Origin of the sequence: Pseudomonas germanica, from assembly GCF_019614655.1 — a bacterium.
In the GTDB taxonomy this organism is placed as follows: Bacteria; Pseudomonadota; Gammaproteobacteria; order Pseudomonadales; family Pseudomonadaceae; genus Aquipseudomonas; species Aquipseudomonas neuropathica.
This window is the reverse complement of the sequence record NZ_CP071586.1, coordinates 412,672-1,065,000: the sequence shown is the minus strand read 5'-3', so window position 1 is coordinate 1,065,000 and position 652,329 is coordinate 412,672. Positions and strand designations below refer to the sequence as shown.

At 59.7% G+C, this 652,329-nt stretch carries 548 protein-coding genes, 5 tRNA genes, 8 pseudogenes and 1 riboswitch (2 of these 562 cut by a window edge); of the genes and pseudogenes, 279 read left to right on the top strand and 282 right to left on the bottom strand.

Annotated elements, in window-relative coordinates; translation table 11 throughout:
• A protein-coding gene (locus J0G10_RS04560; protein ID WP_220557595.1) for a CoA-acylating methylmalonate-semialdehyde dehydrogenase crosses the window boundary here: on the bottom strand, positions 1–889 show its 5' portion. 605 nt of this gene lie to the left of the window's left edge; only the first 889 of its 1,494 coding nucleotides appear in the window; its start codon is at positions 887–889; its stop codon lies off the left edge, out of view.
• Between the two features lie 76 nt (positions 890–965).
• Entirely contained in the window at positions 966–2,315 is a 1,350-nt protein-coding gene (gene aptA, locus J0G10_RS04555) for an omega-aminotransferase AptA (protein ID WP_220557594.1), read from the bottom strand.
• 138 nt (positions 2,316–2,453) lie between these two features.
• Between aptA and J0G10_RS04550 the strand changes: the two genes are divergently transcribed.
• The 7 genes from J0G10_RS04550 (at position 2,454) to J0G10_RS04520 (ending at position 10,434) form a co-directional block, all read left to right on the top strand.
• Positions 2,454–3,374, top strand: coding sequence for a LysR family transcriptional regulator (locus J0G10_RS04550; protein ID WP_064387741.1), 921 nt, complete (start codon positions 2,454–2,456; stop codon positions 3,372–3,374).
• Between the two features lie 131 nt (positions 3,375–3,505).
• Positions 3,506–4,894, top strand: a complete 1,389-nt coding sequence (locus tag J0G10_RS04545) for a uracil-xanthine permease family protein (protein WP_220557592.1) — start codon at positions 3,506–3,508, stop codon at positions 4,892–4,894.
• An 88-nt stretch (positions 4,895–4,982) separates the two neighbouring features.
• Positions 4,983–5,633: a TetR/AcrR family transcriptional regulator gene (locus J0G10_RS04540; RefSeq protein WP_064387743.1), complete on the top strand. Its 651-nt coding sequence runs from the start codon at positions 4,983–4,985 to the stop codon at positions 5,631–5,633.
• Between the two features lie 7 nt (positions 5,634–5,640).
• Positions 5,641–6,222: an IMPACT family protein gene (locus tag J0G10_RS04535; RefSeq protein ID WP_220557590.1), complete on the top strand. Its 582-nt coding sequence runs from the start codon at positions 5,641–5,643 to the stop codon at positions 6,220–6,222.
• A 618-nt stretch (positions 6,223–6,840) separates the two neighbouring features.
• Entirely contained in the window at positions 6,841–8,388 is a 1,548-nt protein-coding gene (locus tag J0G10_RS04530) for an ABC transporter ATP-binding protein (RefSeq protein WP_095126085.1), read from the top strand.
• Between the two features lie 13 nt (positions 8,389–8,401).
• The gene (locus tag J0G10_RS04525) at positions 8,402–9,508 is read left to right on the top strand and encodes an ABC transporter permease (protein ID WP_095047400.1); all 1,107 of its coding nucleotides are present in this window, start codon (positions 8,402–8,404) and stop codon (positions 9,506–9,508) included.
• Entirely contained in the window at positions 9,508–10,434 is a 927-nt protein-coding gene (locus J0G10_RS04520) for an ABC transporter permease (RefSeq protein ID WP_064118442.1), read from the top strand. The genes J0G10_RS04525 and J0G10_RS04520 overlap by 1 nt, the downstream gene beginning before the upstream one ends.
• Before the next feature lie 58 nt (positions 10,435–10,492).
• Here the strand turns inward: J0G10_RS04520 and J0G10_RS04515 are convergent, their stop codons facing one another.
• Entirely contained in the window at positions 10,493–10,927 is a 435-nt protein-coding gene (locus J0G10_RS04515) for a hypothetical protein (RefSeq protein WP_095047417.1), read from the bottom strand.
• An 84-nt stretch (positions 10,928–11,011) separates the two neighbouring features.
• Between J0G10_RS04515 and J0G10_RS04510 the strand changes: the two genes are divergently transcribed.
• The 3 genes from J0G10_RS04510 to J0G10_RS04500 all read left to right on the top strand — a co-directional run bounded on the left by J0G10_RS04510 (position 11,012) and on the right by J0G10_RS04500 (position 13,633).
• Positions 11,012–11,362 carry a MerR family transcriptional regulator gene (locus tag J0G10_RS04510; RefSeq protein ID WP_093430322.1) on the top strand — a complete coding sequence of 117 codons (351 nt, stop codon included), beginning with the start codon at positions 11,012–11,014 and terminating at the stop codon, positions 11,360–11,362.
• A 22-nt stretch (positions 11,363–11,384) separates the two neighbouring features.
• Positions 11,385–12,071: an SDR family oxidoreductase gene (locus J0G10_RS04505; RefSeq protein WP_086935984.1), complete on the top strand. Its 687-nt coding sequence runs from the start codon at positions 11,385–11,387 to the stop codon at positions 12,069–12,071.
• Positions 12,072–12,274: 203 nt separating this feature from the next.
• The gene (locus tag J0G10_RS04500) at positions 12,275–13,633 is read left to right on the top strand and encodes an 8-oxoguanine deaminase (protein WP_220557588.1); all 1,359 of its coding nucleotides are present in this window, start codon (positions 12,275–12,277) and stop codon (positions 13,631–13,633) included.
• A gap of 129 nt (positions 13,634–13,762) precedes the next feature.
• On the opposite strand, the gene J0G10_RS04495 is transcribed toward J0G10_RS04500, so the two are convergent.
• Complete coding sequence (locus tag J0G10_RS04495) at positions 13,763–14,854, bottom strand: calcium:cation antiporter (RefSeq protein WP_095047398.1); 1,092 nt, start codon at positions 14,852–14,854, stop codon at positions 13,763–13,765.
• A gap of 285 nt (positions 14,855–15,139) precedes the next feature.
• Between J0G10_RS04495 and J0G10_RS04490 the strand changes: the two genes are divergently transcribed.
• The 3 genes from J0G10_RS04490 to J0G10_RS04480 all read left to right on the top strand — a co-directional run bounded on the left by J0G10_RS04490 (position 15,140) and on the right by J0G10_RS04480 (position 18,354).
• Positions 15,140–16,213: a BMP family ABC transporter substrate-binding protein gene (locus J0G10_RS04490; protein ID WP_093430367.1), complete on the top strand. Its 1,074-nt coding sequence runs from the start codon at positions 15,140–15,142 to the stop codon at positions 16,211–16,213.
• Between the two features lie 141 nt (positions 16,214–16,354).
• A complete protein-coding gene (locus J0G10_RS04485) occupies positions 16,355–17,320 on the top strand; it encodes a 2-oxoglutarate and iron-dependent oxygenase domain-containing protein (RefSeq protein WP_220557578.1) in 966 nt (321 codons plus the stop codon).
• Positions 17,321–17,400: 80 nt separating this feature from the next.
• Positions 17,401–18,354: an adenosine deaminase gene (locus J0G10_RS04480; RefSeq protein WP_095047396.1), complete on the top strand. Its 954-nt coding sequence runs from the start codon at positions 17,401–17,403 to the stop codon at positions 18,352–18,354.
• A 121-nt stretch (positions 18,355–18,475) separates the two neighbouring features.
• Here J0G10_RS04480 and J0G10_RS04475 read toward each other — a convergent pair whose 3' ends face one another.
• From J0G10_RS04475 to J0G10_RS04465, 3 genes are all read right to left on the bottom strand, one after another.
• Positions 18,476–19,858 (bottom strand): MFS transporter, encoded by a 1,383-nt coding sequence (locus J0G10_RS04475; RefSeq protein WP_220557576.1) that lies wholly within the window; start codon positions 19,856–19,858, stop codon positions 18,476–18,478.
• A 140-nt stretch (positions 19,859–19,998) separates the two neighbouring features.
• The gene (locus J0G10_RS04470) at positions 19,999–20,733 is read right to left on the bottom strand and encodes an ArsR/SmtB family transcription factor (protein ID WP_093430305.1); all 735 of its coding nucleotides are present in this window, start codon (positions 20,731–20,733) and stop codon (positions 19,999–20,001) included.
• A 317-nt stretch (positions 20,734–21,050) separates the two neighbouring features.
• Complete coding sequence (locus tag J0G10_RS04465; RefSeq protein WP_095047394.1) at positions 21,051–21,980, bottom strand: LysR family transcriptional regulator; 930 nt, start codon at positions 21,978–21,980, stop codon at positions 21,051–21,053.
• Between the two features lie 119 nt (positions 21,981–22,099).
• Between J0G10_RS04465 and J0G10_RS04460 the strand changes: the two genes are divergently transcribed.
• From J0G10_RS04460 to J0G10_RS04450, 3 genes are all read left to right on the top strand, one after another.
• Positions 22,100–22,393, top strand: a complete 294-nt coding sequence (locus J0G10_RS04460) for a putative quinol monooxygenase (protein WP_095047393.1) — start codon at positions 22,100–22,102, stop codon at positions 22,391–22,393.
• Positions 22,394–22,425: 32 nt separating this feature from the next.
• A complete protein-coding gene (locus J0G10_RS04455; protein ID WP_095047392.1) occupies positions 22,426–23,439 on the top strand; it encodes a zinc-binding alcohol dehydrogenase family protein in 1,014 nt (337 codons plus the stop codon).
• 160 nt (positions 23,440–23,599) lie between these two features.
• Positions 23,600–23,773, top strand: a complete 174-nt coding sequence (locus J0G10_RS04450) for a hypothetical protein (protein WP_007914687.1) — start codon at positions 23,600–23,602, stop codon at positions 23,771–23,773.
• A gap of 6 nt (positions 23,774–23,779) precedes the next feature.
• Here the strand turns inward: J0G10_RS04450 and J0G10_RS04445 are convergent, their stop codons facing one another.
• Together J0G10_RS04445 and J0G10_RS04440 are read right to left on the bottom strand one after the other, a co-directional pair.
• Positions 23,780–24,982, bottom strand: coding sequence for a multidrug effflux MFS transporter (locus J0G10_RS04445; RefSeq protein ID WP_007914685.1), 1,203 nt, complete (start codon positions 24,980–24,982; stop codon positions 23,780–23,782).
• A gap of 88 nt (positions 24,983–25,070) precedes the next feature.
• Positions 25,071–25,268, bottom strand: coding sequence for a cation transporter (locus J0G10_RS04440; protein ID WP_034154772.1), 198 nt, complete (start codon positions 25,266–25,268; stop codon positions 25,071–25,073).
• A 148-nt stretch (positions 25,269–25,416) separates the two neighbouring features.
• On the opposite strand from J0G10_RS04440, the gene J0G10_RS04435 reads away from it, so the two are divergent.
• The gene (locus J0G10_RS04435) at positions 25,417–25,800 is read left to right on the top strand and encodes a hypothetical protein (protein WP_077570848.1); all 384 of its coding nucleotides are present in this window, start codon (positions 25,417–25,419) and stop codon (positions 25,798–25,800) included.
• A 9-nt stretch (positions 25,801–25,809) separates the two neighbouring features.
• Here the strand turns inward: J0G10_RS04435 and J0G10_RS29935 are convergent.
• Positions 25,810–25,902, bottom strand: a pseudogene (locus J0G10_RS29935) (metal ABC transporter ATP-binding protein); the annotation flags it as partial.
• A gap of 93 nt (positions 25,903–25,995) precedes the next feature.
• Between J0G10_RS29935 and J0G10_RS04430 the strand changes: the two are divergent.
• Together J0G10_RS04430 and cueR are read left to right on the top strand one after the other, a co-directional pair.
• Positions 25,996–28,389, top strand: a complete 2,394-nt coding sequence (locus tag J0G10_RS04430; RefSeq protein ID WP_220557575.1) for a heavy metal translocating P-type ATPase — start codon at positions 25,996–25,998, stop codon at positions 28,387–28,389.
• The gene (cueR, locus tag J0G10_RS04425; RefSeq protein WP_220557573.1) at positions 28,386–28,799 is read left to right on the top strand and encodes a Cu(I)-responsive transcriptional regulator; all 414 of its coding nucleotides are present in this window, start codon (positions 28,386–28,388) and stop codon (positions 28,797–28,799) included. The genes J0G10_RS04430 and cueR overlap by 4 nt, the downstream gene beginning before the upstream one ends.
• On the opposite strand, the gene J0G10_RS04420 is transcribed toward cueR, so the two are convergent.
• Entirely contained in the window at positions 28,753–29,961 is a 1,209-nt protein-coding gene (locus J0G10_RS04420) for an MFS transporter (protein WP_220557571.1), read from the bottom strand. The genes cueR and J0G10_RS04420 overlap by 47 nt on opposite strands.
• Positions 29,962–30,273: 312 nt before the next feature.
• Positions 30,274–31,170 (bottom strand): PA4780 family RIO1-like protein kinase, encoded by an 897-nt coding sequence (locus tag J0G10_RS04415; protein WP_095047388.1) that lies wholly within the window; start codon positions 31,168–31,170, stop codon positions 30,274–30,276.
• Between the two features lie 447 nt (positions 31,171–31,617).
• Between J0G10_RS04415 and J0G10_RS30270 the strand changes: the two are divergent.
• Together J0G10_RS30270 and J0G10_RS30265 are read left to right on the top strand one after the other, a co-directional pair.
• Positions 31,618–32,706, top strand: a pseudogene (locus tag J0G10_RS30270) (cache domain-containing protein); the annotation flags it as partial.
• A 90-nt stretch (positions 32,707–32,796) separates the two neighbouring features.
• Complete coding sequence (locus J0G10_RS30265; RefSeq protein ID WP_416221716.1) at positions 32,797–33,564, top strand: methyl-accepting chemotaxis protein; 768 nt, start codon at positions 32,797–32,799, stop codon at positions 33,562–33,564.
• Between the two features lie 264 nt (positions 33,565–33,828).
• Here the strand turns inward: J0G10_RS30265 and J0G10_RS04405 are convergent, their stop codons facing one another.
• Entirely contained in the window at positions 33,829–35,106 is a 1,278-nt protein-coding gene (locus J0G10_RS04405; protein WP_095126093.1) for an acetyl-CoA C-acetyltransferase, read from the bottom strand.
• A gap of 283 nt (positions 35,107–35,389) precedes the next feature.
• Between J0G10_RS04405 and J0G10_RS04400 the strand changes: the two genes are divergently transcribed.
• The 4 genes from J0G10_RS04400 to J0G10_RS04385 all read left to right on the top strand — a co-directional run bounded on the left by J0G10_RS04400 (position 35,390) and on the right by J0G10_RS04385 (position 41,260).
• On the top strand, positions 35,390–36,742 hold the full coding sequence (locus J0G10_RS04400; RefSeq protein ID WP_095126094.1) for a 3-oxoacyl-ACP reductase: 1,353 nt from the start codon (positions 35,390–35,392) through the stop codon (positions 36,740–36,742).
• 2 nt (positions 36,743–36,744) lie between these two features.
• A complete protein-coding gene (locus tag J0G10_RS04395) occupies positions 36,745–37,599 on the top strand; it encodes a MaoC family dehydratase (RefSeq protein ID WP_095047384.1) in 855 nt (284 codons plus the stop codon).
• A 299-nt stretch (positions 37,600–37,898) separates the two neighbouring features.
• Positions 37,899–39,455 (top strand): collagen-like triple helix repeat-containing protein, encoded by a 1,557-nt coding sequence (locus tag J0G10_RS04390; RefSeq protein WP_220557569.1) that lies wholly within the window; start codon positions 37,899–37,901, stop codon positions 39,453–39,455.
• A gap of 134 nt (positions 39,456–39,589) precedes the next feature.
• The gene (locus J0G10_RS04385; RefSeq protein WP_220557567.1) at positions 39,590–41,260 is read left to right on the top strand and encodes a ShlB/FhaC/HecB family hemolysin secretion/activation protein; all 1,671 of its coding nucleotides are present in this window, start codon (positions 39,590–39,592) and stop codon (positions 41,258–41,260) included.
• A gap of 683 nt (positions 41,261–41,943) precedes the next feature.
• On the opposite strand, the gene J0G10_RS04380 is transcribed toward J0G10_RS04385, so the two are convergent.
• Positions 41,944–42,351, bottom strand: coding sequence for a response regulator (locus J0G10_RS04380; RefSeq protein ID WP_095047381.1), 408 nt, complete (start codon positions 42,349–42,351; stop codon positions 41,944–41,946).
• A 71-nt stretch (positions 42,352–42,422) separates the two neighbouring features.
• Complete coding sequence (locus J0G10_RS04375; RefSeq protein WP_095047415.1) at positions 42,423–42,629, bottom strand: Flp family type IVb pilin; 207 nt, start codon at positions 42,627–42,629, stop codon at positions 42,423–42,425.
• A gap of 338 nt (positions 42,630–42,967) precedes the next feature.
• On the opposite strand from J0G10_RS04375, the gene cpaB reads away from it, so the two are divergent.
• From cpaB to J0G10_RS04335, 8 genes are read left to right on the top strand one after another with little or no spacing between them, the layout of a single operon-like run.
• Positions 42,968–43,909 carry a Flp pilus assembly protein CpaB gene (gene cpaB / locus J0G10_RS04370; protein WP_095047380.1) on the top strand — a complete coding sequence of 314 codons (942 nt, stop codon included), beginning with the start codon at positions 42,968–42,970 and terminating at the stop codon, positions 43,907–43,909.
• Positions 43,910–43,929: 20 nt separating this feature from the next.
• A complete protein-coding gene (locus J0G10_RS04365) occupies positions 43,930–45,147 on the top strand; it encodes a type II and III secretion system protein family protein (protein WP_220557565.1) in 1,218 nt (405 codons plus the stop codon).
• Entirely contained in the window at positions 45,144–46,334 is a 1,191-nt protein-coding gene (locus J0G10_RS04360) for an AAA family ATPase (RefSeq protein ID WP_007914643.1), read from the top strand. Before J0G10_RS04365 ends, J0G10_RS04360 begins: the two co-directional genes overlap by 4 nt.
• Positions 46,331–47,599, top strand: coding sequence for a CpaF family protein (locus tag J0G10_RS04355; protein WP_093430272.1), 1,269 nt, complete (start codon positions 46,331–46,333; stop codon positions 47,597–47,599). The genes J0G10_RS04360 and J0G10_RS04355 overlap by 4 nt, the downstream gene beginning before the upstream one ends.
• Before the next feature lie 18 nt (positions 47,600–47,617).
• A complete protein-coding gene (locus J0G10_RS04350) occupies positions 47,618–48,502 on the top strand; it encodes a type II secretion system F family protein (protein ID WP_095047377.1) in 885 nt (294 codons plus the stop codon).
• 1 nt (position 48,503) lies between these two features.
• Complete coding sequence (locus tag J0G10_RS04345) at positions 48,504–49,388, top strand: type II secretion system F family protein (RefSeq protein WP_220557564.1); 885 nt, start codon at positions 48,504–48,506, stop codon at positions 49,386–49,388.
• A 22-nt stretch (positions 49,389–49,410) separates the two neighbouring features.
• Positions 49,411–50,133, top strand: coding sequence for a tetratricopeptide repeat protein (locus J0G10_RS04340; protein ID WP_095047375.1), 723 nt, complete (start codon positions 49,411–49,413; stop codon positions 50,131–50,133).
• A gap of 10 nt (positions 50,134–50,143) precedes the next feature.
• Complete coding sequence (locus J0G10_RS04335) at positions 50,144–50,416, top strand: DUF3613 domain-containing protein (RefSeq protein ID WP_095047374.1); 273 nt, start codon at positions 50,144–50,146, stop codon at positions 50,414–50,416.
• A 118-nt stretch (positions 50,417–50,534) separates the two neighbouring features.
• Here J0G10_RS04335 and J0G10_RS04330 read toward each other — a convergent pair whose 3' ends face one another.
• Positions 50,535–50,897, bottom strand: coding sequence for a DUF6124 family protein (locus J0G10_RS04330; RefSeq protein WP_095126100.1), 363 nt, complete (start codon positions 50,895–50,897; stop codon positions 50,535–50,537).
• Positions 50,898–51,343: 446 nt separating this feature from the next.
• On the opposite strand from J0G10_RS04330, the gene J0G10_RS04325 reads away from it, so the two are divergent.
• Positions 51,344–52,486: an IS481 family transposase gene (locus tag J0G10_RS04325; protein WP_220556126.1), complete on the top strand. Its 1,143-nt coding sequence runs from the start codon at positions 51,344–51,346 to the stop codon at positions 52,484–52,486.
• A 590-nt stretch (positions 52,487–53,076) separates the two neighbouring features.
• Here J0G10_RS04325 and J0G10_RS04320 read toward each other — a convergent pair.
• Entirely contained in the window at positions 53,077–53,865 is a 789-nt protein-coding gene (locus J0G10_RS04320; protein ID WP_116255838.1) for a response regulator transcription factor, read from the bottom strand.
• Between the two features lie 126 nt (positions 53,866–53,991).
• Positions 53,992–54,462, bottom strand: a complete 471-nt coding sequence (locus tag J0G10_RS04315; RefSeq protein ID WP_220557562.1) for a prepilin peptidase — start codon at positions 54,460–54,462, stop codon at positions 53,992–53,994.
• A 75-nt stretch (positions 54,463–54,537) separates the two neighbouring features.
• Here J0G10_RS04315 and J0G10_RS04310 point away from each other — a divergent pair, with 75 nt between their 5' ends.
• Together J0G10_RS04310 and J0G10_RS04305 are read left to right on the top strand one after the other, a co-directional pair.
• A complete protein-coding gene (locus J0G10_RS04310; protein ID WP_095047370.1) occupies positions 54,538–54,981 on the top strand; it encodes a TadE/TadG family type IV pilus assembly protein in 444 nt (147 codons plus the stop codon).
• On the top strand, positions 54,978–57,731 hold the full coding sequence (locus tag J0G10_RS04305) for a PAS domain-containing sensor histidine kinase (RefSeq protein ID WP_220557560.1): 2,754 nt from the start codon (positions 54,978–54,980) through the stop codon (positions 57,729–57,731). Before J0G10_RS04310 ends, J0G10_RS04305 begins: the two co-directional genes overlap by 4 nt.
• On the opposite strand, the gene J0G10_RS04300 is transcribed toward J0G10_RS04305, so the two are convergent.
• The 5 genes from J0G10_RS04300 to J0G10_RS04280 form a co-directional block, all read right to left on the bottom strand.
• A complete protein-coding gene (locus tag J0G10_RS04300; RefSeq protein WP_220557558.1) occupies positions 57,728–59,716 on the bottom strand; it encodes a pilus assembly protein TadG-related protein in 1,989 nt (662 codons plus the stop codon). The genes J0G10_RS04305 and J0G10_RS04300 overlap by 4 nt on opposite strands.
• Before the next feature lie 205 nt (positions 59,717–59,921).
• Complete coding sequence (locus J0G10_RS04295; protein WP_095047367.1) at positions 59,922–60,479, bottom strand: DUF4136 domain-containing protein; 558 nt, start codon at positions 60,477–60,479, stop codon at positions 59,922–59,924.
• Positions 60,480–60,534: 55 nt separating this feature from the next.
• On the bottom strand, positions 60,535–61,149 hold the full coding sequence (locus tag J0G10_RS04290) for a DUF4136 domain-containing protein (protein WP_095047366.1): 615 nt from the start codon (positions 61,147–61,149) through the stop codon (positions 60,535–60,537).
• Positions 61,150–61,161: 12 nt separating this feature from the next.
• Positions 61,162–61,911: a methyltransferase domain-containing protein gene (locus J0G10_RS04285; protein WP_220557556.1), complete on the bottom strand. Its 750-nt coding sequence runs from the start codon at positions 61,909–61,911 to the stop codon at positions 61,162–61,164.
• Positions 61,911–62,213 (bottom strand): MazG-like family protein, encoded by a 303-nt coding sequence (locus J0G10_RS04280; protein ID WP_007914625.1) that lies wholly within the window; start codon positions 62,211–62,213, stop codon positions 61,911–61,913. Before J0G10_RS04280 ends, J0G10_RS04285 begins: the two co-directional genes overlap by 1 nt.
• A 246-nt stretch (positions 62,214–62,459) precedes the next feature.
• On the opposite strand from J0G10_RS04280, the gene J0G10_RS04275 reads away from it, so the two are divergent.
• Positions 62,460–62,753 carry a hypothetical protein gene (locus tag J0G10_RS04275; RefSeq protein WP_007914623.1) on the top strand — a complete coding sequence of 98 codons (294 nt, stop codon included), beginning with the start codon at positions 62,460–62,462 and terminating at the stop codon, positions 62,751–62,753.
• 159 nt (positions 62,754–62,912) lie between these two features.
• Positions 62,913–64,262, top strand: coding sequence for an MATE family efflux transporter (locus J0G10_RS04270; RefSeq protein ID WP_220557554.1), 1,350 nt, complete (start codon positions 62,913–62,915; stop codon positions 64,260–64,262).
• Here J0G10_RS04270 and J0G10_RS04265 read toward each other — a convergent pair.
• The 7 genes from J0G10_RS04265 to J0G10_RS04235 all read right to left on the bottom strand — a co-directional run bounded on the left by J0G10_RS04265 (position 64,256) and on the right by J0G10_RS04235 (position 71,944).
• A complete protein-coding gene (locus tag J0G10_RS04265) occupies positions 64,256–65,119 on the bottom strand; it encodes an alpha/beta hydrolase (RefSeq protein ID WP_095047363.1) in 864 nt (287 codons plus the stop codon). The two genes, J0G10_RS04270 and J0G10_RS04265, sit on opposite strands and share 7 nt — an antisense overlap.
• A gap of 17 nt (positions 65,120–65,136) precedes the next feature.
• A complete protein-coding gene (locus J0G10_RS04260) occupies positions 65,137–65,931 on the bottom strand; it encodes a DUF4123 domain-containing protein (RefSeq protein ID WP_095047362.1) in 795 nt (264 codons plus the stop codon).
• Entirely contained in the window at positions 65,928–67,271 is a 1,344-nt protein-coding gene (locus tag J0G10_RS04255; protein WP_220557552.1) for a type VI secretion system Vgr family protein, read from the bottom strand. Before J0G10_RS04255 ends, J0G10_RS04260 begins: the two co-directional genes overlap by 4 nt.
• A gap of 233 nt (positions 67,272–67,504) precedes the next feature.
• Complete coding sequence (gene speA / locus J0G10_RS04250) at positions 67,505–69,418, bottom strand: arginine decarboxylase (RefSeq protein WP_038360569.1); 1,914 nt, start codon at positions 69,416–69,418, stop codon at positions 67,505–67,507.
• 219 nt (positions 69,419–69,637) lie between these two features.
• Positions 69,638–70,009 carry a translation initiation factor Sui1 gene (locus tag J0G10_RS04245; protein ID WP_007914613.1) on the bottom strand — a complete coding sequence of 124 codons (372 nt, stop codon included), beginning with the start codon at positions 70,007–70,009 and terminating at the stop codon, positions 69,638–69,640.
• 306 nt (positions 70,010–70,315) lie between these two features.
• Positions 70,316–70,873: an NUDIX hydrolase gene (locus J0G10_RS04240; RefSeq protein ID WP_220557549.1), complete on the bottom strand. Its 558-nt coding sequence runs from the start codon at positions 70,871–70,873 to the stop codon at positions 70,316–70,318.
• A gap of 3 nt (positions 70,874–70,876) precedes the next feature.
• Positions 70,877–71,944: a DUF2333 family protein gene (locus J0G10_RS04235; RefSeq protein WP_016984927.1), complete on the bottom strand. Its 1,068-nt coding sequence runs from the start codon at positions 71,942–71,944 to the stop codon at positions 70,877–70,879.
• A 425-nt stretch (positions 71,945–72,369) separates the two neighbouring features.
• Here J0G10_RS04235 and gcbA point away from each other — a divergent pair, with 425 nt between their 5' ends.
• The 5 genes and pseudogenes from gcbA (at position 72,370) to accC (ending at position 78,627) form a co-directional block, all read left to right on the top strand.
• The gene (gcbA, locus tag J0G10_RS04230; protein ID WP_095047359.1) at positions 72,370–74,040 is read left to right on the top strand and encodes a diguanylate cyclase GcbA; all 1,671 of its coding nucleotides are present in this window, start codon (positions 72,370–72,372) and stop codon (positions 74,038–74,040) included.
• 1,491 nt (positions 74,041–75,531) lie between these two features.
• A pseudogene (locus J0G10_RS30260) lies at positions 75,532–76,038 on the top strand (methyl-accepting chemotaxis protein); the annotation flags it as partial.
• 250 nt (positions 76,039–76,288) lie between these two features.
• Entirely contained in the window at positions 76,289–76,741 is a 453-nt protein-coding gene (gene aroQ / locus J0G10_RS04220) for a type II 3-dehydroquinate dehydratase (protein WP_093430249.1), read from the top strand.
• Between the two features lie 48 nt (positions 76,742–76,789).
• Positions 76,790–77,254, top strand: a complete 465-nt coding sequence (accB, locus tag J0G10_RS04215) for an acetyl-CoA carboxylase biotin carboxyl carrier protein (protein ID WP_093430248.1) — start codon at positions 76,790–76,792, stop codon at positions 77,252–77,254.
• A 17-nt stretch (positions 77,255–77,271) separates the two neighbouring features.
• Positions 77,272–78,627: an acetyl-CoA carboxylase biotin carboxylase subunit gene (gene accC / locus J0G10_RS04210; RefSeq protein WP_095126109.1), complete on the top strand. Its 1,356-nt coding sequence runs from the start codon at positions 77,272–77,274 to the stop codon at positions 78,625–78,627.
• A gap of 66 nt (positions 78,628–78,693) precedes the next feature.
• Here the strand turns inward: accC and J0G10_RS04205 are convergent, their stop codons facing one another.
• A complete protein-coding gene (locus J0G10_RS04205) occupies positions 78,694–82,824 on the bottom strand; it encodes a ferritin family protein (protein WP_220557546.1) in 4,131 nt (1,376 codons plus the stop codon).
• 21 nt (positions 82,825–82,845) lie between these two features.
• Between J0G10_RS04205 and prmA the strand changes: the two genes are divergently transcribed.
• The 8 genes from prmA to J0G10_RS04165 all read left to right on the top strand — a co-directional run bounded on the left by prmA (position 82,846) and on the right by J0G10_RS04165 (position 93,218).
• Entirely contained in the window at positions 82,846–83,724 is an 879-nt protein-coding gene (gene prmA / locus J0G10_RS04200) for a 50S ribosomal protein L11 methyltransferase (RefSeq protein WP_093430245.1), read from the top strand.
• Positions 83,725–83,754: 30 nt separating this feature from the next.
• Complete coding sequence (locus J0G10_RS04195; RefSeq protein ID WP_093430244.1) at positions 83,755–85,032, top strand: DUF3426 domain-containing protein; 1,278 nt, start codon at positions 83,755–83,757, stop codon at positions 85,030–85,032.
• 185 nt (positions 85,033–85,217) lie between these two features.
• A complete protein-coding gene (dusB, locus tag J0G10_RS04190; RefSeq protein WP_093430243.1) occupies positions 85,218–86,228 on the top strand; it encodes a tRNA dihydrouridine synthase DusB in 1,011 nt (336 codons plus the stop codon).
• Positions 86,225–86,545: a DNA-binding transcriptional regulator Fis gene (gene fis / locus J0G10_RS04185; RefSeq protein ID WP_003221275.1), complete on the top strand. Its 321-nt coding sequence runs from the start codon at positions 86,225–86,227 to the stop codon at positions 86,543–86,545. Before dusB ends, fis begins: the two co-directional genes overlap by 4 nt.
• A gap of 83 nt (positions 86,546–86,628) precedes the next feature.
• Entirely contained in the window at positions 86,629–88,236 is a 1,608-nt protein-coding gene (gene purH / locus J0G10_RS04180) for a bifunctional phosphoribosylaminoimidazolecarboxamide formyltransferase/IMP cyclohydrolase (protein ID WP_095047355.1), read from the top strand.
• A gap of 149 nt (positions 88,237–88,385) precedes the next feature.
• The gene (purD, locus tag J0G10_RS04175; RefSeq protein ID WP_095047354.1) at positions 88,386–89,681 is read left to right on the top strand and encodes a phosphoribosylamine--glycine ligase; all 1,296 of its coding nucleotides are present in this window, start codon (positions 88,386–88,388) and stop codon (positions 89,679–89,681) included.
• A gap of 98 nt (positions 89,682–89,779) precedes the next feature.
• Positions 89,780–92,557 (top strand): hybrid sensor histidine kinase/response regulator, encoded by a 2,778-nt coding sequence (locus J0G10_RS04170; RefSeq protein WP_095126112.1) that lies wholly within the window; start codon positions 89,780–89,782, stop codon positions 92,555–92,557.
• Between the two features lie 64 nt (positions 92,558–92,621).
• The gene (locus J0G10_RS04165) at positions 92,622–93,218 is read left to right on the top strand and encodes a MarC family protein (RefSeq protein WP_025111770.1); all 597 of its coding nucleotides are present in this window, start codon (positions 92,622–92,624) and stop codon (positions 93,216–93,218) included.
• A gap of 90 nt (positions 93,219–93,308) precedes the next feature.
• On the opposite strand, the gene J0G10_RS04160 is transcribed toward J0G10_RS04165, so the two are convergent.
• The 5 genes from J0G10_RS04160 to cobG all read right to left on the bottom strand — a co-directional run bounded on the left by J0G10_RS04160 (position 93,309) and on the right by cobG (position 105,013).
• A complete protein-coding gene (locus J0G10_RS04160) occupies positions 93,309–100,367 on the bottom strand; it encodes a TcdA/TcdB catalytic glycosyltransferase domain-containing protein (protein WP_220557544.1) in 7,059 nt (2,352 codons plus the stop codon).
• A gap of 300 nt (positions 100,368–100,667) precedes the next feature.
• Entirely contained in the window at positions 100,668–102,368 is a 1,701-nt protein-coding gene (cobJ, locus tag J0G10_RS04155) for a precorrin-3B C(17)-methyltransferase (RefSeq protein WP_220557542.1), read from the bottom strand.
• Positions 102,368–103,102, bottom strand: a complete 735-nt coding sequence (locus J0G10_RS04150; RefSeq protein ID WP_407082799.1) for a precorrin-2 C(20)-methyltransferase — start codon at positions 103,100–103,102, stop codon at positions 102,368–102,370. Before J0G10_RS04150 ends, cobJ begins: the two co-directional genes overlap by 1 nt.
• Positions 103,099–103,725 carry a precorrin-8X methylmutase gene (locus tag J0G10_RS04145; RefSeq protein WP_093430238.1) on the bottom strand — a complete coding sequence of 209 codons (627 nt, stop codon included), beginning with the start codon at positions 103,723–103,725 and terminating at the stop codon, positions 103,099–103,101. Before J0G10_RS04145 ends, J0G10_RS04150 begins: the two co-directional genes overlap by 4 nt.
• Positions 103,718–105,013: a precorrin-3B synthase gene (gene cobG, locus J0G10_RS04140; RefSeq protein WP_281062911.1), complete on the bottom strand. Its 1,296-nt coding sequence runs from the start codon at positions 105,011–105,013 to the stop codon at positions 103,718–103,720. Before cobG ends, J0G10_RS04145 begins: the two co-directional genes overlap by 8 nt.
• Positions 105,014–105,145: 132 nt before the next feature.
• Here cobG and cbiE point away from each other — a divergent pair, with 132 nt between their 5' ends.
• From cbiE to J0G10_RS04090, 10 genes are all read left to right on the top strand, one after another.
• Positions 105,146–106,357: a precorrin-6y C5,15-methyltransferase (decarboxylating) subunit CbiE gene (gene cbiE, locus J0G10_RS04135; protein WP_220557538.1), complete on the top strand. Its 1,212-nt coding sequence runs from the start codon at positions 105,146–105,148 to the stop codon at positions 106,355–106,357.
• Positions 106,350–107,447 (top strand): cobalt-precorrin-5B (C(1))-methyltransferase, encoded by a 1,098-nt coding sequence (locus J0G10_RS04130; RefSeq protein WP_095047347.1) that lies wholly within the window; start codon positions 106,350–106,352, stop codon positions 107,445–107,447. The genes cbiE and J0G10_RS04130 overlap by 8 nt, the downstream gene beginning before the upstream one ends.
• Positions 107,444–108,160, top strand: coding sequence for a cobalt-precorrin-6A reductase (locus J0G10_RS04125; RefSeq protein WP_220557536.1), 717 nt, complete (start codon positions 107,444–107,446; stop codon positions 108,158–108,160). The genes J0G10_RS04130 and J0G10_RS04125 overlap by 4 nt, the downstream gene beginning before the upstream one ends.
• A 171-nt stretch (positions 108,161–108,331) precedes the next feature.
• Positions 108,332–108,634, top strand: a complete 303-nt coding sequence (locus J0G10_RS04120) for a type II toxin-antitoxin system RelE/ParE family toxin (protein WP_095126118.1) — start codon at positions 108,332–108,334, stop codon at positions 108,632–108,634.
• Positions 108,635–108,637: 3 nt separating this feature from the next.
• Positions 108,638–108,928 (top strand): addiction module antidote protein, encoded by a 291-nt coding sequence (locus J0G10_RS04115; protein WP_095126119.1) that lies wholly within the window; start codon positions 108,638–108,640, stop codon positions 108,926–108,928.
• Between the two features lie 97 nt (positions 108,929–109,025).
• A complete protein-coding gene (locus J0G10_RS04110) occupies positions 109,026–109,424 on the top strand; it encodes a DUF2946 domain-containing protein (RefSeq protein ID WP_095047345.1) in 399 nt (132 codons plus the stop codon).
• A 48-nt stretch (positions 109,425–109,472) separates the two neighbouring features.
• Complete coding sequence (locus J0G10_RS04105; RefSeq protein ID WP_095047344.1) at positions 109,473–109,952, top strand: copper chaperone PCu(A)C; 480 nt, start codon at positions 109,473–109,475, stop codon at positions 109,950–109,952.
• A 21-nt stretch (positions 109,953–109,973) separates the two neighbouring features.
• On the top strand, positions 109,974–110,420 hold the full coding sequence (locus J0G10_RS04100; protein ID WP_220557534.1) for a DUF2946 domain-containing protein: 447 nt from the start codon (positions 109,974–109,976) through the stop codon (positions 110,418–110,420).
• An 85-nt stretch (positions 110,421–110,505) separates the two neighbouring features.
• Positions 110,506–112,626, top strand: coding sequence for a TonB-dependent copper receptor (locus J0G10_RS04095; protein WP_220557532.1), 2,121 nt, complete (start codon positions 110,506–110,508; stop codon positions 112,624–112,626).
• A 121-nt stretch (positions 112,627–112,747) separates the two neighbouring features.
• Positions 112,748–114,121: a PepSY-associated TM helix domain-containing protein gene (locus tag J0G10_RS04090; RefSeq protein WP_095047341.1), complete on the top strand. Its 1,374-nt coding sequence runs from the start codon at positions 112,748–112,750 to the stop codon at positions 114,119–114,121.
• Positions 114,122–114,188: 67 nt separating this feature from the next.
• On the opposite strand, the gene J0G10_RS04085 is transcribed toward J0G10_RS04090, so the two are convergent.
• On the bottom strand, positions 114,189–118,862 hold the full coding sequence (locus tag J0G10_RS04085) for a DUF4329 domain-containing protein (RefSeq protein WP_220557530.1): 4,674 nt from the start codon (positions 118,860–118,862) through the stop codon (positions 114,189–114,191).
• Positions 118,863–119,309: 447 nt separating this feature from the next.
• On the opposite strand from J0G10_RS04085, the gene urtA reads away from it, so the two are divergent.
• The 13 genes from urtA (at position 119,310) to J0G10_RS04020 (ending at position 132,197) form a co-directional block, all read left to right on the top strand.
• Positions 119,310–120,575 (top strand): urea ABC transporter substrate-binding protein, encoded by a 1,266-nt coding sequence (urtA, locus tag J0G10_RS04080; RefSeq protein WP_095047339.1) that lies wholly within the window; start codon positions 119,310–119,312, stop codon positions 120,573–120,575.
• A gap of 143 nt (positions 120,576–120,718) precedes the next feature.
• Entirely contained in the window at positions 120,719–122,221 is a 1,503-nt protein-coding gene (urtB, locus tag J0G10_RS04075) for an urea ABC transporter permease subunit UrtB (protein ID WP_220557527.1), read from the top strand.
• Entirely contained in the window at positions 122,221–123,300 is a 1,080-nt protein-coding gene (urtC, locus tag J0G10_RS04070) for an urea ABC transporter permease subunit UrtC (RefSeq protein ID WP_095126125.1), read from the top strand. The genes urtB and urtC overlap by 1 nt, the downstream gene beginning before the upstream one ends.
• Positions 123,297–124,166 (top strand): urea ABC transporter ATP-binding protein UrtD, encoded by an 870-nt coding sequence (urtD, locus tag J0G10_RS04065; RefSeq protein WP_095047336.1) that lies wholly within the window; start codon positions 123,297–123,299, stop codon positions 124,164–124,166. The genes urtC and urtD overlap by 4 nt, the downstream gene beginning before the upstream one ends.
• A 311-nt stretch (positions 124,167–124,477) precedes the next feature.
• The gene (locus tag J0G10_RS04060; RefSeq protein ID WP_220558825.1) at positions 124,478–125,419 is read left to right on the top strand and encodes an IS110 family transposase; all 942 of its coding nucleotides are present in this window, start codon (positions 124,478–124,480) and stop codon (positions 125,417–125,419) included.
• Between the two features lie 62 nt (positions 125,420–125,481).
• Positions 125,482–126,180 carry an urea ABC transporter ATP-binding subunit UrtE gene (urtE, locus tag J0G10_RS04055; protein ID WP_095047335.1) on the top strand — a complete coding sequence of 233 codons (699 nt, stop codon included), beginning with the start codon at positions 125,482–125,484 and terminating at the stop codon, positions 126,178–126,180.
• Between the two features lie 43 nt (positions 126,181–126,223).
• Positions 126,224–127,063, top strand: coding sequence for an urease accessory protein UreD (locus tag J0G10_RS04050; protein WP_220557525.1), 840 nt, complete (start codon positions 126,224–126,226; stop codon positions 127,061–127,063).
• 329 nt (positions 127,064–127,392) lie between these two features.
• Positions 127,393–127,695 (top strand): urease subunit gamma, encoded by a 303-nt coding sequence (ureA, locus tag J0G10_RS04045; protein ID WP_007915951.1) that lies wholly within the window; start codon positions 127,393–127,395, stop codon positions 127,693–127,695.
• A 9-nt stretch (positions 127,696–127,704) separates the two neighbouring features.
• Positions 127,705–128,238: a GNAT family N-acetyltransferase gene (locus tag J0G10_RS04040; protein ID WP_095047333.1), complete on the top strand. Its 534-nt coding sequence runs from the start codon at positions 127,705–127,707 to the stop codon at positions 128,236–128,238.
• A gap of 5 nt (positions 128,239–128,243) precedes the next feature.
• On the top strand, positions 128,244–128,777 hold the full coding sequence (locus J0G10_RS04035; protein ID WP_093430218.1) for a GNAT family N-acetyltransferase: 534 nt from the start codon (positions 128,244–128,246) through the stop codon (positions 128,775–128,777).
• On the top strand, positions 128,777–129,085 hold the full coding sequence (locus J0G10_RS04030) for an urease subunit beta (RefSeq protein ID WP_095047332.1): 309 nt from the start codon (positions 128,777–128,779) through the stop codon (positions 129,083–129,085). Before J0G10_RS04035 ends, J0G10_RS04030 begins: the two co-directional genes overlap by 1 nt.
• 126 nt (positions 129,086–129,211) lie before the next feature.
• Positions 129,212–130,912 carry an urease subunit alpha gene (gene ureC, locus J0G10_RS04025; RefSeq protein WP_095047331.1) on the top strand — a complete coding sequence of 567 codons (1,701 nt, stop codon included), beginning with the start codon at positions 129,212–129,214 and terminating at the stop codon, positions 130,910–130,912.
• Between the two features lie 157 nt (positions 130,913–131,069).
• Positions 131,070–132,197, top strand: coding sequence for a sensor histidine kinase (locus J0G10_RS04020; RefSeq protein ID WP_220557523.1), 1,128 nt, complete (start codon positions 131,070–131,072; stop codon positions 132,195–132,197).
• Positions 132,198–132,345: 148 nt separating this feature from the next.
• Here the strand turns inward: J0G10_RS04020 and J0G10_RS04015 are convergent, their stop codons facing one another.
• Together J0G10_RS04015 and J0G10_RS04010 are read right to left on the bottom strand one after the other, a co-directional pair.
• The gene (locus J0G10_RS04015; RefSeq protein ID WP_220557515.1) at positions 132,346–132,651 is read right to left on the bottom strand and encodes a chaperone modulator CbpM; all 306 of its coding nucleotides are present in this window, start codon (positions 132,649–132,651) and stop codon (positions 132,346–132,348) included.
• Positions 132,652–132,674: 23 nt separating this feature from the next.
• On the bottom strand, positions 132,675–133,625 hold the full coding sequence (locus tag J0G10_RS04010) for a DnaJ C-terminal domain-containing protein (protein ID WP_095126127.1): 951 nt from the start codon (positions 133,623–133,625) through the stop codon (positions 132,675–132,677).
• Between the two features lie 291 nt (positions 133,626–133,916).
• On the opposite strand from J0G10_RS04010, the gene J0G10_RS04005 reads away from it, so the two are divergent.
• A complete protein-coding gene (locus J0G10_RS04005; RefSeq protein WP_095047327.1) occupies positions 133,917–135,191 on the top strand; it encodes an Hsp70 family protein in 1,275 nt (424 codons plus the stop codon).
• Between the two features lie 123 nt (positions 135,192–135,314).
• Here J0G10_RS04005 and J0G10_RS04000 read toward each other — a convergent pair whose 3' ends face one another.
• From J0G10_RS04000 to J0G10_RS03990, 3 genes are all read right to left on the bottom strand, one after another.
• A complete protein-coding gene (locus J0G10_RS04000) occupies positions 135,315–136,328 on the bottom strand; it encodes an AI-2E family transporter (RefSeq protein ID WP_093430211.1) in 1,014 nt (337 codons plus the stop codon).
• A gap of 462 nt (positions 136,329–136,790) precedes the next feature.
• Positions 136,791–137,096, bottom strand: coding sequence for a PsiF family protein (locus tag J0G10_RS03995; RefSeq protein WP_077570711.1), 306 nt, complete (start codon positions 137,094–137,096; stop codon positions 136,791–136,793).
• Between the two features lie 63 nt (positions 137,097–137,159).
• Positions 137,160–137,954, bottom strand: a complete 795-nt coding sequence (locus tag J0G10_RS03990) for an AraC family transcriptional regulator (RefSeq protein ID WP_093430359.1) — start codon at positions 137,952–137,954, stop codon at positions 137,160–137,162.
• 96 nt (positions 137,955–138,050) lie between these two features.
• On the opposite strand from J0G10_RS03990, the gene J0G10_RS03985 reads away from it, so the two are divergent.
• A complete protein-coding gene (locus J0G10_RS03985) occupies positions 138,051–138,938 on the top strand; it encodes a DMT family transporter (protein WP_095047325.1) in 888 nt (295 codons plus the stop codon).
• A gap of 109 nt (positions 138,939–139,047) precedes the next feature.
• Here the strand turns inward: J0G10_RS03985 and J0G10_RS03980 are convergent, their stop codons facing one another.
• The 3 genes from J0G10_RS03980 to J0G10_RS03970 all read right to left on the bottom strand — a co-directional run bounded on the left by J0G10_RS03980 (position 139,048) and on the right by J0G10_RS03970 (position 140,962).
• A complete protein-coding gene (locus J0G10_RS03980; RefSeq protein ID WP_095047324.1) occupies positions 139,048–139,926 on the bottom strand; it encodes an esterase/lipase family protein in 879 nt (292 codons plus the stop codon).
• A gap of 91 nt (positions 139,927–140,017) precedes the next feature.
• The gene (locus J0G10_RS03975; RefSeq protein WP_016985399.1) at positions 140,018–140,323 is read right to left on the bottom strand and encodes a DMT family transporter; all 306 of its coding nucleotides are present in this window, start codon (positions 140,321–140,323) and stop codon (positions 140,018–140,020) included.
• Positions 140,324–140,962, bottom strand: a complete 639-nt coding sequence (locus tag J0G10_RS03970; RefSeq protein WP_220557513.1) for an FMN-dependent NADH-azoreductase — start codon at positions 140,960–140,962, stop codon at positions 140,324–140,326.
• A 109-nt stretch (positions 140,963–141,071) separates the two neighbouring features.
• Here J0G10_RS03970 and J0G10_RS03965 point away from each other — a divergent pair, with 109 nt between their 5' ends.
• Both J0G10_RS03965 and J0G10_RS03960 read left to right on the top strand, forming a co-directional pair.
• Positions 141,072–142,019 carry a LysR substrate-binding domain-containing protein gene (locus J0G10_RS03965; protein ID WP_220557511.1) on the top strand — a complete coding sequence of 316 codons (948 nt, stop codon included), beginning with the start codon at positions 141,072–141,074 and terminating at the stop codon, positions 142,017–142,019.
• Positions 142,020–142,117: 98 nt separating this feature from the next.
• Positions 142,118–142,651, top strand: a complete 534-nt coding sequence (locus J0G10_RS03960; RefSeq protein WP_093430205.1) for a ferritin-like domain-containing protein — start codon at positions 142,118–142,120, stop codon at positions 142,649–142,651.
• 99 nt (positions 142,652–142,750) lie between these two features.
• Here the strand turns inward: J0G10_RS03960 and J0G10_RS03955 are convergent, their stop codons facing one another.
• The gene (locus J0G10_RS03955) at positions 142,751–144,826 is read right to left on the bottom strand and encodes an AsmA family protein (RefSeq protein ID WP_220557502.1); all 2,076 of its coding nucleotides are present in this window, start codon (positions 144,824–144,826) and stop codon (positions 142,751–142,753) included.
• 385 nt (positions 144,827–145,211) lie between these two features.
• Here J0G10_RS03955 and J0G10_RS03950 point away from each other — a divergent pair, with 385 nt between their 5' ends.
• The 7 genes from J0G10_RS03950 (at position 145,212) to J0G10_RS03920 (ending at position 150,467) form a co-directional block, all read left to right on the top strand.
• The gene (locus J0G10_RS03950; RefSeq protein WP_095047320.1) at positions 145,212–145,721 is read left to right on the top strand and encodes a hypothetical protein; all 510 of its coding nucleotides are present in this window, start codon (positions 145,212–145,214) and stop codon (positions 145,719–145,721) included.
• Positions 145,722–145,875: 154 nt separating this feature from the next.
• Entirely contained in the window at positions 145,876–146,508 is a 633-nt protein-coding gene (locus J0G10_RS03945) for a TetR family transcriptional regulator (RefSeq protein ID WP_007915913.1), read from the top strand.
• 299 nt (positions 146,509–146,807) lie between these two features.
• Positions 146,808–147,308 (top strand): urease accessory protein UreE, encoded by a 501-nt coding sequence (gene ureE, locus J0G10_RS03940; protein WP_008087160.1) that lies wholly within the window; start codon positions 146,808–146,810, stop codon positions 147,306–147,308.
• On the top strand, positions 147,305–147,979 hold the full coding sequence (locus tag J0G10_RS03935) for an urease accessory protein UreF (RefSeq protein ID WP_220557500.1): 675 nt from the start codon (positions 147,305–147,307) through the stop codon (positions 147,977–147,979). The genes ureE and J0G10_RS03935 overlap by 4 nt, the downstream gene beginning before the upstream one ends.
• An 11-nt stretch (positions 147,980–147,990) precedes the next feature.
• The gene (gene ureG, locus J0G10_RS03930) at positions 147,991–148,605 is read left to right on the top strand and encodes an urease accessory protein UreG (protein WP_007915910.1); all 615 of its coding nucleotides are present in this window, start codon (positions 147,991–147,993) and stop codon (positions 148,603–148,605) included.
• 27 nt (positions 148,606–148,632) lie between these two features.
• Positions 148,633–149,205, top strand: a complete 573-nt coding sequence (locus tag J0G10_RS03925; RefSeq protein WP_220557498.1) for a HupE/UreJ family protein — start codon at positions 148,633–148,635, stop codon at positions 149,203–149,205.
• A gap of 128 nt (positions 149,206–149,333) precedes the next feature.
• Positions 149,334–150,467, top strand: a complete 1,134-nt coding sequence (locus J0G10_RS03920) for an AGE family epimerase/isomerase (protein WP_095126132.1) — start codon at positions 149,334–149,336, stop codon at positions 150,465–150,467.
• Between the two features lie 95 nt (positions 150,468–150,562).
• On the opposite strand, the gene J0G10_RS03915 is transcribed toward J0G10_RS03920, so the two are convergent.
• The 9 genes from J0G10_RS03915 to amaB all read right to left on the bottom strand — a co-directional run bounded on the left by J0G10_RS03915 (position 150,563) and on the right by amaB (position 161,742).
• On the bottom strand, positions 150,563–151,468 hold the full coding sequence (locus J0G10_RS03915; protein ID WP_095047316.1) for a cation diffusion facilitator family transporter: 906 nt from the start codon (positions 151,466–151,468) through the stop codon (positions 150,563–150,565).
• A gap of 200 nt (positions 151,469–151,668) precedes the next feature.
• On the bottom strand, positions 151,669–152,433 hold the full coding sequence (locus J0G10_RS03910) for an SDR family oxidoreductase (RefSeq protein WP_007915905.1): 765 nt from the start codon (positions 152,431–152,433) through the stop codon (positions 151,669–151,671).
• Positions 152,434–153,272: 839 nt separating this feature from the next.
• Positions 153,273–153,989, bottom strand: a complete 717-nt coding sequence (locus J0G10_RS03905; RefSeq protein WP_007915900.1) for an ABC transporter ATP-binding protein — start codon at positions 153,987–153,989, stop codon at positions 153,273–153,275.
• Positions 153,986–154,858 (bottom strand): ABC transporter ATP-binding protein, encoded by an 873-nt coding sequence (locus tag J0G10_RS03900; RefSeq protein WP_016985385.1) that lies wholly within the window; start codon positions 154,856–154,858, stop codon positions 153,986–153,988. The genes J0G10_RS03905 and J0G10_RS03900 overlap by 4 nt, the downstream gene beginning before the upstream one ends.
• The gene (gene livM, locus J0G10_RS03895; RefSeq protein ID WP_095047315.1) at positions 154,855–156,156 is read right to left on the bottom strand and encodes a high-affinity branched-chain amino acid ABC transporter permease LivM; all 1,302 of its coding nucleotides are present in this window, start codon (positions 156,154–156,156) and stop codon (positions 154,855–154,857) included. Before livM ends, J0G10_RS03900 begins: the two co-directional genes overlap by 4 nt.
• 3 nt (positions 156,157–156,159) lie before the next feature.
• The gene (locus J0G10_RS03890; protein WP_095047314.1) at positions 156,160–157,074 is read right to left on the bottom strand and encodes an ABC transporter permease subunit; all 915 of its coding nucleotides are present in this window, start codon (positions 157,072–157,074) and stop codon (positions 156,160–156,162) included.
• Positions 157,075–157,315: 241 nt separating this feature from the next.
• Positions 157,316–158,449, bottom strand: coding sequence for an ABC transporter substrate-binding protein (locus tag J0G10_RS03885; RefSeq protein ID WP_038360427.1), 1,134 nt, complete (start codon positions 158,447–158,449; stop codon positions 157,316–157,318).
• Positions 158,450–158,817: 368 nt separating this feature from the next.
• Entirely contained in the window at positions 158,818–160,101 is a 1,284-nt protein-coding gene (gene amaA / locus J0G10_RS03880) for an L-pipecolate oxidase (protein ID WP_095047313.1), read from the bottom strand.
• A gap of 150 nt (positions 160,102–160,251) precedes the next feature.
• Positions 160,252–161,742 (bottom strand): L-piperidine-6-carboxylate dehydrogenase, encoded by a 1,491-nt coding sequence (gene amaB, locus J0G10_RS03875; RefSeq protein WP_007915887.1) that lies wholly within the window; start codon positions 161,740–161,742, stop codon positions 160,252–160,254.
• Positions 161,743–161,905: 163 nt separating this feature from the next.
• On the opposite strand from amaB, the gene J0G10_RS03870 reads away from it, so the two are divergent.
• The 3 genes from J0G10_RS03870 (at position 161,906) to nadE (ending at position 165,077) form a co-directional block, all read left to right on the top strand.
• Positions 161,906–162,808, top strand: coding sequence for a LysR family transcriptional regulator (locus J0G10_RS03870; RefSeq protein WP_095047312.1), 903 nt, complete (start codon positions 161,906–161,908; stop codon positions 162,806–162,808).
• Positions 162,809–163,021: 213 nt separating this feature from the next.
• The gene (gene pncB, locus J0G10_RS03865) at positions 163,022–164,245 is read left to right on the top strand and encodes a nicotinate phosphoribosyltransferase (RefSeq protein WP_093430192.1); all 1,224 of its coding nucleotides are present in this window, start codon (positions 163,022–163,024) and stop codon (positions 164,243–164,245) included.
• A gap of 4 nt (positions 164,246–164,249) precedes the next feature.
• Positions 164,250–165,077 (top strand): ammonia-dependent NAD(+) synthetase, encoded by an 828-nt coding sequence (nadE, locus tag J0G10_RS03860; RefSeq protein WP_093430191.1) that lies wholly within the window; start codon positions 164,250–164,252, stop codon positions 165,075–165,077.
• Between the two features lie 172 nt (positions 165,078–165,249).
• On the opposite strand, the gene azu is transcribed toward nadE, so the two are convergent.
• Complete coding sequence (gene azu / locus J0G10_RS03855) at positions 165,250–165,693, bottom strand: azurin (protein ID WP_220557496.1); 444 nt, start codon at positions 165,691–165,693, stop codon at positions 165,250–165,252.
• A gap of 340 nt (positions 165,694–166,033) precedes the next feature.
• On the opposite strand from azu, the gene J0G10_RS03850 reads away from it, so the two are divergent.
• Both J0G10_RS03850 and J0G10_RS03845 read left to right on the top strand, forming a co-directional pair.
• Positions 166,034–166,621 (top strand): LOG family protein, encoded by a 588-nt coding sequence (locus J0G10_RS03850; RefSeq protein ID WP_093430190.1) that lies wholly within the window; start codon positions 166,034–166,036, stop codon positions 166,619–166,621.
• Between the two features lie 68 nt (positions 166,622–166,689).
• Positions 166,690–166,887, top strand: a complete 198-nt coding sequence (locus tag J0G10_RS03845; protein ID WP_095047310.1) for a hypothetical protein — start codon at positions 166,690–166,692, stop codon at positions 166,885–166,887.
• A 210-nt stretch (positions 166,888–167,097) separates the two neighbouring features.
• Here J0G10_RS03845 and J0G10_RS03840 read toward each other — a convergent pair whose 3' ends face one another.
• The 4 genes from J0G10_RS03840 to J0G10_RS03825 all read right to left on the bottom strand — a co-directional run bounded on the left by J0G10_RS03840 (position 167,098) and on the right by J0G10_RS03825 (position 176,652).
• Positions 167,098–167,988, bottom strand: a complete 891-nt coding sequence (locus tag J0G10_RS03840; protein WP_095047309.1) for a transglutaminase family protein — start codon at positions 167,986–167,988, stop codon at positions 167,098–167,100.
• Positions 167,988–170,474 (bottom strand): circularly permuted type 2 ATP-grasp protein, encoded by a 2,487-nt coding sequence (locus J0G10_RS03835; protein WP_220557494.1) that lies wholly within the window; start codon positions 170,472–170,474, stop codon positions 167,988–167,990. The genes J0G10_RS03840 and J0G10_RS03835 overlap by 1 nt, the downstream gene beginning before the upstream one ends.
• Before the next feature lie 88 nt (positions 170,475–170,562).
• Positions 170,563–173,838 (bottom strand): transglutaminase family protein, encoded by a 3,276-nt coding sequence (locus J0G10_RS03830; protein WP_220557492.1) that lies wholly within the window; start codon positions 173,836–173,838, stop codon positions 170,563–170,565.
• 501 nt (positions 173,839–174,339) lie between these two features.
• Positions 174,340–176,652 carry a YgiQ family radical SAM protein gene (locus tag J0G10_RS03825; RefSeq protein ID WP_095047306.1) on the bottom strand — a complete coding sequence of 771 codons (2,313 nt, stop codon included), beginning with the start codon at positions 176,650–176,652 and terminating at the stop codon, positions 174,340–174,342.
• Between the two features lie 209 nt (positions 176,653–176,861).
• On the opposite strand from J0G10_RS03825, the gene J0G10_RS03820 reads away from it, so the two are divergent.
• Both J0G10_RS03820 and J0G10_RS03815 read left to right on the top strand, forming a co-directional pair.
• Positions 176,862–179,468 (top strand): hypothetical protein, encoded by a 2,607-nt coding sequence (locus tag J0G10_RS03820; RefSeq protein WP_245398018.1) that lies wholly within the window; start codon positions 176,862–176,864, stop codon positions 179,466–179,468.
• A gap of 99 nt (positions 179,469–179,567) precedes the next feature.
• The gene (locus J0G10_RS03815; protein ID WP_245398017.1) at positions 179,568–184,235 is read left to right on the top strand and encodes an NEL-type E3 ubiquitin ligase domain-containing protein; all 4,668 of its coding nucleotides are present in this window, start codon (positions 179,568–179,570) and stop codon (positions 184,233–184,235) included.
• A gap of 42 nt (positions 184,236–184,277) precedes the next feature.
• On the opposite strand, the gene dnaB is transcribed toward J0G10_RS03815, so the two are convergent.
• The 7 genes from dnaB to rnr all read right to left on the bottom strand — a co-directional run bounded on the left by dnaB (position 184,278) and on the right by rnr (position 191,575).
• Complete coding sequence (dnaB, locus tag J0G10_RS03810; protein WP_007915846.1) at positions 184,278–185,675, bottom strand: replicative DNA helicase; 1,398 nt, start codon at positions 185,673–185,675, stop codon at positions 184,278–184,280.
• Positions 185,676–185,795: 120 nt separating this feature from the next.
• Entirely contained in the window at positions 185,796–186,242 is a 447-nt protein-coding gene (gene rplI / locus J0G10_RS03805) for a 50S ribosomal protein L9 (protein WP_003186385.1), read from the bottom strand.
• 19 nt (positions 186,243–186,261) lie between these two features.
• Positions 186,262–187,155 carry a hypothetical protein gene (locus J0G10_RS03800; protein WP_016983782.1) on the bottom strand — a complete coding sequence of 298 codons (894 nt, stop codon included), beginning with the start codon at positions 187,153–187,155 and terminating at the stop codon, positions 186,262–186,264.
• Positions 187,156–187,191: 36 nt separating this feature from the next.
• Positions 187,192–187,422, bottom strand: a complete 231-nt coding sequence (gene rpsR, locus J0G10_RS03795) for a 30S ribosomal protein S18 (RefSeq protein ID WP_002551829.1) — start codon at positions 187,420–187,422, stop codon at positions 187,192–187,194.
• 29 nt (positions 187,423–187,451) lie between these two features.
• Positions 187,452–187,874 (bottom strand): 30S ribosomal protein S6, encoded by a 423-nt coding sequence (rpsF, locus tag J0G10_RS03790; protein WP_016771938.1) that lies wholly within the window; start codon positions 187,872–187,874, stop codon positions 187,452–187,454.
• Positions 187,875–188,180: 306 nt separating this feature from the next.
• Positions 188,181–188,948, bottom strand: a complete 768-nt coding sequence (gene rlmB / locus J0G10_RS03785) for a 23S rRNA (guanosine(2251)-2'-O)-methyltransferase RlmB (protein WP_095047304.1) — start codon at positions 188,946–188,948, stop codon at positions 188,181–188,183.
• Positions 188,945–191,575, bottom strand: a complete 2,631-nt coding sequence (gene rnr, locus J0G10_RS03780; protein WP_095047303.1) for a ribonuclease R — start codon at positions 191,573–191,575, stop codon at positions 188,945–188,947. Before rnr ends, rlmB begins: the two co-directional genes overlap by 4 nt.
• A gap of 226 nt (positions 191,576–191,801) precedes the next feature.
• Here rnr and J0G10_RS03775 point away from each other — a divergent pair.
• From J0G10_RS03775 to J0G10_RS03760, 4 genes are all read left to right on the top strand, one after another.
• A tRNA-Leu gene (locus J0G10_RS03775) sits at positions 191,802–191,888 on the top strand.
• A 180-nt stretch (positions 191,889–192,068) separates the two neighbouring features.
• A tRNA-Leu gene (locus J0G10_RS03770) sits at positions 192,069–192,155 on the top strand.
• Between the two features lie 192 nt (positions 192,156–192,347).
• Positions 192,348–193,358 (top strand): extracellular solute-binding protein, encoded by a 1,011-nt coding sequence (locus tag J0G10_RS03765; protein ID WP_095126137.1) that lies wholly within the window; start codon positions 192,348–192,350, stop codon positions 193,356–193,358.
• The gene (locus J0G10_RS03760; protein ID WP_220557490.1) at positions 193,358–194,923 is read left to right on the top strand and encodes an ABC transporter permease; all 1,566 of its coding nucleotides are present in this window, start codon (positions 193,358–193,360) and stop codon (positions 194,921–194,923) included. The genes J0G10_RS03765 and J0G10_RS03760 overlap by 1 nt, the downstream gene beginning before the upstream one ends.
• Positions 194,924–195,032: 109 nt before the next feature.
• On the opposite strand, the gene J0G10_RS03755 is transcribed toward J0G10_RS03760, so the two are convergent.
• The 12 genes from J0G10_RS03755 to J0G10_RS03700 all read right to left on the bottom strand — a co-directional run bounded on the left by J0G10_RS03755 (position 195,033) and on the right by J0G10_RS03700 (position 210,033).
• Positions 195,033–196,967: a methyl-accepting chemotaxis protein gene (locus tag J0G10_RS03755; RefSeq protein ID WP_095047412.1), complete on the bottom strand. Its 1,935-nt coding sequence runs from the start codon at positions 196,965–196,967 to the stop codon at positions 195,033–195,035.
• A 140-nt stretch (positions 196,968–197,107) separates the two neighbouring features.
• On the bottom strand, positions 197,108–198,397 hold the full coding sequence (locus J0G10_RS03750; protein ID WP_007915835.1) for an adenylosuccinate synthase: 1,290 nt from the start codon (positions 198,395–198,397) through the stop codon (positions 197,108–197,110).
• A gap of 54 nt (positions 198,398–198,451) precedes the next feature.
• Positions 198,452–199,639: an ATP phosphoribosyltransferase regulatory subunit gene (locus J0G10_RS03745; protein WP_038360371.1), complete on the bottom strand. Its 1,188-nt coding sequence runs from the start codon at positions 199,637–199,639 to the stop codon at positions 198,452–198,454.
• A 313-nt stretch (positions 199,640–199,952) separates the two neighbouring features.
• The gene (hflC, locus tag J0G10_RS03740; protein WP_007915830.1) at positions 199,953–200,822 is read right to left on the bottom strand and encodes a protease modulator HflC; all 870 of its coding nucleotides are present in this window, start codon (positions 200,820–200,822) and stop codon (positions 199,953–199,955) included.
• Positions 200,822–201,997 carry an FtsH protease activity modulator HflK gene (gene hflK, locus J0G10_RS03735; RefSeq protein WP_016984785.1) on the bottom strand — a complete coding sequence of 392 codons (1,176 nt, stop codon included), beginning with the start codon at positions 201,995–201,997 and terminating at the stop codon, positions 200,822–200,824. The genes hflC and hflK overlap by 1 nt, the downstream gene beginning before the upstream one ends.
• A gap of 96 nt (positions 201,998–202,093) precedes the next feature.
• Positions 202,094–203,395 carry a ribosome rescue GTPase HflX gene (hflX, locus tag J0G10_RS03730; protein ID WP_093430181.1) on the bottom strand — a complete coding sequence of 434 codons (1,302 nt, stop codon included), beginning with the start codon at positions 203,393–203,395 and terminating at the stop codon, positions 202,094–202,096.
• Positions 203,396–203,407: 12 nt separating this feature from the next.
• Positions 203,408–203,668: an RNA chaperone Hfq gene (gene hfq, locus J0G10_RS03725; RefSeq protein ID WP_007902656.1), complete on the bottom strand. Its 261-nt coding sequence runs from the start codon at positions 203,666–203,668 to the stop codon at positions 203,408–203,410.
• Positions 203,669–203,763: 95 nt separating this feature from the next.
• A complete protein-coding gene (gene miaA, locus J0G10_RS03720; protein WP_095047299.1) occupies positions 203,764–204,735 on the bottom strand; it encodes a tRNA (adenosine(37)-N6)-dimethylallyltransferase MiaA in 972 nt (323 codons plus the stop codon).
• A complete protein-coding gene (gene mutL / locus J0G10_RS03715; RefSeq protein WP_175559558.1) occupies positions 204,735–206,636 on the bottom strand; it encodes a DNA mismatch repair endonuclease MutL in 1,902 nt (633 codons plus the stop codon). The genes miaA and mutL overlap by 1 nt, the downstream gene beginning before the upstream one ends.
• Before the next feature lie 8 nt (positions 206,637–206,644).
• Complete coding sequence (locus tag J0G10_RS03710) at positions 206,645–208,018, bottom strand: N-acetylmuramoyl-L-alanine amidase (protein ID WP_371748301.1); 1,374 nt, start codon at positions 208,016–208,018, stop codon at positions 206,645–206,647.
• 57 nt (positions 208,019–208,075) lie between these two features.
• Complete coding sequence (gene tsaE, locus J0G10_RS03705) at positions 208,076–208,546, bottom strand: tRNA (adenosine(37)-N6)-threonylcarbamoyltransferase complex ATPase subunit type 1 TsaE (RefSeq protein WP_016985707.1); 471 nt, start codon at positions 208,544–208,546, stop codon at positions 208,076–208,078.
• On the bottom strand, positions 208,534–210,033 hold the full coding sequence (locus J0G10_RS03700) for an NAD(P)H-hydrate dehydratase (RefSeq protein WP_220557488.1): 1,500 nt from the start codon (positions 210,031–210,033) through the stop codon (positions 208,534–208,536). The genes tsaE and J0G10_RS03700 overlap by 13 nt, the downstream gene beginning before the upstream one ends.
• A gap of 63 nt (positions 210,034–210,096) precedes the next feature.
• Between J0G10_RS03700 and queG the strand changes: the two genes are divergently transcribed.
• The gene (gene queG / locus J0G10_RS03695) at positions 210,097–211,170 is read left to right on the top strand and encodes a tRNA epoxyqueuosine(34) reductase QueG (RefSeq protein ID WP_095047296.1); all 1,074 of its coding nucleotides are present in this window, start codon (positions 210,097–210,099) and stop codon (positions 211,168–211,170) included.
• Positions 211,171–211,195: 25 nt separating this feature from the next.
• Here the strand turns inward: queG and J0G10_RS03690 are convergent, their stop codons facing one another.
• The 6 genes from J0G10_RS03690 to orn form a co-directional block, all read right to left on the bottom strand.
• Positions 211,196–216,019: an RHS repeat domain-containing protein gene (locus J0G10_RS03690; RefSeq protein WP_220557477.1), complete on the bottom strand. Its 4,824-nt coding sequence runs from the start codon at positions 216,017–216,019 to the stop codon at positions 211,196–211,198.
• Between the two features lie 23 nt (positions 216,020–216,042).
• Positions 216,043–217,029 (bottom strand): hypothetical protein, encoded by a 987-nt coding sequence (locus J0G10_RS03685; protein WP_095047294.1) that lies wholly within the window; start codon positions 217,027–217,029, stop codon positions 216,043–216,045.
• Between the two features lie 339 nt (positions 217,030–217,368).
• Complete coding sequence (locus tag J0G10_RS03680; protein ID WP_220557466.1) at positions 217,369–219,798, bottom strand: leucine-rich repeat domain-containing protein; 2,430 nt, start codon at positions 219,796–219,798, stop codon at positions 217,369–217,371.
• A 185-nt stretch (positions 219,799–219,983) separates the two neighbouring features.
• The gene (locus tag J0G10_RS03675; RefSeq protein ID WP_220557465.1) at positions 219,984–221,015 is read right to left on the bottom strand and encodes a hypothetical protein; all 1,032 of its coding nucleotides are present in this window, start codon (positions 221,013–221,015) and stop codon (positions 219,984–219,986) included.
• 175 nt (positions 221,016–221,190) lie between these two features.
• Positions 221,191–221,802 (bottom strand): trimeric intracellular cation channel family protein, encoded by a 612-nt coding sequence (locus tag J0G10_RS03670; protein ID WP_093430171.1) that lies wholly within the window; start codon positions 221,800–221,802, stop codon positions 221,191–221,193.
• A gap of 92 nt (positions 221,803–221,894) precedes the next feature.
• Positions 221,895–222,437 carry an oligoribonuclease gene (gene orn / locus J0G10_RS03665; RefSeq protein ID WP_064593092.1) on the bottom strand — a complete coding sequence of 181 codons (543 nt, stop codon included), beginning with the start codon at positions 222,435–222,437 and terminating at the stop codon, positions 221,895–221,897.
• Between the two features lie 107 nt (positions 222,438–222,544).
• Here orn and rsgA point away from each other — a divergent pair, with 107 nt between their 5' ends.
• The 4 genes from rsgA (at position 222,545) to J0G10_RS03645 (ending at position 225,643) form a co-directional block, all read left to right on the top strand.
• Positions 222,545–223,576, top strand: a complete 1,032-nt coding sequence (rsgA, locus tag J0G10_RS03660) for a small ribosomal subunit biogenesis GTPase RsgA (protein WP_016985702.1) — start codon at positions 222,545–222,547, stop codon at positions 223,574–223,576.
• Between the two features lie 212 nt (positions 223,577–223,788).
• Positions 223,789–224,196 (top strand): TIR domain-containing protein, encoded by a 408-nt coding sequence (locus J0G10_RS03655; protein ID WP_095047290.1) that lies wholly within the window; start codon positions 223,789–223,791, stop codon positions 224,194–224,196.
• Between the two features lie 2 nt (positions 224,197–224,198).
• Positions 224,199–225,158: a caspase family protein gene (locus J0G10_RS03650; RefSeq protein WP_095047289.1), complete on the top strand. Its 960-nt coding sequence runs from the start codon at positions 224,199–224,201 to the stop codon at positions 225,156–225,158.
• A complete protein-coding gene (locus tag J0G10_RS03645; protein WP_093430168.1) occupies positions 225,158–225,643 on the top strand; it encodes a toll/interleukin-1 receptor domain-containing protein in 486 nt (161 codons plus the stop codon). Before J0G10_RS03650 ends, J0G10_RS03645 begins: the two co-directional genes overlap by 1 nt.
• 43 nt (positions 225,644–225,686) lie before the next feature.
• On the opposite strand, the gene J0G10_RS03640 is transcribed toward J0G10_RS03645, so the two are convergent.
• From J0G10_RS03640 to motA, 3 genes are all read right to left on the bottom strand, one after another.
• Positions 225,687–226,850, bottom strand: coding sequence for a sterol desaturase family protein (locus tag J0G10_RS03640; protein ID WP_095047288.1), 1,164 nt, complete (start codon positions 226,848–226,850; stop codon positions 225,687–225,689).
• Positions 226,851–226,940: 90 nt separating this feature from the next.
• Entirely contained in the window at positions 226,941–228,017 is a 1,077-nt protein-coding gene (motB, locus tag J0G10_RS03635; RefSeq protein ID WP_095047287.1) for a flagellar motor protein MotB, read from the bottom strand.
• A 3-nt stretch (positions 228,018–228,020) separates the two neighbouring features.
• Complete coding sequence (gene motA / locus J0G10_RS03630; protein WP_007915795.1) at positions 228,021–228,872, bottom strand: flagellar motor stator protein MotA; 852 nt, start codon at positions 228,870–228,872, stop codon at positions 228,021–228,023.
• 166 nt (positions 228,873–229,038) lie between these two features.
• On the opposite strand from motA, the gene J0G10_RS03625 reads away from it, so the two are divergent.
• The 3 genes from J0G10_RS03625 to asd are packed head-to-tail and all read left to right on the top strand — an operon-like array spanning position 229,039 to position 232,314.
• Positions 229,039–230,577: an HDOD domain-containing protein gene (locus J0G10_RS03625; protein WP_220557463.1), complete on the top strand. Its 1,539-nt coding sequence runs from the start codon at positions 229,039–229,041 to the stop codon at positions 230,575–230,577.
• 42 nt (positions 230,578–230,619) lie between these two features.
• Positions 230,620–231,435: a thiosulfate sulfurtransferase gene (gene rhdA, locus J0G10_RS03620; protein ID WP_095047285.1), complete on the top strand. Its 816-nt coding sequence runs from the start codon at positions 230,620–230,622 to the stop codon at positions 231,433–231,435.
• Positions 231,436–231,453: 18 nt separating this feature from the next.
• Positions 231,454–232,314, top strand: coding sequence for an archaetidylserine decarboxylase (gene asd / locus J0G10_RS03615; RefSeq protein ID WP_095047284.1), 861 nt, complete (start codon positions 231,454–231,456; stop codon positions 232,312–232,314).
• Between the two features lie 69 nt (positions 232,315–232,383).
• Here the strand turns inward: asd and J0G10_RS03610 are convergent, their stop codons facing one another.
• Entirely contained in the window at positions 232,384–232,785 is a 402-nt protein-coding gene (locus J0G10_RS03610; RefSeq protein ID WP_095126144.1) for a lectin OAA family protein, read from the bottom strand.
• Between the two features lie 220 nt (positions 232,786–233,005).
• On the opposite strand from J0G10_RS03610, the gene J0G10_RS03605 reads away from it, so the two are divergent.
• Positions 233,006–234,760: a molecular chaperone gene (locus J0G10_RS03605; RefSeq protein WP_220557461.1), complete on the top strand. Its 1,755-nt coding sequence runs from the start codon at positions 233,006–233,008 to the stop codon at positions 234,758–234,760.
• A 90-nt stretch (positions 234,761–234,850) separates the two neighbouring features.
• On the opposite strand, the gene serB is transcribed toward J0G10_RS03605, so the two are convergent.
• On the bottom strand, positions 234,851–236,065 hold the full coding sequence (serB, locus tag J0G10_RS03600; protein WP_093430160.1) for a phosphoserine phosphatase SerB: 1,215 nt from the start codon (positions 236,063–236,065) through the stop codon (positions 234,851–234,853).
• A gap of 134 nt (positions 236,066–236,199) precedes the next feature.
• Here serB and J0G10_RS03595 point away from each other — a divergent pair, with 134 nt between their 5' ends.
• Positions 236,200–237,705: an AhpA/YtjB family protein gene (locus tag J0G10_RS03595; protein ID WP_093430159.1), complete on the top strand. Its 1,506-nt coding sequence runs from the start codon at positions 236,200–236,202 to the stop codon at positions 237,703–237,705.
• 528 nt (positions 237,706–238,233) lie between these two features.
• On the opposite strand, the gene J0G10_RS03590 is transcribed toward J0G10_RS03595, so the two are convergent.
• From J0G10_RS03590 to J0G10_RS03550, 9 genes are all read right to left on the bottom strand, one after another.
• On the bottom strand, positions 238,234–238,944 hold the full coding sequence (locus J0G10_RS03590) for a PqiC family protein (protein ID WP_093430158.1): 711 nt from the start codon (positions 238,942–238,944) through the stop codon (positions 238,234–238,236).
• A gap of 177 nt (positions 238,945–239,121) precedes the next feature.
• A complete protein-coding gene (gene parC, locus J0G10_RS03585) occupies positions 239,122–241,386 on the bottom strand; it encodes a DNA topoisomerase IV subunit A (RefSeq protein ID WP_095047280.1) in 2,265 nt (754 codons plus the stop codon).
• Between the two features lie 7 nt (positions 241,387–241,393).
• A complete protein-coding gene (locus J0G10_RS03580; RefSeq protein WP_007915776.1) occupies positions 241,394–241,918 on the bottom strand; it encodes a retropepsin-like aspartic protease family protein in 525 nt (174 codons plus the stop codon).
• On the bottom strand, positions 241,915–242,904 hold the full coding sequence (locus J0G10_RS03575) for an esterase-like activity of phytase family protein (protein WP_095047279.1): 990 nt from the start codon (positions 242,902–242,904) through the stop codon (positions 241,915–241,917). Before J0G10_RS03575 ends, J0G10_RS03580 begins: the two co-directional genes overlap by 4 nt.
• Positions 242,904–244,811 carry a DNA topoisomerase IV subunit B gene (parE, locus tag J0G10_RS03570; protein ID WP_095047278.1) on the bottom strand — a complete coding sequence of 636 codons (1,908 nt, stop codon included), beginning with the start codon at positions 244,809–244,811 and terminating at the stop codon, positions 242,904–242,906. Before parE ends, J0G10_RS03575 begins: the two co-directional genes overlap by 1 nt.
• Before the next feature lie 50 nt (positions 244,812–244,861).
• Positions 244,862–245,470, bottom strand: a complete 609-nt coding sequence (locus J0G10_RS03565) for a YqiA/YcfP family alpha/beta fold hydrolase (RefSeq protein ID WP_095047277.1) — start codon at positions 245,468–245,470, stop codon at positions 244,862–244,864.
• Between the two features lie 288 nt (positions 245,471–245,758).
• The gene (gene cpdA, locus J0G10_RS03560) at positions 245,759–246,574 is read right to left on the bottom strand and encodes a 3',5'-cyclic-AMP phosphodiesterase (RefSeq protein ID WP_220557460.1); all 816 of its coding nucleotides are present in this window, start codon (positions 246,572–246,574) and stop codon (positions 245,759–245,761) included.
• 99 nt (positions 246,575–246,673) lie between these two features.
• Positions 246,674–247,126 carry a DUF1249 domain-containing protein gene (locus J0G10_RS03555; RefSeq protein ID WP_034151669.1) on the bottom strand — a complete coding sequence of 151 codons (453 nt, stop codon included), beginning with the start codon at positions 247,124–247,126 and terminating at the stop codon, positions 246,674–246,676.
• Positions 247,117–247,734 carry an NUDIX domain-containing protein gene (locus J0G10_RS03550; protein ID WP_093430152.1) on the bottom strand — a complete coding sequence of 206 codons (618 nt, stop codon included), beginning with the start codon at positions 247,732–247,734 and terminating at the stop codon, positions 247,117–247,119. Before J0G10_RS03550 ends, J0G10_RS03555 begins: the two co-directional genes overlap by 10 nt.
• A 228-nt stretch (positions 247,735–247,962) precedes the next feature.
• Between J0G10_RS03550 and J0G10_RS03545 the strand changes: the two genes are divergently transcribed.
• Entirely contained in the window at positions 247,963–248,709 is a 747-nt protein-coding gene (locus tag J0G10_RS03545) for an RsiV family protein (protein WP_095047275.1), read from the top strand.
• Here the strand turns inward: J0G10_RS03545 and cytX are convergent.
• Together cytX and thiC are read right to left on the bottom strand one after the other, a co-directional pair.
• Entirely contained in the window at positions 248,678–249,970 is a 1,293-nt protein-coding gene (gene cytX / locus J0G10_RS03540) for a putative hydroxymethylpyrimidine transporter CytX (protein ID WP_016985682.1), read from the bottom strand. The two genes, J0G10_RS03545 and cytX, sit on opposite strands and share 32 nt — an antisense overlap.
• Positions 249,971–250,100: 130 nt before the next feature.
• Positions 250,101–251,993: a phosphomethylpyrimidine synthase ThiC gene (gene thiC / locus J0G10_RS03535; RefSeq protein ID WP_095047273.1), complete on the bottom strand. Its 1,893-nt coding sequence runs from the start codon at positions 251,991–251,993 to the stop codon at positions 250,101–250,103.
• 146 nt (positions 251,994–252,139) lie between these two features.
• Positions 252,140–252,245: riboswitch (TPP riboswitch) on the bottom strand.
• Between the two features lie 206 nt (positions 252,246–252,451).
• Between thiC and J0G10_RS03530 the strand changes: the two genes are divergently transcribed.
• Positions 252,452–253,885 (top strand): TolC family outer membrane protein, encoded by a 1,434-nt coding sequence (locus J0G10_RS03530; RefSeq protein ID WP_093430148.1) that lies wholly within the window; start codon positions 252,452–252,454, stop codon positions 253,883–253,885.
• A gap of 91 nt (positions 253,886–253,976) precedes the next feature.
• Here the strand turns inward: J0G10_RS03530 and waaA are convergent, their stop codons facing one another.
• Complete coding sequence (waaA, locus tag J0G10_RS03525) at positions 253,977–255,251, bottom strand: lipid IV(A) 3-deoxy-D-manno-octulosonic acid transferase (RefSeq protein WP_095126150.1); 1,275 nt, start codon at positions 255,249–255,251, stop codon at positions 253,977–253,979.
• 11 nt (positions 255,252–255,262) lie between these two features.
• Positions 255,263–256,159, bottom strand: a complete 897-nt coding sequence (locus tag J0G10_RS03520) for a LysR family transcriptional regulator (RefSeq protein ID WP_093430146.1) — start codon at positions 256,157–256,159, stop codon at positions 255,263–255,265.
• 110 nt (positions 256,160–256,269) lie between these two features.
• Between J0G10_RS03520 and J0G10_RS03515 the strand changes: the two genes are divergently transcribed.
• From J0G10_RS03515 to J0G10_RS03500, 4 genes are all read left to right on the top strand, one after another.
• Positions 256,270–256,602 carry a DMT family transporter gene (locus J0G10_RS03515; RefSeq protein ID WP_016985677.1) on the top strand — a complete coding sequence of 111 codons (333 nt, stop codon included), beginning with the start codon at positions 256,270–256,272 and terminating at the stop codon, positions 256,600–256,602.
• A 202-nt stretch (positions 256,603–256,804) separates the two neighbouring features.
• Positions 256,805–257,980: an NAD(P)/FAD-dependent oxidoreductase gene (locus J0G10_RS03510; protein ID WP_095047271.1), complete on the top strand. Its 1,176-nt coding sequence runs from the start codon at positions 256,805–256,807 to the stop codon at positions 257,978–257,980.
• Positions 257,977–258,789 (top strand): aldo/keto reductase, encoded by an 813-nt coding sequence (locus J0G10_RS03505; RefSeq protein WP_095047270.1) that lies wholly within the window; start codon positions 257,977–257,979, stop codon positions 258,787–258,789. The genes J0G10_RS03510 and J0G10_RS03505 overlap by 4 nt, the downstream gene beginning before the upstream one ends.
• 31 nt (positions 258,790–258,820) lie before the next feature.
• Positions 258,821–259,783, top strand: coding sequence for a metal ABC transporter ATPase (locus J0G10_RS03500; protein ID WP_095047269.1), 963 nt, complete (start codon positions 258,821–258,823; stop codon positions 259,781–259,783).
• 4 nt (positions 259,784–259,787) lie between these two features.
• On the opposite strand, the gene J0G10_RS03495 is transcribed toward J0G10_RS03500, so the two are convergent.
• From J0G10_RS03495 to msbA, 7 genes are all read right to left on the bottom strand, one after another.
• Positions 259,788–260,588, bottom strand: a complete 801-nt coding sequence (locus tag J0G10_RS03495; RefSeq protein WP_095047268.1) for a hypothetical protein — start codon at positions 260,586–260,588, stop codon at positions 259,788–259,790.
• A 58-nt stretch (positions 260,589–260,646) separates the two neighbouring features.
• Positions 260,647–261,354, bottom strand: a complete 708-nt coding sequence (locus J0G10_RS03490; RefSeq protein ID WP_220557458.1) for a hypothetical protein — start codon at positions 261,352–261,354, stop codon at positions 260,647–260,649.
• Complete coding sequence (locus J0G10_RS03485; RefSeq protein ID WP_220557456.1) at positions 261,355–262,329, bottom strand: glycosyltransferase family protein; 975 nt, start codon at positions 262,327–262,329, stop codon at positions 261,355–261,357.
• Positions 262,330–262,459: 130 nt separating this feature from the next.
• Positions 262,460–263,881, bottom strand: a complete 1,422-nt coding sequence (gene hldE / locus J0G10_RS03480; RefSeq protein WP_220557454.1) for a bifunctional D-glycero-beta-D-manno-heptose-7-phosphate kinase/D-glycero-beta-D-manno-heptose 1-phosphate adenylyltransferase HldE — start codon at positions 263,879–263,881, stop codon at positions 262,460–262,462.
• Positions 263,882–263,945: 64 nt separating this feature from the next.
• Positions 263,946–265,346 carry a PIG-L deacetylase family protein gene (locus J0G10_RS03475; RefSeq protein ID WP_220557452.1) on the bottom strand — a complete coding sequence of 467 codons (1,401 nt, stop codon included), beginning with the start codon at positions 265,344–265,346 and terminating at the stop codon, positions 263,946–263,948.
• 4 nt (positions 265,347–265,350) lie between these two features.
• Positions 265,351–266,247, bottom strand: coding sequence for a GNAT family N-acetyltransferase (locus J0G10_RS03470; protein ID WP_095125337.1), 897 nt, complete (start codon positions 266,245–266,247; stop codon positions 265,351–265,353).
• Entirely contained in the window at positions 266,241–268,067 is a 1,827-nt protein-coding gene (gene msbA, locus J0G10_RS03465; protein ID WP_095047262.1) for a lipid A export permease/ATP-binding protein MsbA, read from the bottom strand. Before msbA ends, J0G10_RS03470 begins: the two co-directional genes overlap by 7 nt.
• Before the next feature lie 125 nt (positions 268,068–268,192).
• On the opposite strand from msbA, the gene J0G10_RS03460 reads away from it, so the two are divergent.
• Positions 268,193–268,846, top strand: coding sequence for a toluene tolerance protein (locus J0G10_RS03460; RefSeq protein WP_095125335.1), 654 nt, complete (start codon positions 268,193–268,195; stop codon positions 268,844–268,846).
• A gap of 3 nt (positions 268,847–268,849) precedes the next feature.
• Here J0G10_RS03460 and J0G10_RS03455 read toward each other — a convergent pair whose 3' ends face one another.
• From J0G10_RS03455 to glnE, 12 genes are all read right to left on the bottom strand, one after another.
• Positions 268,850–270,289 carry a hypothetical protein gene (locus J0G10_RS03455; RefSeq protein ID WP_245398016.1) on the bottom strand — a complete coding sequence of 480 codons (1,440 nt, stop codon included), beginning with the start codon at positions 270,287–270,289 and terminating at the stop codon, positions 268,850–268,852.
• 75 nt (positions 270,290–270,364) lie between these two features.
• Positions 270,365–271,273, bottom strand: a complete 909-nt coding sequence (locus tag J0G10_RS03450; protein WP_095047259.1) for a glycosyltransferase family 2 protein — start codon at positions 271,271–271,273, stop codon at positions 270,365–270,367.
• Positions 271,266–273,020: a carbamoyltransferase family protein gene (locus J0G10_RS03445; RefSeq protein WP_093430132.1), complete on the bottom strand. Its 1,755-nt coding sequence runs from the start codon at positions 273,018–273,020 to the stop codon at positions 271,266–271,268. The genes J0G10_RS03450 and J0G10_RS03445 overlap by 8 nt, the downstream gene beginning before the upstream one ends.
• A 172-nt stretch (positions 273,021–273,192) precedes the next feature.
• Entirely contained in the window at positions 273,193–273,528 is a 336-nt protein-coding gene (locus tag J0G10_RS03440; RefSeq protein ID WP_095125333.1) for a YceK/YidQ family lipoprotein, read from the bottom strand.
• Positions 273,529–273,647: 119 nt separating this feature from the next.
• On the bottom strand, positions 273,648–275,099 hold the full coding sequence (locus J0G10_RS03435; RefSeq protein WP_220557450.1) for a lipopolysaccharide kinase InaA family protein: 1,452 nt from the start codon (positions 275,097–275,099) through the stop codon (positions 273,648–273,650).
• A complete protein-coding gene (locus J0G10_RS03430) occupies positions 275,099–275,851 on the bottom strand; it encodes a lipopolysaccharide kinase InaA family protein (RefSeq protein ID WP_095125331.1) in 753 nt (250 codons plus the stop codon). The genes J0G10_RS03435 and J0G10_RS03430 overlap by 1 nt, the downstream gene beginning before the upstream one ends.
• On the bottom strand, positions 275,848–276,582 hold the full coding sequence (locus tag J0G10_RS03425; protein WP_093430128.1) for a lipopolysaccharide kinase InaA family protein: 735 nt from the start codon (positions 276,580–276,582) through the stop codon (positions 275,848–275,850). Before J0G10_RS03425 ends, J0G10_RS03430 begins: the two co-directional genes overlap by 4 nt.
• Positions 276,582–277,388 (bottom strand): lipopolysaccharide core heptose(I) kinase RfaP, encoded by an 807-nt coding sequence (gene rfaP / locus J0G10_RS03420; RefSeq protein WP_220557448.1) that lies wholly within the window; start codon positions 277,386–277,388, stop codon positions 276,582–276,584. The genes J0G10_RS03425 and rfaP overlap by 1 nt, the downstream gene beginning before the upstream one ends.
• The gene (locus J0G10_RS03415) at positions 277,388–278,509 is read right to left on the bottom strand and encodes a glycosyltransferase family 4 protein (protein WP_095047255.1); all 1,122 of its coding nucleotides are present in this window, start codon (positions 278,507–278,509) and stop codon (positions 277,388–277,390) included. The genes rfaP and J0G10_RS03415 overlap by 1 nt, the downstream gene beginning before the upstream one ends.
• Positions 278,509–279,570: a lipopolysaccharide heptosyltransferase I gene (gene waaC, locus J0G10_RS03410; RefSeq protein ID WP_077570514.1), complete on the bottom strand. Its 1,062-nt coding sequence runs from the start codon at positions 279,568–279,570 to the stop codon at positions 278,509–278,511. Before waaC ends, J0G10_RS03415 begins: the two co-directional genes overlap by 1 nt.
• A gap of 1 nt (position 279,571) precedes the next feature.
• A complete protein-coding gene (gene waaF, locus J0G10_RS03405) occupies positions 279,572–280,606 on the bottom strand; it encodes a lipopolysaccharide heptosyltransferase II (protein ID WP_093430125.1) in 1,035 nt (344 codons plus the stop codon).
• Between the two features lie 310 nt (positions 280,607–280,916).
• Entirely contained in the window at positions 280,917–283,856 is a 2,940-nt protein-coding gene (glnE, locus tag J0G10_RS03400) for a bifunctional [glutamate--ammonia ligase]-adenylyl-L-tyrosine phosphorylase/[glutamate--ammonia-ligase] adenylyltransferase (RefSeq protein ID WP_220557446.1), read from the bottom strand.
• A 384-nt stretch (positions 283,857–284,240) separates the two neighbouring features.
• On the opposite strand from glnE, the gene aceE reads away from it, so the two are divergent.
• The 5 genes from aceE to msrA all read left to right on the top strand — a co-directional run bounded on the left by aceE (position 284,241) and on the right by msrA (position 294,247).
• Positions 284,241–286,886, top strand: a complete 2,646-nt coding sequence (gene aceE / locus J0G10_RS03395) for a pyruvate dehydrogenase (acetyl-transferring), homodimeric type (protein WP_007915682.1) — start codon at positions 284,241–284,243, stop codon at positions 286,884–286,886.
• An 11-nt stretch (positions 286,887–286,897) separates the two neighbouring features.
• Complete coding sequence (aceF, locus tag J0G10_RS03390; RefSeq protein ID WP_095125329.1) at positions 286,898–288,862, top strand: dihydrolipoyllysine-residue acetyltransferase; 1,965 nt, start codon at positions 286,898–286,900, stop codon at positions 288,860–288,862.
• Between the two features lie 276 nt (positions 288,863–289,138).
• Positions 289,139–290,536 (top strand): alkaline phosphatase D family protein, encoded by a 1,398-nt coding sequence (locus J0G10_RS03385; protein ID WP_220557444.1) that lies wholly within the window; start codon positions 289,139–289,141, stop codon positions 290,534–290,536.
• 252 nt (positions 290,537–290,788) lie between these two features.
• On the top strand, positions 290,789–293,485 hold the full coding sequence (locus J0G10_RS03380; RefSeq protein ID WP_220557443.1) for a putative bifunctional diguanylate cyclase/phosphodiesterase: 2,697 nt from the start codon (positions 290,789–290,791) through the stop codon (positions 293,483–293,485).
• A gap of 96 nt (positions 293,486–293,581) precedes the next feature.
• Positions 293,582–294,247, top strand: coding sequence for a peptide-methionine (S)-S-oxide reductase MsrA (gene msrA / locus J0G10_RS03375; protein WP_095047250.1), 666 nt, complete (start codon positions 293,582–293,584; stop codon positions 294,245–294,247).
• A 129-nt stretch (positions 294,248–294,376) separates the two neighbouring features.
• Here the strand turns inward: msrA and J0G10_RS03370 are convergent, their stop codons facing one another.
• On the bottom strand, positions 294,377–295,216 hold the full coding sequence (locus J0G10_RS03370) for a 23S rRNA (adenine(2030)-N(6))-methyltransferase RlmJ (RefSeq protein ID WP_220557441.1): 840 nt from the start codon (positions 295,214–295,216) through the stop codon (positions 294,377–294,379).
• 331 nt (positions 295,217–295,547) lie between these two features.
• On the opposite strand from J0G10_RS03370, the gene J0G10_RS03365 reads away from it, so the two are divergent.
• Complete coding sequence (locus J0G10_RS03365) at positions 295,548–295,964, top strand: hypothetical protein (protein WP_095125326.1); 417 nt, start codon at positions 295,548–295,550, stop codon at positions 295,962–295,964.
• Between the two features lie 25 nt (positions 295,965–295,989).
• Here J0G10_RS03365 and J0G10_RS03360 read toward each other — a convergent pair whose 3' ends face one another.
• The 4 genes from J0G10_RS03360 to putP all read right to left on the bottom strand — a co-directional run bounded on the left by J0G10_RS03360 (position 295,990) and on the right by putP (position 301,201).
• On the bottom strand, positions 295,990–296,310 hold the full coding sequence (locus J0G10_RS03360; RefSeq protein WP_095125325.1) for a hypothetical protein: 321 nt from the start codon (positions 296,308–296,310) through the stop codon (positions 295,990–295,992).
• A gap of 336 nt (positions 296,311–296,646) precedes the next feature.
• Complete coding sequence (locus J0G10_RS03355) at positions 296,647–297,360, bottom strand: DUF4123 domain-containing protein (protein WP_220557439.1); 714 nt, start codon at positions 297,358–297,360, stop codon at positions 296,647–296,649.
• On the bottom strand, positions 297,350–299,365 hold the full coding sequence (locus J0G10_RS03350; protein WP_220557438.1) for a type VI secretion system Vgr family protein: 2,016 nt from the start codon (positions 299,363–299,365) through the stop codon (positions 297,350–297,352). Before J0G10_RS03350 ends, J0G10_RS03355 begins: the two co-directional genes overlap by 11 nt.
• Positions 299,366–299,716: 351 nt before the next feature.
• On the bottom strand, positions 299,717–301,201 hold the full coding sequence (putP, locus tag J0G10_RS03345) for a sodium/proline symporter PutP (protein WP_220557436.1): 1,485 nt from the start codon (positions 301,199–301,201) through the stop codon (positions 299,717–299,719).
• A gap of 458 nt (positions 301,202–301,659) precedes the next feature.
• On the opposite strand from putP, the gene putA reads away from it, so the two are divergent.
• The 3 genes from putA (at position 301,660) to J0G10_RS03330 (ending at position 308,535) form a co-directional block, all read left to right on the top strand.
• Positions 301,660–305,613, top strand: coding sequence for a trifunctional transcriptional regulator/proline dehydrogenase/L-glutamate gamma-semialdehyde dehydrogenase (gene putA / locus J0G10_RS03340; protein ID WP_220557435.1), 3,954 nt, complete (start codon positions 301,660–301,662; stop codon positions 305,611–305,613).
• Between the two features lie 244 nt (positions 305,614–305,857).
• Positions 305,858–307,660 carry an acyl-CoA dehydrogenase gene (locus J0G10_RS03335; RefSeq protein WP_220557434.1) on the top strand — a complete coding sequence of 601 codons (1,803 nt, stop codon included), beginning with the start codon at positions 305,858–305,860 and terminating at the stop codon, positions 307,658–307,660.
• Between the two features lie 176 nt (positions 307,661–307,836).
• Positions 307,837–308,535 carry a hypothetical protein gene (locus J0G10_RS03330; protein WP_095047242.1) on the top strand — a complete coding sequence of 233 codons (699 nt, stop codon included), beginning with the start codon at positions 307,837–307,839 and terminating at the stop codon, positions 308,533–308,535.
• A 62-nt stretch (positions 308,536–308,597) separates the two neighbouring features.
• Here the strand turns inward: J0G10_RS03330 and J0G10_RS03325 are convergent, their stop codons facing one another.
• On the bottom strand, positions 308,598–310,535 hold the full coding sequence (locus J0G10_RS03325) for a methyl-accepting chemotaxis protein (protein ID WP_220557433.1): 1,938 nt from the start codon (positions 310,533–310,535) through the stop codon (positions 308,598–308,600).
• A 251-nt stretch (positions 310,536–310,786) separates the two neighbouring features.
• Between J0G10_RS03325 and J0G10_RS03320 the strand changes: the two genes are divergently transcribed.
• Positions 310,787–311,158 (top strand): hypothetical protein, encoded by a 372-nt coding sequence (locus tag J0G10_RS03320; RefSeq protein WP_220557432.1) that lies wholly within the window; start codon positions 310,787–310,789, stop codon positions 311,156–311,158.
• A gap of 58 nt (positions 311,159–311,216) precedes the next feature.
• Here the strand turns inward: J0G10_RS03320 and J0G10_RS03315 are convergent, their stop codons facing one another.
• Complete coding sequence (locus tag J0G10_RS03315) at positions 311,217–311,519, bottom strand: cell division protein ZapA (protein WP_016987569.1); 303 nt, start codon at positions 311,517–311,519, stop codon at positions 311,217–311,219.
• Entirely contained in the window at positions 311,516–311,746 is a 231-nt protein-coding gene (locus J0G10_RS03310; protein ID WP_007909525.1) for a hypothetical protein, read from the bottom strand. The genes J0G10_RS03315 and J0G10_RS03310 overlap by 4 nt, the downstream gene beginning before the upstream one ends.
• Before the next feature lie 210 nt (positions 311,747–311,956).
• Between J0G10_RS03310 and J0G10_RS30255 the strand changes: the two are divergent.
• From J0G10_RS30255 to selO, 5 genes and pseudogenes are all read left to right on the top strand, one after another.
• Positions 311,957–312,748 (top strand): annotated as a pseudogene (locus J0G10_RS30255) (MCP four helix bundle domain-containing protein); the annotation flags it as partial.
• Positions 312,749–312,778: 30 nt separating this feature from the next.
• A complete protein-coding gene (locus tag J0G10_RS30250; protein ID WP_371042268.1) occupies positions 312,779–313,651 on the top strand; it encodes a methyl-accepting chemotaxis protein in 873 nt (290 codons plus the stop codon).
• A gap of 435 nt (positions 313,652–314,086) precedes the next feature.
• Positions 314,087–315,829 (top strand): potassium/proton antiporter, encoded by a 1,743-nt coding sequence (locus J0G10_RS03300; RefSeq protein WP_220557431.1) that lies wholly within the window; start codon positions 314,087–314,089, stop codon positions 315,827–315,829.
• 34 nt (positions 315,830–315,863) lie between these two features.
• Complete coding sequence (gene mscK, locus J0G10_RS03295; protein ID WP_095125321.1) at positions 315,864–319,217, top strand: mechanosensitive channel MscK; 3,354 nt, start codon at positions 315,864–315,866, stop codon at positions 319,215–319,217.
• Between the two features lie 48 nt (positions 319,218–319,265).
• A complete protein-coding gene (gene selO, locus J0G10_RS03290) occupies positions 319,266–320,729 on the top strand; it encodes a protein adenylyltransferase SelO (RefSeq protein WP_095125320.1) in 1,464 nt (487 codons plus the stop codon).
• A 7-nt stretch (positions 320,730–320,736) separates the two neighbouring features.
• Here selO and J0G10_RS03285 read toward each other — a convergent pair whose 3' ends face one another.
• Positions 320,737–321,138, bottom strand: a complete 402-nt coding sequence (locus tag J0G10_RS03285) for a helix-turn-helix domain-containing protein (RefSeq protein WP_095047236.1) — start codon at positions 321,136–321,138, stop codon at positions 320,737–320,739.
• Positions 321,135–321,431: a type II toxin-antitoxin system HigB family toxin gene (locus tag J0G10_RS03280; protein WP_095047235.1), complete on the bottom strand. Its 297-nt coding sequence runs from the start codon at positions 321,429–321,431 to the stop codon at positions 321,135–321,137. The genes J0G10_RS03285 and J0G10_RS03280 overlap by 4 nt, the downstream gene beginning before the upstream one ends.
• Before the next feature lie 195 nt (positions 321,432–321,626).
• Here J0G10_RS03280 and trxC point away from each other — a divergent pair, with 195 nt between their 5' ends.
• The gene (trxC, locus tag J0G10_RS03275) at positions 321,627–322,061 is read left to right on the top strand and encodes a thioredoxin TrxC (protein ID WP_220557429.1); all 435 of its coding nucleotides are present in this window, start codon (positions 321,627–321,629) and stop codon (positions 322,059–322,061) included.
• A 126-nt stretch (positions 322,062–322,187) separates the two neighbouring features.
• Here the strand turns inward: trxC and J0G10_RS03270 are convergent, their stop codons facing one another.
• On the bottom strand, positions 322,188–322,958 hold the full coding sequence (locus J0G10_RS03270; protein WP_034152927.1) for a ParA family protein: 771 nt from the start codon (positions 322,956–322,958) through the stop codon (positions 322,188–322,190).
• 356 nt (positions 322,959–323,314) lie between these two features.
• Between J0G10_RS03270 and J0G10_RS03265 the strand changes: the two genes are divergently transcribed.
• From J0G10_RS03265 to J0G10_RS03155, 23 genes are all read left to right on the top strand, one after another.
• Complete coding sequence (locus J0G10_RS03265) at positions 323,315–324,040, top strand: beta-ketoacyl synthase chain length factor (RefSeq protein WP_095047233.1); 726 nt, start codon at positions 323,315–323,317, stop codon at positions 324,038–324,040.
• Positions 324,016–324,828 (top strand): lysophospholipid acyltransferase family protein, encoded by an 813-nt coding sequence (locus J0G10_RS03260; RefSeq protein ID WP_095047232.1) that lies wholly within the window; start codon positions 324,016–324,018, stop codon positions 324,826–324,828. The genes J0G10_RS03265 and J0G10_RS03260 overlap by 25 nt, the downstream gene beginning before the upstream one ends.
• Positions 324,806–325,081 (top strand): phosphopantetheine-binding protein, encoded by a 276-nt coding sequence (locus J0G10_RS03255; RefSeq protein WP_093430104.1) that lies wholly within the window; start codon positions 324,806–324,808, stop codon positions 325,079–325,081. The genes J0G10_RS03260 and J0G10_RS03255 overlap by 23 nt, the downstream gene beginning before the upstream one ends.
• A gap of 9 nt (positions 325,082–325,090) precedes the next feature.
• On the top strand, positions 325,091–325,345 hold the full coding sequence (locus J0G10_RS03250) for an acyl carrier protein (RefSeq protein ID WP_007909503.1): 255 nt from the start codon (positions 325,091–325,093) through the stop codon (positions 325,343–325,345).
• Positions 325,342–325,887: a COG4648 family protein gene (locus tag J0G10_RS03245; protein ID WP_093430103.1), complete on the top strand. Its 546-nt coding sequence runs from the start codon at positions 325,342–325,344 to the stop codon at positions 325,885–325,887. The genes J0G10_RS03250 and J0G10_RS03245 overlap by 4 nt, the downstream gene beginning before the upstream one ends.
• Positions 325,884–327,563, top strand: a complete 1,680-nt coding sequence (locus J0G10_RS03240) for an acyl-CoA synthetase family protein (protein WP_220557427.1) — start codon at positions 325,884–325,886, stop codon at positions 327,561–327,563. Before J0G10_RS03245 ends, J0G10_RS03240 begins: the two co-directional genes overlap by 4 nt.
• Positions 327,564–327,640: 77 nt before the next feature.
• Positions 327,641–328,375, top strand: coding sequence for a glycosyltransferase family 2 protein (locus J0G10_RS03235; RefSeq protein WP_220557426.1), 735 nt, complete (start codon positions 327,641–327,643; stop codon positions 328,373–328,375).
• Positions 328,372–329,319, top strand: coding sequence for an LpxL/LpxP family acyltransferase (locus J0G10_RS03230; RefSeq protein ID WP_095047229.1), 948 nt, complete (start codon positions 328,372–328,374; stop codon positions 329,317–329,319). The genes J0G10_RS03235 and J0G10_RS03230 overlap by 4 nt, the downstream gene beginning before the upstream one ends.
• Positions 329,300–330,844 carry an HAL/PAL/TAL family ammonia-lyase gene (locus J0G10_RS03225; RefSeq protein WP_186621263.1) on the top strand — a complete coding sequence of 515 codons (1,545 nt, stop codon included), beginning with the start codon at positions 329,300–329,302 and terminating at the stop codon, positions 330,842–330,844. Before J0G10_RS03230 ends, J0G10_RS03225 begins: the two co-directional genes overlap by 20 nt.
• Positions 330,837–331,262: an acyl-CoA thioesterase gene (locus J0G10_RS03220; protein WP_095047227.1), complete on the top strand. Its 426-nt coding sequence runs from the start codon at positions 330,837–330,839 to the stop codon at positions 331,260–331,262. Before J0G10_RS03225 ends, J0G10_RS03220 begins: the two co-directional genes overlap by 8 nt.
• Positions 331,259–331,861 (top strand): outer membrane lipoprotein carrier protein LolA, encoded by a 603-nt coding sequence (locus J0G10_RS03215; protein ID WP_095047226.1) that lies wholly within the window; start codon positions 331,259–331,261, stop codon positions 331,859–331,861. The genes J0G10_RS03220 and J0G10_RS03215 overlap by 4 nt, the downstream gene beginning before the upstream one ends.
• Positions 331,845–334,184, top strand: a complete 2,340-nt coding sequence (locus J0G10_RS03210; RefSeq protein ID WP_220557424.1) for an MMPL family transporter — start codon at positions 331,845–331,847, stop codon at positions 334,182–334,184. The genes J0G10_RS03215 and J0G10_RS03210 overlap by 17 nt, the downstream gene beginning before the upstream one ends.
• Positions 334,181–335,344, top strand: coding sequence for a cation:proton antiporter (locus J0G10_RS03205; protein ID WP_220557423.1), 1,164 nt, complete (start codon positions 334,181–334,183; stop codon positions 335,342–335,344). Before J0G10_RS03210 ends, J0G10_RS03205 begins: the two co-directional genes overlap by 4 nt.
• Positions 335,331–336,578: an NAD(P)/FAD-dependent oxidoreductase gene (locus tag J0G10_RS03200; protein ID WP_095047223.1), complete on the top strand. Its 1,248-nt coding sequence runs from the start codon at positions 335,331–335,333 to the stop codon at positions 336,576–336,578. The genes J0G10_RS03205 and J0G10_RS03200 overlap by 14 nt, the downstream gene beginning before the upstream one ends.
• Complete coding sequence (locus J0G10_RS03195) at positions 336,575–337,300, top strand: class I SAM-dependent methyltransferase (RefSeq protein ID WP_095047222.1); 726 nt, start codon at positions 336,575–336,577, stop codon at positions 337,298–337,300. The genes J0G10_RS03200 and J0G10_RS03195 overlap by 4 nt, the downstream gene beginning before the upstream one ends.
• Positions 337,301–337,440: 140 nt before the next feature.
• Positions 337,441–337,908: a hypothetical protein gene (locus tag J0G10_RS03190; protein WP_095047221.1), complete on the top strand. Its 468-nt coding sequence runs from the start codon at positions 337,441–337,443 to the stop codon at positions 337,906–337,908.
• Entirely contained in the window at positions 337,905–339,101 is a 1,197-nt protein-coding gene (locus J0G10_RS03185) for a beta-ketoacyl-[acyl-carrier-protein] synthase family protein (protein WP_220557421.1), read from the top strand. The genes J0G10_RS03190 and J0G10_RS03185 overlap by 4 nt, the downstream gene beginning before the upstream one ends.
• On the top strand, positions 339,098–339,562 hold the full coding sequence (locus J0G10_RS03180) for a hotdog family protein (RefSeq protein WP_095047219.1): 465 nt from the start codon (positions 339,098–339,100) through the stop codon (positions 339,560–339,562). The genes J0G10_RS03185 and J0G10_RS03180 overlap by 4 nt, the downstream gene beginning before the upstream one ends.
• Positions 339,555–340,283 carry a 3-oxoacyl-ACP reductase FabG gene (gene fabG / locus J0G10_RS03175; protein ID WP_095047218.1) on the top strand — a complete coding sequence of 243 codons (729 nt, stop codon included), beginning with the start codon at positions 339,555–339,557 and terminating at the stop codon, positions 340,281–340,283. Before J0G10_RS03180 ends, fabG begins: the two co-directional genes overlap by 8 nt.
• Positions 340,283–341,509 carry a beta-ketoacyl-ACP synthase gene (locus tag J0G10_RS03170; protein ID WP_095047217.1) on the top strand — a complete coding sequence of 409 codons (1,227 nt, stop codon included), beginning with the start codon at positions 340,283–340,285 and terminating at the stop codon, positions 341,507–341,509. The genes fabG and J0G10_RS03170 overlap by 1 nt, the downstream gene beginning before the upstream one ends.
• Positions 341,510–341,534: 25 nt before the next feature.
• Positions 341,535–342,338 carry a hypothetical protein gene (locus tag J0G10_RS03165; RefSeq protein ID WP_095047216.1) on the top strand — a complete coding sequence of 268 codons (804 nt, stop codon included), beginning with the start codon at positions 341,535–341,537 and terminating at the stop codon, positions 342,336–342,338.
• A 151-nt stretch (positions 342,339–342,489) separates the two neighbouring features.
• On the top strand, positions 342,490–342,927 hold the full coding sequence (locus J0G10_RS03160) for an excinuclease (RefSeq protein ID WP_220557419.1): 438 nt from the start codon (positions 342,490–342,492) through the stop codon (positions 342,925–342,927).
• 333 nt (positions 342,928–343,260) lie between these two features.
• A complete protein-coding gene (locus tag J0G10_RS03155; protein ID WP_220557417.1) occupies positions 343,261–343,596 on the top strand; it encodes a hypothetical protein in 336 nt (111 codons plus the stop codon).
• 117 nt (positions 343,597–343,713) lie between these two features.
• Here the strand turns inward: J0G10_RS03155 and J0G10_RS03150 are convergent, their stop codons facing one another.
• Positions 343,714–343,989, bottom strand: coding sequence for a hypothetical protein (locus J0G10_RS03150; RefSeq protein ID WP_220557416.1), 276 nt, complete (start codon positions 343,987–343,989; stop codon positions 343,714–343,716).
• A gap of 198 nt (positions 343,990–344,187) precedes the next feature.
• Between J0G10_RS03150 and J0G10_RS03145 the strand changes: the two genes are divergently transcribed.
• Positions 344,188–344,580, top strand: coding sequence for a hypothetical protein (locus tag J0G10_RS03145; protein WP_220557414.1), 393 nt, complete (start codon positions 344,188–344,190; stop codon positions 344,578–344,580).
• Between the two features lie 154 nt (positions 344,581–344,734).
• Here J0G10_RS03145 and J0G10_RS03140 read toward each other — a convergent pair whose 3' ends face one another.
• On the bottom strand, positions 344,735–345,637 hold the full coding sequence (locus tag J0G10_RS03140; RefSeq protein ID WP_220557412.1) for a LysR family transcriptional regulator: 903 nt from the start codon (positions 345,635–345,637) through the stop codon (positions 344,735–344,737).
• A gap of 118 nt (positions 345,638–345,755) precedes the next feature.
• Here J0G10_RS03140 and J0G10_RS03135 point away from each other — a divergent pair, with 118 nt between their 5' ends.
• Positions 345,756–347,030, top strand: coding sequence for an MFS transporter (locus J0G10_RS03135; RefSeq protein ID WP_095047211.1), 1,275 nt, complete (start codon positions 345,756–345,758; stop codon positions 347,028–347,030).
• Positions 347,031–347,208: 178 nt separating this feature from the next.
• Here J0G10_RS03135 and hemE read toward each other — a convergent pair whose 3' ends face one another.
• The 11 genes from hemE to J0G10_RS03080 all read right to left on the bottom strand — a co-directional run bounded on the left by hemE (position 347,209) and on the right by J0G10_RS03080 (position 363,012).
• The gene (gene hemE / locus J0G10_RS03130) at positions 347,209–348,276 is read right to left on the bottom strand and encodes a uroporphyrinogen decarboxylase (protein ID WP_008077242.1); all 1,068 of its coding nucleotides are present in this window, start codon (positions 348,274–348,276) and stop codon (positions 347,209–347,211) included.
• A gap of 247 nt (positions 348,277–348,523) precedes the next feature.
• Complete coding sequence (locus tag J0G10_RS03125; RefSeq protein WP_007909438.1) at positions 348,524–349,942, bottom strand: FAD-dependent oxidoreductase; 1,419 nt, start codon at positions 349,940–349,942, stop codon at positions 348,524–348,526.
• A 33-nt stretch (positions 349,943–349,975) separates the two neighbouring features.
• Entirely contained in the window at positions 349,976–354,421 is a 4,446-nt protein-coding gene (gltB, locus tag J0G10_RS03120) for a glutamate synthase large subunit (RefSeq protein ID WP_220557410.1), read from the bottom strand.
• A gap of 348 nt (positions 354,422–354,769) precedes the next feature.
• Positions 354,770–356,359, bottom strand: a complete 1,590-nt coding sequence (locus tag J0G10_RS03115) for an AAA family ATPase (RefSeq protein ID WP_095047209.1) — start codon at positions 356,357–356,359, stop codon at positions 354,770–354,772.
• Positions 356,360–356,369: 10 nt separating this feature from the next.
• Positions 356,370–357,470 carry a 3-dehydroquinate synthase gene (aroB, locus tag J0G10_RS03110; RefSeq protein WP_093430081.1) on the bottom strand — a complete coding sequence of 367 codons (1,101 nt, stop codon included), beginning with the start codon at positions 357,468–357,470 and terminating at the stop codon, positions 356,370–356,372.
• Positions 357,471–357,622: 152 nt separating this feature from the next.
• Positions 357,623–358,141, bottom strand: coding sequence for a shikimate kinase AroK (gene aroK / locus J0G10_RS03105; protein WP_011332081.1), 519 nt, complete (start codon positions 358,139–358,141; stop codon positions 357,623–357,625).
• 4 nt (positions 358,142–358,145) lie between these two features.
• Positions 358,146–360,224, bottom strand: coding sequence for a type IV pilus secretin PilQ family protein (pilQ, locus tag J0G10_RS03100; protein ID WP_220557408.1), 2,079 nt, complete (start codon positions 360,222–360,224; stop codon positions 358,146–358,148).
• A gap of 13 nt (positions 360,225–360,237) precedes the next feature.
• On the bottom strand, positions 360,238–360,765 hold the full coding sequence (locus tag J0G10_RS03095; RefSeq protein WP_095047207.1) for a pilus assembly protein PilP: 528 nt from the start codon (positions 360,763–360,765) through the stop codon (positions 360,238–360,240).
• Entirely contained in the window at positions 360,762–361,385 is a 624-nt protein-coding gene (gene pilO / locus J0G10_RS03090) for a type 4a pilus biogenesis protein PilO (RefSeq protein WP_095047206.1), read from the bottom strand. Before pilO ends, J0G10_RS03095 begins: the two co-directional genes overlap by 4 nt.
• Positions 361,382–361,948, bottom strand: coding sequence for a PilN domain-containing protein (locus tag J0G10_RS03085; RefSeq protein ID WP_095047205.1), 567 nt, complete (start codon positions 361,946–361,948; stop codon positions 361,382–361,384). The genes pilO and J0G10_RS03085 overlap by 4 nt, the downstream gene beginning before the upstream one ends.
• The gene (locus J0G10_RS03080) at positions 361,948–363,012 is read right to left on the bottom strand and encodes a pilus assembly protein PilM (protein WP_220557403.1); all 1,065 of its coding nucleotides are present in this window, start codon (positions 363,010–363,012) and stop codon (positions 361,948–361,950) included. Before J0G10_RS03080 ends, J0G10_RS03085 begins: the two co-directional genes overlap by 1 nt.
• A gap of 216 nt (positions 363,013–363,228) precedes the next feature.
• Here J0G10_RS03080 and J0G10_RS03075 point away from each other — a divergent pair, with 216 nt between their 5' ends.
• Positions 363,229–365,676: a penicillin-binding protein 1A gene (locus J0G10_RS03075; protein WP_095047204.1), complete on the top strand. Its 2,448-nt coding sequence runs from the start codon at positions 363,229–363,231 to the stop codon at positions 365,674–365,676.
• Positions 365,677–365,996: 320 nt separating this feature from the next.
• On the opposite strand, the gene J0G10_RS03070 is transcribed toward J0G10_RS03075, so the two are convergent.
• The 3 genes from J0G10_RS03070 to rpmE form a co-directional block, all read right to left on the bottom strand.
• Positions 365,997–367,265 (bottom strand): malic enzyme-like NAD(P)-binding protein, encoded by a 1,269-nt coding sequence (locus tag J0G10_RS03070; protein WP_090280412.1) that lies wholly within the window; start codon positions 367,263–367,265, stop codon positions 365,997–365,999.
• 183 nt (positions 367,266–367,448) lie between these two features.
• Positions 367,449–368,249, bottom strand: coding sequence for a thermonuclease family protein (locus J0G10_RS03065; RefSeq protein WP_095047411.1), 801 nt, complete (start codon positions 368,247–368,249; stop codon positions 367,449–367,451).
• 14 nt (positions 368,250–368,263) lie between these two features.
• Positions 368,264–368,491: a 50S ribosomal protein L31 gene (gene rpmE, locus J0G10_RS03060; RefSeq protein WP_016984589.1), complete on the bottom strand. Its 228-nt coding sequence runs from the start codon at positions 368,489–368,491 to the stop codon at positions 368,264–368,266.
• Between the two features lie 287 nt (positions 368,492–368,778).
• Between rpmE and J0G10_RS03055 the strand changes: the two genes are divergently transcribed.
• Positions 368,779–370,998 carry a primosomal protein N' gene (locus J0G10_RS03055; RefSeq protein WP_095047203.1) on the top strand — a complete coding sequence of 740 codons (2,220 nt, stop codon included), beginning with the start codon at positions 368,779–368,781 and terminating at the stop codon, positions 370,996–370,998.
• A gap of 93 nt (positions 370,999–371,091) precedes the next feature.
• Here J0G10_RS03055 and J0G10_RS30110 read toward each other — a convergent pair whose 3' ends face one another.
• Positions 371,092–371,214: a hypothetical protein gene (locus tag J0G10_RS30110; protein ID WP_256579857.1), complete on the bottom strand. Its 123-nt coding sequence runs from the start codon at positions 371,212–371,214 to the stop codon at positions 371,092–371,094.
• Here J0G10_RS30110 and argS point away from each other — a divergent pair.
• The 9 genes from argS (at position 371,213) to J0G10_RS03010 (ending at position 381,685) form a co-directional block, all read left to right on the top strand.
• Positions 371,213–372,949, top strand: coding sequence for an arginine--tRNA ligase (gene argS, locus J0G10_RS03050; RefSeq protein WP_220557401.1), 1,737 nt, complete (start codon positions 371,213–371,215; stop codon positions 372,947–372,949). The genes J0G10_RS30110 and argS overlap by 2 nt on opposite strands.
• Before the next feature lies 1 nt (position 372,950).
• Positions 372,951–373,667: an SPOR domain-containing protein gene (locus J0G10_RS03045; protein ID WP_007909385.1), complete on the top strand. Its 717-nt coding sequence runs from the start codon at positions 372,951–372,953 to the stop codon at positions 373,665–373,667.
• A 232-nt stretch (positions 373,668–373,899) separates the two neighbouring features.
• Positions 373,900–374,430 carry an ATP-dependent protease subunit HslV gene (gene hslV / locus J0G10_RS03040; protein WP_016984593.1) on the top strand — a complete coding sequence of 177 codons (531 nt, stop codon included), beginning with the start codon at positions 373,900–373,902 and terminating at the stop codon, positions 374,428–374,430.
• A gap of 54 nt (positions 374,431–374,484) precedes the next feature.
• Positions 374,485–375,822 carry an ATP-dependent protease ATPase subunit HslU gene (hslU, locus tag J0G10_RS03035; protein WP_220557399.1) on the top strand — a complete coding sequence of 446 codons (1,338 nt, stop codon included), beginning with the start codon at positions 374,485–374,487 and terminating at the stop codon, positions 375,820–375,822.
• Positions 375,823–375,965: 143 nt separating this feature from the next.
• Positions 375,966–376,337 carry a gamma-butyrobetaine hydroxylase family protein gene (locus J0G10_RS03030; RefSeq protein WP_108224330.1) on the top strand — a complete coding sequence of 124 codons (372 nt, stop codon included), beginning with the start codon at positions 375,966–375,968 and terminating at the stop codon, positions 376,335–376,337.
• A 258-nt stretch (positions 376,338–376,595) separates the two neighbouring features.
• Positions 376,596–378,275, top strand: a complete 1,680-nt coding sequence (phaC, locus tag J0G10_RS03025; protein ID WP_095047200.1) for a class II poly(R)-hydroxyalkanoic acid synthase — start codon at positions 376,596–376,598, stop codon at positions 378,273–378,275.
• 85 nt (positions 378,276–378,360) lie between these two features.
• Entirely contained in the window at positions 378,361–379,215 is an 855-nt protein-coding gene (gene phaZ / locus J0G10_RS03020; protein WP_034152967.1) for a poly(3-hydroxyalkanoate) depolymerase, read from the top strand.
• Between the two features lie 136 nt (positions 379,216–379,351).
• Positions 379,352–381,034 carry a class II poly(R)-hydroxyalkanoic acid synthase gene (gene phaC / locus J0G10_RS03015; RefSeq protein WP_220557397.1) on the top strand — a complete coding sequence of 561 codons (1,683 nt, stop codon included), beginning with the start codon at positions 379,352–379,354 and terminating at the stop codon, positions 381,032–381,034.
• A gap of 30 nt (positions 381,035–381,064) precedes the next feature.
• On the top strand, positions 381,065–381,685 hold the full coding sequence (locus J0G10_RS03010; protein ID WP_093430069.1) for a TetR/AcrR family transcriptional regulator: 621 nt from the start codon (positions 381,065–381,067) through the stop codon (positions 381,683–381,685).
• Positions 381,686–381,955: 270 nt separating this feature from the next.
• On the opposite strand, the gene J0G10_RS03005 is transcribed toward J0G10_RS03010, so the two are convergent.
• The 3 genes from J0G10_RS03005 to J0G10_RS02995 form a co-directional block, all read right to left on the bottom strand.
• A complete protein-coding gene (locus J0G10_RS03005) occupies positions 381,956–382,879 on the bottom strand; it encodes a phasin family protein (RefSeq protein ID WP_220557396.1) in 924 nt (307 codons plus the stop codon).
• A gap of 10 nt (positions 382,880–382,889) precedes the next feature.
• Entirely contained in the window at positions 382,890–383,312 is a 423-nt protein-coding gene (locus J0G10_RS03000) for a phasin family protein (protein WP_034152971.1), read from the bottom strand.
• Positions 383,313–383,544: 232 nt separating this feature from the next.
• Positions 383,545–383,820, bottom strand: a complete 276-nt coding sequence (locus tag J0G10_RS02995) for a polyhydroxyalkanoic acid system family protein (RefSeq protein WP_220557394.1) — start codon at positions 383,818–383,820, stop codon at positions 383,545–383,547.
• A gap of 154 nt (positions 383,821–383,974) precedes the next feature.
• Here J0G10_RS02995 and ubiE point away from each other — a divergent pair, with 154 nt between their 5' ends.
• The 11 genes and pseudogenes from ubiE (at position 383,975) to J0G10_RS30240 (ending at position 392,183) form a co-directional block, all read left to right on the top strand.
• Positions 383,975–384,745 carry a bifunctional demethylmenaquinone methyltransferase/2-methoxy-6-polyprenyl-1,4-benzoquinol methylase UbiE gene (gene ubiE, locus J0G10_RS02990; RefSeq protein WP_008080626.1) on the top strand — a complete coding sequence of 257 codons (771 nt, stop codon included), beginning with the start codon at positions 383,975–383,977 and terminating at the stop codon, positions 384,743–384,745.
• Positions 384,745–385,368: a ubiquinone biosynthesis accessory factor UbiJ gene (locus J0G10_RS02985; protein WP_220557392.1), complete on the top strand. Its 624-nt coding sequence runs from the start codon at positions 384,745–384,747 to the stop codon at positions 385,366–385,368. The genes ubiE and J0G10_RS02985 overlap by 1 nt, the downstream gene beginning before the upstream one ends.
• A complete protein-coding gene (gene ubiB, locus J0G10_RS02980) occupies positions 385,365–386,969 on the top strand; it encodes a ubiquinone biosynthesis regulatory protein kinase UbiB (RefSeq protein WP_095125305.1) in 1,605 nt (534 codons plus the stop codon). The genes J0G10_RS02985 and ubiB overlap by 4 nt, the downstream gene beginning before the upstream one ends.
• 81 nt (positions 386,970–387,050) lie before the next feature.
• On the top strand, positions 387,051–387,452 hold the full coding sequence (gene hisI / locus J0G10_RS02975) for a phosphoribosyl-AMP cyclohydrolase (protein WP_007909357.1): 402 nt from the start codon (positions 387,051–387,053) through the stop codon (positions 387,450–387,452).
• Entirely contained in the window at positions 387,445–387,777 is a 333-nt protein-coding gene (locus J0G10_RS02970) for a phosphoribosyl-ATP diphosphatase (RefSeq protein WP_003220849.1), read from the top strand. The genes hisI and J0G10_RS02970 overlap by 8 nt, the downstream gene beginning before the upstream one ends.
• A 25-nt stretch (positions 387,778–387,802) precedes the next feature.
• On the top strand, positions 387,803–388,084 hold the full coding sequence (locus J0G10_RS02965) for a twin-arginine translocase TatA/TatE family subunit (RefSeq protein WP_003220847.1): 282 nt from the start codon (positions 387,803–387,805) through the stop codon (positions 388,082–388,084).
• Positions 388,085–388,094: 10 nt separating this feature from the next.
• A complete protein-coding gene (tatB, locus tag J0G10_RS02960) occupies positions 388,095–388,553 on the top strand; it encodes a Sec-independent protein translocase protein TatB (protein WP_064388885.1) in 459 nt (152 codons plus the stop codon).
• Positions 388,550–389,341 (top strand): twin-arginine translocase subunit TatC, encoded by a 792-nt coding sequence (tatC, locus tag J0G10_RS02955; RefSeq protein ID WP_095047195.1) that lies wholly within the window; start codon positions 388,550–388,552, stop codon positions 389,339–389,341. Before tatB ends, tatC begins: the two co-directional genes overlap by 4 nt.
• On the top strand, positions 389,338–390,045 hold the full coding sequence (locus tag J0G10_RS02950; protein WP_220557390.1) for a 16S rRNA (uracil(1498)-N(3))-methyltransferase: 708 nt from the start codon (positions 389,338–389,340) through the stop codon (positions 390,043–390,045). Before tatC ends, J0G10_RS02950 begins: the two co-directional genes overlap by 4 nt.
• 221 nt (positions 390,046–390,266) lie before the next feature.
• Positions 390,267–391,328: pseudogene (locus J0G10_RS30245) on the top strand (methyl-accepting chemotaxis protein); the annotation flags it as partial.
• Positions 391,311–392,183, top strand: a complete 873-nt coding sequence (locus tag J0G10_RS30240) for a methyl-accepting chemotaxis protein (protein WP_371857741.1) — start codon at positions 391,311–391,313, stop codon at positions 392,181–392,183. The pseudogene J0G10_RS30245 and the gene J0G10_RS30240, both read left to right, overlap by 18 nt.
• Before the next feature lie 122 nt (positions 392,184–392,305).
• On the opposite strand, the gene J0G10_RS02940 is transcribed toward J0G10_RS30240, so the two are convergent.
• The 18 genes from J0G10_RS02940 to hutC form a co-directional block, all read right to left on the bottom strand.
• On the bottom strand, positions 392,306–393,040 hold the full coding sequence (locus tag J0G10_RS02940; RefSeq protein ID WP_220557388.1) for an amino acid ABC transporter ATP-binding protein: 735 nt from the start codon (positions 393,038–393,040) through the stop codon (positions 392,306–392,308).
• On the bottom strand, positions 393,033–393,992 hold the full coding sequence (locus J0G10_RS02935; protein WP_220557386.1) for an amino acid ABC transporter permease: 960 nt from the start codon (positions 393,990–393,992) through the stop codon (positions 393,033–393,035). The genes J0G10_RS02940 and J0G10_RS02935 overlap by 8 nt, the downstream gene beginning before the upstream one ends.
• 138 nt (positions 393,993–394,130) lie before the next feature.
• Positions 394,131–394,928 carry a transporter substrate-binding domain-containing protein gene (locus J0G10_RS02930; protein WP_034152980.1) on the bottom strand — a complete coding sequence of 266 codons (798 nt, stop codon included), beginning with the start codon at positions 394,926–394,928 and terminating at the stop codon, positions 394,131–394,133.
• A gap of 374 nt (positions 394,929–395,302) precedes the next feature.
• Entirely contained in the window at positions 395,303–397,873 is a 2,571-nt protein-coding gene (gene mdoH, locus J0G10_RS02925; RefSeq protein WP_095047190.1) for a glucans biosynthesis glucosyltransferase MdoH, read from the bottom strand.
• Positions 397,866–399,650 carry a glucan biosynthesis protein G gene (locus J0G10_RS02920; RefSeq protein WP_425355394.1) on the bottom strand — a complete coding sequence of 595 codons (1,785 nt, stop codon included), beginning with the start codon at positions 399,648–399,650 and terminating at the stop codon, positions 397,866–397,868. Before J0G10_RS02920 ends, mdoH begins: the two co-directional genes overlap by 8 nt.
• A 350-nt stretch (positions 399,651–400,000) precedes the next feature.
• Positions 400,001–400,438, bottom strand: coding sequence for a D-aminoacyl-tRNA deacylase (gene dtd / locus J0G10_RS02915; protein ID WP_007909321.1), 438 nt, complete (start codon positions 400,436–400,438; stop codon positions 400,001–400,003).
• On the bottom strand, positions 400,435–401,406 hold the full coding sequence (gene pip, locus J0G10_RS02910) for a prolyl aminopeptidase (RefSeq protein ID WP_008080611.1): 972 nt from the start codon (positions 401,404–401,406) through the stop codon (positions 400,435–400,437). The genes dtd and pip overlap by 4 nt, the downstream gene beginning before the upstream one ends.
• A 242-nt stretch (positions 401,407–401,648) precedes the next feature.
• Positions 401,649–402,452, bottom strand: coding sequence for an N-formylglutamate deformylase (gene hutG / locus J0G10_RS02905; RefSeq protein ID WP_220557382.1), 804 nt, complete (start codon positions 402,450–402,452; stop codon positions 401,649–401,651).
• A 10-nt stretch (positions 402,453–402,462) separates the two neighbouring features.
• A complete protein-coding gene (gene hutI / locus J0G10_RS02900; protein ID WP_220557380.1) occupies positions 402,463–403,668 on the bottom strand; it encodes an imidazolonepropionase in 1,206 nt (401 codons plus the stop codon).
• Positions 403,669–403,803: 135 nt separating this feature from the next.
• Positions 403,804–405,336 (bottom strand): histidine ammonia-lyase, encoded by a 1,533-nt coding sequence (gene hutH / locus J0G10_RS02895; protein ID WP_095047186.1) that lies wholly within the window; start codon positions 405,334–405,336, stop codon positions 403,804–403,806.
• A gap of 115 nt (positions 405,337–405,451) precedes the next feature.
• Complete coding sequence (gene hutH, locus J0G10_RS02890) at positions 405,452–406,975, bottom strand: histidine ammonia-lyase (protein ID WP_220557378.1); 1,524 nt, start codon at positions 406,973–406,975, stop codon at positions 405,452–405,454.
• A 142-nt stretch (positions 406,976–407,117) separates the two neighbouring features.
• Complete coding sequence (locus J0G10_RS02885; protein ID WP_123449374.1) at positions 407,118–407,948, bottom strand: quaternary amine ABC transporter ATP-binding protein; 831 nt, start codon at positions 407,946–407,948, stop codon at positions 407,118–407,120.
• On the bottom strand, positions 407,945–408,796 hold the full coding sequence (locus tag J0G10_RS02880; RefSeq protein ID WP_007949591.1) for an ABC transporter permease: 852 nt from the start codon (positions 408,794–408,796) through the stop codon (positions 407,945–407,947). The genes J0G10_RS02885 and J0G10_RS02880 overlap by 4 nt, the downstream gene beginning before the upstream one ends.
• 83 nt (positions 408,797–408,879) lie before the next feature.
• Entirely contained in the window at positions 408,880–409,848 is a 969-nt protein-coding gene (locus J0G10_RS02875; RefSeq protein WP_095047183.1) for an ABC transporter substrate-binding protein, read from the bottom strand.
• Positions 409,849–409,917: 69 nt separating this feature from the next.
• Positions 409,918–411,390 (bottom strand): purine-cytosine permease family protein, encoded by a 1,473-nt coding sequence (locus J0G10_RS02870; protein WP_095047182.1) that lies wholly within the window; start codon positions 411,388–411,390, stop codon positions 409,918–409,920.
• A gap of 155 nt (positions 411,391–411,545) precedes the next feature.
• Positions 411,546–413,228, bottom strand: coding sequence for a urocanate hydratase (gene hutU, locus J0G10_RS02865; RefSeq protein WP_095047181.1), 1,683 nt, complete (start codon positions 413,226–413,228; stop codon positions 411,546–411,548).
• A 449-nt stretch (positions 413,229–413,677) separates the two neighbouring features.
• Entirely contained in the window at positions 413,678–414,247 is a 570-nt protein-coding gene (locus J0G10_RS02860) for a HutD/Ves family protein (protein WP_095047180.1), read from the bottom strand.
• Positions 414,244–414,954, bottom strand: a complete 711-nt coding sequence (gene hutC / locus J0G10_RS02855) for a histidine utilization repressor (RefSeq protein ID WP_163013658.1) — start codon at positions 414,952–414,954, stop codon at positions 414,244–414,246. The genes J0G10_RS02860 and hutC overlap by 4 nt, the downstream gene beginning before the upstream one ends.
• 145 nt (positions 414,955–415,099) lie before the next feature.
• On the opposite strand from hutC, the gene J0G10_RS02850 reads away from it, so the two are divergent.
• Positions 415,100–416,464 carry a formimidoylglutamate deiminase gene (locus tag J0G10_RS02850; protein WP_220557376.1) on the top strand — a complete coding sequence of 455 codons (1,365 nt, stop codon included), beginning with the start codon at positions 415,100–415,102 and terminating at the stop codon, positions 416,462–416,464.
• A gap of 123 nt (positions 416,465–416,587) precedes the next feature.
• Here the strand turns inward: J0G10_RS02850 and J0G10_RS02845 are convergent, their stop codons facing one another.
• Both J0G10_RS02845 and J0G10_RS02840 read right to left on the bottom strand, forming a co-directional pair.
• On the bottom strand, positions 416,588–417,157 hold the full coding sequence (locus J0G10_RS02845; RefSeq protein WP_093430049.1) for a lipocalin family protein: 570 nt from the start codon (positions 417,155–417,157) through the stop codon (positions 416,588–416,590).
• A 30-nt stretch (positions 417,158–417,187) separates the two neighbouring features.
• On the bottom strand, positions 417,188–417,442 hold the full coding sequence (locus tag J0G10_RS02840) for a hypothetical protein (protein ID WP_003220802.1): 255 nt from the start codon (positions 417,440–417,442) through the stop codon (positions 417,188–417,190).
• Between the two features lie 282 nt (positions 417,443–417,724).
• Here J0G10_RS02840 and J0G10_RS30235 point away from each other — a divergent pair.
• Together J0G10_RS30235 and J0G10_RS30230 are read left to right on the top strand one after the other, a co-directional pair.
• Positions 417,725–418,759, top strand: a pseudogene (locus J0G10_RS30235) (HAMP domain-containing protein); the annotation flags it as partial.
• Positions 418,760–418,852: 93 nt separating this feature from the next.
• Positions 418,853–419,617 (top strand): methyl-accepting chemotaxis protein, encoded by a 765-nt coding sequence (locus J0G10_RS30230; protein ID WP_371748298.1) that lies wholly within the window; start codon positions 418,853–418,855, stop codon positions 419,615–419,617.
• A gap of 182 nt (positions 419,618–419,799) precedes the next feature.
• On the opposite strand, the gene J0G10_RS02830 is transcribed toward J0G10_RS30230, so the two are convergent.
• The 5 genes from J0G10_RS02830 to J0G10_RS02810 all read right to left on the bottom strand — a co-directional run bounded on the left by J0G10_RS02830 (position 419,800) and on the right by J0G10_RS02810 (position 429,299).
• A complete protein-coding gene (locus J0G10_RS02830; RefSeq protein ID WP_220557366.1) occupies positions 419,800–420,402 on the bottom strand; it encodes a DUF924 family protein in 603 nt (200 codons plus the stop codon).
• A 3-nt stretch (positions 420,403–420,405) separates the two neighbouring features.
• Positions 420,406–421,416 (bottom strand): class 1 fructose-bisphosphatase, encoded by a 1,011-nt coding sequence (locus J0G10_RS02825; protein ID WP_007909265.1) that lies wholly within the window; start codon positions 421,414–421,416, stop codon positions 420,406–420,408.
• A 331-nt stretch (positions 421,417–421,747) separates the two neighbouring features.
• Positions 421,748–423,112 carry a DUF3999 domain-containing protein gene (locus J0G10_RS02820; protein WP_095047176.1) on the bottom strand — a complete coding sequence of 455 codons (1,365 nt, stop codon included), beginning with the start codon at positions 423,110–423,112 and terminating at the stop codon, positions 421,748–421,750.
• On the bottom strand, positions 423,109–426,681 hold the full coding sequence (locus J0G10_RS02815; RefSeq protein ID WP_220557364.1) for a DUF2339 domain-containing protein: 3,573 nt from the start codon (positions 426,679–426,681) through the stop codon (positions 423,109–423,111). The genes J0G10_RS02820 and J0G10_RS02815 overlap by 4 nt, the downstream gene beginning before the upstream one ends.
• Before the next feature lie 167 nt (positions 426,682–426,848).
• On the bottom strand, positions 426,849–429,299 hold the full coding sequence (locus J0G10_RS02810; protein ID WP_220557362.1) for a glycogen/starch/alpha-glucan phosphorylase: 2,451 nt from the start codon (positions 429,297–429,299) through the stop codon (positions 426,849–426,851).
• 259 nt (positions 429,300–429,558) lie between these two features.
• Here J0G10_RS02810 and J0G10_RS02805 point away from each other — a divergent pair, with 259 nt between their 5' ends.
• Positions 429,559–429,996: a YkgJ family cysteine cluster protein gene (locus tag J0G10_RS02805; RefSeq protein WP_025110918.1), complete on the top strand. Its 438-nt coding sequence runs from the start codon at positions 429,559–429,561 to the stop codon at positions 429,994–429,996.
• 324 nt (positions 429,997–430,320) lie between these two features.
• Here J0G10_RS02805 and typA read toward each other — a convergent pair whose 3' ends face one another.
• Together typA and thiI are read right to left on the bottom strand one after the other, a co-directional pair.
• Positions 430,321–432,141, bottom strand: coding sequence for a translational GTPase TypA (gene typA, locus J0G10_RS02800; RefSeq protein WP_095047173.1), 1,821 nt, complete (start codon positions 432,139–432,141; stop codon positions 430,321–430,323).
• Between the two features lie 139 nt (positions 432,142–432,280).
• Positions 432,281–433,735 (bottom strand): tRNA uracil 4-sulfurtransferase ThiI, encoded by a 1,455-nt coding sequence (thiI, locus tag J0G10_RS02795; protein ID WP_095047172.1) that lies wholly within the window; start codon positions 433,733–433,735, stop codon positions 432,281–432,283.
• A gap of 328 nt (positions 433,736–434,063) precedes the next feature.
• Here thiI and glnA point away from each other — a divergent pair, with 328 nt between their 5' ends.
• The 6 genes from glnA to J0G10_RS02765 all read left to right on the top strand — a co-directional run bounded on the left by glnA (position 434,064) and on the right by J0G10_RS02765 (position 440,999).
• Positions 434,064–435,470, top strand: coding sequence for a type I glutamate--ammonia ligase (gene glnA / locus J0G10_RS02790; RefSeq protein ID WP_007909254.1), 1,407 nt, complete (start codon positions 434,064–434,066; stop codon positions 435,468–435,470).
• Between the two features lie 284 nt (positions 435,471–435,754).
• Complete coding sequence (locus J0G10_RS02785; protein ID WP_220557361.1) at positions 435,755–436,267, top strand: DUF4124 domain-containing protein; 513 nt, start codon at positions 435,755–435,757, stop codon at positions 436,265–436,267.
• Entirely contained in the window at positions 436,264–436,887 is a 624-nt protein-coding gene (locus J0G10_RS02780; protein WP_220557359.1) for a DUF4124 domain-containing protein, read from the top strand. Before J0G10_RS02785 ends, J0G10_RS02780 begins: the two co-directional genes overlap by 4 nt.
• A gap of 231 nt (positions 436,888–437,118) precedes the next feature.
• Positions 437,119–438,204, top strand: a complete 1,086-nt coding sequence (gene glnL / locus J0G10_RS02775) for a nitrogen regulation protein NR(II) (protein WP_095047169.1) — start codon at positions 437,119–437,121, stop codon at positions 438,202–438,204.
• On the top strand, positions 438,201–439,637 hold the full coding sequence (gene ntrC, locus J0G10_RS02770; RefSeq protein WP_007909238.1) for a nitrogen regulation protein NR(I): 1,437 nt from the start codon (positions 438,201–438,203) through the stop codon (positions 439,635–439,637). Before glnL ends, ntrC begins: the two co-directional genes overlap by 4 nt.
• Before the next feature lie 208 nt (positions 439,638–439,845).
• Positions 439,846–440,999, top strand: a protein-coding gene (locus J0G10_RS02765; protein WP_320413737.1) for an IS3 family transposase whose coding sequence is annotated in 2 segments (ribosomal slippage) — positions 439,846–440,119 and positions 440,119–440,999 — 1,155 coding nt in all. Because the reading frame shifts where the segments join, the coding sequence is not laid out codon by codon here.
• 504 nt (positions 441,000–441,503) lie between these two features.
• Here the strand turns inward: J0G10_RS02765 and J0G10_RS02760 are convergent.
• Positions 441,504–441,941 carry a hypothetical protein gene (locus J0G10_RS02760; RefSeq protein ID WP_095047168.1) on the bottom strand — a complete coding sequence of 146 codons (438 nt, stop codon included), beginning with the start codon at positions 441,939–441,941 and terminating at the stop codon, positions 441,504–441,506.
• Here J0G10_RS02760 and J0G10_RS02755 point away from each other — a divergent pair.
• Positions 441,940–442,395: a tRNA (cytidine(34)-2'-O)-methyltransferase gene (locus tag J0G10_RS02755; protein ID WP_007909235.1), complete on the top strand. Its 456-nt coding sequence runs from the start codon at positions 441,940–441,942 to the stop codon at positions 442,393–442,395. The genes J0G10_RS02760 and J0G10_RS02755 overlap by 2 nt on opposite strands.
• 166 nt (positions 442,396–442,561) lie before the next feature.
• Here the strand turns inward: J0G10_RS02755 and secB are convergent, their stop codons facing one another.
• Genes secB through J0G10_RS02740 form a run of 3 tightly spaced genes read right to left on the bottom strand, consistent with a single transcriptional unit; the run spans position 442,562 to position 443,774 of the window.
• Complete coding sequence (gene secB, locus J0G10_RS02750) at positions 442,562–443,047, bottom strand: protein-export chaperone SecB (protein ID WP_007909233.1); 486 nt, start codon at positions 443,045–443,047, stop codon at positions 442,562–442,564.
• 57 nt (positions 443,048–443,104) lie between these two features.
• Positions 443,105–443,359, bottom strand: a complete 255-nt coding sequence (grxC, locus tag J0G10_RS02745) for a glutaredoxin 3 (RefSeq protein WP_038359971.1) — start codon at positions 443,357–443,359, stop codon at positions 443,105–443,107.
• Position 443,360: 1 nt separating this feature from the next.
• Entirely contained in the window at positions 443,361–443,774 is a 414-nt protein-coding gene (locus J0G10_RS02740) for a rhodanese-like domain-containing protein (RefSeq protein ID WP_083367280.1), read from the bottom strand.
• A 153-nt stretch (positions 443,775–443,927) separates the two neighbouring features.
• Between J0G10_RS02740 and gpmI the strand changes: the two genes are divergently transcribed.
• The 5 genes from gpmI to J0G10_RS02715 all read left to right on the top strand — a co-directional run bounded on the left by gpmI (position 443,928) and on the right by J0G10_RS02715 (position 450,620).
• Complete coding sequence (gene gpmI / locus J0G10_RS02735) at positions 443,928–445,457, top strand: 2,3-bisphosphoglycerate-independent phosphoglycerate mutase (protein WP_220557356.1); 1,530 nt, start codon at positions 443,928–443,930, stop codon at positions 445,455–445,457.
• 252 nt (positions 445,458–445,709) lie between these two features.
• Complete coding sequence (locus J0G10_RS02730; RefSeq protein WP_095047166.1) at positions 445,710–446,996, top strand: murein hydrolase activator EnvC family protein; 1,287 nt, start codon at positions 445,710–445,712, stop codon at positions 446,994–446,996.
• Between the two features lie 31 nt (positions 446,997–447,027).
• Positions 447,028–448,347, top strand: a complete 1,320-nt coding sequence (locus tag J0G10_RS02725) for a S41 family peptidase (RefSeq protein WP_095047165.1) — start codon at positions 447,028–447,030, stop codon at positions 448,345–448,347.
• A gap of 2 nt (positions 448,348–448,349) precedes the next feature.
• Complete coding sequence (locus J0G10_RS02720) at positions 448,350–449,126, top strand: divergent polysaccharide deacetylase family protein (RefSeq protein WP_095047164.1); 777 nt, start codon at positions 448,350–448,352, stop codon at positions 449,124–449,126.
• A 117-nt stretch (positions 449,127–449,243) separates the two neighbouring features.
• Positions 449,244–450,620, top strand: a complete 1,377-nt coding sequence (locus J0G10_RS02715) for a Vps62-related protein (RefSeq protein ID WP_220557355.1) — start codon at positions 449,244–449,246, stop codon at positions 450,618–450,620.
• Here the strand turns inward: J0G10_RS02715 and J0G10_RS02710 are convergent.
• A complete protein-coding gene (locus tag J0G10_RS02710; protein ID WP_095047162.1) occupies positions 450,601–451,356 on the bottom strand; it encodes a substrate-binding periplasmic protein in 756 nt (251 codons plus the stop codon). The genes J0G10_RS02715 and J0G10_RS02710 overlap by 20 nt on opposite strands.
• A 322-nt stretch (positions 451,357–451,678) precedes the next feature.
• On the opposite strand from J0G10_RS02710, the gene J0G10_RS02705 reads away from it, so the two are divergent.
• Complete coding sequence (locus J0G10_RS02705; protein WP_220557353.1) at positions 451,679–453,196, top strand: S1 family peptidase; 1,518 nt, start codon at positions 451,679–451,681, stop codon at positions 453,194–453,196.
• 53 nt (positions 453,197–453,249) lie between these two features.
• Here the strand turns inward: J0G10_RS02705 and hisF are convergent, their stop codons facing one another.
• The 6 genes from hisF to J0G10_RS02675 all read right to left on the bottom strand — a co-directional run bounded on the left by hisF (position 453,250) and on the right by J0G10_RS02675 (position 458,237).
• Positions 453,250–454,020, bottom strand: coding sequence for an imidazole glycerol phosphate synthase subunit HisF (hisF, locus tag J0G10_RS02700; RefSeq protein WP_007897430.1), 771 nt, complete (start codon positions 454,018–454,020; stop codon positions 453,250–453,252).
• 9 nt (positions 454,021–454,029) lie between these two features.
• Complete coding sequence (gene hisA / locus J0G10_RS02695) at positions 454,030–454,767, bottom strand: 1-(5-phosphoribosyl)-5-[(5-phosphoribosylamino)methylideneamino]imidazole-4-carboxamide isomerase (RefSeq protein ID WP_003220753.1); 738 nt, start codon at positions 454,765–454,767, stop codon at positions 454,030–454,032.
• A gap of 42 nt (positions 454,768–454,809) precedes the next feature.
• The gene (locus J0G10_RS02690; protein ID WP_003220751.1) at positions 454,810–455,070 is read right to left on the bottom strand and encodes a DUF2164 domain-containing protein; all 261 of its coding nucleotides are present in this window, start codon (positions 455,068–455,070) and stop codon (positions 454,810–454,812) included.
• Positions 455,071–455,709: an imidazole glycerol phosphate synthase subunit HisH gene (gene hisH / locus J0G10_RS02685; protein ID WP_007909206.1), complete on the bottom strand. Its 639-nt coding sequence runs from the start codon at positions 455,707–455,709 to the stop codon at positions 455,071–455,073.
• A complete protein-coding gene (gene hisB / locus J0G10_RS02680; RefSeq protein ID WP_007909204.1) occupies positions 455,709–456,302 on the bottom strand; it encodes an imidazoleglycerol-phosphate dehydratase HisB in 594 nt (197 codons plus the stop codon). The genes hisH and hisB overlap by 1 nt, the downstream gene beginning before the upstream one ends.
• A gap of 270 nt (positions 456,303–456,572) precedes the next feature.
• A complete protein-coding gene (locus J0G10_RS02675) occupies positions 456,573–458,237 on the bottom strand; it encodes an OFA family MFS transporter (RefSeq protein WP_095047160.1) in 1,665 nt (554 codons plus the stop codon).
• A 223-nt stretch (positions 458,238–458,460) separates the two neighbouring features.
• On the opposite strand from J0G10_RS02675, the gene J0G10_RS02670 reads away from it, so the two are divergent.
• The 16 genes from J0G10_RS02670 to J0G10_RS02605 all read left to right on the top strand — a co-directional run bounded on the left by J0G10_RS02670 (position 458,461) and on the right by J0G10_RS02605 (position 476,661).
• On the top strand, positions 458,461–458,865 hold the full coding sequence (locus tag J0G10_RS02670) for an acetyl-CoA sensor PanZ family protein (RefSeq protein WP_093430030.1): 405 nt from the start codon (positions 458,461–458,463) through the stop codon (positions 458,863–458,865).
• Positions 458,866–458,943: 78 nt separating this feature from the next.
• Positions 458,944–461,169 (top strand): AsmA family protein, encoded by a 2,226-nt coding sequence (locus J0G10_RS02665; RefSeq protein WP_220557351.1) that lies wholly within the window; start codon positions 458,944–458,946, stop codon positions 461,167–461,169.
• Positions 461,166–462,233 carry an A/G-specific adenine glycosylase gene (gene mutY / locus J0G10_RS02660; RefSeq protein WP_095047158.1) on the top strand — a complete coding sequence of 356 codons (1,068 nt, stop codon included), beginning with the start codon at positions 461,166–461,168 and terminating at the stop codon, positions 462,231–462,233. Before J0G10_RS02665 ends, mutY begins: the two co-directional genes overlap by 4 nt.
• Positions 462,230–462,502: an oxidative damage protection protein gene (locus J0G10_RS02655; RefSeq protein ID WP_016986336.1), complete on the top strand. Its 273-nt coding sequence runs from the start codon at positions 462,230–462,232 to the stop codon at positions 462,500–462,502. Before mutY ends, J0G10_RS02655 begins: the two co-directional genes overlap by 4 nt.
• Before the next feature lie 104 nt (positions 462,503–462,606).
• Positions 462,607–462,682, top strand: a tRNA-Phe gene (locus J0G10_RS02650).
• Positions 462,683–463,064: 382 nt separating this feature from the next.
• On the top strand, positions 463,065–464,012 hold the full coding sequence (locus tag J0G10_RS29930; protein ID WP_245398015.1) for a site-specific integrase: 948 nt from the start codon (positions 463,065–463,067) through the stop codon (positions 464,010–464,012).
• Positions 464,013–464,100: 88 nt separating this feature from the next.
• The gene (locus J0G10_RS29925) at positions 464,101–464,505 is read left to right on the top strand and encodes a site-specific integrase (protein ID WP_245398014.1); all 405 of its coding nucleotides are present in this window, start codon (positions 464,101–464,103) and stop codon (positions 464,503–464,505) included.
• A gap of 560 nt (positions 464,506–465,065) precedes the next feature.
• The gene (locus J0G10_RS02640) at positions 465,066–466,160 is read left to right on the top strand and encodes a hypothetical protein (RefSeq protein WP_220557349.1); all 1,095 of its coding nucleotides are present in this window, start codon (positions 465,066–465,068) and stop codon (positions 466,158–466,160) included.
• Positions 466,161–467,087: 927 nt separating this feature from the next.
• Entirely contained in the window at positions 467,088–468,365 is a 1,278-nt protein-coding gene (locus J0G10_RS02635) for an ankyrin repeat domain-containing protein (RefSeq protein ID WP_220557347.1), read from the top strand.
• Between the two features lie 573 nt (positions 468,366–468,938).
• Positions 468,939–469,913 (top strand): 2,3-diaminopropionate biosynthesis protein SbnA, encoded by a 975-nt coding sequence (gene sbnA / locus J0G10_RS30180; RefSeq protein WP_320413760.1) that lies wholly within the window; start codon positions 468,939–468,941, stop codon positions 469,911–469,913.
• A 5-nt stretch (positions 469,914–469,918) separates the two neighbouring features.
• A complete protein-coding gene (gene sbnB / locus J0G10_RS30175) occupies positions 469,919–470,950 on the top strand; it encodes a 2,3-diaminopropionate biosynthesis protein SbnB (protein ID WP_309475308.1) in 1,032 nt (343 codons plus the stop codon).
• On the top strand, positions 470,944–472,725 hold the full coding sequence (locus tag J0G10_RS02625) for an FAD/NAD(P)-binding protein (protein WP_095125297.1): 1,782 nt from the start codon (positions 470,944–470,946) through the stop codon (positions 472,723–472,725). The genes sbnB and J0G10_RS02625 overlap by 7 nt, the downstream gene beginning before the upstream one ends.
• Entirely contained in the window at positions 472,722–473,336 is a 615-nt protein-coding gene (locus tag J0G10_RS02620; protein WP_034153023.1) for a glutathione S-transferase family protein, read from the top strand. The genes J0G10_RS02625 and J0G10_RS02620 overlap by 4 nt, the downstream gene beginning before the upstream one ends.
• Before the next feature lie 17 nt (positions 473,337–473,353).
• Positions 473,354–474,778: an L-lactate permease gene (locus tag J0G10_RS02615; protein ID WP_095047156.1), complete on the top strand. Its 1,425-nt coding sequence runs from the start codon at positions 473,354–473,356 to the stop codon at positions 474,776–474,778.
• Between the two features lie 27 nt (positions 474,779–474,805).
• Positions 474,806–476,284: an aminotransferase-like domain-containing protein gene (locus J0G10_RS02610; RefSeq protein ID WP_095125295.1), complete on the top strand. Its 1,479-nt coding sequence runs from the start codon at positions 474,806–474,808 to the stop codon at positions 476,282–476,284.
• A gap of 29 nt (positions 476,285–476,313) precedes the next feature.
• The gene (locus tag J0G10_RS02605) at positions 476,314–476,661 is read left to right on the top strand and encodes a hypothetical protein (RefSeq protein WP_095047154.1); all 348 of its coding nucleotides are present in this window, start codon (positions 476,314–476,316) and stop codon (positions 476,659–476,661) included.
• Positions 476,662–476,675: 14 nt separating this feature from the next.
• On the opposite strand, the gene J0G10_RS02600 is transcribed toward J0G10_RS02605, so the two are convergent.
• Entirely contained in the window at positions 476,676–476,966 is a 291-nt protein-coding gene (locus J0G10_RS02600) for a YceK/YidQ family lipoprotein (protein ID WP_176471275.1), read from the bottom strand.
• A gap of 255 nt (positions 476,967–477,221) precedes the next feature.
• Between J0G10_RS02600 and J0G10_RS02595 the strand changes: the two genes are divergently transcribed.
• The 4 genes from J0G10_RS02595 to J0G10_RS02580 all read left to right on the top strand — a co-directional run bounded on the left by J0G10_RS02595 (position 477,222) and on the right by J0G10_RS02580 (position 480,224).
• Positions 477,222–478,280, top strand: coding sequence for a PDDEXK nuclease domain-containing protein (locus J0G10_RS02595; RefSeq protein ID WP_220557345.1), 1,059 nt, complete (start codon positions 477,222–477,224; stop codon positions 478,278–478,280).
• A gap of 67 nt (positions 478,281–478,347) precedes the next feature.
• Entirely contained in the window at positions 478,348–479,322 is a 975-nt protein-coding gene (locus J0G10_RS02590) for an alpha/beta hydrolase family protein (RefSeq protein WP_220557343.1), read from the top strand.
• Positions 479,323–479,351: 29 nt separating this feature from the next.
• Complete coding sequence (locus tag J0G10_RS02585) at positions 479,352–479,765, top strand: hypothetical protein (RefSeq protein ID WP_008080543.1); 414 nt, start codon at positions 479,352–479,354, stop codon at positions 479,763–479,765.
• A 6-nt stretch (positions 479,766–479,771) separates the two neighbouring features.
• Complete coding sequence (locus tag J0G10_RS02580) at positions 479,772–480,224, top strand: hypothetical protein (protein ID WP_095047151.1); 453 nt, start codon at positions 479,772–479,774, stop codon at positions 480,222–480,224.
• 312 nt (positions 480,225–480,536) lie between these two features.
• Here J0G10_RS02580 and gabP read toward each other — a convergent pair whose 3' ends face one another.
• Positions 480,537–481,928, bottom strand: a complete 1,392-nt coding sequence (gene gabP, locus J0G10_RS02575) for a GABA permease (protein WP_007909168.1) — start codon at positions 481,926–481,928, stop codon at positions 480,537–480,539.
• Between the two features lie 554 nt (positions 481,929–482,482).
• Between gabP and J0G10_RS02570 the strand changes: the two genes are divergently transcribed.
• The 7 genes and pseudogenes from J0G10_RS02570 to J0G10_RS02540 all read left to right on the top strand — a co-directional run.
• A complete protein-coding gene (locus J0G10_RS02570) occupies positions 482,483–483,256 on the top strand; it encodes an ABC transporter ATP-binding protein (RefSeq protein ID WP_093430016.1) in 774 nt (257 codons plus the stop codon).
• 13 nt (positions 483,257–483,269) lie between these two features.
• Positions 483,270–484,022, top strand: a complete 753-nt coding sequence (locus tag J0G10_RS02565; RefSeq protein WP_220557342.1) for an ABC transporter substrate-binding protein — start codon at positions 483,270–483,272, stop codon at positions 484,020–484,022.
• A 78-nt stretch (positions 484,023–484,100) separates the two neighbouring features.
• Positions 484,101–484,793 (top strand): ABC transporter permease, encoded by a 693-nt coding sequence (locus J0G10_RS02560; protein WP_095047149.1) that lies wholly within the window; start codon positions 484,101–484,103, stop codon positions 484,791–484,793.
• Positions 484,793–485,482, top strand: a complete 690-nt coding sequence (locus tag J0G10_RS02555) for an ABC transporter permease (RefSeq protein ID WP_095047148.1) — start codon at positions 484,793–484,795, stop codon at positions 485,480–485,482. Before J0G10_RS02560 ends, J0G10_RS02555 begins: the two co-directional genes overlap by 1 nt.
• Complete coding sequence (locus tag J0G10_RS02550) at positions 485,463–486,698, top strand: methyltransferase (protein ID WP_220557340.1); 1,236 nt, start codon at positions 485,463–485,465, stop codon at positions 486,696–486,698. Before J0G10_RS02555 ends, J0G10_RS02550 begins: the two co-directional genes overlap by 20 nt.
• 429 nt (positions 486,699–487,127) lie before the next feature.
• Positions 487,128–487,203: transfer RNA gene (locus J0G10_RS02545), tRNA-Thr, on the top strand.
• 231 nt (positions 487,204–487,434) lie between these two features.
• Positions 487,435–487,584: pseudogene (locus J0G10_RS02540) on the top strand (ATP-binding protein); the annotation flags it as partial.
• Positions 487,585–487,682: 98 nt separating this feature from the next.
• Here J0G10_RS02540 and J0G10_RS02535 read toward each other — a convergent pair.
• Positions 487,683–488,348, bottom strand: coding sequence for an RES family NAD+ phosphorylase (locus J0G10_RS02535; protein WP_425355400.1), 666 nt, complete (start codon positions 488,346–488,348; stop codon positions 487,683–487,685).
• An 11-nt stretch (positions 488,349–488,359) separates the two neighbouring features.
• Positions 488,360–488,767 carry an MbcA/ParS/Xre antitoxin family protein gene (locus tag J0G10_RS02530; RefSeq protein ID WP_016986313.1) on the bottom strand — a complete coding sequence of 136 codons (408 nt, stop codon included), beginning with the start codon at positions 488,765–488,767 and terminating at the stop codon, positions 488,360–488,362.
• A 697-nt stretch (positions 488,768–489,464) separates the two neighbouring features.
• Here J0G10_RS02530 and J0G10_RS02525 point away from each other — a divergent pair.
• On the top strand, positions 489,465–490,391 hold the full coding sequence (locus J0G10_RS02525; protein WP_093430009.1) for a LysR family transcriptional regulator: 927 nt from the start codon (positions 489,465–489,467) through the stop codon (positions 490,389–490,391).
• Here J0G10_RS02525 and J0G10_RS02520 read toward each other — a convergent pair.
• The 6 genes from J0G10_RS02520 to J0G10_RS02495 form a co-directional block, all read right to left on the bottom strand.
• Positions 490,308–490,625, bottom strand: a complete 318-nt coding sequence (locus J0G10_RS02520) for an AzlD domain-containing protein (RefSeq protein WP_007952614.1) — start codon at positions 490,623–490,625, stop codon at positions 490,308–490,310. The two genes, J0G10_RS02525 and J0G10_RS02520, sit on opposite strands and share 84 nt — an antisense overlap.
• The gene (locus J0G10_RS02515) at positions 490,604–491,320 is read right to left on the bottom strand and encodes an AzlC family ABC transporter permease (RefSeq protein WP_007909125.1); all 717 of its coding nucleotides are present in this window, start codon (positions 491,318–491,320) and stop codon (positions 490,604–490,606) included. Before J0G10_RS02515 ends, J0G10_RS02520 begins: the two co-directional genes overlap by 22 nt.
• Positions 491,317–491,694 (bottom strand): GNAT family N-acetyltransferase, encoded by a 378-nt coding sequence (locus J0G10_RS02510; RefSeq protein WP_008080517.1) that lies wholly within the window; start codon positions 491,692–491,694, stop codon positions 491,317–491,319. Before J0G10_RS02510 ends, J0G10_RS02515 begins: the two co-directional genes overlap by 4 nt.
• Positions 491,695–491,773: 79 nt before the next feature.
• The gene (locus J0G10_RS02505) at positions 491,774–492,520 is read right to left on the bottom strand and encodes a 2OG-Fe dioxygenase family protein (RefSeq protein ID WP_034151909.1); all 747 of its coding nucleotides are present in this window, start codon (positions 492,518–492,520) and stop codon (positions 491,774–491,776) included.
• Positions 492,521–492,752: 232 nt separating this feature from the next.
• Positions 492,753–494,075: an OprD family porin gene (locus J0G10_RS02500; protein ID WP_220557336.1), complete on the bottom strand. Its 1,323-nt coding sequence runs from the start codon at positions 494,073–494,075 to the stop codon at positions 492,753–492,755.
• 297 nt (positions 494,076–494,372) lie between these two features.
• Positions 494,373–495,041: a DsbA family protein gene (locus J0G10_RS02495; RefSeq protein WP_095125289.1), complete on the bottom strand. Its 669-nt coding sequence runs from the start codon at positions 495,039–495,041 to the stop codon at positions 494,373–494,375.
• A gap of 255 nt (positions 495,042–495,296) precedes the next feature.
• On the opposite strand from J0G10_RS02495, the gene J0G10_RS02490 reads away from it, so the two are divergent.
• Positions 495,297–497,390: a TonB-dependent receptor gene (locus J0G10_RS02490; protein WP_220557335.1), complete on the top strand. Its 2,094-nt coding sequence runs from the start codon at positions 495,297–495,299 to the stop codon at positions 497,388–497,390.
• A 186-nt stretch (positions 497,391–497,576) separates the two neighbouring features.
• Here J0G10_RS02490 and J0G10_RS02485 read toward each other — a convergent pair whose 3' ends face one another.
• From J0G10_RS02485 to J0G10_RS02470, 4 genes are all read right to left on the bottom strand, one after another.
• Entirely contained in the window at positions 497,577–497,789 is a 213-nt protein-coding gene (locus J0G10_RS02485) for a hypothetical protein (RefSeq protein ID WP_095047131.1), read from the bottom strand.
• Between the two features lie 246 nt (positions 497,790–498,035).
• Positions 498,036–499,142 carry an agmatine deiminase gene (gene aguA, locus J0G10_RS02480; protein WP_220557334.1) on the bottom strand — a complete coding sequence of 369 codons (1,107 nt, stop codon included), beginning with the start codon at positions 499,140–499,142 and terminating at the stop codon, positions 498,036–498,038.
• 5 nt (positions 499,143–499,147) lie between these two features.
• Positions 499,148–500,026 (bottom strand): N-carbamoylputrescine amidase, encoded by an 879-nt coding sequence (aguB, locus tag J0G10_RS02475; RefSeq protein ID WP_095125287.1) that lies wholly within the window; start codon positions 500,024–500,026, stop codon positions 499,148–499,150.
• 321 nt (positions 500,027–500,347) lie between these two features.
• Positions 500,348–503,260 carry an aminotransferase gene (locus J0G10_RS02470; protein WP_220557333.1) on the bottom strand — a complete coding sequence of 971 codons (2,913 nt, stop codon included), beginning with the start codon at positions 503,258–503,260 and terminating at the stop codon, positions 500,348–500,350.
• A 166-nt stretch (positions 503,261–503,426) separates the two neighbouring features.
• Here J0G10_RS02470 and rfbC point away from each other — a divergent pair, with 166 nt between their 5' ends.
• The 4 genes from rfbC to J0G10_RS02450 are packed head-to-tail and all read left to right on the top strand — an operon-like array spanning position 503,427 to position 507,657.
• The gene (gene rfbC / locus J0G10_RS02465; protein WP_095047128.1) at positions 503,427–503,972 is read left to right on the top strand and encodes a dTDP-4-dehydrorhamnose 3,5-epimerase; all 546 of its coding nucleotides are present in this window, start codon (positions 503,427–503,429) and stop codon (positions 503,970–503,972) included.
• Positions 503,973–504,014: 42 nt separating this feature from the next.
• Positions 504,015–505,823, top strand: a complete 1,809-nt coding sequence (locus J0G10_RS02460) for a sensor histidine kinase (RefSeq protein ID WP_095047127.1) — start codon at positions 504,015–504,017, stop codon at positions 505,821–505,823.
• Positions 505,820–507,205 (top strand): sigma-54-dependent transcriptional regulator, encoded by a 1,386-nt coding sequence (locus tag J0G10_RS02455; RefSeq protein WP_095047126.1) that lies wholly within the window; start codon positions 505,820–505,822, stop codon positions 507,203–507,205. Before J0G10_RS02460 ends, J0G10_RS02455 begins: the two co-directional genes overlap by 4 nt.
• On the top strand, positions 507,202–507,657 hold the full coding sequence (locus J0G10_RS02450; protein WP_095047125.1) for a YiiD C-terminal domain-containing protein: 456 nt from the start codon (positions 507,202–507,204) through the stop codon (positions 507,655–507,657). Before J0G10_RS02455 ends, J0G10_RS02450 begins: the two co-directional genes overlap by 4 nt.
• A gap of 205 nt (positions 507,658–507,862) precedes the next feature.
• On the opposite strand, the gene cysQ is transcribed toward J0G10_RS02450, so the two are convergent.
• Together cysQ and nudE are read right to left on the bottom strand one after the other, a co-directional pair.
• Complete coding sequence (gene cysQ / locus J0G10_RS02445; RefSeq protein WP_220557332.1) at positions 507,863–508,690, bottom strand: 3'(2'),5'-bisphosphate nucleotidase CysQ; 828 nt, start codon at positions 508,688–508,690, stop codon at positions 507,863–507,865.
• An 11-nt stretch (positions 508,691–508,701) separates the two neighbouring features.
• A complete protein-coding gene (gene nudE / locus J0G10_RS02440) occupies positions 508,702–509,268 on the bottom strand; it encodes an ADP compounds hydrolase NudE (protein WP_034151897.1) in 567 nt (188 codons plus the stop codon).
• A gap of 88 nt (positions 509,269–509,356) precedes the next feature.
• Here nudE and yrfG point away from each other — a divergent pair, with 88 nt between their 5' ends.
• Positions 509,357–510,019, top strand: coding sequence for a GMP/IMP nucleotidase (gene yrfG / locus J0G10_RS02435; protein WP_220557323.1), 663 nt, complete (start codon positions 509,357–509,359; stop codon positions 510,017–510,019).
• 96 nt (positions 510,020–510,115) lie between these two features.
• On the opposite strand, the gene lysM is transcribed toward yrfG, so the two are convergent.
• Positions 510,116–510,556 carry a peptidoglycan-binding protein LysM gene (gene lysM, locus J0G10_RS02430; protein ID WP_220557322.1) on the bottom strand — a complete coding sequence of 147 codons (441 nt, stop codon included), beginning with the start codon at positions 510,554–510,556 and terminating at the stop codon, positions 510,116–510,118.
• 138 nt (positions 510,557–510,694) lie between these two features.
• On the opposite strand from lysM, the gene J0G10_RS02425 reads away from it, so the two are divergent.
• The 4 genes from J0G10_RS02425 (at position 510,695) to J0G10_RS02410 (ending at position 515,632) form a co-directional block, all read left to right on the top strand.
• Positions 510,695–511,582, top strand: a complete 888-nt coding sequence (locus J0G10_RS02425) for a LysR family transcriptional regulator (RefSeq protein ID WP_095047121.1) — start codon at positions 510,695–510,697, stop codon at positions 511,580–511,582.
• A gap of 92 nt (positions 511,583–511,674) precedes the next feature.
• A complete protein-coding gene (fdhD, locus tag J0G10_RS02420; protein ID WP_095047120.1) occupies positions 511,675–512,514 on the top strand; it encodes a formate dehydrogenase accessory sulfurtransferase FdhD in 840 nt (279 codons plus the stop codon).
• Positions 512,511–514,859, top strand: a complete 2,349-nt coding sequence (locus J0G10_RS02415) for an FdhF/YdeP family oxidoreductase (RefSeq protein WP_186620742.1) — start codon at positions 512,511–512,513, stop codon at positions 514,857–514,859. Before fdhD ends, J0G10_RS02415 begins: the two co-directional genes overlap by 4 nt.
• 290 nt (positions 514,860–515,149) lie before the next feature.
• Positions 515,150–515,632, top strand: coding sequence for a glycine zipper domain-containing protein (locus J0G10_RS02410; RefSeq protein WP_095047118.1), 483 nt, complete (start codon positions 515,150–515,152; stop codon positions 515,630–515,632).
• 67 nt (positions 515,633–515,699) lie between these two features.
• Here J0G10_RS02410 and J0G10_RS02405 read toward each other — a convergent pair whose 3' ends face one another.
• From J0G10_RS02405 to J0G10_RS02390, 4 genes are all read right to left on the bottom strand, one after another.
• On the bottom strand, positions 515,700–516,125 hold the full coding sequence (locus J0G10_RS02405) for an acyl-CoA thioesterase (RefSeq protein WP_220557320.1): 426 nt from the start codon (positions 516,123–516,125) through the stop codon (positions 515,700–515,702).
• 235 nt (positions 516,126–516,360) lie between these two features.
• Positions 516,361–517,587: a 3-hydroxyacyl-CoA dehydrogenase gene (locus tag J0G10_RS02400; RefSeq protein WP_220557319.1), complete on the bottom strand. Its 1,227-nt coding sequence runs from the start codon at positions 517,585–517,587 to the stop codon at positions 516,361–516,363.
• Positions 517,588–517,799: 212 nt separating this feature from the next.
• Positions 517,800–519,728: a RecQ family ATP-dependent DNA helicase gene (locus J0G10_RS02395; RefSeq protein WP_220557317.1), complete on the bottom strand. Its 1,929-nt coding sequence runs from the start codon at positions 519,726–519,728 to the stop codon at positions 517,800–517,802.
• Between the two features lie 182 nt (positions 519,729–519,910).
• Positions 519,911–520,414 (bottom strand): polysaccharide deacetylase, encoded by a 504-nt coding sequence (locus tag J0G10_RS02390; RefSeq protein WP_220557316.1) that lies wholly within the window; start codon positions 520,412–520,414, stop codon positions 519,911–519,913.
• Positions 520,415–520,717: 303 nt separating this feature from the next.
• Here J0G10_RS02390 and J0G10_RS02385 point away from each other — a divergent pair, with 303 nt between their 5' ends.
• The 6 genes from J0G10_RS02385 (at position 520,718) to J0G10_RS02360 (ending at position 524,059) form a co-directional block, all read left to right on the top strand.
• Positions 520,718–520,993 (top strand): hypothetical protein, encoded by a 276-nt coding sequence (locus J0G10_RS02385; RefSeq protein ID WP_220557314.1) that lies wholly within the window; start codon positions 520,718–520,720, stop codon positions 520,991–520,993.
• A gap of 45 nt (positions 520,994–521,038) precedes the next feature.
• Entirely contained in the window at positions 521,039–521,221 is a 183-nt protein-coding gene (locus J0G10_RS02380) for an antitoxin PaaA2 family protein (protein WP_220557312.1), read from the top strand.
• Between the two features lie 318 nt (positions 521,222–521,539).
• On the top strand, positions 521,540–521,845 hold the full coding sequence (locus tag J0G10_RS02375; RefSeq protein ID WP_095125279.1) for a hypothetical protein: 306 nt from the start codon (positions 521,540–521,542) through the stop codon (positions 521,843–521,845).
• A gap of 78 nt (positions 521,846–521,923) precedes the next feature.
• Entirely contained in the window at positions 521,924–522,130 is a 207-nt protein-coding gene (locus J0G10_RS29915) for a hypothetical protein (protein ID WP_095047110.1), read from the top strand.
• Between the two features lie 172 nt (positions 522,131–522,302).
• Positions 522,303–522,797 carry a helix-turn-helix domain-containing protein gene (locus tag J0G10_RS02365; RefSeq protein ID WP_095047109.1) on the top strand — a complete coding sequence of 165 codons (495 nt, stop codon included), beginning with the start codon at positions 522,303–522,305 and terminating at the stop codon, positions 522,795–522,797.
• Complete coding sequence (locus J0G10_RS02360; protein WP_220557311.1) at positions 522,794–524,059, top strand: type II toxin-antitoxin system HipA family toxin; 1,266 nt, start codon at positions 522,794–522,796, stop codon at positions 524,057–524,059. The genes J0G10_RS02365 and J0G10_RS02360 overlap by 4 nt, the downstream gene beginning before the upstream one ends.
• A gap of 52 nt (positions 524,060–524,111) precedes the next feature.
• Here J0G10_RS02360 and J0G10_RS02355 read toward each other — a convergent pair whose 3' ends face one another.
• Together J0G10_RS02355 and hslO are read right to left on the bottom strand one after the other, a co-directional pair.
• Positions 524,112–525,653 (bottom strand): phosphoenolpyruvate carboxykinase, encoded by a 1,542-nt coding sequence (locus J0G10_RS02355; protein ID WP_025110978.1) that lies wholly within the window; start codon positions 525,651–525,653, stop codon positions 524,112–524,114.
• 181 nt (positions 525,654–525,834) lie between these two features.
• A complete protein-coding gene (hslO, locus tag J0G10_RS02350; RefSeq protein WP_093429984.1) occupies positions 525,835–526,737 on the bottom strand; it encodes an Hsp33 family molecular chaperone HslO in 903 nt (300 codons plus the stop codon).
• A gap of 105 nt (positions 526,738–526,842) precedes the next feature.
• Between hslO and J0G10_RS02345 the strand changes: the two genes are divergently transcribed.
• Positions 526,843–527,643 (top strand): phosphatase PAP2 family protein, encoded by an 801-nt coding sequence (locus J0G10_RS02345; RefSeq protein ID WP_220557309.1) that lies wholly within the window; start codon positions 526,843–526,845, stop codon positions 527,641–527,643.
• Positions 527,644–527,775: 132 nt separating this feature from the next.
• On the opposite strand, the gene J0G10_RS02340 is transcribed toward J0G10_RS02345, so the two are convergent.
• A complete protein-coding gene (locus J0G10_RS02340) occupies positions 527,776–528,183 on the bottom strand; it encodes an RNA-binding S4 domain-containing protein (RefSeq protein ID WP_007917939.1) in 408 nt (135 codons plus the stop codon).
• 117 nt (positions 528,184–528,300) lie between these two features.
• Here J0G10_RS02340 and rimA point away from each other — a divergent pair, with 117 nt between their 5' ends.
• The 3 genes from rimA to rimK are packed head-to-tail and all read left to right on the top strand — an operon-like array spanning position 528,301 to position 530,478.
• A complete protein-coding gene (gene rimA, locus J0G10_RS02335) occupies positions 528,301–529,080 on the top strand; it encodes a S6 modification regulatory phosphodiesterase RimA (protein WP_095047105.1) in 780 nt (259 codons plus the stop codon).
• A 16-nt stretch (positions 529,081–529,096) separates the two neighbouring features.
• Positions 529,097–529,576 (top strand): retropepsin-like aspartic endopeptidase RimB, encoded by a 480-nt coding sequence (rimB, locus tag J0G10_RS02330; protein ID WP_095047104.1) that lies wholly within the window; start codon positions 529,097–529,099, stop codon positions 529,574–529,576.
• Entirely contained in the window at positions 529,573–530,478 is a 906-nt protein-coding gene (rimK, locus tag J0G10_RS02325; protein ID WP_007949201.1) for a 30S ribosomal protein S6--L-glutamate ligase, read from the top strand. Before rimB ends, rimK begins: the two co-directional genes overlap by 4 nt.
• A 228-nt stretch (positions 530,479–530,706) precedes the next feature.
• On the opposite strand, the gene J0G10_RS02320 is transcribed toward rimK, so the two are convergent.
• Positions 530,707–532,020, bottom strand: a complete 1,314-nt coding sequence (locus J0G10_RS02320; RefSeq protein WP_095047103.1) for an ATP-binding protein — start codon at positions 532,018–532,020, stop codon at positions 530,707–530,709.
• Positions 532,021–532,133: 113 nt separating this feature from the next.
• The gene (ompR, locus tag J0G10_RS02315; RefSeq protein ID WP_095047102.1) at positions 532,134–532,874 is read right to left on the bottom strand and encodes an osmolarity response regulator transcription factor OmpR; all 741 of its coding nucleotides are present in this window, start codon (positions 532,872–532,874) and stop codon (positions 532,134–532,136) included.
• 358 nt (positions 532,875–533,232) lie between these two features.
• Here ompR and J0G10_RS02310 point away from each other — a divergent pair, with 358 nt between their 5' ends.
• The 7 genes from J0G10_RS02310 (at position 533,233) to tauD (ending at position 541,829) form a co-directional block, all read left to right on the top strand.
• On the top strand, positions 533,233–535,557 hold the full coding sequence (locus J0G10_RS02310) for a Tex family protein (RefSeq protein WP_095047101.1): 2,325 nt from the start codon (positions 533,233–533,235) through the stop codon (positions 535,555–535,557).
• Complete coding sequence (locus tag J0G10_RS02305) at positions 535,557–535,940, top strand: PaaI family thioesterase (RefSeq protein WP_053116527.1); 384 nt, start codon at positions 535,557–535,559, stop codon at positions 535,938–535,940. The genes J0G10_RS02310 and J0G10_RS02305 overlap by 1 nt, the downstream gene beginning before the upstream one ends.
• Positions 535,941–536,186: 246 nt before the next feature.
• Positions 536,187–537,770, top strand: coding sequence for a glutamate--cysteine ligase (gene gshA, locus J0G10_RS02300; RefSeq protein WP_095125276.1), 1,584 nt, complete (start codon positions 536,187–536,189; stop codon positions 537,768–537,770).
• Between the two features lie 448 nt (positions 537,771–538,218).
• Positions 538,219–539,196: a taurine ABC transporter substrate-binding protein gene (tauA, locus tag J0G10_RS02295; RefSeq protein WP_095125275.1), complete on the top strand. Its 978-nt coding sequence runs from the start codon at positions 538,219–538,221 to the stop codon at positions 539,194–539,196.
• A 16-nt stretch (positions 539,197–539,212) separates the two neighbouring features.
• Positions 539,213–540,007, top strand: a complete 795-nt coding sequence (gene tauB, locus J0G10_RS02290) for a taurine ABC transporter ATP-binding subunit (protein ID WP_095125274.1) — start codon at positions 539,213–539,215, stop codon at positions 540,005–540,007.
• Positions 540,004–540,843: a taurine ABC transporter permease TauC gene (gene tauC / locus J0G10_RS02285; protein WP_220557307.1), complete on the top strand. Its 840-nt coding sequence runs from the start codon at positions 540,004–540,006 to the stop codon at positions 540,841–540,843. The genes tauB and tauC overlap by 4 nt, the downstream gene beginning before the upstream one ends.
• Positions 540,844–540,986: 143 nt before the next feature.
• A complete protein-coding gene (gene tauD / locus J0G10_RS02280) occupies positions 540,987–541,829 on the top strand; it encodes a taurine dioxygenase (RefSeq protein WP_095047096.1) in 843 nt (280 codons plus the stop codon).
• Between the two features lie 217 nt (positions 541,830–542,046).
• Here tauD and mgrA read toward each other — a convergent pair whose 3' ends face one another.
• The 3 genes from mgrA to J0G10_RS02265 all read right to left on the bottom strand — a co-directional run bounded on the left by mgrA (position 542,047) and on the right by J0G10_RS02265 (position 546,740).
• Positions 542,047–543,084 (bottom strand): L-glyceraldehyde 3-phosphate reductase, encoded by a 1,038-nt coding sequence (gene mgrA / locus J0G10_RS02275; protein WP_095125272.1) that lies wholly within the window; start codon positions 543,082–543,084, stop codon positions 542,047–542,049.
• Between the two features lie 109 nt (positions 543,085–543,193).
• On the bottom strand, positions 543,194–544,513 hold the full coding sequence (locus J0G10_RS02270) for an LLM class flavin-dependent oxidoreductase (RefSeq protein WP_220557305.1): 1,320 nt from the start codon (positions 544,511–544,513) through the stop codon (positions 543,194–543,196).
• Between the two features lies 1 nt (position 544,514).
• Positions 544,515–546,740: a TonB-dependent receptor gene (locus J0G10_RS02265; protein WP_220557303.1), complete on the bottom strand. Its 2,226-nt coding sequence runs from the start codon at positions 546,738–546,740 to the stop codon at positions 544,515–544,517.
• A gap of 205 nt (positions 546,741–546,945) precedes the next feature.
• Here J0G10_RS02265 and J0G10_RS02260 point away from each other — a divergent pair, with 205 nt between their 5' ends.
• Both J0G10_RS02260 and J0G10_RS02255 read left to right on the top strand, forming a co-directional pair.
• The gene (locus J0G10_RS02260) at positions 546,946–547,983 is read left to right on the top strand and encodes a LacI family DNA-binding transcriptional regulator (protein ID WP_095047092.1); all 1,038 of its coding nucleotides are present in this window, start codon (positions 546,946–546,948) and stop codon (positions 547,981–547,983) included.
• A gap of 189 nt (positions 547,984–548,172) precedes the next feature.
• Positions 548,173–548,433 (top strand): hypothetical protein, encoded by a 261-nt coding sequence (locus J0G10_RS02255; protein WP_095047091.1) that lies wholly within the window; start codon positions 548,173–548,175, stop codon positions 548,431–548,433.
• Positions 548,434–548,457: 24 nt separating this feature from the next.
• On the opposite strand, the gene betT is transcribed toward J0G10_RS02255, so the two are convergent.
• Both betT and epsC read right to left on the bottom strand, forming a co-directional pair.
• On the bottom strand, positions 548,458–550,419 hold the full coding sequence (gene betT / locus J0G10_RS02250) for a choline transporter BetT (protein ID WP_163030199.1): 1,962 nt from the start codon (positions 550,417–550,419) through the stop codon (positions 548,458–548,460).
• Between the two features lie 400 nt (positions 550,420–550,819).
• Positions 550,820–551,746, bottom strand: coding sequence for a serine O-acetyltransferase EpsC (gene epsC / locus J0G10_RS02245; protein WP_016983653.1), 927 nt, complete (start codon positions 551,744–551,746; stop codon positions 550,820–550,822).
• 190 nt (positions 551,747–551,936) lie between these two features.
• Between epsC and J0G10_RS02240 the strand changes: the two genes are divergently transcribed.
• The 11 genes from J0G10_RS02240 to J0G10_RS02190 all read left to right on the top strand — a co-directional run bounded on the left by J0G10_RS02240 (position 551,937) and on the right by J0G10_RS02190 (position 563,458).
• Positions 551,937–552,929, top strand: a complete 993-nt coding sequence (locus J0G10_RS02240) for a D-cysteine desulfhydrase (protein ID WP_095047089.1) — start codon at positions 551,937–551,939, stop codon at positions 552,927–552,929.
• Between the two features lie 273 nt (positions 552,930–553,202).
• Positions 553,203–554,003 carry a cystine ABC transporter substrate-binding protein gene (gene tcyJ / locus J0G10_RS02235; protein ID WP_095047088.1) on the top strand — a complete coding sequence of 267 codons (801 nt, stop codon included), beginning with the start codon at positions 553,203–553,205 and terminating at the stop codon, positions 554,001–554,003.
• A complete protein-coding gene (gene tcyL / locus J0G10_RS02230) occupies positions 554,003–554,668 on the top strand; it encodes a cystine ABC transporter permease (protein WP_095047087.1) in 666 nt (221 codons plus the stop codon). The genes tcyJ and tcyL overlap by 1 nt, the downstream gene beginning before the upstream one ends.
• Positions 554,669–554,672: 4 nt before the next feature.
• Entirely contained in the window at positions 554,673–555,422 is a 750-nt protein-coding gene (gene tcyN, locus J0G10_RS02225; RefSeq protein WP_095125265.1) for an L-cystine ABC transporter ATP-binding protein TcyN, read from the top strand.
• A 470-nt stretch (positions 555,423–555,892) separates the two neighbouring features.
• Positions 555,893–556,657: a hypothetical protein gene (locus J0G10_RS02220; protein WP_220557301.1), complete on the top strand. Its 765-nt coding sequence runs from the start codon at positions 555,893–555,895 to the stop codon at positions 556,655–556,657.
• A 290-nt stretch (positions 556,658–556,947) separates the two neighbouring features.
• Entirely contained in the window at positions 556,948–558,189 is a 1,242-nt protein-coding gene (locus tag J0G10_RS02215) for an SfnB family sulfur acquisition oxidoreductase (protein ID WP_095047084.1), read from the top strand.
• 23 nt (positions 558,190–558,212) lie between these two features.
• Positions 558,213–559,406 (top strand): SfnB family sulfur acquisition oxidoreductase, encoded by a 1,194-nt coding sequence (locus J0G10_RS02210; protein ID WP_095125262.1) that lies wholly within the window; start codon positions 558,213–558,215, stop codon positions 559,404–559,406.
• Positions 559,406–560,764 carry an LLM class flavin-dependent oxidoreductase gene (locus J0G10_RS02205; RefSeq protein WP_220557299.1) on the top strand — a complete coding sequence of 453 codons (1,359 nt, stop codon included), beginning with the start codon at positions 559,406–559,408 and terminating at the stop codon, positions 560,762–560,764. The genes J0G10_RS02210 and J0G10_RS02205 overlap by 1 nt, the downstream gene beginning before the upstream one ends.
• Positions 560,765–560,890: 126 nt before the next feature.
• Positions 560,891–561,700 (top strand): MetQ/NlpA family ABC transporter substrate-binding protein, encoded by an 810-nt coding sequence (locus tag J0G10_RS02200; RefSeq protein ID WP_220557298.1) that lies wholly within the window; start codon positions 560,891–560,893, stop codon positions 561,698–561,700.
• 2 nt (positions 561,701–561,702) lie between these two features.
• The gene (locus J0G10_RS02195; protein ID WP_095125260.1) at positions 561,703–562,824 is read left to right on the top strand and encodes a methionine ABC transporter ATP-binding protein; all 1,122 of its coding nucleotides are present in this window, start codon (positions 561,703–561,705) and stop codon (positions 562,822–562,824) included.
• A complete protein-coding gene (locus J0G10_RS02190; protein WP_034151854.1) occupies positions 562,814–563,458 on the top strand; it encodes a methionine ABC transporter permease in 645 nt (214 codons plus the stop codon). Before J0G10_RS02195 ends, J0G10_RS02190 begins: the two co-directional genes overlap by 11 nt.
• Positions 563,459–563,566: 108 nt before the next feature.
• Here the strand turns inward: J0G10_RS02190 and J0G10_RS02185 are convergent, their stop codons facing one another.
• A complete protein-coding gene (locus tag J0G10_RS02185) occupies positions 563,567–564,508 on the bottom strand; it encodes an IS110 family transposase (protein ID WP_220558825.1) in 942 nt (313 codons plus the stop codon).
• Positions 564,509–564,803: 295 nt separating this feature from the next.
• Here J0G10_RS02185 and J0G10_RS02180 point away from each other — a divergent pair, with 295 nt between their 5' ends.
• Positions 564,804–565,430, top strand: coding sequence for a class I SAM-dependent methyltransferase (locus J0G10_RS02180; RefSeq protein ID WP_095047079.1), 627 nt, complete (start codon positions 564,804–564,806; stop codon positions 565,428–565,430).
• Positions 565,431–565,651: 221 nt separating this feature from the next.
• Here the strand turns inward: J0G10_RS02180 and J0G10_RS02175 are convergent, their stop codons facing one another.
• From J0G10_RS02175 to J0G10_RS02165, 3 genes are read right to left on the bottom strand one after another with little or no spacing between them, the layout of a single operon-like run.
• Positions 565,652–568,699, bottom strand: a complete 3,048-nt coding sequence (locus J0G10_RS02175; RefSeq protein WP_095125259.1) for an efflux RND transporter permease subunit — start codon at positions 568,697–568,699, stop codon at positions 565,652–565,654.
• Positions 568,696–569,760 (bottom strand): efflux RND transporter periplasmic adaptor subunit, encoded by a 1,065-nt coding sequence (locus tag J0G10_RS02170; protein ID WP_095047077.1) that lies wholly within the window; start codon positions 569,758–569,760, stop codon positions 568,696–568,698. The genes J0G10_RS02175 and J0G10_RS02170 overlap by 4 nt, the downstream gene beginning before the upstream one ends.
• Positions 569,757–570,860 (bottom strand): efflux RND transporter periplasmic adaptor subunit, encoded by a 1,104-nt coding sequence (locus tag J0G10_RS02165; protein ID WP_220557296.1) that lies wholly within the window; start codon positions 570,858–570,860, stop codon positions 569,757–569,759. Before J0G10_RS02165 ends, J0G10_RS02170 begins: the two co-directional genes overlap by 4 nt.
• A gap of 200 nt (positions 570,861–571,060) precedes the next feature.
• Here J0G10_RS02165 and J0G10_RS02160 point away from each other — a divergent pair, with 200 nt between their 5' ends.
• Positions 571,061–572,257, top strand: coding sequence for an AAA family ATPase (locus J0G10_RS02160; RefSeq protein ID WP_220557294.1), 1,197 nt, complete (start codon positions 571,061–571,063; stop codon positions 572,255–572,257).
• Positions 572,258–572,635: 378 nt separating this feature from the next.
• Here the strand turns inward: J0G10_RS02160 and J0G10_RS02155 are convergent, their stop codons facing one another.
• The 13 genes from J0G10_RS02155 to J0G10_RS02095 all read right to left on the bottom strand — a co-directional run bounded on the left by J0G10_RS02155 (position 572,636) and on the right by J0G10_RS02095 (position 585,753).
• The gene (locus tag J0G10_RS02155; protein ID WP_220557292.1) at positions 572,636–573,508 is read right to left on the bottom strand and encodes a transporter substrate-binding domain-containing protein; all 873 of its coding nucleotides are present in this window, start codon (positions 573,506–573,508) and stop codon (positions 572,636–572,638) included.
• Positions 573,505–574,287 carry an amino acid ABC transporter ATP-binding protein gene (locus tag J0G10_RS02150; protein ID WP_095047074.1) on the bottom strand — a complete coding sequence of 261 codons (783 nt, stop codon included), beginning with the start codon at positions 574,285–574,287 and terminating at the stop codon, positions 573,505–573,507. The genes J0G10_RS02155 and J0G10_RS02150 overlap by 4 nt, the downstream gene beginning before the upstream one ends.
• Positions 574,284–574,943 carry an amino acid ABC transporter permease gene (locus J0G10_RS02145; RefSeq protein WP_095047073.1) on the bottom strand — a complete coding sequence of 220 codons (660 nt, stop codon included), beginning with the start codon at positions 574,941–574,943 and terminating at the stop codon, positions 574,284–574,286. Before J0G10_RS02145 ends, J0G10_RS02150 begins: the two co-directional genes overlap by 4 nt.
• On the bottom strand, positions 574,924–575,589 hold the full coding sequence (locus J0G10_RS02140; RefSeq protein ID WP_095047072.1) for an amino acid ABC transporter permease: 666 nt from the start codon (positions 575,587–575,589) through the stop codon (positions 574,924–574,926). The genes J0G10_RS02145 and J0G10_RS02140 overlap by 20 nt, the downstream gene beginning before the upstream one ends.
• Before the next feature lie 673 nt (positions 575,590–576,262).
• Positions 576,263–577,060: a MetQ/NlpA family ABC transporter substrate-binding protein gene (locus J0G10_RS02135; RefSeq protein WP_007918708.1), complete on the bottom strand. Its 798-nt coding sequence runs from the start codon at positions 577,058–577,060 to the stop codon at positions 576,263–576,265.
• 166 nt (positions 577,061–577,226) lie between these two features.
• On the bottom strand, positions 577,227–578,159 hold the full coding sequence (locus tag J0G10_RS02130) for a sigma 54-interacting transcriptional regulator (protein ID WP_095047071.1): 933 nt from the start codon (positions 578,157–578,159) through the stop codon (positions 577,227–577,229).
• Between the two features lie 53 nt (positions 578,160–578,212).
• Positions 578,213–578,794: an alpha/beta hydrolase gene (locus J0G10_RS02125; RefSeq protein WP_095047070.1), complete on the bottom strand. Its 582-nt coding sequence runs from the start codon at positions 578,792–578,794 to the stop codon at positions 578,213–578,215.
• Positions 578,795–579,149: 355 nt separating this feature from the next.
• The gene (locus J0G10_RS02120) at positions 579,150–579,551 is read right to left on the bottom strand and encodes an ExbD/TolR family protein (protein ID WP_003220570.1); all 402 of its coding nucleotides are present in this window, start codon (positions 579,549–579,551) and stop codon (positions 579,150–579,152) included.
• A 1-nt stretch (position 579,552) separates the two neighbouring features.
• Positions 579,553–580,278: a MotA/TolQ/ExbB proton channel family protein gene (locus J0G10_RS02115; RefSeq protein WP_093440486.1), complete on the bottom strand. Its 726-nt coding sequence runs from the start codon at positions 580,276–580,278 to the stop codon at positions 579,553–579,555.
• Between the two features lie 44 nt (positions 580,279–580,322).
• A complete protein-coding gene (locus J0G10_RS02110; protein ID WP_095125255.1) occupies positions 580,323–581,132 on the bottom strand; it encodes an energy transducer TonB in 810 nt (269 codons plus the stop codon).
• 377 nt (positions 581,133–581,509) lie between these two features.
• Complete coding sequence (locus J0G10_RS02105) at positions 581,510–581,836, bottom strand: hypothetical protein (protein WP_034151843.1); 327 nt, start codon at positions 581,834–581,836, stop codon at positions 581,510–581,512.
• Positions 581,837–582,025: 189 nt separating this feature from the next.
• Positions 582,026–583,369, bottom strand: a complete 1,344-nt coding sequence (locus J0G10_RS02100; RefSeq protein ID WP_220557290.1) for an aryl-sulfate sulfotransferase — start codon at positions 583,367–583,369, stop codon at positions 582,026–582,028.
• 23 nt (positions 583,370–583,392) lie between these two features.
• Entirely contained in the window at positions 583,393–585,753 is a 2,361-nt protein-coding gene (locus tag J0G10_RS02095) for a TonB-dependent receptor (protein WP_095047066.1), read from the bottom strand.
• Between the two features lie 165 nt (positions 585,754–585,918).
• Here J0G10_RS02095 and J0G10_RS02090 point away from each other — a divergent pair, with 165 nt between their 5' ends.
• A complete protein-coding gene (locus J0G10_RS02090) occupies positions 585,919–586,863 on the top strand; it encodes a LysR family transcriptional regulator (protein WP_095125252.1) in 945 nt (314 codons plus the stop codon).
• Positions 586,864–587,078: 215 nt separating this feature from the next.
• Entirely contained in the window at positions 587,079–588,695 is a 1,617-nt protein-coding gene (locus J0G10_RS02085) for an alkaline phosphatase family protein (protein WP_220557288.1), read from the top strand.
• A 211-nt stretch (positions 588,696–588,906) separates the two neighbouring features.
• On the opposite strand, the gene J0G10_RS02080 is transcribed toward J0G10_RS02085, so the two are convergent.
• A complete protein-coding gene (locus J0G10_RS02080; protein ID WP_095047063.1) occupies positions 588,907–589,815 on the bottom strand; it encodes a TauD/TfdA dioxygenase family protein in 909 nt (302 codons plus the stop codon).
• A 183-nt stretch (positions 589,816–589,998) separates the two neighbouring features.
• Here J0G10_RS02080 and J0G10_RS02075 point away from each other — a divergent pair, with 183 nt between their 5' ends.
• Complete coding sequence (locus tag J0G10_RS02075) at positions 589,999–590,919, top strand: LysR family transcriptional regulator (RefSeq protein ID WP_093440454.1); 921 nt, start codon at positions 589,999–590,001, stop codon at positions 590,917–590,919.
• 117 nt (positions 590,920–591,036) lie between these two features.
• On the opposite strand, the gene J0G10_RS02070 is transcribed toward J0G10_RS02075, so the two are convergent.
• On the bottom strand, positions 591,037–592,050 hold the full coding sequence (locus J0G10_RS02070; RefSeq protein ID WP_095047062.1) for an ABC transporter substrate-binding protein: 1,014 nt from the start codon (positions 592,048–592,050) through the stop codon (positions 591,037–591,039).
• Positions 592,051–592,446: 396 nt separating this feature from the next.
• Here J0G10_RS02070 and J0G10_RS02065 point away from each other — a divergent pair, with 396 nt between their 5' ends.
• From J0G10_RS02065 to J0G10_RS02055, 3 genes are read left to right on the top strand one after another with little or no spacing between them, the layout of a single operon-like run.
• Entirely contained in the window at positions 592,447–594,045 is a 1,599-nt protein-coding gene (locus tag J0G10_RS02065) for an ABC transporter permease (protein ID WP_220557287.1), read from the top strand.
• Positions 594,042–594,857, top strand: a complete 816-nt coding sequence (locus J0G10_RS02060) for an ABC transporter ATP-binding protein (RefSeq protein ID WP_220557285.1) — start codon at positions 594,042–594,044, stop codon at positions 594,855–594,857. Before J0G10_RS02065 ends, J0G10_RS02060 begins: the two co-directional genes overlap by 4 nt.
• 14 nt (positions 594,858–594,871) lie before the next feature.
• The gene (locus J0G10_RS02055) at positions 594,872–596,482 is read left to right on the top strand and encodes an arylsulfatase (protein ID WP_220557284.1); all 1,611 of its coding nucleotides are present in this window, start codon (positions 594,872–594,874) and stop codon (positions 596,480–596,482) included.
• Positions 596,483–596,696: 214 nt separating this feature from the next.
• Here the strand turns inward: J0G10_RS02055 and J0G10_RS02050 are convergent, their stop codons facing one another.
• Complete coding sequence (locus J0G10_RS02050) at positions 596,697–597,767, bottom strand: fatty acid desaturase (RefSeq protein ID WP_095047059.1); 1,071 nt, start codon at positions 597,765–597,767, stop codon at positions 596,697–596,699.
• 100 nt (positions 597,768–597,867) lie between these two features.
• Between J0G10_RS02050 and J0G10_RS02045 the strand changes: the two genes are divergently transcribed.
• The gene (locus J0G10_RS02045) at positions 597,868–598,872 is read left to right on the top strand and encodes an AraC family transcriptional regulator (protein WP_095125247.1); all 1,005 of its coding nucleotides are present in this window, start codon (positions 597,868–597,870) and stop codon (positions 598,870–598,872) included.
• Between the two features lie 3 nt (positions 598,873–598,875).
• Here the strand turns inward: J0G10_RS02045 and J0G10_RS02040 are convergent, their stop codons facing one another.
• The 4 genes from J0G10_RS02040 to J0G10_RS02025 all read right to left on the bottom strand — a co-directional run bounded on the left by J0G10_RS02040 (position 598,876) and on the right by J0G10_RS02025 (position 602,509).
• Positions 598,876–600,099 (bottom strand): type II toxin-antitoxin system HipA family toxin, encoded by a 1,224-nt coding sequence (locus tag J0G10_RS02040; protein ID WP_095047057.1) that lies wholly within the window; start codon positions 600,097–600,099, stop codon positions 598,876–598,878.
• Positions 600,092–600,340: a helix-turn-helix domain-containing protein gene (locus J0G10_RS02035; RefSeq protein ID WP_095125245.1), complete on the bottom strand. Its 249-nt coding sequence runs from the start codon at positions 600,338–600,340 to the stop codon at positions 600,092–600,094. The genes J0G10_RS02040 and J0G10_RS02035 overlap by 8 nt, the downstream gene beginning before the upstream one ends.
• A gap of 110 nt (positions 600,341–600,450) precedes the next feature.
• Positions 600,451–601,839 carry a heavy metal sensor histidine kinase gene (locus tag J0G10_RS02030; protein WP_220557283.1) on the bottom strand — a complete coding sequence of 463 codons (1,389 nt, stop codon included), beginning with the start codon at positions 601,837–601,839 and terminating at the stop codon, positions 600,451–600,453.
• Positions 601,829–602,509: a heavy metal response regulator transcription factor gene (locus J0G10_RS02025; protein WP_095125243.1), complete on the bottom strand. Its 681-nt coding sequence runs from the start codon at positions 602,507–602,509 to the stop codon at positions 601,829–601,831. Before J0G10_RS02025 ends, J0G10_RS02030 begins: the two co-directional genes overlap by 11 nt.
• Before the next feature lie 136 nt (positions 602,510–602,645).
• On the opposite strand from J0G10_RS02025, the gene J0G10_RS02020 reads away from it, so the two are divergent.
• Together J0G10_RS02020 and uraH are read left to right on the top strand one after the other, a co-directional pair.
• Entirely contained in the window at positions 602,646–603,131 is a 486-nt protein-coding gene (locus J0G10_RS02020; RefSeq protein ID WP_095125242.1) for a GlcG/HbpS family heme-binding protein, read from the top strand.
• A 12-nt stretch (positions 603,132–603,143) separates the two neighbouring features.
• On the top strand, positions 603,144–603,554 hold the full coding sequence (uraH, locus tag J0G10_RS02015; protein ID WP_093440416.1) for a hydroxyisourate hydrolase: 411 nt from the start codon (positions 603,144–603,146) through the stop codon (positions 603,552–603,554).
• A gap of 125 nt (positions 603,555–603,679) precedes the next feature.
• Here uraH and J0G10_RS02010 read toward each other — a convergent pair whose 3' ends face one another.
• Positions 603,680–604,357: a Crp/Fnr family transcriptional regulator gene (locus J0G10_RS02010; RefSeq protein WP_220557282.1), complete on the bottom strand. Its 678-nt coding sequence runs from the start codon at positions 604,355–604,357 to the stop codon at positions 603,680–603,682.
• 84 nt (positions 604,358–604,441) lie between these two features.
• On the opposite strand from J0G10_RS02010, the gene J0G10_RS02005 reads away from it, so the two are divergent.
• On the top strand, positions 604,442–604,966 hold the full coding sequence (locus J0G10_RS02005) for an Mpo1 family 2-hydroxy fatty acid dioxygenase (RefSeq protein WP_220557281.1): 525 nt from the start codon (positions 604,442–604,444) through the stop codon (positions 604,964–604,966).
• 117 nt (positions 604,967–605,083) lie between these two features.
• On the opposite strand, the gene J0G10_RS02000 is transcribed toward J0G10_RS02005, so the two are convergent.
• From J0G10_RS02000 to dibA, 6 genes are all read right to left on the bottom strand, one after another.
• Positions 605,084–606,073: a sulfate/molybdate ABC transporter ATP-binding protein gene (locus J0G10_RS02000; protein WP_034151825.1), complete on the bottom strand. Its 990-nt coding sequence runs from the start codon at positions 606,071–606,073 to the stop codon at positions 605,084–605,086.
• 3 nt (positions 606,074–606,076) lie between these two features.
• On the bottom strand, positions 606,077–606,949 hold the full coding sequence (gene cysW / locus J0G10_RS01995) for a sulfate ABC transporter permease subunit CysW (protein ID WP_038367233.1): 873 nt from the start codon (positions 606,947–606,949) through the stop codon (positions 606,077–606,079).
• Between the two features lie 13 nt (positions 606,950–606,962).
• The gene (gene cysT / locus J0G10_RS01990) at positions 606,963–607,781 is read right to left on the bottom strand and encodes a sulfate ABC transporter permease subunit CysT (RefSeq protein ID WP_038367238.1); all 819 of its coding nucleotides are present in this window, start codon (positions 607,779–607,781) and stop codon (positions 606,963–606,965) included.
• A gap of 185 nt (positions 607,782–607,966) precedes the next feature.
• Complete coding sequence (locus tag J0G10_RS01985; protein ID WP_034151823.1) at positions 607,967–608,980, bottom strand: sulfate ABC transporter substrate-binding protein; 1,014 nt, start codon at positions 608,978–608,980, stop codon at positions 607,967–607,969.
• Between the two features lie 135 nt (positions 608,981–609,115).
• Positions 609,116–609,298: a sulfur starvation response protein OscA gene (gene oscA, locus J0G10_RS01980; RefSeq protein ID WP_034151822.1), complete on the bottom strand. Its 183-nt coding sequence runs from the start codon at positions 609,296–609,298 to the stop codon at positions 609,116–609,118.
• A 237-nt stretch (positions 609,299–609,535) separates the two neighbouring features.
• Positions 609,536–611,455: a phosphodiesterase DibA gene (dibA, locus tag J0G10_RS01975; protein ID WP_095047052.1), complete on the bottom strand. Its 1,920-nt coding sequence runs from the start codon at positions 611,453–611,455 to the stop codon at positions 609,536–609,538.
• A gap of 146 nt (positions 611,456–611,601) precedes the next feature.
• Here dibA and desA point away from each other — a divergent pair, with 146 nt between their 5' ends.
• Positions 611,602–612,786: a delta-9 fatty acid desaturase DesA gene (gene desA / locus J0G10_RS01970; protein ID WP_034151820.1), complete on the top strand. Its 1,185-nt coding sequence runs from the start codon at positions 611,602–611,604 to the stop codon at positions 612,784–612,786.
• 143 nt (positions 612,787–612,929) lie between these two features.
• Positions 612,930–613,919 (top strand): GGDEF domain-containing protein, encoded by a 990-nt coding sequence (locus J0G10_RS01965; RefSeq protein ID WP_220557280.1) that lies wholly within the window; start codon positions 612,930–612,932, stop codon positions 613,917–613,919.
• Between the two features lie 136 nt (positions 613,920–614,055).
• Here the strand turns inward: J0G10_RS01965 and J0G10_RS01960 are convergent, their stop codons facing one another.
• The 3 genes from J0G10_RS01960 to gabD form a co-directional block, all read right to left on the bottom strand.
• Complete coding sequence (locus J0G10_RS01960) at positions 614,056–615,267, bottom strand: response regulator (RefSeq protein WP_095047050.1); 1,212 nt, start codon at positions 615,265–615,267, stop codon at positions 614,056–614,058.
• A 139-nt stretch (positions 615,268–615,406) separates the two neighbouring features.
• The gene (gabT, locus tag J0G10_RS01955; protein ID WP_220557279.1) at positions 615,407–616,684 is read right to left on the bottom strand and encodes a 4-aminobutyrate--2-oxoglutarate transaminase; all 1,278 of its coding nucleotides are present in this window, start codon (positions 616,682–616,684) and stop codon (positions 615,407–615,409) included.
• Between the two features lie 185 nt (positions 616,685–616,869).
• Positions 616,870–618,312, bottom strand: coding sequence for an NADP-dependent succinate-semialdehyde dehydrogenase (gene gabD / locus J0G10_RS01950; RefSeq protein ID WP_007917688.1), 1,443 nt, complete (start codon positions 618,310–618,312; stop codon positions 616,870–616,872).
• A gap of 442 nt (positions 618,313–618,754) precedes the next feature.
• Here gabD and J0G10_RS01945 point away from each other — a divergent pair.
• Positions 618,755–618,831 (top strand) — tRNA-Arg (locus J0G10_RS01945).
• 76 nt (positions 618,832–618,907) lie between these two features.
• Here the strand turns inward: J0G10_RS01945 and J0G10_RS01940 are convergent.
• The 5 genes from J0G10_RS01940 to J0G10_RS01920 form a co-directional block, all read right to left on the bottom strand.
• The gene (locus J0G10_RS01940) at positions 618,908–619,177 is read right to left on the bottom strand and encodes a hypothetical protein (RefSeq protein WP_245398013.1); all 270 of its coding nucleotides are present in this window, start codon (positions 619,175–619,177) and stop codon (positions 618,908–618,910) included.
• A 20-nt stretch (positions 619,178–619,197) separates the two neighbouring features.
• On the bottom strand, positions 619,198–619,794 hold the full coding sequence (locus J0G10_RS01935; RefSeq protein WP_095047048.1) for a hypothetical protein: 597 nt from the start codon (positions 619,792–619,794) through the stop codon (positions 619,198–619,200).
• A complete protein-coding gene (locus J0G10_RS01930; RefSeq protein ID WP_220558824.1) occupies positions 619,791–620,372 on the bottom strand; it encodes an RNA polymerase sigma factor in 582 nt (193 codons plus the stop codon). Before J0G10_RS01930 ends, J0G10_RS01935 begins: the two co-directional genes overlap by 4 nt.
• A gap of 30 nt (positions 620,373–620,402) precedes the next feature.
• Positions 620,403–622,082 (bottom strand): vWA domain-containing protein, encoded by a 1,680-nt coding sequence (locus J0G10_RS01925; RefSeq protein WP_220557278.1) that lies wholly within the window; start codon positions 622,080–622,082, stop codon positions 620,403–620,405.
• Between the two features lie 87 nt (positions 622,083–622,169).
• On the bottom strand, positions 622,170–622,730 hold the full coding sequence (locus tag J0G10_RS01920) for a YbhB/YbcL family Raf kinase inhibitor-like protein (RefSeq protein WP_095047045.1): 561 nt from the start codon (positions 622,728–622,730) through the stop codon (positions 622,170–622,172).
• A 139-nt stretch (positions 622,731–622,869) separates the two neighbouring features.
• On the opposite strand from J0G10_RS01920, the gene J0G10_RS01915 reads away from it, so the two are divergent.
• Positions 622,870–624,399 carry an FAD-dependent oxidoreductase gene (locus J0G10_RS01915; RefSeq protein ID WP_220557277.1) on the top strand — a complete coding sequence of 510 codons (1,530 nt, stop codon included), beginning with the start codon at positions 622,870–622,872 and terminating at the stop codon, positions 624,397–624,399.
• 68 nt (positions 624,400–624,467) lie between these two features.
• On the opposite strand, the pseudogene pgaD reads toward J0G10_RS01915, so the two are convergent.
• The 15 genes and pseudogenes from pgaD to J0G10_RS01840 form a co-directional block, all read right to left on the bottom strand.
• Positions 624,468–624,993 (bottom strand): annotated as a pseudogene (gene pgaD / locus J0G10_RS01910) (poly-beta-1,6-N-acetyl-D-glucosamine biosynthesis protein PgaD).
• The gene (gene pgaC / locus J0G10_RS01905; protein ID WP_095125235.1) at positions 624,990–626,345 is read right to left on the bottom strand and encodes a poly-beta-1,6-N-acetyl-D-glucosamine synthase; all 1,356 of its coding nucleotides are present in this window, start codon (positions 626,343–626,345) and stop codon (positions 624,990–624,992) included. Before pgaC ends, pgaD begins: the two are co-directional and overlap by 4 nt.
• Before the next feature lies 1 nt (position 626,346).
• On the bottom strand, positions 626,347–628,344 hold the full coding sequence (gene pgaB, locus J0G10_RS01900) for a poly-beta-1,6-N-acetyl-D-glucosamine N-deacetylase PgaB (RefSeq protein ID WP_220557276.1): 1,998 nt from the start codon (positions 628,342–628,344) through the stop codon (positions 626,347–626,349).
• 12 nt (positions 628,345–628,356) lie between these two features.
• Positions 628,357–630,837, bottom strand: a complete 2,481-nt coding sequence (gene pgaA, locus J0G10_RS01895; protein ID WP_220557275.1) for a poly-beta-1,6 N-acetyl-D-glucosamine export porin PgaA — start codon at positions 630,835–630,837, stop codon at positions 628,357–628,359.
• A 250-nt stretch (positions 630,838–631,087) separates the two neighbouring features.
• Positions 631,088–632,593 (bottom strand): YdgA family protein, encoded by a 1,506-nt coding sequence (locus J0G10_RS01890; protein ID WP_095125232.1) that lies wholly within the window; start codon positions 632,591–632,593, stop codon positions 631,088–631,090.
• 292 nt (positions 632,594–632,885) lie between these two features.
• Positions 632,886–633,521 carry an NADH:ubiquinone oxidoreductase subunit N gene (locus tag J0G10_RS01885; RefSeq protein ID WP_095126610.1) on the bottom strand — a complete coding sequence of 212 codons (636 nt, stop codon included), beginning with the start codon at positions 633,519–633,521 and terminating at the stop codon, positions 632,886–632,888.
• A gap of 93 nt (positions 633,522–633,614) precedes the next feature.
• Positions 633,615–635,057, bottom strand: coding sequence for an efflux transporter outer membrane subunit (locus J0G10_RS01880; protein ID WP_220557274.1), 1,443 nt, complete (start codon positions 635,055–635,057; stop codon positions 633,615–633,617).
• On the bottom strand, positions 635,054–635,956 hold the full coding sequence (locus tag J0G10_RS01875; protein ID WP_064389057.1) for an efflux RND transporter periplasmic adaptor subunit: 903 nt from the start codon (positions 635,954–635,956) through the stop codon (positions 635,054–635,056). The genes J0G10_RS01880 and J0G10_RS01875 overlap by 4 nt, the downstream gene beginning before the upstream one ends.
• Complete coding sequence (locus J0G10_RS01870; RefSeq protein ID WP_007917703.1) at positions 635,953–636,162, bottom strand: DUF1656 domain-containing protein; 210 nt, start codon at positions 636,160–636,162, stop codon at positions 635,953–635,955. The genes J0G10_RS01875 and J0G10_RS01870 overlap by 4 nt, the downstream gene beginning before the upstream one ends.
• The gene (locus tag J0G10_RS01865) at positions 636,159–638,222 is read right to left on the bottom strand and encodes an FUSC family protein (RefSeq protein ID WP_095047036.1); all 2,064 of its coding nucleotides are present in this window, start codon (positions 638,220–638,222) and stop codon (positions 636,159–636,161) included. The genes J0G10_RS01870 and J0G10_RS01865 overlap by 4 nt, the downstream gene beginning before the upstream one ends.
• The gene (locus J0G10_RS01860) at positions 638,219–638,647 is read right to left on the bottom strand and encodes a MarR family winged helix-turn-helix transcriptional regulator (protein ID WP_093440308.1); all 429 of its coding nucleotides are present in this window, start codon (positions 638,645–638,647) and stop codon (positions 638,219–638,221) included. Before J0G10_RS01860 ends, J0G10_RS01865 begins: the two co-directional genes overlap by 4 nt.
• A gap of 143 nt (positions 638,648–638,790) precedes the next feature.
• Complete coding sequence (locus J0G10_RS01855; RefSeq protein WP_064389059.1) at positions 638,791–639,072, bottom strand: type II toxin-antitoxin system RelE family toxin; 282 nt, start codon at positions 639,070–639,072, stop codon at positions 638,791–638,793.
• The gene (locus J0G10_RS01850; protein ID WP_220557273.1) at positions 639,062–639,307 is read right to left on the bottom strand and encodes a type II toxin-antitoxin system Phd/YefM family antitoxin; all 246 of its coding nucleotides are present in this window, start codon (positions 639,305–639,307) and stop codon (positions 639,062–639,064) included. The genes J0G10_RS01855 and J0G10_RS01850 overlap by 11 nt, the downstream gene beginning before the upstream one ends.
• 94 nt (positions 639,308–639,401) lie before the next feature.
• Positions 639,402–639,647 carry a DUF2789 domain-containing protein gene (locus J0G10_RS01845; RefSeq protein ID WP_220557272.1) on the bottom strand — a complete coding sequence of 82 codons (246 nt, stop codon included), beginning with the start codon at positions 639,645–639,647 and terminating at the stop codon, positions 639,402–639,404.
• A 129-nt stretch (positions 639,648–639,776) separates the two neighbouring features.
• Positions 639,777–640,238, bottom strand: coding sequence for an aminoacyl-tRNA deacylase (locus J0G10_RS01840; protein WP_095047033.1), 462 nt, complete (start codon positions 640,236–640,238; stop codon positions 639,777–639,779).
• Between the two features lie 175 nt (positions 640,239–640,413).
• On the opposite strand from J0G10_RS01840, the gene J0G10_RS01835 reads away from it, so the two are divergent.
• Together J0G10_RS01835 and J0G10_RS01830 are read left to right on the top strand one after the other, a co-directional pair.
• Positions 640,414–640,944, top strand: a complete 531-nt coding sequence (locus tag J0G10_RS01835; protein WP_220557271.1) for an NfeD family protein — start codon at positions 640,414–640,416, stop codon at positions 640,942–640,944.
• 2 nt (positions 640,945–640,946) lie between these two features.
• Entirely contained in the window at positions 640,947–641,705 is a 759-nt protein-coding gene (locus tag J0G10_RS01830) for a slipin family protein (protein ID WP_038367334.1), read from the top strand.
• A 40-nt stretch (positions 641,706–641,745) separates the two neighbouring features.
• On the opposite strand, the gene J0G10_RS01825 is transcribed toward J0G10_RS01830, so the two are convergent.
• The 6 genes in view from J0G10_RS01825 to J0G10_RS01800 are tightly spaced (at most 56 nt apart) and all read right to left on the bottom strand, a layout consistent with a single transcriptional unit that may run on beyond the window.
• Positions 641,746–642,729, bottom strand: coding sequence for a sulfotransferase family protein (locus tag J0G10_RS01825; RefSeq protein WP_220557270.1), 984 nt, complete (start codon positions 642,727–642,729; stop codon positions 641,746–641,748).
• Positions 642,717–643,502, bottom strand: coding sequence for an aspartyl/asparaginyl beta-hydroxylase domain-containing protein (locus tag J0G10_RS01820; RefSeq protein ID WP_220557269.1), 786 nt, complete (start codon positions 643,500–643,502; stop codon positions 642,717–642,719). The genes J0G10_RS01825 and J0G10_RS01820 overlap by 13 nt, the downstream gene beginning before the upstream one ends.
• Positions 643,499–644,104 (bottom strand): adenylyl-sulfate kinase, encoded by a 606-nt coding sequence (gene cysC / locus J0G10_RS01815; RefSeq protein WP_220557268.1) that lies wholly within the window; start codon positions 644,102–644,104, stop codon positions 643,499–643,501. The genes J0G10_RS01820 and cysC overlap by 4 nt, the downstream gene beginning before the upstream one ends.
• Positions 644,088–645,605: a TolC family protein gene (locus J0G10_RS01810; protein WP_038367345.1), complete on the bottom strand. Its 1,518-nt coding sequence runs from the start codon at positions 645,603–645,605 to the stop codon at positions 644,088–644,090. Before J0G10_RS01810 ends, cysC begins: the two co-directional genes overlap by 17 nt.
• A gap of 46 nt (positions 645,606–645,651) precedes the next feature.
• Positions 645,652–652,068 carry an Ig-like domain-containing protein gene (locus tag J0G10_RS01805; RefSeq protein WP_220557267.1) on the bottom strand — a complete coding sequence of 2,139 codons (6,417 nt, stop codon included), beginning with the start codon at positions 652,066–652,068 and terminating at the stop codon, positions 645,652–645,654.
• Positions 652,069–652,124: 56 nt separating this feature from the next.
• Positions 652,125–652,329: the end of a sulfotransferase family protein gene (locus J0G10_RS01800; RefSeq protein ID WP_220557266.1), read on the bottom strand. Its footprint extends 641 nt past the window's final position; 205 of the gene's 846 nt are visible here — the last part of the coding sequence; its start codon lies off the right edge, out of view; its stop codon occupies positions 652,125–652,127.

Genomic DNA, 652,329 nt, shown 5'->3' with positions numbered 1-652,329 from the left:
GTGCATCCGCTACCTGGTCACCCACGCACACGGCCACCGAAATCGCCATGCAGCGCTCACCGCACGAACCATAAGCCGCGCCCATCAGTGCGCTGACCGCGTTGTCCAGATCGGCATCCGGCATCAGCACGGCATGGTTCTTCGCGCCGCCCAGTGCCTGGACGCGCTTGCCGCGCTTGGTACCTTCGGCATAGATGTACTCGGCAATCGGCGTCGAACCAACGAAGCTCAGCGCTTTGACTTCCGGCGCTTCGATCAACGCGTCCACCGCCGTCTTGTCACCGTGCACCACGCTCATCACGCCTTTCGGCAGACCGGCTTCCAGCAACAACTGAGCGATCAGCAGTGTCGAGCTTGGATCACGCTCGGACGGTTTGAGGATGAAGCAGTTGCCGCAGACGATCGCCAGTGGATACATCCACAGCGGCACCATGGCCGGGAAGTTAAACGGGGTGATACCGGCAACAATGCCCAGCGGCTGGAAGTCCGACCATGCGTCGATGTTCGGGCCGACGTTGCGGCTGTACTCGCCCTTGAGGATTTCCGGGGCAGCGCAAGCGAACTCGACGTTCTCGATACCACGCTTCAGTTCACCGGCGGCGTCTTCCAGGGTCTTGCCGTGTTCTTCGCTGATCAATTGCGAGATGCGTGCTTCGTTCTGCTCCAGCAGTTGCTTGAAGCGGAACATCACTTGGGCGCGTTTGGCCGGTGGCGTGTTGCGCCAGGCCGGGAACGCAGCCTTGGCGGCATCGATGGCTTTCTGGATGGTGGCCTGGCTGGCCAGTGGCAGCTTATGGATAGCCTGACCAGTGGACGGATTGAACACATCAACCACGCGACCGTTCTCGGTCACCAGTTCGCCATTGATCAAATGCGGGATAACGCTCATCGAAAACTCCTGAATTCTTGTCCACGGGCACCCACCATGGAGCGCCCGTTTTTGTCGGTATATATAGAAGGAAAAATCAGTCGAGCTTGTTCAGCACTTCGCCGACCGCGTCGAACAGCCGATCGAGGTCTTGCGGCTTGCTGTTGAAGGTTGGGCCGAACTGCAAGGTGTCGCCGCCGAAGCGTACGTAGAACCCGGCTTTCCACAGGGCCATGCCGGCTTCGAACGGACGCACGATGGCGTCACCGTCACGCGGGGCAATCTGGATCGCACCGGCCAGACCGAAGTTACGGATGTCGATAACGTTCTTCGAACCTTTCAGCCCGTGCAGCGCGTTTTCAAAATGCGGTGCGACTTCTGCAACGCTCTGTACCAGGTTTTCCTTTTGCAGCAGGTCGAGAGCCGCCAGGCCAGCGGCACAAGCCACCGGGTGTGCCGAGTAGGTGTAGCCGTGTGGAAATTCCACGGCGTATTCCGGGGTCGGCTGGTTCATGAAGGTCTGGTAGATCTCGGAGCTGGCAATCACCGCGCCCATCGGGATCGCGCCGTTGGTGACTTGCTTGGCGATGCACATCAGATCCGGGGTCACGCCAAAGGTGTCGGCGCCGAACATATTGCCGGTGCGGCCGAAACCGGTGATCACTTCGTCGAACACCAACAGGATGCTGTGCTGATCGCAGATTTCGCGCAGACGTTTCAGGTAACCCTTTGGCGGAACCAGTACACCAGCGGAACCGGCCATAGGCTCTACGAATACCGCGGCGATATTCGAAGCATCGTGCAGCTCAATCAGTTTCAGCAGTTCATCGGCCAAGGCGATACCGCCCTGCTCCGGCATGCCACGGGAGAAGGCATTGCTCGCCAGCAGCGTGTGCGGCAGGTGATCGACATCCATCATCGCCTGACCGAACAGCTTACGGTTGCCGTTGACGCCGCCAAGGCTGGTGCCGGCGATGTTCACACCGTGGTAGCCGCGGGCACGGCCGATCATTTTGGTTTTTGTGGCCTGACCTTTCAGGCGCCAGTAGGCACGGACCATTTTCACCGCAGTGTCAGCGCACTCGGAACCGGAGTCGGTGAAGAACACGTGGTTGAGGTTGCCCGGGGTCAGCTCGGTGATCTTCTCGGCCAATTGGAACGACAGCGGGTGGCCGTACTGGAAGCCCGGCGAGTAATCGAGGGTGCCCAACTGTTTGGAAACCGCTTCCTGAATTTCCTTGCGGGTGTGGCCGGCGCCGCAAGTCCACAGCCCGGACAAAGAGTCGTATACCCGGCGGCCTTTGTCGTCGATCAGCCAACTGCCTTCAGCACCAACGATCAGTCGCGGGTCGCGCTGGAAGTTGCGGTTGGCGGTGTACGGCATCCAGTGCGCGTCCAGCTTCAGTTGGCTGGCCAGTGGCGACGGCGCGTTTTCAGGCATGTTCATCGGGCAAAACCTCGCAGGGCATAAGCGTCAGGGAGATAAAAAGCGTTGTTGCAGCTAAATTGCCACGGGGATAAAGTCGGTGAAATTCAACTCTTCTAACCTTCAGTTAGAACTTTGCTAAACAATGAGAACAATAAGATGAGCAGCCGTCGCCCCGATCCGCTGGCCCAGGTCAGTGACTTTGATATCCGCTTGCTGCGGATTTTTCGCAGTGTGGTGGAGTGCGGCGGCTTCTCGGCAGCGGAAACCGTGCTCGGCATCGGTCGCTCGGCGATCAGCCAACAGATGAGCGATCTGGAGCAGCGCCTCGGTTTGCGTCTGTGCCAGCGTGGTCGAGCCGGGTTTTCGCTGACCGAGGAAGGTCGCGAGGTGTATCAGTCGGCACTGCAACTGTTAAGTGCGCTGGAAAGCTTTCGCACCGAAGTCAACGGCCTGCACCAGCATCTGCGGGGTGAGTTGATCATTGGCCTGACCGACAACCTCGTCACCCTGCCCCACATGCGCATCACCCACGCCCTCGCTCAGTTAAAGGAACGCGGGCCGGATGTGCAGATCCAGATCCGCATGATTGCGCCCAATGAAGTCGAGCAAGGCGTGCTCGATGGGCGTCTGCATGTCGGCGTGGTACCGCAGGCCAGTGCGTTGTCGGGTCTGGAATATCAGCCGTTGTACAGCGAGCGTTCGCTGCTTTATTGCGCTGTTGGTCACCCGCTGTTTTATGTCGACGACAAGCAACTCGATGACGAACGCCTGAATAGTCAGGACGCGATTGCGCCGACTTTTCGTTTGCCGGCGGATATTCAGGCGCATTACCAGGCGCTCAATTGCACGGCCAGCGCTTCGGACCGTGAAGGCATGGCGTTTCTGATCCTGACCGGACGCTACATCGGCTATCTGCCGGATCACTACGCCAGTCTCTGGGTGCAGCAGGGGCGCTTGCGTGCGCTGAAATCGCAAACGCGCTTCTACGACCTGAGCCTGGCATCGGTCACGCGTAAGGGGCGGCGCCCTCATTTGGTGCTGGAAAGCTTTTTGGAGAGTCTGGCGGCGACACGTTGAAAGCAAGTTCAAAAGATCGCAGCCTTCGGCAGCTCCTACATTTTGGGGTTATTCGCCGATAAAGCTGAGCAAGTGGACAGCTTTTTGCAGTGCAGGATCAACCCCGATCCTTCAACAAGAAGCCTTAAGCCATGCAGCCAGATTCCGCACCGTCCAGCGACCTGATCTACGGCCTCAACGACCGCCCCAAACCCGCTGCTGCAATTCTTGCCGCGCTGCAGCACGTGCTCGCCAGTTTCGTTGGCATCATCACCCCACCATTAGTGATCGGCTCGGCCCTCGGGCTGACTGCGCATTTGCCTTATCTGATCAGCATGGCCTTGATGGTCTCGGGCGTCGGCACGTTTATTCAGGCGCGGCGACCATTCGGGATCGGCGCGGGAATGATCTGTCTGCAAGGCACCAGTTTCGCCTTTCTCGGTGCGGTGCTCTCCGCTGGTTTTCTGGTCAAGCAGCGCGGCGGCAGCCCGGAAGACATTCTGGCGATGATTTTCGGTGTGTGCTTTTTCGGCGCAATCGTGCAGATCGTGCTCAGCCGCTTCATCGGTCAATTGCGTCGAGTCGTTACGCCGCTGGTGACCGGGATCGTCATCACCCTGATCGGTATCAGCCTGATCAAGGTCGGCATTACCGATCTGGGCGGTGGCTTCAACGCGCCGGACTTCGGTGCGCCGGGCAATCTGGCGCTGGGCGTGTTTGTGTTGCTGACGATCATTCTGCTTAACCGCTCGAATACGCCATGGGTGCGGCTGTCGGCGATCATCATCGGACTGTTGCTCGGTAGCCTGGCCGCTTGGTTCAGTGGAAAACTGCTGCCGCAACCGTTGCCTGATTTGCCGCTGGTGAGTTTTCCTACGCCGTTCAGGTTTGGATTCAGCTTTGACTGGACAGCGTTCCTGCCGGTCGCGCTGATTTATCTGATCAGCACCATCGAAACCGTCGGCGACCTCACTGCCAACTGCATGCTCGCCCGTCAGCCGATCAGCGGCCCTTCTTATATAAGCCGCCTGCGCGGTGGCGTACTCGGCGATGGCGTCAGCTGCATGATCGCCGCGACCTTCAGCGCTTTTCCCAATACTACGTTCGCGCAGAACAACGGCGTGATTCAGTTGACCGGCGTCGCCAGCCGCTACGTCGGGCTGTACATCGGCGCGATTCTGTTTTGCCTCGGCTTGTTCCCGATGATCGGCGCGGTGCTGCAACAGATTCCGAAACCGGTGCTCGGCGGCGCGACCCTGGTGATGTTCGGCGCGGTGGCGGCTGCCGGCGTGCGCATCCTCGCGCAGTCGCCGCTGGATCGACGCAGCATGTTGATCATCGCCACATCGTTCGGCGTCGGCCTGGGCATTGCCGCGCAACCGAACCTGCTGCACCTGCTGCCAAAACTGGTGCAGAACCTGTTTGATTCGGCGATCACCAGCGGCGGCCTGACCGCCATCATCCTGTGCCTGTTGCTGCCGGAGTCAAAAACCGAGCCCGCTGAAGTGCACGCGCCGCTGAACAAGATCGAACAGGCGTAACGGTTTTATCGCTCAAACACTTGTCGGATGCCTGTGGGTGCGCTATCAACGCAACTGGTTGCACCCACAGACAAACCCGGAAGTGCCTATGACCTTTGAAGTCCCTGCCCATGGCGGCAAACCCGCCAGCCGCATTCGTCAGAAAAACGAAGAGACCATTCTCAAAGCCGCCGAAGACGAGTTCGCCCGTCACGGGTACAAAGGCACCAGCATGAACACCATCGCGCAGAATGCCGGGTTGCCCAAGGCGAACCTGCATTACTACTTCACCAACAAACTCGGTTTGTACGTGGCGGTGCTGAGCAACATCATCGAGCTGTGGGACAGCACCTTCAATACCCTCACGGCCGAAGACGATCCGGCCGAAGCGCTGACCCGCTACATCCGCGCCAAGATGGAGTTCTCCCGCCGTCAGCCGCAGGCCTCGCGAATCTTTGCGATGGAAGTGATCAGCGGTGGTGAATGCCTGACCGAATATTTCAATCAGGATTACCGCGCCTGGTTCACTGGCCGTGCGGCGGTGTTTCAGGCGTGGATCGATGCGGGCAAAATGGACGCGGTCGATCCGGTGCACCTGATCTTCCTGTTGTGGGGCAGCACCCAGCACTATGCCGACTTTGCGACGCAGATCTGCCGCGTCAGCGGTCGCAGCAAGCTGACCAAGCAAGACATGGAAGACGCCGGCAACAACCTGATCCGCATCATTCTCAAAGGCTGCGGCCTCACTCCTCCTCTATAAGACGTTTATGCCTTTCACCCTCAGCGGTTTTTGCGAGTACCGCGAAGAGATTCGCAAAAGCCGCTTTATCACCTTCGCCACGTCGATCGGCAGCCCTGCCGAGGCGCAGGCGTTCTTCGAGCAACACAGCGACTTGAATGCCTCGCACAATTGCTGGGCGTGGAAGCTCGGCGATCAATATCGCAGCAATGACGACGGCGAGCCGGGCGGCACGGCGGGTCGGCCGATTCTCGCGGCAATTGAGGCGCAGGATTGCGATCAGGTCGCGGTGCTGGTGATTCGTTGGTACGGCGGCATTCAACTTGGGACTGGTGGGTTGGCCCGGGCTTATGGCGGTGGCGCGAACAAGTGCCTGCAAACGGCGGCGAAGGTTGAGTTGATCAGTCGGGTGCCGTTGAGTTGCGCTTGCGGGTTTGCCGAGTTGGCGTTGGTGAAGTTGCGCGTTGCCGATCTGGGTGGGTTGGTGGTGGAGGAGAACTTTACCGCCAATGGCGTTGAGTTGAAGTTGGCGGTGGGCGAAGCGCAAATCGATATCTTGCAAACTCAACTAGCCGATTTGAGTCGTGGGCGGATTTTGCTTCAACGATAAAAGATCAAAAGATCGTCCGATCGCGGCCCGAGCGTTCCGCAGCTCCTACAGGGGAACGCATTTCAAATGTAGGAGCTGCCGAAAGCTGCGATCTTTTGGGGCGATCCCGAATTTCCTTATTCCACAGAGTTGCCCACATCGGCTGTGCACCCGACTGTGGATAACCTGAGTACATTCCGCTGTAACCCTTCTGTCACGTGGCTTTGCGCGGTTTGTTCACTTTTCGTTCAATTCTCCCGACGAAACGAAATTTTCAAACAGAAACAGTCAGTTAGCGCGGTTTATCACCATTAGAAGAAAGCACCGCAGTGCTTATGCCCGGGTTTGCAGCTTGCGCACAATAACTGTGGAACAAGCTGTGGATAACCCGTTCATGGCTGGCGCAGTCGCTGGATCCATCTAGCCCCCAAGGGATTGCTCGTTTTTTGATCATATCGCGACGGGCAAAACTGGCGCCCGAGCAACGGCTTTGCTCTGAATTGGTGCCATCGTCGTACGTGATTCGGCCTTCAATGCTCTATACCGAGTGCTGCCACACGCGGCCCGCTCGCGTTCCTGACTCAATGGCCAGGAAATTGCTTTATCCACAGGCACAACTCCAAGCAAGTCGAGCCTGTCATGCCAATTGCTTCCAACACCCCGCGCCTGCAACTGCGCCACATCAGCAAACGCTACCCCGGTTGTCTGGCCAACGATGCCATCGACCTGAGCATCACGCCCGGTGAAATTCACGCCCTGCTCGGTGAAAACGGTGCGGGCAAAAGTACGTTGATGAAGATTATCTACGGCGTCACCCAAGCCGATGCCGGCGAGATGCTTTGGCAAGGTCAGCCGGTGAATATCCGCAACCCGGCCCAGGCGCGGCAGTTGGGTATCGGCATGGTGTTCCAGCATTTCTCACTATTCGAAACCCTCAGCGTGGCGCAAAACATTGCTTTGGCGATGGGCGCAGCAGCCGGCACGCCGAAACAACTGGAACCGAAGATTCGTGAAGTGTCGCGCCGTTATGGCATGGCGCTGGAGCCGGAGCGACTTGTCCACAGCCTGTCGATCGGCGAGCGGCAACGGGTGGAGATCATTCGTTGCCTGATGCAGGACATTCGCCTGCTGATTCTCGATGAGCCAACCTCAGTGCTGACGCCGCAAGAGGCCGGCGAATTGTTCATCACCCTGCGCCGCCTCGCCGCCGAAGGCTGTAGCATTCTGTTTATCAGCCACAAACTCGCTGAAGTGCGCGCGTTGTGCCACAGCGCGACTGTTCTGCGCGGTGGGCGCGTGGCCGGGCATTGTCTGCCAGCGGAGTGCTCGGATCAGCAATTGGCGCAGATGATGGTCGGCGAAGCGGCGGCGTTGATTGGCGACTATCCGAAGGTCAGCGGCGGCGCGACGTTTTTGCAGGTGAAGGGCTTGAGTTGGCACAACCCGGATCCGTTCGGCTGCTCGCTGACTGACATTGATGTGCAAGTGCGCAGCGGTGAAATCGTCGGCATCGCCGGGGTCGCGGGCAACGGTCAGGATGAATTGCTCGCCCTGCTCAGTGGCGAACACACCTTGCCTCGGGTAGAAGCGGCAACCATTCGATTCGCTGAGCAGAACGTCGCCGATTTGCGCCCGGATGCCCGTCGCAAACTGGGTCTGGCTTTCGTCCCCGCCGAACGCCTCGGGCACGGCGCGGTGCCGGAATTGAGTCTGGCGGACAACGCCCTGCTGACGGCTTTCCAGCAAGGCTTGGTCAGCAACGGGCTAATCCAGCGCGGTAAAGTCGAAGCCCTCGCCCAACAGATCATTCAACGCTTCGGCGTAAAAACTCCGGACACGCAAACCGCCGCGCGCAGCTTGTCCGGCGGCAACCTGCAGAAATTCATCCTCGGTCGGGAAATTCTTCAGCAACCGAAACTGCTGATCGCTGCGCACCCAACCTGGGGCGTCGACGTCGGCGCGGCCGCGACCATTCACCGTGCGCTGATCGCGCTGCGCGATGCCGGCGCGGCGATTCTGGTGATCTCCGAAGACCTCGACGAATTGTTCCAGATCAGCGACCGCCTCGGCGCGCTGTGCGGTGGACGTTTGTCGGCACTGCAAGACACCAGCAAGACACAACTCAGCGAAGTTGGCGGCTGGATGGCCGGCCAGTTCGACCACGCCCCTTCAGCCGCCACGGTTTAACGGAGTTTTCCACATGCTGCTTTCCCTCGAACCCCGTGGCCAGCAATCGCGCCTGATGCTGTGGTGCTCGCCGTTATTGGCGGCGGCGCTGACGCTCGGTTGCGGCTCGCTGCTGTTTATCGCCCTCGGCCACGACCCGCTGCAAACCTTGCACACGCTACTGATCGCGCCGGTCAGCGATTTGTATGGCGTCTCCGAATTATTGGTCAAGGCGCTGCCGATTCTGCTCTGCGCACTGGGCCTGGCGGTGGCGTATCAGGCGCGGATCTGGAACATCGGCGCCGAAGGTCAATTGCTCCTCGGCGCTCTCGCCGGCAGCGCTTTGGCGGTGAACATCATCGATATGCAAAGCAGTTGGGCGCTGGTGTTGATTCTGCTCACCGGCACCCTCGCCGGCGCGGCGTGGGCCGGGCTGACGGCGTGGTTGCGCACGCGCTTCAACGCCAACGAAATTCTCACCAGCATCATGCTCAATTACATCGCGCTGAATCTGCTGCTGTTCTGCGTGCACGGGCCGCTGAAGGATCCCGCCGGGTTCAACTTTCCCGAGTCGGCGATGTTCGGTGACGCCAGCCGTTTGCCGCTGTTGATGGAGGATGGCCGCGTGCACGCCGGGGTGTATTTCGCCCTGCTCGCACTGGTCGCGGTGTGGGTGTTGTTGCAGAAAAGTTTTGTCGGGTTCCAGATCAAAGTGCTTGGGCTGGACAAGCGCGCGGCGGGGTTCGTCGGCTTTCGCGAGAAGCGTTTGATCTGGCTGGCGCTGTTGATCAGCGGCGGCTTGGCCGGGCTCGCAGGTGTCTGCGAAGTCACCGGGCCGATTGGCCAATTGGTGCCGCAGGTGTCGCCAGGTTACGGCTATGCGGCAATCACCGTGGCGTTTCTCGGACGCCTCAATCCGATCGGAATTCTGTTTTCCAGCCTGTTGATGGCGCTGTTGTACATCGGTGGCGAGAGCGCGCAAATGAGCCTGAATATGCCGCAGGCGATCACCCAGTTGTTTCAGGGAATGATGCTGTTTTTCCTGCTCGCCTGTGACGTGTTGATTCTCTATCGGCCACGCCTGAACCTGCGCTGGGTGAAGCGCACGTCGACCACCGCCGTAACCGCCGGAGCGCTGTGATGGATATCGATCTGTTGAGCAATATTTTCTACGCCATGGTGCGTTGCGGCACGCCGTTGTTGCTGGTGGCGCTGGGGGAATTGATCTGCGAGAAGAGCGGCGTGCTCAACCTCGGGCAGGAAGGGATGATGCTGTTTGGCGCGGTGATCGGTTTTATCGTCGCACTCAACAGCGGCAACCTGTGGCTTGGCGTGTTGCTGGCGATGCTGGCCGGGATGTTGTTGTCGTCGCTGTTTGCGCTAGTGGCGTTGGTGTTCAACGCCAATCAGGTAGCAACCGGATTGGCGCTGACAATTTTTGGTGTCGGGCTGTCGACCTTTGTCGGCGCAGCTTGGGTCGGTAAACCACTGGCCGGTTTTGAGCCGTTGGCGATTCCTTATCTGAGTGAGATTCCGCTGATCGGGCGGATGCTGTTTGCTCAGGATTTGCTGGTGTATCTGTCGTTCGCGCTGTTTGCGCTGGTGGCGTGGGTGATCATCAAAAGTCGTGTCGGGTTGATCATTCAAGCGGTCGGCGAGAATCCGGATGCGGCCAGTGCGATGGGCTTGCCGGTGTTGACGGTACGTACGCTGGCGGTGCTGTTTGGCGGGGCGATGGCCGGGTTGGCCGGGGCTTATTTGTCGCTGGCGTATACGCCGATGTGGGCGGAAAACATGACCGCCGGGCGTGGCTGGATCGCCCTGGCGCTGGTGGTATTTGCCAGTTGGCGGGTGTGGCGGTTGTTGCTCGGGGCTTATTTGTTCGGCCTCGCCAGCATCCTGCACTTGGTGGCGCAGGGGTTGGGGCTGGCGATTCCGTCGAGTCTGCTGGCGATGCTGCCGTATGTGGCGACGATTGTGGTGTTGGTGTTGTTGTCGCGCGATGCGCTACGCACAAGATTGTATGCGCCGGTTTCGCTTGGGCAGCCTTGGCAGGCGGGGCATTAATGTAGTGATGTCAATGGCCCCATCGCTGGCAAGCCAGCTCCCACAGGTTTAGTGCTGATCACAAATTTTGCGCACTACTCGGACACTGTGGGAGCTGGCTTGCCAGCGATGAGGCCCTCACAGGCAACACTTGAGCAATGCCCCACGCCAGTTCGAAGACCAGAAAAATAATCAGGATCGAACTGGCGCCATGGGCCAAGGCATATGCTTGCCAAGCGGCAAACAAAAACCGTCCCACCGCGTCATACCGTCCATAAAGCGCCTGCGGATCACGAATCCGCAGCACCGCCCACACGCACACCACCGAGCCCAGCAGATTCGCCATCAACAGGTGCACAGGCGCAAACGCCGGCAGTTCACCGGGCAAATTCAGCGCGGTCAAAAACCCATGCAAAGCGGCAAAACTCCACGGCGTGGCAAATGCCACCGTGACGATCAGGTCATACCAGGCACTGCCAAGCACCACATTGCGATATTGCGTTGAAGTCCACATCATCCATGCTCCGCAAAATTCAGGGAGCAAGCACGGTAAAGCCTGGAGTATGCTCCAGGGTCAATAGCCTTTTTGAGAGCCCGCATGCGCATCGGTGAACTAGCCCAAGCCTGCGCCGTCAGCCGTGACACGCTGCGCTTCTACGAGCAGCGCGGGCTGATTGCCGCGCAACGCCGTGCCAACGGTTACCGCGACTATCCGCCAGACATGGTGCAACTGGTGCTCTATATCAAAACCGCGCAACGCCTGGGATTTACCCTCGGCGAGATCAGTGACAGCGTTGCCGCGCTGTGGAACGCCCCCAACCCGGACAACGCCGTGGCGCAGTTGCTGCGCGACAAACTGCAACTGATCGAAACCCGAATGCGCGAGCTCGACACGCTGCGGCAAGAGTTGCAACTTCGCCTCGGTCAGGCCTGTCCATTGAATCCATGATCCTCATTCATCAAGGAAGCCCATCATGTCTGCAAAAAACGCACTGATCATCGGCGCCTCCCGGGGCCTTGGCCTCGGTCTGGTGAAAACCCTGCTGGCCGACGGCTGGCAAGTCACCGCCACCGTGCGCAATCCGCAAAACGCCGAGGCGCTGCAAGCGCTGGGCAAGGTGCGGATCGAGAAGCTCGACATGGATGACCAGCAAGCGGTGATCGCCCTGAGTCAGCAGCTCAAGGGCGAAACATTTGACCTGCTGTTCGTCAACGCCGGGGTCAAAGGCCCGGCAGATCAGACCCCGGGCGGCGCGACACTGGCCGAAGTCGGTCAGCTATTTTTCACCAACGCGGTGGCACCGATCAATCTGGCCCAGCGGTTTGTCGGGCAAATCCGCGATGGCAGCGGCGTGCTGGCGTTCATGAGTTCCGGACTGGGCAGCGTCACCGTACCCGACGCACCGGAGCTGGCGTTGTACAAGGCCAGCAAGGCTGCGCTGAACTCGATGACCAACAGTTTTGTCACGCAATTGGGCGAGCAGAAAATGACCGTGTTGTCGCTGCATCCGGGTTGGGTGAAGACCGATATGGGCGGCGAAGGGGCTGACCTTGATGTGGAAACCAGCACCCGTGGATTGATTGATCAGGTGAATGCGTACACCGGCAAGGGCGGACATCACTTCATCAATTACAAGGGCGAAACGATTCCCTGGTAATTGATGATCCCCTGTAGGAGCTGCCGAAGGCTGCTCCTACAGGGGTTGTGTATTTTGGTGATGTTGTCCGGTCGGGTTGGGCTTGCCCGATGCAGCGATTTGTTTGAAACTGCGCACCTCGTCCCTCGCGGCGACCCTGGATCAGCAGACAGGGCATCACTGAGCTGGCAACCCTGAACCCCATTTTCAGAGGAGCCGGCAACATGCCCGCGACCCGTACCTGGTTAAAAAATCCCCTCGCCATTTTCACCTCCAACGAGCTCGATGCCCGTGGCGGTCTTGTCGTGCAAGACGGTGTCATCGTCGAAGTCCTCGCGGCCGGCCAACTGCCGTCGGCGCCGTGCAATGCAGTGTTCGATGCCCGTGAACATGTGATCCTGCCGGGCCTGATCAACACCCACCATCACTTCTATCAAACCCTGACTCGCGCCTGGGCGCCGGTGGTCAATCAGCCGTTGTTCCCGTGGCTGAAAACCCTGTACCCGGTCTGGGCGCGCCTGACGCCAGAAAAACTCGCGCTCGCCACCAAAGTCGCTTTGGCCGAACTGCTGCTGTCGGGCTGCACCACTGCGGCCGACCACCACTACCTGTTCCCGGACGGTCTGGAAAACGCCATCGATGTGCAAGTCGAAAGCGTGCGTGAACTGGGCATGCGCGCCATGCTCACTCGCGGTTCGATGAGCCTCGGCGAGAAGGACGGCGGTCTGCCGCCGCAGCAGACCGTGCAGGAGGGTCAGGTGATTCTCGACGACAGTCAGCGCCTGATTCACGAGTACCACGAACGTGGCGATGGCGCGCAAATCCAGATCGCGCTGGCGCCGTGCTCGCCGTTCTCGGTGACCCCGGAAATCATGTCGGCCAGCGCCGAACTGGCGAACAATCTGGACGTGCGTCTACACACGCACTTGGCCGAAACCCTCGATGAAGAAAATTTCTGCCTGCAGCGTTTCGGCCTGCGCACCGTCGATTATCTCGACAGCGTCGGCTGGCTCGGCCCGCGCACCTGGCTGGCCCACGGCATCCACTTCAACCCGGACGAAATCGCGCGTCTCGGCCAGGCCGGCACCGGTATTTGCCATTGCCCGAGTTCGAACATGCGTCTGGCCTCCGGCATTTGCCCAAGTATCGATCTGACTGACGCGGGTGCGCTGTTTGGTCTGGGCGTCGACGGTTCAGCGTCCAACGATGCGTCGAACATGATTCTCGAAGCGCGTCAGGCGTTGTACATCCAGCGTCTGCGTTACGGCGCCGAGAAGATCACCCCGGAACGCGTGCTGGGCTGGGCGACCAAAGGTTCGGCGAGTCTGTTGGGGCGCACCGACATTGGTGAGCTGGCGGTGGGCAAGCAGGCGGATCTGGCGTTGTTCAAGCTCGATGAGCTGCGCTTCTCCGGTAGCCATGACCCGATTTCGGCGTTGCTGTTGTGCGGTGCCGATCGTGCGGATCGGGTGATGATTGGCGGCAAGTGGCGCGTGGTCGATGGCCAGGTTGAGGGTCTTGATCTGAAAGGCCTGATCGCCGATCACAGCCAAGCGGCACGCCAGTTGATCGCCGGTACCTGATCCCCTCCCCATATGATCGTTCCCACGCTCTGCGTGGAAATGCATCTCGGGACGCTCCGCGTCCCAGCGGCGGACGCAGAGCGTCCATGGCGGCATTCCCACGCGGAGCGTGGGAACGATCACCCGTCGCTAGAGGCCCAGCAGAGACAGCATGATGAAGGTCGCGAACAGCACGAAGTGGGTCATGCCTTCGATGGCATTGGTCTCACCGTCATTCAAGTTGATCGCGCTGACGATCAGCGTGATGAAGATCATCACCGTCTGTACCGGTGTCATCGCCATCTGAAACGGCTGACCGGTATACAGGGCCATTGCTTCCATCACCGGCACCGTCAGAATCACCGTCGACAATGACGCGCCCATCGCAATGTTCACCACCGACTGCATACGGTTGGCCAGTGCCGCACGCAACGCGGTGAGAATCTCCGGCGCGGCGGAAATCGCCGCCACCAGAATCGCCGTGATCACCGGCGGCGCGCCCGTGCCTTCCAGGCCCAGATCGAGGGTCTTCGACATCACTTCGGCCAGTGCGCCGATCACCACAATGCCAAACACCAGAATGCCGATCGACAGGCCGATGCTCGGTGCATTCGCCTGCGCGTCCTGCGGTTCTTTCTTGCGGCGCTTGTCCGGATAGCTGTAGCTGAAAAAGTAACTGTGCGGGCCGACCTGCATGCGCAGAAACAGCGCGTAAAGCACCACCATCGCGCCGATGGTGAACGCCGAATAAATCTTCCAGTTGGCCTCGGGAATAAACTCCGGCACCACCATCGACACCGCCATGGCGGTGAGGATCATCACGCTGTAGCTGCGCGCGGAATCGTCGTTATAGGACTGCTCGCCATGTTTGATCCCGCCCATCAGTGCGGCGAGGCCGAGGATGCCGTTGATGTCGAGCATCACGGCAGAATAGATCGTGTCGCGCACCAACGTGGGCGACGCTTCGTTGCTCATCATGATCGCGAGAATCACCACTTCCACCAGCACGGCCGCAAGCGTGAGGATCATCGTGCCGTAAGGGTCGCCAACCTTTTCCGCGAGCAATTCGGCGTGATGGGCGACGCGCATCGAGGCGGCGACGATGAAAGCGATCAGCACCAGACCGCCGAGCAGCGCGACGATCTGGCCGCTGTGCAGCAGCCAGTGTTCCAGCGGATAGGCAACGCACGCGGCGATGACTGCCAGCAGCAGAAAGCTTTCTTGCTTGAGAATTGTGAGCATGGCGGGCCTTTTGCCGAAGAGTGCGAATGAGCTACTGACTGCAGGGCGGCGCTAACGTTTCGTTACACCTTAGCGCACCAGCGAATAGCAGCGAGTTTGGCAGGTGCCCTTTTATTGGCCTCACCGGCCTCTTCGCGAGCAGGCTCGCTCCCACAGGGGAATGCGCTCGAAGGTGGGGCGAGCCTGCTCGCGAAGGCCGCACCGCGGTTTCGGAAGGTTTGTTGTCCTGTTGGTCAGCAATTTGCATTGGCCCTGACCACACACAACAAAATGGAGTTCGAATTCATGCAAATACGTCCGCTGCACAAACTGCTGTGCGCCGCCCTCGGTCTGGGGATCAGTCTGAGCGCCAGCGCTGCCGATCCGCTCAAGGTCGGCTTCGTCTACATCGGACCGATCGGTGACCACGGCTGGACGTATCAGCATGAGCAGGGGCGCAAGGCCCTCGCGGAAAAATTCGGCAATCAGATCACCACCAACTACGTCGAGAACGTCGCCGAAGGCGCCGACGCCGAGCGGGTGATCCGCAACATGGCCAAGGACAAATACGACCTGATCTTCACCACCTCCTTCGGCTACATGAACCCCACCGTCAAAGTCGCCAAGCAATTTCCCAAGGTGACCTTCGAACACGCCACCGGCTACAAACAGGACAAGAACCTTGGTACCTATCTGGCGCGCACTTACGAGGGTCGCTACGTCGGCGGTTTCCTTGCGGCGAAGATGACCAAGACCAAGAAAATCGGTTACGTCGCTTCGTTCCCGATCCCCGAGGTGATCCGCGATATCAACGCGATTCAACTGGCCTTGAACAAGTACAACCCCGGAACCGAGATCAAAGTGGTGTGGGTCAACTCGTGGTTCGACCCAGGCAAGGAAGCCGACGCGGCCAACGCGCTGATCGATCAGGGTGTCGACGTGGTGTTCCAGCACACCGACAGCCCCGCGCCGATTCAAGCCGCCGAACGTCGTGGCGTGTACGCGGTGGGTTACGCCTCGGACATGGCGCATTTCGGGCCGAAAGCCGTGCTGACGTCGATCGTCAACGACTGGGCGCCGCATTACATTCAGGCGACGCAGAGCGTGATCGATCACAGCTGGAAACCTCAGGATTACTGGGGTGGGTTGAAGGAAGGCACGGTTGAACTGCCGATCAGCGACCTGGTGCCGGCACCAGTGAAAGCCGAGGCCGAGCAGATCATTGCCGATATCAAGAGCGGTGCATTGCAGCCGTTTACCGGGCCGATCAAGGATCAGGCCGGGGTCGAGAAAATCCCGGCGGGTGTGAGTGCGAACACTGCGGAACTGGCGTCGATGAACTATTACGTTGAAGGCATGAAGGCCGAGATGCCGAAGTAAGCCACCTGACCCCGATCGTTCCCACGCTCTGCGTGGGAATGCCGCCCGGGACGCTCCGCGTCCCTGCCAAAAGCGGACGCAGAGCGTCCATTGAGGCATTCCCACGCGGAGCGTGGGAACGATCACAATAGAGAATGCGAAATGGATCAGCTTCCGATCATCGATATCAGCCCGCTCTACTCCGCCGATGAAAACGCCTGGCCCGCCGTCGCCGCGCAAATCGACCTGGCCTGCCGCGAATGGGGCTTTTTCTACATCAAGGGTCATCCGATTTCAGCGCAGCGCATCGACGCCGTGCTCGATCAGACTCAGCGTTTTTTTGCCCTGCCCGCAGCGGAAAAACTCAAGATCGACATCACCCAGACCCGCCACCATCGTGGCTACGGCGCCATCGCCACCGAGCAACTCGACCCGAGCAAACCCAGCGACCTCAAAGAAACCTTCGACATGGGTCTGCACCTGCCGGCCAATCATCCCGACGTGCTCGCCGAAAAACCGTTACGCGGGCCGAACCGTCATCCCGCGCAGACCGGATGGCCTGAGTTGATGGAGCAGCATTACCTCGACATGCAGGCCCTCGCGCAAACCCTGCTGCGGGCGATGACCCTCGCGCTAGGCATCGAACGCGACTTCTTCGACAGCCGTTTCAATGATCCCGTCAGCGTCCTGCGCATGATCCATTACCCACCGCGTCACACTGCCAGCTCCGCCGAGCAGCAAGGCGCCGGCGCGCACACCGATTATGGCTGCATCACCCTGCTCTATCAGGACAGCGCCGGTGGCTTGCAGGTCAGGAACGTGCGAGGCGAATGGATCGACGCGCCGCCCATCGACGGCACCTTCGTGGTCAACCTCGGCGACATGATGGCGCGCTGGAGCAACGACCGTTATCGCTCGACCCCGCACCGGGTGATCAGCCCGCTCGGCGTGGATCGCTACTCGATGCCGTTCTTCGCCGAGCCGCATCCGGACACCCGCATCGAATGCCTGCCGGGTTGTCAGGACGCAGAGCATCCGGCGAAATATCCGACGACCACCTGCGCCGAATTCCTGCTCTCGCGCTTCGCCGATACCTACGCCTATCGCCGCGAGCAAGAAGCCGTGTGATGGATCGCTTGGTCAGGTTTTGCCAATTGTTTCGGCGAGCATCTGTAGAATGCCGTCATTGCACCTGATGAGAAAAGAATATGTACGACTGGCTCAACGCCTTGCCCAAGGCTGAACTGCACCTGCATCTGGAAGGCTCGCTGGAGCCTGAGCTGCTGTTCGCCCTGGCCGAGCGCAACAAGATCGCCCTGCCGTGGAGCGACGTGGAGACCCTGCGCAAGGCATACGCCTTCAACAACCTGCAGGAATTCCTCGACCTGTATTACCAGGGCGCCGACGTATTGCGCACCTCGCAGGATTTCTACGACCTGACCTGGGCCTACCTGTTGCGTTGCAAAGCGCAGAACGTGATTCACACCGAACCATTCTTCGACCCGCAGACCCACACCGATCGAGGCATCCCATTCGAAGTGGTGCTCAACGGCATCGCCGCAGCACTGAAGGATGGCGAGCAGCAACTGGGCATCACCAGCGGTTTGATCCTCAGCTTCCTGCGCCACCTCAGCGAAGAAGAAGCCGAGAAAACTCTGGACCAGGCACTGCCATTCCGTGACGCGTTTGTCGCGGTCGGCCTCGACAGCTCCGAGATGGGCCACCCGCCGAGCAAGTTTCAGCGCGTGTTTGATCGCGCCCGCCACGAAGGTTTCCTGACCGTTGCCCACGCTGGCGAAGAAGGCCCGCCGGAGTACATCTGGGAAGCTATCGATCTGCTGAAAATCCAGCGCATCGACCATGGCGTGCGCGCCATCGAAGACGAGCGTCTGATGCAGCGGATCATCGACGAGCAAATCCCGCTGACCGTGTGCCCGCTGTCGAACACCAAACTCTGCGTGTTCGATCACATGTCGCAGCACAACATCCTCGACATGCTCGAGCGTGGCGTGAAGGTCACGGTGAACTCCGATGACCCGGCGTACTTCGGTGGTTATGTGACCGAGAACTTCTACGCGCTGCATGAACATTTGGGCATGACCCAGGATCAGGCCAAGCGTTTGGCGCAGAACAGCCTGGATGCGCGACTGGTAAAACCCTAAGCAACACCGAAGTACCCATGTGGGAGCGAGCCTGCTCGCGAAGAGGGAGTGTCAGTTAACATTTTCGTTGAATGACACTCCGCTTTCGCGAGCAGGCTCGCTCCCACAGTGGGTTCTTTGTTCAGCCTGGGATTTGGGTTTCGGTCAGCTCTTCCAGGGTTTTCCCTCGCGTCTCCATCCCGAACAGCCACACCACGCCCGCCGCAATCGCAAAGCACGCCGCGCCCAGCGCAAACACCCCGCCCTGCCCGGTAATCGGGAACACCAGTCCGGTCACCAACGGCCCGAGCAGCGAACCCACGCGGCCAATCGCCGAGGCAAAGCCCGAGCCGGTCGCCCGCGCCGACGTCGGATAAAGCTCCGGCGTATAGGTATAGAGCACCGCCCACATGCCGAACAGGAAAAACTGCATCAGCAACCCGGTGCCGATCAGCAGCGCCACGTTGCCGCCAAACACCGCGCTCTGCCCATACAAAAACGCCATTACACCTCCGCCGAGCAACGTCACGATGCATACCGGTTTGCGCCCCCAGCGCTCAACCAGCCATGCGGCCATGAGAAACCCGGGAATCCCGCCCAGGGAAATCAGCACCGTGTAATACACCGACTGCGTCACCGCGAAACCCGACTGTTGCAACAGCGCACTGAGCCACGACGTCAGCCCGTAAAAGCCGAGCAGCGCAAAGAACCACAGACTCCAGAGCATCGTCGTGCGCTGGCGATACTGCGGCGACCAGATCTGTTTCAGCGCCGCAAAGAAGTTGCCCGGCGGCGTCACGGTACGCGGCAATCGAATCGGTTCCGGCAGCGCGGCACCACCGAGCGACGAACGCACCCGCGCCTCTATGCCGTTCAATACCTTGTCTGCCGCCTCATGTTTTCCGGCCTGTTCCAGCCAGCGCGGTGACTCAGGAATGAAAAACCTGATCGCCAGTACGAACACCGCCGGCACCGCCAACACCAGAAAGATGTCGCGCCAGCCAATCAGCGGCAGCAGAAAGTAGGACAGCACGCCGGCAGCAACGAAGCCGAGCGGCCAGAAGCCGTCCATCAACGCGATGTAACGTCCGCGGCGCTGCGCTGGAATCAGCTCGGACAACATCGACTGGGCGATCGGAAATTCCATGCCCATACCGATCCCCAACAGGATGCGAAACAGCGTCAGCGTCTCGACCGTTTGCGCTGTCGAGCACAGATAACTGGCCACGCCCCACAGCACGATGCTCCACTGAAACACCGGTTTACGCCCGAAGCGATCGGCGAGCATGCCGGACAGCGACGCCCCCAGCACCATGCCGAAAAAACTCGAACTGGCGAGCAATCCCGCTTGCGCACTGCTCAGGCCGAACTCGGCTTTGATCGAGCCGAGCAGGAAGGTCATCATCGCCAGATCCATGGAGTCGAAGAAAAACGCCAAGGCGATGATGATGAAAATGATCCGGTGATAACCGCTGATCGGCAGTCGTTCCAGACGTTCTGCCGCGCTGTAGCCGTGAGTCTCCATGCCACCTCCCCCATCCGAAAAATATCCCCGGATCGAGTGTGCTTGATAGCGAAACGGCGTTAGTGCTGGATACGACCTGTTCGCAGTCGCGGGCGACGCCAGAAGCGCTTACGCAGTTCCGGACGTCGATTGCGAGTGCTCTACAACGCCATTTCCAGCTCGGTTTCCTTGGCGAAACGGTGCAGCTCCCGTTGGCCGGTGGCGGTCAATTGCAAAGCTCTCGAGTCGTTGGGCAGGGTCAGCCAGCCGGACTGCATGAACAACTGCAATAACGCGGCGCCGAGTGATCCCCCCATGTGCGGACGACGTTCGCTCCAGTCTGGACAAGCACACGCCACTTGCACGTTGCGATGGGCCAGCGCCTGAATGAACACGCCACGTCCAGCCAACAGTTTCGAACCCTTGTGGGTCACCACGACGCGTTGTTCAAGCTGTTCGATCCAGCCAGCATCGAGCAAGCGCTGATACAGGTCCGCCGCCAGCGTACCGCCGAGGTGGTCATCGCAAAAACGCGCGCGCAACAATGAGGACGGCGCGGTTTGCGGTTTGGCCATGGGGGTGGTGCGTTTGAAGACCTCGGGAATTTCCCGTGGAGCACTGGCGATGGTGGCGCTGGCCAATGCTTCTATCGCAGCACCGACCTCCGGTGCCGAGAGACGGAAAAAGCGTTTGCGACCACGGACTTCGACCTTCAACAGACCACCCGTGGATAGCCGCGCCAGATGTGCGCTGGCCGACGATGGCGACAGCCCTGCCAGTAGCGCAAGCTCCTCGGTTTGCCGGGCCGAGCCATCCATCAACGCCCACATCATCGCGCTGCGCTTGGGGTCGGCCAGCAACGTGGCGATCTGGCTGATGCAAGGTGCATGTTCCATGTGTTCACTCCCTGTTGAATCGTATCGTCTACTGCTCGGAGACATCTTGGCCGGTAATCAGTCATCGGCCAAGACGCGAAAATCGCCATGAACCGGGGCGAGGCAAGCCACTGACGCAGCCTGCTCCGGCACAGAACCCGCAGCAGTTGCGCGACCGTCACTCGAAGACTGGCGACGCGGTGCGAGGATCTCCGGGCCGGGGTGTCGGTGCTGGCATGAGGCGGGCGCTAGTATAAGCGGGTTCGCCCGCGCGTCCTGCGCCGGGGCCTGCGCAGGTGGTGATTGTTCCTGACAGAAATTTCTCTATTTACCTGCGACTAATGATCAACTTTCGGAAAAGCGGGAAATTGACTACTCACTTCAGCGCATCGGCTGGCGAGCATTTCCCTCAGAAGGTTCACCGGCTTACTCAATTGGGCGCGATGGGCGCACAACAAATTCAGCGGTGCGCGCTCACAAAGCAGCTCTGGCAACAGCACTTTGAGCCGCCCGGCGAGCACATCGGCGCCCACGTCCAGCCACGACTTGTAGGCAATTCCGGCGCCGGCCACCGCCCACAGACGCACAACGTCGGCGTCATCGCTGAAACGGTCACCACTGACGGTCAGACCAACTTCACGTTTACCGTCATGAAAACTCCAATGGTCATGCACCCGGCTGCCGAGCATGTACAACAGGCAGTTGTGCTGGGCCAGTTGTTCGAGCTGGCGCGGTTCGCCGTGTCGGGCCAGATACGCCGGGGAGGCGCACAGCACACGGCGGTTGTGCGGGGCGATGGGCAAGGCGATCAGGCTCGAGTCTTCCGGCTCGCCGTAGCGCAAAGCGATGTCCACGGGTTGGCGGAACAAGTCCGCGATGCGATCGCCGAGCAGCAAGCGCACGGTCAGCTTCGGGTGCTCGCGCTGGAACTCGTCGAGCCACGGCAGTAACAGGTTGCGGCCGAAGTCCGAAGGCGCCGACAACTGCAAGACCCCACTGACCTGATCCTGTCCGCTGGCCAGTAAGCGCCGGCCTTCATCAAGGTTGCTCAGCGCCGCCCGCGCGTATTCGAGAAAGCCGTCGCCCTCCGCTGTCAGGCGCAGACTGCGGGTCGAGCGCGCGAGCAAGCGCGCACCGAGCTGCTGTTCAATCCGTTTCAACGCCGCACTCGCCACGGCAGCGGACATGTCCATCACCCGCGCGGCTGCCGACAGACTGCCCAGATCCGCCGCCCGGACAAACAACTGCAAGTCGTCAAAACGCAGCATGCTCAGCCTCAATTATCAAAAAAATATTGAAAGAGACTGCTCTTTTAGCCGGTTTTATCTCGCAGAGAAATAGCCAATCATCGCTCTATCGCATTCATCCCGCTTCTCTGGAGCCGAGCATGACCCAGCCATTCACCGCTATTGCCACCCTGATCGCCAAGCCGGGCCAACAGGATCTTCTCGAACAAGGCCTGCGCGCACTGGTTGAGCCGAGCCGCGCCGAAGCCGGTTGCAGCCAGTACGACCTGCACCGTGACCTCGCCGACCCGCAGGTGTTTTATGTGATTGAACACTGGGCCAGCGAAGCGATTCTTGAGGCGCACAACGCCAGCGCGCACTTCCAGCATTTCCAGGCAACGGCTGGCCACGCCATCGAACACTTCCAACTCAAGCGCCTCGGCGCGATTGTCTGATTCCTTCTTCTATTACCTGTACGGAGCCACTCATGAAAGCCATCGCCTATTACGCTTCCCTGCCGATCAGCGACGCCAAGTCCCTGCAAGACATCGAACTGCCAGAACCGGTCGCCGGCCCGCGCGACGTGCTGGTGGAAGTCAAAGCCATTTCGGTCAACCCGGTCGACACCAAAGTGCGGCAGAACGTGGCACCGGAAAACGGCGCGGCGAAAGTGCTGGGCTGGGACGTTGCCGGTGTGGTCAAGGCTGTTGGCAGCGAAGTGACGTTGTTCAAGGCCGGCGACAAAGTCTTTTACGCCGGCTCCATCGCCCGTGCCGGCGGCAACAGTGAGCTGCACGTGGTGGATGAGCGCATCGTCGGCCATATGCCGAAATCCCTCGGTTTTGCCGAAGCCGCCGCACTGCCGCTGACCGCGATCACCGCATGGGAGTTGTTGTTCGAGCGCCTGCAAATCCGCGAAGGCAATACCGATGAAGGCCAGAGCCTGCTGATCGTCGGTGCCGCCGGCGGGGTTGGCTCGATCCTGACGCAATTGGCCAGGCAACTGACCGGCCTGAAGGTGATCGGCACCGCATCCCGCGAGCAAACCCGCGATTGGGTCAAAGAACTGGGCGCCGACCTGGTCATCGATCACAGCCAGCCGCTGAGCGAAGAACTCAAGCGCGCCGGGGTCGACAGCGTGACCCACGTCGCCAGCCTGACCCAGACCGACCAGCACCTGGATCAACTGGTCGAAGCGCTGGCGCCGCAAGGCAAACTGGCGTTGATCGACGATCCGAAGTCACTGGACGTGAGCAAGCTCAAGCGCAAGAGCCTGTCGCTGCACTGGGAGTTCATGTACACCCGCTCGCTGTTCGAGACGCCAGACATGATCGAGCAGCACAAACTGCTTAACCGCGTGGCGGATCTGATTGATGCCGGGACGTTGAAGACCACGGTGGGCGAGCATTTCGGCACGATCAATGCGGCGAACCTGCGTCGCGCCCATGAGCTGCTTGAAAGTGGCAAAGCCAAGGGGAAAATTGTTTTAGAAGGTTTCTAAAAAACCGCACAGCGCAGCCTTCGCCGAACCTAGAGCGGTCGGCGGGGCTGCGCTGTTTTTTGCCGTCAGTCCGATGCTTGACCCTTGTCACAATTGCGATCGTATTCAGGTCTACAATCGAAGCCTCTGCGATACATCTTTTACGCAAGGGAGGTCAGCAATGAAGATCCTGATAAAAGAAGTGGCAAAGTCTCAATGGCAGGTTCGTCTGGACCAACACGCCGTGACATTCCGCAGTGAAGCCGAAGCACTGGCCTTCACCCGCACCCTCGAAGCGCGACTGTGCGCACCCCATCAGATTCCCGACCGCAGCCAGCAGCGCGCCGCCGGCTGAGGTTATTTATGCCTCGGCCTGAGCTTGCGCCAGTGCCCGGGCATTCTGCAGACGGCGGGTGAGCAGCGCCACGCACACCACCAGCAAACCGCACAGGCTGATGACTATTGCCATCGGCACGGCGGTGCCGTCGTGCAACACCCCTACCAGCGCCGAAGCGCCGGCGGCGACACTGAATTGCATGCAGCCGAGCAGTGCCGACGCACTGCCGGCGCGTGCGCCCTGCCCGTTCATCGCACAAGCGGCGGCGTTCGGGCTGATGCAACCCAGGCTCGACACGCAGATGAACAGTGGAATCAGCAGCGGCCACAAGGATTCGGTGTGCATTGCGCTGACCGCGAGCAACGCTAGCCCGGCGGCGAAGTAAACCCACACCGCCCGCGACAGCAGGAACGCCGGGCCGCGCTTGGCCAACATCCGCGCGTTGACCTGCGCCACCAGAATGAAACCCGCCGCGTTGGTGCCGAACAACCAGCCGAAATGCTCGGCCGGCACGCCATACAGTTTGATGAAGATGAACGGTGAACCCGCGATGTAAGCGAACATCCCGGCGATGGCGATGCCGCCGGTCAGGGCATGGCCGAGGTAAACCCGGTCCTTGAGCAAGCGCCCGTATTGACGCAGCGCGCCGGACAACGGCTGGCGCGGCATGTGCGCCGGCATACTTTCCGGCAGCCCCAGCGCCACGGCCAACCCGGCCAGTGCACTGAAGCCGGTCAACACCAGGAAAATCGACTGCCAACCCGTGGTGTTGACCAACAGACCGCCGAGCATTGGCGCCAGAATCGGCGCCAGGCCCATCACCAGCATCAATTGCGAGAAGACCTTCGCCGAGCCGACCGCGTCGCATTTGTCGCTGACCACCGCCCGGGAAATCACCATCCCCGCACAGCCGCCCAAGGCCTGGACAAAACGCGCACCGATCAGCCATTCCAGGTTTGGCGCATAAGCGCAGGCCAGGGATGCCAAGGTGAACAGCGTAAGGCCCACCAGCAACGGGATGCGTCGACCGAAGCGGTCCGCCACCGGGCCATAAGCCAGTTGGCCGATGGACAGACCGGCGAAATACGCCGCCAGCGTCATCTGCACGTGTTTCTCGTCGGTGCCGAACGCCAGCGCCATCGAGGGAAAGGCAGGTAAATAGAAGTCGATCGCCAAGGGCCCGAAGGCGGTCAAGGCACCGAGAATCAGAATGGTACGGAAGTTCATCAGGCATCCAGGTTGGCAAGTCGGCAGCCCGACAGTCTAGCCGCGCCCGAACGCCTTGAACATTCCGATAGCTCGCTAACGATCAATTTCAGACGAGTTTCACTGCGTAGCCTTCTTCGCTGATGACCTCAATCACCTGCTCGGCGCTCAGCGCGCTTTCCACGCCGACCTCTTTCGCAGCCAGATCAACCCGCACACTGGCCGCCGGGTCCTTGGCCTGCACAGCGTTGGTGATTGCTTTGACGCAGTGACCGCAGGACATGCCTTGAACGTTGAACACTTGCATGGAAATGACTCCTTTGAGTGAGGTTGCCGGCAGTTTCGAGCTTGCCACGATGGCAAGGTCAAGTTCTTCAATAAACTGCCGGGCTGGCAATCGGCGCCGCGCTCGGCCAAGCTGCGTACATCAATGACTCGATTCAGGAGATTCAGCCATGCGCTGGTCAGCTTTCAGCCTGTTTGGCTTTCTCAGTCTCTTTGCCGCAATTCCTACAGTGCAAGCCGCTGGTGAGGATTACGGCGTTCTGATCATCTCCCGCGAGCGCCTGGAAGTGGCAACCTCCTGCGAAATCGGTGTGTATATCCAGGATCAGCTGTCGGCGCGACTGTTTCAGGAACAGAGCACGTCTTTCAACCTGCCACCGGGCACTGTATCGCTGCGTCTGAAACTACTGCCGGGGCAGGTACCGGGTTGCAATCCGGGCTTGCTCGCACCGGGTTCGCAGGAAATAAAACTGCAGGCGGGCGATGTGCAGAAGTACCGGATCGCGATGACACAGGAAGGCATGTACCTGAAGCGCGCCGATCTCGGCTATTAAGCAACTACAAACCTGTGGGAGCGAGCCTGCTCGCGAATACGGTGTGTCATTCAGCGATGATGTTGACTGACCCACCGCTTTCGCGAGCAGGCTCGCTCCCACAGTTGGTTTTGCGGCGCGTCAAAGAATGGCGCTTGACCTTGCCCGCATGGCAAGGTTGATCCTTGTAGGCATCTACTACAGGGAGTACGACCAATGTACGATTCCATCACTTTCGACCTGCCGATTGCCGGCATGACCTGCGCCAGCTGCGCCGGCCGTGTCGAGCGGGCGTTGAGCAAAGTCAGCGGTGCCAGTGCCGTCAGCGTCAACCTCGCCACCGAGCAGGCCCGGGTGCAGGCGCCCGGCGACAGTCTGCCGGCCTTGATGGCAGCAGTTGAGCGCGCCGGTTACAGCGTGCCGCAGCAGGCTATCGAATTGAATATCGAAGGCATGACCTGCGCCTCCTGCGTCGGTCGCGTCGAACGTGCGCTGAACAAAGTGCCGGGCGTGAAAAGCGTCAGCGTGAACCTGGCCAACGAACGTGCGCATCTGGATTTGCTCGGCCAGGTCGACCCGCAAACGCTGCTTGAGGCCGTGAGCAAGGCCGGTTATTCGGCCAGCGTCTGGCAAGCCGAACACCCGCAAACCGATAACCAGCAACAGCGCCTCAAGCATGAGCGCTGGGCGCTGATCTGCGCCATCGCCCTGGCCTTGCCGTTGGTGGCGCCGATGTTGCTGCAACCGTTCGGCATCCACTGGATGCTCCCGGCCTGGGCGCAATTCGCCCTCGCCACGCCCGTGCAGTTCATATTCGGTGCACGCTTTTATGTAGCGGCGTGGAAAGCCGTGCGTGCCGGAGCGGGCAACATGGACTTGCTGGTCGCCCTCGGCACCAGCGCCGGTTACGGCTTGAGCTTGTACGAATGGGCCACCGCCGCCGGGCGCATGCCGCATCTGTATTTCGAAGCGTCGGCGGTGGTCATTGCCTTGGTGCTGCTCGGCAAATACCTGGAGAGCCGCGCCAAACGCCAGACTGCCAGTGCCATCCGCGCGCTGGAAGCGTTGCGTCCGGAACGGGCGATTCAAGTCATCGACGGCCGCGAGCAGGATGTCGCCATCAGCGCTTTGCGCCTGAACGATCTGGTGCTGGTCAAACCCGGCGAGCGTTTCCCGGTCGACGGCGAAGTCATCGAAGGCCAGAGCCACGCCGATGAAGCACTGATCAGCGGCGAAAGCCTGCCGGTACCGAAACAACCCGGAGACAAAGTCACCGGCGGCGCGATCAACGGTGAAGGCCGCTTGCTGGTGCGCACCCTGGCGCTCGGCGCAGAAACCGTGCTGGCGCGGATCATTCGTCTGGTTGAGGACGCTCAAGCCGCGAAAGCACCGATCCAGAAACTGGTGGATAAAGTCAGCCAGATCTTCGTGCCAACGGTGTTGCTGATCGCGTTGGTGACACTGATCGGCTGGTGGCTCTACGGCGCCCCCATGGAGACCGCGTTGATCAACGCCGTCGCGGTGCTGGTCATCGCCTGCCCGTGTGCGCTGGGGCTTGCCACGCCGACGGCGATCATGGCCGGCACCGGCGTAGCGGCGCGTCACGGCATTCTGATCAAGGACGCCGAAGCGCTGGAACGCGCCCATGAAGTCAGCAGTGTGGTATTCGACAAAACCGGCACGCTGACCTCCGGCACGCCGCGCATTGCCCATTTCAGTGCAGTGGATGGTGATGAAGACACGCTGCTGAAACTGGCCGGTGCGCTGCAACGCGGCAGTGAACATCCGTTGGCCAAAGCGGTACTCGATGCCGCAGCGGAACGAGGCCTGAACGTGCCGGATGTCAGCGACAGTCAATCGCTGACCGGTCGCGGCATTGCCGGCAATCTTGAAGGCCGGCGTCTGGCGCTGGGCAATCGGCGGATGCTCGAAGAAAGTGCTTTGAACGCGGGCAACCTGAGCGAATCTGCCCAGACTTGGGAAGCCGAGGGCCGCACCCTGTCGTGGTTAATCGAACAAAGCCCGGAACCGAAAGTGCTCGGTTTGTTCGCCTTTGGTGACACCCTGAAACCCGGTGCACTGGAAGCCGTGCAGCAACTCGCCGCCCAGGATATCCACAGCCATCTGCTGACCGGCGACAACCGTGGCAGTGCGCGCGTGGTCGCCGAGGCCCTCGGTATCAGCAATGTCCACGCCGAAGTGCTGCCGGCGGACAAAGCCGCGACCGTCACCGAGCTTAAAAAAAACGGCGTGGTCGCCATGGTCGGTGACGGCATCAACGACGCCCCGGCCCTCGCCGCTGCCGACATCGGTATCGCCATGGGCGGCGGCACAGATGTGGCCATGCACGCAGCGGGCATTACCCTGATGCGCGGCGATCCACGGTTGGTGCCGGCGGCGCTGGAGATCAGTCGCAAAACCTATGCAAAGATCCGCCAGAACCTGTTCTGGGCCTTTGTCTACAACCTGATCGGCATTCCGCTGGCGGCGTTCGGCTTCCTTAACCCGGTGCTGGCCGGCGCGGCGATGGCGCTGTCGAGCGTCAGCGTGGTGAGCAATGCGTTACTGTTGAAAACCTGGAAACCCAAGGACCTGGAGGAACACCGATGAACATCGGTCAAGCGGCCAGACACAGTGGCCTGAGCGCGAAAATGATCCGCTATTACGAGTCGATCGGCCTGCTCAAAGCGGCGCATCGCACCGACAGCGGTTACCGGGTCTATGGTGACGATGACCTGCATACGCTGGCGTTCATCAAGCGCTCGCGGGATCTGGGCTTTTCCCTGGAAGAGGTCGGCAAACTGCTGACCCTCTGGCAGGATCGCCAACGCGCCAGCGCCGATGTCAAAGCCTTGGCCCGCCAGCACATCGACGAGTTGAACCAGAAGATTCGCGAGCTCGGCGAATTACGCGACACCCTGCAAGACCTAGTCGAGCACTGCAACGGCGACCACCGCCCCGATTGCCCGATCCTCAAGGAACTGGCGTCGGGCTGCTGCGCACAACCTCCCGGCGCTTGAGCGCCAGAACTTTCACCAGCAGCAACGTACTGAGCGGAATGCCGTGAAACAGCATGACCACGGCACCCGGCGTCCACCACGCGTAGAACGGCGCGGCGATCAGCATGCCGATACCGAACCCGGTCATTTGCAGCAAAGTCAGCACGCTGAAAATCGGCAGGCGCAATTGCTCGGGTTCACGCTGCAGACGCGACATCAGCCCGACCTCGGAAAAGCCGTCACCCAGCCCTGCCGGCAAGGAAAACAGCAACAGCGCATAGAGGTTGTGTTGCTGGAACATCAGGATAAAGCCACAGGACATCAGCGCCACACCGAAGAAAAACCGTCGTTCGAGGTGGATGTTGTCCGAGCCTTTGAGACGGCTGGCGATTCGCGCACCCAGCAATTTGCCGCTGGCCCACACCGCGAGCATCAGGCCCAGCGTGGTGCTCGCCGATTCTGGGGTGAGCAGTTTGGAGATGATCGGAAAGCCGACGTTGTGCGCGGCGCTGCCCAAGGTGTCGGCCATGGTCACTGCGAGCATGGCGGCAATCACCGGCGTCGCACGCAAGCCCTGCTTGAGCGCTGACCATTCGCCGCGTTCCGGTGCGTCGTTGACGGTTGCGGGTGCGAACCGCAGCGGCACAATCAATAACGCGGCCAGCAAATAGGTCAGCGCATTCAGCGCGAACACCGTTTCAAAACCAAACCCCGCTACCAGCAAACCTGAAACCAGGCTGCCACCAACCATCGCGGCGGATGAAGCCGAGGTGATCCAGGCATTGGCCTTGAGCAACTGATCGGCGTGGATCAAACGCGGCAACTGGCTGTTGAGGCCGATGGCGAACATCGAGTTTCCCAGGCCCAGACCGAAGGCGATCACCGGCAACAGCAAGGCCTGTTGGCTGACGGGCACGATCAACAACAGACCGAGCACGCTGGCGCGCAGCAGGTCGAAGGCGATCAGCGGTGCGCGTCCGCTGCAACGACGGTAAAACGCGGTGCCGATCAGACTGGCAAAAATCCCCCCGCCGACACGACTGGCGAGAAAGACCCCGACGCTTATTGCGCTGTTGCTCAGCAGGTAGACGTAGGTGGCCAGCGCAACCATGTTGAGGAAGGCGCCGAAATCGGAGATCAGTCGAGCGGTGACGATCAGGTGGGTGTTGCGGGGGGTGGTCACATTCAGTCCTTGAGTGTGGTTGGGGCGGTGGACAGTAGACTTGAATTTGCGGGGATCCGAAAGAGGCCCCTCACCCTAACCCTCTCCCAGGGGGAGAGGGGACCGATTGGGGGATATTTGGGAGGTACACCGACCTGAACGTTTTTCGTTGAATCCATAATCGACTCGTTTTTTCAGGTCGATATATGACGCAAGACACCTCGGCCGGCTCCCTCTCCCTCTGGGAGAGGGCTGGGGTGAGGGGCTTCTGGGCTTGTAAGGCTTCTGAATCAAACAAAAAACCCGGCCGAAGCCGGGTTTCTCATCAAGCAATCACTGCATCCACGGTGGTGGCGGTGGCTCGTCAGACTTGCCTTTCGGCTCGTCGTCCGATGCACGGATGGCCTGCTTGCGTTCCTCGTCGAGGCGCGCCGCTTCGATCTCGCGCAGAACTCCGCCAACATCGGCCAGGTCTTCCGGATCATCGAACTCACCGGTCAGCACACTGTTCGGGTGCAGGGTGCCGGCTTCGTACAACGCCCACATTTCCTTGGCGTATTTGGTCAGCTTCAACTCCGGGGCAAAGCGTCCGAAGTAGGAAGCCATGTTGCCAACGTCGCGTTCCAACATGCTGAACGCGTGGTTGTTGCCGGCAGCGTCGACAGCTTGCGGCAGGTCGATGATGACCGGGCCGGTCGGCGTCAACAGCACGTTGAACTCCGACAGGTCACCGTGCACCAGACCGGTACACAACATCAGCACGATCTGCGAAATCAGGAACGCGTGATACTCGCGCGCCTGATCCGGCTCCAGCACCACGTCATTGAGACGCGGCGCGGCGTCGCCGAACTCGTCGGCCACCAGTTCCATCAACAGCACGCCGTCGAGGAAATCGTACGGTTTGGGCACCCGCACGCCGGCGCCGGCCAGACGGAACAGCGCCGCCACTTCGGCGTTCTGCCAGGCATCTTCGGTCTCTTTGCGACCGAACTTGGAGCCTTTCGCCATTGCGCGAGCCTGTCGGCTGTTGCGCACCTTGCGGCCTTCCTGATACTCGGCCGCCTGGCGGAAACTGCGTTTGTTCGCCTCCTTGTAGACCTTTGCGCAACGTAACTGATTGCCGCAGCGCACCACATAAACAGCTGCTTCTTTACCACTCATCAGTGGGCGCAGCACTTCGTCGACCAGACCGTCCTCGATCAGGGGTTCAATGCGTTTTGGAGTCTTCATCAGCTTTTATTGTGGGTCCTTTATTACCAAACACGCGAATGTCACTCGTTATACGGCAATCCTCGCATCACGGGGAGGGGTTGCCGACCTGTGAACGTTGAGAATGCACACACTGTGCCGGATTAAACAGGGCCAACTCTGCGCTCGCGCATCGACCGTGGGGAATCATAGCCGAGGCTGTTGTACTTGTTGGTACATGTCTTCAAGGGCATTTGCGACAGAATCTGACATCCGGCTGTTGTCCCCTCGGCAGTTTTTTGCAAAGTCGCCTCAATTTCCCTGTTTTGCAGCCGAAGCCCTCAATGACAGAGGGATTTGTCCGACAATCGTTCCACAACAATCAACGATGCCGTGCTCAGGGATACGGGTGATCCACAACGTTTTCGGCTGCCAATAAACCACAAGTCATCTGCACTGCGTGGGCCTACAAGAAAATCTGGAGCGCGGATGAACATCAAACAGAAATTGACGTGGGCGTTTGCAATCATCGCCTGCTTGCCGGTGGTGCTAGTCGCAACGCTGGTGGTGATGAACCTGCGCAGCGATGCCCGGGACAGTTTTGTCGACAGCAGCGGTCGCGAAATTCGTCAGGTCAGCAATGCCATGCAGCTGTTTTTTGATGGCATCAGCCAGAACGTCGATTACCTGGCGTCGCAGCCGCTGATCAAAAACACCGACGACAGCCTCAAGACCTACATGAGCGCCAACGCCGAATCCATCCCGCAAGGCGAGATGGACAAAAAGGTCTTCGCGTTCCTCCAGGACCTGGGCAACGCCCACCCGGCTTACGCCTACGCCATCGTTGGCACCGCCGCCGGCGGTTATGTGTCGTGGCCGGACGATCCGAAGCTCAACAACTACGACCCGCGTCAGCGGCCGTGGTACAAGGCTGCCCAGGCTAAACCGGGCAAACCGTTGCGGACCGCCGCTTACTACTGGGCGCAGGACGATGCGACCTACGTCAGCACCGTGCGCACCATCGACAACAAACTCGGCAGCAACGGCGGCGTGGTCAGCATCGACGTGACGCTCAAGCAGCTCACCGAGATCGTCAAACAGATCAAGCTGGGCGAAACCGGCTACCTGATGCTTCTGGAAAACAGCGGCACGGTGCTGGTCGATCCGAAACAGCCGGAACACAATTTCAAGCCGCTGGACAGCCTAGGCGAAGGCTATGCGCAACTGGCCAAGGCGGGCAAAGGCCTGGTCGAAGTCGAGCTTAACGGCGAGCGCTACATGGCCAACGTCTGGCCATCGGAGCAATTGGGCTGGACCTTCGTCGGCCTGATCAAGCAGAGCGATGTGATGAGCTCCGCCACGCAACTGACCTGGCTAATCGCGATCATCGCCGCCGTGCTGGCCGTGCTGTTCGCCGTGGTCGGCGCCAGTTTTGCCAGCCTGATCGTGCGGCCGATCCGCAGCGTCGCCAGTGGCCTGGAAGGCATCGCGCAGGGCGAAGGCGACCTGACCAAAAACCTCGATATCCGAGGCAACGACGAAACCGCGCAACTGGCCAACTGGTTCAATCAGTTCCTCACCGCGATCCGCAGCCTGATTCAGCATATCGGCGGCGCCGCCGGGAAAATCCTCGCGACCTCGCAGAGTTCGACCCGCGTCTCAAGCGACATGGCCGAAGCCGCCGGGCGTCAGCGTGAAGCCGTGGACATGGTCTCGACCGCGTTCCACGAAATGGTCGCCACCGCCAACGAAGTCGCACGCTCGTGCAGTCAGGCAGCGGATTCGGCCGACAGCGGCCAGCGGCAGGCCCGCCAAGGTCAGCAGCAGATTGATGCGGCGGTAAACAGCGTCGACCAACTAAGCCAGGAGCTGGAGCAATCGGCGCAGTCTATGCAGCAACTGGAGCGTGACAGCAACGATATCCAGTCGATCCTCGGCACCATCCGCTCCATCGCCGAACAGACCAACCTGCTCGCGCTCAACGCCGCCATCGAAGCAGCGCGCGCCGGTGAGCAGGGCCGTGGTTTTGCCGTGGTCGCCGATGAGGTGCGCGCACTGGCCAAACGCACGGCGGATTCGACGGCGGAAATCGATGGCTTGCTCGGCAATCTGGCCAAGCGTACCAGTCAGGTCACGCAACAGATGCATGCCAGCCTGCAGGTCTCGCAGCAGTCGGTGACGCGTATCGGCGAGGCGCGCGAAAGCTTCGGGCAGATCCGCGAATCGGTGGACGTGATCCGTGACATGAACACGCAGATCGCCACCGCCGCCGAAGAACAGCATCAGGTAGCTGAGGACATCAACAGGCACATCAGCCAGATTCACGGGGATGCGCAGTTGGTGGCGGAACTGGCCAACTCGGCGCGCCTGGATTCGCAGAGTCTGGCGGGGTTGTCGAATGAGTTGGATGGGTTGGTCAGACGGTTTCGTACCTGAACCTCAAAAGCCACCCTCATCGGAACGCCGCCCGCCCAGCCCTCTCCCTGAGGGAGAGGGGGCTGACCGAGGTGTCTGGCGTTATGCATCGACCTGAAATACCGCGTCGAATATGGCTTGGCAGAATTCTCCAAATCAGTTCGATTCCGGATTCAGCACAACTCTCTCAGGTCGGTGTAACTCCGAAGCATCCCCCAATCAGTCCCCTCTCCCTCTGGGCGGTCCGACGTTTCGGGAGGGCTAGGGTGAGGGGCTCTTTCAGCGTCAGCGTTCGATGATGGCGGTGACGCCTTGCCCACCCGCCGCGCAAATCGATATCAACCCCCTGCCCTTCCCCGCTGCGTCCAGCAACTTCGCCAGGTTCGCCACGATGCGCCCTCCGGTCGCCGCAAACGGATGCCCGGCCGCCAGCGAACTGCCCTTCACGTTCAGCCGGCTACGATCAATCGAACCCAACGGCGCGTCGAGTCCCAGACGGGTTTTGCAGTATTCGGGATCCTCCCAGGCCTTCAGCGTGCACAGCACTTGCGCCGCGAACGCTTCATGAATTTCGTAGTAGTCAAAATCCTGCAAGGTCAGCCCGTTGCGTGCCAGCAACCGTGGCACGGCATACACCGGCGCCATCAGCAGCCCTTCGGCGCCGTTGACGAAATCCACTGCCGCCGCTTCGCCATCGCGCAGATACGCGAGAATTGGCAAACCCCGTTCCTTCGCCCATTCCTCACTGCCGAGCAATACCACCGACGCGCCATCGGTCAGCGGCGTGGAGTTGCCTGCCGTCAACGTGCCTTTGGCGCTTTTTTCAAAGGCCGGTTTCAGCGTCGCGAGTTTTTCCAGGGTCAGGTCCGGGCGCAGATTGTTGTCGCGGGTTAGACCAAGGAACGGCGTCATCAGGTCGTTGTGCCAGCCTTCGCTGTAGGACGCGGCGAGTTTGTGATGACTTCCGAGGGTCAGTTGATCCTGCTCTTCACGCGGGATCTGCCAGGTCTGCGCCATCAATTCACAGTGCTCGCCCATCGACAGCCCAGTGCGTGGTTCGCCGATGCGTGGAAAGTCGGGAATCAGATGTTTGGGGCGCAGTTGCAGAAAGGTTTTCAGTTTGTCGCCGGTGGTCTTGGCGCGGTTGGCTTGCAGGAGGATTCTGCGCAGGCCTTCGCTGACTCCGATCGGCGCGTCCGAGGTGGTGTCGACGCCGCCGGCGATGCCGCTCTCGATCTGGCCGAGGGCGATCTTGTTCGCCACCAGAATCGCCGCTTCCAGACCGGTGCCGCAGGCTTGCTGAATGTCATAGGCGGGCGTGGCGGGTGACAGACGTGAGCCGAGCACGCATTCACGGGTCAGACTCATATCTCGTGACAATTTCAGCACCGCGCCCGCCACCACTTCACCGATGCGCTGGCCATGCAGGTTGTAGCGTTCGATCAGGCCCTCAAGGGCGGCGGTGAGCATCGCCTGATTGCTGGCCGTGGCGTACGGCCCGTTGGAACGGGCGAAAGGGATACGGTTACCGCCAATGATCGCGACGCGGCGCAGCTGACTCATGAATAACTCCTTTTCCGAAGGTTTGAATTCACGCCAATCCCCTGTAGGAGTGAGCCTGCTCGCGATAGCTGTGGGTCAGATAAACATTTCTTGACTGATACACCGCTATCGCGAGCAGGCTCACTCCTACAGGGGTCAGCTGTGTTTCTGAATGTGGGTTCGGCAACACAAACGCCGGGGGCAAACTACTCTGCTGTTCTAGCGTAGGCCTTATTACGTGGATCGAACGATTGATTGCCATCGGTAGTCCACACTTTGAACCCCAACTTTTGGAGAGCGTTCCATGTCTGACCGCTATATCGACTTCGCCAACTCGTCCATCGGCCATCGCCTGGTCGGGGCGCTGGGCCTGCCGTCGCCGGTGCGGCTGGAACGCTGGCAGGCCGGGCGCCTGCGGCCGGTGGAAGGGGCGCTGCTGATCGGCGGCGGGCCGCTGGCGGAGCGCGTCAGTGCCTTCGCCAACCGTTTGACCGACGGCATCTACCGTTACGGCGAACAACCGGCAACCGCCACCGAATGGATTCCCGGCCACGGCCCGAAACTCAAAGCCGTGGTGTTCGACGCCAGCGAACTGCTGCACACCGACCAGCTCAAGCAACTGCGCGAATTCTTCCAGCCGTTGATGAAGAATCTAGAGCATAGCGCCCATCTGGTGATTCTTGGTCGTGCGCCGGAAACCCTCAGTGATCCGTTTGCTGCCAGTGCGCAACGAGCGCTGGAAGGGTTTTCCCGTTCGCTGGCCAAGGAGCTGCGCAGCGGCGGCACGCTGCAACTGATCTACGTCGGTGAGGGCGCCGAAGATCAACTGGAAGGCCCGCTGCGGTTTTTCCTCTCGCCGAAAAGTGCGTTCGTGTCCGGCCAGGTGATCCGCCTGACGGCTTGTGCGACGCCAGTGACTGACTGGACACGGCCGCTGGCCGGACGCAAGGCGCTGGTCACTGGTGCGGCTCGCGGTATCGGCGCATCGATTGCCGAGACCCTGGCGCGCGACGGCGCCGAGGTGATCCTGCTCGACGTGCCGCCGGCGAAGACCGATCTGGAAGCCCTCGCCGCCCGCCTCGGCGGCCGCGCGATTACCCTGGATATCTGCGCCACCGACGCCGCCACGCAACTGATCGGACAACTGCCTGACGGCCTCGATATTCTGGTGCACAACGCCGGCATCACCCGCGACAAAACCTTGGCCAATATGACCCCGGAATTTTGGGATGCAGTGCTGGCGGTCAACCTCAACGCGCCGCAAGTGCTGACCCAGGCACTGCTCGACAGCGGCACGCTGCACGACAACGCGCGGGTGATTCTGCTGGCCTCGATCAGCGGCATTGCCGGCAATCGCGGGCAAACCAACTACGCCGCGAGCAAGGCCGGGCTGATTGGTCTTGCGCAGGCCTGGGCACCGACACTGCTGGAACGCGGCATCAGCATCAACGCCGTTGCGCCCGGTTTTATCGAAACGCAAATGACTGCACACATTCCGTTTGGCCTGCGTGAGGCGGGCCGGCGCATGAGTTCGCTCGGTCAGGGCGGTTTACCGCAAGACGTCGCCGAAGCCGTCGCGTGGCTGGCGCAACCGGGCACCGGCGCATTCACCGGGCAGGCACTGCGCGTCTGTGGACAAAGCGTTCTGGGGGCTTAGGCATGAGCATGGAATGGCATACGCTGGATCGCGAACCGAGTCTGCCCGGGCTCTACGCACGGGCGGCGACGCGACGCAAAATCACCGGCACCCAATTACCCGACAGCGGCTTGCGCTGTTGGGTCGATGTCGATGGCCAACGCCTGGCAGGCTATCGCAAGGTCTGCGGATTCGTCGATGACGGTCTATTGCCGCCGACGTATCCGCACATCCTCGCCTTTGCATTGCAGATGCAATTGCTCACCGCCAAAGCATTTCCGTTCCCGCTGTTGGGGCTGATTCATCTGAGCAACCGCATTCGCGTGTTGCGCCCGATGGGCGGGATCGGTCGGGCGCAGGTCAGCGTGCGCGTGACGAATCTGCAAGCGCATCCCAAAGGTGCGACGTTCGATCTGCTGACCACCCTGGATGATCAACTCGGGCCGTTGTGGGAAGCCGAAAGCCAGATGCTCTGTCGCGGTGTGAAACTTGAGGGCGAGCCGGCCGAGCAGACCTGGGAGCCGTCGCAATCGCTGGTGGAGGTGGCACGCTGGAAAGCCCCGGTCGATATCGGTCGGCAATACGCCAAAGTGTCCGGCGACTACAACCCGATTCACCTGAGTGCGGCCAGTGCCAGGCTGTTTGGCTTTCCAACAGCGATCGCCCATGGTTTGTGGAACAAGGCGCGAACACTCGCGGCGCTGGGCGATCATTTGCCCAAGGCCAACCTTGAGATCGCCGTGCACTTTCGTAAACCGGTGCGCCTGCCCAGTGAGGTGACCTTGCTGGCGAGTGCGGCGGGGTCCAGTGGTGAGTTGCGGCTGATCGGTGCACAAGACCTCGAACACATGGTCGGGCAGTGGCAACCCATTGCCTGAGCTCGCGGCACACCATTAATTGTGTGTATATAACTTAAGTTTTCGCCGTCCTTCCCCCTTCCACTGAAAAAACCAGGGCCTTGATTATCAAGGCCTTTTTTTGTCCGGCTATATCCTGGGTATTAGTCCTTAGGCGCTGAACTTCACCTTATATATAAAGGCGTTAATACCAACTTGAGAATGGCCTGAAACCTGCCCCTGGACTGAGATTGAGCACAACGGGCGAAGGCATCACCGACAACAGATCGGCGAGCCATCGAAGACAACGAACGTTGTGACAGGTGCAAGGAATCTCAATCATGAAAACTCAAAACGTGTGGTGCAAATCGGCAATCGCTCTGGCATTGATTCTCTCCCTTGGCGTCACCGGGTGCAGCAGCGGTGGTGGCGGTCATAAAAGCAGTTCCGGCAGTTCTTCGGCGGATGGTACGGCGGGTACTGGTGGCACATCGGGTACTGGCAGCACAGGTGGCACGGGTGGCAGCGGTGATACCGCAGGCACTGGCGGAACCGGTGGCACGGGTGGTACAGGCGGCACTGGTGGCACTGATCCGACTAATCCAACCAACCCGACAGACCCGACTGACCCCACTAACCCGACCAACCCAACCACCACACCGTTGGTGACCACCACGTTGGTGCAGGATGTCGGTAATACCGTCGCTGGCGTCGGCGATGGCGTTGGCCAGATCGGCGACTCGCTCAGCACCGTACCGGTGGTCGGTGGTGTGGTGCAGAGTGCGGCCAACACCGCAGGCAATGTTGTCAGCACCTTGGGTGATGGCGTCGCCGATGGCGTAGGCAAACTGGCCACCGACCCTAATGGCCTGACCACCACCGTTGCTTCGGTTGGCGGTGTAGTGACGGATGTTGGCAACGGCGTCTCCGACCTCAGCGCCAAGCTGTCCACTGCCACCACCAGCGTGCCAGTGGTGGGCGGTGTAGTCACCAGAGTCGCGCCGTTGGTTGATGGGGTCGGCGAGAAAGTCACCATGCTCGGTAATACCCTCGACACCACGCTGACCAGCGGCCCGACCAGTCAACTGACGAACAAACTCGGCAGTAGCCTGGTGCCAGTGATCGCGATGGTTGAAAGCACCACTGACAAAGTCGGCGATGCGACCGGTCTGGGCGATCCGCTCAAAGGCGTGGTTGCGCAAGTCGGTGGCGCGGTGAACACACTGGGCGGCAATGTTACCGATGCGGGTAACGGCAACGCCTTGACCAACACACTCGGCGGCGCGTTGAGCGATACCGGCACCGCAGTCGCCAAGGCTGGCGGTCTGGTGTCCAACGGCACTGGTTCGGGTACTGGTGGAGTGGGCGGTGGCCTCGGTGGTACTGGCCTGCTGCAAACCGTTGGCGGCGCGGTGGTCAATGTCGGCTCAGGTCTGGCGGCAGGCAACGGCACTCTCGCAGCGCCTGGCAACGTCCTCGCAGCGGCCGGCAACACAGTGGCTTCGCTCAACACCGTACTCGGCGGTTCGGGCACCCCGATCACCGCAACCACCTCACCTCTGGCCACGGTTGGCGGAACCTTGGGGGCAGGCCTGAACCCGGTTACCAGTGCGGTTACCAACGTGACCCAACAAGTCGGCGCCGCTACCGGTATCGGCTCACCTGTTACAGGTCTCACCGGCCAGGTGGGCGGCGCGGTCAGCAGTATCGGCGGCAGCATTGCCGCGACCAACAACCCGGTCACCACCGCAGTCGGTGGTCTGGTCAGCAACGTTGGCGGCACCGTCGCCGCCGTCGGTGGCCTGGTCAACGGCGGTACCAGCGGGGGTACCACCAGTGGCGGTCTGGGCGGTGTACTCGGTGGTCTGACTGGCACTCTGGGAGGCAACACACGCTAAATTGCACCTGGCCGATTCGACGGCCTCACCTACAGCGCCTACGCTTGGTTGAGGGCGGAAGATTCCCACGAGTCTTCCGCCTTTTTTCTTAGGAAAATTCAGCCCAGTGCCGTGATCTGACCATGGAGTGTCCTATGCGCGTAATGGCATCCCTGCTGTTCCTCAGTCTCAGTTCCGCCGCCCTCGCCGACACCCTGCCCAGCTTTCTCAACAGCAACGAAACCATCCGCAATCTGCCGGTGCCGAACCTGCCGGCCGATGCCTATCGCCCAAGCGCCACGCCGGTGCAAGTGCCGGACGCTGGTGCCGCCACTGCGCAACCGCTGTTGATGGACACCAAGATCAAACTGCAAACCGTGCAGATCGAAGGCGGCACCCTCTACCCGCTCAACGAACTCGCCGAAATCTATAAGCCCCTGATCGGCCGGCAAGCCACGCTCGCCGAGCTGATCGAAGCCACGCGCAACATCACCCGACGCTATCAGCAGGACGGTTACCTGCTGTCCTACGCGTTCTTGCCGCAGCAAAATTTCAATGACGGCGTAGCGCGCGTGGTGCTGGTGGAAGGCTACGTCCGCGATATCCAGATCCAGGGCGATGTCGGCCGGGTCAAAGCCCTGCTCGACAAACTGGCGGCGAAGATTCAGACCGAGCGGCCGCTGACCCGCAAGACGTTCGAGCGCTACACCACGCTGATGACGCGCATTCCCGGGGTGACGATCCAGGCCCAGGTGCCACCGCCCGGCACCACCGACGGCGCCACAACACTGGTGGCCCAGGCCAGTCGCAAACCCTTCACCAGTACGCTGAGCACCACCGAAGACAACCGCAACGGCACCCAGGCACTGCTCGGTGTCAGCAGCAATTCGCAGACCGCGATGGGCGAGCAACTGACCCTCAGCGGCCTGTTCCCACCGGGTGACGATCACGAACATTACTACCGGCTCGACTACAACCAGTTCATCAATGACGAGGGCGCACAACTGGCGCTGTCGGCTTCACGCTACCGTGCTGACCCCGGCACCAATGTCCTGCTCGACAATGGCCTGCAACTCAAACCGCACCGCGAAAACGACCGCTACTCGATCGGTTTCACCTTGCCACTGATTGCCGCCTCCAACGAACTGCTAACGGCCGGTTCAAGGCTTTACGCGGTCAACGACAAGACCCGCTACAAGGTGATCGGCTTCCCGCTGAGTGTCGAAGAACGCACCGACATCCGCGCCCTCGCCTTCGAGAGCGACTGGCGCAAGGCCGATGCCCGCCAACTGCGAATCCTCAGTGGCGGTGTGTACCAAGGCGTCGACAGCATGGGCGCGAAAACCAACAACAACGCCATCGACCTCGACTTCTTTCGCCTGCGCCTGTCTGGCGTGCAGAGCGACAAGTTCCTCGACAACTGGCAAGGCGTGCTGTCTGCCGCACTGTACTGGAGCGACGACACCCTGCCCGACAGCGAGCGCGCGGTGTTCGGCGGGCAGAACTTCGGTCGTGGTTATCCCGACGATCGAGCGTCCGGCGACAAGGGCTGGGGCGTGGCGTACGAGGTCAACTACAGCTTCAACCGCGACGGCAACTGGGTGCGCATCCTGCAACCGTACTTCGTCCTTGATCGCTCACGCAGCTGGTTCAACGAATTGCCGGTAAAGGCCAACAACCTGTCATCGGCGGCGATCGGGCTACGGTTTGGCGATGCCAAGTACTACAACATTGCGCTGGAAGCGGCGAAGGCGATGTCGGATGAAGCGCTGGACACGTTCAATCGCCGGACGCGGTACAGCATCAGTTTCAGTTATCAGTTGTAAGCCGAAACACCCAAGAGGCTTCTGCAGCGGCGGGTGGAGTGTACAAACGGCAGAACTGGGTCGGATTGCAGGCAGCCTCGCTAGCAGGCTAGCTCCCACAGTTGAATTGGGTGCATACAGAGAGAGATTGATCGCTGTCAGGCCGCCATCGCGAGCAGGCTCACTCCTACAGTTGGATTGAGTGCATTCAGTTAGAAACTGGCCGGCTGTCAGGCCGCTTTCGCAGGAACGCCGTCCGCAGCAAACTCGCCCCCACAGAAAAGCCAAAGCAAAACAGCACACACCGCGCACCGCGCATCGCTACCGCTCCTCACCACTCAACAGGATGAGCGTTAGCTCGGCTGCAGCTCTTGATCTTGATTCACCGGCCGCGTCGGCAGGCTGAGTGGAGGGATTGATCCGGGGGTGGGAGCGCAGCGACCGTTTGGCGAAGCCAAACACAGCGAGAGGAGGTGCAGCGAAGCAAACCGTAGGCGCTGCCCCCGGATCGATCCCGGAGCGAAGGAACCCCGAGCCTCAGCGAGTGGGCCGAACGTTGCGGCAAGCCTTTTTGGGTACTTTTTCGGCGTCTGGAAAAAGTGCCTCGCCGTAAGGGCGAAACCGCCAGCTGCAACACCCAAAAAAACGGATATTCACCCAAAACACCCAAAGCACGGTCGGCCCAGAGGCCGCCGAGCTCAACCTCAGCCAACCTGAACCTTAGGCTTGGGAAACAAATTATCCAAAGTCTCCAACAACCTGACGTAATAAATCGGCTTGCGAAACAGATCCACCACCTGCAACCGCAACAAATCACTGACGTCTTCCATATCCGCATGCCCCGACATCACAATCACCGGCAAATGCTGCCGAGAAGTATGCTCACGCAACCGCTTGATCAACGACATCCCGGACTCCTCCGGCATACGCAAATCAGTAATCACCAGCGCGATATCGGGATGGCGAGTCAGATGATGCAACGCCAGCTTCACCGACGTCGCCGCATGACAGACAAACCCCTCACCCTCCAGCAACTCCGCCAGTTCCAGCAACGCGTCCTCTTCATCGTCAACCAAAAGCAACTGTTGGCGGTGCGGCGAAGACGCGTTCATAGGCAATACCTGAAAGCTGAATGGAAAATCCATTGTAGTGCGATATCAGCCAGGTGCAGCGTTCCCACGACTCAAGGCGTCGGCCGTGTCACAGCCGTACCATCAAGAGACGTCAAAATATTATTGAAGATCGCCAGCACCCTATCGCCAAGAGGGGTTACGAATGCCACAACCACGACGGCGACCATCGCCACCACAATGGCGTACTCGATCGCCGAAGCCCCTTCTTCATTCTTGATGAACACCCGGGCTCTGGACATTAGATAGTCGAAAGTCATGCGAAACATAGGACTGCTCCTTTGCGCCTCTGGCGCTGATGTCACTACAACGGCAAAGACCCACCGTGCCATTTGAGCATTGTCAAGAAACCCCCACCCAACAACTGTAAGAACGGATTAACCGGAAAGTATTAATCCAATCGTGTTTTTGCCATCGGCTGCTGTTAATTGGCCAAGACTCATACTTTCGTGAGTTATTTTCCTGTCAGTAATGGCGTTTTGGCTTGGATCAGCTAGCGTGGAAATAGCGAAATAGTTGCATGTTCATAGCTGCCGGATTGGGAACTTCTCTCGTTAGCAATAGCAGTGGGTAGTGCAGCAGGAAAGGGAGAGCCGTCATGAACAGTCGCGTCACCATGGGCCTTGCAGCCATCCTGTTATTGGGAGCCATTTTTGTCGGTTACTGGGGACTGGTACTCAGTCGTCAACCAGCGCCCGTCGCCGTCGCCCCCGTCGCCCCAACTGTCACTGTTGAAAAAACTGTCGCGATCGCCGAAGACCAGACCCGCCAACCCGTGGTGGTGCTGCTGCACGACGTGCCACCCTTCACTGCGCTGACCGCCGCCGATGTAGCGGTGGAAAAACTGCGCAGTGCACCGGCAGGCAGCTTGAGCAGTATCGATCAGGCCGTCGGTCGCACACCCTGGCGGCACCTCAGCGCCGGCACCTGGCTGAACGATGAAAGCTTCACCGCCGGCGGTTCACTGGCACGCATGATTCACAGTGACGAACGCGCGCTCACCGTGGCTGTTGACGAAGTGATCGGTGCCGCCGGGCAACTGATTCCCGGCGATTACGTCGATGTCTTGCTCTACTTGCGCCAGGATTCCAGCAACCTCGAACAGTCGGCGCAGATCGTTTTGCCGGCCATGCGCGTGCTTGGCGTGGGTGACCAGTACGGCCTGACCAACGACGGTCAACCGGCCTCGCCGGCCCTGAGTGCAGACGAAAAACTCAAACAGGATCAACGCCGCGTTGCCGCGCGCACCGTGGTGCTGGCGGTGCCGGAACAACTGCTCAGTCGCCTGATGCTCGCCACCCAGGCCGGCACCTTGCGCCTGGCCGTACGCAGCAGTGAAGAACAACGCCTGGCCAAATACTGGGCCGGCGAAAAACAGTCCACGGCCCATCTCGACACCGCCAACCGACAACTCTTCCAGTTCACCCAACTGGCCATGGGCACCGCACCGAAAGCACCGTCCAGCGGTGGTGCCGGTGGTGCCGCACGGCCTGCCGTGGAAATTATTCGCGGCAACCAGATCACCCAACAAAACCCATGACTGCGCAAGGATCCAAGGGCATGCAGAGTCGTTTCAGGCCGACATTCAAACCTATGCTGCGCGCCTTGTTATTGATGGGACTGTCGATGGACGCTGCGTTCGCGGCAGTCGGCAATTGTTCGGCACTGGGGCGCATGCCGCCAGTGATCGAAATCGGCGAAGGGTTTCAGCAGGACGTGCAGTCCCCCGTGGCGATCACGCGTCTGGCCATCGGCGACCCGAAAATCGCCGACGTACATGCCAATGGCAGTTCGTCCTTTCTGCTCACCGGCGTTGCGCCCGGTGCCACCAGCCTGATGGTCTGGACGTCGTGTTCAAGCGAACCGCGCCAAAGCATGGTCTTTGTTCAGGGCGCCGCCACTACCGCCATGACCGGCTCCCTACCCTCGGATGACCCGAGCCTGCCGTCGCAAGTGCAGACCGACATTCGTTTCGTCGAAGTCAGCCGCACCAAACTCAAGGAAGCAACCGCCTCGCTGATCGGCACGCGCGGCAACTTTCTGTTCGGTTCGCCCGGCACCTTGCCGCCGATTGACGGGGTGCCGCAGCCCCGCCTGCCAGTGGACAACTCACTGTTCAACTTCTCGTGGGTCGGCGGCAAGACCATGGCGATCATCAATGCGTTGGAAACCAGCGGCTTCGCCTATACCCTCGCGCGGCCAAGTCTGGTGGCGTTGAACGGGCAGAGCGCAAGCTTTCTGGCCGGCGGTGAAATTCCGATTCCTGTGCCCAGCTCCGGCAGCGACAGCGTGTCGATCGAGTACAAGGAATTCGGCATCCGCCTGACCCTCACGCCCACCATCATCGGTCGCGACCGCATCGCGTTGAAGGTCGCCCCGGAAGTCAGCGAACTGGACCTCAGTAACGCCGTACAGATCGCCGGCACCACTGTGCCGGCGCTGACTATCCGCCGCACCGACACCAGCGTGTCGCTTGGCGACGGCGAGAGTTTCGTCATCAGTGGCTTGATCAGCACCACCAACAGCTCGCAAGTGAACAAGTTTCCCGGCCTCGGTGACATCCCGGTGCTCGGCGCTTTTTTCAAAGGCTCGCAGATCAAGCGCGAAGAGCGCGAACTGTTGATGATCGTGACGCCGCATCTGGTGCAGCCATTGGCCGCCGATGCCCAGTTGCCGTCGTTACCCGGGGAAAAACTGCGCAATTACGACCCGAATTTCTACCGCATGTTTTTTCTTGAGAACGGCAATTTCGACAAGCGCAGCGGGTTATCGCAATGAGCCAGAACCTGAGCCAGACCTTTCTCGCCATCACCCGCAACAGCACCGATCTGGAGTGGCTGCAGGGCGCACTCGCGCCGCTCGGTCAGGTAGTCAGCGCCGGCGGCGGCAGCCTCGACGAACTGCTGGCGCTGGTGGATGTCACCTTTGCCAGCCTGGTGTTCGTCGGCCTGGATCGCGAGCACGTGGTCGCCCAGAGCGCGTTGATCGAAGGCGCGCTGGAGGCCAAACCGATGCTGGCGATCGTGGCCCTCGGCGACGGCATGGACAATCAGCTGGTGCTCAATGCCATGCGTGCCGGGGCCCGGGATTTTGTCGCCTACGGTTCGCGCTCCAGTGAAGTCGCCGGGCTGGTGCGGCGCTTGAGCAAACGCCTGCCGCCCGTAGCGCCGAATACGCAACTCGGCGGCCTTACGGTCATGTATGGCGTGCAGAGCAGTTCCGATGGAGCACTGTTGGCCAACCATATGGCCCTGGTGGTGCAAAAGAGCGGTCAGCAAACCTTGCTGCTCGATCTCGGTCTGCCGCGCGGTGACAGCCTCGCCCTGCTCGGGCTGGAAAGTTCGTTTCACTTTGGCGATGCCCTGCGTCACTTGCGCCGGCTCGACGCCACACTGATCGACAGCGCCTTCACCAGCGCCGAAGCCGGCCTGCGCATTCTCGCCTACGCCAGCAACGATGAGCCGTTGGAAAACACCAGCGCCGCCGAGCTGTACATGTTGCTCAGCGCCCTGCGCCAGCACTTCCAGCACATCGTCGTGAACCTCACCGGGCAGACCGACAGCGAGGCGTTGCGCACCTTTGTCAGCCATTGCGACAAGTTGCTCTGGTACACCGACCAGAACGTGCTCAACTGCCGGCGCAACCTCGCCGTGCTCAATCTGTGGCGTGAAAAAGGCATGAAGCTCGACCACGGGCGGCTGCTGATCGACCGTTACTTGAGCAACGTTGCGCCCAATTCGGAAACCCTCGGCAAGACCTTCAATCTGGAAGTGATCGCCACGCTGGCCCTCACTCCAGAAGTGCGCCTGAACGCAAAAAACCAGGGCGTCAGCCTGTTCGAACTGGCCCCGCGCGAAAAACTCACCCAGAGCCTGCGTGCGCTCGGTGAACGTCTGGCCAAACGTTCCGAGGGTCTGGCCAAGCCCAAAGTCACCTGGTTCGACCGCTTGCGAGGCACCTCATGAGCGCAGAAAAACTCTTCGGCGCTGCGCCCCGCAGCAGCGGCGGCAACAGCGATCACGAAGGCCTGAAACTGGTCCTGCATCGCTACATCATCGACGCCCTCGAAGAGTCGGGCAAAAACTTGCTGGAAGGTTCACGCCAACAACTCGCACAGTTCGTCACCGACAAAGTCGCCGAGTACATCGCCCGTTTGCACCTGGCGATTTCCCGCTACGAGATGGAGCGGCTAGCCGAAGAGATCGTCGACGAACTCACCGGTTTCGGTCCGCTGGAGGTGTTGCTGCGCGATCACTCGGTGACGGAGATTCTGGTCAACGGCCCGCACCGGGTATTCATCGAACGCGACGGTGTGCTGCACCAGAGTGACCTGCGGTTTATCGATGCCCATCACGTCGAACGCGTGATGCAACGCATCCTTGCACCACTCGGACGACGCCTCGACGAGTCCTCACCGATGGTCGACGCACGCCTGCCCGATGGCAGTCGGGTCAATGCGATCATTCCGCCGATTGCCCTCGACGGCCCCTGCCTGTCGATTCGCAAATTCCGCAAGGACATGCTTAAAAGCAGCGACCTGATCGCCATGCAAACCGTCGACCTGTCGATCTTCGAGTTTTTCCAGGATGCCGTCGGCAAGCGCTGCAACATCCTGATCAGCGGCGGCACCGGCACCGGCAAGACCACGCTGCTGAACATTCTCAGCCAGTTGATCAACCCGCACGAACGTCTGGTGACCATCGAAGACGTCGCCGAATTGCAGCTCGGCCACCCCCACGTGGTGCGCCTGGAAACCCGTCCGCCGAATGCCGAAGGCCACGGTGAAGTGAAGGCCAGCGACCTGATCCGCAATGCCCTGCGGATGCGCCCCGACCGGATCATCCTCGGCGAGATTCGTGGCGTCGAAGTGGTCGATGTACTCACGGCGATGAACACCGGTCACGACGGCTCGATGAGCACCGTGCACGCCAACAACGCCCAGGATGCGCTGCTGCGCCTGGAAACGCTGGTCGGTCTGACGGGCCGTTCCATCGCCGAACGCACCCTGCGCCAGATGATCTGCGCGGCCCTCGACGTGATCATCCAGTTGACGCGCATGCCTGACGGGCGCCGTTGCGTCAGCGAGGTCGTGGAAGTGGTCGGCATTCGCGAAGACGTCTACGTCACCAACACGCTGTTCCGCCTCGACCGCCGCAGCGGTTTCGGTTTCTTGCGCGAAGCCGTCAATCCGGCCGGCGACAAGCTGCGCCACGAGACACATCTGGGCTGACGGCAAGGAGCATCGAGCATGCTGGGACCGATCATTCTCATCGTTATCTGCCTGACGCTGCTGGGGCTGTCGATCCGCCTGTTCCTGCAAGGTCTGCGCAAGACTGCAACGGAAAAAGTCCTCAATCGACTGGCCGCCGGGCAACCGCAACTGGCTGCCGAAAAACCTGTGTGGGTCGGACTGGAACGGATGTTTCTGCGTGCCGGACTGGGCCGCCCGACCGAGCGTTTCGGCCTGTGGCTGAGTCTGTGGGCGCTGGCGATGGCCCTGGGTTATTTTCTCGCCGACTGGGTCGGCCTGCTGCTAATGATCTTCGTACCGCCGCTCGCGCTGCGGCTGTACATCGCCGTGCTCTACCAGCGCCGGATCAAACGCATGATCGAGCAACTGCCGCAGTTGCTTGATCACACCGTGCGTAGCCTGAAGTCCGGGCGCACCCTGAGTGACGCGGTCATGGGCGGCATTGAGGCCAGCGAAGATCCGTTGAAAACAGCCATGGGTCGGGTCCAGCGCAACGTGCAATTGGGCGTGAATTTGCCGGATGCCGTCAGCGACTTTGCCGAACTGTATGAACAGGATGAACTGCGCATGTTCGCCCTCGGCCTGAAGGTCAATCATCGCTACGGCGGCAATGCCAGTGAACTGCTGGAGAACCTGATCAAACTGATCCGCGAACGCGACCAGGGTGCGCGGCAACTGCGCGCCCTCACCGGCGAAACGCGCATGACCGCGTGGGTGCTCGGCTCGTTGCCGTTGCTGCTGGTGAGTTACTTCATGCTGACCAATCCCGGCTACATGCTCGGGATGTGGAACGACGCGAGCGGGCAGCAAATGCTGATCAGCGCTGCCGTGTTGCAAGTGTTCGGCAGCCTGGCGCTGTGGCGCATGTTGAGGAGCGTCTGACATGGTCTGGCTCGCGGCACTGATGTTGCTGCTCGGCGCCTTGATGCTGGTGATCAATCACCTGCTGATGGAGCGGCGCCGGGTGCGTCAGATCAATCAGCGCCTGCAAGGACAACTGGTGCGCGAGAATCGCTTCGGCAACTGGTTGCGCGCATTGGGCAGCAGTAAGTTCGGGCAACGCTCGGTGAGCATCGACAGCGAAACGCAGACCCTGCTCAACCGCATCGGCTGGCGCCGGGCCAATGAACGCGCGCTTTTTGCGGCCTGCCAGATCGGCACGCCGCTGCTAACGTTGGGTTTGGCAATTTTTCTGCAAGAGGTGTTTTTCCCCCAGGCTGACAACCGCTGGATCGTGCCGATGCTCGCTACCGGCGGCGGTTATCTGCTGCCTAAACGCTTGCTGGCCTACGCGGCGGCACGCCGGCAGCAAACCATCGCCGTGGAGGTGTCGACGTTCATTCCGCTGCTGCGCATCCTTTTCGAATCCGGCATGGCCGTCGAACAAGCCCTGCGGGTACTCAGCATTGAAGCGCAAAAACTGCTGCCGGAACTGACCAGCGAACTGCGCCTGATTCTGGCCCGTGTCGACAGCGGCCTGGAACTTGGCCAGGAGTTGAACAAAGCCGCGGTGATGCTCGCCGTGGACGAATTCAACGACACCTGCGTGATCCTGCAGCAACTGATTCAACAGGGCGGCGGCGCGATGAAATCGCTGCTGGCGCTCAAGCAACTGCTCGATGACCGACGCCTGACCCGCCTGCAGGAATACATCTCGAAAATGTCGGCGAAGATGTCTGTAGTGATGATGCTGTTTCTGTTTCCGGCACTGCTGATCGTCCTCGCCGGCCCCGGCTTCACTGCGATTGCCCGGGCGTTCGCAAACTGACCTTGCTCATGGAGAGCGTTTGATGAAAGTACTGATAGTCATGGCAAGTCTGTTGCTGCTCGGCGGTTGCGCCACCGACGGCCAGGCACCCTGGACAGCACTGCTGTCACCGAGCAGTTGCAGCAAAATGACTCAGGAGCAGGAACTGGCCCTGAACCTCGCCGACAACCTGGCCAACGACGGCAAGTTGCACGCCAGCCTGGCCAACCTGCAAAGCCTGCCGGACAACATCAGCGAAGTGCGCCTGCGCAAAGCCAAGGTCTATCGTCTGCTCGGCCGTAGCGAAGCCGAGCCGCTGTACCGCGGCCTGCTCGGCGGCTGCCTGACCGCCGAAGCCGAACACGGCCTCGGTCAGCTCTACGCTGCTCGCGGCGACAACGGCCAGGCCCAGGCCCACCTGCAACGCGCCGCCCGCCTGGCCCCCACCGACGAAAAAATCCGCAACGACCTGGGCGTGGTCTATCTCAATCAACTGCGCCTCAACGATGCGCGCTTCGAGTTCCTCACCGCCATCGAACTCAAGCAGAACAATCAATTGGCGACACTGAACATGGTCACCCTGCTGCTGTACCAGAACGACTGGCCACAAGCCGCCGAAATCGTCAGCCGCGCGAAACTGACCCCGCAACAATTCACCGAAGCCCAGCAACGCGCAGAAAAACTCAAAGCCCCGGTCAAGGCCAAACCCGCCACCAGCAATCAAGTGGCCGCCGTCGCTGACCCGTTGCCGCCATCGCTCAAATAAGGAGACAGCCATGCATCCCTTCAAAGGCCTGTGCTACCTGACCCTGCTCAGCCTGCCCCTCAGCGCCACCGCCATCGACGCCGGCCCCGCCTCGGCGCAACAACAGGAAACCGAAGGCTGGCTGGTCCTGCAAAGCCGTAACAAAGCCGCCTCGCCAAAACCCCAAACGGCGACCGCGACCGAACGGGATTTGGCGATGCAGCGCTGGTTGAAGAAGTACAAATACGAGATTCCGGATTTTTATGATCCGGATGCGGGTGGGAAGATCGAGAGCAAGAATTAGTGAGGCGGTGACCTTGCGAGCGCTTTCGCGAGCAGGCTCGCTTCCACAGGTGGATTGCATTTCCAAATGTGGGAGCCAGCCTGCTGGCGATGAACGATGACGCAGTGTGCCTGCCGGATCAGGTCTGCGGATCCACCCGATCCAGTGCCCGGTTTACCGCCAGCTCGGCCAGCATGATGATCTGCTGAATCGCCAGCGCGGTATTGCGTTCCGGGCGGCCCAACTGATCGGCAAAGTTACCGGCCAGTGTGTTGGCCGAAGCCAGGGATTCGCAGGCATGGGCGAGCAGGCTTTCGGTATCGATTTTCGGATGGATGAGGAACATCGTGGTGGGTTGGTGGGGTTTCGCGGGTTCGGGGCAGAGGTAGAAATCGAGGGCGCGTTTGATGGCCTCGCGGTTCTTGACGAGGTCGTCGGCGCGGATAGCTTCTTCGAGTGGGGTCGTGGGTTCGGTGGGTGGGTCGGGGATCAGTTTGTCCATAACAACTCCTACTTGGCTGAGGAGCCAACCTTTGTCGTTTCCACACGACAAAAGGTGGCAGCTGTACGCAGGGTGGAAAACCGATAAGTAGGCAACCGGCCAGACCGAAGCCTGCCCGCGCACAGCCGCCGCGACACAGTTTGCAGACGAAAGAAGACGCCGACAATGATTGCGGTAGCGATGCAACGCATCTACTTGAAATTCAGGTTTCCACACCCGGTCGCTGAATTGGCAGCGACAGCCAAAGACTAGAGAGCGCACGTCCGACGGACAACCTGAAAACCGTGTGGGAAGGTTCCGGTTATCTGGCACAAATTTAAACAGCCAAAAGCCAACCCTCACCCTAACCCTCTCCCTGTATGTACCGGAGACATGGTGGACAGGTGTTCGGAGACATGGTGGACACATTTTAATAGACACATTGCTCATCGCGAAGGAGATGGCCTGTGTCTTGGGAAGAGGTGTCCACCGTGCAGCTTCGTTCAGAATTCGTGCTGTTGGCTCGGCAAGAAGGGGCCAATGTTCGGCAGCTTTGCCGTCGATTCAATATCAGCCCAAGCACTGCCTACAAATGGCTCAACAGGTTTGAGACCTCAGGTGCAGAGGGATTGATCGATCAGTCTCGACAACCAAAGACATCACCCAAACGTTGCGCTGACGATGTTGAGCAGCAGATTCTGACCGTGAGTCAGGAGTACGCCGCTTGGGGCGCTCGCAAGCTCAAGCGTGTGCTGGAAGACGACGGCAAAGTGATGCCTTCGGTCAGTACCGTGCATGCGGTTTTACAGCGTCATTCGCGCGTTGATCCAAAGGCCGCTGAGATCAAACCGTTTATCCGGTTCGAGCATGAAGCGCCCAACGATCTTTGGCAGATGGACTTCAAGGGACATATCAGCCTGGCTCAGGGGCGTTGCCATCCGTTGACGATATTGGACGATCATTCACGGTTTTCGCTGTGCATCGCGGCATGCATTAATGAGCAGCGCCAAACCGTTCAGGAGCATCTAATCAGGACCTTTCGGCGTTTCGGCCTGCCTTTACGCATGACGATGGACAACGGTTCGCCATGGGGTGATCAGACAGGTGTTTATACCGCACTGGAGGTCTGGCTGATGAGCCAGGGCATCAAGGTCGGCCACTCCCGACCTTATCACCCGCAAACCCAGGGAAAGCTGGAGCGCTTCCACCGCAGCCTGAAAAGGGAAGTCCTGCAAGGCCAGCTCTTCATCGATCTGGACGATGCGCAACGGGCGTTTGATATCTGGCGTGAGATTTACAACCAGAAGCGCCCGCATCAAGCACTGGGCATGCAGGTTCCTGCTACTCGCTACAGTAGTAGCCCGCGGGAATATCAGGAGCAACCGGCGGCGCCTGAGTACGATGATGGGGATGTGGTCAGGAAGGTTCAGGTGAAGGGCGAGATCTACTGGGGCAATCGTGAATACACAGTTGGAAAGGCATTTTACGGGAGGTCAGTGGCTATCAGGGAAACGACGGAGGACGGCATCCACGATGTCTACTGGAGTAGACATCGTATCGCCCGAATCGACTTGAACTTGCAGATCGTTACGGCAGGTAAGAAGATCTAAAACCGTCCACCATGTCTCCGAACATGTGTCCACCATGTCTCCGGTACATACACTCCCAGAGGGAGAGGGGACTGACCGAGGTGTTTGGGAGAGCTACGTCGACGTGAAAGACCGAGTCGAATTCAGATACTGAAAATCACCAGATCAGCTCCCTCACCCTCGGGAGAGGGCTGGGCGGGCGGTGTTCCGATGAGGGGCAAATCCACCACAAAACTAAAGCCGAACACCCGCTCTTCACCACTCAATAGGCCGAGTGTCAGCTCGCCTGCTTTTGATCTTGGAGCCCGTCGGCAGGCTGAGTAGAGGGATTGATCCGGGGGTAGGCGCGCAGCGCCGTTCGACGAAGTCGAACACATCGAAAGGAGGTGCAGCGAAGCAAACCGGAAGCGATGCCCCCGGATCGATCCCGGAGCGAAGGAACCCCGAGCCCCAGCGAGCGGGCCGAACGTCAGGGCGCAGACCTTTTGGTTACTTTTGGGGCGTTTGCCAAAAGTGACCCGCTGTAAGAGCGGAACCGTCAGCGGCAACCCCCGCAGCAACGGATATTCACCCAAAACCCCAAGAGCATGGTCGGCCCAAAGGCCGCCAAGTCAATGCGCCGTAACCCGCTGCCGCAAAGCAGAAGCACTAGGCGACAAAGCCAAAGCCAACTGCGTCCGATTATGCATATGCGTCAACCGCAACACCTGAGAAACATAAAGCTTCACCGTGTTCTCGGTAATCCCCAACTCACAGGCAATCTGATAATTGGTCTGCCCCTTGCCCACCAACCGCGCCACATCCAATTGCCGCGGCGACAACTGATTGAAAATCTCCGGCATCTCCTGAGCCTCAGCCTCGACAGGCTCACCGCCCAACACATCACGAACCACCGCCGAAGGACTACGCCGCACCTTGTCCAGATCCTGATAAAGGTCATCAATCGACTCAGACAGATACTGCAACTTCTGATTCAAATGCCCCAATTGCAGATTCTTCTGCCGCTCCTGCAGCGCCGCCTCCTGACGCCGCACCCCGTCGAGCAACTCATCCAGATCAATCGGCTTCTGATAATAATCGGCAATCCCGGCACGCAATGCCTTGATCACATCCTGCTTGTCGGCACGCCCAGTGAGCATGATCGCCTCGAACACCCGACGCTTGCCCGCCAAACGCTGCAACGCCTGAATCAGTTGAATGCCATCCATGTCCGGCATGTGCAGATCACTCAGCACCAGACCGATTTCCGCGTCCTCACTGAAACACTCGATCGCCTGCAGACTGGATTCGCACGGCACACAGCGATAACCATTGCTTTCAAGAAACTCGCACAGCTCCTCCACGATCAACGGCTGATCGTCGACCACGAGGACTTTTACCGCAGACGTAAGCTTGTTCACGTGCTACTCCATGTCCCAGGCCAAAGCTGACCATTCCTGTACTGTCAGCCTTTGGCTGTATAACCAGTTCATTTGAAAGTAGACGTACTTTCCGACTATGTACATAGAACTAGTGGCGCTTGGCGACTAGTGGATCCAAAGCATAACGAGCACTGCACCGACCAGCACGAACGGTGCAAATGGCAGCTTTTTTGACATGCCCGGGGCCAGATATCGCAGACGTTCTCTAAGCCCTTGACTCATATGGAGCCAGACTCTTGGCGCCAGCAGCATCCAGATCAGGCTGGCGACGCCCGCCCCTATAAATACGCCAAGAATAAACAGACCGTCCGTCGCAAGGCCGAGGGCTGTCATTAATTTCACATCGCCGGAGCCCATGCGCCCCATGAAAAAACCCGGCAGGGTCAGCGCCAGCGCGATCAGGCAGGCCCAACCGCCCTGCTCCGCCTCAGCGCCCAACCAAGTGTTGCCGGTCCACAACAGATAGATCAGCGCCAGCGCCGCCGCACCGAGCGTCAGCCCATTGGCAATGCGTCGCTGGCGGGCATCTTGCGCCGCGCACAGGCCCAGCCAGATCAGGAGGAGAAAACTGTACATCCGGTAAAAACCGTCCATTTTTGCGGAATGATTCTATGCTGAGACTACGCAGTGACAGTCAGGGTAGACGCACTCATGAAAACCGGCTTTCGCAAGTCGCAAAAAGGTGCGGTGGCGATTGAGTTCGCCTTGGTGTTCATCATCTTTTTCGCCGTGTTTTACGGCCTGGTCAGTTACAGCCTGCCCTTGGTGATGATGCAATCGTTCAATCAGGCCACGTCCGAAGCCGTGCGCCGCAGTGTCGCGGTCGATCCCAACACACCCAACTATTCAACCGTGGTGATCAACACCGCGAATGCCACGCTGACCCAGCAATTGTCCTGGATTCCGCCGGTCTTCAACCTAGTGATCGGCGTTGATACCAACACCCAATACAGCGCGTCAGGCCTGCTGACGGTGCGCGTGGATTATCCGGTCAGCAAGTTGAATCAGGTCATGCCGTTTCTGGTGCTTCCGGTGGTTGGTACAGTGCCCAATCTGCCCACCTATCTGACCGCCAAATCGAGTCTGCAATTTTGACGTCGGGGGACAAGCTCTTCGGGCGCTTGCTCAAACGCACACCACCCGCCGCCCACGAGTTGCCCGACCCACTCGGCTCACCCGCGACAGGCTTGCACCTGTACCTGAACGACGACGGTGACGTGCTGCAAATGGCCGGGCCGCTGCGGCATCTGCTGGCGCAGTTCAAACCTCAAGATCAACCCTTGCCACTCAGCACTTATCTGATGCCCCACAGCACGCTGACCATCGAAGGTCGGCCGAGGGAGTGGCTGGGGCTCTTGCTGGATCTCGATTTTTTCGGTCTCGCCGAGCAAACCGTGCACCTGCGTGGCTGGGTACAGCCGCTGGGCGACGGCTGGCTGATGCAGTTGATCGACATCGCTGACTTGCTGCTTGAACGCCAACAATCGCGTCAGCGTGATGCCTGCCAATTGATCGCCGGGCAGGTCAGCGAACAGTTACGCGCCTGCAGCCAAGTGCGTTTGCCGGTGATCGTCAGCGAACAATTGCAAATGATCGCCCAGCGCTGGCATATCCCCTGTCTGGCGCTGGCCTTGCTCGATGATGAGCAACAGGGCTGGCAAATCCATCGCCAGTATCGCGCCCACGATGCGCCGGATCTGTGGCATGACGGGCAGCGCCTGGGCACGCCATTGGACAGCCTTAACGGTGCCGCGCCGCAACGCGTCGGCGCGCAGCATGGCCTCGATGAACATTCGCGGGTGCAGGCCCTGTTCGGCAGTGCCGAAGGTTTCGCGGTGCCGTACAGCGATGAGCGCGGTGTGGTGGCCTGGCTGCTCTGCGGTTTTTATCCCGTGGACAGCGTCGCGCCATACCTGAGCGAGCGCGACTGGATGACGCTGGCCGGCGCGCTGGCCGGGCCGTTGCTCGGCCGCCTGCGCGAACAGCAGCATCACTTGCAACTGGAGCGCATCGAAGCGTTGCAAACCCTGTTGGGTGCAGGCTGGTGGGAGATTTTGGCAGGCGACAAGCACATTCAACTGGCACCCGCGCTGGCGGCGGTCTTGGACGTGAACCCTGGCGGATTACCGCTGGAAGACTGGCTGACGCAAATCCATCCCGCCGACCGCGACGAGTTGCGCAGCCGTCTGCAAGCCTTGCAACAACACGGCGAAGCCCTGACGTTATCGGTACGCCTGCGCGGTGGTAATAACGAGCAGGCGCCCACGTGGTATCGCGTGCAGGGCCAAGTGATTGGCAACGGCACGCAACGGCGGTTGGTCGGTTTCATGCTCGACATCAGCGACATCCAGAACCAGCAACAACGGGCTGCCGCCGCGCATGCACGGCTGGACAACCTGATCGCCAGTTCGCCCGCGGTGATTTACGTCCAGCACTACCACGAAGGTGCACTGATCCCGGCGTTCTTCAGTGCCAGCCTGCAACCCTTGCTGGGGTGGAACCTTGAGGACTGCAGCGACGGCGCTCTGGTCGAGATGATCCATCCCGAGGATCGCGATGTGTATTTCGCCCGCAGCCGCCAGTTGCTGCGCGAAGGTTCGGTGCGCAGCCGTTATCGACTGCGCGACCGTCGCGGCGAGTATCACTGGTTGCTCGATGAAGCCCGTCTGCTGCGCAATGACCTCGGCCTGCCGGTCGAAGCGGTCGGTTTGTGGCTAGACGTCACCGAGGCGACCCTGGCAGCCGAACAGGTGAAAAAGAGTGAAGAGCGCTATCGGATTCTGGTGGAAGACTCGCCGGCAATGATCTGTCGCTATCGCCCGGATCTGATTCTGACCTTTGGCAACCGGCCGTTGGCGAAGTATCTGGAATGCACGCCGGAGGAACTGCCAGGGGTCGATCTGGGCAGCTGGATGTCCGAGGAACAACGTACTGCGTTCGTCCAGCGTCTCGCTGCACTGACCGTGGAGCAACCGGTGAGCACCGCGGAAATCAGCCTGCAACTGCCCGGCAGAGAACATGCCTGGTGGGTGTGGTCCGATCGCGGCGTGTTCGATGAGCACGGCCAGTTGATCGAAGTGCAAGCGGTGGGCCGAGACAACACCGAGGTGCGCCGCTCGCAACAGCAACTCACACAAAGCGCGAAAATGGCCACCCTTGGCGAAATGGCCACCGGCCTCGCCCATGAAATCAATCAGCCGCTGAACGTGATGCGCATGGCCATCGTCAACGTGCTCAAGCGCCTGGGCAACGGCGATGTGCAGGTCGATTACCTGACCGACAAACTCAACCGCATCGATGCGCAGGTGCAGCGGGCAGCGAAAGTCGTCGATCACATGCGCGTATTCGGCCGACGTTCGGAGATCGAGCAGCAACTGTTCAACCCGGCCTCGGCCATCGAAGGCACGCTGTCGCTGCTGGCCGAAGGCATGCGCGGCAAAGGCGTGGACTTGCGCATCAGCGAGACCGCGTTCGAGGTTCAGGTGCGTGGCTACGTCGATCAGCTTGAACAAGTGTTGATCAACCTGATGGTCAATGCGCGCGACGCGTTGCTGAGCAAACGCGAGAAGGATTCATCTTTCAAACCGTGGATTTCGATCTATGCCGAACGCGATGAACAGTGCGTGCGCCTGTGGGTCGAGGACAACGGGGGCGGCATCGATCCGCGTTTGCTGGAGCGGATTTTCGAGCCGTTTTTCACCACCAAACCCATCGGCGTCGGCACCGGGCTGGGGCTGTCGGTGAGCTACGGCATCATCGACAACATGGGCGGCGAGTTGAGCGTGCGCAACTCGGTCGAGGGCGCGCGGTTCTGCATCGAGTTGCCGGTTGCCGTGGACGCCTAGATCACCAGATAGGCCTTGCCGGTCTGGCCGCAGGTCATGTTGGCACCGACGTCGACATCCATCAGGTTAATGCCCAGGCCTTTGAGCAGGTTGTTCAGCAGCGGGTCGAGCAACGGGCTGACCAGGTTGGTTACCACCGGCAGCAGTTTGCTGGTGACATCACTGATCAACGAGGCAACGCCGGTAACAACGGCCCCCAATGGATTGCTGCCCTGGGGTTTGTAGACGATCAGGTTGATCCCCGCGAGGGTGTTCGACAAGCTGCCGACGATGTTGTTGGTCGGTACGGCGGGCAGCACGCTCGGTAGCAATTTGAGGTTGGCCGGGGTGGCGAACGGTGTGCCGCTGGAGAACACCAGATCCTGGGTGTTTTGCGCGACGCTGGTGTCGAGCATGATCGCAATGCCGCCAGCGCCGTATTGAATATGGGTGGAGGGGTCGCAAGTTCCGATGCCCAGGATCTTGTGGCACGTGACGATTCCCAGGTCAACCAACGGTAATGGCGTGACAGTCGGTTCGGCGGCCGAGGAAAAGGCGTTGGCAGGGTCGATCTTGCCGAGTTTGAGGTCGGCAATGGATGTGATGGTGTGGGCAGTCAGGCTTTTCGTGCCTGTTGTCCCGGTTGGGCAGCTGTAATCGGTGACATAGCTTTTCGCGCCACCAGCATCCAGGCTGATGTCAATTTCGGGGGATGGCAATAGGAGTGGGTCGAGTTGCTGGCAACCGGCGCAGGCGACCGAACTCAGGACTGCTACCAGATTCAGACTCAGGACCGCATTGAGCGTCGGCGTCAGTCCCGCGACCAATCCCAACACCGCATTGGTCAGCCCCGTGACCCCGGACAGCACCGGCAGGCTCACCGACAACATCGTGCGCACCTGCGCCGTACGCACATAAATCCGGTCCGCCCCGGTCGGGTTTACCTTGGCCCGCGCCGGATCGCCAATCGCAGAAAACTGCGGCGGCTCGATCACTTTCACCCGCACCGTGACATTCGCCAGCCCGAGCACGCTGATCGGCAACGTCGCCGCCACCGCACTCTTGCTGTTGGCCAGTTGCACCACGCCCTGAATCAGTTGCAGCAGTTGCAGATTGGCGTCCAGCCCTGCTGCCGTGGTCCCGGTCTGCAATTGCAGGATGTCACCCAGTTTGACCGGCGCCGCGTTGATCGCGGCCACCTGCAATTGGCCCAGCGCAGTGATCACCTGGGCGGTCGCACCATTGAGTTGCACCACCGTCGCGGCGGCCTGAATCAGTTGCGTCACCGTGGCCTGGGTATTGAGCAACTGCGTGTAGTTGCCGGCCGCGACGTTGAGATTGATCGCCAACTGATCAAGGTATTTCAGTAAGTTGATATCAGTGTTCAGCAGGCCGTCCCAGCCCAGTGCCGTGAGATTGACGTTACCACCGAGCAGCCCGGAAAACAGCGGATTGAGGATGTTCGACTGGGCTGTATCGATGCTCGTCAGCGTGCTGCGAATATTCAGTTGGGCGACCGTTGGCTGCGGTTTGGCGGCAACCGCCGAGGCGTTCAGCGTGGTATTGAGACTGACCGGTGTGCCGCTGAACAAGGCCTGTACACCACCGGCAAAACTGGTGGTCACTGTGCGACTGGCGACGACTTTGACCGCAGCCATTTGCGTAGCATCCACGGCGAACGTGCGCAAACCGCTGGCGGCAGTCACCAGGGTGCCGCACGTGGTGGCGAGGGTGTTGCTGGCGTCGACAACGTAGCCGTTGCGCACGGCGCTTTGCCCGGCGTAACTGGCGGCGCTCAGGCCCGGCAGGCAATCGCCGCCACGACTGACGGCCTCGAGGGCGGCGTTGTCCACCACCCGCTGCAATTTGCGTTGTTCCATGTACAAGCGGCCGGTGTCGACCACCAACAGCAGCATCACCACCGCCAGACTGAGGGTGGCTGCCGCCATCAAGCCAATCGCCCCGCGCTGCCGGGCCGGGCTGGTGAATCGCGAACGAGGCGACATGGCGCACTCCTTTGCCGCAAGCTCCATTGGTGCAACTGAGTGTAGACGCGCAATCCCCCGTAGGAGCTGCCGAAGGCTGCGATCTTTTGATCTTGGCCTCTAAAAAGCAAAATCAAATGATCGCAGCCTTCGGCAGCGCCTACAGGGGGTCGTCGCAGGGCCAAAAAAATGGGAGCTCAAGGGCTCCCGTTTTTCCTGAACAGATTCAGCGCGGTGGATAGTTGGCCAGAATCCGCCCGACCGTCTCGCGGATGGCATTGCTGCGATCCTGCGGATTCGGCCGGCTGGCGAGCATCTGCTCATCGCTGCCGCGCCACACCAGTTTGCCGTCCTTGCCGTCGAGCAGGTCGATCTGGATGGTCGCGACCTTGTAGGTGATGTTGCGCGTTTCGTTGTACATCGGTGCGCCCCAGTAACCATTCCACGGGCCACCCCAACCACCGCCGTAATTGGTCGTCACTTGTTGCTGACGATCTTCGACAATCAGATAGGTCTGCACACTCAAATCACCCTTGGCCCCCGCCGCCGCAGGACGCAAACCGCGCTGGTCGAGCTGATCGGCCACAGCCTGGCGGATGCGCTGTTCGGTCAGGTCGCTTTTGATTCGTGGATCATCGGGGCGATATTGCAGGGCGGGGTCTTTCCAGCTCCAGCTGCGATAGGCGGCAAAGTCGCGGCTGGCATCGAAGTCGTGGTTGACCTGGTTGGCGGCGCAGGCGCTGAGCAGCGCGGCCATGGCCAGTAAAGCGAGACGGCGGAACATGGTTTTTCTCCGGTTGAAGACATGAACCTGCGGCAGCTTCCCCGTTGGCAGAAAGCTAACTCGGAGGATACGCCGACATGGCCTTTTCCACAGCTTCGCGGATCGAATCGGTGCGATCGATTTCGCTGCCCTTGTTCGCGGTTTCGGCACTGGCACTCCAGACCGGTTGCCCGCTGCCGGCATCGAACAGATTGACCTGCACTACCACGACCTGCTCCGAATACGTGCGCACGATCGGCACCGTGTTGTACATGCCGTAACCGCGGCCGTAGCGATCATAGCCGCCGTATCCGCCGCCGTAATAACCGTAGTCGTCCTGGACCTGCCGCAAACGCGTTTCCAGCCGCAGATCGGCGCTGACCAACAGGTCGGCCGGGCGGTTGTCGTGCAACGGTCGCAAACCGCGCTGATCGAGGGCATTGCTCACCGCTTCGGCCACTTGCGCCGAGTCCGCCCACGCCGTACCCGGCGGCAACTGCCCGTTGAGCCAGGCCCAACTGCGATAGCGTCCGTAGTCACGCGGCGGCGCCGGGTAAGCGCTACGGTCGAAGGTGGTGGCGGCTTGCGCTGGCGCCGGCGGCAGGGGCCGCGACTGCGCCACGTAGGGGTTGCTGCCCTGGCAGGCAGCCAACCCCAGACAGATCAGCAATAACCCGGATTGAGCTTTCATGTCGCGCTCCGATCAGATCGGCCGGCAGATCCAGTGCAAGTAGCGCCCAAGCCCGGCGAAGCTTGGGTGACGGCGGTGAGCGAGTTCCATCTCGAGCAAATCCGCGAGTTCGGCGCGGGCCTGGAATTCCACCGGCATATAGTCGTGGAAAACCCGGATCCCGCTCTGGGTTTCGACCTGCCACAAGCCTTCGAGTTGCGTTGCCAATTCCCGCGGATCGAGGGGCTGTTGCGGGGTCAGGCTCTGCTTTTCCCCGGCCATGCTGTTCTTGCGCATTTTCTTGAAATGGCCTTTGAGCAGGTTGCGGTAGATCAGCGCGTCGCGATTGTAGAACGCCAGCGACAACCAGCCGTCGGGCTTGGTGAGTTGATGCAGCACCGGCAGGATCGCGTGAGGCTCGGCGAGCCATTCGAGCACGGCGTGGCAAATCACCAGATCGTAAGGTTCAGTGAGTTGCCCGAGCAGTTCCTGCCACGGCGCCTGGATGAATGTTGCGGTTTGCCCGGAGTCGGCGAAGCGCTGGCGCGCGCCGTCGAGCATCGGTGCGGCGGGCTCGGTGAAGGTTACGTCATGGCCGCGCTCGGCCAGCCACAGCGACATATGGCCGAGGCCGCCGCCAATGTCGAGCACTCGCAACGGACGATCCGGCAGTGCCTCGATTAGGTCGGCCTGCAACACCGCGAGGCGAATCGCGCCTTTGGCACCGCCATAGATTTTTTCGGCGAACCGCGTCGCCAACTGATCGAAATGCCGGTCACTCATCAGCTGAACCGCCGTTCGCTGTCGGCAAGCTTGGCGCGCACCACTTCATTCATGTCCAGGCCCAACTCGCTGCACAGCAGCAACAGATACAACACGATATCGCCGACTTCCTGCCCGGCGTGGGCGAGTTTGTCGGCGGGCAACTGGCGCGACTGGTCTTCCGTCAGCCACTGGAAGATTTCCACCAGTTCAGACATCTCAACGCTGGCGGCCATGGCGAGATTTTTCGGGCTGTGAAATTGCCGCCAGTCATTGCGGTCGCGAATGGCGTGCAGGCGTTCGGTCAGTTCAACAAGGTTCATCGGGTTCTCCTGAAGGCGTATAGCTTCGGGGGGATACCCACCAAAGGCAAGCGGCGCAGGTGATCTAATGTGGGAGCGAGCCTGCTCGCGAAAGGGGTGTGTCATTCAAACCCATCAGTTATCTGATCCACCGTATTCGCGAGCAGGCTCGCTCCCACACAGAATGGGTGCAAACCTTCTATCATGCAGGGAACTCGGCCACCCGCGTTGTGGCCCAAGGCTCAGCTCTTTCATCAGGATCCACACATGCAGGTAGAAAGCTTTTTCGAATGGCTCGGGCAGGCGCTCGGTTCGGTCATCCGGTTTATCGTCGATGGCCTCAGTGGCTTGTTCAACATTCTGAGCAATGCCGGTGGCAACTTTGTCGACGGGCTGGCCAAAACCCTGGGCATGGACACCTCGATCATCAGCATCATCGCCCTGATTGTCGGATTGATGCTGTTGTGGTCGGCGATTCGCGCGTTCATGAATGCGTCGATCATTGCCGGGATCATCTGGTTGTTGCTGGGGTTGTGGTTGCTTAGCTGGATTATTCACTAGCGCCACAAAACCTTGTAGGAGTGAGCCTGCTCGCGATAGCGGTGTGTCATTCGAAGCTGTTTTGACTGAACGGACGCTATCGCGAGCAGGCTCACTCCTACAGTGAATCGCGTTTCAGGCCAGAGGAATCGCTACAATGCCGCTCCCCAAGGAGCCCGCATGTCCACTCTGATCGCCGACTGGCGCGACCGCCCGACGCACCGCAAGGTCTGGGCACTCGCCGCGCCCATGATTCTGTCCAATATTTCCGTACCGTTGGTGGCGCTGGTCGACAGCACCGTCATCGGCCACTTGCCCCACGCCCATCAATTAGGCGCGGTGGCGGTCGGTGCCAGCCTGTACACCTTTCTCGCCTGGGCCATGGGCTTTCTGCGCATGGGCACCACCGGGTTTGCCGCGCAAGCCGCCGGGCGCAGCGACGGTGCGGCGTTGCGGCAGATTCTGTTGCAGGGCTTGCTGCTGGCGATGGGACTGGCGCTAGTGCTTGGCACTTTGGGTGTGCCGCTGAGTGGTGTTGCGTTGCACTTCATGCAACCGTCGGCGGAGCTGGATCAGCTCACTCGGGACTTCTTCCACACGCGGCTGTTCGGCCTGCCAGCGGCGCTGGCCAGTTATGCGCTGGTCGGCTGGTTTCTCGGCACGCAAAACGCCCGGGCGCCGCTGGCGATTCTGCTGACCACCAACCTGATCAACATCGTCCTCAATCTGTGGTTCGTCATCGGCCTGGACTGGGGCGTGGTCGGTTCGGCGCGCGCCTCGGTGATCGCCGAATGGAGCGGCGCCCTGCTCGGCCTGCTGCTGACCCGCAAGGCGCTGCGCGCGTACCCCGGGCACATCGCTTGGGCAGCGCTGAGAATCTGGCAGAGCTGGCGCCCGTTGCTGGCGGTCAACCGCGATATCTTTATCCGCAGCCTGGCGCTGCAATCGGTGTTTTTCCTGATCACCGTGCAAGGCGCGCGACTGGGTGATTCGACGGTGGCCGCCAACGCGCTGCTGCTCAATGGCTTGCTGCTCACCGCGCATGCGCTGGATGGTCTGGCCCATGCCGTCGAAGCCTTGTGCGGACACGCCATCGGCGCCCGTGATCGTCTGGCCCTGCGTCGCTCGCTGGTGGTGGCAGGCGGCTGGTCACTGATCGCCAGCCTCGGCTTCGCCATGCTGTTCCTGCTGGCCGGGCACTTGTTCATCGAGATGCAGACTGATATCCAGAGCGTGCGCGACACCGCGTTCGTCTACCTGCCCTACCTCGCCGTGCTGCCGCTGATTGCAGTCTGGAGCTACCTGCTCGACGGTTTGTTCATCGGCGCCACCCGCGCGCGGGAAATGCGCAACGGCATGCTGATCACCGTGGTGCTGTTATTGCCGTTCGCCTGGGCGCTGCAAGGTCTGGGCAATCACGGGCTGTGGATATCTTTTCTGCTGTTCATGGTGTTGCGTAGCCTGACCCTCGGTGCGCAAGCCTGGTGGCTCAAGCGCAACGATGGCTGGTTCAGTGGCGGCGTTCACTGACTCGGCGTGTGGGCGATAAACCCGACCACCTGATCGAGCACCGGCGCCAGACGCCGCAACGGCCGCGACAGGGTCGCTACCAAGGTTATGTGGCTGGGCCGCGAGTAATACAAATCCTGCGCCGGCACACCGGCCTCGCGCAGCTTGCTCGCAAGGCCACCGGTGTTGCGCGTCGGGTTGACCAGATCATCCCGGCTTGCCGCAATCAACAGCGCAGGCGGTGCGCCGCGACTGACATGGTTGATCGGCTGCGACTGCGGCGGTGAATCCGGCCAGAAGAACACCGGACGCACCTCGGGATTCTTGATCGGCAGAAAATCATACGGCCCGGCCAGACCGATCCAGCCTTGTACATCCCTGGGCGACATGCCCACCGCCGCGAGCCATTCGCTGTCCAGCGCGAGCATTGCCGCGTTGTACCCGCCCGAGCTGTGTCCCATCAGATACAAGCGCTGCGGGTTGCCGGAAAACTCGTGGATATGCGCTTTGGTCCATGCCACCGCACGCGCGCCGTCTTGCAGGAACAGCGGATAGCGCACCTGTGGATACAAACGGTAATCCGCCACCACGGCAACAATCCCTCGGGATGCCAGCGCTTCGCCGACAAAGCGGTAGTCGACGCGCGAACCGCTGTTCCAGCTGCCGCCATAGAAAAACACCACCACCGGCGCGCCGGGCATCGGCTGATGCGGCACATACACGTCGAGCTTCTGCCGAGGATCGTCGCCATAGGCGATGCCCACGGTTTTGGCGTACGTGCTGTCCGGAGTCAACGCATTGAGCACCTGCACCGGCGAACAACCGCCCAGCACCAGCAGCAACACGATCCCCCACCCTTGCCGGAATAAACCTGCCATACGCGCCGAACCTCGCCTCAGGACTGATCGCTGCGCCACTGGCGCCGTACATGGTCAAGCCGCTGCTGCTGGGTCAGCCCCACCGGCGGTGGCACCAGCACGGCTCGCGGATGCAGCAAGCGTAGCCATAACCAGCCATCGAGCACGGTGCGGTCGCTGAATCCCAGCGTCAGGCCTTGATGCACATGGGAGGCCATCGTCGCGTAATCGGTTCCCAGCGATTGGCACCAGCGCCAGATATGCTGCTCCAGCAAGCAGGTTTGCAGGCGTTCGCGCTGGCGCCGGGTCAGGCTTTCTTCGATGCTCAGCGGCTCGACGGCTAGCCCCGGGTTGCGCAACTGCTGCCAGCCCAGACTGCCAATCGCCCGGTCGGCCCAAGTGCCACCGAACCAGCGCAGTTGACGGATCGGCCCGAGCCAGCGGCTCAGCTCAGCAGCATCGCAGGCATCGAAAAAATAGCTCGCGGTCTGCCGGTTGTAATAGCTGAGCAAAGCCCGGTGATTCAATCCAAACGACACCGTGAGCATGCGCTGCAAGTGACTCAGCAGTTGTTGCGCCGAAACCTCACTGCCCAGCAACAGCCCGCGCCAGGTGTTTGGGTCGCTGTGACACAACGCAGCCAATGCCGGGCAGTCACGCAGCTCGATCAACACCGGGCCATGCTCGCTGACCGGTTCGAACTCAGTGCCCTCGAACAGGCTGAAACACTGCACACCGGCAAAAGCCCGGTGCAGGGTCAGCAAGGCCTGCGGTGCATCCGGGCCATCGAGCAGCAGCCACTGCGCCATGGGCTCAAGCGCCGCGCCATTCATGTTGCGCCGCTCTGTTCAAGCGCGGTGACCAGTCGGCAACTGCACACCGATTGAGAGCAATGGTTGAAACTGCCGCCGCCGGGGATCAGGCACAACAGCAGCAACGGTTCACCGCAAGTCAGCAGTTGCTGCAAGCCGTCACTCACCAGGCTGTCGGGCAGAGGCAACGGCAGGTCATCATCGGTGTCGACAGCGGTGGATGGCGGCTGCAGCACGCCGCTGATCATCGGCTGATCCGGATCCCCCTCGAAGAAACTCACAACCACCTCGACACCCTCGCTCAGCGCCGCCATGGACACCTGCGCCAGGGACGGCGCAAGCGGTAGCCAACAATGACTCGGAGCGGCCCCTTCGCCCTGGTAGAGCCAGTCGAATTGCACCGCCACCGGGCGCATCCGGTCAGGCTGCGGTTCATCGACCGCCACCACCCAGGCCCGTTGCAGGCTGTGCATGCGTAGGCGCGATGGCGCTGTAGCCGATGTGTACGGCACTTGCACCGTGCCGAACAGGCGGTTGACGTAGGGAGGTTCACGGGATGGATCGGCGCGATGTTCAATGCGTGTCAGCAACCACGGCCGATTGCATTCAGCGAAGGGATGACCGGCCAACCGCAGCCAGTGACCGCTGCGCAACGCTGGCAGTTCACTCTGGCCTTCAGCCCGTTGCACACCCGATAAACTGGTCTCAATTGCACTTTGCAATTGCCATTGCCGCAACGCAGGAGACGTATCTTGCCCGTCGTCCCCGCGCGGATACTGCGCGGCACCGGCCACGGGTAACTGCGCCGGATCATCGGCGAACACCAGGCAATGCCGGTCGCGATCGTGTTCAAAGTAATAGTGAATCCGCGCCTGCGCGCACAAGCGCTGGAGCAGTTGCAGATCGGACTCGCGATACTGCGTGCAGAACGTCCGGGCCGGGTAGCCGCCAGACAGATCGAAGCGGCACTGGGCGCCGGCAATCCCGTGCTCCCTGAGCACTTGTTCGATGATCTGCGGCACCGAACGGCCACTGAAGATGCGTTGACTGAAGCGCAGCGCGAGGCAACCGAGTTTCGGCCCCAGACGGATCCGGCTCAATCTCGAGCCCTCTGCGTGTTCATGCTGGACAAGGCTCTGCAATTGCCCGTGCACGCCCTCCCCCGACGGCCCGAAACAGAGGAACGCCGAACGGTATAGCAGGCCGGCGAGATCCAGGTGCGGATCGTCGATCAACACATCGATCTCGAACGCAAAGGATTCGCTGAGGGCTTCGCTACCGGTAAAGGCCAGGACTTCGAAAGGGTCGGACAGGCCCGCTACATCGAGACGAAAGGACGACTCGTTGACTGGTTCGAACATGGGCGGATCTCTACAGGAGGGGCGGTCGGGGATTCTCGCCGAGAGCCATGGCCGAGTAGAGAGCTGAAGTACAACTTAGGAAATGACCTACGCGAAAAGCAGACCGGATGACTTTGCTGGCCAGGAATGCCATGGATTTCGCGAAGATTTTGGGAGATATCCCACCGAGTCATCCGAATTTTCCGCCACGCTCAGGAAAAATTCAGACAACCCGGCAAGATCGCCACCTGGCCTCAGGAAGACAGGTAGGAGGAGCGGGTCAGGCCCAGACGCAAGGCATCGAGAAATTGCGTGCGCTCGCTGGCACTGATGCGGGCACTGGCGCACTTGTCGCGGTAGTGAGTCATCAGTTCTTCCGGCGACAAGTGCACGTAACGCAGCATGTCTTCGATGGTGTCGTGGGTCTCGATACCGGCGTGGTACACGCTGCCATCGGCGTTCTGGTAGATGTTTACCGAGTCGGTGTCACCGAACAGGTTGTGCATGTCGCCGAGGATTTCCTGATAGGCGCCGACCAGGAACACGCCCAGCAGGTAGTCTTCACCTTCGTTCAAACCGTGTACCGGCAGGCTGGTCTCGATGCTCTGCTCGTCGACGTACTGATTGATCTTGCCGTCGGAGTCGCAGGTCAGGTCTTGCAGCACCGCGCGACGCAGCGGCTCTTCGTCGAGACGGTGCAACGGGATGATCGGCAGGACCTGATCAATCGCCCAGGTGTCCGGCAGGCTCTGGAACACCGAGAAGTTGCAGATGTACTTGTCGGCCAGCTTGTCGTTGAGTTCGTCGAGCACTTGGCGGTGCGAACGCTGACGGGCTTTCAGCGAGTTGTGCAGGCGACGGCAGACGGCGAAGTAGCACTGCTCGGCCAAGGCTTTTTCGGCCAGGGTCAGCTTGCCATCGGCGTATTGCGCGGCAACGTCGCTCATGTAGTGGGTGGCGCGCCAGTAGGTTTCGGTGACCATTTCGATGTCGGTCGGGCCGAGCAGGTCAACCAGCCACTGCACGGTTTCCGGCAGCGACTCTTTGTTTTCGATCTGCGGGATCTCGTCGTTGTGCTTCTCGACGTCGGTTACCTGCACCACCAGCATGGCGTGGTGCGCGGTCAGCGAGCGGCCGCTTTCGGAGAAAATGTGCGGATGCGGCAGGCTCTGCGCGTCGCAGAATTCCTTGAGCATGCCGACCACGACACCGGCGTAATCGTCCATGTCGTAGTTGATCGAGCTGGCGTTGCGCGAGTGCGTGCCGTCGTAGTCGACGCCCAGACCGCCGCCGACGTCGATGTGATCGACCGGCAGACCGAGATTGCGCAGCTCGCCGTAGTAACGGATCGCTTCCTTGAAGCCGTGCTGGTAGTCAGCCAGGTTGGCGATCTGCGAGCCCATGTGGAAGTGCAACAGGCGAATGCCCTGATCCAGGCCAGCCGCGCGGAAACGCTCGACCACCGACAGCAGTTGTGCTGCCGACAGACCGAATTTGGATTTCTCGCCACCGGTGTCCGCCCACTTCGACGACGCCAGCGACGACAGACGCACGCGCAGGCCGACCTGTGGCTTGACCTTGAGCGAGGCGGCTTCTTCGATCACCAGACCGACTTCGGATTCTTTCTCGATAACGATGAAGACATTGTGGCCGAGCTTCTGGCCCATCAGCGCCAGACGGATGAACTCGCGGTCCTTGTAACCGTTGCAGACGATGGTGCCGCCCTTCGGCGCCAGCGCCAGCACGGCCAGCAGCTCAGGCTTGGAGCCGGCTTCCAGACCGATGGAGACGTCCTGGGTGGCGATGATGTTCTCGATCACCGCTTCTTGCTGGTTAACCTTGATCGGGTACAGCGCGGTGTACTTGCTCTGGTACTCCAGGCGCTCGATGTTCGAATCGAAGGCACCGGTCAACTGACGGACGCGGTCTTGCAGAATGTCGGGGAAGCGAACCAGCAACGGCAAGGACAAACCGCTTTTGCGCAGTTGGTCGACTTGTTCGAACAGGTCGATAGGCGAGCTGCTCGGACCGTTCGGACGAACTTCGACGCGACCGGCGTCATTGATCGCGAAATACCCGGCCCCCCAATGGCGAATCCCGTAAACACTGCGGCTGTCCGCAACTGTCCATTGGCTGCCATCGTCTTTGCGTGTGCGTCGTACGGACATCGAAGTCCCCTATAAAGAAGTCATAGTGCGTCGCCTGATCTCAGGCCGGCGCATTCTAAAGAATGAAAATGACGGTTTGTCAGCGCGGCGGTAGACCGCACTGACTGCGTGGAGTTTAGAAACCGGTCATGAACAGGCTCTGTGAAAACCATGGAGACGACGCCGGATCTGAAGTGTTTCAGCGCCGGATCAAGCCGCAGGTGGTTTTCACAGAGGCTGCTAGCCGCCGGACTTCTTCGCTTTGAAACCGTGCTTGATCAGCTCAGCCAAGAGTAGCTCGACATGATCGCCCTGGATTTCGATGATCCCGTCTTTCAACGCGCCGCCGGTGCCGCAACGTTTCTTCAACGTTGTTGCCAACTCTTTGAGCGCGTCTTCGGCCAGTGGCACGCCGGTGATGGTGGTCACCGTCTTGCCGCCGCGGCCCTTGCTCTCGCGTCGCACGCGGGCAATGCCGTCGCCGGCCGGGATCACGGTTTGTTTGCAGATACAGGCGTCCACCGGCTTACTGCATTCCGGGCAATGACGACCTGCGTCGGTGGAAAATACCAGGCCACCTAAGGCGGCGAAGGATGCGGCTTTTTTGGCCACCGGCAATCCTCTTGGGAGGACAAAGACTGATCGCAACCTTGGGCAAGGTCATCGACCGCGAAGCCCCACTCAGGCAGGGGCAGCGCTACTGCACCGGAATTTGGCGACGAGACTGCTGAACCGTAGGAGCTGCCGAAGGCTGCGATCTTTTGATCCTGCTCTTGAAAAACAAGATCAAAAGATCGCAGCCTTCGGCAGCTCCTACAGCGGGTCAGCAGCCCAACCTCAAACTCTTTGGTGCAGCTTGAAAAGGTCGCGCAGTGTAACGGCAAAAATGCGACTTGCTAAGTGCCAATCGGCGCCAATTTATGTGTTCTTTGCGACGTCGCTTTGCTGCGCCTTCAGATAGCGCTTCAAGGCTGCCAGAGAGTCCGGGCAATAAGGCTTTTGCTGGATTTCCTGCATGACCTGCTCGACCGGAATAAAGCGTGCTTCGAGCACCTCCTCCGGTTGCAGTTTCAGCGGCCCGTCCCAGACGGCGGAAAACGCCGAACACCACAAACGGTTGCCGGTGTCTTCGAAGTAGAAATGGTCATGGGCAGTCAGTTCGATACCGCTGACGCCCAACTCCTCTTCCAGCTCTCGGGCTGCCGACTCGGCGTAAGTCTCGTCGGCCTGCACCATGCCGCCCGCCGCGACGTCCCAGTAACCGGGATAAATCGCCTTGCTCAACGTGCGCCGGTGCACGCAAAGGTCACCGGCGGAATTGAACAACATGATGTAGGTGCCGCGACCGATCAGCCCACGCTCGCGCAGATCGGCACGCACCAGAGCGCCGAGCAGGTTGTCCTGCTCATCGACCCAGGCGATCTGTTCGGCATCCGAGGCGGCGCGATGGGCCGCCTCTTTGGCGTTGTGGCTCATGAATCAGCCCTGATTGAGCAGTTGACGCAAATCGATCACCGCGGCGTTGGCCCGGGAAATATAGTTGGCCATGACCAGCGAGTGGTTGGCCAGCACGCCGAAGCCGCTGCCGTTAAGAATCATAGGGCTCCAGACCGGCTCCTGCGAGGCTTCCAGTTCACGGATGATCTGACGCACGCTGACGGTGGCGTTCTTCTTCGCCAGCACATCGGCGAAATCGACTTCAATGGCGCGCAGCAGGTGCGACAGCGCCCAGGCCTGACCGCGGGCTTCGTAGAACACGTTGTCGATCTGCATCCACGGGGTCTCGACGACTTCTTCGTCAACCTGCGGCACTTCGCCGATCGCCGGCACTTCGGTTTTCAGCGCGGTATTGAGTTTGACCCGGCCTACGCTGGCCGACAGGCGTTGCGACAGCGAACCGAGACGGGTGCCGACATCGCCCAGCCAGTTGTTCAGGTTGTCGGCGCGAGCATAGAACAGCGCGTTTTTCTGGGTTGGATCAGACAGGCGCGCCTGATAACGACTCAGCGAGTTGATGCCCTCCTGATATTCCGACTCACTCGACGGCAGGATCCAGCTCTTGTTGTCGAAGTTGAAACGCGGCTCGGCCTTGGCCAGATCGGCATCTTCCGCCGACTGCGACTGCGAACGGGCAAAGTCTTTACGCAGGGCACGGGTCAGGTCACGCACCTGTACCAGCACGCCGTACTCCCAGCTTGGCGTGTTGTCCATCCACAGGCCCGGCGGGAAGCGGTCGTTGGAAATGTAGCCGCCCGGCTTGTTGAGCAAGGTGCCGGCAACGGTCTTCAGGGTTTCGACGGTGGTGTAGCCGATCACCATCTGCTTGCCTTCTTTCTCGGCCGCCACTTGCGCGTTTTGTGCGACCGGAAACAGCGCCGGCTCCTGGCTCCAGTACCAGCCAAGGCCAATGGTCACCAGCAGGTAGATGCCGATCAGCGTGGCCAATGCACGGCTGAACAGCAATCCGCCAACATAGCTGCGGGTGGCCGACTTGGGTTCGGCGGCACGTTCAGGCGCGCTGCCCGCGCGGTTTTTCCAGTCCAGCATGGCGATATCCTTTCAATCACTTGGGTTCAACGGTTCGACCACAACCATACAACAACGTGCCGAGGCCGGGCACCCGCGCGTAAAGATAAGCCGCAATTCGTATGGGCGAATGACGCTTCGACGATGACTAAGGGAATCCCCGATGCCCATGCTTCAGCCCATCGGATTGAAAACCATCGCAAAGGTCATTCACTGCACGGATAAAAGCACCACTGCCCCGTCATCCTGATCACCCAGCTTAGTCAGGGAGTGCCCGGCCTACGGGGACTTGTCAGACACTCAGGTCAAAAACAAAACCGTACGGTCAGAAACTGAATGGTGACGCATTGCAGATTATTGACGTACGACACTCGTGTAAGGGAAAAGAGGTGCTAGCATAGAGCCACCAGTCGATCTCAGCATGCAGCCTAACTAGTAGTCAGGATATGACCGAGCCAGAAGACCCCAGCCGTGAGCGTCTCAAGCACCACTTTGCCCAGCGGGTAATTCATCAGGCACGTCAGATTCTTGAGATATGGCAGCGCCTGCAACGCACTGAGTGGTCCAATGTCGATCTCGCCGAACTGAGCGAGGCCAACCTGCGCCTGCTGCGTTTTGCCGAGCGCTTCGAACAGCCCGAACACACGCAGCTTGCGCGCCATATCAGCCAATCGCTGGAAGCGGTGGACGCCAATCGCGGTCGCCTGAGCAGTGGCTTGATCACCGACCTCAATCGCTTGATGCAGCGTTTGTCACGCACCGGCCTGCGCCATGGCGATCAACTCGACCAGACTTTCCTGCCACCGCTGCGCAAACCGATCTATGTGATGCTGCAAGATCACGACCGCGCCGAACGCCTGGCCAAACAACTGGAATTCTTCGGTCTGAGCGCGCAGGCGCTGGACAGCGTTTCGGCGTTTCGCTCCTCGATGGTCGAGCGCCTGCCCGCGGCGATCGTCATGGACGTCGATTTCAGCGGCGCCGGCATCGGCCTGAAACTCGCCGCGGAGGCTCAGGTCGGTTTGGAAGAACCGCTGCCGCTGCTGTTCTTCAGCCTGCACGAAACCGACACGCCAACCCGCCTCGCCGCCGTGCGCGCCGGCGGCCAGGAGTTCCTCACCGGCACCCTCGAAGCGTCGAGCCTGCTGGAAAAGATAGAAGTCCTCACCTGCGTCGCCCAGTACGAACCTTATAAAGTGCTGATCATCGACGACTCGCGTGCGCAGGCCTTGCACACCGAGCGCCTGCTCAACAGCGCCGGCATCGTCACGCGTACCTTGATCGAACCGATTCAGGCGATGGCGGAACTGGCCGATTTCCAGCCCGACCTGATCATCCTCGACATGTACATGCCAGCCTGCACTGGCACCGAACTGGCCAAAGTGATTCGCCACAACGATCGCTATGTCAGCGTGCCGATCATTTACCTGTCTGCCGAGGACGATCTGGACAAGCAGCTCGACGCCATGAGCGAGGGCGGCGATGACTTCCTGACCAAACCGATCAAGCCGCGCCACCTGATCACCACCGTGCGCAACCGCGCCGCCCGCGCACGCAACCTCAAAGCACGGATGGTCCGCGACAGCCTCACCGGTCTGTACAACCACACGCACATTCTGCAATTGCTCGAAGACTGCTCGTTCCGCGCCCGCCGCGAGAACAAGCCATTGAGCTTTGCGATGCTCGACATCGACCATTTCAAACGGGTCAACGACAGCCACGGCCACCCGATGGGCGACCGGGTGATCAAGAGCCTCGCGCTGTTTCTCAAGCAGCGTTTGCGCAAGACCGATTTCATCGGCCGATACGGCGGCGAAGAGTTCGCCATCGTCATGCCCGACACTGATATAGAAGCCGCGCACAAAGTGCTCGACGAGATCCGCCAGCGCTTCGCTGAAATCCATTACCCGGCGCAGCCGCAGGATTTGTGGTGCACCTTCAGTGCCGGCGTGGTGGAAATGCACGATGACTGCGACAGCCTGATGATGGCCAGTCAGGCCGACGAAGCGCTGTACCGGGCCAAAGGTGCCGGGCGCAATCGCGTGCAGACCGCGCGCGAATCAAAGCAAAGTGCCACTTTTTCATCGGATTCCACTGATTCGGTCATAACCCTGTAACAGAACCGCAATAAATTCAGGCGCTTACCATTTCTGCCGTTGGTAGCCGTCATGCGCCTGAAGTTGCTCACCAATCTCAATACCCTGCTGTTGGTCGCCGTGTGTCTCGCACTCGGCGCGACGCTGTGGTGGTCGCAAAAAGCCCTTGAGCGCCCGTACCTGTTGATGGAGCGCTATCTCGGTCTGTCGCAACAATTTCAGAACGAGGTGGCACGCAACGTCGAGGATTACCTCGCCAGCGGCGACGCCTTGCGCCTGAGCAGTGCCAGTCAGGCCATCGACAATTTGCAGAAAGAACTCGGCGAATTGCCGCCAGCGCTGGCCGACACCCTGCGCCCGAGCCTGTCGGGCCTTGATGAATTCAGCAAGACCGACTTGCTCGCTGCCGGCAAACTGGCGGGCGACCCGCAGGCCTTGCTGTTGCAGGCAGAGCGCGAACTGAGCGCCAGCCTCGATCAGCTCAGCACTTACGCCAACGGCAACGCGGCTTATCTGACGCCGTTGCTCGTCGCCTCTCAGCACTTAGGCAAACTGTCACTGGCGCGGGACAAACTGGTCAGCAGCGGGCGCAGTGAACTGGCCGCCGATGTTGAGCGCGAAGTCACCAATATCCGCTCGCAAGCTCAGGTAATTGAGGCCCTGCCCTTGCTCGGTGTTGTCGCCAAAAGCGAATCGGGCAGTGATGACTTTGCGGCAATGATGGGCATCGAGAGCAGCGAAAAAGCCGTTGCCGAAGACGCCGGTGTCGGACTCAAACGTGAGCTCAACAGCTTGCTCGGACGCTATCCGGCGGAGCTGGCACGCACACGGGATCAGATCCAGAAACGCACCGACCTCAGCACCGCCACCCACCAGAAAATCGCCGCCGTGCAGCAGGCCATCGCCGGACTTGAGCCGGTCGTGCGCGCGCAGCACGGGCAAATTCAAGGCGAAGTGCGGCTGATGCAAGGCGTGATGATCGGCTTGATTCTGCTGATTGCGTTGCTCATCGACACCTTGCAGCGGCGGCTGGCCCGCACGCTGACCAATCTCGCTCCGGCGCTGTCGAACTGGGCCGAAGGCGATTTCAGCCGCGACATTCATTTGGGCAAAACCAACCGTGAACTGCACGACATCGAGGCCTCGCTCAATCGCTTGCGTGCCTACCTGGTGGACTTGGTTGGGACAATTCGCGGCAATGCCGAACAAGTCGCAGGCAGCAGTCGCACGCTCGCCGAACTAAGCAACGACTTGCACAGCGGCGCCGAACATCAGGCCGGTGACACCGCGCTGATCCGCGATTCACTCGGCGAGTTGGAGGCGACGATTCAGCAGGTCGCTGGCGATGCGCAGCAGGCGGCGGATGCCAGCCGTCATGCCGGACTGGCGGTCGAGCATGGCCAGTCGGTGATTGGCCAAAGCCTCACCGGCCTGCACGCGCTGGTCGGTGAGGTTCAGGGCAACGCGCAAATGATCGAGCATTTGGCCGAGGAGTCAGCGACCATTGGTGGCGTATTGACGGTGATTCGTTCGATTGCCGATCAAACCAACCTGCTGGCGCTTAACGCGGCGATCGAAGCGGCGCGTGCCGGGGAAATGGGTCGAGGATTTGCCGTGGTGGCTGAAGAAGTGCGCTCGCTGGCACAACGTACAGCCGGCGCAACTGCCGAGATTCAAACCCTGATTGCCGGCCTGCAAACCGCTGCTCGTCAATCGGTTGAAGGCATGCGCGCACAGGTCGAGCACGCCGAAGCCACGGCCAATCAGGCGCAAGCGGCGGATGGCGCGCTGGATAAAATCGTCGGCGCGATCCAGACCATTTCCGACACGGCGATCCGCATTGCCGACGTCACGGCGCAGCAGAGCGGCGCGGTCAGCGAGATTCGCGATCACAGTGAGCGGATTCATCAGTTGGGTGGGGATAATCTGGTGCGGATCGGCCGTGGGCGTGAGCAGGGTGAGAATCTGCTGGTATTGGGCGGGCAACTGCATACGGCCGTTCAGGCATTTCGCGTCTGACGAAAATCCCTGTAGGAGCTGCCGAAGGCTGCGATCTTTTGATCTTGCTCTTGAAAATCAAAAGATCGCAGCCTGCGGCAGCTCCTACAGGGGGTTCACCACAAGTGACCGGATTAGGACCCTCAGTCACATATTTCGCGCAAACATCGGCCATCGTGCTGGCTATTGCATAGAACTGGACAGTCACAAAGTCTTTGCGGCATAGTCGCCGGGTTCTGACGATTGCTCATTCATAACAAGGACTACGCAGATGGCGACCCTCCTGGTGCTGCACGGCCCCAACCTGAACCTGCTCGGCACCCGCGAACCCGGCACTTACGGTTCAACGACCCTGGCGCAGATCAATCAGGATCTGGAGCGCCGCGCCCGTGAAGCCGGTCATCATCTGCTGTATCTGCAAAGCAATGCCGAGTACGAATTGATCGACCGCATCCACGCCGCGCGTGGCGAAGGGGTCGATTTCATTCTGATCAATCCAGCAGCTTTTACGCACACAAGTGTCGCATTACGTGACGCGTTGCTGGGAGTGAGCATCCCATTCATCGAAGTGCATTTGTCCAACGTGCACAAACGCGAACCTTTCCGCCATCACTCTTACTTCTCCGACGTAGCGGTGGGAGTGATCTGCGGCCTTGGCGCCAGCGGTTACCGACTGGCCCTGGAGGCTGCGCTAGAACAGCTTGAAACACAGGCAACGGCTTGAACTACAAGCGTTAAACGCCCCTGACCGACCCTTGGGAGTTGATGATTCATGGATATCCGTAAAGTTAAGAAACTGATCGAATTGCTGGAAGAGTCCGGCATCGACGAGCTCGAGATCAAGGAAGGCGAAGAGTCCGTACGCATCAGCCGTCACAGCAAGACCCCGGCTCAGCAGTACTACGCGCCGGCTCCGATGCACGCTCCGGCTGCCGCACCTGCCGCCGCTGCTGCTCCGGTTGCTGCCGCAGCCCCGGCTGCCGCTGCTGCACCAGCGCTGAACGGCACTGTTGCCCGTTCGCCGATGGTCGGTACCTTCTATCGCAAATCTTCGCCAACCTCGCCGTCCTTCGTTGAAGTCGGCCAGACCGTGAAGAAAGGCGACACTCTGTGCATCGTCGAAGCCATGAAGATGATGAACCACATCGAAGCTGAAACCAGCGGTGTGATCGAGTCCATCCTCGTCGAAGACGGCCAGCCGGTTGAGTACGACCAACCGCTGTTCACCATCGTTTGAACTGCGGAGAGCCTTTGATGACTGCGAAGTTGGAAAAAGTTCTGATCGCTAACCGCGGTGAGATCGCCCTGCGGATTCTGCGTGCCTGCAAAGAGATGGGCATCAAGACCGTCGCCGTTTACTCCAAGGCCGACAAAGAGCTGATGCACCTGGGTCTGGCAGACGAATCCGTCTGCATCGGCCCGGCTTCTGCCGCTCAGTCCTACCTGCACATCCCGGCCATCATCGCTGCCGCTGAAGTGACTGGCGCTACCGCCATTCACCCAGGCTACGGTTTCCTCGCGGAAAACGCCGATTTTGCCGAGCAGGTCGAGAACTCCGGCTTCGCGTTCATCGGCCCGAAAGCCGAAACCATTCGCCTGATGGGTGACAAGGTCTCGGCCAAGCACGCGATGATCGAAGCAGGCGTGCCAACCGTTCCAGGTTCCGACGGCCCGCTGCCGGAAGACGAAGAAACGGCATTGCGCATCGGTCGTGAAGTCGGCTACCCGGTGATCATCAAAGCCGCTGGCGGCGGTGGTGGTCGCGGCATGCGCGTGGTGCACAAGGAAGAAGACCTGATCGCCTCGGCGAAACTGACCCGCTCCGAAGCAGGCGCGGCGTTCGGCAACCCGATGGTCTATCTGGAAAAATTCCTGACCAATCCGCGTCACGTCGAAGTGCAGGTCCTGTCCGACGGCCAGGGCCACGCCATCCATCTGGGCGACCGCGATTGCTCGCTGCAACGCCGCCACCAGAAGGTTCTCGAAGAAGCGCCGGCACCGGGCATCGACGAGAAGGCTCGCGAAGAAGTGTTGGCTCGTTGCGTCAAGGCGTGCATCGACATCGGTTACCGTGGCGCCGGCACCTTCGAGTTCCTCTACGAAAACGGTCGCTTCTACTTCATCGAAATGAACACCCGTGTTCAGGTGGAGCACCCGGTTTCGGAAATGGTTACCGGTATCGACATCGTCAAGGAGATGCTCAGCATCGCCGCTGGCAACAAGCTGTCGTTCACTCAGGATGACGTGGTTATTCGTGGCCACTCGCTGGAATGCCGGATCAACGCTGAAGACCCGAAAACCTTCATGCCGAGTCCGGGCACGGTCAAGCATTTCCACGCACCAGGCGGCAACGGCGTTCGCGTCGATTCGCACCTGTACAGCGGTTATGCGGTTCCACCGAACTACGACTCGCTGATCGGCAAGCTGATCACTTACGGCGCGACCCGCGACGAAGCCATGGCCCGCATGCGCAATGCCCTGGACGAAATCGTGGTTGACGGGATCAAGACCAACATCCCGCTGCACCGTGACCTGGTTCGTGACGAAGGCTTCTGCAAAGGTGGCGTGAACATTCACTACCTCGAGCACAAGCTGGCCAAGCAGTCGTAAGACTGACCTGGCGTGGAAAAACCCGATCCCTGTGGATCGGGTTTTTTTATGCCTGCAACCAGCGCATCAGTTCATCGACACCAAGGTAAAAGCTTGCCCCTGAATCATTTCAGGGGTTGCCCGGCGCCCGTTCTGGTCGACTACAGCGCCAGAGGCATCTTGGTGCAATGGCTTTCGACGAAACCGCTCCATGAATACCTGTGCGCGTTTCGACACCGGATCGCTGGCATATCTGGCCCGCTGCAAAACCGGCGAATACAAGCGCTCAACCTGGCTGGCGGAAGTCTTGAACACCGTCGAAACACCGTTGTTCAGATTCAACGAAACAGCATAGGTATTACCCAGACAGGAAGAATACGACCAGTAATCCCATGTCGGCCTCAGCCCCTGTTGACGCAATACACTCCTGACCGGTCCACCGATGTCGGTGCCGGTCAGCCAGTCACCGCCCACCAGCGTGACCCGAACATCTTTGGGCGAGCCTCCCAGACGCGTCATCGCATCCTTGACGGTGTGGTTGATCAGCGAGCGAACGTTGTGATCGAAATGAATGACTGCGCCGACCTTTGTCGTCGGGTTGTACATCGAGGCAATCACGCAGGTCTGCGCATTCAGCGAAAACAGATAATTGTCCATAGACCCGGCGACAAACTTCGCCACCACAGCCTCGCCCTGCAACGCACCACGGTTCAGCACTGGCTCGACCCGGCCGGGAAACGCATTGCGCAGATTGTTCACTCGACCAAGATTACGTACCTGATCATTGCCGCCGCGCAGCCCGACCCGGTCATGCGTCCATTTGCCACTCGCGGTCAGACGTACGGGGCGCTGATAAATGGCTTCGGGGCGCCGGGCATCGATCAGGCTGAGCCCCCCGAAATGCGGGTTTTCCCTGACCTGGAAGTACTTGCCTCTGTTGCGGATGTAATAGGTCGGTTGGGGCTGCGCAGCACTGGGCGGACTGCGCCATGTGCCAAAAAAGACACCTTCTTCAGTGACCTGCTGCAAATTATCCGGCTTGTTGCTGACGGCCTGTCTGGCGTGAAAACGCACCTTGCGAACCGCCGGCAACGCTTCCTTGCGAATCGGAGCCACGGTGCTCAAGCGTTCTGTGAGCAATGAGACCGGCCGCGTCGTGTGCTTCAGATTTCTGACCGTGCGCCCGAGTAACTTGACCGTACTGCCGGCGCCAACCATGGCAAACAGCGCGCCCCACGACGCCTCAAGCCAATGGCCGAGCGCGCCATCGACATCGCCTTCCAGATGCGCCGCGACGGCATCACCGGCACTGACAGCGATGAACACCACGTCCAACAACAAGGCGAAGGGCGGAAACACCATGCAGAATGGCGCGGCGGCGAACATCAGTCCCTTGACCACCTGTCTTTCGATCATTTTCGCGCGGCTGGTCGTGATGTCGTGCACATCCGTAACCGTGCGCTCGATGTAAGCGTTGAACTCAACCCGCGCGTCGCTCACTCGCTGCGCTTCGTACAGCGTATCGACGCGCTGATTTTTTACCGCTATCGCATGCAAGGAGAGCGAAACGGTTTTGCGTGCAGCAACCGCCGTGCGCGCCATCAAGTAGTCATGCAGCTCGCCGGCGATGTCGCCAAACAGTGAATGGTACGGGCGCACCGCAAGGCCGTCAGGAGCATCCGGGGTATACAACCACCAAGACGGATCGGGATCGAAAGCGGTAAAAACATAAACCCCGAGTACGACATGACCACGCACAGTAAACCTGAATACGCCGTCAGTCGTGACCCTGCTGGCGCCCGGCAAATGGCCCCCTGACGTTGGCAATTGACTCAACAGCGAGACCTGGCGGACGAGCGCTGTATACACCGTGTCGCTTAGCCGTGCCTGACTTCGCGCAACCCGCAAGTCACGATCCATTGTCGACAGCAGCACATTGCGCCAGGCAAACCGGCGCGGCTCGTAGTCCGCATGGCGAGCGTCGAGATATTTGCCTCGGATCTCGCTGGCGTACTTCTCACCCAGCCAGGCCCCGCGCAGATACAACGCCAGATCGGCGCTGCGCACCTCGCTCAGATCCTGGCCAACGGATGAGCGCACGCCCTTTTTCGGATTGTCGATACCAGCGTTGTCGTCGTAGCCGTAGATCGCCAGATCGAGCAGGCTGGCTACCGACTGTTTCCTGCGATCGGCGATGCCGGCGTTGTAATCGATCAACACGGTGGCCGGATCAACCGGTTCCAGCACCTGTTTGCTGCGCATATAAGGCGCGATCTCTGCGGCCACCGTGCGTCTGGCAAAGTCGACAAAGACTTCGAAACCGCCCAGCAACTCATTGAAGACCTGCTGATGAACAACCAGCTCCTGATTCAGGCTGCTGAGGCGTCGACGCGCATCCAGGGTCAGCGTTGAGTTCCAGCGCAGTAAATTGTCCTCTTCGACCTGCTGCAGGTTTTTGGCCAGGCCCATTTTTACAGCCGCTTCGACGCACTGAGCGAACGGCAGGGGCGCACGCCGAATATCACTGCTCATACCCCAACGGCCAGGGTCGGCAGCCACGGCGACAAGATACTCCCGCGCTCGGCGATGGGCAGTGGGAGAAAGCTGCTGCAAAAGATATTCGCGACCGGACTCGCTCTGCGTCCAGCCCCAGACCTCTCCGGTCAATGCCGCCAGCGAAGGCAGGCGCACCCACTCCTGGCCGTCTGGCTTGTTTGGCGCGTACAGCAGCAGATCGCTCACCGCTGGTGCAGGCTCTTGCCGGTAAAACACCAGAAAGTCGGCACACTGCATGCCGTTGGGTAAAGCCAGTGCGGCGACGCGCAAAGATTCGCCCATGGCTTCCCCCGCCCACATCGATTCGAGACGATCATGATCGTCCACCGCCAGATGCCCCGCACAACGCGCAACGAACGCGCTTTGCTTGAGTCGCGCGACAAACCAGTCGATCAAGGCCTTTTGTACGTCCTCGCGCTCATACTGCCCGGCGAGGGCTCGCAGGTACCCGACCGGATAATCCTGGCCGGCCAGCATGTCGGCGATGAATGCCGGCTCCAGCGGCTGATTGCGTCGCGAAGGACCACTGGTGACTTCCAGAACGGCAGCGAAATCCGTACCGATCGGCCCCGCCGCGAGCAACTGGCTCAAACTGCGGTTCTGCGTCGGCTCGCCGACCGCTGAAAGCCACCTCAGGCGGACATCGATCCGGTCCGGTTCCACCTCCATGTCGAGTTTGAGCTGGATATAGTCAATCGCCTGTTGCCGGGCATAGGCGCGCAACGAGCCGTAGCCTTCCAGCAGATCATCGAGCGCTGCCTGGGCCTGCGACGTCTGTTCTTGATAACGGCGCAGCCTGGCACGCTCCGGTTCGTTCAGCACCCGCAGCCAATGCGGCAATTGCGCGTATGACTGCGCTTCGAGCCTCTTCTTTTCCGCACCCGTTGCCAGTGCGGTCAACCGATAGCGGCGAGCGCCTCGTTCCTGAACCTTTTCGATTTGCCTGCGCAATCGATCCGGCGTCAGTCGCACGAGCCGGTCAGTGTGGAACAGCGCGTCGATGTCATCGATATAACGCTGCAATTTGCGCAAAACCAACTGATCGAACGCAGCCTCCTGCCCCTTGGTTTCCCAATGTGTTCGCAGGTAGTTTTTGTATTGATCAAGGAAATGCTCAGAAACGCTCTCCACAGTCTGGATGACCGCTTGACGATGGCCGAGCGGAAATCCCCGGTCAGCAGCACCCGGCCAGCGGTACGGAGCGTCCTGAATCGCCAGGTACATCATCGGCTTGCCGTCGATGATTTTCTGCAGAATCGAATCGAGCAAAGCCAGCACAAAACCCGGATCGATATTGCCGTGCGGGTAATGATTGCGCAGCTCGGTCAACGCGAAAGCTTCCATGGCCTCCAATAAGGTCAGCTGACTGCTCAGGCGCTTGTCGATGAGTACCTGCCAACGCGTGATCCGCAGCAGAATCTCCTGGGCCGTTCCTGTGGGCGCAGCGGCTTCCGGTGGTTTTTCTTCTACAATCCCTTGTTCACTCGCCATATCGTCCAGCCCGCTTGCGTAGAAATGAGCTTTCACTCTATTTGCCGGCAACCGCGCTCCGGGGATACATATGTATATCGCGCCGGCGAATGTGTAACAGCCAAGAGGCGTGTCCACTTTGCCGGCGACCTGGCGTAAACTGCGCGCTTTTGCAGCTTCGGGCTGCCCCACAGATTTTCAAAGGTGCCCGCCATGCCTTGGCTGCAAGTCCGTCTCGCCATCACCCCCGAACAAGCCGAAACCTACGAGGACGCATTTCTCGAAGTCGGCGCCGTGTCGGTGACCTTCATGGACGCAGAAGACCAGCCGATCTTCGAACCGGAACTCAACACCACCCCATTGTGGTCGCACACCCACTTGCTGGCGTTGTTCGAAGGCGGCACCGAACCAGCCCCGGTACTGGCCCACCTGGAACTGCTGACCGGCAGCCCGCTACCCGAACACCACAGCGAAGTCATCGAAGATCAGGACTGGGAGCGCAGCTGGATGGACGGTTTCCAGCCGATGCGTTTCGGCCAGCGCCTGTGGATCGTGCCGAGCTGGCACGCCGCGCCGGAACCTGATGCGGTCAACCTGCTGCTGGATCCGGGCCTGGCGTTCGGCACCGGCACTCACCCGACCACCGCTTTGTGCCTGGAATGGCTCGACGGCCAGGACCTGAAAGACTGCGACGTGCTCGACTTCGGTTGCGGTTCGGGAATTCTGGCGATCGCCGCCCTGTTGCTCGGTGCGAAAGAAGCCGTTGGTACCGACATCGACGTGCAGGCACTGGAAGCCTCGCGCGACAACGCCGGTCGCAACAATATTGCCGACGAACTGTTCCCGCTGTACCTGCCGCAAGACTTGCCGCAGGTTCAAGCTGACGTGCTGGTCGCCAACATTCTTGCCGGTCCGCTGGTTTCGCTGGCGCCGCAACTGTCTGGCCTGGTCAAATCCGGCGGTCGTCTGGCCCTGTCGGGCATCCTCGCTGAACAAGGTGATGAAGTCGCTGCCGCTTATGCACAGGACTTCGATCTCGACCCGATCGCCAATCGCGATGGCTGGGTGCGCATCACCGGCCGTCGGCGCTAATATGTCCGCCTGCATAATCCGGATCGCCGCATGACTGACAGCTTCGTCACCCAGTGCCCGCATTGCCAAACCAGTTTCCGTGTCAGCCATGCTCAATTGAGCGTGGCCCGCGGGGTGGTTCGCTGCGGCTCCTGCCTGCAAGTGTTCAACGCCGCCAAACAGCTGCTGGAACAACACGCTGGCAAGGACGCGGTGACGCCGGTCGCGCCTTCGCTTGCCGAGCCACCGCCGATTGTCGAGTCGACGCCAGCCGTCGAACCCGTAGCCATCGTCGAGCCACCGGCACCGCGCGCCATCAGCCAAAAGCAGTGGAGCGCCTCGGAGCTGGATCTCGATAGCCTCGATCTGGACCAGGAACTTGCCCGCCTCGAGCAACGGGAAATCCAGCCGACCACCGAATTCGGCCGTCCCCGCGAAGATTCCCTGAGCGCCCGGCGCGACATGCCTGAGCCGGACGAAACCGTCTGGCGCGACAGCCTGTTCAGCGAACATGCCGATGAGCACACGATCGAGCCCGACGACGAGGCAGAAGTCTCGGAGATCGAACCGGCCAAAGCCGCGCGCACTGAGCCTTCGCTGACTTTGGAACCGGTAGATCTCGACGACGAGCCGGCGATCCCGCAACTGCGCCTTCACGACCCGATCGATCCGAACGCCCGTCGTGAACGATTTTCTGCCAGCGACGATATCGATGACGGCGACGAGTTGCCATCGATCGAGCCGCTGCGCAAAAAGCGCGAGCGCGCAGAACCCGGTGTACGTGCTGAAGTCCTGCAGGACCTGACTGACGACCCGCTGCAACTGGACTGGCAGAAACGCCGCTCGCCGTGGGGACGCCGTTTGCTCTGGTTGCTGTTGGTGCTACTGGCGGCGGGCGGACTGGCTGCCCAATACATCGCCTATCATTTCGACGAACTGGCCCGCCAGGATCAATACCGTCCGTGGTTCCAGCAAATCTGCCCGCAGATCGGCTGCACGGTGCCGTCCAAGGTCGACATCGCCCGGATCAAGAGCAGCAATCTGGTGGTGCGCAGTCATCCGGAGTTCAACGGCGCATTGGTGGTCGACGCGATCATTTATAACCGCGCGACGTTCTCTCAGCCCTTTCCATTACTGGAACTGCGTTTCGCCGACCTCAATGGCCACTTGATCGCCAGTCGTCGCTTCAAACCCGGCGAGTACCTCAGAGGGGACCTCGAAGGTCTGGCGGAAATGCCGCCGCAAACGCCGATCCACATTGCGCTGGATATCCTCGACCCAGGCCCGAAAGCAGTGAATTACAGCCTGAGTTTCCACTCGCCCGAGTGAATCCCTGCGGCGGTTTGCAATTGACGGCGGTTTTCTGACTTTGCCACCCACAACCAAACCTGTGGCGATAACGGAATAACTGTTCAGATTTTGTTCAATTCAGCCTTTATCCAGTCATCGAGAGCGGGTATCATGCCAACCCTTTTTCGAACTCTCATGATCCGGCCCCACCTCAGGGAAGTCCTATGTCGGCGGTACGCATCGGCCCATACACATTGCAGAACGGCTTGATTCTCGCCCCGATGGCGGGCGTCACCGACCAGCCCTTTCGTCAGCTGTGCAAGCGTTTGGGCGCAGGGCTTGTAGTCTCGGAAATGGTCACCAGTGACATGAGCCTGTGGAACACCCGCAAGTCGCGCATGCGCATGATCCACGAAGGCGATCCCGAGCCCCGCTCGGTGCAGATTGCCGGTGGCGACGCGCAGATGCTGGCGGATGCGGCCCGGGCCAACGTCGAATTGGGCGCGCAGATTATTGATATCAACATGGGTTGCCCGGCAAAGAAGGTCTGCAACAAGGCCGCCGGTTCCGCGTTGTTGAAGGACGAAGCACTGGTGACCGAGATCCTGCAGGCCGTTGTGGCTGCGGTTGATGTGCCGGTCACCTTGAAGATCCGCACCGGATGGGATCGCGACAACAAGAACGGCCTGACCGTGGCGAAGATCGCCGAGCAGGCCGGGATCACCGCGCTGGCAGTGCATGGCCGCACTCGCGCCGATCTGTACACCGGTGAAGCCGAGTACGACACGATTGCCGCGATCAAGCAGGCGGTGTCGATGCCGGTGTTTGCCAATGGCGATATCGATTCGCCGGAAAAGGCCCGTTACGTGCTCGACGCGACCGGTGCCGATGGCCTGTTGGTAGGCCGCGCCGCCCAAGGGCGGCCATGGATTTTTCGCGAGATCGAACACTTCCTGCGTACCGGCGAGAAATTGCCGGCACCGGAACTGATCGAAGTGGAACACATTCTGCTGGAGCATCTGGCCGCCCTTCACGCTTTCTATGGGGATGTGATGGGCGTGCGCATTGCGCGCAAGCATGTGGGCTGGTATCTCGCAACCTTGCCGGGCGCCAGGGAGTTTCGCGCCCACTTCAATCGTTTGGATGGTACGGAAACACAATGCGCCAACGTTCGGGAGTTTTTCGCCGAGCGTTACAAGAGCCTGACAGGGGACGAAGAAGGGGTGGCCGCATGACGATGATGACCGAGACTTTAGTGAGTGGAACAGCACCCGTGAGCGACAACGTGAATTTGAAACAGCACCTCAATACCCCGAGCGAAGAAGGCCAGACCCTTCGCGGGAGTGTCGAGAAGGCGCTGCACAATTATTTCGCCCACCTTGAGGGCGCGTCCGTCACGGATGTGTACAACCTGGTGCTCTCCGAAGTCGAGGCTCCCCTGCTCGAAAGCGTGATGAACTACGTCAAGGGCAACCAGACCAAGGCCAGTGAGTTGCTCGGACTTAACCGCGGCACGCTGCGCAAGAAACTCAAGCAGTACGATCTGCTGTAAGCATTCAATCAAACCAGAAAGGCGCCCGCGTAAAAAACGGTCGCCTTTTTTGCTGACTTCCTTTGCTTTTGATGGAAATTGAGATGACCGACCAGACTACCCGCCTGCCGATCCGCCGCGCCTTGATCAGCGTTTCCGACAAGACCGGGATCCTCGAATTCGCCAAGGAGCTTGAAGCTCTGGGCGTCGAGATCCTCTCCACCGGCGGAACGTTCAAGCTGCTGCGCGACAACGGTGTTGCCGCAGTGGAAGTCGCGGATTACACCGGTTTCGCCGAAATGATGGACGGTCGGGTGAAAACCCTGCACCCGAAAATCCACGGCGGCATCCTCGGTCGTCGCGGTATCGACGACGCAATCATGAGCGAGCACGGCATCAAGCCGATCGATCTGGTGGCGGTCAACCTGTACCCGTTCGAAGCCACCATCAACAAGCCAGGCTGCGACCTGCCGACCGCCATCGAGAACATCGACATCGGCGGCCCGACCATGGTCCGTTCGGCAGCGAAAAACCATAAAGACGTAGCGATCGTGGTGAATGCCAGCGATTACGCCAGCGTCCTGGAAGGGCTGAAAGCCGGTGGCCTGACGTACGCGCAGCGTTTCGACCTGATGCTCAAGGCCTTCGAACACACGGCCGCCTACGACGGCATGATCGCCAACTACATGGGCACCGTGAATCAAGCGGCTGAAACCCTGAGCACTGAAGGCCGCAGCGAATTCCCGCGCACCTTCAACAGCCAGTTCATCAAGGCCCAGGAAATGCGCTACGGCGAGAACCCGCACCAGAGCGCGGCGTTCTACGTGGAAGCCAAGCCTGCCGAAGTCGGCATCGCTACCGCGACCCAACTGCAAGGCAAAGAACTGTCGTACAACAACGTGGCCGACACCGACGCCGCGCTGGAATGCGTGAAGAGCTTCGTCAAGCCAGCCTGCGTGATCGTCAAGCACGCCAACCCGTGCGGCGTGGCCGTCAGCCCGGACGCTGAAGGCGGCATCCGTCAGGCCTATGAACTGGCTTACGCCACCGATACCGAATCGGCGTTCGGCGGCATCATCGCCTTCAACCGTGAACTGGATGCCGAGACCGCCAAAGCGATCGTCGAGCGTCAGTTCGTTGAAGTGATCATCGCCCCAAGCGTCAGTGCAGAAGCCCGCGCCATCGTTGCGGCCAAAGCCAACGTGCGCCTGCTGGCCTGCGGCGAGTGGTCGGCAGACCGCGCAGCCGCGTGGGACTACAAGCGTGTCAATGGCGGACTGCTGGTACAGAGCCGCGACATCGGCATGATCAGCGCCGATGACCTGAAAGTCGTGACCAAACGCGCGCCGACCGAACAGGAAATCCACGACCTGATCTTCGCCTGGAAAGTGGCCAAGTACGTGAAGTCCAACGCCATCGTCTACGCCAAGAACCGTCAGACCATCGGTGTCGGCGCTGGCCAGATGAGCCGCGTAAACTCGGCACGTATCGCCGCGATCAAGGCTGAGCACGCCGGTCTGCAAGTAGCGGGTTCGGTGATGGCATCGGACGCGTTCTTCCCGTTCCGCGACGGCCTCGACAACGCGGCCAAGGTCGGCATCACTGCAGTGATCCAGCCGGGCGGCTCGATGCGTGATGCTGAAGTGATTGCTGCTGCCGATGAGGCTGGCATCGCCATGGTCTTTACGGGCATGCGTCACTTCCGTCACTGATTATTGCTTGATCGTACCCACGCTCTGCGTGGGCACGCAGCCCGGGACGCTCCGCGTCCCTTGGACGCAGAGCGTCCGTAGAGGCATTCCCACGCAGAGCGTGGGAACGATCAGCCCCCACAGAATTAGCGTCATCCGAGGTTTTTGAAATGAATGTTTTGATCATTGGCAGCGGTGGCCGTGAACACGCCCTGGCCTGGAAAGTGGCTCAGGATCCGCGCGTACAGAAGGTGTTCGTCGCGCCGGGCAACGCAGGCACCGCCATCGAAGCCAAGTGCGAGAACGTCGCCATCGACGTATTGGCTCTTGAGCAACTGGCCGACTTCGCCGAGAAAAACGTTTCCCTGACCATCGTCGGCCCGGAAGTGCCGCTGGTCGCTGGCGTTGTTGATCTGTTCCGCTCCCGTGGCCTGGACTGCTTCGGTCCGACCGCCGGCGCTGCGCAGTTGGAAGGTTCGAAGGCCTTCACCAAGGACTTCCTGGCTCGCCACAAGATCCCGACCGCCGACTACCAGAACTTCACCGAGATCGAGCCGGCCTTGGCTTATCTGCGTGAAAAAGGCGCACCGATCGTGATCAAGGCCGATGGCCTGGCGGCCGGTAAAGGCGTGATCGTCGCCATGACCCTGGCCGAAGCCGAAGACGCCGTGCGCGACATGCTTGCTGGCAATGCGTTCGGCGACGCCGGTTCGCGCGTGGTAATTGAAGAATTCCTCGACGGCGAAGAAGCCTCGTTCATCGTCATGGTCGATGGCAAAAACGTCCTGCCGATGGCCACCAGCCAGGACCACAAACGTGTTGGCGACGGCGACAGCGGCCCGAACACTGGCGGCATGGGTGCCTACTCCCCTGCCCCGGTGGTCACTGCCGACGTGCACCAGCGCGTGATGGATCTGGTGATCTGGCCGACCGTGCGTGGCATGGCTGAAGAAGGCAATGTCTACACCGGTTTCCTCTATGCCGGTCTGATGATCGACAAGGCTGGTAATCCAAAGGTTATCGAGTTCAACTGCCGCTTCGGCGACCCGGAAACCCAACCAGTGATGCTGCGTCTGCAATCGAGCCTGGTGCTGTTGGTTGAAGCCGCTCTGGCGCAAGCGCTGGACAAGGTTGAAGCACAGTGGGATCCACGCCCGAGCGTCGGCATCGTGCTGGCCGCTGGCGGCTACCCGGGCGACTACGCCAAGGGCGCGGCGATCAACGGTCTGGACGCAGCGGCGAGCCTGGAAGGCAAAGTCTTCCACGCCGGTACCGCGCTGAAGGATGGTCAGGTTGTCACTGCCGGTGGTCGCGTACTCTGCGCCACTGCAATGGGCGCCAGCGTCGGTGAAGCTCAGCAGCAAGCCTACAAGCTGGCAGCAGCCATCGACTGGGAAGGCTGCTTCTACCGCAAGGACATTGGCTACCGCGCCATTGCCCGTGAACGTGGCGAAACCCAGGAATAAGCTTTCGATCATCCCGGCGAGGGATACCGTTCCTCGCCGGGCTGTTCCGCCGCCGCGCATCGTTATATTCTGGCATCAACCTACGAAGGGATTTCGCCGTGCGCTGGCTCAGGATTGCCATAAGCTTCACCGTCACGTTGCTGACCTTGCTCTGCATGCTCCCGGCCCAGGCCGCGCAAGGCAGTGGCTGGTCGGTATTGCTTGACGATCAGGGCAGTCTGCAACTGAGCGATATCCGCTCCGCTCGCTACACCAATCAATTCAGCCCCATCGACCTCGACCGCCTCACTGCGGCCGAGCCCGATGGCGCCCTGTGGTTGCGCTTCAAACTGGCGCCGGGCAAGCACGAACAAGTGCTGCGCATCTTTGCCCCCGACCTGTCACAGCTCAATCTCTACGTACTCGACGGTGACAAGCTGATCGAGCAACGCAACACCGGCACCGACCAGCCACAGGCCGAAAGGCCGTTGCCGAGCAGCGACTTCATGCTGCCGTTGCCACAGACCGACAAACCGCTCGATGTCTATCTGCGCCTGGTCTCCGATCACCAGTTGCGCCCGCACGTCACCCTACAATCGGCGGTGATGAGCGCGGCCAACCACAATCAGACGCTGATCTTCGGCTTGCTGTTCGGCTGTCTCGCCATGCTGCTGTTGCACAACCTTGTGCGCTACGCCTACTCCCGCTCGCGCAGCAGCCTGTGGCTGGCGGTCTGCGAGGGCCTGCTGGGCCTCAGTCTGTTGCTGCTGCTCAACCTCGCCGGCCCCTGGCTGCCGAACTGGCACGCGGTGCAGACCCCGGGCGCCTATCTGGCGTTGCTGCTGACCGCTCCCGCAGGATTGATGTTCGCCTATCGCTTCTTCGCGCCGCTCGGCCCGCACCCGCTGAACAAACTGTTGATTGGCGACATCCTGTTTATCGTCACCTGCAGTCTGTTGCTGCTGTTCGTCAACACCCTGCCGCTGAACATCATCACCTATGCCCTGGTGGCCCTGGCCGGCCTGAGCATGTTGTTTGTCGCCTTCTATCACTGGCAGAAGGGTTACCGCCCGGCGCGCCTGTTCGTCGCCGCAATGGTGGTGTTCAACATCGGCACCTTGATCATTCTTCCCGCGTTGCTGGGGCTGACACTGGTGTCGCCGCAGGGTCTGATCATGACCCTGATGGCATTCATCTGTATCAGCGGGCTGCTGATGAGCATCGCCCTCGGCGAGCGTCAGCGCAGCATCACCGAAAGTCGTTTCAGCGTCAGCCGCGACCTCGCCGCGAGCAATGCCGAGATCAACGCCAAAGCCGAGTTCCTCGCCAAGATCAGCCACGAAATCCGCACGCCGATGAACGGCGTGCTGGGCATGACCGAACTGCTGCTGGGCACGCCACTGTCGGTCAAGCAACGCGACTACGTGCAGACCATCCACAGCGCCGGCAACGAATTGCTGACGTTGATCAACGAGATTCTCGACATCTCCAAGCTCGAGTCCGGGCAGATCGAACTGGACGATGTGCAGTTCGACCTCAATGCCTTGATCGACGACTGCCTGAGCATCTACCGGGCCAAGGCCGAACAGCAGAACGTCGAACTGATCAGCTTTATCCAGCCGCAAGTACCGCGGGTGATCAGCGGCGACCCGACCCGCCTGCGCCAGACTCTGCTGAGCCTGCTGGAAAACGCCCTGAAGAAAACCGATGAAGGTGAAGTGCTGATCGTCGTCGCCCTCGACGAGCGCAGCAACAAACCGCGTCTGCGCATCGCCGTGCAGGACAGCGGTGAACCGATGGATCAGGAAGAGCGTGACGCACTGATGCACGCCGAACTGCACAGCAAGCACTTCCTTTCGGCCAATCGTCTGGGTGGCAACCTGGGGCTGGTGATCGCGCGACAACTGATCCGCTTGATGCATGGCGAGTTCGGCATCAAGAGCGGCGCCAATCAAGGCAGCACGTTATGGCTGACTTTGCCGCTGGACCCCGACCGCCTCGAACACCCGACCTCCGATCTCGACAGTCCGCTGCAGGGCGCGCGGGTCCTGGTGGTCGACGACAACGACACCTGCCGCAAAGTGCTGGTCCAGCAATGCAGTGCGTGGGGGCTGAATGTCAGCGCCGTACCTTCAGGCAAGGAAGCGTTGGCTCTCCTGCGGACCAAGGCGCACCTGCGTGATTACTTTGATGTGGTGTTGCTCGATCAGAACATGCCCGGCATGACCGGCATGCAGCTCGCGGCCAAGATCAAGGAAGACCCGAGTCTGAACCACGACATCCTGCTGATCATGCTCACCGGCATCAGCAATGCGCCGAGCAAGATCATCGCGCGCAACTCGGGGATCAAACGCATCCTCGCCAAACCGGTGGCCGGCTACACCCTCAAGACCACCCTGGCCGACGAGCTCAACCAGCGCAACAAAGGTCAGGTGGTGTTCCAGCCGCAAGTGGTCACCCCGGCCACGGCGGCGAAAGTGCCGAGCGATTTCCGCATCCTCGTCGCCGAAGACAACACGATTTCGACCAAAGTGATTCGCGGCATGCTCGGCAAGCTCAACCTGCAACCGGACACCGCCGCCAACGGCGAAGAAGCCCTGCAAGCGATGAAAGCCCAGCGTTACGATCTGGTGCTGATGGACTGCGAAATGCCGATCCTCGATGGCTTCTCGGCGACCCAGCAATTGCGCGCCTGGGAAGTCAGCAATCAACGCATTCGCACGCCGATCGTGGCGTTGACGGCGCATATTCTCGCCGAACACAAGGAGCGCGCGCGTCAGGCCGGGATGGATGGGCACATGTCCAAGCCGGTCGAGTTGTCACAATTGCGCGAGCTGATCGAGCACTGGGTAGCCGAGCGTGATCAGCAGAACCGTGCCACGACGCCCACCTCCTGAGCCGACAGACCCCGTAGCGCCTGATAGACTCCCCCACGAATTCCCTCGCCAGTGAGCTTGCACCATGCTCCATGTGTTGTTCAGCGTTTACCTGAAGATGCTGGTGCTCTACAGCCCGTTCTTCGTGCTGTCGTGCTTTATCAGCCTGACCCGCGGTTATTCGCGCAAGGAACAACGGCGGCTGGCCTGGAAAGTCGCCGTGGCCACGCTGGTCTCCAGCGTTTTACTGTATTTGTTCGGGCGGGTAATTTTCGATGTGTTCGGCATCACCGTGGATGCGTTTCGCATCGGCGCCGGCAGTGTGCTGTTCATTTCGGCACTGGGGATGGCGCAGGGCAAACCGGCGGTACAGGCCGACAATGTGCAGCAGGACGTCACCATCGTGCCGCTCACCATCCCGCTGACCGTCGGCCCGGGCACCATCGGTGCCTTGCTGGTGATGGGCGTCAGCCAGCCGCACTGGGACGACAAACTCACCGCGATCATGAGTATTGCCCTGGCCAGTTTTACCGTCGGCGTGGTGCTGTACCTGTCGAATCGTATCGAGCGGATTCTGGGCGATCAGGGCTTACAGATCGTCAGTCGTTTGATGGGATTGTTTGTTTGCGCTTTGGCGGCGCAGATCATTTTTACAGGGGTCAAAGGCTATTTGGTGCCCTGAACAAGCGCATCGAATACGTCCGTACACTTCTTGCAAAGGGCCGTGAATTTATTCTTCACGGCCCTTTTTGCTTCTACATCGGTTTTGAGTTCAAAGCGCTGCCTCAATCAGCACGTTCAGACTGACCACGGCGTTATCGCCCTGCAGCCGTGCAAAACGCTGCAACCAATCGGTAAGGGTAAACGTGCAGTGGAGCCGCTCATTGAGCCGGACTGTTATTTCCATTGGCGTGTTTTCCTCGCCGCCCTGCGGCTCGACATCCCGCACAATCAGCGTGCTTGCACTGTCCGGGTCGGCAATCACCAGATGCCCTTCAACCCGCGACATCAAAAGGCGCGCGCAATCAGCCATGTCGAGAAACAGCAGGTTCGTGCCCGAACCATCGTCGTCCGCTGCCAGCCGCGTATCGACCACGATGCAGTCCAGACGCTGCCAGGTTTCGTCGGTGATGCGATACCCGGTTTCCCGGGAACCGAAGGCCAGAATCAGTGTGTCGATACCATCGGGCAATAATGCGCGGACATCGGTCACCTCATCGCTCAAGGACAGGGACAACACCTCGCCTTCGCGGTGCGCGTGGCAGCCCGGAATCCAGACAGGATCAGGATCGACCGGGCCTGCGCTGAAGACAAGTCCGTCAATTGCGTCGAATAGCAGCGCAGCGGTGTTTTGGCGCGTGCCAAGAAACGTCGGCCACTGTCGCGCATGGCGGGCGGTGACCTCAAACAAGCGATCCGTTGCAGGCAGGTAATACGTGTAGCGCGTGCCGGTGTGCTCGACCGGCAGAACCTGCGCGTGGAGCTGTCCCGCGAGCAATGCTTTCAAGCGCGTACGCCACTGCTCGGCCGTCTGCCCCTGCACGTGCGACCAGCGATTCTCCACGCTGATGATCCGCGCTGGCTGCTGATCGTGCAGCTCGACATTGACCCCGTCGCGGGTTTGCCCGAGCAGACCTTGTCCATGCCTCAGCACGTGAACAAATGACCACTGCGACCAGACCTTTTCTGCCATGGGCAACTGCTCGGGACTCACGCGCTGCGGCCCTGCAGCAAACGCGACGCGCAATGCCCCGATGGCAATCGTCGGCTGGCGATAAAGCCGCCCGGTCGAACCCTCCAGCAACCATGCGGCCTGTTTGTCCGGCGTCAGTCCCAACGGCGTCAACTGCACTTCAGGACCGATGTTCGACACGACGAATTGCTCCTCGATGCACCACGCCGGCAGAAATGCATGAGCCGCCCCATTGCCCAATCCGATGAGCGGAAAAGGTTCGGCTTTGTAGACTTTTGCCAGCGCCGGCAAGGCATCCAGCCAGTCGGAGTTGAGCTGTAGCCAGCGCTGGCCGAGGCCGGCAAATTTCAGAATATTCGGTGTGGGAATGCCGCCCATCCACTGCTCATCTTTAAGGTTGGTGTCGACCTCGAAAAGGCGGCCGTCGGCCTTGGTGGCAATGTAGCTTCCGAACGTTTGGGTGACGTCGACAATATCGCGCTCGATGACCCGATTGATGAATTGCCCCACCCTCGGCTCCACCCCTTGACTGATGGTCTGCGCTTGCTTGCTGTAGAACAGCAGCGCACCGCTCTGCGGATCGGCCGGCATCAACATGACCATGTCCGCCTCACTGCCCAACCCCGCCGAAAAATAGTGGCCCGTGCGTTTGTTGACCCAGGCACGCCGGCGCAATCCTTCGAAGTAGTAGGTGCGCGCGTAAACGAACGATGCATATACCCAGGTGCTGATGGCATTGGCCATGCCCGGGGTTTCATCGTTATACGCGCCGAAGGTCGTGAAGTGATGCAAGTCGCCCTGCCCGGGGCGCGCGGTGGGTTCCTCGATAAACGACGACTTGATGCCCGTCAGGACCACGGCCGCATCGCTGAGGCGATACTCCAGTGTGGTTTCGGTTTCAGTTATCCGGGCGTCGATCAGCAAGCGTTGCAACACTCGCAAACTGCCATCGGCGTCCTGGACACAACCCATGATGTGCGACCCGCTCGCGGGGTTCATCAAGCGGTAGCGATGCACAACCGTGCCGGTGATCGTGTCGACACGCCAGACCGTCGCCCGTTGCGGATGGTAGAACCAGGCATGGCGGGCACCGGCGCCGCCCAACAGCAGCCCCTCGTTCACCGCGCTCGGCAGATTGCGTGCGTACAACAAACGATCACTGGTCGCGTCATACCAAGCGGTGGTCACCACCATGGCGGCGGGCACCCGGAATTTGTACAGCGCCACAGCATTTGCGACCAATCGGCCTTCGCGGGCGTGCTGGCGCAGCATCGCCAGTATTTGCGGCAGGCGGCTTTGCTCATCAAGGGTGACCGACTGCAAGCGAAGGCAGCGCTCCCACCCATCGACCCGGAACAGGCCCTCGGCCAGTTCGATCAAGCCATCGAAAACCGACAGCACCGTGCCATCAACCATCAGTTGGACTTCATCATCATTTTCCCGATTCGGGACGGCAAATCTGACCTGTTCCAGGCAAGCCCAGGTCGCCTGCACGATCCACTTGGCAGGGCCATTAAATCTGACCGAGACGATGCCGGGTGCAAGCCTGATCCGGTATTGCCCCTCGGGTGCGCTGATTGCGTAGGAAATCCTCTTGTGCACCAGCGCTTCCAGGGTCGGCACCACCAACTGGCGTACCTGACTGTCCAGCACCACGCTGATGTCTGTCGGTTGATAGACCGGATGCAGCTTGTACAGAATGTGCGGCAGCGACGGGTTGCTGGTGAGATAAAAGCGCCGGTTTCCGTGTTGGTCATACTCCAGCGTGTCCGCCATGCGATCCGTCACTTGCGGGTAGCGGGTTTCAGCAGGGATGTCGCCAGCGTCCCCGACCTCGCCGGGAAGGGGGTCGTAGGTGTACCCGCCCAGCCCCTTCAACTGATACTCGTAACCGTAATGGCAGATCGGCGTGCACGGCAGCACCAGCGTCTCAAGCCTATCGGTTTCGTCACGGTAAAGATGAACAACCTCGGGCAGCCCCAGTGCCTGGCGGATATCGAGGGACAGGTGAATAGCCTGCGGGTCATCGTTGTACTGCGGCAGTTCCAGTAGCCCGCCCGTCCAGGGGTAAAACTTCTGGCTGTCGAAGCGCACGTCATTGGTTTGCAGGTTCAGACTGACGATGACCGCCTCTGCGGGAAATTGCAGCACGCCATCCTTCAAGGTGTAGGCACCGCGCCGGTAAGCATGACCGATCGCACGCAGATGATTGCCCACCGCCGTCGCCTTGTCCCTGATCTGTCCCAGGTTGCTGGCAATCGCCGTCACCCCAATCCCGACACCCAGCAGCGGCACCGAGAGAACGGCCGCTGCCGTGCCCACCGCCCCGCCAGCCGCCAAAGCAACAACATCCACCCCCAATGCCGCAACGTTGAACACCAGTGATGTGGAGAACCGCGAGCGTTGCTCGTGGTTCTCGGCCACCGACAGGTTGTGGAGATCGAAGCCGATGTTGGCGAGCGAAAATACCAATCCGCCTGCCGTGGTGGCACGCCCCAGCACACGCCCGGACAACGACGACTGACCAAGCGTCAATGCCCGTTCGCTGGCCGCCACCTGACGCACCAGATTGATCGTCTGGGCCGTGTCGCTCAATACGCCGAAACCCAACTGCGCATAGTTGAAATAGACCTGCACTTGCAGGGCTATCGACAAAACCGGCGCCCGCTCCCCATCAGCCTGATAGTCACGATGGCGCATTTCAGTGACCAACGCCTGGATCGCGAAGGCGAAACTCAGACGACTGCCGCCGTCGGCTTCGACCGCGGTACTCGGCTTGCCCGTCAATGTGACAACCAAACGTTGAAGGTGTTTTTTAAGCCTGTCGAACCGCGCATCGGCGGTGCCGACTGTCAGTGATCTGGCCGGGTTCTGCACATCCACCAGCGTCAGCGAATAACCCGCGTCCGGGTTTGCCTTGAGCGTTTCCAGCAGCGGCAGATAGTCGCGACCCAATGTGTGTTCAGCGCGCAATTGCCGGGTCGCCTGATCAAATTCCTGCGCCCAGTAACGCGCGTCCAACTGCGCGAGGCTAGCCCCCAGCCGCGCGTTTTCACTGAGTGAGCGCGTGCGTGCGACAGCTTGCCTGGCCCAGACCGAAGCCGCTTGAGGGTCGGCGATAGCTGCGGTTTGCAAAAAACTCTCGACGCGCAACCCGGACGACAATGTCCGCTCGGCGAGCGCTACGGTGTCCAGTTCGATTACATCGAACTGCGCAGTGCCGATGTCAGTCAGGCCGTACAACTTCGCCAAAGTGTTGCCGTCGTCACTTAAATAGCGTGCCAAGCCCTGCTTCATTTCTGCGCTTGCGGCAAATCCATAAATCGCAAAATTGGGATCATAAAAGCGATAGAACGTTTGCTCATCCACTTGCACTTTAGCCACCAGCAAAGCGTGATTGCCTGTGTCGAGCAGCAGGGCGCCGGGGGCGGTTTTCGCTTCCAGTGTCTGCATCACGCTGTCGAGATTTTGCCGGCCACGAGCCTGTCCGATCGCACGCCCGGAGACCTCGCCCAGCTCATCCAGCGCACTGAGCAACGCCCGCGAATCAACGTCTTCCGGCCTCAGGCTGGCATTCGCCACACGTCCGATCAGTGCACGCTCGGCCAACCCGCCAGCCGCCACGGCGGCGCCCATCAACAACGCCAGCGGATAGCAACGGCGTCCCGGGTCGCCCGTGCTGCGCCTCAACAAATCCTGCGGCAGTTGCCTGACGGACACGGCGCCGGACTGGAACAACGCCTCCCGCACCTGGCCACCCCGCTTGAAAATATGCCTGTGGTATTCACGCTGTGCCGTGCGATTGATCTGTCCGATGTGCTCGCCCCACTGTTTCAGCGTCAGCGGTTCGCTCATCGCCAACGCCTTGAGTTCGCGCGCCGTGTGCGTGCCGTGGATGCTCGCGCCGGCAAGCCCCGCCTCGAAGTTCGGCGCCGCCTGCTGAATCAGGGCCTTTTCGATCGCGTGGTAACGGGCGAACAAACCACCCTCAGCGGTTCCCCGAGCGATGTCCATAACGCTCTGCCAGACCGGGGCAAACCCGGCGGCATCCAGACTGTTTGCCCCCAACATCCCGCCGAGGATGACGCGTTGCAACGGACTGAGTTGCTCAACCACCAGCGAGCCATGGGCAACGAGGGTGAACAACTCATTGAGATTGCGGGTAGGCTCCGCGCCATGGGAAAGCGGAATCGCACGGACTGTTTGCGCGCGAATCTGCTCACGGCTGTCGAAACCGATGGAGATCGCTGAATTGAACGTCATGTCGCCGCTCAACTTCTCCTGCATCGCGCGCAGGAACGGCTCGCCCAGATCGTCCATCAGTGGCTGCAATACCGAGGTCAACATCACCGGTTGGCCTTCGATGACCGGCCAGCCCTGCTTGAAGGTTAGCGTGTGCGCTTTCAGCAAATCCGCCAGTTGGCCGACGTAGCGCGATTTCAGTTTGCCGTTCTGCCACTTCTCCCGCTCTTCGAGCAACCATTGCTCGGCCTTACCGTCGACGGTCCAGCCGGAGATCATCTCCTCCTCGGTGTGGGTGTTGTAGCCTTCGAGCAACTTCAGGCGCTCACGGATCTGCACATGTCGATCGGGTTGCAGGTGCTGCTCTATGTATTTGAGCAGCGCGGCCGCGGCGGCCCCTGGGCCCGTCAGGGTGATGGTGCCGCGGGCTTCAAGGCGAATGCCATCGCGGTAATAGGTAAAAATCGCGTCGATCAGTCTGGAGCGGAACACCTCGCCTTGCGCTTCAGGCAGTTTGCCCTGCGCCTGAGCTTCGTTGACCACATTCTCGACCACATCAAACATCCGCGCCTGATCCGTCGCGTCGATGCCGGCGAGCGCCGCACGCCGCTCCACTTCCAGCAGGCAGTCATAATTGAGGCGGATCATCTGCATGTACGCCAGGGTCATGGCACTGCCGGGATGGGCCAGCATATGCGCATTCATTTCCGCCCAGTCCGGCAAGCCATAGGCCGTGCCCAAACGCATCGCGTCCTGCGGCACCGCGTGATCTTGCGGTGCGACAAAGATCTCGCTTAGCCGGTGTTGCTCACGGGCAAACGCCGTCAATGCCTCGAAGTGTTCGGGCGGGATTTTGTCAGTGCGGTCGAGATAACGCTGGCGGTCGCGTCCCGGCATCAAGGCTTCATTGTGGTTCAACAGCAACTGCAAAACGCCGATTCGGCCTTCTTCGCCGACGCTGAGAATATCGACACCGGCCAGCGTGTCCGCCAGTGGCGGCAAGTAATCCATGTCACTGTAACGGCCACCTTCGAGGTATTCGGCCTGCAGGCGCACGACATCGCTCGCCGCGGCAAAATTGCCGCGCATGGCCACCTCGCGCTGATAGACATCCTGCAAAAAGTGCCCGGCAAATTCGTCGCCGACATCGCGCAATTGCAGGTCCGCTCCGAGCATCGCCTGATGCGTCTGCAGGCAGCGCTGGCGAAAGGCTTCAAGCGTCGCCCGATCCTTGCCGTAGGCACGCACCATCAAGTCGATACGCGCTTCGTCGGCTCGCCCCCGCCACTGTGCTTGCTGAAGGTGGGCGAACATCTGCTGCTTCAACACCCGCGCACGGTCCTCGATCATCTGCGACAACTGAAAAGCCTTGCTGACCTTGTCACCGCCCGACTCCAGCGCATCCACTCTGGCGCTGTCGAGGATCACCCGGTTCATTTCAAAGGCCAGCAACGCATCACTGTCGTACCAGAGGTTGAAGCGGTAACCCTGCGGCTCCAGCACCTGGCGCCAGATGTTCATGTAGTCGCGCTGATTGGCCCCGACTTCACTGCCGCCCACCCAGACAAAGTGCATGATTTTCGCCACGGGCCTGGCCACGCCATGGAGCATGGCGTGTGTGTCCTCCAGCCTGGCGACAGACTTGACCAGATCCGATCTGATCTGGCTGATGGCTTCGGAAACGGGCTGAGTCCTGCGTTGGAGCAACGACTCCAGGGCCTCCTGAAACAGCTTGATCAACAGCAGTCGCTGCGGGTCATCAGCGGCTTGTCTGGCCAGTTCATAGTGCGACAGCAACGCCTTGTATTCAGCGCTGCCGGCAAACTCGCTCAGCGCCCGCTGCAGTTGCGAGAAGTCTTTGACGGAAAGGATTTCGTACGGCTTGTTGGTTTTCATCGTGGCACTTCTTCCATCACGGCTTCGTTCGCCACGAAACTATTGAACTGGAGTACCACGCTCAAACCCGAACAAACTCAAACGATGTCCAGTGAAACAGCCAATAACACTCGGGGTTTGTGCTTGAACCATGTGGCAATGAATTGCCTGTTTTCTTACCTGCGCACAAACGCACAAGGCCGCCAATCCAGAAGATTGGCGGCCTTGTGTTCGAGCGGAATGATTCAATCCGAAGCGTTAACCGGATATCACGTCTCACGCAGTTGCTTACAACTGCGCTTGACGCTCAACACGACTTTCTCACGCCCCGGTTTTTTCACCGTACCAGCGCGGGGTGTAAATCCAGACGCCGCCGTCACCGCGCGGGAAGGTGCAGGTAGTCGAAGAACCAATCAACACCATGGTGCGCATATCCACTTGCTCGGGGGTTAAGGCGCCGAGTGTCGTGGTGCGCAGGGTCTGGCCCGGACGGCCGATGTCGCGACCCAACACCACGGGGGTTTCAGGTGCGCGATGCTGCGCGACAATCTCCAGCGCCCGGCCCAGTTGCCACGGACGCGCCCGGGAGATCGGGTTGTAGAACGCCAACGCCAGATCCGCTTCAGCGGCCAGATCCAGACGTTTTTCGATGATCGACCAAGGCTTGAGATTGTCCGACAGCGACATCACGCAGAAGTCATGGCCCAGTGGCGCCCCGGCCTGTGCGGCGGTGGCCAGCGAAGCGGAAACACCCGGGAGAATTTCCAGGTCGACGCTGTGCCACGCCGGGTCCGTCGACTCGTGCAAGGCTTCGAGCACCGCCGCCGCCATGGCGAACACGCCGGGATCACCCGAGGACACGACAATCACCGAGCGCCCTTCGGCAGCCAGCCGGAAGGCGTGACGGGCGCGCTGCATCTCTTCGCGGTTGTCGGTGCAGTGCTGCACTTGATCGTCGCGAAACGGCCCGGCCATGCGTACGTAGGTTTCGTAGCCGAGCACATCGGTGGCGCGGGCCAGTTCGGCCTTCACCGCTGGCACCATCAGTTCGGCAGCGCCGGGGCCGAGGCCGATCACGGCGAGACGGCCGCGTGGCCGGCCAATGCTGGAAACATCCAATGGCTGTTCGGCGACCGCGATTGCCATGCCGTGGCTGACCACAACTTTAGCCTCAGGCACTGCGGCACGTGCCAGAGTTTCGATGTCGCTTTGCGCCGCAACGAAGCGCAGCGGCACACCCAGCTCAAGCGCCGCTTCACGCAAAAGTGGCGAAGCCATTTGCGTCTCGCTGGCCAACAGACAGGCCAGCGACTGCACGGCGATTTTCGCCTGCTGCAACGCGCGGCGAACGGCATTCGCCAGGTCAGCTGTTTCGGCACTCACCGCCACCGCGACGCTGCGTGGATAGATCAGCAACTCACTGGCACTCGCCTCACGCGCGGCACTGCCGACATGAATCGAGCGCTGCGCCTGCGGATCTTCCGGCAATTGCGCCTGATCCAGCCACGGCGCCGCGCCTTCGATGCGCACGCTGTGACCGGCCAACAGGTCGGAGACAAAACACTTGCCCAGTTCCAGATCGCCCAGGGCATAACCGCTCGGAGGGTTGAGCAGGCACGTGCCAAAACGCAACTCGCCACTGGTGGTGATCGCGGCTGCGACTTGCAGCCCGGCAGCGATGTCGCGCGCCATGACATTCACCCCGCCGAGGCCACCCAACAGCGGCACCACGGCGCTGCCGTCTTCGGCCACGGCGAGTACCGCAGGCTCGGCGCCCTTTTCCAGCAACAGCGGCGCCAGCGTACGGATGACGATGCCGGCCGCGCACAGAGCAATGATCGGCGTGTCCTGCTGATACAGCGCACGCAGGGTCGCGCCGAACTCCTGATAGGTGCAATCGGCGCCTTCGACGCGCCCGGCGAGGCCGTGGATCTGCGCCGCCGGATAGACCTGCTGAATGCGCCGTGCGGTGGCCAGGCTACCCTGGCCGAGAATGACGATGGCTGGCGTAGATTGAGTCATCAGCCTTGCCACCGTTCGCCCGGCACAATGATCAGCGAGAAGTACGGCGACGACATCGGCTCGACCTGATCCATCGGCACGATCTTCTGATTGGCCATGGTCGCACGCTCGACATACAGCGCGCGTTCGGCCAGACCCAGTTCTTCGAGGACCTGACGCACTTTGGGGAAATTGCGCCCCAGCTTCATGATCACCGCCGCGTCGGCATCGGCCAGACGCCGCTTCAACTCTTCATGGGGCAACACGCCCGAGAGCACCGACAGGCTCTGATTGCGATACACCAGCGGCGCGCCGAGCACCGAAGCGCCACCCAGCATCGAGCACACGCCCGGCACCACTTGGGCTTCGTAACGGCTGGCGAGGCGATCGTGCAGGTACATGTAGGAGCCGTAGAAGAACGGATCACCTTCACAAATCACCGCCACATCGCGACCGGCATCCAGGTGTGCGGCGAGCGTCTCGGCGGCTTCGTCGTAGAAATCGCTGATGACCTGCTCATAGGACAGCGGCGCCGGCAGCGCTTCTGTGGTCACCGGATAGACCAACGGCAACAGGTTCTGCGCCTGTTGCAGATGCGCTTCGATGATGCCGAACGCGTTGCCCTTTTTGCCCTTGGCGACGAAGTACGCCACCACCGGCGATTCGCGCAGCAGGCGCAGGGCTTTGACGGTAATCAGCTCCGGATCCCCCGGGCCGACGCCCAGGCCAAGCAAACGTCCTTTGGCCTGCATCATTCGATCTCCGTGGCGAGGGCGTTAACGGCGGCGGCGGCCATGGCGCTGCCACCGAGGCGGCCTTGCATGATCACGAACGGCACGCCACGGCTGTCGGCGGCCAGGGCGGCTTTCGACTCGGCGGCACCGACGAAGCCGACCGGGAAGCCGAGGATCAGCGCCGGTTTCGGTGCGCCGGCGTCAAGCATTTCCAGCAGATAAAACAGTGCGGTCGGCGCGTTGCCGATTACCACGACGCTGCCTTCCAGATGCGGACGCCACAGCTCCAGTGCGGCGGCGGAACGGGTGTTGCCCAGCTCGCGCGCCAGCTCCGGCACGCTCTCGTCACGCAAGGTGCAGATCACTTCGTTGTTGGCCGGCAGGCGCGCACGTGTCACACCTTCGGAGACCATCCGCGCATCGCAGAGGATCGGCGCACCGGCGGCGAGCGCATCGCGCCCGGCCTTGCCCGCACCTTCGGAGAACTGCAGACCGTCAATAGCCTCGACCATGCCGCAGGCGTGAATCACCCGCACCGCGAGTTTTTCCAGATCGGCCGGGATGCGCGCCAGATTGGCCTCGCGGCGAATAATCGCGAAGGAGTTGCGATAAATCTCCTGACCATCGCGGATGTAATCAAGCATCAAAGGGACTCCGAGAGCGGGCGGCGAGCAGGGTCGCGGCCGCTTCAATAGTAAGGTTGCGTGCGTGCAGCGCGCCGAAACCCGGCAGCGTCGCATCGCGAAAATAGAGGTCGTAATGACCGGCACTGACGGCCAGCAACGTCGCCGGGGCACAGTGGGCGGCAGCGCAAGAGCGCGTGCAGCCACTGAGGTGGACGTTGGGGGCCGAGGGCAGCAACGTCGCCAGATGGCGGGCGTCCTGCTTGGTGTCGGCCAGGCCTTTGCCGCAGCCACTGGCACCGGTGCAAGCGATCAGGCGTGAGAGGGGCTCGGTAGCGCGGGTCAACAGGTTCAGTTGCTCAAGACCTTCCAGCACCTGAGCCGCATCACTTGCTTTGACGCCCGGCACCAGCAGGCTTTGCCAAGGCGTAAAACGCAGGCTGCCATTGCCGAACTGGCGGGCCAGTTGCGCAGCCCCGCGCAGCATCGCCGGATCGAGACGGCCCAGCGCCGGCACCGCACCGATATACACCTGACCCGCAGTGTTTTGCGGATGAACTCCGATGTGCAGATTGTCCGCCACGGCGGTGCGCTGCCAATCGCTGATCGGCTTGATCGGCAAACGTGCGCTCAGTTGTTGCAGAAACGCCGGCATCGGCAATTCATCGAGCAAATGACGCATGCGCGTCTGCTCGGGACGTGCCAACGCCAGGAACAACTCCAGCACCGCCACCACCAACGCATGGCCGTGCTCCAGCGCCACCGCGCCGACCGCGCGATCCGTCGGGCACCCGGCCAGGCCGAACGCCAGCCAGGTTTTACCGTCACGCGCGAACGCCGACAACCACAGGTCGTGGGGATGTTCGAGCATCGCCAGCGCTTCACCGCCATCCAGTTGCACGGCGAATTTGGCGCTCAGCTCGTGGAACCGTGGATGGCTTTGCAAAGTATCGAGGATCTGCCCGGCGAGGCCGCGCGTGTCGATCTGCATCTGCCGATCAATGCCGGCAGCGGGGCTGAGCATCAGGTTGCGCACATCGTCACCGGCCGCCGTGCGCGGGCCGAGACCGGCGGCGAGCAAGCGTTCGATCAGTGCCGCAGATTGCTCACCGATCCCGCGAATCTGCAGATTGGCACGGTTGGTCGCCTCGATCGCCGCGCCGAACTGTTCGGCGGCATCGGCCACCGCGTCGGCCTGATCGACGCTGATCGAACCGCCATTGAGCTTGATCCGGCAGATGCCGCCGTCCAGTGCCTGGACGATACGCAGTAACCCCGGGCAGGCCGAGGGGCGTAAGGCGGTGGACATCGGACGTTCGTTCAAGGGGCTGACCGGCTGCGTGGGAAAGGCGCTTCGCGGGCGAAGGCGCGGTATTATGCCTGCTTTGTCCGCTGGCATGAAAAGACTGCCCGTCGGAACGGCGTGTTTAGAGGAATATAGATGTCACCCTGGCTGACGGTAGTGGGAATCGGTGAAGACGGCTTCAAGGGCCTGGGCAAAAACGCCCGGCGTGCCCTGCTGGGCGCCTCGCGGATCGTCGGTGGCCAGCGTCAACTGGATTTGCTGCCGGTGTGTATTCGCGGCGAACGCCAGTTGTGGCCGAGCCCGTTCTCCCTCGCGCCGGTGCTGGAACAGCGTGGCGAAGCAGTTTGCGTATTGGCCAGCGGTGACCCGATGTTCTACGGCGTCGGTGCCAGCCTCGCCCGCCAGGTGCCAAGCGAAGAGATGCTGATCCTGCCCGCCCCGTCGTCCTGCTCGCTGGCCGCCGCCCGCCTCGGCTGGCCGTTGCAGGAGGTGGTGACGCTGTCGCTGGTGGCCCGACCGCTGGCGGCGCTCAATGCGCAATTGTTCAGCGGCGTGCGCCTGTTGTTGCTGAGCAACGATGGCCAGAGCCCGGCAGCGGTGGCGCAATTGCTCGGCGAGCGCGGCTTCGGTTCGAGTCGCATGAGCGTGCTTGAGCATCTTGGCGGTGACGCCGAACGGCGCATCGACAGCACCGCCAATGCTTGGAATGCCGCGTCCGTGGCCGACCTCAATGTCATCGCCATCGAATGTCTGGCCGACGCACAGGCCCCGCGCCTTTCGCGTCTCGCCGGACTGCCGGATTCGGCCTTCCAGCACGACGGCCAGTTGACCAAACGCGACGTGCGCGCCATCACCCTCGCCCGCCTCGCCCCGACCCCCGGCGAATTGCTTTGGGATGTCGGCGCCGGCAGCGGTTCGATCGGTATCGAGTGGATGCGTACGCATCCGAGCTGCCGCGCCTTGGCCATCGAAGCCGATGATGGTCGCCAGCAATTGATCGAGCACAACCGCGATGCACTGGGCGTGCCCGGTTTGCAACTGATTCGTGGCAAGGCACCGCAGGCACTCGCGGGGCTGGAACGCCCGGACGCCATCTTCATCGGCGGCGGCGTCACCCGTGTAGGGGTGTTCGAAACCTGCTGGGAACACCTCAAACCCGGTGGCCGTCTGGTCGCCAACGCAGTGACGCTGCAAAGCGAAATGGCCCTGATGAACTGGCGCGAACGCTTCGGCGGCGAGCTGACGCGTATCCATGTCGCCCAGGCGCAGCCGCTCGGCGAGTTCGACACCTGGCGCCAGGCACTGCCGATCACCCTGCTCGATCTGGTCAAACCCCTCGATGCGTGACGAAACCGCGGAACAACCCGCGCCCCTGCGCAGCGGCCTGACCACCGGTAGCTGTGCCACCGCGACCAGCCTGGCCGCCGCGCGCCTGTTGCTCAGCGGACTGGCGGCCGATGCGGTGCAGATCGTCTTACCCAAAGGCAAACAGGTGCAGATGCGTCTGGAGTTCTGCCGCTTGACCGATGATGGCGCCGAGGCCGGGACGATCAAGGATGCTGGCGACGACCCCGACGTGACTCACGGCGCGTTGCTCTATTCGCGTGTTCGGCTGCTGAGTGAACCGGGGATTCGTTTCAATGCCGGCGCCGGCGTGGGCACCGTAACGCGGCCGGGACTGGTGCTGGGTGTCGGCGAGCCGGCAATCAACCCGGTGCCACGCAAGATGATCAGTGATCACCTGACACTGCTTGCCACCGAAACCGGTTATGCCGGCGGCTTCGACGTCACGGTCAACGTCGAGGGCGGCGAAGCGCTGGCGCTGAAAACCATGAATCCACGGCTGGGCATTCTTGGCGGTTTGTCGATCCTCGGCACCAGCGGCATCGTCCGGCCATTTTCCTGCGCGGCTTACATCGCCTCGATCCATCAAGGCATCGATGTGGCGAAAACCAATGGTTATCTGCACATCGCCGCGTGCACCGGCAATGCCAGCGAAGACACCATGCGCCGGGTCTACAACCTGCCGGAAATCGCCCTGATCGAAATGGGCGACTTCGTCGGCGCGGTGCTCAAGCATCTGCGCAAAGTGCCTGTGGATAAACTCAGCCTGTGCGGCGGCTTCGGCAAGATCAGCAAACTGGCCGCCGGGCACATGGACCTGCACTCGCGGCATTCGAGCATCGACCTGCCGCAACTGGCTGACTGGGCCGCGGCGATTGGCGCCGACGAGGCATTGCAGCAAGGCATTCGTGAGGCCAATACCAGTCAGCAGGCGCTGGCCATGGCCAGTGCGGCGGGGGTTGGCCTCGGTGATGAGGTCTGCCGCCATGCCTTGAATTTCGCTCGCAGCGTGGTGCCCGCGCAGGTGCAGGTCGAGGTGTTTGCAATTGATCGTCAGGGCGGGATTGTCGGGCATGCCGGAGGTTTTGCATGAAGCGGATTTTGCTGCTCGGCGGCGTCACTGAGGCACTGGCGATTGCCCGCACGCTTGGGCCAGAACATATCTACAGCCTCGCCGGTGTTGGTCGGGTGCCGACGGATCTGACCTGTCAGGTCCGCGTCGGTGGTTACGGTGGCGCTGAGGGTCTGGCGCAATTCATTCGTGACGCAGGCATCGAGCTGTTGCTCGACGCCACGCATCCCTATGCCGCACAGATCAGCCAGAACGCCACCACCGCCGCACACCTGATCGGCATTCCCTGCTGGGCTTTGCGCCGCCCGGCCTGGCAGCCGCAGCCCGGTGATGACTGGCGCGAAGTCAGCGACTGGGCCGAGCTGATCACTGCCCTCAAGCCGTTTCGCCGACCGCTGTTCACCCTCGGCCGCGAACCGCTGCAGCACCTCAATGAAATCCCTGCAGACCAGTTCTGGACCTTGCGCGCCCTCGACGTCTACCCCGGCAACGAACGCTGCGAAGTGATCGGCGCGCGGGGGCCGTTTCTGCTGGAGGATGAGCGCGCACTGTTCGAACGGCGGCAGATCGATGTGTTGATCAGCAAGAACAGCGGCAGCACCGCCACCGAGCCGAAGCTGGAAGTGGCGCGCGAGCGTGGGCTGCCGGTGATTGTGTTGAAGCGACCGGGGTTGCCGGGGGTTGATCGGGAGTTTCGATCAGCGTCTGAAGTCCTTGAAGCCCTGACGTCGTAAGACTTTTCATCATTTCGTATTTATCTGTGAATTTACCTGCAAATTTTGAGGACGCAGCCGACTGTTCTTCACTACACCCTCACTCCAATACTTCGGTTCCTTTAATCCCTACAAGCAGCCAGCCGAGAAAAGCGGCTTGCCAGCTTGTATCCCAAGGAATACGATCCCGACATGATCTCTTTTGAACGATCCCGCATATTTTCCGAATGGCTCGACTCCTTAAAAGACATCAAAGGGAAAGGCCGAATCATCTCCAGGATTAAAACAGCCGAACATGGCAACTTCGGCGATTGCGGCTTCGTCGGTGACACCGTTTATGAAATGCGTGTTCATTACGGCCCTGGTTACAGAATGTACTTCACACGTAAAGGCGAAGTGATTTATCTGCTGTTGATCGGGGGCGACAAATCGACACAAAAGAGAGATATCAAACGCGCCGTGCAAATGGCTCATAACATCGGAAATGAGGAGTAAATCATGACCGAAGAATTCACCCGTTTTGACGCCGTCGAGTACCTTAAGACTCCCGAGGATATGGCGGCATATCTGGATGCCTGTTTTGACGACGATGAAGGCGATGGCGTTCTGATTCGTGCAGCACTCAATGACATCGCCCGAGCTCAAGGCATGACACAAGTGGCGCGGGATGCAGGTTTGGGCCGCGAAAGTCTTTATAAAGCGCTCAGTAGCACTGGCAATCCCGAATTCGCAACTATCATGAAAGTCATGAAGGCTCTGGGTTTGCGATTGCATGCCGTAACACTGTGAAGGCGCTGCGACACCAAACCGCACGACGCTTTTTTACTTATCGGCCCTGATCAGGCTAAATAGCCGCGCCTGATCGCCCACCCAATGGATCTGTCCCATGAACCGACACCGGCTAGCAATTGCCTGGATCGCCTGCTTTGCAGTGCTGTTCAACATGCTCGCCATGCCGATGACCGGGGCGATGGCGCAGGCGGCCAATTCACCGGCCGAGCAATTGCTCTGGAGCAGTTTCTGCACCGGCAGCGGGACCAAGATGGTGGCGATCAACATCGGCACCACCGAGCAAAAAGCCCCGACCAACGATACACATTCGAACATGCAGCACTGCTGGTGCTGCTCAGGCTCGGCGCCATTGGTCGCGTTGCCGGGACATTCGCCGCAGTTGTATTTCGCTCGCTATGAAAGCAACCGCAGCGTGGCGCCAGCCTCTCTGCAAACACCCACTCCGCGCCAGCAATGGCCGAGTCTCAATCCCCGCGCCTCCCCTCTGGTTTGATTTGTTCGCGCAATTGACCTGCGTTTCAAATCGTTCTGGAGAACTGCCATGTTGAACAAACTCATCATCGTCGCTGCGCTGCTGTTGCCGGCGTGCTTTGCCCATGCTCACGAATACAAAGCTGGGGAACTTGAGATCGCCCATCCGTGGTCGCAAGAGTTGCCGCCGAATGCACCGACGGTCGCCGCCTATTTCATCATTCACAACGCCGGCAAGACGGACGACCGCCTGCTCAGCGTCGACTCGCCTATCGCTCCCGAAGCGCAACTGCACGAACACGTGATGCAGGGCGATCTGATGAAGATGCAGCAGGTGCCGAGCGTGGAAATTCCCGCTGGCGGCAACGTGACGTTTGCGCCGATGGCCTATCACGTGATGCTGCTTAACCCGACCGATCGCAGCCTGCTCAGCGACGGCAAGCGCTTCGCGCTGACACTGCATTTCGAGAAGGCTGGTGACGTCACCGTCGAAGTCTCGGTGCAGAAGAAGCCGCCGGAAACCACGCAGGCCCACGCGCACGCCCAGTAAGCCTTCCGGCAGACTCCGCCCATGCGCCCGCTGAGCGTCAGGCCGCCAATGCAACGCCGTCAGACTCAACACCTGACTCGCGGCAGCTGGATCGCCCTGTTCGCCATGTTGATGATCTTCATCGGCCCACTGATTTCTCAGTCGATGCCGATGGATCAACACGCCTCGACATCGATGCCGATGAGCATGGACATGTCGATGGACATGCCGGGCATGGATCACGCGGGCCATGATGCAAAACCGAGCGCCGAACACTGCCCACCGCAATCCTCGCACCACGTGCTGTGGGAAAAATGTGGCTATTGCAGCCTGCTGTTCAACTGCCCGGCGCTGACTGGGGGCGGTGATTTCGTCGCCTTCAACATCCCGCCGCTGAACACCTTCACCCCGCCCTCCCCGCGCCTGGGCCACGCCCGGCAGACCTTCTTCCCCGGCGCCCGCACCCGCGCCCCGCCCGTCACAGCGTAAATACCGCACCTCTGATTGCACACGGTTGAGAAGACAGCTTCAGGCTGCCGGCCGTGTCGTTTACGACTGTTTGATGGAAATTGTCATGTCCAGGTTTTCTGCTGTTCCACGCTCGGGCGTTGCCCCGGCGTCCTTCGCTCTGAACGAATCGCGGGTTCGTTTCAGGCACGCTACCGCCGTCCTTTGCGGCGTCCTGCTGTCACCGCTGGTACTGGCCGATGATCACACCGGCCACCAGGAAGAACTGAGCCCAACGGTGATTACCGCGATCGCCCCGAGCTCACCGCTGACCATCGTCACCAACCCCAAAGACCCGCGCCAACCGGTGCCGGCCAGTGATGGCGGCGATTATCTGAAGACCATTCCGGGCTTTGCGCTGGTGCGCAATGGCGGCACCAACGGCGATCCGGTGCTGCGCGGCATGTTCGGTTCGCGCCTGAACATCCTCACCAACGGCAGCATGATGCTCGGCGCCTGCCCCGGCCGAATGGACGCGCCGACTTCGTATATCTCGCCGGAAACCTACGACAAACTCACCGTGATCAAAGGCCCGCAAACCGTGCTTTACGGCCCCGGCGCGTCGGCGGGTACGGTGCTGTTCGATCGTGAGCCAGAGAGCTTCGGCGAACTCGGCACCCGCGTGAACGCAAGCATTCTGGCCGGCTCCCACGGACGTTTTGACAAGGTTGTCGACGCCGCTGCCGGCGGCCCGTTGGGCTACGTGCGCGTGATCGGCAACACCGCGCATTCCGACGATTACCGCGATGGCAACAACGACATCGTCGCCTCACGCTACGACAAGTGGAACGGCGACATCGCAGTGGGCTGGACCCCGGACGCCGATACCCTGATCGAACTCACCGCCGGCAAGGGCGACGGCGAAGCGCGCTATGCCGGACGCGGCATGGACGGCTCGCAATTCCTGCGCGAAAGCCTCGGCCTGCGTTTCGAAAAATCCAACATCACTGACGTGCTGGAGAAACTCGAAGCGCAGGTCTACTACAACTACGCCGACCACGTGATGGACAACTACACCCTGCGCACGCCGTCCGGCACCGGAATGATGTCGGGGCCAATGGCGTCCAACGTCGACCGACGCACCCTCGGCGCACGGATCAAGGCCACCTGGCGCTGGGCTGATTTTCAGCTGATCACCGGCCTCGACGCGCAGACCAACGAACACCGCCAGCGCAGCGGCATGGGCATCGATACCTACAAGGATCAGCCGTACAGCAAGGACGCCGATTTCCATAACTACGGCGTGTTCAGCGAAATGACCTGGTACGCCGCCGACCGTGATCGGCTGATCAGCGGCGCCCGCATCGACCGCGCCTCGGCCAAGGATTATCGACAGGCCACTGGCTCGGGAATGATGACTCGCCCCAACCCGACCGCCGACGATACCCGCGCCGACACCCTACCCAGCGGGTTCATCCGCTACGAGCATGACCTCGCCGCCAGTCCGACCACGCTCTATGCGGGCCTCGGTCACGCGCAACGCTTCCCGGATTACTGGGAGCTGTTTTCGCCCAAATCCGGCCCGGCAGGATCGGTCAACGCGTTCGATTCGATCAAACCGGAAAAGACCACTCAGTTCGACTTTGGCGTGAACTACAAGAGCGCCGAACTTGAAGCCTGGGCTTCGGGTTATATCGGCGTGGTGCGCGATTACATCCTCTTTGATTACACCCCGGGAATGATGGGCATGAGCACCTCGCGCGCCGAGAACATTGACGCGCGAATCATGGGCGGTGAACTCGGTGCCGCGTACAGACTCACCGACCACTGGAAAGCCGATGCGACCCTGGCCTACGCCTGGGGCAAGAACAGCAGTGACGGCAAGGCTCTGCCGCAGATGCCGCCGCTGGATGCGCGTTTCGGCCTGACCTATACCGAAGACAACTGGAGCGCCGGTGCACTGTGGAGGGTGGTTGCCGCGCAAAATCGTATCGATCAGAACAAGGGCAACGTGGTCGGCAAGGATTACGACAAGAGTTCCGGCTTCGGCGTGTTCTCACTCAACGGTGCCTACCGGATCAACAAGAACTGGAAGGTCAGCAGCGGCGTCGACAACCTGTTCGGCAAGGCTTACGCCGAACACCTGAACCTGGCGGGCAACGCCGGATTCGGCTACCCGGCCAATGACCCGCAAGCGATCAATGAACCGGGGCGCACGCTCTGGACCAAGGTCGACATGAGTTTCTAACAAGAAAAGTCAAAAGATCGCAGGCTTCGCCAGCTCCTACATGGGAGCGCATACCCCCTATCGGAGTTGCCGAAGGCTGCGATCTCTTGATCTAAAAAATTCGCCAAGCGGAGCACACGTGATGAAACAGCCCAAACCGAATTTCTACAACCTGGCCTGGCGTTGGCATTTTTACGCCGGTCTCTTCGTCGCCCCGTTCATGGTGATGCTGGCCCTGACCGGCATCATTTATCTGTTCAAACCGCAGCTCGATTCGCTGATGTACAGCAGCTTGCTCAATGTCCCCGCCGGCCATCACACCGTCCCGGCCGAGGACTTGCTGCAACGGGTGAAAAGCGCTTATCCACAAGGCCAGATCACCCAGTATCTGCCGCCGGTGAACGCCGAGCGCAGCGCACAGTTTGTGGTGAAGAACGCCGGCCACGAACTCAACGTATTCGTCGATCCATACCACGGCGATATCCTCGGCGAACAGGATGCCAAACAGAACCTGCAAGCCATCGCCCGCGCCATCCACGGTGAATTGATGATTGGCACCGTCGGTGATCGGCTCATCGAAATGGCCGCCGGGTGGGGCGTGGTGCTGGTGGTGTCGGGACTTTTTCTGTGGTGGCCACGCGGTCAGGCCGCGGGGATTTTGTGGCCACGGCTGAACAGTCGCGGCCGCGTATTGTGGCGTGATCTGCACGCGGTCACCGGGTTCTGGGGTGCAACACTGTTGCTGGTGATGTTGCTCAGTGGCATGACCTGGACCGGTTTCTGGGGCAAGCAATACGCCCAGGTGTGGAACGTCTTTCCAGCGGCGATGTGGGACAACGTGCCGACCTCCGATGTCGAGGCGCGCAGCCTTAACAGCGCCACCCGCCAGACCGTGCCATGGGCGATGGAAAACACGCCGATGCCAATGTCCGGCGACCACGCCGAACACATGAACCACGGCGCCAGCAACGCCGGCCCCGCAGCACCCGCCATCCGCCTGCAAGACGTGCAAAACATTGCTACCCAACGCAAGGTCGAGCCGGGCTACAGCATCACCCTGCCGACCACCGCCACCGGTGTGTTCACCATCGCTGTGTTCGCCGATGACCCGCGCAACGATGCGACCCTGCATGTCGATCAGTACACCGGCAAGGTCCTCGCCGATGTGCGTTTCGAACATTACGGCACTGTGGCGCGGGCCACGGAAATCGGCGTGATGCTCCACGAAGGCAAGATGTTCGGCACCTTCAACCAGATCGTCGTGCTGCTGATCTGCCTGATGATTCTGCTCAGTGCCGTCAGCGGGGTGGTGATCTGGTGGAAGCGCCGGCCACAGGGCAAATTCGGCGTACCGCCGCTGCGTCATGACTTGCCGAAATGGAAAACCGGCGTGGTAATCATGTTGGCGCTGGCAGTGGTGTTCCCGTTGGTGGGGGCTTCGCTGGTGGTCGTCTGGTTGCTGGATCGATTGCTGCTATCGCGCTTTGACCGGCAACCTGAGTCTGCCTCGACGTAAATCCGACTCAATGTGGAGTGGCCGCCGACGGCGGCACACTCCTGCCGTGTTGCCGCTGGTTCGAGCGTTACAACTCGTCCCTGACTCGCGCACCACCCTCCGTTACAGGCTGCTGGCGACGCACTCTCCAGGCGGCGCCCATTCGTCCGGTCTGACGCCAGTAATGCCCGGCGAGCAGCACCCTGAATTCACCCAGTTCCATGAGTTGTGAAACAAACTCGCCCGGACTCAGCCGGCTGACCCAGCGCCCCGCTTCGAAATCCACAGGCCGGGCCAGCAGCAAATCCCTCTCGGCCTGCGAGTAAACGGGTGTGTACTTGATCAACACGTGGTTCGGCGTTGAGTAGTAATAATCCTGAATGTCGAAACCCTGGTTCTTCAGTTCATGCGTGTGCGCATGCACCCGCGCAGGCGAAGCGAAATTTGCTCTGACATCATCAGTGTCCGGTGCGAGCGTGGTATTGCCCGACAGATGGAACTGGTGGCTGGCCACGAGTGTGTAGCCATTGGGGTAACGCGCCGCCGGATTGCGCCAACTGATCGTCGGATCACTCGACGAGCGAAATATCCGCAGGACAGGGTCCTCGGCATGGGCAGACCAGACTATTGGCTCGAGCGGGACAAATCGACTGCTGGTCGACCGCGCCAGGATCGCGCCTTCGTAGCCGGCTTCACTGTGACCGGAATCGTCCGTGCGTTGTTGCGCATAGCGGGCGGCATCGTCAGGGTGATGAAAAATCGGTCCCAGCGCCGGCACCGGGCTATCTCGCCATCGCTGCTCGTTGGAAGTATCGGCCATACGCGGTTGCCAATGCTCATCCACTTGACCCTGCCGCGACCAGTAATCGCTGGTTTCAATCACGTCGAGCCGGCCGGCCTTGGCCATCCGGTGCACGTAGTCTTTAAATCTGAATCGGCCACTGGCAATGTCACGTTCATCGATCGCTGCCTGTTCACGCGATACAAACGCATTGGGGCGCAACTCAACCTGCCCGAAAGCGTCGTAGAACACGCCGGGTTCAAACGCATGCAATTGCAGCTTCAACAATGCGTCATCGGCACAGGAGATATAGATCGGTCTGTACCCCCGCGGCGTACTGGCCTGTCGGCAGGCTTGCTGAACATCGTTGGGAAGTACAAAGACATTTCGCATATCGTCAGGCCGTGCGCCGAGCGGAGGCAGCGCTGCGCGCAGATAAATCGAATCCTGTTCAAACCCTGAAGGCAGTCTTGCCTGTTCGAATACTCGATCCACAGCCAGGCCAGAGCGTTGCACATCAACGGGCAGGCTGGCGAGGAACAAGCCATCCCGAGAGCGCAGTATGAATCCGAACGTCTGGGTGTCCCTGCTCACCGAGATTTCATGAACATACCGGGCAACAGCATCTGCTTGAACGAACACTGGACTGCAAAGTGGTGCGCTCGCGGCTCTGGTGTAATCCATTAGAGGCTGCAGATCAGCAAAGAAAGGAACCCAGCGACTGATCTGGCGGGGCAAACCCCAGATTTCACTGCCGATGACAATTTGCAAGTAACCGGCCTTTGCCAAGGCGTCGACCCATTCACTCGGTTTCAGCTTGGCGCTACGTATGTTCTGTTTTATCGCATCGCCATCAAGGGACGCAGGAAGCGTTTTGTAATCCGTCAGAGCTGCCAAGAGATCTGCGCGCAGACGATCCCATATTCCTGGCTGATAGCGGATCAACGAACCGTCGGGTCCGAACAGGTATTCATCCCATGCCAGTCTTGGTAGCCGCTTGAAGGATGAGTACACGGTGTCGACAGACAGCATGTTCAGATAGATCTGCTTCTCAATACGAGAAAAAATGACCGACAGCTCCCTGGCCACTCTGGATCGATAACGCGCCGTGATACTGCAGCCAGCAGGAAATACCCCGGCGCCATTGCTTTCATCCGGAAAAATCTCGGTGATGTCGAAATCCTCCCGCGACACCTTGATGGGCGCAGAGGCTACGTAAAGGCCGTCGGGGCGTTTCAGAATGACGCCGCCAAAAGGTTTGTCCGTGACCAGCGGCAAGCTCGATCTGGCAAACGCTGCGGCATCGTCAGCACTCTGAAAAACCGGGCCGAGCCAGCGCCGCTGCAGATTCGCGTAGGGCTGCCACGTTGGCCTGACCATTCCTGACCGATCCCAGCACGCGCTTGTTCGCAACACCGAGAGTTCGCCGCTTTCAGCGACCGTATGGACGAAATCCGTCGGCAGCCACTCGCCGGACGCGAGCCCTCGCTTGATCGAGTCGAGTGTTGTCTGAGACGTGTCGTCATGGAACAACTTGCTTGCCTGACTCCTCGCATACTTGAGCAGAGCACCGTCCCGAGTGGCAAGATAAAACGCGGCGGGGCTTGAAGCGATTACAGGCCGACGGCGACCGTAGTACATGGCTGTTGTCAGGATGTCTGGCGAAACAAAATACTGCGCCAGCCAGTCTTCAGGGCTGCTCGAAGATGCTTCTACTTTCTGATGCGCATAAAAGCTCCCATACATGTCGAAGCCTTCCGGGTATTGATGCCACGGCGCCGACCGTCGAGAGGCGAACACCAACGCCTGCCGAAAAAGATTGCTGTCTTGACCGCTGACTGGAAACAGTTCCGTGCCGATGTATTCCTCTCGATCCTTGTGCTTGAGGATGAATCCGAACCAGCCACGGTTCTCATCGTGCAAACGCCTGTCGCCAGCAAACAGATACTGTGCCGCGTCGTCCGCCGAAGAACAGACAGGACCGTACATGACGAACTCCGGCCGCTTCCATGGCAAAGGCCGAGGAGAAGATGGCCGGGGCGAAGACGACGAAGGATACGGGGGCAGCGACGGCTGAGGCAGGGACGGCGTAGGGAGTGCAGGTATGGGTGACGTCGGTTCTGCGGAGGTTGACCCGGCGGATTCTGACATGCTCCAGCCCGGTAATATTTGGCCGCGATGGCCCCACAACTCGTTGTCCGTCAGGTTGAACAGCCAGCCGGCGGCGGCCTGCTCCCTGATGAAGTCTTGCGGTCGCTTGCTGCCCTTGTCCAGACCTAGAGCCAATGGACCGGGATGCACGCGTGTTCCCAGGCGTCGCGCCAGATCCTTCGAAGCCGGGGTTGCGTAAGGTGCAAACCTGACCAGACTGTTCATGGCAGCAGAGCAATACAGAACGGTGTTATCGAGCAATACCTGCCGGACCTCTTCTACACTCAACATTTGCAGGCTTAGTAACGCCTCCTGGAGCGTCCACTGCCGGGAACTGATATTGACCGGCTCAAGCTGCGTGAGCGCGACGTGGGAGACATATCGGGCATGCACCACGTGGTCGTCAGGGAAAACCGGACGCCCTCGATTATCCCGAGGATAAAGTCGCCCCTGGTCCAGCACATCGATATCCCCTTCCAACGGCTCGGTGACCACAAAGCGTGTGTCGCTGCGCTGAAATACATAGCCTGCGTACTGGCGGTCACGGCGAATGCCGACTTGTTCGTGGGCATACCGAACGGCGTCATCGGCGGATAAAAACGCCTGACTCAAGGGCGGCCAAGGGAAGTTCGCGAAGGGTATCCATTCCAGGCCCACCCTCCCCAAACGTGCCCAGAGCGCGCTGCCCCGCAACACCTCAAGCCGGCCCGCCAGTATCAGCATCGAGACAAATTCCCGTGGCGACAATGCTCCAGTCAGCAACCTGGATTGCACCCCGGCGTCGGTGATCGACCCGTCGGAATGCTCGACGCTCAGTGCCGCTTCTATCTCGCTGCCGCTGAAGCTGTACTTCAACATGGACGCATCGCTGGCCTGCATGTACAGCGACAAAGGTCGACCGGCCACAGCCAATTGCTGACTCCTCTTGTGACACGAAATGGCCAGAGCAATGTCCTGTGGCGTGAAGAAATTCTCGTAGAGCCACGGCTGAGCAGGAGTGAGCCGCGAAGGGTCAGGACGGGAGGCGTAGTAAAAACCTTCCAGCCTATAGCCTTCAGGCAACCGTAATTGACCGTCATCACCCGCCGCAAAGTTCTTCGCTGGATCCCATGACGCGAGCCCGAACGGGCGTGCATGGGTCGCGACATACTCATTGCCAGCAGTCTTCTTCAGCAGTAACCCCGAGTCCTGTGCACCTCTTGATTTCAGTGCAGCGAGTACCGCCCGCTCGACAGTGGAGCAAATGCGGGTCATCAAAGGTAATTCGGTCACACTGCCCGTTGAAAAACCCTGGCCTGGTTGCCAGTCCGGCGGTACGACACCCACCGAATGCCCCCAGTCTGCACTTGAAACGAGGACTTTCAGTTCACCGACAGATGCAAGCTTATTGATGATGCTCATCACGTCACGAGTCCAAGGCTCACGCCCTGGTCGTGCACCTGCCTCGTGCCAACGGTAGTAATCGAGTTCCGCTTTCGAACCACTGGGCGAATACTTGAGCAATGTTCCATCGGGGCCGGAGAGGTATGAACTACGAAAATAGGCGCGCCCATCCACATCCCCCATGAAATCGCTACTGGAGAAGAAGTTGATGAAGAGTCGCAGGTTCATTTCATCCAGTTCTGGATAGGCCTCACCTACGACATCGTGAAGAGCGGCATGGCTGTGAATGTTTGCAGCAAACCGATACCCCTTGGGCGGCTCCAGCTCTCCCAGCGCATCAAAGTCGATGATGGTGCTCAAATCAAAGGTGGTGGCCTCTCCGGGTATCGGTGAAGTGGCCACGAATTTCCCATCCGGCCGCAGCAAAATCACGCTGCCATATTCCATTTCCGGCTTGGGCGGTATGCGCGTATGAACCCAATACGCAGCATCCTCCTCTGACAGAAACGGCGGACTCAGGGGAGGTAGCCTGGATTTTCGGGACTCGGTTGCGGCACGTCTGGATGGGACTGAACTATTACTCATGATAGAAACCTGCGAAGAACAATCGGGATAACGATCAAATGAGTGTGTTGCTGCACGCGCCGTGAGCCGAGATACATGTTTATCGTTTATGTATCTTCATCTTCCCGCTCAGTAGTGCGCCCCAATCTGGCGCGCCCGGACGCACCAGCGCCCGTCAGATGTCCTCTACTGGTGCGCGCCCCCACCTTACAACCGCTCTAACACGACATTTTCCTGCCCGATCCCGACCGGGCACAGCCCTTGCAAAACACACCTTCAGTCGTCCGCATCTGCCAACCAGAAAAATTAAATGTTCATGGAGATCGCACAATGAAGCGTCGCAGTTTGATCAAGGCTTTCACACTCACGGCATCCATTGCCGCGATGGGCATGACCTGGACTGTCCAGGCTGCCGAGACCATCAAGGTCGGGATTCTGCATTCGTTGTCCGGCACCATGGCGATCTCCGAAACGTCGCTCAAAGACATGGCGCTGATGACCATCGACGAAATCAACGCCAAGGGCGGTGTGAACGGCAAGATGCTTGAGCCAGTGGTGGTTGACCCTGCATCCAACTGGCCGCTGTTCGCCGAAAAGGGCCGACAGTTGCTGACCCAGGACAAGGTCGCCGTGGTGTTCGGCTGCTGGACTTCGGTGTCGCGTAAATCGGTGTTGCCGGTGTTCGAAGAGCTCAACGGTCTGCTGTTCTACCCGGTGCAATACGAAGGCGAAGAAATGTCACCGAACGTCTTCTACACCGGCGCTGCGCCGAACCAGCAAGCGATCCCGGCGGTTGAATATCTGATGAGTGAAGAAGGCGGCAGCGCCAAGCGCTACTTCCTGCTCGGCACCGACTATGTCTACCCGCGCACCACCAACAAGATCCTGCGTTCGTTCCTGCACTCCAAAGGCGTGGCCGACAAGGACATCGAAGAGGTCTACACGCCGTTCGGTCACAGCGACTATCAAACCATCGTCGCCAACATCAAAAAATTCTCCGCCGGTGGCAAGACTGCGGTCATCTCGACGGTCAACGGCGACTCCAACGTGCCGTTCTATAAAGAGCTGGCCAACCAGGGTCTGAAAGCCACCGACGTGCCGGTGGTAGCGTTCTCGGTCGGTGAAGAAGAACTGCGCGGCATCGATACCAAACCACTGGTGGGCAACCTCGCGGCCTGGAACTACTTCGAGTCCGTGGAGAATCCGGTGAACAAGAAGTTCGTCGATGACTGGAAGGCTTACGCGAAGAAACACAACTTGCCGGGTGCCGACAAAGCCGTGACCAACGACCCGATGGAAGCCACTTACGTCGGTATCCACATGTGGGCGCAGGCGGTCGAGAAAGCCAAATCCACTGACGTCGACAAAGTCCGCGAAGCCCTCGCCGGCCAGACCTTTGCCGCGCCGTCGGGTTACACGCTGACCATGGACAAGACCAACCACCACCTGCACAAGCCGGTGATGATCGGCGAGATCCAGAGCGACGGTCAGTTCAACGTCGTGTGGCAGACCGAAGGGCCGATTCGCGCACAACCGTGGAGCCCGTTCATTCAGGGCAACGACAAGAAGCCGGATTATGCGGTGAAGAGCAACTGAGTTATCCCGCTCAACCTGATCGTTCCCACGCTCTGCGTGGGAATGCCTCAACGGGCGCTCTGCGTCCGCTTTGGGGACGCGGAGCGTCCCGGGCTGCATTCCCACGCGGAGCGTGGGAACGATCACTACGCAAGGCCACGCATATGCGCACTGCCCTCTACCGCTTGCTTCTAGCCATCGCACTATTGCTGCCGATGGTGGCCCATGCCGGCGATGCCGAAGACTTCGTCGCGGCCAATCCCGTGCAACAAGCCAAACTGCTGGAAACCTGGGCCGCGCAGCCCGATCCGGCGCGTATCGAACTGATCAACGCCCTGCAACAAGGCGAGTTGACCATCGACGGCCAACCCAAAACTCTGCGCCTGAACAATCGCCTGCGGGGTCTGATCGATACCGCCATGGCCAGCCACCAATTGCTCGCCGCCGACGCCAAAATCCGTCTGACTGCCGCGCAGCAATTGCAGAAAAGCGCGAAACCCGCGCAGCTGAAATTCCTCGACCAGCAACTCGCTGGCGAAAAAGACGAAAGCGTCCATGCCGCTCTGAGCCTGGCGCTGGCCAATCTGCAACTGGTCGATAGCGACCCGGCGGTGCGCCTCGCCGCCGTACGCCTGCTCGGCGAAACCGGCGACCCACTGGCGCGTACGCGTCTTGAAGGCTTGCTTGAACCCGGCGTCGAGAGCGATGCCGGCGTACGCACCGCCGCCGAAACCAGCCTCGCGCAAGTCAAACGCAAACTGCTGATCGGCGAGATCCTCGGCCAGGCGTTCAGCGGCATGTCGCTCGGCTCGATCCTGCTGTTGGCCGCGCTCGGTCTGGCGATCACGTTCGGCCTGCTCGGCGTGATCAACATGGCCCACGGCGAAATGCTGATGCTCGGCGCCTACTCGACGTACGTAGTGCAGTTGATGTTCCAGCGCTACGCACCGCAAGCCATCGAGTTCTACCCGCTGATCGCCCTGCCGGTGGCGTTTTTTGTCACGGCGGCAATCGGCATGGCCCTGGAGCGCACGGTAATTCGCCACCTCTACGGCCGGCCACTGGAAACCCTGCTCGCCACCTGGGGCATCAGCCTGATGCTGATTCAGCTTGTGCGTTTGTTGTTCGGCGCGCAGAACGTTGAAGTCGCCAACCCGGCATGGCTGTCGGGCGGGATTCAGGTTTTGCCGAATCTGGTTCTGCCATACAACCGCATCGTCATCATCGCCTTCGCATTGTTCGTCGTCGTGCTGACTTGGCTGCTGCTGAACAAGACCCGCCTCGGCCTCAACGTTCGCGCCGTCACTCAGAACCGCAACATGGCCGCCTGCTGCGGCGTGCCGACCGGGCGCGTCGATATGCTCGCCTTCGGCCTCGGCTCTGGCATCGCCGGCCTCGGCGGCGTGGCGCTGAGCCAGATCGGTAACGTCGGCCCGGACCTCGGCCAGAGCTACATCATCGACTCGTTCCTGGTGGTGGTGCTCGGCGGCGTCGGCCAGTTGGCCGGTAGCGTGTTCGCGGCGTTCGGCCTGGGCATCGCCAACAAGATTCTTGAACCGCAGATCGGTGCGGTGCTTGGCAAGATCCTGATCCTCGCGCTGATCATTCTGTTTATCCAGAAACGTCCGCAAGGCCTCTTCGCACTGAAAGGACGGGTGATCGACTGATGAACCAGCCTCTGTTAGTCACGGCCACACAAAAGGCCGGACCGAAAATCACGATCGCGGTCGGCGCGGTGATCCTCGCGCTGCTGATTGCCTTGCCGCTGCTGTCGTTGTTGCCGGCGGAAAATGCCCTGTCGGTCTCGGCATACACGCTGACGCTGGTCGGCAAAATTCTCTGCTACGCCATCGTCGCGTTAGCGCTGGATCTGGTCTGGGGCTATGCCGGATTGCTGTCACTGGGCCACGGTCTGTTCTTCGCCCTCGGCGGTTATGCGATGGGCATGTACCTGATGCGTCAGGCCGCCGGTGATGGCTTGCCGGCGTTCATGACCTTCCTGTCGTGGAGCGAATTACCGTGGTACTGGACCGGAACCAGCAGTTTCCTCTGGGCGATGTGTCTGGTGGTGCTGGCGCCGGGATTGCTGGCGCTGGTGTTCGGTTTCTTCGCCTTCCGTTCGCGAATCAAAGGCGTGTATTTCTCGATCATGACCCAGGCCCTGACGTTCGCCGGCATGCTCCTGTTTTTCCGCAACGAGACCGGGTTTGGCGGCAACAACGGCTTCACCAATTTCCGCACGATTCTCGGTTTCGGCATCACCGAACCGGGCACCCGCGCGGTGCTGTTTCTGGCCACGGTGTTGCTGCTGGTGGCAAGTCTGTTCATCGGCTGGCGCCTGGCGCAGAGCAAGTTCGGCCGGGTGTTGACAGCGTTGCGCGATGCAGAAAACCGCTTGATGTTCTGCGGCTACGACCCACGCGGTTTCAAGTTGTTCGTGTGGGTGTTGAGTGCGGTGTTGTGTGGCCTGGCCGGGGCGTTGTATGTGCCGCAAGTCGGGATCATCAATCCGAGCGAAATGTCGCCGACCAACTCCATTGAGGCGGCGGTATGGGTCGCCCTTGGTGGTCGCGGCACGCTGATCGGGCCGCTGCTCGGCGCCGGTGTGGTCAATGGCATGAAGAGTTGGTTCACCGTGGCGTTCCCGGAATACTGGCTGTTCTTCCTCGGCGCGCTGTTCATCGTCGTGACGCTGTACTTGCCCAAAGGCGTGATCGGTCTGCTGAAGAAACGAGGTGAACAATGAGAGTCACGGCGAGCGCTGAATTCATGTTAGAACCGGCCTTTTTCCCCGTCGAACCGAACAAGGACGAGGGCACCAGTCGCGACTCGATCGGCCTCGGCCAGCGCGTCGGCCCGGGTCTGGATACCCGCCACGGCACGATCCTCACTCTGGAAGACATCAGCGTCAGCTTCGATGGCTTTCGCGCACTGAACAATCTCAACTTGTACATCGGCGTCGGTGAGTTGCGCTGCATCATCGGCCCCAACGGCGCGGGCAAGACCACGCTGATGGACGTGATCACCGGCAAGACTCGCCCCAGTCACGGCAAGGCCTGGTTCGGTGAAACCCTCGACCTGACGCAGATGAGCGAAGTGCAAATCGCTCAGGCCGGCATCGGTCGCAAGTTTCAGAAGCCGACCGTTTTCGAAGCGCTGAGCGTGTTTGAAAACCTGGAACTGGCGCAGAAAACCGACAAGTCGGTGTGGGCCAGTCTGCGTGCGCGCCTCAGTGGCGAGCAGAAGGACCGGATCAGCGAAGTGCTGGAGACGATTCGCCTGACCACCTCGGTCAATCGTCAGGCCGGGTTGCTCTCTCATGGTCAGAAGCAGTTTCTCGAGATCGGCATGTTGCTGATGCAGGACCCGCAATTGCTCCTGCTCGATGAGCCGGTGGCGGGCATGACCGATGCAGAAACCGAGTTCACCGCTGAACTGTTCAAGTCGCTGGCGGGAAAGCATTCGCTGATGGTGGTGGAGCATGACATGGGCTTTGTCGGCTCGATTGCCGACCACGTCACCGTGTTGCATCAGGGCAGCGTGCTGGCCGAAGGGTCACTGGAGCAGGTGCAGGAAAACGAGCGCGTCATCGAGGTCTACCTCGGCCGCTGAACATTGCGAATACAAAACCTGTGGGAGCGAGCCTGCTCGCGAAAGCGGCGCATCAGGCGATGAACATGCTGAATGTCACACCGCATTCGCGAGCAGGCTCGCTTGTATGGTAGGACTTGAAGGGAGGAGGAGGGACAAGGCTCGATTCTGACTGTTGACGCAGCACAGACCGTGGGAGATTTCGCCCCTCCTCCTTTCACCCAAGCGCCGATAAAGAATGCATCTGGCTAGACCGACGATAGGAACAAGCCTGCGCCTCTGGGTGAGCCCTTCAAGTGCTCAAACCTTATCCCGGAGGAAATCCTGTGGCAATGCCAGTCGCTCTATCAAATCCGATCGTTGGCGTGGATGTCGCCAAAAATGAACTGGTGATTTATCAGGCCGATAGCGATCTGCTTGAAGCGATTCCCAACACCAAAACATCCATTAAGCAGTGGCTGAAGGCCTTGCTCGGCCCCGTGTCTATTGCCATTGAGGCTACAAACATCTACCACTTGGAATTCGCTGATTTGGCCTATGCGGCCGGTTGCACGATTTACATGGTGGGCGGCTATGAACTCAAACATTACCGCGAAGGCGTGAAGATCCGCGCCAAAACCGACGCCTTGGACGCCAAGTTGCTGGCCCGTTACCTGAAGAACGAAGCCGAGGAGTTGCGCCCCTGGACCCCGCCATCACCGCTGTACCGCCAGCTCCTGAGCCTTTTCCGCCGCCGCGCGGCTTTGGTCCAGGCAAGGGTCGGCCTGGTGCAGAGCTGGTCGAATGAGCCGCTATTGAAGGCAGCTTTTGCTGAACAAATAAAATCCATGCAGCGGCTTGAAACGATGATCGAAAAGACGATCAACGATCAGCTCAAACAAGCCGGTTTGCTCGGCCAATTGAAGCGTTGCCTGAAAGTTGAGGGCATTGGATTTCTGACCGGAGCGCGCCTGCTCACGGCGTTTCAGCGGGGGGAATTTAGCAACGCGGATGCGTTTATCGCCTTCCTGGGCATGGATTTAAGGGTATCGAAATCAGGGCAAAAGGACGGTCGCCGCAGCTTGACCAAGCGCGGAGACCCCGAGGCCCGCCGACTTTTGCACAACGCTGCGATGTCGGCTAGCCGTACGAAAGCCTGGAAAGGGTTTTACGAGGCCCAAAGAGCACGGGGTTTCAGCACCACGCAGGCGTTGGTGATGCTGGCTCGCAAACTTGCTCGGGTGGTATTCGCCTTGCTGAAAGGGCAAAGCGAATACCAGACAAAAGTCAGTTGAGGGCTTCCCCTCAACCATAGAATCTCCCACAGGGTTCTGTGTGCAACAGGGAGATTTTGAACATGCTGCAAGTCGACAAGCTGCACCAGTACTACGGCGGTAGCCACATCCTCCGGGGCCTGTCTTTCGACGTGAAGGTCGGCGAAGTCACCTGCCTGCTTGGCCGTAACGGCGTGGGCAAGACCACCCTGCTCAAATGCCTGATGGGCTTGCTGCCGGCCAAGGAAGGTGCGGTGAACTGGGAAGGCAAACCGATCACCGCGTTCAAGCCGCACCAGCGTGTCCACGCCGGCATCGCCTACGTACCACAGGGCCGCGAGATCTTCGGACGCCTGACCGTGGAAGAGAATCTGTTGATGGGCCTGTCGCGGTTTCCCGGCAGTGAAGCCAAAGAAGTCCCAGGTTTCATCTACGAATTGTTCCCGGTGCTGCTACAAATGAAGCAGCGTCGCGGCGGTGACCTCTCTGGCGGTCAGCAACAGCAGTTGGCGATCGGGCGAGCATTGGCCAGCCGCCCACGTTTACTGATCCTCGACGAACCCACCGAAGGCATTCAACCCTCGGTGATCAAAGAGATCGGCGCGGTCATCAAGAAACTTGCGGCGCGCGGTGACATGGCGATTTTGCTGGTGGAGCAGTTCTACGATTTCGCCGCAGAACTGGCCGATCAGTACCTGGTGATGTCCCGGGGCGAGATCGTCCAGCAAGGTCGCGGCGAAAATATGGAGGCCGAAGGTGTACGCGGGCTGGTAACGATCTAGTACAACGAACTAATCTGTAGCTTCCTAACGATAATTACAAACCATGAATTCGACTGTTTCACCTGCCCTGTTTAACCCGAGCTGGCACGCCGAGCTGGAACTCGCTTACGCCCGTTTCGGTGACTGCACGCGTCCGGTCATGCGCCGGCACCTCGGCCCGCTGCGTGTGCAAAAGCACCTTTACGCAGAAGGCCCCGAGGTCTGCCAGCACATCATCGTCCATCCTCCGGGCGGGATTGCCGGCGGCGACCGACTGGACATCAGCGCGCGCGTCGAACAACACGCCTGGGCGCAGATCACCAGCCCCGGCGCGGCGAAGTGGTATCGCGCGGGTGGGCCGGCGTATCAAAAACTGGATTTGAAAGTGGCAGCCGGCGGGACGCTGGAATGGCTGCCGCAGGAAACCATCGTCTACAGCGCCGCGCAGGCTGAGCTGAGCACTTCGATTGATCTTGAAGGCGATGCGCGGCTGTTCTACTGGGACGTGGTCGCACTGGGTCGCCCCGCCAGTGGCGAGCGTTTTGACCGTGGGCATTTTCAGGCGCATCTGGATATTCGCCGTGATGGTCGATTGCTCTGGCACGAGCGCCAGCGCGTTGTCGGCGGTGATGGTTTGCTTGATTCGCCGATCGGGCTGGATGGCAATCCGGTGTTTGCGACGTTGTTGGTCACTGGCGAGATTGAGGCTGAATTGCTTGAGCGCTGCCGCTCGCTGGGCCACGAAGTGCGTGGGGATTTGACGCAGTTGCCGGGGCTTTTGGTGGCTCGTTGTCTGGCCAGTGAAGCGTTGCTCGCCCGCGCCTGGCTCATCGATTTATGGCGTTTGCTCAGACCCGCCCTGCTGGGTCGCGACGCGGTATCCCCCAGAATATGGAGCACCTGAAAAGCGACCTTCACCCCCCGCCCTCTCCCGGAGGGAGAGGGAGCCTGACCGGGTCGTTTGAAATGAATTTACTGCCTGAACGAATACTGCTGACTGAACCGGCCATTGAAAACAACCGAGATCAGTCCCCTCTCCCTCGAAGGAGAGAGCCTGACCGGGTCGTTTGAAATGAATTTACTGCCTGAACGAATACTGCTGACTGAACCGGCCATTGAAAACAACCGAGATCAGTCCCCTCTCCCTCGGGAGAGGGCTAGGGTGAGGGGTTGCTCCAACGGGCACCCCGCGCCCGCAAGAACCTCACAAATCTGCCCTGATGGAACCCCACAATGGACCTGACCCCACGCGAAAAAGACAAGCTGCTGATCTTCACCGCCGGCCTCGTCGCCGAGCGGCGTCTGGCCCGCGGCGTGAAACTCAATTACCCGGAAGCCATGGCCTACATCTCCGCCGCGCTGCTCGAAGGCGCGCGTGACGGCCAGACCGTGGCAGAGCTGATGCACTTCGGCACCACCCTGCTCAGCCGCGAACAAGTGATGGAAGGCATCCCGGAAATGATCCCGGAGATCCAGGTTGAAGCGACGTTTCCCGACGGCACCAAACTGGTCACCGTCCACCAGCCGATCGTCTGAGGCCGCGCCATGACTTACACCATTCGCGATGCGCTGCACGCCGACCTGCCGGCGATCCGTGACATCTACAACGACGCCGTGCTCAACACCACGGCGATCTGGAATGAACAAGCCGTCGATCTCGGCAACCGCCAGGCATGGTTCAGCGCGCGCCAGGCCCAGGCTTATCCGATTCTGCTGATCGTCGACGCCGACAACAGCGTGCTCGGCTACGCTTCCTTCGGTGACTGGCGACCGTTCGACGGCTTTCGCCACACCGTCGAGCACTCGGTTTATGTGCGCAGCGACCAGCGCGGCAATGGCCTCGGCCCACAATTGATGGCAGCGCTGATCGAGCGCGCCAGAACCTGCGGCAAACACGTCATGGTCGCCGCCATAGAAAGCGGCAACGCTGCCTCGATTCGTTTGCATGAGCGCGCCGGTTTCAAAATTACCGGGCAGATGCCGCAAGTCGGCACCAAATTCGGCCGCTGGCTCGACCTGACCTTCATGCAACTGACCCTCAACCCTGGCGCGGAGCCGCCTGACGCCAACAAGGAGTGACACCGATGAACGCCGCCCAACTGCGCCGCGTCAATGCTGAAAGTTTTGCGCATTACCGTCAGGGTCTGATTGATCTGCTGCTCGATGCCGTGGGTTACGGCGCCAGCGTCGGTTTCATGGCCGACCTCGATGCGGCTCAGGCGCGCGCGTATTTCGATGAGGTGCAGGACAACGTCAACAAGGGCAGCGTGCTGCTCTGGGTGGTGGTCAAGGACGAGCAGGTACTGGCCAGTGTGCAACTGGGCCTGTGCCAGAAGGCCAACGGCCTCAATCGTGCCGAGGTGCAGAAACTGCTGGTGCGCGAACACGCACGACGTCGCGGCCTCGGCCAGCAACTGATGAGTGCGCTGGAACTCGAAGCGCCCAAGCACAAGCGCGGCATGCTTTACCTCGACACCGAGGCCGGCTCGCCCGCCGAAGATTTCTACAAGGCGTTGGGCTACAGCCGCGCAGGCGAAATCCCTGATTACGCTTGCGATCCGAACGGCACCTATCGGCCGACCGCCCTCTATTACAAGATTCTGCAAGGAGCCCAGTGATGATTCCTGGCGAGTACCAGATCCAGCCCGGCGACATCGAACTCAACGTCGGCCGCCGCACTATCAGCCTGAAAGTCGCCAACAGCGGCGACCGGCCAATTCAGGTCGGTTCGCACTATCACTTTTTTGAAACCAACGACGCGCTGACCTTCGATCGCGCCGCCAGCCGTGGCATGCGCCTGAATATTCCGGCGGGCACGGCGGTGCGCTTTGAGCCGGGGCAGAGCCGTGAGGTTGAGCTGGTCGATTACGCCGGGCATCGGCGGGTGTTCGGATTTGCCGGACGGATCATGGGCAACCTCGACTGACTGATCGTTCCCACGCTCTGCGTGGGAATGCATCCCGTGACGCTCCGCGTCACATAACGGCGGACGCAGAGCGTCCATGGCGGCATTCCCACGCAGAGCGTGGGAACGATCAACTAAGGCAGACACATGAAAATCTCCAGACAAGCCTACGCCGACATGTTCGGCCCCACCGTCGGCGACAAGGTGCGCCTGGCCGACACCGAGCTGTGGATCGAAGTCGAACACGACTTCACCACCTACGGCGAAGAAGTGAAATTCGGTGGCGGCAAAGTCATCCGCGACGGCCAGGGCCAAAGCCAGTTGCTGGCTGCCGAAGTGGTCGACACGCTGATCACCAACGCGCTGATCATCGACCACTGGGGCATCGTCAAAGCCGACGTCGGCCTCAAGGACGGGCGCATCGCCGCAATCGGCAAGGCCGGCAACCCCGACGTGCAGCCCAACGTGACCATCGCCATTGGCGCAGGCACCGAAGTAATCGCCGGCGAAGGCATGATCCTCACCGCTGGTGGCATCGACACACACATCCATTTCATCTGCCCGCAGCAGATCGAAGAAGCGCTGATGAGCGGCGTCACCACCATGATCGGCGGCGGCACCGGCCCAGCCACTGGCACCAACGCCACCACTTGCACCTCCGGCCCGTGGCACTTGGCGCGCATGCTTCAGGCCGCTGACGCGTTCCCGATGAACATCGGCCTCACCGGCAAAGGCAACGCCAGCCTGCCGGAGCCGCTGATCGAGCAGGTCAAGGCCGGCGCCATCGGGCTCAAGCTGCACGAAGACTGGGGCACCACGCCGGCGAGCATCGACAACTGCCTGAGCGTCGCCGATCAATTCGACGTGCAGGTGGCGATCCACACCGACACCCTCAACGAGTCCGGTTTCGTCGAAACCACCCTCGGCGCGTTCAAGGGCCGCACCATTCACACCTATCACACCGAAGGTGCCGGTGGCGGTCACGCACCGGACATCATCAAAGCTTGCGGCTTCCCTAACGTGCTGCCGAGCTCGACCAACCCGACCCGGCCGTTCACCCGCAACACCATCGATGAACATCTCGACATGCTGATGGTCTGCCACCACCTCGACCCGAGCATTGCCGAAGACGTTGCCTTCGCCGAAAGCCGGATCCGCCGCGAAACGATTGCCGCCGAAGACATCCTTCACGATCTCGGCGCGTTCTCGATGATCAGCTCCGACAGCCAGGCCATGGGCCGTGTCGGCGAAGTCATCACGCGCACCTGGCAGACCGCCGACAAGATGAAAAAGCAGCGCGGCCCGCTGCCGCAGGATGGCGCAGGCAACGACAACTTCCGCGCCAAACGCTACATCGCCAAGTACACGATCAACCCGGCGATCACTCATGGCATCAGCCATGAAGTCGGCTCGATCGAAGTCGGCAAGTGGGCGGATCTGGTGCTCTGGCGCCCGGCATTCTTCGGCGTAAAACCGACGTTGATCCTCAAGGGCGGCGCGATTGCCGCGAGCCTGATGGGCGATGCAAACGCCTCGATCCCGACGCCGCAACCGGTGCACTACCGCCCGATGTTCGCCAGCTACGGCGGCTCGCTGCATGCCACCAGCCTGACCTTTATCAGTCAGGCGGCGCAGGAAGCCGGGCTGCCTGAAGCACTGGGTTTGAAGAAGAAAATCGGCGTAGTCAAAGGCTGCCGTGATGTGCAGAAAACCGATCTGATCCACAACGACTATCTGCCGAATATCGATGTCGATCCGCAGACCTATCAGGTCAAGGCGGATGGCGTTCTGCTGTGGTGTGAACCGGCAGAAACCCTGCCAATGGCCCAGCGGTATTTCCTGTTCTGACGCAGCCGCCACGCTGTAGAAAGGCCTCGGGACCGCGCCTTGCGCACAGTCTCGGGGCCTTTTTCGTGCTGGTATGAAACCACCACGCAAACAGTCGTGTAATTCTCGCCAAAGGAACTACTATTCGATTCGCTCCACCTCTTTTCAGGAACTGCCCATGCGTCTATCCGAGTTCATCCAGGCGAATATCGAGCCTATCGTCGATGAGTGGGAACAGTTCGCCGCAACTATCACGCCGGCCGCCGACTACCTTGATTCCACGGCTCTGCGCGATCACGCCAGCGCCATTCTGCGGGCCGCGGCCCGCGACATGAGCAAGCCGCAGAGCCCTGCCGAACAGGCCGCCAAAGCCAAGGGCGAAGGCCCGGAAAAGACCCCGAGTCTGGACGAGGCCGGCGCCAGTCATGGCGAGTTGCGCCACACCGTGGGTTTTGATCTGGTGCAGATGACCAGTGAATTCCGCCATCTGCGAGCCTGCGTGATTCGCCTGTGGGTCAACAGCCTGCAATCCCCTGACGTCGCCTATTTCCAGGACATGATCCGCTTCAACGAAGCCATCGACGAAGCCCTGGCCGAATCGACCGCCGCCTATGCCGAACAGGTCAACCGTTCGCGCGATATTTTCCTCGCCATTCTTGGCCATGACCTTCGCGCGCCGCTGCAAGCGGTGAGCATGTCCACCGAACTGCTGCTGCGCAAAACCCGTCTGGAAGGCGATGCTCTGACGTGCGCCCTGAATATCAAACGTGGAGCGCGACACATGGCGGCCATGGTCAGCGATTTGCTGGAACTGGTTCGCAGTCGTCTGGGCAGAAGCCTGCCGATCGAGCCGGCATCGATGGACATGGCCGATGCGGCGCGGGCAGCGATTGCCGAGGCTTGCGCGGGCAATCCGGAATGCGATCCGTCGCTGACGGTAGAAGGCGATACCAAGGGCACGTGGGATGCCGGGCGCATCGATCAACTGCTGCAAAACCTGATCGGCAATGCCTTGCAGCATGGTTCGAACCAGCACGACGTGACCGTCATCCTCAGCGGCGAGGTCGATAGCGTATGCATCGCGGTGCATAACTACGGCACACCGATTCCCGAAGAGGCGATTGGCACGATCTTCGACCCATTGGTACGCAGCGCCGACGAAGAACTCGGGCAGCCCTCCACCAGCCTTGGGTTGGGGTTGTTTATCGTCAAGGAGGTGGTCACCGCCCATGGCGGGACGATCGAAGTCAGCTCGAGCAAGGCTGACGGGACACTGTTCAGCGTGGTCCTGCCCAGAAAGGTTTAAGCAGATCAACCGAGGGGAATTCATCGCTGGCAAGCCAGCTCCCACAGGGTTGTGCGTCGTTCGCAAAATATGCATTCGACGCGCTACTTGTGGGAGCTGGCTTGCCAGCGAAGAGGCCCTTCAGTGCGACCTGTAAACAACGGTAAAACTATTCGACCACCAGTCGACCCAATCGCTGGCGCAGCATCCGGTTCTCCGCCCGCAGTTCCTGCACTTCTTCGAGCAGATTCAACGCCAGGGCGACGCCTTCCCACTCCAGCTCAAGATCACGCCGCAACTTGGCGGCGCGCTTGGCTAGACTCAGTTCGTAGTCGGTGAAACGCCATTCCCGGGGCTGCGCGCCCTGAGGTTCGAGGATGCCGTGTTCGACGATTTCGAACACGTAGACGTCCGACAGATCGGCCGCCTCACAGAATTCTGCCAGGTCCAGTTGAACGATCAGGGGGCTGCTCATGATGGGCTACTCCGTCGTCGGGTTCAGAAGTTCTCTCGCGGATTGAAGGCGGCTTTCTTCGCCAGTTCCTGCCACAGCGCCTTGACCTCGTCGTCAGCAGCTTTCGGCATCACGGCCTTGAGCTGGACGAACAGGTACCCACGTTCGCCTGCCTTGTTTTTCAGGCCATGACCTTTGGCGCGCATGCGTTGGCCGTTCTGGCTGCCGGCCGGCACCTTCAAGTTGATCTTGCCGGTCAGCGTCGGCACCGCCACTTCGGCACCCAGCGCCAATTCCCACGGTGCCAGCGGCAAGGTGATGATGAGGTTTTCGCCTTCAACATCGAATTTCGGGTGCGGCGCAAAACGAATGGTCAGGTACAGGTCGCCATTCGCCCCGCCACCGACGCCCGGTGCGCCCTGCCCCTTGAGGCGGATGCGCTCGCCGTCGGTCACGCCTGCCGGGATCTTCACGTTCAGGCTCTTGCTGGTGTTGCTGACGTGCTGGCCGTTGGCGTTATATTGCGGCACCTGGAAGGTGACCTTCTTCGATTCGTTCGAAAGCGTTTCTTCGAGGAAGATTGGCAGTTCCATTTCCACGTCTTGTCCCCGGCGCCCTGCACTGCGTTGTTGCCGACCTTCGCCGCCACCGAAACCGGGGCCGCGATTGCCGAAAATCGAACTGAAGAAGTCCGAGAAGTCACCGGTGTCACCACCGCCACCGCCAAAGCCGCCGCGGCTCTGCCAGCCCGGTGGGCCCTGGAACGGTTGACCGTGCTGACCATAACGGCGCAGCTCGTCGTATTCAGCGCGTTTGTCGGCGCTTTTCAGCGCTTCATAGGCTTCCGAGGCGTCTTTGAATTTGGCCTCGGCGTCTTTTTCCTTGCTGACATCGGGGTGGTATTTGCGCGCCAGCTTGCGATAGGCAGCCTTGATTGCCTTGTCGTCTGCTGTCGGCTCCACGCCGAGTATCTTGTAATAGTCTTTGAAGTCCATCGAAGGAGTCACCGTCCGTTATCGATTTCGCGCCGATGCCAGCATGCGCCGATTCGCGCGTGCCGGGTTGACCGATCTCAAGGTTGTGACCGGGTGGCGCAGCAGAAGTTTATCGGCAGTGGACGGCGGTTCTTGCGACCGCCGGTGGTTCTGCCGGCCCATGCCAGCAAGTTTGGGGCAAAGCTTGAGGTTTCAAGGCAGTTTAGTCGTGAAATAGCAGATGACCGGCCTTCGAATCTGGCGCGCACTGACATACACTGCGCGGCCGTTTTTTGACCGGAACCGAAAGACATGAAAGACGCCTCTCCAGCCCGTGCCTGCGGCATCGACTTCGGCACGTCCAACTCCACCGTCGGCTGGCTGCGCCCCGGCATGGAAACGATGATCGCGCTGGAAGACGACAAGATCACCCTGCCGTCGGTGGTCTTCTTCAACATCGAGGAACGCCGCCCGGTTTACGGTCGTCTGGCCCTGCACGAGTACCTGGAAGGCTACGAAGGCCGCCTGATGCGCTCGCTGAAAAGCCTGCTCGGTTCCAAGCTGATCAAGCACGACACCAGCGTGCTCGGCACGGCGATGCCGTTCAAGGACTTGCTCGGCCTGTTCATCGGCCAGTTGAAGAGCCGTGCGGAAACCGCCGCTGGTCGGGAATTCGAGCAAGTGGTACTTGGCCGTCCGGTGTTCTTCGTCGATGACGATCCGCTGGCTGACCAGGAAGCCGAAGACACCCTGGTCGAAGTGGCGCGCAAGATCGGCTTCAAAGAGGTCTCGTTCCAGTACGAACCGATTGCGGCGGCCTTCGACTACGAGTCGACCATCGAGAAAGAAGAGCTGGTACTGATCGTCGACATCGGCGGTGGTACCTCCGACTTCTCGCTGGTGCGCCTGTCGCCCGAGCGTCGTGGCCTGGATAACCGCCACGATGACATCCTCGCCACCGGCGGCGTGCACATCGGCGGGACCGACTTCGACAAACAGCTGAGCCTGCAAGGCCTGATGCCGTTGTTCGGCTACGGCAGCCGCATGAAGAGCGGCGCCTACATGCCGACCAGCCACCACATGAACCTGGCGACCTGGCACACCATCAACTCGGTGTACTCGCAGAAATCCAGCCTGGCGCTGGGCAGCATGCGTTACGACATCGAAGACACTGGCGGCATTGATCGCCTGTTCAAGCTGATCGAACAACGCGCCGGGCACTGGCTGGCGATGGAAGTCGAAGAAACCAAGATTCAGCTGACTCATACCGACAGCCGCCATGTGCCGCTGGACCGCATCGAGGCCGGGCTGAGCGTGGAACTGACGCGCGCGCTGTTCGAGTCGGCGATCGACGCCTTGCTGGAGCGGGTACGCGGCAGCGTTACGCAACTGTTGAACGATGCCGGTGTGGCAGTGGAACAGGTCGACACGGTGTTCTTCACCGGTGGTTCGAGCGGCATTCCGGCACTGCGCAATAGCGTCTCGGCGATGCTGCCGAATGCGCGGCATGTCGAAGGGAATATCTTTGGCAGCATTGGTAGCGGTTTGGCGATTGACGCGATGAAACGCTACGGTTCGATGGCCTGATGATCGTTCCCACGCTCCGCGTGGGAATGCCGCCATGGACGCTCTGCGTCCGCTGTTGAGGCTGTGACGCGGAGCGTCACGGGATGCTTTCCCACGCAGAGCGTGGGAACGATCACCGGGTGGTTACACCATCCCGCCCAGCTTCAACTCACTCTTCAGGTACGCATAATAAATCGGCCCCGCCACCACCCCCGGCAGGCCGAACGCGGCCTCGAACACCAGCATCGCCAGCAGCAACTCCCACGACTTGGCACTGATCTGCCCGCCGACAATCCGCGCGTTGAGGAAGTACTCGAGCTTGTGGATAAAAATCAGATAGCCCAGCGCGGCAATCGCCACCCAGATCGATAGCGACAGGCCGACGATGGTGATCAGCGTGTTCGACATCAGGTTGCCGATCACCGGCAGCAGGCCGAGCAGGAAGGTCAGCACGATCAGGGTTTTGGTCAGCGGCAACTTGATGCCGAACATCGGCAGGATCACCGCGAGGAAGATCCCGGTGAAGAAAGTGTTGAGCAGGGAAATCTTGATTTGCGCGAAGACGATGTTGCGGAAGGCCTGCACCAGCAAGTGCAAGCGATCAAACAGGGCCGCCGCCAGCGGTTTGCGTTTGGTCACGTCGGGGATGCGCTGCAAGGCAATGATCGCGCCGAGCACCATGCCGATCAGCAGCGTCACGAACATGTGCGCGGCGTCTTTGCCGACCAGTTGCAGGTCGGACAGGTGCTTGCCCATCCACTCGCCAATCGCTACGCGAAATTCCGCAGCACTGGCCGGCAGATAGGCGTCGATGAACGGCGGCAATTGCCCCCGCGCGCGGTCGACCACGCCCATGAACTTGTCCAGTGAGGCGCCGGGGTTTTCCGCTTCATGCAATAAGAAGCTGATGGCGCCGGCGAAGATCAACGCCAGCACACTCACCACCAACGTGCCCAGCAACGCCACCGCCAGCCAACGCGCGCGGCGACCTTCGATCAGCCGTTGCAGTTGCGGGGTGAGCATGTTGACCAGTTCAAATACCAGCAGCCCGGCCAGCAGGCTCGGCAACAAGCGCAGCGGCAGCACCAGCAGCAAACCGCCGAAAATGATGATGCAACTGACCCAGAACACTACATGACGCTCAGAAAACGTTGGCATACAGCCTCAAAACGAACGGCGTAAAAGGATTGGCAGTCTGCCAGCGTTCCGGGGTGAGCACTAGAAATATGCGGAGCTTCAGCTTTTGGTGCCCGGCTTCAGATCCAGCCCTCACCCTAGCCCTCTCCCAGAAGGAGAGGGAACCGATTGGGGGATGCTCTGGATATCCAGTGACCTGAGACAGCGCCATGGAATCCATAATCGCCCGTTTTTTTCAGGTCGACGAATGTCTTGAAACACCGCAGTCAGTCCCCTTTCCCTCCGGAAGAGGGCACCGATTGGGGTATGCACTGGATATCCAGTGACCTGAAACAGCGACATGGAATCCATAATCGACCGGTTTTTTTCAGGTCGACGAGTTTCTTGAGACACCGCGGTCAGTCCCCTCTCCCTCCGGGAGAGGGTTAGGGTGAGGGCAAATCTCAAGCGGACGCGTCGACCCTGACACTCCACAGAACCGGGTTATTTTTTCTTCAGGCAATCACTCATGAACGTCTTGCGCGCATCGCCGGTCAGGGCTTTGGTGGCGGCATCGGCGTTGCAGGTTTTCATTTTCTGCTGCTGCGGCGTCAGGGCCTTGGCATCGTTGGCCGCTGGCGCTGCCTTGAGGCAAGTGCTCATGAATGTTTTGCGCTCATCGCCTTTCAGACTCTTGGCGGTCGCATCGGCATTGCAGGTGGTCATCTTGTTCTGTTGCGCCGTGGCGGCAAAACCTTGGGAACACAGGAGCAAACCAATCATCAACAAAGGGACACGCAACATCTTCATGGAGTTTTCTCCTTGTCGCCGCACCGATGGGAACGGCCTCTGCTGGAGTGTAGCCAAATCTTGTTACACCTTCCTGCCTTCCAGATGGCTACGGCGATACTGCTCTGGCGTACACCCGGCCTGCCGCGCGAACATGGCGATGAACGCCGAGCCGCTGCTGTAACCGAGGTCGAAGGCGATTTCCTGCACGCTGCGTGAAGTTTCCAGCGCCTCGATCGCGGCGAGATAACGCAGACGCTGGCGCCACTCGCCAAAACTCATCCCCAGCTCCCGAACGAATTGCCGGGCCAGCGTGCGCTCACTGACGTGCACTTGCAGCGCCCAATGCGCCAGCGGCTGATTGTTGCCCGGTTCGGCCTGCAAGGTTTCGAGAATCGCCAGCAGCCCCGGACTGCTCGCGTACGGCAGATAGCATTCATGCACTGGCGCCTGTTGCAGTTGATCGACGAGAACCTGAGCCAGACGCTGATCGGCATCGAGTTCAGGAATCTTCACGTCACGGGCGGCGAAGTCTTTGAGAATCGCCTTGAGAATGTCGCTGATCGCCAGGGTACAGGCGCGCTTGGGCAGTTCGGCGCAGACCTTGGGGTCGAGGCACACCGCGCGATAGTTGACCGGTTGATGGCTGTAGAAACTGTGCTCGACCTGCGGCGGCACCCACACCGCGTACTGCGGCGGCGACATGAAACGGCTGCCGTCGACGTCCATGTGCAGCACGCCATGAGCGGCGTACTCCAGCGTGCCCCACGGATGCCGATGCGGCGCGGCGAATTCATGGGCATTGAAGTCGGCGTAGCGGAAGTACACCGCTGACGGCAGTTCGCTGAAATCCAGCAGATCGATGTGTTTGCTGTTCATGCTGTCCGGTTGCAGAGGCAGGTTGTCCGGTTCGAAGTATAGGCCTGCATCCAGACAAGGGATAATCACCCTTCATCAACGTACTGGTTTCGACTCATGCAATACGCGTTTCCGCTGCTGGCGATTTTTATCTGGGCCGGCAATACCGTGATCAACAAACTGGCGGTCGGGGCGATTTTCCCCGCCGAGATCGGTTTCTACCGCTGGCTGCTCGCCGGTTTGCTGTTCACCCCGTTCATGCTCAAAGCCGTAATCGCGCACTGGCCGCAGATCCGTCCGAATCTGAGCAGGATTTTCGTTCTTGGCGTACTCGGCATGGCGGTCTATCAGAGCCTCGCCTACTTCGCCGCAACCCTGACCACGGCGACCAACATGGGCATCATCCTCTCGCTGATGCCGTTGATGTCGCTGGCCATGGCGATCATCAGTCTCGGCCAACGCCTGACCGCCGGTGCGCTGGTCGGTGCGGTTCTGTCGTTTGCCGGCGTATTGGTCGTGGTCTCGTCCGGCAGCCTCGGCGCGTTGCTGCAGCACGGCGTGAACATGGGTGATGCGATGATGCTGATCGCCACACTGGCCTATGCGATCTACAGCACTTTGCTGAAAAAATGGCAGCTGCGCCTGCCGCCGCTGGTGTTGCTGTATTTGCAGGTGCTGGTGGCGATTGTCGTGTTGTTTCCGCTGTATGCCGCTTCGCCGAAGACTGGTTTGACCCTGCAGAACATACCGCTGGTGCTATATGCGTGCCTGCTCGCGTCAATGCTCGCGCCACTGGCGTGGATGCAGGCGGTGCAGCGTCTGGGGCCGAGTCGCACGACGTTGTTTTTTAACTTGCTGCCGTTGATTACCGCGCTGATTGCAGCAGGGGTGTTGAAGGAGCAGTTGGCGATGTATCACCTGGTGGGTGGCTTGTTGACCTTGGGCGGGGTGATTCTGTCCGAGCGTTGGACCACCGTGTTGGGCCGCCGGGCCAGCGTTGCCTGATGGAAAAGATCGCAGCCTGCGGCAGCTCCTACATGAGCTCGAGGCGTTCACAAAATTTGTGTGCGACACCGAACCTGTAGGAGCTGCCGCAGGCTGCGATCTTTTGATCCTAAAGGCCGGCAGCCTTTAGCCGCGCCGCATGCTCGACAAACAGCCGCACCGGATCCGCGCCCTTGCCGACCAGCCCCAGCGACTGATTGACGATGTCGAAGTGATCCAGCGGATAGTCATCGCCAATCACCGTGCCCAGATGCGAGCTGTAGCGCCCGACCATCCCGTCACACTGCCCCGGCTCACGCACGAAGGTTTTCGCAAACAAGCGACAGCTGCGATTGGTGCCGTCGAACAGATTACCGCCACGATCAGTCTTGCCCGGTTGCAACGTCCCTGACCATGAGTAATAACGCACACCATTGACCTCCTCCGGCCCGTGCCCACCCCAAGTTTCAGGCAAGCCCTGTGGATAACGCTGATTGAACAGCGCAACACCCTCAGTCGTCAGCGATTGGTGCGAGGCATGAATATCCACCGGCAGTTTCGGCCCGTGGTAACCGGTCTCCAGCAGCGCCATTAGCCAGCCGACAAAACGCAGCAATGCTTCAAGCAGACGGCCCTTGGCGCTGTCCGCCGGGTAGTGTTTTTGCAGATAGTCGGCCAGTTCCGAGCCATGATTCGGCCCGGCCACCGACGTCACCGAGGCCACCAGATCCGGCCGTTTCGCCGCCGCATAGCGCGCCGTCAGCGAACCCTGACTGTGGCCGAACAGGTTGACCTTGTGCGCCCCGGTCTCGCGCAAGATCTCGTCAATCCGCGCCAGCAACTGCTCGCCGCGCACCTCCGTCGAATGCAGCGGCGACACCTGTACAGCAATCACCGTCGCCCCACCACGGCGCAGCGCCTTGATGATGCCGTACCAGTACGGATAGAGAACCAGCCGGATAAACCCGAGCATGCCGGGCACCAGCACCAGTGGATAACGCGTCGACATGGGCAAACATCCTTGTGGTCGGTGAGTGGATGCCAAGCGTGCAAAACGCCCGCCAAGCATCCTCCTTGATGATGACAACTCGACGACCAGCCTACTTCAGGCCCACCACCCCCGCCACAATCAGCCCGACTGACAGCAGTTTGACCAGCGTCAGGCTCTCGCCCAACAGGGCGAAACCGAGGAACACCGTGCCGAGTGAGCCAATCGCGGTCCAGATCGGGTAGGCGATGCTCACCGGCAACTCGCGCATTGCCAGTGTCAGGAAGTAGATCCCGCCGACCGCCGCAATCACCGTGATCAACGACGGCCAGAGCCGGGTGAAGCCTTCGGCGTATTTCATGCCCATGGCGAACGTCACTTCAAATCCGGCGGCGATCAGCAGGAACAGCCAGGCCATTTAGAACTCCCGGGCAAGGCTGAGCAAACACTGCTCGGCCTCGGCCAACGACACCGCGAAGGTGCGTTCGGCGGACTCTTCGCCCTCGGCCGCGACAACGCTGACGTCGTTGATGCCGATGAACCCCAGCGCCGTGCGCAACCACGGATCGGCGTGGTTCAAGGCTTCCAGTTCACCACCCGGGCCGAAACCGAAACCGCCGCGACTGGTGACGATCAGCGCCTTCTTGCCCTGCAACAGCGGGGTGTATTGGGCGACACCGTTGTCCAGTGTGTGGTCGAAGGTCAGGCCCAGGCGCACGATCTGATCGACCCAGGCCTTGAGGCCGCTGGGTACGCTGAAGTTGTACATCGGCGTGGAAATCAGCAGCAGGTCGTGGTCGAACAACTCGCCAACCAGTTGATCGCTCAGGGCCAGATCGGCCTGCATCGACAGTGGGCGTGCTTCAGGCTGTGGATAAAACGCGGCGGCGACAAAGGCTTCGTTAACCGCCGGAATCAACGCCCGACCGACCTCCCGGCGAGTCACTTGCGCCTGCGGATGACGCACCTGCCAGGCACTGAGAAAACTTTCCGCCAGACGCCGCGAGTGGGAACGGTCGCCGCGTGGGCTGGCATGAATCGCAAGAATTCTACTCATCTGTAAATCCTCCGGACTAGAATCAAACTGCTTGTGGCTTGCAGCTTGAAGCTCGCCACTGCTTCTTCTCAAATGAGCAAAAATCACTCGGGATGAATTGATTTCATCCGTGGAGCTTTTAATGTTCGCCTCGCTGCCTCTCACTGCCCTGCGCGCTTTTGAATCGGCATCACGGCTGCTCAGTTTCAAGGCTGCCGCCGAAGAACTGTCGGTCACGCCCACGGCGATTTCGCATCAGATTCGCTCGCTGGAAGACTGGCTCGGCGTCGCGTTGTTCGAGCGTCTGCCGCGCCAGGTACGTCTGACCGAGGGCGGTGAACGCCTGTTTCGCAGCCTGCACGGCGCATTGCTGGAGGTGGCGCAAAGCGTCGACACCCTGCGCCCGCAACGCAACGCCAGCACGCTGACGCTGTCGACCACCGCCGCGTTTGCTGCGCTGTGGCTGGTGCCGCGCCTCGGGCGCTTTTACGCGCAGCATCCGAACATCAACGTGCGCCTCGATACGCACTGCGAAGTCATCGATCTGCATCAGGACGCCAGCGTCGATCTGGTGTTGCGCTACAGCCTCGACGAGTACCCGAACCTCTACGGTCTGTGCCTGTTCGACGAATCGTTCGGCGTTTACGGCTCGCCCGAGCAAGTGGCGCTGGCCGCGCGGCGCACGCCAACGTTGATCAGCGTGCGTTGGCACAACTCCAAGCTGTATGCCCATGGCTGGGAAGCGTGGTGTGCGAAGGCCGGCGAAAACTGGTTGAACCCGCAGCCGGCCATCCGCGAATACGATGAAGAGCATTACGCCCTGCAAGCGGCGATTGCCGGGCAAGGACTGGTGCTGGCGAGCAACATTCTGGTGTCGGAGAGTGTCGCCAGCGGTTTGTTGGTGCCGTTCATGGGCCAGATTCAAGTCGATGGCGCCGGGTACAGTGCGTTGTGTGTGCCAGGGCGCGAGCGGCATCCGCCGGTGCGGGCGTTTTTTGCCTGGTTGCGCGAGGAGGCAGTTTTGTCCGGGCTGGCGCCAAGATCGCAGCCTTCGGCAGTTCCTACTGGGGTTGCGTAAACCGATAAAACTTTTTGCAACGCTCACGACTCACAGCTTAGGTAGCGACCGCGTCCGCAGAACGTGGCGACAATCGGATTAGCCTCCAGGAGATCGAAATGAGCGACGACCTGCATCTGTCAGATGTTCAAACCTTGCGCGAACGTGCGCGCCAACACGTCGAGAACGGCGCCGTCACCGAGGGCTACAGCGCCGACCGTGAAGAGGTGCTGCGCTTGCTCAATGAATCGCTGGCCACCGAACTGGTCTGCGTGTTGCGCTACAAGCGCCACTACTTCATGGCCAATGGTGTGAAAGCCCATGTGGCCGCCGAAGAGTTTCTCGAACACGCCACCCAGGAAGCCCAGCACGCTGACCGTCTGGCCGAGCGCATTGTGCAATTGGGTGGCGAGCCCGAGTTCAACCCCGACATGCTGTCGAAGATGTCCCACGCGCAATACGTGGCCGGCAACACCCTCAAAGAGATGGTCTACGAAGACCTCGTTGCCGAGCGGATCGCCATCGACAGCTATCGCGAAATCATCCAGTACATCGGCGAAAAAGACCCGACTACGCGGCGTATCTTCGAAGATATCCTGGCGCAGGAAGAAGAGCATGCCGATGACATGGCTGACATCCTGAACGACCTGTAACCCTTCAAAACCGCCTTCGCGAGCAGGCTCGCTCCCACATTGGAATGCATTTCAAAGTGGGAGCGAGCCTGCTCGCGAAGGGGCCCTTTTGGGCACCGACTATTTAGTGGGTTTGACGGTAACCGGCGCCTTGCCCGCCTTCATCTGCTCCAACAACGGCGCACACTGATTCGGCTCACCGCCACTCGGTGCCACCAGCGCCAACAGCCCCGCCGCCGGCGCAGCTATCACACCCAGCGCAACCATCCCCGCCCCGCGCAACATCAGCGGCACGGCCTTCACGCCGGCATCCGGCTTGATGAATTTGCCGCGTACATACAGCGGCGAACGCAAGGAAATCAACCGCCAGCCCTTGGATTCCGGGGTCACCGTCAGGTCGAGTTGCTCGGTGGCCATGTTCGCCGTGCCGTCGATATAGATGATCGCGTTCTCGGTATCGAAGACAAACAGCTGCGTGGTCGCCAGACCGGTCTTGATGTCGAAGTCTGCCGCTGCGCAGTTGATCTTCACTTCCTTGTCGCCAAAGATCTTGCCGACCACATAGTTGCCGACGTTGAGCCCGGCCAGTTCCATCAGCTCACGGCTGATCGCGCCGTCGTTGATCACCATCTTCAATTTGCCGTTGGCGCCGCCCAGTAGCTTGGCCACCGAGTTGCCGCGCCCGCTGATATCGGCGTCGCCATTGAGCTCACCAAAACTGGTCTTCATCGGTTCAAAGGTCGGGAACAGCTCCTTGAGCTTGAAGCGGCGCGCGGTCAATTTGGCCCGGCCTTCCAGCGGTTCGGTGCGGCCGTTAAGGCGAATCTGTGCATCGAGATTACCGCCAGCGACACCGAAGCGCAGTGGCTCCAGGCTGAGTTCGCCGTCGTTGAGTTTCAAGTGGGTATAGAGGTCATTGAACGGCAGTTTCTCGCTGTGGACGATGCGCTTGCCGGTGAACTCGACGTCGGCATCCATCGCGCGCCAGCGATCAGTCTTGAACTCTTCCACCGGCAGCACTTTATCGGCTGGCTGTTTGCTTTCGCCGCCGCGCGCCTTCTGCTTGTCATTGGAGTCAGCGCCGATCAGCGGTGCGAGGTCAGCGAACAACAGTTGATTGGAAAGCAACGAGCCGCTGAGTTTCGGCCGTGGCTGGCTGGCGACGTAGGTAAGGTCGCCATGGATGTCGCTGCTGCCGATCTTGCCGTTGAACTGCTCGTAGGTAAATTTCGCCCCGGCCTCATCGTGCAGTTTGGCGATCAAGTGACCGTCAGTGGAATACGGAGGGGTGTCCGGCAGGGTCACGCCAGTCAGCGGATAAAGATTGCTGAGGCTCGCGCCGGCCAGTTTCAAGCGCAGATCGAGGGCGCCGAGGTTGAGCGGATCAGTCAGCGTGCCGGCCAGTTCGATGCGAGTGTCGCCGATCTTCGCTTGGGCCTGCAGCGGGAATGGCTTGCGCGCATCCTGCAAGGCGAGCAGCCCGCCGATCTTGCCTTGGCCGGAGAGGTTCTGACCGTGGTATTGGCCTTTGACCTTCAAGGCAAATGCATAATCCTGCGGCGCACCGCCCTTGTCCTGCGCAGTCTTCGCCGCTTTGGCTCCGACGATGTCGCTGTAGGGGATGGGTTTGCCCAGCGGATCGATCAGCACATCAAGATTGGTTTTGAGCGTTTGATCGTCGAGGGTGACATGGCCCTTGTCAAAACCGATGGCGCCGATGTCGACCACCCAGCTCGAGGGTTCAGCGTTCGGATCTTTCGGGTCAAACTTGAACGTCCAGTTGGCGCGGCCATCGGCCAGACGCTGCAACTCGGCATTGGGTTCGGTCAGGTCGATGCGCGGAATCACCACGCGTTGCGCCAGCAATGCCAGCGGCGAGATACGCAGCTCAACGCGTTTGAGCGTGACCATCTGCTGCTTTTTCGACCAGTCCGGGTTGCCCAGGCTCAAATCCTCAGCGACCACGTGCGGCCACGGCACCCAGGCGCGCCAGCCACCCTCGTCCGGCTCGCGCTGCCAGATCACCGCGAGGTTGCCATTAATAGCAAACGGTCGGTGCAGTTCTTCCGAGACTTTGGCGTTGAGCGGCGGTTTGATCCGGTTCCAGTCGAAGAACACGATGATCAATACCAGCACAGCCAGTAGCAGCACGAGGATGGCGAAGGTCCAGCTGAAGATTTTTCCAGTGCGCGTCATGCACAAAGCTCCTGATCACGACCGCACGCAAAGACTGCGGCGTACGGCTGAAACGGCGGGCCAAAGCGGCCCTCATGAAGTCTACGACTGGCAAACCAGCCGCAGGTTTAATCGAAAGGCCGATTGGCGCTTAAAAAGTCGCGCGAAATCTGACCAATCAGTCGAACAGTGTTACCGCGACCCGCACGTTTGCGAGGCGCGAGTGAGTCGGAAATACCCACCTCGGTGCAAAACCGTCGCCCGGAAAGCCGCGATCTAGAGCCTCCCGGCAGAACAATCAATTCTGTTGATTATTACCATTGCGTTTATGAACTTTTATATCGACTTATCGAGAGTAGCATTGCCCTCGTACCCACTTTATCGCCCTCCCAAGGAGCAACCCATCATGAAACGCCAATTACTGCTTAGTCTTACCCTGTCGATGCTAGCCAGCACTGCTTTCGCCCTGCCCGCTGCCGATCAGGCTACCCCGCAAGTGAAATCCAGCCACTCGGTATTCAGCCAGACCGTAGCAGCTGATGGTTCGGACCGTACCCCACAAGGCCAGACCCTGGCTGAAGGCGGCCGTGATCGCCTGGAAGAGAAAGGCCTGGTTCAGGACGGCTACGACAAGACCCCACAAGGCCAGACCCTGGCTTCCGACGGCAGCGACCGCACTCCACAAGGCCAAACTCTGGCTTCCGACGGCAGCGACCGCACCCCACAAGGCCAAACTCTGGCTTCCGACGGCAGCGACCGCACCCCACAAGGCCAGACTCTGGCTTCCGACGGTAGCGACCGCACCCCACAAGGTCAGACCCTGGCTGACGACGGTTTCGATAAAACCCCACTGGGTCAAGCACTCGCCGAAGGTGGTGGTGACCGTGTGATCGAACGCAACAGTGCCTTGAGCTAAGCCCATGGCGGCCTCGAAAAAAAGCCCAATCACCGGATTGGGCTTTTGACTTTTCTGGCCGGTGAAATCTTCTGCTCCATGTCCTCTCGTTCGACGCCGACAAAGCCGATTTGCTAGAGTGCGGCGCTTGTCCTGCCAAAGAACACACCCTGCGATGCTGCCCCGCGCCGAACAGAAACAACAGACCCGCAACGCCTTGATGGACGCTGCCCGCCACCTCATGGAAAGCGGCCGAGGATTCGGCAGCCTGAGCCTGCGCGAAGTGACCAAAACCGCCGGGATTGTGCCCACCGGTTTCTACCGGCATTTTGCCGATATGGATGAGCTCGGCCTGGTGCTGGTCAGTGAAGTCGGCCAGACCTTCCGCGAAACCATCCGTCTGGTGCGCCACAACGAATTCGTCATGGGCGGCATCATCGATGCCTCGGTGCGGATCTTCCTCGACGTGGTCAGCGCCAATCGCTCGCAATTCCTGTTTCTCGCCCGTGAACAGTACGGCGGTTCGCTGCCGGTGCGTCAGGCAATCGGCCGGTTGCGCGAGAACATCAGCTCCGACCTGGCGGCCGACCTGACGATGATGCCCAAGCTTCAGCACCTGGACGCCGCCGGTTTGAGCGTGATGGCTGACCTGATCGTCAAATCAGTCTTCGCTACCCTCCCCGACATCATCGATCCGCCGGCCGAAGCCCTGCCGGAGCATCTGACGCCGCAGGCGAAGATCACCCAGCAACTGCGCTTTATCTTTATTGGGCTCAAGCACTGGCAAGGGCTGGGCAGTACCGAATAACTCCCCTCTTCCCGCCACACCACAAATCCCCTGTAGGAGTGAGCCTGCTCGCGATAGCGGTCTACCAGTCAAATAGTTGCTGACTGACACACTGCTATCGCGAGCAGGCTCACTCCTACAAAGGTGCGCCGCGTCAGCCTCCATTTGGTGCATAAAAAAATCTTCACGCACCAAAACCTTCCATATTCCCGCAACATCTTGAAACATCAACTACGATCCGACAGGGATTTCCTACATCTCGTCCGATTGGCAAGGCCCTTGCTCTAGCCTGAGTATTGTCCATAGTTGGAAGCTTTCCGATGCTGGTGATTCACCGCAGAATCGACCCTCAACCCGTCTGGGCCGCCGAGTTGCACCTGACCTTCGAAGCGCGGAGCAAAAGCCGTTTGCGCTGTTTCAGTGCCGAGGGCGAAGACGTCGGGTTGTTTTTGGAGCGCGGTCAGCCGCCGCTATATGACGGCGAATGCCTACAAGCTGAAGACGGCCGCATCGTCCGCGTCTGCGCCCGCCCCGAGCAATTGCTGCACGTCACCTGCGCCAACGCCTTCGAACTGACCCGCGCCGCCTATCACCTGGGTAACCGCCACGTCGCCCTGCAAGTCGGCGATGGCTGGCTGCGTCTGCTCGACGATTACGTGCTCAAGGCGATGCTCGAACAGCTTGGTGCGCAGGTAGAAGCAATCGAAGCGCCATTCCAGCCCGAGCACGGTGCCTATGGCGGCGGCCATCACCATTCTCGACACGGCGACGAAGACTTCAACTACGCGCCGAAACTCCATCAGTTCGGCGTACGCCTGTGAATCCGGCCTGGGCGCTGCTGCGCCTGGCCAGTCCGCAATTGCCGATTGGCGGCTACAGCTACTCGCAAGGCCTGGAAATGGCCGTGGATAACGGCCGCGTGAACAACCCGGACAGTGCCCGGCGCTGGATCAGCGATCAGTTACTGCTCAACCTCGCCCGGTTCGAGGCGCCACTGCTGCTCGCCCATTGCCAGGCAGCCGCCGATGAACAATGGGCGGAGTTGCTGGGCCTCTGCGAAAGCCATCGGGCCAGCCGCGAGACACGCGAGTTGCATCTGGAGAGCCGGCAGATGGGCTATTCGTTACAGCAACTGCTCAATGGTTTGCCGGAACTCGACACGCACGCCCGCGACTTTCTCGATCAATGTCCCGAACCGCATCTGGCCCTGTGCTGGGCGCTGGCCGCGCGCGCTTGGGGCATCAGCCCGCAAGACGCCCTCGCCGCGTGGTTGTGGAGCTGGCTGGAAAACCAGCTCGCCGTATTGATGAAAACCCTGCCGCTGGGCCAGCAAGCCGCGCAACGCCTGACCAGCGAACTGCTGCCGCTGCTGCAACAAGCGCAGCAGGACGCGAGCCGAATCAATCCCGACCACATGGGCAGCGCCGCGTTCGGCATGTCCCTGGCGTGCATGGCCCACGAGCGCCAGTACAGCCGCCTCTTCCGCTCTTAGGAGAAACAACCATGAACACACAACCCCTGCGCGTCGGCATCGGCGGCCCGGTCGGTTCCGGTAAAACCGCGTTGACCCTGGCTCTGTGCCTGGCCCTGCGCGAGCGCTACAACCTCGCCGTGGTCACCAACGATATCTACACCCGCGAAGACGCCGATTTTCTCGTGCGCAACGAAGCCCTCGCACCGGAGCGGATCATCGGCGTGGAAACCGGTGGCTGTCCGCACACTGCGATCCGCGAAGACGCCTCGATCAACCTTGAAGCAGTGGATCAACTGAACCGGCGCTTTCCGGGACTGGATCTGATTCTGGTGGAATCCGGCGGCGACAACCTGTCGGCGACCTTCAGCCCGGAACTGTCCGACCTGACCATCTACGTGATCGACGTCTCAGCGGGCGACAAATTGCCGCGCAAGGGCGGGCCGGGGATCTGCAAATCCGATCTGCTGGTCATCAACAAGATCGACCTCGCACCGCTGGTGGGCGCCTCGCTGGAGATGATGGACAGCGACACAAAACGCATGCGCAACGGCAAGCCGTTCGTCTTCAGCAACCAGAAAACCGGTCAGGGCCTTGAGCAAATCATCGCCTTCATCGAACGCCAGGGCCTGCTGACTGCAGCCTGATTCACTTATCAACAAGGAAGCTTATTCATGACACTCAAACGCATTCTTGGCGCTGTGGCGCTGCTGCTGACTCCGGCATTAGCCTTCGCTCACCCGGGGCATGGCGACAGCGGCCTGGTCGCCGGTATCAGCCACCCGATTGGCGGCCTCGACCATTTGCTGGCGATGCTGGCTGTCGGTTTGTGGGCCGCGCAGCAGCGGGGCGCCGCGCGCTGGGCGCTGCCGTGCACGTTTGTCGGCACCATGCTGATCGGCGGCATGCTCGGTTTTGAAGGGCTGGAATTGCCAGCGCTGGAAAGCGGGATTGCCGCGTCGGTGCTGGCGCTGGGTCTGGCAGTAGCCTTGGCGGTGCGTCCGCCGTTGGTCATGGCGGTGGTGGCGACGGCGCTGTTTGCGTTGTTCCATGGCGTGGCGCATGGTTTGGAACTGCCGGACATGAGCAGTCCTTGGGCGTATGCGGCGGGTTTTGTGGCCGCGACGGCTGCACTGCATGCGGCGGGTTATGCAGTAGTGCGTTTCCTGCCTAAGGCTGCGGCACCGTTGGTGCGCCTTGCAGGTGCTGCCTCAGCAATAACAGGCGCCTGGCTGCTGGCAGGCTAATCTCCATCGCCTGTACCGGCCTCATCGCTGGCAAGCCAGCGATGACGGCCGATCAGACACCAAGACTCTAACGGCCGCCGCTCTGCTACCATGTCGCGCAATCGCCCCAGCCGTGACGACGTCCGCCCATGCCCCACGCTTCTTGCTCCACCTCCCTGCCCGAATTGACCGCCCTGTTCGGCGCTGTGCAGCAGCATTTCGTCAACGTGATCGTGCCGCTCTGGCAAGGCCCGGGCTGGAACGCCGACATGGCGTTGCCCTACGAGGCGCTGGACGCCGCGCATCAGCCACTGCCACCGCAGCGCTATCGGGCGATGGCCTGTGCACGGCAGCTGTATCTGTTTTCCAGTCTGATCGGGGTTGTGGATAACGCTGAAGTGCGTGCAGCGGCATTGTTCCGCTCCTTGCAACGGCACTTTCATGATGCCGAGCATGGCGGCTGGTTCTACAGCATCGACGCCCAAGGCAAACCGCTGGACCAGCGCAAGGATCTCTACACCCACGCCTTTATCCTGTTTGCCTGCGCGCATTACTGGGCAAAATCCGGCGATCCGCTGGTCGAGTCGACGCTCAATGCTGCGCTGGAAATCATCGGCCGGCGCTTCGCCACCGGCGATGGCCTGTACGAAGCCTGCCTGGAACGCGACTGGATCACCCTGCAAACCGGTCCACTGCAAAACCCGTTGATGCACCTGGCCGAAGCATTCCTCGCCACCCTTGCCGTGCGCGAAGATGCCCAGACGCAGAAAGCGTTGCTGGAGTTATGCACAGCCATGCACAAGCAGTTCGTCGATCCGCAATATGGCGTGTTGATGGAAAAACCGCTCGGGGCTGTGGATAACTGGTATGAGCCGGGGCATCAGTTCGAATGGTATTTCCTGCTCGAATCGTCGCCGTTATTGCGTGGTTCGAAACTGCATGCGGCGCTTGACCGGGCGTTTGCCTTCACCGAGCAATACGGTGTGGTGCAGCCATCCGGCGCAGTACGGGCGATGCTCGATCTGGAAACGGACGGACGCCCGCGAGACTCGACCCAGCGGATCTGGGCGCAGGCGGAATATCTGCGCGCACTGACCTTGCGTCAGGGCAGTGAAGCGGTGGTGCTGCGCCAGTTACAGGCGTTGCAACAGCGGTTTCTGCATGCCGGTGGCTGGCATGAGTGCCGGGATGAGTTGGGCGAGGTGAGCCGTAAGGACATGCCTTCAACTACGCCGTATCACTTGGCGACTTGCTATAGCGGCCTGGCTGAATATCTGCGCTGACGGATAAATGGCTATCGCGAGCAGGCTCACTCCTACAGAGGAACGCATTCCAAATGTAGGAGCGAGCCTGTTCGCGAATGGCCGTTATAAGGTCGCTATGCGATCCACTTCTTGTCACCGGTAAAGCTGATGGTCAACCAGCGCGCCGCATCCGGCTTGCCCAGCTTCGCCGAGATCTCTTCGCGCAACGCATCCAGCTGTCCGACATTGCTCAGCGCATAATCCGCCGGCAACACCACATGAATCTCGATAAACCGCGCCCGCCCGTGCTTCTGCACGTACGACACGTAATCGTCGAAACCATGCTCGATTTTCGCCGCGTCCATCACCTGTCGCACCTGATCATCCAGCGTGTCCGGCGCGATCCCCAGCACATCGCGTAAGGCCGGGCCAAGGATCTTGAACGCCGGCGGCAACATGGTCAGGGCCAGCACGATCAGGATCAGCGGGTCGACATACACCGCCCACTGCCCATAGCCTTGGGACTTGAGCAGCAGCGCCGCGAGGAAACTGATCAAAAGGCCCACGGACAGCATCGCGTCCACCAGCCAACTGATGTTATCGAACTGGATCAGGCTGGATTTGAGCTTGCGGTTACGGTGCCGGACGTAGAAAAAGTAGGCGAACTCGACCACGGTAAACACCGCAGCATAAATGATCACCAGTCCTAACTCGATATCGCGGCCACCGTTGATGATGCCGAACACGCCGTTGAGAAACGCGTAGATCGCGATCAGCATCAGGAAACTGCCTTCGATCAGCAGCACCATCGGCTCCAGATGCCAGAAACCGAACTGGAAACGGTGGTTGCTTTGCTTGGCGATCAGCTTGGCAGTGATCAGCATCAGGACTTTGATGAAGGTTGCGATCAGCGAGAAAAAACCATCAAACAGGATGGATTGGGAACCTGAAACAAAACCGGTGACGATCCCGGCAATCGCCACAGCCAACATCAGAATGGTCGATTGTTTGAGCAGTGCCTGCTCACCTCGGTTACTCACTTTGACTCCTCGAAAAACCTTGAAAACCGCGGGGTGCGGTTGGGTTGTTGCGAGGGGAGTTTACCTTATCGGGATTTATTGCCTGTGCTGGCCTCATCGCTGGCAAGCCAGCTCCCACAAGTACCGAGTCGCTCACAAGATTCGTGTGCACCGATAACCCTGTGGGAGCTGGCTTGCCAGCGATTGGCCGTGACGCGGTGTCAGGCCTTGTTACGCTCAATGGCAAAACCCGCCCAGGTCTGGCTCACCGGCATCAATTCCAGACTGTTGATGTTGATGTGCGCCGGCGCGTTCATCACCCAGAAAATCGTCTCGGCAATGTCCTGCGGCTGGATCGGCTCGGCACCAGCGTAGGTCGCGTTGTAACGCTCCTGATCGCCGGCAAAACGCACCAGCGAGAACTCGCTCTCGCACAGCCCCGGCTCAATGTTACTGACCCGCACGCCCGTGCCTTGCAAGTCGCAACGCAGGTTCAGCGAGAACTGTTTAACGAACGCCTTGGTCGCGCCATACACGTGGCTGCCCGGATACGGATAGTTGCCAGCAATGGAGCCAAGGTTGACGATGCCGGCGCCACGGCCATGGGCGATCAGGCGCGGCAGCAGCAAGCGGGTGGCGTACATCAGGCCTTTGACGTTGGTGTCGACCATGGTGTCCCAATCGTCGAGATCGCACTTCGGCGCCGGATCCACGCCCAGCGCCAAACCTGCGTTGTTGATCAACCCGCGAAGCTTTGCGAACGACGGCGGTAGATTGGCAATCGCCTCCTCCATGGCCTTGCGGTCACGCACATCAAGCACCAGACCGTGCACTTCGGTCTGTTTCGACAATTCGGCGCACAACGCATTGAGGCGTTCTTCACGACGGCCGGTCAGCACCAGTTTCCAGCCAGCCTCGGCAAAACGGCGGGCACAGGCTTCACCAAATCCGGACGTCGCGCCGGTGATAAACAGGGTGTTGGACATCGTGTTCTCCTTGCTTCGGCCGCCGGGGCAGCCCTTGGAATAGAAAATCAGCAGGCAGCATGCCCGCCCGCGCATTCACGGGCAACACCCACAAGCTGTACAAAAAACAACCAGACATGCCAACGCCATAGCGACCGTGGCCTGTAGCCATGTGCACGCATGTTATCCACAGTCCCTTCCACAGTTTCCGGGGGCAACTGGAAACGCGCAAAGCCGCGCCACACAAGGCTTTGCGGGCGAAATAGAAAGTTTTTTGCTTGACCCTGAAGTGGCGGATGTGCGGGAGATGGCATTTTGCACGAACGGACGTTTAGCACAGTGATTGCGCGAGGCCAGTAATTACGGCGCTCAGCGCGGTCTTTCCAGAGTTTAATCACAGACTTATCCACAGCCTTGTTCACCTGGAACCGGCCGATTGGCAATGTCTAGAAAAAGATTGACAACGACGTCTTCAGCCCTCTCAAAAACGCCTGATCAAAAAACAACCACACACTTGCAAGCCACGGTTTACAAGGCGTCCAGCCAGATACACCCACGTTATTCACAGCCAGCTCCACAGTAACCGGGGACAAGTCAAAACTGTGGAAAAACAGCCATTTGCAGCGTCTATATGTCGCGCTTTGGCAGCTTGGGGAATTTGTTTTCCACAATTCCACGCAACACTTGAAATCACTGATCAATTCCCTGTAGGAGCTGCCGAAGGCTGCGATCTCCTGATCTTTAAAGACAACATCAAAAGATCGCAGCCTTCGGCAGCTCCTACACAGGCGTGCGGTATGTTTGAGGAATGAAAAAGCCCCGGGACTTGCGTCGCCGGGGCTGTGCATAACGTCGAGGAATCAGTGCCCGCCCAGATAGGCGTTACGCACTTCCTCATTCACCAGCAACTCTTTACCCGTGCCCGTCAGGCGAATCTCGCCGTTGACCATCACATATGCGCGGTCCGAAAGCTTCAGCGCATGGTTGGCGTTCTGCTCAACCAGGAAAATGGTCATGCCGGTTTTCGCCAATTCCCGCAGGGTCGCGAAAATCTGCTTCACCACAATCGGCGCCAGGCCCAGGCTCGGCTCATCGAGCAGCAACAACTTTGGTCGGCTCATCAAGGCACGGGCAATGGCGAGCATTTGCTGTTCACCACCAGACATGGTCATCGCCCGTTGGTTACGTCGCTCTTCCAGCCGTGGAAACAGCGTAAACATACGCTGCATGTCCTCTTTGGCGTACTTGTCGCCAATCGGGATGGTGCCCATCAGCAGGTTTTCCTCGACGGTCATGTCGGGGAACACTCGCCGCCCTTCCGGCGATTGCGCGATGCCGTTGGAGGCGATGTAGTGCGAGGACTTGTGGGTAATGTCGACGCCTTGATAAAGGATCTGCCCGCCTGCCGCCCGTGGCTGGCCGAAGATCGACATCAGCAACGTCGATTTGCCGGCACCGTTGGAGCCGATCAGGCTGACGGTTTCCCCTTCGTTGATCTGCAGCGAAACACCTTTGAGGGCCTGGATCGGGCCATAGAAGACGTCGAGGTCTTTGAGTTCGAGGATCGGTTGCGTCATACCAGCTCCTCTTCGTCGGCGCCCAAATAGGCTGCGATCACCTTCGGGTCGTTGCGGATCGCTTCAGGCCCGCCTTCGGCGATGACGATGCCGTGGTCCAGCACCACGATGTGGTCGGAAATGCTCATAACCATGCCCATGTCGTGTTCGATCAGCACCACGGTCAGATCGTGCTCGTCGCGCAGCAGCCGGATCATCGCGCTGAGCGCTTCGGTTTCCTGAGGGTTGAGGCCGGCGGCCGGTTCGTCGAGGCAGATGATCTGCGGCCGCGTGCACATGGCCCGGGCAATTTCCAGACGACGCTGTTGGCCGTAGGAAAGCTCACCGGCGAGCCGGTTGGCGCAGTCCACCAGATCGACCACTTCCAGCCAATAGAACGCGCAATCCAGCGCGTCACTTTCGGCCTTGCGGTAGCCCTTGGTGTTGAGGATGCCGGCAAGCATGTTGCGGTTGACCCACATGTGCTGGGCCACCAGCAGGTTTTCCAGTACCGACATTTCCTTGAACAGGCGAATGTTCTGGAACGTCCGCGCCAGGCCTGCCCGGTTCACCAAGTGCGTACCGCCGAACATTTTGTAGTACATGCGGCTGAGGAAAGATTTCGGCGAAACGAAGTCGGTCGGTTTGAACGACTCGCCGAGCAACTGGATGACGTTGGTCTGCTGGCCGCGCACGTTGAGTTCGATCTTGCCACCCGAGGCCTTGTAGAACCCGGTCAGGCAGTTGAACACCGTGGTCTTGCCTGCACCGTTGGGGCCGATCAGGGCGAAGATCGAATTGCGTTTGACCTTCAGGCTGACATCGCTCAAGGCCTTGATGCCACCGAAATGCATCATCAGTTTTTCAACAGAGAGTACGACTTCACTCATGGCGCAGTCCTCTCATAGTGAATGGCACCTTTGCGTGGAGTGACCCCGGTCCGGCTGATGCGGATCAGCCCGCGTGGTCGCCAGATCATCATCAACACCATCAGGATGCCGAACAGCAGCACGCGGTATTCAGCGAAGCCGCGCAGCAATTCCGGAGCAACCGTCAGCACGAACGCGGCGATCACCACACCGATGGTCGAGCCCATACCGCCGAGCACGACGATGGCGAGGATCAGCGCCGATTCGAAGAAGGTGAACGAGGTCGGGTTGACGAAGCCTTGGTAGGTGGCGAAGAACACACCGGCAAGACCGGCGGTCGATGCACCGATGGTGAACGCCGAGAGCTTGACCAGCACGTGGTTGAGGCCCATCGAGCGGCAGGCGATTTCATCTTCACGCAAGGCTTCCCAGGCGCGACCGACCGGCATTTTCACCAGACGATGCTTGATGTACAGCACGGCCAGCACCACGAGGAACAAAACCGCGTAGATGAAGTAATACTTCACATCCGGGTTGTAGGCGATGCCGAAGAACTCGTGAAACGGCACCCCGCCATCCTTCGCCCGCTTACCGAACTCCAGACCGAAGAACGTCGGCAATGGCGCCGGCATGCCGTTCGGGCCGCCGGTCAGTGACAACCAGTTGTTGAGGACCAGGCGAATGATTTCACCGAAGCCCAGGGTCACGATTGCCAGGTAGTCGCCGTGCAGGCGCAGCACCGGGAAACCGAGGATGCAACCGGCCAGCCCGGCCGTGATCGCCGCCAATGGCAACACCGTCCAGAAGCCCAGGCCGAGGTACTGATAACCGAGCGCCAGACCGTAGGCGCCGATGGCGTAGAACGCCACGTAACCGAGGTCGAGCAGACCGGCCAGACCGACCACGATGTTCAGCCCCAGCCCCAGCAGCACGTAGATCAAGCCGAGGATGACCACGCCGAGCAGATAGGAGTTGGAGACAAACGGCACGATGACGGCCAGCACAATCAGCAGCGGGATGATCCAGCGCAGCGAGGATTTGTGATCGGCAGGCAGCACGTGCACCCCAGAGCCAGTACTCTCGAATCCGTCGAGAATTTTCAGGCCCTTGGGCGTTTGCAGGAACAGGCTGAGGGCAAAGCGGCCGATCATGACAATGCCGATGATCCAGGCCACCCGGGTCGGTTCGAGGTTGAAGCTGTAACCCTCGAGCACGACGCCGACAATCGGACCGAAAACGATCAGGGCAATCAGGCCGGCAAGAATCGCCTCAACCAGGCTTTTTTTGATATCGATGGATTTTTGAGTGGTTGAAGACATCGCTTACACCTTCGACACAAGAGGACGGCCCAACAGGCCCTGCGGCCGGAAGACCAGAACAAGTACGAGCAGCGAGAAGCTGAACACGTCTTTGTAGTCGGAGTTGACCAGGCCGGAGAACAGCGACTCGGAGATGCCGAGGATGATCCCGCCGAGCATTGCCCCAGGCAGTGAACCGATCCCGCCAAGCACCGCAGCGGTGAACGCCTTGATGCCGATAATGAAGCCGGCATAGAAGTCGAAAGTGCCGTAGTTCATGGTGATCAGTACGCCGGCCAGCGCCGCCATGGCTGCACCGATGATGAACACATAGGAAATGACCCGATCGGTATTGATGCCGAGGATCGAAGCCATCTTGCGGTCTTGCTGGGTCGCACGGCACATGCGTCCGAGCTTGGTGTACTTGATGACGTAGGTCAGCAGGCCCATGCCGACGAATGCGGCCACCAGAATGAAGACTTTGGTGTAGGTGAGTTGCACGAAGCCGGTACCGATTTCAACACGCCACGCACCGCTCAGCAGGGTAGGTACGCCCTGTTGTTTGGCGCCCTGGGCGATCTGTGCATAGTTTTGCAGGATCAGCGAGATACCGATGGCGCTGATCAACGGTGCCAGGCGGGTGGAGTTGCGCAGGGGTTTGTAAGCGACACGCTCGATGACCCAGCCATACACCGCCGTGACGACGATGGTGAAGATCAGCGTGCCGAGCATCAGCAGTGGGAAAGATTCGATACCGAAGTACGCCAGCAGAGCCAGACTGATTGCCGCCAGGTAAGCAGAAATCATGTAAACCTCGCCGTGGGCGAAGTTGATCATGCCGATGATGCCGTAGACCATTGTGTAGCCGATGGCGATCAGGCCATAGACCGACCCGAGGGTCAGGCCGTTGACCAGTTGCTGCAGGAAAATACCATCCATAACGCAATCTCACGCAGTGAGAACCTGCACACCTGTGGAGTGCGGTTCTTCTAGGAAAAATACAGATTTACGTCGGAGCAATGTCAGAGCGCGAACGGTTCGATCACCACAGGACCTTGTGGGAGCTGGCTTGCCAGCGATAGCGGTAGAACATTCAACACAGTTGTCGACTGTCAGGCCGTCATCGCGGGCAAGCCCGCTCCCACATGGCTTTGCGGAGTTCAAAGGGTCGCGTCAGCCCTTACTTCTGTTTTTCCAGCTGGTGATATTTGCCGTCCTTGTCCCACTGGTAAACCACGTAGTCGGAGACTTTCAGGTCGCCCTTGGAGTCCCAGGTTTTTTCACCCATCACGGTTTTCACCGGATTTTTCTTCAGCCAGGCCGCAGCCTCTTCGCCCTTGTTGGACTTGGCGCCGTTGAACGCGGCAGCCAGGGTTTGCACCGAAGCGTAGGCGTACAGGGTGTAGCCTTCAGGCTCGGTACCGGCCTTGCGGAAAGCGTCCACTACGGTCTTGCTCTCTGGCAACAGACGCGGGTCGGCGCCGAAGGTCATCAGCACGCCATCGGTGAATTGCGGGCCACCGGCGGTGGTCACCAGCTCGTCAGTCACGATGCCGTCATCGGACATGAACTTGACGTCTTTCAGGCCTTGTTCACGCAGTTGGCGAACCAGCGGGCCGGCTTCCGGGTGCAGACCGCCGAAGTAGACGACGTCGGCGCCAGCGCCACGGATCTTGGTAACGATGGTGCTGAAGTCTTTTTCGCCACGGGTCAGGCCTTCGTACAACACAGGCGTCACGCCGCGCTTGACCAGTTGGGCTTTGGTGGCATCCGCCAGGCCTTGGCCGTAGGTGTCTTTGTCGTGCAGTACGACGACTTTCTTGCCCTTGAGCACGTCGACGATGTAGTCGCCGGCCACAATGCCTTGCTGGTCGTCACGCCCGCACATACGGAACATGGCGCTGAGGCCACGCTCGGTGACTTGTGGGTTGGTCGAGCCCGGGGTGATCGCGATGATCCCGGCTTCGTCGTAGATTTCCGACGCTGGAATGGTCGAAGAGGAGCAGAAATGACCGACCACGCCGGCGACTTTCTGGTTGGTGAGGTCCTTGGCGACCGTCACGGCCTGCTTCGGTTCGCAGGCGTCATCGCCTTTGACCAGTACGATTTTCTCCCCGTTGACGCCGCCTGCCGCGTTGACTGCGTCAGCCGCTGCCTGTGCACCCTTCATGTACTGCTCGCCAAATGCCGCGTTGGCGCCCGTCATTGGACCCGCTACACCGATTTTCACATCAGCTTGAGCAAACGCAGAAACACCCAACGCAGTAGCCACTGCGAGGGCCAGAAAGCCTTTCTTGTAAAACGTCTGGGACATGAGGTGGTGCTCCAAGGTTTTTTTTAGTTGGCACTGCGACTTCACTTCACTGATTGCTCTGAGCAAGGGCCGTGCCATCGGTTTTTTATTCTTCAAAAAGTCGCTGCTTTCTTGTTATTTCGACTGTTTCGTTCCCATTTTCATTGGGCGTGCAACCGTCTAAACCGCGGAAGGTGAAACCATTTATTTTTTCAGGCGCAACCCGCACGCGCCATCATTGCAACCGCGGCGCCAAACGACGTGCAACCAGCCTGTAACAACCCGCGTCACCGAACTGCACACTGCTGGTGCGGGACTGCTACAACCCGCACCATTACAGGCTAGTCGCTACGTGAAAAAGCGCCGCGTCCGGCAACATATTTCAACACTCAAATCACAATGCGCAGGCACTGGCCCGCGTGATACAGCGAGAACCCGGCCTCGTACAGGCAACTGCGCAAGCCCACACCGGTCAGGGGCTGCATCGGTGCGAAGGGAATCGGCAGCGCTTGAGGATTTCCGTTACACAGGTAATCAGCGAAAGCCTTGCCGACCACGGTGCCGGTGGTGACGCCACGGCCGTTGTAACCGGTGACGGCCACCAGCCCCGGCGCCGGCTCGAACAGGCGCATGAGGTGATCTGGCGTAAAAGCTATACGCCCGGTCCAGGTGCATTCCCACTCGACCGGTTTCAGATTGGGGAAATAATGCTGCTGCACGCGATCGGCCCAGGCCTTGAGAAACCAGGTCGGTTTTTGATTGCCGTTGCCCAGGCTGCCGAGCAACAACCGCCCTTCTTTGTCACGGCGGATGCTGCTCAGCACCTGCCGCGTATCCCATGAACCCTGCCCGCCCGGGAGAATTTCCTGCGCGGCGTCCTCGGTCAGCGGCACCGAAGCGACCTGATAGTAGTAACCGGGGAAGAAGTTGCGCTTGAGTTCGGTCCAGTCGCCCTCGGTGTAGGCGTTGGAGGCGATGACCACTTGCTCGGCCAGCACTGAACCGTGTTCGGTCTGCACCGACCACTTCGCGCCCTGACGCTCAAGGCGAGTGACCGGCGAATGATCAAACATTTGCCCGCCGAGACCGCTCACCGCGTTGGCCAGCCCGGTGACATAAGCCATCGGGTTGAGCGTGCCGGCGCGGCGATCGAGCAAAGCCGCGGCAATCTTTTGCGTGCCGGTGGCTTGCTCGCAGGCCTTGCCGGTCAGCAGTTCAACCGGTGCGCCGCGACGTTTCCATTGTTGCTCGCGGCTGCGCAAATCCGCCTCGCCCTTGGCGTTGTGCGCCATGTGCAACGTGCCTTCGCGGCGCAACTGGCAATCGATGTTGTACTTGTCCACAAGGCTGAACACCAGCGCCGGTGCGCCCCCGAGCATGCGATTGAGCTGGCTGCCCACCGCTTCGCCGAAACCGGCTTCGATCTCGTCCGGCGGGATCCACATGCCGGCGTTGACCAGTCCGACGTTACGCCCGGAACCACCGTGCCCCGCGCGATGAGCCTCCAGCACGCAGACGCTTTTGCCTTTTTCCAACAGATGCAGCGCCGCCGACAACCCGGTGAACCCGGCGCCGATCACGCAGACATCGACTTTGACTTCGCCTTTGAGCGCGGTTTTATCCGGCCTTTGTGGCGTGAGCTTTTCCCACAGACATTCTTCGCGTAACGGCATTGCCAGACTCCAACAGAAACCTGCCAAACACAGTGCTGATCCTGTGGGAGCGAGCCTGCTCGCGAAAGGGGCGTATCAGCCAACATCAATGTCGACTGACCCACCGTATTCGCGAGCAGGCTCGCTCCCACAAGGAGGGATCTCCACCTGTCAGTCGAATGTGATGCCCTGCGCCAGCGGCAACTCCAGCGAGTAGTTCACGGTGTTGGTCTGCCGGCGCATATAGGCGCGCCACGCGTCCGAGCCGGACTCACGCCCGCCACCGGTCTCTTTCTCGCCACCAAACGCGCCGCCAATTTCGGCACCGCTCGGGCCGATGTTGACGTTGGCGATGCCGCAGTCGCTACCGACTGCCGACATGAACTGCTCGGCCTCGCGCACATCGGTGGTGAAGATGCACGACGACAAACCTTGTGGCACCGCGTTGTTCAGGCGCAGCGCTTCCTGGAAATCGCTGTAGCCGACTACATAAAGAATCGGTGCGAAGGTCTCACTGCAAACCACATCACTTTGCTCGGGCATTTCAACGATCGCCGGCGAAACGTAGTAGGCGTTGGGGAATTGATCCTCAAGCTGACGCTTGCCGCCGAACACACGACCGCCCTCGCTCAACGCCTGCTCCAGCGCGTCCTGCATGTTTTCGAAGCTGTGCTTGTCGATCAGCGGGCCGACCAGATTGCCTTCCAGCGGATTGCCGATGCGCACTTTCGAGTACGCAGCTTTGAGGCGAGTAACGATTTCTTCTTTCACAGATTCGTGGGCAATCAGTCGACGCAGGGTGGTGCAACGCTGCCCGGCAGTACCGACGGCGCTGAACAGAATCGCCCGTACCGCCATGTCCAGATCGGCGCTCGGGCCGAGGATCATCGCGTTGTTACCGCCCAGTTCCAGAATGCTGCGGGCGAAACGCGCGGCGACTTTCGGCGCGACTTCACGACCCATGCGCGTGCTGCCGGTGGCGCTGATCAGTGCGACACGCGGGTCATCGACCAGCGCTTCGCCGGCATCGCGACCACCGATGATCACTTGGCAAAGGTTCGCTGGCGCATCGGTAAAATTCTTCACCACGCGGTCGAACAATGCCTGGCAGGCCAGTGCGGTCAGCGGGGTTTTCTCCGATGGTTTCCACACCACCGGGTTGCCGCAAACCAGTGCCAGCGTGGTGTTCCATGCCCACACCGCAACCGGGAAGTTGAACGCGCTGATCACCCCGACCACGCCCAGCGGATGCCAGGTTTCACGCATATGGTGGCCCGGGCGCTCGGAGGCAATGGTCAAACCGTACAGCTGGCGGGACAGGCCGACGGCAAAATCGCAGATGTCGATCATCTCCTGCACTTCACCCAAGCCTTCCTGAGTGATCTTGCCCGCCTCCCAGGAAACCAGTTCGCCGAGATCAGCCTTGTATTCGCGCAGTACTTCACCGAATTGACGCACCAGCTCGCCACGACGCGGAGCCGGCACCTTGCGCCACTGCTCGAACGCATGATCTGCGCGACTGATGTGCTGCTCGACTTCGGCCGGGCCTTCCCAGTTCACGGCGGCAATGCGGCTGCCGTCGATCGGCGAATGCACCGGCACTTTGCCGTTCTGATAAAGGGCCGGGTTCACACCAAGACGATCAAGCAATGCGGCAACCATGGGTCACTCCTCAAGCAAAAAACTGAATGTGTGCGGACGCTTTTTCGCGACCGGGCAGGCCTTTAGTTGTAGCGTCACAATGGCAAGGCAACAAACGACCTTTACGCGAGATATCATTCCGTTTATTCATGCTGCGCACAGAAAGACAAGAAAAGGATCGGCCATGCTGAACAAACGCCACTTGCCCTCGATCACCGCGCTGCAGTGTTTCGAGGCCGTGACCCGGCACCTCAGTTTCACTCGCGCCGCTGAGGAACTGAATCTGACCCAGAGTGCGGTGAGCAAACAGGTCGCGCAGCTTGAAGAGCTGTTGCAGCATTTATTGTTTCGCCGCGTGCGTCGACGTTTGCAGATGACCCCGGCAGGGGATTTGTACTTGGTTGAAGTACGAAAAATCCTCACACAAGTGGAGATGTCGACGCATTACCTGCGTTCCTACGGCGGCGAGACCGAAGTCCTGCGCGTCTCGACGCCCTCGACCTTCGGCGCGCGCTGGCTGGTGCCGCGCCTGAAAGGCTGGCGGCTACGCCATCCGTCGATTCATCTGGACTTGTGCAACGAGCAGGAAGCGGATGATCTGCTGCAAGGGCGCAGCGATCTGGCGTTCTACTTCGGCCAAGGTTCACGGCCCGGCACTGAATGCCTGAAGTTGTTCGGCGAAGAGTTGGTGCCGGTGTGCGCGCCGGGTAGCCTGCCTGATAAGCCGTTTACTGATCCGACGCAACTCACCGATCTGGTCCTGTTGCAAAATGCCTCGCGCCCGCAGGCCTGGCACGACTGGTTCGACAGTCAGGGTTACCAGACCGAACACAGCTATCACGGGCCGCGTTTCGAAACCTTTTATATGTGCATCCGTGCCGCGCAGGTTGGCTGCGGTGTGGCGTTGTTGCCGCGATTTCTGGTGGAAGAGGAATTAGCCGACGGCAAACTGGTCATTCCTTTTGAGCATGCCATGCCCAGCACCGATGCCTATTACCTGGCATACCCGGAGCATGCGGCAGAAGTGCCGAAGGTACGGGATTTCGTGAAATGGATGCTGGAGCAGATCGATAGCCCGAATGACTGATCCGATTGAAAAATGTGGGAGCGAGCCTGCTCGCGAAGAGGCCGGCACATTCAATACCCATTTCGACTGAAATGACGCCTTCGCGAGCAGGCTCGCTCCCACAAGGGTTCTGCGGTGATCTAAAAAATTGCTGGCAATCTTCGTCCCTGATATGCGCCACTAGCGCCATCGAATGAGACCGCGCACAGGCGCGGCGCACCTGGAGACCCCGTTATGAGCGAGAGCGTGTTTGCCGATCGCATCGTGCAGAACCTGCTCGACACCGACTTCTACAAGCTGACGATGATGCAGGCGGTGCTGCACAACTATCCCAACGTCGAAGTCGAATGGGAGTTTCGTTGCCGTAATAGCGAAGATCTGCGCCCGTATCTGGCCGAGATCCGTTTTCAGATCGAGCGTCTGGCCGAACTGAGCCTGAGCGCCGATCAACTGAGCTTTCTCGAGCGCATCAGTTTCCTCAAGCCGGACTTCCTGCGCTTTCTCGGGCTGTTCCGCTTTAATCTGCGGTATCTGCACACCGGCATCGAGAACGGCGAATTGTTCATCCGTCTGCGCGGGCCGTGGCTGCATGTGATTCTCTACGAAGTGCCGCTGCTGGCGATCGTCAGCGAAGTGCGCAACCGCTATCGCTACCGCGAAACCGTGCTGGAACAAGCGCGCGAACAGCTCTATCGCAAGTTCGACTGGCTGACCGCCAACGCCTCGGCCGACGAGTTGTCGCAACTGCAGGTCGCCGATTTCGGCACCCGCCGCCGCTTTTCGTATGGCGTGCAGGCTGAAGTGGTGAATGTACTCAAACACGACTTCCCCGGGCGTTTCGTCGGCACCAGCAACGTACACCTGTCCCGCGAGCTGGACATGAAACCGCTGGGCACCATGGCCCACGAGTGGATCATGGCGCACCAGCAACTCGGTCCACGGCTGATCGACAGCCAGATCGCCGCGCTTGATTGCTGGGTTCGCGAATACCGTGGCCTGCTCGGGATCGCGCTCACCGATTGCATCACCACCGATGCGTTCCTCGGCGACTTCGACCTGTTCTTCGCCAAGCTGTTTGACGGCCTGCGCCATGACTCCGGCGATCCTGTGGCGTGGGGCGAAAAATGCATCGCGCACTATCACAAACTCGGCATCGATCCGATGAGCAAGACCCTGGTGTTCTCCGACAGCCTGACCCTGCCCAAGTCGCTGGAGATCTTCCGTGCGCTGCACGGGCGGATCAACGTCAGCTTCGGCATCGGTACCAACCTCACCTGTGACATTCCGGGTGTCGAACCGATGAGCATCGTGCTTAAAATGACCGCCTGCAACGGCCAACCGGTGGCAAAGATCTCCGACGAGCCAGGCAAGACCCACTGTAAAGACCCGAATTTTGTCGCCTATTTGCGGCACGTTTTCCAGGTTCCTGCCGATTCCAGTCTATCTAGCAAGGAGTGAATTCATGCAAGCCGTACAGCGTGAGATTGCTGAACAGCTCAAGGTGCAACCGCCGTTCGCCGACCACAAGGCCCTGCAGGCCGAAGTCGCCCGGCGCATCACCTTTATTCAGGATTGCCTGGTCAATTCCGGGCTCAAGACGCTGGTGCTGGGCATCAGTGGCGGCGTCGACTCACTGACCGCCGGCCTGCTGGCCCAGCGGGCGATGCGCGAGTTGCGTGACCAGACCGGCGACAACAGCTACAAATTCATCGCCGTGCGTCTGCCTTACGAAACCCAGTTTGACGAACACGACGCCCAGGCCTCGGTGGATTTCATCGCGCCGGACGAGCGCCATACCGTAAATATCGGCCCGGCGGTGAAGTCGCTGGCCAGTGAAGTGGCGGCGTTTGAAGGCAAGCACGCGGTGTCGGTGGATTTCGTACTGGGCAACACCAAGGCGCGGATGCGCATGGTTGCTCAGTACACCATCGCCGGCGCGGCGCACGGTCTGGTGATCGGTACCGATCATGCGGCGGAAGCGGTGATGGGTTTCTTCACCAAGTTCGGTGACGGTGCCTGCGACCTGGCACCGCTCAGTGGTCTGGTGAAAAATCAGGTTCGTGCGATTGCGCGCAGCTTTGGTGCGCCGGAGTCGCTGGTCGAGAAAGTGCCCACGGCGGACCTTGAGGATTTGTCGCCGGGCAAACCTGATGAGGCTTCGCATGGCGTGACGTATGCCGAGATCGATGCGTTCCTGCACGGCGAACCGGTGCGTCAGGAAGCGTTCGACATCATCGTTGCGACCTACAACAAGACCCATCACAAGCGCGTGATGCCGTTTGCGCCGTAAGCGCTGATGGAATGAAAAAGCCCGCTGAGGAGTGATCCTCAGCGGGCTTTTCTTTGGCCCAGACATCAGTTGATGCAGATGGCCCCTTCGCGAGTAGGCTCGCTCCCACATTGACGGCGCAAACCTGTGGGAGCGAGCCTGCTGGCGAAGAACGATAACGCGGTGGTCCTGATTACTTGACAGTAATCGTGCCTTTCATCATCGAGATGTGGCCAGGGAACGAGCAGAAGAAGCCGTAGCCGCCATCAGCAATCTTCGCTACGTCAAAGGTCAGCGAATCGGTTTCCTTGGCGCCGATGATCTTGGTGTGAGCGATGATGCGTGCGTCACCTTCCGGCAGGTAGTTCTTGTCGATACCGGCGGAAAGGCCAGCGGTGGCGATTGGCTGCATGTCAGCTTCTTTGCTGATCACCAGGTTATGGCCCATGACGTTCTTCGGCAGGTTGCCGGAGTGAGTCAGTTCGATAGTGAAAGTCTTGCAGCTCTTGTCGATTTCGATGGCTTTGGTGCTGAAGGACATCTGATCGGTGGAGTCAACGGTGGTTTTGCACTCGGCAGCCATCAATTGGCTGCTGGCCAGCGCCAGCAGGGATACCGCAACAACTTTGGAAAACATGGTGAATCTCCAAGGCAGGGTTAACAAAAACACGAATGATGGAAAGACTGCCTGAAATCTTCGCAAGTTCCTATGACTTGAGTCAAAAATTGTATACAACTTTCAGGCTATGACATTCATCGAAACAATCTAACGGCCAGATGCAACGGCCGGCCGTATGATCGGCGCATCTACTGAGACGGAGTGCCTATCATGTTCTTTAACGGTCTTTTGTGCAGTTTGCTCGCCGCCTACGCCTGTGGCGCCAGCGGTACCTTTGAATCGCCTGAACGCGAAGTTTAGGCCTTGGATCGAGGCTTGCCAGCCATTACCCTGTGACGGATTGACCCAGGAGGAAGGCATGTCTCTGAAATCCGTGTGTGTATTTTGCGGTGCCAACGCCGGCACTGTTCCGGCCTACACCGAAGCCGCCGTCGCCCTTGGCCGGGCCTTGGCCGAACGTAAATTGACCCTGGTCTACGGCGGTGGCGCCGTGGGTTTGATGGGAATTGTCGCCGATGCCGCGCTGGCTGCTGGCGGTGAAGTCATCGGGATCATCCCGCAGAGCCTGATGGACAAGGAAATCGGCCATAAAAGCCTGACGCGCCTGGAAGTGGTCGACGGCATGCACGCGCGCAAGGCACGCATGGCCGAGCTGAGCGACGCCTTCATCGCCCTGCCCGGCGGCCTCGGCACGCTGGAAGAACTATTCGAAGTCTGGACCTGGGGCCAGCTCGGCTACCACGGCAAGCCGTTGGGTTTGCTGGAAGTGAACGGTTTCTACAGCAAACTCACCGCATTTCTTGACCATATCGTCGGCGAAGGCTTCGTTCGCGCGCCACACCGTGACATGCTGCAAGTGAGTGAATCAGCGCAAACGCTGCTCGATGCCCTGGATAACTGGAAGCCGACCGTCACGCCAAAATGGGTCGACCAAAAACCCGGCTAACCACGAGGCACCGATACAAGGCAGAATATGCGCCGCTCAACCTCACCTTCGACCCAAGAGGATCGCCCATGGCCAAACCCAATTACTCCTTCGCCAAACGTCAACGAGACCTGGCAAAGGAACAGAAGAAAGAGGAAAAGCTTCAGCGCAAGAAACAAACCGCTGAGGAAGCGGCACTGAACCCTGACGGTGAAGTGGCGACGCAAGATGATGTTGATGCAACCGAAGCGACTGAAACACCGAAAGATCAGGCGCCCGACGCCTGAACCCCACCGGGTTTGATCATCGAATCAGACCCTGCGGATTTGTGACGGGGCTGGCGGTTCCACTGCCGGCCCTCACAGCCCTTCCCCTCCCCAATACACCAAAATCCCCTGTGGGAGCGAGCCTGCTCGCGAAAGCGGTGTATCAGTGTAAATATTTGCTGCTGACACACCGCTATCGCGAGCAGGCTCACTCCTACAGTTTCATCGTCGTTAATCCAGGGGCATCACGGTGACGCGCACTTCCGGGTCATGATTGCCGCCGCCCAGAATCACCCCGCGCAACGGTGACACATCGGAAAAATCCCTCCCCCACGCCAGCGTGATGTGTTCCTGCGCCGGCTGCACATTGTTGGTCGGATCGAAATCCACCCAGCCCAGCACCGGACAAAACACCGACACCCAGGCGTGCGACGCATCAGCGCCGATCAGGCGTGGTTGCCCCGGCGGTGGCTGGGTCAGCAGATAGCCGCTGATATAACGCGCTGCCAGCCCTCGCGAGCGCACGCACGCCAGCATCAGGTGAGCGAAGTCCTGACAGACCCCGCGCCGCCGTTCCAGCACTTCCACCAGCGGTGTCGCCACCTGGGTCGCCTCGGCATCAAAGGTGAATTCACTGAAGATCTTCTGCATCAAGTCCTGCACACCCAGCAGCAACGGCCTGCCCGGCGGAAAACAACTTTGCGAAAACTCGACGAAGCTGCTTTTCAAATGCACGTAAGGGGACTGGAACCGGTAGCGACAAGCTTCGAGCAACTCAGCGGAAAGCGGTTGACTGCTGTAGGTCAGCGCATCGCGGGTCAGCTCCCAGGCGGGCGACTGACTGAAGTCCAGCACCGGCCGCGCCAGCACCTCAACAGTCAGCCGAGCATTGACCTGCAATTCATCGTGAGGCCGTTCGAAGGCCAGCCGGGTCAGCGGATTGCCAAACACGTCGAGCTCATCGCGGCGGGCTGTCGGGTCCGGGCTGATCAGCAATTGCTGTTCGGTGCAACGCTGCCAGGCACATTCACGCGGCCACAAGTGCGCCAGTTGCTGCGCCAGGGACACCGGACTGTCGTAGTGGTAACAGGTGTCGTGGAGGATCTGGTAGCGAGCATTCATCAAACGGACACCGTGCGCTGGCTGACATCATCGACATGGGCGAAATGGCGCAGGGCCAGACGATCCGACACCTGCCCGCTGGCCTCGGCAATGTCCTGCAGCAGATCCGCCAGACCATTCAGAGCGGCTCGTACGCTGGATTCCCCGAACAGCGGATTCTCCAGACATCCCAGATCAAACCGCGCCAGACGCTCGACCAGTTGCGACAATGCCGCTTCCCGCGGCGCCGCGAAATCATCGTTCAAACGTTTCAAGGTGCGGGTCACCAGTTTCAACTGAAACAACACCGCGTGCGGGTTCTGCTCGTCGAGCAACAACAGGTCGAGCACCGGAATCAATTGCGCCACGGCCAGATAACGCGAACGGTAGGTGATACTGCTGTTGCCCAGTTCCAGCAGCCATTCGAGGCCCGCTTGATCGAACGCCCCAGCGCCGCGCAGAAATGCCGCCAGACTGCTGCTGAGAAACTGCAGACGCTCAATGCGCCGGCCGATCATCAGAAAGCGCCAGCCTTCGTCGCGGGTCATGTCGTCGAGGGCAAACCCGGAAAGCGCCGCCAGCGACATCACCAGCCGGTTGAGGAAGTCCAGCAGTTCGCCAAAGTCGGGTTCGTCGGTATCCAGTTCCATCGCTTCGCGCTGCAACTCCACCAGCGCCTGCCAGTTCTCCCGCGAAAGCTTGCCACGCACCTGCGAGGCCGCCCACTGCAAACGCTGCAGGTTGGCGCGCAGGCTGAACGACCAGTCTTCACCGAGCAATGCAGCGAGCAAGCGCTCGGGAAGTTCTCCTTCATCCGGCAACAACGTCAACCGCTCACCGAGATCGACCGCCGCCTGCAACGCTTGCGGGTCGTCGCCGTCGACATACCGCGCGAGCATGATGCGCAGCAACCGCGCACTGTCATCACAGCGCTCGCAGTATCGGCCGAACCAGAACAGGTTCTCCACCACCCGTGAGGGCAGATACGGGTCGCGCCGTACCAGATCATGGACCCCAACGCTGCGCTGACTCTTCCACTGCTCGCCACTGGGCGGACGATCACCGAGTATCCAAGTGTCTTTGCTCGCCCCACCGCGCTGCATCGACACTACTTCGGCATCAGCCTCGGCGGCCACCCGGGTCAGACCACCGGGCAGCACGCGATAACCGTCAGCACCCGCCACGGCGTACATGCGCATGCCGATCGCCCGTGGTTGCAGTTGACCATTTTCCGCCTGCCAGATCGGTGCCTGGGACAGTTGAGCCAATTCTTGCGCCACATAAGCATAAGGACGCGCCTGCATGCGCTCGGCAAGCGCCTGACGCTGTTTTTCACTCAGATCACGGCCAAAGACCGGCGCGAAGCTCTGCGAAGGAAATGCTGGTTTGATCAGCAGTTCGGGCAGTTTTTCCAGGGCTTGGGCCAACACCGGCGCCTCACCGCACCACCACGTCGCGATCGACGGCAAAATCAGTTCTTCGCCAAACAGGTATTGGTTGATCTTCGGCAGAAAGCCCAGCAATCCCGGCGACTCCAGCACGCCGCTACCCAGCGCATTGGCGACCAGAACGCGCCCTTGGCGTACTGCCTCAAGCAACCCGGGAACGCCGAGTGCCGAGTCCGTGCGCAACTCCAGCGGATCGCAGAAATCATCATCGAGCCGGCGCATGATCGCATGCACCCGACGCAAACCACTGAGGGTTTTCAGGTAGACCGTGGCGTCGCGCACCGTCAGGTCACCGCCCTCGACCAGCGGATAACCAAGTTGCCGAGCCAGATACAAATGTTCGAAATAGCTTTCATTGAAGCGCCCCGGCGTGAGCAACACCACCAGCGGCGCGTCATCGTCACTGGGCGCTTGTCGCGCGAGGGTTTCCTGCAATGTGCGGAAGAAGCCGGCCAGATGCTGCACCTTCAGATCCCGGTACAACTCGGGAAAGGCGCGCGACACGATGGTGCGGTTTTCCAAGGCATAGCCGGCGCCGGATGGCGCTTGCGTACGATCGGCGGTGACCCACCAGCGCCCGTCCGGTGTACGCGCCAGATCCACGGCGTACAGGTGCAGAAACGTCTCTTCCGGCAGCGCGACATGCTGACACGGCCAGAGAAAATTGTTGTGGCCGAACACCAGCTCTGCCGGCAACAAGCCTTCGCTGATCAGCCGCTGCGGCCCATACAAATCGGCCAGCACCGCATTGAGCAGTCGCGCACGCTGGGCGATACCTGCCGACAGTTGCTGCCATTCATCCGCAGCAATCACGTGGGGCAGCAGATCCAGCTCCCACGGCCGATCAGCGCCCTTGGGATCGGCATAGACGTTATAGGTGACGCCGTTTTCCTGAATCTGCCGCGCCAGCAGTGCCTGACGCTGCACCAGTTGCGCCGGCGTGCTGCGCTGCAACTGATCGAACAAACGCCGCCAGTGCGGGCGCACCGCGCCACTGCCGTCGAGCAGTTCGTGATAAGTGCCCGCCGTAAGCGGGTAGCGGTCTAGCAGGTCAGGCATGGAAAGCTCGGCAGACAGCAAGGAACGGTCAGACTAACGCAGCCACATGACGCGCGGATATACGAAAAATCCGCGTGTCGCGTAGGCCTTAGAAACGTCGCAAATCGATTGTCATCGGTAGCTCGTCACTGATTTCTATATTCGGTACAGGAAGTTTCCCCGGCGTGTGTCCGACGCGGAAGAATCGCGCCATCCGCCGGCTCTCGGCTTCGTTGGCATTGACCGGCAACGTCTCGTAATTGCGCCCGCCCGGATGCGCGACGTGGTACTGACAACCGCCCAGCGAGCGGCCCATCCAGGTGTCGAGCAGGTCGAACACCAGCGGTGCGTGCACGGGGATGGTCGGTTGCAAGCAGTTGGCCGGCTGCCATGCGCGGTAACGCACACCCGCGACAAACTCGCCAACCCGTCCGGTCGGATGCAACGGCACGGCGATGCCGTTACAGGTCAGCATATAGCGCTGCGGCGGCAGGCCTTTGAGCTTGACCTGCAAACGCTCCAGCGATGAGTCGACATAACGCACCGTGCCGCCAGCCGCGCCCTCCTCGCCCAGGACATGCCACGGTTCCAGCGCCTGACGCAGCTCCAGTTCGATGCCGTTGACGGCGTAATCGCCGACCTTGGGAAAACGAAACTCCAGATGCGCTGCGAACCATTCCGCGCGCAGCGGATAACCGGCGTTGTTCAGTTCGACGATGACATCGGCGAAATCCTGTTCGATAAAGTGCGGCAGCAGGAAACGGTCGTGCAGTTCAGTGCCCCAGCGCGCCAGTTTCGGCGGCGCATAAGGTTCGCGCCAGAAACGCGCGACCAGCGCCCGCAGCAACAACTGCTGGGCCAGGCTCATGCGCGCATGGGGCGGCATTTCAAAGGCACGCAGCTCAAGCAAGCCGAGACGCCCGGTGGCGCCGTCCGGTGAATACAGTTTGTCGATGCAGAACTCGGCACGGTGCGTATTGCCGGTGACGTCGATCAGCAGGTTGCGCAGCAGTCGATCAACCAGCCACGGCGCGCATTCCTCGCCCGGCTCCGGCATCTGCGCAAAAGCGATTTCCAGTTCATATAAAGCATCATTACGCGCCTCATCGACACGCGGCGCCTGAGACGTCGGGCCAATGAACAAGCCGGAAAACAGATACGACAACGATGGATGGTTGTGCCAGTAACTGATCAGGCTGCGCAGCAGATCCGGGCGGCGCAGAAACGGTGAGTCCGCCGGCGTCGCCCCACCGAGAACGAAATGGTTACCACCGCCGGTGCCGGTGTGACGACCGTCGATCATGAATTTCTCGGTGGTCAGGCGGGTCTGGCGCGCCTCTTCATAGAGAAATTCGGTGCGTTCGACCAACTCGTCCCAAGTCGCCGACGGCTGCACATTGACCTCGATCACACCCGGGTCCGGGGTGATGCGGAAATTGCTCAGACGCGGATCGCTCGGCGGCTCATAGCCTTCCAGCAGCACCGGGCAATGCAGCTCTTCGGCGGTGGCTTCGATGGCGGCCACCAGTTCCAGATAATCCTCAACCCGCTCCAGCGGCGGCATGAACAGGTACAAACGCCCCTCGCGGGCCTCGGCGCAAAACGCGGTGCGGGTCAGCCAGTCGGCGGATTCGTCGATTTTCGGCACGCGTTCGTCTGTCGTGGCAGGTTCGCCATGACTGTTGAGCTGCGCGGTTTCCGGCAACTCAGGCAAGTCTTGATTCGGATCCTGAGGATGAATGAACGGATACTCGGCGGCCTTCACCCACGGCTGCGACCCCAACGGCAGGCGATAGCCCAACGGCGAATCCCCCGGCACCAGTCGGCAATGCTCGTCACGCAGGTACCAGCGCCCGCTCTGCCATTGATCACCCTTGGCGGTGCGCGCCAGCGGCAATACCTGGCCGATCACCTTGTTCAGGCCCTGACTGAACACCTTGCGCAAGCGTGCGCGCTCAAGCGGTTCCTCAAGACGTGAATCTTCGGCGCTGACATTGCTCGGCAACGTGCCCTCGCGCCAGAGGTAGTAGAAATTGTCTTCGTAGGCCGGGAAGACAAAACGTGTAGGCAATTTCAGGCGCTCGGCGACACTGGCGAGGAAGCGTCCGGCCAACTCGCCATCCGCTCCGTAGTCCTGCTGCTCATCGGCGATCAGTGCGTTGTTGTGCCAGATCGGCACACCGTCGCGACGCCAATAGCAATTGAGCGACCAGCGCGGCAGTTGCTCGCCGGGATACCACTTGCCCTGGCCGAAATGCACCAGACCCTGCGGCGCGTAATGCTTGCGCATGCGCTGGAACAGTTCAGCGGAAAGTCGCCGCTTGGCCGGCCCCAGCGCGGCGGTGTTCCACTCGGCGCCATCCGGGTCATCGATGGAAACGAAGGTCGGCTCGCCGCCCATGGTCAGGCGCACGTCATCCGCCAGCAGATCGGCATCGATCTGCCGTCCCAGCGCCTGAATCGCCAGCCACTGCTCGTCGGTGTAGGGCTTGGTGACGCGCGGCGCCTCCCATATCCGCTCCACCGACATTTCATGGCTGAATTCACATTCGCACGGCTCGACCAAGCCACTGATCGGTGCCGCCGAGGACGGATCGGGACTACACGCCAAGGGGATATGCCCTTCGCCGGCGAACAGCCCGGACGTGGCGTCCAGGCCGATCCAGCCAGCGCCAGGCAGATACACCTCGCACCAGGCGTGCAGGTCAGTGAAATCGACTTCAGTGCCGGACGGGCCATCGAGGCTTTTCACGTCGGCGGTCAGTTGAATCAGATAACCGGAGACAAACCGCGCGGCCAACCCGAGGTTGCGCAGCAGTTGCACCAGCAACCACGCCGAATCGCGGCAGGAACCGGAGGCGTGTTCAAGGGTGTGTTCCGGGGTCTGCACGCCCGGCTCCATGCGAATCAGGTAGCCGATGTCTTCGCTCAAGCGCTGGTTGAGCGCCACAAGGAAGTCCACCGCCGGCAGCGGCGTGCGGTCGATGGCGTCCAGATAGGCTTTGAATTTCGGCGTCAGCGGCAGGGTTTCGAGGTACGGCGCCAGTTCCTTGCGCTCATCGGCGGCGTAGGAGAAAGGGATTTTCTCGGCGTAGGGTTCGAGGAAGAAGTCGAACGGGTTGAACACCGCCATTTCGGCGAGCAGATCGACTTCGATGCGCAACTCATTGGTTTTCTCGGGAAACACCAATCGCGCGAGGTAGTTGCCCTGCGGGTCTTGCTGCCAGTTGATGAAATGCTGCTCGGGCGAGACTTTCAGGGCATACGACAGAATCCGCGTGCGGCTGTGGGCGGCCGGGCGCAGACGTACGATCTGCGGGCCGAGTTCGACAGCGCGGTCATAGCGGTAATGCGTGACGTGATGCAATGCGACATGAATCGACACGGCGTGCCTCCTGCGAGCCTAAGCGTATTCGAAAGCGCGCAAAACTTATGCCATGCAGAGGCTTGGGCGCTTTCCCGGAATGCTTAGGGCAGTACAGCACCAAAATCGGGCGATGCGGGGAAATGGTTTGGGCTGATTGCACGTAAATGTTGCGAAGAGCCCCTCACCCTAACCCTCTCCCAGAGGGAGAGGGGACTGACCGAGTTGACTAAGCGAGCTACACCGACCTGAAACTTCGAGTCGAACTTCGATTTTGAAAAGCACAGCGATCTGCTCCCTTCCCTACCCCTCTCCCGGGGGGGGGGTAGGGAGGGGTGGCTGTTGGAGATACGCCGACCTGAAAGTCCTGAGTCGAACTCAAGTTTTGAAAAGCATGGAGATCTGCTCCCTTCCCCCTCGCCCCCTTGGGGGAGAGGGTTGGGGTGAGGGGGATGGATCTTGCGGCCTGCATAAATCCAACGGCAGAAACGCAAAACGCCAACCCGAAGGTTGGCGTTTTCTTTAGCGCGGTACGACCGGCTTACGGGTCGGCTTCGGCCCTTTGCCTTTCGCGGCGTCTTTACGCTCTTTCGCAGCCTGCTGGTTACGGGCAAACGCCGCCGCCTTGGCCTGCTCCCGCTTGTCCCAAGGGTTACCACCATCACTGGCACGTGGCGGCAAGCCAGTGTGCTGGGTGAGAATCTTGGTGGTCTTCTCTTTAGCGTCCTTCGCCACTTTATGGCTGCCGGCTGGCGTCGAGTTCTTACGACGGGCGCTCTGGTAGCTGTCGGTCGCCGGTTGATGGGTCGGGATCAACTGATCCTTGCCCGAACCGATCAGATCAGCGCGGCCCATGCGGATCAGCGCTTCACGCAGCATCGGCCAGCCTTTCGGGTCGTGATAACGCAAGAACGCCTTGTGCAGACGACGCTGCTCTTCGCTCTTGACGATGGTCACGCCGTCGCTCTTGTAGGTGACCTTGCGCAGCGGGTTCTTGCCCGAGTGGTACATCGCGGTGGCGGTGGCCATCGGCGACGGGTAGAACGCCTGCACCTGGTCGGCGCGGAAGCCGTTGCCCTTGAGCCACAGGGCCAGGTTCATCATGTCTTCGTCGGTGGTGCCTGGGTGGGCGGCGATGAAGTACGGAATCAGGTACTGCTCTTTGCCCGCTTCCTTGGTGTACTTCTCGAACATGCGCTTGAACTTGTCATAGCTGCCGATGCCCGGTTTCATCATCTGATTGAGCGGACCTTCCTCGGTGTGTTCCGGGGCGATCTTCAGGTAGCCACCGACGTGGTGGGTCACCAGCTCTTTGACGTACTCCGGCGATTCGACCGCGAGGTCGTAACGCAGGCCGGAGGCGATCAGAATCTTCTTCACACCCGGCAAAGCACGAGCACTGCGGTACAGCTGAATCAACGACGAGTGGTCGGTGTTCAAGTTCGGGCAGATGCCCGGGAACACGCAGGACGGCTTGCGGCACGCGGATTCGATTTCCGGTGTCTTGCAGGCGATGCGGTACATGTTCGCGGTCGGGCCGCCGAGGTCGGAAATGACGCCGGTGAAACCTGGCACCTTGTCGCGGATCTCTTCGATTTCGCGAATGATCGACTCTTCGGAACGGTTCTGGATGATCCGGCCTTCGTGTTCGGTGATCGAGCAGAAGGTGCAGCCACCGAAGCAGCCACGCATGATGTTCACCGAGAAACGGATCATGTCGTAGGCCGGGATCTTCTCCTTGCCGTACGCCGGGTGCGGGACACGGGCGTAAGGCATGCCGAACACGTAGTCCATTTCTTCAGTAGTCATCGGAATCGGCGGCGGGTTGAACCAGACGTCGACTTCACCGTGCTTCTGCACCAGCGCACGGGCGTTGCCCGGGTTGGTTTCGAGGTGCAGCACGCGGTTGGCGTGGGCATACAGAACGGCGTCGCCGCGCACCTTTTCTACCGATGGCAGGCGAATCACGGTCTTGTCACGGGTCATGCGCGGGCTGGCCAGGATCTGTACGACCTTGGCTTCCTGCGGATCGTCGACCGGACCTTTTTCCTGCTCGATGGCGCAGGCCTGGGTGTCCTGAGTGTTCACGTACGGGTTGATGATCTTGTCGACCTTGCCCGGACGGTCGATACGCGTCGAGTCGACTTCGTACCAGTCTTTCGGCGTATCGCGACGGATGAACGCGGTGCCGCGCACATCGGTGATGTCTTCGATCTTGTGCCCGTAGGACAGGCGCTGGGCGACTTCGACGATCGCGCGCTCGGCGTTGCCGTACAGCAGAATGTCGGCGCTGGCGTCGATCAGGATCGAGTTACGCACGCGATCCTGCCAGTAGTCGTAGTGGGCAATGCGGCGCAGGGACGCTTCGATGCCGCCGAGCACGATCGGCACGTGCTTGTAGGCTTCTTTGCAGCGCTGGCTGTAGACCAGGCTCGCGCGGTCCGGACGCTTGCCGGCCATGCCGCCGGGCGTATAGGCGTCGTCGGAACGGATTTTCTTGTCCGCGGTGTAGCGATTGATCATCGAGTCCATGTTGCCCGCCGCAACCCCGAAGAACAGGTTCGGCTCGCCGAGCTTCATGAAATCGTCTTTGGACTGCCAGTTCGGCTGGGCAATGATCCCGACACGGAAGCCCTGGGACTCCAGCAGCCGGCCAATGATCGCCATGCCAAACGACGGGTGATCGACGTAGGCATCACCGGTAACAATGATGATGTCGCACGAATCCCAGCCAAGCTGATCCATCTCCTCCCTGCTCATCGGCAGGAATGGCGCTGGCCCGAAACATTCGGCCCAATATTTTGGATAGTCAAATAACGGCTTGGCTGCTTGCATGTCGACGACCGGTGTTGAAGTGAAAATTCGCGGGCGCGGAATATAGCACAAAAAATAACCAATTCCGACGGCAATGGTCGGTTTCTCTTACAACCCGCGTCGAGCCTGCCAGATACCCCGTAACAGGCAAAAAAATCATCGTTCAAACTTAACATTCATCAGTCCGGTGCCTGCGCCGACTGATGTGGCAACCCTTCAAGGATGAAGCAATGTCACCCAAACAGCCCGCCAAGGGCAGCATCAAAGTCAAGACCCCAACCAGCCCGGATGCGCCGCAGCAAGGCAATACCGGGCGAGCGCCACGGACGGGGCCTGAACCGTCCCTGCCTGTCTCCTCTGCGACGCGTCCGGGCGGCACTCACGGCACTGCCAGCCCTGAGGTAACAAGACCGTCTCCCGTCGTCATCACGCACACAGCAACCGCCTCGGTGAAAACGGGCGCAACGGGAGCAAAATCGCTGGAGAGTTACCGTATCCCCGCACCTGACCGTTTGCCCCAGGCCAATACCGAGGGCTTGAGGATGTACAAGGGCCGCGAATACGTCGATGTCGCGCACGGCAGCATCGTGATGGTCGGCATCGATCCGCAGACCGGCCTCTACCGCGCCCAACTCGCAGCCGAGCGGGTTGCCAGTGGTCCGCTACTGCTGCGCGACGCCGACAGTGGCCTGTGGCATTCGCTCAAGGACGGTGACGCCGTGACCTTGATTGACCCTCACCTGCAGACGTTGCGCATGGATCTCGAACTCACACGCGCCAAGGCCGACAGCGACGGGTTATTGCGCCACGAGGGCCGACTGTACCTGTCCCTGCACACCCACGTTTATCAGGTCATGCACGATGTGAGTGCCTCCACGGCGACACAAAAAGCGTGGCGTATCGTCAACCCGAAAGACCCCGTGGCAACCGATATCGCAAATATCTACCGCGCCAGCCGCAGCGGCGAAACGCGGACTGTGCGGCGCGATGAGGGCAATCGCTGGGTTTATCATTTGCCAGAGCTGAAGGGAGGTATTCAGGACGCGGAGATTGCCCGCCTGAGTAAAGACACGTTGTTGCAGATGCATGAGCCTTTTCAAAAGGCCCACACGGAATTGACGAATTCGTCGGAGCGCCACAACACGCTCTGGGCAGAAACCCAGAAACTGCCGCAGGGCAGTGCAGAGCAAAACGCAAAACTGCTGAGCCTGGAAGTGCATTTGCTCAAGCATGTGCAAAAACAGGCGGATTTCGTAGAGTCGCTGGTGCTCAACAGAAAATGGCTGACCCTTGCGAAAGCCAGCGGGCTATTCAAGCAGGAACTGCAGACTTTCCGCATAGAACGCGCCGAATTTCTGAACCGCCTCATGGCGGCCATGGACCTGCGGGTCAAGCCTACCGTCTCCAGTCTGGATGCCGACAGTTGCAAGCGGATCATCCCTCACCTGAACAAGAAGCTGAGGTTTATCGAAGAACGTGAAGTGGTGTTGGCAGAAATCAGAAAAGCCGACCCGGGAGCGGCACCGATACTCGAAGAAATCAGGCAGCAAGTGCCGTCGCCCGAGCGCATCAACTTCAACAAGCTGACCCTCTACGTGCACCTGTATGCGGGCACGCCCGACCATTCGCCCAATACCACCATGCCGTCGCTTTCCTGCGTCGATCTGGTCACCGGAGACCTGAAAAACATTCCGCAACACGAGCACCCCATGGCACTGCTTTTGAGCCTGGATCAGATCAGGGCGGACAAATCACGATTTGAAATGCAACTGGCCACCCACGCTGACAGCGATGCCTCTCGGGCCGGGTACCTCAAGGAAATCCTAAGTTTGATCGACCCACTCGAGAGGCGAATCGATAACAGGCTCAGCGACATTCTGGAGTCGATCGGGCGCGACCGCGAACTGCCCAACATCGACCACGATATCGATTTTGACTTCCTTCCAACGCTCCCCGACCCTTCCGAAAGCTCCCGCCCGTTAACGCCCAGGAAAGTTTTCCGGGTCCGCCAACACGGTACTTACCGGGTTCTGGTCGGTGAAACGGAAACGGCTCAGGACGGCAATGTCATCGTCAGGGTTCCGGACCCGTTGCGCCCCGGCTCTCCATCCGCTCGCTACGAAAAAAGACAAGGCGAATGGTTGCCAGTGCGCCTGCCCATCACCAGTACACCCAGACCACAGCTGGTCGCCGAGGCCAACCGGTTACTGGCCGACGTCGAACAACACGTTGCCAAGGCCAGGGTGGACGAGGCGAGAAAAACCAATCCGACCGATATTGTCGAAGACCTGAGTAAAGAGACTGAACGACTGAACGAGCAGGCAAGGCGCCTGGAAAGCCATGAAGACGCGGACACCGAAATCCTCGACCTGGCTACGCGCTTGCGAAGCGCTGCCGAGTCACTGGACGCGCATGGCCAAAGTGTTCTGGTGCGCATGTACAAGAACAGGGACGTGCTCGACATCATGCGTTTGAACTATCTGATGGATGCCGACGAAGTCAGCGTGAGCAAAACCGTTGATCGCAAGCCATCGGGCAAAGGCAAGGGCAAGTCGTTTCTCGACGTTTATTCGATCACTGATCGCGCCGACGACGCCCCCTTGTGGGAGGCACATTTCCACTACGACCAACACGACGCCGCGCCGCTGAATTTCACCACAAGAGGCGGTCACCTCAAAACCCTCGAACAGAGCCGACGCGGCATCGAGTCTCAGCGCCGCGATGAACAGGCTGGCTTGCCGCACGTGGCCATCTGGCGCCAGACCTTCGATGGCAAGACCGCGAGCAAAATATTTGCACTGGCCAGCCCGGCTGGCGTGCCTTCCAGGCCTGAGTAAAGGACTCAGGGCCACACGATCAATCAGGCAATGACGCCGCCCCTGCCATCAGCTCCCGTTCAGGCGAACTGATGCGCAAACCTGCAAGGATAGAAAGACATGCCCGTTAAATCGCCCCCCAGAGGCAACAATTCCGGCAATCCCCCGGTTCGCCAAAACGCTGTGCCAGACGTGGACACCCCGCGCCTCGACCTGCCACCGCGCACAGATTTAGAGGTCTCGATACCCGGTGGGCAAACACCACGACCGGGCCGCTTACCAACGCCAGCCGATATCGACGCGATCGAGCCGGCTCCGAGCATCACCATTCATCGACCCGCGTTGCCGATTGAAAATCCGCGTGCGGCTAGCCAGTCCCTGGAACACTACTGGGTGCCTACGGCCAGCGGTTTGTCGGATCGCAACGCTGACGGCTTGAGAACGCACAAGGGCCGCCAATATGCCGATGTACCCGGCGGCATCGTGCTGCTCGGCAAAGATGCGCAAACAGGGCTGTATCGGGCCCGGCTGCCCAGCGAATCCAGCCCCTCGGGGCCCGTGCTACTGCGTGACTCCAGCGCGGGACTCTGGCATGAGCTGGAACACTTCGAGCCGATCGGTGTGCCATTGTCGAGCAGCCGCCTGGAAGCTTTCCGCACGCCACTGGATTTCAGCGGCATTCAAAGGGGCAGCGATGGCCTTCACCGGCTCAACGGTAAACTCTATGCGGTGATCGACAACCACAGTTATCAGGTTCTGCACGACACCGATGCCTCGACCCCGTCGACAGCGGTGATGCGTATCGTCCGTGCGCAAGATCCGGTGGCCAGCGACAGCACCAATACCTACATCGCTACACGCCCCGGGCGCTCGGAGCCGATCATTTACGATGCTCGCGAAGGCTGGCTGGGAACGGCGGTCGGGGGTGCCGGCGGCATGTTCCGCAGCGAGCCAGGCAGCCCCGCGCATCCTGGCCTGCTGCAACGGTTTGCCAGCGCGATCAATCATTTGCGCACGCCAGAGTCCCGCGCTCGAAAGCTCTTCCCGGCCCTCGACAGCGATGAGATCACCCGGCTTCTGCATTCGCACGGAGATGACGTCCGCGGCTATCTGTCCCAACGCGAGGCCAGTTACAGGGCGCTCAAGGCGGATCTCGCGTCCTGGATCAGGAAGACATCCTCGCAGGCCCCCAACGAAGCTGCACATCCCGCGGTGGAGCGTGCTGTCGAAGAAATAAAACGTTGCTGGAAGCGGCAGACGGGAACGACGCTGAAACTTGATTTGGGAGAGGCAATCCTTGCGCCGCTGACGGCTGATTTCAGCCATGTAAGAACTCTGGAGCTGAAAGCGGTCGCCTGGTCGGACACCGCCGATACCTTCCTTGGCAGTTTTCCCAACCTTGAGAAACTGTCGGTGACTCACTCCACCCTGGATAAGTTGCCGTCCGATATCGCGCCGATGACCGTTCTCAAGGCTCTGGAGCTGAGCTCGAACCGAATCCAGCTCAATGAGCAGGCAGCAGTAAAACTGGGCGCACTCAAGCAGCTTGAACACCTCGACCTGTCGAGCAACCCGCTTGGCAGAGTCCCGGACTTTCGCGGCATGTCGCAACTTCGGTCATTGAACCTGAGCAACACCGGACTGGATCACTGGCCCAGCGGTTTACGCGATCAGGTGGCACTGGACGTGGTCGACTTGCGCCATAACCAACTGCGCGAAATTCCACAGCCGATCCTTGACCCGTCAAACAATGAACTACTGGCGATCGCCCGTATCAACTCGGTCACCCTGATTGAAGGCAACCCCTTCCCGGCCGGTTACTGGCGAACGCTTGAGGTTTATTGGCGCCGCGTAGTGACCGACTATCCGGCGATGCGCACGGGCTCCCGCGCAGACGCGTTCAGACTGGATGGCGATATTCCCGAAGTGGCGATGGTGCGGCGTATGTATCCAGACAAGAATCCGCAAGCCGCCAGGGAATATTTGCTCGCCCTGGGTGATGGCGCCGAAGAGCAGATCGCGCGACGCATTGCCGGTTTCGAGTTACTGGAAACGCAACTGCAGGCCTACATCGCCGACAGCCAACCCGGCCCGGCCCAAGCCATGGGCCCGGAAAGAGTCAACGCTACCCGCCTGGCAAGAATCATCAGAGGCTGCTGGCTGGGCGAATCGGACGGCGTACTGAAACTGCCACCGCTGTACGGTCCATTACCCCTGTTAACCGTGGATTTCAGTCACATCAAATCCCTCAGTCTCGACTCGGTAACCTGGTCGGACACCGCCAATACGCTTCTGTCCAATTGCCCCAATCTGGAAAGCCTGACCATCGTTAACTCCGGCATCGATAAACTGCCGCAAAAAATCACCGAGATGGACAAACTCAACTATCTGGATCTGAGTTCAAACCAGATAAAACTGGATGAGCAAAGCGCTTTGGCACTCGGTGCATTGCACCAGTTGAAACAGATCGATCTGTCCAACAATCAACTGCGGGCAGTGCCCGACTTTAGCGCCATGTCCGGGTTGCAGGCATTGAACCTGAAAAACACGGGCCTCAGTCAGTGGCCTGCCGGGCTGCTCGACAAAACCGCTTTGAACCACCTGGACCTGCGCGACAATCGCTTGAGCGAGGTTCCCCAGGCCAATTTCAACCCGACACCCGAGACGCTGGCTGTCGTCGCGCGGATCAACAATGTCACGCGCCTTGAAGGCAACGACTTCCCCTCCGTGTACTGGCGAAAATTCGACGGCTACTGGCGACGCCTTAAAGAGTCTCACCCCGAGCTGATGGAGCCGGCCCATCCCGCCGTATTCGATAGCGAAGACTCCAGGGCGCAGCGTTATCGAAACCTGTTCCCGAGCAAAACCATCAAGGAGTGCAGGGAGTTCATCTGGAATCATGACAAAGGCACCGTGGCACCACGCTTGCTCGCGCTGGAACAAGAATTCGATCTTCTGAAAACCCAGCTCGACGACTGGGTCTTTTCCGGGGGCGGCAACCGCCTGCGTTACGTGCGTGCCAATCAGCTGCAAATCAACGCCACCACCCGTAATGACCGCACTGCAGCGCGGGATCGGATCATCAGTTGCTGGCGCCGCGAGACGGCGCAAAAACATGCTTTCGACGGCACACCGATCGGTCTGGAACTGGACTTGAGCGGCCTGACCTTGCCGACCCTGCCGGATCTGAGCATCGACTTCAGCCATGTGGGTTCACTCAGATTGAGCGGCATGAACCTGACGGAGTCACCGGAAGGCTTCCTCACCCGTTTTCGTCATGTGCGCTGGCTGGACATGTCGAACAATCGCCTCAGGGACTTGCCCCCGGCAGTAGGAGAAATGCACGGGATGACGCGCCTGTTCCTGCAGCACAACCAACTTGAACTCAATGCAGAAACGGCGCGGATACTGGCCGGACGCACAACGCTCAGAGCACTCTGGATCGACAACAATCCCCAACTCGGTGTGATGCCAGATTTCAGCCTGATCACCGATATGCGCGAGGTCACCCTGGCGAACACCGGCATCACGCAGTGGCCAACCGGGCTGTTTGATCAACCCCTGCTGACCCGGATCGATCTGAGCAACAATCAGATCACCACGATTCCTGACTTTGTCACTGCTCCGCCCCCGGAGCGCTTAGCGCATTCGGTCCAGGTGAACAGTGGCACGTTACTGACGAATAATCCGATTACCGATGAGACGCGGATACAAATGGGCGTTTATCGCAGACAACTGGACGAAGCCCAAACCGGGCTTCACAACAGATTCAACCTGTTCACAACGTCATTCCCCTTGGCACAACGCCCCATTGCAAGGGCAGCCGCAGACCCCGCTCCGATCTGGACCAGTGGACTACCCGCTGATCAAGCGATCGCCAGAAACACTCAATGGCGCACGTTGCGCGAGCAGCAAGGCTCAGACGGCTTCTTCAACATCCTCGCGAGCCGTGCGCACCATGCCGACTTCCGGCGCCAGGTCTGGGACGTGATCGATGTCATCAGCCAGGACAATCCACAGTCGCGAACCTTGCGTCGAGAACTGTTCGATCGCGCGTGCGAAGCCGGCTGCACTGACCTTGCCGCAGCCACCTTCACCGATCTGCAGGTCCTGGCCATGACTCACAAGGCGCGCATACAGGCCAGGCTCGATATGAATGGCGCCCCCTTGGTGGCGCTGTCCAAAGGATTGTTCCGGCTCAAACAGGTCGACGACATCGCAGCGGCAGAGATCGCTTCAAGCAGGGCGATCATTGACGATCCGGCAACCTCCCGGGAGCTGCGAAACAGCCACAACCTGCGCATACGCGATCCCCATGAAATGACCATGGCCTACCGCTTTGGTCTCAGGGATCGGCTGCAATTGCCGTTTCAGCCACAGGCACTCACGTTTATCGGCATGGCCGGCGTTACCCCGGCAATGCTGGATGCGGCGTATCGCAAAATTTCGACGCTGAATGGCTCGCCTGAAGAGTTTCAGGCGTTGGTGTCGATGAATTTCTGGCAGGACTTCATCATTCACAAATACCAGGCGCAATTCGATGCGAGTCGCCAGCCGTTTCAGGATCGGCAGGAAATTCTCGACAGCCAGTCATCACAAAGACTGCTGAGCGAAGCTCAATACAAATCGCAAACCGATGATGTGACGGCGCAGTTGGCGATCGTCGAAGCGACATTGATCCAAACGCTGACGCGGCAGGAATTGCAGCCTCGAACAACAATCGAGGCGGCTTCTGCCAACGTCACGCCCGCGCAGGAAACCCCGGTCGCGACTGGCGCGACGTTGTAATCGATACAGCGTCGCAGCAGGCCGATGAACTTCGGCCTGCTGTCACTCGTCGTCGTCGAAGTTGTAACTGCCCGGCGCGAGGTTTTCGAAGCGCGTGTATTTGCCGATAAAGGCCAGGCGGATAAAACCGATCGGGCCGTTACGCTGCTTGCCGATGATGATTTCGGCGATGCCTTTGTGTTCGGTTTCCGGGTGATAGACCTCGTCGCGGTACACGAACATGATCACGTCGGCGTCCTGCTCGATCGCTCCGGATTCGCGCAAGTCGGAGTTCACCGGGCGCTTGTTGGGACGCTGTTCGAGGGAACGGTTGAGCTGCGACAGCGCCACCACCGGGCAGTTGAATTCCTTGGCCAGCGCTTTCAGGGATCGCGAGATTTCGGAAATTTCGTTGGTGCGGTTGTCACCGCTGGAACCGGGGATCTGCATCAGTTGCAGGTAGTCGATCATGATCAGGCCGACATCACCGTGTTCACGCACCAGACGTCGGGTCCGCGCACGCATTTCCGACGGACTGATGCCGGCAGTGTCATCGATGAACAGCTTGCGGTCGTTGAGCAGGTTGACCGCCGAAGTCAGGCGCGGCCAGTCATCGTCTTCCAATTGGCCGGAACGCACTTTGGTCTGGTCGATGCGCCCAAGCGAGGAGAGCATACGCATGATCAGCGATTCGCCTGGCATCTCGAGGGAGTACACCAGAACCGCCTTCTCGCTGCGCAACACGGCGTTTTCCACCAGGTTCATCGCGAAGGTGGTTTTACCCATCGACGGACGGCCGGCGACGATGATCAAGTCGGACGGTTGCAGGCCACTGGTCTTCTCGTCGAGGTCGGTGTAGCCGGTGGACAGGCCTGTGATGGCGTTGTCGGTGTTGAACAGGGTGTCGATGCGATCAATGGCCTTGGTAAGCAAGTCATTCACACCTACCGGGCCGCCGGTTTTTGGCCGGGCCTCGGCAATCTGGAAGATCTGGCGTTCGGCTTCGTCGAGAATCTCGGCGGCGGTGCGGCCTTCGGGGTTGAAGGCGCTGTCGGCGATTTCGGTGCTGATGCCGATCAACTGGCGCAACGTCGCTCGCTCACGAACGATCTGCGCATAGGCCTTGATGTTGGCGACGGACGGCGTGTTTTTCGCCAGTTCACCGAGGTAACCGAGGCCACCGACCTGCGAGGTCTGGCCTTCCTTGTCCAGTTGTTCAGACAGGGTCACGACGTCGATCGGCATGTTCTGATCGGCCAGCTTGGCGATCGCACGGAAAATCAGACGGTGGTCATGTCGATAGAAATCGCCGTCGGAGACTTGATCGAGCACGCGTTCCCAGGCGTTGTTGTCCAGCATCAGACCACCGAGTACAGCCTGTTCGGCCTCGATGGAATGCGGCGGCACCTTCAGGGCAGCGGTTTGCAGATCGTATTGCTCGGGAGCGGAGATATCGTTCATGGCCACTTGTGTAATTTGGAAAAACAGGGAGTTCAGAAAGACAAAGGGCACGACCTGTAAACAGGATCGTGCCCGATGTTAACCGTCTGACGGACAAGCCGCCAGCCGATCAGGTGTTACTTAAGCTGCTACCACGACAACGCGTACGGTGGCTTCAACTTCGGCGTGCAGGTGCACAGCCACGTCGAATTCACCCACGTTGCGGATGGTGCCGTTCGGCAGACGAACTTCGCTTTTCGCAACTTCAACGCCGGAGGCGGTCAGTGCGTCAGCGATGTCGTGAGTACCGATCGAACCGAACAGCTTGCCTTCGTCGCCAGCGGTGGCAGTGATGGTCACTTCCAGCTCGGCCAGTTGGGCAGCACGGCTTTCAGCCGATGCTTTACGGTCTGCGGCAGCTTTTTCCAGCTCAGCACGACGCTCTTCAAACGCAGCCAGGTTGGCAGCAGTTGCAGCGGTAGCTTTGCCGAAAGGCAGCAGGTAGTTACGGCCGTAACCGGCCTTAACGTTTACTTTGTCGCCCAGGTTGCCCAGGTTGGCGATTTTTTCCAGAAGGATCAGTTGCATGTGGAAATCCTCTTAACTTTTAACCTTCACCGTTCGCGTTATCGGTGTCTTTCGACACGTGACGACCGCGAAAATCAATCAGGCTGTCGACAATGGCCAGGACCACGAGCAACGGATAGATCAGCTGCATGAACAACAGCAGCGTGACGTACAACCCCACCAGCCAGAAACCGGCCAGTCGCTTCTGCCCGACCAGCCCGTGAATCAGGGCGAGTCCGGCGAACACCAGCGGTACACTGCACAACGGCGTCAACATGGCCATCTGTGCACCGAGATTCGGGCCCAGAAGCATCAACGCCAGCAGCAACATCGCCGGCCCCAGCGGGATCCGGATGGCGCGAAACTCGCGACCAAAACCACCCGGGTTGTACAACAACGCCTGCCAATGCCGCCCGACAATCAGGCTCAGCACGCTGACGATCTGCAACAGCGCCGCAATCAGTCCGGTCAGGACCGGTGCAATCAGGGACGCGAAACGCGCTTGCTCATCGACCGACAATTGCTTGTAGGTTTCACCAAGAAGCGCCGGCATGACCTTTATCAAGGCCTGCGCGAGCATCTCGATCTGGGCCGCAAACGCTGCCCCGAGCACCACCGAAAACACCACTCCAATCACTACGCTGACCAGCAGCGTGCGGACCCAGGATTCACTTGCGCGCAAAACCAACGCAAGCCCCGAAGACCCCAGCAGCACCAGAAGTGCCCGTGGGTCATCGGCATACAGCCACCAGATCAACGCCGGCAGCAGCCCCAGAGACAGAACACCCAGGGCGTCCGTCAGTCCGCGCCGCAGCAGCACAAGGCTCCCCGCGGCAGCACCCAACCAATACAACAACGGCAATGTTGCACATCCGGCCACCACGAGAGTGGCCTGCATACGGCCTCGCATGATGAACTCAGCTAAGGCACGCATGCATTCAATCCTTTGCTACTTGTCGACTGCCCGGTCTCAGCGGCCGTGGCTGTCGGTGTAGGCCAGCAGGGCCAGGAAGCGGGCGCGCTTGATAGCGGTGGCCAGCTGACGCTGATAACGAGCTTTGGTACCGGTGATGCGGCTTGGAACGATTTTGCCGGTCTCGGATACGTAGGCTTTCAGAGTGTTGAGATCTTTGTAATCGATCTCTTTCACGTCTTCAGCGGTGAAGCGGCAGAATTTACGACGACGGAAGAAACGTGCCATTTGATAGGCTCCTTAATAAGGTCCGTGGATTACTCGTCAGCGTTATCGCTGTTGTCGCTGTCATCACTATCGGTGCCTTCGGCGCCTTCGTGCTCAGGACGGTCGCGACGCTCACGGCGCTCACTGCGGTTTTCTTCAGCCTTGAGCATCTCGGACTGGCCGGTAACGGCTTCGTCGCGACGGATGACCAGGTTACGGATCACTGCATCGTTGTAGCGGAAGTTGTCTTCCAGCTCGGCCAGGGCCTTGCCAGTGCACTCAACGTTCAGCATCACGTAGTGAGCCTTGTGAACATTGTTGATTGCGTAGGCCAGTTGACGACGGCCCCAATCTTCCAGACGGTGGATTTTGCCGCCGTCTTCTTCGATCAGCTTGGTGTAACGCTCAACCATGCCGCCGACTTGCTCGCTTTGATCCGGGTGGACCAAAAAGATGATTTCGTAATGACGCATGAATGCTCCTTACGGGTTGTAGCCTGCCGCTCAAAAACGGTCAGACAAGGAGTGAATGACACTTATGGACTTGCTGGCGCGGGGCACATGCGTGCCTGCCGTCACAGCAAGGGGCGCAATTGTAGAGAAGGGACAGAAGAGGTGCAAGGCAATTGGTGATTATTTGAACAATCACCGATCTTCGCCTTCCCACAAAACAATGTAGGAGTGAGCCTGCTCGCGATGATGGGGCAACATTCAACTTTGATGCTGAATGTTGCACCGCTATCGCGAGCAGGCTCACTCCTACAAGGGATTTGCAGCAGATCAGGATTTCTTGGCAGTAGCCTTGGCTTTTGCACCGCGCTGACGCTGCGCTTCGAACAGGCACACGCCCGTCGCAACCGAGACGTTGAGGCTGCTGACGCTACCGGCCATCGGCAGCTTCACCAGATAGTCGCAGTGCTCGCGGGTCAGGCGACGCATGCCTTTGCCTTCAGCGCCCATGATCAGAATGGTCGGGCCAGTCAGGTCCTGGTCATAAATGCTGACCTCAGCCTCCCCCGCAGTACCGACAATCCACAGACCGCGCTGCTGAAGTTTTTCCAGGGTGCGAGCGAGGTTGGTCACGGCAACCAATGGAATCACTTCCGCCGCGCCGCAAGCGACTTTACGCACGACCGGCGTCAGGGTCGCCGACTTGTCTTTCGGCACGATCACCGCGAGCGCACCGGCCGCATCCGCCGAACGCAGGCAAGCACCAAGGTTGTGCGGATCGGTCACGCCGTCGAGCACCAGTAACAGCGGCGCGCCTTCAGTGCGATCGAGCAGCTCGTCGAGCATGGCTTCGCCCCAGACCTGGCTCGGGCTTACTTCCGCGACCACACCCTGGTGCACGCCTTCAACCCAGGCGTCCATTTCGCGACGCTCGGCCTGGCCGACCTGAACACGGTTTTCGTTGGCCAGCTCAACCAGGGTCTGCACGCGCGGATCGTTGCGGCTTTCCGCCAGCCAGATCTGCTTGACGCGTTTCGGGTGGTGACGCAGCAACGCTTCTACCGCGTGAACGCCGTAGATTTTTTCCAACTGACTCATGACTTCGCCTTCGGTTTACGTGCCCCGCCACTTTTGGCTGGAGCGGAGCCCGCTTTTGGCGGCCCCTTACGGTGTTTGCTCGGTTTCGCTGGCTTGCCGCCGGAGGCCTTTTCAGGCGCCGACCGTCCGGTCTTTCCCCCGGACGCCGCTTTACCACCGTTTTTAGCGTCGGAAAGCAGAGCCTTCTTCATTTCACGGCTTTTGCGCAGCTCGGCGTTTTTCGCCACGGCGTCGCTTGGGCGATAGGCTTCTGCCGCTTTTTCCTTGGCCGGACGACGGCTGGCGGATTTAGCCGGAGCCTTTTCTTCCGAAGCCTTGGCAGCAGGCGCAGCGGTTTCAGCACCACGCTTTTTGCGACCGATCGGCGCGCTGATGGTTTTTTCAGCCATCTCGAAGTCAATCTTGCGCTCGTCGAGGTCAACGCGCATCACGCGCACTTCAACGGTATCGCCAAGACGGAAGCTGCGACCGGTGCGCTCGCCCGCCAGGCGGTGATGCACAGGATCGAAGTGGTAGTAATCGCCCGGCAGCGCCGTGACGTGGACCAGACCTTCGACGTAGATATCGGTCAGCTCAACGAACAGGCCAAAACCGGTGACCGCTGTGATCACACCCGGGAACGACTCGCCCACGCGGTCTTTCATGAACTCGCACTTGAGCCAGTTCACCACATCGCGGGTGGCTTCATCGGCACGGCGCTCGCTCATCGAGCACTGCTCGCCGAGCTGCTCCAGCGCCGCCTCGTCGTACGGATAGATGCGCGCCTTCGGAATGGTCATCGCCCCGGCACGGCGAACGTGCGGAGTGTCCTGTTTCGAATGGATCACGCTGCGGATCGCGCGGTGCGTCAGCAGGTCCGGGTAACGACGGATCGGCGAAGTGAAGTGGGTATAGGCTTCATAATTCAGGCCGAAGTGGCCCTGATTATCAGCGCTGTACACCGCCTGACTCAGCGAGCGCAGCATCACGGTCTGGATCAGGTGGAAATCCGGACGATCCTTGATGCTTGCCAGCAACGCCTGATAATCCTTCGGCGACGGACCGTCCTTGCCTTTGTGCAGGGACAGGCCGAGTTCGCCAAGGAAGGCACGGAGTTTTTCCAGACGCTCCGGTGGCGGACCATCGTGGACGCGGTACAGCGCAGGAATTTCGTGCTTCTTGAGGAATTCGGCGGTGGCCACGTTGGCCGCCAGCATGCATTCCTCGATCAGCTTGTGCGCGTCGTTACGGGTGGTCGGACGGATTTCGGCAATCTTGCGCTCGGTACCGAAGATGATTCGGGTTTCCTGCGTTTCGAAATCGATCGCGCCACGTACGTGACGAGCAGCCAGCAGCACCTTGTACAGCGCATAAAGCTGTTTGAGGTGCGGCAGAACGTCGTTGTACTCACCGCGAAGCTGACGCGCTTCGGTGATTTTCGGTGTTTCCAGCATCGCACTGACTTTGTTGTAGGTCAGACGCGCGTGGGAATGGATCACCGCTTCATAGAAGCAGTAGTCGGTCATTTCGCCGGACTTGGAGATGGTCATCTCGCAAACCATGGCCAGACGATCAACATGCGGATTCAGCGAGCACAGGCCGTTGGACAGTTGCTCAGGCAGCATTGGCACCACGCGCTCAGGGAAGTACACCGAGTTGCCGCGTACCTGGGCTTCGTTGTCCAGCGCCGAGCCGATCTTCACGTAGCTGGAAACGTCAGCAATCGCCACGTACAACTTCCAGCCGCCGGAGAACAGGCGCAGCTTGCCCGGCTTGGCTTCGCAATAAACCGCATCGTCGAAGTCGCGGGCGTCTTCGCCGTCGATGGTGACGAACGGCAGATGGCGCAGGTCGACGCGCTTCTCTTTGTCTTTTTCTTCAACTTCCGGCTTGAGCTTGGCCGCTTCTTTCAGAACGGCTTCGGGCCAGACGTGCGGAATGTCGTAGGTGCGCAGGGCGACATCGATTTCCATGCCCGGCGCCATGTAGTTGCCGACCACTTCGACCACATCGCCTTGCGGCTGGAAGCGCGGCGTCGGCCAGTGGGTGATTTTCACCTCGACGAACTGACCGATCTGCGCGTTGGCGTTGCGGCCCGGGGTGACCAGCACTTCCTGCTGGATCTTCGGGTTGTCCGCGACGACGAAGCCGATGCCGCCCTCTTCGAAGTAGCGGCCGACGATGGTTTCGTGAGCACGGGACACCACTTCAACGATCACGCCTTCACGGCGACCGCGACGGTCGAGACCGGACACACGCGCCAGCGCACGGTCGCCATCGAACACCAGACGCATTTGCGCGGGGCTCATGAACAGGTCGTCGCTGCCGTCATCCGGCACCAGGAAGCCAAAACCGTCACGGTGACCGCTGATGCGGCCGAGGATCAGGTCGAGCTTGTCGACCGGCGCGTAAGTGCCACGGCGGGTGTAGATCAGTTGGGCGTCGCGCTCCATGGCGCGAAGGCGGCGGCGCAGGGCTTCGATCTGGTCTTCTGTGGTCAGACCAAACTCTTCGACCAGTTGCTCGCGGGCAGCAGGCGAACCCCGATCGGCGAGGTGCGCCAGGATCAGTTCGCGGCTAGGAATAGGGTTTTCATATTTTTCCGCTTCACGAGCGGCCTCGGGATCGAGGGACTGCCAATCGGCCATTAGAGAGTTTTCACCTTGTCTATATGCGGGTTAGTTTGGCATAGGCGCCATGAAACGGGAAATTTCCGACTATATAAGGCCCTTATGAGGGTCTGTATCGTCGCTTGAAAGCCGTTTTGAACACCGCCGGTAAAAAAAATCATATTTTTTGCTGGCAGGGGTTTACAGTTAAAAAGACGCTCCGTATAGTGCGCGCCATCGACGACGCACAAGCGTTAACGATACTGCCCAGATGGTGAAATTGGTAGACACGCCAGCTTCAGGTGCTGGTGACCTTACGGTCGTGGAAGTTCGAGTCTTCTTCTGGGCACCAATTTCGAGTTTGAGATTAGATCAGTTTCAAGGCTCACACAAAACCCGCGAAAGCGGGTTTTTTGCATTCTAAGCCCGGCTTTTCTTAAAACTGATTTATTAAAATTAAATCAGGGGTTTACAGATCAAAACGCGCTCCGTATAGTGCGCCACATCAACAGCGGCAACGCTAGCGATGATTGCCCAGATGGTGAAATTGGTAGACACGCCAGCTTCAGGTGCTGGTGACCTTACGGTCGTGGAAGTTCGAGTCTTCTTCTGGGCACCAATTCAAATTCAAGGTTACGACCTTGGATTTCACAAAAACCCGCGAAAGCGGGTTTTTGCGTTTCTGGCTTCCCGAAACCCCATCACCATCGCACCTATCAAAACGCCAGTCCCACCGCGAGGCGCACTTGAGAAACAATATCGTTTATCATTGTTGCAAGTTTTTGCAATGCGACAGTGAGGAACCCTGCGAATGACGTTTCGAAATACCCTGCGCCGAGGCCTGACCTTCACCCTCCTCGGTCTGGCGCTCGCCACTCCCCTCACCCAGGCTGCCGATGCGGTTTCCCTGACTCTCTATAACGGCCAGCACAAGGAAGTCGGCGACGCGATCGCCAAAGCCTTCGAAGCCAAGACCGGCATTCACGTCAACGTGCGCAAAGGCAGCAGCAATCAGCTCGCCAGCCAGATCATCGAAGAAGGCGACCGCTCTCCCGCCGACGTGATCTACACCGAAGAGTCACCACCACTGAACAATCTCGGCGAACTGGGCTTGCTGGCCAAAACCGATGACGCCACTCTGGCCGTACTACCAGAAAAATATGTCGCCGGTAACGGCACCTGGATCGGCGTGACAGCGCGTGTTCGCGTTGTCGCCTACAACCCGAAACTGGTCGACGAAAAAGACCTGCCAAAATCAGTCCTGGATTTCGCCGATCCACAGTGGCAAGGCAAAGTCGGCTTCGTGCCAACCAGCGGCGCGTTTCAGGAACAAGCCGTGGCCATCATCAAGATGCACGGTCGTGACGCCGCCGAAGAATGGCTGACCGGTCTGCGCGCGTTCGGCAAGACCTACAGCAACAACATGGTCGCCCTCAAAGCCGTGGAAAACGGCGAAGTCGCCACCGTGCTGGTGAACAACTACTACTGGTTCGCCCTGCAACGCGAGAAAGGCAAACTGGATTCGAAACTGCATTACTTCACCGGTGGCGACGTCGGCGGCTTGATCACCGTGTCCAGCGCTGCCGTGCTGAAATCCAGCAAACATCCAAAAGAAGCCCAGCAATTCCTCGCCTATATGGCCAGCGAAGAAGGTCAGCGCGTGATCACTCAGACCACCGCCGAGTATCCGCTGCATAAAGGCATGGAATCGGATCGCGGGCTCAAGCCGTTCAGCGAACTGGAAGCGCCAAACGTCACTCCTGCCGATCTGGGCAATGCCGAAGAAGCGTTGGAACTGGAACGTGAAGTTGGCTTGAACTGATGACCGCATCGTTATCCGCCCCCGCCGCGCGCGGGGGTTACGTACCAAAGCGCAAGCGGCCATCAATCTGGCTGGTGCTGCCGGTGTTGTTACTGGTAGTGATGAGCCTGTTGCCGCTGGCCTATGTCGGGCTCAAGGCCTGGCAGGCCGGCTGGGCCGAGGCGTTGCACTTGTTGTGGCGCCCGTATGTGTTCGGCCTGTTGCGCAACACGTTGGCGTTGATGGTTGGCGTAACCCTCACCTGCGGCGTGATTGGTCTGTCGCTGGCCTGGCTGCTGGAACGCAGCAATTTGCCAGGGCGTCGCCTATGGGGCGTGATCCTGTGCCTGCCGTTCGCGGTGCCGGCGTTTGTCAGCAGCTTCACCTGGGTTTCGCTGAGCGCGCAGTTCGAAGGGCTTGGCGGGGCGATTCTGGTGATGAGCCTGTCGAAGTATCCGCTTATCTTCCTGCCGGTGGCGGCAACTCTGCGCAATCTCGATCCCTCCCTTGAAGAGTCGGCACGCACCCTTGGGCAGAATCGCTGGGGCGTATTTTTCCGCGTGACCCTGCCGCTGCTCTGGCCTTCGCTATTGGCCGGCTCGCTATTGATTGCCTTGCACATGCTGGTGGAGTTCGGCGCACTGTCGATCATCGGCCTGCAAACCTTCACCACGGCGATCTATCAGCAATTCGAACTGGAGTTCAGTAACGCCAACGCGGCGATGCTTTCCGCCGTGCTGCTGGCGCTGTGTCTGGTGTTGTTGTGGCTGGAGCTGCGCGTACGCGGCAAAGGCCGGCATGTGCGCACCGGACAAGGTGCCGCGCGCCAAGCTGAACAGGTTCGGCTAGGATCATGGGCCACGGTCGGTCAGCTGTATTGCCTGATGCTGGCAATTGTCGGCAGCGGGATTCCGTTGGGGATGTTGGCGTATTGGCTGGCGGTCGGTTCATCCGCAGCATTCCCGGTGGCAGCGATCACTGAAGCCCTGCTTTCTTCTCTGGCACTTTCTCTTGGCGGAGCTGCGCTGTGTCTAGTGCTGGCCGTGCCGGTCGGCTTGTTGGTGGTGCGTTACAAAGGCCAACTGGCAATCTGGGCCGAGCGCTTGCCGTATCTGCTGCATGCGCTGCCGGGCCTGGTGATTGCGCTGACGCTGGTGTATTTCGCCCTGCACTACGTGCCGGCGCTGTACCAGACTTCGGGGTTGCTGCTGATCGCTTATGCGCTGCTGTTTCTGCCATTGGCGCAGGCGCCGATTCGCACGGCACTGAACAAGGCGGCACCGCAACTGGAAGAGGCTGCGCGCACACTGGGCGCTTCGTCGTTCACGGCGTTTTGTCGGGTGACGCTGCCGATTATCTTCCCGGCATTGGGCGCAGCGTTTGCGCTGGTGTTTCTGGATGCGATGAAGGAATTGACGGCGACGTTGCTGCTGAGTCCGACCGGACTGAACACTTTGGCGACCGAGGTCTGGGCGCATACTGCGAATGTCGAGTTTGCGGCGGCGGCGCCTTATGCGGCGTTGTTGATTTTGGTGTCGGGGCTGCCGGTTTATTTACTGACGACCCGGATGTATCTGAGCCGCTGATAGCGCTTTCGCGAGCAGGCTCGCTCCCACATGTTGACCGAGCTCCATCAGAGGAACGCGATCTAATGTGGGAGCGAGCCTGCTCGCGAAGAGGCCCGCCCAGACAACCTCAAGCTCTGAACTGCCCCAGACTAGCCTTGAGCTGCGCTGCTAAACCATCCAGCACCTTGCCACTCGCGGTGGTCTCCACCACCGCCTGCGCCGCTTTCTCGGCTTGCGCATGAATTGTCTCGACGCGGCCACGTACAGCCTGCGCTCCCTGCGCCTGATGCGCAGCCGCCTGCGTTGCCAAGCCAATCGCCGCATGCACCTGCTCGACCGAGACCTGTACCGACTGCTGCAAGCGCGCACTGTCACGCAGCACCAGTAAACCTTCGCTGGCCTGACGCCCGGCCTGGCCGATCGCCTCGACCGCCTCACGCGCGCCCTGCTGCAACGCGACGATGTGCGCCTGAATATCGCCGGTAGAGCTTTGTGTCTTGCTCGCCAACGCACGCACTTCGTCGGCAACAACGGCAAACCCACGCCCGGTCTCGCCAGCACGTGCCGCTTCAATCGCCGCGTTGAGCGCCAGCAGATTGGTCTGCTCGGCAATCCCGTGAATCACCGTCAGCACCACCTCAATCTGCTCACTCTGCTGAGCCAGCCGCTCGATGACTTTCGCTCCGGTATCGACCTGCCCCGCCAGCGCCTCGATCAGGCTGCCGACCTTGGCGGACGTCCGGGTGTTTTCGTCGGTGGCCTGGCGAATATCCACAACCTGCTTCAAAGCCGCTTGCATCGCATGGCTTTCCGACTGCGCCTCATCAGCCATTTGCGACAGTGCGCGCAGGCTTTCCGCTACCTCATCACGCTGCATGCCGGCAGCCGCATCGGCACCGGCATTGCGCAGGGTCATCGCGCCAATCTCGACGCCAGTACGCTGCGCGACATCGCCCGCTTCGCGCACGATTGGCTGCAACTTATCCACAAAACGGTTGACCGCCGAGGCCATGTCGCCGATTTCGTCTTTGCTGTTGATCTGTACACGCTTGGTCAGGTCGCCCTCGCCCGCAGCCAGGTCATCCATCGCAGCGTTGAGCATCTTCAGGCGATTGACCACGCGATGGCCGAGCACGACGGCCAATAACAGAAGCACGCCAAAACCGACCAACGCCAGGCCCATGCCGATCCGCCAGCGCAGGGTAGCTGCCGCCTCTTGAACAGTATTGGCGGTGTTGGCTTTCATCTCGACGGCGGTTGACTGCGCCGATTGCAGGCGCGCCTGCATGGCTTTGGCACTGTCCGCTGCAGCGCCCTTGAGGCTGTCGCCGACCAGTTGATCACTGCTCGCGATCAACGCTGAGAAGCGCTTGTCCAGTGCCGCCAGATCGGTTTCCACCGACGCCGTGGAAACACCCATCAACACCTTGCCAATTTCCACACCATTGGGATTGATCGAGGCTTCAAGGTAGTAAACCGATGAATCGTTTTTCGCCGCATCCAGCACTTTATCCAATGCACGCTCGCCCTGGCCCTTTTCCAGCAAGGCCTTGTTGATCGGGTTTTCGCGATTGAGATAGCGGGTCAGGTGCTGGCCGGTGGCGTCGTCGTAGACCACGAATAGAACGTTGGGATTGCGCTGGGCACGGCGGGCGAACTCGGACAGGGTCGGTACGTCGCTGTCCCACATGGCACGCGGGGCTACGGAGGCCAGTAACTGCGCCATGTCATTGGCCGAATCTTTCAGATCCTTTTCCAGCGTCGCACGCAGTTGCGCCTGCTCTTCTTTCAGGCGCGAGGACAGGCCGGCGGTAAGCCGCTGACGAGTACTGGCGGACAAGGCATCGAGGCTCGAGGTGACTTCACGCCCGGCCTGCTCCAGTTCACCGGAGAGCTTCTGGCTGTCGGCGCCGAGGCGCACCGCCAAGTCAGCTTCCAGCGCCGTGACGGTGCTCCGCGTCAGGGCAACGGCCACCAACACCTGCACCAAAAGGGCGATACCAAGGGTAACGAACACGGGGCGCAACAAACGGCTTTGTAACAGTGAGAGAACGGCCGACACTGTGAATACCTCTACTTCTGACGCCATTAATTTGATGGCACTCTTGTAGACAGATTCACAGCAAAGGTCATGCCGTCCAACAGGCATAAACGACAAAGGCCCCGATGAAGGGGCCTTTGTGTTTTTACATCAACGACTTATCAAGCAAACGGATGACGCAGAACGATGGTTTCGTTGCGGTCCGGGCCCGTCGAAATAATGTCGATCGGCGCGCCGATCAGCTCTTCAACGCGTTTGATATAGGCGCGAGCGTTAGCCGGCAGCTCTTCCAGGGTTTTTGCACCCACGGTCGATTCGGTCCAGCCCGGCACTTCTTCGTACACAGGCTGCAGGCCTACGTAGCTGTCAGCGTCGGTCGGAGCAACGGCGTTGCCTTCGGCGTCTTTGTAGCCAACGCAGATGTTGATGGTTTCCAGACCATCGAGTACGTCCAGCTTGGTCAGGCAGATGCCCGAAATGCTGTTCACATCGATAGCGCGACGCAGGATAACGGCGTCGAACCAGCCACAACGACGGGCACGGCCGGTGGTCGCACCGAACTCGTGACCTTGTTTAGCCAGATGCGCGCCGACGTCGTCGAACAGCTCAGTCGGGAATGGACCCGAACCGACGCGAGTGGTGTAAGCCTTGGTGATGCCCAGGATGTAGTCGAGGAACATCGGGCCAACGCCGGAACCGGTCGCTACGCCACCGGCAGTGGTGTTGGAACTGGTCACGTACGGGTAGGTACCGTGGTCGATGTCGAGCAACGAACCCTGAGCGCCTTCGAACATGATGTCTTTGCCGGCGCGACGCAGGTCGTGCAGCTCAGCGGTGACGTCGAGCATCAGCGGCTTGAGCAGCTCAGCGTATTCCTTGCACTCGGCCAGGGTTTTCTCGAACTCGATGGCCGGCTCTTTGTAGTAACCGACCAGCATGAAGTTGTGGTAATCCACCAGTTCACGCAGCTTGTCTTCGAAGCGCGGCATGTTCAGCAGGTCGCCAACACGCAGGCCACGACGAGCAACCTTGTCTTCGTAAGCCGGGCCGATGCCGCGACCGGTAGTACCGATCTTCAGCTCGCCACGGGCCTTTTCACGGGCCTGGTCCAGCGCCACGTGGAAGGACAGGATCAGCGGGCAGGACGGGCTGATACGCAGACGCTCACGCACCGGTACGCCTTTCTCTTCCAGCTTGGTGATCTCGCGCAGCAGGGCGTCAGGTGCAACCACCACGCCGTTGCCGATCAGGCACTGCACGCCTTCGCGCAGCACGCCCGACGGGATCAGGTGCAGGACGGTTTTCTCGCCGTCGATCACCAGTGTGTGGCCAGCGTTGTGGCCACCTTGGTAGCGCACTACGGCTGCAGCATGTTCGGTCAGCAGATCAACGATCTTGCCTTTGCCCTCATCACCCCATTGGGTGCCCAGGACTACGACATTCTTACCCATAACACTTGTCCTCATTCGCGCAAACTTGGTGCCGGCGATGGCCGGCAGGAAAACTCAAGAAGCCAGTGGCGATACTTGCCAAAGCCCGTTCTGCTGAATCAATTGCCGGTCGCAGTCCGCATCACGGGCGGCGGCCAAAGGTTGCCCAGGCAAAGCCTGAACGACACGCTGACCCTCACTGCGCAACTGGCAAACCTGCTGCCAGAGTGCCGCATCCGTACTGTCAGGCATCCAGATACCGCCAGACGGTAGCTCGATCTCAGCACGCCCCAGGGTCACCAGGGTTTTCAAATCGGTGGAAAAACCAGTCGCCGGACGCGCGCGACCAAAATCCGCGCCGATGTCGTCGTAGCGACCGCCCTGAGCGATGGACTGGCCAACGCCCGGCACGAACACCGCGAACACCACACCGGTGTGGTAGTGGTAGCCACGTAGCTCGCCCAGGTCGAAGTACAACGGCAGGTCCGGGAAACGCGCCGATAGGCGCTCGGCGATTGCCAGCAAATCTTCGAGTGCTGCCAAAACCGGCGCCGGTGCATTGGCCAGTCGTTCGCGGGCAGCGCTCAACACTTCACGCCCGCCACACAGGTCGACCAGCGCCCGCAGCATGCCGGACAAGTCGGCCGGCAAGCCTTCAGTCAAGGTAATGACCTCGTCGATGGCCTTGCGTTGCAGCGCATCGAACAACTGCTGTTCGACTTCACCGGACAGACCGGCGGCACGCGCCAGACCACGGTAGATGCCAACATGACCAAGGTCCATGTGCACATCCGGCACATCGGCCAGTTGCAGCATGGCCAGCATCAGGCTGATCACTTCAACGTCGCTGCTCGGGCTGGCGTCGCCGTACAGCTCGGCGCCCAACTGGATCGGGCTGCGCGAGGACGACAATGCACGCGGCTGAGCATGCAGCACGCTGCCGGCGTAGCACAGACGGCTCGGACCTTCGCGACGCAGGGTGTGCGCATCGATACGTGCCACTTGCGGCGTGATGTCGGCACGGAAACCCATCTGCCGGCCCGATTGCGGGTCAATGACCTTGAAGGTACGCAGATCCAGGTCCTGGCCCGCGCCGGTCAGCAGGGATTCCAGGTACTCGATATGGGGAGTCACGACAAACTCGTAACCCCAGCTCTGGAACAGATCCAACACCTGACGACGCGCGACTTCAATGCGCGCCGCTTCCGGTGGCAGTACTTCTTCGATGCCATCTGGCAGCAGCCAGCGGTCTACCGTTGCCATTACGCCATTCCCCTTTGATCCGGGCGGCCAGCCTGCGGGCGAGCCTTGAGTGAAGCAGAAAATGACCGAACCGTTCAAAACGCACGCGCATGAACGACGCGGCGAAAGGCCTGTTAGCGGCTTCGCCCATCACTTTCCTCGAAATACTCTCGGGCCATTCAACCCGATGCCTGCAACAAAAAACAGCAATCAAACGTGCAGACGCAAAAAAGCCGGGAATTTCCCGGCTGCCGCATCATACACACGTTTTCCCAAAGGATCACCCCGCCCGAGGTTTTAGCCGCCGGGCGGAATGATTCAGGTCAACGGCGTATCAAGGCTTGGCCTTTTCCAGGTAGTGGAAAAAGTCGCTGCTTGGGTCAAGGACCAATACGTCGGATTTGTTCGCGAAGCTTTCACGGTAGGCGCGCAGGCTACGATAGAAACTGTAGAACTCCTGATCCTGACCGTAGGCCTTGGAGTAGATCGCAGCGGCCTGGGCATCACCATCACCGCGAACCTCTTCGGATTCACGATAGGCTTCAGCCAGCAGCACGCGGCGTTGACGATCGGCGTCGGCACGGATGCCTTCCGCTAGCTCGTTACCCTTGGCGCGGTGCTCGCGAGCTTCACGCTCGCGCTCGGTGCTCATACGCTCGAACACACTGCGGTTCACTTCTTTCGGCAGGTCGATGGTCTTGACCCGGACATCGACAACTTCGATACCCAGCTCCTTTTCCGCCATTTTGTTCAGCGATGCGGTGATGTCAGCCATCAACGCGTCACGCTCACCCGACACTACTTCGTGCAGAGTGCGCTTACCGAACTGGTCACGCAGACCGGATTCAAGACGACGGGAAAGACGCTCGTCGGCGATTTGCTTGAGGCCGGAAGTTGCGGTGTAGAAGCGCTCGGCATCTTTCACGCGCCACTTGGCGTAGGCATCGACCATCACGGCTTTCTTTTCCAGGGTCAGGAAACGCTGTGTCGGTGCATCCAGCGTCATCAGACGTGCGTCGAATTTACGCACCTGGTTAACGTAAGGCACTTTCACATGCAGGCCTGGCTGAACATCGGCCTGAACCACGCGGCCGAATTGCAGCAGCACCGCACGCTCGGTCTGAGCGACGATGTAGAAGCAGTTCCAGCCCACCAGTACCACAACAACGCCAACGATCAGGGCGATCAGCGATTTATTGCTCATCAGCGGGTCTCCCTTGTGCGCGACTGCGGCAGGTCAGTGACATGCGGCGTGACGTCCGTGTTGTTGCTGGCGGCAGCCGAACCGGTGACCGGTGCATTGCTGCCCGAACTGTTCTGAATCATTTTGTCCAACGGCAGGTAAAGCAGGTTGCTCTGGCCGTTCTTGTTGCCGGTCACGAGTACCTTGCTGGTATTGCTGAAGACTTCCTGCATGGTGTCCAGGTACAGACGCTGGCGGGTAACCTCAGGTGCCTTGCGGTACTCGGCGACCAGCTTGGTAAAGCGATCGGCTTCACCCTTGGCGCGCGAGACCGTTTCGTCACGGTAACCGTTGGCATCCTCGAGGATGCGCTGGGCCTGACCACGGGCTTCCGGCACGACGCCGTTGGCGTAGGTTTCAGCCTGGTTGCGCGAACGCTGCTCGTCTTCACGGGCGCGGATCACGTCATCGAAGGCTTCCTGCACTTCACGCGGTGCCGCTGCGCTCTGTACGTTGACCTGAGTGACGGTGATACCGGTGCGATAGGTATCGAGGAAGCGTTGCAGACGCTCCTTGATTTCGCTGGCCATCAATTCACGACCTTCGGTCAGCACCTGGTCCATGGCGGTGGAACCCACCACGTGGCGCAGGGCACTGTCAGTCGCATGCTGCAGACTGATTTCCGGCTGATCGACGTTCAGCACGAAGTCCTGCAGGTTGCTGATCTTGTACTGCACGGTCAGCGGCACTTCGACGATGTTCTCGTCTTCGGTCAGCATCTGGCCTTGCTTGGTGTACGCACGCTCACGCGTGACGTTTTCCATGTACTTTTTATCGATCGGCGGGAAGTAGATATTCAGGCCTGGGCCAACAGTCTCGTAGTACTTGCCGAAGCGCAGCACCACGGCTTGCTCCTGCTCGTCCACCACGTAGACCGCGCTGTACAGCCAGACAGCCGCCAGCACGACGAGGCCGATGCCGAGCAGACCGCCGAAGCCGCCACCGCTCCTGCCCGAACCACCGCCGTCATCACCACCGCGTTTCTTACCACCACCGAACAACCCGTTCAGGCTTTCCTGCAGCTTTCGGAAGGCCTCGTCGAGATCCGGTGGCCCCTTGCGGTCGCCGTTATTGCGGCGTTTGCCACCCCAAGGATCCTGATTATTCGAGTTGCCACCCGGCTCATTCCAAGCCATAGCGCTCTCCATCTGATAAAGCAAAGACGCACCCACGGCGCGCCGACCAATGCTACAGAATGCCTGCCGTTACGGCACAACCGCTTCTTCAGGCTTTTATTGCAAAGTGTGTTGCTCGATGAATTCCATCGGCTGCAATCCTTCGCGGCTTACCAGTCGATTCAGCTCGACCCGGGGCAAACGAACGGCCAGCAGGCTGATGCCTTCTTCGTCATGCTCTTCTTTCTGCACCGCACCGAGTTCGAAAAACTGCGCACGCAGTCGGGCGAATCGTTGCGGCAAGCGCAATGTGCCGATGAACAAATCACTGCCGAGTAATTCGGCAATGGCTTGTTCAAGCAATTCCAGACCACTGCCATCACGTGCCGAAAGCCAGACCCGCTGGGGCTTGCCGTTTTCGTCGCGCTGGATTTGTGGCTCAACGCCTTCAAGCAAATCGAGTTTGTTATAGACCTCGAGTATCGGCAAGTCCTGGGCACCAATCTCGCCCAGCACCACCATCACCTGCTCGATCTGCAACATGCGATCCGGCTCGGCCGCATCGATCACGTGCAACAACAGGTCGGAGTTGGCCGACTCTTCGAGGGTAGACCGAAATGCTTCGACCAGCTTGTGCGGCAGGTGACGAATGAAGCCTACCGTGTCCGCCAGAACAATCGGCCCCAAGTCGTCCAGATCCAGACGGCGCAGGGTCGGGTCCAGCGTGGCGAACAACTGGTCGGCCGCGTAAACGTCGGATTTCGTCACATTGTTGAAGAGTGTCGATTTGCCGGCGTTGGTATACCCCACCAGAGACACGGTCGGAATATCGGCACGGGAACGGCCACGTCGCGACTGCTCGCGCTGGCTGCGCACCTTCTCCAACCGGCCCTTGATCTGGCGCAGGCGGACCCGCAGCAAACGCCGGTCGGTTTCCAGTTGGGTCTCACCTGGGCCGCGCATGCCGATGCCGCCACCCTGACGCTCAAGGTGAGTCCAGCCGCGAACCAGGCGCGTGCTCATGTGGTCAAGCTGGGCCAGTTCGACCTGGAGCTTGCCTTCATGGGTACGGGCGCGTTGGGCGAAAATATCGAGAATCAGACCGGTACGGTCGATCACGCGACACTCGAAAACACGTTCGAGGTTACGTTCCTGACTGGGCGTGAGGATGTGATTGAAAATCACCAGATCGGCTTCTTCAGCCTTGACCAGGTCGCGCAGTTCCTCGACCTTGCCGCTGCCGATCAGAAATTTGGCGGTTGGCCGATGACGCGGTACGTTAAAAAACGCAACGGTCTCGGCGCCCGCCGAATTAGCCAATTCCTGAAACTCCTGCGGATCTTCGCGCGCCTCAGGGTCCTGTCCATCCAAGTGAACGAGGATCACTCGCTCACCACCACCGTGGCGCTCAAAGAACAAAGGAGACTCCTATCAGGCGTTACCTGGCTCAGCGTCACCTGCTTCGGATTCGGTTGCGCTAGGCAGACGAATTGGACGAACCGGCACTACTGTCGAGATAGCGTGTTTGTAAACCATCTGGCTTACGGTGTTTTTCAGCAGGATCACGAACTGGTCGAACGACTCGATCGTGCCTTGCAGTTTGATACCGTTGACCAGGTAGATGGAAACCCCAACTTTCTCTTTACGTAAAGTATTCAAGTAAGGGTCTTGTAGCGAATGCCCTTTTGACATGTGCCGCACTCCTTTAAGGATTCAATAATAAAAAATAGGTAATTCAGATGGCTTTGGCCGTCACACCCCCAAGGATAGACGGCAATTGCAAGGACTCAGCTCAATATGGAGATGGTCCCAAGGTATTTCAAGGCGCGTGGCAGATTGTCGCAATCAAGACTGTCCAGCCAGTGTATATCTTCCCAGCTGCGCAGCCAGGTGAACTGGCGTTTGGCCAATTGGCGCGTGGCGATGATGCCGCGCTCCTGCATTTCGGCCAACGTCAGCTTGCCATCCAGGTAGTCCCAGACTTGGCGGTAGCCTACCGCACGTATAGACGGCAACCCCGAATGCAGGTCACTTCTTTTACGCAGGGCTACGACCTCGTCGAGGAACCCCTGTTCCAACATATTTGTGAATCTTTGTTTAATGCGCTCGTGCAGTACCTGACGATTCGCCGGGGCAATGGCCAAGTTCGCGACAGTATAGGGCAATTGTTGCAGTCCCGAAGCGGCTGCTTCAGTACTTTGCGCAGATTGTTGCTGACGCAGCTCGGTCATGCTCTGACCACTGACTCGATAAACTTCCAGCGCGCGACTCAAGCGCTGCGGATCGTTCGGGTGAATCCGCGCCGCTGACACCGGGTCAATGAGCGCCAATTGATCGTGCAAGGCTTGCCAACCGAGGCGTGCAGCCTCTTCTTCGATCTGCGCGCGGACATCGGCATCGGCCGCTGGCATATCCGCCAGACCTTCGACCAAAGCCTTGTAATAGAGCATCGTACCGCCGACCAGCAGCGGAATTTTTCCGCGCGCGGTGATCTCGGCCATGGCTTGCAAGGCATCGCGACGGAAATCCGCAGCCGAATAAGCCTCAGCCGGGTCGAGAATATCGATCAAGCGGTGCGGATATTCGGCCAGCAGTTCTTTCGAAGGCTTGGCAGTGCCAATGTCCATGCCGCGATAGACCAGCGCTGAATCGACACTGATCAACTCGCACGGCAGCACCTTGGTCAGCTCGATGGCTAGATCGGTCTTGCCCGCAGCGGTCGGGCCCATCAGGAAAATCGCTGGAGGAAGCTGGCTCATCAACGACCGCGCAGGAACAGTTTGTCCAGATCGTCCAGGCCCAATTGGGTCCAGGTCGGTCGGCCATGGTTGCATTGACCGCTGCGCTCGGTGTTTTCCATGTCACGCAGCAGGCCGTTCATTTCCGGCAGGGCCAGGCGCCGATTGGCGCGGATCGCGCCGTGGCAGGCCATGGTGCCGAGGAGTTCGTTGAGGTGCGCCTGAATCCGGTCGCTGGTGCCGTACTCCATCAAGTCCGACAGGACATCGCCGACCAGGCGATTGGCTTCAGCCTGCTTCAGCAAGGCCGGGATCTGCCGAATCGCCAGGGTTTCCGGGCCCAGACGCTGCAGCTCGAACCCCAGACGCTGGAACCATGCCGCGTGCTCTTCAGCGCAATCGGCCTCGCGCTGGCTAACGGCCAAGGATTCCGGCACCAACAATGGCTGCCCACTGAGACCCTCGCTGGCCATGGCGATTTTCAGGCGTTCGTACATGATCCGCTCGTGAGCAGCGTGCATGTCCACCAGCACCAGCCCTTGGGCGTTTTCGGAAAGAATGTAGATACCTTTCAACTGCGCCAAGGCATAACCAAGCGGAGGAATATCTTCCTGCCCGGCCGGCAGTGCGTTGGCATTAGCCTCAGGCAGCGGCGCGAAAAACTCGCGATACGCAGCCTGAGCCTCGGCCGCCGGCGGTACCGCTGATTGTGGGCGTGGCGTGTATTGATACTGGTAAGCCCCGCCAGCGCTGGCACCGGACGAGGTATTGAACGCCGGCTGCGCCTGCGGTTGCTCCAGCAGCGCATTGGCCGCCAGACGCATTTCGCCCTGCGGGCCGAACTCACCGGCATCGAGGCCCGTTGGCCGCACGACAGCTGTGGTCACGGAACCGGCAAGCTGATCTTCCGGACGCACGTCGCCCAAAGCGCGGTGCAACGTGCCATAAAGGAAGTCATGCACCATGCGCCCGTCACGGAAGCGCACTTCGTGTTTGGTCGGGTGCACGTTGACGTCGACCGCCGCCGGATCGACTTCAAAAAACAGCGCAAACGTCGGGTGACGACCGTTGAACAGCACGTCGCGATAGGCCTGACGCACTGCGTGGGCCACAAGCTTGTCGCGCACCGCCCGGCCATTCACAAAGAAATATTGCAGATCCGCCTGACTGCGGTTAAAGGTCGGCAAACCAACCCAGCCCCAAAGGTGCAAGCCGTTGCGCTCGATCTCGATCGGCAGCGCCTGCTCGAGGAAACCCGAACCACAGATCGCCGCCACACGCCGGGCGCGGGCCGCGTCATCGTGGGCTTCGTGCAGGCTGAGAATGGTCTTGCCGTTATGCCGCAGATGGAAAGCCACGTCGAAACGCGCCAGCGCCAGACGCTTGATCACTTCTTGCAGGTGATCGAACTCGGTTTTTTCGGTCTTGAGGAATTTTCGTCGCGCCGGGGTGTTGAAAAACAGGTCGCGAACTTCCACGGAAGTGCCGACCGGATGCGCCGCCGGTTGCACCCGAGGCGCCATGTCGCGGCCTTCGGTTTCGACTTGCCAGGCTTGATCGGCATCGCGAGTACGCGAGGTCAGCGTCAGGCGCGCCACGGAACTGATCGACGCCAGCGCCTCACCCCGGAAACCGAGGCTCATCACCTGTTCAAGGTCTTCCAGGTTGCGAATCTTGCTGGTGGCGTGACGGGCCAGCGCCAGCGGCAGGTCATCGGCAGAGATGCCGCTGCCATCGTCACGCACCCGCAGCAACTTGACCCCGCCCTGCTCGACATCAACATCGATGCGCTTGGCGCCGGAGTCGAGGCTGTTTTCCAGCAGTTCCTTGATCACCGAGGCCGGACGTTCAACCACCTCACCGGCGGCGATCTGGTTCGCCAGCCGTGGGCTGAGCAGTTCGATACGGGCAGCAGCGTTCAGCACTTCGTTCATTCTTTGGACGCCAGTTCGGTGCCAGGAATGGTCAAGTGCTGACCGACTTTCAGTTCATCGCTTTTCAGATTGTTGGCAGCGCGCAGCGTGGCCGGCGACACCTGATAGCGCACGCCGATCATCGCCAGCGTTTCACCCGGACCGACGCGATGATCGCGCGGGCCTTGAGCGATCTTGCCGGAATCACGCAGCCAGGCGATGTAAGTGCCCGGTGGCGGGTTCTGCTGGAAGAACTGGCGCACGCCGCTGCTGATCGAGCGGGCCAACGCTTGCTGATGGCTCGATGCCGAGAGCTTGTTGGCTTCGTTGGCATTGGAGATAAACCCGGTTTCGACCAGAATCGACGGGATGTCCGGCGACTTCAACACCATGAACCCGGCCTGTTCCACACGCTGTTTGTGCAGCGGCGTGACGCGGCCGATGTTGGTCAGGACTTTCTGACCGACGTTGAGGCTGGAAGTCAGCGAGGCAGTCATCGACAGGTCGAGCAACACGCCGGCGAGCATGCGGTCCTTGTCATCCAGGCTGACGTTGCCAGCACCACCGATCAAGTCGGAACGGTTTTCACTGTCGGCCAGCCAACGGGCGGTTTCCGAGGTTGCGCCGCGGTCGGACAGGGCAAACACCGATGCACCGAAAGCGGCGGCAGATGGCGCCGCATCGGCGTGGATCGACACAAACAGGTCGGCGCCCTTCTTGCGGGCAATCTCGGTACGACCGCGCAACGGGATGAAATAGTCGCCGGTTCGGGTCAGTTCGGCGCGGAAGCCTTTCATGCCGTTGACCTGACGCTGCAGTTCGCGAGCGATCTGCAGCACTACGTCTTTCTCACGCTGACCGCGCGAACCGGATGCGCCCGGGTCTTCGCCACCGTGGCCGGCGTCGATCACCACAATAATGTCGCGCTTGCCGGCCGGGGCTGGCGGCAACTTGATTGCCGGTTCGGTCGGGGTTACCGGCACCGCTGGCACAGTCGCGACCTGCGGCGTCGGCGCAGGCGGCGGTGCGGCGTCGGCCGGGTTATCGAACAGGTCGACCACCAGGCGGTTGCCGTACTGCGCGTTCGGCGCCAGCGAGAAGCTTTTCGGGGTGACGGCTTTTTTCAGGTCGATGACCACGCGCAGGTCGGTCGGCGTGCGCTGGGCCGAACGCATTGCGGTGATCGGCGTGTTCGCGGTCTGCACATTCAGCGGTGCACCGAGGGTGGCACCGTTGATGTCGATCACCAGCCGGTCCGGTGCGGTCAGGGTAAACACGCTGTGCTGCACCGGGCCGCTCAGGTCGAAGACCAGTCGCGTGTTGTCCGGCGCCCGCCACAGGCGCACGCTGTTGACCTTTGAATCGGCCACAGCGTTGACGGTTACTGCCATCAACAACAGTCCAGCGGCAGCCACCAACGCGCGAAAGCGCATACCTAACCCCATCATTTAATTGGATTCCAATGCCAAAGCGGCACACCAGGCCTCGCCACGCGAGCCCTGGGATAAAATTTTCAGCGAACGCCCGCTGTCTTGCGGGCTAATGGTAATGGTCAGGTCAGGCTTTGGCAAAAAGCCTGCACCTTTATCGGGCCATTCGATCAGGCACAGGGCATCGTCTTCGAAGTAGTCGCGGATGCCGAGAAACTCCAGCTCTTCCGGATCGACCAGGCGATACAGGTCAAAGTGGAAGGCGCGGATGTCACCGATCTCGTAGGGTTCGACCAAGGTGAAGGTCGGACTTTTTACCGCGCCGACATGGCCCAAGCCGCGAATGATGCCCCGCGACAGGGTGGTTTTGCCCATGCCCAGGTTGCCTTCGAGAAAAATCAGGCCATGGCCCTGGGTCACGCGGGCGATCCGTGCGCCAAAGTCGCTCATGGCCTGTTCATCGGCCAGGTACAGGGTTACTTCAGACACGGTGCTTGCTCCTCCAACAACTGACGAATGGCTGGAATCAGATCACTGGCCGCCAGCCCACGGCCGAATTTTCCTTGTTGCTGACCGGCATTGGCGTGCAGCCAGACCGCCAGACACGCCGCATCAAAACCGGCCATGCCCTGCGCCAGCAGCGCACCGGTCAAACCGGCCAGTACGTCGCCGAGTCCTGCAGTGGCCATGGCCGGATGACCTTGGTGACAAAGCGCCAAACGGCCATCGGGATGCGCAATCAGGCTGCCTGCGCCTTTCAACACCACCACTGCTGTATATTTTTTGCTCAGCGCCAACGCTGCCGCGGGACGATCCGCCTGCACGTCGGCGGTGCTGATGCCCAGCAAACGCGCTGCTTCGCCCGGATGCGGGGTGATCACGCAATCCTTGGGCAATTGAACGAAATCACTCGCCAGCAAGTTCAGTGCGTCGGCATCCCACACTTGCGGCAATGCCGCGTTGGCCGCCGCCGACAGTAATGCGCGGCCCCAACTGGCCTGGCCGAGGCCAGGACCGACGACCAGCGTCGAGACTTTTTCCAGCAAACCCATCAACTGATTGGCCGATGAGGTGCCAAGAACCATAGCTTCCGGCACACGGGTCAGGGCTGCTGGCACATGCTCGGGACGGGTCGCCAGCGAAACCATGCCCGCGCCGCTGTGCAACGCCGTTTCGGTACTGAGCAGGATCGCCCCGCCAAATCCGTGATCGCCACCGATCAGCAACACATGGCCAAAACGCCCCTTGTGCGACGCCGGCGCGCGCGGCGCCAATCGAGGAAGATTAGCGGCATTGAGTCGCTGGGCGCGGACAGGAATGTCACGGTAAGTTTCCGCTGGCGCCTGCAAATCGTTGAACAGCAGCGCGCCGACATGATCCGCCGCGTCACCGGTGAAAAGCCCAAGCTTCAGACCAATAAAGGTCACCGTGAGATCGGCACAGACCGCGACACCCAGCGCTCGCCCAGTGTCGGCACACAATCCGGAAGGGATATCGACCGCAGCAACCGGCAAACCACTGACGTTGATCGCATTGATCGCGGTGGCATACGGCTCACGCACGTCGCCGCTCAGGCCGGTGCCGAGCAGGGCATCGAGGATGACCCCGCGCAACTCACTGTCAGCGCTCCAGCCCTGAATCGCCACACCGTGCGTCGAGGACTCGGCATGGGCTGACGCCGCGTCGCCCTGCAATTGCCGGGGATCACCGACCGCCAACACCCGCACAAGCAACCCGGCTCGCTGGGCCATGGCCGCGACCAGATAACCGTCTCCCGCATTGTTGCCATGCCCGGCCAGCACCGTCAGTTCAGTCGCCGAAGGCCACTGTCGCACCAATGCGCGCCACGTCGCATGGGCCGCGCGCTGCATCAATTCGAAGCCCGGCGTACCGGCAGCAATCAGCCGTGCATCGAGTTCGCGCACCTGTGCGGCGCCATACAGCGCGTCGGGTAATTCATCTTTCGTATGCGGCATGCGTCTTCGGGCTCCGATGTCTGGCAGAATTATACGCACCTCAGCTCCGGTTTCTCTCGCCTCATGTCCGCCATCACCACAGACTTGCCCGCCCTCGCCCAATCGATCAAGGATTGGGGCCGCGAGCTGGGCTTCCAGCAAGTCGGCATCAGCGGCCTGGATCTGGCCGAGCATGAGCAGCACCTCGCGCGCTGGCTCGAGGCCGGCTACCACGGCGAAATGGACTACATGGGCGCCCATGGCAGCAAACGCTCGCACCCCGAAGAACTGGTGCCGGGCACGTTGCGCGTGGTCTCGCTGCGCATGGACTACCTGCCCGGCGACACGCAAATGGCGCAAATGCTCGCGCAACCGGAAAAAGCCTACGTGTCGCGTTATGCCTTGGGCCGCGATTACCACAAATTGATCCGTAAACGTGTGCAGCAATTGGCCGACAAGATTCAGGCGCAGATCGGCCCGTTCGGTTTCCGCGCGTTTGTCGACAGCGCCCCGGTGTTGGAAAAAGCCATCGCCGAACAGGCCGGGCTGGGCTGGATCGGCAAAAACACTCTGGTGCTGAATCGCAAGGCCGGCAGTTATTTCTTCCTGAGCGAGTTGTTTGTCGATCTGCCACTTCCGGTGGATGAACCGCACAGCACTGAACATTGCGGCCGCTGCACCGCGTGCCTCGACATTTGCCCGACCAATGCTTTCGTCGGTCCCTACGTGCTGGACGCGCGGCGCTGCATTTCCTATCTGACCATCGAGCTGAAAACCGCAATCCCCGAGGATCTGCGGCCGCTGATTGGCAATCGCGTGTTCGGCTGCGATGACTGCCAGATCGTCTGCCCGTGGAACCGCTTCGCCAAGCCCTCAGGGGAAAGCGATTTCAAGCCACGGCACAACCTCGATAATGCCGAGTTGGCTGAGCTGTTTTTGTGGGACGAAGAGAAGTTTTTGAGCAGCACTGAAGGTTCGCCGTTGCGGCGGGCGGGGTATGAGCGCTGGTTGCGGAATCTGGCGGTAGGATTGGGCAATGCGCCTTCAACGATTCCGGTGCTGGAAGCGTTGAAGGCTCGACGGGATTATCCGTCAGAGTTGGTCAGGGAGCATGTGGAGTGGGCGCTGGAACGGCACTCCAGACTTTCGAATGCATAAAGGGCAAGCAAAATACTCAAGCCGCTCACATGCGCGTTGTATCAATGCTTTTAGCCGTTTTCATCATTGTGTTGGTCTGCCCGTCGGACAAATGGCCGCCCGCCTGCAAGACTTTGCAAACTCGCTGTTTACTGTCCTCTAGAAGGTAAATACGCTCCCCACGTCCTTTCGTCTTCGCAAAAAAAACATGCGTTACTTTTCTTCCAGCGCCGACGGGGCCGAACTCCTCGTACAGCATCTCGGACTCCGCCGCTGCTTGGCTGGCGGACTTATTGCCTTCCACGAGCTTGTAGAAACCTTTAGCCCTCTCCTCATTAATTTCAGACACGAAATTGTCTTTTTTGGCCCTATGCAATTGCCAAGGTTCGTCCGGCACTGTCTCCACGGGCGCATTGGCTTTTTTGGCCGCAGCCTTGGCGCCTTTTCCACCCTTCTTTAAATATTGCCCCGCTTTGCCTGCCCCCTTGCCACTGAGCCCTTGGCTAAAGGCTGAAGCCATCTTCCTGCCAGCATTCACAGCAGCTTTTGCACCTGCCGCCATACCTGCACCCAGCGAAGCCAGCCCAAGACCAAAACTGATCCAGCCCAATATCTCGCCTGCTTGAGAACCCGGTGCCAGCTCATTGGCCAGCTCGCTGGCGATACCCGCCAAACCTGAAGCAACCGCCAGCCCCAATGCCGCCACTGCCCATGGCGTCGCCGCGCCCATCGTTAGTACGCTGGCCACAACCCCGAGAATACTGAGTCCGATGCCCAGGATCGTTTGCCAGGATATATGTCCGGTAGGGTCAACACGATTGACAGGGTCGCCCAGGCAATAACTGTAGGCATTCAATCCGCCCGCGCCGAACGGGCTCATGCTGTCGGGGGCGAGAAAACGCATCAGTGTCGGACTATAGGCTCTGTAACCGTTACCCAGCAGATACAACCCGGTCACCGGATCCAGCTGCTCGCCGTTGAACCCTGCCAGGCTGAACAGTCCACCTTCGGCAGGGCGATGCCCGTAAGGGCTGTAGGCGCAATCGGTGAGCTGTTCCTTGCCCAGCGTTGCCAGCACGCTTTGCTGCTGGTCGGTACCAAACAGCTGCGCGCCGGCGTTCGAACCGAGCTGCCGTTGCCCCACAAGCGCTCCACCGTGACGCACAACACTGGACGAATTTTCACCACTCACCTCATTGGCGACCCGGCCCGCATGGTAGTAACGCTGCGTAATCACCTTGTCGGGTTGCGACAGTTCGACCAGATCGTCGAAGCCGTCGTAATGGTAGCCACGAATGACTGATCCCCCTGCGCTGGACAATTGCTCAAGACGTCCGAATGCGTCATAGGCCAGGGTTCGCGCCTGGTCGTCCTTGATCATCCTGCCGTTGGCGTCGTATTCCAGTGTCACTGCCGGTGGATAGTCGGCATGGGAATGTTTGACTGCACTGAGCTGTACAGGATCAGGATTGTCATAACTGAAGGTGGTCAGATTCATGCCCAGCGGGAACGTCGTCTGCACGGTCAGAATGTTATCCAGCGCATCGAAGGTGAACGTCTGCCGGACAATTTCCTTGCCATACGGATCGCGGGGCTTTTGGGTGCCAGCACAGTCGTATTGGATCAGTCGCCCGCGCACATCGTAGGTGAATTGTTCGTCGCGCAATAGTTGCGTGCCGCGCCTGGAGACTTTCTGCGCCAGTTTGCCGGCAAGCGTGTAAGTCGATTCCAGCGTCTGGTCGGGCTGGCCCTGAATCTCGAACGTACGACGGGTTTCACGACCGATGTCGTCATAGGCAAACCGGGTGATCATCTGCCGCTTGGTCGACGTTTCTTCGGTTTTCGTCCAGTCCAGCATCCCCGTCTGGATGGCGTAGTGGAATTCGGTTTTCAACGAGCCCTGTGAGGTGGATAGCAGGCGGCCGTGCTTGTCGTATTCGGATCGGCTTTCGGCTCCGAGTACATCGACATGGGTGATCGGTCGTCCCTGCAGGGACCAGGTACTGGACGTTGATTTTGTGATAGCGCCGAAGGTCGTCGTTTCGGATTTGAGGCGTCCGGAAGGGTAATAGGTAAAGCTGCGCTCCCTGCCGTTTTCGGTACAGGCCAAGGGATTGCCACTGGCGGGGTCGTAAGTCAGGTTCGTGAGCAATGCACCTGACTTGCGCTCCGTCAGCACACCGCCCAGATCGCGCAAATAAGTGAATTCGGTTTTTGTGCCATCAGCACTCTTGTACCACTGCGGCTGAGTGAAGCCCGCTTCATAACCCGCCTCGGACTTTCGTCCGCCTACGGTACTTTGTATCAAACGATCCAAACCATCATAAGTTTGCTGCCCCAACACCGTGTCACCGACCTTGATGCCGATCGGTAGCCCGGCATCGCTATGTTCGGCGTAGTCGGTCACCACCGTATTGGAATCAGGCAGGACAATGCGGATTATCCGGTCAAAAACGTCGTATTCATATCGAGTGATATTGCCGACAGGATCTGTCTCGCTGGTTGTGCGCCCCAACCCATCATAGGTGTAAACGATTTTGCCGAGACTCTTGCTCTTCAGATTGAAGCTCTCGACACTCAGCGGTTTACCGAAGTCATTGACGAGGGTGAGTGTCTTGCCCATCCCCTGGAGCCAATGGGTTTGCTGGCGAAGAACCGGATTCGCCTCGCTGTGTTCGATACGCCCGTCGGCATGCAGCGTCTTGCTGACCTGGCCCCAGGAATCGAATTCGTAGCGGGTACTGAGCGGATAAGGCTTGCCGTCACGCCAATCGGTCAGCGTCACTTTCACCGTGTGACCGACCGAATCATGCAGGGCAGAATAAATCGTGCGAGCCTGAATAAGCCCGTCCTTGTCAGGATGGTCGCAGTCCTTTTCCTGAACGGTGATCACCCGCTCCAGGCCGTCATAATTCACACGTTGCTCACCACCGACGGGATCCGTGGTCACCATGGTCGCCGGTTGCTGTTTACTGGCGGCCAGATAGGCAAACTGGGTAGCGGCCGCATAAGGGCTCCCGGAAGCAACCGTTTTGCGCACTGCCCGGCCGATGGCGTCGTATTCATGTTCGACGTGCTCGCCATCGACACCGACCTCTGACATCAGTAATCCGGTCAGCGTCGAAAGCACTTTCTCACTGGTCTGTAGCGCACCGTCGAATCCACATGTGCTGGACTTGACTCGCAACCTGTCACCCTCGAGTTCATAGGAAAACCCGGTAGAGGTTTTTTTCTCATTGAGGGTGATACTTTGCTGTTTCGTGGCACCGTGCTTGAGTGGGTCCTTGGGCGTATCCAGATAGCTGCGTTCGGTTTTCGAGCGTAAGACTTCAACATCTGCCACAACTTCGTAAAAACGTTCCGCAACCGGCAACACGAATGCCAGCTCCGCCCCCTCCAGTGCAGTATGCAGCGCATAGTCGTAGTACGTGACAGTCGAAGCCCCACCCGACGCGGCAGCGGTAACCGTTCTCTTTTTCGGGAACCTTGAGAAACCCAGCGGATCCTCTGGGCAATTGTCTCCACCACCTACCGGATAAAATTCCGTCGAAGTCGTCACCCCACTTGGCTCAATGTGTTTGAGCAAGTTGCCTTCGCCATCGAACTCGGTGACGGTGGTTTCCACACGCTGCTGTTGGGTGCGTCGATCGAGGTGAGTCACCGTATGGACTTTCGGCATACGAAACTGAGCAGCCTGCTCATTGAAAGGCTTGGTGACGGAGCAGTGATACTCGGTGGCGGTGGCGATCTGGGCGTCACCGCAGGTTGTAACCTCAGCCACCAACAGATGGAACTTGTTGTAGGTGCGTTTAATGCGCGTATGCACTTTGCCGCTCAGTAACAACTGCTCGTCCGAGGTATAGACATAGTGGCCGGGCGCCAGATAGAGCGGGTCCAGGTCATTATCCTTGGCGGGGAGGAGGCCCTGCCCAAGGAAGTTATGGTCGGAGTACGTGTATGTCTTGCAGAGTCTGGGTTGGCCGCGCCCTGGGTAGATATCGTGCGCGATAACAAACGGCAGTGTCTGTTCCGCGCCATTTACGAAGCTATGACCTTGCCGCTTGTAGCGAATGATTTCTACGCCGCGTAGCGGATTGACGACTCGGTGCAAATAGCTGCCCTCGTCGATGACTTCATATTCCAGCTCCCAACCTTTACCTACCGGAAGCTCGATTGCCGTTACCCGAGCGTTTTTCAAGATCAACTTGTAGTCGGAACTGGAAGAGGTATCGGGATACCGGGTCAACGTTACCTGACCTGCATTGCGGGTGATTTTCAGCAGGCATTGTTTGGCGTCACGAACTTCGGCCAACCTGGGGAACTGGTTGAACATCTCGTGCTTCAACGCGATGCTTACACCGTTCGCCGCGATTATTTTTTCCGCTACGGCGACCTGAGTGCCAGCCAGGACCTTGAGCAGTTCACGCCGACCATCCTTGTATCGAACTTCATAGCGCCCTGCTCCGGTCACCAGCACCTTTGCCGTTTGCAGTTTCATTTCCTTGAACTTCAAACCGGTGGACGTTTCCACAGCCTTGTAACGCTCACCGTTGGACAGCGTCATGACTTTGCTGCGCAAGTCGTAATGGGTCAGGGTCAAAGACCAGCCAATGCCAAAACCAGAGTCCGCCTGGTTGAGCGGATTGAAACCCATTGAAAGTGCAAGCTCAGGACCATTGAGATCCGCCGAGTGCAACTTTCCTAACGAAAACGAGCACGTATACATGCCGGTGCGGGGATCCACACCTCCGGAGACAAATTCACCGAAGTTGAAAGCATTTGAATGAACAGCGGCAGATAAATTACTTTCCATTGAAAAACGTCCTTTTATTTCAAGATCCAGATATTGACTCGTAAACTTGGCCAGCAAACATCGCTGACCACATTATGAAATCAGACAATCTGTTTCATTGGTCGCTTGGACTCACCCAGAATAAAAGTGCGCTGCTCTTTATTACCTTCGATACACAGCCTGTGTACCGAGCCAAACTCATCGATCACTGCAAACTCGAATGAACCCTCGCTTTCCCGCCCCACTTGCAGGTCAGCGGAAATATATTGAACAAGCGTCAGTTGCCCAGGCACATTGTTGATCGGCACGTTCATGATACCGAGGGGACTGCGGAAATTTGCTTTCAGGCCGTAGATGGGTGCCATGTAACCGTAAAAGTTTCTGCGCCCGTCGCGAGTACCAGGAATGTTTCCGGAGGCATAGACTTGCACCGCATCTTCGGAATCATAAGGATCAAGTTTTACCTCACTGCTGTACCAGTCAAACAGGTGAATCTGCCTGCCGTCCGCGTGCAGCCCAATGTGATGACTTTGAACCCAGTCATATTGTGCTTTCTGCTGTCTGCTACCATATTCATTGAATGTAAAGCTCTTCAGCGAATATTCTTTCGGCGGAATTGCCTCCAGCGTAACACTGCTGTCAAAGCCGATTCCGTTACTTCGCAATAACACGCCATCCACGAGAATTTCGGCGGCCACTTCCATGATTCCGGGCCTGGTGGCCGAAACCCAAAACTGGAAAATCTGCACGGGATCAGAGTCGTCACTTATCCGATTGTGCGTGGCACGTGGTACTTCGGTAATCCGCGGTGCACCGCCCGACATTTCGTGAGCATAACGATTTTCCTGCAGCGATACATTCCAGTCGCCTTCCAGAGGGCGCGCGCCGTTATAGGCGATCAACCGCAGTGATTGCAGGGCGGGATGCCCATACAGAGATGCGCCATCGCCATTGTTATCGATCCCGTGCAGAAGCACCAAAACACGCACCTGCATGCGCCCGTTGGCATAAAGCACTTTATGCTGGCCCGACCTTGTGGCATCGAGTTTAACTTCGATACGGGAAATACCAATTTGCTCATCAAACATTTATCAATACCTTGCTGATTAATACACTTCGCCCTCTAAGGACCCAGCAAACTATTGACGCTCGCTTTAAATAAGAACAGCCGCGACATTCGACAAATTATGAGAAAGTAATATTTCAACATCAACCCCAACAGCTCTCACAAATGCTAATACATTCAACAATCGCAGACCACATCAAGCGAACTTCAACCACACTCCGCCTGCCCCTTTGATTTCAGCACTCAACAATCTGCTCCCCTCCTGACCTCAACTGCACAGAATCAAAAGAGGAGCCAACGGGCAGTTTATTCTTGTCAGGTTATGTTAGAAAAACAAAGGAGCGGTTACTTCCACCAATATTCAGTCACTGTCTGAACCTGTCGAGAATCCGCTTTCCGAGGACTCGCTATCGGAGTCAGACTCGAAAACCACCTCCTCCGTCTGGATTTCCACCTTCCGATCCATACTGGAGTTTTCAAGATACTGACTAATCCGTTGCCTTGACGCGTCACTCAGCGGATTATTCAATAAACCAATGAACAGATCCTGTGTATCGGGAATCTCGAACAATTCATATCCCACGTCAGAAATATTATTATCATGCAATGCCACAACCCCCAGTTTCCTGAGCGAATCTATGCCTGAAGGAACGCTGGAAAGATGTGCGTTGCTCAGCATTAATCCGGTTAAACCGGCCATGTAGCCTACATGCGGAACAACTGTCAGAGGATTGTTTGCCAGATTCAATCGGGTCAGCGTTTCGATTCTGGACAATCCTTCAACTGTGACCTCGGATAGTTTTAGCGAGCACCCGTCCAGCGTAAGTTCGCTTAACTGGCGCATTTGAAATATTCCTGACGGGAATCCCTCCATTTTTATACCAACGACTCCCAAATATTGAATATTCGGAAAGCTATCGAGAAACGCACCTATCCGTGCACCCGGTTCATTTGCGGTCAATATCAACTCTGCTACATATTCAAATCGGGCGGACAACGTTGGTAACTCACCCGAAAAATCAACATAGTGAGAAAAATAATAATCCCCCTCGCCCCACCTCGAAACCGACTTGCGCTGCCAGATATCTTGCAGCTTTGCGCTGAACTTCTCGCGAGCCAGGCGTCGTTCGGCAAGCGTCGACGCGCCCTCTGGTTCCGACGTCCGCGTATGAGGTGATGCCCCTTCGGCAGTCCATATCGCCAATTCATTACGCAATGTCACAAATTCTTTTTCCAGGCGCAGCAATGCGCCGGAAGGATCACTCTTCAAGCGCTCGGTGATAAATGCCGTCACCTCCTGATCTGGAAGATGCGGATAAAGATCACGCACACGGTCGGCAACGGACTTGGTCGATGTCAGGTTGTTGTCGCCGCCGCCTCGCAACTGCCCCGTTTGCCGGTGTTGTGCAGTGGCAGGATCAACGGTAACCGCAAGCGGCGCCACCCCCAACAACTCACTCACGGTTTGGCGTGATGGCAACGGCTGCGCACGGACCCACTGTTGCAACGCCGCACCACCAACTTCTGTCACACCCAGCAACTGACGATGCCCGGGCGACAACAGAAACCAGATGGTTGAATACAGGTCCTTCGATTTCCGAGGTGATTGGGCGTCGCGGCTCTGGAGGACATAGCCATCATCCTGACGGATCAGTATGTGACGAAACGGCGATCGGGCCTCGCCGATAGCGCTCAGGACATGCCCGTCCATCGTCCCTTGGCGAATCTCGACACGCGTTTGCCGCGGCCAATTCGCCAGATTTCCGAGCATATGCAGCACTAACCGATCACTGTCCGGGTTGGCTACGGCCTCTAAGTGAATGCCTTCCACGGCCCTTGCCAAGCGAATCTCTCGCAGCGCCACCAGCGCCTCTTTCGCCACTCGCTGAGGCATGCCTGGCTGGTTGTGCATATGTAAACGCTCGGCAGCGCTCATATTGCGCCATATCGCCAGCGCAGCCGTTTTCGGTAGATGTGGAAACACCCGGCGCATCCGTAAAGTGTTTTCATCGCAATCGGATTCAAAGGCATCTTCCAGATCCTTGAACCGCCTAAATTGCTCAGGGGCGGCCCCGCGTCCCTGCGCCTGAATCGTCTGATCAAGTTCCAATCGCCTGATGGTGTCCTCCAGTAAAAAAGGCGCAGGGCGGTCATGAATGAGCACATCGCGCAGCACTGATTCATCGACCCCGCTCACGGCCAGCACACGTGCAACCATGACGGCGGAAAATTGCCCCACGGAACGGCCCATCCGGCGAAAAAGTTGTGCGGTTTGTACTGAGATTGAGTCAGTGAAGGGGGGGACATCGCTGTCCAGCGGAGCCCAGAACCGGCCTTCGCTGTCCGGCTTCAATAGCGGGCCGGAGGGGTCGAGTTCACTGGCCAGCGTGGCGCGAAACAGCCCGCTCTTAGCGTCCAGCACCACTTGCACAACATGGTCATCGGCCACGGCCACGTACTGGCGCTGCTTCACAATCCTGATGCCTTGCGCATCGGTTTCATCGAAGGTTTTGGGTGCAGGTATGCAGTAATCTGCCAGTGAGTACTTCGCGGCATGCATCGCGAACTCATCGATCGCAGATGACCTCGGGTTCACGCTCACTCTGATCGCTGGCGTCACTGCGATCGAGTCAGACCCGAAGGAAACGGGCAACGCTTCGAGGTGATGGGGTATAGGCAGGTGCGGCATTGCTGAAGAGCCGGACGGTGGCCGGCGAGCACCGTCTACGCTGAATTCGTGGGTTTTGATTGGGGCAGGTACAGGTTTGACCTTTGGCGGTTTGCCAGTCATGGCTGCTCATCCTTGAGATATGGCTGCGTTGGCCCCGCATACAGAAGGGCCAACACTCGATATAAGCAAAAGCACTTTGAATGCAATTACCTGATAATTGAACACCACAGCTTATCGGTAGTTGCCATGCCAAAAAGCATATATATCTACTACATCCACTGGCATTGCATCAGTGAAGGTGAGTCTTAGCCTCGTTCCAGATATAAATTTCGTTCGTAAAAGTTCACGCGAATCGCCAGCCTATGCTCCGTACCGTGTTCATCAATGGCAAGAAAGTGAAGCTTGTCTCCGTACTTGGAACTTTTACCGGCTTCCGAGTATTCGGACAGGGCTTGCACGACGGTTAGCTCTCCATCGCTCTGGACCTTCACATCATAATGCTCTCGACCCCATGTATGGGCGTCAGGAAAAAAGGTGTATACAAAAGGATCTCCGTTAGCCGGCAAGATCACAGTCACCCTTTGTTTTTCAGGGCGAACAAGAATGACCTCCATATAATTGGTTTTTATTTCATTAAGTCTGTTACCCCCCGCAAATTTATGGTCAACGCCTTCTCCTACTCCGTCTACAACCCAATCGACCAGTTTGATCTGCTGCCCTCGCGGATAGAGCCCAAGACGGTGGTTCCAGATTCGATTGCCGGGCAATTCATCGCCGCGCCGGGTTTGATACCAGCGAAATTCTTCGATGGAATACGCCGATGGAGGTTGTGCTTCGATGGTTACACTACTGTCATGAACACTGGAGAGTGTCGTTCCATTACTGAGAATCCTCTCACCGTTCAGCGACAGACACGCACCAATCTGGGTCGTCCCGGCGCTCGATGAGGATACCCAAAACGTTCGGACCTGAGGATGGACGCTGTCATTTTCCGGATCGTTGTCGGGAGCGTCTCCGGCGGTGGTTGAAGGTCGTGCCTCAATCGTAAACCGCCCTTGATCGGTGCTTGCGACCCAGCCGTCGCGCAACGTCTTGCCAGTGCTGTAATGAATCAGTTCGATGCTTTCCATTACATCTGCAGGCACGTGCATGGCATTGCCGTTGGCGTCTACCCCGGAAACCAGAACTTGTACTTTCACCTGCATCCGGCCATTACCAAACAGCGACTTAGTGCGAGTATTGTCGCTCGCATCAAACTTGACCTTCATAATGGCAAGGCCTGCGAGTATGCGCGCAGTGGTTTGCTGATCGTGTGTAGCATCCATGCTTTCGCTCATGATGTGTTCCTTCGAAGAGTAATATTTAAATGTCGACATCGAAAATATGCCAACAAAAAAATTACAGACCTTTCAAATAAACAGCAAAGCGAAAAATGTAAGAAACATACGCTTGCAAACCTCTAGTGGCTTACAGACTTTTATCTGGCAAACAACTATTTTCCGGCGACAAGCATCAAGGCTCGTCGTTATAAACAAACTTGGGCATTTCCCAATGAAAACGGATGGCCAGCAGACGTAACAAGAACCCGCCGAACAGCGTAATCAGAATGGCTTGTTCACCGGGCACATTCAGATAAAGACACAGCATGTAGCACCACGCTGCGGCGAAGGAGACGCTCGCATACAGTTCGCGGCGAAAGATCAGCGGAATGTCGTTGCAGAAAATATCGCGCAAGATGCCACCGAACACCCCCGTGATCACGCCGCTGACCGACGCCACCAGCATGCCGTGGCCCATTTCCAGTGCGGTCATGCAGCCAATCAGGGTGAACGCCACCAGACCGACGGCGTCGAGCACCAGGAACAGCGAACGCAAGTGGCGCATCCAGCGCGCGGTGAACACGGTGAACATTGCCGCGACAGAGGTCAGCACCAGGTATTCCGGGTGTTTTACCCAGGTCAGCGGATAATGCCCGAGCAGCACATCGCGCACCGAGCCACCGCCCAAGGCTGTTACGCAGGCGATCAGTACCACGCCAAACCAGTCCATGCCGCGCCGCCCGGCAGACAGGGCGCCAGTCATGGCTTCAGCGGTGATGGCGATCAGATAGAGCATCAGCAACATGGTGGCGATCCAGGCAGGAAGGCGCGCAGTCTAGCCATTTCAGTGCGGCACCAAAAGGGGGCAATCGCAATGCCCGCCCCCATCGCCAGGCATCAGAACTTGATGAAATGCTTGCGGTAGTGCTGCAACTCGGCGATCGACTCACGGATGTCGTCCAGCGCCAGGTGTGTGCTGCCCTTCTTGAAGCTATCACGCACGTCCGGTGCCCAGCGCGCGGCCAGTTCCTTGAGCGTGGAGACGTCGAGGTTGCGATAGTGGAAATAGCTTTCCAGTGATTTCATGTGGGTATAAAGGAAGCGGCGATCCTGACAGATGCTGTTGCCACAGATCGGCGACTTGCCCTTCGGTACCCATTTTTCCAGGAAGGCGATGGTTTCAGCTTCGGCTTCGGCCATGCTGATTCGGCTGTCACGCACGCGCTGGGTCAGGCCGGAGTTGCCGTGGGTGCGGGTGTTCCACTCGTCCATACGCGCGAGCACTTCGTCACTGTGGTGGATAGCGATCACCGGGCCTTCGGCCAAGGTGTTCAGATCACTGTCGGTGACGATGGTGGCCATCTCGATGATGACGTCGTTTTCCGGATCCAGACCGGTCATTTCCAGGTCGATCCAGATCAGGTTCTGCGGGTTTTGCATATGTCGGCTCCTAGGCAATGCTGCGCAGTTTAGCCTAGGCCGGTGGCCGGGCGTGCTAAACTCGCGGCCGTTTTACCTAATCGCTGCATTCTTCAGACGGAACACCCATGGCCAAACGCCAACTCAATCGTCGTCAAAACTGGCGCATCGAAAAGATTCAGGGCGAGCGCGCTGCACGCGCCGCCAAACGCGAGTCCTCGGCTGTCGAAGCCCTTGAGGGCGGCGACCTGGGCCCGGAACAGACCGGCCTGGTGATTGCCCACTTCGGTGTACAGGTCGAGGTCGAGGCCGTTGACGGTGATCAGGCCGGCCAAGTGTTCCGCTGCCACTTGCGCGCCAACCTGCCTGCGCTGGTAACCGGCGACACAGTCGTCTGGCGTGCCGGCAATCAGGGCATCGGGGTGATTGTCGCGCAACTGCCGCGCACCACCGAACTGTGCCGCCCGGACAGCCGTGGCCAGCTCAAACCGGTAGCCGCCAACGTCGACATGATCGTCATCGTCTTCGCGCCGCTGCCCGAGCCGCATGCCAACCTGATCGACCGCTATCTGGTTGCCGCCGAACACGCTGGAATCCGGCCGCTGCTGCTGTTGAACAAATTCGACTTGATCGACGAGCAGAACGCCCCAGCACTGAATGCGCTGCTGGCGGTGTACCGCACACTCGGTTATCCGGTGCTTGAAGTCTCGGCACACCACGGCAACGGCATGGAACAACTGCAACAGCAGCTCGACGGGCGCATCAGCGTGTTCGTCGGCCAGTCCGGTGTCGGCAAGTCGTCGCTGGTCAACAGCTTGCTGCCTGAAGTGGAAACCCGTGTCGGGCCGTTGTCCGAGTTGTCCGGTCAGGGTACGCACACGACGACCACTGCGCGCCTGTTCCACTTCCCTGGCGGCGGTGAGTTGATCGACTCCCCGGGTATCCGCGAATTCGGCTTGGGTCACGTCAGCCGCGCCGATGTTGAAGCCGGTTTCATCGAATTCAATGACCTGCTCGGCACCTGCCGCTTCCGCGACTGCAAGCACGACCGTGAACCGGGTTGTGCACTGCTCAAGGCGCTGGAAGATGGCCGCGTGCAGCAGCAGCGGATGAACAGCTACCGCTCGATCATCGCCAGCCTGCCGGAAAACGGCTACTAAACATCTGCACCGGCAGTACCTCGCCCGAGGGCTGCCGGATGTCGGACTACGCCTGACAACCCCCCGATTCCGTTAAACGCCAGACTTTTCTTACAGGCCCGCACACGCCTGCTTGCAGGACATTTCTCTTTCACCGCCCAACCCTTGTAGGCAAGCTCCAGATGCCTAGATTGGGGTCCTCCTTCGCACCTTCGCGACCTTCGAGGAACCCCATGCAGACCTATCACCTGTTCATCAGCCATTCGTGGAACTACGCCCACACTCACGACAATCTGGTACGCCTGCTCGGCGCCAAGCCGGATTTCAGTTTCAAGAATTTTTCCGTGCCGCCACATAACCCGATCCTGGGCGCGCAGACCGACAAGCAGCTCGAAGAAGCCATCGAAAACAAGATTCGCCCCTGCTCGGCGGTACTAATCATGGCCGGGATGTATTCGACCTACAGCAAGTGGATCAACAAGGAAATCGAGATCGCCAAACGCATGGGCAAGGTGATCATCGCGATCAAGCCATTCGGCGCCGAGCGCATTTCCGCCGTGGTACGTGACGCGGCACACGCCGAATGCGCGTGGAACACCAATAGCATCGTCAGCGCGATTCGCCTGCATACGGCGGTGTGATTATGCGCAAGGGACTGTTTATCGGCATCAACCACTACGACTACGTCTCGCCGTTGAGCGGTTGCAACAACGACGCAATGGCCATGGCTTCGGTACTGGAGCGTCACGCCAACGGGCGCCCGAACTTCAGCAGCAAAGTGCTGACGTCGGCCGAAGAACAACTAACGCTCAAACACATGAAACAGCAGATCCAGAGCCTGTTCTCAGGCGACTGTGACGTGGCACTGCTGTACTTCGCCGGTCATGGGCAGTTCGACACCAGCATCGACGAAGGACTACTCATTCCCCAGGACTATCAGCCTGGCGGAGACGGTATTCGCATCAGCGACATTCTGGAATGGGCGGACAAAGCCCCGCACATCAAGAATAAAATCATCATTCTCGATTGCTGCCAGGCCGGTGCAGCAGGCGCCCTGCGCAACCTGCGCGGCGGCAGCAGTGTGATCGGCGAAGGCGTGACCATTCTCACCGCCTGCAAAAAAGAACAGTACGCCCTGGAAAGCCGCGGTCACGGGGTATTTACGGATCTGTTGCTGCAAGCGCTGCATGGTGGCGCCGCCAACGTACTCGGCAAGGTCACCCCCGGTAGCGTCTATTCGTTTGTCGACAATGCGCTGGGAGCCTGGGAACAGCGTCCGGTATTCAAGACCAATGTTTCGCAGTTTGTGCCGCTACGCGAGGTCGCGCCGCTGATCGCCGAAGAAACCCTGCGCAAACTCAAGGACTGGTTCCCGGAACCGAGCTTCGTTTTCAGACTCGACCCCAGCTACGAGCCCACCGAAGCGCAGTTCAACCCCGAGCACGGCGACATCTTCAAGCAACTGCAAATGTGCAATCGCCACAGCCTGATCGAGCCCGTGGACGCCGAACACATGTATTACGCCGCCATCAACTCCACCGGCTGCCGCCTCACCGCCCTCGGCGCCTACTACCGCGAACTCGCCATAAAAGGACACTTCTGATGCCCGTATTCATCAGCTACCGCCACATGGATCGCGCCCACGCCATCGCCATCAATAGCCGCCTGATCCAGGCCAACATCAAAACCTACCTCGACGTGCTCGACCCCGAGTCGCAGACCACCGACGACATCACTGGGGTCATCACCCGCAACATCACCGAATGCACGCACCTGCTGGCAGTGGTCTCGGAAAAGACTGCGTTATCGTGGTGGGTGCCGTTCGAAATTGGCGAAGCGACCATCAGCAACCGGCGGATCTGCTCGTTCAAGACCGGGCCGACGGAGCTGCCGTTGTATCTGGATAAGTGGCCGAAGCTGAGCACGGACAGTGATCTGAATTTCTTTATCGACGCGTATCGCGAGGAAGTGTCCAACAAACGCTCGATGACGCTGGATTCGAGCAATGAATCCTTTAGCGGCACCTATAAGCGCAACGCCGAGATTTTCCACGAACAACTGAAGAACCGGATTCGGCGTGGGTTCTGACAGACGTAAAAAAGCCGCGATCATCTCGCGGCTTTTTTTTGCCTCACACGCTGGCCGGCGGTTTTGGCACAACCACCTTTGGCTCAGGCTTGCGAAACGCATACAGATGCTGACGCACAATCCCGCCCGGCAGTTCCTTGCCAAACACGCCATAACGCACCGGCCATTCCTTTGGCGGCAGCTTGAACGTCCCGAAGAGCATGTCCACCAGCGGCGTGTGGATCGCGTAGTTTTTGTAGATGTAGTCTTTGTGCCGAGCGTGGTGCCAATGGTGATAGCGCGGCAGCACGATCAGGTAGTTCAGCCAGCCGCCGTTGATTCGCACGTTGGCGTGGGCCAGTACCGCTTGAACACCGACCAGGATCACATAGGCATTCAACGCTTGCGGCGCGAAGCCCAGCAGCATCAATGGCACCAGCACGCCAGTGCGGGTCAGCAGGATTTCAATGAAGTGCACGCGGGAGCCGGCGAGCCAGTCCATGTGCGTACTGGAGTGATGCACCGCGTGAATGCGCCACAGCCATGGCACTACATGGTAGAGCCGGTGCAGCCAGTACTGACCGAGATCGGCGACCAGTATCGCCAGCAGAAACTGCACAACGAGCGGCAGGCTTTGCACGCTCGCTTGCAAGCCCGGCGACATCGCCCAACCGGCGATGTAACTCGAAGAGGCGGTGATGAAAATCAGGATGAACTGCACCAGCATGTGGCTGACGAAAAAGTAGGTCAGGTCGGTGCGCCAGTGCGGGCGCAGGATGTTTTGCTCGGGGTCCTTGGAATAGAGCTTTTCCAGAGGAATGAACACGATGGCCGACACCAGCAGCGCCAGCACAAACCAGTCCAGACCGAGCGAGTACGGCGTCTGCCCGATCGCGCTGACCTGGACATTGGTACCGCCCAGAAACACTGCAAGCCCCGACGCCACCAATCCGGTAATCCCCAGACGTTTGCGCTTGTTGAGCAGGATATTCAGGGTGCCGAGGCTGAACGACAGCACCAGACCGAGCAACAGCGTGGTGCGCGCAAATTGCTCGTCATAGACCTTGCGCAGTTCAGCCGTGGTCAGCCATTCCGGGAAGAGAAAGCAGAGTACCGCCAACAGGCTCAACAGCCCGAGGGTGGCTGATATATAGCCACTGACCCGCCCCTCACCAAACTTGAAGGGTGCGTTGCCGTGCCGCTGAAAATAGGCTTTGAGTCTTTCCATAACTGATCTTCCGTGATTGCGAATACTGCGACTGCTCATTGCGACGCAGGCAGAAACAAAAAAGCCACGGTGACCGTGGCTTTTTGTGAATCACTGCTTGGGCGTGGGAGCCGGTGCAGTGGCTGGCGGAGTAGCGGGAGCAGGCGCCGCACTCCCCGGCTCGGCCGGTTTCGGTGCGGCGTCGTCGAACAGATTCAACCGCTCGCGAAGCTCGTGCGCCGGCACCGGTTGCTGATCCGCCGGCAGCGCGTTCGGATCAACCGGTGTCGCCGGCGCGTTGCCGTTCTGACTCTGATCCGCCGGTTTAGCCGCGTCGGCACCTTGCGCACCTTCGATGGCCGCCTGGGCCTTCTTGGTCAGCACGACAATATCGATGCGGCGGTTGACCGGATTGAATGGGTTTTCCTTGTCGAACAATGCCGACGAGGCGTAACCCACTACCCGCGCCACTTGCGCATCCGGATAACTACCGGCAACCAAGGCACGCCGGGCAGCGTTGGCACGGTTGGCCGACAGCTCCCAGTTACCGTAATCACCGGTACCGATATAAGGCTTGGCATCGGTGTGGCCGCTGATACTGATCTTGTTCGGCACCGCTTTGATGGTGTCGGCCATGGCCAGCAGGATGTCTTCGAAGTACGGTTTCAGGCGTGCAGAACCGGAGTCGAACATCGGCCGGTTCTCGGCGTCCATGATCTGGATGCGCAAACCGTTCGGAGTGATCTCGAAGAGGATCTGATCCTTGAACTTCTGCAACTGCGGGTTCTCGTCGACCTTGTTCTGCAGTTCTTGCAGCAGCAGTTCCAGACGTTCCTTCTCGACCTGCTCGGCCATGCCTTCAACCTGTTCAGTATCGACCGTAACCTTGTCAGGCTGCGGCTGCGATTTCACTTCCGGGTTAAGGGTGTTTTCCGGGGCCAGGGTCGGCGTGCCGCCCAGGTCGATGATGTACGGCGTGCCGCTTTCGGAGAAGCCGACCGGGTCTTTGAAGTAACCGGCGATAGCGATCTTCTGCTCGGGCGTCGCGGTGGACAGCAGCCACAACACCAGGAAGAACGCCATCATCGCCGTGGCGAAGTCGGCGAAGGCGATTTTCCACGCCCCGCCGTGATGCCCGCCGGCTATGCGCTTGACGCGCTTGATGATAATCGGCTGATTATTTTCCATGACTTAGCGACCGCGAACCGCTTGTTCCAGCTCGGCGAAGCTTGGACGGTGCGCCGGATACAAAACCTTGCGACCGAACTCGACCGCCAGCGAAGGCGGCATGCCGGAAGCCGAAGCCACCAGCGAGGCCTTGATGGCTTCGTAGACGTTCAGCTCTTCCTTGGCATCGTGGGCCAGGGAATGCGCCAATGGGCCGAAGAAACCGTACGCCGCGAGAATACCGAAGAAGGTACCGACCAGTGCCGCACCGACGTGCAGGCCGATGGACTTCTGATCGCCTTCACCCAGCGAGGCCATGGTCACCACGATACCGAGTACCGCCGCGACGATACCGAAACCGGGCATGGCATCGGCGATGCCGTTCACCGCATGAGATGGATGCTCGAGGTCTTCTTTCAGGCTGTACAGCTCCATGTCGAACAAGCCTTCCAGCTCGTGCGGCGCCATGTTGCCGGACGACATGATGCGCAGGTAATCGCAGATGAACGCGGTCATGCGTTCGTCTTTGAGCACTGCCGGGTACTTGGCGAAGATCGGGCTCGCAGCGGCATCTTCGATGTCGCCTTCGATGGCCATCATGCCTTCGCGGCGGCTCTTGTTGAGGATCTCGTAGATCAGCCCGAGCACTTCCAGATAGAACGTGTGGCTGAAGCGCGAACTGAACATGCTCAGGGATTTCTTGAGCACGTGCATCGTCATGTAGCCGGGGTTGGCCTGCAGGAATGCACCGAGTGCCGCACCACCGATGATCAACACCTCGAAGGGCTGGATCAGGGCGGCAATCTTGCCGTGGGAAAGCACGTATCCGCCGAGCACGCTCGCGAATACGACGATGATGCCGATAATTTTAGCCATAGGTAGAAAGTACTTATTTAAGTCGGGTTCAAGGTCATATTCGGAAGTTAAAAAATCTCTTCTTCTACTTATCGGCAAAACTGCGCCAGACTATAGCCAGTTCAGGCGAAAAGCCAATTTAGCCCATGCCGGGCGCGTCTACAGTCAGTGAAGATCCCGTCCAGACATGGCTAATGAAACGAACGTCCCACACGCAAAACCGACCACACTCGACGGCTGGGTCAAGCTGCTCGACAGCGTCCGGCTGCCCGTGCCGCAAGAGGCTCACGACAAAGTCTGTCGGGCGATCCGCGACAACCGCAGCTCGTTGCGCGACATCGCCGACCTGATGCAGGACAGCCCGGCACTGGCCTTGAGCATCATCCGTGAGGCGAATCGTCACACCCATGGCACCATGGCCACGCCAGCGGAAAACCTTGAGGTGGCGATCAATCGTCTGGGCCTGGCGCGGACCGAAGAATTGCTCGCGCGCCTGCCCGCCGAACCGCAGATGCAGATTCCCAAAGCCCTGCGCCAGTTACAGATGATCAGCCAGCACGCGACGCAACAGGCCAACGGTTTTTTCGCCAGTCGCCTGGCGCGACTGTGGCAGGACATTCATTGGGGCAGCCTGTTGTTTTTGTCGCCGCTGTGGCCATTGGCGCTGACTTATCCGCAATTGCTCGAAGAATGGGAACTGCGGGTTATCCACAAGGGCGAATCGGCGCGCGTGGTCGAAAAGCAATTGTTCGGCGCACGCCTGCTGAAAATCGCCGAGGCGCTGGTGCAAGTCTGGCACCTGCCGATCTGGGTGCAGCAGGGTTATAAGCTGCTGCTGAGTGAACAGCGCGAACTGGTCAAAGTGCTGCGCATCGCCCGCGACAGCGAACATCCGTTGCGCCAGCAAAACCGGCTTGATGACGACCCGACCCTGCGCCGCTGGCTCAATCAGCCGGCCAATACAGTGCTGCTGGCCAACGGCCTGGCACTGTCGGCGCAACAGGCGTGGGACAGTCCGCACAGTGAGCGCTGGCAGTACCTGACCAGCCTTTATCTGCAGATTTCCATGGATGAAGTGCAACAACAGTTGCACCAGCAAGCCGCCAACAGCGCGCGCCATCATGCGATGCCCGACCTGTGGCATCCGGCGGTTTCGTTGCTGTGGCCGTGGGGCACCCATCGTTTGCCAGCCGGCATGCTGCCCGCCGCTGCGCCAACCTCGGAAGATCTGACGCAATGGCGCCAGCAATGCGCCGAGCTATTGGCCGAGCCAAGCCGCTTCACCAATGCCATGAGCCTGACCGTCGCCGCTCGCGATGCGCTGGTCGCCAGCGGCATGCGCCGGGTGATGATCCTGATGGCCGATCGCACACAGTCCAATCTGCGCGTGAATCAAACCGCCGGGCTGCCGAAAGAAGCGGCGGCGCTGAATTTCGTCGTCAGCCAGAGCAAGGTCTTGCAACGGCTGCTCGCGCAACAGGCGCAGGTGCGGATCAATCCCGAGAACAACGCTCAGTTCTCCGCTCTGCTGCCAGCGAGCCTGCGCACCCTGTTTCGTGGCGAGCATCTGTTCCTGCGTTCCCTGGTCAATAACGGCCGGGTGATCATGATTGTTGTCGCCGATCAGGGCGGCGGGCCGTTCGCCGATATCACCGTGCAAGCCTTTGGCAAAACCGCACAGTGCATCGAAAAAGCCCTGCACAGCTTTAGCAGCCGCGGCCGATGAGGCTGCGCTACAATCCTCCCCTTTGTGCTCTGGAGACCTCACATGTCTGACTTCTCTGGCTTGCCGCTCGTCATCGAGGCGAGCGACCTGCTCCCGCGTCTCGATTCCCCTGAACTGATTCTGGTGGACCTGACCAGCCCTGCCCGTTATGCCGAAGGTCACTTTCCCGGCGCACGCTTTGTCGACCCGAAACGCACCCAGCTCGGCCAGCCGCCGGCGCCGGGACTGCTGCCGGCGAAAGCCGATCTCGAAGCGTTATTCGGTGAGCTGGGCCATCGCAAAGATGCGGTCTACGTGGTCTATGACGACGAAGGCGGCGGTTGGGCCGGGCGTTTCATCTGGCTGCTCGACGTGATCGGTCACGACAAATATCACTACGTCGACGGCGGTCTGCCGGCGTGGCTGGCGGCCGGCATGCCGATGTCGATCCAGGTTCCGCCTGTAGTGGGCGGCCCTGTGCCATTGACCCTGCATGAAGAACCGACCGCGACCCGTGAATACCTGCAAAGCCGCCTCGGTGCTGCCGATCTGGCGATCTGGGATGCGCGCGGGCCGCTGGAGTATTCCGGTGAGAAAGTGCTGGCCGCCAAGGCTGGGCACATCCCCGGCGCGGTCAATTTCGAATGGACTGCCGGCATGGACAAGGCCCGTCAGTTGCGCATTCGCACAGACATGCCGCAGATCCTCGAAGACCTCGGGATCACCAAGGACAAAGAAATCATTACCCACTGCCAGACCCATCACCGGTCGGGCTTCACTTATCTGGTGGCCAAATCCCTCGGTTATCCGCGGGTCAAGGGCTACGCCGGTTCCTGGGGCGAATGGGGCAACCACCCTGACACGCCAGTCGAGATTTAAGGTTTTTAAGGACAACTAATGAAAGAACGTCTGTTTATCCTCAGCCAGTACCTGCTGCCTCATCACCTGCTATCGCGTCTGGCCGGCTGCATTGCCGAATGCCGCGTGCGCTGGTTCAAGAATGCCTTCACCCAATGGTTCGCCAAGCGCTACCAGGTGGACATGTCGCAAGCGCTCGTCGAAGACCTCACTGCCTACGAGCACTTCAACGCCTTCTTCACCCGCGCTCTGAAAGACGGCGCGCGTCCGCTGGACGAAACCCCGGGCGCGATCCTCAGCCCGGCCGACGGTGCGGTCAGCCAGCTCGGCCCGATCGAGCACGGTCGCGTGTTCCAGGCCAAGGGCCACAGCTTCAGCGTGCTGGAACTGCTCGGCGGTGATGCGGCCAACGCAGCGCCGTTCATGGGCGGCGACTTCGCCACCATTTACCTGTCGCCTAAGGACTACCACCGCGTGCACATGCCGCTGGCCGGCACCCTGCGCGAAATGGTCTACATCCCAGGCCGGATCTTCTCGGTCAACCAGACCACCGCAGAAAACGTTCCGGAACTGTTCGCCCGCAACGAACGCGTGGCGTGCATTTTCGACACCGAGCGTGGGCCGATGGCCGTGGTGCTGGTGGGTGCGATGATCGTCGCTTCGATCGAAACCGTGTGGGCCGGCCTGGTCACCCCACCGAAGCGCGAGCTGAAAACCTTCCGCTACGACGAAGCCGCCCGTGCGCCGATCCATCTGGAAAAAGGTGCTGAACTTGGGCGCTTCAAGCTGGGTTCGACCGCAATCGTGCTGTTCGGGCCGGATCAGGTGACATGGGCGCAAGAGCTGGCGGCGGGTTCGCCAGTGCAGATGGGTCAAGGCCTGGCGCTGCCAAAAGCCTGAACATGATGTGAGCCACTGATCCGCCTTTTCACACGTCTGCGAAAAGGCGGATACGACTCAGTGGTGCCGTTACTCTATTTGCCCACGAAAGCCGATCGGGCCTTCGTTGGCATAGGTATTGGTGCCATTGAGGTTTTTCCCTCCGTCACTGGACGTGACGCTCAACGCGATAACGTTCTGATTGTCCCGGCCGCCAATCTCCCACTTGCCGCCCGGATGCCATGGGGCATCATTGCCACCCCACTGATTCTCGACGTTGTACTGGTTCTGACCGGTGCGTTGCGCTTTGAAGCCAATGGGACCTTCCCCGGCATAGGTCATGGTGCCGGTGAACGTTTTACCGTCATCGCGCGACTTGATCTCGATAGCGACGACATTCTGGTTGTCCCGCCCGCCGAGTAACCAGGTTCCACCCGGATGCCACGGCGCCGAACTGCCACCCCATTGATTTGCCACTGCATATTTAGACATGAACCTCATCTCCTTGAAGTTTCGGGAGACCTGCCCGAGGTTGACGGCAGGCCGTGCAACCGTGCGTTTCCGATCGCACGCCTGAGAGACTAGTAGGGCTTGGGAAATGGCATCCGGCCAGCAGACCAGCGGTCAAAAAGTCTGACGCTACCCAGCGAAACAGACCACAGCTGCTAGAGTTTTGGGCATTGCCCCTTCCGCCGCCGGAGCCCGTCAAGGCATGAGTGAGTCTCGTCCCCACCCCTCCCTGAGCGCCCCGACCCCGACGCAAACGCGTCTGTCGTTTTGCGAAGCAACGCCACGCGACCTCAAGCGCTGGATCGCCGACCTGCCCAAGGCTAACATCGGTGAAACCGCCCGCCTGCTGTATCAAGGCCTGGGCGAACTCAATCAATTGCTCACCCCCAGTGACAATCGCCTCAACCTGCTGGAGCTGCTGCGCCCCGAGGTGTATTTCGTCTGCCAGCATCTGGAGCGGCACTTCCTGCATCAGGCGATCATGCTCGACGAGCGTTCACGCAAGATCAGCAATTTGTGCCAGGCGCTGCAAAGCCATCTGGCCGTCGGCTACAAACAGATCGTGTTGCGGATTGCGCCGAAGTACAGCAAGGATCGCGCGATATCGGTCAGCACGGCCCTGCAACGGGCGACCCATACACTCAAGGGTCAACTGCTGCGTGCGACGCAACTGTACAGCGCGGCACCGGAGCAGGTGTGGTTCGAACTGCATCAGCTGTATCGCATCGCCTGCGAACTGCAACTGCAAGAGCGCCGGGTCCACGACGATCTTGCCAGCCTCACCACCGAACTCACGCTTGAACAGACTTACATCGCCGCCCTGCTCATGGGCAGTGCCCGCTGCAATCAATTGCGGCAGAACCAGATCGCCCGATTGGCTGAAGTACTCGAACCGTGGAGCGCCCTGCTAAAATTACATCCCGGTCGTTCAAGCGAAGGCCTGTTTGCGATCAGCCCGGCGATCGATGCCGGCCCGCGCTACCGCAACATGTTTCGCAGCGAAGAACAGGCCGGATTGCTCGGCTTCGATCCGCAGCCGCTGGTGAACGCCATCGAAGCGCATTTGCAGCATCAGCCCGCATCGACGCCGCTGCCCGTTCCGCCCGGGCTCAGCTTCGACACCCTGCAACACCTCCATGCCACCTGGGGACAAGCCGCCGAGCGCAGCTTTCAGCGCACCGTCGGCCAAGGCCATCTGACCGTGTGCGTGGGCATGAGCGCCCTGCACTTTTATCTGGGTGGCGAGCGCAGTTTCAGCGAGCTGCTCAAACACCCCGGAACGCGCTCGGCGAATTTCAGCAGTGCCGTCGCCAAAGGTGAAAAGGACAGTTGGAGCCAGGCTTTCGACGCCGCACCGCAAAGCAAAACTGATGAGTTTTTGCCTTACGAGGAAATCCAGTACGACCATTTGCGCGAGGATGAAAGCGGCACGGACAGTACGCCCCATTACCCGACCCATGCCCTGCCGGTGATCAATCACAGCCCCGGTGGATATTGCCTGGCGTGGCCAAATGAAGTGCCCGCCGAGCTGCAGGCCGGGGAAATGCTCGGCATTCAGGACAGTGTCAGTCTGGGCTGGAGCATTGCGGTCATTCGCTGGATCCGCCAGGTGCGCGGCGGCGGCACGCAAATGGGCATTGAGCTGGTGGCGCCACATGCCCAGCCTTGCGGCCTGCAACTGGTGCGCTCACGGGACGATCACAGTCAGTATCTGCGCGGACTATTGTTACCGGAGATCAGTGCGATAGATTTGCCGGCAACCTTGCTGGCACCGCGCTTGCCGTTTCAGGAAGGCAGTAAAGTGCTGATCAACACCCAAGGCGAAGAACACCGCGCCGGGCTGGATCGACGGGTGGCGAGTACGCACAGTTTCAATCAGTTCGCCTATCGTTCGCTGGAGGCCGCGCGCAATGGCGGGAGCGAGGAGGATTTTGATTCGTTGTGGAAATCGCTTTAAAGCAAAAGATCGCAGCCTTCGGCAGCTCCTACAGGAAAATGCATATTCCTCTGTAGGAGCTGCCGAAGGCTGCGATCTTTTGATCTTTAATTACAACTGCCCGTCGCGATCACGGAAACCCAGCAGGTACAGCACGCCATCCAGCCCCAACGTCGAAATCGCCTGCTTCGCCGACTGTTTCACCAACGGCTTGGCACGGAACGCTACGCCCAAACCGGCAATCGCCAGCATCGGCAGGTCATTCGCACCATCGCCGACCGCGATGGTCTGCTCCAGACGCAAACCTTCCTTGTGTGCCAGCTCTTTGAGCAAATCAGCCTTGCGCTGGGCATCGACGATCGGCTCGATCGCCACGCCAGTACACTTGCCATCGACCACTTCCAGTTCGTTGGCAAACACATAGTCGATGCCGAGTTTGGCCTGCAATTGCTTGGCGAAATAAGTGAAGCCACCGGACAGGATCGCGGTCTTGTAGCCCAGTCGCTTGAGTTCAGCGAACAGCGTTTCGGCGCCTTCGGTCAGACGCAGCGAAGCGCCGATCGAGTCCAGCACGCTGACATCCAGACCTTTGAGCAAGGCCAGACGTTCTTTGAAACTGGCGCGGAAATCCAGCTCGCCGGCCATTGCCCGCTCTGTGATTTCGGACACCTGCTCGCCCACGCCGGCAGCCTTGGCCAGCTCGTCAATGACCTCGGCCTCGATCAGCGTCGAGTCCATGTCGAACACCGCCAGACGACGGTTGCGCCGGAACAGCGAATCTTCCTGGAAGGCGATGTCGACGTTCAGCGCTTGGGCAACGCTGAGGAATTCGGCACGCAGCGCCTGTGGATCGGCGGCTTCGCCACGCACGGAGAACTCGATGCAGCCCTTGCCCTTGTCCGCTGGCGTGTCCAGTGGCATGCGACCCGACAGACGGTCGATGTGATCGATATTCAGGCCATATTTGGCGGTGATCGAGCTGACAGCCTGCAATTGGCCAGCGGTTACTTTGCGGGTCAGCAGGGTGACGATGTGGCGCTTCTTGCCCTGATTACCCACCCATTGCTGGTAATCCTCTTCGGACACCGGCGTGAAGCGTACCTGCTGATCGAGCTCGTAGCCCTTGAACAGAATGTCCTTGAGCACGGACTTGCCTTGCTCGGAATCGGGGATTTCAACCAGGATGCCGAACGACAGGGTGTCGTGGATCACCGCCTGACCGATGTCGAGAATGTTCACACCACCTTGTGCCAGAACGCCGGTAATGGCCGCAGTCAGACCCGGACGGTCGACTCCCGTGATGTTAATCAGGACGATTTCGCGCAACGCGCACCCCCGCAACTGGAAAAAAACCGCATTCTACCCACTTTCAGTGACCATCGGGCACCGCGAGCGCTTTGCCGGTCTAGGGCCTGTCGCTATACTGCGCGTCAACTTCACGGACAAAAGAGCCGAGCTCAGTGAACCGGCCCACGCCAGTTAAAACCGATAACTTCTTCCTGCTGATCTTCCGTGCACTGCGTCACCGCCGTGTACCGATTGCATTGCGCATTGCCAGCCATAACGTGATCCTGGTCGCTCTGGCCCTGGTGATCTATGCCGGCGTGATGGGTTTGCAATTCAAGCAGGCCATGCACCAGCAGGCCGATGCGCTGGGCGAAAGCCTGACCACGCAAACCGCGACCTCGGCCACGGAGCTGTTGGTGTCCAACGACATCCTCAGCCTCAACGTGCTGCTCAACAACCTGACCAAGAACAAACTGGTGGCCCACGCAGCGATCTACAGCGTGGATAACCGCATCCTCGCCGAGTCCGGTCAGCGGCCCAAGCACAGCCTGCTGGGCGAAGCCGAGGGCATGTACGAGAGCAAGATCACGTTCCAGGACGTGACTGCCGGGCAACTGCGCATCAGCCTGGACATGGATCAGTTCCAGCAGCCGATGACCATCAGCCTGCAAAGCATGGGCATTCTCAGCGGGATCCTGCTGGCGCTGTCGCTGGCCCTGAGCCTGCGCATGGGCCGCTATCTGTCGACGCCGTTGCTGCAATTGCGTGTCTGGTTGCGACGCATCGACGAACACACGCCGGGCATTGATCGTCAGGATGAAATCGGCGATCTGGCGCGTCAGCTGCACGCCAACTACGCGCCAGAGCCTGCACCGGAACCGGAGCCTGAGTTCGAGGACGAAGAGGACGAGCCGGAATTCGAGGTGCGCAACTTGCGTGATCCGAGTTTCGACGAAACCCGTCCGATGGCCGCGCAGAAGCCTGCACCGCGACATCTGGTCAGCACCGTCGAAGACGATGATGACGATGACGCGTTCGCTGATCTGCGCGATGAATCGCTGGACGTTGCCCCACAACCGGTCGCCCGCAAGGCGACTCCGAGCGTGCCACAACACAGCGCCGTGCTAGCGGTACAACTGGGCTCACAGGAACAACTGCGCCGCTTGCCGCGGGCACGTCTGGAAGAATTGCAGGAGCGTTATCGTGACTGCCTCGATCAGGCTGCTTCGCTGTATCAGGGTGAAATCGAAACCCTGAACGACGGCAGCACGCTGATGCTCTTCCACACCGAAGACAGCGGTGACGATTACCTGACCAACGCAATCTGCTGCGGCGAGTTGCTGCGGGCCTTGGGTCATCAGTTGCAGATTGAAGTCGCGGACAGCGGCATCACCCTGCAACTGCAGCTGGGCCTGACCCTGGGCGATGAGTTGTTCGGCTTGAGTCAGATTGATCTGCTGCTGACCGATTCGGCGCAGGATGCATTGGCTCTGTCCCAACACAGCCGCAATCTGCTGCTGGTTGAACGCAAGATCGGCGACGATGCGCTGATCCGCCAGCGTGCACGGATCCGCCCGATCGCCAGCCCTGAGGGTGCTTGCTGCGTGGAGCGGTTGATGGAGCCTTATCCGTCGATGCTCGAACGGCAACTGGCGCGGATGCATGAGCGCCGGGCTTAAGCCTTAGGCCTGATGTGAAGAAGCCCGCAGACAAGCGATTGTCTGCGGGCTTTTTTGTGGGTGACTGAAGAGCCCCTCACCCTAGCCCTCTCCCCAAGGGAGAGGGGACTGATTGGGGGATATTGGAGAGCTACACCGACTTGAACGCCCTGCTGTGAATCCAAAATCGCCAAGCTCTTTCAGGTCGACGCATGACGCAGACACCTCGGTCGCCCCTGCTCAACCGAATCCATAATCGCCAGGATCTTTCAGGTCGATGTATAGCGCCAGCCCCCTCGGTCGGCCCCTGCTCTACCGATCCAGAATCGCCAAGCTCTTTCAGGTCGACACATGACGCAGACACCTCGGTCGCTCCTGCTCTACCGAATCCATAATCGCCAGGATCTTTCAGGTCGATGTATAGCGCCAGACCCCTCGGTTACTCCCCTCTCCCTCCGGGAGAGGGTTAGGGTGAGGGGCTTTTGATCTTCTAGCCCCCAGACACAACAAAGCCCGCACAAGGCGGGCTCTGCTCTGACTCGATCCAGCTTAGAAGCGGAACACTTCCATATCTGTCCGAATCGGCGATGCCATCGGAATCTTCGGTTGTTTCTCTGATTCCGCCGCCGGCGCTGCCGGTTTTGGTGCCGCTTTACGCGGTGCCTCGGCGACCGGTGGCTGATTGGCCAACGGCTTGAGCGCTACCGACAATTGCTCGGCCAGACGCTGCAGCAAAATGCCCTGGGCCTGAACCTGCGAAGCGGTACTGCCGGCATGCAGCTCTTGCAGATGAACGATGCGGTTATCGCGCACCTGACCACGACGGTCGATCAGACGCCATTGAGCATCGAGAATCGCCGGTTGTTTCTGGCCAGAGTCCAGACGCGTGATGGTCAGCAACACCTGCACATCCGGAGTGAACCCCGTAGTGGCCGGTGCCAGCACTACACGCTGGCTGTCCAGATGGCCAGCAACCTGACGCATCAGCAACTGATCGATATCCGACGAAAGGCTGCCAGCCCAACGACCGTCTGTCGCTGCCTGCAGGCTGCCATCGGGTTGACGTTGCAGCAATGTCTCACGTTGCAGGTAATCGGCTACGACTACCGGACCCAACAAAACCGCCATGCCCGCGCTTTGCGCAGGCTGAACCGGACTTCCGCTGTCCAGTTGATACAGCGACACCGGCTGGTGAACGCTGCAACCCGCCAGGCCCAAAACGCCGGCGAGCAGGAAAATAAGGGGGCGCAGAGCAGTCATCATCCCGTCCAGGTGGCCGCCACAAGGCTGACCACAGTGAAAATACTCAATAAATATGAAGAACGCTCAGCCACGCCGGCGCTTGGAAAGGCCATATCATCCGTGAATATGCGTTCCGACTCCAGCGCCAAAGCGTCGATCTACGCGTTAAATCGTGGATCGAGCTCTCTAGGACGCCTAATTGAGGTTTTCGACGAGCAGCGCATCGACCCGCTGGAAGCCCCTGGGAAGCTTGTTGCCACGACGTCCACGCTCACCTTTGTAGTGTTCGAGGTCATCGGCCTTCAGCGACAGGGTCCGTTTTCCGGCCTGCAGCACCAAGGTGGCGCCTTCCGGAAGTACGGCGATGTCCGTGACATATTCTTCGCGACTGGCCACACGCTCACCGGAAATACCGATGATCTTGTTACCTTTGCCCTTACCTAATTGTGGCAGATCGCTGATTTTGAAGATCAGCAGGCGACCTTCGGTCGTGACCGACGCCAGCCAGTTCTGCTCACGATCGGCCACCGGACGCGGCGCGATGACTTTGGCGTTGTTCGGCAGGCTCAACAGGGCTTTACCGGCCTTGTTCTTGGCTTGCAGGTCTTCGCCCTTGACCACGAAACCGTAACCAGCGTCGGAAGCGATGACGTACAACGCGTCGTCTTCCGGCATCAGCACGCATTCGAAGCTCGCACCGGGCGGTGGTGTCAGACGACCGGTCAACGGCTCGCCCTGGCCCCGAGCCGATGGCAGGGTGTGCGCGGCCACCGAGTAGCTGCGGCCGGTCGAGTCGATAAACACCGCAAACTGGTTGGAGCGCCCCGCTGCCGAGGTCTTGAAGCCGTCGCCAGCCTTGTACGACAGGCCGGTGGCGTCGATGTCATGACCTTTGGCCGAACGGATCCAGCCTTTTTCCGACAGCACCACGGTGACTTTTTCGTTCGGCAGCAGATCGTGTTCGGTCAGCGCCTTGGCTTCAGCGCGCTCGACGATTGGCGACCGACGGTCATCGCCGTAGGTTTCGGCGTCTTTCAACAGCTCGGTGCGCACCAGCTTCTTCAGCTTGGCTTCACTGCCCAGCAGGGCTTGCAGCTTGGCTTGCTCCTTGAGCAGTTCGTCCTGCTCGTCGCGCAGCTTCATCTCTTCCAGTCGCGCCAACTGACGCAGACGGGTGTCGAGGATGTAGTCGGCCTGAATCTCACTGAGGGCGAAACGTTCGATCAGCTTGGCCTTCGGATGCTCCTCGGTACGGATAATGTGGATCACTTCATCCAGGTTGAGGTAGGCGATCAGCAAACCGTCCAACAGGTGCAGACGACGCTCGACCTTGTCGAGACGAAATTGCAGGCGGCGACGTACGGTCAGCACGCGGAATTCCAGCCACTCGACCAGCAGCGCTCGCAGGTTTTTCAGCTGCGGCTTGCCGTCCAGACCGATGATGTTGACGTTGACCCGGTAGGTCGACTCCAGCTCGGTGCTGGCGAACAAGTGCTGCATCAGCGCTTCATGATCGACGCGGCTGTTGACCGGGATGATCACGATGCGGCACGGGTTTTCGTGGTCAGATTCGTCGCGCAGGTCAGCGATCTGCGGGGCTTTCGACGGCTTGGCCTGCATCAGCGCGGCGATCTGCTCCAGCACTTTGGCCCCGGACACCTGGTGCGGCAGCGCGGTGACGATGATGTCGCCGTCCTCGACGTGGTACACGGCGCGCATGCGCACCGAGCCCTTGCCGGTTTCGTACATCTTCAGCAGGTCGGCGCGCGGCGTGATGATTTCCGCTTCGGTCGGATAGTCCGGGCCCTGAATGTGTTCGCAGAGCTGTTCGACCGTGGCTTTCGGCTCATCGAGCAAGCGCACGCAAGCGGTGGCGACTTCACGCAGGTTATGCGGCGGCACGTCGGTGGCCATGCCCACGGCGATGCCGGTGGTGCCGTTGAGCAGGATGTTCGGCAGGCGTGCCGGCAGCACCAGCGGCTCTTGTAAGGTGCCGTCGAAGTTCGGGCCCCAGTCGGCAGTGCCCTGGCCCAGTTCGCTGAGCAGCACTTCGGAATAACGCGACAGGCGTGCTTCGGTGTAACGCATGGCGGCGAAGGATTTCGGATCGTCCGGCGCACCCCAGTTACCCTGACCGTCGACCAGCGTGTAGCGATAGCTGAACGGCTGGGCCATCAGCACCATCGCTTCGTAGCACGCCGAGTCACCGTGCGGGTGGAATTTACCGAGCACGTCACCGACGGTACGCGCCGATTTCTTGTGCTTGGAGTCGGCGTCCAGCCCCAGCTCGCTCATGGCGTAGACGATACGCCGCTGTACCGGTTTCAGGCCGTCGCCGATATGCGGCAGAGCACGGTCCATGATCACGTACATGGAGTAGTTGAGGTAGGCACTTTCGGTGAAGTCGGCCAGCGAGCGGCGTTCTACACCGTCCAGGCTGAGATCAAGGGGGTTGCTCATGCAGGCCTCATCGGTTCGTTGTCTGGCGCAGCAGCATGGTGCCACCGCGCTGAGTAAATTCAAGTTTGTTCAGGGCGCTCATTCCAAGCAGCACCTGATCGCCATGCAGCCCCGGCGCCACCAGTGCGCGGACGTCGCGCAGCACGATGTCACCCAGTTGCAGGCGGTCGATTTTGGTTCGATAGCCCTGGCTCAGGCCATTGGCCGTGCTCAGGGTCACACCGAAACCTTCTTCCAGCTTCAAACGCTTGGCCAGATCCGCCGGGATCGCCACATCGGTTGCGCCGGTGTCGAGCATGAACTCGACCGGTTCGCCGTTGATCTGACCGCTGGCGACAAAATGCCCTTGGGCATTGCCGGCCAGCTTCACCTCGATAAACCCTTCGCCCTGCTCCGAACTGACCACGACATTCGGATTCTGCTGGCGTTGCTCCCACTGGCCAAAAAACCGCGTCGCCAGAAACAGCGCCGCGCACCATGCCAGAATCATCAGCACCCGACCGGCACGTTTGCCCGGAGGTTGCTGGCTCAAGGCTTGGCGCTCCAGCCACCGTCAGGCGCGGCGAAGCGCCAGACGATCGGCCGAACCTCACCGTCGGCCCGCGGGCCGAAATTATTGTCGACGCCGACCCACGCACCATCAGCGTCAACGATCAGCGCCTCTTCCAGACCGAAGTTCTGCGAATAACGGCGGTTGGCCTGCAACAATTCAGCGGCGTACGACCAGCACCGCTCGACCTTGGCGGTCTGCGCATCGCGCCGACAAATCTGAAAGGCGTTGCGGTCAAGGGTAAACAATTTGCCGTTAAACAATGAAAGGTCGGAAAAGTCCCGGTCGACCGCTCTGGCCTTCGGGAACTGCGGCGGTTGCATTTCCTTGCCGCCCTCGCTGAGCAGCACGCAACGACCGTCGCAATCCCACACCGTTTGTTGGCGCTTGATCAGCAGCAAGCCACGGCTTTGCCGTTCGGCAGCCAGCCACATCTGATCACCCGCCGGATTGATCGCCAAGCCCTCGAAGATCGCATTGAAATGCAGGAGCATGCCGCTGGCCCGCGCTTCGCGAACCATCATCGGCGAGATCTTCAGCCAACTGACCGGGCCGCTGACGGGCACCTGCAAGACTGCCGCATGCCCCTCGCTGACAATGTAGCGATTGCCGGCACTGTCGCAGCTGATGCCTTCGAAATCCAGGTCGCCCCCGCGCACGAACGATGCGGCCCAATTGCGCGAGCGCAGCCCCCAAGGCAGGCCGGTCTCCGGCACCAGGGGCACTTCGATGTGCAAGGCTTCGGCCTGCCAGACCTGATCGGCGGTATTGAGCCGGTAAATCTGATCGTCATCGCGGTCCGACACCGTCCACAACTCGCTGCCACACATGGCCAGCCCCGACAGGTTACCGCCGCGCATGCCGTCGACCGGGTGTTCGGAGAGCACGCGCAACTCCTGCACCGGCTCGGCCGACACGCCCATCGCACTCAGCAGCAACGCACCCGCCAAGGCCCAGCCAAACCGCATCAGGCCAGCACCTCGGCGAGGTTGCCTTTGGATTCGAGCCAGGTCTTGCGGTCACCGGCGCGTTTCTTCGCCAGCAGCATGTCCATCATTTCCGAGGTTTCAGCGAAGTCTTCGCCCAGTGTCAGTTGCACCAGGCGCCGAGTGTTCGGGTCCATGGTGGTCTCACGCAACTGCGGCGGGTTCATTTCACCCAGACCTTTGAATCGGGTGACCTGGGGTTTGCCGCGTTTCTTCTCGGCGACCAGACGGTCGAGAATGCCGTCGCGCTCAGCTTCGTCGAGGGCGTAGTAGATTTCTTTGCCCAGGTCGATGCGGTACAGCGGCGGCATCGCCACGTAGACGTGACCGGCATCCACCAGCGGGCGGAAATGCTGGACGAACAAGGCGCAGAGCAGCGTTGCGATGTGCAGACCGTCGGAGTCGGCGTCGGCGAGGATGCAGATCTTGCCGTAGCGCAGCTGGCTCATGTCCGCCGCGCCCGGATCGACACCGATGGCCACGGCGATGTTGTGCACTTCCTGGCTGGCGAGTACTTCGCTGCCGTCGACTTCCCAGGTGTTGAGGATCTTGCCGCGCAACGGCAGGATCGCCTGGAACTCCTTGTCCCGCGCTTGCTTGGCGGAACCACCAGCGGAATCACCTTCGACCAGGAACAGCTCGGAACGCATCGGGTCCTGCCCGGCGCAGTCAGCCAGTTTGCCCGGCAACGCTGGCCCCTGAGTGACGCGTTTACGCTCGACTTTCTTGCTTGCCTTAAGACGACGACCGGCGTTGTTGATCGCCAGTTCAGCCAGGGCCAGACCGGTTTCCGGGTTGGCGTTGAGCCACAGGCTGAACGCATCCTTGACCACACCAGAGACAAACGCCGCCGCTTCACGCGATGACAGACGCTCTTTGGTCTGGCCGGAGAATTGCGGTTCCTGCATTTTCATCGACAGGACGAACGCGATGCGCTCCCAGACGTCTTCCGGCGCCAGCTTGACGCCGCGCGGCAGCAGGCTGCGGAATTCGCAGAACTCGCGCATCGCATCGAGCAGGCCCTGACGCAGACCGTTGACGTGAGTACCGCCCTGCGCCGTCGGGATCAGGTTGACGTAGCTTTCCTGCACCGCGTCGCCACCTTCCGGCAGCCACAGCAGGGCCCAGTCGACGGCTTCTTTATTACCGGCGAAAGCGCCGCAGAACGGCTCGTCCGGCAGGCGTTCGAATTCGCTGACCGCGTCGACCAGATAGGAACGCAGACCGTCTTCGTAATGCCACTCGACTTTCTCGCCGGTGCCTTTGTCTTCAAAGCTGACCAGCAGCCCCGGGCACAGCACAGCCTTGGCCTTGAGCACGTGCTTGAGGCGGCTGATGGAGAATTTCGGTGAATCGAAATACTTCGGATCCGGCGCGAAGTACACGCTGGTGCCGGTGTTGCGCTTGCCGACGGTGCCGACGATTTCCAGTTCCGAGGCTTTGAAGCCGTCGTTGAAGGTCATCTGGTATTCGTTGCCGTCACGTTTTACGCGCACACGGACTTCGGTCGACAAGGCGTTGACCACGGAAATACCCACGCCGTGCAGACCGCCGGAGAACTGGTAGTTCTTGTTGGAAAACTTGCCGCCCGCGTGGAGCTTGGTGAGGATCAGCTCAACGCCCGACACACCTTCTTCAGGGTGGATGTCGACCGGCATGCCGCGGCCATCGTCGCTGACTTCCAGCGAATGGTCGGCGTGCAGGATGACCTGCACCGATTTGGCATGACCCGCCAGAGCTTCGTCGACACTGTTGTCGATCACTTCCTGGGCAAGGTGGTTCGGCCGACTGGTGTCGGTGTACATGCCGGGGCGTTTGCGCACCGGGTCGAGGCCCGAGAGGACTTCGATGGCGTCGGCGTTATAAGAGCTAGCGCTGGGAGTGGCCATAGGGTCTCGTCGTCAATGTTCGGTGAAAAAAGAATTCATGGGGCCACAGCTCACAATGCGGAGAAATCGATGGCCTGATACAAATCGGCGCCAATGCCGGCAAAACTCAGCAACGCCGGTAATTGCCCGGCGAAACCCTGAAAACTGTGGTCGCCGCCGGCCTGAATACGCAAGGCGCAGGCGCGGTAATACTGCTGGGCGAGGCGATAATCCAGTGTTTCATCGCCGGTCTGCAACCACACCTGATAACGCTGCGCATCCTGCGGCGCCGGCACTTCCAGTTCGGCCAGGGCTGTGACGTGGTCGTGGGTCAATTCCCAGGTTTCATCGGTATACAGGTTTTTCTGCGGGCCCAGATAGCCGTCGAACATCCGGTGCGGGCTGACCGCAGGGTTGACCAGCAGGGCTTTCAGGCCATGGCGCTCGGCCAAGTGAGTCGCATAGTAGCCGCCGAGTGAGCTTCCCACCAGCAGCGGGCTGCCCAGTTCGGCAATCGCTTGTTCCAACTGACCGATGGCTTCACGCGGGTGGTGATGCAGGGCCGGGACACGCAGTTTGTCGCTCAAACCCAGTTGCTCCATCACCGTTACCAGCTGACAGGCCTTTTTCGAGGCTGGGGCGCTGTTGAAACCGTGGATATAGAGGATCGAACCGGACATTTGAGCTCCCTGGGTGTCGGTTTGGGTTTGCGGAGTTTACAGGGAGAGAAGAGCGGATTGGGGGTGGTTTCGAGAAATTGGTCATTCAGCAGGAGCTGCCCTCACCCTAGCCCTCTCCCAAAGGGAGAGGGGACTGATTGGGGGATATTCAAGTGCTACACCGACTTGAGCGAGCTCCAGCGAATCCATAATCGACACATTCTTTCAGGTCGATGGATGACGCCAGACACCTCGGTCGGCTCCCTCTCCCTCCGGGAGAGGGCTGGGGTGAGGGTTTTGATTTGTCGCTCAATAGCCGTTGGAGCCGTAATCGACAGTGAAGGCGAAACCGGTGACACGTTCAACCCCGGTTTCCAACCGCCCATCCGGCAACAACCGCAACCAGCGATACCCCGGCGCCTGCTCACCCACCTTAAAGTCCACACTCCCCGGCTCAAACTGAATGCACGTCGAAGGCGAAGCCATCAACCGCACGCCATTGCGCTCACGGTCAATCTCCTGATGCACATGCCCCCACAGCACCGCACGAACCTGCGGAAAACGATCCAGCACTTCGAAAAATGTCTCGGGATTGCGCAAACCGATCGGCTCCATCCACGCACAACCAATCGACACCGGATGATGGTGGAAGCACACCAGATGATGGCGCTCCGGCGCTTCGCTCAGCGAGCGGACCAGCAGTTGCAATTGATCGTCCTGCAGAAACCCCGGCACCGAACCCGGCACCGCCGAATCCAGCAAAGTCACCCGCCAGTTACCGATATCGACCACCGATTCCAGCAAGGCACTCTGCACTGCGGCCTGGGCCATGATCATCGGTTCGTCGTGGTTGCCGGGAATCCAGCGCGCCGGGGCAGCGATCTGCGCGCTCATCTGGCGAAACTGCTGATACGACTCCAGCGTGCCGTCCTGCGAAATATCGCCAGTGGCCAGAATCAGATCGATCTGCGGCTGCTGCCCCAGCACCAATTCAATGACCTTTTGCAGGCTCTCGCGAGTGTTCATGCCCAGCAGCTTGCCGTCCGCTTCAGCGAACAAGTGGCTGTCGGACAACTGCACCAGCAGCGCCGTATCGGCGGAGGTCAACGTGGATACGCTCGGCAAGGCGCTCTCCCAAGGCAAAAGCACGGAATCGATCAAGTGCCGCAATTATGCTGGGGGATCAGTGAAAGAGGAAACCGCCGAACCGGACGCAGTTCACAACTAGCGTACGACTTCGTACTCATGCCCCAACGCCAGACAGTGACTCAGCCATTCCCCCAGGAACAGATTGAGCTGAGCCTTTTCATCCGGCTGATGCATCGCCGCGTTCGGGTAAGGATAGATGCCGCGAAAGCGTCGTGCATGTTCGGCGCTGACCACTTCGGCCATGCGTGCGTCGTGATAGACCTGCACTTCGAGCTGCGGCACCGGCAGCCATGGCAGGCTGTGTTCCTGACGCACCTGCAAAGTGGTGGTGTACGGGCAGGTTTGTAGCACTTCGAGGGCCAATACGCCGAGCATCTGCTCGCCCTGAGTGACGGCGATGCGCCGCGCCTCGGGTTCGTTGCGCATGTCCGGGACCAGTCGCATCAGGCGCGCGTAGTTGGCCTCGCAGGCGGCTTGCAGCCCCACGAGGTCGACTCGATAACGATCGCGCAGCTTGTTTACGACCATAACCCCCTCACTTCGGCGCGGTTCAGCGCCAGCCATTGCAAGGCGATGATGCTCGCCGCGTTGGCAATGCGACCGTCACGGACGGCCTGCAAGGCATCTTCGAAAGCCCAGACCGTGACGCGGATATCTTCTGCCTCTTCTTCCAGGCCATGCAGGCCGCCAACGCCTTCGGTGCTGCAACGCCCCAGATACAAATGCACAAACTCGTTACTGCCGCCCGGCGACGGGAAATACTTGGTCATCGGCCACAGGGCCTTGATGTCCAGCCCAGCTTCCTCCTGCGCCTCGCGGTGAGCAACTTCTTCCGGTTGTTCATCCTTGTCGATCAGACCAGCGACCAGTTCGACCAGCCACGGATTGTCGGTCTTGCCCATGGCGCCGACGCGGAACTGCTCGATCAACACTACTTCGTCGCGCTGTGGATCGTAGGGCAACATGCACACCGCATCGTGACGCACAAACACTTCACGGTTGATCTCGCGGCTCATGCCACCGGCGAACAATTCATGGCGCAGGTGCAAACGATCGAGTTTGTAAAAACCCTCGTAGCAGCGCTCGCGTCGCACGACGTCGACGGTGGTCGGAATGGCGTTGGCAAAATCAGTCATGAGCATCCTCTTTACTGCAGATCCATTACGAGGTTGCAGTTGGTGACTGGCAACCTCGACTTCGCGCCATCCTAACGCGCCCGAACGGTTTGATGCAGCCCCTTTACCGTCAGCGGGATGGACGGTGGAGGCGAAACCCACTCTAATTAGCTTAGTGGCGAACTGACTGCTTCTGCGAGAGTCGAAGCGGATATCTTTTTGCCTTCCCCTGCTTTCGAAAGGACGCCCATGTCGCTTTTCAAAATTGCCTCCGTGGCCGCCATCGCCCTGACTCTGGGCGCGTGCGCCAGCCTGTTCCAGCCCAATTACCGTACGCCGCTGGAAACCACCCGCGATGCTTCGGAACAACTGAAACCGGGCTGTTCCAACCCGGATTGCCCGCTGGTGAACATCGACACCCTGCGCTTCCCGGCCGAACCTGCGCTGGACGGCATTATCGAAAAACGCCTGCTGCAAATGACCCGCACCGAGAAAAACGCCCCGGTGGCGCCAACCCTGGCGGTCTACCGCGATCAGTTTCTGGCCAATGCCGGGCCGCGCAACAGCAGCTACCTGCAAGCGAAAGTACGCGAGCAGCATGACGGCTTGGTGATCATCGAGGTGTCGAGCTACCTCGACACTGGCGGTGCGCATGGCACACCGGGTCGGGGTTTCATCAACTATTCGCGTCAGCAGCACAAGGTGCTGAACCTGTCCGACATGTTGATGCCGGGTCAGGAAGAGGCATTCTGGAAAGCGGCGCAAGTCGCGCACAACAGCTGGTTGATCAGCACCAAGCTCGATCAGGAGCCGGAGTTCGTGGCGAACTGGCCGTTCGTGAAAACCCCGAACGTGGCGCTGACCTATGGTGGCGTGATCCTCAAGTACGACGTGACCACCATCGCGCCTTACGCACTGGGCCACGTCGAACTGAAGATTCCTTACCCGCGTCTGAACGGCATTCTCAAGCCCGAGCTGTTTCCCGGCCGTAACTGAAGGCCCGGCCCAGCACGAGTTGCAACAGCCCTGCCAGCACCAGCGCCGGCAGGGTTGCGCCGACATCCGGATACAGATTCGCCAGCAAGTGGTAGGTGCTCACGCCACCCAGCCACGCCAACAACGCCGGCCAGCGCAACGCGGCTGACGCGACCTGAGCACTGCGCTTGCGCAGGATGAAGTGATCCACCAGCACCACGCCGAACAGCGGCGCAAACACCGAACCGATCAGTAGCAGGAAGTTCTGGTATTGCGCCAACGGCGCCAGCAATGCGATCAGCGTGCAGATCACGCCGATGGCCAAGGCCAGATGTTCGACTTTCAGGCGCAACAGGATCCCGCTCGATACCGCAGCAGAGTGAATGTCGGCAAAGGCGTTTTCCGACTCATCGAGCAGAATCAGCAGCAGCGGAATGCCCAGACCGGCGCCAGCAAGAGCCAGCAACAGCGCGTTGACTTCACCGCTTGGCGCAAAGGCCAGGGTGTAGGCGACGCCAAGGCTCATCAGCCAGAAGTTACCGATGAAGAAACCGACCGCAGTGCCACCGAACACATTCTTCGCGCGCTTGCCGAAACGCGAGTAATCGGCGATCAGCGGCAGCCACGACAGCGGCATCGCGATAGCAATGTCGAAGCCCACGGCGAATGGCATCGAACCGTCACCGGCACGCGACCAGAGATCGGCCAGATCGGCTTTGGCGAACAGGTTCCAGGTCAGCCAGAGGCACGCGGCGAGCAGCAGCCAGATGCCCCACTTACGCAGAATCTGCCGTACGAAAGTCAGCGGGCCGCTGACCGCGAGCAACGTCGCCAACGCACCGAAAAACAGTGTCCACAACAGCGGGTTCGACCACAACGAACCTTCGCTGAACGCCCGGGTGCCGAGCAGACTGGCGGCGTCGCGCATGACGATGATTTCGAACGAGCCCCAACCGATCAGTTGCAGCAAATTCAGCAGCGCCGGCAGGCTCGCACCCTTGCTGCCGAGGCTGAGTTTCAGCGCGGCCATCGACGACAGGCCGGTGTCGCTGCCGATCACGCCGACGGCGGCCAGCAACAGTACGCCGACCAACGTGCCGAGGAAAATCGCCAGCAACGAACCGGACAGACCCAGACCTGGCGCGAGCAATGCGCCGGTCTGCAAAACCATCAGGCCGATGCCGAGGGAGAACCACAGGGAAAACAGATCGCGACCGCCGAATACACGCTTGTCGGCGGGTACGGCGAGGTCGGGAGAATAGGTGCTGGGTTGAATGCTCAAGGGTGTTATCTCAGAGGGACATTTTTGTTGTGTTGTGATCGTTCCCACGCTCTGCGTGGGAATGCCTCTAGGGACGCGGAGCGTCACGGGTTGCATTCCCACGCGGAGCGTGGGAACGATCAGTACGGGGTCAAACCTTTTTGTACAGCTGACTGCCTTCCTTCTTGAACCGCTCGGCCTGTTCCGCCAAGCCTTGGGCGATGTCCACGTCGACCGCGTCGATCCGCTGGTTGGCCGCGTATTCGCGGACTTCCTGAGTGATCTTCATTGAGCAGAATTTCGGCCCGCACATCGAACAGAAATGCGCGACCTTGGCCGAATCCTTCGGCAGGGTTTCATCGTGATACGAACGCGCGGTGTCCGGATCCAGACCGAGGTTGAACTGGTCTTCCCAACGGAATTCGAAACGCGCCTTGCTCAAGGCGTTGTCGCGAATCTGTGCGCCCGGGTGTCCTTTGGCCAAGTCCGCTGCGTGGGCGGCGATCTTGTAGGTGATGATCCCGGTCTTCACGTCATCCTTGTTCGGCAAGCCCAGGTGTTCCTTAGGCGTCACGTAGCAGAGCATGGCGCAACCGAACCAGCCGATCATTGCCGCACCGATACCCGAGGTGATGTGGTCGTAGCCCGGCGCAATGTCGGTGGTCAGTGGGCCGAGGGTGTAGAACGGCGCCTCGTCGCAGCACTCCAACTGCTTGTCCATGTTCTCTTTGATCAACTGCATCGGCACGTGGCCCGGGCCTTCGATCATGGTTTGCACGTCGTGCTTCCAGGCGATCTTGGTCAGTTCGCCGAGGGTTTCCAGTTCGCCGAATTGCGCGGCATCGTTGGCGTCGGCAATCGAACCCGGACGCAAGCCATCGCCCAGCGAGAAGCTGACGTCATAGGCTTTCATGATTTCGCAGATTTCTTCGAAATGCGTGTAGGCGAAGTTTTCCTTGTGATGCGCCAGGCACCACTTGGCCATGATCGAACCACCACGGGAAACGATACCGGTCACGCGTTTGGCGGTCAGCGGCACGTAGCGCAGCAACACACCGGCGTGAATGGTGAAGTAGTCGACGCCCTGCTCGGCCTGCTCGATCAGCGTGTCGCGGAACAGCTCCCAGGTCAGGTCTTCGGCCGCGCCACCGACTTTTTCCAGCGCCTGATAGATCGGCACCGTGCCGATCGGCACCGGCGAGTTGCGGATGATCCACTCGCGGGTTTCGTGAATGTGTTTGCCGGTGGACAAGTCCATGATGTTGTCCGCGCCCCAGCGAATACCCCAGGTCAGTTTCGCCACTTCTTCTTCGATGGACGAACCCAAGGCACTGTTGCCGATGTTGCCGTTGATCTTCACTAGGAAGTTACGGCCGATGATCATCGGTTCCAGTTCGGTGTGGTTGATGTTGGCCGGAATGATTGCGCGGCCACGGGCGATCTCTTCACGGACAAATTCCGGGGTGATGATTTTCGGCACGCTGGCGCCGAAGCTGTGACCCGGGTGTTGCTGATCCAGCAGGCCGGCGGCGCGGGCCACTTCAAGTTTCATGTTTTCGCGGATGGCGACGAATTCCATCTCGGGCGTGATGATGCCCTGACGCGCGTAGTGCATTTGCGTGACGTTGGCCCCGGCCTTGGCGCGGCGCGGGTTGTTGACGTGGGCAAAGCGCAGCTTGGTCAATTCAGGATCGGCGAGGCGCTCGCGACCGAAGTTGGAACTCAGGCCGGCCAGACGCTCAGTGTCGCCACGGTCGTCGATCCACGCCGAACGCACATCGGCCAGGCCTTTGCGGACGTCGATCACCACGTTCGGATCGGTGTAGGGCCCCGAGGTATCGTAAACGGTAACCGGCGCGTTGATTTCGCCGCCGAAGTCGGTCGGGGTCACATCGAGGGTGATTTCGCGCATCGGCACGAGGATGTCCGGGCGCGAGCCCTGAACGTAGACTTTTTGCGAACGGGTGAACGGCTTGACCGATTGCTCGTCGACCTTGGCCGAGTCACTCAGGTTGATCGCGTTTTTTGATTTTGTAGTCGTCATCACGGGCTCTCCAGACAGCATCCAGGCAGTGGATTGTCGGAGCAGAACCTGAAAGGCACGGACGCACCAGGACCGGTGCTGTGCATCGTCGTCGAGCGTTCGATTGTCGAACAATTTCCCGGACGAAGCACAAGAGGACTCGCCGGGTGACGAGAAATCTTGTTCCCTACGCAGGCGCTAACCTGATCAGGTTCAACGGGATCCGAAATTATTCGATCTCAGCCTCATAGCAAGGCACCCCGACAAGAACCCGGCCAGTCTAGACACAACCGGCAAAGAACGCCAACACCGCAGCAAACACCATGATGAATGGCATAAATACAGGGGCTTGGCCGATTGTTGTGAGGCAAATGCGCAACTACACTCGCTTTGCCCCGCCACGCCTTGACGCTGTGGGGCCTGCGCCTTACCTTTGGCGCCCGGATTACTTCCATAATATTAATGCTAGGGATCGCCTCATGCTGCGCAAACTCTCACTGGCTCTTGCCGTGTCTTGTGCGTCCAACGCAATGGCCTGGGCAGCAGAAGCGCCCTTGTCGACCAAAACCGATCTGGTCAGCGTCTATCAGGAGGCGGTCGACAACAACGCCGATCTGGCCGCCGCCCGCGCGCAGTACGGCGCACAGAAAGAAGTGGTGCCACAGGCCCGCGCCGGTCTGCTGCCAAACCTGTCGGGCGGTGCCGAAGTGGCCAATGTGCGGACCTCAATCGATCAGCCCTCGGCCACTGCCAACCGCAGCGCTCACTCCTACCAAGCGACTCTGGCCCAGCCGTTGTTCCGCGCTGATCGCTGGTTCCAGTACCAAGCGGCCAAGGACGTCAACGAACAAGCCGCACTGCAACTCTCGGCGACCGAACAGAACCTGATCCTGCAATCGGCCGAAAGCTATTTCAACGTGCTGCGCAGCCAGGACAACCTCGCCTCGACCAAGGCTGAAGAAGCCGCGTTCAAGCGCCAGCTCGACCAGTCCAACGAACGCTTCGATGTCGGCCTGTCGGATAAGACCGACGTGCTGCAATCGCAAGCCAGCTACGACACCGCACGGGCCAACCGCATCGTTGCCCAGCGTCAGGTCGATGATGCCTTCGAAGCGCTGATCACCCTGACCAACCGCCAGTACAACTCGATTCAGGGCATCGTCCACACGTTGCCGATCCTGCCGCCGGCGCCGAACGACGCCAAGGCGTGGGTCGATACTGCGGCGAAACAGAACCTCAATCTGCTGGCGAGCAACTTCGCCGTCAGCTCCGCCGAGCAGACCCTCAAGCAGCGCAAGGCCGGCCACTTGCCGACCCTCGATGCCGTGGCCAAATACGAAAAGGGTGACAACGACGCCCTCGGCTTTTCCAACCCGAACGCTTTCGGTGTGCCATATCGCGACAACGTCGAACAGAGCACGGTCGGCCTGCAATTGAACATCCCGATCTACAGCGGCGGACTGACCAGCTCGCAAGTGCGCCAGTCGTATGAGCAACTGAATCAGAGCGAACAACAGCGCGAATCCCTGCGCCGGCAAATCGTCGAGAACACCCGCAACCTGCATCGCGCGGTGAACACCGACGTCGAGCAAGTGCAGGCGCGTCGCCAGTCGATCATCTCCAACCAGAGCGCAGTGGAAGCCACGGAAATCGGTTATCAGGTCGGTACGCGCAACATCGTCGACGTGCTCGATGCGCAGCGCCAGCTGTACACCTCGGTGCGCAACTACAACAACACGCGTTATGACTACATCCTCGACAACCTGCGCTTGAAGCAGGCGGCGGGAACGTTGAATCCGGGGGATCTGGAAGATCTGCGGCGTTATCTGAAAGCCGACTACAACCCGGACAAGGATTTCCTCCCACCGGATCTGGCCAAGGCGGCCGAAGCACAGCTGAAGGCCCGGCCTTAAGCCTTAAAAACAAAAGATCGCAGCCTTCGGCAGCTCCTACAGGAAACGTATTCCAATTTAGGAGCAGCCGAAGGCTGCGATCTTTTTTGCTTTACTTGATCAGTCGGCCCAAACCATCCAGCAAACGCTGCAACGCGCCCTGATTGCGGCGCATCACCGCCAGCCCGGCGTCGGCCATACGCTGCGCATCACGCGGCAGCTCAAACAGGCGCTGCACTTCCACCGCCAGCCCTTCGGCATCATCGACCTCGGCCAACGCTCCGGCTTCGCGCAATTGCGCGGCGATGTCGAGGAAGTTGAACAGGTGCGGGCCGCTGATCACCGGTTTGGCCAAGGCTGCCGGCTCCAGCAGATTGTGCCCACCATTGGCCACCAGGCTGCCACCGACAAACGCGCTGTCCGCCAAGGCATAGAGAAACAGCAACTCGCCCATGGTGTCGCCGAGCAGCACGCTCGTCTGCGCATCGACATTTGAGCCGGTCGAACGCCGCACCGTGGTAAAGCCTTCGCGCTGGCACAGTTCGAACACCGAGTTGAAACGTTCCGGGTGACGCGGCACCAGAATCAGCAACGCATCCGGGTGATTGGTCAGCAAGCGGCGATGGGCGTCGAGGATCACTTCGTCCTCGCCTTCATGGGTGCTGGCGGCAATCCACACCGGACGCTCCAGCGCCTGCCACTGGCCACGCAAGTCAGCTGCACGTTGCAGCAGTTGCGGATCGATGGTCAGGTCGAACTTGATCGAGCCGGTGACCTCAACGGTTTCCGGGCGCGCACCGAGATCGCGGAAGCGCTGGGCTTCGGCTTCGGTCTGCACGGCGAACAAACTCATTTCGGCGAGCATCGGCGCGGTCAGTTTGCCGAAGCGGCCATACCCTTTGGCGGAACGCTCGGACAAGCGTCCATTGGCCAATGCCACCGCAATTCCGCGCTTGGCGCACTGATGAATGTGATTGGGCCACAGCTCGGTTTCCATGATCACCGCGAGCTTGGGCTGAACGCGATCAAGAAAGCGCGCCGCCGCACACGGCAAGTCGTACGGCAGATAACAATGCTGGATGCGCGGCTCATTGGCGAACAGCGCCTGAATCCGCTCCGAACCGGTCGGGGTCATGCAGGTCACGGTGATCGGCAGTTGTGGATAACGTTGTAGCAAGGCGCGGATCATCGGCGCCGCAGCAATGCTTTCGCCCACCGACACCGCGTGCACCCAGATGCCGCCGGGTTGCAGCGTCGGCATGCCGTAGGAGAAACGTTCGCCAATCCGCCTGGCATACGCCGGCGCCTTGCGCGCACGCAGCCATAGCCGAATCGCCACCAATGGCAGCCCCAGGTAAAACAGCGCGGTGTAGAGAGTTCTATTCATGGCGGCGGAGTTTATCGACTTTTGTCGCCGATCGCCCGCAAGTGCACGGCAAAACGTTCGGCCAGCCAGCGCGCGGCCGGGCCGAGCGGTTCGTCGCGGCGCCAGACCAGTTCCACCACCAGTGCCGGCGGGGTCCATTCGCTGTCGAGTTCGACCATCAAGCCCTGATACGCGGAGTACTGCACCACATGCCGGGGCAACCAGGCCCAGCCGAGGTCGCGCACCAGCCATTCGGACATCACGTAAAAACTGTCGGCGCGCCATACCTGCGGGCTGGCCGGCTCGTTGCCGGGATAGACACTGGTTTGCGTCGACATCAACAATTGCCGGTGCTGCGCCAGTTGCTGGCAGGTCACGTAAGACTGCTTCGCCAGCGGATGATTGATGCCGCAGACCGTGACCATTTCCACACTGCCCAGTACGCGGCGTTCCAGTGCTTCGGGGATTTCATCGTGATAGAACAACAGGCCGAGGTCGGCACGACGCTCGACCAGCTTGCGCGCGACTTCGCCTTGCGCGGCGCTGGTCAATTGCACTTCCAGGCTAGGGAACTGCTCGGCCAGTTCACCGAAACTTTCCACCAGCGCCTGATAGGGCATCGCCTCATCCTGCGCCACGCGCAGTTGTGCTTCCTGGCCGCGCAGCATCGCCATCGCCCGACCGTTTAGGCGCTCGCATTGACGCAGGACTTCACGTGCCTCTTCCAACAGCGCTTCGCCCGCCTCGGTGAGCGTTGGCTGACGGCCGCTGCTACGCTCGAACAGGCTGACGCCCAAGTCATCTTCGAGCATGGCAATCGCGCTGCTGATCGCCGACTGCGCTTTACGCTGCTGGCGCGCCACGGCGGAAAACGAGCGGTGTTCGGCGACGTCGACAAACACCCGCAGTTGATCCAGATTCCACTGCATGCTGATTCACCAACCCATCTCTGTAACAGATAGGTAATGACTTTACCCCATCTGGCGAATCACTAGAATGCCGCCTCAGCAAGCAACGTTTCACATTGAGGATTTGAACCATGAACGCCTACGCCTACCTGGCCATTGCCATCTGCGCCGAAGTGATCGCCACCGTGTCGATGAAAGCGGTCAAAGGTTTCAGCACGCCACTGCCATTGGTGCTGGTCATCGTCGGCTACGCGATCGCGTTCTGGATGCTGACGCTGGTGGTGCGTACCGTTCCGGTTGGCGTGGCCTACGCGGTCTGGGCCGGCATGGGCATTGTGATGGTCAGCGTGGCGGCGCTGTTCATCTACGGGCAAAAACTGGATATCCCGGCGATGCTCGGGATGGCGTTGATCGTGCTGGGCGTCGTCGTGATTCAGCTGTTCTCCAAGACTGCCGGCCATTAACTGCCAGACACAATCCCCTGTGGGAGCGAGCCTGCTCGCGAAAGCGGTGTATCAGGCAACACATATGTCGACTGGCATTCCCTCTTCGCGAGCAGGCTCGCTCCCACATTGGCCCCTATGTTCAACCTGTTGATCATCGACAAATCCGCCCCTTTCCCGAGTCTGTATACTGCGCCCTCGTCTTGAACACTGAGGTCGCTGCATGCCATCCGTTATTTCCACCGACGTTCTGATTGTCGGCGCTGGTGTCGCCGGCCTCTGGCTGAATGCGCGTCTGCGCCGCCAGGGTTTTTCGACCGTGCTGGTGGAAAGTGCCAGCCTCGGCGGCGGGCAGAGTGTGAAGTCCCAAGGCATCATCCACGGCGGCGCCAAGTACGCGTTGCACGGCGCGCTGACTGGCGCCTCGGAAGCCATCGCCGACATGCCACGCCGCTGGCGTGAAGCGCTGGCCGGCAGTGGCGAGCTGGATCTGTCCGGCGTGCGCCTGCTGTCCGAGGCCCATTACCTGTGGTCGCCGGGTACTCTGGCGGGCAACCTCACCAGTTTCTTCGCCAGTAAGGCCGTGCGCGGCCGGGTCGACCAGGTCAAGGGCGAGCAACTGCCGCCGGCCCTGCAAGACAAACGCTTCAAGGGCAAGGTCTATCGCCTTGCCGAGCTGGTAGTCGACGTGCCGAGCCTGATCCAGCGCCTGGCCGATCTGGCCGGCGATGGCCTGCTCGCCGGACAAACCATCGAGCCACTGCTGGAAGCGGGCGTGCTGGTTGGTTTGCGAGTCGACGGTCGCGAGATTCGCGCGCAGCGTATTGTCCTCAGTGCCGGTGCCGGTACTGCCCAACTGCTCGAAGACCTCGGTTTGAACCAGCCGGCCATGCAACGCCGCCCGCTGCACATGATCATCGCCAAAGGCCCAGGTCTGAAGCCGCTGTACGCCCACTGCCTGGGCGGCGGCACCAAACCGCGCATCACTGTGACCACACATCCGGCCGCTGACGGCCAGTGGGTCTGGTATATGGGCGGCGACATCGCCGAAAGCGAAGGTGTGAACCGCGAGCCGGCCGAGCAGATTGCCACCGCGCAGAAAGAGATCGCCCAGTTGTTGCCGTGGATCGACCTCAGCACTACGCAATGGGCGACCCTGCGGGTTGACCGTGCCGAGCCACTGCAAACCGGGCTGACGCGCCCGGACAACGCCTTCCTTGCCGAGCAAGGCAGCTTGCTGGTCGGCTGGCCGACCAAACTGGCGCTGGCGCCGGACTTCGCTGACCGGGTCATCGCCGCCCTGGAGCGCGACGGCATCCAGCCACAAGCCACCGAACCATTGCCCGCGCTGCCAAAACCACCGCTGGGCGTTCCAGCCTGGGAGCAACTGCTGCCATGACCATTGCCAACCTGCACGACCTTCATCGACCGTTGGGCAGCACCGGCCTGATGGTTTCGCCACTGGGCCTGGGTACGGTCAAACTTGGCCGCGACCAAGGGGTGAAATATCCCAACGGTTTTCAGATCCCCGGCGACGACGAAGCGCGCATGCTGCTGCGTCAGGCCCGCGATCTGGGCATCAACCTGATCGACACCGCTCCGGCTTATGGACGCAGCGAAGAACGCCTTGGTCCGCTGCTACGCGGCCAGCGGCAAGACTGGGTGATCGTCAGCAAGGTCGGCGAAGAGTTTGCCGATGGCCTCTCGCAACACGATTTCAGCGCAGCACACACACGGATGTCGGTGGAGCGTAGCCTGCAACGTCTTGAAACCGATTTTATCGACCTGGTGCTGGTGCATTCCGACGGCAACGACATGGCGATCCTCGAGCACGAAGAGGTTTACGCGACACTCGCGGCGCTCAAGGCCGAAGGCAAGATTCGCGGCTTCGGCTTCTCCGGAAAAACCGTCGAAGGTGGCTTGAAAGCACTGGAGCAAGGCGACTGCGCGATGGTCACCTACAATCTGAACGAACAAAACGAGAAAGCTGTCATTGACTATGCTGCTGCCCACGGCAAAGCCATTCTGGTGAAAAAAGCCTTGGCCAGCGGTCACGTCTGTTTGAGTCCGGGCGTGGATCCGGTGCGCGCCAGCTTCGAATTGCTGTTCGCGCAACCTGGCGTGGCCAGTGCTATTGTCGGGACGATCAATCCGCTGCACCTCGCCCACAACGTTGCGACCGTTGCCCAGGTCCTACGTGGTCACTGACGCCGCTTCGCGGCCTTAAGCAGGAGCCGATATGCCGCGCACGCTCATCAGAAAGAACCCGAGCAACTTCAAGACCCTGCCGTTGTACGTCGAAGCCACCCCCGAAGGTCTGACCTACCAGAGCGTCGGCATGCCGCTGAACTTTGCGCAGACCTTGCAGCGGCGCAAACCGGTGAGCGTGGCTGACACCGAGCGCTTCTCGCTGGAACTGGCCAACCTCGGGGTCTCGGTGCGCCTGACCCTGCATTGGCAGAATCGCGATTACTGGGTGCTGGTGCGCCAGCGCCGTCAGGATCGTGGCGACGTCGTGCTCAAATTGATTTCCGGTTACGTGCCGGCGCATGAACTGAATATTCCGCTACACACGGCCATTCAGGAAATTGCCGAAGAGTGCTTGCTGGAAACACCGGAAGGCTGGCTCGGCGGACGTTTCAACGACACCTGGCTGCCGGCGCCCTACTCCGCTGCACTGCATTATCGCGAAGCGCTGCCGTTTCGCCTGACCCCGTTGTCCGGCTCAGCGCGACCGATACGTAGCGCCAATCTGCAATTGCTCGAACGCCCACGGGCCTACGTGCATCTGCCGACCGCATCGCTGCAATTGATCTACGACTTGCGTCTGGATGTGCCCAAGGAAGCCAAGTCCCTGAGCCTGTTCCACGTCGACGAACGCCTGGAGGGTGATCAACTGGTGGCCCGACTCGACCGCAAACGGCCCGACCTGTACTTGATGCCACTCAAGGACGGCGCGCCACTGGCAGAGTTGTACACGCTCAAGCGCGACAAACTGGTACCGGCCAGCACCCGGGGTCTTTATCTGGCCGAGAGCTTTGCCACACAATCCGGCTGGGTTGTGCGCGAAGAGAGGATTCGCTGGAAGGACTGGTTGGTGCAGCAGGGCCTGCAACCGGCGAAGGCCCCGCGTCAGGGACTCAAGCAACTGAGTATCAAGGCGCTGCGACTGGTCGGTCTGGGCAAGAAAACCGGTAAATAACGGTTTAGCGGCGACGGTCCCACCAGGTACGCAACCCGGCGAAGAAATGAAAGTAGCGGTTTTCGCGCTTGCCCATGCCACGCTTGGGCGAGAACGATTCCTCGGCAAATGCACCGGTAATGCGTACCCGCGATGCCTGCGTCGGCAGCGTGCAGATTTTGGCATCGACCTGCTGCAGGGCATATTTAAGCAAGCGTTCGGAATGCAGCTTTCGGCCTGTTGCCTTGCAGAAGTCGAAAATACACTCGATGCGCTTGCCGTACGCGACATAAGTATCGCGCCCGCACACCGCAAAGCGATCGTTCAACCCGCCCCACCACTGCCAGTCGGGAATATAAGCGTTGTGCTTGCGAGCCTCGGGGTGAGCGAAGACATAGGCAGGCAATGCGCTGTGAAAGAAATTGTCCGGGCGCACGAACACAACGAAATCCGGATTGAACGGCTCGATCATGCTGGTCACGGTATGCAATGAGTTGAGCTGAAAGATCAAATTGCGCAATGACGCAAAGTCATCTGCCCAGGTATCGCCCTGTGCTTTGACCTGTTCGAAATCCCAGCGCTCCAGCACGCCCTCGGTCGAGGTGAGTGTGCCGGTCATCGATTCGAATGGCTGGTAGTTGTCCGCCTTCAGTTCGCCTTTCTCACCGGATCGCGTGTTTTGCACCTCATCGATCTTGTACAGATGGTAGAAGCACTTTACATCGCTGCCCGCAGGCAACTGCGCCAGCACATTCTGCTCGATGGAGGGGAAACAGATCGGCGAATTTCTCGGGATCCCGAAAAAAGCCACGGCAATTTTCAACACTCAACAGCACCTTTTGAAAGTAGTTCGGGCCTGCTGGCAACCGGACAGACGATGTCGCTTACTTCTGCCGAAACAGCTTTTGCCACCAGCGACGAGGTTGCAGGGGCACCACAATGATGTCCGACTTTTGCAGCCAGTCACGCTCATAGTCCCAGGCATGGCCGCCCCACAGTTTTCCTGCTTCGTTGGAAAACCCCAGGGTCATGAGCTGATAGTTATAACCGACATGAGCGCGCAACCAGTCGAACACCACCAGCGTGTTGAAACCGGTAGAAGGCCCAACGTAGCGCTTGCCACCCGGGCGATCGACCGGGTAGTTCCACAGTGGCGGCAGTGGAATGCGATCCCAATACATGGCCACGCGTGGCAGTGGACACATTGGTGCGGCGCAGCCCACCAGCATGCTGAAACAACGTTCGCTCGCCTGTTCGAACATCTGCTGTACCGGCGGCGCGTAAGGCAGACCAAAAAAATACGCGTCCGGCGCGTTGTAGCCATGCACAAAGACATTGACGCTCTGCTTGTTGAGCAGCGCCGCTTTGATGCAGGTATTGAAGCTGACGACGACGTCATCGGCGCCAATGTTCAACGCCTGAAAGTCCGCCGCGGTGATGGCCGGGTTGTTGGCAATCAGCACCACCCGAGGCGCACGGCTCAGACAGTCGAGAAGTTCTGTCGGTAACGCCCCCAGTACGGACTGATCACCACCGGGCAGCGCATCCAGCGCCATGTGCTCGCCGGGTTGCGACGATAGATGATCCTTCATTCAGACTGGCACCTTCATCCCGTAACGCAGCTTCACCCAGAATCGCGTGAACGCCGAGGGTGGCTGCCATGGGCGCATCTCACGCTGGATTTCCGTAGCCAGTGCCTGACCGACACGGGCAAAGGAATAACGGCTTTGCGCGAACTCCTGGCCATTGCGGGCGATGCGCTCTGCCAGTTCCGGGTCGCTCTGCAGCAACTGGATCTTTTCCACCGCTTCATCTTCGCTGCGGTAGAACACGGTGTTGTGCATGTCTTCAAAGCCGAGCAGACGGTCTTCTTCGCCCTGACTCCAGGCCAGCAGCACACAACCGCAGGCCATGGCCTCATAGTTCTTGATCATGAACTCGTTCATGCCGATGTCGGCGCTGACGAAAATCCTGATGCGATTGAGCATCTGCAGGTATTCCGCACCCGACTTGGTACGGGTCACCAGCATCCCGGTTCGCTGCGAGAGTGACTCGAGCATGGCTTTGCGCTCGGCATATTCGGTGCTTTTCAAGCTGCCAAGAAAACCGATGGGAATGTCCCGCTCGACGCCGGTATTGTGCAGCATCTGCTCGTCATAACCTTTGGAGACAAACACCGTGTCGATGCCTTCAGCGAGCATCTTGCGCGCGACCACGGCACCGGACACCAGCGCCCGGCAACTCGGCAGGCGACGGTAGAGCCGTGAATACACGCCGCGGTATTTACTCGCTGGCATGTAGTTCTGGTAGGCGTCGTGTTCAAGGAAGACCAGCCCGGGGATGCATTTGAGCACCTGCAGTTGCGTTGCCAGGCGTTTGACCCGGGAGAAAATCACCACGCGATCGAAAGTCTGGTAATCGACCGAGGCCAGAAACGACCCCAGATTCAACTGCTGTTTTTTGCTCAAACGATAGATGAAACACTCATCACAGTTCTGCTGCACGATGTCGTAGAGCCGGTCGAGAATGACCCGCTGCTCGTCCATCACCAGGAGCATGACTTTCATAGGTTAATTGACCACGCGACGTAGGCAGGCAAGCGCATCGGATTCAAAGCTGCCTACATCAACGGAAACGGTAAAATCCCCAAGGCAAAATCCGTTCACACGCAGTACACAACGGTAAAAATTCATCTGATCAATGACTGCGGATCTTCTCGACAATCGCAGTTGTCGAGCTGTTTTCCACCAGTCCCAGCACCTTTACGGTACCGCCATAAGCAGTGACGATATCAGCGCCGACTACCTGATCGATGCCGTAATCGCCGCCCTTGACCAGCACGTCCGGTTTGACCTCGCGCAGCAGGTTCTCCGGGGTGCCTTCAGGGAAACTGATCACCCAGTCCACAGCGCCGAGGCCGGCGAGAACCGCCATGCGTCGGTCAACACTGTTGATCGGGCGGCCCGGGCCTTTGAGACGGCTGACCGAAGCATCATCGTTGACCGCGACAATCAGCCGTTCGCCCTGTGCCCGCGCCTGCTCCAGGTAGGTCACATGGCCGGCATGGAGGATGTCGAAGCAGCCGTTGGTGAAGACGATCTTCTCGTTGTGCGCACGGGCATCGGCCACGGCGAGCAGCAACTGCTCCAGACCCAGGACACCCCGTTCAGAACCCTCCTCGCGCTGAATGGCGCGACGCAGTTCCGGGGCGCTGATGGCGGCCGTACCGAGTTTGCCGACCACGATGCCGGCGGCCAGGTTGGCCAGCGCAACGGCGTGGGGCAGGTCTTCACCGGCGGCAATCGCTGCCGCCAGGGTGGAGATCACCGTGTCACCGGCACCGGTGACATCGAACACTTCACGGGCACGGGCCGGCAGGTGCAGCGCTGGCTGATCCGGACGCAACAGGGTCATGCCGTGTTCGCCGCGTGTCACCAACAGCGCACCGAGTTCGAGGTCGTGCATCAGGGCGGCGCCCTTGCTCACCAGCTCATGCTCATCGACGCAACCGCCGACGATGGCTTCGAATTCGCTGAGATTGGGGGTGATCAGGCTGGCGCCGCGATAAATCGAGAAGTCCTTGCCCTTTGGATCGGCCAGCACCGGAATGTTCTTCGCGCGGGCGGCCTGGATCAGCGCCTGATGGTTTTTCAGGGCGCCTTTGCCGTAATCGGAGAGCACCAGCACCTTGATGCCTTCGAGCAGGTCGTCGACCTGCGAACCAAGGGCCAGAGCGTCGGTGGCGAACGGTTCTTCAAAGTCGATACGCAGCAGTTGCTGGTGCCGGCTCATGACCCGCAGCTTGACGATGGTTGGCTGGTGCGCGATGCGCTGGAACAGAGCGCGTACGCCCGCGCCTTTGAGACTGTTGCTCAGGCTGTCGGCGGCTTCGTCATCGCCGGTCACACCAACCAGCGACGCCGGCGCACCCAGCGCGGCAATGTTCAAGGCAACGTTCGCGGCACCGCCCGGACGGTCTTCGATCTGCTCGACCTTAACGACCGGCACCGGCGCCTCAGGGGAAATCCGTGAGGTTCCGCCATGCCAGTAACGGTCGAGCATGACATCGCCGACTACCAAGACCGGGGCTTGATCGAAACGCGGCATGGACAACTTCATGGAGCAACCCACATACAAAATGAACAGGGGCGCGATATTAACACAGGGTAAAGCGCCGTCCGCCTCAATCTGAAAGGTCGCGCACCCAGAACAACTCGTGACGCCGGACCGCCTTGCGGAAAAACTCGTTACTGCCCGTTTCAGGCCAGCGACGGCCGGCCAGAGCCTGCTGGATCCTGCGGCGCAATTGCCGTTTGAACGCCTGTCCGCCCTGCAGATCGTGCTCCATGGCCAGCGCCATGGCTTTGTCCAGTTGCACGTCGGCCGACAGCAGCGGACTCCACAGGCGATCAGCCGGTAGCGGCTCGATGGCGGGAGGCAGCGGAACACCCGCACCGGCAGGCCCCATGGGCCAGCGATCATTGTCGTGCAGGTGATTGGCGTACAGCAGCAGGGTCGCCGGTTTCCAGCTACTGCGTTCGATAGCCTCAAGCAACGCTTGGGTCGACGCTATATGATCACTGTGGGGATCGAGTTCAGGATGCGGTGTAACGACCACTTCCGGGCGATAGTGCTCAAGCAGGGCCGTCAGATCACCCAGCAGGTTTTGCCAGGTCGGCTGCCCGTCAACGTCGGCGGGCAGGGTCAACGGGTTATGCTGGCGCACACTGCGAATATCGTTTTCCTGCGATTCCCGGGAGCCGAACGCCTGGGTCGGCGCTTCGACCATCGACGGCAGTTGCAGGCAGTAATAGCCCAATTGCACACAACGCTCGGCAGGCACGCCCCCCCACAGCGGAATCACCAGGCTGTCCCAACTGCGCAAGCGGCCCTTCAATCGAGCGGCTGCGGCTTGATCAAGGCCCAGCCGCTGAAAGTCTTCAGCCTCGATCTCACCCTGGGTCAGGGTGACGATGCTGACGTCTTCGCATCGACTGTACAGACCGAAGGCGGCGAGCTCTGCATCATCGGCATGGGGCGCGATGACCATGACCCGCTGGCGGCTGTAGTCCGGATTGGCCATGACCCACAACACGCCCGTCGCAGCAGGTACGCAATATCGGCCACGCAGCGTCAGAGTCCCTTGCGCCAGCGCATCGACCTGCCCCGACAGATTAAGGAAACGCCGCCCTCTGACGCCCCGCTCCAGATCCTGACGATCATCGCCCACCTCAACATAGGGATCGAGCCAGCGCCCCAGCCAGGAGGACTTCACTTCGAGTTCGAGTACCAATGTCTCGCCCTGCGCCAGCGGTTCGCTCAGGCCTACCACGCCGCCCTCAAGACTCACGGCCTGCCGCGCGGTTTGCGGCGGAAAGACGTATTGATAGTCGTCGGTAGGCCGGTAGAACAAATGGTCGGCAAACCAGGCCTCGTGAACGACCCAGGCCAGCACCAGCAACAGCGGCACCAGCCACCACGCGATCAGCACGCCGATCAGCAACAGCGCCAGCACAAAGGCGATCAGGAACAGACGCTTGTTGCGCCGATGGGCCTTGAGAAGCTGTTGCTTGCGAGCGCTCATGAATTCAGACCTTGTAGACCGGCACCGTGTGGCACCAGCGATCCTTGTACTCTCGGTCGGCACGACCGAATGAATAACGCAGAGGTTTGCCCAGCGCTTGCGCGTGCGCCCAGGCCTCTTGGGTGTTGACGAAACTCAGCACACTGCCGGGGCTGAACTCGCGGCTCTGCGGGTCGACACCACCGTTGATGTATTCCAGCGAAACCCATTGCGGGGCCTCGACGCGATAGAGCACCTGAATGGCGACGGGCGCCGATTCGAGCATCACCACCGAACCGGTCATGAACTCGCGCAGCAAGGTAAAGACCTCAACCAGCCCGGCCTTGCCCGGCACCTCGAAGCCCCAGCGCCGCTGAAACAGATCGCCGTAAGCGGCAGCCTGTTCCTGCGGCGTAAAGTCGGACATCGGCACCAGCGATCCACCCGCCTCTTCCAGCAGGCGCTGTTCGCGACGCTGGTTATAGCGGAACTTCTTCGAATATTCTTCCGGCAACCGGGCCAGCGCCAGGCCCTCAGGCTGTGGCTTCAGCGTGCTGATCTGCCCGGCATTGAGCTGGGACACATAAGCCACGCGCTGGCGCACCGGCACGATGACGTCTGGCGCGATCGGCAGAATGATTTCCGCATTGCCCATGTCCAGCAAGCCACGCTTGCCCTCGCGCTTGAGCACTTCCTTGGACAAGGCAACATGCCGCCCCCAGCAAGGGATGGCGGCCAGCACATCACCGCCAATGACCCAGCCCAAGTAGCGCAACTCGATGCCAAGGAACGTTGACAAGCGCTCGACGACTTCGGGGTGTGTAGCAAAACTGCCGCCGAAACGTTGCCAGGCACGGGCGTAGCTGTCCCGGTCGATTTCGGTCCAGCCACGCTCGCGAAAGCTGCGAAACATCGTCAGCATACGTCGGTCGCGTGTGCCGGCTGAGGCTCGTCACCCTCTTCAAACTCTTTGGCGTGCAGACGGGCGTAATAGCCGTTCTGCTCGAGCAATTGTGCGTGAGAGCCGCGCTCGACGATGCGACCTTCGTCCATGACCAGAATCAGGTCGGCTTTCTCGATGGTGCTCAAACGGTGGGCGATCACCAGGGTCGTGCGGTTTTTCACCACATGATCCAGGGCAGCCTGGATATGCCGCTCCGACTCGGTATCGAGCGCGGAAGTGGCCTCGTCGAGAATCAGCAGCGGTGCATCCTTGAGCAACGCCCGGGCAATGGCGATGCGCTGACGCTGGCCGCCGGACAGCAGCACACCGTTTTCGCCGACCATGGTTTCGTAGCCTTGCGGCATCTTGATGATGAACTCATCGGCATAGGCTTCGGTAGCCGCGCGCTTGACCTCATCGAACGGCGCACCGGCCAGATCACCGTAGGCGATGTTGTTGGTCACCGTATCGTTGAATAGCGTGACCTGTTGGGTCACCAGAGCAATCTGCCGACGCAGGCTGCGCAAGGTGAAGTCCTGCACCTGCACGCCATCGAGCAAGATCTGGCCCTGCGCATCATCATGCTGATAAAAGCGCGGAATCAGGCTGGCCAGGGTCGATTTGCCACTGCCCGAGCGGCCGACCAAGGCAACCATTTGCCCCGGTTCGACGACGAAACTGATGTCATTGAGCACCGCTTTGTCGGTGTCAGGATAGTGGAAGCTCAGATTGCGCACTTCCAGACGGCCTTCGAGACGATCTTGCTCGACCGTGCCCTGATCCACTTCCGCCGGCTCATCCAGTTGCTCGAAAATACTTTCGGCACCGGCGACACCCTTCTGAATCGTCGAGCTGACCTCCGACAACTGACGGATCGGCTTGGGCAACAAGCCAGCCATGGTGATGTAGGCCACCAGATCACCCGGCGATGCATCGCCGCGAAGGTACAGGACGAGGAACATGACCACCGCCATGGCGCTGTAAGTCACCAGCTGCAGCATCGGCGTGTAAACGGCGCCGGTCTTGGTCATCGTCAACTGCTTGTCGGTGTTGCTCTGGCTGGCATCGCGAAAGCGATCCTTTTCGTACTGCTCGCCGCCAAAACTGCGCACGACGCGATAGCCGTGAATGGTCTCGGACGCGACGTGCGTGACGTTGCCCATCGAGACCTGGATCTTCTTGCTTTGCTTGCGGAATTTTTTGCTGGTGCTGTTCACCATCAAACCGATCAACGGCAGGATGGCGACCATCACCAGCGTGAGCTTCCAGTTCATCCACAACAGTGTGCAGAACAGGAAAATCACGGTCATGCCTTCACGGATGACGACTTTGATTGCATCCGTTGCCGCGCCGGTGACCATGGTCACGTTGAAGGTGATCCGGGAAATCAGGTGGCCGGAATTGTTCTTGTCGAAGAAGCGATTGGGCAACTCCAGCAATTTATTGAACAACACCACCCGCAGGTCATGCACCAGGCCCAGAGAAACCCGCGCCAGGAAGAAGTTGCCCAGGTAAGAACCCACGCCCTGCCACAACGCGATGAAGACGATCATCAGTGGCACTGTTTCGAGCAACTGCAGCTTGCCCAGATAAGGGTTGCCCGGGAACAGACTGGCTTCAGGATTGGCCAGACCGTCGACAAAGTACTTGAGGATGTAGGCGAGCATCGGTTGAGTCGATGCGAAAATCAGAAACCCGACGATGCTGAGAAGGAAAAGGCCGGCATAAGGCCGCACGTAAGCCAAAAGGCGGAAATAGATCGCCAGCGTGGACTGGGCTTTCGGTTCAGGACTGCTCATGGTGATCCGCGCAATTCAGTGAGGCGCCGATGATATCACACGCGTTTTTGCCCCGATAAACATGACTTCGAACCAGCTTTCGACCAAGTCGGTTAAGATACCCCGCTAATGATGGGGAGCCGGATATGCAATCGATTGATCACAGCACTTACGAGGCACTGCGCGAGGGTGCACACGTATTGGAAGCCGACGGTTCCGGCGACAAAGTGCTCAGATTGGCCGATGGACGCATGCTCAAGCTGTTCCGCCGCAAGCGGCTGCTCAGTTCGGCACTGTTCTACCCCTATGCACAACGCTTTGCCGACAATACACGGATCCTCGAACAACGCGACATCCTCTGCCCCAAAGTCATCGCGGTCTACCGCATCCCGAGCATCGAACGTGACTGCGTGTATTACAGCCCGCTGGAAGGCAATACAGTGCGTCAGCTACAAGGCACTGACGAAGAGGCTGACACACTGAGATTCCAGCTGGGCGGGTACTTCGCCCTGCTGCACGAAAAAGGTGTGTACTTTCGATCACTGCACTTTGGCAACGTCGTGCAGACCCCCGACAAGCGTTTGGGCCTGATCGATATTGCCGACCTGCGCTGCCAGAAGCACGCGCTCAGTGACAGTAAACGCCTGCGTAACTTCGCGCATTTGCTGCGCTACAAGGAAGACCGCCAATGGCTGCTCGGCCAGGACGCCGGCGACACGTTTATCGAGGGCTATCGGCAGGCACTCCCGAGCAACCGGCAAGCGCCGCTGATCTCGCGCCTGCGCCCGCTGCTCGGTTAAGCCTTAGCGGCCGATGACCACTACAGTGGCACCTTTGCGATTGGCGAAATGCTCGATGATGCGCAGCTTGTGCGCCACCAGCCACTCATTCAGCCAAGGCTCGTCACCCTTGGCCTCGATGAGGAAGTACTGATAGTCGCCCGCGTGCGCTGCCGACATCGCTTCCTCTGCGGTCAGTACCGGCAACACGTAGCCGCGACCGGCGTAATAGCTGATCCGTCCGTCCTCGAAATAGGTCTTCGCCCCTGGCTCGACATGGGCCGACAACCAGCGTCCGGCCTGGACGTAATGGGTTTTGCCGGCCCCGGTGGAGATGACGTTCGACAGCATCACCAGCAAACACAGAACCACCAGCCACCTGCCCCAACGCGGGAACTCGCGAACAAACGCCGCTAGCCCCATCGCCAGCACGGGCACAAACAACAGATTGAGAAAGCTCAGGTAGCGCGTATTCATGAACTGTTGCTTGATGAAAAACAGCACCAGCACGATCAGATACAGCAACGCCGCCCAGGCGAAGGGTCGATAGTCGCGCCAGTAGACGCCTAGCACCCCCCAGTTACGCCGCAGAATGAAGGGAACGGCGAAAGGCCCCATCAACTTCACGAAACTGATGGTCATGGTCGCCAGGATGCCGAAGAAAATGATCCGCCCGGCTTCATCCTGGGAGTACTTGTTGATGAGCGAATTGGCAAACTGATCGCACAGCATTTGAAAGGACGCGAACACACTGTGCGGGGCAATCATGTCCAGATACAGCATCACTCGCGCCGACATGAGTACACTGGTTGCCGAAATGGCCAGCAGCCCCAAAACCGGCAGCAGCGAAAACTGGGCAAACTGCATCCGTCGGCCAGATGACCACAGGTTGGGCAACTGCCACAGAGCCAACGCCGGCACCAGCAATAAGGCCTCCAGCCGAAACAAGGCTGCTGCGACGATTGCCAGGTGGATGAATGCCGCGCGCAACCAGCCGCCACGGGCTTGCCAGCGCAGCGCGAGCCAGAGCGTCAGCGTGCAGAAGAACCAGAAACCGCACTCACGGATGATGTCGTTTCGAAAGGCATTCACCGCCGGCATGGCCAATACCACCAGGCACGCCCAACGGGTGACCAGCGCAGACCGCTGACGCACGCAGTCCACCATCAACGCGCTGGTGCCGGCAAAAAAGAGTGCACACCAAAGATAGGCACTCAGCTCCAGCGGCAAATGCAGGATGGAATGCGTAGCGGCCAGCAGAAAGGAAAACCAGGGCCAGTCGAATGTAGCCCAAGCCACATTCGGCCCGTGCTCGGTGACCTGTTGCGCAATATCGATATACAGCGCGGCATCACGTCCCACTGTCGCAGTGCCCAGGACGGCTATCAGCGATAACAGCGCGCTGCCCACAAACGCCAGCCAGACCGGGTATTTGTCGATGATTCTGGAGACTCGAGTTGCCACACTACCGCCCGTACCTTTCACCCAGCCACCTCACCGACATCCGTTACAAGGTACGCGCACATCACCGCGACCCACTTACCGAAACAGCAACCGCAAAGCCTTGCGGGTGTATGACCAGCGTGAAAACGTCCGCCAGTCTGCACGCAAAGCCTGGAAATAGAACGACCTGGCCAGCTTGTACTCGCCATGGGAATAACAGTCGCGAAACAGCGACAAACAGCGCTGTGCCAGAAACGCCTGGCGCAGATCACACATTTCTTCGGGCATTCTTCGACTGGAAAACACCTCGCTGACGACCTGCTCCGTACCGGCAGCAAGACTCTGGCGCAAATCATGGCGCATGCTGTCGGCGTGCTTGTGGATCAGTGCCAGAGGCTTGTCTAGAACGGTGCAGGGGTAGCGCGCCAGCACTTGGGCAAACACTGGCAGGTCCTCGACGTTGCGCAAATGTTCCGGGTAATTGCCCAGAGCGAACACTTCGCGGTGCATCGCACAGGCACCGTTGGAAATCGACACCGTCTTGTTCAGCAGGTAACCCTGCAGGCGCTGGCGGGGCGTCACAGGCAAAGGCCTGGCCGCCTGCAAGCTGCGGCGCCCGTCAGCGAACACTGACCAGTGCGCACCGATCACCATAAGGGTCTGCGGATGACTGGCAATGTGCTGCGCAAGCGCAGCCAATGCACCGGGAGCCATTTCATCGTCAGAGTCGAGAAACACCAGATACTGCCCGGTTGTCTCTTCCAGCCCCCGATTGCGTACCGACGACAATCCGCCGTTGCTTTTACGCAGCGCGCGAAAACGACCGCCATGCTTGAGCAGGAGCCTTTCCACTACCTCAGGCGTATCGTCCGTCGACCCGTCGTCGATGACCAGCAGATCCGCCGTCGTTTCATCCAATTGCGCCAACACCGACTCCACTGCACGAGGCAGCGTTCGCGCATAGTTGTAAACCGGAATGACGACGCTGATCAGTGTTTCAGTCAAGTTCGTATCCTTTCACACCCTCTTTTACGACCAGAATATCTTCCATGATCAGGTATTCCAGATCCGAACCGAAAAACATGTTCAACGCGTCGGTCGGCGAGCAAATCATCGGTTCGCCACGACGGTTGAGCGAGGTGTTCAGCGATACGCCGTTACCGGTCAGGTTTTCCAGCGCCTTCATCATGTCGTAGTAGCGCGGGTTGTATTCACGCTTGAGGACCTGGGCACGAGAAGTGCCATCTTCGTGAACGACTTCCGGCACACGGGTCTTCCACTCGTCCGCTACTTCGAAAGTGAAAGTCATGAACGGTGCCGGGTGATCGATCTTGATCATTTGCGGCGCAACAGTGTCGAGCATCGACGGGCAGAAAGGCCTCCAGCGCTCGCGGAACTTGATCTGATGGTTGATGCGGTCGGCCACACCGGCCACGCTCGGGCAACCAATGATCGATCGACCGCCCAGTGCACGCGGACCGAACTCCATACGTCCCTGGAACCAGGCCACGGGATTACCATCAACCATGATTTTGGCGATCTGTTCCGGCATGTTATCGAGCTTGCGCCACGCTGGCTTGTTCTCGTGACGGGCGCAAGCGGCGATCACGTCCTCGTTGCTGTACGACGGGCCGAGGTAGACGTGCTCCATCTTCTCGACCGGTACGCCACGAGCGTGAGACACGTAGGCAGCGGCGCCGACCGCAGTGCCGGCATCGCCGGACGCCGGCTGCACGAACAGCTCTTTGATGTCGTCGCGGGCAATGATTTTCTGGTTCAGTTTGACGTTCAGCGCACAGCCACCGGCGAAGGCCAGTTTGCCGGTTTCCTTGAGCACGTCACCCAAATAGTGATCGATCATCTGCAGCGCCAGCTTCTCGAACAGCGCTTGCATGCTCGCGGCGTAGTGAATGTAAGGTTCGTCAGCAATATCGCCTTCGCGCTTCGGCCCCAGCCACTCGATCAGCTTAGGCGAGAAGTAGAAGCCTTTACCCTTCTCTTTATAGCGGCGCAGGCCGATAACGTTGGCGTAGTCGGTGTTGATCACCAGCTCACCGTTTTCGAACGAGGCCAGACGCGAGAAATCGTACTTGCTGGCATCGCCGTACGGCGCCATGCCCATGACCTTGAACTCACCGTCGAGCATCTCGAAGCCGAGGAACTCGGTGATCGCGCCATACAGGCCGCCGAGGGAGTCCGGATCGAAGAATTCCTTGATCTTGTGGATCTTGCCGTTTTCACCGTAGCCAAAGAAGGTCGTGGCGTACTCGCCCTTGCCGTCGATACCGAGGATCGCGGTTTTTTCTTTGAAGCCAGAGCAGTGGTAGGCGCTGGAGGCGTGAGCCAAGTGGTGCTCGACTGGTTCGATCTTGATCTTCTTCGGATCAAAACCCAATTGCTCCAGGCACCAGACAATCTTGTTGCGGTAGCGCTTGTAGCGGCGGTTGCCCATCAGGATCGCATCCAGGGCGCGATCCGGCGCGTACCAGTAACGCTTGGCGTAGTGCCAGCGCGCCTTGCCGAACAGGCTGATCGGAGCGAACGGGATCGCAACTACGTCAACGTCGGACGGCTTGATGCCGGCCTGCTCAAGACAGAACTTCGCCGATTCGTAGGGCATGCGGTTCTTTGCATGCTTATCGCGTACGAAGCGCTCTTCTTCAGCCGCCGCCACCAGCTTGCCGTCGATGTACAAGGCTGCTGAAGGGTCATGGCTAAGGGCGCCGGACAGGCCAAGAATCGTCAATGCCACAGGGGTCTAGCCTCTTTAGTCTGCGTGCAGGCGCGATGCGCCTTGAAAATTGATGTGCCCCCGCACAGGGCGAGTGACAGCTAAAGGGCGGGATTATAGCGTAAACGAGTAGGGAATTACCCTGTGCGATTGCCCTCTGGGTGAATGGTTTGGAGAAACCTTACCCTGCTACTCAATAACTGCCCTTGCGCCAGTAAATACCAAGATTGCCGTCGGTGAGCTGACGATAAACCGTATAGGGCAACGCTACTGTATCGAATACTCCGGACAATGGCAGATCCAGCAACACGAATGGCACCAGAAAACCGCTGGGATCCGGCGGCGCGTTCAACACGCAGAAGTCGAAGGCCAGACCGCTGTAAATCCGCGGAATGGACTGGCAATAGGTTTTTTGTTTGCGCATGTCCCGCGCCACGTCGGCATCGTCCTGCAAGACAGTCATGGCGCTGCCACAGCCAGCCAGAATCCATGAAAGTACACCCAGCGTTGCAGCCTGTTTAATGGTCAAAATTCGCCCTCCAAGGTCGTTGGGCAAATTAGCATCGGGACTGAACAGGGCACAGTTCATGGCTTCTGGAGAAGCTGTAGGACAAGTCGCTGAATCTTGTCCTCTACTGCTGGTTTGTCTCAGGCCACGCTGGAAATATCTTTCGGCAACCGCAGATCAATAATCCGATACAGCGCGCTGCTTTCGGGCCAGTTGCGCATGAATCGCGCACGGTCACGGGCATAGGCCGGCGCGAAACTGCCGACAGATCCATGCTGGCACATCGAGTCCAGATCGATCAGCGCCCAGCGATCCTGCTGCCAGAACAGATTATGTCCCTTGAAGTCGCCATGGCTGATCCGCTCGTCAATCAATCTGGCGAACAACTGATCCAGCGCCTGCAACTCCGCTTCCGGCGCTTCACCACTTTCAACGTACGGCGCAAAGCGCTCGATGATATCCGGCCCCGGCAGGAACTCGGTCACCAGATACGCACGGCTGCGCAGCCACAAAAAGCGCTTTTCCAGCACCGCCAGCGGTTTGGGTGTGGCGATGCCGAGAAACGCCAGGCGATTGCCTTCGCGCCACGAATGCCAGGCCCGACTTGGCCGCCAGAAACGCTTGAGCCAATGCGCAAAGCCCTTGATGTTGTAGCGCTTGATCACCAGCGTGCGCGCACCGGCCTGAACCTTGCCAACGCTCGCCGCACCACCGGTCTTGTACAGGTGACCCTGATCAAGCAACGCATCGGCCTGCTCCAGCACCGGCAGCATGGCTGACTCTTCTTCGCGGCGGATCGCGCGCAGAGCGAACGCTCCACGCTGCACACTGAACAGCGTGCACTCGCGACCGACCTTGATCAGGAAGTCTTTCAAACGCCAGCGCCGCACTTTGTCGATCTGTTTCTGCAAGGCCTCCAGCGGCAACGCATGCTCGCTGTTGCTCAACAGGTAATACACCAGCAGCTCTTCAGTGAACGGTTCCAACGCCTTGGGTAACTGGGCGAAAAACACCCCGAGATTTTCCAGGACTTTTTGTCGCGACAACGGTTGGCCGGCGGTTTCTGCGCAAATCCCGGCACCGTCAATCAAGTACAACTGGCCGCCGTGGCGCAACAGATTGTCCAAGTGCAGGTCTTCCTGCCAAAGCCCTTTGCCGTGCAATTGGCCGATAGCGCCCAGCGCCTCAGCCAGCACCGCCGATTGCTCATCGGCCAACACCGGCAGCGACTCGACTTTCGCCCAGGCATCGCCAAGGCTTTCGGCACCCTCAAGGAAATCGAACAGCAACCAGCCACCTTCGCCATTTTGCAAACCATCGGCCAGGAGCAGCGGCGTGGTCAGGCCTTGCGCAGCCAGCAAGCGCACGCCTTCCAGCTCGCGCTGAAAATGCCGGGCAGCTTTGCCGCCGACCAGCAATTTGGCCAGCACCGGACGCCCGCGCCAGACACCGGCGCCAACGTAACGCTGTCCCGGCAACACCCGCAGCAGGCTCAGCAATTGCAGATCAGCACTGCCGGCGGCATCGGCCAGCGTCACCGTCAGTGGCAATTGCGGGGCTCGTCCGGCACCGGCCAGCTCGGACAATTGCATCAGCGGGTCTCCTTGTGGCTGCGACGCGCGGTCAGCCGGGCCAGCCAACTGTCCAGCAGCGCGCTGTCAGTGGGCTGATCGAGATAAGCCGCGAGCAATTCACGCAGTTGCGCCTCGTTCCATTCCGGTGCGCGACGTTGCAGCGGTTCCAGATCCTTGATCCGGTCGCGCATACCAAACAACAACGGCCGGGTCTTTTCCAGGTCGATCAATTGCGCCTGATACCCGTCACCGGTGGCTCGCAGAAAAATATGTTTGGGATAGAAGCAGCCGTGCACCTGACGCACGCCGTGCAGATGCCGCGCGAGCAATCCGCAAGCCTTGAGAATGGCTGAATGCTGCGCGGTACTGAGCTGCGCCCAACGCTGCAACAGCGATTCCAGATCACTCCAGCCATCGAGTGCCCGAGTCAGCAGGATGGCACGGACTTCGCCGTTGACCTTACGCTCACCGAAAAACGCCGCTTGCAGCGCCGGGATACCGAGCTTGCGATAGCGACTGATATTGCGAAACTCGCGGGCAAAGCTTGGCTCGCCGAAAGGCGCATGCAAGGTCCGCGTCAGGTAGTTGCTCTGGCGCTTGAGGTAATAACCTTGCCCTTCAAGATCCAGACGGAAGACGCTGCTCCAACCGCCACGGGCGGTATTGGGTTCGTCCACGGCCTCAAGCTGCTTCGCCCAAAGCGCGTCAAAAGTGCCAAGACCATGGCGCTCAAGCAGTGCGCGGTCTTCAGCGGCGAGAAAATCAGTCATTCGCGTCCCTCGAAAAATCTCACCACGTGCCGAATCCGTTTCTTGTCGGCGCTATCAAGCCGATCGCACTGGCGGTATTGCTTATAGAAGCGCAGGCGTTGGGTATTGGACAGGTGGTATTTGGCGAGTTTATCGAGACAGGCCAGATCCTTGGTGATCCGATACTTGAGCCAGAAGCCGCGCCAGAACTCGCCGTTAGGGCAATCGATCAGAAATATCCGCGCCTGATCATCGATCAACAGGTTGCGCCATTTCAGATCGTTATGGGTAAATCGGTGATCATGCATCGTCCGGGTATAGCCGGCCAATTGCCGACTGACACCGTCGACCCAGGCGCGATCCTTGAGTTTCGGATCCTTGCGCTCGGCGAGCGCCGAAAGGTCTTCGGTGTCGGGCAGTTCACGGGTGATCATGGCGCCACGATCATACGCCGCGCCACGTCGCTCCAGCCCCCAGGCCACCACTTCAGCGGTGGGAATGCCCCACTTGGCGAAGCGCTTGAGGTTCTGCCATTCCATCTTCACCCGCGGCTTGCCGAGGTAACGGCGCAAGCCTTTACCGGCGCCGACATAGCGTTTGACGTAATAATTGACGCCGTTGCGCTGCACGCGAATCACTTCCGACAGCGGATCACGGGTCAGGCGTTCGCCCTGCAACGCAAATACCGCTTCGAGACTGCCGAAGTCTTCGGCGAGCTCGCTGTATTGCGGCTCGAGAGTCCAACCCGCCATCAGAGCGCATCCCCGTAACGCTGTTTACGCGCGTAGAGTTTGTTGGCCTTGCCTTCCAGCCAGCTCAGCAACGGCGCTTCTTCAGCCAGGATCTGGCGCAGCGGTTGCTGGAAATAGCCTTTGAGGAAACGCAGTTTGTCGCGGCGGGTCAGGCCGATGTCCAGCGCGGAAAAGTACAACGCGGCCAGATCTTTATTGCGCCAGCGCTGCGTGATTTTCGTGCGGGTCTGGGCACGGTGCAGGTCGATCACTGAGAGTTTGAAGTCGTCTGGCGTCACCGGTTTATCGGTGTGCAGCAGGAAGTGGCAGATATAGCAGTCACGATGGTTGACGCCAGCGCGGTGCATCATGCCGGTCATGTGTGCGACTTCGGCGATCAGCGCGCGCTTGAGTTTCGGCTCGGGCGGCTGCTTGACCCAATCGATGCTGAAGTCTTCGAGGCTGATGGTCGGCGCCAGTTCTTCGGTGACGATAAACGAGTGCTGATCTGCCGGGTTACTGCCCTTCTCGCCGTAAGCCACGGCAGTCATGGTCGGCACGCCGACTTCCTGCAGACGCTGAATGGCTTGCCACTCCTGGCCCGCGCCGAGAACCGGCAGCTTGGCGGTCAGCAGATTCTTGAAGATCTCGCCCCAGCCGATACCTCGGTGGATCTTGACGAAAAATCCGTTGCCGTCGACTTCCGTGCGCAGCGTCCGGCGTGCTTCCAGCTCGCGGTATACCTCGCCCTGCAAGCCTTCGACTTCAGCGAACGGGTCGCGGCCGGCCCACAGGCTTTTGAACGGTTCAGCCAGCATCAACTTCATTAAGCGTGCTCCGCCAGAATCACATCGGCCGCGTGCTGCGGCATGCTGTAGAGGTCGGCCGTCTCGGCGAAGGCCAGACCATTGCGGCTCCAGGCCGCGCGTGCAGCGTCGTCATGCAACATTTCAGTCAAGTATTGCGTCAGTTGCGCCTGATCGAACGGTTCGTCCAGCACTCGCCCGGCATCCGCCTCGGCAATGTAATGGGCGTAACCGCAGACCGCGCTGACCAGCACCGGCAAACCGGCGACCAACGCTTCAAGCAGCACAGTACCGGTGTTTTCGTTGTAGGCCGGGTGGATCAACAGATCGGCGCCGAGCAGGAAACGCGGGATATCGCTGCGCCCCTTGAGGAACGTCACGTTATCGCCCAGACCCAAAGTTGCGCTCTGCATCTGGAATAATTTGGGGTCATCCTGGCCGATTACAAACAGCCGGGTGCGTTTCTTCAGTTCGGCAGGCAATGCAGCCAGCGCTTTCAGGCTGCGATCGACGCCTTTGGTCTTGAAGCCGGAGCCGATCTGCACCAGCAGCAGTTCGTCGTCCTTGAGATTGAATTCAGCGCGGAAACCGGCGCGAATTTCAGCGGCATCCGCCGGGCGGCGACGATCCTGGGCGATGCCTGGCGGCAGCAGATGGAAACGCTCAAGTGGCGTGTCGTAATGCTTGATGAACAGCGGCTGCTGCACTTCGGAAATCATCAGCACTTCGGTCTTCGCATCCTTGGCGAACACTGCGCGCTCGTACTCGGCAAAGTGGCGATAACGGCCCCAGCGGCGGTACAGCGAATTGCGCAAGTTCTGCGCCTTGTCTTCGAAGCAGCCATCGGCGGCGTAGTAGACGTCCAGCCCCGGCATCTTGTTGAACCCGATCAGGCGATCGACCGGGCGCTTGGCCAGGTCCGCTGCCATCCACGCGCTGAGTTTTTCGTTGCGACGATGGTTGAAGAACGCCTTGACCGGCGCCACCAGCACCTCAAAACCGGGCGGCACGTCGCCTTCCCAGATCAGCGTGTAGACGCGAATCTGGTGACCGCGCTTCTGGCATTCAAGGGCGATGCGCATGAAGTCGCGCTGCAAGCCACCGAACGGGAAATATTTGTACAGGACGAATGCCAATTGCATCAGCGCAGCTCCTCAGCCATTAACAACGTGCTCAGTCGGCTGGCGACACGCTCGGGGTTCAGACGCGTGAAGCACAGCGGCTGTTCACGCTTCAGGTCAAACTGACGGGCATCCTGCGCGGTCGGTTGATAGGTACATTTCTTTTGCAGGCATGGCGCGCATGGGAAGTCGCTGGCCAGGTGAATCTGCAACTTGCCGTAGGCGCCGGTCAGGCCCGGGTTGGTCGGGCCGAACAGCGAGATGGTCGGCACGTCCAGCGCGGCGGCCAAGTGGCCGAGACCGGTATCCACCGCGACGCAGGCTTGCGCACCAGCGAGGACTTTGCCGACGCCGGCCAGATTGAGCTTCGGCAGCACTTCGGCGTGTTTGAAACCGGCGGCGATGCGTTCGGCGCGGGCCTTTTCCTGTGGGTTGCCCCACGGCAGTTTGACGCCGACGCCGAGGTAGCCGACGCGTTCAGTCAGTTCGCGCCAGTAACTTTCCGGCCAGTGTTTGGTGTCCCAAGTAGTGCCATGCAGGAAGACCACAAAGGCGTTTTTGCGCGGCAGCTCGACCAGACGCTCGACGTTGAGGCCGTAATCGCCCAAGCCTTTCGGCAAGTCGTAGCCGAGAGCGATGGCGAACAGTTGGCGCACTCGCTCGACGGCGTGCTGACCGCGGGCCACAGCCAGTTTGCGGTCATAGAAACGCGAAGCCATCGGCTCTCGCGCCGAACCTTTATCGAGGCCGGCTACCGGCGCTTTGACGTAGCGGGTCAGCCAGGCGCTTTTCAGCAGGCCTTGAGCGTCGATCACCAAGTCGTATTTATTGGCGCGCACACTTTGTTTGAAGCGTTTCCACTCGCCGCTGGTGATGGTTTTCCAGAGGTTTTTGCGCCAGCGACGGATCGCCACCGGAATCACTTTGCCAACGGCCGGGTGCCAGGTCGGGATCTCGGCGAAACCTTCTTCCACTACCCAGTCGAACTTGATTCCGGGAATGGCCCGGGCGGCGTCGGTCAGCGCCGGCAACGCATGAATCACGTCACCCAGCGATGAAGTCTTGATCAGCAGTACCCGCAACTTAATGAACCTCGACCACAGAGCCCTGCAACTTCTGCAAGGCATCGTTGACCGCATCCGGCATCAGCTGGCGCAGGCAGTTGTAATGACCGAAACGGCAGGTGCGGTCGAAGCAGGGGCTGCAATCGAGGCCCAGACGAACCACTTCGACATGCTCGGCCAGCGGCGGGGTAAAACCCGGCGAAGTCGAACCGTAGACCGCCACCAGTGGACGGTTCAGCGCAGCGGCAACGTGCATCAGGCCGGAGTCGTTGGAGACCACCGCGTCGGCGCAGGACATCAGGTCGATGGCCTCGGCCAGCGAAGTGCCGCCGCTGAGGTTGACCGATTCTTCACGCAGGCCAGGAATCAGTCGAGCGCGGATATCTTCACCGACCGCATGATCGTTCTTCGAACCGAACAGCCACACCTGCCAGCCTTCACGAATGCGCGCTTCGGCGACTTTGGCGTAGTGCTCGGACGGCCAGCGCTTGGACTCGCCAAACTCGGCGCCAGGGCACAGGGCCAACACCGGGCGGTCGAGGGTCAGGCCGAACTTGGCCAACGCTGCTTCGCGAGTGACCGGGTCGATTTGCAGGCTTGGGCGCGGATAAGGCTTCGGCAGCTCGGCGTTCGGCTCATAGGCCAAAGCCATGAACCGCTCGATCATCAACGGATAGCGTTGTTTGTCGAGGGTGCGCACATCGTTGAGCAGGCCGTAGCGGAATTCGCCGCGCCAGCCGGTGCGTTTCGGAATGCCGGCGAAAAACGGCACCAGCGCCGACTTCAGCGAGTTGGGCAGCAGGATCGCCTGATCGTACTGACCACGCAGGGATTTGCCGATGCGCCGACGCGTCGCCAATTCCAGCGCGCCGTGGCCGAGCGGGAAGCTCAAGGCCTTGCGCACTTCGGGCATGCGTTCAAGGATCGGCCGGCTCCACTCAGGGGCCAGGACGTCGATTTCGCATTGCGGGTGGCGCTGCTTGAGACACTGAAAGAGTGTCTGCGCCATCACCATGTCACCGACCCAACTGGGCCCAACGATCAGAATATTCATGTGGTTTCCAAAAACGAACCGGGGAGGCATTTACGCCTCCCCGCCTCGAGAATCACTGAGGGAGCGGCACTGCTTGCGATGGGTCATTACCTTCAACATGACTGTCGACTGTCACTCCGCTATCGCGAGCAGGCTCGCTCCCACATGGTTTTGCCTCTGTTCACACATCTGCGACTCACCGCAGATCACTGTGGGAGCGAGCCTGCTCGCGAAGGGGCCAGCACATTCAACATCCATGCTGGCCGACCGACCGCCTTCGCGAGCAGGCTCGCTCCCACCTCTTGAATCTCATTGCCTTCATTGGCTTGTTTCAGCTTAGCCCCATCTCTTTCCATATCCGTAAAACCTGCCGGCGTTCGTCGGCAAACTGGTCACCCGGTATCACCCCGGCGTCCTTCTGCAACGCCTGCCGGTGAGCGGCGGAGCGGTAGGCTTTATAGGCCTCGCGCAGCAAACTGGCATCTTCGGCAGGCATCAGCCCTTCGTGTTCCAGCTCTTCCAGAATGCGGATGTTATCGGTCCAGCGCAGCAATGGCGGGTGGCTTTGCGACCACGCCAGAGCCGCGTATTGCACCATAAATTCAATATCGACGATACCTCCGGCGTCCTGCTTGAGGTCGAAGGGCGCTGTGGCGTCGAAGGCATTTGCCGCCGTGCCGGCTGCGGTGCTCTTGGTGCCGAGGTTATCGCGCATCTTCGCGCGCATCTCACTGACTTCTTGTTGCAACTTGGCCAGATCGCGCGCCTTGCCCAAGACCTGCGCGCGGACTTTCTCGAACGCCTGACCGACATCCTGACTGCCGACCAGCACCCGCGCCCGCACCAACGCCTGATGCTCCCACGTCCAGGCTTCATTTTCTTGATAGCGCGCAAATGCCCCCAGCGAACTGACCAACAGCCCCGAAGCACCGGATGGCCGCAGACGCATGTCCACTTCATAGAGCTGACCGGAGTTGGTCTGCGCCGTCAGCAAGTGAATGATTCGCTGCCCCAAGCGCGTGAAGAACTGCGCGCCATCAATCGACTTCGGCCCGTCGGTTTCCGCCTGCGGATCGCCGTCGTGGATAAACACCAGGTCCAGATCCGAACCATGCCCCAGTTCCAGGCCGCCGACTTTGCCATAACCAACAATGATGAAGCCGGGATCGCACAAGGTGCCGTCGGTGCGCAGCGGTGTGCCGTACTTGGCCACCGTCTGGCGCCAGGCCAGGGCCAGCACTTGCTCGAGAATCGCCTCGGCCAGCCAAGTCAGGTAATCGCTGACTTTCATCAGCGGCAGGCTGCCGGCGATTTCCGACGCCGCCACGCGCAAGCGGTGCGCCAATTTGAAATGGCGCAAGGCTTCCATTTGTTGTTCGAGGTCGTCTTCGGGAATCCGCGTCAGGCGCTCGCGCAGTTCAGCCGCCAGTTCCGGCGCCAAGGGCGGCTTGAACAGTCGGCCTTCGTTTAACAGTTCATCGAGCAGCAACGGGAAGCGCGTGATCTGCTCTGCGATCCACGGGCTCGCCGCGCACAGCGTCAGCAAGCGTCGCAGTGCACCGGGGTTTTCCGTCAGCAAGACCAGATAAGCCGAGCGCCGAGCGACCGCTTCGACCAGCGGCAACACCCGCTCAAGCACCAGATCCGGATTGGCGTGTTCCACAGCCTGTGCGAGCAGACGCGGAATAAAGGCATCCAGACGCTCACGCCCCAACCGCTGCATCGCGCGCAATTGCGGGCTGCTGCGCAATCCGGCCAACGCTTTCAGGGCTTTGCTCGCGTCAGCAAAACCGCCCTCTTCCAACTGCCGGCACGCGGCCTCCTCGTCCTGCGCCTCTTCCCACAGCGGCAGCCATTCACCGCCGACCACCACTTCGCTTTCGGCGCCCTCATCTTCATCGGGATCGGCAATCACCTGGGCGAAGTGCCAAGCGACGCGACCGCGCCAGAACATCAGTTTTTCATGGAAAGAATCCCAATCGGCAAAGCCGAGCATGAAGGCAATGCGCGCTTGATCCTGCGCGCCATCCGGCAGCATCTGGGTCTGGCGGTCGGCAATCGCCTGAATCGCGTGTTCGGTGTAACGCAGAAATTCGTAACCCTCGCGCAACTCGCTGATCACCGCCGGCGGTAGATAACCCTGCCCCTCCAGCGTGCTCAACACCTTTAATAGAGGACGCTGCTGCAAGCTCAAGTCGCGACCACCGTGGATCAACTGAAAGGCCTGAGCAATAAATTCGACCTCGCGGATACCGCCGGAGCCGAGTTTGATGTTGTCGGCCATGCCCTTGCGCCGCACTTCCTGCTGGATCAGTTGCTTCATGGTGCGCAGCGCTTCGATCGCCGAGAAGTCCAGGTAACGGCGGTAAACGAACGGCCGCAGCATGTCGAGCAACTGCGCACCCGCCACCTGATCGCCTGCCACCACCCGCGCCTTGATCATCGCGTAGCGTTCCCAGTCCCGGCCCTGATCCTGGTAATACTGCTCCAGCGCATTGAAGCTCAGCACCAGCGCGCCGGACGAACCGTAAGGGCGCAGGCGCATGTCGACACGGAACACAAATCCGTCGACGGTCATCGGATCCAGCGCCTTGATCAAGCGCTGGCCGAGACGAATGAAGAATTCCTGATTATCCAGCGAGCGCTTCACGCCCACCGTTTCGCCGCCCTCGGGGTAAGCGAAGATCAGATCGATGTCCGAAGACAGGTTCAACTCAACGGCGCCGAGCTTGCCCATGCCGAGGATGACCATTTGCTGCGGCTCACCGCTGCGGCGGCCGGTCGGCGTGCCGAACTGTTCGCAATGGCGGCTGTACAACCATTGATAAGCCTGGTCGATGGTGGCGTCGGCCATGTCCGAAAGATCCCGGCAGCTCTGTACCAGATCGGCCTGGCGGGTGAGATCGCGCCAGATGATCCGCACTTGATGACGGGCGCGTTGGCGGCGCAGGGCGCGACCGAGTTCATCTTCATTCTGGGCAGCGTTCACCGCAGCGGCAATCTGCGCACACAATTCACCCGGCGCGAAGGCCCGGTCGAGTTCGCCGGACTGCACCAGTGTGAGCAACATCAAAGGGTCACGAACGCTCTGTTCAATGACGAATTCGCTGGCGGCGGTGACGCGGGCGAATTGCGTCCAGCGCTCTGGCGTCCAGTTCGCCAGGCCGTGATCCTCTTCCAGCGCGGCGACGGCCGTACGGAACGACTGCTCCGATCGAGTGACCAACGGCAGGAGAATGGCGGGCAGTTCGGCAAGCACGGGCAGGGTCATGGTCTATCCTTGATCGGCGTGTAAATGGCCGCTTGTAGTGATTGGTGAAAAGCCGCTACCCGGAAGACTGTCGAACAAAAGTTAGAAATAGCTGAAATTTCTTTCTCGTTGGCAGCGAACATCAAAGTTTCACCTTTTTCGGATGGTAAAAGACCAACCTTAACGATTATTCTCACAACGCAGCCGGAGGCCACAAGCCATTCTTCTGTAGTTTTACTACTCGTCTATACATTCGAAAGGCTGAAATGCCGGAAGATTTGTAGTAAAACTACACGCCGCCGGAACAACCTATCGGCAATCCAAGAATTTTAAATCGTCTGCCCACAAGGCCAGTCGCAAACTCAGGCAACCGATTCTGGAAGCCTTTCCGCCCTGGAGCAAGCCATGCAAGACCTCGATCCCGTCGAAACCCAGGAATGGCTGGACGCCCTGGAATCGGTTCTCGACAAAGAAGGCGAAGACCGTGCTCACTATCTGATGACCCGTATGGGCGAACTCGCGACCCGCAGCGGCTCGCAGCTCCCTTACGCCATCACCACGCCTTACCGCAACACCATCCCGGTAACCCACGAAGCACGCATGCCTGGCGACCTGTTCATGGAACGCCGCATTCGCTCGCTGGTACGCTGGAACGCGATGGCCATGGTAATGCGTACGAACCTGAAAGATTCTGACCTGGGTGGTCACATCTCCAGCTTCGCTTCCAGTGCGACCCTGTATGACATCGGCTTCAACTACTTCTTCCAGGCCCCGACCGACGAACACGGTGGCGACCTGATCTACTTCCAGGGCCACACTTCGCCAGGCGTTTACGCCCGTGCGTTCATGGAAGGCCGCATCACCGAAGACCAGATGAACAACTTCCGCCAGGAAGTCGACGGTCAGGGCCTGTCGTCCTACCCGCACCCTTGGCTGATGCCTGACTTCTGGCAGTTCCCGACCGTATCGATGGGTCTGGGTCCAATTCAAGCGATCTACCAGGCACGCTTCATGAAGTACCTGGAACACCGCGGTTTCATCCAGCCGGGCAAACAGAAAGTCTGGTGCTTCCTGGGCGACGGCGAGTGCGACGAGCCGGAATCCCTGGGCGCGATCTCCCTGGCCGGCCGCGAGAAGCTGGACAACCTGATCTTCGTCATCAACTGCAACCTGCAGCGCCTCGACGGCCCGGTTCGCGGCAACGGCAAGATCATCCAGGAACTCGAAGGCGTGTTCCGTGGTGCTCAGTGGAACGTGACCAAAGTCATCTGGGGCCGTTTCTGGGATCCACTGCTGGCCAAAGACGTCGACGGCATCCTGCAACGTCGTATGGACGAAGTCATCGACGGCGAGTACCAGAACTACAAAGCCAAAGACGGCGCGTTCGTCCGTGAACACTTCTTCAACACGCCAGAACTCAAGGCGATGGTTGCTGATCTGTCCGACGACGAGATCTGGAAACTCAACCGTGGCGGCCATGACCCGTACAAGGTCTATGCGGCGTACCACGAAGCGGTCAACCACAAAGAACAACCAACCGTCATCCTCGCCAAGACCATCAAGGGTTATGGCACCGGTGCCGGCGAAGCGAAAAACACTGCGCACAACACCAAGAAAGTCGACGTCGACAGCCTGAAGTTGTTCCGCGATCGTTTCGACATCCCGGTCAAGGACGAAGAGTTGGAGAACCTGCCGTTCTTCAAACCAGAGCCAAACAGCGCCGAAGCCCGCTACCTCAGCGAGCGTCGCACTGCACTGGGCGGTTTCGTCCCTCAGCGCCGCGCGCAAAGCTTCAGCGTGCCGACTCCGGACCTGGACACCCTCAAGGCCATCCTTGACGGCTCTGGCGACCGTGAAATTTCCACCACCATGGCTTTCGTGCGAATCCTCGCGCAACTGGTCAAGGACAAGGAAATCGGCCCGCGCATCGTCCCGATCATCCCGGACGAAGCCCGTACCTTCGGTATGGAAGGCATGTTCCGTCAGCTCGGCATCTACTCGTCCGTCGGCCAGCTCTACGAGCCAGTCGATAAAGACCAGGTGATGTTCTACAAGGAAGACCAGAAAGGTCAGATCCTTGAAGAAGGCATCAACGAAGCAGGCGCCATGAGTTCGTTCATCGCTGCCGGTACTTCGTACTCCAGCCACAACCAGCCGATGCTGCCGTTCTACATCTTCTACTCGATGTTCGGCTTCCAGCGTATTGGCGACCTGGCCTGGGCTGCCGGCGACAGCCGTACCCGTGGTTTCCTGATCGGCGGCACCGCCGGCCGTACCACCCTGAACGGTGAAGGTCTGCAACACGAAGACGGCCACAGCCACCTGCTGGCCGCGACCATCCCGAACTGCCGCACCTACGATCCAACCTACGGCTACGAGCTGGCGGTGATCATTCAGGACGGCATGAAGAAGATGACCGAAGAGCAACAGGACATCTTCTACTACATCACCGTGATGAACGAGTCGTACCAGCAGCCAGCCATGCCGGCCGGTGCCGAAGAAGGCATCAAGAAAGGCATGTACCTGCTCGAAGAAGACACCCGCGATGCGGCGCACCACGTACAGCTGATGGGTTCCGGCACCATCCTGCGTGAAGTCCGTGAAGCGGCGAAGATCCTGCGTGAAGAGTTCAACGTTGGCGCCGACGTCTGGAGCGTTACCAGCTTCAACGAACTGCGTCGCGACGGCCTCGCTGTCGAGCGCAGCAACCGTCTGAAGCCTGGCCAGAAGCCTAAGCTGAGCTACGTCGAAGAGTGCCTGAACGGCCGTAAAGGTCCGGTCATCGCGTCTACCGACTACATGAAGCTGTTCGCCGAGCAGATCCGTCAGTGGGTACCGTCCAAGGAATTCAAAGTCCTGGGCACCGACGGTTTCGGCCGCAGCGACAGCCGCAAGAAACTGCGTCATTTCTTCGAAGTCGACCGTCATTTCGTGGTGTTGGCAGCCCTGGAAGCACTGGCTGACCGTGGTGATATCGAACCTAAAGTCGTGGCTGAGGCCATCGTCAAGTTCGGCATCGACCCGGAAAAACGCAACCCACTGGACTGCTGAGGAGACATTTTGTGAGCGAACTCATTCGCGTACCTGACATCGGCAGCGGTGAAGGTGAAGTAATTGAACTGTTTGTGAAGGTCGGCGACCGTATCGAAGCCGACCAGAGCATCCTGACCCTGGAATCGGACAAGGCCAGCATGGAAGTGCCGGCCCCGAAAGCCGGCGTCATCAAGAGCCTGAAAGTGAAGCTGGGCGACCGTCTGAAAGAAGGCGACGAACTGCTTGAGCTGGAAGTCGAGGGCGCCGCTGAAGCGGCCCCTGCTCCTGCCGCTGCGCCGGCTGCAAAAGCGGAGGCCAAACCGGCTGCCGCGCCTGCTGCCGCTGCACCAGCCGCTGCCCCTGCTGCCGCTTCGGTTCAGCAAGTGCACGTGCCGGACATCGGCTCTTCGGGCAAGGCACAGATCATCGAGATCCAGGTCAAGGTCGGCGACACCGTCGAAGCTGATCAATCTTTGATCACTCTGGAATCCGACAAGGCGAGCATGGAAATCCCGTCGCCTGCCGCTGGCGTGGTTAAAGCCATCAGCGTCAAGCTCAACGACGAAGTCGGCACTGGCGACCTGATTCTGGATCTGGAAGTGGCGGGTGCTGCGGCCCCTGCGGCTGCCGCTCCGGCCCAGGCTGCTGCACCGGCCGCTGCCGCTGCGCCTGCTCCGGCAGCCGCGCCAGCAGCACCGGTGGCTGACAGCGTTCAGGACATCCACGTTCCGGACATCGGCTCGGCTGGCAAAGCCAAGATCATCGAAGTGTTGGTCAAGGCTGGCGACAGCGTTGAAGCCGACCAGTCGCTGATCACCCTGGAATCCGACAAAGCGAGCATGGAAATCCCATCGCCTGCCGCTGGCGTGGTGGAAAGCGTTTCCATCAAGCTAGATGACGAAGTCGGTACCGGCGACCTGATTCTGAAGCTGAAAGTCAAAGGCGCAGCGCCTGCTGCTGCCCCGGCTCCAGCTGCCGCCGCTGCTGCTCCGAGCGCTCCGGCACCTGCCGCTGCTGCTCCGGCTGCCGCTGCACCTGCTGCAGCTCCAGCCGCCGCACCGGCCAAGCCGGGTGCCAAAGTTCACGCCGGCCCTGCCGTGCGTCAACTGGCCCGTGAGTTCGGCGTTGAGCTGAACGCTGTCGGCGCCAGCGGCCCGCACGGTCGTATCTTGAAAGAAGACGTGCAGGTTTACGTCAAAGCGATGATGCAGAAGGCCAAGGAAGCACCGGCCGCTGCAGCGGGCGCAACCGGTGGCGCGGGCATCCCGCCGATTCCGGTCGTCGACTTCAGCCGTTTCGGCGAAATCGAAGAAGTGCCGATGACTCGCCTGATGCAGATCGGCGCGTCGAGCCTGCACCGCAGCTGGCTGAACATCCCGCACGTGACTCAGTTCGATTCGGCTGATATCACCGAGCTGGAAGCGTTCCGCGTGGCGCAGAAAGCCGTTGCAGAGAAGGCTGGCGTCAAGCTGACCATCCTGCCGCTGCTGCTCAAGTCGTGCGCGCACATGCTCAAGGAGCTGCCGGACTTCAACAGTTCGCTGGCGCCAAGCGGCAAAGCGATCATCCGCAAGAAATACGTGAACATCGGCTTCGCCGTCGACACCCCGGATGGCCTGCTGGTACCGGTGATCAAGAACGTCGACCAGAAGAGCCTGTTGCAACTGGCAGCCGAAGCCGCTGCGCTGGCCGCCAAAGCCCGCGACAAGAAGCTCACCGCTGACGACATGCAGGGCGCCTGCTTCACCATTTCCAGTCTTGGCCACATTGGCGGCACCGGCTTCACGCCGATCGTCAACGCGCCGGAAGTGGCGATCCTCGGTGTTTCCAAGGCAACCATCCAGCCAGTCTGGGACGGCAAAGCCTTCCAGCCGAAACTGATGCTGCCGCTGTCGTTGTCCTACGATCACCGTGTGATCAACGGCGCCGCTGCCGCACGCTTCACCCAGCGTCTGGGCAGCCTGCTGGCGGACATCCGCACGATCCTGCTGTAACTCGATCGGCCCTCCGGCAACGGAGGGCCGATTGCTGCACCCTTTCGAGCGCCACACGCTCGTACCTCAACCCCGTCAGTTTGGCGGGGCTTTTTTTTGCCTGAAGAAACACCTCCCTCGTCTTTTTCCCACACGTCGCGCTGACATCGGCCACAACTCCGGTCGACTTGGCACCGATCTTTTTTATTCGATACGCAACTAACCTAGGCGCAACCAATTCAACTAAGAAAACTTAGTGAAATCCTGTTAACCCAAGTTAATTCGAATGGATTCGACATGTTAAAACCAACTATCGGCCCAATTACCGGCCACGTTACAACTGTTCATGCGCGCATCTTCATGCGTGGCGATCGTCAGAACAACTCGCCGGTATTTGCCGGGATTCGTTATCGCGCTTCAAGCACACAACATTGGTCCAAAGGTAACTTTGCGCCACTGAGTGAATTACGCGAAATGTCACATGTGTTCGCCCTCAACAACTTGAGTGCCGACACCGAATATGAATATCAGACCGGCTGGTTCAGCCCGATGAATCCGGTACATACGCCAGACAGCGTTGCCGAGTTGCCGTTGCAATGGCCACGGGAAATCTATCGCCTGCGCACCCGCTCCAGCAAAGCCCTGCAACCCAGAGCCTACATCGTCGGCTCCTGCCGCTACTTGCGCATGACTGCTGGCATTGCCTCCCTGCCGCAACTGGGTGACCGGATCTTTGCATCCATCAATCAGCTCATCGAGGGCATACAACCCCCGATCAGCGCGGTATTGATGACCGGCGATCAAATTTATGTGGACGACTTGAACCTGGTCGCACCGGATCGCGAATACAAAGACATCCTCAACAAGTACCGCGCCGCGTTTTCCCAACCAAACATTCAACGGTTGATGTCTGGCACGTCGACTTACATGATTCTCGATGATCACGAAATCGAAGATAACTGGCCTGCCAATGCCAGCAAGTCCGACGGCGACTTGTACCGTAACGCAATGGCTGCCTATGAGTTGTATCAGGCCAGTCATAGCCCGGTACATCCGCTGACAACTAACGGTGAAATAGATCACTCGACACTTGAGCACTACTGGTATCAATTCAGCGACGGCGATATCGAATGGTTTGTCACCGATAGTCGCACCCGCCGCAACTTGTCAGCCGATGACCGACGCATCCTCGACGAGGCACAGGAACAGGCCCTGCTCAAATGGCTGAGCCACAGCACAGCGCGGGTCAAGTTCGTGGTCACCAGCGTGATGTTCTATCCCGATCGCAAACGCCACGGCGATGACGCCTGGAAAGCCTTTCCCGAGCAACGCCTGCGCCTGCTGGAAACCATCCGCACCCGGCGAATCAAGAATGTCGTGTTCATTTCCGGGGACGTGCATGGCTCGCTGGCGGCTCGTTTGACACACAGCGAAGACCCGGACTTCGAAATCCACACGGTGGTGTCCTCGCCGCTGTGCAACAGCAAACTGCTGCCATATGCCAAAGCGTCCACGTTCATCCTGGATCAGCCGCTGGTGCACACGGCGGCGGGCGATTATCGGCATGAACTGACCAGCACGGTGGTGAGTGAAGACAATTTCGCCCACTTGGTGGTCGAGGCTGATCAGATTATGGTCAATTACCATGATCGGGATGGAAAACGGCTGCAGTCGATCGCCATAAAGCTGCGCTAAGCCTTAAAGATCGCAGCCTTCGACATCTGCTACAGAGGGCGCATTCCCCTGTAGACACTGCCCAAGGCTGCGATCTTTTACTCTTTTCAACGACGTGCTGGAGAAATGCCCGACGCAGCCGACATATTCTTATAGCACTTGGCCTTCATGTCTCTTGTCAGTCAGTGCCGCAATGATGCAACCTTGCCGCAGGCAACAGTAAAGAGGGCGAGAGCCCGGCGCGTTCAGCATATTTCCAAGCGAGTTCCCTTCATGAAGAGCCAACCCGATGCCGCCAGCCGTATGGCGGCCGAGGTAGTGACGCAGTTGCCTGTGCCCTCGCGGCTCGGCATGCTGCGTTTCGAGCGCTTGAATGAAGCCAGTTGGGCGATGCTGTTTCTCGATCCCAACTGTGAACGCCAGTTCGGTCAGCCAGCCGTCGAGCTTTGCGCGCTGGTCGGCTCACCCTACGCCAGCCTGATGGAACCCGAAGCGCGCTATCAACTGCACGACGCGATCCAGCAGCAACTGCGCGACAGCCCGCATTATCTGGTGCGCTATACCCTGCACACCGCCGCAGGCAAGCTGAACATCCTCGAATTGGGCGAAGCGTATAAACAGCACAATCGTCATCTGCTGCGCGGCTATCTATTGGCGGTCGATGATGTGTTCGACGAATTGCCGCAGGTGCCCTGCGTCGACCTCGAAACCCAGAATTCACGCCTGCAAATCGCCCTTGAACTCAATCAACGCGCGCAGCAGGAACAACTGCAGCACCTGGAACGCGTGCGCGCCCAGCAGGACCTGATTCTGCTGCTCGCGCGCCAGCGCTACAGCACGCACAACTCGTTGCAGGAAGCCGCCGAGCTGATCACCCGCTGCGCCTGCGATATCTATGAAATCGACTGCGCCAGCTTGTGGAACCTCGAAGGCCAGCATCTGGTGCCGATCTCCGCGTACCACCGTGCGACCCAGGAATACATCCTTCCGGACGTGATCGACATCAGTAGCTTCCCGGATTACATGGACGCCCTGCATGGCAGTCGCGCCATCGATGCGCACAACGCGATGCGCGACCCGCGTACCCGGGAGATGGCCGAAGCCCTGCGCCCGCGCGACGTCAACGCCATGCTCGACGCCAGTATTCGCGTCGACGGGCAAGTGGTCGGCGTGCTGTGCCTGGAACAGACCGGCGTCACCCGCGCCTGGCAGTCCGATGAAATCGCCTTTGCCGGTGAGCTGGCTGACCAGTTCGCGCAAGTCATCAACAACCACAACCGCCGCACTGCCACCAGCGCCCTGCACCTGTTCCAGCGTGCAGTCGAGCAAAGCGCCAACGCGTTTTTGCTGGTCAATTGCGACGGCGTGGTCGAGTACGTCAACCCGAGTTTCACCGCGATCACCCAATACACCACCGAAGAAGTCCACGGCCAGCGTCTGTCCGAGCTGCCGGCGCTGGAAAACCTCAGTGAACTGTTGTTCGACGCGCCCTCGGCGCTGGCCAAGAGCAACAGTTGGCAGGGCGAATTCAAAAGCCGCCGCAAGAACCTCGAACCGTACTGGGGTCAGCTGTCGATCTCCAAAGTCTACGGTGACAACCGTGAGCTGACGCATTACATCGGCATCTACGAAGACATCACCCAGACCAAACTCGCACAGCAGCGCATCGAGCGCCTGGCGTACACCGACAACCTGACCAATCTCGGCAACCGGCCGGCGTTTATCCGCAATCTCGACGAACGCTTCGCCCGCGATAGCGATACGCCGATCAGCCTGTTGCTGGTCGACATCGACAACTTCAAGCGGATCAACGACAGCCTCGGCCACCAGACCGGCGACAAGCTGCTGATCAGTCTGGCCCGGCGTCTGCGCAACAGCCTGAGCCCAAGTGGCAGCCTCGCGCGGTTCGCCAGTAACGAATTTGCCGTGCTGCTCGACGACACCGACCTGGCGACCGGTCAGCAGATCGCCAACCAATTGCTGGCGACCCTCGACAAGCCGATGTTCGTCGACAACCAGTTGATCAGCGTCACCGGTTCGGTCGGCCTGGCCTGTGCACCGCTACACGGTCGCGATCCGCAAACGCTGATGCGTAACGCCGGCCTGGCGCTGCACAAAGCCAAGGCCAACGGTAAACATCAGGTGCAAGTCTTCACCGAAGCACTGAACGCCGAGGCCAGCTACAAACTGTTCGTCGAAAACAACCTGCGCCGCGCCCTGACCCAGAACGAGCTGGACGTGTTCTACCAGCCCAAGCTGTGCCTGCGCAGCGGTCGTCTGCTGGGCATGGAAGCGCTGCTGCGCTGGAACCACCCGGAACGCGGCATGATTCGCCCGGACCAGTTCATCAGCGTCGCCGAAGAAACCGGCCTGATCATTCCGATCGGCAAGTGGATCGCCCGTCAGGCCTGCCGCATGAGCAAAGCGCTGACCGCAGCAGGGATGGGCAATCTGCAAGTGGCGATCAATTTGTCGCCGAAACAGTTCTCCGACCCGGATCTGGTGGCCTCCATCGCCAACATCCTCAAGGAAGAAGCGCTGCCGGCCAATCTGCTCGAGCTGGAGCTGACCGAAGGCCTGCTGCTGGAAGCCACCGAAGACACGCACTTGCAGCTCGACCAGCTCAAGCGCCTTGGGTTGACGCTAGCCATGGACGACTTCGGCACCGGGTATTCATCGCTGAGTTATTTGAAGAAATTCCCGATCGACATCATCAAGATTGATCGCAGCTTCATCCACGAAATTCCCGACAACCAGGACGACATGGAAATCACCTCGGCGGTGATCGCCATGGCGCACAACCTGAAACTCAAGGTTGTGGCCGAAGGCATCGAAACCGCCGAACAACTGGCGTTCCTGCGCCGCCACCGTTGCGATGTCGGACAGGGTTACCTGTTCGACCGGCCGATTCCGGGCGCAGAACTCATCCAAGCGCTGAAACGCTACCCGCGCGGCCCGCTCTGCCTCTGACCTCGCCGCTCCTACATTGGATAGTGCGAAGTCGGGCATCATTCGGCACACTGGCGGTCTGACTTTTCACATCCAACCTGACTGAGAGGAACGATCATGGTTCTGCGCTCGGAAATTCTGGTGAACAAGAACGTGCTCCCGACTAAAGAACAAGCTCTGCCCGGCCGCGAAACCGCGATGACCCTGCCTGAAAAGCACTTCGTGTTTGAAGAAACCCCGCTGCTTGGCCCGTTTTTCCAGGACGTCGACTTTGCGATCTTCGGTCTGGGCTGCTTCTGGGGCGCCGAACGCCGCTTCTGGCAGCGCGAAGGCGTGGTCAGCACCGTGGTGGGTTATGCCGGCGGTTTCACGCCGAACCCGACTTACGAAGAAGTCTGCTCGGGCCTGACCGGCCACGCCGAAGTCGTGCTGGTTGTGTATGACAAGGCCAAAGTCAGCTACGAAGAGCTGCTGGCGATGTTCTGGGAACTGCACAACCCGACGCAGGGCATGCGTCAGGGCAACGACATCGGTACGCAGTACCGCTCGGTGATCTACGCAACCTCGCCTGAGCATCTGGACGCGGCGCTGAAAAGCAAAGCTGTGTATCAGGCGGAACTGTCGAAGGCGGGTCTGGGGGAAATCAGCACCGAGATCGAACAGGCGCCGACCGTGTACTTCGCCGAGGCGTATCACCAGCAGTATCTGGCGAAAAATCCTGAAGGGTATTGCGGGATCGGCGGCACCGGCGTGTGCATGCCAGCGAGCCTGGCGGGTAACTGACCCTTAAAAGCAAAAGATCGCAGCCTTCGGCAGCTCCTACAGGAGATCAGTGATCGTCCGCACATTGGTGGACGACACCGAACCGTGTAGGAGCTGCCGCAGGCTGCGATCTTTTGATCTTGCCGTTGATCAGCTCTCGGCAATCAACCAATCCATCTGCCACCCACCCTGAGTCTGCCCCAGCTTCTTCGACAACCACGGCAGCAGCTCACGCAATTCCTCCTCCAGCCCCCACGGCGGATTGGCAATCGCCATGCCCGAACCGTTCAGGCTGTTCGGCGTATCCAGCGGATGCACCAGCAATTCCACGCGCAACAACTTCGGCGCACCGGTGCCGGCCAGATCCTGATAGAAGCGCCGCAACGCACGCTGATCCTTCACCGGATACCAGATCGCCGCTACGGTTTGGCGCATACGGCCAATCGCCTCTTTCAACGACGCCGCACAACGCTGCATCTCGTCGAGCTGCTCGAACGGCGGATCAATCAACATCACCGCACGCTTTTCCTGCACCGGCAGCATCGCTCGTGCAACGTGCCAGCCCTCGCCGAGATGAACTTTTACACGGCGATCACCGGCCATGTTGTCCTTGAGCAACACGCCGTCTTCGGGGTGCTTCTCGTTGAGCATCACCCGGTCCTGCGGGCGAGTCAGGCGCCGCGCCAGCTCCGGCGAACCCGGGTAGTAGCGCAGTTGGCCATCCGGGTTCATCTCGTGCAGCACCTTCATATAGTCGGCGGTCAACGCCGGCAGGTCCTGCTGATTCCATAAGCGCGCGATGCCTTCCAGGTACTCACCGGTACGGTTGGCCTGATCGCCCTGCAAGTCATACAGACCGATGCCGGCATGCGTGTCGAGATAGGCAAACGGCTGCTCCTTGCGCGACATCAGGGCGATGAGGCGGGTCAAGGTCAGGTGTTTGAACACATCGGCGTGATTGCCGGCATGGAAGGCGTGACGATAATTCATGGCTGCTCCTGCGAAGGGCGCAAAGTTTACCTTTTACCGGGCGGCAAGTCAGGGGTTCGCAGCCGAGTGGACAAAAGCCTGTCCATCACCCTAGCCCTCTCCCGGAGGGAGATAGGACTGACGGTGGTGATCTTGCGGCTTATGTCGACCTGAAAGATCAGCGCGAACTCAAGCCTGGCGAAGCAAAGTGCGCCGCTGAAGTCGCAGGTCGGCGTACCTCACCCAGACAACTCGATCAGTCCCCTCTCCCTCTGGGAGAGGGTTAGGGTGAGGGTTTTTGCTTTTACGCAGTTACACTTGCGAAAAATCAGAGACAGGAAGTCAAAAACTCATGCGATACCCGTTCATTTTCCTACTCGTCGTGCTAAGCCCATATCTAGCACTTGCCGACGAAAACCACATCGATCAAGCCAGACAAACGCTGAAGAACTATGGATTGAGCGAGTGCATTCTCAAGCCATTCAATCAAAAGTCTGAGCTGGAGCATGACATCGAAATGTCCGCCGGCGCCTACTCGCATTTTGGCAAAGGCATGCACACCGTCATGGAAAATGAAGACACGCACAAGGTTTTACACGATCCCTATAAAGAAACCAGAAACTATATGTTTGCGGCGTCTGACCAGATCTCTGCCAACAGAGAATACTCGGACAAAAAAATGATATTCCATGGTTGCGTACAGGTGTACAACTCAGAAGCGTTCGACCGTTTTATCCGGACTCAGGATGCTTACATCGTTGATGATTGACATCTTTTGATGTTGCTTTTAAGCATCAGGAAGGCATCTCGCGCAACCGCCTGCCGATGACATCAAGCACATCACAGCCGTCACGCAAAGGGATCACGCAGAGCTGGGCGAAGTCGCTGAGGATGACGGAGTCGCATTCGACCGAGCCGCGCATGCACATGTTTTCCAGCACCTGGATCACGGCGCGCAGGCGATGGTTGGCGGCGTCCATGAGGATGTCGAGAGGCACGTGGGTGTCGATGAACAGGGTCGGCATGTCGCTGCAATTGCCGGTCAGGGCCATGAAGCGGTTGTCGGGATGGGGGATGATTTTTTCGTAGGGTGGATCGGGTTTAAGCATAGTCATATCAGTTGTACCTCAATAGGTTTAGAGAGGCTGCCAAGTGACCTTCCTACGGGTATAGGTGGCAGCCGTACGCGAGAGTAGGAAACTGAGAAACCCACCAAACTCAGTCACGCCGAAGCGTTCCCGCGCACAGCTGCCGCAAACGATGCTACGGACACGTATTAAGTGCCGCAATCAAACGACAGCGCTGGTGCGCGGTGAATTTCACAGGGGTCCTACGCCCTGTCACCGCTCTCGCAGTGACAACGAAAAGACTATCCCTGCAACCCACCGCCCACCAGTTCATGAAAACCGCCGCAACTCGAAGGAATCGTCCGAGTCCTTCGCCCCGAAAACTCACTCTGACTCTGCCAGCAAAAACGCCAGCAACGCCGATTGCGACGAATCTTCCGACATTGAAACCTGAAAAAACCGCCTCACCTTGCAACGCAAAACCACCTCGGGAAAAACCTCGAAAAGGGTCGGGTATTCTTCGCTCAACCACTGCAACGCATTGGCCGTTCGAATGTCATGGCCTTGCTGCGCCAGCACCGAAGCCGGCACCTGCCACCACGGAAATACCCGCCCCGAAACCTGCGCCCTGCCACCAATTTCCAGCGCCTGACCATTGATCAAACAACGCCCGATCAGCGGAAACAGTTGCGCCGCATCCACCTCATCGGCCTGAAGAATCGGCAACAGAAACCGCCCGTCCCAAAAACGAAAAAACACCGTTTTGCCGCCAGGCATCAGCACTTGGGTCAGGCTGCGAAAGTGCGCCACCACCTCTTCAAGGCTCGCCGAAGAAACCGCCAGCCAACCCCAATCCTGTGACCCGTTGGTTGCGATCCAATGCAGAAACTCACTGTCGGCGGCGACAATTCCCACGTAAGGCATCACCGCATCCCACTCGGCATAGATCGTCTCGGCCCAGATCGGACTCGCCGTTTCTCGCCAAGCGGCAGGCGGTTTTGCCTCACTGGCATTACTGAAAACCGCAAACAACTGCTCGGAAGTTTTCAACGGTTCACGCGCCAACCATTCTGCAGGCAAAAGAAAATCAGGCTGCACAGAGACCATCCTTGCAACGTTCACACTCTTCGCAGAATGGCGCGTCCCCCTTGAAGCTCATGATTTGTGCAGCAGTCAGCATGGCAGCCGGCGCGGCGGCGAGTTTCTCCGGCAATCCCGGTACAACCGGCGCGGCACTCATCGCCGCCATCGGCGCACCACCCACTACAATCGGCACGCTGCTGAAAATGCCGCCGGGGCCGATGTTGATCCACTGCCCACCGGCCTGAATCGTCGCACTCGCGCCACCGTCGATCACCACTTGCTGACCGGCGCTGACGTGGAATTGCCCACTGGCGCTGATCGCCTGATTACTCACGCGAACATGACGGTCGCCGGTCACGCTCAGATGATCGTCCTGCTTCACTTCGGTCTGGCGCTGGCCGTGGGTGATGCGCTGCTCATCAGCCTTCAATTCATGCCGCGCGGTGCCGGTGACGACGATGCTGCGCTGGTTATCAACCTGCACCTGTTGATCGTTCAACACATGCTGCGTCCAGTTACGCTGGGCGCGCAGATAGATTTCCTCAGCGCCTTTCTTATCCTCGATGCGCAGTTCGTTGTAGCCGCCACCGCCGGGGCTGCTCTGACTACGAAAAATGCTACGAGTCTTGTCCGCCGGAAGATCCAGCGGGATCGGCGTCGCGGCGTTGGGCAGGCAGCCCACGACCAAAGGTTTGTCGGCGTCGGCATCGATGAAACCGACCAGCACTTCCATGCCGACTCGCGGAATCAGCACGCTGCCGTAACGGTCGTGCGCCCAGTTAGTAGCAACGCGTAGCCAGCAACTGGAATGCTCGTTCAATTCGCCGTCGCGATCCCAGGCCAGTTGCACCTTGACCCGGCCGTACTCGTCGCAGTGGATTTCCGTGTCTTTCGGCCCGGTCACAACCGCCGGTTGATAGCCGAGCATGCGCGGTTTTTCCGGCCCCAGCGCCGGGCGGAAGAACACGTCCCACGGTGTGGCTAGAAAGCTATTACGGTAACCCTGAAATCCCTCGCCATCGCTGGTCACCGATTCCTCCAGCACCTGCGGCTGGCGGCCATGATGCTCGATGGCGGTCAGCAACCAGAGGTCATTCCAGTCGTGGCGCGGATGCTCGGTCAGTTGCAGGAAATGCCCGCAAACCAGTGCGGATTCGTCGCTGACGCCCTCAGCCTGACGGTAATCGGCGACATGTCGCTCAAGTGCCCGCTGGGTCAGGTGCTTGCCGGTTTCCCGATCATTGAATTGGCCGGGGAAGTGATAGTCCTCCAGCACCGGGCGCTGCTCGCCGTCGACACGGCTTTGCAACTGCAGCCGCGGCTTTTCGAAGTTGTAGTCGCGCCGGGTGACCACGCTGGTACGGGTTTCGACGCGAACGTTAAAGCGCTGAATCGCCCGCGCGCCAGCGGACATGCCACTGCCCGGCAGATAAACCGTTGGCTCGGCGAGACGCGGGAACACAGTCTGGTCATCGCCAAAAACCAACAGGTGACCTTGGGGACTGTGTTGAAAATGGTAATGAATGCCGACTTCGGCACACAGGCGCTGGATAAAGGCCAGGTCACTCTCGGCGTACTGCACGCAATACTCACGCACCGGGTAATCGCTGCCGAGGCGAAATTCAAAAGCATCACGCAGGATCGAATGATCCTTGAGCACTCGCGCGACAATTTGCGGCACCGTCAGATGCTGGAAGATCCGCTGATTGATCCGCTGGCCGAGGTAGGTCAGACGCGGGACGAGGCTGATGTGATAACGCGTCAGACGTTTCCCGGAATCGCCCTGCCCGACCTGATAAATCTGACCGTGAATACCGGAACCCTGAGCATCCAGGCTCAGAAACGCCTGACAGTGCAGCAGGCTTTCGAGGTCCAGGTCCGGCCGTTCACTGACCAGTTCCAGCTCGAAGCGAAAGGGTTGGCTGATGGCTTCCTTGCCCGTGAACTCAAGGACCTTGAGGTCATGTTGGGCGCCTTCGAGGGTCAACGTGAAACGCGGTTGATTGGCAGGCGCGAACATCCGATGTCTCTCTGCAGTGTGAGGGCGGGCGATTCTGCATGAGGGGCAAGGGGTGATGAATGGGTGACGGGAAAATCAGATTTCCCCTACTTTCATTGACGAAAAACCCTGCAAAAAGCGACGCCTTCAACTACAGACAAATCTCTCAAGTTCACCTCCATCCCTTGTAGGAGTGAGCCTGCTCGCGATAGCAGTGTGTCAGTCAACATTTTCGTTACTGATGAACCGCTATCGCGAGCAGGCTCACTCCTAAAGGGACACGCGGTGAATCAGAGAAATCATGGGCACAAAAAAACGGCCCGTCTCCTGTAGGAAACGGGCCGTTTTCGGGTGAGCCTCAGCTCAGAACAATCACTTGTTCAGGTGGAAATCTTTTTCCGCCGCTTCGAAGCGCTGCACCATGCCTCTGCTCGGCTCGCCCATCTTGCTGACGATGTAGATGGCCAGGCTGGCGAAGATGAAGCCCGGGATGATTTCGTACAGACCCAGCAGTTCGAAATGCTTCCAGACCACCACGGTGATCGCGCCGACCAGAATACCGGCCAGTGCGCCGTCGCGGGTCATTTCTTTCCAGATAACCGAGATCAGCACAACCGGACCGAACGCAGCACCGAAACCGGCCCAAGCGTAGGACACCAGACCCAGTACGCGGTTTTCCGGGTTGGCCGCCAAGGCGATCGCGATCAGTGCAACCAACAGCACCATGGCGCGGCCGACCCAGACCAGTTCAACCTGAGAAGCAGATTTACGCAGGAAGGTTTTGTAGAAGTCTTCGGTCAGGGCGCTCGAGCACACCAGCAACTGGCAGCTCAGGGTGCTCATCACCGCAGCCAGAATGGCCGACAACAGCACACCGGCGATCCATGGGTTGAACAGCAGTTTGGCCAGTTCGATGAACACACGTTCGTGGTTCTCGGTCACGGGACCGGCAACTTCCGGGTGCGCCGAGAAGTACGCGATACCGAAGAAGCCCACCGCCACGGTGCCGCCCAGGCACAGGATCATCCAGGTCATGGAAATGCGACGCGCCTTAGCGATCGATTTCACCGAATCCGCCGCCATGAAACGCGCGAGGATGTGCGGCTGACCGAAGTAGCCCAGACCCCAGCCCATCAGCGAGATGATGCCGATGAAAGTGGTGCCTTTGAGCATGTCGAAGTTGCTTGGATCTTGCGCTTCGATGGCCAGGAACGTGGTGTCGACGCCACCGGTGGCCAGCAGCACGATGATTGGCGTAAGGATCAGCGCGAAAATCATCAGGGTGGCTTGTACGGTGTCGGTCCAGCTCACCGCCAGGAAACCGCCGATAAAGGTGTAGGCAATTGTCGCCGCAGCACCGGCCCACAGCGCGGTCTCGTAGGACATGCCGAAGGTGCTTTCGAACAGACGGGCACCGGCCACAATGCCGGAAGCGCAGTAGATGGTGAAGAACACCAGAATCACGATCGCCGAGATGATCCGCAGCAGGCCGCTTTTGTCTTCAAAACGGCTGGCGAAGTAGTCCGGCAGGGTCAGGGCGTCGGCGTTGTGCTCGGTCTGCACGCGCAGACGGCCGGCAACGAACAGCCAGTTGAGGTAGGCACCGATGACCAGACCGATGGCGATCCAGCTTTCAGACAGACCGGACATATAGATGGCGCCCGGCAGGCCCATCAACAACCAGCCGCTCATGTCGGACGCACCGGCGGACAGCGCGGTGACGACGCTGCCGAGGCTGCGACCGCCGAGAATATAGTCAGAAAGGTTGTTGGTGGAGCGATAGGCCATCAAGCCGATCAGCACCATTGCTGCGATGTAGATCACGAACGTGATCAGGGTTGGATTGCTTACGCTCATTGAGTTACGCCCTGGCTTTGTTTTTATGTAGCGGCGGTGGTAAACCGCACGCAAACGACGACGTTTGGCAGACGATCCGGGATCCCGCGCATTTAGGACTGATGTTTCCCCAGGAAAGCCATCAGCCGGTACACCGGGTTATTCCCGGTTGCACCTAGGGCGCGAATGCTATGCAACAAATCAAATAAGGTGCAACCAGTTTCGTGAGAATTAGTTGCACCCAGTCGGATTTATCGACAATCACCCCGTTTTTGCTCCCTTTTGTGGCAGTCATAACCCTTTACTAGAAGCAAAAGCACCAAGCAGGAGCAGCACTTTCGTACCAGAAAATAATTCCTGACGAGTTGCCTATTATTCCGACAAAAAAAGGGTTGCACCCGGTTGCACCTCTTTCGGCGCACGGCTAATCTTGCCGCCAGCTGATGCCACGCAACTGTGGCAACCATGAGGATAAAAATATGGCTACCACCACCCTTGGGGTCAAACTCGATGACCCGACCCGCGAACGCCTGAAGGCCGCCGCAACCTCGATTGATCGCACGCCGCACTGGCTGATCAAGCAGGCAATTTTCAATTACCTGGAAAAACTCGAGGGTGGTGCAACCCTGACCGAGCTGAACGGTTTGACCGCCAAGGACGCCGATGAGGCGGGCGAAGTGCACACCGATCACGCCCACCAATGCTTCCTCGAATTCGCTGAAAGCATCCTGCCGCAGTCCGTTCTGCGCGCTTCGATCACTGCCGCTTACCGTCGCCCTGAGCCGGAAGTCGTGCCGATGCTGATCGAGCAGGCTCGCCTGCCAGCGCCGATGGCAGAAGCCACCAACAAACTTGCCGCTTCCATCGCGGAAAAACTGCGTAACCAGAAAAGTGCCGGCGGTCGTGCAGGCATTGTTCAGGGTCTGCTGCAGGAATTTTCCCTGTCGTCCCAGGAAGGCGTGGCGCTGATGTGCCTGGCCGAAGCGCTGCTGCGTATCCCGGACAAGGGCACTCGCGACGCACTGATCCGCGACAAGATCAGCACCGGTAACTGGCACCCGCATTTGGGCAACAGCCCGTCGCTGTTCGTCAACGCGGCCACTTGGGGCCTGCTGCTGACCGGCAAGCTTGTGTCCACCCACAACGAAGCTGGCCTGACGTCGTCCTTGAGCCGCATCATCGGCAAGAGCGGCGAGCCGATGATCCGCAAGGGCGTCGACATGGCCATGCGCCTGATGGGCGAGCAGTTCGTCACCGGCGAAACCATCGCCGAAGCGTTGGCCAACGCGAGCAAGTTCGAAGCCAAGGGCTTCCGTTATTCCTACGACATGCTCGGTGAAGCGGCCCTCACCGAACACGACGCGCAGAAGTACCTGGCGTCGTACGAACAAGCCATTCACTCGATCGGCAAAGCCTCCCACGGCCGTGGGATTTATGAAGGCCCGGGCATCTCCATCAAGTTGTCGGCACTGCACCCGCGTTACAGCCGTGCGCAGTACGAGCGTGTGATGGACGAGCTGTACCCGCGTCTGCTGTCGCTGACCCTGCTGGCCAAGCAATACGACATCGGCCTGAACATCGATGCCGAAGAAGCCGACCGTCTCGAACTGTCGCTGGATCTGCTTGAGCGCCTGTGCTTCGAGCCGCAACTGACTGGCTGGAACGGCATCGGTTTCGTGATCCAGGCTTACCAGAAGCGTTGCCCGTACGTGATCGACTACGTGATCGATCTGGCCCGTCGCAGCCGTCATCGCCTGATGATCCGTCTGGTGAAGGGCGCCTACTGGGACAGCGAAATCAAGCGCGCCCAGGTCGAAGGCCTGGAAGGCTATCCGGTCTACACCCGCAAGGTGTACACCGACGTTTCCTACATCGCTTGCGCACGCAAACTGCTGTCGGTGCCGGAAGTCATCTACCCGCAGTTCGCCACGCACAACGCCCACACCCTGTCGGCCATTTATCACATTGCCGGTCAGAACTATTACCCGAGTCAATACGAATTCCAATGCCTGCACGGCATGGGCGAACCGCTCTACGAGCAGGTTGTAGGCAAAGTTTCCGAAGGCAAGCTGAACCGTCCGTGCCGCGTGTACGCTCCGGTCGGAACTCACGAAACGCTGCTGGCGTACCTCGTACGTCGCTTGCTGGAAAACGGTGCGAACACCTCGTTCGTCAACCGCATCGCCGACCAGTCGATTTCGATTCAGGAACTGGTGGCCGATCCGGTGGCGCAGATCGAGCAGATGGCGACCGTGGAAGGTGGATTCGGCCTGCCGCACCCGCGTATTCCGTTGCCGCGTGACCTGTACGGCGCCGAGCGAGCCAACTCCAGCGGCATCGACATGGCCAACGAACATCGTCTGGCTTCGCTGTCCTGCGCCCTGCTCGCCACGGCCCATACCGACTGGAAAGCTGCGCCGATGCTCGGTTGCGCGTCGAGCAACGAAACCCCTGCACCAGTGCTGAATCCGTCGGATCACCGCGATGTGGTCGGGCATGTTCAGGAAGCTACCGTCGAAGACGTCGACAACGCTATCCAGTGCGCACTGAACGCTGCACCGATCTGGCAGGCCACCCCGCCGGCCGAACGTGCGGCGATTCTGGAACGTGCCGCTGACTTGATGGAAGGCGAGATTCAGCCACTGATGGGCCTGTTGGCTCGTGAAGCCGGCAAGACCTACGCCAACGCCATCGCCGAAGTCCGCGAAGCGGTCGACTTCCTGCGTTACTACGCAGTACAAGCGCGCAACGATTTCAGCAACGACGCCCACCGTCCATTGGGTCCGGTAGTGTGCATCAGCCCGTGGAACTTCCCGCTGGCGATCTTCAGCGGCCAAGTGGCTGCAGCATTGGCTGCCGGTAACCCGGTATTGGCCAAACCGGCCGAGCAGACTCCGCTGGTTGCCGCTCAGGCCGTGCGCTTGATGCTCGAAGCCGGGATTCCGCAAGGCGTGCTGCAACTGCTGCCGGGTCGCGGTGAAACCGTCGGCGCCGGTCTGGTCGGCGATGAGCGCGTCAAAGGCGTGATGTTCACCGGCTCCACCGAAGTTGCGCGCCTGCTGCAACGCAACATTGCCGGTCGTCTCGACAACCAGGGTCGTCCGATTCCACTGATCGCCGAAACCGGTGGCCAGAACGCCATGATCGTCGACTCCTCGGCTCTGACCGAACAAGTCGTGATCGACGTAGTTTCGTCGGCCTTCGACAGCGCCGGTCAGCGTTGCTCGGCGCTGCGCGTACTGTGCCTGCAGGAAGATTCCGCCGATCGCGTCATCGAGATGCTCAAAGGTGCCATGGCGGAAAGCCGTCTCGGCAACCCGGAGCGCCTGTCCGTGGACATCGGCCCGGTGATCGACGCCGAAGCCAAGGCGGGCATCGACAAGCACATCCAGGGCATGCGCGACAAAGGTCGCAACGTCTACCAAGTGGCGATTGCCGACACCGAAGAAGTCAAACGCGGCACCTTCGTCATGCCGACCCTGATCGAACTGGAAAGCTTCGACGAGCTGCAACGCGAGATCTTCGGCCCGGTGCTGCACGTGGTGCGCTACAAGCGCAAAGAGATCGATCAACTGATCGGCCAGATCAACGCTTCCGGTTATGGCCTGACTTTGGGCGTACACACGCGCATCGACGAGACCATCGCCAAGGTGATCGACAACGTCAACGCCGGTAACGTCTACGTCAACCGCAACATCGTTGGCGCTGTGGTCGGCGTGCAGCCATTCGGCGGCGAAGGCTTGTCGGGTACCGGTCCGAAAGCCGGTGGCCCGCTGTACTTGTACCGCTTGCTGTCGACGCGCCCTACTGATGCCATCGAACAATCCTTCGCTCGCGGTGATGCTGCCGTGGCACCGGACGTTCGTCTGCGCGACGCCATGAGCAAACCGCTGACCGCGCTGAAAGCCTGGGCTGACAGCAACAAGTTTGCCGACCTGAGCACCCTGTGCGTGCAGTACGCTGCGCAATCGCAGAGCGGCATCACCCGCGTGCTGGCCGGCCCGACCGGTGAGAAAAACAGCTATGCCATCCTGCCGCGTGAGCACGTGTTGTGCCTGGCCGAGGTTGAAGGTGATTTGCTGACGCAACTGGCGGCGGTGCTGGCGGTAGGCGGTTCGGCGGTATGGCCGGAGTCCGACATCAGCAAGGCCTTGTTCGCACGCCTGCCGAAGGAGATTCAGGCGCGGATCAAGCTGGTTGCCGACTGGAATAAAGACGACGTGGTGTTTGATGCGGTTCTGCATCACGGCCATTCCGACCAGTTGCGCGGCGTTTGCCAGCAGATTGCCAAGCGTGCCGGTGCGATCGTTGGGGTTCAGGGCTTGTCCCAGGGCGAGACCAACATTGCCCTGGAACGTCTGGTGATTGAGCGGGCGTTGAGCGTTAACACGGCTGCGGCGGGTGGTAATGCGAGCTTGATGACCATCGGCTAAACCGCTGTAACTCCAGGCGACCGCAATGGTCGCCTGGAATGCAATTCCCTGTAGGAGTGAGCCTGCTCGCGATAGCGATCTATCAGACACATTTATTCGACTGACAGACCGCTATCGCGAGCAGGCTCACTCCTACATTTGATTAGTGTCGCCCTCACCTCTGCATCACTCTCATCAATCATCCTATCCAGCCTCTATTCCCCCACCTTAGACTCGGCCCAACCCCAATTTCAGGTAGGCCGCCATGTCCGAGACGCTGCTCAGTTCCCGCAATCTGGCTTTCGAGCTGTATGAAGTCCTCGATGCCGAGGGCCTGACCCGGCGTGAGCGGTTTGCCGAGCACAATCGCGAAACCTTCGACGCCGCCATTGGCACCGCGCGCAATATTGCCGAGAAGTACTTCGCACCGCACAACCGCAAGGGCGACGAGAACGAGCCGCGCTACGAGGACGGTAAGGCGATTCTGATTCCTGAAGTGAAACCGGCTGTGGATGCTTTCCTCGAAGCCGGATTCCTCAATGCCGCGCGCAGCTTCGACGCTGGCGGCATGCAACTGCCGACGCTGCTGTCCCAAGCCTGCTTCGCCCATTTTCAGTCGGCCAACGCTGCGTCGACTTCGTACCCGTTCCTGACCATGGGCGCGGCGAACCTGATCGAGAGCTTTGGCACTGAGGAGCAGAAACAACGCTTCCTGCAGCCCATGATCGATGGTCGCTTCTTCGGCACCATGGCGCTGACCGAACCGCATGCAGGTTCATCGCTGTCGGATATTCGTACGCGCGCCGAGCCGGCGTCCGACGGCACTTATCGCCTGAAGGGCAACAAAATCTTCATCTCCGGCGGCGATCACCCGCTCTCGGAAAACATCGTGCACATGGTCCTGGCCAAACTGCCGGACGCACCTGCGGGCGTTAAAGGCATTTCGCTGTTTATCGTACCGAAGTTTCTGGTTAACGATGACGGCAGCCTCGGCCCACGCAATGACGTGCTGCTGGCCGGGCTGTTCCACAAGATGGGCTGGCGCGGCACCACCTCCACGGCGCTGAACTTCGGCGATAACGGTGAGTGCGTCGGTTATCTGGTCGGTGAGCCGCATCGCGGTTTGAGCTACATGTTCCAGATGATGAACGAGGCGCGGATCGGCGTCGGCATGGGCGCAGTGATGCTCGGTTATGCCGGTTATCTGTATTCGCTGGAGTACGCCCGCGAACGCCCGCAAGGCCGGGTGCCGGACAGCAAGGATCCGACCACAGCGCCGGTGGCGATCATTCAGCACGCCGATGTACGACGCATGCTGTTGACGCAAAAGTCCTACGTTGAAGGTGCATTTGACCTCGGCTTGTATGCCGCACGCTTATTCGACGACACCACCACGCTTGAATCTGAAACCGAGCGCAAACAGGCGCATGAGTTGCTGGATCTGCTGACGCCGATCGTCAAATCCTGGCCATCGGAGTTCTGCCTCAAGGCCAACGAACTGGCGATCCAGATTCTTGGCGGCCACGGTTACACCCGCGAATACCCGGTGGAGCAGTATTACCGCGACAACCGCTTGAACCCGATTCACGAAGGCACCCACGGCATTCAGTCGCTGGACTTGCTCGGGCGCAAGCTGGCGCAAAACGGTGGTGCCGGACTGAAGCAGTTGATTCGGTTGATCGCCACCACCGCTGAACGCGCTACGGCGTACGATTCGCTGACCGCACTGCGGGAGCCTTTAGAGAAACTGGTAGCTCGCCTGCAAACGGTGACCATCGGCCTGCTGACCGATCTGGCACAGGGCAAGGTCAACAGCAGCCTAGCAAACTCGGCGTTGTACCTGAAGGTGTTCGGCCACGCGGTGATTGGCTGGCGCTGGCTGGAGCAGGCGATTCGTGCCGAGGAAGGGTTGGCCATAGGGAACTCAGCGGATGCTGACTTCTATAAGGGCAAGCTGCAAGCAGCGAGGTATTTCCTGACGTGGGAAGTGCCGGGTTGCCACCATGAACTGGCGTTGCTGGAGGCGCGGGATGATACGTGCCTGGCGATGCAGGATGCGTGGTTCTGATTTCAGCGCCGTCACCTAGACAAAACACATTATCGGGCTTTCCACACCTGTCATGTTTGACAGGTGTGGGTATGAGTCCTGCGCGGTAGGCTGGTTTGGCCAGACATGTAGTTTGCAGTTTGCCCGGCAAGTTCGGACTTAACGTCCTCTTCTTACCCTACAAAAGAGCGAACAACATGGACAGCCAAACTGCCGACCAAACCATCAAACTTGCAGAACTGGTAACGCAGGACTATTGCGTCCTTGCTTCGATTTCGCAATTTGGATCGCGAAACGGAACGGTCTGGACTAACAAAAACGCCCCGGTTTCCACTGTAACCAGCAAAAATCACCATCGTCTTTCTGATGAGCGATCGCAGATCAGCATCACGACATCGCCGGACAACTCAGTACCGGCTGTCGAAACAACAGCAGCAGCAATGTTCGAGATCATTATGGCGGAGGACCGTTATGAGACGGTCAATCGCGTAGCTTACAAAGATTACACATTCATAGGTGCCACTCAGGTGCGAGCAGTAGTATATGGCGGCGCAGACGCGAAATTGCTGATTGATCCTAACGTCGTTCTGAGCGCAGAAGAGTTTGTTTTTGCGGCAAGAGTCAATGACGTAGTAAAAGATCCCACTGCAGAGCGCGTTACGGAAAAGCGTTACATCAAAAAAGGGGAAAATCTCTACCAGGCCATGGTTATCACTTCGCGCTCGAGTTATATCAGCAAGCAGGATTTCAATAGAGACGATATGTTCAGAACACTGGCAGCTGGCGACACTTACCACGAAGACCAGCAGGTGTGGACCGTCCGAGAGAAGCGAGTGTTTTATCTGGAGACAATTGGTGGCATCGATTTCTATGGGCGAGAAATCCTGCTGTTCTGAATGGCGAAACTAAAGTGAAACCGACGCGCCCTCAAGGCGCGCCGGTTCTGTACCAGAGTCACTCATTTCAATCGGAACCCACCCATCTGCCGCGCCAGATCATCCGCCAGTTTCTGCAACATCTGACAATCCTCGCGGCAGGCCCTGACCTCCCCCGCCGTCGCCCGCGCCAGATCAGAAATCCCCTGCACATTCCGGTTGATCTCGTCAGTCACCGCCGACTGCTCTTCCGTCGCCGTCGCCACTTGATGGTTCATATCGCTGATGCGCTCGACCTGACCGGTAATCGCCGTCAACGACGCTCCGGTGCGCTGGCTCGACTCAACCCCTGTGCCGGTCGCGGCCTGACCGGTGCGCATCGACGACACGGCGTTTTCCGCGCCTTGCTTGAGGCTGCCGATCATCTGCTGGATTTCGTCAGTGGATGCCTGCGTGCGGCGCGCCAAAGTGCGTACTTCATCGGCGACGACGGCGAAACCGCGCCCCATATCCCCGGCCCGCGCCGCTTCGATGGCGGCGTTGAGCGCCAACAGGTTGGTCTGCTCGGACACGCCACGAATCACCGCCAATACAGAATCGATCGAAGCCACCTGATGCGCCAGCTCACCGACCGCGCCCGCCGCCACGCCAATCTCATCGGACATGCTTTCAATATGCCGAATCGAGCCGCCGACCACCTCCCGCGCCTGCATTGCTTCATCCCGCGCGGTCTGCGAGGCCAGCGCCGCGTTACCGGCGTTTTGCGCGATTTCCTGCACGGTCAAACCCATCTCGTGAACCGCCGTCGCGACCATGTCGGTCATTTCCTGCTGGCGGCCCGAGCGTTCAGCCGTGTTCTCCACCACTTTCGCCACTTGCCCCACGGCCGTACGCAGTCGCTCGCTGGTGGTCAGTACTTCGCCGATCAATCCGCGCTGGCTATCGAGGAAACGATTGAAGCCGCGAGCGAGGTCGCCCAGTTCATCGGCACGGCTGGAATCTAACCGGTGGGTCAAATCTCCACCGCCGCTACCAATCGCTACCAGCGCCGCTGTTACCTGACGAATCGGCCGCACCAGCCCTTGCGCCAGCCACACCACCAAAGCGAGGCACACCAGCGCTACGGCCAGACCGATACCGCCGCTCATCCACATCGCTTTACGGGCTTCGGCGTAGATCTGCGATTGCGGCACTTCGGCCACCAGGGTCCAGCCCAGATCGCGCAGCGGCAGGCTGAAGGCGAGGAAGTCTTCACCCTCCCTTTGGAAGCTGCTGCTCACAGCATTTTTTTGACCCATGACGGCTTGAGCAGCGGAGGCGCCAATCTGCTCCGTCAGGGTGCGCTTACCGCTGAATTGCGCCTCGGGATGCACCTGGATCAAACCATCGGAACGCACGAGATAGACCTTGCCGCGCTCGCCAAAGCTGAAGTTGTGAATCAGCTCCGACAGCTCTTTCATGCTCAAACCGAGCCCAGCCACACCGACCACTGTACCGGCCTGCTCGACCTTCAAATCGATGAACAGCGCCAGTTCTCCGGTGGCGCCATCGTTGTCGATATTGAGAGTGCGCGGCTGATTGCTGTCGAGGAAGGAATAGAACCACGCGTCAGCCGGTTTTGAACGGCTGAGGGTGCGATCCAGGCCTTTTTCGGTGATGTAGTGATTGGATTCGGTGCCGATGATCAAAGCAGTGAAGGCTTTATGTTCGGCGCGGATGCCTTCCAGATACTGCGCGAAGCCAGCCGTTTTGCTGCTGTCTTCGCCTGAGGCGAGCCAGTCACGGACCATCGTATTACTGGCAATATCCTTGGCGGCTGTCAGCGGTTGCACAAGGATCCGTTCGATATCGTTGCGCGTCGCTTCGATGCTCGACGGCAGTGCTTGTTCGACCAGATAGCTCTGGGCGAGGCGGTTGACCACCAGGGTATAAATGCCAACCACGATCAGGATACTGACCAGCAGGGCGGTGCCCATGCTGAGAATCAGCTGCCATTGAATACTGCGTCGCCACAACTGCATGGAGCACCCCCAAAGAATAAGAGGCAGAAACACTGCAACTGTCGCGCCAGATGTATACAAAAATCACGCAAACAAGAGACAAACCCTAAAGCAGCGATCTTCGACCAGCAAGAAGCGGGCCGATTTCATAGGGAGAACACTGTCAACTCTGACAGGTTACAGGGCGCATCGCGTGGCATAGATTGCAGTTTCCCTGTCTGTGCCCAAGCATTCGCTTCACAGACTCATGCTGTACTAGCAGGAGAAAGATCATGGCTGATACAAGTCCAGCTGAAAGCTTTGTACAGACAATTTCTGACAACGATACGTTTGTGAAATCAGCGCAGGTCGGCGACTTTGTCGACGGATCCAGCATGCTATCGATGATCACCCGAAAACACTTCACCGAAGTCATGGTTTTCCCCGTAATCCATTACAAAGCTACGATCACTACGTTCTCAGGCGCGACGTTCAGTACAACTCAGCCGATCGCAGGATCAGAATATATAAACCTGCTTTCGCGCGGAGATGAAGTGACGATCGACGAGACGACCTACTGGGTCTCCCACGGAGAGTTTAAGAAGCAAACCAACGGAGAGTGGTTGAGGAAGATCTACTGGCAACCAGTGACTAAAACTCAATAAACACAGAGCCGTTCATATATGAGCGCCTCGAAGTACCGAGGCGCTGCAAAAACGCGCTTCAACCCTGATTGATGGTCTTGGCGATGGTGTCGACCGTGGCGCTGACTTGCTCTTGGTAACGGTCGAGTTCTTCCTGGTGTTGCTTCTTCATTTCGATCTGCTGCGAGCACAGATTCATCGCCGCCAGCACCAGCAAACGGTCACCGATCAGTGTCGGGTATTTGCGCTTGGTGTCATCCAGCGCTGCCTTGAGCATCATGGCCGCGTCCAGCAGGGTCTGTTCTTCCCCGGCCGGTGCCTTGATCGAATAGTCCTCCCCGAGAATGGAGACGACTTTTACCCCTGCTGTGTGGTGGTTCATGCGCTGACAGGACCTGCGTTGACGCGATCAACCAAGGCTTGAATGCGGGCCGCGGTGGCGCCGTGCTTTTCTTCCTGTTCCATCAGGTTCAGTTGCAGGCTTTCGTTTTCATCCTTGGCCTGGGCCAGTTCCGTGGACAGGGTCTGGTTGGTTTGCGCGAGGGTCTGGTTCTGTTGCACCAGGTCGCTGACGAGCTGTTCCAATTGGCTGAGGGATGCTTCCAACATTTTGATCTTCCAAGCGTTTTTCAAAGGGCGCGTACGATAAAGAAAAGTCACCACGGATGCCAGGGTTAAACCGGCGCAAAGCCTTGATTTTCCTGGTGGCGGACCGTTCCTGCGAGTTTTAAAGACTGTGATCTGCCGATCTGGTTCCTGCACTTCGTCGCCCAGGCCCTTCTGCGACAAATACGCACAGTGCCTCAAGACTTTAGTCGCATGACCGATAAGTCATCCATACAGCAGTCTCAGCCCGCATGGATGCGGCCCTCTCTTGGTATCCGCCCCATGTCCCTTCGCAATATGAATATCGCCCCACGGGCGTTTACCGGCTTCGCCCTGATTGGCGGCCTGATGCTGATTCTGGGTGTGTTCGCACTGAATCAGATGAGCAAAATCCGCGGTGCAGCCGAGAACATCTCGTCCACCAGCGTACCGAGCATCAAGAACCTCGACGAGTTCACCCAGTTGACCCTGCGCCTGCGCGTGCTGTCGTACCGCTTGCTGGTCAACCGCGAGCCAGACGTGCAGCAGAAAACCGTTGAGCTGCTGGACATGCGTAACCAGCAGATCCGCAAGGCCCAGAGCGATTACGAGCCGCTGATCGGCAGCCCCGAAGAGCGTGCTGCCTATGACCAGTACGTGCAGTTGCTCGGCCAGTACCGCCAGATCGAAGACCGCATGAAGAGCCTGTCGCGCAACAATCAGGTGGATGAGCTGCGCACCCTGCTCAACACCGAGTTGCTGAACAACTCCGAAGCGGTGAACACCGTGCTCAACCGTCTGATGCAGATCAACGGCGAGCAGATCAGCGAGACCAATCAGCAAGCGGCCGATCAGTACTCTTCGGCGTTTGATCTGGTGGTGACCCTGCTGGTGATCGCCACTGGTCTGACCTTCCTGTTCGCCTGGCTGCTGACGGTGAGCATCACTAAACCAATTTCCAAAGCACTGGACGCTGCGGAAACCATCGCCGAAGGCAACCTGACCCAGCCGATCCATGTTGACGGTGAAGACGAGGCCGGTCGCCTGCTCGCAGCCATGGCCAAGATGCAATCGAAGCTGCGTGACACCCTGCAACGCATTTCCGGCTCGGCCACTCAGCTGGCTTCAGCGGCTGAAGAGCTGAACAGCGTCACCGACGAAAGCGCGCGTGGCCTGACTCAGCAGAACAACGAGATCGAACAAGCGGCCACTGCGGTCAACGAAATGACCAGCGCCGTAGAAGAAGTCGCCCGCAATGCGGTGAGCACCTCCGAAGCCTCGAAGAACGCCACCACTTCGGCTGGCGACGGTCGTGACCTGGTCCAGGAAACAGTCAGCGCGATCGAACGCATGAGTGCCGATGTACAGAGCACTGCCAGCCTGATCGGCGATCTGGCCAATGAATCCCGTGACATCGGCAAGGTGCTCGACGTGATTCGTGGCCTGGCCGATCAGACCAACCTGCTGGCACTGAACGCAGCGATTGAAGCGGCACGTGCCGGTGAAGCGGGTCGTGGTTTTGCCGTGGTGGCGGATGAAGTGCGTGCCCTGGCGCACCGTACTCAGCAGTCGACCAGCGAAATCGAGCGGATGATCGGCAGCATTCAGAGCGGTACCGAACACGCCGTGGATTCGATGCGTAACAGCACCGAGCGTGCCGAGTCGACGCTGAACATTGCTCGAGGTGCCGGCATGTCGCTGGACACCATCAACACCGCCATCGTCGAGATCAATGAGCGCAACCTGGTGATCGCCAGCGCCGCCGAAGAGCAGGCACAAGTGGCGCGGGAAGTGGATCGTAATCTGGTGAATATTCGTGATCTGTCGGTGCAATCGGCGACCGGCGCGAATCAGACCAGTGCGGCGAGTAATGAACTGTCGCGGTTGGCGCTGGACCTGAACAACATGGTTGGGCGGTTTAGCCTGTAAATTTTGAGATCAAGATCAAAAGCCCCTCACCCCAGCCCTCTCCCAGAGGGATAGGGGGAAAGGGAGCAGATCTTCATGCCTTTCAAAACCTGCGCTCGACTCGGAATTTCAGGTCGGTGCAACTTGAACAAACACCGCGCTCGGTCCCCCTCTCACCCCGGGAGAGGGGGAAAGGGGGCAGATCTTCGTGTTTTCAAAACCTGAGTTCGACTCAGGATTTTCAGGTCGATGTACCTTGCACAAACACTGCGATCAGTCCCCTCTCCCTCCGGGAGAGGGCTAGGGTGAGGGCAGCAACCGACAGTCGAACCCAAACCTCGAATCCCCCAGCGCAAAAACCTTTTTGACAGCATCACATTTCAACAGGTTAGAATCGCTGGCACGCAGACTGCATGGTCAGTTTGTGCCCGTTTTTACGCTTCTGGAGTACTGCCTTTGAATGCGACGACCATCAACAGCCTGTTCTTGATCGGCGCGTTGCTGGTAGGCGCAAGCATTCTCGTCAGCTCGCTTTCTTCCCGTCTCGGCATCCCGATTCTGGTCATCATCCTCGCTGTCGGCATGGCCGCCGGGGTCGATGGCGGCGGGATCATCTTCGATAACTACCCGACGGCCTATCTGGTCGGCAACCTCGCCCTGGCGGTGATCCTCCTCGACGGCGGTTTGCGCACGCGGGTGTCGAGTTTCCGCGTGGCGTTATGGCCGGCGTTGTCGCTGGCCACGGTCGGGGTGTTGATCACCACCGGGCTGACCGGCATGGCCGCTGCCTGGCTGTTCGATCTCAATCTGATTCAAGGCTTGTTGATCGGTGCCATCGTTGGCTCGACGGACGCCGCAGCGGTGTTCTCGCTGCTCGGCGGCAAAGGCCTGAACGAACGGGTGACGGCCAGCCTGGAAATCGAATCCGGCAGCAACGACCCGATGGCGGTGTTTCTCACCGTGACCCTGATCGACATGCTCGCCAGCGGCCAGACCGGTTTGCACTGGAGCCTCCTGACCCACCTGATCCGCGAGTTCGGCATCGGTGGTGTGATCGGCCTGGGCGGTGGCTGGCTGATGCTGCAACTGGTCAATCGAATCAACCTCGCTGCCGGTCTGTATCCGATTCTGGTGATCGCTGGCGGTCTGGTGGTATTCGCCCTGACCAACGCCATGCATGGCAGCGGCTTCCTCGCGGTTTATTTGTGCGGGCTGGTGATCGGCAACCGTCCGGTGCGCAGCCGTCACGGCATTCTGCACATGCTCGACGGCATGGCGTGGCTGGCGCAGATCGGCATGTTCCTGGTGCTGGGGCTGCTGGTGACGCCGCATGATTTGCTGCCGATCGCCTTGCCCGCTCTCGGTCTGGCGCTGTGGATGATTCTGTTTGCGCGACCGCTGTCGGTGATGGTCGGCCTGCTGCCGTTCAAAGCGTTCCATGGGCGTGAAAAAGCCTTTATTTCCTGGGTTGGTCTGCGCGGCGCGGTGCCGATCATTCTCGCGGTGTTCCCGCTGATGGCCGGGCTGCCGAATGCGCAGCTGTACTTCAACCTCGCCTTCTTCATCGTGCTGGTGTCGCTGCTAGTGCAGGGCACGAGCCTGCCATGGGTCGCCAAGCTATTGAAGGTGACCGTGCCGCCAGAGCCGGCGCCGATTTCTCGCGCAGCGCTGGAAGTCCACGTCACCAGCGAGTGGGAGCTGTTCGTGTACAAGCTGGGCGCGGAGAAATGGTGCATCGGTTCGCCCCTGCGCGAACTGAAAATGCCCGAAGGTACACGTATCGCTGCGCTGTTTCGTGGCCAGCAACTGCTCCATCCGTCGGGTAGTACAGTGCTGGAAGTCGATGATCTACTGTGCGTTATCGGCCATGAACACAACCTTGGCGCCCTCGGAAAACTGTTCAGCCAGGCGCCGCAACGCGGCCTCGATCTGCGTTTCTTCGGCGATTTTGTACTCGAAGGAGACGCCCAGCTTAAAGCGGTTGCAGCGCTGTATGGCCTGCCGGCCGAGGGCATCGATCCGGACATGACCCTGGGCGCGTTCATTGCCCACAAGGTCGGTGGTGCACCGATCGTTGGTGACCAAGTGGAGTGGAACAACACTCACTGGACGGTTGCGGTCATGGACGGGAACAAGATCGGCAAAGTGGGCGTCAGATTCCCCGAAGGAAGTCGCCCGGGCCCCGGGCTCTTCCTCTAAACTGCGTCCACTATCACTTGTTTGACCGGTCTCTATGCCTACCCTGCGCTCCTTTTTCGTCGCGGCCCTGCTGGGCCTGAGTCTCACTGTCGGCCCGCTTTACGCCGCCGAACCGCCCTCCAGCGACGCCGTGCAGGCCAGCCTGGACAAACTCGCCGACAGCAAACTGCCGGATGCCGATAAGAAGGCCCTGCAGACCGTCCTGCAGAACACGCTCAATCAGCTGAACAATCAGCGTGATTACGAACAGAAACTGATCGATCTCAAGCAGCAACTGGCGACCGCCCCCAAGCAGACCATTGAAAACACTCGCGAGCTGGCCCGCCTCAAAGCCAACGCCGTGGTGTCGGTGGCGCAGCGTTTTCCCAAGGAGTCGATTCAGCAACTGGAGCAAATCCTCACCGATCGCTCGACTCAGCAAAGTGACCTGCAGAAAGCCCTCGCCGACGCTAACAGCCTGATCATCACTGCGCAGACTCGCCCCGAGCGCGCGCAAGCGGAGATATCCGCCAGCCAGACGCGCATCCAGCAGATCAACAACATCCTCAAATCCGGCAAGGACGCGGGTAAAACCGTCACCGCTGAGCAGCGCGACCAGTTGAACGCCGAACTGGCGGCGCTGAATGCGCTGATCCCGCTGCGTCGTCAGGAGCTGGCCGGCAATAGCCAGCTGCAGGATCTGGGCAATGCTCAGCATGACTTGCTTTCGGAGAAGTCCGATCGCCTCGACCGCGAGATCCAGGAACTGCAAACCCTGATCAACCAGAAGCGTCTGGCGCAGTCGCAGGAAACCGTTACCCAACAGTCGATCGAAGCGCAGAAGGCCGGTAGCAGCAGTCTGCTGGCCATCGAAAGCACGGCGAATCTCAAGCTGTCCGACTACCTGCTCAAAAGCACTGACCGCCTCAACGAAGTCACCCAGCAGAATCTGCAGACTAAACAACAGCTCGACAGCCTGACCCAGAGCGATTCAGCGCTGGACGAGCAGATCAGCGTGCTCAAGGGCAGCCTGCTGCTGTCGAAGATTCTCTACAAACAGAAACAAGCCCTGCCACGTCTCAAAGTCGACCGCGATCTGGCGGATCAGATCGCCGACATTCGCCTGTGGCAATTCGACGTCAGCCAGCAGCGTGAGCAACTGAGCAATCCGGCCGCCTATGTCGACAACCTGCTATCGACGCAGCCGCCGGAGCAGGTCACCCCGCAATTGCGCAAAAACCTGCTGGATCTGGCCAACACCCGCGCCGATCTGCTGGAGCGGCTGAACCGCGAACTGAGCGCCATGCTCAACGAGTCGATCACCCTGCAACTCAATCAGAAACAACTGCTGAGCACCGCGCAGGGTCTGCGTGCGACGCTCGATGAGCAGATGTTCTGGATTCCAAGCAACAAGCCGCTGGATCTGGAATGGATGCGCGCGGTGCCGGAGCGCCTGAAACGCCAGGTCGACACCTTGCCATGGGCATCCAGCCTCAGTGAACTGACTGACGGCCTGACTCAGCGACCGTTGTTGTTCCTGCCCTTGGCCTTGTTGATCGGCGCCCTGCTGTGGCGGCGCAAGAATCTGTACGCGCGGCTTAACAAGGTTCACCAGGACATCGGTCACTTCAAGCGTGACAGCCAATGGCACACCCCGCAGGCGATCCTGATCAATATTCTGCTGGCGATGCCGGTGGCGCTGGGCCTGGCGCTCTGCGGTCTGGCGTTGCAAATCGATGCCCGTGGACAGAACGCCAATATGGGTGCGGCTTTGCTGCAAATGGGTCAGGCGTGGCTGGTGTTCTACACCGCTTACCGGATTCTGGCGCCGGGCGGCGTGGCGGAACTGCACTTCCGTTGGGAAAAGCCGCAGGTCGAGTTCCTGCAAGGCTGGATCCGTCGACTAGGCCTAGTGGTCATGGCGCTGGTGACCATTGTTGCCGTCGCCGAATTGCAGCCGGCCGCACTGGCAGACGACGTGCTCGGCATGCCGGTGGTGCTGACCTGCTATGCCCTGATGGCCTGGCTGCTCAGCCGCCTGCTGATCAGCAGCCCGGCCCACGAAAACACTTCGCTGTTCCGCAAAGCCGTCGGCGTGATGTTCACCCTGCTGCCGATCGCGTTGTTCGTGGCGGTGTGCTTCGGCTACTACTACACCGCGCTGAAGCTCAGCGACCGCTTGATCAACACTCTGTACCTGCTGATGTTCTGGCTGGTGATCGAAGCCACCTTCGTGCGCGGCCTGAGCGTTGCCGCGCGACGTCTGGCCTACCAGCGTGCCCTGGCCAAACGGCAGGCGGCGAAAGAGGCCGGCGACGGCGAAGCGGTGATCGAAGAGCCGACCCTGGACATCGAAAAGGTCAACGAACAGTCCCTGCGCCTGATCCGTCTGGCCCTGCTCGGCGGCTTCATCGCGGCGCTGTACTGGGTCTGGTCGGATCTGATTTCGGTGTTCTCCTACCTCGACAACATCACTCTCTACGAATACACCAGCGGCACCGGTGCCAACATGAGCATGGTGCCGATCAGCATCGGCGACATGCTCGGCGCGCTGATCATCATCGGCATCACTTTCGCCCTCGCGCGCAACTTGCCCGGTCTGCTCGAAGTGTTTGTGCTGTCCAAGCTCAATCTCGCTCAGGGCAGTGCCTACGCGACCACGACGTTGCTGTCGTATGTGATCGCCGGTGTCGGTTTCGTCTCGACCCTGTCGACCCTCGGCGTGAGTTGGGACAAGTTGCAATGGCTGGTGGCGGCGCTGTCGGTGGGCCTCGGTTTCGGTATGCAGGAGATCTTTGCGAACTTCATCTCCGGCATCATGATTCTGTTCGAACGCCCGGTGCGAATCGGTGACACCATCACCATCGGCAACCTGTCGGGCACGGTGAGCAAGATCCGCATCCGCGCCACGACCATTACCGATTTCGACCGCAAGGACATCATTGTCCCGAACAAGACGTTCATCACCGGACAACTGATCAACTGGTCGCTGACCGACACCATCACCCGCGTCACGCTAAAACTCGGCGTCGATTACGGCTCGGACCTGGATCTGGTCAAGGAACTGCTGCTCAAGGCTGCCCGCGAGAACCCGCGTGTACTCAAAGAGCCTGAGCCGCACGTGTACTTCCTCAACTTTGGCGAAAGCACCCTCGACCACGAGTTGCGTATGCACGTGCGCGACCTCGGTGACCGCAACCCGGTGCTTGATGAGGTCAACCGCTTCATCAACCGCGAGTTCAAGAAGCAGCACATCAACATTTCGTTCCGCCAGATGGAGGTGTACCTGAAGAACCTCCACGGTCAGGAATACAAGATGGTGCCGATCGAGCCGGAAACCAAAACCATCGTGCCGATCGCCGACGATCAGAAACCGCTGCAAGAGCCACCGCCGGCCAAACTCGACTAACCGGTTTATTCCCAGCAGAATGCTCGGACATTCTGCTGGAGCCGGCCCTTGAAAGCCCTCGACGAACTGACCTTCGACAATCGCTTCGCCCGCCTGGGCGATGCGTTCTCCGCCCATGTGCTGCCCGAGCCGATCGATAATCCGCGTCTGGTCGTCGCCAGCCCGGCGGCCCTGGCCTTGCTCGATCTCGATCCGGCCGCAGCCGAAACTCAGGAATTTGCCGAACTGTTTGGCGGCCACAAGCTGTGGGCCGATGCCGAACCGCGGGCAATGGTCTATTCCGGGCATCAGTTCGGCGGCTACACGCCTCAACTTGGTGACGGTCGGGGCTTGCTGCTCGGCGAGGTCAACAACACTGCCGGCGAGCATTGGGACCTGCACCTGAAGGGCGCCGGACAGACGCCGTTTTCGCGCATGGGCGACGGCCGGGCGGTGCTGCGTTCGTCGATCCGCGAGTTTCTCGCCTCCGAAGCGCTGCACGCGCTGAATATCCCTTCTTCGCGCGCGGCCTGCGTGATCGGCTCCGACACCCCAGTCTGGCGCGAAAAGCAGGAGCGCGCGGCGATGGTGCTGCGCCTGGCGCCGAGCCACATCCGCTTTGGCCACTTTGAATACTTCTATTACACCAAACGCCCCGAGCAGCAAAAGCAGCTCGGCGAGCACGTGTTGGCCATGCACTTCCCCGAGTGCCTGGAGCAACCGGAACCGTATCTGGCGATGTTCCGTGAAATCGTCGAGCGCAACGCCGAGCTGATCGCTAAGTGGCAGGCTTACGGCTTCTGCCACGGCGTAATGAACACCGACAACATGTCGATCCTCGGCATCACCTTCGACTTCGGCCCGTTCGCCTTTCTCGACGATTTCGACGCCAACTTCATCTGCAACCATTCGGATGATCAGGGCCGTTACTCGTTCAGCAATCAGGTGCCGGTCGGCCAGTGGAACCTAAGTGCGTTGGCTCAAGCGTTGACGCCGTTCATCAGCGTTGAAGCCCTGCGCGAAACTCTCGGTTTGTACTTGCCACTGTTTCAGGCGCACTACCTCGACCTGATGCGCCGCCGTTTAGGCCTCACCACAGCTGAAGATGACGACCAAACACTGCTGGAAAACCTGCTGCAACTGATGCAGAACAGCGGCGTTGATTACACGCTGTTCTTCCGCCGACTCGGTGCAGAGTCCGCCGTAGAAGCCGTCGCCCGTTTGCGCGACGACTTCGTCGACATCAAGGGCTTTGACGCCTGGGGCGAACGCTACATCGCCCGCGTTGCCCGCGATGGCGACGCCGATCAGGAACAGCGCCGCACCCGCATGCACGCGGTCAATCCGCTGTACATCCTGCGCAACTATCTGGCGCAAAAGGCCATCGATGCGGCAGAGCAAGGGGATTACTCGGAGGTACGCCGGCTGCATGCAGTGCTGAGCAAACCGTTTGAAGAGCAGCCGGGGATGGAGGCTTATGCCGAGCGGCCACCGGAGTGGGGCAAGCATTTGGAGATCAGTTGTTCGTCTTGAACCAGCATCAGGTAAACACATCGATTGGCACATTGAAGCGCTCTGCCAACCAACGAATCTGGCGCAAGTTAAGCTTGCGCTTGCCGTTCAAAATCTCCGAAACAACCGACTGAGTACCAACACCCGGCAAGTCGCTCTGAGTCAGGCCGTGCTCACGCATCATGTAACCGAGAACCTCTTCGCCACTTGCCTGGGCCATGGGGTGATGGGTGTGATCCCATTCTTCGATCCAGTCACCGATGATGTCGACCAAGCTCATCAACGGGTGCGACTCATCATCGCCGGTAATTTCCAGCAGTTCGTCGACTGCCAATACCAAAGCATCGTAGTCGTCTTCGTTTTTCGGTTTCCGAACCACTGGAGAGACAAATTCCCAGTGCTCGACAACCGTTTTAATCAAAGCATTCATACCCTACCCTCCTTCCATTTACCGCGGTCATATTCGCGGTGATCCATCACATGCTTTATGTAGAGTCTCTGAGAGCGGTAACTGACAAAAGCAATCAGTCTCAATTTATTGCCACCGATATCGAAGACATGAAACTCGCCAACCTTGTCGGTCGCAGGAAATATCGATTTCATCGCAGAAAAATCCTTTGGATAAATTCTGCTCGCCAAACGAAACCACTGCGCCAGAGCACTTGCTGCTTGTGGCCATTGCTCCTTGGCCTGTCGAATGGGTTTTTCACTGAACACATGCATGCAACATCCTTATCGCATTCTGCTATGGGGAGTTAATCACAAACCAAAAATATCGCAAGTTGCGATAACACTAGGCAGACCAATGGATTGGCCTGCTGCGTCTTCAGCCTAGGCACAACGCGAGAGCCTGCACGATTGAAAATATGAGCAAACGTCTCCAACTAGGTGTTATCAGATCAATTCCGGATTTCGCTCATGACCACCCCACTCCTCATCCCCTGCCCCTCCTGCAACGGCCTCAACCGCATCCCCGCAGAGCGCCTCGCCGACCAGCCCAAGTGCGGACGCTGCAAATCCGCCGTGCTGCTGAAAAAACCCTTCGAACTCAAGCAAGGCGATTACGCCAGTCAGATCAAGGGTGATCTGCCGTTGCTGGTGGATGTCTGGGCGGACTGGTGTGGGCCGTGCAAGTCGTTTGCGCCGGTGTTCGAGCAGGCGGCGGCGCAATTGGCGGGCAAGTGCCGCTTGGCCAAGCTTGATAGCGAAGCGAATCAGCAGTTGTCGGCGCAGTTGGGGATTCGCTCGATTCCGAGTCTGATTCTTTTCAGGAACGGCCGGGAACTGGCGCGGCAGAGTGGTGCGTTGCCGTTGCCGCAGTTGATGGCGTGGCTGCGTAGCCAAGGCATCTGACACACCGTAAAGCAATGTAGGAGTGAGCCTGCTCGCGATAGCGTCCTGTCAGCCAACACTTGAGTGACTGAAAGGATGCTATCGCGAGCAGGCTCACTCCTACAGGGTTCTGCGTAGCTCAGAAGATCAGTGATCTTCGAGCAAGTTGTGCAGTTCGACGAATTGCTGGGTCAGCTTATGGCGCGGGTCGAGGTGGATCAGCGGCATGCTGGCCTGATGCGATTCGCGCATGCGCACCGAACTGGTCAGGTACACCGGCAGCACCGGTAGACCTTCGGCAATCAGCTCATCGAGAATCTGCTGCGGCAGGCTCGCCCGGGCTTGGAACTGGTTGACCACAATGCCTTCGACTTCCAGGCCTTCGTTGTGGTCGTCCTTCAACTCCTCGATCTCCGCGATCAGGCCGTACAGCGCCTGACGGGAAAAGCTGTCGCAATCGAAAGGGATCAGCACGCGATCCGCAGCAATCAACGCCGATACCGCATAAAAATTCAGCGCCGGCGGCGTATCAAGATAAATCCGGTCGTAATCCTCGGACAGCTCATCGAGCAACTTCCGTAGTTTGTTGATCTTGTGTTTGGCCTCGAGCTTGGGCTGCAGGTCGGCCAGCTCGGCGGTGGCGGTAATGATGTGGAGGTTATCGAACGGCGTTTCGTAGATGTCCGCCTGATTCTTCTTCGAGAACGGCCCGGAAGACAGGGTCTGCTTGAAGAAGTCGGCAATACCCATCGGAATGTCGTCGCCGGTGAGCCCGGTCAGATACTGAGTGGAGTTGGCCTGGGCATCGAGATCGACCAACAACGTGCGATAACCCTCGCTGGCGCTGACCGCCGCCAGATTGCAGGCAATGCTGGACTTGCCTACCCCACCTTTCTGATTGAACACCACGCGCCGCATGACAAAACCTCCGTGTATCAAAGAATGACCGAGTGTAGATGCGCGCGACCTCGCTTCGCTACCTTCATGGACATGGACTACAGAGTCAGGTGCAAATATCCGCGGACGAATAGGGCAATCGCCGCCATTGATCGCCGAGATTCCCGACAGACAAGCCGCTCACGATCTGGATAATGGCCAAGTGACAGTTTTCTTGCGAACCACTCGGTACATTTCGTTGCGCAAAATGTAACCAGCATTTGCTACACACTCGTCGCACCGGGATAATGCGCGCCACCCGGCGCCAAGCGCCACGTCAAGCCTGCTGCGGCTTTGGCGATTCAACGCGTCAACAAAAGCCTGCAGGGGCGGGATGAATGTCCGTGATCAACTTCAACATCGCCCAATGGCGCGCGTGGGCCCCTGGCCTCGACAGCGTGGACGCCTGGCAGGCCTGGAGCCGACAACCGGTCGTGCTCCAGCGCAGTGATGCCGCGCCCGATGTGTCGTTTTTGCCGGCCATGCAGCGCCGCCGCCTCAGTCGTCTGGCACGCATGGCGTTCAGCGTTGGCTGGCCCCTGGCCGACGGGCGGGACAGCCTGCCGCTGGTGTTCGTCTCGCGCCACGGTGAAACCCCACGGACTTACGACATCCTCAGTGATCTGGCGACCGAACAGCCGCTGTCGCCGACCCAGTTCAGCCTGTCCGTACATAACGCGATCATCGGTCTGTGGTCGATCATGCGTGGCGAAACCAGTGAGATGACCGCCCTCGCCGCGGCCGGCGACGGCCTTGAGCACGGCATGCTCGAAGCAGCGGCGCTACTCAATGAAGGCGCCCCGGCGGTGCTGTTGGTAATCACCGAAGAACAACCGCCCGAAGCCTATTCAGCGTGGATCGATGACGTGCCGTTTCCCTACGCACTCGGCCTTTTGCTCACCCCCGGTACCGACTGGCGGCTGACCCTGAACAGCACCACAGAAACACGGTCAAAAGCTCACTGGCCCCACGCGCTCAATCTGTTGCAAACCCTGCTCGGCCAGCAAACCCATTGCCAACATGCCTGGAAAAATCGTGTATGGACCTGGCAACGCAACCCGTGACCGAAAAAAACCGCGATGCCTATTACTGGCGCCTGCTGGCCACCGCCGCAAGCTTCGCCCTGTTCGGGCTTGGCGGGCTGTGCCTGCGTGTGCTGGTGTTTCCGCTGTTGGCTTGCCTGCCCGGTGACGCCGTTGCGCATCGCCAACGCGCGCGGCAGACCGTCAGCCGGCTGTTCTGGTTTTTCGTCCGGTTCATGGCCCGCACCGGTGTGCTGACCTATGACATTCAGGGCGCCGAACGTCTCGGGCGACCCGGACAGATGATCATCGCCAATCACCCGTCGCTGATCGACGTGGTGTTCCTCATCGGTCTGGTGCGCCAGGCCAATTGCGTGGTGAAGAAAAGCCTGTGGGAAAACCCCTTCACCCGTGGCCCGTTGCGCAGCACTGAATACATCAGCAACGACGGCAGCATGGACATGCTCGATGCTGCCGCCCAATCCCTGCAAAACGGCCAGACCCTGATCATTTTCCCGGAAGGCACGCGCACCCAGCCCGGTCAGGCGCCGGCCTTTCATCGGGGCGCTGCGGCGATTGCCCTGCGCGGTGCGAAAATCCTCACGCCGGTGATTATCAAGGTCAGCCCGACCACATTGACCAAAGCCGAACCCTGGTACCGGATCCCCAGCCGCCGCGTGCACTTCAGTTTTCGCGTCGGGGCCGATATAGACCCACAAGCCTTCGCCGCGCAAGGCCCTGCACCGCAAGCCTCGCGCAAGCTCAACGATTATTTGCACTCATATTTTATTAAGGAGCTCGCCGAAGATGAGCGATCTGAACACCCCTAGCCTGGTGCGTGACATCAAACTGCTGATCATCGACGCCCTCGGCCTCGAAGACATCAGCGTCGACGACATCGAAGACGAGCAAACACTGTTCGGCGAAGGCCTGGGCCTGGATTCCGTCGACGCGCTGGAACTGGGTCTGGCCATCCAGAAAAAATACGGCATCAAGATCGATGCCGACGCCAAAGACACCCGTAACCATTTCACCAACGTGGCCAGCCTTGCGGCGTTCGTCACGGCAAAACAGGCAGCTTGAGACCGGACCATGCAAACTCGTGACGATATTTTCAACACCCTGCGCGATGCCTTGGTCGAGCTGTTCGAACTGGATCCGGCCCGTGTGAGCCTGGAATCCAACCTGTATCAGGATCTGGAAATCGACAGCATCGACGCGGTCGATCTGATCGATCACATCAAACGCCAGACCGGCAAGAAAATCGCCGCCGAAGAATTCAAATCGGTGCGCACCGTCGGCGACGTGGTCGAGGCGGTCTACCGTCTGGTTCAACCGGCCGCATGAGCCGATTGATCGGCCTCGGCCTGCTGCTGGCCGGTCTGCTGTACCCCTTTGCGGTGTATTTCGGCATGGAGCATTTTGCCCCGTGGCAGTTCGGTCTGCTGCTGGGCAGCCTGTGGCTGGCGCGAGCGCTGACCGGTGAACGTAAACCCGGCAGCCTGTGGATGGCCTGTGTGGCGATCGCCTTTTGCCTGCTGCTGGCGCTGTTCGACAGTCCGCTGTTGCTGCGTTGGTACCCGGTGCTGATCAGCGGCTTCATGCTGGTGCTGTTCAGCCTGAGCCTGAAATACGGCCCGCCGATGGTGGAGCGCCTGGCGCGCTTGCGTGAGCCAGAACTACCGGATATTGCGATTCGCTATACGCGCAAGGTCACCGTGGCCTGGAGCGTGTTTTTCTTCTGCAACGGTTTATGCGCCGCCCTGCTGACCCTGTGGGCGCCGCTGAATTGGTGGATGTTGTACACCGGCCTGATCTCCTATGGATTGATCGGCCTGATGTTTGCCATTGAATGGCTGATACGACAACGGGTAAGAGGCCGTACATGAACTGGATAAAACTTGAGCAGCTGTTGCTCAAGCCTGTGCCGGCGCGGGCCATCAGCCACGCACCGGCCCTCGAACATGCGCAACTGTGCGAGCAGGCGCTGAGCGTTGCCGCCGGTCTGCAAGCGCAAGGCGTGAAACGTCTGGCTGTGCACCTGGAAGATGCCGCCGAACTGGCCATCGCATTGCTAGGTGCATGGCGTGCAGGTGTGAGTGTTCTGCTGCCCTCGGACCTGCAAGCGCAAACCCGCCAGCGCTGGTCGGCTGAGGTCGATCTGTGGCTGACGGATCAAGCCGATGACGCGCAACTGAGCGACGTTCAGCAGCCGCAGCTAGCCGGCGCCGCACTGGACCTCGACCAGTGCCGCCTGAGCCTGTGCACGTCCGGCTCCAGCGGCGAGCCCAAGCGCATCGACAAAACCCTGCGCCAACTGGCCAACGAGGTCGAAGCACTGGAACAGTTGTGGGGCGCGGATCTCGGTGAGGCCTGCATCATCGGCAGCGTCGCCACCCAGCATATTTACGGTTTGCTGTTTCGCGTGCTGTGGCCGCTGTGTGCCGGGCGCCCGTTTGTGCGCAAGCAACTGGCGTTCCCCGAAGACTTGCAGCGTGCCAGCCGCGAACATCCAGCCTTTGCGTGGGTGGCCAGCCCGGCGTTACTCAAACGCATGGGCGACAACCTCGACTGGCCGGCCCTGAGCGCCGTGCGCCGGGTGTTTTCCTCCGGCGGTGCGTTGCCGGTCGAAGCTGCGCAAAGTCTGCAGCAACGCTTGCAGCAATGGCCGACGGAAATCCTCGGCAGCTCGGAAACCGGCGGCATTGCCTGGCGTCAGGGCCAACTACTGTGGCAACCGTTCGCCGGTGTCCAACTGAGCCAGGACAGCGACGGCGCCCTGCTGATCGCCTCACCTTACTTGCCTGCCGGGCACGTCGAGCACACCGCTGACGCCGCGCGCATCGGCATCGATGGCCGCTTCGAACTGCTCGGACGGCTGGACCGGATCGTCAAACTGGAAGAAAAACGCATCTCGCTGCCCATGCTTGAGCAAGCCTTGGTTGACCACGACTGGGTCGCCGAAGCGCGCTTGGGCGTGGTCCAGGAAAATCGCGCCTCTCTCGGTGCTCTACTGGTGCTCAGCGAGGCCGGCCTGTTTGCCTTGCGTGAGCACGGTCGCCGCAGCCTGACCGAAACCCTGCGCCAGCATTTGCGCCAACACTGTGAAGCCCTGGCTTTACCGCGACGTTGGCGGCTAGTGCGGCAATTACCGTTGAACAGCCAAGGCAAACTGCCGCAGGCCGATATCGAAGCGCTGCTGATGGCCCCGCGAGCGAAAGCGCCGGAAGTGCTGTCGCAGGTCGAGACCGAGGGTGAATGGAGCCTGCAACTGAGTGTGCCGCCGGACCTGGCTTATTTCAGTGGTCACTTCCCTAAAGCCCCGGTATTGCCCGGCGTGGTGCAGGTGGAATGGGCACTGAACCTCGGTCGCCAACTGCTCAATCTGACCGGTCCGTTTGCCGGGATGGAAGTGCTGAAGTTCCAGCAATTGGTGCGGCCTGGGGATGAAATTCAGCTGCACCTGCGCTTTGATCCTGAGCGCGGCAAATTGTATTTCGCTTATCGCAATGACACGGCGACCTGTTCCAGTGGGCGGATTCTTTTGGGTGTAGAGCATGGTTGACCTTGGTGAGTGCTGCGCACTCAATCGCGAGCAGGCTCACTCCTACAGGGATCGCGGTCTTCCAGTGGAGAAAACGTATGCATAACCCTTGCGCCGTGATCCCGGTCTACAACCACGAAACTGCGATCGGCACCGTGGTCGACGCCCTGCTCGCGCAAGGCCTGCCGTGCATTCTGGTGGACGACGCCAGCACGCTCTCTTGTGCCAGAGTGCTCGACGCACTGGCCGAGCGCGACAACGTGCATCTGGTACGCCTGACCGCGAATCAGGGCAAGGGCGGCGCGGTAATGACCGGTTTGCGCGAAGCCTCGCTGTTGGGCTTCAGCCATGCGCTACAGGTTGATGCCGACGGCCAGCACGACTTGCACGATGTGGAGCGTTTTGTCGCCGAGTCCCGTGCCCATCCCGAGGCGATGATCTGCGGTTATCCGCTGTTCGACGACAGCGTGCCGAAAGGTCGTTTGTACGCGCGCTACCTGACCCACGTGATGGTCTGGATCAACACGCTGTCGCTGCAGATCCGCGATTCAATGTGTGGTTTCCGCGTCTATCCGCTCGCCCCGACGCTGGCGGTGATTGATTCGGCGAAAGTCGGCAAGCGCATGGATTTCGACTCGGACATTCTCGTGCGCCTGTCGTGGCGCAATCAGCCGATGCGCTGGCTGCAAACCAGCGTGCATTATCCGCTGGACGGTGTGTCGCACTTCCGTCTGTTCCATGACAACGCACTGATTTCCAGCATGCACACACGGCTGTTTCTCGGCATGTTGCTGCGCTTCCCGGTGATCCTCTGGCGGCGGTGGCGAACATGACCGGCGAAGCCGACAAAAAGCACTGGGCTGACCGCGAAGAGCGCGGCAGCTTCCTGCTGATGAAATTCACCGCGTTCGCCGCCAAGGTCCTGGGCCGACGCCTGCTCAGCCCGTTGCTGTACGGCATCGTCCTGTACTTCTTCCTGTTTGGCCGCACCGCGCGACACAGCGCCTGGCAATACCAGCAACGCCTGGCCGCATGGAGTCAGCGCGACGTGTTGCGCCCGACGCATTGGCGGGTGTTCGGCCAGTTCATGGCATTCGCCGATTCGATGCTCGACAAGCTCGACGTGTGGAACGGCAAACTGCGTATCGAACAAATCGAAATCATCGACCCGGCCCTGCTGCGCAATCAGTTGCGAGGCAGTCGCGGACAACTGCTGGTCGGCGCGCACCTGGGCAATCTGGAAGTCTGTCGCGCACTGGCGGAGATCGGCGAAAAGGTCACCATGAACGTGCTGGTGCACACCAAGCACGCCGAGCAATTCAACCGTTTGCTGGGCGAGGCTGGAGCGACCAATCTGCGCCTGATTCAGGTCAGCGAACTCGACCCGGTGATCATGCTGCAACTGCACGAACGGCTGGAACGCGGCGAGTGGCTGGCGATTGCCGGCGACCGCGTGCCGCTGCATGGCGGGCGCAGTGTGACCGTCGATTTCCTCGGCCATCCGGCGCCGTTCCCGCAAGGGCCGTGGCTGCTCGCCGGCCTGCTCAAATGCCCGGTCAACCTGTTGATGTGCCTCAAGCAACCGGACGGCCACTATCGCCTGACTCTCGAGCCCTTCGCCGATGCCGTGGTGTGGAAGCGCAGCGAGCGCGAGCAGGTCATTCATCAGTGGGCCACCCGCTATGCGCAGCGCCTGAGTCACTATTGCCTCGAAGCGCCGCAACAATGGTTCAACTTTTACCCTTTCTGGAAGACCGATGACGACGCCAACCCATGAGCCGGTAACCTTCGGCGAACGCCCTTTGCGCATCGAAGACGTGCTGGCCCTGGCCAACCGTCAGGCGCCCGTGCAATTGCAGAGCGACGCCGACTATCGCGAGCGCATCGCCAAGGGCGCGCGGTTCCTCGATTCGCTGCTGGACAAGGAAGGCGTGATCTACGGCGTGACCACCGGTTACGGCGATTCCTGCGTGGTCGCGGTGCCGCTGCATCACGTAGAGGCCCTGCCGCGTCACCTCTACACCTTCCACGGTTGCGGGCTGGGTAAACTGCTCGACGCGCAAGCCACCCGCGCGGTGTTGGCGGCGCGTTTGCAGTCGTTGTGCCATGGCGTCTCCGGGGTGCGCGTGGAGTTGCTGGAGCGTCTGCACGCGTTCCTCGAATACGACATCCTGCCGCTGATCCCTGAAGAAGGCTCGGTCGGCGCCAGCGGTGATCTGACGCCGCTGTCCTACGTCGCTGCAACGCTGTCCGGTGAACGTGAAGTAATGTTCCGTAGCGAACGTCGCCAGTCTGCCGATGTGCATCGTGAACTCGGCTGGACACCGCTGGTACTGCGCCCGAAAGAAGCGCTGGCGCTGATGAACGGCACCGCCGTAATGACCGGTCTCGCCTGCCTCGCTTTCGCCCGTGCCGACTATCTGCTGCAACTGGCCACGCGCATCACCGCGCTCAATGTGGTCGCGCTGCAAGGCAATCCGGAGCACTTCGACGAACGTCTGTTCGCCGCCAAACCACATCCAGGGCAAATGCAGGTCGCCGCGTGGCTGCGCAAGGATCTGGCCATCGACGCGCCGACCGCACCGCTGCATCGCCTGCAGGATCGCTATTCGCTGCGCTGCGCACCGCACGTGCTCGGCGTGTTGGCCGACAGCCTGAACTGGCTGCGTTCGTTCATCGAAACCGAGCTGAACAGCGCCAACGACAACCCGATTATCGACGCCGAAGCCGAGCGCGTTTTGCACGGCGGGCACTTCTACGGCGGCCACATCGCGTTCGCCATGGACAGCCTGAAAAACCTCGTGGCCAACGTCGCTGACCTGCTGGACCGCCAGCTCGCGCTGCTGGTCGACGAGCGTTACAACCACGGTCTGCCAAGCAACCTCTCCGGTGCTCCGGCGGATCGAGCGATGATCAACCATGGCTTCAAAGCCGTGCAGATCGGCACCAGCGCGTGGACCGCCGAAGCGCTGAAAAACACCATGCCGGCCAGCGTGTTCTCGCGCTCCACCGAGTGCCATAACCAGGACAAAGTCAGCATGGGCACCATCGCTGCTCGCGATGCGATCCGCGTGCTGGAGCTGACCGAACAGGTCGCTGCCGCGACATTGCTCGCCGCCAACCAGGGCGTGTGGCTGCGTGCTCAAGCCGAAGATGCCCGGCCGTTGCCGCCATCGCTGGCGGCGATGCACGTAGAACTGGCCAAGGATTTCCCGCCGGTGATCGAAGACCGCGCCCTGGAAGGCGAGCTGCGTCTGTGCCTGCAACGCATCGCCGCGCAACACTGGAGGCTGCATGCGTAGCGCCGGAGTGCTTCACGCCGACACGGAAATCCTCGTACCGTTTTTCGACGTCGACACCATGCACGTCGTCTGGCACGGCCATTACGTCAAATACCTCGAAGTGGCGCGTTGCGCGCTGCTGGACAAGATCGGCCACAACTACACGCACATGGTCGAGGCCGGTTATGCCTGGCCGATCATCGACCTGCAACTGCGCTACGTGCGTGGCGCGGTGTTTGGTCAGCGCCTGAATGTGCGCGCCAGTCTGGTCGAATGGGAAAACCGTCTGAAGATCAATTACCTGATCACCGACCTGCACAGCGGCGAACGCCTCACCCGTGCCAGCTCGGTGCAGGTTGCCGTCGAAGTGAGCAGCCGCGAGATGCAACTGGCTTCACCGAAGGTCTTCACCGATGCCGTGGAAAGGATGCTGCGATGAATGTTTTTGTTAAAGGCTTGAGTGTACTGGCGCTGCTGGTGATGTCCTCTCTGGCCAACGCCTTCGACCTGCAACAACTGAGCGAGCAACTGGCGAAACCGGACGTGATCCACGGTCAGTTCATTCAGGAAAAACACCTGCGTGCATTACCGCAGCCGCTGATCAGCAAGGGCAGTTTTGTTCTGGCGAAAAACCACGGCCTGCTCTGGCTGCTGAAGACCCCGCTGCAACAGGACTACCGCATCACCGCCAAGGGCATCGCCCGGCGTGACGGCAACGGCTGGCAACTGCTGCCGAACAAGAGCGCCGGGGCCGAGCAGAACCGCTTGTTCCTCGCCGTGCTGCAAGGCGACAGCAGCGGCCTGCAACGCGACTTCGAACTGGCCCTGAGCGGCGACGCACAGCAGTGGAAACTCACGCTGACCCCGCGCTCGCTGCTGCTCAAGCAAGTATTCAACCAGATCAATATCGACGGCGGCACGCTGGTGCAGACCATCGAACTGCTGGAAACCCAGGGCGACAGCACGGTGCTGCGCATGCAGGACAGCACCGCCGGGCAACCGTTGAACGACGCGGAGCAACATGACTTTGCCGAGTGAACGCAGGCTGCCCTGGCTGTTTCTGATTCTGCTGCTGGCGGTCGTCGCTCTGGCCGGTTGGCAGTGGCGTGACGGTGCGCCATTGTCGGCGAACCTGATGGAACTGGTGCCCGGCACCCACCCCGACGCCCTCGAACAGCGCGCCGAGCAGCGCATGCAGGAACCGCTCAACCGCGAAATGCTGGTGCTGGTCGGCCACGCCGACCGCCAGCTAGCGGTGGCCATGGCGCAGACGCTGGGCGAGCAATGGCAGGCCAGCGGGTTGTTCGAAAAGGTGCAGTGGAACCTGCAAGCAGACCTGCCAGCGCTGCGCACACAACTGCTGCAAGGGCGACTGGCGATGCTCTCGGCGGATGACCGGCAACTGCTGATCGAACACCCAGACGCATTCATTCAACAACGCGTGCAGGCCCTGTTCGATCCGTTCAGCGGTTTCAGTCTGGTGCCGAGTCAGGATGACTGGCTGGGCCTGACCGGGCGCATTCAGAACAGCCAGCCGCAGCACGGTTCGGTGCAACTGGACATCGGCAGCGGCGCGTTGATTGCCGATGCGGACGGCAAGAGCTGGGTGCTGCTGCGTGCACGCACCACCGGCAATGCTTTCGACATGGACCTGCCGCTGCAAGTCGCGGCATTGCTGCAAGCCAGCCGCGAGCAGGCGGCGAAATCCGACGTGCAATTGCTGGCCGCCAGCGGCTTGCTCTACGCGGCCAATGGTCAGCAGCAAGCCACGCGCGAAATGACCTGGGTCGGTGGTGGTGCGACGGTCGGCATTCTCTTGCTGCTGTTGCTCGCTTTCCGCCGCTGGCGCGTGTTGCTGGCGTTCGTGCCGGTGCTGGTCGGCATGTTGTTCGGTGCGGTGGCGTGTGTGGCGCTGTTCGGCCACATGCATGTGATGACGCTGGTGCTCGGCTCCAGCCTGATCGGCGTGGCCGTGGATTATCCGCTGCACTATTTGTCGAAGAGTTGGAGCCTGAAGCCTTGGCGCAGTTGGCCGGCGTTGCGTTTGACGCTGTCCGGGCTGACCCTGAGCCTGATCACCAGCGCCATCGGTTATCTGGCACTGGCGTGGACGCCGTTCCCGGCGTTGACGCAAATCGCGGTGTTCTCCGCCGCTGGCTTGCTCGGCGCCTATTTGTCGGCGGTGTGCCTGTTGCCGGCGTTGCTGAAAAACGTCGAACTACGCCCCGCGCAATGGCCGCTGCATCTGGCCGAGCGCATGGTCAACCTGCGCGAAAAACTCCTCGAACGCGTACGCACGCCGGTGTTGCTGGCACTACTGATCGCCTTCTGTGTGGGCGGTCTGGTGCAGCTGCAAAGCAAGAATGACATCCGCCAATGGGTCGGCGCACCACAACATCTGACCGACGAAGCGCAGGCCATCGCGCGCATCACCGGCTATCAGCCGACCAGCCAGTTTTTCCTCGTGCGCGCCGACAATCAGCAGCAATTGCTCGAGCGTCAGGCCGCGCTGAGCGAGCGTCTGGAGCAACTGGTCAACCTCGACAAGCTGCAAGGCTATCTGGCCCTCGATCGACTGGTCAGCCCACCGAACCAGCAAGAACAGGTACGTCAGGCACTGAACAAACTGCCGCAATACTGGCAGCCACTGCTCGACCTCGGCGTACCGCTCGCCGCGCTGCAAACCGAACTACAGCAATTGCAGGCCGTGCCCGCCGAAGACATCGACGCGGCACTGGCCGGTCCCCTTGGTGAGCCTTATCGCATGCTCTGGCTTGGCCCCAGCGAAGACGGCGTAGCGGCAATGACCAGTCTGCAAGGCCTGAACAACCCGGCACTGTTGCGCGTGCAGGCGCTGGATTTGCCGGGGGTGACGCTGGTCGATCGCCTCGGTGAGTTGAATGAAGTCTTTGCGGCGACGCAAATCAGCGCCGCAGAACTGAAACTCGCCTCCTGCGCACTGATCGTGCTGGTGCTGATGCTGCCCTTTGGTCTCGGCGGCGCGCTGCGCATTGTCGCCCTGCCTCTGCTCGCTGCGCTGTGCAGCCTGGCCAGCCTTGGCTGGCTTGGTCAGCCGCTGACCCTGTTTAGCCTGTTCGGCTTGCTGCTAGTGACGGCGATCAGCGTTGATTACGCGATTCTCATGCGTGAACAAGTCGGCGGCGCGGCGGTGAGCCTGCTCGGCACCCTGCTGGCGGCTGTGACGACGTGGCTGTCGTTCGGTTTGCTGGCGGTTTCCAGCACGCCGGCGGTGAGCAACTTCGGTCTGTCGGTGAGCCTCGGTCTGGCGTTCAGCTTCATGCTCGCACCGTGGGCGGGGCGTCACGAACACACCGCGACAGTCGTGGAGCCGGCAGCATGATGGTCGTCGCCTTCTGGTTCATGGCCCTGGCGTTGTTCGCCGTGGCCACTCGCATCGGGCGCCACTTCGGTCTGATTCCGATTGTCAGTCAGTTGCTGCTGGCGAGCTTCGGCTTGCCGCTGCTGATGTACTTCTGGATCGAACCGGGCTGGCAGCTCAGTGGCGCGCAACTGATTGCGCCTGACTGGCTGAAAAACCTCTACAGCCTGAGTTTTGCCCTGCTGCTCGGGCATATCCTCAGTGATGTGATCGATCTGAAACTCGATCGCCAGAGCGTGAAAATCGCTGTGCCGAGTTTCCTCGTGCCGTTTGCCTGTGGCCTGGCCGCTGCCTATTGGCTGCTGCCGGCGCAACCGTGGCTCAACTCGCTGGCCATCGGCCTGGTGTTCGCGATTACCGCGATCCCGGTGCTGTACCTGTATCTGCGCCACATCGATTATCCGCCCGCCGCCACTCGCCGGTTGGTGCAGACCGCGATCCTCATCGATCTGACCTGCTGGACGCTGTTCGGCCTCGCCCAGGGCAGTCTGCATCCGAGCAGTCTGCTGCTGCCGCTGGCTCTCGCCCTTGTGCCGTTGCTGTTGCATCTGTTGCGTGCGCGTCGACCGCTGACCTACAGCCTCGGTTTCTTTGCGCTGTTGGTAATGGCCGAGCACTACAAACTCAACGCGCTGATCTTCGGCATCGGCTACCTGCTATGCATGGCCGCGCTGAAAGTGCCGCTGGTGCTGCCATTACCGGCGCGCTGGATGAGCCGTTTGCAGACGTGGCTGGCGATCCCGCTGATCCTGACGTTCGGCATCGTCCAGATCGACGTGCACAGTGCCCTCGCAAGCCTTGGTCCGCTGCAATGGGCGGCGCTGTTGCTGTTGCCGATTGCCAGTAAACTGCTCGGCAACTGGCTCGGCCTCGGCTGGGCCGGCGCCTCGTTCGAAGGCGCCAGCCGCTGGCGCGAAAGTGTGCTGCTGAATATTCGCGGCCTGAGCGAAATCGTCTTTCTCAATTTGTTGTTGCAACAACAGCTCATCACCCCGGCGCTGTACTTCGCGCTGATGCTGATGGGCCTGATCGCGACGCTGCTACCGGCCCTGATCGGCCTGCATCGCGCGCCATTGAATCTGCAACATCCTTTACCCCGGAGCTCACGTGCCAATCGTTGAAATGGAATCCCGTCAGGTCGTGATCATCGGCGCCGGTCCCTCCGGCGCCATCGCTGCGGCGTTGCTCAAGCGCAAGGGCCACGATGTGCTGGTGATCGAGCGCCAGCATTTTCCGCGCTTTTCGATCGGTGAAAGCCTGCTCAGCCATTGCCTGGATTTCGTCGAAGAAGCCGGCATGCTCGACGCCGTCAATGCCGCCGGATTCCAGCGCAAGACCGGCGCCGCATTCGCCTGGGGCGAGCGTTACAGCGCCTTCGATTTCGGTGACACCTTTACCGGCGGCAAACCGACCACGTTTCAGGTGCAACGCGCCGATTTCGACAAACTGCTGGCCGATCAAGCGGCGCTGCAAGGCGCGGAAATCCGCTACGGCGATGCCATCGTCAGCGTCGATTTCGACCGGACGAAACCGCACCTCGACGTGCGCCGTGAGGACGGCAGCGACTATCGCGTCGAAGCGGATTTCGTCCTTGATGCCAGCGGCTACGGCCGCGTGTTGTCGCGGCTGCTGGATCTGGAAGCGCCGTCGAACTTCCCGGTGCGCCAAGCGGTGTTCACCCACGTCGAAGATCACATCGACAACCCGGCGTTCGACCGCGAAAAAATCCTCGTCACCACCCATCCAGAGCATCGCGATGTCTGGTTCTGGACGATCCCGTTCAGTAATGGACGCTGTTCGGTGGGCGTGGTCGCCGCCGAGGAACATTTCAAGGGTCGCGACAACGATCTGGATGCCTGTCTGCGCAGCTTCATCGCCGAAACCCCGAGCCTTGCCGGCGTTCTGAACAATGCTGTGTGGGACACCCCCGCACGCACGCTCGGCGGTTACGCCGCCAATGTGAAATCCCTGCACGGGCCGGGCTTCGCCTTGCTCGGCAACGCGGCAGAATTTCTCGACCCGGTGTTCTCCTCCGGCGTGACCATCGCCATGCGCTCGGCGAGCATGGCGGCAGCGGTTTTGCACCGTCAGTTGCAGGGCGAAACCGTCGACTGGCAAAGCGAATTCGCTGAGCCGCTCAAGCGCGGCGTCGACACCTTCCGCTGCTACGTCGAGGGCTGGTACGCCGGCACCTTTCAGGACGTGATTTTTTATGAAGACAGCCAGGCGGAAATCCGTCGGATGATCTGTTCGATCCTCGCCGGCTACGCCTGGGATGAACGCAACCCGTTCGTCAGCGAAGCCCGCCGCCGCTTGAAGATGATTTCCGAACTCTGTGCAAAGGACGCCACATGAACTACTTGAGCGACAGCTACGTCGAGGAAACCCGCTTCGGTTTCTGGTTCCTGCGCAGCCACACCTGGCAGCACCATGTGTTGCGGGTGGCGATCAATGATTTGCGCGGTTTGTTCAGTGAAGCACTGCCGCAGAACCCGGTACTGCTGGACGCCGGTTGTGGCCAGGGCAAGTCGTTCGCTCATCTGCGCCAGACCTTTGCGCCACAGCGTTTGATCGGTGTTGATGCCGATCCGCACAGCCTGGAGTTGAGCGCTGAAGAAGCGACGCGTCTGGGCCTCGATGTAGAGCTGATCGGCAGTGATTGCGCGACGCTCAATGTGCCGGACGCCAGTGTTGATCTGCTGTTCTGCCATCAGACTTTTCATCATCTGGTCGAGCAGGAAAAAGCCCTCGCCGAGTTTTATCGAGTGCTGAAACCGGGTGGCTATCTGCTGTTCGCCGAATCCACCGAGGCTTACATTGATACGTGGGTGATCCGCTGGTTGTTCCGCCATCCGATGCATGTGCAGAAGAGTGCGGCGCAGTATCTGCAGATGATTCGTGGGCAGGGTTTCGAGTTTGCCGGGAAGAATGTCTCGTACCCGTATCTGTGGTGGAGCCGGTCGAAGGATTTCGGTTTGCTGGAGCGGTTTGGCTTACGCAAACCCAAGCCGTTCGGGCAGCGTGAGGAAACGCTGGTCAACGTGGTAGCGCGCAAGCCGCTGCAAGGTACTTTCTGATGCAAAGCTATCGACCTGCACACCCGAAACCCTGTGGGAGCTGGCTTGCCAGCGATAGCGGTGTGTCAGTCAACAAAAATGCTCGATGTGCCGACGCCATCGCTGGCAAGCCAGCTCCCACAAGGTTTGTGGCGTGGCTAATGTTGGTGGTATTTGTCCTCCTGAGTGCCTGCGCCAGCCAGGCGCCGTTGCCGGCGGGCAATCCAACACTCCCGCTGCCGCTGCAACTGCACATCGAACGTCAGCAAGCCGAACAACGCCAGGACTGGCTGCTGGTGATCCAGCGCGAAGGCCCGGGCATTCGCTGGTCGATGATGGACCCGCTGGGCATTCCCCAAGCGCGGCAGCAACTGATCGACGGCCATTGGCAGGCCGATGGGCTGCTGCCGCCGAACCCCGAAGCCCGAGAACTGTTTGCCGCGCTGTTGTTCGCCCTGACCCCGTCCGGCGAGCTGCTGCGCAATTACCCCACCGCACTGCAACAGGGCCAGCAACGCGCCCTGCCGGCGCGCTGGGATATCCGTTATTCACAACCGTTGAGCTTCGAATTGAACCTGCCTCAAGGCCCGCACTACCGCGTTTCTCCGTTGGGTGAACCGACGCCATGACCGCTTACCTGAATGCCCTCGGCGTGATCTGCGCGCTGGGCCGCGACAAACAAGCCGTCGCGCGCAACCTGTTCGCCGGCGACTGCTCGGGCATGCGCCGCGAGTCCGGCTGGGTGGCGGAGCGTGAGTTGCCCGTCGCGGCCGTCCAGGGCGAACTGGCGCCGATCCCGGCAGAACTCGCCGATCAGCGCAGCCGTAACAATCAGCTGCTGCTGGAAGCGGCGTTGCAGATTCGCGATGACATCGATCAAGCGATCCAGACCTTCGGCCGTGAGCGCATCGGAGTGGTCCTCGGCACCAGCACCTCGGGCATCGACGAGGCCAGCCGAGGTCTGGCGCACTACATCCGCGAGCAGCAGTTCCCGGCAGAATACGATTATCGTCAACAGGAACTCGGCGCCCCGGCCAATTTCCTCGCCGACTGGCTGCAACTGAGCGGCCCGGCCTATGTGATTTCCACGGCGTGCACCTCTAGCGCCCGGGCACTGATGAGCGCTCAGCGTTTGCTCGATCTGGGCCTGTGCGACGCGGTGCTGTGCGGCGGCGTCGACAGCCTGTGCAAACTGACCCTCAACGGTTTCTCGTCACTCGAAGCGATGTCCGACGAGCGCTGCAATCCGTTCTCGGCCAACCGCTGCGGCATCAATATCGGCGAAGCGGCGGTGCTGTTTGTCATGAGCAAACAACAGGGCAAAGGCCCGGCCATTGCCTTGCTCGGCGCCGGCGCCAGCTCCGACGCCCATCATATTTCTGCCCCTGAACCGACCGGGCGCGGCGCCCTGCAAGCGATGCAGAAAGCCTTGAGCCGCGCTCATCTGCAAGCAGCGCAGATCAACTACCTGAACCTGCACGGCACCGCTACCCAACACAACGACGCCATGGAAAGCCTGGCGGTTACCGCGCTGTTTCCCGAAGGCGTCGCGTGCTCGTCGACCAAACCGATGACCGGCCACACCCTTGGCGCGGCCGGTGCTCTGGAAGCGGCGTTCTGCTGGCTGAGCCTGAGCGCCAACAACCCCGATCACGCCTTGCCGCCGCACGTCTGGGACGCTCAGGCCGATCCCGCGCTGCCACCGCTGAAGTGGGTGACCGCGAGCGAGCGCCTGACGTCCATTGCACCCCGCTACCTGATGAGCAACTCGTTTGCCTTCGGCGGCAACAACGTCAGCCTGATTATCGGAGACGCCCCATGATCCCCTGGCCGCTCGCCGAACTGCTGCCCCATGCGGGCGACATGATTCTGATCGACAGCATCTCAAGCTTTGACGAGGAGCAGATCTACACCCGTCTGACGGTCCAGCCTGATGGCCTGTTCAACCTGCCCGACGGCAGCCTGCCGGCCTGGGTCGGCATCGAACTGATGGCGCAGAGCGTCGCCGCATTTGCCGGTTGCCACGCGCGGCAGAAAGGCAATCCGGTGGAGCTGGGCTTTCTGCTCGGTACGCGCAAGTTCGAGTGCAACGTCGAAGCGTTTCCCGCCGGCAGCGAACTGACCATCCATGGTCTGCGTTCGCTGGAAGATGAAAACGGCATGGGCGTCTTCGAATGCCATATCAACGGCGCCGGCATTCACGCCAGCGCACGCCTGAACGTGTTCCGTCCGCCTCAGGTCAATCAATATCTGCAACAGACACAGGAGTCGAACGATGACTGAATCCGTACTGGTCACCGGCTCCAGCCGTGGCATCGGCCGCGCCATTGCCTTGCGCCTCGCAAAGGCCGGGTACGACATCGTCCTGCACTGCCGCAGCGGCGTAGCCGAAGCGCAAGGCGTTCAGGCAGAAATCGAAGCACTGGGGCGCAAGGCGCGCATCCTGCAATTCGACGTTGCCGACCGGGAAACCTGCAAAACCATTCTGGAAGCCGACGTCGAAAGCCACGGCGCCTATTACGGCGTGGTGTTGAATGCCGGGCTCACCCGCGATGGCGCATTTCCAGCTCTGAGTGACGACGATTGGGACGTGGTGTTGCGCACCAACCTCGACGGTTTCTACAACGTCCTGCACCCGGTGATGATGCCGATGATCCGCCGCCGTGCCGCTGGTCGCATTGTCTGCATAACCTCGGTGTCGGGGCTGATCGGCAACCGTGGCCAGGTCAACTACAGCGCCTCCAAGGCCGGCGTGATTGGCGCGGCAAAGGCGTTGGCGATCGAGCTGGGCAAGCGCAAAATCACCGTTAACTGCGTCGCACCGGGCCTGATCGACACGGCGATGCTGGATGAAAACGTGCCGGTGGAAGAGTTGATGAAGATGATCCCCGCGCAACGCATGGGCACCCCGGAAGAGGTCGCCAGTGCGGTGAATTTCCTGATGTCGGCGGAAGCCTCGTACATCACCCGCCAGGTTCTGGCGGTCAACGGAGGCTTGTGCTGATGAAGCGCGTCGTCGTCACCGGCATGGCCGGCATCACTTCGCTGGGCAGCGATTGGGAGACCATCGCCGGCAACTTCGCGGCTAACCGCAGCGGCATCCGCCGCATGGCCGAGTGGGATCGTTTCAGCGAACTCAACACGCGCCTGGCCGGGCCGATTGATGACTTTGCAGTGCCTGCGCACTGGACGCGCAAGCAATTGCGCAGCATGGGCCGGGTGTCGCGGCTGGCGGTCGGCGCAGCAGAAAAAGCGCTGGCTGACGCCGGTCTGCTCGGCAATGAATCGATCAAGGATGGGCGCATGGGCGTCGCTTGTGGTTCGTCCACCGGCAGCACCGACGAGATCAAAGCGTTCGGCAACATGCTGCTCAACTCGGTGGCCGAAGGCCTCAACGCCAACTCCTACGTGCGGATGATGCCGCACACTACCGCCGCCAACATCAGCATCTTCTTTGGTCTCACCGGGCGGCTGATCCCGACGTCCAGCGCCTGCACCAGCGGCAGCCAGGGCATCGGTTACGCCTACGAGGCGATCAAGTTCGGCCGCCTGCCGTTGATGCTCGCCGGTGGCGCCGAGGAGCTGTGCCCGACCGAAGCCATGGTCTTCGACGCGCTCTACGCTACCAGCCTGAAAAACGAGGCGCCACAGACCAGTCCACGCCCGTACGACAAGGGCCGCGATGGCCTGGTGATCGGTGAAGGTGGCGGCATGCTGGTGCTTGAAGAGCTGGAACATGCTTTGGCGCGTGGTGCGCACATCCACGCCGAGATTGTCGGTTTCGGCAGCAACGCCGACGGCCAGCACACCACACGCCCGGAACAAGTGACCATGCGCCGTGCCATGGAACTGGCGCTGGAAGACGCCGGCCTGACGCCGGAGGCCATCGGTTATGTAAATGGCCACGGCACCGCTACAGAACAGGGCGACATTGCCGAAACACTGGCGACCAGCAGTTTGTTTGGCGAACGCATGCCGATCAGCTCGCAGAAGAGTTTCCTCGGCCACACCCTTGGCGCCTGCGGCGCGCTGGAGTCGTGGTTCAGCATCGAGATGATGAACCGCGACCTGTACGTGCACACATTCAACCTCGACGAGGTCGATCCGCACTGCGGCAAACTCGATTACCTGCGCGGCGAATTCCGCCAGATGCATCACGACTACGTGATGAACAACAATTTCGCTTTTGGTGGCGTCAACACCTCGTTGATTTTCCGCCGCTGGCACTGACCGCAACACGTTTGGAGTGAAGGGAATGACTCAGTTTCACCGCATCGCCGCTCTGTTGGCACTGGCTTTTGTGCTCGGCGGTTGCACCAGCAAACCGGTTTACAACGCCAAGGAAGAGTTCTCGCCCAACCTCGGTTTCACCCAGCAACAGATGAGCCGCGCCATCGTCACTGCGCTGAACGATCGCCAGTGGGTCGTGCAATCGGTACGTCCGGGCATGATCAAAGCGGCGATCACCGTACGCGGTCGCCATCACGCCGAAGTCGATATTCCGTTCACCCCGACTTCGTTCGAAATCGACTACCGCAGCAGCTACGGCCTCGATGCCAAGGACGGCAAGATCCACGGCAACTACAACCGCTGGGTCAACCGCCTGCGCGACAACGTGCTCAAAGAGCTGTCGATCAACCCGGACATCGAGTTCGTCAACGACCTGGGCATCGTCAAACAAGGCGCCGACGAGCCGACCTACCTGAGCTTCCGCGAAGGCGTCAAACGCGCCACCGACGCCGGCCTGCTCGACGGCAGCGTGAAGTTCTACCTGGCCGGTGAAACGCTGCCAAAACAGGTGCGTAAACTCGACACCGTGAGCAGCAGCCGCAAAACCAACGGCTCGAACAAATCCAACGAAGACGCCTGCTTCTGGGCCCTGCAATCGGCCCTGGCGACTCTGCAGAACGCCGCAAAAAAAGCCGACGCCAACGCGGTGATCAACATCGCCAGCGTCGACCAGCGTGATCTGTACAAGGACACTGAGAAATTCCAGTGCCGTGCCGGGCTGGTGGTGTCGAGCGTGGCGCTGCGCGGGGACTTGGCGCACGTGGATTGATGGGATTGCAGAAACGACAAAGGGCGCCATTCGGCGCCCTGCTCATTTCAGCTCTACACTCGTCCGGACAGGCCGTCGCACCGCGCCTGATGGAACGGCGAGCCTATCAGCCCTGCACTCGCGGTTCTCTTTCACAGTCAAGGAGATGACCATGCAAGTGAAAGCCCTGATCGCCGCTGCGCTTTTCGCGCTACTGCCCAGCGCCAGCCACGCCACCAACCTGATGTACATGCCCTTCGAAACCGTGCTGTCGGACGCGATTCGCGCCGGACGGCTGGATGGCAGTGTGAAGTTCTATCTGCTCGGCAATGGGCCGCAGGGCACTCAGCAGTTACTGCGCCGGGGGGTGGTCAGTGATTTGAAGACCAATGGCTTCAACAAGAGTGACCACAACTCCTGCGAGTGGGTGTTGCAGTCGAATCTGATCAAGTTGCAGGCTGATGCCAAGCGGGTGGGAGCGAATGCGGTGGTGAATATCGTCAGTTACTACGACCAGCATGTGCGCAAGGATTTGAATACCTACGAGTGCCGGGCGGGAATTTTTGTCACGCGGGTGGCTTTGCGGGGCGATCTGATACATGTGGATTGATGGAATAGTGGAAACGGCGACAGAAATCATCCTGCGCGTTCTCACAAAATTTTTAGCTTGTCATTTTGAAAGCTATCTGGCTCCGTCATGACGGACAAACCTACTTTCTTATCTGCTTATATGGCTGAACCGGCCTAATTACGGCTGCTGACCAGACAACATTTATATACCAAAAAAACAACACTCGAAGCTTAAAACCATAACCAAAAAATCTAACAGACTGTCAGTTATGACAGGTGCGAAAACCATCAATACTACGCATGCTTCCTACAGCATCAAATGCTGATGCACCTGCAAGAACAAAATTTCATTTCAATTGAAAAGGAAACAGTCATGACAGATTACGACGCCAACATGAAAAACCTTTTAACCACCTCATTAAAAGAAGTGACAAAAGAAAGTCGAGATCGAGATGCTATTCGCAACCTAACACACGAGAAAATTGAATATGGGAGCTGGCGTATGAAGGTTTCAGTTTCCGCAGGATGGAAAATCGAATCAGGTGGACAATCCATTGACGACTACGTTTCCAAGCTTTACGACTTCTTACATGGTGCACAGAAAGATCAAAATTATACCGGATATATTACAGAAACGGAAAATGGAATTACTCACAATTGCACGATCGTGATTTCGGACGTTGTCAAATATATGAATAAGGATCTTTAAATCCACTCTATCTCGAGTTAAAAGCATTTCAATGTGCGCGACGAAAAGCCGCCTACGCTTATAAGCCGGCAGCCCAATGCGATTGGTTTTCATAACAACTTAACCATGTTCAACACCTTAACCTTGTCCGCAGGAGAAACCAAGAGGACGCAGCAGTTGTTGCGCCGATGGGTGGTCAGTGATTTGACGACCAACGGCTTCAGCAAGAGCGACCACTATTCCTGCGAGTGGGTGTTGCAGTCGAATCTGATCAAGTAGCAAGCCGACGCCAAGCGGGTCGAAGCGAATGCGGTGGTCAATATCGTCAGTTATTACGACCAGGATATACGCAAGGGCTTTTTGAAGCGATTGACCGGACCGATTGATACTGCGCAGTACGTATACGTTAATCATTCATCTGCTGATAAAAGCAATCCTTATATAAAAATCAACCAAAAAGCGCACAGCAACAAAAAATATATTCTTAAAACCTGTCAAGGTTGACAGGTGCGAAGGGAATCGAACTGTTTTATTTTCGTTCTTCGCGAACTCATGCATTACAACCCAGAGAAAGATATCTTATTTTGCCAAAATCTACTGGAGTTCAGTTAAATGACAAAAACGATAAAAGACGAAGCAGAACTTAAGAACATGTTGGTGTCATTGATGGTGCAAGCCACTAAAGACGACAATAGCGCCAATCAAACATTTGAAGAACAGGCAACCTACATCTTCAACGTCAAACCCGGGCAGCAGGACCCGCGCTTTGAAATGCCTCCCCGCCTATACATAAACAAGTACTTATTGACGGCCAGGGTAAAAGCCTGCGGTGCTTTGACTCCGATATCGCTCGATAAATATATCGAGGACTTTCATTTTGGCGGCACCCATTCATCTACGATTGATACTGAAAAGGAAGTGGTAACAACCCACAATTCAAGCACAATGATGTGCCGGATATTTATAAGCCTAGAAATTCTTAATACATATCAAGTAGCTCGATAAAAAATCTATTTCTTGGATTTTGTGCGATCACCTTAATCGGCATACTGAACTTGTGTGACTTCTACTTCTGGCGTCTTCGCGAGCAGGCTCGCCCCCACCTTGGAATGCGTTCCCCTGTGGGAGTGAGCCTGCTCGCGATTTGATTGTGCAGCAATCACACCTTTGAAGGTTCGACTTTGCGCGTAAGAAGGTCGACAAATGCTTTGGCCATCGGTGACTTCTGATCCTTGCGCTGCACCAGCCACACCGCCGACACCGCCTCCGGATCGAGCAACGGGCGGTAGACCACGCCATCGATGCGCATGCGCTGATAAGACGCCGGCAGTACCGAAACTCCAAGCCCCGCTGCGACCAGACCGATGATGGTCATGGCTTCCCCCGCCTCTTGGGCGAAATGCGGGCTGAACCCGGCATCGCGCGCCAGGCTCAGCAATTGCGCATACAGCCCGCTGCCGTAGCTGCGCGGAAAGAACACGAACGGCTCCAGCGCCAGCGCCGAGAGGAACAGCCCTTCTTCACTGCCCTGCGCCAAGGGGTGCTTGGAACCGAGCACGGCGACCAGCGGCTCACGCATCAACTCCACCACACTCAGCGAATCGGGCAAACCCAGCGGGCGCATGATGCCAACCTCTATCGACTCATCCACCAAACCCTCGGCGACTTGCGTGCTGCTCATCTCCCGCAGATTGAGGTGCACCGCCGGAAAACGCTGGCGAAAGGAAAAAATCGCCTGGGGAATGGTCGAGTTGAACGGTGCCGACGAGGTGAAGCCAATCTTCAACTCGCCCAATTCACCGAGTTGCGCACGTCGGGCAACATCCGCCGCTTTATCAACCTGCGCCAGCACCAACCGCGCCTCCTCCAGAAACAATCGCCCCGCCTCACTCAGCTCGACCCGACGATTAGTCCGTTCGAACAGTCGCGCGCCAACCTCTTGCTCCAGCGCCTGAATCTGCTGGCTCAGTGGTGGCTGAGAAATCCCCAGCACTTGTGCGGCGCGGCCAAAATGCAGCTCTTCGGCAACGGCGATGAAGTAGCGCAGATGACGCAATTCCATGGAAACCTCATTAGGTCGTTAAAGCTATCAAACAGGTCGAACAATATATTGGATAGAAACATTAGCCAGCTATATGATTTTTTCATTGCCTGCCTGGCCGTGCCCTCCGAGGTCTGAAGTGAAAACTGCTGTCGCGCCCCTTGCCCATGAAGTCCCGCCCGCCGCTGCGGACGATGTCGTCGCCGAGCTGCAAGAGATCTACATCGAAAAAGGCACGCCGATGTTCATGCGCACGGTGCTGGCGCTGTTCAGCGGCGGTTTTGCGACGTTTGCCCTGCTGTATTGCGTGCAGCCGATGATGCCGCTGTTGTCCCACGAGTACGGAATCAACGCCGCGCAGAGCAGCCTGATCCTCTCGGTGGCGACCGGCATGCTCGCCATCGGCCTGCTGATCACCGGGCCGATTTCCGATCGGGTCGGGCGCAAACCGGTGATGGTGACTGCTCTTTTCGCAGCGGCGCTGTGCACCATGGCCAGCGCGATGATGCCGAGCTGGGAAGGCGTGCTGATCATGCGTGCGCTGATCGGGCTATCACTGAGCGGGCTGGCGGCGGTGGCAATGACTTATCTGAGCGAAGAGATCCATCCGCAACACATCGGTCTGGCGATGGGTTTGTACATCGGTGGCAACGCCATTGGCGGGATGAGCGGGCGCTTGATCACCGGCGTGCTGATCGATTTTGTCAGCTGGCACACGGCGATGCTGGTGATTGGCGGTCTGGCGATGATTGCCGCAGCGGTGTTCTGGAAGATCCTTCCCGAGTCGCGCAACTTCCGTTCACGCTCGCTGCACCCGCGCAGTCTGCTCGACGGCTTCACCATGCACTTTCGCGATGCCGGTCTGCCGCTGCTGTTTCTTGAAGCGTTCGTGTTGATGGGCGCGTTTGTCACGCTGTTCAACTACATCGGTTATCGCTTGCTGGCCGCACCGTACAACCTTGATCAGGTGTTCGTGGGCTTGCTGTCGGTGGTGTATCTGTCGGGGATCTACAGCTCGGCGAAAATTGGCTCGCTGGCAGACAAACTGGGGCGACGCAAAGTGTTGTGGGCGACCATTGCGCTGATGTTCGCCGGCCTTGCCTTGACGATGTTTACGCCACTGTTACTGGTGATTGTCGGCATGTTGATTTTCACCTTTGGTTTCTTTGGTGCGCACTCGGTGGCAAGTAGCTGGATCGGTCGACGCGCGACCAAGGCCAAGGGCCAGGCGTCGTCGTTGTACCTGTTCAGTTATTACGCCGGGTCGAGCATTGCCGGCACGGCGGGCGGGGTGTTCTGGCATCTCGGAGGCTGGAACGGGATTGGTTTGTTTATTGGTGCGCTGTTGCTGATCGCGCTGTTGGTGGCGTTGAAACTGGCGAAGTTGCCGCCACTCAGCGGTGTCAAAGCCTGAAGCGCAACCCATGTAGGAGTGAGCCTGCTCGCGATAGCGGTGTGTCAGCCAACATATTGGGCGACTGGCTCACCGCTATCGCGAGCAGGCTCACTCCTACAATTGATCTGCGTACGACGTTGAATCGTGGAAACAAAAACGCCCGGCATTTAGCCGGGCGTTTTTTATGGTGTGGCGATCACTCGTGATACTGCGCCGACAGCTCATGCACCGCGCGCAGGAACGCACCGGCATGTTCCGGATCAACCTCAGGCGTGATGCCGTGACCGAGGTTGAACACATGGCCACTGCCCTTGCCATAGCTGGCCAGAATGCGCCCGACTTCAGTGCGGATCGCTTCCGGTTTTGCGTAAAGCACGGTCGGGTCCATGTTGCCTTGCAGCGCAACCTTGTCGCCGACACGGGCGCGGGCGTTGCCGATGTCGCAGGTCCAGTCCAGGCCCAGTGCGTCGGCGCCAGCCTCGGCGATGCTTTCCAGCCACAGGCCGCCGTTTTTGGTGAAGAGGATCACCGGCACTTTACGACCGTCGTGTTCGCGAATCAGGCCGCTGACGATCTTCTTCATGTAGGCCAGCGAGAACTCCTGATACGCCGCCGCCGACAGGTTACCGCCCCAGGTGTCGAAGATCTGCACCGCTTGCGCGCCGGCCATGATCTGACCGTTGAGGTATGAGGTCACCGACTGCGCCAGTTTATCCAGCAGCAGGTGCATGGCTTGCGGGTTGTCGTAGAGCATCGCCTTGGTCTTGCGGAAGTCTTTCGACGAACCGCCTTCAACCATGTAGGTCGCCAGGGTCCACGGGCTGCCGGAGAAACCGATCAACGGCACACGGCCGTTCAGCTCGCGACGGATGGTGCTGACCGCGTCCATCACATAGCCGAGGTCTTTGTGCGGATCCGGGATTGGCAGCGCTTCGATATCAGCCAGGGTGCTGACGACTTTCTTGAAGCGTGGACCTTCACCGGTCTCGAAGTACAGGCCTTGGCCCATGGCATCGGGAATGGTGAGGATGTCGGAAAACAGGATCGCCGCGTCCAGTTGTGGATAGCGGTCGAGCGGTTGCATGGTGACTTCGCAGGCGAATTCCGGATTCATGCACAGGCTCATGAAATCACCGGCCTGGGCGCGGCTGGCGCGGTATTCCGGCAGGTAGCGGCCGGCCTGGCGCATCATCCACACCGGGGTGACGTCAACGGGTTGCTTGAGCAGGGCGCGGAGGAAACGGTCGTTCTTCAGGGCAGTCATGTCGGCATCCGGAAAAAAAGTGCGGGCATTTTCTCAGAGCGCGACGCAAAAGGCACGGATGCAGGTCAGCCTTTTGTCTATCGGGTCAATTTATTGCGTTGGAATGCTGATTTTGCAACACCACAAAACACTGTGGGAGCTGGCTTGCCAGCGATGCAGACAACTCGGTTTATCAGGTAAACCAAGGTGATGCTATCGCTGGCAAGCCAGCTCCCACAGGTATTGCATTGCAATCAGCTAGACGGGTTTAGACGCCCAGGTAATCGAGGATCCCTTCGGCAGCATTGCGCCCTTCGAAGATCGCCGTCACCACCAGGTCGGAACCGCGCACCATGTCGCCACCGGCGAAGATTTTCGGATTGCTGGTCTGGTGCTTGTACTGACCTTGCTCAGGCGCAACAACGCGGCCCTGGCTGTCGGTCTGGATCTCGAACTGTTCGAACCACGGCGCCGGGCTCGGGCGGAAACCGAAGGCGATGACCACGGCATCAGCCGGGATGATCTCTTCGGAACCCGGGATCGGCTCTGGGCTGCGACGGCCACGGGCGTCCGGTTCGCCGAGACGGGTCTCGACCACTTTCACGCCTTCAACCTTGTCTTCGCCGACGATGGCGATCGGCTGGCGATTGTAGAGGAATTTCACGCCTTCTTCCTTGGCGTTCTTCACCTCTTTGCGCGAGCCGGGCATGTTCGCTTCGTCACGACGATAAGCGCAGGTCACCGACTTGGCGCCCTGACGGATCGACGTGCGGTTGCAGTCCATCGCCGTGTCGCCGCCGCCGAGTACCACAACCTTCTTGCCTTTCATGTCGACGAAATCTTCCGGCGACTTTTCAAAGCCCAGGTTGCGATTGACGTTGGCGATCAGGAAGTCCAGCGCGTCATACACGCCCGGCAGATCCTCACCGGCAAAACCGCCCTTCATGTAGGTGTAGGTGCCCATGCCCATGAACACCGCATCGTATTCGGCGAGCAGTTGTTCCATGGTCACGTCTTTGCCGACTTCGGTATTCAGACGGAACTCGATGCCCATGCCGGTGAAGACTTCGCGACGATTGCTCAGCACGGTCTTTTCCAGCTTGAACTCGGGGATGCCGAAGGTCAGCAGACCGCCGATTTCCGGGTTCTTGTCGAACACCACAGGGGTCACGCCGCCGCGTACCAGCACGTCGGCACAACCCAGACCCGCCGGGCCCGCGCCGATGATGGCGACACGTTTGCCGGTCGGTTTGACCTTGGACATGTCCGGGCGCCAGCCCATGGCGAACGCGGTGTCGGTGATGTACTTCTCGACCGAACCGATGGTCACCGCGCCGAAACCGTCGTTAAGGGTGCAGGCACCCTCGCACAGACGATCCTGCGGGCACACCCGGCCGCAGACTTCCGGCAAGGTGTTGGTCTGGTGCGACAGTTCGGCGGCCTGAAGGATGTTGCCCTCGGCCACCAGCTTCAGCCAGTTGGGAATGAAGTTGTGCACCGGGCACTTCCATTCGCAATACGGGTTGCCGCAACCCAGGCAGCGGTGGGCCTGATCGGCCGACTGCTGGGGTTTGAACGGTTCGTAGATTTCGACGAACTCTTTTTTGCGTTGACGCAACAGTTTCTTCTTCGGATCTTTGCGCCCGACATCGATGAACTGGAAGTCGTTATTCAGACGTTCAGCCATTGTTAAAACCTCATCAAACTCTTCAGGCGCATATCACTGCGGGTTGGCACGAGTGCTGGAAAGCAACGACTTCAGGTTGGCAGCCTTAGGCTTGACCAGCCAGAAACGGCGCAGGTAGTCATCGAGGTTTTCAGCGAGTTCACGCCCCCACTCGCTGTCGGTTTCCGCGACGTACTCGTTCAGCACGTTTTGCAGGTGGCTGCGATAGGCTTCCATCGCCTCGCCGCTGATCCGCTGGATTTCCACCAGTTCGTGGTTGACCCGGTCAACGAAGGTGTTGTCCTGGTCGAGCACGTAGGCGAAACCACCGGTCATGCCAGAGCCGAAGTTGTAACCGGTCTTGCCCAGAACGCAGACGAAACCACCGGTCATGTACTCACAGCAGTGATCGCCAGTGCCTTCCACAACCGTGTGGGCACCGGAGTTGCGCACGGCGAAACGCTCGCCTGCGGTGCCGGCGGCGAACAACTTGCCGCCCGTGGCGCCGTACAGGCAGGTGTTGCCGATGATGGCGCTTTCCTGAGTTTTGTAAACGCTGCCCTTCGGCGGCACGATGGTCAGCTTGCCACCGGTCATGCCTTTGCCGACGTAGTCGTTGGCGTCACCTTCCAGGTACATGTTCAGACCGCCGGCGTTCCACACACCGAAGCTCTGACCGGCAGTGCCTTTGAAGCGGAAGGTGATCGGCGCTTTCGCCATGCCCTGGTTGCCGTGCTTGCGGGCGATTTCGCCGGAGATCCGCGCGCCGATCGAACGGTCGCAGTTGCAGATATCCAGATCGAACTCGGCGCCGCTCATGTCGTTGATCGCCGACGACGCCATCTCGACCATTTTCTCGGCCAGCAGGCCCTGGTCGAACGGCGGGTTGCGCTCAACGCCGCAGAACTGTGGCTTGTCTGCCGGAATGTGATCACTGCCCAACAGCGGCGTCAGATCCAGATGGTTTTGCTTGGCGGTCTGGCCTTCGAGGATTTCCAGCAGATCGGTACGACCGATCAGTTCTTCGAGGGAGCGTACGCCGAGCTTGGCCAGCCACTCACGGGTTTCTTCAGCGACGTAGGTGAAGAAATTCACCACCATGTCGACGGTACCGATGTAGTGATCCTTGCGCAGCTTCTCGTTCTGAGTCGCGACGCCGGTGGCGCAGTTGTTCAGGTGGCAGATGCGCAGGTATTTGCAGCCCAGCGCGATCATCGGCGCAGTACCGAAGCCGAAGCTTTCAGCGCCGAGGATCGCTGCCTTGATCACGTCGAGGCCGGTTTTCAGGCCACCGTCGGTCTGCACCCGGACTTTGCCGCGCAGGTCGTTGCCGCGCAGGGTCTGGTGGGTTTCGGCGAGACCGAGTTCCCACGGAGCGCCTGCGTATTTGATCGAGGTCAGCGGCGAAGCACCGGTGCCACCGTCGTAGCCGGAGATGGTGATCAAGTCCGCATAGGCCTTGGCCACACCGGCGGCGATGGTGCCGACGCCTGCTTCGGCTACCAATTTGACCGAAACCAGTGCTTTCGGGTTGACCTGCTTCAGGTCAAAAATCAGCTGCGACAAGTCTTCGATCGAATAGATGTCGTGGTGCGGCGGCGGCGAAATCAGGGTCACGCCCGGCACTGCGTAACGCAGCTTGGCGATCAAACCGTTCACTTTACCGCCCGGCAGTTGCCCGCCCTCGCCCGGCTTGGCGCCTTGCGCGACCTTGATCTGCAGCACTTCAGCGTTGACCAGGTATTCCGGGGTTACCCCGAAACGGCCAGTCGCGACTTGCTTGATTTTCGAGCTCTTGATGGTGCCGTAACGCGCCGGATCTTCACCACCTTCGCCGGAGTTGGAACGCGCACCGAGACGGTTCATGGCTTCGGCCAAGGCTTCGTGAGCTTCCGGCGACAGTGCGCCCAGCGAGATACCAGCGGAGTCGAAGCGCTTGAGCACCGATTCCAGTGGTTCGATTTCACTGATGTCCAGCGGCGTGTCGAGGGTCTTGACCTTGAACAGGTCGCGGATCATCGACACCGGACGGTTGTCCACCAGCGAGGTGTATTCCTTGAACTTGGCGTAGTCACCCTGCTGCACAGCAGCTTGCAGGGTGTTGACCACGTCCGGGTTGTACGCGTGATATTCGCCACCGTGGACGAACTTCAGCAGACCGCCCTGCTGGATCGGCTTGCGCGGACTCCAGGCTTCGGTGGCCAGCGCTTTCTGCTCGGCTTCGATGTCGACGAAACGCGCACCCTTGATGCGGCTCGGCACGCCACGGAAGCTCAGCTCGCAGACTTCTTCGGACAGGCCGATGGCTTCGAACAACTGCGCACCGCGGTACGAAGCGATGGTCGAGATGCCCATTTTCGACAAGATCTTCAGCAGACCCTTGGTGATGCCTTTGCGGTAGTTCTTGAACACCTCGTAGAGGTCGCCCAGCACTTCACCGGTACGGATCAGGTCGCCCAGCACCTCGTAGGCCAGGAACGGATACACCGCCGAGGCGCCGAAGCCGATCAGCACCGCGAAGTGATGCGGGTCACGTGCGGTGGCGGTTTCAACGAGGATGTTGGAATCGCAGCGCAGGCCTTTTTCTGTCAGGCGGTGGTGTACCGCGCCGGTCGCCAGCGAAGCGTGGATCGGCAGTTTGCCCGGGGCAATATGGCGGTCGCTCAGAACGATCTGGGTCCGACCGGCGCGCACGGCTTCTTCAGCCTGATCGGCAACGTTGCGGATCGCCGCTTCGAGGCCAACGCTTTCGTCGTAGTTGAGGTCGATGATCGCCCGTTCGAAACCCGGGCGGTCGAGGTTCATCAGCGAGCGCCACTTGGCCGGCGAAATCACCGGCGAGCTGAGGATCACGCGCGAAGCGTGTTCCGGCGACTCCTGGAAAATGTTGCGCTCGGCACCGAGGCAGATTTCCAGCGACATCACGATCGCTTCACGCAGCGGGTCGATCGGCGGGTTGGTGACCTGCGCGAACTGCTGGCGGAAATAGTCGTACGGCGTGCGCACACGCTGCGAGAGCACGGCCATCGGCGTGTCATCGCCCATCGAGCCAACGGCTTCGTAGCCTTGTTCGCCGAGCGGACGCAGGACCTGATCGCGCTCTTCGAACGTGACCTGATACATCTTCATGTATTGCTTGAGTTGATCAACGTCGTAAAACGCCGAACCGTGGTCGTTGTCTTCCATGGTCGCCTGGATGCGCAGGGCATTCTTGCGCAGCCATTGCTTGTACGGATGACGGGATTTCAGACGGTTGTCGATCGCATCGGTATCGAGGATCTGCCCGGTTTCGGTGTCCACGGCGAAGATCTGGCCTGGGCCGACACGGCCCTTGGCAATCACGTCTTCCGGTTTGTAGTCCCACACGCCGATTTCCGAGGCGAGGGTGATGAAACCGTTGGTGGTGGTGACCCAGCGTGCCGGACGCAGACCGTTACGGTCGAGCAGGCACACCGCGTAGCGACCGTCGGTCATTACTACGCCAGCTGGGCCGTCCCACGGCTCCATGTGCATCGAGTTGTACTCGTAGAACGCACGCAGATCCGGGTCCATGGTTTCGACGTTCTGCCACGCAGGCGGAATGATCATCCGCACACCACGGAACAGGTCGATGCCACCGGTGACCATCAGCTCGAGCATGTTGTCCATGCTCGAGGAGTCGGAACCGACACGGTTGACCAGCGGGCCGAGTTCTTCCAGATCCATCAGATCGTTGGTGAACTTGGTCCGACGGGCCTGCGCCCAGTTACGGTTACCGGTAATGGTGTTGATCTCGCCGTTGTGGGCGAGGAAGCGGAATGGCTGGGCCAGCGGCCATTTCGGCAGGGTGTTGGTGGAGAAGCGCTGGTGGAACACGCAGATCGCGGTTTGCAGGCGCTCGTCACTCAGGTCTGGATAAAATGCGGCCAGATCGGCCGGCATCATCAGGCCTTTATAGATGATGGTCTTGTGCGAAAAGCTGCAGATGTAGTGGTCGGAGTCGACCGCGTTGGCCACCGACGAACGACGACGCGCACTGAACAGCTTCACGGCCATGTCCTGATCGCTCAGGCCTTCGCCGCCGATGTACACCTGCTCGATCTGCGGCAGGCGCTCAAGGGCCAGGCGGCCGAGGACACTGGTGTCGATCGGCACTTTGCGCCAGCCGATCAGTTGCAGGCCTTCAGCGAGGATCTCGCGGTTCATGTTCTCGCGAGCGGCTTCGGCCTTGGCCGGATCCTGGTTGAAGAAGACCATGCCCACCGCGTATTGCTTGGGCAGCTCGACGCTGAAGGTTTCCTGGGCAATGGCGCGCAGGAACGCATCAGGTTTTTGAATCAGCAGACCGCAACCGTCACCGGTCTTGCCGTCGGCATTAATCCCACCGCGGTGGGTCATGCAGGTCAGGGCCTCAATGGCCGTTTGCAAAAGGGTATGACTGGGCTCGCCCTGCATATGGGCTATCAGGCCGAAACCGCAGTTATCCTTGAATTCATCTGGTTGGTACAGACCTGCTTTCATAGACACTTTCTCACCAGGCTGCCTCTTTTCGAGGCAAATTTCTTTTCAATTCAACCACTTGCATCCTGCGCCGAACGTACGCCGGCTTCGCGGGGCAAAAGGGTGGTCATTGTACACAGCGACACAGAGGCTCACAAATTTGACGACGAAATGTCGCAAATTCATGTCGCATTTGTGAAAGGTTTAAAGCGATCTGCTGTGCTAGTCAAAACTTTTTTAATTTTGACCGCAACGACTCAAAGACTACTGTGACGCAGACACCACAAGGCACGCGACCTGGAAGGAAGCGCGCACTCGTAGAAATTTTGAGGTGCTTGGAGAGGCGGCCTGGGTAAGGCCGCCGAATCTTCAGCGAGTTGTTGCCAGTTCCTGTTGGACGCTGGCGACAGTGCGAGGCCAAGGTTTACCAGCCTGAACCTTCGCTGGCAAGGCCTTGATGGCAGAAACGGCTGCATCACGATTGGCGAAGTTGCCGTAGGTGATCACGTAAAGCGGTTTGCCGTTGAGGACCTTCTTGAAATAACGGTACTCGCCGCCCTGCTCTTTGACGAAGTTTTGCGCTGCCGCTTCAGAGCTGGTGCCGAGGATCTGCACCACGTAATTGCCGGTCGGCTGACCGGCATACCAGCTGCCACCGGCGGCTTTGGCGACGGTCACAGGCTTCTCGGCCGGTTTCGTAGCGGCGACGGGCTTGGCCGGCGCTGGAGCCGGTTTCGTCGCTGGCGCTGCCGGAGCAGGCTTGGCGGTGGCGACTTGTGTTGGCGCAGGAGTCGGTTTGGCCGCCGGAACTGGCACCGGTGTCGGCGCAGGACCTGCGGGAACACCTGCCGGTGGCGCCGAAGTGGTCACGGTTGGCGGTGTGGCGCTGGAGCCTTCCAGAGGCACACCGTCGTCGCCTTCGGTAATACCGCCAGCGGCTTCAGCCAGCGGGCCGCGCATGACCGGCTGGGAGTTACCGACCAGCGGCAACGGCATCGGTTGCGTATTGCCGGCGAACTCGACGTTCGGTGCGCCGCCATTGGCACCCTGCCCCAATGGCAACTGTGCCTGTTCATTGGCAGGAGCGCCGGTGGTTGGCGCCTTATTGCGACCCGGCATCAACCAGGCGGCGGCGACCGCGACCACAACGACGGCGGAAATCGCCAATACGTGTTTCTTCGGCATGTTGAACCCCATACTTGGACGCTTGACCGCAGAGCGGCTGGCAATCATGACTTCGATCAGAGCATCGCGAGCGACCTGGTTGATGTTGCCCGGCCAACCCTCGGCACTTTCGTGAATATCAGAGATCTGATCTGCGCTGAAAAGTTCGACACCCCGGCCGGCACCTTCGAGCCGTTGGTCGAGATATTCGCGGGTCTCTTCTTCGGTGTACGGCTGCAGCTCGATGACGTGGAAACGCTCTTCCTCAAGGTGCAAAGCCTCGAGCTGAGCGATCAGCGACGATTCACCGAACAGGAACACATGCGGGCGACCTTCCGGTGCGCCGGCACCCAGCGCCATCAGCGCTTCGAGAGCGGACTCGTCGAGCTGCTCAGCGTCGTCCACCAACAGATAGACTTCCTGGCCGGTCAGTGCGAGTTGCACCACTTGATCCAGAATCGCGCCAACTTCGGCCTGAGCGACGTTCAGCGCCTGCGCCACCTGGCGCAACACACCGGCAGCATCACCGGCGCCACGGGCGGAAACCACCACGCTCTGCACCGACTGCTTGTTGGTGCTGGCGACCAGCGCCTGACGCAGCAACGTCTTGCCGCTGCCTTGCGGGCCGGTGACCACCAGCAGCAACTGGCTGTAACGCGCCAGATGATGCAGTTGACCCAGCACCGGTTTGCGCTGAGCCGGGAAGAACTTGAAGCCCGGCACGCGTGGCGCGAACGGGTCGTGACTTAACTGGAAATGGCCGAGGAACGCCTCGTCGGCATGCAAACTAGTCATTGGAATCTTTTCAACCTTTAAGCTGAGCCAGGGCGCGGTAATCCGCTCCCAGCGTGGCCTGTAGAACCTCTTTCGGATAATCGTCGGTCACTACCGCTTCGCCCATCCGGCGCAGCAGCACCAGGCGCAGACGACCGTCGATCACTTTTTTGTCGATTGCCATGTGTTGAAGAAAATCGGCTTCGGTCATTTCAGTCGGCGGCACCACTGGCAAGCCGGCGCGCTGGAACAGACGAATACCGCGATCACGCTCCTCGTCACTGATCCAGCCCAGACGCGCGGACATCTCCAGCGCCATCACGGTGCCAGCCGCGACCGCTTCCCCGTGCAACCAGACACCATAGCCCATGTGGGTTTCGATGGCGTGGCCGAAAGTGTGGCCGAGGTTGAGCGTGGCACGTACGCCGGTTTCTTTCTCATCGGCGCCAACCACCGCAGCCTTGGCCGCGCAAGAGCGCTCGATCGCGTAAGTCAGGGCTTTCTGGTCCAGCGCGCGCAGGGCATCGACGTTTTCTTCGAGCCAGGTCAGGAACGGCTCGTCGCAGATCAGCCCGTACTTGATGACTTCGGCCAGACCGGCAGACAGCTCGCGCTCTGGCAGGGTTTTCAGGGACGCCGTATCGATCAGCACCACGTTCGGCTGGTAGAACGCGCCAACCATGTTCTTGCCTAGTGGATGGTTGATACCGGTCTTGCCGCCCACCGAAGAATCGACCTGGGACAGCAATGTCGTCGGAATTTGGATGAAGTCGACGCCGCGCTGGTAACAGGCAGCGGCAAAACCGGCCATGTCACCGATCACACCGCCGCCAAGAGCGATCACGGTGGTACGGCGGTCATGACGGGCAGTCAGCAGACCGTCGAAGATCAGTTGCAGGGTCTCCCAGTTCTTGAAGGCTTCGCCATCCGGCAACACCACGGAGATCACCGAGAACTGCGCCAGGCTGCGGGTCAGACGTTCAAGATAGAGCGGCGCAACGGTCTCGTTGGAGATGATTGCCACCTGCCGCCCATGGATATGCGGAGCCAGCAGCTCGGGCTGATCCAACAAACCTTCGCCAATATGAATCGGGTAGCTGCGCTCGCCTAGATCGACCTTGAGTGTCTGCATGTGTCCCCACAGTGAAGATGGAAGCAGGCGTCCTGCCCTGAATTATTGGTTATCTGCGGCCTATAGCGGGTATGACGCCGCTTGCACGCCATCCGCCACAACCTCGGCGGACTGTGACAGGACGCCGAGGATAGCGCATTTCGAGCGCTGCTTTAACGGGGAGGAAGCTGCGCCAGACGATCGAGAATGTCGAGCACCACCATACGTGGCGGCCGCTCGTCGGTTTCCACCACCAGATCGGCAATTTCCCGATAAAGCGGATCGCGGATCGCCAGCAGGTCACGCAGGGTTTTTTCCGGATTGGCAGTACGCAGCAACGGCCGGTTGCGATCGCGCGACGTGCGGCCGACCTGCTGCTCCACAGAGGCGTGCAGATACACCACTCGCCCACCCTCATGCAGGGCCTTGCGATTGGCATCGCGCATGACTGCGCCACCGCCGGTCGCCAACACCACGCCATCGAACGCGCACAGCTCGGCGATCATCGCCTGCTCACGGTCACGAAAGCCGGGTTCGCCTTCCTTGTCGAAGATCCACGGGATATTGGCGCCCGTGCGCAATTCAATTTCCTTGTCGGAATCTTTGAACGGCAGGCGCAGCTCTTTGGCCAGTAACCGGCCGATGGTGCTTTTGCCAGCACCCATCGGTCCTACAAGAATCAAATTTCGCACAGAATCAACGACTCACAGCAATCGCCTGGTTATTCATGATACGTGGTGTGAGAAATACCAGCAGCTCGGATTTTTTCTCCGATACCACATCACGCCGGAAAAGGCGGCCAAGATACGGCACATCGCCAAGAAATGGCACCTTATCTACGACCTTGCTTTGAGTATTTGAGAAAACACCGCCAATCACGATGGTTTCGCCGTCATTGACTAGTACCTTGGCGTTGACCTCGTTTTTCTTGATCGGCGGCACATCCTGCACTTTGTTCAGGTAATCCGGTTCGTCCTTGGTGACCTTGACCTCCATGATGATGCGGTTGTCCGGGGTGATCTGCGGGGTGACTTCCAGCGACAGCGAGGCCTCCTTGAACGACACCGACGTCGCGCCGCTGGAGCTGGCTTCCTGATACGGAATCTCGGTGCCTTTGAGGATTTTTGCGGTTTCCTTGTCGGAGGTGACAACCTTCGGCTGCGAGACGATTTCGCCGTTGCCGGTCTTCTCCATGGCAGTCAGCTCAAGATCAAGCAGGACGTTGTCGGTAATGAAGGCAATGCCGATCCCCGATGTATTACCCACAGTGCCCATGTCGACGAACGGCGAATTGGTGCTGGTACTGCCCGGCGTACCAATGGTGGTCGATGAACCGTTGACCCCGGAAGCGTTCCAGTTGCCCTTGTTCTGGATCGAGCCGCCCCAGCGCACGCCCAGACTTTTGTCGTAATCGACGTTGGCCTCGACAATCCGTGCTTCGATCATCACCTGACGCACCGGAATATCCAGTTGCGCCACGATCCGCCGCAGTTCGTCGAGGCGATCCTGAGTCTGGTAGGCAATGATGTTGTTGGTGCGCTCATCAACGGTAATCGAACCGCGTTCATCGATTTTCGCCTCGGCACTGGTCACCGACTGGAACAGCTTGGCGATGTCCGCGGCTTTAGCGTAGTTCACCTGTAGCAGCTCGCGGCGCAACGGCGCCAGTTCGGCGATCTGCTTCTGCGACTCCAGTTCCTGACGCTCGCGGGCAGCGATTTCATCGGCCGGCGCCACCAGCAGCACATTGCCGATCTTGCGCTTATCCAGGCCTTTGGTTTTCAACACCAGATCCAGGGCCTGATCCCACGGCACATTTTGCAGACGCAAGGTGATGCCACCCTGCACCGTGTCGCTGGCAACCAAATTGAGGTTGGTGAAGTCGGCGATCAGTTGCAGCACCGAGCGCACATCAATGTCCTGGAAGTTCAGCGAGAGCTTTTCGCCGACGTACGCCTGACGGTCAGCGTTGCGTTTTTGCAGGTCATCGACGGTCATCGGGCGGATGCTGACGGTCAGTTTGTTGTCAGTCTGGAAGGTGGAGTACTCGTAGGTGCCACTGGGTTCAACCGTAATAACTGTCCGATCAGCGGTTACTCCGGCATTGACGAACTGCACCGGGGTGGCGAAATCCTTGACGTCGAGGCGTACCCGCAACTTGTCCGGCAACTGCGTGCGCGCGAAGGTGAGGATGATCTTGCCGTCATGCTCCTGGATATCCGGAGCAATGGTCGGGTCGGACAGGTCGATAACCACATTGCCTTCCCCCGCCGTACCACGCTGGAAGTCCACACCGCGAATCGCCCGGCTTTTCGGCACAAAAGCCTTGGCGGACGCAGCAGCTTTAGCGGTAGCACGAGGTGCAGCGGCAGCGGGACGCGGCGCGGTGGCCGGTGCGCCCTGACCGACCACCACGAACAGGTTATTGCCCTCAACCCGCGTGGTGTACGGCGCCAATTGCGTCAGGCTGACAATCAGCCGCGTGCGTTCCTTGGCCTCAACCACAGTAGCGGTGCGCGCATTGCCACTGCCCAGATCGAGGTTCTTGCTGGCCAACTGACTGGCGACACCGGGCAGGTCCAGGGCAATCCGCGCCGGCGATTCGGTGGTGTAGCCCTTGGGTTGTGGCGGCGGGCCGTCGAACGACAACTTCAGCTCGACGCGATCACCCGGCAACGCCGCCACGTCCAGCATCTTCAGATTGGCCGCGAGTACCATCGGTGACATCAGCGCTATCCATAGCGAAAAACCGAGGGTGGAGAAAATCCTGTTCATTGTTCGACTTCCACTATGAGTGCTCTTTCAAAGGAATGGTGCGCGGACGCTCCAGCCAGGCGCCTTCGCCGTCGGGGACGATTTCGACGACATCGACCTGGGTGGCGCTGATAGCGACGATGCGACCGTCATTGCGCCCCAGGTAATCGCCGACCTTCAACCGATGCACGCCGCCAGCGCCGCGCAGCAACGCAAAGGAGCCGGAAGCATTGGCAATCGTGCCGACCATCTCGAACTGCTCGATGTTGAAACCTTCGAGGTATTGCTTGACCCGATTGGGATCGGGCTTGACGTTGCGTGAGCCATGTTTCTGCCCGGCCAGATCAACCCGCACCTGGCGCGAGAACGGACTGCGCAGGTTGGCCGCGCTGTAAGTGAATGTTGGGTAAGACCGGAATGTCGGGGTTGGTTCAATCTTGCCTGCCGGGCGCAGGCGTACTTCATTCAAGTAGGCATCAAGATCGCTGAAGTCATTGCTGCCACCACAACCGTTCAACGCGAGCAGCGTCATCGACAACGCGATGTAACGAGTCGGGCTCATTTCTGCAGCCCCTTGTCGTTATACCGGTAGGTCTTGGCAAGGATGCTCATGCGCAGCTTCGGCCCGCCCTCTTTATCGGCAGGAGCGAGTTCGAAATCGTGCAAGGTGACAATGCGTGGCAGCCCGGCCACGCCACTGACGAAGGTCGCAAGGTCGTGATAGGCACCGGTGACGGTGATCTGGATCGGCAGCTCGATGTAAAACTGCTGGGTGACCTCCGGCAGCAGTTTGATCTCTTCGAACTCCAGGCCGCTGCCCAGCCCCGTGCGGGTGATGTCTTCGAGCAGGCCCGGCACTTCGGTGTCACTGGGCAATTGGCGCAACAGCACGCCAAAGGTGTTTTCCATCGCCTTCATTTGTTGGGTGTACAACTCAAGGTTGGCCGAAAGACGTGCCTTGCTGGCGAACTGCTCCTTGAGCGTGGCTTCTTCCTCGCGCTTGGCTTCGAGTTGGTTTTCCAGGTCACTGATGAAAAAGTTATAACCGAGCGCCAGGACCAACACCATCAACAGCGCCCCGGCGATGGCTTTCACTGCTGCCGGCCAGGAGCCGATGTTGCTGGTATCGAGGTCGTTGAAATCGATGTCGCGCAGACTTTCCAGCCATTCGGACGGCTTCATTGCTCGTCCTCCACGGTGCGGGGCTGGGTCTGCCGTACGGTCAACTCAAACGTGTTGGCCTGATCCACCTGGCCCGCCGTCGTCGCCTTCACCTCGTTGAGACTGGGCGCGTCGAACCAGTCGGAAGCATCCAGATTGCGCATCAATTCGGAGACCCGGTTGTTCGATTCGGCTGCACCGCTGATCGACAGGGTTTTGCCAACCATCTTCACGTCGGTGAAATACACACCGTCCGGCAGCGTGCGCGCCAGTTGATCGAAGATTCGCCCACTGATCTGCCGGTTGCCCTGCAAGTCCTGGATGATGCGCATGCGCTCGACCAGTTGCTGACGACGCGCCTTGAGATCGCTGATCTGTTTGATCCGTTCGTCGACCACAGCAATCTGCTTGCCGATGTAATCATTGCGCGCCACTTGTCGTGCAATGGCGGTGCTGATGACCTGATCGGCAATCAGCACCGCACCGACAGAGCCGACCACCACGCCGATCAAGGCCAGCAGAAAGCGTTTGCGCCGTTCTTCGCGACGCTCCTCGCGCCAGGGTAGGAGGTTGATCCGCGCCATCAGTCGAAACTCCTGAGCGCGAGCCCGCAGGCGATCATCAGCGCCGGCGCGTCGCTGGCCAAAGCCCCGGCGTTGACCTTGCTGCTCAAGGCCATGTTGGCAAACGGGTTGGCTACTTGAGTCGGCGTGCTCAGGCGCTGCTCGATCAGCCGATCCAGTCCGGGCACTGAAGCCGTGCCGCCGGCCAGCAGAATGTGATCGACCGCGTTGTATTGCCCGGAGGCGAAGAAGAACTGCAACGAGCGTGAAACCTGCTGGACCAGCGCCTCACGAAACGGCTGCAGGACCTCGCTGATGTAATCGTCGGGCAGACCGCCCTGCTTTTTCGCCAGCCCTGCCTGCTCGAGGGTCAGGCCATAACGACGCTGGATTTCTTCGGTCAATTGCCGACCGCCGAACAATTGCTCGCGGGTGTAGATGATCTTGCCGTTGTGCAGGACGCTGAGGGTGGTCATGGTCGCGCCGATGTCGACCACCGCCACGGTCAGACGCTCCTGAGAGGCCGCCAGTTGCGTTGCGAGCAAGCCGAACGAGCGCTCGAGCGCATAGGCTTCGACGTCGACAACACGCGCGGTCAGCCCGGCGAGAGCCAGCGCCGCTTCACGGACTTCGACGTTTTCCTTGCGACAGGCGGCCAGCAACACGTTGACCCGCTCGGGGTTGCGCGGCGACACGCCCTGGACTTCGAAGTCGATGGCAACTTCATCCAGCGGATAGGGAATATATTGGTCGGCTTCGATCTTGAGCTGGTTTTCCAGTTCATCGTCGGACAGCCCCGCGTCCATTTCGATGACTTTGGTGATCACGGCGGAACCGGCCACTGCCACCGCCACGCTCTTGAGCCCGGTGCGCGCCTTGACCAGCACACGGCTCAGCGCCTGACCGACACCTTCAAGCTCGGCGATGTTCTTTTCGACCACGGCGTTGACGGGCAAGGGCTCTACCGCATACGCCTCGACCCGGTAGCGGTCACCCTGACGGCTCAGTTCCAGCAGCTTTACTGACGTGGAGCTGATGTCGATCCCCAGTAACGTTTTAGCCTTTTTATTGAAGAGTCCCAGCACTACCAATTCCCTATGACTTTCCGTGAGTTACGGACTCTGTAATACGCATTGCGTTCCTTCACCCCGTCTTGACAGAAGCGCAAATGACGCCCCCAGCAGAAAAGTGCTTATAATGCCCAGCGTTTTTTTCCGCTTTTTACTGCAAGCGCGGATGGTTCTGTGTGTAGCCGGAGCCCCGTCGCCAAATTCATTCTTTGCACTGGATGTCCAAAAGCCTTGATTCGTCTGCTGAAATTTTTCGGTTGGTCCATCGTCGCCGTTTTCTGCGGACTGCTTTTAGGTCTCAGCGGCGCGTTTCTTTACCTTAGTCCGGGTTTGCCGTCTGTGGAGGCTCTGCGAAGCATTCAGTTGCAGATTCCGCTGCGGGTCTACTCCAGCGACAACAAGTTGATCGCCGAATTTGGCGAAATGCGCCGCACACCGATCCGTTTCGCCGACATTCCCCCCAATTTCATTAATGCGTTACTAAGTGCTGAAGACGACAATTTCGCCAACCACTATGGCGTCGATCCGAGCAGCCTGATGCGCGCCGCGACCCAACTGGTCAAAAGCGGACACATTCAGTCCGGCGGCAGCACCATCACCATGCAGGTAGCGAAGAACTTCTTCCTGACCAGCGAACGCAGCTTCTCGCGCAAAACCACCGAAATTCTTCTGGCCCTGCAGATCGAGCGACAGCTGACCAAGGATGAAATCCTTGAGCTGTACGTGAACAAGATCTATCTGGGCAACCGCGCCTATGGCATCGAAGCAGCGGCGCAGGTGTATTACGGCAAGTCGATCCGTGATGTCAGCCTGGCGCAGATGGCGATGATCGCCGGCCTGCCGAAAGCCCCGTCGCGTTTCAACCCGCTAGCCAACCCGGCGCGCAGCAAAGAACGCCGCGACTGGATCCTCGGGCGCATGTACAAGCTTGGCAAGATCAGCGAAGCGGACTACACCGCTGCGATCAACGAACCGCTGAACGCCAGCTATCACGTGCCGACCCCGGAAGTGAATGCACCGTATATCGCTGAAATGGCTCGTGCCGAGATGGTCGGTCGTTATGGCAGCGACGCTTACACCGAAGGTTTCCGCGTTACCACCACGGTGCCGAGCAACCTGCAGGAAATGGCCAACACCGCGCTGCACGAAGGTTTGATGACCTACGACCAGCGTCACGGCTACCGTGGCCCCGAATCGCGTCTGCCGGGCAAGACCCGTGAGGCCTGGGCAAGTGAACTTACCAAGCAGCGCACCATCAGCAGCCTGGAGCCGGCCATCGTCACCCAGGTCGACAAGAACGGCCTGCAAGTGCTGACCCGTACCGGCGAAGAGCACGTCGCCTGGGACACCATGAAATGGGCACGACCGTTCCTCAACACCAACAGCATGGGCGCCAATCCGCGCCAGCCGTCGGATGTCGCGGCGGTCGGTGATCTGGTTCGCGTGCAGCGTCAGAAAGACAATTCACTGAAGTTCAGCCAGATCCCCCAGGCTCAAGGTGCGCTGGTGTCGCTGGATCCGCAGAACGGCGCGATTCGCTCGCTGGTCGGCGGTTTCGCCTTCGAACAGAGCAACTACAACCGTGCGATGCAGGCCAAGCGTCAGCCCGGCTCGAGCTTCAAGCCGTTCGTCTACAGTGCCGCGCTGGATAGCGGCTACACTGCCGCCACGCTGGTCAACGACGCGCCGATCGTGTTTGTCGACGAATATCTGGACAAGGTCTGGCGCCCGAAGAACGACACCAACACCTTCCTCGGCCCGATCCGCCTGCGTGAGGCGCTGTACAAGTCGCGTAACCTGGTGTCGATCCGCTTGCTGCAGGCGATGGGCGTAGGCAAGACCATCGACTACATCACCCGTTTCGGCTTCAACAAGCAGGATCTGCCGCCCAACCTGTCGCTGGCGCTGGGTACTGCAACGCTGACACCGATGGAGATTGCGACCGGTTGGAGTACGTTCGCCAACGGCGGTTACAAGATCACCCCGTACATCATCGACAAGATCGAAAGCCGTAATGGCGATACGCTGTTTCTCGCCAACCCGCCAACCGTGCCTCAGGGCGGTTCGGCGACGGACGGTATCGCCGCACCGCACACCGATTCGTTTACGGTCAACACCACACCGGTTGCGGGCGAGGCGCCGGGCAGCGCGGCCGTGCCGCAAACACCGGCAGTGGCTGAGCGAATTGTCGATGGCCGCACCACTTACATCCTCAACAGCATGTTGCAGGACGTGATCAAGCTCGGCACCGGCCGTCGCGCGCTGGCCATGGGCCGCAGCGATATCGCCGGCAAAACCGGTACCACCAACGAATCGAAAGATGCCTGGTTCTCCGGTTACAACGCCGACTACGTGACCACGGTCTGGACTGGCTTCGATCAGCCGGAAAGCCTCGGTCGTCGCGAGTTCGGCGGTACTGTGGCGCTGCCGATCTGGATGAACTACATGTCGGCTGCGCTGAAGGACAAGCCGCCGCACGTGCAGCCTGAGCCGGAAGGTTTGCTGAGTCTGCGCGTGGATCCGGTCAGTGGCCGTGCGGCGACGCCGAGTACGCCGGGCGCGTATTTCGAGCTGTTCAAGTCTGAAGACACGCCGCCGTCGGTGAATGAGCTGGGTAATGGCGCCGTACCGGGCAGCCCGCTGCCAGCGGATGAGCAGGCGCCGATCGATCTGTTCTGATCCGCGACCACTGAAAAGCCCCGCCTTCGATTGAAGTGCGGGGCTTTTTATTGCCTGAAGATCAAGAGCCCCTCACCCTAACCCTCTCCCGGAGGGAGAGGGGACTGACCGAGTTGTCTAGCGCTCTACATCGACCTGAGAGAGCTGTGTCGATTATGGATTCAAAACAATACGTTCAGGTCGGCGTAACTCCCGAACATCCCCCAATCAGTCCCCTCTCCCCCTGGGAGAGGGCTAGGGTGAGGGGGTTCTTGATCTTCAGGCAATAAAAAACCCCGACTCTCACGAGCCGGGGCTTTCGTTTGAAGCGCTACAACGGCTTAGCCGTTGAACACGTCATCCACGCTTTTCAGCGGGTAGTTCTTCGGATACGGCAGGGTGGCCACACCGGTCTCGATCGCGGCTTTGGCCACAGCGTCGGAGATCAGGGTGATCAGGCGCTTGTCCATTGGCTTCGGAATGATGTACTCACGACCGAATTCCAGCGGAGCACCACCGTAGGCATCGCACACGTCCTGAGGAACAGGCAGCTTGGCCAGCTCACGCAGGGCGTTGGCGGCCGCCACTTTCATTTCTTCGTTGATGCGCTTGGCGCGAACGTCCAGAGCACCACGGAAGATGAACGGGAAGCCCAGCACGTTGTTGACCTGGTTCGGGTAGTCCGAACGGCCGGTAGCCATGATCACGTCGCTACGGGTAGCGTGCGCCAGCTCCGGGGAGATTTCCGGATCCGGGTTCGAGCAGGCGAACACGATCGGGTTGGCCGCCATCGACAGCAGGCCTTCAGCGCTCAGCAGGTTCGGACCGGACAGACCGACGAACACATCAGCGCCTGCCAGTGCGTCAGCCAGGCTGCGCTTCTCGGTGGCGTGAGCGAATACCGCTTTGTACTGGTTCAGGTCGTCACGGCCGGAGTGGATCACACCGGTACGGTCAACCATGAAGATGTTTTCGATGCGTGCGCCCATGCTCACCAGCAGTTTCATGCAGGAGATGGCGGCAGCGCCGGCGCCCAGGCAGACGATTTTCGCTTCTGGCAGGGTTTTGCCAGCGATTTCCAGGGCGTTGATCATGCCCGCAGCGGTCACGATCGCGGTGCCGTGCTGGTCATCGTGGAATACCGGAATGTCGCACTGCTCAATCAGAGCACGTTCGATCTCAAAGCACTCGGGTGCCTTGATGTCTTCCAGGTTGATACCACCGAAAGTGATGGAGATACGTTTTACGGTATCGATGAAGGCTTGCGGGCTTTCGGAGTCGACCTCGATGTCGAAAACGTCGATGCCGGCGAAGCGCTTGAACAGTACGCCTTTACCTTCCATTACCGGCTTGGAAGCCAATGGGCCGAGGTTGCCCAGACCGAGAATCGCGGTGCCATCGGAAATGACTGCAACCAGGTTGCCCTTGCCGGTGTATTTGTAGGCCAGTTCAGGATCGCGAGCGATCTCACGCACTGGTTCAGCTACGCCGGGGCTGTAGGCCAGCGACAAGTCGCGAGCGGTAGCAGTGGCCTTGGTGAGCTCGACACTCAGCTTCCCTGGACGAGGATTGGCATGATATTCGAGAGCGGCAGTTTTCAGATCAGACATTTTGGCATTCCGCTTTTTACTGTTGGACAGACTGGTCAGCGAGGATACGCGCCTCGCAAAGTCCCCACAAGACTGAGCGGTCACCCCTGTCAAGCGCCCTGCCCTACGACTTTGGGCCAAGAGCCACGGCGCACAAGGGCTAGACTGTTCACAATCGACAGAAAAAATGTCTACAATTTTTCTTCAGCGCGGCGTTTGCAACATTGAAGGATCCGTCAACGGAAGCAGCCAGCGCGACTGGCCGGATTGCAATCCACCGCGCCTGGAACGATCAACGATCCAGCCGCGAGCCTCGATCTGCTTGCCTTTCAACGCCTGCAATCGGGCATTGTCAAATTGTCTGACCAGATTGGGAGCAACGCGCAATACAAGAGAGTCCTGCAACTCGATCCAGATTCCGCCGCGATTGCGCTGAACCTTGCTCACACGCCCACTGATCACGGCGAAACCCGAGCGCTGGATCTGCTCCGCTTTCAGTACAGGTGATTGCCGCCAGAGGCCCAGCCCGGCCTTTCGCGCACTGCGTTCGGCGGCTTGCTGGCAGGCAACAAGATCGACATTCGGCGCAACCGCGACCTGGAAACCGAGGCCATCGGCGAGCATTTGCGCTTCGAGATTGGCGCCGCTGGTGCTGTAAATATGCGCGAGCGTACGCCCGTAATGGTCTTTGGCTTGCTTGCCGGGGCGCAAACCGACACGTCCGCCGCTGGCATCGACCAGCGCTTGCAGGCGTTTGCGTGCCGCCACGGCGAAGGGTTCGTCGCTGCGGCCCTGTCTGCCCAGCTCAGGCGTGTTGAGGCCGATCATGCGTACGCTGCGACCGTCGCTCAGGCGCAGCGTGTCGCCATCGACCACGCGCTGCACGGTGACGCTGGCCAGTCCCGCAGGCGCCGGACAGAAGGCCTGCGCGCCGGATAGCCAAATCGCAGACACAAAAAAGGCGCCCGCGAGGGACGCCTTTTTCAGCAACGAGGAAAAGCCCACCGGGCCCTTCAACCTTACTCTGCAGCAGCAGGTTTCTTGCCGAAAGCACCGAAACGGTCTGCGAAGCGCTGAACGCGGCCGCCAGTGTCCAGAGTCTTCTGCTTACCGGTGTAGAACGGGTGGCATTCGTTGCAAACGTCGATTGGCAGAGCTTTGCCGAAAGTCGAACGAGTTTCGAACTTGTTGCCACAGCTGCAGGTAACAGCGATGACTGGGTAATTCGGGTGGATATCAGCTTTCATGGTGTCTTCCTCAGCTAGCGTGCCGCCACCCAACACTATTGTTGAATACCGCACGTAATTAGGCCGCGGATTCTACCAGACCTTTTCAAACACGCAAGCTGTCACCGAGACCGACCGTCTGCTAGGCTCCCGGCCCAATACGCGATTCCTTTGTAGGAGTGAGCCTGCTCGCGAGAGCGGTATTTCAGACGACATAAATGTTGAATGACAGACCGCTATCGCGAGCAGGCTCACTCCTACAAGGTTATGTGCCGAGCCATACCGCCCGTTTATAGAGATCCCCCCGCGTGCCCGACGCCATTCTGCGCCTCGCCCTGCCTTCACCCTTGCGCCGCCTGTTCGACTATCGAGCCCCGGCCGGTGTGCTGCGTGAGCAATTGCAGCCGGGCATGCGCCTGCGAGTGCCGTTCGGTCGACGCGAGATGATCGGGATTCTGGTCGAGGTCACGGACACCAGCGAAGTGCCGGTGGAGAAACTGAAACCAGCACTGGCCCTGCTCGACGCCACAGCGCCACTGCCACCGGCGCTGTTCAAGCTGTGCCTGTGGACGTCGCAGTATTATCAGCACAGCCTCGGCGACACCCTGAGCTGGGCGCTGCCAGTGCTGCTGCGCCAAGGCGAACTGGCCGAGGCCCGACAGGAGCGCTTCTGGTCGATCGTCCCCGGCGCCAGCCTTGATGATCCGCGCATCGCCCGCGCACCGCGCCAGCGCGAAGCACTGGCGACGCTGGCTCAACACCCGCACGGCGTCGCCCATCAGTTGCTGAGCAAACTGATGCTGAGCAAGGACAGCCTTGATCTGCTGCTGGCGAAAAATCTGGTGCAGGTGGAAATCCGCCGCCACGCACCGGGCGCGCGTCACGAACACTGGCTGGCACAACCGGAGTTGCCACTCAACGCCGAGCAACGTGCCGCCTACGAAGCGATCCGTGCCGGGTTCGACAGTTATCACGCGTTCCTCCTGGCCGGGGTCACCGGCAGCGGCAAGACCGAAGTCTATTTGCAACTGATCCGCGAAACCCTCGAAGCCGGCAAACAGGCGCTGGTGCTGATCCCGGAGATCAACCTCGGCCCGCAGACCCTGGCGCGTTTCGAGCAGCGCTTCAACGCGCGCATCGCTCTGCTGCACTCGGCGGTCAATGATCGCGAGCGCCTCGACGCCTGGCTCGCCGCCCGCGATGGCGAGGCCGACATTATTATCGGTACCCGTTCAGCGCTGTTCACGCCGATGAAAAACCCCGGGCTGATCATCATCGATGAAGAGCACGACGGTTCTTATAAACAGCAGGAAGGTTTGCGCTACCACGCCCGCGATCTGGCGCTGGTACGTGCGCGGCAGGAAAACATCCCGATCGTCCTCGGTTCCGCGACGCCATCGCTGGAAAGCCTGCACAACGCCTACACCGGCCGTTACGGCCTCCTACGCCTGAATGAACGTGCTGGCGGTGCCAAGCAGCCACGCTTCCTGCGGCTGGATGTGAAAAGCCGTCCACTGGACAGCGGTATTTCCGGGCCGATGCAGCAAGCCATCGGCCAGACCCTCGCCAACGGCCAGCAAGTGCTGGTGTTCCTCAACCGGCGCGGCTTCGCCCCGACACTGTTGTGTCATGACTGCGGCTGGATGTCCGAGTGTTCGCGCTGCGATGCGCGGATGACTGTGCACCAGCGCTACGGCGAACTGCGTTGCCATCACTGTGGCTACGTCGAGCGCACGCCGCGCCAGTGCCCAAAGTGCAACAAGGTCGATCTGCGCCCGGTCGGCGCGGGTACTGAACGTGCCGAAGAACGGCTGGCGATTCTATTCCCCGACTACCCGGTGCTGCGCGTCGACCGTGACAGCACGTCGCGCAAGGACGCGATGAATCAACTGTTCGCGACGATCCAGAAGGGCCAGCCGTGCATTCTGGTCGGCACGCAGATGTTGGCCAAGGGGCACCATTTTCCAAGGGTGACGCTGGTGTCGATCCTCGATGCTGACGGAGGCCTGTTCTCCGGCGACTTCCGCGCCAGCGAGCGCATGGCGCAGCTGATCGTGCAGGTGGCCGGGCGTGCCGGGCGAGCGGAAGAGCCGGGCAAGGTGATTATCCAGACACACCTCGCTGACCATCCTTTATTGGTGCAACTCACCGAACAGGGCTATTTCGCCTTCGCCGAACAGGCCTTGAGCGAACGACGGGCTGCCGGACTGCCACCGTTTGCGCATCTGGCGTTGTTGCGTGCCGAAGCGCACAAGCCGGGGCAGGCGGAGGGCTTTCTCGATGAAGCGTGCAGCGAGGCTGAGCGTCTGCTGGCTGAGCAGAACCTGAGCGGGATCGAATTGCTCGGGCCAGTGCCGGCACCGATGGAACGCCGCGCCGGGCGATATCGCGCGCAGCTGTTGTTGCAGGCGACGGCGCGGGCGCCGCTGCATCGGTTGCTGGCCAGTTGGTTGCTGGTGCTGGAGCAGATGCCGAGTGGGCGCGCGGTGCGCTGGTCGCTGGATGTCGATCCCGTCGATTTGTATTGAAGATCGAAAGATCGCAGCCTTCGGCAGCTCCTACAGGAAAATGCGTATCCCCGTGTAGGAGCCGCCGCAGGCGGCGATCTTTTGATCTGAATGTCACCACATATCCATAAGCTGCCTGCTAAGGTTGGCAAGCCCGTCTTCGCAACGGATAATGCCCAGTTTTTCCACCCGCGCATCGATGCGCCCGCCGCGCTTGCGGTCGAAAGAGAAGACCATGAAAGACACCATTCGCCAGCTGATCCAACAAGCCCTCACCCAACTCGTCAACGAAGGTGTGTTGCCTGAAGGCCTGTCGCCGGCGATCCAGGTGGAGAACGCCCGTGATAAGACCCACGGCGACTTCGCCAGCAACATCGCCATGATGCTGGCCAAGCCTGCGGGCATGAAGCCGCGCGACCTGGCGGAAAAAATCATTGCCGCACTGCCTGCCGACGAGAACGTCACCAAGGCCGAAATCGCCGGCCCGGGCTTCATCAATTTCTTCCAGAACACCCAGGCCTTGGCCAACCGCCTCGATGCCGCACTGGCTGATGCTCACATTGGCGTGCGCAAGGCTGGCCCGACGCAGCGCACCGTGGTCGACCTGTCGGCACCGAACCTGGCCAAAGAGATGCACGTCGGCCACTTGCGCTCGACCATCATCGGCGACGGTGTGGCGCGCGTACTGGAATTCCTCGGCGACGAAGTGATCCGTCAGAACCACGTCGGCGACTGGGGCACCCAGTTCGGCATGCTGATGGCGTATCTGCAGGAAAACCCGATCACCAGCGATGAGCTGTCGGACTTGGAAAACTTCTACCGCGCCGCCAAGCAGCGTTTCGACGAATCCGCAGAATTCGCCGACCGCGCTCGTGGCCTGGTGGTCAAGCTGCAGGCCGGCGATGCCGAGTGCCTGGCGCTGTGGACCAAGTTCAAGGATATCTCGCTGTCGCACTGCCAGAAGATCTACGAACTGCTCAACGTCAAACTGACCATGGCCGACGTGATGGGCGAAAGCGCCTACAACGACGACCTGATCAACGTGGTCAACGATCTGAAAGCCGCCGGCATGCTGGTCGAAAGCAACGGCGCGCAGTGCGTGTTCCTCGACGAGTTCAAGAACGCCGACGGCGACCCGCTGCCGGTGATCATCGTCAAGGCTGACGGCGGTTACCTGTACGCCACCACCGACCTCGCGGCTGTGCGCTACCGCAGCGGCAAACTGAAAGCCGATCGCGCGCTGTACTTCGTCGACCAGCGTCAGGCCTTGCACTTCCAGCAAGTCTTCGCCGTGGCGCGCAAGGCCGGTTTCGTCACCCATCCGATGGAGATGGAACACATGGGCTTCGGCACCATGAACGGCGCCGATGGCCGTCCGTTCAAGACCCGTGACGGCGGCACCGTGAAGCTGATCGATCTGCTCACCGAAGCGCAGGAACGCGCCTACAACCTGGTGAAAGAGAAGAACCCGGAACTGGCCGAAGACGAGCTGCGCAACATCGCCAAAGTCGTCGGCATCGGCGCGGTGAAATACGCCGACCTGTCGAAGCACCGCACCAGCGACTACAGCTTCAACTTCGACCTGATGCTGAACTTCGAAGGCAACACCGCACCGTACCTGCTCTACGCCTACACCCGCGTCGCCGGCGTGTTCCGCAAACTGGGCAAGGACTTCAGCGAAGTCGATGGCCAGATTGTGCTGGAAGCCGCACATGAGCAAGAGCTGGCGGCGAAACTGGCGCAGTTCGGCGAAGTGCTGAACAACGTGTCCGACAAAGGCACGCCGCACATTCTCTGCACTTATCTGTACGACGTTGCCGGTCTGTTCTCCAGCTTCTACGAGAACTGCCCGATCCTCGCCGCCGAAACCCCGGCCCAGATGCAGAGCCGTCTGCGCCTGGCCGCGTTGACCGGTCGCACCCTCAAGCAAGGCCTGGAGCTGTTGGGTCTGGAAACTCTGGAGCGTATGTAAGTTGGCTGCCAAGAAAAAACCTGCACCCAAGCGTGGCGCCAGCCGTTACCAAGCTCCTGCGAAGCAACCGATTCCGGGTTGGCTGTGGATGGCCATCGGCCTCACGGTCGGCGCGTTCATCGTGTTTCTGATGAAGCTGGAGCCGGGCAAGGGCAGCGACACGGTCAAGCGCGAGAAAGTCGAACAGGCGCAACAGCAGAAAGCGTCGAAGATCGCCGAGGCCAACAAGACCCCGCCGAGCCCGACGCAACCGGTGAAGCCGAAGTACGACTTCTACACCCTGCTGCCGGAATCGGAAGTGATCGTGCCGCCGGACGCCGTCCCGGAGAAGACCTTGCCGACGCCACAAGTGCCGGCCATTCCGACCACGCCGGTGACCCCGGCGGAAGCGGCGAAGATCGACACCGCGCGCGCGCAGGCAGCGTTGGCCGGGATTACCCCGCCACCAGCACCGCCGGTGAGCAAAGCGGCACCGGTAACCAAGTTCTTCTTGCAGGCCGGCTCGTTCCGCAAGGAAACCGATGCTGACAAGGTTCGTGCGCAGATCATTCTGCTCGGTCAGGCGGTAGCGGTTGAGTCCGGCACGGTGAAGGATGAAACCTGGTATCGCGTTTTGGTCGGGCCGTTCAGCAACCGTGAGCAACTGACTACTGCACAGAAACAACTGGCTGGCGCCGGCTTCAGCAACCTGTTGTTACAACAACGCCAGAGCCGCTGATCACCGCCGATCGTTCCCACGCTCTGCGTGGGAACGCCTCAAGGGACGCCCTGCGTCCCAGCAGTGAAGGGACGCGGAGCGTCCCCGGGCTGCATTCCCACGCAGAGCGTGGGAACGATCAGGTGCAACACGCCGCTCGTCCCCTCTGCCGCGCTACGGTTGAAATCCTCTCCAGCACCCCCATATGAATGGGCATAAGGCACTTTCGCCCCGCTGTGTGGAGACTCTTCCCTTGACCACCATCGTTTCAGTCCGCCGTCACGGCAAAGTCGTCATGGGCGGCGACGGCCAGGTTTCTCTCGGCAATACCGTGATGAAAGGCAACGCGAAAAAAGTCCGTCGCCTGTACCACGGCCAGGTCATCGCCGGTTTTGCCGGTGCCACCGCCGACGCATTTACCCTCTTCGAACGTTTCGAAGGCCAACTTGAAAAACATCAGGGCCACCTGGTGCGCGCCGCTGTCGAACTCGCCAAAGAATGGCGCACCGACCGCTCCCTGAGCCGCCTCGAAGCCATGCTCGCGGTCGCCAACAAGGACGCCTCGCTGATCATTACCGGCAACGGTGATGTGGTCGAGCCCGAAGACGGCCTGATCGCCATGGGTTCCGGCGGCGGCTACGCGCAAGCCGCGGCCAGCGCCCTGCTGAAAAAGACCGATCTGTCGGCCCGTGAAATCGTCGAAACCGCCCTCGGTATCGCCGGCGACATCTGTGTATTCACCAACCACACTCAGACCATTGAGGAGCAGGATCTCGCTGAATAAGCCTGACGCGGCCCTGTGCCACGGCTTGTTTCTGCTTGAGGACCGTCAATTATTATGTCCATGACTCCCCGCGAAATCGTCCACGAACTCAACCGCCACATCATCGGCCAGGACGATGCCAAGCGCGCCGTCGCGATTGCCCTGCGCAACCGCTGGCGCCGCATGCAGCTGCCTGAAGAGCTGCGTGTTGAAGTGACCCCGAAGAACATCCTGATGATCGGCCCGACCGGTGTCGGTAAAACCGAGATCGCCCGTCGCCTGGCGAAACTGGCCAACGCACCGTTCATCAAGGTCGAAGCGACCAAGTTCACCGAAGTCGGCTACGTCGGTCGTGACGTCGAATCGATCATCCGTGATCTGGCCGACGCCGCGATCAAGATGCTCCGTGAGCAGGAAATGACCCGCGTTCGCCATCGCGCCGAAGACGCTGCCGAGGATCGTATCCTCGACGCACTGCTGCCGCCGGCGCGCATGGGCTTCAGCAATGAAGAAACGCCAAGCAGCGATTCCAACACGCGCCAGCTGTTCCGCAAGCGCCTGCGCGAAGGTCAGCTGGATGACAAGGAAATCGAAATCGAAGTGGCCGAAGTCGCCGGCATCGAAATCGCCACGCCGCCCGGCATGGAAGAAATGACCAACCAGTTGCAGTCCTTGTTCGCCAACATGGGCAAGGGCAAGAAGAAGGCGCGCAAGCTCAAGGTCAAAGAAGCGCTAAAGCTAGTGCGCGACGAAGAAGCCGGGCGTCTGGTCAACGAAGAAGAGCTGAAAGCCAAAGCGCTGGAAGCGGTTGAACAGCACGGCATCGTGTTCATCGACGAGATCGACAAAGTCGCCAAGCGCGGCAACGTCGGCGGCGCCGATGTGTCCCGTGAAGGCGTGCAGCGCGACCTGCTGCCGCTGATCGAAGGCTGCACCGTCAACACCAAACTGGGCATGGTCAAGACCGACCACATCCTGTTTATCGCCTCCGGTGCGTTCCACCTGAGCAAGCCGAGCGATCTGGTGCCTGAGTTGCAAGGTCGTCTGCCGATCCGCGTTGAACTCAAGGCCCTGAGCCCTTCGGACTTCGAACGCATCCTCAGCGAACCGCATGCCTCGCTGACCGAGCAGTATTGCGCGCTGCTGAAAACCGAAGGCCTGAACATCCAGTTCCAGCCGGAAGGCATCAAGCGTCTGGCGGAGATCGCCTGGCAGGTCAACGAGAAAACCGAAAACATCGGTGCCCGTCGCTTGCACACGCTGCTTGAGCGTCTGCTCGAAGAGGTTTCGTTCAGTGCCGGCGATCTGGCCAGCACCCACGATGAGAAGCCGATTCTGATCGACGCCGAATACGTCAACAGCCACCTCGGCGAATTGGCGCAGAACGAAGACCTGTCCCGTTATATCCTGTAAGCCATACTTACAGATGTAATGGAACTGTGGGAGCGAGCCTGCTCGCGAAGACGGCGGTACATTCAACCTTTGTGTTGGCTGAACCACCGCTTTCGCGAGCAAGCTCGCTCCCACAAGGTTCCGCACAAGACGGATACCTGCTCATGATCCCCACCGACATCAAACTGCACAAAGCCTCGAAAACCCTGACGCTTACCTATGCGTCCGGTGAGGAATACACCTTGCCCGCCGAATTCCTGCGCGTGCATTCGCCCTCCGCTGAAGTCCAGGGCCACGGCAAACCGATCCTGCAATTCGGCAAGCTCAACGTTGGTCTGAGCAAGCTGGAACCGGCCGGTCACTACGCACTGAAACTGACCTTCGACGACGGTCACGACAGTGGCTTGTTCACCTGGGATTATCTCTACGAGCTGGGGCGACGTTATGACGCACTCTGGGCCGATTATCTGGCCGAGCTCAAAGCCGCCGGAAAAACCCGCGACCCGAGCGAGTCGATCGTCAAGCTGATGCTCTAGTCCGAGCCTTGCGCTCATTAGAGGGCATTTTCTAAATTCATCTGTTTGAATGCTCTGCTGTGTGGCCGAGGATCGGCCTGCTTGCGAAAAAAATTAAACTCGGGTAACCAATGGAGCTGGCAAGTTCCCTGCAGTGCTCTACGACTGTAAAGCAGCTATGCAGAATTAACGGTCACCCGAGCAGTAGTACCTGGCATTGGCTGTGGAACTGCACAGCAGAAAACCGGGTACTCGTCTCAGGACAATGGAGCGTCGTAGATGAGTAACAAGAATAACGATGACCTGAAGTACCAAGCCTCGGAAAACACCCTGGGGCTTAATCCCGTCGTTGGGCTACGCGGAAAGGATCTGCTGGCCTCTGCTCGTATGGTGCTGAAACAGGCCATCAAACAACCGATCCATAGTGCCAGGCACGTCACCCATTTCGGCCTCGAACTGAAGAACGTGCTGTTCGGCAAATCCGAACTGCAACCGGCAGGCGATGACCGTCGCTTCGCTGATCCTGCGTGGAGCCAGAACCCGCTCTACAAACGTTATCTGCAAACTTACCTGGCGTGGCGCAAGGAACTTCATGCCTGGATCGATGACAGCAGCCTGTCACCCAAAGACATCGCGCGCGGCCACTTTGTCATCAACCTGATGACTGAAGCCATGGCCCCGACCAACACGGCGGCCAACCCCGCAGCAGTCAAACGCTTCTTCGAAACCGGCGGCAAAAGCCTGCTCGACGGCCTCTCGCATCTGGCCAAGGATCTGGTGCACAACGGCGGCATGCCGAGCCAGGTCAACATGGGCGCGTTCGAAGTCGGCAAGAGCCTCGGCGTGACCGAAGGCGCGGTGGTGTTTCGCAACGACGTGCTGGAGCTGATCCAGTACAAGCCGATCACCGAGCAAGTCCACGAGCGCCCATTGCTGGTGGTGCCGCCGCAGATCAACAAGTTCTACGTATTCGATTTGAGCCCGGACAAGAGTCTGGCGCGCTTCTGCCTGCGCAATAACGTGCAGACGTTTATCGTCAGCTGGCGCAACCCGACTAAGGCCCAGCGCGAGTGGGGCCTGTCGACGTACATCGATGCCCTGAAAGAAGCGGTCGACGTGGTGACCGCGATCACCGGCAGCAAAGACGTGAACATGCTCGGTGCCTGCTCCGGTGGCATCACCTGCACCGCCCTGCTCGGCCATTACGCGGCGATCGGCGAGAAGAAGGTCAATGCCCTCACGCTGCTGGTCAGCGTGCTCGACACGACGCTGGACAGCGACGTCGCCCTGTTCGTCGACGAGCAGACTCTGGAGACCGCCAAGCGCCACTCCTATCAGGCCGGTGTACTGGAAGGCAAAGACATGGCCAAGGTTTTCGCCTGGATGCGCCCGAACGATCTGATCTGGAACTACTGGGTCAATAACTACCTGCTCGGCAACGAGCCGCCGGTGTTCGACATCCTGTTCTGGAACAACGACACCACCCGCCTGCCCGCCGCGTTCCATGGCGACCTGATCGAGATGTTCAAAAACAACCCACTGATCCGCCCGAATGCACTGGAAGTGTGCGGCACGCCGATCGACCTCAAGCAGGTCACGGCCGACATCTTCTCGCTGGCCGGCACCAACGACCACATCACGCCGTGGAAGTCCTGCTACAAGTCGGCGCAGTTGTTTGGTGGCAAGGTCGAGTTCGTGTTGTCGAGCAGCGGGCATATCCAGAGCATTCTCAACCCGCCGGGCAACCCGAAATCGCGCTACATGACCGGCGAAGAAATGGCGGCCAATGCCGATGAGTGGCAAGAGAACTCGACCAAGCACACCGACTCCTGGTGGCTGTACTGGCAGACGTGGCAGGCCGAGCGCTCGGGCAACCTGAAAAAGGCCCCGCTGAAACTGGGCAACAAAGCGTACCCGGCCGGTGAAGCCTCGCCGGGCACATACGTTCACGAGCGGTAACTGACACCACCACACCCCGTGTAGGAGCAGCCTTCGGCAGCTCCTACACGGGGTGTGGTGAATTTAAATCCACAGGGCCTGACGCATGCCGCAACCGTTCATATTCCGTACCGTCGATCTGGATGGCCAGACCCTCCGCACGGCGGTACGCCCCGGCAAGCCTCACTTGACGCCCTTGCTGATTTTCAACGGCATCGGCGCCAACCTGGAGCTGGTGTTTCCGTTTGTCGCGGCGCTGGACCCGGATCTGGAAGTGATCGCCTTTGACGTGCCCGGTGTCGGCGGTTCCTCGACGCCGAACCGGCCGTATCGCTTTCCCGGGCTGGCCAAACTGACGTCACGGATGCTCGATTACCTCGACTACGGCCAGGTCAACGTCATCGGCGTGTCGTGGGGCGGCGCACTGGCGCAGCAGTTCGCTTACGACTACCCCGAGCGCTGCAAGAAACTGGTGCTCGCGGCGACCGCGGCCGGTGCAGTAATGGTGCCGGGCAAGCCAAAAGTGCTGTGGATGATGGCCAGTCCGCGGCGCTACATTCAGCCGTCCCACGTGATCCGTATCGCCCCGCTGATCTATGGCGGCTCGTTCCGTCGCGACCCGACCCTGGCCGCCAGCCACGCCGCGAAAGTGCGTTCGGCGGGCAAGCTCGGTTACTACTGGCAGCTGTTCGCAGGTCTCGGCTGGACCAGCATTCACTGGCTGCACAAGATCCATCAGCCAACGCTGGTGCTGGCCGGCGATGACGATCCGCTGATCCCGCTGATCAACATGCGCATGCTCGCCTGGCGCATTCCCAACGCGCAACTGCACATCATCGACGACGGCCACCTGTTCCTGATTACCCGCGCCGAAGCGGTGGCGCCGATCATCATGAAATTTCTCCAGGAGGAACGTCAGCGCGCGGTGATGCACCCGCATCCGACACCGCTCGGCGGTTAACCCCGGCGGCAGGCTTTATGCAGGCCTTTAAAGAGTGCGCGGCAGGACGCCGCGCAGGCAGCAACCCGCAACAGCGTCTATGGTGTTCTGGTTCGGTGAGTTTGTTTTTGGCCTGAAGACGAAGGAGTGTTGAGTCATGCGCGACAAACCAGCGACGGGCGTAGTGCCCAGCCCCGCCGTGTTCATCAACGCACAAAGTGCGATCACCGGACTGCGTGGCCGGGACCTGATCTCGACCTTGCGCAGCGTCGCCGCCCATGGCCTGCGCAATCCGATTCACAGTGCGAAGCACGCGTTGAAACTCGGCGGTCAATTGGGCCGCGTGCTGCTCGGCGAAACCCTGCACCCGACCAATCCGAACGACAGCCGTTTCGCTGACCCGGCGTGGAGCCTCAATCCGTTCTACCGGCGCAGCCTGCAGGCCTATCTGGCCTGGCAAAAACAGGTCAAAAGCTGGATCGACGAAAGCAACATGAGCGATGACGATCGCGCCCGCGCGCATTTCGCCTTCACCCTGCTCAACGACGCTGTGGCGCCGTCGAACACCTTGCTCAACCCGCTGGCGGTCAAGGAGCTGTTCAACTCCGGCGGGCACAGTCTGGTACGCGGCCTCAGTCATTTGTTCGATGACTTGCTGCACAACGACGGCCTGCCACGTCAGGTGACCAAACAGGCTTTCGAGGTCGGCAAGACCGTGGCCACCACCACCGGCTCGGTGGTGTTTCGCAACGATTTGCTTGAGCTGATCCAGTACCGACCGATGAGCGAAAAGCAGTACGCCAAGCCGCTGCTGGTGGTGCCGCCGCAAATCAACAAGTACTACATTTTCGACCTCAGCCCACACAACAGCTTCGTCCAGTACGCACTGAAAAACGGCCTGCAGACCTTCATGATCAGTTGGCGCAACCCGGATGTACGCCATCGCGAATGGGGCCTGTCGACGTATGTCGAGGCGGTGGAAGAGGCGATGAACATCTGTCGGGCGATCACCGGTGCCCGCGAGGTCAACCTGATGGGCGCCTGCGCTGGCGGCCTGACCATCGCCGCCCTGCAAGGGCATTTGCAGGCCAAGCGGCAACTGCGCCGCGTCTCCAGTGCGACGTACCTGGTCAGCCTGCTCGACAGCCAGATTGAAACCCCGGCCACCCTCTTCGCCGATGAACAAACCCTCGAAGCCGCCAAGCGCCGCTCGTACCAGAAAGGCGTGCTCGACGGTCGCGACATGGCCAAGGTCTTCGCCTGGATGCGCCCCAACGATTTGATCTGGAGCTACTTCGTCAACAATTACCTGCTGGGCAAAGAGCCGCCGGCCTTCGACATCCTCTACTGGAACAACGACAACACCCGTCTGCCAGCGGCATTTCACGGCGACCTGCTGGACTTCTTCAAGCACAACCCGCTGACCCATCCGGGCGGGCTGGAAGTGTGCGGCACGCCGATCGACCTGCAGAAAGTCACCGTCGACAGCTTCAGCGTCGCCGGCATGAACGACCACATCACGCCGTGGGATGCGGTGTATCGCTCGACCCTGCTGCTCGGTGGCGAGCGGCGTTTCGTGCTGTCCAACAGCGGCCATGTGCAGAGCATTCTCAACCCGCCGAGCAACCCGAAAGCTGCCTACGTCGAGAACGGCAAGATGAGCAGCGACCCGCGTGCCTGGTACTACGATGGTAAACACGTCGATGGCAGTTGGTGGCCGCAGTGGCTGGAGTGGATTCAACAGCGCTCCGGCGCCCAGCACGAAACCACGTTTACCCTCGGCAACCCGAACTATCCACCGATGGAGGCAGCGCCCGGTACTTACGTGCGTGTGCGCTGACGCTTAACCGAACTTTTCTAAGAAGACTGGATGAAAACCCGCGACCGGATTCTCGAATGTGCTTTGCAACTGTTCAACGAAAAGGGCGAGCCGAACGTCTCCACCATGGAGGTGGCGAACGAAATGGGGATCAGCCCGGGCAATCTCTACTACCACTTCCATGGCAAGGAACCGCTGATTCTCGGCCTGTTCGAACGCTTCCAGAGTGAACTGGCGCCACTGCTCGATCCACCCTCGGATGTGGAACTGGCGCCGGAGGATTACTGGCTGTTTTTGCATTTGATCGTCGAGCGACTGGCGCAGTACCGCTTCCTGTTTCAGGACCTGTCGAACCTCGCCGGGCGCTTGCCGAAGCTGGCCAAGGGGATTCGACATTTGCTCAATGCACTGAAGCGCACACTGGCGTCGTTGCTGGCGCGTTTGAAGGCTTCGGGGCAGCTGGTCAGTGATACGCAGGCGTTGGGGCAGTTGGTTGAGCAGATCACCATGACGTTGCTGTTTTCGCTGGATTATCAGCGGATTCTGGATCGTGAGGGTGAGGTGAGGCTGGTTGTGTACCAGATCATGATGCTGGTGGCGCCGCATTTGTTGCCGCCGGTGAAGGTCGCTACGGAGCGGATGGCCCTGCAATACCTTGAAGATCACGACTGAATCAAAAGCCCCTCACCCTAGCCCTCCCGAAACGTCGGACCGCCCGGAGGGAGAGGGGACTGATTGGGGGATGCTGATGAGCTACACCGACCTGAAAGGGTTTTGTTGAATCCATAATCGACTCGATCCTTCAGGTCGACGTACGACGCAAGACACCTCGTTCGGCCCCCTCTCCCTCTGGGAGAGGGCTGGGGTGAGGGGCGGCCTTGAAATGCACAAACAAAAACGCCCGACCTTCACAGGCCGGGCGTTTTGTTTTGCCCTGAAAAATCAGGACTGACTGGTTGGCGTCGACGGGGTCGATGCAGCAGTCGGGGTGGCCGCCGGAGTCGGTGCTGCGGCGGAATTCGACGCACTCACCGGAGCTGCCGGAGCGGCAGGTTTGGCTGCAGCAGGTGCGGCCGGTTTCGGCGCAGCGGCTTTCGGCGCGGCCGGTTTTTTCACTGCCGGTTTCTTCGCCGCAGCAGGTTTCGCTGCAGGCTTGGCAGCCGGTTTGGCGGCAGCAGTTTTCGCTGCTGGCTTGGCGGCGGGTTTCGCTGCAGTTTTGACCGCAGGTTTAGCTGCCGGCTTGGCAGCGGCTTTGGCGGCAACCGGTTTGGCTGCGGCTTTGGCTGCAGGCTTGGCGGCTGCGGTTTTCGCTGCTGGCTTGGCCGCGGCTTTAGCAGCAGGTTTAGCTGCCGCTTTGGCCAGTGGCTTGGCAGCAGACTTGGCTGCTGGTTTGGCCGCAGCCGTTTTCGCGGCCGGTTTTGCCGCAGCGGTTTTCGCCGCCGCCGGTTGGGTTTTCAGACCGGTGAGTTTTTCGATCTGCTTGGTCAAGGTTTCCACCTTGCTATGCAGTGCTTTGACCTCATTGCGGCTCGGTACACCCAGGCGCGAAATTGCGCTGTTCAGGCGCTTGTCGAAAGCCCCTTCCAGCTCGTCCCATTTGCCCAGTGCGCGATCTTTCACGCCGCTGATGCGCGACTTGGCCGAAGAAGCGGAATCCTTGGCAGCGTCGACTTTTTTGCCGACTGCGGATTTGGTGAGCTTCTCGGCTTTCTCGCCGTCTTTGACCAATGTATCGAAGAGCTTGCTGCCGTCAGTGTCGATCTTCGAGTACACGCCTAAACCAGCCAGCCAGATTTTGCGGGAGTAGTCTTCGACTTTCCCGATCCACGAGCTGCCTTCTTTATCGGTGTTCTTTTTACCAGCCATCCCGTTCTCCTTAAGATTTACGCGCGACGCGTTCGAGCAATGCCGTCAGCTCATCGAGCTTAGCAGAGAGTGTCTCAACGTCATGTTTAGACGGAATGCCGATACGATTCAAGGCGCTTGCTACACGGGAGTCGAACGCCTTCTCGACCTTGTCGAGCTGAACTTCGACACGACCTTTGAACGAGCTGACTTCGCTCTTGGCTTCATCGATCTCGGCGTTGGCCGCTTCGAGTTTTTCGGTGACGGCTTTTTTGCCTTTCTTTTCAACAGTTTGACCAGCCTTGATCAGCTCTTGAAAGTAGTCGCTGCCCTCTTGGCCGACCTTGGCGTAGGCACCCAGGCCTGCCAGCCAGATCTTGCGGGCATAGGATTTGACGTCGCTCAGAGCAGAAGTCGAAGCGTCGATTTTTTTCTTCAAAATGACTTTGGCCATGGTGCACCTCACGCGCAGAAGGTTTGAGGAACTGCCCGGAAAAGTGTCGGGCTCAGGCACAAAGTAGGCAGAAAAATTAGAAACGGCACCCTAACAACTGACATAAACAGAGGGAGCACCACAAAACAAATGTAGGAGTGAGCCTGCTCGCGATAGCGGTGTATCAGTCAAAAATGGAGTCGACTGACAGACCGCTATCGCGAGCAGGCTCACTCCTACAAGGGATCGTGTTTCAGACCAAAGCCTTGTCGAGGGCTTTTTCGATTTCGGCTTTGATCATGCCGCTCATGGCCGACATCATGATGCCCAACTCCACATCGACCTTGATCGAATCGTCCGCCACATGCACCGCGCCTTTTACGCCCGAGCGCTTGAGGTTCAGGGTATCGCCGGACCATTGCGGCTCAAGGCCATATTGATCGGAGAGTTTTTGCGCCAGCTTGTCGGCCTTCTCGCGGGTGGCTTCCTTACCCAGGTTGTGGGCACGCTCAACAGTGATTTTGGCCATTACATGACTCCTGATTTAAAAAGATGTGTCGGTAAATCTTGACCGCCGCTGCGGCAAATCGTCCCGAGGATTGCCCATCTTACCTTTAGCCATTCCAAGACAAAGCATGGCTTGGGGATTAGAATGTCGCGCATTCTCTTTTGGTGACAGCGATATGACTGATCAGCGCAAAGGCAGCGATGCCGAACCCACCACTCACTTCGGCTTCAAAAACGTTCCGGAAAGCCAGAAAGCGGAAAAAGTCGCTGAAGTTTTCCACTCGGTAGCCGCGAAATACGACTTGATGAACGACCTTCTGTCGGGCGGCATGCACCGCCTGTGGAAGCGTTTCGCGATCGAACTGTCGGGCGTACGCAGCGGTAACCGCGTGCTGGACATCGCCGGCGGTACCGGTGACCTGACCAAAAAGTTCTCGCACCTGGTCGGCCCGACCGGTCAGGTGGTATTGGCCGACATCAACGAATCGATGCTCAAGGTCGGCCGTGACCGCCTGCTCGATCTGGGTGTCGCTGGCAACGTCGAATTCGTTCAGGCGGACGCGGAAAAACTGCCGTTCCCGGACAACCACTTCGACTGCGTGACCATCGCTTTCGGCCTGCGCAACGTGACGCACAAAGAAGACGCCTTGCGTTCGATGCTGCGCGTGCTCAAGCCCGGCGGTCGTCTGCTGGTGCTGGAATTCTCCAAACCGACCAACGCGCTGATGTCGAAAGCCTACGACGCTTATTCGTTCGCCTTCATGCCGCTGATGGGCAAGCTGATCACCAACGACTCGGAAAGCTATCGCTACCTGGCCGAATCGATCCGCATGCATCCGAATCAGGAAACCCTGAAGTCGATGATGGTCGACGCCGGTTTCGACCGCGTGACCTATCACAACATGACCGCAGGCATCGTCGCCCTGCACCGCGGCATCAAGCCCTGATGTTGCTCACCGGGCTGCTCGCCAGCGTTGAACTCGGCCTCAACCGGGTGCTGCGTCTCGACAGCACGGCGCTGCCGCGGCTGGCGCATTTGACCGGCAAGGTGATTGCCGTCGACTGCCGCAGCCCGGCGCTGCAACTGTTCATCCTGCCGAGTGATGAAGGTCTGATGCTGGCCTCGCATTGGGAAACCGGTGTCGACTGCACCCTGCGTGCGCCGGCCTCGAGCCTGATCAAACTGGCCTTGAGCAAAGACAAGACCGCAGTGCTGCATGCCCCGGAAGTCGAGCTCGATGGCGACAGCGGCGTGCTGCTGGAGCTGACCGGTGTGCTGCAAGACCTTGAGCTGGACTGGGAGTACGAACTCTCGCGCTGGCTCGGCCCGGTCGCCACGCAACTGGTCGGTGGCCATCTGCGCAGCCGCGCACGCTGGTATCAACAAGGATTTGCCAGCCTCAACCAGAACCTCGCCGAATACCTCGCCGAAGAATCGCGCACCCTCGTCGGGCAGCGCGAAGCCGAAGCGCGATTCAGCGAACTGGACCGGATCAAACTTGATCTGGAACGTCTCGAGGCGCGTTTCGAGCGCCTTTCCCGATCCCTCGACCCAAGCGATAACGCATGAAGCTGCTTGCCGTCCGCCGTCTGTTGCGCATCCAGCGCGTCGTGATCCGCTACCGCCTCGATGACCTGCTGTTCGATCTGCCGCTGCCCTGGTTTCTCCTGGCGCTGCGCTACGTGCTGCCGTGGCGCTGGTTCCCGCGCAAGCCGCTGGACCTGAGCCGGGGCGCGCGTCTGCGTCTGGCGTTGCAGGATCTGGGACCGATCTTCATCAAGTTCGGGCAGATTCTTTCGACCCGCCGCGACCTGCTGCCGGAAGACATCGCCGATGAGCTGATGCTGTTGCAGGACCGCGTGCCGCCGTTCGATTCGCAGCTGTCGATCAAGCTGATCGAAGAACAGTTGGGCAAGAAGATCAGCGACGTGTTCAGCCGTTTCGACGTTGAGCCACTGGCCTCAGCCTCCGTGGCGCAGGTACATGCCGCGCAGCTGAAAACCGGCGAAGAAGTGGTGGTCAAAGTGATCCGGCCGGGTCTGAAGCCGATCATCGCGCAGGATCTGGCGTGGCTGTTTATCCTCGCCCGCACTGCCGAAAAACTCTCCGCCGATGCGCGCCTGCTGCACCCGGTCGACGTGGTCCAGGACTACGAAAAAACCATCTACGACGAACTCGATCTGCTGCGCGAGGCGGCCAACGCCAGCCAGTTGAAGCGTAACTTCGAAGGTTCGCCGCTGCTCTACGTGCCGCAAGTCTATTGGGACTGGTGCCGACCGAAAGTGCTGGTGATGGAGCGTATCTACGGCATCCAGGTCACCGATCTGGCGACCCTTGCCGACCAGCGTACCGACATGAAAATGCTCGCCGAGCGCGGTGTGGAGATTTTCTTCACCCAAGTGTTCCGCGACAGTTTCTTCCACGCCGACATGCACCCGGGCAACATCTTCGTCAGCACCGTCAACCCGTGGAGCCCGCAATACATCGCGATCGATTGCGGCATCGTCGGCAGCCTGACCCCGGAAGACCAGGATTATCTGGCGCGCAATCTGTTCGCCTTCTTCAAGCGTGACTACCGCCGTGTGGCGCAACTGCACATCGATTCGGGCTGGGTGCCGGCGGAAACCAAACTCAACGAATTCGAAGCGGCGATCCGTACGGTGTGCGAACCGATCTTCGAAAAACCGTTAAAAGATATTTCATTTGGCCAGGTGCTGATGCGCCTGTTCCAGACCGCACGGCGCTTCAACATGGAAGTGCAGCCGCAACTGGTGCTGCTGCAAAAGACCCTGTTAAACATCGAAGGCCTCGGTCGTCAGTTGTATCCGGATCTGGATCTGTGGAACACCGCGCAGCCATTCCTCGAGCGCTGGATGCGCGAGCGCGTCAGCCCGAAAGCCTTGCTGGGCAACGTGCAGAGCCAGTTCGAACAGCTTCCGCATCTGGCCAACATGGCCCGCGATCTGCTCGAACGCATGTCCCAGCCGCACGCCTATGACCCGCCGCCACCGTGGCACAAACGCAAGGACGACTGGTTCCTGCGCCTGCTCGGTTGCGCGCATCTGGCGGGCGGGGTGATCCTGGCCATCGGTGGCCCGCTGCACGAATTGGGGCATTGGCCGGCCGGAATCATGGTGGCAGTCGGCTTGTATCTGGTCGTTCGCCGATAGCCAGTTTCGTGAACGGCTGGCACACTGTTTCAATGCCTGAACCCGACTATTGAAGTGTGGGGTTCGCTGTCGGAGTCGAAGATGAAAAACTGGCTGGACGAGATCAAATGGGACGCTGATGGCCTGGTGCCGGCGATTGCCCAGGATCACAAGACCGGACGCGTGCTGATGATGGCCTGGATGAACCGCGAAGCGCTCGAACTGACCGCTGCGGAAAACCGTGCAATCTACTGGTCACGTTCCCGTGGCAAGCTGTGGCGCAAGGGCGAAGAGTCCGGCCATGTGCAGACCTTGCATGAGATGCGTCTGGACTGTGACGCCGACGTGATCATCCTGATGGTTGAACAGATCGGCGACATCGCTTGCCATACCGGCCGTCAAAGCTGCTTTTACCGTGTCTTCGAAAACGGCGACTGGAAGACAGTCGACCCAGTCCTGAAAGACCCGCACGCTATCTATTCCGCAGGACACAAACATGAGTGACACCCTGACCCGCCTCGCTCAGGTACTTGAAGAGCGCAAAGGCGCAGCCGCCGACAGCTCGTATGTGGCTAGTCTGTATCACAAGGGCCTGAACAAGATTCTGGAGAAAGTCGGCGAAGAGTCGGTCGAAACCATTATTGCCGCCAAGGACGCCGCCATCAGCGGCGACTGCAGCGACGTGATCTACGAGACCGCCGACCTGTGGTTCCACAGCATGGTCATGCTCGCCCAACTGGGGCAGCATCCGCAGGCCGTGCTGGATGAACTGGATCGTCGCTTCGGCCTGTCCGGACACGTCGAGAAAGCCTCGCGTCCGTCCGCCTGAACAATTTTTAGAGAGGAACAGCAACATGGGCATTTTTGACTGGAAACACTGGATCGTCATTCTGGTTGTCGTGGTGCTGGTGTTCGGCACCAAGAAACTGAAAAACCTCGGCACCGACGTTGGCGAGTCGATCAAGGGCTTCCGCAAAGCCATGAACGACGATGAAAAACCGGCTGCCGATCCAACCGTGACACCTGCGCAGCCAGTGCCACCGGTGCAGCCGCAAGCCACCGCTCAGGCCAATCCGCCGCACACCATCGACGTGCAGGCGCAGAAAGTCGAAGAGCCGATCCGCAAAGACGTGTGAGCACTGACTAATGTTTGGTATCAGCTTCTCTGAACTGCTGCTCGTCGGCCTCGTCGCCCTGCTGGTGCTGGGCCCCGAGCGTCTGCCGGGCGCTGCACGCACCGCCGGCCTGTGGGTCGGACGGCTGAAGCGCAGCTTCAACGCGATCAAACAGGAAGTTGAACGTGAAATCGGTGCTGACGAAATCCGTCGGCAACTGCACAACGAGCACATTCTGTCGCTGGAGCAAGAGGCGCGGAAAATTTTCAATCCGGTTCAGCAAGAACCGACGCCGGTTGAGCATGTGGGTCAGCAGACGATTCATGCGCCGACCGCGCCTGTTACGCCAGCACCGGCACCCGCTGCCGTTGTAGCACCGACAGAGCCGGCGCCAGCCGCTGTGGAACAATCTGTTGAACACGTTGCGCCAACCGCCGCGCCGATCACACCTGCGCCTCACGACACCACTTTGCCGCCGCGAGCCCCATGAGCGATCTCCCCGAAAACGACCAGCACATGCCGCTGGTTTCGCACCTCACCGAGTTGCGCACCCGCCTGCTGCGTTGTGTGGCGGCGATCTTCATCATCTTCGCCGGGCTGTTTGCGTTCACCCAGCAGATCTATACCTTCGTCTCGACGCCGCTGCGCCAGTACCTGCCGGTCGGCGCGACGATGATCGCCACCGACGTGTCGTCGCCGTTCCTGACGCCGCTGAAGCTGACGATGATGGTTTCGCTGTTCCTCGCGATCCCGGTGATCCTGCATCAGATCTGGGGCTTTATCGCGCCAGGTCTGTACAAACATGAGAAACGCATCGCGGTGCCACTGCTGGTGTCCAGCATCCTGCTGTTCTATACCGGCATGGCGTTCGCCTATTACTTCGTGTTCCCGCTGATCTTCAAGTTCTTCGCTGCCGCCACCCCGGCGGGCGTGGAAATGATGACCGACATCGCCAGTTACCTCGATTTCGTCATGACGCTGTTCTTCGCCTTCGGCGTGGCGTTCGAGATCCCGGTGGCTGTTGTGCTGCTGGTGTGGATCGGCGTGGTCGATGTGGCCTACCTGAAGAAAATTCGCCCGTACGTGATCATCGGCTGCTTCGTGGTCGGCATGATCCTGACGCCGCCGGACATCTTCTCGCAGACCCTGCTGGCCGTGCCGATGTGGATGCTGTTCGAAATCGGCATCCTGTTCGGTGGTTTGATCAGCAAGCGCGAACGTCCGGAAGAGAACCCGGCCGACGACCACAACGACCAGCCGCCAGCGACCCAGGCATGAACCTGCTGTTGCTCGAAGAGGCTGACTTCATTGCGGCCGACCGTGTGGTGCTGCGTGATCGCCGCCTGACCCATATGCAGGAAGTTCACCGTTCGGAAGTTGGTGACAGCCTGCGCGTTGGCCGTATCAACGGGCTGATGGGCACGGCTGAACTGCTGCGCCTCGAAGCAGGTGAAGCCGAGCTGCGCGTCAGCCTGGATCAGCCACCACCGGCCAAGCTGCCGCTGACCTTGGTACTCGCTCTGCCGCGCCCGAAAATGCTTCGCCGGGTGTTCCAGACCGTCGCGACCATGGGCGTGCCGAAGGTGATTCTGGTCAACAGCTATCGGGTCGAGAAGAGTTTCTGGCAGACGCCGTTTCTTGAGCCTGAGGCGATTCGTGAGCAACTGATCCTCGGCCTCGAACAGGCCCGCGACACCGTGTTGCCGGAAATCATCATCGAGAAGCGCTTCAAGCCGTTTGTTGAGGATCGGCTGCCGGCGATTACCGACGGCACCCTCGGTCTGGTCGGCCATCCCGGTAACTACCCGCCGTGCCCACGCGCCCTCAGCGAACCCGTCACCCTGGCCATCGGTCCCGAAGGTGGCTGGATCCCCTACGAAATAGATTTGCTGGCCAAATCGGGCCTGCAACCGGTGCAACTCGGCGAGCGCATCCTGCGCGTCGAAACCGCCGTCACCGCCCTGCTCGCCCGGCTCTTCTAAGTTCAACTCCGCTCCCGTGTAGGAGCTGCCGAAGGCTCGGGCCGCGATCGGACGATCTTTTAATTTTGCTTCAACAAAACAAGATCAAAAGATCGCAGCCTCGTTTCACTCGACAGCTCCTACAGGATGGCGGCGTCCCGGATAAATGGTGTTACAGATTGCCATCATCCGGCCGATACCCTCTCCATAAGTCCAATTAGTGGTCCGAAGGGAGTGGTCGCATGTACCGTTGGTTAGCCGAGAGTCTTGGAAACGTCAGCGTCAAACGCAAGCTGGGAATCGGTTTCGGCCTGGTGCTGTTGCTGACACTGTTGATCACCTTCACCGGCTGGACCGGCATGAGCGGCATCATCAGCCGTGGTGACAAGCTGGGTTTTATCTCCAGCCTCAATGAGCTGACCAAGGACCTGCGCCTGGCGCGCATGGATTACGACATGCGTCGCGGCGAGCAGGGACCGGGCACGGTCAACGAATTCCTGAGCAAACTCGAAAGCGGCCTGCAATCGGCACGCGGCATGATTGAGCAGCCGTCCGATGTGGCGATGGTCGATCAACAATTGGCTGCCGTGGCCGAATACAAGCGTGCCTTCGGTGAAATGACGCAGGCCACCGTGCAGCGTGAAGACGCACGCAGCAAGCTGGGCGCCAATGCCGACAATGCCGTATCCAAGGTCGGCGCGGTCGAGAGCGCGCTGCTGCAAGGCGACAGCATCGCGCAATACAACGCGGTGATCGAACTGAGCAAGCTGCTGCAGCAAGCGCGATATCAGGTGCGCGGTTACACCTACAGCGGTAAGGCCGATGCCGAGCAACCAGCCCTGACCGCGATCGACAATGCCCTGAAAAACCTCGAAAGCCTGCCGTCCCGCGTCCCAGATCAGCATATCGCCAACCTGCAGCAAGCCACCGAGTCGCTCAAGGCTTACCGTGCAGCCGTGGCTCAATTCCGTGATTCTCAAGTAAAAAACGCTGCAGCACTGGTCAACATGTCTGCTCAGGGTGACATTTTGATCGCCGTCAGCAAGAAACTGACTGAATCGCAAACCGTCGTACGTGACACCGATGCCGCACGTGCCAAAAACTTGCTGCTGATCGCCACCGCACTGGCCGTAGCGTTCGGTCTGCTGGCCGCCTGGGCAATCACCCGCCAGATCATCATCCCGCTGAACCAGACCCTGAAAGTCGCCGAGCGCGTGGCTGCGGGCGACCTGACGCACAACTTGGTTTCCCTGCGTCGCGACGAACTCGGCCAACTGCAACGTTCGATGCAGAGCATGACCCAAGGCCTGCGTGAACTGGTCGGCGGGATCAGCGATGGCGTCACCCAGATCGCCAGCGCCGCTGAAGAACTGTCGGCGGTGACCGAGCAGACCAGCGCCGGGGTCAACAATCAGAAAATCGAGACCGACCAGGTCGCCACCGCCATGAACGAAATGGCCGCCACCGTGCAGGAAGTCGCGCGTAACGCCGAAGAGGCTTCCGAAGCCGCCGTCGCTGCTGACCAACAGGCCCGCGAAGGCGACAAAGTCGTCGGCGAAGCGATTGCTCAGATCGAACGCCTGGCCGTTGAAGTCGGTCACTCGACCGAAGCCATGGGTGAACTGAAGCGCGAAAGCGACAAGATCGGCAGCGTCCTCGACGTGATCAAATCCGTGGCCCAGCAAACCAACCTGCTGGCCCTCAACGCCGCCATCGAGGCCGCGCGTGCCGGTGAAGCCGGGCGTGGTTTTGCCGTGGTCGCCGACGAAGTGCGCAGCCTTGCGCAACGTACGCAGAAGTCCACCGAAGAAATCGAAGAACTTATCGTCGGCCTGCAAAACGGCACCCAGCAAGTGGCAACGATCATGGACAACAGCCGCACCCTCACCGACAGCAGCGTTGAACTGACCCGCCGTGCCGGTGGTTCGCTGGAAAGCATTACTCGCACCGTTTCGGCGATTCAGGCGATGAACCAGCAGATTGCGGCAGCGGCCGAGCAGCAGAGTGCGGTGGCTGAAGAGATCAACCGTAGCGTGCTGAATGTGCGGGATGTGTCGGATCAGACGTCGGCGGCGAGTGAAGAGACCGCGGCGTCCAGCGTTGAGCTGGCGCGGTTGGGGACGCATCTGCAGATGTTGGTCGGTCGATTTAAGGTCTAGCCCAACGATCGTTCCCACGCTCTGCGTGGGAACGCATCCTGTGACGCTCCGCGTCGCGCATGCAAAGGGACGCGGAGCGTCCCGGGCGGCATTCCCACGCGGAGCGTGGGAACGATCAGGTACTACAAGACCTGACGCAAGAAGGCCTGCGCGCGCGGATCCTTCGGCGCATCAAAGAATTCAGCCGGCGCAGCATCTTCCAGCAACTTGCCGTGATCGAAGAACAACACTCGATCCGCCACTTCCCGGGCAAAACCCATTTCGTGGGTCACGCAGACCATGGTCATGCCTTCCACGGCCAGGTTCTTCATCACGTCCAGCACCTCGCCGACCATCTCCGGGTCGAGGGCCGAGGTCGGCTCATCGAACAGCATGACCTTCGGCTCCATCGCCAGCGCTCGGGCGATCGCCACGCGCTGTTGCTGACCGCCGGACAGACGTGACGGAAACTCGTTGGCCTTCTGCGCAATCCCGACCTTTTTAAGCAACTCCATCGCCTTGGCCTCGCGCTCTTGCTTGCCGCGCTTGCGCACGACTTTCTGCGCCAGACAGAGGTTTTCCAGCACGGTCATGTGCGGGAACAGGTTGAAATGCTGGAACACCATGCCGACTTCGCGGCGGTAGGCGTTGACGTCGGTTTTCGGGTCGGCCAATTGCAGGCCGTCGATGCTCACCGAGCCGGAATCGAATTGTTCCAGGCCATTGAGGCAACGCAGGAAGGTCGACTTGCCGGAACCCGACGGGCCGATCACCACCAGCACTTCGCCTTTGGCGACCGTGGTGCTGACGTTATCCACCGCGCGCACCACTTGCCCACGGGTGTCGAAGACTTTTACCAGATCGCGGACTTCAATCACTTTGCGCGAGCCTCCGCTCAAGCCGGCTGGCGATTTTCGACAGCGGCAGGTTGATCAACAGGTACAGACCGGCGACGCAGAACAAAATCTCGAACGGCGAGAACGAGGTGGTGATGACCTCGCGGCCGCTTTTTAACAGTTCGGTGATGGCGATCACCGACACCAGCGAGGTGTCCTTGACCAGACTGATGAATTGCCCGGCCAGCGGCGGCAGCACGCGTTTCAGCGCTTGCGGCAACACCACGTGACGCATCGATTGACCGGCACTCAGACCGAGCGAGCGCGCCGCTTCATTCTGGCCACGGGCAATCGATTGCACGCCGGAGCGGATGATCTCCGCCACGTAGGCGCCAGTGAACAGCGACAGCGCGGCGATCCCGGCGAACTCGCGGGACAGGTTCATCACCGTGCCGATGAAGAAGTAGAAAATGAAGATCTGCACCAGCAGCGGCGTGCCGCGCACCAGTTCGACATAAATCGTCGAGAGGTCGCGCAGGGTCGGGTTGTTCGACAGCCGACAGAGGCCGGTGACCAGACCGATCAGCAAACCCAGGACACCGGAAACCACTGACAGCCAAAGCGTGGTCCACAGCCCCCACAACAGCGGGCCTGCTGCCCAATGCCGAGTCACGCCCACGACGTCGCCTTCGGCGACATCGTCGCCCTGAGCGAATTGCAGGCTGTTCTCGTCGACAGTCAGGTGCTGCTCGTCACCGGCGTCGTTGCGCAGGGTGACTTGCGCGCTGCTGCCCTTGCGCACCAGTTCGGTGACGGTGGAGATGTCGTTGGCACGCTGGGTTTCCTCGGCCTGATAGGCGAAGTACTGCGGCACACGGTTCCAGCGCCATTCGTAGGACATCAGCGACGTCGCGTAATACAACGCGCCCGCCAGGCCGACCAGCACCAGCACGGTGAGGACGTGCCAGGGCCATTGGGCTTTTTTCTGTTTCATTGCAGGTTCTCGGATGATCGTTCCCACGCTCTGCGTGGGAATGCCGCTAGGGACGCTCTGCGTCCCTGCCTGTTCGTGACGCGGAGCGTCACAGGATGCGTTCCCACGCGGAGCGTGGGAACGATCAGCGGATGCGCGTTATTCCATGTCCTTGAGCCACTCGGTGCTCTTGAACCACTTGTCATGGATGCGATCGTAGGTGCCGTCTTCGTGGATCTGGTGCAGGAAGTTGTTGATGAAGTTGAGGCTGTCGTAGTCACCCTTCTTCAGACCGAAAGCCAGTGGCTCGTAGGTGAACGGCTTGTCGAGGAACACCAGTTTGCCGGCGCCGACTTTGGTCACTGCAACCACGTTGTACGGGGCGTCGTAGATAAAGGCGTCAGCCTTGCCATTGACTACGTCAAGCACGGCTTCCTGCTCGTTGTCGTAGCCGTGGTACTTGGCTTTGGAGATCAGCTTCTTGGCGACCATTTCGCCGGTGGTGCCGAGCTTGGAGGTGATGCGGTAGTCTGCTGTGTTCAGGTCTTTGTAGGACTTGATGGTGCCTTCCAGTTCCTTGCGGATCAGCAGGGTCTGGCCGACCACGATGAACGGTTCGCTGAAGTTCAGGCGCAGGTTGCGTTCCTGAGTCAGGGTCATGCCGCTACCGATCATGTCGAACTTGTCGGTCATCAGCGCCGGGATGATGCCGTCGTAACCGGTGGAAACCAGTTCCAGCTTGACGCCCATGGCCTTGGACATGGCTTTGAGGATATCGACTTCGAAGCCGATGATTTCGCCGCGCTTGTTGGTCATTTCGAACGGCATGTAGGTCGGATCCATACCGACTTTCAACGTGCCGCGCTTGACCGCGTCATCGATCGCACCGGCCTGCGCCGCATTGACTGCAACCAGTGCCGTGACGCCGACCAGCAGCATCGACAGATACTTCTTCATCTTCAAGTCCCCAAAACCATTGCGTTTGCGGCGCGAAAACCAACAGTGACGGGCAAAAAAGCCCGGGTGCGCCAATTCGGGGACGGATGCTAACGCACTCGTTTTTTTGCACAAGGTTTAATGGACGATTTGTTTAACAATCAAGGGCTACCCCCTCACCCCAGCCCTCTCCCCCAAGGGGCGAGGGGGGGGAAGGGAGCCGATCTTCATGCTGTTCAAATCCGAGTTCGACTGGATATTTCAGGTCGGCGTAACTCGAACATCCAACTCGGTCAGTCCCCTCTCCCTTTGGGAGAGGGGTAGGCGGGCGGCGTTCCGATGAGGGGCTTTTCAGCAGGCCAAAAAAAACCCCGCTGGCTAGCGGGGTTTCTTTATCAGGCCGGCTGAGCCTGCAAGCTCACCGGTCGCAGCGGCAGCAACGGCGCATGCGGATCGGCTTTCACCGACGCGCGCCATGCATCCAGCCACTCGGCGTGACCTTCAGCCCAAACCTGCTCGTGCAGACGCGCCAGCGCTACAGGGTCGCTGAGCAGTTGCAGACGATCATGGTTGTTCAGCCCGGCCGGGCCAACCTTGATCGCGTGGCGCACACGTTCCTGACGCAACCACTCGATCGGCTCGGCCTGACCGTGACGGGAGGTCGCCAGCGAGCACGCCAAAGCGTTCTGCTGTGGATCGACCACCGCGCGGACAAAGCCGTCGTTGAGGGCGTGGTAACGATTTTCGTGGGTGTACTGATCAGTGGCCAGCAGCGCCTGCGGTGGATTGTATTCCTCAGGGATGAGGAACAGGCTCTCGTCACGGGACTTCAGGCCCAGACCGACACGGCTGGAGATCACCGACACCGGGATCGACAGCATCAGCGAACCGACGATCGGCACCAGCCACCAGAGGAAGCTCGGGTTCAACCAGATCACCAGCAGCGCCCAGCAGAAGCCCAACAGGGTCTGCGGGCCGTGGCGTTTGACCGCTTCGCTCCAAGGCGTCGAGTCGTCATCACGCTGCGGCGAGTTCCAGGTCGCGGCCCAGCCAAGGAACGCGGCGAGGACGAAACGGGTGTGGAAAATCATCCGCACCGGCGCCAGCAGCATGGAGAACAACATCTCCAGCAGCATCGACAGGGTCACTTTGAACTTGCCGCCGAACTCTTTCGCGCCCTTGGCCCAGATCAGAATGATGCTCAACAGTTTCGGCAGGAACAGCAGCACGATGGTCGTCGAGAACAGCGCGATCGCCTTGTCCGGGTGCCATTGTGGCCACAGCGGATAGAGCTGACGCGGTTCGAGGAAGTACTGCGGCTCCATCAGCGTGTTCACCGCCAGCAGCGCGGTCGACAACACCAGGAAGAAGAACCACAACGGCGCCGACAGGTACGACATTACGCCCGTCAGGAACACCGCACGGTGCACCGGGTGCATGCCTTTAACCAGGAACAGGCGGAAATTCATCAGGTTGCCGTGGCACCAGCGACGGTCACGCTTAAGTTCGTCGAGCAGGTTCGGCGGCAGTTCTTCGTAGCTGCCCGGCAGGTCGTAGGCAATCCACACGCCCCAACCGGCACGGCGCATCAGCGCGGCTTCAACGAAGTCGTGAGACAGAATCGCACCGGAGAACGCACCTTTACCCGGCAACGGCGCCAGGGCGCAGTGGTCGATAAACGGCTTCATGCGGATGATCGCGTTGTGACCCCAGTAATGGGATTCACCCAACTGCCAGAAGTGCAGACCGGCGGTGAACAGCGGGCCGTAAACGCGGGTGGCGAACTGCTGCATACGCGCATACAGGGTGTCCATGCCCGACGCACGCGGCGCGGTCTGGATGATCCCTGCGTCCGGCGTGGCTTCCATCAAGCGCACCAGACTGGTCAGGCACTCGCCGCTCATTACCGAGTCGGCGTCGAGCACGACCATGTACTTATAGTCACCGCCCCAACGACGGCAGAAGTCGTCAAGGTTGCCGCTCTTGCGTTTCACACGACGGCGACGACGGCGATAGAAGATCTTGCCGAAGCCTTTGGCCTCGCGGCAGACGTCCAGCCAAGCCTGTTGCTCGGCCACGCAAATGTCGGTGTCGTTACTGTCACTGAGGACGAAGAAGTCGAAACGATCCAGATCACCGGTGGCAGCGACCGACTCGAACGTTGCGCGCAGACCGGCGAATACGCGCGGTACGTCTTCGTTGCAGATCGGCATCACCAGCGCGGTACGCGCGTCTTTGGCAATCGGCTCGTTGCCGGCGCTTTTGCCGGAGATACGGTATTTATCGTGACCGGTGAGCAACTCGAGGAAGCCCATCAACGCCGTCCAGAAACCCGCCGATACCCAGCAGAACAGAATCCCGAACAGAATCAGGATGCTGGTTTGCAGCGCATACGGCAGCACTTGCGTGGCGGTTTGCAGCAGCGGTTGATGCAGGACTTCTTCGAGATCAACGAACGACCAGCCCTGGTACGGCATGATGCCTTTCATGTACCAGCCGGCGACGATGGTCTGGCCGAGCATCAGCAGCAACAGAATGTAGCGACGAATCGAACCAACGGTGCGCCAGCGCGCGGCCGGCAGGACGTTTTCGTCTTTCGGCGGCTGCGGCGGGTTGGTGCGACCGGTCATGCGGCGCCAGCCACGCACCAGAATATTGGTACGCCATGGCTCCGGCACGACTTTGGTCCGACGGATCGGCGGCGTTGCCTTCAGGCTGACGCGACCGCTGGCGTCGAGCACCAGCATCTCCGCGTCTTCAAGTTCTTCGGCGGTGCTCAGGGTCAGGCGCTTGCGCACCGAAGCCTGGGCGGCTTCGGCAGGGGCGTCGAACGTCGCGGACGACAGGCGTTCATGCAGCTCGCTGAACGACTGGCAGCCCGCGAGTTCCGCGCGCTGCTCGTCGGTCATCGGCAGATGCGCCAGATACTCGGACAGAGTCTCTGGCTGTACTTGAGAGTTACTCATCGGCAGGCAACTGATAGCTCCAGGTCTCGGTCAGGACTTCTTCAGTCGGTGCCGATTCCGGTGTGGCTGGGGCCGCGTCGGCAGCAACAGGCTGCTTGGCGTCTTTGTTGGCCTTGTCCTTGGCATCTGCAGCTGGCTTAGCGTCGGCCTGTTTGGCCTCGGCGGCTTTGGCTTCCTTGTCGATTTTCTCTTGTTGCTTGGCGGCAACCTTGTCGGCCTTGGCAACGGACGAGTTGGACGCCGGCACCGAAGACTTGGCCAGATCGGCCGTGACGATTGGCTGCACCAGAGCGGCACGCATCTCGGTCGACTTGCTCGCGTCCTTGATCTTCATGCGCAGGGTCAAGCGCCAGCCTTTGGTTTCCGGGTTGTAGCGCACGCTGTTTTCAACCAGTTCGGCGTTGTCACCGACACTGACCTGACTGCGCACGTCGGCATCCGGGGTCAGCGCCGCCAGCGATGGACCTTCGAAGTCGACCAGGTAGGCAACGCTGCCATCCGGCTGACGGATCAGGTTCGACTGTTTGACGTCACCGGTCGAACGCAGAGTCTGCGATACCCAGGCGCTGTCCGGCGCGTGAATCGCCGCTTCGTCCATAGTCCAGTGCATGCGGTAGGCGAAGTCCAGTGGCTGGCCCGGCTCGGGCATTTTTTCCGGGCTCCAGAACGCAACGATGTTGTCGTTGGTTTCGTCGGCGGTCGGAATCTCTACCAGATCAACGGTGCCTTTGCCCCACTCGCCCTTCGGCTCGATCCAGGCGCTTGGGCGCTTGTCGTAGCGGTCATCGAGGTCTTCGTAGTGGCTGAAGTCGCGACCACGCTGCAGCAGACCGAAGCCACGCAGGTTCTCGACGCTGAAGTTGCTTACGGCCAGGTGTTTCGGGTTGTTCAGTGGACGCCAGATCCACTCGCCGTTACCGGCATGGATAGACAGACCGCTGGAGTCGTGCAGTTCACGACGGTAGTTGAGGACTTTCGACGGCTGGTTGGCACCGAACAGGAACATGCTGGTCAGCGGTGCGATACCCAGTTTACCGACCTTGTCACGCAGAAACATCTGCGCCTTGACGTCGACAATGGTGTCGCTGCCCGGACGCAGGATCAGACGGTAGGCACCGGTAGCGCGCGGCGAATCCAGCAGGGCGAAGATCACCAGGTGCTTGTCACCCGGCTTCGGCTGTTGAATCCAGAACTCGCGAAAACGTGGGAACTCTTCACCCGACGGCAGCGCGGTATCAATCGCCAGGCCACGGGCCGAGAGGCCGTAGGTGTGGCCCTTGCCGACAACGCGGAAGTAACTCGCGCCGAGCATGGTCATGATTTCGTCTTGCTTGTCGGCCTTGTTGATCGGGTACAGCACACGGAAACCGGCATAACCCAGTTGTTCGGTGGCTTTCGGATCGAATTTGAGGTCGCCGAAATCGAAGCGGGTCGGATCGTATTTGATCTCTTCGACGGTGTTCGCTGTGATTTCGTTGATTTTCACCGGTGTATCGAAGTGCATACCCTGGTGATAAAAGGACAGTTTGAACGGGGTCTTCTGATCAGCCCACTCAGCCTTTTCGGTGAGGAAGCGGATTTTCTGATAGTCCGCGAACTTCATGTCGCGGAATTCGTTCGGCAGGTTGCTGCGCGGGGCTTCGAACTTCTGCCCGGCCAGCTCTTTGGCCTTGGCCGATACATCGTCAAGATTGAACGCCCAAAGCTGACCGGCGCTGAGCAGGCACAGGAGCGCCGAACCCGCTACCAGGGCACTTCGCATGCGTTTGGCAGACATTTTTGCTGCATTACAGGGACTAACAATCACGAGCAACCCTCGCCGAAAACAGATCAAAAAACCAACGGCCAGATGAAGTGCCTGTGAGGCTTTCGGCAGTGAAAAGCCGACCTTCCAGAGCACCCTTGCCAAGTTGGCGAGCATTGTTCCGACTCCGCTGGGGCAAAATGATTCCCCAATCGGATCCAGACAAGTCTCTACCTAAGTCAAAAATGAATCAGCGAACGCTGATCCCAGTGCGCGCGATTATCTAGTAGCCCGCATGACAACGCATCAGGGGTAACAAAGTATTTATCGCGAAAACACCCTAAAAACAGTCGAAATTTCCTAAAAAGGTGTTTCAAGCGCTTTCAGGTCTGTAACAAAAAGGTAACCGGGCCATCGTTGACCAAATGCACCTGCATATCGGCGCCGAATCTACCTGATGCCACAGTGCCATGCACCTGTTTCGCACTGCTTAATAGATAGTCGAACAATTCCTCGCCCAAGGCCGGAGGCGCGGCCGTCGAAAAGCTCGGGCGCAACCCGCTTTTGGTGTCGGCCGCGAGGGTGAACTGCGAGACCAGCAGCAACCCGCCACCGACATCGGCGAGGGACAAGTTCATCTTGCCCTCCGCATCACTGAATACCCGATAGTTAAGCAGTTTATGCAGAAGTTTGTCGGCGCTGGTACGCGTGTCGTCGGGTTCGACCGCCACCAGCACCAGCAAACCGTGATCCACCGCGCCAACCACTTCGCCGGCGACTTCAACCCGCGCACCGCGTACGCGCTGTAACAGCCCCTTCATGCTTCTTCAGGCGGCAGGTCGAGCAGGCGCCGGGCCATGTTCCCCGCGGCGCGTACCAGTGCATCGGTGATGCCCGGTTCAGAGGCCGCGTGGCCGGCATCACGGATCACCTGCAGTTCGCTGTTCGGCCAGGCCTGATGCAATTCCCAGGCGTTGTCGAGCGGGCAAATCACGTCGTAACGACCGTGAATGATCACACCCGGCAAATGGGCGATCTTGCCCATGTCGCGGATCAGCTGGTTCGGCTCAAGGAAGGCATTGTTGGTGAAGTAATGGCACTCGATCCGCGCAATCGACAGTGCGCGCTGCGGTTCGGAGAAGCGATCGACCACCAACGGGTTCGGCCGCAGGGTTGCAGTACGACCTTCCCAGGTCGACCAGGCTTTGGCCGCGTGCATCTGGGCGATCTGGTCGTTGCCGGTCAGGCGCTTGTGGAATGCGCTGAGCAGGTCATCGCGCTCGTCCAGCGGAATTGGCGCGATGTAGTCCTGCCAGTAATCAGGGAACAGACGGCTGGCACCGGCCTGATAGAACCATTCGATTTCCTGCGGACGGCAGAGAAAGATCCCGCGCAGGATCAGACCGTGCACACGCTCCGGGTGGGTTTGTGCGTAAGCCAGCGCCAAGGTCGACCCCCACGAACCGCCAAACAGCACCCATTTATCGATGCCCAGGTGTTTGCGGATGCGCTCAAGGTCGGCGACCAGATCCCAGGTGGTGTTGTTTTCCAGGCTGGCGTGCGGCGTGGAGCGTCCGCAACCGCGCTGGTCGAAGGTGACAATGCGATACAGGTTCGGATCGAAATAGCGACGGCTCTGCGCGTCGCAACCGGCGCCAGGGCCGCCGTGGATGAACACAACCGGCAAACCCTCCGGTGAACCGCTTTCGTCGACGTACAGCGTATGGGTGTCATCGACAGCCAGATCGTGCCGGGCGTGAGGTTTGATCTGCGGAAACAAAGTCTGCATTGCGCGCTCCGTAAGGGGTCGAGGTCATCCCTGGGGGGACTTCTATTATTCTGCCGTTGGGCATCATAAACCCGATTTACGTCAATGAGCATGCTCCGGGGCCTGATCATTCCCACGCTCTGCGTGGGAATGCCTCTTGGGACGCTCCGCGTCCAGTGACGCGGAGCGGCACGGGCTGCATTCGCACGCGGAGCGTGGGAACGATCAAGATCGCAGCCTTCGGCAGCTCCTACAGGGGTGAGTCAGCCGCGGTAGTGTTTTTCGCCCCAGACTAGATAGCCCTGCAGTAATTCCTTGAGCACCACCCGCGTCGGCTCGGCCAGATCGGCGCGGTAGCGAAACGGCTCGAATTCTTCCATGTAGGTGCTCTGGCACAACTCCAGTTGCACGGCGTGGATGTTCTCGGCCGGGTTGCCGTAGTGACGGGTGATGTGGCCGCCCTTGAAGCGTCCGTTGAGCACGTGGCTGTATTGGTCGTGACGCGCGCAGATCGCTTCAAGTTGCGTGGCCAATTGCGGATCACAACTGGCGCCATTGAAGGTGCCGAGGTTGAAGTCCGGTAGTTTGCCGTCGAACAGGTGCGGGATGATCGAGCGGATCGAGTGCGCGTCGAACAGCAGCGCGTAGCCGAATTCGGCTTTCAATCGCGCCAGTTCTTCCTGAAGCGTGCGGTGGTAAGGCGTCCAGATCTGCTCCAGGTAGATTGCGCGTTCCTCTTTCGACGGCTCATGGCCTTCACGGAACAACGGGATGCCATCGAACAGCGTCGCAGGGTACAGACCGGTGGTGGCACCGGCGTACAGCGGTTTGTCGTCGGACGGACGATTCAGGTCAATCACAAAACGCGAATACTCGGCGGCCAAGGTGCTGGCGCCCAGTTCTTCAGCAAAGTCGTAAAGCTGGGGGATATGCCAGTCAGTGTCCGGCAGGCTTTTCGCGTCCGGGATGAGTCCGGCCTCCACCGCCGGGGTCAGGCGCACACCGGCATGCGGCATGCTGATCAGCAGCGGCACGCGACCTTGTTTGAAGTTCAGAACCTTATCCACAACCGCCCTCCTACAGATTTGATTCGACGCCGTGACGCACGACGCGTTTATCCAGATCACCACCGAGCCAATAGGCCAGATCCGCCGGGCGATCGATTTGCCAGGCAACAAAGTCCGCGACCTTGCCGACTTCCAGCGAACCGTGGGTGTCGGCCATGCCCAGCGCTTGTGCGGCGTGAATGGTCGCGCCGGCCAGGGCTTCTTCCGGGGTCATGCGGAAGCAAGTGCAGGCCATGTTCAGCATCAGGCGCAGCGACAGCGCCGGCGAGGTGCCGGGGTTGAGATCGCTGGCGATGGCGATTTTCACCTTGTGCTTGCGCAAGGCGTCCATCGGCGGCAACTGGGTTTCACGCAGGAAGTAGAACGCGCCCGGCAACAGCACCGCGACGGTGTCGGATTTGGCCATGGCAATGACGTCAGCCTCGTCCATGAACTCCAGGTGATCGGCAGACAACGCCTTGTATCGCGCGGCGAGGCTTGAGCCGTGCAGCGATGACAGCTGTTCGGCATGCAGCTTCACTGGCAGGCCGAGTTTTTGCGCGGCGATGAACACACGCTCGACCTGTTCAGGGGAGAACGCCAGGTATTCGCAGAAGGCATCTACGGCATCGACCAGACCTTCGGCGGCCAACGCTGGCAGCATCTGAGTGCAGATCAGATCGATGTAATCGTCGGCGCGATCCTTGTACTCCGGTGGCAACGCGTGGGCGGCGAGGCAGGTGCTGCGCACGCTGATCGGCAACTCTTTGGCCAAGCGCCGGATGACCCGGAGGATCTTGCGTTCATTGGCCAGATCGAGGCCGTAGCCCGATTTCATTTCGACCGTGGTCACGCCGTCGCGCATCAGGCTTTTCAGGCGTTTGGCGGCGCTGGCGAACAACTCGTCTTCCGTCGCTTCACGCGTCGCGCGCACGGTGCTGGCGATGCCGCCGCCCGCCGCCGCGATTTCCGCGTAGCTGACGCCTTGCAGTCGCTTTTCAAATTCGCCACTGCGGTTACCACCGAACACCGTGTGGGTGTGGCAGTCGATCAGACCGGGGGTGACCCATGCGCCTTGCAAGTCGTTGACCGCCGGGTATTCGCCGGACGGCAATTGATTGCGCGGGCCGATCCACTCGATGTGCGCACCGGACGTCACGATGGCCGCATCCTCGATGATCGAGTAGACGCCTTGCGCCATGGTTGCGACGTGGCAGTGTTGCCAGAGGGTTTTCACTGTTGGCCTCCGTTGGGGTTGGTGATCGTTCCCACGCTCTGCGTGGGAATGCAGCCGTGACGCTCCGCGTCACTGGACGCGGAGCGTCCCTTGAGGCATTCCCACGCAGAGCGTGGGAACGATCAGTGTGTAGGGTTAAAGGCTAGGCAAAAGCTTTGCCGAAACCAGCTCAGTCAAACACCTCGAAGCCAACAGTTCAGTCGCCGCATTGATGTCCGGAGCAAAAAACCGGTCCTTCTCATAGAACGGCACTTCCTTACGCAAAATCGCCCGCGCCTGCTCCAGCTTCGCCGAGGTCTTCAGACCGTTACGCAGATCCAGACCCTGCACCGCCGCTAGCCATTCCACCGCGAGAATCCCGCGAGTGTTTTCAGCCATTTCCCACAGACGCTTGCCGGCCGCCGGGGCCATCGACACATGGTCTTCCTGGTTGGCCGAGGTCGGCAGGCTGTCGACCGAGTGCGGATGGGACAGCGCCTTGTTCTCGCTGGCCAATGCTGCCGCAGTCACCTGGGCAATCATGAAGCCGGAGTTCACCCCACCATTGGCGACGAGGAACGGCGGCAGTTGCGACATGTGCTTGTCCATCATCAGCGAGATGCGCCGTTCGCTCAGCGAGCCGATTTCGGCGATGGCCAGGGCCATGTTGTCAGCAGCCATGGCCACCGGTTCGGCGTGGAAGTTGCCGCCGGAAATCACATCGCCTTCAGCGGCGAAGACCAGCGGGTTATCCGATACGGCGTTGGCTTCGACGGCCAGCACTTCAGCAGCCTGACGAAACTGCGTCAGGCAAGCGCCCATGACTTGCGGCTGGCAACGCAGCGAATATGGATCCTGAACCTTCTCGCAGTTCTGGTGCGAGTCAGAGACTTCGCTGCGCTCACCGAGCAGATCGCGGTAAGCGGCAGCAGCGTCGATCTGACCTTTCTGGCCACGTGCGGCGTGAATGCGTGCATCGAACGGCGAACGCGAACCCAATACCGCTTCAACCGTCAGACCGCCCAGCGCGAGCGCGCCGGCAAACAGGTCCTCACCTTCGAACAAACCACGCAGAGCAAACGCGGTAGAAACCTGAGTACCGTTAAGCAGCGCCAGACCTTCTTTCGCCGCCAGCGTAAGCGGGGTCAGACCGGCCACTTTCAGCGCTTCGGTGGCTTCCATCCACTCGCCTTTGTAACGGGCCTTGCCCTCACCGAGCAGCACCAGCGACATATGTGCCAACGGCGCCAGATCGCCCGATGCACCCACCGAACCTTTCAACGGAATGTGCGGATAAACCTCGGCGTTGATCAGCGCGATCAGCGCATCGATCACCACTCGGCGAATACCGGAGAAACCACGGCTGAGGCTGTTGACCTTGAGCACCATGATCAGCCGTACCAGTTCGTCGCTGATCGGCTGACCGACACCCGCAGCGTGGGACAACACCAACGAGCGCTGGAGGTTTTCCAGGTCTTCGCTGGCAATGCGGGTCGAGGCCAGCAGGCCGAAACCGGTGTTGATGCCGTAAGCGGTGCGGTTCTCGGCGAGGATCTGCTCGACGCAAGCGACGCTGGCTTCGATCTGCGCCGAGGCGCTGTTGTCGAGGCTCAGCTTGACCGGGTTCTGATAGACGTCACGCAGTTGGGCCAGGCTCAGTTGGCCGGGAATCAGGTTCAGCGCAGTCATTTTGTGCTCCTTTTGAGAGTTTGTTATTAACTCGCCAGACGCTCCGGAGATGTCCGTTGTCCGTCGCGTCTCGCCTTTTGGGGAGTCGCGCCTTGGCACGCTGGCGTGGGTATTGTCAGTGCAGATTCGGTAATACGTTGTGCAGCGTATTCGGGTTTTTCAGAACGCTCGCAGCGGCAGCGATATCCGGCGCCAGCCAGCGATCCTGGTCGTAGGCCGGAACCGTTTCGCGCAGCAGTCGCCACGCGCGGTCAGTGCCCACGCCAAAGCGCTGTTCCTTGAGGAATTCAAACGCCTGCGCCGCCAGCAGATATTCGATAGCGAGTATCTGTGTACAGTTTTCCAGGGCGCGGTGCAGCTTCAGCGCGGCGTTGGTGCCCATGCTCAAGTGGTCTTCCTGCAGGCCCGAGGTAATGTAGTTATCGAGCACCGCCGGTTGCGCCAATTGACGGTTTTCCGCACACAGTGACGCGGCGACGTATTGCACGATCATCATCCCGGAATTAACCCCAGGATTGGCCACCAGAAATGCCGGCAAACCGCTAACGTGCGGGTTCACCAGACGATCGAGGCGACGCTCGGCAATCGAGCCGATTTCGGCCATGGCAATCGCCAGCAGATCGGCGGCCATTGCCACCGACTGACCGTGCGGGTTGGCTTGCGACATCACCCGGAAATTGTCCGGTGTGCCGAGCAACAGCGGGTTGTCGGTGCAGCCGTTGAGTTCGGCTTCGACCTGTTTGATCGCATGTTCCAATTGATCGCGTGCAGCGCCGTGCACCTGCGGGATCGAACGGATACTCAGCGCATCTTGAGTACGGATGCCCTTGCTCGACGCAATTACTTCACTGCCATCGAGCAACGCACGCAGATTGATGCCGACCTGCTGCATGCCCGGGTGCGGTTTCAGCGCGATGATCTCAGCGTCGAACGCATCGATCTGGCCGCGCTGGGCTTCGAAACTCATTGCGCCGATGACGTCGGCCCATTGCACCAACCGCGTTGCGTCGGCAATCGCCAGACAGCTGAGGCCGGTCATGCACGGCGTGCCGTTGACCAGGCACAAACCGTCCTTCGCACCCAGTTGCACCGGCTTCAAGCCTTCTTCAGCCAATGCCTGTTGCGCCGAGGTGATCTGGCCGCGATAGCTGACATTACCGACGCCGAGCAACGCGATGCCGATGTGCGCCATGTGCGTCAGATAACCCACCGAACCTTGCGACGGCACTTGCGGAGTGATGCCGCGATTGAGCAGCGTCAGCAGGCCTTCGACGACCCGGCGATGGATGCCGGATTTGCCGTGGCTGTAGTTGTGAATCGCCGCGCAGATGATCGCGCGAGTCTGCTCATCGGGCAGCACCGGGCCGACGCCGCAGGCATGGCTAAGCAAGGTGTTGCGCGAGAGCTGGCTGAGTTGCTCGTCTTTGAGCGAGACGTTGGACAAACCGCCCAGACCGGTGTTGACGCCATAGGCGCGCTCGCCGCTGGCGACGATGCGCTGAACGATGCCTTGGGCGTTTTCGATGCGCGCCCAGGTGTCGCTGGACAGTTCCAGAGGCGCGCCGTGACGGGCGACGGCGACCACGTCCTGCCAACGCAGGGGGCTGCCGGTGATAACGATTTTTTCAGCCTGGGACATCTAAAAAACCTCTTGAACAAGATCGTTCCCACGCTCTGCGTGGGAATGCCGCCTGGGACGCTCCGCGTCCCGACTTCTGCTCTGTGCAGGGTGACGCGGAGCGTCACGGGATGCATTCCCACGCAGAGCGTGGGAACGAGCGTCAGACCACCGCCGCCCGCCGCTGCACAAACCGGTCAACGTACTCATCCGCCGGCGAATGCAGAATCTCGCGTGGCGTGCCGACCTGAATCAGCCGGCCATCCTTGAGAATCGCGATGCGGTTGCCGATACGCACCGCCTCATCGAGGTCATGGGTGATGAAGACGATGGTCTTGTGCAGGGTCTTTTGCAGCTCCAGCAACTGGTCCTGCATCTCCGCGCGAATAAGTGGATCCAGCGCACTGAACGCTTCGTCCATCAGGATGATGTCGGTGTCCGCCGCCAAGGCGCGGGCCAGGCCGACACGCTGACGCATGCCGCCGGAGAGCTGGTGCGGGTATTTGTTTTCGTAGCCTTTGAGGCCCACGGTGTTGATCCAGTGCAGCGCGCGTTCCGAGCACATCTGCTTGCTCTCGCCACGCACTTTCAGGCCGTAGGCGACGTTGTCGAGCACGCTCTTGTGCGGCAGCAGGCCGAAGCTCTGGAACACCATGCTGATCTTGTGCCGGCGAAATTCGCGCAGGGCGTCCATGTCGTATTGCAGGATGTCCACACCGTCGACGAGGATCGCGCCGCTGGTCGGGTCGATCAGGCGGTTGAAGTGACGCACCAGCGTCGACTTGCCCGAGCCGGACAGGCCCATGATCACGAAGATCTCGCCGGTGCCGATGCTCAGCGACAGGTCGTTAACGCCGACTACGCAACCGGTTTCGTTCAGCACCTGATCCTTGGTCTTGCCCTGGCCGACCATGGCCAGCGCATCTTTGGCGCGGTTGCCGAAAATCTTGAAGACGTTTTTGACTTCGATCTTGCTCACGGTTGCGTTGCTCATTTGCTCACCTCATGCCGTGGCCGACCGTACGCCTGAGTAATGCGGTCGATGACCACTGCGAGAATCACGATCGCCAGACCGGCTTCGAGGCCGCGTCCAACGTTGAGAGTCTGAATCCCCACCAGCACATCTTCACCCAGACCTCGGGCACCGATCATCGAAGCGATCACTACCATCGACAGGGCCATCATGGTGGTCTGGTTGATCCCGGCCATGATGCTTGGCAGGGCCAGCGGCAATTGCACGCCGAACAGTTGCTGCCAGCGGTTGGCGCCGAACGCGTTGATCGCTTCCATCACTTCGCCGTCGACCTGGCGAATACCCAGATCAGTCAGGCGAATCAGCGGCGGCGCGGCGTAGATCACCGTGGCGAAAATCGCCGGGACCTTGCCCAGACCGAACAGCATCAGCACCGGGATCAGATACACGAAGCTGGGCATGGTCTGCATGATGTCGAGCAGCGGCATCAGCACCGAACGCAGGCGATTGCTGCGCGCCGAGAGAATCCCCAGCGGGATGCCGATCAGCACCGAAATGATCGTCGCGACCATCATCAGCGCCAGCGTCTGCATGAGCTTGTCCCACAGGCCAACGGCGCCGACGAGGAACAGCAGACCGACGATGACCGCCGTGGTCACCACTTTGCGCGTGGCGTGCCAGGCGACGACACCGACGATCGCCAGCATCAACCACCACGGCGCCGCACGCAGCAGGCCTTCGAGGTTGACGATGGCCCAGAGCAGGGTGTCGGAGATGTGGCGGAACACATCACCGTAGTTGGTGACCAGTGAATCGACCCAACCGTTGACCCAGTCGGCGATGGAAAAGGTAAAGCTTTCGGGAAACATAAGCGGCTCTCAATCAGAAATCTCAATCAAGCGATTACGGCATATCTCCCGGCCAGCCTCACGGTTGACCGGGAGGTATCGACCTACAGCGCCGCGTCGATTTTCTTGGCTGCGTCTGCACTGACCCACGCATGCCAGACCTCAGGATGTTCCTTGAGGAAGATTTTCGCCAGTTTTGGCGACTCGATACGTTCCTTGGCCATGCGGCCCAGGTTCTGGTTCAGAAGGTCGATCGGCAGGTTGACCTTTTCCAGCACGGCGACCAGTTCCGGGGCCTCGTCGTGGAAGGTTTTCGACAGGCCGACCTTGATGCTTACGGTCTTGTCGACGCCCGGTTTTTCTTCCAGTTTCACCGCGTCGATCTGGCCCATCAGCGGGGTTGGCGACCAGTAGTAGAACAGGATCGGCTCGCCGCGCTTGTAGCTCGACAGCACCGCCGCATCCAGCGCCGGGCCTGTGCCCGGGCGGAAGTTGGTGTAGCTGCTTTCGAGGCCATAGCTTTTCAACATTTCGCTGTTATCGAGTTCGCAGGTCCAACCCGCCGGGCAGTTGTAGAAGCGACCCTTGGACGGCTCTTCGGCGTCCTTGAACACGGCGGCGTATTTGCCCAGATCGGCAATGTTTTTCAGGTCCGGGGCTTTCGGCTCAAGCTTGCGCTTGGCGTCGCCTTCAATCACGTAGCGCGGCACGTACCAGCCTTCGACAGCGCCGACAATCGGTGCACCGACACCGACGACCTTGCCGGCCTTCTCGGCCTTGTTCCAGACTTCGCTGCGGCCGACCCACTCTTCGGCGAACACTTGAATATCGTTGCTGCTCAGGGCGTTCTCCATGGTGATGGAGTTGCCCGGGAGGCTGTCGGTCTTGCAGTCGTAACCTTTCTCCAGCACCACTTGCAGCACGTCGGTCAGCAGCATGCCGCTTTCCCAGTTCAGGCCGGCGAATTTCACCGGTTTACCCGATTCGCACCAGCCAGCGGCTTGGGTCGCACCGGCACTGGCCAGCAGGCCCATGGACAGCAGTGTGGTGAGCAGGGTCTTGTTCGATTTCATTGTTTCGACGCTCCTAATCATGAATTGGCTTACGGCAGTCAAGAGGCATCCAGCCCTGTCCACGTCCAATCAGGCCTGCGCCGCAGCGCGACCGGCCCCACTTTTTTCAGGTGGTACAACGCTGTTCTGCTCGACCGGCAGAATCAGTTGATCAGGTACCGCGCTGTGCCATTTTTTTGCGCACACGTAGTAGACGGCAGCCGGCAGCACCAGACCGATGATCCAGGAAATGTCCACATCACCGAGGGCCGCCACCAGCGGGCCGGTGTAGAACTTGGTGGAGATGAACGGCAACTGCACCAGCACACCGAACACATAGACGCTGATGCCGAGCAGGTTCCAGCGGCCATAGCGACCGTTCGGATTGGCCAGCGCCGGCACGTCATAGCGCTCGCGGGTGATGCAGTAGTAATCCACCAGGTTGATCGCGCTCCACGGGGTGAAAAACGCGAGCAGGAACAGGATGAAAGACTTGAACGCACCGAGGAACGAGTGCTGACCAAGCAGTGCAATCAGGGTCGCTGCGCCGACAATCACCAGCACAAACACCAGACGCTGCATGCGCGTAACGGTCAGGTGACCTTTGAAACCACTGATGATGGTCGCGATGCACATGAAGCTGCCGTAGGAGTTCAGCGTCGAGATGGTCACCTTGCCGAACGCGATGCTGAAGTACAGCAGCGCAGCGGTGGCACCGGTGCCGCCCAGACCGACGATGTAAGCCACCTCATGACCGGCGAACTGGCCGTTGGCCGAAGCCGCAGCGAACACACCGAGGATCATCGCCACTTGCGCGCCAACCACTGAACCGGCACCGGCGGCGAAGAAGGTTTTCACCGCCGAGGTGTTGCTCGGCAAGTAACGGGAATAGTCAGCCACGTAGGGGCCGAAAGCGATCTGCCAGGAGGCCGCGAGCGACACCGCGAGCAGGAAGCTGCTCCAGCTGAAATGACGGATTTGCAGGAGTGCGCCGACGTCGGTTTGGCTCATCAAACGCCAGAACAGGAAGACGAAAGCGATCACGCCAATCACGCTGGCAACACGGCCGATCCAGTGGATCACCCGATAACCGAGCACCGTCACCAGCACGATGACGCTGGCAAAAATCAGGATGCCGACGCTGTCACTGACGTTAAACAACTGACCCAACGCTTGACCGGAAAGCACGGTACCCGTCGCGGTGAAACCCAGGTACATCAGGCACACCAGCACGATCGGGATTGCCGCGCCGTAAACGCCAAACTGCACGCGACTGGAGATCATCTGCGGCAGACCCAGCTTCGGCCCTTGCGCAGCGTGCAACGCCATCACCCCGCCGCCGAGCAGTTGGCCGATCAACAGACCGATCAACGACCAGAACACATCACCGCCCAGCACCACGGCCAAGGCCCCGGTGACAATCGCGGTGATTTGCAGATTCGCCCCCATCCACAGGGTGAACTGGCTAAACAGACGACCGTGTCTTTCCGCTTCCGGGATGTAGTCGATCGAACGCTTTTCGATCAACGGTTTGTTGCCTGCACGATCGGTGTTAACAGCCATGATTCAACCTCTGTGGATTGTTCCGGGTTTTGTTCTTTTTTGGCTTTTGCTTTTGTAGGAGTGAGCCTGCTCGCGATTGCGATGGGTCAGTCAGCACATTTGCCGACCGTGCCGGCCTCATCGCGAGCAGGCTCACTCCTACAGGGGTTGTGCGTTTATTTACCGGTAATCATCGGCAGGTTCAGGCCCTGTTCCTTGGCGCAGTCGATGGCGATCTGGTAACCGGCATCGGCGTGACGCATGACACCGGTGGCCGGGTCGTTGTGCAGTACGCGCGCAATACGCTCGGCCGCTTCGTCCGTACCGTCGCAAACAATCACCATGCCCGAGTGTTGCGAGAAGCCCATGCCGACACCGCCGCCGTGGTGCAGGGAAACCCAGGTCGCCCCGCTTGCAGTGTTGAGCAATGCGTTGAGCAGAGGCCAGTCGGACACGGCGTCGGAACCGTCCTGCATCGATTCGGTTTCACGATTCGGGCTTGCGACCGAGCCGGAGTCGAGGTGGTCGCGACCGATCACGATCGGCGCCGACAGCTCACCGCTGCGGACCATTTCGTTGAAGGCCAGACCGAGCTTGGCGCGCAGGCCCAAACCAACCCAGCAGATACGTGCCGGCAGCCCCTGGAAGCTGATGCGCTCGCGGGCCATGTCCAGCCAGTTGTGCAGATGGGCGTCGTCCGGGATCAGCTCTTTGACCTTGGCGTCGGTTTTGTAGATGTCTTGCGGATCACCCGACAGCGCCGCCCAACGGAACGGACCGATGCCACGGCAGAACAGCGGACGGATGTAGGCCGGTACGAAACCCGGGAAATCGAAGGCGTTTTCGACGCCTTCTTCCTGCGCCATCTGACGGATATTGTTGCCGTAGTCGAAGGTCGGGATGCCTTGCTTCTGGAATTCCAGCATGGCTTTGACGTGCACCGCCATCGACTGCTTGGCGGCTTTGATTACGGCGGCCGGTTCGGTCTTGGCGCGAGCGCGGTATTCGTCCCAGGTCCAGCCCGCCGGCAGGTAGCCGTTGAGCGGGTCGTGGGCGCTGGTCTGGTCGGTGACCATGTCCGGGCGTACGCCGCGCTTGACCAGTTCCGGGAGAATTTCTGCGGCGTTACCCAGCAGAGCGATGGAAATCGCTTTACCTTCTTTGGTGTATTTGTCGATGCGCGCCAGGGCGTCGTCGAGGTCTTTGGCCTGCTCGTCGACGTAACGGCTTTTCAGGCGGAAATCGATGCTGACTTGTTGGCATTCGATGTTCAGCGAGCAAGCGCCGGCGAGGGTTGCCGCCAGCGGTTGCGCACCACCCATGCCGCCCAGACCGGCGGTGAGGACCCACTTGCCGGTGAGGTTGTCGTTGTAGTGCTGGCGACCGGCTTCAACGAAGGTTTCGTAGGTGCCTTGAACGATGCCCTGGCTGCCGATGTAGATCCAGCTGCCGGCGGTCATCTGGCCGTACATGGCCAAGCCTTTGGCGTCGAGTTCGTTGAAGTGCTCCCAGCTCGCCCAGTGTGGCACCAGGTTGGAGTTGGCGATCAGGACGCGCGGGGCATTGCTATGAGTCTTGAATACGCCGACCGGCTTGCCGGACTGCACCAGCAGGGTCTCGTCGTCGTTCAGGTTGGTCAGGCTCTCGACGATCTTGTCGTAGCACTCCCAGTTACGCGCGGCGCGACCGATACCACCGTAAACCACTAGCTCTTTGGGGTTCTCGGCGACTTCCGGGTCGAGATTGTTCATCAGCATGCGCAGCGGCGCTTCGGTCAGCCAGCTCTTGGCGGTCAGCTTGTTGCCGCGGGCAGCGCGGATCTCAACGTTGCGAAACTTTGTAGGCTTATTGTCAGTCACGAAAAAGACTCCTCAGCGATCAATTCAAACCAACCCTGGCAGTGGGCAAGCAGCCTGCGTGCATCAATGCGCGACAAGCGAATCAGTGGACGCTGCGGAGAGTCTCGAACAACTCATACGCATACGTCTTTACTTGTACATACAAGCATATGCAATCAAGCGGCCAACTTGTTGGAGGGGTGTTCAAGAAAAATCGCGGGCACGGCTGGAGGGCGTCTGAATCAAGGGTTCGGGCGTGGATGAAATTTTTCATGGGGATGATTTAGGGCGACGGGACTTTGTTACGTGAGCGTGGTTTTGCGCCACGCTGGGGCGTTCGGTAACAAGTTGGTGCGTGGGTTGGGAACACCCCAAAAGCAAAAGATCGCAGCCTTCGGCAGCTCCTGGATTGGGATTGATGTAGACCCTGTAGGAGCTGCCGAAGGCTGCGATCTTTTAAGATTTTTGAATCAGCGCGCAGTCAACTCGATCACGCAGCATGCGGCGTTGGTGGAGACTTCGGCCAGCCCACTGTTACCGTCCAGTTGCAGACAATCATGTCGCCCCAACTGCGACGTGCTGTCGCCAACCGCCACTTCCAGCAAATCGCTGACACTGAACACCAGCAACGTTCCCGCCGAACTGAAGAGCCGCTGCTCACCGTCCAGCCACTGCAACCGCGCGCTGTAACGCTGCGGCGCATAGATCAGGTTGAAATCGCGAATCGCACCGCCTAGCAGCGTGCACGACACCTGGCTCTCACCACTGAAAGCAAACGGGTCGAGCGGTAACAGCGGCCGCGTATCGTCGCCGTCAACGCACAAGGTCATGCCGTCACCCTGCAACACGGTGATCACCCGCTGGTAACCGGCGAACGTCGAAAAACCACCCGACTCAGCGATGTCGGCAATCGACAGGCGCCAGCCAAAACCGTCCAGGCCGGCCCCCGCGTCACGGGTGATTTCTTCAGTGCTGCCGCCACCGTTTTTCCACGGCATGCGCGGGTAGCCTTCGGCGCGTAAAACCTTCACTTGAGTCATTTATGAAAGCGTCCTTCCAGACGATGACGGGAACCTGGGTGAATCAGTCGAGCAGCGGTAACCGGCTGGCGCCCCGACCATGTGCGGCGACGAATCAGCAAACACGGCTCGCCTTTTTCAATCTGCAGCAACTTGCACTCGGAGGGCTCGGCCAGAATCGCTTCAACCACGTGCTCGCCCTCAGTCAGCGGCGCCACCTGATTGAGATACGCGTAAGGCGTCTGCAGAGTGAAATCCTGCTTGAGGTATTCCGGCGCGACCAGTGCGTTGACGAAACGGTCTTCGATTTGCACCGGAATATCATTTTCGTAATGCACGATCAGCGAGTGGAACACCTTCTGCCCTTCACGCATGTCCAGCGCCAGCGCGCGCTCGGAACCGGCAGCCTCTTCTTCAAGAGTGATGACCTGGCAGGTGTGGCGATGGCCACGGGAGGCGATTTCGTCGGCGATGTTGTGCACTTCGAACAGCGCAGACTGGCTCTTCGGTTCGGCGACAAACGTGCCGACACCTTGCATGCGCACCAACAGGCCGTCGGCGGTCATCTCGCGCAGCGCGCGATTGATGGTCATGCGGCTGAAACCGAGTTGATTGACCAGCTCGCTTTCGGACGGCACGCGGTAGTGCGGCGGCCAGTTTCCGCTGTCGATCTGCTGGGTGATCATCTGTTTGACGCGGGCGTACAAGGGCGCCGGACTGTCGCCCATGTTCGCGGCCAACGGGGAGACTGGAGGCGGAGTCGGCACGGTTGATCCCTGTTCATTGGTGAAAGTGGCTAGCTTGCCGGAGTTTACCGGGCAGGCAAACGTCTGTATATGTATATACAAATAACACACGATGGGGTGCTGAACCATGTCCGCCTTCTTTGCCGAACGCGCGCTGCTGCCTAACGGATGGGCCAACAATGTACGTCTTGAGGTCAGCGCCGATGGCCTGCTGACCCAGATTCAGGCCGATTCCACCGCAGACGGCGCCGAACGGCTGAGCGGCCCGCTGTTGCCGGGCATGCCGAATTTGCACTCCCACGCCTTCCAGCGGGCGATGGCGGGTCTGGCTGAAGTGGCCGGCAATCCGAACGACAGTTTCTGGACGTGGCGCGACTTGATGTATCGGCTCGTCGGAAAAATCAGCCCGGATCAGCTCGGCGTGATTGCCCGTCAGCTGTACATCGAAATGCTCAAGGCCGGTTATACCTCCGTCGCTGAATTTCATTACGTGCACCACGACAGCAATGGTCAGCCTTACGCCGATCCGGCTGAACTGGCCTTGCGCATCAGCCAGGCTGCGAGTGAAAGCGGCATCGGTCTGACGCTGTTGCCCGTGCTCTACAGCCACTCTGGTTTTGGCGGCCAGACGCCGAATGACGGCCAGCGCCGCTTCATCAACAGCAGCGAAAATTACCTGAATCTGCAATCGCGTTTGCAGCCGTTACTGGCGCAACAAAAGGCGCAATCGTTGGGTCTGTGCTTTCACTCGTTGCGCGCAGTGACGCCGCAACAGATCAGTGAAGTTTTGGCGGCCAGCGACAAGCAATGCCCGGTGCACATCCACATCGCCGAGCAGCAAAAAGAAGTCGAAGATTGCCTGAGCTGGAGCGGTCGGCGGCCGCTGCAATGGCTGTACGAAAATACCGAAGTCGATCAGCGCTGGTGCCTGGTGCACGCCACTCACGCCAACCCGGAAGAAGTCACGCTGATGGCCAAGAGTCGCGCCATCGCCGGACTGTGTCTGACCACTGAAGCGAACCTGGGCGACGGGATTTTCCCGGCGGTGGATTTCCTCGCCCAGGGCGGGCGCATGGGCATAGGTTCCGACAGTCATGTGTCGCTTAGCGTGGTGGAAGAATTGCGTTGGCTGGAATACGGCCAGCGTCTGCGCGATCAGCGGCGCAATCGCTTGTATGGCGCGGATCAACCGATGGTCGGGCGCACGCTGTATGACGCGGCGCTGGATGGCGGTGCGCAAGCGTTGGGGCAGCCGATTGGCGCGCTGGAGGTTGGCAAGCGTGCGGACTGGATTGTGCTCGACGGCAGCGATCCGTATCTGGCGACGGCCAATGGCGACGGGATTTTGAATCGCTGGTTGTTTGCCGGCGGCGATCGTCAGGTGCGCGATGTGCTGGTCAATGGTCAGTGGGTAGTGCGTGATGGTCGACATGCTGGCGAAGAAGACAGTGCCCGCGCCTTCACCCAGGTCCTGCGTGACCTCCTCGGCTGACAGCTGATCGTTCCCACGCTCTGCGTGGGAATGCAGCCCGGGACGCTCTGCGTCCCACAAGCGGACGCAGAGCGTCCATTGAGACACTCCCACGCGGAGCGTGGGAGCGATCAGGATGGGTGATTAATTTGAGGTCTTGGCCATCTGCCGATCCGACGCGCGCCAGATCAATCGCGTGGTGTCATAGCCTTGCTGACGTGCCTTGCTCAGCAGTTCTTCACGCACCACACCGTTGACGGTCGGCGTGCGCGACAACAACCACATGTACTTGCGACTCGGGTCACCGACGATGGCGGTCTTGTAGTCATCGCTGACGTACAGCACCCAGTATTCGCCTTTCGCGACACCCGGAATCAGCCGCGAGAACCAGGTGTCGAATTCCACCCAAAGCTTGTCGGTCTTGCCCGGCACCTGTGGATAAGCCGTGCCCTTGGCTTCTTCCCACTGCCAGTCCGGAGTCAGGCAGCGATTGAGCACCGCGACATTGCCGTCAGGCTTGAGGGTGTAATGGGCTTCGGACTGCGCGCAATTGCGCTGGAAATACATCGGCAAGCGCGCCAGTTCATACCAGGTGCCCTGATAACGCTTGAGATTGACGCTGTTGACGGTTTTCGGCGCCAACGGGTCGACGCCGGAAGTGGCGCAGCCGGCCAGTACCAGGCCGGCAAAAAGGATCAGCAATAACCGCTTCATTTTTCTTCTCCGTGGGCGCGAAGCCCCGGTTTACTTCAGGCCTTGGCCGGAAAACATCAGCACTTTGTCACCGGCGTACTGCACGCTGATAAAGCTGTTCTTGTCGCCCCAAGTGCAACTGGACATGCCGAGCGCGCCCGAGCAATCGGTGGGCTTGCCGAGCAGAGTCTCGACTTCGGCCTTGGCCATACCGGCCGAGAGCTTCGAATAGTTTTCCTGATTGACCTTGCTGCATGCGGCCAACAGCACGCAAAACGTCAGAAGGGCGATAGATCGCAGCGACATGGTGTAACTCCTGGAACGAGGGGGGGATGGCATGGTGCCAACCAGAAGCTTAGAAGAGAAAACCCTCATCTGGTTCCGTGGGGGAATGGCTATTTATTAGCCCGCCCGTCTGGCATTTGCCGATAAATCAGCCACTTTGTAACGCTATTGAGCATTTCGTCGCCTTTCGCCAAAGACGCCTAATCTTTGGCGCACCGCGGTCGACATAAAAGCAGCGCAAAGCCCCCGAGTGTGGCAAATTGCCGCCCTTTCTTGACCAGTCCCTTCGCGGTAGCTCATTCGATGACCAGAAACATGAAATTCAGCCACAAGATCTTGTTGGCTGCCGCCCTCGTGGTGGCCATTGCGTTCGCCTGTTTCATTTTCTTCAACGACTATCGACAGCGCGAAGCCTTGAACAGCAGCACCGAAGCCTCGATGCAGGAGCTGGGCAGCCTGACCACCAGCAACATCCAGACCTGGCTGGAAAGCCGCATTCAATTGCTGCAATCGCTGTCGCAGCAAGTCGCCGTCGACGGCAACGCCCCCGCCAACCTGAAACGCATCATCGACCTGCCCGCCTACACCGGCAATTTCCAGCTCAGCTACTTCGGCGGCGCTGACGGTGTGATGTTCTCGGTGCCGGCCGGCAACCGCGCACCGGATTACGATCCACGCGCCCGGGGCTGGTACAAAGCGGCAAACAGCGCGCAACAGACCATCGTCACCGAACCGTACATCGCCGCGTCCTCGGGCAAACTGGTAATCACCGTTGCCACGCCGGTACAGCGCCAAGGGCAGATGCTCGGCGTCGCCGGTGCCGACATCGACCTGACCAGTGTCAGCGCAATCATCAACTCGCTGAACTTCGGTGGCCACGGCCACGCGTTCATCGTCAGTGCTGACGGCAAGATCCTGATCCACCCGGACAGCAAACTGGTGCTCAAAACCCTCGCCGAGGCCTATCCGAATGGTGCGCCGAAAGTCAGCCCGGGCCTGAAAGAAGTCGAGCTCGACGGCAAAACCCAACTGATCTCCTTCACCCACATCAACGGCGTGCCGTCGGCCGACTGGTACGTGGCGCTGGTACTCGATAAAGACACCGCGTTTGCAATGCTCAGCGAATTCCGCACCTCGGCGCTGATCGCCATGGTTATTGCCGTGGTGATCATCATCGCCCTGCTCGGCATGCTCATTCGCGTGCTGATGCAACCGTTGCTGACCATGGGCCGCGCGATGCACGACATCGCCGAAGGTGAAGGCGACCTGACTAAACGTCTGGTAATCCACGGCAACGACGAGTTCGGCGCGCTAGGCACCTCGTTCAACCGTTTCGTCGAGCGCATTCACACCTCGATCCGTGAAGTGTCTTCGGCCACCGGCCAGGTCAACGAAGTCGCCCTGCGCGTAGTCGCGGCGTCGAACTCGTCGATGTACAACTCCGATCAGCAGTCCAGCCGTACCAACAGCGTCGCCGCCGCGATCAACCAACTCGGCGCCGCCGCGCAGGAAATCGCCCAGAACGCCGCCCTCGCCTCGCAGCACTCCAGCGATGCCCGCAGCCTCGCGGTCGACGGTCAGCAGGTTGTGGATAAAACCATCCAGGCCATGCAGCAGTTGTCGGCGAAGATCAGCGATTCGTGCGGCAACATCGAAACCCTGAACAGCAACACGGTGAACATCGGCCAGATTCTCGAAGTGATCACCAGCATTTCCCAGCAGACCAACCTGCTCGCGCTCAACGCCGCGATTGAAGCGGCGCGTGCCGGTGAAGCGGGTCGTGGTTTTGCCGTGGTGGCGGATGAAGTGCGCAACCTCGCGCACCGTACCCAGGATTCGGCGCAGCAAGTGCAAAAGATGATCGAAGAGCTGCAAGTCGGCGCGCGTCAGGCGGTCAGCATCATGACCGAGAGCCAGCGTGAGAGTGAAAGCAGTGTCGGCATCGCCAACCAGGCCGGTGAGCGATTGGGTAGCGTGACTCAGCGTATTGGAGAGATCGACGGGATGAACCAGTCGGTGGCTACCGCGACTGAAGAGCAGACGGCGGTGGTCGAGTCGATCAATGTCGATATCAACGAGATCAACACGCTGAATCAGGAAGGTGTGGAGAACTTGCAGGCGACGTTGCGGGCGTGCTCGGATCTGGAGCAGCAGGCGGCGCGGTTGAAGCAATTGGTGGGTAGTTTCAGGATCTGAAGATCAAGGGCTTTACCCCCTCACCCCAGCCCTCTCCCCCAAGGGGGCGAGGGGGAAAGGGAGCCAATCTTCATGTTGTTCAAACTTGAGTTCGACTCGATATCTCAGGTCGATGTATCAAGCCCAGACACCTCGGTCAGTCCCCTCTCCCTCAGGGAGAGGGCTAGGGTGAGGGTAAGCTCTTAAAATCTAGAGCCAGGCTCAGAAAGAAACACCAACTCCTCAGCCGTAGACTCCCGCCCCAACACCGCATTGCGATGCGGAAACCGGCCAAACCGTGCAATCACCTTTTGATGCCGCTCGGCATAATCCAGATTATCGGCAAACACCGCCCGCTCCGCTTCCGGCTGTTCAGCCACCAATTCAATGAACCGGGAAACTGCCTCATTCTGCACCGCGAGGTTTTCGCAGTGTTCGAACACCAGATAAATGAACACTCGCTGAATGGGTTTTAACTGCCGATCGAAATCCGCAGCAATGCCTTGCGCAACGAGCTTCTGCGCACGCAGATCGCCGGAGAAAGCTTTGGGAGAGTCGCGAAAGATCATTCGCGGCAGTTGGTCGAGCAGTAACACCACCGCCAGCCAACCTTCGGGACGTTGCGTCCACTCGGTCAATTCGCCAGCCAGGGCCTGATCGACAAAGACCCCGAAACGCTCACGCGCTTCGAGGTCTTGGCTGTCTCGCTTGCCGAACCACAACTTGCCCTTGTCAGCCGCAATCTCGTCCGGGGATTCGGCTTGTCCGAACCACCAATCGAGCAACGGCTGCCAGGGCGCGGTCATGGTTTATTCCTTGTGGTAGGCCGTAGCGCGGGCTACTTCTTCTTTCGAACCGAGGAACACCGCTACGCGCTGGTGCAGGCCTTCCGGCTGAATGTCGAGGATGCGCTGGTGACCGTCAGTGGACGCGCCGCCCGCTTGTTCCACCAGGAACGACATCGGGTTGGCTTCGTACATCAGACGCAGTTTGCCTGGCTTGGATGGCTCGCGGCTGTCGCGCGGGTACATGAACAGACCGCCACGAGTCAGGATGCGGTGTACGTCGGCAACCATCGCCGCGACCCAGCGCATGTTGTAGTTCTTTTTCAGCGGACCTTCTTCACCGGCCAGCAACTCGCCAACGTAACGTTGTACCGGGGCTTCCCAGTGACGCTGGTTGGACATGTTGATCGCAAATTCCTGGGTCGACTCAGGAATGGTGATGTCTTCGTGGGTCAGCACGAAGCTGCCCATTTCGCGGTCGAGGGTGAAACCTTTGACGCCGTCGCCCAAGGTCAGTACCAGCATGGTTTGCGGGCCGTAGATCGCGTAACCGGCGGCAACCTGCTGGGTGCCTGGCTGCAGGAAGGCTTTTTCGTTCAGCGGCTCGTTCTGGCTCAGGTATTCGTTCGGGCAACGCAGTACCGAGAAGATGGTGCCGACCGGGGCGTTGATGTCGATGTTCGACGAGCCGTCCAGTGGGTCGAATACCAGCAGGTACGCGCCTTTCGGGTATTTGCCCGGGATCTGGTAGGCGTTGTCCATTTCTTCGGACGCCATGCCGGCCAGGTGACCGCCCCATTCGTTGGCTTCGAGCAGGATCTCGTTGGAGATCACATCGAGTTTCTTCTGCACTTCGCCTTGGACGTTTTCAGTGCCCATGCTGCCCAGAACACCACCCAGGGCGCCTTTGGACACGGCGTGGCTGATTTCTTTGCAAGCACGCGCGACCACTTCGATCAGGAAACGCAGATCGGCAGGAGTGTTATTGCTGCGGGTCTGCTCAATCAAATAGCGACTCAGGGTAACGCGGGACATGGACGGCTCCGGTGGAATGGGGGGCTAAAAACCCGCGCAGTTTACAGGGAGTCTGAAAACGTAGCGAGCGAAGACGCCCGGTAACGTGCGTTGGGGTGTATTTGCCTGTATGAGACGTGATTGTCGGGGGAGAGTTCAGGTAGCGGGTTTAGCGTAGACGGGTTCGGGACGGGTGGTGGCTAAGTGGAGCGGCAGTTTGAGTATTTTTATTGGCTGGTAGGCCGCTATCGCGAGCAGGCTCACTCCTACAGTTGATCGCATTCCATCTGGAGAAATGCAATCAACTGTAGGAGTGAGCCTGCTCGCGATCGGGTGCGCAGCACCCGCCTTTTCAGGATTTGGCAGGAGGCTTGCGCAATAAACTAAACGCCATTGCCCCCAAAAACACCACACTCAACAACAACACCGCCCACAAGCCGATCTTCTTCCAATTGGTCTCAGCCACCGCCGCCGTAGTCGCCGTTGAAGTCTGCGTCACAACCACCTCACCCTGAACCACAGCCTTACCCAACCCCGCCAACTTCTCCGGTTTGAAATCCGGAATCAGCGTCGCCAGCGGCAAGTTCGCCGTCTTCACCGTCGCATTGCCCACCGCCAAACTAAACGGCCCCTCGCCCCGCGCGAGGAAAACCACCTGCGTCGCCCGCACCGCATATTTCAGACTCGGCGCCTGCTCGCCCAAACCACCGCCGCGCTCATCCACGCTCAGTTTCAACTGCTGCACGGTCTGCCCGTAGAGCGGCAATTCGTTCTGCACCACATCCTGGCCATTCTGGGTCAGGCGGTACAGCAAGCCACTGCTCAGCGTTTGCCACGGCAAGCTGCTTTCACGACGGCCGGCCAGCGTCACCGGCGCCAGGCTGTTCGGCTGTTTCAATTCAACCTGCACGCGCTCAATGTTCAACCCCATCGGCAACTGCCAGGCGTACTCCCCGGCCTTGGAGCTGCTGCCGGCCAATGCCGGCGACCAGACCAATGGCAGCGGCAAATCGCGCGGATCACTGCTTTTCAATTGTGCCGCCGTCAGGATCGGCGCCGAATTCGGCGACTCCCACAGCAACCGCACATAGCGCGCCGATTGCCCCGGCAACGTCACTTCGTGCTGCTCGATGCGCTCATCGGAAAAGGTCAGCCGCGCGACCTGCCCCTCGCCCCACGCTTGCCAGTGTTGCAGATCGTCGCTGGCTTCAATGCTGAAGCGCTGGAAGCCGTCGCGCTCGCTGGTCCAGTCGAGGATCAACTGCTGCAACGGCGCCTTGATCGCGCTGGCATCCAGCAGCCAGCCACGTAGCACCTCTTCACCCACCTCCAACTGACTGGACGGCTGCACCTCGACCAGCGTGCCGTTGGTGGTCGATTGCACACGCACATTCGGCGCGCGTTCGCTGGCGTCGGCGGCGTTGTACAGCGGGAACCATTTCACCTCATGCAACCGGCCGTCGTCGCGGGTCTGCGCTGATTCGCGCGCCAAGGCGTAGGCCTGCGCTTCGCCGGCAGCGTTGAACACCCGCAAGTCACTGAGATCAGTCTGGCGCGCCTGCAATTGCACGCTCAACGGCAATTCGAGGCGATACCACGGGCCGTTGCCGCTCACCGCCAGCGGCACCTGCGTGGCGAAGTCCGCCGGTTTTTCCTGAGCGCCGGCCGCCATCACCACGCCCAACGCCAACCAACCCAGATTTCGCATGCGACTCAAGATGAAACTCCTTCGGTGTCCGGGGCCGGTTTGTCCGCCGCCGGTTCAGCGTCGACGCGCTTGGGCGGCAGTGGCGCGAAATAGCCGACCACCAGCAGCAACACGCCGACACCGATAAACGAGACGATCCGGGCGAGACCGCCACGGTTGCTCAATTCGACAAAAATCAGTTTGGCCACCACCAACGCAATCAGCGCCGCGCCAATCAGCCACACTTCGCGACGATGGCGCAGATGGCCGCCGATCATCAGGCCCAGCGCCATCAACGTCCAGACGATGGACAATCCGGCCTGCACCAGCATTGAGGCGAGCAACGTATCCAGCTCGAACGGGATGCCGGCCCAATGGTGCGCCGCGCGGGTGACCAACGCGGTGCAGAAGGCGAACAGCGAAACCCCGGCGACCAGTTGTGTCGCGTAATCGGCGTAGTCCTGACGAATCGACAGCTGCGAAACCGCGCTGCGCGACCAGACGTAAACACCGAACAATGCGAACAACAAACCCAGCTCCAATGGATTGAGCAGCGGCACGTATGGCAGCGGCTCGGCGTTGCCATCGCTGACACCATTCGCCAGCCAGAACCACGCCAGCATCAACACTGCCAACGGCGCGGCGGCATACAAGCGGTATTCGCTAGGGAATGCCGCCACCGGCCACGGCCATCTGCGCGGTGCCGCCGCCAGCAGCAGATACAGGCTCGGCAGAATCGCCCAGCCCAGCCAACGCCAGGCGTTGTATTGCTCGGACAACAGCAGCAGACCGTAGCGCAACTCCAGCGCCAGAACACCAATCAGCAGCCAGCAGCCGAGCACATGCGCCGCGCTCAAGGCGCGCGCCGGCAACATCGGCGCCAAACGTCGCAAGCTGAAGAAATGCACGGCGAACACTGCTGCCCACGCCAGCCAACCGAAATCGGCCGCCGGGTGATAACGCGAATGCCAGGCAGCGAGCAACACCAGACCCGCCGCCGGAATCAGCAAGGTGCAGAGCAAGCCCAGCGCCGGCCATTTCAACCGCAGCGCCAGCACCGCCCACAGCGCGACACTGATCGCCACGACCAATAGCAACAACGTGCCTTGCAGATTCGGCGGAGCAAACCGCAGTACTTCACTGACCCACGCCAGCGTCCACCAACCAGCGCCCCACACCAGCAGCACTTCGGACAAACGCTGCAGACTCAGCGCATCGAATGCTGAAGCGTGATTGCCCAGTTGCAGGCGCCAGGCACCGATCATCGCAGCCAAGCCTAGTACCAGCGGTGTCCAGAATCCGCCATGGGCCAACGGTTTCAGGCCTTCGCTGGACAGTGGCCCAAGCAACTCGGGGCCGGCCAGCAAAAACGCCGCGCCACCAATCAACTGCAACAGCAGACCAAAGACAAAACTTACGCGCTGCTTGAGGTACAGGCTCAGCCAGATGATCAGCAAACCACTCGCGGCCCACACCGCACTCGCCGTTTGCCATGGCAGCACGAACAGCACCGCCAGATTGATCAGCACCAAACCGGCCAGCAGCACCACCGACAGCCCCCGCAACAGACGCACATCGCCACGCACCATTTCATCGCGAGCCGCCAACAGCATGCCGGCGATCAACGCCAGCCCGATCAACGACGCGCTGAGCAACCCGCTCCAGCCGGCGCTGAACACCGCCGCCGAATCCTCGCCCGCGCCTTGCAGACGCAACAGGAACAACGCACCGCCAAGCAACTGCACGGCAAACGCGCTGAACAGGAACGTGCGCGATTGAATGCGCAGACCGACCAACAGAGTTGCCAACCCGGCCAGCGCCCAACTAATCGCCGTGGCTTGAACGAAGAAGAACAGCGGCGCCAGCAGATAGAGGAAGGTCAGGCCCAGACACGCCAACACCGGCAAACCTTGTCGCTCCCAAGGCGAGGCTTGTTCCGGCGCGGCCTTGCGCAATTGATAGAAGCTGAACAGCAGGGCAATGCCAAGCATCAATGCGCCCAACGGTGCACCGTCAAGCAGACTGCTCTCGCCGACGCGCAACTGACTGAGAAACGCCAACGCCGACCCCAGTTGCAGCAGCAAGGCAAACGCCCGAGCGAACGGTCGATGCTGACGCAGACCGAGCCAGAAAATCCCCGCGCCTTCCACTGCCCATGCCGCCGAGGTCCAGCGCGCATCCAGCCCCAGCGGAATGGCCAGACTGGCGAAAATCACCCCGATCGCCAGACAGGTTTCACCCAGCAGCACCGCGCGCCCGCCCAGCAACACCTTGGCCAGTGTCATGTAGATCATGCCCAGCGCCAGTGCACTGAATGCTGCTGCAAATTCCAGATGCTGCACCAGCGCAAACTGCAAACCAAAGCCAATGATCGGCGGTCCGAACAGCATCGTGCCGTCGACGTAATCGCCCTTGCGCGCCGACCAGTGCAGCAACGCTTCGCGATCGCCATCCGTAGGTGCATCGGGCATGTCGAGCAATTTGCGGCGGGCGAACAGCAGGCCGATGGCGAGGTACATCAGGAAGAACAGGATCAGGAACGGCTCGGTGCTCCACAACAGTTCCGGCGCATACGAACGAAGGCCCCAGGCGAAGCCGATGCCAAAGGTGCCGACGAAACCAATCAGGTTGAGCAGACGCCAGGCTTTGAACCAGGCGATGGCAAGAATGCCGGCGTTGAGTAGTGCGAAATAGCTGAACAGCGCGACGTGGTTGCCGGCGCCGGTCGAGGTCAGGATCGGCGCCGCGAAACCGCCCAATGCCGCCGCTGCGGCTAGCCCTAAAGCATCTTGAGTGATGGCGAGAATCGCCGAGAAAACGGTGACCGCCACCAGCAGGCCGAGCGCGGCCGATGGATCAAGCAACGGATGCAGACGCATCGCCGCAAACACCGTCAAATACAGCACCGCGATCCCGGTGCCTTGCAGCATCAACGCGTAATTGCTGTTGCGCCGCCGCAGCCACCAGCCCAGCGCGAGCAGGCCCAACGCGGCCGCCGCAACACCGGCGTAACGCAACTCGATCGGCACGACCATGCCTTCAGTGGCGTAGCGCAGCAGGAATGCGAGACCGAAGAACAGCAACACCACACCGACCCGCAGCACGGTGTTGCCGCCAAACAACCAATTGCGCGCGGCGCTGATACCGCGCTCGACAAGGTTCGGGCCACGGGGTTCGGCAGGCTCTTGCGGTTCGGACGTAACGGCGTCGAGGCGCCAGACATCGGCGGGCAGCGGTTGACTGATTTCGCTGGCGACGGCGGACAGCGGTTCCAGTTCGGGCGGCAGTTCCCAGACCAGTTCAGGTGCTGGAGCTGCTTCTACGACTGTGACTGGTTCAGCAACAGGTTCGGGACCCGGTGGCGGCGCGGCACGAACCGGGGCACCTTCGAGCAGAAACAGGCGCTGTTCGACGCCCTGCAAAGCGATCTTCGCCAGCTCAAGTTGACGCTGCTGCTCCATCGCCTGCGAGCCTAGCCGCGCGATGCGGATCGTCTGCCCGATCACCAGCCCCAGCAACGCGCCCAATAGCGCATCACTGAACGACTCGTCGAGCAGCCAGCCGAGCACCAGCCCGATCAACATGAACATCCATTGCATGGTCGATATCCCTAAGCGCGAAGGCTAATCCGGGAAGATTAGCGCAGCCTGACCCAAAAAGATCGCAGCCTGCGGAAGCTCCTACAGGGTTATGTGAACACCTGTGTAGGAGCTGCCGCAGGCTGCGATCTTTTCCGGCGCGCGATTATATCGAGCCGAGTGGAAAGTTACTCCAACGCTTTCCAGATATCCGTGGCGTACTCGCGAATCGTCCGGTCAGACGAGAACCAGCCCATCCGCGCCGTGTTGAGCACTGCTGAGCGCCACCAGTTGTTGGAGTCGTGCCAGTGCGCCTCAACGCGTTTCTGCGCTTCCCAGTAGGAGTCGAAGTCGGCGCAGACCAGGAAGCGGTCGTAATCCACCAGCGAATCGATCAGCCCGGTATAGCGCGAGGTGTCGTCCGGCGAGAACACCCCGCTGCGAATCGCTTGCAGCACATCGTTCAAACGATGGGATGCAGCGATGTCTGGCACTGCGCTGAACTCATGATTCTGTTTACGCGCTTCCACCTGCTGCGCGCTGAGACCGAAGATAAACATGTGCTCGGCCCCGATGCGTTCGCACATTTCCACGTTGGCGCCGTCCAGTGTGCCAATGGTCAGCGCGCCGTTGAGGCCGAACTTCATGTTACTGGTGCCTGATGCTTCGAAGCCGGCAGTGGAAATCTGCTCGGACAAGTCCGCCGCCGGAATGATGCTTTCCGCCAGGCTGACGTTGTAGTTGGGCAGGAACACCACTTTCAGCAGGCCGCGCACGGTCGGGTCGTTGTTCACCACCCGAGCGATGTCGTTCGTCAGTTTGATGATCAGTTTGGCCTGGTGATAACTCGCCGCCGCTTTACCGGCGAAGATCTTCACTCGTGGCACCCAATCGACTTCCGGCTCGGCGCGGATCGCCTGATACAGCGCCACGGTGTGCATCAGGTTGAGCAACTGACGTTTATATTCGTGGATGCGTTTGACCTGCACATCGAACATCGCCGCCGGATTGACCGCGATGCCTAGCCGTTCATGAATCAGATACGCCAGCGCTTTTTTGCTGTGCAGCCGTTGCTCGGCAAAGGCTTTGCGGAATGCGGTTTTCTCGGCGAACGGTTCGAGATCGAGCAGGCGCTCTTCGGGGTTATCCAGCACCTCGGGACCCAGCGAGTCGACCAGCATCGAGGTCAGTTCAGCGTTGGCCTGGAACAGCCAACGGCGGAAGGTAATGCCGTTGGTTTTGTTGTTGATCCGCTCCGGATAGAGCTTGTGCAGTTCGGCAAACACGGTTTTGCGCATCAGTTGCGTATGCAGTCCGGACACGCCGTTGACGCTGTGCGAACCGAGGAACGCGAGGTTACCCATGCGCACACGGCGACCGTTGTCTTCTTCGATCAGCGACACCGCGCGCAGCACGTCGAAATCGTGAATGCCTTTGGCGCGCAGCGAGTCGATGTGCTGAGCATTGATCAGATAAATGATCTGCATATGTCGCGGCAGCATGCGTTCCATCAAGCCCACCGGCCAGGTTTCCAGCGCTTCCGGCAGCAACGTGTGGTTGGTATACGACAGCGTGTCGACGGTGACTTGCCACGCCGCATCCCAAGCCACGTCGTAGACGTCGACCAGTTGGCGCATCAGTTCGGCGACGGCAATCGAAGGGTGTGTATCGTTGAGCTGGATCGCCGCGTGATCGCCAAGGGTCAGCACCGAGGTGTGCATGTTGCGATGGCGGCGCAGCAGATCCTGCAAGGAAGCAGCGACGAAGAAGTATTCCTGACGCAAGCGCAGCTCCTGCCCCGCTTCGGTGCTGTCCGCCGGGTAGAGCACGCGGGAGATACTTTCGGCCCGGGCCACTTCGGCGACGGCGCCCAAGTGGTCACCGGCGTTGAAGCGCTCCAGGTGCAAATCTTCCATGGCGCGCGCACGCCACAGGCGCAGTGTATTGACGCTCGCCCCGCGCCAGCCAACGACCGGCGTGTCATAAGCGATCGCGCGGACAGTTTCTGCCGGCGACCAGACTTGTTTGGACTTGCCGGAGATGTCGGTGACGGTTTCGACGCTGCCGCCGAAGCCGATGGAGTAGACGACCTCTGGCCGCTCGAACTCCCACGGGTTGCCGAAATCCAGCCAGTGCTCGGTCTGTTCCTGCTGCCAGCCGTCGACGATGGCCTGGCGGAACAAGCCGTGTTCATATCGAATGCCATAACCGTGGCCGGCGATGCCGAGGGTCGACATGCTTTCCATGAAGCACGCGGCCAGACGACCGAGGCCGCCGTTACCGAGCGCTGCATCAGGTTCCAGCAAACGGATACGCTCCAGGTCGACACCGAGTTCAGTCAGCGCTTCACGGGCGACGTCGAGCAAGCCGAGATTGCTCAGGCTGTCGTAGAGCAAGCGGCCGATGAGGAATTCCAGCGAGAGGTAATACACCCGTTTCTGACCTTTGCGGTAGATCTGCCGGGTGTGGTCCATCCAGTGCTCGACCATATGATCACGCGCAGCCAAAGCGATGGCTTCGAACCAGTCATGGTCGAAGGCGTGGTCGGGGTCTTTGCCCACCGCGTAGGTGAGCTTGGTCAGGACGGCATCGCGGAATGCGGCCACCTCTGCTTCGCGAACTAGTGGTTCTTGAGTCATCAATAGGACCTCGAGCGAGCGGGAATTGTCTGAGCCTAGACGGTCTGACCGACGGTCGCGGCGCTGGTTCGGCAGTTTTTCCTGAGACGGTGCGATGGCCCGGCATTACCCTGGCGGATGGGCTAATGAATGCAGGGGCCGTGCCGAATTTTCCGGCAAAGTGCCTGCATGGAGAAAAAATCTGGCGAAAGGTTGTTCAAAAATCCACCAGTCCCGGTATGATCGCGCGCCCTGATGCACACACGCCTGGTAACTCCCGATGATGAAGCCCAACCTGATTGCCGCCGCCGAGATCGATCGTCTCGATACGTGGGCGAAATATTCGGCCCCGATGTGCGGCTCCTGCATGTCCAGCTGCTGCACGCTGCCGGTCGAAGTAAAGATCAAGGATCTGGTGCGCATTGGCGTGGTCGACGAATTCGAACTGGGCGACCCGCCGAAGAACATCGCCAAGCGTTTGCAAAAGGAAGGCCTGGTCGAGCGCTTCAATCAGAAGTCGGGGATCTTCACCCTGCAGCGCATGAGCAACAACGATTGCTACTACCTGGATCGTAAGAGCCGCTTGTGCACCATTTATGACAAGCGCCCGGACACGTGCCGCAATCACCCGAAGATCGGACCGCGTCCTGGGTATTGCGCTTATAAGCCGAAGGAAGTTGAGCGCGTGCAGAATTTCCGCGCGATCGAGAAGTTCTAAAAGCCAACCCTCATCGGAACGCCGCCCGCCCAGCCCTCTCCCGGAGGGAGAGGGAGCCGACCGAGATGTCTTGCGCCTGACATCGACCTGAAAAATATAGTCGATTGTAGATTCGGTACAGCCCCACCAAATCGATTATGGATTCAGCAGAATTCTTTCAAGTCGATGCATCTCATGAATATCCCCCATTCGGTCCCCTCTCCCTCTGGGAGAGGGTTAGGGTGAGGGGCTCTTGATCTTCAAGACCCAACCTGCGTTTCCCCCAGACAAACAAAAACGCCCCCGGTCTCGCGACCGGGGGCGTTTTTTTAAGCTCGGGCTAAATTACGCCTTGGCTTTCTTGGCAGCGCGGGTACGCTCGCTTTCGTCCAGGATCTTCTTGCGAAGACGGATGGACTTAGGAGTAACTTCGCACAGCTCGTCTTCCTGGATGTATTCCAGAGCCTGTTCCAGAGTGAAGCGAACAGGTGGTACCAGAGCGATGGTTTCGTCTTTACCCGAAGCACGCATGTTGTCGAGCTTCTTGCCTTTGGTCGGGTTTACACCCAGGTCGTTGTCGCGGCTGTTCTGACCAACGATTTGACCGTTGTAGATCTCCTGGCCGTGTTCTACGAACAGCTTGCCACGAGCCTGCAGGGTTTCCAGCGAGTAGGTCAGTGCCTTGCCGGTTTCAACCGAAACCAGAACGCCGTTCTGACGGCCGGACATGTGGCCCGACTTGACGGTGTCGTAGCGATCGAAGATCGAGGTCAGGATGCCAGCACCGTTGGTCAGGGTCAGGAACTGGTTACGGAAACCGATCAGACCGCGAGCAGGGATGTTGTATTCCAGACGAACACGGCCCTTGCCATCAGGAACCATGTTGCTCAGGTCGCCTTTACGCAGACCCATCTCTTCCATGACCTTGCCCTGAGCTTCTTCAGGGATGTCGATGGTCACGTTTTCGAACGGTTCTTGTTTAACGCCGTTCACTTCACGAATGATTACTTCAGGACGGCCCAGGGCCAGTTCGAAGCCTTCGCGACGCATGGTTTCGATCAGTACCGAGAGGTGCAGCTCACCACGGCCGGAAACCTTGAACTTGTCAGCGGTATCGCCTTCTTCAACGCGCAGTGCAACGTTGTACAGCAGCTCTTTGTCCAGACGGTCCTTGATGTTGCGGGACGTCACGAACTTGCCTTCTTTACCGCAGAATGGCGAGTCGTTTACCTGGAAGGTCATCGAAACGGTTGGCTCGTCAACGGTCAGAGGCTTCATCGCCTCGACAGTGTCCGGGTGGCACAGGGTGTCGGAGATGAACAGCGAGTCCATGCCGCTGATGCAAACGATATCGCCTGCTGCAGCTTCTTCAACGTCAACGCGGTGCAGACCGTGGTGACCCATCAGTTTCAGGATACGGCCGTTGCGACGCTTGCCATCGGCACCGATCGCCACAACCGGAGTGTTCGGCTTGACGCGGCCACGAGCGATACGGCCAACACCGATAACACCCAGGAAGCTGTTGTAGTCCAGAGCGGAGATCTGCATCTGGAACGCGCCGTCACGGTCAACAGCCGGAGGCGGAACGTGGTCGACTACCGCTTGGTACAGCGGGGTCATGTCTTCAGCCATGGCGGTGTGATCCAGACCGGCAATGCCGTTCAGGGCCGAAGCGTAAACAACCTGGAAGTCCAGTTGTTCTTCGGTCGCACCGAGGTTGTCGAACAGGTCGAAGATCTGGTCCAGAACCCAGTCCGGACGTGCGCCTGGACGGTCAACCTTGTTGATCACCACGATTGGACGCAGGCCGGCTTCGAAAGCCTTCTTGGTCACGAAACGGGTTTGCGGCATAGGGCCGTCTTGAGCGTCAACCAGCAGCAGAACGGAGTCAACCATCGACATTACACGTTCAACTTCACCGCCGAAGTCGGCGTGGCCCGGGGTGTCCACGATGTTGATGTGGTAGCCGTTCCAGTTGATGGCGGTGTTTTTCGCCAGAATGGTAATACCGCGCTCTTTTTCCTGGTCGTTGGAGTCCATCACGCGCTCGTCGTTGAGCTCGTTGCGCTCCAGGGTGCCGGATTGACGCAGGAGTTTGTCTACCAGGGTGGTTTTACCATGGTCAACGTGGGCAATGATGGCGATGTTGCGTAGATTTTCGATCACTTGTGTATCTCGATCAGAGGATTCGGTTTGCTGACAAGTCTTGGCAGCGATTAGCAGTAGTGTCCGGCATGGCCGTTACAGCTTGACGGCGGTGTCGGGGGGCCGGTGACGCAGGCCACAGGCAAACAGCCCCGGGCACTTAGCTCGGTCGATAAACGCGCACATTGGCATGCCCCTCACTGAGCAAATGGTGAGCATGCAGGCGACTCATCACGCCTTTGTCGCAATACAGCAGGTACTGGCGAGTCGGATCCAGCTCCTTGAAACGAGCGTTCACTGCGTAGAACGGCATCGTCTGTACTTCTACGCCAGCGAGTTCCAGCGGCTCATCCTCGGCGGCATCCGGGTGACGGATGTCGATCACGATCTGACCGGCCAGTGCTTCGCTGACTTCTTCAATCTGTACGTCCTGGCCCAATTCGTCGATCACCCGATCGATCGGCACCAGTTTGGCGTTTTCGAGCGCACGCTCGAGCACCGCCATGTCGAATTCTTTCTCTTCGTGCTCAACGCGACCGCGTTTGGCGGCCGTCTTCGGATTGACCGAAATGACCCCACAGTACTCCGGCATGTGCCGGGCGAAATCGGCGGTGCCAATCTCGTTGGCCGTGTCGATGATGTCCTGTTTGTGCGCCACGATCAGCGGACGCAGGACCAGTTTGTCGGTCACGCAGTCGATCACCGACAGATTCGGCAGGGTCTGGCTCGACACCTGGGAGATCGCCTCGCCGGTAACCAGCGCTTCGATGTGCAGGCGATCGGCGATGTTGGAAGCCGCGCGCAACATCATACGCTTCAATACGACGCCCATATGACTGTTATCGACTTTGCCGAGAATTTCGCCCAACACTTCTTCGAACGGAACACTGACAAATAGCACGCGTTGCGAGCTGCCGTACTTCTTCCAGATGAAATGCGCGACTTCCATCACGCCCAATTCATGGGCACGACCGCCCAGATTGAAGAAGCAGAAGTGCGTCATCAGGCCGCGACGAATGATCTGGTACGCCGCAACGGTTGAGTCAAAGCCGCCGGACATCAATACCAGCGTCTGCTCCAACGCACCGAGCGGGTAACCGCCGATGCCGTTGTGCTGGCTGTGGATAACAAATAACCGTTTGTCGCGAACTTCGATGCGGACTTCGATTTCCGGCGCTTTCAGGTCAATACCGGCAGCACCACACTCACGGCGCAGCTTGCTGCCGACGTATTTTTCGACGTCCATCGAGCTGAAGGTGTGCTTGCCCGCGCGCTTGCAGCGCACCGAAAAAATCTTCCCGGCCAGTGCATCGCCATAGTGCTGTTTGCACTTCTCGGTGATGTCGTCGAAGTCGCCCAGCGGGTACTCGTCGATCTGCAGAAAGTGCGCGATGCCCGGCATGCAGGTCAGGCGCTCACCCATCTCTTTCAAGGCTTTGGGGTCGGTAACGCGGGTTTCCAACTCGAGATTGTCCCACACACCGTTCACCACCACGGCCGGGTCCAGGTCACGGAGCACGGTGCGGATGTTCTTGGCCAACTGGCGGATGAACTTCGTCCGGACAGGTCGGCTTTTGATGGTGATCTCGGGGAAGACTTTTACGATTAGTTTCATGAAAACAGCGCGCGAACGGCCAGCCGAAAAAGGGGGGCGCGGATTATAGCGGAAATTGCTCAAGGTTTAACCAGTTAATGTGCAGAAGGTTTTGCACGCACCAAAACAGGTCATTTCTGACTTAAGACGCTACATTAGAGGGCGAGATTTTCCGCAATCAGGTGCTTTGCACCTTTATAAGCGTGAATTTGGGGCAAAAAACCCATGCTGGGGCACTGGCATGCAATTTGCTCCCTTGTGAGGCAGGTTGCCTTGGCAGAGTATTCGCGCCGGCATCACCCAAATTCAAGGGCATCCACTACCAAGCCCGAAGCCACCCGGAGGACATATGTCGAAGACGGTTCAACTCATCAAAGATCATGACGTCAAGTGGATTGATCTGCGCTTCACGGACACCAAAGGCACTCAGCACCACGTGACCATGCCGGCTCGCGATGCGCTGGATGAAGACTTCTTCGAAGTCGGCAAGATGTTCGACGGTTCCTCCATCGCTGGCTGGAAAGGCATCGAAGCCTCCGACATGATCCTGATGCCGGTTGACGAAACTGCCGTTCTCGACCCGTTCACCGAAGACGCCACCCTGATCCTGGTGTGCGACATCATCGAACCTTCGAGCATGCAAGGCTACGACCGCGACCCACGTGCGATCGCCAAGCGTGCCGAAGAACACCTGAAAGCCACCGGTATCGGTGACACCGTGTTCGCTGGTCCAGAGCCAGAATTCTTCATCTTTGACTCGGTGAAATTCAAGTCGGACATCTCCGGCTCGATGTTCAAGATCTACTCCGAGCAAGGTTCGTGGATGTCCGACCAGGACATCGAAGGCGGCAACAAGGGTCACCGTCCAGGGGTCAAAGGCGGCTACTTCCCGGTTCCACCGTTCGACCACGACCACGAAATCCGTACCTCCATGTGCAACGCACTGGAAGAAATGGGCCTGACCGTTGAAGTTCACCACCACGAAGTGGCGACTGCCGGCCAGAACGAAATCGGCGTTAAGTTCAACACCCTGGTGAAGAAAGCCGACGAAACCCAAACCCTGAAGTACGTTGTCCACAACGTTGCTGATGCATACGGCCGCACCGCGACCTTCATGCCGAAGCCACTGTACGGCGACAACGGTTCGGGCATGCACGTACACATGTCGATCTGGAAAGACGGCAAGAACACCTTCGCCGGTGAAGGCTATGCCGGTCTGTCCGATACCGCTCTGTACTTCATCGGCGGCATCATCAAACACGGTAAGGCCCTGAACGGCTTCACCAACCCGGCGACCAACTCCTACAAGCGTCTGGTACCAGGCTTCGAAGCTCCGGTAATGCTGGCCTACTCGGCTCGCAACCGTTCCGCTTCGATCCGTATTCCTTACGTGTCGAGCCCGAAAGCCCGCCGTATCGAAGCACGCTTCCCGGATCCGGCTGCCAACCCGTACCTGGCCTTCGCAGCTCTGCTGATGGCCGGTCTGGACGGTATCCAGAACAAGATCCACCCAGGCGACGCAGCTGACAAAAACCTGTACGACCTGCCGCCTGAAGAGGCGAAAGAGATTCCACAAGTTTGCGGCAGCCTGAAAGAAGCCCTGGAAGAGCTGGACAAGGGCCGCGCGTTCCTGACCAAGGGCGGCGTGTTCTCCGACGACTTCATCGACGCTTACATCGCGCTGAAATCGGAAGAAGAAATCAAGGTTCGCACCTTCGTACACCCACTGGAATATGAGCTGTACTACAGCTGCTGATCCGGTAGCGCTGCGTTACGTGGCGTGAGTGAAAGAGGCCTCCTTCGGGAGGCCTTTTTTATTGCCCGCGATTTATGGCGTCACGCAGATCCTTGGGAGCGAGCCTGCTCGCGAAAGCGTCGTATCCGTCACCATCACTGTCAATGACGCACCGCATTCGCGAGCAGGCTCGCTCCCACAAGGGATTTGTGGTGTCTGAATGATCTCTGGATGTTTGCCGGGTTGGGCCAACCGCCGCGTCTGGCCTATGCTGCACCCCATCGCTTTCAATCCCGGTCGATTTCATGGGTCGCACCTTTCTCTACATTCTGCTGCTGATCGCCCTGCCCGCCGCCGCGCAGATCTACAAGTACACCGATGCCAACGGCAACACGGTCTACAGCGATCACTCGCCCGATGGTGTGCGGGCGCAGCCGGTGGAGTTGCCGCCGCTTAACAGGGTCGAGCCGCAAACACCGAGTACACCGCCTGCATCCAGCACCGAAACCCGTGAGCCTGCGCGCAAGGCCTACGACATTCTTGAACTCGCTGGTCTACCCACCGAAGAGGCCCTGCGCGCCAATAACGGCACGTTCACCGTCCAAGTGCTGATCAAGCCGCGTCTGCAACCGCCGCATCAGTTAAGGCTGGTATTGGACGATGAGCCTTACGGCCAGCCGAGCAACGTGCCGATCCTACAATTGGTGAACGTTGATCGCGGCGAACATCGTCTAGCGGTGCAGGTGATTGACGGGCAGACGGTCATCCAGCAGAGCGCGCCAGTCCCTCTCAGCGTACAGCGGGTGCACAAGCCATGATTCGTGCGTGGCTGATCGCGGTGCTGGCGCTGCTCACGCTACAAGCATCGGCTGAGGTGTTCACTTATATCGATGCCCAAGGTAATCGCGTCTACACCGACCAGCCGCGTGGCAATGCCAAGCGCGTACCGATCGCGACCAGCAATCGCATGTCCGCAAACCCCACCGTCGCCGTGCCGATCACGACTGCAAAAAAAACCCCAGAGCAACCGCCCTTCCACTACGACATGCTGCGCATTCTAGTACCTGAACCCGATGCAACGATTCGCAGCAGCGCCGGCGAAATCATCGTCAGCGTCACCAGCGAACCGGGCCTGCAAAAAGGTCATCGTTATCGACTGCTGCTGGATGGCCAAGCCACCGGCGAACCGGGGCTGAGCCCGGTCTTCCCGCTAAACAACATCGATCGTGGCAGCCACAATCTTTCGGTGGAAATCCTCGATGCCGAAGGGCGCACGGTGGAACGCACTGCCAACCAGCCCTTCCACATGCTACGCATATCCCTCGCACAGAAACGCCAGGTCAAGCCGTGCACCACCGACGGTTACGGCATCCGTCCGGAATGCCCCTTGAAAGACAAACCGCCCGAGCCGAAAAACCCCTTTCTGCGTTTCTTCTAACGCCATTCAGCTTTGCGCACTATATTGGTGCACAAGACTGCACCGTACCCATATCTCAACCCATTTTGGTTCGAAAGTACCCGCGAGCGCTGGCCGACTGCCACGCAAAAGAGCGTCAAACGCCTGTTTCATGGGTTGAACGCTTCTTTTCGGAGCCTTGGTTTGGTTTTTGCATTTTCCCGATACCGACGCTTGTTACTTGCGCACGCTCCGCCCCCAAAAGAGGCTCTGATGACTATTAGCGACGCAATCCACCGTTTGCTGCTCGACAACCTGACCACCGCCACCATCCTGCTCGACGCCGAATTGCGCCTTGAGTACATGAACCCGGCGGCGGAGATGCTCCTCGCCATCAGCGGGCAGCGCAGCCATGGACAGTTCATCAGCGAGCTGTTCACCGAATCCACCGAGGCGCTCAATTCCCTGCGCCAGGCAGTGGAGCAGGCGCATCCGTTCACCAAGCGCGAGGCGATGCTTACCGCCCTCACTGGCCAGACGTTGACCGTGGATTACGCGGTGACGCCAATCCTCAGCAATGGCGCGACCATGCTCCTGCTGGAGGTCCATCCGCGTGACCGCTTGCTGCGGATCACCAAGGAGGAGGCGCAGCTGTCCAAGCAGGAAACCAGCAAGATGTTGGTACGCGGCCTCGCTCACGAGATCAAGAATCCGCTCGGTGGCATCCGCGGCGCCGCGCAATTGCTGGCCCGCGAACTGCCGGAAGAAAGTCTGCGCGATTACACCAACGTGATCATTGAAGAAGCCGACCGCCTGCGCAATCTGGTCGACCGCATGCTCGGCTCGAACAAACTGCCGTCGCTGGCGATGTGCAACGTTCATGAAGTGCTGGAGCGCGTCTGCCAACTGGTCGAAGCGGAAAGCCAGGGCTGCATCACCTTGGTGCGTGATTACGACCCAAGCATCCCCGACGTGCTGATCGACCGCGAACAAATGATTCAGGCGGTGTTGAACATCGTACGCAACGCGATGCAAGCGATCAGCAGCCAGAACGAATTGCGCCTTGGCCGCATAAGCCTGCGTACCCGGACCATGCGCCAGTTCACCATCGGCCACGTCCGCCATCGCCTGGTGACCAAGATCGAAATCATCGACAACGGGCCGGGGATCCCGGCGGAACTTCAGGAAACCATTTTCTTTCCCATGGTCAGCGGACGTCCGGACGGTACCGGACTCGGTCTGGCCATTACCCAGAACATCATCAGCCAGCACCAGGGTCTGATCGAGTGTGACAGCCATCCAGGCCACACCACGTTCTCGATCTTTCTGCCACTGGAACAAGGAGCCACATCGACATGAGCCGTAGTGAAACCGTATGGATCGTCGATGACGACCGTTCTATCCGTTGGGTTCTGGAAAAGGCCTTGCAGCAGGAAGGCATGACGACCCAAAGCTTCGACAGCGCCGATGGCGTAATGAGTCGCCTGGCCCGTCAGCAGCCGGACGTGATCATTTCCGACATTCGCATGCCGGGTGCCAGTGGTCTGGATCTTCTGGCGCGGATTCGCGAGCAGCATCCACGCTTGCCGGTCATCATCATGACCGCTCATTCCGATCTGGACAGCGCTGTTGCCTCGTATCAGGGCGGCGCTTTCGAATACTTGCCGAAGCCGTTCGACGTTGATGAAGCGGTGTCGCTGGTCAAACGTGCGAACCAACACGCACAGGAACAACAAGGCCTGGAAGTCGTACCGGCACTGACCCGTACCCCGGAAATCATCGGCGAAGCGCCGGCGATGCAGGAAGTGTTTCGCGCCATCGGTCGCTTGAGCCACTCCAACATCACCGTGCTGATCAACGGCGAATCCGGCACCGGTAAAGAACTCGTCGCCCACGCCCTGCATCGCCACAGCCCGCGCGCGGCCTCGCCGTTCATCGCGCTGAACATGGCGGCGATCCCCAAGGATCTTATGGAGTCCGAACTGTTCGGCCATGAGAAAGGCGCGTTCACCGGCGCGGCAAACCTGCGTCGCGGCCGCTTTGAACAGGCTGACGGCGGCACGCTGTTCCTCGATGAAATCGGCGACATGCCGGCGGATACGCAAACCCGCTTGCTGCGCGTTCTGGCCGATGGCGAGTTCTACCGCGTCGGCGGTCACGTGCCGGTGAAAGTCGATGTGCGCATCATCGCCGCGACGCACCAGAATCTGGAAACCCTGGTACACGCCGGCAAATTCCGTGAGGACTTGTTCCACCGCCTCAACGTGATCCGCATCCACATCCCGCGCCTCTCCGATCGTCGTGAGGACATCCCGACCCTGGCCAAGCACTTCCTCAGCCGCGCGGCGCAAGAGCTGGCGGTGGAACCGAAGCTGCTGAAGAGCGAGACCGAGGAATACCTGAAGAACCTGCCGTGGGGCGGCAACGTACGTCAGCTGGAGAATACGTGCCGCTGGATCACGGTGATGGCGTCCGGGCGCGAAGTGCACATCAGCGACCTGCCGCCAGAACTGCTGAACCTGCCGCAGGACTCGGCGCCAGTGACCAATTGGGAGCAAGCACTGCGTCAGTGGGCCGATCAGGCCTTGGCGCGTGGCCAGTCGAGCCTGCTCGACAGCGCGGTACCGGCGTTCGAGCGGATCATGATCGAGACGGCTTTGAAGCACACCGCCGGGCGTCGTCGCGATGCCGCCGTTTTGCTGGGTTGGGGGCGCAATACCCTGACGCGCAAGATCAAGGAATTGGGGATGAAGGTCGATGGCGGGGATGATGATGAGGGGGATGAGGGTTAACGCTTGAGAATTGTTGTGTGCTCAGGATCCATCCCCCTCACCCCAGCCCTCTCCCCCAAGGGGTAGAGGGGGAAGGGAGCCGATTATGTGATGTTCAAAATCTGAGTTCGGCTCGGTATTTCAGGTCGGTTTATTTTGACCGGGCAACTCGCTTGATCTGGCTTAATGATTCTGGACACCCCTAAAGGGCGTTAATCTACGCCCAACGATGAGGTGTGATTTGACCAGACGATATTTTTCAACAGATTTCAAACGGGATGCGGCTTGCCTGGTTTTGGATAAAGACTATTCGGTGAGTGAAGCCTGTGAAGCAATGGGCGTGGGCCCTACAGCTCTGCGCCGCTGGGTTGAACAACTGCGTGCGGAGCGCAGCGGCAAGACGCCTGAGAAGTCCAAGGCCATGACCGTTGACCAACAACGCATCCAAGAACTGGAAGCAACAATTCGACGGATTGAGCGCGAGAAGGAAATTTTAAAAAAGGCTACAGCTCTCTTGATGTCGGATTCCCTCGATCGGTAAGGCTGGTCGAGGAGTTAAGCGAGCAATATCCAAGATCCGAGTTGTGTGGCGTGTTTGGCATCAACCGCAGCAGTTATTACGAGCGTCTGAAACAGCGGGCGAAAGTGCATGTCGGGCGCGATCGCCTAAAGATCAAGGCTGCCGAATTACATGAGCAAAGTCGCGGCTCAATGGGCGCGCGCAGCCTGTCAAAAGCGCTGTGTAACGAAAAAGAGTCGGTAGGTCGTTACATGGCTCGTAGCCTGATGCGCGAGCTCGGTTTGAAGAGCCAGCAACGGCGCAGGCATCGGTACAAACCCAGCGGTGCGGAGGCGCAATACGCCCCCAATCATTTGGAGCGTAAATTCAATGTCGAGGCCCCCAATCGAGTGTGGTGTGGCGACGTGACTTACATTTGGGCCGGTACTTACTGGGTTTATCTGGCTGCTGTACTTGATCTGCATGCCCGCCGCATCGTCGGCTGGGCGATGTCCAGAAGTCCGGATTCAGCTCTGACCTGTCGAGCGTTAAAGATGGCTTTCGAGTCGCGAGGACGCCCTGAAAACCTAATGTTCCATTCGGATCAGGGCTGTCATTACAGCAGTAAAGTGTTTCGTGAAACGCTGGCGGACATGCGCATAAAACAAAGCATGAGTCGACGGGGAAACTGCTGGGATAACGCTCCGATGGAACGTTTCTTTGGCAGTTTGAAATCTGAATGGATACCCAAGGCTGGTTACCGAAACGAAGACGAAGCCAGCACCGATGTGTTGCGCTACCTGACCCACTATTACAATCGGATCAGGCTGCACAGTTACAACGGATATCGGACTCCGGTAGCAATGGAAGCCTTGGCAGCATGAGAAATGACCTAAACCCTATAACCGTGTCCAGTATCGTTTGACCAGATCAGCTAAGTCCCCTCTCCCTCTGGGAGAGGGCTAGGGTGAGGGGCAGCCGTGCACCGCATCAATGCACAATGACCCGCGATCGCGCACAGCCGCATCTGCATCCTTCATTCTGAAAACACCGACAAAACCATTATCCAAGTACACAAAAGCCCCGAGTTCCGGGGCTTTCGTATTTCTGATCAGCTTTTTTGTTTCAGCAAATGAAAACCTGGCACGCCCCCTGCAATACCTCTTACAGGTGATTCGATTCACCACCCGTTTCGGGGACCTTGGTACAGGCAGGCCGGGGATTCCCCTCTTTACACCGGGCTCATACCGCAACGCGACGAGCCCACCCTTTTGGGATCCTTGGTACAGGCAGGCCGGGGGTTCCCTCTTTACACCGGACCGACGCTAGCAGCGAAGTCCATCCTTTTGGGAACCCTGATACAGGCAGGTCAGGGATTCCCGCTTTTATTACTCGCGGAGATGGATTTCCAGCCGCCAGCGGTCATCGACCTCACTGCCGACCCAATCGCCCTGCAGCGGCCGCGCCGCCAGCACCGTCAGCAACAACCCTCCGTCACTCGCTCGCGTCCGCCAGTTCACATCTTTGCCATTGAGCTTGAGCTGGCCCTTCTGCGCCGGGCCCTCAGCCTGAAACAGCAGCGCCACCGTGCCATCGATGATTTCGCCGTGCAGCTTGGGCTCGTTGTTGAACCACACCACCAACCCTTGATCCGTCACCTCGACCTGCTGCAACACCGTCGGATCCGGCGTGGTCAGGCGGCCGATCATCAAGCCAATCATCAAGCCGACAATTGCCAGCGAACCGATGACTCGCGGCAATAGTTTCGAACGGTTGTCCACAGGCGGCGTAGAATGCCGCTCATCTTTACCTTCGGAGCCGTGCATGTTTCACGTCATCCTTTTTCAACCAGAAATTCCGCCGAATACCGGCAACGTTATCAGGCTGTGCGCCAACAGCGGCTGCCACCTGCATTTGATCGAACCGCTGGGCTTCGAGATGGACGACAAGCGCCTGCGCCGTGCCGGTCTCGATTACCACGAATATGCCACGCTGCAACGTCACGCGGACCTGGCCAGTTGCCTGGAAAGCCTGGGCAACCCAAGACTGTTTGCGTTCACCACCAAGGGTTCGCGACCGTTTCATGATGCCGCGTTTGTTCCTGGCGATGCGTTCATCTTCGGCCCGGAAAGCCGTGGCCTGCCGCCGGAAGTGCTCGACGCGCTGCCGCCGGAACAGCGCCTGCGCCTGCCGATGCGCGAAGGCTGCCGCAGCCTGAACCTGTCCAACACCGTGGCGGTGGCCGTGTACGAAGCCTGGCGCCAGAACGACTTCAAGTAACACCACACCTGATCGTTCCCACGCTCTGCGTGGGAATGCAGCCCGTGACGCTCCGCGTCACTGGACGCGGAGCGTCCCCAGAGGCATTCCCACGCGGAGCGTAGGAACGATCAGCCAAGAAAAAAGCGCCTGTTACGGCGCTTTTTTCTTTGTAGCCCAGACCGTCTTATTGAACGGTTGGCGTCTCGCCGCTTTCCTGCATGCGCTGCAGCTCTTGCGCGTACAGAGCATCGAAGTTCACCGGGGCCAGCATCAGGGCCGGGAACGAACCACGGGTCACCAGGCTGTCCAAGGTTTCGCGCGCGTACGGGAACAGGATGTTCGGGCAGAACGCACCCAGGGTGTGGCTCATCGAAGCAGCGTCCAGGTTCTTGATCAGGAAGATACCGGCCTGTTGCACTTCAGCGATGAAGGCGACTTCTTCACCGTTTTTCACGGTGACGGACAGGGTCAGCACGACTTCGTAAAAATCACCTTCCAGCGCTTTCTGACGAGTGTTCAGATCCAGAGCGACCGCCGGATCCCACTGCTGGCGGAAGATCGCCGGGCTTTTCGGGGCTTCGAAGGACAGGTCGCGTACGTAGATGCGCTGCAAGGAGAATTGCGGTGCGGTTTCTTCTTCGCTGGCTGCAGTGTTCTGTTGGTCAGTCATCTCAGATCCTTATCGATCTTGGGTCTTTTAGGGAGTGCTGTACGTGGGTGCAGCCGTTCAGGCCTTGAGCAGCGCGTCGAGCTTGCCGGCGCGCTCCAGGGCATACAAATCGTCACAACCGCCGATGTGCTTGCTGCCGATCCAGATCTGCGGCACGGACGTACGTCCGGCTTTCTGGGTCATTTCAGCGCGCACTTGCGGCTTGCCATCGACCTTGATCTCTTTGAAGGCCACGCCTTTGTTCTCGAGCAGGTATTTGGCTCGCGAGCAATAAGGGCAGTAATCGCTGGAGTAGACGATGACTTCGCTCATATCACTTCACCAACGGCAGGTTGTCGCCTTTCCAGCTGGAAATACCGCCGGACAGCTTGGCGGCGGTGAAGCCGGATTTCATCAGCTCGCGGGCGTGGGTGCCAGCGGTCTGGCCCAGCGCGTCGACCAGAATGATGGTCTTGGCCTTGTGTTTTTCCAGCTCGCCGATACGCGCAGCCAGTTTGTCCTGGGGAATGTTCACCGCGCCAACGATGTGGCCGGCAGCAAAATCCTTGGCCGGACGGATGTCCACCACCACGCCTGCGTCTTTGTTGACCAACGCGGTCAGTTCGCCGGTGCTCAGGCTTTTACCGCCGCCCTGCATCGTGTGCGCCAGCAGCAGAGCCAGCAGTACGACGAAGATACCGACAAGAATGTAGTGGTTAGTGGCAAATTCAATCAGGTGAGCAACCATCGAAGGAGGTTCCAGGGCGTTAAAATGTCGGCCAGTATACACAGCCACTATGGTCGGCCAAACCCCGTCCGGCGGTGACGCGGTCGGAACTTAGCTTTAAACTCCAACTCCCTTTTCCATCGCCCTCTTCTTTATTAGCCACGAGTGGATTCCATGACTACCACGCCTAAACCTTTGGTCCTGATGATTCTCGACGGCTTCGGTCACAGCGACAGCCCCGAATCCAACGCCGTTTTTGCGGCGAAGAAGCCTGTTCTGGATCGCCTGTGGGCCACTGTGCCCAACGGCTTGATTTCGGGCAGCGGCATGGACGTCGGCCTGCCGGACGGCCAGATGGGCAACTCCGAAGTCGGCCACATGAACCTTGGCGCCGGCCGCGTGGTGTATCAGGACTTTACCCGCGTGACCAAAGCGATCCGCGACGGCGAGTTCTTCGAGAACCCGACCATCTGCGCCGCTGTGGACAAAGCCGTGGCCGCCGGCAAAGCCGTGCACTTCATGGGCCTGCTCTCCGATGGCGGCGTGCACAGCCACCAGGATCACCTGATCGCCATGGCCGAACTGGCCTTCAAGCGCGGCGCCGAAAAAATCTACCTGCACGCTTTCCTTGACGGCCGCGACACCCCACCGAAAAGCGCTGCGTCGTCCATCGAACTACTCGATGCGACCTTCCAGGCACTGGGCAAGGGCCGTATCGCCAGCATCATCGGCCGCTACTTCGCCATGGACCGTGACAACCGCTGGGACCGTGTGGCTCAGGCCTACAACCTGATCGTCGACGGCAACAGCGAATTCCACGCCGCCACTGCGCAGGAAGGTCTGGAGGCTGCTTACGCTCGCGGCGAGAGCGACGAATTCGTCAAAGCCACGACCATCGGTGAGCCGGTGAAAGTCGAAGACGGCGACGCAGTGGTGTTCATGAACTTCCGCGCCGACCGCGCCCGCGAGCTGACTCGCGTGTTCGTCGAAGACGACTTCAAGGATTTCGAACGCGCGCGCCAGCCGAAACTGGCCGGTTTTGTGATGTTGACCCAATACGCAGCGAGCATCCCTGCACCCTCGGCGTTCGCCCCGGGCAGCCTGGAAAACGTCCTTGGCGACTATCTGGCGAAAAACGGCAAAACCCAGCTGCGCATCGCTGAAACCGAAAAATACGCCCACGTGACCTTCTTCTTCTCCGGCGGTCGTGAAGAACCGTTCCCGGGCGAAGAGCGCATCCTGATCCCGTCGCCGAAAGTCGCCACCTACGACTTGCAGCCGGAAATGAGCGCACCGGAAGTCACCGACTGTATCGTCGAAGCCATCGAAAACCAGCGCTATGACGTGATCGTGGTCAACTACGCCAACGGCGACATGGTTGGTCATAGCGGTGTGTTCGACGCGGCCGTGAAGGCTGTGGAATGCCTTGATACCTGCGTCGGGCGCATTGTCGAAGCGCTGGAAAAGGTTGGCGGCGAAGCGCTGATCACCGCTGACCACGGCAACGTCGAGCAAATGGCCGATGAATCCACCGGCCAGGCGCACACCGCGCACACCACCGAGCCGGTACCGTTCATTTATGTCGGCAAGCGCGACCTCAAGGTCCGTGAAGGCGGCGTGCTGGCGGACGTGGCACCAACCATGCTGAAGCTGCTGGGCCTGGAAAAACCGGCGGAAATGACCGGCACGTCTATCCTGGTGTAATCCGTCCGATCAACCACCACAAAACCCTGTGGGAGCTGGCTTGCCAGCGATAGCAATCTGACAGCCAACATCTATGTTGAATGTGCAGACGCCATCGCTGGCAAGCCAGCTCCCACAGTGGTTTATGGAGTTTTCGAAATGGAATTCGGTGTATTGCTTGGTCCAGTTATCACACAGCCCCAATTGGGCGTTTTTTTTGCAGCCTCGGGCGGGCATACTAGGCCGTCCATTACCCTGGTGCCGCCCGCCTCTATGCTTCGCGTCCTGATCGCCCTCGCTCTGACCTGCCTGCTCCAACCGGCTTTCGCTGACGAGCGCACGCAAACCCAACAACAGTTGGACGCAACGCGTCAGGACATTGCCGAGCTGAAAAAGCTGCTGAGCAAAGTCCAGGAAGAAAAGTCCGGCGTGCAGAAAGAGCTCAAGGGCACTGAAACCGAGCTGGGCAAGCTGCAGAAGCAGGTCGACGCGCTGCAGAAAGAACTGCAGAAAAGCGAATCCGAGCTGCAGCGACTCGATGCAGAGAAAAAAAAACTCCAGAGCGCGCGCACTGAACAGCAGCGACTGATCGCCATTCAGGCCCGCGCGGCCTATCAGAACGGTCGGCAGGAATACCTCAAGCTGCTGCTCAACCAGCAGAATCCCGAGAAATTCGCCCGCACCCTCACCTATTACGATTACCTGAGCCAGGCCCGCCTGGAACAGCTGAAGAACTTCAACGAAACCCTGCGCCAACTGGCCAATGTCGAAAAAGACATTGCCGCCCAACAGGCGCAATTGCTGGTACAGAAAAGCAGCCTCGATACCCAGCGCGACGAACTGGAAAATGTCCGCAAGGAACGCCAGCAAGTGCTCGCCAAGCTTAACGATGACGTGAAGGCCCGCGACCAGAAACTCGCCGCTCGCGAGCAAGATCAGGCAGACCTGTCTAAAGTCCTTAAAACCATTGAAGAAACCCTGGCCCGCCAGGCCCGTGAGGCAGAAGAAGCGCGGCAGAAAGCGCTGATCGCCCAGCAGGAAGCGGAAAAAAAGCGTTTGCGTGAGGCGCAGGCTGAAAACAGTGACGCCCCACGAAAACCCGCCAGATCCACTCCAGGCGCGCTGGTCTCCAGCAGCGGCGAAACCTTCGGTGGCCCTTTTGCTGCAACCCGGGGAAAACTTCCGTGGCCGGTTGATGGTCGATTGTTGGCACGCTTCGGCGAATCCCGTGGCGACGACGCCCGCACCAAGTGGGACGGCGTAATGATCAGCGCCTCCGCCGGCAGCCAGGTGCATGCCGTACACGGTGGTCGCGTGGTGTTCGCCGACTGGCTGCGCGGCGCCGGGCTGCTGGTGATCCTCGATCACGGCAACGGTTTTCTGAGTCTTTACGGTCACAACCAGACACTGCTCAAGTCGGCCGGTGACGTGGTTAAAGCCGGTGAGTCCATCTCCACTGTCGGTAACAGTGGCGGCCAGGACACATCAGCGCTGTATTTCGCAATTCGTCAGCAGGGTCACCCGAGTGATCCAGCACAATGGTGCCGCGCGCAAGGATAAGCGTGCCGCCTAATTCAGGAGTTCGTTCGACATGCTGCATTTGTCCCGCCTTACCTCGCTGGCCCTGACGATCGCCCTGGTGATCGGCGCGCCTCTGGCGTTCGCCGCTCAACCGGCCCCGGCCGTCGCTCCGGCAGGCACTGCCGCGACTTCCAAGGCTCCGTTGCCGCTGGAAGAATTGCGCACCTTTGCCGAGGTCATGGACCGGATCAAAGCCGCTTACGTCGAGCCGGTGGACGACAAGACCCTGCTGGAAAACGCGATCAAGGGCATGCTCAGCAACCTTGATCCGCACTCGGCGTACCTCGGCCCTGAAGATTTCACCGAACTGCAGGAAAGCACCAGCGGTGAGTTCGGTGGTCTGGGCATCGAAGTCGGCGCCGAAGACGGTTTCATCAAAGTTGTCTCGCCAATCGATGACACCCCGGCGTCGAAGGCCGGCATTCAGGCCGGCGACTTCATCGTCAAGATCAACGGCCAGCCGACGCGCGGCCAGACCATGACCGAAGCCGTCGACAAAATGCGCGGCAAGATCGGCCAGAAAATCACCCTGACCCTGGTACGCGACGGCGGCACGCCGTTCGACGTGACCCTCGCCCGCGCGGTGATTCAGGTGAAGAGCGTCAAGGCGCAGCTGCTGGAAACCGGTTATGCGTACATCCGCATCACCCAGTTCCAGGTCAAGACCGGCGAAGAGGTTTCCAAGGCTCTGGCCAAGCTGCGCAAGGACAACGGCAAGAAGCTCAACGGCATCATTCTCGACCTGCGTAACAACCCGGGCGGCGTGTTGCAGGCAGCAGTGGAAGTGGTCGACCACTTCATCACCAAAGGCCTGATCGTCTACACCAAAGGCCGAATCGCCAATTCCGAACTGCGTTTCTCGGCCACCGGCAAAGACGAAAGCGAAGCCGTGCCGATGGTCGTGTTGATCAACGGTGGCAGTGCCTCGGCTTCGGAAATCGTCGCCGGCGCCCTGCAGGATCAGAAACGTGCGGTGGTCATGGGCACCACCAGTTTTGGCAAGGGCTCGGTGCAAACCGTGCTGCCGCTGAACAATGACCGCGCGCTGAAAATTACCACCGCGCTGTACTTCACGCCGAATGGCCGCTCGATTCAGGCACAGGGCATCGTGCCGGACATCGAAGTGCGCAAAGCCAAGATCACCAACGAGGCCGATGGCGATTACTTCAAAGAAGCCGACCTGCAAGGTCACCTGGGCAACGGCAACGGCGGCGCAGACAAGCCGACAGGTTCCGGCGGCAAGGCCAAGGCGATGCCGCAGGATGACGATTACCAATTGGCCCAGGCCCTGAGCCTGCTCAAAGGGCTGAGCATCACGTCCGGCCGTTGAGGATGTCTTTGCGTCTCCTCTTCGTTCTGTTGTGCTGTCTGGCGGGTGCTGCTCATGCAGAGCCCGCCAGCCCAAAGCCACACAAAGCCTATCTGACACTGATCATCGACGACCTGGGGCAGAACCTGCCCCGGGATCGCCGCGTGCTGGCCCTGCCCGGCCCGGTGACCACGGCGATCATGCCGGACACCCCGCACGCCACCGAGTTTGCCCGCGAAGCCCATCGCGCCGGCAAGATCGTTATCCTGCACATGCCCATGGACCCGGCCACCGGCCCCTATGCATGGCACCCTGAACTGCCCATCGAAGAACTGGAAAAACGCCTCAACGCCGCGTTCAAAATGGTCCCCTACACTGCCGGCATCAATAACCACATGGGCAGCCGCATGACTGCGCAACCGGTGGCGATGGCCTGGTTGATGGGCGAACTGCAGCGTCGGCACAAGTTCTTCGTCGACAGCCGCACCAGCGCCCAGACCGTGGCGGCGCAGCAGGCGCAGAAGATCGATCTGGCCAGTGTCTCGCGGGACGTGTTTCTTGATGACGAGCGCACTGAGGCAGCGATCTACACGCAGTTGCAGACCGCGATCAGCCTGGCGCGCAAGCAGGGTTCGGCGGTGATGATCGGCCATCCCTATCCGCAGACACTGGCAGTGCTGGAGCGCGAACTGCCGAAGTTGAAGAGCCAGGGAATCGACTGGATCGATATCAAACAGATGATCAGCGTGCGCAGCAATCGCGCCATGGCCAGTCATGGTAAAGACGGGGTTTATCGGTAATACCCTGTGACGCTAGCACATACATAGTTACCACCCGGAAACCGTCCCCATTCCCGATAGTGCGACCTGCAACAGGTCGCTACGCCCTCGCGTCGCTTTCAACTATCAGGAATCATCATGACTATTGAAGACAACACCGCAGCGCATCCCATACCCATGGAACCGATCATGCAGGACAATCTGCTGATCAACTTCACCACGGAGTTTCACCGGGTCTGGAGCACTAACGGCTCAAAAGCCAAACCCGCCACATTCTGGCGCCCCACCCCTGCTCCGGATGCATTGCCGGGCTACTTTCCGCTGGGCGACGTGCTCTTTCCCGGCGACGCCAATATCAATGGCGAAATGGTCGCAGCAGTAGTCTGCGAGAAAGATATGGAAGGGTCCTTAAGCACTAAAGGAAAGGCACTGGCCCGCCCTGCCGATTTTGAACTGGTCTGGAAAGAAACCGGAGCGCCCAGTGTCACTCGCATGTCGATCTGGCGACCTCTGGCACCCGTCGGTTACGTCGCTCTGGGGCTCGTGTGCTCCAACGATCACTGCAAACCTTCGTTGAACTCGGTGCGCTGCGTCAGGCTCGACCTGGTCATAGCGGCGAACGTCGGTGATCTGATCTGGAATGACAAGGGCAGCGGCGCCAAGCTCAGTTTCAGCGCTTTTGGCATCGAACCTTCGACTGCCGCCGCAGGCGACATCCATTTTGCGCCCGGCACCTTCGTGGGCATCCAGGGCTACAGCAAGCCTGCAGCACCTTCGACGGCGTATGGCTTGCGCATGCAAATCCCGCTGCAAGTCAGCGCATCGCCGCAAATTCCGACCCTCACCGGATACACGAAGCCCGTAGTGAACGAACCCGCCATCGTCACCCAGATTGCCCGCCTGCCTTGGTTCGCAGTGCGAGATCATGCTCATCCCGGCGAACAGTTTCGCAATTCGCCTTACTACGAACTGAAGAGAACTGACGAATATGTGCTCATTGGCCACGAGCGCAATGAATCGGACAAGTATCGGGCCGTTAAATGGACAGCACCACGTCTGCAGAACGCGGTGACAATGCGTATGTTCCATAGTTTTACCGCCATGGAAATCGTCAAAGCCTGGCCGACCGTGCCTCTCAGCGATATCCGCATGACAAAATTCTCGGCCTGCCTGCCAAAAAGTTTGACCCGCACTGAAACGTCTTCCAACGGTTGGAACGAGCTACGACCTCAAGTGGTGATTGCCATGGCGCCGAAGCAAACATCCGTCGCGGTTTATCAGATGCAAAGCCATTACGAGTTGGTACGGGAAGACGGTACTCAAGTGGCGGTCGACTTTGGTTATACCGATGATTCAAGCGTTCTGCTGACGCAATATCCGCCGGAGTTCGTCGAGCTCGCCAGCGCGTGTCCGCCGCTGACGACAGACACCCCGACAATATCTGGCACCGATGGCGCCAACGCTAAAGAGCAGCCATCATCGGGCCCGGATGTCGTTATAGATACCGCCCCATGATTTCGTCCACCACGCCTTCTTTGCGCAACTGATCCAGCGCAGCCTGAAGCTTGGCGACCACTTCGTCGGAGACGTCCTTGTTCAGCGCCAGATACAGTTCTGCACTGTTGAAACGCAGCACGGTCTTGAGACCGGTGACACCGTCCTGCCGCGCCAGATAACGCCCGGCAGGATCACCGGTGGCCCACAGGTCGATCTGACCATTGACCAGTTTCTTCGCGTTGTCCTGATCGCGCAGCACGACTATCGGCTTCAGACCTTGTTTGGTCAGTGTCTCGGCAATCGCATCACCCTTGTAGGCACCGATTTTGTACTGGCGCGCATCATTGAGGGTTTCGAGGGTGATCTTGCTGTCAGCCTTGGCCAGCATGATCCAGTCATCCGGACCGATCGGGCCGACCCATTTGAAGAGCTTTTCGCGGTCCGGCAGACGCGCCATCACGAAGGCGCCATAACCGGGATTTTCCAGAGCCAGTTTGTAGACGCGCTCCCAAGGAAAGCGCAGGGTCAGGCTGTAAGTGATGCCGGCACGCTGGAACACTTCGCGCACGATGTCGGTGGCGATGCCATTGATGTTCTCGCCTTGGGCGAAGTTCTTGCCGTTTTTCGCCATGTTATACGGCGGGAAATTTTCGGTAAGGAGCACCAGATCGGTGTCGGGACTGTTTTCGGCGCGGGCAGTGTTGATGAGCAACATCGATGCACTGGCGAGAACAAGAAGCAGGCGTTTGATCATGTCGGGCTACCGGAATCCATGGCGTGCCCAAGAGTGCCTTGGGTGCGCCATGCTGTCCACTGGCCTGTATGGTTTTCGATCCTGACCCGATTAAAAAGCATCAGCACGTGCTGACGTATCAAAAAAACAGCATGCGAAAGAACAGTTCTCAGCCGAATCAGAGATTTCTGCGGCCTTCACCGACCTCACATGTTTGACTTGCAGACAACAGCACTCACAACTAGTCACATTAGCCTGCACATACCGAACAGCACAACGAATTACACTCACCAGCGAAATACAGTTACTCCATTAATTCCTGAAATACGGTCAAGGATTGATCATGACTAATAAAGCCCGAATATTTTTTGCGTGCTCAGCAATAGCACTCACACTTCCATTGATCTCCTGTGCAGGCACCACAGCCGAAGCGCCGGAAGCAATTCTGCTAAGTAACGCGGGTGGCGACTTTAATCACTGGAACGGCATTGGCAAAATTTTCAAAGACGATAGACCTTATTGCAGCGCATTCCTGCTAGACACTCGCGAAACAGGCAAAGAAGCAAACGGGCCAGCTTACGTAATGACCAATGCGCACTGCACTTCCATCAGAGTCGGCACAATCGCTGACATTGCTTATCAAGGTCAGATACAGTTCAATTTTTTCCATGACACACTCGCGGACGCCAAGCGTTATGACATCGACAAGGTCAATTGGGCCAGTTTCGCCAGTACTGATATCGCTATATTGCAGTTAGGCACCTCACTGGACAGCCTGCTGAAAGACGGAATAACCCCACTCAAGCTCGCGGCGGCAGCACCACGCAACGTCAGTCAGGTGAACCTGGTAAGCGCGCCAGCCACTGCAGCCGGCTTGAGGCTTTCCACCTGCACACAAGAGCCGACCCACACAACCCTGATCAAGTATTTGAACATTCACACCGACTACCAAAAGCAGAACTGCAAAGGAATTGAGCCTGGCTCATCGGGCGCTCCGGTGATCGATGCTGAAACGGGACAAGTGACCGGCATATTATCCGGCACTACTTACGGTATTCCTTCGGATGACTTGTGTTTCTGGCATGGTCTGTGTGGAGATAAAAATACACAATCTCTATTGCCGCATCAGGCTAGCCAAAGTTTTCCTGTCGACTATCTGACTGCTTGTTTCGTTAATGGAACATTCCGTCTCGACACAGAAAACTGCGCACTCACTCCCAACTCAAACTTTCAGTTCAGATTAAACTCAAGAGCCATTACAGACATCGGACTGCACAAAACACCCAACAACACTAACCAGTCAGCGCCAAAATGGGATATCAATTTTTCCATGAGTACCGAGTTCTATCGCTTCAAGACTGTTCGTGATGCACAGACTTGTTATTCACCTGACCACTACAGCGACCGAATCAGTACAACCAACGCAAAAGTGCAATCAGAAATTGGCCGAGAACCCGGACTGCATTATTTATGTTTGATTGGCGTGAACTCAATCGATCAACAAGCCGATAGCCGACTTCTTGGAAACGCCCAAATCCTGGCAGCAAGAGTCGTAACTCCCGTTCCGATGCAATTACCCGCGCCGACACTCACCATTGAGCCAGACGGCGATTATCTTTTTATAAAGTACCGCGAAGAGGCGGATCGCAATCTCTGGACCCGGATATACACGGGCCCGACAGAAGAAACCAATTGCTCCGAGATCAATCCTGAGCACTACAGCAAAGTCGACGACGGGTTTTACACCCCCGTTCAGGCGCTGCCATTGACGCTATGCAGTTACACGATGGATCGAAACCTGAGTGTTTCAGAGGTTCGGACTGATCAGCTTTACCCTACGCAATCCCGGATAGCAGAATGAGCCATGTGGCGGGTCTCGCTCGACGCGAAGTCCGCCACAGCACCGATGGCCATCTAACGCATCACGATCCCGCGATGCGCCATATAGGCCTTGGCTTCCTGCACGGTGTATTCGCCGAAGTGGAAAATACTCGCTGCCAATACGGCGCTGGCATGGCCCTCGAGAATGCCGTCAGCCAAGTGCTGCAGATTGCCGACGCCGCCGGAAGCGATCACCGGGATGCCCAGCGCATCGCTGATCGCGCGGGTCACGCCGAGGTCGAAACCGTTTTTCATGCCGTCCTGATCCATGCTGGTCAGCAGGATCTCACCGGCACCGAGGCCTTCCATTTTCTTCGCCCACTCGACCGCGTCGAGGCCGGTTGGCTTGCGCCCGCCGTGGGTGAAGATTTCCCAGCGCGGGGTTTCGCCCGGGCCGGAGACTTTCTTCGCGTCGATGGCGACAACGATGCACTGCGAGCCGAAATGCTGCGCCGCTTCACCGACGAACTCCGGGTTGAACACGGCAGCGGTGTTGATCGACACCTTGTCCGCGCCGGCATTCAGCAGATTACGGATGTCCTGCACGGTACGCACGCCACCGCCGACGGTCAGCGGGATAAACACCTGGCTGGCCATGCGCTCGACAGTATGCAGCGTGGTGTCGCGACCATCGACGCTGGCGGTGATGTCGAGAAAGGTAATCTCGTCGGCACCCTGCTCGTCATAACGACGGGCGATTTCCACCGGGTCACCGGCGTCACGAATGTTTTCGAACTTCACACCTTTGACGACCCGGCCGTTGTCCACGTCCAGGCAAGGGATGATGCGTTTGGCCAGCGCCATGGTCAGTCCTCAGCCTTGGTACGAATCGCAGAAAGCTTGCGCTTCGGCGACGTCGAGGGTGCCTTCGTAAATCGCCCGGCCGGTGATGGCGCCGATGATGCCTGGTGCTTTGGCGTCGAGCAGCGACTTGATGTCACCCAGATTGTGGATGCCGCCGGAAGCGATCACCGGGATCTTGGTAGCAGCGGCCAGCGCAGCGGTGAACGGCACGTTGCAACCCTGCATCATGCCGTCTTTGGCGATGTCGGTATAAACGATCGAGGAGACGCCGTCGGCTTCAAACTGCTTGGCCAGATCGATGACCTGCACGGTGCTGATTTCAGCCCAGCCATCGGTGGCGACGAAACCGTCTTTGGCATCCAGACCGACGATGATCTTGCCCGGGAACGCGCGGCAGGCCTCAGCGACGAAGGCCGGATCTTTAACGGCTTTGGTACCGATGATCACGTAGCTGACGCCAGCCTTGACGTAGTGTTCGATGGTTTCCAGCGAACGAATGCCGCCACCGATCTGGATCGGCAATGTCGGATAGCGCTTGGCAATCGCAGTCACCACTTCGCCGTTGACTGGCTGGCCTTCGAACGCGCCATTCAGATCGACCAGATGCAGACGGCGGCAACCGCCCTCCACCCACTTGGCAGCCATGCTCACCGGGTCATCGGAGAACACTGTGGAATCTTCCATGCGGCCCTGGCGCAGACGTACGCAGGCACCGTCTTTAAGATCGATAGCGGGAATAATCAGCATCTGGCAAACCTTCAAATTTGAATGTTCAGCTTGGCTCGGAAATCAGTTTTTCTCGAGCGCCCACAGGTCGCTTTCGATGCTTTCAAACCGCTCTTTGAGGTGGGTCTGCACATCGAAAATCGCCCTGTTGTAATAGTGCGGAGCAATTTCGCGGGTAAATAACTCAAGAATTTCCGCCGCTTCGAACGACCCCAGGTCCAATTCGAAACGGTCTTCCATGAACCGCTGAATCTTGCGATTGGCCTCGTTCTCCTGTTCGGGAGTAAGGGTCAGGATCGGCGGTTTGGATTTCTTGGCAGCCATTTACCAGCGACCGTCCCACGCGGCGAAGTTCTGCAGTAATTGCAGGCCATGGGTATGGCTCTTCTCCGGGTGGAACTGCACGGCGAAGCGCGAGCCGTCGGCCAGCGCTGCAGCGAAGTCGACGCCATAGTGACCGCCACCGACCACCTGCCGCGCGTTGGCGGCGGCGATGTAGTAGCTGTGCACGAAGTAAAAACGCGCCATGTCCGGAATGTCGTGCCACAACGGGTGGCTGACCTTCTGCTTCACCTCGTTCCAGCCCATGTGCGGGACTTTCAGGTGCTCGCCGTCTTCATGCAGGTCTTTGCCGAAGAACTTCACCGCGCCCGGGAACAGGCCGATGCAGTCGACGCCGTCGTTCTCTTCACTGGTGTCGAGCAACGCTTGCATGCCGACACAGATACCGAGGAACGGACGATCCTGGCTGACTTCACGCACCAGTGAATCGAAGCCGAGGCGACGGATCTCCGCCATGCAGTCGCGAATCGCGCCAACACCGGGGAACACCACGCGGTCAGCTTCGCGAATCACGGCGGCATCGCTGGTGATCAGCACTTTACCGGCGCCGACGTGCTCGAGGGCCTTGGCCACCGAGTGCAAATTGCCCATGCCGTAATCGATAACTGCAACCGTCTGCATTACAGAACGCCTTTGGTCGATGGCATTTGCCCGGCCATGCGCTCATCCAGCTCGACAGCCATGCGCAGCGCGCGGCCGAAAGCCTTGAACACGGTTTCGATCTGGTGGTGGGTGTTGGTGCCACGCAGGTTGTCGATGTGCAGACTGACCAGCGCGTGGTTGACGAAGCCCTGGAAGAATTCCTGGAACAGGTCAACGTCGAAGCCGCCCACGGTGGCGCGGGTGTACGGCACATGCATCTGCAGGCCTGGACGACCGGAGAAGTCGATCACCACACGCGATAGCGCTTCGTCGAGCGGTACATAGGCATGACCGTAGCGACGGATGCCTTTTTTATCGCCGATGGCTTTGGCAAACGCCTGGCCGAGGGTGATACCGACGTCTTCCACCGTATGGTGGTCGTCGATATGCAGATCGCCCTTGCATTCAATATCCAGGTCGATCAACCCGTGACGGGCGATCTGATCCAGCATGTGCTCAAGAAAAGGAACACCGATATCGAATCGGGCCTTTCCGGTGCCATCAAGGTTGATCGAGGCTTTGATCTGGGTTTCCAGAGTGTCGCGCTCGACAGACGCCTTACGTTCGGCCATCACCAGCTCCGCAAAATCATTGGGCGAAAAAGGCAGCCATTATAGGCACGCGAGGCGCAAACAGAAACACGAGAGGTGAGATGGCTGACGGATAGAATGCCCGGCTGTCGCGGGTAGACATGTCCATACAAGCCATAAAGGGCAATGATCGCTCCCACGCTCTGCGTGGGAGTGCAGCCCCGGACGCTCTGCGTCCGCTTCGAATGTGACGCAGAGCGCCACGGGAGGCATTCCCACGCAGAGCGTGGGAACGATCAGGTAGAAACGAACTTAGTGAAACAGTACCGCCGTCTTCTGCAGGGTCACCCACACCCCCCACGCCAACGGAATACCCACCACCAGCCACGCAGCGATTGCCAGCGGCTTGCTGCCCGGCGCCGCTTTCCACTCCAGAACGGTGCTGGCGTCAGCACCTTTGTCGTGGCCCAGCGCCTGTTCGGCAGCCAGCTCAGCGTCAGTCATGAAGTACTTGTCGGCCACCGGACGCACCAGCAGGTTGCACAGGAAGCCCAGCACCAGCAGGCCTGCGAGGATGTACAGGGTGATGTCGTAAGCGGCAGCGCGCTCAACGCCGATGCTCAACTGATACTCACGCAGGTAGTTCACCAGCACCGGACCGAGCACGCCGGCCGCAGCCCAAGCGGTCAGCAAACGACCGTGGATCGCACCGACCATCTGCGTACCGAACAGGTCGGCCAGATACGCCGGCACCGTGGCAAAACCGCCGCCGTACATCGACAGAATGATGCAGAACGCCGCCACGAACAGCGCAACGTTGCCCAAATGGCCCATGTTCGGGATCAGCGCGTACAGGGCAAAACCCAGGGCGAAGAACACGAAGTAGGTGTTTTTGCGGCCCAGGTAGTCCGAGAACGAAGCCCAGAAGAAGCGGCCACCGATGTTGAACAGGCTGAGCAGACCGGTGAAACCGGCAGCAATCGCAGCGATCGAGGCCAGTTGCCCGGCGTCGAGCTGACCAAACGGCACATCGACACCCAGCAGTTTGCCGCCGAACACTTCCTGCAGCAGTGGCGAAGCCATGCCGAGGATGCCGATGCCGGCAGACACGTTCAGGCACAGCACCAGCCAGACCAGACGGAATTGCGGGGTTTTCCACGCCACATTCACGTGCACGTGACGGTGGGTGATCATCGAGTTCGAGGCTTTCTTCGCCGGAGCGGTCCAGCCTTCAGGTTTCCAGCCGGTTGGCGGGACACGGTAAGCCAGAGCACCACCGATCATGAACACGAAGTAGATCGCGGCCATGGCGACGAAGCTCTGCCAGACGCCGACACCGGTTGGCGAAGCGAAGTGGCTCATCAGCGCGGTTGCCAGCGGTGCACCGACCATCGCGCCGCCACCGAAGCCCATGATTGCCATGCCGGTAGCCATGCCGCGCTTATCCGGGAACCACTTGATCAGGGTCGAGACTGGCGAGATATAGCCAAGGCCCAGACCGATACCGCCGATCACGCCAGAGCCGAGCCACATCAGCCAGATCTGGTGGGTATAAATACCCAACGCGGAGATCAGCAGACCGCCGCACCAGCACAGTGCCGATACCACACCGGCCTTGCGCGGACCTGCGTGCTCCAGCCAGCCACCCCAGATCGCTGCCGAGCAGCCGAGGAAGATGAAGAACAGCGTGTAGATCCAGCCGAGCATCGAGATCGGCCAATCACATTGCGACGAGAACACTTGTGCGATGAAGCTCATGTCCGGTGCGCAAGCCACCGGAGCAGTCACCCCCAGCGCCTTGGACAGCGGCAACCAGAACACCGAGAAGCCGTAGGCCATGCCGATGCACAGGTGGATGGCCAGAGCGGCCGGTGGGACTAGCCAACGGTTGAAACCGGGCTTGGCGATGATGCGTTCCTTGGACAGGAACGCGGGCTGATCGGCTTTGAGGCCGTCCGCCGTGATGCTCGTGCTCATTGTGTATCCCCCAATTATTAGTATGGTTCGCCAGCCACTGTTCACCCCCGGCCTTTATGCACGCAGGCATGACCGTTTTTTGGGTGAAGCTCCTTGAAGGCGCGACGTTAAGTCGCAGAAGGACGGACGAACGGGCGAAGGTTACCATTTGCACGTGACAGAAAAACCAAACTGATATCACCTTTTTTCTGTCGTCTGATCTCGTATCACTCAGGAAAACGCCATGCCAATCGTCGTACAAGCGCTGAACGCCGCCAATTATCAGGACCAGGAGGATTTGCGGAAGATTTATCGCGACGCGCCGGACTGGCTGTTTGCGCCGTTTTCCGGTGAAAACAATCTGATCGACCGCACTCTCGCCGAGGGAAGTTTTATTGCCGGGCGTTTCAACGACCGCTTGCTCGGTGCCGCGCGCCTGCAGAGGCACCACGACGTTTGGTACTTGTCCCATTTATGCGTACGAAAAGTTACCCGTCGCCGTGGGGTTGCTGAACGGCTGGTGAACCAAGCGCAGAAAATGGCGTCGCAAGCGGGGGCTGAACTGCGTCTGCTGGCGCCTGCCGGGCATCCTGAAGCCTTGGCAATTGCAGCGAAGTTACACCTCCCGCTGGAGGTACTGGCAACATGACGCCACACCGAACCGGGCAATTGCAGCGCTATACTCCCCGGCTAAATTACGAATTCGACTAATTACAAGGACTCGCCCATGAAAGCGTTCGGCAAAATCCTGGGTCTGGTACTTCTCGGATTGTTGCTGATCATTGTGGCGGCAGGTTTTGCCCTGACCCACCTCTTCGATCCCAACGATTACAAAGACGAGATTCGCCAGATAGCCCGCGACAAGGCCCACATCGAGCTGACGCTCAATGGCGACATCGGCTGGAGCCTGTTCCCGTGGCTCGGCCTGGAACTGCACGAGGCCAGCGTTGCCACCCTGATCAATCCGACTGAACCGTATGCCGATTTGCAGATGCTCGGCCTGTCCGTGCGCGTGCTACCGCTGTTGCGCCGCGAAGTGCAAATGAGCGATGTCCGCGTTGAAGGACTGAACCTGCGCCTGAAACGCGACAAAAACGGCCACGGCAACTGGGAAGACATCGGCAAGGTGCCGACAGCCGCCGCACCTGCCGGCAGCCCGGCACCTGCCAGCGCAGCCACTGCAGAAGCGCCTGCCCAACCGGAAAAACCGCCACAGCCGATCCGCCTCGACATCGACAGCCTGACCGTCAACAACGCCCGCGTTGAATACAACGACGAGCTGACCGGCAAGCAATTCAGCGCCGAGAGCATCCAGTTGAGCACCGGCCCGGTACACGATTCGACGAATATTCCGGTGAAAGCCACGGCATTCCTCGGCACCAACCAGCCGGTCCTGCGCGTGCGTACCGAGCTCACTGGCGAGCTGCGCATCGAGCGCGCGCTGCAGCGCTACAGGTTCGAAGATATGAAGCTTTCCGGTGAATTGGCCGGCGATCCGTTGCAAGGCAAGACCATGACCTTCGCAGCTCAGGGCCAGTTATCGCTGGACAAAGCGGCGAACGTCGCCGAGTGGACCGGCATCAAGATCTCCGCCAACCAGTTGCGCGCGCTGGGTGAACTGAAAGCCAACGACCTCGACAAGACTCCGCAGATCTCTGGCGGCCTCTCCATCGCCCAGTTCGATCTGGCGAAATTCGTCGACAGCATCGGCCAGAAACTCCCGCCCATGGCCGAAGGCAGCCTGAGCAAAGTCGAACTGGTCAGCCGCGTGGCCGCCACGCCAACCAGCATTGCCTTCGACAATATCAATCTGAAACTCGACGACAGCAGCTTCAGCGGCCGCATCGCCGTCGAAGACTTCGCCAAACAATCGCTGCGGGCAATTCTCAAGGCCGATACGTTCAACGCTGACCGCTACCTGCCGCCGAAATCGGCACAAGCCAACAGCGCCACGCAAGTGCGTCAGGCCGAAGTCGCCAGCACCGAAGCCGATGCCATGGCCGGTGCCGGCTCCACGCCGCTGCCGGACAAACCGAGCAAAACCGCCTGGAGCACCGAGCGCCTGCTACCGGTTGAGCGCCTGGCCAAACTCGACGTCGACGCCGACCTGACTTTTGGCCAACTGACCCTCGACAAGTTGCCGATCCAGAACGCCGCACTGAAAGCCACCGGCCAAAGCGGCTTGCTGACCCTGACCAACCTGAGCGGGGAACTGTACAACGGCGGTTTCGCCGCCAATGGCACCCTCGATGTACGCCCGAGCGCGCCTGTGCTGAACCTGCAGACCAAGCTCAATCGCGTGCCTATAGAAAAAATCCTCGAAAGCCAAGGCAAGAACCCGCCGGTCAAAGGTCTGGTGACCCTCACCAGCAATATCACTGGCAGCGGCAACAGCCAGCAGGCGCTGATCGATACGCTTAACGGCAACGCCAGTTTCGTGATTAACAACGGCGTGCTGCTCAACGCCAATCTTGAACAGCAACTGTGCAAAGGCATCGCCACGCTTAACCGCAAAACCCTCAGCGGCGAACCACGCGGTAAAGACACGCCATTCCAGGAACTCAAGGGCAACCTGACTTTCCGCAATGGCATTGCCAGCAACCCGGACCTGAAAGTGCGCATCCCCGGCATGACCGTCAACGGTGACGGCGACATCGACTTGCGCGTGCTCGGCATGGACTATCGCGTCGGCATCATCGTCGAGGGTGACACCAGCGCCATACCGGATCCTGCGTGCCAGGTAGGCGAGAAATTCGTCGGTGTCGAATGGCCGCTGCGCTGCCGTGGTCCGCTGGAGCTGGGCGCCAAGGCCTGCCGCGTCGACAACGATCGCCTCGGTCAGGTCGCGACCAAACTGGCCGGCGACAAGCTCAGTGAAAAAATCGACGAAAAACTCGGTGACAAGGTCAGCCCGGAATTGAAAAACGCATTGAAGGGGCTGTTCAAGCGATGAGAGCGGAGCAATTTTCCACGGCGGTGCTGGATTGGTTCGACCGCCACGGCCGCCACGATCTGCCTTGGCAGCAGAACATCAACCCGTATCGGGTGTGGGTGTCGGAGATCATGTTGCAGCAGACCCAGGTCAGCACCGTGCTCAATTACTTCGACCGTTTCATGGCCGCGCTGCCGACGGTCGAAGCGCTGGCAGAAGCCCCCGAAGACGAAGTGCTGCACCTGTGGACCGGGCTGGGTTACTACACCCGCGCGCGCAATTTGCAGAAGACCGCGAAGATCGTCGTCAGCCAGTACGCTGGCGAGTTTCCGCGTGACGTTGAAAAGCTTACGGATCTACCGGGCATTGGTCTGTCCACTGCCGGCGCCATCGCGAGCATCAGCATGGGCCTGCGCGCGCCGATCCTCGACGGCAACGTCAAACGCGTGCTGGCACGCTTTACTGCGCAAGAGGGCTACCCCGGCGAGCCGAAGGTCGCCAAACAACTGTGGGCCACCGCTGAACGCTTTACGCCGCACGATCGGGTCAACGCCTACACCCAGGCGATGATGGATCTCGGCGCCACGCTGTGCACGCGTAGCAAACCGAGCTGCCTGCTGTGTCCGCTGGAACGTGGCTGCGAAGCGCACATGCTCGGCCTCGAAACCCGCTACCCGATTCCCAAGCCGCGCAAAACCATTCCGCAGAAGCGCACGCTGATGCCGATGCTGGCCAACGACGACGGCGCGATTCTGCTTTACCGTCGCCCCTCAAGCGGTTTGTGGGGCGGTCTGTGGAGCCTGCCGGAGCTCGACGACCTCGATGACCTGCAACATCTCGCCGATCAGCACTCGCTGACCATGGGCGAGCAGCAGGCCCTGCCGAACCTTGTTCACACGTTCAGCCATTTCCAGCTGTCCATCGAACCCTGGCTGGTTCAGGTGCAGGAGGCCGCCCATCACGTGGCCGAGGCCGACTGGCTCTGGTATAACCTCGCCACCCCGCCGCGCCTGGGCCTCGCCGCCCCGGTCAAAACCTTGCTCGAACGCGCGGCCGCCGTCTTGAATGCAGGAGAGTCGCCATGACCCGCACCGTAATGTGCCGCAAGTACAAAGAAGAATTGCCCGCGCTGGACCGCGCCCCTTTCCCGGGCGCCAAAGGTCAGGATATTTTTGACCACGTCTCGGCCAAGGCCTGGGCTGACTGGCAGAAACACCAAACCCTGCTGATCAACGAAAAGCGTCTGAACATGATGAACGCCGAAGACCGCAAATATCTTCAGGGCGAAATGGACAAGTACTTCTCCGGCGAGGAATACGCCAAGGCCGAAGGCTACGTTCCGCCTGCTGAGTAAACCCTGCAAAATCGGGGGCCGGATCGTAAGCGACGGAATTAATTTAAGAAATTTTAAAAAAGTCGTTGACGTAAATCCGAAAAACCCTTTTAATGCGCCCCGTTGCCCAGATAGCTCAGTCGGTAGAGCAGGGGATTGAAAATCCCCGTGTCGGCGGTTCGATTCCGTCTCTGGGCACCAAATACCGAAAACCCCTGATTCCGAAAGGTCTCGGGGGTTTTTACTTTTTGGAGTGCTGTAACCCGTCACGCATGAGTACACATGGCGGGTACACGATGGGATTTATGGCACAACCTTGGAAAGATCCCCGCACCGGGACCTACTACATTCGCCGCCGTATCCCGAAGGACATCAAGCCGCTCCTTCCTGAGGCAGGCGAGACTTACAAGCGCACCTTGGGCACCTAAGACACCCGCGAGGCAAAGACCCGTTTTGCAACTGCATGGGGTCAATCGGAAGAGTTCTTCCTGAACATCCGCCTCCAGCTTCCGGCGCTCACACCCCTATCCTTCAAGATGCTATTCAGCTCGCCGCGAGATGGGCGAAGGCTGAGCTTGATCATATGGAATCAACCGGAAGATTTGAGGGATACCTCGTCGGCTCGGGGGATGATGATTACGAGACGCTGCGCGACCTTCTCAGCTACAGAAGCCCGAAAGCCTTGCTTGGCTCCGACGGCCTGACCTTGCGTGATCGCCAGAACCTTGACCAGACAATAGCCGAGGAACTGGTGAAGATTTCCTTACCGATGCCCTTGCCCGATACGCCTTTCCACAGATATATCCAAGAGGCATTCTTAGCGCAGCATCTGGAACTGCCTGAGATTGCCTACAAGCGCCACTATGGCAATTACTCTGCAATCCTTTTGCTGCCTCACGAAGCCCCTTTGAGCATTGACAGAGCCAAGCCAGACAGCCCAGCAGAGACTTTATCGGTAGTCTTCGAGCATTGGCCTCGTAATCACCGTCACATGGGCGATGGTAAGCGCGACGTTGAAAAGACCGCTGGCGAATACCAGACCACAATCGTTCGATTCGTAGAGCTGCTGGGTGACCTCCCGGTTAAACAGATCAAGCGCAAGACCATTGAAGAGTTTTACGGTCTGCTTCGTCAGATGTCCTCCAGAGGTGAAGGCCTTAAAGCGCTCAACGCCTACGAGCAGATCGCCCGAGCGAAACAGCTTGATTTGCCTTTGCTGGGTAGCGCCACGATCAAGAACAAACTGATGGGGCTTTCTTCCGTCCTAGCCTACGCAGGGAAGATGGAATACATCACCGAGAACCCAGTGGTCGCGTCGGGCATCACGAAGTCATTACGAAAAGCGAGCGCCAAGCAATCACGCACCGCCACTCGGAAAGGCTACACCCAAGCAGAGCTCATTAAGGTTTTCTCCAGCCCGCTATTCAAAGGCCAGTGGGTCGCTCCTCGGGCATCGTTTGGTGAAGCTTGGAAATGGCTACCTCTCCTGCTCTGCTACACAGGCGCTGACGGGAAGAGATTGCCCAGATGAAAGCCAATGAGGTCCGCAAGTCCGAGGACGGCATCTGGTACTTGGACCTTCTAGGTATCTCTGAGGACGGCTCAGATGACGACAGACCTTGAAGACCAAGGGCAGTCATCGCTTGGTTGCTATCGATCAAGACCTCATCGACCTTGGCTTCTTGAAATACGTCGATTATTTACCTACCTCAGGACAACTTTTCCCGCCCCTCAAGCCCAACCCTACAGGCTGGTACGGACATAACTTCGGAAAACGATGGGGCGTGTACCTGCGTGACGTTGCCGAACTTGAGACGCCTGTTAGCCCCTCCCATGGGTTTCGCCACAGTTTCAAAACGATGTGCCGCGAAGTGGGTATCCCAGAGGAAATACATGACGCAATCACCGGTCACGATGATGGCTCTGTAAGTAGAAGCTACGGCGAGCGCCATTTGCTGAAGACCCAGCAGGAGCAATTGACTCGTCTACCGAGCATCGCACGCCTTGCAAGGCTGCTATCTTAAAGTCGAGCGATAGTTGATTCTGTCTTGGGAAGACTCTACAGATAGACGGCGGGTCGCTCAGCTTCCCAATAGGCCCTTGGTATGGAATCATAATGCCATGCCAATTGGACGATGTTGGGCAGAAAGGAATTCATGACATACATTTTCAGCAACGAGTTGACGGCCCTCTGCGACGGCGGACATCAATGCCCACCTCCTAACAGCGTCCATACTGACATTGAGGCTTGGAGGTGGGTTGCGAATCCCGCCACAGAGCGATGCTTCGAACCACAGGCAGTACGAAACCCTCGAAGATTACTCAGGGCAACGGACCTGCTCGAGAAATGCTCTTGCTGGGGCCTTTCTATGCACCTCTCTCGACAACAAAGCACAGCCGCTTTTCTAAGCCTAAAAAAACATATTCCCAACGCCGACAAGATTTTTGGCGGCCACAATGCACGGGTAAGAATCACTCCGACCGACGGAGCTTGCACGGCCCCAGACCGATATGGGCATTTTGATTTCCACCCCTTCCTCGACAACCAAGTTAGGAACGGCCTTTCAGACTTGGGCGAGATCACATGAGCTATCCAGTGATTCAAGGCCAGAAAGTAGATGGTCGATCCACGTCCAAGCATTGCTGGAACGCTGATCTAATCGATTTCGAAGGCCCGTTAGTCAGTCTGTACAAAGACGAGACAGGCGGTGATTTGCTATATTCTTGGGTCGATTGCACCAAGATTAGCAATAGGTGGTGCATCATTCCTATCGGACGCAAGTCGCTTAGAGACTATCTGGAACAGGAAACCACTCTCAGAGAAATATATTTGCGCTCTGACTGGGTAATGATATTTAACACTGGGAAATCCTCCAGACGAAGCAGCCTAATTAAAACTGTCTGGGAATCCCTACCACAGAGTTATCTCCCTACGGAAGACTCCTACCTCACTCCAGAGATAGCCACTCCTGATGCAGCGCGACTTGCGGAAGAAGTTAGCGAAGAGTACTTCTTAGGATTGAATGGTGATTTATATATAGACGATATTTCAATCATTCCCAAAATTTACCAACAACTATACTCTTTCCATTATGGGCTGGAGCACTTGGAGCGACAAGCTGTCCGGGAAACCGTTGATCGCCTTGGAGGCCGATGGACGGGAGGGCTGAGCTCGGTCAACCTATTCACAGGCTTGAATGCTGTGACACCATCCATTCACCGCGCAAAAGTAGTTGAGATGCGCTTCGCCTCACCCGGCCATATTAGGCTCGACCTGCTTCCAGACTTGGCGGAGCGGATTGAAACTGCAGCTAACAAGCTGGTCAATGAGGCAGATTTTACAGCTCTGGAGCAGTTTTACTCCACAGTGTATAGTTATTTCCGAGAGCATCGAATTTCAGGTTTCGACGACGAACACACAATTAGAACTATAGATCTTCCTGAAACTGTGATTCAACGTCTGCAAGAGTATGTTGTACTATTCTTTCGATTAATGGGATGGAACGATTATACAGCGAGGTTTTCCATCCTAAATATTGATGCATTCCACCAGCTAAAAGTTCTACTTGCTTATTATCGTCGACTGAAGCGACTGAGGCCGTATCTGCAAAGCGGAAACTTGACATTGGGTTCCTCCCCTTTAGAAGGACACGAAGACGAAGGAAACGAAAAGTCCTGACGCGGCGCTACCCCACCTCAAATAATCTTGAGTTTTCTTTAGAGCAATGCCGCGCACTTGTTGGCCTCATGCGAAGAGGGTGTCATCCAAAGTCACCTTACTCCGCCGCGCACCTATTTTAATTGCTCTCTGCACTGTTGCGGTACTGACTCCTCTCGCCCGCGCTGCTTCTCTTATACCCATACCCTTGCCCAGACATTCCAGAATGCGCTGGTGCCTGTCCTGATCGACCCCACGCCCCTTGTAGGCGCCTTGCTCCTTCGCCTTCTTAAATCCCATACATTTGGCGACGGCGACGATCCTCGTAGTCCTTCCGGGCGACCGCTGCGAGCATGTCCAAGAGCATGTCGTTGATGGCCCCCAAGCATCCGTGATGTAAACCAGCTCTGCCGACACATCAAGATCTCTCAGTCGCTTCCAGTCACCCCAACCTGCTGATATCATTTAGCCATTCAAGGGAGCATTTTGCGCGGGCTGTATGCGTGCGTGGGGGGATTTTGCTTTTATCCACCCTGGTCTCTGGATGTAGTAGCTACTCGCCCAACCTTCAGGTGGGCAATGATTAGTTATATGGCAGCCCCAGGGATCAGAGAGAGACAGTACGGACGGTCAGTGTTTATGAGGCACTCCCAGAAGCTGCCGAAGTGACTCAATCGGTCTCTGCGGCCCGATGCCATCGAAGCTTCGTTGAGGAGGCTCCTACCGAAGCTGCTGTCATAACGGATCTCAAGATCGCGGCGTATGCCAAAGGCGTAGATGGCGTAACGGGGATTTGATGTCTAAAGACTCTGGGCTCGCAAGGAATTGCTGGTACATCCTTGGAGGCATCGAGACTGCTTTTTAAAAAAAGTAGCAACTCCCTCAGACTTTCGAGTCAGGCTTGCGCTCTAAAAGCCGTATATATCAAAAAAATGGACGCCCACAGAAATGACCGACTCAACACCGCCACCACAGCTAACAGATAACTATTCTAAATGCCGAACTGTTACTGTAACTGCAGCCGCCTTTATTCTACTTGGACTATACTCCCCCATCACTTTGCCAGAGACCATTCCAGTCATAGGAATATCGATAAAAGACAAAAATCTCGCTCTTTTAGCGCTTGAGTTGATAGGAGCTTATAATTTACTTAGGATGGTAATTGAATGGTGCAATTCTTCACCAGCCAGAAGAAAAACTACCGCATCCAGGTTGGACTTCGGGCTGGCAGCGCTTATCTCAGTTGCAGCACTGACATCTTGGGGCTTCCATTATTTTAAATTAGCTATCCCAGATGATTTTTCGTACGCAATTGCTTTAGGAATTTTGATATATAGCGCCGCAATGGGAAGCTGCATAAGCACTATGATGTTCTCCCTGAATTTTATCAGATCGAAAAAAGAAGCCTTACGCTCCGGTCTCCCAAGGATTCCAAATGGAACCAGGGGCACCTTTCTGCTTGCTGCTCTATCAATAATACCGTTGCCTATAATCAAGCTGATTTCTCAGTTCTTTAGTTCAACCATGCAGTCAAGCTGGATATTTTTTGCACTTATCCCTGTTACGCTGATGGTATTTTCAGAAGCAGTAGCGTTTCTTTCAAATCGGGTTAAGTTGAGCGACGGAAGCTACAGGGATCGCACGGAACACCTGCAGCGCTTACAAAAAATCTTTGACACGCATGATGCCCAATACCAAGTAGGCGGCTGGGACAAAAAAGCAGAGGCAAAGCCTTCAGCGCTCTACTCCGCAAGCGAATCCGGAGATGTAGAGCTTATTAAAAAACTACTTTCACAGGGGGCATCTCCTGACGAAATGGGACAGCTCGGTTGGACGCCCGTTATGATCGCGGTAGCGCAGGGGCACGAAACCGCCGCACATGTGCTTTTAGAAGCAGGAGCAAACCCGAATGTATATAACAGTCATGGGCGCACTCCGTTAATGTTTGCAAGTAGGTATGGAAACATGAGCTTGGTCAATACCCTTTTGGCGGCAGGAGCAGACCCTAACTTAAAAGGACATCCAGAATCAGGCGGTCCAATCATGGCAGCTGCAGCGTTCGGTCATAGCCATGTAGCAGCGAGGCTTGTAGACGTGGGCGCCGACACAGCCGTTTGTAATCGGAATGGCCACAGTATCGTCGAGGTAGCCGAACAAGCTGGTCATGGTGAAACAGCGACTCTGCTCCGCAAGCGAATTCGCGATAAAAGCAGGGAAAGTTCCTAACAGCATAGCCCGCAGCAGAATCCGGCGGGCATGTAAACCTCGACCAATTGGCACGGGTACACTTGAGCTCTCGCAGCCCCCACAAAGGCCTGGGTTTACTGGGTTTACGGCACTGATTGCCCGTGTCGGCGGTTCGATTCCGTCTCTGGGCACCAAATACCGAAAACCCTGAATCGCAAGATTCAGGGTTTTTTTATGCCTGCGATTTGATCACGCCTATCTGTCCGCCCCGCAACGCCCTCCTCTCGATACACCTCAAACCCGCCTGTACTGAAAAATACCCAAAATCTGTATCTCTCCCCATGTAGGAAAATTCGCCAGTATTCCTCCAAGCCTTGGCGAGCCAACGACTGGCTCTACTTTGCGCCCCGCAACACTCTGGGCCCCTGAAGCCCTCAGAGCGCAAAACCTGATTTTTTGAATAGATCGGCGTCCACCGCAAGGTCACTTCCTGTCCAGCTAAAAAATCTAAAAACAAACCCAACAGGCGAACTGCATTTACTGCTTTTCAAACATTCCAGGATGAATGCTGGCGCCCCTGTGCGCCCGGCAAAAGAGCGAAACGGACGACGTATGATCAAGCAACTTATCAATGAAGACAGTTATGTGCAGATTGGCGATCTGTGCAGCGCAACGATTCAGCTGAAAATCGAAGGACTGAATCCTGCCGGATCGATCAAGCTCAAAACCGCACATGCCCTGATCACGGATCTGGAAAACCAGGGCCGGATTCACCATAAGACCCGCCTGGTCGAGTCTTCCTCGGGGAATCTGGGGGTCGCGCTGGCCATGGTCTGCGCCGCCAAGGGTTACAAGTTTGTCTGTGTGATCGACCCGAACATTTCTGCGCCGAACAGAAAACTCATGCAGGCACTGGGTGCCGAAATGATCATGGTCGATCAGCGTGACGAAAACGGCGGCTACCTGAATTCGCGTATCCGTTTGATCGAGCAACTGGTCGCAGAGAACGCCGACTACATCTGGCTCAATCAGTACAAAAACCCGACTAACCCCCTCGCTCACTATCAAGCTACCGCGAAGTCCATCGCCCATAAATTTCCACACGTGGACTACTTGTTCGTCGGCGCCGGTACCACCGGTACTTTGATGGGCTGCAAGAACTACTTCGCCGAACACCATCCGCACACCAAAGTGATTGCCGTCGATACGGTCGGCTCGGTGACCTTCGGTCTGCCGGGCGGTACGCGGCATATCCCAGGGCTGGGTACCAGCCGTCTGCCAGAGATCTTCGAGCCGTCGGGGATTCACGACTTCGTATCGATCGCCGAGGAACAGACGATCAAGGTCTGCCGCTGGCTGGCGCAACGCTACGGCCTGCTTTTTGGTGGCTCCACCGGCACTGTCCTGGCGGGCATCCAGCAATGGGCGCCGCACATCCGTCCTGACGATGTCGTCGTGGCGATCTCCCCCGACATGGGTGAGCGCTACCTCGAAACCATCTACTCCGATGACTGGGTCACCCAGCGGATCGGCGCAAGCGCTTTGCAATCACTCTTCCCAGAAATCGCTCTGGCACTCTCGGCGTAATCCCCATGACCACACAGAACCCGATTCAACCGTTCCATGTCATCCCAGGCGCCGTCGTCAAGGACATCCTCAACGGGCTGCGTCACGCAACCATCGACATGGTCGCCCAGACCTACCTGACCCACGAGCGCGGCGAAACCGTTAACCCGGATAGCTACTTCCTGCGTTTTCCGGCGCAACCGGCGAACCGGATCATTGCCTTGCCGGCGGCGATCGTCGACAGCGAGGGCGATCAGTCCGTCTCCGGGATCAAGTGGATTGCCAGCTATCCCGACAACATCAAGTCGGGCATCCCGCGTGCTTCGGCGGTGCTGATCCTCAACGATCCTGACACCGGCTATCCCTATGCGCTGCTTGAAGGCGCGCTGATCAGTGCCGTGCGCACCGCAGCGTCGGCGGTGCTCGGTGCCTGGTGGCTGAATGGCCAGAGCAAGAGCGCACAGAAACTCTCGATCATTGGCGGCGGGGTGATTTCGCGGAACATCCTTGAGACGTTCATCGCCGATGACTGGTCGTTCGACAGCGTGGGCATTCACGACCTCAACGCAGAGTCAGCGCAAGCGCTGTCGTCCTTCGGCAAACAGCTCGGGGTGCCGGATGTACAGCTGTTGTCGCTGGACGAGGCACTGAGCGCCGACATCGTGGTGTTCGCCACCAGTGCCGGCGAACCCTACGTCAACGGCAGCGGCACTTTCCGCCCGGGGCAGATCGTGCTGAACATCTCGCTACGGGATATCGGCGCAGAGATCATCGAAGAAAGTTACAACTACTTCGACGACGTGACCCATTGCTTGAAAGCCAATACCTCACCTCATCTGGCCGAGCAAAAGTACGGTCATCGTGATTTCGTTACCGGCACCGTCGGGCAATTGATTCGCGGTGACCTGCAGGTTGCCACGGACAAGCCGCTGATTTATTCGCCGTTCGGCATGGGCATCCTCGATCTGGCAATTGGCCGGATGATCCACGACATCGCGGTCAAGGACGGTTCGGCGGTCGCCATCCCCTCCTTCTTCGGGGAGGAGCGCAGATGGTGAAGGCGCCTCTGCACATCGGCCTGGTGGGCTGCGGCTCACGCGGGCTGTCGATTTTCGAACGCCTGCTGAGCCTTGCTGAAACGCGCCCGGAGCAGCCAGTCGTCATCGATATTTTCGATCCGAATGTGCTCGGAAGCGGCGCGCATTGGCCGGATCAACCGGACTATCTGCTGCTCAACACCGTTGCCGGTCAACTCGGGGTTTTCCCCGACGCAGCAGCCTTCGGAAACCTGGCGGATGCGCGGGAGCGGCCGGGCGCGGATTTCCTGACGTGGTGCCACGAGCAGCGCATCAAGGTCGACGCGGACAGCGGACTGCTCGCCGCCGACGGCCGTGACGTCGAGCCGCAGGACTTTCTGCCGCGCCATTTGCTCGGCGCCTATCTGGCGGACGCCTTCGCGCAAATCCTCGCGACGGCACCGCACTGGGTGAGCGTGAACCTGCATCAGCAGGCCGTCACCGCGGTCGAGCGCAACGCGGGTCAGCAATACCTGCTGCAGACCGCTTCGGGGGCTGCGGTCACCGTGGATCGGCTGATTCTGACGGTCGGCCATACCGGTCGCCTGCGCTCGGCGGATCGCAACCGCGTTGATGATGTCTATCCGCTGCCCGGCAGCCTCGCCACCATCGAGCCCGGCGAAACCGTGCTGGTCGAAGGGCTTGGGCTAGGTGCGATGGACACCCTGGCGGCGCTGACCTCCGGCAGGGGCGGTCGCTACAAGCGCATGGCCGACGGCAGTCACGCCTATCAGCCTTCGGGCCAGGAACCGGTGATCTTTATCCAGTCGCGGGACGGGTTGCCGTTTCGCACCCGACCTAACGGCCTGATTGAATGCCCGCGCCATCGCGCCGTACTGCTGACGAGTGCGCGCATCGAATCCCTGCGGGCAAGCAGCAATAACCGACAGTTGGACTTCGAACAGGACATCCTGCCGCTGATGCTGCTGGAGATGCGTGCGGCGGCCGTCGCCGTCGTGCACAGCCCATCAGCGCCAGAGCAGGTGCTGGAGCGACTCAGGGCCGTTAGCGTTGCTGGCGAACCCGGTGTTGTCGCCTGTGAAGCGTTACTACGCGATTACGAGGCGACTGGTGGTGCGATCGATCCGCAGGCGCTGATCTGGCATGCACTGCCCGACGACGTGCAGCCCTACAACTATCACGCCTGGATCTACGACACCCTCGAAGCCGATTTGCACGAGTCGCGCCTGGGGCGCGGAGGATCGGCGATCAAAGCCGCCATCGAAGTCTGGCGCGATCTGCGTGACCGCCTGCGTGAGGCCGTCGATTTCGACGGGCTGACCGACGCGTCGCATCGGCAGTTCTATGGCCGTTGGCACAAGGCGATCAACCGCCTCGTTGCGGGCCCGCAAAAAGAGCGCCACGCCGACCTGCTCGCCCTGTGTGACGCCGGCCTGCTGACATTCCTCAAGCCCGGCTCACGTCCTGCGATCAACGACTTCAAACGCGTCGCCGGTTATGTCCAGAGTAGCGGCGTGAGCAACAGCGACTGCGCGCCGGTGCGTGATCTGGCGCGACTGGGCCTGATCCGCCCGAGAACCGACGAACCGGGCATCGACGGCATCGATGTCGACGCCGCGTGCCACCCGAAATCGAGCGCTGGCGAACCGGTGCGCAACATTTGGGTACTCGGCCCGCTCGCCGAAGGTTCTTGCTACTACAACCACTACGTCACCTCGGCGGGCGCGCCTTCGCGTCTGTTCATGGACGCCCATCGAGCAGCCACAGCCATCCTTGAGACAGGGACTTCAGCATGAAGCTTTTCTACCAGACGCATTCACCCTACGCCCGCAAGGTGCTGGTGCTGGCTCACGAACTCGGCATCGCGTCGAGCCTGGAAGTGATCCACCACGAGACCAGCCCGACGTCGCCAAACGAGACCATCTACAAGGCCAATCCGTTGGGCAAAGTGCCGGTGCTGATCCTGCCTGACGACACGGCGCTGTTCGATTCCATCGTGATCTGTGAATACCTCGACGACCTGAGTGACGGGCCAAAACTCATCCCGGCAAACGGCCCTGAGCGCTACAAGGCGCTGCGCCTGCAAGCATTGGCGCAGGGCATGTGCGATGTCGGCATCAAGCTGCGCTGGGAAGTCGAGCGCCGCCCCGAAGCCTTGCGCTATCCGGCCTACGCCGACGGCCAGGCGTTCAAACTCAAGGAGGCTTACCGCTTCATCGAGGAACACGTCGACCTCAATGGCCCGATCACCCTCGGCCACATTGCCTTGGCGACCGCGCTCGACTGGATCGCCTTTCGCCAACTCTCGGACTTTTCCGCTCAAGCACGCCTGACCGAGTGGTATCAGACTTTTTGTGAGCGGGCGTCCATGCGGGCGACCGAGTACAGCGGGCAGACTCACGATTAAGTTAAGGAAAACCGGGTATGAGTTCTCTCTTGTTGCAAATGTCACCGATCGCGCTGGTGATCGCGTTGATCCTTATCGTCCGCCGACCGCCAGTGCAAGCGGCACTGGCCGGCGTAGTGCTGGTGCTCGTGCTGTGGGCCTTGGGCGCAGCCGGGCCTGTGTCGGCGGCAATCAGCACGGCCATCTTTCAGGACACCACCATCCTGTTTCTCAGCACGGCGTGCGTGATCATCCCGGGGCTGGCCTTCGTCATCCTGGTCGAGCGCGGTGGTGCGCCGCAGGCCATCGGCGCCTGGGTCAAGGAACTCGGCTGGACGCCGCCGGCGCAAGTCATCTTCATCGTGCTGGGCCTCGCACCGCTGCTTGAAGCGATGACCGGTTTCGGCGTTTCGCTGATCGCAACCGTGCCATTGCTGATGGGGCTATTCGCCCGCCAGTCGGGGATGAAAATCGCCCTCGCCGGGATGGTCATCATGCCGTGGGGCACACTGGGTCTGGCCACCGTGATCGGCGCGCTATTGGCGCACTTGCCGGCGCAAACCCTTGGTAGTCATTCGGCGCTGATCAGTGCGCCAGTGTTCCTCTGCCTGGCGGCGATTGCTCTGTGGCAGGGTGGCATCCGTAAGGTTTCGCCGTGGCTTGGACTGATCGTGGTGACGGCGCTGTTCGTCGCGGTGCTGTTTTCCATCAACCTGTGGATCGGCCCGGAAGTCTCCGGTGTGCTGGCCGGTCTGGCAGTGGCTTGCGTCGGCCTGGGGATCTCTTATGCACAACGGAAGAAACTGGTGCGCTGGCCGAACGCAGCCTGGCCCTATCTGGCCTTGCTGGGGGTAATCGTTGCGTCGCGCGGGTTGTTCGTCCTGTCGGGCTGGGATGCGCTGTGGATCATTAAAGGCGAGCATGTTTCGTGGAAGCCATTGGCCTCCCCGGGGCTGGCGTTGCTGATCGTCACGCTGTTGATGGCAATCAAGCAAAGCGCCGCCGCAGGCTTCCCGTGGCGAGCGCTGTTCAACCGGGCGAAGTTTCCGGTCACGACAATTTTCCTGTTCCTGCTGCTTTCGCAGGTGATGGTCAACGCCGGTTTCCTGGTCGAAGCACAGCGCACACTGCAATCGTTGTCGGGGATTTCCCTGGCGCCAACCATCGCAGTGCTGGCGGGGCTTGCCGGTTACGTCACCGGTTCCAACGTCGGCGGCAACACCCTCGTCATGCCGTCCATCGCCGCGCTGAGCAGCGAACACGGTGCATGGCTGGCCGCGATGGTCAACAGTGCCGCCGGGCATGGCGCACTGGGGTCGCTGTCGATCCTGTCGCTGATCACCGGGCTGGCGGGCGCCAATCGGCATGAAGAAAACAACCTGATCCGATTCGCCTTCGGCCTGGTTGCGCTCAACATCGTCATAGTTGCTGCAACGGGAGTCGTTTTGCTCTACTTTCTCTGAATTGTTTCGAGACATCACAGAGAACTTATGGACAGGTTTGATCTACCGGACAAGCGCTGGCGGATAGTCAAGGACTGGATTATTCGTCAGATCGACAGCGGTGAGTGGGCAGCCGAAGCGAAACTGCCCTCGATCCGTACGCTGGCGCGAATGTTTGAAACCAGCATCACCACCGTTCAACGCGCGTTGGCGGATCTGGAAGCCGATGCTTACGTTTCGACCAAACCGCGCATCGGCTACTTCGTCTCAGCCTCCGGACAAGCAAAACCCGCCAGGGGTTTTGACTTCTCCAGTGTCACCGTCAACGTCAATCATGCGGTGGTCGCGATGCTCTCCCAAGCGGCCTCGCGCACCACCGCGTCGTTGAATTCAGCGGTGTTGCACAGCGACCTCACACCCAACGTGCTGCTCAACAAGTGCCTGTCGGTATTGGCTGGCAAAGCTGACAACTCGCTCACCGGACTGGTCGCACCGCCCGGTCTGCCGGCACTGCGACGACGCATCGCCGGGCTGATGCTGACCCGTGGCGTGGTCTGCGGGCCGGACGATATTCTGGTGACGTCGGGCGACACCATTGCCTTGGAACTGGCCCTCGAAGCCGTCGCCTCGAAAGGCGCTACGGTCGCTATCGAAACGCCGACTTATTACGGCATCCTGCAGACCATCGAACGCTTGGGCATGCGTGCCTTGCCCATCCGCACGCACGGTAAACTCGGTCTCGATGTCGATCACCTCGAAGAAGCGTTGAAGCTGAAAAAGGTCGCGGTGATCTTTCTCAACCCAACCCTGCAGAACCCGCGAGGTTTCATCATGCCCGACGAGACTCGCGCACGGCTGTCACAGATCGCACGCGAAGCGGACGTGCCGATTATCGAGGACGACATCTTCTTCGACCTGGTGCCGGAAGGCGATCGCCCCCGCGCCATCAAGAGCTACGACACCAGCGGGCAGACGATTTACTGCTCGTCGTTCTCCAAGACCATCGCGCCGGGTTATCGCGTCGGCTGGTGTCTGGCTGGCAAGTACCGCAATGCCATTCTGGCGCAGATGTTTTCGCGCAATCTGGCGGTTTCCAGCCTTGCGCAAAATGTCCTCAACGAATTTATCGGGCGCGGCTACATGGAAGAGCACTGCGCCAGACTCCGCTCGCAACTGTCGTCGCTGGCCAGTTTTGTCGAAGCGCTGGTGCGCACGGATTTCCCTGCGGGCACCGTGTACGTGCCGCCACGTGGAGGGTTCATCCATTGGATTGAACTGCCGCTACACACCGACATGTCGGCATTGCAGGATTTAGCCAGCGAACGCGGCTGCCACGTGGCCGGCAACGGCATCTTCTTCGCCGACGGGCATGCAACCACGGGTGTGCGCATTTGCCTTGGCACTGCGCTGACTCCGGGAGTGATCGAGATCCTCAAGGTGATTGCCGAAAGCGCACACCTCGCCGGGCGACCCTCTGACGGACGGAAAAACCTGACTGAGCAACATCAAGAACCAGCCGTTTCCTGAGCGCAAAAGGACGTTTGCAGTAACACTTCATGAATCAGAAAAGAACCCGCATTCCCCTGCCCCATCCGCCGCCGTATCGCCAGAGCCGGACAACCTTCTGGCTGACCGTGCTCGTCGGCGTACTGATTGCCTTCGCCCTGTGTGCATCGATCTACATACTGATCGACAGCTGGATCAGCGGCGCCATCACCACCACCAACCGTGGCCCCAAGCACACCTATTACCTAGCTGTGCAACCACGACGGTTCTGGATCGAGTTTGTCTCGCAAAGCCTAGGAACCGTGTTTCTGCTGGCTGCCGGGGTGTTCGGCCTATGGATTTATCGCAAAGTGCAGGAGCCGGCGGAGAAGCCCAAAGGCAAGCGCATACGACGATAATCAGGTCAGCGGTTTCAGAGCGTATTGACGTAGTCGATGGGCAACAGAACGGTATCCACGGCGGCATCTACCGGTAGCGATACGACAGTTATCAAAGGGCAAACGATCGTGACATAACAGATCACCGCTGTTGGCTTGCCGTCGTCATCCCTCACGCCGAGCAGGCGTAAATTGCCGTCGACACCCTTGTAGTAAGGCTCTGGCGAGGCGCCACTCAAGCGCCCCGTCATCGTTCCACAACCGGCCAACAGCGCAACAAGGCTCGCCACGGAGCCAAAACGCAAAATCCCTTTCAATTCCAACATCCTTCTGACCATAAAGCGTGAGGGCCGCGATTGTACGCACAATCAACCGCGACCTCCGCGCCTGGCACCCGTGATTAATCGCTCGGGGCCTGTGCGAAATGGACTACAGACCGAAACCACCAAAAGCGCTCTTCGCCAGCAACTTCCTGCAACACCCATCCCGTCTTCCTGCTGGCTTCGCAGGCTCGGCCGACATCCTTCGCAAGCGGTTCTCGGCATGCTGACGCTTCTGTTTTCAATGATGCGGAAAATTCGATGAGCCCGCTGAAACCTGCTGACCTGCAAGACCCGAAAATCGATTCATTGCTGGGCGATCTTGGCGAACTGATCCGTCAGGCACGGCAAAAAGTGCTGCGTGTGGTCGATACGATTCAGGTTCAGACCTGTTGGCAGATTGGCCGGCATATTGTTGAGCTTGAACAGGACGGCGCCCGGCGAGCGGGGTATGGCAAGCAGTTGCTGGCCATACTGGCGAAGGATCTGACGGTTCAATTCGGGAAGGGATTTGATGAGACCAACCTGCGCAAGATGCGCCTTTTCTATCAGACCTTCCCAATTCGAGACGCACTGCGTCCCGAATTGAGCTGGACGCACTATCGCAGGCTCCTGCGGGTTGAAAGTGACAAGGCTCGCCAGTGGTACATGGATGAGTGCGCCACCCTCAACTGGTCCAGCCACGCTCTGGATCGCCAGATCAATACCCTCTACTACGAACGCCTGCTGATGAGCCGGGACAAGGCCGGTGTGATCGACGAAGCCACAACCAACATTGCCGCCCTGAACTGCCATCCACGCGAGTTCATTCGCGACCCCGTCATTCTCGAGTTTCTCGGCCTGCCATCGCCGGGCAAGGTCAACGAAACCGGACTTGAGCAAGCGCTCATCGATCACCTGCAGAGCTTCCTGCTTGAACTGGGCAAAGGGTTTTCCTTTGTCGCTCGACAACAACGCATCAGCGCCGATGGCTCGGATCTGTACATCGATCTTGTGTTTTACAACTACTTGCTCAAATGCTTCGTGATCATTGATCTCAAACGCGGCCAGCTCAGTGCGCGTGATGTCGGACAGATGGACATGTACGTGCGCATGTACGACGAACTCAAGCGCAGTGAAGGCGACAAACCCACTGTCGGGATCATTCTGTGTTCACAGGACAACGAGGCCGTCGCGCGCTACTCAATACTCAAAGGCAGTGAGCAACTGTTTGCCAGCAGCTATAAAACGGTGCTGCCAAGTGTGGAAGAACTGCGAGCGGAGCTGCAAAAAGAGCAAGCATTGATCGAGGAACGCTTACTCACCGAGTCCACTGAATAAGCGCTGCGGATTGTCCGCTGGATGCACTGAGACTATTGTTGCCAGCTACCCGCGAAGGTCGAGCGCCATGAGTTTTCAGGACACGCCTCCATTGCCAGCTCTGCAGCGCAAGCCGCTATTGGCTGCCGAGCTGCAAAATGAAGCCTTCAAGGAAACAGCCGCCGACGGTTTTGTCCTTGGCGGTTTCACCTGGCGTCATGCCCTGCCCGACCTTCAGCGCCCGGTGGTGATCATCAACGCCGCCACGTCCGTGCGCTGTCGCCATTACTCGCGTTTCGCGGCCTATCTGTTCGCCAATGGTTTCGATGTGATCATCTTCGACTACCGTGGCATCGGCGAATCTCGACCCGACTCAATGAAAGGCCTTGAGGCCTCGTGGACAGACTGGGGCGCGCTGGATTTCGAGGCGATGCTCAAACGCGCACAACGGCAATTTCCCGGTCAGCCGATCGATGTGGTCGGCCACAGTTTTGGTGGCTGCGCCGCTGGCCTCGGTGAGTCGGGAAAGTTTATCCGACGGCTGGTCACCGTCGGTGCGCAGTTCGCCTACTGGCGCGATTACGCCCCCGAACAGCGCTGGCGCATGTTCGGCAAATGGCATGTGTTGATGCCACTGCTGACGCTGGTCTGCGGTTACTTCCCGGGCAAACGTCTTGGCTGGCTGGAGGATACGCCGGCCGGTGTAGTGCGCGACTGGAGCACGCCTGCAGCGCGTTACGAACAGCGCCCCAGTGGTCGCGCGTTGATGAAAAAGAGCGGCGCCCTGCCCTTCGCCAACGTCCGCGCACAGACACTGGCGATCAGCATCAGCGACGATCCCTACGGCACCCTTCCCGCCATCGAACGCCTGCTCGACTACTTCAGTAACGCTGCAAAAACCCACTTGCGCATCGAACCGCAGGACATCAACGAACAACAAGTCGGACATTTCGCCTTTTTTCGCAGCGCATACCAAGCCACACTATGGCCCATCGCTCTGACCTGGCTGCAAACCGGAGAACTGGCCCCCGATACTCCCGGGCGGCAAGTGCCGCGCAGCTGAGCCCCTCTCAACGCACGACGGAACACATCATGGCCTCCGCCAACAAGCAGCAAAAACGCGCCACCCGGGCCAAAGCCAAGGCCAAACAGAACCGCACCAAACGCGCCGAAGCGCCGGTCGAGCTGGACCCGAACGATGATCGCATCGACTTCGAATCGGTGGACCTGACCGAGCTGTTCAAGAAAATGATCGACGCCGAGAAGATCAGCCAGCAAGCGCTGTGCACCGCGTTCCTCGAAGACCCGCTGCTGGAACTGGTCTACGAGCAGGAAGGCGAAGAAGGCGCGATGGATTTCATCCTCGCCGCGCTGATCGAGTATCGCCAGTGGTCGCAGGAAACCGACGAGGCCGGCGCGCTGGCGTGGATCGAATCCCCGGCCTTCCAGGCCGACTATGTGGCGGCGTCCGACGCGATCGCCGCGCAAACCCAACAGAAGAACTGAGTTCCCATGGCATCCCTGAACAAGCAACAGAAACGCGCCAAACGCGCCAAGGCCAAAGCCAAACAAATCCGTATGGTCGGCCGCAAGCCGCTGGACCAGGACGAAGACCTCGACCACCTCGCCGAGCCGATCCCGGAATACACCCTGGCGATGTTCAGCAAAATGCGCGACGCCGAAGCCGTCAGCCGCAACGAAATGCTGCTGACCCTGCTGCGCGAACTGGCGTTCGTCATCGTTGATCATCCAGAACTGCTCGACATGGAAAACGCCGACAACGAAGGCATGGCCGCCACCCACCTGGCCGCCGACATGCTGATCGACTACCGCATGTGGGCTGAAGGCGTAACGATCGAAGAGGCCCAAGCCTGGCTGAGCGAACCGCAGTTCATCACCGATTTCGGGATTGCGCTGGATGCTTATGGCAAGTCGGTTGAAGACACCGAACCCAAGGCCGAGTAATTTTTTCCGCTTCACGTCCACGCACGATCAGGAAAAGGAAGTCAGATGAAGACAGCAGACTCACGCGAGGACGGGCAAATCCCGAAAGCAGAAGACTCAGCAGCGAACCTCGAGAGCGACCCTGTTAAATCTCTCAAACAACCAACTTGGGATGAATGGTTCGACGGAGAGAAATGCAGCTCAGACTTCATGCTCTCGCGAGAGCAAAGCTGATTCGGATCTGAAGCGCAGAATATTTCGAAACCGTTAGCAGAAACAAAAACGGCCGCTAGTCATCACTGACAGCGGCCGTTTTGCGTTACGCGTAACGGATCAGTTCAACACCACCGCACCACGTTTTTCCAGTTTGCGACGGCGTGCCACCAGCAAACCGGCAGCCACCACCATCAGGCTCAGCAGACCAGTCGCGAGGATCTCCACGCGGTGCGCTTCCTGGAACAACATGATGGTCAGGGCCGCGACGATGAAGATGATCACCGCGTAGGTCAGGCCCGGGAACAGCCACATGCTGAAGACGATTTTCTCGCCGCGCGCCATGCGTTGTTTACGCATACGCAGTTGCGAGAAAGCGATCACCAGGTACACCAGCAGTGCGATCGCGCCGGAGCTGGCCAGCAGGAATTCGAACACCGCCGCCGGGGCCACGTAGTTGGCGAAGGTGCACAGGAACGCAGCGCCGGTGGACAGCATGACCGCCCAGTAAGGTGTGCCGCTTTTGTTCACCCGAGTCGCCATGGCCGGTGCATCGCCACGCTTGCCGAGGGAGAAGAGCATGCGCGACGAGGTATACAGCGCCGAGTTCAGGCAGCTGGTCACCGCGACCAGCACCACGATGTCGACGATCATTTTCGCGTTCGGGATGCCCATGCGCTCAAGCACGGTCTGGTAGGAACCGAGGTTGGCCAGCGTAGGATCGTTCCATGGCACCAGAGCCACAACGATGAAGATCGACACGAGGTAGAACAGGCCGATCCGCCAGATCACCGAGTTGGTGGCCTTGGAGATTTGCTTGCCCGGGTTCTTCGATTCCGCGGCCGCGATGGTCACGATCTCGGTACCCATGAAGGAGAACATGGTGGTCAGGATCGCACCGAGTACCGCGCCCATGCCGTTGGGCAGGAAGCCGCCGCTGTCGAACAGATGCGAAACGCCGCTGACCTGGCTGTTCGGCAGAAAGCCGAAGATCGCCGCAAGGCCGAGGATGATGAAGCCGATGATTGCCAGCACTTTGATCAGTGCGAACCAGAATTCGAACTCGCCGTAATTCTTTACGCTGAACAGGTTGGTGACGGTCAACAACAAGGTGATGACCAGCGCGAACGCCCAGATGCCGACATCAGGGAACCATGCATGGAGAATGGTTGCGGCGGCGTTGGCTTCCAGTGGAATCACCAAGACCCAGAACCACCAGTACAGCCAGCCGATGGTGAACCCGGCCCAGTGCCCGATGGCACGGTCGGCGTACGTCGAGAAGGAGCCAGTGTCCGGCGAGGCAACGGCCATTTCGCCGAGCATGCGCATCACTAAAACCACCAGGGTACCGGCGGCGGCGTAGGCCAGCAGCACGGCAGGGCCGGCGGCAGCGATGGCGTGGCCGGAGCCAACGAACAGACCGGCGCCGATTACACCGGCGATCGACAACATGGTCACATGACGCGGTTTGAGCCCCTGTTCGAGGCCATTGGAGCTTGGGGTACTGCTCATCGAAACTACCTTTGCAAGGAAAGCGATTGCGTCCGGCCCGTCTGGCATTTTCTTTCTCGTAAAAAGAAACCAACGGGGCGTTCCTTATTCTGCACGCAAGTTTTGCGCCAAAATGTTTCAAACTCTTCTGTGCCGCGGCTTTGCGCGCGACCGGACAGTCATCGCAAGTCCTTGGATTTAATGGCAATCCGCCAGAGCGTTACCCTGCGACTCACTTTTCAAACGAAACAGCGCACCAGAAACACACTGAAAAAGTGTGGGATGCACAATAAAAGGGCGATTCAGGAACGTTCGGCCGGATAGCGCTTCCAACACCCCGCCAAAGCTGGCAACATCGCGCCTTTTTTTACGCGACACCCACGGGTTTGCACGATCAAACACCCGTTCGGTTGTTGATGGGGCGACAGTCTGCTGTGCCGATGCGACAACCTGCCACATGCCACCCGTTAACCGCTCGTAGCGCTGTTGGCTGCCATTGAAACGCTATGCTAGCTTGGCCGCCTCGCCAGGAAGGCCATCCAACAGCAGGAGCGCAACATATATGAGGAACGCACATGGCTGAGGCCACGCCCGCGCTTGAAATCCGCAACTTGCATAAACGCTACGGACAGCTTGAGGTGCTCAAAGGTATCTCGCTGACCGCACGCGACGGCGATGTGATCTCGATCCTCGGTTCCTCCGGTTCCGGCAAGTCCACGTTCCTGCGCTGCATCAATCTTCTTGAAAACCCGCACCAGGGCCAGATTCTGGTGGCCGGCGAAGAACTCAAGCTCAAATCCGCCAAAAATGGCGAACTGATTGCCGCCGACGGTAAACAGATCAACCGCCTGCGCTCCGAGATTGGTTTTGTGTTTCAAAACTTTAATCTGTGGCCGCACATGAGCATCCTCGACAACATCATCGAGGCACCGCGCCGCGTGCTCGGCCAGAGCAAGGCCGAAGCCATCGAAGTGGCGGAAGCGCTGCTGGCCAAGGTCGGCATCGCCGACAAGCGCCATGCCTACCCGGCGCAACTGTCCGGTGGTCAGCAACAACGCGCAGCGATTGCCCGCACCCTGGCGATGCAACCGAAGGTGATCCTGTTCGATGAACCCACCTCGGCGCTTGACCCGGAAATGGTTCAGGAAGTACTTAGTGTCATCCGCGCATTGGCCGAAGAAGGCCGCACCATGCTGCTCGTGACCCACGAAATGGGTTTCGCCCGTCAGGTCTCCAGCGAAGTGGTGTTCCTTCATCAGGGCCTTATAGAAGAGCAAGGATCGCCTCAGCAGGTGTTCGAAAACCCGCTTTCGGCGCGCTGCAAACAATTCATGTCCAGCAACCGCTAACGGAGCAACATGCATGCAGAATTTTAAAAAGGTCTTCCTGGCCGCCGCCGTCACCTTGGCGTTCAGCGCCGGTGCCATGGCCGAAACACTGAAGATGGGCATCGAAGCGGCTTACCCGCCGTTCAACAACAAAGACGCCAGCGGCAACGTGGTCGGCTTCGACAAAGACATCGGCGACGCCCTGTGCGCGAAGATGAAAGTCGAGTGCACCGTAGTCACTTCCGACTGGGACGGCATCATCCCGGCCCTGAACGCGAATAAATTCGACTTCCTGATCTCCTCGCTGTCGATCACCGACGAGCGCAAGGGCGCGGTCGACTTCACCGACCCGTACTACTCGAACAAGCTGCAGTTCATCGCACCGAAAAACGTCGACTTCAAAACCGACAAGGACTCGCTGAAGGGCAAGTCCATCGGTACCCAGCGTGCCACGCTGGCCGGCACCTGGCTGGAAGACAACTACGGCAGCGATCTCAACGTCAAACTCTATGACACCCAGGAAAACGCCTACCTCGACCTGACGTCCGGTCGTGTCGACGCGATCCTCGCCGACAAGTACGCCAACTACGACTGGCTGAAAAGCGACGCGGGCAAGAACTACGAGTTCAAGGGCGACCCGGTTGTAGAAAGCGACAAGATCGGCATCGCTGTGCGCAAGGGTGACAACAAACTGCGCAACGAGCTGAACGCTGCCCTGAAGGAAATCGTCGCCGACGGTACCTACAAGAAGATTAACGACAAGTACTTCCCGTTCAGCATCTATTGATCCTGACCTGTGGGACTGGCGCCGTGATTCGACGGCGCCGGCTCCCGACTTTGCCTGCCGCAATTTGAACAGAAACCCATGATTATCGACCTCTACGGATTCGGCCCGGCCCTCGCTGCCGGCGCGCTGATGACCGTCCAACTGGCTCTCACCGCCCTATGCCTGGGACTGGTGCTCGGCCTGCTCGGCGCCTTGGCCAAGACTTCCCCGTACAAGCCGCTGCAATGGCTTGGCGAAACCTACTCGACCATCGTACGTGGTGTGCCGGAACTGCTTTGGGTTCTGCTGATCTACCTCGGCACCGTCAAGACGATGAATGCCATTGGCGAATACTTTGGCAATCCAGACCTGGCGCTAAGCCCCTTTGTGGCGGGCGTAACCGCACTCGGACTGTGCTTCGGCGCCTATGCCACGGAGGTATTTCGTGGCGCCATCCTGGCCATTCCGAAAGGACACCGTGAGGCCGGTCAGGCCCTGGGCCTGTCGAAATGGCGGATCTTCACCCGGTTGATCATGCCGCAGATGTGGCGCATCGCCCTGCCCGGCCTGGGCAATCTGTTCATGATCCTGATGAAAGACACCGCTCTGGTGTCGGTCATCGGCCTGGAAGAAATCATGCGCAATGCGCAGAACGCCGTGACCTTCGCCAAGCATCCATTCACCTTCTATCTGGTCGCAGCCGTCATGTATCTGGGCCTGACCATATTGGCGATGGCCACCATGCACTTCATGGAAAAACGCGCCGCCCGTGGCTTCGTGAGGACGACGTAATGGAATGGGAAGTCATCTATAAGTGGCTGCCGAAGTTCTTTCAGGGCGCCGTCCTGACACTCGAACTGGTGGGCATCGCCGTTATTCTCGGGTTGTTGCTGGCGATTCCTCTGGGCATCGCGCGCTCCTCCAAGCTCTGGTTTGTTCGCGCATTTCCTTACGCTTACATCTTTTTCTTTCGTGGCACTCCGTTGCTCGTACAACTGTTTCTGGTCTACTACGGCCTGGCTCAGTTCGACGCCGTACGCGACAGTTTCATGTGGCCGTATTTGCGAGAACCCTTCTGGTGCGCTGTCGCCACGATGACCCTGCATACTGCCGCCTATATCGCCGAAATCCTGCGTGGCGCCATTCAAGCGATCCCGCCGGGCGAGATCGAAGCCGCGCGTGCACTGGGCATGTCCAAGGCCAAGGCATTGTTCTATATCGTCCTGCCGCGCGCCGCGCGCATCGGCCTGCCGGCCTACAGCAACGAAGTCATCCTGATGTTGAAGGCCAGTTCTCTGGCGAGCACGGTGACCTTGCTCGAGCTCACCGGCATTACCCGCACGATCATTGCCCGCAACTACCTCCACGTGGATATGTTCTTCACCGCAGGCGTCATTTACCTGCTGATGTCGTTTGTTCTCGTTCAGGCATTCAAACAGCTGGAGCGATGGTTGCGCGTCGATGCCTGCCAAGGGCGTTGACTCCTCCTGCGTGCTGACGGGCGAGGAGTTACTCGCCCGCTTCACTGCGCTGGATGCTTTTTTGATTGAGCATCAGGTGCTGTGGAAACCTCGTCCGTTCACTCATCTTTCGCCTGCCTGGGAAGCGTCCTACCCGGAGCTGGCCTTGTGGCTACGCGGGCGCTCACTGGAAGACGCGGAAAGTGCTCACAACCAACCCGCTGATCTGGCCGATGCGCCGCAGCCGTTTGCTTCATTGGCGACGCTGTCGGCTGAGCTGAGCGCGGTCGGTGAGTTGCCGGGGCATGCGCTGGAAGCTGCGGGGCATCGGCTGAATGTCGATGTACCGGGACGCAAGTGGCAGCAGATCGAGGCGTTTGCCAGCCGTTTGTCCTTTGCTTCGCAGCCGACGCATTGGCTGGACTGGTGCTCGGGCAAGGGGCATTTAGGGCGGCGCTTGCTGGGGGCGGGGCAGCAACTGACTTGTGTTGAATATGACCCTCTATTGGTCGCCAGCGGTCAGGCACTAAGTCAGCGTCATCACTTGCACGCTTTGCATGTGGAACAGGATGTACTGGCGGCGAATGCCTCTACCGTGTTGAGCGCGACTCACACACCCGCGGCCCTCCACGCCTGCGGCGATCTGCATGTGCGCTTGATGCAACTGGCCAGTGCTGCCGGCTGCCAGCAAATGGCGATCGCGCCCTGCTGTTACAACCGCATCAGTCGCAGCGAGTATCAGGCATTGTCCTCCGTCGGTTTGCGATCCGTCCTACAGCTCTCGCTCGAAGATCTGGCTCTACCCATGAGCGAAACTGTCACCGCCGGTGCACGGGTCCGACGTCAGCGTGACACCTCCATGGCCCGGCGCTTGGCTTTCGATTTGCTGCAACGGCAAGTACGTGGAATTGACGAATACCTGCCCACCCCGTCCCTGCCCAGCGCCTGGTTGGACAAAACCTTCGCCGATTACTGCGGTGATCTGGCAGCGCTGAAAGAGTTATCCACAATCGGTTCGCCAGATTGGCCCGCACTCGAAGCAGCTGGTTGGCAGCGGTTGGCCGAAGTTCGCAACCTAGAATTGCTTCGCGGATTGTTCCGACGACCGCTGGAGCTTTGGCTGAATCTGGATCGGGCGCTTTTCCTCGAAGAACAGGGATACGTCGTACGCCTCGGCACTTTTTGCGACACCGCGCTCACACCGCGTAATTTACTGCTGCTCGCCGAACGCGCTTAAAACCTTACAGCCTGTGGATAACTCTGTTGATGGATTTGCCGTGGATCCAATATCTGCGCCCGTTTCGTCGCCTTAACAACACTGGTTATTTTTTGTTCACATAAATAAAAAACCTGTAAAACAGGGATTTGCGAACAAAATGAGAATGGGTTCACAAAACCTCGCCTGAGTACGACTTCGTGCCTCTCAGTTGTGCATAAGCGGCCAATCAAAACGACATAACCGCCGAATAATGGCGCTCGCCGAGCGAATAATTTCGCCCTCGCGAAAGCCGAAACTCCACTGCCTGTCCTGCAAAACAGCCCTATCGTGCGTAAGGCACAAATGCTGCGTTACGCATTGCACAGTGCTTAATTTGCCGCGATGCAAAAATAGTCTGAATTCAGGGGTTTACAGGATCTTCCCAATCGCTATAATCGTCGCCCACACGCCGGTATAGCTCAGTTGGTAGAGCAACTGACTTGTAATCAGTAGGTCCCGGGTTCGACTCCTGGTGCCGGCACCATACAAAACGAAGCCCCTGCAGAAATGCAGGGGCTTTGTTGTTTCTGGGGTGGTCATATTTTTGGCAGTGTTTCTGCTTCAGTAGAAATTGCTCCCTTCTTCCCCGGACTCGCCACACTTCCGCTTACAAACCCCGAAAGCATCGCTTTGCCTCATAAGTTCACACTTCAGTCTTTATGCCAAATTATGAGCTGGCGATAATTATTGTGTGGGCATAAAGAGGTGTAATCGTATGAGCCGCATTTTACAGCGCCCTGTATTGGCTGAATCAATGGCACGCCAGCTTCTCAATCCAGATGTACTCGATGAAAGTCTGCGTTCAGGGCTCTTTCTGTTTGGCCTGCGCCGCACAGGCAAAACGACGTTTCTGAGGAACGACCTTGATCGATGATGTCGTGAAAGTGATGGATGCGCCGTCGGACAAGCCGTTGCTGTAAACAACGCTTTAAGGCCCTCGCTGATACGAGGGCTTTTTGCGTTTCAGACCTGACTGATCTCAAGCACAAACGAAATCTTCTGCTGACTCGCACTCCACACATACCGCAAATGCTTGCCCTGCTTCGGAATCGATACCGCTGGAGGTCTAAACGCGGCGACACATTCATGGCCCGGCAGGCGAACGCTGTTGTAAAGCAGCCCCCACGACTCGGTTTCGCGCAGTTGCCGGGCGAATAGCTGAGACGGCCCGTAAGCCTCCGGATCCGGATTGTGCAGTTCGGGGTGATCGTGTCGGATATCGTGCAGCGGTTTAACCACCCGATTGACGTAAGTCCGCATGGTCAACTCAAGATCCGCTTCCTGAGTCGCCGCAAGAAATCGCTCCTGGTGATAACAGGTCTCGGCGATGGCAGCAGCCTGACTGCTCGCGGCGTAGTAAACGCCGAAGGTGCCGTCGCAGAAACGACTGCGTTTGCCGATGTGGGTAAACGCAGCCATCACCGGAGTCGAGCCGGGGCCGGAGAGTCGATCTTCGGGACGCACTCGGGCGAGAACCCCGGCCTGTTCGATCAGGCGATCGTTGGTCAGCGCTTCCAGCGCGTAGGCAACTTCCAGGTCTTCGGGATCGAGCACGTCTTCGAACAGCGCAATCGGCGGAAAGCTGCTGTTGACGATCCGGTAGGCTCGCGGCCATTGCACATCAACCAAATCGGGCACTTTCAACCGCGCACCCCGTCGAGGTAGCGACGCACATCGGCGATATCGACCACTCGACCCGCCAGCATGTAATCCAGCGCCGTTTGGCCATTGAATGGCGCTGCCGTGTTCGGACTACTGACCCACGTGTAGGCACGCTCACGGCTGTTGCTGAAGATGATGCTCAACGCCTTGTGAATGCCCATCAGGTAGGAAATGCGCTCAAGGGTGTCGTTAGGCAGACGTATGTTCGGCAGATGTTTGTATTTGTAGAACGTGGTGTTGCCAACGCCGCCGAGTAGTGTGCGTTGCTGCTCGGCGCTGCAGCCCCAGCGCTCCATGAGGTTGAAGAAGAACTTCAGCGCGACGCGGCCGGCTTCGGGGGCGTCTAGTTGTTCGCGTGGGGTGAGGGCTGGGGATGAGGTAGTCATTGAGCCTCTCCAGATTTGTCTTGCTTTGATACTAGTACATATACGAATAAATCGATAAGAAAGCTCCGTAAGCGTATTACTGGTTACCACATTCCCCATTGATTGGGATTCGGATATGACCGGATTTGAGCATTTCGTCGACCGAATCGAACCGCTGCCGAATAGTTCGTGCTTCCAACATGGCTTGGGCAGTCTTGTCCGTAGGAATTCGTGCAATGGACGGCTGCTCTTGGATTTCAATAACGTCGTGAAGCCTGTTGCCAACTTGGCACTCCATATCGGCCGCTTCTTGTGATGCAGTCACTTCGCTTACCTCACTCAGAACTGTAGCCACAGAGACTCGATGTCTCGACGCTGCCACTTCATCTGCTTTAACAAGTCGCCGCTATCAGCTCGGTCGCAAGTTCGCCTAGGATGCATCCACGTATTTCGCAGGCCAAAACCACTAACGTTGTCAGCCATTTCCCCGTGAAAAATCACCCCCACGCACCAAAACCACGCACTTTTTTTGACCCCCATCACCCCCACGTCACCAAAAACCCCGATCCTGTGTCAGCCTCCAGCCATCGGCGAGGACATCAATTCGCTACTAAACCCGCGACAACTATGCTCAGGTACAGGAATATAGCCAGCATATGGCGCCTGACCGGCAGTCTCGTAAACAACAATACCCAGCCCACTTTAGAGGGCATTACCCATGGATAGCAGAACCTTACGCAACCTCATGCGCATCGTGCAGACCGGCTCGTTGTCGGCCGCAGCCGAGCATTCGTGCCTGACTGTGCAGGCGTTGGCCGCGCAGTTGAACAAGGTCGAAGAGCAGTTCGGTTTCCGCTTGTTTCGACGTTCCAACAAAGGGCTGACGCTAACGCCGCAAGGCACTGAGCTGACGCCCTATATGGACAAAGTGCTAATTGCCACGCGACAGATGGAAGAAAAAGTCGAGGCGCTGAAAGTGCCGGGCCAGCGTACGTTGAAGGTTGCGCTGAACAACACCTTGGCGGCTGACTTCAACCGGCGAATGATCGGGCGCCTGATCGAGGTGTTTCCCGATTATCAGATGGAATTCAGCTACGCCGAGTCGATGGAAAATCTCAGCAAGCTGAAGAACGAAGACTTCGACCTTGCGGTGCTGATCGGCCCACAACGACCGGGCTTACCGAGCATCGTCCTGCCGGATGTGCAGGTGCAAGTGGTCGGCGCGCATTGCGGGCAGGAAAACGATCCACTGACGTTGCTGGGCAACAAGTTTCAGGTACGTCCTGCAGAAGATTGTCCGTATTCCCACAGCTTTTTGCGTTTTCTCGACGCTGGGCTGGGCAATCACGAGAACGGCCAGCGCATGGTCTATTCGTGCAGTGAAACGTTGACGCTGTCGCTGATCACGCAGATGGATGCGGTCGGCATGGTCTCGCGTGAAGCTGCGCAGAAGAACGGCCTGACGATTTTCCCCGGGTTCGAGGATTTTCTCGAAGTGCGTCTGGCGGTGAACAATCCGGAGTTGTCGAACCAGGCACTCAACGATGTCGTCGACTTGCCGCTACATGAACGAGCCGAGCGCAATGTACGCAGCCGTCCCAACCGCCACACTGAGAAAGAGGTTTTTGCTGAAATACGCACATAACAACGTCGGAATCGCGGCATAGAATTCCGGGCGATCGAGCTGTATGTGCTGATCCTTGATCAACAAGGGTGTCAGGCTGATCGCAGCGACGATCGCCACCGGCAAGTATTCCAGCGCCCGCGCAACGAACGGCGGCCAGTGCTCGGTGTTGACTTGCAGTGGCAGCGCGCGTGGCAGGAAAGTCACGGCCATCATCAGCGCAACCACCAGAATCAGGAACGTTTGGTCAGGCATACACCCACTCCGCAGCCCACAAACGTGGCGATAAACACATTGAACGGCGAACTGCCGACCAGACTCAACGCGCCCATGCACAGCACAGCGGCCGCAGCGGCAATGAGTTTGTTGCGCGTGTTGCACAGCGACACCAGCACGTAGAGCATCATCGCCGTCAGGGCGTAGTCGAGCTGATATTTGATCAGGTGCGCCGCGTACTGTGCGCAGACCGCGCCAAGCAAACCACCGAGCACCCACGAGGTGTGGCAGAACAGGTTGAAGCCGATCAGATAACGCACGTTGACCGGTGCGCCAGTGCCAAGTTTGACGCTGTGGAACGCGAAGGATTCATCGGTCAGGCCACCGGCATAAGCCCAGCGTTCCATGCGGCTGAGCCCCAGCGCCCGCAGGGCCTTGGCCATGTACACCGACATCAGCATGTGCCGCGCATTGATCAGGAACGTAGTCAGCACGATGGTGGTCAGCGAGGCGCCGCTAGAGATCAGCGCCAGCGCGGCGAATTGCGAAGCGCCGGCATATACGAACAAACACATCGCCACTGGCAGCCACATCGGCAACCCGGCGTTGACGGCCATCAGCCCGAACACGAATGACACCGTGAAGTAGCCAGCGACGACCGGGCTGGCTTCGGCAAACGTGCGCGACGGCTGATGGGCAGCCATCAGCGGCGCACTGCCGGACGTTTCATTCATAGATCCCTCTCAAATGTCCGTTCGCCATGAGGCTCGCAAAAACCTTGGGCAGTCCAAAAACGCTTGCCCGCGAGGTTAGCATCGTCGACGAACAGAAACATCCGTAACACGCCGACCCGTTTCATATCGGACGACGCCGCTTCAACCAGTCGTTGACCCACGCCCTGGCTGCGATAGCGCGGGCTGACCGCCAGATGATTGATGGTGCCGCGACTGCCGAGCATGCCACCGAGTACCGCGCCGACGATCTCGCCCGCCACGTCAAAGGCGAGATAGGCCGTGGTGGTTTTCTGGATCAGCACGCCACGCAGGCACTTGGCGTCCTGCCACTCGCAGAAGGACACTTCGTCGAACTGGCGGAAAAAGCGCTCCATGCGCTGCGCATCCTTGGCCGTGGCGCGTCGCAGCACCACCGGCGTCGAGCACTCGACGCCGTCGATTGGGGTGATCTGATTAGCGAACAATGTCGAAAGCGGTCCCGGGCCGCGAGAAGGAGATCGCCAGAATCTGCCGGTACGCCATCGCATGGGTGTGCGTGTTGCGGGCCGGGGTCACGTAGTGGCGCATGTCGCGATCGAGGAAGTAGGTGGTGTCGAGAATTTCCTGGTAAGTGGTCGACGCCAGTTGATGCTCGTGGATGTCGTACAAACGACTCTCCGCGCCCTCGACATTATTGCGGCCCCAGAAGTGCACACCGCTGAACGGATAGCCGTCGCAGTGAATGCCTTCGGGGGTGATTTCAAGTTGCTTGCCGGGTTTGATTTCGATGCGGATCTGATGGATCTGGCACTGCCAGATTTCATCGTGCAGCTCTTCCGGCAGTACGCTTTTGTACACTTCGAAATCGGTGTCGATCAGGCTGCGCATCACCGGTGAAGTAATTACTTCATCGGAGAAGTCCTGAAAGTGTCGTACCAGGCCGCCAACATAGGCGTTGTTCTCTTTCGACTGCACGTAGGCGCGATGCTCGAGTTGCTTGAGCTCGCGGGTTTTCGGGTTGTACTCAAAGTCGCTATAACGACGGTAACGCATGCCGGCTTCGGCCTGACCGTAGTAGCTGTCAGGCTCCATGTTTTCCCAACTTTTGGTCAGTCTGACGAAGTCGGCAAAATGACCGTAGAGATTGAAGTCACCACCCTGGACGTTGACATATTTGTCGCGCCGTAGCGATTCGCCCACTTCTCTGTTCAAAACGATCATTACCAAATTCTCCGCTGCGTTGAGCGGCCTAATCTATTAGGTGGAGAATTTGCGTCCATGAGAAAGAATTTCAGGCATTTAAAGTCCTGTTTGAAGCGGCGCTTGAAGCGACCTGAAAACAACTTTTACATGACAAAAACACCGGTTTATTCCGGTTTCCATCGAAAAACCGTCGAAAAAAAACCCCGAACCAGTCGGGGTTTTTCTTACGTTTCTTACACTGGATCAGGCATTAGAAAATGTTGATCGGGTAATCCACGAAAACGCGCAGTTCGTTACCGCTGACGTTGTACTCGCTGGATTTCTGCGAAACACGCAGGATCGAGCTGCGCAGTTTCACGCTCAGGTCTTTGGCCGGGCCAGACTGCACGACGTATTTGAACTGGTTGAAGATCTCACGCTCGGTGCCGCCTTCGCTGGTGGACGTGGTGATGTTGTCGCCACGCACATAAGCGAAGTTGTAGCTCAGGCCCGGTACGCCGAATGCGCCGAAGTCGAGGCCGTAGCCCAACTGCCAGCTGCGCTCGTCTTCAGCGTTGAAGTCCGACCAGTAGGAGTTGGCCAGGTAGATGGTGTTGCCGCCATCGCCGACACGCTGCTGATCTTTCTGGTAGCCGCCGTAGGCGTAGCCCAGGTTGCTGTCGCCAGTGGAGCGCTGGTGCGCCACGGTGAACGAGTGCGGGCCGGTGGCGAAGGTGGCTGCCAGGCTCCAGATCTTGTTGTCCTGACCGGTGACGATGCTTTTGCCAGGCACGGTGTTTTCGCGCACGTAGGAGCTGTCCAGCTTGGTGCGATAGCCGTTGAAGTCCAGGGTCAGCGACTGATCCTTGTTGAACGGCAACACGTAGTTGGCGTTCACGTATTGTTTCTTCAATACGTCTTCGACGTCGGAAGCGTAGAGCGCGCCTTTGAAGTTTTCAGTGAACTGGTAGCTACCGCCCAATACGTTGATCGACTTCAGACCACCGCTGTCACGGCCTTCATCGCTTTTGCGCGATTCAGCGGTGAAACGACCGGCGTTCAGTTCCAGGCCTTTGATCTCTTTGGAAGTGATCAGGGTACCGGTGTAACTTTCCGGCAGCAGGCGCGAGTTGTCGTAGTTCAGCACCGGCAGGGCCGGCATCTGGTCGCCGTAGGTCAGCACGGTGTTGGAGAAGCGAAACTTCACCGCCGCGCCGGCCTTGGCCAGGTCGTTGGCCGCACTGCCGTTGTGGCCTTCCTGATAGCTGTTTTCTTGCTTGAAGAAGTCGATACCACCGGCGCCGCTACGGCCCTTGCCGCCGTCCAGACGCAGGGCGTACAGACCGAAAGCGTCGACGCCGACACCGATGGTGCCTTGAGTGAAACCGGACGAGAACGTACCGATGGCCGCTTGGCCCCATTCGGCCTTGTCGTCGTTACCGTTTTTGTAATCACGATTGATGTAGGCATTGCGCAGCAGCACTTTGAGGCTGCTGTCTTCAACAAACCCCTTGGACTCGGCCTGGTCGTTAGCCATGGCCTGAGTGGCACTCAACATCCCCAGTGCGATCAGACTGATTCGCTTGTTCAACATTTTGTTTTCCTTATTACGGGTTGAAACGCGCTGTGTCGAACGGCGGAAACGGCGCTTTTGCACTCTTTTATTCACCCCGAAACAAAAAGGCCCGCCCACGATAATGTGATGGCGGGCCTGCTCCTTATTTTGAGTCATGGCGGTTGGCCACAGGCGTTGGGCCGAATCGTAGCCGTGCCCTGAACAATGTGTCAATTTCAAGAATCGTCTTTAAATAGGCGAAAAACGTCTAAGAAACGTAAATTTTGCGCTGAGTCCTTGCTGGGAAATGCACGCAACCAGTGAATCCCGTGCGTATCACGCACAGCCGTCGATAGAACAAAACGCAGAGGCTTTACCTGGCTCATCGAGCACGATGGCTTGTCTCAACCAATCGGCAAAAGCCTGCGGCTTGCCCAGCCAGGGACTGATGTCGACCAACTGGAATGTGCCGTCCTGCTCCAGAGCCATGGTCGGAAAACCCTGACCGCCCAATTGCGCCAGAAACCGGCGACTGGCTTTTATATGGCTCTCGCTGTCAACGGACTCCAGCGCAACGTGGAAATCTGCCTGTGCATAGCCCATCTGCATCGCCAATTCCAACAGCACGGCTGAATCGGCAATGCGTCGCCCTTCCACATAGTGCGCCGTCTGCAACCGCCCCAGCAGGCGCAAACCGCCGCCGTCGATGGCTTCAGCCGCCATGACCGCAGCAATCGCTGGCGTCGAATCGAACACCGCTGAGTGATCACGCAGCAAACCTTCGAAATAGGCCTCACCAAAAGGCTGGCCGGTGTACTCGGCAATGCGTCGGTCATGGGGCATGACGTAATTGCGCAATTGCGGGGAAACACGCTGGCGATTGGCACCACTCATCATTCCGCCGGCATGGGCATTCACCGGCAACACTGACTGTGCCGCTTCCGCCAGCGGCTTGGCGCCGTAACACCAGCCACACAGCGGATCGTAGATGTAGTGAAGAATCATGGAAAAACTCCGGGAGAAAGTCAGGAAAATCGATGGCGGCAGATTAGTCCTCGCACTCTTGCGGAAAAACGCCGGAATGGCTTTCAGTCTGTTTCATGAATCGGTCGAATGATTCGTTCAGCCAGATTGTGTCGATCAGGACACAAATTGAAACAATCAGCCAAGGGAACTTATAAGGAATAATTAACGGAAGTAAATGCAAAGCATTACCATTCGCGCGATCGAATTCTTCCACCCTTTCGGATGCGCTGTTCAATGCCTGCCCCGTTCCGTCTTACGCCCGCCACCCTTGGGCTTTCTGCTTTTCTGTCCAGCGGTTTTGCCTACTCCGCGACCGAGTTACCCGCCACCGCAATCAGCGCCGAAGCGCAAGCCGATGACCCTCGGGTGAAGCTCAGCAGCACCGCGACTCGGACCTCGACGCCCGTACGTTATGTGCCGCAGGCGATCGATTCGATCAAGACCTCGAACGTCGCCAGCTACGGCACCAATGACATCGGCGACGCGTTGAGCGGCATGCCTAACGTCAGCAGCAGCGCCGACACCCGTTTCGACAGCCTGCGCATCCGCGGCTTCGACGCGAGCAACGATTTCTATCTGGATGGCATCCGCGACGACAGCCAATACAAGCGCGACTTGCACAATATTGAACGCGTCGAAGTGCTCAAAGGCCCGGCCGCCGTACTGTATGGCCGTGGCAGTCAGGGCGGGATCGTCAACCGCGTGAGCAAAATGCCCGAGTTCGGCCGGCGCTCGACTATCGAAGCCCAGGTTGGCAGCGAAGATTTGCGCAGTCTTTACGCCGACCTCAGCAGCGACCCGAGCGAAAACATTAGCCTGCGCCTGAACATGGGCAACATGGATGAAAACAGCTTCCGCGACGGTGTCAGTGGCAATCGCCAGTTGTTCGCGCCGTCGATGAGCTGGCAACTGACGCCGGACCTGAACTGGCTGGTGCAGTACGAATACAGCCGCTACAACCGCACCCCGGATCGCGGCATCCCCGGCATCAACGGGCGCCCGGCCGATGTCGGGCGCGATACGACCTACGGCAACGATCACGATTTCATCGACGACAAGTCGCAATCGCTGCGTTCGAAACTCACTTATGAAATCAATGACAACTGGCAACTGCGCCAGACCCTCGGCGTGTTCAAGCTCGACAGTGATTTCGACAACACCTACCTCACCGGTTACACGCCGGCGACCAACAAGGTCACGCGCCAGCACTGGCAGCAGGATCTGACCACTCGCAACGTCTATAACAACGTTGAACTTGAGGGCGGATTCGATACCTTGGGCCTTGAGCATCGCCTGCTCACTGGCATCGAGATCGGCAGCCAGCGCCGCGACCCGACGCTGTACAACGCGGCCACTGGCAGAACCCCGGGCGCGCAGCCCGTACCGTCGCTCGACCTGTACAACCCGAACCGTGATCTGCGCCATACCGGCAGCATGCAGGTCTCCAGCAGCAGCCACACCGAAGTCGAAAGCCGTGCGGTATATGTGCAAGATCAACTGCGCTTGAACGATCAATGGCAAGTGCTCGCCGGTCTGCGTTACGACACTTTCGATATCGAGTCGACCAACAAACTGCGCAACATCTCCGAAGACCGCGACAGCCACAGCACCAGCCCGCGCGTCGGCCTGGTCTGGACGCCGCTACAAAACCATTCGTTCTACGCCTCGTGGTCGAAGACGTTTTCGCCGGTGGGCGGTGGCTTGATCGGCATCACTCCGGGTGCGGCCGGCAACACCAACGACCTCAGTCCCGAGCTGACCAAGCAGAAAGAAATCGGCGTGAAAAGCGACTGGTTCGATGACCGCTTGAGCACCACGCTGGCGATCTACGATCTGGAACTCTACAACCGCCGCACCACTGATCCAAACGATCCGACCCTGACGGTGATGTCCGGTCTGCAGCGCTCGCGCGGGATCGAATTGACGGCCACCGGCAATCTCGTCGGCAATTGGTACATGCGCGGTGGCGTCGGTCTGCAGGATGCGAAGATCGAGAAGGACAACAACGGCCTGGAAGGCAAACGCATCAACAACGTTGCCAAGCATAACGGCAGCCTGTTCCTGACCTGGAAACCGGAAATGGGCTGGTACGGCGAAACCGGCCTGACCCTGGTTGGCCAACGCTATGCCGATAACGCCAACACCACCGTGTTGCCGGGTTACGGCCGCTGGGATGCCCTGGTCGGTTACCGCTTCAAGGATTGGGATTTACGCGCGGCGCTGAACAACATCACCGATCGTGAGTACTACGCGTCGGCGACCAGCCAGTATCAGATTCAACCGGGTGCGCCACGTAGCGTCGTAATGACCGGCACCTACAGCTTCTGATTTCACACCAATCCTGTGGAAGCGAGCCTGCTCGCGAAAGCGTCGGATCAGTCGGCATCTTCGTTAACTGATCCACCGCTTTCGCGAGCAGGCTCGCTCCCACATTGATTGGGTGTGTACAAAATAGCCGTGCATAAAAAAGCGCCGCCATCCCGGCAGCGCTTTTACCAATCCCTGTTGTGCTTCTTATCCTTCCATCACAGCCCACAATGCTTCCAGTTCGGCCTCGCTGAACAGGCCAGCGGGGTAACGCTCGATCATCATCCGGCGCGGATCAGGTTCCCTGATCTGACGCGTTCCATTGGACTTCAACCAGTGCGCGACAATCTGGAGCGATTCGCCGTTAACGGCCACGGGATGCAACGTCCGCTCGCTGACTACGTTCACTTCGGCGTTCATTTCAGCGCTCTCTCCCCGTTCGTGAGCGGCTACGTTATCCAAGGTTTATGACAGAACTGTTGAAGTTCTCCCCCCTCCCTAGTGCACGGGTGATGAATACAAGAGCTATGCCAATGTTTCTTAGTTGTCGACAAGCGGATACAAAGAAGCCCGCGGTCCTGTCGGGCTGCGGGCCTCAGTTGATGCATAGCGAGCTAATCATTACCCGGCTGATTTGTTAATCAACTCAAGGTGTTACGACTCAACTCACTCTTTGTGCGGCGCGGGTTGCTGTTGGGTAAGGCAATGGATATTGCCGCCACCCAGTAACAGTTCGCGACCCGGCACCATCACCACTTCGTGCTGCGGGAACAGCTTCTGCAGGATTTCCTTGGCCGGCGCGTCCATTGGATCGTCGAAGCTCGGCGCGATGATGCCGCCGTTGACGATCAGGAAGTTCACGTAGGAACCAGCAAGGCGCACAGACGGATTGCGTTCCTGCGTGCCGTCCACCGGGTCGACACCGGCGCACTCTTCTTCAGTCGCGTAAAGCGGCCCCGGAATCGGCATTTTGTGCACCGTGAACGGGCGACCCTTGGCGTCAGTGCTGCTTTGCAGAACTTTCAACGCAGCCTGGCAGCGCGGGTAGTTCGGATCCTGCGGATCGTCGGTACACGCCAGCAGCACTTCGCCCGGACGCACGTAGCAGCAGAAGTTATCCACATGGCCGTCGGTTTCGTCGTTGAACAGACCGTCCGGCAGCCAGATGATTTTATCCACAGATAGATTGGCGCTCAGTACCGCTTCAATCTCTTCGCGGCCCAGGTGCGGGTTGCGATTGCGGTTGAGCAGGCACTCTTCGGTGGTGATCAGCGTGCCTTCGCCGTCGACGTGAATCGAGCCGCCTTCAAGCACGAAACCTTCAGTGCGGTAACGCGGGCTGCGCTCGATCTCGAGGATCTTGCCGCCGACCTGCGAATCGCGATTCCACGGCGAGTACAGGCCGCCGTCGAAGCCGCCCCAAGCGTTGAAGTCCCAGTTCACACCGCGCACTTCGCCGCTATTGTTGATGACGAAAGTCGGGCCGCTGTCGCGTACCCAAGCGTCATCGCTGGACATCTCGACCACGCGGATATTCGGCACGTCGAGGCGCGCGCGGGCGTTTTCATACTGGCCGGCGGACACGGCCACGGTGACCGGTTCAAAACGCGCGATAGCCTTGGCCACCGCAGCATGTGCAGCTTGCGCCGGTTTGCCGCCCAGACGCCAGTTGTCCGGGCGCTCGGGCCAGATCATCCAGGTCTGCGTTTGCGGCGCCCACTCGGCCGGCATGTGAAAGCCGTCGGCGCGCGGGGTACTTTTCAAAGTTGTCATCGGGATCAGGACTCCAGGGAACCGTCGAGGGTTTTCAACGCGCCGTACAGGTTCGGACGGCGGTCACGGAATGAACCCCACGCGCTGCGAATGTGTTCGAGCTCGTCGAGGTTAAAAGTGTGCACAAGAATACCTTCTTCGGTTTTATTCAGCTCCTGCACTTTTTCGCCGAACTGGTTGGCGATGAACGAAGAGCCGTAGAACGTGATGTCGTAGCCGTCCTGTTCTTCGTTGCCGATGCGATTGCTGGCGATCAGCGGCATCAGGTTGGCGCCGGCATGACCCTGTTGCACGCGCTGCCAGTGATCGCGCGACGAAATGGTCTTGTCGTGCGGCTCGCTGCCGATCGCGGTTGGGTAAAACAGAATCTCCGCGCCTTGCAACGCCATGCTGCGTGCGGCTTCCGGGAACCACTGATCCCAGCAAATGCCCACGCCGATTTTTGCGTAGCGGGTGTTCCACACTTTGAAACCGGTGTCGCCGGGGTTGAAGTAATACTTCTCGTGGTAGCCCGGGCCGTCAGGAATATGGCTTTTACGATAAATCCCGAGGTTGCTGCCGTCGGCGTCGATGATCGCGATGCTGTTGAAACGCGCGCGGCCGGCCAGCTCATAGAAGCTGATCGGCAGCACCACTTGCAGCTCTTTGGCGACTTTCTGGAAATGTTTGATCGCGACGTTTTCTTCCACCGTCGTCGCCAGTTGCAGATAGTCCGGGTTCGGCTTCTGGCAGAAGTACGGCGCCTCGAACAGCTCCTGAATCAGGATGATCTGCGCGCCTTTAGCGGCGGCTTCACGCACCAGCCTTTCAGCGATTTCGAGGTTGGCTTCCAGATCCCAGGAACAGGCCATCTGAGTGGCGGCAACGGTAACGATACGGCTCATGAATCATCTCCGGGCAAGTGCTTTGACGGTCGACAATTCGACCGAAAAGAAAACGCGCGCACCGGACATGAGATCACCAAGCCGGAGCAATGGCGACTTTATAGCCGATAAATATCGGCTTTAGAAGCTTGTTAAATGCCTTTCGTCTAAATAGATTCAATAAAGGCCGATACAAATCGAACTATTGTCGCACTTCCTGTAGGAGCTGCCGAAGGCTCGGGCCGCGTTCGGACGATCTTTTGATCTTGATTTTAAAAAGCAGAATCAAGAGATCGTCCGAACGCGGCCCGAGCCTTCGGCAGCTCCTACACGGGATCAGCGTTATAGGCCCTCGGTGAGGACTCGGTCGAGCATGTCGACAAAGAAATCCACACTCTGGCGCGACGTCACCATCGGCGGTTTGATCTTGAGAATGTTCAGATCATCCCCGGTCGGCTGCATGAAAATCCCCAACTCACGCAAGCGATCACACAGCAACACCGTCTCCTCGGTCGCCGGCTCCAGCGTCTCGCGATTGCGGATCAGCTCAAGTCCCAGATAGAACCCGGAACCGTGCACCGCGCCCACCAATGGATGTTTATCGATCAACGCTTCCAGACGCGCCTTGAAGTGGCCACCGACCACCTGCGCGTTCTCCCAGAGCTTTTCTTCTGCCATGACATCGAGCACCGCCATGCCGATCTGGCAACTGACCGGACTGCCGCCCGCCGACGAGAAGAAATAGCCCTCGGCCTCCAGCGCCTCGGCAATTTCCCGTCGCGTGATCACCGCGCCCAGCGGCTGACCGTTGCCCATGCCCTTGGCCATGCAGATGATGTCCGGCACCACACCCTGCTCTTCAAAGCCCCAGAAGAAGTGGCCCATGCGCCCGTAACCGACCTGCACTTCGTCGGCGATGCACACGCCGCCCTGCGCGCGCACCAGCGCGTATACCTGCTGGAGATATCCCGGCGGCAGCGAGATACCGCCGGCATTGCCATACACCGGCTCGCAGATAAACCCGGCCAATTGGCGCTTCTGCTCGGCGAGTTTTTTCAGGTGATGCTCAACGCTGCGCACGTAATCCGGCGCCGAGTCGAGACCGCGGAACTCCCCGCGATAAGTGTTTGGCGCAGGCACCGGATGCACCCAGTCCGGGCGGCTTTCTAGGGCTTTCGGGTTGTCGGCGATCGATGTCGATACCGCATCGGCGCCGACCGTCCAGCCGTGATAGGCCTCAAGCACGCTGATCATGTCGCGCCCGCCGCTGTAGGCCCAGGCCAGACGAATCGCCAGGTCATTGGCCTCGCTGCCGCTGTTGACCAGAAACACCCGGTCCATGCCTTCCGGCGCCAATTTCAGCAAGCGCTCGGAAAACTCCGCCACCGCCGCATAGTTGAATCGCGAGTTGGTGTTGAGCAGCGACCACTGCCGCGCCGCCACTGCCGCCATGCGCGGGTGGCCGTGACCGAGCACGGCAACGTTGTTGAGCATGTCGAGGTAGGAGCGACCCTGCATGTCGATCAGATGATTGCGCCAGCCGCGTTCGATGCGCGGCGGGTCGACGTAGTAGTGTTTTTGCGTGCGAGCGAAACTGGCATCGCGGCGTTCGAGCAGGGTTTTCGCGTCCAGCTCCGGCTCGGCATCGCAGGCCAGACCCAATAATGCGGCCGGCGAAGGACACAGCGCCTGCCACGCCGCTGCATGCGCCGGGGTGCAAAACAACGGCGCATCAATCTGCGCGCCCCGGCACAACTGCACCCGTAATGGGCCGCTGACCGCGCCCAGCACCTGGCCTTTGACCAGCGCCGCGCCGCTGTGCAGCGAAGGTGTCACGCCCCACAGGCGCACGCTGAGTTGCGGGCCATCCAGTTGCAGCACACCGTCTGCTGGCTGATGCACGACGCCAGCGAACGGCGCTTCCACGGCGGTACCATCGGGCACGCGCAATTCCACGTGCAGCGGGAAGGTATCCGGTTCAACGGCGCTGTCGGGACGGGTGCGCGACAAACGGTACTGACCATAACGGCTCGCCGCCAAACCATGCGCCGTCGCCGCTTCGTTCAACAGGTGCTGATCGATGCCGGCCTGCTCCCAGTTGCCGGCCTCGAAATGCGGACTCAGTACACCGAGATCGATCAGCGCAAATTCACGTCCGACCAGACCGGGCAGCAAGGGCGCAAAACCTTCGCTATCGATCACCGGCAATGCGTGACCGACGGCGGTGAGGATCGCCGCTTCCATCAGCGCCTGTGGCACCGATGTCGCTACGCGGAAGATTTCCCACTCATGGCTTAGGTTGTCACGGCTGTAGGTATTCGCGGGGTCGATGCTGACCTGTTGCTCGCCACTGAGTACCAACACCGCCGCGCGCGCGACGATCAATGGCCACAGCGCCTGCAGCTCTTCATGTTGCAGCGGGTTGACCGCGTGGTAGGCCTGCACGGCCGGCAAGATGACAAACGGATCGCCACCGGCGTGATGCAGCAACGCCGCACAGGTCACCGACAGATCGGTGATGCGCCAGGTGCGCACCAGATCGCCAAAGTCGATCACGCCCTGCAACTGCCAGTGACGCAGGGCATCGCGCGCCCAGACGGCGTTGTCGTCGGTGATGTCCATGTGAATCGCCTGCACCGGTAGCTTGGCCTGCAACGGCTGCAAACGGCGCTCGGCCTGTTCGGCCGCATCGGCAATCACTGAGCGTTGCTGCTCATCCTTGATCACCGGCAGCAGATGGCTGATCAGGGCACTGGCGTGACGGGCATCCCACTGCAACGTGCGCTCAAGGCCCGGGTGATCGAACCCGGCCAGCGCCAGATCCATCTCACCGCAGAGCCGGCCAAACCCCGCCACCACGTCGCGCCCCAAGTGTTCGAGATGCGTGAGCGGCTGGCCCTCGATGTAATCCAGCAGCCGCACATGGACGGCCTCGCCGCCGACCTCGAGTGACAGCAGATCCTCGCCGTTATTAGCCGCGATCACCCGCGGCACCGTCACCGCCGAGTGCTCGGCCAGATACTTGAGCCCGGCATGCTGGGCTTGCAGCTCCACCAGAGCGTAATCGCCACGGCAGATTTTCAGCACGAACCGCCCACGCGGGCTGTCGACGCGGTAATTGAGATCCTGCTGACTGCCAAGAGCCTGCAACGTGCCGCTGAGCCCGTAATGCTCCGCCAGCCATTGCCGGGCCTGCTCGGCAGAAACCTGCGGGCTGGGCAAACTGGCGCGATGAATCAACGTGGCGAGCGGCATGAAACGACCCCTTAAATGTTATTAGGCGCCTATATCGCCATTGCTGGACGGGATCCGCAACCCCCAACCGCGCAAAGGTATACGGGCTATTTGTCTTGCAGCACTCGCACCCTCCGGCACTTCGCGCAAGAATGTTCGCCATTCACACCTGCCTATGGAACTCCCCATGAATGTAATCACCACCGACCTGCCCGGTGTCCTGATCATCGAACCGAAGGTGTTCGGTGACGAGCGCGGCTTTTTCTACGAGAGTTTCAACGCCAAGGCGTTCCAGGATGCCACCGGTCTGGACACGCAATTCGTTCAGGACAACCACTCGCGCTCGCAAAAAGGCGTACTGCGTGGCCTGCATTACCAGCTGCAAAACACTCAGGGCAAACTGGTCCGGGTAACTGTCGGTGAAGTACTGGATGTCGCCGTGGACATTCGCCGCAGCTCGCCGCACTTCGGAAAATCGGTGGCTGTGCGCTTGTCGGCCGAAAACCATCGTCAACTGTGGGTGCCGGAAGGTTTCGCCCATGGTTTCGTGGTACTGAGCGAGTTCGCTGAATTCCTCTACAAGACCACTGACTACTACGACCCAGCGTCCGAGCGCAGCATTCGCTGGGATGACCCCGCGCTGGGCATCGACTGGCAGCTGGACGAAGCGCCGAAGCTGTCCGCCAAGGATCAAGCCGCAGTGCTGCTCAAGGACGCTGACGTCTTCGCCTGAGCCTAGGCATAATGCGCCTGACATCTCAGGCGCATCCGGCTCATGAAACCAACCCTCCCCCGCAGACCCCGCTGGCGCAGCCTCGCGCTGCTGGCCCTGTGTCTGGCGCCGCTGCTGTGGCCGCTGGAACATCTCGCCGAGCGCTATTACCGCAGCGAACTGGCCGGACAGAACCGCCAGACCCTCGATCTGTACGTCGCCAACCTGCTGGGCACCCTGCACCGCTATGAAGTGTTGCCGCAAATTCTCGGCGACCTGCCGGCCTTGCGCGCGGTACTCGGCGCGCCAGACGACGGCGTCAGCCAAGGCAACGCCAATCGCCTGCTGAAGAACATCGCTGCACAGACCGGTGCCGAAGTCATGTACCTGATGGACACCAGCGGGCAGACGCTGGCGGCGTCGAACTGGGACAAACACGATAGTTTCGTCGGCCGCAATTTCTCGTTCCGTCCGTACTTCAGTGAAGCCATGGCCGGGCGCCTCGGACGCTTTTTCGGTCTCGGCACGACCTCGGCCAAACGCGGCTACTTCTTCGCTGCCGCCGTGCGCAACGGCGAAAAAATCATCGGCGTGCTGGTGATCAAGGTCGACCTCGACCACACCGAAAGCCTGTGGGGCAAAACTCCGGAACAACTGCTGGTGACCGACCATAACGGCGTGGTCATCCTCACCTCGCGCCCGGAATGGCGCTTCCGTTCGACCCGTAACTTGAGCGACAGCGAACGCTCGGCGATCACCGCCATCCAGCCTTACCCGACCCGCGAGCCGCGCCCCCTGAACCTCAGCCCGACTGCGTGGCTGATCCAGACCCACGACATCGCCGAAACCGGCTGGAGCGTCAGCATCCTCGCCCCGCGCACGCTGATCGACCGTCCAGTGCGCACCGTGGTTGCCATCGGCGGCGCCACGCTCCTGGTGCTGATGCTGTTGCTCGGTCTGATGATGCAGCGCCGTCGGCATTATCTGGAACGCATCGCGTTCGAGGCCAAGGCACGCCGTGAACTGGAAGGCCGCGTGGCGGAACGTACCAGCGACCTCGAAGGCCTCAACCGGCGTTTGAAGGAGGAAGTGCTGGAGCGTGAACAAGCCCAACAGGAACTGGTGCGTGCCCAGGATGACCTGGTCCAGGCCGGCAAGCTGTCGGCGCTGGGGACGATGTCAGCGAGCATCAGCCACGAACTCAATCAGCCGTTGGCAGCGATCCGCAGCTACGCGGAAAACGCCGAAGTGCTGCTCGATCATCAGCGCACCGACGATGCGCGCGGCAACCTCAAACTGATCAGCGAACTGACCGGGCGCATGGCTTCGATCATCGCCCACCTGCGCGCGTTTGCCCGCCGCGATCGCCACGCGCCGGAAAGCGTTGCCCTGCAACCGGCACTCGACGATGCCTTGGCGCTGCTGGCCAAACGGCGGCGGAGCATGGAAGTCGAACTGATTCGCGATCTGCCAGCCGCGACTCTGTGGGTCGAGGCAGGGGAAACGCGCCTGCGTCAGGTGCTTGGCAACCTGCTGGCCAACGCCCTCGACGCCCTCACCGAGAAAGGTCCGCCGCGCAAACTCTGGCTGAGTGCCGAATCCACCGCCGAAGGCGTCAATCTGTACATTCGCGACAACGGCCCGGGCTTTTGCATGGAAGCCCTCGGCCGCGCCAGCGAGCCCTTTTACACCACCAAGACCCGCACTCAAGGCCTTGGCCTGGGGCTGGCCATTTGTGAAACGCTGATGCGCGCCTTCGGCGGTGAACTGTCGTTCGCCAACCACAAGCAAGGTGGCGCCTTGATTACCCTGCGGCTGCGCGCCGGTGCGCCCGGGGTCAGCCTGCAACCGTCCGAGGATCGAAGTGCATGACCATCGACAATCGCATTCAGGTGGTGTTGATCGACGACGATCCGCACCTGCGTCAGGCCCTCGGCCAAACCCTGGATCTGGCCGGCCTGAAAATTCTGCCGCTGTCCGAAGCCAAAGGCCTGGCCGCACAGCTTGAGCGTGACTGGCCGGGTGTGGTGGTCAGCGATATCCGCATGCCGGGCATGGACGGTCTCGAATTGCTCAGCGAACTGCACGCGCAGGATCCCGAACTACCGGTATTGCTGATCACCGGCCACGGCGATGTGCCGCTGGCAGTGCAGGCCATGCGTGCCGGCGCTTATGACTTTCTCGAAAAGCCTTTCGCCAGCGATGCGCTGCTCGACAGCGTGCGTCGCGCGCTGGCCCTGCGCCGACTGGTGCTGGACAACCGCAGCCTGCGCTTGGCCCTCAGCGATCGCAATGAACTGAGCGCGCGGCTGGTCGGCCATTCGACGCCCATGCTGCGCCTGCGCGAGCAGATCGGCGCGCTGGCCGCGACCAAGGCTGACGTGCTGATCCTCGGCGAAACCGGCGCCGGTAAAGAAGTGGTCGCCCGCGCCTTGCACGATTTATCCAGCCGCCGAAACGGCCCGTTCGTCGCGATCAACGCCGGCGCCCTTGCCGAGTCGGTGGTGGAAAGTGAACTGTTCGGTCACGAACCCGGCGCGTTTACCGGCGCGCAAAAACGGCGGATCGGCAAATTCGAATTCGCCAATGGCGGCACATTGTTTCTCGATGAAATCGAGAGCATGAGCATGGATGTGCAGGTGAAGTTGCTGCGCATGCTGCAAGAGCGCGTGGTCGAGCGTCTGGGTGGCAATCAACTGATCCCGCTGGACATCCGCGTCATCGCCGCGACCAAGGAAGACCTGCGTCAGGCCGCTGACCAGGGCCGTTTCCGCGCCGACTTGTATTACCGCCTCAACGTCGCGCCACTGCGCATTCCGCCACTGCGTGAGCGCGGTGAAGATGCGCTGGTGCTGTTCCAGCATTACGCCGATGAAGCCAGCGCCCGCCACGGTTTGCCGCCCCATGAACTGCAACCGGCGCAACGCGCCTTGCTGCTGCGCCACACCTGGCCGGGCAACGTACGCGAACTGCAGAATGCCGCCGAACGTTTCGCCCTCGGCCTGGAACTGGCGCTGGATAACGCTGACGTCGAGGGCGGTGGCAGCACCACGGTCGAAGTCATCAATGGGGGGCTCAGCGAGCAGGTGGAAAATTTCGAGAAATCGCTGATCGCTGCTGAACTGGCGCGCTCCCACAGTTCGGTGCGCAGCCTCGCCGAAGCCTTGGGCATTCCGCGCAAGACCCTGCATGACAAATTGCGCAAGCATGGCCTCAACTTTGGCGATAGCAGCCATGGGGACGAGAACGAATGAGTACAGACAGTCGCTATCTGGAATCGGTCCTGCATCACGATATCCCGCTGACCCGAGACATGGGCCTTAAGGTGCTCGACTGGCATGAACAGCAACTGAGCCTGCATCTGCCACTCGACCCGAACGTCAACCACAAGAGCACGATGTTCGGCGGCAGTCTTTACTGCGGCGCGGTGCTGGCCGGTTGGGGCTGGTTGCATTTGCGTCTGAAAGAGGAAGGAATCACCGACGGGCACATTGTGATTCAGGAAGGGCAGATCAGTTATCCGCTTCCGGTCACCGGGGACGCTACGGCGATTTGCCCGGCGCCTGATGCGAAGGAGTGGAAGAGGTTTCTGGCGATGTATCGGCGTTATGGGCGGGCGCGGTTGACGTTGAACACGCGGATCGTCAATGCGGGTAGCGATGAGGATGCCGTGAGATTTACCGGGCAGTACGTTTTGCACCGGTAAAGATCAAGAGCCCCTCACCCTAACCCTCTCCCCGAGGGAGAGGGAACTGACCGAGGTGTCTTGCGTTATACATCGACCTGAAAGACCGCAGCGATTGTGGATTCAGCAAAGCTCGACCAGGTCGGCGCTACTCTCAAATATCCCGCGATCAGCTCCCTCTCCTGGGGGAGAGGGCTGGGGTGAGGGAGATTTCGGATCAGCCCACTTAACCGCGAGCCAACTCCAACAATCTGGAACGCCAGGCCGCCTTGGCCGGCAATGCCAAAAAGAACTCATTGAGTAGCGATTCCCGCGCCGGGTAACAGAACGCCTCCCCGCGCAGATCCAACACCTCACCGCCTGCACCTTCCAGCACACCTTGAGCCGCCGCCGTGTCCCACTGCGAAGTCGGCGCCAGTCGCGGATAGCAATCCGCCGCGCCTTCAGCCAGCAGGCAGAATTTCAGCGAGCTGCCAATATTGGCCAATTGCAACTCGCCCAGACTCGCACTCAACCCGGCGAGCAAACGTTCTTGCTCGGGACTCGAATGGCGACGGCTGGCGACCACGGTGAACGCCTCGCCCGGCCCTGGCACATCGCGCACCTGAATCGCAACCGGCGTGCCGCCCTTGTCGCAACGCCAGGCACCGAGGCCTGCGCCGCCAACGTAGAAACGACCATTGGTCGGCATCGACACCACGCCGAACACCACGCGGCCGTTTTCGATCAGCGCAATGTTGACGGTGAACTCTTCGCTGCCGCTGATAAATTCCTTGGTGCCGTCCAACGGGTCGACCAACCACCAGCGCTGCCAGCCGGCGCGCACGCTCTGAGGGATGTTGGCGTCTTCTTCCGACAACACTGGAATGCTCGGGTCCAGCGCCGTCAGCCCGGCGAGGATCAGGTGATGCGCGGCCAGATCCGCCGCCGTCACGGGCGAGTCATCGGACTTGGCCGTGACCTCAACGCCGGCGCGCCAGAATGGCAAAATCGCCTGGCCGGCCTGCAATGCCAGCTCAACGACCGGCGCCATCAACGGGTGGGGAAACGTCATCGATATCTCACTCATGCTGGAAAGAACCCGCGCTCGGTCAGCAGATCGCGGGTCAGATACAGTGCAGCCAACGCACGGCCTTCGGAAAACTGAGGGTTGAGCGCCAACGACGACAGTTCGCGCAGGTTCACTTTGTCGACACGCATCGGCTCAGGCTCGTCGCCTTCGAGACGTTCCTCGTACAAATCAGTCGCCAGGACCACCTGAATCTTCTGGCTCATGTAACCGGGCGACAGCGACAGCTCGGTCAGATGTTCCAGTTGCCGCGCGCCAAAACCGGCCTCTTCCTTGAGCTCACGCTCGGCTGCGGCCAACACATCCTCGCCCGGTTCGATCAGACCTTTGGGCAAGGACAATTCGTATTCGTCGGTGCCGCCACAATACTCTTCGACCAACACCGCGTGCTCGGCATCCAGCATCGCCACGATCATCACCGCGCCGTAGCCCGCACCTTTACCAACCAGACGTTCGTAAGTGCGTTCCACGCCGTTGGAAAAGCGCAGCTTGAGTTCTTCGACGCAAAACAGACGGCTGGTGGCGACGATCTCGCGGGCAAGTACGGTGGGTTTCTGGCGCATGCAAAGCTCCTTGGCGTGAACGCGCTACTATAACGCGGCTTTCCCGATTGTTTATGTCGGATATCTTTCTACCGTTCGAGACGTTGCCATGCCTTCATTACCGTGGTCCGACATCGATACCGTTCTGCTGGACATGGACGGCACGCTGCTGGATCTGCACTTCGACAATCACTTCTGGCTGGAACACCTGCCCCAGCGTTACGCCGAACTGCACGGGGTCAGCCGGGCCATGGCCGAGATGGAATTGCAGCCGCTGTTCGAACGCCATGCCGGCCAGTTGCAGTGGTATTGCCTGGATTTCTGGAGTGCCGAACTGAAGTTATCGGTGCGTGAACTGAAGCTGGAAACTGCGCACCTGATTGCCTTGCGGCCAGATGCCGATACCTTTCTGGAAGCGATCAAACGCGCCGGTAAGCGGGTGATCATGATCACCAACGCGCACCGCGATTCACTGTCGCTGAAGCTGGAGCGGATTGAATTGGCACCGTATTTCGAGCGGTTGATCAGCTCCCACGATTACGGTTTCCCCAAGGAGAATCCGCAGTTCTGGGATGCCTTGCAGGCGGACATCGGCTTTGATCCGGCGCGCAGTCTGTTCATCGACGATACCTTGCCGATTCTGCGCAGTGCGCGGGATTTTGGTGTGGTGCATTTGTTGGCGGTGAAAGAGCCGGACAGCCGCAAGGGGCCGAAGGACACGGCGGAGTTTGCGGCGGTTGAGGATTATCGGGATTTGATTGCCGGACTCTAATCTTCTGTAGGAGCTGCCGAAAGCTGCGATCTTTTGATTTTTTACATACAAGATCAAAAGATCGCAGCCTTCGGCAGCTCCTACAGAGGGTTTGTGTTACTCAGGAATACGCAGGGTCTGACCCGGATAGATTTTGTTCACATCCTTGAGCATCGGCTTGTTGGCCTCAAAGATCTTGTTGTACTGGTTAGCATTGCCATACACAGCGAGGGAAATCGCACTGAGGGTGTCGCCTTTTTTCACCACGACAAACTTTGCTGCCGCCACCACCGGACCAGTCACCGTGATCTGATCATCAACGCTGCCGACACCTTCAATATTGCCCACCGCCAACAGAATCTTCTCTTTCTCTTCCTGACTCGCGACTTCACCGGTGACGGTCACTTTGTCGCCGTCCACCGTCGCCTGCACATTCGGATTGCCCAGGCCGACCTTGCTGATGTGTTCCTTCAACTGCTCACTGGCATTGGCGTTGCCCGGGGTCAGCAGATCGATCAACTTCTCACCGGCTTCTTTAACAAAACTAAAAAGGCTCATCGTGGTTCTCTCCATGGAATAAAGGTTCAGTCGTCCAAGCCTAGACCACCGCAGACAAACCCGGTTCCAAGCCGACCAATGACCCTGCCACCGCGCAAGCGGTAGAATCTGCCACCCCTGCCAGCGCCTGGAGCGAAGATGGACATCAAGCAGCTGAAATTCCTCATCGCCCTCGACGAAACCCGCCATTTCGGCCAGGCCGCCGCGCGTTGCCATATCACCCAGCCAACGCTGTCGATGCGCCTGCGCAGTCTTGAAGAAGAACTCGACCTGCCACTGGTCAACCGTGGCCAGCGTTTCGAAGGTTTCACCGCGCCGGGCGAGCGCGTGCTGGCGTGGGCGCGCTCGGTGATGGCGGCTTATGACGGTTTGCACGCGGAAGCGGCGGCGTGTCGCGGCAATCTGATCGGCACGCTGAGGCTGGGCGTGGTGCCGCTGTCGAGTTTTGATCCGCTGCCGTTGATGCAACGCCTGCACAGCGCCCACCCGAATCTGCGCTTTGAAATGTCGGCACTGAGTTCTGAGCAGATCCTCGAGCATCTGGCGAACAACCGAATCGACATCGGTGTTTCTTATCTCGACCGCCTGGATCACGAACGTTTCGAATCACTGGCATTCGACGAAACCCGCATGGGCCTGCTGTACGACCAGCGCACTTTTACCTTCGGTGAAGCTCCGCTGAGCTGGGAATCACTGATCGAACTGCCGCTAGGCATGCTCACCAGCGGCATGCATTTCCGTCAATCCATCGACCACAACTTCCACAGCCGTGGCCTGACTCCGCAACCGTTGCTGCAAACCGACGCCGTGCATCAATTGTTACAAGCAGTACACGGCGGCTTTTGCTGCGCGATCATGCCGCTCGACGGCGGCCTGGAAAAACTCACCGACCACCTGCGCCTGCAACCCATCGAAAACGCTCAAACCCTCGCCCCGCTGGGCCTGATCATGCGCCGTGGCGCCCCGCGTTCAGCGTTAGCCGAGGCCTGTTTCGCGCTGTATCAGAAATCGCCAACGGTGCCTTGATCGACGGCCTCTATCGATAGATCGACACTAGCGATTAGACGCGACAACTTGCCGCGCCTAGTCTTAACGTTGATCAAACCGTCGGTGATGCCATGAACGCCAAGCGCCCTGCCTGCGCGGCGCCTGCACTTGAAACGCCCGCGCCTGCCGCCAGCCAGACCTACAGTTACAGCGATTTACCCCGTGAGGAATCGGCCAGCACTGCGCTGGCTGAGGAAGTCGCGTTGGCGATCGCCTACAACGGCATCAGTCAGGCGGTGATGCTGGTGACACCGACCGACCTGGAAGACTTCATCGTCGGCTTTAGCCTCGGCAGCGGCATCATCGAGGACGCCACCGACATCTATGACCTGCAACTGACCGGCGCCGGGTCTGCGCAATACGCGCAAGTGACCATCGCCAACCGTGCGTTCTGGAATCTCAAGCAACAGCGCCGGCAAATGGCGGGCACCAGCGGTTGCGGGTTGTGCGGTGTTGAAGCGGTGGAGCAGGCATTGCCCGACCTCAAGGTGTTGTCCGGCGCGCCGCTGCCACCGAGCGAATGGCTCGACGGTCTGCGTCAGCGCATCGGCGCGTTTCAACCGCTCGGTCAGCACTGCGGCGCGGTGCATGCGGCGGTGTTCATGAACGCCAGCGGCGAATTGTTGCTCGGGCGCGAAGACATCGGCCGGCACAACGCCCTCGACAAGCTGATCGGCGGACTGATCCGCCAGAAGATATCCACAGATGGCGGACTGGCGATTGTTACCAGCCGTTGCAGTCTCGAATTGATCCAGAAAGTTTTGCGCGCCGGCATCCAGACCCTGGTCAGCCTTTCCGCACCCACCGGCCTTGCCGTGCAATGGGCCCGTCGACACAACCTCAATCTCATCCACCTGCCGCAGAAAAGTGCGCCGCGGGTGTACAGCCCCGCGATGGAGAATCAAGCGTGAGCCAACATCATCAAGCCGACCAGAAACCTGTCCCGCGCTACAAGCCTTACAAAGGTGCCGCCGGTGGCTGGGGTGCCCTGATCAGTGTGGCTCAGGCCTGGTTGACCAGCGACAACGCCCTGAAAAACCTGCGCATGATGCTCAAGACCAACCAGAACGGCGGCTTCGACTGCCCGGGTTGCGCGTGGGGCGATTCGCCGGAAAGCGGCATGGTCAAGTTCTGCGAAAACGGCGCGAAAGCGGTGAACTGGGAAGCGACCAAGCGTCGCGTGGATGCCAAGTTCTTCGCCAAACACAGCGTTACTTCGTTGCTGGAGCAGAGCGACTACTGGCTGGAGTATCAGGGCCGCCTGACCGAGCCGATGGTTTATGACGCCGAAACCGATCGCTACAAGCCGATCAGTTGGGACGACGCCTACACGCTGATCGCCAAGCACCTGCAAAGTCTGCCGAGTCCGGATCTGGCCGAGTTCTACACCTCGGGTCGCGCCAGCAACGAAGCGGCGTATCTGTATCAACTGTTTGTGCGCGCTTACGGTACTAACAACTTCCCGGACTGCTCGAACATGTGCCACGAGGCCAGCGGTGTTGCCCTGGCGCAGAGCGTCGGCGTCGGCAAAGGCACCGTGACCTTCGATGACTTCGAACACGCCGATGCGATTTTCGTTTGGGGCCAGAACCCGGGCACCAACCACCCGCGCATGCTCGAACCCTTGCGTGAGGCAGTGAAACGCGGCGCGCAAGTGGTGTGCATCAACCCATTGAAAGAGCGTGGCCTGGAGCGCTTCCAGCACCCGCAACACCCGATCGAAATGCTCACCAACGGCGACAAGCCAACCAACACCGCGTATTTCCGTCCGGCCCTCGGTGGCGACATGGCGCTGCTGCGCGGCATGGCCAAGTTCCTTCTGCAGTGGGAGCGCGATGCGCAGAAGGCTGGCGAGCCTGCTGTGTTCGATCACGACTTCCTCAACGCCCACAGCGCCAATGTGCTGGAGTACCTCGGTGTCGTTGACGATACGCCGTGGGAACAGATCGTCGAGCAATCCGGCCTGACCCTCGTCGAAATCGAGCAAGCCGCGCGTATGTACGCCAAGGGCAAGAACGTAATCATGTGCTGGGCGATGGGCATCACTCAGCATCGCCACTCGGTGCCGACGATTCAGGAAATCGCCAACCTGATGCTGCTGCGCGGCAACATCGGCAAACCGGGCGCCGGCCTGTGCCCGGTGCGCGGCCACAGTAACGTGCAAGGCGACCGCACAATGGGCATCAACGAGCGTCCGCCGGTGGCGTTCCTCGATTCGCTGGAGCGACGCTTCCAGTTCAAGGTGCCGCGCCACAACGGCCACAACGTGGTTGAAGCGATCCACGCAATGGCTGAGGGTCGCGCCAAGGTCTTCATCGGTCTGGGCGGCAACTTCGCCCAAGCCACGCCGGATAGCCCGCGTACCTTCGCCGCACTGAGCAATTGCGACCTGACCGTGCAGATCAGCACCAAGCTCAACCGCAGCCACCTGGCTCACGGTAAAGACGCGCTGATCCTGCCGTGCCTCGGTCGTACCGACATCGATATCCAGACCGAAGGCCCGCAAGCGGTCACCGTGGAAGACTCGTTCAGCATGGTTCACGCCTCCAACGGTCAGTTGCAGCCGCTGTCGAACCAGATGCGTTCAGAGCCGTCGATCATTGCCGGGATCGCTGCCGCCACATTGGGCAGTAAACCGGTGGACTGGAACTGGCTGGTGGCTGATTACGGGCGCATCCGCGAACTGATCGCCGACACCATTCCCAATTTCAAAGCGTTCAACGAGAAGATCAAGAACCCGGGCGGTTTCTACCTCGGCAACAGCGCCGGCGCGCGCAAGTGGAACACGCCGTCGGGCCGGGCCAATTTCCGCGCCAATATGCTACCGAAAGATCTGGTGCACGAACGCACCCGCGCCACCGGACAACTGCCGGATCTGATCCTGCAATCGATGCGCTCCCACGATCAGTACAACACGACGATTTATGGCCTCGACGACCGTTATCGCGGGGTCAAGGGCCAGCGTGATGTGCTGTTCGCCAATGAGGCGGACATCATTCGTCTGGGCTTCCGGCCGGGACAGAAGGCTGACATTGTTTCGATATGGGACGATGGTCGCGAGCGTCGGGTGAAGGGCTTCACCTTGCTGGCGTTTGATATTCCGGCCGGGCAAGCGGCGGCGTATTACCCGGAAGTGAATCCGCTGGTGCCGCTGGAGAGCACTGGGGATGGCAGCCATACCCCGACGTCGAAGTTCATTGCGATTCGGTTGGAAGCGGCGAGTGAGACTGGGTTGATCATGGCCAAGTCGGCTTAATCCAAAATCAAAAGATCGCAGCCTTCGGCAGTTCCTACGCCGATTCCTGTAGGAGCTGCCGAAGGCTGCGATCTTTTCGCTTCTGCTTTTCAAACGCCCACAAAAAAGGCCGCTTTTTCACAAAAGCGGCCTGTCCTAAGTAGCTAAAGACCGGCGAAAAACCGTTAAGTTCCGCCCATAAAACAGTAACTTACGTTTTTGTATACAAGTCGTGTTATTCGTCGGATTTCGATTGTCACGCTTGTTACGCAGCCTCAGGATCGGCGCCGTCATCCCTTTGAGGCTCATCTATGAAGTTCTCCTCGATTCTCTTGTTGTCCCTTGGCCTGGTCAGTGGTTTTGCTTCCGCAGGCGGCACCACCGAAGCAGGTGTGGGCGGCGCATTGGGCGGGGTTCTTGGCTCGGTCGTCGGTCAGTCCTTAGGCGGCAATACAGGTTCCACCATCGGCGCAGCCCTCGGCGGCGCGGGTGGCAGTGCGGTCGGCGCCGACAAACGCAGCCGTGGCGAAGCCGCCATCGGTGGTGCGTTGGGCGCAGCCGGCGGTAACGTGGTCGGCCGCAGCATGGGCGGCACCACCGGCAGCCTGATCGGCTCCGCAGCAGGTGGCGGTGCCGGTGGCGCGCTGGGTAACTACATGGGTAACAAGAGTGATGACGATGATCGTCATTATGATCGCCGTCGTGACCGTGACCGTGGTTATTACCGCGACCGTCACCCGGGCCGCGGCCACGCTTACGGCCACCGCAAACATCACAAGTATTATCGCGACTGAGGCCTCAAACACCTTGCTGGCCGGTAAAGCAAAATCGCAGCCCAAGGGCTGCGATTTTTTTTGCCGTTTACACCACCAGGTATTCCAGTGCCTGCCGCAGTTCGGCAGGAATCGGCACCGGCTGATTAGTCGCCCGATCGACGAATACGTGAACGAAGCGCCCGGCCGCACACGCCTCGCTTTCGCCGACCTTGAACACTGCCAATTCGTACTGCACTGAACTGTTGCCCAGCTTGCCGACCCGCAAACCGATCTCGATCAGATCCGGGAAAGCGATCGAGGCGAAGTAATCACACGCCGAACTGACGACAAACCCCACTATCTCGCCGTCATGGATATCCAGACCACCGACTTGAATCAGGTAGGTGTTCACGGCCGTGTCGAAGAAGCTGTAGTAAGTAACGTTGTTGACGTGACCGTAAGCGTCGTTGTCGTGCCAGCGTGTGGTGATGGACTGGAAGTGAGGGTAGTCGGTGCGCTGAGGGGTGGACATGGTTGTGCTGGTTCTCTTGTTTTTTCAGTGAGGCTGCTTGCCCTCACCCTAGCCCTCTCCCAGAGGTAGAGGGGACTGACCGAGGTGTTCTCTCGAAATACACCGACCTGAACTGTCGAGTCGAACTCAAGTTTTGAAACCCACGCAGATCGGCTCCCTTTCCCCTCGCCCCCTTTGGGGGCGGTCCGACGTTTCGGGAGGGCTGGGGTGAGGGGGATCGATTCTGGCGGCGACATCACATTTGAGCAAACCCCTTCCCTTTTGCCGCCAACTCACCAATCAACCGCGCCGGCTTCCACTGATCACCCTGCCGCGTCTCCAGCGCCAACAGCCGCGAATGAATATCCGCCAGCCCTTGTTGATCCGCCCAGGCCATCGGCCCGCCCTTGTCCGCCGGGAAGCCGTAGCCATTCAGGTACACCAGATCGATGTCGTGTGCAGACTCGGCAATGCCCTCCTGCAAAATCTTCGCACCCTCGTTGACCAATGCCAGAAGACTGCGCTCCAGGATCTCCTCAGGACCGATCTCGCGGCGCTGGAAGCCCAGCCCTTCGCTGACCTGCAATACCAGCGCATCGACCTCAGGATCGTGCTCAGCCTGACGACTGCCCGGCTCGTAATGGTAATAACCATTGCCGGACTTCTGCCCGAACCGTCCCATCTCGCACAAACGGTTATCCACCTGAACCTCTGGCGCATCCTGGCCCTTTCCGGTCAACTCGCGTGCACGCCATTCCAGATCGATGCCGACCACGTCGTACATGCGGAACGGCCCCATGGCAAAACCGAAACCTTGCAAGGCTGCGTCGACCTGCTGTGGATAAGCGCCCTCAAGCAACATTTTGCGCGCCTCCAGGACATACGGATGCAGCATGCGATTGCCGATAAAACCGTGGCAGTTGCCCGACACCACACTGACCTTGCCCATGCGTTTGCCCAGTGCCAGTGCCGCCTCCAGCACCGCCGCAGAGGTCTGTGCGCCGCGAACGATTTCCAGCAGTTTCATGATGTGCGCCGGACTGAAGAAATGCAGGCCCAACACCTGATTCGGACGCTTTGTCGCTGCGGCTATCGCATCGATATCCAGTGCCGACGTATTGCTTGCCAACAGTGCCTCAGGCTTGAGCAAACCATCCAGCTCACGAAAGATCTTCTGCTTCAGCTCAAGATTTTCGTACACCGCCTCGATCACCAGATCGACATTGCGAATCGCCGCATAATCCGCCGCCGCACTGACCCGCGCCAGACGCGCATCCGCCTCGGCCTGATCAATCCGTCCCTGGCGCACGTTGTGTGCATAAGTCTCGGCCACAGTGGCGAGTGCCTGCTCAAGCATCTGTGGATTGTTATCCACCCATTGTACCGTCACGCCGGCATTGGCCAGGCACATGACAATGCCCCGGCCCATGGTGCCCGCGCCGATCACCGCGGCTTGCTGAATATCGAAGGTTGTCTGGCTCATGTTGTTCTCTTGTTGGCGATCCAAAGACTGGTCTCACCTTAGTCAGCCATCGACGTTTTTTGAAGTTTATTACCGTGATGATCGACATTCAGCGGATGGATAGAGCCCCTTCCCTGATGACACTTAATGTAGGAGCTGCCGAAGGCCGCGATCTTTTGATGCTGATTTTTTCAAGAGCAAGAGATCGCAGCCTTCGGCAGTTCCTACAAGGATCAGAGGTGCTCTTGCGCCCAGCTGCGGACTTCGGCATAGGGATACTCCTCCAATGCGGCAAACCCGGTAATCGTCCGCGCCTTGAGCTTGGTGAACAGCGGCACGCTGATCCCACACAAAAATCGCGTCAACCGCTCAGCCGTTGGAATCACCCCGGTTTGCTGCTCATGCCTGTGGATAAAATCACCACACAGCGCCGCGAAGTTTTTATCCACAAGTGCTGGCAACTCCGGTGGTGCCGGCAACCGCGCCACCTGGCCATGACACACCGAGCAATGCCCGCATTGCTCGGGCGCATTGTGATCACCGAAATACTTGGCCAGGCGATTGCCCAGGCAGCGTTCGGTGGCGAACACTTCAAGCATGGCGTGGATGCGCGCCACTTCGGCCTGCTCATGCCGGGTGAAAAACTCATGCAGCTCGGCACTCAGGACGTCGCTGTCAAAGTCACTATTCAGCAGGCTGTAGACTTCGGTCATCTGCTTGCTTTCCAGTTCGACCCAGCCTTTTTCCTGAAAGTAATCCAGCGCCTTCACCACCCGATTGCGCTCGGCGGAATATTGCGAATACATCGCCTCGAAATTCACCGTGGCCCAAGTGCGCGCGCGAGCCGAGGTCTGAATAATTGCAGCGACGAAATCCCTGCGTTCGCCCTCAAAACGCTCAAGCAGCACTTCGGGTTCCAGCAGGTATTTGAAACGGTATTCGGCGTAATAGGCGTAGCGCGGCGCGATCAAACCGCGCAGTTCCAGTTGCACCAGCAAGGTCTTCAGCGGCAGTGCGCGAATGTTGCTCTGATCCGCCAGCGGCCCGAGCAGAAACTCCCACTGCCCTTCCGGCACCGAGGCCTTTAGCTCATCGAGTACATAGCGAATGCCGTCGCGCTCCGGCGTATCGCCGTAGACGAAGTTTTCCAGCACATTGAGGCTGTCGCGATTAGCCAATACCAGACAGTCCGATGGCTGCCCGTCGCGCCCGGCGCGGCCAATTTCCTGGCTGTAGTTTTCGATGGATTTGGGCAGGTCGAAGTGCACGACATTGCGGATGTCACTCTTGTCGATGCCCATGCCGAATGCGATGGTCGCGACGATGCAATTGGATTGCCCGGCCATGAAGCGCTTCTGGATCGCCTCGCGTTTGTCGTGGGCTAAACCCGCGTGATACGCCTCGGCCTGAATGCCGTTGCGCTCAAGGTGATCAGCGATGTGCTCAGCAGTTTTCTGCAAGGTCACGTAGACGATGCTCGGCTGCCCCGCACGCTCGGTCATCCACTCGACCAGCCGCCGGCGCTTGTCCTGGCCACGTACCGGTTCGACCAGCAGATTGAGGTTGGGCCGGTAGAAGCCGGTGGTCACCACATCGTCAGCGGCGATAGCGAATTTGGCCTGCATGTCGGCGATGACTTTCGGTGTTGCGGTGGCCGTCAGTAGCAAAGTTTGCGGGATGTTGAACTGGCGCTGATAGTCCGGCAGCTTGAGATAATCGGGGCGGAAGTTATGGCCCCACTCCGAGATGCAATGCGCCTCGTCCACCACCAGCAGCGAGATTGGCACCTGCTGCAAAAAGTTGCGAAAGCGCTCGTTTTTCAAGCGCTCCACCGAGATCATCAAAATCTTCAATTCACCCGAGCGGGCGCGGGCCATCACGTCATTGGCATCATCGCGACTCTGCGCCGAATCGATGCTGCCAGCCGAGATACCGTGTCGCTGCAAAAAGGCCAGTTGATCCTGCATCAGCGCCAATAATGGCGACACCACCAACGTCAGGTGCGGCAGCATCAGCGCTGGCAATTGATAACAAATCGACTTGCCGGAACCGGTAGGAAAAATCGCCGCCGCCGAGCGCCCGGCCAGTACCGCGCTGATCGCGGTTTCTTGACCGGGTCGAAACTGTGGAAAACCAAAAACCTGTTCCAGGGTGTTGTGCATTCGCTGTCACTCCATTGACTGCTGCCATGCCAACAGCCTAGCGGGCGATCGCAGCGAGTCGAGAAAAGGTCGGGGCCAAATCGATTCGGAATGATACAGCGGATGCCACGAACACCGGGGGACTCTGTGGGAGCGAGCCTGCTCGCGAAGAGGCCAGCCGCCACACCACAAAATTTAAAAAGTCAGGGACGTAAAACCGCCACCCGCAACTGCTCATTCAGCATCTGCTCATGCACACCTTGGCTCTTGCTCGCCCACAGCGCATGGGCCGGGCTGATGTCGCCGGTGAATGCCGCTGCCAACTGCCGCAAATCAGCGACGCTGCGCACACGCGGGCAGAACGGTTGCTCATCACAGTTCTGACTGGCGCTGCGATAGGTGCTCAGCAACCCCTCCCAGAGACCGTCGCGCACATGGCGAATCGACTTCAGTTTCACGTGGGGCACACCGAGTCGCTGCTCAAGCCCCTCTTCATCCAGTGCTTCGCTGGCCAATAGGGCTTTGGCGAACATCAACACCTCACCGCGCGACGCCGTGTCCATGCTCGCCTGGCTGATGAGTGCCTCTGGCCAATCGGTGCGATCGAGGCGATCCAGCACCCACGCATTGCCAATGTCAGAGGCCATGGTCAAACGGCAAGTGCTCAGCCCGAGCAATAAAATCGCGGCCATTCGTAGCCAGTGCATACCTAATTCCCTTTAAGCGCGTGTCAGACGTTTGGAAACGCCCTACAGATTCTGGCGCGCACGATACAGCGGTTTACCGCGAATCGCCTGACAATCACGTAGGAATTATTACGCCTAAGGGTTTTGGCCTGAAAAAGCTGCGAAAACACGTAGGGTATTTCCTCAAAACACGGAAAAACCCCTACGAACACTGTCCATTGCGGCTGTCTTGTCCCACAGAGAAACGCCCTTCTATAGTGGCCGGCGCGGCTGCAAATCCGCTGCCGGCCCGCCCCAGCGCTTTAGAACAGGACACGCCTCACCATGATCAACCGCTATCGCCCACTCAAGACCTGCTACAGCGAAAACCCGGTACTGCTTATCGACAGCCAGTCCAGCCAGACTGACCTGATTAATGCCGCCGATCAACGCCTGCGCGCGGCCGGTGATTTGCTGGAAACGCTCTACTGCTTATGTTTCAAACAGGCTGATGTGAAAGACATTCCAAACATCGTTAACGCGCTTTATCTGCTGGTTCAGGATGGCTGCGACTTGCTTGAAGTGGCCAAGCAGAGGCCAGCGCAGCCGGCGTACAACTAGGCCACGCCAGGTCAGCGCTATATCTCCTTGGGCAGGAATCCAACAATGAATGTTACGAGCGATGAGTTCGATCCACCGAGTGACGAGGATGCCTACACGGCTTGGTTAATCCGACAGGTTCAAGCCAGCCTTGATGATCCTCGCCCCAGCATTCCCGATGAGTTATCCAGAGCATTGATGGCTGATAAACGCGCTCGTTTAAAACAGAAGGTCGATCAGCGGCGATGACCTATCAAATCTGCGTCCCGTTCCTACAAGGACAGACTCCTTGTCTTCTATCGGCTTCGTGTAGCTGATCTCTATAGTCGTGGCTGTCGCTGTCAATTCAGCGGCTCGGGCTTGGTCACCCGATTGGATCGTGTATACGCATGCGCTGTATGCTGCCGGCACTCATTTGCCTGCAGTTTATGGTGACTGTGTTTGGGACACCTTCGGGTGTGCCGGGTATGTGCACGATCCTCACCGGTTGACCAACCCGAACACAGTTGCCTCCTGTCGCTTGGTCACGATGTGGTGGCTTCACCTGAAGCATATGAGGATCAAAAAATGAAAACATGGAATCAATTCACCACCGATCGCTACCGCCCACTCGAATCCAACCTCACCGACTCCAAGCCTCTGCTCATCGACACCGAGGCCAACCCGCAAGACATCCTCGAATGCGCCGTCCAGCGCCTGCGCGCTTCAAGCGACCTGCTACGCACCCTCTATTGCCTCAACTTCAAACAAGCCGACGTCGAAGACATCCCCCACATCACCCACGCCCTCTATCTGCTGACGCAGGATGGCTGTGACCTGCTGCAGGTTGCGCAGCAGCGGATGCTCAATTGGAAAGCTCCGACCGGAGCTTGAGTGATTAAACCGCTCTCACCTATCCGTCGAGAGCGGTAAATAAGGCAATTAACCATCGGAGTAACCATCGGAGTAACCATGAGCAAATTTTTTGATGAGCTGATGGAAAGCGTCCAGGAAATGGACGAGATCTTACGCCGGGAGCGTAGCGCTTCCAGTCCGACCTCTACACCGAAAACAGACGACAAGACCGCGTTGTCGCTTGAGCAAAAGCGAGCCTGCTACGACAAGCCACTTCCTTCAAGTGAGTCAGCTCTCGAAATGAACCGTAGAAACACAAACTGAATGGAAATTACAGCCCCCCATAAGTGGCAGTATTCTGGCTGTATATCCTAAAAACAGTTGGAATAATGCCATTTAAAAACTTGAACACTGCAGATCCGCCCTACCCTACACCCTTCTACTTAAGTGCTATTATTCTGGCAGTTAAGGTTAAAAAATGAAGGAATACTGCCACATGGCCAAGAAAACAGCGCCGCTTTTGCCCTCCACTGCTCGACTTCTGGTCGACTTTGGCGAACGCCTGAAGCTGGCTCGCCTGCGCCGAAAATTGACGGCCAAGCAAGTCGCTGAACGATCTGGCATGTCGCTGACAACCTTGCGCAATGTGGAGACGGGAGGATCAGGAGTGACCATCGGTGCCTACCTTTCGGTCATGCAAGTGCTGGGGCTGGAAAAGGATCTGAACAAACTCGCTGCAGCCGATGAAACGGGTCGCCAATTGCAGGATGCGCAGTTAATGCCTGCAACACGATCCGCAGCGAAAAAGCCCCAGCGAGTACGAGCAGCCAGTGCGGTAAAAAAGGGCACATCCGAACACGTCGGTGCTTCAAACGTAATCGATGCCGCCACTACCACGAAAATTCCGGCTGACTTCCCATTCAACACACACTCACTCTCCAGCCTTTTGAACAAGAAGAAAAAGGCTGGCCCCCCGACAGGTGAAGAATGACGCTGATTGCTGTTTATGCAGACTGGGAATCTTTGAAAGGCGCCAGACGCCTCGGGTTTCTACACGCAAGGAAAACACGCAACACCAACGTGTTCGAATTTGAGTACGACCCGAAAGCGCTGGCCGATCCCGAGTTGAGTTCCATAACTCTAGACCCGCGCATCGGCCCCTTCGAAGGTCGCCAATTCCCCGGCGAACATCAGAGCCGCTTTGGCGTCTTCGCAGACTCAAGCCCCGATCGTTGGGGCCAACTGCTGATGAAACGCCGATTGGAAAGGGACATTCGCGACGGCTTGCTCCCCAGCAACAGCAAGTTGTTCGAATCCGATTACCTGCTTGGCGTGCACGACCTGTTCCGTGTCGGCGCCCTTCGCTACAAACTCAATGACGAAGGCAACTTCCTCGACGACCGCGACGGCGTTGCAGCTCCACCCTTTGTCGAGCTACGCGCGTTAGAACAGGCAAGTCTCGCCTTGGAAAACGATAGGGACAACACAGCCACCGAGGGCCGCGAATGGCTAAGAATGCTCATCGCACCGGGCGGCTCACTGGGCGGCGCCAGACCGAAAGCCAGCGTCGTCGACGAGTTCGGCCAACTGTGGATCGCCAAATTCCCAAGTACGAGAGATGACTATGATGTCGGTGGTTGGGAAATGGTCGTGAACGCTTTGGCAGTCAACTGCGGGTTACGCGTAGCGACCGGCACAGCCCGACGCTACGCAAGCGATCACCACTGCTTTCTGGTGAAGCGTTTCGACCGAACCGAACGCGGCGGCCGACATCATTTCGCATCAGCCATGACCATGACCAACCGCGTCGACGGCGACGACGCCTCAACCGGCGCCAGCTATCTAGAGTTGGCGGAAGTGATCATGGAACACGGCTCGGAACCCAACACCGACCTCCGTGAACTCTGGTCACGAATCGTCTTCAACATCCTGGTCTCCAACACCGATGACCACCTGCGAAACCATGGTTTTATTCTGGATCCTGGTCGGGGATGGCGGTTGTCCGCAGCGTATGACATGAATCCGGTGGCACATGCGGATGGGTTGAAGCTGAACATCACTGATTCTGACAATGCGCTGGACTTGGAGCTGGCGAGGGAAGTCGCGGGGTATTTTCGGGTTAGTCGTGAGGACTCAACAGACATCATTGAGCGCATTCAAGACGTGATCCGTCTTTGGCCGGAGATCGCTAATGCGCTTGGGATGTCCAGAAGTGAGCAGGAAAGGATGGCGCTTGCTTTTCGTACCTTCTAATCACCCACAAAAAAGCCGCCCCAAAGGGCGGCTTCTTCATTCACGACAGATCTTACAACTTCGGCCCAGCAGCCTTGATCGCGTCGCTCACTTCGAACTTCTTGAAGTTCTCGATGAACAGACCGGCCAGTGCTTTCGCAGCCTCGTCGTACGCAGCCTTGTCAGCCCAGGTGTTGCGTGGGTTGAGCAGGTTGGTTTCAACGCCCGGTACGGCCAGTGGCACGTCGAGGTTGATGGTGTCGAGGTGTTCGGTGGCTGCACCGATCAGCGCGCCGCTCTGGATCGCTGCGATCACCGCGCGGGTGGTCGGGATGTTGAAGCGTTTGCCGACGCCGTAGCCGCCGCCGGTCCAGCCGGTGTTGACCAGGTAGACCTTGGAGCCGAAGCCGCGGATGCGCTTGATCAGCAGCTCGGCGTATTCGCCAGCCGGACGCGGGAAGAACGGTGCGCCGAAGCAGGTGGAGAAGGTCGACTTGATGCCGCTGCCCGAACCCATTTCAGTCGAACCCACCAGTGCGGTGTAGCCGGACAGGAAGTGGTAGGCCGCTTGTTCTTCGTTGAGGATCGACACTGGCGGCAGGACACCGGTCAGGTCGCAGGTCAGGAAGATCACCGCGTTAGGCTCGCCGCCCAGGTTCTTCTCGGAACGCTTGGCAACGTGCTCCAGCGGGTACGCGGCGCGGCTGTTCTGGGTCAGGCTGACATCGGCGTAGTCGGCGTGCTTGGCGTCGTCGATGACAACGTTTTCCAACACGGCGCCGTGCTTGATGGCTTTCCAGATAACCGGCTCGTTCTTCTCGGAGAGGTCGATGCACTTGGCATAGCAACCGCCTTCGATGTTGAACACCACGCCTTCGCCCCAGCCGTGTTCGTCATCACCGATCAGGTAACGGCTTTCGTCGGCCGACAGGGTGGTTTTACCAGTACCCGACAGACCGAAGAACAGAGTCACGTCGCCTTCTTCGCCGATGTTGGCAGCGCAGTGCATTGGCAGCACGTCAGCGGCCGGCAGCAGGAAGTTCTGCACGGAGAACATGGCTTTCTTCATCTCACCGGCGTAACGCATGCCGGCGATCAACACTTTCTTCTGTGCGAAGTTGAGGATCACGCAACCGTCGGAGTTGGTGCCGTCACGCTCAGGCACGCACTCGAAGTTGGCCACGTTGAGCACTTGCCACTCTTCACGACCGGCCGGGTTGTACTGGGCCGGGTTGATGAACAGGCAACGACCGAACAGATTCTGCCAGGCAGTCTGGGTGGTCATTTTCACGGCCAGGTAGTGATCTTCCGCCGCGCCTACATGCACGTGGGACACAAAGTGCTCTTGCGCGTTGTTGAAGGCTTCTACGCGAGCCCACAGCGCGTCGAACTTGTCGGCCGGGAACTTGCGGTTGATCGGGCCCCAGGCGATAGCGGCCTGGGTGGAAGGCTCTTCAACGATGAAACGGTCAACAGGCGAACGACCGGTGCGGTGACCAGTGCGAACAACCAGAGCGCCGGTATCGGCAAGCTCGCCCTCACCGCGGTTCAGGGCTTCTTTAACCAGATCATCAACACTCAGATCGGTGTACACGGCGTTATTGGCTTGCGTCATGAGGTTCCCCGTCGGCCAGTGGCCGAGTGTGCTCCAAACGTTTTGTAGTAGAAAGTCGTGCACTACTACCGCGAAAAAAGTGGGCCGGATTATGCCAGAAAAGCCCAAAAAGAGTAGGGTCCTCCCGTCGCAACGGCGAAATTCCGTCGTTACGCAGTGAATTTACCTGCGCTGAACCGTTTTAGTGCCGGGTATCTGACGGCGTGTCGACGCCTGCGCCAGCGAACAATTGAGCAATATCGGCTGCGTCGAACAGGTACTGCTGATTGCAGAACTGGCAATCGATCTCGACAGTGCCGCCGTTCTCTTGAACCAATTGCTGTGCATCCTCAAGACCCAGACTGACCAGCGCGTTGCCCGAACGCTCGCGTGAGCAGGTGCAACGAAAGCGCAGATTCTGCACATCGAACAGACGCACCTGCTCCTCATGGTAGAGGCGATGCAACACGGTTTCGTTGTCCAGACTCAACAACTCATCGGCGGTCAGCGTGCTCGCCAGTGCAGTGAGGTGCTGCCAACTTGCGGCACGCTCTTCTTCGTCTTTCAAACGGTCGGCCGGCAGTTGTTGCAGCAGCATCCCGCGGGCACGGCGGCCGTCAGCGAACAACTTGAAGCGCGTGCCAACTTGTTGCGACATGACGAAATAGTTGGTGAAGCACTCAGACAGGGTTTCGCCATCAAGATCGACGATGCCCTGGTAACGCTGGCCGATCGTCGGGTCGACGGTCAGGGTCAGGTCGCCGCCCGGCATCAGGTCGGCAAGGCTCGCGTCCGGCTTGATCCGCTCAGCGTCATAACGCGCCAGACCACGAATTTCGCGCTCGCTGGAGCATTCGATCATCAGCAGCGGGATCGGCCCTTCGGAACGCGCCTGCAGAATCAGCAAGCCATCGAACTTCAGCGTGCCCACCAGCAAGGAGGCGGCCGCCATCAATTCGCCCAGCAATTGCGCCACCGGCTCCGGGTACGGGTGCTTGGCGAGGACTTCGGCGTAGCTGCGTTCAAGCGCAACCAGTTCGCCGCGCGTGTCGCTGTCATCGAAGATGAAACGTTGAGTGAAATCGGTATCCGCTAGCTCGGTCATAATTTTGGGTATCTGAATGTGGTGACAAAATGGTTACAAGACGTGAAAATTTGCGCTTCTTGGCACTCTTTTTGGTGCCGACTGCTCTGCCATGGGAGGCATTTTATGAACAATCCGGGTTTGTTCCAATCTAGGTGGAACCTCGGCCGGCTGGTTCTGTGCAACGTAGCGCCACTGGCGCTACTGGCTTTCTGGTTATGGCCTACGGGCAACTCGCTGTGTGTGATTTTCGACGAGTGGCTGTTCCGCTCACTCAATGCACCGCTGGCCAGCAACCCGATATGGCTCCACATCTGGGCAATTGCAAGTCTGCGTCCGTTCGACATCGTTGTTGGTCTGATCTTGCTGACGCTGCTGATCAAGGGCGACTGGGTCTTCAAGGCGATTGATGTGCGTCGTGCGTTCTTCGGTTTTTTCTCGATCCTGCTATTGATGGTGGTAATTCGCGCACTGTTTTCCAAATTCGCCGACCACATGGACTGGCAGCACAGCAGCCCGTCGATGGTGCTGGAAGGCGCGGTGCATATCAGCGATTACTTCCCGCACATGGAGAAGACCTGGGAGCTGAAGGATCGTTCTGGCCAGAGTTTCCCGGGGGATCATGCATCGGTATTGCTGATTTGGGCGCTATTTATGGGCGTGTTCAGTCGTACTGTCGGCCAGTTCCTGACGATCTGGGGTCTGGCGCTGTTGTTCATGCTGCCGCGACTGGTGGCCGGTGCGCATTGGGGTCAGGACGATTACATCGGCGGTCTGCTGCTGGCGGTTTGGGCCTTGGGCTGGGGTTATTACACGCCGTTTGCGTATCACGCCTCGAACTTCTGGTTGAAGGTGACAGCGCCGATATTCGCGCTGCTGGGCAAGTTGCCGCTGGTGTCGCGGATGAGTGTGGTGCGTAGCGCCTGATACCGAGCTGTTTTCGGCGAGGGCTGCGCCCTCGATTCGCGAGCAGGCTCGCTCCCAGATTGAAATGCAATCTCCTGTGGGAGCGAGCCTGCTCGCAAAGAGGCCAGCACATACAGCCCGGAAACGTCGCGCTTACTCGTCGTTGCTGCTACCCCGAAACTTGAACAAATCCCGCCGCTGCTTCTTGCTCGGCTTGCCGTCGGTACTCACACCCAACGCCCCCGCCTTGCGCATTGCCGCAGCCGCTTCACGTTTGGCAATACTCGCCTCGGTCTCCGCGTACAACGTCTGCGCCTCCGGTGCGCCGCGCCGCACAATCGACAAAGCCTCGACCTTCACCGTACGCACCTCGAACCCAGTACGAATCTCGAACTCATCGCCGATGCGCGGCTCTTTGCCAGGCTTGCAGCGCTCACCGCGACAATGCACCTTGCCGCTTTCGATCGCCGCTTTGGCCAAGGCACGGGTTTTGTAAAAACGCGCGGCCCATAGCCACTTGTCGAGACGAACCTTGTCGTCCTCTTCGCTTTTTTGCGCCATTTGAATTCCTCGTTCAGCCAGTAGTCGGAACTGTACTACCGTTTCTGTCGGGCGCAACAACTCGGCCCTCCAGATAGACTGTGATCTTGGCCGGTGCACCGGCATGGGGGTGCTCAAGTGACTAAATTTCCCTCTTCATTGACTTCGACTCACACCGGTTGCCAGGGCTGCCAGCACAGTGAACCGCTGGGCTTCGATTTTGCCTTTGCCTACCAACCTATCGTGGATCTGCGCGACCAGTCGGTTTTCGCCCACGAAGCGCTGGTTCGCGGTGTGAACGGTGAAGGCGCATTCACCGTGTTGAATCAGGTTACGGAAGAAAACCGCTACCGTTTCGACCAGCTCTGCCGAACCCGCGCCATCGAAGGCGCGGCCAATCTTAATATGCAGACACACTTGTCGATCAACTTCATGCCCAACGCCGTCTATCGTCCAGAGCTGTGTATTCGCAGTACGCTCGAGGCGGCCAAAAAACACCGTTTTCCTCTCGACCGGCTGATTTTTGAAACCCTGGAAAGCGAGCACGTAGATAACTATCGCCATTTGACCAATATTCTGCGTGAATACCGCGAATTCGGCTTCAAGACCGCCATCGATGATTTCGGTGCCGGTTATTCGGGGCTCAATCTGCTGGCTGATTTCCAACCGGACCTGATCAAACTCGACATGGCGCTGATCCGCGATGTCGATCAAGACCGTGTTCGTCAGGCGATCGTTCGGGGGATTGTCACAATCTGTGCGGAGTTGGACGTTACAGTCATTGCCGAAGGCATTGAGAGCGCCGGTGAACGGGATTTCCTGGCCGACTGTGGAATATTTCTGATGCAGGGCTACTGGTTCGCCAAACCTGCATTCAAAGCGTTGGCCCGGGTTTCACCTGAGGCCTGGACGCGTTAATCGTTGGTTTTTTCTATTGAAGACATTTGACCATTTGACCGTTGTCGGTCTGCGCGAGTGGGTGGCGCTCCCTGATCTGGGAGTCGCAGGCCTGCGAGCGAAAATCGACACCGGCGCCAGCACCTCCAGCCTGCATGCCACCGACATCGAGCCGTTCGAACGCGACGGCCAGAAATGGGTACGTTTCACCGCGCACCTGGGCACGGTGGTGCAGTTGCGTCACCGCCGCTGCGAAGCGCCACTGGTGACGCGCAAAACCATCAAAAGCTCCAACGGCCATGCCCAGGAGCGCTATGTGATTAGCACCACTCTGGCCCTGGGTGATCGGGTCTGGCCGATCGAGTTCACCCTCGCCTGCCGCAAGTCCATGCGCTATCGCCTGTTGCTCGGCTCCAAAGCCCTGATCGATGGCCAGTTGGTGGTCAATCCGGGCATCAAATATGTACAAGACAAGCCGGTGTTCCCGGTATCTACCTCCTCCACAGGTGTTGCATGAAGATCGCTGTGCTGTCGCGGAACCCGCGTCTGTATTCCACCCGCCGTCTGGTCGAAGCCGGAACCGAGCGCGGGCATGAAATGGTAGTGATCGACACCTTGCGCGCCTACATGAACATCGCCAGCCACAAGCCGCAGATCCACTATCGCGGCAAACCGCTGGAAGGTTTCGACGCGGTGATTCCGCGGATCGGTGCGTCGGTGACGTTTTATGGCTGCGCGGTGTTGCGTCAGTTCGAAATGATGGGGGTATTCCCGCTCAACGAATCGGTGGCCATCGCCCGTTCGCGGGACAAGTTGCGTTCGCTGCAACTGCTGTCGCGGCGCGGCATCGGCCTGCCGGTGACGGGTTTTGCTCACTCGCCGGATGACATTCCCGATTTGATCGACATGGTCAACGGCGCGCCGCTGGTAATCAAGGTTCTGGAGGGCACGCAGGGCATCGGCGTGGTGTTATGCGAAACCGCGACCGCCGCCGAATCGGTGATCGAGGCGTTCATGGGCCTGAAGCAAAACATCATGGTTCAGGAGTACATCAAGGAAGCGGGCGGTGCGGATATTCGTTGCTTCGTAGTCGGTGACAAAGTCATCGCAGCGATGAAGCGTCAGGCCAAGCCGGGCGAGTTCCGCTCCAACCTGCATCGTGGCGGCAGCGCCAGCCTGATCAAGATCACCCCGGAAGAGCGCATGACCGCGTTGCGCGCAGCCAAGGTCATGGGCCTGGCGGTGGCGGGTGTGGATATCCTGCGTTCCAATCACGGGCCGCTGGTTATGGAAGTGAACTCGTCGCCGGGGCTGGAAGGGATCGAGACCACTACCGGCAAGAATGTGGCGGGGATCATCATTGAACATCTTGAGAAGAATGGCGGGCCGAATATGACCCGCACCAAAGGCAAGGGCTAAAGCGAAGAGCTAGAGCTAAGAGCAAGAGCCCCTCATCGGAACGCCGCCCGCCTAACCCTCTCCCGAAGGGAGAGGGGACTGATTGGGGGATATTGGAGAACTACGCCGACTTGAACGAGTACCGCTGAATCCATAATCGACCTGATTTTGCAGGTCGATGTATGACGCAAGACACCTCGGTCGGCTCCCTCTCCCTCTGGGAGAGGGCTGGGGTGAGGGGCTTTTGATCTACACAGCGTCCCTAGGCAACATTAGCCCCAACGGCAACCTCACCCGCGCTTCCAGTCCACCCCCGGACCGATTACGCAATTCAACATTGCCGCCATGCATCGAAGCAATCCGCTTCACAATCGCCAACCCCAAGCCGGTGCCCTTACCGCCCCGGGCACGATCGCCTCGCGTAAACGGGTTGAAAATCGCTTCAAGTTCCGAAGGATCAATCCCCGCGCCGCGGTCCATCACGCTCAGCACCACATAAGGCGCATTGACGTCACCGGACACATAAGCCGCGACTTCCACGCTACCGCCGGCATGGTTCAAGGCGTTGCCGATCAGGTTATTGAGCAAGCGCTTCATCGAGACCCGACGCAGTGGGAACGGCTGAATCGGCTCCAGACGCAAACGCACTTTCTCTTCATTCTGGTTGTATGGCGCCGCCACCTCGCGCACCAGATCAGTCAGATCCACCTCTTCCACCGACTCGTCGCGACCATCACGAATAAACGCGAGGAACTGGTCGAGAATCGCGTCCATATCTTCGATGTCGCGCACCATGTCGTCGGTCAGGTCGTTGCGGTCGCCCATCAACTCCAGCGACAGGCGCAAGCGGGTCAACGGTGTGCGCAGATCATGGGATACGCCGGCCAGCATCAATTCACGCTCGCGACCGGCCTGTTCGACGTCTTCCGCCATCTGGTTGAAAGCGCGATAGACCTCGGTCATCTCGCTCGGTGTATCGCTGATCGGCAGCCGCACGCTACGGCCCTGACCAAGCTGCCGGGCGGCATACACCAGACGTTTCAACGGCTGGTTGAGCTGACTGACGAAAATCCATGCAGAGGCTGTCGAGAGCAAGCCGATGGCGAGGAACCAGCCGAGCACGTTCCAGATTTTCTGGCCACGCAACGGGTGCGGATACAACGGCACCTTCAACCAGCCATCACCGAGGCTCGGCGCGCGCACCCACAACGCTGGCGGCGAGTGCATGCGCAAGCGCACTTCGGTGTCGGCGCCCAGCTCCGCCTGCATTTGTCGCTGATAGATTTCGCTGTACGGCCAGTGCTGTTCGCCTTCCGGCACACCGGCGCCGACCACCCGGATCAGGGTCGCCGCATCAGCAATCTTTGCGCGGTTTTCTTCATCCGCAGCCCAATAGGCACGCAGCGTCAGGGCGACGCCATGGCTGTATTGGCGATCCACCAGCACGTCCTCGTTCATCAACAGATAAACCAGGGTCAGCGCCTTGGAAAACAGCACGACGATGAGCACCAGCCAAAGGGTGCGGGAGAAAAAACTTTGGGGGAACCAGACAGGGGTTTTCATCTATAACCGCTACACACTTGCAGGAGCGAGCAATGCTCGCATATTGCGGATTGCGAGTCTGCGGGCATGGCCGTTCGACCAAAACCTGCAGACCCGCTCCTACAAATCACCGATCACTTGGTGGCGGCACCATCCGGTACGAACACGTAGCCCACGCCCCAGACAGTCTGGATATAGCGCGGCTTCGACGGATCAGGCTCGATCATGCGACGCAGACGGGAAATCTGCACATCGATGGAACGCTCGAGGGCATCCCACTCGCGGCCACGGGCCAGGTTCATCAGTTTGTCACGGGTCAGTGGCTGACGCGCGTTCATTACCAAAGCCTTGAGTACCGCAAACTCACCGGTGGTGAGCATGTGCACTTCTTCGCCGCGCTTCAATTCTCGAGTGGCCAGCGACAAGACGTAATCACCGAAGGTGACGTTTTCGTCTTCGCTGCCCGGCGCGCCCGGTACCGGTGCGGCCTGACGACGCAGGACAGCTTTGACACGGGCCATCAGCTCATCCGGGTTGAACGGCTTGGCCAGATAGTCGTCGGCGCCCAGTTCCAGGCCTTTGATGCGGCTCATCTCATCGCCCTTGGCGGTGAGCATGATGATCGGAATCTGATTGTTCGCGGCCCGCAGACGGCGGCACGCGGTCAGACCGTCTTCGCCAGGCAACATCAGGTCGAGGACCACCAGATTGAAAACTTCACGCGACAGCAGACGATCCATCTGCTCGGTGTTCGGTACGGTGCGGGCACGGTAGCCCTTGCTGACGAAAAAACGTTCCAGCAGGCTGCTTAAGCCCGGATCGTCGTCAACGATGAGAATTTTTTCGCCTTCAGCAGTTTGTGCAGTGCTGCTCATTGGATGCTCCTTTTAGCTCGGCGCGCATTATGGCGTAGCTGCCGTTATACGCACCGTGTGCATTGTTAGCAGATTTTTCCTTCACTGCCAGAAAACCGGGGTTTATGCCTACAGACTGCGACGCCCCCGAATGACAGAACGCTGGTTATAATGCGCGGCGTTTTGTGCCAGGCAACGTCTGAATCGTTACCGCAGGTGGCAGGCTTTTTTTCCTGCCGCGCGCAGTAATTGTTCGATTTCACGGGTCAATGGGCTGCCTTTTGACCCAGGCAGCGGCAATTTTCTAGCCGCTCAACCAGACTCCGGGCCTTTATTTCCGTGCCTGCGAGCCTGATTTCACAATATGTCAGGTGGTTTTATGGACAGCATCAACAGCCGCATTGCCGAGGAACTCGGCGTACGCCCACAACAGGTCGAAGCGGCCGTCGCGCTACTCGATGAAGGCTCTACCGTTCCCTTCATCGCCCGTTACCGGAAAGAAGTCACCGGCAGCCTCGATGACACCCAGTTGCGTCATCTGGAAGAGCGCCTGCGCTACCTGCGAGAACTCGACGAACGGCGCATCAGCATCCTCGCCAGCATCGAAGAGCAAGGCAAACTCACCCCTGCCCTTGAGCGCGACATCAAACTTGCTGACACCAAGACTCGCCTCGAAGACTTGTACCTGCCGTACAAGCAGAAGCGCCGTACCAAGGGCCAGATCGCCCTGGAAGCCGGCCTCGGCGACTTGGCCGATGGCCTGTTCAACGACCCGAACCTGACCCCGGAAACCGAAGCCGCACGCTTCGTCGATGCCGAAAAAGGCGTGGCCGACGTGAAGGCTGCGCTCGAAGGCGCCAAATACATCCTCATGGAACGCTTCGCAGAAGACGCCAGCCTGCTGGAGAAACTGCGTAACTACCTGAAACAGGAAGCGACCCTCAGTGCCCGCGTCATCGCTGGCAAGGAAGAGGAAGGCGCCAAGTTCCGCGATTACTTCGAACACGACGAACCGCTGAAAAGCATGCCGTCGCACCGCGCGCTCGCCATTTTCCGTGGACGCAACGAAGGCATCCTCAGCTCCGCGCTGAAAGTCGGCGACGAACTGCCGGGCACCATGCACCCGTGCGAAGGCATGATCGGCCAGCAATTTGGCATCCAGAACCAGAACCGCCCGGCCGACAAGTGGCTCGGTGAAGTGGTGCGCTGGACCTGGAAGGTCAAGCTCTACACCCACCTGGAAACCGACCTGCTCGGCGAGCTGCGTGACGGCGCCGAAACCGAAGCGATCAACGTCTTCGCCCACAACCTGCACGACTTGCTGCTGGCCGCCCCGGCCGGCCCGCGTGCAACACTGGGTCTCGACCCGGGCCTGCGTACCGGCTGCAAGGTCGCCGTGGTCGACTCGACCGGCAAACTGCTTGATCACGCCACGGTTTACCCGCACGTGCCGCACAACAAATGGGATCAGACCATCGCCATTCTGGCCGCCCTGTGCGCCAAGCATTCGGTTGATCTGATCGCCATCGGCAACGGCACCGCCAGCCGCGAGACCGACAAACTGGCGATCGAGCTGATCAAAAAATATCCAGCGATGAAGATGACCAAAGTCATGGTCTCCGAAGCCGGTGCATCGGTGTACTCGGCGTCGGAACTGGCGGCCAAGGAATTCCCGGATCTGGATGTGTCGATCCGCGGCGCGGTGTCCATCGCCCGTCGTCTGCAGGATCCACTGGCTGAGCTGGTGAAAATAGATCCGAAATCCATCGGTGTCGGCCAGTATCAGCACGACGTTTCGCAGTTGAAACTGGCGCGCGGCCTGGACGCTGTGGTCGAGGACTGCGTGAACGCCGTCGGCGTTGACGTGAACACCGCTTCGGTGGCGCTGCTGGCGCGGATCTCCGGCCTCAACGCGACGCTGGCGCAAAACATCGTCACGCACCGCGACGAACACGGTGCGTTCAAAACCCGCGCAGCGCTGAAGAAAGTCGCGCGTCTGGGCGAAAAAACCTTCGAACAGGCGGCCGGTTTCTTACGCGTGATGAACGGCGACAACCCGCTGGATTCGTCGGCCGTTCACCCGGAAGCCTACCCGCTAGTGCAGCGCATTGCCGCTGAAACCGACCGCGACATTCGCTCGCTGATCGGCGATGCCGGGTTCCTCAAGCGTCTGGATCCGAAGAAATTCACCGACGAGACGTTCGGTCTGCCAACCGTCACCGACATCCTGCAAGAGCTGGAAAAACCGGGCCGCGACCCGCGTCCGGAGTTCAAGACTGCCGAGTTCCAGGAAGGCGTTGAAGACCTCAAAGACCTGCAATTGGGGATGATCCTCGAAGGCGTTGTCACCAACGTGACCGCATTCGGTGCCTTCGTCGACATCGGCGTGCATCAGGACGGTCTGGTGCACATCTCGGCGCTGTCGGAGAAGTTCATCAAGGACCCGCGTGAAGCGGTGAAGGCCGGCGATGTGGTGAAAGTGAAGGTCATGGAAGTCGACATTCCGCGCAAACGCGTCGGTCTGTCGATGCGCATGGGCGACACCCCGGGCGAGAAGATCGACGGCGCCCGTGGCTCGCGTCCAGGCTCGGCGCAACGCCAGCCTTCGAACAACGCGCCGCGCAAGGAAACCGCCACCGCAGCGCCAGTGAACAACGCGATGGCCTCGCTGTTCGCCAACGCCAAGCAGTTGAAGAAACGCTGATGGAGATTCCGGCCGGGCTCGTCGAGAGCGCGTTTTTCAAGCTGTTGGGCTGCCGCCTGCACAGCCTGGAAACCGGGGTGGCGCAAGTCGCCCTGGTGCTGGAACCGGAACTGCGCAATCGCGGCGGCAAATTGCACGGTGGCGCGCTGTTCAGTCTGGTCGATATCGCCATGGGGCTGGCCTGTTCCAGCACTCATGGCTTCGATCAGCAGAGCGCGACCATCGAATGCAAGATCAACTATATCCGCGCCGTTTCCGACGGTGAGGTCATGTGCACGGCGCGGGTGATTCACCCGGGCCGACGTACTTTGGTGGTCGAAGCCGACGTGATGCAGGGCGACAAACTGGTCGCAAAAGCGCAAGGCACGTTCGCTGTCCTGTAGCTACCGGTCATCATTTTGAGTTAATTTCGGCGCAACGAATCCTGTAGGAGCTGCCGCAGGCTGCGATCTTTTGATTTTGTTTTTCAATAGCAAGATCAAAAGATCGCAGCCTGCGGCAGCTCCTACAGGTATGTGTGCGGCTGACCGGCTAGAAAAACCAGGCGAAAACGCCAGTTTCAACTTCACCCTTGTAGACCGTCTTGCCCACCCCCATATTGGGGCGACTGACGCGTGAAGGAATCCAAATTGAGCGAACTTCTCAACCGCCGCCTGGCTCTGCTCGGCGAGCGCGCTAACCTCTCTCTGCTCGAGCAGTGCCTGCACGGTATCGAACGTGAATGCCTGCGCGTGACCAGCGAAGGTCGCCTGGCGCAAACGCCGCACCCCGAAGCCTTGGGTTCCGCGCTGACCAACGAACAAATCACCACCGACTACTCCGAGTCGCTGCTGGAATTCATCACGCCCGCTCTGCCGGATCCGGCCGACACGTTGGCGAGCCTGGACAAGATTCACCGCTTTGCCTACAGCAAGCTCGGCAACGAGTACCTGTGGAGTCCATCGATGCCGTGCCCGTTGCCGGCCGAGGAAGACATCCCGATCGCCTACTACGGCACCTCCAACATCGGTCAGCTCAAGTACGTCTACCGCAAGGGCCTGGCCCTGCGGTACGGCAAGACCATGCAGTGCATCGCCGGGATTCACTACAATTTCTCCCTGCCGGAAAAGCTCTGGCCACTGCTGCGCGAAACCGAAGGTTTTGTCGGCACCGATCGCGATTACCAGTCGTTTTCCTACATCGCACTGATCCGTAATTTCCGTCGTTACAGCTGGCTCCTGATGTACCTGTTCGGTGCTTCGCCAGCGCTGGACGCCGGTTTCCTGCGTGGCCGTTCGCATCAGTTGGAACAGCTCGATCCAGACACGCTGTATCTGCCGTACGCGACCAGCCTGCGCATGAGCGACCTTGGTTACCAGAGCAACGCCCAGGCCGGTCTGACGCCTTGCTACAACGATCTGGCGAGCTACACCGACAGCCTGCGCAAAGCCGTGGCCACGCCGTACGCGCCGTACGTTGAAGTCGGCACGCACCAGGATGGTGAGTGGGTGCAGCTCAACACCAACATCCTGCAGATCGAAAACGAGTACTACTCCAACATCCGCCCGAAACGCGTGACCTATACCGGCGAGCGGCCGATTCAGGCGCTGGTGGCCCGTGGCATTCAGTACGTTGAAGTGCGTTGCCTGGACATCAACCCGTTCCTGCCGATGGGCATCGACCTCACCGAGTCGCGCTTCCTCGACGCGTTCCTGCTGTACTGCGCGCTGAACGACAGCCCGTTGCTGACCAACACCTCGTGCGGCAATGCGACGTCGAACTTCCTCAGCGTGGTCAAGGAAGGTCGTCGTCCAGGCCTGCAATTGCAGCGTGACGGTGAACCGGTCGAGATGAAGACCTGGGCGGCAGAACTGCTGGAGCAAATCGCCCCGCTGGCGGCGCTGCTGGATCAGAGCCATGGCGGCGATGCGCACAGCAAGGCGCTGGATGCTCAACTGGCCAAGGTCAGCGATCCGTCCCTTACGCCATCCGCGCAAGTGTTGGCGGCGATGGCGGAGCACAAGGAAAGCTTTGCGCAGTTTTCGCTACGTCAGAGCCAGGTCCATGCCGAGTTTTTCCGTAGCGAGCCTTTGGCGGCGGATGAGCAGGCGAAGTTTGAGGAGCTGGCGCGTACTTCTCTGGCAGCGCAGGCTGAGCTGGAGCAGAACGAAGTCGGTGATTTCGACGTATTCGTCGGGTCGTATCAGGCGAGTATTTTGGCGATCAGCAACTGAAGAGCCCCTCCCCCTAACCCTCTCCCGGAGGGAGAGGGGACTGACCGGGTTGTTGGTGCGAAGTACGCTGACGTGAAATACCGAGCCGAACTCAGGCCTTGAAAAGCACAAAGATCGGCTCCCTTTCCCCCTCGCCCCCTTGGGGGAGAGGGCTGGGGTGAGGGGGCAAAGATCTAACGTCGAACGCAAGATCCGAAATATCCACAATTCTGATCGTTCCCACGCTCCGCGTGGTAACGCCTCAAGGGACGCTCTGCGTCCAGGTGACGCGGAGCGTCACCGGCTGCATTCCCACGCAGAGCGTGGGAACGATCTACCCCCCCAATCCCACCAAGCCTTAGATTTTTCCGCTCATAAGCTCATTCTAAAAAGTTATTTATTTACTGATTCTTAGATCATTTAGTCTCCTTTCACGCCGACGCTCGGTCGCCTGATATGGAGCTGTTCAATGAAACTGAATTTCCCGCTTCGCCTGCTGGCCGCGGCCTCTCTGGCTGCCGCGAGTTTTCTGGCCCAGGCCGCCGACCTTACCGTCGCCTACCAAACCACCGTTGACCCGGCGAAAGTCGCCCAGGCCGACGGCGCCTACGAAAAAGCCACCAAAGCCGACATCGCCTGGCGCAAGTTCGACAACGGCGCCGACATCATCGCCGCCATCGCCTCCGGTGACGTGCAGATCGGCTACCTCGGTTCGAGCCCGCTGACCGCCGCGATCACGCGCAAAGTCCCGGTCGAAACCTTCCTAATCGCCACCCAGATCGGCGCCGCCGAAGCACTGGTCGCTCGCGACGGTTCCGGGATCAAGACCCCGCAAGACCTGATCGGCAAAAAAATCGCCGTGCCGTTCGTATCCACCGGTCACTACAGCCTGCTCGCGGCGCTGAAGCACTGGAACATTGATCCGTCGAAAGTCACCGTGCTCAACCTCGCCCCGCCAGCGATCATTGCCGCGTGGAAACGCGGTGACATCGACGCCACCTACGTGTGGGATCCGGCACTCGGTGTCGCCAAGGAAAACGGCAAAGTGCTGATCACCTCCGGCGAACTGGCCAAGTTTGGCGCGCCGACGTTCGATGCGTGGATCGTGCGCAAAGACTTCGCCGAGAAGCACCCGGAAATCGTCACCGCGTTCGCCAAGGTCACCCTCGACGCCTACGCCGACTACCGCAAAGACCCGAAAGCCTGGCTCGCCAATCAGTCCAACGTCGACAAACTGGTGAAACTCTCCGGCGCCAAGGCCAGCGACATTCCGCTGCTGCTGCAAGGCAACGTCTACCCGCTGGCGGCTGATCAAGTCGTCACCCTAGGCGCGCCGACCACCAAAGCCATCACCGACACCGCCGCGTTCCTCAAGGAGCAGGGCAAGGTCGAAGCGGTTCTGCCGGACTACGCGCCGTACGTCAGCGCCAAATACATCACCAACTGACCGGGAGTTAACTGCGATGGCCTTGCTACAGCTGGAGCGCATCAGCGCACAGTACCCGGGCAGCCCGACACCGGTGCTGGCGGATATTTCTCTGACCCTGGGGCCTCAGCAATTGCTGGTGGCCCTCGGCCCGTCCGGCAGTGGCAAGACTTCGCTGTTGAACCTGATTGCCGGTTTCGTCGAGCCGAGCGCCGGGCGCATCACCCTCGACGGTGTGCCGGTCAAAGGCCCGAGCGCCGAACGTGGCGTGGTGTTCCAGGACGACGCTTTGCTGCCTTGGCAGGACGTGTTGGCCAACGTTGCATTCGGTCTGGAGCTGGCCGGTATCGCCAAGGACAAGCGCGAAAAAATCGCCCGTGAAATGCTCGCGCTGGTTGATCTCTCAGGGTTCGAAAGTCGCCGCATCTGGCAACTCTCCGGTGGCCAGAAGCAACGTGTCGGCCTCGCCCGCGCGCTCGCCGCTGATCCGCGCGTGTTGCTGATGGACGAGCCTTTCGGTGCCCTCGACGCGTTCACTCGCGAACAGATGCAGGAGCTGTTGCTGCAAGTCTGGCAGCGCACGGCCAAACCGGTTTTCCTGATTACCCACGACATTGAAGAAGCGGTGTTCCTCGCCACTGACCTGATTCTGCTCGCGCCGAATCCGGGGCAGATCGTTGAGCGTCTGCACCTGGATTTCGGTCAGCGTTACGCCACTGGCGAGTCCGCCCGTGCGATCAAATCCGATCCGCGTTTTATCGAAACCCGTGAACACGTGCTGAGCAAAGTGTTCTCGCAACGCAGCGCCGCACAACGGCAGGAGCGCGCATGAGCAGTTACGACGTTTCCTCGGCTGCGGTAAAACCCGCGAAACCATCCGTGGCGATTCCCGTACGCCGCAGCCTCAGCACGCGCTGGATCAGCCTGCTGACGCTGTTCGCGTTGTTGGCAATCTGGTGGGCCGTAACAGCCACTGGATTGATCGAGCCGCTGTTCCTGCCGCCACCGTCCGCCGTGCTGCAAAAAGGCTGGTTGCTGGCGACTACTGGTTACATGGATTCGACGTTGTGGCAGCACTTGGGCGCCAGCCTGAGCCGCATCGGTCTGGGCCTCGGTTTTGCGATCCTGACCGCCGTGCCGGTGGGCATTGCCATCGGGGCCAATCGCATCGCCCGTGGCGTGCTCGATCCGCTGATCGAGTTCTACCGCCCTATCCCACCGCTGGCCTATTTGCCGCTGATCGTGATCTGGTGCGGCATCGGTGAGTTGTCGAAAGTGCTGCTGATCTATCTGGCGATTTTCGCGCCGATTGCCATTGCCACCGCGACCGGTGTGCGCACGGTTGATCCGGCGAAATTGCGTGCTGCGCAGTCGCTGGGCGCGACGCGTTTGCAGCTGATTCGTCATGTAATTTTGCCGAGCGCGTTACCGGATATTTTGACTGGCGTGCGCATTGGTCTGGGGGTTGGTTGGTCGACGTTGGTCGCCGCTGAATTAATCGCAGCCACCAGTGGCTTGGGCTTCATGGTGCAGTCGGCCGCGCAATTCCTGGTCACCGATGTGGTGGTGCTGGGGATTCTGGTTATCGCCCTGATCGCCTTCGCCATGGAAATAGGCCTGCGCGCCCTGCAACGCAAACTGGTGCCGTGGCACGGCCAGGCCCACTAAATCGCCTTGTGAAACTTCCCCTGTGGGAGCGAGCCTGCTCGCGAAAGCGTCGGATCAGTCACTGCACTGTCGCCTGACACTCCGCATTCGCGAGCAGGCTCGCTCCCACAAAAGCATGACACTCGAATTCGAAGAGAAAGACCATGAGCAGCCTCAACATCACCCCATTAAGCTCGGCCCTCGGCGCGCAGATCAGCGGCGTCGACATCAGTCAGCCGCTGAGCCTGGAACACCGCGACGCCATCGAACAAGCGCTGCTCAAGTATCAAGTGTTGTTCTTCCGCAAACAGCCAATCGAACCGCCACAACAAGCGCGTTTCGCCGCGTACTTCGGTGATCTGCACATTCACCCGATCTACCCGAACGTGCCGGAACAACCGGAAGTGTTGATCCTCGACACCGCCGTCACCGACGTGCGTGACAACGCGATCTGGCACACCGACGTGACCTTCCTGCCGACGCCGGCGATGGGCGCGGTGCTCAGCGCCAAGTTGCTGCCGGAGTTCGGTGGCGACACGCTGTGGGCCAGCGGGATTGCTGCGTACGAAGCGCTGTCGGCGTCAATGAAAGCCTTGCTCGAAGGGCTGACCGCGACCCACGATTTCACTCGCTCGTTTCCACTGGAGCGCTATGGCAATACGCCTGAAGCGTTGGCGCAGTGGGAAGAGGCACGGCGCAAGAATCCACCGCTGTCGCACCCGGTGATCCGTACGCATCCGGTCAGCGGGCGGCGTTCGTTGTTCGTCAATGAAGGCTTCACGTCGAAGATCAATGAGCTGTCGGAAACCGAGAGCGAGGCGATTCTGAAGTTTCTGTTCGCCCATGCGACGCGGCCGGAATTCACCATTCGCTGGCGTTGGCAGCAGGACGACATTGCGTTCTGGGATAACCGCGTGACTCAGCATTACGCGGTGGATGATTATCGGCCGGCGCGGCGGGTGATGCAGCGGGCGACGGTGTTGGGGGATGTGCCGTTTTTTCGTTGAGCCGTTTTAACAGCCAAAAGCCCCTCACCCTAACCCTCTCCCGGAGGGAGAGGGAACTGAAAGGGGGGATGTTTTAGAGGTACGCCGACCTGATATTGCTTTGCTGAATCCATAGTCGACTCGGTTTTTCAGGTCGATGTATGGCTACAGACACCTCGGTCGGCCCCCTCTCCCTCTGGGCGGTCCGACGTTTCGGGAGGGCTGGGGTGAGGGTGACTCACTCCGCCGTCGAAGGCTTCTCCCAAAGATTGATCCCGCCCTCTTGGGCAAACCGGTCAATCTCCGCCAGCTCCTCAGCACTGAAGCTCAAATTCTTCAACGCCCCGACGTTCTCGATAATCTGCTCCGGCCGGCTCGCACCAATCAGCGCCGAGGTCACCCGTGAATCCCGCAACGTCCACGCCAGTGCCAGTTGCGCCAGACTCTGACCACGACGCTTGGCAATTTCATTCAACGCCCGCACATGAGCGATGTTGGCCTCGGACAGATGCGAAGCCTGCAACGAACCACCGCCCGGACGATTGACCCGCGCATCCGCCGGCACGCCGTTGAGGTATTTGTCGGTGAGCAGACCTTGCGCCAGTGGAGTGAAAGCAATCACGCCAGTACCGAGTTCATCGGTGGTATCCAGCAGATCCTTTTCCACCCAACGATTGAGCAGGTTGTACGCTGGTTGATGAATCAGCAGCGGCACTTTCCACTCGTTCAACAGCGCCGCCATTTCACGGGTTTTCACCCCGGAATACGACGAGATACCGATGTACAACGCCTTGCCCTGTTGCACGGCAGTGGCGAGGGCGCTGGCGGTTTCTTCCAGCGGGGTATCCGGGTCGAAACGGTGCGAATAGAAGATATCCACATAGTCCAGACCGAGGCGCTGCAGGCTCTGGTCGAGGCTGGCCAGCACATATTTGCGCGAGCCGCCGCCCTGGCCGTAAGGGCCGGGCCACATGTCCCAACCGGCCTTGCTGGAGATGATCAGCTCATCACGATACTGCTTGAAATCTTCGCGCAGCAGGCGGCCGAAATTGATCTCGGCGCTGCCGTACGGCGGGCCATAGTTGTTGGCCAGGTCGAAGTGGTTGATCCCCAAGTCGAACGCGGTGCGCAGTAAGGCACGCTGGGTGTCGATCGGCGTGCTGTCGCCGAAGTTGTGCCACAGGCCCAGCGACAGCGCCGGCAGCACCAGACCGCTGCGGCCGACGCGGCGGTAAGGGATGGAGTCATAGCGGTTTTCGGCAGCGGTGTAAGTCATCGAATCCTCTCTTGTCTGTCTTGAAATGGGTGTCGACTTCATCGCTAGCAGGCTAGCTCCCACATTGGAATGCATTTCCCTGTGGGAGCGAGCTTGCTCGCGAAGGGTGTTACACAAATCGATTGCCGGGTCGGGCCAGACCCAGGTTCTGGCGCAACGTCCGGCCTTCATACTCGGTTCTGAACAGCCCGCGCCGTTGCAGTTCCGGGACCACGCCATTGGCGAAGTCCTCGAGCCCGCCGGGCAAGTGCGGCACCAGCACATTGAAACCGTCCGCCGCGCCCTGTTCGAACCATTCCTGCAAGCGATCAGCGATCTGCTCCGGCGTACCGACCAGGCTGTAATGCCCGCGCCCGCCCGCAATCTTGCGCCCCAGATCGGCAAGGCTCAGGTTCTCGCGCCCCGCCAGCTCAGTGAGCAATTTCTGCCGGCTCTGCTGACCGCTTTCCGTCAGCGGCAACTCCGGCAACGGCCCGTCCAGCGGGTACTTCGACAAATCGAAGTTACCCAGCATACGCCCAAGCAAGGCAACGCCAACCTCGGGTTCGACTAATTGCTGAAACGTTTCACATTTTTCCTGTGCTTCGGCTTCGGTGCCGCCGACCACGACAAAAACCCCGGGCATGACTTTCAGCGAATCGGCGCTGCGACCGTACTTGGGCAAACGTGCTTTGAGGTCGGCGTAGAACGCCTGAGCGTTGGCCAGAGAGGTCTGCGCGGTGAACACCACCTCAGCGGTCTGCGCCGCCAATTCACGCCCAGTCTCGGAAGAACCGGCCTGAACAATCACCGGGTGCCCTTGCGGCGAACGCGCGAGGTTCAGCGGGCCTTTGACCCGGAAGTGCTCACCTGCGTGATCCAGCACATGCAATTTCGCAGGGTTGTAATACTCGCCACTGGCCTTGTCGCGAATGAAGGCATCGTCCTCCCAACTGTCCCAAAGTCCGGTCACGACCTGATGAAATTCACGAGCGCGGCTGTAGCGCTCGGCGTGACCGATATGTTCGTCTCGCCCGAAATTCAGCGCTTCGGCAGCATTGTCCGACGTCACCAGATTCCACCCCGCACGCCCACCGGAAAGGTGATCGAGCGAAGCGAATTTGCGCGCCACATGATACGGCTCGTTGTAACTGGTGGTCGCCGTGGCGATCAGGCCGATGCGCTCGGTCACCGCACTCAGGGCAGAGAGCAACGTCAGCGGCTCAAAGTGATCGGAACGCGCAATGCGGCTGGCGATGTCCTGAGTTGGCGCGGCGACGCTGTCGGCGACAAACAACGCATCGAATTTTGCCGCCTCGGCAATCTGCGCCAGACGTTTGTAATGGGCGAAATCCAGACCCGCATTCGCCGGCACATCCGGATGACGCCACGCCGCCACGTGGTGCCCGGTGGCCATGAGGAATGCGCCGAGTTTCAACTGTCTGCTCATCTCAGAAATCCTTGCGCAGTTGCACGCCGAAGTAGCGCTCGTCATCCCGTGGCACAGCGCGATAGATGTAATTGCCGCCGCTGGCAAGCAACGGCGAATAGGATTTGTCGGTGAGGTTCTTGCCGAGCAACGCGATGCGCCAGCCGTTGCTGTAGTCGGCCAGCGCGACACTGGCGTTCCACAGGCCGTAAGCACCTTGTTTGGTGTCGGGGTTCTGGCTGATGTCGTACTGCACTTCGCTCTGCCAGCTGTAATCGGTACCCAGTTCGATATCCAGACCGTTATCCAGCGGGATGCTGTAGTCGGCGCGCACGTAGCTTTTCCAGTCAGGACTGAACGGCAGCGGTTTGCCGTTGACGTTGCACGACGCCGCCGCGCCCGCCGGGCAGGCGAATTCGTCGATGCGCGCGCGGGTATAGGCCAGTGCGCCGGACAGTTTCAATTGCTGGGTCGCCTGCAAGGCGTAATCGAGTTCGACACCTTCGGTGCTGACGCTGCCAGCGTTGATCAAACGCGTCACAACCTGGCCGGCGACGGTGTCAAAGAAGTTCGCCTGATAGTTGTCGTACTCGCTGTGGAACACCGCGAGGTTGGTGGTCAGGCGATTGTTCCAGCTCGTCGCTTTGATCCCCGCTTCCCAGGTGTTGGAGGTTTCCGGTTTCAGCGCTTCGGTATCACGCGGCTGCATATTGAAGAACACGTTGTAGGCCGGGCCTTTGTAGCCGCGCGAGTAGGTCAGGTAAGTGGTGACCGCATCGCTCAAGTCGTACTGCACACCGAGGCGACCGGACCAGCCGTCTTCATCCACTGAACCGGAGCTGCTGGTCGCCGGTTGAATGCCGCTGACGGTGGTTGCCGAGGTCGAGACGCGGCGATGATCGTATTCGAGATCATCGTGGGTGTAGCGCAGGCCGGCGATGCCGCGAAAGGCGGACGTGAAGTTCAGGGTGGCCTCGCCGAACGCTGCGTAGCTGTCGCTGGTGGTGCTGTAATCAGCGACGCCGCGATCGGTGCGTGTGGTCGTTGTGAGCGTGCGCTGATAGGTCTCGTCGTCCTTGCCGTGCATGTAGAACAGGCCGCCGACGTATTCGAGGAACTCGCCCTTCGGCGAAGCCAGGCGCAGCTCCTGCGAGTATTGATCGAAGGCCAGATCGCCCTTGTCCGCGGTCCCGGGAAACGCTGCGGTCACTGTGCCGAGCCGGTCGCCATCCTGATACTGCGTATTGTCCCAACCGCGCCACGCGGTGATCGACGTCAGGGTGTAATCGCCCAGTTGCCAGTCGAGCTGGCCGGACAGACCTTTGTTGGTGTCCTCAACGTGTGAGCGGGTGTCGGTGTTGATGTCGCGGTTGTGGCTGCTTGCATTGACCGGACTCAGCGCGTTGGCGAAGGCCGGGGTCAGCGACTTGCTGACCACGCCGTTTGGACCGTCGTCGTGGGACTGCATGTAGTCGGCGATCAAGGTGAAGGTGACGTCGTCATTCGGGGTGAATTCGAGTTTGCCGCGCACGCCACGATGGTTGTAACCGTTGACCTCCTGGCCATTGTGCTGGTTGTCGACGTTGCCATCGTAGGTCCCGAATAGCGTGCTGATCGAGCCTTTCAACGTGTCCGGAATCAGGCTGCCGCCGATGCCGAATCGTGTGCGACTTTCGTTGCCGCTGTAGTACGACTGATCGATGTAACCGTGGGTCTCGGCGGTTGGCGCCTTGCTGGTGATGTTGAGTACACCGGCCGAGGCGTTCTTGCCGAACAGCGTACCTTGCGGGCCGCGCAGCACTTCGACACGCTCCAGATCCAGCAAGTCGAGAGTGGATTGGCCGGGACGCGCGTAGACCACACCATCGATTACCGTCGCCACGGTCGGCTCGACGCCCGGCGAGGTGGAAATCGTACCGACGCCGCGCACGAACAACGAGGTGTCCTTGTTCGATGCGCCGGTGCGGAAATTCAGCGACGGCACTTGCTGCACGATACTCGCCACGCCGTTGCGGTTGTCGCGCTCAAGTTGTTCGCCGTCGATCACCGAGACCGCGACCGGCACCTTTTGCAGCGATTCTTCGCGGCGCGTGGCGGTGACGGTCACGGATTTGAGTGTCGGCTCCTGATCACTGCTCTCGGTAGCGAATGCGTTGGGCAACGGCAGCGCCGCCAACCCCGTAAATAACCAACCAGCGGCGCGGATCGATTGCGCCAGTTTGTTTGTCGCCCCAGGAATGTTGTGCATGTTTGCTCGCTCGAAATTGGCCCTTAACCGCTGCCGTTCTGCGACGACAGCGCCTGAATCGGTGTCTTGGGCATTCGCTCGAGCGAGTAGCAGACAGCGCGCCTTGTTAGCGCTACCATCGACAGTATTGGCAAGCCGCACATAGAGCGTCCAATACTGAAAAATTACTTTTATATGCGATTTGGTTTTTAAGAAGGATCGAACCTTGAGCGAAGAAAAACCCCGCAAACGCCGTGGCGCCGGACGTGTAACGCTGAATGCCGTGGCGCGTGAGGCCGGGGTTTCGGCGATCACCGTGTCACGCTATTTCAACCAGCCTGAGCAGGTTTCGCCCGAGCGTCGCGAGCGGATTGCGGCGGTGGTGGCCGAGTTGGGTTACGTGCCGAATCTGGTGGCCGGCGGGCTGGCCTCGGCGCGGGGGAAAATCGTCGGCATGGTGATCCCGAATATCTCCGGGCCGATCTTCGCCAATACCATTCAAGGCTTCAGCGATACGCTCAGTCGTTATGGCTATCAGCTGTTGCTGGCGTCGAGTTACTTCAGCACTGAACAAGAAGAAAACGCCGTGCGTGCGTTTCTCGGCTGGTCGCCGGCGGCGCTGGTGCTGACCAGTCACTTTCACAGTGCGGGCACGGAAAAGATGATCGCCGAGGCGGATGTTCCGGTGATCGAGACGTGGGATTACCAGCCGGCGCGTGAGCCGATGCAGATCGGTTTTTCGCATTTCGAGGTGGGCGTGACAGCCGCCAGATATCTGCTGGAAAAAGGCTACCAACGTATCGCCTTCGTGCAGAACAGTGCGCCGGGGGACTTCAGCGCCCTGGAACGCCGCGATGGTTACGCGGCGACCTTGCGTAAATCCGGCCTGGATCCTTGGGTCTACGCCCCTGACGCTGATCGTGCGCCATTCGAGGCCGGCAAACAGGCGATGGATGCGCTGATGAATGCCTCACCGCGCCCCGACGCAATCATTTTCGCCAACGACAACCTCGCCGCCGGCGGCCTGCTCGCCGGGCAACGCGCCGGTTTCAAAATCCCCGAAGACTGTGCCGTTCTTGGCTTCGGCGATTACCCGTTCGCCGAGATGCTTTTGCCGAGCCTGAGCACGATCAAACCACCGGCGCTGGAGATCGGCGTACTGGCCGCAACACGCGTATTGGAAAGTCTTGGCGTGTTGCCGAGCGACGAGGTGCAACGGCTGAACCTGCTGCAATGCCAGGTCATCGAGCGCGAAAGCACCTGATGAATATGGTGGGGGCTGGATTGGCTATGCTCTAAAGAACACCGAGGTGGCCCTATCGCGAGCAGGCTCGCTCCCACAGGGATTTCCTGTGTACGTAAAATTTATGTCCAGCCGAGATCCATTGTGGGAGCGAGCCTGCTCGCGAAAGCGATTATTCAGGCAATGCACCTTCACCAGACAGAACCCGCCATGCACACTGCCATCATCATTTTCTTCGGCCTGGTCCTGCTCGCTCTGATGCTCTACATCGGCGAGCGCATCGGCTTCAGCCGCCAGACCATGGCCTACGGCTTCGCCGCCCTGTGGCTGGCATTGACGATGATTAATGGCGCCGTGGGAGTGGTGCATGCGGGCCAGCCGCTAGGTTCGGAAATTGTGATTGGCAGTGCGGTGTTCGGCATACCGATGGCGGCGATGGTGTTGTTCATGGTGCTAAGCGCCGAGTCCTGAACGGACCCGACGCTCAGGCGCCGATCAACGAACCAAGTGCAGGAACTGCATGTGCCGTTCGTACTGGTCGAGGATGTCGTTGATGATCTGCTCTTTGGTGTAGCCGACCAGATCGTAGTCCTGACTGCCCTCGCTCAAATGCACTTCGGCGCGGTAATAGCGACGATTGTTGAGCTGCTTCGAGCCCATCCCGCCACGCGCGAACGACGGCGTGAAGTAGCCGCGCATCTGCACCTGATAGATGAACGGATGCGCATCACCATGGCCGATTTCGAGGCTGACGCTGTCATTCGCCGGATCCGGCTGGGTGACCACGTTGAGGCCTTTTTCAACGAACACCGCCGTCACTTCTTCAATTGCCGGGCGTACCGTGGTGTCCATGAAGCGGTACACCTCGTCACGCGACGGGAAGTGCACCGCCTGACTCAGCCGCTGACGCCAGCCGCCCGTACCGCGCCGTGAACCGGAGACCGGTGCCAGCGAGTGCAACTGCGCGATCTGCTTCTGCGACTCCAGATAGAACGCCTTGTGCAAGCCCCACATCATCAACAGCAGGATCAACGAGAACGGCAACGAGGTCAGCACTACCGCTGATTTCAGCGCATCGATACTGCCGGAGAACAGCAACGCACTGGTGATCAGCGCCGTCATCGCGCCCCAGAACACTCGCAGCCATTTCGGCCCGTCTTCGTCTGGGTTGCCACCCTTGGCCGACAGGGTCGAGAGCACCACGGTGCCGGAGTCGGCAGACGTCACGAAGAACACGAAGCTGATAAACACCGTCACGGCGATGACGGTTTTGCTCCACGGGTAGGTTTCCAGCAGCAGGTAAATGCTCATCGACGGATTGTCGATGGCCGACATGCCCAGCGCGCTCATGCCGTGGTTGAGCACTTGATCCAGCGCGCTGTTGCCGAAAATCGACATCCACGCGAGGGTAAAACCGAGCGGAATCAGCAGCACGCCGAAAACGAATTCACGGATGGTCCGGCCACGGGAAATCCGGGCGATGAACAGGCCCACGAACGGCGACCATGCAATCCACCAGGCCCAGTAAAACACTGTCCAGCCGCCGAGCCAGTCGCTCGGTTTGTCGTAGGCGTAGAGGTCGAAACTCTTCATCGGCAAGGCGCCGAGGTAGTCGCCAAGATTCTGGATCAAGGTGTTGAGCAGGTGCTGGGTAGGCCCGGCGAACAACACGAACAGCAGCAGCGCACAGGCCAGCAGCATGTTGATGTCGGACATCACACGCACGCCTTTATCGACGCCGGAGACGGCAACGATGATCGCCGCGCCCATCATCAGCGTGATCAGACCGACTTGAATCCACTGGGTGTGAGCGATGCCGAACAGGTAGTCGAGACCGGAGTTGAGGTGCAGCACACCAAAACCCATGTCGGCGCCCAGACCGAACACCGTGGCGATGATGCCGAAGCCGTCCACTGCGTAACCAATCGGGCCGTTGATGCGTTTGCCAATCAGCGGATACAGCGCCGAGCGCAGCGCCAGCGGCAGGTTGTGGCGGTAGGCGAAGTAGGCCAGCGCCATGCCGACGAAGGCAAACACGCCCCAGCCATGCAGGCCCCAGTGCAGAAACAGAATCTGCATCGCCTGACGTGCCGCATCCGCCGTGCCCGCCTCGCCTTGCGGCGGCTGGAGCATATGGGTCAGCGGTTCAGAGACGCAGAAGAAGAACAGCGTGATGCTGATCCCGGCGGCGAACAGCATGCCGGCCCAGGACAAGTAACTGAATTCGGGCTCGTCGTGGTCGGCACCGAGTTTTATCTTGCCGTAGCCGGATAAGGCGGTGACCACCACGAAGACCAGATACAGGGTCATCGCGAGCATGTAGTACCAGCCGACCGTATTGGCCGCCCAGTTTTGCGCTTCCAGCAGCCAGGCGCCTGCCTGCTCCGGCATGGCGATGACAACGAGACCAAACAGCAGAATGACCGTCGCGGCGAAGTAGAACACCGGCGGATTCATGCGTACCAGACCGCTGGCGGGGGTAGACGATGCACTCATGAAACGTGCACCTCGAGGGGTTGAAACGTGGCTGAAATGATCGGACTCAGCAAAGGCAAGCCTCCTGTTGTGAGCGGGCAGCGAACCACCGGTTTAACTTGAATGAACGTTCAAGTTAAACATGGATAGGGTGGCAAGGACTAATCGTACGGCTAGGCGGTAGTTTTCCTACGCTAGCTCAAGGATGGGTATGACGTGGGTTTGAGGGTATTCGTTCACTGGAGAATTGGCTGATTGCCATTATCTTGATTTGGTCTGAAAATCATTCGCGAGCAGGCTCGCTCCCACATTTGAAACGCATTCCAGTGTGGGAGCGAGCCTGCTCGCGAAGAGGCCAGATGCCGCAACGCAATTTCAGAGCCTACTTCTGCGTCCCGTCATCATGCTGCAGATTCGCCTGGGTCAGATTGCACCCCGCCGGCACACTCCGCGTCAGCCACACATTGCCGCCAATGGTCGACCCCTTGCCAATGGTGATCCGCCCGAGAATCGTCGCCCCGGCATAAATCACCACATCGTCTTCAACAATTGGATGGCGCGGATGGCCCTTCTGCAACTGCCCGTCTTCATCTGCCGGGAAACGCTTGGCGCCCAACGTCACCGCCTGATAAATCCGCACGCGCTCACCAATGATCGCCGTCTCGCCGATCACCACGCCCGTGCCGTGATCGATAAAGAAGCTACGGCCGATCTGCGCACCCGGATGGATATCGATACCGGTCGCCGAATGGGCGATTTCCGCGCTGATCCGCGCCAGCAACGGCAAACCGGCGCGATACAAATGGTGCGCGAGGCGATGGTGAATCACCGCGAGAATCCCCGGGTAGCACAGCAGCACTTCGTCGACACTGCGTGCCGCCGGATCACCGTGATAGGCCGCCAGCACATCGGTGTCGAGCAGCGTGCGCAGGCCCGGCAGTGCGAGGGCGAAATCTTGTACGATCTGAATCGCGCGGGCTTCGACTTCGGTGTCAGCCTGCGCGCTGTGGCGGGCGACGTAACGCAACTCCAGGCGGGTCTGCGCCAGCAACGCATTCAGCGCGACATCGAGGGTGTGGCCGACGTAGAAATCTTCACTCTCTTCGCGCAGGTCAACCGGGCCCAGGCGCATCGGGAACAACGCGCCACACAATGCTTCAAGAATCTCCGCCATCGCTGCACGGGACGGCAACTCGCGACCGCCCTGCTCGCCGGACGCCCGGCCGTTCTGTGCCCGCCACTGATCCCGCGCGCTGCGCAGTTGACTGACGATGGTCTGCAATTGCCAATGGCTGGAACGCTCGCTCACGGTAAAGACTCCTCACGGGCGGCCGGACTGTCTGGCCGCGTCAACGGCGCCTACTTTACGGCATGCTTACGAGGGCGAATTAAGAACCGATAGTGCTGGCCTCAGTTCATTTGGCTATAAGCGATTCACGGTTGCCCCTGCAAAAGCGCGTGCCTATAGTCCTTTCATCTTCCTCCGCCAGTACGGACCCATGATCAAACAACAGCTGGACCGCTTTAACCGTCTCGACCTGCTCAACCACCCAACGCCGCTGGAAAAACTCGAACGCCTGTCCACCTGGCTTGGCCGCGAGGTGTACATCAAGCGCGATGACCTGACGCCGCTGGCCATGGGCGGCAACAAATTGCGCAAACTCGAATACCTCGCTGCCGACGCTCTCGCGCAAGGCGCCGACACGCTGATCACCGCCGGCGCGCTGCAATCGAACCACGTTCGCCAGACCGCCGCACTGGCCGCCAAATTGGGCCTGGGTTGCGTGGCGCTGCTGGAAAATCCGCTGGGCACTGACGACAGCAATTACACCGGCAACGGCAACCGCCTGCTGCTGGATCTGTTCGACACCAAAGTCGAACTGGTCGACAACCTCGACAACGCCGACGAACAACTGACCGCCCTCGCCGCCCGCCTGCGCAGCAACGGCAAGAAGCCGTATCTGGTGCCAATTGGTGGCTCCAATGCGCTCGGTGCGTTGGGCTATGTGCGCGCCGGTCTGGAACTGGCCGAGCAGATCAACGACACCGGCCTGAATTTCGCCGCCGTGGTGTTGGCCTCGGGCAGTGCCGGGACGCACAGCGGTCTGGCATTGGCGTTGAGCGAAGTGTTGCCGCAATTGCCGGTGATTGGCGTGACGGTTTCGCGCAGTGAAGAAGATCAGCGACCGAAGGTTCAGGGACTTGCCGAACGCACGGCGGCGCTGCTCGGCGTCGAACTGCCGGCCAGCTTCAAGGTCGAGTTGTGGGACGAATATTTCGGCCCGCGTTATGGCGAGCCGAATGCCGGGACGCTGGCGGCGCTGAAGCTGCTGGCGAGTCAGGAAGCGGTGTTGCTTGATCCGGTTTACACCGGCAAGGCCATGGCAGGTTTACTCGACGGGATTGGTCGTCAGCGCTTTGATGAAGGCCCGATCATCTTCCTGCACACCGGTGGCGCGCCAGCGTTGTTTGCCTACAAGGATTTCCTGTAACAGAAGATCAAAACGGCAGCTCCTACAAGTGATCTCATGTAGGAGCTGCCGCGGGCTGCGATCTTTTTCCACAGACAATACATATTCCAATAAAGAATAACATTTCAAATATTAAGTATTTTCAAGTCTAACGCAGACATCTTATAGTCTCGCCGCAGGCGAATTTCGCGAGAGACGCATAAGCTGCTTTAAGGCAGGATAGCGCTGTCGTCCGAATCACCAATTCGCCAACTTTCCTTAAGCGTCTTCCATAAGAAAACACAGGGGCTTGTCATGAATTTTTCCGCACTACGTCGCAATCTGCTGGTGGGTTCGCTGGGCCTTGCGCTGAGCGCCGGCCTGATCGGCCAGGCAGTGGCCGGTGAACAGTTGCAACAGATCAAGGACAAAGGCGTTATCAACGTCGGCCTGGAAGGCACTTACCCACCGTTCAGCTTCGTTGATGCCGACGGCAAGCTGTCCGGTTTCGAAGTTGAATTCTCTGAGGCGCTGGCCAAAGAGCTGGGTGTGAAGGTCAAACTGCAGACCACCAAGTGGGACGGCATCCTCGCGGCGCTTGAGTCCAAGCGTCTGGATGCAGTGATCAACCAGGTGACCATTTCCGAAGAGCGCAAGAAGAAGTATGACTTCTCCGAGCCGTACACAGTTTCCGGGATTCAGGCGCTGGTGCTGACCAAGAAAGCCGCCGACCTGAACATCAAATCCGCTGCCGATCTGGGTGGCAAGAAAGTCGGCGTGGGCCTGGGCACCAACTACGAGCAGTGGGTCAAAGCCAACGTGCCGACCGCTGACGTGCGCACTTATGAAGATGATCCGACTAAATTCCAGGACCTGCGTGTCGGCCGTATCGACGCCATCCTGATCGACCGTCTGGCCGCACTGGAATACGCCCGCAAAGCCAAGGACACCACTGCCGCAGGCGAACCGTTCTCTCGTCAGGAAGCTGGCGTTACCTTGCGTAAAGGCGAGCCTGAACTGTTGGCTGCAGTGAACAAGGCTATCGAAAAGCTGCGCGCCGATGGCACGCTGGCCAAGCTTTCGGAAAAATACTTCAGCGCTGACGTCACTAAATAATGGAAGCAACTTTCCAAATCGTACGGGAGGCCATGCCCTTTTTGCTCAAGGGCATGTACTTCACGGTCATCCTCAGCCTCGGTGGCATGTTCTTCGGCTTCCTGCTCGGCTTCAGCCTGGCGTTGATGCGTCTGTCGCGCTTCAAAGTGGCGAACTGGATTGCCCGCATCTACGTGTCGTTTTTTCGCGGCACGCCGTTGCTGGTGCAACTGTTCGTGATCTATTTCGGCTTGCCACAGGTGGGGATCGAACTCGATCCGATCCCGGCTGCCCTGATCGGCCTTTCGCTGAACATGGCGGCCTACATTTGTGAAATCCTGCGATCTTCGATCAGCTCGATCGAACGCGGTCAGTGGGAAGCCGCCGCGAGCATTGGCATGACCCGCGCGCAAACCCTGCGGCGGGCCATCTTGCCGCAAGCGATGCGTACGGCATTACCGGCGCTCGGCAACAGCTTCATTTCACTGGTCAAGGACACTGCACAGGCCGCCACTATCCAGGTGCCGGAGTTGTTACGTCAGGCGCAGTTGATCAGCGCACGTAACTTCGAAATTTTCACCATGTACCTTAGTGCCGCACTGCTCTACTGGATTCTGGCCTCGGTGCTCGCGCACCTGCAAAACAAGCTGGAAGAGCGGGTCAATCGGCACGACCAGGAGTCCTGACCCCATGATTGTCGTGGAAAAACTGACCAAGCAATTCAAGGGTCAGGTCGTGCTCAACGGCATTGACCTCGAGGTGAAGGAAGGCGAAGTCGTCGCAATCATCGGCCCCAGCGGTTCGGGGAAAACGACGTTCCTGCGCTGCCTGAACTTCCTTGAACAACCCACAAGCGGCCGGATCAAGGTCGGCGATATCGAAATCGATACCGGCCGCCCGCTGAACCAGCAGCAAAGTCTGGTGCGCAACCTGCGCCAGCACGTGGGCTTCGTGTTCCAGAACTTCAACCTGTTCCCCCATCGCACCGCACTGGAAAACGTCATCGAAGGCCCGGTTGTGGTCAAGAAGATGCCACGCGAAGCCGCCATTGCCTTGGGCAAAAAGCTCATGGCCAAAGTCGGACTCGCCGGCAAAGAAGACGCTTATCCACGTCGTCTCTCTGGTGGTCAGCAACAGCGCATAGCGATCGCCCGGGCGCTGGCGATGGAACCGGAAGTGATCCTCTTCGACGAGCCGACTTCGGCGCTTGACCCGGAGCTGGTCGGCGAAGTGCTGGCGACGATTCGTGGCCTGGCTGAAGAAAAACGCACTATGGTGATCGTCACCCACGAGATGGGTTTTGCTCGTGACGTGGCCAACCGTGTGGTGTTTTTCGATAAAGGCGTGATCGTCGAACAAGGTGAAGCGAAGGCATTGTTTGCCAATCCGAAAGAAGAACGCACTAAACAGTTTCTCAGCAAGTTCCTGAATCACGCCTGAGAACTTTTATTGCATCACCGATAACTTCCACGGACGGAAGTTTCCTTTATAAAACATTTACCCCCTTCAGTCTCATTCAAACAAAACATATCCCAAACAGTACATATATATGTTCTGCAACAGATAACACCCGCCTCCTCCCCTGCCACCTGAAATGATAGTGCTCAAATAAATCCGCGCATAAAACGCCGAGAAAGCCCTGTGTCCCGTGGCTCATTTCGCCTGATCACTTAGGCATATGGCCGCGACAGCGTAGGAAACTTCTGATTAATTCGTAATTCACGGATTAACTAATATCGTCTATTGACACCCCATCCCGCAGACTCTTATCTAGTCGGCAACCGGCATCAACTAGTTTAACCACCCCGTCTTCAACTTGAATAAAAGCCCAAAGCTTTATTGCCAGTTTATTCACGCTTTTTGTTCTTTCAGAAACGGACTTCGCTGCAAGGCTTCAAGGAGAGAAATCGATGACCCGCACTTCGCACACCCCCGAACTGGCAGCGCCGACCCTCGCGCCAGCGCAAAAAACCGGCATCAATCTGGCTGCCGCCGCACACCTCTTGATCGAGGTGTCGCCCTACCCTGATATGGACAGCGGCGATCTCATCGAGCTGTTCTGGAACAAATGCTATGTCGCTTCCAAAGTGCTGACGGCGGATGACGTCGGCATAGCCGTCAGCCTAAGGGTGCCGGAAAGCTTCATCACCAACGGCACCGCGCGCATCCACTACCGGGTGATGCAGGTCGGTCAGGGGCCGGCGTTTTCGGCGGCGACGCGCGTACAGGTCAAACTGGACTGCCCCGGCGGGCAACCCACGGCGCTGAGCGCAGACGAAAATCAGCAACTGGCCCCGGTTGCCATCCCCGACGCCATACGCCGTCAGGGCGTCAATCCGAACCAGATTAAACGCGGTGTGCCGCTGACCATCGAGCCGTACCTGAACATGGCCGAGGATGACGCCATCACCTTGCGCTGGGGTGACGTGCGCATGGATCTGGCACCGGTCACCGCCGCAGATATCGGCTTGCCGATTCAGGTCTGGGTACCGCCGTCGGTGATCGTCGAAGCAGGCGAGGATCTGCGCCTGGACGTGACGTATTGCATTCTCGATCGGGTCGGCAACAACTCCCGCTGGGCACCGCCCCGCACATTGAAAATCGGCTGCGCAAATCCTTATCTGAAAGTCCCGCTCATGCCCGAACTCAAAGCCGCCGAATCCCGCAAGCCCTGAACACAATGCCCCTGTGGCGAGAGAGCAAGCGCCCTCGCCACCGGATCATTCCAGCCGCAAAAAAATTCTTAACCAACCCGACCATCACCTCTTCTATGCATATTCCTAAAAGTTAGTTTATTTAATATTTATACACGTTTAGGGTATATAAACCGGACCACCGGACATTCATTCGTTCGCCGCACTTTTGCGGCGTTTTTCATGAGATGTGAGGTAGGTAGCATGGTCCGGAACACAATCACCCCAGTGCAGATCGCCAGGGCATTGCGTGCAGCCAAGGAGCGGCACTGATGTCCAGTCTGGCAGATGCAAACGTCCAGTCTGATCTGGACATCGCCCCGTTGTTGTTGCCTGCGCAGGTCTTGCGCAACGACGCCCAAGCCATCAACGCCGCCCAAGAGCTGGCACAAGTCGCCCGCGTGCAGGCCGCGAAACGCGACCGTCAGCGCAAGCTGCCGTGGTCGGAAATCGAACAGTTCACCCGCAGCGGATTAGGCAGCATCGCCATCCCGCGCGAATACGGTGGCCCGCAGGTTTCATTCGTCACTCTGGCCGAAGTGTTCGCGATCATCTCCGCCGCCGACCCGGCGTTGGGGCAGATCCCGCAGAACCAGTTCGGCATCATCAATCTGGTACTCGGCAGCGCCACCGAAGCGCAGAAACAACAGCTATTCCAGAGCGTTCTGGAAGGCTGGCGCATCGGCAACGCCGGTCCTGAGCGCGGCACCAAAAACACCCTGGAACTGAAAGCGCGGATCACCGCCGATGGCGATGATTACGTGATCAACGGCCAGAAGTTCTACTCCACTGGCGCACTGTTTGCGCATTGGGTTGCGGTGAAAGCGCTCAACGATGACGGCAAGCAAGTACTGGCCTTCGTCCGTCGCGGCACGCCGGGGCTGCGCATCGTTGATGACTGGTCGGGCTTCGGTCAACGCACCACCGCCAGCGGTACGATTCTGCTGAACAACGTGCGTGTCGAATCGAGCCTGGTGGTCGACAACTGGAAGATCAACGAAACCCCGAACACCCAAGGCGCGGTGTCGCAGCTGATTCAAGCCGCGATCGACGCCGGCATCGCCCGTGGCGCCATTGATGACGCCATTGAGTTCATCAAAACCCGCGCACGGCCGTGGATCGACGCCAAGGTTGATCGCGCCAGCGATGATCTTTATGTCATCGCCGATATCGGCAAACTCAAAATCGAACTGCACGCCGCCGAAGCGCTGCTGCGCAAGGCCGGCAAAGTGCTCGATCAAGTGCACGCCGCGCCGATCACCGCCGAGTCCGCCGCACGCGCTTCTATCGCCGTGGCGGAGGCGAAAGTGCTGACTACCGAGATCTCGCTGTTGGCCAGTGAAAAGCTTTTCGAACTGGCCGGCAGCCGCGCCACCCTCGCCGAATTCAACCTCGACCGTCACTGGCGCAACGCCCGCGTGCACACGTTGCACGACCCGGTGCGCTGGAAATATCACGCGGTCGGCGCCTATCGCCTCAACGGCACTTTGCCTGCTCGCCATTCCTGGATCTGACGACCAGACATCTGGAGAAAAACATGACGCTTTCCCATCACGTCGCGGTCATCACCAGCGATGAGCAAGCCCTGATCGTCGCCAGCGACCTGGCCGAAGATTTCAAACGCGACAGCGCCCTGCGCGACCGTGAACGCCGCCTGCCTCTGCCGGAACTCGACGTGTTTTCCCGCTCGGGTCTGTGGGGCATCAGCGTACCGAAGGAATACGGCGGCGCTGGCGTGTCCAACGTGACTTTGGCCAAAGTCATCGCGCTGATCGCTCAAGCCGACGGCTCGCTCGGGCAGATTCCGCAAAATCATTTTTACGCGCTGGAAGTGCTGCGGGTTAACGGCAGTCACCAGCAGAAACAACGGCTTTATGCCGAAGTGCTGGCCGGGCAACGCTTCGGCAACGCCTTGGCGGAACTAGGTACGAAAACCGCTCACGACCGCGTCACCAGCCTCAAGCGTGATGGTGACGGCTATCGCATCAACGGCCGCAAGTTCTATGCGACCGGCGCGATTTATGCCCAGCGCATTCCAACTTCCGTTGTCGATGAAAACGGTGTGCAGCAACTGGCCTTCGTTCCGCGTGACAGCAAAGGCCTGACCGTGATCGACGACTGGAGCGGCTTCGGCCAGCGCACCACCGGCAGCGGTTCGGTGGTGTTCGAAGATGTGTACGTCGCGGCTGAAGACGTGCTGCCGTTTCAAAGCGCCTTTGAACGTCCAACCACCGTCGGCCCGCTGGCGCAGATCCTTCACGCCGCCATCGACACCGGTATTGCCCGCGCCGCTTACGAAGACGCCCTGCACTTTGTGCGCAGCAAGACGCGGCCGTGGATCGATTCCGGCAACGACAAAGCCACCGAAGACCCGCTGACGTTGAAGAGCTTCGGCCACTTGAGCATTCGCCTGCACGCCACGGAGGCGTTGCTTGAACGCGCCGGCGAATTCCTCGACGCAGCGCAAGCCGGGACCAGCGCAGAAACCGTCGCTGCCGCTTCGATTGCCGTCGCCGAAGCACGGGCGATCAGCACTGAAATCTCTTTGGCCGCCGGCAGCACGCTGTTCGAACTGGCCGGCAGCCAGGCGACACTGATCGAACACGGCCTCGACCGCCACTGGCGCAACGCCCGCGTGCACACCTTGCACGACCCGGTGCGCTGGAAATATCACGCGGTGGGCAACTACTACCTCAACGATGAAAACCCTCCGTTGCGAGGGACGATCTGATGAGCGCGGCGAAAAAGAAGATCCTGCTCAATGCGTTCAACATGAACTGCATCGGCCACATCAACCATGGCCTGTGGACGCATGCGCGCGATACCTCAACGCGCTACAACACCATTGAATACTGGACCGAACTGGCGCAACTGCTGGAGCGCGGACTGTTCGACGGCTTGTTCATCGCTGACATCGTCGGCGTGTATGACGTCTATCAGAACTCGGTGGACGTGACGTTGAAAGAGTCGATCCAGTTACCGGTCAACGATCCGTTATTGCTGGTTTCAGCGATGGCTGCCGTGACCAAAAACCTCGGTTTCGGCTTGACCGCCAACCTCACCTACGAACCGCCGTATCTGTTCGCCCGGCGCATGTCGACGCTCGATCATTTGAGCCGTGGTCGAGTGGGCTGGAACATTGTCACCGGCTATCTCGACAGCGCCGCGAAAGCCATGGGACTGAGCGAGCAGGTCGAGCATGACCGTCGTTATGACCAGGCCGACGAGTACCTGGAGGTGCTCTACAAACTCTGGGAAGGCAGTTGGGAAAACGGCGCGGTACTGAATAACCGTGAGCAGCGGATCTACGCCAACCCGGAAAAAGTGCACAAGGTCGAGCACAAGGGCGAGTTCTATCAGGTCGAGGGCTATCACCTCTGTGAGCCGTCGCCACAGCGCACACCGGTGCTGTTTCAGGCCGGCAGTTCTGAGCGCGGTTTGCTGTTCGCCGGGCGTCACGCCGAGTGCGTGTTCATCAGCGGCCAGAACAAACCGTCGACCAAGGTTCAGGTCGACAAGGTGCGCGCCAGCGCCGTCGAGGCCGGGCGCAATCCTGAGGACATCAAGGTGTTCATGGGCCTCAACGTGATCGTCGGCGCGACCGAAGAAGCCGCGTGGGCCAAGCACGCCGAGTATCTGAGCTACGCCAGCGCCGAAGCCGGCGTGGCGCATTTTTCCGCCTCCACCGGCATCGACTTTTCCCAATACGAGATCGACGAACCGATCCAATACGTGAAGAGCAACGCCATTCAGTCGGCGACCAAAAACCTGCAGAACAACGACTGGACCCGGCGCAAATTGCTCGACCAGCATGCCCTCGGTGGCCGCTACATCACCGTGGTCGGTTCGGTTGATCAAGTGGCAGATGAGCTGGAATCGTGGATCGCCGAGACCGGCCTGGATGGTTTCAACCTGACCCGCATTGTCACGCCGGAAAGCTATGTCGATTTTATCGAGCTGGTGGTTCCGGAGCTGCAGCGGCGTGGGTCGTACAAGACCGCGTATGACAGCGGCAGCTTGCGCGAGAAGCTGTTTCACAGCGAAGCGCAGTTGCCCGAGCAACACACCGGCGCAGCGTTCCGCCGCTAAAAGCATCGCTGGCAAGCCAGCTCCCACAAGGGTCTGTGGCGTTCACAAAACCTGTGGGAGCTGGCTTGCCACTGATGAGGCCCGACCCGACACCACAAAATTAATGCACTGACTGGAAAAACCATCATGACCAAGAAACGCCTGTCCCACCCAGTCAAAGCACTGGCCCTGGCCCTCGGCCTGTTCAGCTCGGCCGTTTTCGCCGCCGACGCTCCGCTGAAAATCGGCACCACCGCAGCCTTCGCCATCCCGCTGGAAGCCGCTGTAGAAGAAGCCTCCAGACAAGGCCTGAACGTCGAGCTGGTGGAGTTCACTGACTGGATCGCACCCAACGTCAGCCTCGCCGCCGGCGACATCGACGTGAACTACTTCCAGCACATCCCGTTCCTCGAAAACGCCAAAGCCGCCTCGGGTTTTGATCTGGTGCCGTTCGCACCGGGGATCATCAACAACGTCGGTCTCTATTCGAAAAAATACAAAAGCTTTGATGAGTTGCCCGAAGGCGCCAGCGTCGCCATCGCCAACGACCCGATCAACAGCGGGCGTGGTTTGCAATTGCTGGCCAAGGCCGGTTTGATCACGCTGAAGCCGGGCGTCGGCTACAAGGCTACTGAAGACGATATCGTCGCCAACCCGAAGAAAATCAAAATCCTCCAAGTCGAAGCCGTGCAATTGGTACGCGCCTATGACGACGCCGATCTGGTCCAGGGCTACCCGGCCTACATTCGTCTGGCGAAGACTTTCGATGCCGGTTCGGCACTGCTGTTCGACGGTCTCGACCACAAGGAATACGTGATCCAGTTCGTCATCCAGCCGAAAAGCAAAACCGACCCGCGCCTGATCAAATTCGTCGACATTTACCAGCATTCGCCGGTTGTTCGCGCGGCGCTGGATAAGGCCCACGGCAAGCTGTATCAAGCCGGTTGGGAAAGCTGAGCATGACGGCCGCGATCCAACGGCGACTGGAGATTCCAGAGCCACACCATGCTGAAAAAACCGAGCTGCACCCCGAGCTGAATCGCGCCCATGTACGCTTCATCGGCCTGGGCAAAACCTACAACGGCCGGCAGGGCCCGGTCGCCGCGTTGCAAGGCATCGATCTGGCGATTCAGCGCGGGGAAGTGTTCGGCATCATCGGCCGCAGCGGTGCCGGCAAGTCGTCGCTGATTCGGACGATCAATCGTTTGGAACAGCCGACGTCCGGGCGCGTTCTGATCGATCAGGTCGACATCGGCGAGTTCGATGAAGACCGTCTGGTCGCCCTTCGCCGGCGCATCGGCATGATTTTTCAGCACTTCAATCTGATGTCGGCCAAGACCGTTTGGCAGAACGTCGAATTGCCGCTGAAAGTCGCGGGCGTAGCAAAAGAGCAGCGCGACAAAAAAGTCCGTGAATTGCTCGAACTGGTCGGTCTGCAAAGCAAGCACAAGGCTTATCCGGCGCAGCTTTCCGGTGGGCAGAAACAACGCGTCGGCATCGCCCGTGCGCTGGTGCACGACCCGGATATTTTGCTCTGCGACGAAGCGACTTCGGCCCTTGATCCGGAAACCACGCAGTCGATCCTCGGCTTGCTGCGTGAGATCAACCAACGCCTGGGCCTGACCATCGTATTGATTACCCATGAGATGGCAGTGATCCGCGAAATCTGCGCCCGCGTTGTCGTGCTTGAACACGGGCGAGTTGTCGAGCAAGGCCCGGTCTGGGAAGTGTTCGGCAATCCACAGCATGAGGTCAGCCAGACCTTGCTCGCGCCGCTGCAACACGCGTTGCCGGAGGAGTTGCAGAGCCGCTTGCAAGCTCAAGCGCCCTCCTCCGACGCCGCTGTGGTGCTGCGTTTGCAGTTCACCGGCAGCGCCAGTGACGAGCCGGATCTGGCGGCACTGTTCGCTGCATTGGGTGGCCGGGTGAAGCTGCTTCAGGGCGGCGTCGAACGGATTCAGGGGCATGCGCTGGGGCAACTATTGCTGGCGGTGAGCGGCTCTTCGTTCAGCGCCGAGCAACTGCGCGAGCGCGCCACGCCTTGGGCGCAACGGGTGGAGGTACTGGGTTATGTGGTTTGATCGCTTGTTGCAGGGTTTTATCGACACGTTTCTGATGGTCGGCGTGTCGTCGCTGATCGCCTTGCTGGTGGGGATTCCCATGGCGGTGATCCTGGTCACCAGCGACAAGGGCGGCATCTATGAAGCGCCGGTGTTGAACCGTGCCTTGGGCGCGTTCGTGAACCTGTTCCGCTCGATCCCGTTTCTGATTCTGATGGTCGCGCTGATTCCGTTTACCCGGTTGATTGTCGGCACCACCTACGGTGTCTGGGCGGCCGTGGTGCCGCTGACGATTGCGGCGACGCCGTTCTTTGCGCGGATTGCCGAAGTGAGCCTGCGTGAGGTCGATCATGGTTTGATCGAAGCCGCGCAGGCGATGGGTTGCCGGCGTTGGCACATTGTCTGGCATGTGCTATTGCCCGAGGCGCTGCCGGGGATTGTCGGCGGTTTCACGATTACGCTAGTGACGATGATCAACTCCTCGGCCATGGCCGGGGCGATTGGTGCCGGTGGCTTGGGGGATATCGCTTATCGCTACGGCTATCAGCGCTTTGACAGCCAGATCATGTTGACGGTGATTGTGTTGCTGGTGGCGTTGGTCGCGGTGATTCAGTTGGGTGGGGATCGCTTGGCGCGGGGGTTGAACAAGCGCTGAGCTCATCCGGAATCATGCGGCGCCTCTGAACCCGCTTTCGCGAGCAGGCTCGCTCCCACATTTGGAATGTGTTTCCCTGTGGGAGATTCTATGGTTGAGGGGAAGCCCTCAACTGACTTTTGTCTGGTATTCGCTTTGCCCTTTCAGCAAGGCGAATACCACCCGAGCAAGTTTGCGAGCCAGCATCACCAACGCCTGCGTGGTGCTGAAACCCCGTGCTCTTTGGGCCTCGTAAAACCCTTTCCAGGCTTTCGTACGGCTAGCCGACATCGCAGCGTTGTGCAAAAGTCGGCGGGCCTCGGGGTCTCCGCGCTTGGTCAAGCTGCGGCGACCGTCCTTTTGCCCTGATTTCGATACCCTTAAATCCATGCCCAGGAAGGCGATAAACGCATCCGCGTTGCTAAATTCCCCCCGCTGAAACGCCGTGAGCAGGCGCGCTCCGGTCAGAAATCCAATGCCCTCAACTTTCAGGCAACGCTTCAATTGGCCGAGCAAACCGGCTTGTTTGAGCTGATCGTTGATCGTCTTTTCGATCATCGTTTCAAGCCGCTGCATGGATTTTATTTGTTCAGCAAAAGCTGCCTTCAATAGCGGCTCATTCGACCAGCTCTGCACCAGGCCGACCCTTGCCTGGACCAAAGCCGCGCGGCGGCGGAAAAGGCTCAGGAGCTGGCGGTACAGCGGTGATGGCGGGGTCCAGGGGCGCAACTCCTCGGCTTCGTTCTTCAGGTAACGGGCCAGCAACTTGGCGTCCAAGGCGTCGGTTTTGGCGCGGATCTTCACGCCTTCGCGGTAATGTTTGAGTTCATAGCCGCCCACCATGTAAATCGTGCAACCGGCCGCATAGGCCAAATCAGCGAATTCCAAGTGGTAGATGTTTGTAGCCTCAATGGCAATAGACACGGGGCCGAGCAAGGCCTTCAGCCACTGCTTAATGGATGTTTTGGTGTTGGGAATCGCTTCAAGCAGATCGCTATCGGCCTGATAAATCACCAGTTCATTTTTGGCGACATCCACGCCAACGATCGGATTTGATAGAGCGACTGGCATTACCACAGGATTTCCTCCGGGATAAGGTTTGAGCACTTGAAGGGCTCACCCAGAGGCGCAGGCTTGTTCCTATCGTCGGTCTAGCCAGATGCATTCTTTATCGGCGCTTGGGTGAAAGGAGGAGGGGCGAAATCTCCCACGGTCTGTGCTGCGTCAACAGTCAGAATCGAGCCTTGTCCCTCCTCCTCCCTTCAAGTCCTACCATACAAGCGAGCCTGCTCGCGAATGGCTGCGCAGCAGCCCCGAACCCGATGGCGTATATTCGGCAAATCCCAATTGCCCGCGTATCCCGACCATGAAGCAGACCCCCACCGATCTCGAACAGATCACCGCGACCACCCTCGGCCATTACAACTCAGTGGCCGAAGACTTCCGTGAAGGCACCCGCGATCACGATGTCAGCCAGAACATTGATGCGTTGCTGCGGCATATTCAGGGCACGGCGCCATTCACGATTCTGGATTTTGGCTGCGGCCCAGGGCGGGATCTGCAAACGTTTACGCGCATGGGGCATGTCGCTGTGGGTCTCGACGGTTCGCAAGAGTTTGCGCGAATGGCCCGTGAGGACAGTGGCTGCGAGGTGCTGCAACAGGACTTTCTGAAGCTGGATCTGCCGGCCGAACGCTTCGACGGGATCTTCGCCAATGCGGTGCTGTTTCATGTGCCGCTGCAGGAGTTGTCGCGGGTGCTCAAGCAATTGCATGGCGCCCTGAAGCCCGGTGGCGTGCTGTTCAGCTCGAATCCACGCGGGGATAACCGTGAGGGCTGGAACGGGCCGCGCTATGGCTCGTATCACGATCTTGAGGCGTGGCAAGGGTTGCTGACGGCGGCAGGGTTTGTCGAGCTTGAGCATTACTATCGGCCGGCCGGGCTGCCGCGTGAGCAGCAGCCTTGGTTGGCCAGCGTTTGGCGTAAGGCTTGAGTCGAGTCAGAGAAAAGCCCCTCACCCCCAGCCCTCTCCCGGAGGGAGAGGGAGCCGATTGGGGGATATTTAAGCAGTACGCCGACCGGATCTAACTTAGCTGAACCCATAATCGACCCGATCCTTCAGGTCGATGGATAGCGTCAGACACCTAGGTCAGTCCCCTCTCCCTTTGGGCGGTCCGACGTTTCGGGAGGGTTAGGGTGAGGGGCGCTGTTGACTCAATCCTTCTTCGGTTCGCGAATCTTGTACCAGGCCACATACAGCGCCGGCAGGAACAGCAGCGTCAGCAACGTCGCCACCACAATCCCGCCAATCATTGCGTAAGCCATCGGTCCCCAGAACACTTCCCGGGCAATCGGGATCATGCCCATGCTCGCCGCTGCCGCGGTCAACAGGATCGGCCGGCGCCGGTGCTCGGTCGCTTCCACCACCGCATCCCACGGCGCATAGCCTTTCTGCTCGAACTCATCGATCTGCGTCACGAGGATCACCGAGTTACGGATGATGATACCGATCAGCGCCAGAATCCCCAGAATCGCCACGAAGCCCATCGGCGTGCCGGTTGGCACCAGCGCCAGCACTACGCCGATCAGCCCCAGTGGCGCGACACTGGCGACGAGGAACATCTTCTGCACGCTGTGCAACTGGATCATCAGGAAGGTCGCCATCAAAAACAGCATCAACGGCAAAACCTTGGCAATCGGCCCTTGGGCCTTGCCGCTTTCCTCGACCGTACCGCCGGTGGCGACCTTGTAGCCCACTGGCAGTTTGTCAGCGAAGGCATCAATCGACGGCTTGAGCAGTTTCACCAAATCGGTCGGCTGGATCTCGTCGCGCACCGAGGCCTTGATGGTGATGGTCGGCAAGCGGTCACGACGCCACACCAGCGGCTGCTCCAGTTCATAACGCACGGTGGCGAACGCCAGCAGCGGGATCGACGTGCCGTTGGGCGTAACGATCTGCAGATTCTGCAGGGTTTCCGGCGTACCGCGCTCCGAATTCACCGCCCGGCCGACCACATTGATCAGGTAGATGTCGTCGTTGACCTGGGTCAGAGGCGCGCCGCTGACGATGCTGTTCATCAGGTTCGCCACGTCTTCGGAGGACAACCCGAGTTGCCGCGCCTTGTCCTGGGCGATGTCGATGCGCAGAACTTTGCCCGGCTCGTTCCAGTCGTAAATGATCTCGCCGATGTGCGGGTTCTTGTCCAGTTCGGTGGCCAGGTCGATGGCGTGCTTGCGCACCTGATCGATGTCCTTGCCACTGACCCGGTACTGGATCGGACGCCCCACCGGCGGGCCCATTTCCAGCGCCTGGACGTAACTGCCGATGCCGACGAAGTCTTTGTGCAAGCGCTCACGCAGGCGTTGACTCAGGGCCTCGCGGGCTTCGAAGTCTTTGCTGACGATCACCAGTTGTGCGTAGTACGGGTTTTGCAATTGCTGGTCGAGCGGCAGGTAGAAACGGATCGCGCCCTGACCGATGTAGGTGCTCCAACGCACAATGTCCGCGTCGCCTTTGAGGGTTTCTTCCAACTTGTCGACGGCTTTGCGGGTTTCGTCGATCGAGGCGTTTTGCGGCAGGTTCAGGTCGACGAGAATTTCCGGCCGGTCCGAGGAAGGGAAGAACTGGTTCTGCACAAAGCGCATGCAAAACACTGCCAGCACGAACAGCAGCACGGTAATGCCGATGGCCCACCAGCGATTGCGCATCGCCCACAATAGACCGCCATTGAACGCACGCCCGACGCGGCCCGGCTCGGCTTCATGGGGTTTCACGTTGGCGCTGAGAATGTGCACGCCGATCACCGGAGCGAAGAACACCGCCACCACCCACGAAACCAGCATCGCCACAGCAATCACCGCAAACAGCGTGTAGGTGTACTCACCGGCGGAACTGGCGTTGAGGCCGATGGGCACGAAACCGGCGACCGTCACCAGCGTCCCGGTGAGCATCGGGAACGCCGTCGAGGTGTAGGCGAACGTCGCTGCCTCCTCCTTGCTCTCGCCCATTTCCAGGCGCGTGACCATCATCTCCACGGTGATCATCGCGTCGTCCACCAACAGACCGAGGGCGATGATCAAGGCACCGAGCGAAATCCGCTGCATGGTGATGCCACTGTATTCCATGAATACAAACACCATCGCCAGCACCAGCGGAATCGAGCACGCCACAACCAGGCCGGCACGTACGCCGAGGCTGATGAAGCTGACCACCAGCACGATGATCACCGCCTCGAACAGGGCACTGGTAAAGCCACCGACCGCTTCTTCCACCACCACCGCCTGATCGGACACGGTGTGCACACCCACGCCAACCGGCAAGTCTGCGGTCAGTTCATCGATGCGTTGGTGCAACGCCTTGCCGAACTCCTGAACGTTGCCGCCCTTCTGCATGGCAATCGCCAGACCGATGGCCGGTTTGCCGTCGAAGCGGAATTCCGGGGTAGCCGGATCGGTGTAACCGCGAGTGATGTCGGCGATGTCAGCCAAGCGATAGAAACGGTCGTTGAGCTTGAGATTGACCTCGGCCAGGTCCTTTTCCGAGGCGAACTGCCCCGAAGTGCGCACGGAAATCCGCTCAGGGCCGGCCTCGATCACACCGGCCGGGGTCACGGCGTTCTGCGATTGCAGGCTCTGCACAACCTGACGCTGATCGATACCCAACGCCGCCAGTTTGCGAGTAGAGAAGTTCAGATAAATCACTTCGTCCTGCTGGCCGATCATTTCGATCTTGCCCAGCCCAGGTACATTGCGGATCTCGGCCCGCGCCTGTTCTACGTAATCGCGCAACTGGCGCATGGTCAGGCCGTCGGCGGTGAAGGCGTAGACCGAGCCGAACACATCACCGAACTCGTCGTTGAACCCGGGCCCTTGAATACCTTTGGGGAACTGCCCGCGAATGTCGTCGATCTTCTTGCGCACCTGGTACCAGATTTCCGGGATGTCCTTGGCGCTGGTGGTGTCGCGCAGGTACACGTACACCGTCGATTCGCCGGGGCGCGTGTAACTTTTCACGTAGTCGAGGGAGTCGAGTTCTTCGAGTTTTTTCTCGATGCGGTCGGTGACCTGCGCGAGGGTTTCTTCCTGGGTCGCGCCCGGCCATTTGGTCTGGATCACCATGGTCTTGATGGTGAACGACGGATCTTCTTCGCGGCCCAGATTGAAGTACGAGAACACGCCCATCAGCAACGCGACGAACATCAGGTACCAGACGAATGACTGATGCTTGAGGGCCCATTCGGAGAGGTTGAAAGAGCCTTTCATTGACTGTCCTCGTCAAGTTTTACCGATTGTCCGGGTTTGAGGCTGTTGACGCCGGCGCTGACCACGCGCTCGCCGTTCTTCACGCCGCCCGCGAGCACTACGCTGCTGTCGGTGCGGCTGATCACGCTGACGTCGCGGGGGCTGACGGTTTTGCTCTGAGTGTCGATGACCCAGATCCGTAGTTTGCCGTCGACCTCCTGCAAAGCGGTAGCCGGCAATTCGATGCGCGGTTTGATCGCCGAACTGAGGGTCACGCTGATCGCCGTGCCGAGGCGGAAACCGTCCGGTGTCTCGGCCAGAGTCAGGCGTGCCCGACGAGTACGCGTGGCGCTTTGCGCCTGCGGTTCGATCTCGCGAAGGGTTGCCGTGGTGTTGATGCTCGGGTCGAGTTGCCCGGCCACCAGAAACACCACGTCGGAAGGAATCTGATCGACCAGGGTGTCGGGCAGATCGATCACCGCTTCCTTGATGTCCGGTTGCGCCAGAGTCACGACCTGCTGGCCCGCCGTCACCACTTGCCCAGCTTCGGCGTTCCACGCGGTGACCACGGCTTTATGGTCGGAACGCAGTTCGGTATAGCCGAGCTGGTCCTTGCTTTGATTGACCGCCGCCCGTGCCTGGTCCAGCGAGGCCTGGGTGGTTTTCAAGTCTGTGGTGGCGATGTCCAGTTGTGCCTGCGCCCCTACGCCACGATCAAACAGCGCCTGCTGACGGCGGGCATTGGCCTGGGCATTGATCAGTTGCGCCTGAACTCTGGCCAGGTCGCCCTGGGCCGAACGCAATTGGTTCTGCTGATCAGACGGATCGAGGGTGGCGAGCAGCGTGCCCTTTTGCACTTCGGTTCCGACATCGACGTTGCGGCTGGCGATGCGGCCACCGACGCGGAAACCGGTGTTGCTTTCATAACGCGCCTGGATGCTGCCGGCGAAACGCCCGAGGCTTTCCTCGCTCAACGCTTGAACTTTGACCGATAGCACCGGACGTACCGGCTCCGGAGGTGGCTCGCTTTTCGAGCAGGCCGCCAGCAACACACCCACGGATAACAGCCCCAGACGCTTCATGGCTGTGCTCCCGGTTGCAGATCCTTGTAGGTGTTTTCAGCGATTTCGACTTTCATGCCGGGATGCAGTAACTGTCCTCCGGCGACAATGACTTTCTCCCCGCCCTTGAGGCCTTCGCTGATGATGACCTTGCCGATCAGGTAGCGGCCGACGGTCACGTTGTGCAACTGCGCTTCACCTTTATCGTCGACCATCCACACCGCCGGATCACTGATGTTTTTAGTCAGCGCCGACCATGGCAATTCGACTGCCGACTTGCCGCTGCCCTTGGCGGTGGCGCTGACCACCGAGCCCAGCTGCATCCCTTGTGGCAGGCTGTCGAGGCTGACTTTGACTTGCACCGTGCCGGACTGCGCCGACACCGCCGGGGTGATTTCACGCACCGTGCCGGTGGTTTTGATGGCAGGGTTATCGAGCAGACTGACGACGATCGAGGGATCCGCAGGACGCTCGGCCAGCAGTGATTCGTAGACATTGAACACCGCGTCACGGTCGCCATCGCGGGCCAACGAAAAAATCGGTGCCGTGGCCTGTACCACCTGGCCGACTTCGGCCTGACGCTCAGTGATCACGCCCGGGGCGTCGGCGATCAGTGCGGTGTAGCTGAGCTGATCTTTAGCGTTGGCCAATTGCGCCTGCGCCGCGCTCAAGGCGCTCTGGCTGCTGCGCAACGCGGCTTGGGCGGAATCGTATTCGCTCTGGCTGGTGTAGCCCTTGGGCAGCAGTTTTTGCTGGCGCACGAAGGCGGCCGCACTTTGTTTCACCCGGGCTTGTTCAGCGACGACTTGGGCCTGGGCCGAATCGACGTTGGTCTGCAAATCCTTGGGGTCGAGCTTGGCCAGCACTTGTTTGGCGGTGACCCGGTCGCCGACATCAACCATACGCTGGATGATCTTGCCGCCGACGCGGAACGACAGCTCGGTCTGCACGCGCGCCTGCACGTCACCGGTCAATGTCACCGCAGCGGCGTAATCCGTGGGTTTGACTTCCTGTACAAAGACCCTGGGCAGGTATTCCTCAGGGGCTTTTTTCTCGCCGCAGGCGGTCAGCAAAGTGAGCAGACTCAGCATGACCGCTGTTTTCAAACCGGGACTCGCCATGCAGACTCCTTCCTGTGTACGAACGTGCAAGTGACGATACGACTGTGAGCTTAGAACAGGGTTCAACGTTCGCCCGTTCGTCCCCCATATTTCCTGAAGGAGCTGCCGTAGGCTGCGATCTTTTGATCTTTTAAAAACAACATCAAAAGATCGCAACCTTCGGCAGCTCCTACAATAGGCGCCTGAAGAGAAGGAATTCCATGCTCAATACTCTCGCGGTGGCCAATTACCGCTCGATCAACAAACTGGTGATTCCGCTCGGCCGTCTGAACCTGATCACTGGCCCCAATGGCAGCGGCAAATCCAATCTCTACCGAGCCTTGCGCCTGTTGGCGGAAACCGCTCAGGGTGGCGTAGTCAATGCGCTGGCCCGTGAAGGCGGACTGGAGTCGACCTTCTGGGCCGGGCCGGAAACCATCAGCCGGCGCATGCGCAATGGTGAGGTGCCGATCCAGTCGACGGTACGCCAAGGCGTGAAGCGACTGCGCCTGGGGTTCGCCGGGGAAGATTTCAGCTACTCGATCAGCCTGGGGCTTCCCGACTCGAACGGCCACTTCATGCTGCCCGAGCAGTCGCGCCCCATTCCTTCGCGATTCAGCCTCGACCCGCAGATCAAGCGCGAATGCATCTGGGCCGGCCCGCTTTACCGCCCCGCCAGCTTGCTGGTGGATCGCGACGGCCCGATGATCCGCGCACGCGCCGAGCGCAAATGGGATGTACTGGCGCAACACACGCCGAATTTCGACAGTTTGTTTGATCAGGTTGGCAGCCTGCGCAGCTCGCCGGAAGTGTTTCAGATGCGCGAGTTTATTCGCCGCTGGCGCTTTTATGATCACTTTCGCAGCGATGCCGATGCACCGGTGCGCCAACCGCAATTGGGTACGCGCACGCCAGTGCTGCATCACGACGGCCGGGATCTGGCGGCGGCGTTGCAGACCATCATCGAGATTGGTGATGGCGATGCGATGCGTGCGGCGATTACCGATGCGTTTCCTGGCGCGCGGGTGCATATCGAAGCGCAGGCCGGTGGACGTTTTGCCATCGAGTTTTATCAGGAAGGTTTGTTGCGGCCGTTATCGGCGGCGGAGCTGTCGGACGGCACGTTGCGTTATTTGCTGTTGGTTGCGGCGCTACTGACGCCGAGGCCGCCGTCGCTGATGGTGCTGAACGAACCGGAGACCAGCCTGCACCCGGATCTGCTGCCAGCGTTGGCGCGGTTGATTATCCGTGCCTCGGAGCAGTGTCAGGTGTGGGTGGTGTCGCATGCGCGGCGGTTGATTTCGGCGTTGCAGGAAGACCCGGGTTGCAATTGCATCGTGCTGGAGAAAACCCTGGGGCAGACCGGGATTGTCGGCCAGCGGGTGCTGGATGAGCCGGCGTGGAACTGGCCGGATTGAGTGATTCAGGCAAAAGCCCCTCACCCTAACCCTCTCCCAAAGGGAGAGGGTACTGACCGAGTTGTTCTTTCGAGTTACGCCGACATGAAAGTCTCGAGTTGAACGCAGGTTTTGAAAAGCCCAGAGATCGGCTCCCTCTCCCACCGGGAGTAAGCTGGGGTGAGGTACTGATTGGGGGATGCTCAAGAGTGACGCCGACGTGAAAATGCATCTGTGAATCCAAAATCGAAGTGACACCGACACGAAATGCGTCTGTGAATCCATAATCGACTCGGTTTGTCAGGTCGATGTCTGATGCAAGACACCTCGGTCGGCCCCCTCTCCCTCCGGGAGAGGGCTGGGGTGAGGGGCAAGCCTCACCACCGACCTGACAGGCAATCACCCCTGCCACTTGCCACCCTCGACAATCACGCTCTCAGGTTTGGTGTCATCACTCAGCTCTTTACGCACATATTGGTCGTACAGCTTGAGCAGATACTTCTCCTCACCCAGCTTGGTCAGCTCGGTATTCACCCAGTCACGCAGCTCGATATTGCCCTTCTTCACCGCTGGCGCAATCGGTGCTTCGGCGCCAAGTTTTTCATCCAGCACGCGATAGCCCGGGTTCTGCTTGGCCCAGCTGAACAACACCAGATTGTCCTGTGCGTACGCATCGCCACGACCATTGGCCAGAGCTTGCAGCGACTCGGAGTTTTTCTCGAACTTGAGCAATTTCCAGTCCGGGTGATTCTTGGTCAGCCAGATATCAGCAGTCGTGCCCGTAGTGACGATGGTAGTGCGGGTCGCCAGATCATCGAGGTTTTTCACCGCGCTGCTTTGCGGCACCAGCGCCTGCACCGCGACCTTGAGATTCGGGTTAGTAAACTCCACCGCTTCCTTACGCTCCGGGGTCACAGTCATGTTGGCGAGGATCAGGTCGACCTTGTCGCTTTGCAGGAAAGGGATGCGACTCGCCGGCTCGACGGCGACGAACTCGACCTTGTTTTCATCGCCAAGCAGATCCTTGGCGAAACGGCGGCCGATGTCGGTATCGAAACCGACGTAGCGCCCCGCTTCGTCGACAAAACCGAATGGTGGTTTATCGGTGAAGACACCGACAATCAACTTGTCGCGGGCCTTGATCTTGTCCAGATAACCGGCCGGCGCAGTGCTTTCGCTGGCGACTTTCGGTTTCGGCGGTTCTTCGGTTTTGCTGCAACCGGCAAGCAAGGCGAGGCTGAGCAGAGGCAGTAAAAAAGCGGCAGTTTTCATAACAGTTCCAGTTCCTTTGTCGGATTCGTTTTTGGCAGTGTTGCCACGAAGGAGAACTTCTCCAGAAACTGCTGCGCGCGTGCGGTTTGCGGGTTCGTAAAGAAAATCTCGGGCGGGTTCTGTTCAAGGATGCGCCCGGCATCCATGAACACGATGCGATCGGCCACCGCGCGAGCGAAGGCCATTTCATGGGTGACGATCAACAGGGTCATGCCTTCGCGGGCCAGGCCCTGAATGACCTGCAAAACTTCCTTGACCATTTCCGGGTCGAGGGCGGCGGTGACTTCGTCGAAGAGCATCACCCGTGGGTTCATGCACAGCGAGCGGACGATGGCGATGCGTTGCTGCTGGCCGCCAGAGAGCTGACGCGGGAAGGCATCGCGCTTGTCCGCCAGGCCAACGCGTTCGAGCAGCGCTTCGGCTTGCTGCTGCGCTTCGCGGCGCTGACGTTTTTGCACCTTCAGCGGACCGAGCAGCAAATTGTCGAGCACACTCATGTGCGGGAACAGGTGATAACTCTGGAACACCATGCCGATCTGCTGGCGGATCTCGCGCCAGTCGGTGGACTTGTCCAGCAGCTCGCGGCCGACAAATTTCAGGCTGCCGCTGTGGGCTTCCTCCAGACCATTGAGGCAACGCAGCAAGGTGCTTTTGCCGCAACCGCTGGGGCCGAGGATGACGATCACTTCGCCACTCTGCACTTGCAGGTCGATGCCGTTGAGCACCTGCTGCTCGCCGTAGAATTTGTTGAAACCGTGAAACTCGATCAATGCGCTCATGCTTGCGTCCAGCGCCGCTCCAGCACGCGCGAAGCGGCCGAGAGCGGGTAGCAGATAAAAAAGAAAAACAGGAACAGCGCGCCGTAGATCAGCACCGATTCGTAAGTGCGCTCGATGATCTGCTGACCAACCTTGATCACATCTACTACTCCAATCAACACCGCCAGCGAGCTGGTCTTGATGATCCGCGTGTAGACGTTGATGGTCGGCGGCGTCATGCGCTTCAACGCTTGCGGCAGCAGTACGTAGCCATAAAGTTGTGCGGCGTTTAGGCCGATCGACAGCCCCGCTTCACGCTGCCCGCGCGGCAACGAATGCAGCGCACCGCGCGCCACTTCGCCCACCTCGCTGGCGCCCCACAGCGATAGCACCAGCACCGCGCACCAGAAACTTGGCAGGCTCAGTCCGAAGAAAATCGGCAAGCCGAAGAACAACAGGTACAACCAGACCAGCACCGGAATCGCCCGGAACAACTCCAGATAGACCCGCAGGATCGCGTTCAGCCACCTCACGTTGAGCGTTCGCAGCACACCGTACAGCACGCCGCCGACAGTGCTGATGGCGATGCTCAGGAACGAGATCGACAAAGTTTGCCCGGCGCCTTTGGCCAGTTGCGGCAACGACACCCAGAGCAGTTCAAGACCCGAACTGGCCATGCTGGAGCCTCCTTTCCAGACGGCTGAGCAGCAGCGACAGCGGCAAGAACAGCAGCACGCAGATCAGCGTCAGCACGGCGAGCATTTCGTAGGTTTTGTAGTAGAGCGCGATGTAGCTCTTGGTGGTGTAGAGGATTTCCGGCACGGCCACCGCCGAAACCACGGTGGTTTCCTTGAGCAGGAAAATGAAATTGGCGAACAACGACGGCAGGCTGAGAATCCCCGCTTGCGGCAGGATCACGTAGCGCAGCAACTGGCCATGGGACAGGCCGATTGAGCGCCCTGATTCCAGTTGCGCTTGGGGCACCGCATCGACGCCGGCGCGCAGCACTTCGGTGAGGTAAGCGCCGCCGAGAAAGGTCATGGTGATGATCGCGGCAGTGAAACCAGAGACTTTGATCCCCAACGCCGGCAAGGCGAAGTAGACGAAGAACAACTGAATCAGCAACGGCGTGTTGCGTGCCAGCTCCACATACAGGCTCACCAGTCTTTGCAGGTACGGCGTGCGGAACACCAGAATCGTCGCGTTGAGCAGCGCCACCAGCAGCGAGGTGCCAATGGCGATAAAACCGACCTGCAGCGTCACACCCACGGCTTTGAGAAACGCCGGCAGGGTGCTGAGGATGAATGCGTAATCGAAAGTCATGAAGCGTCCTGACGCCGCTCGGTAAGCGACGGTGGTGCAGTCCATGGACAGCGGGTGGCTGTCCGGCAGACACCGACTTTATAGGTATAAAAACAAGAATTTAAATACCGTTAATGCATATTGATATCACCCAAAAAACTATCTTGTGGGTTTGCCGGGAAGGAATAAGAAGGCTATTTTTCTTTGCGCTGTAGGAAGGATCTTTTTTTCATGAAAGCCCTCCAAGGACGAACAGCTTTTGGCCAGACTCCCCCGGCCAACCTCATAACAAGGAAGAGAACATGGACGTAAAAGTGCCGCAGCGACTGGATCCGCAGGAGATTGTGAAATTGTTGGTGGCGTTGAGGCGGGCGTTGAAGGCTGCAGCGTAAGTCAAAAGCCCCTCATCGGAACGCCGCCCGCCCAGCCCTCTCCCCCGAGGGAGAGGGGCCGACCGAGGTGTCTGGCGTCATACATCGACCTGAAAGACCGAGTCGATTATGGATTCGGCAGAGATCTTTCACATCGGCGTACCTCTACAGCATCCCCCCAATCAGTCCCCTCTCCCTCTGGGCGGTCCGACGTTTCGGGAGGGCTAGGGTGAGGGGCTTTTCAACGCACACACAAAAACGCCGATGCCCATCACTGGCCATCGGCGTTTTCACACCTTGAAGGGGGTGGTTCAAGCGTCAGATCAGAACGCCGGCAGTACCGCGCCGTTGTACTTCTTCTCGATGAACGCTTTGACTTCCGGGCTGGTCAGGGCTTTGGCCAGTTTCTGGATCGCGTCGCTGTTCTTGTTGTCCTCACGGGCCACCAGGAAGTTCACGTACGGCGAATCAGCACCTTCAATCACCAGCGCATCTTTCTGCGGGTTCAACTTGGCTTCCAGCGCGTAGTTGGTGTTGATCATGTCCAGATCAACTTCTTTCAGAACGCGTGGCAGCAGGGCCGACTCCAGTTCCTTGAACTTGAAGTTGTGCGGGTTCTTGGCGATGTCTTTTGGCGTTGCCAGAGCGTTCTTCGGGTCTTTCAGCTCGATCAGGCCAGCCTTCTGCAGCAGGATCAGTGCGCGGCCGCTGTTGCTACCTTCGTTCGGGATGGCGATGGTGGCGCCGTCCGGCAGTTCAGCCAGGGTCTTGTACTTGCTCGAGTAACCACCGAACGGTTCAACGTGCACGCCCTGCACGGTCACCAAGTACTTGGACTTGTCGTCCTTGTATTTGCCCTGGTTGAAGCTGTTCAGGTACGGCAGGGTTTGGAAGTAGTTGGCGTCCAGACGCTTCTCGCCAACCTGTACGTTCGGCTGAACGTAGTCGGTGAACACTTTGATTTCCAGATCCACGCCTTCTTTGGCCAAGGTCGGTTTAATCAGCTCAAGGATTTCAGCGTGCGGAACCGGGGTCGCGGCAACCACCAGTTTTTCGCCAGCATTGGCCAGGGAAGCAGTCAAAGCAGCCGCCAATGCGGTAAACAACAGAACCTTTTTCATGCAGTGTCCTTATCGAAAATCACGGTCGTCATCGACGACGGCATTAATACGTGTGCCAGTGAAGTGATATCGCTGGCGTGGGGCGGACAATACCGGGATTTTTTATTCCCGGACAATAACGTTTATTCAGCTTCATATTCCATTTTGTTCATGTTGAACGAAACGGTTACAACCCCTCACTCAAACGAATCAGCAAATCTTTCAATGCCTTACGCTCGGCGACGCTGCCGCCGATGTTGATTTGTGCAACCAGCCGTTCGATCTGAAGCTGCGGCCCAGACGCTTCGGGCAGATTCAGGTGCTCCGGAAGAATCTCGTCGCCCGTGCTCACCAGCAACGCAAAATGAATGACGTTTTCCAGCTCGCGGGTGTTGCCCGGCCAACTGTGTTGTTCGAGCACGTGCTGCGCCGCTTCGCTGATCAGCGGTACGGGAAGGTCGAGACGCTGGCTGTAGATACCGAGGAAATACTCGGCCAGCGACAGGATATCGCCGGTACGCGCACGTAACGCCGGCAATTCGAGGTGGCCCTCGCTGAGGTAGTGATAAAGGCGCTCGTGGAATTTCCCGGCGTCCACCGCTTGCGCCAGATCGATGCTGGTGGCCGCGACCAGCCGCACATCCACCGGACTCGGCTGATGCGCACCGACACGGGTGACTTCGTGATTCTCCAGGGCAGCGAGCAATTTGATTTGAATCGGCAGCGGCAGATCGCCGATTTCATCCAGATACAAGGTGCCGCCGTTGGCCGAACCGAACCAGCCTGCACGGCTGCTGGCCGAGCCGCTGTAACTGCCGGCAGCATAGCCGAACAGCTCGGCATCAGCGTAGGTCGGGCTGATCGCCCCGCAATTGACCGAAACGAACAGACCGCTGCGGTCACTGGCGCGATGGATGTGCCGGGCGAGCAGTTCTTTACCCGTACCGGTCTCGCCACGGATCAATACCGAAGTCGAGCGCGGCGCCAGTTGCTCTAGCTCCTCACGCAGTTGACGCGAGCGCGGATCGACGAACACCAGCGCCTTGGCGCGAATGCTCAGGGGGCTTTTTTCCGCATCGGGAAAGGTCAGCAACGGCTGACCGAAGGTTTCGAAACTCATGGCAGGCTCCCGCCCAAAACCGCCGGCAGACGGGGGCGTTGAAAGGAAAAAGGTCAGGCGCGGCGGCGGGCGTGGTGTTCCATACGGTTTTGCAGGCGATAGAGATAAGCAAAACCCTGCTCCCAACGCTGATGCCCGGACTTGACGTTGATGTGTCCGGCACCGGCGAGAATTCCCGCCTCGGCACCCCAGTTGCGCGCCAGCTCCAGTGCGCGCGGCGCACTCACGGCGGCGTCGTTGTCGGAGCTGACGACCTGGCTCGGAAACGGCAGCAGATCAGTCGGAATCGGCGCGAAATTGCGCAGCGCCGGTGCACACGCCGGACGCTCGACATCTGCCGGCGCGACCAACAAGGCGCCACGCACCTGACGCAGGTATTGCAGCGGCGCAGTGGCTGCCCAATGGGCAACGGTGATGCAGCCGAGGCTGTGGGCGATAAGAATGACAGGCGTGCTGTCAGCGGCAATCGCCTCGGCCAGTGCCGCCACCCAGTCTTCACGACGCGGCGTCAGCCAGTCGGCCTGCTCGACCCGCGCGCTGTTCGGCAGGCTGTTCTGCCAGTGGCTTTGCCAATGATCTTCTGGCGATCCTTGCCAGCCCGGCACAATCAGGTAGCGGATTGATTCGTTGCGCATGGGGAGCTCTCCTGCGTCGTGTCTGTTCCTGGACGAGTATAGGGAGGGGATTTATATTCGTTAAGGAATAAGAAGCTATTTATTAAGACCTGAATTGAATATGAGATTTGTGCATGGCTTGAAATCTTTTCCCCCTCACCCCAGCCCTCTCCCCCAAGGGGGCGAGGGGGAAAGGGAGCCGATCTTCATGCCGTTCAAATCTTGAGTTCGACTCGAAATCTCAGGTCGGCGTACCTCGAACAATCACCTCGGTCAGTCCCCTCTCCCTCTGGGAGAGGGTTCTGCTTTTAATGCCAGAAATAAAAAAAGGGCCGCACCCTGCCAAGGAGACGGCCCCGGAAAAACGTAAATCCTGTTACCGCGCGGTAATCACCGACAACTTGGTAATCCCCGCCCGTTCAATCGAAGCCATCGCCCGCGCCACTTCGCCGTAGTTCACCCCGTCATCGGCCTGCAATTGCACGCGCACTTCCGGGTCCTTGGCCTTGGCCGACTTGAGGTTGAATTCGAGCAAGTCAGGCTGAATCTCGTCCTTGTTGATAAACAGCTTGCCGGCGCCATCGATGCTCACCACCAGCGGGTCCTTCTGCTCGACCGGCGCCACCGCTTCGGTCTTCGGCAGGTTGATCGGAATCGCGTTGGTCAGCAGCGGCGCTGTGACGATAAACACCACCAGCAGCACCAGCATCACGTCCACCAGCGGGGTCACGTTGATCTCGCTGAGTACCTCATCACTGTCTTGCGTGGAGAAGGCCATATCAGGACGCCTCCTTCACTTTTGCTGCGTTGCCCGGCGTTGCGACCTTGTGCGCCGTCGGGTGGATCAACACGCGGAACGCACTCTTCTGCGCCAGGCTGTAGAAGTCGTGGGCGAAGTCATCCAGATCCGCCGCCGTCAGTTTCAACCGACGCAAAAAGTAGTTGTAAACCAGCACCGCCGGCACCGCGACGGCGATCCCCACACCCGTGGCGACCAATGCTGCACCAATCGGCCCGGCGACCGTTTCCAGGCTCGCCGAACCTGCGGCGCTGATGCCTTTCAACGCTTCCATGATTCCCCACACCGTGCCGAACAAACCAATGAACGGCGACGTACTGCCAATACTCGCGACCACCGCCAGGCCCGTTTCCAGCGAACGGCGTTCGCGAACGATCTGCTGACGCAATGCGCGCTCGAGGCGATCCTGATGGTTGATCGCCTGGCTCAAATCATTCGCCTGTGGCGTCTCGCCCACCTGAATCGCCGCGTAACCGGCCTGTGCCACCCGCGCTGCAGCGCCGGGTTGGGTCTCGCTCAATTCAGCGGCTGAATCGAGACTCGACGCCGCCCAGAAACGCTTATGAAAACGCCGATCCTGCGCCTTCAGCCGCCCGAACTGCACAGCCTTGAGCAGTGCCAGGCCCCAGGTAGCGACGGAAAAAACCACCAGCAGCCAGATCACCGCGCTTTCGATGGATTCCAGTGGAGATGCCAGTAACGTCATGATGATTCCCTCGTGTAAACGTTTCGCGCGAATTTGGTTTCGGTTTAATGAATCTTGAAATCGATGGGCACGCTGACCCAGCCGTCCTGGGCGACATCACCCTGCTTGGCCGGGACGAAACTCCAACGTTTGACGGCGTTCAGCGCCGCGTCGTCGAGCTGTTGCCGGCCACTGCTTTTGGCTATCTGGATCTCACCCGGTTTGCCGCTGGCCAACACATGCACACGCAGCAACACCGTGCCTTCCCAACCGCGACGCTGAGCCAGCGACGGGTATTCCGGTGCCGGGTTTTTCAGGTATGCGGCGTTCGCTGAGGCCGGGGTTACCGGTGCCGGCGCGGGGGGAGCAGGTGGCGCTGGCGCTGCAACCGGGGCTGCCGGTTGTGGCGGCGCGGGTGGTTGCTCGACGGCTTTCGGCGCTGGTTTGGGGGCCTGTTTAATCACCGGTTTGGGTTTCGGAACGGGTTTTGGCGGCGGTGGTTTTACCGCCAGTTCGTCTTCTACCGGCGGCGGTGGCTCAACCACAGGCGCAGGTGGGGGCGGCTCGACAACCGGTGGTGCTGGTGGTGCCGGGCGCGAGAATTCGATAGTCATCGGCGGAATTTCCGGCGGCACGATCGGCAGCACCGGCGTCGGCTTCTGGCTGATCCAGTAGATCACCGCGCCATGCACCACCAATGCGAGCACGCCGAGCAGAAGGATTTCGCGCCGACTCAAAATACCTTTGGGCGCACGCTGCAAACGCAGCTGTCCCAACGGCACACGATGCGGCCGGCCGAGATCGACCAACTCGCCACCCGGCGTCTGACGCCACAGCAATTCCTCTGCGCTGGCGGCGGTCTGGACATTGCCCATTGATTCACTCCCTGCGGTCTTTTTGCGTTCTCTACAAAAACTGCCGATCAACCGTTTGTTGAATCCCCCACGGCGAATCGATGGATGAATCATTGGGCTTGGCGCTTATCTCCGAAAGTAATCTTTAACGTTATGCATAGGCCTTTATGGAATATGAAAAATGATCAATTCCGCCAAAGCCGCGTGCTACGCGGGCTGCAGCGATGCATGAAAAAATGCATGCTTTTCAGGCATTAAAAGTATTCATGCAACGCATCAAATTCACCTGACCCGGTTTTGCAGGACGACTAATACCAAGTAGATAGTTGATTATTATTTTCTAAAAACAAAAAAAGGCCGGGCACTTTCGTGCGCCGGCCTTTTTGTTCAATCAGCTTTTATTGCTTGACGAACTCCCCTGCCACGCCAACAACATCACCATCAAAGTTTGTGCGCGAACCAACCGCACGAACTTTTGAATAATTGTGATCCGGCGAGAACAATGTCCAGGACTGATAACCAGTGCCGTCATTCAGAGCCGTGAACGTGATGATCGTAGGCTGCCCGGTGCTGTTCTGGAAATGGTAGTGCCCGTAAGCAATGTCGTAATTCACGCCGTTCTGACTGAATTTACCGCTGAAGGTGCCGTTGGAATCGTTGCCATCGGTAATCGTCAGTTTGGCGCCAGCGTTAGCGTTTACATAATTGCCATTAATGCTCGACATAACGAGATTTCCTTTATCGTTGGATAAGTGTCTTCCGATGAGAGCAAGTTTCCTCCTGGAAACTCACGACAGTCAGAATGGTTGCACATTCAATTATTGTCCACGCGAGCTACTAACGAAATTGCAATAAGCACTATTCAACCCGCTCATAACTTATCGCCGTTCGATCGAGCATTAATTCCAATTCAACTAACGGCTGGCATTGGTTTGCTGCACACCGACAACCGGGGCATTAACCGCCGTCTCGGAGCGTGGCGTACCCGTTGGCACCCAGTCATAACTCACAGGCAGTGCCCGATACACCCAGTTGCTGATCGCGTCGCTGCCCGGCGCCTTGCCGAGATAGGGGCTGACGTATTCCCAGACGTTCTCACCGTTGGCCGTCACTTGGAAAAACCGCCCGTTCATGCCTTCATCGATTAACGTATTGCCGTTGGGCAAGCGCCGCGCGCTGCTGATAAACGAGCTGTAGAACGCCCACCCCGGTTGCTTCGAATTGGCCGCGCTGTACTGCCATACGATCTCGCTTTTCACCGGGTCGATTTCCAATACCCGCGAGCCGGAAATCAGCCCGAGGGTGACGTTCGGATAACCCGCCGATCCCTGGTTATCGAACACCAGCACGTTACCTGCGCCAGGCAATCCTGCCGGAATGATGTGCGCATCATGCTGACCGACAAACTGATCCACCGGACGCGGCAATTTCTGCGCGGTTTTCGGGTTGATCAGCGGCAAATTCGGGCCAAGACGCCAGACCACTTTGCCGCTGTTTTTATCGATGATCGCGATGAAGTTGGCATTGCGTGAATCGATCAACAGGTTGTCCGGATTGAAGCGCTTGTCACCGGAATCGAACCACTTGTTCGGCCCGACCAGGCTGAGGTTGTTGATGTGCAGGTAGTCCGGATTTTCACTGGCGCGCACCAGCTTCAACTGCTCGGCGGTGAAGCCGAACTCATTGAGATGCTCCGAGGCCAGCCACTGCCATTTCACCGCGCCTTCGGGGCTGACTTCATAGATCGCATCGTCGATCACCTCGGGCACTTTGAAGCCTTTGACCTTGTGCACCTTGTTCGCCAGCACCACGGTGTTGCCGTTGCTCAAACGGCGCTGATCATGGTGCTGTTGCGCGGCGCCACTGGGCGCCTTGTCGCCCCATTGCCAGATGACTTTGCCATTCCAGTCCAGCTCGCCAACGCTCTGATTGCCCAGCCCGTTGCCGGCCGAACCGAGTTTGCCGGGATCCTTTTCACTCAATTGCAGCAGCACATGGCCGCGCTCACCGCCAACCAGTTCTGGATCGATGATCGCCGACGGAAAGCCTGCCTGTGGCCAGGTTTTCACCTCGTTGCCGTTCATGTCGATCAGGTGCGTCTGTTTGTCCGCGCCGCTGAAAATCACGTACTGATTGAAGGCCTTGTTCGGGTCATAACGGGTCACGCCGGTCGGGTAAACACTTGGTGCGGCGAAGGCGCCGGCACTGAGCACTGCGCCGGACAGCAACACCGGCAAAGCCGTTTTGATACGCAACATGATGCAGCTCCTTGAGTGACGAATCAGAAGTCGTAGCGACCGGTGACGCCGAGGGTGCGCGGTGTGCCGAGCAGGCCTTCATAGCCGCCGTTGCCGCCCGTCCACAGGGTCGTGTAGTAGGTTTTGTCGAAGGCGTTTTTCAACCACAGCGACACGTCCCACTGGCCTTGGTTGAAGTCGCCGCGCAGACCGGTGGAAAAATTGACCACGGCGTAACTCGGGATCTGTCCGTAGTCGGAATCCTCGACGGTACCGACGGCTTTCGAGCGAAACGCGTAGCTCGCGGTGACGTAAGGTTCGAAGCCGTTATCCAGATTCCATTTGTATTCGCCGTTGGCGTTGCCGATCCATTTCGAGGCGCCGACCACTTGATGGCCGCTGAGGTCGCAAGACGCTGGAGCACCCGGCGCCTGGCTGACTTCCGGCGGGCACGGGGCATCTTTGTACGAGAGGTAGCTGACGTCGTTGTAGGAGCCATTGATGTTCAGGGTCAGGCCGCGCAGCGGGATCACCGTGCTTTCGAACTCGACCCCGCGCGAGCGCACGGAACCGGCGTTAGTCAGGTACTGCACGCGATTTTCCGCGTCGTAGGCGTTGGTCTGGTAAGCGTTGACCTGAGTCCAGAAGACGTTGGCGTTGAGTTGCAGGCGGTGATCCCACAGCGTGCTCTTGAAGCCGAGTTCGGCGTTGTTCGCGCGTTCGGTGCCGATCAGCAGCGAATCGGCACCCGCTACCGGAGCGGAACCGACGGCGAGGTTGACCCCGCCGGATTTCTCGCCGTGGGATAACGTGGCGTAGCCGAGCACATCGTCGGTGATCCGGTAGCTGAGATTGAGCAGCCCGGAGGGACTGGAGCTGTACTGATTCAAGTCGCCGGAATCGTAAGCGCCGGCACGACCGCGTCGCGCCGTGGCCGCAGCGCCCGTTACGGCGGCACCACCGAGCGGCGCATCGCGGGTGACCCAGGCAGATTTCTCCTCATACGTGCCACGCACCCCGGCGGTGAAATCCAGCCGCTCGGTAAGGTGCCAGGTGCCTTGGGCGAACAATGCAAAACTGTCGGTCTTGATATGGCCGTTGCCGACACTGGTGACGTTGGCCAGCGCACCGGGCGCCGTACCATTCCAGATATCGGCTTGCGGGCCGTAATAGGCGAAGGATTTATTGTCCAGATCCGAGCCGAAGTAGTACGCGCCTACGACGTAATCGAAGAACTCACCCTTGGGCGAGGCCAGGCGAAATTCCTGCGAGTACTGTTTGTCCTCCACCGACACCCCGGCGTTGTAGCTCGCCGGCACGTTGAGGCCGTCGTCGTTGCGCGGAGTGAAATTCCAGAAGCGATAGGAGCTGATCGAAGTCAGCGTGAAGTCGCTCGGAAGCGTCCAGTTGGCTTCCACCGACGTGCCACCCTGATGCACGGTAACGTGCTGGTCGTTGTCCAGATTGACCTTGCGGTGTGAGCCGTTGACCAATGTTGCGCCGGCCGCGTTGGCGCGCGACTGATAGAGATTGACGCCATTGATGGTCGGCCCGGTGTTGTAGAGCACGCGGGTGCCGGCGCTGGAATCCTCCTCGTTGTAGTCACCGATCCAGCGCAGATTGAAATCTTCATTGGGCTTGAACAGCAGTTGCGCGCGGAAGCCCTCGCGCGAGCCGCCATTCAAATCATGGCCGTCGTATTCGTTTTTGATGTCACCGTCACTGCGTGTGCGATAGGCCGAAAAACGCCCAGCCAATTGATCGTTGAGCGGGCCGGAAATGGTGCCCTTGGTCTGGAAATAACCGTCCTCGCCGACCGAGGTTTCGATGCTGCGCTCAGGGGTGAAGGTTGGCGCGCGGGTGCTGATGTTGATCACCCCGGCGGTGGTGTTTTTGCCGAACAACGTGCCCTGCGGCCCACGCAAGACTTCGAGCTGTTCGATATCCATCAGGTCAAACACCGCCATCCCCGGGCGGCCCAGATAGACGTTGTCGATGTACAGGCCAACGCTGCCTTCCAGGCCATCGCTGGCCGGGTTATTACCGAGGCCGCGGATCGATACGCTGGACTGCCGTGCGTGCATGTAGGCGACGTTGACGCTGGGCACCAGTTGCTGCAAATCCTGAATCCGGTAGACCCGCTGCGTCTCCAGATTCTGCCCACTGACCACGCTCATTGGCGTTGGTACATCTTGCGAGCTTTCTTCGCGGCGGCGGGTGGTGACGGTCACGGTTTCCAGTTGCGAACTGTTGGCGGCAGGCTTGCCGGCCGGCACCGGCGCCGGGGTTTCGGAGTCGGCGGCGTAACCGTGAGTCCAGCTCGCGCTCCCTGCCAGCAACAGGGCCAGAGGCAGGCGTTTGAGCCGTCGTGGCGTTAGGGGTGACGCAAGGTTCAACGGACTCATGGCGCGGCTCCTGGTCAAAAAACACACAGACATCTTTAGCGCTGCATATTCTTTTAAGTTATTTATTTATATATTTACAGATATTTACTGCATAAGAGATTGCCTTTATAAGGAGTCGACCTAATGCATATCCAATGCATTTCCCGGATATTTTTTATGTGAAAAATGCATATCGACTTGCGTCAACTTCGTCACTTCATCGCCCTGGCTGAACAACGCAGCTTTGTGGCTGGCGCGCAGGCGGTGAACCTGTCGCAGTCGGCGTTCAGCCGCAGCATTCAGGCACTCGAGCACGGCGTTGGCTGTCAGTTGGTCGATCGCGGACGCAAGGAATTGCCGCCGACCAAACAGGGCCAGGTATTGCTCGAACACGCGCGGCGACTGGTCAGTGGCGCGCAGCAGATGGCCAACGAGATCAGTCAGTTCAATGGGCTGGAAGCGGGGGAATTACGCTTCGGTTGTGGGCCGGCGCCGGCGGCGGGTTTGATCCCTCGGGCGATTGGCAGCTTCATCGGCCGCTATCCGAAAGCGCGGGTGCAGTTTCAGGTCGATGACTGGCAGAGTCTGAGCAAGCGACTGATGAGCGAGGAGTTCGAATTCTTTGTCGCTGACACACGCTACTTCGAGGCGGATCCGGATTATCTGACGCACCGCTTGCGGCCGCGTAAATGGCATTTCTGTTGCCGTGCGGGGCATCCGCTGGCGGGTTTCGATAAGGTCAGCGCAGAGCAATTGATGAGCTATCCGCTGGCGGTGAGCATTCGTCCGCCGAACTTGCGCAAGGTCATCGTTGACCTCAGTGGGCGGCCGGATTTCACCCCGAATGTCGAATGTGAAAACAGTTCGAGTCTGCTCAGTGTGGTGCTGCGTTCGGAGGCGATCGGCATTGTCGGGGCATATTCCGATGCGCTGCATCAAGCCAAGGGAGAGTTGGTGTGTTTGCGCATTGAAGGGTTGGCGGATGATCTTGAGGAGTTGTACACCCGCTATGGGATTGTCAGCCGCGCGGGGTATCGGTTGTCGCCGTTGGCCGAGGCAATGATCGAGCAGATAAAAGAGATTGATCAGCAGGATGAGGAGGTTTGCTCGCTGCAGAATCTCGCTGTCTGATCCAGCGCTATCGCTGGCAAGCCAGCTCCCACATGATTCGCGCCGAGCACAAACCATGTGAACACCCCTAATACTTGTGGGAGCTGGCTTGCCAGCGATAGCGGCAGTGCAGGCGCCGATGCATTTCCTGCATAAAACCCATTCCCCAAATGCACTTGCCGAACACCCCCACCGAAAGCGAAAACCCTCGCCTGTCCCATTGACCGGTGAACCCCATGCCCACCCCGCCAAACACCGTGCACAACGTGCTGTACATCATGTGCGATCAACTGCGCCGCGATTACCTGTCCTGCTACGGCCATCCGCATCTGCACACACCGAATATCGATCGCCTCGCCGCTGCCGGCGTGCGTTTCAGCCGCGCCTACACCCAAGGCACGATTTGCGGCCCGTCGCGGATGTCGGCCTACACCGGACGCTATGTCAGCAGCCATCAAGTGGCGTGGAACGCCGTGCCGTTGCCGCTGGAAGAACTGACCATCGGCGATTACCTGCGCCCGCACGGCATTCGTACTGCGCTGGTCGGCAAGACCCACGCCACGGCGAATGTCGATGCCTTGCAACGCCTGGCAATCAATCCCGAAAGCGAACAGGCCGAAATCCTCAACGAAGTCGGTTTCGAACCTTACATGCGCCACGACGGCATCTACCCCGACGACCCGCTGTTCGACGACAAACGCGAATCCGCGCCCTACACCCATTACCTGCGCGAGCAGGGTTTCGACGGCAAAAACCCCTGGCACGACTGGGCCAACGCCGCCGAAGGCGAGCACGGTGAAATCCTCAGCGGCTGGCAAATGCGTCATTCGAATTTGCCAGCACGAATTCCCGAGCAACACTCAGAGACTGTCTACACTACAAATCGAGCCATCGACTTCATCACCGAGCAAGGCGAGAAATCGTGGTGTTTACACCTTTCCTATATCAAACCGCACTGGCCCTACATCGTACCAGCGCCGTACCACGCCTTGTACAGTACGAAATCGATTCTCGAAGCGATCCGCGCGACACCCTCCGAAGCCAGCAAACACCCCGTATACACTGCCTTTCGCCAGCATGAGGAAAGCCTCAACTTTTCCCGCGATTCAGTACGATTGACTGTAATCCCTACGTACATGGGTCTGATCAAGCAGGTGGATGATCAACTCGGACGGCTGTTCGACTTTTTGCAGAGCAACGGTCGCTGGGATGACACATTGATCGTGTTCACCAGCGATCACGGCGACTTTCTCGGTGATCACTGGTTGGGCGAGAAGGAGTTTTTGCTGGAGCAGGCGGTGGGCGTGCCGTTGATCGTGCGTGATCCTCGGGCGGCGGCGGATGTCACGCGCGGCACGGTGGAAGATCGACTGGCGGAAACCATCGATGCATTGCCGACCTTTCTTGAAGCACTGGGATTGCCGGGGGCGGAGCATCGGCTTGAAGGGCGTTCGTTAATCCCGCTTCTGCACGGCGAAAATCCGCACTGGCGCCGCTATGCAATCAGCGAATACGACTATGCCTTCCAGGCGCCGGCGCGGGAGCGTCTGGGCCAGCCGATCGATCGTTGCCGGATGACCATGGTGCGCAGCGAGCGCTGGAAATACCTGGCGTACGACGGCTTTCGGCCGCAGCTGTTTGATCTGTTGAATGATCCGCAGGAGTTGCGGGATTTGGGCGAGGATCCGGCGTATGCGGGGGTGCGCGAGGAGCATGCAGGGTATTTGTTTGAGTGGGTGCGGGGGTTGAAGCGGCGCACGACCATCAGTCATCAGGAAATTGATTTGCGCGGGCAGCGGTTTCGTTATGGTGAGCCGGAGTCGGAGAAGGTTGTTCAGATTGGTGTCTGGTAGCGGGAAGAGCCCCTCACCCTAACCCTCTCCCAGAGGGAGAGGGGACTGAATGGGGGATATTTCAGAGGTACACCGACCTGATCCAGCTTCATCGAATCCATAATCGATAGGGTCTTTCAGGTCGATGCATAACGCGAGACAACTCGGTCGGCTCCCTCTCCCTCGGGGAGAGGGCTGGGCGGGCGGCGTTCCGATGAGGGGCTTTTGATCTTTAATCACGACCCTTGATGGTCTGACTACGCTGCCCATTCGCGCCCACCGGCACTTCACCCTTCAACGTCACCCGACGCACCACCCGATCCTGCGTGCCGTAATCATCAATCGCATAATGCTGCGTCGAGCGGTTATCCCAGATCGCCACATCACCGGCCTTCCAGCGCCAGCGCACGATGTTTTCCTGGCGAATCACATGGCTCTGCAACAGCCCGAACAGATGCGCCGAATCCGCTTGCGAGTAACCCTTGATGCGTTTGACGAAATGCCCCAGCAGCAAGCTCTTCTCACCGCTGATCGGGTGCACGCGCACCACCGGATGCTCAGTCTCGTAAACGGTCGACGTGAAGACCTTGCGATAGCGCTCAAGCTTCTCCGCCGAGACGTCCGGCTTGGCGCTGGCGTAGTCATATTCGTTGCTGTGCACGGCGACCAGTTTGTCGGCCAGTTCACGCAGTTCGGTCGGCAAGCCGTTGTACGCCGTCGCGGTGTTGGCCCACAGGGTGTCGCCGCCGAATGCCGGCGCGACGACCGAGCGCAGGATCGAGGCTTTCGGGTAGGCGTCGACGAAAGTCACGTCGGTGTGCCAGGAGTTGGCGCGCTGGCCCTCGGCACCGTCCAGCTCCAGCAGATAACGCGTGCCTTCGCGCGACGGCACGGTAGGGTGCGCCACCGGCTCGCCGAGCAAATGGGCGAAGGCTTCCTGACGCTGATCATCGAGTTGGGTCTGCTCACGGAAGAACACGACTTTGTACTGAACCAGCGCCTGTTGAATGGCTTCGACGGTGGCGGCGCCCAGCTCACCGGACAGGTGCACGCCACGGATCTCGGCGCCGATACGACCGGCGACCGGATGAATCTCCAGCGCGTGGACAGCGGGTTTTACTGCGAGTGCGGCATTGCTCATGGGTAGACCCTCATCGACTGCTTACGGTTTTTAACGGCAGCGAAACAACGCTCTATCTATATTCCATTTACATCTAATAGATATTCACATGCTTCGTTGACGGAATAAGAGCTTGCATTTAAAACCTCTAGCAACCCTCGTCGCAAATGCCTTCGAGCTATTTTTAGGATGCCGGAAAAGCATATGGATCTTCGCCAGTTGCGTTACTTCATCGCCCTCAACGAACACCGCAGTTTTGTCCGCGCGGCCGACGCGATGGGCATCACTCAACCGGCGTTCAGCCGCAGTATTCAAGGGCTCGAGCAGGAGTTCGGCTGCGTGCTGGTGGATCGCGGCAACAAGGATTTGCGCCCTACACCCGAGGGCCAAGTGGTGCTGCAACACGCCCTGAGCTTGGTGCAAGGCGCGGCGCTGCTCAGTGCCGAAGTGACGCAGATGACCAAGCTCGATGCCGGTGAAGTGCACTTCGGTTGCGGCCCGGCGCCAGCAGTGAAACTGGTGCCGGACGCCGTGGCGCAATTCATCAACGCGCACCCGAAAGTGCGCACCTGTTTTCAGGTGGATAACTGGGAAAAACTCAGCCGCGCGTTGAGCCGTGAAGAGATCGAATTCTTTATCGCCGACATTCGCCATTTCGAGTCCGATCCGAACTTCCAGACCCAGGCACTGACACCCAAACGCGGGGTATTTTTCTGCCGCCCGGGACACCCGTTGCTGGCCAAGGAAAGCCTGTCGACCAACGACATGTTCGACTATCCGCTGGCGACCACGCTGATCCCGCCGGGGATTCGCAAATTATTGGCGAACCTCAGCGGCCGCATCGATTTTTCCCCGACCATCGAGACCGAGCATTTTCCGGCGCTGGTGAAGGTGGTGCTGCAATCGAATGCGATTGGCGTCGGTACGGAAGAGGCGTTTGTCGAGGACATTGCCAAGGGTTCGCTGGTGTTGCTGCACTGGCGTAATTTGCCGCAGAACCTGGAGAGCATGAATGCGCGTTGCGGGATTGTCAGTCGTACCGGGTTTCGCCTGTCGCCGGCGGCACGGGCGATGATCGAGACATTGGTGGCGGTGGATCGGCAGGAAATCAGCGTCGCTGTTTAAGGGGATCGTTCCCACGCTCTGCGTGGGAATGCAGCCCGGGACGCTCCGCGTCCCAAAGTGGACGCAGAGCGTCCATTGATGCGTTCCCACGCAGAGCGTGGGAACGATCGGTGTACGTTAGAGCTTGGCCGCTGCCAGCTCAGGCGCCACCCAATCATTCACCTTGAACGGCTTGCGAATCAGCTTCTGCTGCGCCGCCAGATCCACTTTGTCCTGCAGGCTGCCAAGGAACACCGGATCCAGCGTCGACGGGAACACTTCGCTCAACCTCTGATCCTGCAGATCCTGGGTCAGGATCACCGGCGGATAGCTGGCCAAACCCGAGACCAGTTGCACGTAAGCGGCCTTGTTGCCGTCCTGCGTCAGCCACTCCACGGCCTGTTGTTGCGCCTTGAGCAACTTGGCCACCGCCTCCGGGTGCGCGTCGACAAACTTGCCCGTGCCGACCAATACCGACTGCACGCTGCCTGCGCCACCGAGATCCTTAGTGTTCAGCGGCAACTCGGCCAGCCCCTTGGCCTGCAATGCGGTCAACCCGGAGCTGCCCCATGACGCATCGATCTGCTTGGCTGCCAACGCCGCGACCGCTGCATTGAAATCCAGATTGATGACTTTCAGATCCTTCTCGCTCAGGCCCTGGCTTGCCAGCGCCGCATCAAACGACAACTGCGTCGCGGTGCCACGGAAGATCGCCACGCGCTTGCCCTTGAGATCCTGCAAAGTCTTGATCCCCGAACCCGGTACCACCCCCAAATACTGCTTCACCCCACGCGCACTGGCGCTGAGCAAGCGAGTATCCAGGCCATTGGACTTGCCGATGATTGCCGCCAGATCGCCGAGATACGCCAGATCAACCTGACCGTTGGCAAACGCCTCATTGATCACCGGTCCCGCTCCTTTGAAGAAACTCCACTGAATCTTGATGCCCTGATCGGCAAAGGCCTTTTCGAAGATCTGCTGATCACGCAGCACGTCGACCACACCGCCGCCACTGTGTTGAGTCCCCGCGCTCAGGTCGGGCACGGCGATTCTGATTTCCTTGAGTTCGTCGGCATGCGCGGTAAACGCCAGCAGGCCCACCAGAGCAGGAACGGCAAACAGACTGAAAACACGTTTGAAGGGGAGGTTCATGGGTGCTGCTCCTTGATCACGACGGGCGTTGAGGAGCCGAAAGTAGGCCGAATGACTACCTACGCTTAAATACTATAAATGCACATTTTTATAGCTTTTAGCGCTAAGCGAGCAGCGCCGTGGCTCGCAGCGGCGTATGCATTAACAGCATCGAAAATATTCTTCGAATGCATTGGATGCGCGTGGGCTGGAGGCCTTAAATGGCGCTGCTTATCTCTAAAAACAACTTATTGAAGATTATTTATAACCATTAGCTCTTAGTTAATACCGCAAGAGATCGCAGCCTTCGGCAGCTCCTACAGGGGTCAATTCAAGGACGCATTCCCCCGTGGGAGCTGCCGAAGGCTGCGATCTTTTGATCTTGATCTTGAGCCAACCCGACAACGGAGGTCACCCATGGCCCGCCAATCCTTGCTCAGTCTTCCACTCCCCGCGCCGCCGCTGAAAAGCCGCCGTACCTGGCCCAGCCTGAACCAGCGCCTGTTGCCATGGCTGCTGCCGCTCAGCTTGTTCGCCCTATGGTGGCTGGCCGCACGCAATGAATGGATGAGCGAGCAGATCTTGCCGGCGCCGTCGCTGGTCTGGAACAGCGCTGTCGAGCTGTCTCAAGGCGAGTTATGGAGCCATTTGTGGATCAGCCTGCAGCGTTTGTTCTGGGGCCTGCTTGCCGGGGTTTCGGCCGGTGCATTGCTCGGCGCAGCACTGGGCTTCAGTCAGCGTCTTGAACGTTTGATCTTCCCGACCTTCGCCGGCCTGTCGCAAATACCGACGCTGGCGTGGATTCCATTGTTCATGGTGTTTTTCGGCATCGGCGAAGTGCTGAAACTGGTGGTGCTGATCAAAGCGATCGTGGTGCCGGTGACCCTGCACACATTGGTCGGCGTAAGAGATGCCCAGCCGAAATTGCGTGAAGCCGCCGCTGTTCTGCGCCTGCCGCCACGCCTGCTGATTCGGCGCCTGGTATTGCCCGCCGCCCTCCCCGCGTTCATGGCTGGCGTGCGCCTGGCGCTGGCCGCCGGCTGGACGTCGTTGCTGGCCGTCGAACTGCTGGCTTCCAGTGAAGGCATCGGCTACCTGATGGTCTGGGCGCGACAACTGTTCATGCTCGACATCGTTTTCGTCTGCATCGTCGTCATCGGTTTGATCGGCGTGGCGATGGATCGCGGCATCGGTCTGCTGGACAAGAAACTGGTGCACTGGCCGCATCCGGCCACCGCCGAAATTCGTCGCGGCCCGCGTTATGACGGCTGGCAGCGGCTGCAACCGTGGCTGCTACCGCTGGGCTTGTTGGCACTGTGGCAATTGGCAAGTGACCAACAGTGGGTCGACGCCAATATTCTGGTCAGCCCATTGGCCGTTTTGAGCACGGCTTGGGCTGGCGTGCTCGACGGCACGTTGATCAGCGGCATGGCCCTCAGTCTCGGCCGCACACTTGGTGGCCTGTTGCTCGGCGGCGGTCTCGGATTTGCCTTGGGCCTGCTGCTGGGTCTGTCGAACATCAGCGAACGCCTGCTCGGCCCGACCCTCGCGGCCATCCGCCAGATCGCCATTTTCGCCTGGGTGCCGCTGCTCACCGCATGGTTCGGTCTCGGCGAATTGGCCAAGTGGGTGTTCGTCGCCCTTGCCGCCTTCTTCCCGCTGTTTATCGCCACGCAACGCAGCGTCGCCAATCTCTCACCGCAACTCAACGAAGCCGCACAAGTGCTGCGCCTGAGCCTCGGCCAGCGTCTGCGTCGACTGGTACTGCCGGGCGCCGCACCGGGGATTTTCGCCGGGCTCAGACTGAGCCTGATCTACGCCTGGCTCGGCACCATCGGCGCCGAATATTTCATGCCGTCCAATGGCGGCATCGGCAGCCAGATGATTGGCGCACAACAACTGCTGCGCATGGACCTGATCATGGCCGGCATGCTTTTCGTCGGTCTCACCGGCGCCCTGCTCAACCTCATTGGCCAACGCCTGGAAATTCGCGCGACCCGCTGGAGACACGCATGAACGCACCGATTGTCAGCTTCAATCACGTAGGCAAATCCTTCGACGTCGACGGTTTCGAACTGGAGGCGATTCGCGAATTCAACCTCGACATTGCCGAGGGCGAATTCGTCGCCATTGTCGGCTCCAGCGGCTGTGGCAAATCGACCTTGCTGCGCTTGTTGGTGGGCCTTGATACGCAGTTTCGCGGGCAGATTACCGTGGATGGCAAAGCCGTCAGCGGCATCGGCGGCGAACGTGGCATTGTCTTTCAGGAACACCGTTTATTCCCGTGGCTGACCGTCGCCGACAACATCGGTCTGGGTCTGGTCAACGAGCCGCTGAGCACTGCGCAAAAGCAGCAGCGGATCAACGACTTCATCGATCTGGTCGGCCTGCGCGACTTCACCCGCGCTTATCCGCACCAACTCTCCGGTGGCATGGCGCAGCGTGTGGCGATTGCTCGCGGCCTGGTTGCCAGTCCAAGAATTCTGCTGCTCGACGAACCGTTCGGCGCGCTCGATGCGCTGACTCGCCAGCAGATGCAGGACGAGCTGTTGGCGATCCGCGAGCGCGCAAAAATCACCACGATCCTCGTCACCCATGACGTCGAAGAAGCGATCTTCCTCGCCGACCGCGTGGTGGTGATGGAGCCGCGTCCGGGACGGATCAAGCAGGTGGTCGACATCGCCCTTCCGCACCCGCGCCAGCGCAGCAGTTTCGACTTCCATCAGTTGCGTGAAGAGCTGCTGCACGAGCTGACCAGTGACGACCATTACCAACCGAGCGTACCGGTGCAGATCCGCGATCTGCCGCTGACGTTCATTGCCTGCTGAACAGGAGTTTTGCGATGCCGCAACGTCCCAACTTTCTGGTAATTCTGGCCGACGATTTAGGCTTCTCCGACATCGGTGCGTTCGGCGGCGAAATCGCCACGCCGCACCTTGATGCCCTGGCCAACAATGGCCTGCGCCTGACCGATTTTCATACCGCACCGACCTGCTCGCCGACCCGCTCGATGCTGCTGACCGGCACCGACCACCACATCGCAGGGATCGGCACCATGGCCGAAACGCTGACGCCGGAACTGATCGGTAAACCGGGTTATGAGGGCTATCTCAACGATCGGGTGGTGGCGCTGCCGGAGTTGCTGCGCGAGGCCGGTTATCAAACATTGATGAGCGGCAAATGGCACCTCGGTTTGAAGGCTGAATTGGCGCCGCATGCGCGAGGTTTCGAGCGTTCGTTTTCGCTGCTGCCGGGCGCGGCCAACCATTACGGTTTCGAGCCAACCTACGATGAGCAAACACCCGGCCTGCTGAAATCCACTCCGGCGCTGTACATCGAGGACGACACGTTTCTCGACGAATTGCCGAAGGATTTCTATTCCTCCGATGCCTTCGGCGACAAGTTGCTGCAGTACCTAAAGGAGCGTGACCAGACCCGGCCGTTCTTCGCTTACCTGCCGTTCTCCGCACCGCACTGGCCGCTGCAGGCGCCCGCCGACATCGTCGAGAAATACCGTGGCCGCTATGACGCCGGCCCTGAAGTGCTGCGCCTGGAACGCCTGGAAAAACTCAAAGCCCTCGGCCTGATCGAACCAGACGTCGAGCCGCATCCACTGATTCAGTTGACCCAGCAGTGGGACGCGTTGAGCGATGAGCAAAAACAGATTTCCGCACGGGCCATGGAAGTCTACGCGGCGATGGTCGAGCGCATGGACTGGAACATCGGTCGGGTTGTCGATTATCTGCGCCAGCAGGGGCAGCTCGACAACACGTTCATCCTGTTCATGTCCGACAACGGTGCCGAAGGTGCACTGCTGGAAGCGTTCCCCAAATTCGGTCCGGAACTGGTGACGTACCTCAGCCAGCATTACGACAACAGCCTCGACAACATTGGCCGGGCTAACTCCTATGTCTGGTACGGGCCGAACTGGGCACAGGTGGCGACCGCACCGTCACGGTTGTTCAAGGCGTTTACCACTGAAGGCGGGATTCGCGTGCCGGCGCTGTTGCACTATCCGCAATTGGCGATCAAAGGGCAGATCAGCCATGGTTTCGGCACGGTGATGGACGTCACACCGACGATTCTCGATCTGGCGGGTGTGCGGCATCCGGGCAAGTTGTGGCACGGAAAACCGGTCGCACCGTTACGTGGCAAATCGTGGCTGGGGTTCTTGTCGGGTGAGACTGCTCAGGTGCATGACGAGCACACGGTGACGGGGTGGGAATTGTTCGGGCGTCGGGCGATTCGCCAGGGGTCGTGGAAAGCGGTGTGGATCCCCGGGCCGATCGGGCCGGCGACCTGGCAGCTGTATGACTTGAGCAGTGATCCGGGGGAAATTCATGATCTGGCGTTGAGTCGGCCGGAGAAGCTCAGCGCGTTGATCGGGCATTGGCAGCAGTATGTCGAGGAGACCGGGGTGATTCTCAGTGAGTCGCCGTTTCAGCCGGATTGAGGCGAAGATCAAAAGCCCCTCACCCCAGCCCTCTCCCGGAGGGAGAGGGGGCCGACCGAGGTGTCTTTCGTCAAACATCGACCTGAAAAATCGGGTCGATTATGGATTCAACGAAGCTCTTTCACGTCGGCGTAACTCTTCAATATCCCCCAATCAGTCCCCTCTCCCTATGGGCGGTCCGACGTTTCGGGAGGGTTAGGGTGAGGGCAGTTTGTCAGGCCTCCACCGCCTCACCAGACACCGCAACTTCATCCCGACGAACAAACCGGTTCGCCCGCCCAAACGTGCCGAAATCATTGAACCGCACACCCATCTCACGCATCACCTTATGCGCCACCGGTACCGTCATTTGGCGAATATAAAACGGCTCCTTCACGACAAAATGATGAATCCCGTGACTGCTGCCAAAGTTGAAGCAGAACGCCTGCAACGGCCACAACCACCAAGGGTTCAATACCTGACACTGCTGCAACACATTACCCAACTCGACATCGCCGTAGTAATGCATGTTCGAGCTGATGAAGTGCAGGCAAAAGGTGCGCAACACGTTCGGGCCGATGATCACCACGGCGGCGATATCGATTACCTGCATCACCGATAACGTCGTCGCTGACCATTCAATCGGCGCGCCCAGCAGATACGCAATGCCATTGGCCGCATGAAAACCGAGAAACACATACCACGCGCCCCAATGCACCAGCGCCAGCGGCGCGTAGACCTTGAGCGTGCGCTTGATGATGCTGAACTTGTGCGCCCAGGTTTTGGCTCGCAGCATGCGGATGAACGCCGACATCACGTTGTCGCCAACCATCAGCAAACGTGCAAAACCCCACGGTTCGCCGTTGGTGATCGCGCGCTCTTCCATGTCGGTTTCAGTGCCGGAGACCTTGTGGTGATTGAGGTGCAGATGGCGACGAATCCACGGATTGATCGTGCTCGGTCGCGCCAGCCACACCAACCCCATCATCAAATTGTGCGGCACGCGTTGCTTGCGGAAATACATGCTGTGGATCAGGTCGTGTTCCAGCTCATGGGTCAACGAAGCAAAAAACGCGTTGAGCAACAAGCACACCCACCACGCCATATGGCCGGTGATGTACAGCGCAGCCGAACCGATCATCCCGATCAGGGCAAAGGCCAGAATCCCCGCGCCCAGCGCATCCTGATGCTTGAGAATCGGGTAGCGTTCGCGCAGTTCGACGCCTTTGGCCAGCACCACTTGGCGAATATGCGCTGATCGCTGGGCCGCATTGTGTCGTTGGGGACTTGCAGAAGTACCGTCCATGCTTCCATCCTCGGGTTTATGATGTTCGCATCGTGCCTCGCCAACGCTTCAATTGCGGTAGCCGAGAACGCCAACCTGTTGACCGGAAGCGCCAATCAGCATGAAGGAACCGACCTCCCTCGCCAGCTGGACCCGTGCCTTGCGCAAGCAACTCGATGCGTTGGGGCTGGACAGCATTGCCCTGTGTCAACAGGCCGGGCTCGATCCGAGCTTGATGGATGATCCCAACGCGCGCTATCCACTGTCCGGCACCACGCGCCTGTGGGAAATTGCCGTGCAGGTCAGCGGCGACCCGGCGATTGGCTTGCGCGTGTCACGCTTCGTCAGTCCAACTACGTTCCACGCGCTCGGTTATGCACTGGTGGCCAGCGGTAGCCTGCGTGAAGTGTTCGAACGCATCGTGCGCTATCACCCGGTGGTCAGCGATGCGCTGGAACTGGAGCTGAGTCGTGGCGACGACCGCTATCAATTTCGTCTGAAAATTCCGTCAGGCAATCCCGCGCCAGCCTTCGAAGCCATCGACGCCTTCACCGCGATCTACGTGCGCACCTGCCGTAATCGCCTTGGCCGTGATTACGCACCGTTGGCTGTGTACCTGCGCCGCCCGGAACCGAGCGATGCGCACCAATGGCACAAAGTCTTTCGCGCTCCGGTGCATTTCGGCTGCCTCGAGGATCGCCTGGAGTTCGCCCTCGCCGACTTCGACAGCCACCTCGACGACGCCAATCCGGAACTCGCCGAACACAATGAAGCGGTGCTCAAACGCACCATGGCCCAGCTCCAGCCGCTGACCTGGGAACGCAAAGTGCGCGATGCGATTGAAGAACAATTACCGGAAGGTGAACCAAGTGCAGAGCGCATTGCCCAGGCCTTGCACCTGAGTTTGCGCAGCCTGCAAAGGCACTTGGCGGATGAGGGTTGTCGCTTCGACACATTGCTCAATGAGAGCCGTGAGAATCTGGCGCTGCTGCACCTGCGCGATCCGCAGTGCTCGTTGAGTGAGGTGAGTTATTTGCTCGGGTTCGCCGACACCAGCAGTTTCAGCCGCGCGTTCAAACGCTGGACGGGGCTGACGCCGGGGCAGTTTCGTGATGGGTTGCGCTGATCGTCAGCCTTTAGCCAGACTGCGTTCCATACCGGATGACCATTGTTCGATCATCGCAGCACCCATTGCGGCGAACGCCGGATGACTGGCGCCGTACTCCGCCATTTCGCCCATTGCCACCTGCATACCGTTAGCGACTTGCTGCAGTAATTGATTACAACGCGCCTCCGTCAGATTGCAGGCCGTACGACCGAACCGCATCAGCATTTTGTGCTTGGGCCAAGCCTTCGAGCCACCCAAGAGCAACGCCATACTGTCGTTCTTTATGTAGACCGATGTGGTGATGATGTCGTATGCGGGCGCGAGTCTGATTGACGATTCCTCGCCGCAGCTTTCGTAAAGCACGCCGAAGTTTTTTAAATGCGCGTCGCCGTTTTTCAGGCCTGCAGACAACGCCACAATTTTGAAAAATGCTTCGAGCGCATGATTGAGCAGCGCGGGTGAAACAAACGCTTTGATCTGCCGGGCTGCGCCTTCGTAAGAACCATCGTATTTGGCTTTCGACGGCCAACCGTTGAGCACGCAAAAGTCCTCAAAACCCAGGTAGCCCGAAGCGCTCAAATCAAAGCGCTCGATAACCAGAAACTTGCCATGTTCGCTGAGCTCGAACTTCGGTACTTCTAGCCCGCAGTGTTGCGCGGCACGCATGCAAAAGTACTCGTTGGTTGCCAGCTGCGGATATTCATCGGCGCGAAAAGCTTTAACCAAGTGAGTGGATCCGCGATGAGTCAGACGATCAATCGCAGCCGCACTGTCACGCACCAGCACTTTGGGCTGCACCCCAGACACTCCGGAATACTGGCCATAGGTTTGCAACAGATCCTCGAACAAGCCTTGCGCTCCATCGTGCACTAGCAGATCGGCCAGCGATGTTTCACGCGGGCGATCCGTCAACGATGCGCTGGCAATGGATAACTGACCGAGCTGATAGGGGCCGACAATGGCCAGCAATGCAAAGTCATCGAAGCCGCGAACCGCTTTGCTGAAGCGCCGAACCAGCTCATCACGAAGGGCACCTTCGGGCAGATTCATCTCGAAAACCGGATGAATGCCATGCTCCCAACCATAACTTTCCAGCCGGGACGGCATTGTCAGTGACACGGCATTTTCAGCACTGGTTTCTTCGCGGTAACTGAAGACGCTGTGGACTCGATCTTTCCCGCGCGCCAACGTTCCCACCGCTTGCCCGCCGACACAGACGTTTAATCGATCCGACGACTCACTCATGGAAGTTGACCTTTTGTAGCGTATCGAGTGTCGGGCGGCGAGACTGACGTGGAACCGCTGTCAGCTCATAGCCAAACCCGTTAAGGATCGCTTCGACTTTGCGCAGGCCGATTTCGGCAATGGTGTTGTTTTCGATCCCCGAAATCGTCGCGCGGCTCATTCCGTATTGCTGAGCCAGCGCCTGCTGGGTCATTTTGTTTGCCTTGCGCAGGGCTTTGATCAATTCGCCAAGCTGTTCCATGCGATTTCCTGCATCAAATACGGTGCAAATTAAGATATTTGTTTATTTTGCATCGAATTTGATGCGGCCATTCGACAAGATTAGCCTAATTACAAGTGATCAAGAACTACTCAATTGCTCACCATAAACCCCAACTCAAAAACGGTGCCGTCAGCATCACTGCTGACCCGCACCTGCCCACCATGCAACTGCATGATCGACTGCACAATCGCCAACCCCAACCCACCGGAATCCCCCGGCTCTGCCCGTGCAGGATCGACGCGATAGAAACGGTCGAACAGTTTGCCCAGATGCTCCGACGCAATGGCCGGGCCATGGTTGTGCACTTGTAACCAGCACCAGCCCGACTCGTCACGCCGGCGCAGGCTGATCACGGTTTCGGAGTCAGCATGACGCACGGCATTGGCCAGCAAGTTGCCCAGCGCCCGTTGCAGCAACTGCTGATCGGCACGCAGTTCGCCATGCAGTTGATTGTCCAGCCGCAGGTCGCGGTCATCCGCCAACGCTTCAAAATAATCACACAGCTCACCACCAACGCTGCACAAATCCAGAGTTTGCAGATTGAGCGCGCGCTCGGCCTGCTCGGCGCGGGCAAGGAACATCAGGTTTTCCGCCATGCGCTTGAGCCGTTCGAACTCTTCCATGTTCGAGGCGAGGACTTCCTGATACTCCTCGGTGCTGCGCGGATGATTCAGCGCCTGACCGTTGCTCGCCAACAAGGTGTGCAGCGGCGTACGTATCTCGTGGGCGAGGTCGGCGGAAAACTGCGAGAGGCGCTGCACGCTGTCGTCCAGCCGCGCCAGCATGCCGTTGAGCGCCTGCACCGGCTCAAGTAGTTCGGCGGGCGTGCCGGTGGCGGGCAAGCGTTGATCGAGGCTACGCAGATCGATACCGCGTACCGCTTCGCTCAACTGCCGCAACGGTCGCAGGCCACGGCGTAGCAACAGCAAGCCCAAGGCAAAGGCGAGCAACGCACCGAGGCCAACCGACAGGTACAAGCGCATGCGATAGCTGCCGAGCATCTGTTCGCGCTCGCTAAGCACTTTGCCGGCGATCACGGTCAGCGGTTCGCCGTTCGGCCCCTGCGCTTCGCCGGACAACAGCGCGAGTTCGGCACCGTCCGGCGCTTGCCACGTCAACACATCACGGCGCTGCGGCGTTTGCTCGCGGGGGATCGCGCTCAGCGCGGGCAACTCGCGTTGCCGTGGATTGATCGCGATCACGCTCGATCCGTCGGCGCGGCGCACCAGCAACAGGCTGTCGAGATTACCGAGCATGTTCTGATACAGCCGTGGCCGCGCCTGCAAGGCATCGAGGCTGTCGCTGTCAGCGAGCAACGCGCGCACTTGCTCCAGTCGACCGAGCAACGCGAGGTCGTCGCGGTAGGCGATTTCCGAGGCCAGCGAACGGTAGAGAAACACACCGATAGCACTCAACACCACGGCGCAAACCAATGCGAACGCCAGCGCCAGGCGCCAGGCGATCGATCTAGAGCGCATCGTCGGGGGCTTCCAGTTGATAACCGACGCCGCGCACGGTGTGAATCAGTTTCGGCATGTACGGGTCATCGACTTTCGCACGCAAACGCCGCACCGCGACTTCGACCATGTTGGTGTCGCTGTCGAAATTCAGGTTCCACACCTGCGAGGCGATCAGCGTGCGCGACAGCACTTCACCCTGACGGCTGGCGAGCAATTGCAGCAGGGCGAATTCCTTGTTGGTCAGGGCGATGCGCTGGCCACCGCGACTGACGCGGCGGCGCAATACATCGATTTCAAGGTCGGCAATGTTGTAGGACTCGGCTTCGCGCATCGGCCCGCGGCGCAGCAACGTGCGTACCCGCGCGAGCAGTTCGGCAAAGGCGAATGGCTTGAGCAAGTAATCGTCAGCGCCCAGTTCGAGGCCGCGTACGCGGTCTTCAATGGCGTCCTTGGCGGTGAGGAACAACACCGGTGTGGCGCCGCGCTGACGGATCAGTTGCAGCAGCTGCCAGCCATTTAGGCCGGGGAGCATCACGTCGAGGATGATCAGGTCATATGCCTGTTGCTCGATAAAGTAGCGCCCATCGAGGCCATTGAGCGCCACGTCCACGGCAAAACCCGACTCGCCCAGGCCTTTGGCGAGGAAATTCGCGGTTTTGGCTTCATCTTCTACGACCAGCAAACGCATGGCACACCTCGATTGATCAGGCACACAGGCTAGGCGCCTTCGAAGGCGTTGCCCATTACAAACTTGTAATCAGACTGACGAGGTTCTGACGAAGAGCGGCGATTAAGGTGGCGACCTTCGCTTTTGGAGCCTGTCCATGACCATCAAATACTTTGTAGCCAGCCTGATGATCGGCCTCAGTGGCGTCGCTGCCGCCAGTCCTGAGCTGCCGCGTCACGCTGATCTCGACCTGAAAACCGCACGGCTGCTCGCCGACACCGCCATGGTCAACTGCACCGGCACGGTGTCGGTGCTCGACCGTGGCGGCAATCTACTGGTAACCCTGCGCGGCGACGGTGTCGGCCCGCACAACACCGCCGCCAGCCAGCGCAAGGCGTACACCGCACTGTCGACCAAAACAGCGACCCGGTTGTTTGCCGAACGGGCTCGCAGCAATCCGGAAACCGCCAACCTCAACACCCTCGACGAGCTGCTCTTGCTCGGCGGTGGGATTCCGCTGTTCCTCGGATCTGAACTGGTGGGCGCCATGGGCGTGGCCGGTTCCGGCGGCGGCGAGCAAGACGAAAACTGTGCGATCAAGGCTGCCGAGAAAACCGGTCTGGCCACTACCCGTTCCCAATAAGGAGATTCATCCATGAGCACTTTGCGCATGACCTTCGCCGCGCTCGGCCTGAGCGCTTTTTCAAGTCTAGCCCTCGCCGCCGGCAACCCGTTGAGCGTGCACGTGCTCAACCTGGAAAACGGCCTGCCGTCGCCGGGTATCAATGTGACACTGGAGAAACACGTTGGCCAGAACTGGCAACCACTGGCTCAAGGCACGACCAATGAACAGGGGCGAATTGCCGAATTGTTCCCGGCCAAACAGCCTTTTGAAGCGGGTGAATACCGGGTGGTATTCAAGACCGGCGAGTACTTCAAGAAGGTCAAGCACGACACGTTCTTCCCGGAGATTCCGGTGATCTTCGAAGTGAAGCAGACCGATCAGCATTACCACATCCCGCTGCTGCTCAGCCCGTACGGTTTCTCGACCTATCGCGGTTCCTGAGCCCTACACAAATGCCCCTGTAGGAGTGAGCCTGCCCGCGATAGCAATCTGTCAGTTGATCAATCTGTGACTGACAGACCGCTATCGCGAGCAGGCTCACTCCTACAATGGTTCGGTGTTAGATCCTAGATCGTGGCGAGAGCGCGCAATCGCATGGCATCAAGGATTTCGATCTCTCCATACCCGAGTCCGATAATCCCCTGCCCCTGGAAATCCTTGAGGATCTGGTTGGTGGTCTGCCGCGACAGCGACAGCATCGATGCCAACTGCTCCTGCGGCAGTTGTAGAACGCGGCGTGGCGCATCGAGCTCGCCGTAGCCTTCGGCAATCATCAGCAAGCGATGGGCCAAGCGTGCCGGGGCTGGCAGCAGGCTCAGTTGTTCGAGATTGATGAAGGTCAGGCGCAGTTTATGGCTCATCAGCAGCGCCAGATGCCGCCAGTACACCGGGTGTTCGTCGAGCAGTTTGAGCAACGTCGCATGAGGGATATTGAGCAAGGTGCACGGCCCGACTGCATAGGCGTCATGGGTGCGCGGCTGGCCATCGAACAGGCAGATTTCGCCGAACCAGTGCGGCGCCTCGACCAGACTCAACAACGCCTCTTTGCCCTGCTCGCTCACCGCGCCTATACGCACGGCGCCGTCGAGCACCGCGTATAAACCGCACGGTGGATCACCGCGCTGGAACAGCCGCTGCCCTGCCGTCAGCCGCCGCTCCCGGGCCGTAGCCAACAGACTATCCTGAAAGGACGCCGGCAGATGACTGAACCACTGGCCGCTCATCAGCCGTGAACGTATTTGCATAAACACTCCTGGATTGTCGCCTGCCTGACAGAGCGAACCCTGATCCCGAGGGATGATGCGATCAACCCTACCGGAGGAACAACAATGAAAAGCCTCGTCGACCATCTGAGTCAATACGCCGCCTACCACCGTGATCCGCGCAATATCGCCAGCCACTTTATCGGCATTCCGCTGATCGTGGTGGCGGTGGCGGTTTTGTTGTCGCGGCCAGAATGGTCGCTGGGCGGCTTGTGGATATCTCCAGCCGTTGTCGTGGCGCTGGCCTCGGCGTGGTTTTATCTGCGTCTGGAGGTGAAGTTCGGGGTGCTGATGACGCTGCTGATGGGGCTGTCAGTCTGGGCCGGGCATGTGCTGGCGCAGCAGAGCACCCTGGTCTGGCTGAGCAGTGGTCTGGCGATGTTTGTGGTCGGCTGGGTGATCCAGTTTGTCGGGCATCACTATGAAGGGCGCAAACCGGCGTTTGTCGATGATGTCTCGGGGCTGATTGTCGGGCCGTTGTTTGTCGTGGCCGAGGTGGCGTTCATGCTCGGCATGCGGCATGAATTGAAAGAGCAGATCGAGGCGCGGGCGGGGGTGGTACGAGTTAATCCGAATCGTGCGGCAATCTAGACTTCAACCCTGCTCGTTCCCACGCTCTGCGTGGGAACGCCGCCATGGACGCTCCGCGTCCACTGTGACGCGGAGCGTCACGGGATGCATTCCCACGCAGAGCGTGGGAACGATCAGTTAGAGGCTGGCGACTTTCTGCCAGACCTTCGGCTTGAAGAACAGAGTTTCACCCTTGGCCAAGCCGATCAGGCTGTCGTGGTCTTTCACCACTTCGGCCTCGATCAGATCCGTCTGCCCTTCGACCTTAAGCGTCACCCGCGTGGTCGCGCCCAACGGCCGAATGTCACGCACCTCAGCAGCGTGGTGATCTTCCAGCTCATGTTTGGACAGCGACACCTCATGCGGGCGGAACAGCACGTGGTTGTCGTCGCTCAACAGCAAGCGGTTCGAATCGCCGAGGAAGTGATAAACGAAATCGCTGGCCGGGTTTTCGTAGACGTCGCCCGGTGAGCCGATCTGCTCGATCACACCCTTGTTCATCACCACGATGCGGTCAGCGACTTCCATCGCTTCTTCCTGGTCGTGGGTCACGAATACCGAGGTCAGGTTGATGTCTTCGTGCAGGCGGGCGAGCCAGCGACGCAGCTCCTTACGCACCTTGGCATCGAGGGCGCCGAACGGCTCATCCAGCAGCAGCACTTTCGGCTCCACCGCCAGTGCGCGGGCCAAAGCAATACGCTGACGCTGACCGCCGGACAACTGCTCCGGATAACGATCCGACAGCCAGTCCAGCTGCACCATGTTCAGCAGCTCATGCACCTTGACCGCGATCTGGCTTTCGTTCGGACGCTGGTTTTTCGGTTTCATGCGCAAACCGAACGCGACGTTATCGAACACGGTCATGTGGCGGAACAAGGCGTAGTGCTGGAACACGAAACCGACGTTGCGATCACGCACGTCGTGGCCGGAGACGTCTTCGCCGTGGAAGACAATGTTGCCGTTATCCGGGGTTTCCAAGCCGGCGATAATCCGCAGCAACGTGGTTTTGCCGCAGCCCGACGGGCCGAGCAATGCGACCAGTTCACCGCTGTGGATGTCCAGGCTGATGTTGTCCAGCGCCTTGAACGCATTGAAATTCTTGCTGACGTTACGCACTTCGATCGACATGAATTATTCCTCCGCGGCGCTGGCGCGCAGGCGGTTGATACGGTTTTCGCTCCACTGCTTGAGCAGCAGGATGAAGAGCGCCAGGATCAGCAACAGGCTCGCCACGGCGAACGCGGCCACGTGGTTGTATTCGTTGTAGAGGATCTCGACGTGCAGCGGCAAGGTGTTGGTCACCCCGCGAATGTGCCCGGAGACCACCGACACCGCACCGAATTCACCCATGGCCCGCGCGGTACATAGCACCACGCCATAGATCAGGCCCCACTTGATGTTCGGCACAGTGACATGCCAGAACATCTGCCAGCCATTGGCACCTAGCAGACGCGCGGCCTCCTCTTCCTGCGTGCCTTGTTCCTGCATCAGTGGAATCAGCTCACGAGCGACGAACGGCACGGTGACGAAAATCGTCGCCAGTACGATGCCCGGCAGGGCGAAGACGATCTGGATGTCGTGATCCTGCAGCCACGGCCCGAACAAGCCTTGTGCGCCGAACATCAGCACGTAGACCAGACCGGCGATTACCGGCGATACCGAGAACGGCAGGTCGATCAGGGTCACCAGCATGCTCTTGCCGCGGAACGAGTATTTACTCACGCACCACGCGGCGCTGACCCCGAACACCAGGTTCAGCGGTACCGAAATCAGCACGGCGAATACGGTGAGTTTCAGCGCCGAAAGCGCATCCGGCTCAAAGATCGCGGTGAAAAATGCGCCGAGGCCATTCTTCAAACCCTGCGATACCACGATGAATAACGGCAGCAACAGAAACAGGAAAAAGACCAGCCAGCCAAGGCCGATCAGGATTCTGCGCGAAGTGGCACTGCCACGGCGTGCAGCGTTGGCCGAAGAGGCGGCCGCAATAGACGATTGGGACATGGTTCGCGCCTCCTTATGGGGTTTCGATGCGCCGCTGCAGCAAGTTGATCAGCAGCAACAGGACGAAGGAAACCACCAGCATCAGCACGCCGATGGCGGTAGCGCCGGTGTAATCGTATTGGTCGAGTTTGACCATGATCAGCAGCGGCAGGATCTCGGTTTTCATCGGCATGTTGCCGGCGATGAAAATCACCGAACCGTACTCACCGACGCCACGGGCGAAGGCCAGGGCAAAACCGGTCAGCCAAGCGGGCAACAATGCGGGAACGAGGATGTGGCGGAACACCTGCAAGGGTTTAGCACCGAGGCACGCGGCGGCTTCCTCGACTTCACGGGGAATGTCGGCCAGCACCGGCTGCACGGTACGCACCACAAACGGCAGAGTGACGAAGGTCAGCGCCAACGTGATACCCAGCGGGGTATAGGCAATCTTGAAACCGAGGTCAGCGGCGAATTGCCCGACCAGACCGGCCGGCGCATACAGCGCGGTCAGCGCGATACCGGCCACCGCTGTCGGCAGGGCGAACGGCAGATCGATCATCGCGTCGATCACCTTGCGCCCCGGGAAGGTGTAGCGCACCAGCACCCACGCCAGCAACGTACCGATGATGCCGTTGATGATCGCGGCACACAGCGCGGTGCCGAAGCTCAGCTTCAACGCGGCCAGCACCCGTGGTGCGGAGATGATCGTCCAGAACTGATCCCAGGTGAGTTGCGCGGCGTGGACGAACATCGCCGCCAGCGGGATAAGCACAATCAGGCTGAGGTACACCAAGGTGTAGCCCAGCGTCAGCCCGAAGCCGGGTATGACGGGGGAGATACGACGCGACATAAAAGTCCTTGGTTAAAAACGCATCAATGTGGGAGCGACGGTGCGACGATTCGACCTGCTCGCGAAGAGGGAGTATCAGTCAACATCCCTGTCGCCTGAAATACAGCCTTCGCGAGCAGGTCGAATCGTCGCACCGTCGCTCCCACATGTGGTGTGCCTAAACAGTAGGCTCGTTGTGGGTCAGATTACTGCGCCTGATAAATCTGGTCGAACACGCCACCGTCGTTGAAGAATTTCGGCTGCGCGGTTTTCCAGCCGCCGAAGTCCTTGTCGATGGTCACCAGTTCCAGTTTCGGGAACTGCTGAGCGTACTTGGCAGCCACGTCCTTATCACGCGGACGGTAGAAGTTCTTCGCGGCAATTTCCTGGCCGGCCGGGCTGTACAGGTGCTTCAGATAAGCTTCGGCGATCTGCTCGTTGCCTTTCTTCTCGGCGTTCTTGTCGACCACGGCCACTGGCGGCTCGGCGAGGATCGACAGCGAAGGCACGACGATGTCGAACTTGTCAGCGCCGCCATCTTCTTTCAGCGCCAGGAATGCTTCGTTTTCCCAGGCCAGCAACACGTCACCCTGACCGTTGTTGACGAAGGTGATGGTCGAACCGCGTGCACCGGTGTCGAGAATCGGCACGTGCTTGAACAGGGTCTGTACGTATTCTTTGGCTTTGGCTTCGTCACCGCCGTTGGCTTTCAGGCCGTAGGCCCAGGCGGCGAGGAAGTTCCAGCGGGCGCCGCCGGAGGTTTTCGGGTTCGGGGTGATCACCGAGACGTCGTTCTTGACCAGATCGCCCCAGTCCTTGATGCCTTTCGGGTTGCCCTTGCGCACCAGGAAGACGATGGTCGAGGTGTACGGCGTGCTCGCTTCCGGCAGACGCTTCTGCCAGTCGGCGGGCAGGGTCTTGCCGAGTTTGGCGATTTCGTCGATGTCGCCAGCCAAGGCCAGGGTCACGACGTCAGCGCGCAGACCGTCGATCACCGCACGGCCCTGCTTGCCCGAACCACCGTGGGATTGCTGGATTTTCACGGTGTCGCCGGCGTGATCTTTCTGCCAGAACTTGATGAATTCAGCGTTGTAGTCCTGATACAGCTCGCGCGTCGGGTCATACGACACGTTGAGCAGTTCGTAATCCTTGGCAACGGCGGAACCGGCAAACACAGCACTGGCCAGGGCGGCCAAAGCGTAACGGCGAATCGACGACATGGTGAAAGCTCCTGGAATTCTGGGTGGTGGCTTTTTCTTATGTATTTCGGGAATCGTGTTGTCGGTTCAAAGATCGCAGCCTTCGACAGCTCCTACGCACAGCCCCCTGTAGGAGCTGCCGCAGGCTGCGATCTTTTAGCCCGGTTGTTTGCCCGGTTGCTGCAAACGGAATTTCTCTTTGCGTTCGATCTGTACAACCTGGGCGTTGTGCACAGTGATCTCCACCGCGCCGAAACGCAGATCGCGCAGGGCGCTCTGGATTTCACGCAAGATGGTGGTTTCGTCCTGACCGTCAACGCTGCGAAGGGATGCGCTCATGGTGCTGCTCCTTTGAATGGGATTTGCCTGGCAGTGGGCGGCACTGCGTTCGGCGTGGGAGCAATATAAGAGAGGCGCGGATATTCTTAAAAAGACTATTTAAGAATGTTTATATAACTGAAAAACTGATCGTTCCCACGCGCAGCAAAGGAATGCAGCCGGCGGCGCTCTGCGCTGCGATTTTGGGCAGACGCAGAGCGCCCCTTTGCTGAGCGCAGGAACAAGTTTGCCCCTGTCTTAGCTAATCACCGGAGTTCTCACCCAATCTATCTCGTGCGCCGGAGCCGGTCGCCCAAACCAATAGCCCTGCCCCAGATCACACTCCTGCTCAAGCAGAAACGCCGCCTGCTCAACCTGCTCGATGCCCTCGGCATGCACCTGCATGCCCATGCTTCGGGCCAGCGCGATGATCACCCGGACAATCGCCACGTCATCCTCATCCCACGGCAACCCGGCAACGAATCCCTGATCGATCTTCAGCTTCTGCACCGGCAAGCGCTTGAGTCGCAGCAGTGACGAGTAACCCGTGCCGAAATCATCAATGGCCAGGCGAATACCCAACTCGCGCAAACGGTGCATCTGCTCCAGCGCCACTTCCGGATCATCCATCACTGCGCTTTCAGTGACTTCCAGCTCCAGATATGCCGGATCCAGTCCGGTGTCGTGCAGCACCTGCGCCACCTGCTGGTACAACTCGCGCCGGGCGAACAATCGTGACGAAACATTCACCGCGACAAACGACAGCACGATCCCGGCCTGCTGCCACTGGCACATCTGTCGACACGCCTGCTGCATAACCCACGCGTCAATTTCGGCGATCAGCCCGGTGCGCTCGGCAATCGGGATGAACTCCGCCGGCGACACCAGACCACGCAACGGATGCTGCCAGCGGACCAGCGCTTCAACGCCAATCAAGCGACTGGTTTTCAAGTCATGCACCGGTTGGTAGTAAACCCGCAGTTCCTGCTGCTCCAGCGCCCGGCGCAGCTCGAATGCGATCTCCACACGTTGCTGGGCGTGGGCGGTCAGTTCTTCGGTGTACAAGGCATAACCGTTGCGGCCGCTGCTCTTGGCCTTGAACAGCGCCGCATCGGCATTGCGCAACAGTTGCTCGGCGCTTAGCGCGTCGCTGGGGAACAGGCTGATGCCGAGACTGGCGTTGATGAACAACTGATTGCCATCAATGCTGAACGGCTCCTTCAGCGCATCGAGAATCCGTTGCGCCAGCGCCGCTGCCTGCACCGGCTGTGGACAACTCTCTGCCAACACCGCGAACTCGTCGCCGCCCAGGCGCGCCAGGGTAATACCGGGGCCAAACAGTTCTTGCAGGCGCGCCGCTACTGCCTTGAGCAAGCGATCGCCGACGTTATGGCCAAGGCTGTCGTTGATCATTTTGAAATGATCGAGATCAAGCATCAGTAACGCGCAGCCGCGCTTGTGGATCTGCGCCGAAGCCAGCGCCTGTTCGGCGCGGTCGCTGAACAGCAGGCGATTGGGCAGATCGGTCAGTGGATCGTGGTGCGCCAAGTGTTTGAGTTCATGCTCGGAATCCTTGATGGCGCTGATATCGGAAAACACCGCAACGTAATGGCTGAGCCGGCCCTGATCATCGTGAATGACCCGGATGGTTTGCCACTGTGGATAAATCTCGCCGCTTTTACGCCGGTTCCAGATCTCGCCGCTCCACTCGCCCTGCGACTCCAGGGTGGCGAACATCGCTTGGTAGAAACCCGGCGGATGATGGCCGGACTTGAACAGGCTCGGCTGCTGCCCGAGGACTTCTTCACGCTGATAACCGGTGATCTCGATGAACGCGCGATTGACGTGCACGATCAACCCTTGGTGGTTGCTGACCAACACCCCTTCGCGGGTGCAATCGAAGACGGCCGCCGCTTGACGCAGGCGTTCGCGATCGGCGTGGCGCTCGCGCAACCGCGCACCGATTCCGAGAAACTCGCACAAGCGCGCCCGCGCCAGGAAAATCAGCCCGGCGCTGAACGCCGCTAAAACGTAACCGTTGATCAGTTGCCATCGGGCAAGATCGACGGAGTTATCGAAGAAATTGTTTAATAAATGATCAGTACCTTGCAGCCAGACAGCGGCAAGCACGAGATAGAGCAGCGCTGCACGCAAAGCATCGCGGTAAGTGGCACGCATTCGGCTGTCCATGTCCCTACAAAAAGGTTGGAATTATAGGTCAAGAAACATCCAGCGACTCTTATCTGAAAGGGCGACTGGTTTTATCTGTGTGCTTGGTGATAATGCAACGGCTGTTTTTATCTTTATCGAGGGCCCTATAGCCTATGTGGTACGAAGGTTTTCTTGGCTTGTCGGCCTGGTCTCTGGTCGCGGTCACCCTGCTGATGACCCACGTGACGATTGTTGCCGTCACGGTCTATCTGCACCGTTACTCGGCCCATCGCTCGCTGGAGCTGAATGCTGGCCTGAAGCACTTTTTCCGTTTCTGGCTTTGGCTGACCACGGCGCAGAACACCCGCGAGTGGACCGCCATCCACCGTAAGCATCACGCCAAGTGCGAAACCGAAGATGACCCGCACAGCCCGGTCATCAAAGGCCTTTCCACCGTACTTCGCACCGGCGCCGAGCTGTATCGTGCCGAAGCGCAGAACCCGGAAACCCTGCGCATCTACGGCAAGAACTGCCCCGAAGACTGGATCGAACGCAACGTCTACAGCCGCTACCCGCTGTTGGGCGTGGCGATCATGGGCGTTATCGACCTGCTGCTGTTCGGCACCATCGGCATCACCATCTGGGCGATCCAAATGATGTGGATCCCGGTGTGGGCCGCTGGCGTGATCAATGGCCTGGGCCATGCCGTCGGCTATCGCAACTTCGAATGCCGCGATGCGGCGACCAATCTGGTGCCTTGGGGCATCCTGATCGGCGGCGAAGAACTGCACAACAACCATCACACCTACCCTAACTCGGCCAAGCTATCGGTGAAGAAGTGGGAGTTCGACCTCGGTTGGGCGTGGATCAAAGTCTTCTGCTTCCTGCGTCTGGCCAAGGTTCAGCGCGTGGCGCCGATCGCCCACCGCGTTGAAGGCAAGGGCAATCTGGACATGGACACCGCCATGGCCATCCTCAACAACCGCTTTCAGATCATGGCCCAGTACCGCAAATTGGTGATCGGCCCGCTGGTCAAGCAAGAGCTGGCCAAGGTCGATCATTCGGTGCGCCACCAGTTCCACCGCGCCAAGCGTTTGTTGTCGCGGGAGACTAGCCTGCTGGAAGATCGCCATCACTTGCGCATCCAGACCATGCTCGAGCACAGCCAGGCATTGAAGGTAATTTACGAAAAACGCTTGGCACTGCAGCAGATCTGGGTCAAGACCAGCGCAAATGGCCACGACATGCTCGCGGCCATCAAAGAGTGGATTCACGAGGCAGAAGCCAGCGGCATCCAGTCCCTGCGCGAATTTGCTGATCAGTTGAAAACCTACTCGTTGCGTCCTGCAGCGGTCTGAGACCGTTGATCGGTGCACCCGGCTCCCGGGTGCACCCTTCGGAACTTCGCTAAAAATCGCCTATCTCAAAGACACTTCGCCATCCCGGCGGGCTGTACTGTGGCCGTTGTCGAATTGCGGCACGTCCTTTGAGATCTGTGCCGATGGTCAACAACAATCAAAAAGACTCATCCTTCCCGCAGTGGCCCGAGGCCGCGCAAACCCTGATGGCGTTGATGCACGCCCAAGGCGAGGTCGCCCGCTTGAGCGAACGCGAACAGCTGTTCAGCTCCTTGCTGGTCAGCGTCAACGCCGTGCTCTGGGCCTTCAACTGGGAAACCCGGCAGATGCTGTACGTCAGCCCCGCCTACGAACGGATTTTCGGCCGCTCTGCAGGCCTGCTACTCGCCGACTACAACCAGTGGCGCGACAGCATCTACCCCGACGACCTGGAATACGCCGAACGCAGCCTTGCCGAAGTCCTGCACAAAGGCGCGGTGGAAGATCGCGAATACCGGATTATTGCCGCCGACGGCCAGGTGCGCTGGCTCAGCGACAAATGCTTCATCAATCGTCAGGACGAGCCCGGTCAGCCGGTAATCATCGTCGGCATCGCCGAGGACATCACCGACAAGAAGCAGATGGAAACCGAGCTGCACCGTTTGGCGGCTACCGACGTGCTGACACAAAGCAGCAATCGCCGGCACTTCTTCGAGTGCGCCAATCGCGAGTTCGAAGTAGCGCGTGTACAGGGCGCACAAATGGCCTTTCTGCTGCTGGATATCGATGACTTCAAAATGATCAACGACACCTACGGTCATCCCGAAGGCGACAACGTGTTGCAGCGGATTGCCGAGTGCGGGCGCGGGTCATTACGTCGAGGGGATCTGTTCGGGCGGATTGGCGGCGAAGAGTTTGCAGCGGTATTTCCCGGTTGTGCGCCAGACATGGCCATGCAAGTGGCGGAACGGCTGCAGCAGGAGATTCAGCAGTTGAGTTTCAGCCATGATGGCCAGACGTTCGGTATCACCGTCAGCCAGGGGTTGACCAGTCTGAACGAGACAGACGACAGCCTCGACAGCCTGTTCGCCCGCGCGGATGCGGCGATGTATGAGGCCAAGCGACAGGGCAAGAACCGCATCATTTCTGCTTGACCCGTATCTCAGCTACACAGAGATCCATTGTAGGAGTGAGCCTGCTCGCGATAGCGGTGTGTCGGACACACAGAATTGACTGACATACCGCTATCGCGAGCAGGCTCACTCCTACATTGGAATTGGGTGAGTCAGGTTATTTGCGCATCCGCATCAACTCCGGTAGCCCGATCTTCAGCAACCGCGCCGTGCGGCTCTTCGCCAACTCCTCAACGCCCTCATGCTCGGTCAAGCGGGCCATCTGCGCCGCCATGTTCATCACCAGCGCCTCACGGGAATACACCCCGCCGCCGAGTTGGTAGACCGACGCAATCAGCTCCCGCAATTCCAGCGGCAATCGCCATCGGGTACGCAACGCCGAACCATAAGCCGCGCCAAACTCGGCCAACGCCTCGCCGACTTCCTCCAGTTCATCCAGCTCACCACCCGCCTGCTGCCATTCCTGCAGACAACGCAGCAACGCCAGATCGCCCAAGCGATGCAGCATACCCGCGCAGTAACAGCGCTCCTGATCGAGATCGAGCAGCCGCGCGAGGGTGCGCGCATATTCAGCGGTGTGCAGCGACAACCCCCAGTAACGTTCGGCATAGTCCGCCAGACACGGATCACTGAGCCTTGCGCTGCGCTTGAGTGCCAGCCCCAGAATCAGGTTCATGCTCTGCCCGGTGCCCAACCGATGCAGGGCTTGCGCCAGTGTCTGCACCGGCGCGCCATGGTGCTGCGCCGCGCTGTTGGCCGCAGCGATCAGCACCGCCGTGATTTGTGGGTCGGTCTTGATCTCATCTTCCAACAGCTTCAGATCGAGGCCATTGGGGTTGAGGCTGCGCTTCACCGCCACCTGCACATCGGTCATCAACGGCGCACCGTCAGCCTGCTCACGACGTCGCTCGAGAAACACCGACAAGGTCATGCCCGGCGCCAATGCCGGTACGTCACAGAAAACCTCTTCACCGGCATTCAGCAGCAAACCCTGCAAACGCTCGGTCAGGCTTTCCATGTTCAGTGGTTTGGTCAGATAGGCCGTCGGTGCCAACGGAATCGCTTCGCGCACGCTGGCGCTGTCGTTACGGCTGCTCATCAGGATGAACGGCAACGGCGGGTTGCGTTTGCGCTGGCGCACGCTGCGCAGCACGCTCAAACCATCGATGCCGGGCAACTCCCAATCAACGATCGCCAGGTCATACGGCACTTCACTGAGCAATGACAGGGCTTGCTGCCCGTCGGCGCACAAGTCTATCCGCGCATCGCAACGCACGTTCAGGAGCACTTGTTTGAGCAGGTCCCGGGACCACGGATCGGCCTCGGCAATCAGCACTCGGGGTACGGCGGGTAAATCAACGGCAGTCATGCGCGCTCTCCCTTGCAATGCCTGAACCTTAGCCAATGCTGGCCATTCGATACAGCGCTAAAGCAATTGATATGTTCACGGGGCGAAAAAAACCCGCCGAAGCGGGTTTTTTTGTCTATCCGATCACACAGTGCGCGGCTTACAGCTCCGAGAAGCACTCTTCGATGATCGCCAGACCTTTGTCCAGTTGCTCGTCCGGCGAGGTCAGCGGTACGAGGACGCGCAGAACGTTGCCGTAGGTGCCGCAGGACAGCAGGATCAGGCCCTTGTCGCGCGCCTTGGCCACAACGGACGCTACAGCGGCGGCGTTCGGCTTGTGGCTGTCGCCATTTTCGAACAGCTCGACCGCGATCATCGCGCCCAGAGCACGGACTTCGCCGATGACCGGGTACTTGGCCTGGATAGTTTTCAAGCCAGTAACCAGACGCTCGCCGACAGCCTTGCAGCGGTCCAGCAGTTGCTCTTCTTCGAACACTTCCATCACCGCCAGCGCAGCGGCGCAAGCGATCGGGCTACCGGCGTAAGTGCCGCCCAGGCCACCCGGGGCGATGGCGTCCATGTATTCGGCCTTGCCGCACACACCGGCCAGCGGGAAGCCGCCTGCGATGGATTTGGCGAAGGTGGTCAAGTCGGCAGAAACGCCCATCTGCTCCATGGCGAAGAAGGTGCCAGTACGGCCAGCGCCAGTCTGTACTTCGTCAGCGATCAGCAGGATGCCGTGCTGGTCGCACAGGGCACGCAGACGCTTCATGAACTCTTTCGGCGCAACGTAGAAACCCCCTTCACCCTGCACAGGTTCGATGATGATCGCGGCGATGTCTTTCGGCTCAGCGTCGTTCTTGAAGATGCGTTCGATGGAAGCGATCGAATCATCGATGCTCACGCCGTGCAGTTCGTTCGGGTACAGCGCGCGGAAGATGCCGCCTGGCATCAGGCCCATGCCGGCCGAGTACGGCACGACTTTACCGGTCAGGCCCAGGGTCATCATGGTGCGACCGTGGTAAGCGCCGGTGAAGGCGATCACGCCAGCGCGGCCAGTGGCGGCACGGGCGATTTTCACGGCGTTTTCAACGGCTTCGGAACCGGTGGTGACCAGCAGGGTTTTCTTGGCGAAATCACCTGGCACCTTGGCGTTGATTTTCTCGCACAGCTCAACGTACGGCTCGTAAGCCAGCACCTGGAAGCAGGTGTGGGTCAGCTTGTTCAGCTGTTCGGTCACGGCGGCGATGATTTTCGGGTGCACGTGGCCGGTGTTCAGTACCGCGATGCCGCCGGCGAAGTCGATGAATTCGCGACCTTCAACGTCCGTCACGGTGGCGTTCTTCGCCGACTCAGCGAAGATCGGGTGAATCTGGCCGACACCACGTGGAACAGCTGCGGTACGACGGGCCATCAGTTCAGCGTTAGTCTTGCTCATTACAGTCCTCATTCGCCGCTCATCGGGCGGCGTGGTTCAAGGATTAAGCGGGAGAAATCGACGGTGGCAGCATGCGATGATCGACTGCCACGGCGTTCCTGGCCGCAGAGAAAATTCCGGTTTGAAACCACGCAAAGGGACAGCGCTCTCGTGCCCTTTGCGTTTGCAGCAATCCTTGTCCGAGCTTAGATGCCCAGGCAGAGGTATTTGATTTCCAGGTAATCTTCGATGCCGTACTTGGAGCCTTCACGGCCCAGGCCCGAGGCCTTGATGCCACCAAATGGCGCGACTTCGTTGGAGATCAGCCCAGTGTTGACGCCAACCATGCCGTATTCCAGCGCTTCCGCGACACGGAACACACGACCGAGGTCGCGAGCGTAGAAGTAGGAGGCCAGGCCGAACTCGGTGTCGTTGGACATCGCGATCACTTCGGCTTCGTCTTTGAAACGGAACAGCGGCGCCAGTGGACCGAAGGTTTCTTCCTTGGCCACGGCGGCATTTTTCGGCACGTTGGTGAGGATGGTCGGCTCGAAGAAGTTGCCTTCCATCGCCTTGCCGCCAGCCAGCACGGTGGCGCCTTTGGCTACAGCGTCAGCGATGTGTTCTTGCACCTTTGCCACGGCTTTTTCGTCGATCAGCGGGCCAGTGGTGGTGCCGTCTTCCAGACCGTTGCCGATCTTCAGTTTCGCCACAGCCACTTTCAGCTTCTCGGCGAATGCGTCGTAGACCGAATCCTGAATGTACAGACGGTTGGCGCAGACGCAGGTCTGGCCGTTGTTGCGGTATTTGGAAATGATCGCGCCTTCAACGGCCTTATCCAGGTCCGCGTCGTCGAACACGATGAACGGCGCGTTGCCGCCCAGTTCCAGCGAGACTTTCTTGATGTCCTTGGCGCATTCCGACATCAGTTGACGACCGATTTCGGTCGAACCGGTGAAGGACAGTTTGCGCACGATCGGGTTGCTGGTCAGCTCGCTGCCGATGTCGCCGGCGCTGCCGGAGACCACGCTGAACACGCCCGCAGGAATGCCCGCGCGCTGGGCCAGTTCGGCCAACGCGAAAGCGGAAAACGGAGTTTGCGAAGCTGGCTTGAGCACCATGGTGCAACCGGCAGCCAGTGCTGGACCGGCCTTGCGGGTGATCATCGCCGCCGGGAAGTTCCACGGGGTAATCGCCGCGGTCACGCCGATTGGCTGCTTGATCACGATCAGGCGCTTGTCTGGCTGGTGGCCCGGAATCACGTCACCGTAGATGCGCTTGGCTTCTTCGGCAAACCACTCGATGAACGACGCGGCGTAAACGATTTCGCCCTTGGCTTCGGCCAGCGGCTTGCCCTGCTCGAGGGTCATCAGACGCGCGAGGTCGTCCTGGTTCTCGATCATCAGCTCGAACCAGCGACGCAGCTTGCCGGCACGCTCTTTGGCGGTCAGGGCACGCCAGGCCGGCAGCGCTTTGTCTGCGGCTTCGATGGCACGGCGGGTTTCGGCAGCGCCCATTTTTGGCACGGTACCGAGGATTTCGCCGGTGGCCGGGTTGTTGACCTTGATCGTCTGACCGTTGTCCGCATCGACCCAAGCGCCATCAATGAAGGCTTGCTGGCGGAACAACAGGGTGTCTTTAAGCTGCATGTCGGCTTTCCTTAACAGCACCGCGGCCTGCGCGGAGCAAATTATGATTGTAGAAAGGCGCCTCGCAAGGCTGCCGTCAGGGAAATCAGTGACCGGGTGTGGCGCATCGACAGTGCACGATTCGAAACACCGGCGCTTCAACGCCCGGTCAACGAGCGTTTGAAATCTCAAACGGATCGTAGGATCAAAGGGGTTAAAGGACAATAGGTCGTTCGAAAAAAAGAACAAAAACGCCGCGTTTGTGGAATTTTTCAGATCAACGAGCCTAAAGCCTCAGCCGCAGCAAAACCATAGAACAGTCCCACGAAAGCGCCAAGCGAGGGTTTTGCAGGACGTTACCGCTTTATGGAATACCGCGATTTGCGCGGACATGCGCACTGACAATACCCGCCAAAACCCGGCATGGACGCCCCGAGTCGACCTAGGTATGATGTCGCCCGCTGCACCAGTAGCTCAGCTGGATAGAGTACTGCCCTCCGAAGGCAGGGGTCGTGGGTTCGAATCCCGCCTGGTGCACCATTGATTTAACGAGAAAGCCCCGGACTGTCATGGTCCGGGGCTTTTTTGTGGACGATGCAAAGGCACCTGAACGACGTCACTCCGTCGTCCAGTCGAACTCGTCGTAATCATCGTCGTCTTCTTCCTCCTCAACCTCCTCTTCGAAAACGTCGTCTTCATCAACGACATCTTCTTCCGGCTGATTCAGCAGAAATTCCTTACGCGTCTCGGTAATCGCTCGCCGCATCTCTTCGCCCTTCTCCGGGCAGTTGAGCAGTTGGGCGATGCGGTCAATTTTTGCTGCCACGTTGTCCTCCAGCGCATTGGCAATAGCCCGATAGTGCGCGTTTTTGCGGGGCAATGCCAAATCGCTGGGGGTTCAGGCGGTCATTTTTTCTGCAACTGTTCGAGTTGGGCGTCGAGATCGGCGTTCGGGTAGCGTTTGTGCAGGTTGTTGAACAGGCTGTCGGCGGCTTGCGATTGGCCGGATTCGCGTAGGCGCAGGACTTCGCGCAGTTGTGCGTCGAGGCCGTTGGCCGGGGCGGCGGCGCGTTTGCTGAATTTGGCTTCATCGGCGCTGATGGCTTGATCCTGCATCGGTGCGGCCATTTCCATCATCGGCGCAGGTGCCGGCATGGCGCCGGCCGGAGCGGACAATCGGTGCAGTTGCGCTGAGTTCGTATCGGTCATCGGTACGGCAAGTTTGGGGGCTGGGGCGTAGTCGTAATGACGCAGCGGCTCAGGAGCGCGCTGTACCAGTGACAACATCAATGCCACGCCGACGAGGCTGGCGAATGCAACCTGCCAGCGTGGTTTACGGCAAGCATCCAGCCAGCGTTGCCACAGGCTTGGTTTCGGCGCAGGGGTTTGACGCTGCGCAGCGTTGAGGATGAACGCATCCAGATGCGCTGGCGGTTCAGCGTTGTGCTGTTCGCGAACATGTTTAATCACCGAATCTTCCGGTGTCTGGCGGGCGTCAGTCATGTCAGTACCTCCTCGGCCAGCAGCCGACGCAGTTTTTGCTGGGCATAGCGCAAGCGGCTTTTGACGGTTTCCAGCGGTGTTTCGGTGAGGCTGGCGATTTGTGCCAGGTCGAGGTCGCCGTGGGCACGCAGCAAGAACACCTCGCGCTGGTCGGCGGGCAGGGTTTGCAGGGCGCTTTCCAGGCGCTGGCTGTCGCGACTGAGGCTGAGCAGTTGTTCGGGATCGTTGGTTTCATCGCTGACCGCGTGATGTTGCTCGTCGTAGCTGTCGTGCAACGGTTGCCGGGCGCCGTGTTTGCGCCAGTGGTCGATCAGGCGATTACGGGCAATCTGGAACAACCACGTCCGAAATGTCGCCAGCCCTTGTGGCTGACTGCTGCTGCGGATCAGGCTCAGCCAGGTTTCCTGAAACACCTCGTCGGCCAGTTCCGGTTTGCCGCTCAATCCGAGCAGAAACCGGTACAAACCCTGACGATGGCGCGCGTACAAGATCTCGAACGCCGCGCTGTCGCCTTGGCGATAACGCGCCAGCAACGATTCATCGCTGCTGGCGGTTGAGCTGTCTGCCGAGGCAAACAGCTGACTGATGAAGCCTTTCAGACGACTCACTTATTTGATCCGTTGTTCAGTGGCCAACGCGTTCGATGCGGTTGAGCTGCGCAAGCTCTGCGCCAGTTCGACCAGTTGCACGAACTCGTTGCGCAGACCGAAGCGATCATCGCCGCGAGCGCCACGGGCCAATGCCTCGGTGTCCTTCAAGCTGAAGTCGCCGGTATAACGGCCGTCTTTGAGCTGCTGGGAGAACGCGGCCACGGCGGCGGCAAAACGCAGATCTTCGCTGGCGGTTGCAACCTGATTGGCGATGGGCCGTTCGATCAGCAGACTTTTCCCACCTTCGGCACGCTGATAACGCACACGCAGCATTGCTAATTCTCCGCTCTTTGCCGAAACAACAGCGTCGGATTTGCCGTAACGCAGCGGCTCCAGCCAGCCCTGCTCGCCCGCCGGAACAATTTCGTACAGCGCGGTCACCGTGTGTCCTGCGCCGATTTCGCCGGCATCGACTTTGTCATTGCTGAAATCCTCACGCTTCAACGCACGGTTCTCGTAGCCGAGCAGGCGATATTCGCTGACCTGCGCCGGGTTGAATTCCACCTGCAGTTTGACGTTTTGCGCCACCACGGCGAGGGTCGAACTCAACTGATCCACCAATACTTTGCGTGCCTCGCGCAGGTTGTCGATATAGGCGTAGTTACCATCGCCAGCGTCGGCCAGTTGTTCCATCAAGTGTTCATTGTAGTTATCCACACCGAAACCCAGGGTCGTCAGCGAAATCCCGGTTGTGCGTTTATCCACAGCCATTTGTTTGAGGCTGTCGAAGTCACTGACGCCGACATTGAAGTCACCATCAGTGGCCAGGAGGATGCGGTTGATGCCTTTGGGGATGAAGGCTTGCTGTGCCATTTGGTAGGCCAATTCGATGCCTGAAGCGCCGGCGGTCGAACCGCCCGCAGTCAATTGCTCAATGGCTGTACGAATTTTCGCTTTTTCACGTCCAGAAGTCGGCTCCAGCACCACTCTCGATTCGCCGGCATACACCACCAACGAAACGCGATCCTGATCGCGCAACTGATCGACCAGCAATTTCAGCGTGCTTTTGACCATCGGCAGGCCTTCGCGGCGATCCATCGAGCCGGACACGTCGACCAGAAATACCAGATTGGCCGGGGCCAGTTCCGCCACGGCGCGGTCGGAGGCCTTGATGCCGATGCGCAGCAAGCGCGTGTGCGGGTTCCACGGTGAAGCGGCCAGTTCGGTGGTCACGCCGAAGGGCGAGCCATCACTGGGCAGCGCGTAGTCGTAGGGGAAGTAATTGACCAGTTCCTCCAGCCTCACCGCGCCTTCCGGCGGCAGTCGGCCCTGATTGAGCAAGCGGCGGACGTTGGCATAAGCGCCCGTATCGACGTCGGCACTGAAAGTCGAAACCGGTGTCTCGGCGACGCTGTGGATCGGGTTATCGGCCAACGTCTGATACTGCTCGCGCTGCTCGTCGCGATAGCTCTGTGGATAACTTTCACTCAACGGCATCGGCGCGCTGCCCGCATTGGGCATCCTGTACAGCGCGCGTTTGGCCATTGAGCTGTCAGCCATCACGGCTTCCTGTTGAACCAGCACCTCAGGCTGCGCCGGCGCTGGCACAGCAGCGGAATCGGGTGTGGACGAAGCACCGCAACCGGCGAGCGCCAGCAGCACACCAACCGCAACAGGACGCAAAAGAGAATGAGACATGGGGGCTGACCTCGGGATGATTTTGATCATTCATCCCCTGAGACGGGCAGCCCTTTCAGTTCGGGTTAAACGCCGCTAAAAATATTTTCAGCGGTGATAACGGCGCACCGCACTGCTGTTGCGCAGCACATGGCCTTTGATTTTTTCCATCAGCTCGGCGCGGGTCAGACCGGCGGGCAAGGCGTCCGGCGCCAGATCCAGTGCGTAGATCTGGATGATGTAATGGTGCGCACTGTCGCCCACTGGCGGGCACGGCCCCATGTAATGGGTGTTGCCCTTGCTGTTGGTGCCACCGACACCTTCGAACGCGGACTTGGCACCGACGCCAGCTGCAATCTGCCGTGTAGTGGACTTGATGCCGTAATGAATCCAGTGATCGACACCCAGGCCTTTCTGGCCGTCCGGGTCGTGCATGACGATCGCGTAACTCTGGGTGCCGGCAGGCCCGGCGTTCCAGCTCAAGGCCGGCGACTGGTTCTTGCCGCCGCAACCGGGCGCATCGCTGGCCGCTGCCGAGGTGAACAGGCGGTTATCGGAAACACCCGGGATGCTCAGGGTGAAACGCTCCTGGGCCTGCGCCGGAAACTGCACGCAAAGGGTGACGGCGAGGGCCGCCAGCCAGGGGTTGAGAGAGGTCAATCGGGTCATTCCGGGAGCACCTTGTGCAGTGGGGCCGTCGTCGGCTTGCAAACTATAGCTGTACCGTTCGTGCCGTGGCAGTGGCAAATGGCTGAACCTCGCACTACCGCGCAAACTCACAAGAGAAATGCCCGCGAGGAAGCCGATCATGCCCCTGCACCGTGTCGCCCGATTCGCCGATGTCCCTGAAGACCGTGGCCTGCAGGTTGAAATCGGCGAATGCAAGATTGTGCTGTTGCGCACCAACGGCCAGTTACGTGCCTTTCAGGGCGAATGCCCACATGCCGGCGCGCCGTTGGCTGATGGTGCTTTGTGTCACGGACGGCTGATCTGCCCGTGGCACAAGGCCGCGTTTCGCGCGGAGGATGGCGCGTTGTGCGAGCCACCGGCGCTCGACAGCCTCAAGCGCTATCCGCTGGAACTGCGTGGCGACGAGGTTTGGGTCGATGATCAGCCGTTGCCCGACCCGCATACGCCGCCGGCGGACGATTCGCGCACTTTCGTGATTGTCGGTGCCGGCGCGGCAGGTACAGCGTGCGCGGCGGCGTTGCGGGAAAAGGGTTTCAGTGGGCGGATTGTGATGATCGATCGCGAGGCGGATGCCGGTTACGACCGTACCGTGTTGAGCAAATTTGTCCTAGCCGGGGAGATGACCCCGCAAGAAACACCGCCGCTGCGTGAAGATGACTTCTATAAAGAGCAGCGCATTGAACGTCAACAAGGCGAAATTAGCGCAATCGACGCGCCGAACAAAACCTTGCACCTTATCGACGGCCAGACGCTGAGTTATGACGCCGCGGTGCTGGCCACTGGCGGTGAGCCCAACTCGCTGAAGTTACCCGGCACCGACCTGCCTCAGGTGTTCGTTTTACGCTCAAAAACTCAGGCAGAGCAGATCATGAGCTCAGCCAGACCGGAGCAACGCGCGGTGATCATCGGCGACAGCTTCATCGCCCTCGAATGCGCATCGGCCCTACGCCAATATGGCCTCGACGTCACGGTACTGGCTCGCCACGCGATGCCCTTCGCTGCGCAATTCGGTGAAGCCGTGGGCAAGGCGATCCGCGCGCTGCACGAACAGAACGGGGTGAAGTTCATCACCGAACACGCAGCCACCGAGATCATCGGCGATGGCAAAGTCGAGGCCGTATTGCTGGACAATGGCCTGCGTCTTTCGGCGGATCTGGTACTGGCCGGGATCGGTGTGCACCCGGCCACCGAGGCCTTCGCGTCACTGCCGAGGGAAAAAGATCAGTCATTGCGCGTCGATGACGGTATGCGCGTTACGGACGGCCTGTGGGCGATCGGCGACATCGCTACTTTCCCGCTTCACGGCCAGCCGCAACGCATCGAACACTGGCGCCTGGCCCAGCAGCATGCGCGAATCGCGGCTGCCAATATGCTGGGTGGCGAGGAGCATTACCTCGACGTGCCGTTTTTCTGGACCTGGCACTTCGGCAAGAATTACAACTACCTCGGCCACGCTGAGCACTGGGATGAAGTGGAGTTTCTCGGCGAGCCTGAACATCCGCCATTTATTGGTCTGTTCGGCAGAAACGGCATTCTGGTCGCTGCAGTCGCTTGCGAGAAGGAACGGGTGATGGCGCTGCTGGCCGAGCGAATGAAGCAACCGCTGGCAATGGAAGAGGCTTGGACACTGGTCCGCGATTACGCTTGATCGTTCCCACGCTCTGCGTGGGAATGCAGCCCGTGAGGCATTCCCACGCGGAGCGTGGGAACGATCAATTAACGGGGAAGAGGTTCGCGATTGTCGTCATCCTCGGCATGCAGAAAAATCACCCGCGGATGCTCCAGTGGTGCCAGCGGCGGGCAGTTCCTGCGGCTGAACCGGCCAGAAATGTGTCACCACATGGCTGATGTCACCCTCCTGATCGTTATGAATGGTCATCACCCCTGGCGTGCGCAACTTCTGAAAGCGGTCATCGCAGAGTTTGAAACTCTTGCTCAGCCCTTCATCGTCAATCACCGGCGATGGCAAGCGGCGCTGGGCGAAGCTGCGGCTTTTGCGCTGCTGATAGCGCGCCCAGGAAATCAGAATCACCGCGTTGACCAAGGCAATCCACAGATAAATCTGCAGGGTGCCCAGCGCGTCGAACGCCGATTTATCGAGCAGCGGCCCGCCCGCGTGAGTTTCGATCAGCGGCCATAAGCCACGGATCAGCAGAAACAGCAGGCCAACCCAGGCCACCACGGTGAGGATCACATCGATCACTACCAGAAAGGGCCGCTGGCGAGTCCGGATGATTTTCATTTGATGACCTCCTCTTCGTCGTCACCGATCGGTTTGATGCCCCGATCAGGACTGACCCAACGCGCACGTTTCTGATGTTGACCGAACAGCACTTTGGGGAAGCTGACCAACGTGGTCAGCAGGCTGATTAGCCAGAACACCAACGGATACCAGACCACCCAGAACATCGTGCGGCCCAATCCCGGCTCATAGCGCCGATCGATGACGATGCTTACCGCGAACTGCACCAGGCAGACGAAGGCCAGCAGCAACCCGGTAAATGCCGGCGGCATCAGGTGATCCACCGCGATCGCCTCCGGCATGACCACAAATTTGCCAACGGCCCAGAAGATCACCGACAACAGGAAGGTGAACGCCCAACCGGTCGACAGGCAGTATTCGAAGAGCAGCGGCCACAGGTAACGATGGCGGTACTGCCAGATGCCACGAATATTCTTGAACAGCACTTCGGCGCCGCCCTGCGCCCAGCGCAGTCGTTGCTTCCACAGACCGCCGAGGGTTTCCGGCATGAGGATCCAGCACAGCGCGCGTGGCTCGTAGAAGATGCTCCAGTGATCCAGTTGCAGCTTCCAGCTGATATCGATGTCTTCGGTGATCATGTCCGGGCTCCAGTAACCGACGCGGTTCAACGCGGTACGGCGGAACGCGACGATCACCCCGGAGACGGTAAAAATCCGCCCGAATACCCGTTGCGTGCGCTTGATCAAGCCGATGATCGATGAGAACTCACCGACCTGCACCCGCCCGACCAGCGTCGAGCGCGTTCGGATCCGCGGGTTACCGGTCACCGCGCCAAGGCGTGCGTTATCCAGCATCGGCGCGACCAGATACGCCGCGGTGTTCGGCGCCAGCAACGCATCACCATCGATGCACACCAGATACTCACTACGCGCAGCGATCGCCCCCATACGCAGGGCCACAGCCTTGCCCTGGTTTTCCGCCAGATGCAACACGCGCAAACGTGGATCTTCCTTGGCCAGCGCGTCGAGCACTTGCGCGGTGTTGTCCTTCGAGCCGTCGTTGATCGCGATGACTTCGATGTTCGGATAATGCTGGGCCAGCGCCGCGTGGATGGTATCGGCGGCATTTTCGCCTTCGTTGTAGCACGGGATCAGGATCGAGATCAGCGGCTCGCCTTCCAGCGGTGGCGGCAAGGTGTCGTCCTGCCACGGCCAGTGGCGCTCCCAGTGCAGCCAGAAATACAGGCCACCGGCAATCCACAACCCGGACATGAACAGCGGGTAGAAGAACACGAAGTCCATCAGAAACTGCCCGGTGACCAGGAAGATCAGGCCCAGCGGCACGCCGAGGACGAGCGCCAGAACAAGCAGGGCTAACAGTCTATCCAGCATGTTATGGATTCCATTTGTTGGAGAGTGCAGGCCTTACGGTTTTCAGGTCCGGCAGGTTGTCGAGGAAGTTGTCCGGGTAGTAACCGAAACTGGTCGCGCCCTGACGCTTGAGGCGACCCATCCAGTCAGCCAGAAGGGCACCGTCAATGTCGGCCTGATCCTTTTTCGTCCAGTCGCGTGCCTGCAATTCGAACACCGTACGATCCAGCGCGCCGGGGCGTTTCCTGACTGTAGCCACCAACGCTTCCAGCCACGGGCCGGACTCTGCCTGGGTCTGTTTTTCCATCAGCGGCATGGCCATCGGCGCGGTCCAGTCGTAGGTCTGCAAGAAGTCATCGAGGTTCTGTGCGTACCATGCTTCGCTCTCGGGATTGAGCATTGGCTCGGCGAAAATATTGCGTGCGGTCAGCACCTGCGGGCCGCGGATCGCACGGACTTTGGCGGTCAGCTCGTTGGTGAAGTCAATGAGGTATTGGCTCTTGAAGCGCGTCCAGCGCTGCATCGCTGCCGGATCGTCGCGCAATGCTGCAATCGAACCCGGCAAGCCGTGGGCAGCGTAGGCTTTCAGGGCTTCAGGGCCGGCATCTTCGAAATCCGACAGTACCGCGTCATCGTGGTAAAGAATGCCGTTGACCGAGGTCAGGCGCGCCACGTCTTCGTAGATTTCACCGATGATCCGTCGCACTTCAGGATCGAACGGCGACAAGCGTTGGTACTGATCCGGATCCACCGAGGTGATGCCGGTTTTCGGGTCCCAACGGGTCACGCGCGGCAGTTTCGAGTCGAGACCAAAACTCAGCACCGGCATCCACGCGAAGACCTTCACGTTAGCGCGGGTACGTAGTTGCCAGGCGACGCGGTTAAAAATATCCGCACGCACCGGCAAGTGACGGTTGGGGAAGTACAGCGAATGCACCAGGCCATCGCCCTTGGGATCGGCGAAGGCTTGCAGGAACACCGTGTTGGCGCCCAAGTCAGCGATGCGCTGCACCAGTTTTCCGAGGTTGATGTCCTGCTGCGCCGGATCCGGGTCGTAAACGTTGTCCAGATCAACATGCACAACGCGCATGACGAAATCCGACTGCACGTCGACGATACTGTTGGCGAAACGCTCGCCGTCAGGATCCGAAGCAACGAGAAAGCGCGGGCTGCTCATCAGGTTGTCGAGGGCGTCGAGACCGTCTTCGAGGGTCAGGGCCATTTCGTAGCCCTCCTCGCCAACCACCGTCAGCGATGTGCCGTCCGCCGCGCCATACGGCCAGACCCAGACGCGTGGTTTCTTGCCGGTGACCTTGCGGATTTTTTCCGAGATGTTGTTCACGTCGGTGCGAATCCGTGCTTGGAATTCGGCCTCGGACTCATAACGTTTGGTCAGCGGATCATAGCGCCGGGTCGCGGCAGCAGGCTGCAGGTTGCCCTGCGGGTTGGCCAGGATCCCTTTGTGGTTGGCGTCGGTGTGCGCGGCAATTTCCACCAGACCGGATTGCGAGATTTCGCGAATCTGATCCCAGGTCAGGAAGTCGGAACGCGCACGCGGCGCACCGGCAAAATCCACCGGTTGATTGAGCGGCGTGTCGATCCAGCTGCCGACCGGTGCCAGCAGCGCGTGCCAGTTATAGGCGCGCAGCACCGGCAGTACGCGGGTGTAAAAGCTCGAATAGCCGTCGTCGAAGCTGAGCAGGATCGCTTTCGCCGGCAGCTCCGGGCCGCCCTTGCGCGCGGCCATGATCTGGTCGACGGTGACCGGTTTGTAGCCGTTCTCGCGCAACCACGCGAGCTGCTCGATCATGCGCTCGGTGCGCACCGCCACCACGGCCTGATCGGGATCGCGGTCTTCAACGTCGTGATAGGCAATGCCGAGCACGTGATTTTTCGGCCACGGTTTTTCGCTGGCCGCCAGCGGACGCTCGGATGGCGGCGCAAAGGCCGGAGCTTGCTGGGCGCAGGCGCTGACCAGCAGCGCTCCCAGCAGAAGGATGAAACGCGAAATCAAAGGCATCTTCAAACTCTTCTAGAAGCGGAAAGTGAGGTCGACGAGCAGACGCAGATCGGTCTCCCGATCACCGTCGTAAGGCCGGTTGATCACACTGAACAAACCGCCCACTTCGAACACGTCGTTCCAGGCGTAACGTTGGCCGTAACCGAGCAGGGCCATGCCGCCGGTGCCGTGCTCACGCTGGCTGTACGTGCCTGCTCCGGCTTGGAATTGTTGGCTCCAGGAGGTTTCGTAGCGGTGGTAGAGCACGTGATTGACGTTGACCAGCGGCATCACGCTGAAGTCGGATTTGGGGTTGAAGTACGGCACATCATCAGACTTGGAGTTGTGGCTGGTGCCGACCTCCAGACCGGCGTCGACCTGCACGTTCGGCGCGCTGTAGACGCCCTCACGGCCGGTGAGCAAGGCTTCGACTCGGTTGTTACCGTCGCTGAAGTGCGACGGGCTCACCGACAGGCGCCATTCGCGGCTTTCGTTGGCGCGCCAGCGGATGAAACCGCTGCCGCCGTTGGCCTTGATGTCGCTGTTGAGCGCGCGCAATGGTGTCTCAGCCGAGAGGTATTCGAGGCTGCCGCCGTACTGCCAATGGTCGTTGATGTCGCGGGCGATCGCCAGCCGCGCGCCCTGTTTGTCGCCGAAACCGTAATCGTGATTGGACACTTCGGCTTCAAGGGTCATGTCACGAGTGCGGCGTTCCAGGCCAACACGCTGAAAGCGGTGGTGACCGGTGCCTTCGGCGAAGTCGCCGGTGGCATAACCGACCCCGGCGAACACGCGCCAGTCTTCATTGATGGGCGGGCTGTACAGGGTGGTCTGGATACCGAAATCGCGGCTGCCGCTGACAGCACCGGCATCACCGCTGCCACCACCGTTGGCCTTGCCGCCGTAGGCTTCGACGCGCAGCTCGGACATGTCGTGCACTTCGCGCTCACGGGCCAGACGCTGTACCTGGCGGTTATCCGGATAACGGGCGACGACGTCGTCGGTCAGCGCATCCATTTGCCGCCATTCCTGTAATTCCATCGCGGTGTGGGCCTGGCCAATTTCCAGGCCCATGGCGCGTGGCACCATGCTCTCGGTTTCCTTGAGCTGCATTTCTGCGCGGCGCGGCCAGTTACGGGCCAGGTATAAATCGGCCTGAGCCAGACGCAAACCGACGTTACCCGGCGCCTGATCGACCAGCGTCTGCAAGCGCTCCTCACCGTGGGGCAAGTCAGCGCTGTAAGTGCCGGCCTGCGCCGCCAGTTGCTGGGCGTCCATCCATTCATCATTGGGGTTGCCGATCGGCAAGCCCTTGAGTTCGACACGCGGACGCTGGGACTTGGCGGCGTCCTCGGCGACTTTGCGCGCCTCATCAGCGCGGTCGCTTTCCAGCAGCGAGTAGTACAGCGCTGTGGTGTCTACGAGTCGGTCGCCGACATCGGCATCCGGCGCCGCAAGCACTTGGCGATACAAGTCCGTGGCGATTTCCGGCTGGCGTTGATCCAGATACGACGCCGCTACCCAACGCAGTGCGTAGGTCGGAATCTTCACGCCTTCGGCTTGCAGCTTTTGGTATTCAGTGATGACGTCGGCGGTGCGCGCCCGGGCCTTGAGCGCGCCCATGCGATCGATGCGCCAGCGAATCACGTCGTCGTGCGCCGTGGCATCCGGTGTCCAGGTGGCGAGCAGTTTGTCGTAATCGACCAGCGCACGGTCGGCGATGACGTAGCGTTCTTTTTCGCTGCGGGTGGCGAGTTCGGCGAGGCGCACGCGCTCGGCGGCCAGATCACCTTCGAGGCGACGCAACGTGACCGGATCGATCAACCCCGGGCGCTGATTGGCCATACGCAACGCCGGTTCCGGCAGCCGCGCCTTTTGCAGAGCAACCACGTATTCGCGAGCGACTTCCGGCTTGCTGCCGGCGCGCTTGAAGGCCTGATCGTATTCGAACAGGGCGTCGTAAGGTTTGTTGTCACGGGTCAGGGCGTAGCCCAAGGCGAGGCGGCGCGACGGATCATCAGGTTTGGCCGCCACCAGCGCTTTGGCGCGAGTAACCGCTTCGTCGGGTTTGCCGGCATCCGCCTGAGTCAGGGCCAGGCCCAATTGCAGGTCGGCGTTGTCCGGCTCCAGCGCCAAAGCCTTGTTGTAGACCTGCGTGGCTTGATCCCAACGTTTGAGATTGCGATAGGCGCGGGCGGTGGCGGTCAGCGCCTGCACCGGCAGCACACGGTCGCGGCCCTGGGTTTCATAGACTTGCACCACTTCGGCGTCGAGTCCGGCCCAACTGGCAATTTGCAGGTGATCGCTGATCTGCCCGGTGGTCGATTGGCCGGGTGGCACCTGCCGCAAAACCGTTAGCGCAGGCGTGGTTTGCCCGGCACGGGCGTCGCGCACCATTTGATCGTAGGGTGTGTCGGCAAACGCCAGTGCCGGCCAGAGCAACTGGCTGCACAGCGCGACTCGAAACAAAGGGCGTAAACCACGATGTAATACGGGAACATCAATACGCGGCATTCGTCAGCATCCTTACATGGCCAGCCGGGTCGCAATGCCCTCCTTGCCCATTCGTAACGGTGGCCGCCAATGCACATGCAACGGCCAAGCTTAGTCAGGCAGTTTTGCACGCAAGCACAGAGCAATATCCAGAACACAATAATTGTTCAGAATCGTGCTGGTGGTTCAGCCGAAAACCCGAACGCCAGACAGCAAAACGCCCGGCGTCTGTGCGATACAGAGGCCGGGCGCTGCTATTAAGAACGCAGAATTACTGCACTTGCGTGACGCCTGCGAACTTGCTCATCAGGAAGCCGACGAACTGCTCGACGGTCATCTTCTGGCCGTTGAATTCGACCTGATTGGCGGCGTAATGCAGCTTGGTCACGACATTGGTGCCGTCGACGACGGCCAACTGCGAACCGACCGCCATGCCCGCAAACATGTCGGCCGCTTCCTTGGACTGATCGACGATGGCTTTGGCATCGGTCTGGCCGTCGAGTTGCGCCTGCACACTGAGCAGATCGACCAGCATCGGCTTGGACACCTGGATATTCAGATCCAGCAATGCAATCAGTTGTTTGCCCAGTTGATCCGGCGGCAAATCCATCGATTGCGGCTTGGTCAGGTCGATCACCAGATTGGCCTTGCTCTCGCCGTTGGCGGTGTTGAACGACAGGTTCTCCAGCGCAATCTGTGGGCCGGCGGCCAGCAATTTCTGCAGGTCGGCTTTGACCTGGGCGTTTTCAGCTTCGGTGAGGTTCAGCTCCGGCGCTGGCAAGCCTTGGGCTGCAGCCTCGGCCGCGGCTTTTTCATACGGCTGCAATTTAGTCTGGTAGATCTGCATCAGCGACATGGTCGACGGGATGTCGAGGTTTTTCAGGCTCATGGCCATATTGGCCGAGCCGATTTTCTTGTCGTTGAGGCTGACTTCGCCAACCTTGTAATCGGCACGGCCAGAGGCATTGCTGCCGTTTTCTTCGGTGAGGTTCTTCATTTCGAAGTTCTTCACACCGAGCACCGATTGCTTGGTGCCGAAGGTGGTTTTGCTGTTGGTCAGCTCCAGAGTGTTTTCCCCGGTGTAGTAGCCGTAGCTGCTCTTGGCGAGGTTGCTGGCCAGGGTCAGACCGTTGAGCTCGACCTGCACCGGCGCCTGGTCTTCAGCCACAGTAACCAGTTTCAGGTTATCCATGTAGCCGTCTGCCTTGACCTTCTGCGCTTTGGCGTTAGCGGAGATGTTCATGGTCAGGCCGGAAAATTTCAGACTCGATTGCTCATCCAGCGCAGTTTCGAACGGCAGCAGGTCGAGAGTGCTGGTGGTGGACTCGTCGTAGCCGATGCTGGTCACGCCTTTGAGCGGCGCGGCGCCCTTGGTGGCGGCGAACCACTTCTCGGTAGCCGGATTCTTTTCCAGTTCGTAGTTGCTGGTGGCCATGACCGGCAGCCATTTCAGCGAAACCAGACGCGAGAACGGCAGCGGACCGTGTTCGATGTGGTCGACGAACAGCAGTTCGACCGGCGCATCACCGAACATCTCGCCTTCACCCTTGAGGCGATAGTGCGCGGTGCTGGTGAAGGTGTGGCGATCCAGCGACACCAGCTCCAGCGATGCGGTGCCGTTGGAGCCGGCCATCGCGGTTTGCAGCTCTTTGTTGGCGTTGCTGACGGCGTTGTTCAACACGCCTTCGATTTTGGTCCCGGTGTACCAGGCCCCGCCCGCGCTGATCGCGCCGATGGCAACAACAATTCCGAGGAGCACGCCTGCTGATTTATTCATGAATGACCTGATCGATTTCCGTGGCTGTGAGTGTGGTCGTCTTCCCTGAACCCGTGACCGGGTCGCGGCTCGACTGCGCTGAATTCAGCGGTGGAGATTAGCACCGGGCGCGTGAGCTGGCCCAATGTTTAAAGGTTAAAGAGTGTCTATGGGGGGAATGGACAGTCGACAGGTTGGAAGAGTTTCGGTGTTTTTCAGTCCGCCTTCGCGAGCAGGCTCGCTCCCACAAGGACAATACTGTACCTGTGGGAGCGAGCCTGCTCGCGAAGGGGCCAGATGATTCAGGCAAAAATCAGGAATACTGAACCTCGATCTCATCCAACTGATGATCAAAGCTTTTGAGCCGCGCGGTCCAGGTGTACACCAGCACTTCAAAGTCCCGATCGATCACCGCCCCGCCCGGCCCCTCGGCGCGCGGGTCGCAGAAATCCAGTTGATAACGCTCGCGGGCCATGGCTGTAGCGACATCGGACAATTCGCGGGCATTGTTGAGCCAGTGCCAGCCCTCGTCATCGATCTGCTTGTCGAGTTCCAGGCACTGCTTTTTGAGCGCTTCGAGACTTTTTTCCAGCGGCGTGCCTGTGAGTTCGCCCATGACTTCGGCGAAGGTGCGCCCCGGCTGCCAGTAACTGCCCCAGAAATACCGGTCGAACACGGTTTCGACCCGGCGCAGGGCGACTTTGGTGTCCCAGATCAGCACCAGGGTCTTGCCCTGTTCAAGCTGCCGCTTCTTCACGCGCTGCACCTGAACCGACGCCCAGGCGACCACGACGATGGCCATGACCGCAATCAGCGCGACGGCGCTGTCGAGGAAAACCATGGCCTTGTCGATCTGGTGGGCCAGCATGATGCCGTAGAAATAGGTCGCCGAGAGCAGCACCAGCGCTGCGATGGCGCACCAGAAGCCGAGAGCGTAAGGGTTTTTCATTATTGGTTTCCCCTAGACCAGCGCTAGCAATGTGCGCTGAAAGGGCGCCTTGCTCGGGGCGCCCCTCCAACACTTCAAAGCATAGCAACGGCCTCAGGGTTTGCTGGGGCTTGCAGCGTGCGTTCGTCCGCTTTCCCAGCCGCCGCCCAAGGCGAGGAACAAATCGATCTGGCTCATCGCAACCTGGGTGTTGGCGGCGGCCAGTTGCGCGGTGACATCGGTGTAGGTGCGCGTTGCTTGCAGATCAGCGAGGAACGACTCGCGACCGGCCTGGAAGAAGCGGTGGGTCTGGTCGGCGGCCAGTTTTGCCGATTGCTCGGCATCGGCCAGCGCATCACGGCGTTGCAGCAGCGCACTGTACTGGGCCAGGCCGGTCTGGGTTTCGCGAATGGCGTTGAGCACCACGCCATCGAAGTTCGCCAGTGCGCCTTGGGTCGCCGCTTCTGCCTCGCGGATTCGAGCGCGGGCGCCGTTGGTCGGCACCTTCCAGCTCAGCGACGGGCCAAAGCCCCAGCGGTTGGTCGACGGATCACCCAAGTCATCGATGAGACCAACAGTGCCGATGGTCGCGCCGATACTGATGTCCGGATACAACTCGCCCGTGGCGACGCCGATCCCGGCGGTCGAAGCGGCCAGACGACGTTCGGCCTGGCGAATGTCCGGGCGACGCTTGAGCAACGCAGCGCCGTCACCGACCGGCACCAGTTGAGCGATTTTCGGCAGTTCTGCGCAGGTGGCGGTACCGGCCGGCAATTGATCGACCGGTTTTGCCAGCAGCATCGACAGACGGAACAGCCCGGCCTGACGCGCCGCTTCATAGCGCGGCAGGTCGGCGCGCAGAGATTTGAATTGGGTTTGCGAACGGGTTACCTGGGTTTCGTCGCCACGTCCGGCGTCACGCAAACGCTGAATCAGCGTGGTGCTTTGCGATTGCAGGTCCAGGGAATGCTGGGCAATTTCCCGTTCTTCGTTGGCCGCGCAGACTTGGGTGTAAGCGCGAACCACGTCCGCCACCAAGGTGATACGCGCCGTATCCGCTGCGGCTTGGGTCGCGTCGGCATTGGCCTTTGCGCCTTCGATGCCGCGTTGCAAAGTGCCCCACAGATCGAACTGATAAGAAGCGCTGATGCCGATGTCGCCGACGTTATCGACCGGGACTTTTTCCGGCAGCAAGAATGCCTGACCAGACTCTTGCAAACGCTGCGCGCCCATCTTCACACCTGCGCTCCAGCCGCCCGCTGCTTCGGCCTCATCGACCTGAGCTCGAGCCCGTTGCAGGTTCGCCGCCGCGACGCGCAAATCGGTGTTGGAGGCCATGGCCTGCTGAACCAGTTGATCCAGCCGCGCATCCTTATAAAGACGCCACCAATCCGCTGGCACCGGCGCCGAGACGACCGGTTTTCCGGCAACCGCCAGTTCGCCCTGAAAATCCTTGCGCTGAACCGCTGCATCCTCAGGCACCTGATAGTCCGGCCCGACCATCTGACAGGCCGAGAGCATCACGCCCAACCCGGCGATCATCAGCGCCCTGCTCATTGCGCGGGCTCCTGCTTTTTATCGTCGACCTTTGAGTCTTCGATGATCGAAACGGTGGCAGTGCGCCCGGCAATCATGCGGAAATCTTCAGGCACATCATCAAAGGCGATCCGCACTGGAATCCGCTGCGCCAGCCGCACCCAGCTGAACGCCGGGTTGACGTTCGGCAACAGATTGCTGCCGCTGGTACGGTCGCGGTCTTCGATACCGGCGACGATGCTTTCAACATGCCCGCGCAGTTTGGCGCGGTCGCCGATCACACGAATATCCACCGACTGGCCAACATGAATGCCGTCGAGTTTGGTCTCTTCGAAATAGCCGTCGATGTGAAACGAATTGCTGTCGACCACCGACAACACCGGACGCCCGGCGGTAACGAATTCCTGCGGACGCGGCGCACGGTCGTTGACGTAGCCGTCCACCGGGCTGCGGATCACTGAGCGGTCGAGGTTGAGCTGAGCGCTGTCCACGGTGACCATGGCTTCGGCCAGCGCTGATTGCGCGCGGGCGACCTTCGACTGGCTTTCTTCCAGTTGCTCGGCCGGCACGAGGTTGCCGAGGCCACGGTTACGCTTGGCTTCGCGCTGGGCTTGAGCGAGGGTTTCTTCGCGATCAGCGACAGCCGCTTTGGCCTGACGCAGAGCCAGTTTGAAACGGTCCTGATCGATGCTGAACAGCACCTGGCCGCGTTTGATCAACTGGTTGTCTTTCACCTCAACCTGCTGGATCAACCCGGACACGTCCGGAGCGATCTGGATGATGTCGGCGCGAATGTGGCCGTCACGGGTCCACGGCGCAAACATGTAATACATCACCATGCGCCAGACGAGGACAACGGCAAAAGTCACGATCAGCAGGGTCAGTACCACGCGACCGATGGTCAAAAACGGTTTTTTCATGTCATCAGGTATCGACTGAGTGAGTCCACGCCGTACAGCAGTACCGCGTAGAGGGCCACGTTGAACAATGCCCGGTGCCAGACCAGACGGTAAAAGTGCACACGCGTAAGCACGGCATGCACCAGCAAAAACAGCACATAAGTGATGCCCATCAACACCAGCAGGGTCGGCAGGAAAATGCCGCTGATGTCCAGATCACCGATCATAGGGGCGCTCCATCGGGCAGCGGTTCTTCGGAGTCGGCACTGGCGACGAATTCGACGCCGGGCAACAGCGCCAGACGCAAACCGCTCAAGGCGTGCAGCAGGTTCAGACGGGTTTCATCGTCGCCGTGGCCATTGAGTGCGCGACGAGTGCGATCGAGGGTCATCAACAGCGGCGCTGGCGCCGGCAAGCGTTCGCCAGCCTTGAGGCAGGCGCGGAAATACTCGCCGACTTCACTGACCACTTGCTGCAACAGCGCGTTCGGCGCGCCGGTCACCCGTGGGGTGTAGGCGAGCAAATCGAGCAGGTTCAGGCCCACCCGCACTTCGCGCATGGCGATGCCGGTGTCCTGGCCGGTGAGGGCCAGACGCGGCAGGTGCTGCATCAGTCGATCGAGCAACTGCACGCCCAATTTGCGGTGTTCGGCAAGGTTGGCCGGTTCGGTCATGTCGACGATGTCTTTCCAGCTGAAGCGGGTCAGGCGTTTGGCCGCCAGTTCGGCGCCGAACGGGCGTGCGACCAGCGTCCAGATAAACGCGAACAACAGCCCTAACGGACCCGCCAGGTTGGAGTTCACGAAGGCAAAAAAGTCCGCGTCGTAAGCCCCCTGAATACTGATGAATGAGGAGGTGTTAACCAGCGTCAGCAGCATGCCGAGGAAGAACCGCGGCTGCACCGTCAGGGTGCCGACGCAGATGAACGGGATGGAAAACGCCAGCACCAGCATCGGGAAGTCATGCAGGTTGGGCAGAATCAAAAACAGATAAAGGCTGGCGAACAATACCGACATGCCGGTCCAGAAAAAGAACCGGTAAATCTGCGGTGCCGGGTCGTCCATCGAAGCGAAGAAGCTACAGGCCACCGCGGCGAGAATCACCGCGCTGCCGCCGTCCGGCCAGCCGAGCAGAATCCACAGCACCGAGGCGGTAATGATCGCCAGAACGGTCGAGGCCGCCGAGTAGAGCATCAGCCCACGATCAATGAACGGCGTCAGACGACCGAGGCGCCAGTGACGGTAGACCGCGCGCCAGCTGTCCTGGCGCTCGCAGAGAATCGCGTCTTGCAGACTGCGGCAGTCCTGCCATAAATCGATGAATTCGCCGAGGCGATAAATCGAGTTGGAGAACAGCAGTTGTTTGCGGTCTTGCAGTGCTTCGGCACTCGGTTGCAGGGCTTCGAGCTGATCTTTCAGCGCTTGCCAGCGGTCGAGATCGGCGTCCTGATGAGCGAGCCATTCACGGGTTGCAGCCAGCAGCGGTTCGAACTTTTCCACCAGTTCCGGCGTGCGCCGTTCGAGGGCGTAGAGCGAATCTTCCAGCGCATCGATCACCGGTAATAGATGAATCATGCGCCCGCGCAATTCCTTGGTGTTGCGCACGGTTTGCGGTCGCGCGCCTTCGTGGGGCAACTGGCCGATCATCAATTCGAGGCTGTTGAAGTTGGCAACCATGGCCATGCGCAGCGCAGTGACTTCTTCGGGCTGCACGTCGCGACTGAGGAATTTCAGGCTATAGGTCGTTGCGTCGGCGAACCACTTGCTCACGGCATCGTTGAACACCGGGGCCAGACGACGCGGCCAGAACATCGCACCAACCACGGCGGCGACAGCGATGCCGAGGAAAATCTCTTCGGTGCGCGCCTCTGCTACGTCCCACACCGCCAGCGGGTTATCCACCACCGGCAAGGCAATCAGCGGCAGGGTGTAACCGGCGAGCATCAATGCATAGTTGTTGGCCGTGCGCAGTTGCAGGGACAGGAACAACAAAATGCCCGTCCACAGCGCGATGACTACCACCAGCACATACGGGCTCTGCACGAACATCGGCACGAAAAAAACCGCCGCCGCGGCACCGAGAAAAGTCCCGATGGCGCGGTATAAGGCCTTGGAACTGGTCGGCCCGAGAAACGGGCTGGAAACGATATACACCGTGGCCATCGCCCAATATGGACGCGGCATTTGCATGAGCAAGGCGATGTACAGCGCGATCATCGACGCTGCAAAAGTTCGCACCCCATAAAACCAGTCACGGGCCGGCGGGATGCCAGAGAAAAAACCGTTCAAGAATTGACCACCAAAGGCGGGCTGGCCGCCTCAAAAGCTCTGAGTACCCGAAGCGTAGCTTCCAGATCGCTTTGCTCGATGCCTTCGAGCACCTCATGACGCAAGCGCACCAGTTCGATCTCGACAGCCTGCACCAGTTCACGCCCGGTGTCGGTCAGGCTCAGGCATTTGGCCCGGCGATCCTGGGCATCTTCGGTGCGGCAGACGTAGCCGGAATGGCAGAGCTGATCGAGCAGACGCACCAGCGACGGACTCTCCATCCCGGCCGCCTGCGCCACTCGCACCTGGCGCACGCCCTCGCCCAAGCGGCCGATCATCAACAGCGGCACGGCGCAGGCTTCGGAGATTCCATAGTTGACCAGCGTGGTCTGGCAGATCTTCCGCCAATGCCTGGCGGCCACCACCATGGCACTGCTGATGTTCATCTGGAGAGCGTCGAGTTCGTTCGGCAAGGGGAAATGCACACTGTTAGTTTGCTAACTATCAATATCGCATTGGAGGGGAATTTCAGTCAAGTTTTGAAACAAATTGCCTACTGGGGGGAAGAGAGCCGCCGCTGAGAGATAAATCAGCGCTTTTTTGCATTCTCATAAACGCTACTGCGCTCACGTTTACCGACCGCTACGACTGAAACGACGACCCTCTCGTCAATGACCTGATAAACCAGACGATAGCCTGAAGCCTTCAATTTGATTTTGTAGCAATCAGGCATTCCATGAAGTGCGTCAGCGGAGACTCTGGGCAGCTTCAATCTCTCACCCAGCTTCTTTTTGAATTGTTCTCGTAGTGTATGACCCAACTTGTTCCACTCTTTGTGAGCGGATGGCAAAAATTCGAGCTTATAGGTCATCCAGGCTCACCGAAATTGGCGTCTCATGGCTGCGGGCGCGAACGATTTCAGCAAGCTCCAAATCATCAAGTCGCTCCATCATTGCTTCGTACACATCCGCTGGCACCATATAGCCCATAACGCGATTGTGGTTAAGAACAGCCACGGCACCGCCATGTGCACCGCTCAGCACAGTGGAAGGGTTTTTCTTTAATTCTGAGACACTGACAGCCATATCGGCCAGAACGCTTTGCATAATAAAAGACCTCAATTGAGGTCGTGATTTTGGTCTATTTTTTGATCCTCAACAACCGTTCCACTCAATTGAATGACAAGAGGGTGGCTTTCAGTCAGCTCTCACGCCCCTTGCGCAACAACACATCCAACTGATCCACCACCTCCGCCCAATCGGCGTCATCCAGAATCTCATCCCGTAAAAACTGCGACTGGCTCTTCGTCCAGAAAAACGCATCAGCCAAATGCAATTCGGGTTTGAGCGGGGAATGGGTGGTGATGAATTGGTCGATGCTGGCCGGGTCGTTGTCCAGGCCGAGTTGTTTGAACAGGGATGGCAAGCTGTGCGTTGGGCTTTCCATTGATCAACTCCTTCAAAAAATGGGCTGTTTGGAAGATTATTCGCGAGCAGGCTCGCTCCCACAGGGGAATGCGATCAACCTGTGGGAGCAAGCCTGCTAGCGAGGGCCTCAGTGCCGGCGCCACAAAACCTAATCACTCAACTCCCGCACCTCGGCATGCGGCACCATTTTCAGAAACTCCGGCATGCTCATGTGCAGCAAGTAGTTGTGGTTGCCCGCCTCCAGATAAATATCCTTCTGCCGCGTCAGCAACGGGTCGATGACCATGTCCAGCCCGTAGGAATCACCCAGCGGCGGCACCGCGCCGCGCTCACAGTCGTCGAAGATGTGCGCCAGATTGCTTTCGCGGGTCAGTTGCCATTCGCCGCTGGTGCGCACCTTGCTCAGGTCCAAGTGACGGCTGGCCGGTAGCACGGCCATCAGGTAATGCCCGTGGTGGTCGTCGAGGATGATCGATTTGGCCACGCGCTCGGCGGGCACCCCGGCGACCCGTGCGGTTTCCAGGCTGCTGGACGAGTGTCGATGGGCGACGATGTCGTATTCGCAGTGCGCCCGGTTCAGGCTGCTCTGCACCTTTTTTGCCATACGCATGATGCACCTCGGTGTTGCGCTGAACGGTGGTTGCCGTGTCTTTGAGTCTAGTTCGGCGGGTGTCTGGCGCAGGGAAATCCGCTCACCGGACATATCTGCACATTGATCAAAATTCATACAGAACAACCCTCAACTAGACTGAAAGAACCAGCCCATGACGCTCGCGGAGGGTCACGTGAACAGCCGATGTTGTGCGTTTGCCTTGCTCCTGCTGATTAGCGGCTCAGCCCTGGCTGCCGACACCCCGTTGCCGCCGATGAGTCCGGCCGGTTTGTGGCTGATTACCTTGGGCATCGTCTTTCTGATCGCCGAAGCGGCGCTGCCCAATTACGGAGTGATCGGGCTGGGCGGCATCATCATGTTCGTCATCGGTGCGCTGATTCTGAGCAACGCCGAGTTGCCAGTGCCAATGATGATCGGCCTCGGTCTGATCAGCGCCCTGCTGTTGATCGGACTGCTGATCCGCGCCCTGAAAACCCGCCCGCGCCACGCCGTCAGTGGCGACGCCGGCCTGCTCGGCAGCGTGACCGCGATCACCACGGTGCAACCGGGCGATGCCCGCAATGGCTGGGTGCAACTGCAAGGTGAGCGCTGGCAAGTGCTCAGCGCGACACCGCTGCACACCGGGCAATCAGTGCGCGTGGTGGGGCGCAAGGGATTGTTGCTGCAAGTGGCCGCGACTGACGCGGCGCCGCTCGGAGAGTGATCATGGGTCTGCAAATCGGTTTTGTTGCGCTGCTGTTACTGGTCATTGCCTTGGCCGGCTCGACGTTTCGCATCCTGCGCGAGTACGAACGCGGCGTGGTGTTCCAGCTCGGCCGCTTTTGGCAGGTCAAAGGCCCTGGCCTGATCCTGCTGATCCCGGTGGTGCAGCAAATGGTCCGGGTCGACCTGCGCACGGTGGTGCTCGACGTACCGCCGCAGGACGTGATCACCCGCGACAACGTCTCGGTCAAGGTCAACGCCGTGCTGTATTTCCGCGTGCTCGATCCGCAGAAGGCGATTATTCAGGTTGAGGATTATCTTTCTGCCACCAGCCAATTGGCGCAAACCACCCTGCGCGCCGTGCTCGGCAAGCACGAACTGGATGAACTGCTGGCCGAGCGCGAGCAGTTGAACACCGACATTCAGCAGGTGCTCGACGCGCAGACCGACGCCTGGGGGATCAAGGTCGCCAACGTCGAGATCAAGCATGTCGATCTCAACGAATCGATGGTCCGCGCCATCGCCAAACAGGCGGAAGCCGAGCGCGAGCGTCGGGCCAAGGTGATTCACGCCGAAGGCGAACTGCAGGCCTCGGAAAAACTCATGCAGGCAGCGGAAATGCTCGGTCGCCAGCCTGGCGCAATGCAGTTGCGCTATATGCAGACCTTGAGTTCGATTGCCGGGGACAAGAGTTCGACGATTGTCTTTCCGTTGCCGATCGAATTGCTCAAGGGCATGGCGGACTTGTCCGGCAAGTCATGAAGAGCAAAAGATCGCAGCCTGCGGCAGCTCCTACAGGAGATCACATTTCAATGTAGGAGCTGCCGAAGGCTGCGATCTTTTGAATGCCGCGCAATTCTTCCAGGGCTTCAAATGGTGCTAGCGCAAAAGTGCGCACACGTTCCTGCAACAGCGCCGAAGCCTCGCGGCGCTTGTCTTCACCATCGGCAACAAACACTTGCGAAGGCTGTTTCGCATGCTGCGCGGCAGCGGCAAACACCTGCTGACGCTGCACATCATTCAATAGAAAGAACCGCGCCAAACGCCCTTCCATCGCATCAGGCAACTCACTGTAATTCACCGCCAAACCGCCGGAATCACGGCAATGCAGCCACCCCGCCTCAAGCAAGCGCCCCAAACGCCGCGCGATAAAATCTTCACGCCCCTCAAACGGCAAACCATCCTCCAATACGCAATCACCGAGCATCCCCGGCACCATGTGCATCCCCGGCCGGCGCAGATGAGAAACCGCAATTTCCAAAGGGTCGCGATAGAGGAACAGCCATGGCGTATCGGGGAAGCATTCCTGCAGCAGCGGCCACTCACCGATATTCCAGGCGTCGAGTTTGATCACCAGCCGTTGCTCGATGCCGCGACGGCGCTGCCCGTACGCAGAGAGCAATCCGCGAATGGCAGCACGCCGTTCGCTTTCAGGTAAATCACTGCGTAATAGCGCATCCAGCGGCGGCGGCTCAGACACGACGATGTGGTCATCGAGCCGCGCGAGCATCTGGCTGATCAATGTCGAACCACAGCGCGAGGCGTGCAGAATGAATGCACTCGGCGCGAGCCCGGGGCTTTGCGTCTGCCAATCGCTCAGTGCCGACAGCGGTGTCTGCCGTCGAAAGGCCTGATTGAACGGAAGCCTTAACGCTTCATCCACCGCTTCGCGGAAAAACGGCTGATGCAACGGCGTGTCACCGAACCAGCACCAATCCACCTGCCACTGACCATGCACCGGCCAGGCACGAATCGGTAACCAGCCGTCAAAGCTCAAACACTCCATTGTTCGTTCCACTGTCGCCGCCCGTTGCGCATTGCCGCACGCAATTGCTCGCCGGAAAACACCAAGCCACGTTCAGCGGCAAGTGCCAGCGTCCGGCTGATGAACGCTTGCGGATCGTGCAACGTCTGCAAGGCTTGCGACAGCGCCGCATCTTCCGCGACCAGCGTCTGAAAGCGTTGCAACGCGGTCTCAGCCAAATCCGGCGCAGGCGTGCTCGGCAAGCCTTCGGCGATCATCTGCTCAAGCCAGGCACCGGGCCGGCAGTCGATGACCAGATGAACCCTCGCCGAGGTATCGCGGTTATCCACGCGGTGCGGGCGAGCCAGATCGAGAAACCAGCATTCGCCTGCCTGCATGGGCATGCGATGGCCGTCGAGCCAGAAATCGACATGCGGCGGGCTGAGCAACGGAACGTGCAGGCGCAAATCGGCCTGCGGGCCCTCCAGATCGTAATCGCGGTGCTCATGGATCTGCCCGCCCGGCCCCAGGCGCAGCAATCGCGCACTGACGATGTCCAGTGAGAGATTTTGCAGCCCTAGCCGCCAGCGCTGATCCTGAAGCCAAGGGCCGCGCCGCACCGGCTCACCGCGCCCGGGAGACAGCTCGGTCAGCGCATCGACGGCCGAAATAAGCGCCACCCCGCTCCAGTCACCGGAAAAATAACCGGCATTGAAATGGCTGCGCCAAGCGCCGTCGGCAATCGCTGCCAGCGTCTGCAACAGCAAGGGCAAATCCACGGTCACCGGCAATCGCGAATACGCCGGGCGGCTCATGTCTTGGGCAACACCGAACACTCCCCGAGCCAGGTCAGCAGCCGATCGAGACAGGTGTCGACCGATTGCGCACCCGTGTCGAGCACTAATGACGGTTGCGCCGGTGGCTCGTAGGGCGCGGAAATACCGGTAAACCCGGGCAGATCGCCGCGTCGGGCGCGGGCGTAATGCCCTTTTGGATCACGCTGCTCGCACACCGCCAGTGACGCGCTGCACCAGACTTCGCGATAGTCGTCACCCAAGCGCTGTGCGAACACATCACGCAGCTCGGCCAGCGGCGCAATCATCGCCAGAATCACGATCTGGCCGTTATCCACAAGCAACGCGGCGAGTTCACTGGCGCGGCGAATGTTTTCCTGGCGATCGGCATCGCTGAAGCCCAAATCCCGGTTGAGCCCGGTACGCAAACTGTCGCCATCGAGCACCACACTTTGCCGACCATCCCCGAACAGCGTGGCCTGCAGCGCTTGCGCCAATGTCGACTTGCCTGCCGCCGGCAAACCGGTCAGCAGGATCGCCGCACCCCGATGACCATTGCGATTCTCGCGTTGCGTGCGGCTGATACTGGCGCTTGGTGCCAGAACATCATTGCGCTGGGGCATGCGCCACCACCGGCACCGAAATATCCCCTGCCGCCCACGCCGATTCGCGGTTGGCCAGTGCGGTGGCGATCGACTGCACTTCGGTCGACTGCACCTGATCCGGCAGCGGATCGAGGCCGGCACTGGCGAAGATCTGGCCGTAGGCATTGCGCAGATCGGCGTACGACAAATCGCGGCGCAGGTCTGCTTGCAGGTTGTTCAGCTCGCCCTGTATCAGGTCCAGCTCACCAATCCCCGCCGCCTGATGACGATTGCGCAACTGACCCACGATCTGCCCGTCGATGTCCGACAGTTGCTGGTTAGTCTTGAACTGCCGAAGCGCTTCCTGGTAGTTGGCATTGGCCACATAGAGCTGCGCCAGCACCGCGATCGACATCGCCTGCCGCCGCGCCGTGGCGACTTCTTCGCCAGCCTTGGCCACGTTGATCGCTGCCGGTGCGGAGATCACATTGAACAGGTTCCAGGTGACTTTCACGCCGTAGTCGGCCCAGCCCTGCTCGACAAGGAAGGAGTTGCTGTCGTAATGCCCCCCAGCCGAGAACTCCAGGCCCGGCAACAAGCGCAGCATGGCTTTGCGGGTTTCGGCGGCGCTGATGCGCGTCTGGTAATCCTGTTCACGCAGCTCCGGGCGGCTGGTCAGGGCTTCCTGTTCGAGTCTGGCCAGATCGACCTTGAGTTCGGGAATCTGATAACCGTCATCGGTGGCCAGCGTCAGCTGGGTGCCCAGTGGCAAGTTGATCAGCGTCGCCAGTTCGGTTTTCGCCAGCGACAAGGCGCGGCGTTGTTCTTCCAGTTGCCGGGTGGCTTCGATCAGCGAGCGCTGGTAACCGAGCGATTGCACCGGATCGCCAATGCGTTGATCGCTCAGGGTCTGGCTGTTGTCGCGGGCGGTCTGCACCCGCGCCATCAGGCTGTCGATCTGCTTGAGCAGGCGTTCGGCGGCCATCGCTCGCCAATAGGCCGAGCGCACGTCCTGGACGATGGTATTGATCACCTTGCGGCGGCGTTCCTGGACGATCAGGCGTTGATCGCCCTGCTGCTTGGCGCTGATGTAGCTGACGCCGAAGTCGAGGACGTTCCAGACCATGGTCAGGTCGGCAACTTCGCGGTCACGATCCTGCGAGGTCGACGGTTCCAGAGACTGGGTGCCGGTGCGTACGCTCTGGCTGCTGGAGGCGTTGACGTTGTTGCGCCCGACGTAGCCGGCGTCCAGCGCCATGCGCGGCAGCATGTCGAAACTGGCGAGGTCGAGCTGCCGCTTGGCCAGCGCCTCCTCCATGATCTTCAAGCGGCCTTCGAGGTTGTACTTCACGGCGCGGGCCATGGCCTGGTGCAGGGTCAACGGACCGCGCAGCGGTTCCTGATCCTTGTACATGCCTTGCAGATCGCTTTTGGCACGCTGTTCACTGACGCTGCGCTCAATCGGTTCACTGGTCACTGCACATCCGCTGATCGCCAGCGCCAGCAGGCTGGCGCCGAACAACTTCTGACTTCTCTTCATCCCTGGATCGCCCCTAGGTCCCGCACAGTGTTGAGTTATGGTTTTTTCAGGCCGATATTTCGCTGATGCCGACCTGTTGCAGTGCTGCCGCCAGGTTGTCGACCCGGTGCTGTTCGTTGTCTTTGAGTTGTTGCAGTTGCTGGCCCAGCGTCGGCGCGCCAAATACGCCGCGCAGGCCTTGAGAAACATCACCCGCCTTGAGTGACTGACTGCCGAACGCATTCAATGAATCGCGCTCGGCGGCACTGTCCTGATTGAACAGGCTCGCCAGTGTGCTGCTGCCGAACACGCCGCCGTCACCCCCGCCAAAACCAAGGAAGCCGTGACCGGATCCATCAGCGCCGCTGTCGCTGCTACTGAACACTTGCGCGATGAAGCTCGGGCTGAGGGCTCCGTGATTCATGAAAATATCGCCCAGCGGACGGATGCCATTGCCGATCACCCGTTGCTCGAACAGCGGCGCGAAGGTCAGCGGGGAGCCGAGATCGCCGGTCGGTGCGGTGAAGATGATCGGTTGCAGCGGCAAGCTCGGTGGCGGTTGAGGCACCACCGGGTCGCTGCTGCGAATCAGTGGATCGGGAATCACCACACTGGTTGGCGCAGTGGGCGGCGTCGGTGGAATGACTGGCGACACAGTGTTGATCGCGTAATTGTTAGAGTTGCTGACACCGCTGCCGCTGTTGCCTGACAGATCACTGACCCCGGCACTGTTGATGCTGATGGCGTTGCTGGCGCTGTTGACGTTGGCATTCGGCGTCAGGGTCGCGGTCCAGGTTTTGCCGCCGTCGCTGCTGCTCAGGTTGGACAAAGTGCCGTTGCCAACATTGATGTCCGCCAGATCAAAACCACTGACCGCCTCATTGAAGGTGATGGTCACCTGCGAGGTCTGGCCGAGACCGAGATTCGGATTGGCAATCACCACCGTCGCCGTTGGCCGTTCGCTGTCGAGCGCGTAGTTGTTCGACACTGCCACCGTGCTGCCGACGTTACCGGCCAGATCCGTGACGTTGCTGGTGTCCAGCGCGATGAAGTTGCTCGGATCGCTGACGTTGGCGGTCGGCGTGAAGGTCGCGGTCCAGGTCTTGCCGCCATCACTGCTGCTGAGGTTGCTCAGATCACCGTTGGTCACGCTCAGATCGGACAAGTCGAAATTGCTCACCGCCTCGCTGAAAGTGAAGGTCACCGTGGTGGTCTGGCCGATGCCCAGATGTGGATTGGCGACCACGATGTCCACGGTTGGCCGGGTCGCATCCAGCGCGTAATTGTTGGAGATGGCGATGCTGGCGCCAAGGTTGCCGGCCAGATCCTGCACACCGGCGGTGTCGACGATGATCAGGTTGGTTGCATCGTTGATGTTGGCGGTTGGCGTCAGCGTGGCGGTCCAGGTGACGCCGCCATCGCTGCTGGTCAGGTTCGCCAGTGTGCCGTTGGCGACACTGATGTCCGACAGGTCAAAACCGCTGACTGCTTCACTGAAAGTGATAGTGACCGTGGTGGTTTCACCGATGCCCAGGCGATTGTCGGCGACCACGATGGTTGCGGTCGGCAACGCCGTGTCGATGGCGAAATTGTTCGAATCGGTGGTGCCGACGCCACTGTTGCCAGAAGCGTTGGTCACCCCACTATTGTCGAGGGTGATCAGGTTGCTGGTGTCGGTGATGTTGGCGGTCGGCGTCAGCGTAGCGGTCCAGGTAATGCCACCGTCACTGGATGCGACGTTGCTCAAGGTGCCGTTGGCGATGGTCAGGTCAGCGTTGCTGAAACCGCTGACCGCTTCACTGAAGGTGATGGTCACCGTCGAGGTTTCACCGGCCTTGAGCGCAGTATCCGCGACGACAATGGTCGCCGTCGGCACTTCGGTCTGCACCGCGTAGTTGGCCGAGTTGGTAATGCCGATACCGGCATTGCCCGCCAGATCGCTGATGCCTGCGTTGTTCAGCACGATCAGGTTGGTGGCATCGCTGAGGCCAATGGTCGGGGTAAACGTGGCGGTCCAGGTGATGCCGCCGTCGCTCGATGAGACGTTGCTCAGCGTGCCGTTGGCAACGCTCAGGTCGGAATTGTCGAAGCCGGTGACCGCCTCGCTGAAGGTGATTGTGACGAGTGCGGTTTCGCCGGGACGCAGATCGGTGTCACTGATGACAATCGTGGCGGTCGGGCGCTGGCTATCGATCACGTAGTTGCCCGAGTCGGTGGTGCCGCTGCCGGAGTTGCCCGCCACGTCAGTGATGCCGGTGTTGTCCAGGGTGATGATGTTGCTGGTGTCGGTGATGCCCGCCGACGGCGTAAACGTCGCCGTGTAGGTGATGTTGTCCGACGTGCTCAATCCGGAGAGCGTGCCATTGGCCACGGTCAGATCGGCCAGAGTCAAACCGCTCACCGCCTCGCTGAAGGTGATGGTCACGGTGGTGGTCTGGCCGACGCCCAGTGCCGAGTCGGCAAGGGCAATGGTTGCCGTTGGGCGTTGGGTGTCGATGGCGTAGTTGTTGGAGTTGGTGGTGCCATTGCCCGCGTTGCCGGAGGCGTTTTGCACGCCGCTGTTGTCGAGGCTGATCAGGTTGGAGGCGTCGGTGATGTTGCTGGTCGGGGTGAAGGTCGCCGTCCAGGTGATACCGCCATCGCTGCTGCTCACCGCCGTCAGCGTACCGTTGGCAATCGTCAGGTCGGCATTGTTGAAACCGGTAACGGCTTCGCTGAAGGTGATGGTCACCAGCGACGTTTCGCCGATGGTCAGGCTGTTGTCAGCGACGACGATGGTCGCGGTCGGTGCCACGGTGTTGATGGTGAAGTTGCCCGAGTTGGTCGTGCCCGTGCCGGCGTTCCCGGCCAGGTCAGCGATCCCGGTGTTGGCCAGGGTGATGATATTGCTGGTGTCGTTGACCCCCACGGTCGGCGTGAACGTCGCTGTCCAGGTGATGCCGCCATCCGCGCTGCTGACCGCCGTGAGCGTGCCGTTGGGGACGGTGAGGTCGGCGTTGGTGAAACCGCTGATCGCTTCGCTGAAGGTAATGGTCACCAGCGAGGTTTCGCCGGCGCTCAGGGCAGGATCGGCCATCACAATGGTCGCCGTCGGACGCTGGGTGTCGATGCTGTAATTATTCGAATCGGTGGTGCCGCTGCCAACGTTACCGGCCAGGTCGGCAACACCGGTGTTGTCCAGCGTCACCAGGTTGGTGGCATCGGTGATGTTCGCGCTCGGCGTAAACGTCGCCGTCCAGGTAATTCCGCCGTCCGCACTGCTGACCGCCGTCAGGGTGCCGTTGGCGATGGTCAGGTCGGCGTTGGTGAAACCGCTGACCGCTTCACTGAAAGTGATGGTCACCAGCGAGGTATCGCCGATCTTCAAGGTGTTTTGCGCGAACACTACGGTGGCGGTCGGCCGCACAGTGTCGATCGCGTAATTGTTCGAGTCGGTGGTACCAGTGCCGGCGTTGCCCGCCAGATCCGCGACCCCGCTGTTATTCAGGGTGATCAGGTTGGTGGCGTCGGTGATGCTGCTGGTCGGCGTGAAAGTCGCCGTCCAGGTGATGCCGCCATCAGCGCTGCTGACTGCGCTCAGCGTACCGTTGGCAATGCTCAGATCGGCGTTGGTGAAGCCGCTGACGGCCTCGCTGAAAGTGATGGTGACCAGCGAGGTTTCGCCGATTTTAAGCGCGGTATCGGCGACCACGATGGTTGCCGTCGGTCGTGCGGTGTCGATCGCGTAGTTGTTGGAGTTGGTGCTGCCAGTGCCGGCGTTGCCGGACAGGTCATTGACCCCGGTATTGTCCAGAGTGATCAGGTTGGTGGTGTCGGTGACGCTCGTGGTTGGCGTCAGCGTGGCGGTCCAGGTGATGCCGCCGTCGCTGCTGCTCAGTCCGCTCAAGGTGCCGTTGGCCACCGTCAGGTCGGCGGTGGTGAAGCCGCTCACCGCTTCGCTGAAGGTGATGGTCACCACAGAGGTTTCGCCTGCCGCCAGATTGGTGTCGGCAACGACAATGGTCGCTGTCGGTCGCACGGTGTCGACCACATAATTGGCCGAATCGGTGGTGCCGCTGCCGGCGTTGCCGGCCAGATCCGCCACGCCGGTGTTGTCCAGGGTAATCAGGTTGGTGGCATCGTTGATGCTGCTGGTCGGCGTAAAGGTCGCCGTCCAGGTGATGCCGCCGTCAGCACTGGACACGTTGCTCAGCGTGCCATTGGCAATCGTCAGGTCGGCGTTGGTGAAACCGGATACCGCTTCGCTGAAGGTAATGGTCACCAGAGATGTATCGCCAATTTTCAGCGCGGTGTCGGCCATGACGATGGTCGCGGTCGGGCGCTGAGTATCGATCGCGTAATTGTTCGAGTTGGTGGTACCAACACCGGCCACGCTGTCGGACACGGCCGTGACCCCGGTGTTGTCGAGGGTGATGAGGTTGGTGGTGTCGGTGATGTTGTTGGTCGGCGTGAAGGTTGCCGTCCAGGTAATTCCGCCGTCGGCGCTGGAAACACTGGTCAGCGTGCCGTTGGCAATGGTCAGGTCGGCGTTGGTGAAACCGCTGACCGCACGACTGAAGGTGATGGTCACCAGCGAGGTTTCGCCGATTCTCAGCGCGGTATCGGCGACCACGACGGTGGCGGTGGGTGGTTCCACGTAAGCGGTGTTGAGCGTACCGCCGTTGTTGTAGATCCCCACCAGTGCGCTCGGCGTCGTGCCGGTCGAACCACCGTTGGAAAGACCCCCGCCACCGCTGGCGGCGCCGTTGCCGCTGATCGCGGCAAAGTTGCTCGCGGTGATCAGCACCACGCCGCCGTTATTCCAGATCGCCCCGACGCCGCGACCGCCGGCACCACCATCGGCGCCGTTGCTGCCGACCCCACCGCCACCACCACCGCCGCCACCGGCAGCAATGTTGTTGCTGATGACCGAGGTGCCGATGACTTTCAGGGTGCCGCTCGAAGCGTTGTAGATACCGCCCGCCGCATTGCCGCCAACACCGCCGACTTTGTCCCAACCGGAACCGCCACCGCCACCGCCAATCGACAGGCTGCCGTTGCTCGCCGAGCCGCCATTGCCACCATGACTATAACCGGCACCGGCGCTGCCGCCATTGCCGCCCACACCACCGGTGCTGGTGCCGCCCCGGCCACCCATGTCGGTCGGACTGTAACCGCCGCCATAGCCGCCGGCATTGGCACTGCCTGCACCCCCGGCATAAGTGCCTGTACCCGGGCCGGACGAACCGCCATGGCCACCGGTCTGGCCGCCGATACCCGCACCGCCGCCACCGCCACCGCCGACATAACCGCCGGTCACACCACCGCCGCCACCACCGCCAGAAGCAGCGTTCGCGGTCACAGTGACGTTGTTCAGGGTCAGAATGCCGGCGTTGAAAATGCCGCCGCCCATGGCGCCCGCCGCCGCTGAGCCGCCATTACCACCATTGCCGGCGACCAGGCCTTTGGTGATGACCAGGCCGTCGAGGGTCACGGTGCTGCCGGACGTGACTTCCACCACGCGGGTTTTGTATTGGCCATCGAGGGTCACGTCGGCCACGCCGTCGTTGTTCAGGTCGCCATCGACGGTGATGTTCTTGTTGATCAGCAGCTCCGAAGTGAGCTGAACGGTCATGCCCGAACTGAACGTGACAATGTCGCCGTTCTGCGCCGAAGCCAGCGCCGCGCGCAGCGAGCCGACACCCGAGTTGAGGTTGTTGGTCGCCGTCCAGGTGGCCAGGCCCCACTGGTACTCGCTCATGGCTTTGCTCGACAGCACGTTGGCGCTTTCGATGGTGCCGGTGGCGATCTCCAGATCCCAGTCGCCGCCGACACCGGTGCGATTGTTCGAAGCAGCCACGTCACGCCCGGTCAACTGCGCCAGCGAGTCGACGAAACTCAAGCCGCGATCACCTTCAGCGGTGTAGCAGCCGTAAATCAGGATGTCGCCACCGGCGTTCATGTCCTTGCCGATTTCCGCAAGAACCGCGCTGCGCTGGGCGACGTTGTCTGCCGAGAGATAACTGTTGCCCAGCCACAAATCACCGGCATTGCCGTGGGCAATGATCTGCACCGAGCTGACGCCGTGATGCTGATCAAGGAAGTCGGCGATCTGTTGCAAACCATCCTTGCTGGCGTCGAGTTTCACCACTTGCGTGCCGGTCGCAATGCCCTGGAGCAGGCTGTCGGCGTCCTTCACCCGCGAATCGACGAACACCACACTCTGGCCGGGCACCGCGACCGGGCTGGCCGCCGGCGTGGCATCAGCCTGGCCGTGGGTGTCTTTGCTCGCTACGGGATGATCGGCTGTCGGCGCCTTGGCCGCATCGGCAGCGGTGGGTGCATGGCTGTCGGCTTGCGCAGCGGTATCGGCCACGGTGGCGGCCACCGCGCCGTCGAACAGCATGCGCGGCTCCAGCGACATGATCATCGGCGAGGCCAGCGAACGCTGACCTGCGGTTGCCCGAGACCTGACTTTTGCACCGCCAAAAATGCTCCACCACATGTTGCTCACCCGAACTCGAACGAAGGTACGTAAGGCATCAATGAAAAACGCCGCGATCAACTGATCGCGGCGTCGGATTTCATACGAATGACATTGGCGGCGCTGGCTGAGCCATCGAGCCAAAAGGACAAATCAGCGTATTGCTTGAACAGGTCGGGCGGCAGGATGGTGCGCCGTGATTGCAAGGCAACCTTGGGTTTGACCTTGTGCAGGCCGGCCAGGCCAAGGCCCTGGTCGAACTCCGGCGCGTCATAGGCCAGA

Excerpts from the sequence above, each read along its gene's own strand:
- J0G10_RS02485 (WP_095047131.1), bottom strand. The coding sequence starts at position 497,789 with ATGAACGCCGAAGTGAACGTAGTCAGCGAGCGGACGTTGCATCCCGTG.
- J0G10_RS02780 (WP_220557359.1), top strand. The coding sequence starts at position 436,264 with ATGATTCGTGCGTGGCTGATCGCGGTGCTGGCGCTGCTCACGCTACAA.
- J0G10_RS01820 (WP_220557269.1), bottom strand. The coding sequence starts at position 643,502 with ATGAGCCGCCCGGCGTATTCGCGATTGCCGGTGACCGTGGATTTGCCC.
- J0G10_RS02515 (WP_007909125.1), bottom strand. The coding sequence starts at position 491,320 with ATGAATGAAACGTCCGGCAGTGCGCCGCTGATGGCTGCCCATCAGCCG.
- J0G10_RS03360 (WP_095125325.1), bottom strand. The coding sequence starts at position 296,310 with ATGACTATGCTTAAACCCGATCCACCCTACGAAAAAATCATCCCCCAT.
- J0G10_RS04260 (WP_095047362.1), bottom strand. The coding sequence starts at position 65,931 with ATGAATGGCGCGGCGCTTGAGCCCATGGCGCAGTGGCTGCTGCTCGAT.
- accB (WP_093430248.1), top strand. The coding sequence starts at position 76,790 with ATGGATATCCGTAAAGTTAAGAAACTGATCGAATTGCTGGAAGAGTCC.
- hfq (WP_007902656.1), bottom strand. The coding sequence starts at position 203,668 with ATGTCAAAAGGGCATTCGCTACAAGACCCTTACTTGAATACTTTACGT.
- J0G10_RS03955 (WP_220557502.1), bottom strand. The coding sequence starts at position 144,826 with ATGACGCGCACTGGAAAAATCTTCAGCTGGACCTTCGCCATCCTCGTG.
- motA (WP_007915795.1), bottom strand. The coding sequence starts at position 228,872 with ATGGCTAAAATTATCGGCATCATCGTCGTATTCGCGAGCGTGCTCGGC.
- mscK (WP_095125321.1), top strand. The coding sequence starts at position 315,864 with ATGCCTACCCTGCGCTCCTTTTTCGTCGCGGCCCTGCTGGGCCTGAGT.
- aptA (WP_220557594.1), bottom strand. The coding sequence starts at position 2,315 with ATGAACATGCCTGAAAACGCGCCGTCGCCACTGGCCAGCCAACTGAAG.
- J0G10_RS03310 (WP_007909525.1), bottom strand. The coding sequence starts at position 311,746 with ATGTTGGAAGCATCCCTCAGCCAATTGGAACAGCTCGTCAGCGACCTG.
- J0G10_RS04195 (WP_093430244.1), top strand. The coding sequence starts at position 83,755 with ATGACTGACAGCTTCGTCACCCAGTGCCCGCATTGCCAAACCAGTTTC.
- J0G10_RS03425 (WP_093430128.1), bottom strand. The coding sequence starts at position 276,582 with ATGGCGGGTTGGACTCTCGAGCCGCAATACAGCGAGCTCGCCGAAGAC.
- J0G10_RS03990 (WP_093430359.1), bottom strand. The coding sequence starts at position 137,954 with ATGAACAGCAAACACATCGATCTGCTGGATTTCAGCGAACTGCCGTCA.
- pilQ (WP_220557408.1), bottom strand. The coding sequence starts at position 360,224 with ATGAACAGGATTTTCTCCACCCTCGGTTTTTCGCTATGGATAGCGCTG.
- J0G10_RS02040 (WP_095047057.1), bottom strand. The coding sequence starts at position 600,099 with ATGAGTGAGTCGTCGGATCGATTAAACGTCTGTGTCGGCGGGCAAGCG.
- gcbA (WP_095047359.1), top strand. The coding sequence starts at position 72,370 with ATGACCGAGCCAGAAGACCCCAGCCGTGAGCGTCTCAAGCACCACTTT.
- J0G10_RS04145 (WP_093430238.1), bottom strand. The coding sequence starts at position 103,725 with ATGCTTGATTACATCCGCGATGGTCAGGAGATTTATCGCAACTCCTTC.
- yrfG (WP_220557323.1), top strand. The coding sequence starts at position 509,357 with ATGCCTTCATTACCGTGGTCCGACATCGATACCGTTCTGCTGGACATG.
- J0G10_RS03320 (WP_220557432.1), top strand. The coding sequence starts at position 310,787 with ATGGCTGATACAAGTCCAGCTGAAAGCTTTGTACAGACAATTTCTGAC.
- J0G10_RS03970 (WP_220557513.1), bottom strand. The coding sequence starts at position 140,962 with ATGAGTAGAATTCTTGCGATTCATGCCAGCCCACGCGGCGACCGTTCC.
- J0G10_RS03170 (WP_095047217.1), top strand. The coding sequence starts at position 340,283 with ATGAAGCGCGTCGTCGTCACCGGCATGGCCGGCATCACTTCGCTGGGC.
- hisB (WP_007909204.1), bottom strand. The coding sequence starts at position 456,302 with ATGGCCGAACGTAAGGCGTCTGTCGAGCGCGACACTCTGGAAACCCAG.
- cueR (WP_220557573.1), top strand. The coding sequence starts at position 28,386 with ATGAACATCGGTCAAGCGGCCAGACACAGTGGCCTGAGCGCGAAAATG.
- J0G10_RS02520 (WP_007952614.1), bottom strand. The coding sequence starts at position 490,625 with ATGCCTGACCAAACGTTCCTGATTCTGGTGGTTGCGCTGATGATGGCC.
- dnaB (WP_007915846.1), bottom strand. The coding sequence starts at position 185,675 with ATGAACGATATCTCCGCTCCCGAGCAATACGATCTGCAAACCGCTGCC.
- J0G10_RS04310 (WP_095047370.1), top strand. The coding sequence starts at position 54,538 with ATGAAAACCGGCTTTCGCAAGTCGCAAAAAGGTGCGGTGGCGATTGAG.
- tcyN (WP_095125265.1), top strand. The coding sequence starts at position 554,673 with ATGATTGTCGTGGAAAAACTGACCAAGCAATTCAAGGGTCAGGTCGTG.
- parC (WP_095047280.1), bottom strand. The coding sequence starts at position 241,386 with ATGAGCAACCCCCTTGATCTCAGCCTGGACGGTGTAGAACGCCGCTCG.
- J0G10_RS04380 (WP_095047381.1), bottom strand. The coding sequence starts at position 42,351 with ATGAACGCGTCTTCGCCGCACCGCCAACAGTTGCTTTTGGTTGACGAT.
- J0G10_RS01850 (WP_220557273.1), bottom strand. The coding sequence starts at position 639,307 with ATGCAAAGCGTTCTGGCCGATATGGCTGTCAGTGTCTCAGAATTAAAG.
- J0G10_RS04445 (WP_007914685.1), bottom strand. The coding sequence starts at position 24,982 with ATGAACTTCCGTACCATTCTGATTCTCGGTGCCTTGACCGCCTTCGGG.
- J0G10_RS02615 (WP_095047156.1), top strand. The coding sequence starts at position 473,354 with ATGAGTTCTCTCTTGTTGCAAATGTCACCGATCGCGCTGGTGATCGCG.
- J0G10_RS04130 (WP_095047347.1), top strand. The coding sequence starts at position 106,350 with ATGCGTGACGAAACCGCGGAACAACCCGCGCCCCTGCGCAGCGGCCTG.
- J0G10_RS04165 (WP_025111770.1), top strand. The coding sequence starts at position 92,622 with ATGCTCCATGTGTTGTTCAGCGTTTACCTGAAGATGCTGGTGCTCTAC.
- J0G10_RS03840 (WP_095047309.1), bottom strand. The coding sequence starts at position 167,988 with ATGAATGCTCGCTACCAGATCCTCCACGACACCTGTTACCACTACGAC.
- J0G10_RS02145 (WP_095047073.1), bottom strand. The coding sequence starts at position 574,943 with ATGGCCAGTTCGGGTCTTGAACTGCTCTGGGTGTCGTTGCCGCAACTG.
- J0G10_RS03165 (WP_095047216.1), top strand. The coding sequence starts at position 341,535 with ATGACTCAGTTTCACCGCATCGCCGCTCTGTTGGCACTGGCTTTTGTG.
- J0G10_RS02495 (WP_095125289.1), bottom strand. The coding sequence starts at position 495,041 with ATGATTCTTCACTACATCTACGATCCGCTGTGTGGCTGGTGTTACGGC.
- J0G10_RS02600 (WP_176471275.1), bottom strand. The coding sequence starts at position 476,966 with ATGTTGGAATTGAAAGGGATTTTGCGTTTTGGCTCCGTGGCGAGCCTT.
- J0G10_RS02050 (WP_095047059.1), bottom strand. The coding sequence starts at position 597,767 with ATGGACGGTACTTCTGCAAGTCCCCAACGACACAATGCGGCCCAGCGA.
- J0G10_RS01870 (WP_007917703.1), bottom strand. The coding sequence starts at position 636,162 with ATGATCGGTGATCTGGACATCAGCGGCATTTTCCTGCCGACCCTGCTG.
- J0G10_RS03920 (WP_095126132.1), top strand. The coding sequence starts at position 149,334 with ATGCCCCACGCTTCTTGCTCCACCTCCCTGCCCGAATTGACCGCCCTG.
- cobG (WP_281062911.1), bottom strand. The coding sequence starts at position 105,013 with ATGTCCACCGCCTTACGCCCCTCGGCCTGCCCGGGGTTACTGCGTATC.
- J0G10_RS04535 (WP_220557590.1), top strand. The coding sequence starts at position 5,641 with ATGCCTTTCACCCTCAGCGGTTTTTGCGAGTACCGCGAAGAGATTCGC.
- J0G10_RS02815 (WP_220557364.1), bottom strand. The coding sequence starts at position 426,681 with ATGCAATGGATGTTCATGTTGATCGGGCTGGTGCTCGGCTGGCTGCTC.
- J0G10_RS03085 (WP_095047205.1), bottom strand. The coding sequence starts at position 361,948 with ATGGCGCGGATCAACCTCCTACCCTGGCGCGAGGAGCGTCGCGAAGAA.
- J0G10_RS03330 (WP_095047242.1), top strand. The coding sequence starts at position 307,837 with ATGGACAGCCAAACTGCCGACCAAACCATCAAACTTGCAGAACTGGTA.
- J0G10_RS03985 (WP_095047325.1), top strand. The coding sequence starts at position 138,051 with ATGCAATACGCGTTTCCGCTGCTGGCGATTTTTATCTGGGCCGGCAAT.
- J0G10_RS03800 (WP_016983782.1), bottom strand. The coding sequence starts at position 187,155 with ATGCGTGCCTTAGCTGAGTTCATCATGCGAGGCCGTATGCAGGCCACT.
- J0G10_RS30110 (WP_256579857.1), bottom strand. The coding sequence starts at position 371,214 with ATGGTCTTCTCTTTCGACCGCAAGCGCGGCGGGCGCATCGATGCGCGG.
- J0G10_RS03490 (WP_220557458.1), bottom strand. The coding sequence starts at position 261,354 with ATGAAGGATCATCTATCGTCGCAACCCGGCGAGCACATGGCGCTGGAT.
- tcyJ (WP_095047088.1), top strand. The coding sequence starts at position 553,203 with ATGAATTTTTCCGCACTACGTCGCAATCTGCTGGTGGGTTCGCTGGGC.
- J0G10_RS03510 (WP_095047271.1), top strand. The coding sequence starts at position 256,805 with ATGCCATCCGTTATTTCCACCGACGTTCTGATTGTCGGCGCTGGTGTC.
- J0G10_RS03500 (WP_095047269.1), top strand. The coding sequence starts at position 258,821 with ATGCCGCGCACGCTCATCAGAAAGAACCCGAGCAACTTCAAGACCCTG.
- hflK (WP_016984785.1), bottom strand. The coding sequence starts at position 201,997 with ATGGCTTGGAATGAGCCGGGTGGCAACTCGAATAATCAGGATCCTTGG.
- aguB (WP_095125287.1), bottom strand. The coding sequence starts at position 500,026 with ATGAGCCGTATCGTTACCGTTGCCGCCACTCAGATGGCCTGTTCCTGG.
- urtE (WP_095047335.1), top strand. The coding sequence starts at position 125,482 with ATGCTGCAAGTCGACAAGCTGCACCAGTACTACGGCGGTAGCCACATC.
- sbnB (WP_309475308.1), top strand. The coding sequence starts at position 469,919 with ATGACCACACAGAACCCGATTCAACCGTTCCATGTCATCCCAGGCGCC.
- J0G10_RS04495 (WP_095047398.1), bottom strand. The coding sequence starts at position 14,854 with ATGCTCACAATTCTCAAGCAAGAAAGCTTTCTGCTGCTGGCAGTCATC.
- dibA (WP_095047052.1), bottom strand. The coding sequence starts at position 611,455 with ATGCGTGCCACTTACCGCGATGCTTTGCGTGCAGCGCTGCTCTATCTC.
- J0G10_RS03745 (WP_038360371.1), bottom strand. The coding sequence starts at position 199,639 with ATGGCAACGGTAGACCGCTGGCTGCTGCCAGATGGCATCGAAGAAGTA.
- J0G10_RS02825 (WP_007909265.1), bottom strand. The coding sequence starts at position 421,416 with ATGTCCCGCGTTACCCTGAGTCGCTATTTGATTGAGCAGACCCGCAGC.
- J0G10_RS03545 (WP_095047275.1), top strand. The coding sequence starts at position 247,963 with ATGTCGCTTTTCAAAATTGCCTCCGTGGCCGCCATCGCCCTGACTCTG.
- J0G10_RS04485 (WP_220557578.1), top strand. The coding sequence starts at position 16,355 with ATGGATCAGCTTCCGATCATCGATATCAGCCCGCTCTACTCCGCCGAT.
- phaC (WP_220557397.1), top strand. The coding sequence starts at position 379,352 with ATGCGCGACAAACCAGCGACGGGCGTAGTGCCCAGCCCCGCCGTGTTC.
- J0G10_RS02110 (WP_095125255.1), bottom strand. The coding sequence starts at position 581,132 with ATGGGCAATGTCCAGACCGCCGCCAGCGCAGAGGAATTGCTGTGGCGT.
- J0G10_RS02740 (WP_083367280.1), bottom strand. The coding sequence starts at position 443,774 with ATGGTTGCTCACCTGATTGAATTTGCCACTAACCACTACATTCTTGTC.
- J0G10_RS04500 (WP_220557588.1), top strand. The coding sequence starts at position 12,275 with ATGCCCGCGACCCGTACCTGGTTAAAAAATCCCCTCGCCATTTTCACC.
- azu (WP_220557496.1), bottom strand. The coding sequence starts at position 165,693 with ATGTTTTCCAAAGTTGTTGCGGTATCCCTGCTGGCGCTGGCCAGCAGC.
- J0G10_RS01855 (WP_064389059.1), bottom strand. The coding sequence starts at position 639,072 with ATGACCTATAAGCTCGAATTTTTGCCATCCGCTCACAAAGAGTGGAAC.
- J0G10_RS04060 (WP_220558825.1), top strand. The coding sequence starts at position 124,478 with ATGCCAGTCGCTCTATCAAATCCGATCGTTGGCGTGGATGTCGCCAAA.
- J0G10_RS03845 (WP_095047310.1), top strand. The coding sequence starts at position 166,690 with ATGGCCAAACCCAATTACTCCTTCGCCAAACGTCAACGAGACCTGGCA.
- hslU (WP_220557399.1), top strand. The coding sequence starts at position 374,485 with ATGTCCATGACTCCCCGCGAAATCGTCCACGAACTCAACCGCCACATC.
- J0G10_RS04295 (WP_095047367.1), bottom strand. The coding sequence starts at position 60,479 with ATGTTCCGCCGTCTCGCTTTACTGGCCATGGCCGCGCTGCTCAGCGCC.
- J0G10_RS03515 (WP_016985677.1), top strand. The coding sequence starts at position 256,270 with ATGAACGCCTACGCCTACCTGGCCATTGCCATCTGCGCCGAAGTGATC.
- J0G10_RS02715 (WP_220557355.1), top strand. The coding sequence starts at position 449,244 with ATGACTATTGAAGACAACACCGCAGCGCATCCCATACCCATGGAACCG.
- J0G10_RS02875 (WP_095047183.1), bottom strand. The coding sequence starts at position 409,848 with ATGAAATCGAACAAGACCCTGCTCACCACACTGCTGTCCATGGGCCTG.
- J0G10_RS03680 (WP_220557466.1), bottom strand. The coding sequence starts at position 219,798 with ATGACTGGCAAACCGCCAAAGGTCAAACCTGTACCTGCCCCAATCAAA.
- J0G10_RS04475 (WP_220557576.1), bottom strand. The coding sequence starts at position 19,858 with ATGGAGACTCACGGCTACAGCGCGGCAGAACGTCTGGAACGACTGCCG.
- nudE (WP_034151897.1), bottom strand. The coding sequence starts at position 509,268 with ATGCGCCAGAAACCCACCGTACTTGCCCGCGAGATCGTCGCCACCAGC.
- J0G10_RS02405 (WP_220557320.1), bottom strand. The coding sequence starts at position 516,125 with ATGTCCACCCCTCAGCGCACCGACTACCCTCACTTCCAGTCCATCACC.
- J0G10_RS02550 (WP_220557340.1), top strand. The coding sequence starts at position 485,463 with ATGCCTGCCAAGGGCGTTGACTCCTCCTGCGTGCTGACGGGCGAGGAG.
- rnr (WP_095047303.1), bottom strand. The coding sequence starts at position 191,575 with ATGGCCGATTGGCAGTCCCTCGATCCCGAGGCCGCTCGTGAAGCGGAA.
- J0G10_RS30265 (WP_416221716.1), top strand. The coding sequence starts at position 32,797 with ATGGCCGAAGCCGCCGGGCGTCAGCGTGAAGCCGTGGACATGGTCTCG.
- J0G10_RS04375 (WP_095047415.1), bottom strand. The coding sequence starts at position 42,629 with ATGACTTTCGACTATCTAATGTCCAGAGCCCGGGTGTTCATCAAGAAT.
- pncB (WP_093430192.1), top strand. The coding sequence starts at position 163,022 with ATGAGCGAGAGCGTGTTTGCCGATCGCATCGTGCAGAACCTGCTCGAC.
- J0G10_RS04510 (WP_093430322.1), top strand. The coding sequence starts at position 11,012 with ATGCGCATCGGTGAACTAGCCCAAGCCTGCGCCGTCAGCCGTGACACG.
- J0G10_RS02070 (WP_095047062.1), bottom strand. The coding sequence starts at position 592,050 with ATGAACCTCCCCTTCAAACGTGTTTTCAGTCTGTTTGCCGTTCCTGCT.
- J0G10_RS02305 (WP_053116527.1), top strand. The coding sequence starts at position 535,557 with ATGGAGATTCCGGCCGGGCTCGTCGAGAGCGCGTTTTTCAAGCTGTTG.
- J0G10_RS03435 (WP_220557450.1), bottom strand. The coding sequence starts at position 275,099 with ATGCAATTGTCCGAGCTGGCCGGTGCCGGACGAGCCCCGCAATTGCCA.
- J0G10_RS02270 (WP_220557305.1), bottom strand. The coding sequence starts at position 544,513 with ATGAGCAGACAGTTGAAACTCGGCGCATTCCTCATGGCCACCGGGCAC.
- J0G10_RS04150 (WP_407082799.1), bottom strand. The coding sequence starts at position 103,102 with ATGATGCAGGCCAAAGGACGTTTGCTTGGCCTGGGCGTCGGCCCGGGG.
- pgaC (WP_095125235.1), bottom strand. The coding sequence starts at position 626,345 with ATGCTGGATAGACTGTTAGCCCTGCTTGTTCTGGCGCTCGTCCTCGGC.
- J0G10_RS03180 (WP_095047219.1), top strand. The coding sequence starts at position 339,098 with ATGATCCCCTGGCCGCTCGCCGAACTGCTGCCCCATGCGGGCGACATG.
- J0G10_RS04100 (WP_220557534.1), top strand. The coding sequence starts at position 109,974 with ATGCGCCCGCTGAGCGTCAGGCCGCCAATGCAACGCCGTCAGACTCAA.
- J0G10_RS04395 (WP_095047384.1), top strand. The coding sequence starts at position 36,745 with ATGAGCATGGAATGGCATACGCTGGATCGCGAACCGAGTCTGCCCGGG.
- J0G10_RS02500 (WP_220557336.1), bottom strand. The coding sequence starts at position 494,075 with ATGTTGAACAAGCGAATCAGTCTGATCGCACTGGGGATGTTGAGTGCC.
- tatC (WP_095047195.1), top strand. The coding sequence starts at position 388,550 with ATGAGCGATCTCCCCGAAAACGACCAGCACATGCCGCTGGTTTCGCAC.
- J0G10_RS02655 (WP_016986336.1), top strand. The coding sequence starts at position 462,230 with ATGACCCGCACCGTAATGTGCCGCAAGTACAAAGAAGAATTGCCCGCG.
- J0G10_RS04050 (WP_220557525.1), top strand. The coding sequence starts at position 126,224 with ATGAATTCGACTGTTTCACCTGCCCTGTTTAACCCGAGCTGGCACGCC.
- speA (WP_038360569.1), bottom strand. The coding sequence starts at position 69,418 with ATGTCCGTACGACGCACACGCAAAGACGATGGCAGCCAATGGACAGTT.
- J0G10_RS02590 (WP_220557343.1), top strand. The coding sequence starts at position 478,348 with ATGAGTTTTCAGGACACGCCTCCATTGCCAGCTCTGCAGCGCAAGCCG.
- J0G10_RS04120 (WP_095126118.1), top strand. The coding sequence starts at position 108,332 with ATGATCTCTTTTGAACGATCCCGCATATTTTCCGAATGGCTCGACTCC.
- hslO (WP_093429984.1), bottom strand. The coding sequence starts at position 526,737 with ATGACCGAGCTAGCGGATACCGATTTCACTCAACGTTTCATCTTCGAT.
- J0G10_RS30240 (WP_371857741.1), top strand. The coding sequence starts at position 391,311 with ATGCAGAGCATGACCCAAGGCCTGCGTGAACTGGTCGGCGGGATCAGC.
- J0G10_RS04345 (WP_220557564.1), top strand. The coding sequence starts at position 48,504 with ATGGTCTGGCTCGCGGCACTGATGTTGCTGCTCGGCGCCTTGATGCTG.
- orn (WP_064593092.1), bottom strand. The coding sequence starts at position 222,437 with ATGCAAAACCCGCAGAACCTGATCTGGATCGACCTGGAAATGACCGGT.
- purH (WP_095047355.1), top strand. The coding sequence starts at position 86,629 with ATGACCGACCAGACTACCCGCCTGCCGATCCGCCGCGCCTTGATCAGC.
- mdoH (WP_095047190.1), bottom strand. The coding sequence starts at position 397,873 with ATGAGTAACTCTCAAGTACAGCCAGAGACTCTGTCCGAGTATCTGGCG.
- J0G10_RS03925 (WP_220557498.1), top strand. The coding sequence starts at position 148,633 with ATGACACTCAAACGCATTCTTGGCGCTGTGGCGCTGCTGCTGACTCCG.
- trxC (WP_220557429.1), top strand. The coding sequence starts at position 321,627 with ATGACCACCCCACTCCTCATCCCCTGCCCCTCCTGCAACGGCCTCAAC.
- J0G10_RS02585 (WP_008080543.1), top strand. The coding sequence starts at position 479,352 with ATGGCCTCCGCCAACAAGCAGCAAAAACGCGCCACCCGGGCCAAAGCC.
- thiI (WP_095047172.1), bottom strand. The coding sequence starts at position 433,735 with ATGAAACTAATCGTAAAAGTCTTCCCCGAGATCACCATCAAAAGCCGA.
- ureE (WP_008087160.1), top strand. The coding sequence starts at position 146,808 with ATGCTGGTGATTCACCGCAGAATCGACCCTCAACCCGTCTGGGCCGCC.
- J0G10_RS02555 (WP_095047148.1), top strand. The coding sequence starts at position 484,793 with ATGGAATGGGAAGTCATCTATAAGTGGCTGCCGAAGTTCTTTCAGGGC.
- J0G10_RS03685 (WP_095047294.1), bottom strand. The coding sequence starts at position 217,029 with ATGTTTGATGAGCAAATTGGTATTTCCCGTATCGAAGTTAAACTCGAT.
- J0G10_RS03850 (WP_093430190.1), top strand. The coding sequence starts at position 166,034 with ATGTCTCTGAAATCCGTGTGTGTATTTTGCGGTGCCAACGCCGGCACT.
- J0G10_RS02730 (WP_095047166.1), top strand. The coding sequence starts at position 445,710 with ATGCTTCGCGTCCTGATCGCCCTCGCTCTGACCTGCCTGCTCCAACCG.
- J0G10_RS03475 (WP_220557452.1), bottom strand. The coding sequence starts at position 265,346 with ATGAGCGCTCGCAAGCAACAGCTTCTCAAGGCCCATCGGCGCAACAAG.
- J0G10_RS03530 (WP_093430148.1), top strand. The coding sequence starts at position 252,452 with ATGCTGCGCAAACTCTCACTGGCTCTTGCCGTGTCTTGTGCGTCCAAC.
- J0G10_RS02215 (WP_095047084.1), top strand. The coding sequence starts at position 556,948 with ATGTCCAGTCTGGCAGATGCAAACGTCCAGTCTGATCTGGACATCGCC.
- J0G10_RS02190 (WP_034151854.1), top strand. The coding sequence starts at position 562,814 with ATGTGGTTTGATCGCTTGTTGCAGGGTTTTATCGACACGTTTCTGATG.
- J0G10_RS01860 (WP_093440308.1), bottom strand. The coding sequence starts at position 638,647 with ATGAACATCAGCAGTGCCATGGTGGTGGCCGCCAGGCATTGGCGGAAG.
- J0G10_RS01840 (WP_095047033.1), bottom strand. The coding sequence starts at position 640,238 with ATGCGTATGGCAAAAAAGGTGCAGAGCAGCCTGAACCGGGCGCACTGC.
- J0G10_RS02810 (WP_220557362.1), bottom strand. The coding sequence starts at position 429,299 with ATGACTCAAGAACCACTAGTTCGCGAAGCAGAGGTGGCCGCATTCCGC.
- J0G10_RS02210 (WP_095125262.1), top strand. The coding sequence starts at position 558,213 with ATGACGCTTTCCCATCACGTCGCGGTCATCACCAGCGATGAGCAAGCC.
- J0G10_RS02055 (WP_220557284.1), top strand. The coding sequence starts at position 594,872 with ATGCCGCAACGTCCCAACTTTCTGGTAATTCTGGCCGACGATTTAGGC.
- nadE (WP_093430191.1), top strand. The coding sequence starts at position 164,250 with ATGCAAGCCGTACAGCGTGAGATTGCTGAACAGCTCAAGGTGCAACCG.
- J0G10_RS03385 (WP_220557444.1), top strand. The coding sequence starts at position 289,139 with ATGTTAAAACCAACTATCGGCCCAATTACCGGCCACGTTACAACTGTT.
- J0G10_RS02355 (WP_025110978.1), bottom strand. The coding sequence starts at position 525,653 with ATGACGCAAGCCAATAACGCCGTGTACACCGATCTGAGTGTTGATGAT.
- J0G10_RS02470 (WP_220557333.1), bottom strand. The coding sequence starts at position 503,260 with ATGCCGCTCGCCACGTTGATTCATCGCGCCAGTTTGCCCAGCCCGCAG.
- ureC (WP_095047331.1), top strand. The coding sequence starts at position 129,212 with ATGAAAATCTCCAGACAAGCCTACGCCGACATGTTCGGCCCCACCGTC.
- urtB (WP_220557527.1), top strand. The coding sequence starts at position 120,719 with ATGCGCACTGCCCTCTACCGCTTGCTTCTAGCCATCGCACTATTGCTG.
- J0G10_RS04350 (WP_095047377.1), top strand. The coding sequence starts at position 47,618 with ATGCTGGGACCGATCATTCTCATCGTTATCTGCCTGACGCTGCTGGGG.
- J0G10_RS02530 (WP_016986313.1), bottom strand. The coding sequence starts at position 488,767 with ATGACTACCTCATCCCCAGCCCTCACCCCACGCGAACAACTAGACGCC.
- J0G10_RS02560 (WP_095047149.1), top strand. The coding sequence starts at position 484,101 with ATGATTATCGACCTCTACGGATTCGGCCCGGCCCTCGCTGCCGGCGCG.
- J0G10_RS04105 (WP_095047344.1), top strand. The coding sequence starts at position 109,473 with ATGTTGAACAAACTCATCATCGTCGCTGCGCTGCTGTTGCCGGCGTGC.
- J0G10_RS03565 (WP_095047277.1), bottom strand. The coding sequence starts at position 245,470 with ATGTCCGGTTCGATCCTCTATATCCACGGTTTCAACAGCGCCCCAGCC.
- J0G10_RS02005 (WP_220557281.1), top strand. The coding sequence starts at position 604,442 with ATGAAAAGCCTCGTCGACCATCTGAGTCAATACGCCGCCTACCACCGT.
- J0G10_RS01985 (WP_034151823.1), bottom strand. The coding sequence starts at position 608,980 with ATGTCGTCGATTCGCCGTTACGCTTTGGCCGCCCTGGCCAGTGCTGTG.
- J0G10_RS04005 (WP_095047327.1), top strand. The coding sequence starts at position 133,917 with ATGAAAGACGCCTCTCCAGCCCGTGCCTGCGGCATCGACTTCGGCACG.
- J0G10_RS01925 (WP_220557278.1), bottom strand. The coding sequence starts at position 622,082 with ATGTCTCATTCTCTTTTGCGTCCTGTTGCGGTTGGTGTGCTGCTGGCG.
- J0G10_RS04285 (WP_220557556.1), bottom strand. The coding sequence starts at position 61,911 with ATGAGTGACCGGCATTTCGATCAGTTGGCGACGCGGTTCGCCGAAAAA.
- hisA (WP_003220753.1), bottom strand. The coding sequence starts at position 454,767 with ATGCTGATTATTCCCGCTATCGATCTTAAAGACGGTGCCTGCGTACGT.
- J0G10_RS02490 (WP_220557335.1), top strand. The coding sequence starts at position 495,297 with ATGCCTGCCCCGTTCCGTCTTACGCCCGCCACCCTTGGGCTTTCTGCT.
- J0G10_RS02525 (WP_093430009.1), top strand. The coding sequence starts at position 489,465 with ATGGATAGCAGAACCTTACGCAACCTCATGCGCATCGTGCAGACCGGC.
- J0G10_RS02120 (WP_003220570.1), bottom strand. The coding sequence starts at position 579,551 with ATGGCCTTCTCCACGCAAGACAGTGATGAGGTACTCAGCGAGATCAAC.
- tauD (WP_095047096.1), top strand. The coding sequence starts at position 540,987 with ATGAGCAGCCTCAACATCACCCCATTAAGCTCGGCCCTCGGCGCGCAG.
- J0G10_RS04020 (WP_220557523.1), top strand. The coding sequence starts at position 131,070 with ATGCGTCTATCCGAGTTCATCCAGGCGAATATCGAGCCTATCGTCGAT.
- rpmE (WP_016984589.1), bottom strand. The coding sequence starts at position 368,491 with ATGAAAGCTGATATCCACCCGAATTACCCAGTCATCGCTGTTACCTGC.
- J0G10_RS03265 (WP_095047233.1), top strand. The coding sequence starts at position 323,315 with ATGTCCGTGATCAACTTCAACATCGCCCAATGGCGCGCGTGGGCCCCT.
- J0G10_RS03210 (WP_220557424.1), top strand. The coding sequence starts at position 331,845 with ATGACTTTGCCGAGTGAACGCAGGCTGCCCTGGCTGTTTCTGATTCTG.
- J0G10_RS02635 (WP_220557347.1), top strand. The coding sequence starts at position 467,088 with ATGACCGACTCAACACCGCCACCACAGCTAACAGATAACTATTCTAAA.
- rpsR (WP_002551829.1), bottom strand. The coding sequence starts at position 187,422 with ATGGCACGTTTCTTCCGTCGTCGTAAATTCTGCCGCTTCACCGCTGAA.
- J0G10_RS02970 (WP_003220849.1), top strand. The coding sequence starts at position 387,445 with ATGAGTGACACCCTGACCCGCCTCGCTCAGGTACTTGAAGAGCGCAAA.
- J0G10_RS02425 (WP_095047121.1), top strand. The coding sequence starts at position 510,695 with ATGGACATCAAGCAGCTGAAATTCCTCATCGCCCTCGACGAAACCCGC.
- ubiB (WP_095125305.1), top strand. The coding sequence starts at position 385,365 with ATGAAGCTGCTTGCCGTCCGCCGTCTGTTGCGCATCCAGCGCGTCGTG.
- J0G10_RS03140 (WP_220557412.1), bottom strand. The coding sequence starts at position 345,637 with ATGGAATTGCGTCATCTGCGCTACTTCATCGCCGTTGCCGAAGAGCTG.
- J0G10_RS02385 (WP_220557314.1), top strand. The coding sequence starts at position 520,718 with ATGATCAACCGCTATCGCCCACTCAAGACCTGCTACAGCGAAAACCCG.
- J0G10_RS02375 (WP_095125279.1), top strand. The coding sequence starts at position 521,540 with ATGAAAACATGGAATCAATTCACCACCGATCGCTACCGCCCACTCGAA.
- hisI (WP_007909357.1), top strand. The coding sequence starts at position 387,051 with ATGAAAAACTGGCTGGACGAGATCAAATGGGACGCTGATGGCCTGGTG.
- J0G10_RS04480 (WP_095047396.1), top strand. The coding sequence starts at position 17,401 with ATGTACGACTGGCTCAACGCCTTGCCCAAGGCTGAACTGCACCTGCAT.
- J0G10_RS03125 (WP_007909438.1), bottom strand. The coding sequence starts at position 349,942 with ATGGCTGAACGTCTGAATAACGACTTCCAGTTCATCGATGTCGGGCGC.
- rfaP (WP_220557448.1), bottom strand. The coding sequence starts at position 277,388 with ATGAAGTTGATGCTGGCTGAACCGTTCAAAAGCCTGTGGGCCGGCCGC.
- ubiE (WP_008080626.1), top strand. The coding sequence starts at position 383,975 with ATGACTGATCAGCGCAAAGGCAGCGATGCCGAACCCACCACTCACTTC.
- J0G10_RS03325 (WP_220557433.1), bottom strand. The coding sequence starts at position 310,535 with ATGCAGTTGTGGCGACGCAGTATTCAATGGCAGCTGATTCTCAGCATG.
- J0G10_RS29915 (WP_095047110.1), top strand. The coding sequence starts at position 521,924 with ATGAGCAAATTTTTTGATGAGCTGATGGAAAGCGTCCAGGAAATGGAC.
- J0G10_RS03485 (WP_220557456.1), bottom strand. The coding sequence starts at position 262,329 with ATGAAAGTCATGCTCCTGGTGATGGACGAGCAGCGGGTCATTCTCGAC.
- J0G10_RS03890 (WP_095047314.1), bottom strand. The coding sequence starts at position 157,074 with ATGGATGGTATTTTCCTGCAGCAACTGGTCAACGGCCTGACCCTCGGG.
- J0G10_RS02985 (WP_220557392.1), top strand. The coding sequence starts at position 384,745 with ATGTTGCTCACCGGGCTGCTCGCCAGCGTTGAACTCGGCCTCAACCGG.
- urtC (WP_095126125.1), top strand. The coding sequence starts at position 122,221 with ATGAACCAGCCTCTGTTAGTCACGGCCACACAAAAGGCCGGACCGAAA.
- cbiE (WP_220557538.1), top strand. The coding sequence starts at position 105,146 with ATGTCACCCTGGCTGACGGTAGTGGGAATCGGTGAAGACGGCTTCAAG.
- J0G10_RS03980 (WP_095047324.1), bottom strand. The coding sequence starts at position 139,926 with ATGTCGACGCGTTATCCACTGGTGCTGGTGCCCGGCATGCTCGGGTTT.
- mgrA (WP_095125272.1), bottom strand. The coding sequence starts at position 543,084 with ATGACTTACACCGCTGCCGAAAACCGCTATGACTCCATCCCTTACCGC.
- accC (WP_095126109.1), top strand. The coding sequence starts at position 77,272 with ATGACTGCGAAGTTGGAAAAAGTTCTGATCGCTAACCGCGGTGAGATC.
- J0G10_RS02360 (WP_220557311.1), top strand. The coding sequence starts at position 522,794 with ATGACGCTGATTGCTGTTTATGCAGACTGGGAATCTTTGAAAGGCGCC.
- J0G10_RS04440 (WP_034154772.1), bottom strand. The coding sequence starts at position 25,268 with ATGCAAGTGTTCAACGTTCAAGGCATGTCCTGCGGTCACTGCGTCAAA.
- J0G10_RS04275 (WP_007914623.1), top strand. The coding sequence starts at position 62,460 with ATGCAGGTAGAAAGCTTTTTCGAATGGCTCGGGCAGGCGCTCGGTTCG.
- J0G10_RS02995 (WP_220557394.1), bottom strand. The coding sequence starts at position 383,820 with ATGGCCAAAATCACTGTTGAGCGTGCCCACAACCTGGGTAAGGAAGCC.
- J0G10_RS03975 (WP_016985399.1), bottom strand. The coding sequence starts at position 140,323 with ATGGCCTGGCTGTTCCTGCTGATCGCCGCCGGATTTGAAGTGACGTTC.
- J0G10_RS03220 (WP_095047227.1), top strand. The coding sequence starts at position 330,837 with ATGCGTAGCGCCGGAGTGCTTCACGCCGACACGGAAATCCTCGTACCG.
- J0G10_RS02935 (WP_220557386.1), bottom strand. The coding sequence starts at position 393,992 with ATGAAACAGAAAAAAGCCCAATGGCCCTGGCACGTCCTCACCGTGCTG.
- waaF (WP_093430125.1), bottom strand. The coding sequence starts at position 280,606 with ATGAATATTCTGATCGTTGGGCCCAGTTGGGTCGGTGACATGGTGATG.
- J0G10_RS04290 (WP_095047366.1), bottom strand. The coding sequence starts at position 61,149 with ATGAAAGCTCAATCCGGGTTATTGCTGATCTGTCTGGGGTTGGCTGCC.
- prmA (WP_093430245.1), top strand. The coding sequence starts at position 82,846 with ATGCCTTGGCTGCAAGTCCGTCTCGCCATCACCCCCGAACAAGCCGAA.
- J0G10_RS02705 (WP_220557353.1), top strand. The coding sequence starts at position 451,679 with ATGACTAATAAAGCCCGAATATTTTTTGCGTGCTCAGCAATAGCACTC.
- J0G10_RS02410 (WP_095047118.1), top strand. The coding sequence starts at position 515,150 with ATGAAGTTCTCCTCGATTCTCTTGTTGTCCCTTGGCCTGGTCAGTGGT.
- aroB (WP_093430081.1), bottom strand. The coding sequence starts at position 357,470 with ATGCAGACACTCAAGGTCGATCTAGGCGAGCGCAGCTACCCGATTCAT.
- J0G10_RS04550 (WP_064387741.1), top strand. The coding sequence starts at position 2,454 with ATGAGCAGCCGTCGCCCCGATCCGCTGGCCCAGGTCAGTGACTTTGAT.
- tauB (WP_095125274.1), top strand. The coding sequence starts at position 539,213 with ATGGCCTTGCTACAGCTGGAGCGCATCAGCGCACAGTACCCGGGCAGC.
- J0G10_RS01845 (WP_220557272.1), bottom strand. The coding sequence starts at position 639,647 with ATGGAAAGCCCAACGCACAGCTTGCCATCCCTGTTCAAACAACTCGGC.
- urtA (WP_095047339.1), top strand. The coding sequence starts at position 119,310 with ATGAAGCGTCGCAGTTTGATCAAGGCTTTCACACTCACGGCATCCATT.
- J0G10_RS03945 (WP_007915913.1), top strand. The coding sequence starts at position 145,876 with ATGCTGCCCCGCGCCGAACAGAAACAACAGACCCGCAACGCCTTGATG.
- J0G10_RS03160 (WP_220557419.1), top strand. The coding sequence starts at position 342,490 with ATGCAAGTGAAAGCCCTGATCGCCGCTGCGCTTTTCGCGCTACTGCCC.
- J0G10_RS03610 (WP_095126144.1), bottom strand. The coding sequence starts at position 232,785 with ATGTCTAAATATGCAGTGGCAAATCAATGGGGTGGCAGTTCGGCGCCG.
- J0G10_RS04330 (WP_095126100.1), bottom strand. The coding sequence starts at position 50,897 with ATGGACAAACTGATCCCCGACCCACCCACCGAACCCACGACCCCACTC.
- J0G10_RS02205 (WP_220557299.1), top strand. The coding sequence starts at position 559,406 with ATGAGCGCGGCGAAAAAGAAGATCCTGCTCAATGCGTTCAACATGAAC.
- J0G10_RS03005 (WP_220557396.1), bottom strand. The coding sequence starts at position 382,879 with ATGGCTGGTAAAAAGAACACCGATAAAGAAGGCAGCTCGTGGATCGGG.
- argS (WP_220557401.1), top strand. The coding sequence starts at position 371,213 with ATGAAAGACACCATTCGCCAGCTGATCCAACAAGCCCTCACCCAACTC.
- glnA (WP_007909254.1), top strand. The coding sequence starts at position 434,064 with ATGTCGAAGACGGTTCAACTCATCAAAGATCATGACGTCAAGTGGATT.
- ompR (WP_095047102.1), bottom strand. The coding sequence starts at position 532,874 with ATGAGCAGCACTGCACAAACTGCTGAAGGCGAAAAAATTCTCATCGTT.
- J0G10_RS01875 (WP_064389057.1), bottom strand. The coding sequence starts at position 635,956 with ATGAAAAAACCGTTTTTGACCATCGGTCGCGTGGTACTGACCCTGCTG.
- J0G10_RS02805 (WP_025110918.1), top strand. The coding sequence starts at position 429,559 with ATGATGAAGCCCAACCTGATTGCCGCCGCCGAGATCGATCGTCTCGAT.
- J0G10_RS02115 (WP_093440486.1), bottom strand. The coding sequence starts at position 580,278 with ATGACGTTACTGGCATCTCCACTGGAATCCATCGAAAGCGCGGTGATC.
- amaB (WP_007915887.1), bottom strand. The coding sequence starts at position 161,742 with ATGGTTGCCGCATTGCTTGATCGTCTTGGTGTGAACCCGGCCCTTTAT.
- J0G10_RS03605 (WP_220557461.1), top strand. The coding sequence starts at position 233,006 with ATGAGTGAGTCTCGTCCCCACCCCTCCCTGAGCGCCCCGACCCCGACG.
- J0G10_RS02035 (WP_095125245.1), bottom strand. The coding sequence starts at position 600,340 with ATGGAACAGCTTGGCGAATTGATCAAAGCCCTGCGCAAGGCAAACAAA.
- putP (WP_220557436.1), bottom strand. The coding sequence starts at position 301,201 with ATGAGCGTAAGCAATCCAACCCTGATCACGTTCGTGATCTACATCGCA.
- J0G10_RS02885 (WP_123449374.1), bottom strand. The coding sequence starts at position 407,948 with ATGAGCAACGCAACCGTGAGCAAGATCGAAGTCAAAAACGTCTTCAAG.
- J0G10_RS02200 (WP_220557298.1), top strand. The coding sequence starts at position 560,891 with ATGACCAAGAAACGCCTGTCCCACCCAGTCAAAGCACTGGCCCTGGCC.
- J0G10_RS02840 (WP_003220802.1), bottom strand. The coding sequence starts at position 417,442 with ATGTCGCTGCGATCTATCGCCCTTCTGACGTTTTGCGTGCTGTTGGCC.
- J0G10_RS03350 (WP_220557438.1), bottom strand. The coding sequence starts at position 299,365 with ATGTTCGCGCCTGCCAATCAACCGCGTTTCACGTTGACCCTCGAAGGC.
- J0G10_RS01830 (WP_038367334.1), top strand. The coding sequence starts at position 640,947 with ATGGGTCTGCAAATCGGTTTTGTTGCGCTGCTGTTACTGGTCATTGCC.
- J0G10_RS01965 (WP_220557280.1), top strand. The coding sequence starts at position 612,930 with ATGGTCAACAACAATCAAAAAGACTCATCCTTCCCGCAGTGGCCCGAG.
- J0G10_RS02240 (WP_095047089.1), top strand. The coding sequence starts at position 551,937 with ATGATCAAACAACAGCTGGACCGCTTTAACCGTCTCGACCTGCTCAAC.
- J0G10_RS03520 (WP_093430146.1), bottom strand. The coding sequence starts at position 256,159 with ATGCAGTGGAATCTGGATCAACTGCGGGTGTTTGTCGACGTCGCCGAA.
- pip (WP_008080611.1), bottom strand. The coding sequence starts at position 401,406 with ATGCAGACTTTGTTTCCGCAGATCAAACCTCACGCCCGGCACGATCTG.
- dusB (WP_093430243.1), top strand. The coding sequence starts at position 85,218 with ATGTCGGCGGTACGCATCGGCCCATACACATTGCAGAACGGCTTGATT.
- J0G10_RS03415 (WP_095047255.1), bottom strand. The coding sequence starts at position 278,509 with ATGCAATTGGCATTCGTCCTGTACAAATATTTCCCGTTCGGTGGCTTG.
- cysT (WP_038367238.1), bottom strand. The coding sequence starts at position 607,781 with ATGTCGCGTCGTATCTCCCCCGTCATACCCGGCTTCGGGCTGACGCTG.
- J0G10_RS03670 (WP_093430171.1), bottom strand. The coding sequence starts at position 221,802 with ATGTTGCTGATGCTCTATCTGATCGCCATCACCGCTGAAGCCATGACT.
- J0G10_RS02675 (WP_095047160.1), bottom strand. The coding sequence starts at position 458,237 with ATGAGCACGAGCATCACGGCGGACGGCCTCAAAGCCGATCAGCCCGCG.
- J0G10_RS03070 (WP_090280412.1), bottom strand. The coding sequence starts at position 367,265 with ATGTCTGATCTGAAAACTGCCGCTCTCGAATATCATGCCAATCCTCGT.
- pgaB (WP_220557276.1), bottom strand. The coding sequence starts at position 628,344 with ATGCCTTTGATTTCGCGTTTCATCCTTCTGCTGGGAGCGCTGCTGGTC.
- J0G10_RS04265 (WP_095047363.1), bottom strand. The coding sequence starts at position 65,119 with ATGGCAGGTTTATTCCGGCAAGGGTGGGGGATCGTGTTGCTGCTGGTG.
- J0G10_RS03885 (WP_038360427.1), bottom strand. The coding sequence starts at position 158,449 with ATGTCCCAGACGTTTTACAAGAAAGGCTTTCTGGCCCTCGCAGTGGCT.
- J0G10_RS04430 (WP_220557575.1), top strand. The coding sequence starts at position 25,996 with ATGTACGATTCCATCACTTTCGACCTGCCGATTGCCGGCATGACCTGC.
- J0G10_RS03760 (WP_220557490.1), top strand. The coding sequence starts at position 193,358 with ATGACCGCATCGTTATCCGCCCCCGCCGCGCGCGGGGGTTACGTACCA.
- J0G10_RS03825 (WP_095047306.1), bottom strand. The coding sequence starts at position 176,652 with ATGCAAGCAGCCAAGCCGTTATTTGACTATCCAAAATATTGGGCCGAA.
- rfbC (WP_095047128.1), top strand. The coding sequence starts at position 503,427 with ATGAATGTAATCACCACCGACCTGCCCGGTGTCCTGATCATCGAACCG.
- J0G10_RS03675 (WP_220557465.1), bottom strand. The coding sequence starts at position 221,015 with ATGAGCGAAAGCATGGATGCTACACACGATCAGCAAACCACTGCGCGC.
- J0G10_RS02455 (WP_095047126.1), top strand. The coding sequence starts at position 505,820 with ATGACCATCGACAATCGCATTCAGGTGGTGTTGATCGACGACGATCCG.
- J0G10_RS03155 (WP_220557417.1), top strand. The coding sequence starts at position 343,261 with ATGACAGATTACGACGCCAACATGAAAAACCTTTTAACCACCTCATTA.
- hemE (WP_008077242.1), bottom strand. The coding sequence starts at position 348,276 with ATGACTGCCCTGAAGAACGACCGTTTCCTCCGCGCCCTGCTCAAGCAA.
- J0G10_RS02380 (WP_220557312.1), top strand. The coding sequence starts at position 521,039 with ATGAATGTTACGAGCGATGAGTTCGATCCACCGAGTGACGAGGATGCC.
- hisF (WP_007897430.1), bottom strand. The coding sequence starts at position 454,020 with ATGGCGCTGGCCAAACGCATCATCCCTTGCCTGGACGTGGACAACGGC.
- J0G10_RS02185 (WP_220558825.1), bottom strand. The coding sequence starts at position 564,508 with ATGCCAGTCGCTCTATCAAATCCGATCGTTGGCGTGGATGTCGCCAAA.
- J0G10_RS01935 (WP_095047048.1), bottom strand. The coding sequence starts at position 619,794 with ATGACTGACGCCCGCCAGACACCGGAAGATTCGGTGATTAAACATGTT.
- J0G10_RS02090 (WP_095125252.1), top strand. The coding sequence starts at position 585,919 with ATGCATATCGACTTGCGTCAACTTCGTCACTTCATCGCCCTGGCTGAA.
- cysQ (WP_220557332.1), bottom strand. The coding sequence starts at position 508,690 with ATGACGTTTCCCCACCCGTTGATGGCGCCGGTCGTTGAGCTGGCATTG.
- J0G10_RS04435 (WP_077570848.1), top strand. The coding sequence starts at position 25,417 with ATGCGCTGGTCAGCTTTCAGCCTGTTTGGCTTTCTCAGTCTCTTTGCC.
- J0G10_RS03285 (WP_095047236.1), bottom strand. The coding sequence starts at position 321,138 with ATGAATGCTTTGATTAAAACGGTTGTCGAGCACTGGGAATTTGTCTCT.
- J0G10_RS04450 (WP_007914687.1), top strand. The coding sequence starts at position 23,600 with ATGAAGATCCTGATAAAAGAAGTGGCAAAGTCTCAATGGCAGGTTCGT.
- hutH (WP_220557378.1), bottom strand. The coding sequence starts at position 406,975 with ATGTCCCAGGCTGAAAAAATCGTTATCACCGGCAGCCCCCTGCGTTGG.
- hldE (WP_220557454.1), bottom strand. The coding sequence starts at position 263,881 with ATGAAGTTGTCCATGCCGCGTTTCGATCAAGCCCCGGTCTTGGTAGTC.
- J0G10_RS02170 (WP_095047077.1), bottom strand. The coding sequence starts at position 569,760 with ATGAAGCGTCTGGGGCTGTTATCCGTGGGTGTGTTGCTGGCGGCCTGC.
- J0G10_RS03575 (WP_095047279.1), bottom strand. The coding sequence starts at position 242,904 with ATGCGGTTTGGCTGGGCCTTGGCGGGTGCGTTGCTGCTGAGTGCGATG.
- J0G10_RS03115 (WP_095047209.1), bottom strand. The coding sequence starts at position 356,359 with ATGACTAGTTTGCATGCCGACGAGGCGTTCCTCGGCCATTTCCAGTTA.
- cysC (WP_220557268.1), bottom strand. The coding sequence starts at position 644,104 with ATGCCCCAGCGCAATGATGTTCTGGCACCAAGCGCCAGTATCAGCCGC.
- J0G10_RS03245 (WP_093430103.1), top strand. The coding sequence starts at position 325,342 with ATGAGCCGATTGATCGGCCTCGGCCTGCTGCTGGCCGGTCTGCTGTAC.
- J0G10_RS04015 (WP_220557515.1), bottom strand. The coding sequence starts at position 132,651 with ATGAGCAGCCCCCTGATCGTTCAACTGGACCTGGCAGAATTCTGTGAG.
- J0G10_RS03700 (WP_220557488.1), bottom strand. The coding sequence starts at position 210,033 with ATGCCGCATACGAAAGATGAATTACCCGACGCGCTGTATGGCGCCGCA.
- dtd (WP_007909321.1), bottom strand. The coding sequence starts at position 400,438 with ATGAAGGGGCTGTTACAGCGCGTACGCGGTGCGCGGGTTGAAGTCGCC.
- J0G10_RS03335 (WP_220557434.1), top strand. The coding sequence starts at position 305,858 with ATGTCCGAGACGCTGCTCAGTTCCCGCAATCTGGCTTTCGAGCTGTAT.
- J0G10_RS04385 (WP_220557567.1), top strand. The coding sequence starts at position 39,590 with ATGCGCGTAATGGCATCCCTGCTGTTCCTCAGTCTCAGTTCCGCCGCC.
- J0G10_RS02580 (WP_095047151.1), top strand. The coding sequence starts at position 479,772 with ATGGCATCCCTGAACAAGCAACAGAAACGCGCCAAACGCGCCAAGGCC.
- J0G10_RS02725 (WP_095047165.1), top strand. The coding sequence starts at position 447,028 with ATGCTGCATTTGTCCCGCCTTACCTCGCTGGCCCTGACGATCGCCCTG.
- J0G10_RS02605 (WP_095047154.1), top strand. The coding sequence starts at position 476,314 with ATGAATCAGAAAAGAACCCGCATTCCCCTGCCCCATCCGCCGCCGTAT.
- J0G10_RS03190 (WP_095047221.1), top strand. The coding sequence starts at position 337,441 with ATGTTGGTGGTATTTGTCCTCCTGAGTGCCTGCGCCAGCCAGGCGCCG.
- rplI (WP_003186385.1), bottom strand. The coding sequence starts at position 186,242 with ATGCAACTGATCCTTCTGGAAAAAATCGCCAACCTGGGCAACCTGGGC.
- J0G10_RS02570 (WP_093430016.1), top strand. The coding sequence starts at position 482,483 with ATGGCTGAGGCCACGCCCGCGCTTGAAATCCGCAACTTGCATAAACGC.
- J0G10_RS03225 (WP_186621263.1), top strand. The coding sequence starts at position 329,300 with ATGACGACGCCAACCCATGAGCCGGTAACCTTCGGCGAACGCCCTTTG.
- J0G10_RS02625 (WP_095125297.1), top strand. The coding sequence starts at position 470,944 with ATGGTGAAGGCGCCTCTGCACATCGGCCTGGTGGGCTGCGGCTCACGC.
- J0G10_RS03555 (WP_034151669.1), bottom strand. The coding sequence starts at position 247,126 with ATGGTCGTAAACAAGCTGCGCGATCGTTATCGAGTCGACCTCGTGGGG.
- tauA (WP_095125275.1), top strand. The coding sequence starts at position 538,219 with ATGAAACTGAATTTCCCGCTTCGCCTGCTGGCCGCGGCCTCTCTGGCT.
- mutY (WP_095047158.1), top strand. The coding sequence starts at position 461,166 with ATGAGAGCGGAGCAATTTTCCACGGCGGTGCTGGATTGGTTCGACCGC.
- J0G10_RS04470 (WP_093430305.1), bottom strand. The coding sequence starts at position 20,733 with ATGGAACATGCACCTTGCATCAGCCAGATCGCCACGTTGCTGGCCGAC.
- J0G10_RS04400 (WP_095126094.1), top strand. The coding sequence starts at position 35,390 with ATGTCTGACCGCTATATCGACTTCGCCAACTCGTCCATCGGCCATCGC.
- J0G10_RS02155 (WP_220557292.1), bottom strand. The coding sequence starts at position 573,508 with ATGAAAACTGCCGCTTTTTTACTGCCTCTGCTCAGCCTCGCCTTGCTT.
- J0G10_RS03030 (WP_108224330.1), top strand. The coding sequence starts at position 375,966 with ATGATCCCCACCGACATCAAACTGCACAAAGCCTCGAAAACCCTGACG.
- gpmI (WP_220557356.1), top strand. The coding sequence starts at position 443,928 with ATGACTACCACGCCTAAACCTTTGGTCCTGATGATTCTCGACGGCTTC.
- J0G10_RS02030 (WP_220557283.1), bottom strand. The coding sequence starts at position 601,839 with ATGCGCTCTAGATCGATCGCCTGGCGCCTGGCGCTGGCGTTCGCATTG.
- J0G10_RS04030 (WP_095047332.1), top strand. The coding sequence starts at position 128,777 with ATGATTCCTGGCGAGTACCAGATCCAGCCCGGCGACATCGAACTCAAC.
- lysM (WP_220557322.1), bottom strand. The coding sequence starts at position 510,556 with ATGAGCCTTTTTAGTTTTGTTAAAGAAGCCGGTGAGAAGTTGATCGAT.
- J0G10_RS03185 (WP_220557421.1), top strand. The coding sequence starts at position 337,905 with ATGACCGCTTACCTGAATGCCCTCGGCGTGATCTGCGCGCTGGGCCGC.
- J0G10_RS04520 (WP_064118442.1), top strand. The coding sequence starts at position 9,508 with ATGGATATCGATCTGTTGAGCAATATTTTCTACGCCATGGTGCGTTGC.
- J0G10_RS02180 (WP_095047079.1), top strand. The coding sequence starts at position 564,804 with ATGAAGCAGACCCCCACCGATCTCGAACAGATCACCGCGACCACCCTC.
- J0G10_RS04315 (WP_220557562.1), bottom strand. The coding sequence starts at position 54,462 with ATGTACAGTTTTCTCCTCCTGATCTGGCTGGGCCTGTGCGCGGCGCAA.
- J0G10_RS01810 (WP_038367345.1), bottom strand. The coding sequence starts at position 645,605 with ATGAAGAGAAGTCAGAAGTTGTTCGGCGCCAGCCTGCTGGCGCTGGCG.
- cysW (WP_038367233.1), bottom strand. The coding sequence starts at position 606,949 with ATGTCCCAATCGTCTATTGCGGCCGCCTCTTCGGCCAACGCTGCACGC.
- J0G10_RS01805 (WP_220557267.1), bottom strand. The coding sequence starts at position 652,068 with ATGTGGTGGAGCATTTTTGGCGGTGCAAAAGTCAGGTCTCGGGCAACC.
- grxC (WP_038359971.1), bottom strand. The coding sequence starts at position 443,359 with ATGAGCGAAGTCATCGTCTACTCCAGCGATTACTGCCCTTATTGCTCG.
- J0G10_RS02565 (WP_220557342.1), top strand. The coding sequence starts at position 483,270 with ATGCAGAATTTTAAAAAGGTCTTCCTGGCCGCCGCCGTCACCTTGGCG.
- J0G10_RS02100 (WP_220557290.1), bottom strand. The coding sequence starts at position 583,369 with ATGTTGCGTATCAAAACGGCTTTGCCGGTGTTGCTGTCCGGCGCAGTG.
- J0G10_RS03835 (WP_220557494.1), bottom strand. The coding sequence starts at position 170,474 with ATGCCTGACCTGCTAGACCGCTACCCGCTTACGGCGGGCACTTATCAC.
- J0G10_RS04090 (WP_095047341.1), top strand. The coding sequence starts at position 112,748 with ATGAAACAGCCCAAACCGAATTTCTACAACCTGGCCTGGCGTTGGCAT.
- tcyL (WP_095047087.1), top strand. The coding sequence starts at position 554,003 with ATGGAAGCAACTTTCCAAATCGTACGGGAGGCCATGCCCTTTTTGCTC.
- J0G10_RS04235 (WP_016984927.1), bottom strand. The coding sequence starts at position 71,944 with ATGCTGGACTGGAAAAACCGCGCGGGCAGCGCGCCTGAACGTGCCGCC.
- waaA (WP_095126150.1), bottom strand. The coding sequence starts at position 255,251 with ATGAATAGAACTCTCTACACCGCGCTGTTTTACCTGGGGCTGCCATTG.
- J0G10_RS02860 (WP_095047180.1), bottom strand. The coding sequence starts at position 414,247 with ATGACTCAAGTGAAGGTTTTACGCGCCGAAGGCTACCCGCGCATGCCG.
- J0G10_RS03370 (WP_220557441.1), bottom strand. The coding sequence starts at position 295,216 with ATGAATTATCGTCACGCCTTCCATGCCGGCAATCACGCCGATGTGTTC.
- J0G10_RS02000 (WP_034151825.1), bottom strand. The coding sequence starts at position 606,073 with ATGTCGATCGAAGTGCGTAACGTCAGCAAGAATTTCAATGCGTTCAAG.
- J0G10_RS04240 (WP_220557549.1), bottom strand. The coding sequence starts at position 70,873 with ATGAGCCACAACGCCAAAGAGGCGGCCCATCGCGCCGCCTCGGATGCC.
- J0G10_RS03430 (WP_095125331.1), bottom strand. The coding sequence starts at position 275,851 with ATGACTGATTTTCTCGCCGCTGAAGACCGCGCACTGCTTGAGCGCCAT.
- J0G10_RS02610 (WP_095125295.1), top strand. The coding sequence starts at position 474,806 with ATGGACAGGTTTGATCTACCGGACAAGCGCTGGCGGATAGTCAAGGAC.
- aguA (WP_220557334.1), bottom strand. The coding sequence starts at position 499,142 with ATGACAACTTTGAAAAGTACCCCGCGCGCCGACGGCTTTCACATGCCG.
- J0G10_RS02505 (WP_034151909.1), bottom strand. The coding sequence starts at position 492,520 with ATGATCGTTTTGAACAGAGAAGTGGGCGAATCGCTACGGCGCGACAAA.
- J0G10_RS02140 (WP_095047072.1), bottom strand. The coding sequence starts at position 575,589 with ATGACTTTCGATTACGCATTCATCCTCAGCACCCTGCCGGCGTTTCTC.
- J0G10_RS29930 (WP_245398015.1), top strand. The coding sequence starts at position 463,065 with ATGGAATCAACCGGAAGATTTGAGGGATACCTCGTCGGCTCGGGGGAT.
- J0G10_RS03380 (WP_220557443.1), top strand. The coding sequence starts at position 290,789 with ATGAAGAGCCAACCCGATGCCGCCAGCCGTATGGCGGCCGAGGTAGTG.
- ureG (WP_007915910.1), top strand. The coding sequence starts at position 147,991 with ATGAACACACAACCCCTGCGCGTCGGCATCGGCGGCCCGGTCGGTTCC.
- J0G10_RS03870 (WP_095047312.1), top strand. The coding sequence starts at position 161,906 with ATGCTGAACAAACGCCACTTGCCCTCGATCACCGCGCTGCAGTGTTTC.
- J0G10_RS03950 (WP_095047320.1), top strand. The coding sequence starts at position 145,212 with ATGAAACGCCAATTACTGCTTAGTCTTACCCTGTCGATGCTAGCCAGC.
- J0G10_RS03905 (WP_007915900.1), bottom strand. The coding sequence starts at position 153,989 with ATGACGCAACCGATCCTCGAACTCAAAGACCTCGACGTCTTCTATGGC.
- J0G10_RS02690 (WP_003220751.1), bottom strand. The coding sequence starts at position 455,070 with ATGGCTGCCAAGAAATCCAAACCGCCGATCCTGACCCTTACTCCCGAA.
- asd (WP_095047284.1), top strand. The coding sequence starts at position 231,454 with ATGAAAGAACGTCTGTTTATCCTCAGCCAGTACCTGCTGCCTCATCAC.
- J0G10_RS04255 (WP_220557552.1), bottom strand. The coding sequence starts at position 67,271 with ATGTTCGAACCAGTCAACGAGTCGTCCTTTCGTCTCGATGTAGCGGGC.
- J0G10_RS02965 (WP_003220847.1), top strand. The coding sequence starts at position 387,803 with ATGGGCATTTTTGACTGGAAACACTGGATCGTCATTCTGGTTGTCGTG.
- msbA (WP_095047262.1), bottom strand. The coding sequence starts at position 268,067 with ATGAGCAGTCCTGAACCGAAAGCCCAGTCCACGCTGGCGATCTATTTC.
- rsgA (WP_016985702.1), top strand. The coding sequence starts at position 222,545 with ATGGCCAAACGCCAACTCAATCGTCGTCAAAACTGGCGCATCGAAAAG.
- rpsF (WP_016771938.1), bottom strand. The coding sequence starts at position 187,874 with ATGCGTCATTACGAAATCATCTTTTTGGTCCACCCGGATCAAAGCGAG.
- cpaB (WP_095047380.1), top strand. The coding sequence starts at position 42,968 with ATGAACAGTCGCGTCACCATGGGCCTTGCAGCCATCCTGTTATTGGGA.
- J0G10_RS02710 (WP_095047162.1), bottom strand. The coding sequence starts at position 451,356 with ATGATCAAACGCCTGCTTCTTGTTCTCGCCAGTGCATCGATGTTGCTC.
- J0G10_RS04530 (WP_095126085.1), top strand. The coding sequence starts at position 6,841 with ATGCCAATTGCTTCCAACACCCCGCGCCTGCAACTGCGCCACATCAGC.
- gabP (WP_007909168.1), bottom strand. The coding sequence starts at position 481,928 with ATGAGCAGTACCCCAAGCTCCAATGGCCTCGAACAGGGGCTCAAACCG.
- sbnA (WP_320413760.1), top strand. The coding sequence starts at position 468,939 with ATGATCAAGCAACTTATCAATGAAGACAGTTATGTGCAGATTGGCGAT.
- cobJ (WP_220557542.1), bottom strand. The coding sequence starts at position 102,368 with ATGACTCAATCTACGCCAGCCATCGTCATTCTCGGCCAGGGTAGCCTG.
- J0G10_RS02165 (WP_220557296.1), bottom strand. The coding sequence starts at position 570,860 with ATGGCGAGTCCCGGTTTGAAAACAGCGGTCATGCTGAGTCTGCTCACT.
- J0G10_RS04300 (WP_220557558.1), bottom strand. The coding sequence starts at position 59,716 with ATGTCGCCTCGTTCGCGATTCACCAGCCCGGCCCGGCAGCGCGGGGCG.
- J0G10_RS03710 (WP_371748301.1), bottom strand. The coding sequence starts at position 208,018 with ATGGCAGTAACCGTCAACGCTGTGGCCGATTCAAAGGTCAACAGCGTG.
- J0G10_RS02510 (WP_008080517.1), bottom strand. The coding sequence starts at position 491,694 with ATGGAGCGCTTTTTCCGCCAGTTCGACGAAGTGTCCTTCTGCGAGTGG.
- J0G10_RS03765 (WP_095126137.1), top strand. The coding sequence starts at position 192,348 with ATGACGTTTCGAAATACCCTGCGCCGAGGCCTGACCTTCACCCTCCTC.
- thiC (WP_095047273.1), bottom strand. The coding sequence starts at position 251,993 with ATGACGACTACAAAATCAAAAAACGCGATCAACCTGAGTGACTCGGCC.
- J0G10_RS02320 (WP_095047103.1), bottom strand. The coding sequence starts at position 532,020 with ATGAAAACCCCTGTCTGGTTCCCCCAAAGTTTTTTCTCCCGCACCCTT.
- J0G10_RS03255 (WP_093430104.1), top strand. The coding sequence starts at position 324,806 with ATGAGCGATCTGAACACCCCTAGCCTGGTGCGTGACATCAAACTGCTG.
- J0G10_RS03260 (WP_095047232.1), top strand. The coding sequence starts at position 324,016 with ATGGACCTGGCAACGCAACCCGTGACCGAAAAAAACCGCGATGCCTAT.
- J0G10_RS03315 (WP_016987569.1), bottom strand. The coding sequence starts at position 311,519 with ATGAACCACCACACAGCAGGGGTAAAAGTCGTCTCCATTCTCGGGGAG.
- J0G10_RS04545 (WP_220557592.1), top strand. The coding sequence starts at position 3,506 with ATGCAGCCAGATTCCGCACCGTCCAGCGACCTGATCTACGGCCTCAAC.
- J0G10_RS02310 (WP_095047101.1), top strand. The coding sequence starts at position 533,233 with ATGGACAGCATCAACAGCCGCATTGCCGAGGAACTCGGCGTACGCCCA.
- pgaA (WP_220557275.1), bottom strand. The coding sequence starts at position 630,837 with ATGCCGCGTATTGATGTTCCCGTATTACATCGTGGTTTACGCCCTTTG.
- J0G10_RS03145 (WP_220557414.1), top strand. The coding sequence starts at position 344,188 with ATGACAAAAACGATAAAAGACGAAGCAGAACTTAAGAACATGTTGGTG.
- J0G10_RS01920 (WP_095047045.1), bottom strand. The coding sequence starts at position 622,730 with ATGACCCGATTGACCTCTCTCAACCCCTGGCTGGCGGCCCTCGCCGTC.
- J0G10_RS04040 (WP_095047333.1), top strand. The coding sequence starts at position 127,705 with ATGACTTACACCATTCGCGATGCGCTGCACGCCGACCTGCCGGCGATC.
- parE (WP_095047278.1), bottom strand. The coding sequence starts at position 244,811 with ATGGCCACTCCCAGCGCTAGCTCTTATAACGCCGACGCCATCGAAGTC.
- gltB (WP_220557410.1), bottom strand. The coding sequence starts at position 354,421 with ATGAAAGCAGGTCTGTACCAACCAGATGAATTCAAGGATAACTGCGGT.
- miaA (WP_095047299.1), bottom strand. The coding sequence starts at position 204,735 with ATGAGCCAGCTTCCTCCAGCGATTTTCCTGATGGGCCCGACCGCTGCG.
- J0G10_RS02395 (WP_220557317.1), bottom strand. The coding sequence starts at position 519,728 with ATGCACAACACCCTGGAACAGGTTTTTGGTTTTCCACAGTTTCGACCC.
- aroQ (WP_093430249.1), top strand. The coding sequence starts at position 76,289 with ATGGCGACCCTCCTGGTGCTGCACGGCCCCAACCTGAACCTGCTCGGC.
- J0G10_RS04340 (WP_095047375.1), top strand. The coding sequence starts at position 49,411 with ATGAAAGTACTGATAGTCATGGCAAGTCTGTTGCTGCTCGGCGGTTGC.
- J0G10_RS03625 (WP_220557463.1), top strand. The coding sequence starts at position 229,039 with ATGGCTAATGAAACGAACGTCCCACACGCAAAACCGACCACACTCGAC.
- J0G10_RS03250 (WP_007909503.1), top strand. The coding sequence starts at position 325,091 with ATGCAAACTCGTGACGATATTTTCAACACCCTGCGCGATGCCTTGGTC.
- J0G10_RS02665 (WP_220557351.1), top strand. The coding sequence starts at position 458,944 with ATGAAAGCGTTCGGCAAAATCCTGGGTCTGGTACTTCTCGGATTGTTG.
- J0G10_RS02845 (WP_093430049.1), bottom strand. The coding sequence starts at position 417,157 with ATGAAGCGGTTATTGCTGATCCTTTTTGCCGGCCTGGTACTGGCCGGC.
- J0G10_RS04490 (WP_093430367.1), top strand. The coding sequence starts at position 15,140 with ATGCAAATACGTCCGCTGCACAAACTGCTGTGCGCCGCCCTCGGTCTG.
- J0G10_RS04115 (WP_095126119.1), top strand. The coding sequence starts at position 108,638 with ATGACCGAAGAATTCACCCGTTTTGACGCCGTCGAGTACCTTAAGACT.
- aceE (WP_007915682.1), top strand. The coding sequence starts at position 284,241 with ATGCAAGACCTCGATCCCGTCGAAACCCAGGAATGGCTGGACGCCCTG.
- J0G10_RS04035 (WP_093430218.1), top strand. The coding sequence starts at position 128,244 with ATGAACGCCGCCCAACTGCGCCGCGTCAATGCTGAAAGTTTTGCGCAT.
- ureA (WP_007915951.1), top strand. The coding sequence starts at position 127,393 with ATGGACCTGACCCCACGCGAAAAAGACAAGCTGCTGATCTTCACCGCC.
- J0G10_RS04335 (WP_095047374.1), top strand. The coding sequence starts at position 50,144 with ATGCATCCCTTCAAAGGCCTGTGCTACCTGACCCTGCTCAGCCTGCCC.
- J0G10_RS02785 (WP_220557361.1), top strand. The coding sequence starts at position 435,755 with ATGGGTCGCACCTTTCTCTACATTCTGCTGCTGATCGCCCTGCCCGCC.
- J0G10_RS04465 (WP_095047394.1), bottom strand. The coding sequence starts at position 21,980 with ATGCTGCGTTTTGACGACTTGCAGTTGTTTGTCCGGGCGGCGGATCTG.
- J0G10_RS02870 (WP_095047182.1), bottom strand. The coding sequence starts at position 411,390 with ATGGCTGTTAACACCGATCGTGCAGGCAACAAACCGTTGATCGAAAAG.
- tatB (WP_064388885.1), top strand. The coding sequence starts at position 388,095 with ATGTTTGGTATCAGCTTCTCTGAACTGCTGCTCGTCGGCCTCGTCGCC.
- J0G10_RS04270 (WP_220557554.1), top strand. The coding sequence starts at position 62,913 with ATGTCCACTCTGATCGCCGACTGGCGCGACCGCCCGACGCACCGCAAG.
- J0G10_RS03460 (WP_095125335.1), top strand. The coding sequence starts at position 268,193 with ATGCAATCGATTGATCACAGCACTTACGAGGCACTGCGCGAGGGTGCA.
- putA (WP_220557435.1), top strand. The coding sequence starts at position 301,660 with ATGGCTACCACCACCCTTGGGGTCAAACTCGATGACCCGACCCGCGAA.
- J0G10_RS02450 (WP_095047125.1), top strand. The coding sequence starts at position 507,202 with ATGAGTACAGACAGTCGCTATCTGGAATCGGTCCTGCATCACGATATC.
- J0G10_RS02390 (WP_220557316.1), bottom strand. The coding sequence starts at position 520,414 with ATGCACTGGCTACGAATGGCCGCGATTTTATTGCTCGGGCTGAGCACT.
- J0G10_RS03960 (WP_093430205.1), top strand. The coding sequence starts at position 142,118 with ATGAGCGACGACCTGCATCTGTCAGATGTTCAAACCTTGCGCGAACGT.
- J0G10_RS03010 (WP_093430069.1), top strand. The coding sequence starts at position 381,065 with ATGAAAACCCGCGACCGGATTCTCGAATGTGCTTTGCAACTGTTCAAC.
- J0G10_RS04360 (WP_007914643.1), top strand. The coding sequence starts at position 45,144 with ATGAGCCAGAACCTGAGCCAGACCTTTCTCGCCATCACCCGCAACAGC.
- J0G10_RS02720 (WP_095047164.1), top strand. The coding sequence starts at position 448,350 with ATGTCTTTGCGTCTCCTCTTCGTTCTGTTGTGCTGTCTGGCGGGTGCT.
- J0G10_RS03095 (WP_095047207.1), bottom strand. The coding sequence starts at position 360,765 with ATGAGCCCGACTCGTTACATCGCGTTGTCGATGACGCTGCTCGCGTTG.
- amaA (WP_095047313.1), bottom strand. The coding sequence starts at position 160,101 with ATGCCGTTACGCGAAGAATGTCTGTGGGAAAAGCTCACGCCACAAAGG.
- J0G10_RS02880 (WP_007949591.1), bottom strand. The coding sequence starts at position 408,796 with ATGTTTCCCGAAAGCTTTACCTTTTCCATCGCCGACTGGGTCAACGGT.
- J0G10_RS04405 (WP_095126093.1), bottom strand. The coding sequence starts at position 35,106 with ATGAGTCAGCTGCGCCGCGTCGCGATCATTGGCGGTAACCGTATCCCT.
- J0G10_RS02640 (WP_220557349.1), top strand. The coding sequence starts at position 465,066 with ATGAGCTATCCAGTGATTCAAGGCCAGAAAGTAGATGGTCGATCCACG.
- gabT (WP_220557279.1), bottom strand. The coding sequence starts at position 616,684 with ATGAGCAAGACTAACGCTGAACTGATGGCCCGTCGTACCGCAGCTGTT.
- J0G10_RS03505 (WP_095047270.1), top strand. The coding sequence starts at position 257,977 with ATGACCATTGCCAACCTGCACGACCTTCATCGACCGTTGGGCAGCACC.
- hisH (WP_007909206.1), bottom strand. The coding sequence starts at position 455,709 with ATGCAGACGGTTGCAGTTATCGATTACGGCATGGGCAATTTGCACTCG.
- J0G10_RS02095 (WP_095047066.1), bottom strand. The coding sequence starts at position 585,753 with ATGAGTCCGTTGAACCTTGCGTCACCCCTAACGCCACGACGGCTCAAA.
- fdhD (WP_095047120.1), top strand. The coding sequence starts at position 511,675 with ATGAACGCCAAGCGCCCTGCCTGCGCGGCGCCTGCACTTGAAACGCCC.
- livM (WP_095047315.1), bottom strand. The coding sequence starts at position 156,156 with ATGTCTTCAACCACTCAAAAATCCATCGATATCAAAAAAAGCCTGGTT.
- J0G10_RS02755 (WP_007909235.1), top strand. The coding sequence starts at position 441,940 with ATGTTTCACGTCATCCTTTTTCAACCAGAAATTCCGCCGAATACCGGC.
- J0G10_RS04390 (WP_220557569.1), top strand. The coding sequence starts at position 37,899 with ATGAAAACTCAAAACGTGTGGTGCAAATCGGCAATCGCTCTGGCATTG.
- motB (WP_095047287.1), bottom strand. The coding sequence starts at position 228,017 with ATGGAAAATAATCAGCCGATTATCATCAAGCGCGTCAAGCGCATAGCC.
- J0G10_RS03640 (WP_095047288.1), bottom strand. The coding sequence starts at position 226,850 with ATGGAAAGACTCAAAGCCTATTTTCAGCGGCACGGCAACGCACCCTTC.
- phaC (WP_095047200.1), top strand. The coding sequence starts at position 376,596 with ATGAGTAACAAGAATAACGATGACCTGAAGTACCAAGCCTCGGAAAAC.
- J0G10_RS02125 (WP_095047070.1), bottom strand. The coding sequence starts at position 578,794 with ATGCGCAACGAATCAATCCGCTACCTGATTGTGCCGGGCTGGCAAGGA.
- purD (WP_095047354.1), top strand. The coding sequence starts at position 88,386 with ATGAATGTTTTGATCATTGGCAGCGGTGGCCGTGAACACGCCCTGGCC.
- queG (WP_095047296.1), top strand. The coding sequence starts at position 210,097 with ATGTCCGCCATCACCACAGACTTGCCCGCCCTCGCCCAATCGATCAAG.
- tauC (WP_220557307.1), top strand. The coding sequence starts at position 540,004 with ATGAGCAGTTACGACGTTTCCTCGGCTGCGGTAAAACCCGCGAAACCA.
- J0G10_RS02020 (WP_095125242.1), top strand. The coding sequence starts at position 602,646 with ATGACCATCAAATACTTTGTAGCCAGCCTGATGATCGGCCTCAGTGGC.
- J0G10_RS03150 (WP_220557416.1), bottom strand. The coding sequence starts at position 343,989 with ATGATTAACGTATACGTACTGCGCAGTATCAATCGGTCCGGTCAATCG.
- J0G10_RS02060 (WP_220557285.1), top strand. The coding sequence starts at position 594,042 with ATGAACGCACCGATTGTCAGCTTCAATCACGTAGGCAAATCCTTCGAC.
- J0G10_RS02920 (WP_425355394.1), bottom strand. The coding sequence starts at position 399,650 with ATGTCTGCCAAACGCATGCGAAGTGCCCTGGTAGCGGGTTCGGCGCTC.
- fis (WP_003221275.1), top strand. The coding sequence starts at position 86,225 with ATGACGATGATGACCGAGACTTTAGTGAGTGGAACAGCACCCGTGAGC.
- J0G10_RS04125 (WP_220557536.1), top strand. The coding sequence starts at position 107,444 with ATGAAGCGGATTTTGCTGCTCGGCGGCGTCACTGAGGCACTGGCGATT.
- J0G10_RS04525 (WP_095047400.1), top strand. The coding sequence starts at position 8,402 with ATGCTGCTTTCCCTCGAACCCCGTGGCCAGCAATCGCGCCTGATGCTG.
- J0G10_RS02150 (WP_095047074.1), bottom strand. The coding sequence starts at position 574,287 with ATGAGCGCATTGATCGAGTTTCACGGTTTCAACAAATTCTACGGCGAG.
- J0G10_RS02340 (WP_007917939.1), bottom strand. The coding sequence starts at position 528,183 with ATGGCGCAAAAAAGCGAAGAGGACGACAAGGTTCGTCTCGACAAGTGG.
- J0G10_RS03550 (WP_093430152.1), bottom strand. The coding sequence starts at position 247,734 with ATGACTGATTTTGCCAACGCCATTCCGACCACCGTCGACGTCGTGCGA.
- oscA (WP_034151822.1), bottom strand. The coding sequence starts at position 609,298 with ATGAGCGCATCCCTTCGCAGCGTTGACGGTCAGGACGAAACCACCATC.
- J0G10_RS04540 (WP_064387743.1), top strand. The coding sequence starts at position 4,983 with ATGACCTTTGAAGTCCCTGCCCATGGCGGCAAACCCGCCAGCCGCATT.
- J0G10_RS03645 (WP_093430168.1), top strand. The coding sequence starts at position 225,158 with ATGCCCGTATTCATCAGCTACCGCCACATGGATCGCGCCCACGCCATC.
- J0G10_RS01880 (WP_220557274.1), bottom strand. The coding sequence starts at position 635,057 with ATGAGCAGGGCGCTGATGATCGCCGGGTTGGGCGTGATGCTCTCGGCC.
- J0G10_RS03205 (WP_220557423.1), top strand. The coding sequence starts at position 334,181 with ATGATGGTCGTCGCCTTCTGGTTCATGGCCCTGGCGTTGTTCGCCGTG.
- J0G10_RS04355 (WP_093430272.1), top strand. The coding sequence starts at position 46,331 with ATGAGCGCAGAAAAACTCTTCGGCGCTGCGCCCCGCAGCAGCGGCGGC.
- J0G10_RS04365 (WP_220557565.1), top strand. The coding sequence starts at position 43,930 with ATGCAGAGTCGTTTCAGGCCGACATTCAAACCTATGCTGCGCGCCTTG.
- J0G10_RS02175 (WP_095125259.1), bottom strand. The coding sequence starts at position 568,699 with ATGAAAGGCTCTTTCAACCTCTCCGAATGGGCCCTCAAGCATCAGTCA.
- J0G10_RS02830 (WP_220557366.1), bottom strand. The coding sequence starts at position 420,402 with ATGACCGCGCCCTGGCAGCCGTTGCTCGATTGGTGGTTCGGACAAGCC.
- betT (WP_163030199.1), bottom strand. The coding sequence starts at position 550,419 with ATGAATCCGCCGGTGTTCTACTTCGCCGCGACGGTCATTCTGCTGTTT.
- J0G10_RS02160 (WP_220557294.1), top strand. The coding sequence starts at position 571,061 with ATGCTCAATACTCTCGCGGTGGCCAATTACCGCTCGATCAACAAACTG.
- J0G10_RS02195 (WP_095125260.1), top strand. The coding sequence starts at position 561,703 with ATGACGGCCGCGATCCAACGGCGACTGGAGATTCCAGAGCCACACCAT.
- J0G10_RS02760 (WP_095047168.1), bottom strand. The coding sequence starts at position 441,941 with ATGCACGGCTCCGAAGGTAAAGATGAGCGGCATTCTACGCCGCCTGTG.
- J0G10_RS03750 (WP_007915835.1), bottom strand. The coding sequence starts at position 198,397 with ATGGGTAAGAATGTCGTAGTCCTGGGCACCCAATGGGGTGATGAGGGC.
- J0G10_RS04095 (WP_220557532.1), top strand. The coding sequence starts at position 110,506 with ATGTCCAGGTTTTCTGCTGTTCCACGCTCGGGCGTTGCCCCGGCGTCC.
- desA (WP_034151820.1), top strand. The coding sequence starts at position 611,602 with ATGTGGTACGAAGGTTTTCTTGGCTTGTCGGCCTGGTCTCTGGTCGCG.
- glnE (WP_220557446.1), bottom strand. The coding sequence starts at position 283,856 with ATGACCCTGCCCGTGCTTGCCGAACTGCCCGCCATTCTCCTGCCGTTG.
- J0G10_RS03590 (WP_093430158.1), bottom strand. The coding sequence starts at position 238,944 with ATGACTGCTCTGCGCCCCCTTATTTTCCTGCTCGCCGGCGTTTTGGGC.
- J0G10_RS01960 (WP_095047050.1), bottom strand. The coding sequence starts at position 615,267 with ATGACTGCCGTTGATTTACCCGCCGTACCCCGAGTGCTGATTGCCGAG.
- secB (WP_007909233.1), bottom strand. The coding sequence starts at position 443,047 with ATGACTGACCAACAGAACACTGCAGCCAGCGAAGAAGAAACCGCACCG.
- J0G10_RS02950 (WP_220557390.1), top strand. The coding sequence starts at position 389,338 with ATGAACCTGCTGTTGCTCGAAGAGGCTGACTTCATTGCGGCCGACCGT.
- J0G10_RS02255 (WP_095047091.1), top strand. The coding sequence starts at position 548,173 with ATGCACACTGCCATCATCATTTTCTTCGGCCTGGTCCTGCTCGCTCTG.
- J0G10_RS03815 (WP_245398017.1), top strand. The coding sequence starts at position 179,568 with ATGCCCGTTAAATCGCCCCCCAGAGGCAACAATTCCGGCAATCCCCCG.
- hutH (WP_095047186.1), bottom strand. The coding sequence starts at position 405,336 with ATGACTGCGCTGAACCTGATTCCCGGCCAACTGAGCCTGGCCCAACTG.
- J0G10_RS04460 (WP_095047393.1), top strand. The coding sequence starts at position 22,100 with ATGACCCAGCCATTCACCGCTATTGCCACCCTGATCGCCAAGCCGGGC.
- J0G10_RS02105 (WP_034151843.1), bottom strand. The coding sequence starts at position 581,836 with ATGTCGAGCATTAATGGCAATTATGTAAACGCTAACGCTGGCGCCAAA.
- J0G10_RS04110 (WP_095047345.1), top strand. The coding sequence starts at position 109,026 with ATGAACCGACACCGGCTAGCAATTGCCTGGATCGCCTGCTTTGCAGTG.
- J0G10_RS03230 (WP_095047229.1), top strand. The coding sequence starts at position 328,372 with ATGACCGGCGAAGCCGACAAAAAGCACTGGGCTGACCGCGAAGAGCGC.
- J0G10_RS02065 (WP_220557287.1), top strand. The coding sequence starts at position 592,447 with ATGGCCCGCCAATCCTTGCTCAGTCTTCCACTCCCCGCGCCGCCGCTG.
- J0G10_RS01915 (WP_220557277.1), top strand. The coding sequence starts at position 622,870 with ATGCCCCTGCACCGTGTCGCCCGATTCGCCGATGTCCCTGAAGACCGT.
- J0G10_RS03470 (WP_095125337.1), bottom strand. The coding sequence starts at position 266,247 with ATGCTGACGATGTTTCGCAGCTTTCGCGAGCGTGGCTGGACCGAAATC.
- uraH (WP_093440416.1), top strand. The coding sequence starts at position 603,144 with ATGAGCACTTTGCGCATGACCTTCGCCGCGCTCGGCCTGAGCGCTTTT.
- J0G10_RS03655 (WP_095047290.1), top strand. The coding sequence starts at position 223,789 with ATGCAGACCTATCACCTGTTCATCAGCCATTCGTGGAACTACGCCCAC.
- J0G10_RS03910 (WP_007915905.1), bottom strand. The coding sequence starts at position 152,433 with ATGTCCAACACCCTGTTTATCACCGGCGCGACGTCCGGATTTGGTGAA.
- J0G10_RS03235 (WP_220557426.1), top strand. The coding sequence starts at position 327,641 with ATGCATAACCCTTGCGCCGTGATCCCGGTCTACAACCACGAAACTGCG.
- J0G10_RS03280 (WP_095047235.1), bottom strand. The coding sequence starts at position 321,431 with ATGCATGTGTTCAGTGAAAAACCCATTCGACAGGCCAAGGAGCAATGG.
- J0G10_RS02345 (WP_220557309.1), top strand. The coding sequence starts at position 526,843 with ATGAACAATCCGGGTTTGTTCCAATCTAGGTGGAACCTCGGCCGGCTG.
- J0G10_RS03365 (WP_095125326.1), top strand. The coding sequence starts at position 295,548 with ATGCGATACCCGTTCATTTTCCTACTCGTCGTGCTAAGCCCATATCTA.
- J0G10_RS02930 (WP_034152980.1), bottom strand. The coding sequence starts at position 394,928 with ATGAAGAAGTATCTGTCGATGCTGCTGGTCGGCGTCACGGCACTGGTT.
- J0G10_RS02085 (WP_220557288.1), top strand. The coding sequence starts at position 587,079 with ATGCCCACCCCGCCAAACACCGTGCACAACGTGCTGTACATCATGTGC.
- pilO (WP_095047206.1), bottom strand. The coding sequence starts at position 361,385 with ATGAAGCCGTCCGAATGGCTGGAAAGTCTGCGCGACATCGATTTCAAC.
- J0G10_RS04160 (WP_220557544.1), bottom strand. The coding sequence starts at position 100,367 with ATGAAAACCAACAAGCCGTACGAAATCCTTTCCGTCAAAGACTTCTCG.
- J0G10_RS02075 (WP_093440454.1), top strand. The coding sequence starts at position 589,999 with ATGGATCTTCGCCAGTTGCGTTACTTCATCGCCCTCAACGAACACCGC.
- J0G10_RS03650 (WP_095047289.1), top strand. The coding sequence starts at position 224,199 with ATGCGCAAGGGACTGTTTATCGGCATCAACCACTACGACTACGTCTCG.
- hutC (WP_163013658.1), bottom strand. The coding sequence starts at position 414,954 with ATGGGCGACAGTCCGGCGCCCTTGTACGCCCGCGTCAAACAGATGATC.
- J0G10_RS02045 (WP_095125247.1), top strand. The coding sequence starts at position 597,868 with ATGAAGGAACCGACCTCCCTCGCCAGCTGGACCCGTGCCTTGCGCAAG.
- phaZ (WP_034152967.1), top strand. The coding sequence starts at position 378,361 with ATGCCGCAACCGTTCATATTCCGTACCGTCGATCTGGATGGCCAGACC.
- J0G10_RS04085 (WP_220557530.1), bottom strand. The coding sequence starts at position 118,862 with ATGGAATATGGCAGCGTGATTTTGCTGCGGCCGGATGGGAAATTCGTG.
- J0G10_RS03995 (WP_077570711.1), bottom strand. The coding sequence starts at position 137,096 with ATGAAGATGTTGCGTGTCCCTTTGTTGATGATTGGTTTGCTCCTGTGT.
- J0G10_RS02365 (WP_095047109.1), top strand. The coding sequence starts at position 522,303 with ATGGCCAAGAAAACAGCGCCGCTTTTGCCCTCCACTGCTCGACTTCTG.
- J0G10_RS03820 (WP_245398018.1), top strand. The coding sequence starts at position 176,862 with ATGTCACCCAAACAGCCCGCCAAGGGCAGCATCAAAGTCAAGACCCCA.
- J0G10_RS03215 (WP_095047226.1), top strand. The coding sequence starts at position 331,259 with ATGAATGTTTTTGTTAAAGGCTTGAGTGTACTGGCGCTGCTGGTGATG.
- J0G10_RS02850 (WP_220557376.1), top strand. The coding sequence starts at position 415,100 with ATGTCCGCCTTCTTTGCCGAACGCGCGCTGCTGCCTAACGGATGGGCC.
- J0G10_RS02025 (WP_095125243.1), bottom strand. The coding sequence starts at position 602,509 with ATGCGTTTGCTGGTCGTAGAAGATGAAGCCAAAACCGCGAATTTCCTC.
- J0G10_RS01890 (WP_095125232.1), bottom strand. The coding sequence starts at position 632,593 with ATGAATAAATCAGCAGGCGTGCTCCTCGGAATTGTTGTTGCCATCGGC.
- J0G10_RS02620 (WP_034153023.1), top strand. The coding sequence starts at position 472,722 with ATGAAGCTTTTCTACCAGACGCATTCACCCTACGCCCGCAAGGTGCTG.
- J0G10_RS03240 (WP_220557427.1), top strand. The coding sequence starts at position 325,884 with ATGAACTGGATAAAACTTGAGCAGCTGTTGCTCAAGCCTGTGCCGGCG.
- glnL (WP_095047169.1), top strand. The coding sequence starts at position 437,119 with ATGACTATTAGCGACGCAATCCACCGTTTGCTGCTCGACAACCTGACC.
- J0G10_RS02670 (WP_093430030.1), top strand. The coding sequence starts at position 458,461 with ATGCCAATCGTCGTACAAGCGCTGAACGCCGCCAATTATCAGGACCAG.
- J0G10_RS02220 (WP_220557301.1), top strand. The coding sequence starts at position 555,893 with ATGACCCGCACTTCGCACACCCCCGAACTGGCAGCGCCGACCCTCGCG.
- J0G10_RS02130 (WP_095047071.1), bottom strand. The coding sequence starts at position 578,159 with ATGAGTTTCGAAACCTTCGGTCAGCCGTTGCTGACCTTTCCCGATGCG.
- J0G10_RS01825 (WP_220557270.1), bottom strand. The coding sequence starts at position 642,729 with ATGGAGTGTTTGAGCTTTGACGGCTGGTTACCGATTCGTGCCTGGCCG.
- rimK (WP_007949201.1), top strand. The coding sequence starts at position 529,573 with ATGAAGATCGCTGTGCTGTCGCGGAACCCGCGTCTGTATTCCACCCGC.
- msrA (WP_095047250.1), top strand. The coding sequence starts at position 293,582 with ATGGTTCTGCGCTCGGAAATTCTGGTGAACAAGAACGTGCTCCCGACT.
- J0G10_RS02595 (WP_220557345.1), top strand. The coding sequence starts at position 477,222 with ATGAGCCCGCTGAAACCTGCTGACCTGCAAGACCCGAAAATCGATTCA.
- J0G10_RS03000 (WP_034152971.1), bottom strand. The coding sequence starts at position 383,312 with ATGGCCAAAGTCATTTTGAAGAAAAAAATCGACGCTTCGACTTCTGCT.
- J0G10_RS04455 (WP_095047392.1), top strand. The coding sequence starts at position 22,426 with ATGAAAGCCATCGCCTATTACGCTTCCCTGCCGATCAGCGACGCCAAG.
- J0G10_RS03270 (WP_034152927.1), bottom strand. The coding sequence starts at position 322,958 with ATGCGGCGCGTGGTGTTCAATCAGAAAGGTGGGGTAGGCAAGTCCAGC.
- J0G10_RS04280 (WP_007914625.1), bottom strand. The coding sequence starts at position 62,213 with ATGAACCTTGTTGAACTGACCGAACGCCTGCACGCCATTCGCGACCGC.
- J0G10_RS02460 (WP_095047127.1), top strand. The coding sequence starts at position 504,015 with ATGAAACCAACCCTCCCCCGCAGACCCCGCTGGCGCAGCCTCGCGCTG.
- J0G10_RS30250 (WP_371042268.1), top strand. The coding sequence starts at position 312,779 with ATGGCCAAGATGCAATCGAAGCTGCGTGACACCCTGCAACGCATTTCC.
- J0G10_RS02400 (WP_220557319.1), bottom strand. The coding sequence starts at position 517,587 with ATGAGCCAGACAACCTTCGATATTCAGCAAGCCGCGGTGATCGGCGCG.
- rhdA (WP_095047285.1), top strand. The coding sequence starts at position 230,620 with ATGTCTGACTTCTCTGGCTTGCCGCTCGTCATCGAGGCGAGCGACCTG.
- rlmB (WP_095047304.1), bottom strand. The coding sequence starts at position 188,948 with ATGAGTCAGTTGGAAAAAATCTACGGCGTTCACGCGGTAGAAGCGTTG.
- J0G10_RS03900 (WP_016985385.1), bottom strand. The coding sequence starts at position 154,858 with ATGAGTGAAGTCGTACTCTCTGTTGAAAAACTGATGATGCATTTCGGT.
- J0G10_RS30230 (WP_371748298.1), top strand. The coding sequence starts at position 418,853 with ATGTACAACTCCGATCAGCAGTCCAGCCGTACCAACAGCGTCGCCGCC.
- J0G10_RS03195 (WP_095047222.1), top strand. The coding sequence starts at position 336,575 with ATGAACTACTTGAGCGACAGCTACGTCGAGGAAACCCGCTTCGGTTTC.
- J0G10_RS04415 (WP_095047388.1), bottom strand. The coding sequence starts at position 31,170 with ATGAAGACTCCAAAACGCATTGAACCCCTGATCGAGGACGGTCTGGTC.
- J0G10_RS02010 (WP_220557282.1), bottom strand. The coding sequence starts at position 604,357 with ATGCAAATACGTTCACGGCTGATGAGCGGCCAGTGGTTCAGTCATCTG.
- J0G10_RS01885 (WP_095126610.1), bottom strand. The coding sequence starts at position 633,521 with ATGAAAAACCCTTACGCTCTCGGCTTCTGGTGCGCCATCGCAGCGCTG.
- J0G10_RS02265 (WP_220557303.1), bottom strand. The coding sequence starts at position 546,740 with ATGCACAACATTCCTGGGGCGACAAACAAACTGGCGCAATCGATCCGC.
- J0G10_RS04515 (WP_095047417.1), bottom strand. The coding sequence starts at position 10,927 with ATGTGGACTTCAACGCAATATCGCAATGTGGTGCTTGGCAGTGCCTGG.
- J0G10_RS02080 (WP_095047063.1), bottom strand. The coding sequence starts at position 589,815 with ATGAGCAATGCCGCACTCGCAGTAAAACCCGCTGTCCACGCGCTGGAG.
- J0G10_RS04010 (WP_095126127.1), bottom strand. The coding sequence starts at position 133,625 with ATGGACTTCAAAGACTATTACAAGATACTCGGCGTGGAGCCGACAGCA.
- urtD (WP_095047336.1), top strand. The coding sequence starts at position 123,297 with ATGAGAGTCACGGCGAGCGCTGAATTCATGTTAGAACCGGCCTTTTTC.
- fabG (WP_095047218.1), top strand. The coding sequence starts at position 339,555 with ATGACTGAATCCGTACTGGTCACCGGCTCCAGCCGTGGCATCGGCCGC.
- J0G10_RS04000 (WP_093430211.1), bottom strand. The coding sequence starts at position 136,328 with ATGCCAACGTTTTCTGAGCGTCATGTAGTGTTCTGGGTCAGTTGCATC.
- gabD (WP_007917688.1), bottom strand. The coding sequence starts at position 618,312 with ATGCAGCTTAAAGACACCCTGTTGTTCCGCCAGCAAGCCTTCATTGAT.
- hflC (WP_007915830.1), bottom strand. The coding sequence starts at position 200,822 with ATGAGCAATAAATCGCTGATCGCCCTGATCGTTGGCGTTGTTGTGGTA.
- J0G10_RS02135 (WP_007918708.1), bottom strand. The coding sequence starts at position 577,060 with ATGAAAAAGGTTCTGTTGTTTACCGCATTGGCGGCTGCTTTGACTGCT.
- ntrC (WP_007909238.1), top strand. The coding sequence starts at position 438,201 with ATGAGCCGTAGTGAAACCGTATGGATCGTCGATGACGACCGTTCTATC.